The 922,746-nt window shown below is 70.7% G+C and carries 781 protein-coding genes, 16 tRNA genes, 3 rRNA genes, 20 pseudogenes and 1 riboswitch (2 of these 821 running past the window's edge); of the genes and pseudogenes, 358 read left to right on the plus strand and 462 right to left on the minus strand.

The annotated features are described in order from the left end of the window. Positions 1-173, minus strand: partial view of an exodeoxyribonuclease III gene (locus tag ACWY4P_RS21215; protein WP_456212121.1) — the 5' portion only. 625 nt of this gene lie to the left of the window's left edge; 173 of the gene's 798 nt are visible here — the first part of the coding sequence; it begins with the start codon at positions 171-173; its stop codon lies off the left edge, out of view. A gap of 65 nt (positions 174-238) precedes the next feature. On the opposite strand from ACWY4P_RS21215, the gene ACWY4P_RS21220 reads away from it, so the two are divergent. After that, the gene (locus ACWY4P_RS21220) at positions 239-721 is read left to right on the plus strand and encodes a GNAT family N-acetyltransferase (protein ID WP_456212122.1); all 483 of its coding nucleotides are present in this window, start codon (positions 239-241) and stop codon (positions 719-721) included. A gap of 12 nt (positions 722-733) precedes the next feature. Here the strand turns inward: ACWY4P_RS21220 and ACWY4P_RS21225 are convergent, their stop codons facing one another. The 3 genes from ACWY4P_RS21225 to ACWY4P_RS21235 form a co-directional block, all read right to left on the minus strand. Next, positions 734-1,315, minus strand: coding sequence for a DUF1269 domain-containing protein (locus tag ACWY4P_RS21225; protein ID WP_456212123.1), 582 nt, complete (start codon positions 1,313-1,315; stop codon positions 734-736). A gap of 90 nt (positions 1,316-1,405) precedes the next feature. Then, positions 1,406-1,807 (minus strand): hypothetical protein, encoded by a 402-nt coding sequence (locus tag ACWY4P_RS21230; RefSeq protein ID WP_456212124.1) that lies wholly within the window; start codon positions 1,805-1,807, stop codon positions 1,406-1,408. Between the two features lie 32 nt (positions 1,808-1,839). After that, a complete protein-coding gene (locus tag ACWY4P_RS21235; protein WP_456212125.1) occupies positions 1,840-3,003 on the minus strand; it encodes a trypsin-like serine peptidase in 1,164 nt (387 codons plus the stop codon). 217 nt (positions 3,004-3,220) lie between these two features. Here ACWY4P_RS21235 and ACWY4P_RS21240 point away from each other — a divergent pair, with 217 nt between their 5' ends. Together ACWY4P_RS21240 and ACWY4P_RS21245 are read left to right on the plus strand one after the other, a co-directional pair. Continuing rightward, positions 3,221-3,937: a TetR/AcrR family transcriptional regulator gene (locus tag ACWY4P_RS21240; RefSeq protein WP_456212126.1), complete on the plus strand. Its 717-nt coding sequence runs from the start codon at positions 3,221-3,223 to the stop codon at positions 3,935-3,937. Further along, on the plus strand, positions 3,934-4,308 hold the full coding sequence (locus tag ACWY4P_RS21245; RefSeq protein ID WP_456212127.1) for a VOC family protein: 375 nt from the start codon (positions 3,934-3,936) through the stop codon (positions 4,306-4,308). The genes ACWY4P_RS21240 and ACWY4P_RS21245 overlap by 4 nt, the downstream gene beginning before the upstream one ends. A gap of 23 nt (positions 4,309-4,331) precedes the next feature. Here ACWY4P_RS21245 and ACWY4P_RS21250 read toward each other — a convergent pair whose 3' ends face one another. Beyond that, positions 4,332-4,931 carry a DUF4240 domain-containing protein gene (locus tag ACWY4P_RS21250; protein WP_456212128.1) on the minus strand — a complete coding sequence of 200 codons (600 nt, stop codon included), beginning with the start codon at positions 4,929-4,931 and terminating at the stop codon, positions 4,332-4,334. Between the two features lie 47 nt (positions 4,932-4,978). Here ACWY4P_RS21250 and ACWY4P_RS21255 point away from each other — a divergent pair, with 47 nt between their 5' ends. Further along, positions 4,979-6,007: a hypothetical protein gene (locus tag ACWY4P_RS21255; protein ID WP_456212129.1), complete on the plus strand. Its 1,029-nt coding sequence runs from the start codon at positions 4,979-4,981 to the stop codon at positions 6,005-6,007. Positions 6,008-6,051: 44 nt separating this feature from the next. Here ACWY4P_RS21255 and ACWY4P_RS21260 read toward each other — a convergent pair whose 3' ends face one another. Next, positions 6,052-6,477: a DUF6210 family protein gene (locus ACWY4P_RS21260; RefSeq protein ID WP_456212130.1), complete on the minus strand. Its 426-nt coding sequence runs from the start codon at positions 6,475-6,477 to the stop codon at positions 6,052-6,054. A gap of 81 nt (positions 6,478-6,558) precedes the next feature. On the opposite strand from ACWY4P_RS21260, the gene ACWY4P_RS21265 reads away from it, so the two are divergent. Together ACWY4P_RS21265 and ACWY4P_RS21270 are read left to right on the plus strand one after the other, a co-directional pair. Then, the gene (locus tag ACWY4P_RS21265) at positions 6,559-7,821 is read left to right on the plus strand and encodes a hypothetical protein (RefSeq protein ID WP_456212131.1); all 1,263 of its coding nucleotides are present in this window, start codon (positions 6,559-6,561) and stop codon (positions 7,819-7,821) included. 117 nt (positions 7,822-7,938) lie between these two features. Continuing rightward, on the plus strand, positions 7,939-8,619 hold the full coding sequence (locus ACWY4P_RS21270; protein WP_456212132.1) for a hypothetical protein: 681 nt from the start codon (positions 7,939-7,941) through the stop codon (positions 8,617-8,619). Positions 8,620-8,630: 11 nt separating this feature from the next. On the opposite strand, the gene ACWY4P_RS21275 is transcribed toward ACWY4P_RS21270, so the two are convergent. From ACWY4P_RS21275 to ACWY4P_RS21285, 3 genes are read right to left on the minus strand one after another with little or no spacing between them, the layout of a single operon-like run. Beyond that, positions 8,631-9,005, minus strand: coding sequence for a hypothetical protein (locus ACWY4P_RS21275; protein ID WP_456212133.1), 375 nt, complete (start codon positions 9,003-9,005; stop codon positions 8,631-8,633). 8 nt (positions 9,006-9,013) lie between these two features. Beyond that, positions 9,014-9,712, minus strand: coding sequence for a hypothetical protein (locus tag ACWY4P_RS21280; protein WP_456212134.1), 699 nt, complete (start codon positions 9,710-9,712; stop codon positions 9,014-9,016). After that, positions 9,709-10,050: a PadR family transcriptional regulator gene (locus ACWY4P_RS21285; RefSeq protein ID WP_456212135.1), complete on the minus strand. Its 342-nt coding sequence runs from the start codon at positions 10,048-10,050 to the stop codon at positions 9,709-9,711. Before ACWY4P_RS21285 ends, ACWY4P_RS21280 begins: the two co-directional genes overlap by 4 nt. 83 nt (positions 10,051-10,133) lie before the next feature. On the opposite strand from ACWY4P_RS21285, the gene ACWY4P_RS21290 reads away from it, so the two are divergent. Beyond that, complete coding sequence (locus ACWY4P_RS21290) at positions 10,134-10,616, plus strand: hypothetical protein (RefSeq protein ID WP_456212136.1); 483 nt, start codon at positions 10,134-10,136, stop codon at positions 10,614-10,616. Positions 10,617-10,621: 5 nt separating this feature from the next. Next, a complete protein-coding gene (locus ACWY4P_RS21295; protein ID WP_456213010.1) occupies positions 10,622-10,870 on the plus strand; it encodes a DUF3817 domain-containing protein in 249 nt (82 codons plus the stop codon). Between the two features lie 329 nt (positions 10,871-11,199). On the opposite strand, the gene ACWY4P_RS21300 is transcribed toward ACWY4P_RS21295, so the two are convergent. Further along, positions 11,200-11,559, minus strand: coding sequence for a hypothetical protein (locus tag ACWY4P_RS21300; protein WP_456212137.1), 360 nt, complete (start codon positions 11,557-11,559; stop codon positions 11,200-11,202). Beyond that, entirely contained in the window at positions 11,559-11,699 is a 141-nt protein-coding gene (locus ACWY4P_RS21305; protein WP_456212138.1) for a hypothetical protein, read from the minus strand. Before ACWY4P_RS21305 ends, ACWY4P_RS21300 begins: the two co-directional genes overlap by 1 nt. A gap of 130 nt (positions 11,700-11,829) precedes the next feature. Between ACWY4P_RS21305 and ACWY4P_RS21310 the strand changes: the two genes are divergently transcribed. From ACWY4P_RS21310 to ACWY4P_RS21325, 4 genes are all read left to right on the plus strand, one after another. Continuing rightward, positions 11,830-12,069 (plus strand): GntR family transcriptional regulator, encoded by a 240-nt coding sequence (locus ACWY4P_RS21310; protein WP_456212139.1) that lies wholly within the window; start codon positions 11,830-11,832, stop codon positions 12,067-12,069. Positions 12,070-12,376: 307 nt separating this feature from the next. Continuing rightward, a complete protein-coding gene (locus tag ACWY4P_RS21315; protein ID WP_456212140.1) occupies positions 12,377-12,856 on the plus strand; it encodes a hypothetical protein in 480 nt (159 codons plus the stop codon). 707 nt (positions 12,857-13,563) lie between these two features. Next, on the plus strand, positions 13,564-14,397 hold the full coding sequence (locus tag ACWY4P_RS21320; protein ID WP_456212141.1) for a M55 family metallopeptidase: 834 nt from the start codon (positions 13,564-13,566) through the stop codon (positions 14,395-14,397). A 641-nt stretch (positions 14,398-15,038) separates the two neighbouring features. Further along, a complete protein-coding gene (locus ACWY4P_RS21325) occupies positions 15,039-15,614 on the plus strand; it encodes a hypothetical protein (protein ID WP_456212142.1) in 576 nt (191 codons plus the stop codon). 184 nt (positions 15,615-15,798) lie between these two features. Here ACWY4P_RS21325 and ACWY4P_RS21330 read toward each other — a convergent pair whose 3' ends face one another. Further along, on the minus strand, positions 15,799-16,056 hold the full coding sequence (locus tag ACWY4P_RS21330; RefSeq protein WP_456212143.1) for a hypothetical protein: 258 nt from the start codon (positions 16,054-16,056) through the stop codon (positions 15,799-15,801). Positions 16,057-16,185: 129 nt separating this feature from the next. Then, the gene (locus ACWY4P_RS21335; RefSeq protein WP_456212144.1) at positions 16,186-17,382 is read right to left on the minus strand and encodes a hypothetical protein; all 1,197 of its coding nucleotides are present in this window, start codon (positions 17,380-17,382) and stop codon (positions 16,186-16,188) included. Between the two features lie 312 nt (positions 17,383-17,694). On the opposite strand from ACWY4P_RS21335, the gene ACWY4P_RS21340 reads away from it, so the two are divergent. Next, complete coding sequence (locus ACWY4P_RS21340; RefSeq protein ID WP_456212145.1) at positions 17,695-18,354, plus strand: HAD family hydrolase; 660 nt, start codon at positions 17,695-17,697, stop codon at positions 18,352-18,354. Here ACWY4P_RS21340 and ACWY4P_RS21345 read toward each other — a convergent pair. After that, positions 18,335-19,618 carry a helix-turn-helix domain-containing protein gene (locus ACWY4P_RS21345; RefSeq protein WP_456212146.1) on the minus strand — a complete coding sequence of 428 codons (1,284 nt, stop codon included), beginning with the start codon at positions 19,616-19,618 and terminating at the stop codon, positions 18,335-18,337. The two genes, ACWY4P_RS21340 and ACWY4P_RS21345, sit on opposite strands and share 20 nt — an antisense overlap. 199 nt (positions 19,619-19,817) lie before the next feature. Here ACWY4P_RS21345 and ACWY4P_RS21350 point away from each other — a divergent pair, with 199 nt between their 5' ends. Together ACWY4P_RS21350 and ACWY4P_RS21355 are read left to right on the plus strand one after the other, a co-directional pair. Continuing rightward, positions 19,818-20,255 (plus strand): DUF6415 family natural product biosynthesis protein, encoded by a 438-nt coding sequence (locus ACWY4P_RS21350; protein WP_456212147.1) that lies wholly within the window; start codon positions 19,818-19,820, stop codon positions 20,253-20,255. Then, positions 20,252-20,476, plus strand: coding sequence for a hypothetical protein (locus ACWY4P_RS21355; protein WP_456212148.1), 225 nt, complete (start codon positions 20,252-20,254; stop codon positions 20,474-20,476). The genes ACWY4P_RS21350 and ACWY4P_RS21355 overlap by 4 nt, the downstream gene beginning before the upstream one ends. Before the next feature lie 1,168 nt (positions 20,477-21,644). Here ACWY4P_RS21355 and ACWY4P_RS21360 read toward each other — a convergent pair. Both ACWY4P_RS21360 and ACWY4P_RS21365 read right to left on the minus strand, forming a co-directional pair. Next, positions 21,645-22,058 (minus strand): hypothetical protein, encoded by a 414-nt coding sequence (locus tag ACWY4P_RS21360; RefSeq protein WP_311728019.1) that lies wholly within the window; start codon positions 22,056-22,058, stop codon positions 21,645-21,647. 46 nt (positions 22,059-22,104) lie between these two features. Continuing rightward, the gene (locus ACWY4P_RS21365) at positions 22,105-22,515 is read right to left on the minus strand and encodes a GntR family transcriptional regulator (protein ID WP_456212149.1); all 411 of its coding nucleotides are present in this window, start codon (positions 22,513-22,515) and stop codon (positions 22,105-22,107) included. A gap of 179 nt (positions 22,516-22,694) precedes the next feature. Between ACWY4P_RS21365 and ACWY4P_RS21370 the strand changes: the two genes are divergently transcribed. The 7 genes from ACWY4P_RS21370 (at position 22,695) to ACWY4P_RS21400 (ending at position 28,471) form a co-directional block, all read left to right on the plus strand. After that, complete coding sequence (locus tag ACWY4P_RS21370; protein WP_456212150.1) at positions 22,695-23,033, plus strand: SCO3933 family regulatory protein; 339 nt, start codon at positions 22,695-22,697, stop codon at positions 23,031-23,033. Further along, entirely contained in the window at positions 23,030-23,227 is a 198-nt protein-coding gene (locus ACWY4P_RS21375; protein ID WP_456212151.1) for a hypothetical protein, read from the plus strand. The genes ACWY4P_RS21370 and ACWY4P_RS21375 overlap by 4 nt, the downstream gene beginning before the upstream one ends. Positions 23,228-23,229: 2 nt before the next feature. Then, positions 23,230-24,612, plus strand: a complete 1,383-nt coding sequence (locus ACWY4P_RS21380) for an FtsK/SpoIIIE domain-containing protein (RefSeq protein ID WP_456212152.1) — start codon at positions 23,230-23,232, stop codon at positions 24,610-24,612. Between the two features lie 41 nt (positions 24,613-24,653). Then, complete coding sequence (locus ACWY4P_RS21385) at positions 24,654-25,331, plus strand: DUF2637 domain-containing protein (protein WP_456212153.1); 678 nt, start codon at positions 24,654-24,656, stop codon at positions 25,329-25,331. Positions 25,332-25,473: 142 nt separating this feature from the next. Then, positions 25,474-26,925 carry a replication initiator gene (locus ACWY4P_RS21390; RefSeq protein WP_456212154.1) on the plus strand — a complete coding sequence of 484 codons (1,452 nt, stop codon included), beginning with the start codon at positions 25,474-25,476 and terminating at the stop codon, positions 26,923-26,925. Positions 26,926-27,017: 92 nt separating this feature from the next. Then, positions 27,018-27,227 carry an excisionase family DNA-binding protein gene (locus ACWY4P_RS21395; protein WP_456212155.1) on the plus strand — a complete coding sequence of 70 codons (210 nt, stop codon included), beginning with the start codon at positions 27,018-27,020 and terminating at the stop codon, positions 27,225-27,227. Beyond that, on the plus strand, positions 27,215-28,471 hold the full coding sequence (locus tag ACWY4P_RS21400; RefSeq protein WP_456212156.1) for a site-specific integrase: 1,257 nt from the start codon (positions 27,215-27,217) through the stop codon (positions 28,469-28,471). Before ACWY4P_RS21395 ends, ACWY4P_RS21400 begins: the two co-directional genes overlap by 13 nt. Positions 28,472-28,543: 72 nt before the next feature. On the opposite strand, the gene ACWY4P_RS21405 is transcribed toward ACWY4P_RS21400, so the two are convergent. The 7 genes from ACWY4P_RS21405 to galU form a co-directional block, all read right to left on the minus strand. Next, a tRNA-Ala gene (locus tag ACWY4P_RS21405) sits at positions 28,544-28,617 on the minus strand. Between the two features lie 87 nt (positions 28,618-28,704). Continuing rightward, the gene (gene sepX / locus ACWY4P_RS21410) at positions 28,705-29,865 is read right to left on the minus strand and encodes a divisome protein SepX/GlpR (RefSeq protein ID WP_456212157.1); all 1,161 of its coding nucleotides are present in this window, start codon (positions 29,863-29,865) and stop codon (positions 28,705-28,707) included. 150 nt (positions 29,866-30,015) lie between these two features. Further along, on the minus strand, positions 30,016-30,639 hold the full coding sequence (locus ACWY4P_RS21415; protein ID WP_456213011.1) for a GNAT family N-acetyltransferase: 624 nt from the start codon (positions 30,637-30,639) through the stop codon (positions 30,016-30,018). Next, entirely contained in the window at positions 30,636-31,190 is a 555-nt protein-coding gene (locus ACWY4P_RS21420) for a MogA/MoaB family molybdenum cofactor biosynthesis protein (protein WP_456212158.1), read from the minus strand. Before ACWY4P_RS21420 ends, ACWY4P_RS21415 begins: the two co-directional genes overlap by 4 nt. Continuing rightward, positions 31,187-31,669 (minus strand): cyclic pyranopterin monophosphate synthase MoaC, encoded by a 483-nt coding sequence (gene moaC / locus ACWY4P_RS21425; protein ID WP_456212159.1) that lies wholly within the window; start codon positions 31,667-31,669, stop codon positions 31,187-31,189. Before moaC ends, ACWY4P_RS21420 begins: the two co-directional genes overlap by 4 nt. Positions 31,670-31,740: 71 nt before the next feature. After that, complete coding sequence (gene glp, locus ACWY4P_RS21430; protein ID WP_456212160.1) at positions 31,741-33,153, minus strand: molybdotransferase-like divisome protein Glp; 1,413 nt, start codon at positions 33,151-33,153, stop codon at positions 31,741-31,743. A gap of 4 nt (positions 33,154-33,157) precedes the next feature. Continuing rightward, positions 33,158-34,060, minus strand: coding sequence for a UTP--glucose-1-phosphate uridylyltransferase GalU (gene galU, locus ACWY4P_RS21435; RefSeq protein ID WP_456212161.1), 903 nt, complete (start codon positions 34,058-34,060; stop codon positions 33,158-33,160). A 144-nt stretch (positions 34,061-34,204) separates the two neighbouring features. Here galU and ACWY4P_RS21440 point away from each other — a divergent pair, with 144 nt between their 5' ends. Continuing rightward, on the plus strand, positions 34,205-34,738 hold the full coding sequence (locus ACWY4P_RS21440; protein WP_456212162.1) for a 5-formyltetrahydrofolate cyclo-ligase: 534 nt from the start codon (positions 34,205-34,207) through the stop codon (positions 34,736-34,738). Between the two features lie 131 nt (positions 34,739-34,869). Here the strand turns inward: ACWY4P_RS21440 and ACWY4P_RS21445 are convergent, their stop codons facing one another. Then, complete coding sequence (locus ACWY4P_RS21445) at positions 34,870-37,617, minus strand: penicillin acylase family protein (RefSeq protein ID WP_456212163.1); 2,748 nt, start codon at positions 37,615-37,617, stop codon at positions 34,870-34,872. 209 nt (positions 37,618-37,826) lie between these two features. Here ACWY4P_RS21445 and ACWY4P_RS21450 point away from each other — a divergent pair, with 209 nt between their 5' ends. From ACWY4P_RS21450 to mscL, 5 genes are all read left to right on the plus strand, one after another. Then, a complete protein-coding gene (locus ACWY4P_RS21450; protein ID WP_456212164.1) occupies positions 37,827-39,335 on the plus strand; it encodes a potassium/proton antiporter in 1,509 nt (502 codons plus the stop codon). Positions 39,336-39,473: 138 nt separating this feature from the next. Then, positions 39,474-39,839: an FmdB family zinc ribbon protein gene (locus ACWY4P_RS21455; RefSeq protein ID WP_456212165.1), complete on the plus strand. Its 366-nt coding sequence runs from the start codon at positions 39,474-39,476 to the stop codon at positions 39,837-39,839. A 443-nt stretch (positions 39,840-40,282) separates the two neighbouring features. Further along, positions 40,283-41,140: an S-methyl-5'-thioadenosine phosphorylase gene (locus ACWY4P_RS21460; protein ID WP_456212166.1), complete on the plus strand. Its 858-nt coding sequence runs from the start codon at positions 40,283-40,285 to the stop codon at positions 41,138-41,140. 290 nt (positions 41,141-41,430) lie between these two features. Further along, complete coding sequence (locus ACWY4P_RS21465; protein WP_456212167.1) at positions 41,431-41,952, plus strand: RcpC/CpaB family pilus assembly protein; 522 nt, start codon at positions 41,431-41,433, stop codon at positions 41,950-41,952. Positions 41,953-42,009: 57 nt separating this feature from the next. Further along, positions 42,010-42,480: a large conductance mechanosensitive channel protein MscL gene (gene mscL / locus ACWY4P_RS21470; RefSeq protein WP_456212168.1), complete on the plus strand. Its 471-nt coding sequence runs from the start codon at positions 42,010-42,012 to the stop codon at positions 42,478-42,480. Positions 42,481-42,499: 19 nt separating this feature from the next. On the opposite strand, the gene ACWY4P_RS21475 is transcribed toward mscL, so the two are convergent. Together ACWY4P_RS21475 and ACWY4P_RS21480 are read right to left on the minus strand one after the other, a co-directional pair. Further along, a complete protein-coding gene (locus ACWY4P_RS21475; protein ID WP_456212169.1) occupies positions 42,500-42,697 on the minus strand; it encodes a hypothetical protein in 198 nt (65 codons plus the stop codon). Between the two features lie 3 nt (positions 42,698-42,700). Then, positions 42,701-43,249 (minus strand): AMP-binding protein, encoded by a 549-nt coding sequence (locus ACWY4P_RS21480; protein ID WP_456212170.1) that lies wholly within the window; start codon positions 43,247-43,249, stop codon positions 42,701-42,703. Between the two features lie 154 nt (positions 43,250-43,403). Here ACWY4P_RS21480 and ACWY4P_RS21485 point away from each other — a divergent pair, with 154 nt between their 5' ends. The 5 genes from ACWY4P_RS21485 (at position 43,404) to ACWY4P_RS21505 (ending at position 47,893) form a co-directional block, all read left to right on the plus strand. Further along, positions 43,404-44,612, plus strand: coding sequence for a P1 family peptidase (locus tag ACWY4P_RS21485; RefSeq protein WP_456212171.1), 1,209 nt, complete (start codon positions 43,404-43,406; stop codon positions 44,610-44,612). A 111-nt stretch (positions 44,613-44,723) separates the two neighbouring features. Further along, a complete protein-coding gene (locus ACWY4P_RS21490; RefSeq protein WP_456203957.1) occupies positions 44,724-45,302 on the plus strand; it encodes an IS607 family transposase in 579 nt (192 codons plus the stop codon). Beyond that, complete coding sequence (tnpB, locus tag ACWY4P_RS21495; RefSeq protein WP_456203956.1) at positions 45,299-46,450, plus strand: IS607 family element RNA-guided endonuclease TnpB; 1,152 nt, start codon at positions 45,299-45,301, stop codon at positions 46,448-46,450. The genes ACWY4P_RS21490 and tnpB overlap by 4 nt, the downstream gene beginning before the upstream one ends. Then, on the plus strand, positions 46,447-46,812 hold the full coding sequence (locus ACWY4P_RS21500) for a hypothetical protein (protein ID WP_456203954.1): 366 nt from the start codon (positions 46,447-46,449) through the stop codon (positions 46,810-46,812). Before tnpB ends, ACWY4P_RS21500 begins: the two co-directional genes overlap by 4 nt. A 67-nt stretch (positions 46,813-46,879) precedes the next feature. Further along, positions 46,880-47,893, plus strand: coding sequence for a pyridine nucleotide-disulfide oxidoreductase (locus ACWY4P_RS21505; RefSeq protein WP_456213012.1), 1,014 nt, complete (start codon positions 46,880-46,882; stop codon positions 47,891-47,893). Positions 47,894-47,999: 106 nt separating this feature from the next. Here the strand turns inward: ACWY4P_RS21505 and ACWY4P_RS21510 are convergent, their stop codons facing one another. From ACWY4P_RS21510 to ACWY4P_RS21520, 3 genes are all read right to left on the minus strand, one after another. Next, positions 48,000-50,060 carry a PTS fructose transporter subunit IIABC gene (locus ACWY4P_RS21510; protein WP_456212172.1) on the minus strand — a complete coding sequence of 687 codons (2,061 nt, stop codon included), beginning with the start codon at positions 50,058-50,060 and terminating at the stop codon, positions 48,000-48,002. Between the two features lie 94 nt (positions 50,061-50,154). After that, entirely contained in the window at positions 50,155-51,099 is a 945-nt protein-coding gene (pfkB, locus tag ACWY4P_RS21515) for a 1-phosphofructokinase (RefSeq protein WP_456212173.1), read from the minus strand. Continuing rightward, complete coding sequence (locus ACWY4P_RS21520; protein WP_456212174.1) at positions 51,096-51,857, minus strand: DeoR/GlpR family DNA-binding transcription regulator; 762 nt, start codon at positions 51,855-51,857, stop codon at positions 51,096-51,098. The genes pfkB and ACWY4P_RS21520 overlap by 4 nt, the downstream gene beginning before the upstream one ends. A 327-nt stretch (positions 51,858-52,184) precedes the next feature. On the opposite strand from ACWY4P_RS21520, the gene ACWY4P_RS21525 reads away from it, so the two are divergent. Then, positions 52,185-52,922: a 3-oxoacyl-ACP reductase family protein gene (locus tag ACWY4P_RS21525; RefSeq protein WP_456212175.1), complete on the plus strand. Its 738-nt coding sequence runs from the start codon at positions 52,185-52,187 to the stop codon at positions 52,920-52,922. Between the two features lie 86 nt (positions 52,923-53,008). Here the strand turns inward: ACWY4P_RS21525 and ACWY4P_RS21530 are convergent, their stop codons facing one another. Next, positions 53,009-54,010 carry a sigma-70 family RNA polymerase sigma factor gene (locus ACWY4P_RS21530; RefSeq protein WP_456212176.1) on the minus strand — a complete coding sequence of 334 codons (1,002 nt, stop codon included), beginning with the start codon at positions 54,008-54,010 and terminating at the stop codon, positions 53,009-53,011. A 385-nt stretch (positions 54,011-54,395) separates the two neighbouring features. Between ACWY4P_RS21530 and ACWY4P_RS21535 the strand changes: the two genes are divergently transcribed. Further along, positions 54,396-54,911 carry a hypothetical protein gene (locus tag ACWY4P_RS21535; protein ID WP_456212177.1) on the plus strand — a complete coding sequence of 172 codons (516 nt, stop codon included), beginning with the start codon at positions 54,396-54,398 and terminating at the stop codon, positions 54,909-54,911. Positions 54,912-54,982: 71 nt separating this feature from the next. Continuing rightward, on the plus strand, positions 54,983-56,170 hold the full coding sequence (locus ACWY4P_RS21540; protein WP_456212178.1) for a questin oxidase family protein: 1,188 nt from the start codon (positions 54,983-54,985) through the stop codon (positions 56,168-56,170). Between the two features lie 22 nt (positions 56,171-56,192). On the opposite strand, the gene ACWY4P_RS21545 is transcribed toward ACWY4P_RS21540, so the two are convergent. Further along, a complete protein-coding gene (locus tag ACWY4P_RS21545) occupies positions 56,193-57,008 on the minus strand; it encodes a dioxygenase family protein (RefSeq protein ID WP_456212179.1) in 816 nt (271 codons plus the stop codon). A 110-nt stretch (positions 57,009-57,118) separates the two neighbouring features. Between ACWY4P_RS21545 and ACWY4P_RS21550 the strand changes: the two genes are divergently transcribed. After that, a complete protein-coding gene (locus ACWY4P_RS21550) occupies positions 57,119-57,628 on the plus strand; it encodes a MarR family winged helix-turn-helix transcriptional regulator (RefSeq protein ID WP_456212180.1) in 510 nt (169 codons plus the stop codon). Between the two features lie 133 nt (positions 57,629-57,761). On the opposite strand, the gene ACWY4P_RS21555 is transcribed toward ACWY4P_RS21550, so the two are convergent. After that, positions 57,762-59,273, minus strand: coding sequence for an MFS transporter (locus tag ACWY4P_RS21555; RefSeq protein ID WP_456212181.1), 1,512 nt, complete (start codon positions 59,271-59,273; stop codon positions 57,762-57,764). Positions 59,274-59,531: 258 nt separating this feature from the next. Then, positions 59,532-60,179, minus strand: coding sequence for a TetR/AcrR family transcriptional regulator (locus tag ACWY4P_RS21560; protein ID WP_456212182.1), 648 nt, complete (start codon positions 60,177-60,179; stop codon positions 59,532-59,534). 248 nt (positions 60,180-60,427) lie between these two features. On the opposite strand from ACWY4P_RS21560, the gene ACWY4P_RS21565 reads away from it, so the two are divergent. Beyond that, complete coding sequence (locus ACWY4P_RS21565) at positions 60,428-61,768, plus strand: M6 family metalloprotease domain-containing protein (protein ID WP_456212183.1); 1,341 nt, start codon at positions 60,428-60,430, stop codon at positions 61,766-61,768. Here ACWY4P_RS21565 and ACWY4P_RS21570 read toward each other — a convergent pair. Continuing rightward, positions 61,734-62,471, minus strand: coding sequence for a TetR family transcriptional regulator (locus tag ACWY4P_RS21570; RefSeq protein ID WP_456212184.1), 738 nt, complete (start codon positions 62,469-62,471; stop codon positions 61,734-61,736). The two genes, ACWY4P_RS21565 and ACWY4P_RS21570, sit on opposite strands and share 35 nt — an antisense overlap. A 148-nt stretch (positions 62,472-62,619) precedes the next feature. Between ACWY4P_RS21570 and ACWY4P_RS21575 the strand changes: the two genes are divergently transcribed. The 9 genes from ACWY4P_RS21575 (at position 62,620) to ACWY4P_RS21615 (ending at position 71,900) form a co-directional block, all read left to right on the plus strand. Then, on the plus strand, positions 62,620-62,775 hold the full coding sequence (locus ACWY4P_RS21575) for a hypothetical protein (RefSeq protein ID WP_319687759.1): 156 nt from the start codon (positions 62,620-62,622) through the stop codon (positions 62,773-62,775). Positions 62,776-62,778: 3 nt separating this feature from the next. Beyond that, positions 62,779-63,072 carry a DUF4190 domain-containing protein gene (locus ACWY4P_RS21580; protein ID WP_456212185.1) on the plus strand — a complete coding sequence of 98 codons (294 nt, stop codon included), beginning with the start codon at positions 62,779-62,781 and terminating at the stop codon, positions 63,070-63,072. A gap of 101 nt (positions 63,073-63,173) precedes the next feature. Next, positions 63,174-64,079, plus strand: coding sequence for a trypsin-like serine peptidase (locus ACWY4P_RS21585; protein WP_456212186.1), 906 nt, complete (start codon positions 63,174-63,176; stop codon positions 64,077-64,079). A 283-nt stretch (positions 64,080-64,362) separates the two neighbouring features. Then, complete coding sequence (locus ACWY4P_RS21590; protein WP_456212187.1) at positions 64,363-65,397, plus strand: ABC transporter substrate-binding protein; 1,035 nt, start codon at positions 64,363-64,365, stop codon at positions 65,395-65,397. Positions 65,398-65,429: 32 nt separating this feature from the next. Beyond that, complete coding sequence (locus ACWY4P_RS21595; protein ID WP_456212188.1) at positions 65,430-66,371, plus strand: siderophore-interacting protein; 942 nt, start codon at positions 65,430-65,432, stop codon at positions 66,369-66,371. Between the two features lie 146 nt (positions 66,372-66,517). Further along, entirely contained in the window at positions 66,518-68,110 is a 1,593-nt protein-coding gene (locus tag ACWY4P_RS21600; RefSeq protein ID WP_456212189.1) for a pyridoxal phosphate-dependent decarboxylase family protein, read from the plus strand. Between the two features lie 27 nt (positions 68,111-68,137). Beyond that, positions 68,138-69,505, plus strand: a complete 1,368-nt coding sequence (locus tag ACWY4P_RS21605; protein ID WP_456212190.1) for a lysine N(6)-hydroxylase/L-ornithine N(5)-oxygenase family protein — start codon at positions 68,138-68,140, stop codon at positions 69,503-69,505. Next, on the plus strand, positions 69,502-70,107 hold the full coding sequence (locus ACWY4P_RS21610; protein WP_456212191.1) for a GNAT family N-acetyltransferase: 606 nt from the start codon (positions 69,502-69,504) through the stop codon (positions 70,105-70,107). Before ACWY4P_RS21605 ends, ACWY4P_RS21610 begins: the two co-directional genes overlap by 4 nt. Continuing rightward, positions 70,104-71,900, plus strand: a complete 1,797-nt coding sequence (locus ACWY4P_RS21615) for an IucA/IucC family protein (protein ID WP_456212192.1) — start codon at positions 70,104-70,106, stop codon at positions 71,898-71,900. The genes ACWY4P_RS21610 and ACWY4P_RS21615 overlap by 4 nt, the downstream gene beginning before the upstream one ends. Here the strand turns inward: ACWY4P_RS21615 and ACWY4P_RS21620 are convergent. Both ACWY4P_RS21620 and ACWY4P_RS21625 read right to left on the minus strand, forming a co-directional pair. Then, the gene (locus ACWY4P_RS21620; RefSeq protein WP_456212193.1) at positions 71,897-72,898 is read right to left on the minus strand and encodes a hypothetical protein; all 1,002 of its coding nucleotides are present in this window, start codon (positions 72,896-72,898) and stop codon (positions 71,897-71,899) included. The two genes, ACWY4P_RS21615 and ACWY4P_RS21620, sit on opposite strands and share 4 nt — an antisense overlap. After that, the gene (locus tag ACWY4P_RS21625; protein ID WP_456212194.1) at positions 72,891-73,406 is read right to left on the minus strand and encodes a SigE family RNA polymerase sigma factor; all 516 of its coding nucleotides are present in this window, start codon (positions 73,404-73,406) and stop codon (positions 72,891-72,893) included. Before ACWY4P_RS21625 ends, ACWY4P_RS21620 begins: the two co-directional genes overlap by 8 nt. Before the next feature lie 529 nt (positions 73,407-73,935). On the opposite strand from ACWY4P_RS21625, the gene ACWY4P_RS21630 reads away from it, so the two are divergent. The 5 genes from ACWY4P_RS21630 (at position 73,936) to ACWY4P_RS21650 (ending at position 91,542) form a co-directional block, all read left to right on the plus strand. Then, on the plus strand, positions 73,936-77,043 hold the full coding sequence (locus ACWY4P_RS21630; protein WP_456212195.1) for a non-ribosomal peptide synthetase: 3,108 nt from the start codon (positions 73,936-73,938) through the stop codon (positions 77,041-77,043). A gap of 2 nt (positions 77,044-77,045) precedes the next feature. Further along, positions 77,046-79,649: a beta-ketoacyl synthase N-terminal-like domain-containing protein gene (locus tag ACWY4P_RS21635; RefSeq protein ID WP_456212196.1), complete on the plus strand. Its 2,604-nt coding sequence runs from the start codon at positions 77,046-77,048 to the stop codon at positions 79,647-79,649. Further along, positions 79,646-83,152 carry an amino acid adenylation domain-containing protein gene (locus ACWY4P_RS21640; protein ID WP_456212197.1) on the plus strand — a complete coding sequence of 1,169 codons (3,507 nt, stop codon included), beginning with the start codon at positions 79,646-79,648 and terminating at the stop codon, positions 83,150-83,152. Before ACWY4P_RS21635 ends, ACWY4P_RS21640 begins: the two co-directional genes overlap by 4 nt. 141 nt (positions 83,153-83,293) lie before the next feature. Continuing rightward, positions 83,294-90,511, plus strand: coding sequence for an amino acid adenylation domain-containing protein (locus ACWY4P_RS21645; RefSeq protein WP_456212198.1), 7,218 nt, complete (start codon positions 83,294-83,296; stop codon positions 90,509-90,511). Next, entirely contained in the window at positions 90,508-91,542 is a 1,035-nt protein-coding gene (locus ACWY4P_RS21650) for a MupA/Atu3671 family FMN-dependent luciferase-like monooxygenase (RefSeq protein WP_456212199.1), read from the plus strand. The genes ACWY4P_RS21645 and ACWY4P_RS21650 overlap by 4 nt, the downstream gene beginning before the upstream one ends. A gap of 56 nt (positions 91,543-91,598) precedes the next feature. On the opposite strand, the gene ACWY4P_RS21655 is transcribed toward ACWY4P_RS21650, so the two are convergent. Then, positions 91,599-92,501 (minus strand): ACP S-malonyltransferase, encoded by a 903-nt coding sequence (locus ACWY4P_RS21655; RefSeq protein WP_456212200.1) that lies wholly within the window; start codon positions 92,499-92,501, stop codon positions 91,599-91,601. A 137-nt stretch (positions 92,502-92,638) separates the two neighbouring features. Between ACWY4P_RS21655 and ACWY4P_RS21660 the strand changes: the two genes are divergently transcribed. From ACWY4P_RS21660 to ACWY4P_RS21680, 5 genes are all read left to right on the plus strand, one after another. Beyond that, positions 92,639-93,481 (plus strand): thioesterase II family protein, encoded by an 843-nt coding sequence (locus tag ACWY4P_RS21660; protein WP_456212201.1) that lies wholly within the window; start codon positions 92,639-92,641, stop codon positions 93,479-93,481. Next, positions 93,474-94,844 carry an MATE family efflux transporter gene (locus ACWY4P_RS21665; RefSeq protein ID WP_456212202.1) on the plus strand — a complete coding sequence of 457 codons (1,371 nt, stop codon included), beginning with the start codon at positions 93,474-93,476 and terminating at the stop codon, positions 94,842-94,844. The genes ACWY4P_RS21660 and ACWY4P_RS21665 overlap by 8 nt, the downstream gene beginning before the upstream one ends. 115 nt (positions 94,845-94,959) lie before the next feature. After that, positions 94,960-96,744: a non-ribosomal peptide synthetase gene (locus ACWY4P_RS21670; protein ID WP_456212203.1), complete on the plus strand. Its 1,785-nt coding sequence runs from the start codon at positions 94,960-94,962 to the stop codon at positions 96,742-96,744. Continuing rightward, entirely contained in the window at positions 96,744-98,021 is a 1,278-nt protein-coding gene (locus ACWY4P_RS21675; protein WP_456212204.1) for an ATP-grasp domain-containing protein, read from the plus strand. The genes ACWY4P_RS21670 and ACWY4P_RS21675 overlap by 1 nt, the downstream gene beginning before the upstream one ends. Further along, entirely contained in the window at positions 98,018-99,199 is a 1,182-nt protein-coding gene (locus ACWY4P_RS21680) for an argininosuccinate synthase-related protein (RefSeq protein WP_456212205.1), read from the plus strand. Before ACWY4P_RS21675 ends, ACWY4P_RS21680 begins: the two co-directional genes overlap by 4 nt. Positions 99,200-99,211: 12 nt before the next feature. On the opposite strand, the gene ACWY4P_RS21685 is transcribed toward ACWY4P_RS21680, so the two are convergent. Beyond that, positions 99,212-99,769, minus strand: coding sequence for a hypothetical protein (locus ACWY4P_RS21685; RefSeq protein ID WP_456212206.1), 558 nt, complete (start codon positions 99,767-99,769; stop codon positions 99,212-99,214). Between the two features lie 422 nt (positions 99,770-100,191). Between ACWY4P_RS21685 and ACWY4P_RS21690 the strand changes: the two genes are divergently transcribed. Further along, positions 100,192-100,264: transfer RNA gene (locus ACWY4P_RS21690), tRNA-Arg, on the plus strand. A 103-nt stretch (positions 100,265-100,367) separates the two neighbouring features. Here ACWY4P_RS21690 and ACWY4P_RS21695 read toward each other — a convergent pair. The 6 genes and pseudogenes from ACWY4P_RS21695 to ACWY4P_RS21720 form a co-directional block, all read right to left on the minus strand. After that, positions 100,368-100,565, minus strand: a pseudogene (locus ACWY4P_RS21695) (site-specific integrase); the annotation flags it as partial. A 76-nt stretch (positions 100,566-100,641) separates the two neighbouring features. Then, positions 100,642-101,040, minus strand: a complete 399-nt coding sequence (locus ACWY4P_RS21700; protein ID WP_456207095.1) for a hypothetical protein — start codon at positions 101,038-101,040, stop codon at positions 100,642-100,644. Then, positions 101,037-101,885, minus strand: a complete 849-nt coding sequence (locus ACWY4P_RS21705) for an IS5 family transposase (RefSeq protein WP_456207094.1) — start codon at positions 101,883-101,885, stop codon at positions 101,037-101,039. The genes ACWY4P_RS21700 and ACWY4P_RS21705 overlap by 4 nt, the downstream gene beginning before the upstream one ends. A gap of 115 nt (positions 101,886-102,000) precedes the next feature. After that, a complete protein-coding gene (locus ACWY4P_RS21710; protein ID WP_456213013.1) occupies positions 102,001-102,819 on the minus strand; it encodes an IS5 family transposase in 819 nt (272 codons plus the stop codon). 75 nt (positions 102,820-102,894) lie between these two features. Then, positions 102,895-103,191 (minus strand): annotated as a pseudogene (locus ACWY4P_RS21715) (site-specific integrase); the annotation flags it as partial. Positions 103,192-103,373: 182 nt separating this feature from the next. After that, positions 103,374-104,666: a helix-turn-helix domain-containing protein gene (locus ACWY4P_RS21720; RefSeq protein WP_456212207.1), complete on the minus strand. Its 1,293-nt coding sequence runs from the start codon at positions 104,664-104,666 to the stop codon at positions 103,374-103,376. An 819-nt stretch (positions 104,667-105,485) separates the two neighbouring features. On the opposite strand from ACWY4P_RS21720, the gene ACWY4P_RS21725 reads away from it, so the two are divergent. After that, complete coding sequence (locus ACWY4P_RS21725; RefSeq protein ID WP_456212208.1) at positions 105,486-106,097, plus strand: DUF4232 domain-containing protein; 612 nt, start codon at positions 105,486-105,488, stop codon at positions 106,095-106,097. A 634-nt stretch (positions 106,098-106,731) separates the two neighbouring features. Next, positions 106,732-106,893: pseudogene (locus ACWY4P_RS21730) on the plus strand (XRE family transcriptional regulator); the annotation flags it as partial. A gap of 380 nt (positions 106,894-107,273) precedes the next feature. On the opposite strand, the gene ACWY4P_RS21735 reads toward ACWY4P_RS21730, so the two are convergent. Then, on the minus strand, positions 107,274-107,774 hold the full coding sequence (locus ACWY4P_RS21735; RefSeq protein WP_456212209.1) for a MarR family winged helix-turn-helix transcriptional regulator: 501 nt from the start codon (positions 107,772-107,774) through the stop codon (positions 107,274-107,276). A gap of 92 nt (positions 107,775-107,866) precedes the next feature. On the opposite strand from ACWY4P_RS21735, the gene ACWY4P_RS21740 reads away from it, so the two are divergent. Further along, on the plus strand, positions 107,867-108,304 hold the full coding sequence (locus tag ACWY4P_RS21740) for a Rid family hydrolase (RefSeq protein WP_456212210.1): 438 nt from the start codon (positions 107,867-107,869) through the stop codon (positions 108,302-108,304). Between the two features lie 243 nt (positions 108,305-108,547). Next, positions 108,548-108,931, plus strand: coding sequence for a VOC family protein (locus ACWY4P_RS21745; RefSeq protein ID WP_456212211.1), 384 nt, complete (start codon positions 108,548-108,550; stop codon positions 108,929-108,931). Between the two features lie 46 nt (positions 108,932-108,977). Here the strand turns inward: ACWY4P_RS21745 and ACWY4P_RS21750 are convergent, their stop codons facing one another. Continuing rightward, positions 108,978-109,853 (minus strand): alpha/beta fold hydrolase, encoded by an 876-nt coding sequence (locus tag ACWY4P_RS21750; RefSeq protein ID WP_456212212.1) that lies wholly within the window; start codon positions 109,851-109,853, stop codon positions 108,978-108,980. 108 nt (positions 109,854-109,961) lie between these two features. Here ACWY4P_RS21750 and ACWY4P_RS21755 point away from each other — a divergent pair, with 108 nt between their 5' ends. Next, on the plus strand, positions 109,962-110,477 hold the full coding sequence (locus tag ACWY4P_RS21755) for a CGNR zinc finger domain-containing protein (protein ID WP_456212213.1): 516 nt from the start codon (positions 109,962-109,964) through the stop codon (positions 110,475-110,477). Positions 110,478-110,779: 302 nt separating this feature from the next. On the opposite strand, the gene ACWY4P_RS21760 is transcribed toward ACWY4P_RS21755, so the two are convergent. The 13 genes from ACWY4P_RS21760 to eccD form a co-directional block, all read right to left on the minus strand. Beyond that, positions 110,780-111,022 (minus strand): hypothetical protein, encoded by a 243-nt coding sequence (locus ACWY4P_RS21760; protein ID WP_456212214.1) that lies wholly within the window; start codon positions 111,020-111,022, stop codon positions 110,780-110,782. A gap of 640 nt (positions 111,023-111,662) precedes the next feature. Then, positions 111,663-112,964, minus strand: a complete 1,302-nt coding sequence (locus tag ACWY4P_RS21765) for an RICIN domain-containing protein (RefSeq protein ID WP_456212215.1) — start codon at positions 112,962-112,964, stop codon at positions 111,663-111,665. Positions 112,965-113,050: 86 nt separating this feature from the next. Continuing rightward, the gene (locus ACWY4P_RS21770) at positions 113,051-116,380 is read right to left on the minus strand and encodes a hypothetical protein (protein ID WP_456212216.1); all 3,330 of its coding nucleotides are present in this window, start codon (positions 116,378-116,380) and stop codon (positions 113,051-113,053) included. After that, positions 116,377-117,111 carry a type VII secretion system-associated protein gene (locus ACWY4P_RS21775; RefSeq protein ID WP_456212217.1) on the minus strand — a complete coding sequence of 245 codons (735 nt, stop codon included), beginning with the start codon at positions 117,109-117,111 and terminating at the stop codon, positions 116,377-116,379. Before ACWY4P_RS21775 ends, ACWY4P_RS21770 begins: the two co-directional genes overlap by 4 nt. Positions 117,112-117,161: 50 nt before the next feature. Continuing rightward, on the minus strand, positions 117,162-173,498 hold the full coding sequence (locus ACWY4P_RS21780) for a lonely Cys domain-containing protein (protein WP_456212218.1): 56,337 nt from the start codon (positions 173,496-173,498) through the stop codon (positions 117,162-117,164). A gap of 4 nt (positions 173,499-173,502) precedes the next feature. Then, positions 173,503-173,916: a hypothetical protein gene (locus ACWY4P_RS21785; RefSeq protein WP_014173167.1), complete on the minus strand. Its 414-nt coding sequence runs from the start codon at positions 173,914-173,916 to the stop codon at positions 173,503-173,505. Further along, positions 173,913-174,386, minus strand: a complete 474-nt coding sequence (locus ACWY4P_RS21790; RefSeq protein ID WP_014173168.1) for a YbaB/EbfC family nucleoid-associated protein — start codon at positions 174,384-174,386, stop codon at positions 173,913-173,915. Before ACWY4P_RS21790 ends, ACWY4P_RS21785 begins: the two co-directional genes overlap by 4 nt. Positions 174,387-174,459: 73 nt before the next feature. Beyond that, a complete protein-coding gene (locus ACWY4P_RS21795; RefSeq protein WP_456212219.1) occupies positions 174,460-178,362 on the minus strand; it encodes an AAWKG family protein in 3,903 nt (1,300 codons plus the stop codon). Between the two features lie 100 nt (positions 178,363-178,462). Continuing rightward, on the minus strand, positions 178,463-178,951 hold the full coding sequence (locus ACWY4P_RS21800) for a type VII secretion system-associated protein (protein ID WP_014173173.1): 489 nt from the start codon (positions 178,949-178,951) through the stop codon (positions 178,463-178,465). 109 nt (positions 178,952-179,060) lie between these two features. Beyond that, positions 179,061-179,378, minus strand: a complete 318-nt coding sequence (locus ACWY4P_RS21805; protein ID WP_456212220.1) for a WXG100 family type VII secretion target — start codon at positions 179,376-179,378, stop codon at positions 179,061-179,063. Positions 179,379-179,462: 84 nt separating this feature from the next. Continuing rightward, positions 179,463-179,798 (minus strand): hypothetical protein, encoded by a 336-nt coding sequence (locus tag ACWY4P_RS21810; protein WP_456212221.1) that lies wholly within the window; start codon positions 179,796-179,798, stop codon positions 179,463-179,465. Positions 179,799-180,038: 240 nt separating this feature from the next. After that, positions 180,039-181,490 (minus strand): type VII secretion protein EccB, encoded by a 1,452-nt coding sequence (gene eccB, locus ACWY4P_RS21815; protein ID WP_456212222.1) that lies wholly within the window; start codon positions 181,488-181,490, stop codon positions 180,039-180,041. 32 nt (positions 181,491-181,522) lie between these two features. Next, positions 181,523-182,923 carry a type VII secretion integral membrane protein EccD gene (gene eccD, locus ACWY4P_RS21820; RefSeq protein ID WP_456212223.1) on the minus strand — a complete coding sequence of 467 codons (1,401 nt, stop codon included), beginning with the start codon at positions 182,921-182,923 and terminating at the stop codon, positions 181,523-181,525. Between the two features lie 346 nt (positions 182,924-183,269). On the opposite strand from eccD, the gene eccCa reads away from it, so the two are divergent. After that, the gene (gene eccCa, locus ACWY4P_RS21825; protein ID WP_456213014.1) at positions 183,270-187,232 is read left to right on the plus strand and encodes a type VII secretion protein EccCa; all 3,963 of its coding nucleotides are present in this window, start codon (positions 183,270-183,272) and stop codon (positions 187,230-187,232) included. A 127-nt stretch (positions 187,233-187,359) separates the two neighbouring features. Here eccCa and ACWY4P_RS21830 read toward each other — a convergent pair whose 3' ends face one another. Further along, complete coding sequence (locus tag ACWY4P_RS21830; RefSeq protein ID WP_456212224.1) at positions 187,360-187,608, minus strand: hypothetical protein; 249 nt, start codon at positions 187,606-187,608, stop codon at positions 187,360-187,362. 344 nt (positions 187,609-187,952) lie between these two features. Beyond that, the gene (locus ACWY4P_RS21835) at positions 187,953-189,188 is read right to left on the minus strand and encodes a S8 family serine peptidase (protein ID WP_456212225.1); all 1,236 of its coding nucleotides are present in this window, start codon (positions 189,186-189,188) and stop codon (positions 187,953-187,955) included. Positions 189,189-189,481: 293 nt separating this feature from the next. On the opposite strand from ACWY4P_RS21835, the gene ACWY4P_RS21840 reads away from it, so the two are divergent. Then, positions 189,482-192,802, plus strand: coding sequence for a right-handed parallel beta-helix repeat-containing protein (locus tag ACWY4P_RS21840; protein WP_456212226.1), 3,321 nt, complete (start codon positions 189,482-189,484; stop codon positions 192,800-192,802). 36 nt (positions 192,803-192,838) lie between these two features. On the opposite strand, the gene ACWY4P_RS21845 is transcribed toward ACWY4P_RS21840, so the two are convergent. The 3 genes from ACWY4P_RS21845 to ACWY4P_RS21855 form a co-directional block, all read right to left on the minus strand. Continuing rightward, entirely contained in the window at positions 192,839-194,743 is a 1,905-nt protein-coding gene (locus ACWY4P_RS21845; RefSeq protein ID WP_456212227.1) for an alpha/beta fold hydrolase, read from the minus strand. Between the two features lie 58 nt (positions 194,744-194,801). Beyond that, the gene (locus tag ACWY4P_RS21850; RefSeq protein ID WP_456212228.1) at positions 194,802-195,437 is read right to left on the minus strand and encodes a TetR/AcrR family transcriptional regulator; all 636 of its coding nucleotides are present in this window, start codon (positions 195,435-195,437) and stop codon (positions 194,802-194,804) included. A 121-nt stretch (positions 195,438-195,558) separates the two neighbouring features. Continuing rightward, positions 195,559-196,257: a DUF4232 domain-containing protein gene (locus ACWY4P_RS21855; RefSeq protein WP_456212229.1), complete on the minus strand. Its 699-nt coding sequence runs from the start codon at positions 196,255-196,257 to the stop codon at positions 195,559-195,561. Between the two features lie 197 nt (positions 196,258-196,454). Here ACWY4P_RS21855 and ACWY4P_RS21860 point away from each other — a divergent pair, with 197 nt between their 5' ends. Beyond that, the gene (locus ACWY4P_RS21860) at positions 196,455-197,801 is read left to right on the plus strand and encodes a helix-turn-helix domain-containing protein (protein ID WP_456212230.1); all 1,347 of its coding nucleotides are present in this window, start codon (positions 196,455-196,457) and stop codon (positions 197,799-197,801) included. An 81-nt stretch (positions 197,802-197,882) separates the two neighbouring features. Here ACWY4P_RS21860 and ACWY4P_RS21865 read toward each other — a convergent pair whose 3' ends face one another. After that, positions 197,883-199,373 carry an FG-GAP-like repeat-containing protein gene (locus ACWY4P_RS21865; protein WP_456212231.1) on the minus strand — a complete coding sequence of 497 codons (1,491 nt, stop codon included), beginning with the start codon at positions 199,371-199,373 and terminating at the stop codon, positions 197,883-197,885. 411 nt (positions 199,374-199,784) lie between these two features. Here ACWY4P_RS21865 and ACWY4P_RS21870 point away from each other — a divergent pair, with 411 nt between their 5' ends. From ACWY4P_RS21870 to ACWY4P_RS21885, 4 genes are all read left to right on the plus strand, one after another. Continuing rightward, positions 199,785-200,303 carry a toxin-antitoxin system HicB family antitoxin gene (locus ACWY4P_RS21870; RefSeq protein WP_456212232.1) on the plus strand — a complete coding sequence of 173 codons (519 nt, stop codon included), beginning with the start codon at positions 199,785-199,787 and terminating at the stop codon, positions 200,301-200,303. Positions 200,304-200,413: 110 nt separating this feature from the next. Further along, positions 200,414-201,259 carry a DUF4097 family beta strand repeat-containing protein gene (locus ACWY4P_RS21875; RefSeq protein WP_456212233.1) on the plus strand — a complete coding sequence of 282 codons (846 nt, stop codon included), beginning with the start codon at positions 200,414-200,416 and terminating at the stop codon, positions 201,257-201,259. A gap of 75 nt (positions 201,260-201,334) precedes the next feature. Next, complete coding sequence (locus ACWY4P_RS21880; RefSeq protein WP_456212234.1) at positions 201,335-202,321, plus strand: ATP-binding cassette domain-containing protein; 987 nt, start codon at positions 201,335-201,337, stop codon at positions 202,319-202,321. Beyond that, entirely contained in the window at positions 202,318-203,106 is a 789-nt protein-coding gene (locus ACWY4P_RS21885) for an ABC transporter permease (RefSeq protein WP_456212235.1), read from the plus strand. The genes ACWY4P_RS21880 and ACWY4P_RS21885 overlap by 4 nt, the downstream gene beginning before the upstream one ends. Here the strand turns inward: ACWY4P_RS21885 and ACWY4P_RS21890 are convergent. Next, on the minus strand, positions 203,087-203,230 hold the full coding sequence (locus tag ACWY4P_RS21890) for a hypothetical protein (RefSeq protein WP_456212236.1): 144 nt from the start codon (positions 203,228-203,230) through the stop codon (positions 203,087-203,089). The two genes, ACWY4P_RS21885 and ACWY4P_RS21890, sit on opposite strands and share 20 nt — an antisense overlap. 66 nt (positions 203,231-203,296) lie before the next feature. Here ACWY4P_RS21890 and ACWY4P_RS21895 point away from each other — a divergent pair, with 66 nt between their 5' ends. Beyond that, positions 203,297-203,857: a pentapeptide repeat-containing protein gene (locus ACWY4P_RS21895; RefSeq protein ID WP_456212237.1), complete on the plus strand. Its 561-nt coding sequence runs from the start codon at positions 203,297-203,299 to the stop codon at positions 203,855-203,857. A gap of 39 nt (positions 203,858-203,896) precedes the next feature. Beyond that, positions 203,897-204,523, plus strand: coding sequence for a glyoxalase (locus ACWY4P_RS21900; protein WP_456212238.1), 627 nt, complete (start codon positions 203,897-203,899; stop codon positions 204,521-204,523). Between the two features lie 227 nt (positions 204,524-204,750). Here ACWY4P_RS21900 and ACWY4P_RS21905 read toward each other — a convergent pair. Beyond that, positions 204,751-205,199: pseudogene (locus ACWY4P_RS21905) on the minus strand (zinc-binding dehydrogenase); the annotation flags it as partial. 182 nt (positions 205,200-205,381) lie between these two features. Between ACWY4P_RS21905 and ACWY4P_RS21910 the strand changes: the two are divergent. After that, positions 205,382-206,512, plus strand: coding sequence for an FAD-dependent oxidoreductase (locus ACWY4P_RS21910; protein WP_456212239.1), 1,131 nt, complete (start codon positions 205,382-205,384; stop codon positions 206,510-206,512). A gap of 113 nt (positions 206,513-206,625) precedes the next feature. Here the strand turns inward: ACWY4P_RS21910 and ACWY4P_RS21915 are convergent. Both ACWY4P_RS21915 and ACWY4P_RS21920 read right to left on the minus strand, forming a co-directional pair. Next, positions 206,626-206,898: pseudogene (locus ACWY4P_RS21915) on the minus strand (ABC transporter permease); the annotation flags it as partial. Positions 206,899-207,226: 328 nt separating this feature from the next. Beyond that, positions 207,227-207,772: a hypothetical protein gene (locus ACWY4P_RS21920; RefSeq protein WP_456212240.1), complete on the minus strand. Its 546-nt coding sequence runs from the start codon at positions 207,770-207,772 to the stop codon at positions 207,227-207,229. 77 nt (positions 207,773-207,849) lie between these two features. Here ACWY4P_RS21920 and ACWY4P_RS21925 point away from each other — a divergent pair, with 77 nt between their 5' ends. Further along, positions 207,850-208,326 carry an SRPBCC domain-containing protein gene (locus tag ACWY4P_RS21925; protein WP_456212241.1) on the plus strand — a complete coding sequence of 159 codons (477 nt, stop codon included), beginning with the start codon at positions 207,850-207,852 and terminating at the stop codon, positions 208,324-208,326. 10 nt (positions 208,327-208,336) lie between these two features. Beyond that, a complete protein-coding gene (locus ACWY4P_RS21930; protein ID WP_456212242.1) occupies positions 208,337-208,552 on the plus strand; it encodes a cold-shock protein in 216 nt (71 codons plus the stop codon). A 186-nt stretch (positions 208,553-208,738) separates the two neighbouring features. Here ACWY4P_RS21930 and ACWY4P_RS21935 read toward each other — a convergent pair whose 3' ends face one another. Continuing rightward, positions 208,739-210,694 carry a hypothetical protein gene (locus ACWY4P_RS21935; protein ID WP_456212243.1) on the minus strand — a complete coding sequence of 652 codons (1,956 nt, stop codon included), beginning with the start codon at positions 210,692-210,694 and terminating at the stop codon, positions 208,739-208,741. Between the two features lie 458 nt (positions 210,695-211,152). Beyond that, the gene (locus tag ACWY4P_RS21940; protein WP_456212244.1) at positions 211,153-211,371 is read right to left on the minus strand and encodes a hypothetical protein; all 219 of its coding nucleotides are present in this window, start codon (positions 211,369-211,371) and stop codon (positions 211,153-211,155) included. A gap of 234 nt (positions 211,372-211,605) precedes the next feature. Here ACWY4P_RS21940 and ACWY4P_RS21945 point away from each other — a divergent pair, with 234 nt between their 5' ends. Continuing rightward, a complete protein-coding gene (locus ACWY4P_RS21945; protein ID WP_456212245.1) occupies positions 211,606-211,977 on the plus strand; it encodes a PIN domain-containing protein in 372 nt (123 codons plus the stop codon). 134 nt (positions 211,978-212,111) lie between these two features. Next, positions 212,112-214,415, plus strand: a complete 2,304-nt coding sequence (locus ACWY4P_RS21950) for a protein kinase domain-containing protein (RefSeq protein ID WP_456212246.1) — start codon at positions 212,112-212,114, stop codon at positions 214,413-214,415. 19 nt (positions 214,416-214,434) lie between these two features. Here the strand turns inward: ACWY4P_RS21950 and ACWY4P_RS21955 are convergent, their stop codons facing one another. Next, positions 214,435-215,097 (minus strand): maltokinase N-terminal cap-like domain-containing protein, encoded by a 663-nt coding sequence (locus tag ACWY4P_RS21955; protein WP_456212247.1) that lies wholly within the window; start codon positions 215,095-215,097, stop codon positions 214,435-214,437. Positions 215,098-215,223: 126 nt separating this feature from the next. Further along, entirely contained in the window at positions 215,224-215,679 is a 456-nt protein-coding gene (locus ACWY4P_RS21960) for an ATP-binding protein (RefSeq protein ID WP_456212248.1), read from the minus strand. A 167-nt stretch (positions 215,680-215,846) separates the two neighbouring features. Here ACWY4P_RS21960 and ACWY4P_RS21965 point away from each other — a divergent pair, with 167 nt between their 5' ends. From ACWY4P_RS21965 to ACWY4P_RS21975, 3 genes are all read left to right on the plus strand, one after another. Continuing rightward, on the plus strand, positions 215,847-216,761 hold the full coding sequence (locus tag ACWY4P_RS21965) for a helix-turn-helix domain-containing protein (RefSeq protein ID WP_456213015.1): 915 nt from the start codon (positions 215,847-215,849) through the stop codon (positions 216,759-216,761). Further along, a complete protein-coding gene (locus ACWY4P_RS21970; protein WP_456213016.1) occupies positions 216,724-216,852 on the plus strand; it encodes a DUF397 domain-containing protein in 129 nt (42 codons plus the stop codon). The genes ACWY4P_RS21965 and ACWY4P_RS21970 overlap by 38 nt, the downstream gene beginning before the upstream one ends. A 272-nt stretch (positions 216,853-217,124) precedes the next feature. Beyond that, on the plus strand, positions 217,125-217,937 hold the full coding sequence (locus tag ACWY4P_RS21975) for a hypothetical protein (RefSeq protein WP_456212249.1): 813 nt from the start codon (positions 217,125-217,127) through the stop codon (positions 217,935-217,937). A gap of 421 nt (positions 217,938-218,358) precedes the next feature. Here ACWY4P_RS21975 and ACWY4P_RS21980 read toward each other — a convergent pair whose 3' ends face one another. The 3 genes from ACWY4P_RS21980 to ACWY4P_RS21990 all read right to left on the minus strand — a co-directional run bounded on the left by ACWY4P_RS21980 (position 218,359) and on the right by ACWY4P_RS21990 (position 220,337). Beyond that, on the minus strand, positions 218,359-218,730 hold the full coding sequence (locus tag ACWY4P_RS21980) for a hypothetical protein (RefSeq protein WP_456212250.1): 372 nt from the start codon (positions 218,728-218,730) through the stop codon (positions 218,359-218,361). Positions 218,731-218,821: 91 nt separating this feature from the next. Continuing rightward, positions 218,822-219,280: a pyridoxamine 5'-phosphate oxidase family protein gene (locus ACWY4P_RS21985; RefSeq protein ID WP_456212251.1), complete on the minus strand. Its 459-nt coding sequence runs from the start codon at positions 219,278-219,280 to the stop codon at positions 218,822-218,824. 208 nt (positions 219,281-219,488) lie between these two features. Then, positions 219,489-220,337, minus strand: coding sequence for a TrmH family RNA methyltransferase (locus ACWY4P_RS21990; RefSeq protein ID WP_456212252.1), 849 nt, complete (start codon positions 220,335-220,337; stop codon positions 219,489-219,491). 184 nt (positions 220,338-220,521) lie between these two features. Between ACWY4P_RS21990 and ACWY4P_RS21995 the strand changes: the two genes are divergently transcribed. Then, positions 220,522-220,734 (plus strand): hypothetical protein, encoded by a 213-nt coding sequence (locus ACWY4P_RS21995; RefSeq protein WP_456212253.1) that lies wholly within the window; start codon positions 220,522-220,524, stop codon positions 220,732-220,734. Further along, complete coding sequence (locus ACWY4P_RS22000; RefSeq protein WP_456212254.1) at positions 220,731-221,099, plus strand: DUF6234 family protein; 369 nt, start codon at positions 220,731-220,733, stop codon at positions 221,097-221,099. Before ACWY4P_RS21995 ends, ACWY4P_RS22000 begins: the two co-directional genes overlap by 4 nt. Before the next feature lie 81 nt (positions 221,100-221,180). On the opposite strand, the gene ACWY4P_RS22005 is transcribed toward ACWY4P_RS22000, so the two are convergent. Together ACWY4P_RS22005 and ACWY4P_RS22010 are read right to left on the minus strand one after the other, a co-directional pair. Then, positions 221,181-221,912, minus strand: coding sequence for a TSUP family transporter (locus ACWY4P_RS22005; protein WP_456212255.1), 732 nt, complete (start codon positions 221,910-221,912; stop codon positions 221,181-221,183). Positions 221,913-221,964: 52 nt separating this feature from the next. Continuing rightward, complete coding sequence (locus ACWY4P_RS22010; RefSeq protein ID WP_456212256.1) at positions 221,965-222,918, minus strand: beta-ketoacyl-ACP synthase III; 954 nt, start codon at positions 222,916-222,918, stop codon at positions 221,965-221,967. A gap of 111 nt (positions 222,919-223,029) precedes the next feature. On the opposite strand from ACWY4P_RS22010, the gene ACWY4P_RS22015 reads away from it, so the two are divergent. Then, on the plus strand, positions 223,030-223,638 hold the full coding sequence (locus ACWY4P_RS22015; RefSeq protein ID WP_456212257.1) for a TetR/AcrR family transcriptional regulator: 609 nt from the start codon (positions 223,030-223,032) through the stop codon (positions 223,636-223,638). Between the two features lie 24 nt (positions 223,639-223,662). Here the strand turns inward: ACWY4P_RS22015 and ACWY4P_RS22020 are convergent, their stop codons facing one another. The 7 genes from ACWY4P_RS22020 to ACWY4P_RS22050 all read right to left on the minus strand — a co-directional run bounded on the left by ACWY4P_RS22020 (position 223,663) and on the right by ACWY4P_RS22050 (position 232,508). Further along, a complete protein-coding gene (locus ACWY4P_RS22020) occupies positions 223,663-224,592 on the minus strand; it encodes an aminoglycoside phosphotransferase family protein (protein WP_456213017.1) in 930 nt (309 codons plus the stop codon). Positions 224,593-224,994: 402 nt separating this feature from the next. After that, the gene (locus tag ACWY4P_RS22025; protein WP_456212258.1) at positions 224,995-227,526 is read right to left on the minus strand and encodes a hypothetical protein; all 2,532 of its coding nucleotides are present in this window, start codon (positions 227,524-227,526) and stop codon (positions 224,995-224,997) included. Continuing rightward, positions 227,523-228,683 carry an SUMF1/EgtB/PvdO family nonheme iron enzyme gene (locus tag ACWY4P_RS22030; protein ID WP_456212259.1) on the minus strand — a complete coding sequence of 387 codons (1,161 nt, stop codon included), beginning with the start codon at positions 228,681-228,683 and terminating at the stop codon, positions 227,523-227,525. The genes ACWY4P_RS22025 and ACWY4P_RS22030 overlap by 4 nt, the downstream gene beginning before the upstream one ends. Before the next feature lie 4 nt (positions 228,684-228,687). Next, the gene (locus ACWY4P_RS22035) at positions 228,688-230,088 is read right to left on the minus strand and encodes a radical SAM/SPASM domain-containing protein (protein ID WP_456212260.1); all 1,401 of its coding nucleotides are present in this window, start codon (positions 230,086-230,088) and stop codon (positions 228,688-228,690) included. A gap of 118 nt (positions 230,089-230,206) precedes the next feature. After that, positions 230,207-230,848: a hypothetical protein gene (locus ACWY4P_RS22040; protein ID WP_456212261.1), complete on the minus strand. Its 642-nt coding sequence runs from the start codon at positions 230,846-230,848 to the stop codon at positions 230,207-230,209. A gap of 2 nt (positions 230,849-230,850) precedes the next feature. Then, positions 230,851-231,453, minus strand: a complete 603-nt coding sequence (locus ACWY4P_RS22045; RefSeq protein WP_456212262.1) for an effector-associated domain EAD1-containing protein — start codon at positions 231,451-231,453, stop codon at positions 230,851-230,853. Beyond that, positions 231,450-232,508, minus strand: a complete 1,059-nt coding sequence (locus ACWY4P_RS22050; protein WP_456212263.1) for a trypsin-like peptidase domain-containing protein — start codon at positions 232,506-232,508, stop codon at positions 231,450-231,452. The genes ACWY4P_RS22045 and ACWY4P_RS22050 overlap by 4 nt, the downstream gene beginning before the upstream one ends. A 104-nt stretch (positions 232,509-232,612) precedes the next feature. Between ACWY4P_RS22050 and ACWY4P_RS22055 the strand changes: the two genes are divergently transcribed. Then, a complete protein-coding gene (locus tag ACWY4P_RS22055) occupies positions 232,613-233,449 on the plus strand; it encodes a class I SAM-dependent methyltransferase (protein ID WP_456212264.1) in 837 nt (278 codons plus the stop codon). A gap of 13 nt (positions 233,450-233,462) precedes the next feature. Then, the gene (locus ACWY4P_RS22060; RefSeq protein ID WP_456212265.1) at positions 233,463-233,912 is read left to right on the plus strand and encodes a hypothetical protein; all 450 of its coding nucleotides are present in this window, start codon (positions 233,463-233,465) and stop codon (positions 233,910-233,912) included. A 55-nt stretch (positions 233,913-233,967) separates the two neighbouring features. On the opposite strand, the gene ACWY4P_RS22065 is transcribed toward ACWY4P_RS22060, so the two are convergent. Beyond that, a complete protein-coding gene (locus ACWY4P_RS22065) occupies positions 233,968-234,747 on the minus strand; it encodes a helix-turn-helix domain-containing protein (RefSeq protein ID WP_456212266.1) in 780 nt (259 codons plus the stop codon). A 380-nt stretch (positions 234,748-235,127) separates the two neighbouring features. On the opposite strand from ACWY4P_RS22065, the gene ACWY4P_RS22070 reads away from it, so the two are divergent. Next, the gene (locus ACWY4P_RS22070; RefSeq protein ID WP_456212267.1) at positions 235,128-236,075 is read left to right on the plus strand and encodes a 1-aminocyclopropane-1-carboxylate deaminase/D-cysteine desulfhydrase; all 948 of its coding nucleotides are present in this window, start codon (positions 235,128-235,130) and stop codon (positions 236,073-236,075) included. A gap of 78 nt (positions 236,076-236,153) precedes the next feature. Here the strand turns inward: ACWY4P_RS22070 and ACWY4P_RS22075 are convergent, their stop codons facing one another. Together ACWY4P_RS22075 and ligD are read right to left on the minus strand one after the other, a co-directional pair. Next, the gene (locus tag ACWY4P_RS22075; protein WP_456212268.1) at positions 236,154-237,116 is read right to left on the minus strand and encodes an ATP-dependent DNA ligase; all 963 of its coding nucleotides are present in this window, start codon (positions 237,114-237,116) and stop codon (positions 236,154-236,156) included. Positions 237,117-237,204: 88 nt separating this feature from the next. Then, positions 237,205-238,116: a non-homologous end-joining DNA ligase gene (gene ligD / locus ACWY4P_RS22080; RefSeq protein WP_456212269.1), complete on the minus strand. Its 912-nt coding sequence runs from the start codon at positions 238,114-238,116 to the stop codon at positions 237,205-237,207. Between the two features lie 30 nt (positions 238,117-238,146). On the opposite strand from ligD, the gene ku reads away from it, so the two are divergent. Then, positions 238,147-239,214, plus strand: a complete 1,068-nt coding sequence (gene ku, locus ACWY4P_RS22085) for a non-homologous end joining protein Ku (protein ID WP_456212270.1) — start codon at positions 238,147-238,149, stop codon at positions 239,212-239,214. Between the two features lie 66 nt (positions 239,215-239,280). On the opposite strand, the gene ACWY4P_RS22090 is transcribed toward ku, so the two are convergent. Beyond that, on the minus strand, positions 239,281-240,102 hold the full coding sequence (locus ACWY4P_RS22090; protein ID WP_456212271.1) for an NmrA family NAD(P)-binding protein: 822 nt from the start codon (positions 240,100-240,102) through the stop codon (positions 239,281-239,283). A 123-nt stretch (positions 240,103-240,225) separates the two neighbouring features. Between ACWY4P_RS22090 and ACWY4P_RS22095 the strand changes: the two genes are divergently transcribed. The 8 genes from ACWY4P_RS22095 (at position 240,226) to ACWY4P_RS22130 (ending at position 252,460) form a co-directional block, all read left to right on the plus strand. Continuing rightward, positions 240,226-240,837 carry a TetR/AcrR family transcriptional regulator gene (locus tag ACWY4P_RS22095; protein WP_456212272.1) on the plus strand — a complete coding sequence of 204 codons (612 nt, stop codon included), beginning with the start codon at positions 240,226-240,228 and terminating at the stop codon, positions 240,835-240,837. A gap of 163 nt (positions 240,838-241,000) precedes the next feature. Beyond that, on the plus strand, positions 241,001-243,079 hold the full coding sequence (locus ACWY4P_RS22100; RefSeq protein WP_456212273.1) for a GTP-binding protein: 2,079 nt from the start codon (positions 241,001-241,003) through the stop codon (positions 243,077-243,079). A 10-nt stretch (positions 243,080-243,089) separates the two neighbouring features. Further along, positions 243,090-244,343 (plus strand): RNA-guided endonuclease InsQ/TnpB family protein, encoded by a 1,254-nt coding sequence (locus ACWY4P_RS22105; protein WP_456212274.1) that lies wholly within the window; start codon positions 243,090-243,092, stop codon positions 244,341-244,343. Between the two features lie 215 nt (positions 244,344-244,558). Further along, the gene (locus tag ACWY4P_RS22110; protein ID WP_456212275.1) at positions 244,559-246,271 is read left to right on the plus strand and encodes a S1 family peptidase; all 1,713 of its coding nucleotides are present in this window, start codon (positions 244,559-244,561) and stop codon (positions 246,269-246,271) included. A gap of 51 nt (positions 246,272-246,322) precedes the next feature. Further along, positions 246,323-248,662 carry a tetratricopeptide repeat protein gene (locus ACWY4P_RS22115; protein ID WP_456212276.1) on the plus strand — a complete coding sequence of 780 codons (2,340 nt, stop codon included), beginning with the start codon at positions 246,323-246,325 and terminating at the stop codon, positions 248,660-248,662. An 11-nt stretch (positions 248,663-248,673) separates the two neighbouring features. Continuing rightward, positions 248,674-250,197 (plus strand): VWA domain-containing protein, encoded by a 1,524-nt coding sequence (locus ACWY4P_RS22120; RefSeq protein ID WP_456212277.1) that lies wholly within the window; start codon positions 248,674-248,676, stop codon positions 250,195-250,197. After that, positions 250,194-251,159, plus strand: coding sequence for a hypothetical protein (locus ACWY4P_RS22125; protein ID WP_456212278.1), 966 nt, complete (start codon positions 250,194-250,196; stop codon positions 251,157-251,159). Before ACWY4P_RS22120 ends, ACWY4P_RS22125 begins: the two co-directional genes overlap by 4 nt. After that, positions 251,156-252,460 carry an ABC transporter substrate-binding protein gene (locus tag ACWY4P_RS22130; protein WP_456212279.1) on the plus strand — a complete coding sequence of 435 codons (1,305 nt, stop codon included), beginning with the start codon at positions 251,156-251,158 and terminating at the stop codon, positions 252,458-252,460. Before ACWY4P_RS22125 ends, ACWY4P_RS22130 begins: the two co-directional genes overlap by 4 nt. Before the next feature lie 246 nt (positions 252,461-252,706). Here ACWY4P_RS22130 and ACWY4P_RS22135 read toward each other — a convergent pair whose 3' ends face one another. Continuing rightward, the gene (locus ACWY4P_RS22135; protein ID WP_456212280.1) at positions 252,707-254,680 is read right to left on the minus strand and encodes an MFS transporter; all 1,974 of its coding nucleotides are present in this window, start codon (positions 254,678-254,680) and stop codon (positions 252,707-252,709) included. Positions 254,681-254,934: 254 nt separating this feature from the next. Next, entirely contained in the window at positions 254,935-257,205 is a 2,271-nt protein-coding gene (locus tag ACWY4P_RS22140; protein WP_456212281.1) for a D-alanyl-D-alanine carboxypeptidase, read from the minus strand. A 258-nt stretch (positions 257,206-257,463) separates the two neighbouring features. Between ACWY4P_RS22140 and ACWY4P_RS22145 the strand changes: the two genes are divergently transcribed. From ACWY4P_RS22145 to ACWY4P_RS22155, 3 genes are all read left to right on the plus strand, one after another. Further along, positions 257,464-258,213, plus strand: coding sequence for a GOLPH3/VPS74 family protein (locus tag ACWY4P_RS22145; RefSeq protein WP_456212282.1), 750 nt, complete (start codon positions 257,464-257,466; stop codon positions 258,211-258,213). Between the two features lie 333 nt (positions 258,214-258,546). Next, positions 258,547-259,425 (plus strand): helix-turn-helix domain-containing protein, encoded by an 879-nt coding sequence (locus ACWY4P_RS22150; RefSeq protein WP_456212283.1) that lies wholly within the window; start codon positions 258,547-258,549, stop codon positions 259,423-259,425. A gap of 183 nt (positions 259,426-259,608) precedes the next feature. Further along, positions 259,609-259,818: a DUF397 domain-containing protein gene (locus ACWY4P_RS22155; protein ID WP_456212284.1), complete on the plus strand. Its 210-nt coding sequence runs from the start codon at positions 259,609-259,611 to the stop codon at positions 259,816-259,818. Positions 259,819-259,918: 100 nt separating this feature from the next. On the opposite strand, the gene ACWY4P_RS22160 is transcribed toward ACWY4P_RS22155, so the two are convergent. Continuing rightward, complete coding sequence (locus tag ACWY4P_RS22160) at positions 259,919-260,779, minus strand: hypothetical protein (RefSeq protein ID WP_456212285.1); 861 nt, start codon at positions 260,777-260,779, stop codon at positions 259,919-259,921. Between the two features lie 138 nt (positions 260,780-260,917). Between ACWY4P_RS22160 and ACWY4P_RS22165 the strand changes: the two genes are divergently transcribed. From ACWY4P_RS22165 to ACWY4P_RS22175, 3 genes are all read left to right on the plus strand, one after another. After that, positions 260,918-262,099, plus strand: a complete 1,182-nt coding sequence (locus tag ACWY4P_RS22165) for an aminotransferase-like domain-containing protein (protein WP_456212286.1) — start codon at positions 260,918-260,920, stop codon at positions 262,097-262,099. Positions 262,100-262,268: 169 nt separating this feature from the next. Further along, the gene (locus ACWY4P_RS22170) at positions 262,269-263,051 is read left to right on the plus strand and encodes an SDR family oxidoreductase (RefSeq protein ID WP_456212287.1); all 783 of its coding nucleotides are present in this window, start codon (positions 262,269-262,271) and stop codon (positions 263,049-263,051) included. Between the two features lie 360 nt (positions 263,052-263,411). Then, complete coding sequence (locus ACWY4P_RS22175; RefSeq protein WP_456212288.1) at positions 263,412-264,983, plus strand: sodium:solute symporter family protein; 1,572 nt, start codon at positions 263,412-263,414, stop codon at positions 264,981-264,983. 34 nt (positions 264,984-265,017) lie between these two features. Here the strand turns inward: ACWY4P_RS22175 and ACWY4P_RS22180 are convergent, their stop codons facing one another. Continuing rightward, on the minus strand, positions 265,018-265,545 hold the full coding sequence (locus ACWY4P_RS22180) for an anthrone oxygenase family protein (protein WP_456212289.1): 528 nt from the start codon (positions 265,543-265,545) through the stop codon (positions 265,018-265,020). 131 nt (positions 265,546-265,676) lie between these two features. Continuing rightward, positions 265,677-266,120, minus strand: a complete 444-nt coding sequence (locus ACWY4P_RS22185) for a nuclear transport factor 2 family protein (RefSeq protein WP_456212290.1) — start codon at positions 266,118-266,120, stop codon at positions 265,677-265,679. 237 nt (positions 266,121-266,357) lie between these two features. Between ACWY4P_RS22185 and ACWY4P_RS22190 the strand changes: the two genes are divergently transcribed. Beyond that, on the plus strand, positions 266,358-267,713 hold the full coding sequence (locus ACWY4P_RS22190; protein WP_456212291.1) for a glycosyltransferase 87 family protein: 1,356 nt from the start codon (positions 266,358-266,360) through the stop codon (positions 267,711-267,713). Here the strand turns inward: ACWY4P_RS22190 and ACWY4P_RS22195 are convergent. Further along, positions 267,698-268,840, minus strand: coding sequence for an ADP-ribosylglycohydrolase family protein (locus ACWY4P_RS22195; protein ID WP_456212292.1), 1,143 nt, complete (start codon positions 268,838-268,840; stop codon positions 267,698-267,700). The genes ACWY4P_RS22190 and ACWY4P_RS22195 overlap by 16 nt on opposite strands. 208 nt (positions 268,841-269,048) lie before the next feature. After that, a complete protein-coding gene (locus ACWY4P_RS22200) occupies positions 269,049-269,945 on the minus strand; it encodes an NAD(P)-dependent oxidoreductase (protein ID WP_456212293.1) in 897 nt (298 codons plus the stop codon). A gap of 165 nt (positions 269,946-270,110) precedes the next feature. Between ACWY4P_RS22200 and ACWY4P_RS22205 the strand changes: the two genes are divergently transcribed. Beyond that, complete coding sequence (locus ACWY4P_RS22205; protein WP_456212294.1) at positions 270,111-270,659, plus strand: hypothetical protein; 549 nt, start codon at positions 270,111-270,113, stop codon at positions 270,657-270,659. Positions 270,660-270,918: 259 nt separating this feature from the next. Here ACWY4P_RS22205 and ACWY4P_RS22210 read toward each other — a convergent pair whose 3' ends face one another. Continuing rightward, entirely contained in the window at positions 270,919-271,227 is a 309-nt protein-coding gene (locus ACWY4P_RS22210) for a VOC family protein (RefSeq protein ID WP_456212295.1), read from the minus strand. Continuing rightward, positions 271,224-272,150 carry a mycothiol conjugate amidase Mca gene (gene mca / locus ACWY4P_RS22215; protein WP_456212296.1) on the minus strand — a complete coding sequence of 309 codons (927 nt, stop codon included), beginning with the start codon at positions 272,148-272,150 and terminating at the stop codon, positions 271,224-271,226. The genes ACWY4P_RS22210 and mca overlap by 4 nt, the downstream gene beginning before the upstream one ends. Before the next feature lie 107 nt (positions 272,151-272,257). Between mca and ACWY4P_RS22220 the strand changes: the two genes are divergently transcribed. Continuing rightward, positions 272,258-272,908 carry a TetR/AcrR family transcriptional regulator gene (locus tag ACWY4P_RS22220; protein WP_456212297.1) on the plus strand — a complete coding sequence of 217 codons (651 nt, stop codon included), beginning with the start codon at positions 272,258-272,260 and terminating at the stop codon, positions 272,906-272,908. Positions 272,909-272,968: 60 nt separating this feature from the next. Continuing rightward, the gene (locus ACWY4P_RS22225; RefSeq protein ID WP_456212298.1) at positions 272,969-273,862 is read left to right on the plus strand and encodes a Vgb family protein; all 894 of its coding nucleotides are present in this window, start codon (positions 272,969-272,971) and stop codon (positions 273,860-273,862) included. Between the two features lie 8 nt (positions 273,863-273,870). Here the strand turns inward: ACWY4P_RS22225 and ACWY4P_RS22230 are convergent. The 3 genes and pseudogenes from ACWY4P_RS22230 to ACWY4P_RS22240 form a co-directional block, all read right to left on the minus strand. After that, positions 273,871-274,075, minus strand: a pseudogene (locus tag ACWY4P_RS22230) (hypothetical protein); the annotation flags it as partial. A gap of 95 nt (positions 274,076-274,170) precedes the next feature. Beyond that, positions 274,171-274,542: a hypothetical protein gene (locus ACWY4P_RS22235; RefSeq protein ID WP_456212299.1), complete on the minus strand. Its 372-nt coding sequence runs from the start codon at positions 274,540-274,542 to the stop codon at positions 274,171-274,173. A 151-nt stretch (positions 274,543-274,693) separates the two neighbouring features. Next, positions 274,694-275,161, minus strand: a complete 468-nt coding sequence (locus ACWY4P_RS22240; RefSeq protein WP_456212300.1) for a GNAT family N-acetyltransferase — start codon at positions 275,159-275,161, stop codon at positions 274,694-274,696. Positions 275,162-275,364: 203 nt separating this feature from the next. Here ACWY4P_RS22240 and ACWY4P_RS22245 point away from each other — a divergent pair. The 5 genes and pseudogenes from ACWY4P_RS22245 to ACWY4P_RS22265 form a co-directional block, all read left to right on the plus strand. Beyond that, positions 275,365-275,706: pseudogene (locus tag ACWY4P_RS22245) on the plus strand (transposase); the annotation flags it as partial. A 99-nt stretch (positions 275,707-275,805) separates the two neighbouring features. Further along, positions 275,806-276,216, plus strand: a complete 411-nt coding sequence (locus ACWY4P_RS22250; RefSeq protein WP_456212301.1) for an Imm10 family immunity protein — start codon at positions 275,806-275,808, stop codon at positions 276,214-276,216. A 107-nt stretch (positions 276,217-276,323) separates the two neighbouring features. Beyond that, a complete protein-coding gene (locus ACWY4P_RS22255) occupies positions 276,324-276,533 on the plus strand; it encodes a hypothetical protein (protein ID WP_456212302.1) in 210 nt (69 codons plus the stop codon). Continuing rightward, positions 276,530-277,258 (plus strand): type 1 glutamine amidotransferase, encoded by a 729-nt coding sequence (locus tag ACWY4P_RS22260; RefSeq protein ID WP_456212303.1) that lies wholly within the window; start codon positions 276,530-276,532, stop codon positions 277,256-277,258. Before ACWY4P_RS22255 ends, ACWY4P_RS22260 begins: the two co-directional genes overlap by 4 nt. Positions 277,259-277,537: 279 nt before the next feature. Next, a complete protein-coding gene (locus ACWY4P_RS22265; protein WP_456212304.1) occupies positions 277,538-277,738 on the plus strand; it encodes an SCO3870 family protein in 201 nt (66 codons plus the stop codon). Between the two features lie 335 nt (positions 277,739-278,073). Here ACWY4P_RS22265 and ACWY4P_RS22270 read toward each other — a convergent pair whose 3' ends face one another. Both ACWY4P_RS22270 and ACWY4P_RS22275 read right to left on the minus strand, forming a co-directional pair. Continuing rightward, entirely contained in the window at positions 278,074-278,490 is a 417-nt protein-coding gene (locus ACWY4P_RS22270; protein ID WP_456213018.1) for a winged helix-turn-helix transcriptional regulator, read from the minus strand. A gap of 63 nt (positions 278,491-278,553) precedes the next feature. Next, positions 278,554-279,774: an RNA-guided endonuclease InsQ/TnpB family protein gene (locus ACWY4P_RS22275; RefSeq protein WP_456212305.1), complete on the minus strand. Its 1,221-nt coding sequence runs from the start codon at positions 279,772-279,774 to the stop codon at positions 278,554-278,556. Positions 279,775-279,836: 62 nt separating this feature from the next. Here ACWY4P_RS22275 and ACWY4P_RS22280 point away from each other — a divergent pair, with 62 nt between their 5' ends. Both ACWY4P_RS22280 and ACWY4P_RS22285 read left to right on the plus strand, forming a co-directional pair. Continuing rightward, positions 279,837-280,001 (plus strand): hypothetical protein, encoded by a 165-nt coding sequence (locus tag ACWY4P_RS22280; RefSeq protein WP_456212306.1) that lies wholly within the window; start codon positions 279,837-279,839, stop codon positions 279,999-280,001. 121 nt (positions 280,002-280,122) lie between these two features. Beyond that, positions 280,123-280,938: an NAD(P)H-binding protein gene (locus tag ACWY4P_RS22285; RefSeq protein ID WP_456212307.1), complete on the plus strand. Its 816-nt coding sequence runs from the start codon at positions 280,123-280,125 to the stop codon at positions 280,936-280,938. Positions 280,939-280,971: 33 nt separating this feature from the next. On the opposite strand, the gene ACWY4P_RS22290 is transcribed toward ACWY4P_RS22285, so the two are convergent. Then, positions 280,972-283,575 (minus strand): bifunctional FO biosynthesis protein CofGH, encoded by a 2,604-nt coding sequence (locus ACWY4P_RS22290; protein ID WP_456212308.1) that lies wholly within the window; start codon positions 283,573-283,575, stop codon positions 280,972-280,974. Positions 283,576-283,761: 186 nt separating this feature from the next. After that, positions 283,762-284,613, minus strand: a complete 852-nt coding sequence (locus tag ACWY4P_RS22295) for a TIGR03619 family F420-dependent LLM class oxidoreductase (protein WP_456212309.1) — start codon at positions 284,611-284,613, stop codon at positions 283,762-283,764. A 152-nt stretch (positions 284,614-284,765) separates the two neighbouring features. On the opposite strand from ACWY4P_RS22295, the gene ACWY4P_RS22300 reads away from it, so the two are divergent. Next, positions 284,766-286,301: a CehA/McbA family metallohydrolase gene (locus tag ACWY4P_RS22300; protein WP_456212310.1), complete on the plus strand. Its 1,536-nt coding sequence runs from the start codon at positions 284,766-284,768 to the stop codon at positions 286,299-286,301. Between the two features lie 3 nt (positions 286,302-286,304). Here ACWY4P_RS22300 and ACWY4P_RS22305 read toward each other — a convergent pair whose 3' ends face one another. The 6 genes from ACWY4P_RS22305 to ACWY4P_RS22330 form a co-directional block, all read right to left on the minus strand. Continuing rightward, positions 286,305-287,078: an SDR family oxidoreductase gene (locus tag ACWY4P_RS22305; RefSeq protein ID WP_456212311.1), complete on the minus strand. Its 774-nt coding sequence runs from the start codon at positions 287,076-287,078 to the stop codon at positions 286,305-286,307. A 4-nt stretch (positions 287,079-287,082) separates the two neighbouring features. Next, on the minus strand, positions 287,083-288,825 hold the full coding sequence (locus tag ACWY4P_RS22310) for an N-acyl-D-amino-acid deacylase family protein (RefSeq protein ID WP_456212312.1): 1,743 nt from the start codon (positions 288,823-288,825) through the stop codon (positions 287,083-287,085). A 29-nt stretch (positions 288,826-288,854) separates the two neighbouring features. After that, on the minus strand, positions 288,855-289,982 hold the full coding sequence (locus ACWY4P_RS22315) for an LLM class flavin-dependent oxidoreductase (protein WP_456212313.1): 1,128 nt from the start codon (positions 289,980-289,982) through the stop codon (positions 288,855-288,857). A 101-nt stretch (positions 289,983-290,083) separates the two neighbouring features. Beyond that, a complete protein-coding gene (locus ACWY4P_RS22320) occupies positions 290,084-290,866 on the minus strand; it encodes an SDR family NAD(P)-dependent oxidoreductase (RefSeq protein ID WP_456212314.1) in 783 nt (260 codons plus the stop codon). 26 nt (positions 290,867-290,892) lie between these two features. Beyond that, positions 290,893-291,855 (minus strand): TIGR03619 family F420-dependent LLM class oxidoreductase, encoded by a 963-nt coding sequence (locus ACWY4P_RS22325; RefSeq protein WP_456212315.1) that lies wholly within the window; start codon positions 291,853-291,855, stop codon positions 290,893-290,895. Between the two features lie 125 nt (positions 291,856-291,980). Beyond that, positions 291,981-293,207 carry an amidohydrolase family protein gene (locus ACWY4P_RS22330; protein WP_456212316.1) on the minus strand — a complete coding sequence of 409 codons (1,227 nt, stop codon included), beginning with the start codon at positions 293,205-293,207 and terminating at the stop codon, positions 291,981-291,983. Positions 293,208-293,364: 157 nt separating this feature from the next. On the opposite strand from ACWY4P_RS22330, the gene ACWY4P_RS22335 reads away from it, so the two are divergent. From ACWY4P_RS22335 to ACWY4P_RS22375, 9 genes are all read left to right on the plus strand, one after another. Then, entirely contained in the window at positions 293,365-295,935 is a 2,571-nt protein-coding gene (locus tag ACWY4P_RS22335) for a tetratricopeptide repeat protein (protein WP_456212317.1), read from the plus strand. Between the two features lie 112 nt (positions 295,936-296,047). Then, positions 296,048-298,966, plus strand: a complete 2,919-nt coding sequence (locus ACWY4P_RS22340) for an AfsR/SARP family transcriptional regulator (RefSeq protein WP_456212318.1) — start codon at positions 296,048-296,050, stop codon at positions 298,964-298,966. 363 nt (positions 298,967-299,329) lie between these two features. After that, positions 299,330-299,476, plus strand: coding sequence for a hypothetical protein (locus tag ACWY4P_RS22345; protein ID WP_456212319.1), 147 nt, complete (start codon positions 299,330-299,332; stop codon positions 299,474-299,476). 222 nt (positions 299,477-299,698) lie between these two features. Further along, positions 299,699-299,896, plus strand: coding sequence for a hypothetical protein (locus ACWY4P_RS22350; protein WP_456212320.1), 198 nt, complete (start codon positions 299,699-299,701; stop codon positions 299,894-299,896). A gap of 88 nt (positions 299,897-299,984) precedes the next feature. Beyond that, positions 299,985-300,128, plus strand: coding sequence for a hypothetical protein (locus tag ACWY4P_RS22355; RefSeq protein ID WP_456212321.1), 144 nt, complete (start codon positions 299,985-299,987; stop codon positions 300,126-300,128). A gap of 91 nt (positions 300,129-300,219) precedes the next feature. Next, positions 300,220-301,050: a TIGR03619 family F420-dependent LLM class oxidoreductase gene (locus ACWY4P_RS22360; protein WP_456212322.1), complete on the plus strand. Its 831-nt coding sequence runs from the start codon at positions 300,220-300,222 to the stop codon at positions 301,048-301,050. Between the two features lie 77 nt (positions 301,051-301,127). Next, on the plus strand, positions 301,128-301,733 hold the full coding sequence (locus tag ACWY4P_RS22365) for an acyl-CoA-like ligand-binding transcription factor (protein WP_456212323.1): 606 nt from the start codon (positions 301,128-301,130) through the stop codon (positions 301,731-301,733). Between the two features lie 80 nt (positions 301,734-301,813). Further along, a complete protein-coding gene (locus ACWY4P_RS22370) occupies positions 301,814-303,268 on the plus strand; it encodes an FAD-dependent monooxygenase (protein WP_456212324.1) in 1,455 nt (484 codons plus the stop codon). A 110-nt stretch (positions 303,269-303,378) separates the two neighbouring features. After that, positions 303,379-304,224: an alpha/beta fold hydrolase gene (locus tag ACWY4P_RS22375; protein ID WP_456212325.1), complete on the plus strand. Its 846-nt coding sequence runs from the start codon at positions 303,379-303,381 to the stop codon at positions 304,222-304,224. A gap of 13 nt (positions 304,225-304,237) precedes the next feature. Here the strand turns inward: ACWY4P_RS22375 and ACWY4P_RS22380 are convergent, their stop codons facing one another. The 5 genes from ACWY4P_RS22380 to ACWY4P_RS22400 form a co-directional block, all read right to left on the minus strand. Next, complete coding sequence (locus tag ACWY4P_RS22380; protein ID WP_456212326.1) at positions 304,238-304,774, minus strand: hypothetical protein; 537 nt, start codon at positions 304,772-304,774, stop codon at positions 304,238-304,240. Positions 304,775-304,979: 205 nt separating this feature from the next. Then, positions 304,980-305,201: a hypothetical protein gene (locus ACWY4P_RS22385; protein ID WP_456212327.1), complete on the minus strand. Its 222-nt coding sequence runs from the start codon at positions 305,199-305,201 to the stop codon at positions 304,980-304,982. A gap of 29 nt (positions 305,202-305,230) precedes the next feature. Next, on the minus strand, positions 305,231-305,401 hold the full coding sequence (locus tag ACWY4P_RS22390; RefSeq protein ID WP_456212328.1) for a hypothetical protein: 171 nt from the start codon (positions 305,399-305,401) through the stop codon (positions 305,231-305,233). A gap of 20 nt (positions 305,402-305,421) precedes the next feature. Then, positions 305,422-305,556, minus strand: coding sequence for a hypothetical protein (locus ACWY4P_RS22395; protein ID WP_456212329.1), 135 nt, complete (start codon positions 305,554-305,556; stop codon positions 305,422-305,424). Further along, entirely contained in the window at positions 305,553-305,930 is a 378-nt protein-coding gene (locus tag ACWY4P_RS22400) for a hypothetical protein (protein ID WP_456212330.1), read from the minus strand. Before ACWY4P_RS22400 ends, ACWY4P_RS22395 begins: the two co-directional genes overlap by 4 nt. A gap of 268 nt (positions 305,931-306,198) precedes the next feature. On the opposite strand from ACWY4P_RS22400, the gene ACWY4P_RS22405 reads away from it, so the two are divergent. The 3 genes from ACWY4P_RS22405 to ACWY4P_RS22415 are packed head-to-tail and all read left to right on the plus strand — an operon-like array spanning position 306,199 to position 307,549. Next, positions 306,199-307,062 (plus strand): helix-turn-helix domain-containing protein, encoded by an 864-nt coding sequence (locus ACWY4P_RS22405; protein ID WP_456212331.1) that lies wholly within the window; start codon positions 306,199-306,201, stop codon positions 307,060-307,062. 2 nt (positions 307,063-307,064) lie between these two features. Beyond that, a complete protein-coding gene (locus ACWY4P_RS22410; RefSeq protein WP_456212332.1) occupies positions 307,065-307,268 on the plus strand; it encodes a DUF397 domain-containing protein in 204 nt (67 codons plus the stop codon). Positions 307,269-307,270: 2 nt separating this feature from the next. Further along, entirely contained in the window at positions 307,271-307,549 is a 279-nt protein-coding gene (locus ACWY4P_RS22415; RefSeq protein ID WP_456212333.1) for a DUF397 domain-containing protein, read from the plus strand. 52 nt (positions 307,550-307,601) lie between these two features. On the opposite strand, the gene ACWY4P_RS22420 is transcribed toward ACWY4P_RS22415, so the two are convergent. Further along, positions 307,602-307,988, minus strand: a complete 387-nt coding sequence (locus ACWY4P_RS22420) for a hypothetical protein (RefSeq protein ID WP_456212334.1) — start codon at positions 307,986-307,988, stop codon at positions 307,602-307,604. 175 nt (positions 307,989-308,163) lie between these two features. Between ACWY4P_RS22420 and ACWY4P_RS22425 the strand changes: the two genes are divergently transcribed. After that, a complete protein-coding gene (locus tag ACWY4P_RS22425; protein WP_456212335.1) occupies positions 308,164-310,917 on the plus strand; it encodes a DUF6185 family protein in 2,754 nt (917 codons plus the stop codon). 63 nt (positions 310,918-310,980) lie between these two features. Here ACWY4P_RS22425 and ACWY4P_RS22430 read toward each other — a convergent pair whose 3' ends face one another. Further along, entirely contained in the window at positions 310,981-312,573 is a 1,593-nt protein-coding gene (locus ACWY4P_RS22430) for a FadD3 family acyl-CoA ligase (protein WP_456212336.1), read from the minus strand. 103 nt (positions 312,574-312,676) lie between these two features. Between ACWY4P_RS22430 and ACWY4P_RS22435 the strand changes: the two genes are divergently transcribed. Genes ACWY4P_RS22435 through ACWY4P_RS22445 form a run of 3 tightly spaced genes read left to right on the plus strand, consistent with a single transcriptional unit; the run spans position 312,677 to position 315,091 of the window. Continuing rightward, entirely contained in the window at positions 312,677-313,828 is a 1,152-nt protein-coding gene (locus ACWY4P_RS22435; RefSeq protein ID WP_456212337.1) for a lipid-transfer protein, read from the plus strand. Between the two features lie 16 nt (positions 313,829-313,844). Further along, positions 313,845-314,324 (plus strand): Zn-ribbon domain-containing OB-fold protein, encoded by a 480-nt coding sequence (locus tag ACWY4P_RS22440; protein WP_456212338.1) that lies wholly within the window; start codon positions 313,845-313,847, stop codon positions 314,322-314,324. Beyond that, positions 314,321-315,091, plus strand: coding sequence for an enoyl-CoA hydratase/isomerase family protein (locus ACWY4P_RS22445; RefSeq protein ID WP_456212339.1), 771 nt, complete (start codon positions 314,321-314,323; stop codon positions 315,089-315,091). Before ACWY4P_RS22440 ends, ACWY4P_RS22445 begins: the two co-directional genes overlap by 4 nt. 21 nt (positions 315,092-315,112) lie before the next feature. Here the strand turns inward: ACWY4P_RS22445 and ACWY4P_RS22450 are convergent, their stop codons facing one another. From ACWY4P_RS22450 to ACWY4P_RS22465, 4 genes are all read right to left on the minus strand, one after another. Then, the gene (locus tag ACWY4P_RS22450; RefSeq protein WP_456212340.1) at positions 315,113-315,670 is read right to left on the minus strand and encodes a hypothetical protein; all 558 of its coding nucleotides are present in this window, start codon (positions 315,668-315,670) and stop codon (positions 315,113-315,115) included. A 136-nt stretch (positions 315,671-315,806) separates the two neighbouring features. Beyond that, entirely contained in the window at positions 315,807-316,394 is a 588-nt protein-coding gene (locus ACWY4P_RS22455) for a hypothetical protein (RefSeq protein WP_456212341.1), read from the minus strand. A gap of 117 nt (positions 316,395-316,511) precedes the next feature. Next, complete coding sequence (locus ACWY4P_RS22460; RefSeq protein WP_456212342.1) at positions 316,512-319,244, minus strand: serine/threonine-protein kinase; 2,733 nt, start codon at positions 319,242-319,244, stop codon at positions 316,512-316,514. 195 nt (positions 319,245-319,439) lie between these two features. Beyond that, positions 319,440-320,336, minus strand: a complete 897-nt coding sequence (locus tag ACWY4P_RS22465) for a VOC family protein (protein WP_456212343.1) — start codon at positions 320,334-320,336, stop codon at positions 319,440-319,442. Positions 320,337-320,729: 393 nt separating this feature from the next. On the opposite strand from ACWY4P_RS22465, the gene ACWY4P_RS22470 reads away from it, so the two are divergent. Continuing rightward, entirely contained in the window at positions 320,730-321,377 is a 648-nt protein-coding gene (locus ACWY4P_RS22470) for a TetR family transcriptional regulator (RefSeq protein ID WP_456212344.1), read from the plus strand. A 328-nt stretch (positions 321,378-321,705) separates the two neighbouring features. On the opposite strand, the gene ACWY4P_RS22475 is transcribed toward ACWY4P_RS22470, so the two are convergent. Next, positions 321,706-322,215, minus strand: a complete 510-nt coding sequence (locus ACWY4P_RS22475) for a nitroreductase family deazaflavin-dependent oxidoreductase (RefSeq protein WP_456212345.1) — start codon at positions 322,213-322,215, stop codon at positions 321,706-321,708. Next, entirely contained in the window at positions 322,215-323,633 is a 1,419-nt protein-coding gene (locus tag ACWY4P_RS22480; protein WP_456212346.1) for an acyl-CoA dehydrogenase family protein, read from the minus strand. The genes ACWY4P_RS22475 and ACWY4P_RS22480 overlap by 1 nt, the downstream gene beginning before the upstream one ends. Before the next feature lie 248 nt (positions 323,634-323,881). On the opposite strand from ACWY4P_RS22480, the gene ACWY4P_RS22485 reads away from it, so the two are divergent. The 3 genes from ACWY4P_RS22485 (at position 323,882) to ACWY4P_RS22495 (ending at position 327,526) form a co-directional block, all read left to right on the plus strand. Beyond that, a complete protein-coding gene (locus ACWY4P_RS22485) occupies positions 323,882-325,063 on the plus strand; it encodes a thiolase C-terminal domain-containing protein (protein WP_456212347.1) in 1,182 nt (393 codons plus the stop codon). An 85-nt stretch (positions 325,064-325,148) separates the two neighbouring features. Further along, positions 325,149-325,841, plus strand: coding sequence for a pyridoxine/pyridoxamine 5'-phosphate oxidase (locus ACWY4P_RS22490; RefSeq protein ID WP_456213019.1), 693 nt, complete (start codon positions 325,149-325,151; stop codon positions 325,839-325,841). A gap of 65 nt (positions 325,842-325,906) precedes the next feature. Further along, positions 325,907-327,526: a protein kinase domain-containing protein gene (locus tag ACWY4P_RS22495; protein WP_456212348.1), complete on the plus strand. Its 1,620-nt coding sequence runs from the start codon at positions 325,907-325,909 to the stop codon at positions 327,524-327,526. Here the strand turns inward: ACWY4P_RS22495 and ACWY4P_RS22500 are convergent. Continuing rightward, positions 327,468-327,974, minus strand: coding sequence for a Zn-ribbon domain-containing OB-fold protein (locus ACWY4P_RS22500; protein ID WP_456212349.1), 507 nt, complete (start codon positions 327,972-327,974; stop codon positions 327,468-327,470). The genes ACWY4P_RS22495 and ACWY4P_RS22500 overlap by 59 nt on opposite strands. Then, positions 327,971-328,420, minus strand: a complete 450-nt coding sequence (locus ACWY4P_RS22505; protein WP_456212350.1) for a DoxX family protein — start codon at positions 328,418-328,420, stop codon at positions 327,971-327,973. The genes ACWY4P_RS22500 and ACWY4P_RS22505 overlap by 4 nt, the downstream gene beginning before the upstream one ends. A 181-nt stretch (positions 328,421-328,601) precedes the next feature. On the opposite strand from ACWY4P_RS22505, the gene ACWY4P_RS22510 reads away from it, so the two are divergent. The 4 genes from ACWY4P_RS22510 (at position 328,602) to ACWY4P_RS22525 (ending at position 333,949) form a co-directional block, all read left to right on the plus strand. Next, on the plus strand, positions 328,602-329,756 hold the full coding sequence (locus ACWY4P_RS22510) for a flavin-containing monooxygenase (RefSeq protein ID WP_456212351.1): 1,155 nt from the start codon (positions 328,602-328,604) through the stop codon (positions 329,754-329,756). 204 nt (positions 329,757-329,960) lie between these two features. Continuing rightward, on the plus strand, positions 329,961-332,192 hold the full coding sequence (locus ACWY4P_RS22515) for an acetate--CoA ligase family protein (protein WP_456212352.1): 2,232 nt from the start codon (positions 329,961-329,963) through the stop codon (positions 332,190-332,192). A 94-nt stretch (positions 332,193-332,286) separates the two neighbouring features. Beyond that, positions 332,287-333,177 carry an enoyl-CoA hydratase/isomerase family protein gene (locus ACWY4P_RS22520; protein WP_456212353.1) on the plus strand — a complete coding sequence of 297 codons (891 nt, stop codon included), beginning with the start codon at positions 332,287-332,289 and terminating at the stop codon, positions 333,175-333,177. A 106-nt stretch (positions 333,178-333,283) separates the two neighbouring features. Continuing rightward, entirely contained in the window at positions 333,284-333,949 is a 666-nt protein-coding gene (locus ACWY4P_RS22525; protein ID WP_456213020.1) for a flavin reductase family protein, read from the plus strand. Here the strand turns inward: ACWY4P_RS22525 and ACWY4P_RS22530 are convergent. Further along, entirely contained in the window at positions 333,946-335,319 is a 1,374-nt protein-coding gene (locus ACWY4P_RS22530) for an MFS transporter (protein WP_456212354.1), read from the minus strand. The genes ACWY4P_RS22525 and ACWY4P_RS22530 overlap by 4 nt on opposite strands. A 39-nt stretch (positions 335,320-335,358) precedes the next feature. Between ACWY4P_RS22530 and ACWY4P_RS22535 the strand changes: the two genes are divergently transcribed. Beyond that, entirely contained in the window at positions 335,359-336,366 is a 1,008-nt protein-coding gene (locus tag ACWY4P_RS22535; protein ID WP_456212355.1) for a GlxA family transcriptional regulator, read from the plus strand. Between the two features lie 21 nt (positions 336,367-336,387). Here ACWY4P_RS22535 and ACWY4P_RS22540 read toward each other — a convergent pair whose 3' ends face one another. From ACWY4P_RS22540 to ACWY4P_RS22555, 4 genes are all read right to left on the minus strand, one after another. After that, positions 336,388-337,437: a Zn-dependent alcohol dehydrogenase gene (locus ACWY4P_RS22540; protein ID WP_456212356.1), complete on the minus strand. Its 1,050-nt coding sequence runs from the start codon at positions 337,435-337,437 to the stop codon at positions 336,388-336,390. A gap of 99 nt (positions 337,438-337,536) precedes the next feature. After that, positions 337,537-339,045, minus strand: a complete 1,509-nt coding sequence (locus ACWY4P_RS22545; RefSeq protein ID WP_456212357.1) for an aldehyde dehydrogenase family protein — start codon at positions 339,043-339,045, stop codon at positions 337,537-337,539. Beyond that, positions 339,042-340,277: an acyl-CoA dehydrogenase family protein gene (locus tag ACWY4P_RS22550; RefSeq protein ID WP_456212358.1), complete on the minus strand. Its 1,236-nt coding sequence runs from the start codon at positions 340,275-340,277 to the stop codon at positions 339,042-339,044. The genes ACWY4P_RS22545 and ACWY4P_RS22550 overlap by 4 nt, the downstream gene beginning before the upstream one ends. Before the next feature lie 70 nt (positions 340,278-340,347). Beyond that, a complete protein-coding gene (locus ACWY4P_RS22555) occupies positions 340,348-341,259 on the minus strand; it encodes an SDR family oxidoreductase (protein WP_456212359.1) in 912 nt (303 codons plus the stop codon). A 110-nt stretch (positions 341,260-341,369) separates the two neighbouring features. Here ACWY4P_RS22555 and ACWY4P_RS22560 point away from each other — a divergent pair, with 110 nt between their 5' ends. Beyond that, entirely contained in the window at positions 341,370-342,296 is a 927-nt protein-coding gene (locus ACWY4P_RS22560; protein ID WP_456212360.1) for a cyclase family protein, read from the plus strand. A gap of 257 nt (positions 342,297-342,553) precedes the next feature. Here the strand turns inward: ACWY4P_RS22560 and ACWY4P_RS22565 are convergent, their stop codons facing one another. The 3 genes from ACWY4P_RS22565 to ACWY4P_RS22575 form a co-directional block, all read right to left on the minus strand. After that, positions 342,554-343,117 (minus strand): ATP-binding protein, encoded by a 564-nt coding sequence (locus tag ACWY4P_RS22565; RefSeq protein WP_456212361.1) that lies wholly within the window; start codon positions 343,115-343,117, stop codon positions 342,554-342,556. Between the two features lie 453 nt (positions 343,118-343,570). After that, positions 343,571-344,611, minus strand: a complete 1,041-nt coding sequence (locus tag ACWY4P_RS22570) for an acyl-CoA dehydrogenase family protein (RefSeq protein WP_456213021.1) — start codon at positions 344,609-344,611, stop codon at positions 343,571-343,573. A gap of 8 nt (positions 344,612-344,619) precedes the next feature. Further along, positions 344,620-345,798, minus strand: coding sequence for an acyl-CoA dehydrogenase family protein (locus ACWY4P_RS22575; RefSeq protein WP_456212362.1), 1,179 nt, complete (start codon positions 345,796-345,798; stop codon positions 344,620-344,622). 141 nt (positions 345,799-345,939) lie between these two features. Here ACWY4P_RS22575 and ACWY4P_RS22580 point away from each other — a divergent pair, with 141 nt between their 5' ends. Continuing rightward, the gene (locus ACWY4P_RS22580; protein ID WP_456212363.1) at positions 345,940-347,526 is read left to right on the plus strand and encodes an AMP-binding protein; all 1,587 of its coding nucleotides are present in this window, start codon (positions 345,940-345,942) and stop codon (positions 347,524-347,526) included. Positions 347,527-347,576: 50 nt separating this feature from the next. Here the strand turns inward: ACWY4P_RS22580 and ACWY4P_RS22585 are convergent, their stop codons facing one another. Then, a complete protein-coding gene (locus ACWY4P_RS22585; protein ID WP_456212364.1) occupies positions 347,577-350,624 on the minus strand; it encodes a protein kinase in 3,048 nt (1,015 codons plus the stop codon). Between the two features lie 145 nt (positions 350,625-350,769). Next, entirely contained in the window at positions 350,770-352,737 is a 1,968-nt protein-coding gene (locus ACWY4P_RS22590) for a protein kinase domain-containing protein (RefSeq protein WP_456212365.1), read from the minus strand. Between the two features lie 196 nt (positions 352,738-352,933). Here ACWY4P_RS22590 and ACWY4P_RS22595 point away from each other — a divergent pair, with 196 nt between their 5' ends. Further along, complete coding sequence (locus tag ACWY4P_RS22595; protein ID WP_456212366.1) at positions 352,934-354,145, plus strand: serine hydrolase domain-containing protein; 1,212 nt, start codon at positions 352,934-352,936, stop codon at positions 354,143-354,145. Positions 354,146-354,211: 66 nt separating this feature from the next. On the opposite strand, the gene ACWY4P_RS22600 is transcribed toward ACWY4P_RS22595, so the two are convergent. Continuing rightward, positions 354,212-355,933, minus strand: a complete 1,722-nt coding sequence (locus ACWY4P_RS22600) for a glycerol-3-phosphate dehydrogenase/oxidase (RefSeq protein ID WP_456212367.1) — start codon at positions 355,931-355,933, stop codon at positions 354,212-354,214. A 294-nt stretch (positions 355,934-356,227) separates the two neighbouring features. Between ACWY4P_RS22600 and ACWY4P_RS22605 the strand changes: the two genes are divergently transcribed. Next, positions 356,228-357,499 carry a nucleotide sugar dehydrogenase gene (locus ACWY4P_RS22605; RefSeq protein ID WP_456212368.1) on the plus strand — a complete coding sequence of 424 codons (1,272 nt, stop codon included), beginning with the start codon at positions 356,228-356,230 and terminating at the stop codon, positions 357,497-357,499. A gap of 62 nt (positions 357,500-357,561) precedes the next feature. Here the strand turns inward: ACWY4P_RS22605 and ACWY4P_RS22610 are convergent, their stop codons facing one another. Together ACWY4P_RS22610 and ACWY4P_RS22615 are read right to left on the minus strand one after the other, a co-directional pair. After that, the gene (locus ACWY4P_RS22610) at positions 357,562-359,925 is read right to left on the minus strand and encodes a DUF6049 family protein (protein ID WP_456212369.1); all 2,364 of its coding nucleotides are present in this window, start codon (positions 359,923-359,925) and stop codon (positions 357,562-357,564) included. Between the two features lie 69 nt (positions 359,926-359,994). Then, the gene (locus ACWY4P_RS22615; protein ID WP_456212370.1) at positions 359,995-361,188 is read right to left on the minus strand and encodes a rod shape-determining protein; all 1,194 of its coding nucleotides are present in this window, start codon (positions 361,186-361,188) and stop codon (positions 359,995-359,997) included. Positions 361,189-361,569: 381 nt separating this feature from the next. Between ACWY4P_RS22615 and ACWY4P_RS22620 the strand changes: the two genes are divergently transcribed. Then, on the plus strand, positions 361,570-362,232 hold the full coding sequence (locus ACWY4P_RS22620) for a hypothetical protein (RefSeq protein ID WP_456212371.1): 663 nt from the start codon (positions 361,570-361,572) through the stop codon (positions 362,230-362,232). A gap of 76 nt (positions 362,233-362,308) precedes the next feature. Here the strand turns inward: ACWY4P_RS22620 and ACWY4P_RS22625 are convergent, their stop codons facing one another. The 4 genes from ACWY4P_RS22625 to ACWY4P_RS22640 all read right to left on the minus strand — a co-directional run bounded on the left by ACWY4P_RS22625 (position 362,309) and on the right by ACWY4P_RS22640 (position 366,622). Further along, positions 362,309-363,436 carry a GuaB3 family IMP dehydrogenase-related protein gene (locus tag ACWY4P_RS22625; protein WP_456212372.1) on the minus strand — a complete coding sequence of 376 codons (1,128 nt, stop codon included), beginning with the start codon at positions 363,434-363,436 and terminating at the stop codon, positions 362,309-362,311. A 58-nt stretch (positions 363,437-363,494) separates the two neighbouring features. Then, positions 363,495-364,997 (minus strand): IMP dehydrogenase, encoded by a 1,503-nt coding sequence (gene guaB / locus ACWY4P_RS22630; RefSeq protein WP_456212373.1) that lies wholly within the window; start codon positions 364,995-364,997, stop codon positions 363,495-363,497. Positions 364,998-365,097: 100 nt separating this feature from the next. Next, positions 365,098-365,709 (minus strand): sigma-70 family RNA polymerase sigma factor, encoded by a 612-nt coding sequence (locus ACWY4P_RS22635; protein ID WP_346173333.1) that lies wholly within the window; start codon positions 365,707-365,709, stop codon positions 365,098-365,100. Between the two features lie 301 nt (positions 365,710-366,010). Further along, positions 366,011-366,622 (minus strand): response regulator transcription factor, encoded by a 612-nt coding sequence (locus ACWY4P_RS22640; protein WP_003948568.1) that lies wholly within the window; start codon positions 366,620-366,622, stop codon positions 366,011-366,013. A 388-nt stretch (positions 366,623-367,010) separates the two neighbouring features. On the opposite strand from ACWY4P_RS22640, the gene ACWY4P_RS22645 reads away from it, so the two are divergent. Continuing rightward, positions 367,011-367,331: a WhiB family transcriptional regulator gene (locus ACWY4P_RS22645; protein ID WP_014178839.1), complete on the plus strand. Its 321-nt coding sequence runs from the start codon at positions 367,011-367,013 to the stop codon at positions 367,329-367,331. A gap of 135 nt (positions 367,332-367,466) precedes the next feature. Here the strand turns inward: ACWY4P_RS22645 and ACWY4P_RS22650 are convergent, their stop codons facing one another. Next, the gene (locus ACWY4P_RS22650) at positions 367,467-368,435 is read right to left on the minus strand and encodes a LysR family transcriptional regulator (RefSeq protein ID WP_456212374.1); all 969 of its coding nucleotides are present in this window, start codon (positions 368,433-368,435) and stop codon (positions 367,467-367,469) included. A gap of 136 nt (positions 368,436-368,571) precedes the next feature. Between ACWY4P_RS22650 and ACWY4P_RS22655 the strand changes: the two genes are divergently transcribed. Next, entirely contained in the window at positions 368,572-369,288 is a 717-nt protein-coding gene (locus ACWY4P_RS22655) for an MOSC domain-containing protein (RefSeq protein WP_456212375.1), read from the plus strand. Between the two features lie 48 nt (positions 369,289-369,336). Next, the gene (locus tag ACWY4P_RS22660; RefSeq protein ID WP_456212376.1) at positions 369,337-370,134 is read left to right on the plus strand and encodes an SDR family NAD(P)-dependent oxidoreductase; all 798 of its coding nucleotides are present in this window, start codon (positions 369,337-369,339) and stop codon (positions 370,132-370,134) included. A 126-nt stretch (positions 370,135-370,260) separates the two neighbouring features. Here ACWY4P_RS22660 and groL read toward each other — a convergent pair whose 3' ends face one another. The 3 genes from groL to ACWY4P_RS22675 form a co-directional block, all read right to left on the minus strand. Next, positions 370,261-371,883 (minus strand): chaperonin GroEL, encoded by a 1,623-nt coding sequence (groL, locus tag ACWY4P_RS22665; RefSeq protein WP_456212377.1) that lies wholly within the window; start codon positions 371,881-371,883, stop codon positions 370,261-370,263. A 90-nt stretch (positions 371,884-371,973) separates the two neighbouring features. Then, the gene (groES, locus tag ACWY4P_RS22670; RefSeq protein WP_014178834.1) at positions 371,974-372,282 is read right to left on the minus strand and encodes a co-chaperone GroES; all 309 of its coding nucleotides are present in this window, start codon (positions 372,280-372,282) and stop codon (positions 371,974-371,976) included. Between the two features lie 229 nt (positions 372,283-372,511). Next, entirely contained in the window at positions 372,512-373,462 is a 951-nt protein-coding gene (locus tag ACWY4P_RS22675) for a polysaccharide deacetylase family protein (RefSeq protein ID WP_456212378.1), read from the minus strand. 87 nt (positions 373,463-373,549) lie between these two features. Between ACWY4P_RS22675 and ACWY4P_RS22680 the strand changes: the two genes are divergently transcribed. Continuing rightward, the gene (locus ACWY4P_RS22680; RefSeq protein WP_456212379.1) at positions 373,550-374,737 is read left to right on the plus strand and encodes a class I SAM-dependent methyltransferase; all 1,188 of its coding nucleotides are present in this window, start codon (positions 373,550-373,552) and stop codon (positions 374,735-374,737) included. Between the two features lie 97 nt (positions 374,738-374,834). Here ACWY4P_RS22680 and ACWY4P_RS22685 read toward each other — a convergent pair whose 3' ends face one another. Continuing rightward, positions 374,835-375,338 carry an ATP-binding protein gene (locus tag ACWY4P_RS22685; protein WP_456212380.1) on the minus strand — a complete coding sequence of 168 codons (504 nt, stop codon included), beginning with the start codon at positions 375,336-375,338 and terminating at the stop codon, positions 374,835-374,837. 164 nt (positions 375,339-375,502) lie between these two features. Here ACWY4P_RS22685 and ACWY4P_RS22690 point away from each other — a divergent pair, with 164 nt between their 5' ends. Beyond that, on the plus strand, positions 375,503-376,354 hold the full coding sequence (locus tag ACWY4P_RS22690) for a Scr1 family TA system antitoxin-like transcriptional regulator (RefSeq protein ID WP_456212381.1): 852 nt from the start codon (positions 375,503-375,505) through the stop codon (positions 376,352-376,354). 38 nt (positions 376,355-376,392) lie between these two features. After that, positions 376,393-376,608 carry a DUF397 domain-containing protein gene (locus tag ACWY4P_RS22695; RefSeq protein ID WP_456212382.1) on the plus strand — a complete coding sequence of 72 codons (216 nt, stop codon included), beginning with the start codon at positions 376,393-376,395 and terminating at the stop codon, positions 376,606-376,608. Here ACWY4P_RS22695 and ACWY4P_RS22700 read toward each other — a convergent pair. After that, complete coding sequence (locus ACWY4P_RS22700; RefSeq protein ID WP_456212383.1) at positions 376,559-378,064, minus strand: MFS transporter; 1,506 nt, start codon at positions 378,062-378,064, stop codon at positions 376,559-376,561. The two genes, ACWY4P_RS22695 and ACWY4P_RS22700, sit on opposite strands and share 50 nt — an antisense overlap. Positions 378,065-378,155: 91 nt before the next feature. On the opposite strand from ACWY4P_RS22700, the gene ACWY4P_RS22705 reads away from it, so the two are divergent. From ACWY4P_RS22705 to ACWY4P_RS22715, 3 genes are all read left to right on the plus strand, one after another. Continuing rightward, on the plus strand, positions 378,156-378,884 hold the full coding sequence (locus ACWY4P_RS22705) for a TetR/AcrR family transcriptional regulator (protein WP_456212384.1): 729 nt from the start codon (positions 378,156-378,158) through the stop codon (positions 378,882-378,884). A gap of 78 nt (positions 378,885-378,962) precedes the next feature. Further along, positions 378,963-379,802, plus strand: a complete 840-nt coding sequence (locus tag ACWY4P_RS22710) for an arylamine N-acetyltransferase family protein (RefSeq protein ID WP_456212385.1) — start codon at positions 378,963-378,965, stop codon at positions 379,800-379,802. A gap of 70 nt (positions 379,803-379,872) precedes the next feature. Then, positions 379,873-380,250 carry a hypothetical protein gene (locus ACWY4P_RS22715; protein WP_456212386.1) on the plus strand — a complete coding sequence of 126 codons (378 nt, stop codon included), beginning with the start codon at positions 379,873-379,875 and terminating at the stop codon, positions 380,248-380,250. A 34-nt stretch (positions 380,251-380,284) separates the two neighbouring features. Here the strand turns inward: ACWY4P_RS22715 and ACWY4P_RS22720 are convergent, their stop codons facing one another. From ACWY4P_RS22720 to tsaB, 5 genes are read right to left on the minus strand one after another with little or no spacing between them, the layout of a single operon-like run. Then, positions 380,285-380,977, minus strand: a complete 693-nt coding sequence (locus tag ACWY4P_RS22720; protein WP_456212387.1) for a hypothetical protein — start codon at positions 380,975-380,977, stop codon at positions 380,285-380,287. A gap of 5 nt (positions 380,978-380,982) precedes the next feature. Continuing rightward, entirely contained in the window at positions 380,983-381,297 is a 315-nt protein-coding gene (locus tag ACWY4P_RS22725) for a hypothetical protein (RefSeq protein WP_456212388.1), read from the minus strand. Then, positions 381,294-382,412 carry a tRNA (adenosine(37)-N6)-threonylcarbamoyltransferase complex transferase subunit TsaD gene (gene tsaD, locus ACWY4P_RS22730; protein ID WP_456212389.1) on the minus strand — a complete coding sequence of 373 codons (1,119 nt, stop codon included), beginning with the start codon at positions 382,410-382,412 and terminating at the stop codon, positions 381,294-381,296. Before tsaD ends, ACWY4P_RS22725 begins: the two co-directional genes overlap by 4 nt. After that, positions 382,405-382,956, minus strand: a complete 552-nt coding sequence (rimI, locus tag ACWY4P_RS22735; RefSeq protein WP_456213022.1) for a ribosomal protein S18-alanine N-acetyltransferase — start codon at positions 382,954-382,956, stop codon at positions 382,405-382,407. The genes tsaD and rimI overlap by 8 nt, the downstream gene beginning before the upstream one ends. A gap of 38 nt (positions 382,957-382,994) precedes the next feature. After that, the gene (gene tsaB / locus ACWY4P_RS22740) at positions 382,995-383,663 is read right to left on the minus strand and encodes a tRNA (adenosine(37)-N6)-threonylcarbamoyltransferase complex dimerization subunit type 1 TsaB (protein WP_456212390.1); all 669 of its coding nucleotides are present in this window, start codon (positions 383,661-383,663) and stop codon (positions 382,995-382,997) included. Between the two features lie 224 nt (positions 383,664-383,887). Here tsaB and ACWY4P_RS22745 point away from each other — a divergent pair, with 224 nt between their 5' ends. Continuing rightward, on the plus strand, positions 383,888-384,454 hold the full coding sequence (locus ACWY4P_RS22745; protein WP_456212391.1) for a L,D-transpeptidase: 567 nt from the start codon (positions 383,888-383,890) through the stop codon (positions 384,452-384,454). 112 nt (positions 384,455-384,566) lie between these two features. Here the strand turns inward: ACWY4P_RS22745 and ACWY4P_RS22750 are convergent, their stop codons facing one another. The 4 genes from ACWY4P_RS22750 to alr form a co-directional block, all read right to left on the minus strand. Continuing rightward, positions 384,567-384,779 carry a hypothetical protein gene (locus ACWY4P_RS22750; protein WP_456212392.1) on the minus strand — a complete coding sequence of 71 codons (213 nt, stop codon included), beginning with the start codon at positions 384,777-384,779 and terminating at the stop codon, positions 384,567-384,569. A gap of 139 nt (positions 384,780-384,918) precedes the next feature. Beyond that, the gene (gene tsaE, locus ACWY4P_RS22755; protein ID WP_456212393.1) at positions 384,919-385,458 is read right to left on the minus strand and encodes a tRNA (adenosine(37)-N6)-threonylcarbamoyltransferase complex ATPase subunit type 1 TsaE; all 540 of its coding nucleotides are present in this window, start codon (positions 385,456-385,458) and stop codon (positions 384,919-384,921) included. A 70-nt stretch (positions 385,459-385,528) separates the two neighbouring features. Further along, on the minus strand, positions 385,529-386,752 hold the full coding sequence (locus tag ACWY4P_RS22760) for an alpha/beta fold hydrolase (protein WP_456212394.1): 1,224 nt from the start codon (positions 386,750-386,752) through the stop codon (positions 385,529-385,531). Between the two features lie 2 nt (positions 386,753-386,754). Beyond that, on the minus strand, positions 386,755-387,909 hold the full coding sequence (alr, locus tag ACWY4P_RS22765; RefSeq protein ID WP_456212395.1) for an alanine racemase: 1,155 nt from the start codon (positions 387,907-387,909) through the stop codon (positions 386,755-386,757). Positions 387,910-388,036: 127 nt separating this feature from the next. Between alr and ACWY4P_RS22770 the strand changes: the two genes are divergently transcribed. After that, positions 388,037-389,482, plus strand: coding sequence for an NAD(P)H-hydrate dehydratase (locus ACWY4P_RS22770; RefSeq protein ID WP_456212396.1), 1,446 nt, complete (start codon positions 388,037-388,039; stop codon positions 389,480-389,482). A gap of 113 nt (positions 389,483-389,595) precedes the next feature. Here ACWY4P_RS22770 and ACWY4P_RS22775 read toward each other — a convergent pair whose 3' ends face one another. Both ACWY4P_RS22775 and ACWY4P_RS22780 read right to left on the minus strand, forming a co-directional pair. Next, positions 389,596-390,156, minus strand: a complete 561-nt coding sequence (locus tag ACWY4P_RS22775; RefSeq protein ID WP_456212397.1) for a GNAT family N-acetyltransferase — start codon at positions 390,154-390,156, stop codon at positions 389,596-389,598. After that, positions 390,153-391,430 (minus strand): hypothetical protein, encoded by a 1,278-nt coding sequence (locus tag ACWY4P_RS22780; RefSeq protein ID WP_456212398.1) that lies wholly within the window; start codon positions 391,428-391,430, stop codon positions 390,153-390,155. The genes ACWY4P_RS22775 and ACWY4P_RS22780 overlap by 4 nt, the downstream gene beginning before the upstream one ends. Positions 391,431-391,728: 298 nt before the next feature. On the opposite strand from ACWY4P_RS22780, the gene ACWY4P_RS22785 reads away from it, so the two are divergent. After that, a complete protein-coding gene (locus tag ACWY4P_RS22785) occupies positions 391,729-392,046 on the plus strand; it encodes a hypothetical protein (RefSeq protein WP_456212399.1) in 318 nt (105 codons plus the stop codon). 708 nt (positions 392,047-392,754) lie between these two features. Here the strand turns inward: ACWY4P_RS22785 and ACWY4P_RS22790 are convergent. Beyond that, complete coding sequence (locus ACWY4P_RS22790; protein ID WP_456212400.1) at positions 392,755-393,306, minus strand: hypothetical protein; 552 nt, start codon at positions 393,304-393,306, stop codon at positions 392,755-392,757. A 78-nt stretch (positions 393,307-393,384) separates the two neighbouring features. Here ACWY4P_RS22790 and ACWY4P_RS22795 point away from each other — a divergent pair, with 78 nt between their 5' ends. Both ACWY4P_RS22795 and ACWY4P_RS22800 read left to right on the plus strand, forming a co-directional pair. Continuing rightward, positions 393,385-394,263: an NUDIX hydrolase gene (locus ACWY4P_RS22795; RefSeq protein ID WP_456212401.1), complete on the plus strand. Its 879-nt coding sequence runs from the start codon at positions 393,385-393,387 to the stop codon at positions 394,261-394,263. Next, the gene (locus ACWY4P_RS22800; protein WP_456212402.1) at positions 394,263-395,894 is read left to right on the plus strand and encodes a glycosyltransferase family 4 protein; all 1,632 of its coding nucleotides are present in this window, start codon (positions 394,263-394,265) and stop codon (positions 395,892-395,894) included. The genes ACWY4P_RS22795 and ACWY4P_RS22800 overlap by 1 nt, the downstream gene beginning before the upstream one ends. A 90-nt stretch (positions 395,895-395,984) precedes the next feature. Here the strand turns inward: ACWY4P_RS22800 and ACWY4P_RS22805 are convergent, their stop codons facing one another. From ACWY4P_RS22805 to ACWY4P_RS22840, 8 genes are read right to left on the minus strand one after another with little or no spacing between them, the layout of a single operon-like run. Beyond that, positions 395,985-396,530: a hypothetical protein gene (locus ACWY4P_RS22805; RefSeq protein WP_456212403.1), complete on the minus strand. Its 546-nt coding sequence runs from the start codon at positions 396,528-396,530 to the stop codon at positions 395,985-395,987. Further along, complete coding sequence (locus ACWY4P_RS22810; protein ID WP_456212404.1) at positions 396,523-398,226, minus strand: type IV secretory system conjugative DNA transfer family protein; 1,704 nt, start codon at positions 398,224-398,226, stop codon at positions 396,523-396,525. The genes ACWY4P_RS22805 and ACWY4P_RS22810 overlap by 8 nt, the downstream gene beginning before the upstream one ends. Continuing rightward, positions 398,223-399,749, minus strand: a complete 1,527-nt coding sequence (locus ACWY4P_RS22815; RefSeq protein WP_456212405.1) for a type VI secretion protein — start codon at positions 399,747-399,749, stop codon at positions 398,223-398,225. The genes ACWY4P_RS22810 and ACWY4P_RS22815 overlap by 4 nt, the downstream gene beginning before the upstream one ends. Then, positions 399,750-401,279, minus strand: a complete 1,530-nt coding sequence (locus tag ACWY4P_RS22820) for an SCO6880 family protein (protein ID WP_456212406.1) — start codon at positions 401,277-401,279, stop codon at positions 399,750-399,752. A 3-nt stretch (positions 401,280-401,282) separates the two neighbouring features. Further along, entirely contained in the window at positions 401,283-403,061 is a 1,779-nt protein-coding gene (locus tag ACWY4P_RS22825; RefSeq protein ID WP_456212407.1) for a hypothetical protein, read from the minus strand. Next, a complete protein-coding gene (locus tag ACWY4P_RS22830) occupies positions 403,045-403,770 on the minus strand; it encodes a hypothetical protein (protein ID WP_456212408.1) in 726 nt (241 codons plus the stop codon). The genes ACWY4P_RS22825 and ACWY4P_RS22830 overlap by 17 nt, the downstream gene beginning before the upstream one ends. A 4-nt stretch (positions 403,771-403,774) precedes the next feature. Continuing rightward, entirely contained in the window at positions 403,775-404,134 is a 360-nt protein-coding gene (locus ACWY4P_RS22835) for a pilin (protein ID WP_456212409.1), read from the minus strand. Further along, positions 404,079-404,708 (minus strand): hypothetical protein, encoded by a 630-nt coding sequence (locus ACWY4P_RS22840; RefSeq protein WP_456212410.1) that lies wholly within the window; start codon positions 404,706-404,708, stop codon positions 404,079-404,081. Before ACWY4P_RS22840 ends, ACWY4P_RS22835 begins: the two co-directional genes overlap by 56 nt. Before the next feature lie 642 nt (positions 404,709-405,350). Between ACWY4P_RS22840 and ACWY4P_RS22845 the strand changes: the two genes are divergently transcribed. The 3 genes from ACWY4P_RS22845 to ACWY4P_RS22855 all read left to right on the plus strand — a co-directional run bounded on the left by ACWY4P_RS22845 (position 405,351) and on the right by ACWY4P_RS22855 (position 407,577). Beyond that, a complete protein-coding gene (locus tag ACWY4P_RS22845) occupies positions 405,351-406,424 on the plus strand; it encodes a C40 family peptidase (protein ID WP_456212411.1) in 1,074 nt (357 codons plus the stop codon). Positions 406,425-406,639: 215 nt separating this feature from the next. Beyond that, entirely contained in the window at positions 406,640-407,071 is a 432-nt protein-coding gene (locus ACWY4P_RS22850) for a hypothetical protein (RefSeq protein WP_456212412.1), read from the plus strand. 179 nt (positions 407,072-407,250) lie between these two features. Then, positions 407,251-407,577: an NUDIX domain-containing protein gene (locus ACWY4P_RS22855; RefSeq protein WP_456212413.1), complete on the plus strand. Its 327-nt coding sequence runs from the start codon at positions 407,251-407,253 to the stop codon at positions 407,575-407,577. On the opposite strand, the pseudogene ACWY4P_RS22860 reads toward ACWY4P_RS22855, so the two are convergent. Next, a pseudogene (locus ACWY4P_RS22860) lies at positions 407,575-407,691 on the minus strand (histidine phosphatase family protein); the annotation flags it as partial. The gene ACWY4P_RS22855 and the pseudogene ACWY4P_RS22860 overlap by 3 nt on opposite strands. 195 nt (positions 407,692-407,886) lie before the next feature. Between ACWY4P_RS22860 and ACWY4P_RS22865 the strand changes: the two are divergent. After that, positions 407,887-408,996 carry a hypothetical protein gene (locus tag ACWY4P_RS22865; RefSeq protein WP_456212414.1) on the plus strand — a complete coding sequence of 370 codons (1,110 nt, stop codon included), beginning with the start codon at positions 407,887-407,889 and terminating at the stop codon, positions 408,994-408,996. A gap of 95 nt (positions 408,997-409,091) precedes the next feature. Here the strand turns inward: ACWY4P_RS22865 and ACWY4P_RS22870 are convergent, their stop codons facing one another. From ACWY4P_RS22870 to ACWY4P_RS22890, 5 genes are all read right to left on the minus strand, one after another. Further along, a complete protein-coding gene (locus ACWY4P_RS22870; RefSeq protein ID WP_456212415.1) occupies positions 409,092-409,757 on the minus strand; it encodes a response regulator transcription factor in 666 nt (221 codons plus the stop codon). 57 nt (positions 409,758-409,814) lie between these two features. After that, a complete protein-coding gene (locus ACWY4P_RS22875; RefSeq protein WP_456212416.1) occupies positions 409,815-410,996 on the minus strand; it encodes a sensor histidine kinase in 1,182 nt (393 codons plus the stop codon). A gap of 108 nt (positions 410,997-411,104) precedes the next feature. Beyond that, positions 411,105-413,315, minus strand: coding sequence for an MMPL family transporter (locus tag ACWY4P_RS22880; protein ID WP_456212417.1), 2,211 nt, complete (start codon positions 413,313-413,315; stop codon positions 411,105-411,107). 165 nt (positions 413,316-413,480) lie between these two features. Beyond that, positions 413,481-414,380 (minus strand): serine hydrolase, encoded by a 900-nt coding sequence (locus ACWY4P_RS22885; protein ID WP_456212418.1) that lies wholly within the window; start codon positions 414,378-414,380, stop codon positions 413,481-413,483. After that, entirely contained in the window at positions 414,377-415,258 is an 882-nt protein-coding gene (locus tag ACWY4P_RS22890; RefSeq protein ID WP_456212419.1) for a LysR family transcriptional regulator, read from the minus strand. The genes ACWY4P_RS22885 and ACWY4P_RS22890 overlap by 4 nt, the downstream gene beginning before the upstream one ends. Positions 415,259-415,377: 119 nt before the next feature. On the opposite strand from ACWY4P_RS22890, the gene bla reads away from it, so the two are divergent. Then, positions 415,378-416,301, plus strand: a complete 924-nt coding sequence (gene bla, locus ACWY4P_RS22895; RefSeq protein ID WP_456212420.1) for a class A beta-lactamase — start codon at positions 415,378-415,380, stop codon at positions 416,299-416,301. A gap of 17 nt (positions 416,302-416,318) precedes the next feature. Here bla and ACWY4P_RS22900 read toward each other — a convergent pair whose 3' ends face one another. Both ACWY4P_RS22900 and glmS read right to left on the minus strand, forming a co-directional pair. Next, positions 416,319-416,687 carry a holo-ACP synthase gene (locus tag ACWY4P_RS22900; RefSeq protein ID WP_456212421.1) on the minus strand — a complete coding sequence of 123 codons (369 nt, stop codon included), beginning with the start codon at positions 416,685-416,687 and terminating at the stop codon, positions 416,319-416,321. 7 nt (positions 416,688-416,694) lie between these two features. Next, the gene (gene glmS / locus ACWY4P_RS22905) at positions 416,695-418,542 is read right to left on the minus strand and encodes a glutamine--fructose-6-phosphate transaminase (isomerizing) (protein WP_456212422.1); all 1,848 of its coding nucleotides are present in this window, start codon (positions 418,540-418,542) and stop codon (positions 416,695-416,697) included. Positions 418,543-418,787: 245 nt separating this feature from the next. On the opposite strand from glmS, the gene ACWY4P_RS22910 reads away from it, so the two are divergent. From ACWY4P_RS22910 to ACWY4P_RS22920, 3 genes are all read left to right on the plus strand, one after another. Then, the gene (locus ACWY4P_RS22910; RefSeq protein ID WP_456212423.1) at positions 418,788-419,570 is read left to right on the plus strand and encodes a hypothetical protein; all 783 of its coding nucleotides are present in this window, start codon (positions 418,788-418,790) and stop codon (positions 419,568-419,570) included. An 82-nt stretch (positions 419,571-419,652) separates the two neighbouring features. Then, the gene (coaA, locus tag ACWY4P_RS22915; protein WP_456212424.1) at positions 419,653-420,711 is read left to right on the plus strand and encodes a type I pantothenate kinase; all 1,059 of its coding nucleotides are present in this window, start codon (positions 419,653-419,655) and stop codon (positions 420,709-420,711) included. A 52-nt stretch (positions 420,712-420,763) separates the two neighbouring features. Further along, entirely contained in the window at positions 420,764-421,705 is a 942-nt protein-coding gene (locus ACWY4P_RS22920; RefSeq protein WP_456212425.1) for a DUF389 domain-containing protein, read from the plus strand. Here the strand turns inward: ACWY4P_RS22920 and glmM are convergent. From glmM to ACWY4P_RS22940, 4 genes are all read right to left on the minus strand, one after another. After that, the gene (glmM, locus tag ACWY4P_RS22925; protein ID WP_456212426.1) at positions 421,702-423,060 is read right to left on the minus strand and encodes a phosphoglucosamine mutase; all 1,359 of its coding nucleotides are present in this window, start codon (positions 423,058-423,060) and stop codon (positions 421,702-421,704) included. The two genes, ACWY4P_RS22920 and glmM, sit on opposite strands and share 4 nt — an antisense overlap. Before the next feature lie 157 nt (positions 423,061-423,217). After that, positions 423,218-423,745 carry a 30S ribosomal protein S9 gene (gene rpsI / locus ACWY4P_RS22930; RefSeq protein ID WP_456212427.1) on the minus strand — a complete coding sequence of 176 codons (528 nt, stop codon included), beginning with the start codon at positions 423,743-423,745 and terminating at the stop codon, positions 423,218-423,220. 41 nt (positions 423,746-423,786) lie between these two features. Beyond that, positions 423,787-424,230, minus strand: coding sequence for a 50S ribosomal protein L13 (gene rplM, locus ACWY4P_RS22935; RefSeq protein WP_014178797.1), 444 nt, complete (start codon positions 424,228-424,230; stop codon positions 423,787-423,789). 233 nt (positions 424,231-424,463) lie between these two features. Next, on the minus strand, positions 424,464-426,086 hold the full coding sequence (locus tag ACWY4P_RS22940; protein ID WP_456212428.1) for an ABC-F family ATP-binding cassette domain-containing protein: 1,623 nt from the start codon (positions 426,084-426,086) through the stop codon (positions 424,464-424,466). Positions 426,087-426,157: 71 nt separating this feature from the next. Here ACWY4P_RS22940 and ACWY4P_RS22945 point away from each other — a divergent pair, with 71 nt between their 5' ends. Then, positions 426,158-427,030, plus strand: a complete 873-nt coding sequence (locus ACWY4P_RS22945) for a hypothetical protein (protein WP_456212429.1) — start codon at positions 426,158-426,160, stop codon at positions 427,028-427,030. A gap of 69 nt (positions 427,031-427,099) precedes the next feature. Here ACWY4P_RS22945 and ACWY4P_RS22950 read toward each other — a convergent pair whose 3' ends face one another. From ACWY4P_RS22950 to ACWY4P_RS22960, 3 genes are all read right to left on the minus strand, one after another. Then, complete coding sequence (locus ACWY4P_RS22950; protein ID WP_456212430.1) at positions 427,100-427,879, minus strand: hypothetical protein; 780 nt, start codon at positions 427,877-427,879, stop codon at positions 427,100-427,102. Positions 427,880-428,044: 165 nt separating this feature from the next. Then, complete coding sequence (locus ACWY4P_RS22955; protein WP_456212431.1) at positions 428,045-428,755, minus strand: SDR family oxidoreductase; 711 nt, start codon at positions 428,753-428,755, stop codon at positions 428,045-428,047. 55 nt (positions 428,756-428,810) lie between these two features. Beyond that, positions 428,811-429,626, minus strand: a complete 816-nt coding sequence (locus ACWY4P_RS22960; RefSeq protein WP_456213023.1) for an oxidoreductase — start codon at positions 429,624-429,626, stop codon at positions 428,811-428,813. A 107-nt stretch (positions 429,627-429,733) separates the two neighbouring features. Between ACWY4P_RS22960 and ACWY4P_RS22965 the strand changes: the two genes are divergently transcribed. Both ACWY4P_RS22965 and ACWY4P_RS22970 read left to right on the plus strand, forming a co-directional pair. Next, positions 429,734-430,324, plus strand: coding sequence for a TetR/AcrR family transcriptional regulator (locus ACWY4P_RS22965; protein WP_456212432.1), 591 nt, complete (start codon positions 429,734-429,736; stop codon positions 430,322-430,324). Between the two features lie 72 nt (positions 430,325-430,396). Continuing rightward, a pseudogene (locus tag ACWY4P_RS22970) lies at positions 430,397-431,474 on the plus strand (IS630 family transposase). Positions 431,475-431,600: 126 nt separating this feature from the next. On the opposite strand, the gene ACWY4P_RS22975 reads toward ACWY4P_RS22970, so the two are convergent. Both ACWY4P_RS22975 and ACWY4P_RS22980 read right to left on the minus strand, forming a co-directional pair. Further along, a complete protein-coding gene (locus tag ACWY4P_RS22975) occupies positions 431,601-431,795 on the minus strand; it encodes a DUF397 domain-containing protein (RefSeq protein ID WP_456212433.1) in 195 nt (64 codons plus the stop codon). A 13-nt stretch (positions 431,796-431,808) separates the two neighbouring features. Then, entirely contained in the window at positions 431,809-432,660 is an 852-nt protein-coding gene (locus tag ACWY4P_RS22980) for a helix-turn-helix domain-containing protein (RefSeq protein ID WP_456212434.1), read from the minus strand. Between the two features lie 238 nt (positions 432,661-432,898). Here ACWY4P_RS22980 and ACWY4P_RS22985 point away from each other — a divergent pair, with 238 nt between their 5' ends. Then, the gene (locus tag ACWY4P_RS22985) at positions 432,899-433,411 is read left to right on the plus strand and encodes an ATP-binding protein (RefSeq protein WP_456212435.1); all 513 of its coding nucleotides are present in this window, start codon (positions 432,899-432,901) and stop codon (positions 433,409-433,411) included. 11 nt (positions 433,412-433,422) lie between these two features. Here ACWY4P_RS22985 and ACWY4P_RS22990 read toward each other — a convergent pair whose 3' ends face one another. Beyond that, positions 433,423-434,031, minus strand: a complete 609-nt coding sequence (locus ACWY4P_RS22990) for a CGNR zinc finger domain-containing protein (RefSeq protein ID WP_456212436.1) — start codon at positions 434,029-434,031, stop codon at positions 433,423-433,425. A gap of 56 nt (positions 434,032-434,087) precedes the next feature. Here ACWY4P_RS22990 and ACWY4P_RS22995 point away from each other — a divergent pair, with 56 nt between their 5' ends. Beyond that, positions 434,088-434,660 carry a haloacid dehalogenase type II gene (locus ACWY4P_RS22995; RefSeq protein WP_456213024.1) on the plus strand — a complete coding sequence of 191 codons (573 nt, stop codon included), beginning with the start codon at positions 434,088-434,090 and terminating at the stop codon, positions 434,658-434,660. Between the two features lie 46 nt (positions 434,661-434,706). Here ACWY4P_RS22995 and ACWY4P_RS23000 read toward each other — a convergent pair whose 3' ends face one another. Further along, positions 434,707-435,351 carry a dihydrofolate reductase family protein gene (locus ACWY4P_RS23000; RefSeq protein WP_456212437.1) on the minus strand — a complete coding sequence of 215 codons (645 nt, stop codon included), beginning with the start codon at positions 435,349-435,351 and terminating at the stop codon, positions 434,707-434,709. A gap of 290 nt (positions 435,352-435,641) precedes the next feature. On the opposite strand from ACWY4P_RS23000, the gene ACWY4P_RS23005 reads away from it, so the two are divergent. Continuing rightward, positions 435,642-437,723, plus strand: coding sequence for a glycosyltransferase (locus tag ACWY4P_RS23005; protein WP_456212438.1), 2,082 nt, complete (start codon positions 435,642-435,644; stop codon positions 437,721-437,723). On the opposite strand, the gene ACWY4P_RS23010 is transcribed toward ACWY4P_RS23005, so the two are convergent. Further along, positions 437,698-439,605: a LamG-like jellyroll fold domain-containing protein gene (locus ACWY4P_RS23010; RefSeq protein WP_456212439.1), complete on the minus strand. Its 1,908-nt coding sequence runs from the start codon at positions 439,603-439,605 to the stop codon at positions 437,698-437,700. The two genes, ACWY4P_RS23005 and ACWY4P_RS23010, sit on opposite strands and share 26 nt — an antisense overlap. 157 nt (positions 439,606-439,762) lie before the next feature. After that, positions 439,763-440,209 (minus strand): hypothetical protein, encoded by a 447-nt coding sequence (locus ACWY4P_RS23015; protein ID WP_456212440.1) that lies wholly within the window; start codon positions 440,207-440,209, stop codon positions 439,763-439,765. A 313-nt stretch (positions 440,210-440,522) separates the two neighbouring features. Between ACWY4P_RS23015 and ACWY4P_RS23020 the strand changes: the two genes are divergently transcribed. Beyond that, positions 440,523-444,284, plus strand: a complete 3,762-nt coding sequence (locus tag ACWY4P_RS23020; RefSeq protein WP_456212441.1) for an nSTAND1 domain-containing NTPase — start codon at positions 440,523-440,525, stop codon at positions 444,282-444,284. A gap of 31 nt (positions 444,285-444,315) precedes the next feature. Here the strand turns inward: ACWY4P_RS23020 and truA are convergent, their stop codons facing one another. From truA to rpsJ, 32 genes are all read right to left on the minus strand, one after another. Beyond that, positions 444,316-445,209, minus strand: a complete 894-nt coding sequence (gene truA, locus ACWY4P_RS23025) for a tRNA pseudouridine(38-40) synthase TruA (protein WP_456212442.1) — start codon at positions 445,207-445,209, stop codon at positions 444,316-444,318. 83 nt (positions 445,210-445,292) lie between these two features. Continuing rightward, the gene (rplQ, locus tag ACWY4P_RS23030) at positions 445,293-445,814 is read right to left on the minus strand and encodes a 50S ribosomal protein L17 (protein WP_456212443.1); all 522 of its coding nucleotides are present in this window, start codon (positions 445,812-445,814) and stop codon (positions 445,293-445,295) included. Between the two features lie 131 nt (positions 445,815-445,945). Further along, a complete protein-coding gene (locus tag ACWY4P_RS23035) occupies positions 445,946-446,968 on the minus strand; it encodes a DNA-directed RNA polymerase subunit alpha (RefSeq protein ID WP_456212444.1) in 1,023 nt (340 codons plus the stop codon). A gap of 136 nt (positions 446,969-447,104) precedes the next feature. Continuing rightward, positions 447,105-447,731 carry a 30S ribosomal protein S4 gene (gene rpsD, locus ACWY4P_RS23040; protein WP_456212445.1) on the minus strand — a complete coding sequence of 209 codons (627 nt, stop codon included), beginning with the start codon at positions 447,729-447,731 and terminating at the stop codon, positions 447,105-447,107. 28 nt (positions 447,732-447,759) lie between these two features. Then, positions 447,760-448,164, minus strand: a complete 405-nt coding sequence (gene rpsK, locus ACWY4P_RS23045; protein WP_009715860.1) for a 30S ribosomal protein S11 — start codon at positions 448,162-448,164, stop codon at positions 447,760-447,762. 66 nt (positions 448,165-448,230) lie between these two features. After that, complete coding sequence (gene rpsM, locus ACWY4P_RS23050; RefSeq protein ID WP_456212446.1) at positions 448,231-448,611, minus strand: 30S ribosomal protein S13; 381 nt, start codon at positions 448,609-448,611, stop codon at positions 448,231-448,233. Positions 448,612-448,805: 194 nt separating this feature from the next. After that, positions 448,806-448,919 carry a 50S ribosomal protein L36 gene (gene rpmJ, locus ACWY4P_RS23055; protein WP_003956441.1) on the minus strand — a complete coding sequence of 38 codons (114 nt, stop codon included), beginning with the start codon at positions 448,917-448,919 and terminating at the stop codon, positions 448,806-448,808. A 28-nt stretch (positions 448,920-448,947) separates the two neighbouring features. Next, complete coding sequence (gene infA, locus ACWY4P_RS23060) at positions 448,948-449,169, minus strand: translation initiation factor IF-1 (protein ID WP_003956442.1); 222 nt, start codon at positions 449,167-449,169, stop codon at positions 448,948-448,950. Between the two features lie 149 nt (positions 449,170-449,318). After that, complete coding sequence (gene map / locus ACWY4P_RS23065; RefSeq protein ID WP_456212447.1) at positions 449,319-450,155, minus strand: type I methionyl aminopeptidase; 837 nt, start codon at positions 450,153-450,155, stop codon at positions 449,319-449,321. A 98-nt stretch (positions 450,156-450,253) separates the two neighbouring features. Next, positions 450,254-450,910 (minus strand): adenylate kinase, encoded by a 657-nt coding sequence (locus ACWY4P_RS23070; RefSeq protein ID WP_456212448.1) that lies wholly within the window; start codon positions 450,908-450,910, stop codon positions 450,254-450,256. Then, positions 450,910-452,223 (minus strand): preprotein translocase subunit SecY, encoded by a 1,314-nt coding sequence (gene secY / locus ACWY4P_RS23075; protein WP_456212449.1) that lies wholly within the window; start codon positions 452,221-452,223, stop codon positions 450,910-450,912. The genes ACWY4P_RS23070 and secY overlap by 1 nt, the downstream gene beginning before the upstream one ends. 204 nt (positions 452,224-452,427) lie before the next feature. Continuing rightward, positions 452,428-452,883, minus strand: a complete 456-nt coding sequence (rplO, locus tag ACWY4P_RS23080) for a 50S ribosomal protein L15 (protein ID WP_456212450.1) — start codon at positions 452,881-452,883, stop codon at positions 452,428-452,430. A 1-nt stretch (position 452,884) separates the two neighbouring features. After that, a complete protein-coding gene (gene rpmD, locus ACWY4P_RS23085; RefSeq protein ID WP_450492915.1) occupies positions 452,885-453,067 on the minus strand; it encodes a 50S ribosomal protein L30 in 183 nt (60 codons plus the stop codon). 2 nt (positions 453,068-453,069) lie between these two features. Further along, positions 453,070-453,675, minus strand: a complete 606-nt coding sequence (gene rpsE / locus ACWY4P_RS23090) for a 30S ribosomal protein S5 (RefSeq protein ID WP_182313942.1) — start codon at positions 453,673-453,675, stop codon at positions 453,070-453,072. A gap of 46 nt (positions 453,676-453,721) precedes the next feature. Then, positions 453,722-454,105, minus strand: coding sequence for a 50S ribosomal protein L18 (rplR, locus tag ACWY4P_RS23095; protein WP_456212451.1), 384 nt, complete (start codon positions 454,103-454,105; stop codon positions 453,722-453,724). Between the two features lie 3 nt (positions 454,106-454,108). After that, positions 454,109-454,648 carry a 50S ribosomal protein L6 gene (gene rplF / locus ACWY4P_RS23100; protein ID WP_456212452.1) on the minus strand — a complete coding sequence of 180 codons (540 nt, stop codon included), beginning with the start codon at positions 454,646-454,648 and terminating at the stop codon, positions 454,109-454,111. Positions 454,649-454,669: 21 nt separating this feature from the next. After that, on the minus strand, positions 454,670-455,068 hold the full coding sequence (gene rpsH / locus ACWY4P_RS23105) for a 30S ribosomal protein S8 (RefSeq protein WP_456212453.1): 399 nt from the start codon (positions 455,066-455,068) through the stop codon (positions 454,670-454,672). 233 nt (positions 455,069-455,301) lie between these two features. Beyond that, a complete protein-coding gene (locus tag ACWY4P_RS23110; protein WP_003948630.1) occupies positions 455,302-455,487 on the minus strand; it encodes a type Z 30S ribosomal protein S14 in 186 nt (61 codons plus the stop codon). Positions 455,488-455,489: 2 nt separating this feature from the next. After that, complete coding sequence (gene rplE, locus ACWY4P_RS23115) at positions 455,490-456,053, minus strand: 50S ribosomal protein L5 (protein WP_456212454.1); 564 nt, start codon at positions 456,051-456,053, stop codon at positions 455,490-455,492. After that, positions 456,053-456,376 carry a 50S ribosomal protein L24 gene (gene rplX / locus ACWY4P_RS23120; RefSeq protein ID WP_014178777.1) on the minus strand — a complete coding sequence of 108 codons (324 nt, stop codon included), beginning with the start codon at positions 456,374-456,376 and terminating at the stop codon, positions 456,053-456,055. The genes rplE and rplX overlap by 1 nt, the downstream gene beginning before the upstream one ends. A 3-nt stretch (positions 456,377-456,379) precedes the next feature. Next, complete coding sequence (gene rplN, locus ACWY4P_RS23125; RefSeq protein WP_003998823.1) at positions 456,380-456,748, minus strand: 50S ribosomal protein L14; 369 nt, start codon at positions 456,746-456,748, stop codon at positions 456,380-456,382. Positions 456,749-456,849: 101 nt separating this feature from the next. After that, entirely contained in the window at positions 456,850-457,137 is a 288-nt protein-coding gene (gene rpsQ, locus ACWY4P_RS23130) for a 30S ribosomal protein S17 (protein WP_456212455.1), read from the minus strand. Continuing rightward, positions 457,137-457,361 (minus strand): 50S ribosomal protein L29, encoded by a 225-nt coding sequence (rpmC, locus tag ACWY4P_RS23135; protein ID WP_456212456.1) that lies wholly within the window; start codon positions 457,359-457,361, stop codon positions 457,137-457,139. Before rpmC ends, rpsQ begins: the two co-directional genes overlap by 1 nt. Further along, positions 457,361-457,780, minus strand: coding sequence for a 50S ribosomal protein L16 (gene rplP / locus ACWY4P_RS23140; RefSeq protein WP_014178774.1), 420 nt, complete (start codon positions 457,778-457,780; stop codon positions 457,361-457,363). The genes rpmC and rplP overlap by 1 nt, the downstream gene beginning before the upstream one ends. A gap of 5 nt (positions 457,781-457,785) precedes the next feature. Next, positions 457,786-458,619 carry a 30S ribosomal protein S3 gene (rpsC, locus tag ACWY4P_RS23145; protein WP_358631176.1) on the minus strand — a complete coding sequence of 278 codons (834 nt, stop codon included), beginning with the start codon at positions 458,617-458,619 and terminating at the stop codon, positions 457,786-457,788. Beyond that, positions 458,619-458,966 (minus strand): 50S ribosomal protein L22, encoded by a 348-nt coding sequence (gene rplV / locus ACWY4P_RS23150; protein ID WP_432011108.1) that lies wholly within the window; start codon positions 458,964-458,966, stop codon positions 458,619-458,621. The genes rpsC and rplV overlap by 1 nt, the downstream gene beginning before the upstream one ends. 46 nt (positions 458,967-459,012) lie before the next feature. After that, positions 459,013-459,294, minus strand: a complete 282-nt coding sequence (gene rpsS / locus ACWY4P_RS23155; protein ID WP_014178772.1) for a 30S ribosomal protein S19 — start codon at positions 459,292-459,294, stop codon at positions 459,013-459,015. Positions 459,295-459,306: 12 nt separating this feature from the next. Next, positions 459,307-460,143, minus strand: a complete 837-nt coding sequence (gene rplB, locus ACWY4P_RS23160) for a 50S ribosomal protein L2 (protein WP_456212457.1) — start codon at positions 460,141-460,143, stop codon at positions 459,307-459,309. A 47-nt stretch (positions 460,144-460,190) separates the two neighbouring features. Further along, positions 460,191-460,517, minus strand: a complete 327-nt coding sequence (gene rplW / locus ACWY4P_RS23165; protein ID WP_456212458.1) for a 50S ribosomal protein L23 — start codon at positions 460,515-460,517, stop codon at positions 460,191-460,193. After that, positions 460,517-461,170, minus strand: coding sequence for a 50S ribosomal protein L4 (gene rplD / locus ACWY4P_RS23170; RefSeq protein WP_456212459.1), 654 nt, complete (start codon positions 461,168-461,170; stop codon positions 460,517-460,519). Before rplD ends, rplW begins: the two co-directional genes overlap by 1 nt. An 8-nt stretch (positions 461,171-461,178) precedes the next feature. Further along, complete coding sequence (gene rplC, locus ACWY4P_RS23175; RefSeq protein WP_089509866.1) at positions 461,179-461,823, minus strand: 50S ribosomal protein L3; 645 nt, start codon at positions 461,821-461,823, stop codon at positions 461,179-461,181. Positions 461,824-461,836: 13 nt separating this feature from the next. Continuing rightward, positions 461,837-462,145, minus strand: a complete 309-nt coding sequence (rpsJ, locus tag ACWY4P_RS23180; protein WP_003948644.1) for a 30S ribosomal protein S10 — start codon at positions 462,143-462,145, stop codon at positions 461,837-461,839. A 779-nt stretch (positions 462,146-462,924) separates the two neighbouring features. Here rpsJ and ACWY4P_RS23185 point away from each other — a divergent pair. Then, positions 462,925-463,755: a DUF3152 domain-containing protein gene (locus tag ACWY4P_RS23185; protein WP_456212460.1), complete on the plus strand. Its 831-nt coding sequence runs from the start codon at positions 462,925-462,927 to the stop codon at positions 463,753-463,755. Between the two features lie 3 nt (positions 463,756-463,758). On the opposite strand, the pseudogene ACWY4P_RS23190 reads toward ACWY4P_RS23185, so the two are convergent. Beyond that, positions 463,759-464,199, minus strand: a pseudogene (locus ACWY4P_RS23190) (Uma2 family endonuclease); the annotation flags it as partial. A gap of 112 nt (positions 464,200-464,311) precedes the next feature. Here ACWY4P_RS23190 and ACWY4P_RS23195 point away from each other — a divergent pair. Then, positions 464,312-465,166 carry a carbon-nitrogen hydrolase family protein gene (locus ACWY4P_RS23195; RefSeq protein WP_456212461.1) on the plus strand — a complete coding sequence of 285 codons (855 nt, stop codon included), beginning with the start codon at positions 464,312-464,314 and terminating at the stop codon, positions 465,164-465,166. Here the strand turns inward: ACWY4P_RS23195 and ACWY4P_RS23200 are convergent. After that, on the minus strand, positions 465,155-465,739 hold the full coding sequence (locus tag ACWY4P_RS23200) for a TetR/AcrR family transcriptional regulator (RefSeq protein ID WP_456212462.1): 585 nt from the start codon (positions 465,737-465,739) through the stop codon (positions 465,155-465,157). The two genes, ACWY4P_RS23195 and ACWY4P_RS23200, sit on opposite strands and share 12 nt — an antisense overlap. 109 nt (positions 465,740-465,848) lie before the next feature. On the opposite strand from ACWY4P_RS23200, the gene ACWY4P_RS23205 reads away from it, so the two are divergent. After that, positions 465,849-466,736: an NAD(P)-dependent oxidoreductase gene (locus tag ACWY4P_RS23205; RefSeq protein WP_456212463.1), complete on the plus strand. Its 888-nt coding sequence runs from the start codon at positions 465,849-465,851 to the stop codon at positions 466,734-466,736. 119 nt (positions 466,737-466,855) lie between these two features. Further along, positions 466,856-467,152, plus strand: coding sequence for a nitrilase-related carbon-nitrogen hydrolase (locus tag ACWY4P_RS23210; RefSeq protein WP_456212464.1), 297 nt, complete (start codon positions 466,856-466,858; stop codon positions 467,150-467,152). Here the strand turns inward: ACWY4P_RS23210 and ACWY4P_RS23215 are convergent, their stop codons facing one another. From ACWY4P_RS23215 to ACWY4P_RS23225, 3 genes are all read right to left on the minus strand, one after another. Then, on the minus strand, positions 467,153-467,437 hold the full coding sequence (locus ACWY4P_RS23215) for a hypothetical protein (RefSeq protein ID WP_456212465.1): 285 nt from the start codon (positions 467,435-467,437) through the stop codon (positions 467,153-467,155). A gap of 359 nt (positions 467,438-467,796) precedes the next feature. After that, positions 467,797-468,060, minus strand: coding sequence for a DUF397 domain-containing protein (locus ACWY4P_RS23220; protein ID WP_456212466.1), 264 nt, complete (start codon positions 468,058-468,060; stop codon positions 467,797-467,799). Then, the gene (locus ACWY4P_RS23225; protein ID WP_456212467.1) at positions 468,057-468,878 is read right to left on the minus strand and encodes a helix-turn-helix domain-containing protein; all 822 of its coding nucleotides are present in this window, start codon (positions 468,876-468,878) and stop codon (positions 468,057-468,059) included. Before ACWY4P_RS23225 ends, ACWY4P_RS23220 begins: the two co-directional genes overlap by 4 nt. Positions 468,879-469,031: 153 nt before the next feature. Between ACWY4P_RS23225 and ACWY4P_RS23230 the strand changes: the two genes are divergently transcribed. Further along, on the plus strand, positions 469,032-469,466 hold the full coding sequence (locus ACWY4P_RS23230; protein ID WP_456212468.1) for an ATP-binding protein: 435 nt from the start codon (positions 469,032-469,034) through the stop codon (positions 469,464-469,466). Between the two features lie 276 nt (positions 469,467-469,742). Continuing rightward, positions 469,743-470,678, plus strand: coding sequence for a helix-turn-helix domain-containing protein (locus tag ACWY4P_RS23235; RefSeq protein WP_456212469.1), 936 nt, complete (start codon positions 469,743-469,745; stop codon positions 470,676-470,678). Positions 470,679-470,819: 141 nt separating this feature from the next. Here ACWY4P_RS23235 and ACWY4P_RS23240 read toward each other — a convergent pair whose 3' ends face one another. The 3 genes from ACWY4P_RS23240 to ACWY4P_RS23250 are packed head-to-tail and all read right to left on the minus strand — an operon-like array spanning position 470,820 to position 473,413. Further along, positions 470,820-471,611: an SDR family NAD(P)-dependent oxidoreductase gene (locus ACWY4P_RS23240; protein WP_456212470.1), complete on the minus strand. Its 792-nt coding sequence runs from the start codon at positions 471,609-471,611 to the stop codon at positions 470,820-470,822. Positions 471,612-471,665: 54 nt separating this feature from the next. After that, positions 471,666-472,706, minus strand: a complete 1,041-nt coding sequence (locus ACWY4P_RS23245) for an NAD(P)-dependent alcohol dehydrogenase (protein ID WP_456212471.1) — start codon at positions 472,704-472,706, stop codon at positions 471,666-471,668. A gap of 23 nt (positions 472,707-472,729) precedes the next feature. Further along, a complete protein-coding gene (locus ACWY4P_RS23250; RefSeq protein WP_456213025.1) occupies positions 472,730-473,413 on the minus strand; it encodes a TetR/AcrR family transcriptional regulator in 684 nt (227 codons plus the stop codon). Between the two features lie 221 nt (positions 473,414-473,634). Here ACWY4P_RS23250 and ACWY4P_RS23255 point away from each other — a divergent pair, with 221 nt between their 5' ends. Beyond that, entirely contained in the window at positions 473,635-474,900 is a 1,266-nt protein-coding gene (locus ACWY4P_RS23255; protein ID WP_456212472.1) for an APC family permease, read from the plus strand. A gap of 33 nt (positions 474,901-474,933) precedes the next feature. After that, a pseudogene (locus ACWY4P_RS23260) lies at positions 474,934-475,041 on the plus strand (Uma2 family endonuclease); the annotation flags it as partial. Between the two features lie 12 nt (positions 475,042-475,053). On the opposite strand, the gene ACWY4P_RS23265 reads toward ACWY4P_RS23260, so the two are convergent. Beyond that, on the minus strand, positions 475,054-477,369 hold the full coding sequence (locus tag ACWY4P_RS23265) for a serine/threonine-protein kinase (protein WP_456212473.1): 2,316 nt from the start codon (positions 477,367-477,369) through the stop codon (positions 475,054-475,056). A gap of 317 nt (positions 477,370-477,686) precedes the next feature. Between ACWY4P_RS23265 and ACWY4P_RS23270 the strand changes: the two genes are divergently transcribed. Further along, positions 477,687-479,822 (plus strand): PIG-L family deacetylase, encoded by a 2,136-nt coding sequence (locus ACWY4P_RS23270; protein ID WP_456212474.1) that lies wholly within the window; start codon positions 477,687-477,689, stop codon positions 479,820-479,822. A gap of 18 nt (positions 479,823-479,840) precedes the next feature. Here the strand turns inward: ACWY4P_RS23270 and ACWY4P_RS23275 are convergent, their stop codons facing one another. Further along, positions 479,841-480,803, minus strand: a complete 963-nt coding sequence (locus tag ACWY4P_RS23275) for a GlxA family transcriptional regulator (protein WP_456212475.1) — start codon at positions 480,801-480,803, stop codon at positions 479,841-479,843. 173 nt (positions 480,804-480,976) lie between these two features. On the opposite strand from ACWY4P_RS23275, the gene ACWY4P_RS23280 reads away from it, so the two are divergent. Then, a complete protein-coding gene (locus ACWY4P_RS23280) occupies positions 480,977-481,918 on the plus strand; it encodes an NADP-dependent oxidoreductase (protein ID WP_456213026.1) in 942 nt (313 codons plus the stop codon). Positions 481,919-482,013: 95 nt separating this feature from the next. Here the strand turns inward: ACWY4P_RS23280 and tuf are convergent, their stop codons facing one another. The 14 genes from tuf to ACWY4P_RS23350 form a co-directional block, all read right to left on the minus strand. Next, positions 482,014-483,207, minus strand: coding sequence for an elongation factor Tu (gene tuf, locus ACWY4P_RS23285; protein ID WP_014178750.1), 1,194 nt, complete (start codon positions 483,205-483,207; stop codon positions 482,014-482,016). A 224-nt stretch (positions 483,208-483,431) separates the two neighbouring features. Beyond that, positions 483,432-485,555, minus strand: coding sequence for an elongation factor G (gene fusA, locus ACWY4P_RS23290; protein ID WP_456212476.1), 2,124 nt, complete (start codon positions 485,553-485,555; stop codon positions 483,432-483,434). 38 nt (positions 485,556-485,593) lie between these two features. Beyond that, positions 485,594-486,064 (minus strand): 30S ribosomal protein S7, encoded by a 471-nt coding sequence (rpsG, locus tag ACWY4P_RS23295; protein ID WP_014178748.1) that lies wholly within the window; start codon positions 486,062-486,064, stop codon positions 485,594-485,596. 2 nt (positions 486,065-486,066) lie between these two features. Then, entirely contained in the window at positions 486,067-486,438 is a 372-nt protein-coding gene (gene rpsL, locus ACWY4P_RS23300; protein ID WP_003948652.1) for a 30S ribosomal protein S12, read from the minus strand. Positions 486,439-486,805: 367 nt separating this feature from the next. Continuing rightward, positions 486,806-490,705 (minus strand): DNA-directed RNA polymerase subunit beta', encoded by a 3,900-nt coding sequence (locus ACWY4P_RS23305; protein WP_456212477.1) that lies wholly within the window; start codon positions 490,703-490,705, stop codon positions 486,806-486,808. 101 nt (positions 490,706-490,806) lie between these two features. Continuing rightward, the gene (rpoB, locus tag ACWY4P_RS23310; protein WP_456212478.1) at positions 490,807-494,289 is read right to left on the minus strand and encodes a DNA-directed RNA polymerase subunit beta; all 3,483 of its coding nucleotides are present in this window, start codon (positions 494,287-494,289) and stop codon (positions 490,807-490,809) included. Between the two features lie 587 nt (positions 494,290-494,876). Then, on the minus strand, positions 494,877-495,263 hold the full coding sequence (rplL, locus tag ACWY4P_RS23315) for a 50S ribosomal protein L7/L12 (RefSeq protein ID WP_456212479.1): 387 nt from the start codon (positions 495,261-495,263) through the stop codon (positions 494,877-494,879). Between the two features lie 78 nt (positions 495,264-495,341). Next, entirely contained in the window at positions 495,342-495,899 is a 558-nt protein-coding gene (rplJ, locus tag ACWY4P_RS23320) for a 50S ribosomal protein L10 (protein ID WP_456212480.1), read from the minus strand. Between the two features lie 283 nt (positions 495,900-496,182). Further along, a complete protein-coding gene (locus ACWY4P_RS23325; RefSeq protein ID WP_456212481.1) occupies positions 496,183-497,037 on the minus strand; it encodes a hypothetical protein in 855 nt (284 codons plus the stop codon). A 232-nt stretch (positions 497,038-497,269) separates the two neighbouring features. Next, positions 497,270-497,986, minus strand: a complete 717-nt coding sequence (gene rplA, locus ACWY4P_RS23330) for a 50S ribosomal protein L1 (protein WP_456212482.1) — start codon at positions 497,984-497,986, stop codon at positions 497,270-497,272. A 76-nt stretch (positions 497,987-498,062) separates the two neighbouring features. Further along, on the minus strand, positions 498,063-498,497 hold the full coding sequence (gene rplK, locus ACWY4P_RS23335; protein WP_030412999.1) for a 50S ribosomal protein L11: 435 nt from the start codon (positions 498,495-498,497) through the stop codon (positions 498,063-498,065). A gap of 160 nt (positions 498,498-498,657) precedes the next feature. Further along, positions 498,658-499,545: a transcription termination/antitermination protein NusG gene (nusG, locus tag ACWY4P_RS23340; protein ID WP_456212483.1), complete on the minus strand. Its 888-nt coding sequence runs from the start codon at positions 499,543-499,545 to the stop codon at positions 498,658-498,660. Positions 499,546-499,622: 77 nt separating this feature from the next. Then, complete coding sequence (gene secE, locus ACWY4P_RS23345) at positions 499,623-499,913, minus strand: preprotein translocase subunit SecE (protein ID WP_456212484.1); 291 nt, start codon at positions 499,911-499,913, stop codon at positions 499,623-499,625. 105 nt (positions 499,914-500,018) lie between these two features. Next, a tRNA-Trp gene (locus tag ACWY4P_RS23350) sits at positions 500,019-500,091 on the minus strand. A gap of 182 nt (positions 500,092-500,273) precedes the next feature. Between ACWY4P_RS23350 and ACWY4P_RS23355 the strand changes: the two genes are divergently transcribed. Then, positions 500,274-501,512, plus strand: coding sequence for a pyridoxal phosphate-dependent aminotransferase (locus tag ACWY4P_RS23355; RefSeq protein WP_456212485.1), 1,239 nt, complete (start codon positions 500,274-500,276; stop codon positions 501,510-501,512). 172 nt (positions 501,513-501,684) lie between these two features. Beyond that, positions 501,685-502,758 (plus strand): adenosine deaminase, encoded by a 1,074-nt coding sequence (locus ACWY4P_RS23360; protein WP_456212486.1) that lies wholly within the window; start codon positions 501,685-501,687, stop codon positions 502,756-502,758. 5 nt (positions 502,759-502,763) lie between these two features. Here the strand turns inward: ACWY4P_RS23360 and ACWY4P_RS23365 are convergent, their stop codons facing one another. The 6 genes from ACWY4P_RS23365 to ACWY4P_RS23390 all read right to left on the minus strand — a co-directional run bounded on the left by ACWY4P_RS23365 (position 502,764) and on the right by ACWY4P_RS23390 (position 505,463). Further along, complete coding sequence (locus ACWY4P_RS23365; RefSeq protein WP_456212487.1) at positions 502,764-503,819, minus strand: UDP-N-acetylmuramate dehydrogenase; 1,056 nt, start codon at positions 503,817-503,819, stop codon at positions 502,764-502,766. A gap of 129 nt (positions 503,820-503,948) precedes the next feature. Further along, on the minus strand, positions 503,949-504,383 hold the full coding sequence (locus ACWY4P_RS23370; RefSeq protein WP_456212488.1) for a MaoC family dehydratase: 435 nt from the start codon (positions 504,381-504,383) through the stop codon (positions 503,949-503,951). Next, entirely contained in the window at positions 504,380-504,883 is a 504-nt protein-coding gene (locus ACWY4P_RS23375; protein ID WP_456212489.1) for an FAS1-like dehydratase domain-containing protein, read from the minus strand. Before ACWY4P_RS23375 ends, ACWY4P_RS23370 begins: the two co-directional genes overlap by 4 nt. 130 nt (positions 504,884-505,013) lie before the next feature. After that, complete coding sequence (gene rpmG / locus ACWY4P_RS23380; protein ID WP_065962933.1) at positions 505,014-505,178, minus strand: 50S ribosomal protein L33; 165 nt, start codon at positions 505,176-505,178, stop codon at positions 505,014-505,016. A gap of 83 nt (positions 505,179-505,261) precedes the next feature. Next, positions 505,262-505,334: transfer RNA gene (locus ACWY4P_RS23385), tRNA-Met, on the minus strand. A 56-nt stretch (positions 505,335-505,390) separates the two neighbouring features. After that, a tRNA-Thr gene (locus ACWY4P_RS23390) sits at positions 505,391-505,463 on the minus strand. A gap of 221 nt (positions 505,464-505,684) precedes the next feature. On the opposite strand from ACWY4P_RS23390, the gene ACWY4P_RS23395 reads away from it, so the two are divergent. Then, on the plus strand, positions 505,685-506,974 hold the full coding sequence (locus tag ACWY4P_RS23395; RefSeq protein ID WP_456212490.1) for an amidohydrolase family protein: 1,290 nt from the start codon (positions 505,685-505,687) through the stop codon (positions 506,972-506,974). A gap of 20 nt (positions 506,975-506,994) precedes the next feature. Here ACWY4P_RS23395 and ACWY4P_RS23400 read toward each other — a convergent pair whose 3' ends face one another. Continuing rightward, positions 506,995-508,200 (minus strand): hypothetical protein, encoded by a 1,206-nt coding sequence (locus tag ACWY4P_RS23400; RefSeq protein WP_456212491.1) that lies wholly within the window; start codon positions 508,198-508,200, stop codon positions 506,995-506,997. A gap of 114 nt (positions 508,201-508,314) precedes the next feature. On the opposite strand from ACWY4P_RS23400, the gene ACWY4P_RS23405 reads away from it, so the two are divergent. Next, complete coding sequence (locus ACWY4P_RS23405; RefSeq protein ID WP_456212492.1) at positions 508,315-508,974, plus strand: NAD(P)H-binding protein; 660 nt, start codon at positions 508,315-508,317, stop codon at positions 508,972-508,974. 7 nt (positions 508,975-508,981) lie between these two features. Here ACWY4P_RS23405 and ACWY4P_RS23410 read toward each other — a convergent pair whose 3' ends face one another. The 4 genes and pseudogenes from ACWY4P_RS23410 to ACWY4P_RS23425 form a co-directional block, all read right to left on the minus strand. After that, entirely contained in the window at positions 508,982-509,470 is a 489-nt protein-coding gene (locus ACWY4P_RS23410) for a DUF3574 domain-containing protein (protein WP_456213027.1), read from the minus strand. A 219-nt stretch (positions 509,471-509,689) separates the two neighbouring features. Next, positions 509,690-509,869, minus strand: a pseudogene (locus tag ACWY4P_RS23415) (cytochrome P450); the annotation flags it as partial. Positions 509,870-510,782: 913 nt separating this feature from the next. Further along, positions 510,783-512,900: a hypothetical protein gene (locus tag ACWY4P_RS23420; protein WP_456212493.1), complete on the minus strand. Its 2,118-nt coding sequence runs from the start codon at positions 512,898-512,900 to the stop codon at positions 510,783-510,785. A gap of 3 nt (positions 512,901-512,903) precedes the next feature. Next, positions 512,904-513,701: a GntR family transcriptional regulator gene (locus ACWY4P_RS23425; RefSeq protein WP_456212494.1), complete on the minus strand. Its 798-nt coding sequence runs from the start codon at positions 513,699-513,701 to the stop codon at positions 512,904-512,906. Positions 513,702-514,112: 411 nt separating this feature from the next. Between ACWY4P_RS23425 and ACWY4P_RS23430 the strand changes: the two genes are divergently transcribed. Genes ACWY4P_RS23430 through ACWY4P_RS23445 form a run of 4 tightly spaced genes read left to right on the plus strand, consistent with a single transcriptional unit; the run spans position 514,113 to position 515,935 of the window. Beyond that, positions 514,113-514,307 carry a hypothetical protein gene (locus ACWY4P_RS23430; protein WP_456212495.1) on the plus strand — a complete coding sequence of 65 codons (195 nt, stop codon included), beginning with the start codon at positions 514,113-514,115 and terminating at the stop codon, positions 514,305-514,307. A gap of 41 nt (positions 514,308-514,348) precedes the next feature. Further along, the gene (locus tag ACWY4P_RS23435) at positions 514,349-514,825 is read left to right on the plus strand and encodes a hypothetical protein (protein ID WP_456212496.1); all 477 of its coding nucleotides are present in this window, start codon (positions 514,349-514,351) and stop codon (positions 514,823-514,825) included. Beyond that, the gene (locus tag ACWY4P_RS23440) at positions 514,822-515,073 is read left to right on the plus strand and encodes a hypothetical protein (RefSeq protein ID WP_456212497.1); all 252 of its coding nucleotides are present in this window, start codon (positions 514,822-514,824) and stop codon (positions 515,071-515,073) included. Before ACWY4P_RS23435 ends, ACWY4P_RS23440 begins: the two co-directional genes overlap by 4 nt. A gap of 52 nt (positions 515,074-515,125) precedes the next feature. Continuing rightward, the gene (locus ACWY4P_RS23445; RefSeq protein WP_456212498.1) at positions 515,126-515,935 is read left to right on the plus strand and encodes a zinc ribbon domain-containing protein; all 810 of its coding nucleotides are present in this window, start codon (positions 515,126-515,128) and stop codon (positions 515,933-515,935) included. A gap of 144 nt (positions 515,936-516,079) precedes the next feature. Here the strand turns inward: ACWY4P_RS23445 and ACWY4P_RS23450 are convergent. Then, a tRNA-Tyr gene (locus tag ACWY4P_RS23450) sits at positions 516,080-516,161 on the minus strand. 192 nt (positions 516,162-516,353) lie between these two features. On the opposite strand from ACWY4P_RS23450, the gene ACWY4P_RS23455 reads away from it, so the two are divergent. Then, the gene (locus ACWY4P_RS23455) at positions 516,354-516,842 is read left to right on the plus strand and encodes a YajQ family cyclic di-GMP-binding protein (protein ID WP_456212499.1); all 489 of its coding nucleotides are present in this window, start codon (positions 516,354-516,356) and stop codon (positions 516,840-516,842) included. Positions 516,843-516,971: 129 nt separating this feature from the next. On the opposite strand, the gene ACWY4P_RS23460 is transcribed toward ACWY4P_RS23455, so the two are convergent. The 12 genes from ACWY4P_RS23460 to ACWY4P_RS23515 all read right to left on the minus strand — a co-directional run bounded on the left by ACWY4P_RS23460 (position 516,972) and on the right by ACWY4P_RS23515 (position 528,690). Then, positions 516,972-517,370 (minus strand): YccF domain-containing protein, encoded by a 399-nt coding sequence (locus tag ACWY4P_RS23460; RefSeq protein ID WP_456212500.1) that lies wholly within the window; start codon positions 517,368-517,370, stop codon positions 516,972-516,974. Next, positions 517,367-518,230 carry a zinc metalloprotease HtpX gene (gene htpX, locus ACWY4P_RS23465; protein WP_456212501.1) on the minus strand — a complete coding sequence of 288 codons (864 nt, stop codon included), beginning with the start codon at positions 518,228-518,230 and terminating at the stop codon, positions 517,367-517,369. The genes ACWY4P_RS23460 and htpX overlap by 4 nt, the downstream gene beginning before the upstream one ends. 160 nt (positions 518,231-518,390) lie before the next feature. Beyond that, positions 518,391-519,989, minus strand: coding sequence for an NADH-quinone oxidoreductase subunit N (locus ACWY4P_RS23470; protein WP_456212502.1), 1,599 nt, complete (start codon positions 519,987-519,989; stop codon positions 518,391-518,393). After that, the gene (locus tag ACWY4P_RS23475) at positions 519,989-521,680 is read right to left on the minus strand and encodes a complex I subunit 4 family protein (RefSeq protein WP_456212503.1); all 1,692 of its coding nucleotides are present in this window, start codon (positions 521,678-521,680) and stop codon (positions 519,989-519,991) included. Before ACWY4P_RS23475 ends, ACWY4P_RS23470 begins: the two co-directional genes overlap by 1 nt. A gap of 3 nt (positions 521,681-521,683) precedes the next feature. Further along, a complete protein-coding gene (locus ACWY4P_RS23480; RefSeq protein WP_456212504.1) occupies positions 521,684-523,699 on the minus strand; it encodes an NADH-quinone oxidoreductase subunit 5 family protein in 2,016 nt (671 codons plus the stop codon). Beyond that, positions 523,696-524,094, minus strand: coding sequence for an NADH-quinone oxidoreductase subunit NuoK (gene nuoK / locus ACWY4P_RS23485; RefSeq protein ID WP_456212505.1), 399 nt, complete (start codon positions 524,092-524,094; stop codon positions 523,696-523,698). The genes ACWY4P_RS23480 and nuoK (ACWY4P_RS23485) overlap by 4 nt, the downstream gene beginning before the upstream one ends. Next, the gene (locus tag ACWY4P_RS23490; RefSeq protein ID WP_456212506.1) at positions 524,094-524,735 is read right to left on the minus strand and encodes an NADH-quinone oxidoreductase subunit J family protein; all 642 of its coding nucleotides are present in this window, start codon (positions 524,733-524,735) and stop codon (positions 524,094-524,096) included. The genes nuoK (ACWY4P_RS23485) and ACWY4P_RS23490 overlap by 1 nt, the downstream gene beginning before the upstream one ends. Next, entirely contained in the window at positions 524,732-525,346 is a 615-nt protein-coding gene (locus ACWY4P_RS23495; protein ID WP_456212507.1) for a NuoI/complex I 23 kDa subunit family protein, read from the minus strand. The genes ACWY4P_RS23490 and ACWY4P_RS23495 overlap by 4 nt, the downstream gene beginning before the upstream one ends. Then, a complete protein-coding gene (locus ACWY4P_RS23500; RefSeq protein ID WP_456212508.1) occupies positions 525,346-526,305 on the minus strand; it encodes a complex I subunit 1/NuoH family protein in 960 nt (319 codons plus the stop codon). Before ACWY4P_RS23500 ends, ACWY4P_RS23495 begins: the two co-directional genes overlap by 1 nt. Beyond that, positions 526,302-527,609, minus strand: a complete 1,308-nt coding sequence (locus ACWY4P_RS23505) for an NADH-quinone oxidoreductase subunit C (RefSeq protein ID WP_456212509.1) — start codon at positions 527,607-527,609, stop codon at positions 526,302-526,304. Before ACWY4P_RS23505 ends, ACWY4P_RS23500 begins: the two co-directional genes overlap by 4 nt. Further along, positions 527,606-528,283 carry an NADH-quinone oxidoreductase subunit B gene (locus ACWY4P_RS23510; RefSeq protein ID WP_456212510.1) on the minus strand — a complete coding sequence of 226 codons (678 nt, stop codon included), beginning with the start codon at positions 528,281-528,283 and terminating at the stop codon, positions 527,606-527,608. Before ACWY4P_RS23510 ends, ACWY4P_RS23505 begins: the two co-directional genes overlap by 4 nt. Beyond that, positions 528,274-528,690 (minus strand): NADH-quinone oxidoreductase subunit A, encoded by a 417-nt coding sequence (locus ACWY4P_RS23515; RefSeq protein ID WP_456212511.1) that lies wholly within the window; start codon positions 528,688-528,690, stop codon positions 528,274-528,276. Before ACWY4P_RS23515 ends, ACWY4P_RS23510 begins: the two co-directional genes overlap by 10 nt. A 200-nt stretch (positions 528,691-528,890) precedes the next feature. Between ACWY4P_RS23515 and ACWY4P_RS23520 the strand changes: the two genes are divergently transcribed. The 6 genes from ACWY4P_RS23520 (at position 528,891) to ACWY4P_RS23545 (ending at position 537,881) form a co-directional block, all read left to right on the plus strand. After that, positions 528,891-530,072 (plus strand): sensor histidine kinase, encoded by a 1,182-nt coding sequence (locus ACWY4P_RS23520; RefSeq protein ID WP_456212512.1) that lies wholly within the window; start codon positions 528,891-528,893, stop codon positions 530,070-530,072. 188 nt (positions 530,073-530,260) lie between these two features. Then, entirely contained in the window at positions 530,261-531,601 is a 1,341-nt protein-coding gene (locus tag ACWY4P_RS23525) for a sensor histidine kinase (protein ID WP_456212513.1), read from the plus strand. 164 nt (positions 531,602-531,765) lie between these two features. Next, positions 531,766-532,425 carry a response regulator gene (locus ACWY4P_RS23530; RefSeq protein WP_456213028.1) on the plus strand — a complete coding sequence of 220 codons (660 nt, stop codon included), beginning with the start codon at positions 531,766-531,768 and terminating at the stop codon, positions 532,423-532,425. Positions 532,426-532,731: 306 nt separating this feature from the next. Further along, positions 532,732-534,684, plus strand: coding sequence for a 2-oxoacid:acceptor oxidoreductase subunit alpha (locus tag ACWY4P_RS23535; protein WP_456212514.1), 1,953 nt, complete (start codon positions 532,732-532,734; stop codon positions 534,682-534,684). Then, positions 534,677-535,786 (plus strand): 2-oxoacid:ferredoxin oxidoreductase subunit beta, encoded by a 1,110-nt coding sequence (locus tag ACWY4P_RS23540; RefSeq protein ID WP_456212515.1) that lies wholly within the window; start codon positions 534,677-534,679, stop codon positions 535,784-535,786. The genes ACWY4P_RS23535 and ACWY4P_RS23540 overlap by 8 nt, the downstream gene beginning before the upstream one ends. Positions 535,787-535,901: 115 nt before the next feature. Continuing rightward, positions 535,902-537,881, plus strand: a complete 1,980-nt coding sequence (locus tag ACWY4P_RS23545) for an APC family permease (protein ID WP_456212516.1) — start codon at positions 535,902-535,904, stop codon at positions 537,879-537,881. Here ACWY4P_RS23545 and ACWY4P_RS23550 read toward each other — a convergent pair. Continuing rightward, the gene (locus ACWY4P_RS23550; protein ID WP_456212517.1) at positions 537,829-538,278 is read right to left on the minus strand and encodes a winged helix-turn-helix transcriptional regulator; all 450 of its coding nucleotides are present in this window, start codon (positions 538,276-538,278) and stop codon (positions 537,829-537,831) included. The two genes, ACWY4P_RS23545 and ACWY4P_RS23550, sit on opposite strands and share 53 nt — an antisense overlap. A gap of 119 nt (positions 538,279-538,397) precedes the next feature. Between ACWY4P_RS23550 and ACWY4P_RS23555 the strand changes: the two genes are divergently transcribed. The 3 genes from ACWY4P_RS23555 (at position 538,398) to ACWY4P_RS23565 (ending at position 541,599) form a co-directional block, all read left to right on the plus strand. After that, the gene (locus ACWY4P_RS23555; protein ID WP_456212518.1) at positions 538,398-539,255 is read left to right on the plus strand and encodes an SDR family oxidoreductase; all 858 of its coding nucleotides are present in this window, start codon (positions 538,398-538,400) and stop codon (positions 539,253-539,255) included. A gap of 124 nt (positions 539,256-539,379) precedes the next feature. Continuing rightward, positions 539,380-540,375: an EamA family transporter RarD gene (gene rarD / locus ACWY4P_RS23560; RefSeq protein WP_456213029.1), complete on the plus strand. Its 996-nt coding sequence runs from the start codon at positions 539,380-539,382 to the stop codon at positions 540,373-540,375. A 237-nt stretch (positions 540,376-540,612) separates the two neighbouring features. Next, the gene (locus tag ACWY4P_RS23565; protein WP_456212519.1) at positions 540,613-541,599 is read left to right on the plus strand and encodes a M28 family metallopeptidase; all 987 of its coding nucleotides are present in this window, start codon (positions 540,613-540,615) and stop codon (positions 541,597-541,599) included. 35 nt (positions 541,600-541,634) lie between these two features. On the opposite strand, the gene ACWY4P_RS23570 is transcribed toward ACWY4P_RS23565, so the two are convergent. From ACWY4P_RS23570 to ACWY4P_RS23595, 6 genes are all read right to left on the minus strand, one after another. Beyond that, positions 541,635-542,528 (minus strand): ABC transporter permease, encoded by an 894-nt coding sequence (locus ACWY4P_RS23570; RefSeq protein ID WP_456212520.1) that lies wholly within the window; start codon positions 542,526-542,528, stop codon positions 541,635-541,637. Positions 542,529-542,592: 64 nt separating this feature from the next. After that, positions 542,593-543,630, minus strand: coding sequence for an ABC transporter ATP-binding protein (locus ACWY4P_RS23575; RefSeq protein ID WP_456213030.1), 1,038 nt, complete (start codon positions 543,628-543,630; stop codon positions 542,593-542,595). Between the two features lie 46 nt (positions 543,631-543,676). After that, positions 543,677-544,900, minus strand: a complete 1,224-nt coding sequence (locus ACWY4P_RS23580; RefSeq protein WP_456212521.1) for a LolA family protein — start codon at positions 544,898-544,900, stop codon at positions 543,677-543,679. 220 nt (positions 544,901-545,120) lie between these two features. Continuing rightward, complete coding sequence (locus tag ACWY4P_RS23585; RefSeq protein WP_456212522.1) at positions 545,121-546,131, minus strand: polyprenyl synthetase family protein; 1,011 nt, start codon at positions 546,129-546,131, stop codon at positions 545,121-545,123. 307 nt (positions 546,132-546,438) lie between these two features. Then, positions 546,439-547,641, minus strand: a complete 1,203-nt coding sequence (locus ACWY4P_RS23590; protein ID WP_456212523.1) for an FAD-dependent oxidoreductase — start codon at positions 547,639-547,641, stop codon at positions 546,439-546,441. A 62-nt stretch (positions 547,642-547,703) separates the two neighbouring features. Then, positions 547,704-548,960, minus strand: a complete 1,257-nt coding sequence (locus tag ACWY4P_RS23595) for a carboxylate--amine ligase (RefSeq protein ID WP_456212524.1) — start codon at positions 548,958-548,960, stop codon at positions 547,704-547,706. 219 nt (positions 548,961-549,179) lie between these two features. Between ACWY4P_RS23595 and fahA the strand changes: the two genes are divergently transcribed. Next, on the plus strand, positions 549,180-550,430 hold the full coding sequence (fahA, locus tag ACWY4P_RS23600; protein WP_456212525.1) for a fumarylacetoacetase: 1,251 nt from the start codon (positions 549,180-549,182) through the stop codon (positions 550,428-550,430). 47 nt (positions 550,431-550,477) lie between these two features. Further along, positions 550,478-550,981 carry a hypothetical protein gene (locus tag ACWY4P_RS23605; protein ID WP_456212526.1) on the plus strand — a complete coding sequence of 168 codons (504 nt, stop codon included), beginning with the start codon at positions 550,478-550,480 and terminating at the stop codon, positions 550,979-550,981. A 75-nt stretch (positions 550,982-551,056) separates the two neighbouring features. On the opposite strand, the gene ACWY4P_RS23610 is transcribed toward ACWY4P_RS23605, so the two are convergent. From ACWY4P_RS23610 to ACWY4P_RS23680, 15 genes are all read right to left on the minus strand, one after another. Further along, complete coding sequence (locus ACWY4P_RS23610; RefSeq protein ID WP_456212527.1) at positions 551,057-552,019, minus strand: trypsin-like serine peptidase; 963 nt, start codon at positions 552,017-552,019, stop codon at positions 551,057-551,059. A gap of 288 nt (positions 552,020-552,307) precedes the next feature. Further along, positions 552,308-553,960, minus strand: a complete 1,653-nt coding sequence (nuoN, locus tag ACWY4P_RS23615) for an NADH-quinone oxidoreductase subunit NuoN (protein WP_456212528.1) — start codon at positions 553,958-553,960, stop codon at positions 552,308-552,310. Continuing rightward, positions 553,957-555,606 (minus strand): NADH-quinone oxidoreductase subunit M, encoded by a 1,650-nt coding sequence (locus ACWY4P_RS23620; protein ID WP_456212529.1) that lies wholly within the window; start codon positions 555,604-555,606, stop codon positions 553,957-553,959. Before ACWY4P_RS23620 ends, nuoN begins: the two co-directional genes overlap by 4 nt. Positions 555,607-555,609: 3 nt before the next feature. Beyond that, positions 555,610-557,505 carry an NADH-quinone oxidoreductase subunit L gene (gene nuoL, locus ACWY4P_RS23625; RefSeq protein WP_456212530.1) on the minus strand — a complete coding sequence of 632 codons (1,896 nt, stop codon included), beginning with the start codon at positions 557,503-557,505 and terminating at the stop codon, positions 555,610-555,612. A 15-nt stretch (positions 557,506-557,520) separates the two neighbouring features. Further along, positions 557,521-557,820: an NADH-quinone oxidoreductase subunit NuoK gene (gene nuoK / locus ACWY4P_RS23630; RefSeq protein WP_352276016.1), complete on the minus strand. Its 300-nt coding sequence runs from the start codon at positions 557,818-557,820 to the stop codon at positions 557,521-557,523. Continuing rightward, the gene (locus tag ACWY4P_RS23635; RefSeq protein ID WP_456212531.1) at positions 557,817-558,767 is read right to left on the minus strand and encodes an NADH-quinone oxidoreductase subunit J; all 951 of its coding nucleotides are present in this window, start codon (positions 558,765-558,767) and stop codon (positions 557,817-557,819) included. Before ACWY4P_RS23635 ends, nuoK (ACWY4P_RS23630) begins: the two co-directional genes overlap by 4 nt. Then, entirely contained in the window at positions 558,764-559,375 is a 612-nt protein-coding gene (nuoI, locus tag ACWY4P_RS23640; RefSeq protein ID WP_456212532.1) for an NADH-quinone oxidoreductase subunit NuoI, read from the minus strand. The genes ACWY4P_RS23635 and nuoI overlap by 4 nt, the downstream gene beginning before the upstream one ends. After that, positions 559,368-560,738 (minus strand): NADH-quinone oxidoreductase subunit NuoH, encoded by a 1,371-nt coding sequence (gene nuoH, locus ACWY4P_RS23645; RefSeq protein ID WP_456212533.1) that lies wholly within the window; start codon positions 560,736-560,738, stop codon positions 559,368-559,370. The genes nuoI and nuoH overlap by 8 nt, the downstream gene beginning before the upstream one ends. Then, complete coding sequence (locus ACWY4P_RS23650) at positions 560,735-563,230, minus strand: NADH-quinone oxidoreductase subunit G (RefSeq protein ID WP_456212534.1); 2,496 nt, start codon at positions 563,228-563,230, stop codon at positions 560,735-560,737. Before ACWY4P_RS23650 ends, nuoH begins: the two co-directional genes overlap by 4 nt. Beyond that, positions 563,227-564,609 (minus strand): NADH-quinone oxidoreductase subunit NuoF, encoded by a 1,383-nt coding sequence (gene nuoF, locus ACWY4P_RS23655; protein WP_456212535.1) that lies wholly within the window; start codon positions 564,607-564,609, stop codon positions 563,227-563,229. Before nuoF ends, ACWY4P_RS23650 begins: the two co-directional genes overlap by 4 nt. After that, positions 564,609-565,430: an NADH-quinone oxidoreductase subunit NuoE gene (nuoE, locus tag ACWY4P_RS23660; protein ID WP_456213031.1), complete on the minus strand. Its 822-nt coding sequence runs from the start codon at positions 565,428-565,430 to the stop codon at positions 564,609-564,611. Before nuoE ends, nuoF begins: the two co-directional genes overlap by 1 nt. Positions 565,431-565,447: 17 nt before the next feature. Beyond that, positions 565,448-566,782: an NADH-quinone oxidoreductase subunit D gene (locus ACWY4P_RS23665; RefSeq protein ID WP_456212536.1), complete on the minus strand. Its 1,335-nt coding sequence runs from the start codon at positions 566,780-566,782 to the stop codon at positions 565,448-565,450. After that, a complete protein-coding gene (locus ACWY4P_RS23670) occupies positions 566,782-567,516 on the minus strand; it encodes an NADH-quinone oxidoreductase subunit C (RefSeq protein WP_456212537.1) in 735 nt (244 codons plus the stop codon). The genes ACWY4P_RS23665 and ACWY4P_RS23670 overlap by 1 nt, the downstream gene beginning before the upstream one ends. After that, complete coding sequence (locus tag ACWY4P_RS23675) at positions 567,513-568,067, minus strand: NuoB/complex I 20 kDa subunit family protein (protein ID WP_014178683.1); 555 nt, start codon at positions 568,065-568,067, stop codon at positions 567,513-567,515. The genes ACWY4P_RS23670 and ACWY4P_RS23675 overlap by 4 nt, the downstream gene beginning before the upstream one ends. Positions 568,068-568,106: 39 nt before the next feature. After that, the gene (locus ACWY4P_RS23680; protein ID WP_456212538.1) at positions 568,107-568,466 is read right to left on the minus strand and encodes an NADH-quinone oxidoreductase subunit A; all 360 of its coding nucleotides are present in this window, start codon (positions 568,464-568,466) and stop codon (positions 568,107-568,109) included. Positions 568,467-569,184: 718 nt separating this feature from the next. Here ACWY4P_RS23680 and ACWY4P_RS23685 point away from each other — a divergent pair. After that, on the plus strand, positions 569,185-570,015 hold the full coding sequence (locus tag ACWY4P_RS23685) for a C40 family peptidase (RefSeq protein WP_456212539.1): 831 nt from the start codon (positions 569,185-569,187) through the stop codon (positions 570,013-570,015). A 449-nt stretch (positions 570,016-570,464) separates the two neighbouring features. Here ACWY4P_RS23685 and ACWY4P_RS23690 read toward each other — a convergent pair whose 3' ends face one another. After that, positions 570,465-570,881: a CBS domain-containing protein gene (locus ACWY4P_RS23690; RefSeq protein ID WP_456212540.1), complete on the minus strand. Its 417-nt coding sequence runs from the start codon at positions 570,879-570,881 to the stop codon at positions 570,465-570,467. Positions 570,882-571,178: 297 nt separating this feature from the next. On the opposite strand from ACWY4P_RS23690, the gene ACWY4P_RS23695 reads away from it, so the two are divergent. Then, entirely contained in the window at positions 571,179-571,964 is a 786-nt protein-coding gene (locus ACWY4P_RS23695) for a VOC family protein (protein ID WP_456212541.1), read from the plus strand. A gap of 58 nt (positions 571,965-572,022) precedes the next feature. Here ACWY4P_RS23695 and ACWY4P_RS23700 read toward each other — a convergent pair whose 3' ends face one another. The 6 genes from ACWY4P_RS23700 to ACWY4P_RS23725 form a co-directional block, all read right to left on the minus strand. Then, the gene (locus ACWY4P_RS23700; RefSeq protein WP_456212542.1) at positions 572,023-573,351 is read right to left on the minus strand and encodes a geranylgeranyl reductase family protein; all 1,329 of its coding nucleotides are present in this window, start codon (positions 573,349-573,351) and stop codon (positions 572,023-572,025) included. Positions 573,352-573,537: 186 nt separating this feature from the next. Continuing rightward, a complete protein-coding gene (locus tag ACWY4P_RS23705) occupies positions 573,538-574,230 on the minus strand; it encodes a demethylmenaquinone methyltransferase (protein WP_456212543.1) in 693 nt (230 codons plus the stop codon). A gap of 56 nt (positions 574,231-574,286) precedes the next feature. Next, positions 574,287-574,736 carry an imidazolonepropionase-like domain-containing protein gene (locus tag ACWY4P_RS23710; protein ID WP_456212544.1) on the minus strand — a complete coding sequence of 150 codons (450 nt, stop codon included), beginning with the start codon at positions 574,734-574,736 and terminating at the stop codon, positions 574,287-574,289. Continuing rightward, a complete protein-coding gene (gene mqnC / locus ACWY4P_RS23715) occupies positions 574,736-575,935 on the minus strand; it encodes a cyclic dehypoxanthinyl futalosine synthase (protein ID WP_456212545.1) in 1,200 nt (399 codons plus the stop codon). Before mqnC ends, ACWY4P_RS23710 begins: the two co-directional genes overlap by 1 nt. 210 nt (positions 575,936-576,145) lie before the next feature. Next, entirely contained in the window at positions 576,146-577,873 is a 1,728-nt protein-coding gene (locus tag ACWY4P_RS23720) for a serine/threonine-protein kinase (RefSeq protein ID WP_456212546.1), read from the minus strand. Positions 577,874-578,007: 134 nt separating this feature from the next. Continuing rightward, on the minus strand, positions 578,008-578,844 hold the full coding sequence (locus ACWY4P_RS23725) for a menaquinone biosynthetic enzyme MqnA/MqnD family protein (protein WP_456213032.1): 837 nt from the start codon (positions 578,842-578,844) through the stop codon (positions 578,008-578,010). A 393-nt stretch (positions 578,845-579,237) separates the two neighbouring features. Here ACWY4P_RS23725 and ACWY4P_RS23730 point away from each other — a divergent pair, with 393 nt between their 5' ends. Then, a complete protein-coding gene (locus ACWY4P_RS23730) occupies positions 579,238-579,441 on the plus strand; it encodes a cold-shock protein (protein ID WP_319688111.1) in 204 nt (67 codons plus the stop codon). A 162-nt stretch (positions 579,442-579,603) separates the two neighbouring features. On the opposite strand, the gene ACWY4P_RS23735 is transcribed toward ACWY4P_RS23730, so the two are convergent. The 3 genes from ACWY4P_RS23735 to ctaD all read right to left on the minus strand — a co-directional run bounded on the left by ACWY4P_RS23735 (position 579,604) and on the right by ctaD (position 582,446). After that, on the minus strand, positions 579,604-580,251 hold the full coding sequence (locus tag ACWY4P_RS23735; RefSeq protein WP_456212547.1) for a TetR/AcrR family transcriptional regulator: 648 nt from the start codon (positions 580,249-580,251) through the stop codon (positions 579,604-579,606). Between the two features lie 143 nt (positions 580,252-580,394). Beyond that, complete coding sequence (locus ACWY4P_RS23740) at positions 580,395-580,760, minus strand: hypothetical protein (RefSeq protein ID WP_456212548.1); 366 nt, start codon at positions 580,758-580,760, stop codon at positions 580,395-580,397. A gap of 6 nt (positions 580,761-580,766) precedes the next feature. Further along, positions 580,767-582,446, minus strand: a complete 1,680-nt coding sequence (ctaD, locus tag ACWY4P_RS23745) for an aa3-type cytochrome oxidase subunit I (protein ID WP_456212549.1) — start codon at positions 582,444-582,446, stop codon at positions 580,767-580,769. A 159-nt stretch (positions 582,447-582,605) separates the two neighbouring features. Here ctaD and ACWY4P_RS23750 point away from each other — a divergent pair, with 159 nt between their 5' ends. Next, entirely contained in the window at positions 582,606-584,237 is a 1,632-nt protein-coding gene (locus ACWY4P_RS23750) for a GMC oxidoreductase (protein WP_456212550.1), read from the plus strand. A 193-nt stretch (positions 584,238-584,430) separates the two neighbouring features. Here the strand turns inward: ACWY4P_RS23750 and ACWY4P_RS23755 are convergent, their stop codons facing one another. From ACWY4P_RS23755 to ACWY4P_RS23790, 8 genes are all read right to left on the minus strand, one after another. Continuing rightward, the gene (locus ACWY4P_RS23755; protein ID WP_456212551.1) at positions 584,431-585,762 is read right to left on the minus strand and encodes a dicarboxylate/amino acid:cation symporter; all 1,332 of its coding nucleotides are present in this window, start codon (positions 585,760-585,762) and stop codon (positions 584,431-584,433) included. Positions 585,763-586,150: 388 nt separating this feature from the next. Next, positions 586,151-586,438, minus strand: a complete 288-nt coding sequence (locus ACWY4P_RS23760) for a DUF4229 domain-containing protein (protein WP_456212552.1) — start codon at positions 586,436-586,438, stop codon at positions 586,151-586,153. 42 nt (positions 586,439-586,480) lie between these two features. After that, positions 586,481-587,155, minus strand: coding sequence for a UdgX family uracil-DNA binding protein (locus tag ACWY4P_RS23765; protein WP_456212553.1), 675 nt, complete (start codon positions 587,153-587,155; stop codon positions 586,481-586,483). 76 nt (positions 587,156-587,231) lie between these two features. Further along, positions 587,232-588,410: an aminofutalosine synthase MqnE gene (mqnE, locus tag ACWY4P_RS23770; RefSeq protein ID WP_456212554.1), complete on the minus strand. Its 1,179-nt coding sequence runs from the start codon at positions 588,408-588,410 to the stop codon at positions 587,232-587,234. A 69-nt stretch (positions 588,411-588,479) separates the two neighbouring features. After that, complete coding sequence (locus tag ACWY4P_RS23775; protein WP_456212555.1) at positions 588,480-588,941, minus strand: Lrp/AsnC family transcriptional regulator; 462 nt, start codon at positions 588,939-588,941, stop codon at positions 588,480-588,482. Positions 588,942-589,040: 99 nt separating this feature from the next. Further along, the gene (locus tag ACWY4P_RS23780; protein WP_456212556.1) at positions 589,041-589,769 is read right to left on the minus strand and encodes a UbiX family flavin prenyltransferase; all 729 of its coding nucleotides are present in this window, start codon (positions 589,767-589,769) and stop codon (positions 589,041-589,043) included. A gap of 23 nt (positions 589,770-589,792) precedes the next feature. Further along, positions 589,793-590,716, minus strand: coding sequence for a menaquinone biosynthesis prenyltransferase MqnP (gene mqnP / locus ACWY4P_RS23785; protein ID WP_456212557.1), 924 nt, complete (start codon positions 590,714-590,716; stop codon positions 589,793-589,795). Further along, entirely contained in the window at positions 590,713-592,164 is a 1,452-nt protein-coding gene (locus tag ACWY4P_RS23790; protein WP_456212558.1) for a menaquinone biosynthesis decarboxylase, read from the minus strand. The genes mqnP and ACWY4P_RS23790 overlap by 4 nt, the downstream gene beginning before the upstream one ends. 84 nt (positions 592,165-592,248) lie before the next feature. On the opposite strand from ACWY4P_RS23790, the gene ACWY4P_RS23795 reads away from it, so the two are divergent. Then, positions 592,249-592,659 (plus strand): PLD nuclease N-terminal domain-containing protein, encoded by a 411-nt coding sequence (locus tag ACWY4P_RS23795; RefSeq protein WP_456212559.1) that lies wholly within the window; start codon positions 592,249-592,251, stop codon positions 592,657-592,659. Positions 592,660-592,841: 182 nt separating this feature from the next. On the opposite strand, the gene ACWY4P_RS23800 is transcribed toward ACWY4P_RS23795, so the two are convergent. The 8 genes from ACWY4P_RS23800 to hemL all read right to left on the minus strand — a co-directional run bounded on the left by ACWY4P_RS23800 (position 592,842) and on the right by hemL (position 601,237). Further along, the gene (locus ACWY4P_RS23800) at positions 592,842-593,417 is read right to left on the minus strand and encodes a hypothetical protein (protein ID WP_456212560.1); all 576 of its coding nucleotides are present in this window, start codon (positions 593,415-593,417) and stop codon (positions 592,842-592,844) included. A 137-nt stretch (positions 593,418-593,554) separates the two neighbouring features. Beyond that, complete coding sequence (gene ccsB / locus ACWY4P_RS23805; RefSeq protein WP_456212561.1) at positions 593,555-594,637, minus strand: c-type cytochrome biogenesis protein CcsB; 1,083 nt, start codon at positions 594,635-594,637, stop codon at positions 593,555-593,557. Further along, positions 594,634-596,376 (minus strand): cytochrome c biogenesis protein ResB, encoded by a 1,743-nt coding sequence (gene resB / locus ACWY4P_RS23810; protein ID WP_456212562.1) that lies wholly within the window; start codon positions 596,374-596,376, stop codon positions 594,634-594,636. The genes ccsB and resB overlap by 4 nt, the downstream gene beginning before the upstream one ends. A 3-nt stretch (positions 596,377-596,379) precedes the next feature. After that, positions 596,380-597,147 (minus strand): cytochrome c biogenesis CcdA family protein, encoded by a 768-nt coding sequence (locus tag ACWY4P_RS23815; RefSeq protein WP_456212563.1) that lies wholly within the window; start codon positions 597,145-597,147, stop codon positions 596,380-596,382. Between the two features lie 4 nt (positions 597,148-597,151). Next, the gene (locus ACWY4P_RS23820) at positions 597,152-597,769 is read right to left on the minus strand and encodes a TlpA family protein disulfide reductase (protein ID WP_456212564.1); all 618 of its coding nucleotides are present in this window, start codon (positions 597,767-597,769) and stop codon (positions 597,152-597,154) included. A gap of 79 nt (positions 597,770-597,848) precedes the next feature. Continuing rightward, positions 597,849-599,054 (minus strand): hypothetical protein, encoded by a 1,206-nt coding sequence (locus ACWY4P_RS23825; RefSeq protein ID WP_456212565.1) that lies wholly within the window; start codon positions 599,052-599,054, stop codon positions 597,849-597,851. Positions 599,055-599,207: 153 nt separating this feature from the next. After that, complete coding sequence (locus ACWY4P_RS23830; protein ID WP_456213033.1) at positions 599,208-599,903, minus strand: histidine phosphatase family protein; 696 nt, start codon at positions 599,901-599,903, stop codon at positions 599,208-599,210. 17 nt (positions 599,904-599,920) lie between these two features. Then, positions 599,921-601,237, minus strand: a complete 1,317-nt coding sequence (gene hemL / locus ACWY4P_RS23835; protein WP_456212566.1) for a glutamate-1-semialdehyde 2,1-aminomutase — start codon at positions 601,235-601,237, stop codon at positions 599,921-599,923. A 116-nt stretch (positions 601,238-601,353) separates the two neighbouring features. Here hemL and ACWY4P_RS23840 point away from each other — a divergent pair, with 116 nt between their 5' ends. After that, positions 601,354-601,905, plus strand: a complete 552-nt coding sequence (locus tag ACWY4P_RS23840) for a hypothetical protein (protein WP_456212567.1) — start codon at positions 601,354-601,356, stop codon at positions 601,903-601,905. Here the strand turns inward: ACWY4P_RS23840 and ACWY4P_RS23845 are convergent. The 6 genes from ACWY4P_RS23845 to ACWY4P_RS23870 form a co-directional block, all read right to left on the minus strand. After that, a complete protein-coding gene (locus ACWY4P_RS23845) occupies positions 601,878-603,143 on the minus strand; it encodes an MDR family MFS transporter (protein ID WP_456212568.1) in 1,266 nt (421 codons plus the stop codon). The genes ACWY4P_RS23840 and ACWY4P_RS23845 overlap by 28 nt on opposite strands. Positions 603,144-603,222: 79 nt before the next feature. Further along, positions 603,223-604,179, minus strand: a complete 957-nt coding sequence (locus ACWY4P_RS23850) for an ornithine carbamoyltransferase (RefSeq protein ID WP_456212569.1) — start codon at positions 604,177-604,179, stop codon at positions 603,223-603,225. Positions 604,180-604,261: 82 nt separating this feature from the next. Beyond that, positions 604,262-605,257, minus strand: a complete 996-nt coding sequence (sbnA, locus tag ACWY4P_RS23855; RefSeq protein WP_456212570.1) for a 2,3-diaminopropionate biosynthesis protein SbnA — start codon at positions 605,255-605,257, stop codon at positions 604,262-604,264. Between the two features lie 61 nt (positions 605,258-605,318). After that, the gene (locus ACWY4P_RS23860; protein ID WP_456212571.1) at positions 605,319-606,539 is read right to left on the minus strand and encodes an ATP-grasp domain-containing protein; all 1,221 of its coding nucleotides are present in this window, start codon (positions 606,537-606,539) and stop codon (positions 605,319-605,321) included. Positions 606,540-606,795: 256 nt separating this feature from the next. Next, a complete protein-coding gene (locus ACWY4P_RS23865; RefSeq protein WP_456212572.1) occupies positions 606,796-607,983 on the minus strand; it encodes a cytochrome P450 in 1,188 nt (395 codons plus the stop codon). Continuing rightward, entirely contained in the window at positions 607,980-611,075 is a 3,096-nt protein-coding gene (locus ACWY4P_RS23870) for an amino acid adenylation domain-containing protein (protein WP_456212573.1), read from the minus strand. The genes ACWY4P_RS23865 and ACWY4P_RS23870 overlap by 4 nt, the downstream gene beginning before the upstream one ends. 335 nt (positions 611,076-611,410) lie before the next feature. On the opposite strand from ACWY4P_RS23870, the gene ACWY4P_RS23875 reads away from it, so the two are divergent. From ACWY4P_RS23875 to ACWY4P_RS23885, 3 genes are all read left to right on the plus strand, one after another. Further along, positions 611,411-614,398, plus strand: a complete 2,988-nt coding sequence (locus ACWY4P_RS23875) for a type I polyketide synthase (protein WP_456212574.1) — start codon at positions 611,411-611,413, stop codon at positions 614,396-614,398. A gap of 175 nt (positions 614,399-614,573) precedes the next feature. Then, positions 614,574-616,541, plus strand: a complete 1,968-nt coding sequence (locus ACWY4P_RS23880) for a non-ribosomal peptide synthetase (RefSeq protein ID WP_456212575.1) — start codon at positions 614,574-614,576, stop codon at positions 616,539-616,541. Beyond that, a complete protein-coding gene (locus ACWY4P_RS23885; protein ID WP_456212576.1) occupies positions 616,538-617,275 on the plus strand; it encodes a thioesterase II family protein in 738 nt (245 codons plus the stop codon). The genes ACWY4P_RS23880 and ACWY4P_RS23885 overlap by 4 nt, the downstream gene beginning before the upstream one ends. Before the next feature lie 332 nt (positions 617,276-617,607). Here the strand turns inward: ACWY4P_RS23885 and ACWY4P_RS23890 are convergent, their stop codons facing one another. Both ACWY4P_RS23890 and ACWY4P_RS23895 read right to left on the minus strand, forming a co-directional pair. Then, complete coding sequence (locus ACWY4P_RS23890; RefSeq protein WP_456207906.1) at positions 617,608-618,510, minus strand: SDR family oxidoreductase; 903 nt, start codon at positions 618,508-618,510, stop codon at positions 617,608-617,610. A gap of 28 nt (positions 618,511-618,538) precedes the next feature. Further along, positions 618,539-618,916, minus strand: coding sequence for a Dabb family protein (locus ACWY4P_RS23895; RefSeq protein ID WP_245970625.1), 378 nt, complete (start codon positions 618,914-618,916; stop codon positions 618,539-618,541). Positions 618,917-619,065: 149 nt separating this feature from the next. Between ACWY4P_RS23895 and ACWY4P_RS23900 the strand changes: the two genes are divergently transcribed. Continuing rightward, positions 619,066-619,683, plus strand: coding sequence for a TetR/AcrR family transcriptional regulator (locus ACWY4P_RS23900; protein WP_456207907.1), 618 nt, complete (start codon positions 619,066-619,068; stop codon positions 619,681-619,683). 283 nt (positions 619,684-619,966) lie between these two features. On the opposite strand, the gene ACWY4P_RS23905 is transcribed toward ACWY4P_RS23900, so the two are convergent. The 3 genes from ACWY4P_RS23905 to ACWY4P_RS23915 all read right to left on the minus strand — a co-directional run bounded on the left by ACWY4P_RS23905 (position 619,967) and on the right by ACWY4P_RS23915 (position 624,128). Beyond that, positions 619,967-621,085, minus strand: a complete 1,119-nt coding sequence (locus ACWY4P_RS23905; protein WP_456212577.1) for an IS630 family transposase — start codon at positions 621,083-621,085, stop codon at positions 619,967-619,969. Between the two features lie 252 nt (positions 621,086-621,337). Continuing rightward, positions 621,338-622,522, minus strand: coding sequence for a M20 family metallopeptidase (locus ACWY4P_RS23910; RefSeq protein WP_456212578.1), 1,185 nt, complete (start codon positions 622,520-622,522; stop codon positions 621,338-621,340). 52 nt (positions 622,523-622,574) lie between these two features. Further along, positions 622,575-624,128 (minus strand): AbgT family transporter, encoded by a 1,554-nt coding sequence (locus tag ACWY4P_RS23915; RefSeq protein ID WP_456212579.1) that lies wholly within the window; start codon positions 624,126-624,128, stop codon positions 622,575-622,577. Positions 624,129-624,243: 115 nt separating this feature from the next. Between ACWY4P_RS23915 and ACWY4P_RS23920 the strand changes: the two genes are divergently transcribed. Further along, a complete protein-coding gene (locus tag ACWY4P_RS23920) occupies positions 624,244-625,269 on the plus strand; it encodes an Lrp/AsnC family transcriptional regulator (protein ID WP_456212580.1) in 1,026 nt (341 codons plus the stop codon). 33 nt (positions 625,270-625,302) lie between these two features. Here the strand turns inward: ACWY4P_RS23920 and ACWY4P_RS23925 are convergent, their stop codons facing one another. Continuing rightward, positions 625,303-625,806, minus strand: a complete 504-nt coding sequence (locus ACWY4P_RS23925; RefSeq protein ID WP_456212581.1) for a MarR family winged helix-turn-helix transcriptional regulator — start codon at positions 625,804-625,806, stop codon at positions 625,303-625,305. Positions 625,807-626,098: 292 nt separating this feature from the next. Here ACWY4P_RS23925 and ACWY4P_RS23930 point away from each other — a divergent pair, with 292 nt between their 5' ends. Further along, positions 626,099-627,142, plus strand: a complete 1,044-nt coding sequence (locus tag ACWY4P_RS23930; protein ID WP_456212582.1) for a zinc-dependent alcohol dehydrogenase — start codon at positions 626,099-626,101, stop codon at positions 627,140-627,142. 111 nt (positions 627,143-627,253) lie between these two features. Beyond that, positions 627,254-628,738, plus strand: coding sequence for an MFS transporter (locus tag ACWY4P_RS23935; RefSeq protein WP_456212583.1), 1,485 nt, complete (start codon positions 627,254-627,256; stop codon positions 628,736-628,738). Between the two features lie 257 nt (positions 628,739-628,995). Here ACWY4P_RS23935 and ACWY4P_RS23940 read toward each other — a convergent pair whose 3' ends face one another. Genes ACWY4P_RS23940 through ACWY4P_RS23950 form a run of 3 tightly spaced genes read right to left on the minus strand, consistent with a single transcriptional unit; the run spans position 628,996 to position 631,450 of the window. Next, a complete protein-coding gene (locus ACWY4P_RS23940; protein WP_456212584.1) occupies positions 628,996-629,841 on the minus strand; it encodes an ABC transporter ATP-binding protein in 846 nt (281 codons plus the stop codon). Next, on the minus strand, positions 629,838-630,380 hold the full coding sequence (locus ACWY4P_RS23945) for a PadR family transcriptional regulator (RefSeq protein ID WP_456212585.1): 543 nt from the start codon (positions 630,378-630,380) through the stop codon (positions 629,838-629,840). The genes ACWY4P_RS23940 and ACWY4P_RS23945 overlap by 4 nt, the downstream gene beginning before the upstream one ends. Positions 630,381-630,421: 41 nt before the next feature. Beyond that, positions 630,422-631,450, minus strand: a complete 1,029-nt coding sequence (locus ACWY4P_RS23950) for a hypothetical protein (protein WP_456212586.1) — start codon at positions 631,448-631,450, stop codon at positions 630,422-630,424. Between the two features lie 279 nt (positions 631,451-631,729). Between ACWY4P_RS23950 and ACWY4P_RS23955 the strand changes: the two genes are divergently transcribed. From ACWY4P_RS23955 to ACWY4P_RS23970, 4 genes are read left to right on the plus strand one after another with little or no spacing between them, the layout of a single operon-like run. Further along, the gene (locus ACWY4P_RS23955; RefSeq protein ID WP_456213034.1) at positions 631,730-633,904 is read left to right on the plus strand and encodes a HAMP domain-containing protein; all 2,175 of its coding nucleotides are present in this window, start codon (positions 631,730-631,732) and stop codon (positions 633,902-633,904) included. A 7-nt stretch (positions 633,905-633,911) separates the two neighbouring features. Further along, complete coding sequence (gene pgsB, locus ACWY4P_RS23960; protein WP_456212587.1) at positions 633,912-635,570, plus strand: poly-gamma-glutamate synthase PgsB; 1,659 nt, start codon at positions 633,912-633,914, stop codon at positions 635,568-635,570. Continuing rightward, positions 635,567-636,049, plus strand: coding sequence for a poly-gamma-glutamate biosynthesis protein PgsC/CapC (locus ACWY4P_RS23965; protein ID WP_319688146.1), 483 nt, complete (start codon positions 635,567-635,569; stop codon positions 636,047-636,049). The genes pgsB and ACWY4P_RS23965 overlap by 4 nt, the downstream gene beginning before the upstream one ends. 20 nt (positions 636,050-636,069) lie before the next feature. Continuing rightward, positions 636,070-637,137: an NlpC/P60 family protein gene (locus ACWY4P_RS23970; RefSeq protein WP_456212588.1), complete on the plus strand. Its 1,068-nt coding sequence runs from the start codon at positions 636,070-636,072 to the stop codon at positions 637,135-637,137. A 12-nt stretch (positions 637,138-637,149) separates the two neighbouring features. Here the strand turns inward: ACWY4P_RS23970 and ACWY4P_RS23975 are convergent, their stop codons facing one another. Further along, a complete protein-coding gene (locus ACWY4P_RS23975; RefSeq protein ID WP_456212589.1) occupies positions 637,150-639,651 on the minus strand; it encodes a hypothetical protein in 2,502 nt (833 codons plus the stop codon). A 217-nt stretch (positions 639,652-639,868) separates the two neighbouring features. Here ACWY4P_RS23975 and ACWY4P_RS23980 point away from each other — a divergent pair, with 217 nt between their 5' ends. Continuing rightward, complete coding sequence (locus ACWY4P_RS23980) at positions 639,869-640,204, plus strand: YnfA family protein (RefSeq protein ID WP_456212590.1); 336 nt, start codon at positions 639,869-639,871, stop codon at positions 640,202-640,204. Here the strand turns inward: ACWY4P_RS23980 and ACWY4P_RS23985 are convergent. Further along, positions 640,179-641,429, minus strand: a complete 1,251-nt coding sequence (locus ACWY4P_RS23985) for a hypothetical protein (RefSeq protein WP_456212591.1) — start codon at positions 641,427-641,429, stop codon at positions 640,179-640,181. The two genes, ACWY4P_RS23980 and ACWY4P_RS23985, sit on opposite strands and share 26 nt — an antisense overlap. 208 nt (positions 641,430-641,637) lie before the next feature. On the opposite strand from ACWY4P_RS23985, the gene ACWY4P_RS23990 reads away from it, so the two are divergent. After that, positions 641,638-642,393, plus strand: coding sequence for an SDR family NAD(P)-dependent oxidoreductase (locus ACWY4P_RS23990; RefSeq protein ID WP_456212592.1), 756 nt, complete (start codon positions 641,638-641,640; stop codon positions 642,391-642,393). A gap of 81 nt (positions 642,394-642,474) precedes the next feature. Here the strand turns inward: ACWY4P_RS23990 and ACWY4P_RS23995 are convergent, their stop codons facing one another. Further along, positions 642,475-643,668, minus strand: coding sequence for an RtcB family protein (locus ACWY4P_RS23995; RefSeq protein WP_456212593.1), 1,194 nt, complete (start codon positions 643,666-643,668; stop codon positions 642,475-642,477). Positions 643,669-643,850: 182 nt separating this feature from the next. Here ACWY4P_RS23995 and ACWY4P_RS24000 point away from each other — a divergent pair, with 182 nt between their 5' ends. The 3 genes from ACWY4P_RS24000 (at position 643,851) to ACWY4P_RS24010 (ending at position 647,266) form a co-directional block, all read left to right on the plus strand. Then, positions 643,851-644,819 (plus strand): DUF3558 domain-containing protein, encoded by a 969-nt coding sequence (locus ACWY4P_RS24000; protein ID WP_456212594.1) that lies wholly within the window; start codon positions 643,851-643,853, stop codon positions 644,817-644,819. Positions 644,820-644,942: 123 nt separating this feature from the next. Next, a complete protein-coding gene (locus ACWY4P_RS24005) occupies positions 644,943-645,683 on the plus strand; it encodes a hypothetical protein (protein WP_456212595.1) in 741 nt (246 codons plus the stop codon). A gap of 110 nt (positions 645,684-645,793) precedes the next feature. Continuing rightward, complete coding sequence (locus tag ACWY4P_RS24010; protein ID WP_456212596.1) at positions 645,794-647,266, plus strand: DUF2637 domain-containing protein; 1,473 nt, start codon at positions 645,794-645,796, stop codon at positions 647,264-647,266. A 103-nt stretch (positions 647,267-647,369) separates the two neighbouring features. On the opposite strand, the gene lysS is transcribed toward ACWY4P_RS24010, so the two are convergent. After that, positions 647,370-649,130, minus strand: a complete 1,761-nt coding sequence (lysS, locus tag ACWY4P_RS24015) for a lysine--tRNA ligase (RefSeq protein WP_456212597.1) — start codon at positions 649,128-649,130, stop codon at positions 647,370-647,372. Positions 649,131-649,286: 156 nt separating this feature from the next. On the opposite strand from lysS, the gene argS reads away from it, so the two are divergent. After that, entirely contained in the window at positions 649,287-651,095 is a 1,809-nt protein-coding gene (gene argS, locus ACWY4P_RS24020) for an arginine--tRNA ligase (RefSeq protein WP_456212598.1), read from the plus strand. A gap of 97 nt (positions 651,096-651,192) precedes the next feature. Here argS and ACWY4P_RS24025 read toward each other — a convergent pair whose 3' ends face one another. Next, the gene (locus ACWY4P_RS24025; protein ID WP_456212599.1) at positions 651,193-652,728 is read right to left on the minus strand and encodes an alpha/beta hydrolase; all 1,536 of its coding nucleotides are present in this window, start codon (positions 652,726-652,728) and stop codon (positions 651,193-651,195) included. 223 nt (positions 652,729-652,951) lie between these two features. Here ACWY4P_RS24025 and ACWY4P_RS24030 point away from each other — a divergent pair, with 223 nt between their 5' ends. The 4 genes from ACWY4P_RS24030 to ACWY4P_RS24045 all read left to right on the plus strand — a co-directional run bounded on the left by ACWY4P_RS24030 (position 652,952) and on the right by ACWY4P_RS24045 (position 656,278). Then, on the plus strand, positions 652,952-653,554 hold the full coding sequence (locus ACWY4P_RS24030) for an AMIN-like domain-containing (lipo)protein (RefSeq protein ID WP_456212600.1): 603 nt from the start codon (positions 652,952-652,954) through the stop codon (positions 653,552-653,554). Between the two features lie 211 nt (positions 653,555-653,765). Beyond that, complete coding sequence (locus ACWY4P_RS24035; RefSeq protein ID WP_456212601.1) at positions 653,766-654,221, plus strand: group II truncated hemoglobin; 456 nt, start codon at positions 653,766-653,768, stop codon at positions 654,219-654,221. A 48-nt stretch (positions 654,222-654,269) separates the two neighbouring features. Further along, positions 654,270-655,220, plus strand: a complete 951-nt coding sequence (locus ACWY4P_RS24040; protein ID WP_456212602.1) for an SMI1/KNR4 family protein — start codon at positions 654,270-654,272, stop codon at positions 655,218-655,220. A gap of 59 nt (positions 655,221-655,279) precedes the next feature. Then, entirely contained in the window at positions 655,280-656,278 is a 999-nt protein-coding gene (locus ACWY4P_RS24045; RefSeq protein ID WP_456212603.1) for a ketopantoate reductase family protein, read from the plus strand. 99 nt (positions 656,279-656,377) lie between these two features. On the opposite strand, the gene hemB is transcribed toward ACWY4P_RS24045, so the two are convergent. From hemB to ACWY4P_RS24070, 5 genes are all read right to left on the minus strand, one after another. Further along, positions 656,378-657,322, minus strand: coding sequence for a porphobilinogen synthase (gene hemB, locus ACWY4P_RS24050; RefSeq protein ID WP_456213035.1), 945 nt, complete (start codon positions 657,320-657,322; stop codon positions 656,378-656,380). 119 nt (positions 657,323-657,441) lie between these two features. Further along, positions 657,442-659,109, minus strand: a complete 1,668-nt coding sequence (locus tag ACWY4P_RS24055; RefSeq protein ID WP_456212604.1) for a uroporphyrinogen-III synthase — start codon at positions 659,107-659,109, stop codon at positions 657,442-657,444. Next, entirely contained in the window at positions 659,106-660,116 is a 1,011-nt protein-coding gene (gene hemC / locus ACWY4P_RS24060; RefSeq protein ID WP_456212605.1) for a hydroxymethylbilane synthase, read from the minus strand. The genes ACWY4P_RS24055 and hemC overlap by 4 nt, the downstream gene beginning before the upstream one ends. Continuing rightward, positions 660,113-661,549 (minus strand): glutamyl-tRNA reductase, encoded by a 1,437-nt coding sequence (locus tag ACWY4P_RS24065; RefSeq protein ID WP_456212606.1) that lies wholly within the window; start codon positions 661,547-661,549, stop codon positions 660,113-660,115. The genes hemC and ACWY4P_RS24065 overlap by 4 nt, the downstream gene beginning before the upstream one ends. Further along, positions 661,546-662,388, minus strand: a complete 843-nt coding sequence (locus tag ACWY4P_RS24070) for a redox-sensing transcriptional repressor Rex (protein ID WP_456212607.1) — start codon at positions 662,386-662,388, stop codon at positions 661,546-661,548. Before ACWY4P_RS24070 ends, ACWY4P_RS24065 begins: the two co-directional genes overlap by 4 nt. Before the next feature lie 257 nt (positions 662,389-662,645). Here ACWY4P_RS24070 and ACWY4P_RS24075 point away from each other — a divergent pair, with 257 nt between their 5' ends. The 4 genes from ACWY4P_RS24075 to ACWY4P_RS24090 all read left to right on the plus strand — a co-directional run bounded on the left by ACWY4P_RS24075 (position 662,646) and on the right by ACWY4P_RS24090 (position 666,868). After that, positions 662,646-662,933, plus strand: a complete 288-nt coding sequence (locus ACWY4P_RS24075) for a glutaredoxin family protein (protein ID WP_456212608.1) — start codon at positions 662,646-662,648, stop codon at positions 662,931-662,933. A 177-nt stretch (positions 662,934-663,110) separates the two neighbouring features. After that, complete coding sequence (locus ACWY4P_RS24080) at positions 663,111-664,034, plus strand: HAD family hydrolase (protein WP_456212609.1); 924 nt, start codon at positions 663,111-663,113, stop codon at positions 664,032-664,034. A gap of 613 nt (positions 664,035-664,647) precedes the next feature. Continuing rightward, entirely contained in the window at positions 664,648-665,445 is a 798-nt protein-coding gene (locus ACWY4P_RS24085; RefSeq protein WP_456212610.1) for an ECF subfamily RNA polymerase sigma factor, BldN family, read from the plus strand. A 205-nt stretch (positions 665,446-665,650) separates the two neighbouring features. Continuing rightward, positions 665,651-666,868 (plus strand): DUF5667 domain-containing protein, encoded by a 1,218-nt coding sequence (locus ACWY4P_RS24090; RefSeq protein ID WP_456212611.1) that lies wholly within the window; start codon positions 665,651-665,653, stop codon positions 666,866-666,868. Positions 666,869-666,936: 68 nt separating this feature from the next. On the opposite strand, the gene ACWY4P_RS24095 is transcribed toward ACWY4P_RS24090, so the two are convergent. The 12 genes from ACWY4P_RS24095 to ACWY4P_RS24150 form a co-directional block, all read right to left on the minus strand. Further along, positions 666,937-667,989 carry a lysophospholipid acyltransferase family protein gene (locus ACWY4P_RS24095; RefSeq protein ID WP_456212612.1) on the minus strand — a complete coding sequence of 351 codons (1,053 nt, stop codon included), beginning with the start codon at positions 667,987-667,989 and terminating at the stop codon, positions 666,937-666,939. Between the two features lie 14 nt (positions 667,990-668,003). Beyond that, positions 668,004-669,053, minus strand: coding sequence for an NAD-dependent epimerase/dehydratase family protein (locus tag ACWY4P_RS24100; RefSeq protein ID WP_456212613.1), 1,050 nt, complete (start codon positions 669,051-669,053; stop codon positions 668,004-668,006). Between the two features lie 219 nt (positions 669,054-669,272). Next, complete coding sequence (locus ACWY4P_RS24105; protein ID WP_003948845.1) at positions 669,273-669,371, minus strand: 30S ribosomal protein bS22; 99 nt, start codon at positions 669,369-669,371, stop codon at positions 669,273-669,275. 139 nt (positions 669,372-669,510) lie between these two features. After that, a complete protein-coding gene (locus tag ACWY4P_RS24110; RefSeq protein ID WP_014053989.1) occupies positions 669,511-669,720 on the minus strand; it encodes a helix-turn-helix domain-containing protein in 210 nt (69 codons plus the stop codon). A 128-nt stretch (positions 669,721-669,848) separates the two neighbouring features. Continuing rightward, positions 669,849-670,664, minus strand: a complete 816-nt coding sequence (locus ACWY4P_RS24115) for a phosphatase (protein WP_456212614.1) — start codon at positions 670,662-670,664, stop codon at positions 669,849-669,851. Positions 670,665-670,817: 153 nt separating this feature from the next. Then, entirely contained in the window at positions 670,818-671,990 is a 1,173-nt protein-coding gene (locus ACWY4P_RS24120) for an acetoin utilization protein AcuC (protein ID WP_456212615.1), read from the minus strand. Next, positions 671,959-673,227, minus strand: a complete 1,269-nt coding sequence (locus ACWY4P_RS24125; RefSeq protein WP_456212616.1) for an MFS transporter — start codon at positions 673,225-673,227, stop codon at positions 671,959-671,961. Before ACWY4P_RS24125 ends, ACWY4P_RS24120 begins: the two co-directional genes overlap by 32 nt. A gap of 29 nt (positions 673,228-673,256) precedes the next feature. Further along, entirely contained in the window at positions 673,257-673,901 is a 645-nt protein-coding gene (locus tag ACWY4P_RS24130; RefSeq protein WP_456212617.1) for an HAD family hydrolase, read from the minus strand. A gap of 87 nt (positions 673,902-673,988) precedes the next feature. Further along, positions 673,989-674,105: ribosomal RNA gene (gene rrf, locus ACWY4P_RS24135) — 5S ribosomal RNA — on the minus strand. Between the two features lie 80 nt (positions 674,106-674,185). Then, positions 674,186-677,306: ribosomal RNA gene (locus ACWY4P_RS24140) — 23S ribosomal RNA — on the minus strand. 294 nt (positions 677,307-677,600) lie between these two features. Further along, a 16S ribosomal RNA gene (locus ACWY4P_RS24145) occupies positions 677,601-679,128 on the minus strand. Together the 16S, 23S and 5S rRNA genes form the textbook arrangement of a ribosomal RNA operon. Positions 679,129-679,695: 567 nt before the next feature. After that, positions 679,696-680,244, minus strand: coding sequence for a MarR family winged helix-turn-helix transcriptional regulator (locus ACWY4P_RS24150; RefSeq protein WP_456212618.1), 549 nt, complete (start codon positions 680,242-680,244; stop codon positions 679,696-679,698). Between the two features lie 147 nt (positions 680,245-680,391). Between ACWY4P_RS24150 and ACWY4P_RS24155 the strand changes: the two genes are divergently transcribed. After that, on the plus strand, positions 680,392-681,714 hold the full coding sequence (locus ACWY4P_RS24155; protein WP_456213036.1) for an MFS transporter: 1,323 nt from the start codon (positions 680,392-680,394) through the stop codon (positions 681,712-681,714). 288 nt (positions 681,715-682,002) lie between these two features. Here the strand turns inward: ACWY4P_RS24155 and ACWY4P_RS24160 are convergent, their stop codons facing one another. Together ACWY4P_RS24160 and ACWY4P_RS24165 are read right to left on the minus strand one after the other, a co-directional pair. Beyond that, positions 682,003-684,033 (minus strand): ATP-binding SpoIIE family protein phosphatase, encoded by a 2,031-nt coding sequence (locus ACWY4P_RS24160; RefSeq protein WP_456212619.1) that lies wholly within the window; start codon positions 684,031-684,033, stop codon positions 682,003-682,005. Positions 684,034-684,298: 265 nt separating this feature from the next. Next, positions 684,299-685,606 (minus strand): NAD(P)/FAD-dependent oxidoreductase, encoded by a 1,308-nt coding sequence (locus ACWY4P_RS24165; protein WP_456213037.1) that lies wholly within the window; start codon positions 685,604-685,606, stop codon positions 684,299-684,301. Positions 685,607-685,974: 368 nt separating this feature from the next. Between ACWY4P_RS24165 and ACWY4P_RS24170 the strand changes: the two genes are divergently transcribed. Next, complete coding sequence (locus ACWY4P_RS24170) at positions 685,975-686,703, plus strand: TetR/AcrR family transcriptional regulator (protein WP_456212620.1); 729 nt, start codon at positions 685,975-685,977, stop codon at positions 686,701-686,703. A gap of 136 nt (positions 686,704-686,839) precedes the next feature. Here the strand turns inward: ACWY4P_RS24170 and ACWY4P_RS24175 are convergent, their stop codons facing one another. Together ACWY4P_RS24175 and ACWY4P_RS24180 are read right to left on the minus strand one after the other, a co-directional pair. Further along, complete coding sequence (locus ACWY4P_RS24175; protein ID WP_456212621.1) at positions 686,840-691,174, minus strand: BTAD domain-containing putative transcriptional regulator; 4,335 nt, start codon at positions 691,172-691,174, stop codon at positions 686,840-686,842. 133 nt (positions 691,175-691,307) lie between these two features. Beyond that, positions 691,308-693,416, minus strand: a complete 2,109-nt coding sequence (locus ACWY4P_RS24180; protein WP_456212622.1) for an asparagine synthase-related protein — start codon at positions 693,414-693,416, stop codon at positions 691,308-691,310. Between the two features lie 902 nt (positions 693,417-694,318). On the opposite strand from ACWY4P_RS24180, the gene ACWY4P_RS24185 reads away from it, so the two are divergent. The 10 genes from ACWY4P_RS24185 (at position 694,319) to ACWY4P_RS24230 (ending at position 708,287) form a co-directional block, all read left to right on the plus strand. Then, positions 694,319-695,752 (plus strand): MFS transporter, encoded by a 1,434-nt coding sequence (locus ACWY4P_RS24185; protein WP_456212623.1) that lies wholly within the window; start codon positions 694,319-694,321, stop codon positions 695,750-695,752. A gap of 291 nt (positions 695,753-696,043) precedes the next feature. After that, positions 696,044-697,249 carry an L-2-hydroxyglutarate oxidase gene (gene lhgO / locus ACWY4P_RS24190; RefSeq protein WP_456212624.1) on the plus strand — a complete coding sequence of 402 codons (1,206 nt, stop codon included), beginning with the start codon at positions 696,044-696,046 and terminating at the stop codon, positions 697,247-697,249. A gap of 184 nt (positions 697,250-697,433) precedes the next feature. Next, positions 697,434-698,159 (plus strand): tRNA (guanosine(46)-N7)-methyltransferase TrmB, encoded by a 726-nt coding sequence (trmB, locus tag ACWY4P_RS24195; RefSeq protein ID WP_456213038.1) that lies wholly within the window; start codon positions 697,434-697,436, stop codon positions 698,157-698,159. 63 nt (positions 698,160-698,222) lie between these two features. After that, positions 698,223-699,713, plus strand: coding sequence for a PrsW family intramembrane metalloprotease (locus tag ACWY4P_RS24200; protein WP_456212625.1), 1,491 nt, complete (start codon positions 698,223-698,225; stop codon positions 699,711-699,713). Between the two features lie 147 nt (positions 699,714-699,860). Next, the gene (locus ACWY4P_RS24205) at positions 699,861-700,250 is read left to right on the plus strand and encodes a very short patch repair endonuclease (protein ID WP_398533579.1); all 390 of its coding nucleotides are present in this window, start codon (positions 699,861-699,863) and stop codon (positions 700,248-700,250) included. 133 nt (positions 700,251-700,383) lie between these two features. Further along, entirely contained in the window at positions 700,384-701,922 is a 1,539-nt protein-coding gene (locus ACWY4P_RS24210; RefSeq protein WP_456212626.1) for an ATP-binding protein, read from the plus strand. Then, positions 701,912-702,907: a PD-(D/E)XK motif protein gene (locus ACWY4P_RS24215; RefSeq protein WP_456212627.1), complete on the plus strand. Its 996-nt coding sequence runs from the start codon at positions 701,912-701,914 to the stop codon at positions 702,905-702,907. Before ACWY4P_RS24210 ends, ACWY4P_RS24215 begins: the two co-directional genes overlap by 11 nt. 25 nt (positions 702,908-702,932) lie before the next feature. After that, complete coding sequence (locus tag ACWY4P_RS24220; RefSeq protein WP_456212628.1) at positions 702,933-705,932, plus strand: Z1 domain-containing protein; 3,000 nt, start codon at positions 702,933-702,935, stop codon at positions 705,930-705,932. A gap of 148 nt (positions 705,933-706,080) precedes the next feature. Beyond that, positions 706,081-707,004 (plus strand): DNA cytosine methyltransferase, encoded by a 924-nt coding sequence (locus ACWY4P_RS24225; protein WP_456213039.1) that lies wholly within the window; start codon positions 706,081-706,083, stop codon positions 707,002-707,004. A gap of 89 nt (positions 707,005-707,093) precedes the next feature. Beyond that, entirely contained in the window at positions 707,094-708,287 is a 1,194-nt protein-coding gene (locus tag ACWY4P_RS24230; protein WP_398533561.1) for a DNA cytosine methyltransferase, read from the plus strand. Here ACWY4P_RS24230 and ACWY4P_RS24235 read toward each other — a convergent pair. The 3 genes from ACWY4P_RS24235 to ACWY4P_RS24245 form a co-directional block, all read right to left on the minus strand. Then, positions 708,262-708,999: a DUF6339 family protein gene (locus ACWY4P_RS24235; protein WP_456213040.1), complete on the minus strand. Its 738-nt coding sequence runs from the start codon at positions 708,997-708,999 to the stop codon at positions 708,262-708,264. The two genes, ACWY4P_RS24230 and ACWY4P_RS24235, sit on opposite strands and share 26 nt — an antisense overlap. 194 nt (positions 709,000-709,193) lie before the next feature. Beyond that, positions 709,194-710,165 carry a hypothetical protein gene (locus tag ACWY4P_RS24240; protein ID WP_456212629.1) on the minus strand — a complete coding sequence of 324 codons (972 nt, stop codon included), beginning with the start codon at positions 710,163-710,165 and terminating at the stop codon, positions 709,194-709,196. Next, complete coding sequence (locus ACWY4P_RS24245) at positions 710,162-712,249, minus strand: helix-turn-helix domain-containing protein (RefSeq protein WP_456212630.1); 2,088 nt, start codon at positions 712,247-712,249, stop codon at positions 710,162-710,164. The genes ACWY4P_RS24240 and ACWY4P_RS24245 overlap by 4 nt, the downstream gene beginning before the upstream one ends. Before the next feature lie 171 nt (positions 712,250-712,420). Here ACWY4P_RS24245 and ACWY4P_RS24250 point away from each other — a divergent pair, with 171 nt between their 5' ends. Then, positions 712,421-712,816: a DUF397 domain-containing protein gene (locus ACWY4P_RS24250; protein ID WP_456212631.1), complete on the plus strand. Its 396-nt coding sequence runs from the start codon at positions 712,421-712,423 to the stop codon at positions 712,814-712,816. Positions 712,817-713,032: 216 nt separating this feature from the next. Here the strand turns inward: ACWY4P_RS24250 and ACWY4P_RS24255 are convergent, their stop codons facing one another. Next, positions 713,033-713,683: an ATP-binding protein gene (locus tag ACWY4P_RS24255; RefSeq protein ID WP_456212632.1), complete on the minus strand. Its 651-nt coding sequence runs from the start codon at positions 713,681-713,683 to the stop codon at positions 713,033-713,035. 233 nt (positions 713,684-713,916) lie between these two features. On the opposite strand from ACWY4P_RS24255, the gene ACWY4P_RS24260 reads away from it, so the two are divergent. Both ACWY4P_RS24260 and ACWY4P_RS24265 read left to right on the plus strand, forming a co-directional pair. Continuing rightward, positions 713,917-714,729, plus strand: coding sequence for a helix-turn-helix domain-containing protein (locus tag ACWY4P_RS24260; RefSeq protein ID WP_456212633.1), 813 nt, complete (start codon positions 713,917-713,919; stop codon positions 714,727-714,729). Then, entirely contained in the window at positions 714,729-714,935 is a 207-nt protein-coding gene (locus tag ACWY4P_RS24265; RefSeq protein ID WP_456212634.1) for a DUF397 domain-containing protein, read from the plus strand. Before ACWY4P_RS24260 ends, ACWY4P_RS24265 begins: the two co-directional genes overlap by 1 nt. 52 nt (positions 714,936-714,987) lie before the next feature. On the opposite strand, the gene ACWY4P_RS24270 is transcribed toward ACWY4P_RS24265, so the two are convergent. Beyond that, positions 714,988-715,521 (minus strand): AAA family ATPase, encoded by a 534-nt coding sequence (locus tag ACWY4P_RS24270; protein ID WP_456212635.1) that lies wholly within the window; start codon positions 715,519-715,521, stop codon positions 714,988-714,990. Between the two features lie 87 nt (positions 715,522-715,608). On the opposite strand from ACWY4P_RS24270, the gene ACWY4P_RS24275 reads away from it, so the two are divergent. Continuing rightward, positions 715,609-715,824 carry a DUF397 domain-containing protein gene (locus ACWY4P_RS24275; RefSeq protein ID WP_456212636.1) on the plus strand — a complete coding sequence of 72 codons (216 nt, stop codon included), beginning with the start codon at positions 715,609-715,611 and terminating at the stop codon, positions 715,822-715,824. On the opposite strand, the gene ACWY4P_RS24280 is transcribed toward ACWY4P_RS24275, so the two are convergent. Next, entirely contained in the window at positions 715,821-716,633 is an 813-nt protein-coding gene (locus ACWY4P_RS24280; protein WP_456212637.1) for a helix-turn-helix domain-containing protein, read from the minus strand. The genes ACWY4P_RS24275 and ACWY4P_RS24280 overlap by 4 nt on opposite strands. Before the next feature lie 150 nt (positions 716,634-716,783). On the opposite strand from ACWY4P_RS24280, the gene ACWY4P_RS24285 reads away from it, so the two are divergent. The 4 genes from ACWY4P_RS24285 to ACWY4P_RS24300 all read left to right on the plus strand — a co-directional run bounded on the left by ACWY4P_RS24285 (position 716,784) and on the right by ACWY4P_RS24300 (position 718,703). Continuing rightward, on the plus strand, positions 716,784-717,140 hold the full coding sequence (locus tag ACWY4P_RS24285; protein WP_456212638.1) for a VOC family protein: 357 nt from the start codon (positions 716,784-716,786) through the stop codon (positions 717,138-717,140). Positions 717,141-717,153: 13 nt separating this feature from the next. Continuing rightward, entirely contained in the window at positions 717,154-717,591 is a 438-nt protein-coding gene (locus ACWY4P_RS24290; RefSeq protein WP_456212639.1) for an SRPBCC family protein, read from the plus strand. Between the two features lie 131 nt (positions 717,592-717,722). Further along, positions 717,723-718,127, plus strand: a complete 405-nt coding sequence (locus ACWY4P_RS24295; RefSeq protein ID WP_456212640.1) for a hypothetical protein — start codon at positions 717,723-717,725, stop codon at positions 718,125-718,127. A gap of 90 nt (positions 718,128-718,217) precedes the next feature. Beyond that, a complete protein-coding gene (locus tag ACWY4P_RS24300) occupies positions 718,218-718,703 on the plus strand; it encodes a hypothetical protein (protein ID WP_456212641.1) in 486 nt (161 codons plus the stop codon). Positions 718,704-718,739: 36 nt separating this feature from the next. On the opposite strand, the gene ACWY4P_RS24305 is transcribed toward ACWY4P_RS24300, so the two are convergent. Continuing rightward, the gene (locus ACWY4P_RS24305) at positions 718,740-719,324 is read right to left on the minus strand and encodes a TetR/AcrR family transcriptional regulator (RefSeq protein ID WP_456212642.1); all 585 of its coding nucleotides are present in this window, start codon (positions 719,322-719,324) and stop codon (positions 718,740-718,742) included. Between the two features lie 93 nt (positions 719,325-719,417). Between ACWY4P_RS24305 and ACWY4P_RS24310 the strand changes: the two genes are divergently transcribed. Both ACWY4P_RS24310 and ACWY4P_RS24315 read left to right on the plus strand, forming a co-directional pair. Next, a complete protein-coding gene (locus tag ACWY4P_RS24310) occupies positions 719,418-720,338 on the plus strand; it encodes an NmrA/HSCARG family protein (protein WP_456212643.1) in 921 nt (306 codons plus the stop codon). Between the two features lie 126 nt (positions 720,339-720,464). Then, a complete protein-coding gene (locus ACWY4P_RS24315) occupies positions 720,465-720,785 on the plus strand; it encodes a hypothetical protein (protein WP_456212644.1) in 321 nt (106 codons plus the stop codon). A 106-nt stretch (positions 720,786-720,891) separates the two neighbouring features. On the opposite strand, the gene ACWY4P_RS24320 is transcribed toward ACWY4P_RS24315, so the two are convergent. The 4 genes from ACWY4P_RS24320 to ACWY4P_RS24335 all read right to left on the minus strand — a co-directional run bounded on the left by ACWY4P_RS24320 (position 720,892) and on the right by ACWY4P_RS24335 (position 725,814). Then, positions 720,892-721,860: an aldo/keto reductase gene (locus tag ACWY4P_RS24320; protein WP_456212645.1), complete on the minus strand. Its 969-nt coding sequence runs from the start codon at positions 721,858-721,860 to the stop codon at positions 720,892-720,894. Positions 721,861-722,033: 173 nt separating this feature from the next. Next, positions 722,034-723,185 (minus strand): M23 family metallopeptidase, encoded by a 1,152-nt coding sequence (locus ACWY4P_RS24325; protein ID WP_456212646.1) that lies wholly within the window; start codon positions 723,183-723,185, stop codon positions 722,034-722,036. A gap of 11 nt (positions 723,186-723,196) precedes the next feature. Beyond that, positions 723,197-723,323, minus strand: a riboswitch (cyclic di-AMP (ydaO/yuaA leader). Positions 723,324-723,608: 285 nt separating this feature from the next. Then, positions 723,609-724,787: a PP2C family protein-serine/threonine phosphatase gene (locus tag ACWY4P_RS24330; RefSeq protein WP_456212647.1), complete on the minus strand. Its 1,179-nt coding sequence runs from the start codon at positions 724,785-724,787 to the stop codon at positions 723,609-723,611. A gap of 247 nt (positions 724,788-725,034) precedes the next feature. Further along, on the minus strand, positions 725,035-725,814 hold the full coding sequence (locus ACWY4P_RS24335; RefSeq protein ID WP_456212648.1) for a DUF6227 family protein: 780 nt from the start codon (positions 725,812-725,814) through the stop codon (positions 725,035-725,037). Positions 725,815-726,256: 442 nt separating this feature from the next. Between ACWY4P_RS24335 and ACWY4P_RS24340 the strand changes: the two genes are divergently transcribed. From ACWY4P_RS24340 to ACWY4P_RS24350, 3 genes are all read left to right on the plus strand, one after another. Then, a complete protein-coding gene (locus tag ACWY4P_RS24340) occupies positions 726,257-726,733 on the plus strand; it encodes a hypothetical protein (RefSeq protein ID WP_456212649.1) in 477 nt (158 codons plus the stop codon). A gap of 254 nt (positions 726,734-726,987) precedes the next feature. Continuing rightward, entirely contained in the window at positions 726,988-727,566 is a 579-nt protein-coding gene (locus tag ACWY4P_RS24345; protein WP_456212650.1) for a hypothetical protein, read from the plus strand. 258 nt (positions 727,567-727,824) lie between these two features. Then, positions 727,825-728,223: a hypothetical protein gene (locus ACWY4P_RS24350; RefSeq protein ID WP_456212651.1), complete on the plus strand. Its 399-nt coding sequence runs from the start codon at positions 727,825-727,827 to the stop codon at positions 728,221-728,223. 117 nt (positions 728,224-728,340) lie between these two features. Here the strand turns inward: ACWY4P_RS24350 and ACWY4P_RS24355 are convergent, their stop codons facing one another. The 5 genes and pseudogenes from ACWY4P_RS24355 to ACWY4P_RS24375 all read right to left on the minus strand — a co-directional run. Beyond that, the gene (locus tag ACWY4P_RS24355) at positions 728,341-729,534 is read right to left on the minus strand and encodes a right-handed parallel beta-helix repeat-containing protein (RefSeq protein WP_456212652.1); all 1,194 of its coding nucleotides are present in this window, start codon (positions 729,532-729,534) and stop codon (positions 728,341-728,343) included. A 203-nt stretch (positions 729,535-729,737) separates the two neighbouring features. Beyond that, positions 729,738-729,810, minus strand: a tRNA-Lys gene (locus tag ACWY4P_RS24360). 137 nt (positions 729,811-729,947) lie between these two features. After that, a complete protein-coding gene (locus tag ACWY4P_RS24365; protein ID WP_456212653.1) occupies positions 729,948-732,257 on the minus strand; it encodes a DEAD/DEAH box helicase in 2,310 nt (769 codons plus the stop codon). A 225-nt stretch (positions 732,258-732,482) separates the two neighbouring features. Continuing rightward, the gene (locus ACWY4P_RS24370) at positions 732,483-733,085 is read right to left on the minus strand and encodes a hypothetical protein (protein ID WP_456212654.1); all 603 of its coding nucleotides are present in this window, start codon (positions 733,083-733,085) and stop codon (positions 732,483-732,485) included. An 81-nt stretch (positions 733,086-733,166) separates the two neighbouring features. After that, positions 733,167-733,388, minus strand: a pseudogene (locus tag ACWY4P_RS24375) (metallopeptidase family protein); the annotation flags it as partial. A 4-nt stretch (positions 733,389-733,392) separates the two neighbouring features. Here ACWY4P_RS24375 and ACWY4P_RS24380 point away from each other — a divergent pair. From ACWY4P_RS24380 to ACWY4P_RS24400, 5 genes and pseudogenes are all read left to right on the plus strand, one after another. After that, a complete protein-coding gene (locus tag ACWY4P_RS24380; protein WP_456212655.1) occupies positions 733,393-733,743 on the plus strand; it encodes a metallopeptidase family protein in 351 nt (116 codons plus the stop codon). A 124-nt stretch (positions 733,744-733,867) separates the two neighbouring features. After that, positions 733,868-734,065, plus strand: a pseudogene (locus ACWY4P_RS24385) (hypothetical protein); the annotation flags it as partial. Between the two features lie 81 nt (positions 734,066-734,146). Further along, positions 734,147-734,219, plus strand: a tRNA-Glu gene (locus ACWY4P_RS24390). 38 nt (positions 734,220-734,257) lie between these two features. Then, positions 734,258-734,332: transfer RNA gene (locus ACWY4P_RS24395), tRNA-Asp, on the plus strand. A gap of 4 nt (positions 734,333-734,336) precedes the next feature. After that, positions 734,337-734,410, plus strand: a tRNA-Phe gene (locus ACWY4P_RS24400). Positions 734,411-734,506: 96 nt separating this feature from the next. On the opposite strand, the gene ACWY4P_RS24405 is transcribed toward ACWY4P_RS24400, so the two are convergent. Then, positions 734,507-734,734, minus strand: coding sequence for a tyrosine-type recombinase/integrase (locus ACWY4P_RS24405; RefSeq protein WP_456213041.1), 228 nt, complete (start codon positions 734,732-734,734; stop codon positions 734,507-734,509). Beyond that, entirely contained in the window at positions 734,676-735,014 is a 339-nt protein-coding gene (locus ACWY4P_RS24410; RefSeq protein WP_456212656.1) for a hypothetical protein, read from the minus strand. The genes ACWY4P_RS24405 and ACWY4P_RS24410 overlap by 59 nt, the downstream gene beginning before the upstream one ends. 370 nt (positions 735,015-735,384) lie before the next feature. Here ACWY4P_RS24410 and ACWY4P_RS24415 point away from each other — a divergent pair, with 370 nt between their 5' ends. Both ACWY4P_RS24415 and ACWY4P_RS24420 read left to right on the plus strand, forming a co-directional pair. Then, positions 735,385-736,011 carry a hypothetical protein gene (locus tag ACWY4P_RS24415; protein WP_456212657.1) on the plus strand — a complete coding sequence of 209 codons (627 nt, stop codon included), beginning with the start codon at positions 735,385-735,387 and terminating at the stop codon, positions 736,009-736,011. 341 nt (positions 736,012-736,352) lie between these two features. Then, on the plus strand, positions 736,353-736,595 hold the full coding sequence (locus ACWY4P_RS24420; protein ID WP_456212658.1) for a hypothetical protein: 243 nt from the start codon (positions 736,353-736,355) through the stop codon (positions 736,593-736,595). Positions 736,596-736,807: 212 nt separating this feature from the next. On the opposite strand, the gene ACWY4P_RS24425 is transcribed toward ACWY4P_RS24420, so the two are convergent. Both ACWY4P_RS24425 and ACWY4P_RS24430 read right to left on the minus strand, forming a co-directional pair. Continuing rightward, positions 736,808-737,254: a large conductance mechanosensitive channel protein MscL gene (locus tag ACWY4P_RS24425; protein ID WP_456212659.1), complete on the minus strand. Its 447-nt coding sequence runs from the start codon at positions 737,252-737,254 to the stop codon at positions 736,808-736,810. Between the two features lie 227 nt (positions 737,255-737,481). Further along, a complete protein-coding gene (locus ACWY4P_RS24430; protein ID WP_456212660.1) occupies positions 737,482-738,711 on the minus strand; it encodes an RNA-guided endonuclease InsQ/TnpB family protein in 1,230 nt (409 codons plus the stop codon). A 17-nt stretch (positions 738,712-738,728) separates the two neighbouring features. Here ACWY4P_RS24430 and tnpA point away from each other — a divergent pair, with 17 nt between their 5' ends. Then, on the plus strand, positions 738,729-739,145 hold the full coding sequence (gene tnpA / locus ACWY4P_RS24435) for an IS200/IS605 family transposase (protein WP_456212661.1): 417 nt from the start codon (positions 738,729-738,731) through the stop codon (positions 739,143-739,145). Between the two features lie 132 nt (positions 739,146-739,277). On the opposite strand, the gene ACWY4P_RS24440 is transcribed toward tnpA, so the two are convergent. Next, positions 739,278-740,393 carry an ABC transporter permease gene (locus ACWY4P_RS24440; RefSeq protein WP_456212662.1) on the minus strand — a complete coding sequence of 372 codons (1,116 nt, stop codon included), beginning with the start codon at positions 740,391-740,393 and terminating at the stop codon, positions 739,278-739,280. A gap of 110 nt (positions 740,394-740,503) precedes the next feature. Here ACWY4P_RS24440 and hrpA point away from each other — a divergent pair, with 110 nt between their 5' ends. The 3 genes from hrpA (at position 740,504) to ACWY4P_RS24455 (ending at position 745,186) form a co-directional block, all read left to right on the plus strand. After that, positions 740,504-744,469: an ATP-dependent RNA helicase HrpA gene (gene hrpA, locus ACWY4P_RS24445; RefSeq protein WP_456212663.1), complete on the plus strand. Its 3,966-nt coding sequence runs from the start codon at positions 740,504-740,506 to the stop codon at positions 744,467-744,469. 329 nt (positions 744,470-744,798) lie between these two features. Then, positions 744,799-744,873: transfer RNA gene (locus ACWY4P_RS24450), tRNA-Asp, on the plus strand. Between the two features lie 118 nt (positions 744,874-744,991). Further along, complete coding sequence (locus ACWY4P_RS24455; protein ID WP_456212664.1) at positions 744,992-745,186, plus strand: DUF6274 family protein; 195 nt, start codon at positions 744,992-744,994, stop codon at positions 745,184-745,186. Positions 745,187-745,618: 432 nt separating this feature from the next. Here ACWY4P_RS24455 and bldC read toward each other — a convergent pair whose 3' ends face one another. Continuing rightward, entirely contained in the window at positions 745,619-745,825 is a 207-nt protein-coding gene (gene bldC / locus ACWY4P_RS24460) for a developmental transcriptional regulator BldC (RefSeq protein WP_003949541.1), read from the minus strand. Between the two features lie 611 nt (positions 745,826-746,436). After that, positions 746,437-747,330 carry a hypothetical protein gene (locus ACWY4P_RS24465; RefSeq protein ID WP_456212665.1) on the minus strand — a complete coding sequence of 298 codons (894 nt, stop codon included), beginning with the start codon at positions 747,328-747,330 and terminating at the stop codon, positions 746,437-746,439. 197 nt (positions 747,331-747,527) lie between these two features. Between ACWY4P_RS24465 and ACWY4P_RS24470 the strand changes: the two genes are divergently transcribed. Together ACWY4P_RS24470 and ACWY4P_RS24475 are read left to right on the plus strand one after the other, a co-directional pair. Next, entirely contained in the window at positions 747,528-748,682 is a 1,155-nt protein-coding gene (locus ACWY4P_RS24470; RefSeq protein WP_456212666.1) for a Leu/Phe/Val dehydrogenase, read from the plus strand. Positions 748,683-749,080: 398 nt separating this feature from the next. Next, complete coding sequence (locus tag ACWY4P_RS24475; RefSeq protein WP_456212667.1) at positions 749,081-749,341, plus strand: DUF3073 domain-containing protein; 261 nt, start codon at positions 749,081-749,083, stop codon at positions 749,339-749,341. Between the two features lie 112 nt (positions 749,342-749,453). Here ACWY4P_RS24475 and purM read toward each other — a convergent pair whose 3' ends face one another. From purM to ACWY4P_RS24490, 3 genes are all read right to left on the minus strand, one after another. Then, positions 749,454-750,536 (minus strand): phosphoribosylformylglycinamidine cyclo-ligase, encoded by a 1,083-nt coding sequence (purM, locus tag ACWY4P_RS24480; RefSeq protein WP_456212668.1) that lies wholly within the window; start codon positions 750,534-750,536, stop codon positions 749,454-749,456. 122 nt (positions 750,537-750,658) lie between these two features. After that, positions 750,659-752,218 (minus strand): amidophosphoribosyltransferase, encoded by a 1,560-nt coding sequence (gene purF / locus ACWY4P_RS24485; RefSeq protein WP_456212669.1) that lies wholly within the window; start codon positions 752,216-752,218, stop codon positions 750,659-750,661. Positions 752,219-752,336: 118 nt separating this feature from the next. Continuing rightward, complete coding sequence (locus ACWY4P_RS24490) at positions 752,337-753,125, minus strand: sterol carrier family protein (protein WP_456212670.1); 789 nt, start codon at positions 753,123-753,125, stop codon at positions 752,337-752,339. A gap of 95 nt (positions 753,126-753,220) precedes the next feature. On the opposite strand from ACWY4P_RS24490, the gene ACWY4P_RS24495 reads away from it, so the two are divergent. After that, complete coding sequence (locus tag ACWY4P_RS24495) at positions 753,221-753,616, plus strand: nuclear transport factor 2 family protein (RefSeq protein ID WP_456212671.1); 396 nt, start codon at positions 753,221-753,223, stop codon at positions 753,614-753,616. Positions 753,617-753,735: 119 nt separating this feature from the next. Here the strand turns inward: ACWY4P_RS24495 and purL are convergent, their stop codons facing one another. The 3 genes from purL to purS are packed head-to-tail and all read right to left on the minus strand — an operon-like array spanning position 753,736 to position 756,985. Then, positions 753,736-755,985: a phosphoribosylformylglycinamidine synthase subunit PurL gene (gene purL, locus ACWY4P_RS24500; RefSeq protein ID WP_456212672.1), complete on the minus strand. Its 2,250-nt coding sequence runs from the start codon at positions 755,983-755,985 to the stop codon at positions 753,736-753,738. Next, entirely contained in the window at positions 755,982-756,695 is a 714-nt protein-coding gene (gene purQ, locus ACWY4P_RS24505; protein ID WP_456212673.1) for a phosphoribosylformylglycinamidine synthase subunit PurQ, read from the minus strand. Before purQ ends, purL begins: the two co-directional genes overlap by 4 nt. Next, positions 756,692-756,985: a phosphoribosylformylglycinamidine synthase subunit PurS gene (gene purS, locus ACWY4P_RS24510; protein ID WP_456212674.1), complete on the minus strand. Its 294-nt coding sequence runs from the start codon at positions 756,983-756,985 to the stop codon at positions 756,692-756,694. Before purS ends, purQ begins: the two co-directional genes overlap by 4 nt. 301 nt (positions 756,986-757,286) lie before the next feature. Here purS and ACWY4P_RS24515 point away from each other — a divergent pair, with 301 nt between their 5' ends. The 10 genes from ACWY4P_RS24515 to ACWY4P_RS24560 all read left to right on the plus strand — a co-directional run bounded on the left by ACWY4P_RS24515 (position 757,287) and on the right by ACWY4P_RS24560 (position 762,840). Continuing rightward, complete coding sequence (locus tag ACWY4P_RS24515) at positions 757,287-757,604, plus strand: histone-like nucleoid-structuring protein Lsr2 (protein WP_456212675.1); 318 nt, start codon at positions 757,287-757,289, stop codon at positions 757,602-757,604. Between the two features lie 97 nt (positions 757,605-757,701). After that, positions 757,702-757,773, plus strand: a tRNA-Gly gene (locus ACWY4P_RS24520). 80 nt (positions 757,774-757,853) lie between these two features. Continuing rightward, positions 757,854-757,925 (plus strand) — tRNA-Gly (locus ACWY4P_RS24525). A gap of 78 nt (positions 757,926-758,003) precedes the next feature. Beyond that, positions 758,004-758,079 (plus strand) — tRNA-Gly (locus tag ACWY4P_RS24530). A 141-nt stretch (positions 758,080-758,220) separates the two neighbouring features. Then, positions 758,221-759,213, plus strand: coding sequence for an ABC transporter ATP-binding protein (locus ACWY4P_RS24535; protein WP_456212676.1), 993 nt, complete (start codon positions 758,221-758,223; stop codon positions 759,211-759,213). Then, positions 759,210-760,019 (plus strand): ABC transporter permease, encoded by an 810-nt coding sequence (locus ACWY4P_RS24540; protein ID WP_456212677.1) that lies wholly within the window; start codon positions 759,210-759,212, stop codon positions 760,017-760,019. The genes ACWY4P_RS24535 and ACWY4P_RS24540 overlap by 4 nt, the downstream gene beginning before the upstream one ends. A gap of 100 nt (positions 760,020-760,119) precedes the next feature. Further along, positions 760,120-761,346: a sensor histidine kinase gene (locus tag ACWY4P_RS24545; RefSeq protein WP_456212678.1), complete on the plus strand. Its 1,227-nt coding sequence runs from the start codon at positions 760,120-760,122 to the stop codon at positions 761,344-761,346. Beyond that, positions 761,343-761,963 carry a response regulator gene (locus ACWY4P_RS24550; RefSeq protein ID WP_456212679.1) on the plus strand — a complete coding sequence of 207 codons (621 nt, stop codon included), beginning with the start codon at positions 761,343-761,345 and terminating at the stop codon, positions 761,961-761,963. The genes ACWY4P_RS24545 and ACWY4P_RS24550 overlap by 4 nt, the downstream gene beginning before the upstream one ends. A 61-nt stretch (positions 761,964-762,024) precedes the next feature. After that, entirely contained in the window at positions 762,025-762,651 is a 627-nt protein-coding gene (locus tag ACWY4P_RS24555; protein WP_456212680.1) for an alpha-ketoglutarate-dependent dioxygenase AlkB, read from the plus strand. 116 nt (positions 762,652-762,767) lie between these two features. Continuing rightward, positions 762,768-762,840 (plus strand) — tRNA-Gly (locus tag ACWY4P_RS24560). 46 nt (positions 762,841-762,886) lie between these two features. Here ACWY4P_RS24560 and ACWY4P_RS24565 read toward each other — a convergent pair. The 8 genes from ACWY4P_RS24565 to ACWY4P_RS24600 all read right to left on the minus strand — a co-directional run bounded on the left by ACWY4P_RS24565 (position 762,887) and on the right by ACWY4P_RS24600 (position 770,838). Beyond that, on the minus strand, positions 762,887-763,807 hold the full coding sequence (locus ACWY4P_RS24565) for a phosphoribosylaminoimidazolesuccinocarboxamide synthase (protein WP_456212681.1): 921 nt from the start codon (positions 763,805-763,807) through the stop codon (positions 762,887-762,889). A gap of 93 nt (positions 763,808-763,900) precedes the next feature. Beyond that, positions 763,901-765,385: a N,N-dimethylformamidase beta subunit family domain-containing protein gene (locus ACWY4P_RS24570; protein ID WP_456212682.1), complete on the minus strand. Its 1,485-nt coding sequence runs from the start codon at positions 765,383-765,385 to the stop codon at positions 763,901-763,903. Between the two features lie 248 nt (positions 765,386-765,633). Then, entirely contained in the window at positions 765,634-767,430 is a 1,797-nt protein-coding gene (locus tag ACWY4P_RS24575) for a hypothetical protein (RefSeq protein WP_456212683.1), read from the minus strand. A 363-nt stretch (positions 767,431-767,793) separates the two neighbouring features. Beyond that, positions 767,794-769,098 carry a phosphoribosylamine--glycine ligase gene (gene purD, locus ACWY4P_RS24580; protein WP_456212684.1) on the minus strand — a complete coding sequence of 435 codons (1,305 nt, stop codon included), beginning with the start codon at positions 769,096-769,098 and terminating at the stop codon, positions 767,794-767,796. 84 nt (positions 769,099-769,182) lie between these two features. After that, a complete protein-coding gene (locus ACWY4P_RS24585; RefSeq protein WP_456212685.1) occupies positions 769,183-769,434 on the minus strand; it encodes a type II toxin-antitoxin system RelE family toxin in 252 nt (83 codons plus the stop codon). After that, positions 769,431-769,694 (minus strand): type II toxin-antitoxin system prevent-host-death family antitoxin, encoded by a 264-nt coding sequence (locus ACWY4P_RS24590; RefSeq protein WP_456212686.1) that lies wholly within the window; start codon positions 769,692-769,694, stop codon positions 769,431-769,433. The genes ACWY4P_RS24585 and ACWY4P_RS24590 overlap by 4 nt, the downstream gene beginning before the upstream one ends. 20 nt (positions 769,695-769,714) lie before the next feature. Next, positions 769,715-769,972 (minus strand): DUF397 domain-containing protein, encoded by a 258-nt coding sequence (locus ACWY4P_RS24595; protein ID WP_456212687.1) that lies wholly within the window; start codon positions 769,970-769,972, stop codon positions 769,715-769,717. After that, positions 769,969-770,838, minus strand: coding sequence for a helix-turn-helix domain-containing protein (locus ACWY4P_RS24600; RefSeq protein ID WP_456212688.1), 870 nt, complete (start codon positions 770,836-770,838; stop codon positions 769,969-769,971). Before ACWY4P_RS24600 ends, ACWY4P_RS24595 begins: the two co-directional genes overlap by 4 nt. A 232-nt stretch (positions 770,839-771,070) precedes the next feature. On the opposite strand from ACWY4P_RS24600, the gene ACWY4P_RS24605 reads away from it, so the two are divergent. The 11 genes and pseudogenes from ACWY4P_RS24605 to ACWY4P_RS24655 all read left to right on the plus strand — a co-directional run bounded on the left by ACWY4P_RS24605 (position 771,071) and on the right by ACWY4P_RS24655 (position 777,939). Next, positions 771,071-771,484, plus strand: coding sequence for an ATP-binding protein (locus tag ACWY4P_RS24605; protein WP_456212689.1), 414 nt, complete (start codon positions 771,071-771,073; stop codon positions 771,482-771,484). Between the two features lie 95 nt (positions 771,485-771,579). Beyond that, positions 771,580-771,840, plus strand: coding sequence for a putative ATP-grasp-modified RiPP (gene tgmA, locus ACWY4P_RS24610; RefSeq protein ID WP_456212690.1), 261 nt, complete (start codon positions 771,580-771,582; stop codon positions 771,838-771,840). A 3-nt stretch (positions 771,841-771,843) separates the two neighbouring features. Then, the gene (gene tgmB / locus ACWY4P_RS24615) at positions 771,844-772,809 is read left to right on the plus strand and encodes an ATP-grasp ribosomal peptide maturase (protein WP_456212691.1); all 966 of its coding nucleotides are present in this window, start codon (positions 771,844-771,846) and stop codon (positions 772,807-772,809) included. Further along, complete coding sequence (tgmC, locus tag ACWY4P_RS24620; RefSeq protein WP_456212692.1) at positions 772,806-774,008, plus strand: ATP-grasp peptide maturase system methyltransferase; 1,203 nt, start codon at positions 772,806-772,808, stop codon at positions 774,006-774,008. Before tgmB ends, tgmC begins: the two co-directional genes overlap by 4 nt. A 170-nt stretch (positions 774,009-774,178) precedes the next feature. Next, positions 774,179-774,550, plus strand: a complete 372-nt coding sequence (locus ACWY4P_RS24625) for a DUF4267 domain-containing protein (protein WP_456212693.1) — start codon at positions 774,179-774,181, stop codon at positions 774,548-774,550. A gap of 56 nt (positions 774,551-774,606) precedes the next feature. Then, positions 774,607-775,101 carry a cupin domain-containing protein gene (locus ACWY4P_RS24630; RefSeq protein ID WP_456212694.1) on the plus strand — a complete coding sequence of 165 codons (495 nt, stop codon included), beginning with the start codon at positions 774,607-774,609 and terminating at the stop codon, positions 775,099-775,101. A gap of 58 nt (positions 775,102-775,159) precedes the next feature. Then, positions 775,160-775,744 (plus strand): annotated as a pseudogene (locus tag ACWY4P_RS24635) (DinB family protein); the annotation flags it as partial. A 21-nt stretch (positions 775,745-775,765) separates the two neighbouring features. Then, positions 775,766-776,242, plus strand: a complete 477-nt coding sequence (locus ACWY4P_RS24640; RefSeq protein WP_456213042.1) for a GNAT family N-acetyltransferase — start codon at positions 775,766-775,768, stop codon at positions 776,240-776,242. Positions 776,243-776,286: 44 nt separating this feature from the next. Beyond that, positions 776,287-776,601 carry a MazG-like family protein gene (locus tag ACWY4P_RS24645; RefSeq protein WP_456212695.1) on the plus strand — a complete coding sequence of 105 codons (315 nt, stop codon included), beginning with the start codon at positions 776,287-776,289 and terminating at the stop codon, positions 776,599-776,601. Positions 776,602-776,798: 197 nt separating this feature from the next. Further along, positions 776,799-777,530 carry an SLATT domain-containing protein gene (locus tag ACWY4P_RS24650; protein ID WP_456212696.1) on the plus strand — a complete coding sequence of 244 codons (732 nt, stop codon included), beginning with the start codon at positions 776,799-776,801 and terminating at the stop codon, positions 777,528-777,530. Between the two features lie 73 nt (positions 777,531-777,603). After that, positions 777,604-777,939, plus strand: coding sequence for a DUF6247 family protein (locus ACWY4P_RS24655; RefSeq protein ID WP_456212697.1), 336 nt, complete (start codon positions 777,604-777,606; stop codon positions 777,937-777,939). A gap of 363 nt (positions 777,940-778,302) precedes the next feature. On the opposite strand, the gene ACWY4P_RS24660 is transcribed toward ACWY4P_RS24655, so the two are convergent. Further along, positions 778,303-778,836 carry a hypothetical protein gene (locus tag ACWY4P_RS24660; protein WP_456212698.1) on the minus strand — a complete coding sequence of 178 codons (534 nt, stop codon included), beginning with the start codon at positions 778,834-778,836 and terminating at the stop codon, positions 778,303-778,305. After that, a complete protein-coding gene (locus ACWY4P_RS24665) occupies positions 778,833-779,387 on the minus strand; it encodes a GNAT family N-acetyltransferase (protein ID WP_456212699.1) in 555 nt (184 codons plus the stop codon). Before ACWY4P_RS24665 ends, ACWY4P_RS24660 begins: the two co-directional genes overlap by 4 nt. Before the next feature lie 163 nt (positions 779,388-779,550). On the opposite strand from ACWY4P_RS24665, the gene ACWY4P_RS24670 reads away from it, so the two are divergent. Continuing rightward, positions 779,551-780,555: a pectate lyase family protein gene (locus ACWY4P_RS24670; RefSeq protein ID WP_456212700.1), complete on the plus strand. Its 1,005-nt coding sequence runs from the start codon at positions 779,551-779,553 to the stop codon at positions 780,553-780,555. A gap of 71 nt (positions 780,556-780,626) precedes the next feature. On the opposite strand, the gene ACWY4P_RS24675 is transcribed toward ACWY4P_RS24670, so the two are convergent. The 6 genes from ACWY4P_RS24675 to ACWY4P_RS24700 all read right to left on the minus strand — a co-directional run bounded on the left by ACWY4P_RS24675 (position 780,627) and on the right by ACWY4P_RS24700 (position 787,489). Beyond that, the gene (locus tag ACWY4P_RS24675) at positions 780,627-781,277 is read right to left on the minus strand and encodes a hypothetical protein (RefSeq protein WP_456212701.1); all 651 of its coding nucleotides are present in this window, start codon (positions 781,275-781,277) and stop codon (positions 780,627-780,629) included. Between the two features lie 82 nt (positions 781,278-781,359). Continuing rightward, positions 781,360-781,911 (minus strand): hypothetical protein, encoded by a 552-nt coding sequence (locus ACWY4P_RS24680; protein WP_456212702.1) that lies wholly within the window; start codon positions 781,909-781,911, stop codon positions 781,360-781,362. Between the two features lie 5 nt (positions 781,912-781,916). After that, positions 781,917-782,534, minus strand: coding sequence for a SigE family RNA polymerase sigma factor (locus ACWY4P_RS24685; protein ID WP_456212703.1), 618 nt, complete (start codon positions 782,532-782,534; stop codon positions 781,917-781,919). An 11-nt stretch (positions 782,535-782,545) separates the two neighbouring features. Next, on the minus strand, positions 782,546-785,083 hold the full coding sequence (locus tag ACWY4P_RS24690; RefSeq protein ID WP_456212704.1) for a glycosyltransferase: 2,538 nt from the start codon (positions 785,081-785,083) through the stop codon (positions 782,546-782,548). 116 nt (positions 785,084-785,199) lie between these two features. Beyond that, positions 785,200-785,892, minus strand: a complete 693-nt coding sequence (locus tag ACWY4P_RS24695) for a GntR family transcriptional regulator (RefSeq protein ID WP_456212705.1) — start codon at positions 785,890-785,892, stop codon at positions 785,200-785,202. A gap of 211 nt (positions 785,893-786,103) precedes the next feature. After that, a complete protein-coding gene (locus ACWY4P_RS24700) occupies positions 786,104-787,489 on the minus strand; it encodes an aminotransferase class III-fold pyridoxal phosphate-dependent enzyme (protein WP_456212706.1) in 1,386 nt (461 codons plus the stop codon). Between the two features lie 219 nt (positions 787,490-787,708). Between ACWY4P_RS24700 and ACWY4P_RS24705 the strand changes: the two genes are divergently transcribed. After that, positions 787,709-790,348 (plus strand): protein kinase domain-containing protein, encoded by a 2,640-nt coding sequence (locus ACWY4P_RS24705; RefSeq protein WP_456212707.1) that lies wholly within the window; start codon positions 787,709-787,711, stop codon positions 790,346-790,348. Between the two features lie 61 nt (positions 790,349-790,409). Next, on the plus strand, positions 790,410-792,254 hold the full coding sequence (locus tag ACWY4P_RS24710; protein WP_456212708.1) for a protein kinase domain-containing protein: 1,845 nt from the start codon (positions 790,410-790,412) through the stop codon (positions 792,252-792,254). A 77-nt stretch (positions 792,255-792,331) separates the two neighbouring features. Here ACWY4P_RS24710 and ACWY4P_RS24715 read toward each other — a convergent pair whose 3' ends face one another. Continuing rightward, a complete protein-coding gene (locus tag ACWY4P_RS24715) occupies positions 792,332-793,615 on the minus strand; it encodes an adenylosuccinate synthase (RefSeq protein ID WP_456212709.1) in 1,284 nt (427 codons plus the stop codon). Positions 793,616-793,769: 154 nt separating this feature from the next. Here ACWY4P_RS24715 and ACWY4P_RS24720 point away from each other — a divergent pair, with 154 nt between their 5' ends. Beyond that, positions 793,770-794,726, plus strand: coding sequence for a hypothetical protein (locus ACWY4P_RS24720; RefSeq protein WP_456212710.1), 957 nt, complete (start codon positions 793,770-793,772; stop codon positions 794,724-794,726). 22 nt (positions 794,727-794,748) lie between these two features. Here the strand turns inward: ACWY4P_RS24720 and ACWY4P_RS24725 are convergent, their stop codons facing one another. Beyond that, positions 794,749-795,201 carry a GbsR/MarR family transcriptional regulator gene (locus ACWY4P_RS24725; RefSeq protein ID WP_456213043.1) on the minus strand — a complete coding sequence of 151 codons (453 nt, stop codon included), beginning with the start codon at positions 795,199-795,201 and terminating at the stop codon, positions 794,749-794,751. Between the two features lie 198 nt (positions 795,202-795,399). On the opposite strand from ACWY4P_RS24725, the gene ACWY4P_RS24730 reads away from it, so the two are divergent. Both ACWY4P_RS24730 and ACWY4P_RS24735 read left to right on the plus strand, forming a co-directional pair. Then, positions 795,400-796,314: an ABC transporter ATP-binding protein gene (locus tag ACWY4P_RS24730; protein ID WP_456212711.1), complete on the plus strand. Its 915-nt coding sequence runs from the start codon at positions 795,400-795,402 to the stop codon at positions 796,312-796,314. Next, a complete protein-coding gene (locus tag ACWY4P_RS24735) occupies positions 796,311-797,966 on the plus strand; it encodes an ABC transporter permease (protein WP_456212712.1) in 1,656 nt (551 codons plus the stop codon). Before ACWY4P_RS24730 ends, ACWY4P_RS24735 begins: the two co-directional genes overlap by 4 nt. Positions 797,967-798,067: 101 nt before the next feature. On the opposite strand, the gene ACWY4P_RS24740 is transcribed toward ACWY4P_RS24735, so the two are convergent. The 12 genes from ACWY4P_RS24740 to ACWY4P_RS24795 form a co-directional block, all read right to left on the minus strand. Next, positions 798,068-799,294, minus strand: coding sequence for a cytochrome P450 (locus tag ACWY4P_RS24740; protein WP_456212713.1), 1,227 nt, complete (start codon positions 799,292-799,294; stop codon positions 798,068-798,070). Positions 799,295-799,333: 39 nt separating this feature from the next. Further along, complete coding sequence (locus ACWY4P_RS24745) at positions 799,334-800,320, minus strand: alpha/beta hydrolase (RefSeq protein WP_456213044.1); 987 nt, start codon at positions 800,318-800,320, stop codon at positions 799,334-799,336. A gap of 62 nt (positions 800,321-800,382) precedes the next feature. Then, entirely contained in the window at positions 800,383-801,705 is a 1,323-nt protein-coding gene (locus ACWY4P_RS24750) for a kynureninase (protein ID WP_456212714.1), read from the minus strand. Then, on the minus strand, positions 801,698-802,540 hold the full coding sequence (locus ACWY4P_RS24755; protein ID WP_456212715.1) for a tryptophan 2,3-dioxygenase family protein: 843 nt from the start codon (positions 802,538-802,540) through the stop codon (positions 801,698-801,700). Before ACWY4P_RS24755 ends, ACWY4P_RS24750 begins: the two co-directional genes overlap by 8 nt. A 216-nt stretch (positions 802,541-802,756) precedes the next feature. Beyond that, the gene (locus ACWY4P_RS24760) at positions 802,757-803,170 is read right to left on the minus strand and encodes a DUF3151 domain-containing protein (protein ID WP_456212716.1); all 414 of its coding nucleotides are present in this window, start codon (positions 803,168-803,170) and stop codon (positions 802,757-802,759) included. Positions 803,171-803,308: 138 nt separating this feature from the next. After that, positions 803,309-804,871, minus strand: a complete 1,563-nt coding sequence (locus ACWY4P_RS24765; RefSeq protein WP_456212717.1) for an MFS transporter — start codon at positions 804,869-804,871, stop codon at positions 803,309-803,311. A 128-nt stretch (positions 804,872-804,999) separates the two neighbouring features. Further along, positions 805,000-806,022, minus strand: a complete 1,023-nt coding sequence (fbaA, locus tag ACWY4P_RS24770) for a class II fructose-bisphosphate aldolase (protein WP_456212718.1) — start codon at positions 806,020-806,022, stop codon at positions 805,000-805,002. A 178-nt stretch (positions 806,023-806,200) separates the two neighbouring features. Beyond that, positions 806,201-806,740 carry an orotate phosphoribosyltransferase gene (gene pyrE / locus ACWY4P_RS24775; RefSeq protein ID WP_456212719.1) on the minus strand — a complete coding sequence of 180 codons (540 nt, stop codon included), beginning with the start codon at positions 806,738-806,740 and terminating at the stop codon, positions 806,201-806,203. 17 nt (positions 806,741-806,757) lie between these two features. Further along, positions 806,758-807,594, minus strand: coding sequence for an aldose epimerase family protein (locus ACWY4P_RS24780; protein ID WP_456212720.1), 837 nt, complete (start codon positions 807,592-807,594; stop codon positions 806,758-806,760). Positions 807,595-807,626: 32 nt separating this feature from the next. Next, a complete protein-coding gene (locus tag ACWY4P_RS24785; RefSeq protein ID WP_456212721.1) occupies positions 807,627-808,460 on the minus strand; it encodes an SRPBCC domain-containing protein in 834 nt (277 codons plus the stop codon). Positions 808,461-808,594: 134 nt separating this feature from the next. Next, positions 808,595-810,349, minus strand: a complete 1,755-nt coding sequence (locus ACWY4P_RS24790) for a polyamine aminopropyltransferase (protein ID WP_456212722.1) — start codon at positions 810,347-810,349, stop codon at positions 808,595-808,597. Positions 810,350-810,447: 98 nt separating this feature from the next. Beyond that, entirely contained in the window at positions 810,448-810,966 is a 519-nt protein-coding gene (locus ACWY4P_RS24795) for a DUF2617 family protein (RefSeq protein ID WP_456212723.1), read from the minus strand. Between the two features lie 729 nt (positions 810,967-811,695). On the opposite strand from ACWY4P_RS24795, the gene ACWY4P_RS24800 reads away from it, so the two are divergent. Both ACWY4P_RS24800 and ACWY4P_RS24805 read left to right on the plus strand, forming a co-directional pair. After that, a complete protein-coding gene (locus tag ACWY4P_RS24800; protein WP_456212724.1) occupies positions 811,696-812,886 on the plus strand; it encodes a pyridoxal phosphate-dependent aminotransferase in 1,191 nt (396 codons plus the stop codon). 135 nt (positions 812,887-813,021) lie between these two features. After that, on the plus strand, positions 813,022-814,227 hold the full coding sequence (locus tag ACWY4P_RS24805; protein WP_456212725.1) for a hypothetical protein: 1,206 nt from the start codon (positions 813,022-813,024) through the stop codon (positions 814,225-814,227). Positions 814,228-814,290: 63 nt separating this feature from the next. Here ACWY4P_RS24805 and ACWY4P_RS24810 read toward each other — a convergent pair whose 3' ends face one another. Together ACWY4P_RS24810 and clpB are read right to left on the minus strand one after the other, a co-directional pair. Continuing rightward, on the minus strand, positions 814,291-814,827 hold the full coding sequence (locus tag ACWY4P_RS24810; RefSeq protein WP_311729158.1) for a YbjN domain-containing protein: 537 nt from the start codon (positions 814,825-814,827) through the stop codon (positions 814,291-814,293). Between the two features lie 176 nt (positions 814,828-815,003). Beyond that, a complete protein-coding gene (clpB, locus tag ACWY4P_RS24815) occupies positions 815,004-817,595 on the minus strand; it encodes an ATP-dependent chaperone ClpB (protein ID WP_456212726.1) in 2,592 nt (863 codons plus the stop codon). A gap of 143 nt (positions 817,596-817,738) precedes the next feature. On the opposite strand from clpB, the gene ACWY4P_RS24820 reads away from it, so the two are divergent. After that, positions 817,739-818,143, plus strand: a complete 405-nt coding sequence (locus ACWY4P_RS24820; protein ID WP_456212727.1) for a pyridoxamine 5'-phosphate oxidase family protein — start codon at positions 817,739-817,741, stop codon at positions 818,141-818,143. A 74-nt stretch (positions 818,144-818,217) separates the two neighbouring features. Here the strand turns inward: ACWY4P_RS24820 and ACWY4P_RS24825 are convergent, their stop codons facing one another. Both ACWY4P_RS24825 and proP read right to left on the minus strand, forming a co-directional pair. Further along, the gene (locus ACWY4P_RS24825; RefSeq protein ID WP_456212728.1) at positions 818,218-818,580 is read right to left on the minus strand and encodes a cupin domain-containing protein; all 363 of its coding nucleotides are present in this window, start codon (positions 818,578-818,580) and stop codon (positions 818,218-818,220) included. A gap of 70 nt (positions 818,581-818,650) precedes the next feature. Beyond that, positions 818,651-820,186 (minus strand): glycine betaine/L-proline transporter ProP, encoded by a 1,536-nt coding sequence (gene proP / locus ACWY4P_RS24830; protein WP_456213045.1) that lies wholly within the window; start codon positions 820,184-820,186, stop codon positions 818,651-818,653. A 282-nt stretch (positions 820,187-820,468) separates the two neighbouring features. Between proP and ACWY4P_RS24835 the strand changes: the two genes are divergently transcribed. Both ACWY4P_RS24835 and ACWY4P_RS24840 read left to right on the plus strand, forming a co-directional pair. Beyond that, a complete protein-coding gene (locus ACWY4P_RS24835) occupies positions 820,469-820,825 on the plus strand; it encodes a YciI family protein (RefSeq protein WP_358639139.1) in 357 nt (118 codons plus the stop codon). A gap of 47 nt (positions 820,826-820,872) precedes the next feature. Then, positions 820,873-822,123: an RNA polymerase sigma factor gene (locus ACWY4P_RS24840; RefSeq protein WP_456212729.1), complete on the plus strand. Its 1,251-nt coding sequence runs from the start codon at positions 820,873-820,875 to the stop codon at positions 822,121-822,123. A gap of 204 nt (positions 822,124-822,327) precedes the next feature. Here ACWY4P_RS24840 and ACWY4P_RS24845 read toward each other — a convergent pair whose 3' ends face one another. From ACWY4P_RS24845 to ACWY4P_RS24855, 3 genes are read right to left on the minus strand one after another with little or no spacing between them, the layout of a single operon-like run. After that, entirely contained in the window at positions 822,328-822,711 is a 384-nt protein-coding gene (locus ACWY4P_RS24845) for a RidA family protein (RefSeq protein ID WP_456212730.1), read from the minus strand. 40 nt (positions 822,712-822,751) lie between these two features. Further along, positions 822,752-824,242 (minus strand): carboxylesterase/lipase family protein, encoded by a 1,491-nt coding sequence (locus ACWY4P_RS24850; protein WP_456212731.1) that lies wholly within the window; start codon positions 824,240-824,242, stop codon positions 822,752-822,754. Between the two features lie 22 nt (positions 824,243-824,264). Further along, positions 824,265-825,179 carry an MBL fold metallo-hydrolase gene (locus ACWY4P_RS24855; protein ID WP_456212732.1) on the minus strand — a complete coding sequence of 305 codons (915 nt, stop codon included), beginning with the start codon at positions 825,177-825,179 and terminating at the stop codon, positions 824,265-824,267. A gap of 176 nt (positions 825,180-825,355) precedes the next feature. On the opposite strand from ACWY4P_RS24855, the gene ACWY4P_RS24860 reads away from it, so the two are divergent. The 3 genes from ACWY4P_RS24860 (at position 825,356) to ACWY4P_RS24870 (ending at position 830,852) form a co-directional block, all read left to right on the plus strand. Then, positions 825,356-828,166, plus strand: coding sequence for a helix-turn-helix transcriptional regulator (locus ACWY4P_RS24860; protein ID WP_456212733.1), 2,811 nt, complete (start codon positions 825,356-825,358; stop codon positions 828,164-828,166). Positions 828,167-828,350: 184 nt separating this feature from the next. Then, the gene (locus ACWY4P_RS24865; RefSeq protein ID WP_456212734.1) at positions 828,351-830,120 is read left to right on the plus strand and encodes an FUSC family protein; all 1,770 of its coding nucleotides are present in this window, start codon (positions 828,351-828,353) and stop codon (positions 830,118-830,120) included. Positions 830,121-830,222: 102 nt separating this feature from the next. Continuing rightward, positions 830,223-830,852, plus strand: coding sequence for a hypothetical protein (locus ACWY4P_RS24870; RefSeq protein WP_456212735.1), 630 nt, complete (start codon positions 830,223-830,225; stop codon positions 830,850-830,852). Between the two features lie 198 nt (positions 830,853-831,050). Here ACWY4P_RS24870 and ACWY4P_RS24875 read toward each other — a convergent pair whose 3' ends face one another. Together ACWY4P_RS24875 and ACWY4P_RS24880 are read right to left on the minus strand one after the other, a co-directional pair. Next, positions 831,051-831,251: a DUF397 domain-containing protein gene (locus ACWY4P_RS24875; RefSeq protein WP_456212736.1), complete on the minus strand. Its 201-nt coding sequence runs from the start codon at positions 831,249-831,251 to the stop codon at positions 831,051-831,053. 11 nt (positions 831,252-831,262) lie between these two features. After that, positions 831,263-832,036: a helix-turn-helix domain-containing protein gene (locus ACWY4P_RS24880; RefSeq protein ID WP_456212737.1), complete on the minus strand. Its 774-nt coding sequence runs from the start codon at positions 832,034-832,036 to the stop codon at positions 831,263-831,265. Positions 832,037-832,344: 308 nt separating this feature from the next. Between ACWY4P_RS24880 and ACWY4P_RS24885 the strand changes: the two genes are divergently transcribed. Next, positions 832,345-832,779, plus strand: a complete 435-nt coding sequence (locus ACWY4P_RS24885) for an ATP-binding protein (RefSeq protein WP_456212738.1) — start codon at positions 832,345-832,347, stop codon at positions 832,777-832,779. A gap of 19 nt (positions 832,780-832,798) precedes the next feature. Here ACWY4P_RS24885 and ACWY4P_RS24890 read toward each other — a convergent pair whose 3' ends face one another. The 6 genes from ACWY4P_RS24890 to dnaK all read right to left on the minus strand — a co-directional run bounded on the left by ACWY4P_RS24890 (position 832,799) and on the right by dnaK (position 838,081). Then, on the minus strand, positions 832,799-833,074 hold the full coding sequence (locus ACWY4P_RS24890) for a hypothetical protein (RefSeq protein WP_456212739.1): 276 nt from the start codon (positions 833,072-833,074) through the stop codon (positions 832,799-832,801). 90 nt (positions 833,075-833,164) lie between these two features. Further along, positions 833,165-833,761, minus strand: coding sequence for a Uma2 family endonuclease (locus ACWY4P_RS24895; RefSeq protein ID WP_456212740.1), 597 nt, complete (start codon positions 833,759-833,761; stop codon positions 833,165-833,167). Between the two features lie 90 nt (positions 833,762-833,851). Next, a complete protein-coding gene (locus ACWY4P_RS24900; protein ID WP_456212741.1) occupies positions 833,852-834,352 on the minus strand; it encodes a heat shock protein transcriptional repressor HspR in 501 nt (166 codons plus the stop codon). A 4-nt stretch (positions 834,353-834,356) separates the two neighbouring features. Continuing rightward, the gene (dnaJ, locus tag ACWY4P_RS24905) at positions 834,357-835,535 is read right to left on the minus strand and encodes a molecular chaperone DnaJ (RefSeq protein WP_456212742.1); all 1,179 of its coding nucleotides are present in this window, start codon (positions 835,533-835,535) and stop codon (positions 834,357-834,359) included. Positions 835,536-835,571: 36 nt separating this feature from the next. Continuing rightward, entirely contained in the window at positions 835,572-836,219 is a 648-nt protein-coding gene (gene grpE / locus ACWY4P_RS24910; protein WP_456212743.1) for a nucleotide exchange factor GrpE, read from the minus strand. Further along, positions 836,216-838,081 carry a molecular chaperone DnaK gene (gene dnaK / locus ACWY4P_RS24915; RefSeq protein WP_456212744.1) on the minus strand — a complete coding sequence of 622 codons (1,866 nt, stop codon included), beginning with the start codon at positions 838,079-838,081 and terminating at the stop codon, positions 836,216-836,218. Before dnaK ends, grpE begins: the two co-directional genes overlap by 4 nt. A gap of 249 nt (positions 838,082-838,330) precedes the next feature. Here dnaK and ACWY4P_RS24920 point away from each other — a divergent pair, with 249 nt between their 5' ends. After that, on the plus strand, positions 838,331-840,610 hold the full coding sequence (locus ACWY4P_RS24920) for a (Fe-S)-binding protein (protein ID WP_456212745.1): 2,280 nt from the start codon (positions 838,331-838,333) through the stop codon (positions 840,608-840,610). A 112-nt stretch (positions 840,611-840,722) separates the two neighbouring features. On the opposite strand, the gene ACWY4P_RS24925 is transcribed toward ACWY4P_RS24920, so the two are convergent. Beyond that, positions 840,723-843,989: a SpoIIE family protein phosphatase gene (locus ACWY4P_RS24925; RefSeq protein WP_456212746.1), complete on the minus strand. Its 3,267-nt coding sequence runs from the start codon at positions 843,987-843,989 to the stop codon at positions 840,723-840,725. A 594-nt stretch (positions 843,990-844,583) separates the two neighbouring features. Between ACWY4P_RS24925 and ACWY4P_RS24930 the strand changes: the two genes are divergently transcribed. The 3 genes from ACWY4P_RS24930 (at position 844,584) to ACWY4P_RS24940 (ending at position 848,870) form a co-directional block, all read left to right on the plus strand. After that, entirely contained in the window at positions 844,584-846,119 is a 1,536-nt protein-coding gene (locus ACWY4P_RS24930) for an FG-GAP-like repeat-containing protein (protein WP_456212747.1), read from the plus strand. Positions 846,120-846,241: 122 nt separating this feature from the next. After that, a complete protein-coding gene (locus tag ACWY4P_RS24935; RefSeq protein WP_456212748.1) occupies positions 846,242-847,789 on the plus strand; it encodes an FG-GAP repeat domain-containing protein in 1,548 nt (515 codons plus the stop codon). Between the two features lie 130 nt (positions 847,790-847,919). Beyond that, the gene (locus tag ACWY4P_RS24940; RefSeq protein ID WP_456213046.1) at positions 847,920-848,870 is read left to right on the plus strand and encodes a Yip1 family protein; all 951 of its coding nucleotides are present in this window, start codon (positions 847,920-847,922) and stop codon (positions 848,868-848,870) included. Positions 848,871-848,949: 79 nt separating this feature from the next. On the opposite strand, the gene ACWY4P_RS24945 is transcribed toward ACWY4P_RS24940, so the two are convergent. Both ACWY4P_RS24945 and dcd read right to left on the minus strand, forming a co-directional pair. After that, a complete protein-coding gene (locus tag ACWY4P_RS24945; RefSeq protein WP_456212749.1) occupies positions 848,950-849,447 on the minus strand; it encodes a phosphoribosyltransferase in 498 nt (165 codons plus the stop codon). A gap of 6 nt (positions 849,448-849,453) precedes the next feature. Then, positions 849,454-850,029 carry a dCTP deaminase gene (dcd, locus tag ACWY4P_RS24950; RefSeq protein ID WP_456212750.1) on the minus strand — a complete coding sequence of 192 codons (576 nt, stop codon included), beginning with the start codon at positions 850,027-850,029 and terminating at the stop codon, positions 849,454-849,456. A 510-nt stretch (positions 850,030-850,539) separates the two neighbouring features. Between dcd and ACWY4P_RS24955 the strand changes: the two genes are divergently transcribed. The 6 genes from ACWY4P_RS24955 (at position 850,540) to ACWY4P_RS24980 (ending at position 853,022) form a co-directional block, all read left to right on the plus strand. Then, positions 850,540-850,613: transfer RNA gene (locus tag ACWY4P_RS24955), tRNA-Gly, on the plus strand. 187 nt (positions 850,614-850,800) lie between these two features. Continuing rightward, complete coding sequence (locus tag ACWY4P_RS24960; RefSeq protein ID WP_456212751.1) at positions 850,801-851,154, plus strand: hypothetical protein; 354 nt, start codon at positions 850,801-850,803, stop codon at positions 851,152-851,154. Between the two features lie 202 nt (positions 851,155-851,356). Continuing rightward, complete coding sequence (locus ACWY4P_RS24965; protein WP_456212752.1) at positions 851,357-851,758, plus strand: DUF6247 family protein; 402 nt, start codon at positions 851,357-851,359, stop codon at positions 851,756-851,758. After that, entirely contained in the window at positions 851,755-852,045 is a 291-nt protein-coding gene (locus tag ACWY4P_RS24970; protein ID WP_089504746.1) for a hypothetical protein, read from the plus strand. Before ACWY4P_RS24965 ends, ACWY4P_RS24970 begins: the two co-directional genes overlap by 4 nt. A 330-nt stretch (positions 852,046-852,375) precedes the next feature. After that, positions 852,376-852,624, plus strand: coding sequence for a type II toxin-antitoxin system CcdA family antitoxin (locus ACWY4P_RS24975; protein ID WP_210947082.1), 249 nt, complete (start codon positions 852,376-852,378; stop codon positions 852,622-852,624). Further along, the gene (locus tag ACWY4P_RS24980; RefSeq protein WP_456212753.1) at positions 852,621-853,022 is read left to right on the plus strand and encodes a PIN domain-containing protein; all 402 of its coding nucleotides are present in this window, start codon (positions 852,621-852,623) and stop codon (positions 853,020-853,022) included. Before ACWY4P_RS24975 ends, ACWY4P_RS24980 begins: the two co-directional genes overlap by 4 nt. Before the next feature lie 177 nt (positions 853,023-853,199). Here the strand turns inward: ACWY4P_RS24980 and ACWY4P_RS24985 are convergent. Then, positions 853,200-853,747, minus strand: a pseudogene (locus tag ACWY4P_RS24985) (tyrosine-type recombinase/integrase); the annotation flags it as partial. After that, positions 853,748-854,269 carry a hypothetical protein gene (locus ACWY4P_RS24990; protein WP_456212754.1) on the minus strand — a complete coding sequence of 174 codons (522 nt, stop codon included), beginning with the start codon at positions 854,267-854,269 and terminating at the stop codon, positions 853,748-853,750. It lies immediately after the preceding pseudogene. A 345-nt stretch (positions 854,270-854,614) separates the two neighbouring features. Here ACWY4P_RS24990 and ACWY4P_RS24995 point away from each other — a divergent pair. The 4 genes and pseudogenes from ACWY4P_RS24995 to ACWY4P_RS25010 all read left to right on the plus strand — a co-directional run. After that, positions 854,615-854,998: pseudogene (locus tag ACWY4P_RS24995) on the plus strand (IS110 family transposase); the annotation flags it as partial. A 55-nt stretch (positions 854,999-855,053) separates the two neighbouring features. Continuing rightward, a complete protein-coding gene (locus ACWY4P_RS25000) occupies positions 855,054-855,452 on the plus strand; it encodes a hypothetical protein (protein ID WP_456212755.1) in 399 nt (132 codons plus the stop codon). A 154-nt stretch (positions 855,453-855,606) separates the two neighbouring features. Then, the gene (locus ACWY4P_RS25005; protein ID WP_456212756.1) at positions 855,607-855,960 is read left to right on the plus strand and encodes a DUF6247 family protein; all 354 of its coding nucleotides are present in this window, start codon (positions 855,607-855,609) and stop codon (positions 855,958-855,960) included. A 378-nt stretch (positions 855,961-856,338) separates the two neighbouring features. Next, entirely contained in the window at positions 856,339-858,417 is a 2,079-nt protein-coding gene (locus ACWY4P_RS25010; RefSeq protein WP_456212757.1) for a zinc ribbon domain-containing protein, read from the plus strand. Between the two features lie 560 nt (positions 858,418-858,977). Here the strand turns inward: ACWY4P_RS25010 and ACWY4P_RS25015 are convergent. Then, a complete protein-coding gene (locus tag ACWY4P_RS25015) occupies positions 858,978-859,505 on the minus strand; it encodes a DUF5994 family protein (protein WP_456212758.1) in 528 nt (175 codons plus the stop codon). Positions 859,506-859,765: 260 nt separating this feature from the next. Here ACWY4P_RS25015 and ACWY4P_RS25020 point away from each other — a divergent pair, with 260 nt between their 5' ends. The 5 genes from ACWY4P_RS25020 to ACWY4P_RS25040 all read left to right on the plus strand — a co-directional run bounded on the left by ACWY4P_RS25020 (position 859,766) and on the right by ACWY4P_RS25040 (position 863,007). Then, positions 859,766-860,314, plus strand: a complete 549-nt coding sequence (locus ACWY4P_RS25020; protein WP_456212759.1) for a DUF5994 family protein — start codon at positions 859,766-859,768, stop codon at positions 860,312-860,314. 24 nt (positions 860,315-860,338) lie between these two features. After that, positions 860,339-860,572, plus strand: a complete 234-nt coding sequence (locus tag ACWY4P_RS25025) for a hypothetical protein (RefSeq protein WP_456212760.1) — start codon at positions 860,339-860,341, stop codon at positions 860,570-860,572. Between the two features lie 80 nt (positions 860,573-860,652). Continuing rightward, positions 860,653-860,913, plus strand: coding sequence for a hypothetical protein (locus ACWY4P_RS25030; RefSeq protein WP_456212761.1), 261 nt, complete (start codon positions 860,653-860,655; stop codon positions 860,911-860,913). An 89-nt stretch (positions 860,914-861,002) separates the two neighbouring features. Then, positions 861,003-861,278: a hypothetical protein gene (locus ACWY4P_RS25035; RefSeq protein WP_456212762.1), complete on the plus strand. Its 276-nt coding sequence runs from the start codon at positions 861,003-861,005 to the stop codon at positions 861,276-861,278. Between the two features lie 490 nt (positions 861,279-861,768). Continuing rightward, positions 861,769-863,007 (plus strand): PP2C family protein-serine/threonine phosphatase, encoded by a 1,239-nt coding sequence (locus ACWY4P_RS25040; RefSeq protein WP_456212763.1) that lies wholly within the window; start codon positions 861,769-861,771, stop codon positions 863,005-863,007. A gap of 533 nt (positions 863,008-863,540) precedes the next feature. On the opposite strand, the pseudogene ACWY4P_RS25045 reads toward ACWY4P_RS25040, so the two are convergent. Continuing rightward, a pseudogene (locus ACWY4P_RS25045) lies at positions 863,541-863,687 on the minus strand (VapC toxin family PIN domain ribonuclease); the annotation flags it as partial. A 150-nt stretch (positions 863,688-863,837) separates the two neighbouring features. Here ACWY4P_RS25045 and ACWY4P_RS25050 point away from each other — a divergent pair. Together ACWY4P_RS25050 and ACWY4P_RS25055 are read left to right on the plus strand one after the other, a co-directional pair. After that, on the plus strand, positions 863,838-865,601 hold the full coding sequence (locus ACWY4P_RS25050) for a serine/threonine-protein kinase (protein ID WP_456212764.1): 1,764 nt from the start codon (positions 863,838-863,840) through the stop codon (positions 865,599-865,601). A 530-nt stretch (positions 865,602-866,131) separates the two neighbouring features. Beyond that, positions 866,132-866,878 (plus strand): FG-GAP repeat domain-containing protein, encoded by a 747-nt coding sequence (locus ACWY4P_RS25055; RefSeq protein WP_456212765.1) that lies wholly within the window; start codon positions 866,132-866,134, stop codon positions 866,876-866,878. Between the two features lie 151 nt (positions 866,879-867,029). Here the strand turns inward: ACWY4P_RS25055 and ACWY4P_RS25060 are convergent, their stop codons facing one another. Continuing rightward, a complete protein-coding gene (locus ACWY4P_RS25060; RefSeq protein WP_456212766.1) occupies positions 867,030-868,268 on the minus strand; it encodes a hypothetical protein in 1,239 nt (412 codons plus the stop codon). A gap of 256 nt (positions 868,269-868,524) precedes the next feature. On the opposite strand from ACWY4P_RS25060, the gene ACWY4P_RS25065 reads away from it, so the two are divergent. Next, positions 868,525-870,327: a protein kinase domain-containing protein gene (locus tag ACWY4P_RS25065; protein WP_456212767.1), complete on the plus strand. Its 1,803-nt coding sequence runs from the start codon at positions 868,525-868,527 to the stop codon at positions 870,325-870,327. Positions 870,328-870,546: 219 nt separating this feature from the next. Then, on the plus strand, positions 870,547-872,175 hold the full coding sequence (lnt, locus tag ACWY4P_RS25070; protein WP_456212768.1) for an apolipoprotein N-acyltransferase: 1,629 nt from the start codon (positions 870,547-870,549) through the stop codon (positions 872,173-872,175). A 152-nt stretch (positions 872,176-872,327) separates the two neighbouring features. On the opposite strand, the gene ACWY4P_RS25075 is transcribed toward lnt, so the two are convergent. Further along, the gene (locus ACWY4P_RS25075) at positions 872,328-872,453 is read right to left on the minus strand and encodes a hypothetical protein (protein WP_456212769.1); all 126 of its coding nucleotides are present in this window, start codon (positions 872,451-872,453) and stop codon (positions 872,328-872,330) included. A gap of 436 nt (positions 872,454-872,889) precedes the next feature. On the opposite strand from ACWY4P_RS25075, the gene ACWY4P_RS25080 reads away from it, so the two are divergent. The 4 genes from ACWY4P_RS25080 to ACWY4P_RS25095 all read left to right on the plus strand — a co-directional run bounded on the left by ACWY4P_RS25080 (position 872,890) and on the right by ACWY4P_RS25095 (position 875,028). Continuing rightward, positions 872,890-873,249, plus strand: coding sequence for a DUF1775 domain-containing protein (locus tag ACWY4P_RS25080; RefSeq protein WP_456212770.1), 360 nt, complete (start codon positions 872,890-872,892; stop codon positions 873,247-873,249). 226 nt (positions 873,250-873,475) lie between these two features. After that, positions 873,476-873,892: a hypothetical protein gene (locus tag ACWY4P_RS25085; protein WP_456212771.1), complete on the plus strand. Its 417-nt coding sequence runs from the start codon at positions 873,476-873,478 to the stop codon at positions 873,890-873,892. Between the two features lie 88 nt (positions 873,893-873,980). After that, positions 873,981-874,175: a hypothetical protein gene (locus ACWY4P_RS25090; RefSeq protein ID WP_456212772.1), complete on the plus strand. Its 195-nt coding sequence runs from the start codon at positions 873,981-873,983 to the stop codon at positions 874,173-874,175. A gap of 163 nt (positions 874,176-874,338) precedes the next feature. Then, positions 874,339-875,028: a glycoside hydrolase family 11 protein gene (locus ACWY4P_RS25095; protein WP_456212773.1), complete on the plus strand. Its 690-nt coding sequence runs from the start codon at positions 874,339-874,341 to the stop codon at positions 875,026-875,028. A gap of 24 nt (positions 875,029-875,052) precedes the next feature. Here ACWY4P_RS25095 and ACWY4P_RS25100 read toward each other — a convergent pair whose 3' ends face one another. Further along, positions 875,053-877,971: an AfsR/SARP family transcriptional regulator gene (locus ACWY4P_RS25100; RefSeq protein WP_456212774.1), complete on the minus strand. Its 2,919-nt coding sequence runs from the start codon at positions 877,969-877,971 to the stop codon at positions 875,053-875,055. A 174-nt stretch (positions 877,972-878,145) separates the two neighbouring features. Here ACWY4P_RS25100 and ACWY4P_RS25105 point away from each other — a divergent pair, with 174 nt between their 5' ends. Beyond that, positions 878,146-881,361 carry a type 2 lanthipeptide synthetase LanM family protein gene (locus tag ACWY4P_RS25105; RefSeq protein WP_456212775.1) on the plus strand — a complete coding sequence of 1,072 codons (3,216 nt, stop codon included), beginning with the start codon at positions 878,146-878,148 and terminating at the stop codon, positions 881,359-881,361. Here the strand turns inward: ACWY4P_RS25105 and ACWY4P_RS25110 are convergent. After that, positions 881,309-883,183 (minus strand): helix-turn-helix domain-containing protein, encoded by a 1,875-nt coding sequence (locus tag ACWY4P_RS25110; protein WP_456202554.1) that lies wholly within the window; start codon positions 883,181-883,183, stop codon positions 881,309-881,311. The genes ACWY4P_RS25105 and ACWY4P_RS25110 overlap by 53 nt on opposite strands. 195 nt (positions 883,184-883,378) lie before the next feature. On the opposite strand from ACWY4P_RS25110, the gene ACWY4P_RS25115 reads away from it, so the two are divergent. The 9 genes from ACWY4P_RS25115 (at position 883,379) to ACWY4P_RS25155 (ending at position 893,512) form a co-directional block, all read left to right on the plus strand. Beyond that, positions 883,379-884,842 (plus strand): aldehyde dehydrogenase, encoded by a 1,464-nt coding sequence (locus ACWY4P_RS25115; protein ID WP_456202555.1) that lies wholly within the window; start codon positions 883,379-883,381, stop codon positions 884,840-884,842. 102 nt (positions 884,843-884,944) lie between these two features. Then, positions 884,945-886,345: an MFS transporter gene (locus tag ACWY4P_RS25120; protein WP_456202556.1), complete on the plus strand. Its 1,401-nt coding sequence runs from the start codon at positions 884,945-884,947 to the stop codon at positions 886,343-886,345. Then, a complete protein-coding gene (locus ACWY4P_RS25125) occupies positions 886,342-887,532 on the plus strand; it encodes an FAD binding domain-containing protein (protein ID WP_456202558.1) in 1,191 nt (396 codons plus the stop codon). Before ACWY4P_RS25120 ends, ACWY4P_RS25125 begins: the two co-directional genes overlap by 4 nt. 62 nt (positions 887,533-887,594) lie before the next feature. Then, positions 887,595-888,065 (plus strand): hypothetical protein, encoded by a 471-nt coding sequence (locus ACWY4P_RS25130; RefSeq protein ID WP_456202560.1) that lies wholly within the window; start codon positions 887,595-887,597, stop codon positions 888,063-888,065. Further along, positions 888,062-889,048 carry an amidohydrolase family protein gene (locus tag ACWY4P_RS25135; RefSeq protein WP_456202562.1) on the plus strand — a complete coding sequence of 329 codons (987 nt, stop codon included), beginning with the start codon at positions 888,062-888,064 and terminating at the stop codon, positions 889,046-889,048. Before ACWY4P_RS25130 ends, ACWY4P_RS25135 begins: the two co-directional genes overlap by 4 nt. A gap of 97 nt (positions 889,049-889,145) precedes the next feature. After that, positions 889,146-890,504, plus strand: a complete 1,359-nt coding sequence (locus ACWY4P_RS25140; RefSeq protein WP_456202564.1) for an MFS transporter — start codon at positions 889,146-889,148, stop codon at positions 890,502-890,504. Between the two features lie 36 nt (positions 890,505-890,540). Continuing rightward, positions 890,541-891,212: a VOC family protein gene (locus tag ACWY4P_RS25145; protein ID WP_456202566.1), complete on the plus strand. Its 672-nt coding sequence runs from the start codon at positions 890,541-890,543 to the stop codon at positions 891,210-891,212. A gap of 317 nt (positions 891,213-891,529) precedes the next feature. After that, a complete protein-coding gene (locus ACWY4P_RS25150) occupies positions 891,530-892,654 on the plus strand; it encodes an MFS transporter (RefSeq protein WP_456213047.1) in 1,125 nt (374 codons plus the stop codon). Positions 892,655-892,768: 114 nt separating this feature from the next. Further along, positions 892,769-893,512 carry a phosphotransferase gene (locus tag ACWY4P_RS25155; protein ID WP_456202568.1) on the plus strand — a complete coding sequence of 248 codons (744 nt, stop codon included), beginning with the start codon at positions 892,769-892,771 and terminating at the stop codon, positions 893,510-893,512. A 42-nt stretch (positions 893,513-893,554) separates the two neighbouring features. On the opposite strand, the gene ACWY4P_RS25160 is transcribed toward ACWY4P_RS25155, so the two are convergent. The 3 genes from ACWY4P_RS25160 to ACWY4P_RS25170 all read right to left on the minus strand — a co-directional run bounded on the left by ACWY4P_RS25160 (position 893,555) and on the right by ACWY4P_RS25170 (position 895,624). Continuing rightward, positions 893,555-894,226 (minus strand): enoyl-CoA hydratase-related protein, encoded by a 672-nt coding sequence (locus tag ACWY4P_RS25160; RefSeq protein WP_456202570.1) that lies wholly within the window; start codon positions 894,224-894,226, stop codon positions 893,555-893,557. Between the two features lie 77 nt (positions 894,227-894,303). Continuing rightward, positions 894,304-894,666, minus strand: a complete 363-nt coding sequence (locus ACWY4P_RS25165) for a DUF1330 domain-containing protein (RefSeq protein ID WP_456202572.1) — start codon at positions 894,664-894,666, stop codon at positions 894,304-894,306. A gap of 130 nt (positions 894,667-894,796) precedes the next feature. Continuing rightward, positions 894,797-895,624, minus strand: a complete 828-nt coding sequence (locus tag ACWY4P_RS25170) for an AraC family transcriptional regulator (protein WP_456202574.1) — start codon at positions 895,622-895,624, stop codon at positions 894,797-894,799. A gap of 49 nt (positions 895,625-895,673) precedes the next feature. Between ACWY4P_RS25170 and ACWY4P_RS25175 the strand changes: the two genes are divergently transcribed. From ACWY4P_RS25175 to ACWY4P_RS25185, 3 genes are all read left to right on the plus strand, one after another. Next, positions 895,674-896,105, plus strand: a complete 432-nt coding sequence (locus ACWY4P_RS25175; RefSeq protein WP_456202576.1) for a DUF2000 family protein — start codon at positions 895,674-895,676, stop codon at positions 896,103-896,105. 39 nt (positions 896,106-896,144) lie between these two features. Continuing rightward, a complete protein-coding gene (locus ACWY4P_RS25180; RefSeq protein ID WP_456202578.1) occupies positions 896,145-896,645 on the plus strand; it encodes a hypothetical protein in 501 nt (166 codons plus the stop codon). 127 nt (positions 896,646-896,772) lie between these two features. After that, positions 896,773-898,974: a protein kinase domain-containing protein gene (locus ACWY4P_RS25185; RefSeq protein WP_456202580.1), complete on the plus strand. Its 2,202-nt coding sequence runs from the start codon at positions 896,773-896,775 to the stop codon at positions 898,972-898,974. A gap of 13 nt (positions 898,975-898,987) precedes the next feature. On the opposite strand, the gene ACWY4P_RS25190 is transcribed toward ACWY4P_RS25185, so the two are convergent. Then, a complete protein-coding gene (locus ACWY4P_RS25190; protein ID WP_456202582.1) occupies positions 898,988-899,800 on the minus strand; it encodes an SDR family NAD(P)-dependent oxidoreductase in 813 nt (270 codons plus the stop codon). An 87-nt stretch (positions 899,801-899,887) separates the two neighbouring features. Between ACWY4P_RS25190 and ACWY4P_RS25195 the strand changes: the two genes are divergently transcribed. After that, positions 899,888-900,745: a helix-turn-helix transcriptional regulator gene (locus ACWY4P_RS25195; protein WP_456202584.1), complete on the plus strand. Its 858-nt coding sequence runs from the start codon at positions 899,888-899,890 to the stop codon at positions 900,743-900,745. Positions 900,746-900,769: 24 nt separating this feature from the next. Here ACWY4P_RS25195 and ACWY4P_RS25200 read toward each other — a convergent pair whose 3' ends face one another. The 3 genes from ACWY4P_RS25200 to ACWY4P_RS25210 all read right to left on the minus strand — a co-directional run bounded on the left by ACWY4P_RS25200 (position 900,770) and on the right by ACWY4P_RS25210 (position 904,029). Beyond that, on the minus strand, positions 900,770-901,552 hold the full coding sequence (locus tag ACWY4P_RS25200) for a sulfite exporter TauE/SafE family protein (protein ID WP_456202586.1): 783 nt from the start codon (positions 901,550-901,552) through the stop codon (positions 900,770-900,772). 102 nt (positions 901,553-901,654) lie between these two features. Continuing rightward, positions 901,655-902,665 (minus strand): hemolysin family protein, encoded by a 1,011-nt coding sequence (locus tag ACWY4P_RS25205; RefSeq protein WP_456202587.1) that lies wholly within the window; start codon positions 902,663-902,665, stop codon positions 901,655-901,657. After that, the gene (locus tag ACWY4P_RS25210; RefSeq protein ID WP_456202588.1) at positions 902,662-904,029 is read right to left on the minus strand and encodes a hemolysin family protein; all 1,368 of its coding nucleotides are present in this window, start codon (positions 904,027-904,029) and stop codon (positions 902,662-902,664) included. Before ACWY4P_RS25210 ends, ACWY4P_RS25205 begins: the two co-directional genes overlap by 4 nt. A gap of 238 nt (positions 904,030-904,267) precedes the next feature. Here ACWY4P_RS25210 and ACWY4P_RS25215 point away from each other — a divergent pair, with 238 nt between their 5' ends. After that, a complete protein-coding gene (locus ACWY4P_RS25215) occupies positions 904,268-904,723 on the plus strand; it encodes a tellurite resistance TerB family protein (RefSeq protein ID WP_456202589.1) in 456 nt (151 codons plus the stop codon). 25 nt (positions 904,724-904,748) lie between these two features. Here the strand turns inward: ACWY4P_RS25215 and ACWY4P_RS25220 are convergent, their stop codons facing one another. Then, positions 904,749-905,696 carry a M56 family metallopeptidase gene (locus tag ACWY4P_RS25220; protein WP_456202590.1) on the minus strand — a complete coding sequence of 316 codons (948 nt, stop codon included), beginning with the start codon at positions 905,694-905,696 and terminating at the stop codon, positions 904,749-904,751. 3 nt (positions 905,697-905,699) lie between these two features. Next, entirely contained in the window at positions 905,700-906,116 is a 417-nt protein-coding gene (locus ACWY4P_RS25225; RefSeq protein ID WP_456202591.1) for a BlaI/MecI/CopY family transcriptional regulator, read from the minus strand. A 372-nt stretch (positions 906,117-906,488) separates the two neighbouring features. On the opposite strand from ACWY4P_RS25225, the gene ACWY4P_RS25230 reads away from it, so the two are divergent. After that, on the plus strand, positions 906,489-906,746 hold the full coding sequence (locus ACWY4P_RS25230) for a twin-arginine translocase TatA/TatE family subunit (RefSeq protein WP_456202592.1): 258 nt from the start codon (positions 906,489-906,491) through the stop codon (positions 906,744-906,746). A gap of 29 nt (positions 906,747-906,775) precedes the next feature. Here the strand turns inward: ACWY4P_RS25230 and ACWY4P_RS25235 are convergent, their stop codons facing one another. The 3 genes and pseudogenes from ACWY4P_RS25235 to ACWY4P_RS25245 form a co-directional block, all read right to left on the minus strand. Further along, positions 906,776-907,495 (minus strand): acyltransferase family protein, encoded by a 720-nt coding sequence (locus tag ACWY4P_RS25235; RefSeq protein WP_456213048.1) that lies wholly within the window; start codon positions 907,493-907,495, stop codon positions 906,776-906,778. Beyond that, a pseudogene (locus ACWY4P_RS25240) lies at positions 907,480-907,962 on the minus strand (acyltransferase family protein); the annotation flags it as partial. The gene ACWY4P_RS25235 and the pseudogene ACWY4P_RS25240, both read right to left, overlap by 16 nt. A 71-nt stretch (positions 907,963-908,033) precedes the next feature. Continuing rightward, positions 908,034-908,648: a TetR/AcrR family transcriptional regulator gene (locus ACWY4P_RS25245; protein ID WP_456202593.1), complete on the minus strand. Its 615-nt coding sequence runs from the start codon at positions 908,646-908,648 to the stop codon at positions 908,034-908,036. Between the two features lie 884 nt (positions 908,649-909,532). Between ACWY4P_RS25245 and ACWY4P_RS25250 the strand changes: the two genes are divergently transcribed. After that, positions 909,533-910,609, plus strand: a complete 1,077-nt coding sequence (locus ACWY4P_RS25250; RefSeq protein ID WP_456213049.1) for a serine/threonine-protein kinase — start codon at positions 909,533-909,535, stop codon at positions 910,607-910,609. Positions 910,610-910,929: 320 nt separating this feature from the next. On the opposite strand, the gene ACWY4P_RS25255 is transcribed toward ACWY4P_RS25250, so the two are convergent. Beyond that, a complete protein-coding gene (locus ACWY4P_RS25255; RefSeq protein ID WP_456202594.1) occupies positions 910,930-913,320 on the minus strand; it encodes an FtsX-like permease family protein in 2,391 nt (796 codons plus the stop codon). After that, entirely contained in the window at positions 913,317-914,027 is a 711-nt protein-coding gene (locus ACWY4P_RS25260; protein WP_456202595.1) for an ABC transporter ATP-binding protein, read from the minus strand. The genes ACWY4P_RS25255 and ACWY4P_RS25260 overlap by 4 nt, the downstream gene beginning before the upstream one ends. Positions 914,028-914,242: 215 nt before the next feature. Here ACWY4P_RS25260 and ACWY4P_RS25265 point away from each other — a divergent pair, with 215 nt between their 5' ends. The 3 genes from ACWY4P_RS25265 to ACWY4P_RS25275 are packed head-to-tail and all read left to right on the plus strand — an operon-like array spanning position 914,243 to position 917,757. Next, a complete protein-coding gene (locus ACWY4P_RS25265; RefSeq protein WP_456202596.1) occupies positions 914,243-915,592 on the plus strand; it encodes a sensor histidine kinase in 1,350 nt (449 codons plus the stop codon). After that, a complete protein-coding gene (locus tag ACWY4P_RS25270) occupies positions 915,589-916,275 on the plus strand; it encodes a response regulator (RefSeq protein ID WP_456202597.1) in 687 nt (228 codons plus the stop codon). Before ACWY4P_RS25265 ends, ACWY4P_RS25270 begins: the two co-directional genes overlap by 4 nt. A gap of 48 nt (positions 916,276-916,323) precedes the next feature. Then, positions 916,324-917,757 (plus strand): DUF1996 domain-containing protein, encoded by a 1,434-nt coding sequence (locus ACWY4P_RS25275; protein ID WP_456213050.1) that lies wholly within the window; start codon positions 916,324-916,326, stop codon positions 917,755-917,757. Positions 917,758-917,837: 80 nt separating this feature from the next. On the opposite strand, the gene ACWY4P_RS25280 is transcribed toward ACWY4P_RS25275, so the two are convergent. Continuing rightward, positions 917,838-918,299, minus strand: coding sequence for a hypothetical protein (locus ACWY4P_RS25280; RefSeq protein ID WP_456202598.1), 462 nt, complete (start codon positions 918,297-918,299; stop codon positions 917,838-917,840). A gap of 261 nt (positions 918,300-918,560) precedes the next feature. Here ACWY4P_RS25280 and ACWY4P_RS25285 point away from each other — a divergent pair, with 261 nt between their 5' ends. Beyond that, a complete protein-coding gene (locus tag ACWY4P_RS25285; RefSeq protein ID WP_456202599.1) occupies positions 918,561-919,898 on the plus strand; it encodes a FlgD immunoglobulin-like domain containing protein in 1,338 nt (445 codons plus the stop codon). Positions 919,899-919,947: 49 nt separating this feature from the next. Continuing rightward, a complete protein-coding gene (locus tag ACWY4P_RS25290) occupies positions 919,948-920,313 on the plus strand; it encodes a PH domain-containing protein (RefSeq protein ID WP_456202600.1) in 366 nt (121 codons plus the stop codon). A gap of 43 nt (positions 920,314-920,356) precedes the next feature. Here ACWY4P_RS25290 and ACWY4P_RS25295 read toward each other — a convergent pair. From ACWY4P_RS25295 to ACWY4P_RS25305, 3 genes and pseudogenes are all read right to left on the minus strand, one after another. Beyond that, positions 920,357-920,542: pseudogene (locus ACWY4P_RS25295) on the minus strand (superoxide dismutase); the annotation flags it as partial. 12 nt (positions 920,543-920,554) lie between these two features. Continuing rightward, entirely contained in the window at positions 920,555-921,256 is a 702-nt protein-coding gene (locus ACWY4P_RS25300) for a response regulator (RefSeq protein ID WP_456202601.1), read from the minus strand. Then, entirely contained in the window at positions 921,253-922,476 is a 1,224-nt protein-coding gene (locus ACWY4P_RS25305; protein WP_456202602.1) for a sensor histidine kinase, read from the minus strand. Before ACWY4P_RS25305 ends, ACWY4P_RS25300 begins: the two co-directional genes overlap by 4 nt. Before the next feature lie 123 nt (positions 922,477-922,599). Here ACWY4P_RS25305 and ACWY4P_RS25310 point away from each other — a divergent pair, with 123 nt between their 5' ends. After that, positions 922,600-922,746, plus strand: partial view of an ABC transporter ATP-binding protein gene (locus tag ACWY4P_RS25310; protein WP_456213051.1) — the 5' portion only. Its footprint extends 777 nt past the window's final position; only the first 147 of its 924 coding nucleotides appear in the window; the start codon lies at positions 922,600-922,602; the stop codon falls past the right edge of the window.

Here is a 922,746-nt window from a genome sequence, read left to right on the forward strand (position 1 = left end):
TGCACGGTGTGCCAGCCGTCGGGCTCGCGGACCGGCGCGGTCAGCTCACCGGGCTCGGCGCGCACCTCCTGGAGGCACACCACGTCGGCGGCGGTGCCCGCGAGCCATGGCAGGAAGCCCTTCTTGGCCGCGGCGCGCAGCCCGTTTACATTCACGGTGGTCACGGTGAGCATTCCGGCACGATACGCCAGAAAAAATCGCACACCCCGCAGCTTCGCATGAATGTACGATCTCTCGCATGAATATCCAGGCCATCCCTTATGACCACCCCGACGCCGTCAAGCTCAACGACGAGGTGCAGGCCGAATACGTCGAGCGCTACGGCGACCCCGACCTGACCGTCATGGACCCGGCGCACTTCGAACCGCCCCGGGGGCTGTACCTCCTCGCGTACGACACACAGGGCCGCCCGGTGGCCAGCGGCGGCTGGCGCAGCCAGGAGCGCAGCGAGGAGGGTCACTCGGACGGGGACGCCGAGATCAAGCGGATGTTCGTGGTCCGGGAGGCGCGGGGGCAGGGGCTGGCCCGCCGGATCCTGGCCGCGCTGGAGGAGAGCGCCCGGGCGGCGGGGCGGGTGCGGATGGTGCTGGAGACGGGAACCGAGCAGCCGGAGGCCATAGCGCTGTACACGTCCTCCGGCTATGTGCCGGTCACCAAGTTCGGGCTGTACCGCTTCGAGGAGTCCAGCCGCTGCTACGCCAAGCGGCTTGTGGATTCCTAGCCTCCTGAGCTCCTAGGACGGATCGGTCTTCGCCGACTCGATCTCCCTGCGCACCCGGCCGGCCGGATACCGGGCGACCGGGTGACCGTACGGCGCCAAGGCCCGGTCGGCCGCCTCAGGAGACGGCTCGCGCACATCGGCGACCAGCACGGTGGTGCCCGGCGGGACCTCGGCGGCCAGCATCTCCAGGGCGGCGCTCACGCCCACCCCTTCGCCCGCGCGGACCCGCGCACCCGCGCCCATGCGCCCGGGGGCGCCCGTACGCCCGGGGCCCGTACGCCCGGGTGCGCCCGTGCCCTCGCGCGCGTCCCGCGCCGCGCCGACGAATCCGCCCTCCCCGAAGCCGATCATGATGCCCAGCGGCCCGCCCAGCAGGCCCACGAGCCCGCCCATCAGGTCGTCCATGGTGAAGCAACGGGCCCCGGTGTGGTCCACGCAGTCCGGCAGATCGAGCGTCCCGTCCATGGCCCGCGCGATCACCGCGCCCTCGCACAGCACCAGCGTGCCCTCGTCATCCGCGCGGAGCAGCGCGTCGAGCGCCTGAGGGGCCGCTTCCGGCCCCGGAAGATCCAGAAACAGGATGTTCTCGGCCATGCCTCCACTCTTGCGGCAGACCGAGCCCCGCGCACCTCGTGCCCTCGTGGCTGTGTGGCCACGTAGCCACCGCACAAGGAGCGCGGGGATTCACCAGAACAGCCAGCCCGGCGTCGCGTCGTAGACCTGCGGTGTGTAGTCGCAGGTCTCCTCGTCGAACGGCTGGGCCGCGACCCTCGTCGCCTCCCGCTCGCCCCGTGCGTCCACGCCGTCGGCCGCCACGAGCAGCACAGCCACGGCGGCCATGACGGCGAGCGGGAGCGCGGCGCGGCGCGGCCCCGCCGCCTGGACGGCCCAGGCGCCCAGCACGGTCAGCACGCCCGCCGCCGCCACCAGCGCCAGGGCCGTGTGCGTAAAGCCGTCGACGGCGGACGAGGCGTGACAGAAGACGTACTGGCGGCTGCCGCGCAGCCGCTCGTACGCCGCGATCCCGGTCAGCAGGACGCCGAACAGGGCCACGTGGTGCGCCCGCAACGTGAGCCCGGGCCGCACGTCGGCATCCGCTCGGCCCGCCGTGCCGCCGGTCACCGCTTGGCTGCGAACTTCCGGCTGATCGCGTTGAACACGCCCTTGGCCTCACTGCCCAGATGCGGCCCGGCGAGCCAGGTGTGCGCGCTGGAGCTGATGGAGGTGTTGGACACCAGCACCGACTTGCCACCGCGATTCACCAGCCACCCGCCGCCGGAGGAGCCGCCGGTCATCGTGCAGCCGATCCGGTACATCGTCGGCGCGGTCGGCGAGAACGACAGCCGGTTGGGCCGGTTCAGGCAGCTGAACATCAGCGCCCCGTCGTACGGCGGCGCGGCCGGGTAGCCGTACGCGCCGATCGAGCTGGCCTGGTCCGCCGACGGCGCGTCGAACCACACCGGCACCGCGGCCCCGACCGTCTCCTGAAGCGACTTGCCGCCGCCGTTCTCCGGCTTCACATGGAGCACCGCGAAGTCGTACGACGAGGCGACATTGCCGGTGTGGGCGCCCTCGGCGATCCACTGCGAGGAGGTCTGCGACCAGTCCGCCCACCACACGCCGTACGGGGTGACCTCCTGGCTCGCGGCGGTCCCGGTCCGCTCGGCCGGCAGCCCGTTGTCGTTGTACGACGGCACGAAGACGATGTTCCGCATCCAGCCGCCCTGCTTGCCGGAGTGCACGCAGTGGCCCGCCGTCCACACCAGGTTGGACTTGCCCGGGTGGGCCGGGTCCTCGACGACCGTGCCCGAGCACACCATCGGCCCGTCGGGGCTGTCGAAGTAGACCTTGCCGACCGGCGCCATGTTCCGGTGGTACGGCCGCGAGACCTGCTTGGCCTGGGTCGCGGGCGGCTCGGGGTCGGTGGCCGCCTGGCCCTGACCGGCGCTCCGCGCGGCGACGGTGTTCGGCGAGTCCTTGGCCTTGGCCATCCGGGACGGCTGCCAGAAGTCCTTGATGACGGGGTTGGCGAAATCGGAAGCCTTGCGGGCCCAGTCCTCCCAGTTCTTCCAGCCGCCGTCCTTCCACTTCTTCAGGTCGTCCAGACTGGTCGGCACCCCGTCCGGGATCTTCAGTCCGGCGTCGGCCTTGTCCCCGGCGGTGGCCGATGTGCTCGGTTCGGACCCGGCGTTGTCGTCGCCCGGCCCGCAGGCCGTGGCGGTGACCGCGAGCAGCGCGGCCATGGCCGCGGCGGCCGCGGCGGAGCGGCGTATCGATGGCATGGTGCTCTGTCCCCCTGTGTGCTGCTGTGCAGTGCTGTGTTCGGCGCTTTTCGCGCATGCCCCTTCCGGGACAAGCCCCCACTATGCCCGCGCCCTTGGCCACAGCCGTCACATGGCCCACAGCCCGCACACAACACGAACCTGGTCGGCACGATTCCATGACATCGCCGGGCTGCGCCATTGACGGAGTGAGTACTCACTCCGTACAGTGAGCGGCATGGCAGAACGGGCAGAACCACCGGCCCGGCGGCGTGCGCCGGGCATGAGTACCGAACAGCGCCGGGCGATGATCGTCGCGGCGGCGCTGCCGCTGGTCGCCGAGTACGGCGCCGCCGTGACCACTGCGCAGATCGCCCGCGCCGCCGGCATCGGCGAGGCGACGATCTTCCGCGCCTTCAAGGACAAGGAGGAGGTGCTGGCCGCGTGCACGGCCGAGGCGATGAACCCCAGCCATGTGCTGCGTGAACTGGCCTCGATCTCCCTCGACCAGCCGCTCGCCGGCCGGCTGACCGAGGCGGCCGAGGCGATGCGGGCCCATCTGGCGCGTATGGGCGCGGTGGCGGGGGCCCTACAGGCGTCGGGCCACCGCCGGGAACGCTCCCCCGCCGCCCGGAACTCCGCCACCCAGAACTCCGCCGGCCGGACCCCCGCCGCCCGGACCACCGATACCCGGCACTCAGCCGCCCGCGACGCCGAGGACCAGCCGGCGGACAGCCGGGAGACGTCGATGCGGGCGACCCGCGACGCCCTGGCCGAACTCGTCGAGCCCGACCGCGCGGCCCTGCGCCTGCCCCCCGAAAGGGTCGCCTCGATCTTCCTCGGCATGCTCTTCACCCAGCTGCACTTCGGCGCCGAGGGCGCCGACGTCGATCCGGTGGAGTTCGTCGACGTCCTCCTGCACGGCACCCTCGTCAAACCCGGGAGCGGCACATGACCGTCACGCTGAACCACACCATCGTCCCCGCCGCCGACCACCGCGAGGCGGCCCGGTTCTTCGCCTCCGTCATGGGCCTGGAGGAACTGCCCCCCGCGGGCCGCAACGGCCACTTCGCCCCCGTACGGGTGAACGACACACTCACCCTGGACTTCATGGCCATGGCCGACCCCGAGGGGCACCACCTGGCCTTCGACGTGGACCCGGCCACCTTCGACGAGATCCTGTCCCGGATCCGCACGGCGGGCATCCCCTACGGCAACGCCCCCACCCAGCCCGACAACGGCCGGATCGACCACCCCCTGTGCCCCCGCGGCCTGTTCTTCCAGGACACCACGGGAAATCTGTACGAGGTGATGTCCCCGGCGTAGGGCGCGTTTCGAGGGCTCCGGTCTCAGGCCACGCGCTCATCCAGGTACAGCGCCGCCAGGCGCGGCAGACGGCGGCTCATCTCCTCCGCGTCGTCGAAGTCGAAGTCCTCGCCCATGTCCGCCTCGGCCCCCGCCTCCGAGCCGCCCTCCCCGCTCTCACCCCGGGCGGACCGGTGGCGCTTCCACGCCTCGTAAAAGTCCTCCCCGTCCTCCGCGACCCGCTCGAACGCCCCGCTCGCCACGTAGTTGACCTCCTCGTAGAACAAGGCCTCATCACGGCCGGCGGCCCCGGCCTCGATCACGGCCGGGTGCTCCGCGATGCTGTCCGGGTCGGCGGCCACCCGCTCGTACCACTCGCGGCCCAGCGCGATCAGCCCGGCACGGAAGTCGATGAAGCTGTCGTCGGAGCAGCCACCGCCGATGAGATAGGCGGCGGCCCAGACGTCCCACCGATAGACGGCGTCGTGTATCTCGTCGAACCGGGTCTGGAATGCGAGGATGTCGTCCTTCGCGAGCACGGCGAGCAGGTCGACCAGCGCCTCGTCGAAAGGCCTTCCGTCGGGGCCGCCGGGGCCGCCCGCCCGCGCGGATTCGATGACGCTCCAGAAGCGATCCGTGTCCATGTGGTCGACTGTCCCACGGGGGTCCGACAACGCAGGGAGGACGCGAGGTGAAGGTCGGCTCGGCGCGTGCCGCCGCGGGGCGGTGGGTGGATCAGTACGCCCGCCCCGAACCCGGGTTCCGCGGTGCGTACTTCAGCGGCTCGACGGTCGGCCTGCCCGACGACGCCGAGTTGCCGCCGACCTCCGACGTCGACGTCGTGGTCGTGACCGCCGAGGACGACCCACCGGCCAAGCCGGGCAAGCTCCGCCACCACGGTGCCCTGCTGGAGATCAGCTATCTGCCCTTCGCTCGGCTCGCCCCGCCCGACGCCGTTCTCGCCACGTACTACCTGGCCGGCAGCTTCCGCACCGACACGGTCATCGACGACCCCACCGGCCGGCTGCGCGCCCTGCACGCCCGCGTCTCACGCGACTTCGCCGCCCGGCCCTGGGTGCGCCGCCGTTGCCAGGACGCCCGGCTCCGGGTCGAAAGGGGGCTCGCGGCGATCGACACCTCGGCACCGTTCCACCAGCAGGTGACGTCCTGGCTGTTCCCCACCGGGGTGACCACTCACGTCCTGCTGGCCGCCGCCCTGCGCAACCCCACCGTACGCCTGCGCTATCCGGCCGTCCGCGAAGTCCTCGCCGACCACGGCCACCTCGACCTCTACCCCGAACTCCTCGGCCTCCTCGGCTGCGCCCACCTGCCCGCCGAGCGCGTCCGGCACCATGTGCGCGAACTGGCCACGACGTTCGACGCAACCGCCGCCGTGGCGAGGACGCCGTTCCCCTTCAGCAGCGACATCACCCCGGCCGCGCGGCCCATCGCGATCGACGGCAGCCAGGACCTCATCGACCGCGGCCGCCACCGTGAGGCGGTCTTCTGGATCATCGCGACCTTCGCCCGCTGCCACACCATCCTGGCCGCCGACGCCCCCGAGGCCCACCAGGCGCTCACCCCGCCCTTCCGCGCCGCCGTCGCCGACCTCGGCATCGCCTCGACTCCCGACCTCGTCCACCGCGCCGAGGCGGTCACCCGCTTCCTCCCCCGCCTCTGGCAGACCGCCGAGGCCGTCATCCGCGCAACGGCGCGCTGATCGACCGATCCGTGTCGAGCCCGGCCACAGAACTCACGGCGGGGTCAGTCCGAGTTGCACCACAGCAGCACGCCCTGCCCATCCGGCGTGGCGACGGGGATCCACGCCTCGTCGGCCTCGCCGAGCCGGTCCTCGTCGAGCCGCAGTGGATGCGGCACCTCGTTCGTACCGTCGCAGACCCAGAAGGTCACGCCCTCGACGACCTCCCGCAGCCTGGCCAGCTCGTCGGGCGTCCACGGGTGATTCCAGGTCCCGGCCCCTCGGAAATGCCCCTCGAACATCTCGCACAGCCCGTCGAGCGCATCGGGCGCGAACACCGGCACCAGATACCCCTCGACCGCCCCCTGCCGACAGGCCGTTCCGCCGTACTGCTGCTGGTAGTACACCCCGGTGGCCGCCTCGACCACCACATAGATCCAGTCCTCGGGCGCCCCGTCGGGGTCGAGGAACACAAAGCGCTGACCGGCCATGCCCGCAGTGTGCGGCCCCGGGCCCACCGTCTCAACCGGATTTCGACGGCGCTGTCAGTGGGCGGGGGCACCATCGACCACATGGCACCCACCGACTCGACCGCCGCCGCCTCCCCACCCGCGTGGGGCGTCCAGCACACGCTGTGTCTGCCCACCGAGGACGCGGCGCGGCAAGCCGCGACGGAGCTGGCCGCGCTCGGGCACCGGCTGATCGCCGTGCGGGCCCATGACCACTTCCGGTCCGATCCCTCGAGCTTCTGGTACGGCAAGCCGTCGCTGGACCCCGAACTGACCGGCTGGTGGCAGGTGTTCTCGCTGGCCGTCCACCCCGGCCACGGCGTCTCCGACCGCCGGGCACTGGAGCCGTTCCTCCGGCGCGAGCGCATACGGATCGCCGGGGTCGCCCGGTCCCACAGCGGATTCCGCCAGGGCTGCGCCGAGGGGCACGCTGCCACTCTGCAGGAGGCCTTCACCCGGGACGGCCTGGTGCACGAGCACGCCACGGCCGAGGTCGCCCCGCCCGCCCCGCTGCCCACCGACCCGGGCCCGCCCGACTGGGGGCCGCGGTGGACCGGCCTGGCGTCCGCCGAACCGGACCCGCCCGAGGACGTCGTGCGGGCAGTGGCGGCCGTCGCGGAGCGGATGTACGGCAGTGCGGACGACGCCCCCGACTCCGTCGGGTGGCTGCTGGAGGAGGACTTCGCCTTCGGGGAGCCGTACGAGACCACGGGCGCGTTCCTGGGCGACCTGGCGGATGCCGTGGCCCACCAGGGCACCTGCACCGACGGCACCGTCGAGGCCGTGCCGTTCCTGGCCGAGCTGGCGCGCGACGGCGGCGTTCCGCCCGCGGTCCGGGTGATCGTCCTCGGCGACCTCCTCCAGCTCGCGGCCACGGGTCCCTCGCTCACCGTCTCCGCGGCCGACCGCATCGCCGCGCTCGGCGACGTCTGGCAGGAGCCCGCCGGCGTGCGGATGACGCGGCAGGCCATCGGCCGCGCGCTGCCGCGCCTCCTGACCCGCTGGGACGAGGAGGCCGACGCGGCCCGGTTCGCACTCGCCGCACTGACCGCCGCGGCCCCGGACGGCTCCGCGGCCGCTGTCGTTCCCCGCCTCAAAGATCTCCCGGCCCCGGCCGGCTCGCCCCGCGCCGACACCGTCGCCCTGATCGCCGCGCTCCTGGACCACGACGAGAGGGGCCTCGCCACCGCCCTGCACCGCCTGACCTCCTGGCGCCCCGCCATCGCGGAGCAGACCGCCACGCCCCACGCCGCTCCCCGGCAGGCCGCTCTGGCCGTACTCCCGACCCTCGTCATGGAGGACGTCGGCCCAGCCATCCGCCTCTGAGTCTGGCCAGGGCCGACAACAAAGGTCTGGACCGCGTTGAACGGTTCGCCGCACGAGGCCGTATTTCGGCTGCGACAGGCACCGCACAGCACGGACCGATCCAACGAGGAGTTCCGCATGTCCCGGAAGCGTCGCGTGAGCCGGCCCCAGAAGATCGCCCTGGCCATGGGGATGGCAGGTCTCGTCGGCGGCGGACTCGCCGTCGGCGTCGGGATCAGCCAGGCATCCGAGACCACCCAGGCCAAGGCGCCCACGGAGAACTGCGCCGGGCTCGACACCGCGCTACGGAACAACCTGAACTTCATCGCCGCCCAGCAGGCCGCCCCCGACGCCCAGTCGGAGGCCAGGATCGCCAACCGCCAGGAGGTCGTGAAACAGATCCAGCAGCGCCGCCAGGTGGCAGGCTGCACCGAGAACGTCACGCCCTCCACCCCCACCTCCGCACCGACCTCCGCCCCGACTTCCGCTCCGGGAACGGCGGCCCCCGAGACCTCCGCCCCGGCCACCGGCGGCGGCCAGCAGCCGGGCGGTGACACCGGCGGGGCCTCCGGCGAGGTGGTCTGCCCCGGCTCCACGGTCACCCTCTCCGGCGAAGCGGGCGCGCCCGCCGCCTCCAGCAACCAGTTCCCGGTCGGCACCCGGCTCAAGGTCACCAATCTGGACAACAACAAGTCCACCACGGTGAGCGTGACCTCGACCTCGGGCAGCTGCGCCCTGCTGAACAACGCCGCGTTCGAGCAGGTACGCGAGCCCGGGAAGTTCCTCATCCGACGGGCCGTCATCGAACGCGTGGGCTGACCGCCCGCAGCTCATGGCCCGGAGGCGGCCATGGCCTGGACCCCGAGCACCACCGCGACGACCAGGCAGCCGACGGCGACCCCGGCGGCTGCCCGCCGCACGGGAACCTCCCCCCGAGGGACCCGGCGCGCCAGGACGACACTCAGCACCGCACCGATCCACGCGACAGCCACCAGCCACGGAAGCCACGCCTCCGCCCGCTCGTTCACCCGCCGGCAGTGCTCGGCTCGCGGTCCGGTTTCGCCGTAGTAGAAGAGGCAGTCGCTGCCGAAGTTCTCGGTGCCGAGCGCGACGACCCCCCACCACATGGCGACCAGGAGGGCCGCGGCCGCCGCGGCTCCCGAGGCCGCGCCGCGGCCGGCGCCACGCGGCGCGGTGGTGTCCATCCCCCGCCTCAGCTGTGGGCGACGACGGGGAGACGGGCGCACTGGCGGCAGGCGCGGGCGGAGGCCGCGATCCTGACGTGCGAGGCGATGGTGATGGCGCCGATGACCGCGCTGAGCGGCCAGTTCCCGGCCAGGACCGATGCGGTGGTGAGGGTCAAGGCGCTGATCGCCAGGGCCATACCGGCGGTGGTGCCGGTCCAGGCGACGATCAGCGGGAGCCGGTGCGGGGTGGGCAGCCGACGGGCCAGGGCACCGGTGGCGGCCAGCGACGCCGCCGCCAGCAGCGCGGCGGCGGCCGCTACGCCGCCCACGTGGGCGGCCAGGAGCTGAACGGCGTGTGGCAGACCCCGGCCGCGGTCGACGATCACCATCACATACCAGCAGAGGATCAGGACGGGGACGAGCAGCGCGACGCGGCGCGCGGTGTGGCGGGCTTGGGCGATGGTGAGTTCCCGCTGGAAGGCGGGCGCGATCTCCTCGACGCTCCCGAAGTCGTCCACCGCCTGGCGCGCCGCGTGGTCATCGGCGCGACCGTCGGGGCTCGCGCCGAGAGCGATGTCCGCCGCGGCATCGGCGAGAGCGTCCCGCGCCTCGGCCAGCATCCGGTCCTTGACCCGCACGGGGCCCTGTAAGGCGGCCGCCAGAGCGGCGACGTGCTCCTCGATCGGGTCGGCGCCGGGCGCGGCGCGGCGGTCGAGGGCCCTCACGTGGCCGGCCTCGGTGCCGGGGCGGGGTCCAGGACGGCGCCGATCGCCGCGGTGAGCTCCCGCCAGGCCGTACGCTCCTCGGCCAGGCTGCGCCGTCCGGCGTCGGTCAGCTCGTAGCAGCGGCGGCGGCGTTCGCCGGCCGACTGCCAGTCGCTGCGCAGCAGCCCGAGCCGTTCCAGCCGGTTGAGCGCCGGATACATGGTGCCCGTGCGCAGCTCCAGGGCGCCGCCGCTGCGTTTCTGAACGGCCGTGATGATCGCGTAGCCGTGCAGCGGCCCCTGCTCCAGCGCGGCCAGCAGCAGTGCGTCCAGGTGCCCGCGTACCGCATCTCCCTTCATGGAACAGCAGCCTACCCATCCATCAGTAGGTGAGCTATATATTGGCAGCCAACACGTAGACTGCCTACTCAAACGGAGTCGCAGTGACCAAGCTGCTGTTGTCCGTGCACGTCCTGGCCGCGATCCTGGCGATCGGCCCGATCGCCGTGGCCGCCTCGCTGTTCCCCCGCTTCGCCCGCGCTCCGGGCGACGACGACCAGGAACCGGGCGGCCCGCGAGGCCCGGCGATAGCCGCGTTCCTGCACCGCGTCTGCCGTGGCTACGCCGTCCTCGGCCTGGCCGTCCCGGTCTTCGGCCTCGCCACCGGAGCCCAACTCGGCGTCCTGGGCGACGCCTGGCTCATCGCCTCGATCGCACTGACCGCGATCGCCGCCGCCCTGCTGGCGCTGGTCATCCTCCCCACCCAGCAACGCCTGCTGGCCGCGCCGGACGGCACGGACGCCGCCGAGAACACACGGGCAGCGGCATCGACCCGACTGGCCATGACCACCGGAATCTTCAACCTGCTGTGGGCGATCGTGGTCGTCCTGATGATCGTCCGCCCCGGCTCCACGACCGGAGCGTGACCGCCATGCGCACCCTGCGGATCGCGGCCGCCGTCGAGGCGATATCCCTCGCGGCCCTGCTGATCAACCTGGCCACCGTCCACACCAAGGCCGTCACCGCCCTCGGCGGCCCGGTCCACGGCATGGCCTACCTCGCCACCATCGCCTGCACCTGGATGACCCCCGGCACCACCCCCGCGGCCCGCTGGTACGCCGCCATCCCCGGCATCGGCGGCCTGCTCGCCCTCCGCCGAATCCGGCCCCAAGGAGCATGAGATGACCGACCCGTACGCCGGACTGCCGTTCCCCCGCACCGACCTGGCGCTGAAGACCCTGCACCACGCACGCGACATCGAAGACCCGGCGATCTTCAACCACAGCATGCGCACCTACCTCTACGCACGCTTCCTCGGCGAGCGTCAGGGCCTCCACGGCTACGCCGACCGCGTCCACGCTGGGCTGGCACGACTACGACGACTACCTGCCGACGCGTCGGCAGCCGCAGCCCAGCCCCGCACCCCGGGGGACGCCGGGCCCGCGAGCCCCGTCCGGCCGGCCGGCGCGGCGACGGCCGGACGGGAGCCGACCCGAAGGGGCCGGTGGGTTACTCGTCGCGGGTCCCGTCGCCCCCGGCATCCTCAACGTCCGTATCCGGTACAGGAAGGCGGAGCCCGCGCGACTCGGCGACGCGCAGGGCATCGCTGAGGCACTCGGCAAGCCGGATTCCGGAGTACCGCACCTCGGTGTAGGGGGACATGGAGTCGCCCAGCACCTTGCGGGCAAGGACGAGCACCTCCGCACCCGTGGCCAGCAGCCGGGCCTCTGTCGCATCGGCGAGGCGCGAGAGGTGCCCGCCCTCACTGCCTGGCGAGAGGTAGCACGGCCTCCCCTCCGGCGACAGCCAGGGCAGCAGCCGGAGCGCGGCGGCCTGGTTCATCGGCTTCGTCGACTCCGTCGAATCCATCAGGCGGCCGCCTTCCCCGCGCCGATCAGGCACCGGTAGAGGCCGATCCGGGTCGGACGGGTGTCTGCGCGATGGATTCCCGTGCCCGGCATGAGCAGAAGTCTCAGCCGGTGGGCGGCACAGCGGATAAAGTTCCGCATGTCGACGCTCCTTGTCAGCGTTGGCCACGCCCCGGGAGGTCTAGCCACCTCGCCGGGGTCTTTACCGGCCCGACGCTACATCGGGACATAGCCCGATTGTGTAGGTGAACGGTGGTCGCCCTTGGACCCGATGAGCGCGAGGCCGCTCTATGTCCAGCTGGCCGACATCATCGCCGGAAAGATCAAGTCCGGGGAGCTGGTACCGGACAGGCCGATCCCCTCCGAGAACCACCTCGCCGACGAGTACGGCGTGGCACGCCTCACCGCACGGCGTGCCGCACAGGAACTCCGCGAGCGAGGGCTGATCGTCACCGTACGGGGCAAGGGCTCGTTCGTTTTGGAGACGCCGCCCGCCGACACGCCCCTATGAGGCCGAAACCGCCAACTGAAGGCTCTGCGGGGATACGCCGCGAGGGACGGACGGATTCGCACCAACCTTGCGACCGACGGTCGTGCCTGAAACGAAAAGATCCCGGCCGGATCATGATCATCCGGCCGGGATCTCGGCTGCCGGGTTCACGAGTACGGCTGGAGCAACCCGAACAGAAGGTAGGGCAGCGATGAGACTCGATGGAGATCATTTCCCGCCGCCTCGGAGATCGTTTCTCGGCAGGACTGCCCTGCGTCCCTCTTGTGGGTGATGGCGCCTCGATGGGTTTCGAAGTAGTTTCAAAGTCATGCCGACCGACAACGCCGCAGTGAACTTCTCCGAGCTGGTGAACAAGAACAAGCAGACGCTCGCCCGACTCAAAGAATCGCCACGGCTACTGCTGCACCGCCGGGACGGAGAGGATCTTGTTCTCACCACGGCGGCGCGGGCCGAGCAGGATCAGACGGTGGTGTCCGCTGCCACCCGGATGCTGACCGCAATGGCGCGCCGGGAGCCCGGCAGCATGGAATTGCTCCTGGACATACTGCCGGATGCCTTCCCCTGGGTTCGTTTCCTGCCCGAGTCCGACGTCCACGCCTTCGCCGTCGAACTGGTCGACACTATGCGAGCCGCCGACTCCGTCGGCAACAACGCGTCCGTCGCCCAGATGCTCATCGCCTGGCAGCACACGGCGGAGGCATACTCGGACCCCGAACTGCTGGCCGCGCTGACCCGGGACCACTCCGAGGACCACGGTCCGGTGTCGGATCCGCGGGATGTCGCATGAGCGCGGGTCGCGGCGACCGCGCGGCACCGCCAGCGCCTGATGGCCACTGGGAAGTCCGCTTCGCGGACGCGGCCTCCGCCAAGGGATGGGATTGCCTCGCCCAGCAGGCACGCGAGAATACTTACCGCGCCTGGGTGACCATGCGCACGGACCCCAGACCCGCCATGGAGACACCCCGCCATCATCGGCTGAAGGGCAGCCTGGCGCACGGCACCCACCGGGGACAGACCTGCGAGCAGTGGCAGATCGAAGTGACTGGCGGAGGACGCGTCTGGTACCTCCTGGACACCGCCCGCAGCACCTGCTGGATCACCTTCGCAGGCGCAGGGCATCCGCGAGCCACAGACCGCCGCTGAGTCGACACAGCCGCGTGAAGTGCGTCCGGGAACGGCGAGAATAGCCGCCCTGTTCCGCCCCCGGCCATGCAGTGTGGTTGTTCCCTGGCTCAGGCTGTGAGCCTGTACGGCTTCTGTCTCTCCCACGGGTAGGCGGCCAGTTGGGGGCCTCGTACCGCTGGACACGACGCCGGCGCCCGCCCAGGGGTTTGGGTTCGAGCCGAACGACAATCTGGCGGTGAAGGCGTACGTGGTCTTCCGACCGCCAAGTTTCACCGGGTTGCCGATGGGTTCGGGGTGTCGCTCGGGCCAGCTCAGGGTTCATGTTGTGCAGTTCCTACATGTGGTGCACACGCGTAGACTCCCCGGGTCATGAGGGTGCTGATCTCTGTTGACATGGAGGGCATCTCGGGGATTGTGCATCCCGCCGAGACGAATCCAGATCGGTACGACTACGAGCGCGGCCGGGCGTTGATGACGGCCGAAGCAAACGCGGTGATCGCCGGTGTCCTGGACGCCGAGCCCACGGCCAAAGTTCTGGTCGCCGACGCACACGGGCCTTTTCGTAACCTCCTGCCGGAGGAACTTGACCGACGGGCACTGCTGGTCCGTGGCAAGCCGCGCCCGCTGGGCATGCTCGGCGGGCTCGACGAACACACCGACGCGGTTCTGTTCGTCGGCTACCACGCCCGTGCCGGTGTCGGGCCAGCAGTGCTGGCGCACACCATGAGCGACGCCATCCTCGACGTACGCATGGTCGGACGCTCCCTGGGTGAGATCGGTCTCAACGCCGCCATGGCCGGACATTTGGGCGTGCCGGTCGCACTGCTCAGCGGCGACGACATCGCCTGCGCAGAACTACGCGATCTCGTCCCCTCTGCGGTCACCGTTGCGGTCAAACAAGCCCTCGGCCAGGCAGCCGCTGTCGCCCTGCACCCCGAGGAAGCCCAGGAGCGCCTGCGCCAGGCGGCCGCCGAAGCTATCACGCGGCACGAACTGGTTTCACCGCTGATCATTGCCGGGCCGCTCGATATCGAGGTCGCCCTCTCCAGCCCGTACATGGTCGATCTGGCGACACTCGTGCCGGGTGTGTCACGCGCTGAGGCCGAGGATTCCCGCACGATCACCTTCACCGCTGCCGACTTCGCCGACGCTTACCGGCTGGTCCTGCTGCTCGTACAGCTCTCCAGCATCAAACCCGGATAGTGCTGCGTGCGCGCGAATGTGTCACTCGGCCTGATCGCGTGGGACATTCCTGAGCAGAGTGCCCGGTGAGCGTCCACCCTGCAGGGACGGACGCGAAACCTGGCTCTACCAACGCACCAGTACCCAACTCATCGACACCGGCTTCAACTACGCCGATCCCGGGGCGTCGTACACGGCCACGCTCCACAACCGCCGCCAGGCACCACCCCGAACATCCTCGAACAGACTCCGAAAACGACAAAGATCCCGACCGATCATGAAGATCGGTGGGATCTCGTCAACCGAACCTGAGCGAACTCAAGAACGGCCACTGTGTGGACCTGAGGGGATTTGAACCCCTGACCCCCTCGATGCGAACTACGGGCGGGGCGGTCGCTGAGGTCTGCTGGGCTGGTCAGCCGGTCGGCTGGGGCCGGTGTCGGTCGACTGTGGTTGAGGCGGTTGCTGTACTTCGCTGCTGTACAGCAATCACCGCCGCTGACCGTGTATGAGCGGCACCACCGCTGGCCAGCCAGCCATATCTCCCTCCCACGCGCTTCTCGGGAGGCTTGGGGAGTCAGGCTCGCGCAACGATTCCCGGGCACAGGTGCGTTACCTCAAGGACAGCTACTAGTGACCCTCGCGGCATCTACATTTGCTGCATGAAGGATGATCACGTCATGGATCTCCATGAATCCGGAAGCCTACAAATCTACGCATACCTTGACGGAGCAGCGCACAACGCGAGATATGAGCGGGCCTGGAGTGAGCACCCAGAACGCCTGTACCGGATCGACGTACCAACAGTCCTGGGCACGTTGGCCTTGATCCCCTTCGTGCAAGCACTTAGCACGGCTTTGGGCACCACAGCTGGCGAGAAGACAGCAGAAGGCCTACGCACACTGGCCCGTAAGGTACTTCGGAGAGAACTCGACACAGCACCGTCGGATGAGCAGCAACAGCCCGGCGCCCCTTCGGCCGCCGGGGTAGCCCACATTCAATTCGACGAGGATGTCCCGCCCGAGGGGTTGCTGTTGCTCCCAACCATGGACTTCTCGGCCCTCGTCGACCTAGGCGATCACCCGCCGGTCGTTCGGTGGCTAACTGATGGAAAGTGGCATGCCGTCACCCTCCATGAGGGACGAGTCATAGATTCCACATGGGACGTTATAGAGAACCGCTGGCGCTCCGTCGACGCACCTGACGAATGGGGAGATGCGCGACGTCGCGGTCTGTGAGCACCGCTTTAAGGAGTTCGTCACGCTGGTGTGGTGATCAGCAGCCTGCGCGGTACGTGGACGAGTCTCGTGGTACGGCGATGTGTACCTCTGTTGCCGTCAACGACTGCCGTCAGGCCACCAGCTCAGTGAGCCCGTGCGTGACTCGGAACCCTGGGTCCGTGAACCAAATTCGGGGCGCTGCTCACTCTAGCCCGTCGGTGTTCAAGGCACCCAGATACTTCCTTAGAAACCTTCTTGTTTGATCTTCGTTGGCTACACATTCCTCATCAAAGCGACTGTCCGCCCACGAAGTCTTGCCTTTCGAACGAATATGTAGCTCTCCATTCGAAATTGTATATTTCCTATCTTCCCTGAAGTTCTTGTCGCCGTAGTGGGTCGTCGTTTCGAAGCCTTCATTTTGATCCAGTAGTTGCTGGCGTACCTTCTGCGTCAAGCGCATAGCAGACTCCTTCTGCGGGGTTGGCTCTCGTGGCTTACAGTGGGCATCCTTACCGACCTTTGACATCGGCGCGCAGGCGGCTTCGAAAGGAAGCTTATGGGTCAGAGTATGGCGGTATTTATTGCGAACCTAAGGTACTCCCCCGTCCCCGCCATGCAGCTTTCGATATTCTTCTCTGAACTCTACTTCGAGTTCTATCATCCAGGAGAAGACGTTCAAGAAATTGGGTGCTTTCAGATCAGCGCCAACCTTGGAAGCCCAAGTTTGCAAAATGGCCGAAATAAAACCACGGAACTGGATCATGTACCCCATGGGGTGATCACCTACCTCCCCCACAGGCAGTTTCATGGCTACTTCTTTAATCAACCGAAACATGACCTCGTAGCGAGTCAAGAAATCGGGATGCGTCTCGTGGCGACCCCTAGAAACCCAACTCTCTGAAACGTGCGCCAAGGCTACTAGGGCAAGAACCGAGCCACCCACGGCACGATAAACACGGCCGCGAGACGACTCCCCTGAATAGATCCCGGTCATGAGAAGGAACGCTCCGACGTCGGCTTCTACCTCCTCTACCTGATTTTCGTTCAGCTTGCCCAAAGTGTCCTGAATCCCGATCCGACTCAACCACTCGTCGACCGTTTTCCTGGCGGCTCGCGAGTGACGGAAATAGGAATCTGTGTGCCCAAGCATGTGGTGACAGTATTCGTGGGAAACCACGAATTCCTCCACGGCATTCACCAAGTTGAAATAGTCACTCTCCTTTCTGCGCCGAGGGAGGCCAATTTGGAGAGGGTGTGTAGCTCGAACATGCCGTTCAGCAGCCCAGGTGTGGATAGCCTGATCGGTCACATCAATGGGCTCAAAGGCGGCGCGTTCAACCTCCTCCAGGATCAGCAGTGTCGTCTCCGTGTCATCGTCATCGAAATCTATCTCCGTCCCTGCTGTGAGAATAGAGTCATAGAAATGACTGAAAAGCGTGGTGTAGATCATTGCGGCCAAGGTGAAACCGTAGTTGATCTCGATGATCCCAGCACTTCTGAATGAGGAAGCTTCGGCGTTGGCCTCTCCCTTGAAGGCGCGCGCTACAAAAATATTGCGCATTGTCGCCCTCCACTCGGCGGGCGCGATGGAAATCAGGGCGTGTGTCACATTATTAAGCTCTGGGCAATTGGAGCGCTCTGGCTTCCATTTAAGAAATTCTACATACTTGTCGTCGCTTATGAGATCTTGGCGATTGGCCTGTTCGAAGAGCGTCTTCCAGAAATTCTCCTCCGGCCTGCCGCAGTCTACGTAGAATTGACGACGGGACTCACCGAGCTTCCACACGTGCCCCCCTGGCATTTGAAGCGGCCCTACGCGAAACAACTAGGATGGCACCCTGGAACCGCGTTTGTCAGTTCGTTGCCCGTTCTACTTGCCTCGCATTGCCTCTTGTGCTACAGCGCTAGCGCGCCGACTGACGGACTATCACGGCAGGTATCGGTCCTGTGCAAGCGCTCAACCATGTCGCTTCGCGCCCTTGAAGAGGCCGTGCGCCACAGCGCCAGACCGGAGACTGTCGCCGTAGAAAAATGCTGAGTACAGCAGGGCAGGACTGCCAGAGGCCACCCGCGCTCCGCTTGGCTTACCCTGCTCGTCATGATCCGAGCTGTGGTTTTCGACGTTGGTGAGTGCCTGGTCGACGAGACGCGCGAGTACGGCACGTGGGCGGATTGGCTGGGGGTGCCTCGGCACACGTTCGCGGCGGCGTTCGGTGCCGTGATCGCTCAGGGTCGGGACTACCGCGAGACGTTCCAGGTCTTCCGCCCCGGGTTTGATCTGTCCGAAGAGCGCGAGAAGCGGGCTCAGGCCGGCCAACCCGAGCACTTCGACGACAGCGATCTGTACTCAGATGTCCGTCCGACTCTGACGGCGCTGCGGGATGCCGGTCTGTGGGTGGGCATCGCGGGCAACCAGACCGTGCGGGCCGGGGGCATTCTGCGCTCCCTCGACCTCCCGGCGGACTTCATCTGCACGTCCGACGACTGGGGCGTGTCCAAGCCCGACCCGGCGTTCTTCTCCCACGTGGCGGACGCGGCCCCCTGCCAGGCCGAGGAGATCCTTTACGTGGGCGACCGGATGGACAACGACATCCGCCCGGCGGCCAAGGTCGACATGAAGACGGCGCTGATCCGGCGCGGTCCGTGGGCCACCATCCAGTGGGATGACCCGGACTCGGTGACGTTGCCGACCTTCCGCGTGAACAGCCTTGCCGAGCTGCCGGATTTGGTCGCCAAGCTCAGCGCTGAAGGGCGCTGACGGTCGTTCCCCAGCCGTACATCCGGTCATCCAGATCACGAACCCATGGCTCGTTACGCCAGGCATGCAGCCGCTTGCGGACATCGCGGATCCGATCCATGCCGACGGCGTACCACGTGACGCTCAGCTGATCGAGCGCTTCGTTGGCCCATCGGCAGGCTTCCTCCGGCTTACCGGCTGCGGCCTCCACGGCCGCCAGGTCGCCGAGGATGATCGTCCGCTGTTTGCCGTCGTCGGCGGGCAGATGGTCGAGCACTCCGAGCAGCGTGTCCCGGGCCTGGGCTGTGTGTCCGGCGATCAGTTGTGTGTTGCCCTTGAAGGCGGCCAGGCGGACAGGGGTGAACCAGTCCATCCACACCGGGCATGGCTCATCCGCGTCGCCTTCGGCCAACACGCTTTCGGCGTGGGATATCAAGCGCAGTGCAGTGCGGGTGTCGCCGCACCGCGTCATGCATTCGGCCTCGACGGCGTCAAGCCAGGCGAGCATCATCGCGGGGGCATTGCCCCTGCGGGCGTAGGCGCGGGCGGCGGACATCCGCTCTTCGGCGTCTTCCCTCTGGCCCGCCCATCCTGGGATGAACGCGGTGTGCGCCAGGATCGCCGCTCCGAGTAGCGCGTCGTCGGCTTCCCCGGCGGCCTGGAGGCCACGCACGAACGCGTTGCCTGCTGCCTGAGGCTGCTGGAGGTCGAAGAAGTCGATACGCCCGGCCAACAGGTAGGACTCTGCGAGGGCAGCGGCAAGGGTGGTGCGGCAGCGACCGGTTGTCTCCCCCATCAGCGCCGTGCCTAGACGTGTGTGTTCCACGACGCTGGCATGGAGTTGGGAGGGTTGGACGGACCAGTACAGGCGTCGGTGAACGGCGGTGATCGCTGCGAAATCGGCGCCCATGGTGGCTGGTTGCGTGGCATGACTCGCGATGGGCAGTGGCCCCGGGGCAGGTCCGATCGCGGGTGCGCCCGATGCTGCGGCCGTTCGCCGACTAGCGCCTTCCTGCGCCGGACCCGTCCGGCCCCATGGCGCGGTGAAGCCCAGTTCCTCGATGGGCTGGCCCAGTAGGTGTGTCAGCACACGCTGAACGTCAGGCTGCGGCCATGGTGGATTCGCTGACTCCCAGCGGCGGACCTGGCGGACGCTGATCTGCAACGACCGTATGCCGAGCTGGGGCGCGGTGTTACGGATCGCCTCGGCGAACGCTTCCTGAGACGCGTATCCGGCTGCCTGCCGAGCGGCCTTCAGCCGCGCGTTTCCTACTGGCCTGGGCACTGGATTTCCTCACGGCTTTCGATGGGTCAACTCGGTTCACCGTAGCTTTGGAAGGCCGATTTGAGGACCCCCACCTGTGCGGCCATCCCGATAGGTCCTCAAGACGTCCTCTTCTCGTCCCCTGAGGGGCCTTCAATGGGACGTCCTGTAGCCCCACCATGTCTAAGCCAGACAGAGAGCAAGCATGCGGGGTGAAGGCATGGGCGAGGTGGTGAAGCGTGCGGGTGAGTGGCAGGACGAGCAGCAAGAAGAGCCCCCGCACAACCCACCTGTGGGCGCGATCGAGGTTGCCGGGAGCGCTGACAAGGTGGACGTGGAACAGATCAAAGTGTCGATCGGCCGAGCGCTGGTGGAGAGTTCGGCTCTTCCTCGGTACGAGGATCTGTGCGAGCTGCGTGAGGCTCTGGTGGGGCACATCGAGACTCTGACGCCCTTGGCGAGGAAGCGGATCGATCGCCTGAACCACGGCACGGTGGAGTGGTACGGGAAGGCGAGCAAACTCAGCTCCATCCCCTATGAGGTGGGCACGGGGCTCGGCTCCGGTCTGCTGTCGGCTAAGGCGCACGTACAGGGACTGGGCTACTCCTGCCGCTTCCTCCTCGAAAACTCCGGCCTGCAAACGGAACGCAAGGGATGACGACGGCTCGCCGTGTACCGGCGAAATGGGGGCCATCCAAGAAGCAGATCCTGGAGGCATATCGCGATGGCCTGGAAGTGAGGGAGATCCGCGAGAAGTTCGGCATCTCGTACTACGCGCTGTACCGGTTGCTGAACATCGAGGGCATCCCACTCCGCTCGGCCGTGGTTCGCCGTCCAAAGACGGGGCGGGGGCTGCCGTTCCCGGGAAGGACCCGGTAGCTCCCGCCCTCCTGCTCCCTTGGGCGTTGTGGCTGTGAGGTGGGCATGCGCCCCCGTCCATTCGCCCGTCTCGCAGATGTCACGCCCACTGCGCCCGAGGGATGACGGCGGACTTGGACCCTTCGCCGTCTGCGGTCTGGCTCTCCGCCATCTTCATACCCGCTCGGGCGGGTGGGGAGCCGGACCGCGCACAACAACCACATAGATAAGACCGGACCACCCCTGCGCCTGCAAGCATCTGGGGTGGTCCGGCGGAGAGTCCATGATCAGGACCCCGGTGCCGATGGTACCGGGGCGGTTGTCGTGCTCGCTTCGGCACTGCCCTGTCCCGGATGAGTTCAGGTGGAGAGAAGGGGTGTTGGCGAGTGCGAGGCAGAGGCGGTGCGGTGGGCTCGGTAGCAGCGGTGACGGGGGTGTTTACGACACGCTGTCCGGCCACGACGATGCCCGCGCCGACGCGCAGCGACCATGACGGCCTGAGCCACTTCGCGGCAGCAGCTGCCCCCCGCCCGCCACGTCCGGGCAGTGCGGTCTGCTCACGCGCCCGCATCCGTGACGGAGGCAGTACGGCGGCCGGCCACATCCGGCCCAGGTCGACGAACGACATGCCCCCGGCCGGACGCCCCCTCTCCCCGCTGGCCTCATTGCGCGCACAACGGCGATGGCCGCAGTCGGCGGACGGCTGGCCATGTAAGCCGCTCTGCGTAGCCGCCCCTCGACGGCTGGCAGGTCGGGCGCCTGGTCCTGGTCGTGCTGCTTCGGCGTCTCCATTGCGGTCGGAGGGAGCACCGCGGGCGACTGTTCCAGGTGCTGACTGGCTCTGGTGGGTTGCTGGTGTGGGGTGGCGCGCTGAGTGGGTCGGGGGTGCCGCTGAGCGGGGCGGAGACAGGAGCGGGCGGCGGCCACGGGCCGCCAGCGCGCGCGGCCCGCGCAAGCGGGCCGCCTTGATCCAGTAAAGAAACTTTGAACAGCTCGCGTTCTGGGCCTGCCTGGGCTGTCCTGCGGACGCGCTGATCAAGGAGCGAGAGCTAAGAACACGAACGGGGTGGTAATGAACGATCAGGAGTCGGCGGAGATTCGGGCTCGCCTTGCCGAACTCGACAAGAGGGTTGCTCAATTGGCGGAACTGGTCCGTCGGGTCGCCGAGGACCTGGCCGCTAGTGCCACATCAGGCAACGTTCGCCCTGATGAGGAACCAAGCCAACACAGCCACGCCGATGGGTAACGCAACAAGGTAGCCGACGAGGATACCGACGCCCGGATCAGCCAGCGCAGGAAAGGCCCAGTTCACTGCTGCAGCCACGAGCAGTCTCACCGTTGCCAGCGCAAGGAGAGCGGCGACAACAGCAAGCCGACGCGGCGGGCCCGCCCCGCGGTACAACTCAGCCGCAGGCCCGATCGCGATCAGGCCCGTCACGAGGCCGACGAGACTGGTGTCGGGCAGCCACCCGAACGGCCACCCCACCAGAGCGACCAACCCGGAGAAAGCGAGGCCGACCAGTTCCAGCGCGACGGTGGACACTACCGGGTCCCACGAGGGGCGTCGGATCGAGCCGCTCCCACTGTCCTTTTCATCGGCCACGTCGTCAGAGTAGCCATCGACAGGGCGAACGTTGCCTGATGCGGCACTAGCTCTTCTTCTGACGCTCGGTGAAGCTGGCAAGCTGCTGGAGAAACCCCATGAGGTCATCAACCTTCGCGTTGAGTTCGTCCAGCCGTCCAGAGAGCTCCAGGTACTCGGCGCTGGGCATTTGTCGCTGACCTTCCGGCTCGCCTGCCCCCTGGGTCTCGCCGGACTCTGGGGGCAGGGGGTCAACAACGAAGTTGCCCCGCCCTGGCGTGGAGTAGATCAGTCCATCGTCGCGCAGCACGCGCAGTGCGGACCGCGCGGTCATGTTCGCGATGTCGTATTTGGCTTCGAGATCGCGGGAAGACGGGACCCGTTCGCCCGGCTTGATGCGGCCGGACCGGATTTGCTGGCGCAGTTCCTCGGCGACCAGCCGGTAAGGCGGAGTGTGGGTATCCCTCGGCAGGCTCATAGCCCGAGGGTAGCCCGCTAAGCCCACTCATCGCACTAGAACGCCCACTGTCTTTCACTATGCCCGATGTGCGCTAGCACGCCTGCATCACTGGTGCGCTATGCGCTTGACGCACTAGCTCACATGGTGCACTGTTGGTCTCGGTCGCACGGGCGGCCGTCAATGAAAGGAAGCAAGGCATGGCTATGACGCGTATCCGTGTGGGGCTGCTGCCCTCGACGATGTTCATCGCTGGCACGGCGCCGATCCCCAAGGTGAAGAACCCGGAGACGGGCGAGCTGGCCACCGACCGGGACACCGGGGAGACCCTGCACACCCTGACCGTCTTCCTCATGGAGGAGGGCCGGGCGGAGCAGATGAAGCTGACCGTTCCGGCGAGTGGTGTGCCGGATGGTCTTCAGCCGGGTGTCCCGGTGCGGGTGGTGGAGCTGTTCGCCACGCCGTGGGCGCGCGTCTTCAACGGGCAGCTGTCCGACGGGATCGCCTACCGGGCGGCGGCGCTGGAGCTGGTCAAGTGACGACCGCCGCCCCCGAGCCGGTCTATCCGGTCGAGCCGGAGAGCGGGGATGACGACTCGCGATTCACGAACGGCCTGCTCCTGGACGTCGTCGAGGTGATCGAGTCGCACGGCTACCCCAAGATCGCATCCGGCCGTGACCTGCTGGAACTCCGGATCTCTCTGTTCCGATTCCTCTACAAGAACAAGGATTGACTGTGACGGTGGGTGAAGTCATTGGGTTGGCCCCGGCTCTGGCCGGGGCGGCCCTGGCCCTGAGCGCCATATGGGCCGTGTGGTGGCTGGTGCGCTACGTGCGTGCCGACAAGATGACGCGGGCGAGCATCCGGCAAGCGGTCCGGGTGCGGCGGGGCTGGCGTCGGCTGGCTCCGATGGCGGGCCTGTCGGTGATGGACAAGACGCCTCAGGCTGCGGTGATCGTGGCGCCGGACGGGAAGGTCCCCAAGCCCCGGGTCCTCATCCCGAAGATCAAGGTCAAGCCCGACCGGTACGGCGTCGTGGTACGGGCGGTGTGTCTGCCGAAGGTCAGCCTGGCGGAGTTCCAGCGGGCGGCCCCCTACCTGGCGGACGCGTGGCGGTGTACGCGGGTCTCGGTGCTTCCGGACAAGCCAGGGCAGCTGGTGATCCGTGGGGTCCGCGTGGACCCGCTGATCGTCCCGACCGAGCACATACCCACCGGTGAGGTTCCCGAGGAACTGGCCGTGTGGGGCCTGGGGGTGGACGAGTACGCCCAACCGATCGACGTGAGCCTTTCGGACGTGCCCGGGGTCACCGTGGCCGGGCTGCCCGGCTTCGGCAAGACCTCGCTGGTCAACAAGTTCCTGTGCGACACCGCGCCGTCGGATGCGATCCAGTACGCCATAGCGGACGGCAAGGTGACCTCCTCCCATGAGGGCGACTACGCCGGCCTGGCACAGCGGGCGTTCGCTTTCGTCGGCGATGACCTGGCGGAGGCGAACGCGTTGTTCAAGCGGCTGGTGAAGCTGCGGCGGGACCGCTCGGCGTCCATCCGCGCCGTGCTCGGCGTCAAGAACATGTGGCACCTCGGCCCCTCCGCCACCTGGCCGCTGACAGTGCTGATCGTGGACGAGGCACACACCTACTTCCGCGACCACAAGGGGTCCGACGCGCAGACGAAGAAGCTCGCCGCGCTGGCCGCTGACAACGCCCGGCTGGTCGAGGACCTGGTGAAGAAGGGCCGGAGCGTCGGCATCCTGGTGATCATCGCTACGCAGAAAGCGACCGGGGATGCCATCCCCACCTTCATCCGGGACGTGTGCCCGGTGGGCCTGTCCTTCGCGCAGAAGACCGCTGAGGCGGCCGTGGTCGCGCTCGGGGAGGACATCCGGAACTGGCCGGATGCCAACCCGACCGCGCTCCAGGACCCGGTCTATGTCGGCGTGGCCTCCATGGCCCACCAGGGCCGACCCGGCTTCACCCGCATCCGCACCCCCTACGTTGCAGACGACGACGCCGCACGCATCGCTGCCGACACCGCCCACCTGACCCGCGACCCGGCCGAACTCCTCGACGAACAACTCTCCGGCCCTGCTGGGGCGCCGGTCCTCCTCACCAAGTGACGTTCCTCGACAAGCCGAGACCCGAAAGGAGGTGAACCCCTATGTCTGAGGATCGGATCACTCAGCGCACCGTGACCGTGGTCATGGTCGTCATCGCGGGCCTGGCCTTCGTCTTCTCCTTCGGCAACGTCTGGACCCTCGCGCTACGCCTCGGCGTCCCCCGCCCAATCGCCCCGCTGATCGCCCCGATGGTCGACCTGTCCGTTGTCGGCCTCTTGGTGGCCCTGCGCTACCTGTCCCTGCGCGGCATCGCCGCCGAGCAGATCAAGGGCGCAACGCGCCTGATGCACCTGTCCGGGCTGCTGACCCTGGCCCTCAACGTCGCCGAACCCCTCGTCGCCAAGCACTACGGCCGAGCCTCCGTGGACGCCGTCGCCCCGCTCCTCCTCCTGGGATGGGGAGCCGTCGGCCCGCAACTCCTGCGCCACTTCCACGCCGTCACCCACACCGCTCCGGCTCCTGCGGCCACCCCGGCTTTGGCTGAGACGGCTCCCGCGCCGGTCGCTGAGCCCGACTCCGCCCCGGCCCCTGTCGCAACCCCTGCTCCGGAATCCCTGGCGCCCCCGGCGGTCAACGTGCCCGCTCCGCTGCTGAACGCAGCCCGCGCCATTGCCGATACCTACCAGGCCGAGCACGGCGCGCCCATCACCCCGGGCCAGCTCCGGACCCGCCTTGGCGTTGCCCTCCCCCTGGCCACCGCCGCGCACGCCCAGCTCTGACCCCGTGCCGGCCGTTCCGGCAATCCGAACCCGCCCCGCCCTACCGGGCCCGGTTCGCCATGCCCCGAGCAGCACGCACCCCCTTGGCCTGCGCCTGCTCGGGGCCCCACCTCCACTACTCCCAGAAAGGACGGCACCCGCCGTGAAACGCCCCCTGGACCTGCGGCACGTGACGAGCCTGGCCCTGCGGGACCTCATCGAACTCGCCCACCTCCCCGACTTCGACCGGGTCCAAGACCAGATCAGCCGGGTCCGGGGCTGCACCCGTCCGGTTCAGCTCGTCGGCACCACACAGACCCTCGACGCCACAACGAATACGGTCCTGCGGTCGTACAGCACCGCCGACGAGCCGACCGGACGCCTGCTGACCGCCTGCGGCAATCGCCGCTCCTCCCGCTGCCCGGCCTGCTCCCGCCTCTACGCCGCCGACACCTACCACCTGATCAAAGCCGGACTCTCCGGCGGCAAGACGGTGCCTGAGGCTGTGCGCACGCACCCCCGGCTGTTCGTCACCCTGACTGCTCCATCGTTCGGACCGGTGCACAACCGCCGCACCACCGACGCGGGCCAGAACCTGGCCTGCCGCTGCGGCACCCGCCATGTGTCGGGCGATCCGGCTCTCGGCACGCCGCTGTCCCCGGCGACCTACGACTACGCCGGGGCCGTGCTGTGGAACGCGCACGCCGGAGCGCTGTGGGCCCGCTTCACCACCTACCTCCGCCGCGAGCTGGCCGCCCACCTCGGCATGACCCAGAAAGCGCTGAACGCGTCGCTGCGGGTCTCCTTCGCCAAGGTGGCCGAGTACCAGCGGCGCGGCCTGGTCCACTTCCACGCCGTGATCCGCCTCGACGGCCCGGAAGGCAGCAACGAGCCTCCGCCCGACTGGGCCACCACCGACGCACTCACCCACGCGATCAAAGAGGCGGCCGGGCGTGCCGTACTCACCGTGGTCTCCAAGGCGGTCGGGGAGCGCGAGCTGAGGTGGGGCGATCAGCTCGACATCCGGGAGATCGCCGCCCTCGGGGACGGTGAGCTGACCGATCAGAAGGTCGCTGCCTACGTCGCGAAGTACGCCACCAAGAGCGCCGAGGACTCCGGCACCGTGGACCGCTCCCTACGCTGCACCCACTGCGCCGGACGCGGCTACCAGCATGGCCCTGACGGCTTCCGGGACCTGTGCGAGTCGTGTGAGGGCACCGGACAGTCCGAACCCATCACGGACCTGCCCGTGCACAGCCACGTCCGCCAAATGATCCGAACCGCCTGGGACCTCGGCCACCTCCCCGAATTCGCCGACCTCAAGCTCTGGAAGTGGGCTCACATGCTCGGCTTCCGGGGCCACTTCTCCAGCAAATCCCGCCGCTACTCCACCACCCTCGGCGCACTCCGCGACGTGCGTCGGGCATGGCGCGCCGAGCAAGCACGCGCGACGGACGACCGGCCCGAGACGAGCGAGGAAACCACCCTCGTCCTCTCCCACTGGCAATACCTCGCCTCCGGCTACAGCCCCGGCGAAGAACTCATCGCCGCCCAAGTACGCCACGACCGCGCCCAAGCCGAACACCTCAAGACAGAGGGAGCTCCCTGGCTGTGAGCACAGGCCTGCCAACGACACACGCAGTCCTGACCGTCCCTGAGGTCATGACCGCCCACCCCCGCCCCCAGAACAGAAGGAGAACCCGCCGGATGACCACGACCGCGATAGCGCGCAAGTGGCACACCACAGCAGAGGTCGCCAACATGCTCGGCTTCGGCCTGTCCAAGACCAAGATGCTTGTCCTCACCGGCGAAATCCGCTCGGTCAAGGTCGGCCGTAACCGGCGCATCCTCCCGGCCTGGGTGGACGAGTACATCAACCGCTGCGCTCAGGACGAGACCGAGAGGTGGTCCGCATGAGCGGCAAGCGCAGCAACGGTGAAGGCTCCATCTACCCCTACAAGAACGGCTTCGCCGCCTACGCCTGGGTCACCACCCCGGACGGCAAGAAGAAGCGCAAGTACGTCTACGGCAAGACGCGGACCGAGGTCCACGATAAGTGGATCAAGCTTCACACCGAGGCGAAGAAGGGGCCGGTGGCCACCTCCGCCCCCACGTTGGCGCAGTACCTCGCCTACTGGCTGCGAGAGGTCGTCGGGCCGGACCTCAAACCCAAGACGGCCGAGACGTACGCCATGCACGTACGCCTCTACATCTCCCCCGGCCTCGGCGCAAAGCGGCTCGACAAGCTCACCGTGCGCGACGTTCGGACCTGGGTGAACAAGCTGCTTGAGCAATGCCAGTGCTGCGCCCAGGGCAAGGACGCCGCACGCCCGAAGGAGGACAAGAACCCAGCCCGTCGGCAACGGTGCTGCGCGATTGGCCGGTGCTGCGGCCAAGTCGCGTCCCGGCGTACCGTCCAGGACGCCCGCGCGGTCCTCCGCTCGGCGCTCACGAACGCCATGACGGAAGAGCTGATCACGAAGAACGTGGCCGCTCTGGTCAAGGTCCGCTCCGGCCGGAAGCGGAAGCGCGAGCCGTGGTCGGTGGAGGAGGCGCGGACGTTCCTGGAGGCGGCGCGGAAGGCAGGCGACCCGCTTTATCCGGCATACGTGCTGATCCTGGTCCTCGGCTTCCGGCGCGGTGAAGTCCTCGGTCTGACCTGGGAGAGCGTCAATCTCGACGCGGGAGAGATCACCGTGGAGCGTCAGTTGCAGCGCATCAACCGCCAGCTGGTGCACGACGAGACGAAGACGGAGGCTTCCACGGCGACCCTGCCCCTCCCCCAGATCTGCGTCACGGCGTTGCAGCTCCGCCAGAAGGCGCAGGAGACAGCCAAGCAAGCGGCCCGGGACCTGTGGACGGACTCGGACTTCGTCTTCACCACGCGGTACGGGACACCGATCGAGCCCAGGAACTTCAACCGTGAGTTCACCGCCCGGTCGGCGAAGGCGGGCGTACGCGGAATCCGGCTGCACGACACCCGTCACACCTGCGGGTCGCTGCTCGCCGCCCTGGACGTGCACCCGCGCATCGCGATGCAGATCCTCCGGCACAGCAAGATCGCCGTGACGATGGAGGTCTACACCCACGTCCCCTCCGAGGCGACCCGTCGGGCGCTGCGGAAGCTCGGCAAGCACCTGGGCGGGACGGACCGAAAGTAGCTGCTGTACTTCGCTGCTGTACGGCACCAAAAAGCCCCCGCCGGATTTCCCCGGCGGGGGCTTTGAGCTGTGTGGACCTGAGGGGATTTGAACCCCTGACCCCCTCGATGCGAACGAGGTGCGCTACCAGTCTGCGCCACAGGCCCTTGCAGCGAGTGAAACTCTAGCATCCCCTCCGGGGTGCTTGGAAATCCGTTCCCCGCCGGTGCCAGGCCGGTCCGCGCTGGTCAGGGTCACTCGTTGGCGGCGCGCGGGCGGTCCTCGTCCGCGTACTGGTCGAACAGGGGGGTGCGGCCCCGCTCACGGGGGGTGCGGGGGGCGGCGGGCTGTGGGGCGGCGGGGTCGGGGCACTGGCCGGGTTCCGCGGTGCTGGAGCGGGCGGAGCTCCAGGCGTCGGGGGCGCCCAGGTCGACGCTGCCGGTGGCGCGGGGGGCGACGGGCGCGGTGACGTAGGTGGGCAGGGGGACGGGCACCGGCTCCCAGCTCTCGCCGGTGGAGGGGCCGCGCTCGCGCGCGCGCTGCTGGTCCACCCACTCCGCGTGGTCGGTCTGCTCGACCAGGGCACGGCGGCCGGCCGCATGGGGGGAGGCCGTCGGGGTCGCGCGGTCGGCTTCGGCGCGGGCGGGCGGCTCGACGGGGCCGTCGTCGGCGGCGGGGTCCTTGGCGGGCGGGCGGGGGTGCGGGCGGCGTTCGCGGAGGCGCTGGGCGGCCAGCTCGGCACGGCGCTGGTCCATGGTGAAGGCGAAGCGGCGGCGCTCCTGCGTGCGGAGGTGGGCGATGTACGCGCTCAGCAGGACGGCAGGGAGGCCCGGGGCCCACAGGAAGGCGAGTCCGCCGACCGCCGCGACGACCGCGCCGAGGGTGAAGGCGAGGAAGAGGACGATGGTGGTGCGCCGACGGCGCGCGAGCGCCTTCGCGCGCCGGCTGCGGGCCGCCGCGGCCGTGGGGGCCGGGCCGGAGTGGCCGGAAGGGCCGGAAGGGCCGGAAGGCGAGGCCGGGGCGGGGGCGTCGGCGGGTGGGGCGGCAGGGGGTGGCACGGGCGTACGCATGGTCACGGGGTCGGCGAAGGCCCGGACGTCGACCGCGTCGGTCACGGCGTCCGGGTCGGCCACGCGCCGGTCCGGGGCGGCGGGGTCTCCCCCGGCCTCGGGGCGGTCCGTGTCGTCGGCGCGGTCCTCCTGGCCCTCCAGGCCCCCGAGGGCCTCGAGCTCCGCCCGTTCCTTGGCGTAACGACGCTCCATTCCCGCCCGTCCGGACAGCAGCCGGATGGCGGTACTGAAGCGCTCCGTGGGACGGGCTTCATTGAGCTCGTCCTGCCTACGGAGCCACATCGGCACCAAATAGGCGGCCCAGGCCCCGACGATGACTGCATAGATGAGGCCACTGCTGCTCACGGTCACACGGTAGAGGGGTCCGCGCGAGGCCATCTGCCAATTGGCGCGGTGTGTCGCACGATCTGGCTGATATCTCGAACTTTTTTTGTGATTGGTGGGATGACCAGGTTGGGAATGTACTCAAATGCCGGGCGATTTCGAACACATATTTTATTTCTGCGATGCGCCAGGTCTCATCCGGTGCCACCGGGCCAGCAGCCCCTCCGGCAACTCCTCCGCCGTGAGGGCGAAGACCAGGTGGTCACGCCAGGCGCCGTCGATGTGGAGGTAGCGGGGCCGCAGCCCTTCCTCGCGGAATCCCAGTTTTTCCACCACGCGCCGGCTCGGTGCGTTCTCGGGCCGGATGCACACCTCGATGCGGTGCAGTCCGACCGTACGGAAGCAGTGGTCGGTGGCGAGCGCGACGGCGGTCGGCATCACACCGCGACCGGCGACCGCCTCGTCGATCCAATAGCCGATATGGCCCGAGCACATCGAACCCCAGGTGATCCCGGCCACCGTCAGCTGTCCGGCCAGCCGTCCCCGGTATTCGATGACGAACGGCAGCATCCGCCCGGCGTGCGCCTCGGCGCGCAGATGGCGGACCATCTGGCGGTAGGTGGGCCGGTGGGTGACAGGGCCGCCGGGCGGGGGCGGCGGAATGGTGGCCTCCCAGGGGCGCAGCCACTCGCGGTTGCGCTGGTTGACCTCGCGCCAGGCGCGCTGGTCGCGCAGCTTTATGGGGCGGAGGACCGTGTCGCCGTCCGCCAGCACGACCGGCCAGAGCGCGTTCAGCTCGCGCTCCCGGCAGAACCGGTAAGACCGGTGGGGCCGGCGGGATCAGGAGGGTCGGCGGGTCTGGGGTGGTCGCCGCCGCGCAGCTGCTCGACCGCGTGGACCAGAATCCGCCCCAGGACCGCGAGACCGTCCCGTACGCCGCCGGTCGACCCGGGCAGGTTGACGATCAGGGTGGTGCCGGCGACCCCGGCCAGGCCGCGGGAGAGCGCGGCGGTGGGCACCTTGGCCAGCCCCTCGGCGCGGACGGCCTCCGCGATGCCCGGAATCTCGTAGTCGAGCACCCGGCGGGTCGCCTCGGGGGTGTGGTCGGTGGGGGAGATCCCCGTGCCGCCCGTGGTCACGACCACATCGTACGAAGCGGCCACCGCCTCGCGCAGGGCCGCCTCCACCGGGTCACCGTCGGGGACCACGCGCGGCCCGTCGACCGCGAGGCCCAGCGCCGCCAGCCCCTCCACGAGCAGCGGGCCGCCCTTGTCGGCGTAGACCCCGGCGGCGGCGCGGTTGGAGGCGGTGACGACCAAGGCGCGGTAGGTCGGCGAGCCGCTCATGCCCGGTTCCAGTCGCCGGACTTCCCGCCTGTCTTCTCCTCCACCCGTACGTCCGTGATGACTGCGGACTTGTCCACGGCCTTGACCATGTCAATCACCGTCAGCGCGGCCACGCTGACCGCCGTCAGGGCCTCCATCTCGACGCCCGTACGGTCGGTGGTGCGGACCGTGGCGGTGATCTCCACCGCGTCGTCGGCTACCGCGAGGTCCACGGTCACGCCCGAGAGTGCGAGTGGATGGCACAGCGGGATCAGGTCCGGGGTGCGCTTGGCGCCCATGATGCCCGCGATGCGCGCGGTGGCGATGGCGTCGCCCTTGGGGACGCCATCGCCGCGCAGCAGTTCCACGACGCGCGGGGCGACGAGCACGCGGCCGCTGGCGCGGGCGGTGCGGGCGGTGACGTCCTTGTCCGAGACGTCGACCATGCGCGCCGCGCCCGATGGGTCGAGGTGGGTGAGATGGTCCTGGGCGCTGCTCATCGTTCTCCCGGTCCGGGCCAGGTGGCTCCTGTGGGACGACACCGTACCCGCAGCGGGCGGCGGTCAGGCGCCTAGGTGAGCAGGACGACGTCCACTTCGGCGCCGGCGGCGACCTCCGTGGTCTCCTCGGGGACGACGATCAGCGCATTGGCGTGCGCGAGCGCCTTGACCAGGTGGGATCCGGCGCCACCCACAGGGGTGACAAGGCCGGTCTCGGCGTCCATCCCCGGCGGCTCGTACCAGCCGCGCAGGAACTGGCGCCGTCCCCGCGGGGAGGACGTGACGCCCTCGGGGCAGCGCGCCCGCACGATGGGGCGGTGGACGGGGCCGGTGCCCATCAGGGTGCGGATGGCGGGCCGTACGAACAGCTCGAAGGAGACATAGGAGCTGACCGGGTTCCCGGGGAGGGCGATGAACGGGACACGGTCCGGGCCGACCCGCCCGAAGCCCTGGGGCTTGCCCGGCTGCATGGCCAGCTTGCGGAAGTCGACCTCCCGCATGGCCTCCTTGACCACGTCGTACGCGCCGACGCTGACGCCGCCGCTGGTGACCACGATGTCCGCCCGGCTCAGCTGGTCCTCGATGGTCGCCCGCAGCGTCCCGGCGTCATCGGCGACCGCGCCCACCCGGTAGGCGATCGCCCCGGCGTCCCGCGCGGCGGCGGTGAGCTGGAAACTGTTGGAGTCGTGGATCCGGCCCGGGCCCGCCTCCTGGCCGGGCTGGACCAGCTCGCTGCCGGTCGACAGCACCACCACGCGCGGCCGCGGCCGCACCCTGACGGCGGCGCGCCCGAGCGCGGCCAGCAGACCGATCTGCGGCGCCCCCAGGACCGTGCCGGCGCGCAGCGCCAGCTCGCCCGCCCCGGCGTCGCAGCCGCGGGGGCGCACATGCTGCCCGGCCGAGGCCGGGCGGTACACCCGCACCCTGCCGCTCGCGCCTTCGGGGGCCTCGCTGTGGGCGGGCATGGCGGCGACCGGGCCCCGGCCGAGGCCGCCGTCGGTCCACTCGACGGGCACGACGGCCTGGGCGCCGGGCGGCAGCGGGGCGCCGGTCATGATGCGGGCGGCCTCGCCGGGGCCGACGGCGGGCGCGGTCTCACTGCCCGCCGCGATGTCTCCGACGACGGTGAGCACCGCGGGGTAGTCCTCCGTCGCCGCCGCGATGTCGGCCGTACGGACGGCGTAGCCGTCCATGGAGCTGTTGTCGAACGGCGGGAGGGCGGAGGGGACGGTGACGTCCTCGACGAGGACGCACCCCTGGGCGTCGAGCAGCTGCAGCTCGATGGGGTCGAGGGGGTGGAGATGGCCGAGGATGTCGTCGAGGTGCTCGGCCACCGTCCAGAAGCGGTCCTCACCCCGGCCCCCGCCCCGGTCCTCGCTGCCCCGGTCCTCGCCCCGGCCCGGTCCGGACGCGCCGGGCCGCGGGCCCCGGCCCGGCTCCTGGCCCGGGCCCTGGTCGGTGGCGCGTGCTGCGGTGCTGCTCACAGTGCTACATCTCCTCGGTGACGTAACGGCGAAGCCAGTCCCGGAAGTCCGGGCCCAGGTCTTCACGTTCGCACGCGAGTCTGACAATGGCACGCAGATAGTCGCCACGGTCGCCTGTGTCGTACCGGCGCCCCTTGAAGACGACCCCGTGGACCGGCCCGCCGAGGTCCGGATCGGCGGCGAGCGCCTGGAGGGCGTCGGTGAGCTGGATCTCGCCGCCGCGCCCGGGCTCGGTGGCGCGCAGCACGTCGAAGACGGCGGGGTCGAGGACATAGCGGCCGATGACGGCGTAGTTGCTGGGCGCGTCGGCCGGGTCCGGCTTCTCGACGAGCCCGGTCACCCGCACCACGTCCCCGTCCATGGTCGGCTTGACGGCGGCGCAGCCGTAAAGGTGGATCTGGGCGGGGTCCACCTCCATCAGGGCGATGACGCTGCCGCCGTGCTGCTCCTGCACCTCGACCATGTGGGACAGGAGCGGATCGCGGGCATCGATGAGGTCGTCGCCGAGGAGGACGGCAAAAGGCTGGTCACCGACGTGCGGGGCGGCGCAGAGCACGGCGTGGCCGAGGCCCCTGGGGTCGCCCTGGCGGACGTAGTGCATGGTCGCGAGATCGCTGGACTCCTGGACGCGGGCGAGTCGGGTCTCGTCGCCCTTGCGGCTCAGGGCCTCTTCGAGCTCGTAGTTGCGGTCGAAGTGGTCCTCCAGGGGCCGCTTGTTACGGCCGGTGATCATGAGCACATCGGACAGCCCGGCGGTGACGGCTTCCTCGACGACGTACTGGATCGCCGGCTTGTCGACGACCGGCAGCATCTCCTTGGGGGTGGCCTTCGTCGCCGGCAGGAAGCGGGTTCCGAGCCCCGCGGCGGGGATGACAGCCTTGCTGATCCGAGTACGCGCTTGAGTCATGTACTGAACCCTATCGGGTGCCTTTGAGCGCTTGATGAGGGTTCGATGAATATGACATGAGACAGGGAGTTTGTGCACTCAGTGATCAACGTCGAAGGTAGTAAGCCGGAGTTGCGGCGAAGTCTCATCGCGGTGAGGGCCAGGTTGACGGCGGATGACATCGCGGACGCCCAGTCGCGTCTGGCGTGTCGCGCGCTGGAGCTGCCGGAGCTCGCGGGGGCGGGGACGGTGGCCGCGTATGTCTCGGTGGGCAGCGAGCCCGGCACGCGGGACCTGAGGAAGTCGCTGCGCGCGCGGGGCGTACGGGTGCTGCTCCCGGTTCTGCGGGAGGACAACGACCTCGACTGGGGCCAGGACGAGGGGCCCGACCGGCTGGTGCGCGCAAAGCGGGGGCTGCTGGAGCCGGACGGACCGCGGCTGGGCCCCGACGCGGTCACCGGGGCGGACGTCGTGCTGCTGCCCGGGCTCGCGGTGGACCGCCGCGGACTGCGCCTGGGCCGCGGCGGCGGCTCGTACGACCGGGTGCTGGCCCGGCTGGACCGGGCGGGGGCCCGCCCGGCGCTGGTGGTGCTGCTGTACGACGGCGAGGTGCTGGACGAGGTCCCGGGCGAGGCCCACGACCGGCCGGTGCAGGCGGCGGTGACGCCCTCGGCGGTGCACCGCTTCCGGGCCCTGTAGGCGTACCGCTTCCCCGGCCCTGTAGGCGCACCGCTTCGGTCCCCATACGCCCGCACGCCCCCCGCGAAACCTGCCCGCCGTACGGGCGGGGGTCTCGCGGGGGGCGTGCGTCAGCGCGGACGGGGAAGGGGTCAGGGCGTGAGCGCCAGCTCGTCGTCCGTCGACTTCTTCACCGCGCTCTTACTGAAGGACCAGGGCAGCAGCTCGCCCTTCGCCCACTTCTCCGTCTGGTCGGTGTAGTGCGCGTTGTAGGCGTGCCCGGAGGCGCCGGTGAGGTTGATCCACCGCGACTTGTCCAGGTCGTCGAGGTTGACGACCATCCGCATGGACGGCACCCAGGTGACACCGTAGCCGCCCGCCGCGTTCCACCCGGTGGCGTTGACCGCGGCCTCGCCGCCGGCCAGGTTCCAGGGGCCGCGGTTGAGGAGCCACTGCACCACGCCCGGGCCGTCGGTGCCCAGGGTCTGGTTCTTCAGCGTCAGCCGGTGCAGCCGGCCCCAGCTCCAGCTGTTGATGTCCTTGCCCAGCTTGGCGGTGAGCTCGGCGCGCGCGTCCTTCATGGCCTGGGCCAGAAGCTCGTCCCGGTTGGTCGCGGCGGGCTCGAGGCGGGTGCCGGTGGTCTTCCACCAGTGGTTCTTCGGATCCTTGATGATCTTCCGGAGGATCTCGTACCAGCGGTCGCCGCCGTCCGGCTGGGCCGACGCCGCGTCGCGCTGGCCGCACTCGGTGACCAGCCGGGCCTTGCCGTTCAGGTCCTCGGCGGGGCCGGAGTCATCGGCGGGGCGGACCCGCAGACACTGGCCCTCCACCCGCAGCTCCTTCGGGAGTTTGTTTCCGAACGCGAGCATAAGGACGTTGCGATAAACGGCGTTGAAGTAGGCGGCGGCCGGGGAGTCCGAGTCCTGGGTGTAGTCCCAGCCCTCCAGGAGCTTCTGCGCGCCCCTGACGAAGCTGTCCTTGACGTCGATCTTCAGCAGGTACGGGGTCAGCAGCTCGGCGATCTCGCTGCTGTTGTCCATCTGCATGGACTGCATGTCGTCGGTCGAGATCTTGCCGCCGTCCTTGATCTTCGACTCGATCAGGTCGGTTATCCGCTGGCTGCGCGCCCCGTATCCCCAGTCGTCGGTCAGCTGGTACTTGTAGTCCTTGCCTATGACGGCCTGGTTGGCGGTGACGATGTAGCCGCGCTTGGGGTCGTAGTCCCAGGGCAGCTCGGCCTGCGGGATGTAGCCGTTCCACTCGTAGCGCGAGTCCCAGCCGGGCGCCGGGTAGCGGCCGTCCCCCTTGGCGCGCGTGGGGATCTTGCCGGGCGCCTGGTAGCCGATGTGGTTCTTGGTGTCGGCGTAGATCAGGTTCTGGGAGGGGACGGCGAAGTCGCGGGCCGCCTTGCGGAAGTCGGTGAAGTTCTTGGCGGTGTTGAGCCCGAAGACCGCGTCCATGGTTTTGGACGGGTCCAGTGCGGTCCAGCGCAGCGCGACCGCGTAGCCGTCGCCGCGGTCGGGGGCCACGTCGCCGACGTCGCTGCCGACCGGTGCGCTCTTGCCGACGTCCCCGAGCTCGTCGTCGCGGTCGGAGACGATCGGGCCGTGCCGGGTGGAGCGGACGGTGATCGTCCGGGACTTGCCGCCGGCGACCTTGATGGTCTCCTCGCGGGTCTTGAAGGGGACCTGCTTGCCGTCGTAGAGGTAGCCCTGGTCGGTGACCTTCTCCAGGTAGAGGTCGGTCACGTCCGCACCCAGGTTGGTCATGCCCCAGGCGATGTTCTGGTTGTGGCCTATGACGACCCCTGGCATGCCGGAGAACGTGAAGCCCGCCACGTCGTACGGGCACGCGGTGCTGACCTGGTTGCAGTGCAGGCCCATCTGGTACCAGACGGACGGCAGCTGCGGGGCCAGGTGCGGGTCGTTGGCGAGCAGCGGCTTGCCTGTGGTCGTGTACCGGCCCGCGATCACCCAGGAGTTGGAGCCGATGCCGGTGCCGTTCGGGCCGAGCAGCGCCGGGACGTCGTCGAGGGTCTTGGAGAGCGAGGAGAGCTGGGTCTGGAAGCCCTGGGTGGCGCCCGCGACCCCGTTCGCGGTGGAGTCGGCGGAGGTGTCCGACGCGCTCGCCTTGGGGTCGAACGCGCCGGTGGTCCCGTCCACCGCGCCGCCGTCCACGATCGGCTTGTTGCGGCTGTACGGGTAGGCCGGGTACAGCTCTTCGATCTCCTTGGCGCTCAGGCGGTTGGAGGCCAGGGCGCGGTCGACCTCGTCCTGCATATTGCCGCGCAGATCCCATGCCATGGCCTTGAGCCAGGCCACCGAGTCGACCGGGGTCCACTTCTCGGGCTTGTAGTCGTGCTCGAACTCCAGGGCCGCGTACTCGACGGACAGTTCCTTGCCCTGGTGGTCCGCGAGATAGGCGTTGACCCCGTCGGCATAGGCCCGCAGATACTTCTTGGTGGTCGGCGACAGCTTGGTGTCGTACTCCCGCTGCGCGATCCGGTGCCAGCCCAGGGTGCGCAGGAACGCGTCGGTCTCCACCTGTCCGGAGCCGAACATCTCCGAGAGCCTACCGGCCGTCATATGGCGGCGTACGTCCATCTCCCAGAAGCGGTCCTGGGCCTGGACGAACCCCTGGGCGCGGAAGAGGTCCTCGGGGGTGTCGGCGTAGATCTGCGGTATCCCATTGCCGTCGCGCTTGACCTGTACAGGCCCGGACAGCCCCTGGAGCTGCAGCGATCCCGTGGTCTCCGGGAAAGAGGCACGGACCGTACTGATGCTCCAGTACGTGCCGTATCCGACGCCCCCCACGAGCAGCAGCACGACTGCGATCACGATCAGGCGGGCACGTCGCCCCTTCTTTTTTTTGCCAGAAGGGCCGTTTTTGTTGGCGGGCATCGCTGTCCTTCGAGGGGCAGGGTGATCCTGGAGTGCTGGAGCAACCATAGGCGCAGCGCTGTCGCCGCCCCTACGCGGAGTCATGACTGGGGCCACCCACCGGCCACCACCCGCGAAAAATCCATGTGAGCCACTCGCGTCAAGAACCCGTAAAATGTTAGGTAAGGCAATGAAGTTCCGGTCGGTCGGGGAGCCTTCCGGCCGCTCCTGTGAGAAAGGTTCGGCCCCTGACTGTCCACCACCTCAACGAACTCCTGCTGATCTGCTCACTCGTCCTGCTGGTGGCCGTGGCGGCCGTCAGGGTCTCGACGCGCAGCGGGCTGCCGACCCTGCTCATCTACCTCGGCCTCGGCGTCGCGATCGGGCAGGACGGGATCGGCATCGTCTTCGACGATGCCGAGCTCACACAGGTCCTCGGGTATGCCGCCCTTGTGGTCATCCTGGCCGAGGGTGGCCTCGGCACGAAGTGGCGAGAAATCAAACCCGCCCTGCCGCTCGCCGCGGTGCTGTCCACGGTGGGGGTCGCGGTGAGCGTCGGGGTCACGGCGACGGCCGCGCACTACCTGGTCGGGCTCGACTGGCGGCAGGCGCTGATCATCGGTGCGGTGGTGTCGTCCACGGACGCGGCGGCGGTCTTCTCGGTGCTGCGCAAGGTGCCGCTGCCCAGGAGACTCACGGGCGCCCTGGAAGCCGAGTCCGGCTTCAACGACGCCCCGGTGGTGATCCTGGTGGTCGCCTTCTCCGCCCAAGGCGTGATCGACCCGTGGTACGCGCTGCTCGGCGAGATCGCCCTGGAGCTGGCCATCGGCGCCGTGGTGGGGCTGGCGATCGGCTGGCTGGGGGCGTACGGCCTGCGGCATGTGGCGCTGCCCGCCTCGGGCCTGTACCCGATCGCGGTGATGGCGATCGCCGTGATCGCGTACGCGGGCGGGGCGCTGGCCCACGGCTCCGGCTTCCTCGCCGTCTACCTGGCATCGTTGATCTTGGGGAACGCGAAGCTGCCGCACTGGCCCGCGACGCGCGGCTTCGCCGAGGGGCTCGGCTGGATCGCGCAGATCGGGATGTTCGTGCTGCTCGGCCTGCTGGTGACCCCGCACGAACTGGGCGACGACGTCTGGCCGGCCATCGGCGTCGGGATGGCGCTGACCATGGTGGCCCGGCCGGTCTCGGTGCTGGTCAGCACCGTGCCCTTCCGGGTGCCGTGGCGGGAGAAGGCACTGCTGTCGTGGGCGGGGCTGCGCGGCGCGGTGCCGATTGTGCTCGCCACCATCCCCATGGTCTCGAACGTGCCCGAAAGCCGCCGCGTCTTCAACATCGTCTTCGTGCTGGTGATCGTCTACACCCTGGTGCAGGGCCCGACGCTGCCCTGGCTCGCGCGCCGGCTGCGCCTGGGCGAGGAGGAGGCGGCGGCGGACCTCGGCATCGAGTCGGCGCCGCTGGAGCGGCTGCGCGGGCATCTGCTGTCGGTGTCGATCCCCAGGGACTCCAAGATGCACGGCGTGGAGATCGGCGAGCTGCGGCTGCCGACGGGGGCCGCGGTCACCCTGGTCGTACGGGACGGGAAGAGCTTTGTGCCGCAGCCCTCGACCGTGCTGCGGCGCGAGGACGAGCTGCTGGTCGTGGCCACGGACCCGGTGCGGGACGCGGCGGAGGAGCGGCTGCGGGCGGTGGGCCGGGGCGGCAAGCTGGCAGGCTGGCTGGGCACGACCGGCCAGTGACGGTCGGGCCGCGTGGCCGGCGGGTCGAGCCGCGTGTCATGGGTCACCGTATGGCCCGCCGCAGTGGACTGGCGGGCGGGAATACTGCACTATTGAGCGTCGTTAGCACTCATCGAGTGAGAGTGCCAGGAGGAGTAAGTGCCGACCTATCAGTACCAGTGCACCGAGTGCGGCGAGGGCCTCGAGGCGGTGCAGAAGTTCAGCGACGACGCGCTCACCGAGTGCCCCAACTGCAACGGACGCCTGAAGAAGGTGTTCTCGGCGGTCGGCATCGTCTTCAAGGGCTCGGGCTTCTACCGGAACGACAGCCGCGGCTCCTCGTCCGGCAGCAAGGGCGGCGGCTCGGCCAAGCCGGCGGCCGCGAAGAGCGAGGGCTCCTCGTCTTCCTCCTCCTCGTCGGACACGTCTTCGTCGTCCTCCTCCAGCTCTTCCTCGGGCTCGTCGGGCTCTTCGTCGAGTTCTTCGTCGTCGACCACGTCGAGCAGCACCTCGTCGGCCGCCTGACGCGCGGCTGCCGCCCCTGTGGCCGCCTCGGCCGCCTCAAAAGCGCATACGACATCCCGCCGTCTCCCTCTGAGGGAGGCGGCGGGATGTCGTATGCGCGGACGGCGCTGGCTAAGAGCCATCCCGTAGGTCTTGGTGGGATGGTCCGGTATGCGGTCGCAGCGCTCCGGCGTGGTCCTTGTGCCGCTCGTTCGCGGGTCGGGTCTCATCCGGGATTGCCACGGCGCATGTCCGGAATCTGTCGAGCAGAGGCGCGCCACCAGGCTGGATGCGTGGTAGGCGAGCTGCCACGTGACTCGCGGCCCGAAGGTGCGGCGTCTCGCCGTGGTTGACTCGACGGGGCTTCTTGCAGCCCACCATGAGAACGACGACAATCCGACGAAGTCACGGCCTTCTTCAGACTGCCCGGAAATCACTTACGGGATAAGTCTTAGGGTGATCGCATGGCGGAGACCAGCAGCACACATGCGGAGATAGCGGAGATTGGGGTCATCGGCGGGTCGGGGTTCTACTCCTTCCTCGACGATGTGACCGAGATCACCGTCGAGACCCCCTATGGCGCGCCGAGCGACTCGCTCTTCTTCGGCGAGGTCGCGGGGCGGAGGGTCGCCTTCCTCCCGCGCCACGGCCGCAAGCACCACCTCCCCCCGCACCGGATCAACTACCGCGCCAATCTGTGGGCGCTGCGCTCGGTCGGCGTGCGGCAGGTCTTCGGCCCGTGCGCGGTGGGCGGGCTGCGGCCGGAGTACGGACCGGGGACGCTGCTGGTGCCGGACCAGCTGGTGGACCGTACGAAGGGCCGCGCCCAGAGCTATTTCGACGGCGAGGCGCTGCCGGACGGGCGGGTGCCGAACGTGGTGCACACCACCTTCGCCGATCCGTACTGCCCCACGGGGCGGCAGGTCGCGGTGGCGGCGGCGCGCGGGCGCGACTGGGAGCCGGTGGACGGCGGCACCCTGTGCGTGATCGAGGGGCCGCGCTTCTCCACCCGGGCCGAGTCGCGGTGGCATGCGGCACAGGGGTGGTCGGTGGTCGGCATGACGGGGCATCCGGAAGCGGTGCTGGCCCGTGAACTGGAGCTCTGCTACACGTCGTTGACGCTGGTCACGGATCTCGACGCGGGGGCGGAGACGGGCGAGGGAGTCTCGCACGGCGAGGTGCTGCGGGTGTTCGGGGAGAACCTGGAGCGGCTGCGCGACGTGCTGTTCGACGCGGTGGGCGCACTGCCGGCCACCGAGGCGCGGGACTGCCTGTGCGCGCATGGGCACGACGGCTGGGACCTGGGGATCGAACTGCCGTAGCGGTCGATGGGCTTACCCGCGCGAGTGACGGAGTTATCCACACCCTGGGGGTTGTGCACAGGCCCGAGCGGGATTTGGCGAGGGCGGGCATCGTGAAGGGGCCAGAAGCTCCCGGCCTCTCACGACAGGCGGTGATTGCCGTGTCCGACCCGTTCCTCCGCTCTCCATCCCCTTCACCCTCTCTTTCGCCTCCTTCATCTTCTTCATTGCCTTCGTCGCTTTCAGCCGCATCCCGGCCGCGCTCGGCTCCGTCCTGGGCCGAGCGGGCCCGGCGCACTCCCCCGACGGGCGTGGTGCCGCAGTTCGGGCCGGTGCGGGTGGGCCGCGGCGGACATCGGCTGCGGCGCGCGTTACGGCGGCGACGGCGCTCGATGGCGGCGGGTCTGGCGATGACCGCGGCCGCGCTGGCCGCCGCCGCGCCCTCCGGCGGCCCCAACCCGCGTCCGGCGGCGTCCTCGCCGCCGGACAGCGGCCGACGCGAGCCGCGTCCGGCCGTGGTGTCCGCGCCGGTCCGAATCGCCGACGGGGCGGCAGTGCGGCTGCTGCGCCCCGGCGACCGAGTGGATGTGCTGGCCACGCTGGGCGCCGGTCAGGACCGTGGCCCCGCCGCCGCGCACGTGGTCGCTCGTGGCGCGCGGGTGACCGCGGTGCCGCGGCCGGGGCGTGTGGCGGCGGCTGACGTCGAGACCGGAGACTTCGGAGCGGCGGGAGGCGGAGCGCTGGTGGTGCTCGCCGTGCCGCGGCCGACCGCGGCGGCCCTGGCCGGTGCGGCGGCCACATCGAGGTTGGCGGTGGCGCTGTGCCGATCTTGACCGTAAGTTGCGGAACCGTCCGCTCCAGAACCGGTGCGGCGAGAGAGAGGCAAAGGGTTGAGCGAGGAGAAGAAGAGCGTCGTGGAGGGCTTCAAGGCCTTCCTGATGCGCGGCAACGTCATCGATCTGGCCGTCGCGGTCGTGGTCGGAGCCGCGTTCACGGGTGTTGTGAACTCCATAGTGAAGGGCTTGATCAATCCGGTCGTCGGCGCCTTCGGCACCAAGGACCTGGAGAAGTACCGCTCCTGCCTGGAGGCCCCCTGCGAGACGAACGCCGCGGGCGAGGTCACAAGGGGCATTCCCCTCCTCTGGGGGACCGTGCTGAGCTCCGTGCTCACCTTCCTGATCACGGCGGCGGTGGTGTACTTCCTGATGGTGCTGCCGATGTCGCGCTATCTGGCTCGGAAGGCCGCCAAGGAGCGGCAGGAAGAAGAGAAGCAGGCCGAGACGGAGAGCGCCGAGATCGCGCTGCTCCGCGAGATAAGGGACGAGCTGGTCGCGCTGCGCGGCAGCGAATCGAGCACCTGAGCCCTCGGGGTTCCAGAGCTCAGAGGTGGTGGGGCGGCTTCTCGTCGAGGAAGCGGGCCAAGTCCGCGGCGCTGTCGGTGCCATCACCGGTGTCGCCGCCGGGCCGACGCTCACCCCAGCCGCGGTCCGTGTCGTCCGAGGACTGCTGCGCCAGCGGATCGTCGAAGATCAGCGCGGCTGCCGGGTCGCGCGGTCCGGGGTCGGGGGCGGTGCTCATGCATCAAGAGTACGACCGGTCGGACGGCGCGTCGGCGGGGGCGTCGGCCAGCTGGTCGTGCCACCACAGGTCCCGGCCGGGCGTCCAGGACACGGGGCGGGCCAGGCGGTGGACGACCAGGACCTTAGGGATCCTCGTGCTGCCCGCCAGCGCCCGGTCGATCAGCGGCTTGAGCGCCTGCGGCTCCCCGCGCCGCCAGTCGCCGTCGGCGGTGATCAGCACCTTCGCGTCCATCCCCGCCAGCCGGTCGCGCAGCTCATCGGTGCGCAGCCCGACGGGGAGGGTGGAGCGTACGGCGTCGAGGCGGCCGCAGGCGAGCGTGGCGATGACTGACTCGGGGATCAGCGGCAGATGCACCGCCACCCGGTCCCCCGCGCGCACGCCGAGCCTGGTCAGCGCCGCCGCCGCCCGACCCGCCTGGTCCAGCAGTTCGGCGTGCGTCAGCTCTTCCTCGCAGTCCGGCTCACTGATCCAGCGGAGGGCCACCCGGGGCATCTGCCGCATGGCGGCGACCAGGGTCGGGAGCTCCTCCGTCCGAGACGTACGGGGCACGTTGGTCTTCCTTCGGACGCGGGCGAACGGCATATCGCACAGCCTGCCGTTGACCAATCAACGTCTGATGAACGTCCTGTTGATGAGGGCCCCGTGCGAGCGCCCCTGCGCCGGCGGCCCCTTCGCCGCGGCTTCCGTGCTACGCATAGCGCCCATGGATACCGACCGGACGACACCCCGACCCGCCCGCCCCGGCCAGGTCGACGCCCTGACGGATGTACCCGGGCTGCGCGTCGGCCATGCGCGGCGGACCGGCGGCGGATGGCTCACCGGCGCGACCGTCGTACTGGCCCCCGAGGGAGGTGTGGTCGCCGCGGTCGATGTCCGAGGCGGCGGCCCCGGCACTCGCGAGACCGACGCCCTCGACCCGCGCAATCTCGTCCAGCGCGTCGACGCCGTCGTGCTGACCGGCGGCAGCGCCTTCGGACTTGACGCCGCCTCCGGGGTGGCCGCCTGGCTGGAGGAGCGGGGCCGCGGCTTCCGGGTCGGCCCCGACCCTGCACAGGTGGTGCCCGTCGTACCGGCCGCCGCCCTGTTCGACCTCGGACGCGGCGGCGACTGGCGGGCCCGGCCGGACGCCGCGCTGGGCCGGGAGGCCATCGAGGCCGCGGCCGGTTCGGACATGGGCGCGCCGGTCGCCCAGGGCAGTGTGGGCGCCGGCACGGGCGCGGTGGCGGGAGGCGTCAAGGGAGGCATCGGATCGGCGAGTGTGGTCCTGCCGTCCGGGATCACCGTGGCCGCCCTGGCCGCGGTCAACGCGGCGGGCTCGGTGGTCGATCCGCTGACGGGCGCGCTGTACGGGGAATGGTTCGCCGAGCCGTACGAGCCGGATGGAGCGGTGCCGGGCGGCCGGGCCCGTCGCCCCGACGAGGCGGAACACGCCAGGGCACAGCGCCGACTGGCCGCCGCCCGGGCCGAGTCGGAGCGGCGTTCGGCGGCCTCCGTGCGGCCGCCGCTGAACACCACTCTGGCGGTGGTCGCCACGGACGCGGCGCTCAGCCGCGCCCAGGCGCAAAAGCTCGCGGGCACGGCGCACGACGGCCTGGCGCGCGCGGTGCGGCCCGTGCATCTGCTGTCCGACGGCGACACGGTCTTCGCCCTGGCGACAGGCGACCGCCCGCTCGTGCCCGAGGGCACCGACGGCGGCCAAGACCCGGCGTTCGGGGTGCATTTGGAGGCCGGGGTGCTGAACGAGGTATTGGCCGCAGGGGCGGATGTGCTGACGCGGGCGGTGGTCAAGGGGGTGCTGGCGGCCGAGGGGGTGGACGGGCCGGGGGGCGTGTTCCCTTCGTACCGCGACCTGTACGGCCCCGGGCAGGCCGGACCGGAGGACGAGACGGACGGCGGGGTGGGAGCCCCGTAGGGAGAGCCCCCGCGAAGACCGGCGCGAGGGAAGTGAGGGGAGCGAGGGGTGAACAACAGTTCCCATTTTTTTCAGTGGATATCCAGGATTCTCAGTGAATATCGTGATGTTGTGAAGCTTTCCGAGTGGGCGGCACGCAACGGCGTGCACTACCAGACCGCGTGGACCTGGGCGAAAGAGGGCCGTATGCCGGTCCCGGTCGTCCAGACGCCGTCCGGTACGTGGCTCGTGACCGAGCCCGCCCCGCAGGCCACCGGGCGGGTCGTGGCGTACTGCCGTGTCTCGTCCGGTGACCAGAAAACAGACCTGGAGCGCCAGGTCGCCCGGACCGTGCAGGGCGCAACGGACCGGGGGCTCACCGTCGCTGACGTGGTGACGGAGGTCGGCTCCGGTGTGAACGGGCGCCGCCGCAAACTGCACCGCCTGCTCGCCGACCCGGATGTGGGGACGATCGTGGTCGAGCACCCAGATCGCCTCGCCCGGTTCGGCGTCGAGCACCTGGAAGCGGCTCTCTCGGCCACGGGACGGCGCCTGGTTGTCCTGGACCCGGCAGAGACCGCCGACGACCTCGTACGGGACATCATCGAGGTCCTGACCTCGATGTGCGCCCGCCTGTACGGCCGCCGCTCCGCGAAGAACCGCGCCGCCCGGGCTGTCGCCGTCGCCACCGGCCCGCAGGTGGCCGGATGAAGAAGTTCAAGCCGCAGCCGGGCTTCACCGTCTTCGCGCACAAGCTCGCGCTGGACCCCAACGCCACGACGACCCGCAACCTGCATTCGCACGGAGGTGCCGCGCGGGCCGCGTACAACTGGGCGGTCGCGTACATCACCGCCGTGTGGTGGCAGCGCAGGGCCGAGCAGTCGTACGGCATACCCGAGGACGAGCTGACCGAGTGGCGGTCATGGTCGCTGCCCTCGCTGCGGAAGGCGTTCAACGAGGACAAGCGCACCAACCCGCGCTTCGCCCACTGGTGGGGGGAGAACTCCAAGGAGGCGTACAACACCGGCCTGGCCAACGCGTCGGCGGCGTTCGACAACTACACGAAGTCCAAGAGCGGTAAGCGCAAGGGCCCAAAGATGGGCATCCCCCGCTTCAAGCCGAAGCGGAAAGCGCGCCTTGCCTGCCGGTTCACCACCGGCACGATCCGCATCGAGCCTGACGGGCGGCACATCACCCTGCCCAGGATCGGCACGGTCCGCCTCCACGAGGACGCCTCCCACCTGAGGGCCCTTGCCGACGCCGGGCATATGCGCATCCTGTCCGCGACCGTACGTCTGGACCGGGGCCGCTGGTTCGTCTCGCTCCAGGTCGAGGAGAAGCACCAGCTGGTGAAAGTCACCCGACCAGGCGCGGCGGTCGGTATCGACCTCGGTATCAAGACGCTGGCCGTCCTCGCGGACAGCGACGGTGTCCTTGGCGAGGAACCCAACCCACGCCACCTCGACCGCGCGCAGAAGCAGCTGCGCCGCGCCAGCCGGGTCGTCTCCCGCCGGCAGGGCCCCGACCGGTGCACCGGGCAGCAGCCGTCGAAGCGCTGGGAGAAGGCCAACCAGGCGCGGAACAAGATCCATCACCGGGTCGCCAACCTTCGCGAGGACACCCTCCACAAGATGACGACCCGCCTTGCTTCCGAGTACGGCACGATCGTCGTCGAAGACCTCAACGTCGCCGGCATGGGCCGCAACCGGCGCCTGTCCCGCCGCGTCGCGGATGCCGCGTTCGGCGAGATCCGACGCCAGCTCACCTACAAGACCCGTCGGCGCGGCACGAGACTCGTCGTCGCCGACCGCTGGTTCCCCTCCTCGAAGACCTGCTCCCGCTGCGGTGCGGTGCGGTGAAAGCCAAGCTGCCCCTGAGCATGCGCGTCTTCGAGTGCGACAACTGCGGCCTCGTCCTCGACCGGGACGCCAACGCCGGACACAACCTGGTCGCCCTCGCGGCCCGCACGACAGGTACCGGAGTGGCCGGAGACCTGGACCCCACCAAGGCGGAGTCGAAGCCCCATGGAGCCGACCGGAAGACCCGCACCACCCGCCCGCGCCGCAAGGCAGGGACGGGGCGGGCAGGTGGCGCAATCCCCAGCCCCAGGCTGGGAAGGAAACGGGAGACCGTCAACAGGACACCGGTGCGCAACTCGCGCTCTGGTGAGACCGTTACGGACCATTCCAGCGGAAACGCCGGGATTGCTGAGATCACTTGATGAACAAAGCAACGGAGCGATGACGGACACCACCGCCATGGACACCACCGCCATGGACACCGCCGTTATGGAGGCCGCCGTTATGGAGGCCGACTTGATCGTCGTCGGCGGTGGTCCGGCCGGCTGCGCCGCCGTGGTGATGGCGGCGGGCCTCGGTATACGGTCCGTGCTCGTCGAGTCGGATGAGGCGCTGTGCCGAGCGCTGGAGCGCATCCCAGTGCTCGGTAATGTGCTGGGCTTCTCCACCGGCCCGGCTCTGGCGGCGGCGATCACGGCCGATGTCGCGCGCTGCGACCTGTGCCGGGTGGTGGTCGGACGGCGTGCCGTGCGAATCGGGGCCTACGAGGACCGGGTGGAGGTCACCACCGTGCCCGCGAAGGCGTCCGGTTCCGGTCTGCTGCTGACCGCGCCGTACGCCGTCGTCGCCACCGGCGTCGGGCCACTGCGGCTGGAGGACGCCGGGTGGATCGACGGTCAGGAGGGGCTGGCGCTGCCCCCGCTGTGGGAAGCGAACCCGGCCACGCTCACCGGCCGCACCGCGCTGGTCCTGGGCGCCGACCGGCCGCTGGGCACATATCTGCGGGCCCATCCGGGCCTGGAGAGCCGGTTCGTCGTCGCCTGTCCGCCGGGTGACGCGTACAAGGCCGAGGAAATCGACCAGGACCCACGGGTCGAGCTGGTGCCGGTGCGTCATCTGACCCTCGCGCGGCCCTCGTCCGAGGAGCCGACCGTGCCCGAGGCGTCGCTCACAGCCGAGGCGCCGTCCGTGCCCGGGGAGCCGCTCACGGCCGAGGTGTTGACCGCGGAGGGCGACCGGCGGACCCTGACCGGCCACCGCGGGTTCCGCAACCTCGGCAGCGGCCCGACGCCACCCGCCGGGGACCTCTCCCCCGACGCCTCGGGCTACTGCCCGCCCTCCCGTCAGCACCCGAGGGTCTTCACCGCGGGCGATCTGCGCTCCGCCCGCTTCCAGAGGATCGCGACCGCCATGGGGTCGGGGAGCGAGGCCGCGCTCGGCGCCTACTACGCATCACGCGGTCTGCCGACGGAGGTGACGGATGACGTACCGCCCCGCGCATGACTCGGCGGTGACACGGAGTGGATCCGTCTCACCGCCGAGAGGAGAACGCCGCGGATGGTGGCGGCCTTGGTTGTTGTTGTGGTGGTGGTTGTGGTGGTCAGCCGGGTCAGACCGTGACGGGCACCTTGGCCTCGCCGCCGGCACCGGCGCCCGTGGCGCCCTCGCCGCCGGCGGCCGGGGCGGCCGTTTCGGGCCGGGCGGTCTTGCGCATCCCCTTGAGGACGATGACCAGTCCGGCCGAGACCGCCGTGCCCGCCGCGATGGCCAGCAGGTACAGGAACGGCTGGCCGATCAGCGGGACCACGAAGATTCCGCCGTGCGGGGCGCGCAGCGTGCAGTCGAAGAGCATCGACAGCGCGCCGGTGACCGCGCCGCCCACCATCGAGGAGGGGATCACACGCAGTGGGTCCGCCGCCGCGAAGGGGATCGCGCCCTCACTGATGAAGGAGGCCCCCAGCACCCAGGCCGCCTTGCCGTTCTCCCGCTCGGTCTTGGTGAACAGCTGTCCACGGACGGTGGTGGCCAGGGCCATGGCCAGCGGCGGGACCATACCGGCCGCCATCACCGCGGCCATGATCTTGAGGCTGCCGGTGCTCGGTTCCGCCACCCCGATACCGGCGGTCGCGAAGGCGTACGCGACCTTGTTGACCGGGCCGCCCAGGTCGAAGCACATCATCAGGCCCAGGATGACGCCGAGGATGATGGCGTTCGTGCCGGAGAGGCCGTTGAGCCAGTCGGTCATGCCCTTCTGGGCGGAGGCGATGGGCTTGCCGATCACCACGAACATCAGGAAGCCGACGATCGCCGAGGAGATCAGCGGTATCACCACGACCGGCATGATGCCGCGCAGCGAAGCCGGGACCTTGAACCGCTGGATGCCCATCACGACCGCGCCCGCGATCAGGCCCGCGACCAGGCCGCCCAGGAAGCCCGCCTTGATGGTGGTCGCGATGTAGCCGCCGACGAAGCCGGGCACCAGGCCGGGCCGGTCGGCCATGCCGTAGGCGATATAGCCGGCCAGGACCGGCACCAGGAAGGTGAACGCCGCCCCGCCGATCTGGAAGAGCAGCGCCGCCCAGCTGTCCGCCTCGGTCCACACGAAGTGGTCGGCGACGGACTTGGCGCTCGCGATCTCGTAACCGCCGATCGCGAAGGCCAGCGCGATCAGCAGACCGCCCGCGGCCACGAACGGGACCATGTAGCTGACACCCGTCATCAGCCACTTGCGCAGCCGGGTGCCGAAGCGGTCGCCGGACTCCCCGGCCGCGTCCATCGGCGCCGAGCGGTCGGCGCCCGCGGAGGCGGCGGCCAGTGCGGTGGTCTCACCGCGCGCGGCCTTCTCGCGCACCTCGGCGATCAGCTCCGCCGGGCGGTTGATGCCCGCCTTCACCCCGACGTCCACGGTCGGCTTCCCGGCGAACCGCTCCTTGTCCCGCACCTCCACGTCATGCGCGAAGATCACCGCGTCGGCGGCGGCGATGGTCGCGCGGGTGAGCTTGTCGAACCCGGCCGAGCCCTGGGTCTCGACCACCAGCTCGACCCCGGCCTCCCGAGCCGCGTTCTCCAGCGACTCGGCTGCCATATAGGTGTGTGCGATGCCGGTGGGGCAGGAGGTGACAGCCACGATCCGGAAGGGCGCGGACGCCGCGGGCTCGGCCCCGGTGCCGGCGTCGGCCGCCGGGGCCTCGGCTCCGGCCTCGGCTCCGGCCGCCGGCGACGGCTCCGGCTGTTCGCCGCGGATCAGGGCGGCCACCTGTCGGGGGTCGTCGGCCGAGCGCAGCGCGCCGGTGAAATCGGCGTTCATCAGCTGGCGCGCCAGGCTGGACAGGATGGTCAGGTGGTCGCTGTCCGCGCCCGCCGGGGCGGCGATCAGGAAGACCAGGTCGGCCGGCCCGTCCGGGGCGCCGAAGTCGATGCGCGCGGCGCTGCGCCCGAAGGCCAGCGTCGGCTCGGTGACATGCTCACTGCGGCAGTGCGGTATGCCGATGCCGCCGTCCAGGCCGGTCGGCATCTGCGCCTCACGGGCCGCCACGTCGGCGAGGAAGCCGTCGAGGTCCGTGACGCGGCCGGCCGCGACCATGCGTTCGGCGAGCGACCGGGCGGCCGCTTCCTTGGTGTCGGCGGCCAGGTCCAGGTCGACCAGGTCCGCGGTGATCAGCTCACTCATCTCGCGGCTCCCTTGCGTGCGGTGCCGCCCCGGGGAAGGCGGGCGGGCGGAGTGGGGACAGGGTGTGGCAGGGGGTGGCAGGGGGTCGGGCTGGTCACGCGGGCTCCGTGAGGGCGCGGTCCAGCGGAACGTCCGCGGTCGTGGTGACTGCGGACGGGTCGAGGTCGGCCGGGGTGGGCATGGCGCTGCCCGGCAGTTGTACGGCGGCCGCGCCGTGGGCCACGGCCGAGGCCAGGGCGGCCGGCCCGAGGCCGCCCGCCGCGAGGAATCCGGCGAGGGAAGCGTCGCCCGCACCGACATTACTGCGGATGGCGGCGACCGGCGCAGCGCCGAAGTAGGTGCCCGTCTCGTCGACGAGCAGCTGGCCGTCCGCGCCGAGGCTGGCCAGGACGGCGCGCGCGCCGAGTGCCCGCAGCTCCTCGGCCGCCTTGACCGCGTCGCCGACGGTGGCCAGCGGGCGGCCCACGGCCTGGGCCAGCTCCTCGGCGTTCGGCTTGACGACGTCGGGGCGCTCGCGCAGGGCCGCCGTGAGCGAAGGGCCGGAGGTGTCCAGGGCGATCCGGGCGCCCGCGCGGTGGGCCCGCGCCACGAGTTCGGCGTACCACTCGGGTGCGAGCCCGCGCGGCAGGCTGCCGCAGCAGGCGATCCAGTCGGCGTCGGCCGACTGCGTCCGTACGGCCTCCAGCAGCGCCTCCGCTTCGACGGCGGTCAGCTCCGGCCCGGCTGCGTTGATCTTGGTGAGGGTGCCGTCGGGCTCGGCCACGGAGATATTGACCCGGGTCGAGCCCCGTACGGGGACGCCTGCGGCCTCGATCCCCAGCTCACCGAGCAGCCGCGCCAGCAGCGCGCCCTCCGGCCCGCCCAGCGGCAGCACGGCGACCGTGCGGTGCCCGGCGGCGGCCACGGCCCGCGAGACATTGACGCCCTTGCCGCCGGGGTCGACCCGGTCGGCCGTGGCGCGCAGCACGGCGCCGCGCTCCAGCGCCGGAATCTCGTACGTACGGTCCAGGCTGGGATTGGGGGTGACGGTGAGGATCATACGCGGGCTACTTCCGTGCCCTGCCGCTCGATGGCGAGGGCGTCCTGCGGGCTGAGCCCGGTGTCGGTGATGAGCAGATCGACATGGCCGAGATCGCCGAACCGGGCGAAGTGCTCCTGGCCGAACTTGGCCGAGTCGGCGAGGAGGACGACCCGGCGGGCGGCGGCGATGATGGCGCGCTTGACGGCGGCCTCCGCGAGGTCGGGGGTGGTCAGGCCGCCCTCGAGCGAGAAGCCGTTGGTGGCGAGGAAGACGACATCGGCCTTGATCTCGCTGTAGCCGCGCAGCGCCCACGCGTCCACCGCGGCGCGCGTGCGGTGGCGGACCCTGCCGCCGACGAGGTGGAGCGCGATACCGGGGTGGTCGGCGAGCCGGGCGGCGATCGGCAGCGCGTGGGTGACGACGGTGAGGTCGGACTCCAGCGGGACCGCGGCGGCGAGCCGGGCGGCCGTCGAGCCCGCGTCGATGATCACGCTGCCGTCGGCGGGCAGTTCGGCGACGGCAGCGCGGGCGATGCGGTCCTTCTCGTCGGCGGCGGTGCTCTCGCGCTCGGCGAGGTCGGGTTCGAAGTCGAGACGGCCGGCCGGGATGGCACCCCCGTGCACGCGGCGGACCAGGCCAGCCCGGTCGAGTGCCCGCAGGTCACGCCGCACCGTCTCGGCGGTGACCTGGAACTCCTCGGCGAGGGACAGCACATCCACCCGCCCGCTCTCGCGGGCCAGCCGGAGGATCTCCTGCTGCCGCTCCGGTGCGTACATGTGGGTTTACGTCCTTTCCATGCCCGAACCTGTGATTTCGCGGCCAGATTACGTCCCCAATGCCGGGAAGTAAACAGACTCGGGCAGAAAACAATCTCGTCCGGGCACGCCCGGACCGAAGCCGGACCTGATCGGGCATGCGCGATGGGTCTGCGATGGGCCTGCGATGGGTCCGTGATGGACCAGCGCGACGTCCGAATGCCGCCGGAATCTCCGCCCCCGTCCCACCAGGATCGAGCCATGTCCTCCGGGACGGCACGGACCACAACGACTCGACAGAAGACCTCGGCAGAAAACAGTCGGGGAAAGACAGAACGAGGGGCACACATGGCACTCGACGGCAAGGCGGCACTGGTCACCGGCGGCAGCCGGGGCATCGGCGAGGCGGTGGCGCTGCGGCTCGCCGAAGACGGCGCCGACGTCGCCCTGACCTACCAGAACAGCGAGGAGCGGGCGGCGGTCGTCGTTGACCGGATCAAGGCCCTGGGCCGCCGGGCCTGGGCCGTCCAGGCCGACAGCGCGGACCCGCGCGCGGTACGGGAGGCCGTGGCCGGAGCGACCGCGGAGTTCGGGCGGCTCGACATCCTGGTCAACAACGCGGGCACCGGCGCGCTCGGCCCGGTCGGCGACCTGACGCTGAAGGACGTGGACCGCGTCCTCGCCGTCAACGTCCGCGCACCCTTCCTCGCCGCCCAGGCCGCCGCCCACCACCTGACCGACGGCGGGCGCATCATCAACATCGGCAGCTGCATGTCCGAGCGCGTCGCCTTCCCCGGTGGCTCGCTGTACGCGATGAGCAAGACCGCCCTCACCGGCCTGACCAAGGCGCTGGCCCGCGAGCTCGGCCCGCGCGGCATCACCGCCAACCTCATCCACCCCGGCCCCATCGACACCGACATGAACCCCGCCGACGGGGAGAGCGCCGCCATGCAGAGCGGCCTCACCGCGCTCGGCCGCTACGGGCAGCCGTCGGAGATCGCCGCGACCGTCTCCCATCTCGCCGGGGACGACGGCCGGTACATCACCGGGGCGTCGATCGCCGTGGACGGCGGCTTCGCCGCCTGACCCGCTCAGGGTTGAGCCCCGGTGCCTGGGGGGGAAGAGGCACCGGGGCTCGGCTATGGGCAGACGCTGAGGAGGGAAGGGGTGACTCAGGCCGCTTCGTCGAAGCCGGTCTGGCGCGCCATCTTCTTCAGCTCCAGCAGCGCGTGCTTCTCGATCTGACGGATCCGCTCGCGCGTGAGGCCATGCTGCTTGCCGACCTCGGTGAGCGTGCGCTCCCGCCCGTCGTCGATGCCGTACCGGGCCTTGATGATGGACGCGGTGCGGTCGTCGAGCCGGCCGATGAGATCCTCCAGCTCCTCGCTGCGCAGCAGCGTCATCACCGACTGCTCGGGCGAGACGGCCGAGGTGTCCTCCAGCAGATCGCCGAACTGGGTCTCGCCCTCGTCGTCCACCGACATGTTCAGGCTGACGGGGTCGCGGGCCCAGTCGAGCACATCCGAGACCCGCTCGGTCGTGGAGCCGAGCTCCTTGGCGATCTCCGAGTGCTCCGGCTCACGGCCGTGCTCACGGTTGAACTCGCGCTGCACCCGCCGGATCCGGCCGAGCTCCTCGACCAGATGGACGGGCAGCCGGATGGTGCGGGACTGGTCCGCGATCGAGCGCGTGATGGCCTGACGGATCCACCACGTGGCGTAGGTCGAGAACTTGAAGCCCTTTGTGTAGTCGAACTTCTCCACCGCGCGGACCAGGCCCGCGTTTCCCTCCTGGATCAGGTCGAGAAGCGGCAGCCCGCTGCGCGGGTACCGGCGCGCGACGGCCACGACCAGGCGCAGGTTGGAGCGGATGAAGACGTCCTTGGCGCGGGTGCCCTCGACGGCTATCGCCTCCAGCTCCCCACGGCTCGCACCGGCCGCCAGGGCGTCCTCGACCTCACCGTCCAGGATCTGCTGGGCATAGACACCCGCTTCGATTGCCTGAGACAGCTCGACCTCCTTGGCCGCGTCGAGCAGCGGGGTGCGAGCGATCTCGTCGAGATACATGCCGACCAGGTCGCGATCGGCGATCTCCCCGCCTGTGGCGCGAACACTGTTGGCCCCATCAGTGCCACTGCGGGTGGCCTGATTGCGGGCGACGGCACGGGTTGCCATGCGTGCTCCCTTACAGATGGATCGGGCGCGGACTATGGACGGTGTTCCTGCCGGGTGCCCCGTCCGATGGAAACAACGACTGGAATCCGGACAGAATTCCCATGCCGCGCACACCTTTTCGCGATCATGCAGTACCCTGCCCCGAGACGCGGTGTCGATTTGCCCTTATAACACCCAGAAATGCAGGTCAGGGCGGGTGCCAAGGGCGGCGGCGCCCGCGGTTGCTCTCACCCCCGAAGACGTCCCCGGCCGGATTCTGGTTGCGCGGCCACACCCACCACCGACGCCGACGCCGCACGGGTGCCCGACCGAGTTGCCGGGTCCGTCACCCGGGTGTGCGCTGGACAGTGAGAGGTCAGGGCGCCTAAGGAAGGGAGAGCCCGCCATGAACGCCCCCACCGCCGCTCCGGCGCGCCACCGCCATCACCCGCACCTCCACATCCCCCACCCGCACATCCAGGCCCGTCCGCACCCCTCCGCGTCCTGGGTGGTCCCGTCCGTCCTGGGCGTTCTCTACGGCGGTTGGACGCTCTTCATCGACCACAACCAGGGAACCCCCGCGCCCCAGGCCACCGTGCTCGGCGTGGTGGCGGCCGTGGTCGTCGGCGGGCTCTGCCATCTCGTCGGCCGGGTCCAGTCCGCCCTGATGCCTGAGCTGAGGTCGGCCGCGTACGGGGCGCTCTTCGGCTGTGCCTTCGGCTTCATGTACAGCGTGAGCGGGCACGCCGTGTTCCGCTCCTCGATGATGGGCCTCGGCGGCGCGCTGGCGATGTACGCCGCGTCCCTCTACGTCTTCCGCACCCACTCGACTGAACGAACTGATCGAACTGAGCCGACCGAGCCGGCTGATCCGGCTGATCGGACGGCCCCTGGGTCCCCAGGCCCCGGCCGCGCGGCGTAGGTCCGCAGGCCCCGCGCCGGTACATCGCCGGGCCGTTACGGCACCCGCCGCCCCTGCCTAGCGTGGCACCCATGGACGACACGAGCGGCACCCTCGACGAAGCACTGGAACGGCTGCACGCCACGGGCCCCGAGCGCGGCGGCTGGCTGACCAACCACGCCCCGATGACCGTCGAGGCCCTGGTCCGGCGCGGACAGGGCCCCTCGGTGCACCGCTGGCTCGACCTCTACGCCGGCAAGCTCGAGGACATGCCGACCCCGTACGCCACCGTCACCGCGGAGAACTGGCCCGAGGCGCTCGGCGACCCGCGCCGGATCGCCGACTGGACCGCGTACTTCAGCCGCGAGCTCGCCGACCACCCCTGGCGCGAGGTTCTCGCCCAGTGGTGGCCGCGGCTGCTGCCCGGGATCGCCGGCGGGGCGACGCACCCGGTCATCCGCGTCGGCCACGCGGTACGCACCCTGCTCGACGGGACAGACCCCGCCGCCGGTCCCCAGAACGCCCACTCCCCCGTCGGGTCCCGCACCGACGAGCTGGCGGCCGGGCCCCGCGCCCACGAGCTGGCCCACGCCCTCGGCTACTGGGCCGCCCGCCACGCCCCGCTGCCCCCGCTCGACCGGCTGCCGGGGCCCGCCCCGCGCACCGCCGCCGAGGCGATGGCCGCCGTACCGCGCGTCGCGGACCAGAGCGGCGGCATCCGCGACCGGCTGGCACGGATCACGACGTTCCCGGTCTGGCCCGACCCCGCCTCCGGCGCGCACGAGGGGCCGGACCGGGCGCGCGAGCTGCTGGCCGAGCTGGTACGGGCCGCGGCCCACCGCTACGCCACCCATGCCCACGGCGAGCCCGTCATGCTGGTCCACGCCGTGACCGCGCCCAACGCCGTGCTGCGCACCCTGCCCGCGCTCCCCCGCGAGCTGTGGGCGGCGAGCCTGGACGCGGCGTGGGCCGCGAACGCCGCGGTGCTGGCCGCGTACGCGCCGCCCACGGCCCTCCCGGCCGGCGAACTGCCGTCCGTACCGGCCGGGGCCACGCCCGCCGAGCGGGCCGCGGAGGTCTTCGCGTGCGCCGCGGCGCACGGCGACGAGCACGCGATCAAGCTGACCGACACCGTGCTCGACATCGTGGCAATGCCGGAAACGGCAATGCCGGGAAAGACAATGCCGGGAACGGCAGGGGCAGCGACGACCGGCGAGGGCGACGACCTCGCCCTGGCGGCGGCCCTGCGCGCATGCGCGCTCATCGAGCCGTACGCCTGACCCCGCGCACGAACGCGTGACCTCAGCCGAACTGCACGGACCGCTTGGCCAGCCCCATCCAGAAGCCGTCGATGACGCTGCGCTGACTGCCGAGGTCGGACTCCGCGGCCCCCAGGGTGACGAACAGCGGCGCGAAGTGCTCGGTGCGCGGGTGGGCCAGGCGGCCCGCCGGGGACTTGCGCTCGAAGTCCAGCAGCGCGTCGACGTCCTGGGTGTCCAGCGCCCGCTGCCCCCAGTCGTCGAACTCCGCCGACCAGCCGGGCGGCGTCGGCCCCGCGTTCCGCAGCGCGGCCAGGTTGTGGGTGAAGAAGCCGCTGCCGACGATCAGCACGCCTTCGTCCCGCAGCGGGGCGAGCTTGCGGCCAATGGCCATCAGCTCGCCCGGGTCGAGGGTCGGCATCGACACCTGGAGTACGGGGATGTCGGCGCCCGGATACATCTCCACGAGCGGGACGTAAGCGCCGTGGTCCAGGCCCCGGTCCGGTATGTCCTGGACGGGTGTGCCCGCCGTACGGAGCGTCTTGCGCACCCGCTCGGCGAGCTCGGGCGCGCCGGGGGCGTCGTACCGCACCCGGTAGTAGTGCTCGGGGAAGCCCCAGAAGTCGTACACCAGCGGCACGGCCTGGGTGGCCCCGAGGGCCAGCGGCGCCTCCTCCCAGTGGGCGGAGACCATCAGGACCGCCTTGGGCCGGGGCAGCCCCGCCGACCAGGCGGCGAGCTGACCGGGCCAGACCGGGTCGTCGGCCAGCGGCGGAGCACCGTGGCTGAGATAGAGGGCGGGCATGCGCCCGCCCGACACGGACGAGGACGCGGACGGTGGGGTGGTGGCGGCGGACATGGCGGCTCCCGAGGCCATAACGTAAAGCTTGAAGTCTCAAGAAAAATTTTCAAAACCCACTGTAGCCCCCAGTAGTTTAAATTTCAAGAAATGACTCTTACAATGAGCACGTGGAAGCGATGAAGACCCCCGCAGACGCCGAAGAGCCCCGCTGGCTGAACGATGCCGAGCAGCACGCCTGGCAGGCCTACGTCCAGGCGAACATGCTGCTCGAAGACCATCTCGACCGTCAGCTCCAACGCGACGCGGGCCTGCCGCACGTGTACTACGGCCTGCTGGTGAAGCTCTCCTGGGCGCCTCGCCACCGGCTGCGGATGACGGAGCTGGCCGAGGCCGCGAAGATCACCCGGTCCCGGCTCTCGCACGCCATCACCCGCCTGGAGAAGAACGGCTGGGTGCGGCGCGAGGACTGCCCCTCCGACAAGCGCGGCCAGAACGCCGTGCTGACGGACGAGGGGTTCGAGGTGCTGAAGAAGGCCGCGCCCGGCCATGTCGAGGCCGTGCGCGCGGCCATATTCGACCGGCTGACACCGGAGCAGATCGGCCAGTTCGGCGACATCTGCCGCATCATCGCCGACGGTCTGCAGCCGGAGGGCGCCGACCTCCCCTGGCTGCGCTGACCCGAGCCCCGACCCGAGCCCCGACGCGGGCACCGAAACGGGGCACCAAAACGGGCCACCGAAACGGCGGAAAGCCCCGCTCCTCCCGGAGCGGGGCTTTCCGCGTCGTACCACTACAGCCGCACCGCGCGGATCAGTGCGCCATGACCGGGATCGCGTCCTCGGCCGCGCCGTCGCCGGAGCCGGTGGCCGCCGAGCCGCTGCCGTCCTGCCGGCCGGCGGTGACGAAGGTCACGGTGACCGCCGCGGCGACCAGCAGGATGCCGACCGCCCACCAGATGGCGGTGGTGTAGCCGTGCACCAGCGACTGCAGCTCCAGCGCCTGCCGCGAGGGGGCCGTGGCCGCGTGCGACTTGCCGTACTCGTTCCCCGCGCTGGTGGCGATGGTGTTGAGGAGCGCGGTGCCGATCGCGCCGCCGACCTGCTGCGAGGTGTTGACCATCGCGGAGGCGACACCCGCGTCACGCGGCTGGACGCCGTGCGTGGACAGGCTCATGGCCGGCATGAACGCCGTACCCATACCGAGGCCCAGCAACAGGAACGCGGGCAGGATCAGGAGCGGGTACGAGGTGTCCAGGTCGATCTGGGTCAGCAGCAGCATGCCGACCGCGGCGACCAGGAAGCCCGGGCCCATCAGCATCCGGGCCGGGACCCGGGTCATCAGCCGGGTGCCGATCTGCGTCGAGCCGGTGATCATGCCGACGATCATCGGCAGGAAGGACAGACCGCTCTTGACCGGGCTGTAGCCCTTCACGATCTGCATGTAGTAGGTGAGGAACAGGAACAGACCGAACATGCCGATGATCGCCAGGCCCAGCGCCAGGTAGACGCCACCACGGTTGCGGTTGGTAACGACGCGCAGCGGCAGCAGCGGCTCCTTGACCCGGGACTCGACGACCACGAAGGCGGCCAGCAGCACGACGGCCGCGACGAACAGCCCCACGGTGATGCCCGCGGTCCAGCCGTCGCTCTCGGCGCGGGTGAAGGCGTAGACCAGCGAGACCAGGCCCAGCGTGGCCAGCAGAACGCCGGGGATGTCGAGCTTGGCGGGGTTGCGGCTCTCGGCAGGCTCGCGGATCACGGAGATCGCGCCGACCGCGGCGATGATGGCGAACGGGATGTTGACGAAGAACGTCCAGCGCCAGTTCATGTACTCGGTCAGCACACCGCCGAGGATCAGACCGACGGCACCGCCACCACCCGCGATGGCGCCGAAGATGCCGAACGCCTTGGCGCGCTCCTTGGCGTCGGTGAACGTCACCGCCAGCAGCGAGAGCGCCGAGGGGGCGAGCAGCGCGCCGAAGACGCCCTGAAGCGCGCGGGCGCCGAGCAGCATCGGCGAGTTGAGCGCGGCGCCGCCCAGCGCCGAGGCGGCCGCGAAGCCGACCAGGCCGACGATGAAGGTCTGCTTACGGCCCCACAGGTCGGCGAGGCGTCCGCCGAAGAGCAGCAAACCGCCGAAGGCCAGCGCGTAGGCCGTGATGACCCACTGCTTGTTGCCGTCGGAGATGTCCAGGGCCTTCTGCGCGGAGGGCAGCGCGATGTTCACGATGGTCGCGTCGAGCACGACCATCAGCTGGGCGAGGGCGATGAATATCAGCGCTTTCCAGCGCCGGGGATCGACGGAGGGTGCCGTTTCAGGCATGGGTGGGCCTACCTAGCGGTGCGGAGAGTGAAAACAGGACGTTTGACGGGCGTAACGGACTTGCGTAAGTAACTGATAGCGCAACGGACTGACACAGCAACGACGTGGCGGCGCGCCGGAACGTGACATCGCGCGGCCGCGCAACGAGTCGTTACTGCCTACGAGCCGTTACTGACGACGAGAAGGACGACGAGAAGACAGACTGCGGAACGAACGGGAATTAATCGGTCCAGGTCACCGGACGACGCGTGACGTGCGTCACGGACGACGCTTCAGATCCTCCAAAGTGGCCGCGGAGCCGGACAGTGCGGAACGCGCCGGAGCAGCCAGTCCGTCCAGGAACAGCTGCAGGTGCCGGCGCACGAAGATGTCGAAGTTCACACAGGCACCGCCGGGCAGCGGCCTGGTGAGCTGAGTCAGGGCGACCATCAGGTCACCGACGTCGATGTCGGCGCGCAGCTGGCCGGAGTCGCGCCCAGCGGCCATCAGGGCGCCGATGGCGTCCTCCAGGCGCGTGTTCGCGGCGATGTGGTCAGGGTGCTCCTTGTCGATGCCGTCGGAGAGCAGCGGGCACAGCGCGCCGACGCGCTCCTCGGCCGCCGCGTGCACAAAGCGACGCAGCGCCGCGAAGGCGTCGGGCTCCTCCGCCAGGGCGACTTCGGCCTGCTCGGCGATGCGCTCCATCACCGAGACGGTGACGTGGTGCACCAGCTCGCGGCGGTCCGCGAAGTGCCGGTAAAGGGTGGCATTGCCGACCCCCGCCCGTCGAGCGATTTCATCGAGCGAGACCTCGGCCCCGTGCTCGACGAGCACCTCACGGGCCGCCGCGACGATCCGCTCCCTGTTGCGCAGGGCGTCGGCGCGCAGCCTGGGCCGCGCGGGCTGCTGGGTGGTGACGGTACCCACGACGGCACTCCTTCCGGCACGACGATTCGGCATTCAACTTTTCCGGGGACTCGGTCCCCGCTTCGTACATCGAGTTAAACGGGGAGGCAGTCCCCGGAAATTTCACGAGCCGACGTGACCTGCCTCACACCTGTCCGGCGGCCGAGTCGCCCGGACGGAGCAGTCTTTTCCCCCGCCCGGCCGCACCCCACGGGCGCCCGGACGGGCGCCGCCACACGGTGGGACTCGCCATGAATCACTCATGCGAGATGACCCGCCATCCAGCCCGTCACCGAATACGCCACCGAATACGCAGGCCCCGCCGGGGCAGCGCGTTCGCCGCGGCCGCCGTGCTCACGCTGGCCGCGGCGGCCACCCCGGCGGCGGTCCCCGGCCCAGCCCCCGCCCCCGCCCCTCCCGAGCACGCGCCGGCCCTGTCGGCGAATCCGGCGTACGGCGCCGCCCTCGCGCCCTGCGCCCTGATGCCCGGCGAGGGGCTACAGATGACCGAGGGGCTGCCGACCGGGCACGGCTACGTCCGCAGCACCGGGACGGTCAAGGCCCTCACCCTCATGATCGACTTCCCGGACGTCAAGGGCCAGGGCACGGCCCGTAAGCGCTACGCGGAGTTCTTCCCGCAGACTTCGCGGTGGTTCAAGCGCGGCTCGTACGGCCGGCTGACGTACCGGCCGGCGGCCCCGATCAACCACTGGCTGCGGATGCCCCACTCCTTCCACAGCTACGGCATCAAACGCGGCAGCCCCTTCGAGCCGGGCTACCGCAAGCTGATCGCGGACATCGCCAAGGCCGCCGACCCGCATGTCGACTTCGGCCGCTACGACCTGGTCAACGTCCTGGTCACGCCCAACGCCGGGCCGCCCGCCGCACGCGCCGTGCTGTCCGTCACCTACGCCGACAACCAGCACGCCCCGGTCGCCGACGGCGTGCCCCTGGCCAATGTCTCCTTCGTGTACAGCCGCCAGGACGACGGCTCCGGCACGCTCGCGCAGACCGGCTATCGCGTGCTCCCGCACGAGAACGGCCATGTCTTCGGGCTCCCCGACCTCTACACCCGGCGGGGCGGCGAGAGCGCGGGCCACTGGGACGTGATGTCCGAGGACTGGGGCGTCGGAAACGACCTGCTGGCCTGGCACAAGTGGAAGCTGGGCTGGCTCGGCACGGGGCAGGTCGATTGCGTCGCCCGCCCGGGCATCACGCGGCGGGCCCTGAGCCCGCTCGGCCGGCGGGGCGGAACCAAGCTGATCTTCGTCCCGGTCTCGAAGTACGCCGGGTACGCCGTGGAGGCGCGCACCGACGAGGGCAACGACGACGCGGTCTGCAAGGCCGGCGTCCTGGTCTCCTGGGTGGACACCCGCGTCGACTCCGGCCGGGGGCCGATCACCGTCGTGGACAGCACCCCGGGCAGCGGCGGCTGCACGGACGAGCGCAATGTGCACCTCGGGCTGAGCGACGCGGCCTTCACGCCCGGCAAGACCTTCACCGGCGGCGCGCTGGGCACCGGCGTGCGGGTCCGGGTCACCGAGCGCGACTCGCGGGGCGACTACCGCGTGGAGATCACCCGGTACGCCAGTGGCGGCGGCCGAGGCTGATCAGCAGGAGCTGTCTGCGGGCGGTGGCCGCCACCCGCCGTACGGCCTCGGGGTCACCGGACCCTTCGCCGGACCCTTCGCCGAGCTGACCGCCGGGCTGATCGCCGGACTGGGCCTCGGACCCCTCGCCGGGCTGGGCCCCGGACGCCTCGCCGGGCTGATCGCCGGGCTGGGCCTCCAGGAACGCCGTCGCGGTCATCACCATGTGGTCCACGTACAGCTCGGCGAGCATCCGGACGTCCTCGGGCGACCAGCCCTCCGCCGTGAGCTGGGGGGCGAACGCCTCGGCGACCTCGTCTGCGAAGCGGCCCAGCTCGGCGGCTATCGCCTCCCTTACGGGCCGTACGCCGCCATGGCGCTCACGCGCGATGAAGCGGATGTGCGCCGGGTAGCGGCGCACAAGCTCGGCGACGGCTTCGACGGTGGCGTCGATCAGCTCCTCGTCCCCGTCCCGCTCGGCGAGGATCACCCGGACCACCCCGTGCAGGCTGCCCAGGGACTCCTCCACGAGCGCCACGCCGAGGTCGCTCATATCGCGGAAGTGCCGGTAGAAGGCGGCGGGAGCCACGCCCACGACGCGCGTCACCTCGCGCAGGCCCAGGCTGCTGAGGCTCTGGTCCTCCAGCAGCCGCAGCCCCGCGTCCAGGAGCGCCCGCCGGGTCCTCTGCTTCTGGGCCTGCCGGACCCCGAGGGTGTGACTCATGTCATTCAGTAAACAATCGTTCGCCGACTTTTTCCAGCGGCACGCAGGGGTATCCTGAAGTCAGTGAACAACTGTCATCCCAAGTGTTCACTGAAGCTGCACCCGCAGGCCATCCGCACCCCGGATCCGACTCTTGAGAGAGGCACACATGCTCTTCATCGTCGCGGCTCTCGCCCTGGTGGGGATCCTTCTGGGAGCGGCGGCTCACACCCCGCTCCCGGTCTTCCTCGCCGCCTCCGCCGCCATCGCCACCTGGCTGCTGATCTTCTTCATCCGCGAACGCACCGGGCACAAGGAGAGCTGACCCATGGCACTGACCGCACCCACCACCCACACCCCGTCCACCCACACCCCGTCGGCCGCGCGCCGCCGGGACGCCGACGGCATGGCCGTGGCCTCGTTCGTCCTCGGTCTGATCGGACTGCTGCTCTTCAACGCCGTCTTCGGACCGTGCGCGATCATCCTGGGCGCGCTGGCGATCGCCCGGCAGACCCAGCGCCGCGGCCGGGCCCTGCTCGGCCTCGCCCTCGGGGTCGCCGATGTGGTCCTGCTGATCGTTCTGGTGACGATGGACAACACGGTCTTCTGGCAGTTCGGCTGACCCTCTGTGGCAACGAAAGACCAGACGGCGGATGCACCCCACTCGCCGGAATCACATCCTCCCGGGTGATGACCCGATCCCGATCATCCGAGAGGACACCCATGTCGCCCAGCCCGTCCCGAGGCGCGCGCCGCACCGTCTCCGGTCTCGCCACCGCCCTACTGGCCCTGGCCGGCCCCCTGGCGGCCCAGGCCGTGCCCGCGGCGGCCGCCGCCGGAACCGGGCAGGTCAGCACGGTCACCTACACGGCGGCGGAGCGGGCCTCCGCCCTCTCGTACTGGACGCCCGCGCGCATAAAGCAGGTCGGCCGCGACGTCGATCTGGGGCCGACCGGACCGCTCAGCAAGCCCTGGACAGGCAAGGGCATCCCCAGCATCGGCCGGCTCTTCTTCGTCGACTCGCGGGGGCAGGACACCTGGTGCACGGCCAGCGCCGTCACCAGCGGCAACCGCTCAGTGATCATGACCGCCGCCCACTGCGCGCGCCTCGGCTCCTCGCCCGTCAACACCTACAGCGACATCGTCTTCGCCCCCGGCTACGCCAAGGGCAAGACGCCGTACGGCCGCTATGCCGTCAAGGCGACCATGACACCGCGTTCCTGGGCCGAGGACACCGTCAATGACGTAGCGGCGATGGTCGTCGCCACCCCGGCCAACGGAAAGCGGCTCACCGACGCGGTGGGGGCACAGAAGATCGCCTTCGGCCGTCCGGCCGGTGAGCGGGTCACCGCCTTCGGCTATCCGGCGACCACTCCCCAGCGGGGCGAGGAACTGCTGTACTGCGCCGGCACCTCCAAAAGCGCCCCCGAGGGCGAGCAGCGCGTCCCGTGCGACCTCGGCGGCGGCGCCAGCGGCGGTCCCTGGCTCGCCGGCTTCAACTCCACCACCCGCAAGGGCACCGTGGTCTCGGTCAACAGCCACGGCAAGGGCGACGGCGGCACCCCGATGTACGGGCCGATGCTCGGCAAGACCGCGCGGGCCGTCTACGACGCCGCCCAGCGCGGCTGAACGCCGCCGCTCCGGCCGGCCGCAGCGGCGGGCCGGAGCGGCGGGCCGAAGCGGGGCCCGGCTCTCCGACGTCGGGCACCAACTACTCGTCTGCCGCGTCCTCTTCGGCGGCCGCCGTCTCCAACACGGCGGCCGCCGCCCGCTTGTCGTGGTCCCGGAGCATCCGCACGACGGTCGGCGGGGTGACCCTGCCCACTGGACATCAAGGTTGGTTAGGCTAACCTAACTATGACCTCGGGCGATGTCCGTGGCTGCCCCCGTACGCATCGAGAGAAGGCATCCCATGCCCCACCCCAGTGCCCTCCCCCTCTCCCGCCGCGGCCTGCTGGCCGCCGGCGGCCTCGCCGGACTCGGCGCCCTCGTCACCGCGTGTGGGAGTAAAGACGGCTCGGGGTCCTCCGGCGACGAGGGCAAAAGCGGCGGTGGGTCCTGGTCGTTCACCGACGACCGCAAGAAGCGGATCAGCCTCGGCGGCCGCCCCGAGCGCATCGTCGCGTACATCGGCTCGGCGGCCGCGCTGTACGACTTCGGCATCGACGACCAGATCGTCGGCGTCTTCGGCCCGACCAAGCTGAAGAACGGCAAGCCGGACGTGCAGGCCGGAGACCTCGACGTCGACAAGGTGACCGTCCTCGGCAACGCCTGGGGTCAGTTCAAGGTCGAGAAGTACGCCTCGCTCAACCCGCAGCTGCTGATCACCAACATGTACGACCCGGGCGCCCTCTTCTACATCCCGGACGATTCCAAGAACAAGATCCTCGCCCTGGCCCCCAGCGCCGCCCTCACCACCGGCCGGGTCTCCATGATCGAGCCCATCAAGCGCTACGCCGAGTTCGCCGCCGCCCTCGGCGCCGACCTCAAGGCCAAGAAGGTCACCGACGCCAAGGCCCGCTTCGAGGCCGCCTCCGAGACGCTGCGCAAGACCGTCAAGTCGAAGAAGATCAAGGTTATGGCCTGCTCCGGCAGCGCCGACCTCTTCTACGTCTCCAACCCGGCGGTCAACGCCGACCTGATCTACTTCCGCGAGCTCGGCGTCGACTTCGTCGTCCCGCAGAAGACGGACAAGGGCGGTTACTTCGAGAGCCTGAGCTGGGAGAACGCCGACAAGTACGGCGCCGACCTGCTCTTCCTCGACAACCGCACCGCCACCTTGCAGCCCAAGGACCTGACCGCCAAGCCGACCTGGTCCAAGCTCCCCGCGGTCAAGGCCGACCAGATCGTCCCCTGGAGCAGCGAGCCGCGCTTCTCGTACGCGGGCGCCGCCCCACACGTCGAGGCCCTCACCAAGGCCATCCAGGACGCGAAGAAGGTCAGCTGACCCAGGGCAAGCGAAGGGAAGAGACCGCTCTCATGACCACCGCAGCCACCACCACAGCCCCCACCCCCCACACCTCCACCGACCCGGCCCCCGCCGCCGTCCCGTTCCGCTTCTTCGATGTGCGGGTCGTCCGCACGCGGGTCCTCGGGCCGTCCATGGTGCGGATCACCTTCGGCGGCGACGCCCTGAAGGACTTCGCCTCCGGCGGCCGCGACCAGCGCTTCAAGCTGTTCCTGCCGCACCCCCACCAGGACGCCCCCGTCGTGCCGGTCGAGTCGGGCGAGGAGTGGTTCCCGGTGTGGCGGGCCATGGACCCCGCCGTACGCGCCGTCATGCGCTCGTACACCGTGCGCGAGCAGCGGCGCGAACCCGAAGAGGTCGACGTGGACTTCGCCCTGCACGGCGTCGGCGCGGCCGGCTCCGCCACGGCGGGCGGACCGGCCTCCCGCTGGGCCGCGCGCGCCCGGCCCGGGGACCGCGCCATGCTCCTCGGCCCGGTCGCCCCCGACAACGGCGGCGTCGACTTCCGCCCGCCGCCCGGCACCGACTGGGTGCTCATCACCGCCGACGAGACCGCGCTGCCCGCCGTCGCCGGAATCCTCGACTGGCTGCCGGCCGGCATCGGGGCCAAGGTCTGGATCGAGGTGCAGCACGCGGAGGACCTGCGGGAACTGCCCACCGAAGCGGACGCCGAGATCGTCTGGCTGATCCGCGACGGCGCCGACCCGGCCGACCCGCGCTCGGCCCTCCTCCTGGACGGCGTACGCGACGCGGCGCTGCCCGAGGGCTCGCCGTACGCCTGGATCGCGGGCGAGGCCGGTACGGTCCGCGCGCTCCGCCGCCACCTCGTACGCGAGCGCGGCTTCGACCGCAAGGCGGTCGTCTTCACCGGCTACTGGCGGCTGGGCGCCACCGACGACCAGCTCGTCGAGGAGGCCGTGACCGGCACCGGCCCCGCGTCGGACGACGACTGACCAGCACAGACCGGCACAGACCAGAACAGCGCCACACCCGCACGCCGCACACACCCCGCACCCCCGCACCCCGTCCAGGGCACACCCATGCCGTGTCCAGGGCACACCCATGCCCGCAAGCAGCCCGTATCCAGAAGGGACAGACCGTGAGTCTCCTCGCGCACCCCGCTGAGGACCCGTCGTCAGGGCCGATACCCGGGGCGGCGGATGGCAGGGCCCACCTCTTCAACGACCGTACGGCGGACCGCTATCGGCGGTCCGTGGCCGACGGCGTCGGACTGGTGGCCTCCACCGTCGCCCGCACCACCCGCCCGTTCACCGGGGTCACCCCCGCCGAACTCGCCCCCGAGATCTCCGGGATCGACCTGGAGCGGCCGCTGGGCGACCCGGCCGCCGCCCTCGAGGAGCTCGAACGCGTCTATCTCAAGGACGCCGTCTACTTCCACCACCCCCGCTATCTCGCCCACCTCAACTGCCCCGTGGTCATCCCCGCGCTGCTCGGCGAGGCGATCCTCTCCGCCGTCAACTCCTCGCTGGACACCTGGGACCAGAGCGCCGGCGGCACCCTGATCGAACGGCGTCTGATCGACTGGACGGCAGCGCGCCTCGGGCTCGGCGAGGCCGCGGACGGCATCTTCACCAGCGGCGGGACGCAGTCCAATCTGCACGCGATGCTGCTCGCCCGCGACGAGGCCTGCAAGCTGGTGGAGAAGGAGACGGCGGCGGCCGGGGCGCCGCTCGCCAAATCCCAGATCCTGCCCCGGCTGCGCATCCTCGCCTCCCAGGCGAGCCACTTCTCCATCGCCAAGGCGGCCGCCGTCCTCGGGCTCGGCTACGAGGCGGTCATCCCCGTGCCCTGCGACCAGGACCGGCGGATGCGCACCGTCGCGCTCGCCCGCGAGCTGGACCGCTGCCGCCGCGAGGGCCTGGTCGTCATGGCGGTCGTGGCCACCGCCGGGACCACCGACTTCGGCTCCATCGACCCGCTGCCCGAGATCGCCGACCTGTGCGCGCGGGCCGGGGCCTGGCTGCACGTCGACGCGGCGTACGGCTGCGGCCTGCTGGTCTCCCCGCGCCGCCGGCACCTCCTCGACGGCATCGAGCGCGCCGACTCGGTCACCGTCGACTACCACAAGTCCTTCTTCCAGCCGGTCAGCTCAAGCGCGGTCCTGGTGCGCGACCGTACGACGCTCAGCCACGCCACGTACCACGCCGACTACCTCAACCCGGCCCGCAGCGCCGAGCGGCTCATCCCCAACCAGGTGGACAAGTCCCTCCAGACCACCCGGCGCTTCGACGCGCTCAAGCTGTGGCTGACGCTCCGCGTCATGGGCGCGAACGCCGTCGGGGAGCTGTTCGACGAGGTGGTGGACCGGGCGGCCGAGGCCTGGCGGCTGCTGGACGCCGATCCGCGGTACGAGGTGGTCACCCGGCCGCAGCTGAGCACGCTGGTCTTCCGCTACACCGGCCCACCGCCCACCAGGGCCGCGCGGCTCGACCCCGAGCTGCTGGACCGGGCGAACCTGCACGCGCGCGAGGCGCTGGCCGCCTCCGGCGAGGCCGTCGTGGCCGGGACGGTCGTGGACGGGGCGCACTACCTGAAGTTCACGCTGCTCAACCCGGAGACCTCGCTGGGCGACATCGCCCACGTCCTCGACCTCCTCGCCGGCCACGCCGACCGGTATCTGTCCTCCCCGCACGCCGCCGAACCGGAGTTCACCCGGGCCCGGGCCAGCTGACCGCCTTCCACCCCGCCGGAGACCCACGTGTCCACCGTCTCTTCCCATGACTTCATCGCCATCGGCCTGGGCCCCTTCAACCTCGGCCTCGCCGCGCTCACCGACCCGATCGACGAGCTGAACGGGGTGTTCCTGGAGCGCAAGCCGGACTTCGACTGGCACTCGGGGATGTTCCTCGAAGGCAGCACGCTGCAGACGCCGTTCATGTCCGACCTGGTCACCCTCGCCGACCCCACCTCCCCGTACTCCTTCCTCAACTACCTGAAGGAGAACGGCCGCCTGTACTCCTTCTACATCCGCGAGAGCTTCTATCCGCTGCGGGAGGAGTTCAACGACTACTGCCGCTGGGTGGCCGCCCGGCTCGGCTCCGTCCGCTTCGGCCAGGAGGTCACCTCCGTCGAGTACGACGAGGCCGAAGGTTGCTATGTCGTCCACACCACCGAGACGGCGACCGGCGAGCGCCGCGCCTGGCGGGCCGGGCGGCTGGTGCTGGGCACCGGGACGCCGCCGTACGTCCCCGAGGCCTGCCGCGGCCTCGGCGGCGACCTGATCCACAACTCCCGCTACCTGGAGCACAAGGAAGCCCTCCAGGCGAAGGAGAGCATCACCGTCGTGGGCAGCGGCCAGAGCGCCGCCGAGATCTACCACGACCTGCTCCAGGACATCGACGCGCACGGCTACCGGCTCGACTGGATCACCCGCTCGCCCCGCTTCTTCCCCCTCGAATACACCAAGCTCACCCTGGAGATGACCTCCCCGGAGTACGTGGACTACTTCTACGGGCTGCCCGCGCACACCCGCGACCGGCTGAACACCTCGCAGAAGAACCTCTACAAGGGGATCAACTCCGATCTCATCGACGCCATCTTCGATCTGCTCTACATCAAGAACCGACGAGGCCCGTGCCCGACCCGGCTGATGACCAACACCGCGCTGCGGGAGGCCTCGTACGACCCGGCCGACGGCGACGGGACCGGCGGCGGCGCGACCGGCGGCGGCGCGACCGGCGGCTCGTACACGCTCGGGCTGCGCCAGGAGGAGCAGGGGCAGGACTTCACCCTCACCACCCAGGGCCTGATCCTGGCCACCGGCTACCGCTATCAGGTGCCGGAGTTCCTGGCGCCCGTGCGGGACCGAATCGCCTGGGACGAGGCCGGGCGCTTCGCGGTCGCCCGCGACTACAGCATCAACACCACCACCGCCGCCACCGCCGGGCGGGAGATCTACGTGCAGAACGCCGAGCTGCACACCCACGGCTTCGTCACCCCCGACCTCGGGATGGCCGCCTACCGCAACTCGTGCATCATCCGCGGGCTGCTGGGCCGCGAGCACTACCCCATCGAGAAGACCATCGCCTTCCAGGAGTTCGCGGCCCCCGAGGGGGTGCTCCGGTGAGCACGACTCTGTTCACCCACCACGACGCCCGGCTCGGCCGCTTCTCCGTGCGCCCCCTCGACCCGGCCGCCGACGCCGAGCTGCTGCACGGCTGGGTCACCCACCCCAAGGCGTCCTTCTGGCTGATGCAGGACGCCGACGTGGCGCAGGTCGCGTTCGAGTACCGGAAGATCGCCGAGCACCCGCACCACGACGCCTTCATCGGCCTGCACGAGGGCCGCCCCGCCTTCCTGACCGAGCGCTATGACCCGGCCCTGGTGGAGCTGGCGGGTCTCTACCCCGCCCAGGAAGGCGACGTCGGCATGCACTTCCTCTGCGCGCCGGCCGACACCCCGGTGCACGGGTTCACCCGGGCGGTGATCACCACCGTCATGGAGTTCCTCTTCGCCGACCCGGCAACCCGGCGCGTCGTGGTCGAGCCCGACGTCCGCAACACGGCGGTGCACAGGCTCAACGCGGCCGTCGGCTTCGAGGTCGCGGGCACGGTCGCCAAGCCGGAGAAGGACGCGTACCTCAGCTTCTGCACCCGCGCCCGATTCCACGCCGCGATCAACACCGCACCCGACGCATCCGACGCATCCGTTCAAGGAGTGCCCCGATGAGCCCCCGCGACGCCGTCGCCCACCTCACCCCCGCCCTGTGGGAGCGGGCGGGCCGCCTCCTCATACGCAAGGCGCTCGCCGAGTTCACCCACGAGCGCCTGCTCGCCCCAGAGCCGCTGCCCGACGCCCCCGGCCGCTACGCCGTCACCAGCGACGACGGGTCGGTGACCTACCGCTTCGCGGCCCGCCTGCTGGCCCTGGACCACTGGATGGTCGACGCGGACTCCATCACCCGCCACGACACCCGGGACGGCTCCGAACTCCCCCTCGACGCACTCGACTTCTTCCTGGAGCTGCGCGGGCGGCTGGGGCTCGGCGACCAGACCCTGCCCGTCTATCTGGAGGAGATCAGCTCCACCCTCTCCGGCACCGCGTACAAGCTCAGCGGCGAGCCGGTCGGCGCCGCCGAGCTCGCCAAGTCCGGGTTCCAGGCGGTCGAGACCGGCATGACCGAGGGCCACCCCTGCTTCGTCGCCAACAACGGCCGCCTGGGCTTCGGGGTGCACGAATACCTCTCGTACGCCCCCGAGACCGCGAGCCCCGTCCAGCTGATCTGGCTGGCCGCGCACCGCGACCACGCCACCTTCACCTCCTCCTCGGACCTCGACTACGACGGGCTGATCGGCGGCGAGCTGGGCGAGGCCAACCTGGCCCGCTTCGCCGGCACCATGGCCGGCCTCGGCCTCGACCTCGCCGACTACCGCCTCATCCCCGTCCACCCCTGGCAGTGGTGGAACAAGCTGTCCGTCACCTTCGCCGCCGAGGTCGCCCAGCAGCGCCTGGTCTGCCTGGGCAGCGGCGACGACGCGTACCTCGCGCAGCAGTCGATCCGTACCTTCTTCAACACCGGCGACCCGGCCAAGCACTATGTGAAAACGGCTCTGTCCGTCCTCAACATGGGCTTCATGCGCGGCCTCTCCGCCGCCTATATGGAGGCCACCCCCGCCATCAACGACTGGCTGGCGGGCCTCATCGCGGGCGACGAGCTGCTCCGCGCCGCCGACTTCTCGATCATCCGCGAGCGCGCCGCCATCGGCTACCACCACCGGCAGTACGAGCGCGCCACCGACAAGTTCTCCCCGTACCGCAAGATGCTCGCCGCGCTGTGGCGCGAGAGCCCCGTCCCCACCCTCGAACCGGGCCAGCGGCTGGCCACCATGGCCTCCCTCCTCCACACCGACCCCGACGGCGGCTCCGTCGTCAGCGCGCTCGTCGAGGAGTCCGGCCTGCCCCCCGCGCGCTGGCTGCGCCGCTACCTCGACGCGTACCTGAGGCCGGTGCTGCACTGCTTCTACGCGTATGACCTGGTCTTCATGCCGCACGGCGAGAACGTCATCCTCGTCATCGAGGACGGCGCGGTGCGGCGGGCGATCTTCAAGGACATCGCCGAGGAGATCGCCGTCATGGACCCGAACGCGGTCCTTCCGCCGGCCGTCACCCGGATCCGGGTGGAGGTCCCGGAGGACAAGAAGCTGTTGTCGATCTTCACCGATGTCTTCGACTGCTTCCTGCGCTTCCTGAGCGGCATCCTCGTCACCGACGGCCTCCTGGAGGAGGAGACCTTCTGGCGGACGGTGGCGGAGTGCATCTCGGACTACCAGGCGTCGGTGCCGGAGCTGGCGGAGAAGTTCGAGCGGTACGACATGTTCGCGCCCGACTTCGCGCTGTCCTGCCTGAACCGGCTCCAGCTGCGGAACAACCAGCAGATGCTGGACCTCCAGGACCCGGCCGGGGCGCTCCAGCTGATCGGGACGCTGGAGAACCCCATCGCGCGGTTCGGGGGTACGGCTTAGGACGTGGAGTCGGCCCCGCCGAGCGGGGCCTTGGGGTCCGGGGTCGGGGCCAGGTCCGAGGGCGGGCGCTGGACCGGGGTACGGCGCCGGTCCGAGGTCGGGCCCGGGTCCGGGTCCGGGTCCGCGTTGCCGCCGAAGACGGCGGAGCCGAGTATGGAGCGGACCTGCTCCAGGGTGACGGCGGACGGCCGGTTGAGGCAGACGGACGCGATGATCAGTTCATCCGGCCCGGACCCCCCGGACAGCCCCGGCTCCCCGGCCGCCGCACGCCAGCCCAGCAGCTCGCGCGTGCCGCCCGCGAGGCGGCAGGAGTCCCCGGGCCGGGTATCCGCCATCCGCGCCCGCTGGTCGGTCGCCCTCAGAGCCTTCTTGCTCGCCAGCCGCATGACCAGCAGCCCTTCCCCGCGCCGCAGCTCGTCCGGCGCCAGGCAGTAGCGCCGGATGTCCGTACACCGGTCCTTGACCACGGCCGCCGGCCGGTTCCCGGCCAGCCCCACCGCGCCGGCCCCCTCCCCGCCCCGTACGCCGCGCCCGCTCCAGCCGTCCGGCAGCCGGACGGTCAGCCCGTCCAGGCCGGGGTAGCGGAAGACGGGAACGGTGGCGGTGGGCGAGGCGGCGGGCACCTGATAGGTCGCGCCGGGGTCCCTGGGCCCCCCGGCCGGGACCTGGCCCAGCACCGCCAACGTGACGGCGGCCGCCACTCCCCCGGCCACTCCGGCAGCCCCGACCACTCCGGCCACCCGCCGCCGCCGTCGCCGCACCACCAGCTGCTGGACCCGCCGCATCCGCTGGGCGGGCGCGGACAGCCGGGGCACGCCCCGCTCGAGCAGCGCCCGCAGCTCCGCCTCACGGGCGGTCTCAGAGCCGCCCGGCCACCCGCCGCCGTGCCCGCCGCCGTGCCCGCCATCGGGCCTGGCGTCGTGCCTGGCGTCGTGCCTGCCGTCGGGCCTGCCATCGGGCCCGTCCCCCCGCCCGGCGCTCTTCTCCGGCTCAGCCACGGCGCTCACCGCCCTCCGCCATCTCGGCGGCGGGCAGCAGCCCGTGCAGGGTGCGCAGCGCCTTGGAGGCCTGACTCTTGACCGTGCCGGTGCTGCAGCCCAGCACCTCGGCGGTGTCCTCCACGCTCAGGTCCTCGAAGTAGCGCAGCACCACCACCGCCCGCTGCCGCACCGGCAGCCCCCGCACCGCCGCCGCCAGCGACTGCTCCAGATCCACTCCCTCGAACGGATCCGGCACGGCCCGCGTATCCGGCACCTGTTCGTGCGGAACCTCCCCGCGCCAGCGCCGCCGCCACCATGAGGCATGCGTATTGACCAGCGCCTTCCGGACGTACGCCTCCGGATTCCCGGCCGCGATCCGCCGCCACTTGGGCCACACCTTGGCCAGCACCGTCTGGAGCAGATCCTCGGCCAGGTGAGCATCCCCGGTCAGCAGCCAGGCGACCCGCAGCAGCCGAGGCCCGCGCGCGGCGACGAACTCCTCGAAGCCGGGCGTCGCGCCCGTCACTGTCGTGTCCTCGCCATGGTGCCCCTGTCCGAACCGTGTCTTTCACACATGGTGAACGCCATGACGCCGGTACGGGTTGCCTCATACGCAGAATCCGCCAACCGGCGGTCAACCAGCACCCCACCTGGCGAGCCGCACGGCCAACTGCCGAGTCAAGGGATTCGATGAAAATCAGCCACACCAGACTTAATATCGCCAAGAATCGCGGCCGACATCGCGTGCACACCAAAGCGGGCAACAAGGGGTACGCACCTCAATCCACACCCCCAAGCGCGTGACCTGCGTCACAAAAATGCGACAGCTCTGGTCGACGTGATGCCGCGTGTCGCAAACTCACTGCGATCTTCTGTTAGAAGAATTGCTCACGGGGAACGGGGTTACGGGGGGCAACAGTGGGTCATCTATCGACTCAGGTACGCGCTTCCAGATCCAGCGGATCACCGATTTCGAGGCATATCGCCGCTGGCATTCACGCAATATTCAGAAAACCTGGACATCTCGCATTTGAGCACCTCTCCAGGGTGACTCTGTGAATTCCGCCGGGTATCCGCTGTCTCGGCAGCAGCAGACCGTCTGGGCATCGCAGCAACTCCGGCCCGACGGGGACTCCTACCATGTTCCCGTGGCCTATCGCCTTTCAGGTCACGTCGCCGAGAAGGAACTTGCCGAGGCCATCCGCGCCGTGCTGGACCGGCACCCGGTGCTGCGTGTGGCGATTCATCAATTATCCAGCGGCGAACTTCGTCAGAGCGTACGCCCCGCGCCGGACCGCGTCCTGGGCGTACACCAGGTGACAGCCGATGAACTGCGGGAACGGCTCGCCGCGGCCGCTTCGGAGCCGTTCTCCGATGAAACCGCGTGCCGTGTGCGAGCCGACTTGTTCCGGCTGTCCCCGCGGGACGCCGTTCTCCTCATGGTGTTCGACCACATCGCCGTGGACGCACCTTCGGTCGGGCTGCTCATGGAGGAATTAGGCCGGGCCTATACCGAGGCCCTCGACGGCCGCCTCCCGGCGGATCCACATATTGGCGAGTCGCCCTATTTCGCGTATGTCCGCCAGCAGCAGGAGCGGACAAATCTCCCCGAAGAGCAGGAACACGCCGACTTCTGGGAGAAATATTTAGAGGGCATCGACGTACTCGCGTCCGCGCCACGCAAGCGCCCGTACGGTAATGATTCGCCCATTCGCCACTCCTCCTGCCCGCTGACCTTTCGGGCGGATTTCTTCGAGCTTGTCGAACGCCGCCGGGTGACCCCCTTCGCGGTGCTGCTGTCCGCTTACTCTCTGACACTTCAGCACTTCCTCCGCTCCGCTGACGTCGTCGTCTCCTATCCGGCTGTCGACTGGCGCCGAACCGAATTCGACACGGTGGTGGGGCTGTTTACGGACATGATGCTCTTCCGCTCCCCTCCACAGGCTGAAACAAGCCTTCAGGAGTACGTGCGGGAGGTTCAGGAATCGCTCTTCACCTGCCTGGAGCATCAGGGAGAGTCCCTGGAGAAGCTGTGGGCCCGCATGCGAGTGATCGCCGGTGGCGGTGCGGCCCTCCCGGCCATGCTGTCCGTCAACGACCTGGGCACAGACCCCCGGCTGCCCGGGCTGGATGTGGAACGCATCCCGCTGATCCCGCGTGACGGCAAGTCGGAGCTGCTGCTGGCCGTCAACATCAGCGGCACCGAGATCACCGGACGGCTGGACTTCGACCCCGACGTGTACGCCCCGGCCACCGCACAGCGGCTGGCCCGCGCGTGGGAAACCGTGCTCGGCCAGATCGTCGACGGCTGGGACGGCGCCGCGCGGGACGTGGAGCTCATCACCGAGGCCGACCGCTCCCTGGTGCTGGACACCTGGAACTCGCCGCCCGGCGAGGTGGACTCGCCGCACGTACCGGAGTCCTTCCTGCGCCAGGCCGCCGCCGCTCCCGAGAAGGTCGCCCTGATCGACGAGGGACGCCACGTCACCTACGGGGAGCTGGAACGGGCCTCCCGCTCGCTTGCCACCCGTATCGCGGCCCTCGACCTCCCCCCGGGGAGCGTCGTCGCGCTCTGCCTGCCGAGGTCGGCCCGGTTCGTCGAGGCGGCCCTGGCCGTGCTGCGAAGCGGCCTGGCCTTCCTCCCCGTCGACATGGAACAGCCGCCGCGCCGACGCGCCTTCGTGCTGTCCGACGCGGGAGCGGCAGCCGTGATCGCGCCGAGCCATGCCGGACTCGGCGCTCTGCCCCCCGGGGTGAAGCCGCTCGGCCTGGAGGACGCCGAAGCCCCTGCCTCCGGCGACGGGTTCGAAGACCGGCCGGTGGACGCCGAGGACCCCGCCTACGTCATCACGACGTCCGGAAGCACGGGGCTGCCCAAGGCGGTCGTCGTCCCGCACCGTGCGCTGACCAACAACCTCCGGTGGAAGCGGGACGAGTTCGGCTTCCGCCCGGAGGACCGTTTCTACTTCAAGACGCCGCCCATCTTCGACGCGTCGGTGTGGGAGTACCTCGCCCCGCTCACCGTGGGCGCCACGCTGGTGGTGGCGCCGCCGGGCGCGCATCGGGACCCGGCGTCCATGCTCGGTGAGATGCGGCGCCACGCGGTGACCGTGGCACAGTTCGTCCCCACCCTGCTCAAGGCCCTGCTGGCGGAGGACGGGTGGGGCGGCCTCCCCGCGCTGCGCCGGCTCTTCACCGGAGGAGAGGCCCTCGACTCCTGGGTCGTGGAAGCCGTGAAAAAGGCCTGTCATGCGCAGGTCATTAACCTGTACGGGCCGACCGAAGCGGGCTGCGACGCGACGTCCCATGTGTGCCGCCCCGACGCCGAGCCGGAAGCGGCGGTGCCCATCGGCCGTCCCATCCCCGGGGGCCAGGCCTATGTGCTCGGGCCCGGCGGGCAGTTGCTGCCCCCGACCTTCGTGGGGGAGCTCTGCCTCGGCGGGCTCCCGCTGGCCCTCGGATACGCCAACCGCGCCGAGCTGACCGCCGAACGGTTCGTACCGCACCGGTTCGGCGAGGATCCCGGCGCGTTGCTCTACCGGACGGGTGACCTCGCCCGCTTCACCGAGGACGGCCTGCTCGAGTTCCACGGGCGCGACGACGGGCAGGCGAAGCTCCGCGGACTGCGTGTGGAGCTGGACGGGATACGCAACCTGCTGCTCGGGCATCCCGGAATCCAGGACGCCGTCGTGACCGTCCGCCCCGAGCTCCCGGACTCCCTGCTCGCCTACGTCGTCTCCGAACCGGATGACGTCCTCGCCGACCTCCGCGGCTACCTCGCCGACCGGCTGCCCCCGGAGCACCTGCCCACCCACTTCGTACGGCTGGCGGAGCTGCCCCTCACCGCCACCGGAAAGGTGGACGTACGGGCGCTGCCGCTGCCCGAGGCGGGAGCGGCCCCGTCGTCGCACAGCGAACCGCGTACCGGCCTCGAACGGCGGCTCGCCGCGCTGTGGGCGGAGGTTCTGTCCACGGAACCCGACCGGGTGCCCCGTGACGTGAGCCTGTTCCAGCTCGGGGGCAGCTCACTGACCCTGATCCAGCTGCATCGTCGGCTCAGGACGGAGATCTCGCCCGGCTTGTCGGTGACGGATCTGTTCAAGTACCCGACCGTTGCCGCTGTCGCCCGCTCGCTGAGTGGCTCGGAGAACGACGGAGGATGAGCATGACCCTTGCGCAGCAGAGCCGGCTCATAGCGGTGGTCGGGATGGCCTGCCGTTTCCCCGGCGCCCGCGACACCGACGAGTACTGGAACGCGCTCATGAAGGGGACGACGTCCCTGGTGCCGCTGACGGCCGACGAACTCGCGGCGAAAGGCGTCCCCCAGGAGGTGCTCGCCGACCCGCAGTACGTTCCCGTGGCCGGCGCGCTCGAAGACGTGGAGATGTTCGACGCCGCCTACTTCGGGATCCCGCCCGCCGAGGCGGCTGCCATGGATCCGCAGCACCGCCTCTTCCTCCAGGAAGCGGTGCACGCCCTGGAGCACGCGGGGTGGGCAGGCGGAGAGGACCGCAGGGTCGGGGTCTTCTGCGGCTCCGGCGAGAACCGTTACGCGGCGCTGCTGCCGAGCCCGGACAGCGGCGCCCGGACCCACCGGTCCATGTCCGACAACCCCGCCGCGCTGCCCCTGCGCGTCTCCTACCATCTCGACCTGCGAGGGCCGAGCGTCTTCGTCAGCAGCCTGTGCTCCACCTCGCTCACCGCCGTCCACGTGGCCAGGCGCAGCCTGTTGGCGGGCGAGTGCGAACTCGCCCTGGCGGGCGCGGTGTCCGTACAGATGCCACAGCACCACGGCTATCGCGCGCTTGACGGCTCCGTCATGTCCCCGGACGGCCGGCTGCGCCCGTTCGACAGCGCGGCAGGGGGCACCGTACCCGGAAGCGGCGCGGGAATCGTTGTTCTTAAGTGTTTGGACGACGCCCTGCGCGACGGCGACACCGTCCACGCCGTCATCCGTGGCTCCGCCCTCAACAACGACGGGGCGGACCGGCAGAGCTTCGCCGCGCCCAGCGTGCGCGGACAGCGCGACGTCGTCATCGCCGCGCTCACCGACGCGGGCGTCGACCCGGCGACCGTGGGGTACGTCGAGGCACACGGCACCGGCACCTCCCTCGGGGACCCCGTGGAGCTCGCGGCGCTCCGCGAGGCCCGGGAACAGCTGGGTGCCACCACTCCGTGTGCGATCGGTGCCGTGAAGTCCTCCCTGGGGCACCTGGACACCGCCGCCGGTATGGCCGGGCTCATCAAGGCCGTACTCGCCGTCCGTGAGGGCACGGTGCCCGCGACGGTGGGGCACGACGCACTCAACCCCCTCATCGACCTGGGGGACAGCGGCCTGTACATCAGCGCGGGCGCCCATCCGTGGCCGCAGACGGAGCACCCCCGGCGCGCCGCCGTCACCGCGCTCGGCGTCGGCGGCACCAACGCCCACCTGGTGCTGGAACAGCCACCCATGCAACCCGCACCCGCACCGTCCGGGCCGGCCGCCCCGGACGAGCCGCACATCTTCCCGCTCTCCGCCCATACGCCGCTGTCGTTCGACCGGCTCCGCGACCGGCTCGCCGAGACGCTGGAGCACAAGGAGCACGCCCCGGACGATGTGGCCCGCACCCTCCAGGAGGGCCGCCACCACCGCACGCTGCGCCGGGCCTGGGTCTCCCGCTCCCTCCAGGGGATCGGCACCGCCCTGCGCGAGATGCCCGTGCCCGCGCCCACGGAGGGGCTCGTGCTGGCGATCGACCTCGGGGACGAGAACCCGTACGCGCTCGACGAGCGGCTCGGCGAGCGCATCCCGGAGCTCCGCCGCGCCCTGGAGCACACGGACCCTGGGGCCTCCCGGGCGGTGGTCGCGGCGCACACCGCGCGGGGCCTGCTCGACGCCCTGACCGCACAGGGAGTCGTCCCGGACGCCGTGGCCGCGGTGGGCGCCGGCGAGTACCTGGCGTTCGCCCATGCCGGAGCCCTGCCCTGGGACGTGGCACTCCGCTGCGCCGAGCGGCACAGCCGGGCTCTGGAGGCGTCGCTGCCCGGCGGGGATCTGAGCGTCTGCGAACGGCTGCTGGACGAGATCGAACGGGACCTCGCCGCCTGCCCGCCCACCCCCCTGGCCGTCGAGGTGCGCTCGCTCACCTCGGGCACCGGTTTCCCCGCCGGCCGGGTACCGCCGACGGGACACCTGCCGGCGATGACCCGGGCCGCGGTGACCGGAGAAGGAGACTTCGCGCCCCCGCCGGGCTGCCCCAGCCTGCTCGACGGCGCGACAGGCTGGGAGCAGTGGCTGCGTCTGGTCGCCCACTGCTGGGAACGGGGCGCCGACGTGTCCTGGCACCTGCTGCGCGGGACCGGCCGCCGGATTCCGCTGCCGGGCTACCCGTTCGACGAGGCCCGCCATTGGGCCGCCCCGGCGCCGGATGCCACCGCGGGACCCACGCCCGTACCCGTCGGCACCACCGCCGCGACCACCTCCCGCATCGATGGTGCGCGGGACGTCCTGACCGAACTGGGCGCCATCTGGCGGACCGTCCTCGGCGTTCCCGAGGTGGCGCCCGAGGACAGCTTCTTCGACCTCGGCGGGCACTCGCTGCTCGCCTCCCAGGTCATGACCAGGATCCGCGAGCTGTTCGAGGTGCGGATCCCCCTCGGCGAACTGCTGGACGCCGAGACCCTGGAAGGCATGTCCGAGCTCGTTCGGGACGAGCTTGCCGCGCTGCGTGTCTACGCGACGCAGACCGCCCCGGCCGACGAAGCGATGGAGACGGTGGAACTGTGAGCGTCACCCGCTTTCTGGAGGACATGTCCGCGCGCGGGATCCGCATCGCGCCCAACGGCGAGAAGCTGTCGGTGTCAGGCCCCGACGGCGCCCTCACCGACGCCGTCAAGGACTCCATCCGCACGCGACGCGCGGAGATACTCCGGTTCTTCCGGGAGTACGAGGAGGAGCAGTACCGGCGCGGCGTCCGCATTCAGCGCGTCGACCGCCGGGAACCGATCCCCGCGTCCTATGCCCAGCAGCGCCTGTGGCTGGTGGAGCAGACGGCGACCGACCTGTCCGTCTACAACATGTACTTCGCCACCGAATTCCGGGGCGACCTGGACGAGGCGGCCCTGCGCGGCGCCGCCGGCGACCTCGTGCGGCGCCACGAGATCCTGCGCACGGCCCTGACCGAGACGCCGGGGGGCCTGTTCCAGACCATCGACGACGACTGCACAGCGGTGTTCGGGACACACCGGGCGGACACCCCGGAGGAGCACGACAGGCTGCTCCTCGACGTCGTCTCCACGCGTTTCGACCTGGCCGCGGCCCCGCTGATCCGCTTCGACCTGCTGCGCACGGCGGAGCGGCGGTGGACCTTCGTCGTCACGCAGCACCATGTCATCTCGGACGGCTGGTCCACCGGGCTGATCAAGAAGGAACTGTCCGAGTTGTACGCGGCGCGCGTCGCCGGGCGGAGCCCGCGGTTACCCGAGCTCTCCGTGCAGTACGCGGACTACGCCGTCTGGGAGCGTGGGTGGCTCGGCAGCGACCTGGCGCGGCGGCAGCGTGCGTACTGGCGCGACAGGCTCGCCGAGCTTCCACCGCTGCTGGACCTGGTCCCCTCCCGGCAGCGCCAGGCGGTGCAGAGCTATCGCGGCTCCGCGCTGACCTTCCGGTACCGGCGCGAACTCCTCGACGCGGTACGGGGGTTGTGCGGGGCGACGGGCACCACCCTCTACAGCACCTTCATGGCGGCCTACTCACTGCTGCTGTCCCGCATGACGCGGCAGTCCGACATCGCCGTCGGCAGCCCTCTGGCCAACCGGCCCTACCCGGCGCTGGAGCGGACCCTGGGGCTGTTCTTCAACACCATCACCGTGCGGACCCGGGTCGATGAGAGCAGTACCGTCCGCGACTACCTGGCACAGACCCGGAGCAGCGCGTTCGACGCCTTCGCCCACCAGGACCTTCCCTTCGACCAGGTGGTGCAGGCGACGGCCCCCGAGCGCAGCAGCTCGCACTCCCCGATCTTCCAGACCATCTTCATCCTTCAGACCTATCCGGGCGAGCAGTTCACCTTGCCCGGTGTCCACGCCGAGGCCGCTCCGACCCCCTTCTACTCGGCCCAGTACGACCTGATGTTCAAGCTGCGCGAAGACAGCCGGGCGGGCGGCCTACAGGGGCTGCTGGTCTACAACGACACGCTGTTCGACGAGGCCGACGCGCGGCGCTTCGCCGACTGTTTCGTCCGTCTCGTGGAGCGTATGTGCGAGGACCCGGACGCACGGCTCGCGGACCTGCCGCTGATCGACCCCGACAGCTCCCGGCGCATCGACCGGTGGAACGCCGGCACCAGTCGGCCGGTGCCGGCGCGGCGCGTGGAGGAGGAGCTCCTCGGCCGGCTGCGCGAGGACCCCGAGCGGGCCGCCGTCACCTTCCGGGGGACCGTCCTGTCCCGGGGTGAACTGGCGCGCGGGGCCGAGTCCGTCGCCGCCGGCCTGCGCGCCGCGGGGCTGCGGCCCGGCGGCCGGGTGGGCGTGCTGGTGCCCAGGTCGCCGGAGCTCATCGCCGTACTGCTGGGGATCCTCCGGGCGGGGCTCGTGTACGTGCCGCTGGACGGCGCCGCTCCGGACGGGCGCACCACGTCCATGCTCGACTCGGCCGACTGCGTCGCGCTCGTGACCGGGGAGGTGTACGAGGGCAGGTGTCCGTCGTTCGCCGGTGTGCGGCTGAGCGCCGCGGACCTGCTCCGGCACCCGGGGACGGCCGGCTCCCCGGGTGCGGCCGCCGCCGACGCCGCCTACGTCATCTTCACCTCCGGCTCCACCGGGCGGCCCAAGGGCGTCGAGGTGTCGCACGCGAACGTGATGAACCTCTTCACCGCCCTCGACGCGGTGGCTTCGCCTCCGGATCCGGCCGTGTGGCTCGCCGTCACCCAGGTCACCTTCGACATCGCGGTGGTCGAGCTGTTGTGGACCGTGGCCCGTGGTGTTCCCGTGGTGCTCTCGGAGACGTCCGAGACGCTGCGACACACCGCGAGTGACCCGCAGGGGCTTCAGGCGCCCGCGACCATCCCGGAGCTCATTCGCCGTGAGGGGGCGACGGCCATGCAGGCGACCCCCACGCTGCTGCGCGGCGTGCTCCGCCTGCCCGGCGCCGAAGAAGCCCTGGGCGGGCTCCGGCTGCTGATGGTGGGCGGCGAGCCGCTCGACCTGACCCTGGCCCGGCAGCTCAAGAACCTCGGCATCCCGCGCGTGCTGAACATGTACGGACCGACGGAGACCACCGTGTGGTCGACCTGCTGGGAGGTCCCGAAGGAGCCCGACGGCATCCTCGTGGGCCGGCCGCTGGCGAACACCGCGGCCCACGTGGTGGACGAGACGCTCAACCCCGTGCCGGTCGGCATGTTCGGCGAGCTGGTCCTCGCGGGGGCCGGTGTGGCCCGCGGCTACGTCGGCAGTCCCGGGCTCACCGCCGAACGCTTCCCCGTCCTTCCCTCCCTGTGCGCTCCCTCCCTGTCCGCTCCCTCCCTGGGCGCCGACGGCCGCGTCTACCGCACGGGGGACATCGCCCGGTGGCTGCCGAGCGGTGAGATCGAGCTGGTCGGCAGGGTCGACAACCAGGTCAAGGTGGGCGGCTACCGGATCGAGCTGGAAGAGGTGGAGCAAGCGCTCAACTCCCTGCCCGGAATAGCCGAGTCCGCTGTGACCGTCCAGCGTGAGCGGGAGCGCGGCCTGCTGGTCGCCCACTATGTGCCGGCGCCCGGCGCGGTGATCGACGAGGCGTATCTGCGGGCCGGGCTCGCCGACCTGCTCCCGGACCAGATGGTGCCCACGGCCTTCGCGGCCTGTGCCGCCCTGCCCACCACCAGCAGCGGCAAAACGGACCGCAACGCCTTGCCGCACATCCGCGTCGACACCCGGGAGCAGACGGCCGAAGAGCCCGCGAACGATCTGGAGGCCCGGCTGCTGGCGGTCTGGCGCGCGGTGCTCGGCGACGACGGCATCGGCCCGGCCGACGACTTCTTCCAGTCGGGGGGCACGTCGATCCTCGTCGCCCAGCTGCTCACGGAGGTGCGCGACCGGGTGCACGAGGACGCGCGGATCGTCGACCTGTTCCGCTACCCCAGTGTCCGGGCGTACGCGGCCCATGTCAGCGGAACCTCCCCGGCCGAGGAGCCGCGGCGCGGCCGGGCCTCGGCCAACGACGCCCGCCGCGCGGCCCGGCAACGGCGTGGCCAACAGGTCTCCCGCAAGAAGCAGCTCCGGGCGGACGCGTTCCGGCCCGCCACCGACTGACCCTCCTCTGTCCCGCGCACCCCCCATCCCGCGCACGCGGCGTTTCGCGCGCCGCTGCCCCACGCGTCCCTCGCCGCATCCCGGTACGCCGACTCGCCGCTCCCGCGAGTGCGTGCCGGCAGAAGTCCCGGAGTGTGAGCCTTGGCTGCCGATCTTCCCGACGAACCCGACGACGAGCTCCCGGCGATCGCCATCACCGGCATGGCCTGCCGCTTCCCCGGGGCGGATTCCACCGGTGCGTTCTGGGAGCTGCTGCGCGACGGCGTGGAGCCCCGGGAGACCGTTCCCGATGAGGAGCTGAGGCGCGCGGGGCTGCTGGACCGGGTGCGCGACGACCCGTCGTACGTCGCCACCCGCATGCGGTTCACGGACCCCTCGCTCTTCGACGCGGGCTACTTCGGCATGACTCCGGCCGAGGCGGCCGCGACCGACCCGCAGCAGCGCTTTCTGCTGGAGACCACGGTCCACGCCCTTCAGGACGCCGCTCTCGAACCGGGGACGTTCGAGGGCAGCGTCGGGGTGTACCTCGGCATGAACCACTCGGACTACCTGCTGCGCCATGTGATGAGCCACCCCGAGGTGGTCGAGGCCCTGGGCTGGCACCGCGTCCTCATGGGCAACGACCGGGGTTTCACCGCGACCGGTGTGTCCTACCGCCTGGGCCTGACGGGCCCGAGTGCGGCGGTCGACTGCGCCTGCTCCTCCAGCCTCGCGGCGGTGCACCATGCCTGCCGCGCGCTGCTGGACTACGAGGCGGACGCCGCCGTGGCCGGTGGCGCCGGCATCAAGCCGACCGACCTCGGCTACTCCCATGTGGAGGGCGGCATCGCTTCCCCCGACGGCCGCTGCCGGCCCTTCTCCGCGGACGCCCGGGGCACGGTGTTCGCCAGCGGTGTCGGGGTCGTGGTGCTGCGGCGCCTGGAGGACGCGCTCGCCGACGGCGACCGGGTGCTCGCGGTGATCCGGGCCGGCGGTGTCAACAACGACGGGGCGCGGAAGAGCGGTTACACCGCGCCCAGTGCCCGGGGACAGGCCGAGCTGATCGCCTCGGTACTCGAACTGGCGGGCATCGACGCCGATCAGGTCTCCTACGTGGAGGCGCACGGCACGGGCACCGCCCTCGGCGACCCCATCGAGGTGAGTGCCCTCACCGAAGCCTTCCGCACGACGAGCCGTGCGACCGGCTTCTGCGGAATCGGGTCCGTGAAGTCCAACATCGGCCATCTGGACTCGGCCTCGGGGATCGCCGGCCTGATCAAGGTGGTCCTCGCGCTGCGCCACCGCACCCTGCCCCCGACGCTGTGGTGCGAGGAGACCAGCCCGCACATCGACTTCGACGCCTCGCCGTTCCGGGTCACCGGAAAGCTGCGGCCATGGGACGGCCCGCGGCCGCTGCTCGCCGGGGTGAGCTCGTTCGGCGTGGGCGGCACGAACGTGCACGTGCTGGTGGAAGAGGCGCCGGAGGCGACGGCGGGGCCGGAGGCGGCCGCAGGCAGCCCGTCCCCTCACGCACAGCTGCTGCCCTTCTCGGCCGCGTCGCGTACGGCCCTGGACGCATGGGAGTCCGGCCTGCGGGAGCGGCTCTCGGCCCGGACCCCCGAGGGCGTGCGCGACATGGCGTACACCCTTGCCCGCGGGCATGCCGTACTGCCCTTCCGGCGCGCACTGCTCTGGGTCGACGGCGGGGAACCCGTCACCCTCGACGGGGGCGGCGCGGACACGGGGCGCGAGGGGTTCGCCTTCGTGCTGCGGCATGCCGAGCCCGGCCGGAAGCCGGTCCAGGAACTCCTCGATCGCCATCCGGTGTTCCGGGAAACCGCCGAGCGGCTCGTCGGACCGTGGGCCGCGGCGCACGGCATGACGGCCCAGCAGGCGCTGCGCACCCTGGCGACCCGGGCCCCGGCGCCGCTGACGGCCACCGTCGTCTCCCTGGGCGAGGCCGCCGTGTGGGCCGAGCGCCGAGGAGCGGCCCCCCGGGCCGTCGTCGCCGACCGGGCGTCCCGCCCCGCCGCGGCTGTGCTGGCCGGCGCGCTGACGGAGGACGAACTCGCCGCCGCCTTGGCGGACTTCTCGGCCGACGGCATCTCTTCCGACGAATCTTCGGACGGGCCTTCGGCCGAACACGTCCTGCGCCGGGTGTCGCTTCGTCCGCTCACCATCCCCTGGTACGACGAGGACGGAGCGGAGCTGTGCCCGGCGGGCCGCCGGCCGGACCCGGCCCTGGCCTTCGGCAACGCCGCGGCCACGCCGGGCCGGCGCACCCTGCCGCCCCGGATCTCGGCACTCGTCCACCTCGGCGCGGCCGCGGCGCTCCCCGCCGCCGCGGTGCCGGGCGTGTTCGCGGGAGCGGTCCACGTCGTCGGTCCGTCCGGCACGCGCGGCGGCGACGCCTCGCTGCTCGGGCGCCTCGGCCGGGCCTGGGCGCTGGGACTCCTGGAGGACCGCTCGGGACTCGTCGATGTCGTCGGCGGCCACGTCGTGGACCTCCCCGCGTACCCCTTCGACCGGCAGCGGCACTGGCTGGAGCCACGGCCGCCGCAGGGCGCCGCCGAGCGGTCCGCACGCTCCCTCGGCCCGCGGCCCCTGGCGGTGGAAGCAGCGGTGGAAGCAGGCGGTGCGGAAACCGCCGGACAGTCGGCTCGGCACATCTTCGCGCAGTGTCTGGGGGTCGACGACGTCGCGGACGACGACGACCTGTTCACACTCGGCGGTGACTCCCTGCTCGCCACCCGGGTCGTGGCCATGGCCCGGGCGCGGCTCCGGGTGAACGTGCCGTTCGGCTCGTTCCTGCGGGAGCCGACGCCGGCCCACCTGGCCCGGCTGGCACACAGAGAGCGCGAGGCGGAGGCGGCGGCAGGCACCGGAGCACGACCCGCGCCGCGCGATCGAGGCCCGGTGTCCGACAGCGGTCCGCTCCCCCTGACTCCCCTTCAGGAAAGGTTCCTGTTCCTCAGCGAGATCGACGGCGCGGCCGAGGCGTACAACGTGCCGGTGCTCGCCGACCTGCGCGGCCCCGTGGACATCGAGGCGCTGCGTGCCGCGCTTGCCGATGTCGTCGCCCGGCACGAGAGCCTGCGCGTGGTGTTCCGCACGACCGCGGACGGCACGACGCAGGAGATCCTGCCCGAGGTGCCCGTCGAGCTCCCCGTCCTCGCCGTCGACGGCGAGGAGTCCCTGCGGTCCGCGATCGCCGGACTGCTGGACCGCAAGCTCCCGCTGGACCGGGCTCCCGCCTTCGCCGCGCGCGTGTTCACCACCGGGCCCGGCCGGCACGTCCTCGCCCTCTCGGTGCATCACATCTGCGCGGACGCCCACTCCACCGGCATCCTGCTGCGCGACCTGTACGCCTGCTACACGGAACGAACCGGCGGCGACAAGGCCGCCCTGCCCGCCGTCGAAGGTCTGCCGGCCGCCCACTTCCGTGCCGTCGCCGCATGGCTGACCTCCGCGGACGCCGACCGGCAGCTGCGCTTCTGGCTCGACGAACTGGCGGATCTGCCCGAGCCGCTCCAGTTGCCGGGCGACCGGCCGCCCGGTGCGGTCCGCGACTACCGGGGCAGCACCGTCGACTTCGCCCTTCCGGCGGAACTCTCCGGCCGGGTCCGCGCACTGGCCGAGCAGCACGGCGTGACGCCCTTCGTCGTCGTACTCGCCGTCTTCTTCCTGCTGCTCGCCAGGGTCACCGGGCGGACGGATCTCGTCGTCGGGACACCGGTCTCCGGTCGGCACCGGCCCGAGACCCGCGACCTCGTCGGGAACTTCGTGAACACCCTCCCGCTCCGGGTGCGCACCGAGGAAACCCTGGACTTCCACGCGTTGCTGGGGCAGGTCGCCGAGCGAGTGACCACGGCCCTGGACCACCAGGATCTGCCCGTCGAGGTGGTCACCCACCGGCTGGGAGGCGGCGGCCAGGACCTGAACGCCACCCCGATATTCCAGGTGCTGTTCAACATGCTCAACCTGGACGCGGGCAGCGCCGCGCCGCCGGCCGGGCTCGAACGCCACCCCCTGCCGTTCGAGCGGCACACCAGCCCGTACGAGCTCTCCCTCGACTGGTGGTTCGGCCGGGACGGGAGCATCACAGGACGCTTCCTCTACAACACCGAGCGCTTCGAGCGGGAGACCGTCGCGGGTTGGCAGGACACCTTCGCCTTTCTCCTGGCCACCGTCGTGGACGCGGCGGACCGACCGCTGAGGGACGTCCCCTCCGAGTCGCCCGCCACCGCCGCCCGGACCTCCGCGGCCCTGGCCGGCCCGCGGGTCCCGGTCCCGCCGCGCCCGGTCCACGCGGTCTTCGCCGACCGGGCAACCAGGGAACCCGGCCGCCTCGCGGTCACCGACGGCCGGACCTCCCTGACGTACGGCGAACTGGCCCGTGTCTCGGCGGGGGTGGCCGGCCTGCTCGCCGGGCTCGGCGTACGTCCCGGCCACCACGTGGGCATCGCCATGGCACGGGGAGTCCCCCTGGTCGGCGCTCTCGTGGGCGTGATGCGCGCGGGAGCCACGCCGGTGCCCTTCGACCTGACCCACCCGCGGCGGAGACTCGCGGCCATGGCCGAGGACTGCGGCGCCGCCGTCGTCGTCTCCGAGCGCAAGGAGGACGCCGACTTCGCCGTCGGAGCGACGGCTCTGGAGCTTGCGGACATCACGGCGGTGCGAGGCGGCGCGGGCAGCGTCCCGGGCGACGCGGTGGACCTGTCGGTGGGTGCCTATCTGACCTACACGAGCGGCACCACGGGTCGGCCGAAGGGCATCCACTATCCCCACCGCGCGCTGGCGAACCTCATCCACTGGGAGACCGCGGGCCACACCGCGGGGCTGCGCCGGCTGCAACTCGCGTCCTTCGGTTTCGACGCCTCCTTCCACGAGGCGTTCGCCGCCCTGTGCTCGGGCGGCTCCCTCCACATCGCCGACGACGAGACCAAACACGACCACGACCTGCTGGCCGGCTTCATCCGGGACCACCGGGTGGAGAAGGCCATCCTGCCGGTGTCCCTCCTGCACGCGCTCGCCGCACGCTTCGAGCACGACACCGCCGCCTTCTCCTCGCTCAAGGAGATCGCCTCCACCGGCGAACAGCTGCGCCTGAGCGCGCCGCTGATCTCCTTCTTCGAGTCCCTGAAGGAATGCCGGCTGATCAACAACTACGGGCCGGCCGAGACACACGTGGTGACCTCCTACCGGTTCAGCGGACCGCCGCATGCCTGGCCACGGCACGCGCCGATCGGCCGCCCGATCCAGAACGTCACGCTGTCCGTGCTGGACGGGCAGGGCCGCGACGCTCCCCGCGGCTCGGTCGGCGAGCTGGTCATCCACGGCGACTGCGTGGCCACCGGCTACCTGGGACAGCCGCGGCTGACCGCGGAGCGCTTCCCGCGTCCGGGCCCGGACGGCGGTACGGCGCACGGCGCACGCGCGTACCGCAGCGGAGACCGGGCCCGGCTGCCGCGCTCGGGCGACATCGAGTTCCTGGGCCGTGGCGACAACCAGGTCAAGATCCGCGGCTTCCGTGTGGAGCTGGGCGAGGTGGAGACGGTGATCCGCGAGGACCCGGCGATCCGCGACGTCGCCCTGGTCGTCGGCGGCACGGAGGGCGATCAGCGCATCGACGCCTATGTGGTGGCCGCTTCCGGGGCTGGGGTGGCCGAGCGGACCCGCGACCGGCTCAGGGGCGAGCTGCCGGCGGCGATGGTGCCGTCGTCCTTCACCGTCCTCGACAGCCTCCCGGTCAATGTCAACGGGAAGGTCGAGGTGTCCCGGCTGCCCCGGCCGGGCAGCCCGGTGCCGCGGAGTGCGGGCGTGGACGCGGGCGCGGATGCGGACGAGGCGGACGGTGCCCTGCACGGTGTCCTGACCGTCTTCCGCCGCGTACTGGACAACCCGCTGCTCGGCCCGGACGAGGACTTCTTCGACGCCGGCGGCCACTCCCTGCTCGCCACCCGCGTCATCCACGGCGTACGGGAGGAATGCGGCATCCGGCTGTCAGTGCGGGAGCTCTACCGGCGCGGCACGGCCGCGGAAGTGGCCGCCCTGGTGGCCGACCGTAGCCCCGTGACGGACGCCGAGGAAGAGCTGCCCGCCGTCGCCGCCCCGCTCGTCGTCCCCGCGGGGCACCGCGCGCTCCTCGACGGCTCCCCGTCCTCCGACCGGCAGAAGACCTTCGTGTTCGACGCCGGGCAACGGCTGGACCCGGCACGGCTGAGTACGGCGGTGGAGGCCGTACTCGGCCGGCACGCGGCCCTCCGCGTGCCGTATGCGGCCGATGCGGGGTCGCAGGCCCGGGCACAGGGCTTCGCCGTGCTCGATCCGCCCGGGACACCGGCGGGCATGACACCGCACGAGGCCGCGGCATGGATGTACGACCGGAGTCAGCGCAGGCCCATCGACCCCGCCAGGGAACCGCTGTTCCGGGTCGCGGCGGCGCAGCTGCCCGAAGGCCCCACCCTGCTGGCGCTGACCGTCCATCTGGCCGCCCTGGACGGGCGGAGCCTGAACACCCTGTGCCGGTCCCTCGCCGAGGCCTACGCCACGCCCACCGCGCACCGCGACACGGACGACGGATTCCTGCGCCACCTCACCTGGCGGCAGTCCCTGGCCGGCAGCGAGCGCGCCGAGGGGACCGTACGCCGTTGGCGCCGGCTCCTGCTCGGGACCCCGCGGGAAGCCGACACCCTCGGTCCTGCGGCCGACGGAGAGATCGCCGGGCAGCGGTCCTGGGCCCCCGGGCAGCGGCTCCAGCAGACGCTGCGCCGCAGATGTGCGGAGCACCGCGTCACCCCCTTCCTGCTGCACCTCACCGCCTTCGCCACCGCCCTGGCCTGGTCGCGGGACGAGGACGAGGTCTGTCTGGCGCTGGCGCTTGACGGCAGGATCCACCCCTCCCTCGACGCGACGGTCGGCAGCTTCGCCAACGTCGTCCCCTTCCCGTTCCGCCTGCGCGCCGCGGAGCCGCTGCGCCAGGCCCTGGAGGCCGTGCGCGAGGTCTTCGACGAGGTGGACGGCGTACGCACCGTGAACTACGCCGACCTCGCGGCCGCCGACGAGGGGCTCGGGGCCTTCCGGAGCCTTCCGGTCGTCTTCACCTACGCGCGCGACGAGGGCGAGCCGCTGCGGCTCGGCACGCGGGAACTTCGCGCCGTCGGGCCCGACGTACTGGCCGCCGGGCAGCGGCTGCAGCTGACCGTCGCCGACAGCCCGCGCGCCTTCCGCACCCAGCTCACGTACGCCCGCAGCCCGGCCGAGCGGCGGGACGCACGGGTGATGGCGCTGTATCGCACCGTGCTGTACGCCCTCGTCTTCGAGGCCGACACCACGGCCGAGGACCTTGCCGCATCCATCGATCCCGGGGAGGGCGCGTGAAGTTCAGCCTTTTCTTCTTCGCCAACGGGCAGGACACCGCCGAGCAGTACCGTCTCCTCCTCGAGGCGGCGCGGTTCGCGGACACGGAGGGCTTCTCTGCCGTCTGGACGCCGGAGCGGCACTTCCACGACTTCGGCGCGCCGTTCCCCAACCCCTCCGTCACCTCGGCGGCCGTGGCCACCGTCACCTCGCGCGTCGACGTACGCGCCGGAAGCGTCGTGCTTCCGCTGCACGATCGCCTGCGCGTCGCCGAGGAGTGGGCCGTCGTCGACCAGCTCTCGGACGGCCGGGCGGGCCTCGCCATCGCCTCCGGCTGGAACCCGCAGGACTTCGTCCTGGCACCCGGCAACTTCGAGAAGAACAAAAGCCTGGTCCGTGACGGCATCCAGGAGCTGCGCGCGCTGTGGTCCGGCGAGGCCGTGCGCCGTCCGGGGCCGGGCGGGGAGGAGCGGCTCGTCCACACCTACCCGCGCCCCCGGCAGGAGGAGGTGCCCCTCTGGGTCACCGCGGCAGGCTCCGCCGAGACGTTCTCCCTCGCGGGAGAGCTGGGGTGCGGCATCCTGACCCACCTTCTCGGGCAGTCCTGGGACCGGCTGGAGGACAATCTGGCCGACTACAGCGAGGCGCTCGAAGGCGCGGGATACGGCGTCGAAAGCGACCGCGTGACGGTCATGCTGCACACGTTCGTCGCCGAGGACGGCCGTACGGCGCTGGAGACGGCCCGTGCCCCCATGACCGCGTACATGCGCTCGTCCATGAGTCTCTTCGGCCTCAAGTCGCCGCAGCCCCATGGCGTGGGACCGGCGTCGGACGCCGCGATGCGCGAGTTGCTGGACCACGCCTACGAGGAGCACGCGCGGACCCGGTGCCTCATCGGCTCCGTCGACAGCTGCCTGCCCCTCGTCGAACGCCTCGCCGACCTGGGCGTCGACGAACTCGCCTGCCTGATCGACTTCGGTGTCGCGGCGGACGAGGCGCTCGGCGCGCTGCGGAACCTGGCGGTGCTGCGGGAGAGGTGCGAACAGCTGTGATCTCCCGGACCGGAGGGCGGCGGGCGGCCGTCTGCCGCCCGCCCGCCCCCCGCGCGCTACGCCCGCACCGCGGTGAGCCGGGCGACCGCCTGACGCAACTGCTTGACGGTGCCCACGGCCATGGCCGGCACCTGCGAGGCCGAACCGCGGCTGATGTTCGTCAGCACCCTGCCGGGACCGACCTCGACCAGCGCGTCGACGTCCTCCTTCACCAGCAGCTCCAGCGTCTGGCTCCAGTACACCGGCGAGGAGAGCTGGCGCCTCAGCGACTGACGTGCCTCCTCGCCCGTGTGCACATACGTGGCGGTCGCATTGGCGATCACCGGGATGACCGGAGTGGCGAACGGGACGGCTTCCAGATGGGCGGCGAACTCCTCCTCGATGTCCTTCATCAGGAGCGAGTGGAAGGGCGCGCCCACCTTCAGCTGTGCGACGTGTGTCGCGCCGGCCGCCCGCGCGGCGACGGCGACGGCCTCCACCCCGGCCACCGTTCCGGACACCACCGTCTGCGTCGGCGCGTTGTAGTTGGCCACGGCCACGCTCTCACCGGTGGAGCGCGACGCCTCCCCGCACAGGTCACCGACCCGCTCGGCGGGCAGCCCCAGGACCGCCGCCATCCGTCCCGGTGTGCGCCGGTTGACCCCTGCCATCAACTCGCCGCGACGGCGCACCAGCCGCAGCGCGTCCTCCCAGGCGAGCACCCCCGCGTGCACCAGGGCCGGGTACTCACCGAGGCTGTGGCCGGCCACCACGCCCGGCCGGATGCCGTGTTCCCGCAGCACCGCGGAGACCGCGAGGCTGGTGAGGAACACACCGGGCTGGGTCACGGCGGTGTCCCCCAGCTCCTCCTCGCTGCCCTCGAAGCACAGCCGGCTCAACGGAAGTCCCAGAATCTCGTCGGCCGATGCGTAGTAGGCCCGCACGCTTTCGGCGTATTCCCGGGCGAAATCCTTTCCCATTCCGGGCACCTGCGAGCCCTGCCCGGGGAAGAGAAACGCAATCCTGTCCACGGCTACCCCGTTCGCGTCGTGACAACAAAACCTGACGCGGCCTCGACCGCGATCGCTCACCCTATCGATCAGGCGGGACGGAGACAATGCCAAGTCAAGTAATCATCAGAGATCTCGGATCCCGGCCCGGGCGTTACGGGAACAAAGAGCACGGGAACGAAGAGCCGGAAACAGAGCTGACCTGCTTTCTGATTCACCATTCCGGAGGCTCGGCCGCGAGCTACGCGCCCCTGGCCGAGCGCTTTCCCCCCACGTGGCGGACGCTGGCCGTCGAACTGCCCGGACGGGGCGCCTCCGCCGGCGAGTCGGCCTGCGGCGACATGGCCGAACTGATGGCACACGTCGCCCCCGCCGTTCTCGACAACGTCGCTGGCCGTTATGCCGTCTTCGGCCACAGCCTGGGGGCGTTGGTCGCGTATGAGCTGGTCAGAGAGGCCGAACGGCGGGGCACCCCACCGACGTGGCTGGGGGTCTCCGGAAGCCCCGCCCCGCACCGCGTCCGGGACCGGCTGCCGGAACGGCGTGACCTGTGGCCACGCGAGCGGCTCGTCGCGTTCCTGCGGGAGCTGGGCGGCACACCGGAGGAAATGCTGGAGATCCCGGACGTGGTCGACTACATGGTGAACGTTCTGCGCGCCGATCTGCGCATCGTGGACACCTACGAACACATCGAAGGACCACCCCTCTCCACACCGGTCTCCGTCTTTTCCGGGGACGCCGATCCGCTCGCCGAGCATGAATTTCTGGACGGCTGGCGGGAGAGAACCCTGGCGCCCGTCAGTTTTCACACCTGGCCCGGTGGCCACTTTTATCTGTTCGATCACCCGGAAAGCTTCTGCAAGAGTCTCGTGGCGGACGTCAATTCCGCTCTGTCCGGTACACCAGCAGCGGCGCGAGAAGAAATGGAAGACGCTGAGAGCCATGGCTGAGAACAAGCCCTCCGGTCCGGAGGGAGAGAAGAAGACGCGGCAGATCGCCGGCGCCGCGCTCCCGCTCTACCTGACGATGATCGCCTCGTCGGCGGCATCTCTGGTGGACACGGCCGTCCTGGGACGGCATGGCACGGCCTCGCTCGCGGCCTTCGCCGTCACCCTGGCCGTGTTCAGCCCGGCCACCGCCGCGGTGTCCGGAGCCATGCGCGGAGTCATGCCGTTCGTGGCGGCGTACAAGGACGACACCGACGACACCGCTGACGGCCTGCTGCCCGTGCTGCGCAACGGCATGTGGCTCGGGATCTGCGTCGGACTGCTCGGTGCCGCAGCGGTCGCCTCCGTGCCGCTGATCGGCAAGGCCGGTGGAGTGCCGCAGAGCACCCTCGACGAGTTGGGTGTCTTCCCGTACATCCTCGCCTGCAGCGTGCTCGTGATGTCGATCGCGGCCACCGCGACGTCCACACTCGTCGGGCTCGGCAAGGGCAAGGCGGTGATGCGTTCCGGGATGGCCGGCACCGGCGCCGCCGTCGTGCTCTCGCTGATCCTGGTCGGCGGCGTCGGTTCGTTCGAGGGCTTCGGCCTGCCCGGCGCCGGCATCGCCATGCTCACCTCCAGCGTGATCAACGCCTCCCTGGCACACATCCAGTTGCGCCGGGACACGGTGCTGGCCGGGAGGTCGCTGCGGCTGGGGCGTCCACATCCGCGCGAGGTGCTCAAACTGGCCGCGGTCGGCATCCCGCTCGCGGCCACCGTGCTCATCAAGTTCGCCGTCCTGGGCGTCCTCGCCTTCTCCGCGGCCCGGGTGAACACCGACAGCGCGGCCGTGCACAGCATCTCCCTGTCCCTGGTGAACCTCATGTTCACCGCGGCGGTGGCGGTGGGCCAGGCGACCGTGCCGCTCATGGCCGCCCATGTGAAGACCGGCGACGTACAGGAGGTCAGGCGCAGCGCTCACGCGGGTGTCCTGGTGGCCCTGGGCGCCGTCTGCGGTCTCGCGCTCCTCCTGATGGTGGCACGCACCCCGGTGATCTCGCTGTTCACCAAGGACACCGGCCTTCACGACAAGGTGCTGGACCTGCTGCCCATCGTCCTCCTCGCGGTACTGGCGGACGCCGCCCAGGCGGTGTTCGGCTTCGGACTGATCGGCATCAAGCGCACCGTCCCCAGCCTGGTCATCTTCGCGATCTGCTACGGGCTGCTGGCCCTGGTGGCCCTGCCCGTCGGCGCCGCGGGCGGCCTGAAGGCGCTGTGGCTCTCCCTGGCCGGCGCCAACCTCCTGCTGGTGGCCGGGCAGGCCTACTTCTTCCAGCGCCGCAGTGGCTCGCTGACCAGGCCCGAGCCGGCCCCTGCGAGCGCGTGACCCACCTTTCCGCGACCTTCCGCGACCTTCCGCGACCTTCCGCGACCTTCCGCGACCTTTCCGTACCCGACGTGTGCACCGTCACATCCGCGAAGTCAGGAGTACCTCCATGGGCATGTCCGACGATCGTGAGCGACCCGGCACTCTCGTTGAACTCTTCGAGACGACAGCGGCACGGCACCCGGACCGCAACGCCGTGAGTGATGGCGAACAGACCCTGACCTACCGGGAGTTGAGCGCGCGCTCCGACGTGCTCGCCGCGCACCTGGTCACGCGGGGCGTCGGCCGGGAGGACCGGGTGGTGGTGCACCGCCCGCGCTCCAGCGAGGTGTTCGTCGCCCTGCTCGGCATTCTCAAGGCGGGCGCGACCTACGTCGCGGTGGACGTCCGGTATCCCGACAAGCGCCGGGACCTGATGATCCAGCGGAGCAAAGCCAAGGCCATCGTGACCGAACCAGGGTGGGGTGCGCGGCTCTCGCACCTCGGGCCCGACGTGATCGAATGGCACAGTTCGGCCGACTCCCCCGCCCCCGGCGACCTGCCGCTTCCCGCGCCGGAGGACGGGGCCTGCGTGCTGTTCACCTCGGGCTCGACCGGGGTCCCGAAGGCCTTCGTGCTGGAGCACCGCAACCTGCTCGCCTTCGCCCGCAACCGCGTCATGCCTCAGCTGCTGCCCACCGATCGCACCAGCCAGATCGCCAGCGTCTCCTTCGACGCCTTCCACTTCGAGACCTGGTGCAGCTTCGCGTACGGAGCGGAGATCGTCGTCATGCCCGCCATGGCGGAACTCCTGGCCTCCGATGTGAAGCGGGAGCTGGAGGACCGCCGCATCAGCGTCATGATCGCCCCCACCATGGCGTTCAACCACCTGGCCCGCGAGAGCCCGGAGACGTTCTCCGGCCTGCGGGTCCTCCAGGTCGGCGGCGGCACCATGCTGGCCTCCGCCTGCCGGGACGTCCTGGCGAGCGGCTTTACAGGGTCGCTGTGGAACCTCTACGGCCCGTCGGAGACCACGACGGGCTGCTCAGTGGCCCATATCGAGTCGGTGGGACCCGAGGACACCTCGGTGCCCATCGGCCCCGTCCTGGACGGCTTCTCCATGTACGTGCTGGACGCCGACCGGAAACCCGTGCCCGTCGGTGAGGCCGGCGAGCTGTACGTGGGCGGAGTGGGGGTCTCCCGCGGGTACATCGACCAACCGGATCTGACCGAGCAGCGCTTCGTCCCCGATCCGTTCGCCGGGGACGGCAGCCGGATGTACGCGACCGGCGACCTCGGCCGGCAGCGGCCCGACGGGGTCTTCGAGTACGTCGGACGCGCCGACGACCAGGTGAAGATCCGCGGCTACCGGGTGGAACCGGGCGAGGTGGAGCGCGCGCTCGCCCAGCACCCGCTGGCCCGGGAGGCGATCGTGCTGGCCACCGGCGAAGAGCTGGACCTGCGCCTGGTGGCGTTCGTGGCGGCGGACAGCGCGCTGACCGACGAGGAGCTCCTGGCGTACGCCAAGCGGGAACTGCCCGAGTACATGGTGCCCAGCCGCGTCCTGCTGCTGCCCCGGATTCCCGACAACGAGAACGGCAAGCGGGACGTGGCGGCGCTCAGGGCCCTGCTGGCCGAGGACTCCCGGCAGCTCTCGCCCTCCGACCTGCCGTCGGGGGAGACGGAGACGTACCTCGCCCGGCTGTGGCAGGAGTTCCTGGGCGACGAACCGGTCGGCGCCACGCACGACTTCTACGCCGCCGGCGGCAACTCGCTCCTCGCCTTCCGCATCCGCCAGCGGGTGGCCAAGGAGCTGGGCGTGTCCATTCCCTTCAACGCGATCCTCAACCACCCGGTGCTCAGGGATCTGGCGGCGCTCATCGACGCCCAACGCGACACCTCGGACCGGCAGGTGTCGTGATGCGGCGGATCGCAGTCGTCTACGACATGGGCGCCGCGGACGTGGTCGAGATCGCGGCCGCACTCGAAGGGCTGGCCGAACCGATCTTCGTCTGCCCTGACTCCGAGTTCGGTGAGCAGCCCGCAGAGCTCATGGCCGAGCTGGGCCGGCTGTGCGACATCAGCGGGCTGGACCTCGGCCGCGCCGCCGCGAAGGTACGCGCGGAACGGCCGGACGGAATCGTCACCTTCACCGACTACCAGTTGGAGACAACCGGGGCCCTCGCGGCAAGACTCGATCTTCCGTTTCACTCGCCCGAGCTGGTGCGCAAGCTCACCCACAAGCACCTGCAACGTGAGGTGCTCAACGGCTGCGGGGCGTCCGCGGTGCCGGCGCGGCTGGTCACCGGGGAGGATTCCGCCCGGCTCGCCGTAGCGGAGGTCGGCCTGCCGGCCGTGTTCAAGCCCGACGTGGGAACCGGCAGCCGAAGTACCTACCGCATCTCCTCACACGACGACCTTGTTGCCGCCTGCCGTTCGGAGTTCTCCGGACCAGCGGCGTCCGGCGCGACAGAAGCCTTTGTCCTCGAGAGGGAACTTCAGGGAGTCGCGGCCACCGCGCCCTGGGGCGACTACGTCTCCGTGGAGTCGGCCGTCTTCGACGGCGCCATCACCCATCTGACGGTCACCGGCAAATTCCCGCTCGCGCCCCCGTTCCGGGAGGCCGGGTCGTTCCTGCCGGCGGCCTTGCGGGAAGAGGACCAGAAATCCGTCCTGGACGTGGCCACACGCGCCTTGACCGCCCTGGGCGTCCGCACCGGAGTGTGCCACACCGAAGTCAAGCTCACTCCGTCAGGACCGCAGGTCATCGAAGTAAACGGGCGCCTTGGCGGCCTCGTCAACGCTCTTCTCGCCCGCGCGACAGGGGTCGACGTCCTCCGGCTGGCGGCCGGTATCGCTCTCGGGGACGCGGAAGCCACGAAGGCGGTCGACAACATCGCCTACGAGCGGATCGCGTTCATACACGCCCGCGTGCCCCCGTTGGAGGCGCGGCGTGTCGCCGAGGTGTCGGGGCTCGAGCAGTTGCAGCGCCTGCCCGGCATTTCCCGTGTCGTCCTGAAGCGCGGAGCGGGGCACTCCACCGACTGGCGTGCGGGACGGCTGGCACACGTCTACATCTGCTTCGGCGCCACCGAGACCCATGAAGCGCTGGCCGCGCTGCTCGACGAAATGGCCGATGTGGTCAAGGTCCGCTATGAATCCGCGATATCCGCCACTGATTTGGAAGAAATCCCTTGAAAAAACCTCAAGTCGTACGCTCCTTCGGCGACCTCGCCACAGGAATACTCGACCAGAACCTGCCCGTTGTCACGCTCTTCAGCGGAGGGCTGGACAGCACCTATCTGCTGTACCGGCTGCGCCGGTCCGGGCATCGCGACGTCCATGCGATCAGCGTGGATGTGGGAGGTGACGAGACCCTCGAGGAGAAACAGCGCATAGCCGACCGTCTCGGCATTGGATTGCACATCGTTGACGCCCGAGAAACTTTCGCCCGTGAGTTTGTCCTCCCGGCCATAGCCGCACAGGCCGTCTATCTGAACACGCACCCGATCAGTTCCTCGCTGAGCCGACCCCTTATGGCACGCATCGCGGTCGAGATGGCCCAGGACATGGGGGCATCGACGGTACTGCACACCGCCAATCAGTCCCAGAACACGCTACGACGGCTGAACGGGGCAATCAGCCTGCTCGGTTTCCCGGGCCGATACGGAAGCCCCTACGAACTCGATCCCGTCGATCGCGCCCAGAAGATCGAGGAACTCAAGGAGGCCGGCCTGGACGAGATGGCGGATCGGATCGTCAGTGGTGACTCGAATCTGTGGTGCCGCGAATTCGAGTCGGGAATCCTGGAAGACCCGGAGGACCACGCCGCCCCCGAGCACCTGTATCGCTGGTCCATCGCCGATCATTCCGCACCCGAGGGACTCATGGACATCAGGTTCCACGCGGGAGTCCCCATCGCTGTCAATGGAACCCAGCTTCCGCTGACAGAGCTGATCCGCGAAATGAACCTGCGCGTGGGCGCCTTCGGCATCGGCCGCTACAGTGGCCTTGAGCATCTGACCGGCGGAGAAAAGGTCCTGGAGATCCGCGAGATGCCCGCGGCCTGCCTGCTGTTGCGCACATACCGGCATCTGGAAACCGCCGTCCTCGACGCCGAAACCATCCGGGAAAAGATGCACATGGAGCAGCTCTGGGTGCGCGAGGCTGTCGAGGGCCGGTGGTTCGGTTCCCTTCGAGCCGCCTGCCAGTCATTCATCGACAACTGCTCGGCTCGTATCACCGGCTCCGTGCAGTGGAGACTCACCCCTGGCTCAGCACAAACCACGGCAATCGTCGCGGAGCACCCCCTTTACCTGCGCGACCGGGAAGCCTGGGAAAGGGAAAACGTCGCCGACGCCTCCTGTTCCTGGTGAGCCAGTACAAAATCAAAGCGCGAGATAGGGAGGCCCGATAGGATAAAGACCGACCTGATCGGCAAGCCATTGAGCCCGCAGATGCGCGCCTTTCCGGTCGTGGATATGCACCGTGTGATCGGGTGCGGGCTCATCCCAGTGAATTTGTCGCGAATTGATGGAGATGGAAACATGCGCATACTCCTCCTCCGCGGACAGCCTTAACGCAGGCACCTCCGGCCAGCGCACCCGGCTCCACACCAGCGTCGCGGGACATTTTCCCGCAACAGCGACGAAGCGGTCCTCGAGCTGACCGAAAGGCTGGGATGTCCACTCCAGAAAAATCGGGAACGGGCCCGTAACAACCGAACTGGTCGACGGCTGAATGGCCGGACTCTGCCCACACCCGAATGCGGTGGCTGTCGGCATGACGGCACTCAGCATCTCCAGTTCCGACGCCTCGGATACGGTGGCTTCGAGACTCACCTCGACCTCAGTCGGGTCCCCAATCGCAATCAAGCGACGAGCCGTCTCCACCGCAGCCACCAGATCCGTCGTCCGGAACACCGGATGCGCCTGAGAGTTCCCCATGGAAAGCATTGTGCCAGCGGCACTATGCGGTGCCATCCTGACCGTGACACCAGGACCGTGCGTTCTGGAGCAAGAAGGACGGCATGCCACGCCCGGAGGCCGTCAACCTCGCCCGATCACTGGACGACACAACCGACACCGACGCCGGCCCCCTCCTCACCAGAGCGCCACCAGCACCGCCCACGACAAGCAAAACCCCACGTACTCCGCCCCCGATGCGGCGCCCACAGACTCCAGCCACGACAACGGCAACGCCCCCCGATCACGAACCCGGCCGAGGCACCAGCCTCATCCCCACCACCCAGCCCCGATCCGCTACCCTGTCAGGGGCCGTCACCTCAGTGGCGGTCTCTGATCCTTGCTGATATCGCGGCGGGTGCTCACTCAGAGTATTCAGCCGCGTTCTCCGCAAGGCCCCGCCCGCCTCCGTAGCTCAGGGGATAGAGCACCGCTCTCCTAAAGCGGGTGTCGCAGGTTCGAATCCTGCCGGGGGCACAGGAAAAAGGGCCAGCTCAGGAGGGTTTTCCTCCCAGGCTCGCCCTTAGTCGTGTTTGAGGCCGTGCCACACGCGTGCCACTCATGCCACGTGGATGCCACATCACTCCTGGCCGGTGGCCTCTCCCCCGCCCTCGCGGATCATGGCCCCGAGCCTGTCGGCGATGGCCCGGTCACGGTCGCCGGTCATGTGCTGGTAGATCAGCGCAGCACGCGAGCTGCTGTGGCCCATGCGGGTCATCAGCTCACGGGTACTGGCTCCAGCGGTCGAGGCCAGGGTGTTGCCGGTGTGCCGAAGATCTAAGTGGGCGGTTCGTAAGGCTATGTCCGTTTCCGGCTGGGGGTGGGCGCAAGGTCGCTGGTGGAGGTTCCGTCGGCTATTGCTTCCGGGTGAAGTTGCCGGTGTCGGCCTCGGTAAGGATCCCGAGTTTGACCAGGCGTTTCAGCTTGGCGCGGGTGCCTTCGACGTTCTTCGGCAGCAGTTCGTGGCCGAGGGCTTCGCAGACGTCCTTTGCCCGCAACGGCCCGGTCGTGTGGTTGAAGGCGGTGAGGATGCGGGGGTAGTCCGGGTGCTCGGGCAGGTCCGGCGCGGCGGCCGGTAGTCGGTCGGCGAGGGCGGTGACGGTCTTGCGGGTGATCGCGAGGTGCTCCAGGTGCGTCTCGGCCTCTCGCAGCCGGGTCTGCAGGTCGTCGATCTGTGTGCGGAGTTCGTCGGCCAGGGCCCGGGCGGCGTCTTCCTGGAGGTCCAGGGCGTCGAGCAGGGGCTGGATGTTCACGCTCCCACCGCCTGCGCCTCGCACCAGGTGGGGGTGTTCGCGCCGGTGAGGCGTCGGGTCATGACGTGGGTCATCGCCCAGTAGACGCGGGAGGCGGATGAGGAGGGGCGGTGCTCGTAGTCACGGACCAGTCGCCGGTGCAGTATCAGGATCCCGTAGGTCTGCTCGACCCTCCACCGCTTCGGCTGCGGCACGAACCCCTTGACCTGCGGGTTGCGGGCGACGATCTCGACGTCGATGCCCAGGCCGGCGCCGTGTGCGACGACCTGGTTCTTGAAGCCCTGGTCGACCAGGGCTTTGCGGACGGTTTTGCCGGCGTGCTCGGCGACCTGGTCCAGCAGGATGGTGCCCGCGGCGTTGTCGTGGGTGTTCGCGGCGAGGACGACGACCGCGATGACCAGGCCCAGGACGTCCACGGCAAGACCCCGTTTGCGGCCGGGCACCCGCTTGGCCGGATCGTGGCCGCTCGTGGCGGCGGGGACCCCGGCGGCCACGTGAACACTCTGGGTGTCCAGGACCACCAGGGTCGGGTCCTCTAATCGGCGGGCGCGTTCACGGACCTGGCAGCGCAGGAGTTCATGGATGACCCGGTCGGTCCCGTCGTCCCGCCAGGCGGCGAAGTAGTAGTACGTCGCGCTCTTCTGCGGCAGATCGTGCGGGAGATAGGCCCACTGACAGCCGGTCCGTCCCTGGTAGAGGATCGCGTTCACGATCTCCCGCATGTCGTAGGCGCCCTGGTGGCCGCTGACCGAGCGGTGCCGGTCCTTCCACGCGGTGATCACCGGCTCGATCAACGACCACTGCTCGTCCGATAAGTCACTCGGGTACGGCTTGCGTTCACTCACCCGGTCACATCACCAGACCACCAACCGCGGACCGGCAGATTCCGCCCCACCGCCACACCATCAGGCGACAGCAGATCGACTCAAAGACTCACGAACCGCCCACTAAGGGGTCCTTTCAGAATGCTGGGTTCTTGCGGGCGAGGGTCATGCAGTGGGCGAGTTGGAGGAAGGCGTCGTGCATGTCGTCTCGGACTTCCCAGCGGGTCCGTAAGCGGCGGGGGCCGTGGAGCCAGGCGATGGCGGACTCGGCAACCCACCGGACGCGGCCCAGGCCCGAACCATGCGGTTGTCCCCGCCTGGCGATCTTCGGGACGATGCCGCGCTCGCGCAGTTGGTGGCGGTACGCGTCGTGGTCGTAGCCGCGATCGGCATACAGCGTGCGGGGCTTGCGCCGGGGCCGGCCCCGCTTACCCCGCACCGGAGGCAGGCCGTCGACCAGCGGCAGAAGCTGGGTGACATCGTTGCGGTGCCCGCCGGTCAGCGACACCCGCAGCGGGGTTCCGTGCGCGTCGGTCAGCACGTGGTGCTTCGAGCCCGGCCGTGCACGGTCAACCGGACTCGGACCGACTTTTGGGCTGCTTCGCCCCCGCTTGGCCTGCACGTGCGAGGCATCCACGGTGACACGGTCGAAGTCCAGACGGTCCGCCGCCCGCAACCGGTCCAGCAGCACCCGCTGGAGTTCCTCCCACACCCCGGCCTCCTGCCATTCGGCCAGTCGCCGCCAGCAGGTAGGACCCGAGCCGAACCCCAACTCCTGCGGGAGGTACTCCCACTGGATGCCGGTGTAGAGGACGAACAGCACACCCTGCAGTGTCTTGCGGTCATCGATCCGCTTGCGCCCCGGGTGCCGGAAGCGCCGTTCATGCTTCGGCAGCAGCGGCTCGATCACCGCCCAGAGCTCGTCGCCGACCTCCCACGGCTTCCGCCGCGTCATGGTCACCCCCACAAAGCACGGGATCACGTACATCTCCACCGTGCCACAACAAGATCTTTCTGCAAGGACTCCTAAGAGCCGCCCGCTCTGAAACTCGGCCTGCGCCCGGCGGACAGTGACGGTCAGCCCCTCCTGGTCGAGGTCCCGTCGCCGCAGGGCCGACGGCTCCCCGAGCCGCAGCGTGGTGAAGGCCGCCAAGAGCACGAGCAGCCGGTGGCGCGGCACGATGGAGTCGGCGACGGCGAAGACCTCGGGCACCGTGAGGATCGGCCGCTCGGGCACGTCTTAGCAATCCACCCCCTTGCCGCGGCACGGGTTGCGCCGGATCAGCTCTTCGTCCACGGCTGTGTTCATCAGGGCCCGCAGCAATTGTTAGGCCTTGACACCACACGGTGGCTTGCGCGCTGCGGGACCTGAAGCCGAACAGACTCACGAGGTGCGCGGCACCGCCTCCCTTGCCCCGGTCCCGCCCGGATCCCACCGACGGCGGGGACGGCCGGGCCCCTGCCCCCGCCGGTCCTGCTATCGGACGGGCTGTGCGGCCTGTTGCTTCATCAGTCGGCGGTTTCCGCCTTGTCGTTGGCGGCGGTCATGGGGACCCAGCCACGGGGGTTGCGGTACCAGTAGTGCGGTAGCCCCTTGATGCTGGTGGTGCGGAACGGGCGGCCGTGGTCGTCGATGCGCACCGTCCCGGTTCGACCCTGTGAGGACCAGTCGAGTTCGAGGTACCAGTCGCAGGTGCAGGACTCGGTGCGCGCGGAGAGCCGCAGGACCTCCGGCTCCCGCAGGGACACCTGGTAGGGGAAGTCGATCGCGGGGGCCGGTCTGTCCGGGTCGTTGCCGGGCATCGAATGGGCCAGGGGGCGGTGCGCGTCGAGGTTCACGGAGAAGTAACGGGGGACGAGGATGGCGCCGCAGCCTTCATACATGGAGTAGGCGATGCCCCGGCGGGAGGCGGGGGTGGTGTGGTTGACCACGCGCACATGCAGTGCCTCCAGGACGACGGCGGCGGAGCCACGTCCCTGCACCGAGATCTGCAGATTGGTGGTGCGCCCGTGCACCGCCCCCTGGGACGCGGCCCACACCGCGGCGTCCGCCGGGGTCGGCGGCGGTGGGACCTCCTGCGGTGGCTTGTCGATGACGTAGTCGTGGTCGCATTCGAGCTGCCAGCGCTGGGAGTTGGCCGTCCAGGTGAGCGGGGCCTGCGGCGGGACCGTGCCGGCGCTCGCCCGGTTCTTCTCCGGGCTGCCGTCGCTGTGCGTGGCCGGCGCTGAGGGTTCCGGTGTGGTGCGGGCGGAGGCCGACGACCCACCGCCACCGGAGGGGGGCCCGGCAGCGGACGTGGTGAGGCCGGCGAGCGCAATGGCGAGCGAGGCCGCCAGCGCTATCGATCGCACGGGCCGTCGTCGGGGGCGCCCGGCATGAAGCCGCCGGTCGGCCGGTGAGGTCGGCCCCGGGCGTGGGTCGGCCGGTGAGGCCGACTCGGGTGCCTTGTCCGCCGGGCTGCTGTGGCTCGCGGATGCGGCCGATGCCACGGTGCTCGTGGTGTCGTGGGGCGTCGGTGCCCGCCGGGCATCGGATGGGCGGGGTCGTTGCCGTGCCGCGACTGCCAGGATCCACCGGCGGTGCAACTCCACGCGTTCCTCGGGGGAGGCTCCACAGAGTGCGGCGAACCGCTCGATCCTGGTGAAGTCCAGGGGAACCGCCTCACCAGCGCAGTAGCGGTGCAGCGTGGAGGCATTCATGCCCAGACGGCGGGCCAGCGCCGCGTAGCTGCGGTCTGTGCGGTCTTTCAGACGCGTCAGCAGTAGCGCGAACTCCGCTACGTCGTCGTGGATTGCATCCATGTGGTCCGTACTCGCATCCATCCGTCGGCCTGTGCCGTCCCGTCATGTCCTGTTCCGGGACGGCATCCCCGGCACTCCCCATACCTGCACGTCAATAAGGCTGGGATGGTTGCAGGGTTGCGCCATCCCTCTCCTCGAGACCACCCTCACCCGCGGCCCTGGGGCGCCGCCTTCCGCACCGCCGCCGGCCGGGCCCGCCCACCGCATCGGATCACCGCTTCCCGCCGGTGAGCTGCGCGGCCTGGAGGAGTGGGTCGGGGATGGTCGGGGACGTCGACGCACACGACTTGGTAGCGGCGGTCACCACCGCTGCGCGGGCCGGGCTGCCCCGCTCACCCGAAGCAGCGCTCCCCGAAGGGTCCGCCACCGCCCCCCGCCACCGGCGGCGGGGGCTCTGGGGCAGGGCACCGTCGCCGGCCGAGGCGGCGGGCGCGGGCCGAGTCCCCCGGGTGTCCGGACGCCGGCCTCAGGGGGTTTCCCATCCCAGACAGACATCCCAGGCTTCCTTGTCTCTGCAGGTTGTCGGGGGTGGGATCGTCCCACCGTTGCAGGTTGAGGGCAGCCGTTGTCCCAGCCCCACGAGGCATCCGATGCTATGGCTGTCGCACCGGCTGAAGCGGCCGACCGCACGGCAGCGCCACGACACCCCGACTCACCCGTCCACGGAGACACCCATCTCTTTGGGCACCCGGGTGCAGGGCGCGGACGCTCAAGGGGGCGCCCGACCACCTTCGCCACCGCGGTGCGAGAAGGAGGCGGGTGGTGTGGCGGCGACAGCCCAGCACGCGACCTCATACCGATCAGAAAAGGAACACGCATATGAACGTGAAGTCCCTTGCGGCCCACCGTGTGGCCGTGGCCGCGGGTCTCGTCCTGGCTCTTGGGTGTGGTGTGTCGGCACAGGCCTCCACCACCGGGCCGCTGACGATCAGCGGGAAGGCCAATGACGCGGTGACGCACCGCTCGGGCGGCAGCAGCGCCAAGGGCACTATCGCTGCCTGCTCCCAGAAGGTCCTCGGGGTGTCCGCCGTGACGGAGCCCGCAGACAGCAAGGACGCCAGGCACCTCCTCCTCACCGTCCAGAACGCCGGGGACAAGAAGTGCAACCTCTACCGCTACCCTCTCGTGCGGCTTGGTGACGGTCGGACCACGGCCCCCGTGATCAAGGAGAGCGACCCGACCCCGGGCGTGCCCGTCACCCTCGCTCCGGGTAAGGAGGCATATGCCGCTCTGCTCGTCAACGGCCCCATGGATGAGTACGAGGCGAAGAGCATCACCCTCAGCCTCCAGGGTCGTAAGCCCGGCAGCCGCGCGGGCAAGCCGATCGATGTCCCCATGCCCGTCGACACGTTGTACGCCAACGACTTTCAGCGTGTCACCTACTGGACGACTGCTCCCGGCTACGCCCTGGATTTCATCATGTCGAAGTGACGGACCTCGATCGGAACCGCCTCCCAGCGGCTGACCAGAACGCTCACATGGCCTACTGAACACCGGCCGAAGTCGGCCGATGGCGCGGCAGCACCACGACACCCCCACCCACCATGCACCCGCCCCTGGGACACCCATGTCCTCGACCGCCCAGGACGCAAGGTGAGGCGGGTGGGGTACAGCGAGGCACACGCGTGCGTGATCGGTCGGCGCGCCCGCCGTCGTGGCCGGCTGTCATCGGCTGAGGTTCGTGCCACAACCGTGCCAGATGCAGCGGTCAGCCGCGGTCAACGAGGGTGTCCTACGGTCGCGTTCACAGCCGCCTCACCCGGTATCGAAGTCCCAGGTCAGCCCGAGAGTTCTCCAACCTCTCCCCTAAAGCGGGTGTCGCAGGTTCGAATCCTGCCGGGGGCACCACGCAGTAAGCCGCTGACCTGGGGCTTCCCCCTCAGGTAGGCGCCCTGTTCGGCCTCGGACTCCTCGTCCGGGGCCGTTTGCGTGCGTGGTGCGTGAGCGGACGGAGAGTTGATCTCCCGGATATCTCCCAACTGATCAGCAGCATCCGACACGATCTTCGTTCCACGGAGCCGGAATCCGTCCATTCCAGCCCCATCACAGCAGGAGGACCCCGCCACACTTGGCGCTCGGCGACTACCCGGCCGCCGAGTTCCACGCCCACCGCCGCCTGTCCGCCTTCCGGACCCACATGGTCCGGTCCCGGGCCATCACAACGACCCGGCTCGCCCACGCGCAGCTCGCGCAGGGCGCAGCCGACGTCGCCACGGCCACCGCGATGCTCGGCCTGGGACTGGTCACCGCGGGACTGACGAACTCCCCCGAGCACGCCCAGGTGACCACGCTGCCCGTCAGCCTCGGCACCATCGCTGTCGCCAGCTGGGTCGGGATCACCGGCACCGAGGAGCTCACCCTGCTCAAGCGGCTGCTCCCCGGCGGCTCGGCCACCGAACTCGTCCTCAACGCCTGGAACGGCGGCGTTCCCGTGGCAGACTCCCTGCCTCTGCTGCTGCCCACACTGAGCTGGGTCGTCGTCGCCATCGCGCTGGCCTCCCGCCTCTTCCGCTGGGAACCGCGCCGATGACCACTCTTCGGAGTCGGTCGCCCATCGACGCCGGCGAGGAGTGCTGAGGTGACAACCCACCGTTCCGGACCCCGGCCTCAGGCCAAGTCGACGGGGCGCGTCCGCAGTTTGGCGGCGATGCGGGCGAGGGCCCGCTGGTCGGCTGCAGTCAGCGGGTCGAGCACCAGCTGACGCACCGCCCGCACATGTGTCGGCGCCGCGGCGACGACCACCTCGTACCCGGCGTCGGTCAGAGCGGCGATCGTGAAACGGCCGTCGTCGGGATCGGGGGAGCGCTCCACCCATCCCCGCTGCTCGAACCGCTTGACGACGTTGGACAGACGGGAGAGCGAGCCGTTCGCGAGGTAGGCCAGTTCACTCATCCGCAGGCGGCGCTCCGGGGTCTCGGAGATGTGGCTGAGGGTCAGGTACTCGAAGAGCGTCAAACCGGCCTCACGCTGCAGCGGCGACTCCAGTCGCCCCGGCAGCAGCAGGACGAGTGAGACCAGCCCGGTCCAGGCATCCTTCTCGGCCGCGGTGAGCCATGGCGGCTCGTCGGGTGTGCCACCGCCGGGGTTCGGGGGTGAGGGGCTGGTCATGCGGACACCCTACCAAGCGGGATTCACTTCACGCGTGAAGCGTCAGCGTGCTATTTTCAGTTCACGCGTAAAGTCAATCGAGAGGATTTCCCATGTCTGCCACCGCCACGAGCAAGCCGGAGTTCTTCGTCACCCCCGGCTACGGCGAGACGCAGCTGGCCGCCATGCACTACAGCCAGGCGGTGCGGACCGGAGACCGCATCGAGACCTCCGGGCAGGGCGGATGGGACGACGACTGGAACTTCCCCGAGGCCCTGGAGGACGAGATCGTCCAGGCGTTCGACAACGTCGAGCGGACCCTCGCGCTGGCCGGCGCCACATGGCGTGACGTCATCGCCGTGGACTCGTACCACGTCCCGAGCTCTGAGGACTCCATCGGTGAGGACCACAATCGGGTCATGGTGGAGCAGTTCCGCCGACGCATGGGCGAGCGCGCGCCCATCTGGACGGAGGTCGGGGTGCCGGCGCTCGGCGCCCCCGGGATGCGCGTCGAGATCCGCGTCACCGCCGCCGTCGGCCACGGCGGCTGACCGGCACGTCGCAGGCCGCACACGCACCGCGCGCCGCGGCGCACCGGCCACGCCGCGATGTGGCCGCCGGTCCCATCGGCGGCTTCTGACCGTCACGAGTGGAAGCCCGGACGTGGCGGGCGGGGGGGGCAGTTGCTGCCGCGCGGTGGCTCCGGCCGTCGTGGTCGCTGTTACGAAAGCGCTGGTGCTGTCTGGCCGCAATTTGGTAGCGGACCGAGCGGTGCTTCAGCCAGGCTCTCGTGCATGGTCTCGGTATTGCAGAATGTGGCGATCGACTGTGCGGATGCCTATGAGCTGGCTCGGTTCTGGAGTGAGGTGCTCGGTTGTCCGCTGCATCGGGAGGACAACCCAGGTGATCCGGAGACTGAGGTGATGCTGCCGGAGGGCCCGCTGCTGCACTTCAACCAGGTACCGGAACCGAAGACGATCAAGAACAGGGTTCACCTGTGCCTGCGTCCGAAGACCACGCGCGAGGAGGAGGTCGAGCGGCTACTGAACCTCGGGGCCACCCTCGTCGACGATCGCCGGGAACCCGATGGTGCCGGCTGGGCCGTCCTCGCGGACCCTGAGGGCAATGAATTCTGTGTTCTCCGCAGTGAGGCCGACCGCGCGGCGATGTCTTCTTGAGGCTCACCCGCGCAGTGGCCGGCAGCGCCCGAACTCTTCGCGGGCTTCACGCTGGTGATTCGGCGACGGTCAGGAACCCGCGAATATACCCGGCCACGGTGTCCAGGTGGCTTTCGAGCAGGAAGTGTCCACCTCCGGGAACCAGGTGGATCTCCGCGTCCGGCAGGTCCCTTGTGAAGGCGCGCGCCCCGTCCGGGCCGAAGATCTCGTCGCCCGCGCCCCAGACCGCGAGGAGCGGAACCTGGCGTTCCCGAAAGTAGGCGTGCACCTGAGGGTAGAGGGGTGGATTGCTGGCGTAGTCGCGAAACAGGGCGAGCTGCACGAGGTCGTTGCCTGGCCGGTTGACCTCGCGGTGGTCAGCGACCCAGGTGTCGGGATCGACCAGCTCGGGTCGGTCCACTCCGTTCAGGTACTGCCAGCGGATGGCGTCGAGCGAGAGGGCGGTACGGACGGCGGGCTCGCTCTTGGGGCCCGGATTCTCGCAGTACGCCCATACGGGCTTCCAGAATTCCGGTACGAAGCCGTCCTCGTAGGCGTTGCCGTTCTGCGTGATCAACGCGGTGATCGCGTCCGGGGTGCGCAGGGCCAGCCGCCAGCCGATGGGTGCGCCGTAGTCCTGGACGTACAGGGCGTAGCGGGTGACATCGAGCTGCGCCAGAAGGGCTTCGGTGATGTCGGTCAGGGAGTCGAAGGTGTAGGTGAACGCGTCCACGGGCGGGGCATCGGAGTTGCCGAAGCCGAGGTGGTCGGGGGCGATGACGTGGAATCGATCGGCCAGCGCCGGAATGAGGTGGCGGAACATGCGTGAACTGGAGGGGAATCCGTGCAGGAGTACGAGCGTGGGCGCCTCGCGGGCTCCTGCCTCGCGGTAGAAGACGCGATGTCCCCGCACTGTGGCGTATTGGTGGCGGACCTCAACCATGACTAACCCCTTCGATGCCTTATGGCGGTTACCCCTTGGTGTCCAGTAGACCGCCCTTGGAGTAACCTGTCAAACCACTTGATGGAGTTAGCTGGGAAGGTGAGGTCCGTGCTGGACGACCAAGCCCTCATGCAGGCGCTGAACAGCACCCCTGTTGCGGATGGCCGACGCCAGGACCTGTGGCGTGACGACCATGAGGTGGACAGGTGGGCGCGGGAGCACGGGGGTCTCGGCGGGGACGAGGAGCGCCGGTGGCTGCGCACCGCCCGGGACGCGCTCCAGGCGGTGGAGTCGGGCACGTCGGCGGAGCCCCGTCTACGCCAAGTACTCGCAGGCGTTCGCAAAGTCCCGCAGCCCAGCGCGTCGGGCATCGAGTGGCACTTGGAGGTGCCGCCGGAGCGCAGGCTCGCCGTGGAACTCGTGCTCGCGTGGGCGGATGTCAAAGAGCGTATGCCCGGCCGTCTGCGGCCGTGCGAGAACCCTGAATGCCGCCTCTTCCTATTGGACCGCAGTCGTGCCAACACCGCACGGTGGTGCTCGATGAAGACCTGCGGGAACCGGCTCAAAGCCCGCCGGCACCAGGCTCGGGCACGGGAGACCCCGCGACCCATTGGGGACGGTTGAGTTCCGACCCTTCGCGTCGGTGCCGGCCTCCTTGTCCCAGACCCGACCGGGACCACGTTCGTCGAGAGACCAACCTGCCAGAGCGCGCTTTCCCGAACGCCGCCGATTCACCTCGGTGATCTCCTGGAGCAACAAGAGGCCAGAACGCGCGAAGGGGCGGTGCACGAACCGATACGGGTGTGCACCGCCCCTTCGTACTCCGCGCTCAGGAGGGAGCGATTCTCCGCACGAGGAGTTCCTCAACGCGCTCCAAACCCGCCTCCTTCGCATCGACCCGCTTCAGGTCTGACCGGTGCCGCAGCTCAGATCGTGTAGTAGAAGGCGTAGCGGCCGCCCGAACGCGGCTCACAGGTGAACGTGGTGATCGCACCCTTCTGGGCCAGAGTGTTCCCCACGGTGAGGCACTTGCCCAGGCTGCTGTACACGGTCCCCTCGTACGGCAGGAGCGGGCTGGCCGAGGCCGTCCCGGCGCCGAACATGGACAGGCCCACGGCCGCGGCTATGCTGCCGACCACAAGCGTGGCCTTACGGGAAACGGAGTTCACTTTCTCTCCACTCTTTCGATGTCTGAGGTCAGGCATTCCGGCATTCTCGCGAGATCGCCCGATCGAGATGAACGGGAAATTCATGGAAGGCCCGGATAATGCGCGATCGGCTCCGGCGGAAAGCGGGTTCACTCACTTTCCGAGGGGTATCCATCCAGATCGGAAGTCAACTTGCGCCGAGCTCTCATGGCCTGGACATTCACGCCAACTCACGCTCTTGCCATCTGAGTTGCAGAAGAATCCAACCACGGAATATCTCTACTGTCCAGCCTCGATCTTTTGCAAGAGCCGTCTCTTGATTCGGGACATTGTCCAGCCAGCTCCTTGTACTGCCGCCATACGGCGAATGGAAACCCAAAGGCCGACACCGCCCGAGAGAGCGGTCGCCACTTGAACGGACCGCGGTCAATCACCCTTTGGGAGCGCGAGGTTAGCAGGACTGACTTGTCATTAGGTGACATAATCCATGCATACTCTGCCGGCCTGCCCGCCGACAGGAAACGACACTGCTTCCAGCCGCTCGTCCCGGTTGTTCCGGGTGGTCCTGCGCCACGACTTGAGCGCTCCGGTGGACGCCCCCGCGGGCGCGTGGCGTGCCCGTACCCGCGGGGGCGTCGGCGTCAGCAGCGACGCGTGGCCGTCATGACTGGCCCTTGGACATCAGCCGCCACTCGTGGTCGTCAGTGGGAGAGCACGTATAGATGCCCAGACGTGCGTCGTTGCCGCTGAAGTCGGGCTTCTCTCCCCAGACCTCCAGGCACCGCTGGTCGCTGGCGTAGTTGTGGATCCAGAACGTCCGGTTGCCGCCCCGGTTCTCGACCCACCACAGCTGGTTGTCCTGGAGCGTGAGGTTGCAGTGGGTCTGGCTGAGCGGGGTCCTGCTCGGCTGGCTGCCGCGTTTGGGCAGGTCCAGGCACAGGCCGCTCTTCTTGTTCTTGATCACGACGAGATTGCGGCCGTTGGGTCCCTTGCCCTTCTGTGCCAGGACGAAGTCCCAGACCTGGTTGTCCGCGTCCCAGTCGGCAAAGCAGTCGTGCTGCAGGACCGCGCCGTCGAGCTTGCCCTTGCCCATGCCGGGCAGGTCCGCGCACCGGCCAGTCGTGACGTTCTTGAGCTGGAAGTTCGTACGCTGCTCCGGGGCGAGCAAATAGGGCTTGCTGGCCGGCCGCATCTTCTTGCCCGCGGCCTTCGGCTGCTCGGTGCTCGGCTCAGGCTGGGCCTTCGGCTGCTCGCTGCTCGGCTCAGGCTGGGGCTTGGTCTCCGGTGAAGGGGACTGGGACTTGCTCTTCTTGGTGGGGGACGGGGCGGGCGACTTGGCGGTGTACGTACCGGGGCCCTTCGTCTCCATCTTCGGGACCGTCATGCCCGCGGTGGACTCGGGCGCCGCCTTGGTCTTCTGATCGTCGTCATCGGCCCCGAAGGCCAGGAACGGCAGAGATATCAGTAGCGCGCCCGCGATGGCCGCGGCGGCAAGCAGCGCTTTGGTGGGACGGCCCGACGGGGGCTTGTCGTCCTCCTCGTCGGCCCCGGTGTCGGCGCCCGGGGGGTAATCGCCCTCGGTCGACGCCATGGCGTCGGCGGATCCGTGGCCGTCCGCGTGGCCGTCGGCCTCGGCGGGCGGTACGTCCGGGACCGACGGAATGTCCGGCGCCCCGGCCACGGACGCCGCCGTGGCCCCGGCGGACGCCGCGGTGGCCCCGGCCGCGCCCGGCGTCACGGACTCAGCGGACTCAGCGGACTCACCAGCCGACGCGGACTCGTTCAGCGAGACCTTCGGCTGCTCGGCGGTGTCCGTTTCCGCCACGGCGCCCGCGGCGCCCGCGGCACCGGCCGCGCCGGCCGCGCCGGCCGCGCCGGTCTCCGTGCTCTCCGTACCCAGCGGTGTCAGCGCGGAGGGATCCGGCGTACCGGCGGTGCCCGGCAAGGTGACGGCACGGCGCACCGTGGGCCCCTTGGGCGGCGTTGGTTCCTGACTTGGCATCATGCTCCTTTATCCGTTCGTGTTGTCCATGCGTGGCGGGCGACCGGTCATCGGCCGACGCCGGGCCGAGGTTGGGCGGCGGGGTCCCCGCCCTCCCCCAGCGGTCCTTCGCACCTCTCGGGCCATGGGAGGGCCCCCGGTGCGACGGGATGGCGGCGCAGCGCCTCGTCCAGCCGGTCGAGCGCGGCGCGGTCGTGGTCATCGAGCCGCGCGTCCTGCGGTACCGCCCCGGCGGCGGACTTGGAGGACGCGGTGGCGGGTACTTCTCGCAGCAGCACCAGCGGTGCGCCGTCGGTCTCGCGGACATCGAGCACCCGCAGCAGCGTCCCGGGCGCGAAGACGACCTCGTCCCCGCCGGAAGCGGAGCCGGGGCGGCCGGTCAGCTGGCGCGTGCGGCGCCCGGTGACCGACCAGATGGCGTACTGCGCGCCGGCGGGCCGCACCGCCCCGGCCCCCGGCGGCAGCGCACACACCGGCCCCGGGTCGCGCAGCAGGGTTCCGGGGACCAGCCCGCCGTCCGCCTCGTGGGTACGGCGGCACGCCAGGCCCCGGTACGACGGCAGGCGCCGCAGCGCGGAGGCCACACAGGCGGCGTACGGCAGCAGCCGCTCGTCGCCCGTACGCATCCCGCGGGCGAGCGCGGCATGGCTCAGCCGCGCCGCCGGGGTGTCCGAGGCATCCGGGGCATCCGGGTCGTACGAGGTGTCCAGGTACACGTGGAGCGCGATCAGATCGATGCGCGCCGCCTCCTGCTCCGGCCCGCGCAGCGCGGGCATCCGGGTGAGGGCGCGGGTGACCGCGGCGCTGTGCCGCTCCCACACCGCGTCCGCGAGCGCCCGGAAGGCGGTCCGCTCGGCCTCCGTGCTGACGTGCCCCGGCAGGAACGGAACCGGCGGCAACGGCCGGAGGGGCACGGACGGCGTACGAGCGGCCGGGGGCTCGGGGGCCTGATGCTCGGCGGCCGGGGGCTCGGGAGTCGCGGGGGTCACGGGAGTCGTGGGCCCGGGCGCCGTGGCCGACGGGGGCGCCTGCGTGGACTGCGACCCCGTGGTGGACAGTGGGGCCGCCGGGAGTACGGGGGGTGCCATCAGCTCGGCAAGTGCCGGCGGCTCCGAGGACTCCGGGCTCGCCGGCGGGGTCCGCGTGGCCGGGGTCGCGGGGGTGTTCCGCGTCGCCTGGGGGGCCTGGCCCTGGGATGGGCGCGACAGCGGGGCACCCGGTTGGGTGGGCCGACGGGTCAGGGCGGATGCCGACGGGGCGCTGTCCCCGTCTCCGGCACCGTCGGGCGGGCTCTGCGACCGGAGCAGGTCCAGCATCGCGTCCAGTCCCATCGGAGGCAGCGACTGGCTCCGCTGGTCCGGCTCCATCGGGGGTGGGGGCGTGCCGCTCCCCGTCCGCAAGGGGCGTCCCGTTCCTGGGGGTTCGGGCCGCTCGGGGTCCCGTACGCGGCCGGAGCCCGGCGGCCTGCTCGGGCCCGGGTCGCCCGTTCGCGGCCTGGAGGACTCCGGCCCGGGCCCTGCCCCTGCCCCTGCCCCGGATGTGGCGGACGCGGCAGGCTCGCCGGGCGCGGCGGAGGTGTCGCGCGCGGCCGGGGCCGCGACCGGGGTCGACGCCGTGCTGACCATCGACGGTCGCGTCGGTGGGAGCACGGGACGCGGATCCTCGGTGGTTTCCAGCGGCGTGGCTTCCGGCAGCGTGGCTTCCTGCGGCGTGGCTTCGGGCGGCGCGGCTTCGGGGAGCGTTCCCAGGGACATCGGATCGCGCTCGTGGTCCGGCTCGGGCTCCGCCTCCGCGGCCGGGGCGGACGCGACCGGCGCCGGGCCGGGCTCCGTCGGCGCCTGGGCGGACTCGGCCGGGGCCGGGCGCCGCACCTCGGGCCTGGCGGGCGCGAGGCCGGCCCCGAAGCGGAGCGTCCGCAGGCCGTGTTCGGCGGCTATGCGGCGCAGTTCGCGGCCGCCGTCCGCGCACGTACCGAGTACGAACAGCCTGGCCCGGCCGCACACGTCGGCGCCGAGTCCGCCGAGCAGTTTGGCCAGCACGGGGTACAGCGTCGCGTCGATCGGCCGCCCGGGATGGCCCAGTTCGATCGCCGGTCCTTCCGGGTCCACCGCGCGGGCGGTGGCCGGTGGCGGCTCGCTCTCGGTGTCGGTGATCCACAGGCCCGCCCGGGTGACCGTGACCCGCCACTGCTCGGAGAGGCGTATGGCGCCGTGTTCCGCGCTGCCGCGGCCCGGAACGGGCGGGCTCCAGCGCGACAGGCGGGGGCTCGGGGCGGTCTCGCCCTCGCGCGCCGGGGCGCACACCACGGTGTCCACGAACGGCTGCCAGCGAGGCGCGCCATCGGCGCCGACGAGCACCGACCGCACCGTTCCGGGCTCGGTCGGGCTGCCGTAGGACATCAGCGGCATGCCGGTGCGGACGAGGAGTTCGACGCCGAGCGAGTCGGCAACCGACTGGCTGGTGCGCAGGATGTCCCGGGGGCCGCCGGGGGCGAGCCGGACGCGGGGCCTGACGGCCTCGGGGAGGGCGGCGAGGAGTTCGGTGAGGTCGCCCGCCGGGACGTCCTCGTCCTGTGGCGCGCCCAGCAGCACGGTGGGGCCGCGCGGGTCGGCCGGTACGGCGTAGCAGAGGTCGTCGGGGCGGGGCGGGTTCGCGTCGCGGGACCGGACCAGCACGCCCGCCGGGATCTGCTCGACGGCGTATCCGCCGGAGGTGCCGGCCGGCAGGTACTCGACCGCGGGCTGCCACGCGGGGGCCGGCTGGCGCGAGCCGATCCGCACCGGTTCCACCCCCGGCGCGAAGCGCCACCATCCGCCGCGCTCGCCGCCGCCACGCTCGCCACCGCCGCGCGCGACGCCCCGGCCCGAGCGCCGCTCCGGTACGAACAGACTGCCGCCGGGCACCACGACGGCGACGCCGTCGGGGGCGATCACCTCGATCTCCCAGGCGTCGGCGATCCGGCGGGCCACGGCGGGCTCGTCCGGTCGGTCGTCGCCTGCGGCCGACAAGACCAGCCGGACCACTCCGACGCCGTCCGAGCGGAGCGAGTCGAGCACCCCGCGGAGCCGCGGCCACAGCTCACCGGCCGACGACGCGTCGGCCCCGGCGACCACCGTCACGGTGTGCTCCGGGTCGACGGACAGGGCCCGGGCCAGGTCGGCGACGTCGGAGGTGGACAGCGTGTCGTCCGCGGGGGAGCGGAGCAGCACGACGCCGCCGTACTCCTCGACGAGCAGCGCCCCGCCCCGCCCGCGGCTCTCGGGACGCTCCAGCGTGGTGACGGGCGCGGACGGCGCGGGGTCGGCGGCGGGCCCGGTACGGGCTCGGGCGCCCCGCCTGCTGAACCAGCGGGCTCTGGCGCCCCCGGAACGGCTCACGCCTGTCCTCCTCGTTCTTCTCGGGCACCGGCCTGGCCCGCCTCGACCCGATCCGTTTCGGCCCGTTCGCCCCCGTCCGTCTCCTGCGCCGGGGCGCTCTCCACGGCCGCCAGCGCCTGCACCAGCTTGTCCGTGATCAGCACCATGCTCACCGCGGCGGAGCTGTTGACGCACACGTTGTGGCCCTCGGGGATCCGGTCGAGGACGTCGGCGATCCGCACCCGCTCGAACCCCAGCGGGCCGGTCTTGTGGAGGTGGCGCGCCGAGGTGTAGATCGGGACCACTGCCGTGCCGTCGGCTGCCGACGCGCTCACCGGCCGGCCGTCCGCCGTGACCAGCATCGCCAGTTCGGCCTTGGCCAGGGCGGCGGTGACGTCGTCCGCCGGGCCGTAGCCGGTGGTGGCGAGCTGGACGGCACGGTCCACGTCGTCGGTGGGCTCGGGCCACCCCCGCGCCCCCGGCGATGGCACGTAGTCCTCGTTGGCCTGCCACTCGACGATCTCGCCGTTGTCATCGGAGCGCCACTGGCCGACCACCGCGAACTCGGGCGGCGGGGCCTCCCCGCGCCAGGTGGGGTCGGTCAGGTAGAGCCAGTGGTTCGGCGCCGCCTTGGCCGCCTGGACGAACTCCTCGGGCGGTGCGGGGTCAACCGTGGCGGGGGTTTCACCGCTGGTGGCTGGGGCTTCGCCGCTGGTGGCGGGGGTAGTGGCTTCGCCGTTGGACTCACTCATCGTGTCCTCGCTTACTGTCGTGCTGTTCTGACGCCCGCGTGAGCGTCCCTTCACCGGTCTGAGCTGTCATCGCCGTCATCGCTCTCCGATCCCTCCTCGGCCCCGTCGTCCAGCTCGGCGAACAGCGCCAGGGCGTGCTCGTCGGGGAAGCGCCCGTCGCGCGCGACGTGGGCCCGCAGCTCCTCCTCGGTCAATGGATAGACGTTCCGGTACCGGTACCGGTCGTCCACGTAGTCCGGGACCCCCGGGTGGGCGACCTCGTCCAGGACGAGCTGGGCACCGGCCATCACCTCGTGGAAGGTGTGGTCGCCGACGTACGCCATGGTGCTGACCAGCCCGGCCCTGATCAGGCCGAGGTCCACGGGGAAGTTCGCGAGGTTCGACAGCCGGGCGACGAGCGTCAGGATGAAGTGGGTGCTACCCGAGGTGCCGGTCAGCACCAGACCGCCGCTCTCCTGGGAACGCTGCTGGAGTCCGGCGGACATCGGCAGCTCCTCGGACAGCCCGGCGGGCATCCAGAGCAGTTTCCCGTCACTGGCCCTGACCGCGATCAGCCGTTCGTCCTGGCTCAGCGGGGGCCGGACGTCCTCCGGCCGTAGCGGCGTTCGCACCACCGCCATCAGGTCCTCCACCTCTTCCGCTATGACCTCATCGTCAATGCCCAGCGCGCGGAGTTCCTCTGTCCTCTGCTTGTAGCGCGTGTACGCCTCGGTCTTCCGCCGGTCGTCGCGCTCCCCCATGACCACGGGATGCCTGCGCACCGGGCCCCCCGTGAGGTCGGGAAGGAGCCCGTTGGCCGCCCCGGCGAAGAGGAAGTCCGCCCTCTCGCGCAGATTCCCCGATTCCACGACTCTCTGGAGGCTTTCGAAGGACGTCCCCACCGCGCCGTTCTCCGACGGCAGTTCGCTGCCGAACTTCCGGTAGTCCATCCCGTTGTGCAGGACAAGGGCCCAGAACGCCTCCACCACCCTCGCGAACTCCGCGTTGACCCGCTCGTCGGCCGCCAGGTACGTGGCCAGCCGCTCCTCGTAGTCGAGGGCCTCCTCGGCGTAGCGGATACGCGCCATGTCCCAGGGCGACGCGGGGGGTGCCCCGGACAGCGCGGACTCCTCGGGCTCGGAAGGCACCCCGTCGTCCAGGAACGACGCGGGGTCCTCCGGCTTCTCACCCGGCGGTGTGGCGGAGGAGGAGGCGGCAGCGAGCCCTGACGGAGCTGCCGAGCCCAGAGCCGTCGGTCTGGTCGTCGTGGCCGTGGTGGGCGGAGCCGCCGTGGGGGCAGCAGGCCCGGGGGGCCCGGAGCGCGGGTACGGCCGTGGGATGGGGCGCGGGGCGTTGGGGACAGGCGGCTGCGGGGCCTCCACCTCCGCCTTCTGCCAGACGGCGTCGGAGGCGGCGAGCACGGTGAGCACCGACCGGTTCTGATCATCCTTGCCGGACAGGTCCGTCGGGGTGTCGGTCCAACCCACTTCACGGCCCAGACGCTGCGCCAGCCGCCTGGCCACCTCGCCGATGCCGGGAGCCGGCCAGGCGTGCGACAAGACGATGAGGGTGTCCTCTTCCTTGCCGGTCAGGGTGAGGTCGTTCGCCATCAGCTCCAGGAACTCACGGACCGGCATCTGGAGCACAGCGTCGCCGATGATCAGCAGGATGCTGTCCGGATCCAGCTCGTCCAGTTCGATCCGCACCAGGTAGGGGGCCGGCTCGGTCGCCTGCTGGTTCGGGCCCTGGTGCCGCCACGGCGCGTTCTTCAGACCGCCGGGCGCAAGGATCTGCGCCAGGTTCACCGTCCCTGACCGCGGCTGCCCCGTGAAGTCACGAGCGCTCCCCCGGGCCCCGTCCTGGACCGTGTCCAAGCCGGTGCCCGTGAACGCCCCGTACTCCTCCTCCAGGGCGTATGCGGCCGCCACGTCCGGGTCGGACGCGTCCCGCCCCACCGCGAACGCCTGGGTGAGCCTGACCCGCAGGCGCTCGCGATGGTGCGGCTCAACGTCGTGGTCCGGGCCCAGGTGGAGCACCCGCACGGCCAGCTTGTCCACTTTATCCATGTCCATGCCGGGTGCGCTCAGCAGATCCATGGTCTTCACCCACGCCCAGAACATCCGCGACCGCTCCACCTCGCCCAACTGCTGATCCGGGCCGGACAGCTTCAGGGCGTCGACGGCCTCGGACTGCGCACCACCCCCGTTCAGCCACCCCGCGGCCAGCCGCACCACCGGCAGGTCCACGAAGTCCCGGAACGGCACCCCCGCCTTCCCCGCCGTCGCCGCCGCGGCCAGCACCCGGCGAACGACGTCCTGATCCACCATGACCCCGGGCCCGGCATGTGCCACGATCACCTGCCGCAGCAGATCCAGCATCAGCGGACCCGCCTGCTTGAAGTCGTCGTCGGCCAGCCACATCGACTCCACCGCCGCCACCCCCCGCAACAGCTCCCCGAAGTCGGCACGGTCCTGCGCATAGACCCCGAACATCGACTTCAGCGCCCGCAACCCATACAGCGTCCGCTCCAGCACCTCCGCCGGGACCGCATCAGGCCCCGAGTGCAACTCGGCCACCCGCGCCAGCCGCTCCAACTCCGCACCCTCCGGCTCCAGCCGCAGCAGATCCCACTCCCGAGTCCGCCCCTGGGGATCGGCGAACAGGGCCCGCACGTACTTGCCGTTCTCCTTCCCAAACCCCTGCGGGCCGTAGGAGACACGCGCCCAGCACCGCGCCCCGTTCACGATGCGCTGCCCCACAGACACCACCCGCAACGGATCGGCCACGAACACCCCGGGAGCGAAGTAGCCCCTCGCGGCGGGGCCCGGCCTGTTGCTGTCCTTGGGGGACCCGATCCAGCAGCAGGAGATGTCCAGCCAGCGGTCCTTGGGCAGCCGGGACATCAGCCACGTCACCCACGCCACCGCCTCACCCTCGTCGATGAAGCGTTCGACCACGCCGCTCCCGCTCCACACCGTCAGCACCATGTAGCCCGGCACGCCATGCAGGGTGATGCGGTACGCGTCGGCCTCCGGGAACGGACTGCCCTCCGGACCCGGACGCGGCAGCTCCAACTCCGGCCCCAGATCGCCCAAGACGAAGTGGTAGTCGAAGTACGTCGTCATCTGGTCGCTGTGGCGGCCCGGCTTCTCGAAGTCCTCCGCGTACTCGGCGGGGTCGAACGAGGCGACGCCGATCCGCTCTCCGCTCGCCTCGCTGACCGTCGGCAACATCACCACGTCGGGGTACCAGTCGGGCTCGCTGCCATCGAGAACCGGCCCCTGGCCCGGCCGGAGCGGGAACCAGTCGCCCGTGGGAACCCCCGGCCGCCCGGCAACCGTGTCGATACCGCCCGTCCCGTCGCCCCGCGGGGTGACCTTCGCCTCACCGCTGTGCGGCCACACCACCAGACCCGTACGGTCCGCAAGCCTCTGCAACAGCGCACTGTGACGGCCCAGGAAGGGAACGGCCACCACGATCGGGGTGCCCGGCGGCAGACCCGCCCGCGCCACGTCCGCCGCCACCAGCTCCACGAACTCCTCGATGTCCACGTCCAGCGTCGAACCGTCCGGAAGGCGCACCACCACCTTCTTCTTGTCCTCGCGCCAGTCGGCCCCGACGACGTACGGCCACTTCCCCTTCGGCCACGGCGTCTCCCGCATGGGGCGGCCGGTGGGGGCCAGGGAACCGTCAGGCTGCGGCGTCTGGACCTCGCTCCAGTCCGTGTCCAGCTCCAAGGCGTCCAGCCCCAGCCAGTTCACACCCGGAACCCGGCGCCCCCACAGCGTGAAGTGGCCGCTCTTGGCCGACCCGGTCACCCCCAGCCTCTCCAGATGGAACGCCCCCAGCTCCGCCAGACTCCCCGCACGACCATCCGCCTCGGCATCCCGCACCAGCCCGAACCATTCCGCACGCACCGTCTGGTCCACCGGCGCGCCCTTCGGCAGACGCAGCACATGACGGGCCAGCACGTCCACGTCGAACGGACCGCTCCGGAACCGCCGGTCCCGCCCGTGCAGAGCCTCCAACAGCCGCTCTGCCGCCACCTCGTCCGGGGACTGCGACGCGGCGGCCGTCTCCGGGGCGAGCATCATGGGGATCTCCGCCGCCTCCGGGGCAAGTGCGATGGGGATCTCCGCCGTCTCCGAGGCAAGCACGATGGGGACCTCCACCGCCTCCGAGGCAAGCACGATGGGGATCTCCGCCGTCTCCGAGGCAAGCGGGGCGGGGGACGCGGGTGCCCGCGGGGCGACCGGCGCGACGAACACCCGCGAATCGGAGTCGGAGTCCCCCAGACCGGGCATCGCCTGCCCCGACGACGCCCGCTCCACCGGCGGGTCGGCCGCGCCCGCACGGCCCGCCACCCCGGTGGGGCCACTGTGGAGCGCCGCCATCCCCTCCGCGTCCGCCACGGCCGGAGCCGCATAGGGCACAGTCGTCGTAGTCGTTGCCGTCGTCGTAGCCGTGGTCGTCGCGGGCGGGGCCGTCGTAGGAGCGGGAGGCCCGGGGGGCGCGCCGAGCGGGAGCGGGAGCGGCCGTGGGACCGGGAGCGGGGCGTGCTGGACGCGCGGCGGGGGCTCCACCGCCGCCTTCTGCCAGACGGCGCCGGAGGCCGCTCCGGCGGCCACGGTGAGCACCGGATTGCCCTGGGCGTCCTTGCCGGACAGGTCCGTCGGGGCGTCGATCCACCACACGGGACAGCCCAGCCGCTGCGCCAGCATCCACGCCACCTCGTCGGCGGCGGTACCCAGCCCGACGTGCGAAAAGACGACCTCGGTGCCCCTTTCCTTGGCTGTCAGGGTGGGGTCGCTCGCCACCACCTCCAGGAACTCACTGATCGGCCCCCGGAAGTCCCTGCCTCCGATGGCCACCAGGATGGTGTCCGGGTCCTGTGGATCCAGTTCGGCGCGCAGCAGGTGGGGGACCTTCGCGGCCGCCTGCTGGTTCGGATTCCGGTTCCGCCATGGCGCGTCCACCAGACCGCCTGACGTAATGACCTGCGCCAGGTTCACCCTCGACTGCGGGCGCGGCTCCCCCGTGAAGTCACGACCGCTCCCCTTGGCCCCGTCCAGGACCGTGTCCATGCCGGTGGCGGCGTCATCGAACGCCCCGTGCACCTCCAGGTTGAACGTGGCCGCCACGTCCGTGTCGAACGCGTCCCGCCCCACGGCGAACGCGTGGGTGAGCGTGGCCCGCAGCTTGTTGAGGTTCGACTCGTCCACGTCGAAGGCCGGGTCCATGTGGAGCACCTGCTGGGCGAGGTCGTCCAGCTCCATCTCGGTTGTGCTCAGCAGTTCCATGGTCTTGACCCGCGCCCAGAGCATCCGCGACCGCTCCGCCTCAACCATCGGACGGGGGCGGGACAGCTTCAGGACGGTGACGGCCTCGGCCTTCGCTTCATCCCCGTCCAGCCACTCGGCGGCCTCCCGCACCACCGGCAGGTCCACGAACTCCCGCAACGGCAGCTCCACGCGCTCCCCCTGCGGGCCGCGGGGCCGTGTCTCCCACGCCGTCGCCGCCGCGGCCAACACCCGGCGAGCGACGTCCTGGTCCACCCCGGACGCGGCCTCCGGACGAGCCGCGATCACCTGCCGCAGCAGATCCAGCATCAGCGGACCCGCCCGCCGGAAGTCCGGGTCGGCCAGCCACATCGAATCCACCGCCGCCACCCCGCGCAGCAGGTCCCCGAAATCGGCGCGGTCCTCCACATGGACCCCGAACATCAACTTCAGCGCCCGCAACGCAATCAGCGTCCGCTCCCGCACCGCCGCCGGCTCCGCGCCGGCCCCCGAGTGCAGCCCGGCCACCACCGCGAGCCGGTCCAGCTCCGCGCCCTCCGGCTCCGGCCGGCCCGGGGCGAACTCCCGCAGCCGCCCCTGGGGATCGACGAACAGGGACCGCACGTACTTGCCGTCCACCTTTCCCAGCCCCTGCGGGCCGTAGGAGACACGCGCCCAGCGTCGCGTCGCGTTCATGATGCGCTGCGCCAGAGAGACCTGCCGCAGCGGATCGGCCACGAACACCTCGGGGGCGAAGGTGCCCCTGTGGGCGGGACCCCTGCTGTTGCTGTCCTTGGGCGACCCGATCCAGCAGCAGGAGATGTCCAGCCAGCGGTCCTTGGGCAGCCGGGACACCAGCCACGTCACCCACGCCACCGCCTCATCCTCGCCGAGGAAGCGCTCGACCACGCCGTTCCCGTCCCACAGCGTCAGAACCACGTAGCCCGGCAAGCCATGCAGGGTGATGCGGTACGCGTCGCTCTCGGGGAACGGACTGCCCTCGGGACCCGGACGCGGCAGCTCCTGCTCCAGGGCATGGGCGTTCAAGGCGCTGTGGTAGTGGGTGAACGTCGTTATCCGGTCCGCTTGGCGGCTCGGCTCCTCGAAGTCCCTCGCGTACTCGCCGGGCTCGAACGAGGCGTAACCGACCTGTTCTTCGATCGCCTCGCTGACGACCGGCCACATCACCACGTCGTGGTACCAGCCGGGCACGCTGTCATCGAGAACGGGCCCCTGACCCGGCCGGAGCGGAACCCAGTCGCCCGTGGGGACTCCCGGCCGTCCAGTGACCGTGTCGATGCCGACCTTGCCGATATCGCCCTTCTCGTCAGGCCGCGGGCTGACCTTCACCTCACCGCTGTGCGCCCGCACCACCAGGCCAGTGCGGTCCGCGAGCTTCTGCAACAGCGCACTATGGCGGCCCAGGAAGGGAATGGCCAGCACAATCGGGGTGCCCGGCGGCAGACCCGCCCGCGCGATGTCCGCCGCCACCAGCTCGATGAACTCCTCGACGTCCACATCCACCGTCGAACCGTCCGGCAGCCGCACCACCACCTTCCCGTCCCGCCAGTCGGCCCCGACGACATACGGCCGCGTCCCCTTCGGCCACGGCGTCTGCCGCCCGGGGCCGCCGCCGAGGGCCAGGGAACCATCCGCCTGCGGCGTAAGGACATCGCTCCAGTCCGTGTCCAGCTCCAGGCCATCCATGGCCCCCATGACGTCCGGTCCCAGCCAGTTGATACCCGGCACCCGGTGTCCATCCACCGTGAAGTAGCCGCGCTGGGCCGGTCCGGTCGCCCCCAGCCTCTCGAGGTGGAACGCGCGCAGCGCCGCCAGGCTCCCCGCCCGCCCGGCCGCCTCGGCCTCCACCACCAGCCCGAGCAGCCCCGCACGCACCGACAGGTCCACCGGCGCACCCTCCGGCAGGTGCAGCACCCGACGAGCCACCACATCCACATCGAACGGATCGCCCCGCAGCGCCCGGTCCCGCTTGTGCAGAGCCTCCAGCCGCTCCGCCGCCGCCGCGTCCGGAGAGAGGGCGAACCCGACCGTCGCCTGCCGCCCCAGCACCTCACGCGGCACACCGGCAAGCGCGACCATCTCGTCCGAGGGTTCCCCCGGAGCCCACTGCACGTAGAACGGGAAGTCCTCCGCGGCCAGCCGCTCCTCCCCCTCGGACAACACCTGAAGGATGTCCAGCACCTGCTTCAGATGGCCCATGAACACCGCGTACACAGCCCGCGCCCGCCACTCGCCACCACCAGCGACATCGGCACCGTACCCGGTGATGACAATCCGCGGCAGCGCCGCGCCCACCTCCCGGTTCCGCATACCGGCAGACGCCACCTTCAGCGCCAGCGCCCTGATGGCCCGCTGCCCGTTCGCGGACGGGCCCGTCCAGTCCGGCGCCAAATCCACCACGCTCAACGGCGGCAACTCGGGAGGCAACACGGCCGCCTGCGGAGCGAGCGGGGCGGGCGCCTGCGGGGCGAGCGCGGCGGGAGGCGCAGGTAGCGCGGTCGGCTGTGGAGCGAGCGAGACGGGCGGCTCGGACGTCTGCGGGGCGACCGGCGCGACGAACACCCGCGCAGCGGAGTCCCCCGACGCGGATGTAGACGGCACCGACAGCGCCCGCACCGACGCCCGCGCCCCGGCACCGTCCGCACCGGAAACCCCGGGCACACCCGGGGCCGCGGCCCCGCCGGAGCCCTCGGCCGCCTCCAGGGCGGCACCCGCCCGGCCCGCCACCGAGGGCTCCGGAGCCTGCTCCCACGCCCGCTCAGCGACATACCGCGGCGTCAGATCGAGGCGGGACAGCTCCAGCTCCACCCCGACCTCACCCGCGGCCGACACCAGAGCCAACGGCAGCACCTGCCACCACACCAGCGGGGCCTGCCCGGACTCGGAGACGTGCGCGTTGACCAGATCCATGTACGGGTTGACCACATCCAGCAGACCACTCCAGGTCAGCGGGGAAGCATCCCCCCGGCCCGCCCGCCACTCATCCAACGCCCGGAAACCACGCAGCAGAGCCTCGAACGCCGCCTCGTCATCCTCCAGCAGCGGCCCGTACACCAGCCGGACCGCCCGCCACCACCGCGCCACATGCCCAGCCCGCCTCCGATCACCCGCCACTCGCTCAGCCCATACAGCCAGCTGAACCGACGACGGCTCCGGACGGAACCCCGCCAGCGAGTCACCCTCCTCCAGCCGAAGCCACGTGACCTGCTTCTGCCCACCGTGCCCGTCCGCCTCCCTACGCGTGGCGAACCCGGGCTCCCCACCCAGAGCAGAGGTCCACAACCACCGGTCAAAGCGGTTGGACAGCACCTGACCCGCCACCGGCCACTGAAGCGGATCACGACCACGCGCATACGGACCCGCCACATCCGCGCCCGCCCACCACACAGCCGTATCCCACGACGCCGCCGTCAACGCCGGCACACGCGCGAAGAGATAGTCCACCACCCGTTCGTAGACGAACGACACAATCGACCCACCCTGGACCGGCAACCGTGCCACGGTCCCGTCCCCGTCCACACCGACCAGGAACACCTTGCCGAACGGCGCCTTCTTCCGCGGGCCCTCCGCCACCACCGCCGATGCCCGGCCCCATCTGCCCTCCGGCGGCGCCCACCGCACCTCCGTATAGTGCTCCACCTCTGGCAGCAGACCGTAGGACTGCTGGCGCCCCCTCCACGGTCCGGCTCCGCGCAGCGACACCCCCACCTGCACACCCGACGCATTCAGGTGCTGCACCTGCGACACCTGATCCACCGGAACCCCGGTACCATCCAGCGCCTCGATCTCCGCAGGCCACTCGATCACGGCCGGTGCCGGCGACTCACGCAGGACCCTCAACGCCTCCCGCGCGCCCTGGACCGCCTCCTCGACACGCGCACGCTCACCAGCAGGCACGGCCCCGGCCGCCAGAAGCCCGGACACCTTCTCCACCGTCGCGGCCGCCAGCCGATACGCCGGACTGTCCGCGGACAACCGGACATGCCCCAGGGCATAACGGCCCAGCGCGTCGGCCGCGGTCATCCCGTCCAGCTCGCCCAGAATGCGCAGATTCGGGCCGTCCGCCCGCGGGATGCCCTCGTCGAGCAAGGTCAGGAACGGGGCGAATCCCCGGACCACCGGGTCGCCCAGAATCCGCTCCACCGACCGGCTCAGCACGTCGGGAGGCAGCGGAACCGAGGCCGCCACCGCCCGCTCGTACATCGCCCTGCCGAATTCCGCCAACTCGGCCTCGGCCTGCTCGATCTGCTCCTCGGTCACCCACCGGTGGTCGAACCCGTACGCCCGAAACTCGTCCACCATCAGCGCGACCAGCAGCCGGCCGCCACTGGTGTCCAGGGCCCGGAACTCGTCCATGCCGACCGACTCGTACGTGCCGATCCGCCTCCCCTGGGACGTACGCCCCGTCAACGCGGCAGTCAGATGCTCACGCGCGGACGGAACATCACCGACTTCGGGATCGCGGACCTCGACGTCGAAGAACCCCTCCGGAACAGCCCCCCCGCCCGGCTTGAAGAGCCGGAAATGGCGCTCCATTTCGACCTTCAGCATGTCGTGGGTGATCGCGCTGAGCCCGTCATGACGCTCATCAAGGAAGCCCCTCGTGCCAGGCCGCAGAGCCCGCCTGTCACTGTCGAACGCGTGCCGCGACGCCACCGTCAGCCAGTTCTTGAGCAGTTGCGGGTACGTGACGTTGAGCGGCCTGGCGGCGACGTGGGTGAACGCCCGCCACGCGTACCCCCAGGCCTCGTCCACATCCGGAATGGCCGACAAGAACGCGACCAGCTCCACCGGCACCTCACCACGGCCAGTGATCCTGCTCGCCAGCTCCCCGGCGACCCGCCGCCCGAAGTCCCGCCCCGCCCAGGCCAGATGCCGCAGTTCCCTGGGCCACATCCGATCGATGGAGTGGTGCCAGAGCATCGTGCGGCCCACCGCGGCGGTACCCAGGGAGAACTGCCCGTAGGAGCGGCCGTTGTGGCCCACGGCGAGGGGAAAGACCGTGGTCACCTGGCCGACCTCGGTGATCTCCCACCCCGGCAGATCACCCAGAAGCTCCCTCAGCGGTATCGGCCGCCCGCCCCGCCCGGCCACGCCCGTCCGCGCCAGCCGGTCACGCACCAGCCCCCGCCGGGCCCTCGCCTCCTCCAGCGACTGCCACCGCTCACCCGGAACCAAGGCCGCCGGATCAACGACGACCTCCGGGATGTAGATAACGACCCGTTCGCTCCCTGGGGGCGCTTGGGACGCATTATCAAAAGGCATCGGGGAGTCGGGGTGGCGCCATTGGAAGATTTTGTCGACGACGATCTTGACCCCAGGGCCTTGCGCCAGCATCACCTTCATGAAATCGGGCTCGTCCGGGGGCTCCGGAATGCGGATGCCGAGCCTCCGCAGAACGTCATCAGGGAGGGGACCGATATCGAGCGGATACCGGTACTCGATCTCGGGGCCGAAGGCCCCGTACTCATCACGCACCGCCCCGTCCAGCAACGCCTGTGCCACCGACGACGACTCCACGAACGGCTCCAGCGCGTCCGCCACCACCCGCCCGGACGGACCCACCACCACCGCTTGCGCGTCAAACAACAGCGCCACATCCGGCGGATCCGTCGACACCCGGCGCCCCTTGCGCTTCGACGCGTCCACCCACACCACACCATCCGCCGTGTGATACGCCGCGAACGCATGCCCCAACCCGCCCTCCGGCCGCCGCCCCCGCTCCAACGACACCGACCCCGGCCGCCGCGCCAACACCAACGCCACCGAACCCGGCCCCGCGAGCCGCGCTTTCTCCAGCGCATCCGCCACCGCACCCCACGACCCCACCCGACCCCACCCAGGACCCACCACCAGACGAGACGCCGCGTCACCCCGATCCAGCACCGACTCATCCACCACACCCCCCGCCCGCACACCCGACGCAAGCAACCCGCCCGGATGCAACTCATCCCGCAACGCATCCAACAGCTCCAGACACCGCCGCTCCGACACACCACCCGACGGCACCGACACCGCCACACCATCCACCAGGCCCTCCAACTCCCCACGGCCCAGCACCCGGGGAGCGGGGGCCGGGGCGAGGGCCGGGCCGCCGTGGAGCGTCGCCGTCCCGTCCTCGTCCGCCCCGTACGGAGCCCCCACGGCCACAGCCGCCGAGGGCAGAGCCGAGGTCGTCGCGGGAGTGGCAGACCCGGGGGGCGCGCCGAGCGAGAGCGGGAGCGGCCGAGGGACCGGGCGCGGGGCGTCCTCGATGGGCAGCTGCGAGAGTTCCACCTCCGCCTTGTGCCAGATGGCGCGGGACGCCGCTCCGGCGGGCACGGTGAGCACCCGATTGCCCTGGTCGTCCTCGCCGGACAGGTCCGTCGGGGCCTCGGTCCACCACACCGGACGGCCCAGCCGCTGCGCCAGCCGCTGCGCCACCTCGCCGACGTCGACACTCAGCCCGGCGTGCGAGAAGACGACCTCGGTGCCCACTCCCTTGGCTGTCAGGTCGGGGTCGTTCGCCATCACCTCCGGGAACTCATCGACCGGCACTCGAAACTCGGTGTTTTCTATGGTCAGCACGATGATGTCCGGATTTTGCGGGTCCAGATCGGCCCGCACCAGGTGGGGGACCTTCACGGCCGCTTGCTGTTCCGGGTTCGGGGCCGGGTTCGGGGCCGGGGCCGGGGCCGGGTTCCGCCACGGCGCGTCCACCAGACCGCCGACGTCGCGAACCTGCGCCAGGCTCACCGCCGACTGTGGCCTCGGCTCCCCCGAGAAGTCACGAGCACTCCCCCGGGCCCCGTCCAGGACCGTGTCCATACCGGTGTTCTTGAACGCCCCGTACACCTCCAGGTCGAACGCGGCCGCCACATCCGTGTCGGACGCGTCCCGCCCCACCGCGAACGCCCAGGTGAGTGTGGACCGCATGTCGTTGCGCTCCGACTCGTCCACATCGAAGTCCGGTTCCAGATGGAGCACCCGCTGGGCGAGGTCGTCCGCGTCCACCTCGTCGAGTGGGCTCAGCAGGTCCATCGTCTTCACCCGCGCCCAGAACATCCGCGACCGCTCCGCCTCGGTCCACCGACCGGACAGGTTCAGGGCGGTGGCGGCCTCGTTCTCCGCGTCAGGCCCGTCCAGCCACTCGGCGGCCTCCCGCACCACCGGCAGGTCCACGAACTCCCGCAACGGCAGCCCCGGACGCTCCCCCCGCGGGCCGACGGGCCGCGTCTCCCACGTCGACGCCGCCGCGGCCAGCACCCGCCGGGCGACGTCCTGGTCCACTCCGGACACGGCCTCCGGACGCGCCGCGAACACCCGCGACAGCAGATCCAGCGTCAGCGGACCCGCCTGCCGGAAGTCGTCGTCGGCCCGCCACATCGAGTCCACCGCCGCCACACCGCGCAGCAGCTCCCCGAAGTCCGCACGGTCCTCCGCATGGACCCCGAACATCGACTTCAGCGCCCGCAACGCATCCAGCGTCCGCTCCAGCACCGCATCCGGCACCGGGCCATTCCCCGAGTGCAGCCCGGCCACCACCGCAAGCCGCTCCAGGTCCGCACCCTCCGGCTCCGGCCGCCCCAGCTCCCACCCCCGGGCCCGCCCCTGGGAATCGGTGAACAGGCCCCTCGCGTATGTGCCGTTCGCCTTCAGCTTCGCTATGCCCTGCTCGCCGTAGGAGGAACGTGCCCAGAACCGCGTCGCGTTCACGATGCGCTGCGTCAGAGAGATCTCCCGCAGCGGATTGGCCACGAACACCGCGGGAGAGAAGTCGTTCCTGCGGGCGGGACCTGGTCTGTTGCTGTCCTCGGGGGAGGCGATCCAGCAGCAGAGGAGGTCAAGCCAGCGGTCCCTGGGCAGCCGGGACACCAGCCACTTCACCCACGCCACCGCCTCGTCCTCGCTGACGAGGCGGGTGACCGTCCTGTTCCCGTCCCGCATCGCCAGGAGTACGTAGCCCGGCAAGCCATGCATGCCGATGCGGTGCGCGTGGCTCTCGGGGAACGGACTGCCCTCGGGACCCGGACGCGGCAGCACCTGCTCCATCGACTGGGCCTTCGAGGAGCGGTAGAAGTTGACAAACGCCGTTGTCTGGTCGCTGTGGCGCTCCCCCTCCTCGAAGTTCCGCGCGTACTCGGCGGGGGTGAACGAGGAGTGGCCGATCTGCTCACCCTTCGCCTCACTGACGATCGGCCACAGCACCACGTTGTGGTACCAGTCGGGCACACTCTCATCCAGAACCGGCCCCTGACCCGGCCTGATCGGAACCCAGGCACCCACGGGGACCCCCGGCCGCCCGGTGACCGTGTCGATACCGGCCTTCCCGTCGACCCGCACGCTGAACGAGACCTCACCGCTGTGCGCCCGCACCACCAGGCCGGTACGGTCCGCGAGCTTCTGCAACAGCTCGACGTGGCGGCCCAGGAAGGAAACGGCCAGCACCAGCTCGGTGCCCGGCGCCAGACCCGCCCGCGCCACATCCGCCGCCACCAGCTCGATGAACTCCTCGACATCCACACCCACCCTCAAACCGTTCGACAGCCGCACCACCACCTCCCCGGCATGCCAGTCGCCCCCGACGACGTACGGCCTCGTCCCCTTCGGCCACGGCGTCTCCCGCCTGGAACCGCCGACGACGGTCAGGGAACCGTCCGCCTGCGGCGCGAGGACATCGCTCCAGTCCGTGTCCAGCTCCAGGCCGTCCATCGGCCCCATGACTTCCGGGCCCAGCCAGTTGACACCCGGGACCCGGTCTCCCCCCACCGTGAAGTAACTGCTCTGCGCCGGCCCGACCGCCCCCAGCCAGTCGAGATAGAACGCACTCAGCGCCGCCAGACTGCCCGCACGCCCCGCCGCCTCCGCAGCCGTCACCAGACCGAACAACGACGCACGCACCGCCTGATCCACCGGCGCACCCGCCCGCAGATGCAACACCCGACGCGCCAGCACATCCACGTCGAACAGCTCGTTCCGCAGCCTCCGGTCCCGCCTCTGCAGAGCCTCCAACCGCTCCATCGCGGCCGCGTCCGGGGAAAGGGTGAAGCCGACCGTCGCCTGCCGCTCCAGCACCCCACGCTCCACACCGACAAGCGCCACCACCTCATCGGAAGGCCCGCCCGGAGCCCACCGCACGGAGATCGGGAAGTCCGCCGCGGCCAGCCGCGCCACCCCCTCGACCGGGGTCCCCTGGAGAACGCCCAGCACCTGGTCCAGCTCGCGGGTGAACTCCGCGTACACGGCCCGCGCGCGCCACTCACCACCATCAGCGACATCCGCGCCGTACCCGGTGATGTCAGCCCGCGGCAGCGCGGCACCCGCCTGCCAGTTCCGCAGACCAGCAGCCGCCACCTGGAACACCGGCATGCTGAGGGCCAACTGCCCGTGCCCGGACAGGCCCGTCCCGTCCGGCGCCAACTCCACCACACTCAGCGGCGGCAGCTCGGCGGACGGCACGGACCTCTGCGGAGCGAGCGAGGCAGACGGCGCGAGAGGCGCGGCCGCCGGCGGGGCGTACGAGGCGGGCGGCTCGGACGCCTGCGGGGCGTACGGCGCGACGAACACCCGCGCAGCGGAGTCGGAGTCCCCGGACACGGGCGTGGACGGCACCGACAACTCCCGCACCGACCCCCGCGACCCGGCACCGTCCGCGCCCGAAGCCCACGGCACGCCCGGGGCCGCGACCTCACCGGCCTCGCCGGTCCCGCGGGCCTCACCGGCCGCGCCGGTCCCGTCGGCCGGCCCGGGGGGCGCGCTCCTGGTGGGGCCGCCGTGGAGCTTCGCCGGAGCCGCCGAGGGCACGGTCGCCGCCGTCGTAGTCGTCGTAGCCGCGGGCGGGGCCGCCGCGGGAGCGGGAAGCCCGGAAGACCTGGGGAGCGGCCGCGGGACCGGGCGCGGGGCGTTCTGGGTGCCCGGCGGCGGGGGCTCCGGCAGCGCCTCCTGCCAGACGGCGGCGGAGGCCGCTCCGGCGGGCACGGTGAGCACCGGCGCGCCCTGGTCGTCCGTGCCGGACAGGTCCGTCCGGTCGTTGGTCCACAGCACAGGACGGCCAAGCCCCTGCGCCAGCAACCACGCCACGACGTAGATGCGGGGAGCGGTCCTGGCGTGCGACAGGACGATCTTGGTGCCCTTTCCCTTGGCTGTCAGGATGGGGTCGTTCGCCATCAGCTGCAGGAACTCAATGACCGATATCCGGAACACACGGCCGTCGATGTCCAGCTCGATGATGTACGGGTCCTGCGGGTCCTGTTCGATCCGCACCAGGTAGGGGACCGGCTCGGTCGCCTGCCGCTTCCGGTTCCGGTTCCGCCACGGCGCGTCCACCAGCCCGCCGGACGTACGGATCTGCGCGAGGTTCACCCGCGGCCACGACTCCCCCGTGAAGTCAAGGCCGTTCCCCTCGACCCCGTCCAGGACCGTGTCCCTGTCGGTGGCGATGAACGCCAAGTTCACCTCCAGGTGGTACGCGGCCGCCGCGTCCGTGTCGGACGCGTCCTGCCCCACGGCGAACGCCCGGGTGAGCAAGGTCCGCAGGTCCTCACGCTTCGACTCCCCGACGCCGACGCCCGGGGCCAGGTGGAGCACCCGTATGGCGAGATCGTCCACGTCCACACCAGGCTTGCTCAGCAGGTCCATGGTTTTCACCCACGCCCACAGCATCCGCAGCCGCTGCGCCTCACCCAACGGGCGGGGTTCGGGCAGATTCAGGACGGTGGCAGCCTCGGACCTCGCCTCATCCCCCCGCACCCACTGCGCGCCCAGCCGCACCACCGGCAGCTCCACGAAGTCCCACGGCATATCCACACGCTCGCCCCGCGGACCACGCGGCCGTGCATCCCACCACGCCGCCGCCGCGGCCAGCACCCGGCGGGCAACATCCTGATCCACCCCGGACGCCGCCTCCGGACGCGCCTCGATCACCCGCGACAGCAGATCCAGCGTCAGCGGACCCACCCGCCGGAACTCCCGGTCGGCCAGCCACATCTCGTCCACCGCCGCCACACCCCGCAGCAGCTCCCCGAAACCGGCACCGTCCTCCACATACACCCCGAACATCAACTTCAGCGCCCGCAGCGCAATCAGCGTCCGCTCCCGCACCTCCGCCGACACCAGGCCACTCCCCGAGTGCAACCGGGCCACCACCGCAAGCCGGTCCAGCTCCGCACCCTCCGGATCCGGCCGCGGCAGCTCCCAATCCCGGGCCCGCCCCTGGGCATCGGCGAACAGGGCCCGCACGTACTTGCCGTTCCTCTGCAGCTTCATCTCCGACTGCGGGCCGTAGGAGACACGCGCCCAGCGCCGCGCCTTGTTCACGATGTGCTGTCCCGGAGACAGCTCCCGCAGCGGATCGGCCACGAACACTTCGCGGTAGAAGAGGGATCCCACGTCGGGATCCGGCCTGTCGCTGTCCTTGGGGGAGGCGAGGCAGCAGCAGGCGAGGTCGATCCAGCGGTCCTTGGGCAGCCCGGACACCAGCCACGCCACCCACGCCGCTGCCTCGTCCTTGTCGAGGGAGCGGTGGTACACGCGGTCCCCGCTCCGGACCGCCACGGCCATGTAGCCCGGGATGCCATGCGCGCTGATGCGGAGCGCGTCGGCCTCGGGGAACGGACTGCCCTCGGGACCCGGACGCGGCAACTCCTGCTCCGGTGAAACGGTCTCCGAGGCGAAGCGGAAGTCGACGTACGTCGTCATCCGGTCGCTGTGGCGTTCGTTCGCCTCGAATGTCTCCGCGTACTCGGTGGGGCGAAACGAGGAGTGGCCCATCTGCTCGCCGATCGCCTCGCTGACCATCGGCCACATCACCACGTTGCGGTACCAGTCGGGCAGGCCGGCATGGAGAACCGGCCCCTGGCCGGGCCGGAGCGGGAACCAGGCACCCTTGGGAACCCCGGGCCGCCCGACGACCGTGTCGATACGGCCCTTCCCGCCGGCCAACGGACTGACCTTCACCTCACCGCTGTGCGGCCACACCACCAGACCCGTACGATCCGCCAGCTCCTGCAACAACGGCCCATACCGGCCCTGGAACGGAACAGCCACCACGATCGGGGTGCCCGGCGGCAGAACCGCCCGCGCCACATCCGCCGCCACCAGCTCCACGAACTCCTCGACATCCACCTCCAGCGTCGAACGGTCCGGCAGCCGCACCACCACCTTGCCGTCCTTGCTGCCGTCGCCCCCGACGACATACGGCCGCGTCCCCTTCGGCCACGGCGTCTCCCGCCCAGGACCACCGCCAGGAGCCGGGGAGCCGCCCGCCGGCGGAACCAGGACCTCGCTCCGGTCCGTGTCCAGATCCAGGGCGTCCGACTCCAGCCAGTTCAGGCCCGGAATCCGGTGTTCCCCCTGCGTGAAGTGACCGCTCCGGGCCGACCCGGCCGCCCCCAGCCTCTCCAGATGGAACGCCCCCAGCGCCGCCAGACTCCCCGCACGCCCATCCGCCTCCGCATCCCGCACCAACCCGAACAACTCCGCACGCACCGCCTGAACCACCGACGCGTCCTCCGGCAGACGCAGCACATGACGAGCCACCACATCCACGGCGAACGGGCTGCTCCGGAACCGCAGGTCCCGCCCGTGCAGAGCCTCCAACAACCGCTCCGCCGCCGCCTCGTCCGGGGCGGGTGGCTCGGCCGTCTCCGGGGCGGGTGACGCGGGCGCCGGCGGGGCGACCGGCGCGGCCAGCACTCGGTCGGCGGAGTCGGTGGCCTCCCCGGTGAGTGGCCGGGCGGCGGGGAGCTGTGCGACCCCCCTGACAGCCCCGTCGAGGGCCTCGAACTGCCGCGGGGAGGCCGGGGCCGGGAGGGCTGGTGTGGGCGGTGCCTCCATCAGCGGGATACGGACCGCTGTAGCACCGGTTTCCCGCTCGTCGGGCACCAGCAGCAGACCCGAGGAATCCGCGGACAGCGTGTACGGCACCGTCGGGAAAGCCTCCAGCACCTCGGCCGCGTTGGCCGCACGCCCGATCCACCCGCTGTCCCCGTACAGCAGCGCGCCACTGGGCTCATGCAGGAAATCGGCACCGAACCGCCGCCAGCCCTCCGGCTCCAGCACCCGCCCCACACCATCAGGACCACCGGGAAGCCGGACCCGGCCCGCGTCACTGACCTCGTAACCCAACGGCTCCGAACGAGAATCCGCCCGACGCTCGAAACCAAACCACTCCTCCCGGCCCTTCCCCTTGCCCGCGGACACCCCAGCAGACGCCTCGGCGGCAGGCACCTCCACCAGCGCGGCAGACCGCGGCCCCGCCACCGTCACCACACGCCCGATCGGCCAGTGCGCCGCCAGCGGATCCACACCCGCATCCGGCGAACCGCCCCGCAAGCCCCCCAGACGCGAACCCAGCCGCCGCACATCCGACCACCGTGGAAGGCCACGGCGCCCGGGGCCTCCCGGCCCACCGGCGGTACCCGCCCGGCCCGCCACCGAGGTCTCCGGGGCCTCCTCCCACGCCCGCCGGGGTTCATACCGCGGCGTCAGATCGAAGCCAAGGAGGTCCAGGTCCATCCCGACCTCGCCCGCGGACCACTCCAGGAACTGCGGCAACGCCTGAGCCAGTGGCGGGGCCGACTGCCCGGAGGAGACGAAGTGCTCGTCGGTCAGGGCCCGCAGACGGCGCCAGGTCAGCGGGGAAGCGTCACCCCGACGCGCCCGCCACTCATCCAGCGCGCGGAAACCACGCAGCACAGCGTCAAACGCCGCCCCGTCTTTCTCCAGCAACGGCCCGTACACCAGCCGGACCGCCCGCCACCACCGCTGCACATCCCCAGCCCGCCTCCGATCACCGGTCACCCGCTCAGCCGACACCGCCAACTGCACCGACGACGGCTCCCGACGGAACCCCACCAGCCGGTCGCCCTCCGCCATCTGAAGCCGCACCACCGGCACCTGCCGGGTGACACCGTCCTCGCCCACCACCTCCTCGACACCCGAGGCGAACCCGAACTCCAGCCCCAGGGCGGAAGCCCACACCCCCCGGTCAAAACCGGTGCCGTTGGCCAGCGCCTGACCGGCCGGCGGCCACTCCAGCGGATCACGACCAGCCGCATACGGGCCCGCCACATCCGCACCCGCCACCAGCACATCCGTGTCCCACGACGTCTCCGTCAACTCCGGCGCACGCGCGAAGAGATAATCGATCACCCCCTTGTAGCCGAACGCCACACCCGAAACACCCGAACCGTCCTCGGACCGCACCGGCAACCACGCCGCGGTCCCGTCCCCGTCCAAACCGAGCAGGAACAGCCTGCCGAACGGCGCCTTCTCCCACGGGCCCTCCGACACCACCACCGGCGTCTCCGCGCTGCCGTCCGGCTGCTCCCACCGGACCTCCGTGACGTGGCCCACCTCCGGCAGCAGGCCGTAGGACTCCTGCCGCCCCAGCCACACCCCGCCCCCGCGCAGCGACACCCCCACCGGCGCGCCCGAACGGTTCGAGTGCTTCACGTGCCACACCCGGGCCGCGGGAACTCTGGACCCGTCCAGCGCCACGATCTCCGCCGGCCACCCGATCGCGGGCGGCGTCGGCGCCTCGCGGAGAACCTTCAGCGCCTTCTCCGCACCCCTGACAGCCTTACTGACGTCCTCGCGCTCGCTGGCGGGCACGGTCCGGTTCGCCAGGAAAGCGGACGCCTCCCCCACCACCTCGGCCATCAGCCGATACAACGGATCGGCTGTGGGCAACGGGGTGCCCAGGGCGTAAAGACCCAGCGCCTCGGCCGATTCCTGCTCGCCCCTCACGGTCAGCAGCCGCCGCGGCGCGCCGTCCACGTGCGGCACGCCCTCGACGGCCAGCCGCAGGAACCGGGAGAAGTCCCGCACCACCCGGTTGTCCAGAATCCGTTGCACCGACCGGCGCAGCTCCTCGGGGGGCAGCGGGACCGAGGCCGCCACCGCCCGCCGGTACAACCGCTCGCCCAGGGCCGCCAGTTCGGCGTCGGTCTGCTCGATCTGCTCCTCGGTCATCGTGGGGCCGTCCAACGCCAGCGCCCGGAACTCACCCAGCAGCAGCGCGACCGACAGCCGGGCACCGTCGGTGTCCAGCGGGAACTCCGCCATGCCGAGCGTCTCGTACGAGGTGGTCTGCCACCCCTGGGACGTACGCCCCGTCAGCGCGGCGGTCACCTGCTCACGTGGGGAGGGCATGTCGCCGACCGCCATGTCGAAGAACCCGTCCGGGACGGCTTCGCCCGGCTTGTACCGCCGGAAATAACGCCTCATCACCGCCGTCAGCTCGTCGTGAACCAGCTTGCTGAGCGCGTCGTGATCCTCGTCGAGAAAACCTCGCGTGTCCGGCCGCAGTGCCCGGCGGGCGCTGTCGAGCGCATGCCGCAGCGGCAGCGGCAGCATGTTCTTGAACAGCTGCGGGGGTTTGCTCGCCGGCTGGGCGGCGGCCTGGTTGAACATCTGCCAGGCGTATCCCCAGACCTCGTCCACATCCGGGATGACCGACAGGAACGGCAGGAACCTCGCCGGTACCTCGTCGCCACCCATGATCCGGGTCACGAGTCGCCGGGCGGCCCGCTGCCCGGTCTGCCGCCCCGCCAGGAACAGATCCAGCAGGTACGGCGCCAACAGCCGCCCAAGAGCGTGGTCCTGGGCCGCCCTGAACCCGAACGCCGGGGTGCCCAGAGTGGGCTGGTGGTAGGAGCGGCCGTCATACCCCAGACCGGGAGGATCAACGATGACTCCCTGGCCGAGTTCGGTGATCTCCCACCCCGGAAGGTCTTCCAGAAGCTCCCGTAGCGGTATCGGACCGCCCCGCTCGGCCGTGCGCGCCAGCCGGTCACGGACCAGCTTCCGCTTGGCCACCGCCTCCGCCCGGGTCTGCCGTCGCTCACCCGGAATCGAGACCGCCGGATCGACAACGACCTCCGGGATATACCTGGTGACGAGTTCACTCCCCGGGGGCACTTGAGGCGCACCGATGTCATAGAGCCGCTGGGTGGCGGGGTCGCGCCAGAAGGGCGTCGTGTCGAGGGCGATCTTGATTCCGGGACCTTTGGCGAGGACCTCCCCCCGCATATCGGGCGCCTCTCCGGGGTCCTCCGGGATGAGGACGCCAAGCCTCCGCAGGAGGTCGGGGAGGAGTGGGACGGTGAGCGGATAGCGGTACTCGGTCTCGGTGCCGAGGGCCCCGTACTCATCGCGCACCGCCCCGTCCAGCACCGCGTGCGCCACCGACGACGACTCCGCGAACGGCTCCAGCGCGTCCGCCACCACCCGCCCGGACGGACCCACCACCACCGCTCGCGCGTCAAACAACAGCCCCACATCCGGCGGATCCGTCGACACCCGGTGCCCCTTGAGCTTCGACGCGTCCACCCACACCACACCATCCGCCGTGTGATACGCCGCGAACGCATGCCCCAACCCGTCCACCGGCCGCCGCCCCCGCTCCAACGACACCGACCCCGGCCGCCGCGCCAACACCAACGCCACCGAACCCGGCCCCGCGAGCCGCGCTTTCTCCAGCGCATCCGCCACCGCACCCCACGACCCCACCCGGCCCCACCCAGGACCCACCACCAAACGGGAAGCCGCACCCGGCCGGTCCAGCACCGACTCATCCACCACACCCCCCGCCCGCACACCCGACGCAAGCAACCCGCCCGGATGCAACTCATCCCGCAACGCCTCCAGCAACTCCAGACACCGCCGCTCCGACACACCACCCGACGGCACCGACACCGCCACCATGCCGTCCACGAGGTCCGTCAGTTTCCTGCGGCTCAGCACCCGGGGAGCGGGGTCCGCGGCGGTGACGGTGGCAGGCATCTCGCCGACTTCGCCGGTCTCGCCGGCCGGTCCCGGGGGCGCGCTCCTGACGGCGCCGCCGTGGGGCGTCGCCGAAGCCACCGAGGGCACAGTCGCCGCCGTAGTCGTCGCCGTCGTTGTGGCCGAGGTCGTCGCGGGCGGGGTCACCGGGGGCGCGGTCGTCGCGGGAGCAGCAGCCACGGCGGACTTGGGCAGCGGTTCCGGGACCGGGCGAGGGGCGGGCGGGACGGGCGGCACCGGGTACTCCGGCACCGCCTCCTGCCAGACGGGGCCGGAGGCCGCACTGGCGGACGCGGTGAGCACCGGATCGCCCTGGTCGTCCTTGCCGGACAGGTTCGTCGGGTCGTCGGTCCACCGCACAGGACGGCCCAGCCGCTGCGCCAGCCGCTTCGCCACCGCGCCGATGCCGGGAGCCGGCCGGGCGTGCGAAAAGACGACTTCGGTGCCCCTTCCCTTGGCTAGCAGGATGGAGTCGTTCGCCATCAGCTCCAGGAACTCACTGACCGGTATCCAGAACACATCGCCGTCGATGTCCAGCTGGATGATGTGCGGTTTCTGCGGGTCCAGTTCGATCCGCATCAGGTAGAGGTCCAGCTCGGTCGCCTGCCGGTTCTGGTTCAGGTTCCGGTTCCGCCACGGCGCGTCCACCAGACCGCCGGACGTACGGATCTGCGCAAGGTTCACCCGCGGCCACGACTCCCCCGTGAAGTCACGGCCGTTCCCCCGGATCCCGTCCAGGACCGTGTCCCTGTCGGTGACGGCGAACGCCCAGTTCACCTCCAGGTGGTACGCGGCCGCCACGTCCGTGTCGGACGCGTCCCGCCCCACGGCGAACGCCCGGGTGAGCAGGGTCCGCAGGCTCTCACGCTCCGGTCGGCCAACGGGGAGGCTCGGGTCCAGGTGGAGCACCCGTACGGCGAGCACGTCCACGTCCACACCGGGTTTGCCCAGCAGGTCCATGGTCCTGACCCACGCCCACAGCATCCGCAACCGCTGCGCCTCACCCAACGGAGCGGAGCTGAACAGGCTCAGGGCGTTGGCGGCCTCGAACCTCGCCGCACCCCCCCGCACCCACTGCGCGCCCAGCCGCACCACCGGCAGATCCACGAAGTCCCACCGCATGTCCACACGCTCGCCCCGCGGACCACGAGCCCGTGCATCCCACCACGCCGCCGCCGCGGCCAGCACCCGGCGGGCAACATCCTGATCCACCCCGGACGCCGCCTCCGGACGCGCCTCGATCACCCGCGACAGCAGATCCAGCGTCAGCGGACCCACCCGCCGGAACTCCCGGTCGGCCAGCCACATCTCGTCCACCGCCGCCACACCCCGCAGCAGCTCCCCGAAACCGGCACCGTCCTCCACATACACCCCGAACATCAACTTCAGCGCCCGCACCGCAATCAGCGTCCGCTCCCGCACCTCCGCCGACACCAGGCCACTCCCCGAGTGCAACCGGGCCACCACCGCAAGCCGGTCCAGCTCCGCACCCTCCGGATCCGGCCGCGGCAGCTCCCAATCCCGGGCCCGCCCCTGGGCATCGGCGAACAGGGCCCGCACGTACTTGCCGTTCGCCGACAGCTTTGTCTCCGTCTGCTGGCCGTAGGAGACACGCGCCCAGCGCCGCGCCCCGTTCACCATGTGCTGCCCCAGAGACAGCTCCCGCAGCGGATCGGCCACGAACACCTTGCGGTCGAAGAGGGTTCCGTGGGCGGGAGGACCCGGCGTGTCGCTGTCCTTGGGGGACGCGAGGGAGCAGCAGGCGAAGTCGATCCAGCGGTTCCAGGGCAGCCGGGACACCAGCCACTTCACCCAGGCCACCGCCTCACTCTCATCGATGAAGCGGTTGTACACGCGGTCCCCGCTCCACACCGACAGCACCATGTAGCCCGGCACGCCATGCAGGCTGATGCGGTACGCGCTGCTCTCGGGGAACGGACTGCCCTCGGGACCCGGACGCGGCAAATCCTGCTCCGGCGAAATGGTCTTCAAGTGGAATCTGTAGTCGACGTACGTCGTCATCTGGTCGAGACGGCGGTCGCCCTCCTCGAAGTCCCTCGCGTACTCGGCGGGTTCGAACGAGGCGTCCCCCATCCGCCCCCCGGTCATCTCACTGACGATCGGGAACATCACCACGTCGCGGTACCAGTCGGGCACGCTCTCATCGAGAACCGGCCCCTGGCCCGGCCGGAGCGGAACCCAGGCACCCTTAGGAACCCCCGGCCGCCCGACAACCGTGTCGATACTGCTCTTCCCGCCGGGCCGCGGGGTGACCTTCGCCTCACCGCTGTGCGGCCACACCACCAGACCCGTACGATCCGCCAGCTCCTGCAACAACGGGCCATACCGGCCCAGGAAGGGAACGGCCACCACGATCGGGGTGCCCGGAGGCAGACCCGCCCGCGCCACGTCCGCCGCCACCAGCTCCACGAACTCCTCGATGTCCGCGTCCCGCGTCGAACCGTCCGGCAGCCGCACCACCACCTTCTTCTTGTCCTTGTGCCAGTCGGCCCCGACGACGTACGGCCACTGCCTCTTCGGCCACGGCGTCATCCCCCCGGGGCCACCGCTCGCCAGGGAACCGTCCGCCTGCGGCGTAAGGACATCGCTCCAGTCCGTGTTCAGCTTCAGGGCGTCCGACCCCAGCCAGTTCAGACCCGGAACCCGGTGTCCCCCCCGCGTGAAGTAACCGTTCTGAGCCGGCCCGGTCGCCCCCAGCCTCTCCAGATGGAACGCCCCCAGCGCCGCCAGACTCCCCGCACGACCATCCGCCTTGGCGGCCCTCACCACCCCGAACAACTCCGCACGCACCGCCTGATCCACCGGCGCGCCCTCCCGCAGGTGAAGCACATGACGGGCCACCACGTCCACGTCAAACCGGCCGCGCCGGAACCGCAGGTCCCGCCCGTGCAGAGCCTCCAACAGCCGCTCCGCCGGAGACACGGCAATCCGCACGGCGAGCGGAACGGGTGGTGTGGCCGTCTGCGGATCAACCGGCGCGGTGAACCGCGAAATGCAGCCCCCCCGCATGGACATCACCAGCTTCGGCGCCAATGCCCACAATCCGGCACCGTTCGCGCCGGAAACCCCAGGCGCACCTCGGGCCGCGACCCCGCCGAAACCCTCGGACTCAGGGCCAAGCGCCCCGTACTCATCCCGCACCGCCCCGTCCAGCAACGCGTGCGCCACCGACGACGACTCCACGAACGGCTCCAGCGCGTCCGCCACCACCCGCCCGGACGGACCCACCACCACCGCTCGCGCGTCAAACAACAGCCCCACATCCGGCGGAACCTCCGACACCCGGCGCCCCTTGAGCTTCGACGCGTCAACCCACACCACACCGCCATCCGCCGTGTGATACGCCGCGAACGCATGCCCCAGCCCGTCCACCGGCCGCCGCCCCCGCTCCAACGACACCGACCCCGGCCGCCGCGCCAACACCAACGCCACCGAACCCGGCCCCGCGAGCCGCGCTTTCTCCAGCGCATCCGCCACCGCACCCCACGACCCCACCCGGCCCCACCCAGGACCCACCACCAAACGGGAAGCCGCACCCGGCCGGTCCAGCACCGAGTCATCCACCACACCCCCCGCCCGCACACCCGACGCAAGCAACCCGCCCGGATGCAACTCATCCCGCAACGCCTCCAGCAACTCCAGACACCGCCGCTCCGACACACCACCCGACGGCACCGACACCGCCACCATGCCGTCCACGAGGTCCGTCAGTTTCCTGCGGCTCAGCACCCGGGGAGCGGGGTCCGCGGCGGTGACGGTGGCAGGCACCGGGGCGAGGTCCGTGACCGGCACGGGGTCCATGGCGGAGTCCGGGTACGGCGCCGGGTCCGGGGACAGCGCGAGCGGCGTCACAGCGGAGGGCATCTCGCCGGCTTCGCCGGTCTCGCCGGCCGGTCCGGGGGGCGCACTCCTGACGGCGCCGCCGTGGGGCGTCGCCGAAGCCACCGAGGGCAGGGCCGGTGTGGCCGAGGTCGTCGTGGGAGCGGCAGGCCCGGTGGACCCGGGGAGCGGGTACGGCCGCGGGACCGGGTGCGGGGCGGGCGGGACGGGTGCCGCCGGGGCCTCCGGCACCGCCAGGTGCCAGACGGGGCCGGAGTCCGCACTGGCGAAGGCGGTGAGCACCGGCGTGCCCTGGTCGTCCGTGTCGGACAGGTCCGTCGGGTCCTCGGTCCACCACACAGGACGGCCCAGCCGCTGCGCCAGCCGCTTCGCCATCGCGCCGACGTCGGGAGCCCACTCGGCGTGCGAAAAGATGACCTCGGCGCCATTCATCCGCTTGGTCAGTGCGGGGTCTACCGCTGTCAGCTCCGAGTACTCACCGACCGGCAGCTCGAACACCTGGTCGTGGATGGTCAGCCGGATGGTGTCCGGATCCCCTTGGTCCAGACCGGCCCGCAGCAGGTAGGGGAGGAACGCGGCCGCCCGCCGGTTCCGGTTCCGGTTCCGCCACGGCGCGTCCACCAGACCGCCCGGCGTATGGATCTGCGCCAGGTTCACCCCCGGCCCCGACTCCCCCGTGAGGTCACGACCGCTCCCCCGGACCCCGTCCAGGACCGTGGCGATGCCGGTGTCGTCGAACGCCCCGAACACCTCCAGGTCGTACGCGGCCACCACGTCCGTGTCGGACGCGTCCCGCCCCACGGCGAACGCCCGGGTGAGCGTCTCCCGCACTTCCGCACGTTCCGTCGGGTCGACGTCGAAGTTCGGGTCCAGGTGGAGCACCCGCCGGGTGAGCGCGTCCGCGTCCGCACCGGGTGCGGTCAGCAGGTCCATGGTCTTGACCCACGCCCACAGCATCCGCAACCGCTCCGCCTCACCCAACGGACGGGGGCCGGACAGGTTCAGGGCGGTTGCGGCCTCGGACCTCGCCTCATCCCCCTGCACCCACTGTGCGCCCAGCCGCACCATCGGCAGGTCCACGAAGTCCCACGGCATGTCCACGCGTTCGCCCCGCGGCCCACGGGGCCGTGCCTCCCACGCCGTCGCCGCCGCGACCAACGCCCGGCGGGCGACCTCCTGATCCACCTCGACCCCGGCCCCCGCATGCGCCGCGATCACCCGCCGCAGCAGATCCAGCGTCAGCGGGCCCACCTGCCGGAACTCCGGGTCGGCCAGCCACATCTCGTCCACCGCCGCCACCCCACGCAGCAGCTCCCCGAAACCGGCACGGTCCTCCACATACAACCCGAACATCAACTTCAGCGCCCGCACCGCTATCAGCGTCCGCTCCAGCACCTCCGCCGACACCGGGCCACTCCCCGAGTGCAGCCTGGCCACCACCGCAAGCCGGTCCAGCTCCGCACCCTCCGGATCCGGCCGCTCCAGGGCAATCTCCCGCGGCCGCCCCTGAGAATCGGAGTACAGGGCCCACCTCCGCACGTTGGTCCCGGGCCGCTCCCCATCCGACAGCTGGCCGTAGGAGGCACGCGCCCAGAGTCGCGTCGCGTTCGCGGTGCGATGCGCCACAGAGATCTCCCGCAGCGGATCGGCCACGAACACCTCGGGGTCGAAGACGCTCCTCTTGGTGGGACCCCGGCTGTCGCTGTCCTTGGGGGAGCCGAGCCAGCAGTCGGAGAAGTCGATCCAGCGGACCTTGGGCCGCCGGGACACCAGCCACTTCACCCACGCCACCACCTGACCCTCGCCGACATAGCGGTTGACCACGCCGTTCCCGCTCCGCATCGCCAGCACCATGTAGCCCGGGATGGCATGCGCGCTGAGGCGGAACCCGTCGGCCTGGGAGAACGGACTGGCCTCGGGACCCGGACGCGGAAGCTCCAGCTCCGGCCCCTCGGTGTTCGTGGGGAAGCTGTAGTGGATGAACGTCGTCATCCGGTCGCTGACGCGCTCCGTCTTCTCGAAATTCCGCGCGTACTCGGCGGGTTTGAACGAGGCGTAGCCGGTCTCCTCTTCGGTCGCTTCGCTGACCACCGGCCACATCAGCACATCGCGGTACCAGTCGGGCACGCTCTCGTCGAGAACGGGCCCCTGGCCCGGCCGGAACGAGGCCCAGTCGCCCGTGGGAACTCCGGGCCGTCCGGCAACCGTGTCGATGCTGCCCGTCCCATCGGACCACGCGCTGACCGTCACCTCACCGCTGTGCGCCCACACCTCCAGACCGGTACGGTCCGCGAACTGCTGGAGGAACACGCCGTACTGACCCAGGAAGGGAACGGCCACCACGATCGGGGTGCCCGGCGGCAGACCCGCCCGCGCCACGGCGACCGCCATGAGCTCGATGAGCTCCTCGACATCCGCGTCCCGCGTCGAATCATCCGGCAGCCGCACCACCACCATGTCGCCACGCCGCTTACCCGCGATGACGCACGGCGCCGTCTCCTTCGGCCACGGCGTCGCCCGCCGGGGACCGCCGGCCGCCAGGGAACCATCCGGCTGCGGGACGAGGACATCGCTCCGGTCCATGTTGAGCTCCAGGGCGCCCATCGCCCCCATGACGTCAGGACCCAGCCAGCTGACACCCGGGATCTGGCTCCACTCCATCGTGAAGTAGCTGCTGTGGCCCGGCCCGACCGCCCCCAACAGGTCGAGGTGGAACGCCCCCAGCGCCGTCAGACTGTCCGCACGCCCGTCCGCCTCGGCCGCCCACACCAGCCCGAACAGCTCCGCACGCACCGCCTGGTCCACCGGCGCATTCGCCGGCAGGTGCAGCACACGACGAGCCGTCGCATCGACATCGAACACACTCTCCCGCACCCGACGGTCCCGGTCGTGCAGAGCCGCCAGCCGCTCTATGGCCACCGCGTCCCGGGAGGGGGTGATCCCGCCGACCGTCGCCTGCCGTTCCAGTTCCGCCGGGCCCGTCCCGTCCGGCGCGAACTCCACCACGCTCAGCGGCGGCAGCCCGGGAGCCGACGCGGCCGCAGGCGGGGCGGGCGCCTGCGAGGCGGGCGGGGCAGGCGAGGCCGGCGCCCGCGGGGCGACCGGCGCGACGAACACCCGCGAAGCGGAGTCCCCCGGCCCGGCGCCGTCCGCGGCGGGCACGTCCCAGCGCCGCCGCAGACCCAGATCGAGCCGCAGGATGTCGGCCAACTCCGCCGCGGACCGCAGCGCGGCCTCCGTGTCCGGTCCCCACATCAACAGGTGATCGGCGACCTGGCGCACCACGCTGCGGAAGCCGTCCCCGGCGTACCGGGAGTCGGCGAGCACCGCGTGCGGCTCCACCGGCAGCACCAAGGAGACGGCGGCGGCCCAGGCCCGGGCGACGTCCGTCTCCATGGCACCGCCGAGTGCCGTACCAGGTGCCGCACCGGCTGCCGCGCCCGCGAAGTCCGCGTACGCCGACGCCCACAGCCGCCGCGACGCGTTCGCCGCCACGTCGTCCAGTGCGTCCGTCCAGGGGCCGGGCCGCATCATCAGCACCCGGGCCAGCTCCAGCGGCGGGAGCGCGTGCACCGGCACCCGGTTGTCCCCGCTGTCCCCACGGAGCGCCATCTGAATCTGGGCCTGCTGGTCGTAGACCGGCGTGACGCCCGCGGCACGTACGTCGGCCTCGTCCAGGCCGGTGGTGGCGCTCGCGGCGAGCCGCGCCGCGACGGGATCCACGTCCTCCTCGGTCAACTCCCCCGCGATCCACCGGCGTTGCGCGTCGTCCCGCGGCACGACCGGGGCCTCGGCAACGTCACCGGTAGCGGCACCCCGCGCCCCGGCCAGGACATCCAGCGGGACGCCCAGGGCCCGCAGCCGCGCCTCGGCGTCCTCCAGCCGCTCGCGCGCCCGCTCGACCCCGGCCCAGACGTCCGGTTCCAGGTCCGGGTCCGCCATCAACGTGTCCTCGCCGCTTGCCCGCCCGGCCCGCTCCGCCGACGCGGCTCCCGCGGCAGCCTCGGCGAACGCGGTCCACGCCCCCGCGTGCGCGTTCCACGCGGGGACGAAGACCTGGTCGGCGGAGTCGGCGGTGTCGGTGGAGTCCACGGTGAGTGGCCGGGCGGCGGGGAGCTGTTCGACCCCCCTGGCAGCCCCGGGCTCGAACGGCCGCGGGGAGGCCGGGCGGACGGGCGCGGGGCTGCCAGGGGGCTCATCGGCGGCGCCCGCCCGGGGCACCGCCGGGGACTCCGAGGACTCCGAGGCCTGCTCCCACGCCCGCACGGGGGCATGCCGCGGCTTCAGGCCGAGGCGGGACAGCTCCAGCTCCATCCCGATCTCGCCCGCGGCCGACACCAGAGTGAACAGCAGCGCCTGCCACCACTCCAGCGGGGCCTGCCCGGACTCGGAGACGTGCGCGTTGACCGCCTCCATGTACGGGTTGACCACATCCAGCAGACCACTCCAGGTCAGCGGGGAAGCATCCCCCCTGCCCTCCCGCCACTGATCCAACGCGCGGAAACCACGCAACAGAGCCTCGAACGCCGCCTCGTCATCCTCCAGCAGCGGCCCGTACACCAGCCGGACCGCCCGCCACCACCGCGCCACATCCCCAGCCCGGTCCCGGTCACCGGTCACCCGCTCAGCCCACACGGCCAGCTGAACCGGCGACGGCTCCGGACGGAACCCCGCCAGCGAGTCACCCTCCTCCAGCCGGAGCCACGTCACCCGCCGCTGCCCACCGTTCCCGTCCGCCTCCCTGCGCGTCGCGAAACCGGGCTCCAAACCCCGAGCAGAGGTCCACAACCACCGGTCAAAGCGGTTGGACAGCACCTGACCCGCCACCGGCCACTGAAGCGGATCACGACCACGCGCATACGGACCCGCCACATCCGCACCCGCCCACCACACAGCCGTATCCCACGACGCCGCCGTCAACGCCGGGACACGCGCGAACAGATAGTCCACCACCCGTTCGTAGACGAACGACACAATCGACCCATCCTGGACCGGCAACCGTGCCGCGGCCCCGTCCCCGTCCACACCGACCAGGAACACCTTGCGGAACGGCACCTCCTTCCGCGGACCCTCCGCCACCACTGCCGATGCCCGGTATCCGTCGCCCTCCTCCGGATCCCACCGCACCTCCGTAAAGTGATCCACCTCCGGCAGCAGACCGTAGGCCCCCTGCCGACGCAGCCACGATCCGGCTGCTCCATCCCCCCGCAGCGACACCCCCACCTGCACATCCGACGCATTCCGGTGCTGCACCTGCGACACCTGATCCACCGGAACCCGGGTCCCGTCCAGCGCCTCGATCTCCGCCGGCCACACGATCACGGCAGGTGCCGGCAACTCGCGGACGGCCGTCAACGCCATCTCCGCGCTCTTGACGGCTTCGTCGACGCGCACGCGCTCCTCGACAGGCACGGTCCCGGTCGTCAGGAGAACGGCCACCTTCTCCACCGCCTCGGCCGCCAGCCGATACGCCGGACTGTCCGGGGACAGCCGGATGTGTCCCAGGGCATAACGGCCCAGGGCGCCGGCCACGGCCATCCCGTTCGCCATGGTCAGCACGCGCTGGTTCGGGCCCTCCACCTGCGGGACGCCGTCAACGAGCAGAGACACGAACGGGGCGAACCCCCAGACCACCGGATCGCCCAGAATCCGCTCCACCGACCGGCTCAGCACGTCGGGAGACAGCGGAACCGAGGCCGCCACCGCCCGCTCGTACATCGCCCTGCCGAGTTCCGCCAACTCGGCGTCTGCCTCCTCGATCTGCTCCTCGGTCATGGTCCTGTCGTCGAACCCGTACCCCCGCAGTTCCTTCACCATCAGCGCGACCAGCAGCCGGCCGCCGCTGGTGTCCAGGGCCGGGAACTCGTCCATGCCGACCGACTCGAGCGAGCCGATCCGCCTCCCCTGGGACGTACGCCCCGTCAGCGCGGCGGTCAGCTGCTCGCGCGGGGACGGCACATCGCCGGTCTCCCTGCTATCGCGGACCACGAAGTCGAAGAACCCGTCCGAAACGACTCCGCCCGGGCTGAAGAGCCGGAAATGGCGCTCCATTTCGGCCTTCAGCATGGCGTGGGCGATCGCGCTGAGCCCGTCATGACGCTCATCGAGGAAGCCCCGCGTGCCAGGCCGCAGAGCCCGCCTGTCACTGTCGAACGCGTGCCGCGACGCCACCGTCAGCCAGTTCTTGAGCAGTTGCGGTTGCGTGACGGTGAGCGGCCTGGCGGCGACGTGGGTGAACGCCCGCCACGCGTACCCCCAGACCTCGTCCACATCCGGAATGGCCGACAGGAACGCGACCAGCTCCACCGGCACCTCACCACGGCCGGCGACCTCGCTCGCGAACTTCCCCGCGACCCGCCGCCCGAAGTCCCTCCCTGTCGTGGTCAGAAGGAGCAGTTCTCTGGGCCATGCCCGATCGAGGGCGTGGTCATGGAGCATCCTGAGGCCCACCGCGGGGGTACCCAGGGAGAACTGCCCGTAGGAGCGGCCGTTGTGGCCCAGGGCAAGGGGATAGATCGTGGTCGCCCGGCCGACCTCGGTGATCTCCCACCCGGGAAGATCACCCAGAAGCTCCGCCAGCGGCCTCGGCCGCCCACCCCCCTCGAGCGTGCCCATCCGCGCCAGCCGGTCACGCACCAGCCTCCGCCGGGCCCTCGCCTCCTCCAGCGACTGCCACCGTTCACCCGGGACCAAGGCCGCCGGATCACCGACGACCTCCGTGATGGCGCCAGAGCCCCGTACGCTCTGCGGGGGCACTTGGGCCGCCATGTCAAAGGGCACCGGGAAGTCGGGGTGGCTCCATAGGGGGGCCTTGTCGACGACGATCTTGATCCCAGGGCCTTGCGCCAGCACCACCTTCGTGAGATCGGGCTTGTTCGGGGGCTCCGGGACGGAGATGCCGAGCCTCCGCAGAAGTTCAGCGGGGAGGGGGGCGATAGCGAGCGGATAGCGGTACTCGATCTCAGGGCCACTGGCCCCGTACTCATCACGCACCGCCCCGTCCAGCAACGCGTGCGCCACCGACGACGACTCCACGAACGGTTGCAGCGCGTCCGCCACCACCCTCCCGGACGGACCCACCACCACCGCCCGCGCGTCAAACAACAGCCCCACCTTCGGCGGAACATCCGACACCCGGCTCCCCTCGGGCTCCGACGGATCCACCCACACCACACCATCCGCCGTGTGATACGCCGCGAACGCATGCCCCAGCCCGTCCTCCGGCCGCCGCCCCCGCTCCAACGACACCGACCCCGGCCGCCGCGCCAGCACCAACGCCACCGAACCAGGACCCACATGCCCAGCGTCCTCGGCATCCCGCAGCGCATCCGCCACCGCACCCCACGAACCCACCCGGCCCCACCCCGGACCCCGCACCAGACGGGAGCGCGGACCCTGGTCCAGCACCGACTCATCCACCACACCCCCGGCCCGCACACCCGACGGAAGCAACACGTCCGGGTGCAACTTATCCCGCAACGCACCCAACAGCTCCAAACACCGCCGCTCCGACACACCCCCCGGCGGCAGCCCCTCCGCCATGCCATCCACAAGGACCGTCAGTTCCGCGCGGCTCCACACCCGGGGAGCGGGCGCCGGGGCGGGGACCGTGACCGGCTCGGGGACCGTGACCGTGGGGGTGTTCGTGACCGGCGCGATGGAGATCCAGTCGTCGGCCGTGTGCGGCCGGCCCGCCGCGTCCCGCCCCAGGGCGAGGGTGAGCTTGCCGGTGTCCCGGTTCTCGTAGATGTCGGCCTCGCCGTACGCGGTCCGCGCCCGGTGGCCCGTCGCGAGGCTGGTCGCGAGGAGAAGGCCGTCAACGGCGTCCCCTTCCTCGGCGGGATCCGAGTCCGGGAGCAGCCACACGATCTCGGCGTCCGGCGGCAGCGCGCGCACGTGGGGGTCGTGGGAGAGCAGGGCGGCGGCGTCCTCCGGCGGCACCACTCCGGACAGCAGGTCGGAGCCGAGGTCGCCGCGCGCCCGGATCACCCAGGGCGCCGGGCCGCCGGGCCGGTGCCAGGGCGCGGTCCCGGGCCCTGGACGGGAGGAGCCGTGGTCGATCGTGCCGTCGCGCCGGTACCGGACCAGGGTGACCTGGCTCGGGTCGAAGTCCAGTCCGGCCTTGCCCGGTCCGTCCAGGTGGCGGCCGAACGCCCGGTCCCCGGTGTCCCGTAGGAGGGTGTGCGAGCCCAGCATCCCTTCGCGTTCCAGATGGAACGCGCCCAGCTCCACGGTGCTGCCGATGTCGCGGCCGGCGTTCCGTGCCCGGTTCACCAGCCGGTACAGCTCCCCGCGGCGCTCGGGGTCGGGGCGGTCCAGATGCAGGACGCGGGCGGCGAAGGCGTCGGCGTCGCCGCCGTGGTCCCAGACGCCGGAGACACCCTGGCGCGCGAGGTGGAGCCCGGCCAGCACCGCGAGGCTGGGCGTGTTGTCCGCCGCGTCCAGCGCCAGGCGGAACAGCTCGGCGCGCTCGTCGGCGGTCACGGGCCCGTACCCGTCCGGTGCCAGCACGTGACGGGCGAGCGCGTCCAGGTCCAGCGGCCCGCCGGCCAGTTCCGGGACCTTCGCCCGCAGGGTGTCCAGCCTGCGCAGGACCTCCAGTGCGGTGTCCGGCCCGTGTGCGGCGTACGGGTCGGACAGGCCGTGCAGGCGCGACAGGGCGTCGAACTCGGCAAGGGCGGCGACATACGGGTCGCTGTCGTAGAGGTTGTCGTCGCGTGCCGGGTCCTCGGCCGGCGCCGGGGGGCCGTCCGGCGGCCGCACTGCCGCAGGCTCGACGGGCTCTGCGGGCTCTGCGGGCTCTGCGGGCTCGCCGGACCGGGCAGGCGGGGCAGCGGTGTCCTGGACGGGAGGGATCTCGTTCCGGGGGCCGAGGCCGTCGTCGGCCGGCCGCGCCTTCGGCTCGCCCTTCGCGCCCTCCGGCCCGTCCGGCGGGAGGACCACGATCGCCGGGGGCGTGTTCCTGCGGGGCGGCTTCGGAGGCTTGGTGGTGCGGTGGTTGCGCGGGGCGCCGGGGTTGCGGTCCTCCTCGGGCAGCGCGGCAAGGTATTCGTCGCCGCGCTCGTACACCGTCACGGCGTTCCCGACATCCTCACCGCGCGCCACGCCGAAGGTGTCGATCGTGCCGTTCTCGTGCACCAGGGTCAGGTGGAGGTCCGCGTGGCGGGCGAGGAGTTCCGCCGCGAGCAGGGCGGTGGAGCGGTTCCACCGCCGGGCCGCGAACAGCTGGGCCCGGATGAGGGCTTCCTCCTGCTGCCGGGTCAGCGGCAGGGGCAGCCAGGGCAGCCGGCCGCCGCCGCGCTCGAACTGCCGCCGCTGGCCGTCGGTGAGCCCGATCCCGGCCACCGCCAGCTCCCCGGCGCGGAAGGTCGCCCGCGGGTCGAGCCGCGCCGTGCTGGGCAGCGGCAGGTAGGCCGACCAGGACAGGTCCTGGGGCTGGTACTCGCCGCCGTCGGGGAGGCGCAGCCCGGCCGCGTTCATGGCCATGGCCATGGCGGCGTAGAAGCGGTTTCCGTCGCCGGGTGGCGCGACGAGCCGGTGCGCGTAACCGTCGGGGTCCGTCAGCCGGTTGAGGTCCGATGCCGCGTCGTACTTGGGCTCCGGTTCGGACTCGTCGTCGGTCAGGCCCTCCCAGGTCCACGGGCGGTGGGCGTGGGCGGGCAGCGCGTCGTCCGCCGGGGGCTTGGCGGGGGTGGCCGGGGCGGGGGCGGCCGGTCCCGCTTCCACCTCGTCCGGCAGTACGGCGCGGAAGCGCTCGTCGGCGAGGTGGACGACGACCCGGGGGGCGTCCTCGGGCAGCGGCCGCTCGGGGTCCGGGGCGTAGTCGAGGAAGCTGCCGTCGTCGCGGACGACGCGGACACCGATGCCGTGGATCCGGGCCGCGAGCGCGGGCACGAGGTCGGCGGCGGCGTTGTCCCAGGTCTGCTTGTTGACGTGGGCGGCCAGGCGGCGCAGCTGCGCGGCCGCCAGACCGCGGCGCTGGGCCGGGGCCAGCGGCTGGTGGCGCCGGTCGGGGGTGGGCAGGTCCCCGGCCGAGTGCGGGATCACGCCGAAAGCGTCGAACTCGCGGCGCTCGGGGGTGCCGGTGCCCAGGTCGAGCCCGGCGGCCTCGACCTCGGCCGCGCTGAAGGTGTCCTTCTCGTCGGGGACGAGGTAGGCCAGCAGCGGGGAGTCGTCGGGGAGGGCGGCCAGTGCTTCGGCGTACCGGGCACGGAGGGTGTCGGCGTCGTCGGTGATCCGGCCGTGGGCGGCGATGAACGCGTGGTAGAAGGACTTGCCGTCCTCGGGCACGTCGCGCAGCGGGTGGGTGGTGCCCTCGGGCGAGGTCAGGGCGGGCGAGCCGTCCGCAAGGACGGTGGCGGGGGTGTAGACCGGCAATTCCTCGGATTCCTCGGTGACCGTCTCCAGGAGTGCGGTCCCTGTCCGGCCCGTCAGCTCTCCGCCGGTCAGCTCTCCGCTCGTGAGCCGGGGTTCGGGCACCCCGGCGCGGGTGCGGACCGCGCCCTCCTCGCCGCTGCCCGGGTCGTCGGGCAGCTGGTGCCAGCGGGTCAGCCGGCTGGTCTCGCCGTGCAGCCGGTGCAGGGTCTCGGCGGCGGTCTCGGCGGTCGTGCGCTGCTTGGCCAGCTCCGTCAGCCGGGTCTCCAGGGCGCGTTCGGCCGTGTGCAGGGTGTGGAGGGCGGCATGGACGGCGTCGTCGACGCTCGCCACCCGCCGGGCCATCCCGCCGGTGGCCTCGTCGTGTACTCGCTGCGCCTCGGTGACGAGCCGGTCCCGCGCGTCCTGCCGGATGTCGGCGACGCGGCGGTCGGCGGTGGCCTGCTCCTCACGGGCCTCGACGAGCTGCTGGTCCGCGGCGGTCCACCGCTCCTCGGCCTGCCCGGCCTCCGGGTGCCCGGTCTGCCCGGTCTCCCCGGCGGTGGTCTCCTGGAGCTGCGCCCACAGGGCGTCGCGGACGGTCCCGGCCGCCTCCGCCGCCAGCTCCTCGGCGGCCTGGAGGCGGTCCCGGACGGTCTCGGGGAACTGGCCCGCGGGTCCCCGCGCCATCTCGTCCGCGGCCGCCACGGCAAGCCGGTAGTGGTGGCGGGCCCTGCGGTCGGTGATCTCCTCGGCCGCCTCGGCCGCCTCGCGGCGCCGCCGGGCCCGGGCGTACTCCGCCTTGGCCGCGGTCACGGCCTCGTGCAGGTCGGGGACGGCCCGGCGCAGGCTCCAGTACTCCTGGTCCGCCTCGGTCAGGGCCTTGGCCGCCTCGCTGACCTTGTCCCACGCCGTGCCGACCCGATCGGGGAAGTTCTCGTCGGTGATCAGCCCGAGCTGGTGGGCGACATCCTCGCGTACCCAGGCGATGATCTGGGTCTGGGTCTCCACGGCCTGGACGCCCGGCTTGACCCCGCCGAACGGGCCCATCAGGTGCTCGCGGGCCCAGGCGGCGAATGAGTTGTCCTTGAGCTGCCGGTCGACCTCGGCGACGGTCAGCCAGGCGGTGGGGATGGCGAACGCGAACATCCGGCCCGTGGTGGGCTTCACCTTCGTCTGGTGGACCTGCTCGTTGGTGATGGCCTGGCCGTCGGATTCCAGCGCGTTGGCGCCGGTGCCGCTCACACCCAGGTTGACCGTACCGAGCGGCTGGGTCTTGATCAGCGGGAAGCCGCCGATGGCGGTGTCCGTGACGCCGCCGTAGTTGGTGTTCGCGGTGTCGTTGTGGGTGTGCTGCAGCGCGGCTTCCATGTCGCCGCCGTCGGCCACCGTCAGCAGCTGGGCGCCACTGAGGTCCGGCCGCATGTAGCGGGCGAGGTTGCCGGTCGCGGAGTCCAGGATGTTGTTCTCCGTGATACCCGCGGTGTGATAGCCGCTGTCCCCCGTCGCGTCCTCGGCGAACGTGCTGAGCGCCATGTTGCCGGAGGAGTCCTCCAGCACCTGCGCGGCGCCGGTGCCCTCGGCGGTGAGCGGGGTCAGCCGCGCCCATCGCAGGGCCTCTTCGAGCGCGTCACCGGTCAGCTGCCCCGACACCTGGGCGAGCCGGTTGTCGTACGCCTTGGCCAGGGCGAGGAGGCCCGCCGCCTCGACCCCCTCGGCTCCGATGACGGCACGGACGTCGAAGCCGCTCGACGGCATCTCGAACGGCGCCTCGCCGCCGTCGGGTTGCGGGACGGAGCGCCAGGCGCGCACCCGGTTCCACAGCTCCTCGGACGGGATGCGGCTGGTGGCCGACGTCAGCACGTTCACCGCGGGCGGCTCGTCCACCGGCTCCGGCGGGCGCAACGGGTCCGGTTCGGCGCCGGGTTGGCCGTCCTCGGCGGGGTCGGGCCGCAGCAGGCTGAGCGGGATGATCTCCTTCAGCGTGCCGACGTCCTGCTCGTGGGAGATCCGGGAGGCGTCCGGGTCGCGCGGCAGGTCCCCGCGGGTGCGGCCGATCTCCAGGGTGAGCTGGAGCCGGTAGCGGGTGGTGAACTGGGCGTGCGGCCCCTTGGTGGTCGTCTTCCGCGACCGGGTGAGGGAGATGCCCGAGGAGCCGGAGATGATCTGGCGGTTGGAGCCGAACTCGGCGACGGACGGGCCCGCCGTCGGCACGGACGGGTTGTCGGTGCGCACGCCCTCGGTGATGGTCGTGCCCGCGTCGGAGCCCCGGCCCTGCTCGAACGCGAGGGTACGGGTCTCCACGGCCGTACGGGACTCCCCCAGCTCGGCGCCGGGCCACAGCCGGTCGAAGTCCTGCCCGTCCTCGACCGGTATGAGCCGGGCCCGTACCCGTACGTCCCGCTTGCCGATCCGGACCCTCTTCCACCCCGGGCCGCCGATCCTGGCGGGGAGTGCGGAGCCGGTTCCGGTCATCTCCCGGCGCAGTGCGCGCGCGACGCGGCCCGACACCAGCCGGCGGACCGCCTCCCGGCTGACACTGTCGAGGTCGTGGCCGAGGTCGTCCAGCTTCTGGTCGAAGGCGGTCAGGGCTTCGGTGACGTTCAGGGAGTCGACGGGGTACTGGGCGAACGGGTGGCGGCGCAGCCAGCCGGGCAGGGACCACGTCCGGTCCGCGTACATCGGCCCGGCGCCGAGGCCGTCGCGGATCAGGCCCATCTCGGCGGCGGTCCGCTCGGGGATGTGGCCGAGCCAGCCGCCCGTGATCCGCTGCCACCGTCCGGCCCGGTGGCGCCCCTTCTGGGGCAGGAGCCTGCCGACCGGCTTCAGCAGCCCGATGGCGCGTACGTAGGCCGCGACCTGGTGCTCGGCGTCGCCCCCGGTGAGCACCTGGTAGTCGGAGTTCGACCAGGAGGTGTCGGTGGTGACGGTCCGGGTGACGGTCTCCGTCTCGCTCTCCGAGCGCACCCACGGGCGCCATACCGCCCCGTAGTTGCCCGTGAGGCCCGGCCCCGCGGGGTGGGACTGGCCGTAGACGAAGCTGACGCCGGCGGAATGGCTGGCGGACTTGGTCTGGGTACCGGTCATCGCGGTGCTTGCGCCGACCGTCACCGAGGCCTTCACCGGCTCGGGCCGTCCCAGAGCGCGCAGCCCGGTGACCCGGATCCGGTGGACGACCGTCGCCAGCCAGTCCAGGTAAGGCCCCTTGCTGAACAGGCCCGTGGCGCGGAGCCCCAGCGGTGTCGCGGTCTGGTCGAAGTTGGCCGTCAGAAGCTGCGGCTGGTGCGAGCGGACCGCGGCGTCGTGCGCGGGCGCCCCCTCGTACGTCAGGTGCCACCGCCCCTGGGACGCCTCCTCCAGGACGGCGTCCACGATCCCCTCGCCGTGCGGCGGCGCCAGGACGGAGACGGTCTGGTGCGGCTGCCCGTCCAGCGGCCCCGGCTTCTGGGGGTGGACGGGGGCGGTGGGCGCGAGGTCCACCAGGTCCCTGGTCTCCCGGACGGACAGCGGGCCCTGGGTGACCCGATCGGGGCCCCGGTAGGGGTTGTCCGCGCCCGGGGCGTGCGGGTCGGTGTCCGGGCTGTGCTCCGCGGGGACGGCCAGCAGCACCTTGGCGCGCAGGGGGGGAAGCGGGTTGCCGTCGCCGTCCATGATGCCGACGCGCGGGGCGCGGAAGACGAACAGCTGGGTGCCCAGCAGGCCGAGCGAGGTGACGCCGCGCAGCAGGCTGCGGAACCGCCAGTAGCCGCCGGTGCTCACCGTGATGGACAGGTCGTAGCTGTAGAGGTGCGCGGGTTTGGCGGTGTCCGCCGACGGTTCGGCGGACGCGGTGGAGCCGAAGGGGGTCTCCACCCGTTCCTGCCAGTTCCCCCGGTAGCCGAACTGTGCGGTGACGGCGTGCGCGGGGGCGCCGCGCTCGTCGGTGGCGCCGGCGTCGATGGTCGAGAACAGGGCCTCGAACGTGGCCTCCGTGCTCTGCGTTCCGTACCGTCCGCCGTCGGCGTTGGTGACGCCGGGGGAACTGCGCGTCAGCAGGTTGTCGGTGGTGCCCTCGAAGCGGCGGCCGGTCATGTCGGCGTCGAGCCAGATATCGCGGTGGCCGCGGGTAAACCGGCCCGGGTCCTGCAGGGGGACGCGCAGGCCGGTGGTTCTCATCGTGTCCAGGTTCCCCTCCATGGCGTGGTGGGAGGACAGCGCGTTGTACACCGTCAGAACGTTGTGCAGCACCATCTGGTAGTGCGCGTGGTTGCGCCACCTGCTGTCGTCGGGGTCGCCGAGGTCTTCGAGCGGGGCGATCATCCCGGGGAACTCGCGGGCGAGGGCCGCCACCACCTGCCGGGCGATCGTGGCCAGCCGGGTGTCCGCGGGGCTGTCGCCCGGCGCGGTACGGTCGGTGTACCGGCCGTCGGGGTACAGGAACTGCACCACCCGGCTCATGCCGAGGGTCGGCGGGTGGTCCTCGGTCAGATAGGCCGGGGCGTACGGCTCCCGGCCGTCGCGCTTGGCGAGGGTGGTGCCGTCGTCCAGTCCGGCCAGACGGCGCGCTTCCCGGTGCGTCATCCAGTCCAGGCTCCAGGTGCGGAACGCGGTCGGCTCGGCGTCCCCGGTCTTCAGCACGTACACGGTCTTCTCGACCCGGTACAGATCGGTGGCGGTCTTCGTGCTCTGGATGGCGGACTTGACCGCGCCGGATCCGCCGACCGTCATGTACCGGCCGCGGGTGTGTCCCCGGCGCCCGCCCGGGCCGAACTGCAAGCGCGGCTTGATCTTCTCCATGAAGCCGGGGATCAGGTTCAGCACGTCCACCACCGGCAGGTTGAACGTCGGCCCCACGACGCCGAAGAACTCCAGGGTGTGCACCCTGCTCTGCTTGCGGGAGTTCTGCGCCGTCAGCTGTCCGGTCTGGGCCAGCTTGGCCTTGTCGCTCTCGTTGGCCAGGACGGCCCTCCCCGGCACGACCCGCGGGATGACGAACGCGCCCAGTGGGGTGCGCTTCTTGTCGCCGGCGAACAGCGGCTTGCCCGGCACCATGGACCGGGAGAGCCGGTCCGCCATCTGGTCGAAGTTGCCGGAGGAGAAGAACGCGGACAGTTCGTCGTGGGCGGTGCTGCCCGGTTCGGCGCCGACCCGCTTCGCCGCCCAGTCCCGGATCTCCTCCACGGGCCCGTAGCCCACGGTGGTGACGGCCCGGTAGTCGGACTCGGGGCCCAGCTGCATCCGCTGCGGGGTGCGGACCGTCTCGTGCGTTTCGGTGAGAGTGTCCGCCAGCCGCAGCCCCAGCCCGTCGCGCAGGGACACGCCGGAGGCGAAGTCCGGGGCGCTGGTCCTGGCGGGCCTGGCGCGCCACCGGGTACCGAGGACGCCCTCCTCGGCGGGGCGCGGGGGCAGCGTGTCGGTGACGGTCACCTCGTAGTACACGTCGTCGATGTGGACGTGTGAGTGGTCGTCGGCCTTGGTCTCCCCCTGGCTCACCACCTCGTCCTGCCCGGTGTAGGCGGTGTCGCGGGAGCGGGCGAACCGCATCCCCAGCCGGCCGAAGGCGGCGAAGGCGAACGGCAGCGGGCCGATCGGCACGGCCGGGCCGATCTGCCGGGTGGTGCTGAGGACCTTGCTGCCGCCGACGGTGGTCTTGGCGCGGTACTGGTTGTCGATCTTGGTCGGCCCGGCGCTGTCGGCGAACCTCTCCCAGGCGCCGTAGTTGCGGATCCGTACGCGCAGCGTGCGCAGCCGCCCGGACTCGGCGCGGTAAATGAACTCCCGGCCGTCCCCGGCGAAGGTGTGCGGCTGTTCCCGCATGGCCCGCAGCAGCCGGTGCTCGACGCCCACGTCGATGTCGCCGGAGCGCGCCGGGTGGCGCGGCTCCTTGGTGTCGACGGGCCGGGTCTCCTCGTCCTCGCCGCGCAGCAGGTCGGTGACGGCGTGCGCGGCGGTGTCGGGGCCGCGCAGGTAGGGGTGGCCCTGGCCGAAGGCGAGCAGCGCGTCCTCGGCCTCCTCCGGTGTGCCGTCGGTGGAGAACGGCAGCAGGCCGTCGACGTACGCGGGCATGCGGCTGTCGTCGGCGAAGTTGCTGACCCGCTGGACGACCGGAGGGGGCAGCAGGGCGTGGTCCACCCGCGGCGGGCGACGGTCCATCAGCTCGTTGTCGATCTGTGCCCCGGGGAACGGGGGGGTCGGCTGCTGGACATGGGCCAGCCCGGCCCGTTGGCTGGAAGAGCCGGAGAGGGAGGATCCGGAGGTCACGCGCTCGAGACCCTCGCGGGCCTGGTCGCTCCCGGGGCGCGGGGAGGGCACCGAGTCCCTCGTCGGGGACGCGGCGGAGCCGGGGCGCCCGAAGACCCCGGAGGTCTCGATCCGCCGCAGCGGGTTCCGCCATCTCCCCGCGTCCCGGTCCGCCTTGACGTGCGACCGGCCCTGGTCGGCGGGGAAGGTCATCGTGTTACGGAGGGTGGGCATCGTCGCGGAGCGGCGGCGTACGGCGCGCCGGTCTCCCTCGACGGCCGACTTGTGGGGCGACGGCGTGTCGAGGAACAGCTCGGACTGTCGGGGCGGGCGGGCGGTGGAGGGCCCGGCCCGCCCGGCGGCCGCCGGGGGGACGGCCGGGGTGGACGACGGGGTGGACGGCGGGGTCACTTCCGGGGTGGACGGCGCCGTGAGCGCGCCGGGCAGCGGCAGGCGCTCCGGGCCGCGGGGCGTGCGCACGGTCGTCTGATGGCCGGGACCGTCGGAGAGGGGCACCGGGTCGATGGGCCGGCCGTCGGGGCCGACCTCGATCGACAGGAAGGTGTGGCCCTCGTAAAGGGGGCGGTCGCTCACGCGCCCGTACTGGCCGTCGACCCAGTCGATGCGGCCCTCGTGGTTGAAGGCGTTGACCGCGTGGACGGTGCCGTTCGGCCGCTGGAAGCGGAGGATCGCCGCCGAGCCGTGGCGGTCGGCGTCGCCCCGGCCGAGCCGCCGCTCGACGGCGCGGACGGCGTTCGCGGTGGCCGCGCGGGCGCTGGTGCCCGGGTCCTCGGCGTGGAACCGCCAGCCGGTGCCCAGCCAGCGCGCGGTCCGCTCCATGCTGTCCCGCTCGACCTCAAGCCGGCCGTCCGGCCTCCCGGCCTGGACGGGCGCGGCCTGGACGGGCGCGGCCGCGGTGGGCCGGCCGAACCAGGACACCAGCGCCGAGCGGGCCACGTCGAGGCAGTTGAGCTGGCGCGCCGGGTCGGCCCAGTTGCCGTTGAGACGCCGCACCCACGGTGCGCCACCCGCGTCGGTGAACAGGGTGTTGTAGGGGAGCCTGCGGTTCAGCTTGCGGACGGGCGCGGCCAGCCCGAAGCGGGTGCCGCGCGGGTCGGGGAAGCGCTGGTACGCGCCGTCGAGATCGACCGGCAAGACGTCGCGCAGCCGCTGCTCGTCAGCCTCCGACGGCCGGTCAAGGCCGCCCGACTCCTGGTCGTACGGGCGGATCGCGCGCAGGCTGTCCGTCGACGGGCCGGTGAGAACGGACGCGGGCCCGGGCCGGTCGCCGTCCGGAACCGGGGCGGGGGCGGGGGTCAGGGCCGGGGCCGGGGGGACGGCGTCCGCGACGCTCATGCCCGGGCGGCCGGGGCCGCGGGTGGCCACCTGGCGCGGGCCGCCGCGCCGGTCGTCGAGCGTGAGGGTCAGCGTGTCCGGGCCGGTGCCGGTGCCGGACGGGCCGGCGCGGTGCTCGATCTCGACGGTGAAGTTGCCGGCGGTGATGTGCTGTCCCGGCGAACCCTCCTGGAGCCGCCTCAACTCCATGCCCAGATGGCCCCGGTACATCGCCACGACCGCATCGGCACGCGCCTTTCCGAGCTTGCTGAGGCGGCGGCCACCCCCCTCGACAGTGATCTTGAGTTTCGGCAGCCGCAGTTGGTGATCGACGTTCCACACCCCGGTCCTGGCCCCCACCCTGGCCACGTACCTGATGCGGTTGTTCGCATCGGCAGGCACCACCTCCGCGGTCCCCCCGGTGAGGGTGATGGACACCGGGTTCGCCTGGTGGCCGCGGAGCGCGACGGCGGTGAGCGGGTTGGCCACCATCGAGGGGGCCTCACCCGGCAGGTCCGCGAGAACGTCGTGCACGGACTCGCCGGGACGCTGCGAGTGCATCCGCATGTACCAGTGGTGCTTGCCGGGAATGACCGGTTCGACCTGCCCGAGCCGGGACATCGCCCCCTTGGTGGCGCCTTCCAGCGCCCGCTCCGCACGTGCGCGCTCCTCGGAGCCCTCGGGCGCCGACCGCACCTCTTCCCGGGCCTGCCCCGCCCGGATCAGGGCCAGCGTCAGATCACGGTAGCCGCACACCTCCGCGAGGTGCTCGTCGATCCCGGCGTCCTGCTGCCGCTCGATCTCCCGGCGCAGCTCCGCCACGATCTCCCGCAGCTTGTCAAGACCCAGGCTGTCGAGGTTCGCCAGGACGGCCCTGCGGCGCCAGCCCGCCCGCACCGACGTCTGTGTCTGGTTCTCCAGAGAGATCTGGTGGGTGCCGTCCTCGCTGGCGAGGACCACGCTCAGGAAGTGGTAGCCGAAATAACGGCTGTCGGACTGTTCGCCGGGTTTGGCGTGGTTGTGCTCCAGACTCGCCTGACCGTCCGCTCCGGACGCGGCGATGGACTGCACCACATACCCGTCGCCGACATCGGCCCAGGCGTGCTCGTTGATCCCGATACGGCGCCCGGCGTCCGACAGGGCATCCCGCCGCGGGTCCTCGGGTGCTGCGAGGCTCAGCGCGCTGCCATACGACCGGCCGGGCAGCGGACCGCCGTACCCGCCCGTGGGCCGGTCGTCCTGGCGCAGCACGTCGGCCGCCCACTCCGGGCGCACCGCGTCCGGCGGGGTCTCGCCATCCGCCACCCGTGCCAGGGCTTCGGCGAGGTAGTGGGTGCCGGTGGTCTCCACGCTGTCGGAGGCGTTGACCGGCGCGGTGACCACCTCGCCGCTCCGGGGATCGGAGAGGACCAGGTGCGACGTGCGGTGACCGCCGGACACCAGGTCGGCGAACTCCCGGCACGCCTCCTCGGTGGACTTCCCGGTGCTGCCCGGGAACACGGGGTTGACCCGGAACAGTTGTCTGCTTCCCCCGTCGGGGGTGGGGAGGACGATGCTCAGGTTCTCGTCGGTCTCCAGCCGCACCCCGCTGCCCGCGCGCGCCAGTTTGACCGAGGAGCGGGCGACGGCCTCGGCCGTCGCGAAGACCTGCTGTCCCAGCGCGCCGTCCTCCACGGCGAGCGTACGGTCGGCGGAGATCCGCAGGGCGGGCCGGCCGGTGGCGGGGATCTCGGCGTAGTCCTGCACCGACACCGCGAACTCCGGGGGATCCACCCTCCAGTCGAACGCGCGGGGCGAGCGCCAGTCACCCCGTGTCTCCCCGGGCCTGCGGAACAGCACGCCGTCGCCGCGGTTGTCCACGACGGTGTAGTTCGTTGTCGTCAGCGGCCTGGCCCCGCGTGCGTCGGCCCCGTCGCGGGGAGCGGGGTCCTCGATGTCCGCGTCGCTGTTCCTGTCGCCATCCGCGTCACTGTCGCTGCCCAGCGCGGCGTCCATGTCCGCCCGGAACGACGCGAGGGCCGCCTCACTGCCCAGTCGATCCAGGGAGGCGACGAGGGCCAGCGAGCCGAGGCGGTGCAGGTGCCCGGCGCTGACCTCACCGTCAGTGCCGAGGCCCAGGACCCGCCGGGCCAGGTCGTTGGTCCTGCCGACCGCGTCCAGGAGCTGGACCGGCCCCTCCGCACCCGCCAGAGCGAGCCGCCGCAGCGCCTGAGCCGTGTCGCGGAGCGTGCCGAACGCATGGGTGTGGGTGTCCTTGGCGGTGGGCCCGAAGAACAGCTCCACCCAGTGCTCGTCATCGATTCCGGCGACACTCTCGACGTCCCGCACCCTCCCGTCCCGCGGCAGGGTTCCTCCGTCCGGCAGGGCGTCCGGGTCGTCCGGGTCCGCTTGGCGCGGTGCGAGGGCCGCCTCACTGGTCAGCTGGTCCGGGGGGACGGCGAGGGCCAGCGAGCCGAGGCGGCGGAGGTGTCCGACGTCCACCTCGCCGTCGGCACCGAGGTTCAGGACCCGCCGGGCCAGGCCGTGGATCCTGTTGAGCGGGTCCGGGGACGTGCCCGGCCGCTCCGCGCCCGCCAGGGCGAGCCGCCGCAGCGCCCCGGCCGCGGCCATGAGTGTGTCGAACGAGTGGTGGTCCATCGCGCCGGTCCCGAAGAACAGGTGCAGCGACCACAGGTCCTCGACGTCCTGCGCCGGGGCGGGGGGCGGGGGCAACGGCACGCCCCCCTCGCTGGACGTGTCGCTGGACATGTCGGTGTCGCTGGTGTCGGACTCCGTGTCCGGCCACTCGCCGTCGGGTGCCGGGGTGGTGGCGGTGTCCTGGGCCACCAGGGCCATCGGTGCCACCGGGGCCAGGGCGTGCGGCTGCGGCCGGTACACGCCCTCCACCTGGTCCCAGAAGGCGCGGAAACCCTCCCACAGCCGCTCCTCCCGTGTGTACTCCACCGGATTCGCGGGACCCGGATCCTGCGGATCCCGGCCGAACAGCCGCTCCAGAATCGGCAGCAGTGCCGACTCGTGCTCCCGCACCCAGGCCGCCAAGTTGTTCCGCGGCCGCCCGGTGTACGCGTCCGTCCCCGCGTTCACCCCCAGATACGCGCAGACAGCCTGAGCGAAATACTCGAACTCGTTCGTCGAGGAATAGTTTTCGGCCGGTACACCATTCAGGTCCCGCCGTATCCCGTCCGGCCACTCCACATCGAACGGATCGACACCCTCCGGCGGGTTCAGCTTGGCCTCATAGGCGATCTTGATGACCTTCCGGTCAAAGTCATCAAGCGCCTTCTCGTGGAGCGTGTGCGCGAACTCGTGATCGGGCGTGGAGTAACCGTCCTCAAAAAAGCTCGCACCCGGCACACTCGTGGCCTCACCCACGAGGTTCTCCTCCGTCACCGCCGTGTCACGCGTACCGCCCGCGCCCCGCACGTTGTCCCAGATACGCCAGTCGTTCGGGGCGACCTGCACCCCCGCGAGATGCCGGAACGGGCCCAGCGCGGTCACCGCCACGTCCTTGGGCACCACCACGACCCGCACATCACTCTTCAGCAGCGCGGCCGCCGCCCCGGGATCGCCCAGCATGCGTGCGAAGCGCTTCCGCGCCAGGTCCTCCACCGTCTCCGGCCGGAACGGCCACACCGGCCGATCCATCCCGGGCTGCACCACGACCATCAGCTGAGCCGCCATCTCGGCGAACTCCACAGCGGGCAGACCCCGCCGCAACGCGTCCACCAGCACCGGATCAGTCATCAACTTCTGCCGCTCATCAGGCGACAGCAGCGACAACGCCCGGAACCGGTCCTCCGCCGACATCCCCAGCAGACGCGACCCGAACTCCCCCACCGGGCCGGCCGACACCCCACCGAACACCACCTCGCGCGGCAGGCCCCGGCCCGCGGCATCGGGCAGGGGCAACCCCTGCGGACCCGAAGCCGGCGAACCCGGAGCCGCCGAATCCGAAGCCGGCGGAGCCGCGTGCGCCCCATAAGACGACTGCTCCGCGGCCCGGTACGCCTCCAGCAACTGGCCCAGCAGATTCGGGCTCAGCGTCGGGTCCCAGCCCATCTGCCCGGCATAGCCCGCCGCGACCCGCTCCAGCTCCGCCCACGTCAACGGCCCCATACCGCGCGCCAGCGCCTGCCGCTCCAGCGCCCCGAAACCCTGAAGCAGCCACTGGAACTCCCCGGCCAGCGCGGGATTGGTGTCGATATCGATGCCGTGGTTCTCCCGCATCGCCCGCACCCACCGCAGCACCCGCGTCGCCCGGTCCGCCACGTCCCCCGGCAGCCCCGCCACGTCCGCCCACGCCGACAAGGTCTCCGCCAACGGCTCCGGGGGGAGTTCCTGCCACTGGAACACCGGGGTGTCCGGATCATCCGCCTTGGCCAGAGCCGGCGGATTCCCGTTCCCGAACACGTCCAGTCGCGCGTCCGAGGAGAACGCCGTCCGCCGGGACCTGGTCCCCACGACCTGCGCACCCGACACGTACGCCAGCCGGTCGGCGCCCACCGGCAGCCTCCCCAGCCCACACCCCACCAACCACACCGGCCAGTCCTCCGGAATGGACATCGTCGCCATCTGGCGTTTGAGGAAGCTGCTCAGCGCCTCGCTCCACACCATGTGGTTCTGCCCCGTGCTCGCCAGGGGGAGCGCCGCCTGGGTACCGAGGCTGTGCACCACCACGACGAACGCGTCGGTCAGCCCCCGTGGCAGGCGCCGCACGGCACCGTTACGGTGCCCGCCGGTCCCCCGCACGGACTCGTTGTGATCGAAGTAGTGCTCGATCTGCGACACATTCCGCAGTTGCTCCTCGCGTTGCGCCATCTCCATGGGGTTGAACAACGCGACCCCGATCAGCCGCTGCCCGTCCGACCTGGGCAGCGCGAACGCATGCACGTCGGTGTCCAGGAACTTCGTACCGTCCGCCGCCGTCAGCTCCCGCGGACCGTCCAGAAGCTGACCCGGATCGCTCGGCACCCACGCCCCCACGGGCGTCGCCCCCGGACGCGTGGCCGCGAGCACCACGCGCTGCCTGGACGTGCCGTCGCCCGCCGGATCCCACCGGTAACCGCCGTACGTGGACCACACCCGCACCCCGAGCCAGTCGGCCATCAGCCGGGGCAGCCGCCTCAGACCCGCGCCCGCCTCCGGCATCAGCAGCACCACCGGAGCGTTCGCCGGCCGCCGGGGGTCATACTTCACCAACTCGGCCAGTTCCGCGTATGTCACCTCGGACGGGTTGCCCTGCCCGTCGCGCACCACGACCATGCCCGCCTCGCCACCGGGCTCCACCACCACCACGTAGGGCGACCCCTGCCACGGGGGCAGTGTCCAGCTCAGACCGCCAGACCCCTGCCGCCCCACATCGTCCAGCAGCAGATCCAGAGGCTGCCCGGTGAAGTTCCGCCCCAGGAACCGGCCGTCCGGGCCGACCAGCGCACTCGCATCCCCCAGCACCCCCGTCCCTTGCAGCCGGTACGCCGCTACCGCGGCCAGACTCCCCGCGCGCCCGTCCCGGTGCGCGGCGGCCACCACCGACAGCGCCTCGGAATACCGCCCACGCGTCATCCGCTCCGCAGGACCCAGGCGCAGAATCCCCCGCGCGATCCGCTCCAGAGCGGCTTCCCCGATACCGGACCGCGGCCCCCCCGCCTCCAACACCTCCCACCCACGCACCATCACCTCGTACTGCGGGTCCTCCGCCACCCGCGCCCCGAACACCGCACTCAACACCTGCGGCACACCCGACGACCGCCGCCGCGCACGCGAAGACCCCTCTCCCGGCGGCGCGGGCAACGGCCCGACATCCTCAGCGGAACCCGAACGCCGCCCGGGCGCCGGGGTGGTGGCGGCCTCCTGGGCCGCCGGTGCCGCCGGTGCCATCGGGGGCGCCGTGGCCAGGGCGTGCGGCTGCGGCCGGTACACCCCCTCCACCTCGTCCCAGAAGGCGCGGAAGGTCTCCCACAGTTCGTTCTCCGCCTGCGATTCCTCCCTCGGGTTCGCCGGACCCGGGCCCTGCGGATCCCGGCCGAACAGCCGCTCCAGAATGGGCAGCAGCGCCGGCTCGTGCCTCCGTATCCAGGCCGCCCCGTTGTTCCGCGACCGGCCGGTGTAGCCGTCCGTCCCCGCGTTCAGCCCCAGATACGCGTTCACCGCCTGCGCGAAATACGCGGACTCGCCCGTGGAGGAGTAGTTGTCGGCCGGGTTGCCGGCCAGGTCCCGCCGTATCCCGTCCGGCCACCGCACATGGAGCGGATCGAAGCCCCGCGGCGGGTTCAGCTTGGCCCGATAGGCGTCCTGGACGACCTTCCGCTCGGCATCATCAAGCAGATTCTCGTAGTGGCCGAACAGCCGCCTCATAATCGGCAGCAGGGCCGGCTCGTGCTCCCGCACCCAGGCCGCCCCGTTGTTCCGCGGCCGACCGGTGTTCGGGTCCGTCCCCGTGTTCACCCCCAGATACGCGTTCACCGCCTGCGCGAAATACTCGTACTCGTCCTTCGAGGAATAGTTGTCGACCGGATCGCCATCCAGGTCCCGCCGAATCCCGTCCGGCCACTCCACATCAAACGGATCGACGCCCCGCCGCGGGTTCAGCTTGGCCTGATAGGCGTTCTTGATGGCCTTCCGGTCGGAATCACCCAGCGCGTGCACATGGAGCGCGTGCGTGAACTCGTGATCGGGCGTGCCGTAACCGTCCGCATGATTTTCCGCATCCGGCACACTCGTGACCTCACCGAGAAGATTCTCCTCCGGCACCGCCACGGCACGCGCGTCCATGACGCCCCGCAAGGTGTCCCAGTCAGACTTCCCCGCATAACCTCGGAACCGGCGCAGCCCGGTCAGCGCCACGTCCCTGGGCACCACCAGAACCCGCACACCGCCCTTCAGCAGCGCGACCGCCATCTTCGGATTGACCAGCATCCGCGCGGCCCGCACCCGCGCGACCCGCCCCGCCCACACCGGCTGATCCGCCATCGGCTCACCCGGACCGTCCTGCACCACCACCATCAACTGGGCCGCCGTCTCAGCGAACTCCATACCTGGCAGAGCCCGCCGCAACTCGTCCACCCACACCGAATTCGACGCCAGCTCCCGCCGCTCGTCAGACGACAGCAGCGACAACTCCCGGAACCGGTCCTCCGCCGACATCCCCAGCAGACGCGACTCCAACTGCCGCACCGGGCCGGACGCCACCCCACCGTCCTGGGGTGCCATCCCCAGCACACGGGCCGCGTCCTCGGGCCTCAGCCCCAGCACACCGGACATGTCCTCGCTCTCGGCACCGGGCTGGGGGGGCTCCCCGGTCGCCAGAGCCTCCGCCGCCCGGTACGCCTCCAGCAACTGGCCCAGCAGATACGGGCTCAGCGTCGGATCCCAGCCCCCCTGCCCGGCGAACTCCTCCGCGGTCTGTTCGAGCCCCGCCCACGTCAACGGCCCCAGACCCTGCGCCAGCGACTGCCGCTCCAGCGCTCCGAAACCCAGGAGCAGCCGCTGGAACTCCCCAGCCAGCCTGGGATTGGTGTCGATATCGAAGCCGTGAACCTCCCTCAGCGCCCGCACCCACCGCAGCACCCGCTCCACCCGGTCCGGCACGTCCCACGGCAGTCCCGCCACGTCCGCCCACATCGACAATGCGGGCGGCCACGGCTCCGGAGGGAACTCCCGATACCCGAGCGCTGGATTCTCCGGATCTTCCACGATGGCCAGATACGGCGGATTCTCGTCCCCCATCACACGCTGCTTCGCGTCCGAGGCGAACGCCGACCGCCCGAGCCTGGTCGCCACATCCTGCGCGCCCGGCACGTGCTCCAGCCGGTCGGCGCCCTCCGGCAGCCTCGCCAGCCCAGGCCCCACCAGCCACACCGGCCAATGCGCCGGAACGGACACGGCGATCTGGCGCCACAGGAACGCGGCCAGTTCCCCGCTCGTCACCATGTGGCTCTGCCCCGTGCTCAGCCGGGGCAGCCCCGCCTCACCGTCCCCCACCACGACGATCGCGTCGGTCAGCCCCCGTGGCAGGGGCAGGAGGGGACCCGTAGTGCTGATCCCCTCGTACTCGATCCGGTCGGCGTAGTGCCGAATCCGCGACACGTTCCGCAGATCACTCTCACCGGCGGCCATGTCCCTGGCGTTCAGCAACGCCAGTCCGGTCAGCCGCTGCCCGTCGGACGTAGGCAACGCGTACATCTCCACGTCGCTGTCCGAGAACGTCGAACCGTCCGGCGCCGCCACCTCCCACGGACCGTCCGGAAGGTGACCCGGATCGCTCGGAATCCACGCCCCCACGGGCGCAGACCCCGGATTCACCGACGCGAGCACCACGCGCCGCCTGGGCGAGCCGTCGCCCACCGGCTCAAACCGGAGACCGCCGTACGTGGACCACACCCGCGTCCCGAGCCGAGCGGCCATCAGCCTGGGCAACGCCCTCATGCCCGCGCCCGCCTCCGGCATCAGCAGCACCACCGGAGCGCCCGCGGGCCGTCGGGGGTCGTGCGCCACCAGCTCCGCCAGTTCCTCGTACGGCACCTCTGTCGAGTTGCCCTGCCCGTCGCGCAGCACGACCAGGCCCTCCTCGGAACCGGGCTCCACCACCACCACGTACGGCGGACCCTGCCACGGGGGCGGCGACAACTTCAGACCGTCAGGACCCTGCCGCCCCACGTAGTCCAGCTGCAGATCCAGAGCCTGCCCGGTGAAGTTCCGCCCCTGGAACCAGTCGTCAGGACCGGTCAGCGCACTCGCATCACCCAATACCCCCGCCTTCTTGTGCAACCAATACGCCGCCACCGCGGCCAGACTCCCCGCGCGCCCGTCCCGGTACGCGGCCGCCGCCACGGCCAGCGCCTCGAAATACCGCCCACGCGTCATCGGCTCCGAAGAACCCAGGTGCAGGATCCCCCGCGCGATCCGCTCCAGATCGAGGCCCCCGGTGCCGAACCGCGCATCCCCCCTGCGCGCCACCTCCAGCGCCGCCAGCCCGCGCATCATCACCCCGTACCGCGGGTCCTGCGCCACCTGCGCCCCGAACGCCACACGCAACACCTGCGGCACATACGGCATACGCGACGGCCCCGGAGTCGGCGGCGGCCCGACCTCCTCAGCGTCACGCCGGTCGGTCAGCGCCTCGTCCGGGCGCACATCACCGGTCATCGCCTGCCGCTTGGCCGGCCGGTCGGCGGAGTCGGACTCGTCGGACACCGAGGGCACCGGCGCCGGGGCCACCGGGCCGGGCTCCGGAGCCGACGTCGCCGAGGTGGCCGGTGTTCCCCCGCTGGAGGTGGTGGGGACGCGGGACGCGGGCGGCGGCGGGGTGGGCGGGTCGGAGGGCGGGTTGGGGGGCGGCGTGGGGGCGCCCCCACGCACACGGTGCCGCAACCCCATCCCCGCGCGGAGGGTGTCGGCGAGGGCAATGCCCGACGGCGCGTCAGGGCCGTGTGTCAGCAGGTGCTCGGCGACCTGGCGCACCGCGTCGCGGAAGTCGCGCCCGGCGTGCCGCGAGTCCGCGAGCACCGGGTGCAGCTCCAGCGGCAGCACCAGGGAGACGGCCTTGTCCCAGGCGCGGCCGGCGGCCAGCCGCTCCGGTCCGTCGTCCGGTATCGCGCCCGCGAAGTCCGCGTACGCCGACTGCCAGATACGCCGGGTGGCGTTGGCCGCGGTTTCGTCGAGCGGGGCGGGCCAGGGATCGGACCGCATCATCTGGAGCTTGACGTGGTCCACCGGGGCCAGGTCGATGTCGCGCACCGGGAACCGGTCCATGCCCAGCGCCGTGGCGGTCTGTTGCTTGGGGCCTGGTGTGACGCCCGCGTCGTTCAGCTCGGCGATGGCCACGTCGTCGTCCGGGTCGAGCAGAGGCGGGTTCTCCGGCAGGTCGTCCGGGATGACCTGCTGGGCGATCCACTGGCGCTGCGCGTCGTCGCGGTGGACGTCTGGCACCTGCCCCTGCCGCGACCTCGCGTCGCCCTCGGCGCCCTGGCCCGTGGTGCCCTCCTGACCCGGGGCGTACGGGTCGCCGTGCGGGTCGATGCCGAGACCCCGCAGCCGCGCCGCCGCGTCGAGCATCCGCCCCCGCGCCTGCTCGGCCCGGTGCCCGGCGTCCTGGTGCGCGGCGGTGTCGGCGCTGGTGCCGACACCCGTGTCCAGCCGCTCGCCGATGGTGTCCACGTCGGTCGCGGCGGAGCGGAAGGAGTCCAGCGCGTCCTCGTAGTCCTGCCGGGCGCGGTCGATCTCCTCCCGGTCCGGGGGCGCCGGGGTGGCCGGTGACTTGCCCCGGTCGGCGGGGTCCGTGTCGGGCCGGGTGTCGGTATCGGTATCGGTATCGGGGGTGGTGTCCGCATCGATGACGGAGTCGGCCGACGGGCCGCCGAACGTCTCCGTGTCCGGACGCGGTTGCTGCTGCTCGGCGCGGGGCCCCTGGCCCGGCTGGGGGGTGCCGGAAGGCTGTTGGGCCGACGGCGTGTGCGGAGTGGTGGCCGGGGTCTGCCCGCCGCTGTGGGAGACGGGGGGCGGAACCGCGCCCGTGTTCTGGCCCGCGGGGCCGTTCTGGCCTACGGGGGTGTTCTGGCCCGTGGGGGTGTTCTGGCCCGTGGGGGTGGATTCGCCGTTCTCGCCGAAAGCCCCGTCGAACTCCGCGTCCGGGTTCGAGACCGTGGGGGTGTGCGCCGCCGGCGGCACCGGGAGGCTCGACGAGTTCGGCAGGCCCGAGGTGCCTGGGAGACCCGGGGTATTCGGGGAGCCCGAGGTGCCCGGCAGACCCGAGGTGTTCGGGAAGTCCGAGGTGGCCGGGGAGCCATCGGGGCCCGTCTGGAACTCCTTGTTCCCCTTGAAGTCCTCGACGCCCTCGGGCGTCGTGAGACCGGACCCCGCGGAGTAGGGGCCCGTCGGCGGCAGGTTGCTCCCGGCGGAGCCGGGCAGGTTCAGCGGCGGGCTCTGCGAGGTGGTCTGGAACCCCTTGCCGGCCGGGAAGTTCGCGTGCGGCACATACGACGACGAGGAGCCCCCGCCGGTCAGCGCCGATGAGGAGTTGTACTCCGGGATGTCCGAACCGACGGAGTCGGAGGAACTGGCGGAGTTGATGGACGCGGTGTCGTCGAAGACGGAGTCGGCCGAGGAGTTGGAGGAGCCGTAGGAGTCCACGGAGTAGGTGTCGGAGTCGCGGTACCCGGGCGTGAACGAGCTGTTGTCGCCGTACAGCGAACTGTCATCGCCGTACAGCGAGCTGTTGTCCTCGTACAACGAGCTGATGCCCTCGTACATCGAGTCGTTGTCCCGGTACGACGAGCTGTTGTCCCCGTGGGTGGGGATGTCTGCGGACGTTGTGATGGGGAGGGAGGACTTCGGGAGGTCCGGGCCCGCGCCGGAGCGGGAATCGGAGCGGGAATCGGAGCCGGATCCGGAATCGGAGCCGGATCCGGAATCGGAGCCGGATCCGGAATCGGAGCCGGATCCGGAATCGGCTGGGGAATCGCTCCCCGCCCCGTCCCGGAGAGCAGCTATCGCATAGCTCTTGTTGATGAAGTCGGTGAAGATGTTCCCGTTGGGGAATACCTTGCCGTGCAGCCAGCCGGCGCCGGACCCCAGCGCATTGCCCGCGCCCATCTCCGCCACGGCGCTGGTGCCGGAGAAGACGAACGTCTCCCACTTGAACGCCCAGTTGCCGTGGAGTATCCCCTGGGAGACCACCTCGCCGAAGCCCTCGCCCAGACCGTGGGAGACGAACGTCGCCACGAAGTCGTAGGCCATGTTATTGACCCGGCCGGGCTTCCCGAAGATGTGATCAAGATTCGGCGAGTTGAAGTCGATGTCCTTGAACGTGTTCCGGAAGTCTCTGTCGAACTTGCCGAAGATGTCCTCGTCGAAATTCTTCTTAAAGAAGTCCGATATGCCCTTCTTGAAGTAGTTCGCCGCGCCCTGGAAGACGTCGATGAAGAGACCGGTCATGAAGCCGACGAAGAAGCTGTCCCGGAGGTTGGTCCCGTCGATGCCGTTCGGCCTGCGTGCCGGGGGATTGATGACGAGCTGCGCCAGGTTGACGGCGAGGGCCTCGATCATCTCCTGGACCGCCTCCAGCAGGGCCCCCGCGATGGGGAAGAAGTTCAGCAGGCGCTGCATCGCCATCAGGATGCCGAGCGCCGCCCGCGCCCTCACCAGTGCTGCCATGGACAGCGAGGCCCCGCCGGTGAAGAAGGACATCGCCGTGAGCGCGGCCAGCTCGATGAGCATCATCGTGATCTCGGCGATGATCTCCCAATGCGCCTGCTGGATCTTCATCGACTGCTGGGCCCGCTCGTTGGGCAGGTCCATCCGGAGCTTACCGAGCAGGTCCCCGATACCGTTCGATCCGTAGGAGCCGGTCAGCGGCTCCATGGCCTTGGTGAGCGCGTCCCCGACTTGCTTCGGAAACGCGTTGGCGACATCCGACAGGGCGTCCCGGACACTGTCTATGAACTCGACCAGGTTGTCGGCGAGATCGGGAAACTGGTCCTGGCTGTCCCACGCCAGGTTCGCCCTGGCAGCGATCGGCTTGTCACCGATGAGGATCTGGATCCACATCGCCTCCTCGGGGGTGTAGGTGATCTCCTCCATGGGGTCAGTGCTTTCCGCCGCCGGACTCGTCGTCGCCGGACCCGTAGCCGCTGTCGTCGGACTCGTAGCCGCTGTCGTCGTCGGCGATGCGTTCCTGCTGCTCGATCAGCTCGGTCACGTCGGCATGAACGGCCTTGACGCTGTCGAGACTCTCCAGCAGCGCGGAGTGCGCCGCCGTTATCGCCAACCCGAGCGACTTGATCGTTCCGATGAGCGTCTGCGTTGTCTTCTCGTCGTCGGGCTGGGTCTTCTCGTAGTAGTCGTCCGGATGGCTGGAGTCGCCGTTCCAGAGCTTGTACCTCTCATGGTCGGCCAGGTACTGCCCCTCCAGGACCCTGGCTCGGTCCCCCAGACCGGCCAGGCCGTTGAGCGCTCCCCGCATCTTGCCCAGGTTCATGTCATAGGTGTCGTCGCTCATGGCCGCCCTCCGGGAACATCCGGGTCCTCGTGGATCTCGTCGCGCAACCGGTCGCTGGACGACCTGCCGCCACCCGCCCGGCGGCCTCCCTCGAACGCCGACCCGAAGAGCCGGTCCCAGTCGACGTCGATGTCCCGGGACCCCGGGACATCGGGATTCGCCGCCATCAGCGGGCGGAAGGTGTCCATCACCCGCTGGGCGACCTGCTGACGGCCCCGCTGGGCCGCCTCCAGCACCGAGGCGGCCAGTTGCGGTCCGGTCATGCTCAGGTACTTGTTGTCCAGGAACGTCAGCCCGCTCAGCTCTCCCTGCGGGCCGATGGTGACCTCGACCGCACGGTCCCGCGAACGGGCCGTCACGTTGTGGTCCGCGAGGTCCTGCTCGGCGCGGGCGATGGCGGCCCTCGTGGCTTCGAGGTGGGCCCTGGCCTGATGGATGCGTTCCGCGTACGGATCGTTCAACTCGCTCAACGGGTGCTCCTCGGGCTGGTCTGGCTGGTCGGGCCGGCTGCACGGTTTGCCGGAACGACGGCGCGGCGGGGGCTCATCGGCCGATCACGGCCGGCGAGCCACCCTCGTCGCTGCCCCACACGTCCTCGTCCTCCGGCACCCACGACTCGCGCTCGCGGTCGTCGGTCTGGGTCGCCACCTGGCCGGGCGACCCGGCCCCGCCCGCGCCGCCCATCGGCGGCATGAACGGGGTGCCGCCACTGGTGATCACGTTCTCGCGCTCGTCGAGAAGCCCGCCACCGGGGCGGCCGGGCCTGGGGGCCGCCCGGCGGTTGCTGACCACATCGCCGCTGTCGATCACGTTGCGGACCCGCTCGGAAGGGCCGCCCTCGCCACCGCCGCCGCCACCGCGTCCGGGCATTGTTCCGGGATTGAGGGGCATGCCGCCGCCCCCCGGTGCCCCGGCCTGGTTCTGGTTGCCGGCATTGGCCGCCGCCTGGTTGTTGCCGTTGCCGTTCTGGTCACCGGGCGACTGGTACGGGTCCTTGTCCCACAGCTCCTCCTCGTACGAGGACGGGTCGTACAGCGAATTGGAGTTGCCGCTTCCGCCGCCCCCGATGTTGCCGAAGTTGGATCCGGGGGACTGTTGCTGGAAGTCCGGGAGTGAGTTGCCGCTTCCGTTCAGGTGCCCCGTGACCGACTTGCCGTCCGGGTCGGTGATCGAGGTGCCGCCGGTGTCCGGATCGATCGTGGTCTTGCTGCCGTCCGGGTACTCCGTGACGACCTGTCCCTGCGGGTCGATGTGCGACCTGCTGCCGTCGGGGTTGTTGAGGACGTTATCGACGTTGAGCGGTCCGGAACGCGTGTGGCCGTCCGGGTCGGAGATGCTGGAAGTCTGGTTGTCCGGATCGATCGTGGTGGTGTGACCGTCCGGGTACTCCGTGACCACCCGGCCGTGAGAGTCAATGTGCGACTCGCTCCCGCCGGGGTTGTGCAGTGAGTCATCGCCGTTCACCGGCCCCGTGATCAGGTCGTGTGACATCGGCGGCAAGTTATCGCCGTTCAGCGCGCCGCCAATTTGGTTGAGCGCCTGCTCCTGCTGTTTCTGGTACTGCTCTTGCTGCTGCTGGTACTGGTCCTGCTGGTATTGCTGCTGTTGTTGCTGCTGCTGGTACTGCTTGTCCTGGTACTCCCGCTGCCGCTGCTGGTACTCCTCGTCCCTCTTCTGCTGCTCTTCCTGTTGCTGCTCCTGCCGCTGTTGCTGCTCCTCCTGGTACTGCTGTTGCTCCTTCTGGTACTGCTCCTGCTTCTTCTCCTGCTCCGCCTGCTTGGCCTCGGCCTCCTTCTCCTTCTGCCCCTGCTCCTTCTGGAGCTGCTCCTGCTCCTTCTCCTGCTCTCTCTGGAGCTGCTCCCGCTCCTTCTCCTGCTCCTTCTGAAGCTGCTCCTGCTCCTTCTCCTGCTCCTTCTGGAGCTGCTCCCGCTCCTTCTCCTGCTCCTTCTGGAGCTGCTCCTGCTTCTGCTCCTTCTGCCCCTGCTCTTTCTGGAGCTGCTCCTGCTCCTGCTTCTGCTCTTTCTGGAGCTGCTCCTGCTTGGCCTCCTGCTCCTTCTGAAGCTGCTCCCGCTCCTTCTCCTGCTCCTTCCGAAGCTGCTCCTGCTCCTTCTCCTGCTCCTTCTGAAGCTGCTCCTGCTCCTTCTCCTTCTGTTCCTGCTTGGCTTCCTGCTCCGCCTGCTTCTGCTCAGCCTCCTTCTCGGCCTCGGCCTGCTTCTGCTCCTGCTCCTTCTCCTTCTGCTCCTGCTTGGCTTCCTGCTCCGCCTGCTTCTGCTCAGCCTCCTTCTCGGCCTCCGCCTGCTTCTGCTCCTGCTCCTTCTCCTTCTGCTCCTGCTTGGCCTCCTGCTCCGCCTGCTTCTGCTCAGCCTCCTTCTCCGCCTCGGCCTGCTTCTGCTCCTGCTCCTTCTCCTTCTGCTCCTGCTTGACCTCCTGCTCCGCCTCCTTCTGCTCCTGCTCCTTCTTCGCCCGCTCCTGCTCGGCCTTCTGCTGAGTCACCTGGTTGATCTGGAACTGCTGCTGCTGTTGCTGGTACTCCTCCTGCTTCTTCTGCTGCTCCTCCTGCTTGGCCTCGGCCTCTTTCTCCTTCTGCTCCTGCTTGGCCTCCTGCTCCGCCTGCTTCTGCTCAGCCTCCTTCTCGGCCTCCGCCTGCTTCTGCTCCTGCTCTTTCTCCTTCTGCTCCTGCTTGGCCTCCTGCTCCGCCTGCTTCTGCTCCTGCTCCTTCTCCTTCTGCTCCTGCTCGGCCTCCTGCTCCTTCTCCTTCTGCTCCTGCTCGGCCTCCTGCTCCGCCTGCTTCTGCTCCTGCTCCTTCTCCTTCGCCGCAGCCTTGGCTTCGGCTTCCTTCTCCTTCTGTTCCTGCTCCTTCTCCTTCTGCTCCTGCTTGGCCTCCTGCTCCTGCATGTACTTCTCCTGCTTGGCCTCGGCCTCCTTCTCCTTCCGCTCCTGCTCAGCCTCGGCCTCGGCCTGCTTCTCCTCCCACTCCTTCTCCTTCTCCTCCTGCTCCTTCCGGTACTTCTCCTCCTTCTCCTCCTGCTCCTTCCGGTACTTCTCCTCCTTCTCCTCCTGCTCCTTCCGGTACTTCTCCTCCTTCTCCTCCTGCTCCTTCTGGTACTTCTCCTGCTTCTCCTCCCACTCCTTCTCCTTCTTCTCCTGATCCTTCTCCTTCTGCTCCGCCTCCTTCTTCTCCTTGTCGGCCACGTCCTCCTCGTGCTCCTTGGACAGGCTGTCCCCGCTCGACGTCTTGATCGTGCCAAGATCGAATACCGAGGGGCTCCACGCGTCGTGCACCGTCCGCAGCGCGAAGTCAGCGTTGTCGACCAGGTTTTCCTCGACGGATTTCTTCCACCGCGCGATCGCCTCCTGGCCGACCGCCTTCCAGGTCTCCAGACTGTTCAGCGGGCCGTAGTTATTGTCGTCGCGATCGACGGCATCCTGGCGGAACTTACCGGTGGCGTGATAGGTGGTTTCCGTTTCGCCCCGGGCACGGGTATGTACTTTGTAGGTGATTTTCGTGATGTTGTGGTCCCACACGTGGTCGGTGATCTCCGACAGCAGGTCGGAGAGGAAACTCAGCGGGTTACCATCCTTTCGTTCCCACGTGGCCCATTCCTGCTGGAGTCCCCGGGCCGCTTTCTTGAACACGTCACCTGCGATCCGGATGGCGTCGCCAGGTACGGAAAACAGCGCACCGTTGCGCAGGTCGTCGGCGTAGTCCTCGTACCGCTTGCTCAGCATGTGGATGAGATGCCAGAAGACGCCGGCTGCCGTGCCCTTCCACGCCTCGTTCTCCTGCATCCCGACCCGCTTGTGCCATTCCTCCAGTTCTGCCTGGCGGTAGGAGTAGAACCGGGCGACGCGATCGAAGGCGCTCGCCGCCCTGCCGAACGACGCCAGATCGACGACCCGTTCGGGGGGCACGGATATTCCGTTCCACTCGAAGCCAGTCGTACCACCGTCGTTATCGAGCAAAGCCTCAAGGGCCCGGCCCGTTCCGTAGGCGTACTGCGTGTGCGGGCCGGTGTCCCACTCCGTCCCGTCGTCCGACTTCTTGAAGTCGTTGTCGTACCTGGCCTCGTTCTTGCCCCCCTCGTACACACCGCCGGTCGGCCTGTCTTCGATGTTGTGGTTGCCCAGGAGCGTGAACCGGGCCTTGTAATAGGTGACTTCGTCTCCCGACGCTTCCTCCTCGGACTCCTCCTCGTCCCCCGTCTTGTAGAAGGGGATCACGAAGTCTGTGTTGCTTATGTTGCGACCCGCGTTATCGATACGCCATTGAAGGTCATCCACATCGACGTAGGTGACGCTCTTCTGCTTGGTGAGTTGCACCTTCATCAGCGGGATGTCGTCGTTGCCGAACCACTCCTCAAACAACGTGTCGATCTTTGGCGCTTCGTAACCGGTGAAATAGTAGATCGCCTGCTGCCAACGATCACTTTCCTTGGAAAACGGCACGGCGGCGCCTCCATCGGGCGGGGGAACGAAGGGGGGTGTGGGGTACTGCGGCACTCAGCCGGGACGACTACCGCTCACTTGTTGTCATGATTCTTCACCATCAGTTTTCGTCGTTCTCGCCATCGCCCCCGCCGGAGCCCGACCCCCCGGAAGTCAGGTCGTCCTCCACGTCTTCGAGGCCGTCGAGGAACTTCTCGCCATCGATCTTGGCCAGGTTGCCATCCTGTGTCTTCAGCAACGTATGGACGGTTTCCCGCAGGTTCTCCTCGATGTCGTCGAACAGCGTCTGCTGTTCCTCGATCATCCCCACGATCTGGTCGATGAGAGCCACCAGGGTCTTGTGCAGGTGCGCCCCGTTGGTCAGCTCCTCCCCATCACCGGTCATGGCGCCGATGGTGAGGGGCAGCTGCGTCCCCGAGGGGATGGGGGGATCCGCGAAATCATGCGGATTCTCCTTCTTCAGGCTGCCCAGCGCGGGAATATCGCCCCTATCCTTGAGGATGTTTTTCAGCTCCACCTGGAAGTCGTGCACATCGACGTTGATGAAGTGCTCCATCCACTCCTTGTTCAACTGGATCGACTTGGCCATCTCACTGCCCCTTCTCGTCGGCCGTTTCTCTCTATGGATGTCCTATGTCGAAACGGGCGACCGCCCACGTTTTTCAACGCGCAGACAGCCGCCCGTGCCGCACCGCGTCTCAGCGGCCGATCTTCACGTTTTCCCAGCTGGCCGTGAGGTTGCGCTGGTTGGTCCGGTAGTTGTCACCGATGTCGTTGAGCAGGCCCGCATGGCTCGCGAGGAGCCGCTTCATCTCCTGGACGGCCTCGTGCCACGCCTTCTGCTTCGTGACGTAGACGTCCCGGTCTTCACCTTCCCAGCTGCTGATGAACTTCTGCAGCTCCGATTCGAGCTGGCTGAGAATCTTGTCGATGTTCTGAGTCTGCAGCCGCATGTCCTCAGCCGCGTTGTCGGTGCCCTTGAAATCGACGTATATGTGCCCGTCGGAGAAGTCCATTGACACAGCACGTACCTCTTTTCACTGCGAGGGGATACGGGGGGATTCGGGACGGAACCGGGTGTCCGTCACCCGGGGTTTCACTCAGCCGTGCAGCGCGTCGAAAATCGCCTTCGACTGCGCGTACTCCTGGTCGACGGCGTCCCTCTGCGAACCCTGCGTCAGATTGTTCGCCCGGAGCGTCTCGTTCAGCGTGTCGATGACGTCGTTGAGGTTCTTCGAGATGATTTCGGCCTGGTCGTCCCACGACTGCAGCAGGTCCTGGTACTTCTGACCGTCGCTGCCCCCGTAGGCACCGCCCACGTTGGACTTCGTGTTCTCGACGTCCTGGCGGCAGACCTGGATGTTGGCGAACGCCTCTTCCGTGGAAGAGATTCCGTTGCGGGTTGCACTCTCTTCTGACCTCGTCAGTTCTGACACGAGATGTCCCTTCGGCTGTTATTCGCCACCAGGCACGGCGCACTGGCGGCCGGCGAGACCAATGACGACGGGCCATCAGCCTGACGGCCCCCTACGGATAGCCCATCTCAAGCAATGCTATGAGGCAGTGAACAGCATTAGCAATCGTTTCCCCCAGGAATTTACAAACGTGACATCGATTTCCCATCCCATAGCCAGTCACGTCACTTAGTGCCAAGAATGCACGTCAATGACAACCTGTCATTTATTCGTTTCACACCGCGGCGCCGAGGATTTACTCCGCCCCATGCTCGCCGCCTGTGGAGTCAGATCCGGACCCGTTGGCAGCATGGCCAGCAGTGAGGACGGAATGGCCTGCGCCTCGCCCTCGCTGTATCCCAGCGCCTTCAGGGAATCGGCCGCGGGCAGCCGGTATTTCATTCCGGTGTCCGTCACCAGGTAAAGCGTGTTGCCGACCTCGCCGCCGCCCGCGCCCAGCACATGCACCAGCGCGCCTCCGCCCGGCCGCACCGTGATCCGGTTGACCGTCACACACGCCGGGACGAGCCCCTCCGGCGGGGCCTGCGTGGTCGGGCCGAGATTCACGTCACGGATCAGGGCCACGCTCACCCGCGTACCGTCGCTCCCGGACTCCACCCCGACGCACGGTGTCCGTCCGGCACCGAGGTCCACCGGCTCCGGCGGGCTCTCCGGTTGCCGCTTCCCCGTCTCCACCTCCGGGGTGTCCGGGGCCAGATGGCCGCTCAGTGCGTCGGCGCCCAGGCTCGCGGCGGACACCGACCCGCCCGCGTACGCCTTCTGCCGGGTGTCCGGATCGCCGAGGAGCAGCGCCGCGCCGGTGGCGGTCAGCGGGGCAAGCCCCTCCCTGCGCAGCAGGTAGTAGCGGGCGGTGCCACCCGGCGCGGCGACCTTGAAGACCTGGCCGACCCGGGTCTGGAGCCCGCCCAGTTCCGGCCCCTGCCCGCCTCGGCCCGGCACGTCCGGCGGGGCCAGATCCGGGCCCGAGGGCAGGGAGTTGAGGAACGCGGCCGAGACCGGCACCGGCTTCGTGGAGCCGTAGCCGAGCGCCTCGGCGGCGTTGGCCTTCTGGTCGAGCCGCAGCCTGCGGCCCTGCCACACCAGGTAGTCCTCCTTGTCGGGCCCGCTCACCAGCAGTCCCTGCCCGGACTTCAGCCCCGCGCCGTCGGCCTTGGCGCCCACGGCCACCGTGGTGCCGGTCGCTCCACTGGTGTTGCCGGAACACACCTGCCACGGGTCGCCGGTCAGGTTGTCGTTGCCCGGCGGCTCGTCGGGGGCGCCGCTGATGCCGACCGGCGAGCCGTGCGGGGTGCCGCGCAGCGACTTGCTCCCGATGGTCATGACCTTCATCTGGTCACCCGCGAGCAGCCGCGCCGAGGTGTAGTTGCGCACCGGGCGCAGCCGTCCGCCCAGGTACAGGTAGTGGGTGCCGGTCTCCTTGTTGACGACCAGCGTGCCCGGGTCCCGCCAGGAGCTCTTCGTGCCGGGTTTGAGCAGGCCGAAGACGAACGCCCCGGCGGAGAGCAGGATCGCGATGAGGACGCTGATGGCCACGGCCCGGTTGGTCCTGCCCTGCGGGCTCTCCGGGGCGTCGGGATCCGCGCGCAGCATGGCGGACGTCAGCCGCCCCATGACGAACATGTGCGCCTGGACCTGATCCCGCTTCGTCTGCATCGGTCACTCCCTTCCGCTTCGGCCGGTCTCGCTCACGCCATCAGCCCGCGCAGGGCGCTGTAGACGCCGAGCGCCCACAGGACCAGGGGCAGCAGGCTGAGCGCCATCAGGTAGTGCAGGATCTCGGCCGCCCGTCCCCAGTACGGGACGAGGCGCCGCCCCGGTACCGTCCAGGAGACGATGGCGATGACCGCCGTGAGGCCGAGCAGTCCGGCGGCCACCAGTGGCCGGCGGTCCGGTGCGTACGACTCCGCGCCGACGAGGATCAGCAGGAGCAGCCCGCCCACGCCGGGGAGGGTCAGCGAGAGCCGCTGCCAGGCGTTGCCCAGACCCCGCGCGTGCAGCATCAGCAGCAGCGACAGCGCCACCACCGTGAGCACCGACGGGAGGTTGGCGTACCAGGCGAGCACCCCGAGGCAGACGGCGCAGGTGGCGCCGACCGCCCCGTACAGCGAACTCATCCAGCCGTCCGCGAGCGCCGTGCGGCCGGCGACCGCCGCGGTCGGGTGCGGGTCGATGCCCTCCTGTAGCTGCTGGGCGTTGGTCGGCAGCGGTGGCACCCGCAGCCCCGACATCCGGAAGGACAGCGAGGGGACGAACGCGCCGAGCACCACCGCCGCCAGGGCGATGATCCCGGCGACATGGTGCGGCGCCAGGTCCGCGGTGATCATGAGAGTCCCGGCGATCGCGCCGAACGCCGCGACCACGCCGGTGCCGAGGAAGAGCGCGGCGTACGCGGCCACCGCGGCGAGCACGACGATCGCGCCGCCCGCGCCCGCCACGCAGGACGCCAACAGCCGGGAGCCCACGACCTCGTTGGCGTGCGCCCCGGTGAGGTCGCCGCCGGGCAGCAGCCATCCGGCGAACGCCAGGTAGGGCGCGGCCATGAAGCCGAGCGTGGCGCCCGCTCCGGCGTCGCCGACCGCGCGGCTCGCCGACCCCGCGCCCGCGACCAGCAGCAGTCCGGTCACGGCGGCGCACAGGGCGCGCACCCCCACGGAGCCGCCGGGCAGGGCGAGCACCACGAGCCCGCCGGTGAGTACGGTCACCGCGAGGCCGAGCAGCAGCCGCCGGCTCGCCTTGGGGGTCCAGCCGTAGGGGCGGGACTGCATGGTGTCGGAGATGCCGGCCACGAGGTCGTCGAGGTGGACCTCGGGCAGCGCCTCGGTGCGCGGCCGGAGGTAGAGCGTCTCGCCGTCGCGCAGATCGTACGAGTCGAGGGTGCGCTCCTCGTCCATCGGCCCGGCGCCGAGGCGCTGCAGCACCCAGCCGCCGTGGTCGATGCCGGCCTCGTCAAGGTCCTCGCCGCCGTAGCCGAGGACGGCGGGCAGCAAGTCGGCCACGGGGACATCGGAGGGCACCGCCAGATCGACGCTCTTGGCGGGCGCGCGGACGGTCAGTCGGCACAGATCGGCAGCCTGGGTGTCGGTCATCTGGCTGGCTTACGCTCCTCCAGGTATTTCGCCGAATGACATCGTGTCACTAAATGACAGAATGGCACTGGACTTCATTGGCAGAATGCCGCTGAACTCCGGGCAGAAGCTCTCACGGTGGCGATACGGGCTGGACCTGCATTCATAGGGCATGGTTCCATCCGAGGGCCTGGGCAATGCACTTACCTTTTGGCAAAGTACACACCTTCTATTGGGCACACAATACTGTTCCATGTCCCCGAGACCGGCGCGCGGCACCCACCGCCCGGGCCCACCGCCCATAGCGTCCGTGCCCACTGCCCGTAACGCCTGTGCCCACCACCCGTAAGGAGACCGTCCGTTGAGTGTGGTCTTGTTCCGCAGGCCGGCCCGCCGCCGCGGCCCGGACATGCCCGAGGGTGAGTTGAACCTCCAGGAGCCGCCCACGCTGCCCGAGGAGGTGCCCGACAGCTCCGCGGTGTGGACGTACCTGCCGATGGCGCTGATGTCGGTGTCGATGATGCTGATGTTCATGCGGCCGGGCATGAGCCGGTCATCCGGAAGCCACTTCATGTACCTGGCCGTCGGCATGATGGTGCTGGCCTCCGGCGCCATGATGCTCGGCCAGATGATGCGCAAGATCAGTGAGCGCAAGCAGCGTCTCAAGGGCGAGCGCCGCGACTACCTGCGCTATCTCACGCAGATCCGGCGCAAGGTGCGCTCCGCGGTCGCCGACCAGCAGAAGGCGCTGGCCTGGCGCCACCCGGAGCCCGCGGCCCTGTGGGCGCTGGTGCGCACCACCCGGCTGTGGGAACGCCGCCCGCAGGACGAGGACTTCGGCGAGGTCCGGGTGGCCGTCGGCGAGCAGAAGCTCGGCCTGCGGCTGACGCCGAACGCCACCACGCCCGTGGAGGACCTGGAACCGCTGGCCGCGCACGCCCTGCGCAGCTTCATCCGGGCGTACTCCACCGTGCCCGAACAGCCCATCGCCATCTACCTGCGGGCCTGGGCGCGGGTCCTGTTCCGCGGCGACGAGGAGCGGATACGCTCCGTCACCCGCGCCGTCGTCGCCCAGTTGGTGACCTTCCACGCGCCCGACGACATATGGGTGGCGCTGTGCGTGTCCGACGAGCGGCGGGCGGACTGGGAATGGGTGAAGTGGCTGCCGCACAACCTCCACCCCCAGGAGAGCGACGGCGCGGGCCCGGCCCGCATGTGCGTCTCGGCCTTCAACGAGCTGGAGGACCTGCTCGGCGCCGAGTTCCTGGAGCGGCCGGCCTTCGACCCGGACGCGGTGGCCGGGCGCGAGGAGCCGTTCACCGTGATCGTGGTGGACGGGGGGAGCGTCCCCAGCGGGCACCGGCTGGACGGGCCTGGCTTCCGCAACGCCGTCGTGCTGGACCTGAGCGGCGCGCTGACCTGGCGCCCCGGCCGGGTCACGCTCCGCTTCGAGGTCTCCGAGCAGGACTTCACGCTGGTCCGCACCGACCGGGAGCGCAAGGAGCAGCCCACGCGACTCGGCCGCCCCGACCGGTTCGGGCCGGTGGGCGCCACCTCGCTGGCCAAGCGGATCGCCCCGTATCGGATGGGTATGGGCAGTGAGGTCGCCGAACCGCTGGCGGCCAATGTGGAGTTGACCACACTGCTGGGGATCAGCGACCTGCGCCGGCACGACCCGGCCACGCTGTGGCAGCGCAACACCGGCTCCGCCCGGCTGCGGGTGCCGATCGCGGTGTGCGCCGACGGCACCCCGCTGGAGCTGGACATCAAGGAGTCCGCCCAGGGCGGCACGGGTCCGCACGGCATGCTCATCGGCGCCACCGGCTCCGGCAAGAGCGAGCTGCTGCGCACCCTGGTGCTGGCGCTCGCGCTGACGAACTCCTCCGAAACGCTCAACTTCGTCCTGGTCGACTTCAAGGGCGGCGCGACCTTCCTCGGCCTGGACGAGCTGCCGCACACCTCGGCGGTGATCACCAACCTGGCGGGCGAGGCGGGGCTGGTCTCCCGGATGCAGGACGCCGTGCACGGCGAGCTGATGCGGCGGCAGGAGCTGCTGCGGGCGGCGGGCAACTACACCTCCGCGCTGGACTACGAGAAGGCGCGGGCCTCCGGCACCCCGCTCCGGCCGCTGCCCAGCCTGTTCATCGTCGTTGACGAGTTCAGTGAGCTGCTCGCCGCGCACCGCGAGTTCATGGACCTGTTCGTGATGATCGGGCGGCTCGGGCGGAGCCTGGGCGTGCATCTGCTGCTCGCCTCGCAGCGGCTCGACGAGGGCCGGATGCACCAGCTGGAGAGCCATCTGTCGTACCGCATCGGGCTGCGCACGTTCTCCGCCATGGAGAGCCGCGGCGTGCTCGGCGTGCCCGACGCCTACCAGCTGCCGCCGCGGCCCGGCAGCGGCTATCTGAAGTCCGGTGTGGAGGCGCTGACCCGGTTCCGCGCTGCGTACGTCTCCGGCCCGTACCAGGAGCGGCGGGCCGGGGCGAACCAGGCCCGGGTGGCCAGCCAGACCGTGCCGTGGACCTCCGGTTACGTGGTGCCGCGCCAGGTGCCCGACCTGCCCGAGCCGGAGCCCGAGGAGGAGTTCGAGGAGACGGGGGACACGCTGCTGTCCGTCGCGGTGGAGCGGCTGCTCACCGCGGGGCCGCCCGCCCACCAGGTGTGGCTGCCGCCGCTGGACCTGCCCGCGACCCTCGACCAGGTGCTGCCGCCGCTCACCCCCGACCCCGACCTGGGGCTGACCACCGTCGGCTGGCCGGGGCGGGGGCGGCTGACCGTCCCGATCGGCATCGTGGACAAGCCCTTTGAGCAGATGCGGGACCTGCTGACGATCGACCTGTCGGGCGTCGGCGGGCACGTGGCCATCGCGGGCGGCCCGCAGAGCGGCAAGTCCACCCTGGTGCGCACCATCCTCACCACGCTCGCGCTCACCCACACCCCGCGCGAGGTGTCGTTCTTCTGCCTGGACTTCGGCGGCGGCACGCTGGCGGGCCTGGCGGAGCTGCCGCACACGGCCGGGGTGGCGGCGCGGCTGCACACCGAGCGGGTGGGCCGGACGATCGCGGAGGTCAACTCGCTGCTGGCCGCGCGCGAGCGGTACTTCCTCGACCACGGCATCGACTCCATGGCCACCTTCCGGCGCCGCCGGGCCGCCGGGGAGCTCGCGGACCAGCCCTACGGGGATGTGTTCCTGGTCATCGACGGCTGGTCGACGGTGCGGCAGGACTTCGACCGGTACATCCAGACGTTCAACTCGATGGCCGCCCGCGGCCTCAGCTACGGCATCCACCTGATCGTCACCACCGCCCGCTGGGTGGAGTTGTCCGCGGGCGTGCGCGACCAGGCCGCCACCCATCTGGAGCTGCGGATGGGTGACGCGATGGACTCCGAGATCAACAGCCGCCGCGCGGCCGGCGTGCCGCGGCTGCCCGGCCGCGGTCTGACCCGGGACGGCATGCTGCACTACCTCTCCGCGCTGCCCCGCATCGACGGCGTGGAGAGCGCGGAGGACCTGGCGGACGGGGTCGCCGGCATGGTCGCGGCGGTCAAGGAGAGCTGGCCGGGGCCGCGGACCCCGCAGGTGCGGATGTTGCCGACCAGGCTGCCGGTCTCCCAGCTCCCGCCGCCCGAGGGCGACCTGCGGATGCCGATCGGCCTGGAGGAGGACGAGCTGTCCACGGTGTGGCACGACTTCAGCGAGTCCCCGCACATGATCGTCGTCGGCGACACCGAGAGCGGCAAGACCAACATGCTGCGGCTGACGGCCAAGGCGATCATGGAACGGTACACGCCCGCCGAGGCGAGGATCATGGTCGTGGACTACCGCCGCACCCTGGTGGAGGCCATCCCCGACGAGTACCGCCTCGGCCACGCGGTCTCCGTCGACGCGCTGCGCGACATGATCGGCGGGGCGGCCCCGGCGGTCAAGGAGCGGGTGCCGGGCCCGGACATCGCCCCGGGCCGGATGAAGCTGTGCGACTGGTGGACGGGCCCGCGGCTGTTCATCCTGGTCGACGACTACGACATGGTGGGCGGCGACTCGATGAACGCGCCGTTCGACCCGCTGCTGGCGCACCTCGCGCTCGGCTACGAGGTCGGGCTGCACCTGGTCGTGGCCCGCTCCGCGGCGGGCGCCTCGCGCGGCCTCAACGACCGCCTGCTGCGGCGGATGCTGGAGGTCAACACCCCCGGTCTGCTGCTGTCCTGCCCGCCGGCGGAGGGCTACCTCTTCGGCAATATCAAGGGCCGGGTACTGGCGGCGGGGCGGGCCACGCGCATCGCCCGCCGCAAGACGACGCAGGTGCAGACCGCGCTGGTTGACGAGGCGTAGGGCGCGGGTGCGCATGAGCGGAGCCTGGAAAGGCCATTGCCCCCCGGACCGCGTTCCGGGGGACGAACGCGTCAGGAGGGCGACGGTGTTTCGGGGGAGGAGCGAACCTCCGCCCGGCAGGGGCCGGCTAGCGCACGAACAGGTCCCAGACCTTCTCCCGGCCCTGGACAATCTTCCCGTTGCAGTTGAACTGGGTGATACGGCCCTGCTGGGCCAGCGTGTTCCCGGCCGTCTGGCAGTCCACGGCCGACTTGTAGGTCGAGAAGTAGCGGTACTGGGGGGTCTCGGCGGAGGCGGAGCCCGCGGTGAGCGGGATGGTCACTATCGCGGCACCGATCGAGAGAGCGGCAAGCGCACGAGAACGCCAGGAGTTCATGTTTTCCTCAGCTTTCGTCAACGACACTTAGTGACACATATTCAGTGAATGCATCGCCATGGGGTGGCGACGGGAAAAGCATACGACTCGCCAATTCCCAGACGGCTTACGGTCGTCACGAAATAGTAACGAAAAGACGCGCGACGGAGCCGAGGGGAGACCGCCATTCGGCTGCCCGATTGCCTTTGCAGGACTGCCCGAAAAGGGGTCGGCGACGAGCCGGCGATTACCGGAAAAAAGCGCGGTGGGCCGTCCATGAGGGCGAGGAGGATGCCCGTATGGGAGTGAGAGACTGCCCGAAGGGGGCTGGAATTCCAAAGAAGCGGACACCGGGGCAGCGGCCCTCAGGAACCCCCGGTCTCCGCGGGCTCCCGGTCCCGCGCGCCCCCCGGGCGCCAGCGCCGGGCCCGGCCGCGGGGGATCACCACGGCCCCGGCGGCCACCAGCAGCAGCAGGCCGCCGCCCGCACCCGCGATGATCAGGGCGCGATGGCGCGGCTCGGGGGAGGCGGCCGGGGGGACGTGCGCGGCCGCCGGCTTCGGGGTGGCGCCCTGCTTGTCGGTGAGCAGCGAACTCACCGCCGCGTACGGGTCCACCCGTGGCGTTTCCGACGGATACGCGGCCACCGTCAGCTGCCGTGCGGCCTCGGCCGCGGACATCTCCGGGTACCGGGCCCGTACCAGCGCCGCCGCCCCCGCGACGTGCGCGGCGGCGAGCGAGGAGCCCGAACCGATGTAGTGGCCCGAGCCCTTGGGCCCGACGCTGACCACCGCGTCACCGGGCGCCGCCAGATCCGCGCCGTCCAGCGCGGGCGCGCTGTCGGGGCGCCGGCCGTCCGGGCCGTAGTCGATGACCGAGAGCACGCCGGGTGCGGACGCGGGCCAGTACCAGGGCGCGGGCTCGACCGCCTTGCCCGTGTTCCGGTCCCTGGGGAGGAAGTCCGGGCCGACCGGGGCGACCACCAGCGCGTCGTGCTCGGCCGCGTACGCCACGGCCTTGGTCAGTTCGGCCTTCCCCGTCGCCAGCGCCCGCCCGACGTAGATGACGTCGGCCCCCTTGTCGGCCGCGGTGCGGATGCCCGCCGCGAGGGTCGCGGCGGTGGTCTCGCCACGCGTCTGCGTCCCGCGCACCGCCAGGATCCGCGCCCCGGGCGCGACCCCCGCCACGCCCACGCCCTCGCCGGGCGCCGCCGCGATCAGGCCCGCGGCGAAACTGCCGTGGCCCACGCAGTCCTCGCCCGCGTCGCCGACCGCGGTGACCCGGCCGGACAGCGCCGGGATGTCCGTACCGACACCGGAGTCGACCACGGCGACGGTCACACCGGCGCCCTGGGACAGCTCCCAGGCCCGGCCGAGCCCGAGCGTGGACCGGGACCAGGTCGCGTCCTCGGCCTTCGCGGTGGACGCCTTCGCGCACGGGTCGTCGGACGCCAGCACGGAGGCGACGGCGGGCAGTTCCACCGAGTCCGGGCCCGGGTCCGCGGCGGCGGGGGTGGCGGCGGTGGCGAGCGGAGCCACGGCCAGCGCGGCGGCGGCGACCGCCCGCGCCACCGGATGACGGTGAGAGAGAGCACGTCGCATGGCGCGCATGATACGTGGCCCGGGGGCGGCCCACCCCAAGGTGGGCGATTTACCCATATAGAGACGTTTAACTTGATAGTTCGGTTTACCTGGATAGTGCGTTCCCTCTGGCCGGGAAATCGGCATAGATCCCTGGCTGACCACGACCGGACTCCCGTAGCCTTCATCACGCGCGCGTGCCGTTCCGACCGCGCCATCAGCCGGGCCGGGCCACCAGCGGCCCGGTCGCGGCAACCGCGGCCCACCCGCAGGTCATCGAGGCGCGGCGGGCACCACAACAAGGAGGTCCCAGCGTGTCACGGCAGTTGCTCACGGTCGGCCCGGACCACACGGAGAACTTCCGGACGATCGGCGAGGCCCTGGCGAAGGCGCGCACGGGAGCGGTCATCCGCGTCAAGCCCGGCCGCTACCGCGAGAACCTCACGGTCAGGACACGGCTCACCATCGTCGCCGACGGCGACCGCGGCAGCGTGGAGATCTGCCCGCCGCGCGGCACCGCCGTGGTGCTCGTCGCGGACGCCGTGATGCTCACCGACCTGATGCTGCGCGGCGGCAGTGAGGACCTGCCGGTGGTGGACGCGCCGCGCGGCCAGGTCGCCATGGACGGTTGCACCGTCGTCGGCTCCGGCTGGACGGCGCTCCTCGCCCGCGAGAACGGCTCACTGGCCATGCGCGGCTGCCGGGTCTCCAACCCCAAGGGCGCGGGCGTCGTGGACACCGCCCCCACCGGCAGCGTCATCGACGACTGCCTGATCGAGCACCTGGGCACCTCCGCCGTCGTCCTCAGCGAGCAGGCCCAGACCACCGTGCGCGGCTGCCGGATGCGCGACGCCAAGGGCAACGGCCTGCTCGCCAACGGCGAGGCGCAGGGCCGGGTCGAGAACTGCGACATCTCCGGCACCGAGAAGCCCGCCATCGCCCTGGAGGGCCGGTGCGCCACGCACGTGGCGCGCACCCACGTGCACGACACCTCCGTCGGCGTCTACGTCACCAGCGCCGCCCGGCCGGTGCTGGAAGAGGTCACCGTCAGCGACACCACAGGACCCGGCATCGTGCTCGCCCAGAGCGCCGACCCGGAGCTGCTGCGCTGCGGCACCGCGCGTACCAAGGGCAACGGCCTCGCGGTCACCGAGCGTTCCCGGGGCACGTTCCAGGACTGCTCGTTCGACGCCGCGGCCTCCTCCGCGATCCGCGTCGTCGGCTCCAGCGCCCCGCTGCTCTCCGACACCACCGTGCGCGACTGCGCCGACGCGACGGCGGCCGTCCTGCTGTCCGAGGACGCCTCGGCCGAGTTCGACCGCCTGGAGGTGGTGGACGCGGCCGGCGTCGCCGTCTCCATACGCACCGGGGCCAACCCCCTGCTGCGCAAGGCCCATCTCCTCGCCCCCGGCGGCCACGGCGTGGAGGTCACCGAGGACGGCCGAGGGCGCCTGGAGGACTGCACGGTCGAGCGCTCCGCAGGAGCGGGCATCCGCGCCGTCAACGGCGGCGCCCCCGAGATCACCGGCACCGTGCTGCGCTCGACGGCCCAGGCCGCCGTCTGGGTCGGCACGGGGGGCCGCGCCACCGTGCGGGACTGCCAGATCCACGCGGGCACCGCCACGGGGCTCCACGTGGAGAGCGGCGCCGAACTCTCCGCCAACCGCACCCAGGTGACCGAGGCCGGGGCACACGGCGTGCTCGTCGCCAACGGCGGCCGGGCCGTGCTCGACGCCTGCCAGATCAGCGGCAGCACCGGCGACGGCATCCGCGTCGACAGCTCCGAGCAGGTCACCCTCACCGACTGCGCCGTGCGCGACAACCGCGGCGCGGGCCTGAAGCAGACCCGCGCGACCGAGCGCCTCACCGTCCAGGGCCTGAACAGCAGCGGGAACGCCGCCCCCGACGCCTGGGGCGAGACCGCCGGGGACCTGGCCCAGGAGGGCAAGGCCGCCGCCCGCCCCGGCGAGAAGAAGCCCGAAGGCCCGCTGGCGGAGCTGGAGTCGCTGATCGGCCTCGCCGACGTCAAGCACCAGGTGCGCACCCTGGTCAACGTCAACCAGCTCGCGCAGCGCCGGGCCAGCCTCGGCATGCCCGTCCCGCAGATGAGCCGCCACCTGGTCTTCTCCGGCGCGCCCGGCACCGGCAAGACCACCGTGGCCCGGCTCTACGGCGGCATCCTCGCCGAGCTCGGCGTGCTGCGCTCCGGGCATCTGGTAGAGGTCTCCCGCGCCGATCTGGTCGCCCAGATCATCGGCGGTACGGCCATCAAGACCACCGAGGCGTTCAACGAGGCGCTCGGCGGCGTGCTGTTCATCGACGAGGCGTACACGCTGCTGTCCGACAGCAGGGGCTCCGGTGCCGACTTCGGCAAGGAGGCCATCGACACGGTGCTGAAGCTGATGGAGGACCACCGCGACGAGGTCGTCGTCATCGCCGCCGGATACACCGACGAGATGAGCTCGTTCCTCGCCTCCAACCCGGGCCTGGCCTCCCGCTTCACCCGCACCATCGAGTTCGCCAACTACTCGGTGGAGGAGCTGGTGACCATCACCGAGTCCATGTGCGCGGCGCACCGCTACGAGCTGGCCCCGAGCACCCTGGACGCCCTCGCCCGGCACTACGAGCGGATGCCGCGCGACGCCACGTTCGGCAACGGCCGCGCGGCCCGCCAGGTCTTCGAGGAGATGGTCGACCGGCAGGCGTTTCGGCTCGGCTCCATGGCCAACCCCGCCGAGGCCGACCTCACCCTGCTGCTGCCCGAGGACGTCGCGGACGAGTCGGCGGACGCGGCGGGCGCGGGCGGCGGCCGCAGCTCCGAGGAACTGCTCGCCGACCTCGACGCCATGATCGGTCTCCAGGCCGTCAAACGCGAGGTCACCGACCTGGTCAACCTGCTGTCGGCCACCAAGCAGCGGCAGGCCGTCGGCCTGCCCACCCCGAAAATCAGCCACCACCTGGTCTTCTCGGGCCCGCCCGGCACCGGCAAGACCACCGTGGCCCGGCTCTACGCCGATCTGCTGCTCTCCCTGGGCGTGCTGGCCACCGGCCAGCTGGTGGAGGTGGCCCGCGCCGACCTGGTCGGCCGCTACGTGGGCCACACCGCGCAGCTCACCAAGGAGGTCTTCGAACGCGCCCTGGGCGGGGTGCTGTTCATCGACGAGGCGTACACCCTCACCCCCGAGGGCGCCGGCTCCGACTTCGGCCGCGAGGCCGTCGACACGCTGCTGAAGCTCATGGAGGACCACCGCGACGACGTCGTCGTCATCGTCGCGGGCTACACCGAGGAGATGGCCCGCTTCCTCGCCTCCAACCCGGGCCTGGCCTCGCGCTTCTCCCGCACGGTGGACTTCGAGCACTACTCCACGGACGAACTGGTCGAGATCATGAGCCGCCACGCCACGGCCTCGGGTTACGACTGCGCACCGGAGACGGTCGAGGCGCTGCTCCAGTACGTGGCCGGGCTGCCGCGCGACCGCTCGTTCGGCAACGCCCGTACGGCCCGCCAGATCCTGGAGGCGATGATGACGCAGCAGGCCCGGCGGATCGGCACGATGGCCGCACCGGGCCTGGAAGACCTGCGGCTGCTGCTGCCGGGCGACCTCCCGACGGACACGCGGCAACCGGCGAACTGACGGCGGGCTGACGGTCCGGGCCGCGCGGGCAGTCGGCTACCGCGGGTCCGGCTGTCCGCCCAGGTGGCGGGCGAGGAAGTGGTCGGCCGCGCGGTACGCGTCGATGGTGTTCTCCGGGTGCACAAAGCCGTGGCCCTCGTCGTCCCGCACCAGATACGTGACCTCGGCGCCCCGGGCCCGCAGCGCCTCGACGAGCCGGTCGGACTCGGCCTTGACGACCCGGGCGTCGTTGCCGCCCTGAACGACCATCAGCGGCGTACGGATCTCGTCCACCTGGCTGATCGGCGAACGCGCACGCAACCGCGCCTGCTGCTCCGGGTCGTCGGGGTCGCCCGCGTAGCGGTACCAGTTGTTGAGCAGGTACGGCTTCGCGGAGTCCGGCACCGTGCGCAGGAAGCTGACAAGGTTCGACGGGCCGCAGAAGTCGATCGCGGCGGCGAAGATGTCAGGGGTGAAGGCGACGCCGACCAGGGCGGCGTAACCGCCGTAGGAGCAGCCGACGATCGCGGCCCGGTCCCGGTCGGCGAACCCCTCCTTGACGGCCCAGTCGACCGCGTCGACGAGGTCGTCGTGCATCTTTCCGGCCAGCTCCCCGATGCCGGCCTCGCAGAACGCCTTGCCGTAGCCGGTCGAGCCGCGGAAGTTGACCTGGAGCACCGCGTAACCGCGGTTGGCCAGCAGCTGCGCGACGGGGTGGAACCCCCAGCCGTCGCGGGTCCACGGCCCGCCGTGGACCATCAGCACCAGCGGCAACCCGGTCGGCTCGACCCCCACGGGCAGCGTCAGGTAGGAGGGGAGGGCCAGCCCGTCGCGCGCGGGGATCGTGACCGGCGTCATGGGGGCGAGGACCTCGGGGGCCAGGTGCGGATACGACCGGAACAGCTCCCGGCTCTCGCCCGTGGAGTGGTTGTAGTAGTAGGTGATGCCGGGGGCCCGGTCATGGGTGAAGCTGGCCACCCAGCGCTGCCCGCACACGTCGGACGACACGGCGGCCAGGTCGCCGTCGGACAGCTTCTCCAGGTTCTCCAGCACGGTGGCGAAGTGCGGGTCCAGCGGGTGGATCACCTGTCGCTCGCCGAGGTAGCGCACCCCGATCAGCTCTCCGGTACACCAGTCGAGGATGAGCGGCGACGGCAGCTCGGGGCAGACGGTGGAACGCGTGTCGAGGTCGTACACCGGGTGGCTGTCGACCTCGGTCTCCGCACCCGTGACCAGATCGAGCCGCACCAGCCGGGTCCGGTCGCTGCCCCGGCTGGAGCCGATCCACGCGCCGGTGCCGTCCGGGGTGAGCTGGAACGGCTGGATGCCCATCGGGTAGTCGGCACCGTCGAACGTCCTGACCGGACGCGGTGTCCCCGTCCTGACGTCCCACTGCGACAGCTCGATGTGGCCGTCGGGCGTGAGGGCAGAGACGTACACCTCGCGGTCGGGCGTGCAGATCAAGTCGCCGACCAGGCCGGGGTTCTTGGCCAGCACCGTCAGCTCGCCCGTGGCGATGTCGAGTTCGTAGAGGTCGAACTCCGCGGGTTCTCTGCCGTTCAGCCTCAGGATCGCCTTCCCCGGCCAGGAGGCGGGCATCTCAAGACCCATGGCCCGGGCCCCGGGGAAGGGGGTGAGGTCGACCGCCTCGGCATCCGGGTTCTCCAGGTCGACTCGGTAGATGTGCCAGTTCTCGTCCCCGTCGCGGTCCTGCTCGTACAGCAGCCAGCGCGGATCGTCCGTCCAGTGGTAGGCGCGCACGCTGCGGCGGGCATCCGTGGTGACGCAGCGCGGATGCTCGCCCGTGCCGATGCCTGTCACCCATACGTTCAGCCGGTTCCGCCACGGTGCCAGGTAGGCGATTCTGGTGCCGTCGGGCGAGATCGAGGCGCCGGTGCGGACAGGCGTGCCGAGGAAGTCCTCGACGGTGAGTTGCGGGATCTCATACGCGGTGGCGGGCATACAGCCCACCCCTTCCTTCTCAAGTCGTCCGAAATTGCTCGGAATCATCCCTGCTTGGTCAGGCGATGGGGTCGCCGACGGCCCCGCCGGTGGCCGCGCGGATCGCATGGGCGAACCGCCCGGCGACAGCCTTCATGTCGGACAGTTCCGTGGCGCCGGGGCCGGCGCCGGCAAGGAAGGCGACGCCGATCTGCTCGTCCAGCACCCGCACCACCGCGGCGGCGGCCGCGGCGTGCAGCCGCACCTCCAGATCACTGACCGGGCTCCCCAGCCGGTCGCCGATGATCACGCGCATCTGCTGTTCGGTCTGGTCGCAGGCCATCAGCCAGGCCGTGCGCAGCGCCGGTTCGGTGTCGGCGAGCCGGATCATCTTCATCGCCAGCATCTCGTCGGCCAGATCGACCGGCGGCGTCTCGTGCTGGAGCCGGACCAGTTCCCCCGCCAGGTGGTCTTCGAGGGAACTGTCCTTCGGCCAGCTGTGCAGCACGCTCATCAAGGTGACGACGCCCTGCATGACGATCGGTTCGGCGCAGGCTTCCTTGCTGCGGAAGTGCCGCCAGATGGTGCGCGTGGACAACCCCACCGCATCGGCGATCTGGTCGCCGCTGGTCGCGGCCACGCCCTGCTTCCAGAACAGGCGCGCCGCCTCCCGGGAGATCTCCAGCCGCAGCCGCGTACGCCGCCGCTCGCTCATCCCTCCCGCAGGACGCCTCTCCGTCGCCATTGCAGTCATCAACCCTTCTCCCTCTCCGTTCGCAAGCGGCATGACGTCGCCAAGTGAGCCGATGCGCGCTGGTGCGCGGCCGGCGGTGGTGTTACCAGCTGAGGGCGTCGCCCATCGACTGCTGCCAGTACGTGACGTAGAGGGAGTCGTCGACGTAGATGCCCTCTACGGGCAGAGCCGGGTGGGCGACCGAGGAGGTGTCCTCTCCGGCGCGGTCCTGGAAGGTGACGGTGAGGGATTTCACGGTGTGGCCTTTCTTGCCGCTGCCGTCGGTGGCCGACAGGTTCACGGCGGCGTAGCCGGGCTCGCCCGGGGCGAGCGTGACGACGACCTGCGGCTTGGAGTCCCGGTTGACCGGCGGCACCGACTGGGCCTCGCCGAACCGGGCGGCCGGGTAACCGTAGAGGTGGCAGGGGGCGTTGCCGGTGTTGATGACCGTGAGCAGCATGTGGTTCACGGGCTTGTTCACGGGAGCCGCGACCGTCTTGGTGTTGGAGCCCTTGCAGGTGATGGCCTTGTTGCCACTCGCGCCGGAGTCGCCGGTGCCCGTCTTGCCGTTCCCTCCCGCCGCGGAGTCCTTCCCCGTGGGCGCGTCCCCGTCCTGCCCCGAACCGACGCCGCCAGACTGCGCGTTCTTACCGGAGAACGAGCCGGTCGAGGAGCCACCCGCCGACGAGCCCTCGTCATGCTCGCCCGATCGGTCGCCGCACGCGGTCAGGGAGAGAGCGGCGATCGCGACCGCCGCGGTGGCGGTCAGCAGGCGGGTGCGGGTGCCCCGGACACTGGACATGTGGGTGGTGCCCTCCTGTGGTGCAGTGGGTCGTGCTTGGATGACCGGAGTGTGTGGGGTGATCCGTCCCAGCCGCTACGAAAGGCGGGCGATTGGATACGCTGGGACGCGAAAACGGGCTTTGACCAGGAGAGTTGCAAGGAGCCTGGAATGCGGGAATGGGATGCGGGGGGCCACGCGGAACATGGGGAGGAACGGTGTCAGGGCCGATAGGGACCACCGGAGCGACCGGGCCCACCGAAGACGCGGAAGCGTTCGCGGAGCTGCTGCGGAGGCTCAAGGAACGCTCGGGGCTGAGCTACGGGGCACTCGCCAAGCGGCTGGACATGAGCACCTCGACGCTGCACCGTTACTGCAACGGCCGTGCGGTGCCGGCCGACTACGCGCCGGTTGAGCGGCTCGGCCGGGTGTGCCGGGCGACCGGCGAGGAGCTGGTCGAGCTGCACCGGAGATGGATTCTGGCGGATGCGGCGCGGGCGCGCAGGGGGCCGAGTCCGGAGGGAACGGGGCCGGACGGAGCAGAGCCGGAGGGAACGGGGCCGGACGGGGCGGGACCGGAGCGTACGGCGCCGGCATCCACCGGCAGCGAACCCCGCAAACCAGGCGCAAATAACGAACCAGTCGTCAGCGGCGCCGCGCCGTCCGCCCCCGCGCGCTCCCGCCGGCGCCAGACCACGCTCATCGCCTCCGTCGCCGCGGCCGCCGCTCTGGCAACCGTCGCGCTCACCGCGATTCTCTCCGAAGACGACGAACTGAAGCCCGCCGGGGACACCACCGTGTCCAGCGTCACCCTCCCGGCGGACGACTCAAGCCCGGCGGACGACACAAGCCGGCCCGCCTCGGGCTCCTTGTCCCCGCCCCAGCGCGCGAAGAGCGGCAAACCCTCGGCGTCGAAGTCCGCCGAGCACACCGGCGGGGTCACCACCGAGCGCGCCGACGCCGTACCCGTCAAGGTCACCACCCGGCCCTACGTCTACGACAACCCGTGCAATCAGCACTTCCTCGTCGACAGCGAGCCCGAACAGGTCGGCCCGCCCGCCGTCGAGCAGGACGCGCCCCGCTGGGCCGCCGCGTACGGCGCGGTCCCCACGGGGAATCAGCGCATCGCCCTCTCCGTGCAGGGCACCGGGAAGGACACCGTCGTCCTGGAGGCGCTGCATGTACGCGTCACCGCGAAGGGCGCCCCGCTCGCCTGGAACGACTACGCGATGGGCGTCGGCTGCGGCGGCGGCGGCGCCGTTCTCAAACCCGAGTCGTTCGACGTCGACCTCGACGACGGCAGCCCCACCATCACCCTCAAGAACGGCCAGCGCGACTTCCCGTACAAGGTCAGTGAGTCCGACCCGGAGGTCTTCTACGTCACCACCCGCACCAGGGGGCACGATGTCCGCTGGGACCTCGCCCTGGACTGGTCCAGCGGCAACCGCCACGGCACCGTGCACATCGACAACAAGGGCACCCCGTTCCGCATCAGCGCCAACGCCGGCCGCCCCGGCTACGACTACAAGCTGGGCGGCAGTGAGTGGGTCAAGCGGGGGCGCTAGCAGCCGTGGCCCCTGGCGGGAAGCCAGGGGCCACGTGCGTGAGGCCGGCCGGCCGTACGGCCGTACCGTCACTCCGGCCGGTCAGCGCAGGCTGTCCCCGAACAGCGCGTCCGTGGCGGGCGCGGACAGGTCGCCGGGGCCGAAGGCGAGGGCGGACGTCGTGGTCAGACCGTTGGACGTGCCGCGCAACAGCCAGACCGCGCCGTTGTCGCCGTTCTCGGCGGTGGAGGCGACGGCGATGTCGCGGCGGCCGTCTCCGTTGACGTCGAGGAGCGCGGTGGTGGCGCCGAACCTGTCGCCCGACTCGGCCACTCCGGGCACCCCGTCGGTGTTCTGGTGGAAGACCTGGCTGCCGGTACCGGTGAAGCCGGAGGCGCTGCCGGGCACCAGGGCGAACGAACCGGCGTCGGTGAGGCCGCTGAAGTCCTCGCCGGGGATGCCGAGGGCGATGTCGGCGTAGCCGTCGCCGTTCACGTCGTCCACGGAGACCGCCGTGCCGAGGCCGTCGCCCTCCTCCTCCGCGCCGTAGAGGCCGGGCAGGTCCTGGTCGAACGACTTCGTGTTCGCGTCGGACAGGCCGGAGGCCGAGCCGTAGGCGACGCGGACCTTGTCGCTCCAGCCGTCGACGCCGACCACCACGTCGTCGAAGCCGTCGCCGTTCACGTCGCCCACGCCGGTGCCCGAGACGTTGCCCGTGGTGTTGTCGCCGGGGGCCGAGGACCTGGTGAAGCCCGACGCGCCACCGAACAGCAGCCGGTTGCCCCAGGTTCCGTCACCGGTGTAGTGCCACTGGACGATGTCGTCATTGCCGTCGCCGTTGATGTCGCCGACATGGCCGTTGACGATGGGCCCGGTGATCGAGTCACCGTCCTCCTCGCAGCCACCGCCCGTGGCGCAGGAGGCGTCGTCCTCGTCGTAGCCCCACCACTCGGACTTGTCGAGGATGTTGAGCACGGCGGCGGGCGTGCCGGTCCGGGAGATCGGGCCCTTCCACAGAGCGGCCTTGGCGCTCTGCGGGTCGTCACCCGCGACGGTGCTGTGGGCGAACAGCGCGAGGTCGGTCTTGCCGTCCCCGTCGAAGTCACCGGCCTGCGGGGCCTGCCCGTACCCGGCGAGGTTCGTGCCGCCGGTGAGCCCGGAGGCGGAGCCCCACAGCACGACGGAGCCCGCGGGGCCGCCCGCGATCACGAGGTCGCCGTAGCCGTCGCCGTCCAGGTCGCCCTTGGTGAAGGTCAGCCCGAAGCGCTCGCTGGCGGTCGCGGAGCCGGGTATCCCGCTGGTCGACCGGCTCACGATCTTCTTGTTGGCGGTGGACAGCCCGCTCGCCGAGCCGTACGTGATGGCCACATAGCCGGCTTTCGCCTTGTCGGACACCGTGGCGTTCGGCGCCCCGATGACGAGGTCGGCGTAGCCGTCGCCGTTGAAGTCGTCCTGGACGTCCACCGACGCGGGGGCGGCCTGGGCCGGGGCTCCGGTGAGGGCCCATGCGCTGAGCCCTCCGGCGAGCAGCACCGCGGCGGCCAGGGGCGAACCCAGCCGTGCGGTACGGATCCTGCGTCCTGCTCGGGACATACAACTGCCTTTCGAGGTAGTCGAGTTCAACACGGCACGCGCCGCGCGCCGCACCCCCGCACAGTCCGACTCGGAAGCCAGGTCTCCGGTTGCACGCCCGAATGTCATTGTTGCGTAACCAGCCGTTCGCCCGATGCCGAAGCCGCCGTCGTCGACGGTCAGCCAGGTGACCGCGGAGCGGTCAGACGCAGCACATGGCGTCACATGACACCGGGTGGCACCGCTTGGCGCCACCCGGTATCTCCCGCCGCCATTCCGTGCCCCCAAAACCACGTGGGCACGTAGGGCACCACCATGACCCGGGGCGCTCTCCTCGCATTTCCGCAGGTCAGATGGTCTCCGCGAAACCCACCCCACACAAGGTGCCATTCAGGCTTGCGAATGGCGCCACGATGCTGCCATGATGACGCCATGGACCTCACCCCGTATGTCGACACCCTCCGCCGCGAACTCGCGGTGGCCGCCGAAGCCGGCGGGGATGATGCCCGCGAGCTGGCCGAGCGGCTCACCGCTCCTCTGGAGTCGGCGACCCGTCTGACCATGCTCAATATGCTCTCCGCCGCGATGGACGAGGTCACCCGCGAGCTCGCCCCCGGCTCGGTCGGCGTACGGCTGCGCGGGCTGGACCCCGACTTCGTGGTGACACCGCCGCCCACCGATGGCGGCGCCCCCCTGGAGCCGGCCGCGCCCGTCGGACCGTTCAAGACCCCGGCCCCGGCCGACGGCGACGAGGGCGGCACCTCCCGCGTCAACCTGCGTCTGCCGACCCACCTCAAGGCCCGCGCCGAGGAGGCCGCGAGTCGCGAGGGCCTGTCGGTCAACGCCTGGCTGGTGCGCGCCGTGTCGGCCGCGGTCGACGGCGGCAACCGGCCGCGTACGGCAGAGAAGACCCAGACCATCGAACAGAGCATCACGGGCTGGGCGCGCTAGCCGCGCCCCGGCCCACGCCACTTCACGCACACCACTTCACCCACGCCACTTCACCCACACCACGTCCCACCAGCGGGGACGTCCCAAAGACTCAAGAGGACAGGACAGCCATGCCTTCTTTCGACACCCCCGAACCGATCTCGGCCACGGCGCACGTGGAGGCCGGTTCCATCCAGTTCACCGCGGGCGACCGCCTCGACACCGTCGTCGAGGTGCGGCCCCGCGACCCGAAGAAGGACCAGGACGTCCGCGCGGCCGACCAGACCGAGGTCACCTACGCGAGCGGCGTACTGACCGTCAGGACGCCCAAGCAGCGCTATCTGTTCGGCCGCACCGGCACCGTCGATGTGACGGTCGAACTGCCCACGGGCTCGCGCGTCGACATGACCGGCGCCTGGGCCCAGGTGCTCGGCGAGGGCCGGCTCGGCGAGGTCCGCGTGAAGACCTCGTCCGGCGACGTCCGCCTCGACACGACCGGCCCGCTGCGGCTGACCGCGTCGCACGGCTCGATCACCGTGGACCGGGTCGAGGGCATGGCCGAGATCAGCACCAGCTCCGGCAGCCTGCGCGTCGGCCTCGTCGACGGCCCCGCCGTCCTGAAGAACTCGCACGGCACCACGACCGTCGGCGCCGCGACCGGCGAGCTGCGGGTGAGCGGCGCCAACGGCGACATCGACATCCGGCGCGCCGAGGCCTCGGTCGACGCCACCACCGCCCACGGCACCCTGCGTGTGGGCGAAGTGTCCTGCGGCAAGGTCCAGTTGCAGACCTCCTACGGCGCCATCGAGGTCGGCGTCCGTAAGGGCACGGCCGCCTGGCTCGACGTCAGCTCGGGCTCCGGGCAGGTGCGCAACGCGCTCATCGGGTCCGAGGCCCCGGAGAAGGCCGAGGACACCGTCAAGGTCCGCGCCCGCACCCGGTACGGCAACATCGACGTCCGCCGCGCCAAGGCCTGAGCACCACACCCTCAACCGACCCCGTCCCCCACTCACCTCAGCCTTCGAGCGGAGAGCCCCATGCCTTCCTCTGTCATGCCCACGTCCAGGCGCGGCGACGGTCACGCGTCGCCGGCCGCCGTCTCCACCACTGATCTGCGCAAGTCGTACGGCGACAAGACCGTCCTGGACGGCATCGACCTGCACATCCCAGCCGGCTCGGTGTTCGCGCTGCTCGGCCCGAACGGCGCCGGCAAAACCACCGCCGTGAACATCCTGTCCACACTCATCACCGCCGACAGCGGACAGGCCCAGGTCGCAGGCCACGACATCACCACATCACCACACAAGGTGCGCGCGGCGATCGGTGTCACCGGGCAGTTCTCCGCCGTCGACGGCCTGATCACCGGCGAGGAGAACATGCTCCTCATGGCCGACCTGCACCACCTCCCCCAGCGCGAAGGACGTCGAGTCGCCGCCGAACTGCTGGCGCGCTTCGACCTCACCGAAGCCGCGAAGAAACCCGCCTCCACCTACTCCGGCGGCATGAAACGCCGCCTCGACATCGCCATGACCCTGGTCGGCAACCCCCGCATCATCTTCCTCGACGAACCCACCACCGGCCTCGACCCCCGCTCCCGCCACAACATGTGGCAGATCATCCGCGAACTGGTCTCCGACGGCGTCACCGTCTTCCTCACCACCCAATACCTCGACGAAGCCGACCAACTCGCCGACCGCATCGCCCTCCTCAACAACGGCAAAATCGCCGCCGAAGGCACCGCCGACGAACTCAAACGACTCATCCCCGGCGGACACATCCGACTCCGCTTCACCAACCCGGCCACCTACCACTCCGCCGCCCACGCCCTGCACGAAGCCACCCGCAACGACGAAGCACTCGCACTCCAGATCCCCAGCGACGGCAGCCAACGCGAACTGCGCTCCATCCTCGACCGGCTGGACTCCACCGGCATCGAAGCCGACGAACTCACCGTCCACACCCCCGACCTCGACGACGTGTTCTTCGCCCTCACCAGCAACACCAACCAGCCCAACCAGCCCAAGGAGACAGCCCGATGAACACCCTCTCCCTCGCCCTACGCGACTCGAACACCATGCTGCGCCGCAACCTCCTGCACGCCCGGCGCTACCCCTCCATGACCCTCAACCTGCTGCTCACACCCGTCATACTCCTGCTGCTCTTCGTCTACATCTTCGGCGACACCATGAGCGCCGGCATGAGCGGCGGCGCCGACCGCTCCCAGTACCTCGCCTACCTCGTCCCCGGCCTCCTGCTGATGACCATCGGCAGCACCACCATCGGCACCGCCGTATCCGTCTCCATGGACATGACCGAAGGCATCATCGCCCGCTTCCGCACCATGGCCATCCACCGCGGATCCATACTCATCGGACACGTCATCGGCAGCGTCCTCCAGTCGATCATGAGCATCATCCTCGTCGGCGCCGTCGCCCTGGCCATCGGCTTCCGCTCCACCAACGCCACACCCCTGGAATGGATCGCGGCATTCGGGCTGATCGCGCTCTTCGCCCTGGCACTCACCTGGATCGCCGTCGGAATGGGCCTGTCCAGCCCCAACCCCGAGGCCGCCAGCAACAACGCCATGCCACTGATCTTCCTCCCCCTCATCTCCAGCACCTTCGTCCCGGTCGACGCGATGCCCCGCTGGTTCCAGCCCATCGCCGAATACCAGCCCTTCACCCCCGCCATCGAAACCCTGCGCGGCCTGCTCCTCGGCACCGAGATCGGCAACAACGGCTGGATCACCATCGCCTGGTGCCTGGGCCTGACCGTGCTCGGCTACCACTGGTCCAAGGCAGTGTTCAACCGCGACCCGAAATAGCCGGAACAACGACCGCACGGGCCGCCTCCCGCAGCCCGTCCCGCTCCAGGGCGGCGTACTCCGACACCGCGTCGGCGTACGCCGCCCCGTCCGCGTCCGAAAGCAGCCGCAACCAGCCGTCCACCTAACCGGTCTTGTCAGTGTGTGAGACATCTCCCCTGGCGCCGGGCTGAACGGCGAATCCGCCGCCGTGCGCCTCGGCGGCGTCCACGCCCTGGCGAGTCTCGCCGACGATGCCCCCACCCGCCAGCTGCGCCAGACGTGCATCGACGTCCTGTGCGCCTACCTCCGCCTTCCGTATACCGCGGAGGCCGACCTCCCGCAGGGCGACACGGAGGCCCGGCATACGTACCTGGGCATGCGGGAAGTCCGGCACACGGTCGTCCGCCTCGTCCGCGACCACCTCCGCCTGCCGACCGGGGATACCCACTCCTGGCGCGGCCATGACCTCGACTTCACCGCCGTCGCTTTCGACGGCGGAGACTTCTACGACGCGGTGTTCTCCGGAGGCGCGGTCGACTTCTCCGGAGCGGAGTTCTCCAGCGGCGTTGTCAGCTTCCCTGGCGCGGTGTTCTCGGGCGGCACGGTCGACTTCGACCACGCGAAGTTCAGCGGTGGCAGGGTCGACTTCTCTGCCGCGGAGGGTGTCGCGCCGACCGGGCTGCTCCCGCCGAGAGGATCACCCATGCCGACCGGCCTGAGATTGCCTTCGGCCTGGCGCTCGCCGCGTGACACAACCGATCAGGAATGAAGAAGCACCGGTCACCGTGGCGCATCTAGCGTGATGGCCATGGCATCCATCGAATCCGTCACCCTCGACGTGGCCGACCCCACGGCCGCCAACCGCTTCTACACCACCGCCTTCGGCTTGGACACGCAGATTCGCCTGCGGTCCGCGCAGGCACCCACAACCGGCTTCCGCGGGTTCACGCTCTCGCTCACGGTGTCCCAGCCGGCCACCGTCAACAGCCTCATCGACTCCGCCCTCGACGCCGGCGCCACGTCGCTGAAGCCTGCCGCGAAGTCACTCTGGGGCTACGGCGGCGTCGTGCAGGCCCCGGACGGGACGATCTGGAAGGTCGCCACCTCGGCGAAGAAGGACACCGGCCCTGCCACCCGCCAGATCGACGAGATCGTGCTCCTGCTGGGAGTCGCAGACGTGACCGCGAGCAAGCGGTTCTACGTCGAGCAAGGCCTTGCCGTAGCGAAGAGCTTCGGCTCCAAGTACGTCGAGTTCGACACCGGGTCGAGTCCCGTCAAGCTCGGGCTGTACAAGCGCCGCGCCCTTGCCAAGGACGCCGGCGTCTCCCCCGATGGCACCGGATCGCACCGGCTCGTGATCGGCGGCGATGCCGGGCCTTTCACCGACCCGGACGGGTTTGCGTGGGAGGCCGCATTGCCGGCGCCCACGCCCTGATGTGTCACTGCTGCCTGGCTGTCACCAGCCACCCGGACGGCGAGCAGCATCTCGTAACCGCTCTCCGAACTGGCGACGACCTTGACCACGCCGCGGGTGAGCAGCAATACGTGCCGACCTTGATCACCCTGCTGCAAGAGGCGGCGATGAGTCGGGTACTCCATTGGGGTCCCGGCCGACTACGGCGATCCGTACGTCGCCCTCGTGCATCCGGTCGAACGCGCTCGCAGATCGATCAGCATCGGGAAGTCCCGGGACGGGAGGCAGTCGCCGTACCAGGAGGACTTCAGGGATCCGCCCCGGCCGAAGACGTCCAGGAGGGACAGTTCGAGCTTCATCTCCGGGGTGGGCACGCCGACCAGGACGACCGTGCCGGCGAGGTCGCGGGCGTAGAAGGCTTGACGGTAGGCCTCGGGGCAGCCGACTGCTTCGATGACGACGTCGGCGCCGAAGCCGGCAGTGAGGTCTCGGATCGCGGCGGCGCCGACCCCGCCGCAGCCGATGACGGCGACGGTTCGCCGCGGCCGACGTTGCCGGTGTTGATGGACGCGCCGATGCCGACCATGACTCCGCAGCCGATCAGTCCGGCCACCTGGGGTGCGACGGAGGGGTCGACCTTGGTGCACTGGCCGGCGGCGACGCGGGTCTTCTCCGCGAAGGCGCCGATGCCGATCGACGTGGTCCGCGACGGCTGGCTGAACCAGATGACCGACACCGAACGCCTGCTGACGGCCTACGCGTGTCGGTGACGCATCGGGGGCCGTCGGCCGGGTGTCGGCAGCTCGTCGGCGGGGTCCGGCACCTTTCCGGAGACGGCCGGCCGGAACTCACCGGGCGGCCCGATCCCGAGGAGTCATCATGCGCACACCAGTCACGATCACCGGCGCCGGACTCGGCGGCCTCACGCTGGCCCGCGTCCTGCACGTCCACGGCATCCCGGCCACGGTCTACGAGGCCGAGACCTCCCCGTCGGCGCGCGCGCAGGGCGGAATGCTCGACATCCACGACTACAACGGTCAGCTCGCCCTCGAGGCGGCCGGCCTGATGGACGAGTTCCGCTCCATCATCCTGGAGGGCCGCCAGGCGATGCGGGTCATCGACCTGGACGGGACCGTCGTGTTCGAGGAGGCCGACGACGGCACGGGCGGCCGCCCCGAGGTGCAGCGTGGCGAGCTGCGACGGATACTGCTCGACTCGCTTCCGGCCGGCACCGTCCGATGGGGGCACAAGGTGAGCGGCACCCGTGCCCTCGGCGATGCCCGCTACGAGGTCACGTTCGCCGACGGCACCACCACCGTCACCGGCCTGCTGGTCGGTGCGGACGGCGCGTGGTCACGGGTGCGGCCGCTGCTCTCCACCGCCACACCCGAGTACACCGGTACGTCGTGCGTCGAGACCTATCTGTACGAGGCCGACACCCGGCACCCCGTCGCCGCGAAGACGGTCGGCGGCGGGTCGATGATGGCGCCCTCGCCGGGCAGGGAGCTCTTCGCCCACCGGGAGAGCGGCGACACGCTGCACATCTACGTGATGCTCAGCAGGCCGCAGGACTGGTTCGCCGCCGTCGACTTCACCGATGCCGCCGCGGTGACCACGCGCATCGCGGCCGAGTTCGACGGCTGGGCACCGGAACTCACCTCGCTGATCACCGACGGCGACACCGCGCCGGTTCTGCGCTCCTTCCACGCCCTGCCGGCCGAGCTCAGGTGGGACCGGGTGCCGGGGGTGACCCTGCTCGGCGACGCCGCCCACCTCCAGGCCCCGAACGGCGAAGGCGCCAACCTGGCCATGCTCGACGGCGCCGAACTCGGCAAGGCCCTCGCCGCGCACCCCGACGACATCGAGGCCGCGCTCACCGAGTACGAGCAGGCCATGTTCCCCCGCAGCGCCGAGGTCGCCACCTTTGAAGGTGCCGAGATGCAGGGGATCGACTCCGACAACAACACAGCCCACGGCCTGCTCAACATGATCGCCGAGAAGGGCCAATAGGCCGCGCAAGCCCCGGGCGGCGTACGCCGACGCGGTGTCGGAGTACGCCGCCCTGGAGTAGGAGCTGAAGTGGGAGCTGAAGTGGGACGAGCTGCTGACCGGTCCCTCTCCCACTACTTCGGGTCGCGGTTGAACAGCGACATGGGCCAGAAGTAGCCGAGCACGGTCAGCCCCACGCACCAGGCGACGGCCAGCCATCCGTTGTGGCCGATCTCGGTGCCCAGCAGCAGCCCGCGCAGGGTCTCGATGGCGGGGGTGAACGGCTGGTACTCGGCGATCGGCTGGAACCAGCCGGGCATCGTGTCGGCCGGGATGAAGGCGCTCGAGATGAGCGGCAGGAGGATCAGCGGCATGGCCGCGTTGCCGACCGCCTCGGGGAGCCAGCTGCGGCGGCTCGAACTGCCCCTCGACCACGACACCGCTGTCGGCGAGGCGGACCCGCTCGACCACGAACGGCCGTCCGCGCGTCAGGTCCGTCAGCTCCTGCCAGTCCACCCTCGGCTCCCTTGCTCTCGGTGACGCGCCTACCATTCATTTGCGCCTTGAGTTTTTTAAGTTCATAACGCGAGAACCTTAACTTTTTCAATCTCGCCTTCGATGGACGGAGCCATCGACCCCACCAAAGGGAGCAATGCGCGCATAAGGTGCACGCCAAGCACAGCAAGGCGCTGCGACCGACGACTCATGTCGGTCGCAGCGCCGTCCGGTCACCGATCACGAGGGGCGCGGCACCTCGAAAAGGTCGAGATTCTCGATCACCACATCAGCGGCGTCCTCCTCCCCCACGCTCAGCAGCCAGTCCACGAACCGCCAGCCGTGCTCCTCCATGGGGCTCCGCTCAAACGTGGGCGCTGTGGGCCCGAATTTCCGCTTCAACCAGGTGAGGTACGCATGGCGGGTGTCGAGGTACGTCTGGCGGGTGGGAGCGGGGCCGTCGAACTCTTCGTCGAGGAGATCCCAGAACAGATCCCGCAGATTGTGCGCGACGACGTAGAGATCCCCCTCGTCACCGAGGAAGAGGACGGGCAGCGTGGCGAGGTCCGCCCGGTCGTCGGACCGCCACAGCGCGTAAAGGGAACCGGACGTGGTGGCTTGGGCGAAGGGAATCACTCGGTCATCGAACTCCGAGTTCTCCGAATCCAGCCAGAACCCTTTGCCGTACTCCCGCAGTTCGAACCCTGGCGAGTAGAAGTCCGTGCACTCATCATCAAACTCTTTGAGCAGATTCAGTTCAGGTATCGGTGAGTACGTGTCGCCCACGGGGCCGCCTCGGGAAGAGATCAGACAGATGAGGTCCGACCCTACTTACCGCTCCTGGTCGACGCTATGTTGGCGTCATGTACTCCACGCGGGTCTCCCTACATGTGAATGCCTCGCGTTCGGTCGTCTACCGGGCGCTTATGGACGCGGACGCCCTCGCGAAATGGCGGGTGCCGACCGGTATGAGCAGCCATGTGCACACATTCGACGCCCGCGAAGGCGGGGCGTTCCGTATCTCGCTCACCTACGACGAACCGGTCGGCACCGGCAAGTCGGCTCCGCACACCGACACGTACCACGGCCACTTCGCGAAGCTCGTACCGGACGAGCAGGTGGTCGAGGTGTTCGAGTTCGAGACCGCGAATGCCGCGCTGCGCGCCACGATGACGATGACGACCACACTCACCGACGCGGACGGCGGCGGCACGGATGTCCTCGTCGTACATGAAGGAATTCCGGATGCCGTGCCCGCCGCCGACAATGAGACCGGTACGCGGATGGCGCTGGCCAACCTCGCCCGGCTCGTCGAGGCACAGGAGGCGGAGCCTGGGTAGGGTCCCGCTCATGGTGACTGCGACGGTACGCGAGTGGCACGACGAGGAAGGCTGGGGCGTGCTCGACTGCCCCGACACCCCGGGCGGCTGCTGGGGTCATTTCAGCGCTGTCGAGATGGAGGGGTTCCGTTCCCTGGCGCAAGGGCAGCGGGTCGCCCTCGCATGGGAAGCGCCCGGTTTCGAGCAGGACGGATACGACTACCGGGCGGTGCGCATCGTCCCCTGACGCTGGCCCGCCCGGGGGCCACCAATCGCAGGGCCGCGCACTCAGGCCGACAGCTCCCGTCGCGCCTCGGCCGGCTCGGTTGCGCTACCGCCGCAAGGTCGTTACCCCGAAGCCGTTATGGCCGGCTGCCGTGGTTCCGCTGCGGCAGCCGGTCATTTCGTGCTCGAAAACGCTACGGCCGACGGTTCAGCGATCCGTCTTACAGAGTTTGCTCAGGTCGGCCCATACGTGAGTGCCGGCCCCGTTGACGATGACCAGTTGCTGGATACGGGGCCCTTTGCCGTCTTTCCTCTGCTTGCACAGATTTTCTCGGACCGTAGCGTATTTCCTGGTCGAAAACAGGAAACTCTCCAGATCGGCCGTGTTCTTGAGAAACAGGTCCGCGAAACCCGGCTCGATGTTGATCTGGAGGACACGATCAAAGCCGGGGGGAGCGCTCTCGGGTTCCGCCCCTCCGCCCTCACCATTGAGCTGCTCGCCACCCTTGTTCACGTGGTCCCGCAGGTTTCTCCTAGAACTGACGGTCTTGACTTGAAACGCTTTCTTGATCTCCTCCCCTCCCTTGGAGGAGATGACCATGTAGTCGGTCTTGAATTTTTTGCCGTTGATTTCATACGGTCCGTCGTAGATCACCTTCGCGTTCGGATCGGTCTTCATCAGGTGGGCAACCTGTTCCAGTACGCGGACATCGCCTGGATTATTGGCTTTGTTGGCTTTGATCACGTTCCCGGCCAGGTCTTTGGTGTTCGACAAGCGACCTGAGTCCGCGATCGCCCCCAGCAAGGGAAGCTGCCCCCGACCGTTGGCGCCACGTAGGGCCTCGACTGCGTTGTTGTTGGCCTCCGTGTCATCGATGGAAGTCCCCTGCGTCATCAGGTCCAGCAGCTTCGCGACCATGGGCTTCAGCGGGGTGGCGACGAACACGTCGTCCGGCTTCAGGTTCCGTGCGTGCAGACGCTCGGCCACCTTGGGGTCAGGCCCGTAGAACGCGGGCGAGTACACCCACGCGTAGTCGGTGTGCCGCACGGTCTTCCCCGTCCCAGCCGCCGCGTTGGGACGCGTACCGCTGACCTCTTTGGACTCGTTGGGGGCCAGCGTGCCGAGCGGGTGGGCCCGGTCGGGGATGCCCGGGAAGCTCACATGGAGGATGGCCTCCGCCGGCTCGTCCCCTTCGTTCGTGACCGTGATGGAGTACGAGCACGGCTTGGACGTGCACAGGTAGGGGCTGTTCATTTTGGTCGTGAAGTTCGGGCCCTGAGACGAGGCTTCCTTCGCAGTCGATGAGGGTGGAACGGCTGCCTCGGCTGCTTTGTCAGCAGCCGCGCCGGCGGCGGCGGTTTCCTTGTCCGTGGCGGGTTTCGGCACAGCGATGAGGTAGGGGTTGTAGTAACTGTCGCCGTCGTCGACCGGCACGGCTCGGTGGCCGGCGGTCTGCGTCAGGGTGCTCGCGGAAGGGTGCCAGGCGGCCGTCTCGATCGGGCTGGCCTGGACGGGGTTGATCCCGATGGCGAGGACCGTGTACGGGGCGTCAGACGTGAGGACGACCGTCCGGCCCTGCGCCGTGTAGGACGTTGCCCTGCGCCCCTGCAGGCTCCCGGCGTCCTCCTGTTCCACGGAGGGATCGGAGGTGACTTCCCGTACCACGGAGGCGAACGACTTCGGAGTCAAGGAACCCGCGTTCACTCCGAAGCTGTCGAGCATGTAGTAGCCGTCGCGCTTTTCCGGGGCGATCCAGCGGCCGCTGCTCGTCAGGTCATTCCCGTAGTGCGGGTTCTGCTGCGCCCAGAAGTCGTTGTCGCCCTTGAGATAGAGCTGGTCACCGGACCACGCCATGGCGGCCTTGCCGGTCACAGGCGCGTTGAGGGTCCCCGTCGCCTTCCCCTCGGCGGTGACGGTCATCTCGGCCCGGGTCACGGGCTTGCCGTCGCCCGGCGCATAGACCGCCGACAGCTGCACACCTGGCAGCTTGTCCATCGCCCGGGCCGCCGCTGCACCCCGGGCCGCCGCGGCGGCAGGAGATGCTCCGCCCGCCCCCGTGGGACTTTCGCCCGCTCCGCCGGAACCTTCCGAACCATCAGGCCACAACACGCCGGCCAGTACGATCGCCAGCACGACAACTGCACCGGCCAGCGACAGGACCACCTCCTTGCGGCGCCTGCCCGCAAACCCATGCCCGGCAGGTCCCGGCGGCGGTACGGCGGGCGGATGGGGTGGCAGCGGAGGCACAGCCGGAGGAGCGGGGAACGGCGGATACGTCCCGGCCGCGTCCCCGGATACGCCAGGCGCGGCGGACCCCCCGGCTCCACCGGGCGCACCGGGCGCGGGAGATTCGGCGGAGCCCGTCAGTTCCGGGGGACGGGCAGGCCGTGCGGGAGTCTCCCGCGGGACCTGAGGCACAGGCTGCGCCGGCACCGGCGGAGCGACGAACCGAGGCCGCTGTCCCTCCTGCGGCTCCCCTTTCCCGGTCCTGGCCCCCAGATGATGATCGTCCACGCTGCCCCCTTGACGGCTTCTGACAGATATTCAGTCCCGGCACCGCCTGCCCTCGCAACGAGTTCGTCCCCGAGCACCACACGGTGTTACATGTCCGATCACCGTGACTAAACGGCGCGGACGAACTGCATTTCGACTGACGCGAGGAAGGGTCGGACGCCGACGCATTGCCAGCCCACTGCCTCGATGGCGGAGACGAGTTCGTCCACGGCGCCGCGAATCTTTCTCATGGAGGGATTGGCGCGCGTATTGATGTCGATGACGGCCTCGAATGTGAAATCGCCCCGATTGAGAGCGAACCTGGCGTCGGAGACGACTCTGTTCACATGCCGTCTTTTCATCCCAGCCATGAACCCCACGCTTCCAGCGGTACCCAGTCGTGTCTTGCCAACCATCGCCGCAGACGCTGCAATGCAGATGAAATTTCGATGATGTGGGGGGCGGAGGCTTCGAGGTGGACGGGGGAACGCCTCAGGGACGACCGCAGCGGCGGCGACAGCACGAACCGCAGCCGCAGCGGCTTCGGATCGCGGTGCTCGGGCCCGTCCAGGTCTGGCGGGATGGTACGCCGCTGGAGCACCCTGGCAGAGCTCTCCGCAGGTCCCCACGAGGTCCGGCGGAACGAGGAGCAGGACGACTACGACGAGCACGCCGAGCGCGCCCGGCGCATGGATGTGCTCCAGCGCGCCGAGAACGAATTCGACCCCATCCCCTTCGATGCGGAAGCGGCCCGCGTCTACGGTCGAGTCTGCGCAGCCGTGATCAGCGCCGGCCGCAAACCACGGCTCAGAGTGGCCGACTTGATGATCGCCGCGGTCGCCATCGCCGAAGACCTCCCTCTTTTCACCACCAACCCCGACGACCTCAAGGGGCTGGACGACCTGCTCACCGTCGTCCCCGTCACCCGGCCGCGAGTCCTCCACGACCGCTGACAGGGCTCCACCATCGTCGAGGGGCAGCCCCGCACGTCATCTGGCAGACTGCGCTCGACTCGCCACGGGCAACTCGGTACAGAGGAAGCGGACATGGGTACCGGGAGACGACACCGGGGCCGGAAAGGACGCTGATGGACGACTTGCTCCCGACAGACCCCGACCGAATCGGCCCCTACATCCTGGAGGGGCGGCTCGGCGCCGGTGGCATGGGGCAGGTCTACCTCGGCAGGTCTCCCGGCGGCCGCCATGTCGCGGTCAAAGTGATCCGCCCCGAGCACGCCAGGAATCCGCAGTTCCGCCGCCGCTTCACCCGGGAGGTCGAGGCCGCACGGCGCGTCGGCGGCTTCCACACCGCGCAGGTCATCGCCGCCGACCCCGACGCGGCCTCACCATGGCTGGCCACGGCGTACGTCCCCGGCCCCTCCCTGCACGAGGTCGTCACCACGGACGGCCCGCTCACCCCGGACGCCCTGCGTGCCCTGGGGGCCGGGCTCGCCGAAGGACTCGCGGCGATCCACGAGTGTGGTCTGGTGCACCGCGATCTGAAGCCCAGCAACGTCATCATGGCGACCGACGGGCCGCGCATCATCGACTTCGGCATCGCCCGGTCCGCGGACGCCAGTGCGCTGACTTCCCTGGGCGTGGTCATCGGCACGTTCGCGTTCATGTCGCCGGAGCAGGTGCGCGCGGACCAGGCAGGGCCCGCGAGTGATGTGTTCTCGCTCGGCGCTGTCCTGGGCTTCGCCGCCACCGGGCGCGGCCCCTTCGACGCCGAGACCATCCCCGCGATCGTGCACCGGATCATCAGCGAACAGCCCCGGCTCGGCGACCTGTCAGGGCCCCTCCGGGACACCGTCGAGGCATGTCTCGCCAAAGAGCCGGACGAACGGCCTGAGATCGCGGACGTACTGGCCGCGCTGGCTCGGGGCAGTCAGCACCGCGCGGAAGCCTCCGACCGATCAGACGGCCAGAGCAGCCATAACGGCCACGGCACCGTCATGGACACCACGGCACCGGTGCCCTTCGCGGCGCTCGACACCGAGCCGGCCGTCCAGGTGCCGACAGCCGCCGATCAGACCGACGCCGCGAGACCGAGCCGTCGAGCAGTCCTCGGCATGGCCGGAGGCGCGGCCGTCCTCGTCGGCGGTGGGGTGATCGCCGCGACGCGCTTCGGCGGCAACGGCAACGGCGGCGGTGGCGGTGGCGGTGGCGGCAAGAACACGGGCTCGGCGCCGAAGATCGGCGATGTGGCGGAAGCGCGTCCGCTGTGGCGGAGCAGCGTCCCGAGAATCGACTCACTCATCGCGTACGACGGCGGCGTCCTGTGGATGGGATCTCGGCCCGACTCGGACGAGTCCGCCGAAGCGGTCTGGAGCTTCGACACCGCGGGCAACACGCGCTGGAGGCTGCCCCTGCTGGGCTTGGACGTCCTCGGGACCAGGGGAGTCTGCGCCGGTGTGATCCGCGAGGGCATGCTCTACCTCGGCGCCGGGGGCCCGCTCCCCGTCGATGCCGCGAGCGATGTGGACGCACAGGTGGTCGCCGTCGATCTCGCGAGAGGGAAGCGGACGTGGTCGGCGGCCGTCGCCCCGCACCCCTATTACATCGGCTCGATATCCGGTGGGCGGGACGGGATCGTCTACGCCACCGGCAGCACGGTCGAAAGAGGAACCTTCAACATGGTCTGGGCGGTGGACACCGCGTCGCGCCGGAAGATCTGGGAGCGCGAGGTCACCAAGTCCGAAGGGTTCGGCACCGTGGTCGTGCCGCGCTCTGGAGACCGGGTGTTCCACCTGATGTCCACGTACGGCAGCGGACAACAGGCCCGCCTCCAGGTGCTCAACGCCCGGAAGAACGGGGCTCCGGGATGGACAGTGCCTCTACCCGAGGCCATGGGCGATGTCAGCCAACTCCCCAACCTGTGCCCGGCGGGCGGCACCCTCGTCTACGCGGCCGACCGTCTGACCGCCTTCGACCCCGCCACCGGAGTCCGCATCTGGACCAAGAGGCAGCCCGCGAACGGGTACGGGGGCTTCGGCATCCCGGCGGCGAACGCGAACGGCTCGCAGGTCTTCGTCACCACGCAGACCGAGGACGCCGCCGGACGTACGACGTTGACGCTCCACGCGCTCGATCCCCGGTCCGGCGACGAGAAGTGGCGCTCTTCCGTGATCCCCGAAGGCAAGGTCGGCCTAGTGAACCTTCTGGTCGCCGACTCCACCGTCTACGTTCTGGTCGGCCAGCGGATCGCCAGCGACGTGGGCTACTACTACGAGCCGGACGACGACTATCGGTGGCCGTTCATCTGGGCCGTGAACGCGGCGAACGGGAAGTCACGGTGGAGGTACACGCCGTCGGAGACCTTCGAAGCCGCAGCCGGTTTCGGGCGGCTGTACGTCGCCATCGGCGACAGCATCACCGCGCTGTCGGTCTGAGCTCGGAGAGCGACAGAACCTAGCCCCGAGAGCCGGTGTGCAGGGCGGCGAACAGCCCGCGGACGCGGGTGCCGTCCGGCAACTGCCAGGCACCGCCGACATGACCGGTGGCTCCTTCGGGAAGGGGCGACGCGCCGCTGGGGGCGGGCCGCAGGACCCGGTGCAGATGCAGGGTCGTGCCACCCGGTGCGGTCAGCCTGGTGCCCTCGGGGTCATCGATGGCAGGGGCCGTGGCCTCCTCCGACGTGAGGCCCGCACCGACGTAGGAGCGGGTGACCTCCCGGTCGACGGTGTCGGTGATGCTCTGCGCCTGAGCCTGGACCCGCCCCTCGATCAGGGCCCACAACTGGGCGACCAACACCGGGTCATGGCAGCCGTCGTAGGCCCAGCGGCGCCCCAGCACCCCGTGCTCCATGGTCCCGACGAGGGCATGCTCCGCCCCGTCGAGAGGGGCACCGCGATAGGTCAGCGGCACCAGGTAGCTGATCGGCTCAGCCCCGGCGGCGTCGGTGACCACCATGAACTCGATCCCGACATCGCCCTGCGGGTCGTCCAGCCGGAAGCCGCCGGCCTTGGCCGGCCTGGGCTCACCGGCGCCGCCGTACCACGGGCGGGAGGGCAGCCAGGAGGTGAGCAGTTCCAGCTTGGTCGGCTTGAGGGTGGTGTGGTGGATGACGGCCATGCCGAAAGGTCCTCACGGAGCTTGACGACTGATACGCGTTCGATCATGACGCACTTCTTCCACCTCCACTGACACGAGCGGCTCCATCGGCGGCTCTGACGCCAACGCGACCGGAGACGCGACCCATCAAAGAGACACGCTCTCCAGGCGGTCGGCCGCCACCTCCGTCCACACCGTTTTCCCGACCGGGTGACGAGGGGTCACACCCCACCGCATGGCCAACAGCTCCACGAGCAGCAGGCCCCGACCCGTCTCGTCCTCGGCCGAGGGGGTCGGCGGCCTGACCGGGAGCCGGTCCTCGCGGGCGTCCGACACTTCGATGCGGATCGTGCGGGTCGGCGGCGTGAAGGCGAGCCGGAGCCGGAAGTCCCGCCCGGGCACGCGGCCGTGCCGTACGGCGTTGGAAGCCAGCTCCGCCACCAGCAGGGCCACGGTGCAGGACGTGTCCGAAGCGGGCGGGTAGCCCCACTCCCTCATGCGCCGCACGGCGAGCCGCCGCGCGAGCCGCGCCCCGCGCGGTGTCGAGGGGAGCTGCACGCCTTCGTCCGGCATGGTGGTCGCCTTCAGCACGGTGTTGTCCATTTCTGTCCATCGCTCTTTCGTACGATTCGCAGCGTGTGCGGACCGTGACGTTCCGTACTCAAGGGTCGCCTGGCGGGTCTACGCTCAAAAGGCCGTGACGCATTACCTCTCATCCCGTAAGGAACGGAAGTGATGTTTTGGCCAAAGGTATTGATCCCCAGTCGTCCATGGCGGCGCTGTTCGGCTCGCAGGTGCGCAGACTCCGGCTGGCCGCAGGGCTGACCCAGGCCGAGCTGGGCGCGAAGGCGCATGTGGTCAGCACGCGGATCACCCAGATCGAGCGGGCCTCGGGAGCGAAACCGACGCTGGAGCTGACGCAGGTGCTCGACACGATCCTCGGGGCGGACAACCTGCTGATCGACATGTGGCCGTACGTGTACCGCGAGGCGTTCCCGGACTGGTCGCGGGCGTTCATGGCGTACTCGGAACGGGCGGTGTCCATCAGGGAGTACGCGGCGCAGGTGGTGCCTGGCTTGTCACAGACGGAGGACTACGCGCGGGCCGTCCTCAGCCTGGACACGCTGCTCAGCGGCGAGGAGCAACTGGAGGAGCGCGTCTCCGCCCGGCTGGGACGGCAGGAGCGACTACGTTCGCCGGACCGGCCCGAGCTGTGGGTCGTCCTGGACGAGGCGGTGTTGAGACGACCGGTCGGTGGCGGGGCCGTCATGCGAGGCCAGTTGGCCCGGCTGCTGGAGGCCGCCTCGGAACGCCACATCACCGTGCAGATGCTGCCGTTCGACCAAGGCGGGCACGAGGTGATGGGCGGATCCCTGACCGTGCTGACCCTGCCGGACGACACCAAAGTGGCCTACAAGGAGGGTGCGGACTTCGGTCAACTCATCGAGGAACCAACGGACGTCACACGCTATGCGTTGTCCTACGATCGGCTACGGGCAGTAGCCCTGCCCCCACTCATGTCACTCGACATGATCCGATCCGTGATGGAGGACAACCACCGTGGAGCGAGTGTCCCGTCCCGACCTGAACGGCGTCGCCTGGCGCAAAAGCAGCTACAGCAACCAGGCGGGTGGCGACTGCGTGGAGGTGGCCGACGGGATCCCCGACGTCGTGCCCGTCCGTGACAGCAAGAACCCCCAAGGCCCCACGCTGCTCTTCCCAGTGACTTCTTGGACAGCCTTCATAACCAGATTGCAGACCGACCACCGCATCTGAGCCCATCGGGCACCGGCCGCGCTCGGCTTTCCCGTCCCGCCGGACCCTCGTACGCGGGGGTCCGGCGGGCCACGAACTCCCCTAAAGAACCTGGGGTAAAGAACCCCCCACCCACCCTCCCTTCCCGCACGTCACCCGTACGAGTGACCGGCTTGCGGGTGTGGGATGCAGGCGGTTACGTTCGCCGCAACAACCCCAGACAGACGACGGCCCCCGGTCGGGACGGCAATCCCGAACGAGGGCCTGACCGATCAGGAAGAGCTGACTTCCCGATGGCTGAGCCGCAGTCTAACGCGCACGCGCGCGTCGACGCCGGAGCAACGACCTCCGGCGTGATCCACGTCCGTACCCGACTCAACGCCAACTTCACGGTGATCGCCAACGCCCTCGCGCAACGGCGCGGAAGCGCGGTCACGATCGGCGTGGCGGCCTACATCCTCTCGCTGCCCGACGGCGCGCCCGTGAGCATCGCCGCACTGTGCGAGCACTTCACCGAGGGCGAGATCCTGATCTCGCGAGCACTCAGGGAGCTGGAGGCCGCCGGTTATCTGGAGCGGCGCCGCGAGCGCGGGCCCGGCGGCCTGATCCGTACGCGTACGTACTTCCACGACGTACCGAAACGGGACCTGCCCACCCCGCCACCGCGCCCCCGACAGCCCACCCCACCAGCGCCGGAACCCACCACCCCCGCACCCACTCCCCCGCCGCCACTCGCCGACGCCGACGAACAGGCCGTCGCCGTCCTCACCTCGCTGCGGATCGCCGACCCACGGCTGATCCTGTCCAGGCGCGAGGTGGCCGAACTGGCCCCGGCCGTCACGCAGTGGCTGGCGGCAGGCGTGGGCCCCAGGCAGATCACCGGCGCGCTCACCACCGGCCTCCCAGACCGCTTATTCGCCCGCCCAGCCCGGATCCTGGCGTGCCGCCTCAGCGAGCCACCCCTCCCCACGCCCGCCGCTCCCGCGCCCCGGACACCCCCAGCCGTTCCCCTGCCCTGGCAGACCTGCGACGGCTGCGAACGCGCCTTCCGCGGGCCGGAACCCACCCGCTGTCGCGACTGCAGAGACCTGCCCGTGGCCTGCTGACCGAACGGCGGCCTTGGTAGTAGTCGTACGAGGTCACGAGGTACGGGTAGTCGTCCCGCTGCTGAAACTTGCCGTGGATCTTCGACTTCGCAGGTGTGCGGTGCATGGCGAAGCTCCTTTGGTGGCTGATGAGATGGAGTGCGGCACGGGCACGAACCGGACGTCTCGGAGGTCCGGCGGCCTGAGCCTCTTGCCTGCCGTCGTTGACATCGGCGGATGACAACGCGGGGCCGCCGACACGGGGCGGTGAGCAAAAGCCTCGGGGTGTCCGGCCTGCTCGGCAACGATTCCGGGCGTCCGGGACAGTCCGGGACGCCCACCCGGGCCGGCGGAAGGTGTCCGGCCGCACACGGCTGCGCCCGCTGTCCGGAAAACGGCGAACCCCGGCGCAAGACGAACGCGCCGGGGTTCAACGACAAGCTCAGGACGTGGGTGTCAGCACCAGCCTGGCCTTGTGTCCGGTGGCCGACTTCACCCGGATGCTCGGGTTGTTGAGCCTGACCGTGCCGCCCGGACTGGTGCTGCCGCTCAGGCGCGCGCCACCCGTGGTGGTGGCCGCCATCTTCACGGACCGGGAGCTGACGTGCGTGATCCGCAGCTTCCCGAACCCGAACCGGTGGCTGTTGACCTTGATGCTGCTTGGCGCCGACACGGTGATCTTGCACCGCCCGTCGTAGCAGGGACCGTGGCCGGCGGCATGCGCCACCGGCGTCATCAGGCCGATCCCCAGTGTGCCCGCCAGAGTCAGCGTCGCGGCACTCGTCGCCGCCCTCCAGCGCATACCGTTGCTCATCAGTTGGACCTCCTGTCTTCAGGGGGGATTCCCGCTCGGCATTTCTAAACCGCCGGCCGCGGGACCCCTCCCGAGGAGGCGACCGCGTGGATCAGGTGCTCCACTCTCCGTTGCGCATCATGTGCCTGCCCTTGAGTTCATGCTGCCCATGCCAGGCCTGTATTGCCTGCGGAAGCACCTTGAAATACGCGTAGGAGGCGTGATCCTTCCGCGGGTCCCAGCCCCACTTCCGCTCGAAAGCGTCCGCCGCGGCGGCCGGTGCCTCCTGAGCGGTGAAGGTTTCCACCTTGGCGTCGATCAGGACGACATCCTGCGTGTGGCCCAGCGCAAGGCGAGCCCGACCCGTATCCCGCAGGTTGCGCCCGGTGGGATTGGTGACCCTCGTCGACATCCACATCGCCGCTCCGTCCCAGAGGAACCACAGCGGCACCAGGCACGGCAGTCCGTCCGCGTCGGCCGACGCCACCCAGACGTCCTCCTCTGTCTGCAGTCTTTGGAGCACGTCACGCCGCCGTTGTTCAGTGCTGCGCGGTTCCTTGGCGATGTTCATGTCTCGCGACGGTACTGGCCACAGGGCCCGAACACCTCGGGCCGTGGTCCTAGAGCCACAGCCGGAGTCCGCCCTCATACCGCCCGGTCGGCGCCGAGGCACTGTTCATCGGCCCGGCCGGTAGCCAGAGCTTTCGCGCATCAGCAGCGCCCGGCCACGGGAACGGAGGTTGAGCCAGTTCAACCGATTTCGGGGCCGCGGCTCCTGGTCAGCGCGTGCTGCGCGGACTGCGATTCCGTGCGGCGATTCGCTGCCGAGCGGCCTCGTACAGGATCGCCGTTGAGGCGTTGGCGGCGTTCAGGGAACTCGCCGCGCCGGTCATCGGGATGCTCACCGTGTAGTCGCACAGCTCGCGCCACGTGTTGCTGAGTCCGCTGGTCTCGTTGCCGACCAGGAGCAGGAGCGGCTGGGTGAAGTCGAAGTCGAAGACGTCGCAGTCGCCGTGCTCGTCCGTCCCAACCAGCACGACCGGTCGCCCCGAGGCGCGCTGGACGGCCACCCAGTCGGTCACCTCGCGGGGCGACGGTACCCGGACGGCGGGCAGGGCGAACAGTGAACCGGTGCTGGCGCGCACCGACTTGGAGTCGTAGACGTCGGCGGCGTGCCCAGCCACGATCAGGCCGTGCGCGCCGAAGGCGTCGGCTGAGCGGATGATGCTCCCGATGTTTCCTGGGCTGGTCGGCCGGTCGAACAGCACCCCGAGGAAGTCGTCCCCGACCGCGATCCGGCCGAGGTCGTCGGCGGGCATGCCCACCACGGCGATCACCTCGGGGGCAGACTCGTTTTTCTCACCGAGCTCCGCCAGCAGATCCGGAGCCATGGCGATCTGCTCGGTCCGTACCGTCCGCAGCAGTTCCTGAGCCCACCGCGACAGACTCCGGCTCCCATCGAAGATCAGTGCACGCACCGGCCAGCCGTACTCCACCGCCAGTGAGATGGGTCGCACGCCCTGCACCAGGAACTCACCCGCCCGCTGGCGCTTGCTGCGGTTGGTGAGCAGTGCCTGCCACTGCTGGAACCGGGCGTTGCGAGAGGTGATCCGCTGGGCCACTGGCACCTGTCTCCCAAGGTGTGAAGCGTCCGATGACTTCCTTTGACACGCTCTGGCCCGTCAGACTCCGTACCGGCGCGCGACGCAGATTACCTGGTGGAGGCCGGCTGCCTGTCATTCAGCCGGTTCTGAACCAGCGCCGGGTCGAGCGGTACCTGGACGCGGGACGGACAGAGCGAACGGAGACGACATGACCACCGCCGATTCACCGGCCAGACGTACCGCCAGGGCCTACCACGACGCCCGATTCCGCGGGGACGTCGCGACGGCCGCCGCCCAGATCGGCGACGACTTCCGGTTCCGCAGCGGCCGGATCACCTCCATCCTGCTGATCTTCGACGCGGCCCCGTGGCAGGCCGTCATGGCCGCGGCCGGCCCCTCCCGGGACAAGGCGGGCCGGTGACGAAGCCGCCGGGTCGCGGCTGTGCCTCCTGTGCCGTGGTCGCGGCCCAACTGATCTTGGTCGCGATGCTCTTCGTCGGGGCCTGGGCCGAGGAGTACTTCTCCTGGGATCCGAATTACCTCCCAGGCGCCGTCGACCCGTACATCGTGAAGATGGGCGTGGTGGCCGTTGTCGCCGCCGTGGCGGGGGTCATCGCCGGTGTACGCGGCGCGGGGGCGGCGGCTTATGGCCAGGCGGTGGTCGTGGTCATCACCCTCATCGCCATGGCGGTGACGAACGCGATGGGCGAGAGCGCGCACAAGGAGCAGCATCAGCGGGAGTGCTATGCGACCCCGGCCGCCCCGGAGTGCGCGGACGTACAGTGAGGGTCGCCGCGCTCGGGCTCGCGGGGCGAGTCGGCTGCGGTTCCGGGACCTTCACAGTCCCGGGGCATCACAGTCCCGGGGTCACAGCTCCCACACCCCCTTGACCAGCGTGGACAGCCCGCCGCCCAGTGCGAGCAGGAGGACGAGCAGTCGGGCCCCCTTCTCCGGGACGCGTTCGGCGAGGGCCTTGCCGATGAGCCCGCCCACCACCATTCCGGCGATCGCGAACCCCCACACGCCCGCGTCCAGGCGGGGAACCCCGTTGGCGGCGATGGAGAACGCGTTCACGATGATCCCGTAGAACTGCGCGTTCGGCACGAACTCGCGGACGGTCCAGCCCGCGTTCACCGCGTACAAGGACACGGGCGGGCCGCCGACCCCGGCCGAGGAGTTCATGAAGCCCCCGGCGGCTCCCGCCGTCAGCGCTCCCTTGACCCCGCTCAGGGCGGGCACGCGCGTGCCCGCCATCACGAGCAGCACGGCCACGGTGACCAGGCCGCCCATTCCCGCGAGGAGGACGGGTTCGGGCAGGTGGGCGGCCACCCATGTACCGGCCGGGACGGTGCACGCGGAGGCGGCGACCAGGGGGACCATCGCGCTCAGCCGCACCCGCCGCCAGCCGCCGCCGGCGAGCCCCACCGCGCAGATGGCGCCGGCCGCGCAGTTGGCGAGGGCTACGCCCTGGGCCGGGCCGAGCAGCATGACGAGGGCGGGCACGGCGATGAGGGCGAACCCCATCCCCGTCAGCCATTGCACGGAGGCGCCCAGCAGGACGACGCCGCCGAGCAGCAGTTCCGCCGCCCCACCGTTCATGGCCGAAAGCTTCTCATGCCCTGTTCCTCGCTCCTCAGGGCCAGGCGACTCCTCAGGGGCAGGCCACGACCTGCCCCGCCCACGACAGGCCGCCACCGAACGCCAGCAGCAGCACCGGGGCGCCCGAGGGCAGGTCGCCGCGTGCCGTCAGCTTGGACAGGGCGAGCGGGACGGACGCGGCGGAGGTGTTGCCGGACTCGACGACGTCCTGGGCGATCACCACATGCTCGGGGAGGCCGAGTTGGCGTACGACGGCCTCGATGATGCGGAGGTTGGCCTGATGGGTGACCACGCCCGCGAGGTCCGCGGGGGCCAGCCCGGCGCGGTGGCAGGCTTCCCGGGCGATGGCGGGGAGTTCGGTGGTGGCCCAGCGGAAGACGGTCTGGCCCTCCTGGGCGAAGTACGGGTGCCAGTCGTCGACCAGGCGTACGGCGTCGGCGCGGGTGGGGTCGGAGCCCCAGGCGACGGGGCCGATCCCGGCATCCCCGGCGTCCTCGGCGGCGCTGATCACGGCGGCGCCCGCGCCGTCGCCGAGCAGCACGCACGTACTGCGGTCGCTCCAGTCCGTCACGTCGGACATCTTCTCGGCGCCGATGACCAGGGCGTGGCGGGCGGCGCCCGCCCGTACGGAGTGGTCCGCGCAGGCGAGGGCGGTGCAGAAGCCCGCGCAGGCGTTGTTCAGATCGAAGGCCACGGCGGACGGGATGCCGAGGCGGGCCGCGACCTGTGCGGCGGTCGAGGGGCTGCGGTCGATCGCGGTGCAGGTGGCCACGGTGATCAGGCCGATGTCGGAGGGCCTCAGTCCGGCTCCGGCGAGCGCCTTGCCCGCGGCGGCGGTCGCCATGTCGGTGACCGACTCGTCGGCCGCGGCGATACGGCGCGTGGCGATGCCGGTGCGGCGGCGGATCCACTCGTCGCTGGTGTCGACCATGGCCGACAGATCGTCGTTGCTCAGCACCCGCGACGGCTGGTAGTGCCCCAGGGCGGCAATGCGGCTTCCCGACAAGGCTGTTCTCCTCGGCTCGACGGCGGCAGACACTGTCTACGCTCACTGCCGGGAAATATAGCAACCGATCGGTCGGAAGCTAAACGGGGTCCGGCTGGGTATCCTGACGCCATGAGCCCACGCAAGTCGGTCGCCGAAGCCCGCAGAACGCGGGAGCGCATCGTGGAGCGCGGTGTCGCCATCGCCTCCGTCGAGGGACTCGACGGGCTGACCATCGGGCGCCTCGCCACCGACCTGGGGATGAGCAAAGCCGGGGTGCTCGGCCACTTCGGCACCAAACAGGCACTGCAGCTCGCCACCCTGGAGGAAGGGGCGGCGGCCTTCTCGCGGCTGGTGTGGGAGCCCGCAGAGGGCGCGCGGCCGGGGCTGCCCCGGCTGCGCGCCATCTGCGAGGCATGGATCACCTATCTGGAGACGGCGCGCGACGTCTTCCCCGGTGGCTGCCTCTTCACCACCGCCTCCATCGAGTTCGACGCCCGCGACGGGCTCGTACACGACGCCGTGGCCCGGCTGTTCCGGCTGTGGCGGCGCCGGCTCGCCGGCGAGGTGCGCGCCGCCGTCGCGGCGGGCGACCTGCCGTCCGGCACCGACCCGGAGCAGGTCGCGTACGAGCTGGTCGGCCTCTACATGGCCCTGAACCAGGAAATCCAGCTCTTCGCCGCCCCCGAAGCCGCCGACCGCACCCGGCACGCCCTGGACCGGCTGCTCGCCCCGCGCTAGGACACAGGACCCAGGACCGCACGGCTAGCGGTGGCGCAGCAGGGCCGTGGCGATGGCGACCTGGGCCGGTTCCAGCGCCGTCTTGCCGTCCTCGATGTCCCACAGCGCGTTCTGAAGCACACGGCCCAGCGTCCAGCCGACCGCCCGCCGCCGGTCCAGCCCGACCACCTCGGTCAGCAGGTCGAAGCGGCGCAGCACCGCACGTACCACATCGCCCGTGGCCACCACGTCGTCCCACCGGTTGTCCAGCGCCGGCAGCAGCTCGAAGCCCGGGTCGCCGGCCAGCGGCTCGGCATCGATGGCCAGCCACGGCTCCCGCTCCCCGGCCAGGACGTTGTCGTAGTGCAGATCCCAGTGCAGCAACCGGTCCCCGGGCTCGCCGACCAGCTCGGCCACGGCGGACGCGCAGTCGCGCACGAGCCGCTGTTCGGCGGGGTCGCGCAGCGCCTGGACGACCTGCGGGTCCCGGGCCTCGGCGAGCATGGCGGCGGCGATGTCGGCCAGCCGCCGCAGCCCCTCGGGGGCGGGCACCGAGGTGAGCCGGGCCATCAGCTCGGCCAGGATCCGCATGGCCGCGTGGTCGTCCGCCACGGACGACAGGGTCCGGCTCGCGTCGAGTCGTTCCAGCAGCTGCGTGCCGCTCTCGTCGTCATGGTCGAGCAGGCGCACGATGCCATCGCCGCGCCACGCCCGCAGCCCGGCGGCAACACCCGCGGTCTCCTCCCTCAGCTGCTGGAGCTTGAGGACGGCGGGTGTGCCGTCGGCCCGGCGCACGGGCAGCACGAGTGACGCCATGCCGTGTGCGGCCGGTCCGTCGGGGCACAGCTCCCAGCGCTCCAGGAAATCGCCGCCGAGGCGCGGCAGCCCGGCGATCCAGGCGCGCGCGGAGGCGTCGTTCGCGCCGTAGGACGCGGCGAAGGCGTCGGGGACGTCGATGGGTGTCGACGTGTTCATGGGTGTCGACGTGTTCATGGGAAAGGTCTCCTTCGTGGGGTCCGGAATCGGGGTGGCCATACGAAGGAGGGCGCGGGGGTGCCCGGCCACGGGGCAGGCGTCAAAGCATGCCGCCAGCCTAGGGCCTGTCCCGCATTTCTCCGATTATCCGTAACCCGGACAGCCGAGCATCGTTGAGCTGGACAGAGGGCGGCAAGACGCCCCGTCGAGTCAACCACGGCAGTCCGCGCCTCCGAGCCGGACACTCGTGGCAGCTGGACTCCACCGCAGGTGAAGCACAGCCTCTGCTCGGCAGATTCCGGTGGGCGACATGTCTACCCCAGGATGAGACCCGGCCTGCCGGGACCACGCCTGGGATGCCGTGTTCGCAATCCGGACTGTCCCAGCATTACGGGACAGCTCTTAGCCGGAGATCCTCTCCAGCAGCTCCAGGGATCCGGCCAGCCGGGGGTCGCCGATGTCGCGTTGGAGGGCGATCGTGCGGGTCAGTTCGGCCACCGCCTGAGGGAGGTCGCCCAGGCGGTGGTGGGCCTGGGCGAGGAGGTGGCTTGCCCGGGACATGGCCCAGACGTGGTGGCAGGCCGGGTCGGCGGCGGTGTGGAGGGCCGTGGTGGCGGTGGTGGCGGCGGTGTGGGGGTCGTCTTCGTGGAGGGCGAGTTCGGCTTTCTCGAGGAGGAGGGCGAGGCGGTAGAGGCCGAAGCCGCACTGTTCGGCGGTGCGGAGGCCTTCGCGGATCGCGGTGGTGGCGAGGGTGTGGTGGTGCTGGGCGCGGGCGAGGCGGGCCCGGCCGAGGTGGAGGAGGCAGAGGTGTTCCTGGGAGCCGGAGGTGACGATCCACTGGGTGGCCGCCTCCAGCAGGCTCTGGGCCATGACGAGGTCGCCGGAGTGGCAGGCGAGGGCGGCCTCGATCAGGTCGTAGCGGGCGACCTCGTCGTTCCAGTCGACGCCCAGGGAGGCGTCGGTCAGTTCCGAGCGGGCGCGTGAGACGTATGCGCGTGCCGGTTCGGGCAGGCCGGCCTCCAGGAGGCACTCGGCCGGTGAGAGCGGGAGGCCGAACCAGACGGGGGCGGTGGCCAGCTGGTCGATGGGCAGGGAGCCGGTGAGGGCGCGGGAGACGGCGAGGATGGGGTCGCGGCGGCTGCCGCGCAGCAGGCGGGCGACCTCGGCGAGGCGGCCTCTGAGGGTGCCGATCATGGCCAGCCACCAGCTGTCGTCCGGGTCGATGCGGACCAGGGCGGCGGGGAGGTCGCCGATCGCGCGGTAGCACCAGAGGAGGCCGCCGGGGTCGGGGCAGGTGGGGAACTCCTCCAGGACGCGGACGCAGCGGCTGTACTGGCCGGTCTGCCAGGCGAGGTGTTGGTAGCCGCCCATGCGCAGCCGGTAGACCTCCTCGGCCTCGGCGACATAACCGGCCGCGAGGGAGTGGTGGACCAGCTCTTCGAGGAGGTCCAGGGTCTCGGGGCGGTCGGGGGGCAGTACGCCGGGGCCGGTGACCAGGGCGCTGTAGTGGCGGCGGATGGCCTGGTGGACGGAGCGGGGGTCGGTGAAGGACCGGTAGAAGTGGTCGCGGACCGCGGGGTGGACGGTGAACAGGTCGGCGGATTCGCGCAGTACGAGGTGGAGTTGGTGAAGGTGGCGCAGGGTGGTGAGGACGTCGCGCGGGTCGAGGCCGCGCAGCGGGCCCGCGATCTGGGGGTTGGTGGCGCGGGTGAAGACGGAGTGCAGCTGCTCGGCGGACGCGCCGAAGCGGAAGATGCACAGCCGGGCGAGCAGGGCCGTCTCCCGCTCGCTCAGCGCGGTCTCGTACGCGTCGAGCACCCGCGCCAGGCGCCGCTCCTGCGGCTCCCCCGAGTCGGCGCGCGGCTCGGGCAGCGAGGCGGCGCGGGCCGGGTCGGCGTCGGCGTATTCGACGAGGTAGCCGCTGAGGTGGTCGAGGGTCAGGGCGTGGGCGCCGAACTCGTCGATCAGGGCGTGCAGCGCGTCGTCGTCGCCGCGTACGCCGCGGTCGCGGATCAGGGCCACCGCGTCCTCGCGGCACAGCTGGTCGATGTCGAGCCAGGCGTAGCCGCGGCCGTGCCAGGGCGCCAGCCGGGGCAGCGGGAGGCGGCTGGTGATCAGGCACTTGGTGGCGCCCAGGCCGTCGGCCAGGCGGTCGATGACCTGGGCGAGCAGCCGGTCGGCCAGGTCGCCGAAGGCGCCCTGACGGTCGGTGGCCGGGCGCTGCACCCGCTCCAGGCCGTCCAGGACGAGCAGCCTGCGCCCCGGTCCGGTGAGGATTTCGGTGAGCAGGTAGAAGGTGCCCATGGGGCTGCCGCGCACGACCGCGCCGCCGCTGAAGTAGGTGTAGGCGACCTCGAGGAACTCCTTGACGTCCTGGTTGAGGTAGAAGCTCCAGATGAACAGCTCGTCGGGCGGCGGGTCCCCCTGTGTCCTCAGCCGGGTCAGGAACTCCCCCGCCAGGGCGGTCTTTCCCGCGCCGCCGAGCCCGAGCAGCGCCAGCACGCCCGGCTCACCGTCCTGCCAGAAGCGGCTGAGGGCGGCCAGTTCGTTCGCGCGGCCGACGAAGCTGGGGGCGGGGGGCAGGGCGTGGACGATGCCGGCCGTCAGGGGGCGTTGCGGTGGCCTTGCCTCGGGGCCTGTGTCCTGTGGGGGCGCGGCGAGCGCTTCGGCGTGCGCGGCGACGGCCTGCGCGTTGATCTCGGCGACACGGGCGACGAGCCCGCCGAGTTCTCGCCGGTCGTGGCACCAGGCGACCAGCCTGCGGATGCACTCGCGGCGGCTCATGGCCGCCGCGAGCTCCCGGTACACCTCCGGGTAGTGGTCGAAGCACAGGTCCCGGACCTCGTCCTCGGACAGCGCCCGGTCGATCAGGGCCCGTACGGCGCCGGCGTTGCGTACGGCGCCGTACGCGTCGCCGTGGGGGTCGCCCGTCATGGCGCCACCGCGGGCGCGGGTCCCTTGCGGCACAGCCGAAAGCCGATGCTGGGGGTCATATGGGCGCCCCAGCCGCCCTGCCGCCAGCTGCCCGCCTCACGGGACATCCGGAAGGACACCGTGACCGCCTCGGCGCAGTCCGCCCAGGATCCGCCGCGCAGCACCCGCTCCTGGCCCGCGGCGGGGCCGGTCGGGGCGGCTCCCGGGCTGGTGCGGTAGTACTCCGCGTCGTACCAGTCGGCGGTCCACTCCCACACCCCTCCGCTCATCGCGTACAGGCCGTAGCCGTTGGGGGGCAGGCGCCGCATGGGCAGGATGGAGAACTGGTCGAAGCGGTCGGAGTCGCAGCGCTCCGGGGTCGGGGGCTCGTCCCCCCAGGGGTAGCGGCGGCCGGGCAGGCCGCCGCGCGCGGCCCGCTCCCACTCCGCCTCGGTGGGCAGGGCGTACCGGACCTCGTCGGTGGACAGCCGCCCGCACATCTCCTCGGCGTCCTGCCAGGAGACGCTCACCATGGGCTTGCGGTCGTAGGCCCACGGGCGCCGGGGGTCGTCCCGGCGCGGCCTGCCGAACAGGGTCCGGGAGTCGACCCGCTCGCCGTTTCCGCTGACCCAGTCGTGGCGCGGCGCGTGGGCGTGCCAGTCGGTGGCGCGGACGGTCGCGTCCTCGCAGTACTGAAGGCGGATCTTGTTCGCCTCGTACAGGAACCAGCCGGGGTCCACCGATCCGCTCCGCCGCCCGAGCTCCTCCCGGGGCATCCCGGTGGGAGGCGGTTCCCAGTCCATGAGGTCGCAGTAGGCCGCCCAGCTCACCGGGGTCTCGGACAGCCAGTAGTCGTCGAGCCGGACCGGGTGCACCGGGCGCTCGTCCAGGTCGCCGTCGGCGGAGCCCATCGCGAAGGAGCCGGCCGGGACGTAGCGGAACAGGATGCCGTGCTCCTCCACCGCCATCCGGTCCAGCAGCGCGCCCCGGGCCTCGGCGATCTCGCGGTCGGCCGGGGCGACCATGCGCGCGCGGTCGTACGCCGTCGCGGCGGTACGCGGATCGCCCTGGGCCTCCAGCTCGCGGGCGAGCCGCAGCAGTTCGCGGGCGCTGCCGGTGGCGGTGTGGTCCGTGCGCAGCCATTCGTACGCGGATCCCATGTCGTACGCCGATCCCATCGCCTTACCCGCACGATCCGTGGCAGGAGGGACGGGGCCCCCGCGCCGACACGTCGAGGATGACGAGCGGGTTGCGGACCGCCGATCCCGAGCGCGCTTCCGCCTCGACCTGTTCGGCGATCCAGGGGTCGGGGGCGTTGACCGAGCCGGCCAGGACGAGGGAGCGGGCGCGGCAGCCGCCGCCGAAGGTGGCGGTCTGGCCGTGGCCGCCGGCCGGGTCGGTGTGCGGGAGGGCCCGTATCGACTGGAAGCCGGCGCTGTGGTGCCAGATCTCGGCCAGGGACGTGTCCCGTACGTTGGCGGCGACGAAATCCGGACCGAGGAAACTGCACGGGTTGACGTCGCCGGAAACGGAGACGGAGCACACGAGGTTTCCGGCGCCGCAGCCGTAGTTCTGGTGGATGACGGACTGCGTCTCCTGCCGGGAATGCGGGCTGAACGGGTCGATGTGATGCAGATCAACGGAGTTGTCGGGTTTGCTGGGGCTTGGGCCGCCCAGCCGGGACAGGGTGTTCAACGCCTCGGTGTAGTCCGCGAAACTCGGCATCAGTTCCTGATTCCGCTCGGCGACACCGACCGGGTACAGCGGCCGGAACACCGCGGTGTCCGCGCCCACTTCATGGGCGAGTTCGGCGCAGGCGTCGATCTCGTCGAGATTGGTCCGCATGATGGTGAAGGCCAGGGTGAAGCGGGCGTGTTCGCGGAGCACGGCGAGGCGGTCGAGCACCTTGGCGAAGGTGCCGGGCCCGCGCACCCGGTCGTTGGTCTCGGCGGTCGCGCCTTCCAGGCTGACATTCAGCCAGACCAGTTCGCGCTTTCCGAATTCCTTGGCGATGTCCTCGGTGATGAGCAGGCCATTCGTGGTGATGCACGGGGCCAGGCCATGGGCCAGAGCCATGTCAATGATGCGGAAAATGTCCTTCCGCAGCAGTGGTTCGCCGCCCGTGAGCCCGAGCCGGAAGGCGCCGAGCCGTGCCATCTCCGCGAAGAGCCGGTCGATCTCCTCCAGGCTCAGCCGCTTCTCGCGGCGCGGGAGGTCACCGGCGAAACAGTGGGTGCAGGTCAGGTTGCACGAGGAGATGACCTCCAGATGGACCGCCAGCGGGCCGGCGAGATGGTCCGGCGGCACGTCTGATTCGCCGGTGCCGTCGTGGAGGACGCCGGCGAACCGGCCGTCGATGGTGAAGAACCCCAGGTCGTGGAAGTGCTCGAAGAACCGCTGGATCCGGCCGCGCCGGTCCGCGTCGTCCGTTTCCGCGAGCAGGCGATCGATGGGGTGCGTGCTCAGCCGCCTCAGTACGTCCGTGGCCTCCGCGTCGAAGGGCAGGTATCGCGACGTACGGCGGTCGAAGACCAGGCTGCCGAAGAATTGCGGGGTGAGCACCAGCGGGGCCCGTTCCGGCATCGTTAACCTCCGTTTGTTGTCAGGCCGCGGGTTGTCGGGCCGCTGTGGTCAGGCCTCTGTGGTCGGGCCGCTGTGGTCAGGCCTCTGTCGTCGGGCCGCTGTGGTCGGGCCGCTGTGGTCAGGCCGCGTCCGGATCGGAGATCGTGAAGACCTTACGGATCCAGACCCGGCCACCCCGCCCGGGAACCCCCAGGCCGACCGCGCCGAATTCCTTCAGCTTTCTCACCCGATAGGGCTCGACATTCCGCTCCGGATCCTCCGCCGGCCGCCGCTCGGGCCGCTCCACCATGGGCTGCCAGCCGTCGTCATCGAAACCGGGGCGAGTCCAGGCGTCGTCCTCCGGCTCGTCGAGGGAGTATTTCCAACTGCCGTCCGCCGCCGAGAGTACGGACGTCTCCGCAACACCGTGAGGGGCCGTGGTCCGCACATTGACCTCTTCATCCGGCTTGTAGAGCCCGGCGAACAGCAGCGTGGTGTACGCGGGGTCGTACGCGGCAATCTCGAGCGCGAGAACGTGGGTGCCGAAAGGGACCAGCGGGCGGGACGAGGAGGGCGCCGTGCCGTCGAGATACATGTCGCTCTCGCCGTCGGTCTCCAGCCACATCGTGAAGGGAACTCCGGCCCGTGGATTGCGCCACCGGAGCACCACGCCCCCGCATCCGGCGGGCACCTCGCAATGTCCGTGTTCCTCGAGGATAAACAGCGGTGACGTCTTGGCGTACCGCGACAGGGAATTGAGTTTCAGCTCACGCTCGTCCATGCTCACCTCTCGTCTCGGTTTTCCAGGCGGTCGGTGAACTCGCGGTGCCTGACGGGATTGACCTCGCCCACCCGTCGCACGAGGTCCGGTAGCCGATCACGCCGCGCACAGTACTCGATCAGCCGAATCGTCTTTTGGGATTTGCTCATGCCCTGGGCGAACTGGTCGTACACCGACGGGAAATGATCGAGGCAGAGTGCGCTGAGCTCGTCGTCGTCCAGGGCGTCCATGACCAGTCGGCGTACGTCACCCGGCCGACAGGAGAGGGGCGCGGGGGTGGGGGTGCTCGCCGGGGCGGTGGCCGGTGCGGGGGTGGCGGCGAGCCGGGCGATGATCCCGTACGCCGCGCTGTTGGGGTCCTCGGCGATCAGGCCGACCAGGCGCCGCAGCCTCCCCTGGTCCGCCGCCCGGCGCAGAACCTGCGGCCAGACCTCCGCCATGGGCCCCGTCCACGAGAACTCGGCCGCGCGCATCCCCGCCGCGAGCACGAAGGCCCGCACCTCGGCCCCCTGGTAGTACACCGCCAGGAGCGCGGCGAGCAGTTCCCGCGCCTGTGGGTCGTCGGCGGCGAAGGGGGCGCTGTCCAGCAGATCCACGCCGCTCACGGCAGCTCCACCCCGGCCGCGGCGAGGCCCTCGGCCACCCGGGATATCCGGCGACCCTGATTACGGAATTCCCGCTTCCCGGACTCCTCGACGGCCAGCCATCGATGGTGCAGCCCGACCAATTGCCAGCGTTCGTTGAAGACGGGCGAGCCGGAGGAACCGGCCTCGGTATCCGTCCAATACTGGATCACATCGTCATCGACATGGCGGACGATGTTGTGATGCATTCCTATCTTCTTCACCCCGCCCTTCGGGTGCTGGATGATGCAGACCCGCTCGCCGGCCGAGACCGGCTCGGCGGCGGCCAATTCGACGACGGGAATGTCGCCCGGCAGGGGTCCGTCCGCCCGGATCACGGCCCAGTCGTGCATTCGGTCGCCGGTGATCGTCTCGGGCCGGCAGTGCACCACCGTATGCACGCGGTGCCGGGCGGCGGTGTCGAGTTCGTAGTGCAGCCAGGCCTCGACGCGCGTCGCGGGCACACCGCCCGCGGCACCGGAGCCGGAGCCTGGGCCCGCGTCGTACAGCACATGATGGTTGGTCAGCAGCAGGTCGTCGCCGATCCGGAACGCCGTCCCGTAGGCCCGGCCGCTCTCCAGCGTCACCAACAGCCGCACCACGGCCGGGGCGAGCTCGACCCCGCGCCGCATGAACGCCACATCGAGCAGGGTCGGCTCGTCGAAGATCTGCCGCTCCCACGCGCCACGGGCGTCGAAGCCCTTCCAGACGACCCCCGAATCAACGGCCGCCGGGGCCTCCACCACCGGCTCCGCCGCCATCAGCTCCCGCAGCCGCAGACCTACCGCCTCATCGCCTTCCGCCACTTGTTCGAGTAGCGCGCGCAGTCGATTCTGGTTACGGGCCTTGGTGATCAGGTCGTGCCAGACGGAATGCATCGGCCGATCCCATGCGACCGTCGCCGGTTTCACCCCCGCCCGCAGAGCGAACTCGACAACCGGCCCCTCCCGGAAATAGATACCGGCGAGGAAGTCGTGTAGTTCACGGGACTCGGGCCTGCTCCAGTCGAAGGGCAGTGCGTCGAGAAAATGCGGCACGACCCCAGCATAGGGTAGATGTGCGGCCCGTTCCGGGCCGGAGCCATGAATGTAACCTCACGCATATTCTCCGCTGAAGACCGCGGTCGGAAGGGAGCAGGAGCATGGCGAACCAGGACAAGGTGCCCGTACAACTCAGCCGCGTCCCCGAGACCCTGCTGTGGAACCTCTACCACCGGGCGTACGAGGCCCGGCAGCCCCGGACGGTGCTCCACGACCCCAAGGCCATCGAGCTCGTCGACCGCCTCGACTTCCCCTTCGAGAAGACCTTCGGCCCACCCCACCCCCTGCTCGCCCAGGGCCAGGGGCTGCGCGTACGGACCTTCGACGCCGCCGTGCAGTCCTTCCTCGCCGATCACCCGACCGGCACCGTCGTCAACCTCGCCGAGGGCCTGGAGACCCAGTTCTGGCGGGTCGACAACGGCCGGGCTCAGTGGCTGTGCGTCGAGCTCCCGGAGACCGCCGAGCTGCGCCGCGCCCTGCTGCCGGACGCCGAACGGCGGCGCATCCTGGCCCAGTCCGTGCTCGATCTGTCCTGGCTGGACGAGGTCGACCCCGAACGCGGTGTGCTGATCACCGCCCAGGGGCTGCTGATGTATCTGCGCCCGCCCGAGGTGCGGGAGCTCATCGCGGCATGCGCCGAGCGATTCCGGGGCGGGGCGCTGGTCTTCGACGCCGTCCCCCGCTGGCTCAGCGTCGGCACGCAGCGCGGCGAGAAGCGGGCCGCGCCGAACTACCGCATGCCCGGCATGCCGTGGGGCCTGAACGCCGGCGAGCTGCGGAAGGTGCGTACGGCCCACCCTGACATCGTCGACGTGCGCGAGCTGCGTCTGCCGCGCGGCCGGGGCCCGTACTTCGGGGCGCTGACGCCGGTGCTGTACCGGCTGCCCGCCGTAAGGAACATGCGGCCGACCATGACCGCCATCGCGCGGTTCGCCTGACCAGGCGCGTCTCATGCAGACGGTTGTGATCAGCCGGTGGCACGAGTTGACCGTGTATGCCACCGACGACGAGCCACCGAGGGAATCCGGGGTGGCCCTCGTGGGCACAGCGGTCGGTGAGCGCGTCAGGCCCGCCCTGCTGCGGGGCCCGGATACGGGGTGGGCGTTCCCCTATGTCGCGCTCTGGCCGGAGTCGGCGCGCCTGCCCGACCCGAGCAGCACCGCACCGGCGTGGACGCCCGCCGATCTGACCGGTGTGGTGCTGGCCGAGGTGTGCCAGGGCTGGCGATGCCGCGCCTGCGAGGGCCGCGTGGTCGCGCTGCGGGGGGAGTCGGCGCTGCCGTTCTTCGGCGATCACCTGCGCCACCACCGCTGGGCGACGCACTGCCCGAACTGCGGGGTCCACGTGGACCGCGCGAGGCTGCACGCCCTGCTCCTCACCAAGCACCCTGCGTCGGAGTGACGGCCGGGAAGTACAGGCCGTGGCATGGTCGGTCGCCCCGGAACGCCCTGCCTGGTCACTCCGGCGGGACGCTGTACCGCTCCAGGGCCGCTTTGGACGTCGAGGTGTCCATGAGCCGCAGCTCCCATGGGCCGGTGTTGACGTCGAAGTCCTTCCCGAAGCCGACCCACTTGCCCGCCATCCGACGCCCCGTCGGCTCCACGAGCAACTGAACCGCCCCGTGGTAGCACGCACCCTGGTAGTAGCCGTCACTGGCTGTCTGCTCGGTCCATGTGCCCGTGACCACGTTCCGGTCGGCCGTGAGGTCCAGGGAGAGCGGCGAATCCGGATTCGACGACGCCCCGTTGAGGGAACGCCCCGTCAGGCGCTGACCGTGCTGGACGAGCACGACATAGTGCCTGCCCTCGAACGAGTCGTCCCGGCCGGACGAGTAGAACTCGTACCGGGACAGCCATACGCCGCTGTAGTTGACTCCGGTCGCTTGCGGGGCCGACTGATCGTCCGCCGAGGCGGAGGCGACGCCCTCCGGGCCCGGCGCCATGTCGTGTCCCCCTCGCCCGTCGCCCTGGACCCTGGCCATGGGCACCTGCGGGGCGAACCCCAATGCCTCGGCCGGCACCCCTGTGACCCTCTCCAGGGCGCGAACGTATACGGGCCTCGGCGACCTGCTGATACCGGCTTCCCAGCGCTGGACCAGCCTCTTGCTGGCGTCGTTCGGCTCGCCCAGTTCGTCACCCGCTCGGCGGAGCGCCCTGGCCAGGTCGTCCTGGCTCATCCGCAGGCCGATGCGCACGGCCCGCAGTGCGTCGTTCGGTACGTGCACCTCGGTCGTCATGACACCCAAACTTCCCCAACGAGCACCTAATGACACCTAAATGACGCCTAACGAGGGACGCCGGAGCAACGCCCTTTCTGTCGTCGCAGTGTCCCGGGCACCGGCGGCACGATCGCGACCGGACGCAACAGAGAGGGCGGATCATGACGGACAGAGCGAAACAGGGGCGGCGACTCATGAGCCTCAGGGTGTCCCGTGACGGCGGCCGGACCTGGGGCGCCGAGGTGGTGGTCATGAGCAGCGAGTCACTGCCTCCCCTGCAGACCGGCGTGTGGCCACCGTGTCAGTGCTTACGCTGCGTGTCCGGCGCACGTCCCGCGCCCTCTCGGCCGGTCGGCGGCACGGCCCAGTAGACGGGCTCCAGCGGTCAGAATGGAGAGGTGAGCGTGCCCATCGACCCCGCCGTCGCCCTCGCGCCCCGGCTGCCGTCTCCGTTGCAGGAGGTACGTGACGAGCGGCTGGCCGGGCGGGGCGTGGAGCTGCGGCTGAAGCGGGACGATGTCGTGCACCCGGCGGTGCCTGGCAACAAGTGGCGCAAGCTGGCCCCCAACCTGAAGGCCGCCCTCGACCAGGGGCACTCGCGGCTGCTGACCTTCGGTGGCGCGTACTCCAACCACATCCGCGCCGTGGCCGCGGCCGGGGCAGCGGTGGGGTTGGGGACGGTGGGGGTCATACGGGGCGACGAGCTGGCCCGGGCGGAGCGCAACTGGTCCTTGGCGCGGGCCGAGGGGTACGGGATGGAGCTGGCGTTCTGGGATCGGGCCCGCTTCCGGGAGACGCTGCGCGGGCTGGCGGAGCCGGAGACGGTCCGGGGGCTCGAGGAGCGGTGGGGCCGGTGTTATGTGCTGCCGGAGGGCGGTACGAACGTGGCGGCGGCGCGCGGGGCGGCGGAGATCGTCGCGGAACTGCCCGATCTCGGGCCGGGCGACGTGGTGTGCTGCGCGGTGGGCACCGGGGGCACGCTGGCCGGGATCGCCGCCGCCCTCCCCGAGGGCGCCCGGGCGCTGGGGGTCGCGGTGGTCAAGGGCGCCCGGTATCTGGACGGCGAGGTGGCGCGGCTGCATGAGCGGGGGTGGGGGCGGACCTATCCGAACTGGCGGATCGACCACGACCACCACGGCGGCGGCTACGGCCGCGTCCCAACGGAGCTGACCGCCTTCACCGAGGACTTCGAGAAGCGGCACGGCCTGGCCGTGGAGCGCCGCTACGTCGCCAAGATGCTGCGGTGTGTGTACGACCTGGCGGGCGGGGAGTGGCTGCCGCCGGGGAGCCGGGTCACCGCCGTGATCACGGGGCCGCCGGACCCCGTCCCGGGGCCGGGCCAGTGAGTTTGTGGTGAGTTTGGGACGGCGACACGCCGTGGCGTCGGCGTGTCGCCGTCCCAAACTCACTACAAACTCCGGCGTCTACTCCGGCGCGCGCAGGCGCATCACCGTGGTCGCCGCGTGGCGGGCGGTGCTGTCCCGCCGTACCTCGACCATCAGCTCCGGGGTCACCGGCCGGTACGAGATCGCGGTGCCCACCATGTCCATGGCGGTGGGGGCGGGCTCCTCGGCCCCGGGCGGCTCGGGCGGCTCGGGGGCGGCCGGCAGGCCGCGCAGCGCGGCCGTGATCTGGGCGCGCACGGCCGGGGAGAGCGGGGTGGAGACCACGGGGTCGTCGTCGCCCGGCAGCACCAGCGCGAGCGAGCGCGGGTGGTAGCGGGGGCCGACGACGCCGACCACCACGGCCTCCCGCGTCTCGGAGTGGCGCAGCTTCCACCAGTGCCGGCCCGCGCGGTAGGGCTGGCCGAGGCTCTTGATGACCAGGCCCTCGACGCCGATGGCCAACAGCGTGTCGTACCAGGTGGCGGCGAGCTCGGGGTCGGTGGTCATGGGGACGGGCTGGAGCGGCGGCCCGTACGGCTCCAGCAGGGCGACGAGCCGGGCGCGGCGCCGCTCGTACGCCAGGGGGCGCAGGTCCTCGTCCCCGGCGGCCAACAGGTCGAAGGCGGCGTAGGAGGCGGGGAGTTCGCGGGCGAGCCGGGCGGCGCGGGCGCGGGTGGCCGCCGCGCGCTTCTGGACGGCGGCGAAGTCCGTACGGCCGCCGGTCCACACGACGACCTCGCCGTCCAGGACCGTGCCGGCCGGGAGCCGTTCCGCGGCGGCCCGCAGATCGGGGAACGCCGTGGTGACGATGCGGCCGGAGCGGGCCTGCAGCAGGACGTCGTCCTCCGTACGGAAGATCAGTACGCGGTGGCCGTCGAACTTCGGCTCGTACGCCAGCCGCTTTCCGGCCGGGTCGGGAAAGGCCTGGACGGGGCGGGCCAGCGCGACCTCCACGGGCGGCAGCAGCGGCATCCGAGAGGGCGGGCTCCAGCCGGGGATCATCACGCGGCTCCGGGGGCCGGGGCGGATCCGAAGGCCGGCCCCGCTGCGGCGATCGGCCCGGCTGCGGGCTTCGGCCCGGCCGCGGCCGTCACGGCCCGGCCTCCGCGGTCCCCGTGGGCAGTGGGCGGGCCAGCTCCGGGTCCAGGAGGGGCTCCAGCAGATCCCCGTGGCGGTCCAGCCGGGGGGTGATGTCGTCGATCCGGAAGACCAGCTGTGCGGTGTCCTCGCACCCCTCGACCTCGTCCCAGGTGACCGGCATGGAGACGGTCGGCTCGCGGCGCGCGCGGGCGGTGTAGGGGGCGGCGGTGGTCTTCGCGGCGGCGTTCTGGCTGAAGTCGACGAACACCTTCCCGGGCCGCAGCGAGCGGGTCATCTTGGAGGTCACCAGGCCGGGCACGGCGGCCGCGGCCTCCAGGGCGAGCTTCCGGGCGTAGCCGGTGGTCTGCCGGGAGGGGGCCGGCTCCACCGGGACCAGCAGGTGCAGCCCCTTGGAGCCGCTGGTCTTGGCGTACGCGGACAGTCCGTCGGCGCGCAGCCGCTCGCGCAGCCACTCGGCGACGGCGCAGCAGTGGACGATCGTGGCGGGCGGGCCCGGGTCGAGGTCGAAGACGAGGCGGTCGGCGAGGCCGGCGTCGCGATCGGCGCGCCACATGGGGGCGTGGAATTCGACAACCAGGTTTCCGGCCCACATGAGCGAGGCCAGGTCCTGGATCAGGATCTGGCGGGACGTCTCCCCCTCGTGGCGGGGCACCTCGGCCGTCGCGACCCAGTCGGGCGTGCCTGGGGGTGGGTTCTTGGTGAAGAACGTCTGGCCGTCGGGGCCGTCCGGGAAGCGGAGGAAGGCCAGCGGCCGGCCGCGCAGATGGCGGAGGAGCGGGCCGGCGGCGGCCGCCAGGTAGTGCAGCAGCTCGCCCTTGGTGGTGCCCGTGGCCGGATAGAGGACCTTGTCGAGGTTTCTGAGCGCGATGCGCCGCCCCTCCACCTCCGCGATAGGGGACATACGATAAGAATCTCACGAAAGGGATCAAGTATGCGATCCATCTGGAATGGGAACATTTCATTCGGCCTGGTCAGCATCCCGATCAAGATGTATCCGGCGACCGAGGACCACTCGGTCTCCTTCCGGCAGGTGCACACCAAGGACGGCGGCCGGATCCGCTACCGCAAGGTCTGCGAGCTCGAGGACAAGCAGATCGACCCGGAGGAGATCGGCAAGGCCTATGAGGACGCCGACGGCACGCTGGTCCCGATCACCGACGAGGACCTGGCCCGCCTTCCGCTGCCCACGACCCGCGCCCTGGAGATCCAGGCGTTCGTCTCGGCGGCGGACATCGACCCCCTCCAGATGGGTGACGCCTACTACCTCGGTGCCAGCGGCCCCGCCGCCGCCAAGCCGTACGCCCTGCTGCGCGAGGCGCTCAAGCGCAGCGAGAAGGTCGCCATCACCAAGTACGCCCACCGCGGCCGGGAGCGCCTGGGCATGCTGCGCGTCGTGGGCGACGCCATCGCCATGCACCGGCTGCTGTGGCCCGACGAGGTGCGCACCCCGGTCGGGGTGGCCCCCAAGGAGAAGGTGACGGTACGGGACGCGGAGCTCGACCTGGCCGACACCTTGATGAACACGCTCGGCGAGGTGGACCTGAACGAGCTGCACGACGAGTACCAGGAGGCGCTGGACGCCCTCGTGGCGGCGAAGATGGCCGGCGCCACGCCCACCGCCGAGCCCGGCGAGGCCCCGGCCGGGGCCCAGGTCGTCGACCTCATGGCGGCGCTGCGGGACAGCGTGCGCAGCGCCCGCAAGGCCCGGGGCGAGGAGGCCGGAGGACATGGAGAGGCCGGGGAGGCAGGGGAAGCCGGTGAAGAGGGGGAAGAGGCGGAGGCGACGGTCCACCCGCTGCGGGCGCGCAAGAAGGCCGCCGCGCCCGCCAAGAAGGCCCCCGCCGGGAAGAAGACCGCCGCGGCGGGCAAGAAGAGCGCCGCGAAGGGCGCCGAGAAGGCCGGGACCGCCAAGACCACGGCGAAGAAGGCCGCGGCCAAGAAGGCCCCCGCCAAGAAGCAGGCCACCGGCAAGCGGGCGGGCGGCAGGACGGCTTCCTGACCGGGGCGGCAGGACAACAGCCGGACCGCTTTCGGGACAGCGGCCGGCCGCGGCCTTACGGGAGTGTCAGCTGAACGCGGCCGCGTGGTCGCTCGCCCACTGGGCGAAGGTACGCCCCGGCCGGCCCGTGATCCGCTCCGTCTCCGGGGAGATCTCGGCCGGGCGGCCGACGGCCCCCTCGAACAGCCGCAGCAGCGTGTCCGCGATCTCCGCCGGCACACCGCCGCCGGTCATCGCCTCCCGAGCCGCCTCCGGCGGGATCTCCTCGTACCGCAGCGGCCGCCCGAGGACCTCGCCGATGACGGCCACCTGCTCCGCGAAGGTCAGCGACTGCGGCCCCGACAGCACCGGCGCCTGGCCGGCGTAGTCCTCGCCGAGCAGGGCGCGGGCGGCGACGGCCCCGATGTCGGCCTCGTGGATGGGCGCCGTGTGGGCCTGGGCGTACGCGCCGTACACCACGTCGCCCTTGCGGATCTGCGCCACCCACTGGAGCGCGTTCGAGGCGAACGCGCCCGGCCGCACATGCGTCCAGGCCAGCCCCGAGGCCTCGATCTCGGTCTCCAGCTCATGGTGGTGGTTGCCGATGACATTGCCCGGGCCGGGCTCCACCGCGGCCGAGGAGGAGAGCGTGACGATCCGCCGCACCCCCGCCCGCTCGGCCTCGCGCAGCAGCTCGCCGCCGCCCTTCTGCCACACCACCGCCGGATTGAGGAACACCGCGTCGGCGCCGTCGAGGGGAAGGTCCGCGGTCCGTGCCACCTGGACCCCCTCGGGCAGCCGCGCGGCCTGGGGATCGCGGGTCAGCGCGCGGACCTCCGCACCCGCCGCGACCAGCTCGTCCACCACATGCCTGCCGACGTTTCCGGTGGCTCCGGTCACCACGATCATGACGAATTCTCCTTGTACTGCCGTGCTGTTGGGGTTGACCGCCTCCACGATTCATCCAACCGGATGAACTTGTCAAACAAATAGATGGGTGAAGTCGGCGGACCCGGCGGCTAGCCTGATCGGGTGAAGGAGCAAGCGCCACAGGAACCGCCGAAGAAGCCCCGCCGCACCCCCGCGCCGGCGGAGCGCAAGCTCGACTCCGAGCGCTCCCGGCGGCTGCTGCTGGACGCCGCGATGGACGAGTTCGCCGAGAAGGGATTCGCGGGCGCCCGCGTCCAGGACATCGCGGACCGCGCCGGGCTCAACAAGCAGCTGATCAGCTACTACTTCGGCGGCAAGGAGGGGCTCTACCGCGAGCTGCACCAGCAGTGGCTGCGGCGCGAGGAAACCATCATCGACCCCGACCTCCCCCTCGACGAGCTCATCGTGCGCTACCTCGACGAGGCCTTCGCCGACCCCCGGCCCACCCGCCTCATCCTCTGGAACGGCCTCACCGGCGGCGCGTTGGAGCCCGACCCGGAAGACCTCTCCGGACTGCGCCGCCGCCAGGCGGACGGCGAGCTGGCCGAGGACCTCGACCCGGCCGCCGCGATGCTGCTGTTCATCAGCATGGTCTCGGCGCCCACCGCGATGCCGGACCTAGTACGGCAGCTCTTCGGCGTCGACCCGGACTCGCCGGAGTTCCGCGAGCACTACACCGAGCAGCTGCGCCGCATCGTCCGCCACCTCGCGTAGCCGCGGTCTCCGCCCGCAGGGCCGTAATTCGCTTGACCGTGCCGCACGCGCTGACAGGATGGCCGCGTCCGTCCGACGACCAGTCAGGAGCATGCGATGCGCCGATTCCTCGGAACTCACCAGCGCCCCCACCGGACGACAGTTCTCGAGGACTTCAACACGCATGCCCCCTTCGCACACCCTGAACATCGGCATCCTGGCGCACGTCGACGCCGGTAAGACCAGCCTCACCGAGCGCCTGCTCTTCGACCACGGCGCCATCGACCGCCTCGGCAGCGTCGACAGCGGCACCACCCAGACCGACACGGGCGACATCGAGCGCGAGCGCGGCATCACCGTGCGCTCGGCGGTCGCCTCCTTCACCGTGGGGTCGGCACAGGTCAATCTGATCGACACGCCCGGCCACTCGGACTTCATCGCCGAGGTCGAGCGCGCCCTCGGCGTGCTCGACGGCGCGGTCCTGGTGCTGTCCGCGGTGGAGGGCGTCCAGGCGCAGACCCGTGTGCTGATGAAGACGCTGCGGCGGCTGCGGCTGCCGACCCTGCTCTTCGTCAACAAGATCGACCGCGCGGGCGCCCGCCATGAGGGGCTGCTGGCGGACATCCGGCACAAGCTGGCCCCGCGCCTCGTCGCGATGACGGCCGTACGGGACCTGGGCGCGCGGGACGCCCGCGCCGTGCCCCGGTCGCTCGACGACGCGGACTTCCGCGCCCAGGTGGCCGAGGCGCTGGCCGAGACCGACGACGCGCTGCTCGCCCGGGTCCTGGACGGGCCCCCGCCCACGCCCGCCGAGCTGCGGGCGGCGCTGGCCGCCGGGACGGCGGACGGCCGCGTGCACCCGGTGTTCTTCGGCTCGGCGCTGAGCGGCCAGGGCGTCGGCGCGCTCGCCCGCGGGATGGTGCGCCTGCTGCCGCCCGCGCCCGGCGGTACGGAACGCGGAGCAGCGCCGTACGGGACGGTCTTCGCCGTCGAGCGCCGGGGCGGCGCCGCGGGGAAGACCGCCTATCTGCGGCTGTTCGCGGGCGAGTTGGCCGTACGCCGGCGGGTGACGCTCCACCGCCGCGGGCCGGGCGGCACGCTCGTCGAGTACAGCGGCCAGATCACCTCGCTCGACGTCGTCGGCCGGGCCGGCGCGGGCGCGGGCGCGGACGCCGGGCGGCTGACCGCCGGGAACATCGGCAAGGTGCGGGGCCTGCCCGAGGTACGGGTCGGCGACCGGCTCGGACGGGCCGACGCCGACGTCAACCCCGACGTCAACCCCGACGTCAACCCCGACGCCAACCCCAACGCCGACACGAACGCCGACACGAACGCCGAAACCGGCTCCGGGCACCCGCCGCCGGACCAGCCGCACTTCGCCGCGCCCAGCCTGAGCACGGTCGTCCGCGCGCGCGAGCCCGGCCCGGGCCCCGCCGCGCGGCTGCACGCCGCGCTGCTGAGCCTGGCCGACCAGGACCCGCTGATCCACACGCGCGCCCTGCGCGGCGGCGCCACCTCGGTGCTGCTGTACGGCGAGGTCCAAAAGGAGATCATCGCGGCGACGCTCGCCCGGGACTTCGGCATCGAGGCCGACTTCGAGCCGAGCCGGCCGGTCCAGGTCGAGCGGCCGGTGGGCGTCGGCGAGGCGTGCGAGGAGATGGCCCGGCGCCATCACACCGGCCTCTGGGCCACGATCGGGCTGCGCGTCGAGCCCGCCCCGGCCGGCTCGGGGGTGGTCTTCCGGTACGAGACCGAACTGGGCGCGCTGCCCCGCGCCTTCCACCACGCCATCGAGGAGACCGTGCACGACACCCTCCTCCAGGGCCACGACGGCCGGCCGGTGACCGACTGCCGCGTCACCCTGATCCGCTCGGGCTTCTCCAGCCCGGTCAGCACCGCGCGCGACTTCCGGGAGCTGACCCCGGTGGTGCTGGAGCGCGCGCTGCGCGGCGCGGGGACGCGGGTGTACGAGCCGTGCCACGCCTTCGAGTTGGAGATCCCGCACGACGCGCTGGCCCCGGTCACGGGGCAGCTCACCGCGGCGGAGGCCGACATCACGGCCGTCGAGGAGACGGCGGGCGGGGTGCCGGCCTGGCTGCTCGAAGGCCGGATCCCGGCCCGGGAGGTGCACGGGGTGAAGCGGTGGCTGCCGGGGGTCACGCGGGGTGAGGGCGTCTGGTGGTCCCGGCCGGCCGGGGACCGCCCGTTGGGCCCGGTGAGGAAAGCCCGGTGTTCGAATGCCGGAGCGTTCAGTGGCGGGTAGCGTCGGAGGCGTGAAGCTGGTGACCCAGGTGAAGCTGCTGCCGACGCCCGTGCAGTCGGCGGCACTTGAGGTGACCCTGCGCGCGTGCAACGAGGCGGCGACGTGGGTGTCGTCGATGGCGTTCGAGAAGGACGTGAAGCGGAACTTCGCCCTGCGCAAGCTCACCTATGGCGAGGTCAAACAGCGGTGGGGTCTGGGTGCGCAGGCCGCCCAGCATGTGATCAAGAAGACGTGTGACGCGTATACGACACTGACGGCGAACCTCAAGGCCGGCAACCTCGGCAAGCCCTGGTCGAAACGCTACCGGCAGGCTGTCGGGAAACCGGTCGTCTTCCGGCCCGGTGGTGCTCAGCCCTTCGATGACCGGATGCTGTCCTGGCAGGTCGACCAGCGGACGGTGTCGATCTGGACCGTGTCGGGCCGGGTGAAGGAGGTGGCGTTCACCGCCTCGGCCGAGCAGTTGGCCCGGCTCGCGCTGTACCGCAAGGGTGAGTCCGATCTCGTCTTCCGTGATGGCATGTGGTTCCTCCTGGCCACCTGCGAGGTCCCCGAAGCGCCGCCGAACACCGACCCGGACGGCTTCCTGGGCATCGACCTGGGCGTCGTCAACATCGCCACCACCAGCGACGGCCAGATCATGGCCGGACGCCGGCTCAACCGGGGCCGCTTACGCGAACGCACCCTGCGGGCCAAGCTGCAGAAGAAGAACACCCCGTCCGCCAAGCGCCGCTTGAAGAAGCGGCGCCGCAAGGAGGCCCGGCGGGCCAAGGACATCAACCACAAGATCGCGAAACATGTGGTGGCCGAGGCGGAACGCACCGGTCGCGGGATCGCCCTGGAAGATCTGACGGGCATCCGTGAGCGGGTACGGCTTCGCAAGCCCCAACGGGCCACCCACTCCAGCTGGGCCTTCGCCCAGCTGGGGCGGTTCATCGCGTACAAGGCCCGCAAGGCGGGGGTACCGGTGGTGTACGTCGATCCGGCGTACACCTCCCGCACCTGCGCCGAGTGCGGGCACATCGACAAGGCGAACCGGGTCTCCCAAGCCTGGTTCGCCTGCCGGTCCTGCGGATTCGTTGATCACGCGGACCGGAACGGCTCCCGCAACATCCGCGCCAGAGCGGAAGAGTTGTGGCGACGCGGGGTGCGGTCAACCACCCCAGACCCACCCCCGAAACCCGGGCGTGGGACAGGACGCAAACGCAGCGCCACAGCCAGTCGCGCCCGTTGTGCAAGCCCGGGACTCCCAGTCCCGGGTCGTTGACAGGATTGCTGTTCCCGCCGGGGGTGGTGACGCTCAGGTTCCGGCCGCTGGTCGGCCCGACGGCGCACCCCACGGCATCGGCCCGGGGGCGGTGTCCGCCGGGGGCCGTCGCCACAAATCGGGGCGTACACCCCCCACCCTCCACTCACCCGATCCCGTGACTCATCGGCCGGATGGGGTCACTTCCGTACGTCCCGGGCGTATGCTCGGTCCACATGGGGGCGGAAAACGGAAATACCGCCAATGCGCCTGCCCACGACGGGGCTTGGCGGGTACGGATCCGTAGTACGACCGGCGAGGTCCTGGGCGCCGGAATCCTTCTGGGCAGCGAGACGGTGCTGACGTGCGCCCATGTGATTCCCGAGGACGGGCAGCCGCTTCCCGCCACGGAAGTCCGGGTCGACCTGGTCGGCGTGCCCGACGCCGAGCCCGTCACCGCGCGCGTCGCCCCGGGCTGCTGGGTGCCGCAGCGGGCCGACAACTGCGGCGATGTGGCGCTGCTGAAGCTGAGCCGCCCCCAGCCCGCCGAGCACGCGGCACCCCTGTTCCGGCTGCCTCCGGTGTCCCGGCGGCCGGTGCGGATGTGCGGCTTCCCCGACGGCAACGACGACGGCATGTGGTTCCAGGGCCGCCTCGCGGGCACCGCCGGCCCGCGCGCGGAGTGGGTGCAGGTGAACCCGGACACGCCCGGTGACGTGGTGCGGTACGGCTTCAGCGGCGCCGGGGTCGAGGACGAGCAGACCCACCACGTCATCGGCATGGTGGTCAGCCGCTACGACGACTCCGACAGCGTGCCGAGCGCCGAGCGCCGCCGCTTTTCGTACATGATCCCCGTCGAGACGATCGTCCGGCACCTGTCTCAGGTCGCCCGCTGGGTCGGCGGCGAGGCCGGCGTGGACCCGCGGCTGGTCTCCCCGCTCACCGCCGGCGTCCAGGACATCGGCTTCGCCCAGCGGCTGGCCCTGTGGCTGCGGCGGGAGAGCCTGGCCGGGCGGGAAGGGATCGCGGACGTCGAGACGGTCGTGATCGAGGACGACGACAGCGACCGGTACGGGGCGCTCAGCCGGGCCGTGACGCTCGCGGACCGCGAGCTGTCCGTCGGCGGCGCCGAGGAGGCGGTGTCCGCCGCGCCGCGCAACACGGTGCCGCCGATCGGCAGCCTGGACCTGGCCATCGACGTCACCGGCCGCACCGACACCGACGTGGCCAAGCGGGTCGCCGACCGGATGGACCTCAAGTCGCTCGGTGACACCTCACCGCTCAGCCGGATCCGGGCCAACGCGGTGCCGCTGACCATCGTGGCCGTGAGCGTCGACCGGGCCCATGACCCCGAGGCCCTGGTCCACTTCATGAAGCTCCTCGCCGACCGGGGCAGCCGGCTGATGCTGGTCTTCCGCGATCCGCGGGCGCCGGGGCTGCGCCTGGCCGAGCGGCTGTTCCGCCCGGACCGGGCGCGGATCGACGCCTGGCTGGACGAGCTGGCCGGGCAGGTGACCCTCGCGGAGGGCCTGGAGCGCGAGGCGGTCGAGCAGCGAGCGCGCCTCTCCCCCACCCCGGGCCCGCGGTACGCCCGCAACGCCTCGGCGCTGCGCATCAACCTGCTCAGACTGCGCGACGACCCCGGGCTGCACACCCATCACATCATCGCCAAGATGGCCGCCTTCGAGCACTCGGTGGCCACGGTCCTGCGGCGCGCGGAGACGGCGCTGCGCACGGCCGAGGAGCAGCTGAAGCGCATCCCGGAGCTGGAGAGCCTGCTGGCCCCCTACGCCGTGCGGCTGGGCGCCATGGGCGCGGCCGAGCGCCCCGAGCTGATCCCGCTCCAGCGCGCGGCGTTCGAGCTGCTGCGTTCGGTGCCGTGCGACGTGGCGGCCGCGCAGGAGGCGGTGGACCGGTTCGTGCGCGCGGTCAACGAGATCAGGCCGTGAGAGAGAGCAGACCGTGAGCGGGCTCCCGCGGAGTGACGGGGAGGAGACAGGATGACGGACGGGACAAGGGGCGGCGCGAGGGGCGGGGCGGCGGTCTGCGACCGGCCCGACTGCCGCGGCGCGGGCCGCGGCCGGATCAACGCCCGGGGCTTCTGCTCGGAGTGCGGCCGCAAGGCCCGGGGCCGGGCCCCCGGCAGCCCCTCCCCCGGCGCGCCCGTGCCCGCCTCCGCCTCCGCCATCCTGGAGTCCGAGTCCACCGCCACCGCGGCCCGCGCACGACGGCGCGCCGTGGCCCGGAAGTTCACCGTCCGGCCCGCGGGCGACGGCCTGATGGACCTGCCGCGCGTCGAGCTCCCCTCCCTCCGCGACCTGATCGACAACGACCCGCAGCCGCCCTCTCAAGGGCAGCCGTGCGGGGGCTGCGAGGAGACCGTGGGCGCGCCGTACGCCGGGCAGCCCGCGCTCTGGGCGGGGGTCTGCCACCGCTGCCGCCGCCCCTTCGACTTCACGCCGCAGCTGCGGCCCGGGGATCTGCTGGGCGGCCAGTACGAGGTGGTCGGCTGTGTGGCGTACGGCGGTCTCGGCTGGGTCTATCTGGCCGAGGACACCCAGCTGGACCGCCAGCCCGTGGCCATCAAAGGGCTGATCAACGACGACGACGAGGCGGCGCAGCGCGCGGCCATCGAGGAGCGCCGCTATCTGACCATGCTCGACCACCCGGGCATCCTCAGCATCATCAACTACGTGCGCCACCCCGCCCGCGGCAGCGGCCGGCCGCAGGGCTACATCGTGATGGAGTTCGTCGCAGGGGTGACCCTCTCGACGATCGGGGACTACCTCGCCCGGGCCGACCCGCACTTCGACGGGGAGCGCGTCTACCAGCACATCCTCACCTACGGCGCCCTCATCCTCGGCGCGCTGGAGTATCTGCACGGCGAGAAGCTGGTCTACTGCGACCTGAAGCCCAGCAATGTCATGCACCACGAGGGCCGGGTCAAGGTGATCGACCTCGGCGCGGTCCGCCAGTTGGGGCAGCGGGCCGGCCCAGCCGTCATCACCAGGAAGTTCGCCGCCCCCGAGGTGGTCCAGCGCGGCGCCCTCCCCACCGAGCTCCATGACCTCTACGGGGTCGGGGCGACGCTGAAGAACCTCTCGGACAAGGTCGAGCGGGCCGCCCAGCGGCCGCCGGGCCTCGGTCGCGAGTCGTACGACAGGCTCCTGGCCCGCGCCACGGCCTATGACCCGCGGCAGCGGTTCGGCTCCGCCCGCGAGATGGCCGAGCAGCTGCGCGGGGTGCTCCGCGAGATCCATTCGCTGCGGCTGCGGCGGGAGCAGCCCGAGCCCTCCACGCTGTTCGCCCCGACCGCGGCCCTGCTCGACTCCGGGCTCGGCCGGATCCCCGGCCTGGAGCGCTGGCTGACCGGGGAGGCCCGTCCCGTGCTCGCGGACGGCCGGCCCGGCCCGAAGAGCGTGCCGCTCGGGCTTCCGGTGCCGTTCCCCGACGCCAAGGACCCGGGCGCGGCGCTGCTCAACACCCCGACCGACAGCGGCCCGCGGCGGCTGATCGAGCAGTTGGGCGCCTTTCCGCACGAGTCCGCCGAGATACGGTTCCGCACCTGCCGCGCCCACCTCGAACTCGAGGAGCTGGAGGAGGCGGAAGCCCAGGTGAAGGCCGCCGAGCGGATCATCGGCCGGGACGCCGCGCCGTACGACTGGCGGCTGAACTGGCACCGCGCGCTGGTGCGGCTCGCCGAGGGCGCCGTGAAAGAGGCCCGGCGCGAGTTCGACGCGGTGTACGGGGCGCTGCCCGGGGAGTCCCCGCCCAAGCTCGCCCTCGGGTACTGCGCCGAGCACCTGGGCGACCACGGCGCCGCCGAGCGCTTCTACCAGGCGGTCTGGCAGCGCAACCGCTCCCAGGGCAGCGCCGCCTTCGGTCTGGCCCGGCTGCGGCTCGCCGCGGGCGACCGCGCCGGGGCGGTCGACGTCCTCAGCGGGGTGCCGAAGGTCTCGCGCCACCACGACGCCGCCCAGATCGCCACGGTGCGGGTGCTGGCCGGCCGGCTGGGCCGCCCGGACCGGCTGCCGACCGAGGCGGACTTCGCGGAGGTGCTGACCCGGCTGCCGCGGCTGTATCTGGACGACGGACGGGCCTCGGGCCACGCCCGCGAGCGGCTCACCGCCGAGGTGTGGGAGGTCGCCCTCGACTGGGTGCTCCGGTACGGGAACAGGCAGGAGGCCGGGGCGCTGTTCGGGAAGCGCGACGAGGAGTCCGAGGTACGCGCCGACCTCGAAAGGGCCCTGCGGGCCCTGGCCCAGCAGGCGGACCGCCCCGAGGCCCTGGAGGTGCTGGTCGACCGGGCCAACGCCGTCAGGCCCATGACCAGCGTCTGACAGGGGATCGGATGAGCGAGGACAGCACACGAGCCGAAGACGAGGCCCACAGCGGCGGCCCGGCCATCACCTTGCGCGTGGACCAGAACGAGTACCTCCCGGCCGCCGCGGGCCGCGCCGAGATGCACGCCATCGTCCGGGTCGAGGCCCGGGGTCTGGGCCCGGCCGCGGCGCGCGCCGCGGCCTCCGAGGTCATCGTCATCGACTGCTCCGGGTCGATGATCGGGCCCCCGACGAAGATCATGGCGGCCCGCAAGGCCACCGCCGCCGCTGTCCTGGCGCTGCGCGACGGCACGCGCTTCGCGGTCGTCCAGGGCACCGAGCGGGCCGAGGTCGTCTACCCGCCCACCGGCGGCATGGCGGTCGCCGGGCCCGACACCAAGGCGGCCGCCGCGCGCGCCGCGATGCGGCTGGCCGCGCTGGGCGGCACCGCGATCGGCGCCTGGCTCGACCTCGCCCGCCGCCTCCACACCGAGCAGCCCACCGCGCTCCGGCACACCCTGCTGCTGACCGACGGCAGGAACGAGCACGAGGACCCCGGCGATCTGGCGCGCGTGCTCGACGCGTGTGCCCCGTGCTTCACCTGCGACGCGCGTGGCATCGGCGACGGCTGGGACGCCACCGAGCTCAAGGAGATCGTGCGGCGGCTGCGCGGCCGGGCCGACGCGGTCCTCGACCACTCCGACCTGCCGGCCGAGTTCGAGGCGCTGACGCGCGGCTCGATGGCCCGGGCGCTGGCCGCGCTGCGGATCCGGGTCCAGACGCGCGCGGGCGGCGCGGTCGGCATGGTCAAGCAGGTGTACCCGACCCGGGTGGACCTCACCGACGAGGGCGCCCGGCCCGACGCGCGCACCTGGGAGTGGCTCAGCGGGCCGTGGGGCGACGAGGTGTGCGAGTACCACGTGTGTGTGACCGCCGACCCGGAGGGCGACGCGCAGGACGAGGAGATCGAGCTCGCCTGGGTGGAGCTGGCGCCGGCCGAGGAGGACGGGATGACGGGCGTCCGGCTGCCCCCCGCGCGGTCCATCCTCGTCCGGTGGACCGACGACCCGCTGCTGTCCTCCCGTATCCACCCCCGGCTCGCCCACTACGGCGCGGACGACGCCCTCGGCCTCGCCGTCACCGCGGCCTACGACGCGTATGTGGCGGGCGAGCCGCAGCGGGCCCTGGCGCACTGGGGCCGGGCGGTGCGGCTGGCGCATGAGCTGGGCAACGAGAAGATGCTGGACCGGCTGCGCGGGCTGGTCGACATCGTGGACGCCGCGGCGGGCAAGGTGCGGCTGCGTGAGCGGATCCGGCCGCTGGACCTGAACTCGGCCATGGTGCTGTCCGAGGAGAGCAGCCGCTTCCACGGCCCGGGCCCGGGGGCCCCCGGCCCCGCCCCCGCCGTGCCCACCGCACCCCCCGCGCCCGCCGGCTCCGATGTCGAGTGCCCCAACTGCGGGCGCCTGGCCCCCGCCACGGCCGCCTTCTGCCAGCAGTGCGACACCACCCTGGGCCCGGGCGGCCCCGGCGCCCCGGCCGGTGCGGCATGACCGGCACCCGCGGCTTTCTGATCCGCCGTCTGGTGACGCTGCTGGCGCTCTCGACGGCCACCGCTGCCACGCTGTTCACCGCGTACTACGGCGTCAGCCGCAACACCCAGGCCGTACGGGACGAGTCGGCCCCCGCGATACTTCAGGTGGCCGCGGCCGAGGTGGCCCTGAACGACTCGTACGACGACGCGGAGCGCAGTCTCACCGGCGACACCGGCGACATCGAGGGCCTCGGCGAGGACTACCGCACCACCCTGTCGACGGCCAACCAGGCGCTGGCCCAGGCCCTCAAGTCCACCACCGCGGGCACCTCGGCCCGCCAGTCGCTGCTCACCATCACCGGCCTGGTCTCCTCGTACGGCGACCTCGTCCAGCAGGCATACGTCAACCGCGACAACGGCGACCTCCGCGACGCGTACCTCGGCTACGCCAAAACGATGCTGCGGGGCGACGACGGCTCGGACAAGAAGGTGCGGGACGGCGACAGCGACATCCTCGCCCGGCTGGTGAAGGTGCAGGGCAAGCAGCTCCGCCTGCTCAACCAGCAGACCTCCTTCGGCTGGCTGCTGTCGCTCGCGTGGTGGGTGCTGGTCCCGGCCGCGTATCTCGCGCTGGCCGTGCTCCTGGTGCGCACCCAGCGCTTTCTGCGCCACCGCTTCCGCCGCCGGTTCAACCCCTGCCTGCTCGTGGCCACCGGGCTGCTGCTCCTCTCGGTGCCGACCCTGGCCGTCTTCACCTTCCAGACGCAGGACCGGCTGTCCCAGGCCCGCACCAGCCTGCGCCAGCCGACCATCGGCGAGGCCCCCGACACGACCAACAAGAGGGTGAGTACGAAGATGGCGGAGACTCACTGGCGCACCGGCGCCGTGGTGTGGATACCGATGGGTGGCGCGCTCCTCGCCGCGCTCGTCCTCGTCGGGCTCCAGCCGCGCATCGACGAGTACCGGTTCCGGGCCCGATGAGCGCCGCCACCCGCCCCCGGAACGTCACCGCCGCCGTGCTCGGCCTGTGGCTGGTGCTCCTGTGCGCCCTCGGCACGGGCGACGCGGGCGCCCAGCAGTCCGGCGGCACGATCCGCGTGCTCGCCTCGTGGACCGGCCCCGAGGAGGACGCCTTCCGCCAGGTGCTGGACGCCTTCACCGCGGAGCACCACATCCGCGTCGAGTACCAGGGCACGACCGCGCTGCGCGAGGTGCTGCTCTCCGAGGTGCGCTCCGGCACCCCGCCCGACATCGCCGTGCTGCCGAGTTCGGGGGAGCTGGCCGCCTACGCCAGGAAGGACTATCTGGCCGAGCTCGACGGGGTGGTCCCCCGGGCCGAGTACAACCCCCTGTGGACGCCCGGGCTGAAGGAGAACGGGCCGATCTACGGCATCGCGGTCAAGGCCGATCTCAAGGGCATCGTCTGGTACGACGGCACGCGCCACGGCGCCGAGGACCTCCCCGCCCTGGCCGCCGACAGCCGCCAGTGGTGCGTGGGCATGGGCGACGGTGCCACCTCCGGCTGGCCCGGCACGGACTGGATCGAGGACATCCTGCTGCGGCAGCAAGGCAAGGAGGTCTACGAGCAGTGGGCCAAGGGCGAGCTGGCGTGGGACAACCCGCGCGTCGCGGAGGCGTGGCGGACCTGGGGCGAGCTGTTCTCGGGCACGGCCGCGAAGACCGCGCTGCGCACCGATTTCCGGGCGGCGGGGAAGAAGCTGTTCGCGCAGCGCCCGTCGTGTGCGCTGGAACACCAGGGCTCCTTCATCCGCGGCAGCTACACCGGCCCCCACCAGGCCAGGTTCAGCTTCTCCACCGACCTGCTCAGGCTGCCCGGCTCACCACCCTCCGCGCATGAGGTGTCCGGGGACTTCGCCGCGCTGTTCAAGAACACCGGGCACACCGAGCAGGCGGGGAAGCTCATGCGCTATCTCGCGGAGGTCGACGGGCAGCGGACGTGGGCCGAGAACACCCCTCCCGGCTCCGTCAAGCCGTTCTCCGCGAACAGCAAGGTGCCGGTGTCCGTCCAGGGGGACGACAAGGTCGCCCAGTCGATCGCGGGGACGCTCAAGTCCTCCTCGCTGTGCCTGGACGCGTCCGACGCCATGCCGCCGCGCATGCGGCTCGCCTTCCAGCGCGCCGTCCTGACGTTCCTCAGCTATCCGGACGCGGAGAAGGGGAAGCGCCTGGCCCCGCTGCTGGGCAGCCTGGAGAAGGTCCACCAGAGCACCGAACACAGCCGGGACCAGGACCAGCCCTGGCCGTCGACGGTATGCCGCTGAGCGGGCCCCTTTTTTCGAGGCTCGGTTCGCCTCCGGGGCGCCTCAGCCCCTGTCGACGGTCGACCACGCGGCGGTAGCCGCATATCGATCGCAGCCTCGGCCCTTCGTTCCTCAGGGCCTCCGCGCGCTCTCCCTTTCGACAGCGGCGCGCCCCTTCGGCTCACTCGCCGGTCACTCGCCGGCCCGGCCCGGGGATTCCCGGGCCGGGGATTCCCGGGCCGGGCCGGCCTTGTCAGGCTTGTCGGGCTACGGCGCCATCTCGCCCGGGCAGGGCGTGCCGCGCGGCAGGTCGTACTTGCCCGCTATCCGGTAGGTGCCGGGGCGCGGGGCGTGCAGCACGGTCCACTCGTCCTCCGGATCCCCCTCCTCATCCGGCTCGAAGACCTGCTTGGTCAGGCAGCCCTTGCGGTTGACCGGCAGCTCGCCGTCCTCCTCCGCCTTCGGCGCCTTGATCCGGTGGCCCTTGGCATCCACCAGGCCCAGCCACGGCGAATACGCGATGCGGATGAGCACCGGACCCTTGGCGCGCACCTTCAGAACCAGCTTGTCGGCGCTGGCCAGCTCCACCGTGGCCGGCGGGTCGGCTATCGGGGTGGGGTCCTTGACCTCGTACAGCTTCCAGTTGTCGTCGCCCCACACCTCACGCAGATACGGCAGGCCGTTGGCTACGAGCTCGGCCTCCAGCACCGCGGCGTGGTCCGGCTCGTCGGCCGGCAGCACCACGTAGTGCACGGCCATGCGCTTGAGCCAGGCGTGGTAGTCGTCCGCGCTGAGGGTGTCCTCGTAGAAGAGCGGGTTGCGGTCCAGGTCCGCCTGCCGGGTCCAGCCGCGGGCCAGGTTGACGTACTGGGCGAGCGCCGAGGACTCGCGGTGGCTGCGCACCGGCACCACCTCGACCCGGCCCCGGTTGGCCTCCACCCGCTTCAGGTGGTGGACCAGCGGCGCCAGCTCGCGCGCCCAGGACGCCGACGGGGTGGTGTGGATGACGTCGTCGCCCGTCTTCACGCCCTGCCACACCGTGACCGTCACGAGAGACAGCACAAGCGCGATCCACGTCCGCCCCACGCGCGTGGTGAACCGCTTGTCGCGCGGCGGCACCCGGCGGGAGGTCAGCGCGGCGACCAGCACCACCCCGCCGAAGACCATGCCGAGGCGGGAGATGTTGGTGCCGATCTGGGAGGGGATCAGCCAGGTCAGCACCACCCCGAACGCGTACAGCGCCCCGCCGACCCGGACGGTCCGCCAGCGGACCGGCGCGAACAGAAAGACCCCGAGGCCGGACAGGCCCGGCAGGATCATCGACGGCCAGGTCATCGGCTGCTCGCCGGAGAACGGGAACAGCCACGCGGACAGCCCGACCACGATCACCGGCGTGATGCCGAGCGCGTACGAGGCCGGATGGCGCCGGGTCAGCCACAGCGCGGCGGCCACGATCCCGATGAACAGCCCGGCCACCGGGCTGGACATGGTCGCGAGCGCGGCCAGCAGGGCGGCCAGCAGGGCCCGTGCGATCTTGTGGTGCCAGTGCCGGGACCGCCACTTGGTGGGCCACGCGAAGATGACCGCCACGGCGCCGAGCCCGAACATCGCGCCGAGCCCGAACGTCACCCGGCCCGAGATCGCGTTGCAGGCCAGCGCGAACGCGCCGTACAGGGAGGGCCACAGCGGCCACCGCACGACACGGCTGCGCACCAGCAGCAGCGCGAGCAGCCCGGCGGACAGCGTCCCCGCGATCATCATCGTGGTACGGACGCCGAGGACCGCCATCAAATAGGGCGAGATGACGCTGTACGAGACCGGGTGCATCCCGCCGTACCAGGCAAGGTTGTACGCCGAGTCGGGGTGCTGGAGGGCGAACTCCGCCCACGCGTCCTGCGCGGCCAGGTCGCCGCCGCTGTTCGCCAGCAGCGCCACCCACAGCACGTGCAACACCCCGGCGAGGACCAGGGCGGCGGGCACGGGATGGCACAGGAAGCGCCAGACGCGCCGCGTCCAGCCGACCGCCTGCTCCCGCTTCTCCTCGCTGTGTGTCTGCGCCGGACCCGCGTCCTCGGCCAGGTCGGCGCCCGCTGACGGACTCGCGTCCTCAGCGGGGCTTACGCCCTCCGCGGCGTCCGGGCCCTCGGTGGGCCAGCGCTGCGTGGGCAGTCTTATTCGCGCCGCGGTGTTCTCCTCGGAACTCCCGCTGTTTTCGGCCCGTGTCGGATCCACGGTGGTCACTGCGGCTCTCCCCGTCTTCCCCGGAGGTCTGCCCCCAAGTTCCTTCAACCCTGTACCGGGTCACCCCGGTTCATCCCGGTTTGCCACGGCAGGACCGGGACCGGAGGCGCAGGCGACGCTAGCACGCGAAGGACCCCAAATGGCCTTCAGTGCGGGCGCTGGGGGGTGCTGTGGACAACTTGCTACATAGGGCTGATCGGTGGCCCGGCACGCCGAGTGCCGGGCCACCGCGCCAGGCGGTGCGTCCCGCCGGATCAGGCGATGCGGACCAGCTTCGAGCCGAACGACGGCTCGGACAGATCCTTCTGCAGCGCGACCGGCACCCTCACCTGGTTCGCGCCGCTGCCCACGGTCACCTCACCGACGACCGTGCCCGCCTTGGCCGTATGCGGCACGGCCTTGCCGCCGTCGGTCAGCTCGAGGCCCACCTCCAAGCCGCCCCAGCCGACCGCCTTCACGTCCTTGGTCGCGACGAGCGGCGTCGTACCGCCCAGGCCGTCGTCGATGTGGCCGACGACATCGCCCTTCTTCGCCACCGTGGCGGAGGTGAGGCCGTCCTGCACGGCGGTGATCAGCTTGTAGCTGTTGGCCAGCACCAGATCCAGGCTGTTCTGGAGGATGCCGGGCGCCCGCTGCTCCAGGACGACACCGAGGATCAGCCGCTTCTTGCCGTCGATGGTCCGCTCCGCGCCCCACATCAGCGCACCGCCGGCCGGGGTGCTCGACCCGGTCTTGATGCCGACCACACCGGGCTTCACCAGCAGATTGTTGTTGTTGTAGATCTTCTCGACGTCAAGGCCTTCCACCGGGGTGTTCGGAATCGCCACGACCTCCCGGAACGCCTTGCTCTGCATCGCCGCCCTGGCCAGCTTGAGCTGGTCGGACGCGGTGCTCTTGGTGGTCGCCTTCAGACCGCTGGGGTCGGTGTAGACGGTGTTCTTCATCCCCATGTCCTTGGCGGCATCGTTCATCTTCTTCACGAACGCCTCCTCCGACTGCGAGTCCCAGCGGGCGAGCTGCCGGGCGATGTTGTTCCCGGACGGGATGAGGAGCATCTCGAGCATCTGACGCTCGTTGTACGTCTGGCCCTCCTCGACCGGGACCCGCGACTCGTCCTCGGCGCTCGACTCCCGGCCCGCCTGGGCGTCGATCTTGATGGTCGGGCCCTTCTCGGACGCCTTGAGCGGGTGTTCCTTGAGGATCACGTACGCCGTCATCACCTTGGTGACGCTGGCGATCGGCACGGGCTTCTGCGCCCCGGAAGTGCCCAGGCTGCCCACGCCCTCCACCTCGACCGCGGACTGCCCCTGGTCCGGCCAGGGAAGCGACAGCTTGCTTCCGTCGAAGGTGTACGTGGCCTCGGCCAGCTTCAGCTCCGGGGCCGGCAGCGGCCGCATCGCCTGCACCACGCCGAGGACGACGATGAGGAGCGCCGCGAGCGGCGTCCAGATCTTGACCCGCCGCACGGCGGTCCGCAGCGGGGTCTCCGGCGGGGGCGGGGTATTGGTCAGCTGCGCCAGCAGATCGAGCGGCGCGGGCTGGCCAACGGGCGGCAGCGGCTGCTGTTTGGTCCGCTCCGACTCGGGCAGCGGCTGCTGCTTCGTCCGCTCGGACTCGGGCAGCGCGGACGGCGCGGTGGGACGCGCCGGGGGCCGGGTGGGCGGGGCGTCGGCCGACTTCAGCGGTACGAAGCGGCTGGTGCGCTCCGCGGCTCCCCCGGCTGGCGCGGCGGGCTTTTCGGCGGGCTTTTCGGCGGCCTTCTCCGCGGGCTTCGCAGCGGCTGTTTCAGCGGGCTTCTCCGCAGGCTTCTCGTCGGCCTTGGCTTCAGCGGGCTTCTCGGCGGCCACCTTGCCGTCGCCGGGCTTGTCCGCGGCGGGCTTGTCCGCGGCAGGGGCCTTGACCGTCTTGAACACCGCGGTCGGCTGGTCGATGCCCGTACCGACGGCGGGCTTGTCCCCCTCGCCGTCCGCCTTGCCTGCCTTGCCTGCCTCACCCGATTCGCCCGATTCATCCGACTCGCCGGAATCGTCAGCCTTGTCGGCCTTTTGGGCCCAGCGGGGGGCTTCCTTCTGGCGCAGCACGCCGAACGCCGCCGTGGGCCGATCCACGGGCGCGGCCGAGTCCTCGTCGTCAACGGGCTCGCGCTTCAGCGTGCGGAACACCGCCGTACGCCGGTCCACCGGCTCGGCCGGTGACTCCTCGTCCGACTCCTCGCCCGACTCCTCACTCGACGCGTCGTCCGATTCCGCGCCCGATTCATCAGCAGATTGGGCATCATCAGCCGATTTGCCAGGTTCAACAGAATCATCAGATTCGCTTTCGCGAACGCCAGATTCCGCTTCGGCTTCCGCTTTGCCCTCGACTTCCGCTTCCGCCTCCGGGTCCTCGTCCGCAACGGCGACCGCCGACCCGCCGCCCCCGGCCTCCCTTTCAGGGAAGGCCGCGAGCCGTGGATCGCGCTCGCCGCGAGTCGTCTCCCCCGACGACTTCCGCTGCTCCGACTTGTCGGGGGACTCGCCCGCCACCGATGCCTCCTTGTAATACCTTTTGCGGGACGCGCGCCGCCTTCCGGCATCACGTCCCGCCGCCCCAACCATCTTCCAGTGTCCTGTGTGCCCCGAGTACCGCCGCGCCACAGCACCCTGACAGAGTGCCTTCGACGGTCGCTCACCCGATAGACGAGAAAGACATACCTATCGGTTCCATATCAAATCCCCCAGGCACTCTCGACAGACCAATGTGAGAGGGGTCACCCTGTCATTCATCCACGCGGGGAGGCATGGATGGGCAGGAGCCGCAGAACAATTCCGGAGGAGCTACTGCTGCTCGCCTTGGACCCGACCACGGGAACCACGGCGCAGCCGCAGTCGCTCGACCTCGGTCTTGCCGGAGCCCAGCTAGTAGAGCTGGCTCTGGCCGGACGGATAGCCCCTGACGGGGATCGTATCGCCGTGGTGCTGCCACGGCCGACCGGAGATCCGACACTGGACTCCGCGCTGGAGCTGCTGCGCCGCCGCGGCAGCCCGGTCCGCGCTGTCCACTGGATCGGCGGGCCCCGGTTGGGGCTGCGCCAGACGTATCTCACGCATCTGGAGCGCTGCGGCATGGTGCATGCCGTGGAGGGCCAGATGTGCGGGGTGCTGCCGACGACTCGCTACCAGGCGACGGAATCGGCTATCAGCCGGGAGATCAGGGCCCGGCTGGACAGCGCGATCCGCACCGGCGTGCCGCCGGACCCGCGGACCGCGGCGCTCGCCGCCCTGGCCCACGCGGTCGGGCTCGGCAAGCACCTGTATCCCGGGAACGAGGGGCGCTCCTCGCGCTCCAGGCTCCGGGATCTGATCAGGCACGACCCCATGGGCGGTCTCGTGGCGCACGCCGTCATGGACGTGCAGAACGGTGTCGCGGCGCAGCCACGGCGCGCACCGGCCCCAGGAGTCCGCCAGCCGGGGGCACGGGCCGCGGTGCCCGCGTCCGGAGTTCCGGCACAGCCGTCCCGCCGCGGCAGCATGGCCCGCGTCGGAGCGCGCTGAGCACAGCACGCACCCGCTCCACCCGACCGACCGCACCACACAGTCCCCACCGACCCGGTTCGGGAGCCGCTGAAGCGCGCGGGGCGGTGGGTCGGCCCGTCCCCCGAGGACCGGCCGGCCCGCCGCCCCGCGCGCTCGTTCTCCCACGCCTCGGGCGGCCGTCCGGCGCCCCGCGGGCCGCGTGGACCGCGTTGGTCCACAGGGTCCGGCCGCGCGCGTCGGATGTGCCCCGAGAGGCACCCTGTGCCGCCATTTCCCAGCGCGGCGCCGACCGGTAGTGGCAGGCTGCTGAACAGCATGAATCAGCAGTACGAAGCCGGAGGTGCACGTCCCGTGACATCGAACGTCGGCCCCACGGTCAGACGACGCCGATTGGGCCAGGAACTCCGCAGGCTCCGCCAGGAGAAGGGGATGACGGCGGAGGAGGTGGCCGAGGAGCTGATGGTCTCCCAGTCGAAGATCAGCAGACTGGAGAACGGCCGCCGCAGCATCAGCCAGCGCGACGTACGCGACCTGTGCCGCACCTACAAGGTCGAGGACAAGGCCCTGGTCGATTCCCTGATGCAAATGGCCAAGGAGTCGCGCCAGCAGGGCTGGTGGAACGCCTTCGGCGACGTCCCGTACAGCGTCTACATCGGATTCGAGACGGACGCGGCTTCGCTGCGGGTCTATGAACCGCAGGTGCTCCCGGGCCTGTTGCAGACCCCGGAGTACGCCGAGTCGGTGATCAGCGGCGCGCTGCCGGAGGCCCCGCCGGAGCAGATCGCCCAGCGGGTCCAGGTCCGCCTCAGGCGGCAGGAGCGGATCACCGACCCGGCCACGCCGCTGCGGCTGTGGGCGGTCGTGGACGAGGCGGCGATGCGCCGGGTGGTCGGCAGCCCGAAGGTCATGAGCGATCAGCTGGATTATCTGGTGCGGATGAGCCATGAGCCGCATGTGACCGTGCAGGCGCTCCCGTTCGGCATGGGCTCCCACCCGGGGATGAGCGGGCAGTTCACCATCCTGGAGTTCTCGGACGAGTCGGACACCAGCGTCGTCTACCTCGAAGGCGTGACCAGCGACCTGTATCTCGAGAAGCACACCGATGTGCAGAGCTACAGCATGATGTACGAGCATCTGCGGGCCCAGGCGCTGAACGTCGAGCAGAGCCGTCAGTTCATCACGGACGTGGCGCGGGACCACGCGCGCCGACACGAGCAGGCTGAGGGCTGAACCTCGCGCTGAATGGACCTCAAAAGGCTGGACCCTACACCTCCGCGCCACGGCACGGAAGGGGCCAGTGGAATATGCCATCCGGTCGAGTGAACGACCGGCTTTCCCGACGATGTTGACGAGTAACGTCGGTCTCGCCTCCAAACGGGGTGCATCTCATCAACAAAACGTATCGGAGTAAAAGTGTCCATTCAGCAAGGAAAGACGAGTATGTGGATGAAATCCTCGTACTCCGCGGGAAATGGCGCCTGTGTGGAGGTCGCCTCCCCCGTCGTCGACGAGGTGGCCGTGCGCGACTCCAAGGTCCCGCACGGTCCGGCCCTCAGCTTCGCTCCGGGATCGTGGTCCGCTTTCGTCTCCGATGTCCGCCGCGGAGCCTTCGACCTCGGCTGACCCCCGTCACCCGCCCTTCGGGCACCGAGCCCTCTCGTCCGGCCGCCGTCCCTGCCGAGAGGGCTCGCCGCTGCCCCGGCGACGTCGAGGGCATCCCGCCTCATCGCAGTTCGTCGACGTAACGGTCGGTACCGGGCACCGTCGGGATGAACGGCGCGACCAATTCGACGCGGCCGAGGCCGGAGCGGGCCACATCCTCGTCAAGCCCGGTGAACTGCTCCTCCCAGCACTCGCGCGGATCGCGCTGCAGGAACCACAGCAGCGTCAGCCGCGTGTCCACCCCCTCCACCTGCTTCACGTACGACATCCGGTCCAGCGGCAGCGGCGTCGGCCGGAAGACCGTGACCATCGCCGCCGGCGAGCCCGCCAGGCGCTTCGGCAGATGTCTGGCCCGGAGCCACTCCAGAAGCTCGGCGCGGCGCTCGGGGCCTTCGGCGTCCACGACTTCGACGACCAGCCCGGCGTAGGGGTGGTCGAGGGCGTGGAAGTCGCGGGGGCCCGCCGCCCCGTCCCGGTAGACGGTCGCCTCATGGTCCTGGAACGCCGTGAAGACGTGCGTACGGTCCTGGTAGACGCGGCCGTCCCGGTTGAGCCGCTTGTTGATGCCGACGGTCCACTTCATGTGCTCCGCGTAGCGCCCCTCGGTGAGCCAGTAGACCGTGAGGTAGCAGCCCGCGGTGACCGGCTGGGCGACCGCGGACTTCTCCGGGTAGCGCAGCTGCCGCAGCTCGCGGGTGGCGACCCAGCGGCGGCCCGCGAAGATCCAGGGCATGGCCATCGCGCCGGCGATGAAGTGGTCGTCCTCGTACCAGCGGTTGTAGGCGTATTCGTGACCGGGGTGCGGCTCGACCATGGTGATCAGGGCGTGGCCCGGGCGCACTCCGTACGGGCCGACGGAGGCCAGTTCCGCGTACGCCTCGGCGCGCGTGTCCTCACTGGAGTCACTGCTCATGTCCTCCATGTGTAGCTGACGTGACGTCAGATGTGGAGAGTCGCGACCGTATCGCGGACAAACCGGTTGCCCGGTGCACCGATCTCTTTAGGCTTCAGACGACAGCGGAAACGTCCGTGCCGGCGTCCGTACCAGCGAAGGAGCCCCATGCGTGCCGACCTCCCCGACCTCGCCACCCGCGCCGCCTCGGTCGCCGGCTCCCCGGTACGCGACATCCTCGCGCTCACCGCGCGCCCCGAGGTGATCTCCTTCGCCGGCGGGCTGCCGGCGGCCGAGCTCTTCGACGCGGAGGCGATACGGGAGGCCTTCGACCGGGTCCTCGCCGAGGCCCCGCGCGAGGCCCTGCAGTACTCGACGACCGAGGGCGACCCCGCGCTGCGCGCCGCCACCGCGGGCCGCCTCACCGCGCGCGGGCTGCCGACCGACCCCGACGAGCTGCTCATCACCAGCGGCTCGCAGCAGGCGCTGACCCTGCTGGCGACGGCGCTGCTGGAGCCGGGCGACGTGGTCCTGGTCGAGGACCCCACCTATCTGGCCGCGCTGCAGTGCTTCTCCTTCGCGGGCGCGCGGATCGTGTCCGTGCCGAGCGACGAGGACGGCCTGGATCCGGCCGCGCTCGACGCGCTGGTCGAGCGGGAGCGCCCGAAGCTCCTCTACACGATCCCGACCTTCCAGAACCCCACCGGGCGCACCCTGCCCGCCGAGCGCCGCCGCGCGGTAGCGGAGGTCGCGGAGCGGCGCGGGCTGTGGATCGTCGAGGACGACCCGTACGGGGAGCTGCGCTTCGCGGGCGAGCCGGTGCCGTGGATCGCGAGCCGCCCGGAGGCCGCCGACCGCACCGTGCTGCTGGGCAGCTACTCCAAGATCATGGCGCCGGGGCTGCGGCTCGGCTGGCTGCGCGCGCCCGCGGCGCTCCGCCGCGCCTGCGTCATCGCCAAGCAGGCCGCCGATCTGCACACCCCGACGGTCACCCAGATGGCCGCCGCGCGCTATCTGGCCGACGCCGACCTGGACGCCCACCTCGCCCGCGTCCGCGCCGCCTACCGAGAGCGGCGGGACGCGCTGCTGGCGGGCCTCGGCGAGGCCCTGCCCGAGGGCTCGCGCTGGAACCGCCCCGACGGCGGCATGTTCGTCTGGGCGTCGCTGCCCGAGGGGTACGACGCGACGGAGCGGCTGCGGGTGGCGGTCGAACACGATGTGGCGTACGTGCCGGGGGCGCCGTTCTTCGCGGGCGAGGCGGACCCGGCGGCGATGCGGCTGTCCTTTGTGACGCACACGCCGGAAGAGATCACGGAGGGGCTGCGGCGGCTGGCGAAGGCGCTGCACTGAGAGGGCGCCGCCGCGCCGAGGTGGCGTACCGACCCCCGGTGGCGCGCTGACCGCGGTGGCCCGGGGTATGGCCTTCTCGGCGTGCGCGCCCTAGCCTGACGGCCCCCGACCTGACACTACGTCAGTTCGGGGCTGTCGGGTCATCGCGATCACCCCGGGGAGGCACCCCATGCTGCTGCGCGACAAGACCGTCATCGTCTCGGGGGTCGGCCCCGGCCTCGGCCTGCGGGTCGCGGCGGCGTGTGTGCGGGACGGCGGCAACGCCGTGCTCGGGGCCCGTACGGAGGCCCAGTTGGCGAAGGCCGCCGCCGAGGCCGACCCCGAGGGCGGCCACACCGCGTGGCGCGCGACCGACATCGCGGACGAGCGGCAGTGCGAGGCCCTCGCCGCCCTCGCGGTCGAGCGCTTCGGCGGAATCGACGCCGTCATCCATGTGGCGGCGCTGGACAGCATCATGGGCGGCCTGGAGGACGCCGACTTCGCCTCCTGGAGCCGGGTCGTCGACACCAACCTGTTCGGGACGCTCCGCATGACCCGCGCCTGCCTGCCCGCGCTCAAGCGGCGCGGCGGCTCGGTGGTGATGATCGGCACGCAGTCGTCGGTCGCCGCGCCCACCCAGGTGCGGCAGGCCGCCTACGCCGCCTCCAAGGGCGCGCTCGTCTCGGCGATGTACTCGCTCGCCCGCGAGCTGGGCCCGCACCGGATCCGGGTCAACACCGTGCAGCCCGGCTGGATGTGGGGCCCGCCGGTGCAGGCGTACGTCACGTTCGCCGCGCACTCCGAAGGCGCGCCGGAGACCGAGGTACTGGCCCGGCTCACCGACCGGATGGCCCTGCCCGAGCTGGCGACGGACGGGGATGTGGCGGAGGCCGCGGTGTTTCTGGCCTCCGACCGGGCACGGGCGATCACCGGCCAGTCATTGCTGGTCAATGCCGGTGAACTGATGCGGTGACGCGAGGGTTGCACAGAGGGGTTGCACGGGGGTTGCGCCCTCCTTCTCCGGCCTGACGGGATCCCGCTCCCGTACGGCCCGTCCGTTGGTGCGGTCGAGCGTGGGCGTGCGTCTGGCGAAGTGCCCGCTCATCGTGGGTTCACGGACGCGTTCACGACAACCGTCGAGTAGGTCAAGAAAGAGCAAATTCGTTCTGTGCTCTGATTTGTGTTCACATTCGTGACCGGAAATCTCTTGACCGGCCGCCCGAACAAGCGGTTCAATCCCGGAAGTACCCCGCTCCCGCTCGGGGGAACCCGCCTATGACGAACGTCGCGGCGAAGTGCGGTCCTGTTCATAAGACGGACCCCTGGAGGGGGCATGAACAGTCTCGACTGGGCCGTACTCATCGGCTACTTCGGCGTGATGGTCGCCATCGGAGTCTGGTCCCACAAGCGCGTGGACAACGTCAGCGACTTCTTCACCGCCGGCGGCAAGATGCCCTGGTGGCTCTCCGGCATCTCCCACCACATGTCCGGCTACAGCGCGGTCATGTTCACCGGCTATGCGGCCATCGCCTATCAATACGGCATCACGTCCTATGTCACCTGGTCATTCCCGATCGCCATCGGCATCGCGATCGGCGCCAACCTCTTCGCGCCCCGGCTCAACCGGGTGCGCAGCAAGCTGCGCGTCGCCTCGCCGCTCGAATACCTCAAGAGCCGCTACAATGTGCCCACCCAGCAGGCGCTCGCCTGGTCCGGGGTGCTGCTGAAGATCGTCGACGTGGGCGCCAAGTGGGCCGCCATCTCGACCCTGCTGACCATCTTCACCGGCGTCTCCCTCAACCAGGGCATCCTGATCACAGGCGCGGTCACCGCCGTGTACTGCACGGTGGGCGGGCTGTGGGCCGACGCGCTCACCGAACTGGGCCAGTTCATCATCCAGTTCATCGCGGGCATCGCCATGCTGGTCGCCGTACTCCACGAGCTCGGCGGCGTCAGCACGCTGTGGAACGTCTGGGACGACCTGCCGGACAGCCACCGCGAGCCGACGGTCGGCCCCTACACCCTGACCTTCCTGCTGGCCTACCTGTTCATCAAGACCTTCGAATACAACGGCGGGATGTGGAACCAGGCGCAGCGCTACATGGCCACCGACAGCGCCGCCTCCGCCAAGCGCTCGGCCCGGCTGTCGGCCGTCCTGTGGTTCGTCTGGCCGCTGGTCCTCTTCTTCCCCATGTGGGTGGCGCCGCTGATCGTCAAGACCGACAAGCCCGCCGACTCGTACGCGCTGATGGCCGAACAGCTGCTGCCGCACGGCCTGCTGGGCCTGGTCATCGTGGGCTTCTTCTCCCACACGATGGCGATGTGCTCCTCGGACGCCAACGCCATCGCGGCCGTCGTCACCCGCGACATCATGCCCGCGATCTTCAAGTCCGTACGGGAGTGGAGCAGCCGCACCGGGCTGCTCGCGGCGCGCTACGCCACGCTGCTCTTCCTCGCCCTGTCCATGGCCATCGCCACACAGGTCAACTCGGACTTCTTCGGGGACATCATCACCGTGGTCATCAAGTGGGTCGCCGGGCTCATGGGCCCGATCGCGATCCCGCTGATGCTCGGCCTGCTGCGCGTCTTCCGCAAGTCGGGGCCGACGGCGGCGCTGGTCAGCTGGGCGCTCGGGCTGTTCGCCTTCTATCTGGTCAACTACCCGATCGACGAGGCGATCGACGGTGGGGTGAACCTGGAGTACCAGGTCTCCGTCCCGCTCGCGGTCTCGCTCGTGCTCTACATCGTGATCGGCTACATCAAGCCGGAGGACACCCCGGAGCGCGACGCCATCCTCGCCTCGATCAACTCGGATGACGACGGGCCGGGTTCGTCGAGTGCCGCGCTGTCGGAGCCGAAGCAGGGCGCGAGCGGCCCCAGTCCGCTCGCCGGCGCGACGGACTGAGGCGCGGCGGCAGGCACCTGCGGGGCGGAACCGCTCATCCCGCCCCGCAGGTGCCCCCGCTCCCGCTCACCGCCAGGGCCCGGACGAGCAGGCCGAACGCCGCGGTGGAGGTGACCGCGCGAACCACGTTCCAGCGCACCCACCGCTCCTCGAACCGCTCACGCACCGCCGCCAGATCCAGGTCCGCGATCCGGTCCGGATGGCCGGCGTCGGCCAGCGCGTCGTTCAGCGGCACATTGACCCGGAAAGTGATCACCAGCATCACCAGGTAGAGGGCGACCGCGGCCACGATCCACGGCAGCGCGGGCTGCCCCTCTCCCCGCAGATGCACCGCCGCGGCCAGCGCGGAGAGCAGCAGCGCGCCGCCGAAGACGAGGGCGAACCAGCCGTTGAGGATCGCCACGTTGATCCGCTGCATCGCGTCGACGAAGGTACGGTCGTCCGCCCGCCCGAGCCCGGGCATCACCGAGCAGGCGTAACCGTAGAACAGCCCCGCGCTCAGGCCGGTGGCCACGGTGGCGGCGATCAGCACGGGGGTCTGGAGGGCGTGGTTGTCCGTCATGCCGTACAGCCAAGCGCGGCGCGGCGAGACGGGCCATGGCCGAAGGACTCGATGGCATAAGCGAGCGTCTCAGCGCGCGCCGGGCGCCTCTGCGCGCGCCACCGCGGGGCGATGCCAGTGCCCGGGGTCGTTCAGGCGTCCGGCGTGCAGGCCGCGGCGAACATCCGGCTGTCCTCGTAGACGCGGTAGCGGATGATCAGCCCGTCCTCGACGGTCACCCGCATCGCGAAGGGGGACCAGTACGGCTTGCCCGTGGCGCGTACGGTGCCGACCAGGGTCCCTGCCAACATCGCCTCGGCCCCGTCCACGACGATCGCGTCGATCGTGTTCCCGTCCGGGTCCGGGGCCACGCCCTCGGCCAGCTCGCGGAAGTGGGCGATGGCGTCGGCGCGGGTCGTGCGGGGGCGGATCCACGGGACGTCCGGGTTCTCGGCGATCAGCCAGTCGACGCGCTCGGCGAACAGCTCGCCCAGGCGCTCCAGGTCGCCGGCCGCCATCCGGGTCAGGAACTCCTGAACGGTGGCGCGGGTGCGCTCGGTGGTCGTGGCGGCGGTGGCGGTGGCGGTGGCGGCCATGTCGGTCCCTTCCGGTGCTGTGACGTCCGGTGCCGTGACGCCCGGTGCTGTGCACGATGCTCGCGCGGCCCGGGAGAGACGTCGATTACCCGCGAGGTAATAGGCACGAGGGGTGACGGCCGGGATACGTGGTGCGGAAGTGGGAACCGAGCCCCCATCCGGGCCCCTCTTCCGTACGTACTATCGTCGGCCGTCCGTGTCGTCCGTCGCCGCACCGTGGACCTGGAGCTCTTCCCCGTGACCGTGAAACCGACGATCACCGAATCCCCTGTGCGTGCGGTGCGCGCCGCCTTCCTCCGCCGCCCCACGCTCTTCGCGGCGGCGTTCTGCCTGCTGTCCTTCACCGGCTTCTGGATCGCGCAGCGGGCCGCCCAGGTGACCATGGCCGACCTGATGGTCTACCGCGCCGAGGGCTGGACCGTGCGCAACGCCATGGACCTGTACGACATGCGGGCCACCGTGCACAACCTGCCCAACACCTACCCCCCGTTCGCCGCGCTCCTCTTCACCCCGCTGACCCTGCTGGGCACGGGGCTCATGCGGACCCTGGCGACGGCTTTCAACCTCGCCCTGATGGTCGCGCTCGTCCACCTGGCGCTGCGCCTGATAGGCCGCCCGCGCGTGGTGCCGCGGGTGGCGGCCGCGCTGTCCCTGGCCGCCGTCGGTGTGTGGTGTGAGCCGGTGTGGACGACGCTGCGCTACGGGCAGATCAACCTGCTGGTCACCGTCCTGGTGCTGTGGGACCTGACCCGGCGGGCCGGCCACCGCGGCTGCCGCTGGGCCGGCGTCGGCACGGGCGTCGCGGCGGGCATCAAGATCACCCCGGCGCTCTTCGTGGTCTTCCTCGCGCTGGCCGGGCTGGTCGAGGGGGTGCGGCGGCTGCGCTCCGAGGGACGGTTCCGGAACGAGCACCTGCGCCGCGCGGCCGTGGCCACCGGGGCGTTCGTCACCACCGCCGTCCTGGCGGGTCTCGCCCTGCCGCACGACTCACACCGCTACTGGACCGAGATCCTGTTCGCGACCGACCGGCCGGGCGATGTCGAGGGCGCGGGCAACCAGAACCTGCGCGCCGTCCTCGCCCGCCTTCTGCACACCCCCGACCCGGGCCTGTGGTGGCTCGCCGCGGCCGCCCTGTTCGCCTGCGCGGGTCTGGCCGTCGCGGTCGCCGCCCAGCTCGCGGAGGGCCGGCTGCCCGGCAACCGGGCGTGGGCGGCCGTCGCCTGCGGTGTCACCGCCCTCATGGTCAGCCCGGTCTCCTGGTCCCACCACTGGGTGTGGGCGGTGCCCATGGTGCTGCTGCTAGGCGCGGAGGCGCTGCGCCGCCGCTCCGCGCGGTGGCGGTGTCTCACGGCGCTGACCGCCCTGCTGTTCTGCTCGTTCATGATGTGGTACGTGCCACATGACCTGCCGGAACGCGTGGAGCTGCACCAGAACCCCGGGCAGATGCTGCTCACCGCGGTCTACCCGACCATCGGTGTGGTCTTCCTGGCCGTCGCCGGGCGGCTGACCGTACGAGCCCTGCGCACGCGGCTCCCGCGCACCCCCGGCGGCGGCACGCCGCGGCGCACCGAGCCGAGCTACGCGCGGGGGTAGCGGGCCAGCCAGGCGGGGGCGGAGGCCGCCGGACCGTGCAGGGCCGGGCCCTGCGTCATCTCCATCGCGAAGTCGTCGGCCAGCTCCAGGATCGTGCCGCGCCCCTCCAGCTCCGCCAGCCACGCGGGGGGCAGCGCGGTCTCGCCGTGCAGCGTGCCCAGGATGTTGCCGCACACCGCCGCCGTGGAGTCGCTGTCCCCGCCGTGGTTGACGGCGAGCAGCAGGCCGTGGTGCACGTCCTCGGCGACCAGCGCGCAGTACAGCCCGATGGCCAGGGCCTCGTCGCCGGTCCAGCCCTCCCCCAGGGACGCCACCCGCTCGGGCGTGGGCAGCCCCTGCCGTACGGCGCCGAGCGCGTACCGCAGTGCGTCGGTGGTCTCCTCGTGGCCGGGCCGGGTGGCCAGGTGGGCCAGCGCCCGCTGCACCGCCCCGTCCAGCGCGTCGCCGCGCGCCAGCCCGTGCACGATCAGGGCGAAGGCCCCGGCGGGCAGATAGCCGGTGGGGTGCCCGTGGGTCTGCGCCGCGCACTCGATGGCCAGCTGGAAGACCAGCTGCGGCTCCCAGCCCACCAGCAGCCCGAAGGGTGCCGAGCGCATCACGGCGCCGCACCCCTGGGAGTCGGGGTTCTTGGGGCTGTCCAGGGTGCCCATGGTCTCGTCGGCCAGCCCGGTCAGACAGGCCCGGCCGGGCGCCCGCTGGGCGTACAGCCACTCCTCGCGGCCCAGCCAGCCCGCGTCCTCCCGCCGCTCGTCGGGCCCCCAGTCGCGCTGGGTGAGGTACCAGCGGCGGTGGGCGGCGTGGATGTCGGTGGGCGGGTGCCAGGCGCCGGTGTCGCGCCGTACCTGCGCGCGTATCAGCCCGTCGACGGTGAAGAGCGTCATCTGGGTGTCGTCGGTGACGCGGCCGCGCCGCCCGTACGCCGGGACGAAGTCCGTGACGCCCTCGGGGCCGTGCTCCGCCCGGATGTCGGCGAGCGAGGAGAACTCGACCGCGGCGCCCAGGGCGTCTCCGATCGCACCGCCGAGCAGACAGCCGCGCACCCGGCTGCGGAAGTCCTGCTGCTCGGCGCGGCCCCACACGCCGGTCGCCGCACTGGCGGTTGCGGTCACGACCCTGCCCCTTTCCATCGCTGCACGCACAGCCATAGGACTGGCTTCGCACTGTAATCGACGCCGAATGATCGCCTTCGGTCCGCCGTTGATTGTGAAGGCGTCGACACGGCGGGCACCACGGAGCGCCTCATTCCGAATGCCTCGGGGCACGCGGAAGAGGCCGGGCCCGGACTTCCGGACCCGGCCTCCTCTGGCCGTATGTGTGCGTGCCGTGTGTGCGTGGTCAGGCGCGACTCTGGGCGCCCGGCTTCCTGATGTCCTCGATGATGCTCGCGAACCCGTCGCCACCACGGCCGTCGGCGATCGCGCGCTCCATCAGGGCGTGGACGGCCGCGAGCGGGCCGGAGTCCAGGCCCCGGGCCGCGCTCGCCTCCAGGATGTGGTCGACGCCCGCCGCCTCCATCGCCAGATTGCCCAGATCCCCCGGATAATCGCGGTTGTCGATGCCATCCGCGACCTGGTCCGCCATCGCGGGAAGAAGGGCGAGGAATTCCTTGATGTACGGCAGGAATTCCTTGGCCGTGACCTTGTCCGCGCCCACCAGGGCAAGGGAATGGACCATGGCGGCCATGCTGGAATAGAAGACATTGAGCAGGGCGAGGTCGTACAGCGGCGCGACCCCGTGGTCCGCGCCGAGATACCGGTTGTTTCCGCCCAGCGCCCTCAGCGTCGCCTCATGTGTGTCGAACGCGGTCCGCGAACCGCTGTAGAGAAGCAGGGCCTGCGGCGAGCCGATGACCGGGGTCGGCACCATGATCGCCCCGTCGAGGTAGTCGATGCCGTGCTCCGCCGCCCACGCGGCGGCCTCACGGGACCGCTCGGGGGTGTCCGAGGTGAGGTTGACCAGCACCCGGCCCGCCAGTTCCGCGCTCAGCGGCCCGAGGATCGCCCGGCTCACCTCGTAGTCCACGACGCACACGACCACGAGATCACCGGCCTGCACCGCCTCGCCGGGCGTCCGCGCCCGCACCGCGCCACGCGCGACGAGGGCGTCGGCCTTGTGCGCGGAGCGGTTCCACACGGTCGTGGGATGACCTGCCGCCAGGAATGCCCCGGCCAGTGCCTGACCCATCGCGCCCAGCCCGATCACCGTCACCGGTACTCGGTTTTCGCCTGCCATGACAGCACCACCTATTTCTTGCTTGCGAGTCCGTGCCAAATCCCCTGCGCGCGCTGGGCTCTCATCGATCCTGTTATCTGCCGGGGCCGGACTCAAGTACGCACAAAAAGGTGCGCACTTACCCGCAGGTATGCGAGAACGCCGCCGCCCGCTACGTTGGCCCGCATGTTCGACACGAGCTTCTACGATCTGGCCTTCGGCGTGGCCCCGGGCGGAGCCCGCAAGGACGCCCATTTCATCAGCGCCACCCTGGACGAGGTGAGGCGCGAGCTGGCGTCGGAACTCACCGAAGGGACCAACCTGTACCTGCTGTGCTGGTACGGCGCACGTCTGACGCTGGACGTCTACCAGCAGGGCGAACCGGCGGAGTCGATCGACCTCCACCCCTTCATCACCATCTCGATCGAGGGCTATCCGGACATCACCTTCACGGGCCCGGGCGAACCGGTCGGCTACGACTTCCGAGATGACGAGGAAGACGACGAAGACGAAGACGACGAGGTCGAGGACGAAGAAGACGAGGACGACGAGGACGACCTCGCCAAGCGGATGTTCGCGGACGACCTCGGCGATACGGTCAAGGTCTCGGTCGACTGGGACCGCATCCAGGTGCCCGCGCTCATCGGCAAGGTCGTGGGGCCGGACGACGAAGCCGTGATGCTGACCCCCGGGGACCGTCTCGCTGCGTACGGCCACCAGGATTTCGAGGAGTAACCTCACCGCTCCAGGGGGCGAACCTGGAACGTCAGCCCCTCTGGGCCGCTCACCCGCAGAACAGGCCGATCGGCCGCTCCGTACCGGGACCGGGTGACGTGACCCCGGCCATGGTCGCGTACGCGGGCGGCGACGCCGTCCAGATCATCGACGCCGACCACGAGTTCCCACCGCGGCGCGGCCCCGGCGGGCCGGTGGCCGGTGGCCGGTGACGAAGTCGGCGCAGGCGAGCGGCGCGCCCGTCACCTCGCGGTAGAAGTCAGGGCGGGACGACCAGGCTCGCCCCGTTCGCCGTCGCCGCTTCGGTGCCACGGCCGATGTCGCCGATCGCCAGGTAATAGGCGATGTGCGCGGGGGTGTCGGGCGGGTAGACCGGATTCGCCAGGTCGCTCACGCCGCCGATCCGGTGCCCGTCGACGGCTGTCTTGACGGCCCGGCGCCAGTCGTCCTCGTCCACGGCGAACTGCCAGCCCAGCACGGCCGAGAAGAAGGCCGCGGTGCCGGGCAGGTCACGGGTCTTGAGGTCCATCCAGCAGAACTCGTTCAGCGCACCGAGTCGGGCGGTCATCGGTGTCGTGTCTCCTTAGCCGTCTTGGTCGTTCGGGAGCCCGCCACCCCGGCCCCGGCGGCCGGCGCCTCCAGCGACTCGGGGCGCAGGCCGGTGAACAGGTCGTCCTCGGGGAGAGTGACCTCGACGCGGGAGCTGGCCAGGTGGTAGTCCTCGGTGGGCCAGACCTGCCGCTCGACGTCGCGGTCGTGGAGCATGAACCCGCCGTTCGGGTCGATCTGGGTGGCGTGCGCGAGCAGTGCCCGGTCCCTGGTCGCGAAGTACTCCGCGCAGGGAACGCGCGTGGTGATCTCCAGCCCGGCCTCGGGCAGTCCGTCCAGCACGGCCCGCATGCCCGAGTCGATACCGCGCGCGGTCATGGCGTCGTGCAGGGCCTGGAACCACGGCCGTGACAACCCGCCCTGGTAGTAGAGCTTGAGCGGCCGCCAGGGCTCGCCCGCCTCGGGGTGGCGGTCGGCGTCCCCGGCCGCGTCGAAGGCGGCCACGGTCACCTCGTGGGTCCTGATGTGGTCCGGGTGCGGATAGCCGCCGGTCTCGTCGTACGTGACGACCACCTGCGGGCGGAACTCCCGGATCAGCGCCACCAGCCGCCCGGCCGCCTCCTCCAGCGGCCGCAGCGCGAAGCAGCCGTCGGGCAGCGGCTCGCCGGGCCCCGGTAGCCCGGAGTCGACGAACCCCAGAAAGCGCTGCCGCACCCCCAGGATCCGGCGGGCCTCGGCCATCTCGGCGCGCCGTACCTCCGCGAGGTTCTCCCGTACGCCCGGCCGGTCCATGGCGGGGTTGAGCACATCGCCGCGCTCCCCGCCGGTACAGGTGACCACCAGCACCTCCACGCCCTCGGCGGCGTACTTGGCCAGCGTGGCCGCGCCCTTGCTCGACTCGTCGTCGGGGTGGGCGTGCACGGCCATCAGACGCAGGGTCATATCAGCCTCCTGTTGAGGTGTAGCTGCCGCTTGCGAGCACAAACGTAGGCCCGACCTAGAAATAGGGCAACCACATTTTTATGCTGGACCTATGTGAAGATGGGGTCATGACAGCAGGACTGCGTGAGCTGAAGAAGCGGCAGACGCGCCAGGCGATCTCCGACACCGCGACGCGACTGTTCATGGAGCGCGGCTTCGAGGCAGTGACCATCGCCGAGATCGCGACAGCCGCCCACGTGGCGAAGATGACCGTCACCAACTACTTCCCGCGCAAGGAAGACCTCGCCCTCGACTACCACGAGCCCTTCACCGCCGCCCTGGCCCACACCGTCGCGGGCCGCCCGGAAGGCGAATCCGCGCTGGCCGCCCTGCGCCGCGAGTACCTGGCCGCCGTCGGGCGCCACGACGCCGTGATCGGCTTCTCCGGCCCAGGCTTTGCCCGGATGATCGCCGACAGCCCCACCCTGACCGCCCGGCTGCGCGAACTGCACGACCGGCGCGAGGACGCCCTCGCCCACGCCCTCGCCACCGACACCGTCTCCGCCTCCGCCTCCGCCTCCGCCTCCGCCTCCGACGACATCACTCCCAGGGCCGCGGCCGCCCTCCTCACCGCCGCCCACCGCACCCTCTTCCAGCACGTCCTGGACCTCACCCTGGCGGGCCGCGACAACCAGCAGATCGCCGCCTCCGCGACCCGCTCGGCCCACCAGGTCTTCGGCCTGCTGGAGGCGTCCCTGGCCGACTACGCGGTGCGCTGAGAAAACAGTTGCGTCCATCGCCTGACGCAGGCAGGGTGCGAGGCCGTGAAAGGAGATGCTGTGCGGCATTCTGAGACCCCGGCCATCACGGAGATTCCCGTGACGGACAAGGCGGCCGGCCCTTACGGCATCGCGGCCGGCCCGGACGGCGCCCTATGGATCACCCTCGTCCACAGCGGTCGCATCGCGCGCCTCACCGTCGACGGCGAACTCACCGAGCATCCCCTGGACTCGCCCACGTGCCGCCCTATGATCATCACCCCCGGGCCCGACGGGGCGCTGTGGTTCACCCGGTCCCAGGATCACCGCATCGGCCGCATCACGGTCGACGGCGACACCGAAACCTTCCGCGTGCCCACGCCCGACAGCGGCCCCTTCGGCATCACAGTCGGCCCGGACGGCGCGATGTGGTTCACGCAAATGAACACCGACCGAATCGGCCGCGCCACCGGCACGGGAGAGATCACCGAATTCGTCCTTCCCGTTGAGGGCGCGTTTCCCTCCGCGATCGCTGCGGGCCCCGATGGAGCCCTCTGGTTCACGCTCAACCAGGCGAACGCGATCGGCCGCATCACCCTCGACGGCGACACCACCCTTTACCCGCTGCCCACCCCCGGCGCCGCCCCCGTGGGCATCACCAGTGACGGCACCGCCTTGTGGTTCGTCGAGATCGCGGCAGGTCAGATCGGCAGAATCTCGGTGGACGGCGGAATCGAGGAGTTCCCGCTCCCCGACCGCACGGCCAAACCCCACGCCATTGTCGCGGCCGCTGCCGGAAATTGCTGGTTCACCGAATGGGGAGCCAACCGTATCGGCCACATCACCGCGACCGGCGAGATCGCCGCATACGACCTGCCGTCCCCGTCGTCCGAACCGCACGGCATCACCGTGGGTCCCGACGGTGCGCTCTGGGTGGCCCTTGAGACGGGAGCGGTCGCGCGGGTGGCGCCGTAGCGTCGGGGTCAATCCCGCCTGGCTCCGTCCGGCCAGACCACCCGCACGGGAACGCCCGTACGCTCGGCGTAGCCCACGACATCGGCCGTGCCACCGTACCCCCGGGCGGGCGTAAAGAGCGTGGTGTTCCTCCGGCAGGCCGTCGCGGTACTCCGTGTCGGGCACAACGAATTCAATCCGGCCGCCGTGATCGAGCACCATTTGGGCGAACCAGGTGCGTTTCAGAAGTGGAATCTTGATGTGTCAAGATCCACTTCACGGGGAGGCGCGATCTGCCGAATGCGCAGTGGGTGAAGCTGGAGCCAGGATTATTCGGTGCCGGTTTCGGCCTTCTGCAGCATCTGGGCCAATAGCAGGGCGCCTCCGGTCGCTGCCCCTACCGCTCCCGCGGCCAGGAAACCGCGAGAGGAACGCCAGGACAGCACCGACCACCGCGACTGCGCGGAAAACAACGATCCTGTACTCAGCCACGATCCGGTTGAGATCAGCGACAGGGAGGAACCAATCGAGCCGACCGACAGGGCACTTCCGATCGAGCCGACCGACAAGGCCGAACCGACGGACCCCACGGACAGCACCGATCCTACTGAGCCGATCGACAACACAGAGTCCTGTGACCACAACGACAGCACTGAACCAGAGGAGGCGCGACGGACCGACCGTACGGACAGTTTTGTCATGAGGCCATCTTGCCCGCTGGTCGCTCTGTCCCGGGAGGTCGTGGACGAATGACGCGGGTCCCTGGCGCCCCCAAGCGATGTCAGGACTGCGGGCTGGTACTCCAGTCGTAGATCATGATCTGGCACGGTGTCATGCGATGAGTGCGTCGCGTCAGCAGAGCTCGCAGATGTAGGACATGGCCGGCTTTTCGTTGAGCGTCAGTTCGCTGACGGCGACGAACCCATTGCGTTCAAGGACCTTGTGCGAGGCTGGATTGTCCATCGTGGCCTTGGCGTGCAGCCTGGTGAGTCCGTACTGTGCGGCCGCGAGTTCGCGCACCTCACGCACCGCTGCGGTGGCCAATCCCTGCCCGGCGGCCTTCTGCGCGATCCGGTACCCGAGCTCCGCCGATCCGTCCGCCGCTTCGATCAGGTTCACCCGACCCACCACCTCGCCACCCTCGGTCACCAGCACATGGAGGTAATCCGTCCCGGCGGCCTGCCACTCAAGCAGCTGCGCGAACCGTGCGTCGAACTCGGCGAAGAACTCCTCGCCCCGGTCCGGCACTGACGCCGCGAAGTAGGCGCGGTTCTGCCGCTCGAACTCAAGCAGGGCCGGCGCGTGGTCGAGACGGATCAACTGAAGTTCTGGCATCGATAGTCAGAGGCGCGGTGTCGTTCCCGACCCGGTTACCTCGTCCCCCTCTTCATCGTGACGTGTGTGACTGGGGTGGCTGAAGAGACGAAACGGCCACCGCTGATCATCGGTGTGTGAAGACTGATGTGGTAGTGGTGGCCGCGCCGCCGAGTTTAGACCTCGTCGCCTGCGAGGCCGGGTTCGCCCTGCTCGCAGGACGGATAGCCGGCAGGTTCAGGCGGGTGGAGCCGCGGCGGCATGCCGGCGCGCTGGTCCGGGCCCTGATCGCCGAGCTGCCCCGGGTGAACTGCTGGACCCTGGCCGAGCACGCCGGATATGCCAGCCCTGACGCCTTCCAACACCTGCTGTCCCGTGCGCGCTGGGACCACGACGGGGTGCGCGACGACCTGCGGGAGTTCGTCACCGAGCGGCTCGGCACCGAAAGCTCGGTGCTGGTGATCGATGAGACCGGGGACGTGAAGAAAGGCACGTCCACGGTGGGTACCCAGCGTCAATACACCCGCACGGCAGGCAGGATCGACCGCGCAGCGGGACCCGCTCGCCGAGATCGCCGCTCTGCGCCGAGCCCGGCTGGAGGGCAGGGCCTGAGGGTGGGCTCGGCCTGGGCGCGCTGGTAGAAGTCCGCCATGACGTATCGATTCATGGCCCGCGCCGCCGAGGGGGAGCTGGACGCCGAGGGCGCGTACGTGGAGGCCGGGATCGCGGAGGGCGCGGACGGCTCCGGCTTCGTCCTGTTGTTCATGTGCGGCTACGAGGAGCCGGACGAGCAGGACGTGGCCCTGGGGCTGGACACTCACTGCGTGGTCACGGCCGACCAGGGCACGGCGTACGGGTGCGTACGGGAGGCGGTGCTGGAGGGCAAGGTTCTCCGGGTCTGTCTGGAGCCGTCGGCGCTGGACGCGCTGGGTCTGGCGGACGCGGAGATCGAGGCGACGCTCGACGCGCCGGCCGAGGACACCGCTCGGTTCCTGGAGGCCCTGCGGCGGGTGTTGGCCTACGGGCGCCCGGACGCGCTGCCCGCGCGCGTCGCCATCTGAACGGGTCGGCGGGCAGGCGTATCGTTCCCGCCATGCGTTGCGGGATATGCGGGTCCGGGCGGCTCAGTCCGGTCGGGGAGCTCACCTCGTCCGATTCGATGCAAAAAATGCTCCGCCTGAAGTTCCCCCGCCCAGGGGCGTTCAAGGCCCGGCCGACGTTCCATGCCGGTTTCGCACGGGCCTGCCGGGACTGCGGGGCGCTGCTGCCCTTCCTCGGTGAGGAGGAGCGGCGGCGGCTGGACGCGGAGGCCGATGGGCTGGCGCGGGCCGAAGGCGGGCCGGTCGATACGGATTCCGAGGACGAGGACCGGCCGTGAAGACACCGGACGCGTCCCGGGCGCCTCGCGTGCTGATCGTCCGCAACTCCGAGGGCAGCGGGCCGGGTCGGCTGCTGCCGTGGTTGCGCGACGAGGGGCTGACCGTGGTGGAGCTGGCGGGTTCCGAGGCGCCTGACCGTCCGGCCGGGTACGACGCCGTGGTGCTGCTCGGGGGCGGGTTCCTGCCGGACGACGACGCGCACGCGCCATGGCTGCCGGCTCAGCGCGACCTCACGCGCCGGGCCGTGGCCGAGGGGGTCCCGCTGCTCGGGATCTGCCTGGGCGCCCAGGTGTTGGCGCTGGCGGAGGGCGGCGCGGTGGAGGGTTCGTACGGGCAGCCGGAGCGTGGCTCGTGCGCCGTCGAGCTGCGCGGGGAGGCGGCAGGGGATCGGCTGCTGGCGGGGGTGCCGCGGCGGTTTCGCGCCATTCAGAATCACCGCGACCAGATCACGCGGATTCCGCCCGGCTCGGCTCACCTGGCGCAGAGCGACGCATGCGCCGTGCAGGCCTTCCGCGTCGGGGAGTGTGCCTGGGGCGTCCAGTTCCACCCCGAGGCCGGAGCGGACCGGCTCGACGGCTGGGACGAGGCGGCCCTGGCCGAGAAGGGGCTGGACCTGGCCGCCCTGCGTGCCGAGGCGCAGGCGGCCGAGCCCGAGTCGACGGACGCCGCGCGTCGGCTGGCGGCCAACTTCGCCGCCGCCGTGCGCGCCCCTTCCACCAACTAGAAGATCACTGAAAATGTTGCGGTTCTGGCCCCGACGCGGTTGCGTCGGGGCCAGTGTTGTTGGCATGCAGGGTGAGTGGGCCGGGGAGCCGGTCGGGCCGGATGTGTGGGAGACGTGCCGGGAGTTGATTCCGGCGGGGAGTGTGTTCGCGTTCTTGGCCCGGATGCGGAGTGGAGTTTGTGTGCTTGGTCGACCGTCCGCAACCGCTTCCGGCAGTGACATCGCAATGCATGCAGGCTCGGCCTTGATCAATCGTCTCGTGGTTTGGAGGAAGCACCAATGACGAAGGCCCCGTTCGTCGCCATGGCCGCCGTTACCGCGGCGCTTGGGACTGCACTTGGTTCCTTCGCGCTTCAGCTGCGCGCAGACGGCTACGAGCAGTACGTCGAATCCGTAGCCACCTTCAGCGTCCTGATGTACGTCACCGCAGCTCTGGTTGTGGTGACGTGGGTCCGAGACGGTCGGCCGCACTCGAACTGAGTTCTTCCCGGACAAGCGCCAGGCTGACGCCCGTACGGCTCTTCGTGGCCCTGTAGCGCGTGTCGATCCGTAATCACTAAGTAGTCCGACTTCCACGGCAAAAACGCCATCGTGAGCGCCGTCGCCATCGACGGCTTCAGCGAACTCGCCGCCCACCTGCGCCGCGCGGCAGGCCGCCCCCGAGCCGGGGCAGGCCCTGCGCGCCGTCTGCCGCGCCTGTCTGTGGAGCGTGTTGCACGGCATGGCTGTCCCGTCGGACAGCGGCCGCGTCTCCCCGGCTGGCCAAGAGGAATGGCTCGATTCCCGAGCACACTGCTTTCCAGCACACGCCATTTTCAACGCGCCTCGTGATCAGGATGTGTTTGGTCGTACTGGCGTCGCGCTTCGGTGATGACGTCTCGGTGGTCCAGGGACCATTCGGCGAGTGTCCTGACGAGGTGTGTCAGGCTCGCGCCGGTGTCGGTGAGGCGGTAGTCGACTTTGGCGGGAACCGTGGGGTACACGGTGCGGAGGACGAGCCCGTCACGTTCCAGTCGTCGCACCGTGAGTGTCAGCATGCGCTGCGAGATGCCGTCGATCGCGCGTTGCAGTTCTCGGAAGCGCCGTGGCCCGCCGGCGAGTTCAACGATCACGAGAACCGACCACTTGTCGCCGACTCGGTCCAACACATCACGGATGCCGCAGTCGGGGTGGTCCTTCTGCCCGCAAGGGCTCAGCTCTGCGGGCGCAGGGGTTACACCGGTGTGCGTGATTGACTGCTCCCCTCCCTGAAGGGAGGGGATTCCTTCCTTCAGGGCTGAGCGGGGATTCCTGGCTCAGGCTGCCTCCGGGAGCAGCGCTCCCGGAGGTCTTGCGCCCTCGGCACCAGCCGGGTTCAGACCTGCCCGGACGAGCATCACGCGGGCGGAGTTCTTGTCTCTGGGGGAGACGGCTCCGCATGCGGTGCAGGTGTAGGTGCGCTCGGACAGCGGGAGTGCGTGCTTGGTTCTCGCTCCGCACGATGCGCAGTCCATGGTGGTGTGCGCGGGATGCACGAGGCGGATGTCCCGCCCGTGCTTGCGGCCCATCTCGATCAGGGCCTTCTTCGTGGCGCCGATCGCGGCGTCCGCCGCCTTGCGCGCCATCGAGGACTTGGCGAGGAACTTCGGCTTGAAGTCCTCGACGGCGATGGCGTCGTGGTCGGTCACGACTTTCTTCGCCCACTTGCGGCCGGTGTCCTGCCGCTGCCGGGCGATCTTCGCGTAGGTCTTCGCCCGCCACTTCTTCGCCTCGCGGTAGCCCTTCGAGGCGGCGTGCCCCTTCTTCGGTCTGCGGCGGGCCATCATCCGGTCGTACCGGGTCAGCCTGGCCTGGGCCTTGCGGCCATGCTGGGCGTGCGGGAGGTCGTGGGCGTCCGAGGTGGTGGTCGCGGTCTCCCTCACGCCCCAGTCCACGCCCAACACCCGGCCGGTCTCCGGCAGCGGCCGCACCTCGGCGGGGACCACGAACGAGCAGTACCAGTGCCCGACACTGTCCTGGTACACACGCACCGAGGACGGTTCGGCGGGCAGGTCCCGCGACCACACCACCGTCAGCACGATCCCGCCCGCCAGGTGCAGACGACCGTCCTTCAGCCGGAACCCACGCCGGGTGTAGTTCAGCGTCGGCAAGGCTTCACGCTTCTTCTTCCACCTCGGCATACCCGCCCGCTGCCGCTGAGGCAGACGTTCCCGAACGTCCTTCTGCGCCTTGGCACGGGACCTGCCGAAGTCCCGGATCAACTGCTGCTGCGGAACACAGGAGCCCTCACGCAGCCACGGCGTACGCCCCCGCGCCTCGGTCAGCATCCTGTCGAGCTGCGCCGGGCCACAGGTCCGCTTCCCACCCGTGGTCTTGTTGTGCAGGTGGGTGGCCCTGGACTTGGCCACGCATTCGTTCCAGATCCACCGGCACCGGTCCCACTCCGCCAGCAGCGCCGTACGGGCGGTCGACGACACGCGAAGCCGGTACGTGTACCGGGCATGCCCGGCCTCGTTCGCTTCACTTAGCGTCGTCATACCGTCAACGTAGCGTCATCGTTCGGTTCTCACTCCGTATTCCGGCAGACCTACTCGAACGGGTGACCGCCCAAGCTGCTGCGGACCGGCGGTCCCTCAACTCCGAGACGCTCCATACCTCCTGGAGGTCGCCCCTCGCCGCTCCCCAGGCGGACGCCGGATCGCCCGGCGGCGATCCGGCTTCTCCTGCCCCGCTACGCGAGAAACCGGATTCCTCCCCGGCCTGAAGGCCGGGGCATCCTCCGGGAATCCCGGTGACATCGAACTGCCTTCTTGTGACCGATGGGCGGGCGGGTCAGGATCCGATCGTAGTTACCGAAGAGAACCACGAAGGAGACTTCGACCCACATGATCTTGGTGACCGGTGCGAACGGAAACCTCGGCTCACTCACTCTCGCGGCGCTGCGTTCCCGCGGTGTGGAGGCGATCGGCGGAAGCCGCACGCCCAGCGATGGAACACGGATCCTCGACTTCGACGATCCGTCCAGCCTCGACCTGACAGGTGTCTCAACCCTGGTGCTGGTCTCGGCCGGCTACGCGGAGGACGATCAGGTGATCCGCCGACATGCGGCCGTCATCGATGCCGCCGCGCGCGATGGGGTCCAGCACGTGATCTACACAAGCCTGACCGGCGCCGGCGACCACCTCGGGTTCGCGCTGGCGCACCGCGCGACCGAACGGCTCGTCAGGGACAGCGGCCTGAGGTGGACGATCCTGCGCAATGGCCTGTACGCCGAACTCTTCGGCGCCCTCTTGATGTGGAACGGCGATGCCGTGGAGTCGGCGTTCGCTGAGGGAGCGCTGTCCGCCGTGGCTCGTGAGGACCTGGCCGACGTGGCAGCCATCGTCGCCGGGAATCCGGAGCGGCACACCGAGCGAGTCTACGAGCTCGTCGGCGCACCGATCACGGCCCCCGCTGTGGCTGACCGTCTTGGAGTGGCCCACCGCACCGTCGAACTGGGCGAGTACCGACGCAGGCTCCTCGACACCCCAGGGTTGTCGCCCTTCCAGCCACCCATGCTCGCTTCGACCGCGACCGGCGTCCGCCACGGCTTCCTCGACAACACCAGCCCTGACCTTCAGGACCTCCTCGACCACCCCGCGCGTGACCCACTCGCCCTCGCTGTCGCTGCCGCGGCCGCCACGCGCCCGGGTCGCGGCTGAACGGCATGGTGGACCTGGTCGACCGTCGGCGACTCAGTTGTCGAGCACCGGCAGCAGCTCCGGCAGGTGTCCGTCCGAGGCCAGGGCCGTCGCCTGGCGGTCGGCCGGGACCTGGCCGTAGGTGGTGGTGCGGGGGCGGGCCGGGCGGCCCGCGGATTCGGCGATGGCGATGAGGTCCTGGATGGAGCGGTAGGAGCCGTAGGAGGAGCCCGCCATGCGGGAGATGGTCTCCTCCATCAGGGTGCCGCCCAGGTCGTTGGCGCCGGAGCGGAGCATCTCGGCCGCGCCCTCCGCGCCCAGCTTCACCCAGCTGGTCTGGATGTTGGGGATGTGCGGGTGGAGCAGCAGCCGGGCCATGGCGGTGACGGCGCGGTTGTCGCGGGCGGTGGGGCCGGGGCGGGCGATGCCGGCGAGGTAGACGGGGGCGTTGGTGTGGATGAAGGGGAGGGTGACGAACTCCGTGAAGCCGCCCGTCTCCTGCTGGATCCCGGCGAGCAGACGCAGGTGGCCCAGCCAGTGGCGGGGCTGGTCGACATGGCCGTACATCATCGTGGAGGAGGAGCGGATGCCCAGCTCGTGAGCGGTCTTGATGACCTCGACCCAGGTGGCGGTGGGCAGCTTGCCCTTGGTGAGGATCCAGCGCACCTCGTCGTCGAGGATCTCGGCGGCGGTGCCGGGGATCGTGTCGAGACCGGCCTCGCGCGCGGCGGTCAGCCACTCGCGGATGGACAGTCCGGTGCGCGTCGCGCCGTTGACGACCTCCATCGGGGAGAAGGCGTGGACGTGCATGCCCGGCACGCGCTCCTTCACAGCGCGCGCGATGTCGAAGTAGGCGGTTCCGGGCAGGTCCGGGTGGATGCCGCCCTGCATGCACACCTCGACCGCGCCGACGTCCCAGGCCTGCTCGGCGCGGTCGGCCACCTGGGACAGCGAGAGGGTGTAGGCGTCGGCGTCGGTGCGGCGCTGGGCGAAGGCGCAGAAGCGGCAGCCGGTGTAGCAGACGTTGGTGAAGTTGATGTTGCGGGTGACGATGTACGTGACGTCGTCGCCGACCGTGGCGCGGCGCAGGTCGTCGGCGATGCGGCACAGCGCGTCCAGCGCCGGGCCGTCGGCGTGGAGGAGGGCCAGCGCCTCGGGGTCGGTGAGCCGGGTGGGGTCGTCGGCGGCGACGGACAGGGCGGCGCGGACGTCCGCCTCGATACGGGACGGGACCATGCCGGGCGCCGCCGCCTCGCGCAGCGCCTCCCAGTCGCCGTACACCTCGTCGAAGTCGTCGCGGCGGTCGCCGGTGCGGCCCTCGGTGTCGATAGTGCGGTGGAGGTCGGTGCGGCCGGCGGCGGTGAAGCCCTCGTCGGGCTCCTGCCAGGGCAGGCCGGCCGGCCTCGCGTCCTCGCGGGCCAGGCCGGTCGCCGGGTCGGCCAGGGCGCTGACGTGGGGCAGCAGCCGGGGGTCGAGCCAGGGCTCGCCGCGCTGTACGAACTCGGGGTACACCGCGAGCCGTTCGCGCAGCCGGAAGCCGGCGGCGGCCGAGTGCTCGGCGAGCTCGTCCACCTGCGGCCAGGGGCGCTCGGGGTTGACGTGGTCGATGGTGAGCGGGGAGACGCCGCCCCAGTCGTCGATGCCGGCGCCGATGAGCCGCGTGTACTCCCCCTCGACCAGGTTCGGCGGCGCCTGGACGCAGGCGGCGGGGCCGAGGATGTGGCGGGCGACGGCGACGGTGGCGACGAGGTCGTCCAGCTCCGCGTCCGGCATGCCGCGCATGGCCGTGTCGGGCTTGGCGCGGAAGTTCTGGATGATGACTTCCTGGATGCCGTGGTAGGCGCGCGCGACGCGGCGGAGCGCGAACAGCGAGTCCGCGCGCTCCTCGTAGGTCTCCCCGATCCCGATCAGCAGCCCGCTGGTGAAGGGGACGGAGCTGCGCCCGGCGTCCTCCAGGACGCGCAGCCGTACGGCGGGCTCCTTGTCCGGTGAGCCGTAGTGCGGGCCGCCGGGCTCGCTCCACAGCCGCTCGGCGGTGGTCTCCAGCATCATCCCCATGGAAGGGGCGACGGGCTTGAGCCGCTGGAAGTCCGTCCAGGTCATGGCGCCGGGGTTGAGGTGGGGCAGCAGCCCGGTCTCCTCCAGGATGCGGATCGAGATGGCCCGTACGTACGCGATGGTGTCGTCGTAGCCCTCGGCCTCCAGCCACTCGCGGGCCTCGGGCCAGCGGTCCTCGGGGCGGTCCCCGAGGGTGATGAGCGCTTCCTTGCAGCCCAGTTCGGCCCCGCGCCGGGCGATGGCGAGGACCTCGTCGGGGGACATGAACATCCCGTGGCCGGCGCGGCGCAGCTTGCCGGGGACGGTGGCGAAGGTGCAGTAGTGGCACTTGTCCCGGCACAGGCGGGTCAGCGGGATGAAGACGCTGCGCGAGTACGTGATGACCCCGGGGCGGCCCGCGGCCTCCAGGCCGGCATCGCGGACCCGGGCGGCGGAGGCCGTCAGATCCGCGAGGTCCGCCCCGCGCGCCTGGAGCAGCACGGCCGCCTCGGCAGTGTCCAGCGCCACGCCGTCGCGGGCCCGTTTGAGCGCGCGGCGCATCGCGGTGGGGGTGGGGGCAGTCTGGGCGGACGGCTCGGATCCCTGCGCGCTCGTGGTCATTCTCCGAGCATACGAGGGGGATCCGACACCGCCAGACCGCCCGGGCCTGCGGTGTTGTGGGTCTCCTCACGGCGGTTCGGGCGCGCGGGCGGGAATACGGACAGGGGTACGGGAACGCGGCCCCGGTCCCGCCCCGGCCGGCCCCCGCATGCCGACACAGGTACTGGCCGTCACAGGTACCGGCCGTCACAGGTACCGCGCGTACGCGTCGAGCGTCCGCAGGACCTCCCCCTCCCCGCCCGCCGGGAGCTGCACCACGACCTCCTCGATCCCCAGGTCGGCATAGTGCGCGAGCTTGCCGGGCGACGGGAGCACCGCGTGCGGCACCACCTCCAGCGCCGCCGGGTCCCGGCCCGCCTCCTCCCACACCCTGCGCAGCGCCGGAAGGGCCTCGGTCAGGCCACGGCCGCCGATCGGCAGCCAGCCGTCCGCGTAGTCGGCGATGTGCTGGAAGAGCAGGGGCCCGGCCGCGCCGCCGATCAGCGTGCGCGGCCCGGGCGAGGAACCGGCGCCCGAACGCGCCCGCAGCGGCTTGGGGTGCGCGAAGCTGGCGCGCACCGAGCCGTACGCGCCGCTGTAGGCCGTCGGCTCCTCGGCCCACAGCGCGCGCATCAGCGCCATCCGGTCCCGTACGAGCTGCCGCCGGCTGCGCCAGTCGACGCCGTGGTCGGCCGCCTCCTCCACGTTCCAGCCGAAGCCGATGCCGAAGGTGAACCGGCCGCCGGAGAGGAAGTCGAGGGTGGCGACCCGCTTGGCGAGCGCGATGGGGTCGTGCTGCGTCACCAGCGTGATGCCGGTGCCCAGGGCGAGCCGCTCGGTGACCGCGGCGGCCTGGCCGAGGGCCACGAACGGGTCGAGCGTGCGACCGTACTGACGCGGCAGCGGCTCGCCCATCGGGGCGGGGGTGTCCCGGCTGACGGGGATGTGGGTGTGCTCGGGCAGGTAGAGCCCGGCGAAGCCGCGCCGCTCCAGCTCACAGGCGAGCCGGGTGGGGCGTACGGTCTCGTCCGTGAGGAAGATGGTGGTCGCGATCCGCATGGCGGGCTGCACCTCCGCGTCGGCCGGATGTGGCTGCGCGTATGTTCCCTCACGGCCATCGAGTTATCCACAGGCCTTTCCGTGGGTGTCACTCCCGCGTACAACGGTGTGAGCGCTGGCGACGGACGGCACGACGGCCACAGGGGGCACTCATGCAACGACGCGAGGTACTCAGACTCTCCGCCCTTGCGGGCGCGGCGGGCGCGCTGACACTCGATCCGGTGACCTTCGCCCATGCGGAGGAGCGCGACGGCGGCGAGCGCGACGGCGGGTCCGGCGGCGAGGAGACGAAGACGGTCACGGGCCATCTGCCCACCGGTTCACCCGACTTCGTCTATCTGCCGGTGGAGATTCCGCGCGGAGTGCGCGAGATCGCCGTCTCGTACTCCTACGACAAGCCGACGGTCCCGGCCGGCACCCAGGGAAACGCCTGCGACATCGGCATCTTCGACGAGCGCGGCACGGACCTGGGCGGGCGCGGCTTCCGTGGCTGGTCGGGCGGCGCCCGCACCGAGTTCGCGATCAGCGCGGAGCAGGCGACGCCCGGGTATCTGGCGGGCCCGGTCAAGGCGGGCACCTGGCATGTCGTGCTCGGCCCGTACACGGTCGCTCCGCAGGGGCTGGACTACAAGGTCACCGTCACGCTGCGGTTCGGCGAGCCGGGCGAGACGCCGAAGCCGGTTTACCCGCCGCAGCGGGCCAAGGGGCGCGGCCGGGCCTGGTACCGCGGCGACTCCCATCTGCACACCGTCCACTCGGACGGCAAGCGCACCCCGGCCGAGGTGGCCGCGGCCGCCCGGGCCGCCGGGCTCGACTTCATCACGACCACCGAGCACAACACCACCTCCTCGCACCCGGCGTGGGAGGGGTTGTGGGGCGATGACCTGCTGATTCTCACCGGCGAGGAGGTCACCACGCGCAATGGCCATGTGGTGGCCCTCGGCACCGACCCGGGTGTCTTCATCGACTGGCGCTACCGCGCCCGGGACAACGCCTTCGGGAAGTACGCCCGTAAGATCCGGCAGGCGGGCGGCCTGGTCATCCCTGCCCACCCGCATGGCACCTGCGTCGGCTGCAACTGGAAGTTCGGGTTCAACGACGCGGACGCGGTCGAGGTGTGGAACGCGGACTTCACCCCGGACGACGAGGTCACGGTCCAGGAGTGGGACAACACCCTGGTGGCCGCCGCCCGCGGCGACGGCCGCTGGCTCCCGGCCGTGGGCCACAGCGACGCGCACCGCGAGCCGCAGGTCGTCGGACTGCCGCAGACGGTGGTGCTCGCCGACGACCTGTCGCGCACGGCGATTCAGGACGGCATACGGGCCGGGCGCTGCTGGATCGCGGAGTCGTCGGCGATCGGCCTCTCCTTCGAGGCGGTCGGCGGCCGCGGGCAGCACGCGGGCATCGGCGAGCGGCTGAAGGTCGGCCGGCAGGACGAGGTGACGGTCCGGCTGAAGGTCTCCGGCGTCGGCCCGGGCTGCACGATCCGGCTCATCACCGACCAGGGCCAGCTGTACGGCACGGCGGTCCCCGACTCCGGGTCGGCCACCGCCGAATGGCGTACGACGGCGTCCTACGCGGCGTATGTACGGGCCGAGGTGCGCCACGCCCCGGCGGACGGCGGCGCGTCCGGGATACCGGGCCTGATGGCGGCGCTGACGAATCCGATCTGGCTGGGCGAGCGATAACTTCTATGCCGGGGGCACCGGCCGTGGGCGGTACGCCGCGCGGACGCGGCGACCGCCGTCCACGACGAGGTCCGTGCCGGTGATCCAGGACGCCTCGGCCGAGACCAGCCAGCGGACCGCTCGCGCCACGTCCTCCGGTTCGCCGATGCGGGCCAGGGGGAGGGTGGCCGCGAGGGTGGGTTCGTCGGGCTCCCAGACGAAGCGGGCCATCTCCGTGCGGACCAGCCCCGGGGAGACGGCGTTGACGCGGACGGAAGGGGCGAGTTCGGCGGCGAGTTGCCGGGTGAGGCGGAGGAGGGCGGTTTTCGTCGTGCCGTAGGCGCCGACGCCCGGGCCGACATCGTGCGTGCCCTCGGTACAGATGTTGACGACCGCGCCGCCGTGCTCCCGCATCCATCCCCGCCAGGCGGCCTGGACCAGTCGCAGCGGCGCCTCCACGTTGACCGTGAAGGCCGTGCGCCAGGCGAGCGGATCCGCGGCCATCAGCGGGCCGAACGGGGCGTTGGTGGCGGCGTTGTTGACCAGGATGTCGAGGCGGCCGAACTCCGCCAGGGTGCGGGACACGGCCTCCTCGAGGTGGGCCGGGTCCGCCACGTCTCCCGGGCAGCCGATGGCGCGCGGGCCGAGGCGGCGTACGGCTTCCGCCAGGGCGTCCGCGCCCCGCGCCGTCACGCACACCGCCGCCCCGTCCGCCGCCAGCGCCTCCGCCACGGCGAGGCCGATACCGCGCGAGGCGCCCGTCACCAGGGCTACGCGTCCCATCGGCTCGCGTCCCATCGGCTCAGCCCCTCGTGCTCACCGTCCTCGTGTCGCGCCCCGACCGCAGCACCGTGCCCGGGAGCGCGCCCGTGACCTGGTCGTCCCGGATCGTCTCCACGCCGCCCACCCGCACGCTCACGATGCCGATCGCCCGCGAGTCCAGCCGCGGGCTGTCCCCCGGCAGGTCGTGCACCAGCTTCGCCTGGCCCGCGTCGATCCGCTCGGGGTCGAAGAGCACCAGGTCCGCGTGGTAGCCCTCGGCCACCCGGCCGCGCTCCCGCAGGCCGAACAGCCGGGCCGGGTCGTCGGTGAGCATCCGCACCGCCCGCTCCAGGCCGACCAGCCGCCGCCCGCGCAGGCAGTCCCCCAGGAAGCGGGTGGTGTACGGCGCCCCGCACATCCGGTCCAGGTGGGCCCCCGCGTCCGAGCCGCCGAGCAGCACATCCTCATGCTCCCAGGTCTGCCGACGCAGCTCCCAGCTCGCCGGGTCGTTGTCGGTCGGCATCGGCCACAGCACCGTACGGAGCTCGTCGGCGGCGCAGATCTCCACCAGGCAGCCGAAGGCGTCCGTCCCGCGCTCGGCGGCGATGTCCCGTACGACGCGCCCGGTCAGCCCGGCGTTGGCCGGGGAGTAGGTGTCGCCGATGACGTACCGCTCGAAGTTGGCCAGCCGCCGGAAGACCCCGGCCTCGGGGCTGTGCGCGCGGCGCAGCATCTCCTCCCGCACGGCGGGGTCGCGGAGCTTGGGGATCCGCTCCGGCACGGGCAGCCCGAGGATGTCGCCCCACCCGGGGATGAGGTTGAGCGCGCAGAAGGTGCCCAGCGACATGTTCATGGGGGTGAGGATCGGCATGGTCAGCGCGACGATCCGGCCGCCCGCCTTGCGGGCCCGCTCGCTCGCCTCCAGCTGCCGCGGCACCCGCTCCGGCACGGCCGCGTCGATCGTGAGGACGTTCCAGTTGAGCGGCCGCCCGGCGACCGTGGTCATCTCCACGAACAGGTCGATCTCGTCGTCCGAGAACCGGTCCAGACAGCCCGCGACGATCGCCTCGATCTGCGTCCCCTCGTGTTCGCCCACCGCCCGCGACAGCGCGATCAGCTCCTCGGGCCGGGCGTGGCGGGAGGCCACCGGCTTGCGGTCGCCGTCCGAGTGGGTGGAGGACTGGGTGGTGGAAAGACCCCAGGCCCCGGCGTCCATGGCCGCGTGGAGCAGCCGCAGCATCTCGTCCATCTGCCCGGCCGTGGGCTGCCCGCCGATCGCGTCGGGGCCCATCACATGGCGGCGCAGCGCGCAGTGCCCCACCATGAATCCCGCGTTGACCGCGATCCGCCCGTCCAGCGCGTCCAGGTACTCGCCGAAGGTGTGCCAGTTCCACGGCGCCCCCTCCTCGAGCGCCACCAGCGACATGCCCTCGACCTTGCTCATCATCCGCCGGGTGTAGTCGGCGTCCTCGGGGCGCTCCGGGTTGAGCGGCGCGAGGGTGAACCCGCAGTTGCCGCCCGCGACGGTGGTCACGCCGTGGTTCAGCGAGGGGGTGGCGTACGGGTCCCAGAACAGCTGCGCGTCGTAGTGCGTATGCGGGTCGACGAAACCGGGCGCGAGCACCAGCCCGGCCGCGTCCTCGACGCTCCGGGCCTGTTCCGTCACGGTGCCGGGCTCGGCGATGACCGCGATGCGCCCGTCCCGCAGGCCGACGTCGGCGACGTACGAGGGCGCGCCGGTGCCGTCCACGACCGTCGCCGCGCGTATGAGGTGGTCGAGCACGGTGGTTCTCCCTTCACGCTCAGTTCTGCTCAGTCGCGGGCCGTCTGGCGGAAGCGGGTCGTACGGTGCACCGGGTCGGTGTCGATCTTCGGGATCACGTGCTCGCCGATCAGCTTGATCGTGTTCATGGTGTCCTCACTGCCGATCCCGATCGGCAGCCCGAAGGACAGCTGGTCCGCGCCCGCCTGCTCCCACCGCTTGCACTGCTGGAAGACCTCGTCCGGGTCGCCGCAGATCATCAGCTCCTCGGCGATCAGCAGCTCGATGATCTCCTCGGTGTACTCGGGCAGCAGCTCGGGCCACTCCGGAATGCCCTCCGGCCGCGGGAAGGTGTCGTGGTAGCGGAACAGCAGCGACTGGAGATAGTTGAGCCCGCCGCCCACCGCGATCTCGACCGCCTTGGCGTGGGTCTCCGCGCAGATCGCCGTGGAGGTCACCATCACGTTGTCGTTGACGAAGCCGCCGACCGGCTCGGCCTCCTTGACGGCGTTCTTGTACGAGTCGAGGACCCACTCCATGTCGGAGACCTTCTGGATGGAGAAGCCGAGCACGCCGAGCCCCTTCTTCCCCGCCATCGCGTACGAGGACGGCGACCCGGCGGCGTACCACATGGCCGGGTGCGAGGCCCCGTACGGCTTCGGCAGCACCTTGCGCGGCGGCAGCGACCAGTGTGTGCCCGTGAAGCCCTGGTACTCGTCCTGGAGCCACATCTTGGGGAACTCGGCGATCGTCTCTTCCCAGATCTCCTTGGTGTGGTTCATGTCGGTCACCCCCGGCAGGAACCCGAGGATCTCGTGGCTGCCCGCCCCGCGCCCCGACCCGAACTCGAAGCGGCCGCCGGAGAGGTGGTCGAGCATGGCGACCTTCTCGGCGACCTTGACGGGGTGGTTGACCTGGGGCAGCGGGTTGAAGATCCCCGAGCCCAGGTGGATCCGCTCGGTCGCGTGCGCGAGGTAGCCGAGGAAGACGTCGCTGGCCGACAGGTGGGAGTACTCCTCCAGGAAGTGGTGCTCGGAGGCCCACGCGTACTTGAATCCCGACCGGTCCGCCTGGATGACGTACTCGGTCTCCTCGATCAGTGCGTGGTGCTCGGCCTCCGGGTCGGCCTCCTGCCGACTCCTGGGCACATATCCCTGCACAAAGAGTCCGAATTCCATGGAGGGTCACCGCCTCAAGTTCTATCTGACGCTCCGTCAGATTCTGATTGACTCTGACACCGCGAGGTTGGACCGTCAAGGGCAGCCCGCGGAAGACCGCGTCAGAAGACGGAGACCCCCGCCAGCCATCCGCCGTCCACCACGAACGGCTGGCCGGTGATGTACGAGGAGTCGTCCGAGGACAGGAACAGCGCCAGCCGGGCGACCTCCTCCGGCCGCCCGATCCGCCCGAGCGGCACCAGCTTCTTGTACAGCTCGTCCACCGCCGCCGACGCCTCGGCGAGGTCGGCGCCCGGGTCGAGCTGGGCGGGGTTGGTCATCGGCGTGTCGACCGCCCCGGGGCACATCGCGTTGACCCGGATCCCCTTCGGCGCCAGTTCCATCGCGGCCACCCGCGTCATCCCGACGACAGCGGCCTTGGTCGCGGCGTACGAGGTCAGGAACGCCATGCCGGACAGCGCGACGTACGACGCGGTGTTCACGATCGTCCCGCCGCCCGCCGCCTCCAGCTCCGGCGCCACCGCCCGCATCCCGAGGAACGCCCCGACCTGGTTGACCTGGACGACCGCCAGATACTCCTCCAGCGGGGTGCCGACCAGCTCGTTGAAGCGCAGGATGCCCGCGTTGTTGACCAGCCCGTCGAGCCCGCCGAAGGCGTCCTTGGCGGCCGAGACGGCGGCGGCCCAGTCCTCCTCCCGCCCCACGTCCAGGTGTATGTACCGGGCCGCGTCCCCCAGTTCCTTGGCGAGCGCCTCGCCCTGCTCGTCCAGCACATCGCCGAGCAGGACCCGCGCGCCCTCGGCGACGAACAGCCGTGCCTCCTGCTCGCCCTGTCCGCGGGCCGCACCCGTGATGATGACGACCCGCCCGTCCAGCTTGCCCACTGTGCCTCCTGGTCATTGAGATGCGGTCAGTCATTGAGATGCGGAGCGACATCGGCGGCGAAGGCCGCCATCTGGTCGATGAGCTCGTCCCGGTCGCGGCAGCGGAACCGCACCTGGATCTGGTCCACCCCCATCGCCGCGTACGCGCGCAGCGACTCGGCGAGCCGGTCCGGCGCGCCGGTCAGCGTCCGCCGGCCGACCTCCCAGCCGGGGGCGCCCACGTACAGGGGCTCCGCGATGGCCCCGATCTCGGCGGGCTCGGCGCAGCCCGGGTCGTGCCGGGCGGCCCGCTCGCGCAGCTCCCGCAGCCGGGCGATCTGCCCCGGCAGCCGGTCCCGCGGATCGCCCTGCGGCAGCCAGCCGTCCCCCCGGACCGCCGCCCGGCGCACCGCCGCGGCCGAGGACCCGCCCACCCAGACCGGCGGCCGCGGCGTCTGTACGGGGCGCGGGGCCTGCCCGAGCCCGGCGAACGCGAACCGCTCGCCACGGAACTCGGGGAACGTCTCCGGCCCCAGCGCGGCCTTCAGCGCGTCGACCGTCTCGTCCAGGAGGGCGCCGCGCGCGGCGAAGTCCACCCCGAGCGCCTCGAACTCCTCCCGTACGTGCCCGGCCCCGACCCCCAGGATCAGCCGCCCGCCGCTGAGGTGGTCGAGCGTGGCGTACTGCTTGGCGCTCAGCAGCGGGTGCCGGAGCGCGGCGACCGCGACATGGCTGAGCAGCCGCACCCGCTCGGTCGCGGCGGCCAGGTAGGCGAGGGTGGCCACGGGGTCGTACCAGACGGTGCCCATGGCGTCGGCCAGCCGTCTGGGGATCGCGACGTGGTCACACACCGCGATATACGCGAAGCCGAGCCGGTCGGCGGCGCGGGCGAGCTCGACGAGGTCGGCGGGGCCGGCCCGCACCTCCCACGGCTCGGCGTAGATAGTGCTCTGCGACTGGACCGGAAGCTGGATTCCGTAGCTCAGCCGCCCTTCGGGCAGGATGCGCACGCCGCCGCCTCCTTCGCGGTCGACCGCGGTACGGACGGACCGCCATCGTCGTATGTGACGAGCCGGGGCCGACCGGGCCCCGGCCCCCGATCACTCCCCGGGCCCCACCGGGCCCCGGCCCGCGATCACTCCCCGGGCCCGGCCCAGAGGCCGTCCTTCGTGAGCCCCAGCAGTTCGATCGCGTTGCCGCGCACGATCCGCTCCACGACGTCCTGCGGCAGATGGCCCATCTGGGCCTCGCCGACCTCGCGCGACTTGGGCCAGGTCGAGTCGGAGTGCGGGTAGTCCGTCTCGTACAGGACGTTGCCCACCCCGATGGCGTCCAGGTTCCGCAGCCCGAAGGCGTCGTCGAAGAAGCACCCGTACACGTGCTCCGCGAACAGCTCGGACGGCGGCCGCAGCACCTTGTCGGCCACCCCGCCCCAGCCGCGGTTCTCCTCCCAGACCACGTTCGCGCGCTCCAGGATGTACGGGATCCAGCCGATCTGGCCCTCGGCGTACATGATCTTCAGGTTGGGGAACCGGTCCAGCTTGCCGCTCATCAGCCAGTCCACCATCGAGAAGCAGCAGTTGGCGAAGGTGATGGTGGAGCCGACCGCCGGGGGCGCGTCCGCCGAGGTCGAGGGCATGCGGGAGGACGAGCCGATGTGCATGGCGATCACCGTCCCGGTCTCGTCGCAGGCCGCGAAGAAGGGGTCCCACGCGTCGGTGTGCACCGACGGCAACCCCAGGTTCGGCGGGATCTCGGAGAAGCAGACGGCACGCACCCCGCGCGCGGCGTTGCGGCGCACCTCGGCGGCGGCCAGCTCGGCGTCCCACAGCGGGATGAGGGTGAGCGGGATCAGCCGCCCCTGCGCCTCGGGCCCGCACCACTCCTCCACCATCCAGTCGTTGTACGCGCGCAGCGCGAGCAGGCCGAGCTCGTGGTCCTTGGCCTCGGTGAAGGTCTGCCCGCAGAAGCGGGGGAAGGTCGGGAAGCAGAGGGCGGACTGGACGTGGTTGACGTCCATGTCCGCGAGCCGGTCGGGGACGGAGAAGGAGCCGGGCCGCATCTGCTCGTAGGTGATGGCCTCGAGTTTGACCTCGTCCCTGCTGTATCCCACGGCGGTGTCGAGGCGGGTCAGCGGCCGGCACAGGTCCTCGTACACCCACCAGTCCGCGATCGGGCCGTCGTCGCCGGGGGCGCCCATCTTCGGGGCGAACTTGCCGCCGACGAAGGTCATCTCCTTCAGGGGCGCCCGCACGATGCGGGGGGCGATGTCCCGGTACTTCGACGGGAGGCGGTCCCGCCAGACGTGAGGGGGTTCGACCGTGTGGTCGTCCACCGAGATTATCTTCGGGAAGCTCTCCATGTCTGTCACGGTAGCGCTGATCTGACGGTTCGTCAGCTACTTGTTTCGCGCTGGTGGCGACTAGGAGCCACCCTGGACAAGGAGCACTCTTTACTGACGTATGAGCCGGGGCAGGGCAGACTGGCCGGTGCAGGGAAAAGTACGTGCGGGGGGCACCGTGGTCGGCGACAAGCGGCTTGGGCATCAAGGGGGTTGCACCGCGTCAGGGTCGGAAGACACCTGGCGCGACGAGGAGGCGGCGATCGCCCTCTCCGAGGCCCGGATCGAACTGGAGTTGGAAAGAGGCGGCCGCGCTGAGGTCGCCACGGAGCGCGGGGACGCCCCGGGGGGCGCCGACGGGCGCGAGACCGCGGCCTCGGGCACCGCTGTCCCCAATGACCCCCTGTCCAGTGGCCCTGTTCCCCATGGCGCCGTCTCCCATGACGCCGCCCCCGGACACCGACAACAGGCCCTGCCCAGCGACTCCGAACTCGCGGAACCGAACACACTCCGCGACCACCCCCTCACCGGCGCCTCCGTCGTGCGTCCCGCCCAGCTGCCCGCCGCCGTGGCCGACTTCACCGGCCGTGCCGACGCCGTACGGGAGCTGAGCGAACTGCTGACCGCCGACGGCGGCGAGCAGGCCGTGCTCGCCATCGCCGGCACCGGAGGAATCGGCAAGACCGCCCTCGCCGTCCATGTCGCACACGCCGCCCGCCGCCACTTCCCCGACGGCCAGCTCTACATCGACCTCCGCGGCGCGGGCCCCGCCCCCGCCGAGCCGGAAGCCGCACTGGGCGCCTTTCTGCGCTCCCTGGGCACCCCCGACGCCGCCATCCCCGACGGCGCCGAGGAGCGCGCCGCGCTCTACCGTTCGGCCCTGGAGGGCCGCCGGGTCCTGGTCCTCCTGGACAACGCCCGCGACGCCGCCCAGCTCAGCCCACTCCTCCCGGGCGACGGCGCCCGCGGCTGCGCCGCGCTGATCACCAGCCGGACCAACATGGCCGGCCTGGAAGGCTCCCACCTCGTCGACCTGGACGTGATGAGTGCGGCGGAGGCGTTCGCCCTCTTCGCCCTGATCGTCGGCGAGGAGCGGGCGGGCGTCGAGCGCGAGGAGGTCATGGACGTCCTGGCGTCCTGCGGCTTCCTGCCGCTCGCGATCCGCATAGCGGCCTGCCGGCTCGCCTCCCGGCGCACCTGGACGGTCTCCGTCCTCGCCCGCAAGCTCGCCGACGAGCGGCGGCGGCTGGACGAGCTGCGGGCCGGGGACCTGGCGGTCAAGGCCAGCTTCGAGCTGGGCTACGGGCAGCTGGAGCCACGGCAGTCGCGGGCGTTCCGGCTGCTGGGGCTGGCTGGGGCGCCAGACATTTCGCTGGCCGCCGCCGCCGCGATTCTCGACTTGGAAGTCGACACCGCCGGGGACCTCCTCGCATCGCTGGTTGACATCTCGCTTCTGGAGTCCCCACGGCCGGGGCGTTATCGCCTTCACGACTTGGTGCGGCTCTATGCCAAGGCCTGTGCGGAGCGTGACGAGCAACCTGTCTCGGAGCACGAGGCAGCCCTGTCGCGACTGCTGGACTTCTATTTGGCTACGGCGGCTCGGGTGTACGCGATGGAGCGGCCAGGCGACAGGACGATCCACCATTTCGAGCCCACCGCCCACCCCGGCCTACACTTCGATTCTTCGAGCGCCGCGCTGGACTGGCTGTTCACCGAAGCCGACTGTCTGATCACCTGTGCCCGCAACTGCGTCGGGGCCGACACGCGCCGACGCGCGGCGGACTTGCTAATGGCCGCGCTCGATCTCGCCGAGTCCGGAGCCAAATCACACGAATATGAAACCGCGGCTCGAGAGATCAGAGATGCAGCTCGCGCCGCGGGTGACTACCGGACCGAGGCCCGCGCACGTACCGCTCTTGGACACCTGTACAGCTTCGTCGGCCGATACGCCCAAGCCGACCTGGAGCTGCAGCGGGCACGGGAGTTGTCGGGCGGTGACCCGCTGGTCGCCTGCCGGTCCCACAGTCAGCTCAGCAACGTCGCCTTCAGCCAGGGACGGTATGAAGATGCCGAGCGATACACGAGCCAGGCACTGGACGCCTTCCGCGCCGATGGCAATGAAGCCGGTGAGGCGAGCGCGCTGTCAAACCTCGCACGCCTTCACGTTAACCAAGGACGTACCCAGACCGGCGTGGAACTGGCCGAGCAGGGGCTCGCCATCTATCGAAGGCTTGGCGCCCCGCTGAGACTCGCCAATGCGATGTACACGCTCGGGATAGCTCTGGCCCGTGCCCACCGTCCGGAGGAAGCTCTCGTTCAGCTCACCCAGGCCCTCGGCATCTTCAGAGAAGCACGCCAGCCTTTGTGGGAGGGGATGGCACACTTCCGGCTGGCCGAAACTCACCTTGCCGCGAACCGTCCAGCCAAGGCGGTGTTCCACGCCGAGCGGTCGCTGGCGCTGGGCGGCCTCGGCGGCGAGTGGCGGCGCTTCTCGTTTCTCACAGTGCAGGCCAAGGCTCTCATGGCTACGGGCCAACACAACCGAGCGGAAGAGTGCTGGCGAGAGGCGCGGGCCATATACGAACGACTGGGCTCACCGGAACCTGAGGAGGTACGCCAGTTGCTGTCTACGGGGACACCCGACCTACCCAGAAGTCTGGATCTACTTCTCGGCCATCGAGACTCCCTTCCAGGAGGCGATCCCTTGGCTCAAAGTCACCGTCGAACTGACGAACTGCCACCAGAGTGACCTTTCAGCAACTCTGGTGGGCATTGTGGAGAGGCCATGCCCCTACTGACGTAAGGGGCACCGGCAAGGCAAACTGGCCCCTGCAACTGGGAGGCATAGGCAGGGGGAGACCATGGCCGGCGAGAAGGGGCAGGGGCAGGAGCAGCCCTTGCGCTTCACTGTGCTCGGACCAGTAAGGGCATGGCGAGGTGAGGAGCCGATCGCCACCGGATCACCACAGCAGAAAGCCATGCTCGCAGCCCTGCTGTTGCGCGGAGGGCGGACCGCGACAGCACCGGAGCTGGTTGACGCCCTGTGGGGCGACGACCCCCCGGACGCGGCCATCGCCGCGCTGCGCACGTACGCGTCGCGACTGCGCAAGGCTTTTGGAGCAGACTCCGACCTGCTGGTCAGCGAAGCGGGGGGCTATGCCATCCGCTTCGGTGTGGGGGCCTTGGACACCGACGCGGTCGATCAGTTGGCCGCGGAGACAGACAAAGCACGACACTCCGGGGACCGGGCCCGTGCCCACGAACTCATCAGCAAAGCCCTGGATCTCTGGGCCGGCGAACCCCTCGCCGGCCTGTCGGGCCCTTATGCGGAGACACAGCGCGTACGGCTGTCGGAATGGCACCTCGTTCTCCTGGAAACGAGACTTGACCTCGACCTGGAGTTGGGCCACCACGGGGAGGCCGTCTCCGAGCTCACCGCCCTCACCGCCCAACATCCGTTCCGTGAGCGGTTGCGCGAGCTGCTGATGCTGGCGCTGTACCGCAGCGGCAGGCAGGCCGAAGCACTAGCCGTGTACAACGACACCAGGCGCCTGCTGGCCGAGGAACTCGGCGCGGACCCGTGTGCGGAGCTGTCCGAGCTACAGCAGCGGATTCTGCAGGCGGACGCGGACCTTGCCGCCCCCGCCGACGCCCGTGCGACGGCCGGCCCCACCTTCGTCCGGCCCGCCCAGCTGCCGGCGACGGTGGCAGACTTCACCGGCCGTGCCGCCTTCGTCAGTGAGCTGAGCGACCAGCTCGCCACGGCAGAGGGGCATGTCATGGCCGTGTCAGCCGTGGCCGGCATCGGCGGCGTCGGCAAGACGACCCTGGCGGTCCACGTGGCGCACGCGGCCCGGCACCACTTCCCGGACGGGCAGCTCTACATCGATCTGCAGGGCGCCGGCCCTGTCCCGGCCGAGCCTGTGGCTGTGCTGGGGGCCTTTCTGCGCGCGCTGGGCACCCCCGACTCCGCCATTCCCGACGGTGTTGAAGAGCGCGCGGCCCTCTACCGTTCGACACTGGACGGCCGCCGTGTGCTGGCGCTGCTCGACAACGCCCGCGATGCCGCGCAAGTGCGGCCGCTGCTACCAGGCACGGAGGGCTGCGCCGCGCTTATCACCAGCCGCACCCGCATGGTGGACCTGGAAAGTGCACACCTTGTCGACCTGGATGTGATGAGCCCTGAGGAGGCGCTCGCCCTCTTCACCCGCATCGTGAGCGAGGAGCGGGTCGCCACCGAGCGCGACGCGGCCATGGACGTGGTGGCCGCGTGTGGATTCCTGCCGTTGGCCATCCGCATCGCCGCATCCCGGCTGGCCTCTCGTCGCACATGGACTGTGTCCTTTCTGGCACGCAAGCTGGCCGTCGAGCGGCGGCGACTGGACGAACTCCGCGCCGGAGACCTCGCCGTACGGGCAACCTTCGAGTTGGGCTACGGCCAACTCGACGCCCAGCAGGCCAGGGCGTTCCGGCTGCTAGGACTCGCCGACGGGCCGGACATCTCGCTCGCCGCGGCGGCCGTCGTCCTGGACATGGAGGCATTCGACGCCGAGGAACTCATCGAGTCCCTTGTCGACGCCTCACTGTTGGAGTCCGCCGCCCCCGGACGCTATCGCTACCACGACCTCGTGCGCCTCTACGCGCGTGACTGTGCGGAACGGGACCAGCCAGTGACGGACCGCGAGGAGGCGCTTTCGCGACTGCTGGACTTCTACCTCGCCACGGCTGGCCGGGTCTACGCCCTTGAACGCCCAGGCGACCGGCTGGTCGACCACTTGGCCCCAACGGAGCATCCCGGCCTGACTTTCCCCGGCCAGGATGCCGCGTTGGACTGGCTGTTCACCGAAGCCGACTGCTTGCTCGCATGCGCTCAGCAGTCCGCCTCTGGTAAGAAGCTGCGCCGCGCGACCGACCTGTTGACCGCTGCCATCGACCTCGCAGAGTCAGGAGCCAACTCCCCTCGCTACGAGGCCGTGGCCGCAGTGGTCAGCAACGCAGCGCGCCTCGCCAAGGACCGGCAGGCGGAGGGGCGGGCGCGGACTTGCCTCACGAAGGTGTACGGCCTGGTCGGCAAATTCGACAAGGCCGATGCAGAAGCCGAGCGTGCCCTCTCGCTTACATCTGCCGCCGAAGATCCCCTTCCTGTCGGCCGATCCCTGACGGAACGCGGCATCATCGCGCTGAGCCAGAAGCGGCTGGAGGAGGCAGAACAGTACTTTCTGCAGGCGATTGAAGCCTTCCGCGCCGCCGACGACCGCCCCTGTGAGGCCAGCGCGGTGTGCAACCTGGCCCGCACGCACACCGAGATGCAACGCCCGACAAGCGCGGTGGACCTGGCACGGCGAGGGGTGGAGATCTATGCCCGTCTAGGGCGCACGTTGCGCCTCGCCAACGCGAAGTACGCCCTCGGCGTGGCCCTCACCAGCGCGGGGAGGACTGCCGAGGCACTTGACGAGTTGGCGGAAGCGCTCGTCCTGTTCCACGAGAACCGCCAACCAATGTGGGAGGCGATGGCTCACCAGAGGCTCGCAGAGGCCTACCTGGAGGGCCAGCCGACGCAGGCGGCGCAGCACGCGGAGCAAGCTCTCACCTTGCGTGGCTTCGGCGGTGAGTGGCGCCGCGCGATCGTACTGACCGTGCTCGGAAAGGCCTTGCTGGAACTTGGTCAGACCGACCGCGCGGAGGCCTGCTGGCGCGAAGCGCTCGCGATTCACGAGCAATTGGGCAAGCCTGAGGCGGACGAGGTACGCGGCCTCCTGACGCCTGCGGCCGCCGCATAACGCCTCGCGCCTTCACCGTTCATCAATCGTTTATCGCCGTCCGGAACTCTAATACCAGTCGATCCGTCCCCGCGGGGGGCAGACGGGTCGGTTGTGAAGTCGCACCACTAGGGTGAGCGTCCCCTGACCTGCCCGTCCGGCAACCCACGGGGGAGTTGCCGGGCGGGCGTCACGACCCTCACCGACCTTCCCGATGGAGTTGATCAGATGCCCCAAGACAAGAAGCCCGAGTCCGACAGCTACCGACCTCTCGAGAGCCACGCGCCGACACCTGCACCGCTTGTCCCGCAGGAGAGCCACGCACCGACACCCGCTCCCCTCATTCCGCAGGAGAGCCACGCGCCGGCGCCCAAGCCTCTCGTCGTGCAAGACGAGAGCCACGCGCCGGCGCCCAAGCCTCTCACCTCCGACAGCAAGGTGAAGGGCGAGAAGGAAGACAGCGGGGAGGGAATCGACCCGAGCACGGTCGAAACCCAGGAGAGCCATGCCCCCTTGGGTGGCGCCCGCTAGAGGGGACGGGTGGACACCATCACCCGATCATGAGGTGAGACCGTGGGGCCGATGCCAATGACGTGGAGGGGAGGTCATTGGCATCGGCCCCATCCATGCGGGAATACAGGCCAATTTTCCGCCAAGCACTAACCAGTTCAAGCCAGATACTCGAACAAATATACGCACACGCATATTTGCATTACAAAATGGAAAATCATCCCCCTGCCCAGAGGAGCCGGAATGATCCGCACCAGAAAGGCGATAGCTGCATTGACGATAGCAGCGGCAGCTACGCTCGGCCTCGCAGCGCAATCGACAGCATTCGCAGTGGCGAACGACAGCCATTTCCCCACGGTCATGACAGGTTCCGGCGACGGCAGCGCAGATAGCAGCGCGACCCCCCTGGACAGCCACTTTCCTTTGGAAAGCTCAAGGTGATCCTCCTGGGGCCGGGTAGACGACTCGGCCCCACGCCTTCGGCCTCGTAGGCGCAGGCGAGCCGCCTACACTGAGGAGACAAAGGACAGTGCCCGCGGCGCGCCGCAGGGGCGTCCAGCTCTACATCGGGGACCGCAACGTCATGTACGCCCCCGGCCCCGGCCGCACGGCCACCGCCTGTCGGCTCCCCGATCCGCTCGAGGTGGCCGGCTACCGCCACAGCACACCATGACGGACGCATTGACCCTCGCATCGATGTCAGGGTCTACAAAGGCTCCAAAGGGCCGCCACCCCGGCCGCCCCGCGCACCGAGGAGCCCCGCCGTGCAACTCCACGTCGTCCTGCCCGCCGAGTCACCCGAGACGGACATCCACGAGCTGGCCGGCCTCGCCCAGGAGGCCGAGCAACTCGGATACGACGGCGTCTGGCTGCCCGACCATCTGCTGCCGCCCGGCCCATACGGGCCGGAGAAGTACGGCGGCGTCTACGAACCCCTGACCACGCTCTCGTATCTCGCCGCGGTCACCCGCAGAGTCACCCTCGGCACCTCCGTCCTCATCCTGCCGCTGCGCGACCCGCTGCTCGTCGCCCGGCAGGCGGCGACGCTGGCACGGGTGAGCGGCGACCGGTTCGTCCTGGGGGTGGGGGCCGGGTGGGAGGAGTACGAGTTCGACGCCGCCGGGGCGGACTTCACGACCCGGGGCGCCCGGACGACCGCCGCGCTGCGGCTGATCCGGCATCTGCACGAGAGCGGCGGCGGGCCGTACGAGGACGCGTTCCACTCCTTCGACGAGCGCGCCGTCTTCCAGCCCGTACCCGAGCGCCCCGTCCCGTTCCTCGTCGGCGGCAACTCGAACGCCGCGCTGCGCCGGACCGCCCAGGTCGGCGACTGGTGGCAGGGGGTGGGGTTGGGCCCGCGGGAGTTCGCCGAGCACCGGTCGAGGCTGCGGGAGCTGAGCGGCGGGCGGGAGATCAACGCGGGGGCGCGGATCAGCTGGGACGACGACAGGCGCGGCGTACGGGAGGTGCGCGAGGAGGTGGCGGCGTGGCGGGCCGTTGACGCGGACCATCTGGCCGTGTGGTTCGGATCCCTGGAAGGCGACGGCTTCCGTCGGCGGATGCGGGCGCTGGCCGAGGCCGTGGGCCAGGGGTAGGGGTAGGGGTAGGGGTGATAAAACTTGCGCGCCACGCATCTTTGCGTGGCGCGCAAGTTTCGCTACCCTTGCTTGGCATGGGGCTGCGAGAGCAGAAGAAGGCCGAGACCCGCGCGGCGCTCAGCTGGGCGGCGATCCGGCTGACCGTTGAGCGCGGGTTCGACAACGTCAAGGTGGAGGACATCGCCGAGGCCGCGGGGGTCTCGCCGCGCACGTTCAACAACTACTTCTCCAGTAAGGGCGAGGCGATCGCCGCCCGCCACCTCGACCGGTGCCTGCGCATCGCGGAGGCGCTGCGCGAGCGCCCGGCGGAGCCGCTGTGGGACGCGGTCACCCGCTCGGTGCTGCCGCAGTTCGAGCCGGACGCCGTGGTGGCCGCTCACCCCGTTCCCGACGCGGCGCGGTGGACGGCAGGGGTGCGCGCGGTGCTCGCAGAACCGGCCCTGCAAGGCGAGATACTGCGGGCCGGGGCCATCGCCGAGGCCGAAATCGCCGCGGCCGTCGCCGAGCGCACCGGCACCGACCTGCGACAGGACCTGTACCCGCACCTCGTCGCGGCCGCGGTCATGGCCGCGACGAACGCTGCCAGGGAACACCACCTGCGTACCGACCCGCCGGTGCCGGTGAGTCGCCTGCTCACGGACGCCTTCGTCCAAATGGCGGCGGGACTGCCCACGCCGTAGGCATCCCCTACATGCGCATACATGCGCAAAGCCCGGCGACCGACCGGGCCGATACCTCCTGCCCGAAAAGGACTCTGCTCATGATCGATGTCGTCATCGCGGGCGCCGGACCCAATGGCCTGATGCTCGCCTGCGAGCTCGCCCTGGCCGGCGCGCGCCCGCTCGTCCTGGAGCGCCTCACCGAACCGTCCACCGAGGAGCGCGCCAACGGCCTGGTCGGCCAGGTGGTGCGCATGCTCGACCGGCGCGGACTGTACGAGCGCCTGACCGCGCCCGGTGCCACGCCCGAGCCCAGGCCCAATTTCGTGTTCGGCGCGTTCCCGCTCGAGCTGAGCGATCTGCCGGACAACCCGCTGTACACGTTGATGGTCCCCCAGCGCCGGATCGAGCAGATGCTCGCCGAGCGCGCCGCCGAACTGGGCGTCGAGATACGCCGCGGCCATGAGGTCACCGGCCTGACGCAGGACGAGAAGTCGGTGACGGTCGAGCTGCGCGGGCGGGAGCCGGTCGAAGCGGAGTTCCTGGTCGGCGCCGACGGCGGGCACAGCGCGGTCCGCAAGCTCACCGGGATCGACTTTCCCGGCGTGACCACCGACGACTCGGTGTCGCGCATCGGACGAGTGAGCGTGGACCCGGGCATGGTCGGCCCCGATGGCGGCCTCGTCGTGCCGGGCTTCGGCGTCGTACCGCCGCTCCAGCACCTGCGCACCGAGCACGGCCTGATCGCCTGGGTACCGTTCCCGGACCGCGATCCGATGATCATGACGATGGAGTGGGACCAGCCGGCCGAGGGCGAGGCCTCCCTCGACGAGCTTCGGGCCAGCGCCTCCCGAGTGCTCGGCGCGGAGGTGCCGCTCACTCCGCCGACCGGCCCGGGGCCGCACCTGGTGAGGCGGCTGCTCGGCGGCAACACCCGGATCGCGTCACGCTACCGCGCGGGCCGCGTCTTCCTGCTCGGGGACGCCGCGCATGTGCACTCGGCGATCGGCGGCCCGGGGCTCAACCTGGGCCTTCAGGACGCGGTGAACCTCGGCTGGAAGCTGGCCGCGGAGCTGCGCGGCCACGCGCCGGAGGGACTGCTGGACAGCTACGAGTCGGAACGGGCCCCGGCGGCGCGGCGCGTGGCCATGCACACCCAGGCGCAGTCGCTCCTGATCCGGCCGGGCGGCGATGTGACCGCGTTGCGCGAACTGTTCGGCGAGCTGCTCGCCCAGCCCACGACACGGCAGCACCTCGCGCATCTGATGTCCGGCGCGGACATCACCTACGACATGGGCCCGGCGACCGGACCCCTCGTCGGCCGATGGGCGCCCGACCTGCCGGGCCTGCGCGAGGCGACCCGCACCGGCCGCCCGCTCCTCCTGGACCCCACCGGCACCGCCGAAACGGGCCCCTGGGCTCCGCACGTCGACACCGTGACCGCCCCCGAACTCGACACCGCGCTGCTGCTGCGCCCCGACTGCTACGTCGCGTGGCAGGGCACGACGGACGACGGCCTGCGCGATGCGCTGGGCAGGTGGTTCAGGGCGGCGTGAGCGGCGCCGGCACGGCGCCGTGTCTACTCGCCGAAAATTCCCCCACCCCCCCCCAACCTAGGAGTGCTAGGTTAAACCTAGACATCCTAGGAAAAGAAGCGAGCCCAGCCATGCCCAAGCCCACGACCGGCACCCTCAAGGTCCCCGGCGCCACCCTCTACTACGAGACGCGCGGCAGCGGCCCCGTCCTGCTGCTGATCCCCGGCGGCGCCGCCGACGCCGGGCTGTACGAAGGAATGGCGCCCGACCTCGCCGCCCACTACACCGTCGTCTCGTACGACCCACACGGCCTCTCCCGCAGCCCCCTCGACGGCCCGCTCACCGACCAACGGGTGGACGTGTGGAGCGACGACGCCCACCGGCTGCTCGAACTGCTCTCGCCGGACGAGGACGCGTACGTACTCGGCTGCAGCTCGGGCGCCATCGTCGCGCTCGACCTCCTGGCCCGCCACCCCGAGCGACTGCGCCGCGTGGTCGCCCACGAGCCCCCGCTGATCGAGGTCCTGGAGGCCCCCGCACCGCACCGCCGCCTCTTCGCCGAGGTGCGCGAGACGTTGCGCAGGGACGGGGTCGGCGCGGCGATGGCGCGGTTCAGCGAGGGGCTGGGGGGACGGCCGTCGGACCGGCCGACCGAACTGCCGCCCGAGATCCAGGAGATGGCCGCGCGCATGCACGCCAACTTCCCCGTCTTCCTGGAACACATACTGTGCCCCTTCACCACGACCGCCCCCGACCTCCCCGCCCTGCGCCCCGCCGCGAACCGGCTGGCACTGGCGGCCGGCCGGGACTCACGGGAACAGGAGCCGTTGTACGGGCCGGCCCGGCGGCTGGCGGAGCTGCTCGGCGGCGAGGTCGTGGAGTTCCCGGGCGGGCATGTGGGGGCCACGGAACACCCGAAGGAGTTCGCCAAACAGCTCCTGGCGCTACTCCTGGGCCCCGCCCGAGGGCTCTCGTGAAGGATGCGGCACGTCAGTCTTTATCCGCACTGGACAGAGCTTCGGCGATCATGCGGGTGGCGAAGTCGCGGTCGTCGGTGAGGCGGTTGATGTGCTCCGCGAGCAGGAAGGCGGTGGCTTCCAGGGGAGTCATCTCGTCCTTGGTCCAGTATCCGTACTGTTTGCGCCACAGGTTGGGGCTCAGGCCGGTGCCCGCGGCGATGACCAGGCCGGCCATGGTGGGGATGGCCTCGGGGCGGACGCTCCTGGGCATCATGCGCATCGTGGCCACGAGGTTGGGCACCACGTACTCGATGACATCCTTGTCGTGGTCCTCGTAAGCCATCCGCAGCCACTTCATGAACATGAAGATGAGCGTGCACGCGCCGTCCAGCACCGCATCGGCTCCCCCGGGGCCCAGGGACGCGGTGAACTGGTCCATCAGCACCTGCTGTTCAGGGTCGGCCTCGGTCTTGCCGTCGTAGATGCTCTTGAGCCGAGAGTCGATCATTATGAGCGCTGCACCCACATCACCGACGGGAGCGTGCTGGGGGTCGCAGGGCGATGACACAGGATTCCTCCTCAGGCGACCGCGGTGGGTAGCGTGGCGTGTCCGTACAGTAGACCGCCGATGAGGTCGGGGTCTGGCGAATCCCCGCAAAGCACAGATAGGGGGTATGCGTCTCAACCCCCGACCGCCTTCCGGGTAAGCCGCCCTGTTGGACACCAGTGCCCCACCGCCCGCCCACCGGACGGAAGATCAGACGTTGCCGACGTCACTCCCACCGTGACTCGTCGCAGACGTCACGCTTCTTCGCCTCCGCCGGAAACCTGACGTTCTCGGCGTCGGTCATCCACTCCCGCCCACCTTCAGCCGGACGCAGGAAGGCGACGCGGGGCCCCGACATTCTGTGGTCGAAGGCGAGATCGTCAACGTGGCAGACGTCCTGGAGGACGCCCACGCGCCCCGTGGCAGCGTCGTACGCTTCCTGGCCCACCTTCGGGCCCCTGTACGGCGTCGGCCGGCTCATGCGGGCAACCCCCAACGGGCGGTAGGGCTCGGCGCTTCGTGGGACGGGTGACGGCGGCGCAAGATCTCGTACGTGGTCGCCTTGTCGTAATCCCCGTCCTGCTTGGCCTTCTCGCGCAACGCGGTGCACTCCTCGCACTTCGCGCAGCCTCGAGTTCCAGCGGTCATGCCCCGCACCACCAACGACCTCACCGCCGTGCCCCCCGCTCCAGGTGCTTGCGGATCGCCTTGGCCAGAGCCTCCGCGCGCTGCTCCAGCTCCTCGAGAGTGGGGCGCGGGCCGGAACCCCCCTGCGTCTCCTGCGGAGGTGTCCCCGCGCTCACCTCGCCACTCCCAACGCTCGCTCACGCTCGTACCGGAGGACGTACAACCCCACAGGGTCGGCGTCCCAAACAATCGGGAAGCGCTCAGCCGCGGGGACGCGCGGGAGGACGAGCGTCGGCGGGTCCTCGTAGCAGACGGCGGACGAGGCGAAGGACTCCGCGGCAACGGGCTTCGGCGGCGGTACGGGGGTGCGGGCGGGGCGATCCGCCAGGTACTCCGCGCTGTGCCACCTCTGGCCAGTCGCGCTCACGAGTCCTTTCAGGCCCCACTCCACGAGGGTGCGTACGCCTGCGCGAAGTAGCTCTCGAACGTTTTTCGGATTGGTGGCGGCAGAAACGCTCATGCGTTTCAGCTCGGTAATGACAGTGGCCATGTGACTGCCTCCCATCACTGAGAAGTTGCTGGGCAGACCGGTGTTTCGGGCGCAGAGATCGGCTGGCTTCAGCCGCCGCCCCGACCCGGCCCTCGGTGCCTCAACTACTGTTCTGCACTTGCGGTCTAACTTGCAAGCTAAACTGCCGCTATCGTGAAAGTGGTACATGCCGCTGCGTCAACAGGGGCTGTTTCAGGGGGATCTGGGGATGGCAGACTCGGCACAGCAGCGTGCTGAGGCCCTACAGAGGCACGTGGAGGGAACACAGATGGCAGCACGACGAGGTACTACGTTCCGCCGCCGGGAACTCGGTAAAGAGCTTCGCCGCCTGCGCGAGAAGAACGGCCTCACCATCCTGGAGGCGGCCAAGGGGCTCGGATGCTCGGAGGCCAAGCTCAGCCGGGTGGAGACAGGTAACAACAGCCTCCCCCGGGTTGCTGACATGGAGGCGCTGCTGGACCGCTACGGCATTACGGACATCGATGACCGAGAGACCCTGCTGACACTCCACCGCGACTCGCTCACCAGGGATTGGTGGACCCCTTACCGCAACGTGTTGCCATCGGGCCTGCACACATTCATCGGGCTGGAGATGGACGCCCGGGCGATGCGCGCCTGGAATGCGCAGGTCGTCTTCGGGCTGTTGCAGACCGAGAACTACGCACGGGCGATGTTCATGACCGCGAAGTCCGTTGAGGAGACGACAACGGCGTTCGTCGAGGACAACACGCGCGTACGCATGGAACGCAAGCAAGCCATCACGCGTCTGGACGACCCAGTTGAACTTCGGGTCGTCCTAGACGAGTCGGCGCTGCGCCGAGTCATCGGTGGCCCGGAGATCATGCGGGAGCAGTACGAGGCCATCGCCGAGTTGTGCAGTCTCGACAACGTGACCGTCCAAGTCCTGCCACAGTCCCTGGCCACGTACAGGGCAAGCGACAACTTCATCGTTCTCGATTTCGACGGCGACCTCGACTCAGTCGTCGTACTCGACACACGCACCAACAGCTACACCGATAAGAAGAGTGAGATCTGGAACCACAACCGCCGCTTCGATGCCATGCGCGAGGGCGCACTACCTCCGACGGAAACGCCTCGCTTCCTCAAAGAACTAGCACGAGAGTTGGTATAGCCATGAACGTCCGTAAAGAAGCCACCTGGTTCAAGTCGTCCTACAGCGGCCAAGACCCGAGCGCCTGCGTGGAGATCGCAGACCTGACCACCGCGGTCGGCGTCCGCGACTCGAAGGACAAGACCGGCCCCATCCTCCTCATACCCCCCGCCGCGTGGGCCGCATTCGTGAGCGGCATCGAAGGACTAGCCAGGGAATTGGACTAGCCATGCCATCATGCGAACACGCCATCGACGCGCCCCCGGAAGGCACCTGGTTCAAGTCCTCCTATAGCACGCAGGAAGCAGGCGCCTGCGTAGAGATCGCAAACCTCACCTGGTTCAAGTCGTCCTACAGCGGCCAAGAGCCGAGCGCCTGCGTGGAGATCGCAGACCTGACCACCGCGGTCGGCGTCCGCGACTCGAAGGACAAGACCGGCCCCATCCTCCTCATACCCCCCGCCGCGTGGACCGCATTCGTCAGCGGGGTCCGCACCGGCCGACCCTGACCCGCCCGATGGGCGGCTCTCCGCCGCGGTCACCCCCGGCGCGCGCCGCCCGTCAACGCTTACGTCCTGGGCACAGGCTGAGCACGTCACACTGCAGGATCGCCTGATAGGGCTGACCTTCGAACTCCGCAGCACGCGAGTGGTCGACGTCCGGAACGAACCGCCACTGCGAAGGCTTGATGTGCTTGGTCCGGCTCGCCTTCTCCACGCGAGTGTTCAGTGTCCGAGCCTGCGGGTCGTTCGTCTCGACCAGAACCTCGTCTGCTGCGAGCGGGAAATGGTCGTGCAGCAGACACAGGCCGAAGCGGTCGATGTTTCCGTGCTTCTTGAGTACCGCGATCAGATCCTGGACGAATTCTGCGTCTTGCGGACCCAGCCCTTCGGCGTCCTCGAATCGGGGAAGCGTCAACCTTTGAGCGGTCGCCTTTTTATTGGCCATGGCCTTCTCCTATGGATTACGGATCAGCCTATGCACTCCCAGTAGATCGTAAGCCGCTGGACACGGTCTCGCAATCCGGGGCAGTCCGTTCGGGGCGCAACCAACAGGGTTGAACATCGGTCTTCTGCTGCGCGTCTGCCGTCGGCACTCCTCACCTCATGAGTAGGAGTAGAGGATGATGGCAATCCGGTGGTGGCGCTGGCTGGCGCTGGTGATCGTGGTGGTGGGGTGGTGGGGACTGTGGACAGCGGAGGTACGCGCGGCGGTCCGTGACTGCGCGACCGGGGAAATCCGGGGTTCCGAAGTCGATGCCAGGATCCAGTTCACCCATCACCGTCAGACGTTCGTCCAGGCGCATGCGCTCACGACGATCAAGGTGCCCACAGCGTGGTCTCTCGCGGATTCGCTGACGCTCAGCGAGGAGTCCATTCATTATCAACAGGCGATGCGCTGTTTGCTGCGCGGAGAACAATCGTTCCCGCCCCGCCGGGCGCAGGAATGGCGCCTCGACATGCCTCGCGTCACTGCCGACGGCGACTGGGTGACGGTTCACTATGAGGCGTATGCCTGGATCAATCAATTCGGGACGACCTGGATCGGCCCCTGGCGTATCGAGGCCCATAAAGGAAAAGACCTCTGGCGGGTCACCCTGCCACGCAAGGAACTACCGAAAACGCTGAAGGAAGCGCGGTGGACAAAAACTGAAATCGAGCTGGGCGGTCTCAGTATTCAGAACGCACGTCCGAAGGCATCAGTCGCCACCGAGGACTCTCGGGCCTGGGTCTGGAAAGGCCGGCCGCGGCAGGATGTGTCGGTCGGCCTGGCTCCGCCCTGGCACGCGTCGTTCGCTCTGAACAGCGCCAACCGGCCCTTCTGGAGCAGACTGGGCATCGGCCTTTGGTGGGTCTGCGGCTCGGCGGTGTTCGCGGTGGCGGTGCTCCGTACCCGCACGCAACCGTCGGTCCGGCCGACATGGCTGGCGTGGTGCCGGCAGCTGCCGCGGCGGCTGGCCCACACAGTGGGCACAGGCCCCAGGACGACGGCCTTGCGGTGCACCCAGCCGCGTACGACCACCCCACCGGGGCCGTCGCGGCCACACGCGCGACGGCCCCGGTGGTGGACCCGCGAAGCCAGCAGGGACGTCAAGGACCACCCGACACCGGCGGCCTTGCTGTGGTGGGCCGGGCTCAGCGCGGGACTTGGCCTGACCCTCGCACTGCTCCCCCCACAACTCCGCTCATTCACCGTGTGGCAGACCTTGCTCGGCATCGCGGCAAGCCTGGCCCTCATCGTCGGCGCCCGCCCATGGTGTGCCATCACATCGTCCGATGCTCCACAGGCCGGGCCGGGAAATCCTGCCCGGCAGAGTCGGACGTTGGCCCATGGCACGATCCTGACGTCGGCAGCGGTGGCCGCGCTCGGACTGCTGGTGATTGTGACCCCTCGACGCTTCCATCTGCCCGGGGAGATGGCGCCGCCCGACCCCGGTGCCGTCGGCCGTATGGTCCTTCAGCTGGTCATGGTGTGGCTGTGGCTGACCGCGATGGCGGCTTGGGCATGGCGGTTCGCCGGGGAAGGCCAGTTGGTCCCCAGATCCTGGAGGGATGTCTGGAACAGGGCGCCCGGCCGGTGCGTGGGAGTCGTCGGCGCGCTTCTGGGCGTGATCGCGGTGTTTATGCTGGTCTCATACTGGCGGTCCACCGACCTCAATTGGCAACGTGCCACCTGGCTCAGTTCCGATGACGATGATGCGTACCGCTCCGAGCACGCCAAGTACCTCCGAGACGCTCTGGTGGGCTTCGGACCGACCGGACTTCAGTGGGCCTACGCCTACACCTGGGTGCTGACGGACATCGCGCTCGTGGCACTGCTGAATGCCCGTGCCAAAGCAGCGCAGAAAGAGGCCGACCGCCACCCGGAGCAGGTCTCCCTGGGGCCTTCGCAGAACGACATGCGGCTGACCTCCCTTGTCTTCGCCATTGTTGTGGCGACCAGGCAGTCGCTCTTCGCCGGCTCCTCCTTGCTGTTCGTCGTCTGGCTCCTGCTGAACATCGCCGCTCTCTACGCCGTACGGGCAGTAGGCCGACGATGGTCGGTGCTGAGTCAGGCGGGAGGAGACTTTCTCACCGGGGCGTTGGGGACCGCGCAAGGCCGTGGCGACATGCTGGAGAAAGCCCACGAGTACCGCAATCTGCACAGCCAGTTGCGTCTGGTGGACCAAGGCCACGCGGAAAAGGGGACGACCAGGGAGATGCTGGAGGAGCGGCTGCGCAGGCTGCGCCATTGGCGGCCCGTCGGATGCGACCGCGACTGTCTGCCCGATCAGGTGTCCGTCGTGGACGTGGCCCTGAGCTGGGGACCGCACGACAGCTGGTGGGACAACGCACGGCATGCGGCACGCCTGGCGTTCCTCTTCGGGATTCCGGCCAGTGCCGCCATCGTGTGGGCCACGTACCTCAAAGGTGCCAAGCAGCTCATGCAGACGAGCGCCAGCCCCACGGCGCTGCCCGAGATCGTGGCGAGGTTTCTCACCTGGCAGATCGCATGGGCGGGTGCGGGGCTCATCCTTGGTGCCCTGTGGCGCATGCTGCCCGGGCGCCGCGGCCCCGGGCGCGCATTGAGCCTGACCATCGCCTATGCCATCCCCATCGGCGTAGGTGGCGTGGTCAACCGCATTACCGACACCGAACTCGGCAACGCGATCCTCAGCGCCTCACTCATGCTCATTGTCCTGACGCTCACGAGTATCTCGATGGACACGGCAACATTCAGCGGCGAGCGACAACTCTGGCCCAATCGATTCAGCCTCTTGCTTTCGATCTACCAGATGCGAGCGCTCTCCGTGCAGATCGCCTGGCTGGTCGGCCAACTGGGGGCCGCGGTCGGAATCTGGAAGGCTTTTGCGGGCGGGACACTCAACCTGCACTAGCCTGTCGGTAGATTGCCGCGGGAGAGGTCAGCTGGCCCGGTTGACCTGCGGCGGCCGGGCGGATCAGCTGGTCGGCCCCGCCCGCAGCCGTGTCTTGAGCACCTTCCCGCTCGCGTTCCGCGGCAGCTCCGCCAGGAACTCCACCTGCCTCGGCACCTTGTAGTTGGCCATCTCCCGCCGCGACCAGGCGATCAGGTCGTCCGCCGTCAGCGTCGCCCCCGCGCGCCGCACCGCGTACGCCTTCCCCACCTCGCCCAGCCGCGGGTCCGGGATGCCTATGACCGCGACATCGGAGATGTCGGGGTGGCGGGCGATCAGTTGCTCGATCTCCGCCGGATAGGCGTTGAAGCCGCCCACGACGAACATGTCCTTGATGCGATCGGTGATCCGCAGATTGCCGTCGGCGTCCATGACGCCGACATCGCCCGTGCGCAGCCAGCCGTCCGGGGTGATGGTCCGGGCCGTGGCGACGGGGTCCTCGAAGTAGCCGGCGGTGACGTGGTAGCCGCGGACCCAGACCTCGCCCGGCCGGCCCGGGGGCAGTTCGGTGCCGCTGGGGCGGGCGACCTTGACCTCGGTGTCGGGGATTGCGCGGCCGGAGGTGGCGGAGACGACGTCGGGCGGGTCGCCGCGGCGGCACATGGTGACGGTGCCGGAGGCCTCGCTGAGGCCGTAGGCGGTCAGGACGGTGGCGACGCGGAGTTCGGAGCGGAGCCGTTCGACCAGTTCCAGGGGGACGACGGCGGCGCCCGTGATGACCAGGCGCAGGGTGGACAGGTCGTGCGCGGCGCGGGCCGGGTGGTCGAGGAGGGACTGGTAGAGGGTGGGCGGGCCGGGGAGGACGCTGATGCGCTCGGCCGCGATGTTGGCGAGAGCGGTGTCCACGTTGAAGACGGGCTGCGGGATCATCGTCGCGCCGCGCGTCAGGCAGGCGATGATGCCCGCCTTGTAGCCGAAGGTGTGGAAGAACGGGTTGACGATGAGGTAGCGGTCGCCCTCCGTGAGGCCCGTGATCTCACTCCAGGTGGTGTAGACGCGCACCGTCTGGGCGTGGGTGATCACCACGCCCTTGGGGTGGCCGGTGGTGCCGGAGGTGAAGGTGATGTCAGAGGGGTCGCCGGGGCGTACGGCGGCGGCTCGTGCGTGTACCGCCTCGGACGAGAGGCGCTCGCCCGCCGCCAGGAAGTCCTTCCAGGTGCGGAAGTCGGCGGGGGCGTCGTCGGCCAGGACGATCACCTCACGGAGGTAGGGCAGGCCGGGGAGGGGGCCGCGGCCCGGCCCCTCCCCCGCCGCGCGGCGCAGCGAGGCCACATACGAGGTGCCGAGGAAGGTGCCGGTGACGAAGAGGTGCGTGGCGCGGGTGCGCCGCAGGACGTACGCCGCCTCGGAGCCCTTGAAGCGGGTGTTGACGGGGACGAGCACCCCGCCCGCCGTGACCGCGCCCAGCGCGGCCACGATCCAGTCGAGGGTGTTGGGCGCCCAGATCGCGATCCGGTCGCCCGCCTCGACGCCCGAGGCGAGGCACGCCGCCGCGGCCCGCTCCACGCGCTCGCCGAGTTCCGCGTACGAGATCCGGGTGCGGCCCTCCACGACCGCCTCGGCTTCGCCGTACCGCTGCGCCGCCGCCTGTACCAGTGCCGGGATGGTCTCGCGCATCGGGTCGCCTCCCGCAATCCCACTCCGCGTAGCTGACTGTCCGTCAGATTAGCGGTAGCCTTCCCCGCTGTCAGCACCGGTGAACGCGGCCATGGAGGTGGCGATGGGGGCGACCTTGAAAGACGCGACAGCGATAGCCGGCATCGGCCAGACCCCCTTCGCCAAACGCCTCCCCGAGTCCGAGAAGACCCTGGCCTGCCGGGCGATCCTCGCCGCGCTCGACGATGCGGGCATCGCCCCGTCCGAGGTGGACGCCTTCGCCTCGTACACCATGGAGGAGACGGACGAGGTCGAGGTCGCCAAGGCCATCGGCGCCGGGGATGTGACGTTCTTCAGCAAAATCGGCTACGGCGGGGGCGGTTCCTGCGCGACCGTCGCGCACCTGGCCGCCGCGATCGCCACCGGCCAGGCGAGCGTCGGGGTGGCCTGGCGCTCGCGCAAGCGGGGCAGCGGCCCGCGCCCGTGGACGAACACCAGCGTGCAGCTGCCGACCCCCGCGCAGTGGACCCGGCCGTACGGGCTGCTGCGGCCCGCCGACGAGATCGGCCTGCTGGCCCGCCGCTATATGCACGAGTACGGCGCCACCCGCGACCACTTCTTCAACGTCGCGCTGGCCTGCCGCAACCGGGCCAACCAGAACCCGGCCGCGATGATGTACGAGCGGCCGCTGACCCGGGAGATGTACATGACGGCCCGCTGGATCAGCGAGCCGCTGTGCCTCTTCGACAACTGCCTGGAGACCGACGGCGCGCTGGCCTGCGTGGTCGTCTCCGCACAGCGGGCGCGCGACTGCCGGCGCCCGCCCGTGTACGTCCACTCCACGGCCCAGGGGCTGCCCGCCCAGCACCACGGGATGGTCAACTACTGGAACGACGACCCGCTCACCGGGCCCGCCTGGACCGCCGCCCGCCAGCTGTGGAAGTCGGCCGACTTCGGGCCGCAGGACGTGGACGTGGCGCAGATCTACGACGCCTTCACCCCCCTGATCCCGCTGTCGCTGGAGGGCTACGGCTTCTGCGCGCGCGGCGAGGGGGCCGCCTTCACCGAGGGGGGCGCGCTGGAGATCGGCGGGCGGCTGCCGCTCAACACCGGCGGGGGCGGCCTCAGCGAGGCGTACGTACATGGCTTCAACCTCATCACCGAGGGGGTCAGACAGCTGCGCGGGAACAGCACCGCGCAGGTGCCGGGCGCCGCGACCTGCCTGGTCACGGCGGGTGAGGGCGTGCCCACCTCGGCCCTGCTGCTGAGGAACTGAGGAGTTGGTCCAGGAAATGACACAGACCGGTATCCGGGACGGCTCCGGCGGGGCGGAGCCCGAGGGGCTGCTCGTGCCCGTGCCCGACGAGGACGGGGCGCCCTTCTTCACCTACGCGGCGCGCGGCGAGCTGCGCGTCCAGGCCTGCGCCGACTGCGGCGAGCCGCGCTTCCCGCCCCGCCCCTGCTGCCCGCACTGCCAGTCCTTCGAGAGCGAGTGGATCCGGACCAGCGGCCGTGGCCGGATCTGGTCGTACGTCCTGCCGCACCCGCCGCTGCTGCCCGCGTACGCCGCGCAGGCGCCGTACAACGTGATCCTCGTCGAGCTCGTGGACGCCCCGCGCATCCGGCTGGTGGGCAATCTGGTCGCCGCCGCCGACGCCGCCCTCGACTCGGTCGACCCGGCGCGGATCCGGATCAACGCCCCGGTGCGGGCGGTCTTCCATCAGCCGACGGGCGGTATCGCGGTGCCGCGCTGGGTCCTGGAGCGGCCATGACGGTGCGTACGCGGGTCGAGGACGGCGGCGTCGCGGTCGTCACGCTCGACCGGCCCGAGCGGCACAACGCCATCGACCTGGAGACGGCCGCGGCGCTGACGGCCGTCTGGCGGGGCTTCCGGAGGGACGAGTCGGTGCGGGCCGTGGTGCTCACCGGGGCGGGCGACCAGGCCTTCTGCACCGGCCTCGACCGCGCGGTGCGGGTGGACCAGCCCCCGTCGCCGTACTCGGTCGACGACCCGCTGCTGACCATCGGGCCCAAGGCGAACGACCTGTGGAAGCCGGTCGTCGCCGCGGTGGGCGGAATGGCCTGCGGCGGGGCGTTCTATCTGCTGGGCGAGGCGGAGTTCATCGTCGCCGCCGAGCACGCCACGTTCTTCGACCCGCACACCAGCTACGGCATGGTCAGCGCCTACGAGGCGGTCTACATGGCGCAGCGCATGCCCATGGGGGAGGTCGCGCGGATGGCGCTGATGGGCACCGCGGAACGCCTCACGGCCCGGCGGGCGTATGAGATCGGCCTGGTCAGCGAGGTGACCCCGGCCGGTGCCGACCCGGTCGCCGCCGCCCTGCGCGCCGCCGCCGTCATCGCGTCGTACCCGACGGCGGCGGTGCAGGGGACGGTACGGGCGGTGTGGGCGGCCAAGGAGGCGGCGCTGGCCCAGGCGCTGGCGCACGCCCCGCAGTTGGTCGCGCTCGGGAATCTGCCGCCGGAGCGCCAGGCCGGGCTCTTCGCCGCCCGGACGCCGGGGTTCCGTACGCGGTGAGGGCGCCGGCCGGGGTACGCCTCAGCTCGCGTACTTGAGCACCGAGTCGACCTTGCAGGTGAAGGACGTCTGCTCGGTGAGATAGCGGTAGGAGGTGGCCGTGACCGTCTGGCTGCTGCCGGCCGACACCGTAACGGACTCGTAGTCGCTGCCGAGCAGGCTGGTGGTGGACTGGTCGTTCCACTTGACACTGATCCCGTAGCGCATGGTCTGCGTCTCGGGGTTCCGGACGGTGAGGGTGTACTGGAACGCGTGGGTGGACTCGTCGTAGTCGCAGCCGCTGGCGGAGACGTCGTTCGTGCCGTCCGAGTTGTAGGTGGGCGGTGCGGAGTAGCTGTACGAGGGCGAAGGGGTGTACGACGGCAGGTCGGAGGGGGTGTACGAGGGGAGGCCCGACGGCAGATCCGTGGGCAGGTCCGTGGGCAGATCGGTCGGGAGGCCGCTGGGGTCGGACAGCGGCGCGTCGCCGCCGCTGCCGCCGCCGGAGACGAAGCCGCCGGACCCGCTGCTGTGCCTGCCCTTCTTTCCGCAGCCGGTCAGGGCCAGCAGGCCGATCGCGGCGACGGCGACAAGACGCATGGAGCGGCGATGCATGGATTACCCCCGTTGGAAAGACACATTCAGGCCAGCCTCGCCATTGACGAGTACACGCCACCCTATGCAGCGGGGCTTCCTACCCCAAAGTCACTTCAGGGAGGGTGCCGGACCGGCCCGTTCAGTCGACGGAGACGACCTCACACGTCACTACGGTTCCCACAACTCCGGGATCATCCAGAAGAACTTTCACGGTCTTCGTCTGCTTCGCGGTGAAGCGCGCGTACACGCTGCCCGAGGTCACCTTCGACCCCTGCTTGTCGCGGAACTCCATGTCGACGACGAACGTCTGGGACTTGTTGGTGTGGTTCTGCACCTTGACGGTCGCGGCCGGATCGCCGTTCTTGTCCTTGCCGGCGCACTTGACGACGGTCGCGGTCGACACGGGCCGGTCCGGCTTGGCGGAGCCGGACGACGAACCACTGCTCGACGAGGAGTCGTTGTCGTCGTAACGGTCGTGGTAGCGGTAGCCGCCGGAGCTCGAACCGGACGAGCCGGACGAGGAGCTGTAGTCGTCGGCGCCGGAGTCGGAGTCGGAGTAGCCGCCGGAACCGGAACCGGAACTTGAGCTGGAGTGGGAGGAGTTGGAGCTGGAGCAGCCGCCCCCGCCGCCCGAGCCGTGCCGCCCGTGCCCACGGCTCTTGAATCCCGTCAGCGCCACCAGTACCACCGCGAGTACGGCCGTCAGCCGCAGACCACGCCGCATCATGTGTTCAGCCCCCGATTCCGCGTCAACGTTCCCGGCCCCACCGGATCCGGGCAGCGCCCGCCACCGTAGCAGGCGCTGTCAGGTACACGACGGGCTGCCCGCCACGTACCCGGCGGGCTACCCCTGGCGCGCCGACGCCCGTGACTGGCCGGTGCCCTTGACCGCGTCCAGCGCGTAGACACAGCGGTCCTTGCTGCACGCGTACACCACACCGCCCGCGGCCACCGGCGAGCCCGTGATCTCGCCGCCCGTCGCGAGTTTCCAGCGCAGCTGTCCGCCCGCCGCGTCCACCGTGTAGAGGCAGCGGTCGGCCGAGCCGAAGTGGACCCGGCCGTCGGCGACGACCGGGGAGCCGATGACCTCGCCGCCCGCCGCGAAGCGCCACTTGGGCGTGCCCGTGACCGCGTCCAGCGTGTACAGCGCGCTGCCGCTGCCCAGGTGCACCGACCCGTCCGCCACCAGCACCGGCTCGACCGACTGGCGCGCCTCGGTGGCGATCCGCCAGCGGTCGCGGCCGTTCGCCGCGTCCAGCGCGTAGACCGTGCCGAGGTAGTCGGCGATGTACACGCCGCCGCCCGTCACCGCCGGCCCCGGCGCGTACGCGGGGGCGCACAGGAAGACGGCGGGCGCCTCGAAGCGCCACCGCACCTCCCCGCGCGCGATGTCGATCGCCAGCACGCGCGTGCCCGCCGCCACGTACACGACCCCGTCGGGGGCCGACAGCAGCCGGACCGGGACCCCGCCGCAGGACGCCGCGTCGCCGATCGGGTACGACCAGCGCTCGACGCCCGTACGCGCCTCCAGGGCGCGCAGCCGCGCGTCCGCCCAGACGAAGACCGTGCCGTCGTAGATGGCCGGCCCGGACTCGGGCGTCTCGAAGTCGGTCTGGGCGCCCTGCATCTCCCACAGCAGCTCGCCGTTCGCGGCCTCCCAGGCCTGGACGCCGCCGCCGCGGGTGCCGGTCACCACCGTGCCGCGGTCGACCTTGAGGGAGTAGACCCAGCCGTCCGTGGACAGCCGCCACCGCTCGGCGCCGTCCTCCGCGTCCAGCGCGTACAGCGTCGGGCCGTCCGAGGCGTGGATCCGGCCGTTCGAGACGGCCATGGCCCAGGCCACGTCGCGGGTCTTGAACTGCCGCCGCCCCGTGGCCACGTCCAGCGCGTGCACCTCGAAGGACGTCACGTACAGCAGGTCGCCCGCGACGGCCGGGGTGCCCCAGACGTCGTTCGACATACGGAACCGCCAGGGGCGCCAGCGGCCGTGCGCCCCGCCCCCGCCCGGGGCCTCGGAGGCGTCCGGGGAGGGGGCCGAGGTGGGCGGGGACGAGGGCGGCGGAACCGCGCCTGTCACGAGGGCGCCATCGCCTCCGTTCCCCCCACCGGTCAGGCCGCTCGGCGGCCGCACCCAGCCGGTGGCGGGGCCCGTCTCGTGCTGCGGCTGCGGCTCGCGCCCGTCGGTGGCCCGGGGGCCCGGTCCGATGGGCACCTTGGAGCCCGGCAGGCGGACCGACGCGTCACCTCCGGCGGGCGCCGGGCCCGTCGGGTTCGCCGGGCCGGCGGCTGCACCGGGTCCGATGGGGCTGCCAGGTCCGGTGGGGCCGCCGGGTCCGGTGGGGCCTTGGATGGAGGGCGGCGCGGCCGACGGGGCCGACGCCGCGGGCGCGGCGTGGCGCCCGGGGCCGATGGCGCTCAGCGGGTTCGGCGGGTTCCCCATGTCGGTGCGCAGGCCGCCGCGCGGGTCGTCCGCGACCATGGGCTCCCAGCCGGAGGCGCCGGCGGGCGCGCCGTGCCGGCCGCGCCCCGTGCCCGGTCCGTGCGCGGGCTCGTACCCCGGCGCGGGCGTCGGCGGGCGCTCCGGCGGCAGCGGCGCGGCCGGCCGGCTTCCCCCGCCACCCCTCGCGCCGTCGCCGCCATGCCGGCCGTCCGCGCCCCGCGCGGGGCGCGCGATCTGGTTCCGCCCGTTGCGCTTGCGCTCGATCAGCGCCACCGCGCCGCCCGGCAGCCAGGCCGAGGCCGTACCGCTGTCCTCGGCGTTGGAGGCGAACAGATGCGGGGCCAGCTGCGCCTGTAGATCGGCCGGGCTGGGCCTGCGCTCGGGCTCCATCTGCATACAGGACTCGATGAGCGGCCGCAGCTCGTCCGGCAGGCCGGTCAGGTCCGGGCCCTCGCGCAGCAGCATGAACACGGTCTCGACCGGATTCGCGCCGTGGAACGGGGCGTGGCCGGTCGCCGCGAAGGTCAGCGTCGAGCCGAGCGAGAAGATGTCGCTCGCGCCGGTCACGCTGCGCGAGTCGCGCGCCTGCTCGGGCGACATATAGGCCGGGGTGCCCACCGCCACGTTGGTCATCGTCAGCCGGGTGTTCGAGACCCCGGACGCGATACCGAAGTCGATCACTCGCGGGCCGTCCTCGACGACCAGCACATTCGACGGCTTCAGATCCCGGTGGACCAGGCCCGCGCCGTGGATGGACTGCAGCGCCTCGGCGACCCCGGCCGCCAGCCAGCGCACCGCCTGGGCCGGCATCGGCCCGCACTCATTGACTATCTCCTCGAGGGAGGGAGCCGGTACGTACGCGGTGGCCAGCCACGGCACCGCGGCCCGCGGATCGGCGTCCACGACGGCGGCCGTGTAGAAGCCGCTGACCGCGCGCGCCGCCTCCACCTCGCGGGTGAAACGGACACGGAACAGCTGGTCCTCGGCGAGTTCGGTCCGCACCGTCTTGATCGCGACCCGTCGGCCGGACGCCGAACGGGCCAGATAGACCAGCCCCATGCCGCCCGCGCCGAGCCGGCCGAGCACCTCGAACGGACCGATACGCCTCGGATCGTGCTGCGTCAGCTGCTCCACCACTTGCCTGCCACCTCCCCGTGGGGCTTGAAAAAATACCGCCCCGCTGCAGCGTCTCACCGACAAACCAACCGGCGGCACGCATCCTGCATTCTCTCTGGCGAAGGCGGCGGTTGCGAACCCGGGGGCGATTTCGTCGTGTCACCTGGCGGCGCCCTGCCGTCCTCCACCTTGCCGTACGCCGGGCTCCCGGCCCCGCTACGCTCCGCTTTCCGTGCGCGAAGCGCCCGCCGCCGAGGTGTCGACGACGGCGAAGTGCGCGCCCTGATTGTCCGCAAGCACCGCGAAACGCCCGTACGGCGTATCTTCGGGGTCATTGAGCAGGCGCCCGCCGAGCGCGTGCGCCGTCCGCGCGACTTGGTCACAGTTCGCTACCACGAAGTAGGCAAGGAAGTGGGCGGGCATTTCGGCCGGAAACCTGTCACCCATGGTGGTGCGGGCGCCGATCGCGTGCTCGGGCTCGGCGGGCTTCCCGCGAGGCGTCCAGAACACGACGTCGGCCCCTCCCTGCGGCCCATCCGCCCCGGCCTCCTCATGTGCTTGCCCACCCTGCTGCCCACCCGGCTCCTTCCCCTCGCCCGGCTGCCTGCCTGATCCCTTCCCCGGCCGCACCGTCCCGTACCCGAAGACCGCCCGGTAGAAGGCGTCCACCCGCTCCGGGTCCCGGGTACGGAGCTCCGTCCAGCCGTACGAACCGGGGGTGCCGTGCTCCTCGAAGCCGGGGTGACTGCCCGCCTGCCAGACGCCGAAGACCGCGCCCCCGGGGTCCGCGGCCGTCACCACGACGCCGAAGTCCCCGATGCGCATGGGCTCGGTGATGAGACGGCCGCCGGCAGCGCGGATGCGCGCGGCGGTGGCGGCGGCGTCCTGGGCGGCGAAGTAGATGTTCCAGACGGTCGGCAGCCGGCCGTCCGGCTTGGGTGCGAGGGCGGCGACGTTCCGCCCGTCGTGGAACGCCTGGGTGTAGTGGCCGTAGTGCGCCTCGCCCGCCCCGAAGGTCCAGTCGAACAGCTCGCCGTAAAAGCGCTTGCCCGCCTCCAGATCAGGGAGCATCGCGTCCGCCCAGCAGGGCACGCCTTCCGCGAATGCGGTCATTGGTTCCGGTCCTCCCGCGCGAATGCCCCTCTTCATCACACGCAATGCTTTTTGCGTCATTCGCCACGCTAACGGTTCATCGCCGGGAAAGCCTGATTCGATACGCGGGCGCGGGGCCTGATTCGGGCATACCCCCATGGTCTATTTCAGGCCGCTCACCGATCTCCCGGCCTGCACAGCGGCCACTCTGTCCACCGAAGTTATCCACAGCCTGTTGATAATATTATTCACGCGGACGGGTTAGCCGTCGGCGGGCGGGCGAGAAGCCGCCCAGACGGGCCTTGATGACTCGTTCTCCCTGATCAGCGCGGCCCCGGGAATCCCGAGCCGTGCACGGTCCCCATTTGCACGCAGTCGAATCGCGCTTCGATCACCCCTCGGTAAGCTGACGTCATGACAGGACAAGTACGCACCGTCGACGGGCGGGTCGCCGGTCGCCGCGGGCAGGCGACGCGGCAGAAGCTGCTCGACTGCCTCAGCGAGATGCTCAGCACATCCCCGTACCGAGACGTCAAGGTCATCGACGTCGCCCGCAAGGCCGGGACCTCGCCCGCGACGTTCTACCAGTACTTCCCCGACGTCGAGGGCGCCGTCCTCGAGATCGCGGAGGAGATGGCGAAGGAGGGCGCGAGCCTGACCGACCTGGTCGCCGAGCGCTCGTGGGCCGGAAAATCCGGGGCGCAGGCCGCGGAGGATCTCGTCGAGGGCTTCCTCTCCTTCTGGCGCAAACATGACGCCATCCTGCGCGTTGTCGATCTTGGCGCGGCGGAGGGGGACAAGCGGTTCTACAAGATCCGCATGAAGATCCTCAACTCCGTGACCAACTCCCTGACCGACGCCGTCAAGGAGCTCCAGGCGAAGAACCGGTACGACAAGGACGTCAGCCCAGCGGCCGTCGCGGGCTCGATCGTCGCGATGCTGGCCGCGGTCGCCGCCCACCAGAAGGGGTTCCAGAGCTGGGGCGTCAAGCAGGCCGAGCTCAGGCCCGCCCTGACGCTTCTGGTCCACCTCGGCATCACGGGCAGGAAGCCGCCCAAGTAAGGCAAGTACCACGCACCGCGCGCCGGCGTCGCGAGCGCCCCGGGTCCCGCCCCTTCGGACCCGTCGCCGCTCGCCCACCAGCGCGGGCCGGTCGGCTCCGGGGTCCCGCACGTCCTGTCACCCCCCACGGCGAACCCCGACCCACCGGCCCCCCGCCGCCCGGCCGGCTCCCCGAGCCCCCGCCGCGCCCCGGCCCGCGCCCGCACCACACCGCCGCGCGCGGGTCGTCTCGAGACGGCCCGCGCGCGGCGGTCTTCGCACCCGCCGTCAGTCCAGAGGCGCAGGTCCCCCCGCGCGGCGGAGCCGCGTGTCGATGCCTCAGGAAGCCCTACGCGCCGTCGGAGCCGTCCCGCGTCGGCGTCACGCGGAACAGCCGGATCTGGCGCTCCACCCGCGCCTGGTACGTCGCGTACGGCGGCCAGAAGCGGAGCGCCGCCGCCCATGCCGCCTCCCGCTCCTCGCCCGTCAGCAGCCGCGCCCGGACCGCGATGTCGCGGCCCTTCCAGCTGATCTCGGCGTCCGGGTGGGCCAGCAGGTTCGCGGTCCACGCCGGGTGGCCCGGCCGGCCGAAGTTGCTGCCGATCAGGAGCCAGGTGCCGTCGTCCTCCGGCATGCAGGCCAGCGGGGTACGGCGCGGCAGGCCGCTTCTCGCGCCCCTCGCCGTCAGGACCACACCCGGCAGCATCCGGGCGCTGGGCAGCACCTTGCCGCGCGTCAGCCGGTGCACGGCGCGGTCGAGCGCCGGGACGATGTGCGGCGCGACCTTCGCGAAGGCTCGGCCCGACGACACCTTCTGGATCAGCCGGACTCCGTAGCCCGGACGCGTTGCGGGCGCCATCACACCGCCACCGCCTTCCGGGCCCGGTGCCCGTCGGCGCTCGGGCCCGCGCCCGCGCCCGTGCCCGCGCTCGACGCGTTCGGCTCCGCGAACAGCCCCTCCCGCTCGGCCGCGTGCGCCCGCAGCCGGTGCACCGGCCCGAAGAGCAGCTCGTCCGAGGCGGCCCGCTTGAAGTAGAGGTGCGCGTCGTGTTCCCAGGTGAAGCCGACGCCGCCGTGCAGCTGTACCGCCTCCCCCGCGGCCGCGCGCTGCGCCTCCAACGCCTGCGCGAGCGCGAGACCGCTCGCGACAGCCGCGACAGCCGCGTCGGCGGCCTCCGCGCCCTCGGCGCCCTCGGCGCCCTCCGCGCCCTCCGCGGCCGGAACGGCACCCGGGCCCGCCCCGGACCCGTGCGCCGCCGCGGGCCGCCCCACGGCCCACGCCGCGTAGTACGCAGCCGACCGCGCCGCCTCGACCTGCACGTACACCTCCGCCAGCCGGTGCTTGACCGCCTGGAAGGACCCGACCGGCCGGCCGAACTGCACCCGCGTCCGCACGTACTCGACCGTCCGCTCCAGCGCCGCGTCCGCCGCGCCCACCGCCTCGGCGGCGAGCACGGCCGCCGCCGTCGGACCCAGCCGCGCCAGCGCGCTCACCACTTCCGCGCCCTCCGCTCCCTCCGCGCCCAGCAGCTCGGCCGGCACGTCCCGCAGCTCGATCCGGCCCTGCGGCCGCGTCTCGTCGAGCGCGGTCAGCCTCGTCCGGGCCAGGCCGGGCGCCCCGGCCCGGACGAGGAACAGCAGGGTCCGGCCGCGCGTATAGCCGCCCGTGCGGGCGGCGACGAGCAGCAGCCCCGCGCTGTGCCCGTCGAGGACCTGGTCGACCTGCCCGTAAAGCCTCCAGCCCCCGCCCCCGGCGTCCCCACCGCCCCTGTCGTTCCCGCTGCGCCCGCCGTCCCCGCCGCCCCGCGCCTGGACGCCCCCCGCGCGCCCGCCGCCCGCCCAGCCTCCGCCGTCGTCCCCGCCCGTCAGACCGAGCGCCCTGGTCAGCTCCCCGCCGGGTACGGCGAGCGACGCCGTGAGCTCGCCGTCCGCGATGCGCGGCAGCAGCGCGGCGCGCTGCGCGCCCGTCCCGAGCCGGTCGACGAGGGGCGCGGCGAGCGCCGCGGTGGCCGTCAGCGGGGACGGGAGCAGCGCGCGCCCTGTCTCCTCGCAGGCGAGGGCCAGCTCGGTCGGCCCGCAGCCGACGCCCCCGGCCTCCCGGGGAAGCGCGAGGCCTGGCAGCCCGAGCTGCCGCGCGAGCAGCCGCCACAGCGCTTCGTCGTGGCCCGGCGCGGCGCGGACCGCCGCCTTGACCTCGTCGGGGCCGCACCGCTCCCGCAGCAGTCTGCGCAGCGTACGGCGGATCTCGACCTGTTCATCGGTGAACGCGGCGTCCATCGGCAAGCACCTCCGCTTCTGACGGACCGTCATATTAGGGACGAGGTGCACACTTTCCCACCCCTACACGCGGCCTCCCTTGCAAACTGCCGTCACTCCCTCACGTTCCTCCCCCACCGCTCCGCCGGAGCACGAACCGGCGGCGGTCAGGCCATACGGGAGATCGCCCGGACCCGCCCCTCCCCCTGCCCCCTTCACCACCGCCGCCTTATCCCCGGCCCCCACGAATCTGATGTACCGTCAGATTCATGCCCGCAGCGAAGCGCAAGCGCGCCCGCAAAGTCGCCGTCGTCGGCGTCTCCCTCTCCGACTGCGGCCGCGTCGACAGCGCGACCCCCTACGCCCTCCACGCCCAGGCCGCCCGGCGCGCCCTCGCCGACTCCGGCCTCGACCGGTCGGCCGTCGACGGCCTCGCGTCGGCCGGGCTCGGCACGCTGGCCCCGGTCGAGGTGGCCGAGTATCTGGGGCTGCGCCCCACCTGGACCGACTCGACGTCCGTCGGCGGCTCCACCTGGGAGGTCATGGCGGCCCACGCGGCGGACGCCATCGCCGCGGGCCACGCGCGCGCCGTCCTCCTGGTCTACGGCTCCACCGCCCGCGCCGACATCCGCGCGGGCCGCCGCACCTCCAACCTCTCCTTCGGGGCGCGCGGACCGCTCCAGTTCGAGGTCCCGTACGGCCACACCCTGGTCGCCAAGTACGCGATGGCCGCACGCCGCCATATGCACCAGTACGGCACGACCCTCGAACAGCTTGCGGACATCGCCGTTCAGACGCGCGCCAATGCCGCGCACAACCCGGACGCGATGTTCCGCACCCCGATCACGGTGGACGAGGTGCTGAGCGGCCCGATGATCGCGGATCCCTTCACCAAGCTGCACTGCTGCATCCGCTCCGACGGCGGCTGCGCCGTGCTGCTGGCGGGCGAGGAGTACGTACCGGACACGGCGAAGCCCCCGGTGTGGGTGCTGGGTTCCGGCACCGCGATCTCGCACACCACCATGTCGGAGTGGGACGACTTCACCGTCTCGCCCGCTGCGGCCTCCGGGCGGCAGGCCTTCGAGCGGGCCGGGGTGCGGCCGTCGGACATCGATGTGGCCGAGCTCTACGACGCTTTCACCTATATGACGCTGGTGACCCTGGAGGATCTGGGCTTCTGCGCGAAGGGCGAGGGCGGGGCGTTCGTGGACAAGGGCCGGCTGCGGCTTACGGGCGACCTGCCGACGAACACGGACGGCGGCGGACTCTCCGCCTGCCATCCCGGGATGCGCGGGCTGTTCCTGCTGGTGGAGGCCGTGCGGCAGCTGCGCGGCGAGGCGGGTGAGCGGCAGGTCCGCAAGGCGGGCGGGCGGCTGCCGGAGCTGGCCGTGGCGTCGGGGACGGGTGGGTGGTTCTGCTCGTCGGGGACGGTGGTGCTCGGGCGCGGCTGAGGGCTCCCCGCGGGCGTTTCACCCGCCCCCGTGTCACCCTGGCTCACTCGGGAACGAGAAGAAGGCAGGGGACCCGATGGACCCGATGCATGGAACCGGCGACGAGGCGGCCGAGGAATTCCGTGAGCTGCTGCGCGGGCTGCGCGTACACGACGCCGGCGAGCTGCCCGCCTTCGACCCGGAACAGGCCCCGGACGAGCCGCTGTCGCTCTTCCGGCGGTGGCTGCGCGAGGCCGCCGAAGCGGGCGTGCCGGGTCCGCACACCATGACGCTGGCCACCGCCGACGCGGACGGCCGCCCGTCCGTCCGTACGGTGATGCTGCACGACGCCGACGCGCGCGGCTGGCACTTCGGCACGCACCGCACCAGCCGCAAGGGCCGGGAGCTGGCCGTGTGTCCGTACGCGGCGCTGGGGTTTCACTGGACCGCGGTGGGCCGGCAGGTGCGGATCGGCGGGCGGGTCACGCCGGCCGACCCCGAGGAGAGCGCGGCGGATCTGCGCGCGCGCTCACCGGCGGCGCTGACGGCCGCACTGGCCGGGGGCGGTCGGCAGAGCGAGGCCCTGGGCTCGTACGAGGAGCTGGAGCAGGCCTTCGAGGCGGCGCGGGAGCGGGTCGCGCGGGAGCCGGACGCGACGGCACCGAGCTGGACGCTGTATGTACTGGCCGCGGACGAGGTGGAGTTCTACCAGGAGGAAGAGCACCGGCGGCACGTACGGCTGCGCTACCGCCGCGCGGCCGAAAGCGGTGTTTGGCGGCGGGAGTTGCTGTGGCCGTGATGGCCCGGGGGACGTGTGGTCCGTACCCTGCTCAAGTGGCATGACGGCGTCATCGGGGGTGGCGGGTGGAGCACGGTGTACTGATCGCGGGGCGGTACGAGCTGGTGAAGCGGCTCGGCCGGGGTGGCATGGGCGAGGTGTGGGCCGGTCGGGACCGGAGCCTGCGCCGGGATGTGGCCGTCAAGCTGCTGGCGCTGGACGACACGGTGCCGCCGGACCTGCCGGCCCGCTTCGAGCGGGAGGCGGTGGCCGCCGCGCAGATCAGCCATCCGAACGTGGTCGCCCTGCACGACCGAGGGGTCCACGAAGACCTGCTCTTCCTCGTCATGGAGCGGGTCGAGGGAACCACCCTCGCCCAGCACATCCGCGACAAGAGCCCCATGGGCCCGGCCCGCGCGCTGGAGATCGCCCAGGAGATCTGCGCGGCGCTGGTCGCCGCGCACCGCGCACAGGTCATCCACTACGACATCAAGCCGCACAATGTGATGCTCACCCTGGACGGCCGGGTGAAGGTGGTGGACTTCGGCATCGCCGGGTTCGTCCAGGCCGCCTTCACGGTCGCCCGCTCCTCGCAGCTCGCCCCGGCGGGCACCCCGGAGTACGGCGCACCCGAGCAGTTCCTCACCGAACGCGGGGACGAGCGCTCGGATCTGTACGCCCTCGGCGGAGTACTTTTCGCCCTGCTCACCGGCCGCCCGCCGTTCACCGGCCACAACGGCATCGCGGTCATGCGCCGCAAACTCGATGAGGAGGCCCCCGCGCTGGACACGGTCCGCCCGGGCCTGCCGCCCGCGGTGACGGAGCTGGTCGCCGAGCTGCTCCGGCGCGATCCGGACCGGCGCCCCCAGACTGCGGCCGCGGTCCACGAGTGCCTCGGGCGGCTGCGGGCCGCCCTCGGCGAGCCCGGCGCACCCGGGGTGTCCTCCACGGCCGTCACGGTGCCCGTGGTGCCGCCGCGTACGGAAACCCCACCACCCACCCGGCGGTTGCCCGCTTCCGACGGGCCCTTCGAGATCGCCTGGACCGGGCGGGAGCGGAGGGCCGACTACGCTCCCCCGGCCCCCGGACCCCTCTGGCGCGGTTGGCTCGCCCTCGCGGTCATCGCGGCGGTCACGGCGGCCAGCATCTACTACCCGTTTGCCGCAGGCAAGATCACCGTGGGGCAGAAGCAGGACGACAACCCGTGGATGCTGGTCATCTTGGTGTGGGTATTCGGCGGCCTGGCCACGCTCTTCGGCGTGATCAATATGCTGGTGAGCACGGGCAAGGTGATCCGCCACGCGCGCTTGCTCCGGCGGAAACCCCCGTGGACCCTCCACATCGGCCCGCGCGGCATCACGACCACCGACGCCACCGGCGCCACGATCGCGACCGGCCCCACGGGACGCCGCACGTACGTGTGGGACCACCTCGGGACGGTCACCCTGGAGAACATCGAGTCCACGGCGCCGTACCGCTACGCGGGGCTCCACGCGCGCTTCACCGACGACGCCCCGCGCCCCGGCCGCGCCCGCCCCGCGGGCTGGATCTACCCCGCCCCGCTCGCCCCCCGCGAGAACGGCAGGGTCCCGCTCTGCGTCCTCGGCCCCTTGAGCGATCAGCAGCACTCCGCGCTCATCGACGCCCTCACCCGCTATGCCGGCTCTCGTTGGCAGCCGGAGGCCGAGCACCTCGACGGGAAGTGACGCCGTCGGCGGGGCGGAAGACGGGGATCGCCGGGGCGTCCTCGGGCGAGGCGCCCTCGTCCGCGGCACGGAAGTCCACGCGCAGCTCCATGCCCACGCGCAGCTCCTGACCCGCGCACCCGACCAGCTCGGTCATCATGCGCGGGCCCTCGGCGAGTTCGACCACGGCGGCGGTGTACGGGACGCGGGCGCCGAAGGGCGGGAGGTCGTTACGGTGCACGACGGACCAGGTATAGAGGGTCGCGCGTCCGCTCACCCGCTCCCAGGTGACGTTCTCGCTCCAGCACCGGGGACAGAACTCCCGCGGGTAGTGGTGGGCTTGGCCGCAGTCCGCACAGCGTCGGATCAGCAGGTGGCCCTGCGCGGCGGCGTCCCAGTAAGGGCGGGTGAAGGCGTCGATCTCCGGCAGATCGAAGCGCGGCGCGCCACCCGCGGGGGGCGCGCTCACAGAAACAGCCCCCATGCCTCGTCCAGCGCCCAAGTCTGCCAGCTCATGCCGAAGAGGCCGACCAGCGAGATGAGCACCATCATCGAGTTCTGCCCCTGCTCGGCCCAGTCGTGGATCATGAGCACGAAGTAGAGCAGGTTCAGCAGTGCGCCGCCGACCAGGGCGATCGGGGTGAGGAAGCCCAGCACCAGGCCGAGGCCGATGGCCAGCTCGGCGTAGAGGACGACATACGCCATGAGCTTGGGCCGGGATCCGACGACGGCGAATCCGCCGCGTACGAACGACCAGCGGTGCTTGGCGGCGATGCCGGCCGCCCAGGCGATGCCGGTGTTGCGTTCCAGCCAGGCCTTCTTGTCCTTGTGCCGCCAGCTCTCCAGCCACCACAGGCCGAGCCCGATGCGCAGCACGGCGAGCCATTCGGGCCCGCTCAGCCAGATCGTACGCATCACTCCCCCTCTCTCTCGCGTCCGTCCCGCCGGGCGCCAACCGCCATATCTGACGGTACGTCAGTTCAGCGGACGTGGGTACGGGCGCGCAAGAGGCCGTACGGCGGGCCGTGATCGATCCGCAATCGATTCGGAATAAATTTGACGGAAACCTGCCAATTTCATGACTACGCTCACGCCCATGGCCGACACCTTCCCCGAGCACTCCTCACCCGTGTACGTGATCGGCGCCGGCCCGGGCGGGCTCGCCACCGCGGCCGCGCTGCGCGAACGCGGCATCCGCGCGGTGATCCTGGAGAAGTCGGAGGCGGTCGCCGCCTCTTGGCGGGCCCATTACGAACGGCTGCATCTGCACACCACGCGCCGCCTGTCCGCGCTCCCCGGGCTCGCGATCCCCCGCGCGTACGGGCGCTGGGTCGCCCGGGACGACGTGGTGCGCTATCTGGAGCAGTACGTCGAGCACCACCGGCTGGAGATCGTCACGGGGGTGGAGGTCTCGCGGATCGACCGGGCCCCGGACGGCGAGGGGTGGGTGCTGCGGGCCACGGGCGGGCGGGCGCCCTCCTCGCCCGTCGTGGTCGTGGCCACCGGCTACAACCACACCCCGCGGGTGCCCGACTGGCCGGGCCGGAAGACCTACACCGGCGAGCTGCTGCACGCGAGCCGCTACCGCAACGCCCGCCCGTTCCAGGGCCGGGACGTCCTGGTCGTCGGCATCGGCAACACGGGCGCCGAGATCGCGGTCGACCTCGTCGAGGGCGGCGCGGCCCGGGTGCGGCTCGCGGTGCGCACCGTGCCGCACATCCTGCGCCGCTCCACGGCGGGCTGGCCCGCGCAGGCCACCGGCATCCTGGTGCGGCGGCTGCCGACGCGCCTGGTGGACCGGGCGGCGCGGGCGATGTGCCGACTCACCATGCCCGACCTGAGCGCGCAGGGGCTGCCCTGGCCGGAGACCGGCCTGTACACGCGGGTGCGCCAAGGCGCGATCCCGGTGCAGGACGTCGGTCTCATCGACGCGGTCCAGGCGGGGAAGGTGGAGGTGGTGGCGGCGGTCGAGTCCTTCGAGGAGGACAAGGTGGCGCTGGCCGACGGCTCCCGCATCAGCCCCGACACCGTGGTCGCCGCGACCGGCTACCGGCGCGGCCTGGACGACCTCGTCGGCCACCTGGGCGTGCTCGACGGGCGCGGCAGGCCGCTGGTCCACGGCCCGCGCGCTGCCCCCTCCACGCCGGGCCTGCACTTCACGGGCTATACGAACCCGATCAGCGGCATGTTCCGCGAACTCGCCATCGACGCGCGCAAAATCGCCAAGGCCATCGACCGCACATCGGCGTGATATCGCCGCTCCCGCCCGGCGTGACCCCCGGATCCGCCGGGCACCATCACCTCACCGCCCCGAGGGCGGCCCCCGTCGCCCTGCGTTTCGTCCACGCACCCCCATTCCTGACAGGGCGTCAGTTCCGTTAATCTGACTCCTGAGTAATCTGACTAGACGTCAGCTATCTGGCTTGTCGCCAACGAGCAGGAGTGGCGGATACCGATGCTTGGATCGACTCACGGCACCCTCACCACCAACTCCCGTCACGCCCGCGTCGCCGCCTGCGGCCGGCCTCCCGGCCCCGCCGTCCATGTCCACGGCAGGTCCGCGGCCACCGAGGACGTGGACGTCAGCGGCCGCCCGCTGCACTCCGCCGTCCCCGATCTGGACCGGTTCTTCCGCCCCGAGTCGGTGGCCGTCGTCGGCGCCTCCGACGCCGAGGGCCGCCCCAACACCGGCATCACCCGGCAGCTGATCGCCTGGGCCGAGCGCGTCGGCGCGCGACTGCACCCCGTGCACCCCTCCCGTTCCGCCGTCTTCGGCCTCCCCTGTGTCCCGTCCGTGGCCGACCTGCCCGAACCGGTCGACCTCGCCGTCCTCCTCGTCCGCGACCCCCTCCCGCTCGTCGAGGAACTCGCCTCCGCCAAGGTCAAGTTCGCCGTCGCCTTCGCCTCCGGCTTCGCCGAGACCGGTGCCGAGGGCGCCGCCGCCCAGGCCCGGCTCGCCGCCGCCGTACGCCGCGGCGGGCTGCGCCTCCTGGGCCCCAACACCAACCTCAATGCCTTTGAGGAGTTCCGCGAGGACCTGGAAGGGCCGGCGATCGCCCTCATCACCCAGTCCGGCCACCAGGGCCGTCCCGTCTTCACCCTCCAGGAGCTGGGCATCCGGCTCAGCCACTGGGCCCCCACCGGCAATGAGGCCGACCTGGAGACCGCCGACTTCATCTCCTACTTCGCCTCCCGACCCGAGGTCGGCGCCATCGCGATGTATGCGGAAGGGCTCAAGGACGGGCGCAGCTTCCTGCTGGCCGCCGACCGCGCCGCCCGCGCCCAAGTGCCCGTCGTGGCCGTCAAGGTCGGCCGCACCGAAACCGGGGCCCGCACGGCCGCCTCCCACACTGGCAAGCTGACCGGCTCGGACGCGGTCGTGGACGCGGCCATGCGGCAGTTCGGCGTGATCCGGGTCGACGGCCTCGACGAGCTGCAGGACACGGCCGCGCTGCTCGCCCGCGCCCGGCCCCCGCGCGCCGAGGGCGTCGTGGTCTATTCGATCTCCGGGGGCACCGGCGCCCACTTCTCCGACCTCGCGACGGCCGCCGGGCTCCCGCTGCCCACGCTCGGCACCGAGAAGCAGGCCGAGCTGCACCAGTGGATACCCGAGGACCTCAGCGTCGCCAACCCGGTCGACAACGGCGGCCACCCCGTCGGCGACTGGCGCGGCCGGAAGATCATCGACGCCATCCTCGCCGACCCGTCCGTCGGCGTGCTGATCTGCCCGATCACCGGGCCGTTCCCGCCGATGAGCGACAAGCTGGCGCAGGACCTGGTGGACGCTGCGGAACAGACGGACAAGCTGGTGTGCGTGGTGTGGGGCTCGCCGGTCGGCACCGAGGCCGCCTACCGCACCACCTTGCTCGGCTCCTCCCGCGTCGCCACCTTCCGGACCTTCGCCAACTGCATCACCGCCGTACGCGCCTATCTGGAGCACCACCGCTTCACGGCCGGCTACCGCTCCCCCTTCGACGACGCCCCGCGCACCCCCTCCCCGTCGGCCCGCAAGGCCCAGGCGCTGCTGCGCCCAGGAGAGCAGCTGAGCGAGCACGCCGCGAAGCAGCTGCTGCGGGCGTACGGCATCCGGGTGCCGCGCGAGCAGTTGGTGACCAGCGCGGCGGCGGCCGTCCGCGCCGCCGGCCTGGTCGGCTACCCCGTCGCCATGAAGGCCTCCGCGCCGCAGCTCGCCCACAAGACCGAACTGGGCCTGGTCAGGCTCGGGCTCACCTCCGCGAGCCAGGTCCGCGACACCTATCGGGACCTGACCGACATCGCCCGCTACGAGGGCGTCGAGCTGGACGGCGTGCTGGTCTGCCAGATGGTCGAGCGTGGTGTGGAGATGGTCGTCGGCGTCACCCACGACAGCCTCTTCGGGCCGACGGTCACGGTGGGCATCGGCGGTGTGCTCGTCGAGGTGCTGCGGGACACAGCCGTACGCGTGCCGCCCTTCGGCGAGGACCAGGCGCGCGCGATGCTCACCGAGCTGCGCGGCCGGGCCCTGCTCGACGGCGTGCGCGGCATGCCCCCCTGCGATGTGGACGCCCTGGTCGAGGTCGTCCTCCGCATCCAGCGCATGGCCCTGGAACTCGGCGACGACCTCGCCGAGCTCGACGTCAACCCCTTGATGGTGCTGCCTCGCGGCCAGGGCGCGGTGGCCCTCGACGCCCTGGCCGTGTGCCGCTGAGGCACCCGGCCCACGCGCCCGGCCCTCCACCCGAGCCGTCACCGAAATCCCGGCCACGGCCCCGGACTCAGCTTCAACCCAAGGGATTTCCCCCATGACTTCCTCCCCCGAAGAATCACCTGAGACCGTTGTACGGCACGCCACTGACAACGGCGTGGCCTGGATCACTCTCGACCGCCCGGCCGCGATGAACGCCATCACCCCTGACCAGCGCGAACGCCTGATCTCGCTGCTCGACGACGCCTCCGCCGACCCGGCGGTCGGTGCCGTGGTGCTCACCGCCACCGGCAAGGGCTTCTGCGCGGGCGCCGACCTGCGCGGCGGCGCCCGCACCAGCACCGACGCCCGTACCAGCACCAGTACCAGTACCAGCGCCGACGCCCGCCCGCGGCCGGACCCCGGGGCCGGCGGGGGCGAGCGGGTCGCCGGCGATGTGGCCCGGCTGATCCGGCGCGGGGCGCAGCGGCTCATCGCCGCCGTGCTGGACTGCGAGAAGCCGGTCATCGCCGCCGTGAACGGGACCGCGGCCGGGCTCGGCGCCCATCTCGCCTTCGCCTGCGATCTGGTGCTCGCCGCCGAGTCGGCCAGGTTCATCGAGGTCTTCGTACGCCGCGGGCTGGTCCCCGACGGCGGCGGCGCCTATCTCCTCCCACGCCTGATCGGCCCGCAGCGGGCGAAGGAGCTGCTGTTCTTCGGCGATTCGCTGTCCGCCGCCGAGGCCGAGCGGATCGGCCTGGTCAACCGGGTCGTCGCGGACGGCGATCTGGCCAAGACCGCCCGCGAGTGGGCCGAGCGCCTGGCCGGCGGCCCGACCCGCGCCATCGCCCTCACCAAGCAGCTGGTGAACGGCTCGCTGGAGGCCGATCGCGCGGCCGCGTTCGCCGCCGAGGCGGCGGCCCAGGAGATCAACATGACCACGGCGGACGCGCAGGAGGGCGTCCGCGCCTTCGCCGAGCGCCGCGCCCCCGCCTACCGGGGCCGCTGAACACCGGGGCCGCTGAAGGGACGGAAGGGCTTTTGAAGGGCTCCTTCCGGGACTTCCCATCTGACGCAGCATCAGATTCAATGGAATCATGATGGGACACGCCGGGATGGCAGCCACCGCGGTCCGCTATCTGCGCTCGGTCGGCTCGCCGACCGCCGCCGCGAGCCGCGACGCACCCCTGCCGCGGGCCGCCTCGGCGCCGCCCCGCCCCGGCCGCCCCACCCTGCGCGCGGTGCGCGCGGACGAACGCCTTCCGCTGGACCCGGCGGAGTTCCGGCGGGTTCTCGGCCACTTCGCGAGCGGCGTCACGGTCATCGCGGCCGTGGACGAGGAGGGCCCGGCCGGGTTCGCCTGCCAGTCCTTCTCCTCCCTCTCCCTCGACCCGCCGCTGATCGCCTTCATGGTCGCCCGTACGTCCACGACCTGGCCGCGCATCGCCCGGGCCGGAGTCTTCTGCGTCAACATTCTGGGGGCCGACCAGGGCGCGCTGTGCCGGGGCTTCGCGGTGAGCGGCTCACGGCGGCCGGACAAGTTCGCCGGCGTCCCGCACCAGCCGGCCCCGGTGACCGGCTCGCCGCGGCTCACGGACGTCCCCGCGTGGATCGACTGCACGGTCCACGCCGTGCACACCGGCGGCGACCACCTGGTGGTCGTGGGCCGCGTCCGCGCCCTCGGCACGGACGACCTCGCCGCCCGCTCCGGCCCCCTCCTCTTTCACCGCGGCGAGTTCGCCACCCTGGCGCCGCACGACCAGGACCGGACCCAGCCCTAGGCGATGCGGGGGACCTCCTCCCGCTCCCGCCTGATGACCAGGGCCATCAGCGCGGCCACCGCGCACAGCGCGCCCGCGCCGTACCAGACCGTGTCGTACGACCCGAAGGCGTCCCGCGCCATCCCGCCGACGAAGGCGACCACCCCCGCGCCCACCTGGTGCGAGGCCAGCACCCACCCGAAGACGATCGCGCTGTCCTCGCCGTAGTGCTCGCGGCACAGCGCGACGGTGGGCGGCACGGTCGCGACCCAGTCGAGCCCGTAGAAGACGATGAAGAAGAGCATCGGGGGGTGCACGGAGTCGGCCAGAAGCATGGGCAGGAACATCAGCGACAGCCCGCGCAGCGCGTAGTAGACGGCGAGCAGCCGCCGCGCGTCGAACCGGTCGGTGAACCAGCCGGAGGCCACCGTGCCCACGATGTCGAAGACCCCGATGACCGCCAGCAGGCTCGCGGCGGCCGGCACCGGCATGCCGTGGTCGTGCGCGGCGGGCACGAAGTGCGTCTTGACCAAGCCGTTGGTGGAGGCGCCGCAGATCGCGAAGGTCCCGGCCAGCAGCCAGAACGGGCCGGTGCGCGCGGCCGAGACCAGGGCGGTGACCGCCCGGCGGGCCGCGCCCCGCTGCGGGGCGGGCTTCGGGGCGGGCGGTCCCTCTGCCCCGTACGCGGCCAGGCCCACGTCGGCCGGATGGTCGCGCAGCAGCAGCCAGACGAAGGGCACGACGGCGAACGCGGCGACCGCCACCGTGACCGCCGCCGGGCGCCAGTGGTGGTGCTCCACGATCCACGCCAGGGCCGGCAGGAACACCAGCTGCCCGGACGCGCCTCCCGCCGTGAGAATGCCGGTGACCAGGCCGCGCCGCTGAACGAACCACCGGTTGGTGACAGTCGCGGCGAAGGCCAGCGCCATGGAGCCGCTGCCGAGGCCCACGAGGACGCCCCAGCACAGGATGAGCTGCCAGGCGGCGGTCATGAAGACCGTGAGCCCGGCACCCACGGCGATCACCGTCAGCGCGCAGGCGACGACCTTACGGATGCCGAAGCGGTCCATAAGGGCGGCGGCGAACGGCGCGGTGAGCCCATAGAGCGCCAGATTCACGGACACCGCGAAGCCGATCAGCCCGCGCGACCAGCCGAACTCCTCGTTCAGGGGCTCGATCAGCAGGCCGGGTAGCGACGCGAAGCCGGCCGCGCCGACGATCGTCACGAAGGTGACGGCGGCGACCCACCACGCCCGGTGGATCCTCGGCCGCCGCCGGGCTGGACGGGGCCGCTCGTCCTGACCTGGAGTCCCTGTGAGTTCGGTTGTCTGCGTCACCGGTTCAGCATCGACGCTTCGATCGGTCCTTACGAGTGGCCCGAGGGACAGCATTCGCTAGAATCGGGCCACGACATTACCCGGGAGGCCCGCATGCCCTCATCCATGGACGCCGGGAGGCGGCACCGCGTCGCCGTGCTGGTGCTGCCCGGCGTGATCCCCTTCGAGCTGGGCATCCCCTTCAGGATCTTCGGCAAGGCCCGCTCCGCCGAGGGCAACCGCCTCTACGAGGTGTTCAGCTGCACTCCGGAGCCCGGCGAGGTGTCGACGGACGCCGACTTCCCGATCGTCGTCGAGCGCGGCCCCGAGGCGCTGGCCGAAGCCGACACCATCCTCGTACCCACCAGCTACGAGATGGGGCAGGTCTATACGGAGGGCACACTTCCCCCGGCGCTCGCCGCCACGCTGGTCCATGCCCGGCCCGGCGTCCGCTGGATGTCCATCTGCACCGGCAGCTATGTGCTCGCGGCCGCCGGGCTGCTCGACGGCCGCCCCGCCACCACCCACTGGCGGAGCTCCGCCCACTTCCAGGCCCTCTTCCCCTCCATCGCGGTCGACCCGGACGTGCTCTTCGTCGACGACGGCGACGTGCTCACCTCCGCGGGCGTCGCCTCGGGCATCGACCTGTGCCTGCACGTCGTGCGGCGCGATTACGGCGCCGCCGTCGCCAACGAGGTCGCGCGCCGCAGCCTGGTGCCGCCGCACCGCGACGGCGGCCAGGCGCAGTACATCGAACGCCCGCTCCCCGAGCCGCAACAGGCGACCACGACGGCGGCGCGCGCCTGGGCCCTGGGCCGCCTGGAGCGCCCCATGTCGCTGCGCGAGTGGGCCGACCAGGAGTCGATGAGCGTACGGACCTTCACCCGCCGCTTCCGCGAGGAGGTCGGGATCAGCCCCGGGCAGTGGCTCGTGCAGCAACGCGTGGAGCGGGCCAGACACCTGCTGGAGGACTCCGATCTGTCGGTGGACCAGGTGGCGCGGGACGCGGGCTTCGGGACGGCCGCGTCGATGCGGCAGCACCTACAGGCGGCACTCGGCGTCTCCCCCACGGCCTATAGGCGCACCTTCCGTGCCACGGCCGGCCCCTCCGTCGGCACGTAGTTCCACGGGCACCTCGCCTGGTCAGAACGTGAGCACGGCCCGCGCCACCCGGCCCGCCCGCGCGTCGTCGGCGGCCTTCGGGAAGTCCTCGACGGGGTAGGTCTGGGTGACCAGTTCGTCCAGCAGCAGACGGCCCTGGCGGTAGAGGTCCGCGTACAGGGCGATATCGCGCTGCGGCCGGGCCGAGCCGTAGCGGCAGCCCAGGATGGCCTTGTCCAGATACATGGAAGAGACGAGGAAGGACGCTTCGGCGTCGGCGGGGGGCACGCCGAGCAGCACCGCCTGGCCGTGCCGGTCCAGCAGGTCGACGGCCTCCCGGATGAGCCGGGTGCTGCCGACGCACTCGAAGGCGTGGTCGGCGCCGGACGGCAGGATCTCCCGGGCGGCGGCCGCCGAGGCGACGAAGTGCGTGGCGCCGAACTGCCTGGCCAGCGGCTCCTTGGCGGGGTTGGAGTCGACGGCGACGATCGGCCCGGCCCCGGCGATCCGGGCGCCCTGCAGCACATTGAGCCCGATCCCGCCGGTGCCGATGACGACGACCGACTCGCCGCGGTCGACCCGGGCGCGGTTGAGCACGGCGCCGACGCCGGTGAGGACGCCGCAGCCGATGAGGGCGGCCGAGGTGAGCGGGATGTCCTCGGGAATCTTGACCGCCTGCACCGCCTTGACCAGCGTGCGCTCGGCGAAGGCGGAGTTCGAGGCGAAGTTGAACAGCGGCTGCCCGCCGCGGCTGAACGGCCGGCCCGGCCTGCCGATCGCCTTGCGGCACATGGTGGGGCGGCCGCGGCCGCAGTCGGCGCAGGTCCCGCAGCTGGCGACGGTGGTGAGGGCGACATGGTCGCCGGGGGCGACATGCGTGACGCCGGCGCCGACCGCCACCACCGTCCCCGCGCCCTCGTGGCCGAGCACGACCGGGACGGGGAAGGGGATGGTGCCGTCGAGCACGGACAGATCGCTGTGGCACAGGCCGGCGGCGGCGATGCCGACCAGCACCTCACCGGGGCCGGGCGCCCGGATCTCCAGGTCGTCGACCACGCGCGGTTCGGTGCCGTCGAAGATGACGCCTCTCATCACCACTTCACCACTCCCTTTTCCTGTCCCACGTCTGTCCCTCTTCTCAGGAAGCCCAGTTCTCTGGAAGCCCAGTTCTCAGGAAGTTCGGACCACTTTTCAGGAGGCCCAGACCAGCGACTGGAGTTCGCTGTACGCGTGCAGGCCGAACGAGCCGCCGTCGCGGCCCACCCCGCTGTGCTTGAAGCCGCCGAACGGCGTCTCCGGGTGGCGCTGGGCGGTGTTGATGCCGACGTTGCCGCTGCGCAGGCGGGCGGCGAGGGCCCAGGCGCGGCCCGCGTCGGCGCTGAAGACGTAGTCGTACAGGCCGTACGGCGTGGAGCAGGCGATGCGGACCGCCTCGTCCTCGTCGTCGAAGGGGAGGGCGACGACGACCGGGCCGAAGATCTCCTCCTGCGCGACGGTCATGTCGGGGTCCACGTCGGTGATCAGGGTCGGGGCGACGTAGAAGCCGGGCTTGACGGCGGGGCGTTCGCCGCCCACCGCGATCCGGGCGCCCTGGTCACGGGCCCCGGCGAGGTACGCCTCGACGCGGTCGCGCTGGGCCGCGGAGATCAGCGGGCCGACGATCGTGGAGTTATCCACAGGGTCCCCGACGATCAGTGACTTCGCATACCGTGTGAGTGCGGCGATGACCTGCTCGTACAGCGATCGATGGACGAGCACGCGGGTCGGCGCCGTGCAGATCTGCCCGCTGTGGAAAGACCAGGTCGAACCGACCGCCCCGACCGCCGACTTGATCACGGACTCGTCGGCGTCCCCAAGGACGATGGCCGCGCCCTTGCCCCCCAGCTCCATCAGGGTGCGCTTCATCGAGTGGCCTGCGGACTCGGCGATCTTCTTTCCCACGGCGGTGGAGCCGGTGAAGCTGACCATGTCGACATCCGGGTGCGCCACGAGTGCCTCGCCCGCGGCCGCGCCCGATCCGGTGACGACATTGAAGACACCGTCCGGGAGCCCGGCCTCCTTCAGCAGGGGGCCGAGTTCCAGACAGCACAGGGGGTCCTGCGGGGCCGGTTTGGCGACGACCGTATTGCCCATCGCCAGGGCGGGGGCGACCTTGCCCGCGAGGTTGGCGAGGGGGAAGTTGTAGGAGGTGATACAACCCACGACACCCACGGGGCGGCGGACGGCGGCCGCGCCGACGAGCCCGCCGGGGGCGAGGGGTGTGGCGGCCACGGGCAGGGGCGCGAGCGGGAGCGTGTCCGGCTCGACGGCGCCTCGCGCGTACCTGCGGAAGCGGTCGGCGGCCGAGGGCACCTGCATGGCCTTGGCGACGCGCATCGTCGCGCCCGTCTCGGCCTGGGCGAGCGGGACCAGGTCGCGGGCGTGCTCGGCGATCAGGGTGGCGGCGCGGTCGAGCACGGCGGCGCGCTCACGGGGGGCGGTGCGCGCCCACCCCTCGTAGGCGTCCCGAGCCGCGCTCACGGCGGCGTCGACGTCGGCCGCGTCGGCCTCCGGGGCGTGGCCGACGGTCTGCTCGGTGGCGGGGTTGACGACCGGATAGTGCCCCCGGCTGGGCCGCCGCCGGCCGCCGCCGATCCAATGCCCGTACGCCGCCTGCCCGTCCGCCCTCTGCCCGTCTGCCGTCTGCCCGTACGTCTTCATCCGCGTGATTCCTTAGGGAGGTTGAGAACGCGCTCGGCGATGATGTTCCGCTGGATCTCGTCCGAGCCGCCGTAGATCGTGTCGGCCCGGGAGAAGAGGAAGAGGCGCTGCGCGTCGTCGAGTTCGTACGGCCGCTCGGCGGTCCACCGCTCGGGGCCGAGCGCGGCCGCGGCGCCGCGCACCAGCACGGCCAGTTCGCCCAGCCGCTGATGCCAGCCGCCCCACAGCAGCTTGGCGACGCTGGGAGCGCCGGGGCCCGAGGCCGCGCCCAGGGTCCGCAGCGCGTTCCAGCGCATGGTCTTCAGCTCGGCCCACTGCTCGACGAGCCGGTCGCGCAGTACGGGGTCGTCGGCGGCGCCGGTGCGCAGCGCCAGCCGTACGACTCGGTCCAGCTCCTGAGCGAAGCCGATCTGCTGGGCGAGGGTGGAGACCCCGCGCTCCACGGCGAGCAGGCCCATGGCCACGCGCCAGCCCTGGCCGGCGCCGCCGACGAGGTGTTCCGCGCGCGCCACCGCGCCGTCGAAGAAGACCTCGTTGAACTCGGCGTCGCCGGTCAGCTGGCGGATCGGGCGCACCTCGACCCGTCCGGGCTGGTCCATCGGCACGAGAAGAAAGGAGAGACCATGATGGCGTTGTGAGCCGTCCTCGGTGCGCGCCAGCACGAAGCACCAGTCGGCTTCCTGGGCGAGGGAGGTCCAGATCTTCTGCCCGGTGACGCGGTAGGTCCCGTCGCCCGGGTCGCGGACGGCGCGGGTCCGCACCCCGGCGAGGTCCGATCCCGCCTCGGGCTCGCTGTAGCCCTGGCACCACAGCTCCTCGCCGCGTGCGATGGGGGGCAGAAAGCGGGCGCGCTGTGTGTCGTCGCCGTAGGCGAGCAGGGTCGGGGCGAGGAGGTTCTCGCCGATGTGGCCGAGCCGGGCGGGGGCCCCGGCGCGGGCGTACTCCTCGGCCCAGACGACCTGCTGGGTGAGGGTGGCGGGCCGGTTGCCGTAGGTGCCGTGCGTACGGTCCCAGCCGAGCCCGATCCAGCCGCCGGCGCCGAGTTCCCGCTCCCAGGCCCGTTGTGCGTTCGCCGGTCCCGGTGGGCCGTCGTGGCCGGCGCCGGGCTGCGGCTGCGGCTGCGGCTGCGGCTGCCCGACGAGATGGGCCAAGGCGTCGGCGACGTGCTCGTTCAGCCAGTCGCGGGCTCGGGTGCGAAAACGTTCGTCCTCCGGTCCGAAAGCGAAGTCCACGGCTTCTCCCGTCTCCCGTTCCGCTCCCCCAGCTACCGCTGGGCGGTGCCCCCTGCCCACGGGGCGAGGGTCACGCGTTGGGGCGTTGGCCTTCGGCCGCCGCCTTGGCCATGGCCTCGAGCTGAGCGAGCATCGGCATGGGGTCGGTGCCGACCGTTCCCGGGAGGAAGTCGGCGATCTTCTCCGGGGTCCAGGCGCCTTCCGCGTATCCCGCGCGCAGCTCCCGTGGCTGGGCCCAGACCGCGATCTTGGGGCCGGCGATCGTGTAGACCTGACCGGTGATCTTCTCTTCCCGGGCCCGGTCGCTCAGCAGGTAGACCACCAGCGCCGCCACGTCCTCCGGCTCGCCGATCTCCTTGAGTTCCATGGGCACATTGGCGGACATACGCGTCCGGGCGACCGGCGCGACGCAGTTGGCGGTCACCCCGTACTTGTGGAGCCCGAGTGCGGCGCTGCGCATCAGGGAGATGATCCCGCCCTTCGCGGAGGCGTAGTTGGCCTGCGCGACGCTCCCCTGGTGGTTGCCGCTGGTGAAGCCGATCAGGGTCCCGGAGCCCTGTTTGCGCATCACCGCGGAGGCCGCCCGGAAGACCGTGAAGGTGCCCTTGAGGTGGGTGGCGACAACCGGGTCCCACTCCTCCTCGGTCATGTTGAAGAGCATCCGCTCGCGCAGGATCCCGGCGACGCACACCACGCCGTCGAGCCGCCCGTAGTGTTCGAGCGCGGTGTCCACGATCCGCTGCCCGCCCGCCATGGTCGAGACGTCGTCGGCGACGGCCACCGCCGCTCCGCCCGCCGCCTCGATCTCCTTGACCGCCGCCTCGGCGACCTCGCTGCTGGGTTCGCCGCCCTCGATGGACACCCCGTAGTCATTGACGACGACCTGGGCTCCTTCGGCCGCGCAGGCCAGTGCCACGGCCCGGCCGATGCCTCGCCCGGCCCCGGTGACGGCGACCACCTTGCCGCCCAAGAAGTTCCCCACGTCGCGTCCCCTCCCGGAGTATCTGACGGTCCGTTAGATTTTTGAGCAGACGCGGCCCGAGTACAACCCCCCGAGCGGAATCCCGCCCGGAAGCCAACCGAGGAGGCTCCATGGCCCTGCCGCCCGAATTCCACGACATCGCCAAGCGCGTCAACAACTGGGGCCGCTGGGGGGAGGCGGACGAGATCGGCACGCTCAACCTGATCACCGACGAGGTGGTCAGGGGCGCCGCGGCGGCCATACGTAGCGGCCGCCGCATCCCGCTCGCGGTCCCGCTCCAGCAGGACGGGGTGCAGACCGGCGTGATCCCGGGCCGGGTCAACCCGCTGCACACCATGATCGCCGTCAATCTGGAGATCTTCGGCCCGGGCACCGTGGCCACCAGCGACGACGCCGTGACGATGGGCCTACAGGCGGGCACTCACTGGGACGGGCTGACCCACGCCTCGCACTCGGGCCGGATCTACAACGGCCGCCCCGCCGGCTCCGTCACCACCCATGGCCGCGCCGCCTTCAGCGGCATCGACAAGGCGCGGCACATCGTCTCCCGCGGCGTGCTCCTCGATGTCGCCCGCGCCCGTGGGCTCGACCGGCTCCCCGAGGGACACGCCGTCACACCCGAGGACCTGGAGGCCGCCGAGGCGCTGGCGAAGACCACTGTCCGCTCCGGCGACATCGCGCTGGTGCGCACCGGCCAGATCCAGCGCTATCTCGCGGGCGAGAAGGAGGCATACGCCTTCCCCTCGCCCGGCCTGTCCCTCCGTACCCCCGAGTGGTTCCACGCCCGGGACGTGGCCGCGGTCGCCAACGACACCCTCACCTTCGAGATCTTCCCGCCGGAGATAGAGAACCTGTGGATGCCGGTCCACGCCCTCGATCTCGTCGAAATGGGCATGCAGCAGGGCCAGAACTGGAATCTGGAGGAGCTGTCGCAGGCCTGCGCCGAGGAGGGGCGCTACACGTTTCTGCTGTCGGCCACGCCCGAGCCGTTCGTCGGCGGCACGGGGAGCCCCGTCGCGCCCGTGGCGGTCCTGTAGGCGCGACGTTGTCGGCCATGCCCTCGCACGCCGCGAGGCGAGGGGCGGGTCTGTCGGGCGGCGGCGCGCTCATGCGCACCCCGAGCACGGCACGGCGCACCGCCACCCGGCTCCGGCGCCGATGCCCTGTCACGCGCCGGGCAGCGACCCGCACTCGCCAAGGAACCGCGCCATGAGCACACGGCTCACAGGAATCACAGAGCCCTCGGCGTCCCCTCGCAACGAATCGCTGATCCTAGAGTGATCAAGCCACCACATCACGTCAACACCTGGTCTGGACTTTGTCGACCACGCCCGATTTGTGATGGCGCATGAGGGCTCGTATGCCCCGTCAGGACCGGTTCTTCATGACTTCCGTGCATCCCATGACCCCCACGGGTGCCCCGGTCCACCTCGCACCAGATGCGCTTGCCCGCGCCCTCCGGATGCCAGCCCCACCGGTCCGCCAGACCGTCGACCAGTTCAAGACCACGCCCATTGGTGGCCTCCTCGCCCGCGCACCGCCGCCGCGGCGCCCGGCCGCTGGCGTCGGCGACCTCGACCCGGACCGTGCCGGAGCCCGCCCCCCGGCCCCCGCGGCCACCCGCGCCGGACCCGCCGCCATCGCCCTGTGCGGGGAAGAGCATGCGCAGCACCGCCGGACAGCCCGTGTGCACCACGGCGTTGGTCACAAGCTCCGAAATCAGCAGGATCAGCGTCTCGGCAAGCGGCTCGTCCACCCCTATCCCGGACCCGGCGAGCCACGAGCGCGCCCATCGACGGGCCCGACTCACCTCCGCGGGGTCGGGCCGGACCTCCATCTGCATCTGAAGCACCTGCACCGCTCACACCATCCGAACCGGCGGACACATCGCCTCGTACCTCCAAGAGGTCACGGAACGTGACCCACTTGCGAGACAGCATGGTTGACGTACAGTCACCCCAACAAGCGCTTCGGTCATATTCCAGCGCCAAGGAGTATGCATGCGGCATACTGTGCGACGCGCGCCGTGGGGAGTCGAACATCGGGGCGCCGAGTCTGCACACCCCGCGCGAGCGGGGCACATTGGCGTGCCCGGAGTCGCCCCATGGGCCACGCCGGGATAACCGCACCCCAAATCCGCTCGCACGCAACGGAGAGTACCCGAGGGCGGGCCCGACTCCCCCCTGTGACGAGTCACACCTAGGAAACAACCCGGTATCAACGCTCGGTCACCTCGAAGATTCTGGGGCTTCCCCCAGGAATTGCGACACCTGAACAATTCAGGCGTATCCACGAAGTCGGGTCACAAACCTCATCCGCGTGCGAGCAGCCCGGCCGCGAGCTCCTCCTCGGCCTCGGCCGCCGTCTGCCACTGCTCGGCCCTGACCCAGGCCCGCTTGAGGTGCAGATGGACATCGGCCTCCCAGGTGAAGCCCATCCCGCCATGGACCTGTAGACAGTCCCGTGCGTTACGGACGGCGGCCTCGTCGGCGAGCAGCTTGGCGGCGGCCACCTCACCCGCGTCTTCGGTGACAGCGGCGGCGTAAACCACACTTCTGGCAGTTTCCGCGCGCACCAGCATCCCGGCGCACAGATGCTGTACGGCCTGGAAGGCGCCGATCGCCCGGCCGAACTGGGAGCGCTGTCGGGCGTGGCGTACGGCCATCTCGACCGTATGGGCCGCGCTGCCGAGTTGCAGGGCGGCGGTCAACAACACCGCCTCCCGCCTGAGCCGGGCTGTGGAGCGGGGGTGGGTGGGGCCCGCCGGAACCGGTTCCCCGCGCTCGGGGCAGCCTCCGCGGTCCAGGCGGTCCAGGCGGTCCAGGCGGTGCAGCGGCGTCGTCGGGTCCACGGACCGTACCGGCCGCGCTGAGCGCGCGAGTCCGGCCGCGGACAGCACCTCGTCTCCCCCGTCTCCCCCATCGTCACCGTGGTCACCGATCACCAACACGGCATCGGCCGACGCCAAGTGCTCGACCAGCAGCCCCGAGCCCCCCGGCGCCGCCCCCCCGCCCGCGTCCAGCGCCGTGACCACGGCCCGGCCCTCGGCCGCGCCCTCCACCACTCCGGCCGCCAGATGCGTCGCGACCAAGGGCCCGGCCAGCAGCGCCCGGCCCGCCTCCTCGAAGACCAGCACCGCCTCCGGCAGGCCAAGGCCCACGCCGCCGTCCGCCTCCGCCAGCCGCAGCGCGAAGAACCCGGCCCCGCCCAGCTCCCGCCACAGCGCGCGGTCCACGACGGGCGCGTCGGCGTCCGCCATCGCCCGCAGCCGCTCCCGCGGAAACCGCCCCTCCAGCAGCTCGCGGACCCCCGCCCGCAGCGCCCGCTGGTCGTCCGTGAGCCGGAAGTCCACGGGCTGGCTCACCGTCCCTTCGGCAGGCCGAGGATGCGCTCGGCGACGATGTTGTGCTGGATCTGGGAGGTGCCCGCCGCGATGGTGTACGAGAGCGAGGACAGCCGGTCCGCCACCCACGCGTGGTCGGCGTCCAGCGCCCCCGCGCCCAGCACTTCGGCGGCCGCGTCGTACAGCTCCTGCCGCACGTGCGAATAGCGCAGCTTGAAGACCGAGCCGCCGGTGCCCGGCACCCCGCCGGTGCGCTGCGCCTCGCTCACGTTCCACTGGGTGAGCCGCCACAGCGCGGTGAACTCGGCCGCGAGCCGCCCCAGCCTGCGGCGCAGCACCGGGTCGTCCCACCGCCCGTTGGCCTTCGCCTCGCGCGCCAGGGCCTCCAGCACCCGGCGGCAGGCCACCACCTCCCCCACGAAGGCCGTGCCGCGCTCGAAGGAGAGGGTCACCATCGTCACGCGCCAGCCGTCGTTCTCCGCCCCGATCCGGTTGGCGACCGGCACCCGCACCTCGTCCAGGAACACCTCGGCGAACTCCGCGGTCCCGGCGAGGGTGCGCAGCGGCCGCACGGTGACCCCCGGCGCGTCCATGGGCATCGCCAGCCAGGAGATCCCCCGGTGCTTGGGCACCCCGCCGTCGGCAGGAGTGGTGCCGACAGGAGTGGTGCGGACCAGGAGTTCGCACCAGTCGGCGACCTCGGCGTGCGAGGTCCAGATCTTGCTGCCGGTGACGACATAGGCGTCGCCGTCCCGCACCGCCCTGGTGCGCAGCGAGGCCAGGTCGGATCCGGCCTCCGGCTCCGAGAAGCCCTGGCACCAGACCTCGTCCCCGCGCAGGATCGGCGGCAGCCAGCGCGCCCGTTGCTCCGCCTCGCCCTCGGCGGCGATGGTAGGGCCCGCGTGCAGCAGCCCGACGAAGTTGGCGCCCACATAGGGTGCCCCGGCCCGTTCGGTCTCCTCCAGGAAGATCAGGTGCTGGGTGGGCGTCGCCCCCTGGCCGCCGGCGTCTTTCGGCCAGTGCAGCCCGGCGTACCCCGCGTCGTACAGCATGCGCTGCCAGCCGCAGTCGTAGGCGCGGCGGCCGGGCCAGTCGGCCGGGTCCGGGGGATCCGGCAGCGTGGGCAGGACGTCGGCGAGCCAGGCGCGCAGCCGCCGCCGGAAGTCCTCCTCCGCCTCCGTGTAGTCGAGGTCCATCCGCGTCCCCTCGGCCGCCCGCATTTCTGACGCTACGTCAGATCAACTGCAAGGCTAGCCCCGCGGACTCTGGACCGACAAGGCGCCGAGCTCTACGCTTCCCGCACAATCTGACTAGGCGTCAGTTGGAGGTCCGGAAGAATGACCGACACCGCTCATGAACTCGGCACCGCGCATCGACTCGGCACATCGGCGACGCTGTGGGAACTGGTCGAGCGGCGCGCCGCGCTCACCCCCGACGCCCCCGCCCTGCTCCAGGCCGCCGCCTCCGCCCGCGACGACCGGCGGCTGACCTTCCGCGCGCTGCGCACCCGCGCGGAACGCACCGCGGCCGGGCTGTACGGGATGGGGGTGCGCCCCGGCAGCCGCGTCGCCTGGCAGCTGCCCACCCGCATCGAAACGGTCGTCCTGACCGTGGCCCTGGCCCGCCTGGGCGCCGTGCAGACCCCGCTCATACCCTTCTACCGCGACCGGGAGGTCGGCTTCGCGCTGCGCGCCTCCGGCGCCCGCTTCCTCGCCGTCCCCGGCCACTGGCGCGGCTTCGACCACACCGCGATGGCCCACCGCCTCGCCGCGCGGCTGCCCGAACCGCCCCTGGTCTTCGAGGCGTACGACAGCCTCCCCGAGGCCGATCCGGACGCCGTGCCGCTGCCCCCGCCGCCCACCGACGGGACCGCCGTCCGCTGGATCTACTGGACCTCCGGCACCACCTCCGAGCCCAAGGGCGTCCTGCACACCGACCGCAGCCTCATCGCCGCCGGGGCCTGCCTGGGCCACGCGCTGCGGCTGCGCCCGGACGACGTCGGCTCCATGGCCTTTCCCTACGCCCATGTGGCGGGGCCCGACTACACCGTGATGCTGCTGATGTACGGCTTCCCCGCCGTGCTGCTCGAGCATTTCGCGCTGCCCGACTCGCTCGCCGCGTACCGGCGGCACAACGTCACGGTCGCGGGCGGCAGCACCGCCTTCTACTCGATGTTCCTGGCCGAACAGCGTAAAGACCCCGCCCACAAGCTCATCCCCACCCTGCGGCTGCTGGCCGGCGGCGGCGCCCCCAAGCCGCCCGAGCTGTACTACGAGGTCGTCCGCGAGCTCGGCTGTCAGCTCACCCACGGCTACGGCATGACCGAAGTCCCCATGATCACCATGGGCGCGCCGGACGACACCCCGCACCACCTCGCGACCACCGAAGGGCGGCCGCCGGCGGACATGAGAATCCGCATCGTGGATGGGGACGGAAAATCGCTGCCCTTAGGGGCGGACGGCGAGGTGCGGTTGCGCGGCGAGGCCGTCTGCGCCGGGTATCTGGACGAGGCCCAGAGCCGTGAGGCGTTCGACGTCGACGGCTTCCTCATCACCGGCGACCTCGGGCACCTCACCGAAGAGGGGCATCTCGTCCTCACCGGCCGCTCCAAGGACATCATCATCCGTAAGGGCGAGAACATCTCCGCAAAAGAGGTCGAGCAACTGCTCTACGAGCACCCCGACGTCGGCGACGTGGCCGTGATCGGGCTGCCGGACGCGGAGCGCGGCGAGCTGGTGTGCGCGGTCGTCGAACAGCCCGCCGACGCCGAACCGCTCACCCTTGAGGCCGCGACCGCGTATCTGCGCGCCCAAAAGCTGTCCGTGCACAAGCTGCCCGAACGGCTCGAAGTGGTCGACGCGCTGCCGCGCAACGACACGCTCCGCAAGGTGCTCAAGTACAAGCTGCGGGAGCGGTTCGCCTGAAGCCCGGGCGAGCCCTGTGCCGGGTTCGCCCCGTCGGCCCTGTGAGGGGTTCAGCCGCTCGTGCTGTACGTCGCCGTCGCCTGCTCGAAGTAGCGGGCGACCGCGCGGCGCTCGTCGGCCGGGCCGATGACCAGGACGACGTGGTACCGGCCGTCGATGAGCATCGTCAGATTGCGGGCGTACACATTTCGGCCGCTGCTGTCCCGCCAGCTGAACTCCCCCTCGGCCATCGCCGTCCGCCCCACGTCGATCCGGCGCAGCCCGGAGGACGAGGCCCAGGAGGAGGCGCGGAAGGCGGCCAGCTCGGCCTCCTTGTTCTGCTGGTAGGCCATCGGGTCGGCGCCGAACTCGGACTCCTTGTCCCGCCCGGCCACCACGACCAGTTCGAAGTCGCCGCCGACATAGCGGATCTGGCCGCGGGCGTTCTCGCCGCGCCGGGCCCAGGTCTCGTACACGGCGACCTTGAACCCCTTGGGGTCCTTGCGCACCGCGAAGCCCTTCGCCAGGCCTGCGGGCGGCGTCGACTGCGGCTGGTCGTCCGGCGAGGAGGTGCCCGAACCCGCCCCGCCCCCGCTCGAATTCCGCGGCGGCTTCTCCGTCGGCTGCTGCGACGACGGATCCCGCGAGGCGCTCGGCGCGTCGCTCTGCGCGCCCGCCGTGCCCGTACGGCCCTGGCCGTTCTCCTCGTCGGCCCGCGGCATGAACATCATCGCGTACAACACCGCCGCCGCCAGAGCCAGCAGTATCAGTGTCAGCAGCACCCGCCCCAGCTTGCGCGGACGGCGCTCACCCGGCTGCTTGCCCCGCTTGTGCCGCCCGTGCGCGGCAGCGACCGGCGCGCCGCCCGCCCGGCCCCTGCGCACCAGCCAGCCGCGGCGGCGCACGATGGGCAGCCGCCGGGGGTCGGACGCCCCGCCCGGCCCTATCGACGGCACCGTGACCGTGCTGTTGCCCACGTCCGGCTCCGGCGCCGAGCGGATCAGGGACCGCAGCCAGCCGCGCAGCTCCTCGAAGTCCGGCCGCTCGGTGGGGTCCTGGCGCATCAGCGACTCGACGACAGGGCGCAGCGGACCGCACTCCTCCGCGTACGCGGGCGCCTCGGAGCACACCAGCTGCACCAGTTCGGCGGCGCTCTCCTCCGGGTACGGGGCGTGCCCCTGTACGGCGCGGAAGAGCAGCACGCCCACCGCCCACAGGTCGGCGGCCGGGCCGACGGGGGGCGCCAGCCGCCAGTTCTCGTGGACCGGAACCGCCTGCTCCGGCGCCCACCGCTCGGTGACGGCCCCCACCACGACGATCCGCGCCTGCCGCGCACGCTCGGCGGCCAGCGCGGTCGCGGGTCCGCGCCGCGCACCATGGGCGGCTGCGGCGCCGCCGTCCCACGAGCCCGCGCCGGCTCCCCCGGGCCGGGCGGTGCCGCCGGGGGCGGCGTGGTCCGCGGTGGCGTGGTTGGGGGCGGCGTACGGCGCCGGGGCTGCCTGCCGGCTGGAGGCCGCGTTGCCGTTCGGGTCGGCCCGTCGGCCCGGGTCGATGTACAGCGCGCGCGTCGCGTTCGGGCTCCGGTCGGTCTGCCGGCTCGGGTCGGCATACGGCTCCGGGGCGGCCGGCCGGTTCGGGTCCAGGTCGGCATACGGCGCCGGGGCAGCGTACGGGCTCCGGTCGGCGTACGGAGCCGGGTCCGTAACGGGGCCCGGGGCGGCGCCGTTGGCGTCGGCCGCGGGGCGCGGCGCGCCTTCCGCGTGCTCGGCGGCGGAGCCGCTCGGGCCATCGGCCGCGCCGGGGTGCGCGCTACGAGGCGCGGAGCCCTCGACGTTCGCCCGCGCGGCGGCGCGGGCGCCCGCCGCGTAGGCGGCGATCGCGCTGGCCCGTGCGGCGCGCCCGGCGGCGCCCTGCGGCTCGCCGGCCGCCGGGGCAAGTGGGCGGCCGCCCGAGGCCGGCTCGCCCGGCCGCGCCCCTGGGACGCCCGGCCCAGCGCCGTGCGTGCTGTTCGCACCCTTCGGGCCGTTCACACTGTCCGGGCCGGCCGTCCGTCCGCTTTCGACGCGCTCGGCGGGCCGCCATTCCGAGCCGGGGGGCAGCCGCAACCCGGGCCCCGGAACGGGCTGTTCGAGCGCACCGCGCGGCCCGGGGAACCCGCCCGCCGGGCCGCCTCGCGGCCCGGGGCGCGGCTCGCCCTCGCCCGGCGCCGCACCCGGATCGCGCGGCGCACCCGAAGCACCCCGCGCACCCGGATCGCGCGGCGCGGGAAAGCCGCCCGCCGCGCCCTGGTCGCGGTACAGCGGCGGCGCCTGACGGGTGGCGGGACCACCGCCGGGCGGCAGAGCGCCGCCCTCCGCGGAAGGCCCCTCGACGGCCGGGCCCACGGCCTCGCCGCCGTCGGTGCCGGCCGCCTCCGCCGGGGCGGAACGCCCGCCCCGCTCCGGCCAATCGGCCGCATCAGCCCCGCCGGCCGAGTCGTCCGACGGCCGGGGCACCGGGTCGTACCCGCACAGCGCCTCCTCCGCGGCGCCCGCCGCCAGCCCGGTGAGCATGGCGCGCCCGTCGTCGCAGACGAGGACGGTCCGGGCGGTGATGTTGCGGTGGATCCAGCCGTCGGCGTGCAGGGCGCGCAGCGCGGTGAGGATGTCGTGGGCGAGCTCGGCGGCCCGGTACGGGGACAGCGTCCGCTCCGCGAGCAGCGCGGCCAGCGGCCGGCCGGCGACCAGCTCGCTGACGATCCACAGGCTCCCGGCCTCCGCGAAGACATGGAAGACCTGGTCGAGCCGCGGGTGGTCGGGCACCTGCGCGGCCGCCGTCGCGGCCTCGATGGCGCGGCGCACCGCCGGGTCGGCGCCGCCGCCACGGGCGCCGCGGCCCATCCCGTTCGTACGCCCTGGAGCCCCCGGGTACCCCGAAGCCCCGGGGCCGCCCGCCCCGTAGCGCCCGTCGTCGCCGACGACCTCCGCGTCGACGGTCTCCGGCAGCGGTATCTGCCTGAGGTGGACTTCCTGGCCGCTGTAGGTGTCGAAGGCGCGGGTCTCGGCAAGTTCGTACTCATCGGCCGGCGGCAGGGGCAGGCGATAGCGGTCGGCGAGAACCCGACCCGCGTATTCGTCCACGACGCCTCCCCGAGCGCGCGATCCACACCCTCATCCGCACCGCACGTAACCGTCAATCAGGGGCGTTTTGCCCGCGCTTGCCGCTGCGTACGGTTCGCGGCCTCTCACGATACGTGCCCGGGGCGCGCCGTGCCGACCGGAGTGCTCAGTCCGTGACTTTGAAGGTTTTGAACGCGATCTCGCGGAGCGTCTTGCACTCCTTCTCGTCCCACTTGCTCTTCTCGCAGGTGATCATGATGGCGAAGCCATGGCTGCTGTCCACCCGGAATCCGCGGTTGAGGACCCGGACCCGCTTGCCGCCCTTGTCGCGCTCGAACTGCCAGTCGGCGACCGTGGGGTAGCCGTGCCACTCGACCGACTTTATGCCGAGCCCCTTGTAACCGGGCGTGGTCCTGCTCACGGTGGGCTCGCTCTCACGCCACGCCGCCGCCGCGTCCGACTTCGGTGACGTGGTGAAGTCGACCTGGATCCGCGGGATATCGGACCCGCCGTAGTAGAACCGGCTGCTGGGGTAGCCCCTCACCTGGTGGACCTTCCACCCCTTGGGCATCGCCATGGTGAACGGGAAGTCGGAGCCCTTGACGGTCTCGTACCCGTCCGGCAGCGAGCCCTTGCCGTCGCCCCCGCCGCCGTTGCCCTTGTTGCTGTCGTCGTCCTCGTCCGAGCTGCCGGACCCGCCCTTGGTCTCCTCGTCCGACGGCTTCTCGGTGGACGTCTGTGCGTCGGGGGACTGGCCGGACTGGCCGCCGGGGCCCTTCCCGCCCTGCCCGCCCTTCGTGTTGTCGTCCGTACCGGCCGAAGTCGTCGCACGATCACCGGACTTGCCCTGGTCACCGCCGTCGTCGTCCCCGCTCAGCGCGATGGCGAGCACCGTGCCGAGGACCGCGAGCGCCACGATCACCGCGATGATCACCAGCCTGCGCTTGGGCACCACGTCCGTCAGCGAGGCGCGCGGCGGCTGCGGGGCGGGCGGGCCCGCCAAGTCCGCAGAGCCCGACGCGGGGGCGGCCGCCTTGGCCTTGGCGGGCTTGGCGGCCTTGGCCGGCTTGGCTGCCTTGGCGGGCTTGGCGGGCTTGCCGTCCGAGGCCGCCGCGCCACCCGACCCGGAGACCGCGCCGACCGACGCCGCCGAGGCCTTCCGTACGGAGCGCAGCGCGCCCCGCACCCGCTCCGCGGCCGCGTCGGGCGCCGCGGGGGCGTCCTCGGGCGGGGCGGGCGGCAGGGACATGGTGCGGGTCGCGTTGGCGGCCGCGGCCTTCGACCGGCCCTCGTCGGGGGCGTCCAGCGCCTGGTTCAGCAGCGCCCGCGCGCCTGCGTCGTCGAGCCGCCGCTCGGGGTCCTTGTTGAGCAGGCCGTAGATGACCTCCTCCAGCACGCCCGCGTTCTTCGGCTGCTCGACGGGCTCAGTCATCACGGCGGTGAGCGTCGCTATGGCGGTGGCCTTGTCGTACGGCGGCACGCCCTCCACCGACGCGTACAGCAGGCCGCCCAGCGACCACAGGTCGGCCGGCGGCCCCGGCTTGTGGCCGCGGGCGCGCTCGGGCGAGATGTAGGACGGCGCGCCGACGAGCATGCCGGTCGAGGTGACCGACGGGTCGCCCTCGACCTGCGCGATGCCGAAGTCGGTGAGCACGACGCGGCCGTCGTCGGCGATGAGGACGTTGGACGGCTTCACGTCGCGGTGCAGGATGCCCGCCTGGTGTGCGGCGCGCAGCACATCGAGGACGGCGAGCCCCACCTCGGCGGCGCGGCGCGGGGTGAGCGGGCCGTCGTCCCGTACGGCGTCGGCAAGCGAGCGGCCCTCGATGAGCTCCATGACGATCCAGGGGCGGTCGTCCTCGTCGACCACGTCGTAGACCGTGACGGCGCCGTTGCTGCGGATGCGGGCGATCGCCTTCGCCTCGCGCAGCGTACGGGTGATGAGCCGTCTCTTCTCGTCCTCGTCGACGCTCGACGGGAAGCGCAGTTCCTTGACCGCGACGGTGCGCCCCAACGTTTCGTCACTCGCCCGCCAGACCGTGCCCATCCCGCCCTGGCCGAGCACTTCCCCGAGCCGGTACCGCCCGGCGAGGAGGCGCCCGGTCGAGCCCTGCGTCCGCTCCGCCTCCGACATGCGTCCCCTCTGCAAATCAACCCGCCCTGAACCCACCCTGGAAGAGCCCCCATTGTCTCTCATCCGCGGACCGGCGGAAGTCCCGGGGTCCGGGGCCGGGCGTGGCGGGCGCGGCCACACCTGCGAACATCTGGGGTTCGTAGCAAATGAAAGCCCTCCGGAACGCCGGCCAAAAGCCAACGAAAGGGCCCCTGACATGCCGATCCGCGCCCCGGGGCGGCCGAGGCGGGGCCGCGCGCGAGCCGCGGCGCTCGCGCTGGCGGCGCTCCTGGGCGCCGCGGTCCCCGGCTGCGGCGCCCAGGCGGACCCTGACGCGGCCCGCACGCCCGGCGCCGCGGCGGTCCGGCACTCCGGCGGGCGGAACCCCGAGGCGGCCCTGCGCACGGCCGTACGGCGGCTGGCGGCCGAGGGCCGGGCGCCGGGCGCCGCCGCGCTCGCCCTGGACGGCGGCGGGGCGCGCTTTGCCTCGGCCGGGCTCGCGGATGTGCGCACCGGGCGGCGAATTCGCCAAAGCGACCGCTTCCGCGCGGGCAGCATCACCAAGACCTTTGTCGCGGCGGTCGTCCTCCAGTTGGCCGACGAGCGGCGGCTGGGCCTGGACGACACGGTCGAGGAGCACCTCCCGGGGCTGGTGCGCGGCCATGGCAACGACGGCCGGAAGATCACCCTCCGGCAGCTTCTCACCCACACGAGCGGTCTGTTCGACTTCGCCGCCGACCAGCGCGTGGCCCGCCGGCTGTCCGGCCCGCCCAGCGCCTCCCCCCTGACGCCGCGGCAGCTCGTACGCATCGCCGTCGCCCACCGCCCGCGGTTCGCCCCGGGCGCCGAGTGGCACTACTCCAACACGAACTACGTCCTGCTGGCCCTGGTCGTCGAGCGCGTCACTGGCCGCCCCTACGCCGCCGAGACCGAGCGCCGCGTGCTCACCCCGCTCGCCCTGCGCGGCACGTCCTTCCCCGGCACCCGCACCACCCTCCCCACCCCGCACGGCCGCGCCTACGCCACAGACTCAGGCACAGACTCAGGCACAGGCACAGGCATCCCCCGCGACGTCACCGACCTCGACCCGTCCTCGGCGAGCGCCTCGGGCGAGACGATCTCCACCCTCGACGACCTGACCCGCCTCTACGCCGCGCTGCTGCGCGGCGACGTGCTGCCGCCGGCGGCGCTGCGGCTGATGCGCGACACCGCCGCCTCCGGCGGGCGGTACGGGATGGGCCTCTTCCCGGTGCGGCTGCCCTGCGGGGTGACGCTGTGGGGCCACAACGGCCGGATCAGCGGCTCCTACGTCCAGGTCGTCGCCACCCCCGGCGGCCGCCATGTGCTGGCCTACCGCCTCAACAGCGACGCGCCCCCGCCCGCCGCGGCGGAGCGGGACCTCCTCAAGGCCGAGTTCTGCCGGACCTGACGCACCGCGGGTGCCCCACGTACCCCCGGCACCCCCGGCACCCCGCGCACCCCCGTACCCCGGAGCTCAGAGCGGGATGATGTCCGGCGCCCCCAGCCGGGCCGCGTCCGCCGTCAGGTCGTCCGGCTGGAGCTGCGACTCGCGCTCCGCCTCGACCCGCTTCTCGTAGTGCTGGACCTCCTTGTCGGTCTGCTCCGGCCCCCAGCCCAGCACCGGCGCCATCAGCTCGGCGGCCTCCCGTGCGCAGCGGGTGCCCCGGTCGAAGGTCTCGATCGAGATGCGGGTGCGCCGGGTCAGGACGTCGTCCAGGTGCCGGGCGCCCTCGTGGGAGGCGGCGTGGACGATCTCGGCGCGCAGATAGTCGTCGGCGCAGGCGAGCGGTTCGCCCAGGGAGGGGTCGTCGGCGATCCGCTCCACGATCTCCTCGGCGAGCGAGCCGTAGCGGTTCAGCAGGTGCTCGACGCGGGCCACATGCAGCCCGGCCCGCTGGGCCATGCGCGCTCGCGCGTTCCACAGCGCCTGGTAGCCCACGGCGCCGACCAGCGGCACCTCCTCGGTGACGCAGGGGCCGACCCGCTGGTCGAGGCCGTGCACCGCCTCGTCCACCGCGTCCTTGGCCATGACCCGGTACGTGGTGTACTTGCCGCCCGCGACCACCACCAGGCCCGGCGCGACATGCGTGACCGTGTGCTCGCGCGAGAGCTTGCTGGTGGCCTCCGACTCGCCGGCCAGCAGCGGGCGCAGCCCGGCGTACACGCCCTCCACGTCGGCGCGGGTGAGCGGGACCGCCAGCACCTCGTTGACATGCCCCAGCAGATAGTCGATGTCGGCGCTGGAGGCGGCCGGGTGGGCCTTGTCCAGATCCCAGTCGGTGTCGGTGGTGCCGATGATCCAGTGCCTCCCCCACGGGATCACGAACAGCACGCTCTTCTCGGTGCGCAGGATCAGCCCGGTCGTGGAGTGGATCCGGTCCTTGGGCACGACGAGGTGGATGCCCTTGGACGCCCGTACGTGGAACTGGCCCCGCTCCGCGATCAGCGCCTGCGTCTCGTCCGTCCACACCCCCGTGGCGTTCACCACCTGGCGGGCGCGGACCTCGAAGTCGGCGCCGTTCCTCCCGGAGCGTGCTTCCATATCGTGCACCCTGGCACCGACAATGCGCTCTCCTTCCCGCAGGAAGCCCACCACCCGCGCCCGGTTGGCGACATGGGCGCCGTACGAGGCGGCGGTGCGCACGAGCGTGGTGACGAAGCGCGCGTCGTCCACCTGGGCGTCGTAGTACTGCAACGCCCCGACCAGGGCGTCCTTCCGCAGACAGGGCGCGACCTGCAGCGCCCGCCGCCGGGTCAGATGGCGGTGCACCGGCAGCCCGCGGCCGTGCCCGGAGGAGAGCGACATGCCGTCGTACAGCGCCACGCCGGTGCCCGCGTACAGGCGCTCCCAGGCGCGGTGCTTGAGCGGATACAGGAACGGCACCGGCTTGACCAGGTGCGGGGCGAGCCGCTGGAGCAGCAGCCCGCGCTCCTTCAGCGCCTCCCGTACGAGGGCGAAGTCCAGCATCTCCAGATAGCGCAGACCGCCGTGGATCAGCTTGCTGGACCGGCTGGAAGTGCCGGCCGCCCAGTCCCGCGCCTCGACCAGGCCGGTCTCCAGGCCCCGGGTGACGGCGTCCAGGGCGGTGCCGGCCCCGACCACCCCGCCCCCCACGACCAGCACGTCCAGTTCCTGGTCCGCCATCCGGGCCAGCGCCTCGCCGCGCTCGGCCGGCCCCAGTGTCGGTGTCCTCACCGCTGCCTCCCGTGGTGATCGAGATGGTGGTCGAGATCACGACGTTCGTGAACGATTTTCCTGGGTTTCCGCCCGTGACGCCATGCCGCTGCGGAGTCGGCGTCGGCCCCCGGCCGTAACAGCACGTCGCAACAGCACGTCACAACACCGCACCGCAACACGCGCCACGACACCGCGCCTCAACACCCCGCAGCAATACTGAATACGAGTCATATTTCCGCCTAGTCTGTATTCATGCCATTTCGCGCTATTTTGCGCCATCCGGAATCGCCTCGGGAAGGACGGCACGACGTCATGCCCGCAGATCTCGCCGTCATCGGACTCGGCCACCTCGGCATCCCCCTCGTCCAGGCCGCCACCGCCGCCGGCGTCCGCACCCTCGGCTACGACCCCGACCCCCGCGCCGCCGCCGACCTGCGCGCGGGCAGGCTGCCGTCCGGGGCGTGGGACGGCGCGCTGTCGGCCGCCGAACTGCGCCGGATGGCCGCCGGCGGCTTCCGGACCACCAGCGACCCCGCCGAGCTCGGCCGCGTCCACACCGCCGTGATCTGCGCCCCGACCCCGCCCGGCGCGGACCGGACGGCCGGCTTGTCGGCGGTCGGCGAGGCCGCCCGCGCGCTGGCCGCGCAGCTGCGCCCGCACACCACCGTCGTGCTCGAATCCGCCGTGTACCCCGGCACCACCGAGGAATTCCTGCGGCCGATCCTGGAGGACGGCTCCGGGCTGCGGGCCGGGCGCGACTTCCACCTCGCCTACTCCCCCGGCCGCCTCGACCCCGGCAACCGCGCGTACGGCTATGCCAACACCCCCAAGGTCATCGGCGGGCTGACCCCCGCCTGCACCGAGGCGGCCGCCACCTTCTACGGCCGCCTCTCCGAGAAGGTCGTACGCGCCCGCGGCCCGCGCGAGGCCGAGACCGTCAAGGTCCTGGAGACCAACTACCGGCACGTCAACATCGCCCTGGTCAACGAGATGGCGATGTTCTGCCAGGACCTCGGCGTCGACCTGTGGGACGTGATCCGCTGTGCCGAGACCAAGCCGTTCGGCTTCCAGGCCTTCCGGCCGGGGCCCGGCGTCGGCGGCCACGGCGTGCCGATCGCCTCGGACTGCCCGCCGTACAGCGGGCGCGGCCCCGGCCGTCCACTGGCCATGGTGGAGCTGGCGCAGCAGGTCAACGGGCGGATGCCGGGCTATGTCACCCGGCGCTGCGCGGCCCTGCTCAACGAGCACGGGAAGTCGGCGCGCGGCGCCCGGGTGCTGCTGCTCGGGGTGAGCTACAAGCCCGACGTGGGCGACCAGGAGGGCGCGCCGGCCCGCGAGATCGCCTCCCGGCTGATGGAGCTGGGCGCCCAGCTCAGCTTCCACGATCCGTTCGTGGCGCGGTGGCGGGTGCTCGGCCGGCCGGTGCCGCGCGCGGACGCGCTGTACGAGGCGGTGGCCGACGCCGACCTGACCGTGCTGCTGCAGCACCACCGCAGCTACGACCTTCAGGGCCTGGCCGTGAAGGCGCAGCTGCTGCTGGACACGCGCGGGGCGAGCCCGGCGGGCACGGCGTACCGGCTCTGACCAGCCGCTCTGACCAGCAGCTCTGAGCGGCCGCTCTGAGCAGCCCCGCCCGCAAACCCGCGTCACCCCCGTGCGCCCGGCGGCTCACCACCCCGCGCCCGCGCGCGGCGCAGCCGGAACGCGGCGGCCAGCGCCATCAGCCCCACCCCGCCCGCCACGAACGCCACCGCCCCCGAGGGCACCGAGCGGACGTCGGCCGTGAAGGTGATCGGGCGGCCCCAGGGTTTGCCGTCGGAGCTGGTGTAGAGCTGGGCGGTGAGCCGTACCGGCCCGTTGGCGTGGGCTCGCACCCGGACCCGTACCGTACGGCTGACCGCCCGCGACGCCCGTACCCCGACCGCCCGGTCCACCGCGTCAAGGCGCTCCGGCCGGCTGGAGGCCACTCGCAGCTCCACGCCGGTGAGGTCCTGCTGAAGCCCGTTGTCGACCGTGACCGGGATGGTCGCGGACTGTCCGGCGACCGTCACCGTCGATTTGGGCACCAGCCGGACCGAGTCGATCGAGGCCGACAGATAGCGGCTCACCCCGCGCCGGTACGAGCCCGCCCCCGCCGGGTTCCCGCGCCAGCTCGTGGAGACCGCGCGGGCCATCGCGGCGTGCGCGGAGGCGGTGGTGCGCCGTGGGTCGGACAGCACCTTCGAGAGGGTGCGCAGCCGCCGCTGGTCCCGGGCGACCGCCGCCAGCGAGCGGGCGGGCAGTTCGGAGGCGCGCAGCGCGACCGGGTAGCCCCCGGCCTCGCGCAGCTGCCCCGGCTCCGGATCGTGCGCCGCCGCCTCCAGCCGGGACGGCTCCAGCCAGCCCGCCCCCAGCCCCTCGGACACCGCCTCGGACACCGCCCGCGCCGTCCCCGCCGGCATCCGGCGCGGCGGGACGACCACCAGCGCGCGCGGGGCGTACGGCAGCTCCCGGACGGCCGTCAGGCTCTCCGCGAGCAGCCGCTGCCGCAGCCTCAGCCGGAGCGGGGCGCCGGCCGCTGCTGCCCGCGGAGAGCCTGGCCGGGTCTGGGCCAGCAGCGAACCGACGGTCGTGTCGTAGGTCAGGGCGGTCATCCGCTCGCCGAGCGCGACCGCGCCGTCATCCGTGGCCCCGGCGGTGACCAGCGCGCCGGAGGAGCGGCGCACCCCGTCACGGGAGGCCAGCACCGTCGCCAGGCCCAGCCGCTCGGCGTACCCGGCGATCCCGGCGTCCACCGCGCCGTCCGCCGGCCAGGCCACATCGGCGCGGGCGTCCGTGCCCAGCTCCCGGTCCACCACGTCCTTGCCCGCCCGGGACGCCCGGCGCAGCAGCCCCGCCAGCGCGTCGCCGTCGCGGCCGCCGCGCGCGAGCGAGGCCAGGTCGGGGTCCGCGTACGGCAGCGCGATGACGTCCTGCCCGCGCACCGCCCGCTTGAGCGTGGCCAGCCAGGCCGCCGCCGCCCGCCCGCCCCTGCCCGCGGTGGTGTCCCGGGGATCGGTGGCGCCGGGGGTGCGGGCCACCCGGTAGCCGTCCGCCATCGCCCGTGCCTGCGCCACCAGGTCCGGGTCCACCGCCCAGGTCACCGGCAGCCGCGCGCCCGTCTCCACCAGCCGCCGCAGCCGCCCGCCCTTCGCGAACGCGGCGGCCAGCGCGTCATCGCGGAACACGGGCCGCACGCTGCCCGGGGTACGCACGGTCAGCGCCTCCATGTGCGGGGTGTCGGTGACGGGCCACAGCACGGTGGTGCGCAGCGGCTCGTACGCCGTGCCCTCCGGATAGACCGGCAGAAAGGTACGGGCCAGCCCGAGGACGGCCCCGTCCGCGCGGGCCACGTCCACCGTCAGCCCGTACGCCCCCGCGCCGCCCGTCCCCAGCTCCGGCACCGGAACCCGCAGCCGGAAGCCGCGGCCGGCGCCGGGGGCGAGGGAGGGAAGCCGGTGGATGCGCCCGGAGTTCTCCTTGCCGTCCGCGCGGGTGAGGTCGGTGCGCCCGGCCGTGACGGCGAGGCCGCTGCGGGTGCCGAGCGCCGCCGGTCCGGTCCGCACGCCCACGTGCGCGCCGGTGACGCGGCGCCGCGTGTCGTTGACCACGGTGCCGCTGAGCGTGAGCCAGCCGTCCTGGCGCCGCACGACGGCGGGGCTCACGGAGGCCAGCCGGACGGTCATGGCGTACGAGCTCCGGTGGCCGCTGCCGTGGCCGCTACCGCGAAAGCTGCCGCGAAAGCTGCCGCGTCCCGGACCATGGCCGGGGCCGGACGGGGTGGCGCGGGAGTTCTCGTACGACGGCACGGCCGCCGCGGCCGGTACCGGCGGCAGGATCGGCGTGACCAGGACCGCGCTCAGGACCGCGCACAGGAACGCGCTCGGCACCGCGACCGCCGCGGCGATCGCTCGCGCACATCTCCCGTCGCGTGCCACTACCGCCACCTCGACGTCGGTCCGTACCGCCCCCGTGGACGGACGCGGTGTCACCAGACCACCACGGGCGGGCCCCTGCCGCACGTCCAAGGGCCCCGCCCGAGCGGGCCTCCTGGTACCGCGTCAGCCCCACGCGGTGGCCAGCCCGCGGGGCCGGGCGTCCAGCACCGTGCGCAGCGATGCGAAGTCCTCGACGCACCGGCCGGTGCCGAGGGCCACACAGTCCAGCGGGTCGTCGGCCACCAGCACCGGGATGTCCAGCTCGCGGCTGAGCCGGACGTCGAGGCCGCGCAGCAGCGCCCCGCCCCCGGTCAGCACGATGCCCCGGTCCATGATGTCGCCCGCCAGCTCCGGCGGGGTCTCGTCCAGCGTGGACCGCACCGCCGCGACGATGCTGTCCACGGGCTCGGCCAGCGCGTGCCGCACCTCGTCCGCCGTCAGCTCCAGGACCTTCGGCAAGCCGGTGACCAGGTCCCGGCCACGGATGGTGCAGCGCTCCGGCGGCAGCAGCGTCTGCGTCTGCTCCGGGTCGTCACCCTTGTTGAGCTTGTCGAGCGAAAGGCCCTCGCCGCCCGGGGCGGCCGACACCACCTCCACATTCCGCTCCGGGCGCCGGACGGACGCCCCTCCGCCGGGCGCGGACCAGGCGCCGACCGGTGAGGCGGAGCCGATGCTCACCTTGATCTCCTCGGCGGTCCGCTCCCCGATCGCCATGGCGTACCGCTTCTTCACATGCGTGGTGACCGCGGCGTCCATCGCGTCGCCCGCCATGCGCACCGAGCGGGCGGTGACGATCCCGCCCAGCGAGACCACGGCCACCTCGGTCGTGCCGCCGCCCACGTCGACCACCATGCAGCCGGTCGGGTCGCTCACCGGCAGCCCCGCGCCGATCGCCGCCGCCATCGGCTCCTCGATCAGATGCACTTGGCGCGCCCCGGCCTGTGAGGCGGCCTCCGTGACCGCGCGCCGCTCGACGCCCGTGATGCCGGAGGGCACACACACCACGACGCGGGGGCGGGCGAGTCGGCGGCTGCCCGTGACCTTCTTGATGAAGTGCCGCAGCATCCGCTCGGCGATCTCGAAGTCGGCGATGACCCCGTCCCGCAGCGGACGGACGGCGACGATGTTGGAGGGGGTACGCCCCATGGTCTCCTTCGCCTCGGAGCCGACCGCCAGCACGCTCCCGTCCGTCGTGCTGACCGCGACGACCGACGGCTCATTGAGCACGATCCCCCTGCCCCGCACGTACACCAGGGTGTTCGCCGTGCCGAGGTCGATTCCGACATCACGTCCCGTGAACGTCTTGTTCTGCGCCATAAGTTGACATTATTGCTTATGCCGGATTCTTGTCCGGCACTGATGTCGACCGCACCCTCGTGCGACCCGATCGCTGCTACCTTGCGTCCATGATCATGTGACAGGAGGAGACCCGAGGCGGAACGACATCACCCGCTACGCCGTTTACAAGGGTGGAGAGTTGCCGCGGCGACAAGCAGGTCACGGAAGAGTGGCCGTCAAATCCGCATAAGGACGGACAGGTTGTCTCCGTCCGGTCGCAGGCGTGTCACGGACGACAGACACGACTTGTCTGATTGTCGTGCCCGGCTGTTAGTTTTATGGCTCGAACTCTGCGTTCGTGCTCCCATCAGCAGAAATCCCCGGAGTGCGGACCATCACCTTCATCCCCGGGGGATCACCATGAGCCAGAACTGGCAGCAGCCTCAGCAGCCGCAGCCGCCCCAGCAGCCCGGTGGTTACGGCTACCCGGCCCAGCCGCCGCAGCCGCAGTACGGCGGCCAGCCGCCGCAGCCGCCGTTCGGCGGCCCGCAGCAGCCGCAGCCGCAGTTCGCGGGTGGCTTCCCGCCGCCGGCGCCGCCGGTCGGCCGCCAGGGCAACCCCGCGCTCGCCATTCTGGTCGGCGTCGTCGCCGCTCTTGTCGGCGCGTTCGTCTACGCCTTTGTGCTGAGCATCATGGCCGACACGGACGGCGCGGAGCCGAAGATCAAGCAGTTCGCCTACACCGGTGTCGTCGTCGGCGCGCTCGTCGGTTTCGCCATCGCCAAGCTGGGCGGCCGCAACCCGGCGCTGTGGGTAATCGCCGGAGTTCTGGCTCTGGCGGCGGCGTTCTTCGGCGAGCTGTACGGCTACGCCATGATCGCGCACGACTTTGTCAGCAACTACGCCGAAAAGAACAACGTCCCGAGCAGCGTCGACATCCCGACGGCGAACGACTACTTCTTCGACCACTTCGGCGACCTCTTCGACACCTGGAAGGACGAGGCCGACGCGCTGACCTACATCTTCGTCGCCCTGTCCCCGGTCGCGGCGGTCTCCACCGCCTACCGCCTCAGCAACCGCTGACGCCGAATAACGCGCCACAAACGGGTTGGGCCCCGACCGCGATGCGGTCGGGGCCCAACCCGTTTGTCCTGCGCGCTCAGCGCTTGTCGTGCTGCGAGGGAGCGACCGTCACCTCGACCCGCTGGAACTCCTTGAGCTCCGAGTAGCCCGTCGTGGCCATCGCCCGGCGCAGCGCGCCGAAGAAGTTCATCGAGCCGTCGGGGGTGTGGGAGGGGCCCAGCAGGATCTCCTCCGTGGTGCCCACCGTGCCCAGGTTCATCCGCTTGCCGCGCGGCACCTCGTCGTGCACGGCCTCCATGCCCCAGTGGTGGCCCCGGCCCGGCGCGTCCGTGGCCCGCGCCAGCGGCGAGCCGATCATCACGGCGTCCGCACCGCAGGCGATGGCCTTGGGCAGGTCACCGCTCCAGCCGACGCCGCCATCGGCGATCACATGCACATACCGGCCGCCGGACTCGTCCATGTAGTCCCGGCGGGCGGCGGCGACATCGGCGACCCCCGTCGCCATCGGCACCTGGATGCCCAGCACATTGCGCGTGGTGTGCGCGGCGCCGCCGCCGAACCCGACCAGCACACCGGCCGCGCCCGTCCGCATCAGATGCAGCGCGGCGGTGTAGGTGGCACAGCCGCCCACGATGACCGGGACGTCCAGCTCGTAGATGAACTGCTTCAGGTTCAGCGGCTCGGCGGCGCCGGAGACATGCTCGGCCGAGACCGTGGTGCCGCGGATCACGAAGATGTCGACCCCGGCGTCCACGACGGCCTTGGAGAACTGCGCGGTGCGCTGCGGGGAGAGCGCGGCGGCCGTCACCACGCCCGAGTCGCGCACCTCCTTCAGGCGCTGTCCGATCAGCTCTTCCTTGATCGGCTCGGCGTAGATCTCCTGCATACGCCGGGTCGCGGTGTGCTCGTCCAGCTCGGCGATCTCCGCGAGCAGCGGCTCCGGGTCCTCGTACCGGGTCCACAGGCCCTCGAGGTTGAGCACCCCGAGACCGCCCAGCTCGCCGATGCGGATCGCGGTCTTGGGCGAGACCACCGAGTCCATCGGGGCGGCGAGGAACGGCAGCTCAAAGCGGTAAGCGTCGATCTGCCAGGCGATCGAGACCTCCTTCGGGTCCCGGGTACGACGACTCGGCACAACGGCGATGTCGTCGAACGCGTACGCCCTGCGGCCGCGCTTGCCGCGCCCGATCTCGATCTCAGTCACGTGGGTGCCTTTCGCTCTTCAGGTCTGCCGTCCCAGTATCCCTGCCCCTTCGTACGCGCTAACGAGCGGAGTAGTTGGGCGCCTCGGTCGTCATCTGGATGTCGTGGGGGTGGCTCTCCTTGAGCCCGGCCCCCGTGATCCGCACAAAGCGGCCCTTGTCCTTGAGCTCCGCCACATTCGCCGAGCCGACATACCCCATCGACGCTCGCAGGCCGCCCACGAGCTGGTGCGCGACCGAGGCGAGCGGGCCCCGGTAGGGCACCTGGCCCTCGATGCCCTCGGGCACCAACTTGTCCTCGGAGAGGACGTTGTCCTGGAAGTAGCGGTCCTTGGAGTACGAGCGGGCCTGGCCGCGCGACTGCATCGCGCCCAGCGAACCCATGCCCCGGTAGGACTTGAACTGCTTGCCGTTGATGAAGACCATCTCGCCCGGCGACTCCTCGCACCCGGCCAGCAGGCTGCCCAGCATGACCGTGTCCGCGCCCGCCGCGATCGCCTTCGCGATGTCGCCCGAGTACTGAAGGCCGCCGTCGCCGATCAGCGGCACCCCGGCCGCGTGGCACGCCTGCGCGGCCTCGTAGATCGCCGTCACCTGCGGCACGCCGATGCCCGCGACCACCCGCGTGGTGCAGATCGAGCCCGGCCCGACGCCGACCTTGACCCCGTCCACACCGGCGTCGATCAGCGCCTGGGCGCCGTCCCGGGTGGCGACATTGCCGCCCACCACATCGACCGTGATGTTGGACTTCAGCTTGGCGATCATGTCGAGGATGCCCCGGCTGTGGCCATGGGCGCTGTCGACCACGAGGAAGTCCACCCCGGCCCCGACCAGCGCCTGCGCCCGGTCGTACGACTCGTCCCCGACGCCGACCGCCGCGCCGACGATCAGCCGCCCGCCGGCGTCCTTGGCCGCGTGCGGATACTTCTCGGCCTTCACGAAGTCCTTGACGGTGATCAGGCCCTTGAGCACGCCCGCGTCGTCGACCAGCGGAAGCTTCTCGATCTTGTGGCGGCGCAGCAGCTGCATCGCGTCCTCGCCGGAGATCCCGACCTTGCCGGTGACCAGCGGCATCGGGGTCATGACCTCGCGGACCTGGCGGCCCCGGTCCGTCTCGAAGGCCATGTCACGGTTGGTGACGATGCCGAGCAGCTTGCCCGCCGCGTCCGTCACCGGGACGCCGCTGATCCGGAACTTTCCGCACAGGGCGTCCGCCTCGGCCAGCGTCGCGTCCGGCCGGACCGTGATCGGGTCCGACACCATGCCGGACTCGGACCGCTTGACCAGGTCGACCTGGTTGGCCTGGTCCTCGATCGACAGATTGCGATGCAGCACGCCGGCGCCGCCCTGGCGGGCCATGGCGATGGCCATCCGGGACTCGGTGACCTTGTCCATGGCGGCGGACAGCAACGGCACGTTGACCCGGACGTTCCGCGAGACCCTGGACGAGGTGTCGACCGCGTTCGGCAGCACCTCGGAGGCGCCCGGCAGCAGCAGCACATCGTCGTACGTCAGCCCGAGCATCGCGAATTTCTCAGGCACTCCGTCGACGTTGACAGTCATGACACCCTTCCAATGGTCTTGCCCCAGCGCGGACTCCCATGCTAACGGGCGCGACAGGTGTCCCATTCCGCCCTGTGGAAAACCCCGGGGCCTGCGGAAACTACTGCTCGGCGAGCGCCCGCAGCCTGCTCAGGGCCCGGTGCTGGGCCACTCGCACCGCGCCCGGCGACATCCCGAGCATCTGCCCGGTCTCCTCCGCCGTCAGCCCGACCGCGACCCGCAGCAGCACCAGCTCGCGCTGGTGCTCCGGAAGGTTCGCCAGCAGCTTCTTGGCCCACTCGGCGTCGCTGCTGAGCAGCGCCTGCTCCTCGGGGCCGAGCGAGTCGTCCGGCTGCTCCGGCATCTCGTCCGAGGGCACGGCCGTGCTGCCCGGGTGGCGCATGGCCGCCCGCTGCAGATCGGCGACCTTGTGCGCGGCGATGGCCACGACGAACGCCTCGAAGGGCCTGCCGGTGTCGCGGTAGCGCGGCAGCGCGCACAGCACCGCGAGGCAGACCTCCTGCGCCAGGTCGTCCACGAAATGGCGGGCATCGCCCGGCAGCCGCGACAGCCGCGTGCGGCAATAGCGCAGGGCGAGCGGATGCACATGGGCGAGCAGATCGTGGGTGGCCCGCTCGTCCCCCTCTGCGGCACGCCGGACAAGGGCGCCGATGGCCCCTTGGGTCCCGGGGCCGCCGGCCTTCGGGGACCCCTGGGTCTCGTCGTCGCGCATCCGTCCATGGTGCCTTGGCGCCGAGGGTTCCGCGGCACCGCGTCCGTAGTTGTGCGCTGAAGCGTTATGAGCAGGTGCGCCGGCTGTCGTCGTCACGTCCTGCGCTCTCCCCTCACGCCCGACCGACATGTCCCCGAGGAACTCCACACCTTCAAGGATGCGGCATCGCCCGGCGAACCAACATAAGCCGCCGCCCATCGCCCCGCCCGCCACCCGACGGGCGGGGACCGTCGGCCCCCTTTTTTGGGCTCGCTTCTGCCCCAGCTACCGCTGGGAGGTGCCCCCGGCCGGGAGGCTGGGCCTATCGGACCAGACCCCAGCGGAAGCCGAGCGCCACCGCGTGTGCCCGGTCCGAGGCGCCGAGTTTCTTGAACAGCCGCCGGGCGTGCGTCTTGACGGTGTCCTCGGAGAGGAACAGCTCACGGCCGATCTCCGCATTGGACCGGCCGTGGCTCATGCCCTCCAGCACCTGGATCTCGCGGGCGGTGAGCGTGGGCGCCGCGCCCATCTCGGCGGAGCGCAGCCGGCGCGGCGCCAGCCGCCAGGTCGGGTCGGCCAGCGCCTGGGTCACGGTGGCGCGCAGCTCGGCGCGCGAGGCGTCCTTGTGCAGATAGCCACGGGCGCCGGCGGCCACGGCCAGCGCGACGCCGTCCAGGTCCTCGGCGACCGTGAGCATGATGATCCGGGCGCCGGGGTCGGCCGAGAGCAGCCGCCGCACGGTCTCGACACCACCGAGGCCGGGCATCCGCACGTCCATCAGAATCAGATCCGAACGGTCGGCCCCCCAGCGGCGGAGGACTTCCTCGCCGTTGGCCGCCGTCGTCACACGCTCGACGCCGGGCACGGTCGCCACCGCACGGCGCAGCGCCTCTCGGGCAAGCGGGGAGTCGTCGCAGACGAGGACGGATGTCATGACCGCCCTCCGCAGCTGATGCGCGTCACCTTGAGCCTCCAGGCTGGTACATATCGTCACCTGTGCGATTGACAGCCTCGGACATCCGTCCGAGAGCTTTACCCATCAACCGCCTCCGCACTCTCAACGACGGTCACCCGAAAGAGTTACGGGGTCCGGCGGCCACCTTCGACACTCTACGTGAGGGAACGGACACAGAGCTGCTTCATCGCGCCCGCCGCGCCTTACCCCGACTTCCGCCCTCTTCGATGGCATTTGGCGACCTTGCTTCCAATTTGCCGGTCTCTGTGGCTAGATTCGCAATGAGTCATATTTACATCTACTTACACAGTAGGTGTACGACCCAGGACGCAGCGTCCGCACCAGATCGCTTCGAGGAGATAAGGCAATGGCAGATTTCTCCCGTCTTCCCGGTCCGAACGCCGACCTGTGGGACTGGCAGCTGCTGGCCGCGTGTCGCGGGGTCGACAGCTCGCTCTTCTTCCACCCGGAGGGCGAGCGCGGCGCTGCCCGCAGCGCACGCGAGATGTCAGCCAAAGAGGTGTGCATGCGATGCCCCGTACGCGCGGAGTGCGCGGCGCACGCGCTGGCGGTTCGTGAGCCGTACGGCGTGTGGGGCGGGCTGACCGAGGACGAGCGCGAGGAGCTCATGGGGCGGGCACGCCACCGGGCCGTCGCCACCTCGGGCGCCGGAGCCCCCGGCGCCTGATCGCGCCCGCGATCACCGCATTACTGAAGAAACGTATCAGCACCGACCGTGAGCCCCGGCGGCCGCCGCTGAAGGCCGCCCCCCTGGACGCCTCTGGATGACTCCAGACGCCTCTGGGGCCCGTTCAGCCGCCCGTCACGGCCGTGGTTCGCCTCGCGCCGCCGACTCCAGCCGCTCCAGCGTCGCCGCCACCGCCGGGACCCGCGCGAGGTCCGGCAGGGTGAGCGCGACGACCTCCCGCCGCACGGCCGGCTCCACCTCCACCCTCGCGGTCCCCTTGGCCCGTACGGACTCCAGCGCCAGCTCCGGCAGCACCGCCACCCCGAGCCCGGCCGCCACCAGCCCGATCACCGCCGGATAGTCGTCCGTCGCGAAGTCGATCCGGGGTGTGAAGCCCGCCGCCTCGCACACCTCCACCAGATGCCTGCGGCAGCGCGGGCATCCCGCGATCCACGGCTCCTCGGCCAGCTCCCCGATGCCCACCGCCCCGGCCCCCGCCAGCCGGTGCGCCTCGGGCACCACGCCGACCAGCCGGTCGCTCAGCAGCGGCCGCACGACCAGGTCGTCCTTGCCCCACTGGCCCTCGGCCGCGGTGGTCAGCCCCTCCGCGTCGGCCGCCGGCTCCGCGCCCGGCACGGCCGGCTCGACCTCCGGGTAGCGGAAGGCCACGGCGATCTCGCAGTCGCCCGCGCGCAGCATCTCCACCGAGCGCGGCGGCTCGGCCTCCACCAGCGAGACCCGGGTCCCCGGGTAGGCCGAGCGCAGCTCGGCGAGCGCGGTCGGCACGAGCGTCGAGCTGCCGCTGGGGAAGGACGCCAGCCGCACCCGGCCGGCCCGCAGCCCGGCGATCGCGGCGACCTCCTCCTCGGCGGCGGTCAGCCCGGCCAGGATCCCCGCCGCGTGCCGCACCAGCGCCTCGCCGGCCTGCGTCAGCCGCATCTCCCGGCCCGTACGGATCAGCAGCGGCGTGCCCGTGGACTGTTCGAGGGCCTTCATCTGCTGGCTGACGGCGGGCTGGGTGCAGCCCAGCTCACGGGCGGCCGCGGAGAAGGATCCCGTGGCGGCCACGGCGCGCAGCACCCTCAGATGACGAGGCTCGATCATGCTTCGAGCATAAGCGATCCTTGGATACGATCTGGAATATCGCGTTGGCGCTTTGAACGCCCGAACATCCGAACATCCGAACGTCCAAAACTTCGAACCTTTGAGCCGCGCCATCGCGGCCCTTTAGCGTGCCGCCATGACCCGTATCTCCGAGGCCGGGCCCTCGCACCCGCTGACCGTGCTCACCGTCAACCTCGGCCGTCTGAAGCCGGTCGAGTACACCGACGCCCCCTCCGGCGGCACCGGCATCGACAAGCGCCCGGCCGACGGGCCGGTGCGGGTGATGGCCCCGGGCCCCAAGGGCGAGGCCGCGAGCGGACTCGTCGGCGACACGGTCAGCGACCTCCGCCACCACGGCGGGAACGACCAGGCGGTGTACGCCTACGCGCGCGAGGACCTCGACGCCTGGGAGCGCGAGCTGGGCCGCGAGCTGTCGAACGGCGTCTTCGGCGAGAACCTCACCACCCGCGGCCTCGACGTGACCGGCGCCCGGATCGGCGAGCGCTGGCGGATCGGCCCCGAGTTGCTGCTCGAAGTCACCTCCCCACGCATCCCGTGCCGGACCTTCGCGGGCTGGCTGGGCGAGGAGCGCTGGGTGAAGCGATTCACCCGGGCCGCCGTGCCCGGCGCCTATCTGCGGGTTCTCGAACCGGGCGAGATCCGCGCCGGGGACCCGGTCGAGATCGTGCACCGGCCCGACCACGAAGTGACCGTGGGCCTCCTCTTCCGTGCCACCACGACCGAACGCGCCCTGCTGCCGCGGGTGCTCGCGGCGGGCGACGCGCTCCGCCCCGAGGCGCGGGAGACCGCGCTCTCGTATATCGGAACACTTTCCATCCCGCCGGAGAACTGATCCGGACGAGTGCGCTCCGACCCCCGCCGTGGCCGCTAACGTGCGCGTATGACGACTGCGTTGATTACGGGAACCACGGCGGGCATCGGCGCCGCCTTCGCGAGCCGGCTCGCGGCGGACGGCCACAATCTGGTGCTGGTGGCGCGGGACGAGAAGCGGCTGCGCGAACAGGCCGCCGACCTCCATGACCGCCACGGGGTGGAGGCGGACGTGCTGCGGGCCGACCTGGCCGAGGATGACGGCATCGCGGCGGTCGAGGCGCGCCTCGGCGACCGCAAGCACCCGATCGATCTGCTCGTCAACAACGCCGGCTTCGGCAACAAGGGCCGCTATCTCGAGGTGTCCCTGGCCGACGAGCTGCGGATGATGAAGGTGCACTGCGAGGCCGTCCTGCGGCTCACCACCGCCGCGTCCGAGACCATGCGGGCCCGGGGGCGCGGCGGGGTGATCAACGTCGCCTCGATCGCGGCGTTCTTTCCGCGCGGCACATACGGGGCCAGCAAGGCCTGGGTCGTGCAGTTCACGCAGGGCGCGGCGAAGGACCTGGCGAGCTCGGGGGTGCGGCTGATGGCGCTGTGCCCCGGGTTCGTACGGACCGAGTTCCACGCGCGGGCCGGGATCAAGCCGGACAGCGTGCCGAGCTGGATGTGGCTGGACGCGGACAAGCTGGTGACGGCGGCGCTCAAGGACTTCGCGCGGGGCAAGGCGCTGTCGATCCCCGATCCGCGGTACAAGGCCATGACGGGGCTGGCGAAGCTGGCGCCGCGGGCGGCGGTCTCTGTCGTCTCGTCGAACGTGGGGCGGCCCCCCAAGGGAAACGCCAAGGGGCAGCCCAAGGGACGCTGACCCCCCGGGCCCCGGCCGCCGCCCCGGAGGGCCGCCCCGCCGCCCCGGAAGGCCCCTGGAACGCGTGAGGCGCGGTCACCCCCGCGAGGGGGTGACCGCGCCTGACGTGAGTGCGCGGTGGGCGCGTCAGTGCGAGTGACCGTGGCTGTGGCCCGCGGCCTCCGCCTCGTCCTCGGCCGGCTTCTCGACCACCAGCGTCTCGGTGGTGAGCAGCAGGGAGGCGATGGACGCCGCGTTCTCCAGGGCGGAGCGGGTGACCTTGACCGGGTCGATGACGCCGGCCTTCACCAGGTCGCCGTACTCGTCGGTCGCCGCGTTGTAGCCGTGGCCCTTCTCGAGCTCGGCCACCTTGGAGGTGATGACGTAGCCCTCAAGGCCCGCGTTCTCGGCGATCCAGCGCAGCGGCTCGACCGCGGCGCGGCGGACGACCGCGACACCGGTGGCCTCGTCGCCGTCCTTGCCGAGGTTGTCCTCCAGCACCTTGACGGCGTGGACGAGCGCGGAGCCACCACCGGAGACGATGCCCTCCTCGACCGCGGCGCGGGTCGCGGAGATGGCGTCCTCCAGACGGTGCTTCTTCTCCTTCAGCTCCACCTCGGTGGCGGCGCCGACGCGGATCACGCACACGCCGCCGGCCAGCTTGGCGAGCCGCTCCTGGAGCTTCTCGCGGTCCCAGTCGGAGTCCGTGGCCTCGATCTCGGCCTTGATCTGGTTGATCCGGCCGACCACGTCCTCGGAGTTGCCGCCGCCGTCGACGAGGGTGGTGTCGTCCTTGGTGACGGTCACGCGGCGGGCGGTGCCCAGCACGTCCAGGCCGACCTGGTCGAGCTTGAGGCCGACCTCCTCGGCGACCACGGTGGCGCCGGTGAGCGCGGCCATGTCGCCGAGCATCGCCTTGCGGCGGTCGCCGAAGCCGGGGGCCTTCACCGCGACGGCGTTGAAGGTGCCGCGGATCTTGTTGACGACGAGGGTGGACAGGGCCTCGCCCTCCACGTCCTCGGCGATGATCAGCAGCGGCTTGTTGCCACCCTGGATGATCTTCTCCAGCAGCGGCAGCAGGTCCTGGATCGAGGAGATCTTGCCCTGGTGGATCAGGATGTACGGGTCCTCGAGGACGGCCTCCATCCGCTCCTGGTCGGTGACCATGTACGGAGACAGGTAGCCCTTGTCGAAGGCCATACCCTCGGTGAAGTCCAGCTCCAGACCGAAGGTGTTGGACTCCTCGACGGTGATCACACCGTCCTTGCCGACCTTGTCCATCGCCTCGGCGATGAGCTCGCCGACCTGCTTGTCCTGAGCGGACAGCGCGGCCACGGCGGCGATGTCGCTCTTGGAGTCGATCGGGCGGGCGGTGGCCAGCAGCTCGTCGGAGACGGCCTTGACGGCCGCGTCGATGCCCTTCTTCAGGGCGGCCGGGGAGGCGCCGGCGGCCACGTTCCGCAGGCCCTCGCGGACCAGGGCCTGGGCCAGCACGGTGGCGGTGGTGGTGCCGTCACCCGCGATGTCGTTGGTCTTGGTCGCCACCTCCTTGACGAGCTGGGCGCCCAGGTTCTCGTACGGGTCCTCGACCTCGACCTCACGAGCGATGGTGACACCGTCGTTGGTGATGGTCGGAGCGCCGAACTTCTTGTCGATGACGACGTTGCGGCCCTTGGGGCCGATCGTCACCTTGACGGTGTCGGCAAGCTTGTTGACGCCACGCTCAAGGGCGCGACGGGCGTCCTCGTCAAACTTCAGGATCTTCGCCATGGGTTGCGTATGTCCTCTCAAACGAACCGCGCCCCGACCCCGGTATGGACAGGGGGACCGGGGCGCGGCTCACAGGCAAACTTCGGTGACTTACTTCTCGATGATCGCGAGAACGTCGCGAGCCGAGAGGACGAGGTACTCCTCGCCGTTGTACTTCACCTCGGTACCGCCGTACTTGCTGTAGAGCACGACGTCGCCGACGGAGACGTCGAGCGGGAGACGGTTGCCGTCTTCGAAGCGGCCCGGGCCCACGGCCAGGACGACGCCCTCCTGGGGCTTCTCCTTGGCAGTGTCCGGAATAACCAGGCCAGAGGCCGTGGTCTGCTCGGCGTCGAGCGGCTGGACCACAATGCGGTCCTCGAGCGGCTTGATGGCAACCTTGGAGCTGGCGGTCGTCACGATCCGACCTCCCCCTTCGGAGATCTCACGGGGTTAACTGTCTGAGGTGGCGACCAGGTGGATCCGTCGTCGCGGGTGCCGGACCTGCCCGTCGCTGTGTTTGGCACTCCACGATGCCGAGTGCCAGCCACGACATTATGACGCGGTTAGCACTCAGTCAACCAGAGTGCCAAGCGACAGGGTGCCGCGGCGCCCCGTCGGCCCGGCGAACCGCACCGGCCGGCGCCCCTCAGAGGTAGTCCTCCAGCCGGGCCACGGCGAAGCCCTGCGCCTGGATCTCCCGCAGCAGCGAGGTCATCACATCGGTCATCGTCCGCCCCTCCTGCTGGGCGGGGCCGCGGAAGTGGGCCAGCACGATGTCGCCGGAGTGCAGCCGGTCGCCGGACGCGTACTCCAGCCCGCCGGCCTTCATCTCAGCCGACCACATCACGAGCGCCCGCACCCCGCAGGCCGCCGCCGCGCGCACGGTGTCGTCATCCAGCGCCCCGTACGGCGGGCGGAAGAGATACGGCTGGGCGCCGAACTGCCGGGTGAGGATCTCCTGCTGGCCGCAGATCTCGTGGACCTGTCGCTCGTACTCCAGACCGGGCAGCCTCACATGGGTGAGCGTGTGGTTCTGCATCCCGTTGCCGAGCCGGCGCAGCTGCTCGAAGTAGCCGTAGCCGCCGGCCACCACGTCGTCCGTCAGGAAGCCGGTGAACGGCAGCCCCAGGTCATGGGCCTGCTGCAAAAAGGCCGGGTCCTTCTCGGCGCCGTCGTCGATGGTCACGAAGACGACCGGGTCGTCGGTCGGCACATGGTCGATGATCGGCGGCCCGGCGGGCGCGCCCGCCGCCGGCGGCACGAGGGCCGGTTTGGCCGAGGGCGGCGGCGCCGTCTCCAGCGGCCCGTCGAGCCCCCAGCGGCGGTAGCCGTCCGGAGCCGGGGCGGGGGGCGAGGGCAGGCCGGAGGCCGCACCCGGACCGGACGCGGAACCCGATCCCGGCCCCGGCGCCTGGGGCGAGCCGTGGTGCGCGCCCGGGGCATGGGCCCCGGCCCCGGCCCCGGAAGACGACATGAACGACGGCGCAGACGATGCGGCGGCGCTGCCCGAGCCCTTGTCCACCCGCGCAGCCGTCCCGGCACCGGCTCCGTCCATGTCCGAGCAGCCCGCGAGCAGAGCCGCGGCCGCGACCAACACGAGACACCTCGAAAGGCCAGTCTTGATCATCATCACATAAGCGATCTTCGGCCGGGTGGCGCGAACGCGCTCGCTGGAGCGAGGAGAATGGGCGACGTGGACGTTGACGCCTTCGACTCACTGCTCCGCGACGAAGGGCAGGTGCTGCTCCGCGAGCTCCAGGACTACGACCCGGTGCGGGAGCTCGCCACGGCGACCCGGCTGCGCCGCGACCACCCCGCTGAGCTGGTCTCGGCGGCCCTCACCCAGGCGCGGCTGAGGCAGCGCGCGGCCGCGAAGTTCGGCGCCGACGACGCCCACCGCATGTACTTCACGCCGAACGGCGTGGAACAGGCCACCCGCGCCTCCGTCGCCGCCTACCGGGCCGACCGCCTCGTCGAGCTCGGTGTGCGCCGAGTGGCCGACCTGTGCTGCGGCATCGGCGGCGACGCGGTCGCGCTGGCCCGCGCGGGCATCCCCGTCCTGGCCGTCGACCGGGACCCGCTGACCTGCGCGGTGGTCCGGGCCAACGCCGAGATCCTGGGCCTCGCCGACCTCATCGAGGTGCGCCACGCGGACGTCGCCGAGATCGACACCTCCCCGTACGACGCGATCTTCGTGGACCCCGCCCGGCGCGGCGGCCGCGGCCGCGTCTTCGACCCCGAGGCGTACTCCCCGCCGCTGTCCTGGGCCGTCCGGGCCGCCCGCACCGCCCCGCACGCCGCCCTCAAGGTCGCCCCGGGCATCCCGCACGACGCGGTCCCCGCGGACGCCGAGGCCGAGTGGATCTCGGACCACGGCGATGTGAAGGAGGCCCTGCTGTGGTTCGGCACCACCCGCCCGGGCATGCGCCGCGCCACGCTGCTCCCCGACCGCCACTCCCTCCTCGGCACCCGGCTGCTGCCGGACCCCGAGCCGGGACTGGTGGGCCGCTGGCTGTACGAGCCGGACGGCGCGGTGATCCGCGCGCACCTGGTCGCGGACGTCGCCGCCCGGATCGGCGGCCGCCTCATCGACCCGACGATCGCCTACGTCACGGCGGACGATCTGCGCCCGACGCCCTACGCCACCGCGTACGAGATCACGGATGTGCTGCCCTTCAACCTCAAGAAGCTCAAGGCGCTGCTGCGCGAGCGCAAGGTCGGCGTCCTGACGGTGAAGAAGCGGGGCTCGGCCGTCGAGCCCGAGGAGCTGCGGAAGAAGCTCCGCCTCGAAGGGGTGAATTCCTGCACGGTCTTCCTCACCCGGGTGAGCGGCGCCCCGACGATGCTCCTGGGGCACCCGGCGCAGGCTTAGGGCCTCCCGGCCCGGCTCAGGGCCGCTGGGGGCCGCACAGGGCGCTGCGACGGCCGCACAGGGCCGCGCAGGGCCGCTGACGGCCGCCGAGGGCCCCTCAGGCCCGTTCCCCGCCCCCGCCACCGGCCTTCAGCGCCTTCAGTGTCTTTATGGTCCTCAGCTCGAACCAGACGCCCTTGGCGTACATCCCCGTCGGGTCCCCGTCCGCCGTCCCCCACTCGTCGGCCAGCGCCGCGACCACCCCCAGGCCGCGCCCGTACATCCGGTCGCCCTCCGGGAGGTACGCGCCGGTGGGGAGCTCGGTGCTCGCGTCGTACACGCTGATGCGCAGACGGGGCTGCTCGATCATCACGCGCAGCATCAGGGAGTCGCCCTCGGCGTGCAGATAGGCGTTGGTGGCCAGCTCCGAGGTGCAGGCGGTCGCGGTCTCGACGAGGTCTTCATGGCCCACGGAGTTCAGCACGCAGGCGACGAAGTCCCGGCAGATCTTGGGGGAGGTGGCCCGGCGGGTGCTCTGGAGCGTGTACACGTACGGCTCTTCGGGGCCGGGGGAGGGCGAACTGCCCGCAGGGCTGTCGTCGGGCTCGTGGTCGGGTCCCAATGTCAACTCCCTGCGACGGGGCCGTTGGTACGCGTACCGTTACGATGATCAACGCTTCGTAGCGGTGACGCCACCTACCGTAGGACAGGGCTGCAAACAAGTGCTACGGATTCGTTGAATTTCCCCGACAAATAGCCCGCGAGGGTGACACGTATGGGAGGGACATGCCACCCAGGACCGCCCCGACCGCCCGTCAACAGCGGTTGGGCACCGAGCTGCGCAGGATGCGGGAGGACGCGGGCCTCAGCATCCAGGAGGCCGCCGACCGGCTCGGCATCAACCGGACCCACATCACCAATCTGGAGCTGGCCCGGTTCGGGGTGAGCGAGGAGCGCGTCCGCACCCTCGCCGCCATCTACGCCTGCCCGGACAGCGCGTATATCGACGCGCTCGCCGCCATGACCCATGAGCGCAAGGGCGGTTGGTGGGAGGAGTACCGGGGCCTGATCGCCACCGGCGGACTCGACCTGGCCGAAATGGAGTACTACGCGGCGAGCCTGCGCGTAGTCGGTCTCATCCACATCCCGGGACTGCTGCAGACGGAGGAGTACGCGCAGGCGGTGATGGGCCAGGCCGTGCCCCCGTGGTCACCGCCGGAGCTGCGCCGCAGGCTGTCCCACCGGATGAAGCGCCGGGACATCCTGGACCGGGACGCCCCTCCGCCGTGCACCTTCGTCATCCACGAGGCCGCCCTGCACACCCGGTTCGGCGGGGCGCGGGTCCTGAAGGCCCAGCTGGAGCGGCTGCTGGAGGCGTCGGAGCGCGAGAACGTCACCGTACGCGTCATCCCGCTCGTCACGGACGGATTCCCGGTCGCCGGCTCGACGGTCACCTACGCCTCGGGGCCCGTGCCGCAGCTGGACACCGTGCAGTTCGACTCGGCACTCGGCTCGATGTTCCTGGACGCGGAGTCCCAGCTGCGGAAGTACCGAGGGGTCCTGGACCGCACGGTGGAGGTGGCTCTGCCCGTCGAGGAGTCGCGCGACCTCGTACGCGCCGTCGTGCGGCGCTTTTGATGAAGGCAACAGGCAGATGAAGGCAACAGGCAAAGGGAATGTGCACCATCAACTGGCAGAAGTCCTCCTACTCCGGCCAGGGCGAAGGAGACGCCTGCGTCGAGGTCGCCTCCATAGGAGACGACATAGCGCTCCGCGAGAGCGATGACCCCGACAGAGTCGTGACCACCACCCCCGCGAAGCTCGGATCGCTCCTCGTCGGCATCAAGGCCGGCGAGTTCGACTCTCTGCCCTCACCGATGACGCCGCCGTGACCTCGCCGCCGTCGCCGCCCGGGACACCGGACGCACCCGGCGCCGCGGAAGCACCCACCGCCGCAACCGCGCCCCGCGCCCGTCCCGGAAGCAGCAGCGCCGCGCTCAGCGCGGCCACGGCCAGCAGCGCGCCCGCCACCCCGAAGGCCGTGGCGTAGCCCCTCGCGAGGGACCGTGGATCGTCACCGCCCGCCGCGTGCGCGGCCACCGTCGCCAGCACCGCGAGACCCAGCGAACCGCCGATCTGCCGCGAGCTGTTGACCAGGCCCGAGGCCATGCCCAGCTCCTGTGCCGGCACGCCCGTCGTGGCCGCGGTCCCGAGCGGGACGACACACAGGCCGATGCCGATGCTCGCGACCAGCGACGGGCCGAGCACCGAGTCGGCGAAGCCGCTGTCCACGCCGATCGCCAGCCCGAACCAGCCCATCCCGGCCGCCCCCAGCAGCCCGCCCCCGATCAGCAGCGGCCGCACGCCGAGCCGGGCCACGGCGCGGGTGGCGACGAGCGCGCCGATCACGTTGCCGGCACAGAAGGGCAGAAACGCGGCCCCGGTCGCGATCGACCCGTACCCGAGAATCTGCTGCATGTACAGCGAGGCGAAGTAGAAGGCCCCGAACTGGCCCGAGAAGAGCAGCAGGACGAAGAGGTTCCCGGCCAGCACCGGCCGCCGCCCCAGCAGCCCGATCCGCAGCAGCGGCCCCTCCACCCGCCGCTCGACCACCACGAACGCGGCCAGCAGCAGCAGCGCCGCGCCCAGCGTGCCCAGCGTCGTCGCCGAGCCCCACGCGTATGTCTGGGTCCGTACGAGCGCCAGCACCAGCGCCGTCATGCCTCCGGTGACCAGGAGCGCGCCGGCGACATCGAGCCGGGGCCGCGGGCCCTCGCGCCGGTCGCGCTCCACCGCGGCCCGCGCCGCCGCCAGTACGAGGACCACGATCGGCACGTTGATCAGCAGGACGGACCGCCAGCCCGCCCACTCGGTGAACAGGCCGCCCACCAGCACCCCGACCGCGCCGCCCGCCGCCGCGGCCATCCCCCACAGCCCCAGCGCCCGGGACCGCGCGGGCCCCGCCGGGAAGGTGACGGTGATCAGCGTGAAGGCCACCGGAGCGAGCGCGGCCGCGCCGACGCCCTGGACGGCGCGGGCGGCTATCAGCCCGCCCGGCGACCCGACCAGGCCGCCGCCGAGGCTGGCGGCGCCGAAGAGCGCGAGCCCGCCCATGAGCGTCGTCCGCCTGCCGACGATGTCGGCGAGCCGCCCGCCGAGCATCAACAGCCCGCCGAAGGCGAGCGCGTAGGCGTTGACGACCCACAGCAGGGCGTCGGGCGCGAAGCCGAGGTCCTCGCGCATATCTGGCAGCGCGACATTGACCACCGACATGTCCAGAGCCACGACGAACTGCACGGTGAGCGCCACCGCAAGCACCAGGCGGGTGTGTCCCGCACGGTCGTTCATGATCTGCCTCCGTCTCGGTCCCCCAAGGTCAGGGAGTTAGTATACGCGTACACAAACTCGGAGGGCGAGGCCTCCGGTGGACAATGAGGCGGTGACGAGCGAGACGGGTGACACAGCGGGTGGCACAGGCGGGGCGCGCGCCGAGGGCAAGCGGGGCGGCGGACGGCCCCGCCGTCTGGAGCTGGAGACGATCGTCGGCACCGCGCGCCGCATCCTCGAAGAGGAGGGCACGGCGGCCCTGTCGATGCGGCGGCTGGCCAAGGAGGTCGGCTCCACGCCGATGGCCCTCTACCGCCACGTCCGCGACAAGGACGAGCTGCTGGTCCTCGTCCTGACCGGCGTCTCCAAGACGCTCCCCCGCCCCGAGCTGCCCGAGGAGCCGCGCGAGCGGGTGTATGTGGCGGCCCGGCACATGTACGACGCGCTGCGGGAGCTGCCATGGGCGGTGGAGGTGCTCAGCCTCGGCGAGCTCACCGACCGGCACGCGCTGTGGATGGTCGAGGAGATCGTCGACTCGGCCATGGCCTGCGGGCTGAGCGAGCGCCGGGCCGTGCACGCCTACCGCACCCTGTGGCACTACGTCCTGGGCACGCTCACCTTCCAGGCGGCCCTCGCCGGCCGCTCCGAGGACCCGGAACGGCGGCCCCACTTCCCCGACATGCTCTCCGAGGTGGACGCGTCCGAGCTGCCGCGGCTGTCCGCGCTGGCCGGGCGCTGGCAGGCCATCACCGACGCGTACGACGTCGCGGACGAGCTGCGCGCCCTCGTGGCCGGGCTGCTCGGCCGCCCGCACGAAGACGCGGGACAAGGGCGGTCGTAAGCCCTACGCCCACCGGACCAGGCCCGCTGCCTCCCGGGCCGGACGCCCGCCCGCCCAGGCACCGTTACGTTGATCGTCATGACCGACACGACCGACGCCCCGACCCCACCCCGGCTGGACCTCGACGCCTATCTCGCCCGCATCGGCTGGTCGGGCGGGCGCCGCCCGAGCGCCGCGGCCCTGCGCACGCTGACCTTCGCGCATGTGACGTCCATCCCGTTCGAGAACCTCGACCCCCTGCTCGGCTCGGCGCCCTCGCTCGCCCTCCCCGACCTGGAGGCCAAGCTGGTCCGCGGCCGGCGCGGCGGCTACTGCTACGAGCAGAACACGCTGCTCACCGCCGCCCTGAGGGCCTTCGGCTTCACTGTCACGCGCCTGGCCGCCCGGGTCCGCGTCGGCGCCCGGGGCGCCCTCCGCCCCCGTACGCACATGCTGCTGCTCGTCGAGGTCCCTGGCGAGGAGCGGCCGTACGTGGCCGACGTCGGCTTCGGCAGCATCGGCGGTCTGCTGGAGGCGGTGCCGCTGGTCGCGGACATCGAGTTCCGCGACGGGCCCCGCCGCCACCGCTTCGTCCGCGAGCCGCACCCGGGCCTCGAGGATCTGTGGGTGCTCCAGGCCTTCCTGGACGGGGCATGGGAGGACCAGTACGCCTTCACCCGCGAGCCCTACGAGCACCCCGACTTCGAGGTCATCAACTGGCACGTGGCGACCAACCCGCGCTCGCCCTTCCAGCACACCCTCTTCGCCCAGTTGCCCGCCGCCGACCGGCACCTGGCGCTCATCGGGCGCACGCTCACCGACACGCGCCACGACGGCACCCGCGAGCAGCGCGAACTGGCCGACGAGGCCGAGGTGCTGGCGGTACTCACGGCCGACTTCGGCATCGAGCCGCCCGAGGGCGTCCAATTGCCGACGTAGCCCTTCGGACATGCCCCCGCCCATGGCACGATCATCCCGCTAATGGGCGGATGAGAGGGTGGCAGGGGGCATGGGCAAAGAAAAACTGTCCGTATCGGATCAGGATCTGACAAGCCTGATCAAAGACCTGGAGGAGACGCAGCGCTACGTCGAGACGAAGATCAAGCGTCTGAACCTCCTGGTCGAGTCCGTCGACAAGGACGGGAAGGGGCCCGCGGCCACGGCCTACAAGAAGCTGCAGCGCGATGTGAGCATGGACGCGGTGCGGATCAGGCAGATGCTGAACGCCGTCGAGGAGGCGATGAAGGCGCAGGGGGCGGACGCCGACCCCCAGTACCTGGATCTGCTCCAGCGGTTCCAGGCGCTCCAGAAGTCACCGGAGGGGCAGCACGAGCTGAAGCCCCTGGGGGACGCTGACAGCCGCGACGATCCGGAACCCGCGGCCTGACCCACCCCGAGAGGCGCCCACCGAGGCCGGGCGCTCAGGACATGTCGTCCGGCCGATCGCCCGCTGGGGCCGCTTCGACGTCTTCGAAGACTTCGGGCTCTTCGAAGACTTCGGGTCCTTCGGGTTCTTCGCGTCCTTCGGATTCTACAGGCTCTTCGGGCTCTTCGGGCGCGGGGGTGAGTTCGCGGCTGACCAGGCGGTAGTAGCCGACCGACTTGGCCATCCCCAGCCCTCCCGTCCCCGCGGCGACGAGAGCGAACACCAGGGCCCTGGCGGAGCCGTCCGCGGCCGCCACGGCCACCGAGGCCGCGCCGAAGCAGCACAGCACAAGGGACGGCAGCAACCAGAAGAGAGCGCGGCCCGGGGAGTGCCACCGGGCCAGGGAGTCCCGGTCCCGCGCCGACCCGGCCCAGGCGCGCAACTGTTCGCGCGCCTCCAGGTCCTCACGGACGCCGGAGGCCACGGCCAGCGTCGAGGGCACCACGAGCCCCACCGCCACGGCCAGGCAGAAGGCGCCCAGCATGACGCTGACCACATCGCCCATCGCCACATAGCGGCACCCCACCCAGATCGCCGCCCACCCCAGCGCGATCAGCCCCGCCGCCAGCCAAAGCAGCAGCGCCCGCCGCCGCGCCAGATACGAGGGGACCAGCTCCCGCAGCGCCTCCGTCCGCTCGGCGAGATGGGCGGCGCGGTCGGGCGGGGGCGGGAGGCTGGCGCCCGGCACTCGGCTCACGCCTCGGGCGCGACGGGCGCGACAGGCTCGGCAGACGCGACGGAGCCGACGGAGCCGACGGACGCGACCGACTCGAACCGCCAGCGGTGCACGGCCCGGCGCACCAAGTCCTCCCCGGGCTCGGGGAGTTCGGGCAGGTCGGCCTCGTACGGGGCGTCCCACCAGGTGATGACCAGCACGCGGTCCGCGGGGGCGCGGAAGGTCTCGCGGCGCAGCGGCGCGGGGTCGAGCTCCTGGCGGCGGGCCCAGGACAGCAGCTGCTCGCCGCGGCCGTCGACGGCCCGCGCCTCCCACATCAGGGCGACGGTCATGCGTAGAGGTTCTTCCGGCTCAGCTCGTGCACATGATCGTGGTGGGGTACGTGTTCGTGGTCGTGCCCGGCGGGGGCCGGAACGTGCGGGTCGGTCACCGGCAGCGAGGAGTCCGCCGACAGGCCCCAGGACGACGCGGCCCGCCCGCGCGCCACCATCTCCGCGCCGAGCGCCGCGACCATCGCGCCGTTGTCCGTGCACAACTTGGGCCTGGGCACGCGCAGCGTGATGCCCGCGTCCTCGCAGCGGCGCTCGGCCATGGCGCGCAGCCGGGAGTTGGCGGCCACGCCGCCGCCGATCATCAAATGGTCGACGCCCTCGTCCCGGCAGGCCCGTACGGCCTTGCGGGTCAGCACGTCGACCACGGCCTCCTGGAAGGAGGCCGAGACATCGGCGACCGGCACGTCCTCGCCCGCCGCCCGCTTGGCCTCGATCCAGCGGGCCACGGCGGTCTTGAGGCCGGAGAAGGAGAAGTCGTACGCGGCGTCGCGCGGGCCGGTCAGCCCGCGCGGGAAGGCGATCGCGTCCGGGTCGCCCTCGCGCGCGATGCGGTCGATGACCGGGCCGCCCGGGAAGCCGAGGTTCAGCACGCGGGCGATCTTGTCGAACGCCTCGCCCGCCGCGTCGTCGATCGTCGAGCCGAGCGGGCGGACGTCGGAGGTGATGTCGGGCGCGAGCAGCAGCGAGGAGTGGCCGCCGCTCACCAGCAGGGCCATCGTCGGCTCGGGCAGCGGGCCGTGCTCCAGCTGGTCCACGCAGATGTGCGAGGCCAGGTGGTTGACGCCGTAGAGCGGCTTCCCCAAGGCGTACGCGTACGCCTTGGCGGCCGAGACGCCGACCAGCAGGGCGCCCGCGAGCCCGGGCCCGGCGGTGACCGCGATGCCATCTAGGTCGCCGGGGGCGATCCCGGCCTCCTTCAGGGCCCGCTGGATGGTCGGGACCATCGCCTCCAGATGCGCCCGGCTGGCGACCTCGGGGACCACGCCGCCGAAGCGGGCGTGCTCGTCGACGCTGGAAGCGATGGCGTCGGCGAGGAGGGTGTGGCCGCGGACGATGCCGACGCCGGTCTCGTCGCAGGAGGTCTCGATGCCGAGTACGAGCGGTTCGTCAGCCATGGGTCTTCGTTCCTTGTACGGAGCCTTGTACGGACCTTTGTACGGAGCTTTGTACGGAGCCTTGTACGGAGCCTTGTCGCTGTGCGGAGTGCGGCGCGGCGGGCGCCGGCAGCGCCAGGCGCATGACCAGCGCATCCACGTTCCCGGGCTGGTAGTAGCCCTTGCGGATCCCGATGGGCTCGAAGCCGAAGCGCTCGTAGAGGCGCTGCGCGCGCAGATTGTCGACGCGCACCTCCAGAAGCACCTCGCGGCATTCGAAGGCGGTGGCGGCCGTGGCGAGGTTCGCCAGCAGCCGGGCGCCGAGCCCGGTGCCCCAGTGGTCGCGGGCGGCGGCGATGGTCTGCACGTCCCCGGTGCGGTCGACGGCGGCGAGCCCGGCGTAGCCGACCAGCCGGCCGTCCGTCTCCGCGACCACGTAGTGGCGGGTGGCGGCCGGGCCACGCGCATGGGCGAGCTCGGACCAGAACATGCCGGGCGACCAGGCGTCGTCGGGGAAGAGGTCCGCTTCGAGCCGCAGCACGCGCTCGATGTCCCACCAGCGCATCTCGCGCACCTCCGGCGGGGCCTGGGGTGTCGCGGGGGTCACCGGGGCGTGACCACCTTGTAGTTGGCGGGCACCTGGGCGTCGGGGCGGCGCAGGTACAGCGGCCGGTCGGGCAGCAGTTCCTCGCCGCGCGCGAGCTTCTCGGCGGCCAACGCCGCCAGCGCGCCCGCCGACTGGTGCTCGGGCATCCCGGCCGGTACGTCCCCGAAGGCGTCCGGGTAGAGCAGGGCGCCCGCGCCGACCGCCGGCAGTCCGGCGACCCTCTCGCCGAGGTCCGCGGGCCGGTCGACGGCGGGCTCGGTCACGCGGGTGCGGGCGTCGTCGTACCGCGCCCAGTAGACCTCCTTGCGCCGCGCGTCCGTGGCCACGACGAAGGGCCCCTCCAGACCGGCCTGCCCGGCGGCGTACGCGATCCCGTCGAGCGTGCACAGCCCGTGCACGGGGACGCCGAGGGCCGCCCCGAAGGTGGCCGCCGTCACCAGACCGACCCGCAGCCCGGTGTACGGCCCGGGCCCCACGCCCACGACCAGATCGGTCACCTCGCCGAGCGCGACGCCCGCCTCGGCCAGCACCCGGTCGACGGCGGGCAGCAGCAGCTCGCCGTGGCGTCGCGCGTCGGTCTGACGCGCCTCGGCGAGGACGTCGGTGCCGTCGTGCAGGGCGACGGTGACGGCAGGGGTAGCGGTGTCAAGCGCGAGCAACAGCACGAGGACAGCCTACGGCGCCCGCGAAGGGGCCGTGCCGGAGCGGTGGCGCGGGCGAGAGCGCGCAACCGGAGCGCGGACCGAGCGCGAGCCAGAGCGCGCACGACAGTGCGCACCCGCGCGCCGGTGCTACGGTCGGCTTGCCCCCTGTCCCACGGTCGCCGCGGTCCTCGCGGCCCGGCCCGCGGCGACAGGGAGATCCGGACCTGAAGAGAGGGTGGCAAGCCGTGCCAAGGAGCAGCACCGGGACCGTCGTGGCCGCGCTCACCGCCGCCGCGCTCGGCGGCGTGGGCTTCCTCGCCTACCAGGCCTCGGCCACCGCGGAACGCCCCTCCCACTCCCGGCACGATTCGCAGGCGGGCGACTCCAAGTCCAAGCCCAAGGGCAAGGGCAAGGACGGCGACAAGAAGTCCACCGCGCTGCCGGGCGACTCCGGCACCGGGCTGCGCGTGGTGTACGCGCTGAAGGACCGGCGGGTGTGGCTGGTGGGGGCCGACGAGCAGCCGACCCGCACCTTCGAGGTCTCCCCCAGCTCGGCAAGCCCGACCCCGGGGACGTACGAGGTCACCTCGCGGATCCCGAGCACGATCGGCTCGGACGGGGTACAGGTCGAACACGTCGTCGTCTTCGACACGGAAGACGGAGTCGTGTTCGGCTTCAGCGCGGCCGTCGACGGCTCGGCCCCCGACCCGAGCGCGGCGAAGAAGACCGGCGGCGTCCGGGAGAGCCGCGCGGACGCCACGGCGATGTGGGAGTTCGCGCAGGCCGGCACGAGGGTCGTCGTCATCGCCTGACCCAGTCGCTCGTCCGGCCCAGTCGCCCTACCCGACCGAGCCGCGGTACACGGCGCCAACGCCACGGCGGCCGCCTGATCGGCGCCCGTGCCACCGGGGGACGGCGCACGGCCTACGCCGCGTCGCGCCGCCGCTCGTCCTCCCCCTCGCACTCGCCCTCGCCCTCGCACACGGAGTCCTCCGCGGACTCCCCGGGCCCGGCCGGCTCCTCGTGCGGCGGTGTCGACACCGCGTTCGCCGCCGCGCAGGCCGCCAGCAGCTCCCTCATCGTCGGGGACCGGTCATCGCGCCGGCCCGCCTCGGCAGCGGGCTCTTGGGACGGCATGGATGCCTCCTGAGGGTCCTGGGGCGGTCAAGGAGGCACAGCAGGCAGCCAACTTAGGCACACCTAACCTGCCCTCCCTTCCCATGTGACCACGGGGGATGCCCCTCGCGCAACATTTTGCCGACGGCCTGTCGGAACCTCAGCCTGCCAGCGACGCCAGGTCCTCACCCGCCCAGCGCGGCCCGACTCCGGCCACCACCACGCCCCGTACGTCGTCCTCGGGCGCGGCCGCGGCATCCTCCCCGACCGCCCGCTCGATGACGACGTGCAGCCGGTCCTCCGAGAGCCCCTCGACCTTCCCCTCACCCCACTCCACCGCGATCACCGACTCCGGCAGCGACACGTCGAGGTCCAGGTCCTCCATCTCGTCCAGACCCCCGCCCAGCCGGTAGGCGTCCACATGCACCAGCGGCGGGCCGTCGCCCAGCGACGGATGGACGCGGGCGATCACGAACGTCGGCGAGGTGACCGCGCCGCGCACCCCGAGCCCCTCCCCCAGGCCACGCGTCAGCGTCGTCTTGCCCGCGCCGAGCTCGCCGGTGAGCAGCACCAGATCGCCGGGCCGCAGCAGTTTGGCGAGCCTGCGCCCCAGGTCCCGCATCTGCTCGGGGGAGGTGACGGCGATACGCATGGCAGCGGCGTACGGGTCGTTGCTGTGCGGGGCGTGCGGGGTCTTCATACTCGCCGATGTTACGGCTCGGGCCCCGCCCCGGGGCCGACGCCGGGGGCGGCCACCCGCGCGCCGGGAGCTACCCGCGCGCCGAGCGCCGTTGGCTACTCCCGCCGGACGCGGCCCGCGGGGTGTCCGTGCCGGCCGCCTGCGCCAGCAGGTCGATCAGAAATCCGTTCACCACTTCGGGGTGCTCCAGCATCACCAGGTGCCCGGCCTCCTCGACGATGACCAGACTCGCGCCGGGCAGCACCTCGGCAATGGCCTCGCTGTGCTCCATCGGGGTGATGAGGTCCTTGTCGCCCGCCAGCACCAGCACCGGCAGGCCGTCAAAGACCGGCAGCGCCTCCGCCTTGTCGTGATCGACGAAGGCCGGGTAGAACTCCGCGACCACATCGATCGGCGTCGCCTCGATCAGCCGCTCCGCGAACCGCGCGACCCCCGGGTCCACATCCTTCGACCCGAACGAATAGCGCTTGATCACGCCCGCGAACAGATCGGCCGTGGCCCGCCGCCCCCGCTCGACCAGCTCCGCCTGCCAGCCCAGCGCCTTCAGCAGGCCCGGCAGCAGCCGCCGCACCGCGTTCACCCCGATCACCGGCAGACCGAAGCTGACCTCGCTGAGCTTGCCCGACGACGTGCCCACGAACGCCGCGCCGATCACCCGCTCCCTCACCAGCTCCGGGTACTGCGCGGCCAGCGCCATCATCGTCATGCCGCCCATGGAGTGCCCCACCAGCACCAGCGGCCCCTCGGGCGCGGCCGTGTCGATCACGGCCTTCAGATCGCGGCCGAGCTGGTCGATGGTGACCTGGGTGCCCTCCATCTGGGCACAGCCGCGCGCGGACCCGCCGTGGCAGCGCTGGTCCCAGAAGACGGCGCGGACCGCCCCGCGCAGCACCGCCCGCTGAAAGTGCCAGGAGTCCTGAGCCAGACAGTAGCCATGGCTGAAAATCACCGTGACCGGGGCGGGTGCGCGCCGCCCGAACAGCCGCTTGCGGCGCGCCGGCGCCTGCGGCTGTATCTCCTCCACCTCGTAGTGCAGCTCGGTGCCGTCGTCGGCGGTCGCCGTACCGGGGGTGCCGCGCAGCGTGCCGAACGGACCCGCGGCGTCCAGCTCGAGCCGCGCCTTGCGCCGTACGCCGCGGCCCACCGTCAGCCGCTCGAGCCCCACGCCCACGGCCGCGCCGGCCGCGACGACGCCGATCGCGACGCCCGCGAACCCCGCGCCGCGGCGCCACCCCACGGCCGTCGCCCCCGCCGCCACCCGTGCCGCCGTCTCTGCCGTGCTGTCGCCTTCCATGGTCAGTTCCCTGTGCCCTCAGCCCGACCGACATAAACGCGCGGCACGCGCGCCCCGATCCTCGTGACGATCTCGTACGCGATCGTGCCGACCGCCCGCGCCCAGTCCTCCGCGGTCGGCTCCCCCCGGTCACCGGGCCCGAACAGCACCGCCTCGTCCCCCGCCGCCGCGGCGTCCCCGCCGAGGTCCACCACGAACTGGTCCATCGCCACCGTGCCCGCGACCGTCCGCCACTTACCCGCGACCAGCACCGGCCCGGTCCCGGAGGCGTGCCGCGGGATCCCGTCCGCGTAGCCCACCGGCACCAGCGCGAGCGTGGTCGGGCCCGGGGTGACATAGCGGTGCCCGTACGACACGCCGTGTCCACCCGGCACCCGCTTCACCGAGGCGAGCGAGGCGACCAGCGTCATCACCGGCCGCAGCCCGAAGTCGCCCGGATGGCCGACCTCGGGGCTCGGCGAGATCCCGTACATCGCGATCCCGGTCCTGACCAGGTCGAAGTGCGACTCGGGCAGGGTCAGCGTCGCCGGTGAGTTGGCGATGTGCCGCACCTCCGGGCGGAGCCCCGCCCCCTCCGCCTGCGCCAGCATCGCCCGGAACGCCTCCAACTGGGCGGCGATCGAGGGGTGCCCCGGCTCGTCCGCGCACGCGAAGTGCGACCACACGCCGGTCACCTTGACCGTGCCCGCCGCCTCGGCGGCGCGCGCGGCGGCGACGAGTTCCGGCCAGTCCTCGGGCGGGCAGCCGTTGCGGCCGAGCCCCGTGTCCCCCTTCAGCTGGACGCGCGCGGTACGGCCGCACGCCCGGGCCGCGGCCACGGCCTCCCGCAGCGCCCACATCCCGCTCAGCGACACGTCGACGTCCGCCTCGATCGCCTCCCGCCACGGGCCACCCGGCGTCCACAGCCAGCACAGCACCCGGCCCGTGTCACCCGCGGCGCGCAGCGCCAGCGCCTCCTCGGGCATGGCCGTACCCAGCCAGCTCGCGCCCGCCTCGCGCGCGGCGCGCGCGCACGGCACCGCGCCGTGGCCGTAGGCGTCCGACTTGACCACGGCCATCAACTCGGCCCCGGGGGCCGCCGCACGCAGCGCGCGCACATTGGCCCGCAGGGCGGTCAGGTCGACCACGGCACGGGCACGCATCGGTGTCTCGTTCATCAGCGTCAGTCTCTCAGGCCCGCCGCGCGCGCGAAGCGTGTGCTTCCGTACGAAGTGTTCTGCTTCCGTGCGGAGCACCCGGCGGAGCGCTCGGCGGCTCAGGACAAGGTCCGGGAAACTGGTCGCCATGAGGATTGCCTACAGCGTCGAGACCGTACGGGCCGCGGAGCGGGACCTGATGGCGCGGCTGCCCCAAGGAGCGCTCATGCAGCGCGCGGCCGCGGGCCTGGCAGCCGCCTGCGCGGGGCTGCTGGGCCGCGTCTACGGGGCCCGGGTGGCCCTCCTGGTGGGCAGCGGCGACAACGGCGGCGACGCCCTCTACGCCGGGGCCCGCCTCGCCCGCCGCGGGGCCGGGGTCACGGCCGTACTGCTGTCCCCCGACCGCGCCCACGCGGGCGGGCTGCGGGCGCTGCGGGCCGCGGGCGGCCGCGCGCTCCCGGCTGACGCCCCCCACACCGAGGCAGCCCTGGCCCAGGCCGACCTGGTCCTCGACGGGATCGTCGGCATCGGCGGCAAGGGCGGCCTGCGGCCCGCCGCCGAGCGCCTGACCCGGGCCGTGCGCGGCACCGTGGTCGCCGTCGACCTGCCCAGCGGCGTCGACGCCGACACCGGCGAGGTGCGCGGCCCCGCCGTACGCGCCGACGCGACCGTCACCTTCGGCACCTACAAGCCCGGCCTGCTCATCGACCCCGCCCACGAACACGCGGGCGCGCTGCGCCTGATCGACATCGGCCTGGCCCCCCACCTGCCGCCCGTCCCCGACGCCGAGGCCCTCCAGCACGGCGACGTCGCGGCCCTCCTCCCCCGCCCCAGCGCGGAGAGCGACAAGTACCGGCGCGGCGTCGTCGGCGTCGTGGCCGGCTCGGCCCGCTACCCGGGCGCCGCGGTCCTCGCCGTCGCGGGCGCGCTGCGCGGCGGGGCGGGCGCGGTCCGCTACGTGGGCCCGGCGGCCGACGCGGTCATCGCCCGCTTCCCCGAGACCCTCGTCCACTCCGGCCCGCCCCACAAGGCGGGCCGCGTCCAGGCATGGGTGGTCGGCCCCGGCCTCGGCGACGACGCGGCCGCCCGCCAATCCCTCGAAGACGTCCTCGCCTCCGACGTCCCGGTCCTCGTCGACGCGGACGGGCTGCGCCTGCTCCCGTCCGGCGACCTGCGCTCACGCGGCGCGGCCACGCTGCTCACCCCGCACGCCGGGGAGGCCGCGGCGTTGCTCGGGGTCCCGCGCGAGGAGGTCGAGCAGAGCCGGCTCGCCTCCGTGCGCGCCCTCGCCGAGCGCTACGGCGCGACGGTCCTGCTCAAGGGCTCCACCACCCTCATCGCCTCAGGCTCCGGCCCCGTACGCGTCAACCCCACCGGCACCGGCTGGCTCGCCACGGCGGGCAGCGGCGACGTCCTCTCCGGCCTCACCGGCTCCCTCCTCGCCACCGGCCTCTCCGCCCACGACGCCGCCTCCGCCGGCGCCTACCTCCACGGCCTCGCCGCCCGCCGCGCCACATCCCCGTCCGGCGCGCCCATCGCGGCGTACGACGTCGCGACGGCGCTGCCGGAGACGTGGCGGGATGTGCTGGGCTGAGCGCGGTCCCTGCGGGTTCGTGCGGGGGGTACGCCCGGGGTGCGTGGGTAGTGCCGGGGGCGAGGCCTCCGGGGCTGTCACCCTGGACCCCCACCCCCTCCGCCGTCTCGCGGCTACCCGCCCGCCCTCAGATCGAGGACCATCACGTCATGCAGGTCGGCGCCGTCCCACGGGTGCGCCTCACCCACCTTGCGGTATCCCCACGACCGGTACGCGGCCTGCGCGGCCTCGACGTCCGGCCGCGCGTTGAGCAACACCCGTTCCGCGGTGGTGTCGGCCAGGACCGCCTCATGCAGTCGACGAGCCAGCTGTAGGCGGCGCCACGGGGCGCGCACGGCGAGCTCCATCAGCCCGAACGTCCGGCGCCCGTCCTCGCGGCGCAGTTCGTCGCTCACCGGCGTGGTGAGCCGGTCCCACCAGCCGGTGCTCGGGCTGAGCGGGTAGCCGTAGGCGATGCCGACGGGTTCGCCCTCACCCGCGCGGGCGAGGGCTCCCCGGAAGGTCGCCTTGCGGACCTGCGAGCGGAACCGCCGGAAGTTCGCGTCGACCGAGTCCGGAGTCTCCTCGTACGGCTCCTCCGCGAAGACCTCCGCGTAGACGAGCCTGAACTCCGCCTCGGCCTGTGCGGCCGCCGCGCCGTCCATGCGCTCGACGGCGATCTCCGACGCGGTCATGAGCAGCCTCCTCGTACGGTCTCGCGGATGCGAGCGGAAGTGTCACGCGCCACTGCGGTGTCAATATCGGTGGCTGTCTTCTGGAAAGCATGAATGCGCTGGGTGAGGCGGTCGGAGTCGATCTCTCCGTAGACATCCAGCACACTCGCCATCTCAGCGCACGCCTCTTCCACATCACCGGCGTCGAGGAGCGTGCTGGCCAGCTTGGACCGGTACCAGGCTGTGTTGCGGGCATAGCCGCCTGCCAAACCATCGACGGCGGCACGCAGAAACGGCACGGCACGTCGTGGTTCGCCAGCGCTCACGTACATGTCCGCCGTGGCGTAGTCGATCTCAATGGGGCTGGCGAACCGCGCCCAGTCCGGCACATCGGCATCCATGTCAGTGCGGCTCTGATACGAAAGCGCGCGACTGAGCGCACGCCGTGCGGCGGCTGTATCTCCCGCATTCGTAGCGACGTTGGCCTCGCGAAGAGCGATCACGAGATGCACGGTCGGCCCCGCACCGTTTCTGCCGGCCAGGCCATACGCATGCTCGACCGCTGACGCGGCTTCCCATATCCGGCCCGCCTTGATGTCGATCAGCACGAGCGTTTCCAACGCCGAAAGCTGCAAGAGACCGTCACCAATGAGTTGGGCGGCGGTCAAGGCCTCCATGGCGGCGGCACGTGCCTGCCCAATCGGCCCGCTGTCATAGCCGTACCAGGCTTGATTGCTGTGCAACTCGGAAAGCATGGCCTGGAGGTCCCGGCCGACCCCGCTCGTGTAGACGCTATGGCTCAGAGCCCGCGTGATGTGCTGCTCAAGTTGCCGGGCTCGCGCCTGCGCGGGAATGCCTCCCGAGCGGTGATCCACGCTGTAGAGCTCGACCAGCCAGGCGCGGAACGCCGCCACATCGCTGGCACCGATGCGGGGGCCGTGCTGGTTCGGGAGGATCGCCGCTGCCGCAATCGCCCCTGATCCTGTGACGAATGTTCGACGTCTCACCTCTTCATCGTCGCCGATCCACTCGGCGGTCATGCGCCTATGGGAGGGGACTTCAAATGCCATCTCCGCGAGCGGAAGGCCGAACATGGCTTCAAGCACGGCCTGTTGACCCGGGTGGGGTAACGGCGGAGGGGATTCGCTCTCCCAACGCCGGAATTGGCGGACGCTCAACGAGGCGTCGATGCACAGCCGGGCGGCCTCGCGGGCGAACGCGGCAACGAAGGTCACTTGGGTATACCCCGCCGCCTTGCGCAACCCCGCAAGCCTGCTGACGCCGCTGTCCGCCATCAACCTCTCCCCACGTGCACGACTACACACTCAGCGTAGCGACGTCAGGGATGCGCCGTCGGGAGAAAACGTCCGCCCAAACGTCCGGCCGCGAACGGCTCACGGCTCCCGCCAAAGCGCTGCACTGGTGGGCACATGTGCATGACCCCCGCGACGTTGCGGGACGTCCGGGGGCGTGGCCCACCAGTTGGATGGAGCTGATGAACGTGAACCACTTTATGGCCCGTGTCCTGACACGCGTGAGTGCGGTTTCCGCCGCTCGTGCACCCGGTCGACGCCGTGTCACGGAGGCCGCCGTATGGACGCGATGACCGGCCTTCGCCTGCTGCCCTGGTCCGATCCGGACGGCAGGCCTTGCTACCTGTCCTCGGACAACGGCAACAGTCTCCTGAACCGACGAGCGGACCAGATTGAGGCGTTGCAGCTGTCCATGGGGACGGAACTCCTCGGCCACGCCTGCGCGCTGCTGGACGACCGCAAGGCAAACGCCGGAGAGCTCCGCTTCCTCGCGCACCGGCTGTGTGAGGCGCTGCGCGACGCGCTGCGAGTAGCCGAGAGCAGGGGCAGGCGCCTGCCCGTCTACAGCGAAGAAGAAGACTCTGGCGAGCCGTCATGACCAACTGACACGGCCAGCCCGGGATCATCTGATGCTTGGCATCGCCCCGGCCGTAGGTGTGGCAGAAAGAGCGGTCCGGGCAGGTGGCGGCGTCCGGCCGCAGCCGCGACGCCCACAAGATCGACCTGCGATTACGGCCCCGTCAATCCCGTGATTCGGTGGCGCGTGTCGTTGACCTGCAGTTTTCCCTGGCAGGACCAACGTGGGACTGAAGGTGCCGTGGCTGTCACTCCCTGGCCGGATGGGACGGGCGAGTTGGTAGGTCGTCGGTGTCGCCAACGAACCAGCGGAGAAAGCAGATGACGTGCGCGCTCATGTCCGAGTCCACTGCAGCGGCGGCCGCTTGCGCACGGCGGTAGAGCTCAGGATCCGGGCGATAGACCGCCGCAGGGTTCCGGTGCCGGCCGGGCATGCATAACAGCATGCCATGGTGGCTAGCCACCCTGATCGGCAGATACCTGACGCAATGGGCTCCCGCGCGTGTAGAAAAGGCGGCCTGAGTCGGGGCCACTGCGGCTGATACGGTCGCCGAGGCCGGAGCACCCCCAGACATGGCTGTGATCGCTTACATTGGCAGCAACGACGAGGAGGGGGACGTCGATGACCATGCGCGGGAACATCTCAGTGACTGACCGGTTCCCACCACATCTGGCGTGGGCACTCCGGATCCACGCAGTCGTTCTGACGAGCAGATAGCGCGTGGGCACCTTATCGCAGCGACGCCGCCCATGCTCTGAGCACGCGGAAGTCTTCTTCGACCAGGCCTGTGCCGGGGTCGACGTGATGGAGCAGTGCTGGCGCATCGTGATGTGCGGCCACGTACACCTGGTCGGCATCGCTCAGTTCGTCATCGACCCAGGCGAACGCTCGGCCCCGGGCGTAGCTGAGGACCCTTCGGGTTTTCCAATGCATCCCGCCCGGATCCTCTGTAAACAGCTCATCCCCGAAGTCGATGAACGGCAGGGGCGGAAGTCCGAGAGGAGCTGCAATCCACTGGTTCGCCTCGCTCATCCATGCCGTAGCCCAGCACAGCTCGAAACCAAGGGCTTGGAGGCATGGCCCGTGACTTCGACGCAGGTAGACCTGCAACGGCTTCACCGGGGCGCCCGGCTCTCGGGGAACCTTGTCAATCCAACCAGGGCTGCACGGCAATTCGAAGGCGTCCTCGGGGAGGTCTTTCGGACTCCTGTCGTAGGCATTGAGCGGGCCATCGACGTCCAACAGCAGCAATGGCGGTTGCTCCAGCCCGGACCCCACCATCTCCTCCCTGAACGGCGCCAGGATACACCTGCACCACCCTCCACCGACCCGAATGACCAAGAGAACAGGAAACTTGGCGTGGATGAGGAAGTGACGCTAACCGCAGGCAGTGTGGCTCCTCAAGACCGCCGCCCCACGGCGATGGAATTGGGGGCGCCGGTGACCCTCACCCCCCGAGGCGGCTCGTTCACCCCTCCCTGGAGCCGGGTGACCAGCGCCTCGGTGGTTGCTTTCACGCCGGACGGCATGCTGGTGGTGGCAGACCTCGAACGCGGTCTGGACCTGCCTGGTGGGCATACACAACGACACGAACAGTCCGCCGAGGAGACCGCCCGCCGCGAGGCATGGGAGGAGACCCGCGTCGTCCTTGAGGACCTGGCCCCCATCGAGGTCATCGAATCCGACTACTTCGGCGCGGACGATCTGACCTACATGGTCATCTTCGCCGCCCGGGTCCATCACCTGGCGCCATGGACACCGGGAGACGACGAAGCAAAAGGTCGACTCCTGATGGCGCCGGGGGAATTCCTGGCCCGTTACACCGCAGGTGACCGGCATCTTATGAGCCATTTGGTGACGGCTGCGCAGGCACATATCCGCATGCCGCAGCAGAACACATCAGCCCGTCCAAGTGAAAGGAAAACCGCACCAATGATCGATTTTGACCCCCGACAGCACCTTTTGAGTACCCGGCGCCACCTGCGGGATGCCTCGGATGCCGCTGTCTCCAACCCAGTCACCTTTGCTGAAGAGGCAGCCGAGCTCCGCGAGAACCTGGCTGGCGCGCCGGACGCTGGAGTCGAGGCTTTGGTAAGTGCGGCCCTGCTGAAGGAGTTTGCCGCCCGGCTTCGCCATGACCTCACGCGCGACGCCGTGGCCCCGGACGCTGAGCAGCTCGCTCAGGTCGCCGACGACCTCGCCGAGCGCCTGTACAAGGCCGGCGGGCTGACCGACTGATGCGGATCCTCACCCTCTCCACGGCGTGGGCGGGCCACAGCGGTGGGGTCACGGTCAACCGTGAACTGTCGCTCGCCCTCGCCGACCTGGGTCATGAAGTCACCGCCCGGGTCAGCGTGCCTAGCCCGTCGCATCCACGCGTGCATGTCCAGGGCCTGGAGCCGGTCCTCGGTATCTCGGACGAACGTGGCCAGCTGTTGCGCGCTGACGGCCTCCCGAGGAACATCGATGTCATCGTCGGACACGGGCGCTTCACCGGCGGAGCCGCGTCCTACCTGCGCGATCAGTTCTACCCACAGGCCAAGGTCGTGCACATTGTGCATGCGCTCACCGACGAGCTGGACCGGTTGCGCGACGACCCAATGCAGGCAACCGAGCACGCAAATACTGAACGGCTACTCATCGGCAAAGCTGACGTCGCCATGGGCTTGGGCCCGCTGCTGACTGACGACGCGGCGCGACTGGCACGCATGTCCCCCACACCGCCCCTGGTCGCCGAGATGCCACCAGGCGTCATCCTGGGAGAGCCGCCAGCGCCGTCCCGGCTGCAGGCGCGCCTCAACCTTTTGTTGTTTGGCCGAGCCGATGACCCTCTGAAGGGAGCGAAGCTGGCAGCCGAGGCGGCCGGGCGGCTCCACGCTGAGGGCGTCGACCTTCAGCTGACTGTGCTCGGCGCGCAGCCCAGCCAGGTGCGAGCTCAAGAGCGGGCGCTGTCGGACATCGCTCGGTTCCCGGTCAAGGTCAAGCCGTTCACCCCGGACCGGTCGCTGATTGAGGCCGAGATCCGCGGCGCTGATCTCGTCATGATGCCGTCGAAGCACGAAGGCTTCGGCCTCGTTGCCACCGAGGCCGCCGGCTTCGGCGTAGCCGTCGCAGTCGGAAGCAACACTGGTGCGGGCATGTTCTTCAGCAACGTCCGCCGCGTGCCTGAACACCTGGGGCAGCCGTCCGTCGTGCGGGTCCCGCCGGGGAGCAACGACCAGCAGCTGGTTGAACTGTGGACCGCGCACATCAAGAGTCGACTCAGTCCTGACTCCCTGGCGCAGACCCGCGCTTTCGCGCTGGAGTTGCGCGAGTTTCTCGGTAAGAACTACACCTGGAAGCACTCAGCCGAGGCCATGGACAGCACCATTACTCAACTGACCTTTACTCGCGATAACGCCATCAGTGCCACAGCGGCCTTGCGACTGCTTCCTGACAGCGAACTCGCCGAAATGCACTCCCGGCTGCAGCAGGCTGAGGGAGCTGCCAGGCGGCTCGCCGATACGCAGCGGAATCCCGGGGCGCCCGATCTCGTGCAGCAGCTCATTGAGCAGCACGCGCCGCAGGAGGTAGTCGACCGCGCCCGGCGGTCGGCGCAGGAGGACCAGCGGCACGCCAAAGCGAACTCGTCAACCGCCGCCACCGAGGCGGCCCACCTGCGACAGCAGCATGAACAAGTGGCCACCGAGGTCAGGCGGCGCAACTTGCTGACGCCCGCCCAGCGGCAGACTGAGGAGGCCGCGCGGCAACAGGCGCGGGCTGCCCAGAGGCCGGCACGACCTCTGCAGTCGGCACCCGCGCCGACGCAACAACCCTCGCGAATCCCAGGGCCGCAGCAGCGCTCACGTGGCTCTGGGCGGTCTCTATAGGAGAAACGCTCCGCGTCGCCGCGCTGGGGGTGTCCACGCTGACCGTGTGGACACCTCAGGCACTTCGATACAGCTACTCCGCTTCGCCGGTTACAGCGGCGGCTCGGTGAAGATGAGGCGAAGTGCTTCTTCGGCGGCGGGGTGTGTGGGCGGCCGGGTGCCCCAGTCAGAGGTCAGCAAGAACTCCTCCAGCGGGTCGTACGTCGGCTCAGCCCCAGTCGGCGTGCTCACCGTCCCGCCATTCAACTGCGGGGGCAGGTTATGCCGACTCGCGCAGGTCGGCACCTTCAGCCTCGGCTCCATGTTGTCGAGCGTCGTGATCCAATCTGCCTCGGCCAGATGACGCTCGGAGTCCGGCGAGCAGTAGACACGTACCCATCCGGTGTAAAGAGCGGTAAGGCGTTCCAGAAGCCGTGGGTGGCGGTACCAGCAGGCCGGGATGGTGTTGTGCAGTTCGTGGGCGGTGATGAGCCACTTCACCCACGTGGCCAGCTGGCGGAGTTTCGCGCGCCGCTCGGCGGGTTCCATCGCCGTCCACACCCACCGCTGTGGTGCCGCAGGCGGCTCGTCGGTCGGCCGGGGCCGGCCGGGCCACACTGCGGCCGGTTCGTCCAGGTCTGGGAGGTCGTCAGGCATCTGCGGCCTCCACTGCCCCGTCCTTGTCCAGCGGCACCGGCTTTCCCGCGGAGAGGTGCTTCTTGAGGTCCTTGTCACGCCAGGTCAGCCGCATGTTGACCTTGATCGGTGGCATGTTGGAGTACTGGGCCACGGCGGTGAAGTCCTCCAACTGCATCAGGGTGTGCACCGGGGCGAGGTCGGTTTCCGTGGGCGAGGTGTTGGAGGAGTATTCGCCTCGTGAGCGACCCACCGAGGTGCGGGCGACCTCGGTGCGGCCTAGCAGGGTCTGGAAGAACTTCAGCGTCTCCGGGTCGGCGCAGCCGGGCAGCAGCATGCGCAAGCCACTGGCGGACATGACGGTGTTGGCTTTCTGGGTGCCGAGTGTTTCGCGGAGTTGGGAGAGGTCGTGCCAGACGGTGAGGAGGTTGATGCCCATGCCGCGGCCGGTGGTGAGGATGTTCGGGAGGCGCGGGTAGCGGAGCATGTTGCCGGCCTCGTCGACCATCACTCCCAGTGCGGGGTCGAGGGGTTTGCCGGTGGTGTTGTAGCGCATTTCGGCGCCGTGGATGATCGAGGCGGTGATCGAGGTGAGCAGGGGGGCGAAGCGTTCGGCGTCGGACTCCGAGGCGATCAGGCAGACGGTGCCGTTCTGGTCGAGAAACTCCTCGACGGTGAAGTCGGTTCCTGCTGCGGACTCGCGGACTTCTTCGTCGGCGTAGACACGGGCGAGCACGTTCAGGGTGAATTGGATGGAGCCGATGCCGTCGTCGTGCAGGCGCAGCCAGGGTGAGGCGTAGTCGTCGGCGACTTCTTCGTATCCGTGGGCGAGGAGGACGCCACGGACGTGGTCGACGGCGTCTTTGCCCAGGCCCAGCCAGGTGCGCATGTCGTTGACGCCGCCGCCGTTGAGTTGCGCGGCGAGCAGGACGCCTTTGAGGATGCTGCGGGCTTGGTCGACCCAGGCGGCTGAGCGCTTGTCGGCGCTGGAGGCGGAGGCCTCTGCCATCCAGGCGGCCATCCGGTCGGCGGCTTTCGCGTCGGTGCAGTAGTCGACCGGCGACCAGCGGTGGGTGGGGCGGCCGGGGATTCCGGCGGGGGCGATCACCCAGACCGGGCCCAGGTTCCTGCGGCGTGCGTAGATGACGTCCAGGTCGGCGGCCTTGGTGGTGGTCACGAGGACCGGGCCCTGCCACTCGGCTGCGTTGCCCAGGACCAGGCCGCTGGTCTTGGAGGAGCCGGGGACGCCGAAGACCGTGGCCGAGATGTTCGGCTTGGCGGCCACGATCTTCTTCGTCTGCTGCCCGCGGCCGGCGGTAATGCGGTTGGGTCGCTTGGCCGGGTCGCCAGGCACGGCGAGCTTCCGCTCGATACGGGCGCCGCCCCACTGGGCGCCGCCCAGCCGTATGCCGCCACCGAAGATGCGCCGCAGACGCCACCCGATCCACACCAGCAGGCCCCAGACGATGACGGTCACGGTCCAGAACAGCCACACGGGCGGGGCCGGGTCCCAGGCTGCAGCGGGCCCGCGCCCCAGCGTGAGCAGCGCGGCGGTGGCCGGGTCCCGGTCCATCTCCGCCCAGCCGTGCCCGGCGAGCGCTGCGGCGGCCGGGGCGGTCACCAGCGTGCAGGCCGCCGCGGCAATGGCCGCCAGGAGCAGGGAGGGAACGAGAAGCGAGTCGCCGCCGGGGCGCGGGGAGGATGAGCTGCCGCTCATACCGTCATCCGCTCGTCGGTGTGGTAAAGCTGCTCTTCCAGCGGGGTCAGGTGTAGCTGGACGGGGTGGGAGCCTGTCTTGCCGACCTTCCACAAGGCCCGGCCCACGTGGGCTTTGCCCCAGGAGCTGATCATGTCGCACTCGGCGTCAGTGAGGCCGACGGCGTCGCGGATCTGCTGCAGGGGGCGGGTGTCCTGGGCGAGCTGGATACGGGTCTCGCAGCTGGAGATCATGTCTTTGGCGATGGCGACCGCTTCGGAGTCGGCCGCCCCGACGCTTTCGAAGTCGGCCAGCCGGTGGGTGGCCAGGACCTGGATGGTGCCGTCCGCGCGAGACAGGCGGAGGTCGGAGTCGATTTTCCGGACCTGGGAGGCGCCGCCGGAGCGCATCTGCCGCCACAGCTCGTCGCGGACCACCAGGCGGGGCGGGCCGGGGGTGTCGATGGCCGCCTGGGCCCAGGAGGAGACGCAGGTGAGGATCATGCTCACGATGTCGTCCCCGTAGTCCTTCATCCGCGAGATGTCCACGCACTGGATCGGAGCGGTGAAATCGAGCTCGCTGGACGTTTCGGCGTCGAACAGGCCGCCGAGGTGGCCGTTGACCATCTGGCCGAGGGCAGCGCGGATGGACCGGGTGAGCTCCCGCGTGGCCTGGATGTCCTTGTCCCGGACCCGCAATTCGTACGCCATGTCCTCGGTGGGGTCCATCAGCGCGGCGTGCACTGTGGGAAGGGTCGGCGCGGTCAGGGTGTCGCGGCGGGCCAGCTCGCCGGTGACCTCGCGGATCGCGGCGGAGACCGCTTCTTCTTCCTCAGCCAACAGCGGTCGGCGTAGCTGGAGTTCGAGCAGGGCCTTGATGAGGGACATGCGGCGACGATGGATCTCGGTGAGCCGGGTGGCCAGTACGTGCCGGTCGGTGATGTCGTCCAGGCCCTCGCCGAGCGGCCCGGCGTCCAGCGGGTTCAGTCGTCCGGGCATGCCAGGGCCGAGCAGCAGCGGCTCGTAGCCGAGGTGGCGGCACAAAGGGGCGTACTCACCTTTGACGTCGCCTGCGATCAGCGTCCTGGTGCCGAAGGCCATCAGCCTGAGGCACAGCGACTTGATGTGCGCCGACTTCCCACTGCCGGGGATGCCGGTGATCATCACGTTGGGGTTGGTGACCAGCCCTTCGGAGACCCACACCGACGGGTGCGCGCTGAACGCCCGCATCGTCAGGACGTTGTACCCGATGTAGGCACCGACCGGCGGCAGGGTGTCCGGATGCAGAAACGGGTACAGGCCCGCGACCTGGCTGGTGTCGGCGCGGTGGACCTCTGGTTTGGGCTCGTTGGCGGCCCGCCCGGCGAACGGGGCGTTGTGGCCGAGCCGGTGCGGCACCGGGCCGATGCCCGCGCGTTTCTTCTGCTCCGGCGCCGGGGCAGGGGCTGGTGCGCTGCGGGGCCTGCCCTCGGTCAGAACGTGCGCGAACCCCTGGGAGGGGACAGAGGTGTCCTCCCGGTTCCGGGCCCGGGTGAAAAACGCCATTTAAATCACCGCCCGGCGCTCGGGCAGCCCCAGGCCGAGGGGCAGCGCGGCGGCCGCGAATCCGGAGTCCTGCGCGTAATACATTCGGCGCAGCTCCAGACCGGCCGCCGCCCCGTCCTGCTGAAGCTCCGCGCAGGCGGTCTCCAGCTCGTCGGTGTCGGTCACGGTGACAGTGACCAGGCCGGTGAACCGCACGATGCCGTGCCCGGAGGCGCGGGCCGCGTCCTGCTCCAAGGCTCGGACCATCTCGGCGCGCTCGTCCATCGACTCGATCCGCCCGGTCTTCGCCCGCAGCCTGCGCGCCACGTCCTTCTTCGTGCGCGCGCGGGACAGCTCGGTGCGGGCCCTCCGCGGCCCCATCGGCTCGTAGGTGAGCGACAGGGAGCGTCGGGCGTTCGGCCGAGGCCGCAGCAGGGGCTGCAGGCACGTGGCGTAGACGGTCGAGGCAGGCCAGTTCCGCACCTGGTAGGTGACGCTGACCGCGCCGTCGTGCCGGTAGAGGCTGCGCTCGGTCTCGTGACCGGCCGGGCCCGCGAGCCGCGGGTCGACACCTGGCTCGACGCCCTCCCAGCCGGGCTGTTCGGCGGCGGTGTTACGGATAGCCATCTCCGCGACCGCCTCGGGGTCGAACGCGGTGCGGATGACCTGCGCGAGCTGCCGCGGCTTGAGCTGGGCGACGACCTTCAGATCGGCGGCGGCCAGAGCGGACTGCATGGCGGTGATCTCACGCACCAGGACCGCGCACGCCCCCAGCCGGCCGCCGCCCGCTCCCTTGACCGCCAGCCGGGCCCGGGAGGCCGACAAGGTCACGGTCAGGTAGGTGGCGCGCGCGTTGGCGACCGGGCCGCCTTGAGCGGCCAGCTCGGTCACCACATCCACCGCGGCGGGCGGAGCGTCCGGGTCGACGTGGACGGCGGTCCAGGACTGCAGGGCGGTGCCGTCATCGGGCAGGGACCGCTCGTGGACGGCGATCCGCACGATCGGCCCACCCTCCACGCACTGGGTGCGCAGGAAAGCCCCCCAGGCGGCGACCCGCCGGTTGATCTGGTCGGTGTCCTCCAGGGCCAGGCCGGGGTAGCGGATCTCCAGCACGGCACTGTAGGTGTTCTCCAGCGGGTCGTAGACCACCGCGATCTCTTCCTGCCCGCCGATGGGGGCGGACAGGATCTTCAGCCGGGCCAGGATCCCCGGCAGGTCCATCGGCTGCTGATCGTCAGACCGGCGCCGGGGAGCGAATACACCGCTCAGGAACACGTCGCGGCCTCCAGCCACGTTGATCTGGTGACGGATCGCCAGCCGGGCCCACTCCTCGGCGGTCATGCCGTAGATGGGCACCTTGGCCAGCGCGTAGAGCACAGCGGCGACGGGGATCGCGATGATCTCTGCCGCCCAGTTCTGCGTGTAGACCGGCAGCATCACGCACAGCGCGGCCGCGGCGAGCAGCACACAGCCGGTCAGCGACAAGGATCCGACGAAGCCCTGCCGCTCCGACTGCCAGCCCGCATAGGTGGCCGGTTGGCTCTGGCTCATCGGCTACCCCTCACTGCCGTCGACGGCCCGTGGGGCAGGCGGCAGAGCCAGCCGCGCAGGAGCAGCCGAAATCGGTGTCGGCTCACGGCCCCCGTCAACTGCCGGCGGGTTGTCTCCGGCGTCTACCGCGCGTCGCGCGGAACCGCGCTCCAGCGGTGCCGCCCCTGGCGGAGGCGGGCCTCCGGCCCCCGGCTCCGGCGGCGGAGGCGGTGAGGTGGGCGCACTGGCATCTCCGCTCTGTCCCCCTCCCCCGCTACCAGGCGGGACATTGACCTGTCCGCCCATGTCCTTGCCGGGGCCCAAATCGGCATGGGCGGCCATCGCCTCCATGCCGCCTTCCAGCAGTTCCTTGCCTGCCTTAGCGCCCTGTAGGGCCAGCCCTGCCGCGCCCAGCTTGCCCAGGCCGCCGAAGCTGCCCACGCGGCCGCCGGCGGCCGCGTGGGCAGCGTTGCTGTCGTTCTCCGACTGCAAAGCTTGAGTGAACGCGCGACCGCCGCCGACCGCCCCCGCGCCGGACGGCGTTCCGCCGCCGTACCCGAACATCGATCCGGCAGTGCCACCGACCGCCCCCAGCAGGCCGGAGGCGAGCCCGCCGCCGGACCCCACGGATGTGAAGGTCATGAATTTCGCCAGTGCGGGCCAGGCCAAGGCGCCCAGCACGATGGTCAGCAAGCCAACCATGAAGTCCTTTACGCTCTTGGAGTTGCCTGTGGAGGTGAACCCGATCACGAAGATCAGCACGACAACGGGCTTCACTAGGATCAACGCGATCAACGCGTTTCGGGTCTTAGACCACCACTCCTTGGTAACGTCCATGATCCCGCCTGCCGCCACGATCGGAATGCAGGCCACCAGCACCACGATCGCCGCCTGGCGCAACAGCATCTCACCCCACAGCACAAGCGATGCCAGCGCCGCGATGATCCCGAACAGAAGGATCAATGCGGTGTTATCCCAGCCACCGAACATAAAGATCGTGTTTAGCTTGGCCTCGAATGCTTCGTCCCCGCCACCTTTGTCATACTTATCCATCAGCCATGTGCTGATCTCGTCTGACGCGCCGAGCGCGGCTTGTGTCACCGCCAGGGAAGCCACACAGATCACTGCCCACTTGGCCAGCCCAATGATCGCTGTAGCTGCCGCAGACCCGTCGCCGCTGTAACCCACCTTCGTAAACTGCCAGATCAGCAAGAACAAGGCCACCACAGACGACAATGCCCACGTCATCTGATAGGCGCCGATACTTTTCCTGCCATCAGGGAGTTTCTTACCTCCGTTGAGTCCAGTGTCCTCTAGCTTGATCGTCGAAACGTCAAGGAACACTGACGTCAGACTGCCAAGGATCTCAGTGGCGGCATTGCCAAACTTTCCCGCCACGGCATCGAAGGCCGCAGAGGCCAACGTGTCTGCCGGGTTCATTACGGCATCATTGACCTTCTTCGTTCCCTCCTCTATTCCTTTCACGCCATCGCAGGCAACGTTGCGATGCTTTTTGCATAGCTTGTCACCCACTGTCGGTTGTTCGTACGGATCCTCCAAGAGGATCTGGCCGTTCAGCCGTTTGCACTCCTTGATGGCGTTGTTAGCCTCGCCATTCTTAACGCAATATTTTTTGTACAGATCGAAGCAGTTGCCCTTTTTGTTGAATACGTCATCAGCGCTGCACTTGGCCAGCTCTTTGGCCTTGGACTCATCAGCAGAAGCTCCCGGCGCCCCAACTGCTAGCAGGGTGGCTATTAGTGCCACCAGCAGAATCCAAAGCGTGCTACTTCTCGTATGCAAGGGTCCGCCACCCTTCCCGCACCGCTTCGGAACTGTCCGGCACCACTGGTCGCGGCTCCTTCCCCCTATCCTCGTGGGTGGTGAACTTCCAATCACCCTCGGCCCACAGCAACGATGCTGTCTGGACGGTTGTCTCGGACTTCATCACGCCTCGGACGGAAAGTTCAGTGTCGGTAAGAATCCACACGACGACCTTGTCTGCCTTCGCTGCGGATATCCGATAGGCGCGGGACTGTGCCGTGTAGAAGTTCGCGTTGTCTGACTCACCGACAGGCTGCAGGCCAGCACTGGACCGCAACGCCATGGCGAAACGGAAAGCATCGTCACCAAGCTCTTTTTCTTTGCCCGGAACAGCGGTGATGCGCGCCAGCTTTTCCTGCGCACTTGGATCGAAGGGATCGGAGATATCGTAGAAGTGCGCAGCTGCAGAGATGGCGCCTTTGACGGTATGGGGATAGCCGATCGGCACGCCGTCCTTCACAGCGTCGGCGTTAGGCAGCACGTCGGGTTCCGTGGAACCTGATGTTGGCCGAGAGCTGGGTGGAGAAGTGGAATGCTTCTGGTCGGAGCTAGCTTTTTCTGATCCGGAATCCCGGGTGAGGACGGCGAACGTGGCTGCTCCGAGCGTGGCGGCTGCCACAAGCGCGGCGAGCATCAGCAGGCGGTTACGCGCCCGGCGGCGGCGCTGGAAGTGGTGATCGAAAGACAAGGCACTACCCCCGGGCGAGGTTGTAGAAGGCCCCGACGAGCCCGAAGACCGCGCCGATGCCGCCGGCCGCAACACAGGACCACAGCATCGAGCGCTTCCCGCGCGCTGCCATGTCCGGGCGCTCGGTGTTGTTGCCGATACCGACCAGGGCCCCGCCCCAGATGAAACCGAGGAGGCAGGCCAGCAGGGCGACGGTCAGAGACCAGCCGATCAACGTGTCGGTAGCGTTCCCCAACTTCCCTGGCAGGCTGACCGGCGACCGCGGCATGAGCGGGTCGTCAGAGTCGTCGCAATCCTCTTTCTTCTTGTCACACTTGTCCGCGAGGTATACCGCCGACTTGAGCAGGGTCAGGGACAGGGACACGTAACGGCTTTCCTTCCGAAAGGGGCGCGGGAACGGCAGCGGGAGGGAGCGGCTCGCCCCAGGTCGCATGAGCCAATGACAGAGCGGCCTGCGCCAGGTCGCGGCCGACGGCGCGGGTGCGGGGCTTGAGCCGGGCGAGGTCACGTACGCCTTGAGCACGGATCCGCGGGTCGTACTCCAGCCGGATGAGCGCGCCGACCTTGGGTTCCAGCATGGTCAGAGCCGCCTTGACCGACGCCGGCCACCGTCCTTCACCGGTCGCGGCCAGGACGATGATGGTGCGCTGCAAGGGCAGCCCGTCGGCTTCTGCGGCCATCACGGCGGTCTGCAGTGCGGCCACGCCCTCGCCGGTCGCGGCCGCGCACAACACGGGGACCGCGTAGGGCAGCGAGCACCAGCGGGCGCTGATTCCTGAGCGGCCGGAGTGCCGGGAGCTCACCACGTCGTGGGCGAGGTCGTGGCTGGTGTCGATGATGGCGGCCTGCCATCCGCCGATGGCGGCGAGCTGGTGCCATGCCTCGGGGTCCCCGGGCAGGGACAGCGGAGGAGCGTCCCACCGGCGGTAATCCGTCACGACATGCCAGGCGTGTGGGCCGGACGCAGGACCTGCGCCGGCTGCCTCATGGACCTGACGCGCGTAGAGAGGCTGATCCGGCGGGATCGAGGCAAGCCCCGCTCCGGAACTGGCAGACCAACCGGCCCACGGCGACGCGAGGTGCGGGACCGTATCAAGCACAACAGTGGTGCCACGGACAGCGAAGGCATCGGCGGCCAACGCGGCAGTGACCGAACGCCCGCTGCCCCCGACCGAGGCCATCACCGGCACGATCAGCCGGGTGCGTGAAGCCAGCGGAACCGGCTGCGCCGCCGCCTTGGCCATCACTACACCCCCATCGACCTGGATCAATCAACGCTACGCTTACGCGAGTTGACCAAGCGCCATGTCTAACAACTGACTCGCCGTGTTGTCCACGTCCTTTGACGCGTGGCGGGGATTGAGGCAGCCTCGTTACGCAAATACACCTGCGTGTTGCATGCGGCCAGCGGTGCTGTTGCGAACACAGGGGGCGATTAGGGCGGATCGCCCGCCCGCAGGCACGGGGCTCGTCTGCGACCGAGACGCTTCCCGGCTCCAGAGGACACACCGGGCGAACCGGTCTGACGCGGAGGGGGCTCCAGGCGACATAAGCCGCCTGGAGGGGGAAACGGGGGAGCATTGGCGAAGAAAGTTCTGCTGGGTGCGGGGGCGCTCATCGCGGCTCCGTTCGCCCTCATTGCCGGAGTCGCCATCCAGACCACCACCACATCAGAGGTTGCCAGTGCAAGCCCTAACACCGCCGCCGTCGGCGGCGGCCTCAGGTCGGGATCCATACCCCCTCAATACGCGCCATGGGTCGAGAAGGCCGCCGGCGCCTGCCCTGGTCTGCCTGCCCCTGTCCTCGCCGCCCAGTTGAAGCAGGAGAGCGGCTTCAACCCCAACGCCCGCTCACCCGCCGGGGCTCAGGGCATAGCCCAGTTCATGCCCGGCACGTGGAAGACCTGGGCGACGGACGCGGACGGGGACGGGGCCGCCTCCCCCCTCGACCCGCCAGACGCCATCACCGCTCAGGGCCGGTTCATGTGCTCCCTGCTGAAGAAAGCCAAGAGGTCCGGCTACCCGGGAGAGCCGATCGAGCTTGCCCTCGCGGGCTACAACGCCGGGTGGGGAGCCGTACAGAAGTACAGGGGCGTGCCGCCCGAGTCCTTCGCGAAAGGCCAGACGTACCACTACGTGCGGAACATCATGGCGAGCGCCAAGCGATTCACCGCCTCGGCCGGCACATCCTCGGCGGTCGACCTCCCCGCCGGCTACACCGTGCCGGCTGACACCCCGCCCCAGGTCCGCACCGCCATCGCATGGGCGCTGAAACAGAAGGGCGGCTGGTACCGCCTGGGCGGCACGTGCACTGACGCCCACGGGAGCAACCCCGCGCACTGGTGTGACTGCTCCAGCCTGATGCAGCAGGCCTACAAGGCAGCTGGAGTAACCATCAGTCGGACGACCTTCACGCAGGTCGATGAGGGTGAGGCCGTGAACATCGACGCCCCGCAGCCCGGCGACCTGGTCTTCACACCGGGCTCCGACGGCACCGCCTCAAGCCCCGGCCACGTCGGCATGTACATCGGCGAGAACCGGGTCATCGAGGCTCCCCGCACCGGTGTGAAGACGAGGATCGTCACCTACGACAGCTGGCGTCATTCCAAGAGCCCGATCACTCGCATCGTCGCCGTCCGCAGGATCGTTTCCTGATACCGAAGGCCGCACACTCCCCATTCCCGGAGCCGCGCATGCACGATAACGATCACAGCCTCTACGCCCCTTGGGGAGCAGTGACCCCCGAGTTCTGGACCGGAGCCACGTCGGCGCACACCGTGCCAGAACCGACTCCGACCCCCGCCCCGCCAGAGGGCCACCAGCCCCTGAGACAGAACGGGAACGTCGACAGCCCTGTGGGCCGGCTGCCAATGCCCGTCGAGCAGCAGGAACAACTCACCGCCGCCACCGCGGCTATGGCCGACGGCCGCCTGGCCGAAGCGGAGGCGATCGCGCGCACTCTGGAGCAGCGCATCGCCAAGGCCTACGGAGAGCAGCACGAGTACACCGCGAACGTGCGCGAGATGCAGGCTCACATCGCTCATCTCGCCGGAGACCATTCCACAGCCACCCGCATATACCTCAGCGTCACCAACTCCCGTGCCGAAGCCCGAGGAGCCAGCGATCCTCTGACCCGCGCCTCGGCCTACCGGGCGGTGGCCACTTGGCAGGCCATAACCGACCCGCCCGAAACGCGTAGGCTCGCGGATTCCGTCATCGCCATGCTCAGCAAGGCAACCGGCGAGAGTAGCAGCGCGACCCGCAATGCACGGGCCCATCTGGCACGGCAGGGCACGCCGTAGGCACGGACGGGGCGCACCGACAGCAACGGCGCCACATCACGCCCGGAACCAGGCAGGCCAGATCGCACACTCGGCAGAGAGCCCCGCTTCCTCGCGCAGCGTTGGCGCTGCGCAACGTGCTGGGAATGGCCGAGAGCAGGGGCAGGCGACTGCCCGCCCGCGGATAGCGGAGGAACCTCATGACCGCCAAGCAGGTAATCGGCCCTTTTCGCCCCAATACATCCGTTGTGGTGGTACCTGTTCCTGCCAGCGGGCGGAGAGAAGGCGGTGAGACTACGGAAGAGCGCTCACGCCGCGAACTGCGGGAGGAGGCGGGCATCACCGCCCAGCCGTGGCGCTCACTGGGCTCGTACGCCATCGCCCCCGACCCGGCGGCGCGCGTGCACCTCTTCGAGGCCGGGCACCTCACCTACGGGCCGCAGGCACTCACTCCCACCGAGGAAGGCTTCACACTCTCCTGGCGGCAGATGGACGACGCCATCCGCGCGGCAGCGGAAGGCCGGTAGGCGTTCGCCGAGCAGTAGGGCTTGCCGGCGGCCGTTGTCCGTCAGCTCGCGCTCATCTGGTGAAGCCTCGCCGTTCCGGGCGAGGTAGAGGTAGCGGGCAGCCATTCCGGTCATGGGTGACCTCCCTCAGTGATCTTGTGAGAGTGCTGACGCTGAGAGACGTCAGAGGGGTGTCCCGGGAGCTGAGCCGATCGACGAACCGCTGGTCACCCTCGCGGCGCCGACGGGCGGGAGGTCGTCGGTGTCGCTGACGGGCAGGGCTGCTAGCGTCCTTGTCGCGATCACGACAGGTCAAGCAGGGGTGCCAGGGTGAAACAGGGAACGCTGATGCGGCGGCGGGCCAAGGTATACGGCGGCATCGCGCTGGCGCTGCTCGCCGTCGCGGCGGGATGGTTCTACTTCAGCGGCGGCTACGACCGCTGGCGGGACGAGAAGTCCGTGGCCGACGCGTGTGACGGCACGGTGGCCGTCGACGAGGTGCGCGCGCTGCTCGGCACCGACGACGTCAGCGGCGACACCAGTCATCGAACGGCCGGAGGCAAGTCCCGGGATGGATCGGGCCCGCCTGTCATCTGCTGGCTCGACGGTCCGGGCGGGTACCAGCAGCGGGCCGTGGTCCGGATGGAATGGCGGTCCCAGGCATGGGGCCCGCACACCGTGTCCGGGCGGGACCCCGGCTCCTTCACCACCACGGTCCCGGCGCCGATCGGCGCGGGATGGTCGGGCATGGAGAACCTCGCGGGCGATGGCGCCGCGGCCACCGTGGTCCTCGACTGCCGGAACACGGACGGTCCGCGCGCCGGGGACAGCCTGACGCTGTTCGTGCACAGCTGGGGTTCGCGGCCGTACGAGGAGGCGGTACAGCGGGTACGGCTGGCCCGGTTCGCGACGCGGACCGCGCAGGCCGCGGCCCGCGAGTACGGCTGCGACGCCCGGTTCGGCGGCCGCGTACAGCGGGTGGGGCCGCTCGACTCCGGGAGGCCGGAGTACCGGGAGGCGCCACCACTCGCCGAGGCGGACGGCACATGTGCGGGCATCAAGCCCGGCTCGGTGATCACGCGTGCCCACGAGACGGCCGCAGGTCGCGCGCCCGTGGAAGATTGCATGCTGATCGACGACAAGAGCCAGGCCCTGTTCCGCCTGTCCTCCTACTACGGCACCTTCGCGGACGACCAGCGCATGAAGACGCAGACCGGCAGGCAGCTCGACTCGGCGGTGACCAAGCCGCTGCGGACGGACTTCCTCTTCCGGGCCGAGGCGGCCTGCCCCGGCTCACCGCGGCAGGCGGTCTTCGTGGTCGACTACCGCGACTACGACCACGACGCCAAGCCGCAGCGTGGTTACGCCCGCGAAGCGTTGCGGGAGTTCGCGGAGCGATCCGCGGCCCGGCATGGCTGCACGGACGTCAAGGTGTTCTAGGTCTGGACAGGTCGTGCGGACCCGTCTCGCCTCCGCCGCACGCGCCCTCGCCGAGCGCTACGGCGCCACGGCCCTCCCCGACACCTGGCGCGACGTCACGGCGTGACGAGGCCGGACTGGTAGGCGACGACGACCAGTTGGGCGCGGTCGCGCGCGTGCAGTTTCGTCATGGCGCGATGGATATGGCTGCGTACGGTCAGTGGGCTGACAACGAGTTTTTCAGCGATCTCGCCGTTGGACATGCCTTCGGCGGCCAGTGCCATCACCTCTCGCTCACGGGCGGTGAGGGCGGCCAGGCGTTCGGGGGATGCCAGGCGGCTGCCGGGTGCGGGGGTGGCGAGGAAGCGGGTGATGAGGGCTCGGGTGGCCAGGGGGGAGAGGAGGGCGTCGCCGGACGCCACGGTGCGGATGGCGGTGAGGAGTGCGTCGGCGGTGACGTCCTTGCCGAGAAAACCGCTCGCGCCTGCGCGCAGTGCCCGGGCGACGTACTCCTCGGTCTCGAAGGTGGTGAGGATGAGGACGCGGGTGGCGGACAGGTCCGGATCGGAGCAGACGGCCGTGGTGGCGGCCAGGCCGTCGGTGCCGGGCATGCGGATGTCCATGAGGACGACGTCGGGGTGATGGGCGCGGGTGAGCTCGACCGCTTCCGTGCCGTCGGCTGCTTCGGCGACCACGCCCATGTCGGAGCAGGAGTCGATCAGGATCCGGAAGGTCGCCCGCAGGAGGGCCTGGTCGTCGGCGAGCACGACGCGGATGGTCATCTGTTTCGGTCACTTCCGGGTTCTGTCTGTCCAGGCTGTCTGGGCTGTCTGGGCTGTCTAGGGACGAATCGGCAGTTCAGTGGTGACGGCGAAGCCGCCTTCGGGGCGGTGACCTGTTTGCAGGCGGCCACCGACGGACTGGGCGCGCTCGCGCATCCCGATGAGGCCGAAGCCGCCGCCCGGGACCGGCACGGTGGGGGCCGCGGTTGCTCCGTCGTCGCTGACCGTGATGGTCAGCAGGTCGCGGGAGTACGCGAGCCTGACGCGCGCGGTGCCCGCGGCGGCGTGTTTGGTGACGTTGGTGAGTGCCTCCTGCACGATCCGGAACGCTGTCAGGTCCACACCCGGTGAAAGTTGTCTCGCCTCGCCCTCGGTGGTGACGGTGACCTTGAGTCCGGCGGACGCGAACGCGGTGGTCAGTTCGGAGAGCCGGCCGAGTCCGGGGGACGGTTCCAGGGGCGTCTCGGGGTCGTCCGGCTGGCGCAGCAGGCCGACGGTGGCCTTGAGCTCGCGCAGCGCCGAGGACGTCGTACCGGCGAGGTCGGTGAGGATCTTCTGCGCCTGGTCGGGGTTGTTCCGGGCGAGGTGTGCGGCGGTGCCCGCCTGGGCGTTGGCCAGGGCCAGGTGGTGGGCGACGACGTCGTGCAGCTCACGGGCGATGCGCATGCGCTCCTCGGCGACCCGGTGCCGCGCCTCCTCCTCGCGGGTGCGCTCGGCGTATTCGGCGCGGGCGTGCACGGCCTCCATATAGGCGCGCCGCAGCCGGACCGCCGTACCCCAGGCGACCGGCACCAGCAGCGAGAAGGCGGGGTTGATCGTCCTGAGGAGCAGCGAGTAGTGGTAGGGGGCGGTGATCAGTGTCGTGGGCACCAGCAGTGCGATAGCGGCGAAGCAGTAGGTGCGTGCGGTCTTCCGGTCGGTGTGGATGGCGAGCCAGTACAGCGCGGCCATGGTCGGCGCCAGCAGCAGGGCGGTCAGCAGGTAGCCCAGCGCGCTGCCGGTGTTGGCACAGACCGCGGTGATCGCGACAGCGGTGCGGGGGTGGCTGCGATGCCACCACAGGGCTGTGCAGGCGACGCCCGCCAGGAGCGCGCCGGGCCACCAGTCGATCCGCTGGGTGAAGGGTTCCACGCTGCTCAACATGGTTCCGGAGAGGGAGGCGGTGAACAGCAGCAGGATGGCCATCGTGTCGACGACGCGGGGATGGTTCTTCGCGTACCGCTGCCAGCTGGTGTTCATCGGGTACTCCGGTCAGAGCGATCTGGGTCCATGGGGGCGCGCCGGGTGCGAACCGCCGACGAGGGCCGCCCGCGTCCCGCGCGGGCGGCCCTCGGGCGCGTAGGGCTGTCAGACGTGAGCCGATTCCAGCTCGGCCGTGTCCACCGGGGCCGGGGCGGTGGAGGACCGGCGGCTGAGAGCCTCGCCTTCCACATCGACGCGGGGCAGCAGCTTGTCCAGCCAGCCCGGCATCCACCACGCCGCCTTGCCGAGCAGGGCGAGGACGGCGGGCACCAGCGCCATGCGGACGACGAACGCGTCGAACAGGACGGCCGTGGCCAGACCGAACCCAATCATCTTGATCATGGATTCACCGGCGCCGACGAACCCGGAGAACACGGCCATCATGATCAGCGCGGCCGCCACCACGACGCGGGCGCTGTACCGGAACCCGGAGACGACCGCCTGGCCGGGCCGGTCCCCGTGGACGTACGCCTCCCGCATGCGCGAGACCAGGAAGACCTCGTAGTCCATGGCGAGGCCGAAGACGATGCCCACCAGGAAGATCGGCATCAGGCTCATGATCGGGCCGGTCTGCTCGACACCGAGGAGGCCGGCGCCCCAGCCCCACTGGAAGACCGCGACGACCGAGCCGAGAGCCGCCAGCACCGACAGCAGGAAGCCGAAGGCCGCCTTGATCGGTACGAGCACGGACCGGAAGACCACCAGCAGGAGCAGGATGGCCAGGCCCACCACGACGATGAGGTAGGGGATCAGCGCGTCCTGGACCTTCTGGGCGATGTCGATGTTCACCGCGGTGGTGCCGGTCACCTCGAAGCTCGCTCCGGTGGCCGACTCGGTCGCGGGGCGTTCGTCGCGGATGGTGTGGACGATGTCCTTGGTCTTCTTGTCGCTCGGTCCGGTGGCCGGGACGGCGGAGAACACCGCGGTGTCACCCGCGGGGTTGAACCGCGCCGGCGAGACGGAGACAACCCCCTCGGTGGCGCCGATCTTCTGCTCGATCATCTTCACCGCGGCCTTCGGGTTCTCGGCGCCCCTGGCGTCCACGACGATACTCAGAGGCCCGTTGAAGCCGGCACCGAAGCCGTGGGCGAGCGCGTCGTAGGCGCGGCGCTCCGTGGTCGAGGTGGGCTTGACCTCGTCTCCGGGCATGCCCAGCTGCAGATCCATCACCGGTAGCGCGAGCGTCCCCAGGCCCGCGACCGAGGCGAGGAGTACGGGGACGGGGCGGCGCAGCACGAACCGGGCCCAGCGGCTGCCGCCGTTGTTCCGACCGGCCACCTCGGCCCGCCCGCGCTTGCGGGCGGAGCGCGACAGTACGGCGTTCGGCCAGAAGCCGAGACAGGCCGGGACCAGGGTCAGCGCGATGACCACGGCGACGCCGACCGCGCCCGCGGCTGCCAGCCCCATCTTGGTCAGCATCGGGATACCGACCACCGAGAGCCCGGCCAGCGCGATGACGACGGTGAGACCGGCGAAGACGACCGCCGACCCGGCGGTACCGGCGGCCAGCCCCGCCGCCTCCTGGGGCGCGTGCCCCCTGGCCCGCTCCTCGCGGTAGCGGGAGACGACGAACACGGCGTAGTCGATACCGCACGCGAGGCCGAGCATCGTGGCCAGGGTGCCGGTCGTCATGGACAGGCCCAGGGCACTGCCCAGGGCCAGGATCGAGGCCATGCTGATGCCGACGCCGACAATCGCGGTCAGCAGCGGAAGCCCGGCCGCGGCCAGCGAGCCGAAGGTCATCAGCAGCACGACGGCGGCGATGGCGATGCCGATCCCCTCGGCCGCCCCGCCCGCCGAGGGCTGGGTCGCCAGCGCGCTTCCCCCGACCTCGACGGTCAGGCCCGCGTCCCGGGCCTGCCCTATGGCGTCCTCAAGCGTCTTCTTGCTCGCGTCGGTGAGGTCGTCGGCCTTCACCTTGTAGGTGACGGTCGCATACGCGGTCGAGGCGTCCTTGCTCACCGCCTTCGCCTGGAACGGGCTCACCGCACTGGCGACCTGAGTCCCGTCGGCCGCCTCACCCACGGTCTTCTCGACGGCCGCCCGGTTCCCGGCCGCGGTGATCTTCTGCCCGTCCGGAGCGACAAAGACGATCCGGGCGCTCGCCCCGTCGGCCTTGGCCCCGGGGAAACGCTGTTCCATCAGGTCGAATGCCTTCTGGGACTCGATCCCCGGCATGGAGGACCCCTCATCGGGGGCAGCGGGAGCCTGGACAGCGCCGAAGCCGACAGCGGCCAGCACCGCCACCCACAACAAGGCGACGGGCCAGCGCCGCCGGAAGGCCAGACGGCCCAGTCGGTAGAGAAAAGTAGCCACGGGCGGAGGTCTCCACATCTGATCTCGGGGTACCCCCAGACTCCCCGGGCCCGACCCGTCCCGTCGTCGTGCGCCCGCCGACAATCCCGACTACTGAGAACGCATTACACGCGGCGGGCATGTCCTGCACGGGTATGACGGGGCACTCCCCGTTCATCGGCGCGCTCAGAGCTGCCGAAGGTGGTCGCGCAGGGCGCGGGCGACCTGGGCCATGAGGGCGTCGGCGCCCGGCTGCGTGCCGGCGGGGACGAGGGATTCGGTCAGGACGGCGATGGCGAAGGCCTGGCCGTCGGAGTGCTCGACGACGCCGATCTCGTGGCGGAGGTTGAGGAGGGTGCCGGTCTTGGAAGACCAGGTGGTGGCGTCGGAGCCGAAGTCCGGGGCGAGGCGGTGTCGGATCACGTTCTGGGACATGAGGCCGCGCACGCGGGTGGCCACTTCCGGGTGGATGGTCGACGGTGTCCACAGGGCTTGGAGCAGTTCGACACAGGCACGGGCGCTGCCCGTGTTGGCGCGGGTGGTGTCGAGCTGCGGCACCCGGTGTCCGCGGCCGCTGGTGCCGGCGTCGATGGCGAGGGCATGGGCGAGATGCGCCTGGGTGGCGTCGAAGCGTTCGACGGGGGTGTCGGCCAGTTCGCGCATGGTGTGCCGGACGGTCATGCCGTGGAGGCCGAGCTCGTGGAGGATGTCGGCGACCTGGGCGGGCGGGGTGAGATCGAACAGCGCGTCGGCGGCCGAGTTGTCGCTCACGCAGGTGCTGAGATACAGCAGGTCGTCGATGGCGATCCGGGCGGGATGGCGGAATCGGCTCAGCCCGGTGGGGCCGGGCGTGGTGATCCGCCCGGGTGCGATGTCGAGCGTCGTCGCCCCGTCGAGCTCACCGCGCCGGATGCGCTCCGCCGTCGCCAGTGCGAGCGGGACCTTGACCAGGGATGCCACCGGCAGTTGGGCGTCCGGCTCGATGCCGAGCTCTTCGCCCGTACGCAGATCCCGGACGAGGAGATAGCCGCGCAGGCCACCGTCGTGCAGTCGCCCGCGCATCTCGCGAAGCAGCGCCTCGGTCATGCGAACGCCCCCTCGGCGCCGAGGCAGCGTGCGATCGCGTCGCCCAGGCGGGCCTGGATGTGCTGTGGATCGCCGGCCGCGGCGGCGGTGAGGGCGTACCCCCGGGTGAGCGCGATGTCGCCGAGGGGGCGCCAGCTCAGGGCGAGTTCCCGGGCCTGCGCGGGCGAGCACAGCAACAGGTCGCGCGAGCACAGCACTTCCGCCGCGGCGGTCGTGAGGTCGGCCGCGACGGCGAGCTGTACGGGCCGCAGGCCCACGGCGTCGCGCAGCCGCGTCAGGGGGTCGCGGACGTGCGGGGCGTCGTCTTCCGGTTGGATCCAGATGCGGCGGGCCGGCCCGGGGTCGGCCCGGCCCATCCGCAGGGTGTCGAGGTAGACGCGGGTCACGCCGGGGGCCTGAGCGCCGGCCAGCCCGAGCGGTACGGACCAGGTGGCCTCGTCCGGCGGCACCGGGAGCAGGGCGGCGCGCACCTGTTGGGAGCGGATGAGCTCCAGCCGCCGCGGCGGCGGGCCGGCGCGGAGTTCGAGGGTGACGCCGTGCCCCCGCGCGTCGGCGACGAGGCGGGCGAGATCGACGGTGGAGCAGATCCCGGGCACCGCGAGCCGCCACGGCTTGCGCTTGGCGGTTTCCGCCTCGTGTTCCAGTACGTCTGCGACCAGGACGAGTTGACGGGCCGTCGGCAGCAGGTCGCGGCCGAAGGGCGTGAGGACGGCCCGCCGCGAGGTGCGTTCGAACAGCTGCTCACCGAAGCGTTGCTCCAGGGCGGCGATACGGCGGCTGGCCACCGGCTGGGACATCCGGGCGGCGGCCGCTCCGACCGTAAAGCTGCCGCGCTCGCTCACGCTGACGAACGCGCGACACGCTCCCACCAGGTCCACCGCGCCCACCCCTATGTCGCATCGGCATGAAACCCCACCCAAGCGTATTGGACCGCATAGCCATGGCGAGGCGAGGGTGCTGACCATCAACCCCATCTCCCGACCCGGAGGTCCGGATCATGCGGCACACCCGCGTCCGGCGCGCCCTGTATGGCGCGCTCGCCGCCCTCACCCTCGTCCCGCTCGCGGCCTGCGGCCAGGACGGTTCACCGGCCTCGGCGTCTCCGTCCTCAAAGAAAGCAACCTCTCCCGCGACGCGGCCGTACGTCCGCGAGTTCAAGGACCTTGAGCGCGAGTTCGACGCGCGCCTGGGCGTCTACGCCATCGACACCGGCACCGGCCGGGAGGTGGCGTACAACGACGGCGAGCGCTTCGCCTACAACTCGACCTTCAAGGCCATGGCCGCCGGTGCCGCGCTGAAGAAGTACTCGCTCAGCGGGATGGACAAGAAGATCACGTACTCCAAGGACGAGCTGCTCGACAACTCCCCCGTGACCGAGAAGCACGTCGCCACCGGGATGACCCTGGGTGAGCTGTGCGACGCCGCCGTCCGCTACAGCGACAACGCCGCGGCCAACCTGATCCTCAAGGAGCTCGGCGGCCCCAAGGGCCTCGACGCCGCGCTCGAGGAGATGGGCGACGACGTCACCCGGATGGATCGCCCCGAGCCGTACCTGAGCCGATGGGTCCCGGGCGAGACGCGGGACACCACCACTCCGCGGGCGTTCGCGAAGGACCTGCGCGCGTTCGTCCTCGGGGACGTCCTCGGCAAGGGCGAACGGGCGCAGCTCACGACATGGCTGAAGACCAACAAGACCGGCGACCAGCTCATCAGGGCCGGCGTACCCAAGGGCTGGGTGGTCGGCGACAAGACCGGAACCGGCAGTTACTACGGCGGCCGCAACGACATCGCCGTGGTGTGGCCCCCGGACTCGGCCCCCATCGTGATCGCGATCCTGTCGAACCGCGGCAAGAAGGACGCCGAACCCGACGACAAGCTGATCGCGGAAGCGGCGTCCGTGGTCGCGGACAGGCTGTCGTAAGGGGGCCGGCGGGGAGCTCACCCCTCCGCGATCACCACCGCCGACGCGACCCCCGCGTCATGGCTCAACGACACATGCCAGGCCCGTACGCCCAGCTCCGCCGCCCGCGCCGCCACCGTCCCGCGCACCGACAGCCGAGGTTGCCCGCTGGACTCCGTCAGCACCTCCGCGTCGGTCCAGCGCAGCCCGCCCGGCGCGCCGAGCGCCTTGGCCAGGGCCTCCTTGGCCGCGAACCGGGCGGCGAGCGACGCGATCCCGCGCCGCTCGCCGCCCGGCAGGGTCAGCTCGCGCTCGACGAACAGCCGGTCGGCCATCCCCGGCGTGCGCCGCAGCGCGTCGTCGAAGCGGTCGATCTCGGCCACGTCGATGCCAACCCCGATGATCACCGGCCGCTCACTCCACGGTCACCGACTTGGCCAGGTTGCGCGGCTGGTCGACCTCGTTGCCGCGCGCCGTGGCCAGCTCGCACGCGAAGACCTGTAGCGGCACGGTCGCGACCAGGGGCTGCAGCAGGGTCGGGGTGGCGGGGATCTCGATCAGGTGGTCCGCGTACGGGGCCACCGTCTCGTCGCCGCGCTCGGCGATGACGATGGTCCGGGCGCCGCGCGCCCGGATCTCCTGGATGTTGGAGACGATCTTGTCGTGGAGGACGGACCGGCCACGCGGCGAGGGCACGACCACCACGACCGGCAGGTCCTCCTCGATCAGCGCGATCGGCCCGTGCTTGAGCTCGCCCGCCGCGAAGCCCTCGGCGTGCATGTAGGCGAGCTCCTTGAGCTTGAGCGCGCCCTCCAGGGCGACCGGGTAGCCGACGTGGCGGCCCAGGAACAGCACGGTGTTCTTGTTCGCCAGCGTCCGCGCCAGCTCCCGCACCGGCTCCATCGTCTCCAGCACCTGCTCCACCTGGGTGCCGATCTCGGACAGCTCGCGGATCACGGACTGGATCTCGTCGCCCCACTTGGTGCCGCGCACCTGGCCCAGGTACAGCGCCACCAGGTAGCAGGCCACCAGCTGGGTGAGGAACGCCTTGGTCGAGGCGACCGCGACCTCGGGCCCGGCGTGGGTGTACAGCACCGCGTCCGACTCGCGCGGGATCGTGGAGCCGTTGGTGTTGCAGATGGCGAGCACCTTCGCGCCCTGCTCGCGCGCGTGCCGCAGCGCCATCAGCGTGTCCATGGTCTCGCCGGACTGCGAGATGGCGATCACCAGCGTCCGCGGGTCCAGGATCGGGTCGCGGTAGCGGAACTCGCTGGCCAGCTCGGTCTCGCAGGGGATGCGGGTCCAGTGCTCGATGGCGTACTTCGCGATCATCCCGGCGTGGTAGGCGGTGCCGCAGGCGACGATGACGACCTTGTCGACCTCGCGCAGCACCGACGCCGGGATCCGGACCTCGTCCAGGGAGAGGTTCCCCGCCACGTCGATCCGCCCCAGCAGCGTGTCGGCGACGGCCTTCGGCTGCTCGGCGATCTCCTTGAGCATGAAGTAGTCGTAGCCGCCCTTCTCGGCGGCGGAGGCGTCCCAGTCGACGTGGTACGCACGGATGTCCGCGGGCGCCCCGTCGAAGTCGGTGACCGTCACGCCGTCCCGGCGCGCCTCGACGACCTGGTCCTGGCCGAGCTCGATGGCCTCGCGGGTGTGGGCGATGAAGGCGGCCACGTCGGAGGCGAGGAACGCCTCGTCCTCGCCGACGCCGACGACCAGCGGCGAGTTGCGGCGCGCGCCGACCACCACATCGGGCGCGTCCGCGTGCACCGCGACCAGCGTGAAGGCGCCCTCCAGCCGCCGGCACACCTGCCGCATCGACTCGGCGAGGTCGCCGCAGGACGAGAAGGACTCGGCGAGCAGATGCGCCACGACCTCGGTGTCGGTCTCGGAGGTCAGCTGGTGGCCGCGCTCGGCCAGCTCGGCGCGGAGCGCGGCGAAGTTCTCGATGATTCCGTTGTGGACGACGGAGACCCGGCCCGCGTTGTCCAGGTGCGGATGGGCGTTGGCGTCCGTCGGGCCGCCGTGGGTGGCCCAGCGGGTGTGGCCGATGCCGGTGCCGCCGCTGGGCAGCGGGCGGTCCGCGAGCTCCTTCTCCAGGTTGGCGAGCTTGCCGGCCTTCTTGGCGGCGGCCAGCCCACCGTCGGCGAGCACGGCGACGCCCGCCGAGTCATAGCCGCGGTATTCGAGCCGCTTCAGCCCGGCGAGGACGACATCGAGGGCGGACTGCCCTCCCACATAACCAACGATTCCGCACATGCAGTGCAGCGTACGGCCCGCGGCCGCACACGCGGACCACCGCCCACGCGCAATCCGCCACCTGCGGGGCATCCGTCGCACATCCGGCATCCGCACGCGGTGCGTCGGCGGTGCGTCGGCGGTGCATAATGCGCCAGCGGCCGGGGGCCGCCCAGCTCACCTCACCGGGGGGACACACTATGCGCCACGCCTTCACTCCTGCCTTCAGATCCTCTGCCTTCAGATCCTCGTTCGTCTTCCTCGCCATGTCCGCGCTGCTCGCGCTCGCCACCGGGTGCTCCGCCGACGACGGCGCGAAGGACACCAAGGCCGCCGCGGAGAAGGACGCGGGAAAGGCCGCCACCGAGGCCGTCCGCGCGGCCGTCGCGAAGGTCCGCGGCACCAGCGCCCACATCGACGGGGAGGTGCTGGTCGCCGAAGGGGAGGGGGCGTTCCCCATTTCCCTCGACGGCCCCTTCGACCTGGCCAAGGACAAGGGAAAACTGGCGGTGGACTTCCCCGGGGGCGCCATCGACCACGTGGACGAGATCTTCGACGGCGACACCATCTATGTGAACGGGATCCATGGCGCGGCGAAAGGCACCTGGGGCGCGGTCGCGCGCGACAAGGCCGAGGCCCACTATCTGCTCCGCGCCCCGCTCAACGACCCCGAGCACTATCTGCGCCAGATCTCCGCGATGCGCAAGGTGGCGCGGTTCGGCACCAACGAGACCGTCGCCGGCGCCCTCACCACCAGGTACCGGGGCTCGATCGACCACGCCACGCTCACCCTGAAGCTGGCCGCCAAGACCCGCAAGGGCGTCGACAAGGTGCGGGACGCGCAGGGCACCGACCTCCCGGTGTTCGCCGACGTCTGGGTGGACCGCCAAGGGCGGCTGGTCCGGCTGAAGATGACCTACCGGATGAACACGGTGTCCGTCACGACCACGGTGACGCTGTCCGACTTCGGGAAGCCGGTGAAGGCCGCCGCGCCCGACGCGTCCCGGACCGTCCCGGCGACCACGCAGGGCGGCGTACTGCTCGGCTGACCCCCGCGGCACCCCCCGCGCGTGACGGACCCCACGCCCCGGCCCACCCCACACGCCCGCGCCGAGCGCCCACAATGAGAGGATGATCACGTCTCCCGCGCAGGACGCGCACCCCGCGCACCCGGAGCACGGCTCACCCAGGCAGCACGACTCACCCCCGCAGCACCCCCCGCGCGCCCCGCGCCGGGCCGAGCCGAGCCCGTATGTGGACCTGTCCCGCGACGAGTGGAGCGCGCTGCGGGACAAGACCCCGCTGCCGCTCACCGCCGAGGAGGTCGAGCGGCTGCGCGGCCTCGGCGACGTCATCGACCTCGACGAGGTACGGGACGTCTACCTCCCGCTCTCCCGGCTGCTGAACCTGTACGTCGCCGCCACGGGCAGACTGCGCGGCGCGCTCAACACCTTCCTCGGCGACACCAAGAAGGGCAACGGCACCCAGCCCGGCACGCCCTTCGTGATCGGCGTGGCGGGCAGCGTCGCGGTCGGCAAGTCCACCACCGCCCGTCTGCTCCAGGCGCTGCTGGCCCGCTGGCCCGAGCACCCGCGCGTCGAGCTGATCACCACCGACGGCTTTCTGCACCCCAACGCCGAGCTGCACCGCCGCGGCCTGATGTCCCGCAAGGGCTTCCCCGAGTCGTACGACCGCAGGGCCCTGACCCGGTTCGTCGCGGATGTGAAGGCGGGCAAGGAGGAGGTCTCGGCGCCCGTCTACTCCCATCTCATCTACGACATCGTGCCGGGCGAGCGGCTGACCGTGCGCCGCCCCGACATCCTGATCGTCGAGGGGCTGAACGTGCTCCAGCCCGCGCTGCCCGGCAAGGACGGCCTCACCCGCGTCGGCCTCGCGGACTTCTTCGACTTCAGCGTGTACGTGGACGCCCGTACCGAGGACATCGAGCGCTGGTACCTGGGCCGCTTCCGCAAGCTGCGCGCGACGGCCTTCCAGGACCCGTCCTCGTACTTCCGCAAGTACACCCAGGTCTCCGAGGAGGAGGCGCTGGACTACGCCGGGATGATGTGGCGCACCATCAACAAGCCCAATCTTCAGCAGAACGTGGCGCCCACCCGCGGCCGTGCCACGCTGGTGCTCCGCAAGGGCCCGGACCACAAGGTCCAGCGGCTGTCGCTGCGCAAACTCTGAGACACCGCTGTTCACGAGACCCGAGTGTTCACGAGACCTTAGGAGCACCACCGTGCTGCATCTGCGGCTGATCGTCCCGGCCGACCGCACCGACGAGGTGGTGCGCACCGTGGAGAAGACGGTGGGCACCACCCACCTCGTGGTGCTGCCGGGCGTCGCGCGCGACCCGGCGGGAGACGTGGTGCTGGTCGACGTGGCGCGCGAGGCGGGCGATGCCCTGCTGGGCGAGTTGCGCGCGCTGGGCCTGGACACCGACGGCTCGATCGCCGTCGAGAACATCGATCTGTCGCTGTCCAAGCGGGCCGAGAAGGCGGAGGAGGAGGCGCCGGGCGAGGGCGCGGACGCCGTTCTGTGGGAGCACCTGACCGAGGCCACCCACGAGGAGTCCACGCTCTCCGTGACCTTCCTGGCCTTCCTCGCCCTCGCCACGATGATCGCGGCCTGCGGTGTGGTGCTGGACAACGCGATCCTGATCGTGGGCGCGATGGCGGTCGGCCCGGAGTTCGGCCCGCTGGCCGGGCTGTCCACCGCGCTGGTCCAGCGGGCCCCGCGGCTCGCGGCCCGCTCACTGATCGCGCTGGTCGTGGGGTTCGCGGTGGCGATGGTGCTGACGACGGGCTTCGGCGTGCTCATGGACGCCTTCGGGCTGTTCACCAAGGACCAGCTGGAGCGGCCGCGGCCGAACACCGACTTTATCTGGAAGCCGGACATGTTCTCGTTCGTCGTGGCCCTGCTCGCCGGGATCGCCGGGACGCTCTCGCTGACCTCGGCGAAGTCCGGGGCGCTGGTCGGCGTGGCGATCTCCGTCACCACGGTGCCGGCCGCGGCCAACGCGGCGGTGGCGCTCGGCTACGGCGAGATCGACCAGATGTGGGGCTCGACGCAGCAGCTGCTGCTGAACCTGGCCGGGATCGTGGTCGCGGGCACGCTCACGCTGCTGACCCAGAAGTTCCTGTGGGCCAAGCAGCGCGAACGCGCGCTCCGGGGCCGCTAGCCCAGGGCTGACTTCACCGCGTCCGCGAGGCGCCCCGCGACCGACCTGGCCTGGTCGATGTCCGCGGCCTCGACCATCACGCGCACCAGGGGCTCGGTCCCGGACGGCCGCAGCAGCACCCGCCCGGTCTCGCCCAGCTCGCGCTCCGCGTCCGTCACCGCCGCGGCCAGCTCCGCGCTGGAGGCGACGCGCGACTTGTCCACGTCCCGGACGTTGATCAGTACCTGGGGCAGCCGCTCCATGACGGCCGCGAGGTCGGCCAGCGTACGGCCGGTGGCCGCCACCCGGGCGGCCAGCAGCAGCCCGGTCAGCGTGCCGTCGCCGGTCGTGGCGTGGTCGAGCACGATGACATGGCCGGACTGCTCGCCGCCCAGGGCGTAGCCGTGCTCCTTCATCTCCTCCAGCACATAGCGGTCGCCGACCGCCGTCTGGACCAGCTCGACGCCCTCGCGCCGCATGGCGAGCTTGAAGCCGAGGTTGGACATCACGGTGCCGACGACCGTGTTCTCCCGCAGGCCGCCCGCCTCGCGCAGCGCGAGCGCGAGCACCGCGAGGATCTGGTCGCCGTCGACCTCCTGGCCCGCCGCGTCCACGGCCAGGCAGCGGTCGGCGTCCCCGTCGTGTGCGATGCCCAGGTCGGCCCGGTGCTCGGCGACGGCGGCCTGGAGCCGGTCCAGGTGGGTGGAGCCGTAGCCGTCGTTGATGTTGAGCCCGTCCGGCTCGGTGCCGATGGTGATGACCTCGGCGCCGGCCCGGGTGAACGCCTCCGGGGAGACCCGGGCGGCCGCGCCGTGTGCCCCGTCGATGACGACCTTCAGCCCGTCGAGCCGGTTGGGCAGGGCGCTGACGAGGTGGGCGACGTACTTGTCGAAGCCCTCCCCGTACTCGCGCACCCGGCCCACGCCCGCGCCGGTCGGCCGGTCCCACGGCTCGCCCGAGGCGTGCGCGCGGTAGGTGGTCTCGATCCGGTCCTCCAGCTCGTCCGCGAGCTTGTGGCCGCCACGCGCGAAGAACTTGACGCCGTTGTCGGGCATCGGGTTGTGGCTGGCGGACAGCATCACGCCCAGGTCGGCGTCGAGCGCGCCGGTCAGATACGCCACCGCGGGCGTCGGCAGTACGCCCACCCGCTCCACGTCCACGCCCGCACTGGCCAGCCCGGCCACCACGGCGGCCTCCAGGAACTCCCCGGACGCACGCGGGTCCCTCCCGACCACCGCCACCGGCCGATGGCCTTCGAAGGTTCCCACCTCGGCGAGCACATGCGCCGCCGCGACCGACAGGCCGAGCGCCATCTCAGCCGTCAGGTCGGCGTTGGCGACACCGCGCACACCGTCCGTACCGAAGAGTCGTCCCACTGGTGTCCTCCGAGATTACGAGCTGGGGGGCGGAAGCTTGCTTGTAGGTATACGCCCCCTGATGCGAATAGCCGAACGCCCCGGCGGCACGGGTGGTGCCGCCGGGGCGTTCGAACAAGCGAGCGAAGCCGCCGTATGAGCAGCGCAGCCGCGCCGATCAGCGCTTGCTGTACTGCGGCGCCTTACGGGCCTTCTTCAGACCGGCCTTCTTGCGCTCGGTGGCGCGGTCGTCACGGGTCAGGAAGCCGGCCTTCTTCAGCGGGGCGCGGTTGTTGTCCACGTCCGCCTCGTTCAGCGCGCGGGCGATGCCCAGGCGCAGCGCACCGGCCTGACCGGAGACGCCGCCACCCGCGATGCGGGCGATGACGTCGTAGCGGTCGTCCAGCTCGAGCACCTTGAAGGGCTCGTTGACTTCCTGCTGGTGCACCTTGTTGGGGAAGTACCCCTCAAGGGTGCGACCGTTGATCTTCCACTGGCCGCTGCCCGGCACGATGCGGACACGGGCGATGGCGTTCTTGCGGCGCCCGGTGCCGGCGGCCGGCTGCGGCTCGCCGAAGCGGGAAGCGAGCGACTCGGAGGTGTACTCCGTCTCGATCGTCTCCACGCTCTCGGTGGTGTACTCCTCGACATCGAGGGGGGCCTCGGCGGTGGCCTCGGCGGGGGTCTCAGCGGTGGTCTCGGCCACGATGCTCCTCAGATTCTCTTCGTCTTAGGGGGTGGCCGGGACTACTGCGCGACCTGGGTGATCTCGAACGGGACCGGCTGCTGAGCGCCGTGCGGGTGCTGGTCACCCGCGTAGACCTTCAGCTTCGAGAGCATCTGACGGCCCAGGGTGTTCTTCGGGAGCATGCCCTTGATGGCCTTCTCGACGGCCTTCTCCGGGCTCTTCGCCAGCAGCTCGTCGTAACGGATGGAGCGCAGACCACCCGGGTAGCCGGAGTGGCGGTACGCCATCTTCTGGGTCCGCTTGTTGCCGGAGAGGTGCACCTTGTCGGCGTTGATGATGATGACGAAGTCACCAGTGTCGACATGCGGCGCGTACACCGGCTTGTGCTTGCCCCGCAGAAGGGTGGCGGCCTGAGAGGCCAGGCGGCCCAGAACGACGTCGGTGGCGTCGATGACGTGCCACTGACGCTGGACGTCGCCGGGCTTGGGGCTGTACGTACGCACGGTCGTAGCCTTCGCTTCTTCAGTGAGTGAGTCCTGACAAGGCCACCCGGACGATCACGACAGCCTTGGCCGCACCTCGGTGACGCAAACCGAGTGCCTGCCGCTGGTCATCGGCCCGGTGGACCGGCGTAACGGCCTCTCACGTGAGAACGAGCAAGCCAATACGCATAACGAACTGGCAGAATACCGGCCCGCCCCCGCACGGGTCAAAACGCCCTCCCGCCGCGCCCGGCTCACCGCTCCCGCGCGCCGGGCCGTCCCTCGTCCCACACCGGCTCCGGCGCCTCCCGCACCACCCCGTCCACCCCGAAGACCAGAAAGCGGTCGAAGGACCGGGCGAACCACCGGTCGTGCGTGACAGCCAGCACCGTCCCCTCGTACCGCTCGAGCCCCTCCTGCAGCGCCTCCGCACTCTCCAAGTCCAGATTGTCCGTCGGCTCGTCCAACAGCAGCGCGGTGGCCCCCGCAAGCTCCAACAGCAGAATCTGGAAGCGGGCCTGCTGCCCGCCAGACAGCTTCTCGAAGCGCTGGTCGCCCTGGCGCTCCAGCTCATAGCGGCGCAGCGCGCTCATCGCGCCGCCCCGGTCCTTGGCGTGCTCGGTCCACAGGATGTCGACGAGGGGACGCCCGTCCAGCTCGGGGTGCGCGTGGGTCTGCGCGAAGTGCCCGGGCACCACCCGCGCCCCCAGCTTCCACGTGCCCGTGTGCGTCACCCCGTCCCCCGCCAGCAGCCGCAGGAAGTGTGACTTCCCCGACCCGTTGCTGCCGAGCACGGCCACCCGCTCCCCGTAGAAGACCTCCAGGTCGAACGGTTTCATCAGCCCGGTGAGCTCCAGCCCCTGGCAGGTCACCGCGCGCACCCCGGTCCGGCCGCCCTTCAGCCGCATCCGGATGTCCTGCTCGCGTGGCGGCTCCTGCGGCGGGCCCGCCTCCTCGAACCGCCGCAGCCGGGTCCTGGCGGCCTGGTAGCGGCTGGCCATGTCCGAGTTGTACGCCGCCTTCTGCTTGAAGGTGAGCATCAGCTGCCGGAGCTTGGCATGCTCCTCGTCCCAGCGCCGCCGCAGCTCCTCGAAGCGGGCGAAGCGCTCCTTGCGGGCCTCGTGGTACGTGGCGAAGCCACCGCCGTGCACCCAGACGTCGCTGCCCGCCGGGCCCGGCTCCACGCTGATGATCTTCTCGGCGGAGCGCGCCAGCAGCTCCCGGTCGTGGGAGACGAACAGCACCGTCTTCTTCGTCTCCCGCAGCCGCTCCTCCAGCCACCGCTTGCCGGGGACGTCCAGATAGTTGTCCGGCTCGTCCAGCAGCAGCACCTCGTCGGCGCCGCGCAGCAGCGACTCCAGCACCAGCCGCTTCTGCTCGCCGCCCGACAGGGTCCGCACCTGGCGCCACTGCGCCCGCTCGTACGGGACGCCGAGCGCGGCCATGGTGCACATGTCCCACACCGTCTCGGCCTCGTACCCCCCGGCCTCGGCCCAGTCGCTGAGCGCCTGCGCGTAACTCATCTGCGCGGGCTCGTCGTCCCGGGTCATGATCGCGTGCTCGGCCGCGTCCACCGCCTCGGCGGCCTTCCTGACCCCTGGCCGCGCGACCGACACCAGCAGGTCCCGCACCGTCCGCTCATCCCGTACGGACCCCACGAACTGCGGCATCACCCCGAGCCCGCCGCTGACCGTCACCGATCCGCCGTGCGGCTTGAGCTCCCCCGCGATCAGCCTCAGCAGCGTGGTCTTCCCCGCGCCATTGGCCCCCACCAGCGCGACCGCGGCGCCCTCGCCGACCCGGAACGACACATCCCCGAGCAGCACCCGTCCGTCCGGGAGGTAGTACTCGAGATGGCCGGCCTCCACATGTCCCATGGACCGGATTGTGACCTCCGGTCGCCTACCGGACCAACCGGTTTACCACCTGCGCGGATTAAAATGCGGGCATGAGTTTTGGGCAGGGGGGGCCGTACGGGCCCGGGGGAGGCTACGGGCCCGGGGGTTCTCAGCCGCCGACGCCGGACTGGGCGGCGCTGGCCGACGACAGCGCCAGGCGCGGCCGCCGCCGCAAACTGCTGTTCATCGGCGGCGGGGTGCTCGCCACGGCCGCCGTCGGGGCGATCGTCGCCACGGCCGTGATCAGCAGCGGCGGCAAGGGCAAGTCCTCCAACAAGTCGGACAAGTCCGCCAGTCAGCTGCCCTCGCCCCAGGACCTGCCCAGCGAGTCCCCCACCCCCGAGCCCACGTTCTCCGACGTCGCCCCGCCGGCCCCGCCGAAGCCGCTGGACATCATCTCCAGCGCGCAGCGGGACAAGGCGCCCATCAGCACCGGCACGCTCTTCCCCGGCAAGAAGGCCGTCGGGAACGGCCACGAGTACACCAAGACCGCCACCACCGCCACGAAGAGCTGCGCGACGGCGGCCCAGGGCAGCCTCGCCTCCGTCCTCACCAACAACGGCTGCCGCCGGCTGTTCCGCGCGACCTACACCAAGGACGGCGTCGCGGTCACCGTCGGCATAGCCGTCTTCGACACCAAGGCTGCGGCCGAGCGGACCAAGCAGCAGGCGGCGCCCAATGTGGCGTCCCTGGCCGGCGGCGGCGTGCCCGTCTTCTGCCGCCAGGCGGACTGCCAGGCCTCCACCAACGCCATCGGCCGCTACGCCTACTTCACCATCGCCGGCTACACCTCCGGCGCGGACGTGACCACCTCCGACACCAAGGCGGTGGCGGCGGGACGCGACATCGCGGACTACGCCTTCCGCCGCATCCTGGAGCGCGGCAACCAGCAGGCGTCGGCGGCGGCGACGGCCACCAACTGAAGGCCGCCGCCCAGCCTGGACCCGGCCCCGCGGCCGCGCGGCCGGGCCCAGGCGGACGGCGGCGCTCTGTTACGCCTTCAGCGCCTTCTCCAACTTGGCGACCTGCGCCGAGACCACGGCGTCCGGGAGGAGGGGCTTGGTCGGGTTCGCGAGGTCGACGCCGAAGAGCACGGACAGGTGCGCACCGGAGCGCACGATCGTGAACTTCACCGTGCCGACGTCCGACTTGCCCGCCTCGGTCACGGTGTAGGACACCGCCTCGTCGCCGAGCTTCGGCGCGGTCAGCGGCTCCACCTTCGCGACATCCGCTTTCTGGCCGGTCCCGTCGGTCGCCTTGAACCCACCGGTGCATGCCGCGAGAGCGCCCCGCAGGTCCGATATGGTCTGCTCGGCGCCGGCCTCCGCGTACGCGGACACCCGGATCATGCCCGTGGCGGCCCCTGTGCCCTTGCCGCTGCCGAGCAGCGCCCCCTCCGAGGAGAACGTCGCGTACGCCGAGTCCTTCGGCGCCGGGGCCGTCTGAGCCCCCATCAACTGCGCCAGCGGCTGACACTTGGCCTCCGCGGCCTTCGCCGACCCGCCGTCCGTGAACTCCTTGTCCGTCATCTTCTCGATGTCGAACTTCTTGACGTCGGCCTTCACGAGCACGGCCTTCTCAAGCGCGGCCTTCGACAGCGGCGGGGCCTGCTGCTCCGCCCCCGGCGTCTTCTCGGCGGTCTTCCCAGCTGGCTTCTCTGCCGACTTGTCGGACTTCTTGTCACCGTCGGAGTCGCCGCCACACGCGGTCACCAACCCCAGCGCCGCCACGGCCGTGACCGCCAACACGACGCGCGACACAGACTTACTCACGTTTTTGTCCACCCTTTGTTGACTCTCCCGCGATCGCGGTTGGGGTCATCAAACAACGGGTTGCGCGCGCTCGAACAGAGGTTTCCATGACGATCCGATATCACCGAAAAGGTTGCTCCACGCCCGATCACGAGATCGCAACGGACCGGCATTCCGTTTCGCCGCCTAACGGGAAACCCCGGCCAGCTGCGGGTAGAGCGCCGCGACGCCCGTGGCCAGCCCGGACCGCACCTGGCGGCTGATGTCGTCCGCGACGATTTCGTAGGCGCCGGCGGCGATGCCGTCGACGGCGACCCGGGCGATGTCGGCGGGGTCGGACTTGGGCTCGGTGATCGTACGGGTCATGTCGGTGTCCATGAAGCCGACGTGCAGCCCGGCCACCCGGATGCCCTGGTCGGCGAGTTGTACGCGCAGGGCGTTGGTCAGGGACCACTGCGCGGACTTGGCGGCGCAGTACGCGCCGCTCTGCGGAACGCTGAACCAGGACAGGACGGAGAGGATGTTCAGGATCGCACCGCCGCCGTTGGCCGCGATCTGGGGCGCGAAGCCGCGGACCACCGAGAGGGTGCCGAAGAAGTGGGTGTCCATCTCCAGGCGGATGTTGTCCAGGTCTCCGGTGAGCAGGTCGGTGCCGGTGCTCGAGCCGGCGTTGTTGATCAGTACCGTCACGTCGCCCGTGGCCCTGGCCGCGGCGGCGACGGAGGCGGGGTCGGTGATGTCGAGAGCGATCGGCTTGGCGCCCGGCAGGTCGACCTGGTCGGGGTTGCGGGCACCGGCGTAGACGGTGGCGCCGCGGCTGAGCAGCTCGGCGGCGAGTGCGCGGCCAAGGCCCCGGTTGGCTCCGGTGACGAGGACTGTGCTGGTGGAGAGGTCCACGGAAGACTCCTGATGAATCGGATGTATGGGGGTTTCTCTGTCAGCCGGGCAGCTGTCAGCCGGGCAGCCGGTTGAGCTTGCGGATCTGCCGGTCGAAGGCCCGGGAGGGAACGATGCGGCGCAGCACGCTGACGCGTCCGGCCGTCGCGCCGGCGGTGTACCGCAGCTTCGGCTTCGCGTCGGTCGCCGCCGCGACGATCACCTTGGCGACGAGGGCGGGGTCGTCGCCGCCCTCGACCCCCTCCGCCAGCACCTGGTCGAAGATCTGCCGCTGCTTCGCATAGACCGGCACAGGGGCGTCGGGCCGCGGGACATGTGCGTCGAACGCGGTCCTGGTGCCGGCGGGCTCGACGAGGAGCACCCGGACGCCGTGCTCCCGGACCTCGTGGTCCACGGACTCGGAGTAGCCCTCGACCGCGTGCTTGGACGCGGCATAGACGGCCATGTACGGCGCGGGAACGAACCCGAACACGGACGAGATGTTGATGATCCGGCCGCTTCCCTGGGCGCGCATATGCGGCAGGACGGCCTTGGTCATGCGCATGAGGCCGAAGACATTGATGTCGAAGACCTGTCGGTCCTGTGCGACCGAGCGTTCCTCGGCGGCACCCGCCGAGCCGACGCCGGCGTTGTTGATCAGGACGTCGAGCCGCCCGAACCGCTCGATCACCCGCTCGACCACGCGGGCAACCGACTCGTCACTGGCCACGTCGAGGTCGAGGAACGTCACACCGTCACGCTGGGTGACGCCCGTCGCGCTCCGGCTCGTTCCGACCACCTCGAACCCCGCTTCGACGAGCGCGAGCGAGGCCGCCTTCCCGATGCCCGAGGACGCACCCGTCACAAGTGCCACCGGCCGATGTGTCGTCATCATGAACTCCTGGACTCATTGAATTACGACCATAATGCAACTACTCTGGAGCGGGAGTCAACCGAGGGCAAGCGGCCCTTCCCGCGAGGCGACGAGGGGAGCAGCCGGTGGCGCGGTACGGGAAAGAGCACAAGCAGGCGACCAGGCAGCGGATCATCGAGGCAGCCGGCCGCCGGTTCAAGCGGGACGGCATCGACGGTTCGGGGATCGCCACGCTCATGGCGGACGCGGGGCTGACCAACGGCGCCTTCTACGCCCACTTCGCATCCAAGGAGGACCTCGTCGCCATCGCGGTCGCCGACCAGCTACGCGCACAGAGCGCGAGCTTCAGCGCGCAGGCAGCCGAACGCGCCGGACTCGAGCGGTTCGTGCGTGCGTACCTCTCGGCCGAGCACCGCGACAACCTCGAGGACGGCTGCCCCTCCGCCGCCCTGCTCGACGAGATCGGACGCTGCGCGGACGCGACCAAGCGGGCGTTCACCGAAGGCGTGCTGGCCGTCATCGACGACATCGCCGCCCGCCTGGCGCCTGACGATCCGCCGTCGGCGCGCGCGAAGGCCCTCAGCGTCTTCGCCATGATGGTCGGGACGCTTCAGCTCTCCCGCGCCCTGGCCGACCGGCGACTCGCCGATGACGTCCTCGAGCAGGGCATCCACAACGCCCTCGCGCTGCTGGGCGCCGGGCCCGAGCGTTACTGACTTCGGCGTTTCGGGGTCTGGATCTGTGTCGGGACCGGTGACGCGGTCCGTCTGAGCTGGTACGCCGGAGGCATGCGGTATCCGGACGGGGGCGGGTTGACCGCCGAGCAGCGCAGGCGCCGGGAAGAGGTACGGATACGGGCCGTTGACCTCTTCGAGGAGGGCGTGGAAGTCCCGTGCATCGCCCGGGAGTTACGGGTGAGTGAGAAGTCGGTCTACCAGTGGCGCCGCACCTGGAGGACGGGCGGACGCGAGGCGCTGCGTTCCAGGGGCCCCTCCGGCTACGGCTGCCGGCTCGGCCCCCACCTGCAGGCCAAGCTCGCGATGTGGCTGGAGGAGGGGCCGGCCGCGCACGGCTGGGCGGACGACCAGGTGTGGACCGCCGCAAGGGTACGCACGCTGATCGGGCGGAAGTTCCACATCTCCTACAGCGTCTCGGGGGTCACCCGGCTGCTGCACCGGATGGGCTACAGCGTGCAGATGCCCGCCCGGCCCGCCGCCGAACGCGACGAGGACGCGATCACCGCATGGCGGGAGGCGACCTGGCAGGAGGTAAAACCCTCCGGGCGGCGACCGGCGCGTTCATCTGCTTCGAGGACGAAGCGGGCGTGACCGGTCGACCGCCCAGGGGCCGGACCTGGGGCCGGCGCGGGATCACCCCGAGGGTCAAGGTGTCCGGCCGCAGCCGGGGACGGCTCTCGGTGGCCGGGCTGCTGTGCTTCCGGCCGGGTCTGCCCGCCCGCCTGTGCTACCGGCTGCGTCGGCATACCGGCCGCAAGGGCGAGCGTCGCTCGCTGGGTGAGACGGACTACATCCGCCTGCTCGATGGCGCCCACCAGTTGCTGAAGGCCCCGCTGATCGTGGTGTGGGACCGGCTGAGCACCCACATCTCCAAGACGATGAAGGCACTCGTTGCCGAGCGGGACTGGCTGACAGTGGTCCTGCTGCCCGGGTATGCGCCCGACCTCAACCCGGTGGAGGGCCTGTGGGCGCACATCAAGCGGAGCCTGGCCACCTGGCCGCCCGCACCCTCAGCGAACTGGAGACTCTGCTCCGCAGGCGACTCAAGGCGCTGCAGTACCGGCACGGCATCCTCGGCGGATTCCTCGCCGGGACGGGCCTCACTCTCGACAGACCGGACGGACCCTAATACGCCGAAGTCAGTAACGCCCGGCGCCATGCGGAGCGCCGGGGCTCCACCCCGGCGGAGGCGGGCAGGCCGCCGGCCTGCCCTGACCGTTGCGACCCGCGCTCGGGCCGCCCCTTTCGCGGGAGGTCAGGACACGTCGTCGAGTGCCCCCGCCTTGACCCCCGATATGAACGCCCACAGCGCGCGCCGGGTCGTCACCAGGACGACGTCGGGTTCATCGCTCTCGCGGAGCATGACCGCGCGGTCGCCCGCGGCGGCGACGTAGACACAGGACGAAGCTTCCTCGCTGTATGTGGACTTCCGCCAGCCGAGCGTGGACACCACCATCTCCCCTTCAGATCTCCCGTGCGATGCGCCGAATGAAGTCCCGTGATTCCGCCGCCCCAAGAGTGGCCTCCTCCATACGGTCCAGCACCAGCCGGTATTTCTCCAGCTGAGCGGCATCATCGATCAGCTCGACGCCGTGCGCGGTGTCGAGCTGCACGGTGTCGAGCTGGGACACAGGGCCGCAGAAGTAGTCGACCCCGTGGGCCGAGACGGGGAAGGACTGGCTGCCGAACGGAATAACGAGGACGGTGACGTTGTCCCGCTCGCTCATCGCGATGACGTGCTCAAGCTGGGCCCTGGCCGTCTCGGGCCCGCCGAATCCCATCCGAAGCGCGGCCTCGTGGATGACCGCCGTGTACGACAGCACCTGCTCCCGGAACAGGACCGCCTGTCGCTTGATCCGGTACGAGACGCGGTACTCGATGTCCGGCGGCATGAGCGACGGCACCACACCACGGAAGATCGCCCTGGCATGCTCGGGCGTCTGCAGCAGCCCCGGGATCGTGATCACTTGCGCGACGCGCGCCGAGACGGCGTGGTGCTCCAGCTCTGCCAAGTCCAGCAGGCCGGTGGAGAGCGTCTCCCGGTACTCCTCCCACCAGCCCCGCTTGCGCTCCCCCGTCATTCCGGCCAGGGCCTCGACAAGGTCCGAGTCAGCGCAGCGGTAGTTCTGCGCCAGGGTCCGGACCCGGTCGGCGCTCACCGCGTACCGACCGGCCTCGATGTTGCTGATCCGCGCCTGGTTCCCACCGAGCAGGCTGGCTGCCGCCGTTGACGACATCCCCGCGCCCTCGCGCAGCTTGCGCAGTTCGGCTCCAAGCCTCTGCTTTCGCGCGCTCGGCGTACTACTTGGCGGCACGGGCCGTCCCCTCCTCGGATGCACACGCCGTGCAGACGTCACCCACACGGGTTGAAGCTGAAAGACTTTCGCAAGCTTCGCTGGAAGACATTACAGCGAGCCTCATATCGTGTGAGGCAGGCCACTCAACTGGCCCGCCGCACAACGCGGAAGCGCACCGGCCTGCCCGACTGCAGCGAGGGGACGGCAACGACACCGCGCGGCGCCAGCCAATTCCACCTCCCGTCAGGAGACTTCCATGCCCACCGTATCCGCGCAGGCCCCTTGCGCAGAGTCATCCAGCCAACCCTGGACCTACTCGCTCCGCCTCCCCCACGACGCCCGGGCCGCCCGCGTCGCCAGGGTCACCCTCCGCGCCGTGCTCGACGGGCACGGCATGGCCGGGCTCGCCGACACCGCAGAACTCCTCACCAGCGAAATGGTCACCAACGCCCTCCACTACTCCGACGGCCCGGCCCAGCTCCGCCTCCGCAACATGGAGCCGGACCGCCTCCGGGTCAGCGTCTGGGACTCCAACCCGCGCATCCCCAGCCCCTTCCACACCCCACCCGGCCCGCTCACCCACCACAGCGCCCTCATCGAGGCAGCCGCCACCGCTCACGCCACCCACGGGCGCGGCCTCCTCCTCATCCGTCTGTGTGCCGACAACTGGGGCGGCCACCCGCTCACCGACCACCACTCCGGCACCAGCGGAAAGCTCCTGTGGTTCGAGCTGACCCCAGGTCAGAGCGGGTTCGAGCCCGCCGCCTGACCGTTGAGGAGTCAGGCGCGCCGGTCGGGCGTCGCAGCTTGGCGGGCGCGGTGGTTGGCGACGTTGACGCGGTTGCCGCACAGGCCGGGCATGCAATAGCGGCGGCTACCGGGCCGGGTGGTGTCGATGAACGCTCCCCGGCAGGCGGGCGCGGCGCACGGGCGGAACCGCTGCTCCCCGAGGGTGTGTACGACGCCGAGGATGCCAATGCCGCAGATCAGCGAGAGGGCGTCGGCGATGGTTGCTCCGTCGCGGAGCGGGACGGCCCAGCCTGTGCGGTTCTCGTGTACGGGATCGGGAATCAGGGTGGCGCCCCGGGCGGGCGAGGTGAGCGTGGCGGCACCGGCGATGAGGTAGCCGCGGTCGGGGTGATCGATCAGGTCACGCACGGTCATCCGAAGTGTGTGAACCGCACGAAGGTCGGCTGCGCGTCCGCGGCGGGCGAGTTCGGACAGAGTGCCAGAGACGTCGTCGTTGCCGCACTGGTCGCCGTGCAGGTCGGTGAACGCAACGAGGGCGGCCAGGTCGGACAGGCGGTCGTCGCCGCGCCAGACCTCGGCGGTGGTGTTGACCAGCGCGGTCGCGACCCCCGCCGCCCAGGCATATTCGTCCAACGCCATTTGCATCCTTGACGAACCTCTCGCTACGTTCGACTAACAGCCACTTTAGCCCTTACATACGCACTGCCGTCCACGCCCATCCACGCCCCTGCTTCGCCCCAGGAGACCTCACGTATGACGGCGGCCGGCCCTACCTCACCAGCGACGCCCTCGGCCGGGAAGCCGCCCGGCTCGTCGCCGACGCCGCCGGAGTCGACGACCCGACCGCCGTGGCGGCGCTGGCCCTGTCAGGTCGCCGACTCCCGCCGTGGCCCGACACCGTGGCAGGGCTCGCCCGACTCGCCGAACGGTTCCCGCTGATCGGACTCTCCAACGCGAGCCAAACAGCGCTGCTGGGACTCAACGCCCACGCCGGACTGCGCTGGCACCAGGCCCTGTCCGCCGAAGTCGCCCAGACCTACAAGCCGGACCCAGCGGTCTACCAGCTGGCCGTCACCGTCTCCGGACGACCGCCGGAGCGGCTGCTGATGGTCGCCGCCCACGCCTGGGACCTGCGCGGAGCGCAGCGCCTCGGCCTGCGCACCGCCTACGTCGCCCGCCCCGTCGGCGACCCGCCCACCCCCTCGGACCGGTTCGACCTGCACGCCGACGACCTGGCCGACCTGGCCGACCAACTCGACAAGGCCTGAGGCGCCCGCATCCGCCGCATCTGACGTCCCCGACCGGGCCCTCGTGTCACTTGCGCCAGAACAGGTGGTGCGTCACGCCGCTCGGGCTGGGCACGACATCGAGGTGGAAGCGGTCGAGCAGCTCATCGGGTGACTCCCAGAGCCGCACCCCGGATCCGAGCTCCGCCGGCGAGACCGCCACGTGCATGGTGTCGACGAGGTCGGCGTCGAGGAACTGCCGGATGGTGGTAGCCCCGCCGCCGAGTCGGACGTCCTTGCCCTGCGCCGCCTCCCGCGCCTGCTTGAGGACCGTGGCCGGGTCGCCGCCGACGAAGTGGAACGTGGTGTCGGAGAGCGTGAACGAAGGACGCTTGTGGTGGGTCATGACGAACACCGGGGTGCGGAACGGGGGCTCGTCACCCCACCAGCCGCACCACTCATGGTCCTGCCAGGGACCGCGCTGGGGACCGAACTTGTTACGGCCCATGATCTCGGCGCCGATGTTGCGCGCGTAGTCCCGCGTGAAGTAATCGTCGAGACCGCGGCTCCCCCCGGGGTCGGTGCGCATGGGCCAGCTCGCCGTGGCGCCGGCCCAGGCGAACAGGTCCCCCGGATCGGCGTGGCCGAACGGTCTCGCCATGCTCTGGTGCTCACCGGCACCGTATCCGTCACTCGAGACGTTGAAGTTCTGCACTCTCAGCAGCTGATTCACGTGGCTCCTCCCGCGTGGTCGACAACGGTTGGACCGCCGAGGCGGGGAAAACTCATCGCCGCGGCCATGACCGACAGTCAACCCACGCGGAAGGTTGTACCGACTGACCCAGATGTGGGGCATCACATATCACCTGCCGCATAAGCAACCTTTCCCCCGCTGGTCCGTCTTACCGAGCAAAACCGCACCGTACCGGCCCTGACCAAGCCGGGAGGGCGTATCAGCGCGGAGACTCGGGCCGGAGGGGGGCCGACGCGCGGCGGGGTCTCCCCGGCCGCGCGTACATCACCATGAAGATCTCGTTCCTGCTGCACAACGCCTATGGAATCGGCGGCACCATCCGTACGACCTTCAACATGGCCGGCGCACTCGCCGCCCGCCACACGGTCGAGATCGTCACCGTCATGCGGACCCACAGCGCGCCCAGCCTCCCGCTCCACCCCGCCGTCCGAATCACACCGCTGATCGACCGGCGCCCGGACGCGAAGGGGAGCGACGCGGACGATCCGCTGCTGACCCGCCCCACCTCGCACATCCCCACCGCCGAGGCGAAGGGCACCACGAACTTCAACGCGCTGACCGACCAGCGCATCGCCGCATACCTCGCGGGCACCGACGCGGATGTGGTCATCGCGACCCGCCCCGGGCTGGTGATCTACCTGGCAGAGTTCGGGCAGCGCCGCTATGTGCGGATCGGGCAGGAGCACCGGATCTACGGCACCCACCAGGCCGACCTCCGCGCCGCCTGCGACGCCGCCATCGCCCGCCTGGACGCGTACAGCACCGTCTCGGAGGCCGACGCCGGGACGCACCGCGCCCATCTGCCCGGCGTGACCACCCGTATCGTCGGGCTGCCCAACGGGGTCCCCGCCACGGAGGTCGAGCCTTCCGACAGCACGGCGAAGCTGGTCGTGGCGGCCGGGCGGCTCATCCCCGTCAAGCGGTACGACCTGCTGGTGGAGGCCTGGGCGACGGTCGCCGCCAAACACCCCGACTGGCGCTTACGCATCTACGGCCGAGGCCCCCAGCAGCCCGTCCTCCGCCGCCGGATCGACGAACTCGGCCTGGCCGACCACATCACGCTCATGGGTGCCCACTCCCCCATCGAGACCGAGTGGGCCAAGGGCTCGATCGCCGCCGTCACCTCCCGCGAGGAGTCGTTCGGCATGACGATCGTGGAGGCCATGCACTGCGGTGTGCCGGTCGTCGCCACCGACTGCCCCCACGGGCCCGGCGAGATCATCACACATGGCCAGGACGGCCTCCTCGTCCCCGTCGGCGACAGCGACGCCATCGCCAAGGGGCTGCTGAGCCTGATCGAGGACGACGAGCTGCGCCGCTCGATGGGCGCGGCGGCGCGCACGGCGGCGCGGCGGTACGCGCCGGAGCGCGTGGCGGAGGCGTACGAGCGGCTGTTCGCGGAGCTGTACGCGGCACGCGGCGCGGCCGTCCCGGCCACCCGGCGCGGACATGGTCCGCTGCTGGGGCTCCGGACCCCGGGGACGCCCCTGAAGACCACCCTCAAGGGCGCGGTCAAGCAGCTGATCCGCAAGCCGTTGCGCCCCACCGCCTCCTGCCGCGTCGACGCGGACGGCAACCTGACCGTCCTGATCGACCGTACGGACGTGCGCGGCTCCGACCTCGCGCTCACCCTCACCCGCCGCGACGACCACGACGGCCAGGGGGCCGCCCCCCTCACCCTGCCCCTGCGCCCCCCGGCCACCGACGACGCCCCCTGGACCGCGCTGCTCGACCGCCGCGCCCTCTCCCTCACCGAGGGCCGCTGGGACCTGCACGTCATACGACCCGGCGACGGCGCCCGCCGCCACGTGGCCTGCCGCTTCGCGGAGGGGCGCGGCCTGCTCGGCCTGGAGCCGCCGCACGACGCCCCGTTCTCCTGGTGGATCCCGTACCGCACCACAGGCGGCCATCTCGCCCTGCGCACCTGGCACCGCACCGCCCATGCCGAGGCCCGTACGATCCACGCCGACGCCGAGACGGTCAACGTGGCCGGCACCTTGTACGGCACCACCTTCCCGGCGGACGCGGCCCTCACCATCCTGGCCATCCCCCGCGGCGGCCCGTCCCGCCCTTTCACCACCCCCGCCACGGCCCTGGGCCCGGCCGACTTCCGCTTCGCCGTCCCGTACGAGCGGATCCGCGAGGCCCACACGGACTCGCCCAAGGCGCCGGTGTGGGACCTGACGCTCCGTCTCACCCCAGAGGGATCGGACCTCATTCGCGTCGGCCGGATCCTCGGCGACGTCGTGGACCGCAACAGAACGGACCTCTACCCGGTCACGGCCGGGATCCGCCCCTACCTCACCAAGGCCAACAACCTGGCCGTCACATGTCCGGTCCCCGGGAAGTGAGCCCAGCCTTGGGGTCTCCGGGTTCGGGAAGGCTCGCGCCGGACTCGATGAGGGAGAGCCCCGACACGGCCACGTCCTCGAGCACGCCCTGGAAGACACGCACCTCGTCGACGGCCCCGGAGAAGTAGTCGCCGCTGTCCGAGCCGGTCGTGGACCGGCCGACCTCAAGGCGCGTTGTGGAAAGGTCCCAGGAGTTGGCCCACATCGTCTCCGCGCCGATCACTTCGCCGTTGACGTAGAGCCGAACCTCGCGGGTCGTCGCGTCGTACACGAGCGCCAAGTGGTCGCCGATGTTCTCGTCACTGGGGTAGGTACCCACGTCCCGGGCCGTGCTGACCGTGGTTTCGCTGTCGTCCCGGCTCGTCACCGCGAGCTCCCAGCTGTGCGTGGCGGGGGAATACCGCACCACGGCCGCCTGGGCGGAGTGGCCGGAAAGGCTCAGTACCGTCTGCTCCCCGTCCGCGTCCAGGGACGACAGCCGGGCTCGGGCGGTGATCGAGAAGCTGTCCTCGGAAGCCAGCAGCCCGGCCGCCCGGTCGGCGAACGCACTGGTGCCGTTCAGGGCCAGGTGTCCGTTGCCGCTGAGGGCGTCCGCATCCGGATCGACCACGCAGTCCGGGTCCGTATGGGGGTCGCACCCGGGATCCGCCGGGGTGTAGATCGACGCGCCGCCGCGCAGCGAGAGTCCTGCCCCTGCCGGCTCACCCGGCCGCTTCGGATCCATGTCGGGGGCGACGCTGTCGGTGGCGGATTCAAGGGGCCAGTACGCGACCTGATGAGGCTTGGCGATGCCCAACTCCTCGGCCTCGGGCGCCGGGACGACGCGGTCGTACGCCCGCACATCCGCCACGATGCCCCGCAGATGGCCGGTGTAACCGGAGGCAGAGGCCTCGCGCCCGATCTGCAGGCCGCCGGCTCCCGTGGCCACGGTGCGGCCCGGCTGGACGTCCTCCTTCAACAGACGCCCGTTCACATACAGCCGGAGGCTGCCCGCTTCGGCGTCATACACCCCCAGAAGGTGGATCCAGCTCTGCCGTGGTGCGGCCCCGCCCGACACCTCCCACGACAGGGGCCTGCTGCCGGCAGGCGACGCGCGAAAGGTCCAGGCATCCGCCTCGTCGTCATATCCCAAGGCGAAGCTGGGCCCGTCGGTGCCGTCCTGGCTGAGCACGGTCATCGAACGGGATGGCCGATCGGGCAGATGCACCCAGGCCCCCACCGCGAACGCCTTGCGCATGTCGAGGGCCGACGCGCCCCCGTCCAGGTACGCGCCGCTCGTGCCGTCCAGGGCCGCAGCCGTATCCGCGTTCCAGCCATGGCCGGGGCGTCCGAACACCACGCCAGGCCCAGCCACGGCGGACTCAGCGGACCCGCTGCCCTGGGCCCGCTCCGACCCCTCCGGGTCGCCCAGCCGCCAGGCCGCCTTGGGGACCCGTCCCGAGGAGACCCGGAACCAGGAGGCGCCCGTCCCCACGATGGAGCCTGCGCTGTCGTACGCCCTCACGGACAGGTGATATACGCCTGCGCTGTCCGGCATGAAACGAAAGCTCGCAGGACCGCCGGGAACAGACGGGGTTACGATCGCTCGGCCCTGACCGGTCAATTCGTACTGGTACCCCACCGCGTCAGGGGACGCGGCGTCCAAGGTGAAGGTGCCGTACTCGCCCGCGCCGTCGTACCACTGCTTATCGTCCGGGTATCGATCCGATGTGATGGTCACCGGCTCGATGTCCGCCGCAACAGCCGCGGGCGCGCCGAATGGCAGCCCGGCGGGGCTGCCCGTCACCGCCCCGGCGAGCAGCATCGTCAGCGCCGCGCCCACCGCCCCGGCCCGCACCCAGCGTCTGTGTCTGTGGCCGTCTCTTCCGTCTCGCTGTCCCATCCCCACCCCTTGTGATCAGCTCATGTGACCCAAGAGACACTTCCCGGACAAGCATGCGAATACAAGGCGGTAACGGGCCAACCACCAGGCGAGCCACGGGCGCCCAGCCCCAGCCAGGCGCCCGCGCTGCCCCAGGATCGGTGCACGTCAGGTGTGGTCAGATGCCCTTGCCGCAGTGCCAGGACGCGTCGTTCCAGTTGAGGTTGGCGATGCACACCCGGGCCTTGTAGCCCGTGTGGTCCCAGTAGTAGCCGGTGTGGTCCTTGCGGTTCTTGACGATGTGCTGATCGGAGATCATCTTGTAGGCCCCACCGTTGTGCTTGCGCTCCAGGATCATGGCGCACCTGGTGCCGCTCCACGACTGGACGAGTCCCTGGGCGAACCAGTGTCCGTTGGTCTTCTTGGTGTTCATCCACCCCTTGCAGGCGCCCCGCGTGACGACCGAGTCGGGCTCGTATCCGTCAGCGTGGACGACACTGTGCTGCGCCGTCGCGGCGACCACCGGTCGGCCTGTGTCCCCCGCCTGGGCCGGAGCCGCGAATGCGAGTCCTCCGGCCAGAGCGGCAGCTGCCGCCGCCAAGGCAATGCTCTTGTGTGTGCTCACGATCTTGTCCTCTCTCCGTGGGCCAGGCCCCGATGGCTGCTGCCGTGCGGATGCGGGCGTTGTCCACCCTCGTAGGCCTACGTTCGCGATTCGCTTCAGCGCCGCTGTGGGGCGTTGCGCCTTCGAGTTCACCGGGGCCGGCATTGATGCGCAGCCCTGTTCCGCCACTCTGTTCAACGGGTCCAGCGCTTGCCGCCGTATCGGCCGGTGCGTAGCTTGGCGGGCTGTCGGCTACGTGACGGCGGGGGCTCCAGGGGAGGGGTATCCAGTGGGGGGTCGTCCTGAGAGTCCGCTGGATCCAGCTGCCGGGCCGGTGCAGAAGTTCGCGTACGAGTTGCGCAAGCTCCGCCAGGAGGCTGGAGGGCCCAGCTATCGGGCGATGGCACGGAACACGGACTACGGGACGACCACGTTGTCCCGGGCGGCGGCAGGTGAGCAACTGCCGACACTGCCAGTCGTCCTGGCCTACGTGCGGGCCTGCGGCGGCGACTCGGAGGAATGGGAAGAACGCTGGCGGCAGGCAGCCGCGGAAGAAGCCGCCGAGCCGCGCACCGACGACGACGCCGAGCCCCCGTACCGGGGCCTGGCCCGCTTCGAACCCGGCGACGCGGCCCTGTTCTTCGGCCGCGACCAGCTCATCGACGACCTGCTCCACCTGACCGCCCACCACCGGATCACCGCGGTCGTCGGCGCCTCCGGCAGCGGCAAATCCTCCCTCCTGCGCGCCGGCCTCATCCCCCGCCTGCGCACCACCGACAACCCCCGCTTACGCCCGGCCGCCCTGCGCGTCATCACCCCCGGCGCCCACCCGCTGCGCACCCACGGCCAGCGGCTGGTCCCGAAAGAGGGCGAGGAGGGGGACACCTGGCTGGTCGTGGACCAGATGGAGGAGCTCTACACCCTCTGCACCGACCCGGAAGAACGCACCGCGTTCATTGACCGCCTGCTGACCGCTGCCGCCCCGGGCAGACGACTGCGGGTGCTGGTCGCCGTACGGGCCGACTTCTTCGGACACCTGGCTGGCCACCGCCCCCTCGCCGACGCGCTGCGCGAAGCCACCCTCCTGGTCCCGCCCATGAACCGCGACGAACTCCGCGAGGCCATCGTCAAACCCGCCCAAGCCGCGGGCCACATCGTCGAACGCACCCTGACCGCCCGCATCCTCGACGAAGTCGACGGCGAACCCGGCGCCCTGCCGCTCATGTCCCACGCCCTCCTGGAAACCTGGCACCGCCGCAAAGGCCGCGCCCTCACCCTGACCGCCTACGAAGCCGCCGGCGGCGTCCACGGCGCCATCGCCCAAACCGCCGAAGACCTCTACACCCACCTCTCCCCCCAACAAGCCACCCACGCCTGCCGCATCCTGCTGCGCCTGATCACCCCAGGAGACGGCGCACAGGACACCCGACGGCCCGCACCCCGGGAGGAGCTGGCGGCAGACGCTTCCCCCGAAGCCGCTGAGGTACTGGAGCGGCTGGTGAAGGCACGACTGGTCATTCCCGACGGCCGAACCGTGCACCTCGCCCACGAAGCTCTCATCGCCGCCTGGCCCCGGCTGCAGAGTTGGATCGACGAAGGCCGCGACCGCCTGCGCCTCCACCGCCAGCTCACCGAAGCCGCCCACACCTGGCAGACCCTCGGCCACGACCCCGGAGCGCTCTACCGCGGCACCCGACTCGCCGCGGCTGAAGAAGCCTTCACCACGACCAACTCCGACGGCGACCTCACCACTCTGGAACAGGACTTCCTCACCAGCAGCTCCACCGCCCGCCACCAAGAGGAAGAAGCAGCCGCCCGCACCACCCGGCGCCTGCGCCAGTTCGCCACCACCTTGTCGATCCTGCTTGTGCTCGCCCTGACCGCCGGGCTGATCGCCTGGCAGCAATACCGGACCAGCGAGCAGGAGCGACATCAGGCGCTCAGCGCCCAGCAGATCGCGCTCTCTCGTCAGCTGGCCGCCCAGTCGGCCGGCCTCCTGGATTCCAACCCTGACCTGGCCTCACTCCTCGCGGTCCAGGCCTACCGGACCAGTCACACAAAGGAGGCGACTGCCAACCTTTTCGCCGCTGCAGCTCGCCCCCTGCAATACCGACTGACCGGACACACCGAGGCCGTGGGGTCAGTGGTGTTCAGCCCAGACGGCCGCACTCTGGCCAGCGACAGCGACGACAAGACGGTACGCCTGTGGGACGTCGCGACCGGTCGGCCTCGTGCCACCCTGGCCAGCCCACCCGACAAATTGAGTCTGGTGGCGTTCAGTCCGAACGGCCGCAGCTTGGCCAGCGGTGGGGAGGATGGAAAGGTCCGGCTGTGGGACGCGGCGACCGGCAAGCTCCGCACCACCCTGACCGGACACACCGAGGCTGCTGCGTCGGTGGCGTTCAGCCCAGACGGCCGCAGCTTGGCCAGCGGTGGGGAGGATGGAAAGGTCCGGCTGTGGAACGCGGCGACCGGCAAGCTCCGCACCACCCTGACCGGACACACCGACCCCGTGTGGTTGGTGGCCTTCAGCCCGGACAGCCGTACCTTGGCCAGCGGTGGGGAGGATGGAAAGGTCCGGCTGTGGGACGCGGCGACCGGCAAGCTCCGCACCACCCTGACCGGACACACCGGCATTTTAGGGTGGGTGGCCTTCAGCCCGGACAGCCGTATCTTGGCCAGCGGTGGGGAGGATGGGAAGGTCCGGCTGTGGGACGCGGCGACCGGCAGGCACCGCGCCACCCTGACCGCAGACACCGACTACGCGGGGGTAGCGTTCAGCCCGGACGGCCACACCTTGGCCAGCGGTGGGGAGGATGGGAAGGTCCGGCTGTGGGACGCGGCGACCGGCAAGCTCCGCACCACCCTGACCGCAGACACCGACTACGCGGGGTCGGTGGCCTTCAGCCCAGACGGCCACACCCTCGCCAGCGGTGGGGAGAATGGGAAGATCCGGTTGTGGGACGTGGCGACCGGAAGGCTGCTTACTACCCTGACCGGACACACCGACTACGTGGGGTCGGTGGCCTTCAGCCCAGACGGCCACACCCTCGCCAGCGGCAGCGCCGACACGACGGTGCGCCTGTGGAATGTGGCGACCAGGCTGCGCACCACCCTGACCGCAGACACCGACTTCGTGGGGTCGGTGGCGTTCAGCCCGGACAGCCGCACCCTGGCCAGCGGTGGGGCTGATGGGAAGGTCCGGCTGTGGGACTCGGCAGCTGGAAGGCACCGCACCACCCTGACGGGACACACCGAGGCCGTAAGGTCGGTGGCGTTCAGCCCGGACGGCCACACCCTCGCCAGCGGTGGGACTGATGGGAAGGTCCGGCTGTGGGACTCGGCGACTAGAAGGCCGCGCACTACCCTGACCGCAGACACCGAGGCCGTGGAGTCGGTGGCGTTCAGCCCAGACGGCCACACCCTCGCCAGCGGTGGGACTGACAGGAAGATCCGGTTGTGGGACGTGGTGACCGGAAGGCCGCGCGCCGCCCTGACCGGACACACCGACCCCGTGTGGTCGGTGGCGTTCAGCCCGGACGGCCACACCCTCGCCAGCGGTGGGGAGAATGGGAAGATCCGGTTGTGGGACGTGGCGACCGGAAGGCTGCGCACCACCCTGATTGCGGACCCCTACGCCGTGGGGTCGGTGGCGTTCAGTCCCAACGGCCGCACCTTGGCCAGCGGTGGGACTGATGGAAAAGTCCGGTTGTGGGACGCGGCGACCGGCAGGCACCGCACCACCTTGACCGGCCTCACCGAGGCCGTGGGGTCGGTGGCGTTCAGCCCCGACGGCCACACCCTCGCCAGCGGCAGCGACGACACGACAATCGGGCTGTGGGACGTGGCGACCGGCGGGCTGCGCACCACCTTGACCGGACACACCGAGGCCGTGGGGTCGGTGGCGTTCAGCCCCGACGGCCACACCCTCGCCAGCGGCAGCGACGACACGACAGTCCGGCTCTGGGATGTTGATCTCCCCGACCCAGCCTCCTCCATCAGGAAGCTTTGCCAAGCAGTCCACAGGTCCTTCACCAAAAGTGAACGGTGGCTCTACCTCCCGGACCAACCCTCCACCCCAGTCTGCCGATCATGAGACACAGCAGACCCGCCGCCCCCAACCCCGCTCAGCAGCACCCCGCCCCCGCCGCCGGACCCACCAGCGGCAGCGACCGCTTGTTGCGGGCCTCGCGGTTGCGGGCCGCGAGTTGGTCGTCGGCGGGGTAGCCGACCTCTTCGAGGGTCAGGCCGTGGGGGCGGACGACGTGGACGGCCGAGTCGCGGACTCCGGCGGCCAGGACCTTGGCGGGCCAGTCCGGCGGGCGGTGGCCGTCGCCGACGAAGAGGAGGGCGCCGACCAGGGCGCGGACCATGTTGTGGCAGAAGGCGTCGGCCCGGACGGTGGCGGTGATGAGGCCGTCGGGGCCGCGCTCCCAGCTGAGGTGCTGGAGGGTGCGGATGGTGGTGGCGCCGTCGCGCTTCTTGCAGTACGCCGCGAAGTCGTGCTCGCCGAGCAGCTTTTCCGCGGCCGCGTTCATGGCGTCCACGTCCAGCGGCCAGTCGTGCCACAGCACATGGCCGCGCAGCAGCGGGTCGACGCCGCCGGGGTGGTCGACGACGCGGTAGGCGTAGCGGCGCCAGATGGCGGAGAAGCGGGCGTTGAAGCCAGGCGGGGCCTCGGTGACGGACCAGACGCGTATGTCGTGCGGGAGCCGGCCGGCCAGGCGGCGCAGCAGCTTCTCGCGGTGCTCGGCCCAGATGGGCTCCGGGAGGTCGACGTGGGCGACCTGGCCGCGCGCGTGGACGCCCGCGTCGGTGCGGCCCGCGACCGTCAGCTCCACCGGGTCCTGCATGCGCATGACGACCTTCAGGGCACTCTCCAGCTCGCCCTGCACGGTGCGCACCGTGTCCCGGCCGCGCTGCTTCGCCCAGCCCGAGAAGTCCGTGCCGTCGTACGACAGGTCCAGTCGGACGCGTACGAAGCCGTCTGGCGCCTCGTCAGTCACCCGCGGTTCCTCCATGAATCTCGCTCCATATGGGACGGGCCCGCCCCCATGTCGCTGGGGCGGGCCCGTCACCTCAAGCCGTCAAGCCTTCAGAACGCTCAGGCGTCCTTCGACTCCTCCGCCGGAGCCTCGGCGGCCTCGGCCTCGGTGGCCTCGGCAGCCTCGTCCTTCTTCAGGCCCTCGAGCGCCTGGTCGCCGGCAGCGTCCTTCGCGGTGCGCTTGGTGGCGGCCTCGGCCTCGCCGACGGCCTCCTGCTGCACGGTCAGCGCCTCGACCAGCTCGATGATCGCCATCGGGGCGTTGTCGCCACGACGGTTACCGATCTTCGTGATGCGGGTGTAGCCGCCCGGCCGGTTCTCGTAGCGCGGCCCGATCTCCGTGAAGAGGGTGTGCACCACGCTCTTGTCGCGGATGCTCTGCAGCACCAGACGGCGGTTGTGAAGGTCGCCCTTCTTCGCCTTGGTGATCAGCTTCTCCGCGACCGGGCGCAGGCGGCGGGCCTTCGCCTCGGTGGTCTTGATCCGGCCGTGCTCGAACAGCGAGGTGGCGAGGTTCGCCAGCATCAGCCGCTCGTGCGCAGCGCTGCCGCCCATACGGGCGCCCTTGGTGGGCCTCGGCATGTGTTTCTCCTTCGGTCTGCACCGGCCGTATGAGGTACCGGTGTCAGTCACCGACGGGCGAGTGCCCGCCGGAAGTCACAGCCAGGGCTCCGAGCCCAGGGTTCAGAACCCCGGGCTCGGAGCCCCGTGGCTCAGTACTGCTCGGTCTCGACGAAACCGGCGTCCGCGTCGTCGTCCGCGCCGAACGCGTCCGCGGCCGCGGTCGGGTCGAACCCGGGCGGGCTGTCCTTGAGCGCCAGGCCCATGCCGGCCAGCTTGGCCTTGACCTCGTCGATCGACTTGGCGCCGAAGTTGCGGATGTCGAGCAGGTCCGCCTCGGACCGCGCCACGAGCTCACCCACGGAGTGGATGCCCTCGCGCTTGAGGCAGTTGTACGAGCGGACGGTGAGCTCGAGCTCCTCGATCGGCAGCGCCAGGTCGGCGGCCAGGGCGGCGTCCGTCGGGGACGGGCCCATGTCGATGCCCTCGGCGTCCACGTTCAGCTCGCGGGCCAGGCCGAACAGCTCGACCAGGGTCTTACCGGCCGAGGCCATGGCGTCGCGCGGGCGCATGGCCTGCTTGGTCTCGACGTCGACGATCAGCTTGTCGAAGTCGGTGCGCTGCTCGACACGGGTCGCCTCGACCTTGTAGGTGACCTTGAGCACCGGCGAGTAGATGGAGTCGACCGGGATCCGGCCGATCTCCTGGCCGACCTGCTTGTTCTGGACGGCGGAGACATAGCCGCGACCGCGCTCGACGGTCAGCTCCATCTCCAGCTTGCCCTTGCTGTTCAGCGCGGCCAGGACCAGGTCGGGGTTGTGCACCTCGACACCGGCCGGCGGGGCGATGTCGGCGGCCGTGACCAGGCCGGGGCCCTGCTTGCGCAGGTACATCACGACCGGCTCGTCGTGCTCCGAGGAGACGACCAGCTGCTTGATGTTGAGGATGAGGTCGGTGACGTCCTCCTTGACGCCCGGCACGGTGGTGAACTCGTGCAGGACCCCGTCGACCCGGATGCTGGTGACAGCCGCACCGGGGATCGAGGAGAGGAGCGTACGACGCAGGGAGTTGCCGAGGGTGTAGCCGAAGCCCGGCTCCAGCGGCTCGATCACGAACCGGGAGCGGAATTCGTCGACGACCTCTTCGGTCAACGAAGGACGCTGAGCGATCAGCATGGTGTTTTGATCCTTCAGTCGTGGGCGCCCGCTATATGACGCCCTCTGTACTGACGATGGTACGGGCGGCACGGGCCGAATGACCCGTACCGCCCGTAGCCGGAGCTACTACGCTCAGTAGTACTACGGGGAGTACTTACTTCGAGTAGAGCTCGACGATCAGCTGCTCCTGCACCTGGGTGTCGATCACCTGGCGCTCGGGCAGCGAGTGCACGAGGATCCGCAGCTGCGACGGAATGGCCTCCAGCCACGCCGGCACGGTGCGGTCGCCGGCCTCGGCCTGAGCCACCTGGAAGGGGGTCATGGTCCGGGACTTCGGACGAACCTCGATGATGTCGTTCACGGAGACGCGGGCCGACGGGATGTCGGTCTTGCGGCCGTTCACATTGATGTGTCCGTGGCGGACCAGCTGGCGGGCGTGGTCGCGGGACTTGGCGAAGCCGGCCCGGTAGACCACGTTGTCCAGCCGCGTCTCGAGGATGCGAAGAAGGTTCTCACCGGTCTTGCCGGACTTCTTGTTCGCCTCCGCGTAGTAACCACGGAACTGCTTCTCAAGGACGCCGTAGATGCGGGTGGCCTTCTGCTTCTCACGGAGCTGCAGCAGGTACTCGCTGTCCTTGGTGCGCCCGCGACCGTGCTCACCCGGGGGGTAAGGACGGATCTCGATCGGGCACTTCGCGCTCTCGCACTTGCTCCCCTTGAGGAAGAGCTTCTGCTTCTCCCGACGGCAACGCTTGCAGTCGGCCCCGGTGTAACGCGCCATTATATGTCTTGTCTCCTACTTCAGCTGGTCAGACGCGCCGACGCTTGGGCGGGCGGCATCCGTTGTGCGGAGTCGGAGTGACGTCCTGGATCGAACCCACCTCCAGGCCGGTGGCCTGGAGCGAGCGGATCGCGGTCTCACGGCCGGAGCCCGGACCCTTGACGAACACGTCGACCTTGCGCATGCCGTGCTCCTGCGCGCGGCGGGCGGCCGACTCGGCGGCCATCTGCGCGGCGAACGGAGTGGACTTGCGCGAGCCCTTGAAGCCGACATGGCCGGCCGAGGCCCAAGAGATCACGTTACCGGTCGGGTCGGTGATCGAGACGATGGTGTTGTTGAACGTGCTCTTGATGTGAGCGTGCCCGTGGGCGACGTTCTTCTTCTCCTTGCGGCGCACCTTCTTGGCGCCGGCCGTACGACTCTTCGGAGGCATTCGGTGTATCTCCCGTGGAGGTGGTCGGTCCTACAGCTCGGACCGCTTGACAGCGTCCGGTGCGGACTACTTCTTGCCCGGCTTCTTCTTGCCGGCGATGGCGCGACGCGGACCCTTGCGGGTGCGGGCGTTGGTCTGGGTGCGCTGACCGCGGACCGGCAGGCCGCGGCGGTGACGCAGACCCTGGTAGCAGCCGATCTCGACCTTGCGGCGGATGTCGGCCTGGATCTCGCGACGGAGGTCACCCTCGGTCTTGATGTTGTTGTCCACGTACTCGCGGATCTTGACCAGGTCCTCCTCGGCCAGGTCGCGAACGCGGGTGTCCGGGTTCACGCCGGTGCTGGCGAGGGTCTGCTGGGCAAGGGTGCGGCCGATGCCGAAGACATAGGTGAGGGCGACCTCGACGCGCTTGTCGCGCGGGAGATCAACGCCTGCGAGGCGTGCCATGAATCTGGCTCCAGATGGTTGTCGGAGGTCTTCCGCAGCACCACTCCCGGCCGCCGCGCGGCGACCGCCGGGTCCCCGGCCTCCGACCGGGGGTGTCGTCCCCGCGGAGGCGGGAACGGGTGACTGCGTATGTACGTACGTTTATGCGTCGCGCGAAGATACTGCGAGGTGCAGGTCGTGCGGCCAGGCGTGCGTCAGCCCTGGCGCTGCTTGTGGCGCAGGTTGTCGCAGATGACCATGACCCGACCGTGGCGGCGGATCACCTTGCACTTGTCGCAGATCTTCTTGACGCTCGGCTTGACCTTCATGGGTGTGAGGTTCTCCGGGTCGTGAGATCTACTTGTAGCGGTAGACGATCCGTCCGCGCGTCAGGTCGTACGGAGACAGCTCCACGACGACCCGGTCATCGGGCAGGATGCGGATGTAGTGCATACGCATCTTGCCGCTGATGTGCGCGAGGACCTTGTGACCGTTCTGAAGCTCCACCTTGAACATCGCGTTCGGCAGAGACTCGATCACGGTGCCCTCGATTTCGATGGCGCCTTGCTTCTTGGCCATGTCCTGCTTTCGGGATCGGCTACCTTGATCGGTTCGCGACATGCCGAAAGACACGCGTGAGCCGACGTGTCAGTCTACGTCAGCGCATCGGGAAACACGAATCCAGGGCAGCATGCCCGGATACCGAGATCATTAAGCCGGTCGGGATCTTACGCCAGGGGGTCCGGGGCCGTCTGTATGCCGTACTCGGCGAGCTTGGCCGCTCCGCCGTCCACGGCGGTCAGCACCAGCGGGCCCTGCTCGGTCAGCGCGACCGTGTGCTCCCAGTGGCTGGACCAGGTGCCGTCGTCCGTCTTGACCGTCCAGTCGTCGGACAGGACGTGGGTCTTCGCGGTGCCCAGGCTCACCATGGGCTCGATCGCGATACAGAAGCCGGGCACCAGCCGCGGGCCCTTGCCGCGCTTCTTCGAGACGTAGTTCAGCAGATGCGGGTCCATGTGCATCTGGCTGCCGATGCCATGGCCGCCGTAGTCCTCGATGATCCCGTACTTGCCGGAGGCCGGGCGCGGCTGGCGCCGGATGTAGCCCTCGATGGCCTTGGAGATGTCGACCAGGCGGTTGCCCTTGCGGACCGCGGCGATGCCGGCCCACATGGACTCCTCGGTCACCCGGCTCAGCTCGAACAGCTCGGGCGCGTGGCCCTCGCCCACGAAGACGGTGAAGGCGGCGTCGCCGTGCCAGCCGTCCACGATCGCGCCCGCGTCGATGGAGATGATGTCGCCGTCCTTCAGGACGGTCTCGCGGTCCGGGATGCCGTGCACCACGACATCGTTCACCGAGGTGCAGATGGTCGCGGGGAAGCCCCCGTAGCCGAGGAAGTTCGACTTGGCGCCGTGGTCGGCGATCACCTTGCGGGCGACGTCGTCCAGGTCCTTGGTCGACGCGCCGGGGACGGCCGCCTCACGTGTCGCCTGGTGGATGGCCGCGACGACCAGTCCCGCCTCACGCATCTTCGCGATCTGCTCGGGGGTCTTTATCTCCACCACTAGGACTGCCTTCCCGCGTTCAACAGTGTCTGCTCAACAGTACGGCCGCGACGCCCGATGGGCACCGCGGCCGTTGGCCGGATCGTCTCCAGGCCGCCTCAGGCCGCCTTGGCCGCCAGCACGTCCATGGCCCGCCGGGTGACCTCGGAGACCTTGCCCAGCGCCGGGATCGTCACGACCTGGCCCTTGGCCTTGTAGTAGTCGATGATCGGCTCGGTCTCCCGGTGGTAGACCTCCAGCCGCTTGCGGACGGTCTCCTCGCTGTCGTCCTCGCGCTGGTACAGCTCGCCGCCGCACTCGTCGCACACGCCTTCGGTCTTCGGCGGACGGCCGGTGACATGGAAGACATGGCTGCTGTCGTGGCGGCAGATGCGCCGCCCGGCGATGCGCCGGACGACCTCGTCCTCGGGGACCTCCAGGTCCAGCACCGCGTCCAGCGAGATCTGGTTCTCCCGGAGGAACTCGTCCAGCGCCTCGGCCTGCGCGAGATTGCGCGGGAAGCCGTCCAGCAGGAACCCCTGCGCGGCGTCCGGCTGGCGCATCCGGTCTTCGGCCATGCCGATGGTGACCTCGTCCGGCACCAGCTGCCCGGCCCGCATGTACTCCTGCGCCTGCCGGCCGAGCGGAGTGCCCTGGCTGATGTTCGCGCGGAAGAGGTCGCCCGTGGAGATGTGCGGGATCGACAGGTTCTTGGCAAGGTACGCGGCCTGCGTACCCTTGCCAGCCCCGGGAGGCCCGACAAGGACGATTCGCATCAGCGGAGGAACCCTTCGTAGTGTCGCTGCTGAAGCTGGCTCTCGATCTGCTTCACGGTCTCCAGGCCGACACCCACGATGATGAGGATGCTGGTACCGCCGAACGGGAAGTTCTGATTGGCATCGAGCGTCACCAGCGCCACCGTGGGCACCAGGGCGATCAATCCCAGATAGAGCGAACCGGGCCACGTGATGCGGTTCAGCACGTAGCTCAGATACTCGGCCGTGGGACGACCTGCCCGGATGCCCGGAATGAACCCACCATACTTCTTCATGTTGTCGGCAACTTCTTCGGGGTTGAAGGAGATGGCCACGTAGAAGAAAGCGAAGAAGACGATGAGCAGGAAGTACGTAGCGATGTAGTAGGGGTGATCGCCCCTGACGAAATTGGTCTGGATCCACGTGGCCCAGCCCGCTTTGGACCCGCTGAACTGAACGATCAGCGCGGGAATGTAGAGCAGCGAGGACGCGAAGATGACGGGAATCACACCCGCCTGGTTGACCTTCATCGGAATGTAGGTCGAGGTACCGCCGTACGAGCGACGGCCGATCATGCGCTTCGCGTACTGGACCGGAATGCGGCGCTGGGCCTGCTCGACGAAGACCACCAGGCCGACCATGACCAGGCCACACAGGACGACCAGGCTGAACTCCAGCCAACCGCCCATGATCTTGCCCTGCTGCTTGATCGCCCACATGGCGCTCGGGAAACCGGCCGCGATGGAGACGAACATCAGGATCGACATGCCGTTGCCGATGCCGCGGTCGGTGACCAGCTCACCGAGCCACATGATCAGCGCAGTGCCCGCGGTCATCGTGATGACCATGACGACCGTGGTGAAGATCGCATCGTCCCGGACGATCTGGTTACCGACCGAGCACGCCTGGAACAGCTGGCCGCTGCGGGCGGTGGCCACCAGGCCGGTGCCCTGCAGAATCGCGAGCGCCACGGTCAGGTAGCGGGTGTACTGTGTGATCTTCGCCTGACCCGACTGACCCTCCTTCTTGAGGGCCTCGAGGCGCGGGATCACCACAGTCAGCAGCTGCAGGATGATGCTCGCCGTGATGTACGGCATGATCCCGAGCGCGAAGATGGTGATCTGCAGCAGCGCGCCGCCGCTGAACATGTTGACCAGTCCGAAGAGCCCCTGCTGGCCCTTGGCCTGATCGATACAGGTCTGGACGTTCTTGTAGTCGATGCCCGGGATCGGGATATGTTGCCCGAGCCGGAAGAGCACAATGATGGCCAGCGTGAACAGCAGCTTCTTGCGCAGGTCGGGCGTCTTGAACGCCCGGGCGAACGCGGTGAGCACGGTGCCTCCTGCGCCCCCCGCGTCAGGCGCGAGAGGTGACGGTCTTGAGGATCGACGAATACTTATCGGTCAAGGCCCGCGCGAGCACGGACCGCGCGGAAGGTAACAACGCACGCCACCTTACCGGCGACCTGGCCCCCCTTGGAACGACCAACCGGGGATGCCCCGTATGTGGGGCATCCCCGGCCAGGTGTGCCACCGCTCTCAGACGAGCTCGGTGACCGTGCCTCCAGCGGCGGTGATCTTCTCCTTGGCGGAGCCGGAGACGGCGTCGACCGTCACCTGAAGCGCCACGGAGACCTCGCCGGTGCCCAGCACCTTGACGAGCTGGTTCTTGCGAACCGCGCCCTTGGCGACCAGATCGGCCACCGTGACCTCGCCACCCTGCGGGTAGAGCGCGGCCAGCCTGTCCAGGTTGACGACCTGGTACTCGGTGCGGAACGGGTTCTTGAAGCCCTTGAGCTTCGGGAGCCGCATGTGGAGGGGCATCTGCCCACCCTCGAAGCGCTCCGGAACCTGGTAGCGGGCCTTGGTGCCCTTGGTGCCACGACCAGCGGTCTTACCCTTGGACGCCTCACCACGACCGACACGGGTCTTGGCGGTCTTGGCGCCCGGGGCGGGCCGGAGGTTGTGGACCTTCAGCGGGTTGTTCTCCGCCATGTCAGTCGACCTCCTCGACCGTCACGAGGTGCCGCACGGTCTTCGCCATGCCGCGGAACTCGGGGCGGTCCTCCTTGACAACCGTGTCGCCCAGCCTCTTCAGGCCGAGCGAACGCAGGGTGTCGCGGTGGTTCTGCTTGCTGCCGATGTACGACTTCGTCTGCGTGATCTTCAGGCGGGCCATGCTCACGCACCCACCCCGGCACGCGCCCGCAGCAGAGCGGCGGGGGCGACGTCCTCGAGCGGCAGACCACGGCGGGCGGCGATCTCCTCGGGGCGCTGAAGGCCCCGCAGAGCGGCCACCGTGGCGTGCACGATGTTGATCGGGTTCGACGAGCCGAGCGACTTGCTGAGCACGTCGTGGATGCCCGCGCACTCCAGCACGGCACGCACCGGGCCACCGGCGATCACACCGGTACCGGGCGAAGCCGGCTTGAGCAGCACAACGCCCGCGGCCTCCTCACCCTGGATCGGGTGCGGAATGGTGCCCTGGATCCGGGGGACCTTGAAGAAGTGCTTCTTGGCCTCCTCCACACCCTTGGCGATGGCGGCCGGCACCTCCTTGGCCTTGCCGTAACCGACACCCACGGTGCCGTCACCGTCGCCCACCACGACCAGCGCGGTGAAGCTGAAGCGACGACCACCCTTCACAACCTTGGCGACGCGGTTGATCGCGACAACGCGCTCGACGTAAGCGGTCTTCTCGGCAGCTGCGCCGCCGTCCCGCCGGTCCTTCCGGTCCCGCCGCTCGCCGCCACCGGCGCCGCCACCGCGGCGCTGGGGTCCAGCCATTGGTTTACCTCTCTCGTTTCAGTCCGCTTTGCGTAGGAACCGGGGCCTAGAACTGCAGCCCGGCCTCGCGGGCGGCGTCCGCCAGAGCGGCGATCCGCCCGGCGTACTGGTTGCCACCGCGGTCGAACACGACGGCCTCGACGCCCGCCGCCTTGGCCCGCTCGGCCACCAGGGCGCCGACCTGCTTGGCCTGCGCGCTCTTGTCACCCTCTCCGCCACGGATGGACGTGTCCAGGGTCGACGCCGAGGCGAGCGTGTGGCCCGCGATGTCGTCGATGACCTGCGCCACCATGTGACGGTTGGAACGCGTCACAACGAGGCGGGGGCGCTCCGGCGTGCCGGAGATCCGCTTGCGGACGCGGATGTGACGGCGCTTGACGGCAGCGGCCTTGCGCGCGTTGCCCTTGGCGATCTTCACACCGTATGCCATGGCTTACTTACCAGCCTTTCCGACCTTGCGGCGGATGACCTCGCCCGCGTACTTCACGCCCTTGGCCTTGTAGGGGTCGGGCTTGCGCAGCTTGCGGATGTTCGCGGCGACCTCGCCGACCTTCTGCTTGTCGATGCCCTCGACGCTCAGCTTGGTCGCGGACTCCACCTTGAAGGTGATGCCCTCGGGGGCCTCGATCAGGATCGGGTGGCTGTAGCCCAGGGCGAACTCCAGGTTGGAGCCCTTCGCCTGGACGCGGTAACCGACACCGCTGATCTCGAGCGCCTTGCTGTAGCCCTGGGTCACGCCGGTGATCATGTTCGCCACCAGCGTGCGGGACAGGCCGTGCAGGGCCTTGTTCTGACGCTCGTCGTTCGGGCGGGTGACAACGAGCGTGTTGTCCTCACCCTTGGCGACCTCGATGGGCGCGGCGACGGTGTGCGAGAGAGAACCCTTGGGGCCCTTCACTGCGACCGTACGGCCATCGATGGTGACGTCCACACCAGCGGGAACCTGGATGGGCAGCCGTCCAATTCGCGACATGGCTCTTCCTCCGTTCCCTGGTTACCAGACGTAGGCGAGGACTTCCCCACCCACACCCTTCTTGCCGGCCTGCTTGTCGGTGAGGAGCCCGTGCGACGTGGAGATGATCGCCACGCCCAGGCCGCCGAGCACCTTCGGCAGGTTGGTGGACTTTGCATAGACCCGCAGACCCGGCTTCGAAATCCGCTTGATGCCGGCGATCGAGCGCTCGCGGTTGGGGCCGAACTTCAGCTCGAGGACGAGGCGCTTCCCGACCTCGGCGTCCTCGACCTTCCAGCCGGTGATGTAGCCCTCCTGCTGGAGGATCTCCGCGATGTGCGACTTGATCTTGCTGTGCGGCATCGCGACGTCGTCGTGGTATGCCGAGTTCGCGTTTCGCAGACGCGTGAGCATGTCTGCGATTGGATCGGTCATGGTCATGATGGCCTTCGGCCTCTCTCGCCGGGGTTTCCTATCTGCGCCATCCCTCTCACCCACTCACGGTGGGCACGGGTGCGGCGCGGGGACCTACGGCGTAGTAAGCGTCATTTCGCGGGCTATGCCCGCGGACGATGTGGGCAGCGGGGGCCCAACCTCACAAGCCTAAGGGATGTGAGGCGGGCTCCCGCCATCCATGTGCTTACCGAGAGTCCTGGTTTATCCCGTTTGTGGGATTACCAGGAGCTCTTGGTCACGCCCGGCAGCTCGCCACGGTGAGCCATCTCACGAAGGCACACGCGGCACAGGCCGAACTTGCGGTAGACGGAGTGGGGCCGGCCGCAGCGCTGGCAGCGGGTGTACCCGCGCACGCCGAACTTCGGCTTGCGGGCGGCCTTAGCGATCAGAGCCTTCTTCGCCACGGTCAGTTCTCCTTGAACGGGAAGCCGAGGTGACGAAGCAGGGCGCGACCCTCGTCGTCGTTGGACGCCGTGGTGACCACGGTGATGTCCATGCCCCGCACCCGGTCGATCTTGTCCTGGTCGATCTCGTGGAACATGACCTGCTCCGTGAGACCGAAGGTGTAGTTGCCCCGCCCGTCGAACTGCTTCGGCGACAGACCACGGAAGTCGCGGATGCGCGGCAGCGCGAGCGACAGCAGGCGGTCCAGGAACTCCCACATGCGGTCACCGCGGAGGGTGACGTGGGCGCCGATCGGCTGGCCCTCGCGCAGCTTGAACTGCGCGATGGACTTACGGGCCTTGGTGACGGCCGGCTTCTGGCCGGTGATCGTGGCGAGGTCGCGGATGGCGCCCTCGATCAGCTTGGAGTCGCGGGCGGCGTCGCCCACACCCATGTTGACCACGATCTTGGTGAGACCCGGGATCTGCATGACGTTCTCGTAGGAGAACTGGTCCTTCAGCTTGCCCTGGATCTCTTCGCGGTAGCGCGTCTTGAGGCGCGGTGCGCTGGTGATGGTGGCAGTCATCAGATGTCCTCACCGGTCCGCTTGGCAACGCGGATCTTGTTGCCCTCGTCGTCGAAGCGGTATCCGACGCGGGTGACGACCTTCTTGCCGTCCTTCTCCACCACGAGCTGGACATTGCTCACGTGGACCGGGGCCTCGGTCGTCACGATGCCGCCGGTCTTCGAGCCACGAGCGGTCTGGCCGGCCTTGGTGTGCTTCTTGACCCGGTTGACACCCTCGACCAGGACGCGGTCCTCGCGGGGGTAGGCCTGGATGACCTTGCCCTGCTTGCCCTTGTCCTTGCCGGTGATGACCTGAACCAGGTCGCCCTTCTTGATCTTCATCGGTTACAGCACCTCCGGCGCGAGCGAGATGATCTTCATGAACTTCTTCTCGCGCAGCTCACGGCCCACCGGGCCGAAAATACGGGTGCCGCGGGGGTCGCCATCGTTCTTGAGGATGACGGCCGCGTTCTCGTCGAAGCGGATGTACGAGCCGTCCGGGCGACGGCGCTCCTTGACGGTGCGCACGATGACCGCCTTGACGACGTCACCCTTCTTCACGTTGCCACCGGGGATCGCGTCCTTGACGGTGGCGACGATGACGTCACCGATGCCCGCGTAGCGGCGACCGGAACCACCGAGAACACGGATGCAAAGGATCTCCTTCGCGCCCGTGTTGTCGGCGACGCGCAGTCGCGACTCCTGCTGGATCACGTCTATCTCCTGATCGTCTGCCGGTTCCCGGCAGGGGCCGTGTGGTACGGACCCCTGCCGAGCCTGGCGGAACTGGCCTGAGGGCTGCTGCCCTCAGGGGATTACTTGGCCTTCTCGAGGATCTCGACGACGCGCCAGCGCTTGGTCGCGGACAGCGGCCGGGTCTCCATCAGGAGGACACGGTCGCCGACACCGGCGGCGTTCTGCTCGTCGTGCGCCTTGAGCTTGTTCGTACGGCGGATGACCTTGCCGTACAGCGCGTGCTTGACGCGGTCCTCGACGGCGACGACGACGGTCTTGTCCATCTTGTCGCTGACGACCAGACCCTCACGGGTCTTGCGGAAGCCGCGCATCTCGTTGTTCTCTGCAGTCACATTCGTCTCGCTCATCAGGCGCTCTCCACCGTCTCGATGCCGAGCTCGCGCTCCCGCATCAGGGTGTAGATCCGGGCGATGTCCTTGCGGACGGCCTTCAGCCGGCCGTGGTTCTCGAGCTGTCCGGTCGCCGCCTGGAAGCGGAGGTTGAACAGCTCTTCCTTGGCCTCACGGAGCTTGCCAACGAGATCCTCGTTGTTGAGCTCACGCAGCTCGGACGCCGTGGTACCGGCCGCCATCACGACTCACCTGCCTCGCGCCGCACGATCCGGCACTTCATCGGGAGCTTGTGAGCAGCGCGGGTGAGCGCCTCACGCGCAGTCTTCTCGTTCGGGTAGGACAGCTCGAACATCACCCGACCAGGCTTGACGTTCGCGATCCACCACTCCGGCGAGCCCTTACCGGAACCCATGCGGGTCTCGGCGGGCTTCTTCGTCAGCGGACGGTCCGGGTAGATGTTGATCCAGACCTTGCCGCCACGCTTGATGTGGCGGGTCATCGCGATACGCGCGGCCTCGATCTGACGGTTGGTGACGTACGCCGGGGTGACGGCCTGAATGCCGTACTCGCCGAACGCCAGCTCCGTGCCGCCCTTGGCCATACCCGACCGCTTCGGGTGGTGCTGCTTGCGGTGCTTGACCCTGCGAGGGATCAGCATGTCGGTCAGGCCTCCGTTCCGGTGCTCTCAGCAGCCGGAGCAGCGGTCGCGGCGGCCTCGGCCTTGGGGGCCTCGGCTGCGGCATTCTGCTGCTGCGGCTTACGGCCGCGGCCACCGCGCTCGCCGCCACGACGCTGCGGGCGGTCACTGCCGCCACCACGCGACGGGCGGTTGCCGGCGCGGGCGGCGGCGTTCTCGGCGCGGACCTCGGCGATGTTCTTGACGTCGCCCTTGTAGATCCAGACCTTGACGCCGATACGGCCGAAGGTCGTACGGGCCTCGAAGAAGCCGTAGTCGACGTTCGCGCGGAGCGTGTGCAGGGGCACGCGGCCCTCGCGGTAGAACTCCGAGCGGGACATCTCGGCGCCGCCGAGACGGCCACCGCACTGGATCTTGATGCCCTTGGCGCCGGCCTTCATCGTGCTCTGCATCGACTTGCGCATCGCACGACGGAAGGAGACGCGGGAGGACAGCTGCTCGGCGACGGCCTGGGCCACCAGCTGAGCGTCCACCTCGGGGTTCTTGACCTCGAGGATGTTCAGCTGAACCTGCTTGCCGGTCAGCTTCTCCAGCTCGCCACGGATGCGGTCGGCCTCGGCGCCGCGGCGGCCGATGACGATGCCCGGGCGGGCGGTGTGGATGTCGACGCGGACGCGGTCACGGGTGCGCTCGATCTCCACCTTGGAGATACCGGCGCGCTCCATGCCCTTCGTCATCATCCGACGGATGGCGACGTCTTCCTTGACGTAGTCCTTGTACAGCTTGTCGGCGTACCAGCGGGACTTGAAGTCCGTGGTGATGCCGAGCCGGAACCCGTGCGGGTTTACCTTCTGGCCCATTACCGGGTTCCTTCCTTGCTGCTGACGACCACGGTGATGTGGCTGGTCCGCTTGCGGATCCGGTAGGCACGGCCCTGGGCGCGCGGACGGAACCGCTTCAGGGTCGGGCCCTCGTCGACATAGGCCTCGGAGATGAAGAGGCTGTCGGCGTCGGTGTGGTCGTAGTTGTGCGCGGCGTTGGCAATGGCGCTGTCCAGCACCTTGCCGACCGGCACGCTCGCGGCCTGCGGAGCGAATCGCAGGACCGCCTGAGCCTCCGTGGCGCCCATGCCACGGATGAGGTCCACCACGCGGCGGGCCTTCATGGGCGTGACGCGGATGTACCGCGCCTGGGCCCTGGCTTCCATGGTTGTCCCTTCGGTGTCTGTCTGAGTCATTCGCTTGCTCCGCTGATCAGCGACGACGCGACTTGCGGTCGTCCTTCTCATGGCCGCGGAAGGTGCGGGTCGGCGCGAACTCGCCGAGCTTGTGGCCGACCATCGACTCGGTGACGAACACCGGGACGTGCTTGCGGCCGTCGTGCACCGCGATCGTGTGGCCGAGCATGGCCGGGACGATCATCGAGCGGCGGGACCAGGTCTTGATGACGTTCTTGGTGCCGGCTTCGTTCTGGACATCCACCTTCTTGATCAGGTGGTCGTCGACGAAGGGCCCCTTCTTGAGACTGCGCGGCATCTAAACCCGCTCCTAGCGCTTCTTGTTCGTCTTGCGGCGGCGGACGATGTACTTGTTGCTGGCCTTCTTCGGCGAGCGAGTACGACCCTCCTTCTGACCCCACGGCGAGACCGGGTGGCGACCACCGGAGGTCTTGCCCTCACCACCACCGTGCGGGTGGTCGACGGGGTTCATCACGACACCACGCACGGTCGGGCGGACGCCCTTCCAGCGCATACGGCCGGCCTTGCCCCAGTTGATGTTCGACTGCTCGGCGTTGCCGACCTCGCCGACAGTGGCGCGGCAGCGGATGTCGACCAGGCGGACCTCACCGGAGGGCATGCGCAGGTGCGCGAAGGAGCCCTCCTTGGCCAGCAGCTGCACGGAGGCACCCGCGGAGCGGGCGAACTTCGCGCCGCCGCCGGGCCGCAGCTCGATGGCGTGGATCGTGGTACCGACCGGGATGTTGCGCAGCGCCAGGTTGTTGCCCGGCTTGATGTCGGCCCCGGGGCCGTTCTCGACCCGGTCGCCCTGCGTCAGGCCGCGCGGCGCGATGATGTAGCGCTTCTCGCCGTCGGCGTAGTGCAGCAGCGCGATGCGCGCGGTGCGGTTGGGGTCGTACTCGATGTGTGCGACCTTCGCCGGGACGCCGTCCTTGTCGTGACGGCGGAAGTCGATCACGCGGTACGCACGCTTGTGACCGCCACCCTGGTGGCGGACCGTGATGCGGCCGGCGTTGTTACGACCACCCTTGCTGTGCAGCGGGCGGACCAGCGACTTCTCCGGCGTGGACCGCGTGACCTCGACGAAGTCGGCGACGCTGGAGCCACGACGGCCCGGGGTCGTCGGCTTGTACTTGCGGATACCCATTTCTCAGTCCTCGGAAGATTCCGGACTTCTGGACGCTCCGATCTCCGTTAGGAGACCGGGCCGCCGAAGATGTCGATTCGGTCGCCCTCGGCGAGGGTCACGATGGCGCGCTTGGTGTCCTTGCGCTTGCCGAAACCGGTCTTGGTGCGCTTGCGCTTACCCTGCCGGTTGATCGTGTTGACCCCGGTGACCTTGACCGAGAAGACCGCCTCGACGGCCTGCTTGATCTGGGTCTTGTTCGCGCGCGGGTCGACGATGAACGTGTACTTGTTCTCGTCCAGCAGCGCGTAGCTCTTCTCGGACACCACCGGCTTGACGAGAACGTCGCGGGGGTCCGTGAAGGTCTTGCTGGTGACAGCGGTCGCCTCACTCATCAGGCGGCGCTCCCTTCGGTCTGCTCAGCGGCCTTGGGACCAGCCACGAAGGACTCGAAGGCGGCCTTGGTGAAGACCACGTCGTCAGAGACGAGCACGTCGTACGTGTTCAGCTGGCCCGGCTCCAGGATGTGCACCTGGGGCAGGTTGCGGGCGGACAGCCACGCGGCCTCGTCGCTCCGCTCGACGACCAGGAGCAGGTTCTTGCGCTCGCTGATCTTGCCGAACAGGGTCTTGACGGCCTTGGTGGAGACCTCGCCCTCGATCACGCCGGTCACGACGTGGATGCGGCTGTGGCGCGCCCGGTCCGAGAGGGCCCCGCGCAGCGCGGCGGCCTTCATCTTCTTCGGGGTGCGCTGGCTGTAGTCGCGCGGCACGGGGCCGTGCACGACGCCACCGCCGGCGAACTGCGGCGCGCGGGTCGAGCCCTGGCGGGCGCGGCCGGTGCCCTTCTGGCGGTACGGCTTCTTGCCACCGCCGCGGACCTCGCCGCGAGTCTTCGTCTTGTGCGTGCCCTGGCGGGCAGCGGCCAGCTGGGCGACGACGACCTGGTGGATCAGCGGAACGCTGACCTGCGCGTCGAAGATCTCCGCGGGGAGCTCGACGGTCCCGGCCTTGTCGCCTGCCGGCGAAAGGATGTCAATGGTGCTCATCGGTTACCTCAGGCCCCCTTGGCCGCGGTACGGACCAGGACGAGGCCGCCGTTCGGACCAGGAACCGCTCCCTTGATCAGGAGCAGACCCTTCTCCGCGTCAACGGCGTGGACGGTCAGATTCTGGGTGGTGACCCGCTCGTTGCCCATGCGGCCGGCCATGCGCAGGCCCTTGAACACGCGGCCCGGGGTGGCGCAGCCACCGATGGAGCCCGGCGAGCGGTGCTTGCGCTGGGTGCCGTGTCCGGCGCCCAGGCCCTTGAAGCCGTGGCGCTTCATGACACCGGCGGTGCCCTTGCCCTTGCTGGTGCCGGTCACATCGACCTTCACACCGGAGTCGAACACCTCGGCCGTGACCTCCTGGCCGAGCGCGTACTCCGAGGCGTCGGCGGTGCGCAGCTCCACCAGGTGGCGGCGCGGGGTCACGTCGGCCTTGGCGAAGTGGCCCTTGAGGGGCTTGTTCACCTTGCGCGGGTCGATCTCGCCGAAGGCGATCTGGACGGCGTCGTAGCCGTCCGAGTCAGCGGTACGGACCTGGGTCACGACACAGGGGCCGGCCTTGACGACGGTGACCGGGACGATGCGGTTGTTCTCGTCCCACACCTGGGTCATGCCGAGCTTCTCGCCCAGGACGCCCTTGATCTGCTTAGCCATCTCGCGCGTCACCTCAGAGCTTGATCTCGATGTCGACGCCGGCCGGCAGGTCGAGACGCATCAGCGAGTCGACGGTCTTCGGCGTGGGGTCGAGGATGTCGATGAGGCGCTTGTGCGTACGCATCTCGAAGTGCTCGCGCGAGTCCTTGTACTTGTGCGGCGACTTGATGACGCAGTACACGTTCTTCTCTGTGGGCAGCGGCACCGGGCCCGCGACCGACGCACCAGTGCGGGTCACCGTCTCGACGATCTTCTTCGCCGAGGAGTCGATGACCTCGTGGTCGTAGGCCTTGAGCCGGATGCGGATCTTCTGTCCCGCCATGGCTACTTCGTAGTCCTGTCTCTCGTAACGCTCCGGAACCCGGTCGGTTCCCGTCCCTCCCCCGCCTCACCTCCGACCCACGCGGTCGGGCGTGTCGCGCCCCCTCCAGCAAATCTCCACATGCGAGATCCCTTATGGAAGAGGGTTGTGGGGGAAGAACACCCACCGGGTGCCTGGCCGGGGCCCCGCTGACGCTTCCCAGAAGATTCCCGTACGTCCGCCCCTGATGAGGGGCGACGAGTACTGTGGGACTCGCTTCCGGTCCTCCCGGCGGGAGACGCGCAGCATCGGCACTCAACCGAGCAACCCGGACAGTCTGCCACACGGGGCATGCCGGATGCCAATCAGGAAGCGGGGAAGCGTACCCCCTGCGGGGGGTCGTTCAAACTCGGCGCGCTTCGGGGGGCTTTCGGACTTGCACGTGACAGTGTGGTCGGCGCGTCACGGGACGTGACCTGGGCGCAACGGACAACCCGCCGCCCGTCCGCAGCCACCGGTGGGTCCCGCTCGCCGGCCCCTCGCCCGGGTCCCGCGCCCCTCTCGGCGCTCACCGCGCCACGACGTGTGACGCCTGGCTCTGTGACGCCTGGCTCTGTGACGCCTGGCTCTGTGACGCCTGGCACAGCGGGGCGCGAGGGCCAACCCCACGCCCCTCCCCGATCGTCTCTCTCCGGGGGAACCACCACGCATTCTCACTTCGGGGGACCACGGACATGCTCACGCGGCCCGGCGGCCGCGGCCCATTCGCCCGCCCCCACTCACCCCCGGACGTGCCCCCCATGACCTTCGCCGCGCAGGCCCCCGAGCAGCCCCCCGGCCCGTCCGCCCCGCGACGACGACGGCGCACCCGGGGCACCCGCCCCCGGAACTTGGTAGTGGCGCTGGCCGCCGGTACGGCCTTGATCGCCGGGGTCGTGCTCGCGGCCCAGACCGCCTTACGCAAGGACGGCGGCGGCTCGGCCCGCGCCGCGGACCCGGCGACCCCACCGCCCGACGCCATCTCGGCCACCTCGAAGCCCCCTCGCCCGGGCTCGTCCCCCTCTCCCGCCACCGGAACCGGCGGCTTCGTCACCGCGAAGTCCTCCGGCGCGGTGATCGGCAAGGGAGGCGATCTGCGACGGTTCAAGGTCATGGTGGAGAAGGGCACCGGCATCGACGCGAAGCGGGCCGCAGCCGAGATCTCCGCCGTCCTGGCCGACAGACGCGGCTGGACCACCGACGGCAGGAACTCCTTCCAGCTGGTCGCCGACGGCCCCTCCGACTTCGAGGTGAAGATCGCCACCCCGGACACGGTCGACGAGATCTGCGGCGCCGTGGGCCTGGACACCCATGGCGAGGTCAACTGCGACGCCGGAACCCAGATCATGGTCAACCTCAAGCGCTGGAACACGGGCTCGCCGGAGTTCTCCGGTCCCATCAGCGGCTACCGGGCACTGATCATCAACCACGAGGTCGGCCACCGGATCGGGCACGGTCATGAGAGCTGCCCAGGGAAGGGCAGACGGGCGCCGGTGATGATGCAGCAGATATACGGACTGAAGGGCTGTGTCGCGAACGAGTGGCCCTACGACGCGAGGGGCAGGTACATCGAGGGCCCGGCGGTGCCGTAGCGACTACATGTGGTCGATGCTCGTGAGGTCGATGTCGATGGTGAAGGGGACGGTCAGCTTCAGCCGCTCGTGGTGGATGCCGGTGATCGCGTAGGACTTGGTCACGGGGTCCAGCTCGTAGGTGTGCACGACCGGGTGTTCCCGCTCGCCCGCCATCTCGACCAGCCAGAAGTACGGGATTCCCGCGGCGGCATACTTGCGGGGCTTGGCGTCGCGGTCCCGCACCTCGGAGTCCAGTGAGACGATCTCCACCGCGAGCACGACGTCGGCTGCTTCGTACCGGTCCTGTTCTGGGCCCCGCACCGCTTCCGCCCGTACGACCAGGACATCCGGCTCCGGGGCGTCACGGGGGCCCAGGACGACGGTCATTCGTGAGCGCACCCGGAACGCGTCGGGCACGGTCCTGCGCAGTCCGGATTGCAGGAGGCAGATCGTCACGGAGTGGGGGAAGCTGCGGGAGCGCCTCTGTGTGCGACAGAGCCACCCATGCAGAGGAAACGCATTGCACGAGGTTGACGGCTGACCGATCCACCGGGCGCGGATAAGCTCGGCATCCGTGATCACCGCCGCCCCCTGGCCCTCTCGCCCGCTCCGCGTCGCCGCCGCCCAGGCCTGCCCCGCACCGGGCGACGTCGTCGCCAACGCCGCTACAGCGGCCGTGATGGTGCGCGAGGCCGCCGAGGCGGGCGCGCGCGTGGTCGTCTTCCCGGAGAAGTTCCTCACCGGGTACGAGCCGGAACTCATCCGCGCGGATCCGGAGCGCTGCGCGGTCCAGGCGGGCGGCGACGCACGGCTGGGCCCACTGCTGGCGGCCTGCCGGGACACCGGCACCGTGGCCATCGTCGGCGCCGCCGTACACGAGGCCGACGAGTTGTACGTGTCCGCCTTGGTGATCGACTCCAACGGCGGCCGGGCGGCCCGCTACGACAAGCAGATACTCTTCCGCTCCGAGCGCGACATCTACCGGCCGGGACGTGCCGGGTGCTCGGTGGAGGTCGACGGCTGGCGGCTGGGCCTGGGCATCTGCTACGACTCCGGCTTCCCCGAGCACGCCCGCGCCGCCGCGCTCGACGGCTGCCACGCCTATCTGGTCGGCGCCCTGTTCAGCGTCGGCAACGGCTACCACGAGTCTCGGATGTGGTTCCCCGCCCGCGCCTTCGACAACACCATGTACACGCTGCTGGCCAACCACGTCGGCACCACCGGCGGCTGGCACACCTGCGGTGCCAGCGCCGTCTGGGACCCCACCGGCCGCCTCGTCGCCGAAGCGGGCCCCACCGAACGGGAGCTGGTCGTCGCCGACCTCAACCCCGAACACCTGCGCCGCGCCCGCGAGGCCCACACCATGCTCGCCGACCTCCGCGACCCCGCCGCCGAGCCCCGGGACTGCCACATCCTGCTAGCGGGATAGCCGGACGTCGTACGAGCGCACCAGGCGGGCCAGTTGCCGACCCGCCGCCCGCAAGGGCTCCTCGCTGCGGTTGACCTGCGCCGTGACCTCCGCCCCTTCCAAGGCACTGATGATCGTGGTCGCCAACTCCCGCCCGTCCTCGGCCTCGAAGCCACAGCGCAGCAGCTTGTCCAAGACCGACCCCTCCCAGCTGCGCAGCGCCTCCGCACACGCCTGCTGGATCTCCGAGTCGGTGCCGAGGGTCTCCAGGGCGGCCGCCGTGACGGGGCAGCCGTCGATCCAGCCCGACTCGCGCAGCCCCGTCGCGAGTTGCCGGGCGCAGGACTCGATCGCCTCCGCCGGGTCTTCCTCGCTGTCCAGCGCCTCCCTGAGCAGCGTCGCGAACTCCTGGTCGCTGTGTTTGATCGCCGCCACGGCGACGGCTTCCTTGCCACCGGGGAAGAAGTGGTAGACGGAGCCGAGGGTGGCCTGCGCCTCCTTGGCGATCTGTTTGATGCCCGTGCCGACGTAGCCCTGCCGCTGCAGGAGGCGCGCCGCGGCGACGACGATCCGGTCCCGGGTGCTGGTCTGCATGCGAGCACCGTACCGGGCGACTGAGTAGAGCGTTCGTTCTAGAGCTGTGATACGTTCCCGGCACCCTCTAAATAGAGCGTTCGTTTTAGCGAAGGGCAGAGATCCCGGCATGAGCAGCAACACCACGCAGCAATCGGTCACCGTCATCGGACTCGGCCCCATGGGCCAGGCGATGGCCACGGCCTTCCTGGACCGCGGGTACGAGGTCACCCTGTGGAACCGCACCCCGTCCCGCGCGGACGCCCTGGTGGCCCGCGGCGCGACACTCGCGCCGAGCGTCGGGGAGGCGCTCGCGGCCAACGAGGTGGTGATCCTCAGCCTCACCGACTACGCGGCCATGTACGACGTGCTCGGCCCCGCCGAGACCGCGCTGACCGGCCGCGTCCTGGTCAACCTCAGCTCCGACACCCCCGAGCGGGCCCGCGCCGCCGCCCGCTGGGCGGCCGAGCGCGGTGCCGTGCACCTCACCGGCGGCATCACCGTGCCGCCCTCCGGGGTCGGGCAGCCCGAGTCGCTCACCTTCTACAGCGGCCCGCGCGAGGCGTTCGACAAGCACCGGGATGTGCTGGAAGTCGTGACCGGCCGGACCGACTACCGGGGCGAGGACCCGGGGCTCGCCGCGCTCTTCTACCAGCTCGGCATGGTCATGTTCTGGACCTCGATGCTGAGCTACTGGCAGGCAATCGCCCTCGCCAAGGCGAACGGTCTGGCGGCGGCCGACATCCTGCAGCACGCCACGGACACGGCGAACTCGCTGCCGGGCTTCTTCGCCTTCTACGCCGAGCGCATCGACGCGGGCAACCACGTCGGCGACGTGGACCGACTGGCGATGGGGATGGCCAGCGTCGACCACGTCCTGCACACCAACGCCGACTCGGGCGTCGACACCGCCCTCCCGGCCGCCGTCGCCGGCCTCGTCCGGCGCGGCATGGAGGCAGGCCACGCGGCGGACAGCTTCTCCAGCCTGCTGGAGATCATGCAGAAGGCCGAGGCATAGCACCCGGCCGACGCCTGCGGGCGGCCCCGGACCGACCGGGGCTCCCGCTCACTCTCCCTGCCAGATCCGTGCCAGATCCACGAGTTCCACATCGCTCCGCCCGCGCCTTCGACAACACCATGTACACGCTGCTGGCCAACCACGTCGGTACCACCGGCGGCTGGAACACGTGCGGCGCCAGCGCCGTCTGGGACCCCACCGGCCGCCTCGTCGCCGAAGCGGGCCCCACCGAACAGGAACTGGTCGTCGCCGACCTCGACCCCGAACACCTGCTCTGCGCCCGCGAGGCCCACACCATGCTCGCCGACTTCCGCGACGCCTATTGCACTGACACTCACTCCCACGATCGTGTTCAGGTCATCGACGGCCACCCCGGAGAGATCGCAAGGGCGGACGCCGCGCCGGCACCGAGATGATCACCCAGCGTCGCCCCTCGCGGCCCGCACCCTCTCCGCTGCGATTCGGCAGATGTTGCCCATCACATCAGGAGCCTGGTCAAACTCGTCATCGCTGATATCGCAGCCGGTCAGCGCGCGCAGAGCCTTGCGGTCAGCGGCGAGCCGCTCGGCCCGTTGCGTCGCGGTGAGCCGTTTCTTGGCAAGCTGCTGGACACACTGCCCAAGACTCAGACCTTGTTCCTCCGCAAGCTGGGCCAGATGGTCGCGGGTGTCCCGGGAGACCCGGATCGTCGTCGTTGCCATAGCGCCACTATGGGGGCTCGCTAGCGCTACGGGCCGAGGCGAGCGCCCCACGTCCGCACCGGCATTGGGAAAGACGGGATCTGGAGGGTGCTCAGCCAGACCCTCACCTGGATCCCTGTCCTCGACAACGCCTGGCGCCCCGGGCTTTCCGTGATCCGACTCCAGCCGCGGATGGGCCGACAGGGCCCGAGGCTGTGGCGAATGGCCACCGACCACGCCCTGCATACCAACGGCGACTCGTGGTTAACCTAAGTCAAGTTAGACAAACTTCACTTTGTCTAAGTCCACCGAGTCAAGCTGGGCGTCACGGCCCCAGCAAACTGCGCCGCACCCGCGAAGCCCACACCACGCTCGCCGAATCAGCCCTCGGATGCGTACGCCACGAAGCGGGTCCAGGCGTCCGGGGGGAACGTGAGCCGGGGGCCCTGGGGGGCGGTCTTGGAGTCGCGGACGTGGATGGTGCCGGGGGTGGCGGCGACCTCGACGCACGAGGGGCCGTCGTCCGTGCTGTAGCTGCTCTTGGCCCAGGCCACCTCGACGCACGCGGGGCCGTCGGCCGTGCTGTAACTGCTCTTTATCCACTCCAGCGCGGAACCAGTTCCGGCAGAAGGCTTGAGGGTCATGCTTCTCCCCGCACTCTCTCGATGAAGGCCAGTGACTCCTGCGGCGTGAGAGCCTGCGCACGGATGATCCCGTAGCGCATCTCAAGGATGTGGAGCTCCTTGGGATCGGCGATCACGCGACTGAAAAGCTGAACTTCGATGTGCCCGACAGTCGTGCCATCCTTGAGCTTCCGTAGCCGGAAGGAACCGTCGAGGCCAGAGTTCTCTTCCCGGCTCAGAGGCAGGACTTGAAGGTCCACGTTCGACAACTGACCGACCTCCAACAGGCGTTCGAGCTGCCGCCGCATCACCATTCTGCCCCCAACAAGGCGGCGTAGCGTCGACTCGCACTGCACAAAGTTGAAGACAGGCCGGGCTGCCGTGGCGTTGATGATCTCTTGCCGGGCCATGCGCGCCGCCACCCGACGCTCCAGCTCATCCTCGGTGAACATCGGACGTCGACCACCGAATACTGCCCGCGCGTACTCCTCGGTCTGCAACAACCCATCAATGACCAAGCTGTCGTACGCGCACAGCTCCCCCGCCTCCGCCTCCAGCTTCGCCAGATCCCGCACCTTCTTCGGATACCGCGCCTCCGCGACATCCTTCTTCATCGCCGCGATCTTGCCGCCCGCCCCCAGCACTTCATCCGTCTTGTCCAGGAACTCCGGCCGAGGAATCCGCCGAGCCCGCTCGACGGCCGAAACCAGCTCCTCCCCGTAACCGATCGCCGCACCCAACTCCGCCTGCTTCAGCCCCGCCGCCTCGCGCCACAGCTTGATCTGGCGGCCGACCGCCCTCATCACCGCGCCGCTGTCGTCATCCCACTCCTGATCCATGCCCCACCTCCGAGGTCCGTTCGTGCCCAACGCCGCTGCCCAGGGCGCGTCACGGCGTACGGGCCGGACAGAGCCGGACCACCACCGGACGGTCACCGCCCGTATTGGCGTCGCTACTTTTCAGCCTATGTGAGCTTGGCCACGCTGAGTGACGTGAGCCAACAAATCACCCGAACAGACACTTCCGTTTCCGCGCCCGCCGCCCTCCACTTCACCGTGCTGCTCTCCGCCACCCGCAAGGGCGCCCGCCTCGCCCGGCTGCTCGCGACCGAGCGGCTGCGCTCGTGGGAGCTGCCGTTCGAGACGGCGGCGCTGATCATCGCCGAGCTGGTGGCGAATGCCGCGCTGCACGGCCGCGTACCGGGCCGGAACTTCCGTCTCACACTCACCGCCACCGATGAGACGCTCCGCATCGAAGTGAGGGACCCCTGTGTGGAGCGTCAGCCGATCGTCCGCCGACGCGGAGAGACCGACGGCGAGTCCGGGCACGGACTGCTGCTTGTCGAGGAGTTGTCGGACCGCTGGGGCGTCGTCTCCGAGCTGATCTGCAAAACGGTGTGGGCCGAACTCGCTCTCCGACCTTCCTGAAAGAACTCCACGCCGGAGCCCGGAAAGACGGGCCCCGGTGGTCCGTGCGCCCCGGCCTCGGGCGATCAAAGACAAAGAACCCCTGGAAAGAACCCACCCAACCCAACCAAACCTCACCCCCGTCACCCGCGCGGGTGATTCCGCCCAACCGGGCTGGCGCCCAAGCGGTTCGGCGGGGCAGGCTCGGGCTCGACAACCCAAGACATGCGACGGCCCCCGGCCGGGACTCGCAATCCCGATCGAGGGCCTGACCACCAAGGAAGAGGCAACTTCCCGATGGCTGAGCAGCAGCTTAGCGCGCCCCCGCGCGCCCGTTCCGTGGTTCGCCAATCCGCAGGCGGAGTCACTCAGATCAGTGACTACCAGCCCAGGCGATACACGATCATCGGCGATCACCTCACCCAGCACCACGACCTCTCCCTGACCGCGATCGGGCTCGGCGCCCACATCCAGTCGCTGCCCGACGGCGCCGCCGTGGACATCCGCACGCTGGCCGGGAAGTTCGCGGAAGGGCGGGACCGGGTCGCCGCCGCGCTGCGGGAGTTGGAGGGCCACGGGTACATCAAGCGGGTCCGCGAGCGTACGCCCGAGGGGCGGATCGTCACCCGGACACTCTCGTACAACGTCCCCCAAGCCACCCGCGCCCACCGCGCAGCCGAGCCCGTGACCGAGCCGGTCGCCGCACGGCCCGCCCCGCCCGCGCCCCAGCGCGTCGTACGGCCCCCGGCGGCCACCCCGCCACCGCCGAGCAGCGACACCACCCCCACGCCACCGCCCGCGCGGAGCACCCGCCCCGCACCGCCCCCGCTCCCCGAGCCCACCGCACCCACCCCACAACACCACCGCTCCGCCGCCGCGCTCCTCGCCGAGCTGCGCCGCGACGACGCCCGGTTACTGCTCTCCGAGCGCGACGTACGCCGTCTCGCCCCGGGCGTGGCCGCCTGGCTGGAGCGCGGGACCGCCCCCGACGCCGTACGCCGCGCCCTGACCGCGAGCCTCCCACCTGACCTGCGCCACCCCGCCGCCCTCCTCGCCCACCGCCTCACCGCCCTGCTCCCGCCACCGCTCCCAGCGGCCCAGCCCACCCCACGCCCGGGCCCGGTCGTACCGCTCCAGAACTGCGACGGCTGCGACCGCGCCTTCCGCGCACCCCGCCCGGGCCGCTGCCGCGACTGCCGGACCGCCGCCTCCGGCCGACCCATCGCGGCGTAGAGGCGCCGCTGACGGCACGGAGTAGGGCGCCGTCTGACGATGAGGGCGAAGAGCGCCGGCTCCGCTGAGCAGCCCTCATGAATGCGCGCGGCCCGGCCTGGTCGTGGCCAGGGCGGGCCGGGCGGGGTGGGAGGGGCGCGGTCAGCGGGCGGTGTACGCGCCGTCGATCAGGTGGTAGCTGCCGTGGATGAAGGTCGCGCGGTCGGAGAGGAGGAAGGCGACCAGGTCGGCGACCTCCTCGGGACGGCCCAGCCGACCGGTGGCGTGCAGGGCGGCCAGGCCGCGGTAGGCGTCCTGGTCCATGGCCTTCAGGGCGGGGGTCTCGATGAAGCCGGGGCCGACCGCGTTGACGCGGATGCCCTTGTCGGCGTACTCGAGCGCGGCGGACTTGGTCAGGCCGACGACACCGTGCTTGGCGGCGACGTAGGCGGAGGATCCCGCCCAGCCGACGGAGCCGAGGATGGACGCGACGTTGACGATGGCGCCGCCGCCCGCGGCCTGCATGGCGGGGATCTCGTAGCGCATCGAGAAGAAGACGCCGTCCAGGTCGGTGCGGACGACGCGGTTCCAGACATCCAGGTCGTACTCGCCGACGGGCATGCCGTCGGCGCCTATGCCCGCGTTGTTCACCGCCAGGTGGAGGGCGCCGAAGGTGTCGACGGAGAAGTTCACGGCGGCCTCGACGGACGCGGCGTCGGAGACGTCCACGCGCACCGCGGCTGCCGTGATGTTTTCCGACTTCAGCTGGTCGACGGCCTTCTCGGCGCCTTCCAGGTTGTAGTCGGCGACGACGACGGCCGCGCCGCCCTGGCCCAGGCGGCGGGCGACGGCCAGGCCGATGCCCGAGGCGGCGCCGGTGACGAGGGCGGTCTTCCCGGCGAATTCGGTGGCGTTTTCGGGGGCGTTTTCGGGGGCGTTTTCGGGGGTGCTCATGGTGCTTCTTTCTTTCCGCTCGGGTGGGGTGTGGTGGGGCAGAGGGAGGAGCGGTCAGCCGTTGGGGAGGATCACGGCGCGGCCGTTGATCTTTCCGGCATGCAGTCGCTCGTACGCGAGGGGCGCCTCGTCGAGGGAGTAGGTCTCGGTGTGTACGGAGACCGCGCCGGCCCGGGCCAGGTCGAGAACCTCGAAGAGCTCGACGCGGCTGCCCCAGTACGGGGCGTTGACGGACACCTCGAACGGCAGGTGACCGAAGCCGACCGGCATCGGAGCCCCTCCGATGCCGACGATGGACACATCCGCCTCCACGGCCGCGACGGCGGCGGCGGTCTTCACGGTGGGTGCGGCGCCCACGAAGTCGAAGACGGCCTGCGCGCCGCGGCCACCGGCCAGCTCGCGGACTCTGGCGGCCGCCCGCGCGTCGGACAGCACGGCCTCGTGGGCGCCGACGGTGCGGGCGAGGGCCAGCTTGTCCTCGCTGACGTCCAGGGCGATCACGCGGGCCGCGGTCATCGCGCGCAGCAGTTGGACGGCGACGTGCCCCAGACCGCCGGTGCCGATGACCACGGCGGTCGAGCCGGGGACCAGTTTGGGCAGGGAGCGCTTGATCGCGTGGTACGGGGTCAGGCCCGCGTCGGTCAGGGGCACCGCCGCGACCGGGTCCAGGCCGTCGAGCGGCACCAGGTGGCGCGGGTCGTCCACCAGCATGTACTCGGCCATCGAGCCGGGAGCGCCGAGCCCGGGCGGCCGGATGCCCAGCTCGTCGGCGCGCAGGCAGTAGTTCTCCTTGCCCTCGGCGCACTTGGCGCAGGTCCCGCAGCCCCACGGGCCGTACACGGCGACCGGGTCGCCCTCGGCGAGACCGGTCACGCCGGCGCCCAGGGCGGCCACCGTGCCGACGCCCTCGTGGCCGAGGGTGAGCGGAAGCTCGTACGGGAAGCCCTCGGCGGGCCAGCCCATCACGGCGAGGTCGGAGTGGCACGCGCCCGCGGCGGTGACCGCGAGCAGCACCTGGCCAGGGCCGGGCTCCGGGTCCGGAACGGTGACGACCTCGGGGGCCGCGCCGATTTCCCTGTACTGCAATGCCTTCATTGCTGGCACCTGTTTCCGTTGTTTCAGACGGCGGCCGGACCTCCGGCCGCCTGTTCGATGAGTGCGTCGTAGGCCCGGTCCACCCAGGGCAGAAGGCCTCGCACGTCCTCGTGCGGCTCGCGCGCCCAGGCGCGCAACGCCGCGGTGAGCACTCCGGCCGCGGCGCCGACCAAGACGGCCGGGCGCAGGTCCCGGGCGGGGTCGGTGCCGAGCCGGTCGGCGATGATCGCCACCGACTCGTCCTGGGCGTCGACCCTGATCCGCTCGTACGCGGCGAACAGGGTCGGCTCGCCGTCCACGAGCCGCAGCAGCGCGCGCCACCGGGCGTGGGGCTCGGCACCGAGCGTCTCCCGGTATGCGAGCCACTGTGCGACGGCGTTGCGGTAGGCCACGAACGGCGGCTCGTCGGCGGGGCGGGCGCGCAGGGCGGCGTTGATGCGGTCCCCGTCGGCGCGGGTGAAGTGGAGCGCCGCGTCCTCTTTGCCGTTGAAGTGGCGGCTGAAGGTGCGGCGGGTGACATCGGCGCGCTCGGCGATGGCCTCGACGGTGACGGAGGCGAGGCCGTGCTCGAGGATCAGGTCGACGGCCGCGGCCGCCATCGCCTCCCGGGTCTGCCGGGCCTTGCGCTGTCTGCGGTCCTCGGCCGGGGCCACGCCGGCCGGCGCGTCAGCTGGCGCGCCGGGCGGGGTGGTGCCTGGGGGCTTCATCGCCATCATGCCTCGACCATAGCGCATCATGTCCCATTGGGACATAAGTCCCGACGGGACACTTAAAAGGCTGCAAGGAGCATGCCAAACCGGCACGATCAGCGTCGAGCGTCCGCCCCCAGGAATCCGCCTCGTCGACGGTCGGGCGCGTTCAAGTGCCCGATACCTCGCTCGATTACCGTGCGCCCAGATCGGAATCCGTTATCGAGGGGGCGTAGGTCATGGGCACGTCGGCGCCACCGGCCGGGTCGGGGGAACTGCGACGGCACCTGGGCGTGTTCGACGCCGTGGTGATCGGGCTCGGGTCAATGATCGGCGCGGGCATCTTCGCCGCTCTCGCGCCGGCCGCCGCGGCGGCCGGGTCCGGGCTGCTGCCGGGCCTGGCGCTCGCGGCCGTGGTGGCCTACTGCAACGCCACCTCCTCGGCCCGGCTGGCTGTCCGCTACCCCCAGTCGGGCGGCACCTACGTCTACGGCCGCGAGCGGCTGGGCGAGTTCTGGGGCTATCTGGCCGGATGGGGGTTCGTGGTCGGCAAGACCGCCTCCTGCGCGGCGATGGCGCTGACGGTGGGCTCCTACGTCTGGCCCGACCAGGCGCACGCCGTCGCCGTGGCGGCGGTGGTGGCGCTGACCGCGGTGAACTACGTCGGCGTGCAAAAGGCCGCCTGGCTCACGCGGGCGATCGTCGCCGTCGTCCTGATGGTCCTGGCCGCGGTGGTCACCGCCTGCCTGACCGACGGCACCGCCGGCACCGGCCACTGGGCGATCGGAGCGGACGCCGGCTTCCACGGCGTGCTGCAGGCCGCGGGCCTGCTGTTCTTCGCGTTCGCCGGCTACGCGCGCATCGCCACCCTCGGCGAGGAGGTCCGCGATCCGCGGCACACCATCCCCCGCGCGATCTCCCTGGCGCTCGGCATCACCCTGGTCGTCTACGCCGTCGTCGCGCTCGCCGTGCTCGCGGTGCTCGGCCCCGGGGACCTGGCCCGCGCCGCCGCCCCGCTGGCCGAGGCGGTCCGCGCCGCCGGCGTCCCGGGCCTGGTCCCGGTGGTGCGGGTCGGGGCGGCCGTCGCCGCGCTCGGCTCGCTGCTCGCGCTGATCCTCGGCGTCTCGCGGACCACCCTGGCGATGGCCCGCGACCGGCACCTGCCCCATGTGCTCGCCGCCGTCCACCCGCGCTTCGGTGTGCCGCACCGCGCCGAGCCGGCCGTCGGCGCGGTGGTCGCCGTGCTCGCGGCCACGGCGGACGTGCGCGGGGCGATCGGCTTCTCCTCCTTCGGCGTGCTCGCCTACTACGCCGTCGCCAACGCCTCCGCCTGGACCCTGGCACCTGACGAGGGCCGCCCGCCCCGGATCGTGCCGATCGTCGGCGCCGTCGGCTGCCTCGTCCTGGCCTTCGCCCTGCCGCCCGCCTCGGTGCTGTGGGGAGCCGTGGTGATCGCACTCGGCGCCGCCGCCTACGGCCTGCGCAAGGCGCTCGCCCGCGCCTGAACGGGCGTCAGGGGCGGAGCCGGTCGGCAGGCAACCCCGAGCGGCCCCCGTTATGCGACCAGGAAAGACTTCGTGTACGGCGAGGACCTGACGATCGGAGATTGGACAATCTCGACCGACAACCTGCCTCGCTATCCATAACGGCCCTACGTCTCAGGCCCTTGCTCCTGTGGCCGCGTCCAGGGCATACACGGCTTCTTTGTCCTTGCTGACGACATACAGCACCCCGTCGCCGATCCGCAGGGAGCCGCCGCTGATGTCTGAGCCCCACTTCTTCGTGCCGGTGGCCGCGTCGAGCGCCTGGACATGGGGGTTGTCGGCGGTCTCGCTGACGTACAGCACCCCGTCGGCGCCCTTCAGCCGCTGAAGGTCAGGGCTGGTGATCGACCACTTCGTCTTTCCCGTGGCCATGCTCAGGGCATACGTCTGATCGCGTCCGCGTACGTACAACGCCCCGTCGATTGCCGTCAGCGTGCCGAAGCCGAGGTCGTCTCCAGGGCGCTTGGACCACTTCTGCTTCCCGGTGGCAGCGTCCAGCGCATGTACCGTCTGGTCATCAAAATCCTTGGCGGAGGACCCGACGATATATGCCACCCCGTCGGCCACCTCCGTGCCCTTGTGCGCGCTGGAGGCGGCCCCCGCAAACGCGTTGGTGGGGCTGACGAACTCCCATTTCCGCGCGCCGGTGGCCGAGTCCAGCGCACACATACTGATGGGCTCGACGACCGTACGGGTGTACACCAGCCTGCCGGCCGCCCATAGCCGATCGGCCCAGCGGCCGGTGAAGTCCCACTTCTTCTCTCCGGTGGCCGCGTCGAGCGCCCGCAGGTCGCCCTTGTCGTCGATGAAGACGTGCACGGCCCCGTCGTCCGCTGCCAGATAGTCCTTGACGCCGCCGATTCCGCGGCGCGTGACCCACTTCTGGGTCCCGGTGGCCGCGTTCAAGGAGCGGATGGAGTCCTCGGGGGAGACGTACACGTGCACCACCCCGCCGACCGTCGCCAACCGGGAGACGCTGCCGCCGGGGGCGAAATTCCACTTCGTCTCTCCGGTGGCCGCGTCCAGAACGCAGAGTTTCTCGTCCGAGCCGTTGACGTACACCGCTCCGCCGATCACCGCCGGAGGCGGGACGTTCAGGAAGTCGCCCTCCTTGGCACCGGCTTGGCCGTAGCCCCCGCCCTTGAGGGGGTGGGACCACTTCGTCTTCCCGGTGGCCCCGTCCAGCGCGTACACCGTGCCGTCCCGGATGTCCTGCCCCTTGATGTAGACCGTCCCGCCGTCCACCACCGCGGGTGAGAGCTTTTGGCCATTGGCGGCGAACCATGCTCGGGAATCCCCCTTTGGCGTCGCTGACGACTCCGGCGACGTCGGTGACGCCCCGTCGTCGAGAAGGGCGAAGCCGGTCGGGACGCCCGCACCGGCCGCGATGGCGGCGGCACCGAGCCACAAGGCCCTGCGCCGGGTGACGAGCCCTGTCCGGAGTGGGCTGGTCCGGGCCGGTCCCGGCGGGTGCGGTGGCCCGGCCGTCTCGGTGAGTGCGTCCGCCGTCACGGGCGACGCGGGGCCGGCGGGTGCGCTTTTCCTGGCGTCGGCGGTGCGCGTGGCCATGTCGTGCGGGCTCGGGCCGGAGGCCGCCCGGGACGAGGGGCCGGAGGCCGCCTGGAATGAGAGGCCGCGGAGGCGGTCGTGGACCCGGGCCGCGGAGACCGGCCGGTCCTCGGGCGCCTTGGCGAGCAGCTCGACGACGAGGTCGTCCAGGGCCGCCGGCACCCCGGGCCGGATCCGGCCCGGGGGCACGGGGGGCTTGCTCATGTGGGCGCTCATCATCGACGCCGGGCTGGTGGCCTGGAACGGGAGCTGCCCGGTGAGTAGTTCGTGGAGGACGCAGCCGAGGGCGTACAGGTCCGAGCGGGCGTCGCCGGAGTGCCCGTCGAACCGCTCCGGCGGCATGTACGGGAACGTCCCCATCACCTTGCTCGACGGCAGCGCCTCCATGAACCGGGCGATGCCGAAATCGAGAATCTTCACCCGCCCGTCCGCGGCCAGATGCAGGTTCGCCGGCTTCAGATCCCGGTGGATGACGTCCGCCTCGTGCGCCCGGGCCAGCCCGGCCGCCGCCTGCGCGACCCAGTCGACCGCGGTGGCCACCGGCGGGGGGCCGTCCTCGCGCAGCGCCGTGGCCAGGTCCCGTCCCTCGAGCAACTCCATGACCAGGAACAGCGACCCGTCCGCCTCGTCCTGACCGAAGTCGTGCACGGTGACCACGGCGGGGTGGTTCAGCGCTCCGGCGGTGCGGGCCTCACGGCGGAACAAGGCGGCAGCGGCGGTGTCTCTCCTGTCGTGCGGAAGCAGCTTGACCGCCACCCGCCGCCCGATCACACGGTCACGGGCCTCCCACACCTCGCCCATGCCGCCGCGGCCGACGAACCGCACCAACTCGTAACGCCCGACCAGAACCCGCGCCGCCATTCGTGTCCCCCAACGCGCCGTCACGTCCGCCACCGGTACCGCCCGGACATTGCCCCGCTCCGGACGAACCGCACCGCCGAATGATCCCCCGCGGGCACGGCCCGTTACAACACACGGCCCGTTACAGCAGCTGCCCAGCGAAGCGGTGTCGCAGGGCCACATCCTCTGCCCGGACCGGGCATCCTCAAACCAACTCTTGCCCGATTCGTGACCGACACCATGCCCAGGACGGACAACCTTCCAAGATCACTAACCGTCCCATAGCACGGAGAAGCAGCCGGAGACTACGTGCTGCACAACGGGACGGGGTCACCAGGTTGAACATTCGATCCGCCGCGCCTGCCGCCACGCGCAGGCAGGCGCTCGCCTCGCTGGCCGCCATCACCGCGGCCACCGCCGCCACCACCGCGGGCTGCAGCGGCTCCTCGGGCGCCTTGCCCACCTCCGCCGTCCCGGCCCGGCCGCTGTCGCCGCGCGCCGCGGAGTCCTTTGCGAACACCGAGAACGCGCTGCTGCTCCAGATCGTCGCCCACCCCGACGACGACCTGTACTTCATGAACCCGGACGCCGAGCACATGCTGACCGCCGGGGTGCCCGTGGTCTGCGTGTACGTCACGGCGGGCGAAGCCGTGGGGATCAACCGCGAGGCCGGTACGCCCCGGCCACGCGCGGACAAGGCCGCCTACTCCGCCGCCCGCCACCAGGGGCTGCGCCAGGCGTACGCGCAGCTGCTGGGGCTCGACAGGTTCACCCGCTGGCGGCGCTCGGTGATGGAGCTGCCCGGCGGCGTCACGGCGGAGACGAACGTCCTGGGGAACGGCGGGCGCAGCGTGCGGCTGATCTTCCTCAACATCGCCATGCTGTCCGCGGGGAACGTACGCATCCCCCACCTGTGGAACCTCCCGGGCGTCCTCATGCGTACCCTCATCGCCGCCGACTCCCCGGTACGGACCCCCAGCACCTACCGCCACCAGACCCTCGTCGACGTGCTCGCCGGGATCATGGACCGCTACCGGCCCACCGTGATCCACACCCTGGACCCCGACCCCGACTTCCAGGTCCACGACGCCACCCACCCTCGCGACAACGACCAGCCGGGCTGCTCCGACCACCGGGACCACACCCCGGTCGCGCTGTTCACCTGGAAGGCCATCGCGCAGTGGGCGGACGATGTGGCGCGGCGCGAGAAGCGGGCGCCGCGCTTCACGACCACGTCGTTCCGCGGCTACTACAACCAGCGCTGGCCGCACAACCTGCCGCCCGCCGTGGTCGCGCAGAAGGCCCGCGCCGTGGCGGCGTACGGCGGCAGCCCGCTGTGGAACTGCGGCAACGCGGCGGGCTGCGGCGACTACGGCCAGGGCGGCACCCGGCCGCTGACCAACCGCAAGGGCTGGATCCGCTCCACGCACTACCGCTACCCCAGCGCCCTGCCCACGCCCCTCACCGACCCCGACGGCCGCCTCGTCGCGTACGGCGCGCTGGGCGCGCAGGCCGTGCGGTGGCGCGAGACCGCCCCCGGCAGCGGGCGCTTCGGCGCCCCGCAGGGTCTGGGCGGCGGGCCGCTGGCCCCGGCGCTGTGCGCGATACGGGACTCCCGCGGCCACCATGTGCTGATCGCGCTGCGCTTCTCCGCGCTGGACGGGCAGGGGGGCGCCAACACCCGCGAACTGGTCGCGCTGGAGCAGCGCACCCCCGGCGGGCCGTTCCGGGCCTGGACCGGGCTCGGCACCCCCGACTCCGACCCCGAGCACGGTCGCCGCGTCGGCTGCCCGGCGGCCGTCGCCACCCCGGACGGGCGGGTCCACCTCTTCGTACGCACCGCCGACAAGGGCCTGGCCACCCGGATACGGGACGCGGCCGGGGCGTGGGGGCCCTGGCAGCGGCTGGACGGCGGCGAGGTCCAGGACGGGCTGACGGTGCTGCTGGACCGGCAGGCGCGGGTGCATGTCGTGGCGGCGGGCCGTGACACCGTGCACCACTGGGCCCAGGACCGGCCGGGCGGCCCGGTGGCGCTCCGGCCGCTCGTAGGCCTGCCGCTGCCGGGCGGGCAGCCGGGCGCCGTGCCCTCCCCGGACGGGTCGATCGCGCTGGTCTACCGCCCGCCCGCCAGTCCGGTGCCGTATCTCTACGGCGACAGCGGCGACAGCGGCGACAGCGGCACGTCCGTACCGCTGCGCCACTTCGAGGGCTACGGCCTGATCACCGCCCACGCCCTGGCCGCGTCCGGCGGCCGCCAGGGCCCGCTCCTGCTGCTGGGCCGGGACCTGACCGGCGCGGTCCAGGTCCAGTACGGCACGACGCCCGCCGCCAAACCGCTGCGCCCCACGAGCCGGCTGGTCCCGGTGGGCACGCCGACGCTGCTGGCAGACGAGGGCGAACAGGTGCGTGTGGTGGGCATGTCCCCCGGCGCCACCCCCTGGATCTGGCGCCCCCGCGCCACGTCCCGGGCGTAGTCACTCCACCCCGGGCGGTCAGGCCGCGGGGCGGAAGGTGCGGCGGTATGCCTGGGGGGTGACGCCGAGGGCGGCGTGGAGGCGCTGGCGCAGGGAGACGCCGGTGCCGAAGCCGGCGCGGTGGGCGACGAGGTCGACGGGCCAGTCGGTGGTTTCCAGCAAGTGGCGTGCGAGATCGACGCGTTGGCGGGTGAGCCACTGGCCGGGGGTGGTACCGACTTCGTCGCGGAAGCGGCGGGTGAAGGTACGTACGCTCATGTTGGCGTGGGCGGCGAGGTCGGCCAGGGTGAGGGGTTCGGCGAGGCGTTCCAGGGCCCATGCCTGGGTGGCGGCGGTGCCGGTGGCCCGGGGGTCGGGGACGGGTCGCTGGATGTACTGGGCCTGGCCGCCGTCGCGCCAGGGCGGTACGACGCAGGAGCGGGCGACCTCGTTGGCGATCCGGCTGCCGTGGTCGCGGCGGACGATGTGCAGGCACAGGTCGATGCCCGCGGCGACTCCGGCGGAGGTGAGGATGTCGCCGTCGTCGACGAACAGGACGTCGGGGTCGATGCGGGTGGTGGTGAACATCCGCTGCAGCCGGTCGGCCTCCCGCCAGTGGGTGGTGGCGGGCCGGTGGTCCAGCAGCCCGGCGGCGGCCAGGACGTACGTGGCGGTGCAGATGCCCACGATCCGGGTGCCGGGACGGATGGCGGCCAGGGCGTCGCGCAGCGCCCCGGGCAGGCACCCCTCATCGCGGATCGGGCCGAGGGCGTGAGAGGGAGGGATGACGACGGTGTCGACGCCGGCCAGCAGGGAGGCGTCGTGGGTGACGGTGAGGCCGTAGTCGGCCTCGGCGCGTACCGGGCGGCCGTCCAGGCTGCAGGTGGTCACGGTGTAGAGCGGGTTGCCCGCCCCGTCGCGGGCGGCGCCGAAGATGCGGGCGGGGATGCCGAGCTCGAAGGGGACGACCCCGTCCAGGGCCAGAACGCCGACGCGGTGCATGGCCGGATCCTTTCAGGCCATGGCCATCAGGCTGCTACTGGGGCTCTTGTGGCTCCGGCAGGCTGAGGACGCACCTCAGGAAATGCGCCTGAAACGGCACAAATAAAAACAAAAGCCACCGGAGAGAGAACGTGACCATACGCAAGGCCACCACCGGCTCCGCCCCCGCGACCATGCGCGCCGTCTCCCAGGACACCCCGGGAGCCCCAGACGTCCTCAAGGTCGTCGAGATGCCCCGCCCGCGGCCGGACCGGGGCGAGATCCTGGTCCGGGTGCACGCGGCGGGCGTGAACCCGGCCGACTGGAAGACCCGCGAGCGGGGTGTGTTCGCCGACGGGGCGAAGCCCCCCTTCACCCTGGGCTTCGACGTCTCCGGGGTGGTCGAGGAGATCGGCGACGGCGTGACCCTCTTCCAGCCGGGTGACGAGGTCTTCGGGATGCCGCGCTTCCCGCACCCGGCCGGCGCCTACGCCGAGTACGTCACCGCCCCGACCCGCCATTTCGCCCCGCGCCCCAAGGGCCTGGACCACGTCCAGGCCGGTGCCCTGCCGCTGGCCTCGCTCACCGCCTGGCAGGCCCTGGTCGACACCGCGCACATCCGGCCCCGCCAGCGCGTTCTCATCCATGCCGCCGCGGGCGGCGTCGGCCACCTGGCCGTCCAGATCGCGAAGGCCCGGGGCGCCCACGTGATCGGCACCGCCGGCGCCGCCAAGCATGACCTGCTGCGCTCGCTCGGCGCGGACGAACTCGTCGACTACCGCACCCAGGACTTCGCCGAGACCGTCCGCGACGTGGATGTGGTCCTCGACAGCCTCGGCGGCCCGAACTGGGCCCGCTCCCTGCGCACCCTGCGCCCGGGCGGAACGCTGGTCTCGATCCTGCCGCCGGACGACACCTTCCCCCGCGAGGAGGCCGAGGCGGCCGGGGTGCGCGCGGTGTTCATGCTCGTCGAACCCGACCAGACAGGGCTGCGCGAGATCAGCGCCCTGGTCGAGGGCGGTCGGCTGCGCGTGATCGCAGACGCGGTCTTCCCCCTGGAGGATGCCGCCGCCGCCCACACACTGGGGGAAACCGGCCGCACCACCGGAAAGATCGTCCTGTCCGTCACCACGTGACCGAGCAGGGCGGCCGCACGCCAAAGGCCCCGCTCCACCGTCCTCGCAGACGGTGGAGCGGGGCCTTTGAACAACCGGCTCCGTAGAGCGTCAGATCACTTGTTGATCTTGGTGACCTGGCCGGCGCCGACGGTCCGGCCACCCTCACGGATGGCGAACTTCAGGCCCTCTTCCATGGCGACCGGCTGGATCAGGCTGACGGTCATCTCGGTGTTGTCACCCGGCATGACCATCTCGGTGCCCTCGGGGAGGGTCACAACGCCCGTCACGTCCGTGGTACGGAAGTAGAACTGCGGACGGTAGTTGTTGAAGAACGGCGTGTGGCGGCCACCCTCGTCCTTGGACAGGATGTAGGCCTGCGCCTCGAACTCGGTGTGCGGGGTGACCGAGCCCGGCTTGATGATGACCTGGCCGCGCTCGACGTCCTCGCGCTTGATGCCGCGGAGCAGCAGACCGACGTTCTCACCGGCCTGGCCCTCGTCGAGCAGCTTGCGGAACATCTCGATGCCGGTGACCGTGGTGGTGGTCTTCTCGGTCTTGATGCCGATGATGTCGACGGTCTCGTTGACCTTCAGCACACCACGCTCGATACGGCCGGTGACGACCGTACCGCGACCGGTGATGGTGAAGACGTCCTCGATCGGCATCAGGAACGGCTTGTCGACGTCGCGCTCAGGCTGCGGGATCGCCTCGTCGACGGCCTCCATCAGCTTGAGGACGGACTCGCCCCACTCCTTGTCGCCCTCGAGCGCCTTCAGCGCCGAGACCTTGACGACCGGAAGGTCGTCGCCCGGGAACTCGTACTCGGAGAGGAGCTCACGCACCTCCAGCTCGACGAGCTCCATGATCTCCTCGTCGTCCACCATGTCGGCCTTGTTCAGGGCGACGACGATGTACGGAACGCCGACCTGGCGGGCCAGGAGCACGTGCTCCTTGGTCTGCGGCATCGGGCCGTCGGTGGCGGCGACCACGAGGATGGCGCCGTCCATCTGCGCGGCACCGGTGATCATGTTCTTGATGTAGTCCGCGTGACCCGGGCAGTCAACGTGCGCGTAGTGACGCGACTCGGTCTGGTACTCGACGTGCGCGATGGAGATGGTGATACCGCGCTGGCGCTCCTCAGGAGCCTTGTCGATCTGATCGAAGGCCGACGCCTCGTTCAGGTCCGGGTACTTGTCGTGCAGCACCTTGGTGATCGCCGCGGTAAGGGTCGTCTTACCGTGGTCGATGTGACCGATGGTGCCGATGTTGACGTGCGGCTTAGTCCGCTCGAACTTCGCCTTCGCCACTGGGGTCCTCCTGTGGAGTGGTTCTGTACGCATCCACACTTTGCGGATGGGTTCAGGTGGTCTTACCGAACCGGCCAGGACCCCGAGGGGGATGCCCTTCGCCGTATTCGAATGGGGGGCCGGCGGGCGGGGCCCGTCACAGATGCCACGATGAGCGATCTGTGACGGATTGCCCCGATGCCTATGCTCCAGCCTAAAGGGTGACCAACGCGGATGAATCCGCCTTACTCGCCCTTGGCCTTCGCGATGATCTCCTCGGCGACGCTCTTGGGAACCTCGGCGTAGGAGTCGAACTGCATGGAGTAGCTGGCGCGACCGGAGGTCTTGCTCCGGAGGTCGCCCACGTAACCGAACATCTCCGACAGCGGGACCAGGCCGGTGATCAGCTTGGCGCCACTGCGGTCCTCCATGGACTGGATCTGTCCACGGCGGGAGTTGATGTCACCGATCACGTCACCCATGTAGTCCTCGGGCGTGGTGACCTCGACCTTCATCATCGGCTCCAGCAGGGCCGGGGAGGCCTTGCGGGCGGCCTCCTTGAAGGCCATCGAGCCGGCGATCTTGAAGGCCATCTCGGAGGAGTCCACCTCGTGGTACCCACCGTCGAGGAGGGTGACCTTGACGCCCGTGAGCGGGTAGCCCGCGAGCACGCCGAACTCCATGGCCTCCTGGCAGCCCGCGTCCACGGACGGGATGTACTCCCGCGGGATGCGGCCACCGGTGACCTTGTTCTCGAACTCGTAGCCGTCGCCCTCCAGCGGCTCCAGCGCGATCTGTACCTTCGCGAACTGGCCGGAACCACCGGTCTGCTTCTTGTGCGTGTAGTCGACCCGCTCGACGGCCTTGCGGAGCGTCTCGCGGTAGGCCACCTGCGGCTTGCCGACGTTGGCCTCGACCTTGAACTCACGCTTCATACGGTCGACCAGCACGTCGAGGTGCAGCTCGCCCATACCCGCGATGATGGTCTGGCCGGTCTCCTCGTTGGTCTTGACCCGGAACGACGGGTCCTCCTCAGCGAGGCGCTGGATGGCCACACCCAGCTTCTCCTGGTCGCCCTTCGACTTGGGCTCGATGGCGACCTCGATGACCGGGGCCGGGAAGTCCATCGACTCCAGGATCACCGGGTTCGCCGGGTCGCAGAGGGTCTCGCCGGTGGTGGTCTGCTTCAGACCCATGACGGCGACGATGTCGCCGGCACCCACCGAGTCGATCTCCTCACGCTTGTTGGCGTGCATCCGGTAGATCTTGCCGATGCGCTCCTTCTTGCCCTTCACGGAGTTCTGCACCTGGGTGCCGGTCTCCATGCGGCCCGAGTAGACCCGGACGAAGGTGAGCTTGCCGAGGTGCGGGTCGCTCATGATCTTGAACGCCAGGCCCGCGAAGGGCTCGTCGTCCGAGGGCTTGCGCTTCAGGACCTCGTCGGGGTCCTTCACCGAGTGGCCCTCGACGGCCTCGATGTCCAGCGGCGAGGGGAGGTAGCGCACGACCGCGTCGAGCAGCGGCTGAACACCCTTGTTCTTGAAGGCGGTGCCACAGAACACGGGGGTGATCGTCGGCGAGTTCTCGGTGCCGGTGGAGGCGATGGTGATACGGCGGATCGCCGCGTTCAGCTGCTCCCCGGTGGGCTCCTCGCCCTCCAGGTACAGCTCCATCATCTGCTCGTCGTTCTCGGCGACGGCCTCGAGGAGCTTGCCGCGCCACTCGTCGGCGGCCTCGAGGTGGGTGTCCGGGATGTCGACGGTGTCGTACATCTCGCCCTTGGTCGCCTCGGCGGACCAGACCAGCGCCTTCATGGTGACGAGGTCGACGACACCCTTGAAGTCGGCCTCGGTACCGATCGGCAGCTGCATGACCAGCGGCACCGCGCCCAGGCGGTCCACGATCATGTCCACACAGCGGTGGAACTCGGCACCGGTGCGGTCGAGCTTGTTGACGAAGCAGATACGCGGCACGCCGTAGCGGTCCGCCTGACGCCACACAGTCTCCGACTGCGGCTCCACACCGGCCACACCGTCGAACACCGTCACGGCGCCGTCGAGCACGCGCAGCGAGCGCTCCACCTCGACGGTGAAGTCGACGTGGCCCGGGGTGTCGATGATGTTGATGGTGTGATCGACGTTCTCGAGCGGCCAGTGACAAGTCGTCGCGGCCGACGTGATCGTGATGCCGCGCTCCTGCTCCTGCTCCATCCAGTCCATGGTGGCAGCGCCATCGTGGACTTCACCGATCTTGTAGCTCACGCCGGTGTAGAACAGGATCCGCTCGGTGGTGGTCGTCTTGCCCGCGTCGATGTGGGCCATGATCCCAATGTTGCGGACCTTGGCCAGGTCAAGTGAAGTGGTGGCCATATGGCTCAGTCTTCTCTCGGTTCTCGATGGGGTAGCGACTACCAGCGGTAGTGCGCGAAGGCCTTGTTGGACTCGGCCATCTTGTGGGTGTCCTCGCGACGCTTGACGGAGGCGCCCAGACCGTTGCTGGCGTCCAGCAGCTCGTTCATCAGACGCTCGGTCATGGTCTTCTCGCGGCGGGCGCGGGAGTAGCCCACGAGCCAGCGCAGAGCGAGGGTGGAGGAGCGGCCGGGGCGGACCTCGACCGGGACCTGGTAGGTGGCGCCACCGACGCGGCGGGAGCGGACCTCGAGGGTCGGCTTCACGTTCTCCAGCGCGCGCTTGAGCGTGATGACCGGGTCGTTGCCGGACTTCTCGCGCAGGCCCTCCATGGCGCCGTAGACGATGCGCTCGGCGGTGGAGCGCTTGCCGTTCAGCAGCACCTTGTTGATGAGGGACGTCACCAGAGGAGAGTTGTAGACCGGGTCGATGATGACCGGGCGCTTCGGGGCGGGGCCCTTACGAGGCATTCTTACTTCTCCTTCTTGGCGCCGTAGCGGCTGCGAGCCTGCTTGCGGTTCTTGACGCCCTGCGTGTCGAGGGAGCCGCGGATGATCTTGTAGCGAACACCCGGCAGGTCCTTCACACGGCCGCCACGCACGAGCACGATGGAGTGCTCCTGGAGGTTGTGGCCCTCACCCGGAATGTAAGCGGTGACCTCGATGCCGCTGGTCAGACGCACACGCGCGACCTTACGCAGGGCCGAGTTCGGCTTCTTCGGGGTGGTCGTGAACACACGCGTGCAGACGCCACGGCGCTGGGGGGAACCCTCGAGCGCGGGCGTCTTGTTCTTCTCGACCTTGTCCTGCCGGCCCTTCCGGACCAGCTGCTGGATCGTAGGCACCGTTTCTCCGGTTTCTGTGTGCCAGTCTCGATAAAGCTAACCTGGGATTTCTCCGACCCACGCGGTCGGGTGTGTCGCACACTGCAGACCCCCGCGGAACTTGCGGGAGAGTGCAGATTGTCGGTGTCGACACCTCGGACTCCCGGGGAGGCCCCTCACGGCCCTGAGGCCGGTGGAGAGCGCGCACACGGGAGCCCAGGGACACCCCAGGCACAAGGTCAGAGCGTACCTACCGCATCGGCTCCGGTCAAAACAAATGCACACGCGGCAGGGCACACCGGCCCGCCAGCATAGCCGCAGGGCGGCCACCCCGCCATGGGGTGACCGCCCTGCGAACGTCAGGCCTCGGTCTCGGGGCCCGTATGACCTACTGGTTGTACGGACCGTAGTCGTAGTCCTCCAGCGGGACCGCCTGGCCGGAGCCCGTGCCGAAGGGCGAGTAGTCGATGTCGTCGTAACCGACGGCCGAGTACATCGCGGCCTTCGCCTCCTCGGTCGGCTCGACCCGGATGTTGCGGTAGCGGGACAGGCCCGTACCGGCCGGGATGAGCTTACCGATGATCACGTTCTCCTTGAGGCCGATCAGGGAGTCCGACTTGGCGTTGATCGCCGCGTCGGTGAGCACCCGGGTCGTCTCCTGGAAGGACGCCGCCGACAGCCAGGACTCAGTCGCCAGCGAGGCCTTGGTGATACCCATCAGCTGCGGACGGCCGGAGGCCGGGTGGCCGCCTTCCTGGACCACACGACGGTTCTCGGACTCGAAGCGCGAGCGCTCCACCAGCTCGCCCGGCAGCAGCTCGGCGTCACCGGACTCGATGATCGTCACCCGGCGCAGCATCTGCCGGATGATGATCTCGATGTGCTTGTCGTGGATCGACACACCCTGCGAGTTGTAGACCTTCTGGACCTCGCCCACCAGGTGCACCTGGACGGCGCGCTGGCCGAGGATGCGCAGCACGTCGTGCGGGTTGATGGCACCCAGGGTCAGCGGCTGGCCGACCTCGACGTGGTCGCCCTCGCCCACCAGCAGACGGGCACGCTTGGAGACGCCGAAGGCCGTCTCGTCGGAGCCGTCGTCCGGGGTGACGACGAGCTTCTTGGTCTTCTCGGTCTCCTCGATCCGGACGCGGCCGGCCGCCTCCGAGATCGGGGCGACACCCTTGGGCGTACGGGCCTCGAAGAGCTCGACGACACGCGGCAGACCCTGGGTGATGTCGTCACCGGCCACACCACCGGTGTGGAAGGTACGCATCGTCAGCTGGGTGCCGGGCTCACCGATGGACTGGGCGGCGATGATGCCGACCGCCTCGCCGATGTCCACCAGCTTGCCGGTCGCCAGCGAGCGGCCGTAGCAGAAGGCACAGGTGCCGACGGCGGACTCGCAGGTGAGGACCGAACGGGTCTTGACCGTCTCCACGCCGTGCCGCACGAGCTGGTCGATGAGCACATCGCCCAGGTCGACGTTGGCCGGCGCGATGACCTTGCCGTCCACGACGACGTCCTCGGCGAGCATGCGCGCGTACACGCTGGTCTCGACGTCGTCCGTCTTGCGCAGGATGCCGTCGGCGCCCTTGGTCGCGATCGCGAGCTTCAGACCGCGCTCGGTGCCGCAGTCCTCCTCACGGATGATCACGTCCTGGGAGACGTCCACCAGACGACGGGTCAGGTAACCCGAGTCGGCGGTACGCAGAGCGGTGTCCGCGAGACCCTTACGGGCACCGTGGGTGGAGATGAAGTACTCCAGCACGGAGAGACCCTCACGGAACGACGCCTTGATGGGCCGCGGGATGGTCTCGTTCTTCGCGTTGGACACCAGACCACGCATACCGGCGATCTGACGCATCTGCATCATGTTTCCGCGCGCGCCCGAGTCGACCATCATGAAGATCGGGTTGGTCTTCGGGAAGTTCGCGTTCATCGCCTCGGAGACCTCGTTGGTCGCCTTGGTCCAGATCGCGATGAGCTCCTGGGTGCGCTCGTCCTTGGTGATCAGGCCACGCTCGTACTGCTTCTGGACCTTCTCGTCCTGCGCCTCGTAGCCCTCGATGATGGCCTTCTTGGCCTCGGGGACGACGACGTCGGAGATCGCGACGGTGACACCGGAACGGGTGGCCCAGTGGAAACCGGACGCCTTCAGGTTGTCCAGGGTCGCCGCGACGATGACCTTCGGGTAGCGCTCGGCGAGGTCGTTGACGATCTCGGAGAGCTGCTTCTTGCCCACCGAGTAGTCGACGAACGGGTAGTCCTCGGGCAGCAGCTCGTTGAAGAGCGCGCGGCCCAGGGTGGTGCGCAGCCGGAAGCTGTCGCCCGGCTGCCAAGCGGGCTCACCCTCGTCCGGAAGCGGCGGGGTCCAGCCACGCGGCGGGACGGTGCCGATCGGGAAGCGGATGTCGATCTTCGCCTGGAGCGAGAGCTCGCGGGCGTCGAACGCCATGATCGCCTCAGCGGTGGAGGCGAAGGACCGGCCCTCGCCGATGACCTCGCGCTCCTCCTCGTCGGTGGTGAGGAAGAAGAGGCCGAGCACCATGTCCTGGGTGGGCATGGTCACCGGACGGCCGTCGGCCGGCTTGAGGATGTTGTTCGAGGACAGCATCAGGATGCGCGCCTCGGCCTGGGCCTCCGCGGACAGCGGCAGGTGCACGGCCATCTGGTCACCGTCGAAGTCCGCGTTGAACGCGGTGCACACGAGCGGGTGGATCTGAATGGCCTTGCCCTCGACCAGCTGCGGCTCGAAGGCCTGGATGCCCAGACGGTGCAGGGTCGGCGCACGGTTCAGCAGCACCGGGTGCTCGGCGATGACCTCTTCGAGCACGTCGTACACGACCGTGCGGCCGCGCTCGACCATGCGCTTGGCCGACTTGATGTTCTGCGCGTGGTTCAGGTCCACCAGGCGCTTCATCACGAACGGCTTGAAGAGCTCCAGCGCCATGGCCTTGGGCAGACCGCACTGGTGCAGCTTGAGCTGCGGGCCGACGACGATGACCGAACGGGCCGAGTAGTCGACTCGCTTGCCGAGCAGGTTCTGACGGAAACGACCCTGCTTGCCCTTCAGCATGTCGCTGAGGGACTTCAGCGGGCGGTTACCGGGACCGGTCACCGGACGACCGCGGCGGCCGTTGTCGAACAGCGCGTCGACGGCCTCCTGAAGCATCCGCTTCTCGTTGTTCACGATGATCTCGGGGGCACCGAGGTCAAGGAGACGCTTGAGGCGGTTGTTGCGGTTAATGACACGGCGGTACAGGTCGTTCAGGTCGGAGGTCGCGAAGCGGCCACCGTCCAGCTGCACCATCGGACGCAGGTCCGGCGGGATCACCGGGATGCAGTCCAGCACCATGCCGTTGGGGCTGTTGCGGGTCTGGAGGAAGGCGGAGACGACCTTGAGGCGCTTGAGCGCACGGGTCTTCTTCTGGCCCTTGCCGGTCCGGATGATCTCGCGGAGCTTCTCGGCCTCCTCGTCGAGGTCGAAGGACTCCAGGCGCTTCTGCAGGGCAGCGGCGCCCATGCCGCCCATGAAGTACGTGCCGAAGCGGTCACGCAGCTCACGGTAGAGCAGCTCGTCGCCCTCCAGGTCCTGGACCTTGAGGTTCTTGAAGCGGCTCCACACCTCGTCGAGACGGTCGATCTCGCGCTGGGCGCGGTCGCGCAGCTGCTTCATCTCGCGCTCGGCGCCCTCGCGCACCTTGCGGCGCACATCGGCCTTGGCGCCCTCGGCCTCCAGCTCGGCGAGGTCCGCCTCGAGCTTCTTGGCGCGGGCCTCCAGGTCGGCGTCGCGGCGCTGCTCGATCTGCTGGCGCTCGACGGAGACATGGGCCTCCAGCGAGGGCAGGTCGCGCGTGCGGCGCTCGTCGTCCACCCACGTGATCATGTAGGCGGCGAAGTAGATGACCTTCTCGAGGTCCTTCGGGGCGAGGTCGAGCAGGTAGCCCAGACGCGACGGAACGCCCTTGAAGTACCAGATGTGGGTGACGGGAGCGGCCAGCTCGATGTGGCCCATCCGCTCGCGGCGCACCTTGGCGCGGGTGACCTCGACGCCGCACCGCTCACAGATGATGCCCTTGAAGCGGACGCGCTTGTACTTCCCGCAGTAGCACTCCCAGTCCCGGGTCGGACCGAAGATCTTCTCGCAGAAGAGTCCGTCCTTTTCGGGCTTCAGGGTGCGGTAGTTGATGGTCTCCGGCTTCTTGACCTCACCGTGGGACCACTGACGGATGTCGTCAGCAGTGGCGAGGCCGATCCGCAGCTCGTCGAAGAAGTTGACGTCGAGCACTTGTCGTCAATCCCTCTTTCAGGGTCGTGTCTTCGGGTCTGACTGGGGGTCCGGGGAGAGGCCGGGGCGGTCGCGGTGGACGATCGCCCCAGCCAGACCCGTCAGACCTCTTCGACGCTGCTCGGCTCGCGCCGCGACAGGTCGATACCGAGCTCCTCCGCAGCGCGGAAGACGTCCTCGTCGGTGTCGCGCATCTCGATGGACATGCCGTCGGACGACAGCACCTCCACGTTGAGGCACAGGGACTGCATCTCCTTGATGAGCACCTTGAAGGACTCAGGGATGCCGGGCTCGGGGATGTTCTCGCCCTTGACGATGGCCTCGTAGACCTTCACGCGGCCGGTGACGTCATCGGACTTGATGGTCAGCAGCTCCTGGAGGGCGTACGCGGCGCCGTAGGCCTCAAGCGCCCACACCTCCATCTCACCGAAGCGCTGGCCACCGAACTGAGCCTTACCACCCAGCGGCTGCTGGGTGATCATCGAGTACGGACCGGTGGAGCGGGCGTGCAGCTTGTCGTCCACCAGGTGGTGCAGCTTGAGGATGTACATGTAGCCGACCGAGATCGGCTCCGGGAACGGCTCGCCGGAGCGGCCGTCGAAGAGCCGGGCCTTACCGGAGGCCTGGACCAGGCGGTCGCCGTCGCGGTTCGGGATCGTGGCCTCGAAGAGACCGGCGATCTCGTCCTCGCGGGCGCCGTCGAAGACCGGGGTCGCGACATTGGTGCCCGGGGCCACCTCGTCGGCGCCGATCGTCTGCAGCCGCTGCATCCACTCCTCGGACCCTTCGACCTTCCAGCCACGGGAGGCCAGCCAGCCGAGGTGGATCTCCAGGACCTGTCCCGGGTTCATTCGGGACGGGACACCCAGCGGGTTGAGGATGATGTCGACCGGGGTGCCGTCCTCCAGGAACGGCATGTCCTCGACCGGCAGGATCTTGGAGATGACGCCCTTGTTGCCGTGGCGGCCGGCGAGCTTGTCACCATCGGTGATCTTGCGCTTCTGCGCCACGTAGACGCGGACCAGCTGGTTCACGCCCGGGGGCAGCTCGTCGCCCTCCTCGCGGTCGAAGACGCGGACGCCGATGACCTTGCCGATCTCGCCGTGCGGCACCTTCAGCGAGGTGTCGCGGACCTCACGGGCCTTCTCGCCGAAGATCGCGCGCAGCAGGCGCTCCTCCGGGGTCAGCTCGGTCTCGCCCTTCGGGGTGACCTTGCCGACCAGGATGTCTCCGGCCACGACCTCGGCGCCGATGCGGATGATGCCGCGCTCGTCGAGGTCGGCCAGGACCTCCTCGGAGACGTTCGGGATGTCCCGGGTGATCTCCTCGGGGCCGAGCTTGGTGTCACGGGCGTCGACCTCGTGCTCCTCGATGTGGATCGAGGAGAGGACGTCGTCCTGCACCAGACGCTGGCTGAGGATGATCGCGTCCTCGTAGTTGTGGCCCTCCCACGGCATGAACGCCACCAGGAGGTTCTTGCCGAGCGCCATCTCGCCGTCCTCGGTGGACGGGCCGTCGGCCAGCACCTGGCCGGCGATCACCCGCGCACCCTCGTCCACGACGACCTTCTGGTTGAAGGAGGTGCCCTGGTTGGAGCGGGAGAACTTGGCCACCCGGTAGGTGGTGTAGGTGCCGTCGTCGTTGGCCACCGTCACGTAGTCGGCGGAGACCTCCTGGACGACACCGTCCTTCTCGGCCTTGATGACGTCACCGGCGTCGACCGCGCAGCGGTACTCCATGCCGGTGCCGACCAGCGGGGACTCCGCCTTGATCAGCGGCACGGCCTGGCGCATCATGTTCGAGCCCATGAGCGCGCGGTTGGCGTCGTCGTGCTCGAGGAAGGGGATCATCGCGGTCGCGACCGACACCATCTGGCGCGGCGAGACGTCCATGTAGTCGACGTCGTCGCCCGGGATGTAGTCGACCTCGCCGCCACGGCGGCGGACCAGGACGCGGTTCTCGGCGAAGTGCAGGTCGTTCGTCAGCGGCGCGTTGGCCTGCGCGATGACGAAGCGGTCCTCTTCGTCGGCCGTGAGGTAGTCGACGTCGTCGGTGACGACACCGTCGACGACCTTGCGGTACGGGGTCTCGATGAAGCCGAACGCGTTGATCCGGCCGTACGAGGCGAGCGAGCCGATCAGACCGATGTTCGGGCCTTCGGGCGTCTCGATCGGGCACATGCGGCCGTAGTGCGACGGGTGCACGTCTCGGACCTCGAAGCCCGCCCGCTCACGGGAGAGACCACCGGGGCCGAGCGCGTTGAGACGACGCTTGTGGGTCAGACCCGACAGCGGGTTCGTCTGGTCCATGAACTGCGACAGCTGGCTGGTGCCGAAGAACTCCTTGATGGAGGCGACGACCGGCCGGATGTTGATCAGGGTCTGCGGCGTGATCGCCTCGACGTCCTGAGTCGTCATGCGCTCACGGACGACGCGCTCCATACGGGCCAGACCCGTGCGGACCTGGTTCTGGATCAGCTCGCCGACGTTGCGAATGCGGCGGTTGCCGAAGTGGTCGATGTCGTCGGTCTCGACGACCACGGACCGGCCGTTCTCCCCGACGGTCTCGGTCTCACCGGCGTGCAGCTTCACCAGGTACTTGATCGAGGCGATGACGTCCTCGACCGTCAGCACGCCCGCGTCCAGCGGAGCGGCCGAACCCAGCTTCTTGTTGACCTTGTAGCGGCCGACCTTCGCGAGGTCGTAGCGCTTCGGGTTGAAGTAGAGGTTCTCGAGCAGCGTCTGCGCGGCCTCACGCGTCGGGGGCTCGCCCGGGCGCAGCTTGCGGTAGATGTCGAGCAGCGCGTCGTCCTGGCCCTGGGTGTGGTCCTTCTCCAGGGTGGCGCGCATGGACTCGTACTCGCCGAACTCCTCCAGGATCTGCTCGGTGGTCCAGCCGAGCGCCTTCAGGAGGACGGTGACGGACTGCTTGCGCTTGCGGTCGATGCGCACACCGACCATGTCGCGCTTGTCGATCTCCATCTCCAGCCAGGCACCCCGGGAGGGGATGACCTTGACGGAGAAGATGTCCTTGTCGGAGGTCTTGTCGATGGAGGAGTCGAAGTAGACGCCCGGCGAGCGGACCAGCTGCGAGACGACGACACGCTCGGTGCCGTTGATGCAGAAGGTGCCCTTGTCGGTCATGAGCGGGAAGTCGCCCATGAAGACCGTCTGGGACTTGATCTCACCGGTCTCGTTGTTGGTGAACTCGGCCGTGACGAAGAGCGGAGCCGCGTACGTGAAGTCGCGCTCCTTGCACTCGTCGATCGAGTTCTTCGGGGGCTCGAAACGGTGATCGCGGAAGGTCAGGGACATCGACCCGGAGAAGTCCTCGATCGGGGAGATCTCCTCGAAGATCTCTTCCAGGCCGGACTTGGTGGGGACGTCCTGACCGCTGTCCAGCGCAGCCTCGACGCGAGCCTTCCAGGCGGCATTGCCGAGCAGCCAATCGAAGCTCTCGGTCTGCAGCGCAAGGAGGTTCGGAACCTCGAGAGGCTCCTTGATCTTCGCAAAGGAGATGCGCAGCGGGGCGGTGCTGGCGCCGTTGTTCGTATTGGCAGTCGAGGCGTTGCGCGAGGCGGCCAAGAGGGGGTCCTTCCGAGGGCTCGGACTCACTACGCGCGTGCCGGTCCCAACTCGAGCCGGAGAAGGAATCCCTGGTCAGAGAGATTCCCTCGGCCGTACTCTTAGGTGGGCATGCCCCTGGTGACGGGCAGGAGGCAGCTAACAGGCAGCGCAAAGGGTCAGTGTAGCCACTTGGCACACTGATGTCCAGCTCCGAGTTCCTGAGACCGGCAGCGCCAATCTCTCCCTCCGGTGAGGGGGCCCTCCCCCTCGTTGTCTTCTCGTTGTTTTCGAACGCCTGCAGCCACCCATGCGCCTCAAGCGCATATCGATACTGCCCGCTTCGCCGACGATCCATGCCTCGGACTCGGATCGGTGTGACGTCGCGTCCTGAGAATTGCGCGCTGCGTGCCGTTCGTCAAGGCCCCCCACTCCGGCGAGATCGTCACAGGGCGTGGCGACGGGCAACGAAGATCACCATACCCGCAGGGACCGACAAGGCAACGCAGCCGTCGCGGAAGCGCCGAAGGGCGACCACCCCAACGGGTGATCGCCCTCACGGAACGGAGCGGGTCAGCGGGCCCGGCAGGGCCCCTGAACCCCTCGGGTCACTTGACCTCGACGGAGGCGCCGGCGGCCTTGAGGGACTCGGCGGCCTTCTCGGCCTGCTCCTTGTTGACCTTCTCCAGGACCGGCTTCGGGGTGCCGTCGACGAGGTCCTTGGCCTCCTTCAGACCCAGCGAGGTCAGCTCACGCACGACCTTGATGACCTGGATCTTCTTCTCGCCGGCGCCGGTGAGGACGACGTCGAACTCGTCCTGCTCCTCCGGGGCCTCGGCAGCGGCGCCCGGGGCACCCGGGGCGACGGCGATGGCGGCCGGGGCGGCGGCGGTGACGTCGAACTTCTCCTCGAAGGCCTTCACGAACTCGGAGAGCTCGATGAGGGTCATCTCCTCGAACTGCGCGAGCAGGTCGTCCTGGCTGAGCTTCGCCATGATGGCGGTCCTTCCACTAAATCGGCTGGTGCCGGATGTACATGTCGGCGGGCACGGGCCCGCTGGGCAGCGGGAGAGTTACTCCGCGGCCTCGGCGGGAGCCGGCTCGCCGGCACCGCCCTGCTCTTCCTTCTTGACGCGAAGCGCCTCCGCGGTGCGGACGAACTTCGACGGGAGCGCCTGGAAGAGCGCCGCAGCCTGGGACTGCTTGCCCTTCATGGCGCCCGCCAGCTTGGCGAGCAGCACCTCGCGGGACTCGAGGTCCGCGAGCTTCTTGATCTCGTCGGCGGAGAGCGCCTTGCCGTCAAGGACGCCGCCCTTGATGACGAGAGCGGGGTTCTCCTTGGCGAAGTCACGAAGACCCTTCGCCGCCTCGACCGGGTCACCGGTCACGAAGGCGACGGCCGACGAACCCGCGAACAGGTCGTCGAGCGTGGTGATCCCGGCCTCGTTGGCCGCGATCTTGGTCAGCGTGTTCTTCACCACACGGTACTGAGTGTTCTCACCGAGCGAACGACGCAGCTCCTTGAGCTGCGCGACGGTGAGACCGGTGTAAGCGGTCACAACAGCAGCGTTGGAGTTACGGAACTTGTCCGTCATCTCCTCGACGGCCGCGACCTTGTCAGGCCTCGCCATGAGCCTCGGCCTCCTTCCGGGTGATGAGGACCGCATCGGCCGGGAAAAGGAGGCTGAACAAAACGAAACGCCCCGGCGCAGGCGCTCGGGGCGTAACTCGACCGCACGGGCTCACGGCCCGATCGGGAGTCCATCCACAATCACCTGCGCAGGTCGTCCGCAGCTAGCGGATCCCTTCGGCCACCGCGCCCCTTGCGGGAGCACAGTAGCGACCAGCGGTCTTTGGCTTCTGTGGAAGGCTACGCGAACGGGCCGCGGCCAGGCAAATCGGCTCTCGGGCAGGTCACTGCTGGGCGAGGGCGTCCTCGAAGTTCATGGTGTCCGAGGCCGGCGGCTCCTCGACCGTGACCTTGGTGCCGTAGTCCGAGTAGTAGACCGTCGAGTCGTACTTCCCGTTGTTGCTGTCGGCCTGCTCCCGCTTCTTGACCAGCAGGTTGTCACCGTCGATCCACAGGTCGATGGTCTCGGTCTCCATGCCGGAGGTCTCCAGCTGCTTCTGCAGCGCCGTGAGGTCGCTCTCGGAGAGGTCCTTGGACTGCATCTTGGCCAGCTCGGAGACCTTCACGGTGCCGGTGTAGTGGGTCGCCTTGACGCCCTTGACCGACTCCGTGCCCACGCTCTTGACCTGACCGGTGGCGATCAGCAGCTGCACAGAACGCGCCGGGTCGGTGTTCTGCATCTGGTCCTTGAGGAACTCGCCGGAGGCGCCGGCCTGCTTGGCCAGGGTGTCGTAGTCGTACTTCATCCAGTGCTTGCCGCCCGCCTGCGCCGCGAACTCGTCACCGAGGTTCATGAACATCGCGTCGGGCGTGTAGCGCGCCTCCATGGGCTTGCCGGCCAGCGGCGAGGACTGGACCGCCCCGCCCTTCTGCGTGATGGTCATGGTGGCGTGCATGCCGTCGGCCCAGTCCATCGCGCCGGACATGGTCGAGTTCTGCGTACCCATCTGCGTGGTGCCCTCGACCTTGGCCGAGTGCTGCTGGTCGGTCTGCCTGGAGGCGAGCTTCAGCGCGGCGAGCGGGCTGCCCACCGACTCGGCGGCCTTGTCGGAGCCCGACTTGCCGTTCGACTTGCCGCTGTCGTCCTTGTCGCTCCCACAGGCGGTGAGACCGGCCACCAGGACCACACCACTGAGCACCGCCGCACTCCGAGCAGCGAAACGAGTACCGCGCACAGGTCCCCCTATGTCTTTGCTTCTTATTTATCTTTTACGACTGCTGAGACTGTATATGAGGGGACGCCCAACACAATGAGCCGGGTTCCCGCCCTCCACAGGGAGGTGCGGGAACCCGGCTCACACAGGTTGAGCGCCGCCTCAGACGGCACTCAGAGCACGCTCAGCACATGTGCTCCACACGTTCGGAACGTGCTCAGACGGCCTCTTCCTCGACCAGCAGGTTGCGGGTGCGGTTGGCGTCCAGCGGGATGCCAGGGCCCATCGTGGTGGTCAGGGTCGCCTTCTTGATGTAGCGGCCCTTGGCGGCGGACGGCTTGAGACGGTTGATCTCCTCGAGCGCCGCGGCGTAGTTCTCCACCAGCTTGGTCTCGTCGAAGGAGACCTTGCCGATGATGAAGTGCAGGTTCGAGTGCTTGTCGACGCGGAACTCGATCTTGCCGCCCTTGATGTCGGTGACGGCCTTGGCCACGTCAGGGGTGACGGTGCCGGTCTTCGGGTTCGGCATCAGACCACGCGGACCGAGCACCCGGCCCAGGCGGCCGACCTTGCCCATCAGGTCCGGGGTGGCGACGACGGCGTCGAAGTCCAGCCGGCCCTTGGACACCTCGTCGATGAGCTCGTCGGAGCCGACGATGTCGGCGCCGGCGGCCTCCGCGGCCGCAGCACGGTCACCGGTCGCGAAGACCAGGACCCGGGCGGTCTTGCCGGTGCCGTGCGGAAGGTTCACGGTGCCGCGGACCATCTGGTCGGCCTTGCGCGGGTCGACACCCAGGCGCATGGCGACCTCGACGGTGGCGTCGAACTTGGACGTGGAGGTGCCCTTCGCGAGCCGGACCGCCTCGAGCGGGGCGTACACGCGCTCCCGGTCGATCTTGGCGTCCGCGCTGCGGAAAGTCTTGCTGCGCTTCACTGCTGCTCCTGATGGATTCGTACGGAGTCGTGGTCCGGACCGCGCATGGCCCTGCCACGGTGGTGCGACGGGGGTGTCAGCCCTCGACCGTGATGCCCATGGAGCGGGCGGTGCCGGCGATGATCTTCTCGGCGGCGTCCAGGTCGTTGGCGTTCAGGTCGGGCATCTTGGTGGTGGCGATGTCGCGGACCTGGTCGCGGGTGATCTTGGCGACCTTGGTCTTGTGCGGCTCGCCTGAGCCCTTCTCCACACCCGCGGCCTTGAGGATCAGCTTGGCGGCCGGCGGAGTCTTGGTGACGAAGGTGAAGGAACGGTCCTCGTAGACCGTGATCTCCACCGGCACGACCATGCCACGCTGCGACTCGGTCGCGGCGTTGTAGGCCTTGCAGAACTCCATGATGTTGACGCCGTGCTGACCCAGCGCGGGGCCGACCGGCGGGGCCGGGTTCGCGGCGCCGGCCTGGATCTGGAGCTTGATCAGCCCCGTGACCTTCTTCTTCTTGGGAGGCATGCTCTCTCCGGGTCCTAGTGAGAGGTGGTTCGCCTCCGAACCGGATCGTCCGGATGGAGGCATACCGCACAACGATAACGGGTATACCTGTGCGGCCTAAAACCGAGCAGGTCAGACCGGCCGCGAAGCCCGTCTGACCTGATCGGAAATTTGCGTATGGTCAGTTCTTCTGGATCTGGTCGAAGCTCAGCTCAACCGGGGTCTCCCGGCCGAAGATCTCCACCAGGCCCTTGACCTTCTTCGAGTCGGCGTTGATCTCGTTGATCGTCGCCTGAAGCGTCGCGAAGGGGCCGTCGGTGACCGTGACCGAGTCGCCCACCTCGAAGTCCAGCACCTGGACCTCGACCTTGCGGCTCGGCGCCGGCAGGCCCGCCTCCTCGGCGGCGGCCTTGGCGGCCTTCTCCTCGGCCTCCGGGGCGAGCATCTTGACGATCTCGTCCAGGGTCAGCGGGTACGGGTCGTACGCGTTGCCCACGAAGCCGGTGACGCCCGGGGTGTTGCGGACCACGCCCCAGGACTCGTTCGTCAGGTCCATGCGCACCAGCACATAGCCGGGGAGCTTGTTCTGGCGCACGGTGCGGCGGTCGCCGTTCTTGATCTGGACGACCTCTTCCTGCGGCACCTCGGCCTGGAAGATGTAGTCCTCGACGTTCAGCGACACGGCGCGCTGCTCGAGGTTGGTCTTCACGCGGTTCTCGTACCCCGCGTAGGTGTGGATGACGTACCACTCGCCGGGGAGGGTACGCAGCTCCTCACGCAGGGCCTCGACCGGGTCGACCGCGGCCTCTTCTTCAGCCTCTTCGGCCTCGTCGGCCTCTTCTTCTTCAGCCTCTTCTGCGTCGGCCTCTTCTGCGTCGGCCTCGGCGGCATCCTCGGCCCCCAGGACAGCGGTCTCGTCCTCGACGCGGACCGCGACCTTCTCGGCCGGCTCTCCCGCCTCAGCCTCCGCAGCCTCGGCCTCGTCCTCATCGGCAGCCTCGATGATGTCGAGCTCGTCCTCAACGGACTCGACGGCCTCGGCGGCCTCGTTCAGGTTCGGGTCAGACACGGTGGCTGCTTCTTCCTGGCTTCAAGAGGGGTGGAACGTACGAAGGGGCAACTTGCGACAGCGCCACCCTTCGGGGATCAGCCAAAGACGTACTTGATGGCTTGGTTAAAACCATAGTCAATCACGGTAACAATGCCGATCATGATGAGCACAAAGACGATCACCACACTGGTGTACGTCGACAGCTGGCCACGCGAGGGCCACACGACCTTGCGCAGCTCAGCGACGATCTGGCGGTAGAAGAGCGCGAGCCTGCCGAAGGGCCCCTTCTTGGCGCGCTTGCCACCACGGCGGCCCTTCTTGGCCGTCACCTCGTCTTCGGGACGATCGCTTTCAGGTGTCGCGGTGGAGCCAAGGGCTTCCGTCACTACGTCCTCACCTGAATCCGGGTCGTGGCCGTGCCGCGTCCGGCTCGGCCGCACAGCGGTGCATTCCTAGTACGCGCGCACGCACCCTGATAAACGTGCGTGTAGCAGGGCCGGAGGGACTTGAACCCCCAACCGCTGGTTTTGGAGACCAGTGCTCTACCAATTGAGCTACGACCCTTTGCGGCTCCACCCAACCTACCGCATCCACCCGGCTCCATGGAGTGTGCGAGGCGAAACGGCTGTTGAGCGGCCAACGACGGTTGAGTGTACGTGGTTGAGGGCCGGGCGTCGAACGAGAAGCGCCCATGCCGCCCGCAAACCCGCGTGCCGCGGCATTCCGCGGTCTGGGACGATGCACATATGACCGCTGCTACTCCTCCTGCACAGTCCCCGACAGAGCGCCGCGTCTCCGCCCGTATCGGAGCCATTTCCGAGTCCGCCACGCTTGCCGTCGACGCCAAGGCCAAGGCCCTCAAGGCCGCCGGGCGTCCGGTGATCGGCTTCGGCGCGGGGGAGCCCGACTTCCCCACGCCCGACTACATCGTCGAGGCCGCCGTGGAGGCCTGCCGCAACCCGAAGTACCACCGCTACACCCCGGCCGGCGGGCTGCCCGAGCTCAAGGCCGCCATCGCCGCGAAGACGCTGCGCGACAGCGGCTACGAGGTCGAGGCGGCGCAGGTCCTGGTGACCAACGGCGGCAAGCAGGCCATTTACGAGGCGTTCGCGGCGATCCTGGACCCGGGCGACGAGGTCATCGTCCCCGCCCCGTACTGGACCACCTACCCCGAGTCGATCCAGCTCGCGGGCGGCGTCCCGGTCGAGGTCGTCGCCGACGAGACCACCGGCTACCGGGTCTCCGTGGAGCAGCTGGAGGCGGCCCGCACCGAGCGCACCAAGGTGGTGCTCTTCGTCTCCCCGTCCAACCCCACCGGCGCCGTCTACCCGCGCGAGCAGGTCGAGGCGATCGGGCGCTGGGCGGCCGAGCACGGGCTGTGGGTGCTCACCGACGAGATCTACGAGCACCTGGTGTACGGCGACGCGGAATTCCACTCGCTGCCGGTGGTGGTCCCCGAGCTGCGGGACAAGTGCATCGTGGTCAACGGCGTGGCGAAGACGTACGCCATGACCGGCTGGCGCGTGGGCTGGGTCATCGGCCCCAAGGACGTCGTCAAGGCCGCGACCAACCTCCAGTCGCACGCCACGTCCAACGTGAGCAATGTCGCACAGGCCGCCGCCCTGGCCGCCGTCGCGGGCGACCTCGACGCCGTGGCCACGATGCGCGAGGCCTTCGACCGCCGCCGCCGCACGATCGTGCGGATGCTGAACGAGATCGACGGCGTGGAGTGCCCCGAGCCCGAGGGCGCCTTCTACGCCTACCCGTCGGTGAAGGGCCTGATCGGCAAGGAGATCCGCGGCAAGCGGCCGCAGAGCTCCGTGGAGCTGGCCGAGCTGATCCTGGAGGAGGTCGAGGTCGCGGTCGTCCCGGGCGAGGCCTTCGGCACGCCGGGCTATCTGCGGCTCTCGTACGCGCTGGGCGACGAGGACCTGGTCGAGGGCATCTCCCGGCTGCAGAAGCTGCTGGGCGAGGCGCGCGCCTGATTTCGCGCCCTCTCCCATCGGACGCGGGCGCTCGGCGGTGGCCGGGCGCCCGCGGCCTTTATGTCTGCGGCCCCTCGCGCCCGTGTCCCCTTACGCCCGCATTCATGTGCGGGCAAGCCCCCGTTCGGCGAAAGCGGTACCGGCGTGCCCCGGGCTGGGGCAGTATCGCCAGATGGCACGTGACGTACATCTGCTCCCCAAAGCGCATCTGCACCTCCACTTCACCGGCTCGATGCGCCCCGCCACGCTGCTCGAGCTCGCCGACAAGTACGGCGTCCACCTCCCGGAGGCGCTCAACGGCGGCGAGCCCCCCAGGCTGCGGGCCACCGACGAGCGCGGCTGGTTCCGCTTCCAGCGGCTGTACGACATCGCGCGGTCCTGTCTGCGCGAGCCCGAGGACATCCGGCGGCTGGTGCGCGAGGCCGCCGAGGAGGACGTACGGGACGGCGCAGGGTGGCTGGAGATCCAGGTCGACCCCACCTCGTACGCGCCGCGGCTGGGCGGCCTGATCCCCGCGCTGGAGATCATCCTGGACGCCGTGGAGACCGCCTCCCGGGACACCGGGCTCGGGATGCGGGTGCTGGTCGCCGCCAACCGCATGAAGCACCCCCTGGAGGCGCGCACGCTGGCCCGGCTGGCGGTCCGCTTCGCCGACCGGGGCGTCATCGGCTTCGGCCTGTCCAACGACGAGCGGCGCGGCCTGGCCCGGGACTTCGACCGGGCCTTCGCCATCGCCCGGGACGGCGGCCTGCTGGCGGCGCCGCACGGCGGCGAGCTGTCGGGCCCGAGCAGCGTCCGCGACTGCCTGGACGACCTCGGCGCGCAGCGGGTGGGCCACGGCGTGCGGGCCGCCGAGGACCCCCGGCTGCTGCGTCGGCTCGCCGACCGGGGCGTGACCTGCGAGGTGTGCCCGTCCTCGAATGTGGCCCTGGGGGTGTACGAGAAGCCGGAGGACGTGCCGCTGCGCACGCTGTACGAGGCCGGCGTGCCGATGGCGCTGGGCGCCGACGACCCGCTGCTGTTCGGGTCGCGGCTGGCGGCCCAGTACGAGCTGGCGCGCGAGCACCACGGCTTCACGGACCCCGAGCTGGCCGAGCTGGCCCGGCAGTCCGTCCGCGGCTCGGCGGCCCCGAAGGACGTGGCCGCTCGGCTGCTCGCCGACATCGACGCGTGGCTGGCCGCCGAGCAGACGCCCGGCCCGGCCTCCTCAGCCTCTGACGCCGACTCCGCCGCCGTCCGAGGCTGACGCCGTCAGAGGCTGACGCCGACCGTCACGGGCTCGTTGACGAGCGTGATGCCGAACGCGGTCTCGACCCCGGCGACGACCTCGCGGGCGAGCGCGAGCAGGTCCTCGGTCGTGGCGTCCCCCCGGTTGGTCAGGGCGAGGGTGTGCTTGGTGGAGATGCGGGCCGGGCCGGTGCCGTAGCCCTTGGTGAAGCCCGCCCTGTCGATCAGCCATGCGGCGGAGGTCTTGATCCGCCCCTCCCCCGCCGGGTAGCCGGGCGGGGTGACGTCGGGGCCCAGGCGCTCGGCGACGCGGACCAGGAAGGCGGCGTGGGCGTCCTCGGTCAGCACCGGGTTGGTGAAGAAGGAGCCCGCGGACCAGGTGTCGTGGTCCTGCGGGTCGAGGACCATCCCCTTGCCCGCCCGGAGCTTCAGGACCGTGTCGCGGGCGGTGGCGACGGGCACCCGCTCGCCCACCCCCACGCCGAGGGTGCGGGCGGTCTCCGCGTACTTGACCGGCGCGGACAGGCCGCCCGCGTCCTCCAGCGCGAAGCGCACCCGCAGCACCACATAGCGCTGCGGGTCGGCCTTGAAGCGGCTGTGGCGGTAGGCGAAGCCGCAGTCGGCGTTCGGCATGGTCACGACGGTCTCGGCGCGCCGGTCGTAGGCGACGACCTCGGTGATCGTGGCCGAGACCTCCTGGCCGTACGCGCCCACGTTCTGGATCGGGGTCGCACCCGCAGAACCGGGGATTCCGGCCAGGCATTCGATCCCGGCGAGACCGGCCCGGACCGTGCGGGCCACGGCGTCCGACCAGTTCTCGCCCGCGGCCAGCTCCAGCCGGCTGCCGTCGAGGACGAAGCCGCTGGTCGCGATGCGCAGGGCGGTGCCGTCGAAGCCCTTGTCGGCGATGACCAGATTGCTGCCGCCGCCTATGACCAGAAGCGGGGTCCCGGCCGTGTCGGCCTCCCGGACCGCCGCGATCACCTCGTCGTCGGTGGTGGCCGTGAGCAGCCGGCCCGCCGGGCCGCCGAGGCGGAAGGTGGTGAAGGGGGCCAGGGGCGCGTCGTGGAGTTCCTGCACGCGCTCAAGGGTACGGGGGCGCCCCGACGGGGCCTGGCCTGGCCTGGCCCGTGGGCCTCTCGTGCTCCTCAGGGCCTCAGGGGGCGCCTCTCGTACTCCTCGCGCCTCGCGGCCTCGGGGCCTCCGGCCTCAGGCGAGGCGGACGACGGCGCGGGCCCGGCCCAGCACCTTCAGCCCCGCGCTGGTCGCCATGACGTCGACGCGGACCGTACGGGCCTCGTCGTCCAGCTTGGCGGCGACCTTGGCGGTCACCTCGACGGCCGAGCCCTTCTCGTCGTTCGGCACGACGACCGGCTTGGTGAAACGCACCCCGTACTCCACGACGGCCGCCGGGTCCCCGGCCCAGTCGGTCACCACGCGGCCCGCCTCGGCCATGGTGAACATGCCGTGCGCGATGACGTCGGGGAGGCCGACCTCCTTGGCGAACTTCTCGTTCCAGTGGATCGGGTTGAAGTCCCCCGACGCGCCCGCGTACCGGACGAGGTCGGCGCGGGTCACGGGGAATTCCTGGGCGGGCAGCTCGGTGCCGACCTCGACGTCGTCGTACGAGACCTTGGCTGTCATCTGTCTTCCTTCGCTGCCTGGGCGTCCTGGGCCGCCGCCGGGGTGTCCTGGACCTCGACGGCGCGGGCCACGAGGGTCGTGTAGGCGGTCACCACGTGCTCCCCGGCCTCGTCGTGCACCTCACCGCGGACGGACAGGACGTCATTGCCGGCCAGCGACTTGATCGAGTCGATCGTCGAGGTGACCGTGAGGCGGTCGCCCGCGTGCACCGGGCGGGTGTAGACGAACCTCTGGTCGCCGTGCACCACCCGGCTGTAGTCCAGGCCCAGCTGCGGGTCCTCGATCACCTGCTGCCCGGCGGCCTTGAAGGTGAGCGCGAAAACGAAGGTCGGCGGGGCGATCACATCGGGGTGGTCGAATGCCTTGGCCGTCTCCGGATCGAAGTACACCGGATTGGCGTCGCCGATCGCCTCGGCGAATTCGCGGATCTTCTCCCGGCCGACCTCGTAGGGCGCGGTGGGCGGGTAGGACCGCCCGACGAACGACTGGTCGAGCGCCATCGACTCGGCACCTCCTGCGGTTGATGTTGCTCAAGATCTTGTTATGGAACGAAACAAGGCCGCCCCCGCATGTGGGGGGCGACCTTGAATGCGGTCTGTCCGATCTACCGATCTATCTGATCGTTAGCGTTTATCGCGTCTCGCGGTGCGCGGTGTGCGCGTTGCAACGCGGGCAGTGCTTCTTGAGCTCAAGACGATCCGGGTCGTTACGCCGGTTCTTCTTGGTGATGTAGTTCCGCTCCTTGCACTCCACGCAGGCCAGCGTGATCTTCGGGCGGACGTCGGTGGCAGCCACGTGAGTGCTCCTTGACGAACGGATGGATGAACGCAGAAATAGTAGCCGATCGAAGGACCGACCCCACAATCGGCTACGGTGAGTAGCGGTGACCGGACTTGAACCGGTGACACAGCGATTATGAGCCGCTTGCTCTACCGACTGAGCTACACCGCTGCGATGCGCTTGATCCCCCACCCGACCTGAGCCGAGCGGGACACCTCACACATCAGAGCCCCAATACGGAATCGAACCGTAGACCTTCTCCTTACCATGGAGACGCTCTGCCGACTGAGCTATTGGGGCGAGCGATGAAGACATTACACGCTCGGGCGCCGAAGGTGAAATCCGTATCGGGTGCGCCGACCGCCCGCTCGGGGTCCCCTCGGGCACCACACCGGTAAGACTATTCGGCTCCTCCCGGAAGCCGCCCGCGGCGCGCCCTAGGCTCGGGCTCGGATCACGCTGAGCGATCTTGAGCCCAGGACATCCACAGGACATCCATCCACAGGACATCCAGGAGCGCGATGCCCGACAGCCATCCGCAGCAGCAGCCGCCCGCCCACGACGGCGCGGCGCCCGAGGACGCCCCCGCGCTGGTGCTCGGCGGCGTCCGGCTCGCCGACGGCCGCACCGTGGACGTACGGGTCTGCGGCGGGCGCATCGAGGCGGTCGGCACGGCGGGCAGCCTGGTCCCCGGCACCCGCCTCGACCTCGACGGCTATCTGCTGCTCCCCGCCCCCGCCGAGCCGCACGCCCACTGCGACACGGCCCTCACCGCCGACACCGTCGGACCCGTCTCGTACGCGCCCGAGGACGTCCAGCGCCGCACCACCGAGGCCGCCCTGCTGCACCTCGGCCATGGGGCGACCGCGCTGCGCACGCATGTGCCCATCGGCGGGGTGCACGGGTTGCGGTCCCTGGAGGCCGTCCTGCGGGCCCGGGAGGCGCTGCGCGGGCTCACCGACCTGTCCTCCGTGGCGGTGCCCCGGGTGCTGACCGGCGCGGCCGGGGCGGACGGCCTGGCGATGCTGCGGGACGCCGTGAAGATGGGCGCCGGGGTCATCGGCGGCTGCCCCGACCTCGACCCCGACCCCACCGGCCATGTCGAGGCCGTCCTCGACATCGCCGCCCGCCACGGCTGCGCCGTCGACCTGCACACGGACGGTGACGACCCGGCCCGTCTCGCCCGGCTCGCCGCGATGGCCGGCGGGCTGCGGCCGGGCGTCACGATCGGCCCCTGCGGGGGGCTGGCGCGGCTGCCGCGCGATGTGGTGGCGCGGGTCGCGGACCGGCTCGCGGCGGCGGGCGTCACGGTCGTATGCCTGCCCCAGGGCGACTGCGCCGGGCTGGAGGACCGGCGCAGTCGAGAGGCGTACGCCCCGGGCTGCGCGCCGGTGCGGCTGCTGCGCTCGGCCGGCGTCCGGGTGGCCGCGGGCAGCGGGGCGCTCCGGGACGCCGCCAACCCGGTCGGGCGGGGCGACCCGCTGGAGGCCGCCTTCCTGCTGGCCTCGCGGGGCGAGGCGGAGCCCGAGGAGGCGTACGAGGCGGTCTGCGGGCGCGCCCGGGCCGCGCTGGGGCTGCCCGAGGTGCGCGTGGAGGCCGGATTCCCGGCGGAGCTGCTCGCGGTGCGCGGGGACGGCCTGCCGGGCGTGCTCTCGCTCGCGTACAGCCGGGTGGTGGTCCACCAGGGGCGCATGGTGGCGCGTACGAGCGCGGTGCGGGAGTACTGCGCCTCGGCGGCCGTGGCGGCGCTGGACCTGCCACGGCAGGCGCGGGCGGACCACAGCGGCCGCCCGCAGCCGCCGCCGGACTGAGACGGGCGTGTCGGGCGGGGTCAGCGGTTCCGGGCGTCCGCCTTGTCCAGGTCGCCGAGGTCGATGGTCAGCCCGTCGATACCGTCGATGTCCCCGGGACCCTGCACATCGCCGTCCACGATGAAGCGGTCCCCGGAGATGGCGTCGGCGGCTTCGTCACCCCCGGCGCCGTCGATGTCGCCCAGCATCATCGCGCCGGCCGCCTCCATCAGGTCCGTGATGTCGAGCTCGGTGGCGCCGGACGGGGCGGCGATCTTCCCGGCCTCGCCGAACGTCAGCTTGAGCGGCAGCCTCTCCCCCTTCTTCAGCCCCTCCGCGAGCGGACCGAGATCCGCGCTGGCCCCGGCGAGCGCGCCGTTCCTGATGGCGAAGTCGACCGCGATCTTCTTGTTCGGCACGTCCTTGAAGTCCTTGGCGGTCGGCAGGTCCTCGCCGCCCGGGATCTCGTCGGTGAACGGCCGCAGCTCGTTGAAGACCCCGGTCAGCAGGGTCCGTACGGGCCCGGTGGCCACCACGTGGTCCGCCCCGTCACGGCGGCCCTCGTCCTTCAGGGTGACCTCGCGTGCGAAGAGCTTCTTGAGCGACTTGGTGATCTTCCGGCTGGTCTCGGGTGAGACCTCGGACCCGTCGGCCCCCTTCTTCCCGTCCCCCGGGCCGGACTCGTCGCGGGCCTTCTCCATCTCGGCGATGTCGACCTTGACCCACCCGCCGTCGAAGAGCTTCCGCACCACCTTGCCGCCCGGCATGTCCTCGGGCAGCTCGTCGGCGGACGGTATGGGCTCGCCGCTCAGCTCGCCGAACGCCCGCATGTCCACCCGCATGTACGCCGTCTCGCCCATGACGCGGTACTCGAGGAGGTCGCCGTCGGGCCCACTGAGCTTCACCCGGGTGCCGACGAGGTCCTTGTCCTCGGCCTTCGCCAGCGGCTTCTTGGACTGCACGGCCACACTGACCTTCATCCCGGCCAGCGCCTCGGCCTCCTCGCGCGTCATCGGCTCCGCCGCGCTGTCGCTCTTGGAGAGGGCGATGAGCTGCTCGGGCGTCGCGTCGAGGTCCATCTCCACCGACAGGGACCGGCGCTCGCCGAGCTTGTCGGCCGCGTTCTCCAGCTTCTTCCCCGCCGAGACGTTCTCGATGGCACCGCACGCGGCGACGCCGGTGACGAGTGCGGTGGTGCAGCCGACCGCGACCAGGGACTTGGCCAGGGGCTTGCGAATGGCGGTCATGGCGGTAATCGGGACTCCTCCGGTCTGCAGATCAGACAGATCAGACAGATCATCTGACCTCCTGCGTAAGACTCCCGAGTGCCAGGAAGGGTTGCGCCGCGTACGGTCGGGATCATGCGCATTGTCATCGCTGGAGGACACGGTCAGATCGCGCTGCGGCTGGAGCGGCTCCTCGCCCGGCGCGGCGACGAGGTCGCGGGCATCATCCGCCGCCCCGAGCAGGCGGGCGACCTGCTGGCGGCCGGGGCCGAACCGGTCGTCCGCGACCTGGAACAGGCGTCGGTGGACGATGTCGCCCAGCACCTGGAGGCCGCCGACGCGGCGGTCTTCGCGGCCGGCGCGGGCCCCGGCAGCGGCGCCGCCCGCAAGGAGACGGTGGACCACGCCGCCGCCGTACTCCTCGCCGACGCGGCCGAGCGGGCCGGCGTACGGCGGTTCCTCGTCGTCTCCTCCATGGGCGCCGACAGCGAGATCCCCGAGGACACCGACCCGGTCTTCGCCGCCTATCTGCGCGCCAAGGCCGAGGCGGACGCCGCCGTACGGGCCCGCCTGGCCCTCGACTGGACCATCCTGCGCCCGGGCCGGCTGACCGACGACCCGGGCACCGGCCGGGTCGCCCTGGCCGAGCACGTCGAGTACGGCTCGGTGACCCGCGACGACGTGGCGGCCGTCCTGCTCGCGCTCCTGGACGAGCCCCGGACGACGGGCCGCACGCTGGAGCTGGTGAACGGCGCGACGCCGATCGCCGAAGCGGTGAGGGCGTCGGCCGGGTAGGTGTTCGTCAGAAGTCCACCCGGGTGGCCTCATCCGCCCGGGCCACGGACTCCTGTGCGTACCGCCGCTCATAGGCGTCCCGGATCCGCTCGATCTGCGGGTCGTGCGCCCGCGCCTCGGACACCGGATACAGCAGGATCAGCTCGTACGACCGCTCCCGCTCGATCGTCCCGTTCTGGTCCCGCCACTGCCCCCGCCCGTCCTGGATCGTCAGCCCCGACGGGAAGCTCGGCGTGACCTCCTCGTCGACGAAGGCCATGAACTGCTTGTCGGTCACGGGCGGCCCGCCGTCGGGCCGCTGCGTCCCGAAGAACAGCCGGGTCTCGACATACGGCTTGCCCCGGCTGACGGCGGAGGCCGGGACCTGGGACGTGGCGGACGCGGCGGACGCGGGCTCGTCGTCGAGCGCGGCGTACGCGGCGACGGGCGTGGCCGCGGCGAGAGCGAAGGCCACCCCGACGGCGGCGAGCCGCACACGCGGCTTCAAGGTCGGCATCTCCCGATGATCCCGCCGCCGCGCACCCGCCGACAGACCGCCTCCCGGCGCCTCAGAGCCGTACGGGCAGCCGCAGCAGGTGAACCCGTCCGCCGGCCAGTGCCCGAATGCCAGTTCGTCCCGGCCGACCGCGAGCGCGGCGCCCGGCCGCCGGATGAACACCTGGCCGAAGACCACCGAGGCGACGAGGCGGCCGAGGGCCGCGCCCAGGCAGTAGTGGGCGCCGTGGCCGAAGGCGAGACGGCCGTCGCCGCGGCCGAACTCCCGGGTGATGTCGAGCCGTTCGGGAGCCTCCCCGCACTCCCGCGGGTCGTGGTTGGCGGCGAGCAGGGCCACGGTCACAGGCTCGCCCTTCTTCAGCGCGGTCCCGCCGAACTCGAAGTCCTCGGTGGCGTACATCCAGGCGCCGATCCGTACGAGGGTGACGTAACGGAGCACGATGCCCACGGGCCCGTCGGTGAGGTCATGCCGCAGAGCTTGCGGGCGACGGCCTTCACCGCGGTTTCAGGGCGGCTTCACGGCTTGTGCGCAACAAAATCCCTCCCCCGAAGGTAGGGGCGCATTCCCTGCCCTCGGGGGAGGTGCGCGGCCCATGACCAGCGCACAGTGGAAGTGAGGGAAGGATGGAGATATGAGCCTGCACTCATGGCGCTTTACCTCGCGTCGGTCCACACTCATTATCGGCATCTTCTTCGCGGTGGTCGCCTTGGTCACTTTCGCGATCTTCTTCTATGCCTCAGGCGCAAATTCCACGCCTGGGTCGACCACTCCACAGGAATCAAATTCCTCAACCAAGTCGCCCGCTCCATCCAAAACCAAATATAAATCCAAATCCAAATCCCCCAAACACCGGTCCCATTCGGCCACTCCTCCTGAGGCGCAGCAGCCTACGCCGGAGGAGGTCCCGTCCGATCAGCCATCAGACCAACCACCGCCCGCGCAGCCCCCGCCCCAACCGCCGCCGCAAGACACCGGTCAGCCCCAGCCGGATCCGAACCAGCAACAGCCCCAGCCGGACCCGAACCAGTCCCAGCCCCAGCCGGATCCGAACCAGTCCCAGCCCCAACCGGACCCGAACCAGTCCCAGCCCCAACCGGACCCGAACCAGTCCCAACCCCAGCCAGACCCCAACCAGTCCCAGCCCCAGCCGGACCCCAACCAGTCCCAGCCCCAGCCGGACCCCAACCAGTCCCAGCAACAGCCGCAGCAACAGCCCCCGCCCCAGCAGCCCCCGCCTCAGCCGCCACCCCAACAGCCGCCGCCCCAGCCGCCGCAGCAGCCGACCGCGCCTTGACGAGACGCGAACGGGGGATCAGGAGCCGGGTTCCCCCGGACAGGATTCCGCAAGCCAGTCCTGAAATTCCCGGTGGCGGAATTGATAGGCATTTCCCGACATCCTGAGCAGGCCCGCCTCGTAGGACCAGGCAAGGAACGCGTTGAGGCGGAAAGGCATGACCCGACGAGCAAACAGAAGAAATAGACAATACCGCCAGAGCGCGCTGGTCGACACAATCCCCAGCGCGGTTGAGAGCCAGAGCGTGACGCCGACCAGGAGTCCGGACGCAACTCCATGAGCAAGCCCGAAAATCAGCCCGAAGATCAGCCCTGCGCACATCCCCAGGGGCAGGCTGACCACAGCCCTATACAGCAGATCCGACCGCAGCACGGCGGCTGGGCTCATGGTGGTGATCGGCGCCGCTTCAAGAGTTCCCGTGATCATCGCGGCGAGCACAACAAGCATGATCGCAATCATCACCGCGGTCGCTGAGGCAAGGCCGGACGTGAAGCCCCAGACGAGAAGATCGGCGACCCAAAGCGCAAGGAGGCCGAAGAGCACCTGGAGAACGAACGCCATGAGCCGTCTTTCTTGTTGAACCCGCAAAGCCCGCCAATTCAGGCGATGCGGCGTGTGACTGCTCCCGGCAAGGGCAATCAAAAGTATTGACCAGAATATTCCAAAAAGCCACAGAAAGCTCGATACCGAAAATTCCACGAACACCGGCACTGCGGCAAGCAAGAAGCACACCGCCAGGTCACACGAAACGAGACGCGACTCTCCAACGATGGGCCATAGCTGGTGAAGGTGGATGTCGGTACGCGGCTCGGCCAGTGGCTCGGGTTCCGGTGTGTCCTGTCCCGGCATTGAGTATTGAAGCGATCGGGCAATGCGGGCGAGCCAGCGACGCGTGTCGTCGGGCGTGTAGCCCCGCCTCGGCGGGTGGAGATCGAGCGTGGCGGGAATGAGGAGGGCGAGCAGATGCTCGTCGACCTCTTGAGGCGTCTGATGGGCAAGGAGTTCGCCAGGATCGCCGGTGCGGCTGTAGACAGTGGCGGTCAGTGACAGGCGCCACGGCGTGGACAGCGTTCGGGCCAGTGTGTCGGCCGAATGGGTACGCAAGTGCTCCAATAGTCGCTGCCAGCGGGCAGTGCCACCGGAGCGGGCCTCCAGATAGCGCAGGGCCTCGCCAGGGGCGACGGGGTCGATCCGGATGTGGGCGGCATCTCGCAATTGGTCGTCGTCGAGCAAAGCCTCGTAGTGAGTGGTGCGGCACGTGAGCACGAGAGCTCCCGCTGCCCGCCCATGGCCATATGCGTTCAGCTCATTCAGGGCAGCGCGGGCGCGTGGCGCGCGTGGGTCGGGCAGGGGGCGGCCGTCGGCATCGAGGACGGGCCGGCCGTCATCGTCGTCGAGTCCGGGATCCATCTCGTCCAAGCCGTCCAGAAACGGCAGCACCAAGCCGTGCTCCACCAGCTGCGTCGCGCGCTCCAGTGGCCAGTCCAAGACGTTCACCAAGTGGCTGATCAGGAAGTCGTCCAGCGGTACGGCGGTGTCCCAGGCGGCCAAGGACATCCGTACCGGCACCGGGTCGGTCTCGCCGCGGTGTTCGATCAGATCCAGCAGGAGTTCCAGAGCGAGGACCGTCTTGCCGGCGCCCGGCGCCCCCGTGACAACGAGACGTGCCGGGACGGTGGCCCGGTAGTAGGCGGCGATGTCCGCCACCTCCGTCTGACGGCCGTCGTCGAACAGCCGACCGTGCGGACCAGGGGTCTGCGAGCCGTGCGTGCGCTGAGCTTGCAGGCTGTAACGCAAGTTGATGCGTTTCCGGTCGCCGCCGACCAAACGCCGCCACTGTTCGGCCTCGGCTCGCTCCACCTGCCGAGCCAGGGTGGCCGCCGCGGACAGCGCTTGGGCCGCTGAATCGGCGGGCTGCCCCAGGGCCGCGCGTGCCAGTCGTAACCCCGCGACGGCCACGACGAGCCCGACCACAGCCACAGCCAACCCCACCAAGGACGCGGCGTCCACCGCGTCCTGGCCCCGATGAAGCTGGAGAGCCACCCATGCTCCGGACGCTGCCGTCAGCAGCGCGCCGACCACCCACAGCCCCGCGCGTAAGCGGCGCTCCTGACGTCCCCCGGGCCGCAGAACCATGCCTCAATCATTCCCCCTCCACCGCTTCAGGGGGGTGGTGAAGACGAGCGCGGTGCGGTCTCCGGCCAGAGTGACATCGGAGACTTCCACGACCCGGCCGCCGATGTCGGTGGAGATCTTCCGCAGGAGGATCACCGAGACGCCCTTCTCGAGGCCGAGATCTTCGGTTTCCTCCACGGTCGGTGGGCGGGCCGTGATCCGCTCCTCTATGTGATCCAACTCGATGCCGAGCATGTTGAGCTGGCTCTGCGTGCCGCCGGGCCACGGCTCGTTGGAGTCGTCGAGCAGGTCCGGGTTGGCCGCCACCATGTCGTGGACGAGGTACGAGCGCACGCACGCGAAGGGCGAGTCCTCCTGGCGGGAGTTGGTGCGGTAGATCCGCTCCAGCAGCCGTGTGCCGACCGGCACGCCGAAGACCGCCGCGTGGTCCTCGTCGGCCCTCGCCTCGCGGTACTCGGCGTGGAAGACGAGGTCCGTCACCTCCAGCCCGGTGTCGCGCTCCGTGGAGCCGGTGCTCAGGCGCTCGCCCTGGGACCGGCGCACTCGGTCCTTCTCCCACTGGTGCCGGTCGTTGTTCCGCTTCACCCGCCGACGCGGCTCGTGGACGAAGGTCCCCACCCCATGCCGTCTGTCGATCAGCCCCTCGCCTGCGAGCTGGGCAAGAGCGCGCTGAAGCGTCGGGAGGCTGGTGCGGCAGTGCCTCGCAAGGTTGTCCTCGGCCGGAAGCCGCTCGCCCGGCTTGAGCTCTCTCGTGCGGATGCTCTGCCGCAGCGCGTCGGCGATCTGCTCGTACATGGCCATGGGCGCTCGTCGTCCTTCGTTGGCCGGACGATTCCAGCGTAGGTCCTTAAGAGGACTTGACGACAAAAGCTCTCAAGACAAGCGCTCTCTCTAAGAACGACAACGGCCTGATCGCGTTTCCGCAGTTCAGGGGCCAAGTCCATAGCGTGGCGGCCCCAGGATTCGAGCATATATTCCGAGCTTCATGGTGGGGTGCACGGGGATGCGTAACCCGTACAGAAGTTTGATCGTTGATGTGATCGTCAGGCCGAGCGCAGGGCGAGACGTGTGAGGGGGCGGGATGCGACGCAGGGTTGTGGTGGGCGAGGGGGAGGTGCAGCAGGTCGCGGCGGCCTGCGCTCGCGCGCTGCGGGGCGTGGACGTGGTGACTGGCCGGCAACTCTGCGAGGCGGCTTTGGTGGAGCGGGCCGGATGGCTGAGGCGTTGCGGCGTCTGGGCTGGTCGGTGACCATTCCGGAGGGTGTGTATGTGCCGGACCGGGTGGTGCGCATCGCGCAGGAGCAGGCCGGGCGGGTGCTGCGTTCGGCCTGGTGGCGCGCCGAGATCACCACCGCGCTCCTGGCCACCTGGCCACCTGGCCTGACGATCCCGCCCGGCGCACCGTAGCGGAGTGGGAAGCGCTGCGCGCTGCGTTGCCCGATGGCCCGGTGGTGGCGACCGGTGTGCTGCTGGCCCATACCCGGCAGATCGCCGCCTTCCACGCCCGGCACCGGCGCCTACCGACGGGCCTGACAGAGTGCGAGCAGGCACCGGGCGCGGGCGGGCAGGTGGTGCTCGCGGCGGTCGACAAGCAGCTCGCCACCCTCGAACGCTGCCGGGAAGACCCCTTCCACTACGGGGTGCTGACCCTTCGGATGCCCTTGCGGCCCGACCCCACCTGCCGGGCCGACTGGCACGCGTTCCGCATCCGCTTCCGGCTGCCGCCCCATGTGCCCGCCGCCGCGATGCTGTGCGCTCCCACCCTGCGCGTGCGTCAGGGTCGGCTTCTGATCGATGTGCCCTACGCGCTGGCCGTGGCGAAACCGCGGCGGGTCGGCCACCGCACTGCGGTGGCATTCGACTGGGGACTGAACACCCTGGCGGCGCTCTCCATCTCACCGACGAGAGGCAGCCGCGGGTTGTGACCGACGGAAAGCCGACGTATTTCCGCGCGGGAGGAGTGCTGGCCAAGGCCGACCGGCTGCGCGTCCACGGCGAGCACATCGACCAACTGCGCACTCTGATCACCTCCCGGCAAGAGCGCGGCCAGCGCCCTGATCCGCATCTGGTCGCGAAGCTCACCGTCCTTCAGACCGAGCGGGAACACGTCGCGAAGCGCCGTACCCGGCTGAACGCGGCGCTGACCCGGGCGGCCGCCCGCTTTCATCGTTGATCATGCGATCGCCGCCGGGGCGAGCGTCGTCTACCTGGAAGACCTGCGGGACATGGAGGCGCGCGGCAAAGGCCGCACACTGAATACGCGGCTGTCGCAGACGGTGCGCGGCGCGATCGTCACCCAGGTCCGCCACCAGGCCGCCGCCCAGGGGATCGCGGTGGTGATCGTGCCACCGCGCGGCACGTCGCAGTATTGCCCCCGGTGTCTGACCGCGCTTGTTCACCACAAAGCCCCCGGCCATCGGGCGGCGGGCTGGGCCTGGGCGTCGTGCCCGAACGATGCGTGCGAGTACAGCACCTGCCGGGACCACGCCGCCTGGCATGGGGTATCCCCTGCTCGAAGAGCTTGGGGAAGCATCGGCGCCCGCGGCCTGACCCACCAGCACAAGACCAGCCTCGACCGCGCCGGCGGCACCTTCGTGATCCGTACGGTAGCCCCGGCCCTGGACCTCGCGAGCACGGTCCAGCAGCAGACCCCGGACCGCACCAAGAGCGGCCCCACGAACAAACGCCCTGTGCCCGGGAAGCGACGCAGAGTCCCCGCCCCACCCGACAGCCGTGCCTCCGTAGCACGGCCGAGTGGAAAGCGTCCGGCGGGGCGGCCCTCCACGCACCAGACCCACCACAGCCAGCGGTGTCCACGGCAGCAGGGACCGACCACCATCGACACCCCCACCCGGCCACACCGGCCGGACGGGGCCAGACTCGGGGCAGGCTTCCACCGCCATGCCCACACCACCCCCGTCCGAAGACGGCCGTGGCCGAGTCACCCTCCCGCGTTGTCCCGACAGCCGGGATCACCCAGGAAACCCAAGCCGATGAGAGACGCTAAGCCGACGGATTTTGGCGCACTGCCGTGACCAGAAGGAACGGCCCAACTGGGCCAGCCAGTTCCACGCCCCACAGGCCCCGAATCGCGCTTCTGGAACACGTCGCCGCGCCTACTTGCTAACAATAACGGCCCCTGATCGCGTTTCCGCAGATCAGGGGCCGTTTTCCCAGTGTGGCGGCGCCAGGATTCGAACCTGGGTAGGCAAAGCCGACGGATTTACAGTCCGCTCCCATTGGCCGCTCGGGCACACCGCCTGGGATGTGACCAGGGACTCTGTTCCCACTTTCGGGGAACCCCCTGGCGACGACGTAAACAATACCCGATGACAGGGGGTGCTCCGCCACTGGGTTGATCCCGTCTCGATCATGGCTGGGATGGCTAGGCTGGCCCGTGCGGTCCGGCGGGCCGTGCCCCTGACAGATCTATGTACGAGGAGCCAACTCAACATGGCCGACTCCAGTTTCGACATCGTCTCGAAGGTCGAGCGGCAGGAGGTCGACAACGCACTCAACCAGGCGAGCCGCGAGATCTCCCAGCGCTATGACTTCAAGAACGTCGGCGCCTCGATCGCGTGGTCGGGCGAGCGGATCGAGATGCGCGCGAACTCCGAGGAGCGGGTCAAGGCGATCCTCGACGTCTTCGAGACCAAGCTGATCAAGCGCGGGATCTCGCTGAAGGCGCTGGACGCGGGCGAGCCGCAGGCCTCCGGTAAGGAGTACAAGATCTTCGCCTCGCTGGAGGAGGGGATCTCCCAGGAGAACGCCAAGAAGGTCGCCAAGATCATCCGCGATGAGGGCCCGAAGGGCGTCAAGGCGCAGGTGCAGGGCGACGAGCTGCGGGTGACGTCCAAGAGCCGGGACGACCTACAGGCCGTCATCGCGCTGCTCAAAGGCAAGGACCTCGACTTCGCGGTGCAGTTCATCAACTACCGATGAACGTCACCACTGCCGTCTAAAAGGGACCGCTCTCCGGCTCTCCCTTTACGTGGGCGGGCAGCCTGCTTCCGGGCTGCCCGCCCTTGGCATGTGTCTTCCGCTGTCTTTCGCTGTCTTTCGCCGGAGCGGCTACCAGCGGCCGGTCGCGAAGGGGCGGTCCGTGGAGACGATCTCGTGGCCCAGGGGGGTCAGGGATATCGGGATCAGCTTGAAGTTGGCCAGGCCCAGCGGGATGCCGATGATCGTGAGGCACAGGATGGCGCCGGTGATGATGTGGCCGAGCGCCAGCCACCAGCCCGCGAGGACGAGCCACAGCACATTGCCGACGCAGGAGGGAGCGCCGGCGTCGCGGCGGGGGACGGCGGTGCGGCCGAAGGGCCAGAGGGCGAAGCCCGCGATGCGCCAGGAGGCGATGGCGAAGGGTATGCCGATGATGGTGATGAAGAGGATCAGCCCGGCGAAGAGGTAGGCGCAGGCGAGCCAGAAGCCGGAGAGGACGAGCCAGATCAGATTGAGGATGGTCTTCACGGTCGGCGACCTGCCATCTGCTCGAGGCGGGCGATGCGCTCCGCCATGGGCGGGTGAGTGGAGAAGAGCTTGGCCATCCCCTCGCCGGCCCGGAAGGGGTTGGCGATCATCATGTGGCTCGCGGTCTCCAGGCGGGGCTCGGGCGGCAGCGGGAGCTGCTGGGTGCCCGCCTCGAGCTTGCGGAGCGCGTTGGCGAGGGCGAGGGGGTCGCCGGTGAGCTGGGCGCCGGAGGCGTCGGCCTGGTACTCGCGGGAGCGGCTGACGGCGAGCTGGATGATGCCGGCCGCGAGCGGGCCGAGGATCATGATCAGCAGCATGCCGAGGAAGCCGGGGCCCTCGTCGTCGTCGGACCGGCCGATCGGGATCAGCCAGGCGAAGTTGACCAGGAACATCACGACGCTGGCGAGCGCGCCGGCGACGGACGAGATGAGGATGTCGCGGTTGTAGACGTGGCTGAGCTCATGGCCGAGGACGGCGCGCAGCTCGCGCTCGTCGAGGAGGCGCAGGATGCCTTCGGTGCAGCAGACGGCCGCGTTGCGCGGGTTGCGGCCGGTCGCGAAGGCGTTGGGGGCCTCGGTCGGGGAGATGTAGAGGCGCGGCATGGGCTGGCGTACGGCGGTGGAGAGCTCGCGGACCATGCGGTAGAGCTGGGGGGCCTCGAACTCGCTCACGGGTCGCGCGCGCATGGCGCGCAGGGCGAGCTTGTCGCTGTTCCAATAGGCGTACGCGTTTGTCCCAAGGGCCACCAGGACCGCCACGATCAGGCCCGTACGGCCGAAAAGGCTGCCGACAACAATGATGAGGGCGGACAGTCCTCCGAGGAGTACGGCGGTTTTGAGCCCGTTGTGCCGACGATGCACGGTGCGCCCTCCAAAAGATGCCGCAAGGGAACCCTTTTTCGCGGTGTCTCCACCTTCCAGTGGACCCTTCCGCATTGGTCAACGCCATACGAAGGTCGCTGGTTCCCTAGTGCACACGTGGCGGGCCGTTGGGCCGTCGGAGCGAAACCTCAGGAAGAGGTCACAGGAGGGCGCCGGAAGCGAAGCGCAGGACGAGCTGCGGGGCTCCGGAGAGGGCGACGCCGAGCAGGGCGGCAAGGCCGATGACCGCGGTGAGGGAGGCGGGGACCGCACGGGTGGGCGCGGCCGCCGTCCCCGGGACCGCCGGCTCGGCGGGCGCGGGGGCCTCGGCGGGCGCGCGGAAGAGGGTGGCCGTCCACTGGAGGTAGTAGTAGAGCGCGATCACGACGTTTACGGCCATGACGACGGCGAGCCAGCCCAGCCCCGCGTCCACGGCCGCCGAGAAGACGGTGACCTTGGCGAACAGGCCGATGACGCCGGGCGGCAGCCCGGCCAGGCAGAGCAGGAAGAAGCCGAGCGCGAGGGCGGCCAGGGGGCGGGAGGCGTACAGGCCGCGGTAGTCGCTGAGGCGGCCCGTGGGGTGCGTGCGCGACACCAGGGCGGCGACCGCGAAGGCGCCGAGGTTCACGGCGGCGTACATGAGGGCGTACGCGACCGTGGAGCCGACGGCGTGCGCCGCGTCGCCGGATGAGTCGGCGTATCCGGCCGCCGCGATGGGGACCAGCAGATAGCCCGCCTGGCCGACGGAGGACCAGGCCAGCAGGCGTACGGCGCTGTGCGCGCGCTCGGGGCGCTGGCGCAGCGCGGCGACGTTGCCCGCGGTCATGGTGAGTGCGGCCAGCAGCGCGACGGCCGGGCCCCACACGTCGGCGTACGCGGGGAAGGCGAGGACGGTGACCAGGATGAGGCCGGAGAAGCCGACCGCCTTGCCGATGACGGAGAGGTACGCGGCCACCGGGAGCGGGGCGCCAACGTAGGTGTCGGGGACCCAGAAGTGGAACGGCACGGCGGCGGTCTTGAAGGCGAATCCCACCAGGGTCAGGACGATGCCGGCCTGGGCGAGCGTGTCCAGCCGCGGGTCGACGTGGCCGAGGGCGGCGGCGATCCGGGACAGGTGGAGGCTGCCGGTGGCGGCGTAGACGAAGCTGACGCCCATCAGCATGACCGCGGTCGCGGTGACCGAGGAGAGGAAGAACTTCAGGGCGGCCTCGGAGGAGAGGCGGTCGCCGCGGCGCAGCCCCACGAGCGCGAAGGCCGGCAGGGAGGCGACCTCCAGGGCGACGACGAGGGTGGCGAGGTCGCGGGAGGCGGGCAGGAGGGCCGCGCCCGAGGCGGAGGACAGCAGCAGGAACCAGAATTCGCCGGCGGGAAGTTTGCTGCTCTCCCCGGCGCCCTCAGCGCCCTCAGCGTCCTCGGTTCCGCGGTCGTGGACCGTGCTCATGGACAGCAGGGCCGTCAGAAGGGCTCCGCCGAGCACCAGGAACTGGATGACGACGGCGAATTCGTCGGCCGTATAGCTGCACACGTCCGGGTCGGAGGTCAGGCAGAAGGTACTGCGGTCCCCGGCGCGGAGCGGCAGCAGGAAGAGCGCGGCCAGGGCCAGGCCTCCGGTCGCGAGCCAGCCCAGGAGGGCTTTGTTCCGTTCGGCGAGGAAGAGGTCGGCGACCAGGACGGCCAGGGCGGCCGCGGCGGCGATGGTGGGCGGGGCGATCGCGAGCCAGTCGACGGACTGGACGGCGCCTCCGGCGAGCGCGGTCATCAGTGGCCTCCCGCGAGGAGTTGCTGCACGGCCGGGTCGGTGAGGCCGAGGAGGGCCGCGGGCCACAGTCCGCCGAGGACGGTGAGGGCGACCAGCGGGGTCCAGGCGGCGAATTCGTAGCCGCGTACGTCCGCCAGGGCGGGGCGGAGCGGCCCGAGGGGTGCCCCGGCGCCAGCGGCGGCCCCGGCGGCCTCTCCAGGCCCGCCTGTGGCCCCGCCCGCGGGTGCCCCGGTGAGCGTTCCGCCCATCTCCGCCTCCGGGTGCTCGCCCATGCAGACGCGGCGTACGACGACGAGCAGGTACGCGGCGGTCAGCAGGGTGCCCAGGCCGGCAAGCGCCATAAAGGTGAGGAATGCGGGGCGGCTGAGCCCGTCGGCGGGGTCGAACGCGCCGAACATGGCGAGCATCTCGCCCCAGAACCCGGCGAGCCCCGGCAGCCCCAGGGAGGCGACGGCGGCGAAGGCGACCAGGCCGCCCAGGCGTGGCGCCCGGCCGTACAGGGCCGCTCCGCCGGTGCCGGAGAGCTGGTCGAGGTCGGTGGTGCCGCAGCGGTCCTTGAGGGCGCCGACGAGGAAGAAGAGCAGGCCGGTGATCAGGCCGTGCGCGATGTTGGCGAACAGCGCGCCGTTGACCCCGGTGGGGGTGAGCGTGGCGATGCCCAGCAGAACGAAGCCCATATGGCCGACGGAGGAGTACGCGATCAGCCTCTTGAGGTCGCCCTTGGCCCCGGAGCGGGCAAGGGCGAGGCAGGCGAGGGAGCCGTAGACGATGCCGACGGCGGCGAGGGCGGCCAGGTAGGGCGCGAAGGTGTGGGCTCCCTCGGGTGTGATGGGCAGCACGATGCGCACCAGTCCGTATGTGCCCATCTTCAGCAGCACGCCCGCGAGGAGGACGGAGCCGACGGTGGGCGCGGAGGTGTGGGCGTCCGGGAGCCAGCTGTGCAGGGGCCACATGGGGGCCTTGACGGCGAGGCCGACGCCGATGGAGAGGGCCGCGATCAGCTGGGTGGTGTGGCTGAGCTTCACGCCGCCCGCGCCGGAGGCGCTGTCAGAAGGATGGGAGGCGAGTGCCACCATGTCGAAGGTGCCGCCCTTGAGCCCGACGAGGAGGAGGCCGAGCAGCATGACGACGGAGCCGAGCAGCGTGTAGAGGATGAACCTCCAGGCGGCCCGCTCGCGCCCGGCGCCGCCCCACCGGTTGATGAGGAAGTACATCGGGATGAGCACCATCTCGAACGCCAGGAAGAACAGCATCAGGTCGAGGACGGCGAAGGTGGCCAGGGTGCCGGCCTCCAGGAGCAGCAGCAGCGCGACGAACGCCTTCGGGGAGGGCCCGGCGGGCATGTTGAAGTAGCCGTAGAGGGCGCACAGGAAGGTCAGCAGCGCGGTCAGCACGAGGAGGGGGAGCGAGACGCCGTCCACGCCGAGGTGGATCCGGATGTCCAGCGCCGGGATCCAGCTGATGTCGGTCTGCGCCTGCATGGCGGCCGGGCGGTCGTGGTCGAAGCCCGCGGCGAGCGCGACGGCGACGGCCAGGACGACCCCGGTGACCGTGACGCCGTGCCGCAGCACGGCCTGGTCGGGGCCGCGGCCGCGCAGCCCGGGCGGGGCGGGGAGGAGCGCGGCGACGGAGCCGAGGAGGGGGAGGACGATCAGGGCCGCGAGGAGCGACTGCAGGACGGTGTGGTTCACGGGTCAGGCTCCCGCTGCGACGAGGACGGCGACGGCCAGGACGAGCGAGCCCGCGATCAGCGCGCCGAGGTAGGTCTGCACATTGCCGGTCTGGGCGCGCCGTACGGCCGCGCCGAGCAGACGGGGTACGCCGCCCGCGCCGCGCACATAGGTCTCCACGACCTCCCGGTCGAGGAAGCCGACCAGCCGGGCGGCGGCGCGCACCGGGCGTACGAACAGCGCGGCGTACAGGGCGTCGAGATGGAAGCCCGCCGCCGCGTGGCGGTGGAGCGGGCCGAGGAGGAGGCGGCCGGGGTCCGCCGGGTCGTGGGCCGCGGCGATGTCGCCGTAGGCGGGCTCGTGGGTGGCGATGGCCTCGGCCTCGGAGAGCGCGGGTTCGGCGTCCGGGTGGGCGGCCACGGCGCCGATCGGGGTGCCGGCGGCCGCCGCCGTGGTGTGCCGCCAGGCCCCGTACGTGACGAGGATGCCGACGAGGGCCAGCCCGGTGCCGAGCACGGAGGTGGTGAGGGTCGGGGCGAGGGACTCGCCGTCGAACCAGTCCGGGAGGGCTCCGAAGGCGAGGCCGAACGCGGCGGCGGGAACGAAGAGCACCCACAGGACGGCGTTCATGACGACGGGCTGACGGCCGTGGTCGGGGGCTTCCGTGCCCTTGCCGCGGAAGGTGAGCAGCCACAGGCGGGCCGCGTAGCCGGCGGTGAGGAGGGCGGTGAGCAGCCCGGCGACCAGGACGGTCCAGCCGACGGCCGCCGGGACGGCCGGGGCGTGCCCGGTGGCCGCGTGCTCGGCCGCGCCGAGGACGGCCTCCTTGGAGAAGAAGCCCGCGAACGGCGGGATGGCGGCGAGCGCGAGCAGCGCGACCGTCATCGTCCAGTAGGCGTCGGGGATGCGCCCCGCCAGGCCGCTCATGCGCGACATCGCGGCCAGCGAGTTCGTCCCGGCCGCGTGGATGATCACGCCCGCGCCGAGGAAGAGCAGGGCCTTGAACGCGCCGTGGGTCAGCAGGTGGAAGACGGCGGCGCCGCGGTCGTCGACGGCGAGCGCGCCGGTCATGTAGCCGAGCTGACCTACGGTCGAGTAGGCGAGTACGCGTTTGATGTCGTCCTGGGCCAGAGCCGCGAGCGCGGAGCCGACCATGGTGACCGCCGCCATGACCGCGAGCACGGCCAGGGCGGCGGCGGAGGACGCGAAGACGGGCAGCAGCCGGGCGATGAAGTAGACGCCGGCGGCGACCATGGTGGCGGCGTGGATCAGCGCGGAGACCGGGGTGGGGCCGGCCATCGCGTCGGGCAGCCAGGTGTGCAGCGGGAACTGCGCCGACTTGCCCGCGACCCCGGCCAGCAGCAGCAGCGCGATCAAGGTGGGGTGGTCGAGCTGGAAGTCCGAGGCGGAGGAGGTCAGCCGGGTGTAGATGTGGCTGATGCGGAACGTCCCGGCATCGGCGCCGAGCGCGAAGATCCCGAAGAGGAACGGCACATCGCCGAGCTTGGTGACCAGGAACGCCTTGAGGGAGGCGGAGCGCGCGGCCGAGGTCTCCCAGTAGTGGCCGACCAGGAAGTACGAGCAGATGCCCATGATCTCCCAGCCGACGAGCAGGACGATCAGGTCGTCGGAGTAGACGACCAGCAGCATCGCGGCGGTGAAGAGGGAGACGAGCGCGGCGTAGGAGGGGTAGCGCGGGTCGTCGCGCAGATAGCCGGTCGAGTAGATCTGCACACAGCAGGCGACGACGCCGACGAGGACCGCGACGAGGGCGGCGAAGCCGTCGATGTGCAGCGCGAGGTCGATGGGGAGCGAGCCGGTGCCGGTGAGCCGGGTCGCGGCCTCCACCGCGCCCTTGCCGCCGCCCGCTCCCCCGCCCTGCCGTACGGCGACGAGGACGGCGAGGGCGGCCGCGGCGACGGTCGGCAGCACCGCGAGGGGGCGTACGAAGCCGGGGGCGCGGCGGCCCAGCAGCAGTCCGGAGAGGGCGCCGAGGAAGGGCAGGAGGGGGACGAGGACGGCGGCGGTCGTGGTCGTCACGCGGTCTGCCTCCGGGAGGGGATTCCCTGGTCAGCGCCGGTGTCGGCGCCGTTGTCAGTGGCGGCTGTCACGCTGTCTTCGGTGGGCGGGGGCTCGGCGAGGCCCCGGAGCTTGTCGATGTCGGCGGTGCCGCGGTCGCGGTGGACGAGGAGGACGATGGCCAGCCCGATGCCGATCTCGGCGGCGGCGATGGCGATGACGAAGAGCGTGAGGGCCTGGCCCGCGTGCAGGGTGTCGCGGAGCCAGACGTCGAAGGCGACGAGGTTGAGGTTGACGGCGCCGAGCATCAGCTCGACGGACATCAGCACCAGGATCGCGTTGCGGCGGGCGAGGACGCCGTACAGACCGGTGCAGAAGAGGAGGGCGGCGAGCACGGCGGGATAGGCGAGGTGCATCAGCCCTCCTTTTCGGCGACGTCGGGAGCGGCGCGGGGGCCGCTGGGGCGGGGGCCGTTGGGGCGGGAGGACCCGTTGGCGTCCGGAGTCCGCTGGGAGGAGCGCAGCCGGGAGAGCACGATCGCGCCGACGAGCGCGGCGAGCAGCAGCACCGACAGCGCCTCGAACGGCAGCACCCAGTGCCGGAAGAGGCTTACGCCGGTGACCTTGGTGGAGCCCTGCACTTCCCCGACGTCGATCCAGGTGGCCCGGAAGGCGTCCACGACCACCCAGACCAGGGCGGCCGCGGAGGCCACGGCCACCGCGAGGGCGGCCGGGCGGTTGCCCGAATCGGCGTCCGGCGACCGCCCGATGGGCGCCTTGGTCAGCATCAGCCCGAACAGGATGAGGACGACGACGGACCCCACGTAGATCAGCACCTGCACCCAGGCGATGAACTCCGCCGTGAGGAGGAGGAACTCGACCGCGAGCCCGCCGAGCGTGACCACCAGCCACAGCGCGGCGTGCACCAGCTGCCTGGTGGTGACGGTGACGACGGCCCCGCCCAGGGTCACCACCGCGACCAGAAGGAAGGTGATCTCCACACCGGTCGGTGACAGAAAACCGTGGCCGGCGGCCGCGAGCTGCGCCACGGCACTCACGACGCCGCTCCGTTCCGGCCGGCGGAGTCGGAGGAGCCGGTGGGGCCATCGGCCTCCGCCGCGTCCCCGGCCTGCGCGGCCTGTGCCGCCTCGGCCGCGGCGATCTTGTCGGCGGCCTTGCGGGCGGCGGCGATCTCCTTCGGCTCCTCGGCGCCCGGGTCCAGCGCGGGCGGCGCGGGCACCGTCCACATCCACTCGCGGAGCTTGTCGCGCTCATGGGTGAGATCGCGGATGTCCTCCTCCGCGTACTCGAACTCCGGCGACCAGAACAGCGCGTCGAAAGGACACACCTCGATGCAGATACCGCAGTACATGCACAGGGCGAAGTCGATGGCGAACCGATCCAGCACATTGCGGCTGCGCTCGCGCCCGCCGGGCGCGGCCGGCGGCACCGTCTCCTTGTGGGAGTCGATGTAGATGCACCAGTCCGGGCACTCCCGCGCGCAGAGCATGCAGACCGTGCAGTTCTCCTCGAACAGGCCGATGACGCCGCGCGTCCGGGGCGGCAGCTCGGGCTGGACGTCCGGATACTGCGCGGTGTGTGCCTTCCGGGTCATCGTGCGCAGGGTGACGGCCAGGCCCTTGGCCAGGCCGGAACCGGGGATGCCCATCAGGAGATCACCACCTTGACGACGCCGGTGAGGGCGATCTGGACCAGAGCGAGCGGGATGAGGCCGGTCCAGGCGAGCTTCTGCAACTGGTCCTCGCGCAGCCGCGGATAGCTCACCCGCAGCCAGATCACCACGAAGGCGAGCACGGCCGTCTTCAGCAGCGTCCACACCCAGCCCAGGTCATCGGCGAACGGACCGTGCCAGCCACCCAGGAACAGCACGGTGGTCAGCCCGCAGAGGATGACGATGCCCGCGTACTCGGCCAGCAGGAACAGCGCGAAGCGCAGCCCGGTGTACTCGGTGTACGCGCCGAAGATGATCTCGGAGTCGGCGATCGGCGCGTCAAAGGGCGGACGCTGCAACTCGGCGAGCCCGGCCGTGAAGAACACCACCCCGCCGACGATCTGCCACGGCACCCACCACCACTCGAACGCGTCGAGGATGCCGGGCAGCGAGACGGTACCGGCGGCCATCGCCACGGAGGCGGCGGCGAGCAGCATCGGCAGCTCGTACGCCATCAGCTGCGCGGCCGTACGCAGGCCCCCGAGAAGGGAGAACTTGTTGGCCGACGCCCAGCCCGCCATGAGCGAGCCCAGCACGCCGACGCCCATCACGGCGAGCACGAAGAAGATGCCGGCGTCGATGAACCAGCCGACGGCACCGGGCCCGACCGGGATCGCCACCAGGACGAGCAGATACGGCAACAGCGCGACGGCGGGCGCGAGCTGGAAGATCCGCCGGTCGGCCCCCGCCGGTACGATGTCTTCCTTCTGCGCGAACTTCACGCCGTCCGCGACCAGCTGTGCCCACCCGTGGAACCCACCCGCGTACATCGGCCCGAGCCGGCCCTGCATATGGGCCATGACCTTGTGCTCGGTCTGTCCCACGACCAGAGGCAGTACGAGGAAGGCGAGCAGCAGCGCGAGCAGTCGCAGCGCGACGTCGAGGACGTCGTTCACGCGGTGCCTCCCGCCGGGTCGTCGGTGTTCGTGTGGGGTGCGTGGGGTGTGTGGGGCTCGGTGGGTGCCTCGGGCGCGTCGGGCGCGTCGGGCGCGTCGGTATCCTCGGGCGCCGCGGGCCCTTGGGGCTCCTCGCGGCGCGCGGAGTCTCCGGCCTTCCCCTCGCCCGCGACGGTCTGGGACGGCCCCCGCCGCTCCCCCGCCTCGGCGTCGGCGTCGGCCTCAGCAGCGGCACCGGGCGCGGCGTCCGATGACGGCGTACCCGAGGCCTTCGGTTCGTCCCGCGCCGGGCGTGGGTGGTGCCAGGGGGCGTCGGTCGAGCGCGGCCGGGCGGCGGGCGAAGGCGCGCCCGTCGCTGCCGCGTCCGTACCGGTCTCCCGCTGGCTCGCGGAACCCTCACTCACGCTCCGGGCGCGACGCGCGGGCCGTGCGGACTCGTCCGTCGGCGCCTCCGCGCCCGTGGCGGCTCGCTGGCCGGCCGAGCCCGCGGACGCGCTGCGGGCTCGGCGGGCCGGGCGTTCGGCCCCGGCGCCCGTGCCGCCTGCCGCGCCCGCCGTGTGGGTCGCGCGCGCCGGGCGGGCGGGGGCAGGGGGGAGCTGGCCCTTGAGAGGGCCCCATTCGTTGGGGTCGGGGACACCGGGCGGCAGTATCTGCCGCCGTCTGGGCGCGTGGGCGGCCTCGGACTCCCCCGGCTCCTTCGCGCCCGGCCAGGCCTTGACGACCCGGGCCGCCAGCACGAAGTCCTTACGCAGCGGGTGCCCCTCAAAACCGTCCGGGAGCAGCAGCGGTGCGAGGTGGGGGTGGTCGGCGAAGTCGATGCCGAACATCTCGTGGGTCTCGCGCTCATGCCAGGCCGCGCCCGCGTAGACGCCGGTCGCGGTCGGGAGGGCCGGTGCCTCGTGCGCCACGGTGGTGCGTACGAGCAGCCCGCGCACGGCGGGAGCGGCAGGGGCGGCCGCCGGGCCAGGGCCGGCAGCCGCGGCGGCCGCAGGCCCGAGGGCGACGACATGCGCGGCCACGCGGAAGCCCTCGCCGGGCTCGTCGACCGCGCTCAGCCAGTCGAAGTAGGTGCAGCCCAGCGCGTCGCGGGCGGTCTCCAGCGCGGGGATCCACGCATCGGCGTGGACGTCGACGGTGAGCAGCCCGTACGCCTCCTCCGCCGTCGCGCCTTCTCCGAACAGCTCGGTGGCCGACCGCGGCAGCCAGCCGACCGTCGGCTGCGCGGGCGCGGCGGCGGCCTCGACGGGCACGGCCCCGACGCGCTCGGCCTCGGCGGGCTGGTTCCGGTCTTCGGGCGCGGTCACGGCGTGCCCTCCTCCGTGGCCGGGGCGGAGGATGAAGCGGAGGACGGGGCGGGCGGCGCGACCAGGCCGCTGCGCAGCGCCGCGGCGGACGGCCCAGAGGCCACGCCGTCGCCGCCCCGGGCACCGCCGTCGCGCCCGTACCGCTCGCTCAGCGACTCGCGCGCGATCTTCTCCTGCAACTTCAGGATCCCCTGAAGCAGCGCCTCCGGGCGGGGCGGGCAGCCGGGCACATACACATCGACGGGGATGATCTGGTCGACGCCCTTGGTGACCGAGTACGAGTCCCAGTACGGGCCGCCGCAGTTCGAGCAGGCCCCGAAGGAGATGACGTACTTCGGCTCGGGCATCTGCTCGTACAGCCGCTTCACCGCGGGCGCCATCTTGTCCGTCACCGTGCCGGACACCACCATGAGGTCGGCCTGGCGCGGCCCGGGGGCGAAGGGGATCACGCCGAGCCTGATGAAGTCGTGGCGGGCCATCGACGCCGCGATGAACTCGATGGCGCAGCATGCCAGCCCGAAGTTGAAGACCCACAGGCTGTAGCGGCGGCCCCAGTTCAGGACCACCTTCATCGGCTCGGGCGCCAGCCTGGCGAGCGCCCCGAGGCGGCGCGGCTCCGGGAGATCCACAGGTGTGGAGGCCGAGCTGGGGGCGGGGGTGGGTGTCACGTCCATTCCAGGACGCCCTTCTTCCAGGCGTACAGCAGGCCCACGGCGAGGAAGCCGAGGAAGATGAACATCTCCACCAGCGTCGTTCCGCCATAGCCAGGTGCGGCGAACACCGTCGCCCAGGGGAAGAGGAAGACCGAGTCCACCGCGAAAATCACATACAAGAAAGCGTAGACGTAGTAGCGGATCTGGGTGTGGGCCCAGCCCTCGCCGACGGGGTCGACACCGCACTCGTACGTCAGCAGCTTCTCCGGGGTGGGTACCACGGGCCGCAGCAGCCGCCCGGCCCCGAAGGCCACGGCGACGAAGAGCACCCCGACGACCGCGAGCAGGCCGACCACCGAGTAGCTCTGGAAGTAGTCGGCCGCGAGCGGCACGGCTGTGGTGCGCACGGTCGTCGTCGCCTCCGGCACGTCCGCCCCTCGCTCCTTGTCCCGCCTGATGTCCGTCGATGTTGATGTCGTGTGTTCTTCGACGCTACGTACGCACGGGAGTGTAGGCCCTGCCGCCGTCCAGGTGAGCCGCCCGTCCGGGATGCGGTGGGGTTACCCCTACCCGGGCACGGCGACGTACCCCATGGCGGGGCGGGGGCAGGCCCGGCAATCTTGGCCGTATGACCTCGAGTTCAACCGATGAGGGCGACGAGCGGCTGCCCCGGCCACCCGCCTTCGGCTTTCCCGCGCAGACCTGGAAGGAGATCGCCCACCTCCTCGCCAATCTGCCCGTGGGCGTCCTCGGCTTCGTCTACTCCCTGGTGTGGCTCGTCACGGGCCTGGGGCTGGCGATCACCGTGGTGGGGCTGCCGCTGCTGGCCCTGGGGCTGCGCGGCAGCCGGCTGTACGGCGCGTTCGAGCGGCGTCGCGCCCGCGCGCTGCTCACGGTGCGCGTCGACGAGCCGAGCCGGCTGCGGCACCGCACGGACGGCGGCTTCTTCTCCTGGCTGTGGGAGCGGCTGCGGGACCCGGTGGGCTGGCGGACCACGCTGTACTCCTTCATGCGGCTGCCCTGGGCGGTGGCCACCTTCTGTGTCACCCTGCTCGCCCTCTTCCTCGCCTGGCCCGTGCTGCCCTGGATCGCCCGGGGCCTGACGAACGCCGACCGGGCGATGGTGCGCGGGCTGCTGTCCCCGTCCGACGGGCTGGAGCGGCGGATCGCGGAGCTGGAGTCGGACCGGGGCACGGTGGTCGACACGGCGGCGGCCGATCTGCGCCGCATCGAGCGCGATCTGCACGACGGGGCGCAGGCCCGGCTGGTCGCCCTCGCCATGGGCCTGGGCCTGGCGAAGGAGAAGGTGCTGGAGGACCCGGGGGCGGCGGCCGCGATGGTCGACGAGGCGCACGGCGAGGTGAAGCTGGCCCTCCAGGAGCTGCGCGACCTCGCCAGAGGCATCCACCCGGCGGTGCTGACCGACCGGGGCCTGGACGCGGCGCTGTCGTCGGTCGCGGTGCGCTGCACGGTGCCGGTGGAAGTCTCCGTGAGCCTGTCGCAGCGGCCCGCGCCCGCGATCGAGGGCATCGCCTACTTCACCGTCTCCGAGCTGCTGCAGAACATCAGCAAGCACAGCGGCGCCCGGACGGCCGCCGTCGAGGTGTGGCGGTCGGACGGGCGGCTGCTGCTCCAGGTGCGGGACGACGGGCACGGCGGTGCGAGCACGGACAGGGGCAGCGGTCTGGCCGGGCTCGCGGAGCGGCTCGGGTCGGTCGACGGCCTGTTCACGGTGGATTCGCCGGTGGGCGGCCCGACGGCCGTGACCGCCGAGCTGCCGTGGCGCGACCGCGGGGCCGCGGGAGCCTAGGCCTGGCCGGACCCGCGCGATGTCCGCGCGGGTCCGGTGTTAGGCCCAGATCTACCCAGACGGTAGGGCTAGCCCCACGGTCAAGACGCCTACTTGCTCCATGGCCCGGCCGGGCGCGCTCCGGGAGCCTGGATGTACGCAACGCAGCACCGGGCACCATGCCCCACCCTTCGGAGGACGGACGAGAGATGGCCACCGCATACGAACCGTACGGGCCGGAGGCCGAGCCCCGCGGCTCTCTGGTGCCCGCGGCGCTGCGTGCGCCCTTCAAGGCCCGTGTCTGGCGCGAGTTCCTGTATCTGGTGCTCAGCCTCCCGATGGCCTTGCTCACCTTCTGCTACGCGATCACGATGCTCGCGCTCGGCGTCGGGCTTCTGGTCACCTTCCTCGGCATACCGGTGCTCGGTGTCGCCCTGGCGGGCTGCCGGGCGCTCGGGGCCGTGGAGCGGGCCAGGGCGCGCGCGCTGCTGCGCCTGGAGGTCGCCGATCCCGAGCCGGTGCGGGCGGTGACCCGCGGGTCGCGCAAGTCCGGTCCGTTCGCGTGGGTGGGCGCGCTGCTCAAGAGCGGCACCTCCTGGCGCCATGCGCTCTACTCAGTGATCCACCTCCCGTGGGCGATCTTCGCCTTCGCTCTGTCGCTGACGCTGTGGGTGAACGCCTGGGCCTTTGTGACCTATCCGCTGTGGCAGTGGGTTCTCCCCACCTACAGCGATCAGCCGGGCGTGCAGCTCTTCGAAGTCGACGGCCGCGGCTTCTTCCTCGACACCCCGCTCGACATAGCGGCCGCCAGCGTCGCCGGGGCGCTGCTGCTGGTGGGGACGCCGTTTGTGATACGGGGCCTGACCACGGTCGACGGGCTGCTGGTGTCCGGGCTGCTGGGTCCCTCGCGGCTCGCGGAGCGGGTGTGGGAGCTGGAGTCGGACCGGGGCACGGTGGTCGACACGGCGGCGGCCGATCTGCGCCGCATCGAGCGCGACCTGCACGACGGGGCGCAGGCCCGGCTGGTCGCCCTCGCCATGGACCTGGGCCTGGCGAAGGAGAAGCTCCAGGAGGACCCGGAGACGGCGGCGCGGATGGTCGACGAGGCGCACGGCGAGGTGAAGCTGGCCCTCCAGGAGCTGCGCGACCTCGCCAGAGGCATCCACCCGGCGATCCTCACCGACCGGGGCCTGGGCCCGTCCCTGTCCGCCCTGGCGGCCCGCTGCGTGGTGCCCGTGACGGTGACGGTGGACCTGCCGGAGCGGCCCGCGCCCGCGATCGAGGGCATCGCCTACTTCACCGTCTCCGAGCTGCTGCAGAACATCAGCAAGCACAGCGGCGCGCGGACGGCCGCCGTGGATGTGTGGCGCTCCGAGGACCGGGTGATGTTGCAGGTCTCGGACGACGGCCAGGGCGGGGCGGACGGCCGGCCCGGGTCGGGGCTCGCCGGGCTGGCCGAGCGGCTCGACGCGGTCGACGGCCTGCTCGTCGTGCACTCCCCGGCCGGCGGCCCGACCTCCGTCACCGCCGAGCTGCCCTGGCGCAGGTGACCCGCGGCCCCGCCGCCTCCCCCGCCGCCTCCCCCGCGCGCCTCGCCCGCCCCCCTGGTCCGCCCTCTGCCCCGCCCCGGTAAGCGCGCCGGGCTTCGGGCGGGTCCGATCCCTGGGATGCTGGGGCCGAGGAACCGACGAGTGGGGGGGCTGTGGAGGACAGGGTGCGGGTGGTCATCGCCGAGGATTCGGTGCTGCTACGGGAGGGGCTGACCCGCCTGTTGACCGACCGTGGGCATGAGGTGGTCGCGGGGGTCGGCGACGCGGAGGCGCTGGTGAAGTCGGTCCAGGAGCTGGCCGACGAGGGCGCGCTGCCGGATGTGGTGGTCGCGGACGTACGGATGCCGCCGACCCACACCGACGAGGGGGTGCGGGCGGCGGTCCGGCTGCGCCACGATCATCCCGGACTCGGTGTGCTGGTGCTGTCACAGTATGTGGAGGAGCAGTACGCCACGGAGCTGCTGGCGGGCAACAGCCGCGGTGTCGGCTATCTGCTCAAGGACCGGGTCGCCGACGTCCGGGAGTTCGTGGACGCCGTGGTGCGGGTGGCCCGGGGCGGCACCGCGCTCGACCCGGAGGTCGTGGCGCAGTTGCTGGGGCGCAGCCGCAAGCAGGACGTGCTGGCCGGGCTCACCCCGCGCGAGCGGGAGGTCCTCGGTCTGATGGCCGAGGGCCGGACGAACTCGGCGGTCGCCAAGCAGCTGGTGGTGAGCGACGGCGCGGTCGAGAAGCACGTCAGCAACATCTTCCTGAAGCTCGGCCTGTCGCCGAGTGAGGGGGATCACCGCCGTGTGCTCGCGGTGCTGACCTATCTGAATTCCTAGGACGGCACGGAATGCAAGACGGGCATGGGGAGTCCGGGCCAGGCTGGTCTGGAGCTGGACTGGACTGGACTGGACTGGACTGGTCAATTGGCGGTCGTAAAACCAAAGACCGATAGGGGGAGGATCGCTCGACATGAGTACGGGGGCGCATGCAGAGCATGACAATTCACCACATAAAGGGGCAGCGCCAGGCCGTCCATTATGCGATCCGGTCAGGGAAGGCGACCCTTACCGACGTACGATGGCCATGGGACAACCGGTCGGCACCGATGTCCATGAGCGCCGCCTCAAGGGAGGTCCGAATCAGTGACCAGCCAGGTCAGTAGCCCGGCCGAGCAGGCCGAACCAGCCGATCAGCAGGACGGGCAGACGCTCGTCGGGGGACAGCGAGCGTCGGACGGCGGCAAAGAGGTCCGCCGTCTGGACCGGGTGATCATCCGATTCGCGGGTGACTCGGGCGACGGCATGCAGCTCACGGGTGACCGGTTCACCTCGGAGACGGCGTCATTCGGCAATGATCTGTCCACGCTGCCGAACTTCCCGGCCGAGATCCGCGCCCCTGCCGGCACCCTCCCCGGCGTGTCGAGCTTCCAGCTGCACTTCGCCGATCACGACATCCTCACCCCGGGCGACGCGCCGAACGTGCTGGTGGCGATGAACCCGGCCGCGCTGAAGGCCAACCTGGGCGATGTGCCGCGCGGCGCCGAGATCATCGTCAACACCGATGAGTTCACCAAGCGGCCGATGGCCAAGGTCGGCTACGACCAGAGCCCGCTCGAGGACGGCTCGCTGGACGGGTACCACGTCCACCCCGTGCCGCTGACGACGCTGACCGTCGAGGCGCTCAAGGAGTTCGGGCTGTCCCGCAAGGAGGCGGAGCGCAGCAAGAACATGTTCGCGCTCGGCCTGCTGTCGTGGATGTATCACCGCCCGACCGAGGGCACCGAGAAGTTCCTGCGCCAGAAGTTCGCCAAGAAGCCGCAGATCGCCGAGGCCAACGTGGCCGCCTTCCGGGCCGGCTGGAACTTCGGCGAGACCACGGAGGACTTCGCGGTCTCCTACGAGGTGGCGCCCGCCTCCTCCGCGTTCCCGCCGGGGACATACCGCAACATCTCCGGCAATCTGGCGCTGTCGTACGGGCTGGTCGCGGCCTCGCACCAGGCGGACCTGCCGCTGTTCCTGGGCTCGTACCCGATCACCCCCGCCTCGGACATCCTGCACGAGCTGTCCCGCCACAAGAACTTCGGCGTGCGCACCTTCCAGGCCGAGGACGAGATCGCGGGCATCGGCGCGGCGCTGGGCGCCGCGTTCGGCGGGGCGCTCGCGGTGACCACCACCTCCGGCCCCGGCGTGGCGCTCAAGTCGGAGACCATCGGGCTCGCGGTCAGCCAGGAGCTGCCGCTGGTGGTGATCGACATCCAGCGGGGCGGCCCGTCGACCGGCCTGCCCACCAAGACCGAACAGGCCGATCTGCTACAGGCGATGTACGGGCGCAACGGCGAGGCCCCGGTGCCGATCGTGGCCCCCCAGACCCCGGCGGACTGCTTCGACGCGGCGCTGGACGCGGTGCGGATCGCGCTGGTCTACCGCACCCCCGTCTTCCTCCTCTCCGACGGCTACCTCGCCAACGGGTCGGAGCCGTGGCGGGTGCCGGACCTGGAAGACCTGCCGGATCTGCGGGTCCGGTTCGCCAGCGGCCCCAACCACACCCTGGCGGACGGCACCGAGGTCTTCTGGCCGTACAAGCGCGACCCCGAGACGCTCGCCCGCCCCTGGGCGGTGCCCGGCACCCCCGGCCTCGAGCACCGCATCGGCGGCATCGAGAAGCAGGACGGCACCGGCAACATCTCCTACGACCCGGCCAACCACGACCACATGGTGCGCATCCGGCAGGCCAAGGTCGACGGCATCGAGGTGCCGGACATCACGGTGGACGACCCCACCGGCGACGCCCGCACGCTGGTGCTGGGCTGGGGCTCGACCTACGGGCCGATCACCGCCGCCGTGCGCCGGGTCCGCGCCGCCGGGGACTCCATCGCCCAGGCCCATCTGCGCCATCTCAACCCCTTCCCGGGGAACCTCGGCGCGGTCCTGGCCCGCTACGACAAGGTGGTCGTGCCCGAGATGAACCTCGGTCAGCTCGCCACCCTGCTCCGCGCCAAGTATCTGGTCGACACCCGCTCCTTCACCCAGGTGCGGGGGCTGCCATTCAAGGCCGAGCAGCTTGCGACGGCCCTTAAGGAGGCCATCGATGACTGAGACGATCGCGGAAGGGCTCTCCTCCGTCGACGCGCTTTCGCTGGTGCCGAAGGCCGGCACCAAGCAGACCATGAAGGACTTCAAGTCCGACCAGGAAGTGCGCTGGTGCCCCGGCTGCGGCGACTACGCGGTCCTCGCCGCCGTCCAGGGCTTCATGCCCGAACTCGGCCTGGCGAAGGAGAACATCGTCTTCGTCTCCGGCATCGGCTGCTCCTCCCGCTTCCCGTACTACATGAACACCTACGGGATGCACTCGATCCACGGCCGCGCCCCCGCCATCGCCACGGGCCTGGCCGCCTCGCGCCGCGATCTGTCGGTGTGGGTGGTCACCGGTGACGGCGACGCGCTGTCCATCGGCGGCAACCACCTCATCCACGCGCTGCGCCGCAACGTCAACGTGAAGATCCTGCTGTTCAACAACCGGATCTACGGCCTCACCAAGGGTCAGTACAGCCCGACCTCCGAGGTCGGCAAGATCACCAAGTCCACGCCGATGGGCTCGCTCGACGCGCCCTTCAACCCCCTCTCGCTCGCGCTGGGCGCCGAGGCCGGGTTCGTCGCCCGCACCGTGGACTCCGACCGCAAGCACCTCACCCAGGTGCTGCGCGAGGCGGCCGCCCACCCGGGCACCGCGCTGGTGGAGATCTACCAGAACTGCAACATCTTCAACGACGGCGCCTTCGAGGTCCTCAAGGACAAGGACCAGGCGCAGGAGGCCGTCATCCGCCTGGAGCACGGCAAGCCGATCCGCTTCGGCACGCCGTTCGGCGAGGAGGACGGCGGGGACGGCCTCGGCTCCAAGGGCGTCGTCCGCGACCCGGCCACCGGCGACCTCAGGGTCATCGATGTGACCCGGGAGGGCACCGAGGGAGTGCTGGTCCACGACGCGCACGCCGCCTCGCCCACCACCGCCTTCGCGCTGACCCGGCTCGCCGACCCCGACACGCTGCACCACACCCCCATCGGGGTGCTGCGCGATGTCACCCGCCCGGTCTACGAGGCCGAGATGTCCGACCAGCTCGAGGCAGCCGTGGAGCAGAAGGGCAAGGGCGACCTCGGCGCCCTGCTCGCAGGCCAGGACACCTGGACCGTCGTCGGCTGACCCGGCGGGGGCCCGCCGCGCCCACCCGTACGGGTGAGTGCGCACGTACGCGGGGCGGGTGCCTGCCCGGAGCGTCTGACGGCGCCTCGGGCGGGCACCCGCTCTGATAGGGCCCATGGCCGACCCCGCCGAGCTGCTTCCGCCCCGCGACCGCATCGTCTCCCACGTCAAGCGGCGGCTGCTCGGCCCGCCGCTGGTCACCGAGCGCATCAAGGGAGAGAAGCTCAACAACTCCACCGCGCTCGGCGTGCTCGCCTCCGACTGCATCTCCTCGACCGCGTACGGCAGCGAGGAGATGCTGCGCATCCTGGTGCCGGTGGTCGGGGTGGCGGCCTTCGCCCTCCTCCTCCCGGTGACCGGGGCGATCCTCCTCGTCCTGGTGCTGGTCACGCTCTGCTACAGCGATGTGGTGACGATCTACACCCGCGCGGGCGGCTCGTACATCGTCGCCCGCGAGAACTTCGGCCCGAACATCGCCCAGATCGCCTCCGTCGCGCTGCTGGTCGACTACATCGTCACCGTCGCCGTGCAGGCCTCGGCCGGCACCAACGCGATCATCTCGTGGGCCCATCTCATCGGCGGCCGGTGGACCGGCATCGACCACCTCCAACTGCCCCTCACCATTGGTGTGGTGCTGATCCTCGCGTACGGCAATCTGCGCGGGGTGCGGGAGGCCGGGCGGGTCTTCGCGTGGCCCGCCTACCTGTTCATGGCGGCCATCGGCCTGATGCTGGTGATCGGCCTGATCCGCGGCATCGGCGGCGAGCTGCCGCACGCCGATGTGCACGCCCCGGGCGCCGTCGACGTGGGCCAGGCGGGGAGCGGCTGGCTCTACGGCGCCTCGCTCTTCATCGTGCTGCGCTCCTTCGCCAACGGCGGCTCCTCGCTGACCGGTCTGGAGGCGATCTCCAACGGCGTCTCCGTCTTCCGCGAGCCCCAGGGCCGCAACGCCCGCCACACGCTGATCGCGATGAGCTGCGTCCTCGGCACGCTCGTGTTCGGCGTCTCGGCCCTCGCCCACTTCACCCATGCCACGCCCTACCGGGACGGCACCCCGACCGTTCTCGCGCAGGAGGCGCACCTGGTCTTCGGCGGCGGCTGGTTGGGCGCCGCCGGGCTGTCCTTCGTCCAGCTGGCGACCGTGCTCATCCTCTACACCGGCGCCAACACCCCCTTCACCGGCTTTCCCTTCCTCGCCAGCTTTGTCGCCGAGGACCGCTTTCTGCCCCGGCAGCTGACCCGGCGCGGCCACCGGCTCGCGTTCTCCAACGGCATCATCTCGCTGGCCGTGATCGCCCTCGCGCTGCTGATCGTCACCGACGCGAACGTCGACCGGCTGGTGGCGCTGTACGCGATCGGCGTGTTCACCGCCTTCACCATGGCCGGCGCCGGGTTGACGGCCTATCACCTGCGCCGCAGCGAGTCCGGCCGGGTCTGGAAGATCGCCGCCAACGCCGCGTCCGCGACCGTCTCGGCGGCGGTGGTGCTGATCTTCGCCGTCACCAAGTTCACCGAGGGTGCCTGGCTGGTCGTGATGGTCTTCCCACTCGGGGTCTGGGCGCTGATCCGGATCAACCGCGAGTACCGCGCCGAGGCGGCGGCCCTGGAGGCGGTGCCGCGGCTCGGCATGGACCAGCCGCGCCGACGGCGCCGGGTCGTCCACGTACTCGTCGAGAACCTCGACCTGGCGACGATCAAGGCGCTGCGGTACGCGCATGAGCTGCGGGCCGACGCGGTGCGCGCCGTGCACTTCATGATCGACGAGACACAGGCCCGACGGCTGATGGCGACGTGGGAGACCACGGCGGGCACATCGATCTCGCTGGAGGTCGTGGAGTGCCCGGACCGGCAGCTGCGCCCGGCCGTGGTCGAGCTGGCGGCCCGGATCACCGAGGACGGAGAGACCGCGCTGATCCTGCTGGTGCCGCGCCGCACCTACGCCACCCCACTGGGCAAGCTGCTGCACCGGGGCACCGCGGAGTCGCTGGCCAGGGCCCTCGAGCACCTGCCGAGCGTCGCGGTGACGATCCTGCCCTTCGATGTCACACGGGCCGTACGGGCCCTGAAGGCGGGGCACCCGCCGCAGCCCGACTGACCTTGGCGGTGTCGTACGCCTCCCGGGCGGCCACGACCTCCGGAGCCTTCTCCTCCGTCCAGCGGGCCAGCGCCCACACCCGCTGCGCCGCCTCCTCACCGAGCTCGGTCAGCGAGTAGTCCACATGCGGCGGGATGACGGGATGGGCCTCGCGGCGCACAAAGCCGTCCCGCTCCAGCGTCTGAAGGGTCTGCGCGAGCATCTTCTCGCTGACGCCCCCGACCGCGCGCCGCACCTCGCTGAAGCGGTGGGTGCCGTCCAGCAGCACGGCGAGGACGAGGACCCCCCAGCGGCTGGTGACGTGCTCCAACACCAGACGCGCCGGGCACATGGCGGCATCCGGGCCACCTATCGGCGCACCCCGCGTCTTCTCGGCGATCCTGTTACTTACTGGCATGACAGTACCTTACTTCAAAGTGGGTACTTTCCCACAGTTAGCGCTGAGGATAGGGTGGTTCGTAGAACGACATAAGCAGAATCAAGCAGAATCAATAGGACGAAAGCGAGAAAACAGTCATGAGCATCGTCGTCACCGGAGCCACCGGCCACCTCGGCCGCCTCGTCGTCGAGGGCCTGCTGGAGAAGGTCCCCGCGGACCAGGTCGTAGCCGTGGTGCGGGACGCCGGCAAGGCCGCCGATCTCGCGGCGCGCGGCGTGCGGCTGCACATCGCCGACTACAGCCGGCCGGAGACCCTCCAGGGCGCCTTCGCCGCCAACGACAAGGTGCTGCTGATCTCCGGCAGCGAGGTCGGGCAGCGCGTCCCGCAGCACCAGGCCGTCATCGACGCCGCCAAGGAGGCGGGCGTCGCCCTGCTCGCGTACACCAGTGTCTTCGGGGGCCCCGCCGCCGACTTCACGCTGGCCGACGAGCACAAGTTCACCGAGCAGGCCATCCAGGCCTCCGGCCTGCCGTACGTCCTGCTGCGCAACGGCTGGTACAACGAGAACTACACCGAGCAGCTCGCCCCCGTGCTGGAGCACGGAGCCGTCGTCGCCAGCGCGGGCGACGGCCGCGTCGCCTCCGCCGCGCGCGCCGACTACGCGGCCGCCGCCGTCGAGGTGCTGACCGGCGAGGGCCACGTGGGCAAGGCGTACGAGCTCAGCGGCGACACCGCCTGGAGCTTCGAGGAGTACGCCGCCGAGGTCGCCAAGCAGACCGGCAAGGAGATCGCGTACGGCCCCGTGCCGGCCGAGACCCACACGGCCATCCTGACCGGCGCGGGTGTTCCCGAGCCGTTCGCCGAGATCCTCGTGGACGTCGACGCCGCGATCTCCCGCGGCCTGCTGGCCGACACGCCCGGCGACCTCTCCCGGCTCATCGGCCGGCCGACCACCCCCATCGCGGACTCGATCGCGGTGGCCCTCAAGGGCTGAACCGAAGGGCTGAGCCCCCCCGGAACCCCCGGCCGACCCCGGCAAGGCGGCCCGCATGTCATGACCGTATGACGATACGGAGATGACAGGCGGGCCGCGCCGGCGCTACGTTCGACAGGTCGCCATGCCGCCGGGAGGACATGTGGAGCCGCAGAGCCAGCAGCAGCATCACAGCGGACTCGTCTACGGCTTCGCCGCCTACGGCATGTGGGGCCTGGTCCCCCTCTTCTGGCCGCTGCTGAAGCCCGCCGGAGCCGACGAGATCCTCGCCCACCGCATGGTGTGGTCGCTGGTGGCCCTCGTCCTCGTACTGCTCGCACTGCGCCGCTGGTCCTGGATACGTCCGCTGCTGCGGCAGCCAGCACGGCTGGGGATGATCGCCCTCGCCGCGGCCGTCATCTCCGTCAACTGGGGCCTGTACATCTGGAGCGTCAACAGCGGCCATGTCGTCGAGGCCTCGCTCGGATACTTCATCAACCCCCTGGTCAGCATCGGCTTCGGGGTCCTCCTGCTGCGCGAGCGGCTGCGGCCGGTGCAGTGGGCGGCGGTCGGCGTCGGCGCGGCCGCCGTGGCCGTCCTGTCGGTCGGCTACGGCACGCTGCCCTGGATCGCGCTCACGCTCGCCCTCTCCTTCGCCACCTACGGCCTGTTCAAGAAGCGGATCGGCCTGGACGGGCTGGAGTCGCTCGCCGCCGAGACCGCCGTCCAGTTCCTGCCCGCGCTCGGCTTCGTGGTCTTCCTGACCGCGCGCGGCGACAGCACCTTCGGCAGCGGGGGCGTCGGGCACTCGGCGCTGCTGGCGAGCAGCGGGCTGATCACCGCGCTGCCGCTGATCTGCTTCGGGGCGGCGGCCGTGCGGCTGCCGCTGTCGACGATCGGGATGCTCCAGTACATCGCGCCGGTCTTCCAGTTCGCGCTCGGCATCGCCGTCTTCCACGAGTCCATGCCGCCCGAGCGATGGGCGGGCTTCTCCCTCGTATGGCTCGCGCTGGCGCTGCTCACCTGGGACGCGCTGCGCACGGCCCGCCGGGCGCGGGCACAGCTGCGCGAGGCCGCGGCGCGGGCCGCCGCGGCGGCGCGGCACGGCGACGCCGCGACCGAGGACCCCGTCCTCGGCTGAGCCCGCACGGCTCCGGGACCGATATACGGCTCCTACTGTCCGGTTCCCACCCTTGACGCGATGTCAGCCGGGGCCGGAGCATCTGCCTTTGCGACACTCCGCATCACGTGCCACCGCTTGGCCGAGCCACCGTTTGACCGTGCCACCGCTTCAGCGCTCCCCCGCCCCACCGGGTGCGTGCCCCACACAGCGTCACGTTCATTCCGTCTTGCCCCCGTTCGGAATTCGGAGCCCCCCATGTCGTCATCCGGAAGATCCTTGATACGCCGCGCCGCCACCGCCGCCACCGCGACTGGTGCGGTCGTCGCGGCCCTCAGCGTGGCGGCGCCCGCCGCGCCGCTGTCACCGGCCGGGCCGGCGCCCGCCCCGGCGGCCGCGACCGCCCTCGCCGCGCCCGACATCCCGGTCGCCAACGTCAAGGCCCACCTGAGCCAGCTCCAGTCCATAGCCACCGCCAACAGCGGCAACCGCGCCCATGGCCGCCCCGGTTACAAGGCCTCGCTCGACTACGTCAAGGCCAAGCTCGACGCGGCCGGGTTCACCACCACCGTGCAGCAGTTCACCTCCGGCGGCGCCACCGGCTACAACCTCATCGCCGACTGGCCCGGCGGCGACACCGACAACGTGGTGTTCTCGGGCGCCCACCTGGACTCCGTCAGCGCCGGCCCCGGCATCAACGACAACGGCTCGGGCTCCGCGGGCGTCCTGGAGACCGCGCTCGCCGTCTCCCGGGCGGGGCTGCAGCCCACGAAGCACCTGCGGTTCGGCTGGTGGGGCGCCGAGGAGCTCGGGATGGTGGGCTCCCGGTACTACGTGAACAGCCTGTCGACCGCGAATCGCGCGAAGATCGACTCGTATCTCAACTTCGACATGATCGGCTCGCCCAACCCGGGCTACTTCGTCTACGACGACGACGCGCGCATCGAGTCCGTGTTCAAGGACTTCTTCGCGACCAAGGGCGTGCCCACCGAGATCGAGACGGAGGGCGACGGGCGCTCCGACCACGCGCCGTTCAAGAACGTGGGCGTGCCGGTGGGCGGGCTGTTCAGCGGCGCCGACTACACCAAGACCGCCGCCCAGGCGCAGAAGTGGGGCGGCACCTCCGGCCAGGCGTTCGACCGCTGCTACCACCGGTCCTGCGACACCTCGAGCAACATCAACGACACCGCGCTGGACCGCAACACCGACGCCATCGCCTACGCCATCTGGACCCTCAGCAGCTGACGGCACAGCGCGCGGCGGTGATCCGCCGCGCGCTGTCAGGCTGTGATGTCTTTCGCGGTGAATCGCGCCCAGGCGGCCGAGCCGAACACCGCCACGTAAAGGGCCTGCAACTGAAAGTTCTTGGTGAGTTCGTCCCAGTAGACCGGGTCCCGGAGGACGTCCGCGAAGGACAGCCAGTAATGCGGGAACAGATACGGCTGGATCGCGTGCAGCTGCGGGATGGTGTCCAGGATCTGCACGGTGACCAGCAGACCGACGGTCGCCGCCATGGCCGCGATCCCGCTGCTGGTGAGGGTCGAGATGAACAGGCCCACCGTCGCGACGCCGATGAGGGAGTACGCCACGACGCCCGCCACCGCCAGCGCCCGGAGCAGTCCGTCAGTGAACGAGACGGTGGTTCCCGAGATCAGCGTGACATCGCCGAGAGGGAAGAGCAGCGCCCCGGTCGCCAGTCCGGCGGCGGCCACCACAACCGTGGCGACCAGGCAGAAGGCCATCACGGTGGTGAACTTGGCGAGGAGGAGACGGGTCCGCCCGGCCGGGGCGACCAGCAGATAGCGCAGCGTCCCGGAGCCCGCCTCGCCCGCGACGGAGTCACCGGCGATCACGCCGATGGCCATCGGCAGAAAGACGGGCAGCGTCGCCGCGAGCGACGCGAAGACCAGGAAGATGCCGTTGTTGGTGATCTGCGAGAAGAAGGCGGGGCCCTGGCCGTCTCCCCCACGCCCCTCGCCGAACGAGCCGCCGTCACTCGTCTCGATCTTCACCGCGATTCCCACGAGGACCGGGATGGCCGCGAGTACGCCGAGCAGAGCGATGGTCCGCCAGCGGCGGAAGGTGGTGCCCAGCTCGCTGCGGAACAGGGCCAGCGTCCACAGTGGGCTCGGCCGCCGGGCCGGCGCGCCGGCCGGGCCGCTCGCCTTCGCCATGCGCGCTCCCTTGCTCACCTCGGCCCCGCTCGTCTCTGCCCTGTTCAGCTCTGCCCTGTTCACCTCAGCCTGCGACATCGAAACCCTCCCCGGTCAGCGCGACAAAGGCGTCCTCAAGCGAGGCCCGCTCGGCTCCGAAGGCCCGGACCCGCACCCCGGCGCGTACGAGGGCGGCGTTGAGATCCGCGAGGTCGAGCGGCGGTGCGCTCTCGCCGGACGCGGAGGCAGAGGCGGAGGCAGAGGCGGAGCTGGCGGCTGACGCGGGCCCGGCCGAGGGCAGCTCCCCCGTGACGCGCTCGTCCAGGACCACGATGTCCGTCACCCCGTGTTCCTTCAGGACGCGGACCGCGTCCGCGGCATCCGGGGTGGTGACGGACAGCCGGCCGCGGCTGCCGGCCGCCAGCTCGGCGACGGTGCCTTGGGCGATGAGCCTTCCCTGAGCCATGACCGCCGCATGGGTGCACACCTGTTCGATCTCATCGAGGAGGTGGGAGGAGAGAAAGACGGTGGTGCCGTCCTCGGCCAGCTCGCGCACCAGCGTACGGATCTCCCGCATGCCCTGCGGGTCGAGGCCGTTCGTCGGCTCGTCGAGGACGAGGAGCTCCCGCGGCTGGAGGAGCGCCGCGGCCAGGCCCAGACGCTGCTTCATGCCGAGGGAGTAGGCGCGGGCCTTCTTGCGCGCCGCGGCCGAGAGGCCCACCCGCTCCAGGGCGGCCGAGACCCGCGCGGCCCGGGTGCGCGGATCGGCGGTGGGGTCGGCGGCATCGAAGCGGACCAGATTGTCCCGGCCGGTCAGGAAGGAGTACAGGGCGGGGCCCTCGATGAGGGCCCCGACCCTGGGCAGCACGCTGCGGGCGGCGCGCGGCATGGGCGCGCCGAGCAGCCGGGCTCTTCCGGCGGTCGGCTCGATCAGGCCCATGAGCATGCGGATGGTCGTCGTCTTCCCCGAGCCGTTGGGCCCGAGGAAGCCGAAGACGCTGCCGCGCGGCACGGTCAGGTCCAGCGCGTCGACCGCGAGCTGTCCGCCTCGGTAGCGCTTGGTGAGCCCGCGGGTCTCCACCGCGGCGTCGGTCACCGAGCGGGCGGCCGGCGCCCCGGCCATGTCCTCGGCGGACAGCTCCTCCACGGGCTCCCCCTTCGTCAGGCGGTCACTTGGCCGCGTCCGCGGCGCCGATCAGGGCGCTCTTGTCCACCGCGCCGACAAAGACCTTGCCGTCATCGGTGATCAAGGCGTTGACCAGGCGGGTGCTGAGCACCGTGCCCGAGCCGAAGTCCCCCTTGACCTTCTTACCCAGGCCGCCGAGGAACTCGCTGGGCCCGCCCCCGCCGCTCGCGCTGGCGGGCAGGCCGCCGGGGAGGTCCAGCCGCGCCACCGTGTCCCAGCCCTTGCCGACCACATTCAGCCCGGACAGCTCGCGGAGGCTCTTCTCCTCGCCCTTGGCCCCGTGCTCGGCCTCGTGCTCGGTGCGGCTCTCCTCGGTGACCTTGGCGCCCTTGGGCGGGGTGAAGTGGAAGGTGCTCGCCTTGGGCTTGCCGAAGTCCACCTGGGTGAAGGCCACGTCGATCGCCGCCTTGCCACCGCTCTTGGGCTCCAGGGTGAACTTCAGCGGCACGCCGTTCTTCGCGTCCACGGCGATGCGGATGGAGCCGATCGTCGAGTGGCTCGCATCGCCCTGCTTGGGGCGTATCAGCAGCTGGTAGGCGTCCCGTCCGGCGACTCTCGCGGTGCCGTCGACCTTGACCTGGGTCGTGTCGTCCACGGCGGCGAGCGCCTTCTTCGCGGCATCCCGCGGGGTGAGGCCGCTCAGGTCCTCGGGTGCCTCCCGCCGGTGGTCGCCCTTGGCGGCCTTCTCGGGGGACTCGGCGTGGTACACGGAGTTGTCGGCGCTGTTGTACGCCCACACCTCGTCGCCGTTGTGGATGACGCTGTACTCGGCGGCCTTCTCGATGATCGAGACCCGCTGCCGCTCCGGCCCGTCGGCGGCCACCCGCAGGGTGTGCGTGCCGGACGCGAGCTCGGCGAGCTTCGACTCCGGCGAAGCGCCGCCGTTCCCCCGTTCGCCGCCCGCGAGGTCGCCGAGCGAGGCGCCCCCGGGCAGCGACGGTATGCCCAGGTCGGTCGTGACCTTCACCGAGCCGGACAGCTGCTCGGTGTCCGACGCGGCGATCTTGCTGATCAGCTCCTCTGCCGTGACCTTCGGCAGATCGGGGTTCCCGGTGCTGGCGAGGGCCGGGACCAGCCCTATCGTCGCCGCCGCGATGCCGGCCACCGCCACCGGGGCGGCGTACCGGACGGCTTTATGGCGCCCCTTTGGTCGATCCTCGTCCCAGAAACCGTCGTCGGCGACCTGTGTCGGTCGGATCCGTGCCATATGTGCTCTACCTCCGTCATCGGCGGCGGTTGTCAGCCTCGCACTCGTCCACCTCTCGGGCCATTGTCACCCGATACCGCCATGTGGTGGTCCTTCAATCCCACCAAATCGACCGTCTCGGCGCGTCAGCCGACAGGATCACGTTCGGATACCCCTGAGGTAGGACCCGATGCGCCGCAGGTCTGAGCCGGGCGGCGGCGCGGGACGGCGCGGACGGCGGTCAGCCGGCCCGGTGCACCACCGCGTCGCACAGCCCCTCGAGCGCGGCCTTCGCCGCCCCCTCGGGCAGCGGCGCCAGCATCGCGCGGGCCTCCGCCGCATAGCGGAGGGTGTCCCGGCGGGCCTGCTCGAGCGCGGGGTGGGTACGCAGCCGCCGCAGCACCTCGGCGTGGAGCCCGTCGTCGCTGAGGTCCCCGGCCAGCAGCTCGCACAGCTCGCGGTCCTCGGCCGAGCCGGACGCCTCCGCCTGCGCCCGCAGATGGAGCACGGGGAGGGTGGCGATGCCCTCCCGCAGGTCGGTGCCGGGGGTCTTGCCCGACTCATGGCTGTCGCTGGCGATGTCCAGCACATCGTCGGCCAGCTGGAACGCGATGCCCAGCCGCTCGCCGTACTGGGTGAGGATGCTGACGACGGACTCGTCGGCCCCCGACATCATCGCGCCGAACCGCCCGGAGACCGCGACCAGCGAACCGGTCTTGCCCTGAAGGACGTCCAGGTAGTGCTCGATCGGGTCGCGGCCGTCCCGTGGCCCCGCCGTCTCCAGGATCTGTCCGGTCACCAGCCGCTCGAACGCCTCGGCCTGGATCCGCACCGCCTCCGGCCCCAGGTCGGCCAGGATGTGCGAGGCGCGGGCGAACAGGAAGTCGCCGGTGAGCACCGCCACCGAGTTGCCCCAACGGGCGTTGGCGCTGGCCACACCGCGGCGGACATCCGCCTCGTCCATGACGTCGTCGTGGTAGAGCGTCGCCAGGTGCGTCAGCTCGACGACGACGGCGGAGGGCACCACCCCGGGCGCGTACGGGTCGCCGAACTGCGCGGCGAGCAGCACCAGCAGCGGCCGGAACCGCTTGCCGCCCGCCCGCATCAGGTGCTGGGCGGCCCCGGTGATGAACGGCACGTCGCTCTTCGTGGCCTCCAGCAGACCCTCTTCGACGGCTGTCAGCCCGGCCTGGGTATCGGCTTCCAGAGTCCGGTCCCGCACGCTCAGCCCGAAGGGCCCGACGACGCTCACGGGGTACTCCTGTCTGCCTGCGGTCACACGCAATGTCGATGTGTCGCTGTCTCCACCAAAGGCAGCGTATCCGGTCGGCTGGCGATCACCACGGGCGCCTTCCCGCCTTGTGCGAGCTATCACTTCCGGCGCCCTGCCGACCGGCTCCTCACGACGTTTTCCGCGCTCACCGGCAGATCAATCGTGCTCCGGTCCTCGATCGTCCAGTGATCGACTGTGGGTCGATCACTGATCAACAGTCGGTCAATCTGTGATCGGCCGTGACCTCGGCGGCTGACACAGCTTCCTCGGGCGGGTGGCGACACGGTCACCCATGGGTCAACGCCACCGCCTTGGCCAGTCGGGGCGAGGCGTACTCGGTGCCGCAGACGAACCGCATGACCGGCCCGAAGCTCGCCGCCGCGGGCAGTCCGGTGAAGTACAGGCCCGGTACGGAGGAACCATAGCCCGCGTCCAGCCACGGCCCTCCGGCGCTGGTCACCACCTCGGCCCTCAGCTCGGGCCCGAGGAAGCCCAGCGCCGCCACATTCACCCGGTATCCGGTCGCGGCCATCACATGGTCCGCGGCCAGCTCACCGGCGCGCCCGCCGCCACGCAGGGAGAGCGCCACGCGCCCGCCGCTCTCCACCTCCACCCGGGCGACCCGCTGCCCCTGGGTGACCTGCACCCGCCCCGCGAAGCGCTCCCGCAGCCACCAGGCGCCCAGCGGCCCCAGCACCGTGCGGACCAGATACCGCCGGGCCGGCGCGGGCAGCCGCCTGAAGGCCGCGGCGTGGTTCGAGAGCGCGTACAGCGACCAGGCGCGCCCGAAGGGCGACTCGGGGCGCAGCCGCGGCTGACGGTCCGGCGGCGCGCCGAACGCGACCGCGCGCTGCCCGCGCGCCACCACGCGCACCGCCGCGGCGCCCGCCTCGGCCAGCAGCACCGCGGACTCCAGCGCCGACTGCCCGGCCCCGACCACCACCACCTCACGCCCGGCGAAGCGCGCCAGGTCGCGGTGTTGCGAGCTGTGCGAGACGGGCCCGGCGGGAGAGGGACCGTCGGGCACGGCGGCGGCGAACTCGGCGGGCAGATGGGCGAGCCCGGACAGCCCGCTGGCGACCACCACGGCGCGCGCGGCGAACTGCTCCCCCGAGTCCAGCTTCAGCTCGAAGCGGCCGCCCCGCCGGTCGACCGACATCACCCGCACCTGCTCCAGCTCCGGCACCAGCCGCTCCTGGAACCACAGCCCGTACCGCGCGAAGGTCTCGACGGGGATCACGTCCCAGTCCGACTCATAGCGCTTGCCGCCCTCCGCGTGGCAGAAGTCGAGCAGGGTGTGCCCCACCTGCGGGGCGTCGATGTTCGAGGCCACCGGGGTGGATTTGAGCAGCATTCCGGCCGGCATGTGCTCGCGCCAGCTCACCATCGGTGTCCCGAAGACGCGGACCGGCAGGCCGCGCGCACGCAGATGGGCGGCCGTCGACAGGCCGTACGGACCGGCCCCGATGACTGCTACCGGATCGTTCACGAGTCCCCTCCCCGAGACATCACTTGGACCGTCCGCAAGTAGGGCACGCGGCGTCACGTGCCCTACTCCCGGCCGGTCTTACTCTTGGCGCGCCACCGCTGGTACAGGTGGACCGCGCCGGGCCGCACACAGCGCGCCAGCATCGTGAAGAACGGCTTCATGTCGTCGCGCGCGGCCCATGCCAGCTCGGTCCCGCTCGCCCGGGCGGGCGCGTGCGGCGTGGTGTATCCGCTGCGGCGGTAGGCGAGCAGCGCGGGCAGGTCGATGTTCTCCACGACGAACCGCCGGTCCGCGAGTTGCTCGGCCTCCGGAACCTTGCGCCCCGTCAGGTCCAGGTGCTGGGCGCGCACCACATCGATCCCCGCCTCGCTCTCGAAGAGCCGGAACTGCGCGCCCATCCGGGGGTTGAAGTCGAGCAGTTTGTACCGCCCGTCCCGCCGGTCGTAGCGCCAGTCCAGATCGACGATCCCGGAGAAGCCGATCCGCTTGATGAACTGAGCGGCCATCTCCGCCAGCTCGGGGTTGTCCACCACATAGGCGCAGGCCGTCATGCCCGCGTGGGGCGGCCAGGACCGCACCTTGACCCCTGTGAACATCGCCAGCGGCGTGCTCTCCGCGTCGAAGTAGGCGTGCACGATCCAGTCCTCGGCGTCCTCCCGCGGCAGATACTCCTGAAGGATCACCCCGGGCCGCGGGCCCCACCCGGCCGCCAGCGCCAGCAGCTCGCGCGGCCCCGTGATCCGCGTGGTGCCGCCGACCGCCGGCCTCCTGCGCCGCTCGAACGCCTCCCGGTTCTTGGCGACCACCGGGAAACGCGCGGTCGCCGCGAACTCCTTGACGTCGGCGTACGAATCGGGGAACGCCGCGGACGGGGTGGGCACGCTGTGGTCCAGACACAGCTCGTGCAGCCCCTGCTTGCTGGCCAGCCGCCTGGGCAGCCCGGGCTCCGCGCGCGGGAAGAGGAAACGGCCCTCCCCGGCGAGGGTGTCGGCGTGCTCGGCGACCAGCACCGCCGCCTCCTCGTCCGTCGGCAGCAGGACGGTCGGCCGCCCGATCGCCCGCCCGATCCGCAGCAGCCCCTCCACCAGCCGCTCCGGCCGCTCCTTGCCGGTGGTCGGCCAGACGAAGGCCCGTTCCAGATAGCGCGAGAGCGCGGCCGGGGTCAGGCGGTCCTCGGTGACGGCGTACATGGGGGTACCCAGGCGGCCCAGGGACCGGATGGCGCCGACGCCCCCGTGGTGCAGCGGGTAGTCGCCGATCTTCACGATCAGACCGGGCACCGCGCGGTCCACCGCGAACGGCACGTCACTGCTCGCCACGAGTCCCCCTCGGTCACCGCAGCGCAGTGGCCCCCCCACTGTGCGTGACCCGATTAAGGACGCTACTGGGGAATTGACGACCGCAGCAAGAACTATCCGGACATTGCCCGCTCTTTAGGTAACAGTCGGTACAGTCCTCCCTTCGCGCGCCCGCCCCCGTAGGGTGTGGCCCGGCGATCCCGGCGATCCCCCGTGACGAGGAGAAGGCGAGGCACCCCCATGCCCCCACTGAGCCCGCTCGACCTGCCCCACGACGATCCCTTCGGCCCGCACAACCTCCCCTATGGCGTCTTCACCACCCCCGACGCCCCTGACCTGCGCCGAATCGGGGTCCGCTACGGCGACCACGTCCTGGACGCGGGCGCCGCCGCAGCCGCCGTCGGCTCCCCGCACGCCGCGCTGCTCGGCCATCCGACGCTCAATCCGCTGATGGCCGCGGGCCGTCCGGTCTGGCAGGCAGTCCGAGAAGAGCTGCGCGCCTGGCTGACCGAGTCGGCGCACCGGTCCGCCATCGAGCCCCTTCTGCACCCCCTCACCACCGTCGCGCTCCATCTGCCCCTCGAAGTCGCCGACTACGTCGACTTCTATGCTAGCGAGCACCACGCGTCCAACGTGGGCAGGATCTTCCGCCCGGACGGCGAGACGCTCACCCCCAACTGGAAGCACATGCCCATCGGCTACCACGGGCGCTCGGGCACGGTCGTGGTCTCCGGCACGCCCGTGGTGCGCCCTCGCGGCCAACTGGGCGCCCCCTCCAGTCATTCCGGTCATTCCGCGCTCCCCCCGTTCGGCCCCTCGCGCCGGCTCGACTTCGAGGCGGAGGTCGCCTTCGTCGTCGGTGCCCCTTCACCCTTGAATACACCGGTGCCGCTCTCCGGGTTCCACGACCACGTCTTCGGCGTCTGCCTGCTCAACGACTGGTCCGCACGCGACATCCAGAGCTGGGAGTACCGCCCGCTCGGCCCCTTCCTCGGAAAGTCCTTCGCCACCTCCGTGGCCGCCTGGATCACCCCGCTGGACGCCCTCGCCGCCGCCCGCACCGCCCCGCCCGCCCGCGACGTCCCGCCCCTCCCCTACCTCGACGACTCCGCCGCCGAGGCCGCCGAGCCGGGCGGGCTCGACCTGCGCATCGAGGTCGCCATCAACGGCCACCCCATCTCCCACCCGCCCTTCGCGGCCATGTACTGGACGGCCGCCCAGCAGCTCGCGCACATGACGGTCAACGGCGCCTCGCTGCGCACCGGCGACCTCTTCGCCTCCGGCACGGTCAGCGGCCCCGAGCCGCACCAGCGCGGCTGTCTGCTGGAGTTGACCTGGTCGGGCCGCGACCCGCTGCGACTGCCCGACGGTGAGCGGACGTTCCTGGAGGACGGCGACGAGGTGACCCTCACCGCCTGGGCCCCGGGCCCCGGTAACAACCGTGTCGCACTGGGGGAGGTGACCGGCCGTGTCGCCCCGTCCATGCCATGACACTGTTAGGTTGTCGTGTTCCTGTCCCACAACCGAGGAGTAAGCGCGTGATCAAGGCAGTGCGCATCGCCGGTGCGGTGGCCGCGGCCGCCCTGCTGATGACCGGATGCGGCAGCGACAGCGACGACGGCGGCGACAAGCCGGAGGCCTCGAAGAAGACCCCGGCGGCCGACCAGTCGAGCGCCCCGGCGGAGGGGGGCGCGGGCGGCAAGGTGTCGGGCGCCTATGTGTCGAAGTCCGGCGGCGAGGCGATGATCCTGTCCATCAACGGCGACAAGGCGGGCCTGGTCGCGGGCAAGCACACCTGCTCCGGTGAATACACCGACACGGGCGCCGCCAACAAGATGCTGATGCTCGACTGCGCCGACGGCAACACCGACCGCACCATGGGCTCGGTGAAGGCGAGCGCGGACGGCAAGACCCTCACGGTCGACTGGGACGCCGTCGACCCCGACACCTTCACCAAGGTGACCACGCCCGCCGACATCCCCACCGACTTCCCGACGGACATCCCCGGCCTGGAGAGCGTGGGCGGCGTCACCGGCGGCTGAGCCGCGTCGCCGGACGCCCCGGCCGCGCACCCCACGAGCCCCCCGGCCTCCGGCCGGGGGGCCGCGCGGCCCTCATCAGGTGACGATGCCCTGAAGGTCGTACATCGTCTTGACAGCGTCATCGAAGTACGGGCTCTGGTTGAAGCCGTTCGAGGTGATCGTGCTGGTCACCCCGTCGGCGAAACCGAGGCCAGTGGTGTCGTCGAAGCTCCACAGCCAGGGCCCGCCGCTCGCTCCGGGCCCGAAGTTGCACCCGATCTCGATACGGCCGTCGAGCGCGTTGAACAACCGCGTGGTACCCGCGCACCACTGCTGGATCTCGCCGTCGTCCACGTTGCCGGGGTAGCCGAACACGGTCACCGGCACCGTGGACGAGAAGTTCCAGGCCAGACCGTGGCCGCCGGTGACGTCGACGACCTTGTTGCCGTCGAGCGGCCAGGTGGTCACCATCGCCACGTCCCGGCCCAGGTCGCTGCTGTTGATCCAGGCGTCGAAGGTGCGGAACTGCTTGGCGGCGAAGCTGCCGAAGGGGCTGACCCCGGAGCGGTAGCGGGGCGCATAGGTCCAGTTGGTCATCCAGGTGCCGCCGCTTCCCTCGTGCACGCAGTGCCCGGCGGTGAGCAGCATCTGCTTGGAGGCGCTGTTGAGGGCACTTGCCGAGCACGCGTAGTCGAGTCCGTCGCTGGGGTCGGTGAAGAACACCTTGCCCACCGCGGCGGATTCGGTGATCAGCGGCGACACCGTACCCGCAGGGCCCCGGGCGGGCATGGTCGTCCCCGGTTCTCCGGTGGGCTTGGCCACACCGGCGGTGTCGGCCTTTGCCTTGATGGCCCGGTCGAGCGGGATGGCCTTCTTCATCCGCTCGGGGGTCCAGTAGTCGGCCAATGTCTTCGCGGCGGTCGGCGAGTCGATCAGACGTCCGTCGGCGAGCCGCGGGGTGGGACTGGCGGTGGTTTGGGCCCCGTCCCGGACGGCCGAGCCGGACTCGGCCGCGGCGGGGCCGGCTCCGGCCAAGGCCAGGATGGCGGCCGTGACCAAGCACAGCAGGACCTTGAGTCGCTGAGCGCTCCGTATGTGAGAACCGGAATCACTCGCATCCGCGGTGGAGTTGCGCGCCAATTTTTGACGCATGGCTGACCTCCGTTGACACCAGTGGTTTCCCCCACTTCCTGGAACGCTAGGCGATGGAGCGGGCGAGGGCCCGGCGCTGTTGAACCATTCGGGTGGCGGCGGACCCACCCGGCATACGGCGAACGCGTCCCGGAAACGCCGCCGCCCGGCACCCTTCGACGGGTACCGGGCGGCGGTCGGAACCAGCCTGGGCGCTCAGCGCACGAAGACCCCCGCCTGACCGGCCAGGTCGAGGAAGTACTGCGGGGCGACGCCGAGCACGATCGTCACCGCGACGCCGATCGCGATCGCCGCCGAGGTCAGCGGGGACGGCACCGCCACCGACGGGCCCTCGGTCCGCGGCTCGCTGAAGAACATCAGCACGATCACCCGGATGTAGAAGAACGCCGCGATCGCCGAGGAGATCACACCGACCACCACCAGCGGTCCCGCGCCCCCGTCGGCCGCCGCCTTGAAGACCGCGAACTTCCCCGCGAAACCACTTGTCAGAGGGATTCCGGCGAAGGCCAGCAGGAAGACCGCGAAGACCGCGGCCACCAGGGGCGAACGGCGGCCGAGCCCGGCCCACTTGGACAGATGGGTGGCCTCGCCGCCCGCGTCGCGGACCAGGGTGACCACGGAGAACGCGCCGAGGGTCACAAAGGAGTACGCGGCGAGATAGAAGAGGACCGAGGAGATGCCGTCGGGCGTCGTGGCGATGACACCGGCCAGGATGAAGCCGGCGTGGGCGATCGAGGAGTAGGCCAGCAGCCGCTTCACATCGGTCTGGGTGACCGCGACGATCGCGCCGCCCAGCATGGTGACGATCGCGACGCCCCACATCACCGGCCGCCAGTCCCAGCGCAGCCCCGGCAGCACGACGTACAGCAGACGCAGCAGCGCGCCGAACGCCGCGACCTTGGTCGCCGCCGCCATGAAGCCGGTCACCGGGGTCGGGGCGCCCTGGTAGACGTCCGGCGTCCACATGTGGAAGGGAACGGCACCGATCTTGAACAGCAGGCCCATCAGCACCATCGCGCCGCCGATGAGCAGCAGCGCGTCATTGCCCATGGTCCCGGCGAGCGCCGGGGTGACCTCGCGGACCTGACCGTCGACGACATCGGCGATGCCCCCGTAGGTGACGGTGCCCGCGTAGCCGTACAACAGCGCGATCCCGAAGAGCAGGAAGGCGGAGGAGAAGGCGCCGAGCAGGAAGTACTTGACGGCGGCCTCCTGCGAGAGCATGCGGTGGCGCCGGGCGAGCGCGCACAGCACATACAGCGGGAGCGAGAAGACCTCCAGCGCCACGAAGAGGGTCAGCAGGTCGTTGGCGGCGGGGAAGACGAGCATGCCGCCCACCGCGAAGAGGACCAGCGGAAAGACCTCGGTGGTGGTGAAGCCCGCCTTGACGGCGGCCTTTTCGGCCTCGCCGCCCGGCACGGCGGCCGCCTGCGCCGCGAAGGAGTCGACGCGATTGCCGTGTGCCGCCGGGTCGAGCCGCCGCTCGGCGAAGGTGAAGACCGCGACCAGCGAGACAAGGAGGATCGTGCCCTGCAGGAAGAGCGCGGGTCCGTCGACCGCGATGGCGCCCATGGCCGCGATGCGCGCCTTGCTCGTGCCGTAGTCCCCGGCCGCCAGGCCCAGGACGGCGGCGAAGGCCGCGGCCAGGGCGACCACGGAGACGAAGAGCTGGGCGGCGTAGCGGTGGCGGCGCGGCAGCAGGGCCTCGATCAGCACCCCGACGATCGCGGCGCCGAGGACGATCAGCGTGGGCGCCAGCTGGCCGTACTCGATGTCCGGCGCGGGGATCTTGTCAGGCGACACCGCCGCTGTCGTCCACAGGCTGTGGACAGTGGCCGCGTGGCTCACTTGGCACCTCCGGAAGCACGGTCGTGCATCGGGCTGTAGCTGAACCAGCCCGCGTCAGTGACGGGGTGATCGGGCTTGGGATCCTTCTTGTCCACCACGGACAGCGTGTGATCGACCGCCGGGTTGACGATGTCGGTCAGCGGCTTCGGGTAGACGCCGAGGAAGATCAGCAGCGCGATCAGCGGCACCACCACCACCAGCTCGCGCACCCTGAGATCGGGCATGTCCCGCACCTCGGCCTTCACCGGACCGGTCATGGTGCGCTGGTACAGCACCAGGACGTACAGCGCGGCCAGCACGATGCCGACGGTCGCGATGATGCCGAGCGCCGGATAGCGGCTGAACGTGCCGACCAGGACGAGGAATTCGCTGATGAAGGGTGCCAGACCGGGCAGCGACAGGGTGGCCAGACCGCCGATCAGGAAGGTACCGGCGAGCACCGGGGCGACCTTCTGCACTCCGCCGTAGTCGGCGATGAGCCGCGACCCGCGGCGCGTGATCAGGAATCCGGCCACCAGCATCAGCGCGGCGGTCGAGATGCCGTGGTTGACCATGTAGAGGGTGGCTCCGCCCTGGCCCTGCGTCGTCATGGCGAAGATGCCGAGGACGATGAAGCCGAAGTGGGAGATCGAGGCGTACGCGATCAGCCGCTTGATGTCCCGCTGGCCGACCGCGAGCAGCGCCCCATAGATGATGCTGACGAGGGCGAGGACGAGGATCACCGGCGTGGCCCACTTGCTGGCCTCCGGGAAGAGCTGGAGGCAGAAGCGGAGCATCGCGAAGGTGCCGACCTTGTCGACCACGGCGGTGATCAGCACGGCGACGGGGGAGGTGGCCTCCCCCATCGCGTTGGGCAGCCAGGTGTGCAGCGGCCACAGCGGCGCCTTCACGGCGAAGGCGAAGAAGAAGCCGAGGAACAGCAGCCGCTCGGTGCTGGTCGCGAAGTCGAGGGTGCCGGCGGCCCGCGCGTCGGTGATCTGCTGCAGCGAGAAGGTGCCGGCGCCCAGGTCGTCCGCGGTGACCACATACAGGCCGACCACCGCGGCCAGCATGATCAGGCCGCCCGCCAGGTTGTAGAGCAGGAACTTGACGGCGGCGTACGACCGCTGGGTGGCCGTCTCCTCCTCGGACCGCCCTCCGGCCCGGTCCCCGAAGCCGCCGATGAGGAAGTACATCGGGATCAGCATGGCTTCGAAGAAGATGTAGAAGAGGAAGACGTCGGTGGCCTCGAAGGAGATCACCACCATCGCCTCGACCATCAGGATCAGCGCGAAGAAGCCCTGGGTGGGCCGCCAGCGGCGATTCGGGCTGGGCTCTTCCAGTGGGTCGGCGTCATGCCACCCGGCCAGGATGATGAAGGGGATGAGGACCGCGGTCAGCGCGATCAGGGCGACCGCGATGCCGTCCACACCCAGCTCGTACCGCACGCCGAAGTCCTTGATCCAGGCGTGCGACTCGGTGAGCTGGAAGTGGGCGCCGTCCGGGTCGAAGCGCACCAGCACGATCGCCGCCAGGACGAGCGTGACCAGCGAGAAGCCCAGCGCCACCCACTTGGCGGCGGAGCGCTTGGCGGCGGGCACGGCGGCGGTGGCGATCGCGCCGAGCGCGGGCACCGCGGCCGTGACCGTCAGCAGGGGAAATGACATGACTCAGACCGCCCTCATCAGCAGGGTCGCGGCGATGAGGACCGCCGTACCGCCGAACATCGAGACCGCGTACGTGCGGGCGTAGCCGTTCTGGAGCTTCCGCAGCCGCCCGGAGAGGCCGCCGACCGCGGCCGCGGTGCCGTTGACCACGCCGTCGACCAGCTTGTGGTCCACGTAGACCAGGCCGCGGGTGAGGTACTCGCCGGGCTTGACGAGGGCGACGTGGTTGAAGTCGTCCTGAAGCAGGTCCCGCCGGGCGGCCCGGGTGAGCAGGCTGCCGCGCGGGGCTGTGCGCGGGACGGGCCGGCGCCCGTACTGCGCCCAGGCGAGCCCGACGCCGATCAGCAGGACGACCATGGTCCCGGCGGTGACGGTGGCGGCGCTGAGCGGGGAGTCCCCGTGGCTGTGGCTGGTGACGGGCTCCAGCCACTTCAGGAACGCGTCGTTGAGGCTGAACAGCGCGCCCGCGAACACCGATCCGAAGGCCAGCACGATCATCGGGATGGTCATGGACCTCGGCGACTCGTGGGGGTGCGGCTCGTTGCCCTGCTCATCGGGCGCCCAGCGCTTCTCGCCGAAGAAGGTCAGCAGCATCACGCGGGTCATGTAGTACGCGGTGATGGCGGCGCCGAGCAGCGCCACGCCGCCCAGGATCCAGCCCTCCGTGCCGCCCTTGGCGAAGGCCGCCTCGATGATCTTGTCCTTGGACCAGAAGCCGGAAAGACCCGGGAAGCCGATGATCGCGAGATAGCCGAGCCCGAAGGTCACGAAGGTGACCGGCATGTACTTGCGCAGGCCGCCGTACTTGCGCATGTCGACCTCGTCGTTCATGCCGTGCATGACCGAACCGGCGCCGAGGAAGAGCCCCGCCTTGAAGAAGCCGTGGGTGACCAGGTGCATGATCGCGAAGACATAGCCGATGGGGCCGAGCCCGGCGGCCAGGATCATGTACCCGATCTGCGACATGGTCGAGCCCGCCAAGGCCTTCTTGATGTCGTCCTTCGCGCAACCGACGATCGCACCGAAGAGCAGCGTCACCGCGCCCACCGTGACCACCGCGGTCTGCGCGTCCGGCGCGTTGTTGAAGATCGCGCCCGAGCGGGTGATCAGATAGACGCCCGCGGTCACCATGGTGGCCGCGTGGATCAGGGCGGAGACCGGGGTCGGGCCCTCCATGGCGTCCCCGAGCCAGGACTGGAGCGGCACCTGGGCCGACTTTCCGCAGGCGGCCAGCAGCAGCATCAGCCCGATGGCGGTGAGCTTGCCCTCGCCCGCGTCGGTGGCGCTGGAGAGCACCGGGGCGAAGGCGAAGGTCCCGAAGGTCGTGAACATCAGCATGATGGCGATCGACAGGCCGACGTCGCCGACCCGGTTGACGATGAACGCCTTCTTCGCCGCCGTGGCCGCGCTGGGCTTGTGCTGCCAGAAACCGATCAGCAGATACGAGGCGAGGCCGACGCCCTCCCACCCCACGTACAGCAGCAGGTAGTTGTCGGCGAGGACGAGCAGCAGCATCGCCGCGAGGAAGAGGTTGAGATAGCCGAAGAAGCGGCGGCGGCGCTCGTCGTGCTCCATATAGCCGATCGAGTAGATGTGGATCAGGCTGCCCACACCCGTGATCAGAAGCACGAAGGTCATCGACAACTGGTCGAGCTGGAAGGCGACGTCCGCGCGGAAGCCGCCGACCGGGATCCAGCTGAACAGGTGGCTGTGCAGGGCCCGGTCGTGCTCGTCCCGGCCGAGCATGTCGGCGAAGAGCACCGCCCCGATCACGAAGGAGGCGACCGCGAGCGCGGTGCCCAGCAAATGGCCCTTGCCGTCCAGCCGCCGTCCTCCGCACAGCAGCAGGGCCGCGCCGAGCAGCGGGGCCGCGACAAGCAATCCGATGAGGTTCTCCACGTGAACGCGACCCTTCTAGAGCTTCATCAGGCTGGCGTCGTCGACCGAGGCCGAATGGCGGGAGCGGAACACCGACACGATGATCGCGAGACCGACCACGACTTCGGCGGCCGCGACGACCATCGTGAAGAAGGCGATGATCTGGCCGTCGAGATTGCCGTGCATCCGGGAGAAGGTGACGAACGCCAGGTTGCAGGCGTTCAGCATCAGCTCGACGCACATGAAGAGGACGATCGCGTTCCGCCGGATCAGCACCCCGGCCGCGCCGATGGTGAACAACAGGGCGGCCAGGTAGAGGTAGTTGACCGGGTTCACTTGGCGACCCCCTTCGAGTCCTCCGGATGCTCGGCGCCGTTCGCGCCGGTGGCATTCGCGTCCGCGCCGCTCGCGCTGTCGTGACGGTCGGCGCCCTCGGCGCCCTTCCCGCCACCGGGGCGCCCCGTGCCCTTGGCACCCTTGGCGTCCCGCCCCAGCCAGCGCGCCGAGCGCTGCTCCAGGGCGGCCAGTTGGGCCAGCGCCTTCCCGGAGACGTCCCGGATCTGGCCGCGGCCGCGCAGCGTCGCGTTGACCGAGAGCTCGGCGGGCGTGCCGTCGGGCAGCAGACCGGGGATGTCCACCGCGTTGTGCCGGGCGTAGACACCGGGCGCGGGCAGCGGCGGCACCTGCGTGCCGGTGCGCACCCGCCGCTCGGCCTGCTCGCGCTGGCTGAGCGCGCGCTCGGTGCGCTCGCGGTGGGTCAGCACCATCGCGCCGACCGCCGCGGTGATCAGCAGCGCGCCGGTGATCTCGAAGGCGAAGACGTACTTGGTGAAGATCAGGGTGGCCAGGCCCTCCACATTGCCGCCGGAGTTGGCCTGGCCCAGACCGTTGAAGCTCTTCAACGAGGCATTGCCGATCCCGGCGCACAGCAGGATGCCGAACCCGAGCCCGCACAGGGCGGCGAGCCAGCGCTGCCCCTTCAGCGTCTCTTTCAGGGAGTCGGCGGCGGTGACGCCGACCAGCATGACGACGAAGAGGAAGAGCATCATGATCGCGCCGGTGTAGACGACGATCTGAACGACGCCCAGGAAGTACGCGCCGTTGGCCAGGTAGAAGACCGCCAGGACGATCATGGTGCCCGCCAGGCACAGGGCGCTGTGCACGGCCTTGCGCATCAGGATCGTGCCCAGGGCACCGAGCACGGCCACGGTGGCCAGGATCCAGAACTGCACGGCCTCGCCGGTGGAGGTGGTGGAAGCGGCGGCGGCCAGCATGCTGCTCATGCCCCTCCCTCCCGCCCAGCCTTGGCGTCCTCAGCGGCCGCGGCCTCGTCGGACGCGGTCTCGCCCTCGCTGACCGCCACCTGGCGCACCGTCCCGGGCGCGGCCTCGGTCACCAGACCGCGGTAGTAGTCCTGCTCGTCCATGCCGGGGTAGATGGCATGCGGGGAGTCGACCATGTTCTCCTCCAGCCCCGCGAGCAGCTCCTCCTTGGTGTAGATGAGCGATTCGCGGGTCCGGTCGGCGAGCTCGTACTCATTGGTCATGGTCAGCGCCCGGGTCGGGCACGCCTCGACACACAGGCCGCACAGAATGCAGCGCAGATAGTTGATCTGGTACACGCGGCCGTAGCGCTCGCCCGGGGAGTAGCGCTCCTCGTCCGTGTTGTCCGCGCCTTCCACATAGATCGCGTCCGCCGGACAGGCCCAGGCGCACAGCTCGCAGCCGACGCACTTCTCCAGCCCGTCCGGGTGGCGGTTGAGCTGGTGGCGTCCGTGGAATCGGGGCGCGGTCGGCTTCTTCTCCTCGGGGTACTGCTCGGTGAGCCGCTTCTTGAACATGGCCTTGAAGGTCACGCCGAAGCCGGCCACCGGGTTCTGGAAGTCAGACACCGTCGGCCTCCTTTCCGTCACTGACAGTGTCGGGCCCGCCACTGACAATCAGTTCACGGTCGTGTCGCGGGCGTCGGCGCGGTACGGGCGGCGGGGTCTGGCCGGGCAGCGGCGGCACCGGGAAGCCGCCCGCCATCGGGTCGAAGGCGGGCTCCGGGCCCTCCTCGGCCTCCGCCTCCGCCGTGGCCTGTGAAGCCTCCCTGTCGCGGAAGATGTCGACGACGAACGACAGCAGCAGAAGGACGAGGACCGCGCCGCCGACGTACAGCACGATGTCCTGGTAGTCGTAGTTCTCGTTGCGCAGCGCCCGCACGGTCGCGACCAGCATCAGCCAGACCATCGAGACCGGGATGAGCACCTTCCAGCCCAGCTTCATGAACTGGTCGTAGCGCACCCGCGGCAGCGTGCCGCGGATCCAGACGAAGGCGAACAGCAGCGAGAGGACCTTGCCGACGAACCAGAGCATCGGCCACCAGCCGTGGTTGGCCCCCGGCCAGAAGGTGCTGATCGGCCATGGCGCCCGCCAGCCGCCCAGGAAGAGGGTGACCGCGACCATCGAGACGGTGACCATGTTGATGTACTCGGCGAGCATGAACATCGCGAACTTGATCGACGAGTACTCGGTGTTGAAGCCGCCGACCAGGTCGCCCTCGGACTCCGGCATGTCGAAGGGCGCGCGGTTGGTCTCACCGACCATCGCGATGATGTAGATGATGAAGGAGACCGGCAGCAGCAGCGCGTACCAGCGGTCGTGCTGGGAGTTGACGATCTCGGAGGTCGACATCGACCCGGAGTAGAGGAAGACCGCCGCGAAGGACATGCCCATCGCGATCTCGTAGCTGATCATCTGGGCGCAGGAGCGCAAGCCCCCGAGGAGCGGATACGTGGAACCGGACGACCAGCCCGCCAGCACGATGCCGTAGATCCCCACCGAGGCGGTGGCCAGGATGTAGAGGATCGCGATCGGCAGGTCGGTCAGCTGCATCGTGGTGCGGTGCCCGAAGATCGAGATCTCGTTACCGGCCGGGCCGAAGGGGATGACCGCGACCGCCATGAAGGCGGGGATGGCCGCGACGATCGGCGCCAGGACGTAGACGACCTTGTCCGCGCGCTTGACGACGATGTCTTCCTTCAGCATCAGCTTCACGCCGTCGGCCAGGGACTGCAGCATGCCCCAGGGGCCGTGCCGGTTCGGGCCGATGCGCAGCTGCATCCAGCCGACGACCTTGCGCTCCATGACGATGGAGATCAGCACGGTCACCATCAGGAAGGCGAAGCAGAAGACCGCCTTGATCACGACCAGCCACCACGGGTCGCGGCCGAACATCGACAGGTCTTCTGCGGCGAGGTAGCTCAGGCTCATGAGGTCACCTCCGGTTCGGTCACAAGAGCGCCGATCTTGACCAGTTCACCGGGGCCCACGCCCAGGTCGCGGTACGCGCCGCCGCCCGTGGAGTTCAGCGGCAGCCAGACCACCCGGTCGGGCATCGCCGTCACCGCCAGGGGCAGCTGGACCGACCCGGCCGGGCCGGTGACCCGTACGGTCTCCCCGTCGCGCACCCCCGCCTCCGCCGCGGTCGACTCCGACAGCCGGGCCACCGCCGCATGGCGGGTCGCGGCGAGCGCCGCGTCGCCCTCCTGTAGCCGGCCCTGGTCCAGCAGCAGCCGGTGGCCCGCGAGCAGCGCCTCGCCCTCGCCGGGGCGGGGCAGCGGCCCGCCGGTCTCCATCGGCCCGATGCCGTGGGAGCCGCGCCAGGTGCCCAGCCGCGTCAACTCGGCGCGTACGGCCGAGGTGTCCGGCAGGTCGAGCGGCACATCCATCACGTCGGCCAGCATGTGCAGCACCCGGGCGTCCGGAAGGACGTGGCGGCGGGTCATCTGGTCGGGCTTGATGGCCGCCTCGAACAGCCGGGCCCGCCCCTCCCAGTTGAGGAAGGTGCCCGTCTTCTCGACGACCGCCGCGACCGGCAGCACCACGTCCGCGTGCGCCGTGACCTCGGTGGGCCGCTGCTCCAGGCTGACCAGGAAGCCGACCGCCTCCAGGGCCTCGAGGGCCCGCGCCGGGTCGGGCAGATCGGCGACCTCGACGCCCGCGACCAGCAGCGCGCCGAGCCCGCCGTCGGCCGCGGCCTCGACGATCCGGCTCGTGTCCCGGCCCGCCTGACCGGGCAGTTCGGCGACGCCCCAGACCTCGGCGGTCTCCTCACGGGCCCGCGGGTCGGTGACCGGGCGGCCGCCGGGCAGCAGGCCGGGGAGCGCACCCGCCTCGACGGCGCCCCGCTCCCCCGCCCGGCGCGGGATCCAGGCCAGTGTGGCGCCGGTGGCGGCGGCGGCCCGTACGGCGGCGGTCAGCGCGCCCGGCACGGCCGCGAGCCGCTCGCCGGCGACGATCACCGCGCCCTCGGCGCGCAGCGCCTCGGCCGCCCGCTCCCCCTCCGCGTCCAGGCCGGTGCGGCCCGCGAGCGCGTCCAGCCACTCGGTCTCGGTGCCGGGGGCCGCGGGCAGCAGCGTGCCGCCCGCCTTCGTCAGGCCCCGGGTGGCGTGGGTGGCCAGCGAGAAGGTGCGCTGGCCGTGCTTGCGGTGGGCCTTGCGCAGCCGCAGGAAGACGCCGGGCGCCTCCTCCTCCGACTCGAAGCCGACCAGGAGGACGGCCGGGGCCTTCTCCAGCGCGGCGTACGTCAGCCCGCCGCCGTCCAGGTCACGGCCCCGGCCCGCCACCTGGGTGGCCAGGAAGTCGGCCTCCTCGGCGCTGTGCGCCCGGGCCCGGAAGTCGATGTCGTTGGTGTCCAGGGCGACCCGCGCGAACTTCGCGTACGCGTAGGCGTCCTCGACGGTGAGCCGGCCGCCGGTCAGCACGCCCGCGCGGCCACGGGCCGCGGCCAGGCCGGTAGCCGCCGCCTCCAGCGCCTCGGGCCAGCTCGCAGGCGTGAACTCGCCCGTCTCCCGGTCGCGCACCAGCGGGGTGGTGAGCCGGTCGGGGAGCTGCGCGTAGCGGAAGCCGAAGCGCCCCTTGTCGCAGATCCACTCCTCGTTGACCTCGGGGTCGTCCGCCGCGAGCCGCCGCATGACCTTGCCGCGCCGGTGGTCGGTGCGGGTCGCGCAGCCGCTCGAGCAGTGCTCGCACACGCTCGGCGAGGAGACCAGGTCGAAGGGGCGGGAGCGGAAGCGGTAGGCGGCCGACGTCAGCGCGCCCACCGGGCAGATCTGGATGGTGTTGCCGGAGAAGTACGACTCGAACGGATCGCCCTCGCCCGTGCCCACCTGCTGGAGGGCGCCGCGCTCCAGCAGCTCGATCATCGGGTCGCCCGCGATCTGGTTGGAGAACCGGGTGCAGCGCGCGCACAGCACGCACCGCTCGCGGTCCAGCAGCACCTGCGCGGAGATCGGCACCGGCTTTTCGAAGGTGCGCTTGTGGCCCTCGAAGCGGCTGTCGGCCTGCCCGGCGGACATGGCCTGGTTCTGGAGCGGGCACTCGCCGCCCTTGTCGCAGACCGGGCAGTCCAGCGGGTGGTTGATCAGCAGCAGCTCCATCACGCCGCGCTGCGCCTTCTCGGCCACGGGCGAGGTGAGCTGGGTCCTGACCACCATCCCGTCGGTGCAGGTGATCGTGCAGGAGGCCATCGGCTTGCGCTGGCCCTCGACCTCGACGATGCACTGGCGACAGGCGCCGGCCGGGTCGAGGAGCGGATGGTCGCAGAAGCGGGGGATCTCGATACCGAGCAGCTCGGCCGCGCGGATCACCAAGGTCCCCTTGGGGACGGAGATCTCGATTCCGTCGATGGTGACGGAGACCAGGTCTTCGCGCGGCACCGCCGCCTCTCCGCCTCCGGAGGGTGCATTGGTGGTCACGGTCATGCGGTCACCCCCAGGTGAGTGGAGCTCGGGTCGTCGGCCCAGACGGTGGACTTGGCGGGGTCGAAGGGGCACCCGCCACCGGTGATGTGCTGCTCGTACTCCTCCTTGAAGTACTTGAGGGAGGAGTAGATGGGGCTGGCGGCGCCGTCGCCGAGCGCGCAGAAGGACTTGCCGTTGATGTTGTCGGCGATGTCGGCCAGCTTGGCGAGGTCCTCCATGCGGCCCTTGCCCGCCTCGATGTCGCGCAACAGCTGCACCAGCCAGTACGTGCCCTCGCGGCAGGGTGTGCACTTGCCGCAGGACTCATGCGCGTAGAACTCGGTCCAGCGGGTCACCGCGCGCACCACACAGGTCGTCTCGTCGAAGCACTGGAGCGCCTTGGTGCCGAGCATCGACCCGGCCGCGCCCACGCCCTCGTAGTCGAGGGGGACGTCCAGGTGCTCCTCGGTGAGCAGCGGCGTCGAGGAGCCGCCCGGCGTCCAGAACTTCAGCCGGTGGCCGGACCGGATGCCGCCGCTCATGTCCAGCAGCTGCCGCAGGGTGATGCCCAGCGGGCCCTCGTACTGGCCGGGGTTGGCGACATGCCCGGACAGCGAGTAGAGCGTGAAGCCCGGGGACTTCTCGCTGCCCATCGACCGGAACCATTCCTTGCCCTTGGTGAGGATGGCGGGAACCGACGCGATGGACTCGACGTTATTGACGACAGTGGGGCACGCGTACAGACCCGCGACCGCCGGGAAGGGGGGCCGGAGCCGGGGCTGGCCGCGCCGCCCTTCCAAGGAGTCCAGCAGCGCGGTCTCTTCACCGCAGATGTACGCGCCGGCGCCCGCGTGCACGGTGATCTCAAGATCGGGCAGATCCGCCAGCCCCAGCTTCTGCCTGCGCGCGTCGGCCTTGCCGAGGTAGCCCGCCTCGTACGCCTCGCGTACGGCCTCGTGCAACCGGCGCAGCACGGGCACGACTTCGCCGCGCAGATAGATGAAGGCGTGCTGGGAGCGGATGGCGTGACAGGCGATGATCATGCCCTCGATGAGGGCGTGCGGATTGGCGAAGAGGAGGGGGATGTCCTTGCAGGTGCCGGGTTCGGACTCGTCCGCGTTGACGACGAGGTAGTGCGGCTTGCCGTCGCCCTGCGGGATGAACTGCCACTTCATCCCGGTGGGGAAGCCCGCGCCGCCGCGGCCGCGCAACCCCGAGTCCTTCACCAGCGCGATCACGTCATCGGGCGCCATGGCGAGGGCCCTGCGCATGCCCTCGTACCCCTCGTGGCGCAGATACGTGTCCATGGTCCAGGACTTGGGCTCGTCCCAGAACGACGACAGCACGGGTGCCAGCAGCTTCTCGGGGCTGCTCTCGCCCCGCTCGACGGTCACGGTCATCACTCCCCCTCCTCTGTGACCGGGCCGGACGGGTGGTGCGGGTCGGAGGCCGAGGTCCGCTGTGGCGCGTCATGGGAGCTCGGGTGCGCGGACGCCTGCTCGCCCGTCTGCTCGTCCACCGGGTGGTTCGCGGACCTGGGCGATACGACCCGGCCGGGTGCCGCCTCGCCCTTGGCCAGCCGCAGCCCGACCAGCGAGGCCGGGCCGGCGCTGCCGCCTGCCTCGACCGCGCCCGGGCGCGCGTCGGGGAAGCCGGCGAGGATGCGCGCGGTGTCCTTGAAGGTGCACAGCGGCGCGCCGCGGGTCGGCTCGACGGTGCGGCCCGCCCGCAGGTCGTCGACCATCCGCTGGGCGGACTCCACGGTCTGGTTGTCGAAGAACTCCCAGTTGACCATCACCACGGGCGCGAAGTCGCAGGCCGCGTTGCACTCGATGTGCTCAAGGGTGATCTTGCCGTCCTCGGTGGTCTCTCCGTTGCCCACGCCCAGATGGCGCTGAAGGGCCTCGAAGATCGCGTCGCCGCCCATCACCGCGCACAGGGTGTTGGTGCACACCCCCACCTGGTAGTCGCCGGAGGGCCCCCGCCGGTACATGGTGTAGAAGGTGGCGACCGCGGTGACCTCGGCCGTGGTCAGTCCCAGCATCTCGGCGCAGAACCGGACCCCGGTGCGGGTGACATGGCCCTCCTCCGACTGCACCAGGTGCAGCAGCGGCAGCAGCGCGCTACGGCTGTCGGGGTAGCGGGCGATCACCTCCTCGGCATCCGCCTCGAGCCGCGCCCTGACCTCGGCCGGGTAGTCGGGGGCGGGAAGCTGCGGCATTCCCAGCTGTACGTCGGTCACCGGTCGACGCCTCCCATCACGGGGTCGATGGACGCCACGGCGACGATCACGTCGGCGACCTGGCCGCCCTCGCACATCGCCGCCACGGCCTGCAGGTTGGTGAAGGACGGGTCGCGGAAGTGCACCCGGTACGGGCGGGTGCCGCCATCGCTGACCACATGCACGCCCAGCTCGCCCTTGGGCGACTCGACGGCCGTGTACGCCTGTCCCGGCGGGACCCGGAACCCCTCGGTCACCAGCTTGAAGTGGTGGATCAGGGCCTCCATCGAGGTGCCCATGATCTTCTTGATGTGGTCGAGGGAGTTGCCGAGCCCGTCCGGCCCCAGCGCCAGCTGCGCCGGCCAGGCGATCTTCTTGTCCTCGACCATGACCGGTCCCGGCGCCAGCCGGTCCAGGCACTGCTCGACGATCCCCAGCGACTGGCGCATCTCCTCCAGCCGGATCAGGAAGCGGCCGTAGGCGTCGCAGGTGTCGGCGGTGGGGACCTCGAAGTCATAGGTCTCATAGCCGCAGTACGGCTGGGTCTTGCGCAGGTCGTGCGGCAGCCCGGTGGACCGCAGTATCGGGCCGGTCACGCCGAGCGCCATGCAGCCGGCCAGGTCGAGATAGCCGACGTCCTGCAGCCGGGCCTTGAAGATGGGGTTCCCGGTGGCGAGCTTGTCGTACTCGGCCATGTTCTTGCGCATCTTCTTCACGAAGGCGCGCACCTGGTCGACCGTCCCGGGCGGCAGGTCCTGGGAGAGCCCGCCGGGCCGGATGTACGCGTGGTTCATCCGCAGCCCGGTGATCAGCTCGAAGATGTCCAGGATCATCTCGCGGTCACGGAAGCCGTAGATCATGATGGTGGTCGCGCCCAGCTCCATGCCGCCGGTGGCGATCGCCACCAGGTGGGAGGAGAGCCGGTTGAGCTCCATCAGCATCACCCGGATGACCGTGGCCCGGTCCGGCACCTGCTCCTCGATGCCCAGCAGCTTCTCGACGCCCAGGCAGTACGCGGCCTCGTTGTAGAAGGGCGTCAGATAGTCCATGCGGGTCACGAAGGTGGTGCCCTGCGTCCAGTTCCGGAATTCGAGGTTCTTCTCGATGCCGGTGTGCAGATACCCGATGCCGCAGCGGGCCTCGGTGACCGTCTCGCCGTCGATCTCCAGGATCAGCCGCAGCACACCGTGGGTGGACGGGTGCTGCGGACCCATGTTGACGATGATCCGCTCGTCGTCGGCCCGGGACGCGGCGGCCACGACCTCGTCCCAGTCACCGCCGGTGACGGTGTAGACCGTGCCTTCGGTCGTCTCGCGCGCGGAGGCGGAGGGGGTTGCGTGGGTGGCAGACATCAGCTGTACGACCTCCGCTGGTCCGGAGCCGGGATCTGGGCGCCCTTGTACTCGACGGGGATGCCGCCGAGGGGGTAGTCCTTGCGCTGCGGGAAGCCCTGCCAGTCGTCGGGCATCATGATCCGCGTGAGCGCGGGGTGACCGTCGAAGATCAGGCCGAAGAAGTCGTACGCCTCGCGCTCGTGCCAGTCGTTCGTCGGATAGACGTCGACGATCGACGGGAGGTGCGGGTCGCTGTCGGGGACGCTCACCTCCAGCCGGATCAGCCGGTTGTGGGTGATCGAGCGCAGGTGGTAGACGGCGCGCAGCTCACGGCCCTTGTCGGCGGGGAAGTGGACGCCACTGACGCCCGTGCACAGCTCGAAGCGCAGCGCCGGGTCGTCGCGCAGGGTCCTGGCCACCCGCGGCAGGTGCTCGCGCGCGATGTGGAAGGTCAGCTCGCCGCGGTCCACGACGGTCTTCTCGATCGCGTTCTCCGGGACCAGCGACTGCTCCTCGAGCGCGCCTTCGAGCTCGTCGGCGACTTCGTCGAACCAGCCCCCGTACGGCCGGGTGGCCGGGCCCGGCAGCCGCACCGGCCGCACCAGGCCGCCGTAGCCCGAGGTGTCGCCGCCGTTGTTGGCGCCGAACATGCCGCGCTGGACGCGGATGGGCTCACCCTGGTCGCCTCGCCGGCCGGGGAGGTTCTCAGCGTTGAGGTCCTGGTCCGGGTTGACCCCATTGGCTTCAGTCAACGCAGCAGCCCCTTCATCTCGATCGTCGGGAGCGCCTTCAGCGCCGCTTCCTCCGCCTCGCGGGCCGCGCGCTCGCGGTTCACGCCGAGCTTCTCCTCGCGGATCTTCTGGTGCAGCTTGAGGATCGCGTCCAGGAGCATCTCGGGCCGCGGCGGGCAGCCGGGCAGATAGATGTCGACCGGGACGATGTGATCGACGCCCTGCACGATCGCGTAGTTGTTGAACATGCCGCCCGAGGAGGCGCACACGCCCATCGAGATGACCCATTTCGGATTCGGCATCTGGTCGTAGACCTGCCGCAGCACCGGGGCCATCTTCTGGCTGACGCGCCCGGCCACGATCATCAGATCGGCCTGCCGGGGCGAGCCGCGGAAGACCTCCATGCCGAAGCGGGCGAGGTCATAGCGCCCGGCGCCCGTGGTCATCATCTCGATGGCGCAGCAGGCGAGCCCGAAGGTGGCCGGGAAGACGGAGGACTTACGCGCCAGTCCCGCCGCCTGCTCCACGGTGGTCAGCAGGAAGCCGCTCGGCAGCTTGTCTTCGATACCCATGCGACGGTTCTCCTCTCACTCAGTCCCATTCCAGGCCGCTTAGTCCCACTCCAGGCCGCCGCGTCGCCACACATACGCGTAGGCGACGAAGACGGTGAGCACGAAGAGGAGCATCTCCACGAGCCCGAACAGCCCCATGGCGTCGAAGGTGACGGCCCAGGGGTAGAGGAAGACGATCTCGATGTCGAAGACGATGAAGAGCATCGCCGTCAGGTAGTACTTGATGGGGAAGCGCCCACCGCCGGCCGGATGTGGAGTTGGCTCGACGCCGCATTCATAGGCTTCGAGCTTGGCCCGGTTGTAGCGCTTGGGGCCGATGATCGTGGCCATGGCGACCGAGAAGATCGCAAAGCCTGCCCCGAGGGCTCCCAGTACGAGGATGGGCGCGTATGCGTTCACCGTCCTCGCTCCCTTCAGTCGACGATGACTGGTTGGCGGACCGCAACAGACTCACGGACCGCTCCCACGAAGATCGCGCACATGTGAGGCAGTTCACAAGCCCGTTTCGCCTGCATCCTATGCCCGGCGGTATGTGATCTGCGACACGGGGTGCAACAACGTCTTTGTGATCTCCACCACCTGACGAAGGATCATGAAGTCGGATGAGCGGTGATCTTGCACTCGAAGCATCCGATCGATCACGACAGGTGACATATGGATCCATCGTCACAGGTGAGCGACTTGCGCTCACTACAAGACATGGTACCTACATGCAAATTTGCCATGGAACGCCTCCGCCTGATATGAGGCATCCATCCCGATGGGTGACCCCGTCGCGGACCGCCGCGCCGTCACCCCACCCCGCCGCTCCTTGATCGCCACTACGCGCTTTCGTTCACGAGCCGGGTCGGGGAGTGAGGTATCCCACCCCGCAAAAGGTTGTGGATCTCAATTTGATGAGGATTCTTGGTGCGCGGGTCGGATTGATGGTAGGCCGCGCACGGGCCCGTCGAGGCCGCCAAATGCCGTGCGTATGCGCATGATCGATAAATTCGGACACGGCACCCAGGGCTCCGAACAAGATCAGGAACCCAGAATTCCGGGCATGTACGCGTCAAATGTGGCGCACGCCACTTTTCTTGATCCCGGCCTTTGGACCCTGATAGCCGTTGGACCCATGTCCCAGACCGCACACATACCCAGCCACCGGAAGCCCCGTCGTGCCGCTGCCTCCACGCGTGCACTCCGCACCGGGGTCACCGGTGGCTTCCTCGCGGTCGCCGGCGCCGCCGCACCCGCCCTGGCGGCCGAGCCGGCCGCCGCCGAGTCGACGCTCGAGATGCCGACCCTCGGCTCCACCCTGGCGAGCACCGCCGCGCAGTCCGCCGACGCCACCCAGCAGGCGGCCTCCGACTACCAGCTCCAGGCGCAGCAGGACCAGGCCGCCGCCAAGGCCAAGACCGCGGCGAAGAAGGCCAAGGTCGAGGCCGACCGCAAGGCCCAGGAGGCCAAGGAGGCGGCGCGCAAGGCCGCCGCCCGCCGCGCGGCCCAGGAGAAGGCCGAGCGGGCGTCCCGCACCGCCGAGCGCACCAGCCTCAGCACCGCGACGGCCAACGCCACGTCCAACGCCACGTCCACCGCGACGAAGGCGACCGGCAATGCCGCCACGCTCATCAACTTCCTGAAGGCCCAGGTGGGCAAGGCGTACGTGCTGGGCTCCAGCGGCCCCTCCTCGTACGACTGCTCCGGCCTGACCCAGGCCGCCTTCAACCAGATCGGCATCGGCCTGCCGCGCGTGTCGCAGGACCAGTCCAACCAGGGCACCGCCGTGTCGCTGGACAACCTTCAGCCCGGCGACCTCCTCTACTGGGGCGCCCGGGGCAACGCGTACCACGTTGGCGTCTACATCGGCGGCGGCAAGTTCATCGGCGCCCAGAACCCGAGCACCGGCATCGTCGAGCGCGACCTGAGCTACGACCCGCCGACCGGCGCCGTCCGCCTCCTCTAAGAGCCATCCCGTAAGTCTTGGGGGGATGGTCCGGTATGTGGTCGCAGCGCTCCGGCGTGGTCCTTGGGCCGCTCATTCGCGGGTCGGGTCTCATCCGGGGTTGCTGCGGCGCATGTCCGGAATCTGTCGAGCAGAGGCGCGCCACCAGGCTGGATGCGTGGTCGGCGAGCTGCCACGTGACTCGCGGCCCGAAGGTGCGGAGTCTCGCCGTGGTTGACTCGACGGGGCTTCTTGCAGCCCAACATGAGAACGACGACAATCCGATGAAGTCACGGCCTTCTTCAGGCTGCATCCGGAAATCACTTACGGGATAAGTCTTAGACCCTGGGGCCCTCAGGGAGAGCCAGGAGAGCCAGGAAGTCCGAGCGAGCCGCATGGGGCCGCCTTCCCGCACGTCGCGTCCGCGTCCGGGGCGGCGGCCTCATTCCGTGCCCGGGTCAGGCATGGGCCTATGCGTAGACCTTCTCCACGAATTCGGCGATCTGGGGTTCGCTGAGGTGGTGGGCCAGATCGGCCTCGCTGATGATGCCGACCAGCCGCTTGTCCTTGTCGATCACCGGCAGCCTGCGGATCTTGTTCTGCTCCATCTCCCGGAGCACATCGCTGACGTCCGCGTCGGCCGGGATCCAGCGCGGCGTGCCCTTGGCCAGCTCCCCCGCCGTCGTCCTGGCACAGTCCTTGCCCTCGGCGACACAGCCGACGACGATGTCGCGGTCGGTCAGGATGCCGCACAGCCGTTCGTTCTCGTCGGCGATCGGCAGCGCCCCGACGTTCAGGTCCCGCATCAGCTGGGCCGCGCGGTCCAGCGTCTGGGACGCGGGTACCCACTGCGCGCCCGGGTGCATGATGTCTGCGGCCTTGGTCATGGTGTGTCCTCCTGACGGCCCACCGGCGGCGGAACCGGCCCGCGGGCCCCATCCGGTGTCACCGCGGCCGACGCCACGGCGCCCCCCTCTCCTTCAATGTCACCACCGCCCCGGCCACCTCGCGACCGGCGCCGCCCGCGGCCCTCCCGGGCCGCCTCGCCGTCCCCGCCTCCCAGCGGCGGCCTCCGGTGCCCGGTGCCAGACTGAGAACTGCCGGGGCGGCCGCCGTCGCCTCCCGCGGCGGCGCGGGATTCGGCCCCGGCGACCCCGGCTCAACGGATCCGCCAAGGAGCACGCATGCTCACCACCGACTACGTCCCCGGCGCCCCCGACTGGCTCGACCTCGGCACCCCCGACACCGACACTGCCGCCGCCTTCTACACCGGCCTGTTCGGCTGGACTTCGGAGTCGGCCGGTCCCGAAGCGGGCGGCTACGGCTTCTTCACGAAGGACCGGAAGACGGTCGCGGCCCTCGGCCCGCTCCACGAGGAGAGCGCGCGCCCCGCCTGGACCCCGTACTTCCACACCACCGATGCCGCGGGCACCGCCGCGCTGGTCGCGGAGGCGGGCGGCACGGTGCGCACCGAACCGTTCGACGTCTTCGACGAGGGGCGGATGGCCCAGTTCACCGACCCCGGCGGCGCCCGGTTCGCCGTCTGGCAGCCCGGCAAGACCCAGGGCCTCGAGGCGGTCACCGAAGAGGGCACGTTGTGCTGGGTGGAGCTGCACACCCCCGACCCGGTCGCCAATCTCGCCTTCTACCACACGGTCTTCGCCTGGACCGCCGAGGAGATGCCGTTCTCCGGCGGGACCTACACCGTGCTCTCCACGGCCGGGCGCGGCCGTGAGGGCTCCTTCGGCGGCATGGCGCCGCTCCAGCAGGGGCACGACGTCCCGCAGTGGCTGCCGTACTTCGAGGTGGCGGACTGCGACCTGATCGTCGACCGGGCCGAGAAGCTCGGCGCCTCGGTGCTGATGCCCGCCATGACGGCCGAGGACATCGGCCGCATGGCCTGGCTGGCCGACCCGGCCGGCGCGCACTTCGCCGTCATCACGAGCGCCAACCCGGCGACGGCCGCCTGAGCCTCGCCGGGCTGATCCATCGCCGGGCTGATCCATCGCCGGGCTGAGCCTTGCCCGGTCAGGCCTTAGGGGCCACCTTCGCCAGGCCGTTGATGATGCGGTCCATCGCGTCGCCGCCCGTCGGGTCGGTGAGGTTGGCCATCAGCTTCAGCGTGAACCGCATGAGCATCGGGTGGGTCAGACCGCGCTGGGCCGCCAGCTTCATGACCGTCGGATTGCCGATCAGCTTCACGAAGGCCCGGCCCAGCGTGTAGTAGCCGCCGTAGGTGTCCTTGATGACCTTCGGGTAGCGCTGGAGGGCCAGTTCGCGGCGGGCGGCGGTGGCGCGGGCGTGGGCCTGGACCACAACATCCGCCGCGATCCGGCCGGATTCCATCGCATAGGCGATGCCCTCGCCGTTGAACGGGTTGACCATGCCGCCCGCGTCACCCACCAGCAGCAGCCCCCGGGTGTAGTGCGGCTGGCGGTTGAAGGCCATGGGGAGGGCGGCGCCGCGGATCGGGCCGGTCATGTTCTCCGGGGTGTAGCCCCAGTCCTCGGGCATCGAGGCACACCACGCCTTGAGCACCTCGCGCCAGTCCAGCTCCTTGAACGAGGCGGAGGTGTTGAGCACGCCGAGGCCGACATTGCTGGTGCCGTCGCCCATGCCGAAGATCCAGCCGTAGCCGGGCAGCAGCCGGTCCTGGGGGCCGCGGCGGTCCCACAACTCCAGCCAGGACTCCAGGTAGTCGTCGTCGTGGCGGGGCGAGGTGAAGTACGTCCGCACCGCCACGCCCATCGGCCGGTCCTCGCGCCGGTGCAGCCCCATGGCCAGCGAGAGCCGGGTGGAGTTGCCGTCCGCGGCGACCACCAGCGGGGCGTGGAAGGTGACCGGCGTCTTCTCCAGGCCGAGCTTGGCCTCGACGCCGGTGACCTTGCCCGTACGGTCGTCGATGACCGGGGCGCCCACGTTGCAGCGCTCGTACAGCCGGGCGCCGGCCTTCTGGGCCTGCCGCGCCAGCTGCTCGTCGAAGTCGTCGCGCTTGCGGACCAGCCCGTAGTCCGGGTACGAGGCCAGCTCCGGCCAGTCGAGCTCCAGCCGCACCCCGCCGCCGATGATCCGCAGGCCCCGGTTGCGCAGCCAGCCCGCCTCCTCGGAGACGTCGATGCCCATGGCGACGAGCTCCTTGGTGGCGCGCGGGGTCAGGCCGTCGCCGCACACCTTCTCGCGCGGGAACGCCGTCTTCTCCAGCAGCAGCACGTCCAGGCCGGCCTTGGCGAGGTAGTACGCGGTGGTGGAGCCGGCGGGCCCGGCGCCGACGACGATGACGTCGGCGGTCCGCTCCGAGGAGGCTCCTCCGGCTACCGCCGGGCGGTGCCCCTTCTCGGTGGGTGCGGTCTCGCTCACGCGGGTCTCCCGAAGGGCTCGGTAACGGCGTGCCGGTCGCGCCGGGCACTGGACAGCTGCAGTCTATAAAGCGTGCTCCGGCCGATACGGAGGGCCACCCCCGGTGGTGCTCACCCGCGCTGACGGCTTGACGCCCCGGTGCTTACCGTTTGACGCCCTGATGCCTACGGCCTGACGCCCCGGTGCCTACGGCTTGACGCCCCGGTGGAGGGCGACGATCCCGCCCGTCAGATCGCGCCAGGCGACCTTCGCCCAGCCCGCCCGGCCCAGCCGCGCGGCCAGCCCGGGCTGGTCGGGCCAGGCCCGGATCGACTCGGCGAGGTAGACGTACGCGTCCGGGTTGCTGCTGACCGCGGTCGCGACCGGCGGCAGCGCGCGCATCAGGTACTCGGTGTAGACGGTGCGCAGCGGCCGCCAGGTGGGGTGGCTGAACTCGCAGATCACGATGCGGCCGCCGGGCCTGGTCACGCGCAGCAGTTCACGCAGCGCGGTGTCCGTGTCCTGGACGTTGCGCAGCCCGAAGGAGATCGTGACGGCGTCGAAGGCCCCGTCGGCGAAGGGCAGCCGGGTCGCGTCGCCCGCCGTGAGCGGCAGCCGCGGGTGGCGCCGCTTGCCCTCCCGGAGCATTCCGAGCGAGAAGTCGCAGGGGACGACGTACGCGCCGGCGGCGGCGAACGGCAGCGAGGAGGTGCCCGTACCGGCGGCCAGGTCGAGCACGCGCTCACCGGGGCGCGCGGCGACGGCCCGTGCCACGGCTTTGCGCCACAGCCGGGCCTGCCCGAGCGACAGCACGTCGTTGGTGAGGTCGTACTTGGCCGCCACGTCGTCGAACATCGCGGCGACTTCGTGCGGCTGCTTGTCCAGGGATGCTCGGGTCACGCCCCCATTGTTCACCCGGCCCCGCCGCGCCCCGCGCGGGACCCCGCCCGCGTCGCTCAGCGGCGGCGGTGCACCAGCCGTCCGGCGAGCACCGTGGCCACGCACGCGCCGTCCGCGTCGAAGGCCGCGAGGTCGGCCCGGCCGGTCTCGGCCAGCGCGGGCGGGCGCGGCCGGTCCAGGACGGCGACGCCGCCGCGCCGCGCGGCCGCCAGCAGCTCGGGGTCGGTGACCCGCGCCGCGACGACGGCCGTCGCTCCCAGCCGCAGCAGCGCGTGGATCCGCTCGCGCGGGCTGGGCGCGTCCGGCACCGGCGTGTCGTGGACCAGGCCCGGCCCCAGCGTGCCGGGCCAGTGGCGCACCCGGGCCCGCGGATACGTCCGGAGCAGCGCGTCCAGCGGCCCGACAGCCGCGATCCGGTCACCGTCGACCGCGACGGCGGCATCGCGCAGCGGCGCCGCGTCGTCGGGGGTGAGCCGGACGAGGGGCGCCGCGTGGAGGGTGAGCATCAGGAGGCGTCGATGAGCTTCAGCTCGGGGTGGGCGGTGCCGCCCTCCAGCGCCGTCGACGACAGGTGGGAGACGACCTGGTCGTCGACCGGGTCGTTCGCCGGGTCGTCGTGCACGACCAGGTGCTCGTAGGTGGTGGCGCGCTGCGCGGGCACCCGCCCCGCCGTACGGATGAGGTGGAGCAGCTCCATCCGGTTGGACCGGTGCCGGGCGCCCGCCGAGGAGACCACGTTCTCCTCCAGCATCACCGAGCCGAGGTCGTCCGCGCCGTAGTGCAGCGACAGCTGACCGGCCTCCTTGCCGACGGTCAGCCAGGAACCCTGGATATGGGCCACGTTGTCGAGGAACAGCCGGGCGATCGCGATCATCCGCAGGTACTCGAAGACCGTCGCCTGCGTCTGCCCCTTCAGGTGGTTGTTCTCGGGCTGGTAGGTGTACGGAATGAAGGCGCGGAAGCCGCCCGTGCGGTCCTGCACATCGCGGATCATGCGGATGTGCTCGATCCGCTCCGCGTTCGTCTCGCCGGTGCCCATGAGCATCGTGGAGGTGGACTCGACCCCGAGGTTGTGGGCGGTCTCCATGATCTCCAGCCAGCGCTCGCCCGACTCCTTCAGCGGCGCGATGGCCTTGCGCGGCCGCTCGGGCAGCAGTTCGGCGCCCGCGCCCGCGAAGGAGTCCAGGCCCGCGTCGTGGATGCGGCGGATCGCCTCCTCGGCCGAGACGCCGGAGATCCGGGCCATGTGCTCGATCTCGGAGGCCCCCAGCGAATGGATCACCAGCTGCGGGAATTCCTTCTTGATGGCCGAGAAGTGCTTCTCGTAGTACTCCACCCCGAAGTCCGGGTGGTGGCCGCCCTGGAACATGATCTGCGTGCCGCCGAGTTCGACGGTCTCGGCGCAGCGGCGCAGGATGTCGTCGAGGTCACGGGTCCAGCCCTTGGCGGTGTCCTTGGGCGGGGCGTAGAAGGCGCAGAACTTGCAGGCGGTCACGCAGACGTTGGTGTAGTTGATGTTCCGCTCGATGATGTACGTCGCGATGTGCTCGATGCCCGCGTAGCGACGGCGGCGGGCCGCGTCGGCGGCGGCGCCGAGCGCGTGCAGCGGGGCGGACCGGTACAGGTCCAGCGCCTCCCGCGGGGTGATGCGGCCCCCGGCGGCGGCGCGGTCGAGGACGGCGTGAAGCGATGCGTTCTCGGTCACCGGGGCGTCCCTTTCGGCGGGTTGCGGACGGACTGCCCCAGCGTACGCCAGCCCTCACGGCCCGCCGCCGAGGCCCCGCGACGACGCACAGGCGACTCCGCGACGATGCACAGGCGACCCCTAAGAGACCTCTAAGCGACCCCTGAGCGACCTCTGAGCGACCCCTGAGCGACTCGGCGGCGGCTCTTCGGCGGGCCCCGGAACGGGCGGTCAGTTGGCCTTGCGCAGCGTGCCGCTCGGGTTGCCCCCCTCCTCGTCCGCCGCCTTGTAGCGCACCGAGCCGTCCGAGGCGAGCGTCAACCGCTCATCGGCCGAGCCGGTGCTACAGCCCGTCTGCTGCTCGCTTTCCTTGATCCGCGAGTCGAGGACCAGCGCGGTCGAGGTGGCCGAGACCAGCTTCCAGCTGCTGTCGCAGCGGAGCACCGACAGCTCGACCCGGCCGCTGCCGACCCGGTCCCCCGGCTTCCCCGCGCGGATGGTGATGGTCAGCTCGCCCCCGGGCAGGCCGGATTCGGTGGTCAGATCGCCCTTCCAGGTGCCGAGGAACGCTTTGGGCACGCTCTTGCGGGAACCCTGGTCCGAGCCGTCGCCATCGTCGTCCGACGCCCCAGTGCTGGGCCCCTGGGTCGCGGCGGCGTCGTTACTGCCGTCCCCGCCCCCGCCGGTCCCCGGCAGCACATGGAACACGACGGCCGCCGTCGTGGCGGCGGCCAGCGCGCCCGCGATCGACAGCACCAGTGTGCAGCTGAGCGCCTTCGGCCGGTTCTTGCCCCCGATGGTGGCGGACACCGCGACCCTGCGTTCCTCGGGCGGCCGTCCGTCGGCCGGCGCGGGCGCGCCGGGAGCCCGGCCCTGGTCCACGGCCGCCTGGGCCAGGCGGCCGTACGACGGGTCCGGCGGGCCGAACGCCCCCAGGGGCGTCGCGGGCGCGTCCGCCGACGCCGCCGGGGTCGCGGGCGCCGTGGGGATCACCGGAACGGCGGGCGTCCCGGGGGGCGACTGAGCCGCCGACGTGGTCGCGGGGGCGGCGGGCGACAAGGTGTCCAGGTCGAGGAGGACCACCGCCTGCCGGCTCACCCGCTCGACCAGCGCCCCCGGCAACCACCCCGGCCGCACCAGGCCCGAGGCGCCCCCGTCCGGGGCGAGGCGGCTCACGATCCGCTCCGGGGTGGGCCGGGCGGACGGGTCCTTGGCCAGACAGGCGGCGACCAGGTCCCGCAGATCCCCGGTCAGGCCGCGGCCGAGCCGGGCCTCTTCGTGGACCACCTTGTAGAGCAGCGCGGCGGAGCTGTCGCCCGGAAAGGGCGGCTCTCCCGTCGCCGCGTACGCCAGCACGGCGCCCAGCGAGAAGACGTCGGCCGCCCCGTCCACGCCCATGCCCAGGATCTGCTCGGGCGCCATATAGCCGGGCGAGCCGATCGAGGCGCCGGTGGAGGTCAGCGACACGGTGCCCTGCGTGGCCCGCGCTATGCCGAAGTCGATCAGGCGCGGGCCGTCCAGGGCGAGCAGTACGTTGGACGGCTTGACGTCGCGGTGGACCAGCCCCAGCGCGTGCACGGCGACCAGGGCCTCCGCCAGCCCGGCGCCCAGGGCCCGTACGGCCGGCTCGGGCAGCGGCCCCTCGTCGGCGATGGCCCGGCTCAGGGACGGGCCCGCGACATAGCCCGTGGCCACCCACGGGACGCGCGCGTCCGGGTCGGCGTCCAGGACCGGCGCGGTCCACTCCCCGCCGACCCGCCGCGCGGCCTCCACCTCGCGCCGGAACCGGGCACGGAACCCCGCGTCGAGCGAGAAGTGCGCGTGCACGACCTTCACCGCCACGGTCCGGCCGCCCGCGCTACGCCCCACGAAGACCCGGCCCATGCCGCCCGAGCCGAGCCGCCCGAGCAGCCGGTAGGCGCCGATGACCTGTGGGTCCTCCGCTTCCAGCGGCTCCATCCCGTTGCTCCCCCTCGCCTGCTCCCCCTCGCCCGCGCCGCTCCAGCTTAGGTCCTGCCCCGGACATACCGCCTGGAGCAGGACCCGATGCGCGCGAAGCCGTTACACCGAACCGCGGGACCGTTGCGCCGAGGTCACGCCGTACCGCCCGGGCCGGAGCCCAGGTCCGCCGGGCGCACCCGTACGTCGGCGGGGTAGCCGGCCACCGGGCCGGTGCGGCGCGCGAACTCGGCGATGCCCTCCAACTGGCGCTCGCCCAGGCTGAAGTCGAGGGTGGTGAAGTAGCGCTCAAGGACCGGCGCCTCCAGCGCCTCCCAGCGCGCCGCCTGCTCGGCGACCTTGGTGACCTCCACCAGGGACAGGTCGCGGGAGTCGAGAAACGCCTCGTGCACCTTGTGGACGATCTCCGGCTCGCGCTCCATGTACTCGCGGCGCGCCGCCCACACCGCGAAGACGAACGGCAGCCCGGTCCACTCCTTCCACATCTGCCCCAGGTCGTGGACCTGGAGGCCGAGCTTCGGGGCGTAGTGCAGATTGGCGCGCAGCGCCGCGTCGCCGATGAGCACCGCCGCGTCCGCTTCCTGCATCATCAGGCTGAGGTCGGGCGGGCAGGTGTAGTAGTCGGGGGTGATCCCGTAGCGCTCGGCGAGCAGCAGCCGCGCCAGGCGTACGGAGGTGCGCGAGGCCGAGCCGAGGGCGACCCGGGCCCGGTCCAGCTGCTCGAGCGGCAGCTGCGAGACGATCACGCAGGACATGACGGGCCCGTCGCAGCCGACCGCGATGTCGGGCAGCGCCACCAGGTCGTCGGCGTTGCGCAGGAACTCCACGAGGCTGATCGGGCCGATGTCGAGATCGCCGCGGACCAGCTTGTCGTTGAGCGCGTCCGGGGTGTCCTTGGTGAGCTCGACGTCCAGGAGGGCGCCGCTGGTGGCCAGGCCCCAGTAGAGGGGCAGACAGTTGAGGTACTGGATGTGGCCGACCCTCGGCCGGGTCCGGCAGGGCGGGTGGGCGCTGCCTTCGGCGGTCGTGGCGTCGTATGTACTCCGGGCGGGGGAACTCGGTGAATTGTCCACATACGGAGGCTAGCCGCGCATGCCGCGGACGGCGGCGGCGGGGGCGGCCCCGGGGCCGGGGCAATCAGCCCGACCTGCGGTACTATCCAATCTGTCGGCCAGGGAAACCCTTCGAATTCGTGATCTTCGGCTCTTTCCCCGCGCACACGCAGCGTGCTAAGCTCGCCGCAAGTTGCAGTTTGGTTTCCTTGCAGTACAAAGCCTGCGGAGCATGTAACCGCGGGCTTTTGTAGATTTTCAGACTTCTTGCAGGTTCTGGAGCAGGGCAACCCTTTGGCCCAAGGAGGGCTTATGGCTACCGGAACCGTCAAGTGGTTCAACGCCGAGAAGGGCTTCGGCTTCATCGCCCAAGACGGCGGCGGCCCCGATGTCTTCGTTCACTACTCCGCGATCAACGCGACTGGTTTCCGCTCTCTGGAGGAAAACCAGGCCGTTACCTTCGACGTCACCCAGGGCCCGAAGGGCCCGCAGGCGGAGAACGTCAGCGCGGCCTGAGTAAGCAGTACCCAAGGAGCTCCGCCCCCGCTTCGGCGGGGGCGGAGCTCCTGCCTTGTTTTCGACCTTGAACTCTTTCATATTCGCTTAATCGCTTATTCACGTGGGTTTTCGCCGCTGTTTCGCGGCGAAGCAGCGCGGGGCGGGCACGGGAGCGCGCGCCTACGCCGGTGCGGGCTCGCCGGGCGACCAGCGTTCGCCCCGCAGCAGGTTGCCAAGACCCGCCCAGGCGAAGTTCATCAGCGTGGCCGCCGCCTCCTCGGCCGAAGGCCCCCCGCCCGCCCGGTCGCCCGCCCACTCGGCCAGCGACTCCGCCGCGCCCACCAGCGCGTACGCGAGCCCGGAGGCCTCGCCGCCGGTCATCCGGCCCGTCCGCGCCGCCCCGCACCCGTTCTCCCGCACGGCCGCCCAGAGCAGGTGGGTGACGAACTCGACGATCTCCGCCCGCATCGCGGCGACCTCCCGCGCGAAGGGGTCGCCGTGCGTACGGGCCTGGACGTGCAGCAGCGCCCATCCGTCCGGGTGCTCGGCGGTGTGGGTGAAGAAGCCGTGCAGCCCGCTCCAGAGTCGCCGGTCGGCGGGCGCGTCATGCTCGACGGCGGCCCGTATCGCCGCCACCAGCAAGGCGGCCTCCCGCCGGATGCACGCCGCGAACAACTCGTCCTTGGAGTTCAGATACAGATAGACCAGCGGCTTGGAGACCCCCGCCTGCTCGGCGATGTCGTCCATGGAGGCGTTCCTGTAGCCGCGCCGCGCGAAGGTCCGTACGGCCGCGTCGAGCATCTGCTGCTCACGCACCGCCCTCGGCATCCGCCTGCTCTTCGTCGCCCCGCCCACTGCGGCCGCCCCCTTCGCCCGTGCCCGCCCGGCGCCCCTCGGTCACCGGGTCCGCCTGGCCGCCGTCAAGCCTAAGGCTGCTGAGAACCCCTCACATCAGTTCCGGAAGATCAGGATCATGGCGTCACGCCCAGGGCCGCCCACAGCGCGACGGCGCCCACGACCGCCAGAACCGTCATGGCCGCCAGGACCCCCGCGATGCAGCGGCACAGCAGACGCCGCCGCAGCTCGTCGTAGCGCGCCGTGTACTCGGCGCGCAGCTCCTCGCAGCGGTCGACGATGCGGCGCAGCATGCGCCGGGACAGCTCGACACGCTCCTCGGCGTACAGGCGGACCACCTCCTCCCGCTGGGCGGCGGTGAGCCAGGCCAGCCGTCCGGCGAACGCCTCGGCCTCCGCCCGGGCGTCGCCGAGCTCGCTCTGGCACAGCAGATAGCCCTCCAGCCGGGCGATGCCCGACTCGATCTCGTAGGGATCGGGCACGCGTGCCTACGCCCGCTCGCGCTGCGGCGATTCGGATTCGGCCGCGATGTCGGGGTGGTGCAGGTTGAAAGCGGGGGATTCGCTGCGGATCTTGGGCAGGGCGAGGAAGTTGTGCCGCGGCGGCGGACAGGAGGTCGCCCATTCCAGCGACCGCCCGTATCCCCAGGGATCGTCCACGGTCACCTTCTCCCCGTATTGGGCGGTCTTCCAGACGTTGTAGAGGAACGGGAAGGTGGACAGGCCGAGCAGGAACGCGCCGATCGTGGAGACGGTGTTCAGCGCGGTGAAGCCGTCCGCGGCCAGATAGTCGGCGTAGCGCCGCGGCATTCCCTTGACGCCGAGCCAGTGCTGGACGAGGAAGGTGGTGTGAAAACCGGTGAAGAGCGTCCAGAAGTGAATTTTCCCGAGCCGCTCGTCGAGCATTTTTCCGGTGAATTTCGGCCACCAGAAGTAGAAGCCGCCGAACATCGCGAACACCACGGTGCCGAAGACGACGTAGTGGAAGTGGGCGACCACGAAATAACTGTCGCTGACATGGAAGTCGAGGGGCGGCGAGGCCAGGAGCACCCCGGTGAGCCCGCCGAACAGGAAGGTGACGAGGAATCCGACGGCCCACAGCATCGGCGTCTCGAAGGACAGCGACCCCTTCCACATCGTCCCGATCCAGTTGAAGAACTTCACCCCGGTGGGCACCGCGATGAGGAAGGACATGAAGGCGAAGAACGGCAGTAGCACCGCCCCGGTGACGAACATGTGGTGCGCCCACACCGTGGCCGACAGCCCGGTGATGGAGATGGTCGCGGCGACCAGACCCGCGTACCCGAAGATCGGCTTGCGGCTGAACACCGGAATGATCTCGGTGATCACCCCGAAGAACGGCAGCGCGATGATGTAGACCTCGGGATGGCCGAAGAACCAGAACAGGTGCTGCCACAACAGCGCCCCGCCGTTGGACGGGTCGTAGACCCGCGCCCCGAACTTGCGGTCCGCCTCCAGCGCGAAGAGCGTCGCGGCCAGCACCGGGAAAACCATGATCACCAGCACGCTGGTGAGCAGGATGTTCCAGGTGAAGATCGGCATCCGGAACATCGTCATACCCGGGGCGCGCATGCAGACGATCGTGGTGATGAAGTTGACCGCGCCCAGGATCGTGCCGAACCCGGAAAAGGCGAGCCCCATGACCCACATATCGCCGCTCACATTCGGCGAATGCGTCTTGTCCGACAGTGGCGTATAGGCGAACCAGCCGAAGTCGGCGGCCCCGCCCGGGGTGAGGAATCCGGCCACCGCGATGAGCGAGCCGAAGAGATAGAGCCAGTAGGCGAACATGTTCAGCCGCGGGAACGCCACGTCCGGGGCGCCGATCTGCAGCGGCATGATGGCGTTGGCGAAACCGGCGAACAGCGGCGTCGCGAACATCAGCATCATGATCGTGCCATGCATGGTGAACGCCTGGTTGAACTGCTCATTGGAGATGAGCTGGGTGCCCGGCCGCGCCAGTTCCGCCCGCATCACCATCGCCAGCAGCCCGGCGAAGAGGAAGAAGGCGAAGGACGTCACCATGTACAAGGTGCCGATCTTCTTGTGATCGGTCGTGGTCAGCCAATTGATGATGACCGTGCCCACTGTGTTCCGGCTTTCCCGGTCGGGCTCCCGCTGCTCCGCCCGCCTCGCCTCTACCGCCATTGCTCCTCCGCCCGACGCCGTACGCGTCCGACGTTCATAACGCGGCTGGGACGGAAGAGGCTGTTATGACCCTTTGGTGGGCGTGTGACGCGAGTGACCACCAAAAGACCATGTGTGAGCGGGATGGGCGGAACCCAGGACTCCGCAGATGATGCGAGCATGACAGCAAATCTGACGCGTCGTCATATTCTTGGTCTGACCGCCCTGCGCGGCGCCGCGGCCCTCGGGCTCACCCGGATAGCCCTCTCCCCGGCGGCGGCCGCCGCCCGCCCCGCCCCCACAGCGGGCTCCGAATACGCCCCGGCCGTCGTCGTCGGCTCCGGCTACGGCGCGGCGGTCGCCGCCCTGCGGCTCGGCGAGGCGGGCGTCCGGACCCTGGTCCTGGAGATGGGGCGGCTGTGGAACGCCCCGGCCTCCGACGGCAAGGTCTACTGTTCCATGACCGCGCCCGACCGGCGCTCGATGTGGTTCAAGACCAGAACCGAGGCGCCGCTGGCCACCTTCCTGTGGCTGAACGTCATCAACAAGGACATCACGTCCTACCCCGGTGTCCTGGACCGCGTCCGCTTCCCCAACATGTCCGTCTACGTCGGGCGCGGCGTCGGCGGCGGCTCACTCGTCAACGGGGGCATGGCGGTCACCCCGCCCCGCGCCTACTTCCAGGAGGTGCTGCCGCAGGTCGACGCGGCCACGATGTACGCCACGTACTTCCCGCTCGCCAACCGCATGCTCGGCACCAACACCGTCTCCTCCGCATGGTTCGAGTCCACCGAGTGGTACCAGTACGCCCGCGTCTCCCGCGAGCAGGCGAAAGCGGCGGGGCTCAAGACCGTCTTCGTCCCCAATGTGTACGACTTCGACTATATGCAGCGCGAGGCCGCCGGGACCGCGACCAAGTCCGCACTCGCCCAAGAGGTCATCTACGGCAACAACTTCGGCAAGCGCAGCCTCGACAAGTCCTACCTCGCGGCGGCGCTCGGCACCGGGAACGTCACCATCCGCACCCTCAGCCGCGCCAGGGCCATCCGGCGGGCCACCGACGGCACCTACATCCTGACCGTGGACCGCCTCGACGACACCGGCGCCGTCGTCGCCACCGACGAGATCTCCTGCCGCTCGCTCTTCCTCGGCGCCGGCAGCCTCGGCACCACCGAGCTCCTGCTGCGCGCCCGCGAGAAGGGCACCCTGCCCGCGCTGAGCCCGGAGGTCGGCCGGGGCTGGGGCGGCAACGGGAACGTCATGCTCGGCCGCGCCAACCACATTTGGAACCCGACCGGTGCCCATCAGTCCACGATCCCGGTGATGGGGATCGACGACTGGTCCAACGCCGCCAACCCCGTCTTCGCCGAGATCGCCCCGCTCCCGGCCGGCCTCGAGACCTGGGCCAGCCTCTACCTGGCCATCACCAAGAACCCCGAGCGCGGCACCTTCACGTACGACGCCGCCAAGGACACCACCGTCCTGAACTGGACCAGCGCCCAGAGCACACCCTCCATCACCGCCGCCAAGACCCTCTTCGACCGCGTCAACTCCGCCAACGGCACCATCTACCGCTCCGACCTCTTCGGCGACACCCGCGCCTTCGCCGCCGACTTCTGCTACCACCCCCTGGGCGGCTGCGTCCTGGGCCGCGCCACGGACGCGTACGGCCGGGCCGTCGGCTACGACAGGCTGTACGTCACCGACGGCTCCCTCATCCCGGGCTCCATCGGCGTCAACCCCTTCGTGACCATCACGGCCCTGGCCGAGCGCACCATGGCCCGCGTCCTGGCCGAGGACGGCGTGGGCTGACCGTCACGGCAGCTACTACGGCCGCCACTTACGGCCGCTACTACGGCTGCGCGGGCCCTTCGGAGCACGGCAGCGAGTCGAGACCGTGCCGACGCGCACCCAGGCGTTGCCGATCCGGCAAGGCAAACGCCGGCGAAAAGCGCGTCGCCCCGCTCTCTGCCGAGAGCGGGGCGACGTCGGGCAGGGGCAGCCGTTACGCGGCGGCCGGGACCATCTGGCGGTCGTCGGCCGCGTCCGCGTCGTCCAGGGGGGACGCGGAGGCGTGGTCGTAGGCGTGGCGGTCGAGGATCTTCTCGCGGGCCGAGACGAGGACCGGGACCAGCGCCTGGCCCGCCACGTTCGTGGCGGTGCGCATCATGTCCAGGACCGGGTCGATGGCCATGAGGAGGCCGACGCCTTCCAGCGGGAGGCCGAGCGTGGACAGGGTCAGGGTCAGCATGACGGTGGCGCCGGTGAGACCGGCCGTGGCGGCCGAGCCGATGACCGAGACGAAGGCGATCAGCAGGTAGTCGCCGACGCCGAGGTGCACGTCGAAGATCTGGGCGATGAAGATCGCGGCGATGGACGGGTAGATCGAGGCGCAGCCGTCCATCTTCGTCGTCGCCCCGAAGGGCACCGCGAAGGACGTGTACTCCTTCGGTACGCCGAGGCGCTCGGTGACCTTCTGGGTGAGCGGCATGGTGCCCACCGAGGAGCGGGAGACGAAGGCGAGCTGGATCGCGGGCCAGGCGCCCTTGAAGAAGTGCAGCGGGTTGACCTTGGCGACCGTGGCCAGCAGCAGCGGGTAGACGCCGAACATCACCAGGGCGCAGCCGATGTAGACGTCGGCGGTGAAGGTGGCGTACTTGCCGATGAGGTCCCAGCCGTACTCGGCGATGGCGTAGCCGATGAGGCCGAGGGTGCCCAGCGGGGCGAGGCGGATGACCCACCACAGCGCCTTCTGCAGCAGCTCCAGGATGGCCTGACTGAGGGTGAGGATCGGCTGCGCCTTCTCGCCGAGTTGAAGGGCGGCGACGCCCGCGACGGCGGCCATGAAGACGATCTGCAGGACGTTCAGCTCGGTGAACGGCGTGATGACGTCGGTCGGCACGATGCCGGTGAGGAAGTCCAGCCAGGAGCCCGCGTGGTCGGGCTTGGAGCCGTCCTGCGGGGTGAGGCCGGTGCCCGAGCCGGGGTTGGTGAGCAGGCCGATCGCCAGGCCGATGGCCACCGCGATCAGCGAGGTCGCCATGAACCACAGCAGGGTGCGGGTCGCGAGGCGTGCGGCGTTGTTGACGTTCCGCAGGTTGGTGATCGAGATCAGGATCGCGAAGAAGACCAGCGGGGCGACGGCGAGCTTCAGCAGCTGGACGAAGATCGAGCCGATCTTGTCGAGGGTGGTGACCAGCCAGCTGACGTCACCGCTGCGGGCGGCCCAGCCGAGGGCCACGCCGAGGACCAGGCCCAGCAGGATCTGCGCCCAGAACGGCACCTTGGGCAGACGTATGGAGGACGTCTTGGACGACGTCTCGGGGACGGATGACAACGGACACACTCCGAAGGCAGGGGAAGGCAGAGGAAGTCAAGCGAGGTCAGGGGAAGCCAGGAGTCCGTACGGGATCTCCGGCCGCTGGAACGAGGGAGCGGGTCAGCGGCGGCGACAGGCCGCTGACCGGCAGCGGCAGAGATCGATGTGCAGGCGCGCCACGAGCGGGACGCTCATGGGGAATCGGGGCGCGGCTGCTGTCGTCATGACAAAAACATTAACACCCCGGCTTTGAGTTCCCCATAGCCAGGCTTTTACACACGAGGAGCGAGAACAAGCAACGCCCCGCCGGTCAGCGGGGGCTGACCGACGGGGCGTCGGAGGTGTGTGAGGAGTGTTACAGGGGAGTGTTACAGGGCAGTGGGACGAAGGCGGGGCTCAGCCGAGCTCAGACGCCGTCTTCCTGGCTCTGGTTCGCCGCGAGCCGCTCCTTGGCGCGATCCACCCGCTCCGCGACCTGCACCGCCATCTCGTCGCGCTGCTTGCGCAGCAGAACGAAGCTCAGCGGCGCCGAGACGACCAGGGCCAGCAGCGCCACCCAGAAGAGGTTGGAGCCGCCGAGTCCGGAGGGCAGCACCCGGACGTACACCAGGCCCCACATCACCAGGAAGCAGCTCACGAAGATCCCCGCGCGCATGGCGGTGTAACGGAACGTCGCGCTCGGCTTGAAAGACACGGCCGTCTTCTTTCTGCTGGGAAGTCCTGCCCATCCAGTGAATCACGGACGTCCCAGGGCCTCCGCGACGACCCTGAGATCCGAGACCAGCCCCTGGTAGGCCGCCTCCCGGTCATCGGCGCGCAGCACGGCGGAGGGGTGGATGGTGGCGACCACGCACTCCCGCGCCCCCTCCTCGGGGACGGGCAGCAGCATCCCGCGCTGCTTGGTGACCCGGAAGGAGGAGCCGAGCAGCGCCTTCCCGGCCGTCGCGCCCAGCGCCACGATCACCTCGGGGTCGATCAGATACAGCTCCGCGGTCAGCCACGGCCGGCAGGCGGTGATCTCGCGCAGGCTCGGCGGCTTGTGGATGCGCCGTTTGCCGCGCCCGGGGAGGTGGCCGAACTTGAAGTGCTTGACGGCGTTGGTGACGTACGCCTCGGTCGGGTGGATGCCCGCCTCGTCCAGGGCCCGCATCAGCACCTTGCCCGCGGGCCCGACGAACGGGCGCCCCTGCCGGTCCTCCTGGTCGCCAGGCTGTTCCCCGACCAGCAGGACGCGGGCGCCCGGGTCCCCGGTGCCGAACACGGTCTGGGTCGCCTCGCGGTGCAGCGGGCAGCCGCGGCACCCCGCGGCCGCCTCGCGCAGCGCGGCCAGGTCGGCGCCGCGCGGCACGAAGGGTTCGGCGGTGTACGCGTCCTCGGGGTCGTGCGCGGCCCCGGCGACAGCCTTGGCCATACGACGGTGAGTACCCGCCCCGGCGGCCGTCAGACACCGTCCGGCGCGGGCGCCGGAGGCACCAATGGCGCCCGCGTCAGACGCGCATGGGCTGCGGTGCCTCGCGCCGGGCCGGGTCCGGCCCCTCGTACTCGCGGATGGTCTCGTAGCGGGTGTTCCGCTCCACCGGCCGGAATCCCGCGTCCCGGATCAGCTCCAGCAGATCGTCCCGGGTCAGCTTGTTCGGCGTGCCGTAGTTGTCGGCGTCGTGCGTGATCTTGTACTCGACGACCGAGCCGTCCATGTCGTCCGCGCCGTGGTTGAGCGCGAGCTGCGCGGTCCGTACGCCGTGCATCACCCAGAAGACCTTCACATGGGGGATGTTGTCGAACAGCAGACGGGAGACGGCGAAGGTCTTCAGCGCCTCCGCGCCGGTGGCCATGGTGGTCCTGGCCTGTAGCCGGTTGCGGACCTTGCCGTCCTTCATGTCCACGAAGTCGTGCTGGTAGCGCAGCGGGATGAAGACCTGGAACCCGCCGGTCTCGTCCTGAAGCTCGCGCAGCCGCAGCACGTGGTCCACCCGGTGCCGGTGCTCCTCGACATGCCCGTACAGCATGGTGCACGGGGTCTTGAGGCCCTTCTCGTGCGCCAGCCGGTGGATGCGCGACCAGTCCTCCCAGTGGGTCTCGTGGTCGACGATGTGCTGCCGGACCTCCCAGTCGAAGATCTCCGCCCCGCCGCCGGTGAGCGACTCCAGGCCGGCGTCGATCAGCTCGTCGAGGATCTCCGAGGCCGGCAGCCCGGAGATCTTCTCGAAGTGGTGGATCTCGGTGGCGGTGAAGGCCTTCAGGGACACCTGCGGAAGGGCTTCCTTCAGCGCCTTCAGCGACCGCGGGTAGTAGCGCCAGGGGAGGGTGGGGTGCAGGCCGTTGACGATGTGCAGCTCGGTGAGGTTCTCGTTCTCCATCGCCTTGGCGAGGCGGACGGCCTCCTCGATGCGCATGGTGTACGCGTCCTTCTCGCCCGGCTTGCGCTGGAAGGAGCAGTACGCGCACGAGGCGGTGCACACATTGGTCATGTTGAGGTGGCGGTTGACGTTGAAGTGGACCACGTCGCCGTTCTTGCGGGTGCGCACCTCATGGGCCAGCCCGCCCAGCCATGCCAGGTCGTCGCAGGCGTACAGCGCGATGCCGTCCTCGCGCGACAGCCGCTCTCCGGCGCGGACCTTCTCCTCCAGTTCGCGCTTGAGACCCGCATCTTCGATAGACGCAGTCATGCGGCCGCCTCCCATACGTCTGCCATACGTCTGCTTATGTAGGCCTCTGCTTAAGTGGCCTTCCTGAGACTACGCCTTGACGTCGTCGGGCAATTCCCCGACCCGGTTCTCCCACTTCGTGGAGAGCACGATCGTGGTACGCGTACGGGCGACGCCCTTGGTGCCGGACAGCCGCCGGATGGTCCGCTCCAGCCCGTCCACGTCCGAGCCGCGCACCTTGAGCATGTACGAGTCGTCGCCCGCGATGAACCAGCAGTCCTCGATCTCGGCCAGCTCGCGCAGCCGCCCCGCCACCTCCTCGTGGTCGGCGGCGTCGGAGAGCTGGATGCCGATGAGGGCGGTCACCCCGAGGCCGAGGGACGCGGCGTCGACGGTCGCGCGGTAGCCGGTGATCACCCCGGCCGCCTCCAGGCGGTTGATCCGGTCCGTGACGCTGGGTCCGGACAGGCCGACGAGCCGGCCGAGCTCCGCGTACGAGGCCCTCCCGTTCTCCCGCAGGGCCTGGATGAGCTGCCTATCCACCGCGTCCATATGCCGTGCGCCTTCCATTATTCAAAGATACAGCAAGTTTACACGCATAATCTAAGGTATAGAGGCATCACGTCCTCTAAAACTTGCGGGTGCGGCCCGCTACACGCCCCCGGCCCCGCCCCGGAGTTCCCCCTCCCACCGGCGGTACAGCTTGTGCGGCACCCCCGCCGCGTCCAGCACCCGCCCCGCCACGAAGTCCACCAGATCCTGGATGTGGGTCGCACCCGCGTAGAACGCGGGCGAGGCGGGCACCACGACCGCGCCCGCCTCGTCCAGCGCGACCAGGTGTCTGAGGGTCTGGCCGCTCAGCGGCGCCTCCCGCACCGCGACGACGAGCGGGCGCCGCTCCTTGAGCGTCACGCTCGCCGACCGCTGCAGCAGGTCCTTCGACAGGCCGAGCGCCACCCCCGCCACACACGCGGTGCTCGCCGGGACGATCAGCATTCCCTTGACGCCGTAGCTGCCGGAGGACGGGCCCGCGGCCAGATCCCCGGCCGCCCAGTGGCGTACGTCCGCCACGTCCACCCGCGCCTCGAAGGCGTCGGGCGTGCCGTCCGCGCCGCGCGCCAGCCAGCGGCCGAGGTCCTCCCGCCAGTGCGCGTCCCGGAAAGAGATCCCCGTCTCGTCCAGCAGCGTCAGCCGCGAGGCCCGGCTGACCACCAGGTCGACGGCCTCCCCCGCGGACAGCAGCGCGCGCAGTACGGAGGCGGCGTACGGCGTCCCGGACGCGCCGGAGACACCGACCACCCAAGGCCGGCGCCGGCTCACTTCCTCGTGCGGCCTGTACGGCTGTCTGTGCGGCCCGTACGGCTCGTGCGGCGGCTCCACACGACGAGCCTAACCGGCGGGTCTCACAGGCTCAGTCCCCGCACCAGCAGGTCGAGCAGCGCGCAGCAGAACAGCGCGATGCCGACGAAGCCGTTGACCGTGAAGAAGGCACGGTTCAGCCGGGACAGATCGCCGGGCCGCACGACCGAGTGCTCGTACCAGAACGCCGCCGCCACGATCACCAGCCCGAGCCAGAAGAAGAACCCGGCGCCGGTGGCCAGCCCGTACCAGCCCAGCAGCAGCGTGGTGACGGCATGGCAGACGCGCGCCCCGTACAGCGCCCCCGCGATGCCGAAGCGGGCCGGCACCGACTTCACCCCGTGGGCCCGGTCGGCGGCCACGTCCTGACAGGCGTAGATCAGGTCGAAGCCGCCGATCCAGATGCCGACCGCGAGCCCGAGGATCACCGCGTCCCAGGACCACTCCCCCGTGACCCCGATCCAGGCCCCGACCGGGCCCATCGCCTGGGCGAGGCCGAGGATCGCGTGCGGGAAGTTCGTGAAGCGCTTCCCGTACGGATAGATCACCATCGGGGCGACCGCGACCGGCGCCAGGGCCAGGCACAGCGGGCCCAGCAGCGCGGCCGAGCCGAGGAAGACGGCGAGCGCGACCAGCGCGCCGATCCAGGCGGAGCGCACGGGCACGGCGCCGGTGACCAGCTCGCGCCCCGCGGTGCGCGGATTGCGGGCGTCGATCTCCCGGTCGATGATCCGGTTGCAGGCCATGGCGAAGGTCCGCAGGCCCACCATCGCGACCGTCACCAGCAGCAGCCGCAGCCAGTGGACCGTGCCGTCCCACAGCTGCATCGCGGTCAGCGAGGCGATGTAGGCGAAGGGCAGCGCGAAGACCGAGTGCTCGATCATCACCAGCCGCAGAAAGGCGCGGACGCGGCCGGGCGGTGCGGACCCGGGGCCGAGGATGCCGGGGGTCGCGGAATCAGCGCTCACAGTCCGTACTCCTGCCAGCGGCGGGTCACCTTCGCGGCCGTCCCGGGGTCGGACTCGACCATGCGCGGCCAGCCGCCGTCGCGCGTATAGCCCTCCTCGGGCCACTTCGCCGTGGCGTCGATGCCCGCCTTGCCGCCCCAGAACTGCTGGTACGAGGCGTGGTCGAGGTGGTCCACCGGGCCCTCGACGACGGTCAGGTCGCGGGCGTAGTCGGTGTTGCCCAGCGCCCGCCAGGACACCTCGTGCAGATCGTGGACGTCGCAGTCGGCGTCCACCACGACGATCAGCTTGGTCAGCGACATCATGTGCGCGCCCCAGATGGCGTGCATCACCTTCTGGGCGTGCTTCGGGTACTTCTTCTCGATGGAGACGATCGCGCAGTTGTGGAAGCCGCCCGACTCCGGGAGGTGGTAGTCCACGATGTCCGGGATGATGATCTTGAGCAGCGGGAGGAAGAACCGCTCCGTCGCCCGCCCCAGCGGCCCGTCCTCGGTCGGCGGACGGCCCACCACGATCGACTGAAGCAGCGGGCGCCGCCGCATCGTCACACAGTCGATGGTGAGCGCCGGAAAGGGCTCCTGCGGGGTGTAGAAGCCGGTGTGGTCGCCGAACGGCCCCTCGGGCAGCGTCTTCCCGGGCTCCAGCCAGCCCTCGACGACCACCTCCGCATGCGCCGGGACCTGCAGCGGCACCGTCTTGCAGTCGACCATCTCGACCCGCCGGCCCTTGACGAAGCCCGCGAAGAGGTACTCGTCGATGTCGCCGGGCAGCGGCGCGGTCGCGGCGTACGTCACGGCGGGCGGCGCCCCGAAGGCGATCGCCACCGGCAGCTTCTCGCCGCGCCTGGCGGCCACTTGGTAGTGGTTGCGGCTGTCCTTGTGGATCTGCCAGTGCATGCCGATGGTGCGGCGGTCGTGGCGCTGCAGCCGGTACAGGCCCAGGTTCCGGGCCCCGGTCTCGGGGTGCTTGGTGTGGGTCAGGCCGAGGTTGAAGAAGGACCCGCCGTCCTCGGGCCAGGTGAACAGCGCGGGCAGCGCCTCCAGGTCGACGTCCTCGCCCGTGAGCACCACCTCCTGCACGGGCGCGTCCTTCACCTTCTTCGGCGGCACGTGCGCCACGGCGCCGAGCTTCCCGAACGCCTCGCGCAGCCCGCCGAAGCCCTGTGGCAGCTCCGGCTTGACCAGCCCGCCGATCTTCTCGCCGATCTCCTCGTACGAGGCGAGCCCAAGGGCCTTCAGGAGGCGGCGATCGGTGCCGTAGACGTTCATCGCCAGCGGCATCGACGAGCCCTTGACGTTCTCGAAGAGCAGGGCCGGGCCGCCCGACTTGTTCACCCGGTCGACGATCTCCCCGATCTCCAGATACGGGTCGACTTCGGCCTTGATGCGCCTGAGGTCTCCTTCGCGGTCGAGCGCCCGCAGAAAGGAGCGAAGATCGTCATAAGCCATGCGTTCCAGTATCCGGTACGCACTACCCTGGACCCGTCATGGGGCCACGCACGGCCCACCATCGTTCCCCGGGGACCGGCCATCATGCTCAGGTATCTGCCCTTCCTGCTCATCCTGGCGCTGTGGATCTACGCCTTCATCGACTGCCTGAACACGCCCGAAGAGGAAGTGCGCCACCTCCCCAAGGTGGTCTGGGTGATCATCGTGCTGCTCTTCGGCGAGGTGCTGATCGGCCCGATCGCCTGGCTGGTGGCGGGCAAGAACCGGACCGCGGTCGCGGGCGCCGCCGGCGGCCGCGGTTCCTCGCCCGGGCCTCGGCAGCAGTGGATCGCCCCGGACGACAACCCCGAGTTCCTCAAGTCCCTCCGCGAGGAGAACGAGGAGGAGCCCAAGAAGGACGAGGAGCTGCTCAAGGACTGGGAGGCGGACCTGCGCCGCCGCGAGGAAGAGCTGCGCCGCAAGAACAACGAGGGTTCGGGGGACGCGAACGAATAACCCTCAAGGGCGACACGAAGAGGCGTACGGGCCGGTGGGCCCGCCATGACCGCGAATCGCGCCTTGTACCTACTCGGAAGCGCCGCCCCGCCCGTGCTGAAGGCCATCGGCAAGGGCGCCGTCGGACGGGTCACTTGAGACGCGAGGTCGAGGTCCCTCAGGGCGAGGTCCCCGCGCTGGCGCTACGGCCCGGGGGGACCACTTACCCAGCTTCCCGCCTCGTTCTCTTCGGAGTAGAACCAGCCGCCGGGCCTGGGCCACCAGCCGAGGCCCATCTGCGACACGAACCCGTCCCTATCGCTGACCACCCTGACGAGCGCTTCGTTGAGGGGCCGCCTCAGCACTTGTTCGTGGTCGCGGGTCATTTCGACGCCGCGCTCTGCGAGGAGGCGGTGTGCTTCCGCCAGCTGCAGCGATGCGGCAGACGCAATGGGCCTCCGCGTGATCGCCTCAGGCAGGATCAGCGGTTCATCGCCGCTGAATGTGAGGCTGATGCCGGCGAGTACAAGGTCCAGTCCAGCCCCACGCCGGGTCCTGGATCCCCTACTGAAACACCTCATACTGAGTTCAAGCGGAGAGTAGCGGCTCTTGCTGAGTTCAACCGGACAGTAGCGGTACCGCTGGAAGCAATCATCGCCCTGCCCGTTCTTGATTCTTCTGGGCTCCCCGATCCGTTGCACCACGTCCGGTGGTGACATTCCCAAAACCAGAGGACCGAATATCCCACTTCGGCAGAATTCCACCAGAAACTCATCCATATCGCACCACTCCCCCTGGTCACGCTCCGTATGCTGATCCGCCGAGCTCACAGTCGCCTGACGAGTCACCGAAGTGAAGATGCCCCCCGGTCTGGATCGGGGGGCATCTGGCTTTCACCCATATGGGCGACGGCGGTTCAGACGTCGGCGTAGGAGTGCTTGCCGCTGATGAAGATGTTGACGCCGTAGTAGTTGAAGAGGTAGCAGCCGAAGGCGATCAGCGCGAGGTAGGCGGCCTTGCGGCCCTTCCAGCCGGCGGTGGCGCGGGCGTGCAGGTAGCAGGCGTAGGCGACCCAGGTGATGAAGGACCAGACCTCCTTGGGGTCCCAGCCCCAGTAGCGGCCCCAGGCGGCCTCGGCCCAGATCGCGCCCGCGATGATCGTGAAGGTCCACAGCGGGAAGATCGTGGCGTTGATGCGGTACGCGAACTTGTCGAGGGTGCCGGCCGCGGGCAGCCGCTCCAGGACGGACGCGAAGCGGCCGGGCTGCTCGCCCTTGGCGAGCTTCTCCTCGTGCCGGTCGCGGAAGAGGTAGAGCAGCGTGGAGACGGCGCCGATGTAGAGGCAGGCGCCGGAGATGATCGCGCAGCTGACGTGGATCCACAGCCAGTACGAGTGGAGGGCGGGAACCAACTGGGCGCTGTCGGTGTAAAGGACAGAGACAGCGAGACCGAGGTCGAGGAGGACCGTGGTGACCAGGGGGAGCCCGATCCAGCGCACGTTCTTCTTCAGCACGAGGAGGGTGAGATACGCACCGACCGCGACCATGGCGAAGGTCGTGGAGAACTCGTACATGTTGCCCCAGGGGGCGCGCTGTACGGACAGGGCGCGGGTCAGCACGGCGCCGGCGTGCATCAGGAAGGCGAGCACGGTGAGGCCGACGGCGATCCGGCCGTACAGATCGCCCTGTTCGGTGCCGCCCGCGGCGCCGGGCCCGTCGGGGACGTCGCGGGTGCCCGCGGCCGAGCGGGTGACGATCTTGGGGCGTTCGAGGACGGCGGTGCCGCCGCCCTGGGCGACCCGCACGGAGGCCCTGGACGAGGCGGAGGCGGTGGAGTCGGCGGTGATGGCGGCGGCGGTGCGGCCGACGGCGCTGCGGCTGCCGAACACCCACTCGGCGATATGGGCGAGGAAGGCGAGGGTGTAGACCGCCATGGCCGAGTAGATCAGCACATTGCTGAAATGGGCCAGGCTCTCGTTGGTTTCGGCAGCGAGGTTCACGCGCGCGCTCCTTCGGCAGGATCAGCGGGTTGTGCGGTGTCGGTCTCGGGGTCCGGCGCGGGCGGGGCCTCGGACTGAAGGGCCACGGCGAGGTCGGCGAGTTCTTCGGGAAGTTTGGCGGACTCGCTGCGGCCGAGCCCCGCCATCTCGATGACGGTGACGCCGTCGGCTCCGGTCACCGCGCGGACCCACACCCGGCGGCGCTGGATGAACAGGGAGGCGGCGAGGCCGATCAGCGCGGCGACGGCGCCCACGAGCGCGTAGTCGTTGCCCGGGCGGGTGGAGATCTGGAAGGTGGCCCAGGTCTTGATGCCCTCGAACTTCAGGGTCCCGGCGCCGTTCGGGAGCTTCATGGAGTCGCCCACCTTGAGCGCCTTCGCGAAGGCCGACCCGTCGGACTCCTTGAACTGCTTCATCCGCGACGTGTCGAGCTGGTAGACGTTCTGCGGGACCCCGCCGTCGACACCCAGGCTGCCGCGGTAGGCGGTCAGGATGAGCGCCGGATTGTCCAGCGCCGGGAACTGGGAGAACATCGTGCCCGTGCTCAGGTCGAGGGTCGGCACGAACTGGCCCTGGAAGCCGATCTGGTCCTTCTTGTTGTTCTTGTCGCGGTAGTCCGGGACCTTGATCACCACGTTCTCGGTGAGGTTGACCCCGTCGATCGGCAGCGAGGCCACGGCGCCGCGGAACGCGACCTTGCCCTGCCCGTCGCGGACCGTGACGATCGGGGCGTAGCCGTGGCCGAGCAGGTAGACCTTGGAGCCCGCGACCTCCAGGGGCTCATTGACCTTGATCGAGGTCTTGTGTTCCTTGCCGTCCGCGCCCTCCCAGTAGGTGACATCGGCGCGGAAGGTGCGGGGGGTGCGCTTCTGCGGGCCGCTGCGCTCGTAGGTCGCCGTGAAGCGGTCCAGCTGGAAGCCGAAGGGAGCGAGGTGGTTCTTGTCGAAGAGGGTGCCGGACTTGAAGTCGTCGTACTGCGTCAGGTTGTTGGAGAAGCCGTCGCCCTCGACGATCAGCTTGCCGCCCTCGGCCTTGTACAGCTGCCCGACGGCGAAGGCCACCAGCATCACGATCAGCGCGATATGGAACAGGAGGTTGCCCGCCTCGCGCAGATAGCCCTTCTCGGAGGCCACCGCGTCACCGACCGTATGGGTCCGGAAGCGGCGCCGCTTCATGATCCGCTGGGCGGCCTCCAGCACCCGCTCCGGCTCGGCGTCGGTCCGCCAGGTGGTGTACGCGGGCAGCCGGGTCAGCCGGCGCGGGGCGCCCGGCGGGCGGCTGCGCAGCTGGCCGGTGAACTGCCAGGTGCGCGGGATGATGCAGCCGATCAGCGAGACGAACAGGAGGATGTAGATCGCCGAGAACCACACCGAGCTGTAGACCTGGAAGAGCCCCAGCTTCTCGTAGATCGGCGCGAGCGTCTCGTGCTGCTGCTTGAAGTTCTGCACCTTGACCGGGTCGATGCCCGTCTGCGGGACCAGCGACCCGGGGATCGCGCCGAGCGACAGCAGGAAGAGCAGCAGCAGCGCCACCCGCATCGAGGTCAGCTGCCGCCAGAACCACCGGGCCCAGCCGATCGGCCCCATCGAGGGGACGCTGATCTCCTCGGCGGGGGCCGTGGACAGCTGCGCCCCCGCCGCGCCGAGCTCGCGCTCGTCGGCGGGTTCGGCGGCGTTGTCCTCGGCGGCGTTGTCCTCGGCGGCGCTGCCGGTGGCGGTGTCGGTATCGGTGGTGGACATCGATCAGATCCCAACGTTGAAGCGCAAGGCCCAGGCCTGCATCTCGCCCATCATGCTGTCCCAGATACCTGTGAGCAGCAGCACCCCGAGGGCGACCAGCATGCCGCCGCCGATCCGCATCACCCAGACGTAGTGCCGCTTGACCCAGCCGAACGCGCCGAGCATGCGCCGGTAGGCGATGGCCACGGCGATGAACGGCAGCCCGAGACCGAGGCAGTACGCGACCATCAGCAGGGCACCGCGCCCCGCGCTCGCCTGTTGCATCGCCAGGACGTTGACGGCGGAGAGCGTGGGGCCCAGGCACGGGGTCCAGCCCACGCCGAACAGGGCGCCCAGCAACGGCGCGCCCACCAGGCCCATCCCGGGCTTCATATGGAAGCGGAACTCCCGCTGCCCGAAGCCCTTCAGCATCCCCATGAAAGCGAGGCCCATGACGATCGTGATGACCCCGAGCACCTTGGAGAGGGTTTCCTTGTGCTCCTGCAGCGTCCAGCCGAAGTTGCCGAAGAGCGCACCGGCGGAGACGAAGACGGCCGTGAAGCCGAGCACGAAGAGGGAGGCGCCAGCCAGCATCCGGCCGCGCTTGGCCTCGCCCAGATCCGTACCGGTGACGCCTGTGACATACGACATATAGCCGGGCACCAGCGGCAGGACGCAGGGGGAGAAGAAGGAGACCAGGCCGCCGAAGACGGCGACCGGCAGCGCCAGCAGCAGCGCCCCGTTCAGGACGGTCTCATTGGCGCCGGGGACGGCGGCGGCCAGGATGCTCACGGCGTCACTTCTCCTCGATCAGCGGCTTGAGCATCTTGCGCAGGCTCTCCTCGCTGAGCGGGGTGAGCGCGCGCGCCGCGATCCGGCCTTCCCGGTCCAGGACGATGGTCGTGGGGATGGCCTGCGGATTGAGGCTGCCCTTGGGGAAGCGCAGCATGAGCTTGCCGATCGGGTCGTACAGGCTCGGGTAGTCGACCTTGAATTCCTTCTCGAACTGGATCGCGTTGGCGGGGTCCGGGTCACGGGTGTTGATCCCCACGAACCGCACCCCGTCCGCCTCGGTGTCCTTCGCGACCTTGACGAGGTTGGGCGCCTCGGCCCGGCAGGGCGTGCACCACGAGCCCCAGACATTGATCACGACGATCTTGCCCTTGTAGTCGGCGAGATCGAGCTTGCCGCCGTCGAGGGTCTTGCCCGTCAGCTCGGGGGCGTGCTTGCGGTCGCCCTTGGCGACGGTGTCCACGCCGCCCTTGCCCTGGATGAACTTGGTGTCGCTGGAGCCGCCCGACGTGCCGCCCGCGCCACAGGCGGACAGAGTCAGCGCGGCAACCGCGGCTCCGGTGGCCAGCACGGTTGCGCGACGGCGGGTCGCGAGGCGCCGAGGGGCGCGGCAGGCACTCATGTGAAAAGTTTCGCATGCGCCTTTCGGGGATCTTCGGCACCCCCCTCGGCCCCGTTCCCGGCCTCGCCGGCTCGCCCGCTCAGGCGGCCGCGGCGCTCCACTGCTGACCCACGCCGAGCGTGCGCAGGTGCGCGAGGACCTGGGGGTCCTGGGCGTCCATCCAGTCCGTGAGCTGCCGGAAGGACACCAGCCGGACATCCTTCCGCTTTTCGTCCGCGATGTGCTTGAACGCCTCCTCGACGGCGTCCATATAAATGCCGCCGTTCCACTTCTCGAAGTGATTGCCGATGAAGAAGGGAGCGCGGTTCGACTCGTAGGCCCGCTGGAATCCGGCTATGTACGCCTGGGATGCCTGCCGGCGCCAGCCCGGGTAGTTGGCCGGCGGGGCATTCGTCGAATTCCGGGACTGGTTGGCCAGGATGTTGTAGTCCATCGACAGGACTTCGAAGGAATGCCCGGGGAAGGGTATTTGCTGCAGCGGGAAGTCCCAGATGCCCTGCTTCTTCGTCGGCCACACCTGAGTGCCGCCGGGCGAGCTCGCGTCATAGCGCCAGCCGAGCTCCCGGGCGGTCGGCAGCAGGTTGTCCTGGCCGAGCAGACACGGGGTGCGGCCGCCGACGAGCTCCTTGCGGTAGTCGAAGGGCAGCGGCTCGAGGTCCTTGAAGCCGGTGTTCGTCCGCCACTTTGTGACAAAGGACACAGCCTGGTCGATCTCGGACCGCCACTGCGCGGGCGTCCAGTTGGCGACCGTGCCGGTCCCGCTGCAGAAGTGGCCGTTGAAGTGGGTGCCTATCTCATGGCCCTCCAGCCACGCCTCGCGCACGTTCTCCAAGGTCATCCGGACGTGGTCATCGGTGAGATAGCCGATGTCGGAGGCGCCGACCGGGTTGTTCGGCGGCCGGTACAGGCTCTTCTTCGACTCCGGCAGGCAGTACAGCCCGGAGAGGAAGAAGGTCATGGCCGCGCCGTGGTCCTTGGCGAGCTTGCGGAACCGCGGGAAGAGGCCGTTGCCGACCTCCCCCGCCCCGTCCCAGGAGAAGACCACGAACTGCGGCGGCTTCTGACCCGGCTCCAGCCGCTCCGGCGCGGGCGGCTGGTGCGGCTGCTTCCCGGAGTGCGCGGTCGAGCCGTCACCGATCGGCCGGAGCGTCGGCCGCGCCTGCGTCGTCCTGCCCGGCCGGGGTGTGAAGCCGGAACCCGATGACGAGGAGCAGCCGGCGACGGCCAGCGACGCCACCGCTCCCGCTCCCAGACCGAGAATCCCCCTCCGGCTGATCTCCCGCATCGTGTCCTCAATTCGCTCTCGCCGTAACCGGCGTCCGACGCCCGCCAGGTCCCGCGGACGCCCGTTGAGATGGCGAAGCGAATACTGAGGTTCCCGAATCAGCGCCACCGAATTGAATGGTCGACGCGCTGTCTCCGTTCCATTACACGCCGGTTATGCGCCGTACCCCTTGGAGGGCGCCGGGGCGCCCTTCACCGGCTTGGCGCCCGCGAGCAGATGCGCCGGGACCAGATCGCGGGCCGGCTCGCTGTAGCCGACCGAGACGATCTTGTCGCCGCGATAGGTGAAGGTGGTGAGGCTGGCCAGGGTGCACTGCCGCTTGCGCGGGTCGTGCCACAGCCGCCGCCGCTCCACGAAGCTGCGCACGATCCAGATCGGCAGCTGATGGCTGACGCAGACCGCCTCGTGCCCGCGCGCGGCGTCCCGCGCCACGCCGACGGCCGCCATCATCCGCACGACCTGGTCGATGTAGGGCTCGCCCCAGGAGGGGCGAAAGGGGTTGGTGAGGTACTTCCAGTTGGCCGGTCTGCGCAGCGCGCCGTCGCCCACGCCGAAGGTCTTCCCCTGGAAGACGTTCGCCGCCTCGATCAGCCGCTGGTCGGTGCCCACGTCCAGACCGTGTGCCTTGGCGATCGGCGCCGCCGTCTCCTGCGCCCGCTCCAGCGGCGAGGCCACGACATGGGTGATGTCGCGCTCGGCCAGGTGCTCGGCGACCCGGTCGGCCATCCGGCGGCCGAGGTCCGAGAGGTGGTACCCGGGCAGCCGCCCGTACAGCACACCCTTGGGGTTCTCCACCTCGCCGTGCCGCATCACATGCACGACGGTGATCTCGTTGTCGCTCTTCGTCATAGGGGTCATAGGGCCCATCATTCAGTCGCCTCGGCGGCGGCCCGCGCCGCCCCCGGCAAAGCCTCCGCCACCCGCTCCAGCGCCCGCTCGTCATGCGCCGTGGACAGGAACCACGACTCGAAGGCGGACGGCGGGAGGTAGACGCCCTGGGACAGCATCGAGTGGAAGAAGCCCGTGAACCGGTACGCCTGCTGCGCCTTGGCCTTCTCGTAGTCGGTGACCTCGCCCCCGGTGAAGAACACCGAGAACATGTTTCCGGCGGCCTGCACCCGGTGCTCGACCCCCTCCTTGGCCAGCGCCTCCGTCACCAGCGCCCGCAGCCGCGCGGACGCCGCGTCCACCACCGCGTACGCCGCCTCGTCCAGCAGCCGCAGCTGCGCCAGGCCCGCCGCCGTGGCGACCGGGTTCCCGGACAGGGTGCCCGCCTGGTAGACGGGGCCGGCCGGGGCGAGCCGCGCCATGACATCCGCGCGCCCGCCGAACGCCGCGGCCGGGAAGCCGCCGCCCATGACCTTGCCGAAGGTCATCAGGTCGGGCTCGACCCCGTCGATCCCGTACCACCCGGCCTTCGAGACCCGGAAGCCGGTCATGACCTCGTCCGAGATGTACAGCGCGCCGTGCTCGGCGCACAGCTCCTTCAGCCCCGCGTTGAACCCCGGCAGCGGCGGCACCACGCCCATGTTGCCCGGCGACGCCTCGGTGATCACACACGCGATCTCGTCCGGGTGCGCGGCGAAGGCGGCCCGCACCGCGTCCAGGTCGTTGTACGGCAGCACCACGGTCTCCCCGGCCTGCGCGCCCGTCACCCCCGGCGTGTCCGGCAGCCCGAAGGTGGCCACCCCGGACCCCGCCGCGGCGAGCAGCGCGTCCACATGCCCGTGGTAGCAGCCCGCGAACTTGATCACCTTCGCCCGCCCGGTGAACCCGCGCGCCAGCCGGATCGCCGACATCGTCGCCTCGGTCCCCGAGGAGACCAGGCGCACCTGGTCCACGGGCCCGACCCGCGCCACGATCTCCTCGGCGAGCGCGACCTCCCCCTCCCCCGGCGTCCCGAACGAGGTCCCCCGCGCCACGGCCGCCTGCACCGCCGCCGTGACCTCGGGGTGCGCATGGCCGAGGATCATCGGTCCCCATGAACACACGAGGTCGACGTACTCCCGCCCGTCGGCATCGGTGAGGTACGGACCGGTACCGGACACCATGAAGCGGGGCGTACCACCCACGGCGCGGAACGCCCGCACGGGAGAATTCACGCCGCCAGGCGTCACGACGGCCGCGCGATCGAAAAGCGTCTGCGAAACTGGTGCTGCGTACGAATAGCTCACGCACGCCATGTTGTCAGAGGCTGACTAAGAACTGCCGCCGGGCGTTTCACGCGACTGGCGCGGGGGAGGTCTCTGACACGATGATCGGGTTGCGCGGCAGGTGCCGCGAGTGGTCGGGTGGAGATATGCATCGCGGTGGCGAACTGGGTGAAGGGACCGACGATCGAGGTCCCGAGCGCGCCCGCCCTGGACGCCATAGGCGCGGGGACGCGAGCGGCGCACGCAGAAGCGGGAGCGGCCGTATGGGGGTGACGTACAAGTACTTCGGCGCGCCCGACGGCGCGACCGCCGCCCGGGTCCCCATCTCCATGCGCCCCGAGGAGCTCGGCGGCGACGAGCTCGGCCATGGCATGTTCACCAAGATCAAGCCGGAGACGGTGGCCGCGATGGTCCTCACCGGCATCGAAGGCGTCCCCCTCCACAGGGTGCCCCCGCTCGAACTCGTCGTCCTCCACCCCGACTACGCCGTGGTCAGGCTCCCCATGACCGCCGTCGACCCGCTCCGCGGCGTCGGCGAGGAAGCGGTCGGTGCCGCCGCCTTCATCTGGTCCACCGTCCCCGACCGCGGCGGCCCCCGCGACGCCTTCACGGTCTACCGGCTGCTGCACGAGTGGCAGGACTTCAGCCACCGGCTGCACGAGGCGGGGCATCAGCCGTACTGCTTGGTGTGGCCCTGACCTTGCCCGGCCTCGTCCGGAACCGCCGCGGCCGGCGTGGGTTCCTCCGGCAGTCGCCGCAACAGGACGCCGTACCCGATCCCCGTCAAGGTCCCCACGACCGCGCACAACCCCCACAGCCACTCCGGGCCGAAGTGGTCGATGACGGTGCCGGACATGAGCGGGGCGATCAGGGCGGCGGCCGACCACGCCAGGGTGTTCATGCCTTGGTAGCGTCCACGCCCCTGAGCGGGTGAGAGCCGGACGAGGAGCACGCTCTGCGTCGGCGTGGAGCCGATCTCGGCGAGCGTCCACACGCAGACGGTGAGCGCGAAGACGCCGACCGACCCGGCGAAGGCGGTGAGTCCGAAACCGTACCCCGCGAGGAGCGAGCAGACGATCATCAATGCGCGCGGATCGCGGTGCTCGATGAAGCGCGTGACCGGGATCTGCAGGACAACGATCAGGACGCCGTTGACGGCGATGACCAGGCCGTAGTCGGCGGGCGTGAACCCGGCGCGGCCCATGGCGATCGGGAGTCCGACGTTGCCCTGCTGGAAGAGGACGGCGAGGACGAAGGACAGTCCGACGGCGGCCATGTACCGCCCGTCCCGCAGCACGGTCCCGAGGCTGACTCCGTCCTCTGTCTGTTCGGCCTTGGGCATGGGCCGGGACTCGGGCACCTTGAGGAGGACGACGACCGCGCACGCCAGCGTCATCCCCGCCTCGATGAGGAACCCGGCGAGATAGCTGGACTCGGCGATGAACCCAGCGGCCATTGAGGCGAAGGCGAAGCCGAGGTTGACGGCCCAGAAGTGCAGCGAGAAAGCCCGCACCCGGTCCTGGGGCCTGACGATGTCGGCGATCATCGCCTGCATGGCGGGCCGGGAGGCGTTGGAGGCCATGCCGACGAGGAAGGCGACGGCGGCGATGGCCACGGGGTCGCGCATGAAGCCGAGCAGCGCGATGGAGCCGGCGGTGGCGGACTGGGCGATGAGAAGGGTGGGCCGCCTGCCGAGCCGGTCGGCCATCACCCCACTCCCCAGCGCGGACACGACCCCGCCGAGCCCGTGCAGGGAGGCGACGAGACCGGCGTACGAAGCCGAATACCCGCGGTCGAGCGTGAGGTAGAGGGCCATGAACGTGGCGACGAAGGCGCCGAGCCGGTTCACGAGGGTGCTGGTCCACAGCCACCAGAACTCCCGGGGCAGGCCGGAGACGGTTTCCCGGGCGACGCGTCTCAGGGCGGCGAGTGGCATGGGTCCCCCCAGGATCAGGCGGGTGCGTAAGCGGCTCAAGCGGTGAGTGCAACGCGCCCGGACGTTGTTTGATGCGGCGCTAGGTCAGGCACCAATCGAGTACGGCCATCGCACTGGCCAGCTTCATCTGCGCCTGGTCCCAGGCCAGCGACCGGGGCCCGTCGAGTACCCCACTCGTGACTTCCTCGCCCCGGCGGGCCGGCAAGTCGTGCATGAAGAAGGCATCCGGCCACCGCGCCATCAGACGCTCGTCGACGGCGAACGGCGTGAATGCCGTCCGCCAGTCCGGATCACTCTTGCTGGTCCCGGTGGTCTGCCATTGAGTCGTGTAGACGACGTCCGCGTCGCCGTCGATATCGTCGACCCGGTGCACCTCGACGACCTTGCTGCCCCACTCCTTCGCCGTCTGCTGGGCTCGAACGAGGACCGCGGGGTCGAGCCCGTACCCGGCGGGCGTCGCCAGGGTCAGGGCGGCTCCGGGGACCAGTGCCAGGCCGTGTGCAAGGGCCGCGGCCGTGTTGTTCCCCTCGCCGAAATAGACGAGTTGGAGCCCCCGCAGCGAACCGAAGCGATGGGAGAGGAGGGCGATGTCCGTGAGGCCCTGGGTCGGGTGTTCTTCGCGCACCATCGCGTTGATGACGGGTATCGAGGCTGCGTCGGCGAGCTCGCGCAGATCATCCTCACCGACAGAACTCCTCACGACCAGGGCGTCGAGCATTCCCCCCAGGATGCGGCCGGTGTCCGACAGCGACTCACCCGTGGCGAGTTGCAGGTCGTTCCGCCCGTAGGCGATGACGGTACCGCCGAGCCGTATCGCACCGCTGGTGAAAGCCGTCCGGGTACGCGTCGAGGTGTGGCTGAACAGCGTGCCCACCACAAGATCCTGCAGAGGGCGCTCCTTGGGGCGTCTGTTCTCGTACCAGGCGCAGGAGCGACGGACGAGCGTCCGCAACTCCTCAGGTGTCAGGTCGTGCAGGGAGATGAGGCTGCGCGGAGGGCGCAGCCCGTCAGCCCGAGCGGCAGTCTGGTCAGTCATCACTTCGCCTCCGGTTTCTTCGATGTCCGGCTCCGGCCGAGGACTCCGTGTCGGCCACCATGTCGCCGCCACGTCGGGGCGGTCATGAACCCGCCTTCGCGCCGACCAGGGACTCGCCGTCTTCGGCCGATGTCCCGGCGAGCAGGCCCTCGGACGTTGCCACGCCGTAGACCAGGTCGATGTACCGGTCTCCTCGGTCGGGGAAGAGAGTGACGACGGAGGATTCGGGGCCTAGGGAAGGGATGATTTTCCGGATGGCTGCGATGACCGATCCGGAGGACCCGCCGGCGAAAATCGCCTCTTTGGACAACAAGTCATGGCAGGCCTCGATCGATTCCTCGTCCGTCACCTCGACGACACGGTCGACCAGGCTCTCGTCGAGCAGCTCGGGCACCCGGCTCGAGCCGATCCCGGGAAGTCGGCGCGGTCCAGGAGGATTGCCGAACACCACCGATCCGACGGCATCCACGGCGATCACCTGGAGCCCTTCGTAGCACTCCTTCAGCCGGCGTGCCAGGCCGTTCAACGTGCCAGTTGTGCTCACCGCGACCACCAGATAGTCAGGGTCGCCCGGCAGGTCCTCGACTATTTCCTCCGCGGTGCTCCGGTAATGCGCTTCAGGCCCCAGGGAGTTGGCATACTGGTTGATCCAGACTGCCGCGGGATCGGCGGCCAGTATGTCTTTCACCCGCGCGATACGCGCGGGCAAGTAGCTGCCTCCGGTTGCCGCACCGTCAACCATCTCGACTTGCGCACCGTAGCTTTTCAGAATCGCATGGTTGCTGGATGTGATGTGCGGATCGACCACCAGGGTGAGGCGCAGGCCGTGGATCCGGGACATCATGGCCAGCGCGACACCGAAATTCCCGGAAGTGCTCTCGACGATATGCGCCCCGGGACGCAATAGGCCCTCGCGCATGCCGGTCTCGATGATGTGCCGCGCGGTACGGTCCTTGACACTTCCCGCAGGATTGAGCATTTCGAGTTTGGCGAATACCTGCGGTCCCGTCGGGAAGAGGCGTCTCAAGTGGACCATCGGGGTGCTGCCGATACAGTCCACAATAGAGTCATGCAGCAAGAATCCCCCTCAGCTAATTCCTTGCCGTCCGATTTTTCGGCGGTTTCCCGTTCACGCCGAGTCAGGCGTACTCGACCTCCACCCGGGAAAGGTATGCCTCTGCGACGGCCAGTGAGGCATCGAATTCATCGGCCCAGGAGATGGCATGGCCGAGGCGGTCGCCGTTGTCGACCACTCCGTTGTTCTGCATGGGTCCCGAGGTGAAGGTGGCACGGAGGATTCCGGCAGGCAGTTCGGGCGGGGGCGTCACGGACGTGATCAGTCCGGTGCGCCGGGGCGTCAGATAGAGGCTTGTCGCATAGCCGCCGCGGACGTCGCCGACCGGTTCGCCGGGGGGAAGGCCCAGATACAGACGCGTATACAAGTCGATGACATCATCCCCGATGGTGCGCCGCATCAGCTCCCGGATCTGGTCGCCGCCCAGCCTCGGATTGATCTCGATCAGCGCCGGCACGCCATCGACGATCTTGAACTCGACATGGGCGGCTCCCCGGCGGTGTCCCACCGCGGCGAGCCAGTCGACGACCACCCGCACGATGCGAGCATCCTCCTCGGCCGTCCCGAAATGGTACGGAAACATGGCCCCGAGCTCGACCCGGAAGGGGAGCTCGGCCATCAGCTTCTTGGTGAATCCGAGAAACCGCCAGCCGTCGGTGCGGTCGTCCCATATCAGCTCGGCCGTGAATTCCGGTCCGTCGATGAACTCTTCCACCAGGGCGTACGGTGCGCGGCGGTAGCCGCGGAGGTTGACCGGGTGGGCGGCGATGGTACGCAGAGCCGCGCGGTACTCGTCGTCGGACGAACAGACCCGGACCCCGGTACTGCCACTGTCGTCCACAGGTTTCACCACACACGGGTACCCGAGTGGAGACGCGTCGCCCGGCTCGTCCAGCGGCACGCGTGCGGCCGCCACGGAGCGTCCAATGCCCTTCGTCAAGTTGCGGGAACGGTCCTTGAAGTGACAGTTGAGCAAGCCGTCCACCGGGGCATGTGGCAGGCCGAGCCGCTCCGCGATCACGGCTGCCTGCACCAGCCGGTAGTCGTCGAACGCGATCACGGCGTCCGGCGCGTGGTCGGTGAAGAAATGCATGAGCTTCACCAGGTCATGGGTGTCGACCACGCTGTGGGCATCGGCAATGCTGACCGGGTTCGGAGAGAACTTCGCGTACTCCGACGGATCGCGGGCGACGAAATGAGTTCGATAACCCTTTTCCTTGGTGAGCCGCATGCCTTCGGGGCCGTAGTCCAACATGTTGCTCTCGATAAAAAAGGCGGTCTTCACCTGGAGTCCCCAATTTCAGATACTTCGCGTTCGAAAATCAGATGACTTGCTTACTGGAGCTCAGACGCGGGCGACACCCACGGGGTATTCGCGAGACTCCGACAATAACACTTCAAGTCTGTTTGCGGTACAGGCTCGTGATTTTCCGCCGCTGGGTATGGCGGGCGATTATGGCGGATGTGCTGGGATCTTTCCGTCTTACGTTCGGCAAAAGCGGGCGAATACGCAGTCAGGGGCGCTGTGAAACCCGCCTCGCTCAGCGGGGGACGAGGCGCACGGCGGCGTGCGCCGGTCCGTTCACCGCGATCGAACGCAGTGGCTTCACGTCTCCGGCCGGTTCGATGACGGCGACCAGCTCCGCAAGCGTCTCCAGGAGCATCCGCATCTGATGGCGGGCCATGGTGCTCCCGATACAGACGTGCTCGCCCGTGCCCAGGGCCAGATGGCGGTTGGGCTGCCGGCCGAGGTCGAACCGTTCGGGTTCCGGGAACACCGACTCGTCCCGGTTGGCCGAGGGGATCCACAGCACGACCCGGTCCCCGGCGGCGATGCGCCGGCCTTGGACGACCGTGTCCGCCGTGGCCGTCCGCATGCTGTGCGTGGCGCTGCTCGTCCACCGCAGCACCTCCTCCGCCGCGGTCCTGACGAGTTCGCCGTCCCGCTCCCGTACGAGCCGCTGCCACGCCTGCGGATGTGCGGCGAGAGCAAGGATCCCCGAGGCCATCGACAGACCCGCGTTCTCCGCGGCTCCGACCAGGTTCTCGCAGCTCAGCAGGATCTCGGTCTCCGTCAACAGCTCGCCCTGCACCTCGTTGTTGACGAACATGCCCATCGCGTCGTCCGCGGGCTCCTCCATCCGCGCGTACATCATGTCGATGAAACAGCGCATCAGCTCCAGGTGGCTGGTGAGGGGTTTGCCGGACTCGAACGCCTCCGTGGTCCAGGTCAGCAGCCGCTCGCGGTCCTCCGGCGCCACACCGAGCAGCCTGCCGATGTTGTGGCTGGAGAGCCGGGCTCCGATGTCGTGGACCACATCGCAGGTGCCCGACTCGACAGCGCGCGTCACCACCGAGCGGATCTCGGCGCGCATCTCGCCCGCCAGGGAACGGGCGCACCGTTCGCTGAACCGGTCGGCCACCTGCCCGCGCAGGGCACGGTGCCTGGGCGGATCGGTCAGGGCCATGGTCAGACCGCTGCCGGGGTCCTCCCCCAGATCCGTCGGCCGCAGCAGGACGCCCTGCGCCGAACTGAAGACGGCCGGGTTCTGGTACACCTGCCGTATGTCGTCGTACCGGGTGAGCGACCAGAAGCCCGGCAAATCGCCCGGTTCGTGCCAGTGGACCGGGGCGTGCTGTCTCATCCAGCGCCACAGCCGGTACACCTCGCCGGAGGCGTGCAGCTCCGGGTCGACAACGTCGGCAGGGGTGAAGGTGATGTCGGTCATGACGCAGCTCCCGCGGCGATCAGAGCAAGACGGTCGTGGAAACCCTCGAGCAGCTTCAGTGCGGTGGCCTCGGCGACGGCGTCACGCCGGAACGAGAGCACCACGTCGAGCGCGCCGGCGCTGTTTTCGTCTGGCCACACCTCGAGGTGCAGCTCCAGGGGAAGGGCGGCGTACGGCTGGCGCAGATACGCGGCGACGACACCGGGCAGGTCGAGCCGGGGCGGAGCGTTGTCCTGGAGGGCGAAAAGGGACTGGAACACCGGGGGCCGGCCGGGCGTCGTCGTCCCGACTCCCTGCGCGACGGCCGTGAAGGGGATATCGCTGCGGCTGAAGGCCCGGTGGACCAGTCTGCCGGTCTCCCGGATACCGTCCTCGCCACCGCCCACCGCGGCGCCGCGCAGGCGCACCGGCACCATGTTGATCAGGCAGCCGATGGCCTGCTCCAGCTCCGGAACGGTGCGCTCGGCGACGGGCACTCCCACCGCGAAGTCCCGCTGCCCGCATGCCTCGGCCATGATGTCCGCCCAGGCCGACAGGAGCACCACGAACCGGCTCACGCCGAGCGCGGCGCCCCGTGCGTCGAGGCGCGCCGTCACGGCCGCGGGAACGGACACGTCCAGGTGTCCCGTCCCGGTCTCCCCGGGGCCGGGCCCTTCGGGCCAGCGGATCGGGGGCACGTCCTGGAACTCCTCCCGTACCCGCTCCGTCCGCCCCGCCAAGTCCGTCACGGCGATCGCCGCCGTCGTCAGCCGGACCCGCTCGGCCAGGGTGGGCGGGGCGGGGCGCGGCTCACATCCGGCATAGGCGTCGGACAGATCACGCGCCAGGACGGATTCCGACCGGCCGTCGAAGCCGATGTGGTGGACCAGCAGCCCGAACAGCCAGCCCCGTGTCCCGGTCACCGGCACCAGCGCGGTGCGCCACAGGTCGGCGTCCTGGGGTTCCAGGGGCTCCTCGAAGAGCCGCCGCAGCGCGCCGACCGCCTCGTCGACGGTCGGCCGGGCGTCCAGGAGCTCCAAGGGCGGGGCACAGATGTCGGTGACCTCGGCATGGGGCCGGGGATCCACCCGGAAGGCCGTGCGCAGCACCTGGTGCCGCTCGTGGACGGCGGCGACGGCCGCCTCCAGGGCGTCCTGGTCGAGCCGGCCGTGCAGCTGCCACGTCATCAGGCAGTATCCGGACCGGTCCTGCGGCGCCGCCAGATGGCGGGTGAGGAACACCAGCTCCATGGGGGTCAGCGGGATGTCACCGGTCGGCGGCGGTAGTGCGTCCGCGCCCTGCGGCGGTACGGCGTCCGTGCCCCGCGCCGACCGCAGCCAGGATCCGAGGCGTTCGGCCGACGCGTGCTCGTAGAGGCTCGACAGCGGAACCGGCCGCCCCGCCCGCTTGCCGATCCGGGTGCAGGCTCGAGCGGCCTGCAGCGAGGAGCCTCCCAGCTCGAAGAAAGACGTATGCGGTGGCACGGCCCGGCTGCCCAGCACGGCCGCGAACGCCTCGGCCACCAGGCGGACGAACGGGTCGCCGATGGGGCCGTGGTGGCTCTCGACGGACGCCTTGGGCACGCTCGCCAGCAGGGCCCGATCGTCCAGCTTGCCTCTGCCGGTCAGCGGGAAGGAGTCGACGAAGACGACGTCGACGGGGCGCTGGTAGGCGGGCAGATGGCGGGCGAGGATCGCCGGTATGTCCGGCGGTGCGCCGTCACCGGCCCGGCACGGCACGCAGAAAGCCACCAGTTCGAAGGCGCCGCCGAGTTCATTCCACCGGGGGACCACCCGGCAGTCGGCGACGTACGGGACCAGGCGCTCGATCTGCCGCTCCACCTCGGCCGGTTCGACGCGGTTGCCCCGGATCTTCACCTGCCGGTCGATCCGCCCGCGGAACTCGACGGTCCCGTTCTCGTCCCGGGTGCCCAGGTCCCCGGTGCGGTACAGCCGGACCCGCTCACCGTCGATGTCGACTTCCGTGAACTTCTCGGCGGTCAGGGCCGGTTCACCGAGGTAGCCGCGGGCCAGGCCGTCGCCCGCGACGCAGATCTCCCCCGGCTCCCCGGCCGCGCAGCGGCGGCTGCCCTGGAGGACGAAAACGGAGGTGCCGGGCACCTCCCGCCCCAGCGGGATGCCGCCGGGCCGGGCGCAGTCCGCGGCGGTGACGCGGTGCGTGGTGGTGAACACCGTGCTCTCGACCGGGCCATAGCCGTTGATCAGGGCCGTGTCGGGGAACCGGTCGAGGAAGCGGCCGACGTGCCGCACGGACAGGCGTTCACCGCCGATCATGACCTGGGACAGGCCGCTCATCGCCGTCAGGTCCTCATCGACCATCAGGTTGAACAGGCTGCTGGTCAGCCACACCGTGTTCACCCCGTGGTCGGCGACCATCGCGCGCAGGGCCTCGGCCGTCAGGAACGGCTCGCCGGTCAGGACGCAGGTGCCGCCGTGGTACAGCGCGGCCCAGAGTTCGAGGGAGAAGGCGTCCCACGGCAGCGCCGCCGCGAGGGGAATGACCGTATCCCGGTCGAAACGCGCGAAGGTACCTGCCCGGAAGAGCCGTGCCGTCGCCCGGTGCGGGGTGATCACTCCTTTGGGCCGTCCGGTGGTGCCCGAGGTGAAGAACACACAGCACGCGTCGGAGCCCCGTACCGCCACCGCGGCGCGGGCGGGGCCCTCCCCCGTACCGTCCTCGGCCGGTGTCCACAGCGCCGCGGACAGTTCCGCCACCGCGCCCGGCCGGGCGACGACGAGGGGCGGCCGGAGCTGCTCGACCACCGCGTCCAGACGGGGCCGCGGCCAGTCGGGATCGAGCAGCGCGTATGCGGCGCCGAGTTTGAGAACGGCCAGCAGCGTGACGACCAGGTCGACGGAGCGCGGCAGCAGGATCGGGACGAGATGACCCTGCTCGACACCGGCGGCGGCGAGCCGGCCGGCCAACCGCTCGGCGCGGGCGTCCAATTCACCGTACGAAACCCGGGCGTCCCGGGCGATCAGGGCTGTGCGCCGCGGCTGAGCGCGCGCCTGTGCGGCGAAGACGTCATGCAGTCCTTCTCCTGGTGATTCCCCAGCGACTTCTGCAGCCCACGCGGCATTCGACCGCAACACGTCGACTCCCTTCGCGATCCCGGACAACGAGGGTTTGCGAGCACATCATCAGGCGCGTACGACGTTGCCATGTCTGATCGCTTCCTGCCAGCCTCGTTTTTCTTTTCACAAAAGGGTTGAGCCTGACTTCGTCATGAATGTGACCGCGGCCGATCCCTCGTTCCAGGACGGTGAGCTGTGCCATGATCGCAGGGGGTCCGAGAAACCCGACCCCGCCTACTGTCGACGACCGTTTTCATTTCACGCGACATCAGCGCGACATCAGCGCGACATCAGCCGGAATATCCGTTTCCAACCGCATGATGGGGGACGTTGTGACGAGTCGGGATCGTTCCTTGGACATCGCGGTCATCGGTATGGCGGCGCGGTTCCCCGGGCCCCGTGGAATCGACGACTGGTGGGATTCCCAGCTCCGCGGGAGCGTGCACAGCAGGAGATACACGCGGGAGGAGCTAATCGCGGCCGGAGTGCCCGCCGCGTTGGCCGCCGACCCCGACTATGTGCCCGTACGCGGTCATCTCGACGGCTGGGACCGCTTCGACCACGATTTCTTCCAGATCCGCCGGCGCGAGGCCGAACTGATGGACCCTCAGCACCGCTGGATGCTGGAGGTGGCCTGGAACGCCCTGGAGGACGCGGGGGCTCCGGTCCGCGACGAAACGCGGGTGACCAGCGTCTACGCGTCCATGACGGGCAGCGAGTACATGCGCGCGATGGTCCGCCGCGGAAGCGTCGATCCGGGCCTGCTCGACGACCTGATCCACGGCAGCGAGCCGGACTTCATGGCGAGCCGCGTGGCCTACAAACTCGGCCTGAACGGACCGGCCTTCGCCGTGCAGACGGCCTGCTCCTCCTCGCTGGTGGGCGTGCACCTGGCGGTGCAGGGGCTGCTCAGCGGAGACTGCGACCAGGCCCTGGTGGTGGGCGCCGGGTTCGGCTACCCCCAGGCAGGTCATCTGCACCAGCCGGGCGGCGTGCTGTCCGCCACGGGTACATGCCGGCCGTTCGACCGGCGTGCGGACGGGGTGATCGCCGGGTCCGGCGCGGGTGCCGTGGTGCTGCGCCGTCTGTCGGACATCACCGAGGACGATCCCGTGCCGTACGGCGTCATCCTGGGCACCGCGATCAACAACGACGGGAACGCGAAGGCCGGTTACTACGCGCCGTCCGCTGCGGGGCAGGAGCGGGTCATCGCCGCGGCGCTGAGCGCGGCCGAGGTCGACGGCGGGTCCATCGGCTATCTGGAGGCCCACGGCACCGGCACCCGGATCGGAGACCCGATCGAGTGGACGGCGGCCGGCGCCGCGCTGCGCAGGGCGGGAGCCCGGCAGGGCAGTGTGGCGGTGGGCGCTTTGAAGGCCAGTATCGGTCACCTGGACGCCGCCGCGGGAGTCGCCGCACTGATCAGAGCCCTGCTCGTGGTGCGCAGCGGGGTGATCCCGCCCGTCGCGGGGTTCACCGCGCGCAACCCCCTGCTGGAGACCGAGGACTGCCCCCTGTACCTGCCCACTGAGGCCGTCCCCTGGACCGGGGAGCGCCCACGGCGTGCCGGGGTGAGCGCGTTCGGGATCGGCGGCACCAACGCGCATGTCGTGATCGAGCAGGCACCGCCGCGCGAGCCGGCCGCCCCTGCCCCTGCCTCCGCCTCCGCTCCCGCCCCCGCCCCCGCCCCCGAGGGACGGGCGCCGCGCGAGCGCCTGGTGCTCCTGTCCGCGGCGGACCCCCAGGCGCTCGGCCGCGTGGTCGACGGTCTGGTGGCCCACCTCAGGACCCACGACCCGGATCTCGGCGAGGTCTGCGACACGCTGGTCAACGGCCGCCTGGCCCTGGGCGAACGCCTCGCGGTCACGGGCCGGACGAGCGCCGAGGTCGCCGAGCGCCTCGCCGGCCGGTCCGGGGTGTCCCGGGGCACCGCGCCGGTGACGGGCCCCGCCCCGGTGGTCTTTCTCTTTCCCGGCGGGGGCACTCAACGCCCGGCCATGGCCGAGCCCTTCACCGCTCTCCCCGGGTTCCGCCGGGCGCTCGACCGGTGCCTCGCGGCTTTCGCCTCCCCGCTCGCGGAGCGGATCCGGCAGGCGCTGTTCGACGCCGCCTTCCCCGCCGCCGAGCTGAACCGGCCCGGACTGGCGCAGCCGGCCCTCTTCGCCGTCGGCCACGCGGCGGCGACCGCACTTGTGGACCTGGGGGTCCGGCCGGCCGCGGTGTGCGGACACAGTTCCGGCGAGATCACCGCGGCCGCTGTCGCCGGAATCTTCGGCCTGGAGGACGCGGCCGCGTTCATAGCGGCGCGCGGCGCGGCCATGCAGGACTGCCCGGAGGGCGCCATGCTGGCCATCGGGGCGGATGTGAAGCGGGCCCTCGCACTCGCCGAGGAGTGGGGTCTCGGCCTCGACGTGGCCGCGGTCAACGGCCCGGACTCCTGCGTGCTGGGAGGGCCGGTCAAGGAGGTGGGGGACTACCTGCGGCGGATCGGCGACACCTTCTTCGTACGGCGCCTGCGCTACACCCACGCGGGCCACTCCCGGCTGATCGAGCCCGCGCTGCCCGCGCTCACCCACGCGATGGCGCGGATCGAACTCCGGCCGTCGACCCTTCCGATCGCGCTCAATGTGTCCGGTCGGGTCGTCGCGGCCGGTACCGCCCTCCCGCGCGACATGTTCGTCACGCAGGTCCGGCAGTCCGTGCTGTTCGGCGCCGCCCTCGACTCGCTTGCCGAACACCTGCCGGGCGCCCTGGCCGTGGAGATCGGTCCGGGGCGTCCCCTCTCACCGCTGGCGGAGGCGGCCGGTTTCCCCGTGGTCGCACTGGACCAGGGCAGGGACGCACCGGGGTCGACCGCGCTCGGCGGTGTCGGCGCCCTGTGGACCCTGGGGCAGCCGATCACGCCGGACGGGCTGACGGACGGTGGCCGCAGGACCAGGCTGCCCGGCTACCCCTTCTCCGGACCGCGCTCGGTGGCCCCGGAAGCGCTCGCCCCGCCCGCGACGGACCCCAGCCGCTCCCCGGCTCCGGTTCTCGCGCCGTTGCCGGAGCAGCGGAGCGAGGAGCCGGAACCCGAGAGCCAGGCCCCGGTCGACCCGGCGGAGGGAGTGACACGGCTCTGGGCGGAACTGCTCGGCCGTGACAATGTCCCGGCGGACGCCGACTTCTTCGCTCAGGGCGGCGACTCCCTGCTGATCACCCGGCTCATCCGCAGGGTGAACAGCGAGTTCGACATCCGTGTCCCCGTGCGCGAAATGCTGGCCAAGCGGACACTGAACGGCCATATCGCGGTGGTCCGCCGGATCCAGGACGAGGCGGACGAGCAGGGCTTTCGACTTTGAACGCATTAAACTCCACGAAAACCGAACCGCTCGTGCTGATCCATTGCGTAGATCAATCCGCCCTCCTAGGATCACACCACCATGGCGCGGTCACTCGTGACAGCAAAAACCGCACTTTCCCTCTCGAATCCGGACCGAGCAATAAGCGAACTGACAGCTTTGGGGAGTTGTTCTCATGTCCGGTTCACAACACATGGAATCCTCTCCGTCCAGACCGAAGGACAGTGACGGAGCGATACCGGAGTGGACGGCCTCGGTAACCGGCGAACCACTGCCGGAAGACGCGTTCGTTCCCGCGCACGAAGTGGTGGCCCGCCTGGCCGCCGACCATCCCGCGGCGGTCGCCGTGCGCTGCGGCGACATCGCCGTCACCTACGGTGAGTTGATCTCCTGGTCCCGGCAGTTGTCCCACCGCCTCGCCGCGGCCGGGGTGGGCGCCGGTGACCGGGTCGCCCTCCTCGCCGAGCCCTCCGCCGCGATGATCGCGTCCGTGCTCGGCGTCCTCGGCGCGGGGGCCGCCTATGTGCCCGTCGATCTGGCCCAGCCGGACGCCCGTGTCGCCACGATCCTCCACGATGCGCAGGTGGCAGCCGTCGTGACGACGGCACACACACGGCATCGGGCGCCCGGTTCCCACCTGCCCGTCGTGACGGTCTCGAGCGTCCCCGGCGAGGAGCCGGACGCCGCGGCCTCCGGCTCCTTCGCCGCCGCGGTCGGCCCGGCGGATCCGGCGTATCTCATCTACACCTCGGGCAGTACGGGCGAGCCCAAGGGCGTCATCGTCGAGCACCGCAATCTCGCCGCCTCGACCCGGGCCCGACTCATGGTCTACCCGGGGAACCCGATCTTCCTCCTGATGTCACCGCTGGCCTTCGACTCGTCGGTCGCCGGGATATGGGGGACGCTCCAGGCGGGCGGCTGCCTGGTCGTGGCGTCCGCGGACGAACTGCGCGACGCCGATCGGCTGGTCTCCCTCGTCAGCCGCCACCGCGTGAACCGTACGCTGTGCGTGCCCGCTCTGTACGGGCTGCTGCTCGACGCCGCCGAACGCGCCGGGACAGCTCCGCTGGCCTCCCTGCGGCAGGTGATCGTGGCGGGCGAGGCCCTGCCGCAGGCACTGGTCGACCGGCACTTCGCGGTGCACTCCTCCGTGGTCGACCTGGTCAACGAGTACGGCCCGACCGAGACCACCGTATGGGCCACCTTCCACCGCTTCACCGGCGTCGAACCGGTCAGCATCGGCGGCCCGGTCCCAGGCGCCCGGCTCTACGTCCTCGACGACGAGCTCCAGCCCGTACCGCCGGGCGCGGAGGGCGAGTTGTTCATCGGCGGCACCGGGGTGACACGCGGCTACTTCGGCCGTCCGGAGGCCACGGCGGCGGTCTTCCTCGACGACCCCTTCGCCGCCGGGCCCGGCGCACGCATGTACCGGACCGGTGACATAGTGCGCCGGAACGCGGACCGCCGGCTGGACTTCATCGGCCGCAAGGACGACCAGGTCAAGGTCCGCGGCCACCGCGTGGAACTCGGTGCGGTCGAGTCGGCGCTGCGCCCGCTGGAAGGAGTCCAGGAGGCGGTGGTCCTGCCCGATGCGCGGGGATCCGGCCTGATCGGCTTCGTCGGCTCGCGGGAGGGTGCGGACCCGGTCGCGCTGCGCCGTGCCCTCGCGGAGCAGCTGCCCCCCGCGATGGTGCCCGGCGAGCTGCGGGTCCTGCCGGAACTGCCGCGCAACCTCAACGGCAAACTCGACCGCGCACTGCTGCGGACCATCGCCGCGGAGCCGCCCGCCGCCCACCCGACGGCCGCGCCCCTCAGCGACGATCCGCTCACCACCCAGGTGGCCGTCGCCTGGTCGGACGTGCTCGGCGTGGCCACGGTACCGCTGGACGTCAACTTCTTCGATTTCGGCGGCAATTCGCTGGCCATGTTCAAGCTGCAGGACGCGCTGGAGCGGCACTGCGGACTGCGGCCGTCGGTCGTCTCCCTGTTCCAGGAAACCACCGTGACAGCACAGGCCACGCTCATCCGCACCAGTCGCGAGCACGGGGAGGACACGGCGCCGGCCTCCTCAGCCGAGGCCGCCCGCAAGGCACGTACGGCCAGGCTTCGGCAGCAGCGCGCACGGAAGGGGATCCGCCCATGACGTCGTACACCTCGCGCTGGCTGGTGCGCGACACGGCCCGGCCCGAAGCGCGGACGCGTCTGGTGTGCTTCGCGCACGCCGGGGGGTCGGCCGCCTTCTACCGCTCCTGGGGTCAGTCGCTGACCGAGGTGGAGGTACACGCCGTCCAGTACCCGGGGCGCGCCGCCCGGCTCGACGAGGACCCTCCGCACGACCTCGTCCAGCTCGCCGCCGACATCGCCGACGCGCTCGAACCGCTGGCGGATCTCCCACTCGCCTTCTTCGGCCACAGCCTGGGCGCTCCCGTGGCCCTGGAAACGGCACGCGCGCTGCAGCGCCGGGGCATCCACATCGAGCGCCTGTTCGCTTCGGGCTCCCGTGACGCCCCGCTGCCCACCGGCCTCGTCGCCGAGGAGGACCCCGACCGGCTGCTCGAGGACCTGGTCAGGATGGGCGGCACCGACGCGGAGATGGCGGCCGACCCGATCTTCCAGGAGGTGGTCCTGCCGTATCTGATCGCCGACGGCCGCATGTTCCACAGCTACACCATGGCGCCCGAGCCGTTGCTCAGCTGTCCGGTCACCACCATCGTCGGTGACCAGGACGACGACGCGGACCGCCGCCCGTGGAGCGCGTTGAGCACGCTGCCCATCCAGGAGGTCAGCGTTCCCGGGAACCACTTCTACCTCATCGCCGACCCGCCGTACTCCCTTCTGCACAAGACCCTCTCCGCCCCGCGACCCGGCTCCTGCTGAACCCTGATCTTCGGCGCCCAAAGGTCTACCGGCCAACTCAAGTGATCAGGGCCGTGCGCCAGCTGCGCAATGAAGGTGTCGTAGCGACGGAACCCCGTGTCATCAACGCCAAGTCCTCGCGACCGCCCACCTCGTCAGCGGGGACATCAACGGCGTCCGCGACACCCTGAGCGCCGTGCTCGGGTCTGAGCCTCCGCGAGGAGGTCAGGGAAGCCTGTGCTCGACCCGCCCTCACGAACCCCACGGAGCCGACCACATGCCTAGTGCCGTGACCACGAATGTTCACGGTGTCGGCGGCCATGCCGTCGGCCTGCCGGTGTGGCGGTGGGAGTTCAGCCGACCTCGTTGCGGACGGCGGTGTCGAGGTCGGTGGCGGTCAGGCCGAAGGTCTCGGTGGTCTCCGTCGCGTCCATGTGGAACGGCGCGTACCACTGGTAGTCCATCTCGGCCATCTCGCGGGCGATCGGCACGATCAGCCCGGCCGTACGCGTCACGGAGCGCGGTATCTGGATTAGTTTGATCGGTGGCCGCCCTGCCGCGACGGCGTAGCGCCGCGCCAGCTCGCGAATGGTGACGGCCGGCGCGGACGGCACGTGCCAGGGTCGGCCCCACGCGCGTTCTTCCGAGGCCAGCGTGATGAGGGCCTGTGCCATGTCGCCGTTGAAGGTGAAGGTGTGCGGCATGTCCAGGTGGCCGGTGATCCAGGCCGCTTTTCCCTTCTGCAGGGCCGACTTGATGAGCAGGGAGTAGATGCCGTTGGCGTCCTTGCCGATGTAGTCGGAGCCGCGGACCTCGACGGTGCGGATCCCCCCGGCGAGGGCCTGTTCCCACATGCGTCTGCGCAGGCGGCCCTTGTGCCCGGTGGCGGCCATGGGGGTGTGTTCGTTCATCCGGCCGCCGGGCTGCGGACCGTAGGCGTAAAGGCTGCCGGTCAGCGCGAGGACGGCGTCGTTCGCCTTGGCGGCGGTGATGGCCGCCGTCTGCAGGGGCGGCAACAGGCGCTCCCACACCGTGTATGAGGGTGGATTGGCGCAGTGGTAGATCACTTCCGCGCCGCAGGACAGCTCGGTCAGGCGGGAGGGGTCGGACGCGTCCGCGGCGACCCGGTCGACCAGCGGGTGCTCGGGGCCGGAGCCGCTGCGGGTGACGATCCGGACGCTCTCGCCGCGCTCGGCGAGCAGACGAGCGACGTTGGTACCGATGGAACCGGCACCGATGATGACGTGCTTGGCCATGACGGTTTCTCCTTCTCCGGGGTATCGGTCAGTCGTCCACGCCGGAGCCGGTGTAGGTGGGCACGTCTGCGAGCATGCCGGCGATCTGCGGGTTGAGCTCGTTGCGGCGCCGGTGCAGTTCCTGGATCTTGGCGTTCAGGTCAGGGTCGTCGTCGTCACTGACGTCGAAGATCTCCAGCCGTTCGACCAGGTGCAGCCCGAGGTGGTCGGTCTGGTAGGTGGTCGGGTGCGTCAGGTAGGCGAAGAGCCCGTCGAGATGTTCGACGACGAACACCGCGCCGTACGTGTAGTCGCCGCCGTGGTCGCGGCCGACGACGAAGGACTTGATGGCGGGGTTCGACCGGCCCTGATTGCGCCAGCTCTCCAGCACCCCTTCGATCTGCTCAGGCGTCGCAGTGGCCTTCATCGTGACTCTGTTGATGTGGTAAATCATGACTTACTACTCGTTCCTAACGTCGTTATAATTCCTAACGGCGTTAACTATGACGCGCGTCGCCGGCGCGGTCAAGGCGGTGACTAGTGTTCGAGGACACCATCGAAGCGAAGTGACGGACCATGCCGACCAGCACGAGACGGGCCCGCGAACGGGCGAACACCCGGGAGCGGATCATCGAGGCCGCGCTGCACGTCCTCGAGACCGAGGGCATCGCGGCCCTGACGATCCGGCGCATCGCCACCGATGTCGAATATTCCGCGCCCGTCGTCTACCAGCACTTCGCCAACAAGGACGCGCTCGTACTGGAGCTGGTCGCGCACGGTCACCGCCTGATGCTGAGCGAGTTCCGCCAAGCCGCGCAGGAGCCCGATAGGGACCGGCGCATGACGCGCATTGCGTCGCAGTACGTCCGGTTCGCCGGCGAGCACCCCCACCTCTTCCAGGTCATGAACGACCCGATGGTCGACGCGGACGAACGCCGGCGCGTCGCGGAACCGGTCATCGACGTCCTCAAGGAGCTGCTCACCTCCTGGTCGGCTGCACACGACGTGGTCCTGGCCGATTTCGACCAGGCTTGTGAGATCCTCTGGGGCACGCTGTACGGCATCGCGTCGCTCAGTTACCTCGGCAGCGTCGGCAACGATCGCGCCCGCTACCTCGCCGAACAGGCGCTTCGCACGATCCTCCTCGGCTGGCGAACCGAGACGCCGGCGAACGGTCGACCGGCGAGCAGCTAGGTGCTCTGACCGCTGTGGTTCGCCGGGTTTAGAGGGAGGACCGGAGTGTTCGTCGAGATCGTCTTCGTGGGGCTGCCGATCGATCGTGACGACGTCGAGGAGGCTCTGGAGACGGCGTTCGAGCTCGACGGCGAGGTCACCGGCGCGGGCAGCGGCATGGGTCGTTGCCATTTTGACCTTGAAATCGCGGAGAGCCGGACACGACCGCGGCCCTGGAGCGGCTCCGGGCGGTGCTGTCCGAACTGGAGTCGCGGACTGCGCGACGTTGAACGTCAGCGAATGATCAGGCCGCCGTCCTCGCTCGTCCGCCCCATCGGATGCCCTTCTCACTGCGGCTGCGGGCGCGCTCTCGACGCTGGGCGGCAAGGACGTCGGGGTGGCGGGCGTTGGCGTTGCGCCAGCGGAGATAGGCGTGGAGGGCCCGGGTCTGTGTGGTGTGGTTGCGGTGGTTGGAGTTGGCGATGGTGAACTGTCGCAACGGCCCGAAGTGGGCCTCGATCGGGTTGGCCCAGGACGCGTAGGTCGGCGTGAAGCACAGCTCGACCCTGTTCTTCTTCGCCCAGCGGCGGATGGTGTCGCCCTTGTGGGCGGACAAGTTGTCCAGGATGACGTAGATCGGGGCGCCGTCCGGGCGAGCGGCCCGGATCGACCTGAGCGCGGCCAGGGTAGTCGCGGCGCCCTTCTTGCGACGGTTGACGCCCCACAGGGTGTCGTCGCCGATCGAGTAGCAGCCGTGGAAGTACCTCACTCCGTGAGTGCGGTGGTACGTCGCGGGATGGCGCTCGGGGTGACCAGCAGCAGCCCAGCACGCGCCAGCGGCGGGCCGGATACCAAGCGGGCCGAACTCGTCGAACGCGAACACCCGGTCAGGGAAGCGTTCCAGCACGTGCTCGATGCAGTCGAGCTTGGCGTCGCGCTCGGGGTCCGGTGACTCCTTCCAGGTCTTGGTGCGCTGGAAGGTGATGCCGCGGCGGGCGAGCAGGCACCGTAATGCCTCGCGGCCGATCCGGATCATGCGGCCGTGCACTTTCCGCAGGTAGGTGGCGAGTTTGCGGATGGACCAGCGGGTGAAGGGCTGGCCGAGCTTGGTGGGGCGGGTGGTGGCCGTCTGGATGACGAAGTCCTCGTCGTCAGGACTGAGCAGGCGGGGACGGCCTCCCGCCCACTGAGGGTCCAGGCAGGCCAGGCCGATCTCGTTGAACCGATGGATCACGTCCCGGACGGTGTCCTCGTCGGCCTGCACCAGCTTCGCGATCACCGGCACCCGGTTCCCGCCGGCCGAGGCCAGCAGCATCATCGCCCGCCGGAACCGCACCGAACTGGTGCTGCCCCGGCGCACGATCTGCTGTAGTTTCTGCCCCTCCTGATCGGTCAACCTGCGCACACGGACAGGCTCTGCCACCACACCCCCAGCGGTCGGGACGGACGTCAGTGCACATCCAACCGCCACGACCACCAACCCGGCGAACCTACGCGGTCAGAGCACTAGACGGCATCCTGACCTGCCGACCGTAGATGGCGGGCGAAGCTTTCGGGCTCCGCCCTCGTCATGCGCCGGGACGGGACATCAGACGGCCAGGGCACATTGAGCGCACATGGGTCCGGGCGAGGGCACTGACGTGCCCTCGCCGTCGGGTGTTGGTCGTCGCGGCGTTCAGCCGCGCAGGGGCTGTGCCAGCCGTCCCAGCAGCCCTGCGACCAGTGCCGTCTGGGCGGGCACGGTGTCGGGGTAGATGAATTCGCCCTGGGCGTGGGCGCCGTCTCCGACCGCGCCCATGCCGCACAGCACCGGCAGTCCGAGGGCCGCGACGAAGTTGGCGTCGCTGGCGCCGCCGACCGCGGTGTCGGACAGTTCGCGGCCCTGTTCGCGGGCGACCTCGCGGGCGAGGTCGAGGAGCGGGGCGGAGGCGGCGTTGAGGGTCATCGGCGGCCGGTTCCAGTCTCGGACGATCTCGATGCCCACGCGGGGGTCGCTGACCTCGATGGCGTCGAACTCGGCGTCGACGCGGTCCTGTTCGGCCTGGCTGGTGACCCGGATGTCGATGCCGGCGGTGGCCTTCCCGGCGACGACGTTGGTGGCGCTGCCGCCCTTGATGAGCCCGGTGTTGATCGTGGTGCCCTTCTCGGGGGCGGCGACGGCCGCGGCAGCGAGGACGAACTCGGACAGGGCGGTGATCGCGCTCGCCCCGTCCTGAGGCGCGAGTCCGGCGTGCGCTTCGATGCCGGTGGCCGTGATCTGGAAGATCCCGGAGCCCTTGCGGGCGGTCTTGACGGCGCCGTGTGCGGTGGGCTCCAAGACCAGGGTGACGTCGACCTTCTGCGCGACCTCCTCGATCACCGGACGGGAGGAGAGGGAACCGATCTCCTCGTCGCCGTTGAAGAGGAAGGTGACGGTGGGGAAGGGGGTGCCGGTCTCCCTTGCCAGCTTCAGGGCCCAGATGCCCTGGGCCAGGCCGGTCTTCATGTCGAAGATGCCAGGTCCGCTGAGCTTCTCCCGACCGTCCCCGTCGCCCTCCGGCTCCGGCTGCTCCCACCCGGCGAGCGTGCCCGTCGGCCATACGGTGTCGTAGTGGCCGACGAGCGCGACGTGCCCGGGGCCGGTGCCGGTGTAGGTCAGCGTGAGGGTGTCGCCGCACTCGCCGCCGGGGTAGCGGTGTTCGTGGTCGGGCTGCCCGAGCCGGTGGACGGCCAGCTCGCGCAGGAGGTCCAGGCCCGCCGCGAGGCCGGACAGGTCGTAGCTGCCGGTCTCGCGGTGGACGAGCGCCAGGATGTCGGTGACGATCTCCGACGAGACCTCCGTGGCACGGGCGGTGAGAGCGGCGACAGGCGATGCGGTCATGATCAGCTTTCTGGTGCGAACGGGTGGGGGGTGGTTTCGGGGAGGGGCGGGGTCAGCCGACGCCGAAGGGAAGGCCCAGCAGGTACCAGGCCACGAAGAACGCGACCCAGGCGACCCAGACGACGGCGGCGATCGGGATGGTGAAGGAGGCCAGGGTGCCGATGCCGGCGGACTTCTTGTGCTGCTGGATGAAGCCCAGCGCCATCGCGAAGTACGGGCTCATCGGGGTGACGCAGTTGGTGACCGAGTCGGCGACGCGGTAGACGGCCTGGGTCGTCTCGGGCTCGATCCCGACGAGCATCAGCATGGGCACGAGCACCGGTGCGGCCAGCGCCCACAGTGCGGAGCCGCTGGTGATGACGAGGTTCATGAACGTGATCAGTACGGCGATGCCGATCAGCACGGTCCAGCCGCTGAGGTGCAGGTCCTTCAGGGTCTCCGCGCCCTTGATGGCAAGGATGTTGCCGATGTTCGTCCACTTGAAGTAGGCGAGGAACTGGGAGATCGCGAAGAAGAGGACGAGGATCGGGGCGTAGGTGCGGGTGCCCTCGACCAGCGCGTCGACGATGTCGCGAGCGGCGCGGAAGGTTCCGCTCACCCGGCCGTAGACCCAGCCGACCAGGGTGAAGAACACACACAGCACGAGCGACATGCCCGTGATCACCGGGGATTCGACGAGGGAGCCGCCCTTGCCGCGCAGCGGTGAGGACACCGGGACCATGGCTGCCGCCAGGAGCACGATGAAGCCCAGCGCGACCAGCCCGGTCACCCGCAGCGCGCGGCGCTGCTCCGGGGCGACCTCGATCGCCTTCAGTTCGGCAGCGCTCAGGGCGGTGACCGGCTCGTCGGGGTCCAGGTCCGAGCGCTTGGCGATGACCTTGTCGACGACGAGGCTGATCACCAGGGCCACCAGGACCGAGGAGGCGAGCGCGAAGAAGTAGTTCGCGACCGGGGTGACGACGTAGTGCGGGTCGATGGTGTGGGCGGCGGCGGTGGAGATCGACGACAACAGCACGTCGGTGGTGGTGAGGGCCGGCGAGGCGTCGTAGCCGGCGGAGATGGAGACGTAGGCGACGATGCAGCCGAGGACCGGGCTGCGGCCCGCGGCACGGTAGATGAGCGCCCCCAGCGGGATGAGGGTGACGTATGCGGCGTCGCCCGCGACGTGGGCGACCATCGCCGTCATCGACAGCGCGAAGGTCAGGTACTTGCCGGGCACCCGGGCGACCATGCGCCGCAGCAGGGTCGTGAACAGCCCACTCGCCTCGGCTACGGCGATACCGAAGCCCACGATGAGGATCGTGCCGAGCGGCGGGAAGGTCGCGAAGTTGTCGACGGCCCCCTCGACCATCGTCGTTATTCCGGTCTTGCTGAGCAGGCTCTGCACCTTGATGGTCTCGTGCGTCCCGGGGTGCGCGGCGCTGACCCCGGCCGCCGCCAGCACGGCGCTGAGGACGGCGACGACCCCCGCGAGGATCCAGAACAGCCAGAACGGGTTGGGCAGTTTGTTGCCGACCTTCTCGATCGCCGCGAAACCTCGGAACGCGGCGCGCAGGACTCTCGAGGGGGGCTCGGTCGGCTGGGGTTCGGTCGCAGTGGCACTCATGGGTACCTCTTCGTGCATTTGGGGGACGTTCCAGCAAACCATGGCAGTGGAGTGAGAGATTCTCTAGCCTCCGGATGTAACATTGGGATTAACCGGCAGTCTAAGGTGGGGCAGCATGACTCGCCCTCTGCTCGACGAGCTCGACCGGCGCCTGATCGGGGCGCTGCACGTGGCACCCCGGGCCACCTGGGACGACATCGGCGCGATCCTGTCCGCCGATGCCAGCACCCTCAAACGCCGCTTCGACCGGCTGCACGAGGCCCGGATGGTCCGCGTGATCGGGCAGGCCTACTGGGGCATGCACTCCACGGCGATGCCGGTCCACGTCTTCCTGGACATCACCGGCGAGACCCCGCTCGCCGTCCTCGACCGGCTCCGCACACTCCCCCACCTGCAGCTCCTCGCGCAGATCTCCGGCGACTACCCGCTCTACGCCGTCGTCCACGCCCCCTCCGAGGCGGCCACCAGCGAGGCGATAGACCGGATGTTCTCCGTCCCCGGCGTCCGCCGCGTCAACGCACTGCCCGCGCTCAGCACCCTGCGCCGGGGCATCACCTGGGACCCGCAGTTCCTGACCGACGCCGAACGGGCCGACCTGCTGAAGCTGACCGGCACCCGCCCCGAAGGGACCGCGACCGCGACACCGCCCGCCAAACCCCTCAGCGAGGCCGAACACACCGTGGTCGCCCAGCTGATGCAGGACGGCCGGGCATCCTCCGCGAGCATTGCCCGCACCTCCGGTCTGGCCGCCTCCACCGCACACCGCGTCGTCCGCCGGGTCCTCGACGAGCGCTGGGTCAAGCCCCGGCTGGAGGTGGTGTCGGAGTGGCTGGGCTTCCAGACCTCCTTTGTGCTGCGCCTGCGGGTCGCGCCTGGTCAGACCCCCGACGTCATGCGCCGCCTCGACCAGTTCCCCCAGACCCGGCTCGCCGTACACGTCGCCAGCGACATGTCCGTCCTGTGCTCCGGGATGGTCACCGACCGCTCCGCACTGGCGGCCTTCATCGACAATGAACTCGCCACGATCCCCGGCATCCTCACCGTCAGCGTCGACGTCATGCTGACCGAGCCCCGCCGCTACTGGCTGGACCGGGACCTGACCTCAGGGCTCGGGGAGTTCCACGCGCCGACTCTGCTGTGAATCACGCGGCGCGTCCCTCACGCAGCGCGCCCCTCAGGCCGAGGGCGGGACGTCGACGTCCGCCTCGGCGTGTTTGACGAAGTCGTCGGCGAGCCGGCGGAAGAGCCCCGCGAGCTGCCCCAGGTCCTCGGCCGACCAGTCCGCCAGAGCCATCGACATGCCCCGGCGGCTGGCCTCTCGGATGCGCTCGACCGCGGCCAGGCCGGCGTCGGTGAGCTGGATGCGCTGGGCGCGGCGGTCGTCCGGATCCGGGACGCGGATCACATAGCCGCTCTTCTCCAGCTGCCCCAGCTGCCGGGTGACGTGGGAGGCTTCCACGGAGAGCCGGACCGCCAGCACTCCGGGGCGCAGCGGCTCGCTCTCGGCGATGTGCCGCAGGATCGCCACGGCGGCCCGGTCCAGGGACAGTCCGGCCAGGGCCATCAGGCGCTCGTGCTGCCGGGCCCGGCCGGCCAGGTAGGCGATGCGCGTCAGCGCGCGCTCGATCTCGATCACGTCTGTCGAGACGGGTCCCGCTGCGGATGACGGTGTGGACATGAGACCACCGTAACAGATACTTGCCTAAGTCAAGCATTTCGGGAGAAAGGTTGCTTGACTCAAGTAAGTCGTCCATGCTTGCCTGAGTCAAGCAAGTCAGCCCCACGGCGTCCCCTGCCGTGGGCACCCAGGCCGGGGCCACCTTGAGCGGAGACGGCCCCAACGCGCGCCGAACCCGTGGGGACGGGGGTTGGCGCGGTCCCGGGCCGGCGGCCGGAGCCCCCGTCCGCCGCCGGGTCCGGCGGCACAGCGGCCATGCCGCGCCCCCGACCCCCAGAAAGAGAGTCCCTCCATGGCCACGATGAAGTCCGTCCGGACCGGCGGGCAGCACAAGATCGACGTCGTCGACGCCGAACGGCCCGCCCCCGGCCCGAAGGACGCCCTGGTACGGATCCGCGCCTGCGGCATCTGCGGCACCGACACCCACTTCCTCCACCTGGGCGGAGTCCCCTTCGGCCCGGGCGGGTCGACGATCTCGCTGCCGCTCGGCCATGAGCCGGCGGGCGAGATCGTCGAGGTCGGCGCCGAGGTCAGGGACCTGAAGGTGGGTGACCGCGTGGTCGTCAATCCGCAGGGCGCCCCCTCCGGGATCATCGGCTGCGGCGGCGAACTGGGCGGCATGAGCGAGTACCTGCTCATCGAGGACGCCGTCGTCGGCAAGAGCGTCACCGTCTTCCCCGACACCGTGCCCTTCGACGTCGCCGCGCTCAACGAGCCCATGGCGGTGGCCCGCCACTGCGTCAACCGCTCCGAGGCGAAGCCGACCGACAAGGTCGTCGTCTTCGGTGCCGGGCCCATCGGCCTGGGCGCCGCCATCTGGCTGAAGCTGCGCGGGGTCGGACACGTGGTCGTCGCCGACGTCATCCCCGAGCGCCTTCAAACGGCGCTGGCCGTCGGTGCCGACGCCGTCATCGACTCAGCCGCCGAAGACGTCACCGCCCGCCTGACCGAACTGCACGGCCAGGCGGCCAACGCGCTCGGCCAGCCGCGGGCCGGTACCGACATCTATATCGACGCGGCCGGCGCCCCCGCGGTCTTCAACACCACCGTCGAATCCGCCAAATGGGGCGCCAAGCTGGTCATGGTCGCCGTACAGAAGAAGTCCGACGCCATCGACCTCGGCGGCATGCTGCGCAGCGAGCTGACCCTCGTCGCCTCCCAGGGCTACCCCACCGAGATCTTCGAGGTCACCCCCGAACTCGTCGAGCACCAGGAGCGCTTCGCGAGGCTCATCAGTCACCGCGTGCCGTTCTCCGAGGTCGAGCGGGCCTTCGAACTCGCCCTGACGCCGGGGGCCGCGGAGAAGGTCGTCGTCACCTTTGACGGACAGCCGTAGGCCCGACCGAGCCGCCACCGCTCCCCCACCCCCTCGCAGAGCCCGAGCCTGCGACCACGCCACTTACTCAAGTCACGCAATCCACTTGCTCGCCCCCTGGAGGCCCCCGCCATGTCCGACGCCCTTGCCCGACCCGCCGCCGGGGGTTCCGCCCCGCCGAGGCCGAACGCCGTGGTGGCGGTGCTGGCCCTTTCGGGAATCGTCGTCTCGCTGATGCAGACCCTGGTGATCCCGATCGTCCCCGAGCTGCCGAAGTACCTCGACGCCTCACCGTCGGACGCCACCTGGGCGGTCACCGCCACGCTGCTCGCCGCCGCCGTCGCCACGCCGGTCGTCGGCCGCCTCGGCGACATGCTCGGCAAGCGCCGCCTGCTGCTGGTCAGCCTCGTGCTGCTGGTGTCCGGATCGGTCGTCTGCGCGCTGAGCGAGTCCCTGGTTCCGATGATCGTCGGACGCACCCTGCAGGGCCTGGCCGCCGCCGTCGTCCCGCTCGGCATCAGCATCATGCGCGACGAGCTGCCGCCCGAGCGGCTGGCCGGCTCCACCGCGCTGATGAGCGCTTCCCTCGGCGTCGGCGGCGCCCTCGGCCTGCCCGCCGCCGCGTTGATCGCGGACAACTTCGACTGGCACGCCCTGTTCTGGACCTCGGCCGCCCTCGGCGCCGTCGCCCTCGCACTCGTCGGAATGATCGTGCCCGAGTCGAAGGTGCGTACCGGCGGACGCTTCGACCTGGTCGGCTCCCTCGGCCTGTCGGCCGGACTGGTGTCCCTGCTGCTGGCCGTCTCCAAGGGCGCCGACTGGGGCTGGACCAGCGCCACCACCCTCGGCCTGTTCGCCGCCGCCGTCGTCATCCTGCTCTCTTGGGGAGCGTACGAGCTGCGCGCCCGGCAGCCGCTGGTCGATCTGCGCACCACCGCCCGCCGCCAGGTGCTCTTCACCAACCTCGCCTCGATCGCGCTCGGCTTCTCGATGTTCGCGATGTCCCTGGTGCTGCCGCAGCTGCTCCAGCTGCCCGAGCAGACCGGCTACGGCCTCGGTATGTCCATGCTCACCACGGGCTTGGTGCTGGCCCCGCAGGGCCTGGTCATGATGGTTGTGTCCCCGTTCTCCGCCGCCGTCACCAAGGCCAAGGGCCCCAAGGTGACGCTGATGATCGGCGCGCTGATCGTGGCCGCCGGCTACGGGCTGAACATCGTGCTGATGTCCGAGGTCTGGCACCTGATCCTGGCGTCCTGCGTCATCGGCGCCGGCGTCGGCTTCACCTACGGCGCGCTGCCCGCCCTGATCATGGGCGCCGTGCCGGCTTCCGAGACCGCCGCCGCCAACAGCCTCAACGCCCTGATGCGCTCCCTGGGCACCTCCTTCGCCAGCGCCATCGCCGGCGTCATCCTGGCCCAGATGACCACCGGCTTCAACGGCCACGTCCTGCCCTCCGAGAACGGTTTCAAGGTGGTCATGGCCATCGGCGCCGGTGCCGCCCTCCTCGCCTTCACCCTCGCCTCCTTCCTGCCGCGCCGGCGGGCCACCGTCGCGCAGACGGCGCCCGCGGCCGCGGGGCCGGCCGAGGCGGCGGAGACCCTGGGAGCGAAGCCGTAACGCCCCTCCGTGTGGTGTGGGCCTTCCGAGCGGGGCCCGATGGTCACCGCGGCTGCGGGTGTGAACCCACGCGGGCAGGAGCTGTGCGGTGCAGAGCGCCGTGACGACCTGGCCGGGTGTGGCGCCGAGGGTATGGCCAGTCCCAGGTCAGGGAAGCGGTGGCGGCGGTGACGGCGATCAGGAACATCGCGGCCTCGCCGGGACGGTGGCGCAGGTCGCGCGGCCAGGCGCCACATCAGGAGCAGGCGTCCCACGGCTCAGCCCTCCCAGCTCAGCAGCGCGCCGAGCTGTGTGGTGCCGCCACCGCTGCCACCGCTGCTGTTCAGGAGGGTGTCGTCGGCCGGCGTTCCGTCGCGCAGGGAGACGACGCGGTCCGCCGTGGCGGCGACGCGCTCGTCATGGGTGACCATGACCAGGGTCTGGCCGGCGGCGCGCAGCTCGTCGAAGAGACGGAGGACGTCATGGGTCGCGGCGCTGTCGAGGTTTCCGGTGGGCTCGTCCGCGAGGACCACCAGCGGCTCGTTGACCAGGGCGCGGGCGATGGCGACCCGCTGCCGCTGCCCGCCGGACAGCTCCGAGGGCAGGTGCCGGGCCCGGTCGGCGAGCCCGACCCGGTCGAGGAGTCCGGCGGCACGGTTGCGGGCGGTGCGCGGTGAGGCGCCGGCGAGCAGCGCGGGCAGCTCGACGTTCTCCGCCGCGGTCAGCTCGTCCATCAGGTGGAAGGCCTGGAAGACGAAGCCGATGGCGCGGCGCCGCAGCCTGGCCAGCGCCCGTTCGCCGAGGTGGTCGATGCGCTGCCCGCCGAGCCACACCTCGCCGTCGGTGGGCCGGTCAAGACCGCCGAGCAGTTGCAGCAGCGTCGACTTGCCGCAGCCGCTGGGCCCGGTCACGGCGAGCGTCTGCCCGGCGGGAACGTCGAGGTCGACCCCGTCGACGGCCCACACCAGGCTCTCGTCCTGCCCGTACGCCCGCGACAGGCCGACCGCCCGCAGCATCGGCCCGGACGCCTCACCGGGCCGGCGGCCGGCCGGTCCCGCGCCCGGGCTGTCGTCCGTACCCCTCCGCTGCGACCGGCCGCTGACCCGCCGACCCTCTCTCGTCATCCGTTTCCTCCGCCTTCCCCACGCGGGGCGCGGGCGGACCAGGTCCGCGCACACGCCTCCAGCCAGCGCAGATCGGCCTGTAGCCGGAGGGCGATGCCCTCCAGGAGCAGTCCGGCCTCCGAGTTCGTGTCATGAGCGAGGACGGCGTGCTGGGCCTCGGCGAGGCTGCGTATCAGCTCCCGCCGCCGCGCGTCCACGAGCGCGAGCGGATCGGCCAGACCCGACTCGGCGGCGGCCACCAGCTTCAGGTGGAACTCCGTCACGTCCGCTCTGGGCCCGGCGCCCTCGGCCATCCACGCGGCCACCCTCTCCTGCCCGGCCGCGGTCAGCGCGTACACCTTGCGCCGTGGGCCGCGCACCGGCGCGTCCTCACGCTCCTGGACGACCAGGCCCGCCTTTTCGAGCCGGGTGAGCGTCACATAGATCTGCCCCGCGTTCAGCGTCTCGCCCAACGGTCCGAGCGCCGCTGCCAACCGCTTGCGCAGGTCGTACCCGTGCGACGGCTCCTTGGCCAGCAGCGCCAGCGCCACGTCCTGCACGGACCACCCTCCTCTGCGACCCATCAACAGATAGCGGTTAACTAAAAGGGCGTCAAACCCTTCCCTGAGCGGGGGGTCGACGCCGACCAGCGGGCGGTGACCCTGTTCATCGCCGCGACGGCGCGCGCGGCGTCGCGGCGGTCGGTGCGGATCGCGTTGGCGAACTCGACGTGCAGGAAGGGGCTGTCCTCCTCCCGGGCGGTGCGCCCCTGTTCGTTGGTGTGGCCTTCCAGGGGACAGGAGCGGACCCAGGCGCGGCATACCGTGAAGTCGCGGGCGCGGAGGGCGTCGGCGAGGGTGCGGGCGTCGGTGCGGCTCTGATGGGTGGCGCGGCCGGTTGAGGCGATGACGTCGTAGTCGGGGGCCGTGTCGTCCGCGAAGCCGTGGATCTGGATGCCGGGGAGTCCGCGTCCGGCGAGTTCGGCGCAGACCGCGGCGAAGACGGTGTCCCGGCGGTGCGCCACGTCGGCGGCGTCGCCGGTGCCCGCGTCGCGGTGGGCGCCCGCGAGTACGAGGACGCCGCCCGGTGTGCCGCGCAGGACGCCGACTCCCAGCTGCTCGGTGCGGGCGTCCGCGACCGGGTGGGGCACCTGGACGGACCAGCGCACCGGCGCCGAGAGGTCGAGGTACACCCGCCCCCAGCCGCGGGGCGAGGGGCCGGCGTCGGTGCGGTCGGAGATCTCGGCGTAGCGCCGTCCGGTGGCGCTGTCGGTGATCGTACGGAGGTCGAAGTCCAGGGCGTCGAGCCGGGCCGCGGCCTGGGCGCGGTGGCCGTCCAGGAGGAGCCCCACGGCGCGGGCCACGGCCCGGCGGTCGGAGCGCGTGGGCGGGAGATAGCCGGTGTCCGCCCCGAACCGGGCGGTGTAGCCGGTGATCCGGCGCTCCAGGTCGGTGCCGGCCGGTCCGCCGTCGCCGGTGGTTCCGTCGCCGCCACGCAGGGCAAGGGCCCCCGTCAGCAGGGCGGCCACGGCGGTGAGCGCCAGGGCTGCGAGGGCGGTCTTCCGGGGGTCGAACCGCCGGGGGGCGGTCTTCCGAGTGCGGTCGGCTCTCATGGTGGAGTCGGCTCTCATAGTGAAACGGACGATAGCGGGGCAACCGGTTTCCGGAGCCGGTCGGCATCGATCGTCACGGAGCGATCTGACTCACATTTTCGCCCCTTGGGGCAACCCTTCGCCTCGCTAGTTGATCCAATCCCCACGGGTCGCGTATTTGCGCGCGACCGCGCGCCCGCAGGGCCAGCGCGTTGGGGCGCCCCTGGGGCGCCGCGAACACCCAGGCATTTCCAGAGAGGAGCCCCCGTGGCCGCTTCGGCGCCGAAGCGGCGGCGAAAGATCCGCCGACGGGCTGATATGTCGCTGATAGGCGGCATTCGTCCTCCCATAGCCGTACTCTCGGCTCTGCTCCTCTCCCTGGCGGCAATCACCGCCCTCACCTTCGGCAAGACCGAGAACGTCCTCGTTCCCAAGGCCGTACTGACCTCCCAGCAGCACTTCGCCGAGGACGGGGCCGTCGCGCTGCGCGCCTCGCTCGACGAGTCGGTCACCGACCTCAACCGCACCGCGCTCCTCTTCAGCGAGGGCAAGCCCGTCTCCGCCGACGCCGTCCTCGACAAAACGGGCAGCGTCTACCAGAAGTGGAGCGGCACCGCGGTCATCGAGATCAAGTCGGGCAAGCTGCTCGCCGCCCGGGGCGAGACCGTGCCGCTCACCGTGATCGACCGCACCAAGCTCTCCGGCAAGGACGGCCTGGCGCCCCGCCTGGTCCGGCTGAAGAACGGCCAGACCCGGCTGCTCGCCCTCGCCCTGCTCTCCTGGAAGGGCCAGCCCCAGCAGCTCCTGATCGCCTCCAGCAACCTGAAGGTGCCCGGGATGCGCCTGGACGAGAGCCGCGCCATCGGCGTCGTGGACGCGACCGGCACGATCCTCAGCAGCGACGGGGCCCTCGACAGCGAGCGGGCGCAGCGCGAACTGAAGACGTTCGCCACCACCGCCGCCAGGAAGTCCCGGCAGAACCCCATCAGCTCCAAAGAGCCGGGCGCCGGCGGCTACGCGGGCGTCAGCGGCAGCTTCACCGGCGACGCCTCGGGCGACCGGCGGACCGTCGGCGGCTACGCCTCGCTCGCCGCCGCCGAGCCGGGCAAGTCCACGGTGGCCAGCGGCCTCGGGCTGAGCATCGTCACCCAGGTCGGCGTCACCGAGCGCGCCTCCCAGCTGGCCCGGCCGGCGTTCGGGCTGGCCGCCGCCGGAGCGCTGCTGGTCATCGGCGGGCTCGCCATCGCGGTGCTGCTCGGCACCGTCCAACGCCCCCTGATCCGGCTGTTCCTGGAGAGCCGCCGGCTCACCCGCGGCGACCTGGCCCGCCCGGTCACCGTGCCCCGGTTCGGCGAGGCCGCCCGCATCGGCCGCGCCCTGGAACGGCTGCGGCAGCAGCTGCGGGGCGAGTCCCCCGAGGGCGCGGCAGGCGCGTCCGGTGCGCGCGGCGGCCGGCGCCTGGGCACCCGCGCCCTGGTCGCCGTCTCCGCCGTGCTGCTGCTGACCTGGTCGGTCCCGCTGACCCTGCTGCTCAACCGCCCGGACTCCTCCGTGCGCATCCCGACCCAGGTGGTCAGGGACCAGAAGGCACGCACCGAGACGATCAGCGACCGGGTGCGCCGGGCCCTCAACGAGGGCCACGCCGACCTGTCCGCCGTCGCCGCCCTGATCGGCGGCCAGACCTCGGCCGACGACATGACGGCTGTCCTCACGCGCACCATCGAGGAACACCCGCGCTACGAGTCCGTCTACGTCGTCAGCGGCGACGGCGACGTGCTGGCCCGGGCCGGACACGAGCCGCACCACGCGTCCGGCGAGCGCCCCTCCGATCAGCCCCTCAAGCTGTCCGGGCACGGCGGCAAGAAGCCCGTCATCCGCGCCACGGCCCCCCTACAGGGGCAGGCGGGCGCCGCGGTCGTGGGCGAGTTCGACATCGACTTCGTCAACGCGCTGCTGCGCCGCGACGGCCTCGGCCAGGTCCGGGTGGTCGACGCCAAGGGCCGGGTCATCGCCGGGAACTCCGGCTACCTGGCCTTCCAGAAGATGCCCGGGCACCTTTCCCCGCTCGTCGACGGCAAGCAGGCGCGAGCCAAGGTCCAGCGCGGCGACAACGTGCGGATCGCGGCCGCGGCCCCGATGACGGGCGGCGGCGTGGCGAAGGTCCTCGACTGGAGGGTCGTCAGCTGGCAGCCCGCGTCCCGGCTCGACATCCCCGCGTACACCCTGCAGAACCGCACCGTGCTCGTCGGGATGCTCGGCCTCACCGCGGCGGCGGCCTGCCTGGGCTGGCTGCACATCGTGGTCGTCCGCCCGCTGCGCGCGCTCGCCGGCCAGGCCGAGGCGCTCGCGGACGGCGACCGGCGTACCGTCCTCTTCCCGCGCCACCACGACGAGGTCGGCGCCGTCATCCGCAGCCTGGAGCTCATCCGGCAGCAGCTGCAGGGGCAGCAGCGCGGGCGCGACGGCGCGCGGTCCCTCGCCGGAAGGAACTGAAAACACCGTGCTCTTCCTTTACACCGTGCTCATGGTGTGCAGCGCGATACTGCTGGTCGCCGGGGCCGTGGAGCAGCGGCGGCACTTCGCCAACCTGGACAACATCCCCACCCGGGTGCTGGTCAACGGCATCCGCGGCAAGTCGTCCATCACCCGGCTGTGCGCTGGCGCGCTGCGCGGCGGCGACCTCGTCACCGTCGCCAAGACCACCGGCACGGCCGCCCGCTTCATCCACCCCGACGCCACCGAGGAGCCGGTCTACCGCAAGTTCGGCATCGCCAACGTCGTCGAGCAGATCGGCATCGTGCGGCGCGCGGCCGCGTACCGCCCGGACGCGCTGGTCATCGAGTGCATGGCCGTCATGCCGGCCCTTCAGGAGATCAACCAGTCCAAGCTGATCCGCTCCACGATCGGCGTGCTGTGCAACGTCCGCGAGGACCACCTCGCCGAGATGGGCCCCACCCTGGACGATGTGGCGCGCTCGCTGTCCCGCTCCATGCCGGAGGACGGGATCTGTGTCACCGCCGAGAAGGAGCGCCTGCACATCCTCCAGGAGGAGGCCGACGCCCGGAACTGCCGTCTGATCTACGCGGATCCGGAGACGGTCACCGATGAGGAGCTGCGCGGCTTCAGCTGGTTCACCTTCAAGGAGAACGTGGCGATCGCGCTCACCGTCGCCGAACTCCTCGGCGTGGAGCGCAAGGTGGCGCTCCAGGGCATGTACGACGCGCCGCCGGACCCCGGCGTACTGTCGGTCGAGCGTTACCACACCCACGAGGGCAAGCGGCTGCGCTTCGCCAACGTCTTCGCGGCCAACGACCCCGAGTCGACGCTGATGAACATCAACCAGCTGCTCGACCTCGGCGCGATCCACCGCCCGCTCAATGTGGTGATCAACTGCCGTCCCGACCGCGTCGAGCGCAACGGCCAGATGGGCGAGATCATCCCCGACCTCGACCCCGAGCACGTCTTCGTGATCGGCCACCCGGCCAAGTCCGCCATCGACGCCATCCCGGCCTCCTACCGCTCGCGCGCCGTCGATCTCGGCGGCGACCGGCGCGACCCGGAGGAGTTCATGGAGCAGATGCTCGGCATGCTCGGGCCCAACTCCTCGCTGGTCGCCATCGGCAACATCCACGGCCAGGGCGAGCTGCTCCTCGAGCACCTCGCCGAACTCCCGGCCGACGAGACCCCCGACGAGCCCGGCGCCGAGCCCACCGCCGGAACCACCGCCGGGGCCACCGCCGGGGCCACCACCGGGGCCACCACCGGGGCCAGCGCCCACGGCGCCGACGCCCCCGCCCCCGCGCCCGCGCCCGCGCCCGCCGACACCCCGGCCGGCGCCGAGGGCACCCGGCCGGCCGGGCCGACCGGGCCGCCCCGGCCCGCCCTCCCCGAACACGTCGACACGATGCAGCTGTACGCGCCCCGCATCGACCCCTACCAGCGGTACCCGAAGGCGTACGAGACGCGGTACGCGCAGCGGCAGCCCACCCCGCAGCCGGCGGCGCACGACGGCCAGGTCCACCCCCGCGGCTACTTCGAGCCCCGGGTACCGCCCACGCCCCTCATGGCAGACCCGCCCCTCGTAGCGGACCAGCCGCCCGCAGCAGACCAGCCCCCCGCCGAAGACCAGCAGTGGCACAGCTCAGGAGAGCCGCGTTGATCCCCTCCGTCCTCACCCCAGAGATCGCCGCGCTCGGTATCGCGCTCGGGCTCATGTTCTCGCTCGTCTGCTATCTGACGACCAACCTCTCGCCCGGCGGCATGATCACTCCGGGCTGGCTCGCGCTCACCCTCGTCGAGGACCTCCAGCGCGCCGCGATGGTCGTCGGCGTCACGGTCCTCACCTATGTGTGCGTCCTGCTGCTGCAGCGCTTTGTGATCCTTTACGGCAAGCGGCTGTTCGCGGCGGTCGTGCTCACCGGCGTGCTGCTTCAGGCCACCGTGATGATCGCGCTGACCATCGAGTTCCCGCTGATGTACAGCAACCAGACGCTCGGATTCATCGTCCCCGGCCTGATCGCCTACCAGCTGGTGCGCCAGCCCAAGGGGCCCACGCTGCTGGCCACCGGCTCCGTGACGCTCATGGCGTATGTCGTCCTCACCGCCGGGATCCTGCTCGGCGTCATGCCGTCCGCCTGACCCCACCACCGGAGCCGACCATGTCTGCCAAGAAGACCTCGAAGAAACGCGGCGTGCTGCACGCCGTGACCGTGCTCGCGCTGCTCGGCACCAGCGCCTACCTGACCGTGGAGCTGCGGAAGGAGGAGGACGCCAAAGCCCCGGCGGTGCAGAAGGTCACGGACGACCCGCAGTTGGAGACCAGCGCCCAGGACACCGGGGACCGGACCTGGGAGCGGCTGAAGAACCCGGACCGCACCGTGCTGCGCGGCTCGAAGGGCCAGGTGCTCGCCACCTTCACGGACGGCGCCCGCACCGCCACCCTCAAGGGCCCCAGCCGCACCTTCTCCGAGCCCGCCAACACCTCGTCCCGCGTGGTGACCGAGGACTGGGTACGGCTGATGCCCGAGCCCTGGCGCAAGGGGGCGGAGAAGGAGAAGTGGTTCAAGGACTGGTTCAAGCAGTACTACGGCAGCGAGGAGGACGACATCTTCGCGATCGCCTTCCAGTACAGCCAGGGCACACCGGTCAAGAAGGACGACGAGGGCATCCCGTACGCGGGCGACGCCGTCTTCGGGCCGTTCAAGAAGGACGGTGTGGACCGCCTGGAGCAGAACGACTTCTACGACTACCTGGGCATCCCGTACACCTTCCGGGACGGCACCACGATGCAGCCGCGCAAGGAGCGCTACCGCGCGCTGGACTGCTCCGGCTTCATGCGCGTCGTGTGGGGCTATCGCGCCCGCTACCCGCTGCGGGCCACGAACACCTCCGGGGACGGGCTGCCGCGCACCGCCGACGGCATGGCCCGCTCGCAGGTGGGCACCGACATCATCAAGCTTCAGGGCCCTTCGCCCTGGTACAAGCGCCCGGCCAACATCGACGTGCTGCAACCCGGAGACCTGCTCTTCTTCAAGATGGACCACCGCACGGGGAACCACATGGACCACGTCGCGCTGTACCTCGGCGTGGACGCCGACGGCCACCGGGTGTTCATCTCCAGCCGCAAGGAGGTCAACGGCCCCACCATGGGCGACAAGGGCGGCGCCTCGCGCATCGACGGCAACGGCTTCTACGCCCAGCTGTTCCGCAGCGCCAAGCGGCTCTAGACGCCCATCCCATCAGCCGGGGACAGGCTCGGACGGCTGCGAAGAGGGGCCCTCCCCGGGGGTGGTGGGGTCCGTGGGGGCAGTGGAGGCGGTGGTTCCGCTGAGGGGCAGAGTCATCGCCACATGGCCCCAGTCGTCCAGCATGGTGACCTTCGCGCTGTACGTGGTGCCTGGCTCGGCCGAGGCGGGAGGGCTGAAGACGACCTCGAACACGCAGGGGCCGGAAGCGGACCTCGGCGGACCGGGTTTCTGGGTGGCGGGGCACGAGGTCGCGCGGACGCTCCAGGCCGTGGTGTCGCTGACGGCGAGGGTCTTCGCGTCGTCGCACTCCCAGTAGCTGTCCCAGGTGACGCTCTTCCTGTCCTGCTGCCCCGCCGCCACCGGCCCGAAGGAACCGACGCCCAGCGGGACTGGCGGGCACTGGCCGGAGCCGTAGGTGGGCTGCCCGGTGGTGGGCGTGGGGGCGGTGGTGGTGACGGGGGCGGTGGTGGCCGTCGGGACGGCGGTCGTCGCGGGCGGCGGGCCGGTGGTGAAGGTGGCGGCCGACGTGGATGCGGTGGTCGGGTCCAGCGTGCGGGTCGGGTCGAGGGACGTGACGGGGACGGTGGGCTCGGCGCGGGGGCTCTCGCCGCCCGTACTCGCGAACGCCACGAAGACGCCGCCCGCCACCAGCACGGCCGCCGCCGTCCCGATGGCGACCGGGTTCGCCGCGAACGAGCTCAGCGCCGACTTGCCGGCGGCGGCCGAGCCGTGGCCCGCCGCGTGGCTCACCGCCTGGCTCGCGGCATGGCCTGAAGCGGGGCCGCCGAGGTGGCCGGCGGCCGTGCCGACGCCGAACGACAGGCCGACCGCGACCCCGGCCGCCAGGCCGAGCGCCCGTCTGCGCGCCTCCTCCTCATGGGTGAAGTACGCCAGGTCGGCGGCGGCCCCCAGCGTGCGGGCCGCGCCCGCGCCGAGGCCCAGGACCTGCCGCCAGGCGCCCCAGCGCAGCGAACGGGCCAGGGCGGGGGCCGTGAAGCGGGCGAGGTCGCGGACGGCTTCATGGCCGCCCGCGAGCGCGGCCGCCTCCAGGACGCGGCGGATCACGGCGGACTCGGCGGCCAGGTCGTGGCGAGTGGCCCCGCGCGCCCAGCCCGCCAGCGAGGCGGCGAGGGCGGCCGGGTCCTGGGCGGGGCCGCTGCGCTCGGCGACCAGGCGGGCGAGCCGCCCCATGGCACGGATGCCACCGCCCTCCGAGGACGCCAGCCGCAGGCCCTCCAGCTCCACGGCGGCACCCCGGTCCACTCCGGCGCCACTCGTGGCTCCGGCGGGGCGGGCTGGTCCGGCAGCGATCACGGAGAGGAGCGCCGGGGACAGCGGAAGGGGGTCGACGGCGCACAGGATGCGCAGAAGCCTGCCCGCCCCATCGCTGAGCCCACCCGCCAACCCAACCGCAAGCGCCCTCTCGTCCACAGCGAGCCCGACGGGTCCGGCGGGACCGGCAGGTCCGGCGGGACCGGGGAGCCCGGCGGGATCGCCAGGTGCGCCAGAACCGGCGGATCCGGCGGGACCGGCAGACCCAGCGCGGCCGCCCGGACCGCCCGGACCGCCAGGTCCGGCGGGTCCAGCAGGTCCACCGGGGCCGCCAGAACCAGCGAGCCCAGCGGGATCGCCAGGTGCGCCGGATCCGGCAGGTTCGGCAGGTCCACCGGGACCACCGGGGCCACCGGGGCCACCAGGACTGGCGAGCCCGGCAAGACCGCCAGGCCCCGCACGCCCCGCGGGGCCCGCGGCGCGCAGGGCCGCAGCGGCCTGGACCAGTGTCAGGGGGTGCCCACGCACGGTGGTGATCAGCCGCCCCGCCGCCTCCCGCTCATCGTCCCGCAGCGGGCGGCCCAGCTCCGCGGTGAGCAGCGCGAGCGCGGGCTCCTCCAGCAGCCCGTCCAGGCGCAGGGCCCGCCCCTCGTTCCACTCCTGGCGCTCGGCGGCGACCACCAGGACGTCACACCCGGGCGCGGCCGCCACCAGCTCCGTCAGGTCCTCGGCCGAGCCCTGGAAGTCGTCGACCACGACCAGGGCATGGACCGAGGCCATCAGCTGCTGCGTCACCGCCGGCGCGGGCTTGTAGTCGGGCGCCTCGTAGCACGCCTGGAAGAGCTCCTGGACGAGGTCGTCGACGGGCACCCCGGCCGCCGGGAGATACAGCACGTCCTGACCGCGGGCCGCGGCGTCGGCCGCGAACCGGCGCAGCAGTACGGACTTGCCGACGCCGGGCGGGCCGTAGATCTGCACCGGGTGGCCCTGCGACAGCCACCGCCGCAGCGCCGCCAGCTCCCCCTCGCGGCCCAGTAGCTCGGGCGCGCGGTGCGGCAGCGCGCGCCCCGCGGGATGGGCGCGGCGGCGGGCCAAGGGCGGCGGCTCGCTCCGTACGGTCACCGAAGAGCCGCGCTCGGCGTTGATCACAACGTTGCGATCGCCGACGACGACCTGCCCCTCGATATCGCCGTGTACATGGACCCCGCCCCCACCGGCCATCGGGCTGCCCCTCCCCCTAGCGCCAACCCAAATTCGAGTTATAGCAGGAGAATTACCCTGTTAGCCAGCAATATTTCTTATTGATCGATAATGACCGTTGTATTGGGCTGCCCTTTTCGTAAGAGCTCGGAATCTTCGTGGTGGACCCCGAAAGGCAAACCCGTGGCAGCGCCCCACCACCGGCCCACCACCGGCTGACCGCCCGTACCCTTCCCCCATGCTCGCCGCACGCTCCGTTGCCCTGTTCTGCCTGGCCGCCCTCCTGGAGATCGGCGGCGCCTGGCTGGTCTGGCAAGGGGTGCGCGAGCACAGGGGATGGGTGTGGGTCGGCGCCGGGATCATCGCGCTGGGCGCCTACGGGTTCGTGGCCACGCTCCAGCCGGACGCGGAGTTCGGCCGCATCCTCGCGGCATACGGGGGCGTCTTCGTCGCCGGGTCGCTCGCCTGGGGCATGGTCGCCGATGGCTACCGTCCCGACCGCTTCGACGTGGCCGGAGCGCTGATCTGCCTGTTCGGCGTGGCTGTGATCATGTATTCGCCGCGTGGTCGGTGACGACCTCGTCCGCCTCCCTGGTCACGCTCAGGACGCAGCCGGTGTCCGGGTCGATCAGGACCTCCCAGACCTCGTGGTGGCGCTTCACGTCGACGTCCCAGACCTGCTTCTTGGACTCCTCGTGCCGCCGGTCCTTGTTCTCCTGGTCCTTGTTCTCCCGGTCCTTGTTCTCCCAGCTCTTGTGGTCCTTGTTCTCCCAGCTCTTGTGGTCCTTGTTCTCCCGCTCCTTGTTGTTGTCGCCGGTCCGCTGCTGCGGGTCCTTGCGGTGGTTCTCCTTGCGCTTGGAGTCCTCGCGCTTGTGGTCCTGGCCGTGCGCCTCGTCCTTGTTGGCCTCGTCCTCCTCCTCGCACTCGTCTTCCAGCTCGGCGCTGATGGCCCGGCCACCGACCTCGCACTCGGCGATCTCGACGGCCTCGTTGAGCGTCACGCGGCCTCCGCCGCGCTTCTGCTCGTCGTCGTGGTGTGCGCCCTTGTCCTGACGGTTCTCGTCCTCGTGACGGTTCTCGTCCTCGTGACGGTTCTCGTCCTCGTGACGGTTCTCGTCCTCGTGACGGTTCTCGTCCTCGTGACGCGCCTCGTCCTCGTGACGGTTTCCGTCCCCGTGACGCGCCTCCTGGCGGGGCTCCGCGGCGGCGTCGGACTCGGCGGCGCCGTACGGCTGCGCGAGACCGGCGGTGTACTTGGCGATGGCGGCGTACGCCGGGCCGGCGAGCGAGCGGTATTCGTTGCCCTGGTAGCCCTCGTCGCCCTCACGGGCGCCCTCGTTGGCGTTCTCGGGCTCGGCGGCGGACTTCTCGTCCATCATCTGCTGGTCGGTCGAGGGCTGCGCGAGGCTGCGCTCCTGGCCGCCGCCGTACTTCCCGCCGTTGTTGTGCTCACGGCCGTTCTCGTGCTCGCGCCCGTTGTCGTGCTCGCCATTCTCGTGCTCACGGCCGTTGTCATGCTCACGCCCGTTGTCGTGCTCACGGCCGTTGTCGTGCTCGCCCTTGTTCTCGTGCTCACGGCCGTTCTCGTGCTCACGGCCGTTGTCGTGCTGCCCCTCGTGGCCCTGCTGGCAGTTGCTGCTCGTCCCGGTGTGGGAGCCGGGGGTGGCGCCGACGGCCGCCCAGGCGGCCGTCGGCGCACCGGTCACGAGTGCCGCGGCCGCGATGGCACCGGCCGATGCGACACCCCAGCGTCGAAGGGTGCGACGGGGCAGCTGGGTAAATCTGATGTGCTGGGTCATGGGCTGTATTCACTCCTTGGCACAGGGAGGCTCCGGCCCGGCGGCGCGCCGGACGCAGTGCACCCTTCCCCGGGCCCTTGCCGCCGTAGCGGATTTCGATCTTCAGTCCCCCGATTGGCGGCAAATCTGCCCGTCATATCCTGCTTATGGATTACAAGCACAACGCATGGGCGCAGATCCCGCCCAATACGTCGCCTCAGGAGGGCCGATGACCACCCGTACCGCCGTCGTCACCGGTGCGAGCAGCGGGATCGGGGCCGCCACCGCCCGCCGCCTCGCTGCCGCCGGATTCCGTGTCGTCCTCGCCGCCCGCCGCAAGGAGCGCGTCGAGGCCCTCGCCGCCGAGCTGACCGAGGCCGGGCACGAGGCCGAGGCGTACGCGCTGGACGTGACCGACCGCGCCGCCGTGGACGCCTTCGCCGCGGGCCTGGACCGCTGTGATGTACTCGTCAACAACGCGGGCGGGGCCTTCGGCACCGAGACCGTCGCGGCCTCCGACCCGGCCGACTGGCGGGCGATGTACGAGGTCAACGTGGTGGGCGTGCTCAATGTCACACAGGCCCTGCTGCCCGCGCTGATCGCCTCCGGCGACGGCACCGTCGTCGTGCTGTCCTCCACGGCGGGCCACATCGCCTACGAGGGCGGTGGCGGGTACGTGGCCGCCAAGCACGGCGCCCACGCCATCGCCGCCACCCTCCGCCTCGAGCTGTGCGGCGACCCGGTGCGGGTGATCGAGATCGCCCCGGGCATGGTCCGGACGGACGAGTTCGCGCTGAACCGCTACCGCGGCGACGAGGACAAGGCCGCCGCGGTCTACGAGGGCGTGGCCGAGCCCCTCACCGCCGACGACGTCGCCGACACCGTCGAGTGGGCGGTCACCCGCCCCTCGCACGTCAACATCGACCTGATGGTCATCCGCCCCCGCGCACAGGCGGCCCAGCACAAGGTGCACCGGGAGAACTGACCCGCTCAGGCACACACAGACGGCCCGCCCCGGTGCAGGACCGGGGCGGGCCGTCGTGTCATTCGCGCACCCAAGCGGGCGTCAGCCCTTCACGCACACCACCTGCTTGAGCTTCGCCACCACCTCGACGAGGTCCCGCTGCTGGTCGATCACCTTCTCGATCGGCTTGTACGCGCTCGGGATCTCATCCACCACCCCGGCGTCCTTACGGCACTCCACGCCCCGCGTCTGCTCCTCCAAGTCCCGCGTGGAGAAGCGCTTCTTCGCGGCGTTACGGCTCATCTTCCGACCAGCGCCGTGCGAGGCCGAGTTGAACGACGCCTCGTTCCCCAGGCCCTTGACGATGTACGAACCGGTGCCCATCGAGCCGGGGATGATCCCGTAGTCCCCGCTGCCCGCCCGGATCGCGCCCTTGCGGGTCACCAGCAGGTCCACGCCCTCGTAGCGCTCCTCCGCCACATAGTTGTGGTGGCAGGAGATAACAGGCTCAAAAACCGGCTTGGCCTTCCTGAACTCCTTGCGGACGACGTCCTGGAAGAGCGCCATCATGATCGCGCGGTTGTACTTCGCGTACTCCTGCGCCCAGAACAGATCGTGCCGGTACGCCGCCATCTGCGGGGTGTCCGCGATGAAGACCGCCAAGTCGCGGTCGACCAGGCCCTGGTTGTGCGGCAGCTTCCGGGCCTCACCGATGTGGTGGTCGGCCAGCTCCTTGCCGATGTTCCGGGAACCGGAGTGCAGCATCAGCCAGACCGAGCCCGACTCGTCGAGACAGAACTCGATGAAGTGGTTGCCGGAGCCGAGCGAACCCATCTGCTTCACGGCCCGCTCCTCACGGAACCTGACCGCCTCGGCGACCTCGCCGAACCGCCCCCAGAAGTCGCCCCACCCCGGCGCCGAGTATCCGTACAGCTGCCCCGGATCGACCGGGTCCGCGTGCATCCCGCGCCCGACCGGGATCACCTGCTCGATCCGCGACCGCAGCCGCGAGAGGTCCCCCGGCAGGTCCTCGGCCGTCAGTGAGGTCCGGACCGCCGACATCCCACAGCCGATGTCCACGCCCACCGCCGCCGGGCATACGGCGCCCTGCATCGCGATCACCGAACCGACGGTGGCGCCCTTTCCATAGTGCACATCCGGCATCACGGCCAGGCCCTTGATCCACGGCAGCGTCGCGACGTTGCGCAGCTGCTGCATGGCCACGCCCTCGACCGTGGCGGGATCGGCCCACATACGGATCGGAACCCGCGCCCCGGGCAGCTCGACATACGACATGTTTTACTCATTCCCCCATAGAAGACTGAAAACGCAAAAGCCGGGCCAAGGCCCCCGATGTCGGCGGGCGACCGGCGGACGTGGCGGCGCGTGCGATAGACATTGTCTGCAGGCCCTGCCCACGGGCGGCAAGCAGTTTTCGCTCGGAGTTCGCTCGGAGAGATCTTGAAGGGACGGGGACAGTGCAGCCAGCGCAGCAGCGAAGGGCATCCGTACCGGGTGCCGCACGGGCCGCCGCCGTGCTCGCCACGGTGCTCGCCGCCATCGGCCTGAGCGGCTGCACCAGCACCGCCTCGCACGCGGGCCTCGACGACGGCAAGCCCGGCGACTCCGGGGCGCCGGCCGCCGCCGCGCCCGGCAAGTACCGCACCCTCCCCGAGGCGTGCGGCGCGGTCACCCCGAAGACGCTGCACGATCTGCTGCCCGGCGCCGCCGAGGACGACCCGGTCTACGACGGCCAGGCCACCGTCACCTACGACACCAACCGGCGCGTCGGCTGCCGCTGGAAGCTGGAGACGGGGAGCGGCACCCGCTATCTCACGCTCGACTTCGAGCGCGTCGTCTCGTACGACCCGACGGTCAGCGACGACGACCAGGCGAAGGAGCGGTACGAGAAGAAAGCCGCCGCCGCGCATGTCCCGGGCGTCTCGAACACCCCCAGCGCCCCCTCCAGCGCCCCCTCCGGCTCCGCCACCGGCTCGCCGGGCAAGGAGACCCCGAAGGGGTCCGCATCGGGCTCCTCGGGCTCCTCGGGCTCCGGGAAGGGCGACTCCGGAAAGAACAGCTCCGGGACCGAGGGCGCCGAAGTCGAGGGCGCCACGCCCGACGCCTCCGCAACCGCCGAGCCGGGGACCGACGGCTCCGGCACCGAGACCTCGGGCTCCGAAACCTCGGGTGCCGGCACCTCGGAGACCGCCGCGCCGCGCCGCCTGGACGACCTCGCCGACGACGCCTTCCTCGACGACCAGCTCATCACCAGCGACTCCGGCATCCACCGCGATGTCACCGTCGTCTTCAGGTCCTCGAATGTGATTGCCACCATTGAGTACGACCAGTGGTCGACCAACAAGAAGCACATTCCCAGCAGCGAAGAACTGCAGGTCAACGCCGAAGATCTGGCCCAGGAGCTGACCGGGCGGCTCAACGAATAGACCGGTGGACGGGGCGTCGCGCAAGACGCCCGAATTGGGCCGTGCGCGCATCGGCCGCGTACCGTGCCGTCTCATGACGCGGGCGGGACGGCCGCCCATCGACCGAGACCGAGCGAAGGACCCATGCACCGAACAGCCCCTCGACTCGCCCGTATATTCGTCAGCGCAGCCGTACCGGTGGTGCTCGTCGCCGGCTGCTCCTCCGGCTCCGACAAGGACTCAAAGGACTCGGCCAGCGCGTCGAAGTCGGCCGCGCCCAGCCCGACGCCGACCGTCGCGGCCGCAAAGTACAGCAAGCTCCCGGCGGTCTGCCCGACCCTGTCCGCCAAGACGATCGAGCAGCTGGTGCCGAAGGCCGAGAGCAAGAAGGGCAAGGAGCTCCCCTCCGCCGACGCCAACCAGTCGGCCAGCTGCCTGTGGACCGGCCTCAACGGGTTCAAGTACCGGCAGCTCACCGTCTCCCTCAAGCTCTTCAGATCCGAGGTGTCGCTGGGCTCCGGCGACAAGCGCGCCCAGGCCTACGCCGCCGGCCAGGCCCAGAAGGCCGCCACGTCCGACGGCGCCAAGAACGCCAAGACGGGGCAGGTGTCCGGCATCGGTGACGCGGCCACCACCGTCAGCACGGAGTCGAAGAAGGACGGCGACGAGTTCCGGAACCAGACCATCGTGGTCCGCACCGCGAACGTGGTCCTGACCCTCGAGTACAACGGCGCGGGCTACGAGGACGCGAAGACCCCGGACCCGAAGGCGCTGCTGAAGGACGCCCAGACCGGGGCCAAGGAGGTCGTCGCCTCCGTCGAGAAGGACGCCGAAAAGGGCGGCGCGAGCAGCGCGGGCAGCGGCGCGAGCAGCAGCGCCGCGTAGCCGCCACTCGCCGCCGGCCGGAGCCGTTGCGACCCCTTCCCGTCCACCGCCCTTGACGTGTATGCGACGCTGGGCGCGCCGAATGTTGTAGCACGGGGGAGGGGTCGCGGGTGGCCGCGATGCAGCTGACACGTACGCACCGCATATTGATCGGGGTGGTCGTCACCGGAGCGGTGGTGATCGCCGCGATCGGTTTCGCGGGCTCCTACTCCGCCGTGCGCGATCTCGCTCACGACAAGGGGTTCGGTGCCTTCGCCAACGTCCTGCCCATCGGGATCGACGCGGGAATCGTCGTCCTGCTCGCCCTCGACCTGCTGCTGACGTGGCTGCGGATCCCCTTCCCGCTGCTGCGCCAGACGGCCTGGCTGCTGACCGCCGCCACCATCGCTTTCAACGGCGCGGCCGCCTGGCCCGACCCGCTCGGCGTCGGCATGCACGCCGTCATCCCGATCCTGTTCGTGGTCTCCGTCGAGGCCGCCCGGCACGCCATCGGGCGGATCGCCGACATCACCGCCGACCGGCACATGGAGTCGGTCCGCGTCGCCCGCTGGCTGCTGGCGCCCGTGCCGACCTTCCGGCTGTGGCGCCGGATGAAGCTGTGGGAGCTGCGCTCCTACGACCAGGTCATCAGGCTCGAACAGGACCGCCTCGTCTACCGCGCCCGGCTGCGGGCCCGCTACGGGCGCGCATGGCGCCGCAAGGCCCCGGTCGAGTCGCTGATGCCGCTGCGCCTGGCGCGCTACGGGGTGCCGCTGGCGGAGACCGCCCCGGCGGGGCTGGCCGCGGCGGGCCTGGATCCGGCCGAGCTGGCGCCCGCGGCGCAGCCCGCCGCGCTGCCGTACGGAGGCGGGAACCCGGGCATTACCGGGGCTGCCGGTGCCGCCGGGATTCCCGGGGCCGCGGGGGCGGGCCGGGCCGCGGCCCAGGAGCGTGAGCTGCCTCTGTCCTTCCCGCTGCCGGTGTACCAGCAGCAGGGGTACCAGCAGCCGGCCACGCCCGAGCACGACGGGCGGACGGCGACCGGCTTCGAACAGGCCGCGGGGCATCCGGCGGCCGGGCAGCCGCAGCCGCAGGCGCAGGACGAGATGCAGCAGCCCCAGCCCGTACCGCCCCAGGCCCAACAGCCCTACGCCCCACAGCCCTACGCCCAGCAGCCCCAGGCCGAGGCCCACCAGCCGCAGGCGCAGCAGTTCGCGCCGGAGGCCGACGAGGCGCAGGAGGCCGGGGCGCAGCTGACCGTCCCGGTCGGCCCGGGGGGCCGAGTCCGGCCGCTCGGCGGGCAGGGCACCAGCGGCCAGGTCCCGTATGTGCCGTCGCAGCGGGACCACGAGCCCTTCGGCGAGCCCGAGCCGTCCGAGGCGGTCGGCCCGCTCGCGAACCTGCCGGACGACATGCCGCGCGACGAGGCGTACTACGGGGCCTTCCACCAGCACGTCACCAACAACGGCAAGTTCCCCTCCCCGTTCCAGTTCGGCCGGCTGCTGCGCGAGAAGTACGGCATCACCGACCTCAGCGACGGCGATGTGCGCCAGCAATGGGAGGAGTGCAAGGAGCGGTACAGGCTGGAGATGCCCGCCACCTAAGAGCTGTCCCGGGCGGCAGACGCCGCCGGCGAGTGGGCGGGCCGGACTCCCGAGGAGTCCGGCCCGCCCGGCGCTTGAGAAGCGCTGACGCGCCCGGAGGGCGTCAGACCGCGAGCAGCTTGCGCACCCGCTCGGCGCCCACCGCCAGCAGCAGCGTCGGCAGCCGGGGGCCGGTGTCGCGGCCGACCAGCAGCCGGTAGAGCAGCGCGAAGAACGTGCGCTGCGCGACCTTCAGCTCCGGCGTCGGCTTGGCGTCCGCCGCGAGCCCGGCCTGGAGCTTCGGCACGCCGTACACCAGCGTGGTCAGCCCGTCCAGCGACCAGTGGGTGTCGAGCCCGTCCAGCAGCAGCCGCAGCGACTCACGCTCGGTCTCGCCGAGCGAGGCGAGCAGCTCGGTGTCCGGCTCGTCCCGCACCCGGGTGCGCTGCTCGGCCGGGACCTGGGTGTTGATCCAGCGCTCGGCCCGGTCGAGCCGCGGCCGGGTCTCGTCCAGGGACTTCACCGGGTTGTCCGGGTCGAGCTCGCTGAGGATGCGCAGGGTCTGCTCGTCATGGCCGGTGGTGATGTCGACCACCGACGCGAGCATGCGGTACGGCAGCGGGCGCGGGGTGCGCGGCAGCTCGCCGGAGGCGGTGCGGGTGGCGCGGCCGTACGCGGCGGCGTCCGCCGGCTGGGCCGCGCCCTCGCCGATCTTGCGCTCCAGGGCGTCCCACTCGTCGTAGGTCCGCTGGATCTCCTGATCGAAGGCGATCTTGAAGGACTGGTTCGGCCGGCGGCGCGCGTACAGCCAGCGCAGCAGCGGCGCCTCCATGATCTCCAGCGCGTCGGCCGGGGTCGGCACGCCGCCCTTGGACGAGGACATCTTGGCCATGCCGCTGATGCCGACGAAGGCGTACATCGGGCCGATGGGCTGCTCGCCGCCGAAGACCTCGCGCACGATCTGCCCGCCGACGACATACGAGGAGCCGGGCGAGGAGTGGTCGACGCCCGAGGGCTCGAAGACCACGCCCTCATACGCCCAGCGCATGGGCCAGTCGACCTTCCAGACCAGCTTGCCCCGGTCGTGCTCGCTCAGCAGGACGGTCTCGCTGTGACCGCAGGCGCAGCTGTACGACAGCTCGGTCGTCTCGTCGTCGTACGAGGTGACCGTGGTCAGGTCGCGCTCGCACACCGAGCAGTACGGCTTGTACGGGTAGTAGCCCGCGCCGCCCGCGCTGCCGTCGTCCTCGCCGGCCGCGCCGGAGCCCTCGGCGGCCTCCAGCTCGGCCTCGTCGACCGGCTTCTGCTGCTTGGCGGGCTTCTTCGCCGCAGCCTTGTCCTTGTCCTTGTCCTTGGTGCGATAGCGGTCGAGCACGGCGTCGATCTGCCCGCGGTGGCGCATCGCGTGCAGGATCTGCTCGCGGTACGCGCCCGAGGTGTACTTCTCCGTCTGGCTGATGCCGTGGAACTCGATGCCCAGCTCCTTCAGCGCCTCGATCATCGGCGCCTTGAAGTGCTCGGCCCAGCTCGCATACGGGGATCCGGGCGGGGCCGGGACGGAGGTCAGCGGCTTGCCGATGTGCTCGGCCCAGGAGGGGTCGACCCCGGCCGGGACCTTGCGATACCGGTCGTAGTCGTCCCACGACAGGATGTGCACGCACTCATAGCCGCGCCGCCGGATCTCGTCGGCGACCAGGTGCGGGGTCGTGACCTCGCGCAGATTGCCGAGGTGGATCGGGCCGGACGGGCTGAGACCCGAGGCGCAGACGATGGGTTTGCCGGGGGCGCGACGCTCAGCCTCGGCAATGACCTCGTCGGCGAATCGGGAGACCCAGTCGGTCTCGGTGCTCTGAGCCACGTTCGGCACTTCCTTCCTTGCGGTCATGGCCAGACCATTGTCCCAGACGGAACGAGGCGCTCGAAGGTTTTCCACAGGGGCCGAACGCCGGACAAGAAGCCGGGCACAGCGCCGGGCAAAGCGTTGGACACGCCGTGAAATACTGAGGTGCATCCAACCATCTATCGGAACGGCATACCTCCCATGGCCCCGGTCCCATCTCTTGCCGCCACGGTCCACCAGCGTCTCGCGGACGCCCTCTCGGCTGCCCTGCCGGAGGCCGGCGCCGCCGACCCGCTGCTGCGACGTAGCGACCGGGCCGACTTCCAGGCCAACGGGATGCTGGCGCTCGCGAAGAAGCTCAAGGGCAACCCGCGCGAGCTGGCCGCGAAGGTGGTGGAGGGCCTGCCGGCCGGCGAGGTGATCGCGGACATCGAGGTCTCCGGCCCCGGCTTCCTCAACATCACGGTGGCGGACGAGGCGATCGTGAAGACCCTCGCCGCCCGCGCCGCCGACCCCCGCCTCGGCGTTCCGTACGCGGAGCAGCCCGGCACGACCGTGGTCGACTACGCCCAGCCGAACGTGGCCAAGGAGATGCACGTCGGCCATCTGCGCTCGGCGGTGATCGGCGACGCGGTCGTGCGGATCCTGGAGTTCGCGGGCGAGAAGGTGGTCCGGCGCCACCACATCGGCGACTGGGGCACCCAGTTCGGCATGCTCATCCAGTACCTGATGGAGCACCCGCACGAGCTGGACCACAAGGGCGCCAAGGGCGACCAGGGTGACCGGGACGACAAGGACCTGGCCGCCTCCGGCGCCGAGGCCATGTCCAACCTGAACCGCCTCTACAAGGCCGCGCGGGCGCTCTTCGACTCCGACGAGGCGTTCAAGGAGCGGTCCCGGCGCCGGGTGGTGGACCTCCAGGCCGGGGACGAGGAGACCCTCGCCCTGTGGCGCAGGTTCGTCGACGAGTCGAAGATCTACTTCTACTCGGTCTTCGACAAGCTGGACATGGAGATCCGCGACCCCGACGTCGTCGGCGAGTCCGGCTACAACGACATGCTGGTCGAGACCTGCCGGCTGCTGGAGGAATCCGGCGTCGCGGTGCGCTCCGAGGGTGCGCTGTGCGTCTTCTTCGACGACGTCAAGGGCCCGGACGGCAAGCCGGTGCCGCTGATCGTGCAGAAGTCCGACGGCGGCTTCGGCTACGCGGCCACCGACCTGTCCGCGATCCGCGACCGGGTCCAGAACCTTCAGTCCGACAGCCTGGTGTACGTCGTGGACGCCCGGCAGTCGCTGCACTTCAAGATGGTCTTCGAGACCGCCCGCCGGATCGGCTGGCTGAACGAGAAGACACACGCCTACCAGCTCGCCTTCGGCACGGTCCTGGGCAAGGACGGCAAGCCGTTCAAGACCCGTGAGGGCGAGACGGTGCGGCTGGTGGACCTGCTGGACGAGGCGATCGAGCGGGCGACGGCCGTCGTGCGTGAGAAGAGCGAGGGGAAGATCGACCTCACCGAGGAGGAGATCGCCGAGCGCGGCGCCCAGGTCGGCATCGGCGCGGTGAAGTACGCGGACCTGTCCACGTCGGCCGGGCGCGACTACAAGTTCGACCTGGACCAGATGGTCTCGCTCAACGGCGACACGTCGGTGTATCTCCAGTACGCGTACGCCCGGATCCAGTCGATCCTGCGCCTCGCCGACGAGAGCCAGCAGCCCATCGCCCACCCCGAGCTGCCTCTCGCCCCGGCCGAGCGCGCGCTGGGCCTGCACCTGGACCAGTTCGCGGAGACGCTGCGGGAGGTCGCGGCGGGCTATGAGCCGCACAAGCTGGCCGCGTATCTGTACCAGCTGGCCTCGTTCTACACGACCTTCTACGACAAGTGCCCGGTCCTGAAGGCCGAGGGCGGCCCGGCCCAGGTCGAGAACCGCCTCTTCCTGTGCGACCTGACCGCCCGCACCCTCCACCAGGGCATGGACCTGCTCGGCATCCGCACCCCCGAGCGCCTCTGAGCACTCCCGCGCGCCCCAAGGCGGCGGCACTGGGCCGGGAACCGGCCCGGGCCGCCGTCAGGCGTACTGGGTGAAGCCGCTGGTGGAGAGAATCGGGTTATGAGGCTGTCGGCCCATCTGCCGCCGGGCAGAACGCGTCGCGCTCCGGCCGCTCCCCGCCGACCAGGAAGTCGGTCACATACCCGTCCGAGCAGGCGTTCCCGTTGACCACGTACGCCCCGTGCCCGGTCTCGTCCGCCGTGACCATCCGGGCCCGCTCCCCGAAGGCCCGGCGCAGCTTCAGCGCGCCGCTGTAGGGCGTCGCCGGGTCGCGCCGGTTCTGCACCAGCAGGACGTTCGACGGCCCGTCCGAGGTGATCCGCACCGGCTTGTCGCGGGGCTCGTCGGGCCAGAAGGTACAGGGCATGACGTTCATCGGCATCCCGGCCGTCAGCGGATGGCTCGCCCGGCTCGCGGCGACCTCGCGGGCGATGGACGGCAGGGACTTCGGCCATGCCACGTCGTTGCAGAGCGTCGCGACGCCCACGGCCACGGTGTTCTGCATCGCCTCGTCCGGCACCGTGGCGGGCGCGGGCAGGTCCGCGCCGTCGCGGGCGGCCCGGATCAGCTCGGCGAGGGCGGCGTAGCGGCTCCCGGGGAGGTCGGCGTACCGGCTCGGGGAGTAGAGGGTGTCGAGCAGCTGCTGGCGCAGCACATTGCCGTTCAGCTCGGGCGGGTTGGCGCCCTCCCAGGGGATCGGCTCGGCGTCCAGCCGGGCCGCGAGGTCGAGGAAGAGCCGGCGGACGCCGTCGGGGGTGTCCGCGAGCCGGTGGTCGCCGGGCTCGGAGGCGTACGCGGCGAAGGCGGGGAAGGTGTCCTCCACGCCGACGGCGAAGTTGGCCAGCCAGCCGCGCCCCACGCGCGCGGGGTCGGGGTCGTCGTTGCTGTCCAGCACCCAGCGGTCGGTGCGCTCGGGGTACATCTGCGCGTACACGGCCCCCGCGTACGTCCCGTACGACACGCCCCAGGCCGACAGCTTCTTCTCGCCGAGCGCCTGGCGGATGCGGTCGATGTCCCGGGCCTCGTTGACGGTGCCGGCGCTCTTCAGCACCGGGCCGCCGTTGCGGACGCAGACGTCGGCCATGCGCCGTCCGGTGGCGACGTTGTCCGCGATGCTCCCGTCCGGGGCGGGCCAGGGGCGGGAGCGGGTGAGGGCCAGGTCTTCATGGGCGAGGCCGCAGCTGACCGGTGTGGACCGCCCCACGCCCCGGGGGTCGAAGCTGACGAGGTCGTAGGCGTCCCGTACCGACTGCGGCAGCTTGGCGCCCAGGGTGGACGGCCTGCTCAGGCCGGAGCCGCCCGGTCCCCCGGGGATCAGCAGCAGCATGCCCCGGCGGGCGCTCGGCTTGGCGCTGGAGATGCGGGAGACCGCGAGCGAGATCTGTTCCCCGCCCGGGGCGCGGTAGTCCAGCGGCACCTTGAGCGTCGCGCACTCCTGCCTCGGGTCGAGGCCGGTCCCCTCGCACGCGCCCCAGCTCAGCGGCGCGGAGCTCCGGGAGGCGGCCGCGTCGGCGACGCCGGCGGAGGCGAGCAGGGAGGCGGCGGTAGCGGTGGCGAGGGCCAGGGAGGCGGCCTTGGCGTTGGTGATTCTCATGGCCTCGAGCCTCGCGGAATCCGCTTTAAGATCCCATCAGGCCAACTGGCCACTGTGGGAGGGGGATAACCCCCGCCCACGCCCCGTCCCTGCCCCGTTCGCACCCCATGGTTTTGCGACAAATTCCCCGCCGGTCCGGCTGAAAACCACCGATGCGGACAACCTCGCCCCAATCGGGGCAGTCGGACGTCACGTACTGGCAATCGATCTTTTGGAGGAAGCCATGCGACGGTGGGGGACCGCACTCGCGGCGCTCACGCTGGCCGGCGCCGGACTGGCGACGACGGCGGGGACGGCCGGTGCCGCCGCCACGTCGGAGGCGGCTACGGCCACGACTTCGGCGGCGGCCTGCGCGACCGCGTGGGGCAGCGGCGAGAAGACCGCTCAGCCGGCCGGCTACCAGCCGCTGAAGAACATCAGGGCCGGTCAGCACGAGTGCTACGACCGCCTGGTGTTCGACCTCAAGGGGGGCGGCACGGCGGCGGACCCGGCCGGCTACCGCGTCGGCTACGTCGACGCGATGTACCAGGACGGCTCCGGGGACCCGATCAAGGTCGGCGGCGGCGCGATCCTGGAGATCCATGTGTCCGCGCCGAGCTACGACCCGGAGGCCGGCGGCGAGACGTACCCGGGGCGGGCCGGGAAGACGCTGCCCGGGGTGGACATCACCGGGTACCGCACCTTCAAGGACACCCGCTACGGCGCCAGCTTCGAGGGTGAGACCCAGGTCGGGCTCGGCGTGCGCGCCCGGCTGCCGTTCCGGGTCCTTCAGTCGGGCGACCGCCTGATCGTCGACGTCGCCCACTCCTGGGCCACCGCGCGCTGACCTCGGACGCTGCTGTCACGACCCCTCGTCACGACCCCTCGCCGGGTCGTGACAGCAGCTCGGAGCTCCAACCTCCGCTTCCTGCGCCCAGGGTGAACCCCCTGGGCTTCGCGCCGATCTTCGCCAAACCTGGGACGCGACGAGATCAGCAGCTCCGCACGATCGCGGAGCGCGTCCACGGCGGGGAAAGAACGGCGGGGAAAGAAACGGCATGAGCGAGCACACCGAGACCCTGTACGACGCCATCGGCGGCATGGACACCCTGCGCCGGCTGAGCGACACCTTCTACGAAGCGGTCCTGGAGGATTCGCTGCTGGCCCCGGTGTTCGCCAACTTCAGCCGCACGCACATCGAGCACGTCGCCGTCTGGCTCGCCGAGATCTTCTCCGGCCCCGCACGCTTCACCGAGGAACTCGGCGGCCATCAGGCCCTGCTGCGGGCACACCTCGGGCTGTCGATCACCGAGGAGCAGCGGGCCCGCTGGATGGAGCTGATGACGGCCGCCGTCGAGAAGGAGCTCCCCGACGACGAGCTGCTGCGCCGCCGCGTCGTGGAGTACTTCGAGTGGGGCACCAAGATCGCCCGCGATGTCTCCGCCGACCCCGTCGGCCAGGACCTCGGCAGCCCGGGGCCGACCCCGCGCTGGGGGTGGAACGGCCTCCAGTAAGGACCTGCCGTCGGCCGGATGTCAGTGGCGCGCGCTTCACTGTCCCCTGTGAACGAAGAAGAACTGCTGTCGCCGCTCCACGGCCTGGTGCGGCCGGACACCGGGAAGCTGGACTGCCGGGCGGCCGGGCACGGGGCGGGGCACGTGTGCCTGACGATCACCGGCGGAGCGGGCCTGGACGAGCTCGTGGACAAGCTCGGCAGCTGGTACGGGGAGCCGCGCACCCTCGTGTCGGAAGGGCGCGCCGACCCCGCCGTGAGGGAGCGGACCGGGCTGCCGCTCATCACCCCCTTCGGGGACGGGGAGCGTGTCGTCGAGATGCGCGCCTGGGCGTTCGGCGGCCGGTGGATCGGCTGCGGCGTGGTCCGCGTCGGCGGGGAGGCGCGGCTGGTGGTGGTCGTGGCCCCGCGCACCACCCCGGCGTCGGACGAGCTGCCCGCCGACGCTTCCTGGCTGGACCGGATCGTCGCCGTGACCGGCTGGGACGCGGACCAGGTGCGTATGGACCCGATCCGCATGGACCGGATGCACACGGGCCGGATCCGCACGGCCGACTGCGCGGCGGCCGAGGCCCGGCTGGGGACCGCGCTGCCGAGCGACTACAAGCGGCTGGTCGAGACGTTCGGCGACGGCTCCTTCGACGGCTACCTCGACGTCTATCTGCCCGCCGACCTCGTCAAGAGCGCCGAGTGGGCGGCCGATTGGGCGAAGGCGTACGGCACCCGGTCGTGGGAGCCGCACCCGCCGTTCCCGGAGCCGGGCGGGCTGCTGCCATGGGCGAGCACCGAGCAGGAGCTGTCGTTCTACTGGATCACCGAGGGGCCGGACCCCGACACGTGGCCCGTCTACGTCAGGGATGTCGAGCCCGAGGCGGGGGACCGCTTCGACATGACGGCCACGGAGTTCGTCTTCCGCATGCTCGCCGACCCCGAGCACCCCTACTCCATGCCCGCCGCCTTCGCCGCCCACTGGTTCATGAACTACAACCGTCCCTGCTGACGGCTCGGCGGATCTTGGGCAGTAGCGTGACGACTCGAACGGGCGAAAGGGGAGCCGGGATGCGTTACGTGATCATCGGAGCGGGCGCCGTCGGGGGCGCGATCGGCGGGCGGCTCTCGCAGAGCGGGCACGACGCCGTCCTGGTGGCGCGCGGCGCGCACTACGAGGCGCTGCGGCGGGACGGACTGCGTCTGGTGACCCCCGACGGCGCCCACCACCTCCAGGTGCCCGTGGCCGACCGGCCCGAGGCCGTCGAGCTGCGCGCCGACGATGTGCTCGTCCTCGCCGTCAAGACCCAGGACAGCGTTGCCGCGCTGGACGCCTGGGCGCCCCGCCCGGTGGCCGGCGGCGGGACGGCGGGCGACCGGCTGCCGCTGGTCTGCGCCCAGAACGGGGTGGAGAGCGAGCGGCTCGCGCTGCGGCGCTTCCGCCGGGTGTACGCCATGTGCGTCTGGCTGCCCGCCACCTACCTGGAGCCGGGCGCCGTCACCGCGCCCTGCGCGCCCTTCACCGGCATGCTCCACCTGGGCCGCTATCCCTCCGGAGCGGACGAGACGGCCCGGCAGATCTCCGCCGACCTGGAGAAGTCCGCCTTCCTCGCCCCGGTCGCGGCGGACGTGATGCGCTGGAAGTACGCCAAGCTGCTCAACAACCTCGCCAACGCCGTGGAAGCCGTCTGTGGCCCGGACGGCGGCGCGGAGGCGGCGGCCCTGGTGGAGCGGGCGAAGGCGGAGGCGATCGCCGTCTTCGACGCGGCGGGCATCGACCGCGCGAGCGCGGCCGAGCAGAGCGCGGTGCGCACCGGAAAGATGGACATACAGCCCCTGGAAGGCGGTCCGCGGGGCGGCGGCTCGTCGTGGCAGAGCTTGGTCCGGGGCACCGGATCAGTCGAAGCGGACTATCTGAACGGCGAGATCGTGCTGCTGGGCCGGCTCCACGGGGTGCCGACCCCGGTCAACGAGGCGCTGCGGCGCACCGCGAACGAGTGCGCGCGCCAACGCCGCACCCCGGGCACGGTCACCGCTGCACAGCTCACCCGGATCGTCGACGCCGGCTGAGCCCTGAACTTGTGGTGAGTATGAGACGGCGACACGCCGTGGCTTCGGCGTGTCGCCGTCTCATACTCACCACAAATCCGCGATCCCACCCGGGATGCCTCAGACGTCGCCCCGGTTCAGCCACTGCGCGACCTCGGTCGCCCAGTAGGTCAGGATCATGCCCGCCCCCGCCCGCCGCACGGACGTCAGCGTCTCCATGATCGCCCGGTCCCGGTCGATCCATCCATTGGCCGCGGCGGCCTCGACCATCGCGTACTCGCCGGAGATCTGGTACGCGGCGACCGGCACGTCCGCCTCGTCCGCGATCCGGCGCAGGATGTCCAGGTACGGCAGCGCGGGCTTGACCATCACCATGTCGGCGCCCTCGGCCAGGTCCAGCGCCAGTTCGCGCAGCGCCTCCCGGGCGTTGGCCCCGTCCTGCTGGTAGGTCTTGCGGTCGCCCTTGAGCGAGGACGCCACGGCCTCGCGGAAGGGTCCGTAGAAGGCCGACGCGTACTTGGCGGTGTAGGCGAGGATCGACACGTCCTGGCGGCCGATGCCGTCCAGGGCCGCCCGGGCGACCCCGACCTGGCCGTCCATCATTCCGCTCGCGCCCACCACATGGGCGCCCGCGTCCGCCTGCACCCGCGCCATCTCGGCGTAGCGCTCCAGCGTCGCGTCGTTGTCGACCCGGCCCTCCGCGTCGAGCACGCCGCAGTGTCCGTGATCGGTGTGCTCGTCCAGGCACAGGTCGGACATGACGACCAGCTCGTCGCCGACCTCGGACCGCACATCGCGCAGGGCGACCTGAAGGATCCCGTCCGGGTCGGTGCCCGGCGAGCCGACCGCGTCCTTCTTGCTCTCCTCCGGCACGCCGTAGAGCATGATCCCGCCGACGCCCGCCTCGACCGCCTCCACGGCGGCCTTCCGCAGCGAGTCGCGGGTGTGCTGGACGACACCCGGCATCGACGCGAGCGGCAGCGGCTCACTCGCGCCCTCCAGGATGAAGGCGGGCAGGATCAGCTCGGCCGGGTGCAGCCGGGTCTCGGCGACCATGCGCCGCATGGCCGCGTTCACCCGCAGCCGGCGCGGCCGGGCGCCGGGGAAGGCGCCGTAGGGGGTGGCGCCGTGGCTGGGGGTGCCGTGGCTGGGGGTGCCGTGGCTGGGGGTGCCGTGGGTGGTACTCAAGAGCGTGCCCTCCTCCGTGAACCCGGCCGTCGCTCGCTCGGCCGGGTGACCGGCTCCCCGGCCTGGATCGCGGCCCGCCGCCGGGCCGCCCCGAATTCCGCCAGCGCCTCGGCCAGCTTGTGCACCGAGGGCTCGGGCGACAGTACGTCCACCCGCAGGCCGTGCTCCTCCGCGGTCTTCGCGGTGGCCGGGCCGATACAGGCGATGACCGTGACGTTATGCGGCTTGCCCGCGATGCCGACGAGGTTCCGCACGGTCGACGACGAGGTGAAGAGCACCGCGTCGAAGCCGCCGCCCTTGATCGCCTCGCGGGTCTCGGCCGGCGGCGGCGAGGCGCGCACGGTGCGGTACGCCGTGACGTCGTCGACCTCCCAGCCCAGCTCGATCAGCCCGGCCACCAGCGTCTCCGTGGCGATGTCGGCGCGCGGCAGGAAGACGCGGTCGATCGGGTCGAAGACCGGGTCGTACGGCGGCCAGTCCTCCAGCAGCCCGGCCGCGGACTGCTCGCCGCTGGGCACCAGGTCCGGCTTGACCCCGAAGTCGATGAGCGACCTGGCGGTCTGCTCGCCCACCGCCGCGACCTTGATCCCGGCGAAGGCGCGGGCGTCGAGCCCGTACTCCTCGAACTTCTCCCGCACCGCCTTGACCGCGTTGACCGAGGTGAAGGCGATCCACTCGTAGCGGCCGGTCACCAGGCCCTTGACCGCGCGCTCCATCTGCTGCGGGGTGCGCGGCGGCTCCACGGCGATGGTCGGCACCTCGCTGGGCACCGCACCGTACGAGCGCAGCTGGTCCGAGAGCGAGACGGCCTGCTCCTTGGTGCGCGGCACCAGCACATGCCAGCCGAACAGCGGCTTGGACTCGAACCACGCCAGCTGGTCGCGCTGCGCGGCCGCGCTGCGCTCGCCGACGACGGCTATCACCGGCTGGGCGCCCTGCGGCGACGGCAGCACCTTCGCCGCCTTCAGCACCTGCGCGATGGTCCCCAGCGTCGCCGTCCAGGTGCGCTGCCGGGTGGTCGTGCCGGCGACGGTGACGGTCAGCGGGGTGTCCGGCTTGCGTCCGGCGGCCACCAGCTCGCCCGCGGCGGCAGCGACCGTCTCCAGGGTCGCGGAGACCACGGCGGTCGCGTCGGAGGTGCCGACCTCGCTCCAGCAGCGGTCGTCGGCCGTACGGGCGTCCACGAAGCGCACATCGGTGCCTTGTGCGTCCCGCAGCGGTACCCCCGCGTACGCGGGCACGCCCACCGCGGCGGCCACGCCGGGCACCACTTCGAAGGCGATGCCCTCGGCGGCGCACGCGAGCATCTCGTCGGCGGCGTATCCGTCCAGGCCAGGGTCGCCCGCGACCGCGCGGACGACCCGCTTGCCGCTCCGCGCGGCGCCCATGACAAGATTGGCCGTGTCCCTGAGTAGGGGTACGTCGGCGGTGCTTGACGTCGCGTCAGCTCTCGCCTGCTTCGGTGTGCCCTGAGCGTCCGCGGCTACGCCCGGCCTGACGTGCGTACGTACCACGTCGAGTACGTGTGGATCGGCGATCAGCACGTCCGCGGCGGCGAGTGCCTCCACGGCACGCAACGTCAGTAGGCCTGGATCTCCTGGGCCGGCACCGAGGAAGGTGACGTGCCCGTGTCCGGGTGGGTGGTTAGGGGCGTTGGGGTTCAATGTGCTCGCTCCCCCATAAGACCGGCCGCACCCTTCGCAAGCATCTCGGCGGCAAGCTCACGGCCCATGAGCCGGGCCGCCTCCTCGCCAGGCGCCGCGGGAACGGGACCGGTGATGGACAGCTGCACCAGCGAGGAGCCGTCGGTGGTACCGACGACGCCGCGCAGGCGCATTTCGGTGGCAGCCTGACCGTCGCCCAGCAGGTCGGCCAGCGCACCCACAGGTGCGCTGCAGCCGGCCTCCAGGGCGGCGAGCAGGGATCGCTCGGCGGTCACGGCGACCCGGGTGAGCGGGTCGTCGAGCTCGGCGAGCTGAGCAGCGAGCGCCGCGTTGGCGGCGGCGCACTCGACTGCCAGTGCCCCCTGGCCGGGGGCGGGCAGGATGTGGTCGGCGTCCAGGATCTCGGTCGCCTCGTCTTGCCGTCCCAGGCGGGTCAGGCCCGCGGCGGCCAGCACCACCGCGTCCAGCTCCCCCGAGCGGACGTAGCCGATACGGGTGTCGACGTTGCCGCGGATCGACACGGTCTCGATCCGCAGGCCGAGCGAGCGCGCCCAGGCGCGCAGCTGCGAGGTGCGGCGCGGGGAGCCGGTGCCTATCCGGGCGCCGGGCGGAAGCTCGGCGAAGGTGAGGCCGTCACGGGCGATCAGCGCGTCGCGCGGGTCCTCGCGGGTCGGCAGGGCGGCCAGGACCAGGTCGTCGGGCTGAGCGGTCGGCAGGTCCTTCAGCGAGTGGACGGCGAAGTCGACCTCGCCGCGCAGCAGCGCCTCGCGCAGCGCGGTGGCGAAGACGCCGGTGCCGCCGATCTGCGCGAGGTCCTCGCGCGAGACGTCCCCGCGCGTCGTGATCTCCACGAGCTCGACGGAACGTCCGGTGACGCGGCGCACCGCGTCCGCTATCCGCCCGGACTGGGCCATGGCCAGCGCGGAGCGCCGGGTGCCGAGCCGCAGCGGTGCCAGGCCGCCGAAGGTGCCTGCCCGGCCGGAGGCGGCGGGGGGTGTGGCGTTCATACCCGGCCTCTCTTCGGGTCGTTCTGGACGGCCGCGGCGCCGGGCCGGCCGGCGTCGGCGCTGCCGTTCGGACGGGTGCCGTTCGTGTCGGCCCGGCTGACGGCGGCCACCGCCTGCGGGTCGAGGTCGAACAGCTCACGCAGCGCGTCCGCGTAACCCGCCCCACCGGGCGTGCTCGCGAGCTGCTTGACCCGCACGGTGGGCGCGTGCAGCAGCTTGTCGACGACGCGGCGCACGGTCTGGGTGATCTCGGCGCGCTGTCTTTCGTCGAGGTCGGGGAGGCGCCCGTCGAGCCGGGCGATCTCGCCGGCGACCACATCTGCCGCCATGGTACGCAGTGCGACCACGGTCGGCGTGATGTGCGCGGCGCGCTGAGCGGCCCCGAAGGCGGCCACCTCTGCGGAGACGATGGCGCGGACCTGGTCGACGTCGGCGGCCATCGGCTCATCGACCGCGGCCTCGGCGAGCGACTCGATGTCCACCAGACGCGCCCCGCCGACGCGGTGCGCCGCCGCGTCGATGTCGCGCGGCATCGCCAGGTCGAGCAGCGCGACGGTCTCCGCCGCGCCCGGCCCTGCGGTGCCCGCCGCCAGGTGGGCCGCGCGCCGGTCGAGGGCTTCCCGCAGCATGTCGGCGGTCAGCACCAAGCCGGTCGCGCCCGTACAGGAGACGACGACATCGGCGTGCGGCAGCTCGGCGGCGACGGCGTCCATCGGCACGGCCCGGGCGCCGTCGACGAGACCGGTCAGGGACTCCGCGAGGCGCCGCGCCCGATCCAACGTCCTGTTGGCGATCACCAGTTCGGCAACACCGGCACGCGCGAGCGTGGTCGCGGCCAGCGAGGACATCGAGCCCGCCCCGATCACCAGGGCGCGCCGGCCCGCCGCCCAGTCCGCCACCGGCGTGGCCCCGGCCAGCTGTTCGAGGCCGAAGGTGACGAGCGACTGGCCGGCCTTGTCGATGCCGGTCTCGCTGTGCGCCCGCTTGCCGACCCGCAGCGCCTGCTGGAACAGGTCGTTCAGCAGCCGGCCCGCGGTGTGCAGCTCCTGCCCCAGCGCGAGCGCGTCCTTGATCTGGCCGAGGATCTGGCCCTCGCCGACGACCATCGAGTCCAGGCCGCAGGCGACCGAGAACAGATGGTGGACGGCCCGGTCCTCGTAGTGCACATACAGATACGGGGTCAGCTCGTCGAGGCCGACGCCGGTGTGCTGGCCGAGCAGCGTGGACAGCTCGGCGACCCCGGCGTGGAACTTGTCCACGTCCGCGTACAGCTCGATGCGGTTGCAGGTGGCGAGCACGGCCGCCTCGACGGCGGGCTCGGCCACGAGGGTGTCCTGCACCAGCTTGGCCTGCTCCTCGCCCGCGAGGGAGGCGCGCTCCAGCACGCTCACCGGCGCGCTGCGGTGACTCAGTCCGACGACGAGAAGGCTCATGCCGGCATCACGGCGGGTACGTCCCCGTCGGGTCCCTGGCGGCCGTTGTCGGTGCCCGCGCCCGGCGCCGCGCGGTGCGGGGCGAGCGGGGCCGGCGCGACCGCCCCGGCGCCGCCCGCGGTGGTCGCGCCGACCGCCGACTGCGCGCTCGCCGCCTCGTCGGGAGCGACCGTCTCCTCGCCCGCCTTGCGCTGCTCGTGGAAGGCGAGGATCTGCAGCTCGATCGACAGGTCGACCTTGCGTACGTCCACCCCGTCCGGCACCGAGAGCACGGTGGGGGCGAAGTTGAGGATCGAGGTGACGCCGGCGGCCACCAGCCGGTCGCAGACCTGCTGGGCCGCGCCCGCCGGGGTGGCGATGACGCCGATCGACACGCCGTTGTCGGTGATGATCTGCTCGAGTTCGTCGGTGTGCTGCACCGCGATCCCCGCGACCGGCTTGCCGGTCATCGCCGGGTCGGCGTCGATCAGCGCCGCGACCCGGAAGCCGCGGGAGGCGAAGCCGCCGTAGTTGGCGAGCGCCGCGCCGAGGTTACCGATACCGACGATCACGACCGGCCAGTCCTGGGTGAGGCCCAGCTCACGCGAGATCTGGTAGACGAGGTACTCCACGTCGTAGCCGACCCCGCGGGTGCCGTACGACCCGAGGTAGGAGAAGTCCTTGCGCAGCTTGGCCGAATTGACCCCGGCCGCGGCCGCGAGCTCCTCCGAGGAGACCGTGGGCACCGAGCGCTCGGAGAGCGCGGTCAGCGCACGCAGATACAGCGGAAGCCGGGCGACGGTGGCCTCGGGGATCCCTCGGCTTCGGGTCGCCGGTCGGTGAGTTCGGCCAGTTGCCACGGTGCTCCTGCGGGTAGAGCGGGGCTGCGGGCGTCCGCATGTTTCAGGACGGCCCCATCGACAGCAGGCTATGTCTTTGTGAACGCGTGCACAAAGATGGTGTCCGTTTTGTCCGAGCAAAGTGACCGGTGTCACGCATCCATTCGACCTGCTCGTGGAACCACAACCGGTGTCACACCGTTCCCGGCGGCCACATCCGCACGGCCGGGACGCCGGCGCCCGAGGCGGACGGGGCGGCCCCACCGGCGCGGGGCACAATGGCGGACATGAGCCCGCTGCTGCGCCGCACCCCGCGCAAGAACCCCGCCGAGCGCACGGTCACGCTGATCGGCAAGCCCGACTGCCATCTGTGCGAGGACGCCGAGGCCGTGGTCGAGAAGGTCTGCGGCGAGCTGGGCGCGTCCTGGGAGAAGAAGGACATCACCCAGGACGAGGAGCTCTACCGCAAGTACTGGGAGCAGATCCCGGTGGTCCTCGTCGACGGCGCACAGCACGACTTCTGGCGGGTGAACCCGGAGCGACTCCGGAAGGCGCTGGGCGGCTGAACGAGCCCCGCACCCCCGGGCCCTGCCGCCCGCCCCACCCGGGGCCGTTCCGGGGCCGTTCCGGGGCCGTTCCGGGGTCGCTCCGGGGCCGTTCCGGGGCCGGGAAGTCGGCGCGGCTGAATCAGCCGGACACCCGGCCGTAACGGGATGCGGGGAATGGCTGGCTATGCTCAGCCCATGGCCGCACTGGGATGGTTCACCCGTCGTCGACACCTCTCCACCGAGGCCAGCGTCCTCGCCGGAGAGGCCTCGGCCGAGGCCGCGCGCAAGTCGTCGGCCCAGACGCCCCCGCCCGAGGCCCCGGAGCCGGAATTCCCCGTGGTCGGGGACGAGCGGGCGGCCGCCTTCTTCGACCTGGACAACACGGTCATGCAGGGCGCCGCCCTGTTCCACTTCGGCCGCGGCCTCTACAAGCGGCACTTCTTCCGCAAGCGCGAGCTGGCCCGCTTCGCCTGGCAGCAGACCTGGTTCCGGCTGGCCGGGGTCGAGGACCCGGCCCATATGGAGGACGTGCGCAGCAGCGCCCTGTCCATCGTCAAGGGGCACCGGGTCTCGGAGCTGATGGCGATCGGCGAGGAGATCTACGACGAGTACATGGCCGACCGCATCTGGCCGGGCACCCGTGCCCTGGCCCAGGCCCACCTCGACGCCGGGCAGCGGGTCTGGCTGGTGACCGCCGCCCCGGTGGAGACCGCGACGATCATCGCCCGGCGGCTGGGCCTGACCGGCGCGCTCGGCACCGTGGCCGAGTCGGTCGGCGGGGTGTACACGGGCAAGCTGGTCGGCGAACCGCTGCACGGGCCGGCCAAGGCCGAGGCGGTACGGGCGCTGGCGGCGGCCGAGGGCCTCGACCTGTCACGCTGCGCCGCGTACAGCGACTCCTCGAACGACATTCCGATGCTGTCGATCGTCGGCCATCCGTACGCGGTGAACCCGGACGGTCGGCTGCGCAAGCACGCGCGCGAGCACAGCTGGCGGCTGCGCGACTACCGTACGGGCCGCAAGGCCGCCAAGATCGGCATCCCGGCGGCGGCCGGGGTGGGCGCGGTGGCGGGCGGCACGGCGGCCGCCGTGGCCCTGCACCGCCGCCGCCGCTACTGACGCCGCGAGCCGTCCCCCCACCGCCGGCGCCTCCTCTGCCGACGCCCCGCTGACGGCAACCGCAGCCACCACCGAGCGCTACAGAGCGCTACGGAGCCACGGGGCACCCAGGCACTACGGAGAGCCACAGAGAGCCACCCAGAGGCCACTGCGCGTCGCGCAGCCGTCACCCTGCGGCCTCGGCCTTCACCCTTGACCGCTTGCGCCGACCCCTGACCGCTTGCGCCGGACGATGACCGTCCGTGATGGCGGCCGCCGCGGCGCGGCCCGGCCACCGGAGCGTCACCGACTGACCACGGTCGGTCCCGGCCGGTCAATCCCCGTTTCCCGGCCCGCAAGGCCCCGGCCTGCCCTCTTACCGCCCCTTTGGCACAACACGCCACGAAATCGCGCAGACCACGACACCTACCGGTCAATAGCCCTACTGCATTCGATACTTGATCGGTCATCAACCCATAACGGAGCAGACTGAAACGATGATTTGGACAACTGGGTGTAGCGTTGCCTGTACGAAGCGTTATTCTCCTTAGACGCAAATCGGTACCCACACGTCCCTACGGCGGGTGAACGGTCCCGTACTGCACGTGATGGAAGCTCTGCCTCTGGGAGTCCCGTGTACCCACACGTCGGGGTTGACGCCTCGGGCCTGGCTACGCTGCGCGCAACGGTCCTCGACTGTCTGCGCGGCTTCGTCCCCACCGCGTATGCCGTCCCCGCCCTCGCCACACCCGTGCCCGCCGGCCCCGCCGGCGGCGCGGCCGGCCCCGCCAGCTCCTGCTATGCCCTGGCCGACGGCAGGGCGGCGGTCGGCAGACGCTCTCGCGGCGGCACGTCCACCGCCCGCCGCCCCGGCGCGGACAGCGACAGCCGCCGCATGATGGACCTCGTCGAGCGGGCCCAGTCGGGCGAGGCCGAGGCCTTCGGCCGGCTGTACGACCAGTACGCCGACACCGTCTACCGCTACATCTACTACCGCGTGGGCGGCCGGGCCACGGCCGAAGACCTCACCAGCGAGACGTTCCTGCGCGCGCTGCGCCGCATCGGCACCTTCACCTGGCAGGGCCGTGACTTCGGCGCCTGGCTGGTGACCATCGCCCGCAATCTGGTCGCCGACCACTTCAAATCCAGCCGCTTCCGGCTGGAGGTCACCACCGGCGAGATGCTCGACGCCAATGAGGTCGAGCGCTCCCCCGAGGACTCCGTCCTCGAATCCCTCTCCAACGCCGCGCTGCTACAGGCGGTGCGCAAGCTCAACCCGCAGCAGCAGGAGTGCGTGACGCTGCGCTTCCTCCAGGGCCTGTCCGTCGCCGAGACCGCCCGTGTCATGGGGAAGAACGAGGGCGCGATCAAGACCCTCCAGTACCGGGCCGTCCGCACCCTGGCCCGGCTCCTCCCCGAGGACGCCCGCTGACCGTGGGTGGCGCCGCCACCACGCCCCGTCCGATCATCGGGAGGGCGTAACCCTGGTACTGCGCCGCTCGTTGTGGAGGATGCAGGCTCCTTGTGGTCACGCCCTATCCATAGACACCCCACTCTTTCGGGTGAAAATGCATGCGGCGTGCGACCGTTGGGGTGTCCTGGGGAGTCGACCGTCATGACGAGAGGAGGTGCCGCCTGTGATCGCGAACGTATCGGCGCACCGCCGGGCGAACGCCTTCGCCAAGGCCCAGGAGGCCCTGGAGGCCCTGGAGAGGGACAGCCACCAGGATTCCCAGGGCGCGGCGGGCGCCGAGCAGCCCGGCTCTTCGGCGGACAGCGCGGAGCACAGACGGCTGCTGGCCCTGACGAGCGGGCTCGGCGAGCTGCCGGCACCGACGCTGGATCCCGAGGTCCGGGCCACCCAGCGGGCGCAGCTGGTCGCCGCCATGGAAGCGGCCTTCGCCGAGGGCGCGGCCCAGGTGCCCGGGCAGCGGCCCCCCCGCGCCCGCCGGGCGGCCCCCCTGGGCAGACTGCGCCCGCGCTCCCGCTGGGCCAAAGGGCTGGCGGCCGGAGGGCTCACGGTCGGGGTGGCGGCGGGCGCGTTCGGCGGCGTCGCCGCGGCCAGTTCCGACGCCCTGCCCGGTGACACCCTCTATGGCTTCAAGCGCGGCATAGAGGATCTGAAGCTCGAGATGGCCGACGACGACGCCGACCGCGGCCGGCTGTATCTGGACCAGGCGTCGACCCGGATGAGCGAGGCGCGTCGGCTGATGGAGCGGGGCCGCTCGGGCGACCTGGACCACGAGTCCCTGGGCGAGATCCGCAAGGCCCTCGCCGGCATGCGCCATGACGCCTCCGAGGGCCATCGGCTGCTGCACAAGGTCTATGAGCGGGACGGCTCGCTCGGCCCCATGCGGACGCTGTCCTCCTTCTCCAGCTCCCACCGCGAGGGCTGGTCCCGGCTGCGCGAGAAGCTGCCAGTCCAGCTCATGGACGTCGGGGACGAGGTGAGCTCGGTGTTCGACGCCATAGACCAAGAGGTCGGTCCGCTGCAGTCCCTGCTGCCCGCCTCCCGGGACGGGCGGAACCACACCGGCCGTACGGCGGTCGAACCACCCGAGCGCGGCGCCACGGGCGGTGCCAATATCCCGGCGCCCGCCGCGACCACGCCGAGCGCCCCCCGCCCCAGCGGGGACGATGCCCGGCAGCGCCCCTCAGCCCCGTCCCACCCCGAGGACGACGGCCTCATCGGCGGGGCCGGCGATCTGTTGGATCCCCCGACGAGCGAGCCGACCCCGCTCCCGTCCTCCGGCAAGGGCGACCCGGGTGGCAGGCCGGCCCAGCCGGAGATCACCATCCCGCCGCTGCTGCCCGACCTGCTGCCGGGCCTCGGCATCGACGGCGACGGGAAGTAGGGCGCGGGCACGCGGATCGGCGCCCGGTGTTCCATGAGAACACCGGGTGCCAACGCCGCTTCCAGCGGTCAGAAGAAGACAGAGCGTCGCTGCACCAGCAGCTTGTAAAGGGTGTGCTGGATCGTCTCGCGCACCTGGTCGGTCAGGTTGAACATCAGCATCGGGTCGTCCGCCGCCTCCGGCGGGTGCGAGTCCGTCGGGATCGGCTCGCCGAACTGGATCGTCCACTTCGTCGGCAGCGGCACCCCGCCGAGCGGCCCGAGCCAGGGGAAGGTCGGCGTGACCGGGAAATACGGGAAGCCCAGCAGCCGCGCGAGCGTCTTCGCGTTCCCGATCATCGGGTAGATCTCCTCGGCGCCGACGATCGAGCACGGCACGATCGGCGCCCCGGCGCGCAAGGCCGTCGAGACAAAGCCGCCCCGCCCGAAGCGCTGTAGCTTGTACCGCTCGGAGAACGGCTTCCCGATCCCCTTGAAGCCCTCCGGCATCACCCCGACCACCTCGCCGCGCTCCAGCAGCAGTTGGGCGTCCTCGGAGCACGCCAGGGTGTGCCCGAGCTTGCGCGCCAGCTCGTTGACGACCGGCAGCACGAAGACCAGGTCCGCGGCGAGCAGCCGCAGATGGCGGCCCGCCGGGTGGTGGTCGTGGACCGCGACCTGGAGCATCAGCCCGTCCAGCGGCAGCACCCCGGAGTGGTTGGCGACGACGAGCGCGCCCCCGCTGTCCGGGATGTTCTCGATGCCCTTCACCTCGACCCGGAAGTACTTCTCGTACATCGGGCGCAGCAGTGACATCAGGACCTGGTCGGTGAGGTCCTCGTCGTAGCCGAAGTCGTCGACCTCGTACTCCCCCGTGACCCGGCGGCGCAGAAAGCTCAGGCCGTGCGCCAGCCGCCGCTCCCAGCCGCCCCCGGGGGCGGCGCCGCCCGGCGGGTCCTGGGGCGGCAGCGGAGGCATCGCGGCGGCCGTCGCGAGCGTCTCCGGCCGCTGGTCGCGCTCCTCGTCGCGCTGCTGCGGCACGGGCTTGAGCGGGCCCTGGGCCCGGTGCGCACGTCCCGCCCGCTGGCCCTTGCGCCGGGACCGCGGCTCCTCACCGAACGGAATGACCTTGGCATCCGCCATGGTGGTTGCGCTCCTCAATTCTGGGCGGCGCCGCGGGCAGGCAACAGCCCGGCGAGCCGGTCGACGGTACGGGCGAGGGTCTCGGGCGGGAGCAGCCCGGGCCCGCGGCTGCGGGCGTAGTCGGCGAAGGCGCCGGCCGTGGAGTATCCGGGCTCGAAGCCCAGCGTCTCGCGCATCTGATTGGTGGCGACGACCCGGCCGTGCGTGAGCAGCCGGATCTGCTCGGGCGAGAAGTCGGTGATCCCGACGGAGCGCAGCGCGGTACGGGCCCATCTCAGGGTCGGCAGCAGCAGCGGGAGCGTGGGGCGGCCGAGCCGCCGGGCGGCCTGCGAGAGCAGCAGCACGCCGTCGCCCGCGATGTTGAAGGTGCCGCTGTTGAGCGTGGACCGGGCGGGCTCGGAGGCGGCGATCCGCAGCACCTCGATGGCGTCTTCCTCGTGGACGAACTGGAGCCGCGGGTCGTAGCCGATGACGGTGGGCAGCACGGGCAGCGCGAAGTACTCGGCGAGGGGCGAGTCCGCGCAGGGCCCCAGGATGTTGGCGAAGCGCAGCACGCAGACCGCCACGTCGGGGCGGCGCCGGGCGAAGCCCCGTACATATCCCTCGACCTCGACGGCGTCCTTGGCGAAGCCGCCGCTGGGAAGCGACTTGGGTGGGGTGGTCTCGCTGAAGACGGCGGGGTCGCGGGGCGCGGAGCCGTACACATTGGTGCTGGACTTGACCACCAGCCGCTTGACCGACGGCGCCTTCTGGCAGGCGCCGAGCAGCTGCATGGTGCCGATGACGTTGGTCTCCTTGACCGAGGCGCGGCTGCCGCGCCCGCCGAGCGGGGTGCCGTTGATGTCCATGTGGACGACGGTGTCGACGCCGGTCTCGGCGAGCAGCTTCCCGATCGCGGGGTGGCGGATGTCGGCGCGTACGAAATCGGCCCCGCCAAGGTGGTGTTCGGGGGTGACGGCGTCCACGCCGATCACCCGGGCGACATCGGGCTCGCGCTGTATGCGCCGTACGAAGCGGCCCCCCAGGCGGCGTGCGGCTCCGGTGACGAGCACGACCTTTCCCAAGATCAGCGCCTTCCTTCCCACCCTTGTATGAGCTGGGCCGAGTGAGCTGGGCCGAGGCGAACACCGTAACCGCTGGATGTTGCCCTGTGATGACCACTCGCCGCACGGTACGAGGTTTTAGGACGAGGCTCCGTCGGCGGGGGGAGCGCTCTCCGTGCACGCGCCGCAGCCCTCCCACCGTAGGTGGAAGGGCTGCGGGACGAACACAGCGTCGCTTGCCTACTTCTTGTTACGACGCTGGACGCGCGTGCGCTTGAGCAGCTTGCGGTGCTTCTTCTTCGCCATCCGCTTGCGCCGCTTCTTGATAACAGAGCCCACGACTACCCTCGCTCACTTCGATTCACTCGGTGCGGGGCGTCCGAGCCCACACGACCTACATCGGGCCAGCGTACCCGGCGCCGAGCGAAGCGCGTAATCCGAGGGGAGTCCTGGACCCTGCCGTCAGGCCCGTCCGGGCCTAGGCGGACTCCACCCCCACATAGGACTCGCGGAGATACTCATGAACCGCCTGCTCTGGGACCCGGAAGGACCTGCCCACCCGGATCGCCGGCAGATGACCGCTGTGCACCAAGCGGTACACGGTCATCTTGGACACTCGCATCACCGAGGCGACTTCCGCCACGGTCAGAAACTGAACCTCGTTCAGAGGCCTTTCGCCAGCAGCCATGACACACCTGAACCTTCCGCACATGTCGGGCACCGGCTTCCCCTCCGGTGACTCCTGCTCGCATGCGCGCTCCTCACCAGATTAGGGGCGCGTGATACGAGTGGGGAAGAGGAGTAGCGATCGGACGCCTACTGTGACAGACACGCCCGATTGAGTACATAGCGAGTAATCGGTCGGTAGTAAGCGGACCGCACAGCGTCGTCAAGCGGAACCGCCACCGACACCCGCCCCTCCGCCTGGCCGACGAACGGCGCGGGGTCGTCCGCGTCCGCCAGCCCGATGGCCTCAAACCCCAGCTGACCTGCCCCGCAGACCCATCCGTGGTCCCCGATGACCAACCCGGGGAGAGGGCCGCCGCGGTCGGCGGCACAGCCCAGAGCCACCCGAACCGGGAGCGGTGAATGACTGTGGCAACCCAGGTCGCGGGCCTCGTTTCGAGCGCCGGGTTCCCGCACCATCGCGACTCCTCGTACGTAGGCGAGGTGGTGAGTGCGTACGCCGAACCGGGTCGTTATGTCGATACATCTATTCTGCGCGGGGGTGAGAACAGGGCAGCCGGCCGCCGAGAGCGCCGCCGCCAACGAGACGTAGAACTCGAGGAGGCGGTGCGGATGCCCGGTCCCGAGCAGCACCGGCGCGCCCGCGGCGGCGGCCGCGGCCAGCCGCTCCGCGAAGGCATCGAGCGCGGCGATGGTCAGATCAGGATCGATCACATCCTGACCGGAGGTGTGCCGCGGATTGGCCGAAACCCCGCATTTGTCGCTCATGAGGCGAAGTAATTCCAGAAACGACCAGTCCCCTTCGGGCTCGATACCGAGCAGCACCCGGGGGTCGCGCGCGGCGAAGAGCCGGTAGCTGCGCAGGCTCCGCTCCCGACTCGTGGCCACCGGCCCGGCGAGCCGCGCGGCCAGCAGATGCGCACGCAGCGCGGCGGTACTCAACACGCCACCGATGCTGACGGATCACCACGACCGCAGGCCGAAGAACGCCGAGAGTTGCCACGGTTGGCCTAACGACACCCGAGAGCCACCACCCTCGCGGTCAGTTTTCTACAGCGGCAGCTTCTTACGACAGCAGCTCTTTACGGCAGCAGCTCTTTACGGCAGCAGCCCGTGGTGCGGAAAGGCCGCCCGGCGGGTCGCCAGGATCGCCTGATCCAGCCGGTCCGCCGGGTCGTACCCCCACTCCGCGAAGTCCCGCCACTGCGGCGACCGCCCGTCGGTCATCCGCCGCGGCGCCGGCTGCCGGGTCCGCCGGTACACCTCGTGCCGCCACTCCTCCGGCACCTCCGCCTCCGGCGCCACCGGCCGCCCGGCGGCGATCGCCACCAGATGCGTCCACGACCGGGGCACCACATCCACCACCGCGTACCCACCGCCGCCCAGCGCGATCCACCGGCCGTCCGCGTGCTCATGCGCCAGCGCGTGACAGCTCTCCGCGACCGCGCGCTGCGCGTCCACGGTCACCGCCAGATGTGCCAGCGGATCCTCCACATGCGTATCCGCGCCGTGCTGCGTCACCAGCACCTGCGGCCGGAACGCCGCCAGCAGCTCCGGCACCACCGCGTGATACGCGCGCAGCCACCCCGCGTCCCCGGTCCCGGCCGGCAGCGCCACATTCACCGCACCGCCCGGCGCCCGCTCCCCGCCCGTCTCCTCCGGCCATCCGGTCTGCGGGAACAGGGTCCTCGGGTGCTCGTGCAGCGAGATGGTGAGCACCCGGGGGTCGTCCCAGAACGCCGCCTGCACCCCGTCCCCGTGGTGCACATCCACATCCACGTACGCGACCCGCTCCGCACCCATCTCCAGCAGCCGCGCGATCGCCAGCGCCGCGTCGTTGTAGACGCAGAACCCGGAGGCCCCGCCGGGCATCGCGTGGTGCAGCCCGCCCGAGAAGTTCACGGCGTGGAGCGCCTCGCCGCGCCATACGCTCTCCGCCGCGCCGACCGACTGGCCGGCGATCAGCGCCGAGGCCTCGTGCATCCCGGCGAAGGCCGGATCGTCAATGGTGCCCAGGCCGTACGAACTGTCCGCCGAGGCCGGATCGGCCGACGCGCGCCGCACCGCCGCGATGTAGTCCTGGCGGTGGACCAGCCGCAGCGTGGACTCCCCGGCCGGCTTGGCCGCGACCACCTCGACGGCGCGATCGAGCCCGAACGCCTCCACCAGACGCATGGTCAGCGCCAGACGGACCGGGTCCATCGGATGTCCGGCGCCGAAGTCGTACCCTGTCAGGCCCTCATCCCACATCAACTGCGCGCGACCGCTCATGTCCATCACCGTATCGGGCAGGAGTGGGCGCAAACGACCTCGCATACCACAGCGTCGCCAGCACCAGCGCCATCGGCACCAGCATCGCCCCCCGGTAGTTCCATGCGCCGCCCAGTGCGCCGACGAGCGGGGAGCCGATCAGAAAGCCGACGTAATTGAAGATGTTGAGACGCGCGATGGCCGCGTCCGACGCCCCCGGGAACAGCCGCCCGGCGGCCGCGAAGGTCTGCGGCACCAGCACACACAGCCCCAGTCCCAGCAGCGTGAACCCCAACATCCCCACCCATGCGCCGGGCGCCGCCGCGACGACCGCGAACCCGCCCGAGGCGAGCAGGGTGCCGACGCGCACCACGGTGACCGCCCCGAAGCGGCGCACCCCGAGGTCGCCGAAGGTGCGGCCGAGGAGGGCGGTGACCATATAGACGTTGTACGGGACGGTGGCCAACTGCTCGGAGCTGTCCAGCACGTCCTCGAGGTACTTGGCGCTCCAGTTGGAGACCGTCGAGTCACCGATATAGGCGAACGACATCACGAGGCAGAGCGGCATCAGCAGCTTCATGCTGACGGCGGCGGGGGCCTGCGTGTTCTCCGGGCTCTCGAGCCCACTCTCCTCGCCCCCTTGGTCCGCCCTTGGACCCGCCGCTTGATCTCCCCCTTGATCCCCCGCTCGATCCACGTACCAGCGGCTGGCGAGCAGCGCGACCGGCACGAGCGTCGCGACAAGTGGTGCGTACAGCACGGGCAGCGGCACATCCCAGTGCGCGCCCGCCCAGGCGAGCGACGCCCCGCCGATCCCGCCCAGGCTGTACGCGGCGTGGAAGCCGAGCATGATGCTCCGCCCGTACGCGTGCTGAAGGGTGACGCCGAGCATGTTCATCGACGCGTCGAGGGCCCCGACGGAGAGCCCGAAGACCGCGAGCGCCAGGGCGAGCTGCCACAGCCCCGTGCCCGACCCGGCCGCGAGCAACGCGACGGAGACCACCGGCTGCGCCCAGCGGAGTACCAGCCCCGGCCGCACCCGCTTGACCAGGTGTTCGGTCCCGACGCTGCCCACGCCCGCGAGGACCGGGACCGCGGCCAGGAAGGCGGGCAGCAGCCCGTCGGACACCCCATACCGGTCCTGCAGCGCAGGTATTCGGGTGACGAGCAGAGCAAAGACCGCGCCTTGTACGAAGAAGCTGACGGCCAGCGAGGCCCGGCCGTGCCGCAGCCGCGGAGTCGGGCGCGTATCTGTCATGGCCGAGGAGCGTACGGCCCCCCGCCGTATTAGGCGAGCAATTGCGGCAGTTCTGCCATCTCCTGGAAACGGGCATGGGCGCGGGCGAGCTTGGCGGCCGGCGTCATCGCCGTGTATCCGTACACATCCATCCCGGCGGCGATGGCGGCCTGCACGCCGAGCGGGCTGTCCTCGACAACCGCACACCGCTGCGGCGGCACCCCCATCGTCCGCGCCGCATGCAGAAACAGATCCGGCGCGGGCTTACCCCTCCCCACGTCCTCGGAGCTGAAGATGCGCTCCTCGCCGAAGAGTCCGTACAGCCCGGTCTTCCGCAGCGCGACACGTATGCGCTCATGGCTGCCGGAGGAGGCGACACAGTACGGAACGCCGTCCGCGCTCAGCTTCTCCAGGACATCGGCGGCACCGGTCACAGGCTCCAGTTCCCGGCGGAAGGCGTCGAACACGCGGCTGTGGAAAGTCGCGTCGAAGTCGGCCGGCAGCCGACGGCCGGTGCGCTCGAGGACCAGCTCGTGGATCCGGTGCATGGCCGACCCCATGTAGTCGCGTATGGAGTCCTCGTAGGTGGTGGGGTGACCCAACTCCGTGAGATAGGCGGCGAGAAGCCGATTGGAGATCGGCTCGCTGTCGACGAGCACGCCGTCGTTGTCGAAGATGACCAGGTCATAGCGCATGCCGCTCAGACTACTCAGACTGCGGACGGGAAAAAGAAAAAGCCCGGTCGGGAGCCAAAGCTCCCGACCGGGCTTTTATCAAAGATTGTTCGGCGGTGTCCTACTCTCCCACAGGGTCCCCCCTGCAGTACCATCGGCGCTGAAAGGCTTAGCTTCCGGGTTCGAAATGTAACCGGGCGTTTCCCTAACGCAATAACCACCGAAACACTATGAAGAAAACAACCAGAACCCTCGCAGGGCTCAATGGTCGTTACTTCAGAACAACACAGTGGACGCGAGCAACTGAGGACAAGCCCTCGGCCTATTAGTACCAGTCAACTCCACCGGTCACCCGGCTTCCATATCTGGCCTATCAACCCAGTCGTCTACTGGGAGCCTTACCCCATCAAGTGGGTGGGAGCCCTCATCTCGAAGCAGGCTTCCCGCTTAGATGCTTTCAGCGGTTATCCCTCCCGAACGTAGCCAACCAGCCATGCCCTTGGCAGGACAACTGGCACACCAGAGGTTCGTCCGTCCCGGTCCTCTCGTACTAGGGACAGCCCTTCTCAAGACTCCTACGCGCACAGCGGATAGGGACCGAACTGTCTCACGACGTTCTAAACCCAGCTCGCGTACCGCTTTAATGGGCGAACAGCCCAACCCTTGGGACCGACTCCAGCCCCAGGATGCGACGAGCCGACATCGAGGTGCCAAACCATCCCGTCGATATGGACTCTTGGGGAAGATCAGCCTGTTATCCCCGGGGTACCTTTTATCCGTTGAGCGACGGCGCTTCCACAAGCCACCGCCGGATCACTAGTCCCGACTTTCGTCCCTGCTCGACCCGTCGGTCTCACAGTCAAGCTCCCTTGTGCACTTACACTCAACACCTGATTGCCAACCAGGCTGAGGGAACCTTTGGGCGCCTCCGTTACTCTTTAGGAGGCAACCGCCCCAGTTAAACTACCCACCAGACACTGTCCCTGATCCGGATCACGGACCCAGGTTAGACATCCAGCACGACCAGAGTGGTATTTCAACAATGACTCCACCATGACTGGCGTCACAGCTTCACAGTCTCCCACCTATCCTACACAAGCCGAACCGAACACCAATATCAAGCTATAGTAAAGGTCCCGGGGTCTTTCCGTCCTGCTGCGCGAAACGAGCATCTTTACTCGTAATGCAATTTCACCGGGCCTATGGTTGAGACAGTCGAGAAGTCGTTACGCCATTCGTGCAGGTCGGAACTTACCCGACAAGGAATTTCGCTACCTTAGGATGGTTATAGTTACCACCGCCGTTTACTGGCGCTTAAGTTCTCAGCTTCGCCACACCGAAATGTGACTAACCGGTCCCCTTAACGTTCCAGCACCGGGCAGGCGTCAGTCCGTATACATCGCCTTACGGCTTCGCACGGACCTGTGTTTTTAGTAAACAGTCGCTTCTCGCTGGTCTCTGCGGCCACCACCAGCTCCGAGCGCAAAGCCCATCACCAGCAATGGCCCCCCTTCTCCCGAAGTTACGGGGGCATTTTGCCGAGTTCCTTAACCATAGTTCACCCGAACGCCTCGGTATTCTCTACCTGACCACCTGAGTCGGTTTAGGGTACGGGCCGCCATGAAACTCGCTAGAGGCTTTTCTCGACAGCATAGGATCATCCACTTCACCACAATCGGCTCGGCATCAGGTCTCACCCCTTATGAGGGACGGATTTACCTACCCCTCGGGCTACACCCTTACCCCGGGACAACCACCGCCCGGGCTGGACTACCTTCCTGCGTCACCCCATCACTCACCTAATACAGGTCTGGTCCGTCGGCTCCACCACTCCCCTTCACCCGAAGGATCCAGGGCGGCTTCACGGACTTAGCATCGCCTGGTTCAGCGCTGGCGCTTCAAAGCGGGTACCGGAATATCAACCGGTTGTCCATCGACTACGCCTGTCGGCCTCGCCTTAGGTCCCGACTTACCCTGGGCAGATCAGCTTGACCCAGGAACCCTTAGTCAATCGGCGCACACGTTTCCCACGTGTGAATCGCTACTCATGCCTGCATTCTCACTCGTGAACCGTCCACAACTCGCTTCCGCGGCTGCTTCACCCGGCACACGACGCTCCCCTACCCATCACAACAGCCGTTAGGCCTTATGCTGCAATGACACGACTTCGGCGGTACGCTTGAGCCCCGCTACATTGTCGGCGCGGAATCACTTGACCAGTGAGCTATTACGCACTCTTTCAAGGATGGCTGCTTCTAAGCCAACCTCCTGGTTGTCTCTGCGACTCCACATCCTTTCCCACTTAGCGCACGCTTAGGGGCCTTAGTCGATGCTCTGGGCTGTTTCCCTCTCGACCATGGAGCTTATCCCCCACAGTCTCACTGCCGCGCTCTCACTTACCGGCATTCGGAGTTTGGCTAAGGTCAGTAACCCGGTAGGGCCCATCGCCTATCCAGTGCTCTACCTCCGGCAAGAAACACACGACGCTGCACCTAAATGCATTTCGGGGAGAACCAGCTATCACGGAGTTTGATTGGCCTTTCACCCCTAACCACAGGTCATCCCCCAGGTTTTCAACCCTGGTGGGTTCGGTCCTCCACGAAGTCTTACCTCCGCTTCAACCTGCCCATGGCTAGATCACTCCGCTTCGGGTCTTGGGCGCGCTACTCAACCGCCCTATTCGGACTCGCTTTCGCTACGGCTACCCCACACGGGTTAACCTCGCAACACACCGCAAACTCGCAGGCTCATTCTTCAAAAGGCACGCAGTCACGACGCAAGAACAAAGTCCTTGCGCGACGCTCCCACGGCTTGTAGGCACACGGTTTCAGGTACTATTTCACTCCGCTCCCGCGGTACTTTTCACCATTCCCTCACGGTACTATCCGCTATCGGTCACCAGGGAATATTTAGGCTTAGCGGGTGGTCCCGCCAGATTCACACGGGATTTCTCGGGCCCCGTGCTACTTGGGAAACAAGCAAGCAAGCCATACAGATTTCAGCTACGGGGGTCTTACCCTCTACGCCGGGCCTTTCGCATGCCCTTCGCCTATCCATATGGTTTCTGACTCGCCCAGCCGTCGGCAGACAACTGAAGCTCGCTCCCACAACCCCGTATGCGCAACCCCTGCCGGGTATCACACACATACGGTTTAGCCTCATCCGGTTTCGCTCGCCACTACTCCCGGAATCACGGTTGTTTTCTCTTCCTGCGGGTACTGAGATGTTTCACTTCCCCGCGTTCCCTCCACATACCCTATGTGTTCAGGTATGGGTGACAGCCCATGACGACTGCCGGGTTTCCCCATTCGGACACCCCCGGATCAAAGCTCGGTTGACAGCTCCCCGGGGCCTATCGCGGCCTCCCACGTCCTTCATCGGTTCCTGGTGCCAAGGCATCCACCGTGCGCCCTTAAAAACTTGGCCACAGATGCTCGCGTCCACTGTGCAGTTCTCAAGCAACGACCAGCCACCCGTCACCCACCCACAATCGGGATGGTTCACCGGGACTGGCGTCAAAATGAGGAAGCAGGCTCTCGCCCGTGCCCTCAGACACCCAACAGCGTGCCCAGCAGACTCAACATCCCCGCACTCACGTTCCACGCCCCGCAAAGGGCAGTACTAGAAAGGACGGATCGTCTGATCCTGCCGAGTAGTCAACGTTCCACCCATGAGCAACCGTGCGAGTCATGCGCTCGCAGTCGGCTATGTGCTCCTTAGAAAGGAGGTGATCCAGCCGCACCTTCCGGTACGGCTACCTTGTTACGACTTCGTCCCAATCGCCAGTCCCACCTTCGACGACTCCCTCCCACAAGGGGTTGGGCCACCGGCTTCGGGTGTTACCGACTTTCGTGACGTGACGGGCGGTGTGTACAAGGCCCGGGAACGTATTCACCGCAGCAATGCTGATCTGCGATTACTAGCGACTCCGACTTCATGGGGTCGAGTTGCAGACCCCAATCCGAACTGAGACCGGCTTTTTGAGATTCGCTCCACCTCACGGTATCGCAGCTCATTGTACCGGCCATTGTAGCACGTGTGCAGCCCAAGACATAAGGGGCATGATGACTTGACGTCGTCCCCACCTTCCTCCGAGTTGACCCCGGCAGTCTCCTGTGAGTCCCCATCACCCCGAAAGGCATGCTGGCAACACAGAACAAGGGTTGCGCTCGTTGCGGGACTTAACCCAACATCTCACGACACGAGCTGACGACAGCCATGCACCACCTGTACACCGACCACAAGGGGGCACCCATCTCTGGATGTTTCCGGCGTATGTCAAGCCTTGGTAAGGTTCTTCGCGTTGCGTCGAATTAAGCCACATGCTCCGCCGCTTGTGCGGGCCCCCGTCAATTCCTTTGAGTTTTAGCCTTGCGGCCGTACTCCCCAGGCGGGGAACTTAATGCGTTAGCTGCGGCGCGGACAACGTGGAATGTCGCCCACACCTAGTTCCCAACGTTTACGGCGTGGACTACCAGGGTATCTAATCCTGTTCGCTCCCCACGCTTTCGCTCCTCAGCGTCAGTATCGGCCCAGAGATCCGCCTTCGCCACCGGTGTTCCTCCTGATATCTGCGCATTTCACCGCTACACCAGGAATTCCGATCTCCCCTACCGAACTCTAGCCTGCCCGTATCGAATGCAGACCCGGGGTTAAGCCCCGGGCTTTCACATCCGACGTGACAAGCCGCCTACGAGCTCTTTACGCCCAATAATTCCGGACAACGCTTGCGCCCTACGTATTACCGCGGCTGCTGGCACGTAGTTAGCCGGCGCTTCTTCTGCAGGTACCGTCACTTTCGCTTCTTCCCTGCTGAAAGAGGTTTACAACCCGAAGGCCGTCATCCCTCACGCGGCGTCGCTGCATCAGGCTTTCGCCCATTGTGCAATATTCCCCACTGCTGCCTCCCGTAGGAGTCTGGGCCGTGTCTCAGTCCCAGTGTGGCCGGTCGCCCTCTCAGGCCGGCTACCCGTCGTCGCCTTGGTAGGCCATCACCCCACCAACAAGCTGATAGGCCGCGGGCTCATCCTGCACCGCCGGAGCTTTCCACCCAGTAAGATGCCTCACCAGGTAATATCCGGTATTAGACCCCGTTTCCAGGGCTTGTCCCAGAGTGCAGGGCAGATTGCCCACGTGTTACTCACCCGTTCGCCACTAATCCCCAGCCGAAGCCGGTTCATCGTTCGACTTGCATGTGTTAAGCACGCCGCCAGCGTTCGTCCTGAGCCAGGATCAAACTCTCCGTGAATGCTTCCGGGCTATCCCGGCAACACCACGAGAGCGGAGCAGGCCGGAGGAATAATCCAGCCCGCTCACAGCGTCCTCGCTGTGTGTGTTTCTTCAAAGGAACCTCGTCCGACCAAACCGATCCGGATTGAACCGGCCGATCGTACGGGGTATCAACATATCTGGCGTTGACTTTTGGCACGCTGTTGAGTTCTCAAGGAACGGACGCTTCCTTTGAAACCGTTTCACCGGTCTCTCCGGGCGCTTCCCTTCGGTGTTTCCAACCTTACCAGATCCGTTTTCCGTTCCGTTCCCGGTCCGAATTCCGTTTCCGGCCCCCTGTTGGAGCGGGGTCTTTCGCGCCTTCCGGCGTGCTCACTACGTTAGCGGATTTCCTCCGAGGCTCATAATCGAGCTTCTGGGCCGAATTCCGGGCACGCCGAAATCCATCCCGATGAGGGGCCGTGCAGTAGTGGTTTGCCGCCGGTGCGGCGCGAGTGGCTACCGAAGAACCGTTACGGCTCCGTGGCAGCTCGGAGTACATTACGCATCGCGCTGGGGCGTGTCAACCTATCCCCGGCGTCCGATGTCACTCCAGGTCGCGCAGCCTTCCTCCGGCGTCCGGCTGGGTCTCCTCCACCCGGCGCAGGACCCGGGTCAGCATCTCGCCGAGCGCCCCGCGCTCCTCGCTCGACAGGTCCTGGAGAAGATCCTCTTCGAAGACGGACGCCATCCGCATGGCCTCCAGCCACTTCTCCCGGCCCTCGGCCGTCAGCTCCACGATGACGCGCACCCGATTGGCCTCATCGCGCTCGCGCGTGACCAGGCCGTCGCTCGCCATGCGGTCGATGCGGTGGGTCATCGCGGCCGGGGTGAGGCCGAGCCGCTTGGCCAGGTCGCCGGGGCCCAGCTGATAGGGGGCTCCGGAGAGGACGAGGGCCTTGAGCACCTCCCACTCGGTGTTGCTGATGCCCAGGGTCGCGGTCTGGCGGCTGTACGCGACGCTCATCCGCCGGTTGAGGCGGCTGAGGGCGCTGACGACCTGCTCCACCTGCGGGTCCAGATCCTGGAACTCGCGCTGGTAGGCCGCGATCTGCTCCTCGAGGCTCGGCTCGGCCGGGCCGGGGGTGTCAGGCATCCGCGCAGTATGGCACGCAACTCATTCGCGTCGAAGTCCTTCGACATGTACTCTTTAGCTTCGAACTTTAGCTTTGAAGTCTTGAAGCTTCGACTGTTCGGCCTTCTCCTAACCCTCATTGATCTTTCTCGACTTAGGCAGGTGAGTGTGACCACCGCGATGGGCGCAGCGTTGCGCCGGATCCAGCTGGGGAACGCGCTGAGCGCGTTCGGCAACGGCTTCACCGTCCCGTTCCTGTTCGTCTATGTGGCACAGGTGCGGGACCTGGGCGCGAGCACCGCGGGCATGGTGCTCGCGGCGTTCGCCGTCGCGGCGCTGGCCGTGCTGCCCTTCACCGGTCGGGTGATCGACCGGCGGGGGCCGCTGCCGGTGGCCCTGGTGGGTGCCGTGGCCTCGGCCTTCGGGTCCATGGGGCTGGGGCTTGCCTCCGACGAGGCGTCCGTCATCGCCGCGGTGGCCCTGCTCGGTGCGGGGATCGCGGTGATCCAGCCCGCCCTCGCCACCATGATCGTGTGGTGCTCGACCACGACCACCCGTTCGCGCGCCTTCGCGACCCAGTTCTTCCTCAACAACCTCGGCCTCGGCGTCGGCGGGCTGCTCGGCGGGCTACTGGTCGACCCGGCCGACCCGTCGAGCTTCGTCCGGCTGTTCGCGATCGAGTCGGTGATGTTCCTGGTGCTCGGCGCGGCCATGGCAACCGTGCGGCTACCGGAGGTTTCGAAGCTCGACCCCGCGTCGGCCGTAGCAGAGCGGGCCGGGGGCGGCTGGCGGGCCATGCTGCGGAACCGGGCCATGGTGCAGCTGTGCGTGCTGGGCTTCGTGATGTTCTTCGCCTGCTACGGGCAGTTCGAGTCGGGACTGGCGGCGTTCGCGGTGGAGGTCGCCCATATCTCGCCCGCGATGCTCGGCGCCGCGCTGGCGGCGAACACGATGGCCATCGTGCTGGCGCAGTTCGTCGTGCTCCGGCTGGTGGAGGGGCGGCGGCGCAGCCGGGTCATCGCGCTGACCGGGCTGGTCTGGACGGTGGCCTGGCTGGTGGCGGGGGCCTCCGGCCTGATGCCGGGCAGCCAGGCCGTCGCGACGGGCGCGATCATCTCGGCGTACGCGCTCTTCGGGCTCGGTGAGGCGATGCTGTCACCGACCGTCGCCCCGCTGGTGGCCGATCTGGCGCCGCCGACCCTGGTCGGGCAGTACAACTCCGGCTTCGCCCTGGTCAAGCAGCTGGCGCTGGCCGTCGGCCCGGCGGCGGGCGGCCTGATGGCCGGGGCGGGGATGTACGTGGCGTACATCGCGCTGCTCGTCGGCTGCTCGCTCGGCATCGCGGCGCTCGCACTGCGGCTGGGCGGGCGCCTCACGGCCCGCCAGGACAACCCGCTGCGCGCCGTCCCGGGTGCGACGGTGCCCGCGCAGCGCGTGGAGCCGGCGTCGATGGAGCCGGCGTCGATGGAGCCGGTGACCACCGCGGCCTGACGGTCGGGCCGCCCGTCCGGCCGCCGGCCTGGCGCTTGCGGCGGGCCGGCGCGTCGGAGCCGCGCATCGGACCCTGGCCCAAGACCTTGGCCCCACCCCGTCCACCCCGCCCCTCTGCGGGCGGGACGCGGTCCCGACGTTCGCCCTGGCCCGCCCGCGCCGGGTCCGTCGGTCCGCCGCGGACACCCGCCAGGGCAGGGCGCGGTGGCGCCGTGCCCGGCGCGGGGGTCGGCACCTGGCGCCGGGATCCGGAGCGGAGCCCCGGCTGTGGGGCCTGCCGCAGGCGGCCTATCCCGCCGGGAGGGCGAACTCGCACCACACCGCCTTGCCCCCGCCCGGCGTGCGGCGCGAGCCCCAGGACGAGGCGATGGTCGCGACGATGGAGATGCCGCGCCCGGCCTCGTCCGCCGGCTCGGCCCGGCGGCGGCGCGGCAGATGCTCGTCCCCGTCCGTCACCTCGATGATCAGACGGCGGTCCGTACGGCGCAGCCGCAGGCGCATCGGCGGCACGCCGTGCTGGAGCGAGTTGGCGACCAGCTCGCTGGCGGCGAGCACGCCCAGGTCGCGCAGCTCCATGGGGAAGCGCCAGCTGGCGAGGACGCCGGAGGCGAACGCCCGCGCCCGAGGGGCCGCCTCCACGCCGCCGAGGAGCTCCAGGGCGGCGTTGTGGAACAGCTCGGCGTCATGGCCGGTGCGGGCGGGGTGCTGCAGGACCAGCACGGCCACGTCGTCGTCGTGCTCGGCGGTGATGCCCAGCGCCCGGATGAGGCGGTCGCACATCACCTGGGGCGCGCCCGTGGCGCCCGCGAAGACGCGCTCCAGCGCGGCGACGCCCTCGTAGATGTCCTTGTCGCGCCGCTCCACCAGCCCGTCGGTGTACAGCACCGCGCTGGAGCCCGGGCCGAAGGGGATCGAGGCCGAGGTGTGCAGCCAGCCGCCGGTGCCCAGCGGTGGTCCGGTGGGCTCGGCGGCGCGGCGCACGGTGCCGTCCTGGTCGCGGACCAGGATCGGCAGATGACCCGCCGAGGCGTAGACCAGGCGGTTTTCGTTCGGGTCGTGGACGGCGTAGGCGCAGGTCGCGATCTGGCTGGGGTCGATCTCGGCGGCCAGGCCGTCCAGGAGCTGAAGGACCTCGTGCGGGGGCAGGTCGAGGCGGGCGTAGGCGCGGACGGCGGTGCGCAGCTGGCCCATCACGGCGGCGGCGCGGACGCCGCGCCCCATGACGTCACCGATGACCAGGGCGGTGCGGCCGGCGCCCAGCGTGATGACGTCGTACCAGTCGCCGCCCACGGCGGCGTCCGTGCCGCCCGGTTGGTATGTGGCGGCGACCCTGAGGTCGTCGGGCTGCTCGAGCTCCTGCGGGAGGAGGCTGCGCTGGAGGGTGACGGCGGCCTGGCGCTGTAGGCGCTCGCTGGCGCGCAGCCGCTCGGCGGCCTCCACCTGGTCGGTGACGTCGGCGCCGAAGACCAGCACGCCGCGCAGCGGGGTCTGCTCGTCCCTGAGGCCGGGCATGGACGGCGCCGGGCCCGTCCCGGGTGCGGCCACCGGGGCAACGGCACCCGTATTGGCGTCATTGGCGTCGGTATTCGCCTCGGTATTCGCCTCGGCGTTGGCCTCGGCGTCGGCCTCCGCGTTGACTTCGGCTCCGGACGCGGAGGACGAGGAGGAGGAGGAGGGAGCGACGGCCGGAACCGAGGCCGGGGTCGGCGCCGGGGCGGGGGGCGGCGGGGCGGCCATCTCGATCGGGGAGCAGGTGAAGGTGTAGTAGCCGTGCCGCACCCGGCCGCCTGCGGCCCCGGAGCCCGCTGCCGCCGCCTCCGCCCCCGGCGCGGTCCCGGCCCTCGCCCCGGAGACGCGCCGGGACTTGACCGTACGCGGCCGACCGCTGCGCAGGACCTGGTCCATCAGCGGCAGCAGCCCCAGCTCCTGGAGCTCGGGCAGGGCCTGGCGGGCGGAGGTGCCGGGGGTCCGGGCGCCGAAGATGGCCGTATAGGAGTCGTTGACGTAGGCGATGCGGTGATCGGGGCCGTAGACGACGGCGACCAGGGCCGGAACCTGGCCGAGGACGTCATGGACGGACAGCCCGTCGAGGGTGGGGACGGCAGCGGGGAGCCCGTCCTCCAGGACCGGGTCCGTCGCGCCCGACGGCGGCGGCTCGCCGCGGTCCGAGGAGTCGGAGCGCTCGCCCCGGGCAGCCGGGACGGAGCCGCTGCCGCCGCCCGCGGCCGCGGGCTGGGGCCGCCGCGCGCCGCGGTCGGCCCTGGCGGCGGTGCGTCGCTGTGTTCGGGGAAGCCGGGCGCTCCAGCGCGTGAAGTTCACCGGGAATTACCTCGCGAGGTTGTGGCTGAGCGGCGCGCCGGCGCGGGGGTACGGAGAGGGGTGCGGGTGCGGGGGACGGCCCCCAGGGGAATGCAGCAAACTTCCGAATCCTCGCGATTGTCACTCTTTGCAGATACGAGCCCACCCATGGTCACACGTCCAGTGTGACCGACCGGACTGACATCCGTGAGACGCCGGTCGGGTAGGCGGAGTTCCCTCCTCCGCTCCGACGGGCCGAACAGGCCCCAACCGGCGTCGACTGACGTCAACTGGCCTCGGGATGGCGGCCGGTGTCGGCGGCGAGTTTGAACTCGGCCCGCGGGTTCTCCAGCGACCCGAGCGAGACGATCTCCCGTTTGAAGAGCCCCGACAGGGTCCATTCGGCCAAAACGCGCGCCTTCCGGTTGAAGGTCGGCACCCGGCTGAGGTGATAGGCGCGGTGCATGAACCAGGCGGGGTAGCCCTTCACCTTCCGCCCGTACACATGGGCGACGCCTTTGTGCAGGCCGAGGGAAGCCACCGAACCGGCGTACTTGTGCGCGTAGTCCTTCAGCGGCCGGCCGCGCAGGGAGGCGACCACATTCTCGGCGAGCACCTTCGACTGGCGCAGCGCGTGCTGGGCGTTGGGAGCGCACTCCTTGCCGGGCTCCTCCGCCGTCAGGTCCGGGACCGCCGCGGCGTCCCCGGCGCTCCAGGCGTGCTCCACTCCGTCCACATGGAGGGCCGCGGTGCACTTGAGGCGGCCGCGCGCGTTCATCGGGAGGTCGGTGGAGGCCAGGATGGGGTGCGGCTTGACCCCCGCGGTCCACACCAGGGTGCGGGTGGGGAAACGCGAGCCGTCGCTCAGCGCGGCGATCCGGTCCACACAGGAGTCGAGGCGGGTCTCCAGCCGTACGTCGATATTGCGGCCTCGCAACTCGCGGACCGCGTACTTGCCCATCTCTTCCCCGACCTCCGGGAGGATGCGGCCGGTGGCCTCCACCAGGATCCACTTCAGGTCCTCGGGCGAGATGTTGTGGTAGTAGCGGACCGCGTAGCGGGCCATGTCCTCCAGCTCGGCGAGCGCCTCGACGCCCGCGTATCCGCCGCCGACGAAGACGAAGGTGAGCGCGGCGTCCCGGACGTCGGGGTCCCGGGTGGAGGACGCGATGTCCAGCTGCTCCAGGACGTGGTTGCGCAGGCCGATGGCCTCCTCGACGGTCTTGAAGCCGATGCCGTGGTCGGCCAGGCCGGGGACCGGGAGGGTGCGGGAGACGGAGCCGGGCGCCAGCACGAGCTCGTCGTAGTGGATCTCGATCGCGCCGGTGCCGTCCTCGGCGGTGGCGAGGGTTCTGATCGTCGCGGTGCGTTTGCCATGGTTGATCGCCGTGGCCTCGCCGATCACGACCTGGCAGTGGGGCAGGACGCGACGCAGCGGCACGACGACATGGCGTGGCGAGATCGATCCGGCCGCGGCCTCCGGGAGAAACGGCTGATAGGTCATATACGGCTCGGGGTCGACCACAACGACCTGTACGTCGCCTTGCCCCAGCTCCCTCTTCAGCTTCCGCTGGAGGCGCAGCGCGGTGTACATCCCGACGTAGCCACCGCCGACAACGAGAATGCGCGCAGGTTCCTTCACCCTCCCATGAGGCACGCACAGCCGCGGTTTGTCCACAGGCCCGACGAATTGTGTGACCGGCGGCCTCGGCGCGCTCCGCCGCGCCCATTCGGTCAAGCGTGCGGAAGGTGCGCAGGTCAATAGGGGGACGCGGGGTGGTGGGCGCGCGGGGAAGCGGGGACGGGCGGTGCGGTACGCCGAACGGGGGTCGATCTGTCCTGACCTACCCCCTTCTTTCTTGACCGGTGCTCAACTATGTTCGTACTCCGTCGGGGTCGAGACTGCCCCGGCGTTCTGGGCGGGGAGTCTCCGGGGGGAGACGTCATTACCGGGGGATCACTATGCAGCTTCAGGGTTCGCATTGGTCGTCAGCCGTCGCGTCGGCGGACGGTGCCGGCGGCCGGAACACTCCGCTGCGCGTGGACGCGCAGCGCAATCTCGAGCATGTACTGCGGGCGGCGCGCGAGGTCTTCGGGGAGCTGGGGTACGGCGCTCCCATGGAGGACGTCGCGCGGCGCGCGCGGGTCGGGGTGGGCACCGTCTATCGGCGCTTTCCCAGCAAGGACGTTCTGGTGCGCCGCATAGCCGAGGAGGAGACGGCCCGGCTGACCGACCAGGCGCGGGCGGCTCTTGGCCAGGAGAACGAGCCGTGGTCGGCGCTGGCCCGGTTCCTGCGCACCTCGGTGGCCTCCGGCGCGGGCCGGCTGCTGCCGCCCCAGGTGCTGCGGGTCGGGGTCGAGGTAGAGGCCGAGATCCGGGTGCCGCAGCAGCGGCAGGTGGGGTTAGTCGACCCGCCGCAGCCGGAGCTGCGACTGGTGGAGCAGCCCAGCCCCGTCGTCCCGGGTGGCCCTGACGACGCGGGCGCTGCGGCGCTGCTTGAGGTCGTCGGGCAGCTGGTGGATCGGGCGCGTGAAGCAGGCGAGCTGCGGCCGGACGTGACGGTGGCCGATGTGCTGCTGGTGATCGCCACGGCGGCGCCCTCGCTGCCAGACGCGGCACAGCAGGCGGCGGCGTCGGCGCGGCTGCTGGACATCCTCCTGGACGGGCTGCGGTCGCGCCCGGCAGGGTGACGCCACTCGCGTGCGGAGGGCTCGGGCTGGGTTTGAGCCTGGGTTTGAGCCTGGGGCTGAGCCTGGGGCTGAGTCAGGGTCTGGGGCTGGGGCTGGACCCGAGCCCGAGGCCCAGGCTCTAGGCCAGACCCGCTGCTCAGGCCCGCTGCTCAGGCTCTCGCCAGGCAGCGGTCAGCAGTTCGTCGAGCAGGGCAATAACCTGCTCGACGGACAGGCCCGCGCCCTCGGCGCGCAGCGCCTGGGCCGCCTCGCGGCCCAGGGCGCGGTGCGCGGCGGCCGCCGTCTTCTCGGTCTCGCGCAGCGGGAGCGGAGCGCGCTGCAATTCGCCGCGCCAGGCATCGGCCGCGCCCAGCATCCGGGCGGCGAGACGCTCCTTTTCGCAGCCCACCAGGGCATGGGCGGCGGTCTCCGCCTGCTGGGCCAGCAGGAGCTCCATACAGCCGGCCTCGGCGCCCCTGCTCAGGTTGTCGCGCAGCTTGCGCAGCGCGCCGGGCGCATCGCCCTCGTCGGCGGTGATGCGGGCGTCCATGCCGTCCAGGAGCACCCAGAACTGCGGGGGCGGGGTCGCCTGCTCCCCAATGCGCCGCGCCTCTTCGCACAGCGTCCGCGCCCGGGCCAGGTTTCCGCGGAACAGCTCGATCAGGGAGCGCAGCAAGCAGTTGAAGGACTGCACATCCCGGGAGCCGCGGCGCCCCGCCTCCTGGTCCGAGTGGTCCAGCAGCTTCTCCGCGCGGTCGAGGTCTCCGGCGTTGATCGCCACATCCGCCAGCCGGGTGACGAGGAACGGCGTCTCGTTGTGCGCGCCGATCTCCCGGGCGAGCCGCCGCGCCATCTCGTAGGCGGCCCGCGCCTCGTCGAGCCGGGCACGGCTCGCGGCCATCTCGCCGGCGGCGGTCTCGACCTGGGCGAGCATCCACCGGTCGCCGACCCGTCTGCTCACCTCCCGCAGCTCCGCCCAGTCCGCCTCGGCGTTCTTCATACCGCCCGACGAGTCGATGGTCATGTGCGTGCGGAACATCAGCGCCACGCCGACCGCCCAGTCGTCGCCGTACGCCCTGCACTGTGCCACCGCCTCGTTCATCAGCGGGATCACCCCGGCGTGGCCGCCGAGGACGAACCCGGCGAACGGCCACAGCATGCCGGGGAAGCGGGCGCTGCGCGGGCCGGGGTGAGCCATGTAGGCATCGCGGATGCGACGGGCCGCGGTCATGGCCTCGGGGCTGGTCAGGCTCGGCCCGTCGGCGTTGTCGGCGTTCATGAAGAACAGCAGGAGCCGCAGGTCCATCTGGTCCCAGTAGCGCGTGACTGCCTCGTCGACGCCGTCCTGCCCGGACGGGACCTCCTCGGGGATCGAGCCCAGGATGCTGTACATGTCGTCGCGGCCCATGGAGCCGCCGAGGATCAATGCCCCGCGGACCCAGGCGACACCCTCGTCCCGGTAGTTGCGCAGCCCCCAGAACCAGCTCATGGCCATGATGAACTCGAGCGCGGTCTGCTCGTCGCGCGCCTCCAGTGACCTCTTCAGGGCGGCCCGGATGTTGTCGAGTTCCGCCTCGACGCGGTGCAGCCAGGGAAGCTGTTCCGCGGAGCGCAGCCGTGGCTCGGCGGTGCGCGCGAAGTCACGGAAGCAGGCGGTGTGGCGGGCGACGGCGGCGGCGTGGTCGGCCCGGGCGGCGGGGTCCTCGACGGCCCGCTCGCCGACGTACTCGTGGATCGTCTCCAGCATGCGGTAACGGGCCTCGGAGGGGGCCGGGCCTGAGGCACCGCTGGGATCCTCCGGGGCCGCGTCGCCCGTCGGGTGGTCGACGACCAGGAGCGACTTGTCGACCAGCGCCCCGAGCAGATCGAGCACCTCGTCGGGGGCTATGTGCGCACGGGGGCGGGCGTCGGGCCGCGTATCGGAGCGTACGGAGGCGCGTATGCCGTGGGGCGCTGTGGCGGCGGCAGGGTCGGTGGAGTCGGTGGCGGGGTCGGTGGCGGGGTCGGCGCCCGGGCTGGCGGCAGGGTCGGTGGCGGGCGGGTCGGTGGCGGGCGGGTCGGTGGCGGGCGGGTCGGTGGCGGGCGGGTCGGTGGCGGGCGGCGCGTCCGCGCAGACCGCCTCCGCCGCGCTCAGCCCCCATCCGCCCGCGAACACCGACGCCCGGCGCAGCACCGTGCGCTCGCGCTCGTCCAGCAGGTCCCAGGACCAGTCGACGACGGCCCGCAGCGTCTGCTGGCGCGGCAGCAGGGTCCGGCTGCCGCTGGTCAGCAGCCGGAAGCGGTCGTCGAGCCGGTCGGCGATCTGTCGCGGGGTCAACAGCCGCAGCCGCGCGGCGGCCAGCTCGATCGCCAGCGGCAAACCGTCCAGCCGACGGCAGATCTCCGCGACCGCGGCCGACGTGTCCGCGTCCCGCGCCGGGTCGAACCCCGGCAGGGTGGCCGCGGCGCGCTCGGCGAACAACTGGTGGGCGGGCGCGGGCCGGAGCGGCTCCACGGGCCGTACGGTCTCGCCCGGCACACCCAGCGGCTCCCGGCTGGTGGCCAGCACGGTCATCCCCGGGCAGTGCGCGAGCAGCGTCTCGGCGAGCCGCGCCGCGGCGTCTATGACGTGCTCACAGTTGTCGAGCAGGAGCAGCAGGCGGCGGTGGGCGCAGAACTCGACGAGGCGCGCGGTCGGGTCGGCGCCGTCCGCCGGGCCGATCCGCCCTTCCAGCCCGGTGGCGAGCAGGGTCGTCTCACGGTCGCCTACGGCGCTCAGGACGGCCCCGGGGACGGCGGCGGCATGGTCGAGCTTGGCGAGTTCGGCCACCCAAACCCCATCGGGGTAGGCAGTCGTGACGGTCGCGGCGGCCTCCTCGGAGAGCCGGGTCTTACCGGAGCCGCCGGGGCCGGTGAGCGTGACCAGACGGGCGCCGCGCAGATCCCTGCGAAGGTCGCCGATCTCGCTCTGCCGACCGACGAAGCTGGTGAGCCGCGCACGGAGGTTGCCGCGCGGACGGGAGCCGCCGCCCTGCGACCCGGCCGGCCCGGGGCCGCCGTACGACGGCGCGGGCGGGGCGCCGGCGGAGCGGGCCGGGTCGGGGTGGGTTTCAGGGGCGTGGGCGGCGTACGCGGCGGTGGTCGACTCGCCGCCGTGAGTGACCTCAGGTGTGAGGGTGGCGTATTCGGCGGTCGGCCCGCCTCCGTAGGTGTCAGGTGTGTGGACGGCGTACGCAGCGGTCGGCCCGCCTCCGTAGGGCGTCTCAGGATGGCGATCGGCATTCGGCCCCAGGGCGTCTGCTCCCCCACGGACCGCCGCCGCGCCGTCGGCTGCCTCCGGGGCGCGCGGCACCGCAGCCCCGCCCGCCGCCGCTACGCCATGAGCCGCACCGGGTTCACGGGCGGGATGCCCGGCGGCGGCCGGCCCGCTGGAGATGCCGCCCGGCGCCCCCGGACCGTGGGGTGCCCCGGGGACAGGTGCCCCGGGGACGCGGTCGGCGTATGCGGCGCGAGGGACTCTGCCGTGAGCTGTCGCAGCCCCGTGGGCCGCCTCGGCATCAGGGGCTGTCCGGGGGCCAGGGGCGGTCCCGGGGCCGCGAGTTGGCTCCCGGGCTCCGTCGACGCCGTCACCCCCGGCGGCTGCGGGGCCGGCTGGCCCGCCGGGACGCCGTACGGCCGCGGAGTCCGCGCCCGCCGAGGGCGGCACAGATCCTCCGGACAGCGACCCTCCGGACAGCGGCCCCCCGGGCAGCGACCCGCCGACCAGCGACCCCCCGACCAGTGGCTCCCCGGACAGCAGCAGCCCATGCAGCGCCTTGAGGTCCGCACCCGGGTCCGTGCCGAGGCGGTCGGCCAGTGTCCGGCGGACCGCCTCGTACGCGGCGAGCGCGTCGGCCGGGCGGCCCGCCGCGTGCAGCGCGCGGATCAGCTGCGCGTGGAAGGTCTCGTCGAGCGGGTGGTCCATGACGAGCTCGCGCAGCTCCGGTATGACGTCCGCCGCGTGGCCGAGCGCGAGGTCGGCGTCGATACGGCGGTGCAGTGCGGTGAGCCGCAGCGCCTCGGGGCGGGCGGCGGCCGCCTCCCGGTCCGGCAGATCGGCCAGCGCGGGGCCGCGCCACAGCGCGAGCGCCTGCCGCAGTACGTCCGCCGCCGTCTTCGGGTCACCGGCGCCGAGGGCCCGCGTGCCGTGCTTGGTGAGCGCCTCGAAGTGGAGGAGGTCGACCTCCTGGGGGCCGTCGGTGGCGAGGCGGTAGCCCCCGGGCGAGGAGACCACCGCGTCCCGGCCGATGGCCCTGCGCAGGCGGCCCACGAGCGCCTGGAGGGCGGCGGGGGCGTCCTGGGGCGGGTCCTGGGTCCACACCTCGTCGATGAGGACGTCCACGGTCGCGGGGGTGGGTCGTGCGGCGCGCATGGCGAGCGCGGTGAGCAGTGCGCGGAGACGGGGACCGCCCAGTGGCAGGAGGTTCCCGTGGTCGTCGCGCGCTTCGGCCGAGCCGAGTATCAGATACCGCACGGGGTCATTGTCCTCGGGTCAGCGGTCGGTCCATACGAACACACGGTCAGCTGGCGTGCCGCACCCGGCCCCGACCGGCCCACAGGCCGCAGACGGACCACAGCACCACGCCCCCCCATAGCCACCCGCGGCCCTAAAGGCTCGACCGCGGCACCACCCCGCCCGCCACCGCCCGCTGCCGCGGCGCCGCCGTCCCCGTCCAGCAGGTGCCGCGCCGGGCCAGCAGCCGCCGTAGCCAGACCTCCGTGGAGACGAGTTCGGCCAGCCCGTCCAGGGGCAGCCGCTCCCCCTCCGCCGCCGCGCGCAGCGCCTTGCGTACGACGCGGGCCTCGACCAGGCCCGCGTCGGCCAGCAGCGGCGCGTCAAAGAGGTTGACGACCTCGCCGACCCAGGCGCGCAGCCCGGTCCGTACGGCGGCGGCGTGGGCGGCGTGGGAGGTGGCTCCCCAGCCGGGCGGCAGGTCGCGGATGCCGGCTCCCGCGAGGACCGCGCGCAGCACGGCCGCGCGCGCCCCCGGTTGTACGCGAAGCGCTTCGGGGAGCGCGCGGCTGGCCCGTACGACCTGGTTGTCGAGGAAGGGGGCGTGGAGGCGCTGGCTGCGGACCTCGGCCGCCTGCTCGAACACCCGGTGGTCGGCGGCGTGCCTGGCCAGGGCCGCGTCGGCGCGCCGCTCCCCGGGGCGGCGCAGGGTGACGGGGCGGGCCGCGGCCTCCTCCAGGCGCAGCGACACCTCGGCCAGCGCCTCGCCGGTGAGCCAGCGCGCGGCGGGTCCTGGCCGGCACCAGGCGAGCGCGGCGAGGGAGGCGGAGACGACCCCGTGTCCGGACTTGCCGCCCCCTCCGTCTCCGCTGCCGTCGTCGGTGAAGCGCCGTTCCATAAGGCGGCTCGCGGCGTCCTCGACGCCGTCCCGATAGGACGTACGGGCCAGCTTGCGCGCCGCCCGGTAGACCGTGAAGGGCACGAAGAAGGAGTGGCCGGAGGGTCCGTCGGCCTTCGCCAGCGCGGTGGCGGGGCGCAGCAGGTGGCGGCGTCTTCGGTCGAGGAGCAGGTCGGCGAGGCGCGCCGGGTGGGCGTCGAGCGCCTGGCGGGCGCCGTGGCCGACGAAGTGGTCCGCGCTGCCCGCGACGAGCCGGCGGCGGTGGCGTTCGGCGGTGACGAGGGAGGGGCCGGGTTCGTCGGTGAGCGGGCCGCTGTCCAGGGCGGCGTACGGGAGCGCCTCCTCGCCCGCGGCGACCACGACGTGGTGCAGCCGCGGGTTGGCGGCGATGGCGCCGGCCCGCTCCAGCTCGGCCTCGCGGGCGCGGGCGCCGCCCGCGGTGGCCAGGTCGTTGAAGGTGACGGCGAGGAGGCGTTCGCCCGCCTCGGCGCCGTGGCCGAGGAGGGTGCCGGGCATGCCGGGCAGGCCCGCGGCCAGCAGGGCCAGGGTGGCGGAGGCGCTGCCGCCGGAGAGGTCGGCGCCGATGCCGGGCGCCGGTGCGCCGCGCGCCGCGCGCCGCTCGGCGGGGCCCATGCCGGGGACCGGGCCGGGGTCGAGGCCGCTGTCGGTCTCGGGGGCGTGGCGGGGCGCGGTGAGCCTGGCCCGTACGGCCTCCACGAGGGCGTCCCGGACGCCGTCCACGGCCTGTTCCTGGTCCACTTGGGGCGCGGCGACGGCGAGCGAGGCGGTGGGCTCGTAGCCGGTGATGTCGCGGGCCCCGTCGCGCAGGATCAGGGCGTGTCCCGGGGGCACCCGTCTGACGCCCATGTACGGGGTGCCGTCGCCCATCGCCTCCGGGGAGTCGGGGCAGGCCAGGAGCGCGCCGAGGTGGCCGACGTCGAGCTGTGCCTCGATGAGGTCGGCGAGCGGGAGGGCGGCCGTGGCGTACGCGGTGCCGCCGCCCCAGTCCGTGTGGAAGACGGGCCGGGCGCCGGCCAGGTCGCCGACGATGGTGGTGCGGCGGCCGACCTGGGCGACGGCGGTGTAGCTGCCGGACCAGGCGGTGAGGTGGCGCAGGGCGCCGCCGCGGGCGGCGAACAGGCCGACGCGCAGCTCCTCGTCGGAGGCGCCGCAGCAGCCGAAGACGGCGAGGCGGGAGAAGGGGTCGGCCTGGACGACGCGTACCTCGTCGGGCCGCCAGTCGCCGACCGCCCACAGCGGATCGGGGGCCTCCCACAGGAGTTGGGCGCCGACCGGCTGGATCGCGCGGCCCTGTGAGGGGTCTGGCCCCGATGCGGTACTGCTCCACCCCACCAACCACCGCATCGCGCCTCCACAGGGTGTGGGCAAACAAGGCAACCAAGAAGTAGGTGCCATCATGCACAGCACGTCGACGGTTTCGGCATCGAACCGGACAACTACATGGATCTCCTGGATGTCCTTTGACCGCAGTCGACCACAGGAACAACAGGGTTGATCACAAGACGTGATCCCGCCAAGCACGGACGCCCGCACGGGAACCGTCGTCGGTGCGACGGACCGCTCCGCCGTGGCCCATGCTGCCATGAGAGGGGCGCAAGGGGGCGCGCAAGGGCGCAGAGGCGCCAATGAGTTGTCGGCGCGGGGCGCACGCGCTGAACATCACAGAGGCGCATGCGCTGAACGCCACAGAGAGGGCTGCCGCGCCGGACCTCCCCCTCCCCGGCCCGGCGCGGGAGCCCGGCCGTGATCAGCGCACACGGAGCCACGACAGGCGCTGACAGGCGTTATTCGGCCAAACTTCCGTGGCGCTCTTGATGGGCCTGCGGAAGCCTCGCGACGCTCTCGCGGGGGTCTTGCGATGGACTTGCGGCGTCCCGGCGGGAAGTCCACACCCCCGTACCGAACCTGACTCCACGACAGTCCGGGAGGCGGCATCCGCCTCCCGGACCGCTCCGCCACCCGCGGGGAATGAGGCGGCGGCGTCCCCCAGCCCACTGATTCCGTACAGCGGGCCGACCCACGCAGGTCCCATCGAAACGTTCCCGCGAACCCTGAGACAGAGCGCACGGACAGGCGCACTGCCACACACACCGGGAGCACGCACCACGCTCCACACGTCCGTTCGTACAAGAATCTCGCCATCCGGGACACCACCCCTTAACGGTCGGGATGCGGCGAACTACGCTGGGTTTACGAATGCCCCGCGCCTATGCCGGGGCGGCCGTCGGTGCTGTCGAGGGGTGCGCATGTCCAGGGAGCCACGCGGGCCGAATGAGAAGCTCGGCACCGTTCTCGCCCTCGCGGGGATCAGCAATGCCGGGCTGGCGCGCAGAGTCAACGACCTCGGAGCCCAGCGTGGCCTGACGCTTCGCTATGACAAGACGTCCGTGGCCCGCTGGGTCTCGAAGGGCATGGTGCCCCAAGGCGCCGCGCCCCATCTGATTGCGGCCGCGATCGGGAGCAAACTCGGCCGGCCCGTACCGCTCCACGAGATCGGGCTCGCCGACGCCGATCCGGCGCCCGAGGTCGGCCTCGCCTTCCCGCGCGACATCGGCCAGGCCGTGCGCTCGGCGACCGAGCTCTACCGGCTGGATCTGGCGGGTCGGCGCGGAGGCGGTGGGATCTGGCAGAGTCTGGCCGGATCCTTCGCGGTCAGCGCATATGCCACGCCCGCGTCCCGCTGGCTCATAACCCCGGCCGACCCGTCGGTCGCGCGCGAGCCCAAGGACGCCGAGGGCGGCGGGGGCCTGGACGATTTACCCCAGCGCGTCGGGCACAGCGACGTCACCAAGCTGCGCGAGGCCGCCGAGGACGCGCGCCGCTGGGACTCCAAGTACGGCGGCGGCGACTGGCGTTCCTCGATGGTGCCCGAGTGCCTGCGGGTCGACGCGGCGCCGCTGCTCCTCGGCTCGTACAGCGACGAGGTCGGCCGCTCCCTGTTCGGCGCCACCGCCGAACTGACCCGGCTCGCGGGGTGGATGGCCTTCGACACCGGCCAGCAGGAGGCCGCCCAGCGCTACTACATCCAGGCGCTGCGCCTCGCGCGCGCCGCGGCCGACGTCCCCCTGGGCGGCTATGTGCTGGCCACCATGAGCCTCCAGGCCACCTATAGGGGCTTCGCCGACGAAGGCGTGGACCTGGCCCAGGCCGCCGTGGAGCGCAACCGCGGCCTGGCCACCGCCCGCACCATGAGCTTCTTCCGCCTCGTCGAGGCCCGCGCCCAGGCGAAGGCCGGGGACGGGCCGGCCTGCGGCGCGGCGCTGAAGTCCGCGGAGGGCTGGCTCGAGCGGTCCCGTTCGGGCGATCCCGACCCGTCCTGGCTGGACTTCTACTCGCACGAGCGGTTCGCCGCCGACGCGGCCGAGTGCTACCGCGACCTCCGACTGCCGCGCCAGGTGCGGCGGTTCACGGAGCAGGCGCTGGCCCGGCCCACCGAGGAGTTCGTCCGCTCCCATGGGCTGCGGCTCGTCGTGTCCGCCGTCGCCGAACTGGAGTCCGGGAACCTGGACGCGGCGTGCGCGGCGGGCGCCCGTGCCGTGGAGGTCGCCAACCGCATCTCGTCCGCGCGCACCACCGAGTACGTACGGGACCTGATGCACCGCCTGGAGGCGTACCGCGACGAGCCGCGCGTCGCCGAACTGCGGGAGCGGGCGCGGCCGCTGCTGATGGCGCCGGCGTGACCGGCGTGAGCGGCGCGACCGCTGATGCGGTGCCGACGTGACCGCTGAGCGGCTCCGGCCCGGCCGCATGATCACCTGACCGTGAGGCCGGGCGCGTGATCATTCGCCATGATCATTCGCCGTGATCATTCGCCGTGATCATTTGCCGTGATCATTTGCCGTGATCATTTGCCGTGGACAGAACGCCGCGCGGCCGATGACGTCGGTTTCGGGTGGTTGTCAGTGGCGCGGGTCATGATAGTCATCGGGTCGGGTGAGTGGATTGTGCGCGGTGTGGGGAGGTGAGGTGACGTGAGGGCGCTGGACTGCGATGTGCTGGTGGTCGGCGGCGGGATCGTCGGCCTGTCGACGGCGTATGCGATCACGCGCGCCGCGCCCGGCACCCGCGTGACCGTCCTGGAGAAGGAAGCCGGCCCCGCCTGCCACCAGACGGGGCGGAACAGCGGCGTGATCCACAGCGGCATCTACTACCGCCCCGGGTCGCTGAAGGCGCGGTTCGCGGTCCAGGGCGCGGCGGAGATGGTCAAGTTCTGCGCCGAGCACGGCATCGCCCATGAGGTGACCGGCAAGCTCATCGTGGCGACGGAGCGGGCGGAGCTGCCCCGGCTGCACGCCCTGGTCCAGCGCGGCCGGGAGAACGGAATCCCGGTCCGCGAGCTCGGCCCCGCCCAGCTCGCGGAGCACGAACCGTGGGTGCGCGGCCTGGCCGCCATCCATGTGGGCACGACGGGCATCTGTGACTTCAAGGCGGTGGCGGCCCGGCTGGCCCGCCTCGCGCGCGACGCCGGGGCGTCGGTGCGGTACGGGGCGGGGGTGCGCGCCATCGGGCGGCGCCCGTCGGCGGTCGCGGTCCGTACGGCCGACGGGGCCGTGCTGCGGGCCCGCGCCCTGGTCAACTGCGCCGGCCTGCACTGCGACCGGGTCGCCCGGCTGGCGGGCGACGACCCGGGCATGCGGATCGTCCCCTTCCGCGGCGAGTACTACGAGCTGGTCCCCGCGCGCGCCTCCCTCGTGCGCGGCCTGGTCTACCCCGTCCCCGACCCGGCCTTCCCCTTCCTCGGCGTCCATCTGACCCGCGGCGTCGACGGCGCCGTCCACATCGGGCCCAACGCGGTGCCCGCCCTCGCCCGGGAGGGCTACACCTGGCACACGGTCCGCCCGCGCGAGCTGGCCGGGACGCTGGCGTACCCCGGCTCCTGGCGGATAGCCCGCCGCCACTGGCGGTACGGCGCGGGGGAGCTGCGCCGCTCACTGTCCAAGAGCGCCTTCACCGACGCCGTCCGCCGTCTGCTGCCGGATGTCACGGCCGACGACCTGATACCCGCCCCGGCGGGCGTACGCGCCCAGGCGGTGCTGCCCGACGGCACGCTGGCGGACGACTTCCTGATCAGGGAGTCCCCCCGCGTCGTCCATGTGCTGAACGCGCCCTCGCCCGCGGCGACGGCGTCCCTGCCGATCGGGCGGGAGGTCGCGAGGCGGGTGCTGGAGCGGCTGTGACGCGGGCCCGGGCGCTGGGGCCTGGGCGCTGGGGCCTGGGCGCTGGGGCCTGGGCCCGTAGAATCGAAGCACTGTGTCCGAGAACCACACCGCCGAAAACCACGCCGCCGAGCACCACACGGCCCCCGCCCCCCGCCCCGAGCGCACGCTGCCGCCGCCCCCGCGCGACCGTCGCGCCGAGCCGATGTTCCCGGGCGGCCCCGTGGCCGACCCCGCCGGCTCGCACCACGAGCGGCGCATCCGCTCCTTCCGACCCCGCCGTGGCCGGGTGACCTTGGGCCAGGGCGAGGCGCTGCGCCGCCTGTGGGGGCAGTGGGGCCTGGACATCGACGGCCTGTCCCGCCTCGACCTCGGCGAGCTGTTCGGCGACCCGGACCTGCCCGTCGTCCTGGAGATCGGCTTCGGCATGGGCGAGGCCACCGCGCAGATGGCGGCCGCCGACCCCGGCACCGGCATACTGGCCGCCGACGTCCACACCCCCGGCCAGGGCAATCTGCTCGCTCTCGCGGAGCGGAACAGCCTCTCCAACGTCCGGGTGGCGAACGGCGACGCGATCATCCTGCTGCGCGAGATGCTGGAGCCCGCCTCCCTCGCCGGGCTGCGCGTCTACTTCCCGGACCCCTGGCCCAAGAAGCGGCACCACAAGCGCCGCCTGATCCAGCCCGAGTTCATCGCCCTCGCCGCCACCCGACTGCGCCCCGGCGCCCTGCTGCACTGCGCGACCGACTGGGAGCCGTACGCCGAGCAGATGCTCGAGGTCCTCACCGCCGACCCGCACTTCGAGAACACCCGACCCGACGGCGGCTACAGCCCGCGCCCGGACTTCCGCCCGCTGACCAAGTTCGAGGGCCAGGGCCTACAGAAGGGCCATGTCGTGCACGATCTGATCTTCCGCCGCAAGGACACATAGCGCCCTTTAGCGGCTGGGCATAATCCTGCGGTCCACCATTCCGCCGTTCGTTAGGGTCGTCAGGTGCACCAGTCCCCGCCCCCGCACCAGCAGCCCGGCCCACCGGCCACGGCGTACGGACAGCAGCCGTGGCCCGACGCCGCGTCCGCGCCGCCGGCCGGAGGAGGCGGCTGGCCGCACCCGCCCCACCCCGGTCCCTGGGGCGGCCGACTGGGCGCGCTGTGGGCCAACAAGTCCCTGCGCGCCACGGCGCTGGTCGTCCTGCTCTCCCTCTCCGGGCTGGTCATCCTGGCGCTGGTCCGCCGGCAGACCGGCACCGAGGGCTTCCTGGTGGGCCTCGGCCTGGCCGTCCTGCCCGTACCGCTGCTCATCGCCGCGTTCCGCTGGATGGGCCGCGTCGAACCCGAACCCTCGCGGAACCTGATCTTCGCCTTCGCCTGGGGCGCCTGTGCCGCGACCCTCGTCGCCCTCATCGCGAACGGCTTCGCCACCGAGTGGCTCATGACCACCGTCGCCGACTCCTCCCCCGACGGCCAAGCCGACGCCGACGCCTGGGGCGCCACCCTGGTCGCCCCCGTCGTCGAGGAGAGCGCGAAGGCCGCCGCCGTCCTGCTCCTCTTCCTCTTCCGGCGCCGCGACTTCAACGGGATAGTCGACGGAGTCGTCATCGCCGGGATCACCGCCACCGGCTTCGCCTTCACCGAGAACATCCTCTACCTCGGCACGGCCTTCGTCAGCGACCAGGAATTCGGCTACTCCGGCATCCGCTCCACCACCGCCGCGACCTTCTTCATCCGCGCGGTGATGTCCCCCTTCGCCCACCCCCTCTTCACCGCCGCCACCGGCATCGGCTTCGGCATAGCCGCCGCGGCCGCCCAGCACCAGCGAGCGCGCCGCGTCCTCGTCCCCATCGCCGCCCTGCTCGGCGCCATGGTCCTGCACGGCCTCTGGAACGGCTCCGCCACCTTCGGCGGCTACGGCTTCCTCGCCGTCTACGCCCTCTTCATGGTCCCCGTCTTCGGCCTGCTGACCTGGCTGGTCATCTGGTCCCGCAACAACCAGCTGCGCACCATACGCACCCAGCTCCCCATCTACCAGGCCGCCGGCTGGCTCACCCCACCCGAGCCCATCGCCCTCTCCTCCATGCGCGCCCGCGGCATAGCCCGCGACCTCGCCCGCCGCACCCAGGGCCCGGCCGCGGCCCGCGTCGTCGCCGACTACACCGCGACCGCCACCTCCCTCGCCTTCCTCCGCCACCGCGCCCACCGCGGCACGGCGGGCCCCGACTTCACCACCCGCGAGCGCGAGCTCCTGGACCGCCTCTGGCAAACCCGAGAGACCGCCCAACCGGCCCTCGCCCACGCCGCCCTCTCCGTCCCCATGCCCCGCCGCCCCCTCCCCCGCCCGCAGCCGGGAATGATGCCCCCGCCGTACTGGCCCACCTCGCCCCAGGCCACGTACGCGCCGCACCCCACGTACGCCCAGCCCACCCCGTACGGCTACCCGGCCTGGCCGCCAGCGCATCAGCCGCCGTACCCGCAGGGTCAGCCGTAACGCCCCGCCGCTCAGGCATGCCTTCCGCAGAGGCCGGACCGTGGCGCATAAGCCGCCGTCCAGCTGCCCGGACTCAATGACATCTGCCCTGGCCGGCACAATGGCCACGTGCCCGTCACACCGTCTTCCCTCGGTGTCTCCGCCCGCATGAGCCGCCAGGCCAGCCAGGACACCACCCCAGAGATGGCTGTGCGCCGTCTCCTTTATGCCAGCGGGCATCGCTACCGTCTGCACCGCCCCGTCCCGGGGCTCCCACGTCGGAGCATCGACATCGCCTTTCCTGGCCTCAAGATCGCTGTCTTCCTCGATGGGTGCTTCTGGCACGGCTGCCCCCAGCACGCGACCCATCCGAAGGCGAACGCCGACTGGTGGCGAAACAAGCTGAATCGCAACATGGCGCGCGACCTTGAAACCACCGAACGCCTCACGACGGACGGATGGACGGTTTTGCGCTTCTGGGAGCACGAAGCGCCGTCCGATGTGGCAGGGCGGGTGGCTGCCGCCGTCGCCGACGCGAGAAGGCCGCACAGTTCATAGACCGGTGCCGGAAGAGCGCGGTTTCAGAACTTCCAACCCACTTGTCGGTCCCCTGCTCTACCGTCACCATTACTCGTACGAATCATGCGATTGCGAGTGATCACACTCCTCGCACTCCCGGATCTCAAGGCGGATGATGACAGGCTGGCAGTTCGACGTCCCCACAACCGGTAGCAAGCACCTACCTCCGGATGCCCGGTACATGGAGGCGCTGAGCAGCCAAGGGTACGGCTTCGAGGTGGCCATTGCCGACCTCGTCGACAACTCGATCGACGCAGGCGCGAAAGACGTTGTGATCCACTTCCTTCGTGACGGCGAGCAACTCGTTTCCCTCCTCGTCGTGGACGACGGACGTGGCATGGACGACGAAGCGCTGGACGTCGCCATGACGATCGGCGGTCGCCAGTCGTACGGCGCCAAGTCTCTCGGGATGTTCGGTACCGGCCTGAAGTCGGCGTCCCTCTCTCACGCCGACGCCGTCACAGTGGTGAGCACCACCAAACGCACCCGCGCCGCGGGACGCCGTTGGTTGATGGAGCACGCCAAGTCCGGATTCCAGTGCGATATTGTCGACTCCGACTTCGCACAGAGACTCGTCGACCGCTACTACGACAAGCCCATCACATGGCAGGGCACAATTGTTCGCTGGGACGGAGTGAAGGACTTCCCCAAGCACGGCGGCAGCGGGCAGACAGATCGCTACCTACAACGCACAATCAATAAACTGGGCCTCCACTTGGGGCTCTACCTGCATCGATTTCTGGCTCGCGCGGACTTCAACATCACTATCGCCGTCGAGGACGTCCTGACCGGCACGGTCTACCTGGACTTCGGTGTCGAACCCCTGGACCCGTTCGCCTACCCCGTTACCGGTGCTGCGGACTACCCGCGGAAGTTCGGCGCCTCGATCAAGAGTCTCGCTTCCCACATCGTGCTCGACGCCCACATTTGGCCCCCCAAGTCCAACATCGACGAGTACCGGGCCGTGGGCTCCGTCATCGATCGACAGGGCTTCTACTTCTACCGAAACGACCGCCTCGTCCAGGCTGGCGGCTGGAACAACTACCGCCAGCCCGAACAGCATCTTTCTCTTGCTCGCGTGGCGATCGATCTACCCGAGATGCTGGGCGACGTCTTTCGACTCACAGTCAAGAAGTCAGGCGTCGACCTGTCCCCAGAGTTCACAGCCGCACTCGATGAAGCGGTGGACGAGTCGGGCACCAAGTTCTCCCAGTACCTGACGGCCGCAGACACCACTTACCGCGAGGCCCGCAGACGAGTAGGTGTCACACGCAAGGCGGTGATCGGCCCGGGCAAGGGGATCGCTCCGGACGTACGGGCGGCCATCGAGGAGGAGTTGCCTCTCCTCCCCTATGAGGACCCGATCAGCGTCCGCTGGGACAAGTTGGACAACGAGTTGTTCTTCCACGTCGATCGCAAGCAGCGGACCATCGTGCTCAACAAGCACTACCGCAAGGCGATCCTGGGCGGCCATGACGGCAGTCTCAACGATGCCCCACTTCTTAAGTCGCTGATGTACCTGCTGCTGCATGAAGTTTTCGAGAAGGAGTACAGCGGCCGTCGCGAGAAGGACAACCTACAGCTGTGGCAATCGGTATTGGTGGCTGCGGCACGCAGTGAACTGGACCGGGTGGCCGACGATGACGGCTGATTCCAAGGCCGATTGGTCGCAGATCGAACACTTTCTTCACGCCGGCCGAGGAACGACCATCCCTCTCGGTGGCAGTGCCCTGCCCCGTGTCGACTACGTCGTGACGGACGATCGCGACATCGCCCTCCATTTGGAGCTCACGTCCCGTCAGAGGTTGCCGCGCTCGCCACATCCGCTGATACGTGTCGAGGAAATAGCGTACGACGGCCTGCGCATGGCTCGTCTCAGGACCACCCAACGACAGCTGCTGCGCGACTTTCACGACCTCCTGTGCGCCGTCGCCGATCGCGTCGTTGACCGGGGGCGGACCCCGGATCAAGCCTTCAATGAGACGGTGCAGGCCTGGCGTGCCCTTCTCGACAAACCCCGGGCGATGAGCTTGGAGAAACGAATCGGCTTGATGGGCGAACTGGTGATGCTGACAGCCATCGCCACCTCGCATGGATGGCAAACCGCCGCAGAATCCTGGAGAGGGTCGTACGGCGAGGAGCACGATTTCGGTCTGCCGTCTTATGACATCGAGGTCAAGACCACATCCTCGGAGGAACGCAGTCACACCATCCATGGCCTTTCTCAACTCACCCCGAGTACAGACCGGCCGCTCTGGCTGGTGTCTATCCAGCTCACCCGAGGCGGTGCTCACGGTCGCACCTTCACCCAGTGCGCCTCGTCCGTTCGAGAGCAGTTCGCACAACACACAACGGGTGCCGCTCTCGACACACTCGAGCAACGTCTCGCGGCCATCCTCCAACCCGGCAGCTCGAACATCCTGTCCACGGACGACGAACGTTGGTCGCTCCGCAGCACGCCGCTGGTCCTCATGGTCGACGACCATCTGCCACGCTTGGACCAGTCACTCCTTCGCCTGCTGCCGGCCGAGTCGGCCGCCCGCATAAGCAAGGTCGACTACAACATCGACGTGACAGGTCTGCCGGCTGGCCTCGAACCGCCTGCAGCGCTCCAGAGTCAATTCTTCCTACCGTGAGCCACCGCCCTTGAGGAAGCGCCACATGAGCACAGCGGACAACGCCAACGCCGACCTACTTCTCAAGGTGCATCAGGCTGCCTTGGCCGGCATGCAAGCAGCCGGCCCCGCACCTCTCGGGCGCGCCGTTGCCTTCTACGCCGAGATGCAGGCATCCGGGCACGACGTGTCCGAGACAGCATTCAGGGACATCTTGGTCGCAGGCGGCGATGGCGCCGAAGCATTGAAGCGCCTATGGCGCATTCAGCTCACCGACTGGGACTACGCGACCGGCCCCACGACAACCGACTGGGCCTCCGATACCGAGCCACGTACGGACGAACGTCGCACCGTGGTCCACGACAGACTCGGCCTTGAGCCCGTAACCCGCAAGGTTCTGGATGCCGAGATCCCGGTGCAGAAGACCGCCGGTCCAGTCGTCATCAGCCAAGAACGGAAGCCCTGGCGCGGGATCGGCACTCAGCATGGCGTCGACTGGTATTGGCCGGCATACCAGCGCTACCTGCAGGAGCAGAAGGGCTGGAGTCCAGAGACCACAGCGGACCTGGGTGACGCCGCCGAACGGGTTGTCGAGCGCCTGGCGGACCCGACCTCGCCCGAGGCTTATCAGTCGAAGGGGTTGGTTGTCGGCTACGTGCAGTCCGGGAAGACTGCCAACTTCACGGGCGTCATCGCGAAGGCCATCGACGCCGGGTACCGTCTGGTCATCGTGCTCGGGGGGACGTTGAATCTCCTGCGTGCCCAGACCCAACGCCGCCTCGACATGGAGTTGGTGGGGCGGGAGAACATCCTGCGTGGGGCCGGCAACGAGGTTGATTCCGACTACGCGGACGACACCGCATGGCTCCGCAGAAAATTCCTGACTCACGGTGGGATGCCGTCAGAACTTGGCGCCTTCGATGTCGAACGGCTCACCACACGCGCCAATGACTACAAGTCCTTGGCTCAAGGTATCCGCGCGCTCCAGATCGAGAAGCGGGAGAAGGCACTCCCACTGTACGACCCGCGTAACCTCGACCACGCGGCCGCTCGCCTGATGGTGGTCAAGAAGAATAAGAGCGTACTGAACAAGCTGGTGAATGACCTGGAAAAGATCCAGGGAATTCTGGGCGAGATCCCAGCCTTGATCATCGATGATGAGTCCGACGAGGCGTCTCCGAACACCGCCAATCCCAACAGGAGTGACGGCCCCGATCGTACAGCCATCAATCAGAAGGTGTCCGAGCTGCTGGGACTTCTTCCGCGAGCCCAGTACGTCGGCTACACCGCAACACCGTTCGCGAACGTATTCATCGACCCCAGCGACACCAGGGACATCTTCCCGAGGGATTTCCTGATCTCTCTCCGTCGGCCCCACGGCTACATGGGGATTCAAGATTTTCACGACCTGGAGTCGAAGATTCCGCCACAGCAGCGCACCGTGGCGAACTCGAACGAGAAGGCCTACGTTCGTGAAATCGGTGGCTCCACCGAGGAAGAGGACGACGTCAGCCTGCGCAGGGCCCTGGACATGTTCGTCCTTACGGGAGCCATGAAGATCTACCGAGAGGCCGAAGATCCTCGGGTGGACGAGAACCACTTCCGACACCACACCATGCTGGTGCACGAGTCCCGGCTGACGGCAGAGCACAGCGAGCTGCGAGGAAGGCTGCTGCGCCTGTGGGACGAGGGCGGGTACACCGGCCCTTCCGGCCGGCAGCGGTTGCGTGAACTCTTCGAGTCCGACCTTCTTCCCGTTTCCCGCGTCCGAGCCAACGGTTTCGCGGTCCCCAGTTCCTATGACGCCCTGGCACCCTACATCGGAGCGGCTTGGGCCCGCATCGGCGCCGACGACCGACCGGTCATCGTGGTCAACGGCGACAAGGACATCGAGAGAGGCGAAGCGGACTTCGACCGTCGCGCTATCTGGAAGATCCTTATCGGCGGGCAAAAACTGTCGCGAGGATTCACCGTCGAGGGCCTGACTGTCACCTACTTCCGCCGACGCGCGGGCAACGCGTCCACGATGATGCAGATGGGTCGCTGGTTCGGATTCCGCAAGGGCTACCGAGACCTGGTCCGCCTGTGGGTCGGCCGCAGGGAGTCGTCGGGCGGACTGCGCCCACAGGAAATCGACCTCTACGACGCCTTCGAGGCAATTTGCCGAGACGAGGAGAGCTTCCGAGCACAGCTCGAACAGTACTCCGTCATGGTGAAGGGTAAGCCACAGGTCACACCGGCTCAAGTGCCGCCTCTGGTCTCCCAGCATTTCCCGAAATTGAAGCCGACGAGTCGCAACAAGATGTACAACGCACGCCTGGTCGAGGTCAGATCGCCGGGCCAGTGGTCAGAACCCACCGCATATCCGACGGAAAACCAGACTGCTGCCCTGCGCCACAACACCGACCAGTGGCTCCCGGTGCTGGATCGACTGTCGGACACTCCGACATATTTCTCGTTTCACAAAACAGATTCCGGGACCACTAACGGATTCGAGGCCTTCACCGGGCTACTGACCCCCGAAGAGGCCATCACTGTCTTTCGGACACTGAAATGGCACGGAGAGCACTTCGCCCCGAGCCTCGCCTACTTGGAGGCCATCTCACAGTCCCGTCGAGACGTGGACGACTGGCTGGTGCTCGCACCTCAGCACTCCTCCTCGGGTCAGCGCGTCCCGCTGGGAACACGCAAACGCTCATTGTCCTGGTTCAGCCGGCAGCGACGGCCCGAGCGTTATCCGCTCTTCGGCGCCATCAGCGACCCGAAGCACCGAGCAGTGGCCATGCGGATCGCCGGCTCCCTCACACACAGCAATGATCCGGCCACAGAGCAACACATGGCTCCCCGACGCGGTGTGATCACCCTGTATCCCGTACTCGAGCAACGCCCCCCTGTCACAGCAACGGGCGAGGCCGACCTGAAGCGCTTGGTCATGGCCTTCGCCTTCGTGGCCCCCGCTACAGCACACGGCCACGACGAAAAGGTCGTGCGGTTCACCACCATCGACTCCGCCCAGGAGAACGAGGCGATCATCGACGCGACCTGACACCAGACACGTCCGGCACCAGAAATGTCCTGGCCTGCTCCGACCCACCCGGTCACCGGCCCACCATCGTTGCCTCAAGGAGAAAGCCGCATTGACCTCACCACGACTCTCCTCCCTCGAAATCTGCGCGGGAGCCGGTGGCCAGGCCTTGGGGCTGGAACGAGCAGGGTTCGATCCGGTCATGTTGATCGAGAACGACGAGAACTCCTGCAAGACGCTGAAGCTGAATCGCCCGAATTGGCAAGTCCTGCGCACCGATGTCATCGACTTCGACCCGGAAGAACATCCCTCTGTCTATGACGTGGACCTCCTTGCCGGTGGCCTGCCACGCGTCAAGTCGGCGGCGACGGTTCAGCGCCGCGAGAGCGACAGGGAGCGGAAACTCCTGGAGGCGGCGGTGTGGCTCACACACTCGGTGCAGCCACGTGCCGTCCTGCTGGAGAACGTCCCTGACCTTGTCACCTCTGACAAGTTCGAGAACATCAGGTCCTGGATCGTCGAAAACCTCGCCGACGTGGGCTACGAAGTCCAGTGGCGTGTGCTCGATGCGGCGGACTTCGGCGTCCCTCAGCACCGCCGACAAGGGTTTCTGGTGGCCATGCGTCACCCGGAGCTCAGCCGATTCGACTGGCCCGAACCCGCGGCCGAACCGGCGCCTTCGGTCGGAGAGATACTGGAAGCATCCATGGCCCGAGACGGTTGGCCCGGAGCCTCTGCATGGGCTGGACGAGCGAATGAGCCGGCACCCGCCATCGTGGGTGGTTCCGCCTTCAGGGGCGGGGCCGATCTCGGACCGACCGGCTCCAAGCGCGCCTGGGCAAGGTTGGGCGTCAACGGCAACAGCATCGGAGACGGTGTGCCAGGCCCCGACTTCCCCGTCGATGCCTTGCCCAAGCTCAATGTGCGTCAGGTCGCGATGTTGCAGTCCTTCCCTGACGAGTGGAGGTTCTTCGGCCGAAAAACCTCCGTGTACCGGCAGGTCGGCCATGCCTCACCACCGCCGGTGGCTGAGGCTGTAGGACTGTGCATCGCCCACGCACTTGGGGTGAAGGCGCAGGCAGGGGGCAGTTGAGTGTGATTTGCCGGCTTTCCGGCAGTGCCTTCCGGCCGATCACCAGGTATGTTCGTGATCACTCCCAGCGGCCGGCTAAACTCACGGTCATGAACAACCAGGAAGCCCCGGAGCCGATCAACGTTGTTGATCTCTTTGCGGGATGCGGGGGCTTCACGGAAGGTTTCCGGTCCTTCCGCACCCCTGGCGGGACGGCTCCGGTCTTCCGATCAGTTGCGGCCGTCGAGCACGACTTGGCGGCGGCCTCGACGTATGCCGCCAACTTCGCGGACGACGCCGGCGGGCTGCATCACATCCACGCGGGTGACATCGAGGACTGGCAACCTCGCGACCACGGCATCAAAGCAGACGTCATTCTTGGTGGCCCTCCGTGCCAAGGCTTCTCCGGGCTCGGGCTGGGGGATGTCAACGATCCTCGTAACAAACTGTGGCGCGAATATATGCGGGTCGTCAATGAGATCGAGCCCAAGATTTTCATCGTCGAAAATGTTGATCGGTTCTTGAGGTCCGCCGAGTTCGAGGCACTTTACGCGGCCACAGAGAAGCCCAACGGTGGTTTGCGAGACTACAAACTCGTCGAGTACTCCGTCCTTAATGCGGCGGACTACGGTGTACCCCAATCACGACGCAGAACCATCGTCATAGGAGTCCGTCGAGATCTTGAATATCTCAACGGACTCCGCTACCCCGATACCAGCCACGCCAAGGCGCCCGAAACGATGGGAACAACGCTGCCCGGAATCGAGTCCAAAAAGCCTTGGGTGGCAGTCGGCCCCGCGGTCTTCTCACGCTCCCTGGTGACACCTGTCACCACTGAACTCCCGGAAGGAACCTGCAATCCACTCGGGCTGAAGGACTTCATCCTGCCGGGAACTTTCAGAACCACGGACTTGCATTTCGGGCGGACGCCAACAGATGTCTCCTTGGCCCGATACAAAGCAATTCCTCGAGGCGGCAACAGACACGATCTTCCTCCGGAACTGTCGACTCCGAACTGGCTGGCCCACCGAAACGGATCCCACGACGTCATGGGGCGCATGTATTGGGATCGACCTTCGGTAACTATCCGAACGGAGTTCTATAAGCCAGAAAAGGGTCGCTACCTGCACCCCTTCGCATGGCGTCCCATCACCCACTATGAAGCCGCACTCATTCAGGGTTTTCCTGAGTCATTCAAATGGTGTGGCAGCAAGATCCAGATCGGGCGTCAGATCGGGAATGCCGTGCCGGTCGGCCTCTCGCGGGCGCTGGCGGGGGTCATCCACCAGGCTTTGCGAGGCTGACTCCGGCACCCGATTCTTCAGCGGTCGCTCCTCTACGCCGAAGATAGGGGGACTCCTCATGAACCTTCTCAAATATTTTCACCAGAGCGTCCACTGATGATTTGAGAACTCTTCCGTCCCTCGGACCGTCCGGCAGCGATTCCAGTGGAACAGGCGGAGCTGATTCTCCTTCCGCAATCCATTCAAGAACGGCGTCGACATCAGGTGGTTCCACTGGCGCGATGACGTCGTACATCAAGGTACTCCCGACGATGTTTACCTCGCTCGCCAACGCGTTGACGTGATCACCAAGGAGAGACGCCTTGCTCGCCGCCATATTCCGAAGAACCTGAAGAATCGCCAGTGCCGTCGGGCGGTGATCGATCGCATTCAGCCTGAGCGCCGTATTGAGCACGTCCTGGTTACCGCACGCGAATTCGGCGCTCCTGTAGTCTTCACCATCCCGGAACATTTCTGCGGCCCACCACAGCCTTGCGAAGGCATGTTTATAGTGCACCCCCACGAAGCGATCCGCGGGGGCAGTCGGACTGAGCGTGGCTGACGTAGCCGGCCCCCGGTGACGCCAGATCACGTAGTCCGGCGCCACTGCCAAGGACATAAAGTTCCACAGCTCCGGATTGGCTGCTTCGGCTCGCGTCATACGTAGGGTGGCGTGCAGGCGTGGTGCCAGCCAAGCGTCGGCTCGAGTGCGTCTATCCGCGAATCTCCGCATAGCCTCTTCGATCAATTCCCTCGCCGGCGCGGTGTACCAACGCGCAGCAGTCGTGCCAATAGGTCTACTGGCACGCTGAAGGGCGACCCTGGGCGGATTCTCTTGGCCAGTGAGCACGCTACGTGTCAGATACTGCGTGGCCGCGGAGGTGGGCAGTAGGGCAAGAACCTCTGGAAGTGCAGGGGAAGTCCGGCTCACCGGTCTGTCACCTCCGCCCGATCAAGTGCGCGAACGGCAGTTCTGAGATGCTTCGGAATGCGGGCGCGCTTGGCTGCTGCGTGATGAATATAGGTCTGCAACTCCGACCACCCCTGATCGTCCGCGCGACGCTCATGCACCTCAAGCAAGGCATCGGCCAACGAGGCTCCGGGCATCACATCCGGCAGCATGTGGCGCAACACCATTTCACGCCATCCCGACGGGATTTGAGGAGTTCCGTCGTCATCGATCTCAAGATCACTCACAGCCGCGTGGAACATGGCCGTCCACGCCTCGTCGGCGATTTGGGACACCACCAATCCTCGCGCACCCCTCTCCATCTCGTTCCCGGCGCCATTGAGCAGTGGCGCGAGACCTTCGAACCCGGTGTTGAGATAGACAGTCGGCATCTCACCACTAGTCTCCACCAGCCATGGAGAGTCCTTGAACCTGACCAACCACTCCTCGGTACCGTCGCGGAAGTCAATCTCGACGATGTTCAGTTCCTTCTTGCGCTCAGGAACACGAGCGGTGAGGTCGATCGTCCACACCGTGTCAGCGGTACCGATCACTCGGCCGGCCACGCCTCCGACGGTGGCAACGACACTCACCGTCAGGGAGGCGCGAGCACGGTGCAACGTGCGCGACACAGGGACGCTGCCGACCCATACCCCGTCCAGCTTCTTGCGCAGCGGACGCGCCAGTCGGGTGTTGGTCGCCCCTTCGGTGAGTACGGCAACACAGCCGACGTCGGTCCACGGACCCGTCTCGATCTCACGCTCCGGCAGCGAGACGCGCACCTCGATCCTTGCCTCTTCCCACTCGGCCCGCTCGACCTCGTGCAAGGCAACGACATGTTCGGTGCGGGAGATCATCGAATAGGAAAGATCCCGCCCATCGAGCGTAACCTTCTCGATCGTCACGTCTGTGTCGCCCACAACCGTGGGGTAGGGCATCAAGGTCTTCATATCCGCTCCCCCTTTGCTCGCCTGATGTCCACGGCGAGACGCGCCCAACCTGCCGAGACCGGGTGACTGCCGACTGCCGTCACGCCGGCAAACGACGCGCTGCGTACGCCAGGATGAACCCGCAAATTCATCCCGTCGACCTCACAGTTCTCAACCGCAGTGAGTGCTGCCCAGGTGATCGTGGCTCCCCCGCCTTGCTGCGAATCGAACCAGGCAACGGGAGTCAGCAACCAAGGGTCGTCCCGCTGTGGAATGCGCAATTCGATATGGACTCTCCAGGCCCCGGTGTCCTCGATCGCCCCATCCAGATGGCGAACGGTCGGATACCCCTCACTGCGGCGTGCCCCGGCCGAAGTATCCAACCGGAGAAGTTCCCGCAATGCGGACGGTCCCCCGTTGGCTCGTGCTTCAGGGCGTCCGACAACTTCACGCAGGGCAGCGTCCACATCGGCTCGGAACTTCTTGGGACGCGTCAGTGCACCCCGAGCGTACGCAACCGCGAGTTCTTCGGTTCTGTCCCACTTGTCGTGCTCGGGCGGCTCGGATGCCCGCAGGAACGCCTCCGCCGACGCCACCACCGACCCGTCCTCGCCGGTGGCATAGCCGGCCAGAAGGATGGCCTGGAAGGGGTCGGTCCCCAAAGGGATCTCCCGCGGTCGACGGGTCATGACCGTCATCCGGCTGCCACGCATGTAGACGACCCTGCTGTGTTCCTGATCCATGTCGTCCGCAGGAGTCACCAGCAACACGGCCTGATGTTCCACCGCCTTGTCCCCCGTGCCTCGCAATGGAGGAACCGACAAAGGGACTCGGACGAGCGCCACTTGATCCACCGCAGTGAGCTTTTCCACGGTGGCGCCGTCCAGATACGCCTTCAATGCCCTCACCTGAGCCGGAAAGTGCTCGCTGGGGTCCACGCGCTGCTCTGGGATCACGATCTCGCCGTTGCGCAGTGCCGCGACCGAGGCTTGCAGCAGTGGAGGCGTGCTCTCTCCACCCGTCATGGCGGCCCAGAAGTTGTCGGCCAGCGCCACAATCAACTTGGCGTGCATGTCAGCAAGATCGGGCCGTCCTCTTTCTCTCTCGCTGCCCATGTCATGAGCGCCAACGATCAAAAAGGATGTGCCCGGATCCGGGCTCTCGCGCTCCAAATGCAAGGCACGGGCAGTCTCCTCGTCCGCCCACCATGACCGAGCCACTCTCCTGAAACCTGGTGTCTCGTCCGGCTCTCCGAGCCATGCGGGTCCGGCGAACGACTCACCCTCCACCCGTCTCCACGGCAGATCCAGACGCCCGATCATGCGCCGTTCCTGATGACCTTCATATGGCTCGGAGAGAGTGCTGTTGATCAAGACGAGCCCCAGGCGGCTGTTCGCCCACAGGGTCGCCTTGCCCAGGCCGAACGACCCGCCAGCGCGCCCTGTTGTCTTGTGACTGTCCAACTGACGCCGCACGACAGCGGAGAACCTGCCGTCGTCGTACTCCGGTCCTGTCAGTCCGGCAGCGTTGTAGTCGTCGATCCGTAGGAGCAACAGGCTGTCGCTCTCGTCGAGTTCTCGCAGTCCCTCAGCGAGCACTCGCCCCACCTTCTGACGGTGGCGGGCCGCTGCCCGGAAGTGCGGCTCGAGGTCGTCCCACTGCAGGTGGTCCTTGAACGCGCGCAATTGATCGCCACTCACCTCGTGGAGCGTGTAGCGGACACGTACGGGGCGCGTGGGATCCAGTCGTTCATCGAGGCTGTTCTGGGTGGCCTCTCGGGCGAGCGTACCGAGATCGGCCTCAAAGGCGAAGGCGGCAGCGTTACCGAACTCCCTCCCTCCGTCCGCGTGCGCACGTCGGTGGTACCAGATACGGTCAACAGCCCGTTTTTCGGCGTCCTGCAGAGATGTAGCAGCCCCGGGCAGGAGACCGAAGAACTCCTCTATCAACCTGAGCTTGTCGGCTCTCGGCATGGCACGGTTGTTGACCCACGCCGAAACCCCGGCTCGGGTCATGTTCAAGGCCGCAGCCAACTCCGCCTGACTGACCCTGCTCCGCCGTAGTTGGCGCTCCAGCCAAGCGCCGAAGGAGTCGAGCTCGCCCACCGAACCTCCCCGTTCCCCTGTCGCCATGAGCCACCGAGGTTATTTGACATGGGCAGGCACGTCAAATCTAAGTTGACGCGATGTTCGAAAAGGGTGCTACCGTAGTGCGGCCGCCACACACCAACTCCTGCGCCAGCAACCGGCATCGCCCCTGACCGAAGGGTTCAGCTCATGTCCGAACCGGCACGCGTCGAGTACACCTTCGAGGTGGAGAAGGCCCATCCTGCGACCGTGACGCTCCATCATGCCGAGGGAGGCACCGCCATCGTCGTGGACTCCACCGCCCGGCCCGTGAGGATCTCGATCAACGAGGTGCCTGCAACAAGGAACGGGCTGTCGCGCTCGCACGACTCCCGCTCAGCGCTGATGGCCGAAGCTCCAGCATCCGTTGCAGACGATGCCTGGTTCAAGTCGTCGTACAGCGGCGCTGGCCACACGGAATGCGTCGAAGCAGCCTTCCTCCCGGGCGGCATCGCCGTACGGGACTCTCAGGAGCCGGATCGGGCCGTTCTCTCGTTCTCCGCCCACGCCTGGGGGAACTTCGTCGCAACCGTGCGGCGAGGGTAAGCCGGTCGCATCCAGACTCGGGGGAAGCACAGCTTCTTCAGGAGGAGCACAGTGATCAGCCAGCCGGACACCCTGGGGATTATTGGCGGGGCGCGATCTCAGTACGGATGGTCAATGATGCCAGCGCGACGCTTCGAGCCGCTTCGGGTCAAGGTGCCGGCACGGCCGAGTCGGGCTTCATAGTGCGTCGGCCCAGGAGCACGTATCACCGGAGGGTCACCCGATGGTTCCCACCTCGGCTTCGAAGTGCAGCTGCGCCCGGTCCAGTGCCGTGTCCGGGTCCTGGCCGTGTGCGCGGAACCAGTGGAGAAGGTCTGCGATCAAGGCGATTGCCGCCTCTTCCGCGATGGCGCGTCCGAATTGCGGCGAGGATCCGCTGCGATACGCCGACCGGCCGTAGAGAGTGAGCAGGGCCTCCGCACGATCAACTTGAGGCCCTTCTAGATGGGCGTCGGCCTCGCGCAGTTCCGTGGCGATCTCGCACCAGGTCGTCTTGCCGGCGTCGGTCGGCATCACGCCCCATCGGTCCGTCACCGCCATGACCAAGGCCAGCCCTCGACCGGACTCGGAGGTGGTCGTCGCGCCCAGGAGTGTGGGCAGGGCGCTGCGGTCCGGGTCGTGGATCTCGATGCGCAGGTAGGTGCCGTTCATGGAGACGGCCATTGTCGTGGGCGTGCCGGCACCGACGTGGACGATGACGTTCGTGACGAGCTCGCTGACGCAGATCAGCGCCGCGTCGATGAGATCGGGCAGGCCCCACCGGATCAGGTGCACCCGCATGCTGCGGCGAAGGGCGGGGACTTCACCGGGTTCCGCCAGGAAGGAAACGTGCCACGCCTTCCTCGGCATGCAGTGCTCGATGGCCATCTCTCAACTCCTCGCGGTCGCCTTGCCGTGCAGCGGTCACCTGTAGCAATCGTTCGGTGGCCGAGCCGTTACTCCGTGTGAGAGCATGGCATCGCGCATCCCGCTGTGCAATGTGCACGAAGGGATTCGCTCGAATGGGTGACTGACGGGTCACACCCGTCCGACGAGACTGAACGTTCGTTGCCACACGAGGAGTTCATGTGCCCGGATCACCTACTGCCCGACGCCGCCGCTTGGCCATCGAGCTGAAGAAGCTCCGCGAGGAGCACCAGCTCACCTGCAACCAGGTGGGCAAGGAGCTGGACTGGAGCGGTTCCAAAGTCAACCGCCTGGAGACCGGCCAGGGCCGCGTACAGCCATCGGACATCGATGCCCTCTGCCGTTTCTATGGAACGTCCGACGAGCTCCGCGAACTTCTCAAAGAGCTCGCCAAACAGTCCAAGACACGGGGGTGGTGGCATGCATACGGCAACGCCGTGCCCTCATGGTTTTCGGTCTACGTCGGGCTGGAGCAGGCTGCCTCGGGGCTGCGGACGTACGAGTGCGAGTTCGTGCCCGGACTGCTTCAGACGGCCGACTACGCACGGGAACTCCACCTCGCCGCGCCTGCCCAGGACCCGGATGACGTTGAACGCATGATCACCGTACGCATGGAGCGGCAGGCTCTGCTGACGAGCGCCGCGCCCCTTGAGCTGTGGGCGATCGTGCACGAGAGCGTGCTGCGGCACACCATCGGCAGCGCCAAGATCATGCGCGCGCAGTTCGAGCGCATGCTGGAGGTGGCGCAGCTGAAGAACGTCACACTCCAGGTGCTGCCGTTCGACGCCGGCAGCTACCCCGCTGTTGGCGCATTTACGATCTTGGGGTTTCCGGATCAGGAGGATCCCGACATGGTGTACCGCGACGGCCTGACAGACGCGGTGTACCTGGAGCGTCCGGAAGAGATCGCCCTCTACGGCAAGGCGTTTGACAATCTACGTGCTCTGTCCTTGAGTCCTCAGCGGTCGAGTGACCTGATCAGACAAGCGGCACAAGGACTCTGCTGATGACCGATATATCGCCTCTCCAGTGGCGGAAGAGCAGCTACAGCAACGGGAGCGGAGGAAACTGCGTCGAGATGGCCGGTCTGGCGAGCGGCGGGGCTGCCGTACGGGACTCGAAGCAGCCGGAGCGGGCCGTGCTCGCCTTCTCGGCTCACGCCTGGGGGGATTTCGTCGCGGTCCTGCGTCGCGGACAAACCGGAGGTGCCTAGACGGGGTTCGCATCGCTTTGCCCTGGTCGCACTTGGCTGATCACCGGTTTCCTCAGGCTTCGAGGAGGGTGTTGACCTCCTTGACGACGGCGGCGATGTCGACCGGCTGACTGGTGTCGATGGTCAGCAAGGGTCCGCCGAGGCGGAGAGGGCCCGGGTAAGTGGCGCGGAGTATGGCGACACGCTCGGCAACTTGCTCGGGGGTGAGCTGCGGGTCGAGGTGGCCGGGGTGGCGGGTCCGTCGCTGGAAGCGTTCGGCGGCGAGTGCCGGGTCGCAGTCGCAGAAGATCTCGATCAGACGTGCATTGAGTCGACGCAGCCGCTCGGGTGCGGTGTCGTGATGCCACCAGTTGTCGAGTACGGCTCGTTGGGTTTGGGCAGCGATGGTGAAGAAGACGTCGTCGCTGGCGCGGCTGAGCCGGTGCCGCCATGTGTGGTCGCCGGTGCCGAGGGAGTCGAAGAGGGATTCCAGGATTGCGTCCTTGTCGATGACCGGCCATCCCAGACAGTGGCCCAGGGCCGAGGACAGAGTGCTCTTCCCGCTGGCAGGCAGGCCGGAGGTGATCACGAAGACGTTGTCGGTCACGACGTCAGTGTGGCCTGAGAGTCCCCCAAGCCGTGGCTGGCCCAAGCACCCTTCCGCCCTCATCGAACGCGTCCGTGAGGAGTTCTGATGCATGAAGTGCCGATATCCACTGCAGGCGGTGCCTGGTTCAAGTCCTCCTACAGTGGCGCTGGCGCAACAGAATGTGTTGAAGCGGCCTTCCGTACGGGCGGCATCGCCGTACGGGACTCCAAGGAGCCGGAGCGCGCCGTGCTCGCGTTTTCGGCGTGCGCCTGGGGGGAGTTCGTCGCGGCGGTGCGGCGTGGGCAGCGGGATGGTGTCTAGGCTCCGGGGCCGGGCGACAGGGCGTCGTGGGGCGCGAATACCGGGCCGAGGAGTTGGCGGAGCGCAGTCGGGGTGTGCTGGAGGTGTTCGCGGATGGTGCGGGTCATGTGGGCCTGGTCGGCGAAGCCGAGGTCGGTGGCCAGGTTGGCGAGGCTGGGTTCGCCCTGGGTGAGGCGGTCCATGGCTTGGCCGACGCGGACGCGGTTGCGGTAGCGGGTCAGGGATACGCCCATCTCTTGGGAGAAGACGCGGCTCAGCCGGTAGGGGGAGACCTTGAGGTGCCGGGCCAGCGAGCATAGCTGGGTCGCCTGCGGAGCTCCCTCGGTGATTGCCTCACGAGCCGCTGCGACCAGTCTCCGGTCGGCGGGCTTCGGTCGCTGGGCCGGTTTGCCGGCGGCCGTTGCGACGAGGCGGAGCAGTTCCTCCGTCAGGGCGTAGTCGATGTCGCCGCCGGCGGCGGCTGCGAGCAGGCGCCGGTGGGTGAGGTCGATGCGGGCGTCCACGTAGACGCTCGTGCTGCCCGTAAGCCCTTCCCAGAGCCGGGGTGTGAAGGTGAGGGAGGTGCAGGTGTCACCGCCGGAGGGATGCGCGAAGCGCTCCTCTTCTTCCGGGGTGCCCAGGTATCCCACCGTCGGGTCCAGATCGACATCGGTTCCTCCGGCCGACCGGCGGAATCTGCCACGCCGTACGAGCACCATGCGGTGATCGTCGCGGGCCTCTGGCTGTGACCACCGGGTGTGGTCGGAGCGGCAAACCACCGTGGCCACGGCGAACTCGGGCCGGGCAGCGAGGGTTACGGCTGACAACACGCCGCAGACCCTATGTCGGGGGTACGACACCGATCCGGGTCCGCGAGGCCGCGACACCGCGAGCCCGCGACGCCGCAAGGATCTTCAAGACCCTCGGCACGGGAAAACGGATGCTGGGCGGGCAAGCCACGACACCGAGGAGCCATCGGCATGACCGTCCACGCGGAGCTCACCGCGATCGTCATCGACTGCGCCACCCCGAAGGAACTCGCCGAGTTCTACCACCGCCTCACCGGCTGGGAGATCACCCACAGCGACGACGACTACGCCTGCCTGGGCAACGGCCCGTTGCGGCTCGCCTTTCCGCGGGTCGCCGACTACCGCGGGCCTGCCTGGCCTGACACCGCCCACCACGCCCACCTCGACTTCCAGGTCAGCGACCCGGAGGCCATGACGAAGGAACTGATCGCGCTCGGGGCGAGCAAACCCGACTTCCAGCCCGGCGAGGGCCAGTGGACCGTCCTCGCCGACCCCGAGGGACACCCCTTCTGCATCTCCGCAGCCTGACCAGGAGTCACCCATGGCCTCCATTCACAAGGAATTCGTCGTCGACGCCACGCCCGACGCCGTCTGGGACGTGCTCAGCGACTACGGGGCGGTGCACGAACGCCTCGCGCCCGGCTTCGTGACCGATACGCACCTGAGCTCGGACACCCGTACGGTCACCTTCGCCGACGGCACGATCGTCCACGAGCGACTCGTCGACCTCGATCACGAGAACAGACGCGTCGCCTACACCGTGGTCGGCGGAAGCCTCCACCCCTCCCACCACCATGCCTCGATGCAGGCCGTCGCCGAAGCCGGTGGCCGGACCAGGTTCGTCTGGCACACCGACGTCCTGCCCGACACCCTCGCCGCCCCGATCGCGGAGTTCGTGGAACAGGGCTCGGCGGTCATACGCCAGGCCCTGGAACTGACGCCTGAAACAACGACGGCTGAAATCGCCGGTCCAGCCTGATCGCGCGCCGCCACCAGCCCGCACCGGGGGCACTCCACGCCCGCGGTGCGGGCTCCACCGCCTTGATCAGGGCGAGGTCCGTCTAGGCTTCGGGGCGTTCGAGAACGGCATCAGGGGGAAGGGGCCGCGCCATGTGGCAGGTGAAGGACCTCATCGACATGACGCTCGTCGACGAGGACGACGAGGACGACGAAGACGCCGAGGACTACGCGTGGGAGGTCCGTGGGGCCACCGCCGCGGTGGCCTTTATCGAGGGGCTGGCCGAGCGCGGCGTTGTGGTGGAGGACGTCGTCAGGGAGGTGGACGCGGAGGGGTGCGGGATGGTCGCCTTCAAGCTGGAGTTGGCTGAGGGTGGGCCCTTGTACGCGCACTTTCCCGGGATTCCGCTCGCGTGGATCCAGAGGCCGCAGGACTTCAGGGAGGAGCGGCGGGCCTGGGATGACGAGGGGAACATCGTCGAGATGTTCATCCAGCACGAGGGTTACCTCGATTGGGGAGAGGCCCTCGACGCCGGGGTGCGGGTCGCTGCTGGGTGACCGCCGGGCGGGGGAGGCGGCTGTGTCGGTCCGACGGTGGTGAGGCGGGGGTGGGCATCGTGGTGGCACCTGTGCCAGGAGGAGGCCGCCATGAGGACACTGACGCGCTGGATCGTAGTTGTGATGATGGGGGTCGTGGTCGGTGTGCCGGCCGTCTCTGCTTCCGCCCAGGCTGTTGAGGGCGTACGGGGTGACGGTGAGGGGGACGAGACGAGCCGCGCGATTGAGGTTCGTATGCACAATGCGACGGGGTGCCGGCTCACGCGGACCGATTACGGGCTGACGGCCGGGGGATTCGTCATGCGGCCCCCGGCGACGCTCGGCAAGGGGCAGGACGGTGTGTTCAAGGCGCGGTCGCGGGAGGGGTCGCTGAGGGGGGTCGCGGGCACGGTCGAGTACACGGCCGACCACTGCGATGCGAGCTGGCGCGACGGTCATGCGGTCCGGCTGACGTTCGGCGTCGCGTACAACGGGATGAACAGCTTCAACACGAATGGCGGCGGGGCCTTCGGCACCAAGCTCTCCGGCGGGAGCGGGAATCACGCCGTGCTCAGCTGGGGTGTGGGGAGGTTCTGACCCTCCCCCGGCCGTCGGCCCCCTTCGGCCGACGGTCTACGAGCGCGGGCCCAGCCCCTCCGTGACCAGCGTCAGCAGTCTGTCGACCTCGGCCGCGCCGTTCGGGTGGTGCTCCGTCGCAAGGGCGATGCCGATGACGACGGTCAGCAGGTCGGCGGCGGTCGCGTCCGCCCGTACGGCGCCCGTGGCGGCGGCGCGGCGGATCAGGGGGTCGCCGGCGGTGGCGAGGTAGGTGAAGCAGTGTTCGGCTTCGCCGGGGGACTCGGCGAGGGCCAGGGATGCCGCCATGCCGCGGGCGGAGGTGACGTAGTGGGCGACGGCGCGCAGCCATTCCAGCAGCGCAGTCCGGGGGGCCTCCCGGGTGGCCAGGTCCGTGGCGAGGGCGCACAGGGCCTCGATCCGCCGGCGGAAGACCGCGGTCAGCAGGGCTTGTCGGTTGGGGAAGTGCCGGCGCAGGGTCGCGGATCCCACCTGGGCGGTGCGGGCGACCTGTTCCAGGGAGACCTCCGCTCCGTGGACGGCGACCTCCGCCTCCGCGGCGGCGAGGAGGCGCGCGTAGTTGCGGCGGGCGTCGGCGCGCTGGGGGCGGGCTTGGGCTTGGGTGTTGGACACGTCGTGCACGTCGTCACCTTTGACCTTTGCGTAAATGGCGGACCCCTCCGTATCGTATCCGGCAGATAAACGGGGGACCCCGCCGTTTAGGGAGGCCGCAGCATGCCCACCGCACCCATACTCGTCACCGGCGCCACCGGAAAACAGGGCGGCGCGACCGCGCGGGCCCTGCTCGCGCAGGATGTGCCGGTACGGGCGCTCGTCCGGGACCCCGAAAGCGCCCCGGCCCGCGCCGTGCAGGCGCTCGGAGCGCAGCTCGTCACCGGCGATCTGCGCGACCGCGACGCCGTACGGCGCGCCGTGGACGGGGCGCGCGGCGTCTTCTCCGTGCAGATGCCGGACCTGGCCGACCTACAGGGCGATACGGAGTGGGTGTGCGGGCGCAACCTGATCGACGCGGCGGCCGAGGCGGGCGTCGAGCACCTTGTATACACCTCCATCTCCGGCGTCGGACAGCACCGTGAGACACCCGGCTGGGGCGACGAGCGCTGGAAGGGCATGGAGCATGTGTACGAGGTCAAGGCCGCGCTCCAAGACCGGGGGCGTGACGCGGGATTCCGGTACTGGACGCTCCTCAAGCCGGCCTTCTTCATGGAGAACTTCCTCGTACCCGGGTTCATCTTCAGCCCCGACGGCCGTCGGCTGGCGTCCCTCATCAAGCCCGACACCGTGCTGAAGCTGATCGCCGTACAGGACATCGGCAACGCCGCGGCAGCCGCCTTCGCCGACCCGGAGCGGTTCAACGGCGTGGAGCTGGAACTCGCGGGCGACGAGCTGACCATGGCCGAGGTCGCCGCCGTGCTCTCCCGCGCCAGCGGCACCGAACTGACCGCCCCGGACATGACCGTGGAGGAGGCCCTGGCCGCGGGGATGCCGGAATTCGCCGCCGGGCACGAGCGGCTGAACACCGTGGACCAGCCCGCCTCGCCGCGCTACGCCCGCGCGCTCGGGCTGCGGGTGACCGGCTTCGAGGAGTGGGCCGCGGAGCACGGGGCGGCGCTGCCTCCGGCCCGCCAGGCGTGACCCCATCGGCCCGCCCCCAACCGCTGTTGCAGAGTCGGTGCTTGATCATGACCCCAACGGCGCGTATGGCCGCCCCGCCCGGCATAGGGTCGAGGAAGTAGACCCTCACAGTGGAGGTAAGAGGTCATGGCCGGAATCCCGGCAGGTGTGGTGGCCGCGGGCGGGCTCGTCGGCGGGTACGGGGTCGCGCGCTGGACCAAGAAGCGGCAGCTGGGCGGGGTGGCTCTGGCAGCGGCCGGGGTCGTGGCCGCGCGTGGGTGGCAGCAGAAGGCGGGCACCGGCACGGCGGCGGTGCTGAGCGGGCTGTACGTCGCGGCCTTCGCCGGGTCGCATCCGCTCGCCAAGAAGCTGGGCGCCTGGCCCTCCGTCCTCACCGTGGCCGGCGGGGTCGCCGCCGCGTCCTGGGCCGCCGCCGATCGACGGAGCGGGGCAGCCGCAGCCGCCTAGTCCACCGCCCGGCCCACAGTTTGCGATGGTTTTGAGACAGGGACACGCCGACGTCACGGCGTGTCCCTGTCTCATGTCCACCGCAAGCGCGTGAGGCGCGAAGCCCTTACTCCGATGCCGACGTCAGCAGCGCCAGCTCCTCCTTCGTCAGCTTCAGGTCCGCCACCGCCAGCAGCGCCGGAAGCTGGTCCACCGTGCGCGCGCTCGCGATCGGGGCGACGACCGCGGGCTGGGCCGCCAGCCAGGCCAGGGCCACCGTCGCGTGCTCGGCGCCGTGGTTGGCGGCCACGTCGTCGAGTGCGGCGAGGACCTTCTGGCCGCGCTCGGTCTCCAGGTGCTGGGCCGCGCCCTGGGCGCGGGCGCTGTCGACCGAGGCGCCGGGGCGGTACTTGCCGGTGAGGAAGCCGGACGCGAGGGAGTAGTACGGGACGGTCGCCACGCCATGGCGGGCGGCGACGTCGGCGAGCGGGCCCTCGAAGGTGTCGCGGGAGACCAGGTTGTAGTGCGGTTGCAGGGCCACGTAGCGGGCCAGGCCCTCCTTCGCCGAGAAGTCCAGGGACGCCTCGAGGCGCTCGGCGGAGATGTTGGAGGCCGCTATCTCGCGGACCTTGCCCGCCTTCACCAGCTCGTCCAGCGTGGAGATGATCTCCTCCACCGGCACCGAGGTGTCGTCGAAGTGGGTGTAGTAAAGGTCGATGTAGTCGGTGCGCAGGCGCTTCAGGGACTCCTCGACGCCCGCCTTGATCGCCGCGGCGGACAGGCCGCGGGGCGTCGGGACGCCGGCGCCCACCTTGGTCGCGAGGACGATGTCGGAGCGGTTGCCCCGGGAGGCGAACCAGTTGCCGAGGATGGTCTCGGACTCCCCGCCCGAGTTGCCCGGCACCCACGCGGAGTAGACGTCCGCGGTGTCGACGAAATTGCCGCCCGCCGCCACGTAGGCGTCGAGCACGGCGAAAGACTCGGCTTCGTCCGCCGTCCAGCCGAAGACGTTCCCGCCGAGGGAGAGCGGGGATACGGACAGGTTGCCGATCTGCTTGCGGTTGTCGGTCTGCTCGCTCTGCTTGGTATCAGCCATGCATTGTTTCAGCGCGGAGGCGGAGGGGGGTATTCCGTCATACGGGCCAATGATCGGCAAAAAACCGACGGCCCTGGCGTCAAGGGGGGAGAGAGCGCCAAGGCCGCCGGGGTATGGGGGACCGGGTCAGCAGGTCATCGGGCCGACGTCGCCAGGGGGCGGGGTCGGGGCGGTCACGGGTTCAGTCCGTGGTCGCGGAGCCAGGGCATCGGGTTGATCGGGCTGCCGCCGCCCGGGCGGACCTCCAGGTGGAGGTGCGGGCCGGTCACATTGCCCGTGGCACCGACGCGGCCGACGACCTCGCCCGTCGTCACCGAGCCCGACGTACGGACCATCGACGACAGGTGGCAGTACCAGATCTCGGTGCCGTCGTTCAGCTTGAGCACGATGCGGTAGCCGTACGAACCGGCCCACCCGGCCGACTTGATCGTGCCGCCGTGCAGCGCCTTGACCGGGGTGCCGGTCGGGGCCGCGAAGTCCTGGCCGGTGTGGTCGGCCGACCACATGTCGCCGGCCTGGCCGAAGGACGCGGTCAGGGTGTACGAGGCGACGGGGAGGGTGTACTGGGCGGCGAGCTTGGCCAGGCGCTCGGCCTCGGCCTTCTTCCTGGCCGCCTCCTCCGCCTTCCGCTTGGCCTCGGCCTCGGCGGCCTTCTTCTTGGCTTCGGCCTCGGCCTCCCGCTTCGCCTCCGCGTCGGCGGCCTTCTTGGCAGTGGCGGCGGCCTTCGTGGCGGCGGCGTCGGCCGCGGCCACGCGCTGCGACTCGTCGGCGGCGTTCTGCTGGTTCTCGGCCTGCTGAAGGATGCGGGCGCGCAGCGCCTCGCCCGCGTCGGTGGCGCCGTTCGCCTCGTCCTGGGAGGTCAGGCCCGCCTGGGAGAGGGGGGCGGCCGCGGTGGTCGAGGAGTCGCCGGAGCCGGAGCCGGAGTCCGAGAGCAGCGAGCCGATGCCGGGCAGGTCCCCCGCGTCGGGGAGGGAGTCCTTCACCTTGTCGGCGACGTGTGCGAGGTCCGGCATGGATATGGGGGCCTTGGGACGGTCCTTGGCGCTCGCCATCCCGCCCGCGCCGACCGCCGCGATCACGCCGACGCCGAGGACGGCGCCGCTGCGCGCCATCGTGCCGCCGCGCTGCTTGGCGACGCGGTGCCGGCCGCGCACCGGAGCTATGGATTCCTCGGTGGGATTCCACTCGTCCCATGTCTCGGTGTCCTGGCCGGCCCTCGCCTCGGCGGCCGGTTCGAACCAGGAGCCGTAGCGGGTGGCTGTCCCCGCTCCGGCGCCGGACGTGCGGGACGGAGCCTCTTCAAGGGCAGACCTGTTGGACGCCACGCGGGCGCACTCCTTTCCTTCCCTCTCGCCTACCGGGTTAGCTGACGGGTTCGGAGCAGGAAGGTCTCCTACGGGTCAGGTTCGACCCGATTCACCCCAAGGTTGGTGGTTCCCCGGTTCCCTTGGTGTTGCTGTTGTCGCTCTGCTGCTGGTGCTGCTGTGCGTGCGGGATTCGGCGACGGCGCACGGTGCCGCCTCTTGCGACGGCTGTAACGACCGCGCTGCGTTATCGAACGTTAATAGAGAGCGTGACCTGATTCCAAGCCGTTCCCAGGAATCAGAGCAACCTTTGAGGTGAACTTAACGCCCAGCACGGGACAGATGAGGGCGAGTCGGCAGCGACCCGGGCACGCCCGGAAACACCTTCGAACTGATCGTGCGTCAATTGTTATCCGGAGGGATCATGCTCCACTACGGAGCGTGTCAGGGCCCGGCGCCCGGCATCACCGAGGCGCGGCGCAGCGCCAGCAGCGCCGCGGTCCCGCCGCCCGTATGCCGCTCCACATCCGCCACCAACGCGTCGAGCAGCTCGGCCGGTCCGGCGAAGCGGCGGCCGCGCAGCCGGGCCGCCGGGTCGTAGAACGTGCCCTGCGCGTCGCGCGCCTCGCTCACCCCGTCGGTGAACAGCAGCAGGGTCACCCCCTCCGCGAACGACACCTCCTCCACCCGGTCCGGCCACGCCCCCAGGTCGCCCATCCCCAGCGGCAGCGCCGGCATCTCGGGGTCGGCGCGGTGCACCGAGCCGTCCCCGTCCAGCAGCAGCGGCGACGGGTGGCCGCGGTTGATCAGGCGGAGCAGGGAGTCGCCGCGGGGGATCTCGGCCAGCACCGCCGTGAGGAACCCCTCGGCCTGCTCGTCGACGTCGGCCCGCCGGGCCCGCTCGCGCCGCAGCGCCCGCTCCAGCCGCAGCGCGAGCCCCTCCAGCGTGGCCTCCTGCTCGGCGGCCTCCCGGAAGGCGCCGATGACGATCGCGACCACCTCGACCGACCCCAGCCCCTTGCCCCGCACGTCGCCGATGATCATCCGTACGCCGTGCGGGGTGTCCTGCACCGCGTACAGGTCGCCACCGATCGCGGCGTCCTGCTCCGCCGCCACATAGCGGGCCGCGACGTCCAGGCCGGCCAGGCGGGCCGGTGGCTCGGGCAGTACGGCGCGCTGGGCCGCCTCCGCGATGCCGCGCGCCGAGGCCAGCTTTTTGGAGCCGCGGCGGACGACACGGTTGAAGAGGAGGGCCAGCAGGGCGACCGTCACGACGGTGGCGATCTCGGTGGCCGACTGGACCCAGTCCCTGACGCCGTGGAATTCGGCCAGCAGGCAGGCGGCGGCTACGGCGAGGACCGCGGTCAGGGCGGTCAGCCGCAGGGGGTAGAGCGGGGCGGCGACCAGCGGGGCGGCGGCGAGGAAAGGGGCGGCGGTGTAGGTGGCCGGGGTGGTGATGTCGTAGACGACGCCGACGATGATCAGGACGCCGGGGAGCCAGAGGGCGAAGCGGCGGCCGGAAGCGCTCCTGGGCACCTCCTCGCCCCCGCGGGGCGCGTCCGTACGCGGTTGCCCGCGCCGAGGCGCACGCGGTCTCGTACGTCGCCCCGTACGCCGCCTCATGGCCTTGTACGCCGTCTCATGCGCGGGCTCGTACGGGCACTCGCACAGACACTCACACGGGCACTCGCACGGGCGCCCGAACGAGCCCTGCTCCCTCGCACCCGCACCGGTCGCTCTCGCTTTCCCCTGGTCCGCTTCCCCTGGTCCGCTCTCGCCGCCTTCACCAGGCTCCCGGGTGACGGGGCGTCGGGCGAGTCGGTGTCGGCCAGGTGGGTGCGTCAGAAACCGGCGCGGGGGCGGAGGGGCGTCAGAGGTCGACGCCGAGCGCGCGGGCGTGGCGGTCCGCCGCCAGCTCGGCGGAGACCTCGTCGAGATACACCTCGCACACCAGCCGCCCGTCGGCGGTCAGATTGTGCTCCAGCTCCCACAGGACGATCTCGTCCCCGCCGGCCAGCAGGAACGCGTGCTCATAGAAGCGGCACCATGTCGCGTCGGGGCCGCCGGAGCGGCGGCGCGGCTTCGGGGCCAGCGCGATGTCATGGGCGAACGCCGTGGCGAGCAGCTGCTCGGTGTCCACGCCGGGGCGGTCGGGGTTCTCCGCGCGACGCAGGACGCGGCGGGCGTGGTCGGCCGAGTTGTCGGATACGTACGCACGGGGGGTCTCCACCGGCGCGACGGCGTGCAGCAGTTGCTCGGGAAGCCACAGCGGTAACCCCTCCAGCTCGTCCCAGCGGGCGCCGCCGATCCGCTCGTGCACCCGGCGCTCGGCCAGGGTCAGCGCGTCCTCGTCGGCGTAGAGCTCGAAGAGCGGGCTGCGGGCCGGGCCGGTGTTGTGCTCCAGCTCCCACAGCAACAGGCTGCTGCCGTCGGGGAGCAGGAAGATATGGCGGTAGGTGCTGTAGCCGAGCGGGCCGGAGGGCTCGTTGCACTGCCGGCAGGAGCGCAGCTCGGACTGGTGCATCAGGGCGTCGCGGGCCCGGCCCAGCACCGCCTCGTCGATCTCGAAGCCGTTCTGTGCGCGGGCGAGAAGCCCCTCCAGATGCTCGGCTGGAGTGCCGCCGCCCGTGCCCGCTCGTGAGTGCCCCATGTCTGTCTCCTCCCGCCTCCCGGCCGTCCGCTCGCCGTCCCCCCGGCGACTGTTCTCGCGCACTTACCGTAGCGGCGCGACCACAGGCCGCGCGTGCGGTTCGGCGAAGCCGTCTGTGGGCCGAGCCTCACTCAGTCCTGCGTCGGAACGCTCGGATATATCACCCGTTCGGCCCGTCGAACAACTCGGACGGTGGGATTCCGGATCCGCGCGGGGTTGACGGACCTCTTCCGTATTTCGCGTAAGAGCTTCACCACTCACCCGTCACCCGGAGCCCAATCGACCGGATTCCCTTGCAGGAAGCCGCAAGGCGAGCGAGGCAAAAGGGCGACCAATTATGCCGGACGAGTGAAGTGGAAAGCCAGCCCGAAGCTTTTACAGATTTTCTTCGTTGACGTGGATGTCCGTGATTCCGCGGCAGACACCCACCGGGAGGAATTAAGTGAACATCGCAAAGAAGGCAGCCCTCTTGGCCGCGACCGCCGGCACGATTGTGCTCATCGGCGCCAGCGGCGCGTCCGCCTACAGCGGTGGCGGCGGCGGCGTCCAGAGCAATGAGTGTGACACCCGCACCGGCACCACCCTGGACCCCTCCACGCTGGGCCCCAGCGGTGACATCGACATCTCCACCAGCTGTGTCAACGTCGACTACGGCGGCTCCGCTTACCAGAGCAACGAATGTGACACGCGCACCGGCACCACCTCCATCATTGGTGGGGCTGCCCCGTCGGGCGACATCGACATCCACACCAGCTGCTCCAACATCTCCTACCCCAAGGCCACCACCTCCCTCCGCTCCGGCGGCAGCGGCTACAACAACAACTACAGCGAGGGCCAGAACTACAGCGCGGGCCGCGAAGAGGGCCGCAACGACAACTACGGCAGCAGCAGCGGTCACCGTGGCGGCTACGGCGGCTGACCCCATGCCAAGCCCGCTGTGTTCCCCCGAATGAGAAACGCAGGGTGAACGCATCTCTGGCTTCCATCGCGGCCCCGGACACTGCTTCGTCCGGGGCCGCCTTGGCGTTGCGAGGAGGAATCGGCCAGCGCAGACTGACGATGTCTCTAATGCGCCGGACGGGTAGAGGTGCGGCGGCTCGGGGACCCATCGCCGACTGCCCTCGTTAGTCAGATGTTCGCGGATAACCGTCGAGAACCCACATTGGAGGCTTTATGCACAGGCGCAAGAGGACGGCGTTGCTTCTGGCGGCTGTAGGCGCGCTGGCCATCGGCGGCGCGGGCAGTGCCGGCGCCACCGAAAACGGCTCGGGCACCCAGTACGCGCCGGGAGGTCAAGGCGGCAGCCAGAAAAACCGCTGCGACACGAATTCCACCATCGGGCCCATCACGATCGTCGGCCTGGCTCCGACAGGAGACATCTCCACCGAGACGAACTGTGTCAACTACAGCGAGTCGGGAGTGACCGAGCAGAGCAACCGGTGCCGGACCAACTCCACCATCGGGCCCATCACCATTAACGCGGGTCTCGCCGGGTCGCCCGATATCAGCAGCCGGACGAACTGCATCAACTACAGCAAGACCGGTGGAGTCCAGAAGCAGAGCAACAAGTGCGAGACCAACTCCACCATCGGGCCCATCACGATCTCGCCGCTGGCCCCTGGGCCCAAGGTCACCACCGAGACCACCTGCTCCAACATCTCCGGAGCGGGAGACGGGAACGGGAACGGGAACGGCAAGCAGAACGACACCCGGAGCAGCAGCGGGAACAGCGGGAGCCGCTCCGGACGGTGAGTTCCTGACGGCTTCGCACACGGCCCCCGGCGGACAACTCCCGCCGGGGGCCGCGTTCATGGAGCCCCGTGTTGTGCGCTCATCTTGTGCAGCCATGAGGACACAACGGCGAAGATATCCTTACTGCGGCGGACGGGTGAAGCTGGGATCGGCCCCGGATCCTTCGCCAATTGCCTTCGTTGTTAAGGCGTCTGCGGAATTCGCGGAGAACCTAAATGGAGGCACCAACCAATGCAGATTGGCAAGAAGGCAGCTCTCATGGCCGCAGCGGCCGGCGCGATGGTCATCGGCACGGCGGGAGCCGCGAGCGCCTACGGCTTCGGACCCCTGGTCGGCTCCAGCGGCGGCATCCAGAGCAACTCGTGTGACACGCACACCGGCACTACCACGGACCCCGGTTTGGCCGCGCCCACCGGTGACATCAACATCGGCTCCGACTGCATCAACTTCACCAACTCCGGTGCGGCGATTCAGGCCAACGACTGCGACACCGCCACCGGCACCACCACCGTCGCGGGTGGGGCGGCCCCGACAGGCGACATCGAGATCGGCAGCAACTGCACCAACATCGCTCTCGCCCAGAACGGCAACGGCAACAAGAGCAACAACAAGGGCAAGAAGAGCAAGAAGTCGAACCGCCGCGGCCACAGCTACTGATGCGATAGCGGGTGCCGCGGGATCGCGGCACCGCCTCCCCGGTCGATGGGCGCGGCCCTGGAAGGAATTCCTTCCAGGGCCGCGCCCATCGGCGTGGGCCGCCGGGTCAGGATCGGCTCAGCACCCGGGCAGACCCGGCACGCAGTTGTTCGGGGTATTGCCGGACACAAAGGTCCCGGTCAGTGTCACCGACCCGGCGTTCACGAAAATACCGCCGCCCTGGCCGCCGTTGGCCGTATTTCCGGTCACCTGGTTGCCGATGAGCTGGGCATTGCCCGCGTCGTTGTACAGACCGCCGCCGTTCTGCCCGGCGGTGTTGTTGGTTACGGTGACGGATTGCATCAACAGCTGGCTGCCGAAGTTGGCGATACCACCTCCGTGACTTCCGGATGTATTACCGTCGATGGAACCGGAGTACATGGTGAAATTGCCGCCGTTGGTAGTGATCCCACCGCCCTCGAAGGCAAGGGCGTGATTGCCCCGTACGTCCACCGCCGTCAGCGTCACGTTTCCGAAGTTGGAGATTCCACCGCCCGAACCGCTGGCGGTGTTGTTGGAGATCTGGCTGCTGACGGCCGTCAGCGTTCCCCCGGTGTTGATGTGAATGCCGCCACCGTCACCGGCGGTGTTGTTCGTCACCTGGCTGGAGTTGAGATCCAGTACGGCGTTGTTCGCGACCTCGATACCGCCACCGAGATTGCTCGCAGTATTTCCGGTGACCACGCTCGACGTCAGCCTCAGCGTTCCCCCGTCGAGGATGCCACCGCCATTGATGCCCGTGCCGGAGGTGGTCGCCGACCCATTGGAGACCGTGATGCCCTGGAGGGCCAGGGTTCCCCCGGGAGCGACCTCCGCGATACGGAAGGCCGTGCCCGCACCTCGGGTGATGGTCGTGTCGGCACCGACGAGGGTCACGTTCCCGGTGATCACCGGGAGCCCGTCCGGCCCGTTCGTGCCGGGGGACACCGCCGCGCCGGTCAGAGTGTAGACACAGCTCGGCGTGAGCGTGATCACTCCGAACCCCGTGTTGTTGGCATCGTTGATGGCACTGATCAGAGCGGCGACGTCGCCGCACGCCACATCGGGATGGTCGGTATCGCCACCGCCGCCATCACCGCCGCCGCCGTTGTCTCGGTCATGTCCATCGTCGTAGCCATGGGCCTTGCCGCCGCCATGGGCGTATTCATGGTCATGGCCGTGCCCCTGGCCGTGACCCTGGCTGTGCCCATGGCCATGTCCACCGCCACCGCCGCCGTTGCCCGCGGCCACCGCCGGCGCGGGGCCGCCCCACACGGACGCCGCCAGCATCATGACCGGGACGAGGCCGCGGAGCGTTGTCACAAGTCGCACGAGGTGTCTCCTTCGCCTTGCTGGATTCCGGATGGCTCGAAGCAGCAAGATCAGCCTGAGCGGAGCGGCAGGAGACGGCATCCGCTCGGACGCAGGTGGGTGACACCACGTGCACAGACAGACGAAAACCGCAGGTCAGCGGTGCCTACCTGCGGTTCGCCACGTGGGTCATCAGGGGCTCGAACCCTGAACCAATGGATTAAAAGTCCACTGCTCTGCCAATTGAGCTAATGACCCGCACCCCCGCAGCATAGCTCGGCCGGGGGCGAAGACCCGACCCAATACCCCACGGGGTCGAAAGGCCGTGCAACAACCAGGTGTTGCACGGCCTTTCGGTCAGCCTCTCGACCGACCGCCGTCGCGGTCAGTCACGGTCAGCCGTTGCGCTTCCAGCGCGGCTTGTCGGCACGGCGGTCGAAGGACGGCCGGTCGTGCGAACGGTCGTAGGACCGGCCGCCGGAGTTGCCGGAGCGGTGGTCGTCGCGGCGGGCCGGACGGTCGTCCCGACGGTCGCGGCCGAACGGGCGGTCGCCGCCACGGTGGTTGTGGTCGCGGCGCTCGAACGGACGCCCCGGACGGTCGTCACGGCGGTCGTCGCGGCGGAAGCCGCCACGCTCGCCGTCCTCACGACGCTCGAACGGACGGCCACCACGGTCGTCGCGGCGGTCGTACGAGCCGCGCGGGCGGTCGTCACGACGGTCGTCGCGGCGGAAGCCGCCACGGTCCCCGTCCCGGCGCTCGAAGGTACGGCCACCACGGTCGTCGCGCCGGTCGTCACGGCGGTCGTACGAGCCGCGCGGGCGGTCGTCACGACGGTCGTCGCGGCGGAAGCCGCCACGCTCCCCGTCCCGGCGCTCGAAGGTACGGCCACCACGGTCGTCGCGCCGGTCGTCACGCCGGTCGTACGAGCCGCGCGGGCGGTCGTCACGACGGTCGTCGCGGCGGAAGCCGCCACGGTCCCCGTCCCGACGGTCCCGGCGCTCAAAGCCACCACGGTCGTCACGGCGGTCGTACGAGGAGCGCCGCGGCGCCTCGCCGCCCTCGGAGGCGGCGACGGCGGGAGCCGCAGGGGCGTCGGCCACCGCGGCCTCGGCCGCGCGCTGGGCGGGCACAACGACGTCCGCCGACGCGTCGGCGGCGCCCTCCGGGGCGGCAGCCTCGGCCTCCGCTACGGCCGACGCCGGGGCCACGTGCTCGCCGCGCTCCCGCGCCGCCCGCACGGTCAGCCGGTCGGCCTCCTCACGGAGCTCCGTCGCCCGCCGCTGCGCCTTCTCCAGGTCCCGGGTGAGCTCGTGGACGTCGCGCTCGGCCTGCTTGGCGGCGTTCGCGGCCGACTCGGCCTGTACCTCGGTGAGCGAGCGGGCGCCTGTGATACGCGCCACGTCCTCATCGAAGACACCGGCGCCGCCGACGATGTGGCGCGAGGCGTCCACGCCCGCGTCCTCCATCAGCCGGAAGATCTGCCGCCGCTGGTGCGGCAGCGCCAGCGAGACGACCGTGCCGCTCTGCCCCGCCCGGGCCGTACGGCCGGACCGGTGCAGATAGTCCTTGTGGTCGCCGGCCGGGTCCACGTTCAGGACGAGGTCGATGCCGTCGACGTGGATGCCGCGCGCGGCGACGTCCGTGGCGACCAGCACGTTCACATAGCCGTCCTTGAAGTCGGCCAGCGTCCGGGTCCTGGCCCCCTGCGTCATGCCGCCGTGCAGCGCCTCGGCCCGCACTCCGGCGTCGCGCAGCTGCTCGGCCACGCGGTCGGCGCCGAGCTGGGTCCGCACGAAGATGATCGTGCGGCCCTTGCGCGCGGCGATGGCGGCGGTGACCGGCGCCTTGTCCTTCGGCTTCACCACGAGCACGTGGTGGGTCATGGTCGAGACCGCGCCCGAGGAGGGGTCCACCTCGTGGGTGATCGGGTCGACCAGGTAGCGCTTGACGAGGGTGTCGATCTCGTTCTCGAGGGTCGCGGAGAACAGCAGCCGCTGGCCGCCCTGCGGCACCTGGTCGAGGATCTCGGTGACCTCGGGCAGGAAGCCCATGTCGGCCATCTGGTCGGCCTCGTCCAGGACTGTGATCTGGACCTTGTCCAGCGACGCGGCGCCGCGGTCGATGATGTCGCGCAGCCGGCCCGGGGTGGCGACGAGGATGTCGACCCCGCGCTCCAGCGCGTAGATCTGATTGCCCATCGAGGTACCGCCGCAGACCACCTTGAGCTTGAGGCCCAGGACGTCGCCGTACGGCTGGAGCGCGTCGCTCACCTGCATGGCGAGCTCGCGGGTCGGGGTGAGGATGAGGCCGCGGGGGCGCTTCTTCTCGGTGTGGCCGCCGGCCAGCGTGGTCAGCAGCGGGAGGCCGAAGGACAGGGTCTTGCCGGAGCCGGTGCGGCCACGGCCGAGGATGTCGCTGCCGGCCATGGCGTCCGGGATGGTCGCGGCCTGGATCGGGAAGGGCGTGGTGACGCCGTTCTGCGCCAGCTTGCGGACGATCTGCTCGGGGAGGCCGAGGTCGGCGAAGGTGATCTCGGGCTGCTCGGGCTGCTCGGGCTGCTCGGGTGCCTGCGGCTGGTCGGCGGTCTGGCTGGATTCAGCGGTCTGGGCGGATTCGGCGGTCTGGGTGCGCTCGGCCTGCTCGGTCAGCTCGGGCTGCTCGTCGGCAGCGGGCATGACGGCGTGGTCAGTGGCAACGGACATGCGAATTGCGAAACCTTCCGGAGTCTCGGCACGCGCCCAAGCTCCGTGTGATGTCGCAAAAAACCGCCTCAGTGCGGTCAGCCACGGGAAGGAAAGGAACGCGCCACGCGGCGCTCTTCGGTTTGGCGCCGGGCAAATGGGATCAAACGATCTACCACCATACGCACTCTCACCCCTCAAGAGCAAATCCGCCGCGCGGCGCCTGACGTGCCCTTCGTCACTCCGTCACTCCGCCTCTTCGGCCTCCGGCGCCGGTGACGCGGGCGGGGACGCCGGGGCGGAGGTGGTCGGCCGCGGCGGCTCCGGGGCGCTCGACGACGGGCTCGAGGGGGCCGCGGTGGAGGGGGCAGCCGTAGACGGCGACGAGGGCGCGGACGGCACCGGCCGCTGCGGGCCCGGTCCGCTCTTGGGGGGCTTGGCGGGAGAGGGCTCGGCCGCGCCCGGTGCGGAGGCCGAGGCCGACCGCTTTGCCTCCTTCTCCCCCTCGTTCCCTTTCTTCCCGTCCTTCTTCTCGTCCTTTTTCGCATCCTTCCCGTTCTTGGCGTCCCCTCCGTGGTCACCGTCCGGCCCGGCGTCCGGATACGTACGCGCCCTGCTGTCCGACGTCGCCACGCCCCCGCCCGGCTCAGCCGCCCCGTCGCGGTCGCGGGCGCCGTGGTGCGGGCCCGGACGCTTCGGGCCGTCGGACACGCTCGTACAGCCCGCCAGGGCCATGGCCGCGGCGACGAGGGCCGCCACCGCGCAGGGGCCCCGCAGGACGCGACAGATCCGGGACACCCCCGAGGGGCGGGCGGGGCGATCGGAACGGGGAGCGGGCGATCCGGGCATGCGGGGCGAGCCTCCAGGGCGCGTACGGACGGACGCACTGCCCAACTGGACCGGCCCCGCCCAGGACACGCGCCGGCCGGATCAGCCGTAGCCGAGCGCGTGCAGCCGATCGTCGTCGATCCCGAAGTGGTGCGCGATCTCGTGCATGTCGGGACGTGGCGCGCCACACGCACCAGGCGACGAATCGGCGAGGGTCGTGGCGTTCACGCGCGCCCTGACCGGGCTACGGCCGTGCACTCCCCCTGTGGCGCATAGCCGGAGGCCTGCGTATCCCCCACGCCACGCTCCTGTCCCTGACAATGGCCGTGTGCTGGAGATGACGCGCGAGGCATTCGAAGAGCTGGTGAGTGAGGCCCTGGACCAGATCCCGCCGGAACTGACGCGGGTCATGGACAACGTGGCCGTGTTCGTGGAGGACGAACCGCCCGCCAGCGACCCGGAGCTACTGGGCCTCTACGAGGGGACACCGCTCACGGAGCGCGGCGAGTGGTATGCCGGTGTGCTGCCCGACCGGATCACGGTCTACCGGGGGCCGACGCTGCGCTACTGCGAGACGCCGGAAGACGTGGTGCACGAGGTGGCCGTCACCGTCGTGCACGAGGTGGCGCACCATTTCGGTATTGAGGACGCACGGCTCCACGAACTGGGCTGGGGCTGATTTTTCTGGCGCCCCTGACACGCTCACACTCTGCCCCTGACCATGGGCCATAACAGGCCCGGCCAGCACGTGGCCATGCTCTTCAGCACCCCCTCCGTCGTCGGCAACGCGCGCGGCATGGTCACGGACCTCGACGTCTACCAGCGGGAGTCGGGCCCGCGTCTCCGAGGCCTCCGTGCTCTCCCTGGACCGCGACACGCACCGGCCGCAGGCCTGGGACGAGATCGACCTCGGTGGACTGGGCCTGGCAAAGGCCGAGGTCAGCCGTCACCTCCCGACCGAGAACAGCCTGGGGGCGCGCCCGATGCCCACGTCCTCGTAAACCGTTTTGGCGAACCCCACCGGCATCCCATATGCTTCTCACGTCCCCGACGGCGCCGGAAGGCGCCCAGGTGGGCCATCAGCCCTCATCGTCTAGTGGCCCAGGACGCCGCCCTTTCAAGGCGGTAGCACGGGTTCGAATCCCGTTGGGGGCACGCAACACCATGTGCGAGACTAGAGCTCGCACAAGCTTGGTCCTGTGGAGCAGTTTGGAGTGCTCGCCACCCTGTCAAGGTGGAGGCCGCGGGTTCAAATCCCGTCAGGACCGCTGCGGCTGGGTAGCTCAGTTGGTACGAGCGTCCGCCTGAAAAGCGGAAGGTCGCCGGTTCGACCCCGGCCCCAGCCACCGCAGCCCTACCAGGGCGAAGCCCCCTCCAGGGTCACCCGGAGGGGGCTTCTTCATTGCCTGTGACGCCTACGGCTGACGCCAACGGTGCCGGATCTACGCCAACCGGTCCTCCAGGCGGCCGAGGGCCTTCCGCTGCTCGTCCAGCGAAGCGTGTGCATAGACCTTCATGGTCACCCCGTGATCGCTGTGCCCGGCGATCTGCTGGACGACGTGCACCGGCGTGCCAAGATCCAGCAGCAGCGTGATGCAGGTGTGGCGAAGATCATGGAAGCGCAGATCCAGACCGAGCCGCTTCCGTACCGGGTCCCAGCTCCGACGCAGGGTTGTCCGGCTCGTACGGGGTCCCGATCCGGGACGGGAAGACCAGCCCGTTTTCCTGCCAAGCCATGCCGGCCGCCGCCCGCTCCTGCGCCTGGCGCTCCTGGTGGGCGCGGAGCGCGGAGACGGCGACGGGCGGAAGGGGGATGGTGCGCTCGGAAGATCGCGTCTTGGGCAGGACGAGCCGTAGCTCTCCCCCGACGCGCTGGAGATTGGTCAGCACGGTCAGGGTGCCGTGCTCCAGGTCCACAGCCGACCAGCGCAGGCCCAGCAACTCCGGCATTGATGGTGATGCCGTCCGACTGTGCGTTGCTGGTTGGAGGCACTGGGTCAGGGACAGGGTCGCTGGTGGAGCGTGAGCGTGTCCACCGCACGGTGATGACGGCGGCGCCTAACGCAAACGCTCCGCCGATGAAGGCGGCAACTATCTCGGTCATGGCGGTCCCCCCTGAGAGCCGGTGATTGGTCAGCAAAACCCTACCCAACAGGGGTGGTTGAGGGCATACGGCGACACCTCGCAGTCGTTGATCGGTCCGCATATCGCCGTCTGTGAGCATGCCGTTTGACTCTATGTGGCCAGATCGCTCCCTTGTGAGAGCTTCATGCACGTGTCACACAGTTGATAGGCGGACGATCGGGGGAGGGGATGCTGCATGTCTGTGCCGGGTAGCGGTGGGGCCGGGCCCTCGGGCTGGGTGGTGAAGCGATTTGGGCGGAACGCCAGCAAGCTGGCCGCTGCGGTTCCGGTGCAACTGGCTAGGGCCCACGCGCAGGCACACGCCACGCATCTCACGGCTGGGCTGAAGAAGCGAAGCCCCTACGGTTTCACTCTCGCGGAAGCGGTGCGCGAGAAGTTGGCGGACACGGCGCGGGAGTTGGGAGAGGCCGTGCGAGTCGTACGTGGATACGAGTACGCGGTGATCAACGATCACGCACTTTTCCCCTACAGATACGCGGACCGCCCAAGGCCCCTTGATCGTGCTCGTCTGCCCTCCAATGCTTCTCCTACCCGTCGTCGGCTACTTCGGGCGCATGGACCTCAGCCTCAGGAGGGGTTGTTCGATCTCGGCGACGACCTGACTACAGAGGAGTACCTGGAACTGCACGAAGTGTTCGAGGAACTGGGGGCCTCCACGAAGCTCGTCTGCTTATTCTTCACAGCCGACGTGGAGAACGGGATTCACGTCATCCACTGGGGGCAGGCTCACCTCGAATCCGACCGCACCTTCACATGGCTCCACAGCGAACAGCTCCCGGTCGCCCCTCAACCGCTTGAGTGACCCGACACGGCACCGCTGCCTGCCTCAATGTCGGCGTGAGCCGCTGATTCTTGGGCTGTCCCTGGGCCGTCTCTGGGCCGTCCGAGGCCGCTCAACAGTGGCCGAGGACGACCAACGACGACCACCAGGCGCACAGGTCTACCGCTCTTGAACAGGGAAAACGCAGGCCGCCAAGATCCCCGACAAGCCCCAGGGCAAGAAGACAGGCCCTCGACCCGCCCATCGGGACGCCGCCAGCCTCTCGTCTCGGCTCGATCCGGCCCTATGGCTCGCATACGACAATCTACCGATAGTGACGCTGTCAGTGCCTCAGTGCTTTCCGGACGAGCAAATAAATCCCGATGGCGACCAAGGCTGCCCCCATAAGGATCAGGAGCGACCCGAGGACGGTCAAGATCATCCCGATAAGGATCAAGATCGTCCCGATGATGAGAAGAAAGATCGCGAGGACGATCATGGTGCACTCCTCCCTTCCCTCCCGACTGTGGTCCCTTCCCGTCTCCCTTGCAAACGCTTCCGGATGGGACTGCGAGGTGAAGGGTGAATCGCCATCGCCGGTAGTTCGGGACGAAGAGGCCGCCTGACGCCAGTCGTGACGCCAACGACCGCGTACGCCGACGTCACCAGCGGACGTCAGCGGACCGCCGACCCAGGCGAAACGGCCCCCGGCAGCCGCCCCGCCCCGCCCCGCCTGAAAAGCGGAAGGTCGCCGGTTCGACCCCGGCCCCAGCCACCGCAGCCCATCTGGGCAACAGCCCCTCCGGAATCTTCCGGAGGGGCTGTTTTCGTTCTCGTATCAGTCGGCCACTCGCCGCTGGGGCGTCACGGGTTGCTCGGTCCCGCAGTATCGGCACTTGGCGGCGGCCTCCGGGAGGTCGGCGGCGAGACAGGCCGAGCAGGCCTTGACGGGCTCGGGATCGCCGAAGACGGTGACTCCGTGGCGCGCCTGGATCGCCTTGTACGGGAGGACGATCAGGAAGTAGACCACCGCGATGAAGATGAGGAAGTAGATCAGCGCGGAGATGAACGCGCCGATGTTGAGGTAGGTGGCCTTGTTCCCGGTCTGGCCGAGCTGCCAGCCGAGCCCGGCCGACTTGCCGCCCTGAGCGCGGGCGATGATCGGGTTGATGACGTTGTCGGTGAACGCCACGATCAAGGTGGAGAACGACAGAGCGATGATCAGCCCTACCGCCACGACGATGACATCACCGCGCATCAGGAAGTTCTTGAAGCCCTTGAGCATGCTTCCAGGACAGTCGATCTTGGATTGACCGACAACCGGAACTGCTCCGATTGACCTCCTCCGATCGCCCTGAAGGGCGAGGATTCTCCGTCTGTGGGTGGTCCTCTTCGTGAAGTCCGCCCGCTCCGGGTGGGTTCCTGTTTCCTCCCCATGATCGTGGGGGTTGTGCGCGCTGCCGGGCTGCTGCCTGGTCTCACGTGCGCTCCGCAGGCGTTTACTCGCCGCCGTTACCGGCGTGAGGCCCCCGGTCCGGGGGTGGGTGGTGCTGTCGCCGCCCGGATGCGGCGGCCTTCATAGCGGACGTTCTTGCCTGCGTTCCAGTCCCGGTCATGCCGGGTGCGGCAGGTCGGCTGGGAACACGTCCAGGCGCGGACGTGCAGCGGCTTGGGGCCGTCGCGGTGCCCGCAAGCGGAACATATCTGAGACGACGGGAAGTCGCGGGCGACCTTGGCGAAGGTGCGCCCCCGACGAATCGCCTTGTACTCGCAGAAGGACACGAACTGTGCCCATCCTGCGTCGTGCACACTCTTCGCGAGGCGGCCACGCGCCATTCCACGCACGTTCAGGGTCTCCGTGAAGACGGCTTGGTTCTCGCTCGTCAGCTTGTGAGACCACTGGTGGTGGAAGTTGCGGCGCGCATCCGCCACGGCGGCGTGAGCGCGGGCGACCTTGATCCGGGCCTTGTCCCTGTTGCTGGATCCCTTTCTTTTCCGTGACAGCTCATGCTGCCGCTTCTTCAGCTTCTTCTCAGCCCGCCGCAGGTACTTCGGGCTGGCGATGTGTGTCCCGTCCGCCAGCACCGCGAAGCGGGTCAGACCCAGGTCGATGCCCTGGTCACCATCGACGGGCGGGAGCACATCGTCAGCCGGACCGGTCTGAACGACGAACGACACCCAGTACCGGCCGGAGCGGTCCTTGATCAGGGTCACGGACGACGGGACCGACGGAAGGTCGCGGGTCCACCTGATCCGCACGTCCCCGATCTTCGGCAGCCTCAGCTTGCCATCAGCCAGCACCTTGAACCGGTCGGAGACAGTGAATCGTGCGGTCTGCCGGTTGTCCTTGCGGGACTTCCGGCGCGGCGGTTCGACCTTCGGCCCCTTGCGCTTGCCGGCCTTGGACTCCTCGTGCGCCTTCCACGCCTTGTCCAGGTCGCGGAGAGTCTGCTGGAGAACGCCGACCGGAGCATCGGCGAGGAACGCCCGCTCGGGGGTCTTCTTCGCGGTGGTGATCAGCAGCTTGCCCAACTCGGCGGCCTTCGGGATCGCCCAGTACGGCCCTTCAGCCATGCGCGCCCTCGGGTTGCCGAGCCGCTTGTTCGCTGCCTTGCGCGGCTTGTGGAGAGCGAGCGCGTCGTTCCAGACCACGCGCTTGCACCCGAACACGCGGGCTGCGCTGACGCGCTCGCCCGGCGTCAGGTAGGCGCGGTACTGGAAGCGAAGCTGCACAGCGGCCATGGTACTACGGTTGGGTTATGGCTGAGTATCAGAACATCAGGACTGGTCGACACTGTGTTTTTCTCATGCACGCCCACTTGGTTTTCGTGACGAAGTACCGGCACCACGTCTTCACCGACCGGCATCTGACCCGCATGGAGGAGATCATGCGAGCCGTGTGCGAGGACTTCGAGACCGAGCTGACCGAGTTCAACGGCGAGTCCAACCACGTCCACCTGCTGGTGAACTTCCCACCCAAGGTCGCCGTCTCCAAGCTGGTCAACTCACTCAAGGGCGTCTCATCGCGCCGGATGCGCCAGGAGTTCCCCGACCTCGTCCAGCACTACTACCGAGCCAACAAGCTATGGTCCGGCTCCTACTTCGCCGGATCCGCCGGCGGAGCACCCCTGGCGACAGTGCGCCGGTACATCGAGAACCAGAACCGCCCGCTGTAGCCGACCGGAATCAACAGTGCGGGCCCATACCCATGGCACGGTCAGAGCAGGATTGAGAAGCAATTCCCTACCGGGCTGAAGCCCGGTGCCCCCTCGCTAGATCCTGGTGGCGGACCGCCCCCGCACGGGCGATCAGCAGTCGGGCCGGCGCAACGGCTCTTCACGGCCACCGGGGTGGCGGTGGCGCCAGGTCCAGAAGACCGCGCAGCCCAGCAGGGACCACCCGGCCAGCACCAGGAACGGGAAGGCGTGCTGGTGCTCGCGGAAGTAGACCGCGGTGTGCTGGGCGTTGACGGAGGCGCCCGGGGGCAGCCAGCGGCCGATGTGGCCGAGGAGGGAGGGGAGCAGGGGCCAGGAGACCGCGCCGCCCGAGGACGGATTGCCGAGGAGCACCATAAGGGTCCAGGTCGGGATCAGCGACCACCGCCCGAAGAGGACGTTGAACAGGGAGAAGACCATGCCAGAGGTGAACATCGTCAGCGCCAGGATCATCCAGGACTCCAGGAAGGGCAGGTCGACCGCGCCCAGCCCCCAGTCCACGATCGCCGCGATGGTGAAGCCGCCGAGCAGCGCGTACAGGGCGGTGAAGACGATCCGCTCCCCCGGGTTGAGGGCTCGCGCGTTCACGCTGAGCTGGATGGCGCCGATGAAGCCGATGATCACCGCGGCGAGCGAGATATAGAAGATCGCCAGGCCGCGCGGATCGCCCCGCTGTAGCGGGTTCACGTCCCTGACCAGGACCGGCATCCCGAGCGCGCGTCCCACCCGCGGCCCGGCCGCGGTCAGCACCTCGGCCACCGACGCGCCCGAGGCACCGGAGACGTCCAGTTCCACCCCGCGGTCGCGCGGCCGGAGCACCGCGAAGACGGTCTGCTCGTCGACGGCCTCCAGGGCGCGCCGGTACGTGGGGTACACATGCAGCCGGAGCGAGGCGTGCAGGGCCTTCTCCATGCCGGTGACGAAGGCCTTCTCGGTGGGGGTGCCGTGGTCGGGGACCACGACGGCGGTGGGGATGCTGTGCGGGGTGGGGTTGGCGAAGGCGTAGGTGTACGAGCCGGCGAAGAGGCCCGCGCCCGCGGCGATGATCAGCGCGACGACCGTCGCGGAGAAGTACGGAGAGTGTCTGAAGGCCGACCACCAGGACCGTCGGTCCTGCTCCCGCCACCCGCCCTCGGCCTGCTCACGCCCACCGCCGTGCTCTGCGCCATGCCCACCGCCGGCCTTGTCGTCGCTCGCCTCGTCACCCATGAGGTCACGCTAGAACGGACATCACGGGCATACCTCTCGACGTGGCTTGGACAACACCGGACAGAAATGGTTCGCCAGCTGTTTTCGAGAGGTGAGACCCTGGAGCCCGTATGTCCACCACGCCTGCCCCCGCCCTGACCGCCCTGCTGGAGCGGCTGCCCGAGCTGATGCTGCGCGACCAGCAGCGGCTGGGCCGCCGACTCGACGGCACGCGCCGGATCCGTAAGCCCGAGGCCCGCGCGGCCGTACTGGGCGAGATCGCCGATGACATCGAGCAGGCCGAGCTGCGGGTCGCCGGCCGCCGCGCCGCCGTGCCCGCCGTCACCTACCCCGAAGAACTGCCGGTCAGCCAGAAGAAGGACGACATCCTCGCCGCGGTCCGGGACCACCAGGTCGTGATCGTCGCGGGCGAGACCGGCTCCGGCAAGACCACCCAGATCCCCAAGATCTGCCTGGAGCTGGGGCGCGGTGTCAAGGGCCTGATCGGCCATACCCAGCCGCGCCGCATCGCGGCCCGTACGGTCGCCGAGCGCATCGCCGAGGAGCTCAGGTCTCCGCTGGGCGAATCGGTCGGCTGGAAGGTCCGCTTCACCGATCAGGTGAGCCAGGACACCCACGTCAAGCTGATGACGGACGGCATCCTGCTGGCCGAGATCCAGACCGACCGCGAGCTGCGCCAGTACGACACGATCATCATCGACGAGGCCCATGAGCGCAGCCTCAACATCGACTTCCTGCTCGGCTATCTGGCCCAGCTGCTGCCCCGCCGCCCCGACCTCAAGATCGTGATCACCTCCGCCACCATCGACCCCGAGCGCTTCTCCCGCCATTTCGGCGACGCGCCGATCGTCGAGGTCAGCGGGCGTACGTACCCGGTCGAGGTGCGCTACCGCCCGCTGCTGGAGGAGGGCGGGGAGGACAGCGACCGGGACCAGATCACCGCGATCTGCGACGCCGTGGACGAGCTCCAGGCCGAGGGTCCCGGCGACATCCTGGTCTTCCTCTCCGGGGAGCGGGAGATCCGGGACACCGCCGACGCCCTCACCAAGAAGCAGCTGCGGGCGACCGAGGTGCTGCCGCTGTACGCGCGCCTGTCGCACGCCGAGCAGCACCGGGTCTTCCAGCGCCACACCGGGCGCCGGATCGTTCTCGCCACCAACGTGGCGGAGACCTCGCTGACCGTCCCCGGCATCCGGTACGTGATCGACCCGGGCACCGCCCGGATCTCCCGCTACAGCCACCGCACCAAGGTGCAGCGGCTGCCCATCGAGCCGGTCTCCCAGGCCAGCGCCAACCAGCGCAAGGGCCGCTGCGGCCGCACCAGCGACGGCATCTGTATCCGGCTGTACGCCGAGGACGACTTCCTGACCCGCCCGGAGTTCACCGACGCGGAGATCCTGCGGACCAACCTGGCCTCCGTCATCCTCCAGATGACCGCCGCCGGCCTCGGGGACATCGAGAAGTTCCCGTTCATCGACCCGCCGGACCGGCGCAACATCAAGGACGGCGTGCAGCTGCTGGAGGAGCTGCACGCGCTGGACGGCACGCAGAAGGACCCCCGCAAGCGGCTCACCCCGGTCGGCCGCAAGCTCGCCCAGCTGCCCGTGGACCCGCGGCTGGCCCGGATGGTCCTGGAGGCCGACCGCAACGGCTGTGTCCGCGAGGTCATGGTGATCGCGGCGGCGCTGTCCATCCAGGACCCGCGCGAGCGGCCCTCCGACAAGCAGCAGCAGGCCGACCAGCAGCACGCGCGCTTCAAGGACGAGACGAGCGACTTCCTGGCCTTCCTCAACCTGTGGAAGTACATCAGGGAGCGGCAGAAGGAGCTGTCCTCGTCCGCGTTCCGCCGGATGTGCCGCCAGGAATTCCTCAACTACCTGCGCATACGCGAATGGCAGGACATCTACAGCCAGCTGCGCACGGTCGCCAAGACCATGGACATCGCCATCGAGATGTCCGGCCAGGACGCGGCGCCGGACCGCATCCACACGTCGCTGCTGGCCGGGCTGCTCTCTCACGTCGGTCTGAAGAACGCCGGGGGGGAGGGCGGGAAGGACGCAGGAAAGAACGAGTATCTGGGCGCGCGCAGCGCGAAGTTCGCGGTCTTTCCCGGTTCGGCGCTCTTCAAGAAGCCGCCGCGCTGGGTCATGTCGGCCGAGCTCGTGGAGACCTCGCGGCTGTGGGCGCGGGTCAACGCGAAGGTCGAGCCGGAGTGGATCGAGCCGCTTGCCGAGCATCTGGTCAAGCGCACCTACAGCGAGCCGCACTGGGAGCAGAAGCAGGCGGCCGTGATGGCGTACGAGAGGGTCACGCTGTACGGCGTGCCGATCGTCGCCCAGCGGAAGGTGAATTACGGCCGGATCGACCCGGAGACCTGCCGGGACCTGTTCATCCGCAATGCCCTGGTGGAGGGCGACTGGCGCACGCACCACCAGTTCTTCCACGACAACCGCAAACTGCTGGGCGAGGTGGAGGAGCTGGAACACCGCGCCCGGCGGCGCGACATCCTCGTGGACGACGAGACGCTGTTCGACTTCTACGATCAGCGGCTGCCCGAACACATCGTGTCCGGGGCGCATTTCGACTCCTGGTGGAAGCACAAGCAACACGAAGGAGGGGGTGCCGCCGAGCTTCTCAACTTCGAGAAGTCGATGCTCATCAACGAGCGGGCGGCGGGCGTCACCAAGGACGCCTATCCGGACTCCTGGCGTCAGGGGAAGCTCAAGTTCAAGGTGACGTACCAGTTCGAGCCGGGCACGGACGCGGACGGCGTCACCGTCCACATTCCGCTCCAGGTGCTCAACCAGGTCACCCCGGACGGCTTCGACTGGCAGATCCCGGGGCTGCGCGAGGACTTGGTGACCGAGCTGATCCGGTCGCTGCCCAAGCCCATCCGCCGCAATTACGTTCCGGCGCCGAACTACGCCAAGCGCTTCCTGGACACCACGGCGCCGCTCCAGGAGCCGCTGACGGCCGCGCTCTCCCGCGAGCTGCAGCGGATGGTCGGGGTGCGGATCGACCCGGAGGACTGGGACCCGGACAAGGTGCCCGGCCATCTCAAGATCACCTTCCGGGTGGTCGACGAGCGGCGCCGCAAACTCGCCGAGGACAAGGACCTGGAGGCGCTGAAGCAGCGGCTGAAGCCCAAGACCCGGGCCGCCATCTCCAAGGCCTTCGAGACCTCCAAGGAGGGCGGCGGCATCGAGCAGCGCACCGGCCTGACCCGGTGGGCGGTCGGCACGCTTCCGCGCACCTTCGAGACGCGCCGCGCGGGCCAGCCCGTCAAGGCGTACCCGGCGCTCGTGGACGAGGGCGCCTCCGTGGCCGTGCGCCTCTTCGACACCGAGGCCGAGCAGCGGCAGGCGATGTGGCGCGGCACCCGTCGGCTGATCCTGCTGGGACTGCCCGCCAACCCGGCCAAGTTCGCCCAGGGCCAGCTGTCCAACCAGGCCAAGCTGGCGCTCTCGCGCAGCCCGCACGGCAGCGTGCAGGCCCTCTTCGAGGACTGTGTCGCCGCCTCGGCCGACCGGCTGATCGCGGCGCGCGGCGGCCCGGCGTGGGACGAGGAGGGCTTCCACAAGCTCTTCGACGGGGTCCGGGCCGACATCATGGACGCGACGCTGGACACCGTGCGGAAAGTCCAGGAGGTGCTGGCGGCCTGGCAGTCCTGTGAGCGCCGGCTGAAGGCCACCACGAGCCCCGTGCTGCTGGCGTCCCTCGCGGACGTCAAGGAGCAGCTGGCGGGGCTCGTCAAGCCCGGTTTCGTGACCGCGCACGGGGTGCGCCGCCTGCCGGACCTCATGCGCTATCTGGTGGCCGTCGACCGGCGGTTGCAGCAGCTCCCGACCAACGCCGAGCGGGACCGGGCGCGGATGGCGAAGGTCAAGGAGATGCGGGACGAGTACGCGTGGCTGCTGGAGCAGTTCCCGGCGGGCCGGCCGGTGCCTCAGGAGGCGCTGGAGATCCGCTGGATGATCGAGGAGCTGCGGGTGAGCTATTTCGCGCACGCCCTCGGCACCGCTTATCCGATCTCCGACAAGCGCATCGTGAAGGCCATCGACGCGGCCGCGCCGTAGTGGCCGCGGCGTAGCGGGGGCGGGGAGGCGGGCGCGAGGATCCCTGGGCCGGAAACCGGGCCGGACGCCCGGAAGTCGCCCAGACGGGCCCTGGGGCGCCTTTACGGGTGCCCCAGGGCCCGTTCTGGGCTCGCTCCGGGGCTCGTTCGGGACTCGTTCCCGGGCTCCGGCCGGGCACTGGGCCCCGGCGCTGTACGGTCCCCGCCCGGCGGCCGTACAGCGCCCCGTACGGCCGCCGGGCGCGAGTTCGACCGCACCCCCTGACCTGCTGTAGAGTCTGTCTCCGCAGCGCACGAAAGAGCGCGGCAGCCAAACGGCGCAAGCCGTATGGTCCTGTGGAGCAGTTTGGAGTGCTCGCCACCCTGTCAAGGTGGAGGCCGCGGGTTCAAATCCCGTCAGGACCGCAGCGCAAAGGCCCGGACCCGTACAGAGGTCCGGGCCTTTCGGTGTCTTGACGGCGGCACGTACCAGGGGTACCCAAGCTAGAAGGCGACATGGGGGCGCGCGCGGGAGGTACGGCACATGACGACATCCGCGAGGCATGAAACCAGGGCGCTGCTGCGCGCCCATCTGGCGGCCGCCACGGGCTACCGCCACTTCACCCGGCACTGCCCTATCTGCCATCGGCTGCTGCGGCTCGCCATGGAACCGGCGAGGGACGCGGCGGCGGATTCCCGCTCCAGGGAGGCCGGTGGCGACTCGGCGGCAACTCAGTAAGCCCTTACCGCAGTTGCGAAGCACGCGACAAGCATTGTGCGGTGTGACGGGAGTCACCGAATGGGCTTGCGGAGTGGGGGAACTTACACCCGTCCTACAACAAGTCAATTTAATATGTGCAATTGCACCGCCCACCCAAGGCCCCGGAAGGGTTCCGGAAGGGGCGATTCCGGGTCGACCCGCCCACCCGTTCCGGCCCTCCCACAACATCGCGCCACGACGTGTTACCGGTGAGTCACCAAGCCCCCGGCGCACCCCTAGCAGGGCATAAAAAGATCGCGCTGGACCCGGCGGAGTCCAGCGCGATCGACGACGCACCCCTGTCGAGCGGGCGTGGGCCTGTTGGGGCAGGCACCAGTCGTAGTGGAGCAAGTGGAGCCAAACGGGCTGTTTCCAGCTGGGGGGCCGGAAAATGCCCGGTTATGCGGTTGTTCAGGCCTCGCTGCGCTGCTGCGGGATGCCCGCCAGAAGCGCACGGACCTCCGCTTCGCGGTAGCGCCGATGCCCTCCGAGCGTGCGGATGGACGTGAGCTTGCCAGCCTTGGCCCACCGCGTGACCGTCTTCGGGTCCACGCGGAACATCGTGGCAACCTCAGCCGGGGTCAGCAGCGGCTCGGCATCAGGGGTGCGAGCGGTCATGAGCGGCCTCCTCGGGAGAACCGAACCATCACGGTTCTTTCCTCTAAATTCTGCACCTTGACCCACGTTGCCCGAAATGGCGGACGCGGGCCGAGTCGGTTATAGGACGAACGGCTTGTCCTCGGCACTACAACTACACCATCTGTCCAGCCCCGTCGGCCAAACCGATGGAATTGCCCTCTCAGGTGTTCAACCTCGACGGAAGACGATGGACCATGCCATAGCGGACAGTCACACGGCCGTGACGATCAGTCACAACAGGATCAGGAGCAACAGACCCCGCCAAGGAGTGCAATACCGATGATTCCGCCCATACTTGAGCGGAAGGAGCCCTTCCCGGACTCCTTGTCCTATTTTGACACGAGGGCGGGGGATTGCCGCAAGGCCCGAAGTCAGTGCTTTAGGTCACGATTGAGGCAAAGGCCCGGATCGGGACCTACGTCCCGCCCGTCCCGCGCTGTCCCGCTTATCGGTCTTATCGGTCTCATTGGTGTCCCGCGCATGCGCGCGCCATCGCCACGCCATCCCCGTGTCCCCGTTCATCCCCGTGCTTCCCCGTGTTCTGCCGTGCTTCCCCGTACCCGCGGTCCCGGCCGAGACCCGGTCCGGTCTCAGCTCGCGCTCTGGCGGCCGCGGACCGCCGTCCAGCGCTCCGTCAGCCGCTGGTACACGCTCCCCGCCCGCTCCCCGTCCCCGTCGCGCAGCGCCGCGAGCCCCTCCGCCACATCGGCGGCGGAGCGGTCGTCGTCAAGCTGCCCCGGGGGCACCGCGTGCACCAGGCCGCCGTAGTCGAGCTCGACCAGTGAACGCGGGTGGAATTCCTCGAGCCACCGACCAACATCTACCAGGCCGTCGATCAGCGGACCCTCGCCGAGACCATCTTTGAGCACCTTAAGGCCACGCGCCACTCGACGCCTGGCCTGGACCATGGGGGTCCGGTAGCGCAGCAGGGGCCCGTCCTCCCCCTTGCCCTCCATGTCTCCCTTGCCCCCCATATCCCCCTTGCCACCCTTGCCTCCTTTGTCATCGTATTCGCGCTCGTCGTCCGCGAAGAGCACGAACCAGCGCACCGGCACATGCCAGGTCGCCGATCTGATCCACGGCCGGGCGTCCGGGTTGCGCTCCAGCCACCGCTCGTAGTCCGCCGCCGCCTGCCGGCGCACCACCGGGGGCAGCACGGCGTCCAGCAGCGGCGCCGGGAGCTGCTCGGTGAGCTCCTCCAGGGCCAGCCAGCCGCGCAGCCGGGTGCGCCACGGACAGACGCAGGTGACCCCGTCCACGACCGCCACGAAGGCGTCGCTGCTCTCGTGCACGGGCACCGCCACGGGCGGCACCGGCAGCAGGTCGGCCAGCGAGCGCCGCAGCTCGTCCTGGACGCCCGGGAGATCGTCGCGCTTGGCGTAACGTGCCCAGTGAGAGCGTTCGGGCTCGGGAAAGGCCGCCAGCGGCTCGTAGACCCTCAGGTACGCCGCGTACGGGACAACCACCGATGACGCCAAGGTCACGCGCGCTCCCTCAAGGCCGAGACGGTCGCCGAGGGCTGCTTGTCCCCGGCTGCCCGCATCGTCCCACGCCCGGCCCGGGGGCTCGCCGCCCGCCGTCGGGACTCGGGACGGACCTGCCGTTCCGAGTCGCCCCCAAGGGCTTACTCTCTTGCCCACCGGCCCTCCCCACCAGCACGGAGGGCGCCACATCGCGGCATATGGGAGTCACCACCGTGACCGACGTACGTCATACCGTCAGCGTCGACGGTCCGACGGGCAGCGCAGTACCGGGGTCTTCGTCCCCCCTCACCACGCTCTTCGCCTCCGACCAGGGCGGCCATGAGGAAGTCCTCCTCTGCCAGGACCGGGCGAGCGGTCTGAAGGCCGTCATCGCCATCCACTCGACCGCCCTGGGCCCGGCCCTCGGCGGCACCCGCTTCCACGCCTACGCCTCCGAGACGCGCCCCGAAGAAGCGGCCGTCATGGACGCGCTCAACCTCGCCCGCGGCATGTCCTACAAGAACGCGCTGGCCGGTCTCGACCACGGCGGCGGCAAGGCCGTGATCATCGGCGACCCGGAGCAGCTCAAGACCGAAGAGCTGCTGCTGGCCTACGGCCGCTTCGTGGCCTCTCTCGGCGGCCGCTACGTCACCGCCTGCGACGTCGGCACGTATGTCGCCGACATGGACGTCATCGCCCGCGAGTGCCCCTGGACCACCGGCCGCTCCCCCTCCGCGGGCGGCGCGGGCGACTCCTCCGTACTCACCGCCTACGGCGTCTTCCAGGGCATGCGGGCCAGCGCCCAGGCGTCCTGGGGCGCGCCCGCGCTGCGCGGCCGCCGAGTCGGCATCGCGGGTGTCGGCAAGGTCGGCCACCACCTCGTCGAGCACCTGCTGGAGGACGGCGCCGAGGTCGTGGTCACGGATGTGCGGGCCGAGTCCGTCGAGCGGGTCCGCGCCCGCCACCCTCAGGTGACGGCCGTCGCGGACACCGATGCCCTGATCCGCGCCGACCTCGACGTCTACGCTCCGTGCGCGCTCGGCGGCGCGCTCGACGACGCCACCGTGCCCGCGCTGACCGCGCGCGTGGTGTGCGGGGCCGCCAACAACCAGCTGGCCCACCCCGGGGTCGAGAAGGACCTCGCCGACCGGGGAATCCTCTACGCCCCGGACTATGTGGTGAACGCCGGCGGTGTGATCCAGGTCGCGGACGAACTGCACGGTTTCGACTTCGACCGGGCCAAGGCCAAGGCGGCCAAGATCTTCGACACGACGCTGGCCATATTCGATCGGGCACAGACCGATGGAATCCCGCCCGCCGCGGCCGCCGACCGGCTGGCCGAACAGCGCATGGCGGAGGCCCGCCACGCATAGCCGCCACCCGCGCCCGCCGGACTCGGCCACCGCGCCTGGCGGTCGCGTCTGACGGCGTATCGGGCCCCGTACGGCCTCGTGCCGTCCGGGGCCCGCCCGGGGCCCGTACGGAGCGCATACGGGGCCGTACGGGGCCATCGGGGAGAGATCCCTCACGGCCTGTCGGCGGGTCGGCGTCCGGGACACGTTAAAATCGCAGCTGACCAGCGGGTACGGGGCTGCCCGCGGGTTGTGCGGAGTGGCACGTCACGCGGGCGACGTACCGTATGGCCACAGAAGCAGGTACCGTTGAAGCCCTACGGGCCGGGTTCTCTTTCGAGAGTCCGCTCCGAATTATGAACGTGAACGCGTGTCAAGACTCTGGGGCCGTCGAGCCCCGTCGTTGAGGGGGTCGAGCCATGGGGCGCGGCCGGGCCAAGGCCAAGCAGACGAAGGTCGCCCGCCAGCTGAAGTACAACAGCGGTGGGACGGACCTCTCACGCCTGGCCGAGGAGCTGGGCGCATCGACATCGAACCAGCCGCCGAATGGCGAGCCGTTCGAAGAAGATGAGCTGGACAACGACCCGTACGCACAGTACGCGGATCTGTACAACGACGACGAGGACGAGGACGACGCCGACGAACAGTCGGGTCCGTCCGCGCAACGTCGTCGCGCCTGACCATTCATTTCAGGTCGTTTCAGGCGCTCGGCTGCGAGCCGCACCTCCGCCGGTCCGGGGCACCCGCCTCGGACCGGCTTCTGTGCTGTCCCCGCAGCCGCCCAAGCCACGATCAGCCCGCGTAGTCGCCGATCATGGACACGGCCCCGTCGTGCCCGGCGGTCCGCTCGACGATCTCGCCGCTGACCCAGGCGTCGACGCCACGGTCCGCGAGTGTGGCCAGCGCCACGTCGACCGACTCCCCGGGCACGACGGCGATCATGCCCACGCCCATGTTCAGGGTCTTCTCCAGCTCCGCCCGCTCGACCGAGCCCACCGTCCCGACCAGGCCGAAGACCGGGCCCGGGGTCCAGGTGGCGCGGTCGACCACCGCGTGCAGCCCGTCCGGGACGACCCGCGCGAGGTTGTTCGCGAGCCCGCCGCCGGTGATGTGCGAAAAGGCGTGCACCTCGGTGGTCCGGGTGAGGGCCAGACAGTCCAGCGAGTAGATCCGGGTCGGCTCGAGCAGCTCCTCCCCCAGCGTCCGGCCAAGCTCCGGAACCTCCCGTTCCAGCGACCAGCCGGCCCGCTCGAAGAGCACATGGCGGACGAGTGAGTACCCGTTCGAGTGAAGTCCGGACGACTCCATGGCGATCACGGCGTCACCCGTCCGGATGCGATCCGCGCCCAGCACCCGGTCGGCCTCGACCACGCCCGTGCCGGCGCCGGCCACATCGAACTCGTCGGGGCCCAGCAGCCCCGGGTGCTCGGCGGTCTCGCCGCCCACCAGCGCACAGCCCGCCAGCGCACACCCCTCGGCGATGCCCTTGACGATGGCGGCGACCCGCTCCGGATACACCTTGCCGACGCAAATGTAGTCGGTCATGAACAGCGGCTCGGCGCCGCAGACCACCAGGTCGTCCACGACCATGCCGACCAGATCGCGGCCGATGGTGTCGTAGACCCCCATCCGGCGCGCGAGGTCCACCTTGGTACCGACCCCGTCGGTGGCCGAGGCCAGCAGCGGCCGCTCGTAGCGCTTGAGGGCGGAGGCGTCGAAGAGCCCGGAGAAGCCGCCGAGGCCACCCACGACCTCGGGCCGGGTGGCCTTCTTCACCCACTCCTTCATCAGCTCGACCGCGCGGTCGCCCGCCTCGATGTCGACGCCCGCGCTCGCGTACGTGGACCCGGCCGCGCCCGGGGAAGGCTCAGACATGACGTTGAGATCTTTCGTGTGGTGGTGATGTAAAGGGGGCTCTTCGGCGCTCTCCGCGCGCACTCGTACGGCCGATCCGCCACGGCCGGCCCGCTACGGCCGGCCGCCTGACGATCGGCCGCCTACGGACGCCGCAGCGCGTCCGCCCCGCCGACGCCCGCGGTCAGCGTGGCGACACCGTCCGCGTCGCTGCGGACCGGAGCCTGCGTCTCGGCCTCCAGGAGGTGCTTGCCGAGCAGCTCGGGGTCCGGGAGCTCCATCGGGTACTCACCATCGAAGCAGGCCCGGCACAGGTTCGGCTTGGCGATCGTGGTCGCCTCGATCATGGCGTCCGTGGAGATGTACGCGAGCGAGTCCGCGCCCAGCGACTTGCCGATCTCCTCGACCGACAGCCCGTTGGCGATCAGCTCGGCGCGGGTCGCGAAGTCGATGCCGAAGAAGCAGGGCCACTTGATGGGCGGGCTGCTGATGCGGATGTGCACCTCCGCCGCCCCGGCCTCGCGCAGCATCCGCACGAGCGCGCGCTGGGTGTTGCCGCGGACGATCGAGTCGTCGACGACCACCAGGCGCTTGCCCCGGATGACCTCCTTCAGCGGGTTCAGCTTGAGCCGGATACCCAACTGGCGGATGGTCTGCGAGGGCTGGATGAAGGTCCGGCCCACATACGAGTTCTTGACCAGCCCCGAGCCGTACGGGATCCCGCTGGCCTCCGCGTAGCCCACGGCGGCCGGAGTGCCGGACTCCGGGGTGGCTATCACCAGGTCCGCGTCGGCCGGGGCCTCGGCGGCCAGCCGACGGCCCATCTCCACCCGGGACAGGTAGACGTTCCGGCCGGCGATGTCGGTGTCCGGGCGGGCCAGATAGACGTACTCGAAGACGCAGCCCTTGGGGCGCGGCTCGGCGAAGATCGTCGAACGCAGCCCGTTCTCGTCGATCGCGACCAGCTCGCCGGGCTCGATCTCCCGGATGAACGACGCGCCGACGATGTCCAGGGCGGCGGTCTCGGAGGCCACCACCCAGCCGCGCTCCAGGCGGCCGAGGACCAGTGGGCGGACGCCCTGCGGGTCACGGGCCGCGTAGAGCGTCTTCTCGTCCATGAAGACAAGGCTGAAAGCGCCCTTGACTTCGGGCAGCACGATCGGAGCCGCCTGCTCGACGGTCAGCGCCTTGCCGTCCTTGTCGACCTGCCCCGCGAGCAGGGCGGTGACCAGGTCGGTGTCGTTGGTCGCGGCGACCTGGGTGGCGCGTCCGTTGCCCCGGGGCAGCGCCGCGACCATCTCGGCGAGCTGGGCGGTGTTGACCAGGTTTCCGTTGTGGCCCAGCGCGATCGAGCCGTGGGCGGTCGCGCGGAAGGTCGGCTGCGCGTTCTCCCACACCGAGGCACCGGTGGTGGAGTAGCGGGCGTGACCGACCGCGATGTGGCCCTGGAGAGAGCCGAGAGAGGTTTCGTCGAAGACCTGGGAGACCAGGCCCATGTCCTTGAAGACCAGGATCTGGGAGCCGTTGCTCACCGCGATGCCCGCGGACTCCTGTCCGCGGTGCTGCAGTGCGTACAGCCCGAAATAGGTGAGTTTGGCGACCTCTTCGCCCGGAGCCCAGACTCCGAAGACGCCACAGGCGTCTTGGGGGCCCTTCTCGCCGGGGAGCAGGTCGTGGCTGAGTCGTCCGTCACCACGTGGCACGGGATCGAGTCTAGGCCAGTTCCGGAGCACCTCCGAACGAGGGACCGCGAGGGGGGCGTAAGTCACATTCCCGGAAGGCCTTCCGGAAGGCCCCGCGACGCTCTGGGACGCCGCCCCGTCAGCCCAGGAGCGGCAGGTACGGCGCGAGGTCCGCCCGCTCGCCGCTGGCTGTGACGTCGGCCACCTCGACCGCCTGGTGCCAGTCCAGCCGGCCCGTGGCGAGCCGGATCCAGGTCAGCGGGGCCGTCTCGACGACGTTCGGGGGCGTGCCGCGGGTGTGCCGCGGGCCCTCGACGCACTGCACGACCGCGTACGGCGGGACGCGGACCTCGACCGAGCCCCCGGGCGCCTTCGCCGCGAGCGCGTCGGCGAGCAGGCGCGTGGCGGCGGCCAGGGCCTGGCGGTCGTACAGGAGGGAGGCCCCCAGCGCGTCCGCCAGGTCGTCGGTGTGGACGACCAGCTCGACACAGCGCGTGACGAGGAAGTCGTCGAGCCGCATCGCCCCCACCCGGGCGGCCAGGAGCCGGTCGCCGGGGGCCTCGGGCACGAGCTCGGCGAAGCGCGCGGCGGCGCGGTCCAGCAGCTCGGCCGGCTCGGCGCTCGCCGCCAGCGCGCGGGTGTCGTCGTCGATGTCCCCGGCGCGCGCCGCCATCGCGGCCACCCAGCCGGTGACGGTGACCTCGCGCGCGGGCGGCGCGGGCTGCTCGAGGTGGCGGACGACCGCCCCCACCGCCATCGACAGATGCGCCACCAGCTCGCGGACCGTCCAGCCCCCGAGCCGGGTCGGCGCGCCCAGCCGCGCCTCGTCCAGGCCGCGCACCGCGTCCCGTACGTGCTCGAACTGCGCGGCCACGGCGGCGCGCGTCTTGGCCAGGTCATAGGTACGGGCGCGGGCGCGGGGAGGCATGCGGCCGAGCCTATCCAGGGGATGGACAGCCCGGGGGCGGCGGCAGAGGATGGAAGAGAAGGTGAGAGAAATCAGCACGAAAGGCGTGAAACGCCATGGCTGAGCACCCGGATTGCGCCCTGGTCCGCCGCGGCTACGAAGCGTTCACACGCGGCGACATGGACACCCTGGCCGGGCTGCTGACCGCCGATGTGACCCACCACATTCCCGGCGACAGCTCCATATCCGGCCACCACAAGGGCCGCGAGGCCTGCGTCCAGCTGTACCGCCGGCAATACGACGTCACCAGCGGCACCCTGCGCGTCGAACTCGAGACGCTGACGGCCGACGGGCGCGGCCACGTGATCTCCGTCCACCGCTGCCGCGCGGCGCGCGACGACCGCGGCCTCGACATGAAGGAAGGCCTGTTCTTCACGATCGTCGGCGGGAAGATCAGCGACATCGACGAGTGCCACGAGGACATTGACGCCTCGAACGCGTTCTGGCGCTGACCGGACACCCCTCGACCCAACGAGACGGCCCCACGAGACGGCCCCGCTCCCTGTGTGACGGCAGGGAACGGGGCTTATTTCATGTCTCAGGTTTTCAGGTCTCAGGCGAGTTTCAGGTCTCAGGCGAGCAGGCCCGGGATCGTCGCCTCGTGAGCCTCCTTGAGCTCCGCCAGCGGCACGGAGAACTGGCCCTGGACGTCGATCGCGTCCCCGTCCACCACACCGATCCGGGCCGCCGGAAGCCCCCGCGCCCCGCACATGTCGTTGAAGCGGACTTCCTCGCTGCGCGGAACGGCCACCACGGCCCGGCCCGCCGACTCCGACAGCAGGAAGACGAACGGGTCGAGGCCATCGGGCACCACGATCCGGGCGCCCTTGCCGCCGCGCAGGCACGACTCGACGAGGGCCTGGATCAGACCGCCGTCGGACAGGTCGTGTGCCGCGTCGACCATGCCGTCGCGCGAGGCCGAGATCAGTATCTCGCCGAGCAGCCGCTCGCGCTCCAGGTCCACCCGCGGCGGCAGCCCGCCGAGGTGGTCATGGACGGTCTGCGACCAGGCCGAGCCGCCGAACTCCTCCTCGGTGTCGCCGAGCAGGTACAGCAGATGGCCCTCGTCCGCGAAGCCGATCGGGGTGCGGCGCGCCACATCGTCGATCACGCCGAGGACGGCGACCACCGGCGTCGGGTGGATGGCCACGTCCCCGGTCTGGTTGTAGAGGGAGACATTGCCGCCGGTGACCGGGGTGCCCAGGGTCAGACAGCCGTCGGCCAGGCCACGGGTGGCCTCGGCGAACTGCCACATGACCGCCGGGTCCTCGGGCGAGCCGAAGTTCAGGCAGTCGGAGATCGCCAGCGGCTTGGCACCGGAGGCCGCGACATTGCGGTACGCCTCGGCCAGCGCGAGCTGTGCGCCCGCGTACGGGTCGAGCTTGGCGTAGCGGCCGTTGCCGTCCGTGGCGACCGCGACGCCGAGGCCGGTCTCCGCGTCGACGCGGACCATGCCGGAGTCCTCGGGCTGGGCGAGGACCGTGTTGCCCTGGACGAAGCGGTCGTACTGGTCGGTGATCCAGGACTTGGACGCCTGGTTCGGGGCGGAGACCACCTTGAGGACCTGCTCGCGCAGCTCGGCGGGGGTCGCCGGGCGCGGCAGCTTGCCCGCGTCGTCGGCCTGGAGGGCGTCCTGCCACTCCGGGCGGGCGTACGGGCGCTCGTACACCGGGCCCTCGTGGGCCACCGTGCGCGGCGGGACGTCGACGATCTGCTCGCCGTGCCAGAAGATCTCCAGCCGCTCGCCCTCGGTGACCTCACCGATGACGGTGGCGATGACGTCCCACTTCTCGCAGATCTCCAGGAAGCGGTCGACCTTGTCGGGCTCGACGATCGCGCACATGCGTTCCTGCGACTCGCTCATGAGGATCTCCTCGGGCGAGAGGGTCGCGTCGCGCAGCGGCACGGTGTCCAGCTCGACCCGCATGCCGCCGGAGCCGGCCGAGGCCAGCTCGCTGGTGGCGCAGGAGAGCCCGGCGCCGCCGAGGTCCTGGATGCCGGCGACCAGGTTCTCCTTGAAGATCTCCAGGGTGCACTCGATGAGCAGCTTCTCCTGGAAGGGGTCGCCGACCTGGACGGCGGGGCGCTTCGTGGGCTTTGTGTCGTCGAACGTCTCGGAGGCCAGCACGGACACGCCGCCGATGCCGTCGCCGCCGGTGCGGGCGCCGTAGAGGATGACCTTGTTGCCCGTGCCCGAGGCCTTGGCGAGGTGGATGTCCTCGTGCTTCATGACACCCACGCAGAGCGCGTTGACCAGCGGGTTGCCCTGGTAGCAGGGGTCGAAGACGACCTCGCCGCCGATGTTGGGCAGACCCAGGCAGTTGCCGTAGCCGCCGATGCCAGCGACCACGCCGGGCAGCACCCGCTTGGTGTCGGGGTGGTCGGCCGCGCCGAACCGCAGCGGGTCCATCACGGCGACCGGGCGGGCGCCCATGGCGAGGATGTCGCGGACGATGCCGCCCACGCCGGTGGCCGCGCCCTGGTACGGCTCGATGTAGGAGGGGTGGTTGTGCGACTCGACCTTGAAAGTGACCGCGTAGCCCTGGCCGACGTCGACCACGCCCGCGTTCTCGCCGATGCCGACGAGCAGCGCGTCGGAGGCCGGAGCCTTGTCGCCGAACTGCCGCAGATGGACCTTGCTCGACTTGTACGAGCAGTGCTCGGACCACATGACGGAGTACATGGCGAGCTCGGCGCCGGTCGGGCGGCGGCCGAGGATGGCGCGGATGCGCTCGTACTCGTCCTGCTTGAGGCCGAGCTCGGCCCAGGGCTGCTGGACGTCCGGGGTCTGCGCGGCGTGCTTGACGGTATCGAGGGTCATGCGTCGACCAGCCTCTTGAGGATCGAGGTGAAGAATCCGAGCCCGTCGGTACGGCCGGTGCCGATCAGCGGCTCGACGGCATGCTCGGGGTGCGGCATGAGGCCGACGACATTGCCCGCCTCGTTGGTGATACCGGCGATGTCGCGCAGCGAGCCATTGGGATTGCTGCGCTCTTTGGGGGGGTACCCCCCAAGCCCCCCGCCTCTGTAACGGAAGACGACGCGGCCCTCGGCTTCTAGTTCATCCAGAACCCGCTCGTCGGCCACATAGCGGCCGTCGATGTTCTTGAGCGGGATGTTGATCTCCTGACCCTGCTCGTAGGAGCGGGTCCAGGCGGTCTCGGCGTTTTCCACTCGCAACTTTTGATCACGACAGATGAAGTGCAGATGGTTGTTCCGCAGCATCGCACCGGGCAGCAGATGAGTCTCGGTGAGAACCTGGAAGCCATTGCAGATGCCAAGCACGGGCATGCCCGCCTTCGCCTGCTCGATCACCGACTCCATTACCGGGGAGAAGCGGGAGATCGCTCCGGCCCGCAGATAGTCGCCATACGAGAAGCCCCCGGGCAGCACGACCGCGTCGACCTGCTTGAGGTCCTTGTCGCGGTGCCACAGCGGCACGGCCTCCAGCCCGGCGACGCGGACCGCGCGCTGGGTGTCGCGGTCATCGAGCGTGCCGGGGAAGGTGACGACTCCGACGCGTACGGTCACGACTCCGCCTTCGCGGCGAGGGCGGAGTCGGCGGCCTGGTCGGCCTCGATCCGCACGGTGAAGTCCTCGATCACGGTGTTGGCGAGAAAGGTCTCCGCGATCTCGCGGATACGGGCGAGGGCGGCGTCGTCGACCGGGCCCTCCACCTCGAGTTCAAAGCGCTTGCCCTGACGGACGTCGGCGATCCCCTCGAAACCGAGACGGGGCAGCGCGCGCTGCACCGCCTGTCCCTGAGGGTCGAGGATCTCCGGCTTGAGCATGACGTCGACTACGACGCGTGCCACTGGCACTCCCGGTGGTGTGGTGCTGGTGCGTAAGGCGGTGAGCCAAGCCTACCCCGCAGAAAAGTCTACGCGAGTAGATAAGGCTGGCCTTGCGTCACGTTTAAGCATCGGCGGCGGCATCCACTGGGGAAAGTTCCAGGAAAAACGTATGGTCCCGATTGCGGCGTGACACGCGGACAAAATTAGTGGGGCTTCACAATGTAATGCCTGCCGCTGTACAAATGAAAAGGCATTGTTCACTAACAACAGGACAGCTGCCATCTTTGCACGTCAACGCATCGATGCAGCCCGAAAGGACCGATATCCCGTGGCGCAGCGCGTAGTAGTCACGCTCTCCGACGACATCGAAGGCGGTCAGGCGGCGGAGACGGTCTCGTTCGGACTTGACGGCAAGGCGTACGAGATCGACCTCAACGCTGCCAATGCGGAGAAACTCCGCGGCCTTCTCGAGCCCTACGTGGAAGCGGGCCGCAAGCGGTCCCGCTCCGGCAAGGCCTACCGCCGCACCTCCGTCGCCCCCGACCCGGCCGCGGTCCGCGCCTGGGCGCGGTCGCACGGCATGGAGGTCCCGCCGCGCGGCCGGATCCCCAAGAAGGTCTACGAGGCGTTCAACGCGTCGAACTGAGCCCCCCTCATCGCCGAGTTGCACACCCACCCAGGTGATCCGCTAGAGTCTGGATCACGCCGAGGGGCGAGGCCGGAAGGCAAACCCCGAGGAACGCGCGGGTGTAGCTCAGTAGTAGAGCGCCCTCTTTCCAAGAGGGAGGCGCAGTGTGCAATCCCTGTCACCCGCTCTCATCCCCCTGCCGAACCACTCCGGTGGATCGGGTAGGGTGATGGACACGCCGATCGGCCAGGGTCGATCGGATGCCACGCGGGTGTAGCTCAGTAGTAGAGCGCCCCCTTTCCAAGGGGGAGGCGCAGTGTGCGATCCCTGTCACCCGCTCTCATCTTCGCCTCGACCACTTCGGTGGATGGGGTAGAGTGATGGTCGCGCCGATTGGTGAAAGCCAGTCGGATGCATGCGGACGTGGCTCAGTTGGTAGAGCATCACCTTGCCAAGGTGAGGGTCGCGAGTTCGAATCTCGTCGTCCGCTCCATGGCCCTGAGGCGCCGGTCGAATCGACCGGCGCCTCAGGGCTTTTATGGTCTTGTGGACTCTCGCTCCTGCTGACATTTGTCATCCGGGCCCATGACAGCCCGCACTACCCGCGCCCCGGGGCCGCCGGAAACCTGAAGACATGGATCTCGGGGACAGTGCGCTGGGCGACAGCGCGATAGACGTCACAGAACTTCGGCGCAGGTACGGGCGCACACCCGGCCCTTCCTCAGCCCAGGGCTTCGAGGCCGTGCGCGGCGTCTCCTTCTCGGTGGAGTACGGCGAGCTGTTCGCGCTGCTGGGCACGAACGGCGCCGGGAAGACCTCCACCGTCGAACTGCTGGAAGGCCTGGCCGCCCCGACCGGCGGCCGGGTGCGGGTGCTGGGCCACGACCCGTACCGCGAGCGGGCCGAGGTCCGGCCGCGGATCGGGGTGATGCTCCAGGAGGGGGGCTTTCCGTCCGAGCTGACCGTGAGCGAGACCGTACGGCTGTGGGCCGGGTGCACCAGCGGGGCACGGCCCGTCGGCGAGGCCCTGGAGCTGGTGGGCCTTGCCCGGCGCCGGGACGTACGGGTCAAGATGCTCTCCGGCGGGGAGCGCCGCCGCCTGGACCTGGCGCTCGCCCTGCTCGGCCGCCCGGAGGTGCTCTTCCTCGACGAGCCGACGACCGGCCTCGACGCGGAGGGGCGGCGCGAGACCTGGGAGCTGGTGCGCGCCCTGCGGGACCAGGGCACCACGGTGCTGCTGACCACGCACTATCTGGAGGAGGCCGAGTCGCTGGCCGACCGGCTCGCGATCATGCACGAGGGGCGGATCGCCGCCTCCGGGCGGGTCGCGGACATCGTGGCCGAGCGGCCCTCGCAGCTCTCCTTCGCGCTCCCGGCCGCCCTCTCCCCCGCCGACCTGCCCTCGCTCGCCCAACTCGGCGCCGCCGAACGCGAGTCGGACGGGCGGACGGTACGGCTGCGCACCCGGGACCTTCAGCGCACGGCGACCGAGGTGCTGGTGTGGGCGCGGGACAAGGGGCTCGAACTCGGCGGGCTGGACGCCCGGTCGGCGTCGCTGGAGGAGGCGTTTCTGCATATCGCCCAGGGCCTGGAGAAGACGGAAACGGCGGAGGGGAACGCCCGATGACCACCACGAACACCATGAGGACCGCGACCCACACCGTCGGCACCACGACCGCGCGCGCCCGCATCACCTCGCTCGCCCGGGCTGAACTGACGCTGCTGGTACGGAACAAGGCCGCGCTGACCTACGCCCTGCTGCTGCCCGGCTCGCTCACCCTCAGCATGACCACCTTCACCAGCGACATCGACCTCGACAAGGCCGGTCTGTCCCTAGCCACGCTGGTCCTCCCCGGCTCGATCGGCCTGGCGCTGGTCCTCGCCGTCTATATGAACCTCGTCGGCGTCTATGTCATCCGGCGCGAGGAACTGGTCCTCAAGCGGCTGCGCGCCGGCGAGCCGACCGACCCGGAGATCCTCGCCGGGGCGGCGCTCCCCGCCGTGCTGATGGGGCTGGTGCAGTGCGTGCTGATGGTCGCCGCGGTGGGCCCGGCCCTGGACGCGCCGGTGCCGAAGGCGCCGCATCTGGCGGTGCTCGGGGTGGCGGCCGGTCTGGTCCTGATGGCCGCGCTGGCCGCCGCGACCGCGGCCTTCACCAAGACCGCGGAGTCGGCGCAGCTGACGCCTATGCCGGTGATGCTGGTGTCGATGCTGGCCTCGGGGCTGTTCGTACCGCTCGACGTCATGCCGGACCGGGTGGCGGCGGTGTGCGAGTGGGCGCCGCTGACCCGGGTGATCGACCTCGTACGGGCCGGGTGGACGGGCGGGATGGGCGTGGGCGAGGTGCTGACGGCCCTGGTCACGGCGGCGGCCTGGACGGCCCTGGCAGGGTGGACCGTGCGCCGGCGGTTCCCGTGGGAGCCGCGGCGCTGACAGATCTCGGGTTGCGGTGGATCCGCGACGTCAGGGGCATGGGGACGAGGGGGCGGGGTTGGTGATACGCCGATGGCGGCGGCGCAGCCGGCAGGTGCGCGTGGAGCTGTTCACACGGTGGACGCTGTACGCGCTGCCCTGGATCATGATCGTCGTCATGGCGGGTCCGGTGCCCCACAGGCTGCGGCTGGACCCGCCGGCGAACGGGCTGGCCTGGACGCAACTCGCCCTGGTAGTGGCCCAGTGCGCGCTGTCACTTCCCCTGCTGCGGCGGGGGCTCGACCACCGGCTGCGCGAGCGTGCGGTGCCACGGGGGCTGATGGCGCTCGCCGCGGTGCTGATGGTCGCCGGGCTGGGCGTCGTGGTGGCACTCCTGACCCTGGCCGATCAGCCGCGGGACCGGACGGCGGTCGTCACGGCGGCGACGCTGAGCACGCTGCCGTTCTCCATCGCGTGGTCCCTGCTGCTGTCCATCCGCGCCTTCACGCTGGTACACGCGGGGCTCGGCGCCGCGCTGTTCGGGGCGACGGCCGCCTTGGGGGTGGATTCCTTCATGTCGGTGGCGTCCGTCGCCGCGGTGTTCCTCATGGCCTCCCTGTCCCTGTTCTCGGTCCGCAGCTCGACCTGGGTGCTGGTGGTGATGTGGGAGCTGGACGCGAGCCGCGAGGTGCAGGCGCGGCTCGCGGTGGCGGAGGAGCGGCTGCGATTCGGCCGCGATCTGCACGATGTGATGGGCCGGAACCTCGCGGTGATCGCGCTCAAGAGCGAGCTCGCGGTCCACCTGGCGCGGCGCGGGCGGCCGGAGGCCGCCGAGCAGATGGTGGAGGTGCAGCGGATCGCGCAGGAGTCGCAGCGCGAGATCCGGGACGTGGTGCGCGGCTATCGGGAGGCGGATCTACAGGTGGAGCTGGCCGGAGCGCGGTCGGTGCTGCGGGCGGCCCGGGTCGACTGCCGCGTCGACTACCGGATCCCGGACGAAGGCGAGGGCGCGGAGCTGCCGGCGGCGGTGCGGTCGGCGCTGGGGTGGGTGGTGCGCGAGGGCACGACCAACGTCCTGCGCCACGCGGAGGCGGCCCGGTGCACGGTACGGGTCCGGATGGGGCGGGCGGCGGACGGGGCCCGTACGGCGGTGCTGGTCATGGAGAATGACGGGGTGTCGGAGGCCGGGCCGCGCGTGTCCGGTACCTCGGGCAACGGGCTCAAGGGGCTGCGGGAGCGGCTGGTGCCGTTGGGCGGCACGCTGTGGTCCGGCCCCGGGGAGGGCGGGACGTACCGGCTGCGGGCCGAACTCCCGCTGGTGGAGCGCGGCGAGAGGGGCGGCGTATGAGCGGGACATCCGCGATCCGGGTGCTGCTCGCGGACGATGAGCATCTGATCCGGGGCGCCCTGGCCGCCCTGCTGTCCCTCGAAGAGGATCTGCTGGTGGTCGCGGAGGCCGCGTCCGGGCCCGAGGCGCTGGCGATGGCCCGGGCGCACCGGCCCGACGTGGCGGTGCTGGATCTGCAGATGCCGGGGGCGGACGGGGTGTCGGTGGCCGCCTCCCTGCGATCCGAGCTGCCCGGCTGCCGGTCCATGATCGTGACCAGCCACGGCCGCCCGGGCCACCTCAAGCGGGCGCTGGAGGCCGGGGTACGGGGCTTCCTGCCCAAGACCGCGTCGGCGCAGCGCCTCGCCGAGATCATCCGCACCGTCCACGGCGGCAACCGCTATATCGACCCCGATCTGGCGGCCGACGCGATCAGCGCGGGCGACTCCCCGCTGACCGCGCGGGAGGCGGAGCTGCTGGAGCTGGCGGCGGACGGCGCGTCCATCGCGGAGATCGCCCAGCGGGCCGCGCTGTCGCAGGGGACGGTCCGTAACTACCTGTCCTCGGCCGCGTCCAAGATCCCGGCCGAGAACCGCCACGCGGCGGCCCGGATGGCGCGCGAGCGCGGCTGGATCTGAGCCCAGATCCCCCGAACGATCAAATCGCACAGATATTCGGTTAGCCGGTTACCCTTGACGCATGCTCCCGTACCTCCAGGGCTCGCTCTTCGACCAGGCCGACGACATCCGTCTCGGCCCGCTGGGCGATATTCACAGGACGGTGCTCGGCGACGGGGCCTGGATCGATCTGCTGCCCGGGTGGCTGAGCGGGGCCGACGCCCTGTTCGCGCGCCTCGCCGACGAGGTGCCCTGGCGGGCGGAGCGGCGGCATATGTACGACCAGGTCGTGGACGTGCCGCGGCTGCTCGCCTTCTACGGCGCCGACGACCCGCTGCCGCACCCCGTCCTGGACGAGGCGCGGACCGCGCTCTCCGTGCACTACGCCGCCGAGCTGGGGGAACCGTTCACCACGGCCGGGCTCTGCTACTACCGGGACGGCCGGGACAGCGTGGCCTGGCACGGCGACCGGATCGGCCGGGGCGCACGCGAGGACACCATGGTCGCGATCCTGTCCGTGGGCGTGCCGCGCGATCTCGTGCTGCGCCCGCGCCGCGGCGGGGCCACCGTGCGGCAGCCGCTCGGGCACGGCGATCTGATCGTGATGGGCGGCTCCTGCCAGCGGACCTGGGAGCATGCGATCCCCAAGAGCACCCGGGCCGCGGGGCCGCGGATCAGCGTCCAGTTCCGGCCGTACGACGTCGCCTGATGGCGGGAACCGGGCCCGCGTGGGGAACGAGGTAGTTCCCCCGTCGCGGGTTTGGTTATAGTGGAGGCGCGTCGGACGGAATCCATCCCGAATCCGGACGGAAGAGACCGGCGCATGCGGACGTAGCTCAGTTGGTAGAGCGCAACCTTGCCAAGGTTGAGGTCGCGAGTTCGAGCCTCGTCGTCCGCTCTGTTGAAGAAGGCCCTGGCCATATCGGCCAGGGCCTTCGCCGTTGTCAGGACCAGCGGGTGCCGGTCAGCCGCTCGTACGCCTCCACGTACTTCGCCCGCGTCCGCTCCACGATCTCCTCCGGCAGCGGGGGCGGCGGCTGCTCGCCGTGGCGGTCCCAGCCGGAGGCCGGGGAGGCCAGCCAGTCGCGGACGAACTGCTTGTCGAACGAGGGCTGCGGGCGCCCCGGCTGCCACTGGTCGGCGGGCCAGAAGCGGGAGGAGTCGGGGGTCAGCACCTCGTCGGCGAGGACCAGCTGCTGCTCGTCCCCGCCCCCCTCGGCATCCGCATAACCGAACTCGAACTTGGTGTCGGCGAGGATGATGCCCCGATCGCGCGCGATGTCGCGGCCCCGGTTGTAGACCGCGAGCGTGGCCTGGCGCAGATGCGCGGCGGTCTCGGCGCCGACCCGGCGGGCCACCTCCTCGTACGGCACGTTCTCGTCGTGCTCGCCGACCTCGGCCTTGGTGGCCGGGGTGAAGATCGGGGAGGGCAGCTCGGAGCCGTCGGCCAGCCCCTCGGGCAGGGCGATCCCGCAGACCGTGCGGCTCTCCCGGTACTCGGCCAGGCCCGAGCCGGTCAGATAGCCGCGGGCCACGCACTCCACCGGGAGCATGCTCAGCGACCGGCACACCAGCGTGCGGCCCGCCCAGTCGGCGGGGGCGCCCTCGGGCACCTCGGTGGACAGGACGTGGTGCGGCACGACGTCGATCAGCTGGTCGAACCACCACAGGGAGAGCTGGGTGAGGACCCTGCCCTTGTCGGGGATCTCGGTCGGCAGCACCCAGTCGTACGCGGACATCCGGTCGCTGGCGACCATGACGAGGTCGCCCTTCTCGTTCCGGTAGAGGTCGCGCACCTTGCCTGTGTGCAGATGCACAAGGCCCGGCACCTCCACCGGCTCGGGCTTCTCCACGAATCCGGACACGGTTCCTCCTGGTGGGTTTGTCCAAGCCCCACGATTCTGCCCCACGCCCCACCCCGCGGCCGACGTGGGGCACACCCGGCGTGGCCTGCGCCTTCAGCCCCGTTTGCAGATGCGGTCCAGGAGGTTGGCGGTGGCCCGCTGCACCCGCACGTCGGTGTGGCCGGGCCGGTCCAGCGCCGGGGTCCACGCGAAGGTGCCGGAGGCGAAGACCAGGGCTCCGCTGGGCGCGCGGTACAGCGAGGTGTCCTGATGCCGGCTGACCCCCTGGGCGTCCCGGTACGGGGAGTGGGCGAGCAGGATCCGGCGCAGGTGCGCGGGCAGGCAGGTGCGCGGGAAGTAGCGGTCGGCCTCGCCCGCGACCAGGCCGGGCAGCTCGTCGCCCTCGTCCGCGCCGGTCGCCTCCCACAGCCAGTGGCTCGTGTTCCGCACGATCAGCGGGGTCGGCTCGGACACCGGGCCCGCGTACTGGATGCCCAGCAGCTGCTGCTCGGGCGCCGTCTCCCGCCACAGCGCGGAGCGGCCGGGGCCGCGGCGCTTGTGGCAGGTCAGCAGGCGGTCCGGGCCGGAGGGCGACGGTACGAGGCCGACCTGCCAGTACATGGTGTTGGCGGAGAGGAAGACCAGCGAGGTGCCGCCGTCGCGGGCCGCCTCGACGGTGCGCCGCAGCGGGGCCGACCAGTACTCGTCATGGCCGGGGAAGACCAGGCCGCGGTAGCGGCTCGGGTCGATGCGGCCCGCGTGCAGATCGCGGGTCTCGGCGTACGCGAGGTCGTAGCCCATCCGCTCGGCCCAGCGGATGAAGTCGTACGCGTGGCCCACGTGCAGCGGCAGCCCGGCGCCCGCGTACGGCCGGTCGAAGGAGACCGTGACCGCCGCCCGCGACTCGCCGAGCAGCCGGCCGTGCTCGTCCCACGCGTGGTAGAGGCTGGCGCCGGTCCGGCCGTCCTCCGGGTAGAGGTTGTAGGCCTGCCAGGTGATGTCCGGGAGGACGAGGAGGAGATCGGCGGGGTGGGTGTCGCGGACGGTGAACGGGATGTGGTTGCGGTAGCCGTCGGCGGTGGTCAGCACGGCGACATACGCGCCGGAGTTCCAGTACGAGGGGATCTGGAGCCGCCAGGACAGCCACCAGTGGTGGCAGGAGACGGTGCGGTCGGCGGCGAGCGGGGGCGGCTGGACGATGCCGGCCAGCCGCGGGCTGCTGGTCATCTTGGCGGCGCCGTCGCCGCCGTAGTGGCCGATGCGGTAGACGTCCACGCTGAACTGCTGGGGCGGGTCGACGGTGACCCGGAAGTCGATGGCCTCGCCGGGGGCGGCGGCGGAGGCGGAGGTGAAGCCCTTGATCTGGCGGTGTACGTCGTCGGCGGTCCGGGGGGAGGGGATATGGCCGGGGCCGGTGGCGCCGGTGGCGCCCGAGGCCGGGCCGTGGTCCACGTACCACGGCACCAGGCGGCCCGTCTCGCTGAAGTAGGTCTGCCTGCCCCGCAGCCAGGGCAGCGGGCCCTGGCCGAAAGGGTCCGTCACCGCGTGTGCGAGGGCTCCCGACTCCCAGCGCCGGATCGGTTCCGTGGCGTCGTCCACGACTGGCTCCCCTCCCTGCCTCCCCTGGTGGCTCCTCGCCACCACCCCCAGCACATCACATTACGCACCCAAGCCGTCACTGATCGTCGCGACCTTTGCCGAACCCAGACCCGGAGCGTTCACGCCCGGGTTTCATCCGGTCGGCCCTTGATTTACCGCGCTGAGGCATTCAGGCGACACCCGGTGTCGGACCGGCCGGACCGGCTTCAGACCGGCCGGACGCCGGTGTCGGACCAGCCGGACCGGCGTCAGACCAGCCGGACCGGCTTCTCCGGCCGTACGCCCACCTCGCCGAGCCAGGCGCGCAGCGGCTCTGCGTCCCCGTCCTCGACCAGGCTCAGCACGGGGTGCGCCAGATCCGCCCGCCGCTGCCCGCCGAACAGCAGCGCGGGCCCGTCGAGCCAGTCGAGCCCCGGCGCGGCGCCCGCGGTGTCTATGGCGGCGCAGCACACCATGGCCGTGACGTGGTCGGCCAGCAGCTCCCGGCCGGTACGGGGCGGCTGTAGCGGGAAGAGCGGCACGAAGCCGTCGATCCACGGGTCGCCGCCGGACCCCGGCCCCTCCCCCGCGCGGGTGGCGGCCGCCTGGCCGGGTGCCCGGGTGGCCGCCTGGCGGACGGCCTCCTCGCGGGCCAGCTCCACGCTGAGCCAGGTGGCGACCTCCTCGCCGAGCCGCCCGGTCGGGGCGAGGTCGGGGGCGGCGGTCAGCCGGTCCATGACCCGGGCGAGGGTGGGCGCGGCGGGCTCGGGCCCGGGGCCCGGCTCTCCCTCCTCGGGCGCCGCGGGGCCGGAGCGGGCCTGCTCGTCGAGGACGCGGTGCAGGCGGGCGGCCTCCACGCGCCATTTGCGGTCCACGACCTCCTCCGGATACTCGCCCCAGTCGACCGGGGACCAGTCCGGGCCCGGCTCGCTCGGGCCACCGTGGAACAGCCGGGCGGCCAGCAGCGACGTCGCCTCGTCGATCAGCCCCGGCTCCTCCAGGAGGTCGCAGGCGGGCCGCTCGCTGAGGCGGGAGGCGAACCCCTCGGCCAGCCGGTCGCGGCGGGACAGCTCGGTGAGGGCCGCGACCACGCCCGCGTCCAGGCGGGACGGCCAGCGGCCCATCCGCCAGGCGGGCAGCGCGACCCGCGTCAGCAGCCGGTCCCACCCCGCGTACGCGAGGCCGACCTGCTCCTGGGCCACGATCCGCAGGCCGTAGTCGACGGCCTGGGCACGCTCCGAGGCGGCCGCGGCGACGGCCCGCTCCATCTCGGCCGCGTGGTCCCGGCAGCCGCGCAGCAGCAGCCGGGCGATCCACCCGAGGAAGGCGAGGGCGGGGCGGCGGACCGCCCGGCCGAGCGCCGCGCCGAGGGCCGCGACCGGAGCCGTACGGCGCGTACGGCCGGTTTCCGCGGCCGGGGCGACTCCCCGGGCGGCGGCGACGGCGACAGCGGCGTCCAGGCCGCGGACGAAGCGGCGGGCGGCCGCTATGTCGGGGTGTACGGAGGGGCCGGTGCCCGCGACGACGGGCGCGAGCAGGGCGCGCAGCTCGGGGACCCGCATCCACCACAGGAACGGCGAGCCGATGACCAGCACGGGGGCCTGCGGGGCCCGCCGCTCGGCTCTCCCCACGACCGGAGCGCCGGCGGGCGCGCTGCCCATGCCGCCACCGCCGCTCCTGGCGCCGCTGCTCTTGGCGCCGTGTGCCCGATGCGTACGGTCCTCCAGCCAGCTGTCGCAGTCCGGGGTGAGCGCTATCGCGGACGGCGCGGGCACCTCCAGGCGATCGGCCAGGTCACGGACGAGGCGGTAGAGATCCGGGGCCGTCTCCTCGGCGATGGGCACGGTGGGGCTGAGCGCCGGCCTGGCCCACACCACCACGGCCGCCACGGCCGCCGCCAACAGCAGAACCACCACAGCCCCGCCGACCACCGCCCAGCGGACGGCGGTCCAGCTCTCGCCATGGGAGCCGCCGAGCCGCCCCGTGGCGCCGCCGACCAGCAGCACGGCGGCGACCGCCGCCGGGAGAAGCGCGACCGCGAGTGCGGTGCTCCGGATCCGCAGCACCGCGAGAGCGCGGGCACGCGCTGAAAGCGCGCCTGCTTCCGGACCTGCCACGGTTCCATCACCCCCTGCTGTCCAGCCGATGAATGAACAGCGGACGTCGGCGGTGTTGCAGCCTTACACCCCCCACTGTCGCACCGGCCGCCCGCGCCGCAATGCCGGTGGGCCACTTGCCGCACCGCGCCTGAGCGGCACACTAGTTGGGGCCCGCGCGTGCGTCAGCAGGATGCCGGGAGGGCTCACCCGATGGAATGGCCTTGGCCAGAACCGGGAACTTCTCGAGGAACTTTCTGGACCCTTACAGGCCCTCCTCGACCGCCTCTCGACCAGGCCTCGAGGGCCCGGCCCTCAAGCGTCTCAAGGGCCTCAGGCCGACGCCACCCCGGGCCCGGCCTCCGCAACGGCCTCCTCCGCCGCCTCCGACGCCGCCCTGGCGGCGATGTCCGAGCGGTGGTGGGAGCCGTCCAGGGCGATACGGGTGACCGCCCGGTACGCCCGTTCGCGCGCCCTGACCAGGTCGGAGCCCGTCGCGGTCACGGACAGCACCCGGCCCCCCGCGCTCACCACGTCACCCGACGCAACCTCCCGCTTGGTGCCCGCGTGCAGGACATACGCCTTGGGCCCGTCCTGCTCGGCCACCTCGTCCAGGCCCGTGATCGCGTCACCCGTACGAGGCGTGCCCGGGTAGTTGTGCGAGGCGATCACGACGGTCACCGCCGCGCCATCGCTCCAGCGCAGCGGCGGCAGCGCGTCGAGCCGACTGGTCGCGGCGGCCAGCAGCACCCCGGCCAGCGGGGTCTTCAGCCGGGCCAGGACCACCTGGGTCTCCGGGTCGCCGAAGCGCGCGTTGAACTCGATCACCCGTACCCCGCGCGAGGTGATCGCCAGCCCCGCGTACAGCAGCCCCGAGAACGGCGTCCCCCGGCGGCGCAGCTCGTCCACGGTCGGCTGAAGCACGGTCGCCAGCACCTCGTCGACCAGCTTGGAGTCCGCCCACGGCAGCGGGGAGTACGCACCCATGCCACCCGTGTTCGGGCCCTCGTCGCCGTCGTAGGCGCGCTTGAAGTCCTGGGCCGGCTGGAGCGGGACCACGGTCTCACCATCGGTGATCGCGAAGAGCGACACCTCAGGGCCGTCCAGGTACTCCTCGATCACCACCCGCCCGCAGGCCAGCGCGTGCTCGCGGGCCGCCGCGAGGTCGCTGGTCACGACGACGCCCTTGCCGGCGGCCAGCCCGTCGTCCTTGACGACGTACGGCGCGCCGAACGCGTCCAGCGCCTCGTCGATCTCGGCCTCGTTCGTACAGACGTAAGCGCGGGCGGTGGGCACGCCCGCCGCCGCCATCACATCCTTCGCGAACGCCTTCGACCCCTCCAGCTGCGCCGCCTCGGCGGACGGCCCGAACACGGGGATCCCCCGCTCCCGCACCACATCCGCCACCCCCGCCACCAGCGGTGCCTCCGGGCCGACCACCACCAGCTCCGCCTCCAGCGAGGCGGCCAGCTCGGCGACGGCCGCGCCGTCGAGGGCGTCGACCGTGTGCAGCTCGGCGATCTCCGCGATGCCGGCGTTGCCGGGCGCGCAGTGCAGAGCCGTGACGTCGGGATCGAGGGACAGTGCGCGGCACAGGGCGTGTTCGCGGGCGCCGGTACCGATGACGAGGACCTTCACGGTATGCAGCCTATTGCCTCGCCCCCCGATCCCCCCGCGCCGGGGGCCCGGCCACCCTCTTTCGGCGGCCGGGCGGGCGGGACGTCAGGCGCCCGCGTAGCCGATGTGCTCGATGTGGAGAGTATGAGCATCCAGATCAACGCGATACAGGATGCGCCAGGGCCCATGCCGGAGACGGCGATGCTCGGTGCCCCACGGACGGGACGCTTCGGGCCGATGGTTCTCAGCCAGCTGGTCAGTGGCCTGAAGGAGAGCGTCAACGCCCTGGGGATCACCCTTGAGGTGACCGGCAGCGGCATTGAGGGCTGCCGGTTCCCACACCACCTGCCAGGTCACTCGCTTCGCCCGGCTGCCTCGAGAAGGGCACGTCGTGCCTCGCTGTGCGGGATGGGGGCCTCACTGCGACCGAGGGCACGGTCACGCTCGATGCGCGCGAGGGCGAGGGCGTCCTCGAGGTCTTCGAGCTCGGCGGGCGAGATCAGGACAGCCGTGGGAACACCACGGTCGGTCAGGGTGATGTGCTCGTGCTGGGCGGCTCGGCGAGCAAGGTCACCGAGCCGCCCCCTCGCTTCCGCGATGGGATATGTAGCTGACATGCATCTAGTGTACAGCTACATTACACTTCGCGGGCGCTCCCAGCCCGAGGCCACAGCTCGCCGGAGAGCACGCCCTTACGGAAGGCGTCCCACTCCTGGGCGGTGTAGCGGAGGGCCGGGAAGGCGGGGTTCTTCGAGTCGCGGATGGCGACGGCGCCGCCGGGGAGATCGGTGATCTCTATGCAGCCATTGCCACCATTGCTGAACGACGACTTGCGCCACGGCGCCCCGCTCAGGTCTATCGCGTAGAGGTCGTCCTTACGGCCGGTGGTGCTCACGGCGTGTTCCTCTCCAAGAGGTTCCTGATGGTCTCGAGGGAATCATCCACCGAAAGCGCCGCCGCGACGATGCGTTCGAACGCCATCTCGAAGAGCTTCGCGTCCTCGGCCCCCTCCAGGAAATAGCCGCCCTGGATGTTCTCGATGTCGACCACCGTGGGCCACGGCGGCGGGAAGCGCACCACTTCGAAGAGTCCAAGCATCCCGGGGTGCGGGGTCGAGTTCAGCGGCATGATCTGGATCGTGATGCTCGGCAGCTCCGCCATGTCCAGCAGATGCCGCAGCTGCTCCCGCATAAGGGCCGGATACGAGGCGAAGCGCTGGTACAGCGCAGACTCGTGGATAACGGCCCACAGCTTCATCGGCTTCTCCGGCCGGGTGAGGATGGCCTGCCGCGTCTTGCGGACCTCGGCGAGCGCCATGACCTCTTCCGTGGTGTGGGTCATGGCGGTGGCGGCGATGATCTCGCGCGCGTAGGCACCAGTCTGCAGCAGGCCGGGGATCAGGCCCGGTGCGTAGATGTATGTGCTCTCCGCGTCGGATTCCAGGGTCAGGAAGTCCTTGTACGACAGGGACACCACGTCGCCGTAGGCCCTCCACCAGCCCTGCTTCCCGGCATCGCGCGCCAGGTCGGCCAGCGCGGCGACGACGTCGGAGTCCGTCACTCCGTACAGCTTCAAGAGCTTCTCGACGTACTGCGGAGGCATTCGCGCCTTGGCGTTCTCGATACGGGACATCTTGCTCTCGTCCCAGCCCATCGCCTCACCGGCGACGACCATGCTCAACCCTGCGTCGCGGCGGTATCTCCGCAGAGCCTCACCGAGGCGACGCCTTCTCAGAGTTGGCACTGCTCGCGAATTCGGCATGGTGCTTGTTTCCCCTCCATGGTGCGCCAGACGGCGACTTTGGTGCAGTTTGGCATGGCCTGGGTTCGCAAGTCGATAGAACACTCTTTCTTCTTTATGGAAACTGACCCTCCAAGCTTGCCGGTTGTATTGCGGCGGGGGCATTCTTCCTGCACGCCACGAGCAAACTCATGCCGCTGGAGCTGCCATGTCTGCGCCGTCGAACCCCCAACTCCCCACCCCCGGAGCGGCCATGAGCAGCGCCATAGCGTCCAGGACCGGCCATCCCTCCTACAGCCAAACCCTCCCCTGCGAACCCGAATCCGCCCGCCGCGCCCGCCTCCTCGTACGCACCGCCTGCGACACCTGGCATCTGCCCGACCTCGCCGACCCCGCCGCGCTGGTGATCTCGGAGCTGGTGAGCAACTCCGTGGAGCACAGCGGCAGTCGCGTCATGCGCGTGACCGTCTCCCGCCCCGCGCCCGACCGGATCCGACTGTCCGTCGTCGACCGGTCCCACGCGAAGCCAACGCAGCGCACGGCATCCGAGGACGACGAGCACGGCCGCGGCCTGGCCATCGTCGAGGCCGTATCCGACCGCTGGGGCACGGACCCGCTGCGGTGGGGCAAGCGGGTCCGGTCGGAGCTGCGCGCGGACGCGCAGTGATCTGCCCGCACGCTTCCGATGCACCCCAACGCGCCCTGCCACCGACCGCATGCCACCCGTCAACTGGGAACTGACCAGCGATAAGAAGGAGAAACATGAGCCAGCACACCGCGACGCCGTGGGGCCTGACCCGCATGGAGCCCTATCCGACGGTCATCAAGGTCACGGGCATGGCGATTGCCCTCGACCCGGAAACGCAGACCACCGTCTACGAGGACGCGAAAGGCCGTCGGCTGGAGATGGGCAAGCACGGCACGGGCACCGGGCAGGAAACCAAAACCCGAACGAGCCGGGGCGACGGCAACGGCCCGTCGAACGCCGACGAGGGCCACGCCCAGGAGTCGGACAAGGACTGACCGATGGCGACGCCTACCCGTCCGGTCGTCGTGCTCACCGAACTGGACGACCTGACCGCGGACCACGTCATCACCGAGTTGCACGGCCGGGGCGTCCCGGTCGTGCGGCTCGACCCCGGGCAACCGGACGCCGTGACGTTCTCCGCCTACGCCGGTGCCAGACGAACCTGGCATGGCGCGCTCACCACTTCCAGCCGCACACTGGGCCTGGGGCATGCCAGAGCCGTGTACTACCGGCGGCCGTCCCAGTACAACGTCCCAGCCGGCCTGGACACCCAACAGTGCGAGTTCGTCACCACGCAGGCCCGGCATGGCTTGGGCGGCCTCCTGACGGCCCTTCCCGACTGCCTGTACGTGAACCACCCACACCGCAACTGGGGGGCGGAGTACAAGCCACGCCAGATCTCCGTGGCCACGCAGGCGGGCTTGGACGTTCCCCTGACGCTGATCACGAACGATCCGAAAGCGGCCCGGGCCTTCGCCAAGGAGAACGGACCGATCGTCTACAAGCCACTGCGGTCCACGGAATACCGGGAGCACGGGCACCTTCGCACGATCTGGGTCCGGCAGGTCGGGGCCGACGAGATCGGCGACGGTGTGGCCGTCTGCCCGCATCTGTTCCAGCAGGTGGTCCCGAAGACGGCAGACGTCCGGGTGGCAGCCGTCGGACGGGAGCTGTTCGCGACCCGCATCACCATCGACGGCGATCACCTCGATTGGCGGCTGGACTACGACCGGATCGCGTTCGCTCCTGTCGACGTCCCGGGCCCGGTGCGGCGCGGCATCCACGCCTACATGGACTCCTTCGGCCTTGCCTTCGGCGCCTTCGACTTCGCGTTCGGTCGGGACGGCACGTGGCGGTTCCTGGAGTGCAATCCCAACGGGCAGTGGGCTTTCGTGGACGACGATACGACCACAGCCATCGCCTCGGCCCTCGCCGACATGCTGGAGAAGGGACACGCCACATGACCGACCCCGTCCCACCAAGCGTGGACGAACAGCACGCCGCACACCTGCGCGAAGTCTTGGCCGATCAGCTCGAAGAGGGTGGTGAGCTGCGGTCGCCCGCATGGCGGGCCGCCATCGCAGCTGTACCCCGGCACCTGTTCGTGCCCGCCTTCTTCCGGCGGGCCGACAGTCCCCGGGGCACGTTGTGGACGCCGGTCACCCCCGCGCTGGTCGGCGTGGACACCTGGCTGGCAGAGGTGTACTCGGACGAAACGCTGGTGACCCAGCTCGACGGCGGCACACATCCCGTGGACGTCGACGGCCCTATCCCGGGCGATCCCACCTCCTCTTCCACCTTGCCGGGCCTGGTGGTGCGCATGCTGGAGGACCTGGAGCCGCAGGAGGGTGATCGGGTGCTGGAGGTAGGCACCGGTACCGGCTACTCCACGGCTCTGATGTGCCACCGCCTGGGGAGCAGACAGATCACCTCCGTGGAGTACGACCCTTCCACCGCCGCCCGCGCCCGCGCGGCGATCACCGCCGCCCGGTACGAGCCGACGCTGAGCAACGGGGACGGGCTGCTCGGCCACCGGGACAACGCCCCTTACGACCGGCTGATCGCCACCTGCTCCGTGCGCACCGTCCCGCCGGAGTGGCTGCGGCAGGTCCGGCCCGGTGGGACGATTCTGACCACGGTCTCCGGCTGGCTGTACGGCTCCGGCCTGGCCCGGCTCACCATCGGCGCCGACGGCACCGCCGAGGGCGTCTTCCTGCCGGGCACCGTCTCCTTCATGATCGCTCGCCCGCAGGCGGCGCCACCTCTCAGCAATGTCTCCGGCCTCTTGAAGCAGCCCGCCGACGAGCGGCCTGCCCGCTTCGGCCCTGATGTGCTCAGCGAGTGGACGCCCCAATTCGTCGCACAGCTTGCCGCGCCGGGCGCGCAGTATCTCGGGATGAGCAGCGACGGCGGCCCCATGCTGGACCACGTGATCGACATGTCACGTGAGTCGTTCGCCACGCTACTGCCCGACGGCGAGGGCGGATTCAGCGTCCGTCAGGGCGGGCCGGTCCGTTTGTGGGATGCCGTTGAGAACGCCGTCGCGACATGGCAGCAGGCCGGATCACCCCCTCAGACCGCGTTCGGCCTGACCGTCACTCCGGACCGTCAGCTGGTGTGGCTCGGCGACCCCGACGGGCCCAGCTGGGCCCTGCCTACGTGAGCGGAACGGGTACCTTCGCCGGTCGGTCCGACCGGCGAACAAGCGGGCCTGAGCCGAACTGTGCGCGGAGGGCTAACGCGCACCCCTCGCTTCTAGCGGCGCTAGATTTCCTACCGGCGACCTGGTAGCGTCGACCATGTTCCTAGCGCCGCTAGCTCACGGAGGAAATCATGCTCACGCCCATCGCCTACGGACTGGCCGTCTTCCTTACCCTCTTCGTCGTCTTCATCGGCGCGCGGTTCCTGGTGAGCCCCCAGGCCGCCGCCGTCGGTTTCGGCGTGCCCGCCAAGGAGAACGGAGACGCCGCCTACCTGACGGTCAAGGGCCTGCGTGACGTGACCTCGGGCATCATCGGCCTGGCCTTGCTCGCCTTCGCGGACGCCCACGCCGTGGGCTGGTACATGCTGGCCGTCGCCCTCACCCCGCTCGGCGACACCCTCATCGTTCTGCGCAACGGCGGCACCAAGGCGGCGGCCTTCGGCATCCACTTCGCCACCGCCGTAGTCGTCCTCATCAGCGCCGCCCTCCTCTTCGCCGTCTGAACCTCAGAACGCACCGACCACCGTCCAGCGTCCAACACCCAAAGGGAGTTACGCAGATGTCTCTGATCGTGCCGGAATTCAACGAGTCCGTGATCGTCCGCTCCGCGGAGGCCGAGGTGATCGGCCAGGCCCCGACGACCATCAGGCTGCTGGCCGACAGCGGCTCGACCGGCGGTGCGCTGTCCACGCAGCGCGTCACGCTGACCGACGGCGCGGACGGCGCCAAGCCGCACCACCACGCCAACTCGGCCGAGCTGTTCTACCTGCTCGACGGCACCGCCCAACTGCTGTCCGGCGAACAGGTCGTGACCGCCGAACGCGGCGATCTCGTCATCGTCCCGCCCGGTCTCGCACACGCCTTCGCCGCCGCACCGGGGCACAACGCCGACATCCTCATCGTCATCACCCCCGGCGTCGAGCGGTTCGAGTACTTCCGCCACCTGGAGCGCATCGCCTACGGGAAGGTGCCGCCCGAAAGCCTGCTGGAGGTCCAGGAGCTCTACGACACCTACTTCCGGACCAGCACGACCTGGGACCATGCCAGATCCTGAGACCGCCGAGCCCGCCGCGGGGCACTCGTTGTCGGTGCCGGGTGCGAGACTGCGCGGCATGCCGGAATCGAATGCGAAGGCCCATCTTCACCACTACCTGCGCGCCGCCCGCGAAGCCCTGCTGTGGAAACTCGACGGGCTCTCGGAGTACGACATCCGCCGCCCGCTGACACCGACCGGTACCAACCTCCTGGGGCTGGTCAAACATGCCGCCGGTGTGGAGCTTGGGTACTTCGGCGACGTGTTCGGGCGGCCGTCCGACGAGCCGCAGCCCTGGCTGGCGGACGACGCCGAGCCCAACGTGGACATGTGGGCGACCGCCGACGAGTCACGCGAAGACATCGTCGAGTTGTACCGCCGCGCGTGGAAGCACGCGGACGCCACGATCGAGACGCTGCCGCTCGACGCGACCGGTCAGGTGCCCTGGTGGTCGGAGAAGAAGCGCGAGGTGACCCTGCACCAGATCCTCGTGCACGTGATCGCCGACCTCCAGCGGCATGCCGGGCACGCCGATATCGTCCGGGAGCTCATCGACGGGGCCGTCGGTTTGCGGGAGTCGAACGACAACATTCCGGAGGGCGACCGGTCGTGGTGGGAGGAGTACCGGGGCCGGCTGGAGCGTGTGGCCAAGGAAGCCGGCCGCGGCCGACAGGCGGAGGCTCTGATGCGCGTAACGCTGCGAGAAGTGAGCGATGGCGACCTCTCCGTCTTCTGGGCTCAGTCCAATGAGCCCGAGGCGATTCATATGGCGGCGTTCACTGCCGAGGACCCCTCGGATCGCGCCCGTTTCGACGCCCACTGGGCGCGGATCCGCCAGGACCCGGGGGTCGTTCTGCGCACCGTCGTAGGCGAGGGCGGTGCGGTCCTGGGGCACGCCGCCGTGTACGGCCCGCCCGAGGAGCGCGAGGTCACGTACTGGATCGGGCGGGAGTACTGGGGCCGTGGAGCGGCTACCGCCGCACTGCGCGAGCTGCTCGGCGCCGTACCGGAGCGCCCACTGCACGCCCGGGCTGCCGCGGACAACGGCGGCTCCATCCGGGTCCTGGAGAAGTGCGGATTCGTGGTGACCGGCAGGGAGCGCGGATTCGCGAACGCGCGGGGCGAGGAGATCGAAGAAGTGGTGTTCGCCTTGGCCGATTGAGGCGATCGCCGCAGAGCGCGCCGCGACAGGTACGTTCGCCGATCATGGAAGAGACCTGGGAAACCGTCCGTCGGCTCGTCGCCTGGCTGGACGCGGAGAGCCGCCCCATGGCACCGGAGGTCGCGCGGCTGCTGCGCGTACTGAAGATCAGCGAGGAGGCGGGGGAGGTGGCCGAGGCGGTGCACGGCGTCATGGGCGGCAATCCGCGCAAGGGCGCCAGCCACACCTGGGCGGACGTGGAGCGGGAGTTGTGCGACGTGATCCTGACCGCCATGGTCGCGCTGGCAAGCCTGACGCCGGACGCCCGGAAGCGGTTCGAGGAGCATGTGTCGTACGTCGCCGACCGGTCGCTGGGGTGAGGCCGCCGCCGTTCGGCCCTGGCACTCTTTCGGGTGAGGGCGCGGACGCTCCTATATCGGATGACGCACCTCGTACGGGCGGTTATCTTGCGATCTTGGCCGCGTGGCCAGCCGTTCGGCGGTAGGTAAGGTGGTTGCGCATCAGCCGCGCGCCAAGAGACGCAGCGAGTACATGCAGCGCAGAGGGAGTGCCACGGGTGAGTCAGCCGGAGATGCAGCCCGAGGGGCTTCCTCGGCAGGAAGGCGCGAAGAAGCAGGGGGACCTGCTCGGTCGGCCCTTCCCGCACGGCGACTGGGGCGAGCCCGCCGAACGCCTCGACGAGCTGTACCGGTGGGTTGAGGACGGCGCGCTTCAGGTCGCGGAGTGGTATCTCGCCGACCGGGTGTGGAAGCGGCGGACCGCGCGGGCGTTGCGCGTGGGGGCCGCGGTGCTGGGGGTCGTGGGGGCGTCGCTGCCGCTGCTGGATCTCAACGGGGTGCTGGACGACGGGGCGGCCTGGGGCTGCCTGGTGCTGCTGATCGCCGCCGCGTGCGTGGGGTGCGACCGGTTCTTCGGGCTGACGTCGGGGTGGATGCGGGACGTGGCGACGGCGCAGGCCGTGCAGCGGCGGCTGGAGACGCTGCAGTTCGACTGGGCATCGGAGAGCGTGCGCGAGGTGCTCGGCCCGACCGAGGGCACCGCGGCCGAGGCCGTGGAGCGCTGCCTTGCCGTGCTGCGCCGCTTCTGCGAGGACGTGTCGGAGCTCGTACGGACCGAGACCGCCGGCTGGATGGTGGACTTCGGCTCGGGCTCGGCGCCGCTGTTCACTCAGGCGCTGGTGGCCCAGGGCTCCCGCCCGGAGGGCGGAAGCCCCGCGAGCCGCTTCCCCCTGCCGCCGACCACCCGCCCCAACATGCCGCGCCAGCGCCCGCCGGAGCCACCCCGGTAGCGGAGGCGTTCGAGGTCACGATCAGATCGATATGGCAGCAGCCTGACCGCGCCGCTGAAGGAACCCGCCGCTCATGATCACCGCCGGCACCACAGAGCCCCCCATGCCCGAGAAGACGCCCAAGGCACTCCGCGCCGCCATCGCCCAGCACGCCCCGAAACTCCTCGTCGACTTCGAACGGCACTGGCGCCGGGACATCACGGACACCTACGACCTCGCCCCCGTCCCCGCCTTCATGGCCCGCTGGTGGGGCGAGTACGCGCTGGCCCGCAACCCCAGCCTTGAGGCCGAAGTTCACCGCCTGGAGGACGAGGCCGTCCAGGAACCCGACTATGCCCGCGCTAAAGCCATGATCGAAGATGCCGGACGACTCCGCCGCGAAGCTGCAAAGGCGGAACCCGGTCAGTGACAAGGCTTTCCGGGGCATCGACGCCGACCGCGACCTACCGGCCCGAATGAGCGTAGACCCCGTCCAGTCCACCCGCCCCAGCGGCGAACACGTCCTCTACTTCGACCACGGGCGCGTACTTCGACCACGGGCGCGGCTGGCTCCGGTACCACTTCGTGCCCCGCACCACCGACCCGCAGATCGTGATCGATGAGTGCCACTGGCAATAGGTCCGCATGGCCATGCCCTCGCCGACGGCCTTGGGTCTGGCGGCCGTCGCAACACCCCAGATGAAGGGGTGCAATGGACTTCGAGATCCGGGAGAACCGGGGCCCTCAGACTGTGCAGCGCATCACCGTCTGCGAACGGATTGGGCCCCTACCCTCAGCGTGGCCGCCGACGCTTGGTCCTGGCGCTCGCGCGCTCGCGGAGTATCGCCTGGTAGTACGCGGACCGGTCGTCGTCCGGGTCGATGTATTCGCAGATGTCCGCCGCCGTATCGGCGTCGTCCGCGCTGCCCGTGAGCCCGATCTGCCCGATCAGCCAGTAACCCTCCCGGGCTCTGAGCCGGCACTCGTCGCCGAGACGCGTCCGTCCCTGGGCCTGCTCGGTGGCGTGGGAGTCGCCGCTGACCAACTGGCTGAGCGCGTCCAGGAGGTGGCGCCGGGCCGGCGGGGACGGCTCGCCCGCCAGCGCGGCGAGGATCACGCCGATGGCGGGCACGGCCACCTCGAAGAGGTTCGAGCCGATCTCGAGGTGGTTGTCGAGGGTGTACCCGATCATGTCCTGCGGTGTCCTGGCGGTGAGGATCGCCTCGAACATCACGGGCACATGCTCCGCGGACTCACCACAGCCGCACCTCAGCGCCGCCCAGTCGTGGCGTGCCAGCTCGGCCCGCACCAGCTCGCTGACGCTCAACCGCGCACCGCCTGCCGGTGATCGTCGCGCCGGAGCCGGTAGACCACGCTCGGGCGCAGCGGCCCTTCGGGCACGGTCAGGTCGGCGAAGTCGTCGGCCGGGTCGCGGGTCATGCCGATGCGGCGCATCACCGCCTGCGAACGGAGGTTGGTGGCCGTCGTCACCGCGAGGATCTCGGTGAGGTCGACGGTTTCGAAGCCGTAGGCGACCGCGGCCAGGGCGGCCTCGGTGGCGTAGCCGTGTCCCCAGTGCGGACGGGCCAGCCGCCAGCCGACCTCCACCCCGGTGAACGGCATGTCCTCCTCCACCGGATCCAGCCCGGTGAAGCCGATGAACGCGCCGGTGGCCTTCACCTCCACCGCCCACCATCCCCAGCCCCGCTGGTCGAGGTCGGCTTGGAAGCGGGCCGCGGAGGCCTCGCTCCGCTCCCGGGTGAGGACGTCGGGGAAGTACTCGCGGACCTCAGGGTCGGCGTTCATGGCCGCCCATGGTCCGAGGTCGGAGTCCTGCCACCCGCGGAGCACCAGACGATCGGTTCGCAGCTCGGTCATCGCGCCAACCTACGGTGGCGCACCGGCGCAGGGCGATCGAATAAGTGCGTACAGACTGGCGGCCACTGGCGGCAACCTTTGGCGTGTTCGGGGCGACAATTCAGCGCCCTGTAGAAAGCGCTCACCCCAGCGCCGATCGCGAAAGCCCTGAAGGGAGCCCCTGATGTCCGAATTACCCCCGCCCCCGCCCCCGCTCAGCCGTCGGCGCCTGCTCACCGGCACCGCCGCCTCCGCGGCCCTGCTCGCGACCGGCGCGCCCGCCCGCGCCTGGGCCGCCGGGCCGGAGACCGCACGCGTCGCCGGCCCCGACGGCTACGCCGGGATCGACGCGCTCGGCCAGAACGGCACCACCGGCGGGGTGGGCGGGCCCGTCGTCACGGTCAGCGACGCCGACACGTTCCTGGACTACTGCGACCGCAACGAGCCGTACGTCATCCAGGTCTCGGGCACCATCCGCATCTCCAGCAAGCAGGGCGTCCGCTCGAACAAGACCATCGTCGGGCTCGGCAAGGGCGCGGAGATCACCGGCGGCGGTCTTGACATGTACCGCCGGCAGAACGTGATCATCCGCAATCTGCGGTTCACCGGTGCCGACGACGACGCCATCAGCATCCAGCAGTCCTCCCACCACATCTGGATCGACCACTGCGAGTTCTCCACGGGCGCCGACGGCCTCATCGACATCGTGCGCGGGGCGACGTACATCACCGTGTCGTGGAACCACTTCCACGACCACAGCAAGAACATGCTCCTCGGCCACTCCGACGCCAACGGCTCGCAGGACACCGGCACACTCCGGGTCAGCTTCCACCACAACTTCTTCGACGGCACCACCCAGCGCAACCCCCGTGTCCGCTTCGGCGAGCCGGTGCACGTCTACAACAACTACTTCCGGAACAACACCCTGTACGGCGTGGCCTCCACCATGGACGCCGGGGTGCTGGTGGAGGGCAACTACTTCGAGAACGTGCCCCATCCCATCTACTCCGGCTACGACGAGAGCGGGCCCGGCCGGGTGGTGGAGCGCAAGAACGTGTACGTGAACAGCGGCACGCCGCAGACCCTGGGCACCGTGCAGGAGCCGTCCACGTACTACGCGTACACCCTCGACAACCCGTCGAGCCTGCCCAGCACCGTCCCCGCCGGGGCCGGGGTCGGAAAGATCTAAAAAACCGGCAGATCACCTCCCCGTGCCGGTCCCACCCGGCGGGCGGGACCGGCACGGGGACAGGCTGGGGCCTAACTGAAGACGATCATCGAGCCCTGGCCCAGGCTGCGCGTCGTCGCCGCGTGCAGGCCCAGCCAGACATGGCGCTCACGGGCGAAGGGACTGTCCTCGTACGGAATCGGCGCCGCCGGCTCCTCCAGGGTGGTGGGGCGGGCCGGGGGCGCGGGGGCGGCGGGCGGGTTGGCGGGGTCGATGCCGAGGGCCGGGGCGACCGCCTCCAGCTCTCTCAGCAGGCCGTGGCTCGACCCCAGGGGGCCACCGCCTTCGAGGAGTTCATCGTTGGACAGCGGGTGTTCGAAGTCGACGGGGACGTACGCGCCGGCGTGGTCGTAGTGCCACACCAGGTGCGACTGCTGGGCCGTGGCCTCGAACATCTCCAGCAACTGTTCGTAGTCCCCGCCGAGTTCGTCCACCGGCGTGACGGCCAGCCCGCAGACCTGTAGCAGATAGGCGCGGCGCAGGAAGTGCAGCGCGTCGTAGTCGAAGGCCGCGACCGGGGCGACGTCCCCGGACAGGCCCGGCATATAGCCGAAGACGGGCACGGGCGGCAGTCCGGCTTCACCGAGCGCCTTGTCGTACGCCGCGATCTCCTCCGCGAAGGGGTTGTCGGGGCTGTGACACAGCACATCGACGAGGGGGACCAGCCAGAGGTCACATGCCACGCGATCTCACTCTCGTTATCCGTACGGTCGGTGGTCGGCCCAGGGTAATGCTCCCCGTACGCGGCGCGAAGATGCCTGTACGTCATGAGGGCGTGACGGTGGTGGATGTCGTCCCGGACGTGCTCGCCGGTGACGTGAACGTGCCCCTCGACGTGCCCGGCAGCGTGGCTGTCGGCATGCCCGTCGGCGCGCTCGGCGATCCGCTCGGCGACCCGCTCGGCGACCCGGTGGTCGGCGTGCTGGGCGAGTTGCTCGGCGAGTTGCTCGGCGACGATGGAGACAGCCCCGTCGGGCCGGCCTCCCCGGACGAGGTCCCGGTGGGCTTGGTGGGCGACGACGTCGGCGTCGGGGTCGCCTCCGCGCCCGTCGGCGTCACAGTGCGGGTCGGGCCCGGTCCTGCGGGCGGGGCACCACGGCCGGGCAGCACGCGTACGGCCAGGGCCAGCGCCACCGCCACCAGCGCCACGACCAGCCCCGCGGCCACGGGCAGCGCCGCCCGGCGCGCCCGTACCCGCCGCCGGCCCCGCCGTACGGCCCGGGCCACGTCCACCCCCGGTGCCCCGGGGCCGGGTTCCAGCCCGCGCAGCGGGGAGAGCAGCCGCGCCGCCTCCCGTTCCAGCTCGTCGTCCCGCATGGTGGCTACTCCTTCCCCATGGCCTTGTCCACAGATGGCATCGAAGCGATCGGCTGACCGTCGAGTTGCGCGCGCAGCCGGGCGAGGCCCCGCGCGGTCTGGCTCTTCACGTTCCCCTCGGAACAGCCGAGGACCGCGGCCACCTCGGCCACCGGCAGATCGCACAGAAAGCGCAGCACCAGCACGGCGCGCTGGCGCGCCGGGATGCGCGAGAGCGCGGTGTGCACGACCGTGCGCGTCTCGATGTCCGGCACGCCCGCGACCGGCGGCAGCCCCGGCGTCTCGTGCGGGGCGCCCGAAAGGCGGACGACCCGGGCCCAGCCGAGGCGCTGCTCGTTGAGGAAGCACCGGACGAGGATCGTGTGGACGTAGCGGTCCAGGTCGTCGGCGGCGCGGGCGCGGCGCCAGTGGACGTACAGCTTGGTCAGCGCGGCCTGGACGACGTCGTCGGCGCGGTGCTGGTCCTTGCAGAGCAGATGCGCGATGCGGCGGAGCGCGGGCAGCCTCGCGGAGACGTACGCGGTGTACGCCCGCTCGGCCTCCGCCCGGTCACCGGCCGACCGGTCCTCGGCCGCCCGGTCCTCGGCCAGGGAGCCCGGTGCCGGGTGCACCGCCCCGTGCACCGCCCTTCTCCTCACGTTCCTCCGTGCACCTCCCACACCCATACGCCCCCGATCCACTCGCCCTGCCACCCCAGCAGCCGCTCCAAGGTGACACGCAGCGCCTTGTCCCCCGGTTGCGGGGCGAGCACGACCGCGCCCGCACGCCAGAAATCGAGGTCCGCACGGACGGCGCGGCGCTGCTTCTGGCCGATGTCGGGGACCCGTCCGGTGCGGCGGACCTCGGCGAGGAGGGCGGAGGTGTAGCGGTACCGCGGGCCGTAGATGCCCCTCCGGTCGGGGCCGTCGGGGCCGTTGAAGTAGCCGCCGGGGAGCGGAAAGCCGAGGTCCGCGGCGGTCTGCCAGTGCAGGGCCTCGGCGTTTCCGGGGCTGGGCAGCGGCACGGGGACGAGGGAGCGGCCCTTGGGGACGTGCGCGCGCCAGGTGCCGTCGGCGATGAAGGACGGGACAGGGGCGCGGTCGGCGGTGGTGAACGGCGTGGGCGCGATGGGCAGCAGGGCGGCGGTCACGGCGGCCCATCCGGCGATCCGCAGCGCCCGGCCCCTGCCATCCGGCTCACCGGCCCCGAATGCCTTGGAGGCGCACAGCCGGTCACAGGCCAGGGCCAGCAGGATGCCGAGCGCGGGCACCGCCGCCATCGCCACCCGCGACTCGATGACCGACTCGAACAGCGGCCGATCGGCGAGCGCCCGCCACGGCCCCGGCAGGACGATCCCCGTCCAGGGCACGGGGATCGTGCGCCCGAGGGAGAGCACCGACGCCGCGAACGCCGCCCACCCGAGCGCCCGCACCCGCGGATCCCGCCACAGCCACACCACCACGACGGCGGTCAGGGCGAGCAGCGGCCAGCCGAAGAAGGCGTTCTGCTCGGTGCGGTTGGCGGCCAGCGCGTCGGCGGTGGCCTCGTCCCCGGCCAGCGAGCGGCCCGCGAACTCCATGAACGCGCGCGGTGAGTTGCCGACCGGGCCGTGCAGCACGCTGTGGTAGCTCTGGGCGCCGAAGAACTGCCACAGCAGCGGATAGGCGAGCAGCGGCACGCACACCGCGGCGGCGACGGCCAGCCCCCTGGCCAGCGGGCGCAGCGCCGCGCGCGCCTCGGCCGGGCGTACGGCCGCGTAGCCGACCGCGAAGAAGGCGAGGCCGAGGGCGGCGAGCAGCAGCGCCTCCTCGCCGAGGAAGACCTGATAGGTGAGGAAGAGACCGAGGACCACCCCGTCGCGCCTGACGCGGGTGCCCTCGCACAGCCGCAGCAGCCGGTCGATGATCAGCGGCATCATGAACAGCACCGCGAAGTTGGGGTGCGCGTTGGCATGGGAGATCATCGGCGGGGCGAAGGCGCACAGGGCGCCGCCGAGCGCGGCGGCCCGGCGCGCGCGGACGAACCGCTTGCGCAGCAGCCAGTACCAGGCGCCCGCGGTCCCGGCCAGCCCGCAGGTGAGCACCAGCACCCAGGTCGCCGCCGGGCCGAAGAGCGCGGTGACGGGCGCGAGCGGGACGGCGAGGCCGAGCATGGCGGTGTTGGCCATCAGGTTCACCCCGAGCGGGGTGTTCTGGAGCGTGGTGAAGAACGGATCGCCGAGCCCGGATACCCCGAGAACCTTGTCGGCGGTGACCGCGAAGAACCACTCCCACTGGTTCTGGTCCTGCCCGCTGTCGACGAGATAGCGGTGGCCGACGTCCGCCCACAGCCCCTTGTAGAGCAGCACCGACAGCAGCAGATAGGCGAGGAGGACGGCCCGGTCGCCGGGGCGCAGCCGCTCCCGTACGCCCCGCCGCCACAGGCGCAGCAGCTCCAGGAGCACCCGGCCGTAGTCCAACGGACGGATCTTGGAGCCCTCCTGGTGCGCCCAGCGCACCGGCACCTCGGCGACCGGCCAGTCCGCGCGGCGGAAGGTGCGCAGGATCTCCACGTCGATGCCCCAGCCGTCGAGCCGTGACCGCCCGAAGGCCGCACGCGCCCGGTCGCCGTCGAAGAGCTTGAAGCCGCACTGGGTGTCGCCGACGCCGGGCAGGGCGACCGCCCGTATCACGCGGTTGCCCGCCCGGCCCGCCAGCCGCCGCAGCGGGTGCTGGTCCACCTCGATCAGCGCGTCGGGGTGCGCCCGGGAGCCGATCGCCGCGGCGAAGCCCGCGTCGAGCCGGTCGTGCAGCGCCGCCAACTCCTCGATCGGGGTGGCGAGGTCGGCGTCGGTCACCAGCACCCGGCGCCCGCGCGAGGCGAGCACGCCCAGGCGCAGCGCGTGGCCCTTGCCGTGGTTGCGCGCGACCGCGACGGAAGCGGGGGGCGGCGCCAGCAGCCGGATGCGCGGCTCGGCCGCTGCCGCGTCGCGGACGACGGCCGCGGTGGCGTCGCTCGACCCGTCGTCGACGACGATCAGCTCCCACTCGGCGTGGCGGCCGGGCGAGGAGCGCAGATAGCGGCAGATCGCGTCGAGGGTCCGGGGCAGCCGGTGCTCCTCGTTGTACGCGGGCACGACGACGGTCAGATCAACGGTGCCGGTGCCGGTCGCGGGCCGGGGGGCCAGGGAGCGGGCGGGCGGAGTGTGCAGCACATGAGGGTGACCACCTCGGACCCCCGGCAGGTTGTGTGTCCTACATCACACCTGCGCTCACAGCCGCGCTCACGCCTGCGTTCACGGCTGCGTTCACGGCTGCGTTGGGCGGCGGCTCAGCACTTCTCGTGTCCGGTGACCAGTCGCTCGATCAGGGCGAGAAAGTGCGTGTTGTACGCGGCTATCAGACGCTCGGAGGCCTCGGCGTCGCCGCGTGTGACGGCCGCCGTCAGCTCGCCGTGCCCGGCCCACAGCTCGCCGCGCAGATCCGGCACGCGGCGCAGATACGGCACGGTGAAGACCCAGGTCTGCACCCGCAGCCGCTGGAGGAAGTCGAGTATGTACGGGTTGCCGACGAGCCCGCAGATCTCGCGCCAGAAGCGCAGGTCGTAGCCGATGAGTATGTCGAGGTCGCCGGAGCGCGAGGCGCGCTCGGCCGCCTCGGCGCGGCGCCGCACCGAGGCCAGGGCCTGCGAGGTCATGGTGCGCCGGGTCTCCTCGACGGAGTGCCGGAAGAGGCCCTCGACCACCATGGCGCGGGCGTTGACCATGTGCTGGAAGTCCTCGAACGTGAACTCGTGCACCCTGAAACCGCGGTGTTCCTCGACGTCCAGCAGCCCCTGCGCGCACAGGTCCAGCAGGGCTTCGCGGACGGGGGTGGCCGAGACCCCGTACTGGTCGGCCATCTCCTTGACCGTGAACTGCTGTCCGGCCGGAAGCCGGCCCGCGAGCACCTCGTCACACAGCGCCTCGGCGATCTGCTGTCGCAGGGTGTTGCGCTTCACCGGGCTGGTGCCGGGCACGGGCATCGAGGACCGTCTCCTTCCGCGGCCGTCGTGTCGTACGGATGCGGACGGCCCTCGCATCACGATATGCGAGGGCCGTTGCGCGAAGTACGCGAAGAGTGCGCGGGTGAAGTGGTCTACACCGTTATTTGATCTCTTTCTGAGCCTACGGCCGGCTGAAATGACGCGGAAATACGCGATGGCGTCGGGCGGGCTGCCCCCAGGCGGGCTGCCCTCAGGCGGCGGTGTGGGCGTCGGCCACGGACAGGGCCTCGTCCAGGATCGCCAGCCCCTCCTTGGCCTCGGCCTCGGTGACGGTGCACGGCGGGACCACATGCGTGCGGTTCATGTTCACGAAGGGCCACAGGCCGCCGCGCTTGCAGGCCGCCGCGAAGTCGGCCATGGGCTGATTGGCCGGGCCGCTCGCGTTGTACGGGGTCAGGGGCTCGCGGGTCTCCTTGTTCTTGACGAGTTCGAGCGCCCAGAACACGCCCAGGCCACGGACCTCGCCCACGCAGGCGTGGCGCCCGGCGAGCTCGCGCAGCCCCGGGCCGATGACCTTCTCCCCGATCTCGGCGGCGTTCTCCACGATGCCCTCCTCCGCCATCGCGTTGATCGTGGCGACGGCGGAGGCGCAGGCGAGCGGGTGGCCGGAGTAGGTGAGGCCGCCGGGGTAGGGCCGCTGGTCGAAGTCCGCGGCGATGGCGGCGCTGATCGCGACCCCGCCGAGCGGGACATAGCCGGAGTTGACGCCCTTGGCGAAGGTCAGCAGGTCCGGGGTGACGCCGAAGTGGTCGGCGGCGAACCAGCGGCCGGTGCGGCCGAAGCCCGCCATGACCTCGTCGAGGATGAAGACGATGCCGTAACGGTCGCAGATCTCGCGGACCCCGGCCAGATAGCCGGGCGGCGGCACCATGATCCCCGCGGTGCCGGGGATGGTCTCCAGGATGATCGCGGCGATGGACTGCGGGCCCTCGAAGGCGATGGTCTCCTCCAGGTGCGCGAGCGCGCGCTCGCACTCCTGCCGCTCGTCGGCGGAGTGGAAGGGCGAGCGGTAGAGGAACGGCCCCCAGAAGTGGACGACGCCGGCCGAGGCGGTGTCCGAGGCCCAGCGGCGCGGGTCGCCGGTCAGGTTGATCGCGGCGGCGGTGGCGCCGTGGTACGAGCGGTAGGTGGAGAGCACCTTGGTGCGGCCGGTGTGCAGCCGGGCCATGCGGACGGCGTTCTCGACGGCCTCGGCGCCGCCGTTGGTGAAGAAGATCTTGTCCAGGTCGCCGGGCGTGCGCTCGGCGACCAGCCGCGCCGCCTCCGACCGCACGTCCACGGCGAAGCCCGGCGCGAAGGTGCACAGCTTGGCGGCCTGCTCCTGGATGGCGGCGACGACCTTGGGGTGCTGGTGGCCGATGTTGGTGTTGACCAGCTGGCAGGAGAAGTCGAGGTAGCGGTTTCCGTCGTAGTCCCAGAAGTACGAGCCCTCGGCGCCCGCGACGGCGAGGGGGTCGATGAGCCCCTGGGCGGACCACGAGTGGAAGACGTGGGCCCGGTCCACCGCCTTGACGGCGGCACCGGTGGCAGGGTCAGGTGTGGGGGGCGGGGCGGAGTGCGCGGGCTGTGCGGACACGTTCGCTACCTCGGATCGCTCGCGGGTCTGTCGGGCCCAGCGTACGGACCGGGGGGCGGGCGCGGCGCCGAGGCGCCGCGGGAGAATCGGTACGGACAGATATCGACACGGACAGATACGGAACCGGTAACAGATCCCACGCGTCGTCCACTTCGCTCTCAGCCCCCTTTATTCTCTGGCGAGGGGCTGATCAGGGGATCCAGGGAAGGACAGCGACGCATGGAAGACCTGGGGGCCGAGGACCCTCGTTGGATCGGCGAGTACCGGTTGATCCGTCGGCTGGGAGCGGGCGGTATGGGACGGGTGTTCCTGGCCTACTCGCCACGCGGCCGTACGGTCGCGGTCAAACTCGTACAGACCGAACTCGCGCAACAGGCCGAATTCCGGCGTCGCTTCAAACAGGAAGTGCGGGCCGCGCAGCGGGTCGGGGGTGAGTGGACCGCGCCCGTGCTCGACGCGGACACCGAGGCCGCCACGCCTTGGGTCGCCACCGGCTATATCGCCGGGCCGTCACTGCACTCGATCGTGTCCGAATCGGGTCCCCTGCCCGAACGGTCGGTGCGCATCCTGGGCAACGGTCTGGCCAAGGCGCTCCAGGCCATCCACGGTGTCAACCTGATCCACCGCGACCTGAAGCCCTCCAACGTTTTGATCACGATCGACGGGCCCCGAGTCATCGACTTCGGCATCGCGCGCGCCCTGGAGACCGTCACCGACGGCATCCTCACGCGCAGCGGCGCCGTGGTCGGCTCGCCGGGCTTCATGTCGCCCGAGCAGGTGCGCGGCGAACGGGTCAGCCCGGCCAGCGACATCTTCTGCCTCGGGTCGGTGCTCGCGTTCGCGTCCATCGGCCGCCAGCCGTTCGGCACCACCGACAGCGGGGTGCACGCGGTGATGTACCGCATCGCGCAGGAGGAGCCCGACCTCCAGGGGCTGCCCGAGGGGCTGCGGGAACTGGTCACCGACTGCCTGCGGAAGGACCCGGCCGACCGGCCGACCCTGGAGCAGCTGCTGGCGCGTACGGCCGAACCCGAAAACCCGGACGGCGCCGACGTCGCGGACGGCGCCGACGAGCCCTGGCTGCCCGGCAGCCTCGTCGCTCAGCTCGGCCGGCACGCCGTACAACTCCTGGACGCGGAGACCCCGGCCACGCCGCTGGCGGCCGGCGTGCCCGCGCCGCCGTCCACGCCGCCGGTCGGTCCGCCCGCGTTCCCGCCGGCCAAGCCGACCGTCCCGGCTCCCCCGACCACGCCGCCGACGGCCACGTCCTACCCGCTGGCGCCCGCGGAGCCGCCGACGCCCCCGCCACCGACCAACCCGCCGCCGCAGGCGGCCCCGGCCACTCCCCCCGCCACTCCTCCGGCCGCTCTCCCGGCCGTTCCTCCCGTCGTCCCCGCCGCGCCGCCGGTCGCGCCCGCCGCCGCGGCCCAGCAGGCGCCGCAGCCGACACCGCAGCCGCCCGCCACCCCGCCGCAGGCCACCACCCCGCCGCAGGCCGCTGCCGCGCCCGGGGGCGAGGCCGAGACGCCTGCCGCGGGCGCGGTGCCCGAGCCGCGGGCGGAGAACGCCACCGCCGCGCAGGCCCCGGAACCCGCCGAGCCGGCGCAGACCGCGGGTCCGGACGCGACACCGCCGGACGCGACACCGCCGGACGCGGAACCGCCGGGCGCGGAACCGGCGCCCACGCCCCCGCAGTCGTTCGGGCCCCCGCAGTCGTTCGGGCCGCCGGAGGTCACCTCCTTCGACGCCACGCCCAACACGCCCCCCGCGGGCCTCGGCTCCGTCGGCCTGGGCGGGCCGGGCGGACCAAGCGGACCCGGTGGGCCGGGCGGACCGGGCGGGCTTGGTGGCCCCGGCGGCCCCGGTGGCCCCGGTGGGCCGTTCGGGCCCGCACCCACGCCCACACCCCCGCCCGCGAAGCGCAGCAGGCGCAAGCCGGTCATCATCGTCTCCGCCGTCGTCGCGACCCTGGTCGTCGCGGGCGCGGCCGCCTTCGCCTACGTCGCCTCCAACGACGACAAGGACAAGGACAAGCCGGACTACAGCAAGATGACCAACACGCCCCCGTCCAAGTCCTCGGCCTCGGACGCGGCATCACCGTCCACCGACGACTCGCCCTCGCCCGATCCGTCCTCCTCGACGTCCCTGGGCTCCAGCGGCGATGTCCCCGACGAGTACCTGGGCGCCTGGGAAGGCGAGATCATGGAGAGCGGCTCGGCCACCGGGAAGATCCGGCGCGTCGTCATCTCCCAGGGCGCGATCGGCTCGAAGACCATCGAAACCTTCACCGCCGCCTCCGACTCCTTCTGCGCGAGCAAGGCGACCCTCAAGGAAGTGAAGAGCCTTCTGGTCGTCGAGGACGAGGAGGTGAACACCAGCATCCCCTCGGACAGTTGCAGCGCCGTCGGGGAACAGACCCTGAAGCTCGGCAACAACGGCTCCATCGCCTGGAACAACTCGGACGGCTCCGCCTCGGCCACGCTGCGCCCCTCGAAGCCCGGCGACAAGCCGATCCCCGACAAGTACCTGGGCACCTGGCTGGCCAAGGACGCGTTCGGGGAGTCCGGCGCCACCCTGAAGATCACCATCAAGCAGGGCGCGATCGGTTCGGAGGTCACCCAGGACATCGGGGAGAGCGACAGGTACCAGTGCGAGACCAAGCGGACCCTGGTCTCGGTCGAGAAGGGTCTGGTCCTGAGCCCTGGCGAGATCGTCGACGAAACTCCGGCGGACTCCTGCCCGACGAGCCACATGCTCACCTTCACCGCCGACGGGTCTGACAAACTCCGTGTGGAATACGACGATCCGAACGACTACAGCGATGAGACCGAGACGCAGACGTTCACCCGCGTAGGCTGATCGCCCGTCAGTCGATCGCCCGTCGTCGACCGAGCGCACACGGACAGGAGCCGTACGGCATATGGAGAACCTCGGGGCCCAGGACCCGCGGTGGATAGGCGAGTACCGGCTGCTCGGCAGACTGGGCGAGGGCGGAATGGGCAGGGTCTACCTGGCCCGTTCCGCCCGCGGTCGCACTGTCGCCGTGAAGCTTGTGAAGGCCGAGCTCGCCCGGCACGCCGACTTCCGCAGGCGCTTCCAGCGTGAGGTCGCGGCCGCGAGACGGGTCGGCGGACAGTGGACCGCGGCCGTCCTGGACGCCGACACCGAGGCCGAGGTGCCCTGGGTGGCCACCGGCTACATCGGCGGCCCGTCCCTGCACGACGTCGTCGCCGAGCAGTTCGGGGCGCTGCCCGAGGACTCCGTACGGACCCTCGCGCACGGGCTGGCCCTCGCGCTCCGCGACATCCACGGCGCCGGGCTGATCCACCGCGATCTGAAGCCCTCCAACATCCTCATCACCATCGACGGGCCGCGCGTCATCGACTTCGGCATCGCGCGGGCCCTGGAGACCGTCACCGGCGTGGGCACCGGTCTGACGATGGCGGGCGCGGTCGTCGGCTCGCCCGGCTTCATGTCGCCCGAGCAGGTGCGCGGCGAGGCCGTGACCACCGCGAGCGATGTGTTCTGTCTCGGATCGGTGCTGGCGTTCGCCGCCATCGGCCGTCAGCCGTTCGGCAACGTGACCAGCGGGGTGCACGCCCTGCTGTACCGGATAGCCCAGGAGGAGCCCGACCTCGTGGGCCTGCCGGAGGGGCTGCTCGAGCTGATCACCGGCTGTCTGCACAAGGACCCGGCCGTCCGGCTCTCGGTCGAGGACGTGGTGGCGCGTACGGCCCCGGCGGCGAACGCGGCCACCACCGGCCCCTGGCTGCCGGGCGAACTGCTCGCCAAGCTCGGGCGGGACGCGCTACAGCTGCTGGAGATGGAGTCGGACTCAGATTCAGACTCCGACACCGCCACCGCCACCCTGCGGTCCACCGGGCCCATCAGCCCCGTGGGGGTCGCGGCGCCCGGCGGGCCCGGCACGCCGAGTGCATACGCGACACCCCCGGGGCCCGCCACACCCGGAACGCCCGGGGCACCGGTCGCCGCCTTCCACGCTTCCGCGGCCCAGCCCGCGTACCCGATGGCCGGCGGGACCGGGCAGCCCTGGGCGGACGCCCATCACGGGTTCCCGGGCCGCATCTCCTCCCCGCCCGCCCGGAACCTGCGGATCCCGCGCAGCCTCGGCACCACCCTGATGTGGCTGTTCGGCGCCTTCGCGCTGCTGTCCGTCGCCCACCTGGGGCTGAACGGCACGCTGTTCGGCGCGTACGAGGAGTATCTGAGCAACAACGGTGGCAGGGAGGCGATCAGCAACGCCAGGGACTCCCTGCAGATCTTCGAGGTCTTCACCGGGCTGCTGGAGATCTCGCTCATCGTGCTGTTCCCGGTGTGGTTCCGGCGCGTGTACTTGAACGCCACCTTTCTCGCGCCCGGCCGCCAGCGGTACGACGGCGGCCTCGCGGCCGGCTCGTGGTTCATCCCGGTCGCCCAGCTGTGGCTGCCCAAGCAGATCGCCAACGACATCTGGACCTCCAGCGCTCCCCCGGGCACCCGGCCCGCCTCCCGCGCGGTGCTGCACTGGTGGTGGGCGCTGTGCGTGACGATGTTCTTCATCGTCATCGCCCAGACGCTGCTGGAGGCCTTCGCCGCTTCGGACCAGGACGAGCAGGCGGCCGTCGGCCTGGCCATCTTCGACGATCTGGTCGCGATCCCCGCGGCCGTGCTCGCGATGATCGTGGTGACCCGGATCAGCAAGATGCAGCAGCCCCAGCGCTGGCAGCCGGAAGGAGGGGCCTTCGGGCCTCCCGCGATGCGCTAGGAGGCCCTTCGGCCGCGACTCGGAGATTCAGCCGTGCCTCGCTCGGAGACTCGGTCGGAACTCGGAGGCTCAGAGACTCACAGGAACGAGTTGATCTGGATCGTCTCGTCGCGGCCCGGCCCGACGCCGATCGCCGAGATGGGCGCGCCCGACATCTCCTCCAGCGCCTGAACGTACTTCTGCGCGTTCTTCGGCAGCTGGTCGAAGGACTTGGCCTGGGTGATGTCCTCCGACCACCCCGGCAGCGTCTCGTAGATCGGCTTCGCGTGGTGGAAGTCCGTCTGGCTGTACGGCAGCTCGTCGACCCGCTTGCCGTCGATCTCGTACGCGACGCACACCGGGATCCGCTCCCAGCCGGTCAGCACGTCCAGCTTGGTGAGGAAGAAGTCGGTCAGGCCGTTGACCCGGGTCGCATAGCGCGCGATGACCGCGTCGAACCAGCCGCAGCGCCGGTCGCGGCCGGTCGTCACGCCCCGCTCGCCGCCGATGGTGCGCAGCTTGTCGCCGTCCTCGTCGAGGAGCTCGGTCGGGAACGGGCCCGCGCCCACGCGCGTGGTGTAGGCCTTCAGGATCCCGATCACCCGGTTGATCTTCGTCGGGCCGACCCCGGTCCCCGTGCAGGCACCGCCCGCGGTGGGGTTCGAGGAGGTGACGAAGGGGTACGTGCCGTGATCGACGTCGAGCAGCGTGCCCTGGCCGCCCTCGAAGAGGACGACCTTGCCCTCGTCGATGGCGTCGTTCAGGATCAGCGTGGTGTCCACGACAAAGCCGCGGAGCTGGTCCGCGTAGCCGAGCAGCTCCTCGACGACCTGCTCGATGGCGATGGCGCGCCGGTTGTAGAGCTTGGCGAGGACCTGGTTCTTGAAGTCGAGGGCCGCCTCGACCTTCTGCCGCAGGATCGACTCGTCGAAGATGTCCTGCACCCGGATGCCGACACGGTTGATCTTGTCGGCATAGGCCGGGCCGATGCCCCGACCGGTGGTGCCGATCTTCCGCTTTCCGAGGAAGCGTTCCGTCACCTTGTCGAGGGTGGTGTGATACGGAGTGATCAGATGCGCGTTACCGCTGATCAGCAGCTTGGACGTGTCGATGCCGCGCGCGTTCAGCCCGCTCAGCTCGGAGAGCAGGACCGCAGGGTCCACAACGACGCCGTTGCCGATGACCGGGGTGCATCCCGGGGAGAGGATTCCGGAAGGGAGGAGGTGAAGCGCGTACTTCTGGTCGCCGACGACGACCGTGTGGCCGGCGTTGTTGCCGCCCTGGTAGCGCACCACGTAGTCCACCGAGCCACCGAGCAGGTCGGTGGCCTTTCCCTTGCCTTCATCACCCCACTGAGCACCGAGCAGCACAAGTGCGGGCACAGGCGTACACCCCTTCCGGGCGGGGCATGTCCAACGTGCGTGGTGGCTTGTGCCGCCACAAGAGCCGTCGAACCGGTGCCCCGGATAGACGAAGCCCCTGGCGCAACAGCGACAGGGGCTCTTGCACCGAGAGATTACCTGAGGAAGGACCGAGGTGTCGGCTCCAGATCCCTGGCAGATTTCCCCGGACGCCGTCCAGGGGCGCCCCCTGCTCGTGCTCATCGACCCCACCGCCCGCCGAACCGACGGGGAGTCGGTGCGGATCGCGAAAGATGTGTTGTGTGCGGGCGCAGCCACGAAAATCTGTCTGCCGGAGGGGCCCGAGGAGGTCGAGCGGGCGCTCGCCCGCCGCGGCAGCCGCCGCCCCGTCGTGATCGGTGACCACCGGGCCCTGCTGCGGACCGTGGAGCTGCTGCACCGCAAGCGGGAGCTGGCGGACGCGGCGCTGTCGGTGGTGCCGGTGGGCGGATCGGCGACGGTGGCCCTGGCCCGCGCCCTGGGTCTGCCCACGGACGCGGTGAGCGCGGCGCGGACGGCGCTCGACGGCACCGCGCACCGGCGTGACCTGCTGGTCGACGAGAGCGGCGGGGTGGTCCTCGGCGGTCTGCGGATCTCCGGCGGGGAGCAGCCGGGGAGCGGGGACGGGAGCGGGGACGGGGACGGGAGCGGGGCAGGGAGCGGGGCAGGGAGCGGTGCAGGTGGGTACGACGGCGGCCACCACCCGTGGTGGACCCCCGCGGCCCGCACCGCGCGCACCGCGCTGACGCTGCTGTCGCTGCCGGGCGTCGGCCTGGGCGGCTCCCGGCGGCGGACACGGCCGCCCGCACAGCGGCTGCGGGTGGAGGCGGACGGCGTGCTGCTGGCCGATCTGGACCGGCCGGTCGAGCGGGTCTCGGTGTCCACGGCCGTGGCGGGCCGCGGCGGCCTGGCCGATGTCGTGGTGCACCCGTGTGCCGGGTCCGGCCCGGTCCGGGCGCGGGCCCGGGCGGTCACCGTCTCGGGTCCGGACTTCCGCTACCACGCGGACACCCTGACCCGCGGCCCGGTGCGCACCCGCACCTGGACGGTCCTCACCGAGGCCTGGCGCCTGATGCTCCCGCGAGGGGGCTGAGCCGGTGCCGGGGGAGTTACGTTTATCCGGCCTTCTGTTCTCCCGCGCGGGGCACCTCCTGGTGGGCGCCCTCCTGGCGGGCCCGCCAGCGCGCCAGCATGCCGACCAGTTCCTTCTGCATGAACTCGTAGAACTCCGCGGTCCTGATCGCCCGCGCCCCCGCCGGGGTGTGCGGGCCGAGGACCTTCGCACCGTCCCGCATCGTGTGCTGCCAGCGGGTGAGGATCTGGTCACGGTTGGACACGGCCTCGTACCAGACCTCGTTGTAGAGGCGATACTGGTCGCGTCGCGAGCCCGGCTCGCGCTCGCGCGTGATCAGGTTCAACTGGGCGAGGTAGCGGACCGCGCCCGAGACCGCGGCCGGGCTGATCTGCAGCCGCTCGGCGATCTCGGCGGCGGTGAGCTTGCCGGAGTCGGAGGCGAGAAGGGCGGCGAAGACCCGGGCGCCCATCCGCTGCATCCCGGCCTCGGCCATGTCCGCGCCGAACCGCTCGACGAACTGCGCCACCGCCTCTTCATCGCGCGCAGAATCCACGTCCACGCCCTCGTGCACGCTCTCCTGCCGTGTCACCTCCGTCACCGCCTCATCATCTCCCCTCGTTCACTCGTTCAATATCAGTTTATACGCTTCGCTAACTTCACAATTTTGTGAAACTAGCGTAGCTTCAGAAGCATGACAACGGCAATCTCCACCTCCGGCCTCCACAAGTCATTCGGCCGCACGCATGCGTTGGACGGCCTCGACCTGGAGGTCGAGACAGGCGAAGTCCACGGCTTCCTCGGGCCCAACGGGGCCGGGAAGTCCACCACCATCCGCGTCCTGCTCGGCCTCCTGCGAGCGGACAGCGGAGCGGTCCAGCTCCTGGGCAAGGACCCCTGGCACGACGCGGTCGAGCTGCACCGCCGCATCGCCTACGTGCCCGGCGACGTCACCCTGTGGCGCAACCTCAGCGGGGGCGAGGTCATCGACCTGTACGGGCGGCTGCGCGGCGGCCTCGACCAGGACCGTCGCGCGGAGCTGCTGCAGCGGTTCGAACTCGACCCCACCAAGAAGGGACGCACCTACTCCAAAGGCAACCGGCAGAAAGTCGCGCTGGTCGCCGCCTTCGCCTCGGACGTCGACCTGCTGATCCTGGACGAGCCGACTTCCGGGCTCGACCCCCTCATGGAGGAGGTCTTCCGCGACTGCGTGATCGAGGAGCGGGAGCGGGGCCGCACGGTGCTGCTGTCGAGCCACATCCTCAGCGAGGTCGAGGCGCTCTGCGACCGGGTCAGCATCATCCGCAAGGGCCGCACCGTCGAGACCGGCTCGCTCACCGAGCTCCGCCACCTCACCCGCACCTCCGTCACCGCCGAACTGTCCGGCCCGCCCAACGGCCTGTCCACCCTCCCCGGCATCCACGGCCTGGACGTCCAGGGCAAGCGCGTCAAGCTCCAGGTCGAGACCGACAAGCTGGACGCCGTGCTGCGGCAGCTCAGCGAGTCGGGCGTGCGCAGCCTGACCAGCACCCCGCCCACCCTGGAAGAGCTGTTCCTGCGCCACTACCAGGACGACATCCGCGACGAGGCAGAGGCGGTCGCCCGATGACCGCCGTAGCCGACACCCGCGTCACGACTCCGGAGCGCACCGGCTCCCGCGACCTGGCCGGCACCGGCACGCTGCTGCGGCTCGCGCTGCGCCGCGACCGGGTCATGATCCCGGTGTGGGTGCTGGCCATCGGCATGACCGGCAGCAGCGCCCTCAGCCGGATGAAGACCACGTACGACACGGCAGCCGACCGTGCCAAAGTCCTGCACGACATGAACACCAACGGCTCGATGCGGTCGATGCTCGGCGTCGCGTTCGGCGACTCGTACGGCGCGCTCTCCGCCTGGCGCGTGGGCGTCTTCCTCGCCGCCTTCGCCGGGATCATGAGTGTGCTCCTGGTGATCCGGCACACCCGCGAGGAGGAGGAGTCGGGCCGCCAGGAGGCGCTGTCGGCCGGCATGGTCGGCCGCCGCGCCGGACTGACCTCCGCCCTGCTCACCGTGGCCATCGCCAACGCCGCCATCGCCCTGCTGATCACGGCCACTCTCGCGGGCGAGGGCAGCGGTGGCGCGCTCGCCTTCGGCCTGTCCGTCGGCCTCACCGGCCTGGCCTTCGGCGGCCTGGCCGCCATCGCCGCCCAGATCACCGAGAACGCGCGGCTGGCCAGGGGCCTGGCCGCCGGTGCCGTCGGCATCGCGTACATGCTGCGCCTGCTGGGCGACGCGGCCGAGGACGGGTCGAAGGGCTCCGGCCATGTGCTGGTGTGGCTCTCGCCCCTCGGCTGGGCGGAGTACACACGGCCGTTCGCGAACGAGCGGTGGTGGGTGCTGCTGCTGCTGACCGCCTTCGCGGCCGTCTCGTTCGCCGCCGCCTACTCCCTCGCGGGCCGCCGCGACATCGGCGCCGGCTTCTTCGCGTCCCGCCCCGGCCCCGCCTCCGCCGGCCGCTCCCTCCAGGGCACGTACGGCCTGGCCTGGCGCCTCCAGCGCGGCACCCTGCTGGGCTGGGGCCTCGGCGTCGCCGTCTCCGCCGCCGGGCTCGGCGGCGTCGCCAACGGCGCCGACGACATCATCGGGGACAGCGAGAAGAACCGCGACATCATCGAGCGCATGGGCGGGGCGCAAAACCTCAACGACGCCTTCCTCGCCGCCATGGTCGCCGTCGTCGGTGTGGTCCTCACGGTCCACACCGCCAGTGCGGTGATGCGGCTGCGCAGCGAGGAGACCGACCAGCGCGCGGAACCGCTGCTGGCCAACGCCGTCAGCCGACTGCGGTGGGCCGCGAGCCACCTCGTCATCGCCTACCTCGGCCCGGTCGCCGTCCTCGCCGCCGGCGGGCTGGCGATGGGCCTCGTCTACGGAACCGCGGCCGACGACCTGGGCGGCCAGCTGCCGCGCGTCCTGGGCGCCACGCTCGCCCAGGCCCCGGCGGTGTGGGTGGTCACCAGCCTGGTGGTCTTCCTCTTCGGCCTGCTGCCCAACTACACGGCGTCCCTCGGCTGGGCCGTGGTCGGGGTGGTCGTCGCCATCGGCTGGCTCGGCCCAGCGCTCGACGCGCCCCAGCCCGTGCTGAACATCTCGCCCTTCAGCCATCTGCCGAAGCTCCCGGGCGAGAGCGTGTCGGCGGCGCCCTTCCTGTGGCTCCTCCTCCTGTCGGCCGTGCTGACAGTCGCGGGGCTGGTGGGGCTGCGGCGCCGCGACATGACCAACTGACCCCTCCCATCGGGGCCCGGACCCCCGCCGTCGTCCACAGGCTGTGGACGACGGCGGGGGTTCTGCTGTTCAGGGGCTCGGGCGGCGCGGGCGGGCCGGGCTCAGACCTCGACCAGCAGCTCCCGCAGCCCCCGGATGACAAACCCGGGATTCCACCGTGGCTCCGCGACCAGCCGCAGCCCGGGCGCCTTCCGCAGCAACGCGCCGAAGGACGCGGTCAGTTCGAGGCGGGCCAGGGGCGCGCCCAGGCAGTAGTGGATGCCGCCGCCGAAGCTGAAGTGGGGGTTGTCCGCACGGGACAGATCGAGGCGGTCGGGGTCGGGGAAGCGCTCCGGGTCCCGGTTGGCCGAGCCGAAGAGCAGCGCGACCTCGCTGCCGCGCGGGATGGCCGTCCCGCCGACCTCGATGTCGTCCAGCACCCACCGCTCGAACAGTTGCAACGGCGTGTCGTAGCGCAGTAGCTCGTCGACGGCGGTGGGCAGCAGCGCGTCCGGGTCGGACCGCAACAGCGCGAGCTGGTCGGGGTGGCGGAAGAGGGCCAGCCAGCCGTTGCCCGTGGAGTTGACCGTGGCCTCGTGGCCGGCGTTCAGCAGCAGCACACAGGTGGAGATCATCTCCTGCTCGGTGAGCCGGTCCCCCTCGTCGTACGCCGCGACCAGCCCGCTGATCAGATCCTCCCCCGGGGCCCGGCGGCGGGCGGCGATCAGCTCGCGCAGATACGCGGAGAACTCGACGGAGGCGCGGACCGCGCGCCGTGCGGTTTCCTCGTCCGGGTTGAGCTCGTACATCCCGCAGATGTCCGCCGACCAGGGGCGCAGCGGCGCGCGATCCGCCGGCGGAATGCCCAGCATCTCGGCGATCACGGCCACCGGCAGCGGCTCGGCGACCGCCGCGACGAGATCGCCGCCGCCCTCGGCGACGAACGACTCGACCAGTTCCTCCGCCAGCCGCTCGACGACCGGCGCTAGCCGCTCGACCGTACGCGGCGTGAACGCCTTGGATACCAGGCGGCGCAGCCGGGTGTGGTCCGGCGGCTCCAGATCCAGCATCCCGTGGTCGTTGAGCGTGTGGAACGGCTCGTGCTCGGGCGGCGGGGCGGTGCGGCCGAACTCCTCGTGGCTGAAGCGGTGCAGATAGCTGCGGCCCAGACGGCGGTCCCGCAGCAGGGCCCGGACGTCCTCGTGACGCGGGATCAGCCACTGCCGGGAGGGCGCGTAGTAGTGCGCCCTGCCACGCTCGCGCAGCGCCGCGTACGCCGGATAGGGGTCGGCGACGAACGACGGCTGCCACGGGTCGAAGGCCGGGGCGGGCCCTGCGCTGCTGGTCATGCCCGGACGCTACCGCCTTTTTTCGAGGCTCGGTTCGCCTCAGCGGCGAGCGCTACGGGTATGACGGGCGGCATGGGCGAGCTCGTCGGCGACGGTGCGCGCGGCGGGGGCGGTGGGGTCGATCAGCGGGAAGTGGCCGACCGCGGCGAGGCGCACCGCCCGGACCGGCTGCCCGGCGCGCCGCGCGGCCCCCGTGAACGCGTCCGCCACCTGCGGCGGGACGTCGATGTCGGTGGCGCCCTGCACGATGGTGGTGGGCACGGCGGTGGGGAGCAGCGCGGCGGGATCGGCGAGCGGCAGCCGGTCCGGGTGGTGCGCCTTACCGTCGCGGATGCCGCGAAGGTCGCGGATGTCGAGGAACTCGTCGACGGCGTCGGAGCACACCCGCAGCTCGCGGGCGGTGGCGAAGTCCGCGATGGGGGCGAGGGCGACCACACCGCACACAGGGGGAGGCGAGGGGAGATGCCAGGGGCAGTCCGGCGGCAGGACATGGCGGGCCGCCGCCCACAGCGCGGCATGCCCGCCCGCGGAGTGCCCGGCGAGCACCACGCGCGCCGGGTCCACGGGCAGCGCCAGCCCCCGGGCCAGCCCGGGCACGGTGTCCACGGCGGCCGCGATGTCGTCCAGCGTCTCCGGCCACCGCCCGGCCCGCGGCCCCGGGGGTCGCCCAGGGGGTGCCCCGTGGGTGGTGCCGGGCCCGCCGCCCGGCTCGTCCAGGCCGCCCCGGCGGTACTCCACCGACGCCACCACGAACCCGTGCCCCGCGAGATACGCGGCGAACGGCGAGATGTGACGCCGGTCGTACGGGGCGCGCCAGGCGCCGCCGTGGAACAGCAGCACCAGCGGGGCGGGTGGCACCGCCGCGCCGGCCTCCGCCCCCGGCTCCGCCTTGGGCAGATAGAAGTCGACCACTTGGTCGCGGTGGTCGCCATACGCGGCGACGCGATCAGGCGGCACGGCCGCGAGGCCGAAGAGGGACGCCTCCTCGGCCTCGGCGGACGCGGCCGGGTTCGCCCGGCCGGTCACCGGCTCACCCGGCCCGACGACGTGAAGCCCCACGCACGGCCAGGCGCGGCGGCGCGGCACGGCTAGGCCACCTCCCCCGGCGCGCCCGCCAGCGCCGCGGCCAGCGCCCGCGCCGCGCGTTCCGTGTCGGCGAAGCCCGTGTAGAGCGGGGTGAAGCCGAAGCGCAGCACGTCGGGGTGGCGGAAGTCGCCCACGACGCCGTGGCGGATGAGCTCGGCCATCACCTCGCCCGCGTCGGCACAGCGCAGCGCGACCTGGCTGCCGCGCTGCTCGTGCGCGACGGGGGTGATCGACTCGACCCGCCCCGCCGGGACGTAGGTCTCGACGCAGCGCAGGAAGAAGTCCGTCAGGGCGAGGCTCTTGGCCCGCACGGCGGCCGGCGAGACGCCGTCCCAGACGTCCAGCGCGGCCTCCAGCGCGAGCATGGACAGGATGTCGGGGGTGCCGACACGGCCGCGGACGGCGCCGTCGGCCGGGGTGTACGCGGGCGCCATGCCGAACGGGTCGGCGTGGGAGTTCCAGCCGGGCAGCGGGGAGTCGAAGCGGGGCTGGCGCTCGCGCGCGACGTACAGGTAGGCGGGCGAACCGGGCCCGCCGTTGAGGTACTTGTACGTGCAGCCGACCGCCAGGTCGACCCCGTGCGCGTCGAGCCCGACCGGCAGCGCGCCCGCGCTGTGGCACAGGTCCCAGACGACGACGGCGCCCGCGGCGTGCACGGCCGCCGTGGTGCCGGGCAGGTCGTGGAGGCGGCCGGTGCGGTAGTCGACGTGGTTGACGAGCGCGACGGCGGTACGCGGGCCGACGGCGGCGGCCATCTCGGGGGCCGGTACGGGCCGCAGGGCGCAGCCGGTCATCCGGGCGGCCGACTCGGCGATATAGCCGTCGGTGGGGAAGGTGGACTCGTCGACGAGGATCTCGTCACGGGTCGCGTCACCGGTCGCGTCACGGCTCACGTCACCAGTCGCGTCACGGCTCTCGTCACCGCTCTCGTCGCGCCCCGCTGACCGCCCCTGAGCGATCCGTACGGCGCCGACGACCGCCTTGAAGACATTGACGCTGGTCGAGTCGCCGACCACCACCTGCCCGGGCGCGGCGCCGACGATCCGCCCGACACGGTCGCCGATCCGCTCCGGCGCGGTCCACCAGCCGCTCTCCTCCCAGGAGCGGATGCGCAGCCGCCCCCACTCGCGGGCCACGACATCGGCCAGCCGGGCGGGGACGGCGGCCGGCAGGGCGCCGAGCGAGTTGCCGTCGAGGTAGATCGTGTCGTCGAGGACGAAGGCGGCGCGCTTGGCGCGGAACTCGTCGGCGGCGTCCAGCTTCGCCGCCTCCTCGGCCAGTGGGGAGGCCGGTGGGGCGGTGATGGATGCGTTCGGCTCATACATGGCTGCGCGCCGTCCACAGCTCCGGGAAGACGTTCTTCGCCGCCCGCTTCTCCAGCCAGGCGACCCCCGCCGAGCCCCCCGTACCGGTCTTGGCCCCCATGGCCCGCCGGGTCGCGACGAGATGGTCGTTGCGCCAGCGCCACACCAGCTCGGCGACCTCCGTGAGCGCCTCGCCGAGGCGGGCCGGCGCGCTGTCGCCCGGGCCGGAGTAGATCTCCTGCCACACCCGCTCGACCGCGGGGTCCGGCTCATAACGGCGCGTGGGGTCGCGGTCCAGCACGGACTCGGGGACCGCGAAGCCCTGACGGGCGAGATGGCCCAGCACCTCGTCGTAGAGGCTGGGCTCGGTCAGGGCCTTCTCCAACTCCGCGTGCACCCCCGGCGCGCCCCGGTGCGGGACGAGCATGGACGCGGACTTCTCGCCGAGCAGGAACTCCAGCCGCCGGTACATCGCGGACTGGAAGCCGGAGCCCTCGCCGAGCGCGGAGCGGTAGGCGTTGAACTGGCCGGGCGTGAGGTGCGCGAGCGGCTTCCACGACGCGTTGAGCGATTCGAGCTCGTAGGTGGAGCGCTTCAGCGCGGCCAGCGCGGTGGGCAGATCGTCCTCGCGCAGCGCCTGCGCGGCGGTGTGCCACTCGTGCACGATGACGGTGAACCACAGCTCCATGACCTGGGTGGTGACCAGGAACACCATCTCTCCGGGGTCGTCGGAGAGCGGATGCTGGAGGTGGGTGAGCACGGACGCCTGGACGTAGTCCTCGTACGGGGTCGTGCCTTGGAAGTCGAGATTCGGGGCGTCCGGCTCGGCTTCGTGCGGGGCAGGCTGATGCGACATCGCCATCTCCTGAGGTCTGCTGCTACCGGGTAGCGGTCCGCCCCTTCATGCTCGGTATCGGAGCCCCGGTCCCCTCGGGACCCGCCGTGGGCGGGCCCCGAGCGCATCATGCGTGTCATGCGCACTCATCCGCAAGTGCGCTGTCGGCCAGAGGGAGCCGGCCCGAAGGAGTGGGACGGCTCCCAGAAAAGACGGGCCTCAGGAGAGGGACGGACCTCAGGAGAGGGTGTCCGCCGCCGTCGGGGAGCTCTCCCGCAGGAACGTCGAGCAGCGCTCGTACTCCTCCTGCTCGCCGATCGCCTGGGCGGCCCGGCCCAGCGCGTGCAGGGCCCGCAGAAAGCCGCGGTTGGGCTCGTGCTCGAAGGGCACGGGTCCGTGGCCCTTCCAGCCGCTGCGCCGCAGTGCGTCCAGGCCGCGGTGGTATCCGGTGCGCGCGTAGGCGTACGACTCGACCACACGGCCGGCCTCGTACGCCTCGTCGGCGAGCTGCGCCCAGGCGAGCGAGGAGGCCGGGTACTTCGCCGCGACCTCGGCCGGAGCGGCGCCGGAGGCGAGCAGCTCACGCGGCTCGGGGTCGTCGGGCAGGTAGGTCGGGGGCGGTCCCCCGAGCAGGTTCTCATGAATGGCCATGACCCCCAGTCTGCCTGGTCCGGGGCCCGCCGGGGCACGTCCGCGCCACCCACCCGGCCGTCACCCGCCCCGGCCACACGCCGGACGCCAGGCGCGGGCCGGGCCCGCCGGGGCGCTCACATCGCCCAGGCCGCCCGGCTAGCTCAGGTCGCCCGGGTCCAGCGGCGGGGCGCCGACGCCGCAGTGGTACGCGCACTCGGGGCGACACGGCCGCCGCGGCACGGACTCTTTCGCCGCGACCTCCTCCCCCACCCCCTCTTCTGCCGCGGGCGCACCGGCGGCCTCGGGGGGCACCTGCTCCAGCACATCCGGCCGCACCGTGCGCCAGGCCACGAAGGCGCCCAGCACCAGCACCCCGGCGCAGATCGGCATCGCGCGCCCGAACGTCTCCGCGAACAGGTCCGCCGAGCGGTACGCCTCCGGCCCCATACCGGCCAGCAGCGGCAGCGCGGCCACCGCGATCAGCCCCGCGGCCCGCGCCGCCGCGTTGTTGATGCCGCTGGCCAGGCCCGCCCGTTCGACCTCCACCGAGGCCAGCACGGTCGCGGTGAGCGGGGCGACCAGCGCCACCATGCCCAGGCCCAGCACCAGAAGCGCGGGCAGCACATCCCGCCAGTAGACCGCCCCCGCCCCGGCCCGCGTCATCAGCAGCATCCCGGCCGCGCACAACAGCGGGCCGACGGTCAGCGGGATACGCGGCCCGATGCGCCGTCCCAGCTCCCCGGAGCGCGCCGACAGCAGCAGCATCAGCACGGTGGTCGGCAGCAGCGCGGTGCCCGCGCCGAGCGCGGAGTAGCCCACCACCACCTGGAGCTGCAGCACGGACAGGAAGAAGAAGCCGCTGAACGCCGCGTACACGCACAGGGTCACCGCGTTGACGGCGGCGAACTGGCGGGAGGCGAAGATGTCGAGCGGCAGCATCGGGTCCCGCCGCCGCCGCTCCACCTGGACGAAGGCCACGCCCAGCAGCACCCCCAAGACGGCCGGAACGATCACGACGGGCGAGACGCCCTTGCCGGGCGCGGCGATCAGCGCGTACGTCACCGAGCCGAGCGCCAGCGCGCCCAGCGTGGCGCCCAGCACGTCGAACCGCCCGTGCGCACGCGGATCGCGGGACTCGGGCACATGGCGCAGGGCGACGGGCACGCACACCGCCGCCAGCGGCACATTGAGGAAGAACACCCAGCGCCAGCCCGGCCCGTCCACCAGCCAGCCGCCGACGAACGGCCCGATCGCCGCCCCCACCCCGCCGAACCCGGACCACAGGCCGACCGCCCGCGCCCGGTCGTCCGGGTGGAAGGTGGCCTGGATCAGCGCCAGGGACCCCGGCGTGAGCAGCGCCCCGCCGATGCCCTGAAGGGCGCGGGAGGCGATGAGCACCCCGGCGGTCGGCGCCAGCCCGCACAGCAGCGAGGCGGCCGCGAACCACACCACGCCGACGAGGAACACCCGCCGCCGCCCGAAGCGGTCCCCCAGCGCCCCACCCAGCAGGATCAGCCCGGCGAGGGTGAGCATGTAGGCGTTGACGGTCCACTGGAGGACGGCGAGATCGGCGTTGAGGTCGAGGCCGATGCGCGGCAGCGCGACATTGACGACGGTGCTGTCGAGCAGCGCCATCGCCGACCCGAGCACGGTGGTGAGCACGACCCAGCGCCCCACCGTCGAGGACACGCGCAGCGAGCCCGGCCCGGAGTCACCCATACGTGGATCCTCCCCGCCCCCGAGCCCCACCGCCAGCCCGGCAAGCCCGAAACGCCCGGCTCGGGGAAAACCACCGGGCCCGGTACCCCACCGAGGGGGTACCGGGCCCGGAGAAACCGCGCCGCGCGTTACTTCAGCTTGGTGCCCGTGGCGCGCAGGTCCGCGCACGCCTTGGTGACGCGCCCGGCCATGCCCTTCTCGGCCAGCTTGCCCCAGCTGCGCGGGTCGTACGTCTTCTTGTCGCCGACCTCGCCGTCGACCTTCAGCACACCGTCGTAGTTGCGGAACATGTGGTCCGCGATCGGGCGGGTGAAGGCGTACTGCGTGTCGGTGTCGAGGTTCATCTTCACCACGCCGTTCTCCAGCGCGGTGCGGATCTCGTCCTCCGTGGAGCCGGAGCCGCCGTGGAAGACGAAGTCGAACGGGTCGGACTTGCCGTGCTTCGCCGCGACGCCGTCCTGGAGATCGCGCAGCAGCTCCGGGCGCAGCACGACATTGCCCGGCTTGTAGACGCCGTGGACGTTGCCGAAGGAGGCGGCCAGCAGGTAGCGGCCCTTCTCGCCCAGGCCGAGCGCCTCGGCGGTCCGCTCGACGTCGCCGATGGTGGTGTACAGCTCGTCGTTGATCTCGTGCGAGACGCCGTCCTCCTCGCCGCCCGTCGGGGTGATCTCGACCTCAAGGATGATCTTGGCCTTGACGGCCTCGGCGAGCAGCTCCTGCGCGATCCGGAGGTTCTCGTCGAGCTTCTCCGCGGAGCCGTCCCACATGTGGGACTGGAAGAGCGGGTTCTGCCCGGCCGCGACGCGCTCCTGGGAGATCGCGATCAGCGGACGCACATACCCGTCGAGCTTGTCCTTGGGGCAGTGGTCGGTGTGCAGAGCGATGTTGACCGGGTACTTCTTGGCGACGACGTGCGCGAACTCGGCGAGGGCGACCGCGCCGGACACCATGTCCTTGTCGTACTGACCGCCCAGGAACTCCGCACCACCGGTGGAGATCTGGACGATGCCGTCGCTCTCCGCCTCGGCGAAGCCGCGGAGCGCGGCGTGCAGAGTCTGCGTCGAGGTCACGTTGATCGCCGGGTAGGCGAACTTGCCTGCCTTCGCCCGGTCGAGCATCTCGTTGTAGATCTCGGGGGATGCGATGGGCATCTGTCCGCTCCTTGTGATGTGCGGGGTGTTGTTTCTTGGCCCTGACCTAAGGGATATGGGGGCGACGTCGCCGTCGTTGCCATCCTCCCAGACTCTGCCGATTGCTCCACACGGCGCACGGCGGGATGACTCGGACGGCGGGTGGTGGTTTCACGTGAAACCACCACCCCCGGTCATCTCAGGCCAGACCGAGGTCCGCCAGCGAGTACGCGGGTACGTACCGAAGCCCCGCCTCCGCGATCGCCGGCGCGGCGCCGCGCTCGACGATCGTCGCCACCGCGACGACCTCCGCGCCCGCCTCGCGCGCCGCCTCGACGGCGGTCAGCGGCGAGCCGCCGGTGGTGGAGGTGTCCTCGACCACCAGCACCCGGCGGCCCTTGATGTCCGGGCCCTCGATGCGCCGCTGCATGCCGTGGGTCTTCTGGGCCTTGCGCACGACGAAGGCGTCGAGCCTGCGGCCCCGCGCGGCGGCGACATGCAGCATGGACGTGGCCACCGGGTCGGCTCCGAGCGTGAGCCCGCCCACCGCGTCGTACTCCAGGTCGGCCGTGGTGTCGAGCATGACCTGGCCGACCAGCGGCGCCGCCTCCGAGTCCAGGGTGATCCGGCGCAGGTCGATGTAGTAGTCGGCCTCCAGCCCGGAGGAGAGGGTCACCTTGCCGTGGACCACGGCCTTGTCCTTGATCTGCTGCCGCAGGGCGTCACGCGCATCGCTCATGGACACGAGCTTAGGTCTTACCCGAGCCGCCGCCAGCTCCAGGTCATGGAGATCTCCAGGGGGTCGATGGGGGTGACCAGGCGCGGCAGGGTGTTCAGGCCGTTGGGCGGGCCGGACTGCGGCTCCACGCAGACCGCCTCCGCCTGCTCGTCGTAGACCACGACCCACTCGGTGCGGCTGGTGACCTTCAGCTCCAGCCGCCCCGGCCAGGTGAGCGTGACGTCCACGCCCTCCGCCATGCCGAAGCAGTCGTCCCAGGGGCCGGGGCGGGGCTCGATCCGGCGGCCGGTGGGCAGGTGGTTCTCGCCACGCTCCTCCTGCCACCCGGCCTGGAAGGAGATCTCCACATCGGCGCCGTCACCCCCCTCAGCTGCCCCCTCAGCTGCGAGTGTGCGCAGGAACCACGGGTGCCAGCCCGCCTGCGCCGGGAAGGAGTCGCCCTCGGTCTCCACGCTCATCGTGGTCGTCAGGGAGTCCGGGGACAGCTGGAAGGTCTGGCTGACCCGGCCGCGGTACGGCCAGGGGTCGGCGAGGTCGTAGGTGAAGGCCGCGGCGGCGGTGTCGGCGCTGACCGTGCGCCAGGCGACCTCCCGCCCGGTGCCGTGGATCGCGTGCGGAGGCGCGTTCACGGGCAGTTGATGGCGTCGGCCGCCGTTGCGGAACTGCCCGAGCTCGACCCGGCCGCACCAGGGCACCATCGGGAACGATCCGAACCTCGGGCCCTGCCGCAGCAGCTCCGTACCGGCGATGCGCAGCGAGGCGACGCGGCAGCCATGGTCGGGTGCGACGGTCAGCTCGACATCCCCGGCACTCAGCCGTACGCCGCGGGTATCCGTTCTCTCTTCGGTGGTCACGCCCCGACTTTATGCGCCCGCGCGCGCCTCGCTCACCTTCTGCGGCGCAGCACCCGGCTGACCACGACGGCGGAGGCGAGCACCAGCGCGGCGGCGGGCGCCGCCCAGCGCAGCGCGATGCCGGAGGTTCCGGTCTCGGGCGCGGGCACGGGGGCATAGCGGCCGCGCGGCGGGGCGTGGTCGACCTCCTCCGTGCTGCGGCCGATCATCGTGCGGCGGGCGTGCGCGGCCTCGGCGGGGGGCTCGTCGTCGAGTTCGCCCAGCTCTTCGAGCTCGCTCAGCTCGCCGACCTCGGACACATCCTCGATGTCCTCGACGTCGTCAAGGTCGCCGATGTCGTCGACATCGTCGAGGTCCCCGACGTCGTCGACGGCGACCCCGTCGATCGCGTCGGCGGTGTCGACGGCATCGACATCGTCGAGCGTGGCGGCCGGCTCGCGCTCCAGGCCGGTGGCCAGCGCCGCGCCGAAGCGGTCCAGCAGCCGGCGGGCGACCATGGTGGTCGCCTGCTCGTCGAACTCCGCCAGCCGCCCCTCCCTGCGCACCGTCCCGGAGCAGACCAGCGCGGTCCCTCCGGACACGGCCTTGGGCACCACGGTCAGCGCGAGCTTCACCGAGCCGCTGCCACGCGCCTCCGTCCCCTCGCCCTCCACCTCGAAGCCGCCACCGCGCTCGGCGACCCGCAGCGAGCCGCGGTAGGTGATGGTCGAGCCGCCGATCCGCACCCGGAGCCGACCGGCGAGCGGACCCACCGTCTCATCGGCGTCCCGCTGGAGCCCGGGGACGCAGCGGGCGACGCGGTCGGACTCCGTGAGCGCCAGCCGGACGGTGTCGACGGGAAACGGAACGAACACCTCATGCTCCATAGCTCAAGACACTACCCATCGCGCCTCCCGTGAGACCCGTTCCGGCGCGACTTTCACCGCGCCCGCGTGAATTCCCGGCGATACGGCGATACAGCCATGCGGCGGCACGGTGATACAGCGGTACGGCGATGCGGTCACGGCGCGTACCGGGGGTGCGTCAGCGTGGAGGCGGGCAGCCCCGGCTCCCGCTGCCGCGCCGCCTCCCGCGAGCCCGCGCGCAGCGCGCCCGGCGTAAGCGACCGCGGGCGCGGGCCGTGGCCGGGCAGGCGCAGCCGGACCGGGGCGCGCCCGGCCAGGACGAAGCCCCAGTCGTACGGCGTCGCGGCGGCCCCGCCCGGGGAGCGGTCCGGGTCGCCGGAGGAGCCCGGCAGCCGCCCGCCGACCGCGTACGGCACGGTCCGCAGGCCAACGGAGCGCACCGTCGCCTCGACCGTCCAGTACGTCCGCGGGCCCGCGCTCAGCGTTCCCGCGTGCACCGCGAGCCGTCCGCCGGGCGCCAGCGCGCGCTCCACCAGCCCGTAGAACTCCTGGGAGTAGAGCTTGGTGCTGGGCGTGATGCCGGGGTCGGGCAGATCGCAGACCACCACGTCGTACCCGCCGGGCGAGCGGGACGTGCGGAACGAGCCGGGGTCGCCGGGGCCGCCGGACGGGTCGTACGGGCCACGCGCACGGCCCCCGCCGTCCGCCCGGCGCAGCCAGTCGAACGCGTCGGCGGTGACCACCCGCACCCGCGGGTCGCGGTAGGCGTGCGCGTTCAGGGCGGTCAGCCCCGGGTCGGTGCGGGCCAGCCGCACCACCTCCGCGTCGATTTCGACCACGGTGACCGAGCGGACCCCGGCGTACCGCAGGACCTCGCGCGCCGCGAGCCCGTCGCCGCCGCCCAGCACCAGCACGCGCCGGTGCGGCCCGGCCATCGCCGGGTGGACCAGCGCCTCGTGGTAGCGGAGCTCGTCGCGCCCGCTGACCCGCAGCCGGCCGTCGAGGAAGAGGGACAGCGGCCGCCCGTCCGCCCCGCCGCCGGTCAGCACGATCTCCTGGACGCCGGTCCGCACGGCGACGCGTACGTCCGGCCCGTACACGGCCCGCCGGGCGGCCCGCTCGAAGGCGGGGGTCAGCGCCGCGGCGGCGGCCAGCAGGGCGAGCACCACCACGTTGGCCACGATCAGCGTCCACCGGGCCCGCGCGCTCAGATCGCGGCGGAACAGCCACAGCACCAGCGCCCCGCCCGCGACCGCGTTGACCGCGCCGGTCACCAGCGCGCCGGTCAGCTGGCCGAGCGCGGGCAGCAGCAGAAACGGGAACGCCAGCCCGCCGACCAGCGCGCCCACATAGTCCGCCGCGAACAGGTCGGCGACCGCGCCGCCCGCGTCCTGCCGCCGCACCCGCTGGATGAGGGTCATCAGCAGCGGCACCTCGGCGCCGATCAGCACCCCGATCGCCAGCGAGAAGCCGACGAGCGCCACGCGCGACTGCCCTGACCAGACGAAGCACGCGTACAGCGCCATCGCCGAGCAGCCGCCGACCAGCGCGAGCACCGCCTCGACCGCGCCGAAGCCGACGGCGGCGCGGCAGCGCAGCCGCTTGGCCAGCAGCGAGCCGAGGCCCATGGCGAAGACCATGACCGACAGCACGACGGACGCCTGGGTGACCGAATCGCCCATCAAGTAGGAGGCGAGGGCGACCAGTTCGAGCTCGTAGACGAGCCCGCAGGCGGCGCAGACGAAGACGGTGCCGAGCACGACGAAGCGGCCGAGCCCGGCCGGGACGGGCAGCCGCGCCGGGCGCTCCGGCTCGGGGAAGGGCGGCACACCTGGGGCGGCACTCGGGGCGGCACCCGGGGAGGCACTCGGGGAGGCACTCGGGGCGGCGGGCACCGGCGAATCGATCACGAAGGGCACGCTACGTCACATATCACCCATGCCCCGTCACCCACACGGGTGCATTGCCCGCCGCTCATCCGTACATAAGCCCCTACCAGAAGGGGACTTCACAGCGCCGCCGCCACCCGCGCCCCCACACACGTACGCGTCGTCACCAGCCGCCCCTCCTGCGGATAGGCGTGCCAGGTCCGCCAGCTCACTATCCCCTCGCGCCACTGCGCGACCATCGCCGTGAACGCGTGGGGGCTGCCGGGGAAGGTGCCGGCCAGCCCGTGTGGATGGTCCGCCACCAGCGCGAGCAGCTCCTGCGCGCGCCTCCCGAACGAACCGCGCGACAACTCCTCGACGCGCGCCGCGAATTCGTACTCGCGGCCGTCGACGAGCGTGGAGACGCCCATCGGAAGCGGGGTGCTGTTGCCCGACATACAGGCCACGGTCTCCGAGCAGGAGCCCCCCTCGCCCTCCAGGAGGACTTGATGGGAGGCCCCGAGCAGCCTCAACTGTACGGAGAACGCGCGCAGTCGCAGATCGAGCACGGCAAGGGCCGGGAGCGGCTCCCGCCCCAGGCACCAGGCGAGGTCGTCGGCACGGGTGTCGGTGTAGGCAGTCTTGAGGGTCGTGAGCATGGGTCGGCTCCGCAAGCAGCGCAGGGGGAAGAGATGGGCCGGCCCGCCCCGCCGTGAGCCTGGGCGCGTTCGGACGCGCCGGCTCGTGCCCACGCGGGGTCCGTAGGGTCGGTGGTATACGGAATCATGAAATGAGCGCGCGACACATCGTTTTTACCCATCTTCGCCAGGTTTCCACCCCTGCGGGCGCCTATCAGTTCATGTGTTCAATAGGCACTGGCGCTCAACAGCCGTGCGCCCGGCGTGCCTTGGCACACCGGGCGCACGGGCGGATGGAGAAGCCGACCCCCCGTGAGTCAGCTGCCCCCTCCGCAGCCACCACCACCGCCGCCGCCGCAAGACGAGCCGCCCCCACACGACGACCCGCTGCCACCGCACGAGTGGTGATGTCCCCCGCTGTGTCCCCCGTGTCCCCCGTGACTGTGTCCCCCGTGTCCCCCGTGACCGTGTCCCCCGAATCCGTCGGAACCGGCCCACCAGCTGCCATGGGACCTGCCGCCGTACGCGGAAGTGCCCCAGGCCCTGGCCCGCCGGGTCCGCGCGGTGCCGAGCGCGGCCAGCACCGCGACGGCGAACGCCACCACGATCAGCATGACCATGAAGAGCATCGGACCTCACTCTCCCTTCCGTTCCCCCGTAGCGAGGTACCGGTCCGTACCTGTCATGAACGATGCCCGGGCCCCTGGGGTGTCAAAGCGGAGTTGAGGAAGTCCAGAGGTTGGGCGGAGGATGGCCCCCATGGGACGACCGCTGCTCAACCGCCGCCTGGCCGCATTCGGCACCACGATCTTCGCGGAGATGTCGGCGCTCGCCGTGGAAACCGGCTCGATCAACCTCGGCCAGGGCTTCCCCGACAGCGACGGCCCCGAAGAGGTGCGCGAGGCGGCGGTCCGCGCGCTGCGCGACGGCCGCGGCAACCAGTACCCGCCGGGGCCGGGCATCCCCGAGCTGCGCACCGCCGTCGCCGAGCATCAGCGGCGGTGGTACGGGCTGGCGTACGACCCGGACCGCGAGGTGCTGGTCACCGCGGGCGCGACCGAGGCCATCGCCGCCTCGCTGCTCGCGCTGCTGGAACCGGGCGACGAGGTGATCGCCCTGGAGCCGTACTACGACTCATACGCCGCGTGCATCGCGATGGCCGGCGGCACCCGCGTCCCGGTCACGCTCCGCCCGGACACCGCCGGGCCCCACCCCACCTTCCGGCTCGACCTGGACGAGCTGCGCGCCGCGGTCACCGACCGCACCCGGCTCATCCTCCTCAACACCCCCCACAACCCCACCGGCACCGTCCTCACCCGCGCGGAGCTGGCCGCCGTCGCCGAGCTGGCGGTCGAGCGGGATCTGCTGGTGGTGACGGACGAGGTCTACGAGCACCTGGTCTTCGGCACCGAGCACACCCCGCTCGCCTCCTTCCCCGGCATGCGCGAGCGCACCGTCACCATCGGCTCGGCGGGCAAGACCTTCTCCTTCACCGGCTGGAAGGTCGGCTGGGTAACCGCCTCTCCGGCCCTGGTCACGGCGGTCCGCTCCGCCAAGCAGTTCCTCACCTACGTCTCCTCCGGCCCCTTCCAGTACGCGGTCGCCGAGGCCCTCCGCCTGCCCGACAGCTACTTCCACACCATCCGCGAGGACCTGCTGGCCAAGCGCGATCTGCTGGCCGCCGGCCTCGCCGACGCGGGCTTCACGGTCTTCCGCCCCTCCGGCACGTACTTCATCACCACCGACATCCGCCCCCTCGGCGAGAGTGACGGCTTCGCCTTCTGCCGCGCCCTGCCCGAGCGCTGCGGCGTCGTCGCGATCCCCAACGCCGTCTTCTACGACCACCAGGACCAGGGCGCCCCCTTCGTCCGCTTCGCGTTCTGCAAGCGCGAGAGCGTCCTCGAAGAGGCCGCGACCCGCCTCAAGAGCCTCGCGGGCTGAGCCCGGGGCGCCCCCGTACGGGTCACCCCGGTCGCGGGCGGGCGCGCGAGCGCGCAAGGTCGTGGTGTGCCGGGCCCCGCCGCATTCCCGGGGCTCGGCACGCGACAGCCGCGTGTACCCCTCCGGAGGTGCCCCGTGTCCGCCGACACCAGAGCGCCCGTACGGGCCCCGGAGCCGTCGGCGCCACCCCCGGCCCGGCGCAGCGACGCGCAGCGGATGCGCGCGTCGCTGCGCCGGGCCGGGCCTGCCCTCGGGCTGTACGCCGCCGGCCGGCTGATCGGGCTGGTGTGCGTGGCGGCCTGGGCCGGGCGGGCCGGAAAGCATCCGCGTACGCTGCTCGGCTACTCCTGGGACAGCGTCTGGTACGTGGGCATCGTCCGCCACGGATACAACAGCACCCTCCCTCCGGACCCCGCCAAGCACGGCGTCACCTTCAGCGACATGGCCTTCTTTCCGCTGTACCCCATGCTCATGCGGACCCTCACCACCGTCCTGCCCGTCACCGAGGTGACCGCCGGTCTTGTGGTCGCCTGGGTGGCGGCGGGGGTGGCGGCCTGGGGGATCTACGCCGTCGGGGAGCGGCTGCACGGGCGGCGCGTGGGCACGGCGCTGGTGGTGCTGTGGGGGCTGCTGCCGCACGCGATCGTGCAGTCCATGGCGTACACCGAGCCGCTGCTGACCGCGCTGGCCGCCTGGTCGCTCTATGCGGTCCTGACCCGGCGCTGGCTGTGGGCGGGGACGCTGGCCCTGCTGGCCGGGGCGGCCCGGCCCAACGGCATCGCCGTCGCGGCGGCCGTCTGCTGCTGCGCCGCCGCCGAAGGGGCGCGCGACGGGGCCTTGCGCCGGTCGTGGCGGGTGTGGGCGGGCGCGGCGCTCTCGCCGCTGGGCTGGCTCGGCTATCTGGCCTGGGTGGGCTACCGGCGCGGCAGCTGGCGCGGCTACTTCGCCGTCCAGGACGAGTGGGGGTCCCGGTTCGACTTCGGTGTGAGCGCCCTCCGGTTCATCCGGAACCTGCTCCTCGGCAGGGCGTCGTTCGCGTACTTCGTGGCGCTGGTGATCCTCAGCGTCGCGCTGCTGCTGTTCGCGCTGCTCACGGCCGACCGGCCGCCGCTCCCGCTGATCGTCTACACGCTGGTGCTGGTCGCCATCGCCCTCGGAGGCAGCAACTACTTCGCCTCCAAGCCGCGCTTCCTGCTGCCCGCCTTCCCGCTGCTGCTCCCGTTGGCCGTGGCGATGGCGAGAGCCCGGCCGCGCACCGCCGTACTGACCGGCGGCGCGCTGGCCGGGCTCTCCTTCGCCTACGGGACGTATCTGCTGGCCGTGGCCCGTATCCCGATGTGAGCAGGGAATGCGGGCAGGGCAGGGCTGACCCGGGCCGGGGCGGGGCAGGTCGGGGTGGGGCCGTCAGGCCTCGTCGTCGCCCGGCTTCTCGTCGCCGTCGGACTCGATGTCGGCCTCCAGGCCCAGCTGCTCGACCAGCCACTTGTCGAATTCGATCGAGGCCCGCACCCAGCTGACCGTGCTGGACACGAAGTGCTCCAGGCTGACGCCGGTGCCGATCAGCATCTGCGCCTCACCGATCAGCCGGACCGTGCCGTCGTCGTTGGTGTGGCTGTAGACCTTCGGCCACAGCGTGCGACGGTTCCAGTCGTCGATCGCCTCGAGCAGTCGCGGCTTCTCGTCGATCTCGTGCGGCCGGTCGTAGAACGTCCGGACCGAGAAGACCTGCTGCTCCTCCTCACCACGGAACATGAAGTAGGTACGGAACTGCTCCCACGGCGCGGCGAGGTCCCCTTCCTCGTCGACGACGTACTTCAGCTCCATCTGCTCCAGCAGCTGCTTGACCAGGTCCTGGTCGGGCAGCACGGGGCCCGTCGGACCCGTCGGTTGCGGCTCGGGCTGGCCCCCGAAATTCGGAATCGAGGACGGGTCGATGCTCACCGTGGATTTCCCTTCGTCTGGAATACCGCCATCCTCCCTCACACCCGCCCCCGGCGTGCAAGTGCGGGCGGACTGTTCCCGAATCCGATCCGCGGCGGCCCGCTGGAGACACACGGGCGGCCCGCGGCGAAACCTCCGCCGCGGGCCGCCTGTCGCGCCTGCTGTCCCTGCTGTCGCTACTGCGCCGGACCCACCAGCAGGTCGTCGCCGACCCGGTCCACCCGGACCGTGTCGCCGTCCCTGACCTCGCCCGCCAGGATCTCCTTGGCCAGCCGGTCGCCGATCGCCGTCTGGATCAGGCGGCGCAGCGGCCGCGCCCCGTACGCCGGGTCGTTGCCCTCCTCCGCGAGCCAGGCCAGCGCGGCCGGGGTGACGTCCAGCTTCAGCTGCCGCTCGGCCAGGCGCTCGGCGAGCCGGTCGATCTGCAGCTCGGCGATGCGGGCCAGCTCGGGCCCGCTGAGCGCGGTGAAGACCACCAGGTCGTCCAGCCGGTTCAGGAACTCCGGCTTGAAGGAGGTCCGCACGGTCTCCAGCACGCTCTGCTTCTTCTCCTCCTCGCTGAGCAGCGGGTCGACCAGGTACTGGCTGCCGAGGTTGGAGGTGAGGACCAGGATGGTGTTCCGGAAGTCCACGGTCCGGCCCTGGCCGTCCGTGAGCCGCCCGTCGTCCAGGACCTGCAGCAGGACGTCGAAGACCTCGGGGTGGGCCTTCTCGACCTCGTCCAGCAGCACCACGCTGTACGGGCGGCGGCGCACCGCCTCGGTCAGCTGGCCGCCCTCCTCGTAGCCGACATAGCCGGGGGGCGCGCCGACCAGCCGGGCGACGCTGTGCTTCTCGCCGTACTCGCTCATGTCGATGCGGACCATGGCGCGCTCGTCGTCGAAAAGGAAGTCGGCGAGCGCCTTGGCCAGCTCGGTCTTGCCGACGCCGGTCGGGCCGAGGAAGAGGAACGATCCGGTCGGCCGGTCCGGGTCGGCGATGCCGGCCCGGGTCCTGCGCACCGCGTCGGAGACGGCCCGTACGGCCTCGCTCTGGCCGATCAGCCGCTTGCCGAGCTCGTCCTCCATGCGCAGCAGCTTCTGGGTCTCGCCCTCCAGCAGCCGCCCGGCGGGGATCCCGGTCCAGGACGCGACCACATCGGCCACGTCGTCGGGACCGACCTCCTCCTTGACCATCGTGCCGCGGCCCTCCTGCACCTCGGCCTCGGCCGCGGAGGCCTCCTCCAGCTCGCGCTCGAGCGCCGGGATCTCCCCGTACAGCAGCTTGGACGCGGTGTCGAAGTCCCCGTCGCGCTGGGCGCGCTCGGCCTGCCCGCGCAGCTCGTCGAGCTTCTCCTTCAGCTCGCCGACCCGGTTGAGTCCCTGCTTCTCCTTCTCCCAGCGCGCGGTCAGCCCGCGCAGCTCCTCCTCCTTGTCGGCGAGGTCGCGGCGCAGCTTCTCCAGCCGCTGCCTGCTGGCCTCGTCGGTCTCGCGGGCGAGCGCCATCTCCTCCATCTTCATCCGGTCGACCGAGCGCTGGAGCTCGTCGATCTCGACGGGCGAGGAGTCGATCTCCATGCGCAGCCGGGAGGCCGCCTCGTCGACCAGGTCGATGGCCTTGTCGGGGAGGAAGCGGGAGGTGATGTAGCGGTCGGACAGGGTCGCGGCGGCGACCAGCGCGCCGTCCGCGATCTGCACCTTGTGGTGCGCCTCGTAGCGGCCCTTGAGCCCGCGCAGGATGGCCACCGTGTCCTCGACGGTCGGCTCGGAGACCAGCACCTGCTGGAAGCGGCGCTCCAGCGCGGCGTCCTTCTCGATCCGCTCGCGGTACTCGTCGAGCGTGGTGGCGCCCACCATGCGCAGCTCGCCGCGGGCCAGCATCGGCTTGAGCATGTTGCCCGCGTCCATCGCCGAGTCGCCGCCGGCGCCCGCGCCGACCACGGTGTGCAGCTCGTCGATGAACGTGATGATCTGCCCGTCGCTGGACTTGATCTCGGCCAGGACGGTCTTCAGCCGCTCCTCGAACTCGCCGCGGTACTTGGCGCCCGCGACCATCGCGCCCAGGTCCAGCGCCACCAGCCGCTTGTTCCGCAGGCTCTCGGGCACATCGCCCTTGACGATCCGCTGCGCCAGGCCCTCCACCACGGCCGTCTTGCCGACGCCGGGCTCGCCGATCAGCACCGGGTTGTTCTTGGTGCGCCGCGACAGCACCTGGACGACGCGGCGGATCTCCTGGTCCCGCCCGATGACCGGGTCGAGCTTGCCGTCGCGCGCGGCGGCGGTGAAGTCGGTGCCGAACTTCTCCAGGGCCTTGTACGTGCCCTCCGGGTCCGCGTTGGTCACCCGCTGTCCGCCCCTCGCCTTCTCGAACGCGGCGAGCAGCTTCTTGGCGCCCGCCCCCTGTTCCGCCAGCAGCTCCCCGGCCTGGCCGCCCTTGGCGGCGATGCCGATCAGCAGGTGCTCGGTGGAGACGTAGTCGTCGCCCAGGTCCTTGGCGCGCTGCGCGGCGTCCGCGAGCACCGCCAGCAGCTCGCGGTTCGGCTGCGGCGGGGCGACGGTCGACCCGCGCACGCTGGCCAGCCCGGCCAGCAGCCGCTCGGCGCCGTCGCGTACGACGGCCGCGTCGGTGTCCACGGCGACCAGCAGATCCATCAGATTCTCGTTGTCCTGGCCCTGTAGCAGGGCCAGCAGCAGATGCGCGGGCGTCAGGTCCGCGTGCCCCGCGGCGACCGCGCGGTCGTTGGCGGCGCTCACCGCCGCCCGGCTCTTGTTGGTCAGCTCGGCGTCCACGTCCCCGTGCTCCTCCTCATCACGCTGACGGCTGGCAATCCCTGCCGTGCCCAACATCCGTAAAGTTGAGTCTATTCCACTCAAGTGTGGGGGTCGAGAGACGGATGGCCACGGCCGGCGGCACTGTCGATAGATTGGCCGCCATGGCCCTCGACCCCCGCGACCCCGGCCCCGCGTACCTCGCCTTCTGGCGCGAACGCCATCTGTGCACCCTGACCACACCGCGCCCCGACGGCACGCCGCATGTGGTTCCCGTCGGTGTCACATACGACCCGGCGGCCGGAATCGCTCGCATCATCACCAACAAGCACAGCCGGAAGGTTGCCCACATCCAGGCGGCCGGCCCCTCCGGCGCGCCCGTCGCCGTCTGCCAACTGGCCGGAAAGCGGTGGGCGACGCTCGAGGGCCGGGCGGTGATCCGTACCGAGAAGGAGCTCGTCGAGGGCGCGGAGCGGCGCTACGCCGAGCGCTACGAACGCACGCCCTCCCCCAACCCGGACCGGGTCCTGATCGAGATCACGCTGACCAGGGCGCTCGGCCGGGCGTGAGCCGTAGCCGTGCGGGGCGACATGAGGGGCGCCGCCGGGCGCACCCGACGCCACCCCTCGCCCTCCACCGTCGCTCAGCCTTTCGCCTTCGCGTAGGCGGTGGCCATGTCACCGGCGAAGTCGTACACCACGGCTGCCTCGTCGCCGACCACCCACGCTTCGTGCCCCGGTGGGATCACAAAGACATCGCCGGGTCCTATCTCGGACTCCGCTCCGTCGTCCGTCCGGATCCGCATCCGCCCCCGGGCCATGATCCCGCGGTGCGACACCTGGCAGGTGTCCGTCCCGGCGATCGGCCGGACCGACTCCGTCCAGCGCCAGCCGGGCTCAAAGGTGCCCACGGCGAAATCCAGGCCACTCAGGTGCACGACCTCCAGGTGACCCCGGGGAAAGTCGCGCCGCTCATCGGGCTTTTCGATCGTCTTGACTTCCAACATGGCGTTACCTCCTGTGCCGTACTTCCATCGTGCGCCTCGGAAGCGGGCAACGGCACGCATCGGAGGGCTCTCAACGCTCCCCGCCGCGATCGTGGTTCCGATGCACCGCCGCCCACGGATGCCGCAGCCTGATCCACACGTCCCGCGCCCGCCGCCCGGCCCGGGCCCGGCTCAGGGCCACCAGCCTCCGGGCCTCCTCGGCGGTCTCCACCATGGGCCCCGAGCCGCGCAGCGGCCTGCCCGCCGTCTCGTGCAGGAAGAGCGTGGAGACCAGCCCGACGAGACCCGCGGTCATCAGGTAGTACGCCGGCACCAGGTCGTCGCCGGTCGTGGCGGTCAGCCAGGAGGCGACCAGCGGGGTGGTGCCGCCGAACAGCGACACCGAGATGTTGAACGAGATCGACAGCGCGCCGTAGCGCAGCCGGGTCGGGAACAGCGCGGGCAGCGTGGCCGCGCTGGTCCCCGCGAAGATCACCAGCAGCAGCCCGAGGATCAGACAGCCCACCGCGGGCATCAGGATCCCGCCCGCCTGGATCAGCAGCACCGCCGGGATCGCGAGCGCGATCATCGCCACGCTGCCCGCCATGAACATCGGGCGCCGCCCCCAGCGGTCGGAGGAGCGGCCCACCACCGTGATCGTCAGCGCGACCAGGATCATGGTGCCGAGCACCAGCACCTGGGCCGTGGTGGCGTCCTGGCCGAGGGTGGAGGTCATGTACGTGGGCAGGTAGGACGTCACCATGTAGTTGGTGACGTTGTAGAGCAGCACCAGCCCCATGCAGACCAGCACGGCCTGCCAGTGCCGGGTGAAGACCTCCTTCAGCCGGCCCTTGCCGGACTGGCGCGCCTCCTCCACCGGGTCCACGCCCCCGCGCCCGGCGCCGACCGCCTCCGCCGCCCGCTCGGCCTCCCGCTGGAACGCCGGGGTCTCCTCCAGCCGCAGCCGCATATACAGCCCGATCAGCCCGATCGGCCCCGCGATCAGGAACGGCACCCGCCAGCCCCAGTCCACCATCCCCTGCTCGCCGAGCACCGCGGTCAACACCGTGACCACCCCGGACCCCAGCGAATAGCCGATGAACGTCCCGAAGTCCAGCCAGCTGCCCAGGAAGCCGCGGCGCCGGTCCGGGGCGAACTCGGCGATGTACGTGGTCGCCCCCGCGTACTCGCCCCCGGTCGAGAACCCCTGCACCACCCGGCACGCCAGCAACAGCAGCGGGGCCGCGAGGCCGATGGACGCGTAGCTGGGCAGCAGCCCCACCGCGAAGGTGCCGATCGCCATCATGATCATGGTGGTCGAGAGCACCCGCCGCCGCCCGATACGGTCCCCGAGCGGCCCGAAGACCAGCCCGCCCAGCGGGCGCACCAGGAACGCGACCGCGAAGGTGGCGAAGGTGGAGACCACCTGGGTCGCCGGTGAGCTCGACGGGAAGAAGACCTTGCCGAGGGTGACCGCCACATACGCGTAGACGCCGAAGTCGAACCACTCCATGGTGTTGCCGACCGCCGTCGCGGTGACCGCCCGGCGCAGCCGCGGCCGGTCGACGACCGTGACGTCCTCGATGGTCAGCGGCTCCTTGCGGCGGCGCAGCAGCGTCCGCAGCATCCGATCGGTGCGCTCGCTCCCGCCGCCGCGCGCCGCACGGCGGGTGCGGCGCACGGGATGACGGGGTGGTGTGCGACCGGTACTCATCCTCTTCCCTGCCGACGGGCGTCGGCACCTGCGGCCCCTCGGCTCCTTCCCCCATCGTGCGCCCGAGCGGGCACGGCCGCACGGGGCGGAAATTCTCCGAAGATTTTCTGCCGGAGCTGTCGATCCGGCCGTCTCCCGTTCGACGCGAGGATGAGAGGCGGGGAGAGCCCCCGCCCCGCGCACCGAGGAGACACCATGCCGCGCTTTATGACGCTGATCCGCATCGACGAGCAGAACGCCCCCGCCGAGGGCCCCAGCCCCGAGCTCATGGAGCGCATGGGCGCGCTGCTGGACGAGATCACCAAGGCCGGGGTGATGCTGGACACCGCCGGGCTCACCCCGACCTCCGAGGGCACCCGGGTCACCTGGTCCGGCGGGAAGCTCAGCTACACCGACGGGCCCTTCACCGAGAGCAAGGAGGTCATCGGCGGCTACTCCATCGTCCAGGCCAAGGACAAGGCCGAGGCGCTGGAGTGGACCAAGCGGTTCCTCCAGACCCACGAGGACTACTGGACCATCACCGCTGAGGTCCGCGAGATCGCCGAGGGCTGACCGGCCGCGCTTGCCCCGGCCTGATGCGCCTGCTCTGATGGGTGGACGTGACGGGAGCAAGCTCTGAAGCGGGCCAAGCGATCGAAGCGGTCTTCAGAATCGAGTCCGCGCGGATCATCGCCGGTGTCACCCGCATCGTGCGGGACGTGGGCATCGCCGAGGAACTCGCGCAGGACGCTCTGGTCGCCGCGCTGGAGCAGTGGCCGGAGTCGGGCGTCCCGGACAAGCCGGGCGCCTGGCTCATGGCCACCGCCAAGCACCGCGCGATCGACCTCGTACGCCGCAAGGAGACCTACGCGCGCAAGCTGGCCGAGGTCGGCCGGACCCTCACCGACGTGCCCCCGCCCGAGCCCGCGTACCTCGAGCACACCCCCGACGACATCGACGACGACCTGCTGCGGCTGATCTTCACCGCCTGCCACCCCGTGCTCTCGACCGAGGCCCGGGTCGCGCTCACCCTGCGGCTGCTGGGCGGGCTGACCACCCAGGAGATCGCCCGCGCCTTCCTGGCCCCGGAGCCGACCGTCGCCCAGCGGATCGTCCGCGCCAAACGCGCGCTCGCCAAGGCCGACGTCCCCTTCGAGGTCCCGTACGGCACCGACCGCGCCGCCCGCCTCGCCTCGGTCCTCGGGGTCATCTACCTCATCTTCAACGAGGGCTACTCCGCCACGGCCGGCGACGACCTGGTCCGCCCCGCCCTGTGCGAGGACGCCCTCCGCCTCGCCCGCGTCCTGGCCGGCCTGATGCCCAAGGAACCCGAGGTCCACGGCCTCGCCGCGCTCCTGGAGTTCCAGGCCTCCCGCATCGCGGCCCGCACCGGCCCCGACGGCGAACCCGTACTCCTCGCCGACCAGAACCGCGCCAAATGGAACCGCCTCCTCATCCGCCGCGGCGTCGAGGCCCTCCACCGCGCCGGCCACGGCCCGTACTCCCTCCAGGCCGCCATCGCCGCCTGCCACACCCAGGCGGTCCGCTACGAGGACACCGACTGGGCCACGATCGCCACCCTGTACGGCCGGCTGATGACCCTGACCCCCTCCCCCGTGATCGAACTCAACCGAGCCGTCGCCATCTCCATGTCCCAGGGCCCCGCCGCCGCCCTCCCCCTGGTCGACGCCCTCGCCGACGACCCCGCCCTGAAGGGCTACCACCTGCTCCCCAGCGTCCGCGGCGACCTCCTGGAACGCCTGGGCCGCCCGGCCGAGGCCCGCACCGAATTCGAGCGAGCCGCCACCCAGACCCACAACGCCCGCGAACGCCACCTCCTCCTGGAACGCGCCGCCCGCTGCGCGCGATGACATTGCCGAAGACATCGTGCGGGGCGAAGCTCCGACGCTGCTCACAGGCCACATCTCCCGGCGGCGCATGCCGTGATCGCGCACTCGGCGGCGTGCCGTGCCGCGAACGCGGAGGGGAATGGCCCGCGGCCGTGGGAGGCACGGACGGCCGGCCCGCTCGCGATCCGCCACTGCCATGCGGTGCGTGTGGCAGGGAGCGAGGGGTCAGTCGGCCAGCACTGCCAGCGCGTCGACCTCCACGAGCAGCCCTGGCGGAAGCTGCATGTAGACGGTGGTGCGGGCGGGGAAGGGCGCACCGACGGCCGCCGCGTACGCCTCGTTCATCTCGGCCAGGTGGGCGGGATCGGTGAGATACACGCGGAGCATCACGACGTCCTCCAGGGCCGCGCCGCCCGCCTTGAGTACGGCGGTGACGTTGCGCAGGGTCTGTGCGGTCTGTTCGGCGACCGTGGTGCCGACGACCTCGCCCGTGTCCGGATCGAGCGGGAGCTGCCCGGAGACCTGAAGGACGGGGCCCTTGCGGATGCCTTGGGACAGCGGAGCTGCCAGGGCGGGTGCGTTCTCGGTGGTGATGACGGTTCTGGTCATGGTGGGTCCTTGAAGGGGGTGTGGACGGATGGGTAGTAGGTCAGCTCCAGGCCTGTCGTTCCTGGCTGCGAGGGTCGTCGATCCGGGTCCATTCGGCGTCGATGCGCATCGTGGCCCGGCGCTCGTCGTCGTATGGGGCCCAGCCGGGATTGCCGGTCCTGGCGAACCGGACCCAGGTCTCGTGCATGCGGGTGGCGAGGTCCGCGGGGGGCTTGTCGGGGCCGAGCAGGGCGGCGGGTCCGTGCAGTTGGGGGAGGTGCGCGAGGTCGAAGACGAAGGGCAGCTCGACCGCGTGGGTGGCGCCGAGCTCTCCGGCCAGGGCGCGGGAGCGCCAGGCGAACTCGTAGGCGTAGGTGGCGGACTCGGGGTGGGGGGCATGTGCGCCGGCCAGGGCCCAGCTGCCCGCGCCGAACAGCGCGTCGCCCATGATGGCGGAGCGCAGCTCGCCGAAGGACGCCTCGGGGCGTGTCGTCCGGTAGGTCTCGACGAGTTGCGCCGGCTTCGGGTGCGAGCGCGCCGCCGCGTCGTCGACGTCCCCGGCGGTCGAGGTGGCGTACTTGTCCACGGGGACCAGGTAGAGGTTTCCCTCTTCGGTGTTGGTCCCGATGAGCAGGTCGATGTCGGCGCTGAGGCCGGCGGCGACGGATTCGGCGGGCTGCGTGTCGAGGACGAGGCTGAAGGGGCTGAGTCCGATCAGCGGGTCGCCGTGGCTCTCGGTCCGCAGGTCGATGCCCGCGAGCCGGGAGGCGGCCTCGACCAGGCGCTCGTCGGAGATGTCCGCGAAGTCGGCGTGGGGCTCGATGCCCAGGGCCTCGGCTGCCGCCTTGGTGACGCGGGCGGCCTGCTCGGTGGTGAACGCCCCCAGGCCGCTGCCGCTTTGGACGATGGCCCGGCGGAAGAGGCCCGTGGCCTCGCGGGTGGCGAGGACGCCGCCGACGATGGTTGCCCCGGCCGACTGGCCGAAGAGGGTGACGTGGTGCGGGTCACCGCCGAAGGCGGCGATGTTCTCCCGCACCCAGCGCAGTGCGGCGACGACGTCGAGCAGGCCGCGGTTGGCGGGCGCGCCGGGGATGTCGAGGAACCCGGCGATGCCGAGCCGGTAGTTGAGGGTGACGAGGACGACGCCGTCGCGGGCGAAGGCGGAGCCGTCGTACATCGTGGACCGCGTCGATCCGGCGACGAATCCGCCGCCGTGGACGAACACCATGACGGGCAGGCCGCCGCCGCCTGCGGCGGGCGTCCAGACGTTGACGGTGAGGTAGTCCTCCCCGCGGCTCCAGCCGGTGCCGAAGTAGGGGGACATGTCCACGCTGCCGAGCTTGCGCTCGGACTGTGGCGCGTTGGGCCCCGGGGTGGTGGCGTCCCGTACGCCGTCCCAGGGCTCGTGCGGCTGGGGCGGCTCGAACCGGCCGGCGCCGCGTGGCGGGGCGGCGTAGGGGATGTTGAGGAAAGCGACGGTGCCCTCCTGGCGCAGGCCGCGGACGGCGCCCTGCGCGGTGGTCACGATGGGGTCGGGGTGGTGGTGGTTCACAGTGGTGCCTTTCCGCAGGTCCTCAGCCCTGCTCGGTGTACGGGGCGAAGGGCGCCCAGCCCTTGATCGCGAACGTGTCTCCCTCGCGTGCCACTTCCGCGGCGCCGTGGCCGCCCAGGTGCGCGGGGATCACGAGTGCGTTGTTGTCGGCCGCCCAGCCCAGAACCTTGCGGCGGGTGGCGCGGGCGCCCGCCGGGTCCTCGCAGAAGCAGCTGTTGGAGTCCGGCTCGAGGATCTGCACGGGGCTGTGGAGCAGGTCGCCGACGAACACCGCGCGGTCCGTCCCGGAGGTGAGGGTCAGCACGGAGGAGCCGGGGGTGTGTCCGGGAGCCGCGTCCAGGCGGAGGTCGGCGTCGATCTGGTGGCTGTTCTCCCACAGCAGCGTCTGGCCGGCCTGGTGCACCGGGGCCACGCTGTCCTCGAAGACGTTCTGGTTGCCGCGGCCGAGCAGCGGCTTGTGGCCGTTCTCGGGATTCCAGAAGTCGAAGTCGTCCTTCGGCATCAGATACGTGGCGTTGGGGAAAGTGGGCACCCAGTGCCGACCGTCCAGGTATGTGTTCCAGCCGACGTGATCGATGTGGAGATGCGTGTTGATCACGATGTCCACGTCCTCGGGCTCGACGCCGGCGCGCGCGAGATTGGCCAGGAATTCTGTTTCGAGGCGGTTCCAGACCGGTGCGTACGGGCGGTCCTTGTGATTTCCCACGCCGGTGTCGACAAGGATGGTCTTGCCCCCGCTGCGCAGCAGCCAGGTCTGGATCGCGGAATTCACGATATTGGTCTCGGAATCCAGGAAATGCGGGGTCATCCAGGAGGCACCGTCGTCCCACACTTCCTTCGGGCTTTCGGGGAAGAAGGTGTCGGGCGTCATTTCGACGGACCCAAAGTACTCCCATACCCGGGCGATGGTGACATTACCGAGTGTGATTTGCTCCATGGGGTTTCCTTGAGAATTCGGAGGCTTTTCTGGAACCGTACGAGCAACCTCGGCGTGCGCGGTATCCGTAACGTGACTGCACCTGCGCGGCCCGGGCACTGGGTCCGGCCGCTTGTAGCCTGGATGGGCAAAGGCGAGGCGACCACGATCGAGAAGCCACAATTCCGGGAGACTCCGTGGACGAGCACACAGGCGACCTCGGTGCGGTCAGGAAACCGGAGCAGGATCCGGGGGAGCTGATCGTCGGCCGGGACGCGGAATTGGCACGCCTCTTTCGTACGGTGGACTCGGTGTCGGCCGACCCGGTTCTGATGCTGGTCGGCGACGTGGGCGCGGGGAAGAGCGCGCTGCTGGACCGTGCGGTGCGTCGGGCAGAAGCCGGCGGCACTCGTGTCCTGCGTGCCGAGGGGAACGAGTCGGAGTCGAGCCTGGCGTTCTCCGCACTGCATCAGTTGCTGCGGCCGGTGCCGGCCGAGGTGAACGGGCTGCCGGAGAGGCAGCGCGCGGCGCTGCGGGACGCCTTCGGCGCGGGGCCGGCGACGGCCCGGCATTCAAGCGCAGCCGATCTCATGCTCATCGGGGTCGCCGTGCTGAGCCTGCTGTCGTCGCTGGGCGACCGGAGTCCCGTGCTCGTGGTGCTGGACGACGCGCAGTGGTTCGACCGTGCTTCCCTGGACGTACTGTCCTTCGCCGCCCGACGGCTGGCAGGCGAACCGGTCACGATGCTGATCGGAGCCCGTGGCGGCGATCACCTCCCCGGATTCGACCGCCATGTGCCGACGCTCTCCCTGGCACCGCTCGACAACGCCGCGGCGGGCCGGCTGCTCGACCTTCAGCCGGCGAGCCCCACCGGCCGGACCAGGACGCGGATCCTCGAACAGGCCGGCGGCAACCCGCTGGCGCTGGTGGAACTGACGAGGGCAGCCACCGCGCACGACACGGCCGCGGGGCTGCCGTCCGCGGGTCCGCTCCCGCTCACCGAGCACCTGGAGCGGATCTTCGCCGCCCGGCTGAACGGCCTTCCCGCCCCCACCACGCGCGCCCTGCCGCTCCTGGCCGCCATGGACAGCGTCGATTCCGCGATCGCCGTCTCGGCCGGGCTGCCGCGCGCCGAGGACGCGGCCTGGCTGCCCGCCGAGCAGGCCGGGCTGATCCGGCGGACCGACCGGGACGTCCGGTTCCGCCACCCGCTGGTCCGGTCCGCCGTGTATCACGCCGCGTCCCTCGACGCGCGGCGTCAGGCTCACCTCGCGCTCGCCGAGATGCTGCGGGACGAACCGGACCGGCGTGCCTGGCACCTGGCCGCCGCCTGCCCGGGCCCGGACGCTGCCGTGTCGGCGGAGCTGGAGCGGACCGCCGCCCGGGCCCGCCGGCGCGGTGGCCATGCGGCGGCGGCCAAGGCCCTGCAACGCGCCGCGGAGCTCGCGCCGCGGCGCGAGGACAGCGCCCGGCTGCTGGTCGAAGCCGCTTCAGCGGCCGTGTTCACCGGCGACATCGCCTGGGTCGAGGAACTGGCCGCCGCGGCACGCGCGCGCACGGATGACGTAACCCTGCTGGCCTCCGTCACCGTGCAGGCCGGACGGCTGGCGATCCTGACCGGACGCCACACCGTGGTCTTCTCCCGACTGGCCGACGCCGCCGAGGAGTTGGCGACCTCCCAGCCCGCCGCCGCGCTGGACCTCGTGGCCGGCGCCGCCGTGGTCCGTTTCTACTCCGGAGAGGACACCCAGCGGCACCGCATCCAGAACATCCTGCGGCGCCTTCCCGAACACACGTCACACGCAGGCTTGCGCACCTGGGTGCGGGCCGTGTCGGACCCCTTCGACGACCGAGCCGGACTCGTCTGCCTGCTCCCGCGGTTGGCCGCCGAGGCGGAAGCCCGGCCGGAGCAGCTCACCACCGTCGGGATCATGGCGTGGCTCCTGGACGAGACCCCGCAGGCCGTCCGCGCCTTCGACGAGGCCTTCGACCGCTGGGAGCTGCGGGGACCGCTGCCGGAGGGTCTGGGCGGCGCGGTCGCCTGGGCCTATGTGGAACGAGGGAGGTGGGGACACGCCCGTGAGGCCTGCGCCCGCACCACCGCGGTCGGCCGGGCGGCCGGCCTCGACCACGCCGTGGCCTGTGCGGCCACCGTGGATGCCACCGTGCTGGCCTTCCAGGGTGACGCGGCCACGGCCCGCGCCCGGGCCGAGGACGCGCTCACCCTGATCGATCCGCTGGAAAGCCGCTCGGTCTCCGTCTATGCCCGTCGTGCGCTCGGTGCCGCGGCAGCCGCGGAAGGCGCCTACGAGACCGCGTACGACCAACTCCGCATGGTGTTCACGGCAGACGGCGCGCCCGTGCACTACCACGCCTCCTACCCGGCCCTCGCGGATCTGGCCGCCGCCGCTGTGCGCTGCGGCCGCCGCGAGGAGGCTGTCGCGATCGTCGAGCGTTCGGCATCTGCGCTGGCGGACAACGCTTCCCCTCGCCTGCGCGCGCTGATCAGCCGAGCCCGTGGCCTGCTGGCGCAGCCCGACCACGCCGACGCCGCCGAGCCGCACTTCCGGGCGGCCCTGGCGGACCCGGTACTGGAACACTGGCCCTTCGAACGCGCCCAGACCCTGCTCGACCTCGCCGAGTGGCTGCGGCGCCGACGCCGCATCGCAGAGGCGCGAGGGCCGCTCACCGAGGCCCTGGAGACCTTCCGCCGCCTGGGCGCACGCCCGTGGATCGATCGCGCCCGGGCCGAATCCCGCGCCGCCGGCCTCGACGTCACCGACTCGACCCCCGACGCGCTCGCCGAACTCTCCCCGCAACAGCAGCAGATCATCAGGCTCGCCGCCCGCGGGCTGACCAACCGCGAGATCGGCGAAAAGCTCTTCCTCTCCCCGCGCACGGTCAGCTCGCACCTCTACCGCAGCTTCCCCAAGCTGGGCATCACCGCCCGCTCCCAGCTGCGCGACCTCATCGAGGGCGCCCTCGCGGGGGCCGGACACCAGGGTTAAGGGCACGCCCGGCCACGGAAGCAGTCACCTGACGCATACCGCGCGCCATCCCGTTCGGACCAGACTGGACACAAGGGCGAGGAACCAGTAACCCGCCAGGCGGCCCTTCGCCCCCGGGCCGCGCCCGGCCCCGCTCGTCGTGGTCGGACGGGGGCGGCCGACCACGACGAAGGAACGTAAATCCATGGTGGCTGCGAAGACAGCGTCGCTATGGGAGCGATGTGCCGCAGCCGACCCGGGGCTGCTGCGTCTGACCGCCGGGCTGCGCGCCGTCCTCGGCCTCACTCTCACCCTGGCCACGCTGACGGTACGGGATCAGTCCTCTGTCGTGCTTCTGGCCGGCGGCTTCACGGCGGTGGTCACCTCGTTGGCGATCAGCGACCTGCACCCCCGCAACCAGTTCCTCACTCTGCTCGCCGGGGCGCCCGTGACCCTTGCCGCCTTGACGGCCGGGGGCCTGCTGGCACCTTTCCCCTTCGCGTCCCGCCTGGCCTTCCTGCTGCTGATCTTCGCCGCGGTCTATGCGCGCCGCTTCGGACGACGGGGTCTGGACCTCGGGATCTTCGCCTTCATGGCCTACTTCCTGTCCCAGTTCGCCAGGATCCAGCCCCACCAACTCCCGCCGCTGACCGGGGCGCTGGCCGTCGCCTTCGCGGCAGCCGCAGTCACTCGCTTCTGTCTGCTGCCCACGACGTCCTACGGAATCCTGAAGCGCCTGAAGGCGGCATTCAACAGACGCCTTCGAGATGCGCAGCAGGCCACGGCGGATCTGCTCGCAGACGGCGGAGGCGGCACCCGCAGACTCGAACGGCGTCTCGACCGGCTGCACACCTCCGCGCTGCTGCTTCAGGAATTCCTGTACGAGGCCCCGGCCGAGCTGCTCCCCGACACGACGGCGGAGCTGGAGCAGACGGCACGTGCGGACGCCACCGCGCAGCGCCTCGGAGTACTCGCCATCCGCGCATCGGAGGATTCGACGGCCTCCCCCGCCTACCTGGTGAGGGAGGCGGAGACGGTGGACCCGACGGATCGAACAGAGCTCGACCGTGCGGCGCTCCGCCCAGGGGCAGCACAGCCCTCAGGACCGTGGCGGCATACGACGCGGCAGGCGTTCCAGGTGACCGCCGCGGCCGCGCTCGCCGTACTCGGCGGGCATCTCCTCTCCCCGCACCTGTGGTACTGGGCCGTGGCCACGGCATGGGTCGTCTTCATCAATGCCGAGCACACCGGGGACATCCTGCTGCAGAGCGGCCGACGGCTGATCGGCACCGTCGCCGGGGTGCCGTTCGGATACGGCCTCGCAGTCCTGGCCGCCGGGCACACAACCGTGGCCCTGGCCTTCCTCCTCACCTGCGTCTTCGGCATGTTCTACACCCCCTCCGGCAGCTACTGGGCGGTGACCTTCTTCATCACCGGCTCGCTCAGCATGGTGCTCGCACTCCTGCACACCCTCTCCCCGGCGCTGCTCGCCCTCCGCGTCCACGAGACCGTTCTCGGGGCCGGATGCGGGATCCTGGCAGCCGCGCTGTTCGTCCCCACGAGTGCCCGCACGGTCGCCGACATGCGTCTGAGGGAGCTCCTTGTCGTTCTCGATCACCTCGCGCACTGCCCGCCACAGGCCGGTGTCCCGATGCCCGCACCCGATGCACGTGATCTTGATCAGGCGCTGGAGGCCTTCCGCAAGGCCTGCCGCCCCCTGGCGCACCCGCTCAACCCCCGCCGCGCCGAACGCGCCCGGGTCCGCCGCGTGCTCGACGAGGTGCTGGCGGTAGCCGCCGTCCACAGACTTTGCGGATCGGGGTGGGTGGCCGCGACTGACAGCTGCGCCAAAGCGCCCCGGATGTCACGGATCATCGCTCCCGGGCGCCGGTACACATCGTTCGCCGTGAACCTCAGGATGCGGCGCACTTCCGCGCACGACATCAGGTCGTTGAAGCGAACCGTGTCCCGCTGATGCTGGGCCCGGCTGCCGTGCCACTGATAGCCCTCGATCTCCACCACCAGCCCCTGCGCCCGGAAGAAGAAATCCGGATACGCCCGCCTGCCCGTCGAGGTAGTGAGCAGTACCTGCGACTCGGGGTACAGCCCGGCGTCGCACATCCGCAGCCGGGCGATCGTCTCCGCCGGTGATCCCGCCTTGGGGTCCGCCAGGGCCAACCACTCCCGTGCGGCCTTCCTGCCGTGCATGGTGGACCCCCTCTCCATGGCGCCGGCGATTTCTCCCAGCGTCGTCAGCGGCTCCCTGCGCCGCTTCACGTCCTCGTACCGACTGGGTCGCCTGTTCACCGCCGACTCCACCGCCACCAGCGCGTTATCGCGGGGACCGGCCCGCAGCAGGTCCGCCATCGTGCGCGCCACCGTGGTCACCCTCAGCCCGCCCACCGTCGTGATCTCGTCCGCGCCGAGCCGCAGCCGGTGCAGCGTGCCGCCGTGGACCTCCGTCCTGGCCCCAGGTGGTCCGGTGAACTCCACACCCTGTGTACGGGTCTCGATGTCATGCAACACCGCGGCCGCCGTGTGGCTCACCACAAGCCGCGGATGCGCCAGTTGGTTCGCCCACAGCAACGCCATCGGCCCCACCACACGCCCGGGCTCCACCCACACCCCTGGGCGGACCTGCGTCCACCCCTCGTTGCTGAACCGGCGGTTCAACCGCCCGCGCCTCCAGCCGCCCGACAGCGCCTGAGCAGTCAGCACCACCCCGCCCTGAGCACCCGCCAGCCTGCGCAGCGAGACCGTGTCCCCCGTCCCCGTCATCTCCCCACAGTGCCCCAAGTCCTGCCCGCGTGCTGGGCCTGTGGATAACGCGGATGCGGTGGGTTTGCGTCGCCGACACGGCCATATCGGGACGCCTGGGCGACGCAAACCCACCGCAATGCCCGGCTCACCGGACCACGTGGTCGAGCTCCCCCGCCTTGGCCGCCCGGATGAAGGCCCCGAGCGGGCGCGGGGCCGTACGTATGGCTGTGCCGGGGGCTTCGCTCTCGCGGAGGTGTATCGCGCCGTCGAAGGCGGCGAGTTCCAGGCAGTTGTTGTCCGGGCCGGTCCCCGAAAAGGAGGACTTTCGCCAGCGGGCTTGACGCATGTTGTGATCCCTTACAGCTCTCGCGCGATGCGGTGAATGAAGTCTCGCGAATTCTCGGGGCTGAGTGCCGACGCCTCGACGGTACTCAGGAGGACGCGGTAGTGGTCGAGTTGCGCTTCCGCGTGCAGGAAGTCGATGCCGTGCATGTGGTCGATCTGCACAGTGTCGAGTGGTGGAACAGGACCTGCCGCGTAGGTCATCGCATACCCCATGCCCGCGAACCCCTCCGCCGAGAAGGGCACCACCTGCACGGTGGTACCCGGGAGTTCGGACCTCTCCAGGATGAAGTCCAGCTGTTCGCGGGCCGCCTTTCGATCGCCAACCTTCATCAACAGCGCGGCCTCGTGGATGATCGCTGTGAATTCGGGCGGAGCTTCACGTTCAAGCACCTCACGGCGCCGTAGGCGGAAGTCGATGACCGCCTCAAGGTGATCCACGGCACGGACGGGACGTGCGTAGGTGAACAGGGCCCTCATGTACGGCTCCACTTGGAGCAGGCCCGGAATGTGCACCACTTGCAGGCTTCGCATCCTATGGGCGTGCCACTCCAGAGCAGCGAGATCCAGTGAGGTCGCGGCGAGGGTGCCGCGATACTCCTCCCACCAGCCTCGCCCCCGCTCCCTCGCCATCGCGGCCAGTGCGTCGACCAACGCGTCATCCCCGCAGCGATATTGGTCGGCGAGCGTGCGCAGCCGCTCCTCGCTGACGCCGAGACGGCCGACCTCCATGTGACTCATCTGCATGGGGCTCACGCCGAGGCGCTTGGCGGCCTCTCGCGCGGTCATGCCCGCTCGCTCCCGCATCTTCCGCAGCTCGGCGCCCAGCCGCTCCTGACGGGCGGTGGGGTTACTCCTCGGCGGCATGTGGCTACTCCCTGCTACTCAGCGGCTGCGGCGCCACCATGCCATGAGCCGCCTCGTTTGGGCGAACTTGGCGTACTACGTTGCGCCGGTGCTACATAGCACCCTACGTTGAGTATCGCATCGCTCACCGAGCGAAACATCCGGCCAGTCGGAAGCGCACCGCCATGCCCGCATGGCGGCAATGACACCGGCCCGCCCTCGCACACCCCACCGCGCCACAGGAGGCCCTCATGCCCCTCGTCACCCCTGCCGTCGCGCCCTTCGAATACTGCCTGCACGTGCCCCACGACCCCCGTGCCGTCCGCGTCGCGCGGGCCTCCCTCCGTACGGCCCTCACCGCGCACGAGCTGCCCGACCTGGTCGATCGGGCCGAACTGCTGGCCAGCGAGATGCTCACCAACGCGATCGTGCACGCCGGAGGGGAGGCCGACCTGCGGGTGAAGTGGTCCGCCGAGAGGTTGCGCATGACGGTCTGGGACACCAGCCCAACGCCTCCCGCCCTCCAAGAGGTCCACGTGGACAGCGAAGGCGGATGGGGGTTGCGGCTGCTGGACATGCTCGCCGACGGATGGAATCACTTCCCGCTCACCGGCGAGCTCTGGAGCCCCGCGTCCAAGGTGGTCTGGTGCGAGATCAGCCGGACGCCGCCCGCGGCGTGGGGGTGAGGGGCCGGGCCCGTCGGCGTCAGGGCACCGCGACGGCCACGCGTCGGAACTCCACGGACTCGATGGTGACGCCGGGCGCGGTCCAGCCGGCGGCGGGTGGGGTGGCCGCGCGGGCCTGCTCCTCGCTCTCGAAGACGGTCATCGAGAAGCCGCGCCCGTCGACGGGCTCCAGCCAGTACCCCGTGAGGAAGCCGGGCGCCGAGCGGATCCTCGGCAGGATGTCGTCCATCAGCGCGACGGCGGCAGCGGGGGCCTGGGCCGGGTCGATGGTCAAGGTCACAAGGGCTGCGTGCATGAGGTCCTCCCTGCTGGCTGCGGATTTGTCCGGTCAGCAGGTAGGACGTCGCGACAGGGCGAAAATCATCGGTCGGGGCGAGTGCCGCCGTCACGTCACACGCGGGCCGGTGATGTCCTCCGTGATCGCGAACCCCTTCACCGGGCCCTCCGGGATCTGCACCTCGGTGCCGTACGGGACGCGGATGGCGGCGGCGTACGTCTCCTCGCCCGGGGAAGGGGAAGTCAGCACGGTCACCGTGCCGTGGTTGTCGTAGTCGTCGATCAGGACGAAGACGGGGATGCCGGCACGCGCGTAGGCGCGGCGCTTGCGGACACGGTCCCGCTGCTGGTTCTCGTGGCCGGGGGAGACGACTTCGACGACGAGCTTCACGGCGGAGGCGGTGAAGCCCAGGCCGTCCTCGGTGAGGAACTCTTCGTCGTCTTCGGGCGCTACGAACAGATCGGGGACCCACGCCTTACGCCCGTGGATGACGCCCATGCTCTGGTAGGCGGCGCGTCCCGTTCCGTCCAAGCGTCGCTGCAGGGCTCGCCGCAGGCGATTGACGGCACAGGCGTGACGGGCGAAGCCGGTCGGCACAAGCTCAATACATCCGTCCGCGATCTCCGCGCGGAAGCCTTCGGGTAGGTCCAAGGACGTCCACGCCTGCCACAGGACCTCGTCAAGCACGTGGTGGGGCTCGTACACGCCCTCACGCTGGCAGAAAAGAGGCCCGGTGACCGACGGATCGGTCACCGGGCCACTCGATGGGGTGAGGTCGGCCGCTGCGCGCGGCCGCTACTCCGGCCGCTTGGGCTTGGGCCGCCACACCACCAGCGCGCTGGTCTGCCGCACCTGGTCGTAGGGGACCAGGTCGCGGCGGTAGGAGGCGTGGACCGCGGCCTCGCGCTGCTGCATCGCCACGGCCGCGCCCTCGACCGCGGACTGGAGTTCGGCGACGCGCTCCTGGAGGGCCGCGACCTGGTTCTCCAGTTCGATGATGCGCTTGATGCCGGCGAGGTTGATGCCCTCGTCCTGGGAGAGCTGCTGCACCTGGCGGAGCAGCTGGATGTCGCGGGCGGAGTAGCGGCGCCCGCGGCCGGCCGTGCGGCCGGGGGAGACCAGGCCCAGCCGGTCGTACTGGCGCAGGGTCTGGGGGTGCAGCCCGGAGAGCTGAGCGGCGACCGAGATGACGTACACCGGGGACTCGTCGGTCAGCTCGTACGGGTTGCGGCTCCTGGCGCCGCCGCCTCGGCCTCCGGGGGCTCCGGGGATTCCGCCTCGGCCAGACATCTCCATGGGGTCACGCTCCCTTCGCGGACTGGAACAGCTCCGCCCGCGGGTCCTCCCCCGCGGTCGCCTCCCGGTACGACTCCAGCGCCTCGCGGGCCTTGTCGTCGAGGTCCTTGGGGACGGTGACCTCGACGGTGACCAGGAGGTCGCCGCGGGTGCCGTCCTTGCGCACCGCGCCCTTGCCGCGGGCGCGCATCGTGCGGCCGTTGGGCGTGCCGGCCGGCAGCTTCAGGGTGACCGGGGGGCCGCCGAGGGTGGGGACCTTGATCTCGCCGCCGAGTGCCGCCTCTGGGAGGGTGACGGGCACGGTGACGGTGAGGTTGTCGCCCTTGCGGCCGAAGACCGGGTGGGAGGCCACATGGACCACCACATACAGGTCGCCGGCCGGCCCGCCGGTCTCGCCCGGGGCGCCCTTGCCGCGCAGCCGGATCCGCTGGCCGTCGCTGACGCCCGCGGGGATCCGGACCTGCATGGAGCGGGCGCTGCTGGCCCGGCCGCTGCCCTTGCACACGTCGCAGGGGTTCTGCGCGATCAGGCCGCGACCACGGCAGTCCACGCACGGGTCGGTGAGCGAGAAGCCGCCCCCGCCGCCGCGGCTGACCTGGCCGGTGCCGACGCAGGTCGGACACACGCGCGGGGTGCCGTTCTTGTCGCCGGTGCCCGAGCAGGCCTTGCACGGCGCCGGGCTGGGGATCCGCAGCGGGACCGTGGCCCCCTCCACCGCCTCGGTGAAGCTCAGCGTCACCTCGGACTCGATGTCCTGGCCGCGGCGCGGCTGGGCACGGGTGGAGGTGCCGCGGTTGAAGAGGCCGCCGAAGACGTCCCCGAGGCCGCCGCCGAAGCCGCCCGCACCGGCGCCGCCGCCCGGCTGGGCGCCGCCGAAGAGGTCGCCCAGGTCGAAGTTGAAGCTGCCGGTGCCGCCCGCGCCCGGCCCCGGGCGGAATCCGCCGTTGCCGAACAGGGCGCGCGCCTCGTCGTACTCCTTGCGCCGCTTGGGGTCGCCCAGGACGTCGTTCGCCTCGGAGATCTCCTTGAAGCGCTCCTCGGCCTTGGCGTCGCCCTTGTTGGCGTCCGGGTGGAACTCGCGGGCGAGCTTCCGGTACGCCTTCTTGATCTCCGCCTCGGTGGCGTCCTTGGGGACGCCGAGGACTTTGTAGTAGTCCTTCTCGACGAAGTCCTTGGTGCTCATCCTCGACGTCCCTCCTCTCCTGCCATCGCTGTCACGTCAGCCCTCGTCCGGGCCACCGCTCTCCTCGTCCGGCGTCTCGTCCCCCTTGGGCTGGGCGCCCGGCTGGGGTTCGGCGACCGCGACCCGCGCCGGGCGGATCGTACGCTCGCCGATTCGATACCCCGGCTGCAGAATCTGCACGCACGTGGTTTCGGTGACATCCGGCGCGTACGAGTGCATCAGCGCCTCGTGCACCAGCGGGTCGAAGGGCTCGCCCTCCGTGCCGAACTGCTGCAGGCCCATCTTCCCCGCGACCGCCTCCAGCGATTCGGCGACGGACTTGAAGCCGCCGACGAGCTCGCCGTGGTCACGGGCGCGGCCGATGTCGTCGAGCACGGGCAGCAGCTCGGTCAGGAGGTTCGCCACGGCGATCTCCTTGACCGTGACCCGGTCCCGCTCGACCCGGCGTCGGTAGTTCTGGTACTCCGCCTGGAGCCGCTGAACGTCGGCGGTCCGCTCGTTGAGCGCGGTACGGACCTGGTCCAGCTGTGCCTGCATGGCCACCTGCTCGAGGTCCCCTGCCGGGGCCGCCGGGCCCGCCTTGTCGGCGGACCCGGCACCACCCTTGGCCGCATCGTCAGGGGTCTGTGCGGCCTCGGAGGGGACGTCGGGCTGCTCCTCGAAGCCCGGGGTCTCCTCCGTCACGCCGCACCACCCCGACCCTTGTCGGCCTTCTCGTCGTCCACGATCTCGGCGTCCACGACGTCGTCGTCGGCCTTGGCCTGGCCGTCACCGGCCGCGCCCGCCGCACCCGCCGCGCCCGCGCCGTCCGCCTGGGCGTTGGCGTAGAGCGCCTGGCCCAGCTTCTGGCTGACGGCCGCGACCTTCTCGGTGGCGGTGCGGATCTCGGCGGTGTCGTCGCCCTCGAGCTTCTCCTTCAGCTCACCGAGCGCGGTCTCGACCTCGGTCTTGACGTCGCCGGGGACCTTGTCCTCGTTGTCCTTGAGGAACTTCTCGGTCTGGTAGACCAGCTGCTCGGCCTGGTTGCGGGTCTCGGCGGCCTCGCGGCGCTTGTGGTCCTCCTCCGCGTACTGGTCGGCCTCGCGCATCATGCGGTCGATGTCGTCCTTCGGCAGCGCGGAGCCGCCGGTGACGGTCATCTTCTGCTCCTTGCCGGTGCCGAGGTCCTTGGCGCCGACGTGCATGATGCCGTTGGCGTCGATGTCGAAGGTGACCTCGATCTGCGGCACGCCGCGCGGGGCCGGCGGCAGGCCGGTCAGCTCGAACATGCCGAGCTTCTTGTTGTACGCCGCGATCTCGCGCTCGCCCTGGTAGACCTGGATCTGCACGGAGGGCTGGTTGTCCTCGGCCGTGGTGAAGATCTCCGAGCGCTTGGTCGGAATGGTCGTGTTGCGCTCGATCAGCTTGGTCATGATGCCGCCCTTGGTCTCGATGCCGAGGGACAGCGGGGTGACGTCCAGCAGCAGGACGTCCTTGACCTCACCCTTGAGGACACCGGCCTGGAGCGAGGCGCCGATGGCGACGACCTCGTCCGGGTTGACGCCCTTGTTGGCCTCCTTGCCGCCGGTCAGCTCCTTGACGAGCTCGGCGACGGCGGGCATGCGGGTCGAGCCGCCGACCAGGACCACGTGGTCGATCTCGGAGAGGGCAATGCCCGCGTCCTTGATCACGTTGTGGAAGGGGACCTTGCAGCGATCGAGCAGGTCGCTGGTCAGCTGCTGGAACTGGGCGCGGGTGAGCTTCTCGTCCAGGTGCAGCGGGCCCTCGGCGGAGGCCGTGATGTAGGGCAGGTTGATGGTGGTCTCGGTCGAGCTGGAGAGCTCGATCTTCGCCTTCTCAGCGGCCTCGCGGAGGCGCTGAAGGGCCATCTTGTCCTTGGACAGGTCGACGCCGTGGCCGTTGTTGAACTGCTTGACCAGGTAGTCGACGACGCGCTGGTCCCAGTCGTCACCACCGAGGTGGTTGTCACCGTTGGTGGCCTTGACCTCGACCACGCCGTCGCCGATCTCCAGCAGCGAGACGTCGAAGGTGCCGCCGCCGAGGTCGAAGACCAGGATGGTCTGGTCGTCCTTCTCGAGCCCGTAGGCGAGGGCGGCGGCGGTAGGCTCGTTGACGATACGCAGGACGTTGAGGCCCGCGATCTCACCGGCTTCCTTGGTGGCCTGGCGCTCGGCGTCGTTGAAGTACGCCGGGACGGTGATGACCGCGTCCGCGACCTTCTCGCCCAGGTACGCCTCGGCGTCCCGCTTGAGCTTCTGCAGAATGAAGGCGCTCATCTGCTGCGGGTTGAAGTTCTTGCCGTCGAGGTTGATGTGCCAGTCGGTGCCCATGTGGCGCTTGACCGACCGGATGGTCCGGTCCACGTTGGTCACGGCTTGGCGCTTGGCCACCTCACCGACCAGGACCTCGCCGTTCTTGGCGAAGGCGACGACGGACGGCGTGGTCCTGGCGCCCTCGGCGTTGGTGATGACGGTGGGCTCACCGCCTTCGAGCACACTGACGACGGAGTTCGTCGTACCCAGGTCGATGCCGACCGCACGAGCCATTTCGCAATCCTCCAGCTACACAGCATTGAGTGGAACAGGCTCAAGAGTGCATGATCGACTTCCCTGTGTCAACAGACCTGAGTCTGGCGGACTCAACTTTTATATGGCGCTTATGGACAGGACACGGTCAAGCGATGCAGATCACCGGCCGGTCGACTACATGGGCCACCGCTTCCCCGGGTAATCTCGGTCAAGACCCGATAAGTTACTGCTTAGTAATTCCGCTCTCGCAGGTTCGAGGAGCCCCCAATGCAACTCGCCGCGATCATCGTGTCGCTGGTCCTCACCGCGGTCGGCGTTGCCCTGCTCGGCCGCGCCATCGCGCAGTTCGTGCGCTTCTTCAAACTCGGCGCGCCGGTGCCGGCGGGCGCCCGGACCGACAACCCCTATCAGCGCAGCGTGACGCTGGCGAAGGAGTTCCTGGCGCACACCCGGATGAACAAGTGGGGCATCGTCGGCATCGCCCACTGGTTCGTCGCGGTCGGCTTCCTGACCCTGCCGCCGACCATCATCAACGCCTACGGCCAGCTCTTCCAGGCGGACTGGACGCTGCCGATCCTCGGCGGCTTCCTCCCCTACGAGCTGTACATCGAGTTCATCGGCACGATGACCACGCTCGGCATCGCGACCCTGATCGTGATCCGGCTGCTCAACCTGCCCGGCCGGGCCGGCCGCAAGTCGCGGTTCGCCGGCTCCACGGCCTGGCAGGCGTACTTCGTCGAGTACGTCATCCTCATCATCGGCCTGGCGATCATGGCGCTGCGCGGCACGGAAGGCGCGCTGCACCACGTCGACTCCTACGAGCCGGAGTACTTCGCCTCGTATCCGCTGGTGCTGCTCTTCAAGAGCCTCAGCATCGGCACGGTGCAGAACCTGACCTACCTGTTCGCGATGGTCAAGCTCGGCACGACGATGGTCTGGATGATCACGGTCTCCACGAACATCGACATGAGCATCGCCTGGCACCGCTTCCTCGCCTTCCCCAACATCTGGTTCAAGCGCGAGTCGAGCGGAGACGTCGCGCTCGGCGCGCTACAGCCGATGACCTCGGGCGGCAAGCCGATCGACTTCGAGGACCCGGGCGAGGACGACCAGTTCGGCGTCTCGCAGATCGAGCACTTCTCCTGGAAGGGCCTGCTCGACTTCTCCACCTGCACCGAATGCGGCCGCTGCCAGTCGCAGTGCCCCGCCTGGAACACCGGCAAGCCGCTCTCGCCGAAGCTGCTGATCATGTCGCTGCGCGACCACTCGCACGCCAAGGCGCCGTATCTGCTCGCGGGCGGCGGAACGAATGCGGAGGGCGAGGAGAAAGCGTCCGAGGAGCAGCTTGCCGGAGTGCCTCAGGCCGCGCTGGCCGAGGCCGAGCGGCCGCTGATCGGCACGCTGGAGGCGAACGGCGTCATCGACCCGGATGTGCTGTGGTCCTGCACCACCTGCGGCGCCTGCGTCGAGCAGTGCCCCGTCGACATCGAGCACGTCGACCACATCGTGGACATGCGCCGCTACCAGGTGATGATCGAGTCCTCGTTCCCGTCCGAGGCGGGCACGATGCTCAAGAACCTGGAGAAGAAGGGCAACCCCTGGGGGCTGGCGAAGAAGCAGCGGCTGGCGTGGACGAAAGAAGTCGACTTCGAGGTACCGGTCGTCGGCAAGGACATCGAGGACCTGTCCGAGGTCGACTACCTCTACTGGGTCGGCTGTGCGGGCGCGCTCGAGGACCGCGCGAAGAAGACCACCAAGGCCTTCGCGGAACTGCTGCACATCGCGGGCGTCAAGTTCGCGATCATGGGCGGCGACGAGGCGTGCACCGGCGACTCCGCCCGCCGCCTGGGCAACGAGTTCCTCTTCCAGCAGCTCGGCCAGCAGAACGTCGAGATGCTGAACATGGCGTTCGGGGAGTCCGCCGAAGGTGAAGAGGGGGCTGAGGGCGTTGTCGTCGAGAAGGCCAAGAAGAAGATCGTCGCGACCTGCCCGCACTGCTTCAACACCATCGCGAACGAGTACCCGCAGCTCGGCGGCCACTACGAGGTGATCCACCACACCCAGCTGCTCCAGCACCTCGTGGACGAGGGCAAGCTGCTCCCGGTCACCCCGGTCGAGGGGCTCATCACCTACCACGACCCGTGCTACCTGGGTCGGCACAACAAGGTCTACACCCCGCCGCGCGAGATCATCGCCAAGGTGCCGGGGCTGCGCAACGAGGAGATGCACCGCCACAAGGAGCGCGGCTTCTGCTGTGGCGCGGGTGGCGCCCGGATGTGGATGGAAGAGCGCATCGGCAAGCGCATCAACGACGAGCGCGTGGACGAGGCGCTGTCCCTCAACCCGGACATCGTCTCCACCGCCTGCCCGTTCTGCCTCGTCATGCTCACCGACTCCGTCAACGGCAAGAAGAACGATGGCAAGGCGAAGGAGTCGCTGCAGGTCGTGGACGTCGCGCAGCTGCTGCTCGACTCCGTCAAGGTGCCCCCGGAGCCGGAGGACGACGGCGAGACGGCGGAGGAGCCGGAGCCGGAGCCGGTGAAGTAGCGCACCCCGATGGCCAGCCGATGGCCAGACGCCTCGACGGGCTTGACGGGCTTGATCCGGCTGATCGGATCAAGCCCGTCGGGCGTTGGGCCATGGTGCTGGGCGGACCGCCCTACCCCCGCCGCTTACCGCGCTCCGGCAGCGTCTGCTCCGTCCAGATGACCTTGCCCTCCGTCGTGTATCTCGTCCCCCACCGGTCGGCGAACCGCGAGACGAGGAACAGCCCGCGCCCGCCCTCGTCCTCCGTCGCCGCGTACCGCAGATGCGGCGAGGTGCTGCTGGTGTCGGACACCTCGCAGATCAGGCTGCGGTCGCACAGCAGCCGCACCCGGATCGGCCCGGTCGCGTACCGAATGGCGTTGGTGATCAGCTCGCTGAGGATGAGCTCCGTGGTGAACGCGACCTCGCCCAGATCCCACTCGGCCAGCCGCGCCGCCACGGCGGCGCGCACCGCGGAGACCAGGGCCGGTTCCGACGGGACCTCCCAGTCCGCGATCCGCTCCGGCTCCAGCACCCGCGTACACGCGACGATCAGCGCGATGTCGTCGCTGGGGGTGTCCGGCAGCATCTCGGCGAGCACCGCCGTACAGGTCTCCTCAGGCGTCCGCCCGGCGTGGGAGAGGGAGGCTCGCAGCAGCTCCAGGCCCTCATCGATGTCCCGGTCGCGCTTCTCGACCAGGCCGTCGGTGTAGAGGGCGAGGTGGCTGCCCTCGGGCAGTTGCACCTCCACCGTCTCGAAGGGCAGGCCGCCCAGCCCCAGCGGCGGCCCGGCGGGCACCTCGGGGAACTCCACCGAGCCGTCCGGGGCGACCACCGCGGGCGGCGGATGTCCCGCCCGGGCCATCGTGCAGCGCCGGGACACCGGGTCGTAGATCGCGTACAGACAGGTGGCGCCGATGATCACACCGCCGCCCTCCAGGCTTTCCGAGGTCTCGTCCTGGTCGATCCGGGCGATCAGATCGTCCAGGTGGGAGAGGATCTCGTCGGGCGGCAGATCGAGCGTGGAGAAATTGTGCACCGCGGTGCGCAGCCGCCCCATCGTGGCCGCGGCGTGCAGCCCGTGCCCCACCACATCGCCCACCACCAGCGCCACCCGCGCCCCCGGCAGCGGAATCACATCGAACCAGTCACCACCCACCCCGGACTCCGCCGGCAGATAGCGGTACGCCACATCCAGCGCGCTCTGCTCGGGCAGCACCTGCGGCAGCAGGCTGCGCTGAAGCGTCACCGCCATGGTGTGCTCACGCGTGTACCGCCGGGCGTTGTCGATGGACACCGCGGCCCGGGCGACCAGCTCCTCCGCGAGGGAGACATCGTCCTCCTCGAAGGGCTCGGGCTTCTCCGAGCGCATGAACGTGGCCACGCCCAGGACGACGCCCCGGGCGCGCAGCGGGACCGCGATCATGGAGTGGATGCCGTGGTCGACGATCGCCCGCGCCCGCTCCGGGTCGTGCTCATGCCACCCGGCGAAGTCGGGGAGCACAGCCTCCACCGTCGTCTCGCCGCTGGCGAAGCCCTTGGCCTGGGGCGTGGCCGGGCCGTAGCGGATCACCCCGCCCAGCGGATAGAGCGGTACGTCCTCGCGGATGCCGCTGAGGGCGGTGCGGCGCAGGGAGGTGCGCGCCGTGGCGCCGCTGCCCGTCGCCGCGCCCGTCGGCTCCTCGCCGCGCAGCACCGGGTCCACCAGGTCCACCGCCACGTAGTCGGCGAACCGTTCCACCGCGTACTCGGTCAGCTCCTGGGCCGTGCGCACCACATCCAGCGTGGTGCCGATCCGCAGGCCCGCGTCGTACAGCAGCTTCAGCCGCTTGCGCGCCAGATCGACCTTGCCGGACAGCGCGCGCAGCTCGGTGGTGTCCCGGAGTGTCGCGACGCTGCCGGGCGGACCGCCGTTGCTGTCGGTCGGCCGGTGGCTGACGGTCAGCAGCCGCTCCCCCGCCTTGTGCACCTCGTCGGTGGCGGCGCGGCCCGACGCCAACAGCTCGGTCGTGCTCGCGTCGAGGCCGAGGTCGGCGACGGGGCGCCCCTCGGCGTCCGGCGGCAGGTCGAACAGCCGGCGCGCCTCGTCGTTGGCCAGGAGCAGCCGCCTGTCGCCGTCGACGATCAGCACGCCCTCCCGTACGGCGTGCAGCACCGCGTCGTGGTGCTCGTACATCCGGGTCATCTCGCCCGGGTCCAGGCCATGGGTCTGCCGCCGCAGCCGCCTGCTCACCAGCGCCGTGCCGCCCATGGCCAGTGTGAGGGCGGCGGCGACACCGCCGAGGAGGATCGGCAGCTGCCGGTCGACCGCGCCGCTCACCTTCTTCACGGTGATCCCGGCGGCGACCAGGCCGACGACCTTGCCCCGGCTGTCGGTGACGGGCACCACGGCCCGTACGGAGGGGCCGAGGACGCCCGTGGACGTCTCCGTGACGGTGCCGCCCTCCGCGGCGGCGCGGTAGCTCCCGAGGAAGTGCCGACCGATCTCCTTCGCTTTGGGGTGGGTGTAGCGGATCCCGTCCGTCGTCAGGACGACGATGAAGTCGACGTCGGCCCTGTTGCGGGCGCGCTCGGTGCGCGGCTGAAGGATCGCGGTCGGGTCGGGGGAGCGCAGCGCCTCGACCAGGCCCGGGGCGCTCGCGAAGGCCTCGGCGACGGCCAGCGAGCGGCGGCGGGCCTCCTGATCGGTGTCGTGCCTGGACTGCAGCACGAGGGCCGCCCCGGCGGCGACGGCGAGCAGCAGCACGACCGCCACCTGAAGGAAGAACACCTGGCTCGCGACCGTACGCGTGAGGCGGAGCACACCGCGCAGCAAGGCGCGCCGCACGGACTGGGCGGGCCGGGCTTGGGCGGGGGCGGGCCGGGCCGGGCGGGCCGGGCGGTCTTGGGCGGGGGCGGGCCGGGCCGGGCGGGCCGGGCGGTCTTGGGCGGGGGCGGGCCGGGCGGGCCGGGCGGCCCGGCCGCCGGGCCCGCGGCTCGCCGGGGCAGGCGCACGGCTTCCGGGGACGCGGCTTTCCGGGCCGCGGCTTTCGGGGGCGCGGCTTTCCGGGTCGCGGCTTTGGGAGCCACGGCTTCCCGGGGCACGGCCTTCCGGAGCACGGCCTTCCGGGACATGGCTTTCCGGGGCGCGGCCCTCGGGCTCCGGGGGCCGCTCGGGGCCGCTGTCGGGCGGCGGTAACGGCTGCGGGACCGCTTCGCTGAGATGCTCGTCGGCCTCGGCCTCCGCGCGCGAGCGATCGTTCTCCGACTCCGGCTCCGGCTCCGGCTCCGGCTCCGGACACGGGGCATCGCTCCCCGGCCGCTGGCCGTCTTTCCCCGGGCGCGCGCGGCGCCCGCCCTGCCGCCGGTCGGTCAGCGCACGGGCCAGCGGAACCCGGGACAGACCGAAGGATCCGGCCATGCCGCCGCTTCTGTCGCTCTCGTCCTCCGGCGGGCGAGCGGCATCCGCCGCGGCCGGCCGGCCACTTGTATCCGACATCTGACTACGCTCCACCCACCCCCCTCCCCCACGTACTTTTCACCCGATCAACAACCACCCGCATGCCGTGCAGTACGACCATGGCCGCCCCCGCCTCAACCGCTCCGAACATGACTCGATCCTGACCGCGAAATGACCCTTCTCACAACAAGGTTGCGGATCTCTACAGGATCATGCCCCAAACCTCCGCACAGGAATGTCCTGAACAGCCCTTCCGCACCAAAAGTCATCTCTACAGCCAACCAGATGTTCCGAACCTGAAATGCCCTGGAAGATACCGATATACACCCACTGTCCCACCAACTCAGAGGGCGCTTCGACTCCACTCCCCTCAACCCGGCACAACGTCAACTGACCCACGCTCCCCGTCAGTTCACCTTCACAACACCCCCGCACCATGGACGCGCAACCCTTCGGACGCCCCACGAGTCCCACCCGCCAGGAGCGCTTCGCTCCGCTTCTCCGTTTCTCCGCTTCTCTGATCTCTCCGCCTCTCCCCGACTCCTGGGAGCTCTCTTGCCTACTTCGCATCCACGGAACCTGGCCATCGCCGTCGCGGCCATCGCCGTCGGCACCCTCGGCGCCCCGGCCGCCCACACGGCCCTCGCCGACGCCCGGCCCGCGGCGAGCCACGCCCAAGCGACCGACCGGGGCACCACCGCCGCCGGCGCCTCCCTCCGGGACGACTTCAACGGCGACGGCTACGCCGACCTCGTCACCGCCACCCCCAAGGCCCCCGTGAACGGCCGGGCCGGCGCCGGTGGCGTCGTGGTGCTCTACGGCTCGGCGAACGGCGTCGCTCCGTCCCGCTCCACCACCCTCACCCAGGCCACGACCGGCGTCCCCGGTACCCCCGAGGCGGGCGACGGCTTCGGCTCCGACGTCGCGAGCGGCGACCTGGACGGCGACGGCTTCGACGACCTCGTGGTCGCCTCCAGCGGCGAGGAGGCCGCCGACGGCAGCGCCGGGACCGGCTCGGTCACCGTCCTCTGGGGTGGCTCGCGGGGCCTGACGAACGGCGGTACCGCGGTCCCGGACGACAGGGCGGGCGTTCCGGTCGGCGACCCGTTCGGCATCGACGTCGCCGTGGCCGACATCGACGGCGACCAGGGCCAGAACCTCATCGTGCTCACCGGCACCAGCCTCGTGCCGTACGCCGACGGCTTCACCCGTACCGCGCCCTCCGCCGCCATGCCCGTCACCGACTCCATCCGGGAGAACCCCCACGCCCTGGCCACCGGCGACTTCACCGGGTCGGGCAGCAGCGACATCGTCGTCTACGGCTCACAGGACACGGACGAGACCAGCGGCGCCTGGACCGCCGTCTACAGCGGCGGCCCCGCCGGCGTCGAGTTCCAGCGCGAACTGACCAACGGCGCCTCGGCCGTCCCCGAGTCGGCCGCGGTCGGCGACTTCGACAAGGACGGCCGCGCGGACCTGGTCACCGGCTCGGGCACCAACTGCTGCCCCGACTCGGTGGACGACCCGTCCGCCTCCGCCGGCCAGATCACCGTCTACTACGGCGCGCAGAACGGCCTCGGCTCCGGCCGCCGCCCCGTCCTCATCCACCAGGGCACGGCGGGGGTGCCCGGGGCGAACGAGTACGTGGACCACTTCGGCGCCGCCCTCGCGGCCGGCGACGTGACCGGCGACGGATACGCGGACCTGGCGGTCGGCGTGCCCGGCGAGGAGGTCGACGGGGTGGCCGGGGTCGGGTCCGTGGTCCTGCTCAAGGGCGGCGCGAGCGGCCTGACCGGCACCGGCGCCCAGGCACTGCACCAGGACACCACGGGCGTCCCGGGCGTCGGGGAGAGGGACGACCACTTCGGCTCGGCCCTCGGCACCCCCGACATCAACGGCGACGGCCGGGCGGACGTGGCCATGAGCGCGAGGGGCGAGGACGTCACCCCCGGGGCCACGGCGGACGGCGCGGTGTGGGCGCTGCGCGGCGCGGGCGGCGGGATCACGACGGCGGGGGCCACGTCCTTCAGCGCGCCGAAGTTCGGCTTCACGTACACGGACAACGAGTTCGGCTCGGTGCTGGGCGACTGATCCGGTGATCCCTGCTTTCCGCGGGCCCGGCGGCGCCGTACGGCCGGGCCCGCGGAAGCGCCGCCCGGTACGCGAGAAGCAACAGCCGCACGAACCAACGCCCCACCCCCTAGGAGCCCCACATGCACCGCCGCAGCCGAACGACCTCGACCGCCCGCCGCCCCGCGGCCCTGGCCTGTGCCGCGGCGACCCTGGCAGCGCTGCTCACCGCGTGCGGCTCCGGCGACGACGGCCCGAAGGACCCGAAAGGCCCGAAGGACTCAAAGGGGGGCGAGCGGACCACGACGCCCGGTGGCGCCCGCTCCGGCGCCCCGGTCATCACCCCCACCGCGACCGCGCCCATCCCCCGGGGCAAGGGCAGCAAACTGCCCGACGACCTCAACGGCGACGGCTACCCCGAACTCGCGCTCCCGCTCGTCGGGAGCAAGGAGGAGGCCCAGCCCACCCGGCTCGCCTTCATCCACGGCTCGTCCCGCGGCCTCAACCCCGCCACCCGCACCGTGCTCACCCGCGAGGACCTCGGCCTCCCCGCCCGCGGCCCGGATGTGCCGTCCGTGGACACGACCAGAATCGCCACGGCCGATCTCGACGGCGACGGCTACGCCGACCTGGTCACCCCGGTCGCCGAGCGGCTCAGCGAGGCCGAGGCCGACCGCGCCCACACCACCGTACGGGTCGTTCCGTACATCACCTGGGGCTCCGCCGACGGCCCGCGGCGCGGCGCCGCCGCCACCCGTGTCCCGCTGACCGGCCCCGACGACAGCGTGGGCCTGCGGCGGCCGACGGTGGGCGACTTCGACGGGGACGGCCACCACGACCTGGCGATGGTGCGCCCGGACTACGGGTCCTTCCTCGTGCTGTACGGGCCGTTCGGCCGGGACGGCAGGGCTGCCAGGACGGTCCCGTACCAGACCCCGATCACCGACGACGGCACCGGCTCCGGGATCAGCGAGCTGGTCGCCGACACGATCGACGGCGACCGGCCCACCGACCTGGTGGTGCACGCTATGAACGACGACGACCAGTCCGCCTCCGTACTCCTGACGGCGGGCCCGGACGGCCTCGCCCGCACCGGCCACAAGCTGCGCAAGGGCAACGCGATCACCTTCGGCGACTTCGACGGGGACGGACTTCGGGACGTGGCGGTCGGCGACAGCGGCAGCCGCAACAACGAGCCGGGCTACGAGACGGAGGCGCCGGACGTGGACCACACGCTGAGCGTGTACACCAAGAAGGCTCTCAAGGACGCGCCGGTCACCCGGGACGCCTCCCCCCAGCCCATCAAGATCGTCAACATGTCGGGCGGCCTGGCCGCCGCCGACACCGACAGGGACGGCACCGACGAGCTGGCCGTGGCGCTCGAACCGGGCGGCGTCGAGATCATCACCATCCAGCCGGACTCCCCGGGCGACATCGCCCGCCGCCACACCCTGACCCGAACCGTCCCCGCCCGCGTGGACGGCGAGAAGATACGGAAGGCCCGGCGCGCCGCCCGGCTCAACGGCGCCCGGGACTTCGACCAGGACGGCAAGGACGAGGTCGTCCTCGCCTGGGGCCGCGACCCCGTCTTCGCCCTGTACGGCGACCGGCCCGAGTGGTGGTGGATCACCGATGGCACCGCCGACAAGACCGCCTTCAGCGGCAAACCCTTCACCACGGACGGTCGCTGACCGGCAAACCCCCGGCCCCCACGGGGGAAAACCCCTCAGGGTCCCCCTAGGGGATGTCACAGCTCGGCCGCAATGCCGGACCTGTTCTGAGAGGTCCGGCACCCCAGTCCCTGCGACCAGGTACGTTCGAATCGTGGCTGGATTCAGGATCGGACGCGGACGGGACTCCCGGTCCGCGCAACAGGGGCAGCAGCAGCAACCACCGCAACAGCAGCAGCCGTACGGCCGACAGGCGCCGCCGTACGGCCAGCAGCCGCCGCAGTGGCAACAGCCCGCATCACAGGGAGAGCCGGAGTACTTCGGCGGCCAGGACCCGTACCACGGCCCCCCGCAGGGCCAGGCCCCGGGCTATGGCCAGGGCGGCTCGTACAGCAACAACGATCCGGGCCATACCCAGCAGTTCAGCGTCGGCGAGGCGCCCGACGCCTACGACCCGTACGCCCCGGACCCCGGCTACGGCCCCGGCCCTGGCCCCGGCTCGTACGACGACGACTACGCCAACACCTACCGCGCCGGCTCCTCCACCGCCCCGCCCGCCGGCCCCCGCCTGCCCTGGAAGCAGCTGCTGAGCGGCATCGTGCTGCGCCCGTCGGCCACCTTCTGGCAGATGCGCGACTACGCGATGTGGGGCCCGGCCCTGATCGTGACGTTCGTCTACGGCCTGCTCGTGGTCTTCGGCTTCGACCAGGCCCGCGAGGACGTGCTGAACGCCTCGATGGGCAACAGCATCCCGTGGATCCTCGTCACCGGCGTCACCGTCGTGATCAGCGGCCTGATCCTGGGTGCGGTCACCCACACCCTGGCCCGCCAGCTGGGCGGCGACGGCTCGTACGCCCCGACCATCGGCCTGTCGATGCTGATCATGTCCATCACGGACGCGCCACGGCTGCTGTTCGCGCTGTTCCTGGGCGGGGACAGCCCGACGGTGCAGGTGCTGGGATGGGTGACCTGGCTGGGGGCAGGCGCGCTGTTCACCACGATGGTGAGCAAGTCGCACGACCTGCCGTGGCCGAAGGCTCTCGGGGCGTCGGCGATCCAGCTGATCGCGCTGCTGTCGCTGCTGAAGCTGGGCACCCTGTAAGACCGCGAAGAGGGGCCCAGCAGGGCCCCTCACCTGTCGTGCCTTGTCGCGCCTTCCGGTCCCTTGCCCTCTGCCCGGGTCAGGCGTCCAGCACCTGCCCGTCCCGCCGCACGACGGGCTGCTCAACGCTCCAGGGGAAGTTGATCCAATCCTCGGTGCGCTTCCAGACGTACTCGCACTTCACGAGCGACTGCGACTTCTCGTAGATCACCGCGCTGCGCACCTCGGCGACCGTGCCGACGCAGAAGTCACGGACGAGCTTCAGGGTCTTGCCGGTGTCGGCGACATCGTCCGCGATCAGGACCTTCTTCTGGGAGAAGTCGATCGCGTTGGGCACGGGCGCCAGCATCACCGGCATGTCGAGGGTGGTCCCCACGCCCGTATAGAACTCCACATTCACCAGATGGATGTTCTTACAGTCCAGCGCGTACGCCAGCCCGCCCGCGACAAACACCCCGCCGCGCGCTATGGACAGCACGACATCCGGCTCGTACCCGTCGTCCGCGATCGTCTGCGCCAGCTCCCGCACCGCCGTGCCGAAGCGCTCGTACGTGAGGTTCTCCCGCTGCTCACTCACCCCGGCTCACACCTTCGTCCGGTGGAAGTTCTGGTACGAGCGCGACGGCGTCGGCCCGCGCTGCCCCTGGTAGCGGGAGCCATGACGATCCGACCCGTACGGGTGCTCGGCCGGCGAGGTCAGCCGGAACATACACAGCTGCCCGATCTTCATCCCCGGCCACAGCTTGATCGGCAACGTGGCCACGTTCGACAACTCCAGGGTCACATGCCCCGAGAACCCGGGATCGATGAAACCCGCGGTCGAGTGCGTCAGCAGCCCCAGCCGCCCCAGGCTCGACTTCCCCTCCAGCCGCGAGGCGATGTCATCCGGCAGGGAGACCACCTCGTACGTCGAGGCGAGCACGAACTCCCCGGGGTGCAGGATGAACGCGTCATCCCCCTCCGGCTCCACCAGCCGGGTCAGATCCGGCTGCTCCACCGCCGGGTCGATATGCGGATAACGGTGGTTCTCGAACACCCGAAAGAAGCGGTCCAGCCGCACATCGATGCTCGACGGCTGCACCATCACTGGATCGAACGGATCAACCCGTACCCGCCCGGCGTCGATCTCGGTCCGGATGTCCTTGTCTGAGAGAAGCACGCAACGAGGATACGCAAACGAAACCCATGACCTGGGCCCGGCCCAACCGGACCGGGCCCCATCGCGATGATTCAGAAGCCGGCAGCGGCCGCTACCGCTTCCCACCCGCCACCGGCACCGCCTGCCGCAACCGCGCACAACGCGGACAGCGCAGCAGCCGACCGGGGCCGATCCGGTCGACGGTGAGGTGCTGCATCGGGAACGAAGCGGTGCTGAACACATGCCCTTCAGCACAACGGACGACGGTGCGCTCCATTGAGTCCCTTCCCCATAAACGTGGACGACGAAAGCCACATTAGGGGATCAATCAGCCACCGCTCCACGCGGCACTCCGGCCCCCACCGTACGCCCCAACTCCCCCACCCTTGTAGCCGCTTCCACCCACCCCACCCCACTCCGAGCCCCCAACAAACCCTCCCGAAGAAACACGAAAACCCCACGGCGAATGCGGCGGGGGTCAGGCATGGGGTACAGTTTGCGACGATGCGACACCGGCAGACGGTGTCTTTCGCGGGTGTAGTTTAATGGTAGAACATGAGCTTCCCAAGCTCAGAGCGCGGGTTCGATTCCCGTCACCCGCTCCACGACGAAGGCCCAGGTCACAGACCCGGGCCTTGTTTGTTGTCTAGGCCTCTCCGTGCCCCGCGTGCCCGTTCGCACCAGATCAGGTGCAGGGCATGCCGACCGGTCGCCTCACGTCGGCATTCACTCCGTACTGCACTGGCTTCGTGATCAGCGCCGCCGCCAGACCACATCAGCCATGCTGAAATCATGAGCAGGCATACAGCGGCGAAGCCATACATACTGCCGGAGTCCCTCGCCGAGTTGGACGGCCCGACGACTGGTAGCGTCACGTTGCCGCGCCACATCGACTGGGGACCGCACTACATCTACGACCTGGCCGACGAAGCAGACTTCCGGCTGATGTACGAGCGCGTCATCCGCGAGGCCCAGACACGCGACGACCTCAACGCGTATCTGAACGCGACATCGCTGCGGCAGACGTGGTGGGACCTGTTCCTTCCCCTCTCGGTCAAGATTGCTTGGGAAACTCGGTTCCCTGGGCTCCGTGGCCCCGGCACGACGGCAGCCGCGGCCGGGTGGACAAACTGCACCGTCGACTGATCCACCACGGTCTGGACGCGCTGAAGACAGTCGCTGGGACGATCCGGACGTCAGCGGAGGAGGACAGCCGCTGTCAACGTCGCGGCGGTCGGCAGCCCGCCGAGTGAACTGAAGCGGACGAGCGCATCTCCATGCGCACGAGCAGGACGAACACGTACCGTAGGGCGCAGAGCGGACCTGCCGATCCTTACTGGAGACCGCGATGACCACGCAGCCTGAACATCCGATGCACGACATCGCCGACAGTGATCCGGAAGCCCACCGCATCGCCCAGCCGGCGAGCACACCTGAGGAACTGCGCACTGCTCTTGCGCTGATCGCCCCAGACGCACTGCCGACATTTGACGCAGAGCGCGCCACGGCCCTCCGACAGTCCCGAGAGCAGGTGAGCGCGGCACCCATGCGTCGCTTCGTCGGGCAGTGGGCCGTCTACGTCGCCGTCGAGCGCCACCCGGACCGAGCCGCCCGCCTGCGGGCGCTGGAAGCCCGTGCGGCCGAGACCGACGATATCCACGAGGCTCGCGAAGTTGCGGCGGAGATCGGCCGCATCCTTGACGAAGCATGCGCTGAGGCCGGCATCGACCAGGAGCAGGGAGCGGCGTGAGCGACCGGGACCCATGGCGTTGGGAGTATGACCCGGACGCCGAGCACGTCGTGTCGGGCCTGCCCCCGCAGGTGGTCGCCGAGGTTGAACGCCTTGCGGGCGAGATGGTTGCACTGGCCGAGGTCGGCGTTGACGTCACGGATCTCGGTCAAGGACCGCGACGGGGCGTGCCGGGCGGAGTGCGGCGCATCCCCCTGCTCGTCGACGGCTGGTTCTACGCGCTGCCCCTCCCCCGTCTGCGCCTCATCGCGATCACGCGAGTGATCCCCCCATTCTCCGATCTTTAGCGGGGTGAACAGATCTCTCTTCACGAGACTGGACACTGGCGCGGATTGGTCGACGGTGCGCTGGCTTCCGCACCAGATGCGCACCAGAAAGAGCGGTGAACAGCGGTCAGTAGCGGGTGCTGCGGCAAAGGATGACAGCTTGCCGCCAGTGCCTGTCTCTGCTGGTCAACGACATGATCGGTATGGAGTGCCCGGTGATTCCCAAGCTCAGAGCGCGGGTTCGATTCCCGTCACCCGCTCCACGACGAAGGCCCAGGTCATTGACCCGGGCCTTGTTTGCTTGGAGGGACCGAGGCACCGACTGCGCGCATACTGGAGTATGCTCGCCTTATGTCTGCCACGACGCGCATCACCGTCACCCTGCCCACCGAGCAGGTCGCCGAGCTGAGGAAGCTCACTGACAACGTGTCCGGCTATGTGGCTGAAGCGGTGGCCCGCCAGATCCGGCACCAACTCCTCGGCGACGATCTGCGGCGCCACCAGGAGGAGCAAGGCGCTTTCACAGACGAAGAGCTGGCCGAAGCCCGCGCCAAGATCTTCGGTACCGCCGACCGTGCCGGCCATACGGACGCTGCGTGAGCACACACCTTGAGACCGTCGTCCTGGACTCCCAGGGGCTGTCCGCATGGGTTGCCCAGGACCGGAAGGTTCTCGCGATGTTCCAGGTGTTCCACGAAATGGGAGCTGATCTCGTCGTCAGTGCCAACACCATCGTCGAAGTCAGCCATTCGCGAGTGAACCTCCCACGCCTGAACTGGGCCCTCTCACGGGTCAAGGTCGAACCCGTCACCGAACACGCGGCCAAGGCAGCCGCCGAACTGCTCAAGTCAGCGGGACTGCACGGGCACAAATACGCGATCGACGCCACCGTCGCTGAGGCAGCACTACGCCAGCCGCTACCAGTCGCCGTACTCACCTCCGACACCGACGACATGGCCAAGCTCTGCAATGACCGCGTGCGACTGATCGCCCTATGAGGTGCAGCCTCTGAGGACAGACAGATGCGCGGTGGACGACGCACCAGATGCGCACCAGATAGAGCGGTAAACAGCGGTCAATGACGGGTGCTGCGGCGGGCACACCAGCTCCCTAACAGCACTCGTTTACACAGGTCAGCGCCCTGATCGGCGTCGACTGCCCCGTGATTCCCAAGCTCAGAGCGCGGGTTCGATTCCCGTCACCCGCTCCATAGCGAAGGCCCAGGTCAGAGACCGGGGCCTTGGTTGTTGTCCAGACCGCGCTAAGCGTCTCGTGCCAGAAGCGCTTGGGCCGCCCTTCTCGGCGCCCTTCTGCCGGTCGGCTTGCGCCCGGGCATCGATCCCAGCGGCCACCTCCTCTGCCGCTCCAAGGTCGAGTGTTGATAGATCAGCGCGGCCCGCTCCGAGGACTGCCCAGCGCGGACCATGGTGTCCTTGAGCGTCGCGCCCGACTGCGTGGCGAGGGTGTGCCCGGTGTGACGAAGATCGTAGAAGCGGAAATTCCCCGGCAGTCCGACCTTGGTCCGTGCCCGCCGCCACTTCCGCCCGAACGTCGACCGCCGGAACGGTGCCCCCTTCTCGCCGGCGAAGAGCAGCCCGTTCGGCTCCTTCTCGGCGAACCACGCCAGGTGCCGTCCCAGGTCCTTCCGCATGCAGCCGGGCAGCACGATGAACCGATTTCCCGCTTCCGACTTCGTATCGCTGACCATCCGTCGGCCGGTCGTTTAGAAGCCCAGAGGACACACCTCTAGACCAGCGGCACGTGCTTTCATTATCGCTTCTGTGGCATAGCGGCCCGATTCGTCGAGGTAGTGATTCGCCCTGTTCCGATTTCCCCGTGAGCCCCAATGCGCCGCCGACTCCCACTCTTTCGCAGCAGAGTCAGCCAGAGCATAGGCCTCGCTTATCTTTTCCTGCTTCTTGGGAGGCACCTTCACTGCCCCCCAATCTTCCAGCGCTGCGCGTATCACCTGGCCGCGCCGTTGCAGATAGTCGGTATACACCTCTGGGTCCTCACCACTGGGCTCCGGCCCCAGAGCATCCAGATCTGGCTGATGCCCAGCGCAAGCGCGATCCGCCTCAACCATATAGCTGCTTTCGGTGGTATCGTCCCAAACCTTAGAGATGACACCCCAAGCGATAGGGATCGCCGCCAAGACAACACCGGCCACAGCAATAATCATTGCAGTTCTGGCACCGGAATTTTGCGTCTGCGGGGAGCTGGTGTCGTCTGAACTGTCACTCAATCTCACTCACCCTTGTTTCGCGTTCTGGAGTGAGTGAACTTAGGGCTACCGAGGGGATCGCGCCAGACGTACAAGGTACGAAAGTGGTGCACTCAGGCGCACGAGCACGCGAGCACGCGCCGTTACCTCCGGTAATGGATCACTCCGGCATCACCCACACCCCGCTTCCGGTTGGCCTCGTGAGTCTGCTGAGGGGCGGCTCCGCGGCTTTACGCGCCTCCCTGGTCCGGGTCCCGCGTCGGGGCAACGGTGTGGAGCAAGAAGATCCACACCGACGAGACAGAGATCCTGACCGCGCTCGGCGAGATCCTGGACCTCGCCGACGAGGTGTGCTGGGCCGTGAACATCGCCGGCACCGCCCGCATCCGGCGAGACTTCACCACCCTTGATATACCCGCCCAACTCGCCGCGGATCTGGCCCTGCTGACCGGGCACCACTCCGACCTGATCGCCGACCGAGTGCGCATACTCAACCGACTCCGCGACATGCTCACCGGCATCTTCCCCGCGCTGGAGCGCGCCTTCGACTATGCCCTGCCGGGTATGGGACCGCTCGCATCCGCCGCCGGTCTGGTGCCGTTCCCCCGCGACTCCGGGCGCCGCACGGAGAACCTGCACCGTCCCAAGCACTACAGCCGACGCATCGACGTCCTGTGTGCCCTTCTACGCCACAACCGCTCCTTCACAATCACCCCACCAACTGCGGCGGCTGCAGCCTCAGCAGCTTGACAGGGCCATCAAGGCTCCGCCGACCGCGTGGTCCAATGGTCGCCGAGGGGGCAGAATGAACGAGCAGAGGCTGTCCGAAGCAAGCGCATCGAAGTACCTGATCTCGACGCTTACAACGCTCGCCGCGGATGCCGAGGATCAGATCGTGTGGCTCGACAGATACCGACTCGAAACCGACGACTTGGCCTTGGACTACGAAAACGCTCGGGGCGCCATCGTGATCCTTACCGAGGCTCGTCGTATCGATGCCGCTATGGAGTCGCACCTCTCACGCATTGACGCGACCCTCGACGCGATGAGCGGACCGGAGCACGCTTCCAGGTGGACGTACGAGGCACTGACGACCGACGCGGGGTGGCTCAAGGTCCGCCAGCTGGCACGCGAGGCACTCACAGAACTGGCCGGTACGTGGCAGCAGCCCTTGCCAACTCTGTGGATCTATAGCGGCTGCTGATGGCACTCGCCAGCGCTTGACTCGCCCATTGAGTAATCCGATCTCCTGACGGCGACTCGTGGCAGGCGGGGCGCGGGCGTAGGCTCAGCCCAGCGTCCGCAACAACGGCCAGGCTCATGATGATCGCGCAGACCGCCGCCCAGGAGACGCTGCAATGACCGAACAACCCTCTGCCCCCGACGGGCCCCTGATCTCCATGCCGGCACTCACTCCGGCAGCACTCCGCGCAGCGGTCGCCCAGATCGCCCCCGCCCAGCGGCCATCCTTCGTCGAGCACCTCGACCGCGCGGTCGAACAAGCCGCCGCCCAGAGCACGATCACTCCGCTGCGCACCTTCCTGCAGTGGTGGGGCGAATTCGTCGCCGTGCAGCGCTACCCGGCCCGCGCCGCACGCCTGCGCGAGCTGGAAGCAGTAGCGGAAGAGGCCACCGACCGCGAGGCCCTACGCTCTGCACTCGCCGAGATCCGACAGATCACGGACCTGGCACACCACGAGATCTCCGCGTGAGTGACATCTGGACCTGGGACTATGACCCCGACGCCGAGTACGTCGTAGGCGGCCTGCCCCACGAAGTCGTAGCCGAGGTAGAGCGCTTGGCTGAGCAGCTGACCGTCCTAGGCCGCGACCCGCGACCCGCGTCACGTGGCTCGGCTGAGCAGTCCCGAATATCCACCAAACGCGACTCGCACCAGACGCGCATCAGATCGGTCGGTGAACAGCGGTCAATGACGGGTATGCGGCAGGGTCTTCAACTGTTGGCGGTTTTACTGCGTTTTCCTGCATGAATCGGGCGTAGTCGGCGGGGGTGCGTGTCTTTGTGCGGTCGTCGGTCGTTAGGCCGATCGGATACGGGGATGTGCCCAGTCCGGGGGCATGGAGGGGGTGGTGGGTGTGGGCCGGTTGGTGGCGACGGCGACGTGCACCGCCTTCGGTGGTGTGGTCGAGGGCAGTGGTGAACAGGTGGGTCAGCGGCTGCTGTACCAGCGGGTGTCCTTCCTGGCCTCCTTGTGCCAGGAGCTGACCCGGGGCCTGGTGGCTTCCCGGTGGGACGAGGACTGGCTGGATGTGCTGGCCGCCGGTCTCGACGGGCTCGGTGAGGTACTGCCGGCCAAGGGGTGGATGGCGCTGCGCCGCCTGGGCTGGGCGGGGGATGCCGCGCCTGTCGAGGGGGTGTATGTGTCGGACCGGGTGCGCCGGGCGGCCGAGGAGTACGCGGCGCGTACCCTGCGCCTGGCGCTGCACCGGCGGACCCTGGTGGCGGCGGTCCTGGCCACCTGGCCCGCCGATCCGCATCGGCGCACCGAGGTGGAGTGGGCCGCGCTGCGGGCGCTGCTGCCTGCCGGGGTCAGCGGTGCGGAGATCCGCAACCGGACCCGGCAGGTGCGCGCATATCTGAGCGCGCGCGGGAAGCTGCCTGCCGGGTTGTGCGAGCTGGAGGAGGTGCCCGAGGTCGCGGCGCAGGTGCTGCTTGCGGCGATGGACCGCCAGCAGGTCACCCTTGACCGGGTGGACGAGGCGACGGCCAGGTTGCGGGTCAAGCTCCCGCTGTGTGCGGCCCCTGCCTCGGGGCGGGAGTGGGCCTGGCATGTGCTCGATATCCGGCTGCCGGGCACCGTCGATCCGGACGCGGTCCTGCACACCCCGACCCTGCGCCCCACCCGGGCCGGGCGGATCGCGGTAGACCTGCCGCACACGCGCCCCGCCCCGCCCGCGAAGGCGTCCGGGCACACCGTGGCGCTCGGTTTCGACTGGGGTGTGAACACTCTGCTCACCGGCACGGTGGGCCGCCTGACCGGCCGGGCCCCGACGGCGCGGGTGGTCACCGACGGCCGCCCTCTGATCTTCGACGCCACCACGGTCAGCGCGAAACTGCACCGGCTGCGCACCCACCGCGAACACCTCGCCGCCAAACGCGACCACTACCAGGCGCTGGCCGACGGGCTCGGCTCCCCCCACCTGCGCTGGGGCGAACACCTCGCACGGGCCCGCGTACTACAGGTCGAGCACGAGCGGGTGTGCGCCCGCATCCGCCACCTGAACCAGGCACTGGCCTGGTCGGCGGCCCGCTGGGCCGTCGACCAGGCGGCCGCGCTCGGCGCCACCGTCATCTACCTCGAAGACCTCACCACGTTGGAGGCCCGCGGCAGGCGCCGTGGCAACGCCCGCCTGTCGGGGCAGGTCCGCGGCACCGTCGCCGAAGCGATCAGGCACCTGGCCGCCAAGGCGGGCATCACGGTGGTCACCGTCCCCGCCCGGGGCACCTCCGCTCGCTGCCCCTGCTGCCTGGGCACCCTCACCCACCACCCCGCCCCCGACCGGCTGGGCGAACGCGGCTGGACATGGGCCCACTGCGCCCACTGCGGACTGTCCATGGACCGCGACCACGCCGCCGCCCGCCGGATCGTCTCGCGCGGACTGCTCGCCCAGGCCCACACCCGGGCCGACCGCGCCACCGGCACCCGCACCATCCGCACCACCGTCGACGGCACCGTCCGCAGTGTGCGCCGTCCCAAACGGACCACCCGCCGCCTGCGCCGCGCTCGTCGCCAGATGGCCGCACCACCCCGGCCGCGCGGGCCGAGGACCGCTCCCGGCAAGATGTGCCCCACACCGGCCCGGCCCTTCCCGGCCCGCCGGTCACAGGCTTCCCGCCGTATGCCCGATGTGCGTACGGTCCCCGCCACCACCCCCACCCGGGTGGTCCAGCGTCCGGCGGGGCATGACACCCAGACACCCACCCCGCACGGGCCGGTGCCAGGTCATGGAGTACCCGCCCCACCCCGGCCGGAGCCTCCTCCGGCCGGCCGGGCGCGGCTCTCACGCGGAACCTGTCGACGACGCACCCACGCCGCCGAGCGGACCGGCTTCCACCACGCGCACGCCACCGAAGTCCACCCCCTCACCCCGAGGTTCGGACCCCACGACGGCAACCGCACACGGCCACGCCGCGCCCGAAAAGCCTGAGTCACTCAGGCACACACAGAGTTCCAGAGACGCTTACTCGTCGTCCAGACCATTCCCTCTTCGCCGATGGCACATTGCCCTTTACGTGCCCTGCTGATGGGGCACGTAAAGGGCACGGGTCTTGGGGGCACCGAGATCGGGCATCACGGGAGAGTCGGCCTTCACCCCGTGACCTGCTCTTCGGCAGTAGCCGAGGCATCGACGGCGGCGAGGTGCCCTGAGTCTGGCGTTCCCTTCCCAAGCTCACGTTCACCAGATGTGCGGGCCACCATGCTTCGCCTCGCTCGGGTCCGCGCCTACCCAATCACGAGTGGGCAGGCCGAACGGGGCGGCAACGTTGTTCGGTCCGCCTGGACGGGCGCAGAGAGCGCACATGAATGAGCCGACGAAGGGCAAGGGCAAACCGCGCGCCAAGGAGGCACGTTCAGTCGTCATAGGCCCGATGTCGGCAGCATTCCGGAAGAGTTCGTGGCCGGACGTTCATCAGGGGGTGTGGTGTCGGTGTCTTACTGGACGTGGGTGGGCCGAGGCTGCGGCTATGGTTGCGCCGGGATGAGGCGTCAGGACGTGCTGCGGCGTTCCTGGCCTGTCTGCGGGCCTTCCTCGGCGATCGGGCGGGCTCGGCCGGTGCCGGTGTCGATGAGGATCTGCTTGGCCTGCGTGATGTTGTCGACGCGGACGGCCCGGGCCATCGCGGCGCGTGCCGCGTCGGGCGTCGCGTGCGGCGGGACCACCAACAGGGAGAAGTGGTCTCGATCGCCTCGGGTGATGAGGATGGTGTCGTCACCCACCGGGAATGAGTCGATGTGCACGATACGGTCGTCGATGATCACCCGTGTCGGCAGTTCTTCCCAGGCGCTGGAGTCCAGGCCGACGCGCATGACGGGCCCGAGGTGCTCGGTCAGCGCGGTGACCAGGGCGGGAAGCTCGGCGCGTAGGTCGCGGGAACGCGGCCACCAGGCACCGTCGAGAATGCCCTCACGGGTATGTGTCGTCGCCAACCGCAGCAGGGCTGTTCCAGGTTTCACAGCATGGTGGATCGCGTCCGGCAGAAGATTCGTTTGTCGCGGGGTCTCGGCGTCGGACATGGTCTGCTCACCCTCTGCGGGGGTCGGTGGGCCGCCGGTTTCACCGTACTCCGAGCCCACGCCCATGCTCACCCACGCCCTGTGAACACAGACCCGGGTTCCTGAAGAAGTCGCTGATCACACGGGGGCTCAGCGGCCCAACGCCCGGAGTACAGTGAAAACACCGGGAGTACTTCGCACACCGGCTTCCACGCGGGTGTCGTTCTCGGCGAGCAACAACACCGGGACGTTGAAGACGCGCCCGGGGGCAGGTCCGCGCCATGACCGTGACCATCGACCGTACAACCACCTATGAGCGCGTACCCTCGCCACCGGCCCGCCTGTCCCTGGCCCCGGTGAGCCCGGTTCCAGGCCTTCTGGACGGTGCGTGGTGGCCTCGCTCCCGGGATCTCCTCCGTGAGCTGCCCGCCCTGACGGACGTGCTGGACGCACGCTGGGGCCGGATCACTCGCGTCTCCGTGAACCCGACACACTGGCCCGTGATCCCGCGCAAGGTGCCGGTGACCGGGCACACGGTGCACGTGGGCTGGTTCACTGACGAGCAGGACCCGCACAAGTTGATTCTGCTCTCCTACAGCGCAGGCCGCTGGGACCTTCTGGTGATCCCGCCGGAGACGAGTGCGGCCGCCGCCGCCCGGCTGATGGCCGCCGCAGCGACCGCCGACGGCCTCCTCACCGCCAGCGGTCTGATGGCGAGCGAGACCGCCACCCGTGACGTGCGGGAGGCGCTCAGCCGGGAGGAGGAGTGGGAGACCGATGGCGGGCCCGCCCCTATGGCGGCCGGCAGCCGAACCCGACCGGACTTCTGAGCTCCGCCCAGGGGAGGTGAGGATGTGGAGACCGTCATCACCGTGTTCGTGATTATCGCCATGATCATGCTCGGAGTGCTGCTGATCCATCTGCTCAATGGCCAGCACAACGAGCGGATCGCAGCATTCCACTACAGCGATGCCCTGGCGGGAGTCGGCCGACGGAGCCGGAAGAGCCGACAGCCGGCAAGCCCGCCGGATCACCCGTCGTCACCGCCTCACCCAGAACAGCGCGACGGGGCCGCGGAAGACGCATGACCTTCTCCTGGCCTGGGCCGGTGGGTGCGAAGCATGGCCCCACGCCCACCGCCACGTCTTCCTGATGAAACGAGGTCACCATGCAGCCACCCGAATCACCCTCGGCAGGGCGCGCCGAGGTGCGTATCGTCTCCGCGTCCCCCGAGGCCGCCCGTCAGGTCGCCGAGGTACTCCGCCGTTGCTTCGCCGGCACCGAACAGCGCAGCTACCCTGCCGGCGCCGAAGGCGGAACCCGGCTCCATCTCACCGTGGACACCACGCATAGGGCAAAGCCGGCGCGGTCCTGGCTGGTAGCAAGTAAGTCCTCCGGACAAGACCGCACGCAGACGGATGAAGTCTGAAGCGATGCCCCTCAACGGGTGCGGGCAGGGCACCGCCGCCCCGTGTCCATGCACTCCTCATCGGTGCCCTGCACGTGTGGACGGCAACCATGGCGACACTGCGCGAGCGGAAGAACTACCGCGAAGCGATCATGAAGGCTCTGTACGAGGCCGTGGAAGGCAATCGCCTCCTCGGCATCACCGGGGCGAAGCTGCGCGACGAGCTCCAGGTCCCTGAGCAGGACCTGGCGGCCGCCTGCGCATATCTGGCGGGCGAGGGGCTCATCACAGTCGACTGGGCACGAGGAAACGCACCCGCGATGGCCACACTGACGCACCAGGGGATCCGGCTGATGGAGGGCGAAGAGGAGGAGGAACGTGGCTGACGCGGCGCGGGGCCTTTCCGCCCAGGTGTCGTATTACCCAAAGAGTCAGTGATGCCGGAAAAGCACCCCAGGCATAGCATGGTGAGTGGGCCGGTGCACTCTCACGTGCAACCGACCCGAAAGGGCGGCCCCGGTGTGTTTACGCCGGGGCCGTTGCGTCGCTGTCGGCGCGACGGCAGGGAGCAGGGCATGATCCGTTCAGCCAATATCCGCGAGTGGCGCGACCGCGACGCTGCCGCCCCAAAGAGGCACAGGGGCGGCGCGCTGGAAGCGATCTACGTGGACACCACCACCGATGAGTCGGCCATGGCCCCTGTGCCTCGACGGTGCGAGCACCTCTACAGGCCAAGGAGCTTCCGGCGACCTGGCGGCAGGTGTCGCAGACCCTCATGTGCGCGATGCTGGGGTGGAGGAGGCAGCAGGACCAAAATGCGGCGAACAGCACTGAGGCTCGCCTCTCTGTGAGGCGCTGCGGCGAAACGAGGTCGCCATGACGGAAGGTGAACGGGACTTCCGTAAAGTCACCGTGGATCGGTCAGAGGGATTCGGTGAGCGGCTGCTGGGTGTGCTGCTGGACCGGGCTCACGAGATGCCGCCCCAGCTGATCGCCCCGCTGGTCGCGGAGGAAGTGGGCCGGATCGGCGGGCGGAACGTCTCGATCCTCCTTCAGGACTACGACCAGCTGATGCTGGCTCCCCTGCCGGGCATGAGACTCGTGGTCGGGGAGCCCGAGCGGATCGACGATTCTCAGGCCGGCAGGGCTTTTCTCGGCACGGCGACGGTGGAACAGCCGCAGGCCGATGGCGTACGGATGTTCCTGCCGCTGCTGGACGGCAGCGACGTGGTGGGGGTGCTGGCCGTCACCCTGAGCACCGTCGATGACGACGACCGGCGGTTGCTGCGGCGCCTGGCCGGCCTGGTCGCCGACATGCTGGTCACCAAGAACAGCTATACCGATCAGTTCTTCCAGGCCCGGCGCCGTGAGCCGATGAGCCTGGCCGCGGAGATCCAATGGTCACTGCTGCCCCCGCTGACCATGGTCACCCCGCAGGTCGCGGTTGCCGGAATCCTCGAGCCCGCCTACGACGTCGCGGGTGACAGCTTCGACTACGCCCTGAACGACAACGTCCTGCACGTAGCCATCATCGATGCCATGGGTCACGGGCTGGACGCCGCCGTGCTGGCCACCGTCGCCATCGGCGCCTACCGGCACGCCAGACGCGCCGACGTCGGCCTCGCCGACCTGTACATGTTCATGGACACGGCCATCGACAAGCAGTTCGGGCCCGACCACTTCGTCACGGCGCAGATGATGCGCCTGGATATCCGAACCGGCCACCTGCAATGGGTCAACGCCGGGCACCCGGCACCCCTGCTGATCCGTGACCACCGCGTCGTCCAGGCGCTGGAGAGCCCGGGCACCCTGCCCGTCGGCTTCGGCGGCGCCATCCCGCAGATCAGCGACCAGGCGCTGTCCCGCGGCGACCGGATCCTCTTCTTCACCGACGGTCTCGTCGAGGAGCACCGCACCGGCGAAGAGCAGTTCGGCGAGGAGCGACTGCTCGACTTCGTGGACCGCGCGGGGTGCGTGGGCCAAGGCGTACAGGAAATGGTGCGCGGCCTGTCCCACACCCTGATGCAAGAACGCGGCGGGGTCACCACCGACGACGCGACGCTCTTCCTGATCGAGTGGTGCGGGGGCACCGCCGACCATCTCGTCACGGTGTAAGCATGACCAGCAGGTTCCCCTTGGCTCCGCGGGCGGGGCGTGGCGGCCCGACGCCACGCCCCCACAGGGGCTCATCGCGGCCTCGCCCCACCTCACCGCACCCGCCCCGATGCTGCTTCGGCCCCCAGCATTGGTCTCAGCGGCTACCGTGACAGCCACAGCGGCTGGACGCGGCGCTCGGGCTTGCTTCTGCAAGGCCGGCCGCGGGCCGGGTGGGCTTGCAGTCGATGCATCCCGCTGAACCGACGGAAACGAAGAACCTTCTGCGCGTCCGCCGGCCTCGTGCCCTATCCATGCCCTTCGCAGCAGTCAGCAGCGGTCATCAGCGGTCATCAGCGGTCAAAAACGGCGCAGTCAAGCCCCCGCACACACGCCCTTGGGGCCACGTTTCCCCTGGTCAGCCGCACCACATCCCCTGAGAGTGTCATTGATTCCCAAGCTCAGAGCGCGGGTTCGACTCCCGTCACCCGCTCCACGACGAAGGCCCAGGTCAGCGGCCCGGGCCTTGTTTGTTGTCGGCGTCTTGCCGGACTTCAGAGGGGAAGGTCGTCAGGCAGGACGCGGAACGCCTTGCGACGGCCGAGGGGACGTACGGCACGGAAGTCCCGGCGGTCCAGGGTGAGGATCGCGTCCGTGTCGTAGTCGGCCGCCAGCGCAACGTTCACCACGTCGGCGAGATCGCGTATTCCGCTGCTTGTTCGGGTTGTGGCTGCCGCGGTCAGGAACCGCATACGGTCGGGTACCGTCTCGTACGGCGTCGGGGGGCGGCCGGTTGGCGTTCTCTCCTGAGCACACACGACGCGCAGGCGTGACGGGAAGGATCCAGGGGGATGAAAGCGCTCGGTCCACAGGACCCACAGTCGATCGGCGAATACCGGCTGATGGGCAGACTCGGCGAGGGCGGCATGGGCCAGGTCTACATGGCGCGCTCGGGCCGCGGCCGGACCGTCGCCCTCAAGCTGGTCCTGCCCGAACTCGCCCGGCAACCCCAGTTCCGGCAGCGCTTCCGAAACGAAGTGGAAGCCGCCCGCCGGATCGGCGGCCACTGGACCGCCCCCGTACTCGACGCCGACCTCGACGCGGAAACACCCTGGGTAGCCACCGGCTACGTCGCCGGACCCTCCCTCCACGAAGTCGTCGCAGACGAACACGGACCACTGCCCGAACGATCAGTGATCGCCCTCGCCAACGGCCTGACCCACGCCCTACGCGACATCCACAGCACCGGCCTCGTCCACCGCGACGTCAAACCCTCCAACGTCCTGATCACCATCGACGGCCCACGCGTCATCGACTTCGGCATCGCCCGCGCAGTCGGAGACAGCACCAGCGCACTCACCCAAACCGGAGCCGTGGTGGGCTCCCCCGGATTCATGTCACCCGAGCAGTGCCGAGGAGAACAGCTCACCGCCGCCTCCGACATCTTCTGCCTCGGCTCAGTCCTCGCCTTCGCAGCAACCGGACGCAGCCCGTTCGGCGACCCCTACAGCGCGATGCACGTCCTCATGCTGCGCATCATCCAGGACGAGAAGAACCTCGACAGCATCCCCGACCGGCTACGAGAACTGATCACCGCCTGCCTCGCCCCCGATCCGGCGGCCCGCCCCGGTCTGGAAGAGCTGCTGAGACTCACCACCGACGGCAACCTCTGGCACCACAACCAAAACAACAACGGCAACGGCAACGGCAACCGGTTCGTGAAACAGAGCACCGAGCCATGGCTACCCGGAACGCTCATCGCCGGACTCGGCCGCCGAGCCGTGGGCCTGCTGGACTCGGAGGAACCTCAGGTCGGCCCGACACCAACCACCGTGGCCCCCGAAACCCCATCGCCCTTCGGAGCGACCCCGCCGTCCTTCGGAGCAACCCCGACGCCAACCGCCCACGCAACCGGCTACGGCACACCACCCACGCCACCCGGCGGGGTCTCACCGTACGCACCAACCGCGTTCGGGGGGCCGCCGCCACAGCCCGGCGGCTACGGTACGCCTCCGCCGACGCCCGCCCCTCATCCACCCGGCCGACGCTCCTACCAGCCCTGGATCATCGCCGCGTGCAGCGCCGCGCTGGTCGTACTGCTCGTGATCATCATCAGCAATACGGGCAACTCAGACGACGGAGGCGGCACGACTTCCGACGCCGGCTCGAGCAACAGCTCGAGGAAGAGCATCGACGACCTGGGGACCCCGAACGGGAAGTACCAGACCTACACTTTCAGCGCCGGCGACACCGCCCAGTACAGGAGCAAGCGGACGATCACGGTATCGCCGGCCGAGGCCTACGTCCCCGACAGGGCCGACCCCGCTGCGCAGACTCCCGATCCCGGCTACAAGGCGTACACGTTCACGGTCACCATCAAGAACACAGGCAACGAGAGCATCGACACGTATTTCAGCCCCGAATTGACGGTGGACGGCGGCGCCAAGGCGGACAACATATCCGGCGATGGCTATACCACAAGCCTCGATGGCACCATACCGCCGGGCCAGAATCTGACCGGCAAGTTCGCGTACATCGTGCCAACGGACTCGAAGGTCCTCAACGTGAAACATGAACTCTACGACACCTCGGTCTGGACGCTGAAGCTGTCCTAGACGCCGTCTCCTTTGGTTCTGGTGGACGTTGAGCAGTGAATGACGGCATTGGTCGAGCGATTGGTGCCGGAGAAGTTATGGGCGCTGTTCCGGCGGGTGGTACGCCTACGGAGATCAAGCGCCCGCGAGGTGGTGGTCCGCGCCCGGCGGTGTCGCGTTCCGGTCCTGTCTGTCGGCGTATGGGTGTCGAACCGCCCGGCTGCCCCCTCGTCCCGACCGATTCGGCCTACGCGGGAGCCTTCGTGACCATACATGCAGGTAGGCCGGTTGTGTTCGCACCAGCGCTTCGTTAGTGACGCGTTACTGGAACGGTAGCCGCCACCGGCAAGGTGAGTACCACATCGGGCGGAACGTCGCCGGGCGTACTACTCCGCTGATGACGAAGAAGGTCTTCCCATGCTGATCGCCCGCCCCCGAGTCCGTCGCTCTCCCGTTCGTACGTCACGGCTATGTATTACGGCAATTTCGGCATGCACTCGCGGGGAGTTACCGATATCTCACCTCTCAACAACGACGTCAGGAGTTCGTAGATGCTTCGCAAGCGCTCACGTCTGATCGCCGCGCCGATCGCGGCTGTCGCCTTGACCTTGACTGTCGCCGGTTACCAGGCCACTGCGGCCGGGTCGTCGCCCTCGGGCGACGCAGGACGGTCCGGCAAGGCCACCGTGGCGACGGCCCCGTGCCTGGCCGGTGCCACGACGCTGGTCGGCGATCTGGACGGTGACGGCCACCCGGACAAGATCACGAATCCTGGGCACACCGGGACCAAGATGACGATCCAGTGGGGGGCCGCGGACGGTTCGTTCGGCGAGAAGCACTCCGTCAGCAAACTCTTGGGCGCGAAGACGGGAGAGGTCGCGTCCGCCGCGGTCGCCGACTTCCAGAACGACGGCACCCTGGACATAGTCGTCAACCTCGTCGAGCCGTCCGGCGCGGACGACCCCTCGACAGCGCGCGTCGCGGAATACCGCCCCGGCCCGCTCAAGCGGGCGAACCTGAGCTCCGCCGACTCCCGGCACTCCGACATTGGCGACCACGGCGAGGTCCAGCAGCTTCGGATCGCCAACTACGGCGACGACGCCTACCCGGACCTCGCGATCCTCAACAACTCCGGTGACGGGCAACTGGATCGGGACGTGCGCCTGTCGCTGCCGGACAGCGGTCCGGGGGACTTCGACTACGCGCTGAAGGAGAAGTACGGCGAGTTCGGGTCCACGGGCGAGCCGCCGGCCATGCCCAGCGACGGCTGGACCCAGTTCTACAAGCCCTGCTCCTGACCACAGCCCGGCGCCGCCGACCCTCCGGACACCGGCGGCGCCGGGCGGCCTGGTGCATGAGGGCGGAGCGGCCGTCCTCTGGACGCCCCGTCGGCGCGGGCCAGCGCAACGAGGGGGAGGTCGGGGGCAGGCGCTCGGGACGAACTGTTCTTCACTGGCGCACGTGGCTCTTCGTCAGGGGAGCACTTCGCGCAGGCAGCGCGTCGGAGGCCGCGCCGCTCATGCGCAGCCGTTCGACCAGGAGGGGCAGCCCGACGACGACTGTCAACCACACCTGCACGTAGAGCCTGTCGCCCTCCATCGCCACCGGGTGGGCCGCGGACGTCAGCAGGCCCGTACCGGCCACGGCGATCAGGCAAAGCGCGATGGGCACCGAGCGGCGGATCGCGCCCCAGGCGCCCAACACCAGGAGGAAGAGCAGGGAAGGAGCCAATGCCTCTCTCTGTAGCCACTGCCACCAGTAGTTGGCATCGAGCCGGACCAGCCGACGCCATGGGTCGGCGACTTCGGCATACGTCCAGTGGAGGGAGAAGGTGTCCTGGAGCGAGGTCTCCAATCCGGGCAACCGGAGCACCCTGCTCACCGCAAAGGCGACCAAGGACTCGAAGAGCGAGACGATGAGCAGGCAGCGCGTGCCCTTGTGCCGGGCCTGCGGAACGAACATCAGCGCCATGGCACTCGCCGCCACCAGGCATGGCCCCACCAGGGCGAAGCTTGAGTACTTGACCGCGAAGCCCAGCGCGAAGGCCCCCATGGACAGCAGAGCCCCCGCCACCCAGCGCCCCTGGCACAGCCACACCGCACCGAGCAGCATGGCCGCCATGAGGGCGATCACCGGGCCTTCCGTCATAGGCCGACTGCCCCACAGCCCTATGGGCGTGACGTAGTACAGGCACTGACCGAGCCATGCCACCGGAGGCGGTGCGCGCAGCGCGCGCAAGAGCACCAGGACCAGCAGCCCTCCGAGCGCCGTGAAACCCAGGGCAACGGCCGTCAGCCCCGCCTTGGCCCCCAAGAGCCAGACGAATGGTGCGGCCATCAGTGGATAGGCGGGGCGAGCATGAAAGAGCGCCTCGTACCGCGGATTGCTGGGGTTGAGGCCGTCCGCATGCTGAGCCAGGCAGTCCTGGAACTCATGGGCGCGCACCGGGGCCCGGAACTCGATCTGATGCAGCATGCGGTTTCGCTGGAGCATGGCCGCCGTGTCCGCGCAGTAGGCCCGCAACGCTTTGTCCTGGGCTTTCCGGTAGGGGTCGCCCAAGAACTCGTACGCCGAGCGGGCGTAGCGGTATGAGTCATTGGAGAAGCGCGTGCCTGGATAGGCGAAGACGTGCAACAACACGAAGACGACGACCGTCAGTAACGGGATGATCTTGTGTGTTCGCATCACGATACACACCCTAAATGCGAACAAACAGGTCAACATCTCGAATGGTCCACCAGGGAGCGTCCGCTTCGGCGGCAACGGCTCGGTCCGCGCTCACTCGGCACCTGGGACTGGAGAGCAGACATTGTTCGGGGCCTGGTTACCGCCGTCAGGAACCGAATACGGTCGGGTACCGTCATGTACGGCGTCGGGGGGCGGGCCAGTTGGCGTTCTCTCCTGATCTCACACGGTAAAGGCGTGGCAGGAGGGATCCCGGGGGATGAAGGCGCTCGGCCCGCAGGACCCACAGTCGATAGGCGAGTACCGACTGGTGGGCAGGCTCGGCGAGGGCGGCATGGGCCAGGTGTATCTGGCGCGGTCCCGTCGTGGCAGGACCGTCGCCCTCAAGCTGGTGCTGCCGGAACTCGCCCGGCAACCCGACTTCCGGCAGCGTTTCCGGAACGAGGTGGAAGCCGCCCGCCGGATCGGCGGCGAGTGGACCGCCCCCGTGCTCGACGCCGACCTCGACGCGGCGACACCCTGGGTAGCCACCGGCTATGTCGCCGGGCCCTCCCTCCACGAGGTCGTCGCAGGCGACCACGGAGAGTTGCCGGAGCGGTCGGTGGTCGCCCTCGCCAACGGCCTGGCCCACGCCCTGCGCGACATTCACGGCAGTGGTCTCATCCACCGTGACCTCAAGCCGTCGAACGTCCTGGTCACCATCGACGGCCCGCGCGTCATCGACTTCGGCATCGCCCGCGCGGTGGGAGACAGTACGAGCGCGCTCACCCGGACCGGGGCCGTGGTGGGCTCGCCGGGGTTCATGTCGCCCGAGCAGTGCCGGGGAGAGCAGCTCACCGCCGCCTCCGACATCTTCTGTCTCGGCTCGGTCCTGGCCTTCGCGGCGACGGGACGCAGCCCCTTCGGCGATCCGTACAGCGCGATGCCCGTCCTCATGCTGCGCATCATTGAGGACGAGAAGGATCTCGGCGGCATCCCCGACCGGCTGCGGGGCCTGATCGCCGCTTGCCTCGCCCCCGCCCCGGCGGCCCGGCCCGGTCTGGAGGAGTTGCTGAAGCTCACCGCCGACGGCAACCTCTGGCACCACGGCCGGGACAGCAGCCCGTTCGCGAAGCAGGGTGCTGAGCCGTGGCTGCCCGCGGGGCTCATCGCCGGGCTCGGCCGCCAGGCCGTGGGCCTGCTGGACTCGGAGGAGCCCCTGGCCGCCCCGACGCCGACCGCCGTGGTCCCCGATACCCCGACGCCCTTCGGGGCGCCCCCGACATCGTTCGGGGCGCCCCCGCCGTCCTTCGGCGCACCGCCGACGGCCCCGGCTACCGGGTTCGGCGCACCGCCGACGGCCGGCGGGGTCTCGCCGTACGCGCCGACCGCGTTCGGGGGGCCGCCGCCGCAGCCTGGTGGCCCCGGCCCCCGCCCCGGCGCGTACGGTTCGCTCCCGCCGACGCCCGTCCCGCATCCGGCCGGCCGGCGCTCGTCCCGGTCCTGGATCATCGCCGCGTGCAGCGCCGCGCTGGTCGTGCTGCTCGTGATCGTCATCAGCAATCTGGGCGGCTCGGACGATGGGGGCGCGAAGAATCCCAGCGCCGAGGACGTCAACGGCGGCTCCAGCAGCGGCTCACCGAAGAACAACGCCAACGGGCTGCTCGACGACCAGCAGTCGACCGCGAACGGGCCGGAGACCCGCACCTTCAGCGGCGGCGAGACCGCCAAGTACACGAGCGGCCTGCAGGTCACGGTGTCGCCGGCCGCGGTGCTCCCCAGCAGTGAGGCGCCGCACAGCCTCGAACCCGGCACTGTGGCATACCGATTCACGGTCACCGTGAAGAACCTGGGCAAGGACAGCGTCAACGCCTCGTTCAGCCCCGACGTCACGGCCGGAAGGAACGGTGTCAAGGCGAACGGGTTGTCCGGCATCAAGTTCCGGGCGAGCCTCCATCGCACTCTGCGGCCGGGCGACTCCCTGACCGGCGATTTCGCATACAGCGTTCCCGCGGGCTCCGGGGTCCTCGACGTGGAGTACAAGAGCTACGCCGTCGCAATCTGGTCTCTGCGACTGCCCTAGCCTCGCCGTTTCGTCCCGGTGACCGCCACCTGCGCTTGCGGGTCTCCGCCACGTGCCCAAGACGGACATCGCCGATCCGCACAGCGCCGATGGGGTCGATCCGGTCCGGCTCGTCCCCACCCGATGACGCACGGCCCCCGCGGGATACGCTGCGTACTCCCGGGGCCCCGCGTCCACCTCTCGGGCCGACAATGCTGATCATTCGGCGGAAGGGACGACATGATCAGTTATCCGGTGCGGCTGCGTCGGGCCGTACAGCGCCTATCACCCCACATACCGCGGTCGCGCCGCGCGTGGCGCGACCCGGCTGCGGCCGTGGCCGGGGGCCTGCTCCTCGTCGTGGCCTTCCCGCCGTGGGGGCTGTGGCCGGCCGCCGCCGTCGGGCCCGCGCTGCTGCTCGCCGTCCTCCGGTATCAGCGGCCGCGAGCGGCCTTCAAGCTCGGGGCCCTCTTCGGGCTGGCCTTCTTCGGTCCACTGCTCTGGTGGCTGACGAATCTGGGCCTCCTGCCGTGGGCCGTGCTGTGCGTCGCGTCGGCGCTGCTCCTGGGCCTGCTGAGCTGTGCTGTCCCCGCGTTCGCCCGGTTGCCGGGATGGCCGGTGTGGGCGGCCTGCTGGTGGGTGACCGCCGAGGCGGTACGGTCCCGGGTACCGCTCGGCGGCTTCCCGTGGGGCCGCCTCGCCTTCAGCCAGGCCGACTCCCCGGCGCTGGGATGGGCCTCGGTCGGCGGCGCCCCGGCCGTCAGCGCCGTGGTCGCCCTGGTCGCGGGCTGCCTCGCCGCGCTGCTGACCGCCCGGCCCGAGGGACGGCGCCAGGCCGTCGCGGGCCTCGTGGGCCTCGCGGCGGCCGTGGCCGCCTGCGCGTGCGGAGCACTGCTGATTCCCGCCACCGCCTCGGCCGGCGAGGGCAAGCGGGCCCGCGTGGCGGTGGTGCAGGGGAACGTGCCCCGTGCCCGGACCCTGGAGGAGCAGGCCCGCGCGGAGCAGGTGGCCACCAATCACATCGCCGCCACCCGGCAGCTCGCGCGCGACATACGGGCCGGGCGCACGCCCCGCCCCGACCTGGTGCTGTGGCCGGAGAACGCCACCGACATCGACCCGCGCACCGACCCCCTGCTGCGCGAGCAGATCTCCGACGTCGTGGCCGAGCTGGGCGCCCCGGTCGTGGTCGGGGCGATCCTCGACGCACCGGGCGACCGGATCCGCAACACCGGCCTGCTGTGGCGGCCCGGCACCGGCCCGGGCCCCTACTACACCAAGCAGCACCTGGTGCCGTTCGGCGAGTACATCCCGCTGCGCGACGTCTTCGGCGGGTTGGGAGAGCTCCAGCTCATCCCGCGCGACTTCATATCCGGCAGCGGCCCGGTACGGCTGGATGCCGGGCCCGTACGGCTGGCCGAGTCCATCTGCTACGAGGTGGCGTACGACAGCCAGGTCCGTGACGCCGTCCGTACGGGCGCCAACCTGATCGCCGTCCCCACCAACAACGCCACCTACATGCGCGACGGCAATGTCGCCGAACCCGAGCAGCAGCTCGCCATGTCCCGGCTGCGGGCCGTCGAGCACGACCGCTCGGTCCTCGTCGCCTCCACCACCGGCGTCAGCGCGGTCATCGCCCCGGACGGCTCGGTCACCCAGGACACCGGGCCCTGGACTCGCCAGGTGCTGACGGCCACCGTGCCACTCCGCTCGACGACCACGCTCGCCACCCGCCTCGGGCCCGTGCCGGAAGCGGCATTCGCGGTCGCCGCCTGCGGAGCGGTGGCGCTCGGTGTCCGCCGCCGCGGTAACTCTCGCGGGGGCGGCACGCCTGAACGTGCCACTTCTCGCGTACGTATCCCGAAGGTGTGACACACACACCTGTGAGGAAAGGGCGCCCGGGGTGAGGCCTCCGGTGAGGCCTCCGGCGTGAGGAGGGACGCCTCGCCGCACGCCGACGCCCGCGTGCGGATCGTCCGCGCGGGTGCGTTTTCGGTGGTCGGCGTCGGGCTGGCCGTCGTGGCTCACCATGTCGCCTCGCGCCAGCCGGTGTCCTGGGCCGTCGTGCTGGGGGCGGGCGCCCTGGTCTTCTTGGCCGCGCTGCCGTGGGCGGGGCGCCGTCGCTCGCTGCCCGGGGTCGTGGCCGCCACGTTCGCGGCCCAACTGTCGGTGCACGAGACTCTGACCGCCGCTGGTCCGGCCGGGGGCCTTGCGGCCGGGCATCACGGCATGGAGCCGCGGAGCGCCGATGGCGGAGCCGACCGGCGCCGAGGCGGGGGACGGTTCCCCGCCGGGGGAGTTTCGGGGCAGGGCCCGCGACGGCCGCCCGTGAGGCGCTCGATCACGTTCTCGTCCGCAGGGGGCCGCCGTGGCCACGGGTGCGCATCGCCCCGTGAACCACGTAACGGGCGCCCGGCAACCGGGCGTCCGCCCCTTGACGAGGAGTAGCGACGTGAGTACGTATCACCTGCCATCCATCCTGCGGCGGATCAGCGTCGTGGGGGCCGCCGTGTCGGCGGTCACGCTCGCCGCGGCCGGCCCCGCCCTGGCCCACGCGGAGGTGTCCGCGTCCGATTCAGCATCGTCGTGGAACAGTTGCCGAATGCGAAGTCCTTGCCTTTCAAGACGGTGGAGACCTATGAAGGCGGCAAGGTGTCCCGGTGGATCGAGCTGGCCCGTGACGGCGAGCCGGAGCCGGAAAATCCGGCCCCGGTCCTGAAACTCAAGGCAGCCGCCCCCGGCGCCGCCTCGAGCACCCCGTCTTCGGCTGAGGCACGGCCAAAGAGCCCGGCGCCGAGTTCGGACAGCCCGGCCCCGTCCCAGGCCGGGGAGTCGGGGGGCGGAGGAACTGGGGTCGCCGTGGGAGTCATCGCCGGTGTTTGCGTGGTGGCTCTGGTCGGAGGCGTCCTGCTGTTCAAGCGGCGAAACGGCGCGCGCACGGAGTAAGACCGGAGTAAGACCGGAGTTCAGACCGGAATGAGAGCGGAGTGAGACCGGGGGCGGGGCATCGACACGGTGCCCCGGTCCCCATCCAACTTATCTCCGGTGCAGCGGAACTGATCCATGGACCCGACAGGAATCGCTGGCCCCCCGGCAGAACACATGTGAGGATTACTCGCGGCCGACTGCACACAATCCATGAGCGGCCGCGCCAAAAGACCGTTGGGGAACAATGCGTACACACAAGGCTGCGGCCTGTCTGGCCGTCACGGCAGCTCTGCTGGCAGGCTGCTCCGACGACGGCGACAAGAGCGGCGCCGATGACAGCACGGTTACTGTCGAATTCAAGGTGACGGGGGATTCGCCGGCGAGCGTATACATCCCTGGCATCAATTCGAACCTCTATACCGACACCAAGAACAGCAGCGGTGACGCGGATCTGGATCTCGACAAGGTCAAGACGCCGTGGTCGAAGAAGTTCGAGGTGAAGCCGGGACGATCGCTGTCGCTGCAAGCGGGTTCTGTTGAGCCGAAGACGGAAATCGGCTGCCAGATATTCGTCGACGGAAAGCTCGTGGACGAGGAGACGAAGAAGAACAAGCCCGGCTCCACCCTCACCGCCGGGTGCTCGAGCAGCACCCCGAGGTAAGGCGCCCGCGGCGGTGCGGCGCCGGAGCGCCGCCGCCCGCCGGATCAGTGCACGTTGACCGGGTTGACGAACGTCCCGGTTCGGCGGGGTGACCAGCACCGATGTGGGCACGACCTTGCCGGCGTCGGTGTCGGTCGTGGGCAGCTGTCTGGGTCGCGGCGTGATCCGGAAAATATCCGGCACCATCCGGAAGTTTTCGGCAAACGCCAGCCTGAATTTTGATCTTCAGGCCGAGGCTTCCCTCATCGCACCCGGACTCGACCAGGCCGAGCATGGCCATTGACCAGGTCCGATGCTTATCCAAGAGATCTCCAGCCGCTGCAGAGTTTCCGGAATCCTTGCGGAAACTGTTGACACTCGACGGAGCCAATCCAACACTGTCGGTCAAAGCTCGCCAGGTCGTATCACGCCCCCTGGCCTCCCGCCGGCCTTCATGAGGAGGAAGCATGTACGAGGACAACGCCCCAGCCCGCCCGGTCAGCCGCAGAAAGTTCATCGGCCGCGCCGGCGCCTTGGCGCTGGGCACGTCCGGGCTGATGCTGCCCGGCACCGCCTACGCCGACACGACCATCACCACGAACCAGACCGGCACCAACAACGGCTTCTACTACTCGTTCTGGACCGATGGCGGTGGCTCGGTCTCCATGACCCTGGCGTCCGGCGGCAGTTACCGGACCTCGTGGACCAACTGCGGCAATTTCGTCTGCGGTAAGGGCTGGAGCAACGGCGGGCGCAGGAGTGTGAACTACTCAGGCAGCTTCAACCCGTCCGGCAATGGATATTTAGCACTCTATGGGTGGACCTCAAACCCGCTCGTCGAGTACTACATCGTCGACAACTGGGGCACCTACCGGCCCACCGGAACGTACAAGGGCGCAGTCACCAGCGACGGCGGCACGTACGACATCTACCAGACGACGCGATACAACGCCCCCTCCGTCGAAGGCACGCGCACCTTCAATCAGTACTGGAGTGTCCGGCAGTCGAAGAAAACGGGCGGAACCATCACCACGGGTAATCACTTCGACGCGTGGGCCCGTTCCGGAATGAATCTGGGCACGTTCAAGTACTACATGATCCTCGCGACAGAGGGATATCAAAGCAGTGGGAACTCCAATCTCACGGTGAGCGGATGAGCCAGGGGTGAGCCACGGGGTGAGCTACGGGGTGAGCGCCCCGAGCCTCTCCCGGAGTTCACCGGCGGCCGAGTGGTCGATCTCGTCGGCGATCTTCAGGGCGTGCTGCCATACGGACCGGGCCAGGTCGGGTGCGCCGCGGGCGCCGTGGCTGTCGCCGAGATGGCTGAGGATCTCGACCTCCCCGCACCGGTCGCCGAATTCACGCACGAGATCGAGGGCCCGTCGGTAGCAGGTCTCGGCGTCGCCGTAACTGCCCAGGTGGTGGTGTGCGAAGCCGAGGCTGTCCCACGCCCCGGCCTCGGCGTGCCGGTTTCCGGACTTCTGGTTGAGCTCCACGGCCTCGGTGCAGTAGTCGAGGGTGTGCTGGTATTCGCCGAGCATGGCGTGCAGCCATCCGGCGTTGTTGAGCGACTTGGCCTGTCCGGTCCGGTGGTCTGCCTGCCGATAGAGCGCGAGCGCCTGTTCGTTGTGGACAAGCGCTTCGCGCAGGCGGTCCTGCTCTACGAACACCCAGCTCAGGCCCCGGTACGCATGGGCCTGTCCGAGGCGCTCGGCTGAGCGGCCGTAGAGGTCCAGCGCGTGCTGGAAGTGGGCGTGTCCGTCGTCGAGACGCTTGATCTGGGTGTAGACCGCGCCCAGGCCGCGGTGGGCGGCGGCCTGCCAGGACAGCTCGCCGAGCCGCTGCGCGGCGAGCAGCGCGGTGTGCTGGGTGTCGGCCCAGTCGCGCCAGTGGCCGCGGTAGTCGAAGAACGGCTCGAGGGCCTGGGCCAGCATCCACACGTGGGAGTCGAAGCCGAAGGCGCGGGCGAGGTCCATGGCGCCGAGCAGGAACGGATGCTCGACGGTGAACCACTTGAGGGCGTCCTCCTCATCCGCGAATGCCTCTGGTACGACGCCTGGCCGGGGCTCGGGCAAGGGGATCCGGTCCCGGTGCGGGTCCAGGAGTTCGGCGGCGGCACAGGCGGTGTGGAGGCAGAAGTCCAGCAGGCGGTGGCGGGCGGACTGGCGGTGGGCGGTCGGCAGGGTCTCGGCCTGTTCGGCGGCGCAGAGGCGGACGAGGTCATGCATGCGGTGGCGGTGCGAGGTGTGCCGCTGGAGCAGATGAGCGGCCTGAAGGGTGCGCAGGTGTTCACGGACCCGGGGCGCGGGGAGACCGGTGAGGCTCGCGGCGGCGGGGACGCTGATGTCCGGGCCGGGGGCGAGGCCGAGGAGACTCAGGGTTTCCGCCGCGTCGGCCCCGAGGGCGCGGTAGGAGGAGGAGAACACCGCCCGCAGGTCCGCGGCGACGTCGCCGGTGTCCAGGGCGTCGAGCCGGGTGGCGGCCTCCTCGACCTCCTCGGCGAGGGCCGAGAGGGGGAGGTCCGGGTGGCCGGCGGCGCGGGCGGAGAGGATGCTGACGGCGAGCGGAAGCCCCCCGCAGTGGTTCAGGAGCGTGCGAACGGCCGCGGGTTCCGCGGCCACGCGGTGGTCGCCGAGATGGCGGGTGAGCAGGGTGCGGGCCTCGGTTTCGGAGAGTACGTCGAGGCCGAGGGCGCGGGCTCCGTGGGTGGCGGCGAGCCCGGTGAGGCGGTGGCGGCTGGTGATCAGCACGGTGCAGGTGGGGCTGCCCGGCAGCAGGGGCCGGACCTGGTCGCTGTCGCGGGCGTTGTCGAGCAGGACGAGCAGGTGTCTGCCCGAGACCAGGCTCCGGTACAGCCCGGCCTGCCCCTCCACGTCCGAGGGTATGGCGGCGGGGTCGGCGCCGAGGGCGTCGAGGAGGCCGCGTATCGCCGCCGCCACCGGGACGGGTTCGGCGGAGGGGTCGAAGCCGCGCAGGTTGACGTAGAGCTGCCCGTCGGGGAAGTCCCGCAGGTGGTGGTGGGCCCAGTGCAGGGCCAGCCAGGTCTTGCCGATGCCGCCGGGACCGGTGATCGCCGCGATCGCCATGGGGCCTTCGGCCCCGGCCCGCCCGTCCAGGAAGCGGGCCAGCCGGTCCAGTTCATCGGCGCGGCCGGTGAATCTGGGGGGTGGAGCCGGCAGGTGCGCGGGCACCGGGTGGCGCGGGGTCGGCCGGGCTGCGGGAGGGGTGGGCGGCGGGGCTGCCTGAGAGGCGGGGGGAGGGGTCTGCGGAGGGGGGTCCGGCGGGGCTGCCTGAGAGGTGAGGGAAGAGGTGGGCGGGGAGGTGGGCGGAGGGGTGAGCGGCGAGGTGGGCGGAGGGGTGAGCGCCGGGTCCGCGGTGAGGATCCGCTGGTGCAACTGCCTGAGCTGGGGCCCCGGGTCGACGCCCAGTTCCTCGGCCAGTCGGCGCCGGAAGGCGTCGTAGTGGGTCAGCGCCTCCGCGACTCGCCCGCTGCGGTACAGCGCCAGCATGACGAGGCCGCCCAGCCGCTCGTTGAGCGGTTGCTCCTCGACGAGGGTGAACAGTTCGGCCGGCAGTTCTCCGTGGCGGCCGAGCAGGAGCAGGGTGTCGCTGCGGTCCAGCACGGCGGCGAGCCGCTCCTGCCGTAATCCCTCGCGTACGGAACCGAACCACGGAGTGTCGCAGGACGCGCAGAAGTCCCCCTGCCACGTCCCCAGCGCCTGATCGAACAGCGGCGCGGCGACCGATGCCTCGCCGACGGCGCGCGCCTGCTCGGCCAGGGCACGGAAGCGGTGCAGGTCCACGGCGTCGGGGTCGACCAGCAGCGTGTAACCGCCCGTGCGCCGGGCGATCCGGCACTCCTCCTCGGCCACCGCCAGCACCCCCCGCAGGCGGGACAGATAGCTGTACAGCGTCCCCTTGGCGCGCTGAGGGGCGTCCTCGCCCCAGATCCGGTCGATGAGTTGCTCCGCCGACACCGAGCGCCGGACCTCCGCCAACAGCACGGCCAGCACCGATCGCTGCTGCGCATGGCCCAAATCCAACGCTTTTCCGTCGACATACGCCCCGACATCACCGAGCACACGGAACTCGATCGCCATGGCCCCACTCCCCCGTTGCCAGTTGTCCACTTTGTCAAAACGGGCCACAAGCAGCCAGTTCAAGTTTCGGCCAAGGTTCCGCCAACAACGGCGCTGAACTCTTCTGACCACCGCTTCCGCTTCCGAACAGATCTGGCCGACGGAACAGCGCAGGACCCGTTCGAAAGGCATGCCATGTCCTTCAGCGAGCTTCCCTGGCACAACGCCGCGTATCTGCACGAGAGGCCACCGTCGCCGACGAAGGGCGACCCGAGTCGCTGGAGCGACACGCTCGGCCCGGGCCAGGCCCTGGCGTCGGCCGTCCACGCGCTCGGGCTCACTCACGACGACTTCCTCAACCGCCTCGGCCCGCAGTGCCGTCAGGACTGGCCGACGCCGACCCCGGACTGGGTACGGGCCGTCGACCGCCGGGCGGCCCTGGGCGAGGCGGACGACGCGCGTCCCGAGGCGGGCTCGCCGTCGCGGGCGGATCCGCATCTCGTGCGCGACGAGGAGATGGCGCTCATGCGCCCGGTCGCCGCCCTGGTCCGCGGCAGCCAGCGCGAACTCCGCGCCCGGGTCGCGGAGAGCACCGCCGGGTCGCGGCTGGCGCCCCTCCCCGACCTGCTGATCCGGGCGTGGCCCAGCGAGGACATCGCCCGGACCATGGGGCGCACCATGGTGCTCGAGCTCAACGTGGCCCGGGTCGAGGGGCGGCTGCGCGGGGACACGCCTCAGGAGCGGTACGCCGACTACCTCCGTCTGCTCGGCGATCCCGCGACGCGGCGGGCGCTGTGGGCCGAGTACCCGGTGCTGCTGCGCCACGTCGGGGACCTGCTGGCGGGCTGGGTGGACTCGCGCGCCGAGCTCGCGGAGCGTCTGGTGGCCGATCTGGCCGAGCTGGACACCTGGTGCGACGGCGGGCTCGGCCAGGTCACCGAGGTGCGGTTCGGGGCGGGTGACACCCGCCGGCGCGGCCGCGGCGTGGCCACCGTCTCGTTCACCGGCGCCACCGTCGTCTACAGGCCGCGGCCGCTGGACGCCGATCTGGCCTGGAGGGAGGTCCTCGCCTGGTACCACCGGCAGGCCCCACCCCACGGCCTGATCGCCCAGGCCACCCTGGCCCGCGACGGCTACGGCTGGTCCGGGTTCGTGGCGGCCCTGCCGTGCCGGACGCCCGAGGAGGTACGGGCCTTCTCCTGGCGCACCGGGGCGCTGCTCGCCCTGCACCACGCCCTGTGCGGCGTGGACGTGCGCAACGAGAACCTCGTCGCCCACGGCGCGTACCCCGTGGTGATCGACATGGCGGCGCTGTTCCACGGCGCCCTGCCCGCCCCCGCCACCCGGCTCTGGACCACGCCGGCCGACGACCTCATGGCGGGCGGCGTGCTGTCCATCGGCCTGCTCCCCTCGAAGCTCGTGTCGAAACCCGTGTCACAGCTCGGGGCCCGCGACCAGGGGAACGCGCACGCCCTGGAGACGGGCTTCGCGTGGACGTACCGGGCGATCGCGAAGGACCGGGCGGGCTGGACCGCTCTGCTGGACCGGTTCGCCGATGTGCGGCTGCGTCACATCCCGCGCGCCACCGCGTACTACTCCTCCCTGCTGGAGGACAGCCGGCACCCCGGCTTCCTCCGTGACGCGCTCGACCGCGACCGGCTCCTCGCCCGGCTGGCGCTCGGCGCGGACGGCAGCCGGCCCTGGGAGCGGCTGGTGCCGTCGGAGCTGCGCGACCTGCGCAGGGGAGATGTGCCGTTCTTCTCGGCGACGCCCGGCTCGCGGGACCTCGTGGACGGCGACGGCGTACGGATCCCCGACTGCCTGGAGGAGGCCCCCATCGAGGTGGTCCGCCGACGGCTCGCCGGGTTCGGCGAGGAGGACCTGGCCACCCAGACGACGATGATCAAGCGGGCCTTCGAAGCGCTGCGGGCCTTCGAAGCGCTGCGGCCCGCCACGGCCACCCGCCGGGAAGCCGCCCGGCTTCCCCTGCCCGACCGTGCGCCGGCACCCGACGAGGTGCTGGAGGAAACGGTGCGGCTGGCCCACGGCCTGTGCGACGCGGCGATCAGGCGGCAGGACCGGCTCGGCTGGATCGGGCTCGACGTCATCGACGAGTCCGTCCGGCAGGTCGGGCCGACGACGCCCGACCTGGCTGTGTGTTTCTTCAAATACACGGGGATGCCGGGCATGGGGCTGTTCCTGTCGGCCGCCGCCGCGATCAGCGGCGATCCGCGCCTGCGGGAGTACGCCGAGCTGACCGCCGCGTCGCTGGCCGAGCGGGCGCTGGCCGTGGCCGACCAGCTCGCGTGCATGCCGGATGCGCTGGTGCGCGAGGCGCTGGAGCGGCACGCGGACGCGGGCGCCTTCGGCGTCACCGGCGGCCTGGTCTACTCCCTCGCCCACGCCGGCACCCGCCACCAGCGGGCCGACGTCCTCGACGCGGCCGAGTACGGCCTGGATACGCTCACCCGGCACATCGCGCTGGACAGCACGTACGACGTGACCGGCGGGAGCGCCGGCGCCATCCTGTCGGCGCTGGCCCTGCACGCCGTACGTCCCGCCTCCGCCGCGCTCCAGGTGGCCGAGCGGGCGGCGGAGCGGCTGCTCCAGGCCGCCGAGCCGGTCGGCGACGGGCTCGGCTGGCCGACCCGGCTCGGCCCGCGACCACCCACCGGCATGTCGCACGGGGCGGGCGGCATCGCGTACGCGCTCGCCCGGCTGCACGCCGTACGGCCCCGGCCGGAGTACGCGCGGGCGATCGCCGGGGCCCTGCGCCACGAGCGGTCCATCCTCGATACGGCGGTCGATACGGCGGTCGATACGGCGGTGGGCGCCCGGCCCGGCCACCGGGCCGGGCCGGCCTGGTGCCACGGGGCGCCGGAGGTCGGGATGAGCCGCCTGGGCATCCTGCGCGCCGCGGCGGTGAGCGGGGCGGGCACGCCGGACACACCGGAACGCACTGAAGAACTGGCGGAACTGGCGGAACTGGCGGAGCTCGCGGAGGAGGATCTGCGGATCGCCGAACGCGCCACCCGCGCCGCCCTGTTCGGCCCGGACGGGGACGCCCTGACATCGACGGGGAACAACGGCCTGTGCCACGGCGACCTGAGCAACCTGGAGTTCCTCCAGCTCGCCGCCCAGCGGCGCGGCGACGAGGCCGGGACGGCGCGGGTACGGCGGGCCGTCGGCGCCCTGCTCCGGCTCGGCCGCGAGGGCCGGCTGACCGGGCGGCTGAGCCCGGACTCCCTGCCCGGGCTCATGTACGGGCGGGCCGGCATCGGGTACAACCTGCTGCGGCTGACCTTCCCCGGCCAGGTTCCGTCGGTGCTGCTGCTGGAGGGGCCGTCGGATCCGGTTGTCAGGCCGGGTGGCCACTCTCGGCGACGTCCAGGAGCAGCAGGGCCGCGCTGACCTCCACGATGGTCGTGGGAGCGGAGAGGTCGAGGCCGGCCACCTGCTCGATGCGCCGCAGGCGCTGGCTCACCGTGTTGGGATGGATGCTGAGCCGCCGTGCGGCCTCCGTCCTGCTGAGCTCGCTGTCCAGGTAGGCGCGGAGCGTGCGCAGCAGGTGAGTGCCGCGCCGCAGGTCGTGCAGGCGGACCGCCGCCAGGGTGCGGTCGGCGAAGTCGACCAGCTGCCGGGCGTCGCCCAGTTGCAGGAGCAGGCCGGCGACGCCGAGGTCGTCCGGCGTCACGATGGTGTCCGAACGTCCGGTGCGCAGCGCCACATTGAGTGCGCCGCGAGCGGTCCGGTATGCCTGGAGGAAGGTCCGCCGCTCGGTGCCGGACACCGCGACGGTCGCTCCCTCCGCGCCCGGGGCCGAGGCCATCGCGCGCCGTATCGAGGAGGCGACTGTGTCCATCCGCTCGGTCTCACCGGCCGGGTCGGCTGCCGCTTCGGGGGGAACGCCGTCGCGGGGCCAGAGCGCGACCACGGCTCCCTGGTACATCGCGACGAGAGGCCTCGGCGTGTGCGCGGCGGCGAGTTCGGAGACGAGAGCCAGTGCGCGCTGGTGGGCGAGGGTCCGCCGGGATTCGGTGGCCACCTCGAGGTGGCCGACGAAGGCGACGTGGGGGCGGGACAGGTCGTGGCCCAGTCTCCGGGCACGCTCCGCGAGCGGGCGGGATTCGACGTCGGCGCCGCTGAGGATGTCGGCGAGCAGTTCGCCGCGCAGCCGGTGCTCGACCTCGGTGCCGGTGCGCAGCCGGAACAGTTCGAGCGAGATCACGATCGACGCGTGTTCGAGAGCCCGTTCGTCGAGCAGCGAGAACCCCGCGGCGCCGCGCGGCAGCCACACGCGGGCGACCACCTCCCCCGCCAGCCTGACCGTGGCGGCGATGTATCCGCCTTCTTCGCACACGATGCCGTCGCCGAGCGCGAGCGGCCCGGGCAGGCCTTCTTCCAGTGGCAGCGCGGCTCGGACGTCGCTGCCCGGCAACTCCGCGGGGGAGCCGGTCTGCGCCAGCACCGTACCCCGGGCGTCCTCGACGAGTACGGGCCGCGACACGAGTTCCGCCAGGGTGGTGACGATGCCGTCCAGCCCGCCGGCCCGGAGGGCGACCGCCAGGAGGCGTTGGTGTATCCGCTCGGATTTCGTCAGCAGGTCGCGTTGGCGGCGCAGCGAGATGTTCAGCTGCTGGAGTTCCTCGACCATCCGTGCCGAGGTGAGCGCGATGGCGGCGTGGTTGGCCAGCAGGGTGAGCCGCTCGACCTCGTGGTCGGTGAAGTCGTGCACGGCTGAGTGGTAGCTGTTGAGCGTCCCGACCACGTCCCCGCCGGCGACGAGCGGCACCGAGAGCATCGACCGGTAGCCCTGCTCCTTCGCGACCCCGCCCCAGGGGGTGAAGCGCGGCTCGCGGGCGATGTCCCGCACCGCGACGGGCCGCCCCGACCGGAAGGCCTGGCTCGACGGCGCGTGGTGGACACCGTCCTCGTGCAGGGCCACCGGACGGTCGGAGTTGACGCGCGCCACGTACTCGGCCGACAGCCCGCTCCATCCCTCGATGACGAGGTTCTTTCCGGAGCCGTCGGGGATCAGGACGCCGCAGAAGTCGAACCCCAGCAGGGACCGCGCCGTGTCCGCGACGAGGCCGAGGACCTCCCGCAGGCTGCGCCCGGCGCTCACCGCGGTGCTCAACGCCTGTACGGCCTCCAGCCAGCGGCGCAGTTCGGCGAGCGACTCGGCTCCGCCCGCCCCCGCGGGGTCCGCGCTCTCCCGTGATGTCGTCGGCATACGCCCAGCATGGCACGCCGTGGGGTGTTCGCTACGACACTCAGCCCCACTAATTGTGTCTGCCAAGACATAGAGATGCGTGGGTCCCGTCTGAATACTCGACGTACGCCGCTGCGCCGAGGCGCGGACACCGCTCGCCTCCCTCCCGCACCCGCACCCGCACCCGCACCCTTGTGCTTTTCGTGAGGACAGCCCATGAACGAGACCACCACCCCGCACCGCGATCGGGCGATCGTCAATCCGGCCACCGGCGAGGTGATCCGCACGGTCACGGACAGCACGATCGCCGAGGTGGACGAGGCGGTGCGGGCGGCGAAGGCGGCCTTCGAGTCCGGTCCGTGGCCGCGTATGGCGCGCAGTGAGCGCGCCAGGTGTCTGCTGCGGTTCGCCGACGCGATCGAGGCGCACACGGATGAGCTGTTCCAGCTGGAGACGCGGAACAACGGCCGCCCCATCACCGAGACCAGGGCGCAGCTCTCGCGCGTTCCGGAGTGGTTCCGCTACAACGCGGGGCTGCTGGCCACCCAACGGGACGCGGTCCTGCCCGGTGACGGCCCCTATCTGACCTATCAGCGTCGGTCGCCGCTCGGCGTGTGCGGCATCATCACGCCGTTCAACCACCCGCTGCTGATCCTCGCGCGCAGCTTGTCCGCGGCGCTGGCCACCGGGAACACCGTGGTGGTCAAACCCTCCGAGATGACGCCGCTCACCACCCTGGCGCTGGTCGGCATCCTGCGCGAGGCCGGGCTGCCCGACGGCGTGGTCTCCGTGGTGACCGGTGGACGCGAGGTGGGCGAACGGCTCACCGGGCATCCCGACATCGCCAAGATCACGCTCACCGGTGGCACCGAGGCCGGGCGGGCCGCGGCGGTCGCCACGGCGGCCCGCTTCGCCCGCGTCACCGCGGAGCTCGGCGGCAAGACCCCGATCGTCGTCTTCGACGACATCGACCCGCTGGTCGCCGCCGAGGGAGCGGCGTTCGCCGCCTTCGTGGCGGCCGGCCAGTCCTGTGTCGCCGGTTCGCGGTTCCTGGTCCAGCGCGGGATCTACGACGCCTTCGTCGAGGCGCTGAGCGCCCGGGCGTCGGCGATCCGGATCGGGGACCCGGCGCACCCGGGGACCCAGCTGGGGCCGCTGATCAGCGGTGTCCAGCGGGACAAGGTCCTGCGCCTGATCGCGACCGGGATCGAGGAGGGCGTCCGCGTGGCCGCCGGCGGAGACGTTCCCGACCTGCCGGACGCGCTCGGCTCCGGCTACTACGTGCGGCCGACCGTGCTGGCCGACGCCACGATGTCCATGACCGTCGCACGCGAGGAGATCTTCGGACCGGTCGCGGTCGTCGTGCCCTTCGACACGGAGGACGACGCGGTCGCGATGGCCAACGACAACCGGTTCGGTCTCGGGGCCGGCGTGTGGACCCGCGACATCGCTCGTGGCCACCGCGTCGCGGACCGCGTCACCGCCGGGATGGTGTGGGTCAACGACCACCACCGGCTGGAGCCCTCGCTCCCGTGGGGCGGGGTCAAGGAGTCCGGCGCCGGACGGGACGCCGGCCAGGAGTCCTTCGACGACTTCACCTGGATCAAGACCGTCGTGGTGCGGACCGCCGCGGACGACGTCGACTGGTACGGCAGCGCCCAGCCCGGCCGTCTCAACTGACCCGCTGCCCCACGCGGCTTCTCTCTCCTCCCTTCTGTCCGGCAACTCCCTTCTGTCCGGCAACTCCCTTCTGTCCGGCAACGTCCAACGAAGGACCCGCCCATGTCGAACACACAGGCCGGCCGGCCCCCGCGCGGCTGGCGCACGGAAATCACCCGCATGCAATGGCTCGTCCTGCTGGGGACGACGATGGGCTGGGCCCTGGACGGCTTCGCCGGAAGCCTCTACGCACTGGTCCTCGGCCCGGCCATGACCGAGCTGCTCCCCCACAGCGGCATCGCGGTGAACGCCGACGGCATCGGGCTGTACGGCGGGCTGACCGTGGCCCTGTTCCTCACCGGCTGGGCAGCCGGCGGGATCCTGTTCGGCGTCCTCGCCGACTACTTCGGGCGGGTCAGGGTGCTGTCCGCCGGCATCGTCACCTACGCGGTGTTCACCGCGCTGGCGGCGTTCGCCGACACCTGGTGGCAACTCGGTGTCCTGCGGTTCGTCGCCGGGCTCGGCTCGGGTGTCGAGGCCCCGGTCGGGGCCGCGCTGGTGGCCGAGGTATGGCGCAACCGCTACCGGGCGCGGGCCTGTGGCGTGATGATGTCCGGCTACGCCGCCGGCTTCTTCATCGCCGCCCTCGCCTACCAGCTGCTCGGCGACCACGGCTGGCGGCTGATGATGGGCATCGCGGTGGCGCCCGCCCTCCTCGTGTGGTTCATCCGCCGCTACGTTCCCGAGCCCCCGGAGATCCGGGGCGCCATCGCGGCACGCCGGATGCGCAAGGCGCAGGGCCAGGCCGCCGCGGCGGACCGGTTCGTCCTGCGCCGGCTGCTCGCCGCGCCGTTGCTGAGCCGGACGGCGGTCTGCACGGCGCTGGCCACCGGCTCGCTGATCGCCTTCTGGAGCGTGTCGACCTGGTACCCCCAGATCATCCGCCAGGTCGCCGCCGCCGACGCGCTGTCCCCGGACACGGCCAACAGCCATGTCGCGGTCGCCTCGATGCTGTTCAACGCGGGCGGCGTGCTCGGCTACGCCTCGTGGGGCTTCCTCGCCGACGCGTTCGGGCGGCGCAAGGCGTTCGCCATCAGCTTCGCCGTCTCCGCCGTGAGCGTCGGCTGTCTCTTCCCCTTCCAGCACAGCTACGGCGAGTTCCTGGTTGCCCTGCCGGTCGTCGGATTCGGCCTGTTCGGGGCCCTGTCGGGCACCTTCGTCTACGGCCCCGAACTCTTCCCGCCCAGCGTGCGCGCCACCGGCATGGCCCTGTGCAACAGCATCGGCCGCTTCATCACCGCGGCGGGCCCGCTGGTGGCCAGCGTCATCGCCGCCTCGTGGTTCGGCGGCGACCTGGGCCTGGCCACCACGTGTGTCGCGGCGGTCGGACTGATCGCCGTGGCCGGTCTCGCCTTCGCGCCGGAGACCCGGGGAGCCGAACTCCCGAGCGACCCCATCGACCTCGGCCCGGACCGGGCACAGCCGCCGACCGGGCCGATCACCAGCAAGGAGATGTACACATGAACGCGTACGACGGCGCCACCGCCGCGGTCATCGGCGGATCGATCGGCGGGCTCACCACCGCGCTGCTCCTGCGAGACCTGGGCTTCACGGTCGATGTCTTCGAGCGGACCCCCACCGCCCTGGACGGCCGCGGCAGCGGCATCGTGCTCCAGCCCGACACCCTGCGCTGGTTCACCGAGCGCAGTGAGCAGCATCCGGAGAGCCTCAGCACCTCCACGGACTGGGTGCAGTACCTGGACACCGACAACCGCGTCGTGCACCGCGAGCGGCGGACGTGGAGCTATACCTCGTGGGGCACGTTCTACCGCGCCCTGCTCAGCGACTTCGGACACGAGCGCTACCACCTGGGCGAGTACGCCTGCGGATTCGACCAGGACGACCGGTCCGTCACGGTGCGGTTCGTGAGCGGGCGTGAGGTGACGGCGGACCTGGTGGTCTTCGCCGACGGAATCACCTCGATCGGGCGCGAACGCCTCGACCCGGCCTCGGGTATCAGCTACTCGGGGTACGTCGGATGGCGCGGAACGGTCCCGGAGAAGGACCTGTCCGAGGACACCCGCGAGCTGCTGAAGGACTCCATCACCTACACCGTGGTGCCCCACTCGCACATCACGCTCTACCCGATCCCCGGCGAGGGCGGGACCGGGCCGCGGGACCGGCTCATGAACTACGTCTGGTACCGGAACGTGTCCAAGGGCCCCGAGCTGTCCGAGATGCTGATCGACAAGCGCGGCTTCCCCGGCACGGTGTCGATCCACCCGTCCCAGGTCCAGGACCGCTACGTGGACGAGATGCGGGAGGCCGCGCGGCGGATGCTGTCCCCCGCGGCGGCCGAGGTCGTGACCTCGACGGCCACGCCGTACATCCAGGTCGTCTCCGATGTGCGCGCGTCCCGGATGGCCGAGGGCCGGGTGGCCCTGATCGGCGACGCGGCGTGTGCCGCCCGGCCGCACGCCGCGGCCGGCACCGCGAAAGCGGCGGCCGACGCCTGGGCCCTGGTCGCCGCGCTGCGGGAGGCGAAGGGCGACGTCGGCGCCGCCCTGCGCACGTGGGAGCCGGTCCAGCTGGAGCTCAGTGCCCAGCTGCTGGAGCGGGTCGTCGCCATGGGCGAGCGGTCCCAGTTCTCGAACACCTGGACCCCCGGCGACCCGAGCCTGCGGTTCGGTCTCTACGGCCCCGGGCACTGACACCGGCCGCGACCCGCCCTCGACCCACCACGGATCACCCACCACGCCCCCAAGGAGCAACCATGACCAGTGACAACTTTCTCGCGGACCTGCCTCTGGCAGGCGACCTCGTCGCCACCGGGTTCGACGGATGGCCGCAGGGGCTGCGTGAAGAGTTCGAGGCGCACTCCCACGACGGCCGGGTCGGCTCCCGGCTGCTGAGCGAGAACCCGCGGGTGCGGGTCTGGGAGATCCGGCTCGCCCCCGGCGAGCGCTGGCACGCCCATCGGCACGTCCTCGACTACTTCTGGACCGCCGTGCACGCGGGCCGCAGCCGCCAGCACACGCACGACGGCACCACCCGGGAGGTCTCCTACGCCGCCGGGGAGACCCGCCACTTCACCTTCGGCCCGGGCGAGTACCTCCTGCACGACATCGAGAACGTCGGCGACACCGAGCTGGTCTTCACCACCGTCGAGCACCTCGACAGCGCCAACGCGCCGCTGGACATCCACGGCGACGGACCGGACGCCGGGCAGGAGGGACAGGCGTGATCAGCGCCCCGCTCGCCGAGGGCGTCATCGACGTCCACGCCCACTGGCTGCCCACCGAGCTGTTCCACCTCCCCCCGGGGGCTCCGTACGGGCACATGCACGACCGCGACGGCGAACTCCACCTCGGCGACATCCCGCTGTCCATTCCGACCCGGGCGATGAGCGACGTCCCCGCGATCCTCAAGGACATGGACGCTGCGGGTGTGGGCGTGCGGGTCCTGTCCGCACCGCCGTTCGCGTTCCCCGTGGGAGGCGTGCCGGGGGCCGGCAGGTACGTCACGGCGTTCAACGGCGCACTCTCCGCCGTGGTCTCCGACGCGGCCTCCGACGCGGGCGGCAGGCTCGTGGGGCTCGGCATGGTGAGCCTCGACGACGCCGACGAGGCCCGCGCCCAGATGGAGCGGCTGGCCCGGACCGACGGCATCGCCGGGATCGCGATACCGCCGCTGCTCGCCGGCCGCTCCCTGGACCAGGGCATGCTGCGCCACATCCTCACCGACGCCGCGGACCTCGACCTCGCCGTGCTCGTCCACCCGATGCAACTGCCCCGGCCCGAGTGGTCGGAGCACTACCTCTCCAACCTCGTCGGCAACCCCGTCGAGACCGCCACCGCCATCGCCGCGCTCATCCTGGGCGGCGTCAAGGAGCAGCTGCCGCGGCTGCGGATCTGCTTCGTACACGGCGGCGGATGCGCCCCATGGCTGCTCGGCCGGTGGACCCACGGCTGGCACACCCGGGCCGATGTGCGCCGCCACTCGACCCGGCCGCCGGAGGAGGTGTTCGGCGAGCTCTTCTTCGACAGCGTCACCCACGACCCCGGCCCGCTGGGGCTGCTGACCGCGCAGGCCGCCGAGGGCGGCGTCGTCTGCGGCAGCGACTACCCGTTCGACATGGCCCAGCCGGACCCCGTCCGCTTCGCCACCGACCACGGCCCGGACGCCGGAACGCTCACCGCCAACGCGCGGGCGTTCCTCGGACTGTGACATTCCCCGGGTGGCACGGGCACGACGCGACGCCATCCCCTCCACCGCTTCCACCGCTGCGACCAGCGGACAGACCGTTCCGAGAAGGGAACCCACCGTGTCAGACATCTCCCTGGCCGAGCGCCAGGCCGTCAGAAAGGCCCTGAGACGACTGGGACCGCTGGTCCTGCTCCTCTACACGGCCGGTTACCTCGACCGGGTCAACCTCGGGACCGCCGCGCTGACCATGAACGCCGACCTCGGCATCAGCGTCTCCGCCTTCGGCTTCGCCACCGGGATCTTCTCGGCCGGTTACATCGCCCTCCAGGTCCCCGGCAACCTGGCGCTCAACCGGCTCGGCCCGCGGCGCTGGCTCGGTCTGCTCACGATGTCCTGGGGCGTCGTCGCCGTTTCGTCGAGCCTGATCCAGGGCGAGGGCAGCCTCATCGCGAGCAGAATCGCGCTGGGCGCCGTCGAGGCAGGCATGCTCCCCGGCATGCTGATGTACCTGACGATCTGGTTCCCGCCGCGGATGCGCGGCCGGGTCACCGCTCTGGTGTGTCTGCCGTTCTACGCGATCCTGGGAACACCGCTGTCCGCGGCCATCATCCAGTACGCCCACGGCATGCTGGGAGTGGCCGGGTGGCGGTGGATGTTCCTCCTGGAGGGCGTGCCGACGATCATCCTCGGTCTGGTGCTGCTCCGCTTCCTGACCGACTCTCCGGCGACCGCCACCTGGCTCACGGAGCCGGAGCGGGAGGCCCTGCTGCGGGTCACCGCGGCGGAGGCCGCCACGGAGAAGCCGAAGATCCGGTTCAGCGACGTCCTCCAGCGCCTGCGCGACCTGCGCCTGGTCACCCTCTCCGTGGGCGTCAGCCTCCTGTGGGTCGGCTTCGTCGCCATCACCTCGTTCCTGCCGCTGATCATCACCGGCTTCGCCGAGCAGGCCCACACCAAGCTGAGCGTGCTCCAGACGGGCCTGCTGTCCGGGTCGGTCTACATCCCCGCGACGCTCGTCGCCCTCGTGTGGGTGTCCAGCTCGGACCGGCGCGACGAGCGGGTGTGGCATGTGGCCTGCGGTGCGCTGCTGGCCGCCGCCGGCACCGTACTGGCCGCCAACACCACCGGCCTGTGGCTGACCCTGCTCGGTACCGTCCTGCTCACCTCCGGTATCTATGCCGCCCTCTTCCTCATGTGGCAGATCCCGGTCGGTCACCTGCGCGGGCCCGTCGCCCTGTCCGTCGGCATCGCCCTCACCACCATGCTCGGCAACATCGGCAGCTTCCTGGCGCCCTACATCGTGGGGTGGCTGCGCGACGCGACCGGCAACTACAACAGCGGCCTGTACTTCATCGCCGCCTCACTCATCGGCTGTGCCGTCGTCACCGTGGCCGGCAACCGGATACGGGCGAGCGGCGCCACCTCCCCCGCCTCCACCTCGCACCGCGGCGACGTCGAAGAAGTCACCGCCCACTGACGAAGGTCACCACCCACTCACGAAGGACGAAGCACCTTGCTCACGATCGACCACATCTCGCTGGGATCCCGCAATATCTACGCGGGCACCGAACAGCTCTGCGAGGAAACGGGGTTCGGACAGTACGAGGGCGGCTGGTTCCCCCACCTCGGCATCGCCAACCGCATCGTCCCGGTCGGGCCGGACCAGTACATCGAGGTCGAGAGCGTCATCGACGCCTACTCGCCGCAGACCAACCCCAACGCACGCTGGTTCTACGACCAGATCGAGGGCGGCGACGTGTTCATCGGCTGGTGCCTGCGGGTCGACTCACGCGAGGAACTGGAGAAGCTGGCCGAGCACTTCGGCACCGACATCATCGACAAACCGTTGCGCAAGCGGACGGACGGCGTGCAGCGCAACGCGATCCGTGTCCCCGAGACGATTCCCTGCTGGCAGCGGGGAGTGCCCAACGTGTTCCTGGTCGAGGACCTCTCCGAGCACCCGGCCGCGCAGCCACGCGACGGGCAGCGGAACACACCCCAGGGGATCACCTGGATGGAGGTCGGCGGCACCGCGGCGGACATGCGCGCGTGGCTCGGCGACGGCGCCACCGACCTGCCCCTCAGGTACAACGGCGGACGTCCCGGTCTGTACGCGGTCGCCGTCGCCACGGACGAGGGCGAGGTGGTCATCCGCCGCACGGCGGTCACCGAGCCCCGGTGGTAGCCGGTCTGGCCCTGCCCATCTGCGCTGGAGATAACCATCATCGTGAACCATCTCCTCGGGGTGGGAAGCAACGGCGCGTGCCAGGCGCTGGAGAGGGCGTGCGGGCAGCGATGGAGCTGCTCGCCCCCCGGCAAGTGATTCCCCGGAACCGCGTCCGCGGTTCTCTCCCCGAGAAGGTGCCCGTGTCCGCATCCACTCAGCTCCAGGCCCCGCGCCGGCCCGCGACCACGACCGCGACCACGCCCGCGACCGCGCCCGAAAAGGCCGCGCACGGGGTGCCGACCTGGCTGGTCGTGCTCCTGGCCGTCGCCTCCGGTATGACGGTCGCCAATCTCTACTACGCCCAGCCCCTGCTGTCCTCGCTGAGCCAGGTCTTCCACATCAGCACCTCGACCGCCGGCGGACTGATCACGCTCACCCAGGTCGGCTACGTCCTCGGCATGCTCTTCCTGGTCCCGCTCGGCGACCGGCTGGAGAAGCGCAACCTCATCACCGCCCTGCTCACCGTCACCACCCTCGCCCTCGTGGCCGCCGGATTCGCCACCAACTTCACCATGCTGCTGATCGCCTCACTGATCAGCGGAGCCACCTCCGTCGTCGCCCAGATCCTGGTGCCCTTCGCCGCGAGCCTGGCCCCCGACCACACCCGCGGCCGCGTCGTCGGCCGGGTGATGAGCGGCCTGCTCACCGGCATCCTGCTCTCCCGCACACTCAGCAGCCTCGTCTCCGACCTCGCCGGCTGGCGCACCGTCTTCCTCGGCTCCGCCGCCCTGATGGCCGCACTCGCCATAGCCCTGCGCGCAGCCCTGCCCCAGCACGCCCCCACCACCACCATCCCCTACCACCACGTGCTGCGCTCCACCATCCAACTGGTCCGCACACACCCCGTCCTGCTACGCCGCGGCCTCTACCAGGCGGCGATGTTCGGCGCCTTCAGCGCCTTCTGGACCACCGTCTCCTTCGTCCTCACCGGCCCCCACTTCCACTACTCCCCGATCGGCGTCGGCATCTTCGCCCTCGTCGGCGCGGCCGGAGCCGCCATCGCCCCGTTCGCCGGCCACTGGGCCGACCGCAAGCTCGTGCGCCCCATGACCGGCGCCGCCTTCACGGTCGCCGCACTCGCCTTCGCCCTCGCAGGCCTCGGCCAGCACAGCGTCATCCTGCTCGCCGTCGCCGCCATCCTGATCGACATGGCCGTCCAGACCACCCTCATCCTCGGCCAGCACACCATCTACCAACTCGACCCCGCCGCCCGCGCCCGCCTCAACAGCGCCTTCATCGCCACCTTCTTCCTCGGCGGCGCCGCCGGCTCCCAGCTCGGCTCGACCGTCTACCACGCCGGAGGCTGGACCGCCCTCACCATCCTCGGCGCCACCCTCCCCCTGATCGCCCTCCTCTACTGGACCACCGAACGCCGAGCGCAGACCCGGACAACACACTGACCACAGTCCACCGCGGACACGATCGCCGAGGCCGGTCCGGCCCCGGCGATCGCGGTGCTCGTATGCCATGCAAAATCACTCGCTTCAGCGCCACGGGACGGGGAGCATGCGCACATGCGTTACTCCGGACCCCCGCCCCGCGATGTGCGCGTACCCGCGCCGGTCGCCGCCCTGGCCGGCGACCGGCCCGTACTGCCGGTGTGGCAGAACCAGTTGGGCGGCTTGACCTTCCAACTCGGCAGCGGGGAGGGTCGGCTGTTCGCCAAGTGGGATCCGAAGGGCTCGGGGGCGGATCTGGCGGCCGAGTCCGCCCGCCTTCGCTGGGCCGGCCGCTATACGACTGTGCCTCAGGTTCTGGACCTCGGCGCCGACGAGGACGGATCCTGGATGGTGACCCAGGGGCTGCCGGGCGAGAGTGCCGTCAGCCCACGGTGGAAGGCGGACCCGCGGACGGCCGTCCGCGCGCTGGGGACGGCGCTCCGGGCGCTGCACGAGCGGCTGCCCGTGGCCGACTGCCCGTACAGTTGGTCGGTCGACCACCGCCTGGAAGTGGCCCGGCGCGCGGGCGTCGAGGTGCCCGCGGACCTGCCCGCGCCGCCGCCGGTCGACCGACTGGTCGTGTGCCACGGGGACCCCTGCGCACCCAACACGCTCCTGCACGAGGACGGCTCCTGGTCCGGCCATGTGGACATGGGCGCCCTCGGCCTCGCCGACCGGTGGGCGGACCTGGCCGTCGCCACGGGGAACACCGAGTGGAACTACGGGCCGGGCTGGGAGGATGCCCTCCTTGACGCCTACGGCCTCGGTCCGGACCCCGAACGGATCGATTTCTACCGACGTCTGTGGGACGCGACCTGAACCATGGAGCGGGGCTCGCCTTCATCGGCGTCAGCCGAGGCTTCAGCCGAGGGGAAGGTCCTTGTCGCGCAGGGCGGCCAGGACAGGGGCGTACATACGGGCCTTGATGGTGCCGAGGGCGTCTCCGGCCTTGCCCGTCTGCGCCGCGGCGAACTCGACGGCGGTCGACCGGACGGCGGCCTCGGCCACCGCACGGTCGGCGATGCCCGCGGCGAGCGCGTCATGGCCGCCGTAGCGGCGGGCGGTGACCATGGCCTCGTGGGCGGTCCGCGGGGCCAGCCGGCCCTGGATGAGAGCGGACATGCCCGGGGTGAAGGGGATGTTGATGTCCGCCTCGGGCAGGCACCAGTAGCCGCGGTCGGCGCGCATCACGCGGACGTCATGGGCCAGGGAGAACATCGCGCCCGCCGCGAAGGTGTGTCCCTGTAGCGCGGCCACGGTCACGAGCGGCAGGGACAGCATCCGGGCCAGGAGGCCGTGTACGGAGACGGCATAGGCGTGGTGTTGGTCGGCGTGGGCGAACAGCCAGTCCAGGTCCAGGCCGTTGGAGTAGATCTTGCCCGTGGCGGCCGTCACAAGGGCGCGGGGCCCCTCCGCCTGCTCGACCTCGTCCAGGGCGGCGTTGACGGAGGCGAGCCAGTCGGGGTGGAAGCGGTTCTCGCCGTCCCCGAGGTCGAGTACGAAAACGTTGTCCTGGCGGTCCAGCGTGGGCATGGCTACTCCTTCGCGCTACCTGTCGGTAACTTATGCCGCATGGCCTGCAACAGGCAAGGGCCGTGACCGCCCGCGGTTCACGCGAGAGAAGCCGGCCCGGCCAGGTGCGCCTCCCGTATCGCCTTCGCGGTGGAAGCCGGGTCGTAGTCCTCGGGGTTGCCGGGGACCAGGATGATGTCGCCCTCGATGTGCCGCGAGCGCAGCGGTGCGATCTCCTGGTACGCGGGCGAGTCCCACCAGGCCCGCGCCTCGGCCATCCCGGGGAAGCCGATCACCACGACGTGCCCGGGCCAGCTGCCCTCCTTCACCTCGTGCTGCGTGCCGTGCACGAGGAAGCGGCCGCCGTACGGCTCGAAGGTGGCGGTGATGCGCTCCATGTACTCGGCGATCTCCGGGTGCGGGGCGGCCTCCCGCAGGTGAGCGATGGCGTAGGCAGACATGGGTGGCGTCCTTCCGGTCGGCGGGCCGTGGTTCTCCGTATGCCGACGATCGTGGCGTACGGGGGCCGCCGGGGTCGATGACCTCGCAGGTAATGGCCCAGGTCGGCCACCGGATCATCGGCCCCGGCCGTCAGGCGGCCTCGCCGGGCGACCGACCGCGGGGACGGGCCTTCCCGGCGTAGCGCCCCGGGGTGACGCCCACGAAGCGTTTGAAGTGCCGGGTCAGATGCGACTGGTCGTAGAAGCCGACCGCGGTCGCCACCTCCGCGGGCGGTCGGCCGTCGAGGAGCAGCCGTCGGGCGTGGTCGACCCGTCGGGCCATGAGGTACTGGTGCGGGGCGATACCGAAGGCCGTGCTGAAGGCCCGTACCAGGTGAGTGGGGTGGGCGTGCACCAGCGTGGCGGCATCATCCAGGGTCACACCCTGGATCAGCCGCTCGTCGAGGAGCTCCCGCAGGCTGTGGGCCACGCCGGGGCCGGCCCCGGGCGGGGAGGCGGCGAGCCGGGGCAGCAGGTGTCCGCGCAGCCGTTCGCCGATCAGGGCGAGCCGGCTCTCCGCCTCCAGCTCGTCGCCGCGCTGCGCCAATGCCGAATGCAGCTGTCCGATGCGCCGGCGCAGGAGGGGATCGGCCATGTCGGGGTTGTCCACCGCGGGGCCGATGAGGCCCTCGTCCAGCTGGGGCAGGTCCAGGTAGAGCACGCGCTTGCGGAAACCCTGCGGGGTGGCGGGTGAGCCGTTGTGCGGGACCTGCGGGGGAAGCAGGGACACCGCGTCGTGCGGGGTGCCGCACTCGCGGCGGTTCAGGTCGTAGCGGACCGCGCCGTTGTCGACGATCAGCAAGGTCCACACGTCGTGGACGTGCATCGGGTACGCGTGCTCGGTGAAATGGGCGTGGAAGACCTCCACGACGCCCGGGACCTGCGGGCGCCACGCGAATACCTCGTGCCGGGACACCATGCAAGAAACGTACAAGACGATACGGCGGGGCGGTCGGCAGCCTCGGAGCATGACGACTGAGACCACGCCCGTACGTTTCGACACGAAGATCGCCGTTGTGCTGCGCGAGGATCTGCAGCCCTGGCAGCGGCTGAATGTGACCGCGTTCCTGGTCAGCGGCCTGGGCTCGGAGCTGCCCGAAGTGATCGGCGAACCGTACGCCGACGCCGACGGCACCCCGTACCTGCCGATGTTCCGCCAGCCCGTCCTGGTCTTCGAGGGGACGAAGGAGACGCTGACCGCGGCGCACGCCCGCGCGCTGTCCCGCTCACTTCCCCGGGCGGTGTTCACCTCCGACCTCTTCGCCACCAGCAACGACCGGGACAACCGCGCGGCGGTACGGGCCGTGCCGAGGGACCAGCTGGACCTGGTGGGGCTTGCCGTGTACGGGCCGCGCAACGCGGTCGACAAGGTGCTCAAGGGCGCTCGCATGCACCCCTGAGCCCTCGCGACGGCCCGAGCTCTGCGTACCGTGACGCGGGTGGGAAACGTGTTCCGGGGCGGCGGCGACGGCCTCTCCCTGTCCAACGGCGGTACGGACGTCTTCGTCGACGTCCTGACGCTCGCCGTCTCCGATCTCGCGCGCGACGCCTGGGACCACCGCTTCGCCGCCCTCCTGACCCTCCAGGACCAGAACGTCATGGGGCGCGGGGCCGTCGGGTTCGACCTGGAGGAGATCGACTGGGGGTCGACCCCCGCCGAGCGGGCCCGGGCCAAGGGCTTCGTGGTGCGTGCGGTGGACCTCGCCCTGCGCCGGCACCGCTGGGACGAGCTGGGGTACGAGCCGCCGTTCGCGGAGGGGTATCTGCGGCGGTTCAAGGCCATGGTCGAGGCGTTCGACCCGGCCGGCGCCGTACGCCGTGACGGCGGCGTCTTCCCCGGGCCCGGCGAGGCCGCGGTCGCTTCGTGCGTACCGCACCGCGTGCTGGGCGCCTTGCCGTACTGGGACGGCTGCCGCTTCTGCCATGCGGCAGCGGGCTGACGTCGCGCCCATGCCCCGCTTGTAACGACTCGTCGGCGACTTGGGCGTGGCCGGGCGCTCGCGCGGTCCCGCCCAGCCTAATGTAGTGCGGGCACAGGCGTTCGGGCGACGGGAAAGAGGACGGGCAATGCCCCTGAGTACCGGGGATCCTGAATCCATAGGCGGCTACGCCCTGGTCGACCGGCTCGGCGCGGGCGGCATGGGCGTGGTCTATCTCGGGCGCTCGGCCTCGGGGCGGTATGTCGCGGTCAAGCTCGTGCACCAGCAGTACGCGCAGGACGAGGAGTTCCGGACGCGTTTCCGGCAGGAGGTCGCGGCGGCGCGCAAGGTGAGCGGGGCGTTCACCGCTCCCGTGGTGGACGCCGACCCGGATGCCGAACGGCCCTGGATGGCCACGCTGTACGTGCCCGGGCCCACCCTGTCCCAAGTCGTACGCAAGGAAGGCCCGCTGGACGGGCGGACATTGCGGACGCTGGGGCTGGGTCTCGTCGAGGCGCTGCGCGACATCCACCAGGTCGGGGTGGTGCACCGGGACCTGAAGCCCTCCAACATCCTGATGGCCGAGGACGGGCCGCGCGTCATCGACTTCGGCATCTCGCGCGCCGCCGACAACCAGACGCTGACCGTCACCATCGGGAGGGTGCTGGGCACCCCGCCCTTCATGTCGCCGGAGCAACTGCGCACGCCCCGGGGGGTCACCGCGGCCTCGGATGTGTTCTCGCTGGGGTCGCTGCTGGTGTACGCGGCCAGGGGCGTCGGGCCGTTCGACTCCGACAGCCCGTATGTGTCGGGCTATCAGGTGATGTACGAGCGGCCGACGCTGGACGGGGTCCCGGGGCCGCTCGTGCGGATCGCCGAACGCTGCCTGGACAAGGAGCCGGCCAAGCGGCCCGACCTGGCCGAGCTGCACCGCATGCTCGAAGCGCTGCCGGACTTCGCCGCCGCGGCCCCCTCGACCGCTGACAGGCCGACCACCGAAGGGCCCAACGCCGAAGGGCCCAACGCCGAAGGAGCCCCCAAAGCCCCGCCGCCCCGGCTCCCCGGCGAGGCCGCCGCCGGGCGGCGTCGCCGCGGGCGGCTGATCCTCACCGCCGTCGGCACGGCCCTGGCCCTCGCCGGGCTGACCGTCGCGGCGGTGATGTTCGCCACGGACTCGCCCACGCCGCAGGACAGGGCCACCGAGTCCGCGCCCACCGCAGGGCTGCCCAAGGGCTGGCGCCCCTGGCGTACGTCGCTGCATGTCGCAGCCCCGGGCCCCCCTCTGGTCTACGGACAGTCCGGGTGTGTGTCCGGCGCCACCGTCCTGTACTGCGCCGGAACGGGATTCACCGTCGCGGCGGTCGACGCCGCCACCGGTCACATCCAGGGGCGATGGGGCGACACCCCCCAGCAGGCGCGGCCGATCGGGGTGCGGGACGGGGTCGTCTACGTCTACCAGAAGTCGGCGGAGAAGGGCCGACAGGTGGTGGCGCTGGACGCCGACGCCAAGGAACAGCGGTGGGAGAAGCAGATCAGCGGGTCCGCGTCGGCGGACCTGTTCTCCGACGGAGTGCTGACGCTGTCTGACGGGGAGCAGGAGCTCATCGCCTACGGGACGTCGGGGGAACTGCTGTGGCGGTCGCCGGCGCGGGCGGGGGCCTTCTGCGAGCCGACCGCGCTGGGCGGCGTCCCGTACGCCCTCTGCTCACCCGTCGACAGGCACGGGCTGGCCGTCGACGGCCCGTACACCCTGCTGCGCCTCGACCCCGCCGACGGCACCCAGCGCGAACTCGCCACCCTCCCCCGCAAGGCGCTGACCCTCGGCGCCTTCAAGGGGCAGCCCCTGTTCCTCGCGCCGCAGACCGCGAAGGACGTGTACGACTCGGGATTCGAACGGCCGTACAACGCCCTGATCCGGGTGGACCCGCGCACCGGCGAGACCAAGCGGACCGCGTTGTCCCACATCATGTACGGCTCGCCCACCCTGCTGAACGGTGTCGTCTACTTCGTCCGGGCCAACGGGATGATCAGTGCCGTGTCCGCGGACACCGGCCGGCGGCTGTGGCGGACGACGACGGACATGGAGAACCTGTCCGCGCCGGTGGTGTCCAAGAAGTACGGACGGCTGTACTTCTGCAACCGCTTCGGCCGGTTGCTGGCTCTGGACACCAAGAGCGGGGAGGAGGCGTGGCGCACCGCCACACCGAGCGACCTCGGGGGCGGGAAGGTGGCCACCCCGCCGAGCGTGTCGCTCATCAAGGACGCGATCGTGGCGACGGTCGGGGACACGGCGTTCTCCGTGCGCCCGGACCGGCCCACGGCCCGGCCCTCCCCGTCCGGCACGGGGTGAGGCCCCGCCCGCCTCAGGCCAGCATGCCGCCGTCGACCCTGAGGACCGTGCCGGTCACATACGACGAGCGGTCGCTGAGCAGCCAGGCGGCGGCCTGAGCGATCTCGTCCGGGTCGGCGGCGCGGCGCAGCGGGGTCCGGGAGTTGAGCTGCTCGATGATGCCGGGGGACTCCGCCTCCCAGTCGTGCAACATTTCGGTGAGCGTGGTGCCCGGCGCGATGGCGTTGACGCGGATGCCTTCGGGGCCGTACGTGACGGCGGCCGACTCGGTGAGGCTGTTGCCCGCCCGCTTCATGGCGCCGTACGCGGGCAGTTGGGGGTTGCCCATCAGACCGCCGACGCTGGAGGTGTTGACGATGGCGCCCGTCCCGGCGGTGGCGCGGATGGCCGCGACCTCGGCGGCCATGGCCACCCAGACGGCCTTGAGGTTGACGGCGTAGACGTGGTCGAAGTCCTCTTCCCGCACCTGGTCCAGCGGGCCCGGCGGCACGCCCGTCGCGCCGTTGTTGAAGGCGGCGTCGAGGCGCCCGTACTGCTCCACGGCCCGCTCCACGGCGGCCCGGACACTGGTCGGGTCGGCCAGGTCGCACACCACATGGTCCGCGGTGCCGCCCGCCGCCCCGATCTCCTCGGTCACCGCCTTGAGCTGGTCCTCCGTACGGGCCGCGAGCAGCACCTTGGCGCCCTCCCGGGCGAACAGCCGCGCCGCGGCGGCGCCGATGCCGCGCCCGGCGCCGGTCACGAGAACGGCCTTGCCGGACAGCAGGCCCAGCGGCGGGGCGGGGGCCGGGGCGATCGGGGTGGTGTTGTTCGGTGTGTCGTTCATGTCCCCGAGCCTGCGCCCGGCGCCATGGCCTATCCAGGCACCGGCGGTACCTGGCTGGGAGCGGCGGCGCCCGCGCACACTGGGGGCGTGGACAGACGAGAACTGGCGGACTTCCTGCGCAGCAGGCGCGAGCGGATCACCCCCGCCGACGTGGGACTGCCCGCCGGGCCCCGGCGCCGTACCCCGGGGCTGCGCCGCGAGGAGGTGGCGCAGCTGGCGTTCATCTCCACCGAGTACTACACCCGGCTGGAACAGGCCCGCGCCCCACGCCCGTCCCGCGAGGTACTGGCCGGACTCGCGCGCGCCCTGCGTCTCGTGGACGCCGAGCGCGACCACCTCCACTACCTCGCGGGCGCTCCCCCGGGCCCGCCGCCCGGGCCCTCGCGCGAGGTACGGCAGTCCATCGTCGATCTGCTGGACCGGCTGCCGCAGGCCGCGGCGATCGTGATGTCCGCGACGTACGAGGTCATCGCGTGGAACGCGCTGGCCGCCGCCCTCATGGAGGACTTCTCCGCCATTCCGCGCCGCGACCGCCATCTGATCCGGCGGGCCTTCCTCGGGCCGCACCCGGACGGGCGGCGGCTGTACGGCCTGTCGGACACCGACACCGACGAGTTCGCCCGGACCTCGGCCCGGCGCCTGCGCGCCGTCGCGGCCCGCTACCCCGAGGACCCGGAGGTGGCCGAGCTGGTGCGGGAGCTGCGCGACGGGAGCGAGGAGTTCGCCCAGCTGTGGGACTCCCACAACGTGTGCCCCGAGCCCACCCTGTGCAAGACCTTCCACCACCCGCTCGTGGGCCCGGTCACCGTCAACTGCGATGTACTGGACATCGCCGACCGGGACCAGCAGGTCGTCATCTATACCGCCACGCCCGGCACGCCGGCCGAGGAGGCGCTGCGGCTGCTGTCGGTGGTCGGCACCCAGCGCATGGACGTGCCCGGCTGAGCCGCGCAGGGCGGGTGGGGCAGGTCACCTGCCCTGGTACCACAGGCTGACGGCGAGACCGAGACCGGCCAGGGCGATGGCGATCCGCAGGGGGGTCTCGGGCAGCCGCCGTACGATCACGGGCCCCACCCAGCTGCCGACGAGGGCGCCGGCGCCGAGCGCCACGGCGGCGCCCCAGTGCACCGGCGCGACGAAGGCGTAGGCGACCGCGGCGGTCACGTTCGCCGCACCGGTGGCCATGTTCTTGACGGCGTTGGTGACCGGAAGCGGTTCGCCGGCGGCGGCGGAGAGCGAGAGCACGGCCAGCATCAGCACGCCGGAGGCCGCGCCGAAGTATCCGCCGTACAGGCCGACCAGCAGGACCGCGCAGGCCATGGGGAGCGTGGGGCGGGCCGCGGAAGCCGCCGACCGGTCACCTCGCGCCCGGGAGGTGACCAGGCGGCGCAGCGGGTCACGGACCAGGATCAGCACCGAGCCGAGCGCGATGAGCCACGGCACGACCGCTTCGAAGGCCGATGACGGGGTGCCGAGCAGCAGCGCGGCCCCGACCGCGCCGCCGAGCGCGGCGAGGACGCCCAGCCGCAGCAGGCGGGCGCGCTGGCCGCGCAGTTCGGTCCGGGATCCGGCCGCGGTGCCCACGGTGTTGGAGAACAGCGCCACCGTGTTGGTCACATTGGCGGCCACGGGCGGCAGACCGGCCGCGAGCAGCGCCGGATAGCTGAACAGCGAGGCCAGACCGGCGATCGAGCCGGCGAGCCCCGAGGCCACGCCGGCCGACACCAGCAGTGCCGAGGACCCCACTCCCATCTCCCGTTCCCCACTCCTGCCCGTGTCTGTACCCATATCTGTGTCCGCTGTCGGCTCATCCTCCAGACTCGCTGTCTCATATGCAAGACAGCGTCCACATACTTAGACGCCTACGAGCTCGTCCAGGACATCCGTCATGGTGACGAAGCCGAGCACCGCGCCGCCGTCGTCACCGGTCACCGCCGCCAGATGGGTGCCCGCGCCGCGCATCGCGGTGAGGGTGTCGTCCAGCGGGGTGCCGGCGGGTACGCGGGTGACGGTGTGCAGGGCGGTGCGCGGGAAGGGCTTGTCCCGGTCGGCCGCCCCGAGGGTGTCCTTGATGTGCAGATAGCCGAGCACCGCCCCGGCCGGGCCGATCACCGGCAGCCGGGAGTAGCCGGAGGCGGCCGCGGCGCGCTCCATCTGGTCGGGGGTGACCTCGGGGCCGACGGTGACCATCTCGTCGAGCGGCACCAGGATGTCGCCGACCCGCCGGGTGCCCAGCTCCAGGGCGTCGCGCAGCCGCTCGCTGCCGGAGGGGTCCAGCAGCCCCGCGGCGCTGGAGTCCCGGACCAGCCGGATGAGCTCGTCGTCGGTGAAGACCGACTCGACCTCGTCCTTGGGCTCGACCTTCAGCAGCCGCAGAAGCGTGTTAGCGAAGGCGTTGATGCCGAAGACGACGGGGCGCAGCGCGCGGGTGACGGCCACCAGGGGCGGGCCGAGCAGCAGCGCGGTGCGCTCGGGGGCGGCGAGGGCGATGTTCTTGGGGACCATCTCGCCGATGAGCATGTGCAGATACGTGGCCACGGTGAGGGCCAGGACGAAGGCGATCGGGTGCACCAGGGCCTGCGGGACGTGCACCGCGTCGAAGCCGGGCTCCAGCAGATGCGCGATGGCCGGTTCGGCGACCGCGCCCAGGACCAGCGAGGAGATGGTGATGCCCAGCTGAGCGGTGGCCAGCAGGGCGGACAGGTGCTCCAGCGCCCACAGCACGGTGCGGGCCCGCCGCCCGCCGGCCTGGGCGGCGGGTTCGATCTGGCTGCGGCGCACCGAGATCAGGGCGAACTCGGCGCCGACGAAGAAGGCGTTGGTGAGCAGGGTGAGGGCGCCGATGGCCAGCTGAAGGACGGTCATCGGGCCTCCTCCTTCTCGGCCTTCTCGGCCTTCGCGGCCTTCTCGGCCTTCTCGGTGGCGGGCCGCGCCGGGGCGGTGATGGTCACGCGGTCGGCGCGGTGGTGGTCGACGTCGAGGACGGTCAGGTCCCAGCCGTCGAGATGGACGGTGTCGCCCTCGTCGGGGATGCGCCCCAGGCGGGTGGCGAGCAGCCCGGCCAGGGTCTCGTACGGGCCGTCGGGCGCGGCGAGGCCGATGCCGGCGAGCTCGTCGAGGCGGACGCCGCCGTCGGCCTCCCAGACGGCGCGGCCGTCGTCGGTGGCGGGCGCGGGCAGCAGGTCGGGGGGGTCCAGGGGGTCGTGTTCGTCGCGGACCTCGCCGATGACCTCCTCGACGACGTCCTCGACGGTGGCGACTCCGGCGGTGCCGCCGTACTCATCGATGACCACGGCCATGACGCGCTCGGCGCGCAGGCGCTGCAACAGGGTGCCGACGGGCAGGGTGTCGGGCACCAGCAGTGGCGGTGTGATCAGGTCGGTGACGGGGGTGGCGGCGCGCTTGGCGGCGTCCAGGGCGAGGACGTCGCGGATGTGGACGGTGCCGATGACCTCGTCCAGGCTGTCGCGGTAGACGGGGAAGCGGGACAGGCCGGTGGCGAAGGTGAGGTTGGCCGCGTCGACGGCGGTGGCGTGGGCCTCCAGGGCCTGGACGTCCACGCGCGGGGTCATCACGTTCTCGGCGGTCAGCTCGCCCAGGTGGAGCGTGCGGACGAACAGCTCGGCCGAGTCCGGCTCGATGGCCCCCTGTGCGGCGGAGTGGCGGGCCAGGGCCACCAGCTCCTCGGGGGTACGGGCGCCGGCCAGTTCCTCGGCGGGCTCCAGGCCGAGGCGGCGTACGAAGCGGTTGGCGGTGTTGTTGAGGTGGCGGATGAACGGGGAGAAGGCGGCGGTGAAGCCGCGCTGCGGGCCCGCCACGACCTTGGCCACGGCCAGCGGGCGGGAGATGGCCCAGTTCTTGGGGACCAGCTCGCCGACCACCATCAGCACCACGGTGGACAGGGCCACGCCCAGCACGGTGGCCACCGACGAGGCGGCCCCGCCCAGGCCGACGGCGCGCAGCGGGCCGTGCAGCAGCACGGCCAGGGACGGCTCGGCGAGCATGCCGATCACCAGGGAGGTGACGGTGATGCCCAGCTGGGCGCCGGACAGCTGGAAGGTCAGCCGGCGGACAGCCGCCAGCGCGCCCTCGGCACCGCGCTCGCCCGCCTCGACCGCACGCTCGAGCTCACCGCGCCCGACCGTGGTCAGCGAGAACTCGGCGGCCACGAAGACCGCGCAGGTCAGGGTGAGGAGCAGCGCCAGCAGGAGCAGCAGGACCTCGGTCACCGCGCCACCCCCCACTCACCGCTCGACTGCCGACGGGGGATGGCACGGCCGGTACTGGGAGGTTCACCCATGGCGGGTCCGCCGCTCCTTTTCTTTGCTCGGGTTCATCGCTCATTCAACGTAAAGAGATGGTAAAGCATTCCTGTCCGGGACTACGGTGGCCATCACGCAGACTCACCTCGACCGCACCCTGCTAGTTTTTACACCACTGTAGAAACAACACACATACGGAGTTCTCATGGCCCTGTGGGATCGCATCAAGGATTCCGCCCAGACGATGCAGACCCAGCTCGTCGCGAAGAAGAACGACCTGAAGAGCGGTGCGTTCCGCGACGCGAGCATGGCGATGTGCGCCCTGGTCGCGGCGGCCGACGGCAGCGTCGACCCGTCCGAGCGGCAGCGCGTCGCCCAGCTCATCGCCACCAACGAGGTGCTGCAGAACTTCCCCTCGGACGACCTGCAGCGCCGCTTCAACGACTACCTCAACAAGATCACCGCCGACTTCGCCTTCGGCAAGGTCAGCCTGTTGCAGGAGGTCGCCAAGGCGAAGAAGAAGCCCGCCGAGGCGCGGGCCGTCATCCAGATCGGCATCATCATCGGCGGCGCCGACGGCAACTTCGACAAGACCGAGCAGGCCCTCGTCCGCGAGGCCTGCTTCGCCCTGGAGCTGCCGCCGGCCGAGTTCGACCTGTAAAAAACCCGCAGGAGCGGCCCGTCGGTCACAGCGGGGTGGCCGCGTGCAGGACGAGAAACAGCGCCACCGTCGCGTTCGCCGAGGACAGCGCGGACGCGGCGGTGCCGGCGGCCGCGATCCAGGCGGCAAGACCCGCCGCCGTGGCCGCGGGCGGCCACCGGCACGCGGGCGGCACCGGGCCCAGCAGCGCGGCCACCCGCCGCGGCACGGGCCCCGGAGCGGCGAACCCCGCCAGCGTCGGCACGGGCGTGCCCCGCGAGACCAGCGCCGCCTTGCCGACCGCCCGCGCCACCACCCTGCGGTCCCCCACCGCCCCGGCCGCCTCCTCGTCCGCCCACCGCTCCGCGCAGTAGGCCACCGCGCCCCGCAGCGCGTGCAGCAGGGGGTTCGCCCGCGCCGCCAACTGGGCCACCAGAAGGTAGCGATGATGCCGTCCGGCCAGATGAGCCCGCTCATGCGCGATCAGCGCCTGCCGTTCACCCGCGTTCAGACACTCCAGCATCGCGGTGGAGACGACGATCCGCCCCCGCGCGCGGCACGCGCCGGGCCCGCCGGGCAGGGCGTACGCATACGCCTTGCCGTCGGGCAGCACCGCGACCGGCGACTCCGGCATGCCGACCAGCGCCGCCTGGGCCCGCCGCCGCACCGTCACATGCCGCACCAGGGTGGCCGTACAGCCGGCGGCCACCACGGCCAGCGCGCCGATCGCGGCCTTCCCGGCCACCTCGTCGTACGGCACCGCCGCCCGCACCTCGGGGTCGGACCAGCCGTCCGGGAGCGGATTGCCCGGCAGTTGGGCCGTGCCGACGACGACCAGCAGCACCAGGCACAGCGTCGAGCACAGCGCGAGCACGCCCCCGACCAGCGACAGCAGGCGGGTGGCGGCGCGCGGATGCAGATGCTGCTCGGCCAGGCGCGCGATCGGCAGCGCCGTCAGCGGCAACACCAGCGGGAGGAAGACGAACATGCCCATGGGTCAGTCCTCCGGCTCCTCCGCGGCCTCGCTCAGCAGGCCCCGCAGCAGCCGCTCATCGTCCGCCGACAACCCTGTCACAAAGCTCGCCAGCACGGCCCCCCGGTCGTCCTGCCCGTCCAGCACCCGGCGCATCCGCAGCGCGGCGAGGCCCGCCTCGTCCGCCTCGGCCCGCCAGACGAACGACCGGCCCACCCGCTCCCGCGCCACGGCCTGTTTGGTGTGCAGCCGGGACAGGATCGTCATCACCGTCGTGTACGCCAGGTCGCCCTCGAGCCGCTCCTGCACCCAGGCCGCCGTGACCGGGCCGCCCGCCCGGCACAGCACCTCCAGGACCTGCGCCTCCAGCTCGCCCTGCCCGCGTCGGCGAGAACGCGGGCTGGGGCCGTCCTTCTCCGGGTCCAAGGGGTCGTGCCTCACATTCCGTCTCCCTCCGCTACGCCGCGCCGCGCCACGACGCGCCGCTCGCGACCGGCCGCCAGAGGACCGTACATCCTCGGCGATCGCACACAGCCCCCACAACTCTTCTACAGTGCTGTAGATTTTAAGTCCGGGCCGGATTCGCGGCCAACCGAAACAGCGGCCCATCGAAACACAGGAGGAGATCGTGGGAGTTTCCCTGCCCAAAGGCGGCGGAAGTTCCGCGCGCGCAGTCGGCCAGGGTTACGCCTCCGGCCTGTCGGGCATCGCCTCCGACTACGGGGTCGGCGTCTGACGTCCCGCCTTCACACGGGGTCCCGCCGGCCCTGGCTTCGCCCCCACCCCACCACCCCGCGAAGAAAGCAGGTACCGATGCTCGGGATAAGTGAGCTGTCGCTCCTCCTCATCGTCGTCATCGTCGTCATCGGGGCCAAGAAACTCCCGGACCTGGTCCGCTCCATGGGCAAGTCGGCCCGCATCCTCAAGAGCGAGGCCAAGGCGATGAACCCCGACGACCAGCCCGCCGTCTCCGAGGACGGGTCCGGACACCGCGTGATCCGGGCCGAGCCCGGCGATGTCATCCGGTCCCGGACGGAGCCCGGCCCCGGCAGCGGCACCGGCCAGCGCTGACCCCGTCCCGGCCGCCCCCGGCAGCGGCCTCACAGCACCGAGCGGAACCCGGGCAGCCGGCGCAGCCCCGCCGCGGCCGGGAACGCCGCACCCAGCGCCAGGACCGCCGTTAGGGCCCAGGCGCCGAGCGCCGGAAGGCCGTCGCTCCCCAGGGCGAACTGCACGGCCACGACGATCGGCACATGGATGATGTAGACGGCGTACGAACCGGCCGCCAGCTCACGGCGGAGCCGCCCCGAGCCCGCGCAGCGCTCGCGGAAGAGGGTGAGCAGCCCGACGCACAGCGCCACGCACAGGGCGCTCTCGCACAGCGACCACAGCGCGGACCGCCATCCTGAGCCTCCCGGGGCGAAGCAGTCGGCGTCCGGGCCGACGGCGAACAGCAGGGCCGCCCCGGCGAGTCCGCCCGCCAGCCAGATCCGGCCGGTCCGGGCGGGAAAGCGCTCCAACCAGCCGTAGCGGTGGGCCACCACACCGAACAGGAAGAAGCCCCCTGGAGCGGCAGCCGGGCGGGCTCCACCTGTAGGAAGTCCAGAAAGGGCACCCGGGTGTCCAGGGGGTAGCGCAGCCGTACGGCGTAGGTGGCCGCCGCGAGCACCACGGTCAGCAGCGCGAGCGCGCCGTGCCCCGGCACCCGGCCGCCCTCCCGGCGCGCGGCGCCGCGGTCCGTACGCCGCCGCAGCAGCCGGGCCGCCTGTCGGCACACCAGATACAGGGCGCTGTAGGCCAGCAGGTTCTGGATGAACCACAGGTGCGCGAACTGCAGATCCGGCCAGGACGGCCCGCTCCAGTCGGCCGGCTTCTCCCCGAGCCCCAGATAGACGTCGGTGAAGTAGCGGGGGTAGGAGATCGGGGCGTAGCCGCGGTAGTGGACGTAGTGCGCGTACATCAGCCCCGGCACAATCGTCAGCGCCCCGACGACCAGCGGGATGCCGAGCCGCCGCAGCCGGGACGTCAGGAACGCGCGGGCGCTGTGGCGTTCGTACGAGGCGGGCACGAAGTAGGCCGAGACGAAGAAGAACAGGCTCATCGCGAATGTGCCGTCCAGTGCGGACAGCGTGGCCAGCGCGCCGGAGCGCGGCCGGCCCTCGACGTACCACCAGTCGGCGGGGCCGTACGCCTGGGCGGCGTGATGGACCACGACGAGGACGGTCACGGCGATACGGAGGTTGTCCAGCCAGGCGAGCCGGGGTGGAGCGGAAGGCTTGGTGTTCATGCGTTGAGGATGGTGTACAGGCGAACACTTGCGCGGTAGGGCTGCCCCCCGTATCCACCCTCGGGCGGGCCCTACGTACCGTCGGGGCCGAACAGGCCGTGGAGCAGCAGCCCTTGATTGGCGGCGCTGCGGCGGGCCAGCACCTCGGGGGCGAACATCGGCTCGTTCAGGTTCGGTTGCATGACCCGCTCCAGCAGCAGCGGCCCGAGGATCAGGCACAGCAGCTGGAACGGCGCCCACTCCTCGTCCGCCCGAAGGGCCGTGGCCTCGAGGGACGCCTTCCGCAGCCGCTCCAGCTCCCCGCGCGCCCCGCTCAGCAGCCGCCCAAACAGCGCCGCGCTCGCCTCGCTGTCCTCCAGCAGCGCCTGCCGCAGATAGCCGCGCAGTACCGGATCGGCCCCGAACAGCCGCGCCGAGACCTCACCCAGCGAGGCCATCAGCGCACCGCCGTCCGCGCCCTCCGCGTCAAGGCCGCCCAACGCCTCGCCGATCCGCCCGAGTACATAGTCGTCCACCGCCGCCCGCAGCCCCTGCTTGGAGCCGAAGTGGCGGGTCACCAGGGCCGGGGAGAGCCCGGCGGCGGCCGCCACCGCCCGCGTGGACGTGGCCTCGAACCCCCGCTCGGCGAACAGCTCGAGCGCCGCCTCCCGCAGCCGCGCCCGCCCCGTCAAGTCCGTTCTGTCCACTCCGCCCACCGCTCGCATACCGGCAGGCTACTGAGGTTTGAGGGGACGGCCGACCCGGTGTCCCGATTCCTTGGCCCGGCGGGTGGCTGAGCTCAAGACCGGCTCCGCTGCGGCTGCTGCCGCGCGGGGGCGGGCCGGTCAGTACAGCGGTGCGCTGGACCGAGGGCGTGAGGAGCGCCACGAACGGCGGAACGGCGGAACGGCGGATGGTCACCCGGAGCGGTAGAAGCCGGTCCGGTTCGGGGCCTCCCCCCACCCCCTCTTAAAAAAGTGCTTGCTCTGCATCAAGTACTGCATCAATCGTTTTTCTAAGAGGGGGTGGGGGGAGAGCCGACTGACCGACTTGCCACCGCGCGGCAGCAGCTGCGGCAGAGCGCAGCGGAGCGTCTTGAGCTCAGCCGCCCGCCGGGCCAGGGAATCGGGACACCGGGCCGGCCGCCCCCTTCCCTCCTCCTGCCGGCGCTTTGGACCCGGAGGGTCCGAGACGAAAGCCGCACCCGCGTGACCCGAATGCCGCGAGACGACGCGGAGGCACAGCGAAGCGCAGCGGAGCCAACGCGCACCCAACACGCAGCGCAGCGGAGCGCGCGGGCCGCGCCACTTCAGCCGCCATTGATCAGCGGCTTCGGATGGCACCCAGCCTGGGTGATGTACATCACACCCGCCTCCGGTGCCTTGCCGGTCCGCCCCGGACGGCGAAGACCTCACCTCAGCAGCCGCGGTCGGTACCCTGATTCCGTCGCGGTCCCCCCACCACCCATCTCCTCGTACGGTGCAGTCGTCCGTCGGCGTCGGTTTGCTCAGGATCGATCAGGATCGAGGTTGGTGCACACGTGCTGGTGGCGGATCGGTACCGGTTGGAGACGTCCATAGGCCGCGGCGGGATGGGCGAGGTCTGGCAGGCCACCGACGAAGTGCTGAGACGGACCGTGGCCGTCAAGCTGCTGCTCGGGGACGACCCCGACTCGCAGGCGGCGGCCCGCTTCCGGCTGGAGGCGCAGACGGCGGCCCGGCTGAGCCACCCCAACATCGTGGGGGTGTTCGACTTCGGGGCGCGTGACGGCCGCTTCTATCTGGTGATGGAGCTCGTCGAAGGCCAGAGCCTGGCCCAGGAGCTGACCGCCCAGGGCGCGCTCCGCGCGGAGCGGGTGGCCGTCATCGCCGCCCAGGCGGGCGCGGGGCTGGCCTCCGCGCACCGCACGGGGATCGTCCACCGGGACATCAAGCCGGGCAACCTGATGTCCGACGCCGACGGCACGGTCAAGATCGGTGACTTCGGGATCGCCCGGTTCGTCGACGACCCCGCCACCGCGCTCACCACGGCCGGGCAGATCATCGGCACCAGCCTCTACCTGGCCCCCGAGCGCGCCCTGGGGCAGCCCGCGAGCCCCGCCTCCGACGTGTACTCCCTGGGCTGTCTGCTCTACCAACTGCTCACCGGCAACCCGCCGTTCCAGGCCGACACCTCCGCCGCCACGCTCGCCCAGCACGTCGACGCGGCGCCGGTGCCGCCCAGCCGGCGGGGCGTCGGCCTGCCGCCCGCGTTCGAGAACTACCTGCTCGGGATGCTCGCGAAGCAGCCCGAGGACCGCCCCACCGCGCAGCACGTGGCCGACTGGTTCGGCTCGGGCGCCTGGCAGGGCCGCCCGGAACCCATGCCGCAGCCCGCCCCCGCCCCCATGCCGGGGCCGCCCCCGCACGCCCAGGTCTTCGCGACCGGGCCGACGGCCGCACCGGCAGCCGCGCCGCCCGGTGCGCCCGAGGCGCCCTCCGTGGCCACGTACCGCCTGCCGCCGCCCGCCGCGCAGTCCGCCCCCCGCCCGGACCGCGGGCGCCGACAGGCCCCCGCACAGCGGCGAGGCGCCCGCGAACTCGTCCGGCGCCGGCCGAGGGTGGTGAGCCTGATCGCCGGTCTCCTGGCCTTCGTCATCGCGATTCTGATCGGCGTCGTATTGTTCTGAGCCGACAGCGGCGGACATCGTCGTCGACGGAGCCCACCACCGGCGTGCTCGCCGCGGACCTGGGCTTCTCCGACCAGGCACACCTGTGCCGCACCATGCGTGACCACGTGGGCAGCACACCGACCGCACTGCGCCGCCTGCCGGCCCAGAGGCGATTAGCCGGGGCGCCACTCGGACCACCACCTGTTCGTCGTTCTCCACGACGAGGCCGCCGCCGACAGCGTCGGCCAGGCGCTGGAGGCGCTCTTCGCGCAGCGGGCGCGGGGGCGGACCCGGGCCGGCTCCGCGCCCGCCCCGCGCCCGCCCCCGTTCTCTTCCGCTTACTCCGTGCGCAGCGCCGTGGCCGTACGGGTCCGGGCGGCCCAACCCGCCGGGAGCAGCGCCCCGGTGACGGCGATCAGCAGGCCGCCGAGGCCGAGCAGGAGCAGCTCGGGCGGGGTGTAGACGTCGATGGCCGTGGTGGGGAGGGTAAGGCCGGCGCTGTCGCCCATGGCGGGGACGATCGCCGAGTGCAGGGCCAGGCCCGCCGGGACGCCGAGGGCGCCGCCCGCCAGCCCCACCGCGACGACCGAGGCGAGGACCATCGCGACGGTCTGCCGCGGGGTCATGCCGAGCGCCTTGTGGACGCCAAGGTCGTGGACGCGTTCGCGGGTGTCGAGGACGACCGCGTTGAGCACGCCCGTGCCGGCGACGGCGACGAGCATCAGGGTGAGGAGGGCGGCCAGCGCGTCGATGACGACGATCATCTCGCTCTCGCCGCCGGAGGGGCCGGCGTGCGCGGTGACGTCCAGCCCGCTGAGCGCGGAGTTCAGGGCGGTGACGTAAGCGGTCGCGTCCGTGCCGGGTTTGAGGGTGATGCGGTAGCTGTCGGCGGGAGTGCTCGCGGGGGCGGTCGTCGCGGCGTCGGTGAGGACGTTCATGCCCTGGTTCCGCGGGTCGAAGACCTCTCCCACGATCCGGACCCGGACCGTCGTGCCGTGGTGGTTCAGGGTGACGGTGTCCCCGAGCCGTGTACCGGTGGCGGCGAGGAACTGGGTCGGTACGACGGCCTCGCCGGGCTTGTCGAACCACCTGCCGGAGACCTTCTGGTAGTTGGCCCAGGAGGAGTCCCCGGCGAAGGTGTGGAGGTCGGAGGAGCCGGACAGCCCGGCGATGGTCACCTGGGTGGTGGCGGTGGCGTAGTACACACGTGTCCCGGGCTGGGCCTTGATCGCCGCGGTGATCGCGGCGGGGTCGGCGGTGATCCGCGGCGGGCCGCCCGGGCCCTTGCGGTGCGGCCCGGGCGGCCCGCCGTTTGGCCCGGGCCCGCCGTTCGGGTCGGGGGCCGGCATGGCGTCGATGGTGACGTCGGCGTTGTCGTGGTCCCTGGCGTCCTGCACCCGGTTCAGCGAACTGGCCAGGCCCACGGCGAAGGTGACGGCGGTGGCCCCGAAGGCGATGGCCGCGACCATCGCGGCCGCGCGGGCGGGGCGGGCGAAGGGGCGGGCCAGGCCGAGGCCGAGCGGGCGGGACAGCGGGAGCCGTGCGGTCAGCCGGACCGCCGCCCGGCCGCGGCTCGGGCGCGCGGAGCGGCCGACGGCGAGCGCGTCGACGGCCCGGAGCCGCCCGGCCCGCGCGGCGCTCGCCCACGAGGTCGCCGCCACCAGACCGAGCGCCCCGGCGGCCACGCCGCCGACAACCCACGGGGTGATGGCCAACGCCGCGGTTCCGTAGGCCTCTTCGGCCTGGGACAGGACGGGACCGGTCAGGAGGGTGCCCGCGACGACGCCGACCACCGTGCCGAACGCGGCCGGGATCAGGGCCTGGGCCATGTAGGCGCGTACGACCTGGGCCGGGGTGAACCCGAGGGCCTTGAGGACGCCGATCCGCCGCAGCCCACCGCCGACCGCGCCGGCCACCACATTGCCCACGACCAGTACCGCCATGATCAGGCCGAGCACGCCGAAGGCGACGAGGAACGGCACGAACAGCGCGGTCTCCTGCTCGGCTTCCCGTTTGACGGTGAGCCAGGACTGGGCGCCGGCCTGGGCCCCGGCGGGCACCGCCGCCGTCACCGCCGCGCGCCCCGCGGCGATCCGGGCGCCGGTGTCCGCCGCCGCGAACCGGTAGAGCATCTGGTAGCCGGGCCGCGCGCCGGGCGCGGTCAGCGAGGCGATCTGGGACGGCGCCACCCAGGCGTCGGCGGTGCGGCTGACCGAGCGGGCCACGCCGACCACGGTCAGCGTCGGGTCACCGGGCAGGCCGGGGAAGCGGAGCCGCAGGCCCAGCGGCGAAGGGGGAACTCCGGCTTCGGCGGAGAGCACGATCTGGCCGGGCCGGGTGGCCCAGGCGCCCTGGATCAGGGTGACGCGGTCGACCGGATCGCCGCCGGGATCGGCGCGGCCGACGACCGACATCGGCATCAGCTCCTGGCCGTCGAGGCTGGGGGTGGCCGACGCGGTCGGGAACGGCCCGGCCGCCGCGGTGACCCCGCGGGCGTCCGCGGTCGCGGCCAGCTGCGCGGTCGTGGCCTTGGCCGCCTCGTACTGCACGGACAGGTGCGCGCCGTGCTGCTTGGCGAAGGCGTCGGCGAACGGCGCGCTGGAGGCCACGAGCAGCGAGGCGCACAGGACGGAGGCGGTCACCGCCATCATGGTGGCCAGCCCGATCACGGCGTTCTGCACCCGGCGGCGGCGTACGCCCGAGCGCACCACCCGGCCCAGGCCGCTCATCGGGCCGCCTCCGCCGTGGTGTCCATGGCGGTGTGCCCTGCTGCGGCGATCCGGCCGTCGACGAGCCGGATCGTACGCGTCGTGCAGGACTGCGCCAGCGCGAGGTCATGGGTCACCAGGACCACCGTCTGCCCGGCCGCGTTGAGCTCGGTGAGCAGATCGCGGACGGCCTGGCCGGCGGCGCTGTCCAGCGCGCCGGTCGGCTCGTCCGCCAGCAGCAGCGCGGGCCGGTTGACCAGTGCCCGGGCCACCGCGACGCGCTGCCGCTCGCCGCCGGACAGCCGCCCCGGGTAGGCGCCGGCGTGCCGGTCGACGCCGAGCGACTGGAGCAGTTCGGCCGCACGCCGGTGCGCGGCGCGGCGCGACTGGCCCGCCATCCGCGCGGGCAGGGCGACGTTGTCCTCGACGGTCAGGTCGTCGAGCAGGTTGAAGAACTGGAAGACCATGCCGATCGTGGCGCGCCGGAAACGCGCCGACGCCGCCTCCCCCAGGGTGTCCACGCGCACGCGGTCGACGGTGACGGTTCCGGCGTCCGGCCGGTCCAGGCCCGCGATCAGGTTGAGCAGCGTGGACTTGCCGCTGCCGGACGGCCCGAGGATCGCGACGGCCTCCCCGGCCCGCACGGTCAGCGACACGTCGTCCAGCGCGGGCGGCCCCCCGTCGTATCCGCGGCTCACATCCCGCAGTTCGATCACCGGCGTGGTCATGCTCGTCTCCCTCGGTCTGTGCGTCTGGTGCGGTTGGACGCTAGGCGCGCGCCCTGCCGGGGCACGTCGCTCGGCCGGGTCATTTCCGGTACCGCGCCGGGATGAGGGCGGCCGGTGTCATCCCTGCGATGTAGGCGACGGATGTACGGGCGGGCGCCCCGGGGACCGGCGGGAGGATGTCGCGGGCCCGGTCGGGTGGCGAGAATGGGCCGGTGATGAACGTGTCGTTGGCGGACCGGCTACGCGGGGCGGGCGGGGCGCTGAGGCGCGCGACCGGCCCGCTGCCCCGCCCCACCCGCCGCGGCCTGGTCTTCGACGTGGTGCTGGCGCTGGTCCTGGGCATCGCCGCCTTCCAGTACGCCCTGGAGTACGCGGACGGGCCCGTCGACCAGGCCGTCGACGGCGTGGTCCAGCCGTGGTTCCCCGCCGGGCCGGCCGAGCCCGCGCCCCTACCCGTACCGCCCCTGCCCCCGGGCGAGCCCCCGTCCCCCGACGAGCAGGGGGGCTGGTTCGTCCCGGCGGCCGTGGCGATCCTCGCCTCGGCGCCGCTCGCGCTGCGCCGCCGGTATCCGCTGGCCGTGCTGTGGACCGTGACGGTCGCGGTCGTCCTGACGCCGGCCGAGGCGCCCAGGATCACCTCGTACGCCTGCGTGATCGCCGCCTACGGCGCCGCGGCGTACAGCCCCTACCGGGTGGCCACGCTGGCGAGTCTGCCGGTGGCGGTGTTCGCGCTGAGCAGGCTCGCGGACGGCACCCTGCCCGTCGTCCAGAACGAGTACATCCCGCTGCTGATCCTGGTGCCGATCGTGGTGGCGGCCAACGGGCTGCGCACCTTTCAGCTACGGGCCGGCGAGAGCCAGGCGCGCATGTCCGCGCTGGAGCGCGAGCGGGCCGAGGAGTTGCGCCGCGCCGCCGAGCAGGAGCGCGCGCGTATCGCCCGTGAACTGCACGACGTGGTGACGCACAACGTCAGCGTGATGGTGATCCAGGCCGGGGCCGCCCGCAAGGTCATGGCGGCCACCCCGGACCGGGCCCGCCAGGCGCTGCTGGCGGTCGAGGCGAGCGGCCGGGCGGCCATGGCCGAACTGCGGCATGCGATGGGGCTGCTGACGATGCACGACGGCGACGGCGCCGAAGGCGCCTCCGACAAAGCCGCCACCCCGGATCTCGCGCCACAGCCGGGCCTGGGCCAGTTGGACGCGCTGGTCGCCCGGGTGCGGGAGGCCGGGCTGCCGGTCGGGCTGACCGTGTCCGGGACACCGCGCCCCGTCCCGTCCGGGGTCGGCCTCGCCGCCTATCGCGTGGTGCAGGAGGCGCTGACCAACACCGTGAAACACGCGGCCGGATCGACGGCGGAGGTCACCGTCGCGTACGGCGAGGACCGGCTGCGGGTGGAGGTCACCGACACCGGCGGCACCCCGGGCGCGTCCGCGGCGACCGGCGGCGGGCGCGGGCTGATCGGCCTGCGTGAGCGGCTGGCCGTCTACGGTGGGACCCTGCACACCGGGCAGCGCCCCGGTGGCGGCTATCTCGTCGAAGCAGCGATCCCCCTGGAGGAGATGTGACCGGGCCGCTGCGCGTGGTGGTCGCCGACGATCAGGCGCTCGTCCGTACGGGCTTCACGATGATCCTGGCGGCCGACGGCATCGACGTGGTCGCCCAGGCGGCGGACGGCGCCGAGGCCGTCGAGGCGGTCCGGCGCACCCGGCCGGATGTGGTGCTGATGGACATCCGGATGCCGGAGGTGGACGGCCTGGAGGCCACCCGGCGCATCCTGACCGGCGCCCCCGGCGAACCCCGCGTGATCATCCTGACCACGTTCGACCTCGACCACTTCGTCTACGCGGCGCTGTCCGCCGGGGCCAGCGGCTTCCTCCTCAAGGACGTCACCCCCGAGCATCTGGTCGCCGCCGTCCGCATGGTCCGCTCCGGCGACGCGCTGCTGGCCCCGGCCATCACCCGCCGCCTCGTCGAGCGGCACGCCCGCCGGGACCCCGACACGTCCGCGCTCCACCGCGACCTGGCCGCGCTGACCCCGCGCGAGGCGGAGGTCCTGCGGCTGCTGGCCCAGGGCCTGAGCAACGCCGAACTCGCCGCCCGCCTCCATCTCTCCGAGGCCACCGTCAAGACCCATGTCGCCCGCATCCTCGCCAAACTCGGGCTCCGCGACCGCGTCCAGGCCGTGGTCGTCGCGTATGAAACCGGGCTGGTCAGCCCCGGTGGACGGCGGAATACCGACGACGGCTGAGAAGAACCGCCCCGGTTTACGTATCTCCTCGGTATGCGACGACAACCCATGAGGGGCGGCCCGGTGAAAAACAGGAAGAGACATAAGCGGTCCCGCGTGATCGTGATGTCCGTGGTCGGTGCGACGGCATTAGCCGTAGGGGGCGGAGCGCTCCTGATGACCGACAACAACGCCTCGGCCGCCAAGGAGACCCCCGCGCAACAGGCCGCCGCGCGGGCCGGGATGACGGTCAAGTGCCCGGATGTCGCGACCAGCCTGTCGAGCGTGCCGCAGCAGGCGCGGCCCGCCGTCAACGACGAACTGGCGAAGATGGACAGCCAGGTCGCCGACGCCTACCAGCGGCTCATGGCCCAGGGCGCGAAGGCCGACCAGGAGTTTGTGCGCACCCGCGTGCTGGATCCGCTGACGTCCGAGCGACGGCAGACCCTGGACCGCATCGCCACCGAGATCGAGAAGGTCCAGGCCCGCCCGTCGGGCCTGGACTCGCTCGCGTCCTGCACGGTCAAGCAGGACGCCGCGGCCGCGGACGCCCAGGCCGCGGCGCCGGACACCCCCGCGGCGGCGGGCGCGACCCCGGCCGCGGGCGGTCAGCAGCAGACCGGCCCGCAGCGGTCGGACTTCGTGGACATCCGCAAGGTCAAGCCCAACGTCAAGAACCCCCGGGTGCAGGCCAAGGGCTCCAAGGGCACCTTCTCCTCGCGCTGCGGGCGCAACGAGAACAAGCACTTCAACTCCGACAACGTCATCGTGGCCCCCGGCGTGAGCAACGGCGCCCACCACATGCACGACTACGTCGGCAACAAGAAGACCGACGCCTTCGCCTCCAACCAGGTCCTCGAATCGGCCGGGACCACCTGCACCAACGGCGACCGCTCCACCCACTACTGGCCCGTGCTGCGGCTCCAGGACGGGACGAAGGAGTTCGACGCGGGCGCTCCGGGTGGCGGGACGGAGGGCAACGTGGGGCGCATCCTGCGGCCCACCTCCGTACAGCTCAGCTTCAAGGGCAGCCCCGTCTCCAAGGTCGTGCAGATGCCCAAGTTCCTGCGCATCATCACCGGGGACGCCAAGGCGTTCACCAACGGTACGGCCAACGCCAACGCGTCCTGGAGCTGCACCGGATTCGAGAACCGCCAGCTGACGGACAAGTACCCGGTGTGCCCGAAGGGCAGCAACGTGGTGCGGACGTTCAAGTTCCAGAGCTGCTGGGACGGCAAGAACGCCGATAGTGCCAACCACCGTACGCATGTGGCGTTCGCCCGCGCCGACGGCTCGTGCCAGCAGGGGTTCAAGGCCATTCCGCAGCTGGTCCAGCGGATCACCTACAAGCTCGCGCCCGGCGCCCGGAACTTCGCCGTGGACAGCTTCCCCGAGCAGTTGCACAAGCCGGTGACGGACCACGGCGACTTCATCAACGTGATGTCGTCGAAGCTGATGAAGCAGGCCGTGAGCTGCATCAACAGCGGCCGTAAGTGCGGCTGACACGCTGACCCGGCAGGGGGACGCCCCCCTGCCGGGTCTACCGCGCGTCGGCTCATCGGCCGGCTCATCGATCCATCGGCTCAGACGGCGGGCGCGGGCCGCAGGCCCAGGGCCTTGAAGGCGATGCGCTGGTCGACGTAGAGCAGGGCCATCGTGGCCCCGCACATCACCGTGGCGAAGGCCAGGTGCCCCGCCACCGACGTCACCTCGGCGCCGACCGCCCCCAGGGCCAGATGCGCGCCCAGGCGCAGGGCGATCAGCCCGAAGGCGATCTTCCGGGTGCGGGAGTTCTTCAGCATCGCCCGCACCAGCTTCATCCGGCGCCGCAGCACGGTCAGCCCCACCACGATGTTGACGGCGGCGAAGGCGGCGATCACCATCCAGGCGCCCGACCATGCGTGGCACAGGTCGTAGGCCGCGCCGAACACGCCCTCGAAGGCGAAGAACCACACCGGCAGCGGCTTGACGTCCGCGAGGTCCACGGCGGGCGCCGTGGCAGTGGCCTGCTCCTGGTCCCGCTCGGAGATGATGACGCCGCTCATGTCTGTCCGTCCCTTAGTGGTCGGTGTCGCGCTTCCTGCTGACACTTAGATCCTGCCGATCGCCCGCCGCGGCGGGCAGATTCGGCCATCACCACCTGGCGGTGACAAATGTCAGTGCCCGCCCGCTGAACGAAAGCGTCCGCTGCCGGCTCGCTGCTAGGCTCCGACGGTCCCGCCCGAGGTGGGACGCGGGGCCCCACACCCGAGAACCTGGTCCACACCGCGCCACTGCCGCGGAATCCACCGTTCTGGGAGGCCCCCTTGAGACGCCCTGCCCGTCCGTTACTGGCCGTCGTGGCGGCCCTCGTCGCGGCCGCCACCGCCACCGCGACCGGCAGCGCGAGCGCCGCGGACACCCCGCTGCCGATCCAGACGGACGGCGTCTGGGGCATCGACTTCGCGGGCGGCACGCTGGCCACGGTGGAGTACACCCCGTCCGGCGATCAGTACGTCCTGAAGCGGAAGGTCGCGCCGGACGGATCGACCGCGTCCGCCCGGGTGCCGATGGAGTACGCCGGTGAGTACGCCGACGGCGACCACATCAAGAGCGTGCCGTGCGACGCGGGCGACTGCATCCCGCTGGTCGGCTCCGGCAACGGCGACATCGGCTATGTCTTCGTGGACGAGAACGGCAAGGAGCGCGTCCGGATCCAGACGAGCCCCAACACCTACCACGGCGTGGAACCGGCCGTGACGGGCGCCCGGATCGTGGATGTCACCGGCCGGTACTTCCTCTACAACGCGCAGTCGCCCAAGAAGCAGTACCTCGACGACATCCAGCCGTACCGCACCACCGACGTCCGGATCACCCGCTCCATCACCGCCGCCTCCGTATGGGGCACCCGGCTGTGGGCCGCGAGCTCCACCGCGGGGACGGTCACCCAGACCGACATCAAGACGAAGACGCTCGTCGAGACGGTCTCCACCGGCGCGCCCTGCGTCATCAAGGAACTTCAGGTCATGGGCCGCTGGGTCTACTGGAGCTGCGGCACGGCCGGCCCGGCCGGGGTCTACGACCGCACGGCGAAGAAGAGCTTCGCCGTCCCCTCCGGCCCCGCCCTGGTCGGCGACGGCTATCTCGTACGCCACGACCGGACCGCCGGCCAACTGCTGCTCACCGACTTCCACACCGGCGCCGCCACCGCCCCGCGCCCGATCGCGGACCTCCCGGCCGGCAACACCGCCGACCAGCGCCGGCTCACCTGGGCCGTGGACAAGTGGGGCGGCGACATCTCGTACGTCGACTCCGCCAACGCGATCCACGTCGTGCCCAGCGGGGTGCCCACCCAGTCCCTGGCGAAGATCGAATCCGATGTGGACGGCAACTCGCTGCATGTGGAAAACCCGCGCTGGGGCAGCACCTGGCAGTTCAACAAGCCGGTGACCTGGACCTTCACCGTCAAGAACGCCAGCGGACGCACCGTCCGCACCCTCACCGGAAGCGGCAGCCCCGAGGCCGACGTGGCCTGGGACGGAAAGACCGACACGGGGACCCAGGCCCCCAACGGCCGCCACACCTGGACGCTGACCGCCAAGGCCGTCGAGGGCGCGGGCACCAGCACCACCACCGGGCAGATCGGCGTGTCCGGCACGCGGTGACGGCGGTATACAAGCGAAGATCGCACAACGACACTTAATGGGGGCTGTCATGGCACTGTTCGGAAACGCGCACACCGTCGACCCGGCGGCGGCTCAGAAGGACTACGCGAAGCTGCTGGGGCAGGACGAGCAGGTACGCGCCGCATACCAGTTGATACGCGACACGATCCTCTTCACCGACCGCCGGCTCATCCTCGTCGACAAGCAGGGCATCACCGGCAAGAAGGTGGAGTACCACTCGGTCCCGTACAAGAGCATCACCCACTTCGCGGTGGAGACCGCCGGCACGTTCGACCTCGACGCGGAGCTCAAGATCTGGATCTCCGGCAGCGCCACCCCGATCGAGAAGACCTTCACCAAGGGGGTCGACATCTACGAGGTGCAGGCGATCCTGACGCAGTTCGTGGCGAAGTAGCGACAAGAAACCCCGCCCGCGCGCGGGCCACCTCGCCTCAGGTGCGGTAGACGGCACCGTTGGCACGCGAGCCCATATAGGCATACGGCCGGGCGCCGATAGTGATCCCCTCAGGGATGAAGCCGTCGGGGAGCGGGAACTCGGTCGGCCATGCGGCGGCCTGCGCCGCGCCGGCACCGGCCGTCGCCCCCGCGAGCGCGGCGACGGCGACAGCGGCGCCGCGGAGAAGGGCGGAGCAGGGCTACCAGGGTGTCTTCCGTGGCCCACCCGAACGGGGCACCACCAGGCCGAACTCGTACGCCAGCATGACCGCTTGGGCGCGGTCGCGGGCGCCGAGTTTCGCCAGGACCCGGCTGACGTGGGTTTTGACGGTCTCGGCGCTCACCGTGAGGCGGGCGGCGATCTCGGCGTTGGACAGGCCCTCCGCGATGAGGCGGAGCACCTCGGTCTCGCGCGGGGTCAGGAGGGCGAGCGGGGAGGGCTCGGCGGTGTGGGGGCGTAGCCGGACGAACTCGCCGATGAGGCGGCGGGTGACGGTCGGGGCGAGCAGGGCCTCCCCGGCGGCGACCACGCGTACGGCTTCGAAGAGCCGCTCGGCGGTCATGTCCTTGAGGAGGAAGCCGCTGGCGCCGGCGGCCAGGGCGTCGTAGACGTACTCGTCGAGGTCGAAGGTCGTCAGCATGACGATGCGCGGGCCGCCGCCCGCCCCGGCACCGGCCCCCGTCCCGGCGACGATGCGGCGGGTGGCCTCGATGCCGTCCAGGACCGGCATGCGCACATCCATCAGGACGAGATCGGGCCGCGTCTCGCGGCAGACCCCCACCGCCGCGGCGCCGTCCGCCGCGCTGCCGACGACGGTCAGGTCGGGCTGGGTGTCCAGCAGCGCGCCGAACCCGGCGCGCACCACGTCCTGGTCGTCGGCGATGACGATGCGTACGGTCATGCGGCCACCTCCCGCAGCGGCAGTTCGGCCGCGACGAGGAAGCCGCCCGCGGGGCCGCGCTCGGCGCGCAGGGTGCCGCCGGCCATGGCGACGCGTTCGCGCATGCCGAGGAGGCCGTGGCCGCCGCCGGGGGCGGGGCCGGCAGGTGCGGGGCCGGCGCCGACGTCGCGTACGGTGACGCGCAGCGCGCCCTCGGCGTAGTGGAGTTCGACGTCGACCGGCGCGCCCGGGGCGTGCCGCCGGGCGTTGGTCAGGGCCTCTTGAACGATGCGGTAGGCGGTGAGCTCAAGGCCCGGTTCCAGGGGGGCGATCCGGCCGCGTACGACGAGCCGGACCCCGCCGCCCGCGGTGTCGCGGGCCTCGTCGACCAGGGTGAGGAGCTGGTCGAGTCCGGGCTGCGGCCGGCGCGCGGGCGCCTCGGCCGACGCGTCGTCGCGCAACACGCCCAGCAGGCGGCGCATCTCGGTGAGTGCCTGCCGGGCCGTGTCGCCGATCGCGAGCAGCCGCTCGGCGCCCAGCGGCGGCAGCCCGGGGGTGGTCAGCCGGGCGGTCTCGGCCTGTACGGACAGGGTGGAGATGTGGTGGGCGACGACGTCGTGGAGTTCCCGGGCGATCCGGGCCCGCTCGCCGCGCGCCGCGTGTTCCAGCACGGTGTGCGCGTAGGCCCCCTCGGCCGCGGACCGGGCGGCGGCCTCCCCACCGGCCCGCCGGGCCGCGCCGGCCGCGAGCGCGGCCGCGGCGCCCGCCAGCAGCGCCACGCCGAGGGGCTTGCCGCCCGCCGCCGAGGGGGCCGGGCCCACCGCGTACGCCACGAAGGGGACGGCGAACAGCAGCGCGGTGCGCGGCGAGCCGCGCAGCCCGGTCAGATAGAGCAGCGCGGCCAGGGCGGGCAGGGCGGCCACGCAGGGCAGCCGGCCGCTCAGCGGACTGAGCAGGACCGCGGCGGTCACCGCCGTGGCCGCGGGCAGCAGTTGGCCGCGGGCGAAGGCGAGCGGCGCGGTCGAGCCGAGGACCAGGGCCAGGGTGAGGGGGATGTCGGCGCGATAGCGGTCGTCGAGGGGCACGATGGTCTGGAGCAGCCCGGCGGCGCACAGCACGGCGGCCGCCACCAGCGGCAGGTCCGGGGCTCGGCCGAGCCGCCGCACCGCCCTCGTCCCGCGCCCGGCCGCGGCCCGTGCCGCCGCGCCGGCCAGGGGCTTTCTCCACGTCACGCCGGTCATTATGCGGCGGGCGGCGCCCTCTGCCGTCCCCCGCGCGGGGGACACCCGGGGCGGAAAGATTCCCCACGGGCGTGACGGCCCGCCGGATGCGGCTGCGTAGCGTCCCTGAGCATGGCGAAAACCATGAGGGGCCTCTCGATCGAGGCCCATGACCTGCGGAAGCGTTACGGGCCCACGGCGGCCGTGGACGGGCTGACGTTCTCGGTTCGGCCCGGCCGCGTCACCGGCTTCGTCGGGCCCAACGGCGCCGGGAAGTCGACGACCATGCGG

It is taken from the genome of Streptomyces sp. LZ34 (genome assembly GCF_053890475.1).

Excerpts from the sequence above, each read along its gene's own strand:
- tgmC (WP_456212692.1), top strand. The coding sequence starts at position 772,806 with ATGACCGACCCCGTCCCACCAAGCGTGGACGAACAGCACGCCGCACAC.
- ACWY4P_RS24415 (WP_456212657.1), top strand. The coding sequence starts at position 735,385 with ATGTCTGTGCCGGGTAGCGGTGGGGCCGGGCCCTCGGGCTGGGTGGTG.
- nuoK (WP_456212505.1), bottom strand. The coding sequence starts at position 524,094 with ATGCACCTCGCCTATCCCGCCGTGCTCGCCGCCCTCCTCTTCTGCACC.
- ACWY4P_RS23710 (WP_456212544.1), bottom strand. The coding sequence starts at position 574,736 with ATGCTCACCCTCCACGCGGCGCCCCTCGTCCGGCTCACCCCCGACGAC.
- ACWY4P_RS21565 (WP_456212183.1), top strand. The coding sequence starts at position 60,428 with ATGACCCGCCATCCAGCCCGTCACCGAATACGCCACCGAATACGCAGG.
- ACWY4P_RS22370 (WP_456212324.1), top strand. The coding sequence starts at position 301,814 with ATGATCGATGTCGTCATCGCGGGCGCCGGACCCAATGGCCTGATGCTC.
- ACWY4P_RS22145 (WP_456212282.1), top strand. The coding sequence starts at position 257,464 with ATGGGCAGGAGCCGCAGAACAATTCCGGAGGAGCTACTGCTGCTCGCC.
- ACWY4P_RS22040 (WP_456212261.1), bottom strand. The coding sequence starts at position 230,848 with ATGGACGAGCGTGAGCTGAAACTCAATTCCCTGTCGCGGTACGCCAAG.
- ACWY4P_RS25040 (WP_456212763.1), top strand. The coding sequence starts at position 861,769 with ATGACGGAAGGTGAACGGGACTTCCGTAAAGTCACCGTGGATCGGTCA.
- ACWY4P_RS22885 (WP_456212418.1), bottom strand. The coding sequence starts at position 414,380 with ATGACCGAGGCGCTGCTTCGCGAGATGCGCGGGCGACTGCACGACGGT.
- ACWY4P_RS21545 (WP_456212179.1), bottom strand. The coding sequence starts at position 57,008 with ATGTCCGCCGCCACCACCCCACCGTCCGCGTCCTCGTCCGTGTCGGGC.
- rpsD (WP_456212445.1), bottom strand. The coding sequence starts at position 447,731 with ATGGCGCGTTACACCGGGGCCGACTGCAAGCGTTGCCGTCGGGAGAAG.
- ACWY4P_RS22640 (WP_003948568.1), bottom strand. The coding sequence starts at position 366,622 with ATGACATCCGTCCTCGTCTGCGACGACTCCCCGCTTGCCCGAGAGGCG.
- rplX (WP_014178777.1), bottom strand. The coding sequence starts at position 456,376 with ATGAAGATCAAGAAGGGCGACCTGGTTCAGGTCATCACCGGCAAGGAC.
- ACWY4P_RS23370 (WP_456212488.1), bottom strand. The coding sequence starts at position 504,383 with ATGACAGCCAAGGTCTCGTACGACGACGTCGAGGTCGGCACCGAGCTG.
- ACWY4P_RS21270 (WP_456212132.1), top strand. The coding sequence starts at position 7,939 with ATGTCCCGGAAGCGTCGCGTGAGCCGGCCCCAGAAGATCGCCCTGGCC.
- ACWY4P_RS21750 (WP_456212212.1), bottom strand. The coding sequence starts at position 109,853 with ATGGTTGAGGTCCGCCACCAATACGCCACAGTGCGGGGACATCGCGTC.
- ACWY4P_RS23575 (WP_456213030.1), bottom strand. The coding sequence starts at position 543,630 with ATGGCCGGGGCGCCGGCCGCCCGCTCGGTGACCGACGCCGCGGTGGAG.
- ACWY4P_RS21725 (WP_456212208.1), top strand. The coding sequence starts at position 105,486 with ATGAACGTGAAGTCCCTTGCGGCCCACCGTGTGGCCGTGGCCGCGGGT.
- ACWY4P_RS21930 (WP_456212242.1), top strand. The coding sequence starts at position 208,337 with ATGGTGACTGCGACGGTACGCGAGTGGCACGACGAGGAAGGCTGGGGC.
- ACWY4P_RS22805 (WP_456212403.1), bottom strand. The coding sequence starts at position 396,530 with ATGCCTGACGACCTCCCAGACCTGGACGAACCGGCCGCAGTGTGGCCC.
- ACWY4P_RS23750 (WP_456212550.1), top strand. The coding sequence starts at position 582,606 with ATGACAGCAAATCTGACGCGTCGTCATATTCTTGGTCTGACCGCCCTG.
- ACWY4P_RS25190 (WP_456202582.1), bottom strand. The coding sequence starts at position 899,800 with ATGAACGACACACCGAACAACACCACCCCGATCGCCCCGGCCCCCGCC.
- ACWY4P_RS21910 (WP_456212239.1), top strand. The coding sequence starts at position 205,382 with ATGCGCACACCAGTCACGATCACCGGCGCCGGACTCGGCGGCCTCACG.
- ACWY4P_RS24975 (WP_210947082.1), top strand. The coding sequence starts at position 852,376 with ATGTCTGCCACGACGCGCATCACCGTCACCCTGCCCACCGAGCAGGTC.
- galU (WP_456212161.1), bottom strand. The coding sequence starts at position 34,060 with ATGACTCAAGCGCGTACTCGGATCAGCAAGGCTGTCATCCCCGCCGCG.
- rplC (WP_089509866.1), bottom strand. The coding sequence starts at position 461,823 with ATGGCTAAGCAGATCAAGGGCGTCCTGGGCGAGAAGCTCGGCATGACC.
- ACWY4P_RS24350 (WP_456212651.1), top strand. The coding sequence starts at position 727,825 with ATGGCCGCAGCGGCCGGCGCGATGGTCATCGGCACGGCGGGAGCCGCG.
- ACWY4P_RS22985 (WP_456212435.1), top strand. The coding sequence starts at position 432,899 with ATGCCCACCGTATCCGCGCAGGCCCCTTGCGCAGAGTCATCCAGCCAA.
- ACWY4P_RS23890 (WP_456207906.1), bottom strand. The coding sequence starts at position 618,510 with ATGGCCAAGCACGTCATCATCGGTGCCGGTTCCATCGGTACCAACGTC.
- ACWY4P_RS21660 (WP_456212201.1), top strand. The coding sequence starts at position 92,639 with ATGCCAAGTCAAGTAATCATCAGAGATCTCGGATCCCGGCCCGGGCGT.
- ACWY4P_RS21535 (WP_456212177.1), top strand. The coding sequence starts at position 54,396 with ATGAACGCCCCCACCGCCGCTCCGGCGCGCCACCGCCATCACCCGCAC.
- ACWY4P_RS24345 (WP_456212650.1), top strand. The coding sequence starts at position 726,988 with ATGCACAGGCGCAAGAGGACGGCGTTGCTTCTGGCGGCTGTAGGCGCG.
- ACWY4P_RS22220 (WP_456212297.1), top strand. The coding sequence starts at position 272,258 with ATGACAGCAGGACTGCGTGAGCTGAAGAAGCGGCAGACGCGCCAGGCG.
- ACWY4P_RS22750 (WP_456212392.1), bottom strand. The coding sequence starts at position 384,779 with ATGCCGTCCCAAGAGCCCGCTGCCGAGGCGGGCCGGCGCGATGACCGG.
- ACWY4P_RS24495 (WP_456212671.1), top strand. The coding sequence starts at position 753,221 with ATGGCTGAGCACCCGGATTGCGCCCTGGTCCGCCGCGGCTACGAAGCG.
- ACWY4P_RS24265 (WP_456212634.1), top strand. The coding sequence starts at position 714,729 with ATGACCGATATATCGCCTCTCCAGTGGCGGAAGAGCAGCTACAGCAAC.
- ACWY4P_RS21355 (WP_456212148.1), top strand. The coding sequence starts at position 20,252 with ATGACGACGGCTCGCCGTGTACCGGCGAAATGGGGGCCATCCAAGAAG.
- rpsS (WP_014178772.1), bottom strand. The coding sequence starts at position 459,294 with ATGCCGCGCAGTCTCAAGAAGGGGCCCTTCGTCGACGACCACCTGATC.
- ACWY4P_RS23830 (WP_456213033.1), bottom strand. The coding sequence starts at position 599,903 with ATGACGAAGAGCGACAACGAGATCACCGTCGTGCATGTGATGCGGCAC.
- ACWY4P_RS24925 (WP_456212746.1), bottom strand. The coding sequence starts at position 843,989 with ATGGCCGGATCCTTCGGTCTGTCCCGGGTTCCGCTGGCCCGTGCGCTG.
- groL (WP_456212377.1), bottom strand. The coding sequence starts at position 371,883 with ATGGCGAAGATCCTGAAGTTTGACGAGGACGCCCGTCGCGCCCTTGAG.
- ACWY4P_RS22560 (WP_456212360.1), top strand. The coding sequence starts at position 341,370 with ATGGCCCTGCCGCCCGAATTCCACGACATCGCCAAGCGCGTCAACAAC.
- ACWY4P_RS22710 (WP_456212385.1), top strand. The coding sequence starts at position 378,963 with ATGACCGACACGACCGACGCCCCGACCCCACCCCGGCTGGACCTCGAC.
- ACWY4P_RS24125 (WP_456212616.1), bottom strand. The coding sequence starts at position 673,227 with ATGACAGATACGCGCCCGACTCCGCGGCTGCGGCACGGCCGGGCCTCG.
- ACWY4P_RS21475 (WP_456212169.1), bottom strand. The coding sequence starts at position 42,697 with ATGAGCACCGCCCCCGACCCCGGACCGCGCGACCCGGCAGCCGCGCTG.
- ACWY4P_RS22815 (WP_456212405.1), bottom strand. The coding sequence starts at position 399,749 with ATGGCGTTTTTCACCCGGGCCCGGAACCGGGAGGACACCTCTGTCCCC.
- ACWY4P_RS21995 (WP_456212253.1), top strand. The coding sequence starts at position 220,522 with ATGACCACCGCCGATTCACCGGCCAGACGTACCGCCAGGGCCTACCAC.
- lnt (WP_456212768.1), top strand. The coding sequence starts at position 870,547 with ATGATCAGTTATCCGGTGCGGCTGCGTCGGGCCGTACAGCGCCTATCA.
- ACWY4P_RS21325 (WP_456212142.1), top strand. The coding sequence starts at position 15,039 with ATGAAGGATGATCACGTCATGGATCTCCATGAATCCGGAAGCCTACAA.
- ligD (WP_456212269.1), bottom strand. The coding sequence starts at position 238,116 with ATGTCCCCTATCGCGGAGGTGGAGGGGCGGCGCATCGCGCTCAGAAAC.
- ACWY4P_RS24080 (WP_456212609.1), top strand. The coding sequence starts at position 663,111 with ATGGCCGCACTGGGATGGTTCACCCGTCGTCGACACCTCTCCACCGAG.
- ACWY4P_RS23215 (WP_456212465.1), bottom strand. The coding sequence starts at position 467,437 with ATGGCAACGACGACGATCCGGGTCTCCCGGGACACCCGCGACCATCTG.
- ACWY4P_RS22365 (WP_456212323.1), top strand. The coding sequence starts at position 301,128 with ATGGGGCTGCGAGAGCAGAAGAAGGCCGAGACCCGCGCGGCGCTCAGC.
- ACWY4P_RS23235 (WP_456212469.1), top strand. The coding sequence starts at position 469,743 with ATGGCTGAGCAGCAGCTTAGCGCGCCCCCGCGCGCCCGTTCCGTGGTT.
- ACWY4P_RS22305 (WP_456212311.1), bottom strand. The coding sequence starts at position 287,078 with ATGGGACGCGAGCCGATGGGACGCGTAGCCCTGGTGACGGGCGCCTCG.
- ACWY4P_RS22855 (WP_456212413.1), top strand. The coding sequence starts at position 407,251 with ATGACCGCCAAGCAGGTAATCGGCCCTTTTCGCCCCAATACATCCGTT.
- ACWY4P_RS21805 (WP_456212220.1), bottom strand. The coding sequence starts at position 179,378 with ATGGACTTCTCCGACGGGCACATATACGTCGATTTCAAGGGCACCGAC.
- ACWY4P_RS24355 (WP_456212652.1), bottom strand. The coding sequence starts at position 729,534 with ATGATGCTGGCGGCGTCCGTGTGGGGCGGCCCCGCGCCGGCGGTGGCC.
- ACWY4P_RS22775 (WP_456212397.1), bottom strand. The coding sequence starts at position 390,156 with ATGACCGCGTCGGAGATCGCCGTCGAGCGCATGGACGGCGCGGCGGCC.
- ACWY4P_RS21275 (WP_456212133.1), bottom strand. The coding sequence starts at position 9,005 with ATGGACACCACCGCGCCGCGTGGCGCCGGCCGCGGCGCGGCCTCGGGA.
- ACWY4P_RS22130 (WP_456212279.1), top strand. The coding sequence starts at position 251,156 with ATGAGCGCCGCCACCCGCCCCCGGAACGTCACCGCCGCCGTGCTCGGC.
- ACWY4P_RS22635 (WP_346173333.1), bottom strand. The coding sequence starts at position 365,709 with ATGCGCGACGACGAGACCCAGGGGTCCCCGAAGGCCGGCGGCCCCGGG.
- ACWY4P_RS23455 (WP_456212499.1), top strand. The coding sequence starts at position 516,354 with ATGGCCGACTCCAGTTTCGACATCGTCTCGAAGGTCGAGCGGCAGGAG.
- ACWY4P_RS23980 (WP_456212590.1), top strand. The coding sequence starts at position 639,869 with ATGCTCGCCGCACGCTCCGTTGCCCTGTTCTGCCTGGCCGCCCTCCTG.
- ACWY4P_RS24440 (WP_456212662.1), bottom strand. The coding sequence starts at position 740,393 with ATGGGTGACGAGGCGAGCGACGACAAGGCCGGCGGTGGGCATGGCGCA.
- ACWY4P_RS24490 (WP_456212670.1), bottom strand. The coding sequence starts at position 753,125 with ATGCCTCCCCGCGCCCGCGCCCGTACCTATGACCTGGCCAAGACGCGC.
- ACWY4P_RS25055 (WP_456212765.1), top strand. The coding sequence starts at position 866,132 with ATGCTTCGCAAGCGCTCACGTCTGATCGCCGCGCCGATCGCGGCTGTC.
- ACWY4P_RS21720 (WP_456212207.1), bottom strand. The coding sequence starts at position 104,666 with ATGGATGCAATCCACGACGACGTAGCGGAGTTCGCGCTACTGCTGACG.
- ACWY4P_RS22480 (WP_456212346.1), bottom strand. The coding sequence starts at position 323,633 with ATGGACGCCGCGTTCACCGATGAACAGGTCGAGATCCGCCGTACGCTG.
- tgmB (WP_456212691.1), top strand. The coding sequence starts at position 771,844 with ATGGCGACGCCTACCCGTCCGGTCGTCGTGCTCACCGAACTGGACGAC.
- ACWY4P_RS24210 (WP_456212626.1), top strand. The coding sequence starts at position 700,384 with ATGATGACAGGCTGGCAGTTCGACGTCCCCACAACCGGTAGCAAGCAC.
- ACWY4P_RS22725 (WP_456212388.1), bottom strand. The coding sequence starts at position 381,297 with ATGACCGTCGCCCTGATGTGGGAGGCGCGGGCCGTCGACGGCCGCGGC.
- ACWY4P_RS23940 (WP_456212584.1), bottom strand. The coding sequence starts at position 629,841 with ATGACGAGAGAGGGTCGGCGGGTCAGCGGCCGGTCGCAGCGGAGGGGT.
- ACWY4P_RS24255 (WP_456212632.1), bottom strand. The coding sequence starts at position 713,683 with ATGGCCATCGAGCACTGCATGCCGAGGAAGGCGTGGCACGTTTCCTTC.
- ACWY4P_RS22425 (WP_456212335.1), top strand. The coding sequence starts at position 308,164 with ATGATGGCAATCCGGTGGTGGCGCTGGCTGGCGCTGGTGATCGTGGTG.
- ACWY4P_RS24285 (WP_456212638.1), top strand. The coding sequence starts at position 716,784 with ATGACCGTCCACGCGGAGCTCACCGCGATCGTCATCGACTGCGCCACC.
- ACWY4P_RS24310 (WP_456212643.1), top strand. The coding sequence starts at position 719,418 with ATGCCCACCGCACCCATACTCGTCACCGGCGCCACCGGAAAACAGGGC.
- ACWY4P_RS22255 (WP_456212302.1), top strand. The coding sequence starts at position 276,324 with ATGCTCCGCCTGAAGTTCCCCCGCCCAGGGGCGTTCAAGGCCCGGCCG.
- ACWY4P_RS21320 (WP_456212141.1), top strand. The coding sequence starts at position 13,564 with ATGAGGGTGCTGATCTCTGTTGACATGGAGGGCATCTCGGGGATTGTG.
- ACWY4P_RS22185 (WP_456212290.1), bottom strand. The coding sequence starts at position 266,120 with ATGGCCGCCACCGCCACCGCCACCGCCGCCACGACCACCGAGCGCACC.
- ACWY4P_RS22940 (WP_456212428.1), bottom strand. The coding sequence starts at position 426,086 with ATGGGACATGTGGAGGCCGGCCATCTCGAGTACTACCTCCCGGACGGA.
- ACWY4P_RS21505 (WP_456213012.1), top strand. The coding sequence starts at position 46,880 with ATGGAGGCCGCCGTTATGGAGGCCGACTTGATCGTCGTCGGCGGTGGT.
- tgmA (WP_456212690.1), top strand. The coding sequence starts at position 771,580 with ATGAGCCAGCACACCGCGACGCCGTGGGGCCTGACCCGCATGGAGCCC.
- guaB (WP_456212373.1), bottom strand. The coding sequence starts at position 364,997 with ATGACTGTCAACGTCGACGGAGTGCCTGAGAAATTCGCGATGCTCGGG.
- ACWY4P_RS24625 (WP_456212693.1), top strand. The coding sequence starts at position 774,179 with ATGCTCACGCCCATCGCCTACGGACTGGCCGTCTTCCTTACCCTCTTC.
- ACWY4P_RS24825 (WP_456212728.1), bottom strand. The coding sequence starts at position 818,580 with ATGTTGGAAGTCAAGACGATCGAAAAGCCCGATGAGCGGCGCGACTTT.
- ACWY4P_RS25215 (WP_456202589.1), top strand. The coding sequence starts at position 904,268 with ATGGCCCTGTGGGATCGCATCAAGGATTCCGCCCAGACGATGCAGACC.
- ku (WP_456212270.1), top strand. The coding sequence starts at position 238,147 with ATGCGATCCATCTGGAATGGGAACATTTCATTCGGCCTGGTCAGCATC.
- ACWY4P_RS24630 (WP_456212694.1), top strand. The coding sequence starts at position 774,607 with ATGTCTCTGATCGTGCCGGAATTCAACGAGTCCGTGATCGTCCGCTCC.
- ACWY4P_RS23685 (WP_456212539.1), top strand. The coding sequence starts at position 569,185 with ATGTCCCAGACCGCACACATACCCAGCCACCGGAAGCCCCGTCGTGCC.
- ACWY4P_RS25165 (WP_456202572.1), bottom strand. The coding sequence starts at position 894,666 with ATGTCTGCCTACGCCATCGCTCACCTGCGGGAGGCCGCCCCGCACCCG.
- ACWY4P_RS22960 (WP_456213023.1), bottom strand. The coding sequence starts at position 429,626 with ATGACGACACATCGGCCGGTGGCACTTGTGACGGGTGCGTCCTCGGGC.
- ACWY4P_RS23950 (WP_456212586.1), bottom strand. The coding sequence starts at position 631,450 with ATGAGAGCCGACTCCACCATGAGAGCCGACCGCACTCGGAAGACCGCC.
- ACWY4P_RS24640 (WP_456213042.1), top strand. The coding sequence starts at position 775,766 with ATGCGCGTAACGCTGCGAGAAGTGAGCGATGGCGACCTCTCCGTCTTC.
- ACWY4P_RS25035 (WP_456212762.1), top strand. The coding sequence starts at position 861,003 with ATGGCGACACTGCGCGAGCGGAAGAACTACCGCGAAGCGATCATGAAG.
- ACWY4P_RS22575 (WP_456212362.1), bottom strand. The coding sequence starts at position 345,798 with ATGGACCTCGACTACACGGAGGCGGAGGAGGACTTCCGGCGGCGGCTG.
- ACWY4P_RS22410 (WP_456212332.1), top strand. The coding sequence starts at position 307,065 with ATGAACGTCCGTAAAGAAGCCACCTGGTTCAAGTCGTCCTACAGCGGC.
- ACWY4P_RS22475 (WP_456212345.1), bottom strand. The coding sequence starts at position 322,215 with ATGGCGCCCGCAACGCGTCCGGGCTACGGAGTCCGGCTGATCCAGAAG.
- rplQ (WP_456212443.1), bottom strand. The coding sequence starts at position 445,814 with ATGCCGAGGCCCACCAAGGGCGCCCGTATGGGCGGCAGCGCTGCGCAC.
- ACWY4P_RS22075 (WP_456212268.1), bottom strand. The coding sequence starts at position 237,116 with ATGATCCCCGGCTGGAGCCCGCCCTCTCGGATGCCGCTGCTGCCGCCC.
- ACWY4P_RS21260 (WP_456212130.1), bottom strand. The coding sequence starts at position 6,477 with ATGGCCGGTCAGCGCTTTGTGTTCCTCGACCCCGACGGGGCGCCCGAG.
- ACWY4P_RS21665 (WP_456212202.1), top strand. The coding sequence starts at position 93,474 with ATGGCTGAGAACAAGCCCTCCGGTCCGGAGGGAGAGAAGAAGACGCGG.
- ACWY4P_RS22945 (WP_456212429.1), top strand. The coding sequence starts at position 426,158 with ATGAGTTTTGGGCAGGGGGGGCCGTACGGGCCCGGGGGAGGCTACGGG.
- tsaE (WP_456212393.1), bottom strand. The coding sequence starts at position 385,458 with ATGAAGACCCCGCACGCCCCGCACAGCAACGACCCGTACGCCGCTGCC.
- ACWY4P_RS25065 (WP_456212767.1), top strand. The coding sequence starts at position 868,525 with ATGAAGGCGCTCGGCCCGCAGGACCCACAGTCGATAGGCGAGTACCGA.
- ACWY4P_RS25120 (WP_456202556.1), top strand. The coding sequence starts at position 884,945 with ATGTCGAACACACAGGCCGGCCGGCCCCCGCGCGGCTGGCGCACGGAA.
- ACWY4P_RS24410 (WP_456212656.1), bottom strand. The coding sequence starts at position 735,014 with ATGCCGGAGTTGCTGGGCCTGCGCTGGTCGGCTGTGGACCTGGAGCAC.
- ACWY4P_RS21850 (WP_456212228.1), bottom strand. The coding sequence starts at position 195,437 with ATGAGCGAGCGGCGGCGTACGCGGCTGCGGCTGGAGATCTCCCGGGAG.
- ACWY4P_RS21855 (WP_456212229.1), bottom strand. The coding sequence starts at position 196,257 with ATGTCCAGTGTCCGGGGCACCCGCACCCGCCTGCTGACCGCCACCGCG.
- ACWY4P_RS22165 (WP_456212286.1), top strand. The coding sequence starts at position 260,918 with ATGCGTGCCGACCTCCCCGACCTCGCCACCCGCGCCGCCTCGGTCGCC.
- ACWY4P_RS22530 (WP_456212354.1), bottom strand. The coding sequence starts at position 335,319 with ATGCTGTCCCTCGGGCCACTCGTAAGGACCGATCGAAGCGTCGATGCT.
- ACWY4P_RS21875 (WP_456212233.1), top strand. The coding sequence starts at position 200,414 with ATGCCTTCTTTCGACACCCCCGAACCGATCTCGGCCACGGCGCACGTG.
- ACWY4P_RS23720 (WP_456212546.1), bottom strand. The coding sequence starts at position 577,873 with ATGGAGCCGCTGGAAGCGGAGGACCCACAGGTCATCGGCGCCTACCGG.
- ACWY4P_RS24475 (WP_456212667.1), top strand. The coding sequence starts at position 749,081 with ATGGGGCGCGGCCGGGCCAAGGCCAAGCAGACGAAGGTCGCCCGCCAG.
- rplD (WP_456212459.1), bottom strand. The coding sequence starts at position 461,170 with ATGAGCACCATTGACATCCTTTCGCCGGCAGGCGACAAGGCCGGGACC.
- ACWY4P_RS23185 (WP_456212460.1), top strand. The coding sequence starts at position 462,925 with ATGACCTTCGCCGCGCAGGCCCCCGAGCAGCCCCCCGGCCCGTCCGCC.
- ACWY4P_RS21245 (WP_456212127.1), top strand. The coding sequence starts at position 3,934 with ATGACCGTCACGCTGAACCACACCATCGTCCCCGCCGCCGACCACCGC.
- ACWY4P_RS22315 (WP_456212313.1), bottom strand. The coding sequence starts at position 289,982 with ATGGAATTCGGACTCTTTGTGCAGGGATATGTGCCCAGGAGTCGGCAG.
- ACWY4P_RS21925 (WP_456212241.1), top strand. The coding sequence starts at position 207,850 with ATGTACTCCACGCGGGTCTCCCTACATGTGAATGCCTCGCGTTCGGTC.
- ACWY4P_RS23690 (WP_456212540.1), bottom strand. The coding sequence starts at position 570,881 with ATGACCAAGGCCGCAGACATCATGCACCCGGGCGCGCAGTGGGTACCC.
- ACWY4P_RS21675 (WP_456212204.1), top strand. The coding sequence starts at position 96,744 with ATGCGGCGGATCGCAGTCGTCTACGACATGGGCGCCGCGGACGTGGTC.
- ACWY4P_RS23520 (WP_456212512.1), top strand. The coding sequence starts at position 528,891 with ATGACCTCGAGTTCAACCGATGAGGGCGACGAGCGGCTGCCCCGGCCA.
- ACWY4P_RS22205 (WP_456212294.1), top strand. The coding sequence starts at position 270,111 with ATGTTCGACACGAGCTTCTACGATCTGGCCTTCGGCGTGGCCCCGGGC.
- ACWY4P_RS21395 (WP_456212155.1), top strand. The coding sequence starts at position 27,018 with ATGACCACGACCGCGATAGCGCGCAAGTGGCACACCACAGCAGAGGTC.
- ACWY4P_RS23510 (WP_456212510.1), bottom strand. The coding sequence starts at position 528,283 with ATGGACGTGACACCCACCCCCGCCCCCAGCTCGGCCTCCACACCTGTG.
- ACWY4P_RS23555 (WP_456212518.1), top strand. The coding sequence starts at position 538,398 with ATGAGCATCGTCGTCACCGGAGCCACCGGCCACCTCGGCCGCCTCGTC.
- tnpA (WP_456212661.1), top strand. The coding sequence starts at position 738,729 with ATGGCTGAGTATCAGAACATCAGGACTGGTCGACACTGTGTTTTTCTC.
- ACWY4P_RS22690 (WP_456212381.1), top strand. The coding sequence starts at position 375,503 with ATGCCACCCAGGACCGCCCCGACCGCCCGTCAACAGCGGTTGGGCACC.
- ACWY4P_RS22520 (WP_456212353.1), top strand. The coding sequence starts at position 332,287 with ATGACTTCCTCCCCCGAAGAATCACCTGAGACCGTTGTACGGCACGCC.
- ACWY4P_RS24455 (WP_456212664.1), top strand. The coding sequence starts at position 744,992 with ATGACGACATCCGCGAGGCATGAAACCAGGGCGCTGCTGCGCGCCCAT.
- ACWY4P_RS21385 (WP_456212153.1), top strand. The coding sequence starts at position 24,654 with ATGTCTGAGGATCGGATCACTCAGCGCACCGTGACCGTGGTCATGGTC.
- fusA (WP_456212476.1), bottom strand. The coding sequence starts at position 485,555 with ATGGCCACCACTTCACTTGACCTGGCCAAGGTCCGCAACATTGGGATC.
- ACWY4P_RS21365 (WP_456212149.1), bottom strand. The coding sequence starts at position 22,515 with ATGAGCCTGCCGAGGGATACCCACACTCCGCCTTACCGGCTGGTCGCC.
- ACWY4P_RS22800 (WP_456212402.1), top strand. The coding sequence starts at position 394,263 with ATGCGGATCCTCACCCTCTCCACGGCGTGGGCGGGCCACAGCGGTGGG.
- ACWY4P_RS21220 (WP_456212122.1), top strand. The coding sequence starts at position 239 with ATGAATATCCAGGCCATCCCTTATGACCACCCCGACGCCGTCAAGCTC.
- ACWY4P_RS23240 (WP_456212470.1), bottom strand. The coding sequence starts at position 471,611 with ATGAGCACCCCCGAAAACGCCCCCGAAAACGCCCCCGAAAACGCCACC.
- dnaK (WP_456212744.1), bottom strand. The coding sequence starts at position 838,081 with ATGGCTCGTGCGGTCGGCATCGACCTGGGTACGACGAACTCCGTCGTC.
- ACWY4P_RS23375 (WP_456212489.1), bottom strand. The coding sequence starts at position 504,883 with ATGGCGCTCGACCAGTCGTTCGTCGGGCGGTCCTACCCGCCCACCGCG.
- ACWY4P_RS22125 (WP_456212278.1), top strand. The coding sequence starts at position 250,194 with ATGACCGGCACCCGCGGCTTTCTGATCCGCCGTCTGGTGACGCTGCTG.
- rplV (WP_432011108.1), bottom strand. The coding sequence starts at position 458,966 with ATGGAAGCCAGGGCCCAGGCGCGGTACATCCGCGTCACGCCCATGAAG.
- ACWY4P_RS22200 (WP_456212293.1), bottom strand. The coding sequence starts at position 269,945 with ATGGCAGGCGAAAACCGAGTACCGGTGACGGTGATCGGGCTGGGCGCG.
- ACWY4P_RS22455 (WP_456212341.1), bottom strand. The coding sequence starts at position 316,394 with ATGATGCGGCGTGGTCTGCGGCTGACGGCCGTACTCGCGGTGGTACTG.
- ACWY4P_RS24785 (WP_456212721.1), bottom strand. The coding sequence starts at position 808,460 with ATGGAGCATGAGGTGTTCGTTCCGTTTCCCGTCGACACCGTCCGGCTG.
- ACWY4P_RS25200 (WP_456202586.1), bottom strand. The coding sequence starts at position 901,552 with ATGGGAGTGGGGTCCTCGGCACTGCTGGTGTCGGCCGGCGTGGCCTCG.
- ACWY4P_RS21880 (WP_456212234.1), top strand. The coding sequence starts at position 201,335 with ATGCCCACGTCCAGGCGCGGCGACGGTCACGCGTCGCCGGCCGCCGTC.
- ACWY4P_RS21240 (WP_456212126.1), top strand. The coding sequence starts at position 3,221 with ATGGCAGAACGGGCAGAACCACCGGCCCGGCGGCGTGCGCCGGGCATG.
- tsaD (WP_456212389.1), bottom strand. The coding sequence starts at position 382,412 with ATGGCTGACGAACCGCTCGTACTCGGCATCGAGACCTCCTGCGACGAG.
- ACWY4P_RS22450 (WP_456212340.1), bottom strand. The coding sequence starts at position 315,670 with ATGCGTCTTGTCGCCGTCGCCGCGATCGGCCTGCTGGCCCTGACCGGC.
- ACWY4P_RS23735 (WP_456212547.1), bottom strand. The coding sequence starts at position 580,251 with ATGCCGAGGGCGGTGCGTGAGCAGCAGATGCTCGACGCGGCCGTACGG.
- ACWY4P_RS21885 (WP_456212235.1), top strand. The coding sequence starts at position 202,318 with ATGAACACCCTCTCCCTCGCCCTACGCGACTCGAACACCATGCTGCGC.
- ACWY4P_RS22340 (WP_456212318.1), top strand. The coding sequence starts at position 296,048 with ATGGCCGGCGAGAAGGGGCAGGGGCAGGAGCAGCCCTTGCGCTTCACT.
- ACWY4P_RS22060 (WP_456212265.1), top strand. The coding sequence starts at position 233,463 with ATGCAGACGGTTGTGATCAGCCGGTGGCACGAGTTGACCGTGTATGCC.
- ACWY4P_RS25150 (WP_456213047.1), top strand. The coding sequence starts at position 891,530 with ATGACGGTCGCCAATCTCTACTACGCCCAGCCCCTGCTGTCCTCGCTG.
- ACWY4P_RS24680 (WP_456212702.1), bottom strand. The coding sequence starts at position 781,911 with ATGCGGGACGACGAGCTGGAACGGGAGGCGGCGCGGCTGCTCTCCCCG.
- ACWY4P_RS21670 (WP_456212203.1), top strand. The coding sequence starts at position 94,960 with ATGTCCGACGATCGTGAGCGACCCGGCACTCTCGTTGAACTCTTCGAG.
- ACWY4P_RS24965 (WP_456212752.1), top strand. The coding sequence starts at position 851,357 with ATGACCACGCAGCCTGAACATCCGATGCACGACATCGCCGACAGTGAT.
- ACWY4P_RS22400 (WP_456212330.1), bottom strand. The coding sequence starts at position 305,930 with ATGGCCACTGTCATTACCGAGCTGAAACGCATGAGCGTTTCTGCCGCC.
- ACWY4P_RS24185 (WP_456212623.1), top strand. The coding sequence starts at position 694,319 with ATGTCCAGGGAGCCACGCGGGCCGAATGAGAAGCTCGGCACCGTTCTC.
- ACWY4P_RS23250 (WP_456213025.1), bottom strand. The coding sequence starts at position 473,413 with ATGAAGCCCCCAGGCACCACCCCGCCCGGCGCGCCAGCTGACGCGCCG.
- ACWY4P_RS21710 (WP_456213013.1), bottom strand. The coding sequence starts at position 102,819 with ATGACGCGGCGGAAGCCGTGGGAGGTCGGCGACGAGCTCTGGGCGGTG.
- trmB (WP_456213038.1), top strand. The coding sequence starts at position 697,434 with ATGTTCCCGGGCGGCCCCGTGGCCGACCCCGCCGGCTCGCACCACGAG.
- ACWY4P_RS21870 (WP_456212232.1), top strand. The coding sequence starts at position 199,785 with ATGGACCTCACCCCGTATGTCGACACCCTCCGCCGCGAACTCGCGGTG.
- ACWY4P_RS23550 (WP_456212517.1), bottom strand. The coding sequence starts at position 538,278 with ATGCCAGTAAGTAACAGGATCGCCGAGAAGACGCGGGGTGCGCCGATA.
- ACWY4P_RS23070 (WP_456212448.1), bottom strand. The coding sequence starts at position 450,910 with ATGCGAATCGTCCTTGTCGGGCCTCCCGGGGCTGGCAAGGGTACGCAG.
- ACWY4P_RS24365 (WP_456212653.1), bottom strand. The coding sequence starts at position 732,257 with ATGTCCGTTGCCACTGACCACGCCGTCATGCCCGCTGCCGACGAGCAG.
- ACWY4P_RS21950 (WP_456212246.1), top strand. The coding sequence starts at position 212,112 with ATGGACGACTTGCTCCCGACAGACCCCGACCGAATCGGCCCCTACATC.
- ACWY4P_RS24590 (WP_456212686.1), bottom strand. The coding sequence starts at position 769,694 with ATGTCAGCTACATATCCCATCGCGGAAGCGAGGGGGCGGCTCGGTGAC.
- ACWY4P_RS22295 (WP_456212309.1), bottom strand. The coding sequence starts at position 284,613 with ATGCGGATCGCGACCACCATCTTCCTCACGGACGAGACCGTACGCCCC.
- ACWY4P_RS21980 (WP_456212250.1), bottom strand. The coding sequence starts at position 218,730 with ATGAGCAACGGTATGCGCTGGAGGGCGGCGACGAGTGCCGCGACGCTG.
- ACWY4P_RS24030 (WP_456212600.1), top strand. The coding sequence starts at position 652,952 with ATGCGACGGTGGGGGACCGCACTCGCGGCGCTCACGCTGGCCGGCGCC.
- ACWY4P_RS22405 (WP_456212331.1), top strand. The coding sequence starts at position 306,199 with ATGGCAGCACGACGAGGTACTACGTTCCGCCGCCGGGAACTCGGTAAA.
- ACWY4P_RS22770 (WP_456212396.1), top strand. The coding sequence starts at position 388,037 with ATGAGGATTGCCTACAGCGTCGAGACCGTACGGGCCGCGGAGCGGGAC.
- rpmD (WP_450492915.1), bottom strand. The coding sequence starts at position 453,067 with ATGGCCCGCCTGAAGATCACGCAGACGAAGTCGTACATCGGCAGCAAG.
- ACWY4P_RS25110 (WP_456202554.1), bottom strand. The coding sequence starts at position 883,183 with ATGCCGACGACATCACGGGAGAGCGCGGACCCCGCGGGGGCGGGCGGA.
- ACWY4P_RS24960 (WP_456212751.1), top strand. The coding sequence starts at position 850,801 with ATGAGCAGGCATACAGCGGCGAAGCCATACATACTGCCGGAGTCCCTC.
- ACWY4P_RS22445 (WP_456212339.1), top strand. The coding sequence starts at position 314,321 with ATGACGGTGCGTACGCGGGTCGAGGACGGCGGCGTCGCGGTCGTCACG.
- ACWY4P_RS23495 (WP_456212507.1), bottom strand. The coding sequence starts at position 525,346 with ATGGGCATCCCCGGTTCCGGCCTGGCCAAGGGCCTGGCCGTCACCCTG.
- ACWY4P_RS23775 (WP_456212555.1), bottom strand. The coding sequence starts at position 588,941 with ATGGACGCGGTGGATAGGCAGCTCATCCAGGCCCTGCGGGAGAACGGG.
- ACWY4P_RS25030 (WP_456212761.1), top strand. The coding sequence starts at position 860,653 with ATGCAGCCACCCGAATCACCCTCGGCAGGGCGCGCCGAGGTGCGTATC.
- ACWY4P_RS21945 (WP_456212245.1), top strand. The coding sequence starts at position 211,606 with ATGGTACGCCGCTGGAGCACCCTGGCAGAGCTCTCCGCAGGTCCCCAC.
- ACWY4P_RS22700 (WP_456212383.1), bottom strand. The coding sequence starts at position 378,064 with ATGAACGACCGTGCGGGACACACCCGCCTGGTGCTTGCGGTGGCGCTC.
- fbaA (WP_456212718.1), bottom strand. The coding sequence starts at position 806,022 with ATGCCCATCGCATCCCCCGAGATCTACAACGAGATGCTCGACCGGGCG.
- ACWY4P_RS23865 (WP_456212572.1), bottom strand. The coding sequence starts at position 607,983 with ATGACCGACATCACCTTCACCCCTGCCGACGTTGTCGACCCGGAGCTG.
- rpsG (WP_014178748.1), bottom strand. The coding sequence starts at position 486,064 with ATGCCTCGTAAGGGCCCCGCCCCGAAGCGCCCGGTCATCATCGACCCG.
- ACWY4P_RS23225 (WP_456212467.1), bottom strand. The coding sequence starts at position 468,878 with ATGGATCAGGAGTGGGATGACGACAGCGGCGCGGTGATGAGGGCGGTC.
- ACWY4P_RS25300 (WP_456202601.1), bottom strand. The coding sequence starts at position 921,256 with ATGACCGTACGCATCGTCATCGCCGACGACCAGGACGTGGTGCGCGCC.
- ACWY4P_RS23430 (WP_456212495.1), top strand. The coding sequence starts at position 514,113 with ATGGCTGAGGCGTTGCGGCGTCTGGGCTGGTCGGTGACCATTCCGGAG.
- ACWY4P_RS24705 (WP_456212707.1), top strand. The coding sequence starts at position 787,709 with ATGGAAGACCTGGGGGCCGAGGACCCTCGTTGGATCGGCGAGTACCGG.
- ACWY4P_RS22005 (WP_456212255.1), bottom strand. The coding sequence starts at position 221,912 with ATGAACGGTGGGGCGGCGGAACTGCTGCTCGGCGGCGTCGTCCTGCTG.
- ACWY4P_RS23275 (WP_456212475.1), bottom strand. The coding sequence starts at position 480,803 with ATGCACCGCGTCGGCGTTCTGGCCCTGGACGGGGTCGTCCCCTTCGAG.
- rpsQ (WP_456212455.1), bottom strand. The coding sequence starts at position 457,137 with ATGAGCGAGACGAATGTGACTGCAGAGAACAACGAGATGCGCGGCTTC.
- ACWY4P_RS23210 (WP_456212464.1), top strand. The coding sequence starts at position 466,856 with ATGTACACGCTGCTGGCCAACCACGTCGGTACCACCGGCGGCTGGAAC.
- ACWY4P_RS25265 (WP_456202596.1), top strand. The coding sequence starts at position 914,243 with ATGAACGTGTCGTTGGCGGACCGGCTACGCGGGGCGGGCGGGGCGCTG.
- ACWY4P_RS24865 (WP_456212734.1), top strand. The coding sequence starts at position 828,351 with ATGGTGGCTGCGAAGACAGCGTCGCTATGGGAGCGATGTGCCGCAGCC.
- ACWY4P_RS22195 (WP_456212292.1), bottom strand. The coding sequence starts at position 268,840 with ATGGAAAGGGGCAGGGTCGTGACCGCAACCGCCAGTGCGGCGACCGGC.
- rplP (WP_014178774.1), bottom strand. The coding sequence starts at position 457,780 with ATGCTGATCCCTCGCAGGGTCAAGCACCGCAAGCAGCACCACCCGAAG.
- ACWY4P_RS22250 (WP_456212301.1), top strand. The coding sequence starts at position 275,806 with ATGACGTATCGATTCATGGCCCGCGCCGCCGAGGGGGAGCTGGACGCC.
- ACWY4P_RS24290 (WP_456212639.1), top strand. The coding sequence starts at position 717,154 with ATGGCCTCCATTCACAAGGAATTCGTCGTCGACGCCACGCCCGACGCC.
- ACWY4P_RS23885 (WP_456212576.1), top strand. The coding sequence starts at position 616,538 with ATGACGTCGTACACCTCGCGCTGGCTGGTGCGCGACACGGCCCGGCCC.
- rplW (WP_456212458.1), bottom strand. The coding sequence starts at position 460,517 with ATGAGTGAGGCGACCGCTGTCACCAGCAAGACCTTCACGGACCCCCGC.
- ACWY4P_RS23445 (WP_456212498.1), top strand. The coding sequence starts at position 515,126 with ATGGAGGCGCGCGGCAAAGGCCGCACACTGAATACGCGGCTGTCGCAG.
- ACWY4P_RS22590 (WP_456212365.1), bottom strand. The coding sequence starts at position 352,737 with ATGTCGGAGGCGGAGCGGACGCAGGGCTCGACCGGGCGCCTCCTCGCC.
- ACWY4P_RS22810 (WP_456212404.1), bottom strand. The coding sequence starts at position 398,226 with ATGAGCGGCAGCTCATCCTCCCCGCGCCCCGGCGGCGACTCGCTTCTC.
- ACWY4P_RS21595 (WP_456212188.1), top strand. The coding sequence starts at position 65,430 with ATGACCACCGCAGCCACCACCACAGCCCCCACCCCCCACACCTCCACC.
- ACWY4P_RS23800 (WP_456212560.1), bottom strand. The coding sequence starts at position 593,417 with ATGGATGAGTTTCTGGTGGAATTCTGCCGAAGTGGGATATTCGGTCCT.
- ACWY4P_RS24835 (WP_358639139.1), top strand. The coding sequence starts at position 820,469 with ATGCCGCGCTTTATGACGCTGATCCGCATCGACGAGCAGAACGCCCCC.
- alr (WP_456212395.1), bottom strand. The coding sequence starts at position 387,909 with ATGAACGAGACACCGATGCGTGCCCGTGCCGTGGTCGACCTGACCGCC.
- ACWY4P_RS22505 (WP_456212350.1), bottom strand. The coding sequence starts at position 328,420 with ATGCGTACGATCTGGCTGAGCGGGCCCGAATGGCTCGCCGTGCTGCGC.
- ACWY4P_RS22760 (WP_456212394.1), bottom strand. The coding sequence starts at position 386,752 with ATGGAAGGCGACAGCACGGCAGAGACGGCGGCACGGGTGGCGGCGGGG.
- ACWY4P_RS23880 (WP_456212575.1), top strand. The coding sequence starts at position 614,574 with ATGTCCGGTTCACAACACATGGAATCCTCTCCGTCCAGACCGAAGGAC.
- ACWY4P_RS24755 (WP_456212715.1), bottom strand. The coding sequence starts at position 802,540 with ATGTCGCATCAGCCTGCCCCGCACGAAGCCGAGCCGGACGCCCCGAAT.
- ACWY4P_RS25005 (WP_456212756.1), top strand. The coding sequence starts at position 855,607 with ATGACCGAACAACCCTCTGCCCCCGACGGGCCCCTGATCTCCATGCCG.
- ACWY4P_RS21900 (WP_456212238.1), top strand. The coding sequence starts at position 203,897 with ATGGCATCCATCGAATCCGTCACCCTCGACGTGGCCGACCCCACGGCC.
- ACWY4P_RS24855 (WP_456212732.1), bottom strand. The coding sequence starts at position 825,179 with ATGGAGCAAATCACACTCGGTAATGTCACCATCGCCCGGGTATGGGAG.
- ACWY4P_RS24110 (WP_014053989.1), bottom strand. The coding sequence starts at position 669,720 with ATGGCTGCTGGCGAAAGGCCTCTGAACGAGGTTCAGTTTCTGACCGTG.
- ACWY4P_RS22015 (WP_456212257.1), top strand. The coding sequence starts at position 223,030 with ATGAGCCCACGCAAGTCGGTCGCCGAAGCCCGCAGAACGCGGGAGCGC.
- ACWY4P_RS22595 (WP_456212366.1), top strand. The coding sequence starts at position 352,934 with ATGCCGATCCGCGCCCCGGGGCGGCCGAGGCGGGGCCGCGCGCGAGCC.
- ACWY4P_RS21460 (WP_456212166.1), top strand. The coding sequence starts at position 40,283 with ATGGCGGAGACCAGCAGCACACATGCGGAGATAGCGGAGATTGGGGTC.
- ACWY4P_RS22090 (WP_456212271.1), bottom strand. The coding sequence starts at position 240,102 with ATGATCGTGGTGACCGGAGCCACCGGAAACGTCGGCAGGCATGTGGTG.
- ACWY4P_RS22525 (WP_456213020.1), top strand. The coding sequence starts at position 333,284 with ATGGCAGCCACCGCGGTCCGCTATCTGCGCTCGGTCGGCTCGCCGACC.
- ACWY4P_RS23845 (WP_456212568.1), bottom strand. The coding sequence starts at position 603,143 with ATGCCACTCGCCGCCCTGAGACGCGTCGCCCGGGAAACCGTCTCCGGC.
- ACWY4P_RS21250 (WP_456212128.1), bottom strand. The coding sequence starts at position 4,931 with ATGGACACGGATCGCTTCTGGAGCGTCATCGAATCCGCGCGGGCGGGC.
- ACWY4P_RS22655 (WP_456212375.1), top strand. The coding sequence starts at position 368,572 with ATGACCCGTATCTCCGAGGCCGGGCCCTCGCACCCGCTGACCGTGCTC.
- ACWY4P_RS25020 (WP_456212759.1), top strand. The coding sequence starts at position 859,766 with ATGACCGTGACCATCGACCGTACAACCACCTATGAGCGCGTACCCTCG.
- ACWY4P_RS23985 (WP_456212591.1), bottom strand. The coding sequence starts at position 641,429 with ATGACCCAGCACATCAGATTTACCCAGCTGCCCCGTCGCACCCTTCGA.
- ACWY4P_RS24880 (WP_456212737.1), bottom strand. The coding sequence starts at position 832,036 with ATGACCGCGCGAGAGGCCGCCAAGCGCCTCGGCGTGAGCCCCATGCAG.
- ACWY4P_RS21510 (WP_456212172.1), bottom strand. The coding sequence starts at position 50,060 with ATGAGTGAGCTGATCACCGCGGACCTGGTCGACCTGGACCTGGCCGCC.
- ACWY4P_RS22170 (WP_456212287.1), top strand. The coding sequence starts at position 262,269 with ATGCTGCTGCGCGACAAGACCGTCATCGTCTCGGGGGTCGGCCCCGGC.
- ACWY4P_RS21420 (WP_456212158.1), bottom strand. The coding sequence starts at position 31,190 with ATGAGCGGCTCGCCGACCTACCGCGCCTTGGTCGTCACCGCCTCCAAC.
- purL (WP_456212672.1), bottom strand. The coding sequence starts at position 755,985 with ATGACCCTCGATACCGTCAAGCACGCCGCGCAGACCCCGGACGTCCAG.
- ACWY4P_RS23425 (WP_456212494.1), bottom strand. The coding sequence starts at position 513,701 with ATGGCCATGTACGAGCAGATCGCCGACGCGCTGCGGCAGAGCATCCGC.
- ACWY4P_RS24540 (WP_456212677.1), top strand. The coding sequence starts at position 759,210 with ATGACCACCACGAACACCATGAGGACCGCGACCCACACCGTCGGCACC.
- ACWY4P_RS23995 (WP_456212593.1), bottom strand. The coding sequence starts at position 643,668 with ATGTCGTATGTCGAGCTGCCCGGGGCGCGGGTTCCGATCCGTATGTGG.
- ACWY4P_RS22820 (WP_456212406.1), bottom strand. The coding sequence starts at position 401,279 with ATGAGCCAGAGCCAACCGGCCACCTATGCGGGCTGGCAGTCGGAGCGG.
- ACWY4P_RS23795 (WP_456212559.1), top strand. The coding sequence starts at position 592,249 with ATGCTCAGGTATCTGCCCTTCCTGCTCATCCTGGCGCTGTGGATCTAC.
- ACWY4P_RS24065 (WP_456212606.1), bottom strand. The coding sequence starts at position 661,549 with ATGAGCCTTCTCGTCGTCGGACTGAGTCACCGCAGCGCGCCGGTGAGC.
- hemB (WP_456213035.1), bottom strand. The coding sequence starts at position 657,322 with ATGCGGCGCATGGTCGCCGAGACCCGGCTGCACCCGGCCGAGCTGATC.
- ACWY4P_RS24230 (WP_398533561.1), top strand. The coding sequence starts at position 707,094 with ATGAACAACCAGGAAGCCCCGGAGCCGATCAACGTTGTTGATCTCTTT.
- ACWY4P_RS25305 (WP_456202602.1), bottom strand. The coding sequence starts at position 922,476 with ATGACCGGCGTGACGTGGAGAAAGCCCCTGGCCGGCGCGGCGGCACGG.
- proP (WP_456213045.1), bottom strand. The coding sequence starts at position 820,186 with ATGCTGCGGACGCTGCTGCGCCGCCGCAAGGAGCCGCTGACCATCGAG.
- rimI (WP_456213022.1), bottom strand. The coding sequence starts at position 382,956 with ATGCGCTGGTGGGACATCGAGCGCGTGCTGCGGCTCGAAGCGGACCTC.
- ACWY4P_RS21975 (WP_456212249.1), top strand. The coding sequence starts at position 217,125 with ATGGCTGAGCCGCAGTCTAACGCGCACGCGCGCGTCGACGCCGGAGCA.
- ACWY4P_RS24295 (WP_456212640.1), top strand. The coding sequence starts at position 717,723 with ATGTGGCAGGTGAAGGACCTCATCGACATGACGCTCGTCGACGAGGAC.
- ACWY4P_RS23355 (WP_456212485.1), top strand. The coding sequence starts at position 500,274 with ATGACCGCTGCTACTCCTCCTGCACAGTCCCCGACAGAGCGCCGCGTC.
- ACWY4P_RS21570 (WP_456212184.1), bottom strand. The coding sequence starts at position 62,471 with ATGAGTCACACCCTCGGGGTCCGGCAGGCCCAGAAGCAGAGGACCCGG.
- hemL (WP_456212566.1), bottom strand. The coding sequence starts at position 601,237 with ATGGCGTGCGTGAGCTATTCGTACGCAGCACCAGTTTCGCAGACGCTT.
- ACWY4P_RS25115 (WP_456202555.1), top strand. The coding sequence starts at position 883,379 with ATGAACGAGACCACCACCCCGCACCGCGATCGGGCGATCGTCAATCCG.
- ACWY4P_RS24920 (WP_456212745.1), top strand. The coding sequence starts at position 838,331 with ATGCAACTCGCCGCGATCATCGTGTCGCTGGTCCTCACCGCGGTCGGC.
- ACWY4P_RS25260 (WP_456202595.1), bottom strand. The coding sequence starts at position 914,027 with ATGACCACGCCGGTGATCGAACTGCGGGATGTGAGCCGCGGATACGAC.
- ACWY4P_RS21685 (WP_456212206.1), bottom strand. The coding sequence starts at position 99,769 with ATGGGGAACTCTCAGGCGCATCCGGTGTTCCGGACGACGGATCTGGTG.
- ACWY4P_RS21350 (WP_456212147.1), top strand. The coding sequence starts at position 19,818 with ATGGGCGAGGTGGTGAAGCGTGCGGGTGAGTGGCAGGACGAGCAGCAA.
- lysS (WP_456212597.1), bottom strand. The coding sequence starts at position 649,130 with ATGACCGCAAGGAAGGAAGTGCCGAACGTGGCTCAGAGCACCGAGACC.
- ACWY4P_RS22535 (WP_456212355.1), top strand. The coding sequence starts at position 335,359 with ATGCCCTCATCCATGGACGCCGGGAGGCGGCACCGCGTCGCCGTGCTG.
- argS (WP_456212598.1), top strand. The coding sequence starts at position 649,287 with ATGGCCCCGGTCCCATCTCTTGCCGCCACGGTCCACCAGCGTCTCGCG.
- ACWY4P_RS21485 (WP_456212171.1), top strand. The coding sequence starts at position 43,404 with ATGGATACCGACCGGACGACACCCCGACCCGCCCGCCCCGGCCAGGTC.
- ACWY4P_RS24035 (WP_456212601.1), top strand. The coding sequence starts at position 653,766 with ATGAGCGAGCACACCGAGACCCTGTACGACGCCATCGGCGGCATGGAC.
- ACWY4P_RS24235 (WP_456213040.1), bottom strand. The coding sequence starts at position 708,999 with ATGCGGAGATTCGCGGATAGACGCACTCGAGCCGACGCTTGGCTGGCA.
- ACWY4P_RS22850 (WP_456212412.1), top strand. The coding sequence starts at position 406,640 with ATGCCCGTCGAGCAGCAGGAACAACTCACCGCCGCCACCGCGGCTATG.
- resB (WP_456212562.1), bottom strand. The coding sequence starts at position 596,376 with ATGTCCACCACCGATACCGACACCGCCACCGGCAGCGCCGCCGAGGAC.
- ACWY4P_RS23975 (WP_456212589.1), bottom strand. The coding sequence starts at position 639,651 with ATGGCCGGTGGGGGCGGGGTCCATGTACACGGCGATATCGAGGGGCAG.
- ACWY4P_RS21835 (WP_456212225.1), bottom strand. The coding sequence starts at position 189,188 with ATGCGACGTGCTCTCTCTCACCGTCATCCGGTGGCGCGGGCGGTCGCC.
- ACWY4P_RS21865 (WP_456212231.1), bottom strand. The coding sequence starts at position 199,373 with ATGTCCCGAGCAGGACGCAGGATCCGTACCGCACGGCTGGGTTCGCCC.
- ACWY4P_RS21295 (WP_456213010.1), top strand. The coding sequence starts at position 10,622 with ATGCGCACCCTGCGGATCGCGGCCGCCGTCGAGGCGATATCCCTCGCG.
- ACWY4P_RS22660 (WP_456212376.1), top strand. The coding sequence starts at position 369,337 with ATGACGACTGCGTTGATTACGGGAACCACGGCGGGCATCGGCGCCGCC.
- ACWY4P_RS22265 (WP_456212304.1), top strand. The coding sequence starts at position 277,538 with ATGACGAAGGCCCCGTTCGTCGCCATGGCCGCCGTTACCGCGGCGCTT.
- ACWY4P_RS24315 (WP_456212644.1), top strand. The coding sequence starts at position 720,465 with ATGGCCGGAATCCCGGCAGGTGTGGTGGCCGCGGGCGGGCTCGTCGGC.
- ACWY4P_RS22470 (WP_456212344.1), top strand. The coding sequence starts at position 320,730 with ATGACAGGACAAGTACGCACCGTCGACGGGCGGGTCGCCGGTCGCCGC.
- ACWY4P_RS22330 (WP_456212316.1), bottom strand. The coding sequence starts at position 293,207 with ATGGAGAGCTTCCCGAAGATAATCTCGGTGGACGACCACACGGTCGAA.
- ctaD (WP_456212549.1), bottom strand. The coding sequence starts at position 582,446 with ATGGCGGTAGAGGCGAGGCGGGCGGAGCAGCGGGAGCCCGACCGGGAA.
- ACWY4P_RS21740 (WP_456212210.1), top strand. The coding sequence starts at position 107,867 with ATGTCTGCCACCGCCACGAGCAAGCCGGAGTTCTTCGTCACCCCCGGC.
- ACWY4P_RS21655 (WP_456212200.1), bottom strand. The coding sequence starts at position 92,501 with ATGGGAAAGGATTTCGCCCGGGAATACGCCGAAAGCGTGCGGGCCTAC.
- ACWY4P_RS24725 (WP_456213043.1), bottom strand. The coding sequence starts at position 795,201 with ATGGCCGAGGCCGGGATGCAGCGGATGGGCGCCCGGGTCTTCGCCGCC.
- ACWY4P_RS22545 (WP_456212357.1), bottom strand. The coding sequence starts at position 339,045 with ATGAAGACGTACGGGCAGACGGCAGACGGGCAGAGGGCGGACGGGCAG.
- rpmC (WP_456212456.1), bottom strand. The coding sequence starts at position 457,361 with ATGGCGGCCGGTACCACGGCGTCCGAGCTGCGTGAGCTCAACAACGAG.
- rpsK (WP_009715860.1), bottom strand. The coding sequence starts at position 448,164 with ATGCCTCCGAAGAGTCGTACGGCCGGCGCCAAGAAGGTGCGCCGCAAG.
- ACWY4P_RS24370 (WP_456212654.1), bottom strand. The coding sequence starts at position 733,085 with ATGCCCGGATCGCCCGCTCCCCGTTCCGATCGCCCCGCCCGCCCCTCG.
- ACWY4P_RS24240 (WP_456212629.1), bottom strand. The coding sequence starts at position 710,165 with ATGAAGACCTTGATGCCCTACCCCACGGTTGTGGGCGACACAGACGTG.
- ACWY4P_RS23925 (WP_456212581.1), bottom strand. The coding sequence starts at position 625,806 with ATGTCCACACCGTCATCCGCAGCGGGACCCGTCTCGACAGACGTGATC.
- ACWY4P_RS22440 (WP_456212338.1), top strand. The coding sequence starts at position 313,845 with ATGACACAGACCGGTATCCGGGACGGCTCCGGCGGGGCGGAGCCCGAG.
- ACWY4P_RS23545 (WP_456212516.1), top strand. The coding sequence starts at position 535,902 with ATGGCCGACCCCGCCGAGCTGCTTCCGCCCCGCGACCGCATCGTCTCC.
- ACWY4P_RS22100 (WP_456212273.1), top strand. The coding sequence starts at position 241,001 with ATGCCCCCTTCGCACACCCTGAACATCGGCATCCTGGCGCACGTCGAC.
- ACWY4P_RS21960 (WP_456212248.1), bottom strand. The coding sequence starts at position 215,679 with ATGGACAACACCGTGCTGAAGGCGACCACCATGCCGGACGAAGGCGTG.
- rpmJ (WP_003956441.1), bottom strand. The coding sequence starts at position 448,919 with ATGAAGGTCAAGCCGAGCGTCAAGAAGATCTGCGACAAGTGCAAGGTG.
- ACWY4P_RS24430 (WP_456212660.1), bottom strand. The coding sequence starts at position 738,711 with ATGGCCGCTGTGCAGCTTCGCTTCCAGTACCGCGCCTACCTGACGCCG.
- ACWY4P_RS23675 (WP_014178683.1), bottom strand. The coding sequence starts at position 568,067 with ATGGGTATCGAAGACAAGCTGCCGAGCGGCTTCCTGCTGACCACCGTG.
- ACWY4P_RS24300 (WP_456212641.1), top strand. The coding sequence starts at position 718,218 with ATGAGGACACTGACGCGCTGGATCGTAGTTGTGATGATGGGGGTCGTG.
- ACWY4P_RS23930 (WP_456212582.1), top strand. The coding sequence starts at position 626,099 with ATGGCCACGATGAAGTCCGTCCGGACCGGCGGGCAGCACAAGATCGAC.
- ACWY4P_RS24420 (WP_456212658.1), top strand. The coding sequence starts at position 736,353 with ATGGCGACCAAGGCTGCCCCCATAAGGATCAGGAGCGACCCGAGGACG.
- ACWY4P_RS25125 (WP_456202558.1), top strand. The coding sequence starts at position 886,342 with ATGAACGCGTACGACGGCGCCACCGCCGCGGTCATCGGCGGATCGATC.
- ACWY4P_RS24180 (WP_456212622.1), bottom strand. The coding sequence starts at position 693,416 with ATGCGGTGGTTGGTGGGGTGGAGCAGTACCGCATCGGGGCCAGACCCC.
- ACWY4P_RS23220 (WP_456212466.1), bottom strand. The coding sequence starts at position 468,060 with ATGACCCTCAAGCCTTCTGCCGGAACTGGTTCCGCGCTGGAGTGGATA.
- ACWY4P_RS24750 (WP_456212714.1), bottom strand. The coding sequence starts at position 801,705 with ATGTATGAGCCGAACGCATCCATCACCGCCCCACCGGCCTCCCCACTG.
- ACWY4P_RS21305 (WP_456212138.1), bottom strand. The coding sequence starts at position 11,699 with ATGCGGAACTTTATCCGCTGTGCCGCCCACCGGCTGAGACTTCTGCTC.
- ACWY4P_RS23525 (WP_456212513.1), top strand. The coding sequence starts at position 530,261 with ATGGCCACCGCATACGAACCGTACGGGCCGGAGGCCGAGCCCCGCGGC.
- ACWY4P_RS24730 (WP_456212711.1), top strand. The coding sequence starts at position 795,400 with ATGACAACGGCAATCTCCACCTCCGGCCTCCACAAGTCATTCGGCCGC.
- hrpA (WP_456212663.1), top strand. The coding sequence starts at position 740,504 with ATGTCCACCACGCCTGCCCCCGCCCTGACCGCCCTGCTGGAGCGGCTG.
- ACWY4P_RS25155 (WP_456202568.1), top strand. The coding sequence starts at position 892,769 with ATGCGTTACTCCGGACCCCCGCCCCGCGATGTGCGCGTACCCGCGCCG.
- ACWY4P_RS24710 (WP_456212708.1), top strand. The coding sequence starts at position 790,410 with ATGGAGAACCTCGGGGCCCAGGACCCGCGGTGGATAGGCGAGTACCGG.
- ACWY4P_RS24935 (WP_456212748.1), top strand. The coding sequence starts at position 846,242 with ATGCACCGCCGCAGCCGAACGACCTCGACCGCCCGCCGCCCCGCGGCC.
- ACWY4P_RS22055 (WP_456212264.1), top strand. The coding sequence starts at position 232,613 with ATGGCGAACCAGGACAAGGTGCCCGTACAACTCAGCCGCGTCCCCGAG.
- ACWY4P_RS24820 (WP_456212727.1), top strand. The coding sequence starts at position 817,739 with ATGGCCCTCGACCCCCGCGACCCCGGCCCCGCGTACCTCGCCTTCTGG.
- ACWY4P_RS22790 (WP_456212400.1), bottom strand. The coding sequence starts at position 393,306 with ATGGTGGGGTCCGGGCTGGAGCAACCGCCATTGCTGCTGTTGGACGTC.
- ACWY4P_RS25050 (WP_456212764.1), top strand. The coding sequence starts at position 863,838 with ATGAAAGCGCTCGGTCCACAGGACCCACAGTCGATCGGCGAATACCGG.
- rpsM (WP_456212446.1), bottom strand. The coding sequence starts at position 448,611 with ATGGCACGCCTCGCAGGCGTTGATCTCCCGCGCGACAAGCGCGTCGAG.
- ACWY4P_RS24320 (WP_456212645.1), bottom strand. The coding sequence starts at position 721,860 with ATGGCTGATACCAAGCAGAGCGAGCAGACCGACAACCGCAAGCAGATC.
- ACWY4P_RS23580 (WP_456212521.1), bottom strand. The coding sequence starts at position 544,900 with ATGGCACGGATCCGACCGACACAGGTCGCCGACGACGGTTTCTGGGAC.
- ACWY4P_RS24025 (WP_456212599.1), bottom strand. The coding sequence starts at position 652,728 with ATGAGAATCACCAACGCCAAGGCCGCCTCCCTGGCCCTCGCCACCGCT.
- infA (WP_003956442.1), bottom strand. The coding sequence starts at position 449,169 with ATGGCCAAGAAGCAAGGCGCCATCGAAATCGAGGGCACCGTGATCGAG.
- ACWY4P_RS25280 (WP_456202598.1), bottom strand. The coding sequence starts at position 918,299 with ATGAGCGGCGTCATCATCTCCGAGCGGGACCAGGAGCAGGCCACTGCC.
- ACWY4P_RS24740 (WP_456212713.1), bottom strand. The coding sequence starts at position 799,294 with ATGACCAGCAGCGCAGGGCCCGCCCCGGCCTTCGACCCGTGGCAGCCG.
- rplL (WP_456212479.1), bottom strand. The coding sequence starts at position 495,263 with ATGGCGAAGCTCAGCCAGGACGACCTGCTCGCGCAGTTCGAGGAGATG.
- rplE (WP_456212454.1), bottom strand. The coding sequence starts at position 456,053 with ATGACTGCCACCATCACCAGCGCACCGCGCCTCAAGACGCGCTACCGC.
- ACWY4P_RS23205 (WP_456212463.1), top strand. The coding sequence starts at position 465,849 with ATGAGCAGCAACACCACGCAGCAATCGGTCACCGTCATCGGACTCGGC.
- ACWY4P_RS23635 (WP_456212531.1), bottom strand. The coding sequence starts at position 558,767 with ATGAGCAGCATGCTGGCCGCCGCCGCTTCCACCACCTCCACCGGCGAG.
- ACWY4P_RS21555 (WP_456212181.1), bottom strand. The coding sequence starts at position 59,273 with ATGCCTGAAACGGCACCCTCCGTCGATCCCCGGCGCTGGAAAGCGCTG.
- ACWY4P_RS25160 (WP_456202570.1), bottom strand. The coding sequence starts at position 894,226 with ATGCCCACGCTGGACCGCCAGGACAACGTTTTCGTACTCGACCTCGGG.
- ACWY4P_RS21615 (WP_456212192.1), top strand. The coding sequence starts at position 70,104 with ATGAGCCCCCGCGACGCCGTCGCCCACCTCACCCCCGCCCTGTGGGAG.
- ACWY4P_RS25175 (WP_456202576.1), top strand. The coding sequence starts at position 895,674 with ATGACGACTGAGACCACGCCCGTACGTTTCGACACGAAGATCGCCGTT.
- ACWY4P_RS21300 (WP_456212137.1), bottom strand. The coding sequence starts at position 11,559 with ATGGATTCGACGGAGTCGACGAAGCCGATGAACCAGGCCGCCGCGCTC.
- ACWY4P_RS23850 (WP_456212569.1), bottom strand. The coding sequence starts at position 604,179 with ATGACTGACCAGACTGCCGCTCGGGCTGACGGGCTGCGCCCTCCGCGC.
- ACWY4P_RS23420 (WP_456212493.1), bottom strand. The coding sequence starts at position 512,900 with ATGGTTCTGCGGCCCGGGGGACGTCAGGAGCGCCGCTTACGCGCGGGG.
- hemC (WP_456212605.1), bottom strand. The coding sequence starts at position 660,116 with ATGAACGCCACACCCCCCGCCGCCTCCGGCCGGGCAGGCACCTTCGGC.
- ACWY4P_RS23005 (WP_456212438.1), top strand. The coding sequence starts at position 435,642 with ATGAAGATCTCGTTCCTGCTGCACAACGCCTATGGAATCGGCGGCACC.
- ACWY4P_RS23540 (WP_456212515.1), top strand. The coding sequence starts at position 534,677 with ATGACTGAGACGATCGCGGAAGGGCTCTCCTCCGTCGACGCGCTTTCG.
- ACWY4P_RS22065 (WP_456212266.1), bottom strand. The coding sequence starts at position 234,747 with ATGACGACCGAGGTGCACGTACCGAACGACGCACTGCGGGCCGTGCGC.
- ACWY4P_RS23650 (WP_456212534.1), bottom strand. The coding sequence starts at position 563,230 with ATGACCGTGACCACCAATGCACCCTCCGGAGGCGGAGAGGCGGCGGTG.
- ACWY4P_RS22285 (WP_456212307.1), top strand. The coding sequence starts at position 280,123 with ATGATCTTGGTGACCGGTGCGAACGGAAACCTCGGCTCACTCACTCTC.
- ACWY4P_RS22180 (WP_456212289.1), bottom strand. The coding sequence starts at position 265,545 with ATGACGGACAACCACGCCCTCCAGACCCCCGTGCTGATCGCCGCCACC.
- ACWY4P_RS21775 (WP_456212217.1), bottom strand. The coding sequence starts at position 117,111 with ATGAGTGAGTCCAACGGCGAAGCCACTACCCCCGCCACCAGCGGCGAA.
- glmS (WP_456212422.1), bottom strand. The coding sequence starts at position 418,542 with ATGTGCGGAATCGTTGGTTATGTGGGAGGGCAGTCCGCCCTCGATGTC.
- ACWY4P_RS22120 (WP_456212277.1), top strand. The coding sequence starts at position 248,674 with ATGAGCGAGGACAGCACACGAGCCGAAGACGAGGCCCACAGCGGCGGC.
- ACWY4P_RS21225 (WP_456212123.1), bottom strand. The coding sequence starts at position 1,315 with ATGGCCGAGAACATCCTGTTTCTGGATCTTCCGGGGCCGGAAGCGGCC.
- ACWY4P_RS23255 (WP_456212472.1), top strand. The coding sequence starts at position 473,635 with ATGGGCACGTCGGCGCCACCGGCCGGGTCGGGGGAACTGCGACGGCAC.
- ACWY4P_RS21285 (WP_456212135.1), bottom strand. The coding sequence starts at position 10,050 with ATGAAGGGAGATGCGGTACGCGGGCACCTGGACGCACTGCTGCTGGCC.
- ACWY4P_RS24215 (WP_456212627.1), top strand. The coding sequence starts at position 701,912 with ATGACGGCTGATTCCAAGGCCGATTGGTCGCAGATCGAACACTTTCTT.
- ACWY4P_RS24075 (WP_456212608.1), top strand. The coding sequence starts at position 662,646 with ATGGCGGACATGAGCCCGCTGCTGCGCCGCACCCCGCGCAAGAACCCC.
- ACWY4P_RS24535 (WP_456212676.1), top strand. The coding sequence starts at position 758,221 with ATGGATCTCGGGGACAGTGCGCTGGGCGACAGCGCGATAGACGTCACA.
- ACWY4P_RS21635 (WP_456212196.1), top strand. The coding sequence starts at position 77,046 with ATGACCCTTGCGCAGCAGAGCCGGCTCATAGCGGTGGTCGGGATGGCC.
- ACWY4P_RS23405 (WP_456212492.1), top strand. The coding sequence starts at position 508,315 with ATGCGCATTGTCATCGCTGGAGGACACGGTCAGATCGCGCTGCGGCTG.
- bla (WP_456212420.1), top strand. The coding sequence starts at position 415,378 with ATGCGGCACACCCGCGTCCGGCGCGCCCTGTATGGCGCGCTCGCCGCC.
- ACWY4P_RS22615 (WP_456212370.1), bottom strand. The coding sequence starts at position 361,188 with ATGGCGCAGAACAAGACGTTCACGGGACGTGATGTCGGAATCGACCTC.
- ACWY4P_RS22290 (WP_456212308.1), bottom strand. The coding sequence starts at position 283,575 with ATGACCACGAGCGCGCAGGGATCCGAGCCGTCCGCCCAGACTGCCCCC.
- ACWY4P_RS21445 (WP_456212163.1), bottom strand. The coding sequence starts at position 37,617 with ATGCCCGCCAACAAAAACGGCCCTTCTGGCAAAAAAAAGAAGGGGCGA.
- mqnE (WP_456212554.1), bottom strand. The coding sequence starts at position 588,410 with ATGACTGCGTCTATCGAAGATGCGGGTCTCAAGCGCGAACTGGAGGAG.
- rpsE (WP_182313942.1), bottom strand. The coding sequence starts at position 453,675 with ATGGCTGGACCCCAGCGCCGCGGTGGCGGCGCCGGTGGCGGCGAGCGG.
- ACWY4P_RS24150 (WP_456212618.1), bottom strand. The coding sequence starts at position 680,244 with ATGCCTGACACCCCCGGCCCGGCCGAGCCGAGCCTCGAGGAGCAGATC.
- ACWY4P_RS23970 (WP_456212588.1), top strand. The coding sequence starts at position 636,070 with ATGTCTGCCAAGAAGACCTCGAAGAAACGCGGCGTGCTGCACGCCGTG.
- ACWY4P_RS22780 (WP_456212398.1), bottom strand. The coding sequence starts at position 391,430 with ATGGCGGACAGCGGCGTCAGCAGGCTTGCGGGGTTGCGCAAGGCGGCG.
- ACWY4P_RS24800 (WP_456212724.1), top strand. The coding sequence starts at position 811,696 with ATGGCCCCCATGGGACGACCGCTGCTCAACCGCCGCCTGGCCGCATTC.
- ACWY4P_RS21735 (WP_456212209.1), bottom strand. The coding sequence starts at position 107,774 with ATGACCAGCCCCTCACCCCCGAACCCCGGCGGTGGCACACCCGACGAG.
- ACWY4P_RS24005 (WP_456212595.1), top strand. The coding sequence starts at position 644,943 with ATGCACCGAACAGCCCCTCGACTCGCCCGTATATTCGTCAGCGCAGCC.
- ACWY4P_RS25015 (WP_456212758.1), bottom strand. The coding sequence starts at position 859,505 with ATGTCCGACGCCGAGACCCCGCGACAAACGAATCTTCTGCCGGACGCG.
- ACWY4P_RS22650 (WP_456212374.1), bottom strand. The coding sequence starts at position 368,435 with ATGATCGAGCCTCGTCATCTGAGGGTGCTGCGCGCCGTGGCCGCCACG.
- ACWY4P_RS22715 (WP_456212386.1), top strand. The coding sequence starts at position 379,873 with ATGGGCAAAGAAAAACTGTCCGTATCGGATCAGGATCTGACAAGCCTG.
- ACWY4P_RS22605 (WP_456212368.1), top strand. The coding sequence starts at position 356,228 with ATGCCCGCAGATCTCGCCGTCATCGGACTCGGCCACCTCGGCATCCCC.
- ACWY4P_RS21370 (WP_456212150.1), top strand. The coding sequence starts at position 22,695 with ATGGCTATGACGCGTATCCGTGTGGGGCTGCTGCCCTCGACGATGTTC.
- ACWY4P_RS23790 (WP_456212558.1), bottom strand. The coding sequence starts at position 592,164 with ATGGCTTATGACGATCTTCGCTCCTTTCTGCGGGCGCTCGACCGCGAA.
- ACWY4P_RS25105 (WP_456212775.1), top strand. The coding sequence starts at position 878,146 with ATGTCCTTCAGCGAGCTTCCCTGGCACAACGCCGCGTATCTGCACGAG.
- ACWY4P_RS23665 (WP_456212536.1), bottom strand. The coding sequence starts at position 566,782 with ATGTCTGCCACCCACGCAACCCCCTCCGCCTCCGCGCGCGAGACGACC.
- ACWY4P_RS24170 (WP_456212620.1), top strand. The coding sequence starts at position 685,975 with ATGCAGCTTCAGGGTTCGCATTGGTCGTCAGCCGTCGCGTCGGCGGAC.
- ACWY4P_RS21955 (WP_456212247.1), bottom strand. The coding sequence starts at position 215,097 with ATGGCCGTCATCCACCACACCACCCTCAAGCCGACCAAGCTGGAACTG.
- ACWY4P_RS21525 (WP_456212175.1), top strand. The coding sequence starts at position 52,185 with ATGGCACTCGACGGCAAGGCGGCACTGGTCACCGGCGGCAGCCGGGGC.
- ACWY4P_RS23730 (WP_319688111.1), top strand. The coding sequence starts at position 579,238 with ATGGCTACCGGAACCGTCAAGTGGTTCAACGCCGAGAAGGGCTTCGGC.
- ACWY4P_RS21845 (WP_456212227.1), bottom strand. The coding sequence starts at position 194,743 with ATGCCCGCCACCGCGTATGAGATCCCGCAACTCACCGTCGAGGACTTC.
- ACWY4P_RS22510 (WP_456212351.1), top strand. The coding sequence starts at position 328,602 with ATGGCCGACACCTTCCCCGAGCACTCCTCACCCGTGTACGTGATCGGC.
- ACWY4P_RS22030 (WP_456212259.1), bottom strand. The coding sequence starts at position 228,683 with ATGGGATCGGCGTACGACATGGGATCCGCGTACGAATGGCTGCGCACG.
- ACWY4P_RS24760 (WP_456212716.1), bottom strand. The coding sequence starts at position 803,170 with ATGGCCATTCATGAGAACCTGCTCGGGGGACCGCCCCCGACCTACCTG.
- ACWY4P_RS21315 (WP_456212140.1), top strand. The coding sequence starts at position 12,377 with ATGCCGACCGACAACGCCGCAGTGAACTTCTCCGAGCTGGTGAACAAG.
- ACWY4P_RS21580 (WP_456212185.1), top strand. The coding sequence starts at position 62,779 with ATGGCACTGACCGCACCCACCACCCACACCCCGTCCACCCACACCCCG.
- ACWY4P_RS22175 (WP_456212288.1), top strand. The coding sequence starts at position 263,412 with ATGAACAGTCTCGACTGGGCCGTACTCATCGGCTACTTCGGCGTGATG.
- ACWY4P_RS21235 (WP_456212125.1), bottom strand. The coding sequence starts at position 3,003 with ATGCCATCGATACGCCGCTCCGCCGCGGCCGCCGCGGCCATGGCCGCG.
- ACWY4P_RS23565 (WP_456212519.1), top strand. The coding sequence starts at position 540,613 with ATGTCGTCATCCGGAAGATCCTTGATACGCCGCGCCGCCACCGCCGCC.
- ACWY4P_RS23765 (WP_456212553.1), bottom strand. The coding sequence starts at position 587,155 with ATGGCCAAGGCTGTCGCCGGGGCCGCGCACGACCCCGAGGACGCGTAC.
- eccD (WP_456212223.1), bottom strand. The coding sequence starts at position 182,923 with ATGACCGACACCCAGGCTGCCGATCTGTGCCGACTGACCGTCCGCGCG.
- rplK (WP_030412999.1), bottom strand. The coding sequence starts at position 498,497 with ATGCCTCCCAAGAAGAAGAAGGTCACGGGGCTGATCAAGCTCCAGATC.
- ACWY4P_RS24795 (WP_456212723.1), bottom strand. The coding sequence starts at position 810,966 with ATGCTCACGACCCTCAAGACTGCCTACACCGACACCCGTGCCGACGAC.
- ACWY4P_RS24205 (WP_398533579.1), top strand. The coding sequence starts at position 699,861 with ATGAGCCGCCAGGCCAGCCAGGACACCACCCCAGAGATGGCTGTGCGC.
- ACWY4P_RS22420 (WP_456212334.1), bottom strand. The coding sequence starts at position 307,988 with ATGGCCAATAAAAAGGCGACCGCTCAAAGGTTGACGCTTCCCCGATTC.
- ACWY4P_RS23360 (WP_456212486.1), top strand. The coding sequence starts at position 501,685 with ATGGCACGTGACGTACATCTGCTCCCCAAAGCGCATCTGCACCTCCAC.
- ACWY4P_RS24665 (WP_456212699.1), bottom strand. The coding sequence starts at position 779,387 with ATGACCGAGCTGCGAACCGATCGTCTGGTGCTCCGCGGGTGGCAGGAC.
- ACWY4P_RS21585 (WP_456212186.1), top strand. The coding sequence starts at position 63,174 with ATGTCGCCCAGCCCGTCCCGAGGCGCGCGCCGCACCGTCTCCGGTCTC.
- ACWY4P_RS25275 (WP_456213050.1), top strand. The coding sequence starts at position 916,324 with ATGAGGGGCGGCCCGGTGAAAAACAGGAAGAGACATAAGCGGTCCCGC.
- ACWY4P_RS21265 (WP_456212131.1), top strand. The coding sequence starts at position 6,559 with ATGGCACCCACCGACTCGACCGCCGCCGCCTCCCCACCCGCGTGGGGC.
- ACWY4P_RS21800 (WP_014173173.1), bottom strand. The coding sequence starts at position 178,951 with ATGGCCAAGTCGATCCAGTTGAACAAGGAGTGGATGGAGCACTTCATC.
- ACWY4P_RS24655 (WP_456212697.1), top strand. The coding sequence starts at position 777,604 with ATGATCACCGCCGGCACCACAGAGCCCCCCATGCCCGAGAAGACGCCC.
- ACWY4P_RS22275 (WP_456212305.1), bottom strand. The coding sequence starts at position 279,774 with ATGACGACGCTAAGTGAAGCGAACGAGGCCGGGCATGCCCGGTACACG.
- ACWY4P_RS24470 (WP_456212666.1), top strand. The coding sequence starts at position 747,528 with ATGGGAGTCACCACCGTGACCGACGTACGTCATACCGTCAGCGTCGAC.
- ACWY4P_RS24095 (WP_456212612.1), bottom strand. The coding sequence starts at position 667,989 with ATGGCGGATGCCAAGGTCATTCCGTTCGGTGAGGAGCCGCGGTCCCGG.
- ACWY4P_RS23895 (WP_245970625.1), bottom strand. The coding sequence starts at position 618,916 with ATGAAGGCCACTGCGACGCCTGAGCAGATCGAAGGGGTGCTGGAGAGC.
- ACWY4P_RS22210 (WP_456212295.1), bottom strand. The coding sequence starts at position 271,227 with ATGACCGCCCGACTCGGTGCGCTGAACGAGTTCTGCTGGATGGACCTC.
- ACWY4P_RS21590 (WP_456212187.1), top strand. The coding sequence starts at position 64,363 with ATGCCCCACCCCAGTGCCCTCCCCCTCTCCCGCCGCGGCCTGCTGGCC.
- rpsC (WP_358631176.1), bottom strand. The coding sequence starts at position 458,619 with ATGGGCCAGAAGGTAAACCCGCACGGGTTCCGGCTCGGCATCACCACG.
- ACWY4P_RS22025 (WP_456212258.1), bottom strand. The coding sequence starts at position 227,526 with ATGACGGGCGACCCCCACGGCGACGCGTACGGCGCCGTACGCAACGCC.
- ACWY4P_RS24425 (WP_456212659.1), bottom strand. The coding sequence starts at position 737,254 with ATGCTCAAGGGCTTCAAGAACTTCCTGATGCGCGGTGATGTCATCGTC.
- ACWY4P_RS22875 (WP_456212416.1), bottom strand. The coding sequence starts at position 410,996 with ATGAACACCAGCTGGCAGCGGTACGCGAAGAACCATCCCCGCGTCGTC.
- ACWY4P_RS25290 (WP_456202600.1), top strand. The coding sequence starts at position 919,948 with ATGGCACTGTTCGGAAACGCGCACACCGTCGACCCGGCGGCGGCTCAG.
- ACWY4P_RS22870 (WP_456212415.1), bottom strand. The coding sequence starts at position 409,757 with ATGACCATCCGCGTCGTGCTCGCCGACGACCAGGCCCTCCTGCGGGCG.
- rpsH (WP_456212453.1), bottom strand. The coding sequence starts at position 455,068 with ATGACCATGACCGATCCAATCGCAGACATGCTCACGCGTCTGCGAAAC.
- ACWY4P_RS24130 (WP_456212617.1), bottom strand. The coding sequence starts at position 673,901 with ATGCGCTATGACCTGGTCATCTTCGACAACGACGGCGTGCTCGTCGAC.
- ACWY4P_RS25000 (WP_456212755.1), top strand. The coding sequence starts at position 855,054 with ATGAACGAGCAGAGGCTGTCCGAAGCAAGCGCATCGAAGTACCTGATC.
- ACWY4P_RS22160 (WP_456212285.1), bottom strand. The coding sequence starts at position 260,779 with ATGGAGGACATGAGCAGTGACTCCAGTGAGGACACGCGCGCCGAGGCG.
- ACWY4P_RS22375 (WP_456212325.1), top strand. The coding sequence starts at position 303,379 with ATGCCCAAGCCCACGACCGGCACCCTCAAGGTCCCCGGCGCCACCCTC.
- ACWY4P_RS25130 (WP_456202560.1), top strand. The coding sequence starts at position 887,595 with ATGACCAGTGACAACTTTCTCGCGGACCTGCCTCTGGCAGGCGACCTC.
- ACWY4P_RS21340 (WP_456212145.1), top strand. The coding sequence starts at position 17,695 with ATGATCCGAGCTGTGGTTTTCGACGTTGGTGAGTGCCTGGTCGACGAG.
- rplJ (WP_456212480.1), bottom strand. The coding sequence starts at position 495,899 with ATGGCGAGGCCTGACAAGGTCGCGGCCGTCGAGGAGATGACGGACAAG.
- ACWY4P_RS22035 (WP_456212260.1), bottom strand. The coding sequence starts at position 230,088 with ATGCCGGAACGGGCCCCGCTGGTGCTCACCCCGCAATTCTTCGGCAGC.
- nuoH (WP_456212533.1), bottom strand. The coding sequence starts at position 560,738 with ATGAGCCTGAGCTACCTCGCCGCAGAAGACCTGTCGATGTTCGGCCGC.
- ACWY4P_RS25100 (WP_456212774.1), bottom strand. The coding sequence starts at position 877,971 with ATGGCGATCGAGTTCCGTGTGCTCGGTGATGTCGGGGCGTATGTCGAC.
- ACWY4P_RS22300 (WP_456212310.1), top strand. The coding sequence starts at position 284,766 with ATGCAACGACGCGAGGTACTCAGACTCTCCGCCCTTGCGGGCGCGGCG.
- rplF (WP_456212452.1), bottom strand. The coding sequence starts at position 454,648 with ATGTCGCGAATTGGACGGCTGCCCATCCAGGTTCCCGCTGGTGTGGAC.
- ACWY4P_RS23910 (WP_456212578.1), bottom strand. The coding sequence starts at position 622,522 with ATGACCGCATCGCCTGTCGCCGCTCTCACCGCCCGTGCCACGGAGGTC.
- mca (WP_456212296.1), bottom strand. The coding sequence starts at position 272,150 with ATGACCCTGCGTCTGATGGCCGTGCACGCCCACCCCGACGACGAGTCG.
- ACWY4P_RS23695 (WP_456212541.1), top strand. The coding sequence starts at position 571,179 with ATGCTCACCACCGACTACGTCCCCGGCGCCCCCGACTGGCTCGACCTC.
- ACWY4P_RS21530 (WP_456212176.1), bottom strand. The coding sequence starts at position 54,010 with ATGGCAACCCGTGCCGTCGCCCGCAATCAGGCCACCCGCAGTGGCACT.
- ACWY4P_RS21520 (WP_456212174.1), bottom strand. The coding sequence starts at position 51,857 with ATGTACGCACCGGAGCGGCAGCAGGAGATCCTCCGGCTGGCCCGCGAG.
- rplB (WP_456212457.1), bottom strand. The coding sequence starts at position 460,143 with ATGGGTATCCGCAAGTACAAGCCGACGACCCCGGGCCGTCGTGGCTCC.
- ACWY4P_RS21830 (WP_456212224.1), bottom strand. The coding sequence starts at position 187,608 with ATGAACTCCTGGCGTTCTCGTGCGCTTGCCGCTCTCTCGATCGGTGCC.
- ACWY4P_RS23410 (WP_456213027.1), bottom strand. The coding sequence starts at position 509,470 with ATGCCGACCTTGAAGCCGCGTGTGCGGCTCGCCGCCGTCGGGGTGGCC.
- ACWY4P_RS25085 (WP_456212771.1), top strand. The coding sequence starts at position 873,476 with ATGCGTACACACAAGGCTGCGGCCTGTCTGGCCGTCACGGCAGCTCTG.
- ACWY4P_RS24605 (WP_456212689.1), top strand. The coding sequence starts at position 771,071 with ATGAGCAGCGCCATAGCGTCCAGGACCGGCCATCCCTCCTACAGCCAA.
- ACWY4P_RS22115 (WP_456212276.1), top strand. The coding sequence starts at position 246,323 with ATGACGGACGGGACAAGGGGCGGCGCGAGGGGCGGGGCGGCGGTCTGC.
- eccB (WP_456212222.1), bottom strand. The coding sequence starts at position 181,490 with ATGCAGACGAAGCGGGATCAGGTCCAGGCGCACATGTTCGTCATGGGG.
- ACWY4P_RS24875 (WP_456212736.1), bottom strand. The coding sequence starts at position 831,251 with ATGCGTCAAGCCCGCTGGCGAAAGTCCTCCTTTTCGGGGACCGGCCCG.
- ACWY4P_RS23820 (WP_456212564.1), bottom strand. The coding sequence starts at position 597,769 with ATGAGTGCCTGCCGCGCCCCTCGGCGCCTCGCGACCCGCCGTCGCGCA.
- ACWY4P_RS23840 (WP_456212567.1), top strand. The coding sequence starts at position 601,354 with ATGCATCGCGGTGGCGAACTGGGTGAAGGGACCGACGATCGAGGTCCC.
- ACWY4P_RS24670 (WP_456212700.1), top strand. The coding sequence starts at position 779,551 with ATGTCCGAATTACCCCCGCCCCCGCCCCCGCTCAGCCGTCGGCGCCTG.
- ACWY4P_RS24165 (WP_456213037.1), bottom strand. The coding sequence starts at position 685,606 with ATGTACACCGCGCTGCGCCTCCAGCGGAAGCTGAAGAGGGAGCTGGGG.
- ACWY4P_RS22695 (WP_456212382.1), top strand. The coding sequence starts at position 376,393 with ATGTGCACCATCAACTGGCAGAAGTCCTCCTACTCCGGCCAGGGCGAA.
- ACWY4P_RS25230 (WP_456202592.1), top strand. The coding sequence starts at position 906,489 with ATGCTCGGGATAAGTGAGCTGTCGCTCCTCCTCATCGTCGTCATCGTC.
- rplR (WP_456212451.1), bottom strand. The coding sequence starts at position 454,105 with ATGGCATACGGTGTGAAGATCGCCAAGGGCAACGCGCGCAAGGCCGCT.
- ACWY4P_RS22235 (WP_456212299.1), bottom strand. The coding sequence starts at position 274,542 with ATGACAAAACTGTCCGTACGGTCGGTCCGTCGCGCCTCCTCTGGTTCA.
- purM (WP_456212668.1), bottom strand. The coding sequence starts at position 750,536 with ATGTCTGAGCCTTCCCCGGGCGCGGCCGGGTCCACGTACGCGAGCGCG.
- ACWY4P_RS23620 (WP_456212529.1), bottom strand. The coding sequence starts at position 555,606 with ATGTCATTTCCCCTGCTGACGGTCACGGCCGCGGTGCCCGCGCTCGGC.
- ACWY4P_RS24885 (WP_456212738.1), top strand. The coding sequence starts at position 832,345 with ATGCCCCTCGTCACCCCTGCCGTCGCGCCCTTCGAATACTGCCTGCAC.
- ACWY4P_RS22490 (WP_456213019.1), top strand. The coding sequence starts at position 325,149 with ATGCATGGAACCGGCGACGAGGCGGCCGAGGAATTCCGTGAGCTGCTG.
- ACWY4P_RS22390 (WP_456212328.1), bottom strand. The coding sequence starts at position 305,401 with ATGACCGCTGGAACTCGAGGCTGCGCGAAGTGCGAGGAGTGCACCGCG.
- ACWY4P_RS24275 (WP_456212636.1), top strand. The coding sequence starts at position 715,609 with ATGCATGAAGTGCCGATATCCACTGCAGGCGGTGCCTGGTTCAAGTCC.
- pyrE (WP_456212719.1), bottom strand. The coding sequence starts at position 806,740 with ATGAGCGATGCGCGTGACGCCCTGCGGCAGCAGATCAAGGACAAGGCC.
- ACWY4P_RS22680 (WP_456212379.1), top strand. The coding sequence starts at position 373,550 with ATGGGCGACGTGGACGTTGACGCCTTCGACTCACTGCTCCGCGACGAA.
- ACWY4P_RS23900 (WP_456207907.1), top strand. The coding sequence starts at position 619,066 with ATGCCGACCAGCACGAGACGGGCCCGCGAACGGGCGAACACCCGGGAG.
- ACWY4P_RS23570 (WP_456212520.1), bottom strand. The coding sequence starts at position 542,528 with ATGGCGAAGGCGAGCGGCCCGGCCGGCGCGCCGGCCCGGCGGCCGAGC.
- ACWY4P_RS22580 (WP_456212363.1), top strand. The coding sequence starts at position 345,940 with ATGACCGACACCGCTCATGAACTCGGCACCGCGCATCGACTCGGCACA.
- ACWY4P_RS24695 (WP_456212705.1), bottom strand. The coding sequence starts at position 785,892 with ATGCCCGTGCCCGGCACCAGCCCGGTGAAGCGCAACACCCTGCGACAG.
- ACWY4P_RS22485 (WP_456212347.1), top strand. The coding sequence starts at position 323,882 with ATGCCCGCAGCGAAGCGCAAGCGCGCCCGCAAAGTCGCCGTCGTCGGC.
- ACWY4P_RS24600 (WP_456212688.1), bottom strand. The coding sequence starts at position 770,838 with ATGCCGAATTCGCGAGCAGTGCCAACTCTGAGAAGGCGTCGCCTCGGT.
- ACWY4P_RS22785 (WP_456212399.1), top strand. The coding sequence starts at position 391,729 with ATGGACGCGATGACCGGCCTTCGCCTGCTGCCCTGGTCCGATCCGGAC.
- ACWY4P_RS23825 (WP_456212565.1), bottom strand. The coding sequence starts at position 599,054 with ATGCGGGAGATCAGCCGGAGGGGGATTCTCGGTCTGGGAGCGGGAGCG.
- ACWY4P_RS24900 (WP_456212741.1), bottom strand. The coding sequence starts at position 834,352 with ATGGAGATGTCTGGCCGAGGCGGAATCCCCGGAGCCCCCGGAGGCCGA.
- ACWY4P_RS21575 (WP_319687759.1), top strand. The coding sequence starts at position 62,620 with ATGCTCTTCATCGTCGCGGCTCTCGCCCTGGTGGGGATCCTTCTGGGA.
- rplO (WP_456212450.1), bottom strand. The coding sequence starts at position 452,883 with ATGGCGGAGAACAACCCGCTGAAGGTCCACAACCTCCGGCCCGCCCCG.
- ACWY4P_RS22435 (WP_456212337.1), top strand. The coding sequence starts at position 312,677 with ATGGGGGCGACCTTGAAAGACGCGACAGCGATAGCCGGCATCGGCCAG.
- tnpB (WP_456203956.1), top strand. The coding sequence starts at position 45,299 with ATGAAGAAGTTCAAGCCGCAGCCGGGCTTCACCGTCTTCGCGCACAAG.
- rpsJ (WP_003948644.1), bottom strand. The coding sequence starts at position 462,145 with ATGGCGGGACAGAAGATCCGCATCCGGCTCAAGGCCTACGACCACGAG.
- ACWY4P_RS23035 (WP_456212444.1), bottom strand. The coding sequence starts at position 446,968 with ATGCTGATCGCTCAGCGTCCTTCGTTGACCGAAGAGGTCGTCGACGAA.
- ACWY4P_RS21310 (WP_456212139.1), top strand. The coding sequence starts at position 11,830 with ATGAGCGCGAGGCCGCTCTATGTCCAGCTGGCCGACATCATCGCCGGA.
- dnaJ (WP_456212742.1), bottom strand. The coding sequence starts at position 835,535 with ATGAGCACCAAGGACTTCGTCGAGAAGGACTACTACAAAGTCCTCGGC.
- ACWY4P_RS25255 (WP_456202594.1), bottom strand. The coding sequence starts at position 913,320 with ATGAGCGGCCTGGGCCGGGTGGTGCGCTCGGGCGTACGCCGCCGCCGG.
- ACWY4P_RS22465 (WP_456212343.1), bottom strand. The coding sequence starts at position 320,336 with ATGACCGCATTCGCGGAAGGCGTGCCCTGCTGGGCGGACGCGATGCTC.
- ACWY4P_RS23245 (WP_456212471.1), bottom strand. The coding sequence starts at position 472,706 with ATGAAGGCATTGCAGTACAGGGAAATCGGCGCGGCCCCCGAGGTCGTC.
- ACWY4P_RS23915 (WP_456212579.1), bottom strand. The coding sequence starts at position 624,128 with ATGAGTGCCACTGCGACCGAACCCCAGCCGACCGAGCCCCCCTCGAGA.
- rarD (WP_456213029.1), top strand. The coding sequence starts at position 539,380 with ATGCCGCCGGGAGGACATGTGGAGCCGCAGAGCCAGCAGCAGCATCAC.
- ACWY4P_RS23010 (WP_456212439.1), bottom strand. The coding sequence starts at position 439,605 with ATGGGACAGCGAGACGGAAGAGACGGCCACAGACACAGACGCTGGGTG.
- ACWY4P_RS22350 (WP_456212320.1), top strand. The coding sequence starts at position 299,699 with ATGATCCGCACCAGAAAGGCGATAGCTGCATTGACGATAGCAGCGGCA.
- ACWY4P_RS23280 (WP_456213026.1), top strand. The coding sequence starts at position 480,977 with ATGCGCGCCGTCTCCCAGGACACCCCGGGAGCCCCAGACGTCCTCAAG.
- ACWY4P_RS21540 (WP_456212178.1), top strand. The coding sequence starts at position 54,983 with ATGGACGACACGAGCGGCACCCTCGACGAAGCACTGGAACGGCTGCAC.
- ACWY4P_RS21985 (WP_456212251.1), bottom strand. The coding sequence starts at position 219,280 with ATGAACATCGCCAAGGAACCGCGCAGCACTGAACAACGGCGGCGTGAC.
- fahA (WP_456212525.1), top strand. The coding sequence starts at position 549,180 with ATGCCCCCACTGAGCCCGCTCGACCTGCCCCACGACGATCCCTTCGGC.
- ACWY4P_RS22990 (WP_456212436.1), bottom strand. The coding sequence starts at position 434,031 with ATGGCGTTGGACGAATATGCCTGGGCGGCGGGGGTCGCGACCGCGCTG.
- ACWY4P_RS23395 (WP_456212490.1), top strand. The coding sequence starts at position 505,685 with ATGCCCGACAGCCATCCGCAGCAGCAGCCGCCCGCCCACGACGGCGCG.
- ACWY4P_RS25170 (WP_456202574.1), bottom strand. The coding sequence starts at position 895,624 with ATGGTGTCCCGGCACGAGGTATTCGCGTGGCGCCCGCAGGTCCCGGGC.
- ACWY4P_RS24045 (WP_456212603.1), top strand. The coding sequence starts at position 655,280 with ATGCGTTACGTGATCATCGGAGCGGGCGCCGTCGGGGGCGCGATCGGC.
- ACWY4P_RS23920 (WP_456212580.1), top strand. The coding sequence starts at position 624,244 with ATGACTCGCCCTCTGCTCGACGAGCTCGACCGGCGCCTGATCGGGGCG.
- ACWY4P_RS24550 (WP_456212679.1), top strand. The coding sequence starts at position 761,343 with ATGAGCGGGACATCCGCGATCCGGGTGCTGCTCGCGGACGATGAGCAT.
- ACWY4P_RS23955 (WP_456213034.1), top strand. The coding sequence starts at position 631,730 with ATGTCGCTGATAGGCGGCATTCGTCCTCCCATAGCCGTACTCTCGGCT.
- ACWY4P_RS24335 (WP_456212648.1), bottom strand. The coding sequence starts at position 725,814 with ATGGGGCACTCACGAGCGGGCACGGGCGGCGGCACTCCAGCCGAGCAT.
- ACWY4P_RS21785 (WP_014173167.1), bottom strand. The coding sequence starts at position 173,916 with ATGAGCGACGACACCTATGACATGAACCTGGGCAAGATGCGGGGAGCG.
- ACWY4P_RS21965 (WP_456213015.1), top strand. The coding sequence starts at position 215,847 with ATGGCGGCGCTGTTCGGCTCGCAGGTGCGCAGACTCCGGCTGGCCGCA.
- truA (WP_456212442.1), bottom strand. The coding sequence starts at position 445,209 with ATGGAGGAACCGCGGGTGACTGACGAGGCGCCAGACGGCTTCGTACGC.
- ACWY4P_RS24220 (WP_456212628.1), top strand. The coding sequence starts at position 702,933 with ATGAGCACAGCGGACAACGCCAACGCCGACCTACTTCTCAAGGTGCAT.
- ACWY4P_RS23990 (WP_456212592.1), top strand. The coding sequence starts at position 641,638 with ATGACCACCCGTACCGCCGTCGTCACCGGTGCGAGCAGCGGGATCGGG.
- ACWY4P_RS22645 (WP_014178839.1), top strand. The coding sequence starts at position 367,011 with ATGGCAGATTTCTCCCGTCTTCCCGGTCCGAACGCCGACCTGTGGGAC.
- ACWY4P_RS24330 (WP_456212647.1), bottom strand. The coding sequence starts at position 724,787 with ATGAGGCGGCGTACGGGGCGACGTACGAGACCGCGTGCGCCTCGGCGC.
- ACWY4P_RS22110 (WP_456212275.1), top strand. The coding sequence starts at position 244,559 with ATGGGGGCGGAAAACGGAAATACCGCCAATGCGCCTGCCCACGACGGG.
- bldC (WP_003949541.1), bottom strand. The coding sequence starts at position 745,825 with ATGACCGCTCGCACCCCTGATGCCGAGCCGCTGCTGACCCCGGCTGAG.
- ACWY4P_RS25185 (WP_456202580.1), top strand. The coding sequence starts at position 896,773 with ATGCCCCTGAGTACCGGGGATCCTGAATCCATAGGCGGCTACGCCCTG.
- ACWY4P_RS24735 (WP_456212712.1), top strand. The coding sequence starts at position 796,311 with ATGACCGCCGTAGCCGACACCCGCGTCACGACTCCGGAGCGCACCGGC.
- nuoF (WP_456212535.1), bottom strand. The coding sequence starts at position 564,609 with ATGACCGTGACCGTCGAGCGGGGCGAGAGCAGCCCCGAGAAGCTGCTG.
- ACWY4P_RS21780 (WP_456212218.1), bottom strand. The coding sequence starts at position 173,498 with ATGGAGGAGATCACCTACACCCCCGAGGAGGCGATGTGGATCCAGATC.
- ACWY4P_RS24645 (WP_456212695.1), top strand. The coding sequence starts at position 776,287 with ATGGAAGAGACCTGGGAAACCGTCCGTCGGCTCGTCGCCTGGCTGGAC.
- ACWY4P_RS23935 (WP_456212583.1), top strand. The coding sequence starts at position 627,254 with ATGTCCGACGCCCTTGCCCGACCCGCCGCCGGGGGTTCCGCCCCGCCG.
- ACWY4P_RS24890 (WP_456212739.1), bottom strand. The coding sequence starts at position 833,074 with ATGCACGCAGCCCTTGTGACCTTGACCATCGACCCGGCCCAGGCCCCC.
- ACWY4P_RS24845 (WP_456212730.1), bottom strand. The coding sequence starts at position 822,711 with ATGACCAGAACCGTCATCACCACCGAGAACGCACCCGCCCTGGCAGCT.
- ACWY4P_RS22430 (WP_456212336.1), bottom strand. The coding sequence starts at position 312,573 with ATGCGCGAGACCATCCCGGCACTGGTACAGGCGGCGGCGCAGCGGTAC.
- ACWY4P_RS25095 (WP_456212773.1), top strand. The coding sequence starts at position 874,339 with ATGTACGAGGACAACGCCCCAGCCCGCCCGGTCAGCCGCAGAAAGTTC.
- ACWY4P_RS25205 (WP_456202587.1), bottom strand. The coding sequence starts at position 902,665 with ATGACCGTCCTTCAGCTGGCCATCGGCGCCCTCACCCTGCTCACCAAC.
- ACWY4P_RS24765 (WP_456212717.1), bottom strand. The coding sequence starts at position 804,871 with ATGGGTGACTCCGGGCCGGGCTCGCTGCGCGTGTCCTCGACGGTGGGG.
- ACWY4P_RS23265 (WP_456212473.1), bottom strand. The coding sequence starts at position 477,369 with ATGGCGGCGCGGGTTCTGGTCGGGCGTTACGAGTTGGTGCGGTTCGTC.
- coaA (WP_456212424.1), top strand. The coding sequence starts at position 419,653 with ATGATCACGTCTCCCGCGCAGGACGCGCACCCCGCGCACCCGGAGCAC.
- ACWY4P_RS23400 (WP_456212491.1), bottom strand. The coding sequence starts at position 508,200 with ATGACCGCCATTCGCAAGCCCCTGGCCAAGTCCCTGGTCGCGGTCGGC.
- nuoE (WP_456213031.1), bottom strand. The coding sequence starts at position 565,430 with ATGCCGCAGCTTCCCGCCCCCGACTACCCGGCCGAGGTCAGGGCGCGG.
- ACWY4P_RS23200 (WP_456212462.1), bottom strand. The coding sequence starts at position 465,739 with ATGCAGACCAGCACCCGGGACCGGATCGTCGTCGCCGCGGCGCGCCTC.
- ACWY4P_RS21330 (WP_456212143.1), bottom strand. The coding sequence starts at position 16,056 with ATGCGCTTGACGCAGAAGGTACGCCAGCAACTACTGGATCAAAATGAA.
- ACWY4P_RS24555 (WP_456212680.1), top strand. The coding sequence starts at position 762,025 with ATGCTCCCGTACCTCCAGGGCTCGCTCTTCGACCAGGCCGACGACATC.
- moaC (WP_456212159.1), bottom strand. The coding sequence starts at position 31,669 with ATGAGCAGCGCCCAGGACCATCTCACCCACCTCGACCCATCGGGCGCG.
- ACWY4P_RS22910 (WP_456212423.1), top strand. The coding sequence starts at position 418,788 with ATGTCCGCGCTGCTCGCGCTCGCCACCGGGTGCTCCGCCGACGACGGC.
- ACWY4P_RS22020 (WP_456213017.1), bottom strand. The coding sequence starts at position 224,592 with ATGAACACGTCGACACCCATCGACGTCCCCGACGCCTTCGCCGCGTCC.
- ACWY4P_RS22620 (WP_456212371.1), top strand. The coding sequence starts at position 361,570 with ATGAGCCAGAACTGGCAGCAGCCTCAGCAGCCGCAGCCGCCCCAGCAG.
- ACWY4P_RS25250 (WP_456213049.1), top strand. The coding sequence starts at position 909,533 with ATGGGCGAGGTCTGGCAGGCCACCGACGAAGTGCTGAGACGGACCGTG.
- ACWY4P_RS23470 (WP_456212502.1), bottom strand. The coding sequence starts at position 519,989 with ATGACCGCGCTCGCCGGAGGCGCCGTCCAGTCCGTCGACTGGCTCGCG.
- ACWY4P_RS24120 (WP_456212615.1), bottom strand. The coding sequence starts at position 671,990 with ATGAGCGGTCGCGCGCAGTTGATGTGGGATGAGGGCCTGACAGGGTAC.
- ACWY4P_RS24250 (WP_456212631.1), top strand. The coding sequence starts at position 712,421 with ATGTCCGAACCGGCACGCGTCGAGTACACCTTCGAGGTGGAGAAGGCC.
- ACWY4P_RS22515 (WP_456212352.1), top strand. The coding sequence starts at position 329,961 with ATGCTTGGATCGACTCACGGCACCCTCACCACCAACTCCCGTCACGCC.
- pfkB (WP_456212173.1), bottom strand. The coding sequence starts at position 51,099 with ATGATCCTCACCGTCACCCCCAATCCCAGCCTGGACCGTACGTACGAG.
- ACWY4P_RS22415 (WP_456212333.1), top strand. The coding sequence starts at position 307,271 with ATGCCATCATGCGAACACGCCATCGACGCGCCCCCGGAAGGCACCTGG.
- ACWY4P_RS21745 (WP_456212211.1), top strand. The coding sequence starts at position 108,548 with ATGGTCTCGGTATTGCAGAATGTGGCGATCGACTGTGCGGATGCCTAT.
- ACWY4P_RS22540 (WP_456212356.1), bottom strand. The coding sequence starts at position 337,437 with ATGAGAGGCGTCATCTTCGACGGCACCGAACCGCGCGTGGTCGACGAC.
- ACWY4P_RS25220 (WP_456202590.1), bottom strand. The coding sequence starts at position 905,696 with ATGGGCATGTTCGTCTTCCTCCCGCTGGTGTTGCCGCTGACGGCGCTG.